The sequence below is a fragment of the Amycolatopsis sp. CB00013 genome (assembly GCF_001905755.1).
GTDB lineage: Bacteria > Actinomycetota > Actinomycetes > Mycobacteriales > Pseudonocardiaceae > Amycolatopsis > Amycolatopsis japonica.
This window is the reverse complement of sequence record NZ_LIWC01000003.1, coordinates 621,381-1,488,769: the sequence shown is the minus strand read 5'-3', so window position 1 is coordinate 1,488,769 and position 867,389 is coordinate 621,381. Positions and strand designations below refer to the sequence as shown.

Here is an 867,389-nt window from a genome sequence, read left to right as displayed (position 1 = left end):
CCAGACCCCGCCAGAACTCCATCCACACACATCATCATCACTGTGGCTTTCGCGACACCGCCACCTGCGAGAACGCGCCGGGAGTCCGCCCCTCACCGTAAGCCGATCGCCACCGGCCTGCCGCACTGGACGCCTGCGGCGGCAGCCTCGGTTCGAAGGCCCATCCCGCCGCAGCAACCCGGTTCAGGTGTCCCCAATGTCGCATCAGGGACGCTCAGCGTCTCAAATGCGACATTGGGAACCCCGCCCCGACCGCTCCTCGATAGCTACCGATTGACTTTCGATAGATAACGCGCGAAACTCGATGCATGCTCACAGGTCAACGGGCGGTCGCGCCCCTCCGGGTGTTCCTCGTGCTGCTCTTCGGGATCCTGGTCCTCTTCCAGACCATGTCCCTGCCCGGCCAGTTCGCGCACATGGCACGGCAAGATCCGGAAATGGCGTACCTGCGCTGGCCCGCGACGGCGGTCTCCGTCTTCTGGGTGCTGTGCGTCCAGGTCGTGGTCGTCGCCACCTGGCAACTGCTCTCCCTGGTCAAGAAGGACCGCATCTTCACCGAAGCGTCCTTGAGATGGGTGGACGCCATCGTCTGGGCGATCCTCGCGGGCTGGGTCGTGCTGGCGGGCGTGTTCCTCTACGTCGGCTTCAACGCCGACGACCCCGGCCTGCCGCTGCTGTTGTTCCTGGCGTTGATCGGCGTCGCCGTGCTGGGCCTGCTCATGATCGTGATGCGTACGCTGCTGCGGCAGGCCACCACCCTGCGCTCCGACCTCGAACAGGTGATCTGATGCCGATCGTCGTCCGCATCGACGTCGAACTGGCCAAGCGCAAGCTGAGCGTCGGCGAGTTCGCCGAACTCGTCGGGCTCACCCCGGCGAACGTCGCGGTGCTGAAGAACGGCCGCGCCAAGGCCGTCCGGTTCAGCACGCTCGAAGCGATGTGCCGGGTGCTCGAATGCCAGCCGGGAGACCTGCTCGAGTGGGTCCCGGACGAGCCTTAAGCCGTCGAGAACTTCAGGTGGAAGTTGTCCAGCGTCGCCGGCAACGGCCGCTCCGGCCCGAGGACGGCACCGGAGGTCAGTTCGAAACGGCGACCCTTGATCAACCACGCCAGCATCGTGCTCGCGCAGAACAGCACGAGATCCCGGCCGGGGCAGATGGCGGGACCGGCACTGAACGGGACCAGCGCGGGATTCGCCGCCGCGCTGCCGTCCAGCCAGATCCCGGGTTCGAACCGGTCGGCGTAGGGCAGCGATTCGGGATCGCGGTGGAAGAACGGGGTGAAGATCAGCACTGTGGTCCCGGCAGGTCCCCACGCCGTCTCGGCCGTGCTTTCGCGCAGCAGCGCGGGAGTGGTCGGCCACAGCCGGACCGATTCGAGGGCGCAGGCGCGCAGGTACGGGAACTGGCCGGGCACGGTCAGGTCGGCGTCCGCGACCTCCTCGTCGGCGCGTTCCCGGGCGGCCGGGTGGGTGGCCAGCAGCGCGAGCGCGCGGAAGGTGACGATCCCGGCGGCGTCGAAGGCGAAGAGCCAGTGGGCGACCTGGTCCGCGACGACCTCCATCGTCCGCTCGCCCGCCGGGCCCGCCGCCGCGATGGCCTCGGCGAGGCTCCCCGGCTCCGCCCGTTCCAGATGGCCGATGAGCCGCGTGCGGAACTGATCGTGGAGCCGGTCGCGCCGCGGGTGCGCGTACGCCCAGTTCCCGTCCTTCCGCAGCCGCGCGAGCATGTCGGTGAGACCGTCGTCGCCCGCCGCGGACTCGCCGAGCGTGACCCGGCGGACGATCCGCCACCAGGCCACGGTGAAGGTGTCCCAGTCCAGCGTGCCGCCGTCCCAGAGCGACGCCGCCTCCTCGCCGATCGCCGCGGCGAAAGGGCCCGCCAAGTCGTGCAACGGCTTGCCCGGTTCGAGGACTTCCTCGTTGAACTCGCGGCGCGGAGCCCGCTCCACCGCGTCCGAGACGAGGACGCCGTGGGGCTGGAAATGTCCGAGCGCCGCCCGCTTCTCCTTGGTCGACGGGCTGAACGGGACCGGCGCGGCGGCGAGCACGTCACCGACGTCGTCCCCCGACAGCGCCAGATCGATCGTCCGGCCGGGCACCCGTAGCCGCAGCGGCCCCGGGCCGTATTGGGACCGGAGCCGGCACAAGAGCCGCACGGCGGGACGGTCCAGCTGGAGTTTCTGCGCCGCGGCCAGCCCGAGCGGGCGCCGTTTGATCACCCCGCCGGCGAGCGTGGGCAGCACGACCCGCAGCGCGACACGCACGGTGTCCTGGACGGAAGCGATGGCCGGTTCGGTCGTAGTCGCCATGGCGAAGGGCTACCCGGCCCGGCACGCGCGTAATCGGTTTGTCCCACGGCCGGGCGGGGCATCCGGCCTCCATGGCGACCAAGGCACCCGGGGCGGATCCGCCCGAGACCGCCGACCTGGGCGAGCTGCGTTCGGCGGCGTCCGGCTGCCGCGGCTGCGACCTCTACCGCGACGCCACCCAGACCGTCTTCGGCGAGGGCCCCCGCGCGGCGGAGATCATGGTGGTCGGCGAACAACCGGGTGACCAGGAGGATCGGCAGGGCGCCCCGTTCGTGGGGCCCGCGGGGCGGCTGCTCGACCGGGCGCTCGACGAAGCGGGCTTCGACCGCCGGAAGATCTACGTCACCAACGCGGTCAAGCATTTCAAGTTCAACCGCGACGAACGCGGCAAGCGGCGGATCCACAAGACTCCGTCGAAGACCGAGATCGTCGCCTGCCGTCCGTGGCTGCACGCCGAACTGGCGGCGGTCCGACCGGAGCTGCTGATCTTCCTCGGCGCGACGGCGGCGAAGGCGCTGCTGGGCGACGACTTCCGCATCACGCGCAGCCGCGGCGAGCGGATCGATCTCGCCGAGTTCGCCACCACCGCGGTCGCCACGGTGCATCCGTCCGCGGTCCTGCGCGCGCCGGATCGCGACGAGGCCTACCAGGCCTTCGTCGCGGATCTCGTGGCGGCGCGCGGCGACCGCTGAATCAAGCCACTTCGGAACTGCTGCCACTGTCGTGCAGGCCCAGCATGTCCAGCAGGGTCGCACAGTCTTCGGGGCTCTTGGCCCGCGAAGCCACGGCGAGAGCCGCCCTCCGACGGATGGCCTCCTGCTCCGGTGTGTCCTGGCCTTCCGGCAGCAGGTCCGGCACCGGATGAAGTCCTAGTTCGTTGTGCATCGGTTCCCCCTTGGCTGAAGGATGACGTGACTGCTTGGTACCCGCGTTCGCGGGTTTGAACACAGGTGTCCCCGTTCGGGTGCGCAGAGACACAGAGCGACTGCTCCGTCCGTGTGAATCAGCTCCGCAGCGCCGGGAGCAGGGTGTCTTCGGCGAAGCGCAGGAAGCCTTCTTGCTGGTCGCCACCGATCTGGATCAACGCCAGATCGGTGAACCCGGCCACCTCGAATTCACCCGCCCGCTTCACGATCCCGTCCACGTCGGGCCCGCACGGGATCGCCGCGGCGACGTCGTCCGGCGTGACGAACTGGGTGGCACCGGCGAAACCGGCGGGCCCCGGCAGTTCGGCGTTGACCTTCCACCCGCCGCCGAACCAGCGGAACTGCTCGTGCGCCCGCCGGATCGCGGCGTCGCGATCCTCGCCCCAGGACACCGGCAGCTGCGCGATCTTCCTGGTGGGCGGGCCGAGTTTGGTGGCGTCCCACTCCCGGCTCAGGGATTCGTCCGGCTCCACCGCGATCATCGCGTCGGCGATCGGCGCGAACCGGGTCACCGACTGCGACCCGGACACCGCGACCGCGAGCGGCACGCGCTGCTCCGGCAGGTCCCAGAGTTTCGCCGAGTCCACCCGGAAGTGGTCACCCTTGTAGTTGAAGTAGCCGCCGTCGAAGAGCCCGCCGATGATCTGGACCGCTTCGGCCAGCATCTCGTGGCGGACGTTCGCCGGCGGCCAGCCGCGGCCGACGACGTGCTCGTTGAGGTTCTCCCCCGCGCCGAGCCCAAGGGTGAACCGGCCGTCCGACAACGCCTGGACGGTCGCCGCCTTCTGCGCCACCACCGCCGGGTGATAGCGCATGGTCGGGCACGTCACGAAGGTCATCAGTTCGACCCGTTCGGTGCTCTGAGTGACCGCACCCAGCACGCTCCACGCGTACGGCGAATGCCCCTGCTCGTCGAGCCACGGCGAATAGTGGTCGCTCATCACCTCGAAGTCGAACCCCGCCTTCTCACCTCCGGCGGCGTAGCCCACCAGGTCCTTCGGTCCGGCCTGTTCGGTCATGAGTGTGTAGCCGATGCGCATCGAAGCCTCCTTCGCGTCGACCTCCGCGTACCCGTCCGTTCCCGGGATCAACCGGACGTTTATCCGGCGAATCGAACGGGGTACCTGATCCGAAGAAGGAGAGGAGCCGCGATGCCGCAGCAGGCTTGGAGCGACAAACGAGAACGTCAGTACGAGCACATCAAGGATTCGGCGAAGGACCGGGGCGCGAGCACCGACCGGGCCGAGGAGATCGCCGCGCGGACGGTCAACAAGAACCGCGCGCAGGCGGGCGAGGCACGCGAGGCCAGCCGTACGTCCCTGGGGGACATGTCACCGCAGCGGCGTGGTGGCAAGCGGTCCGGGAACCGGCTGGGCCCGAACGGGCCGACGAAGGACCAGCTCTACAACGAGGCGAAGCAGCGCAACGTCGAGGGCAGGTCGAAGATGTCCAAAAAGGAGCTTCAACGAGCTCTGGGCCGTTGAGCACGCGTCACGCGGCGGATCCCCGTCGCGGTCATCCCACGGCCAAGGACGGATGGATTTCGTAATGGACGCATACGGGCGGGGCGGCCTGACCCCGCAGACCAGGTCCCAGTCGGACGGCCTGTCCGACCGGGTCGAACTTCGTCTGCCCGCCGAGGCGGAGCAGATCCCTCTCGTCCGCACGCTCACCCACGGTGTGGTGGCCCGCGCGGACTTCGGCTTGGACGCCATTTCAGACGCGAAGATGGCCGTCGACGAAGCCTGTTCCCAACTTGTCCAGCCCGCGGAACTGGGAGCCGTTCTTTGCTGTGTCTTCCACGAGATACCGGAAGGAATCGCCGTCTCGATCTCGACGCGGACGAGCAGGCCCTATCTGCCGAGCGAGACGACCTTCGGCTGGCACGTCTTGACGACCTTGACCGGGTCGGTGACCGCACGCTGCGAACCGATCCCCGGCGAACTGGGGGGCACGACGACGATCGAGCTCGTCCTGGCCCCGGGAACGAGCGACGGGTGAGTGGCGAGCGCAAGACACTCACCCGGCAGGCTGACGACTACGCCCACTGCGAGCCCCTCTTCGAGGAGTTGTCGTCGCTGCCAGAGGACTCTCCGCGCCGCCAAGAGCTGCGTGCCCGGCTCGTCACCGAGCTCCTGCCGCTCGCCGAGCACATCGCCACCAGGTTCTCCGGCCGGGGCGAACCCCGCGAGGACCTGGTGCAGGTGGCGCGGATCGGCCTGATCAACGCGGTCGACCGGTTCGATCCCGGCCGTGGGCACGACTTCCTCTCGTTCGCCGTGCCCACGGTGATGGGTGAGGTCCGGCGTCACTTCCGGGACACCGGCTGGTCGGTCCGGGTACCGCGGCGGCTCAAGGAACTCCACGTCTCGCTCAGCCAGGGCACGGCGGCGCTGTCGCAGCGGCTCGGCCGCGCGCCGACGCCGACCGAACTCGCCGAATACCTGGGGCTCGAGGTCAACGACGTCCGCGAAGGGCTGCTGGCCGGCCAGGCGTACCAGACGTTGTCGGTCGACAAACCGGTCCACGACAACGCCACGGAGGCCCTCTCTCTCGCCGACACGATCGGCGAGGAGGACCACGAGATGGCGTTGGTGGAGACCCACGAGGCGCTGCAACCGCTGCTGCGGGAACTCCCGAAGCGCGAACGCGCGATCCTCGTCATGCGGTTCTTCGGCGGCTACACCCAGACGCAGATCGCGGAACGCATCGGCATCTCGCAGATGCACGTTTCCCGGCTCCTGTCGCAGACGCTGGAACAGCTGCGCGGGAAGCTCTCGGAGTAGCACCGAACGGCGATCACGCGTGATTGGAGACCGAACACGCGTGATCGGGGGCGTAACTCTCTGATCCGCCCCCAATCACGCGTGTTCCGGCTCTGATCACGCGTGTTCCGGCTCCAAGCACAACGTGAAGGCCCCCTTCACTGCGTTCAGCGCCAGGGCCCCGGTAAAGTCGCATAAGCGCTGGTCAAGCGGCGACCAAGGGAAGCTCGTCACCCTGTTCCCCCACACATCGCTCGACCGTCCACAGAGGACACCCGCCAAGGTGACCATGCCCGATTTGGGCGTTTTCCGGGGTGGTCGTGAGTGTTTTTGGTCGTTCTAACGACAATCGCCACTCACGACCCACTCAAAAACCGTGCAAATAAGAATCAAAAGGACATTTATCCGCCTGGTGGCGTCCTTTGTGGACGGAAACCGGGTGAACCTCCTGTCATCCGCCGTACGCCGAGAGCGCTTATGCGACTTTGAAGGCCCCCTTCACTGCGTCCAGCGCAAAGAAGGGGGCCTTCACGAGACAAAGACCTACGCGGGTTTCAGCGGATCGTGCCCCACCGACATCAGCTTGTGCCGCCAGTGCGCCTGGCCCGCGACCGGTTCCAGGTCGTCGCGCCGCTCGTCCGTCACCCGGCGGACGACCGAGCGCATCACCCGCTCGTCCTCGGCGGTGAGGTCGGTCCGGCGCTTGCCGAGGATGCCCAGCACATGCCGCCCGGTCGGCGTCCCCGCCTGGTCCGGCAGTACTTCGTCTTCGTCGTCGGCCGACCGCGTACGCAGCCAGTCGGCCAGTTCCCGCGAGGTCATGTTGACCACGCGATGGAATTCTTCCCACAGTTCGTCATCGATCTCGTGCACGGCGAAACCTCCTGCCAGCACTCGACTTCTACGGCGTCGTGTACGGCGCCTGGTGTTCGATCGACGGGCTCGCCGCCGGGTAACGGCCATCCTGCCCGGGCACCGGCGTCACGGTCGTGCCCTGCTGTTCGGGCTCGACGCGCTGCCGGGGACGGTTGATGACCGCTTCGGCCTCCTGCTCACCACGGATCCGCGAGAGCACGCTGAGCGTGATCGCGTGGGCGATGGCCAGTACCAGCAGCAGAACACCGAGCCTGCCCACCACACCGGGCAGGTCGCTGCCCCCGATGTCGATGGTCGACAGCAGCGCCAAGACACCCAACGTCGCGAGGTGGAACAACACCGTCACGAGCCAGGTCATGGACGCGCCCGCGGCCGGATCCCCGTGGGAACCCCGCAGGTAGCGCTTACCGCTCTGGTAGATGATCAGACCGTCGAGCATGACCAGCGCCACCCCGATGACGAGGAAGGCCACGTATGCGTTGGTAGTCATGCCGGAACGCTCCCTTCGTAATGGACCTCACCCCATGAGATACCCGGGACCTCCCCCTGGAAAACGCCGTCTTCCAGGGGGAGGTCCCGGGTGATGGTCAGCTGCCGGGGCGGTCCACGTCACCGCGCCACGCGCCCGACTCGCGGCCGCGGCTTTCGATGAAGTCCTTGAACCGCTTCATGTCGCCCTTGATGCGGCGGTCGAGTACGCCGAGTTTGTCGGCGACGTTCTCGGCGAAGCCTTCCGGGTCGATCTCCATCTGCGCCGTGACACGGGTCTTGTTGTCGTCCAGGCGATGGAAGGTGATGACGCCCGCATGGTCGGGACCGGAGTCCGAGGTCCACGCGACACGTTCGTCGGGATGTTGTTCGGTGATCGTCGCGTCGAATTCCCGGCTCACCCCACCGAATTTGGTCACCCAGTGGGTGTGGGTCGCGTCGATCTGACGGATCTCTTCGACACCTTCCATGAACTGCGGGAAGCTCTCGAACTGAGTCCACTGGTTGTACGCGGTCTTCACCGGGACTTCGACGTCCACCATTTCGGTGATCGTGCTCATGCATCCTCCTGTCGGTTGGGTGCTTTTCGAGCCGGCACTCCCCGGCTACCCGGCGCTCAGTGGAGCGAAACACGCTGTGATTGACCCGCCGGACGGCCGGGTACCCGGCGGGCAGAACGCTCCGAGGAGGTGCCCCATGATCGAAGAGACCCACCGGAAGCCGCCCGAGGAAAGGTCGGTCGGCGAACTGGTTTCCGATCTCGGTGACGAGGTCAAACACCTGGTCCGCGACGAGATGCGGCTCGCCGTGTTCGAGTTGCAGGGCAAGGGCAAGAAAATGGGGGTCGGCGCCGGATTGTTCGGCGCGGCGGGTATTTTCGCGCTCTTCGGCCTGGCGACGCTGATCACCGCGGTGGTGCTGGCCCTCGCCTTGGTCATGCCCGCGTGGCTGGCGGCCGTGGTGACGGGCGCGGCGCTCCTGCTGATCGGCGGTCTTTCCGCGCTCGTCGGCAAGAAGGAGGTCACGAGCGCGACCCCGCCGGTGCCGGAAGAAGCCATCGAGGGTGTCCGCGACGATGTCGACACCGTCAAGCAAGGAGTGCGCTCATGAGCGATTTCCCCAAGAACGCCGAAGAAGCCCGCGCCGATCGTGACGTGACGCGCGAAGAACTCACCGAGACCCTCGACGCGCTGGGCAAGAAGATGGACGTCAAGGCGAGGGTGAACGACAACCTCGACGCGAAGGTCGATCAAGCCAGCGCGAAGATTTCCGACAAGGTTTCCGAGCCCGCGGCCGACAAGTTCCGCCAGGGCACCGAAATCGTCCGTGCCAATCCCCTGCCGATCTTCGCCGGCGTGCTCGCGCTGCTCGTCACGATCCGGCTGATCCTGCGAAAGAGGTCTTCGTCGTGAACAAGGTTCTCTACAAACCGCTGAACATGGTCGTGAGCGCCGCGGGCGGTGTCCTCGCCGGGATCGCGTTCAAACAGATCTGGAAACGCGTGAGCGGTGAAGAAGACGCGCCGAACGCCACCGACCGCGATTTCACCTGGACCCAGGTGATCGTCGCGGCCGCCGCGCAGGGCGCGATCTTCGGTGCGGTGAAGGCCGCCACCGAACGGGCGGGCGCGGTCGGCTACCGCAAGGCGACCGGCGACTGGCCCACGGAGGACTGACGATGCGCGTTGTGATCATCGGAGGCGGCTTCGCCGGGTACAACGCGGCGAAGACCCTGCTCAAATCGGTCGGCGACGACACCGAGATCGTGGTGCTGAACCCGACCGACTATTTCCTCTATCTTCCCTTGCTCCCCGAAGTCGCCGCCGGGATCTTGGAACCGCGGCGGATCTCGGTGTCCATTCCGGGCACGCTGCGCGGGGTGCGCCTCGTGCTCGGCACGGCGACCTCCGTCGACTTCGACGGCCGCAGCGTGGCCTACACCGACCCGGAAGACCGCGAGCACCACCTCGGCTACGACCGCCTGGTGCTCGCCGCGGGCAGTGTCAACAAACTGCTGCCGATCCCCGGCGTGCCGGAATACGCCCACGGTTTCCGTGGCCTGCCCGAAGCCCTGTACCTGCGGGACCACGTCACGCGACAGATCGAGCTCGCCGCCTCCGCGAAGGATCCGGCCGAGCGCGACGCGCGCTGCACGTTCGTCGTGGTCGGCGCCGGGTACACCGGCACGGAGGTCGCCGCGCAGGGGCCGGCGTTCACCGCCGCGCTCGCCGCCCGGCACCCCGAACTGAAGGATCAGAAGATCCGGTGGCTGCTGCTGGATCTGGCCGACCGGGTCCTGCCGGAACTCGACCGGCGGCTCGGCACCACCGCGGACGAGGTGTTGCGCGCACGCGGTGTCGAGGTGCTGATGAAGACGTCGATCGAGGACGCCGGGCAAGACGGGGTCACCCTGACCTCCGGTGAATCCGTGCCGACCCACACCCTGGTGTGGTGCGTCGGCGTCCGGCCGGATCCGCTCATCGAGGACCTGGGGCTGAAGACCGCCAAGGGCAGGCTGGTCGTGACGGCGCAGCTGAACGTCCCCGGGCGGCGCGACGTCTACGCGTGCGGAGACGCGGCGGCCGTGCCGGATCTGACCAGGCCCGGCGAGTACACGCCGATGACGGCCCAGCACGCCGAACGGCAGGGCAAGCTCGCCGGCAAGAACGTGGCGGCGTCACTCGGACACGGGTCGCACGGCACGTACCGGCACCACGACCTCGGCTTCGTCGTCGACCTCGGCGCCCACCAGGCGGCCGCGAATCCCTTGCACGTCCCGCTTTCCGGGCTCGCCGCGAAGGCGGTCACCCGCGGCTATCACCTGCTCGCCATGCCGGGCAACCGGCTGCGGACCGCCACCGACTGGGCCTTGGACGCGGTGACGAAACGGCAGACCGTCCAATTAGGACTCGTCCGATCGGGTTCGGTGCCGCTGGACACGGATTCCCCCGAACTCCCCCGCACGAACTGCTAGAGGAGACGCCCATGGCCGCCGAATCCGATCCCGTCCGCGCCGAAGGGCCCTCAGTGGTCACCGAGGGCGGTGACGAAGCGGCCAAACTGCTGGTCCTCGACCCCGCGGGCGAGGGGAAGCACGGTGAACTCCCGGCCACATGGCGGCCGCTCGCGGCCCGGCGTCAGGTCATCTGGTGCAGGCTGCCCGTCGACGGCGCCCTCAGCCAGGCCGAAGACGTCCTCGGCGACGCGGAACCCGGCGGCCCGCCGATCGACGTGGTGGCCGCCGGCGACTCGGCCGCGGACGCGCTGCGGCTGGCCGAACGCCATCCCGGCGCCGCGTCCCACGTCCTGCTGGTCGACCCGGTACCGGACGAATCCTCCGAACTGGCCGAACGGGTGCGCTCCGGCGGGACCGCGGTGGACGTGCTGCCCCACAGCACCGGCGAGCCGTACAACCGGATCCCGCCGCCGCTGCCGCTCGGGCATCCCGACGTCGTCGCAGGGGTCACCAAGATCCTCGAGGACGTTTAGCCGCCGGGACGGGGCGGTATCCGGCGCCCATGAGCGAAACCGTTGCGGACCATGTTCTGACCAGGCTGCGCGAATGGGACGTGGAGCAGGTCTTCGCCTATCCCGGCGACGGCATCAACGGGCTGGTGACCGCGTTCGGCGCGGCGGAGAACAAGCCCCGTTTCGTGCAGACGCGCCACGAGGAGATGGCGGCGTTCGCGGCCGTCGGATACGCGAAGCTGAGCGGGCGGCCCGGTGTCTGCATGGCGACGTCCGGCCCGGGGGCGATCCACCTGCTCAACGGCCTCTACGACGCCAAACTCGACCACGTGCCGGTGGTGGCGATCGTCGGGCAGACCGCGCGCAGCGCGATGGGCGGCAGCTACCAGCAGGAGGTGGACCTGCAGGCGCTGTTCAAGGACGTCGCGAGCGAATACCTCGTCGAGGTGAACGTCCCCGAACAACTGCCGAACGCCCTCGACCGCGCCCTCCGCACGGCCATCGCCCAGCGCGCGCCCACGGCGCTGATCATCCCGGCGGATCTGCAGGAGGAGACCTATCAGCCGCCGCAGCACGAGTTCAAACACGTGCCGTCCTCCCCGCCCGATCACCCGCGGGCCAGCGTCATCCCGCCGTCGGACGAGGTCGCCCGCGCGGCCGAGGTACTGAACGCGGGCGAGAAGGTCGCGATCCTCGTCGGGCAGGGTGCGCGCAACGCCGTCACCGAGGTGCGCGAGGTGGCCGGGCTCACCGGTGCCGGAGTGGCGAAAGCGTTGCTGGGCAAGGATGTCCTGCCCGACGACCTGCCGTACGTCACCGGCTCCATCGGGCTGCTCGGCACGCGGCCGACGTACGAGATGATGCGGGACTGCGACACGCTCCTGATCGTCGGCTCGAACATGCCGTACGCGCAGTTCCTGCCGGAATTCGGCCAGGCGCGAGCGGTCCAGATCGACATCGATCCCCGCTTCCTCGGGCTGCGCTATCCGACCGAGGTCAATCTCCTCGGCGACGCGAAGGGCACCTTGCAGCAACTGATCCCGTTGCTGGAAGGGAAATCCGAGCGCGGCTGGCGCGAGCGGATCGAGAAGAACGTCGGCGAATGGCAGGAGACGCTGACCCGGCAGGCGATGCTGGAAGCGGAACCGGTCAATCCGATGCGGATCGTGCACGAACTTTCCGAGCGGATCCCCGAGGACGCCATCGTCACCGCCGACTCCGGTTCGGCCACCAACTGGTACGCCAGGAACCTCCGGATGCGCGGCCGCATGCGGGGCACGCTTTCCGGCACCCTCGCGACGATGGGTTCCGGTGTCCCCTACGCGATCGGCGCGAAATTCGCCCATCCCGACCGGCCGGTGATCGCGCTGGTCGGCGACGGCGCGATGCAGATGAACGGGATGGCGGAACTGCTGACCATCGCCCGGTACCGCGAACTGTGGACGGATCCGCGGTGCGTCATCTGCGTGTTCCACAACGGTGATCTGAACCAGGTCACCTGGGAACTGCGCGCCATGGGCGGCGCGCCGAAGTTCGAGCCGTCGCAGACCTTGCCGGAAGTGTCCTATTCGGACTTCGCGCTGGAGATCGGCCTGGGCGGGATCGCCGTCGACGATCCCACCCGGCTCGGCGAGGCGTGGGACGTCGCGCTGTCGACCGACGTGCCGACCGTGCTCGACGTCCGCTGCGATCCCGAGGTGCCGCCGATTCCGCCGCACGCGACCTTCGAGCAGGTGAAGTCGATGACCGAAGCCGTGCTCAAGGGCGAACCCGATGCCTGGCACCTGCTGACGCAGGGCATCAAGACGAAGATGCAGGAGCTGTTGCCCTCGCGCCGCTGAGGTTCACGCGCTGGCGCCGCCGTCGAGGACGATGTCGTGCCCCACGACGTACGCGGACTCGTCGGAAGCCAGCCAGAGGACCGCCGCGGCGATCTCCTCGACCGCGCCGATCCGGCCGAGCGGGATGACCGCGCCGAGCCGGGCGGCGCGGTCGGCCTCGGACTCGCCGGGCCGGAACGACATACCGGTGTCGGTGGCGCCGGGGCTGACCGCGTTGATCCGGATGCCCTCGGCGATGTGGTCACGGGCGGCGGTCCGGGTCAGCACGTCCACAGCGGCCTTCGAGGCGGCGTACGCGGCCATTCCCGGCAGGCGGTGGTGCGAGCCGACGTTGGACGACATGTTGACGATGGCTCCCCCACCGCCCTTCCGCATCTGGGCGATCTCGTGCTTCATGGACAGCCAGGTGCCCGTGAGGTTCGTCCGCACGACGGCGTCGAAGCCGTCTTCGTCGAGATCCGCCGTCGGCGCGGGGCTGCCGAGGACGCCGGCGTTGTTGAACGCGATGTCGAGTTTGCCGTGCCTCCGCACGGTCTCGGCGACGAGACGCTCGACTTCGGAGCCGACACTCACGTCCGCGGTCACCGCGTCGGCCGTTCCGCCGTCCGCCTCGATCTCCTTCACGGTCTGACGCAGCTTCTCGCCGTCTCGCCCGGAAACGACCACCTGAGCACCTTCGCGCGCGAAGGCCGCCGCCGTGGCGCGCCCGATCCCGGATCCTCCGCCGGTGACCAGGACGACCTTGCCGTTGAATCGTTTCCCCACAGTAGTTACCACTTTCTGGTCCGATCGTTCCATTATCAGTGTTTGCGAGCGGCTTCGAGAACCGCGATGGCCTGCCTCGCCGTCGCCTTGGCCCGCGCCGCGGGATCCGGCCCCTTGCTCAGCACCCGCATGCCCTGCAGGACGGTGAGCAGGAAGCCGGCCAGCTCTTCCGGGTCGGCGGAGGCGTCGAGTTCGCCCTGCGCCTTCGCGCGGCTCAACGCCATCCGCACCGCCAGTTCGAGCGCGTCCCAGCTGCGCTCGATCACCCGCACGACCTCGGGGTCCTTCGGCATCATCTCCATGGCGGCGTTGACCACGAAACAGCCTTTGCGACCCGATTCGCCCAGGATTTCGGCGAGATAGCGGTCGATGAGCCGTCGGACTCCCGCCAGCGCCGGCCCTGGCCCGGCGAAGTCCTCGACGAACCGCTCGTTGCCCCGGGCGATGTAGCGATTCAAGGCCGTCAGGTACAGCTCGTGCTTGGTGCCGAAGGTCGCGTACAGACTCGCCTTGCCGATGCCGAGCTCGGCGACCAGGTCACTGACGGAGGTGGCTTCGTAGCCTTGCCGCCAGAACAGCTCCAGTGCGGCTTCGCAGGCCGCGTCGACGTCGAATTCCTTCACCCGGGACATGACAGGAGCTTAACCGTATCTGGACCGATCGGTCAATAAGCGAGTTCGCCACGAGTCGTCCGCCTGGACACGCGTGTCGTCCGTCTGATCACGCGTGCCGTCCCTGCGGTCACGCGAAACCGCCCGGAGACGCAGCGAAAGCCCCTTCAGCACAGCTGACAAGCGCGACGCCTTTGCCTGAACCGTCCTCACCACTCACGAGGCCTGGGCTGTCCTCTGCGCGTCTTCCAAGGCTCCCAAACGGGACGCGTTGCGAAAGCCACTTTCGCAACGTTGAAGGTTGCGAAAGTGGCTTTCGCGACCTTCGCGCCGCCTCGAAGCCGAGCCTGCGGGAAGCCGGTGTTCCCAATGCCTCATTTGAGTCGCTGAGCGTCTCAAATGAGGCATTGGGAACACCACCAGCCGCTCAACTACCGGCGTCGTAAGCCGACCGCGCCTCTTCCACCTTCGGCAGGTTCTCCGTCGACCAGTCCGCGAGAGTCGCGAACAGCGGCGCCAGGCTCCGCCCGAGGTCGCTGATCTCGTACTCGACCCGGGGCGGCACCTCGGCGTGATAGGTCCGGGTGATCAGACCGTCGCGTTCCAGTTGTCGCAGCCGTTGCGTCAGCACCTTCGGCGTGATCGTGCCGATGCGCCGCTCGAGTTCGACGAACCGCTGCCTGCCGAATTCGTTGAGCGCCCACAGGATCGGCGTGGTCCAGCGGCTGAAGACGAGGTCGACCACCGGGGCGATCGGGCAGGCCTGGTCGGGTGTGGTCGAGGCGTCGGCGCGCATGAGGCCAAGGTACGCGGGTTGCCGAGTTGTCATGATCCGGACACCCCATGACCCCACCTGTGCGCGTAACGTTCTGTTATGGACTTGACCACCGAAAGGCTCGTCGTCCGTGATTGGTCCGAGGACGACGCCGAAGCCGCGCTGGCGATCTACGGCACCACCGACGTGACCCGTTGGCTCACCCCGGCGATGGACCGGGTGACCGACGCGGCGGCCATGCGTTCGGTTCTGCAGGCCTGGCAGCAGGCGCAGCCGAATCTCGTGCCGCCGCGCGGGAGATGGGCGGTGCAGCGCAAGGAAGACGGCATGGTCGTCGGCGGGCTCGGCATCCATCTGCTGCCACCGTACGAAGAGGACCTGGAGATCAGCTGGCAGCTGCATCCGGACGCGTGGGGCGAGGGTTACGCCTCCGAGGCCGCCCGTGCGCTGATCGGCTGGGCGTTCACCCAGGACACGGACGAACTCTTCGCCGTCGCCCGCCCGAACAACACGCGTGCCATCGCGACCGCGAAACGGCTCGGCATGGTGTGGGTCGGGGAAACCGACAAGTACTACGGGCTGCGCCTGCAGGTGTACCGGATCCGCCACACGGACACGATCTAGGCACTGTCCACACGGGACACTTCGCCCGAGACGGCGTGCCCCGCGCCGCGGCCGTCCGCGGTGGCGACGATCCTGCCCCGTTCGACCCGGATCGCGGCCTCGGTCTCGTCGCTGACCGCGAGCACCCCCGCCGCGGCCGCCAGTGTCCCGGTCACGTCGCACACCACGCGCACGCCCGGCCACGACGATTCCGGGAAGGCCTGCCGCAGGCCGCCGCACAGTTCCGCGACGATCAGCCGGGTCAGCGGCACCAGCTCGTCGGGATCACTCGTCACGGCGACGACGGTGACGTCGCGACCCGAGGCGCGGACGGCTTCTTCCGCGGCGGCCAGCCGATGGGTGCCCAGTACGACGACGACGCCGTCGCCGGGCACGAAGGATTCGGCGCGTACGAGGTCGACGGCCCCGGGCGGTGACCACGGCCGGTCGGCGGCCTGCGCCGTGGGCACGATCACCGGCGGCGCCCACCAGTCGTTGAAAGCCAGCCCGGCCAGCCGTTCGCACGCGCTCACGACATCGAAGGGCTCGACGAGCCCCGGCGCGGTGGCCGCCAGCTGGCCGGCGCCGTACAGCGTGGTCAGCACGGTCTCCGCGAGCCGGACCCGGCGCGGGATCGGCGATCCCGCTGTCCGCTCCGGCGGGTCGAGGCGCTCCAGCGCGAGCCCGAGCAGGAGCCCGTTGAGCTTCACCAGCTGGGCGAACGGGCGCCGGGCGTGCTCGTCCGCGAGGACCTCGGGCATCAGGTCGCGGGCCAGACCCGCCTGATCGTCGTCCAGGGGAAGCGCCGCCACCCGAGCCCTGGCCAGCGCGCCCAGCGCACCTTCGAGCGTCTCGCCGGGCACGGAGTGCGGCGCGCCGGCGGATCGTTCGGCCAGCTCGGCGAGGACGGCGAAGTACAGCGCGCGTTTCCCCGGGAAGTTCGAGTAGACCGCCCCCCGGGTGAGTTCCGCCCGTTCGGCGATGACGTCGATCTTGGCGTCGCGGAAGCCTTGCTCCGCGAACTCGTCGCGCGCGGCGGCCAGCACCTTCGCGCGATTGCGCTCCTGCGTCTCCGCCCTGCTCAGCCGGACCATCGGCCTCCCGTCAGCCAGCACGATTGCTCTCGAACCCGGATCAAGATACCTTGACCATTCAGATGATGAGAACATCTGATTTGAACATCCGAACTGGGAGAGCCGCCTTGTCCGAAGTTCCCGAGATCCTGCTGACCGACCCCGAGGTCCTGCGCGACCCGTTCACCGCCTACGGCCCCGTCCGCGAGCGCTCCCCGATCGCCAAACTCTCCGCGCCGGGGTTCTCGATGTGGGCGGTCCTGCGCCACGAAGAAGCACGGAAGATGCTGAGCGACCCGCGTTTCGCCCTGAGCCCGAACAGCTATCAGCGCATGGACATCCCCGACCACTGCCGCCCGTACATGCGGACGATGCAGGAGGTCGAGGGCCCGGAACACCTCCGGCTCCGACGGCTGGTCGCCCCCGCGTTCACCCCACGCAAGGCCGCGGCGCTCCGCGAGGGGATGGGGCGGCTCGTGGACACCCTCCTCGACCAACTCGCCGGAGAAGACCGGATCGACCTGGTCACCGCGTTCGCGCGCCCGCTGCCGGTGGACGTGATCTGCGCTCTGGTCGGCATCCCCGAAGCCGACCGTCCGCGGTGGCGTGAGTACGGCGCCCTGGTCTCGGCCGGCGACGGGGCGGGGCTCGCGAAAGCGGTCCCCGGGATCGTCGAGGGCGCACTCGCGGCCATCGCGAAACGGAAGCTCGAACCGGCCGAGGACGTCCTCTCGCAACTGCTCAGGATCCAGGCCGAAGACGGCGACAGGCTGAGCGAAACCGAGCTGGTCGCGCTGGTCTGGCAACTCGTACTGGGCGGCCAGGTGCCCGGCAATCTCATCGCCAACGCGGTCGAAACCCTGCTTTCCCATCCCGAGCAGCTGGCCGAACTCCGTGAAGACCCGACGCTCATGCCCGGCGCGGTCGAGGAGGTGATGCGCTGGCAGAGCCCGCAGCTGCTGACCCTCCCCCGGTTCGCCACCACGGACGCCCGGATCGGCGACGTCCTCATCCCCGAAGGAGAACCTGTTACCGTCGCGATCGCCGCGGCGAACCGGGACCCCAGGGCGTTCCCCGACCCGGACGTCTTCGACATCCGGCGCGCGGCGGGACCGGCATGGCATCTCGCCTTCGCCCACGGGCCGCACTTCTGCCTCGGCGCTTCACTGGCCAGGGTTCAGGTCGAAGTCGCGCTCACCGGCCTGCTGCGCAGATTCCCCGATCTCGCCCTCGCCGACGGCCTCCTGCGGATCCCGGACCCGGGCACCTGGCGGCTGAACGCCCTGCCGGTCACGCTGCATGCCACGGTTGCAAACTGAAACACGTTCTAATAGCGTGACCGCCTGTGAGATACGGGATCGTGCTGTTCACCAGTGACCGGGGCATCAGTCCGGCGGCGGCCGCGCGGGCGGCCGAAGCGGCGGGCTTCGACGCCTTCCACGTGCCCGAACACACGCATATCCCGGTCAAACGGGAGGCTCCGCATCCGCGCACCGGCGACTCGTCGCTCCCCGACGACCGCTACCTGCGCACGCTGGACCCGTGGGTCGCCCTGGCCACGGCGGCCTCGGTGACCACGCGGATCCGGCTCGCGACGGCGGTGGCCCTCCCGGTCGAGAGCGATCCGATCACGCTGGCGAAGACCATCGCCAGCCTCGATCACCTCTCGGCCGGGCGGGTCACGCTCGGCGTCGGCTTCGGCTGGAACGTCGACGAACTGGCCGATCACGGCGTCCCCGGCGGCAAACGCCGGACGGTGCTGCGCGAGTACCTGGAAGCGATGCGCGCGCTCTGGACGCAGGACGAAGCCTCGTACGCGGGCGAGTTCGTCTCGTTCGGCGCCAGCTGGGCGTGGCCGAAACCGGCCCAAGCGCATATCCCGGTGATCGTCGGCGCGGGCGCGACGGAGAAGACGTTCCGCTGGATCGCGAAATCCGCCGACGGGTGGCTCACCACGCCCGGCGACACGGACATCGAGGACAAAGCGCGGCGGCTGCGCGAAATCTGGCACGAAGAGGGTCGTGCCGGGGAGCCGGAGATCTCCGCGCTCGGCGTCCGCCCGGATCCGGAAAAGCTGGCCGAACTGGAAGCGGCCGGGGTCACCGAGACGATCTTCGGTCTGCCGGACCGCTCACCCGAGGAGGTCGAGGCCTGGCTTCAGCGCCTCGCCGGGAAACTCGGCCTCAGTGCTGGGAGTCGATGAGGTAGCGGCCGTCCTTCTGGACCAGGACGAAGGTCTCCCGCCCCGTCGTGGTCCCGCCCGACGCCTTCACGTAAGTGAGCGTCGCCGTCACCGTGGTGCCGGATTCGGTCACGTTCGACACGGTCACCGAGCTGTACTGCCGCCAGTAGTTCGAGTACCGCTCGAAGCTCTGGTTCCTGGTCTGCTTGAAGTTGTCGCTGAGCGTCGCGAAGCCCGCCTGGAGATTCCCCGGGATGAGGGAGTAGTAGGCCGCGAGTGCCTGCCCCGGTGTCTGCGCGGGCGGCGGCGCGACCGAGGAGGACGAGGACGGAGGCGGCGTCGACGGCGGCACTGAGGACGGCGAAGGCGGCGGCGCGACCGGCTCCGAGGTCGTCGGCGCCGCGGACTGCGACTGGGAAGCCGGCGGCGGGGCCTGATTCGTCGAGGCGTCGTCGTCGCGGTTGAGCACCACGACCACGGCCGCGGCGGCGGCCGCCGCGAGCACGAGGAACACCGCGAGCACGCCGATCAGCATTCCCTTGCGCGCCTTCGGCGGCGGCTCCTCCGCGACGAGCGTCGTCGGCTCCCCCGCCGCGAGCGCGCGCAGCTCCCGCTCGGTCTCGGACATCGTCGGCCTGCTGTCCGGCCGGACGTCGAGCAGCCGGTTCAGCAGCGGTGTGAGGATCCCGGACCTGGTCGGCGGGGTGATCTCACCGCTCGACGCGCGGTACAGCAACGCGATCGGGTTCTCGGCCGTGCCGTACGGCGTGCCGCCTTCGAGCGCGGTGTACAGCGTCGCGCCGAGCGAGAAGACGTCGGAAGCGGACGTGGCGTCCTCGCCGCGGGCCACCTCGGGCGCCAGGAAGGCCGGTGTCCCGGAGATCTCGCCGGTCGCGGTGAGCTGGACGTCGCCCATCGCCCGCGAGATCCCGAAGTCGGTGATCTTGACGGTGTCGTCGTCGCCCAGCAGGACGTTGCCGGGCTTGATGTCGCGGTGGACGATGCCCGCCCGGTGCGCGGCCGCCAGCGCCGAGCAGAGCTGGATGCCGAGACGGATGACGTCGTCGACCTCCATCGGCCCCTCGCGCAGCTTCTCCGCGAGGCTGGTGGAGGGCAGGTACTCCATGATGATCCATGGACGGTCCTGCTCGTCGATCACACCGAAGACGGTGATGGCGTGCGGATGCACCAGCCGGGCGGCGATCCTGGCCTCGCGCAGCGCGCGGTTCTTGGCCTCGTCGGCCTTCTCCTCCCCTGCGCCGTGCGGCAGAAGGAGTTCCTTGACCGCGACCGTGCGCTCCAGGTTCTCGTCGCGCGCCCGCCACACGGTGCCCATGGAGCCACCGCCGACGGGCTCGATGAGATCGAACCGATCGGCGAGGCGGCGGATCTCCTCCATTATCGACGTCCCCCTGGAGCTGTGGTGTTCGCGCGAACCTTGCCAGCATGCCAGGAACGCGCCGGGACGCCGGACCCGGCAGGGTGGTTCGCGGCGCGGTGTCGGTCACGTCGGCGAATGGGCCGTTCAGCGGAACCCCGCCCCATCGGCTGCCCGGAAGTTCGTATCCCGGCAGGCCGGAGGCGCACTTTACTTCTCCGGTGTGGCCTGTTTCCGGGAAAGGGCGGCGATGCGGGAGACCATTGGCGGACGCGGCGTGCTCGAAGGAGCGTTCACGTTGCTGGAAGCACTCGACGAGCACGGCGGGCAGGCCGGGCTGACCCAGCTCGTGCGGACCACCGGGCTCCCGAAGACCACCGTGCACCGGCTTCTGGACCAGCTGGCCGACTTGGGCGCGGTGGAACGGGCGGGCCGCGGCTACCGGATCGGTTCGCGGGTGTTCCGGCTCGGGCGGCGCTGGCAGCCCGAACTCCGGGACCTGGCCAAGGAATGGCTGCCGGTGCTTTCGGCGCGGATGCGCGCGAGCCTGGTGCTCGTGGTGCCGAGGGAAGGGCGCGCACTCGTCGCGGCCGGGGCGGTCCTCCCCGCCGACGACGTCCCCGTGTGGCCGGGCAGCCCGCTGCCGCCCGGGACCGCCGCCGGGCGGCTCCTCGCCGCCCATCACCCAGCGCTCGCCGAACCGGACACCGACGCGCTGGAGATCCGCGCGAACGGGTTCGCGGCGGAGTCGGAGACGATCGCCGAGGGACTCGGTTGCGCCGCCGTCGCCGTCCGGACCCCGGACGGCCGGGTCGGCGCGGCACTCGCCGCGGTCCTCCCCGTCCGCCGTGATCCGGTTTCCGCGGTCACCGCGCTGGCGAGCAGCGCCCGCTCCTTCGGTACCGCGCTCGCCGAAAGCACCGGGCGAAACCGCGCCGGATGATCGGCGAACCCCGAACAATCCCCGACCAACACGGCAAGCGGGCGGCCACCTGAATGCGGGCGGAATATTTCCGACGAAATCCCGGAAATCGCCTCACCGTGTGTCCGCGACCGGTGCCGCCCCGTGCAGAAATCGAGTAAACCCGCCTGCCACAGGCCGTTTGCGTGACCGGTCGCCTACCGGACGAGGCGTTCACGCGGCGATTAAATCACCATCCGCGGCTTTTTCCGGGCACTTCCGAAACGGAGCGGCGCACGTACTGTTCAGGAATTCTTTCGACCAAGGAGGGAATTCCTTGACAAGACATTCCTTGAAAAGACGTGGCGCGGCCGTGGCGGCGTTCCTCGTCATGGTGTCCGTTGCGTCCGTCACCACGGCCGTCCCGGCGTGGGCCGCGGAACGGTCCGGCCGTCCCGTCGTGGCCGGGATCGACCTGGAGCGGGCGACGATCCCCGACCTGCAGCGGGCGATGCGCTCCGGACGGCTGTCCTCGGTCGAGCTGACCGCCTTCTACCTGCAGCGGATCCGCAAGCTGAACCCGACGCTGCACGCCGTGCTCTCCACGAACCCGGACGCGCTGCGGCTCGCCGCGGAGAGTGACGTGCGACGGCACCGGCACCGGTCGAAGGGCCCCATGGACGGCATCCCGGTGCTGCTCAAGGACAACATCGACACCGCGGACCGGCAGCCGACCACCGCGGGCTCGACCGCGCTGCTGGAGTCGCGCCCCTACCGTGACGCCGGCGTGGTCGAGAACCTGCGCGAGGCCGGGGCGGTCATCCTCGGCAAGGCCAATCTTTCGGAGTGGTCGAGTTACCGCTCCACCAGTTCGTCGAACGGCTGGAGCCCGCTCGCCGGCCAGACCGCGAACCCCTACGTCCTCGACCGCAACCCGTGCGGTTCGTCGTCCGGCCCGGGGGTCGCCGTCGCGGCGCACCTCGCGACCGTCGCCGTCGGGACCGAAACGGACGGTTCGATCAGCTGCCCGTCCGGCGCGAACGGCATCGTGGGCGTCAAGCCGAGCCTCGGGCTCGTCAGCCGCAGCGGGATCGTGCCGGTGTCGAAGCAGCAGGACACCGCGGGCCCGATGGCGCGCAACGTGGTGGACGCCGCGATCCTGCTCGCGGCCCTCAACGGCGCCGACCGTCGCGACCCGATCACCGTCGACGCCGCGAAGCAGTCTATCGACGACTACACGAAGTTCCTGCGCCCCAACGCTTTGCGAGGGAAGCGGATCGGTATCTGGCGTGAGGTGTACACCCCGGACGACACCACGAAGGCGGCGTTCGAGCAGGCGTTGACCAGGCTGCGGAAGCTCGGCGCGACCACGGTCGAGATCACCATCCCGTACCTGGACGTCATCGCGGCCAACGAGTTCCCCGCGATCAGGACCGAGTTCAAACACGACATCAACGCCTACCTCGCCTCCACCGGCGGCAAGCATCCCGCCGATCTGGCGGGGCTGATCCAGTACAACCTGGACCACGCGGCGGTCGAAATGCCGTACTGGACCCACAATCTCTGGGACCGTTCGCAGGCGACCACCGGTGATCTGAACGATCCGGCGTACCGCGCGATGCGGGAAGCCGCGACGAGCGCCGCCCGGCGGGGCCTCGACGAGACGCTGCGCGGCGCAAAACTCGACGCGATCGTCGCGCCGACGAACAACGCGGCGTGGAAGACGCAACTCGGCGTCGGCGACGGCGCGCTGCTGATCGACTCGTCCGGCCCGGCGGCCGTTTCGGGCTACGCCAACATGACCGTTCCGATGGCGTACGCCGGGCCGTTGCCGCTGGGACTGTCGATCATGGGCGGGCGGTTCAGCGAACCGTCGCTGCTGGCGATCGCGTACGCGTTCGAACAGGACACGAAGGTCCGGCGGTTGCCGACCTACATCCCGTCGATCGGCTGAGTGCGGGTTCGTGAGTGATCCGGGTCGTCTGAACGGCCCGGATCACTCACGACGTCCCCGGCTAATGGACCAGGAGCCCCAGACTGCGCTCGGCCTCCGCCACGGCGGAATCGCGCTCGACGTGACCGTCGATCACGAGCGTGGCGAGCCCGTGGAGCAGGCACCAGAGCGTGACGGCGAAGCCGCCCGGATCGTTCCGCTCCCCCACCCGCTCGGCGAGCAGCGCACAGGTCTGCCGGTGCGCCTCGGCCAGTTCCGGATACGCGGCACGGTCACCGATCCCGGCGCCCGCCATCAAGCGATACAACGCGGGATTCTCGAGAGCGAAGCCGAGGTACGAGTGCCCGAGCGCGGTCACCGTCCCGGCGCCGCAACCCTGCAAGCACCCCTGCAACTCGGCGTGCCCTTCCAGCGCGACCGCCACCAGCAGCGCGTCCTTGTCGCGGAAATGCCGATACGGCGCCGCGGTGGACGCACCCACTTTCGCGACCGCGGCGCGCAGACTCACCCCCTCCGGACCTCGTTCGACGAGGAGCTCCCGCGCGGCGAGGACAAGCGCACGACGGAGATCCCCGTGGTGATAGGCACGTTTGTTGATCATGGCGGACCCCCCAGCCCTTGATGCCACGTGAACGCCTCACCTTAACGGGTGCTCACGCGACAACTGGCGGGAACGCGAAGGTGGCCGCTCACGGACCGGGCACCCAGGCGCGGCGTGAGCGAAGGCGTGACTCACGTGATCAGGCACGTGACTCGCGTGATTGGAGGCCGCACTCGGGGTGTTCCGCCTCTGATCACGCGAGTTCCGGCTTCGATCACGTGAGTGCGGGTCTCGCGTGGGTCGTGAGTGGCGTTTCGGGTTAGAACCCGAAACGCCACTCACGACCACCTGTACCGACGCCCACCCCACGCTAACTCCGACATGTTGTCAGATTTACCCACGCCCGCTAAGTTTGACGCCATGTCAAAGTTCAGGTCGGATCTCGTCACCGGCGTCGCCCTCCTGTCGACGGGACTGCTCGCCGGGGCGTTCGGCTACGGCGCGGTCAACGTCGCCGCCACGTTCGACGTCGTCCCGCTCGACGTGCGGCTGACCTTCCACACGGCGCTGATGCAGCGCAACGGCGTCGTCATGCAGACCGCTATGGCGCTCGCGGCGATCAGCTCCCTCGCGCTCGCCCTGCTGAGCCGAGGGCGGCCGCGATGGCTGGCCGGCGTGGCCGCGGGCCTGGTCGTGACATCGTTCCTGGTCACCCGCTTCGGCAACGTCCCGATCAACGGCCGGATCAAGGTCTGGGCCGTCACCACCGCACCCGCCGACCACGCGGCGATCCTCGATCGCTGGGAGACCTACAACGTCATCCGCACCGTCGCGGCCCTCACCGCTTTCGGGCTCGTCATCGTCGTCTCACGGCTCAAGCTCCCGGACCGCACGCGTCAGCTCGAAGCCTGATCGGCGAGGTCGTTCGCCGCGACGTACCCGAAGGTCATCGCCGGCCCGATCGTCGACCCCGCGCCCGCATAACTGTTGCCCATCACCGCCGCGCTCGCGTTCCCGGCGGCGTACAGCCCGGGAATGACCGAACCGTCCGCCCGCAGCACCCGCGCCCGCGCGTCGGTGCGCATCCCACCCTTGGTGCCGAGGTCGCCCGGCACGATCTTGAACGCGTAGAACGGCGGTTCCCAGAGCGGGGCGAGGCACGAGTTCGGCAAGACGTACGGATCGGTGTAGTAATGGTCGTAAGCGCTGTCGCCCCGATGGAAGTCACTGTCCACACCGGACAGTGCCTGCCCGTTGAACCGGTTGACGGTGGCGCGCAACGCCTGCGACGGGACACCGATCGCGGTGCCGAGTGATTCGACGGTCCACGCCTTCTTGACCGCACCCGCCGAGTACCACTCATCGGGAAGTGGCAGCAGTGGCGCGACGTCGCGGAAGAGATACCGGTTGCGGTAGTGCTGATCGACGATCAGCCACGCGGGAATGGTGGGTGACGTCGGGTTCCGGTCGTACATCGTGTGCACGACGTCGCTGTACGGCGCCGCTTCGTTGACGAACCGCTTGCCCGCAGCGTCCACCATCAGCCCGCCGGGCAGGGTCCGTTCGGCGAGACAGAAGTACGGCTCGCCGGGTAGCGGGATCGCCGGCCCCCACCAGGCGTCGTCCATCAGGTCCAGTGCCGCCCCGGCGCGCTTTCCGGCCAGGATCCCGTCGCCGGTGTTCGACCGCGCGCCGACAGTCCATTGTGTACCGATCGGCTGGCGCTGATACTCGGCCCGCATGGCGGCGTTGTGCTCGAACCCGCCGGAGCCGACGATGACACCTCGCCGCGCCTTCACCACACCCGCCGCGACGGCCACCCCGGTGACCTTCCCGTTCTCGATGACGAGATCGGTCAGCGGCGTGTTCAGCCAGACCGGGACACCGGCGCGCTGCAGCCCGGCCCGCAGTCCCGCGGCCAGCGATTGCCCCATGGTGAGCGGTTTCTGCCCGGCGAGCGCGGCGGCCGTGCCGCGGGCGAGGCAGGCGGCCGCCACCGCGGCGCCCTTCGGGTTGACCGCGGCCAGCGCGAGCCATTTGTAGTCCGCGCTGAAGACGACCATGCCCGCGGGCGTGGCGAGATAGGGCGGGTTCAGGTTGGCCAGTTCGGCGCCGAGGATGTTCCCGTCCAGCTGGTCGGGTTCGATCGAGCGGCCGTCCGGCATCCCGCCGGGCAGTTCCGGGTAGTAGTCGCTGTAGCCCTCCATCCACCGGAACCGGAGCGGACTGTTGGCCATCACGAAGGACAGCATCGCCGGGCCGTTGGCGAGGAACGCTTCCTGCCGCGAGGCGGGGATCGACGGACCGACCACGGCGGACAGATACCGTGCGGCCTGTTCCGGGGTGTCGCGGACGCCGGCCTGCGCCAGTACCGGGTTGCACGGGATCCAGATCCCCGCCCCCGACCGGGCGGCCGAACCGCCGAATTTCGCCGCCTTCTCCAGCACCACGCAGCTGAGCCCCCGCTTGGCCGCCGTCAGCGCGGCGGTCATCCCCGCCGCACCCGCGCCGACCACGACGACGTCGTACTCGCCGACCACCGCCGAGCCCGCCGAAGCCATCCCCGCCAACGGCAGTCCCGAAGCGAGCGCGAGCCCGGTGCCGCGCAGGACCTGACGGCGGGACAGGCGGAGATCGGGACCCATGAATCCTCCTCGCGTGGGGGATCGAGCGAGGTCATGTTCTCCAGCCGGCGGCAAAAGTGAAACAAGTTCTACCCGCTTGGAGCAGGCGGCGACCGCCGCGCTCGGCCGGTCACCTCAACCGGCGCGGGCATTCAGCCCAGCGCCCGGACCAGGTCCAGCGCACGCCCCAGGGTGGTGAGCCGGTCGGCGACCGTCTCGCCCGCCGGATACAGCCGGACCGTGTCGACGCCGGCGTCCTGCCAGACGCGCAGGCGTCGCGCCACCATCGGCTCGGTGCCGATCAGCGTCGTGCCGAGCACCATCTCGTCGGTCACCAGCGCGGCCGCGCCCTCCCGGTCGCCCGCCTGCCAGCGCTCCCGCACCGCCGCGGCGGCCTCGGCCCAGCCTTGCCTGCTGTAGGCGTTGTTGTAGAAGTTCGTCTTCGCCGAGCCCATGCCGCCGAGACTGAACGCGAGTTCGGCCTTGCGGCTCGCGACCATCCCGCCCAGTTCGTCCTCGTCCTTCGCGAACGCGACTTCGGCGCCTTGGCAGACTTCGAGGTCCGCCCGCGTCCGGCCCGCCTTCGCGAGACCGGCGTCGAGATGCGAGAAGTAGGCCTGTGCCCCTTCCGGCACGAAACTGGTCCCCAGCCAGCCGTCCGCGATCTCCCCGGTCAGCTCCAGCAGCTTCGGCGAAAGCGTGGCCAGATGGATCGGGATGTCCGGATTCGGCGCCGTCGACAGCCGCATCGGCCTGCTCTCGCCCGGCAGCGGGATCTCGAACTCCTTGCCGGAGAACGCGATCTTCTCCCCGGCGAACGCCTGGCGGATGATCGCGACCGTTTCCCGCATCCGCGTCAGCGGCCGGGCGAACGGAACGCCGTGGAGCCCCTCGATCACCTGCGGCCCCGAAGCGCCGAGCCCGAGCACGAACCGCCCCTCGGAAAGCTCCGAAAGCGTCAGCGCGGCCTGCGCGATCGCCACCGGGGTCCGGGTGCCGAGCTGGATGATGCCCGAGCCGAGCCGGATCCGCTCCGTCCGCGCCGCGAGGTAGCCGAGCACGGACGGCGCGTCCGATCCCCACGCCTCGGCGACCCAGCAGTCGTCGAGGCCGAGCTTTTCCGCCTCCAGCACGAACTCCAGCGTCTCCCGCGGACCACGGGAAGCCTCGACCGTGGTCGCCGTCCGCATCACGCGCCGCCCGCCTCGGCCCGCTCCTTGATCGCGGCGAGGGTCCCGGTCATCGCCTTCTCGAACTCGCGCAGCCGGACGAAGACGATCTTCTCCTCTTTGTCCGGCATCTGGTCGATGGCCAGTGAGAGCCCCGACCGCCCCGGCCCCAGCTGCATCCATTGCCGGAGCTTCGTCCCGCCGTTCTCGGGCTCCAGCGTGAAGCGCCACAGCGCCGTGGGCGTCTCGGCGTCGTGCACGGCCCAGGTGAACACGCGTGGCTCGTCGCATTCGACGACGTGCGACGTGGTCTCCCATTCCCCGAGCGCGTCGTGCCTGCTGCGGCCGACGAACCGCCTGCCGACCGCGGCCGCGCCTTCCACGCCGTCACACCATTCGGCGGCCTGGAGCTCCTGGCTCATCTCCGGCATCAGCCGCACGTCGGAGACGATCGACCAGACCCGTTCCGGGACGGCGTCGACCCACGCCTCGACCTCGACCGTCGGCTTGTCGGCGTACTTGGCGCCCGTCCACTCCATCGTGGCCCGCCTCCCATGCTCGTGACCTCGATAGTTGCGTAGATGGACTTACGTTGTCAAACCTCCTGCGCGGCGAAACGGCGCACCACATCGGGACGATCCGCGAGCTTCGGCGGGTAGCCCGGTCCGAGCCGCGCGCGGGTGTTCTCCCCGGTCAACCGCCCGGCGCAATGCGCGCAGACGACCTCCGCGTGCGTGTCCTGCCCGCAGGTCTCGTGATGGAGGGTGACGGGCGGCCCGGCCTCCCCGGCGAGCCAGCGGTCGCCCCAGCGCGACATCGCGGCGAGCACGCCGTAGAAATCCGTGCCCTTCTCGGTCAGGACGTAGTCGTAACGGACCGGGTCGGCCTGGTAGGCGCGCTTTTCCAGCAATCCCTCCCCGACCAGGCGGCGCAGCCGGTCGGCCAGGGTGTTCCGCGCGATGCCGAGCTCCTGCTGGAACTCGTCGAACCTGCGGATCCCGTAGAACGCCTCGCGCAGGACCAGCGGCGTCCACCAGTCACCGAGCAGGTCCATGGTGCGCGCGATCGAACACGGCCATTGCGCGAACGAAGTCCGTTTCATACCCGCGAGCCTACGCCCGGTGAAATTGATCCGGTCATTCCTCCACCTATTCCCCGGCGCTCAGGCACTGGCTCGAAATGTTGCGATCCGGTCAAGAATATCTCGCGCATTAATATCGCCGACTCGCTTCCGCACGCTTTCCGACAGTGGCTTCAAACGATCTCGTGTCCGCGCGGAACGGATCCCGTCCGCGATCTCCATCGCGGCGAGACCGACCTCCGCGGCCCGGTCCATGTCACCCTCCAGCGCGTGGTCGACGGCGAGCCAGATCATCGTCAGCGACCGGCTGCGCATCATGTCCGGGCCGTACCCGTCGATGGCCTCGGTGAGCGCGGGAATCGCCTCACGGCAATGACGGACGTCGACGAGCCTGGCGAGTTCGGTGCGCACCGTGCCGATCATCGCGGCCAGGTCGTTGGCCGTGAAGAAGGCCGACCACGAGGGCACGGCGTCGCCGACGGAGTCCGCGAATTGTTCCGGGGCAAGGGAAAGCTTGTCCAGCGCTTGACGGACGTCACCGAGCAGCGCGTAGGCCCACGCCTCGTTCGCCGACAGGATCGCCTGCGACAGCGGCCGTCCCCCGCGGCGCGCCGCGAGCTGTCCCTGCCGGAATTGCTCGAGCGCCTCCGCCGGCGTGCGGTGATGCAGATACATCCGGCCGAGCCGGTAACGGATGTTGGCGAGGAGATCGTCGGCGCCGGCCTCCGTCGCGAGTTCGAGCGCACGACGGAAGTGCCGCTCGGCCCGCACGGGGCAACCGGAATCGAACTCCGTCCAGCCCCTGAGGTTGTGCAGATCGGCGACCACTCCCGCCAGCCGCCTGGCCAGCGGCTCGGACATCATCCCCCGCCGCAGCGCGGCGCCGTATGGCTCCAGCACGCGCAGCAGTTCCCGGCAGGATCCGCCGCCTTCCCGGTAGTCGCGTGCCCGAAGTGCTCCGATGACACCCTCGAGCCGGTCGATGTCGGCCTGCCCGACCCGCATCGGGAGCCGCTCAATCACGGCGACGCTCCCGCACACGGGGCACCGCCGGCGCGGTCGCCACGCCCGGCGAAGGCGGCGCGGATCTCGGGATCACCCGACCGCGCGGCCCGTGAACCGTGTTCCGCTGCCCGGCGTCCTGCCTGGGAATGGCGACGGTGATGCGTACGCCCATTACCGCTCCTTTCCCTATCCTCAACGACCATGCTCGCCGGGGTCCAGGACGGAGCCACGCCGATCTCCTGGAATACGTGAACGACGCACAATGATGTTAACCACGGGGAATAGCGATTCACTCCGCCGAACGGCTGGCTATTCTCATTCACCGGAATATGCACGTGCGGAGTCTCTTTCTTTTGCACGGCTGATCGCTTTTTCCGGCCGCTCACCGCACGTGCCCGCCGGGAACCGTCCGTGAGCACGTGAGACGCAGCTCTCAGCCGAACGTGTGAACCTTGTCAACTCGGGTCACGAAAAGGCTTCACATTGCGTTATCAATAGCTGAAGATCAACAGCAACCGAACGTAAGGGGCTGAAGCGTTGGACAAGGAAAGCGACCTCATCCGGGGGACGATCGTCTTCGGCCTGCGCACTTTCGGTGCGGACCCGCTCCCCGTCCAGGCCGATCTCGAATACGACCCCGAAGACCCCTACGCCGTCGTGGTGGCCTACCACTCGGGCGGCGGGACGGTCCGCTGGATGTTCGGCCGTGATCTCCTCGCGGACGGACTGCTCACTCCATCGGGTGAGGGCGACGTGATCATCAGCCCGGCCGACGACACCTCGATCGTGATCTTCGCGCTCAGCGCGCCCGACGGCTGCGCGGTGCTCGAAGCCCCGGCGCAGGAGCTGGCCGAATTCCTCGACCGCACCTACGACGTCGTCCCCGCCGGGTCCGAGCCGGAATGGTTCGACTTCGACCAGGAGATCGGCAAGCTCGTCACCGAGTCCTGACGGCCCGGTGGCGGCACCGCTCGCGCGGTGCCGCCCGCCGACATCGGTTCAGGCGAGTTCGCGCAGCCCCGGGACGACCTGCTCGGAGAACGACCGCAGGAACCGCTCCTGGTCGTGGCCGGGACCGTGGAAGACGAGGTGGTTGAAGCCCGCCTCGACATACGGCTTGATCTGCTCGACGGCGTCGGCCGGGTCGGAGGTCACGATCCAGCGCCGGGCGACCTGCTCGATCGGCAGCGCGTCCGCGGCCTTCTCCATCTCGGCCGGGTCTTCGATACCCGCCTTCTGCTCCGGCGTCAGCGAGAGCGGCGCCCAGAACCGGGTGTTCTCCAGCGCCTGCGCCGGATCCGGGTCGTAGGACAGCTTGATCTCGATCATCTTGTCGATGTCGCCGGTGCTGCGGCCCACCTGCTCCGCGCCTTCCGCGACCGCGGGCAGCAGCTTCTCGGTGTAGAGCTCCATCCCCTTGCCGCTGGTGCAGATGAAACCGTCACCCTGCTTGCCGACGTACTTCGCCATCACCGGGCCGCCGGCCGCGATGTAGATCGGCACCCCGCCCTCGGGCCGGTCGTACACGGTGGCGTCGGTGGTCTGGAAGTACTCGCCCTCGAACGTGACGCGCTCCTCGGACCACAGTTTGCGCATCAGGTCGATCGCCTCGCGCAGCCGCGCGAACCGCTCCTTGAACGCGGGCCACTCGATACGGGCGACCGCGACCTCGTTGAGGGCCTCACCGCTGCCGACGCCGAGCAGCACGCGGCCCGGGTACAGGCTGCCGAGCGTGCCGAACGCCTGCGCGACGACGGCCGGGTTGTAGCGGAAGGTCGCGGTCAGCACGCTGGTGCCGAGGACCACCCGTTCGGTGCGCTCGCCGACCGCCGCCATCCACGCGAAGGAGAACGGCGCGTGCCCGCCCTGATGCCGCCAGGGCTGGAAATGGTCGCTGACCATCACGCTGTCCAGCCCGACCTGCTCGGCGAGCACGGAGTACTCGACGAGGTCGCGCGGGCCGAACTGCTCGGCCGACGCCTTGTAACCGATCTTCAGTGCCATCCGGGGTCACCACCTGGACTCATGGGTTGTTCCGCTCTTCACCTTGGCACAGAGTCGATCAGCCGCGCCCATGCCTCGGCGGGGTGAAGATGTCGGGAACACCACTGTGACACCGGGAATGCGTGGAAAGACCCCGTACCCGCCCTCACCCTCCGGGACCGGCACGTGGTGATGAACTGTGCCGTTTGCGCCGTCACCTGTGCGCCGTGCTGGGCGGAGTTGTGATCGGGGAGTCGAACCCCCACGCTGCCCGCCACGTGCCAGGAGGCGGACCGGAATACCGCCGGCCCTCGGCTTGTGCCCGCTTCCCGGTGGGCTACCTGCTTTCCACGTTCAGTCCAGGAGGTCGGTCTCCCAGTTGGTGCGCTGGATCTCGACGTCGACCAGCCGGATCTCCCCCGCGACCCGGTCCGCGCGGGACCGCAGTTCCGCGACCGGCAACGCGGAGAGATACCGGAGTTCCGAACGGAGCTGACGGCCGTAGCCGCCCTGGTTGCGCCCGGCCGCGGCGTCGGCGGCCGCGGTCAGGACTCCGTGCCTGAGCCGGAGGACGTCGCGGCGCGCGATCGCGTCGGTGATCGTGCCCTCCCCGAGCCGGGTCGCGGCGTTGGTCCGGTTGATCCGCTGGATCAGCGATTCCAGTTCGTCCAGCGCGGTTTCGGCTTCGACGAGCAGGGCGGAGGCGTCTTCCGACGGTTCCTCGCCCTCCTGGTGCCGCGCGTTGTCGACGATCCGGGAGCGCAACGCCTCCACCTTCTTGGTCGCGTCGGCGCGCAGAGCGAGCGCTTCGGCCAGCTTGATCCGGGACATGCCGGGAAGTATCGCCAAGATCGACGACCGCCGCACCCCGTTTTCAGCCTGCCAAGGAATGTCGCCGATAGGACGAGTCGGGCTCGGTGTATTCGAGGCCGTTCTCGTCGGGTGCGTTGAACTCGACGTCTTGGAGCACCTGACCCTCCAAAGCGGACAGTTTCGGGAAGACGTCCTGCCGCCACCGGAGCGAGCTGGGCTCGGCCGGATCACCCCAGTCCCATGAGGACTTCCCGACCGGGTCGATCCTGTTCCAGGTCAGGGAAAGTTCGTCGAACTTCCAGTGCGTGATCTCCAGCCGTTCGTCGCCGAAGTCGACCACGACGGGCGCGTCGGAGAGCCACTCGGTGTACTCGACGATCCCCGTGTGCCCTCCGGATCGACTGGAGTCGGGAGAGCCACACGGGTTCGTAACCCTCGATGTCGAAGAACGCCACCGAGCGAGTATGCCGTCAGTCGTAGGACAGGGCTTCCACCAGTTCACCGCTGTCCGGGTTGGGCAGGGCCTTGGCCACGTCCGCCTGCGCCACGATGCCGACGAGCTTGTGCCCGTCGATCACCGGCAGGCGCCGGACCTTGTGGTTCGCCATGGTGCGCATGATCTCCTCGGCGTCGTCGTCGGCGCCGATCGTCACCGCCTCGCCCTGCGCCAGTTCCGAAGCGTGCAGCGCCCTCGGGTCCTTGCCTTCGGCCAGGACTTTCACCACGATGTCGCGGTCGGTCAGCATGCCCTTGAGCTTGCCGTCCTCGCCGCAGATCGGTACCGCGCCCACCGATTCGGCGGCCATCTTCTTGGCCGCGTCGAGGACGGTTTCGGAGGCGGACACACAGGTCGCGTTCGCGGTCATGATGTCTCGTGCCGTGGTCATCCCATCGCTCCTTCCTTCAGGGTCGTCCACCGGATACCCGGCATCCCCGGGCCGACACCTCAAGCCGCCGACGGCTCCAGAAGGATCTTGACGGCGCCGTCCTGCTTCTTCTGGAAGATCTCGTAGGCGTGGGGCGCGTCCTTGAGCGGCATCTTGTGCGTCGCGAAGCCCTCGACGCCGAGCGGATCGGCGGAGTCGGCGATCAGCGGCATGATGTCGTCGATCCAGCGCCGGACGTTGGCCTGCCCCATCCGCAGGGTGATCTGCTTGTCGAACAGGTCCATCATCGGCAGCGGGTCGACCATGCCGCCGTAGACGCCGCTCAGCGAGATCGTGCCGCCGCGCCGGACGCAGTCGATGGCCGCGTACAGCACGCTGAGCCGGTCGATGGCGGCCTTCTCGGTGATCTTCGCGCCGATCGGGTCGGGCAGCAGGGCGACCAGGTTCTGCGCCATTCGCCCGATCGGGGCCCCGTGCGCCTCCATCCCGACGGCGTCGATCACCGAGTCCGCTCCCCTGCCGCCGGTCGTCTCGCGGATGAGGTCGCCGAGGTACTTGTGTTCACGCGTGTCGTAGGTGACGACGCCGGCCGCGGCGGCCTTCGCGAGCCGTTCCGGCACCAGGTCGATGCCGATCACCTTCCCCGCGCCCCGGTGTTTCGCGATCCGGCAGCAGAACTGCCCGATCGGGCCCAGCCCGAAGACCACGACCGTGCCGCCTTCGGGGATGTTCGCGTAGTCGACGGCCTGCCAAGCCGTGGGCACGACGTCGGAGAGGTACACGAAACGCTCGTCCGGCGGGCCGTCCGGCACCTTGATCGGGCCGTACTGGGCCTGCGGGACGCGCAGGTATTCGGCCTGGCCGCCCGGGACCTGCCCGTAGAGCTTGGTGTAGCCGAGCAGCGCCGCGCCCTTGCCCCGATCGGTGACCTGTGTGGTCTCGCATTGCGACTGCAGGCCGCGGTCGCACATGAAGCAGTGGCCGCAGGAGATGTTGAAGGGGACGACGACGCGATCACCGGGTTTCAGGTTCGTCACCCCGGAACCGACCTCTTCGACGACGCCCATGGGTTCGTGCCCGAGGATGTCGCCCTCGTCGATGAAAGCGCCGAGGACCTCGTAAAGGTGCAAATCGGACCCGCAGATACCGGTCGAGGTGATCCGCACGACGGCGTCGGTCGGTTCGGCCAGTTTCGGATCCGGGACGGTGTCGACCCGGACATCGCGTTTGCCGTGCCAAGTGACGGCCTTCATGGTGCTCCCTTCGGCGAGTGGCTCTGCTCCCCGCCGGGTGCCCGCCCGCGCATCCGGCAAACCTCGCCGTTCCGTGCCACCGTTGATCCATGCGAACCCGGATGCTCGCCGTCGCCGTCGACTGCCGTGAGGCCGAAGCACTGGCCGCGTTCTGGAAGGAAGCACTCGGCTACCCCGAGACCGAGCGGTGGACCGACGGTCATGGCGTGACCTATGTCGAGTTGAAGAGCCCCGACGTGCCGAGCCTGCTCTTCCAGCCGGTCCCCGAGGGGAAGTCGGGCAAGAACCGGCTGCACCTCGACCTCGCGCCCGCCGAACTCGAGCAGCGCGAAGAGGTCGCCCGGCTCGTGTCGCTCGGCGCCAGGATCATCGAAGACCCCGAGTCGGACGACTGGGTCGTCATGGCCGATCCGGAAGACAACGAATTCTGCGTGCTGCCGCGGCGCTGAACCTCTTCAGCCGCTTAGGGATTCCGGCTGCGGTTTGGTTCTCCGGCCCGGTCCGTGAAGGACCGGAATTTGTTGATCTACGTCTGACCTGCGCGTGGGCGGGGTCGAGCGTTGTCGATGAAGGATTTGGGACGTTCACTGTCCCAGATCCTTCATCAACGACTCCAAGCGCGGAGGAGCCAGGACGTTCAACGCCCCGAACCCCTCAGGCTCGACCCACACCAGGTGGGTAAGCAAAACGAGTCCCTCAAGGAGGCCTTCACGGACTTGCGAGGCGCTACGCGAGCCCCATGAACACCAGCAGTCACAGCGACCGCGCGTGAAGGCCCCCTTTCCTCGGCTCAGCCGAGGGAAGGAGTCCTTCACACCTTCCCAAGTACATGAAGGCCCCCTTCCTTGCGTCTAGCGCAAGGAAGGGGGCCTTCATGTACTTGCGGTGCCTCAGGCGGCTTCATCCTCGGTCCGGACCGAGGGTTCCGAATGCAGCCCCAGCATCTCCAGCAGCATCCGGCAGTCCGTCGCGTCGCGGGCGTTCGCGACCACGGCTTCGGTCGCCTTGCGCAGCACCGCCGCCCGCACGGCCGTCGCCCCACCGTCGACCAATTCCTCCACCGGACGCAATTCCTCGAACGGGTTCCCCATGACCCACCTCCGTCGTCCCTTTCGTTGATACCGGATTCCGGCCGGGAAAGCCCCCGCGTTCGTGCGGTCCGGCGGCGCCACGGCCGGTTTCTCCCTAGACTGGCGCCATTCGGACGAGCGGACGGAGCGGGAACTGACCACCGAGTTGCGCGGGGAGATCGTGACCCTGACCCCGGTCACCGAGGCCCACGTCCCGGACCTGCGACGCATCCGCGGCACGGCCGAGGTCGGGGCGCGCTGGGGTTCGGTCGACGACTCCCCCACCTGGCCGTTCGACGACCCCACGACAGCCTGTTTCACGGTCCTCGAAGGGAGCGTCGTCCGAGGCTTCGTCCAGTACGGCGAGGAGGAGGACCCGATGTACCGGCACGCGTCGGTCGACCTCTTCCTTGACCCGGCGGCGCACGGCCGGGGACTCGGCACGGACACCGTCCGCACGATGGCGCGGCATCTCCTGCACGATCGCGGGCACCATCGGCTGGTGATCGATCCCGCCGTGGACAACGACGCCGCCATCCGCTGCTACAAGGCCGTCGGCTTCCGCGAGGTCGGCGTGATGCGCGGCTACGAACGCGACACCGACGGCGACGGCTGGCACGACGGATTGCTGATGGACTTGCTCGCCGAAGACCTCACGTAGCGCGTCAGCGCGACTCCGAGGAGCACCACGGCCATCCCGGCGAGCACCCGCGGGCCGAGGTCCTCGCCGAGCACGATCGCGCCCAGCGCGACCGAGACGACCGGCAGCAGGTAGCCGACGGTCGCCGCGGAGGTCGCGCCTTCGTCGGCGATGAGCCGGTAGTTGAGGTAGAAGGTGACGCCGGTGCCGAAGATCCCGAGTACGACGACGGCGAGCACCGCGGTCACGTTCAGCGGTCCGGCCGGTGCGGCGTCGAAGGGCAGCGCGAGCGCGCTGAGCCCGGTCGCGGTCAGCAGCTGCGCGGCGGAGATCGCGATCGGACCGCCTTCGCCGACGAGTTTCCTTCCCATGTAAGCGAAAGCGATCGCGTAGCTGATGCCGGCGCCGAGCAGGGCCAGCGTCCCCCAGCCCAGCAGGCCGCTCTTCTGCCAGGGCGCGAAGATCAGCAGGATGCCGGCGAAACCGAGGATCAGCCCGCCCACGCGGACCACCGTCAGCCGTCGTTCGGTGCCGATCCCGATACCGATCAGCAACGACCACAGCGGGGTCGTCGCGTTCATCACCCCCGCGACGCCGGAATCGACGGTCAGTTCACCGATGCCGAACAACGCGAACGGCAAGGCGTTGCAGAAGAAGGCGGCGACGAGGAGCCTGCCCCAGATCCGGCGGCCGCGCGGGAGTCGTTGCCCGGCCCAGCGGCTCAGCACGAGAAGGACGGCCGCGCCGAGGGCACAGCGGATGACGGTCACCTGAACGGGCGGCAACCCGGTCAGCGCGAGCTTGATCCACAGGAACCCCGATCCCCACAACAGGGCGAGAACGCCCATCCGGACCAGGGTTCCCGGTGCGCCGATGCTCACTTCGTTCCTTTCGCCGGGCCGCTCGATACCTCTCCCAAGCTGCCTCGGGCGACTCGTCAGGACAAGTGAAAAGATCTACACCGACATTAAGCGGTCCTACATGTTCCGAAAGGGTCCCGGGCGTGGCCGCCGGAAGCGACGGCCACGACCGGTTTCCGAGGAGATCAGCACTCGCCCGGTGTTCGCAAGGCGGAACAGGGCCTGCTCACATTTCGCGGTCGCGCATGATCCACCTCCCTTTCGCCCGGCGCACCGGTGGGGAACGGGCGCGTTCTCGCACAGTTTGGGGGCAGACTTCGCACCCGCGCACACCCGGTGGCCGTGTTGTGACCCAGGCAATGGGAAGGTTGTGGCACGATCTGCCGCGAAGCGGGGAGAAAGGTGCTTCTGGTGACCGAGAATTCCGGTTCGGCCAGATCCGGGGGGACCGGGAAAGCACGCGCGGAACCGAGGCCGGTTTCGACGGCCGCGTCGACGTTCGGCCGCGCCTTGCGGCAACGCCGTCAGGCCCGCGGGCTGGCGTTGCGCGAGCTTCAGAAACTCGCCTATGTCGACAAAAGTCTGATCAGCCGGGTCGAACGCGGCCTCACCCCGCCGAGCGCGGAATTCGCCGAAGCCTGCGATCGCGCGCTCGGCGCGGACGGGACCCTGATCGTGCTCGCCGAGGCCGCCCGCGCGGAACCGTATGTGCATCTTCCCCCGCCGCCTGATCATTTCGTCGGCCGCGAAGACCAGTTGGCACTGCTGGACGAAAAAGTGTTCACCGAAACGGCGAAAGTGGTCTTCGTCGCCGGTCCGCCCGGGGTCGGGAAGACCGCGCTCGTGCTGAATTGGGCGAACCGGCGCCAAGAAGAGTTCGATTGCGTGCTCTGGTCGGATCTGCGCGGCTATGCGGCGGGGTCGCCCGCGCAACCCGCCGACATCCTCGACGACCTCTTGCGCTGCGTCGGCGTCCGTCCCGACCGCGTCCCCGCCGAGGAGCACATGCGGCTCGCGCTCCTACGCGGCCTGTTGCGCGGCCAGCGCACCCTTGTCGTACTGGACAACGCCCTCGACTCGCCCCAGGTGCGGCCCGTCCTGCCCGGCACCCCGGACACCACCGTGCTGATCACCAGCAGGCGACGGCTGTCCGGGCTGGTCGTCGGCAGCGGCGCGGTCCAGGTTTCCTTGGAGCCACTGCGAGAACTCGAAGCGACCCGGCTCATGGCCGACCTCATCGGCGACGAACGCGCGGCGGGTGATCCCGAAGGCGTCGGCAGGCTCGTCCGGCTGTGCGCGGCATTGCCGCTCGCGGTGAACATCGCCGCCGAACGGGTCGCCACCCATCCCCATCAGAGTGTCGGCGACCTCGCCCGCGAACTCGTCGCCGAGGGGCGGCGGCTGGAACTGCTCGCGGTCGACGACGACACCGTCGGCGTCAGGGCCGCCTTCAGCTGGTCGTACCGGGCGCTGGAGGCGGACACCGCCCGGATGTTCCGGCTGCTCGGTCTCCATCCCGGCCCGCGCTTCACCGCGGGTGCGGCGGCCGCGCTCGCCGGGCTGCCCGGGCGCGACGCGCGACAGCTGCTCGACCGGCTCGTGCAGGCGCATCTCGTCCAGCAGGTCGGCGCCGAGTACTACCGGTTCCACGATCTGCTCCGCGTGTACGCCGCCGAAGAGGCCAACGCCGAGCGATGGCGGGACGAGCGGCAGGCGGCGGTCTCCCGGCTGACCCACTGGTATCTGTACGCGGCCAACGCCGCGAGCTGGACGCTGACCCCGGCGCGCGACCACCACATCGATCTGGGTCCCGCGCCCGACGGTGTCGAACCGCTCCGGTTCGCCACGTTCGACGAGGCCTACATCTGGTGCGCGTCGGAGATGCCGAGCATCACCGGTGTCGCCCGGCTGGCACTGGACCACGGGCTGTACGAGGTCGGCTGGCGGCTGCCGGTGGAGTTGTTCGACTACCACCTGCTCGGCAGGCCGTGGCAGACCTGGATCTCCAGTCACGAGGTGGCGATCGAGTCCGCGAAGGCGGGCGGTGACCTCGGCGGGCTGGCGTGGTCGGCGATCAACCTCGCCGAGGCGCACCGGCGGCGCGGCGACCTCGGCCGCGCGCGCGATCTGTTCGGCCAGGCCGTCGAGATCTCCGAGGAGATCGGCGAGAACCCGAGTCTCGGCTGGGCGCTGGTCGGCCTCGGCAACATCGCGCACGAACGCGAGGACTACGCCGAAGCCGTCCGGCTCGCCGAGCAGAGCGTGGAGGTGAACGCGCGGATCGGATACCAGCTCGGCGAAGCGACCGCACGGGTTCATCTCGGCCGCGCCTACCGTGACCTCGGTGAACGGGACCTGGCCCTCGACCACGGTCTGCGCGCCTTCGACGCCTACGCGAAGGACGCCGACCAGCACGGAATGGGTTTCGCGCTGGTGCCGCTCGCCAGGACCTGCCGCCGGTTCGGCGATCTGGACCAGGCGCTCGGGTACTGCGAGCAGGCGCTGACCGCCTACCGCAACTGCGGCGACGTCTGGGGGCAGGCCGACGCGCTCGACGAACGCGGCTGCGCGCTGGCCGCCCAGGGGCACACCGACGAGGCCATGGCCGTCTGGCGCGACGCGCTCCAGCTCGTCATGGACCTCGACGACCGGAAGGCGAACGTGCTGCGGGGCCGCCTCGAAGGCGCCGTCTAGAGCTTCACCGGCAGGTTGTGCAGACCGCGCGTGATCGCGCTCGGCCACCACACGAGCCGGTCCTCCGGCACGGTCAGCGTCATCGACGGCGCGCGGTCGAACAACGTCTCCAGTGCCGCGGACGCCTGCATCCGCGCGAGCGCGGCGCCGATGCAGATATGCGGTCCGACACCGAAGGCGACGTGCCGCACCGGCCGCTCGCCGGGGCGGAAGGCGAGCGGTTCGGGGTGCACTTCCGGATCGCGATTGGCCGCCAGCAACGACAACAGGATCGGATCGCCCGCCTCCATCCGCTGCCCGGCGAGCTCCATCGGTTCGGTGACGAACCGCCAGCTCGTGTTCTGCAGCGGGGTGTCGCGGCGCAGCACCTCTTCGATGACGAGCGTGAGATGCGCACCGTCGGCGCGGGCGCGGGCCGCCTCCTCCGGATGCGTGATGAGGGTCAGCGCGGTGGACGCGATGAGACTGATCGTCGTCTCGTGCCCGGCGATCAGGGAGAGGAACGCCGTCGCGGCGACCTCGTCGTCGGTCAGCTTCCCGGCCGCCTCCTGGGTGAGCAGATCGCTGATCAGGTCCGCCCCCGGTTCCGCGCGTTTGCGGGCGACGACGTCGGCGAGCAGCGCGTCCAGGTCGTCGGTCGCCTTGAGCATCGACGCCATGTCCGTCACGTCGCCCGCGGCGACCACCAGCGCGGGCGGGCGGACCTCGTCGAGCAGGCTTTCCGGGATGCCGATCAGCTCGCAGATCGACCGGATTCCCAAGGGGTACGCGAAATCCTCGACGAGGTCGCCTTCGCCGCGGTCCAGGATCGGGTCGAGCAGTTCGTTCGCGAGCCGATGCGTGCGGTCGCGCATATGCTGCAGCCGCCGCGGGCCGAACGCACCGGCACAGGCCTTGCGCAACCGCGCGTGTTCCTCGCCTTCGACGTTGTTCATATGCCCGATGAGCGTCGGCCGGTGGTCGGCAGGCAGCCCGAGGTTGGCCTTGCGCCAGTGCTCCGCGGCGACGGACGGACATTTGGACAGCCGGGGGTCGGCCATCGCGGAAACGACGTCAGCGTGCCGGGTCAGCAACCAGGTCCAGGTGTCGCCGGGGAGCGGGAGCCGGAACGCCGGCGCGTTGCTCCGAAGCCATTCGTAGGCGGGCGAGGGGTTCCTGTCGAAGTCCGGGCCGAACATCACGGGGACCGCGGCGGCATCGTATGCGGCGTCAGGCATACGAGCCACCATGCCAGCCGCCGGCGGAATCGCGTCCGGCGAACGCGGGTATCGGGCTGTCTCACGCGATCGTCAACGCGGTCCCCCTGTCACCCTCTTGTGGTGACCCAGCAAGATCGAAGCGGGTGCGGTGCGTAACGGGTTGGAGGTGACCCTCGTCAGCGAGTTCGGCAAGCACGACCGTGACGCGGTCTCGGCGCGGCCGCGCGGTTCGCTCCGGGGTTTCGCCGACACCGTCGGCCTCGCCTCCGCCCGCGTCTGGCGGCTGCGTGGCCGCGCCTGGAACACCCTGCGCCATCCGGCGGGGTGGGAGCTGTGGCGCCTGCCGCCCGCGGCGGTCTTCTGGATGCTCGGTACCGAGATCGCGGTCGCGTTTTGGGCGCTCTACAGCGGTTTCAAGGCCTCCGCCACGACGACGGATCTCGTCCGCTTCGGCGTGATCGCGGGCTGCACGATCTGGTACCTCGTCCAGACGCAGCATCCGGAGGAGCAGCGCCGAGCCGACGACCGGCGCGGTGAGCACATCGACCAGACCGCCGTCTGGCTGGGCGGCGCGGCCGTCCTGCTGCCGCCCACCTTGTCGCTCGCGCTGCTGCTGATGGTGCGCGTGCAGCGCTACTCCATCGCGCACAAGGCGATGACGACCTTCCTCTTCACCACCGCCGCGCACGCCGCCTCCATTCTGGGCGTGCACACGATCACCCGGCTGACGTCACTGCACGGCTGGCTCGAATCGGGCACGCTCCCCCAGCGGCCCGGCGACATCGCGGTCGCCGCCGTCGCGCTGCTGGGCGCCGCGCTCTGGTATTTCGCATCGCAGACGCTGTTGATCAGCATCGCGCGCGGCCTGGCGTGGGGCGGCTGGCGGCGGCAGAAGCTGATCGGCAGCTGGGCCGACAACGCGGACTTCGTCTACGCGCTGCAACTCGCCGCGTGCACGACGATCCTCGGCGCGGTCAACATCGCGCTGGTGCCACTGGTGATGATCGGGATCGCGCTGCGCTCGACCCGGCTGTCGCAGGCGCTGGCGGACACGATCGCGCGCAGCCAGCGCGACCGGAAGACCGGACTGCTGACCGAAGACTCCTTCCACGCACCCGCCGCGCTCCGGCTGCTCGAAGACCAGACCGGGCGGCGCCCGACGGCGTTCCTGATGCTGGATCTCGACCACTTCAAGCAGTGGAACGACAAGTACGGGCATTCCGGCGGTGACATCGTGCTCGGCTGTGTCAGTGCCGTGCTGCGGCAGAACACCCGCTCCACGGACGTCGTCGGGCGGTGGGGCGGCGAGGAGTTCTCGGTGCTGCTGCCGGACACCACCCGCGAGGAGGCGATGCGGATCGCCGAGCGGATCCGGGTGGCCGTCGCGAAGACCGCGATCACCGGCCTGACCGAACTCGCCAGCGGGCACGCCACCAACGAACCCCGCGCGGTGGGGCCGATCCACGGCTGCACCGTGTCGATCGGCGTCGGGCTGTCGCCGGAGCACTCGACGGACTACGGCGAGCTCTTCCGCGCCGCGGACGCGGCCATGTACCAGGCGAAACGGAGCGGGCGGAACCGCGTGGTCGTGGCACCCTCCGCGGTTCCGCCTTCGCCCCGGACGCCGACGTCACCCCTGAGCCGGGCCGGCGACTCGCGCCGCGATTGACGCATTTAGTCCTCTGAATGCGTTCACCGAGCGAGGCCGGTCCTTTGCTCAAGGCGCGCGTGCATGTCGCGAAAGCCACTTTCGGGACACCAGACGTCGCGAAAGTGGCTTTCGCGACATGCACGCCACTCCCCCCGGGCCAGCCGACCAGTCCTGGCCGCGACCTGACGTTGCGAAAGCCACTTTCGCAACGTTGAAGGTTGCGAAAGTGGCTTTCGCAACACACCACGCGTAGCGAAGCACCGATGTCACGTACGGGACCCGAACGGTCCCATACGTGACATTCCGGAGCGCCTCCGAAAACCCGAGCGTCAGCGCCGGGTCACGAGGCGGGTCTCGAGCAGGTCGTCGACCACCCGGGTCTCCACGCCGGTCCGCCGTTCGAACGCGGACCCGCTCAGCGGCCACAGCGCGACCAGCACGACACCCCCCGCGGACAGCGCGGCCAGCACCAGCGCGGCGACGAACTGGGCGGCGCCGTCGGTCGCCGTGCTCAGCACCGCGAAGCCGATCAGGACGATGCCGGTCGGCAACACGGCGGCCAGCGCCACCAGGAAGGCGGGCGTGCGGCGCAGGTCGCGACGGCGGGTGGTCAGCCAGGCGGCGAGCAGGCAGGCGAACGCAGCCCCGAGCAGGCAGGCGCCCGCCGTGTCGCTGAGCCGGTGCCAGCCCAGCGCGATGGTCGACGACGCGACCCAGGCGACGGCGACGCCGCCGATCCCGATGATCGCCGGACGGAACCGTTGGGGCAGCACGAAAGCGAGCGCCATCAGGATGGCCATGGCGGCACTGACGTGCCCGCTGGGGAAGCTGTTGTGCCCCGGCCCGCGGCCGCCGTCGGGCAGTTCGGGCCGGACGAGGACGTAGAGCTTGAGCAGTTGCGCGGCGACGAGCGGGAGCACGAGGACGCTCAGCGCGGGGATCAGGAGACCGGGTTTGCGCCGGAGCAGCGCCAGGACGACGAGCCCGATCCCGGCGGCGCCGATCACCAGCACCATGTCCTGGTCGCGCAGCGGTCCCGCCCAGTCCATTGTGGACCACTGACCGGACTGCGCGCTCCGGACGACGCCGTTCTCCGCGAGCTGCCCGGCCGACGTGTGCACGAACAGCACGTAGGTCACGACGAACGCGGCGGCCAGTCCCAGTCCGGTGGCGAGCTGGAACACGGCCCTGGACAGGGTCCGCCTGGTCTCGGCGTGCCGTCCCGGCAGCGGACGGCGGGCGGGGGTCGGCTTCGCTTCGTGGATGAGTAGGGCCATGGGTCCCACTGTCCCCACGCCGTTTCGCCGTGAGGTCCGGACAATGTCATGGTTCTGCTACAAGATCGAGCCGAGTCGCACACGCGCGGAGACATCCGAATAATGGCGGCGTGGCAAGTGTCCTTGTGATCGAAGACGACGCGTCCGTGCGGGAGGGGCTGGAACTCGCGCTGCGACGGCAGGCGCACACCGTGTACACCGCCGAGAGCGGCGAGCTCGGGCTGGAGAAACTGCGGGTGTTCCAGCCCGACATCGTCGTACTGGACCTGATGCTCCCCGGCATCGACGGCTTCGAGACCTGCCGCCGCATCCGCTCGGCGGGCGAGGTGCCGATCATCATGCTCACCGCCCGCAGCGACGACTTCGACATCGTGGCCGGGCTGGAGGCGGGTGCCGACGACTACGTCACCAAGCCGATCGAGCCCCGCGTGCTCGACGCCCGGATCCGGGCGGTGCTGCGGCGGGCGGTGAGCGAGAAGCCCGCGAGCGACGCAGCCGCCGCCGGGGAACGGCACGGCGGCCTGGTCATCGACCGGGCCGGGCTGGTGGTCACGAAGAACGGAGAGCCGGTCTCGCTGACTCCGACCGAGCTGAAACTGCTGCTGGAGCTGTCGCGTACGCCCGGCCAGGTCTACAGCCGCCAGCAGATCCTCTCCGCCGTCTGGGATCACGACTACCTCGGCGACTCCCGGCTGGTCGACGCCTGTGTCCAGCGGCTGCGCGCGAAGATCGAAGACGTCCCCGCGAAACCCGAACACGTCCAGACCGTCCGCGGCTTCGGGTACCGGTTCGGCCGTTCATGAGGTGGCTTTCCGGGCTGCGGCCGCGGCTCATCCTGGCGTTCGCGGCGATGACGATCATCGGAGCGGCGGCCGCGGCGGGGGCCAGTTACGTCTCGGCCCGGAACGCGATCCTCGAGGCGGTGCAGGACGCGGCGATGAACCAGCTGAAGGACCGGGTCGCCGCCTACGGCCGCCCGCTGTCCACGCCGCCGACCCAGGAGCAGCTCAACGATTTCGCCGGCAGCCTGCGGTTGAACGCCGTCGCGGTCTACAGCGACCTGCGATCGGCCAACGGCCCGGATCTCGCCACGTTCTCCCCCGAGTTGCGCCAGACCGTCGCGAACGACTTCCGCATCCAGTTCCAGCGCGTCGACCGCGGAAGCATTCCGGAGCTGCTGGTCGGGCTGCCGGTGCTGGCCAGGCAGCCCGACGGGGCGATGAGGAACAGCGGCGTCGAGGTGTACTCGCTCACCTCGCTCGTGCAACAGCAACAGGCCATCGACGAACTCGCGAAATCCGCCTGGCAGACGGCCGCGCTGGTCCTCCCGCTGGCCGCGGCGCTCGCCCTGCTCGCGGCGAGGCAGGTGCTCCGGCCGGTCCGGGCGCTCAACACCGCCGCCGCCCAGCTCGGCGAAGGCAGGCTCGACGTCCGGCTGCCCGCCAAGGGTTCCGACGAACTGGCCGAACTGGTCACGACCTTCAACAATACCGCCGCCGAACTGGAGCGCACGGTCGGTGAGCTGAGAGCGATGGAGGCCGACGCCCGCCGGTTCGTGGCCGACGTCTCGCACGAACTCCGCACGCCGCTGGCGGCGATGAACGCGGTCACCGACGTGCTCGACGAGGACGCGGAGGCGCTGCCGCCGGACACCGCCGTCGCGGCGCGGCTGGTCTCGGGTGAGACCCGGAGGCTGACGCGGCTGGTGCAGGACCTGGTCGAGATCTCCCGGTTCGACGCCGGCCGCGCCGAACTCGTGCTCGACGAATGGGATCTCGCGACGGCGATCCGGGACAGTCTCGACGCCCGAGGCTGGCGCGACGGCGAAGACCTGGTCACCGACCTGCCGGAGGGCGTTCTCGCCCGCGTGGACCGGCGGCGGCTCGACCTGATCGTGGCCAACCTCGTCGGCAACGCCTTCCGGCACGGCGCGGCCCCGGTCGAGGTCCGGCTGCGCGCCGACGGCGACGGCGTCACCCTGGCGGTCGAGGACCGCGGGCCCGGGATCGATCCGCAGGTCCTGCCGCATGTGTTCGACCGGTTCACCAAGGCCGACACCGCCCGCGCCCGGTCCGAGGGCAGCGGGCTGGGCCTGGCGATCGCGCTGGAGAACGCCCGCCTGCACGGCGGCGACATCACCGCGGCCGACACCGGGCACGGTGCCCGGTTCGTGCTGCGCCTGCCGCACCTGCCCGAAGGAGGGACGCGATGAGGAAGCCTCGCGTACTGCTCGCCTTCGCGGCCGCGACGCTCGTGGCCGCCTGCGGTGTCCAGCCGACCGGTGTCGTCCCGGCCGGGCCGGGGCCGTCGATCCGCGCCACCACGGGGCCGAACGTCCTCGGCGGTCTGACGCTGTACTTCGTCTCCGACGGCCGGGTCATCCCGGTGACCCGGCCCACCGAAGGGTTCATCTCCCCCGAGGGCGCGGTCACGCTGCTGCTGCAGGGACCGACGGACCGGGAAGCCGCGCAGGGACTCACCACGTTCGTCCCGCCGGAGCTGGGCAAGCTCCGGGTCTACCCGGGCGACCCGTCGAGTCTCGCGCTGCCGTACTCGATGCGCAAATTGTCCGATCAGGCCATCAATCAGCTGGTCTGCACCGTGATCGCGGCCTCCGCGGCCACCGGCCGGGCGCCACAGTCCAAGGGCGTGAACGTGATCTCGCCGAACGAGGACGTGTACTTCCAATCCTGCCAGCCGAACTGAATTCGTCACTCACCGTGCTCACATAAAAGCACTTCTCGTATCTGTACGGGCGTGAGCCTCTTTTGGTTCAACGATCAAGGTAACTGTGGGCGAACACACTCGGGCGTGACATTGCCGTGTCCTTTTCGTAATGTTGCCCGGAGCTCGCGGCCCCCGACGCGAGTTCCCGTCCCCGAAGTGGTGAGTGATCAGAGAAATGGCCGGCAGACATCGCAAGATCAAGGCTCCGCAGTGGAAGCTCCCCGCGGGTATCGCGGCAGCGGTCGCCACGGCGCTCCCGGCGTCGATGTGGCTGACCTCCGCAGGTTCCCCTGACGTCGAAGCGGCCAGCGCCGCGCTCGCGTTGAAGGCTCCCCCGGTCTCCAGCGTGACTCCCCCGCCGTCTACCAGCAGCACCCCGCCCTCCAGCACAAGTACCCCGCCCCCGTCGACCTCCTCGGCTCCCCCGAAGCCGACGACGTCGACCAAGGCCCCCGCCCCGGTGAAGAAGACCGTTCCCGCCGCGACGGCGTGTTCGACCAGCCTCGCCGGCACCAAACCGCACGTGGCCCAGGTCGGCAACCACGTGAAGGCCAAGTTCGGCGTGAAGAACGTCGGCGGCGTCGCCGGCCGGGCGAACGCCAGCGACCACCCCTCCGGCCTGGCGCTGGACTTCATGGTGGACACCGCCACCGGCAACGCCATCGCCGAGTACCTTCTGGCCAACCAGAAGGACTTCGGTATCACGTACGTCATCTGGCGCCAGCGCTACAACGACGGCAGCGGCTGGGACACCATGGAGGACCGCGGCGGCGCGACCGCCAACCACATGGACCACGTCCACGTCTCCTTCGCCAAGAGCGCGAAGGTGAACGTCAGCTGCTGACGACTTCGTTCAACGACGCCGAGCGGACCGCTCGCCGGGCTGGATCACGGGTCGGCCCACGACCTCTTCCACGCCTTTGACGGCGAGCCGGTCCGCTCGCTCGTTCTCCGGATGCCCCGCGTGGCCCTTGACCCAATGCCACTCGACTTCGTGCCGTGAAGCGGCTTCGTCGAGACGGCGCCACAGATCGGCGTTCTTGACCGGCGTCTTCGCCGACGTCATCCAGCCGTTGTTCTTCCAGTTCCGGACCCAGCTGGTGATGCCGTTCCGGACGTAGGTGCTGTCGGTGTAGATGTCCACCGTGACCCGGCGCTTCAGGCTTTCCAGCGCCTCGATCGGCGCGGTCAGCTCCATCCGGTTGTTCGTGGTCGGACCGGGATCCCCGCCGTAGATCTCCTTCTCGACGGTGCCGTACCGCAGCACCGCGCCCCAGCCTCCCGGGCCGGGATTCCCGCTGCACGCGCCATCGGTGTAGATCTCGACTTCCGCCACCGGAACACCCTAGCGACGGGGCTCAGTCCGGCAGGAGCGGCACCCACGGCTCCTCGACCTGGCCCAGATGCACCGCGCGCGTGATGGACTTCGCACCGAACCGGTCCCGGACGGTGTCGAGCGTCGAGTCGAGCGCGTCCCTCGGTTTCGCCCCGAACGGCAGCGCCAGCTGGATCGAGTCGTCCTTCGACAGATTCGTGAGCGCGAGCCCGATCAGCGTGAGACCGCGTTCGTCGATCAGCGGTCTCGCCGTCGCGAGCAGGCCCCGCGCCGCCGCGACGATCGCGCCGGTCTGCTCGGTCGCCTCCAAGAGGGTGTGCGAACGCGTCGCCTTGGTGAAATCGGCGAACCGCATCCGCAGCACGACGGTGCGGCACACCCGCTGCGCCGCACGCAGGCGACGGGCGAGCCGATCGGCGAGCGTCAGCAGCGTCGCGTCGAGTTCGGCGGGCGAACGCGGCCTGCTACCGAGCGCGCGCTGCGCCCCGATCGACCGGCGGCGCCGGCCCGTCTGCACGCGGCGCGGGTCGTCGTTGTGGGACAACGCGTGCAGATGGGCGCCGACGCCGCGGCCGAGCATCCGGACGAGTTCCTTCTCCCCGAACCCCTCCATCTGCCCGACGGTCGTCACCCCGCGCTCGCGGAGCTTCCGCGCCGTCACCTTGCCCACTCCCCACAGCCGCTCGACCGGGAGCGGATGCAGGAACTCCAGCTCCTTGTCGTGCGGCACGACGAGCAGGCCGTCGGGTTTCGCGACCCCGCTGGCCACCTTCGCGAGGAACTTCGTCCTGGCGACGCCGACCGTGATCGGCAGCCCGACCTGCTCCAAGACGTCCTTCCGCAGTTTCGCGGCGATCCGGCTCGGCGTGCCCGCGATCTTCAGCAGCCCGCCGACGTCGAGGAAGGCTTCGTCGATCGAAATGCCTTCCACGAGCGGCGTCGTGTTGCCGAAGACCTCGAAGACCGCCTTGCTGGCCTCCGAATACGCGCGCATCCGGGACGGGACCACGATCGCGTCCGGGCACAGCCGCCGCGCCTGGCCGCCGCCCATCGCCGTGCGCACGCCGTACGCCTTCGCCTCGTAGCTGGCCGCCAGCACCACCCCGCCGCCGACGATGACCGGACGCCCGCGGAGCTTCGGGTCGTCACGCTGCTCGACCGACGCGTAGAACGAGTCCAGGTCGGCGTGCAGGATGGGACCCTCGGTCGTCATAGAACATATGTTCGCATCAAACGGCCCAGTGGCCAAGCCACCTCACCCAGGGGAGCCGAGCGCTCCCGCCAGGGCCGAAGCGAGGAGAGCGACGGTGCGATCGTCGTCTTCGGCCAGGTCACGCAGCACGTCCAGCGCGAGGGCGAGCGGCATCTCGACGAGGGCCTGGGTGAGGCGGATCCGCGCGGCGGGCTCCGCGGTGGCCAGTTCGCCGGTCAACGCGCTCATGATCCGGGCCGCGACGTCGTCGTCACGAGCCAAGGCGCCGAGGACCTCGGCCGCCTCGACGTCGGTCGTGCCCTCGACCACCATGCGGACGAGCTCCGGCACGGCCGCGCTCTCCCCGCGCGACCCCAGCGCCAGCGCGGCGCGGGCGCGGACCGCCGGATCCGGGTCGCCGAGTACGTCCGTCAGCGCCGCGGTCGCCTCGTCACCGGGCATCCCGGCGATCGCGAGGACCGCGCGCCGCCGGACGTCGACGTCCGCCGAACGCGCGCCGGACGCCAGGCTCGCCACGCCGTCACCGCCCGCCCTCGCGAGAGCCCACCGCAGAGCCCCGGCGACGTTCGGATCGGCTTCGGTGAGGACCGCCCCGGCCAGCAGTTCGGCGGGTACCTCGGCCGGGGCCAGGGCGGTCTGCTGCCGCCGAGCCGCGTGAGGCGAATTGAGCCCGTGCAACAGCTCGACGATGCGCAGGACCCCCTCCCAGCCCGTGGGTGCCGAACCGTCGACCGCGCGGAGCCGGTCGAGCAGCTCCTGTTCCCGGTTCAGGCGCTCCTCGGTCCGCCGGATGAGATCGCCGACGAGATCGGACGGCTCGAAGGCCGGATCCTCCAAGGCACGTCCGATCTCGCGCAGCGAGAGACCGAGGGACCGCAGGCTCTCCACGTGGAAGATCCGGCGGATGTCCTCGTCGGAGTACTCGCGGTAGCCGCCGAAGGTGCGGCCGGTCGGCCGCACCAGCCCGAGGGAGTCGTAATGCCGGAGCATCCGGCTGCTCACCCCCGAGCGGCGCGCCACCTCACCGATCAGCATCAGGCTCCCTCCGGTCCCAGCGCGACGATCCGTTTCGACTCGTCGAAACCGGCGTCCGGGTCGCGCAGGAGCCGCTCCGTGGCGTGGGCGTGCGCCCGCACCGCCAGGTCGGTACTCGCCGAGCCCGCCCGCAGGACGGGCTCGATCACGGGTCCGAGCGCGACGAGCGCCCTGCTGAGACTCAGCCGCACCGTCCGGTCGCCCCGGCCGAACTGGTCGGCCAGGTCACGGGCCAGCCGGGCCCGCTCCCCGTCGGGGACGAGGACGACCGCGGCCCGCCACGCGCTCCGGGCGACCTCGTCGTCGGCGTCGTGCAGCAGCGACCGCGTGATCGCGGGCCACGCGGCGCGGTCCCCGATCTTGGACAGCGTGTGCAGGGCCTGACTCCGGGCCTGGGCGACCTCCGAACCGAGCTCGGCCAGGAGCACCGGCACCGTGTTCTCCGCGGGCAGCCGCGTCAGCGCCCAGGTCAGCATGTCCCGGACGTAGAAATCCGGCTCGATCGCGCACCGCGCCACGAGCGGGCCGACGAACCCGACGTCCGGATGCGTCCCGGCCGCCAGCGCCGCCTGGAGCCGCGTCGACGAGCTCTCGGCACCGAGCGCGTCGAGCACGCGCAGGTCCGGTGAAGTCCTCTGTGTCGTGTTGATGGGGATCACCTCCTGCGCTCCAGTGAAGACCTTGTCACGATGTCAAGGTCAAGCCCGGCGCTCCACCGTGTTCAGTCGAACGGGGGTCCGGAGTACGAGACCCGGTGCTTGAACACCTCGCCGTCCCGGATCTCGGCGGAGTACGTCGGCCTGGGCGAGATCGCGCGCCAGGCGTTCAGCACCTCTTCCGACTCCCAGTACTCGAAGATGTTCACCCGGCCCGGTTCGAGCGTGTCCGCCGAGATCACCACGTCGAGGCAGCCGGGATGGGCCCGCGCCTTCTCGACGATCACCTGGTGCCCCTCGACATAGCGGTCCCGCTTCTCCGGGTCGACGTACACCTTTCCCGCCACGATCACCGTCATTTCGAACTCCCTTCGTCCGGTCGGTTCACCCCACCGACGAACGCGGACGACGCGAACCGACACGGGCGCGGAAGAAATCCGTCACCGATCGTCCGCCGGCGAAACACCAGATCGCGATCACCGGGTCGCAGATCGCGCAGCCGAACGACGAATCGTCCAGGAACGGGATGATAGGAGCGCCCTTCAGGTGGTGCACGACGTCCCAAGCCGTGTGCAGCAGCCAGCCGATCCCGATGAACGTCCACGATTCGAGCCCGCGGTACGCCACATAGGCCATCAGTGCGGTGAAGACGAGTTCCCAGATGCCGAGCCCGCCGCCGCTGGCGTAGGCCGCGCCCGCGCCCGCGATCATGACCGCGTTGAAACGGCGGCGGTGCGGCTCGTGGATCAACGACATCAGGACGACATAGCCGAGGCCGACGAGAATCGGCGCGATGATCATCATGGTTCGACGCTAGAACCGGACGACGCCCGCTCCCAGTGGCGCGAACGACGCCTTCCAACGGGATCTCGCCATCGGGCGGGTACGTTGCGGTTCATGCACACCGTCGCCGTCCTCGCGCTGGACAAGGTGATCCCGTTCGATCTCTCGACGCCGATCGAGGTCTTCACCAGGACCCGGCTCGCGGACGGAAGCACGGGCTATCGCGTGGTCGTCTGCGCCGAACACCCGGAAGTCGACGCCGGGCACTTCACCCTGCGCGCGCCGCGGGGGCTGGACACGCTGCGCGAGGCGGACACGATCATCGTCCCCGGCACCGCCGAGCCGGCCCGGCCGTTGCCGGAATCCGTCCACGCCGCGCTGAACTCGGCCGCCGCGAGGGGCGCACGAATCGCCTCGATCTGTTCCGGCACCTTCATCCTCGCCGCCGCGGGCCTGCTCGACGGCCTTCGCGCCACGACGCATTGGGTCGCCGCCGACGCACTGGCCGCGGCGTACCCGGGAGTCGACGTCGACCCGGACGTCCTCTATGTCGACAACGGGCAGATCCTGACGTCCGCGGGCGCCGCCGCGGGCCTGGATCTGTGCCTGCACCTGATCCGGCGGGACCACGGCTCCGCGATCGCGGCCGACGCCGCCCGTCTCTCGGTCATGGCGCTCGAACGCGAGGGCGGCCAGGCGCAGTTCATCGCGTTGCGGCATCCACCCGCTCCCCGTGGCGCGACACTGGAGCCGACTCTGTTGTGGATGCAGGAAAATCTCGCGCGCGAGCTCACACTGGCCGATATCGCCACGCGCGCCGGGATGAGCACGCGCACGCTGATCCGGCACTTTCGCGAGCAGACCGGGACGACGCCATTGCAGTGGCTGCACCGGACCCGCGTCCGGCAGGCGCAGCATCTGCTGGAGACCACCGAATACGCCGTCGAGCGGATCGGCGCCGAAGTCGGTTTCGGTTCGCCCACCTCGTTCCGCGACCGGTTCAAGCGCACGACCGGCGTCAGCCCGGGCACTTATCGACGCGCTTTCCGTTAAGCGGCGAGGGTCAGAACGGTGTCGGAAGCCCGCGCCCGGGCCTGGTCGGCGAACCGCCTCCGCGCGACGACGACTCTGAGCCATCGTTCGGAACGTTCGGCGTCCAGCTCGGAGGTGGCTCGGGCGAGCACCTCGGCGGCGTGCGCGGCGGACTCGATCTCCGCGGCGGCGCCGAGGTAGTCGCCCGCCTCGATGAGCTTGTAGGCGTGGCGCATCTCGGTCTGCGCGGTCGAGTAGATGGCGTAGGCGGCGAGGTTGTTCGCCAGCGGGCCCAGTGAATGCGACATCGGATTCTCCGTTCCTTCTCTACAGACACGTCGAACGGGCCCACCGCGGTTCGACATGGCGGACTGATTTTTTCCGAGGGTTGCGCAAAGTGGCCGCTTCACGACAGCCTGAAGCGCATGCCAGCCCGAGCGGCGTCGTTCCGCAGTGTCTTCGCGGTCGCCGGATTCCGCCGGATCTGGCTCGCGCATCTGCTCTCGGTCGCCGGCGACCAGCTGGCCAGGGTCGCGCTCACGGTGCTGGTGTTCGACCGGACCTCGTCGGCGGGCTGGGCTTCGGCGGCGTACGCGCTGACCTTCGTGCCCGACCTCCTCGGCGGCGCGCTGGGCGGGGTCGCGGACCGGTTCTCGCGACGCACCGTGATGGTGGTGACCGACGTCGGCCGCGCGGTCCTGATCGCATTGATGGCGGTGCCCGGCCTCCCGCTGCCCGCCGCGGCCGCGCTGTTGTTCCTCGTCCAGCTCATGGCCGGGCCGTTCCACGCGGCCCGCCAGGCGATGCTGCCGGATCTGCTCGATCCGGACCGGCTGGTCGTCGGGCAGGCGGTCATCTCGTCCACGTATCAGGCCGGGCTCGTGGTGGGCTTCGGCGCGGGCGCCGCCGTCGTCACCGGCCTCGGTGTTCCCGGGGCACTGCTGATCGACGCGGGAACGTTCGCGCTTTCGGCGCTCATGCTGCGCTTCGGGCTCGAACGCTTCCCGCCCTCGGCACCCGCGCATCACGAACGCCCGTCGCTGCTCGAGGGCTGCCGTCTGGTGGCGCGCGACCGCAAGCTGCGCTGGCTGCTGCTCATCGCCTGCTGCTGCGGTTTCTACGTCGTGCCCGAGGGCCTCGCCGTCCCGGTCGCCGCCGAACTGGGCGGTGCGGGCGCGTTGCCGTGGCTGCTGGCCGCGAACCCGGTCGGGTCGGTGCTCGGCGGGATCCTGCTGAGCCGGATCCCGCGTGAGCGGCAGATCCGGGTGCTGGGCGCACTGACGGTGGCGAGCAGCCTGGTGCTGATCCCGACCGGCTGGGCTCCGGGACTGGTCACGATCGTCGTGCTGTGGACGATCTCGGGGGTGTTCTCCGCGCACGACATGATCACGCAGACGCAGTACAGCCTCGCCGCGCCGCCCGCCCATCGTGGCCAGGTGATCGGGGTCGCGATCGCGGCGTTGCGGGCGGCTCAGGCGGCGGGGATCGCGGCGGCCGGGCTGCTGGCCCAGATCGTCGCGCCGACCACCGTGGTCACCGTCGCGGCGATCGCCGGTGTGGTGGTCGCCTTCGTCGCCGGGGTGGGCTGGTCACGGGCGGTGTCGTCCCGCCGCGGCCCTGAGGAATCCGAAGATCCCATGGGGCCGGTCGGCGGGACGACACCCGTTGGCGAACACGGTTCCTGACACATCACGTCCAGTTGTTGTCCCGACGGGTCGTCCAGTTGTTGTCACGCACTACATTCACCTCCCTTCGCGAAAGCCGCGCGTTCGTGGGCGAGATCACTCACGTCCAGTTGTTGTCACGCCGAGTGGTCCAGTTGTTGTCCCGCATGTCGTTCACCTCCCTCGAAATAGCGATCTATCCGGCAAAACACTCACCAGTTGTTGTCCTGCATCGGTGCACCTCCCTCGTTTCGGTTGGGCTGTCCGGGGGAATTCGGAGCCACGACTCTCATCGTCCGGACAACGACGGTCGTCGCAGTCCCGGTTCGATTACGGTGTAGATCACCGACGGAAGAGGGTGCGTGGACGGACGACTCGGCGGCGCGCGGCGGCGGCTCAAGGCCTGGCACCTGTGGAGCCTGCCGCGACCTGTGCGTTCCTACGTCCTGGTCGTGAATCTCATCGCAGTCCTCTCGACCGCCGCCACGGCCCGGCTGGTCCCGGTGACCGGTACCGATCTCGTCCGGTTCGGCGTCTTGACGCTGTGCGCGGCCATCGCGATCGAGGGCACCCGGCAGATCGAACGTCAACGGGAGTACGACAGAGCCCCGTCAGTCGCCTACGTCGACACCAAGGCGGTCTGGAGCGTCGCCGCCGTCATCGCGCTGCCTCCGGTGCTCGCCGCCGCGATGGTCGTGGTGACCTACACCATCGCATGGCTGCGGATCTGGCCACACCAACGGCCGGTCCTCCCCCATCGGTGGATCTTCTCCGCCGCGACGGTGCTCTGCGGCACGCAGGCCGCCGTCGTCGTCCTCAGCCTCGGCATGCGGCATTACCCAGGCGCGCCCGGCTCCGGTCTGCTCGCCGGGCTGGGCGACCTCGCCGTCATCATCGTGGCCGCGGCCCTGCGCTGGGCGATCAACACCGTGCTCGTGATGGTCGCGATCGCGCTCTCGTCGCCGCCGAAGTCGATCGGCGAACTGTTCTCCGGGTTCGGCGACCAGATCCTCGAGGCGGGCGCGCTCGGCCTCGGCCTCGTGACGGCCGTCGTCCTCGTCCAGGCCAACCCGCTGGTGCTGGTCGGCGTCGTCATCGCGCTGGTCGCGCTGCACCGCGGGCTGCTGCTGACGCAGTACCGGCGTGACGCGCACACCGACGCCACCACCGGTCTCGTCACGAAACGCCGCTGGCGCCAGCTGGCGGAGGAGCAGCTGGGCCGCACCCGCGCCGGCCGCAAACTCGGCGTGCTGTTCCTCGACCTCGACAACTTCAAGACGATCAACGACACCTACGGCCATCCCAACGGCGACCTCGTCCTGCGCGCGGTCGGCGACGCCCTGCTCGCCGAGGTCCGCGAACAGGACATCTGCGGGCGGTGGGGCGGCGAGGAGTTCGCGATCGTCATCCCGGACATCCACGGCGAGGAGACGCTGCGCCAGGTGGCCGAACGGATCCGGCACCAGGTGGCGGTGGTCTCGGTCGCCCTGCCCGATCGCGACACCGTGCTGACCGATCTGACGGTGTCGATCGGTGGCGCGTTGTACCCGGCGGCCAACATCACCAGCGTCGACGACCTCCTCGTCGCCACCGACACCGCGCTCTACCGGGCGAAGCAGGGTGGCCGCAACAGGGTCGAACTGGCACCGCCCGCGCAGTAGGATTCGCCGCGTCTGGGGAGGCGCGATGGAGCGATTCGCTCGGGGTCCGGTCGGTCTGGTGGTCGCGATCCAGGTCTTGGTGCTGACACTGGTTTCGGGGCGATACGGCTTCCACCGGGACGAGCTCTACTTCCTCGCCGCGGGGAAACGGCTCGCGTGGGGATATGTCGACCAGCCGTCCCTGACGCCCTTGCTCTCGAGGATCTCCACCGACCTCTTCGGCGCCACGCCCGCCGGCCTGCGCGTGGCCGCGACACTGTGCGCCGCCGTGACGGTGGTCCTGCTGGCCTTGGTCGCCCGCGAGTTCGGTGGCGGCCGTGGCGCGCAGGTCCTCACCGCCGCGACGACCGCGCTGGCGGCGTTCGTCGTGGTGGACGGGCACATGCTGTCGACGGCCACCGTCGATCTGCTGATCTGGAGCGCGCTGGGCCTGGTGGTCCTGCGCCTGTTCCGCACCGGCGACGGACGGTGGTGGCTCGCGATCGGCGCCGTCGTCGGCATCGGGCTGGAGGCCAAGTGGCTTGTCCTGCTGATGGTCGCGTCGATCGGCCTTTCGGTACTCGCCGTCGGCCCGCGGACGGTGTTCCGCAGCGGCTGGCTCGCCGCCGGGATCCTGCTCGCGCTCGCGCTGGCCGCCCCGGGCCTGATCTGGCAGGCCGCGCACGATTTCCCTTTGCTGACCGTGGCTTCCGGGATCAGCGAGGACGACGGCGCGGAGAACCGGATCCTGTTCGTGCCGATGCAGTTCCTCTATCTGTCGCCCGTGGTCGTGCCGATCTGGATCGCGGGCGGTCTTCGGCTCTGGCGTGATCCGGAGCTGCGCTGGGCCCGTTCCCTGGCGCCGGCTTATCCGGTGCTGTGCGTTCTTTTGCTGATATCGGGTGGAAAGCCGTACTACTCGGCGCCGTTTCTGTTGCTGCTCACGGCGGCCGGCGCCGAGCCTTGCCTGCGATCACTGGACCGGGTATCGCGTCGCGTATGGGCGACGGTGTCGGCCGTGCTCGGTGCCGCGGTCTCTCTCATCGTCGGACTGCCTCTGCTGCCGGTGTCCGCACTGGCGCCGGTTTTGGTGGTGAACAAGGAACAAGGTGAGCAGGCGGGCTGGCCCGAGCTGGCTTCTTCGGTCACCCGGGTCTGGGAGCAGATCCCGGCTGAGCGGCGGTCGACCGCGGTGATCTTCACGCGGAACTACGGACAGGCGGGAGCTCTGGAGTACTACGGGCTTCCCGGGGTGTACTCGGGGCATATGTCCTATGCGGACTGGGGGCCGCCTCCTGGTACGGCTTCGGGACCCGTGGTCGTGGTGGGGCCGTATCTTCCGACGTGGTTCGTAGGGTGTCGCGAGGCCGCGGTGCACGACAACGGGCTCGGGGTGGAGAACGACGAGCAAGGAGTGCGGATTTCCTTGTGTGATGGGACTTCTCAGCCTTGGGATGTACTTTGGGGCGAGTTGCGGCACTACTACTGAGCCGGAACTGTCGGTGGTCGGTTGTACGTTCTGGGCGTGGACACTCTCAACGCCACTGTGGCGCGTTTGAAGGAAATCACGTCGTCGGAAGTTTTGCGGGAGGTTAATGCTTCGCTGGATTCGTTGGGGGACAACGATGCCGTGAATGTCGCCGTGGCGGCGTCGGAGGGAATCGCGCGGTTGGAAGCTGTTCGGTTCCGTGCTTTGGGTCGGTTGAGTCGACATCGTGATGGTGCTTCGAGTGTGGTGCAGGAGGTCGCATTCGCTCTGTCCGTTGTGGACGGTCATGCTGCTGGTCTGGTCTCTACGGCTGAGGCGTTGACGACTCGTCTGCCGCGTACGTTGGGTTTGTTGGATGCCGGGAAGGTCGGCGGGTACGGGGCGATGAAAGTCGCGACGGCCACTGCCTGGCTCTCGGACGACGATGCTCGCGCGGTGGACGCGGTGCTGGAGGATCGGATCCCGGACCGGAACTCGGATCAGATCCGGAAGGCGGCGAATCACGCGGCGATGATGGCCGACCGTGAGGGGGCGGCTCGTCGTGTGGAGCGGAATCGTGGCGGACGTCGCCTATCGATCCGGCAGGGCGACACCGGCGTGGCATCCATCGAAGTCGAAGACGGGCCCGCCGAGAAGGTGGCCGCCGCCTATACGCGGATCGACCGTGAAGCCCGCGCCCTGCGGGCCGGTGGGGAGACCCGCACCCTGGATCAGTTGCGTGCTGACGTCGCTCTTGATCTTTTGTTGGGTGGTCAGGGCGGGAAGAGCGAACGGTCCGAAGTGTTCCTCTACATGGACCTGAACACCTACCTCGGGTTGAACGATGATCCCGCCGAGATGGCCGGACATGGGCATATCCCGGCGTCGCTGGCCCGAGAGATCGCCGGCGGGTCGAATACGGTGTTGCGGCGGATCATCACAGACCCGCTCTCGGGGCAGGTTCTCGACCTCGGCCGCGACCGCTACCGGCCCACCGCCGGTCTCGACGAATTCGTTCGGGTCCGGGACCGAGAATGCCGAAGACCCGGGTGTCATCGTGTGGCCCAGGCCTGCGACCTCGATCATTCGCTGCCGTGGCAACACGGTGGTCATACCGCGGATACCGAGCTGATCGATCTGTGCCGTCGTGATCATCGGTTGAAGGATGAGCCGGGGTGGGTCTATCGGTTGGGTTCTGATGGGACTCTGACGATCACGACGCCTACGGGCCGGAGTTACGACAGCTCGCCTCCGCCGCTGCACGAACCCCGCGAGGAGGAAGCGCCACCGTTCTGAGGCGTCGCCGGAAAACGGCAACGGCACGGCGTCGCGAACCCGGCCGCCTCCCCACCGAGCCCCATCGGCCCCGTCGCCGAATAGCGACGACAGCACCGAGCGCGCGATCAGCACTGGCCGAGTTGCCGAAAAACGACCACGGCACGGGACCGCGCCTCGAACCCGCCTTACGCTCACCCGGCCGACAACCGTCAAGTCTCGTTGCCGAAAAACGACCAGGCCCGCAGAGCCCACCAGAGCCACCACACCCTGCCGGCCGTCGCCGAAAAACGGTCACTCCCCCGCCAGACCACCCCAACACCCGGCATCAACGCCACACCAACCCCAAGCACCCCCGCCCGCCCCGGTGAAACCGGCGTGAACACCCGGTGACACCTCCCGACCCCTACCGGCGACCCCAGCCGCCAGTTGTCCACTTCATGACGTCATCCGGCCCCACCCCTAGGTGTTCCACGACACTTTTTGGCGGGTTCCTACAATCCCCGGCCCCCGGCATGCGCCACCGGCGACATTCTCGTACCGGCCGGTAAGAGGCAGGCTGTTAGACAGGTATCAGGAGACTGTCCCGCGCGTGATCCAGCGGGACGGCGCCGCTCACTTGGGAGGCTCAGTCGGTGTTCAGTCGTGTCGCCATCGTCAACCGCGGAGAAGCCGCGATGCGGCTCATCCACGCCGTCCGCGAGCTTTCGGCGGAGACCGGACGGCGGATCGAGACCGTCGCGCTCTTCACGGACGCGGACCGGTCGGCGACGTTCGTGCGGGAAGCCGACATCAGCTACAACCTCGGGCCCGCGTCGGCGCGCCCGTATCTCGATTTCGCCGTGCTGGAGCGGGCCCTGACCGAGACCGGGGCCGACGCGGCCTGGGTCGGCTGGGGTTTCGTGGCCGAGGATCCGGCCTTCGCGGAGCTGTGTGAGCGGCTGGGCGTCACCTTCATCGGTCCGAGCGCGGACGCGATGCGCAAGCTCGGCGACAAGATCGGCGCGAAGCTGATCGCCGAAGAGGTCGGCGTGCCCGTCGCACCCTGGAGCCGCGGCGCCGTCGCGGATCTTGATGCCGCCATCAAGGCCGCCGCAGAGATCGGTTATCCGCTGATGCTCAAGGCGACCGCCGGCGGCGGCGGTCGCGGTATCCGCGTCATCACCTCCGCCGACGAGCTCAAGGACGCCTACGAGCGCACCAGCCTGGAGGCCGAGCGCGCCTTCGGCAGCGGCGTCGTCTTCCTGGAGCGCCTGGTCACCGGCGCCCGGCACGTCGAGGTCCAGGTCATCGCCGACGGCCAGGGCACCGCATGGGCCCTCGGCGTCCGTGACTGTTCGGTGCAGCGCCGCAACCAGAAGATCATCGAGGAGTCCGCCTCCCCGGTCCTGAGCCCCGAGCAGGCCGACGAGCTGAAGCGGTCCGCCGAGCGGCTCGCGCTCGCGGTCGAGTACCGCGGCGCCGGAACGGTCGAGTTCCTCTACCACCCCGGCGACAAGCTGTTCGCGTTCCTCGAGGTGAACACCCGCCTGCAGGTCGAGCACCCGATCACCGAGCTGACCACCGGCATGGACCTGGTCAAGGCCCAGCTGCACGTCGCTTCCGGCGGCAAACTCGACGGCGTCCAGCCCGCCGAGTTCGGCCACGCCGTCGAGGCGCGGCTCAACGCCGAGGACCCGGACCGCGACTTCGCGCCGTCCCCGGGCCGCATCGCCCGTCTGGACCTGCCCGCCGGCCCCGGTATCCGCGTCGACACCGGCGTCAGCGAAGGCGACACCATCCCGGCCGACTTCGACTCGATGATCGCGAAGATCATCGCCTACGGCCGCGACCGTGACGAGGCGCTCGGCCGTCTGCGCCGCGCGATGGCGCAGACCACGGTCATCATCGAGGGCGGCGCGACCAACAAGAGCTTCGTCCTCGACCTGCTCGACCAGCCCGAGGTGATCGACGGCAGCGCCGACACCGGCTGGATCGACCGCGTCCGCGGCGAAGGCAAGCTGGTCACCCACCGCCACTCGGCGATCGCGCTCGCGGCCGCCGCGATCGAGGCCTACGAGGACGAGGAAGCCGTCGAGCGTCAGCGGCTCCTCTCCACCGCGCACGGCGGCCGTCCGCAGGTCCAGCACGAAAGCGGCCGACCGCTCGACCTGAAGCTGCGCGGCGCCGCGTACCGCGTGAGCGTCGCCAGGATCGGCCACCGCCGGTTCCGCGTCGGCGTCTCGGCTGGCGGCGGCGACATCCACCCCGCCGACGTCGAGGTCGACCGGTTCGACGAGCACACCGGCCAGATCACCGTCAACGGCACCCGGTTCCGCCTGGTCACCGGCACCCACGGCCCGATCCACCTGGTCGAGGTCGACGGCATCACCCACCGCATCAGCCGGGACGAGGGCGGCGTCGTCCGCTCCCCCGCGCCCGCGCTCGTCGTCGCGACCCCGCTGGAGGTCGGCGCCGAGGTCGAGGCAGGCGCACCCGTGCTGGTGCTGGAAAGCATGAAGATGGAGACGGTGCTCCGCGCGCCGTTCCGCGCGAAGCTGCGTGAGTGCGTCGTCTCGGTCGGCAGCCAGGTCGAGACCGGCGCTCCCCTGCTGCGGCTCGAACCCGTGGCGGAGGAAGGCGAAGAGGTCGCCGAGGACACCGGCAGCGTCGAGATCGAGCTCCCCGCGGAGCCGGACGGCACGTCTGCGGTCCAGCGGATCACGCGGGGACAACAGGATCTGCGCAGTCTCCTGCTCGGTTTCGACGTCGACCCGCACGACGAGCGCCGCACGCTCAGCGCGTACCTGGCCGCCCGCGCCGAACTGGAGGGCAACGGCGACCGCCCGCTGGAGGGCGAGGTCGAACTGCTGACCGTGTTCGCCGACCTGTCCGAGCTGATGCGCAACAAGCCGATGCGCGAGGACGCCAAGGCGGACACCCGGGTGCACAGCGCCCGCGAGTTCTTCCACACCTACCTGCAGAGCCTCGACGTCGAACGCGCCGGGCTGTCGGAGTCGTTCCAGAACAAGCTCAAGAAGGTGCTGGCGCATTACGGCATCAAGGATCTGGAGCGCACGCCGGAGCTGGAGGAAGCGGTCTTCCGCATCTTCCTCGCCCAGCAGCGCACCTCGTCCGACGTCGCGATCGTCACCGCGCTGCTGCGGCAGTGGCTCACCGAGCCGCAGCCGTTCGAGTCGATGCGCGAGCCGGCGGGCAAGGCGCTGGAGCAGCTCATCGCCGCCACCCAGCTCCGCTTCCCGGTCGTCGGCGACCTGGCCCGCAGCGTCGTGTTCCGCTGGTTCGCCCAGCCGCTGCTGCGCCGCACCCGCGCCGAGGCGTACAGCGAGGTCCGCAAACACCTGCGGCACCTCGACCTGAACCCGGATTCGCCGGACCGCGCCGAGCGGATCGCGAGCATGCTGGCCAGCGCCCAGCCGCTGGTCCGCCTGCTCGGGCAGCGGATCGGCCGCCCCGGCACCGATCACAGCCCGCTGCTGGAGGTGCTGAGCCGCCGCTACTACGGCAATCGCGCGCTCTCCGGCGTCCAGCAGGTGACCGTCGGCGGATGCACCTTCGTCACCGGTGACTACGCCGACGCCAACGAGCGGTTCCACATGGTCACCACCGCCGTCGACCGCGCCGGGCTGCCCGGGGCGATCAAGGCGGTCGCCGATCTCGCCGCCCAGCTGCCCGCCGACACCGACGTCGAGGCGGACCTCTACCTGACGTGGGACGACGAGTCGGCCGACGACGACGCGATGGCCGCGGGGCTGCGCGAGGTCCTCACCTCCGGGGCCCTGCCGAGCCGGATCCGGCGCATCACCACCACGGTCGCCGGGCACGGCGGCGCGGTGATGCACCACCACTTCACCTTCCGCCCGTCCTCGACCGGGTTCAGCGAGGAGCGGCTGATCCGCGGTCTGCACCCGCTGATCGCCCAGCGGATGCAGTTGCAGCGGCTGGCGAACTTCGACCTCACGCGACTGCCGTCGGGTGACGAGGACGTCTACCTGTTCAAATGCGTCTCGCCGATGAACCCGTCGGATCAGCGGCTGGTCGCGCTCGCCCAGGTCCGCGACCTGACCCCGTTGCGGGACAACGACGGCAAGCTGCTGGCCCTGCCCGCGGTCGAAGGCACGCTGGCGGGCTGCCTCGACGCGATCCGCGAGGTGCAGGCGAAGCTTCCGCCGAAGAAGCGCTTCGACACCAACCGGATCATGCTGTACGTCTGGCCGACCAGTGAGCTCACCGGCGAAGAGCTCGACACGGTCGCCCAGCGCGTGCAGCCGTCGACGGCGGGCGCGGGTCTCGAAGAGGTCCAGTTCCTCGGCAGGCAGCGCGATCGCGCGACCGGCGAGGTCAAAGAGGTCGCCGTGCGCATCGGCTACGACGTGAGCGGCGGCGTGCAGATGTCGCTTTCCGAGCCCACCACCGAGCCGATCCTCCCGCTCGACGACTACCGCCAGAACGTGCTGCGCGCCCGTCGCCGCGACACCGTGTACCCGTACGAGCTGACCGAGATGCTCGGTTCCTTCACCGAGTACGACATGGACGACACGAACACCCTCGTCCCGGTCGACCGGAAGAAGGGCCGCAACAAGGCGGCGATCGTCGCCGGCGTGGTCACCACGCCGACCGAACGCCACCCCGAGGGCGTCAAACGCGTGGTGCTGCTAGGCGACCCGACGAAGGCGCTCGGCGCGCTGTCGGAGCCGGAGTGCTCGCGGGTGATCGCGGCGCTGGACCTCGCCGAGCGGCTGCGGGTCCCGCTGGAGTGGTACGCGCTCTCGGCGGGCGCCCGGATCTCGATGGAGTCCGGTACCGAGAACATGGACTGGGTCGCGGCCGCGCTCAAGCGGATCGTGCACTTCACCCAGGACGGCGGCGAGATCAACATCGTGGTCGCCGGGATCAACGTCGGCGCCCAGCCGTACTGGAACGCCGAAGCGACGATGCTCATGCACACCAAGGGAATCCTGGTGATGACGCCGGATTCCGCGATGGTGCTGACCGGTAAGCAGTCCCTCGACTTCTCCGGCGGCGTCTCGGCCGAGGACAACTTCGGCATCGGCGGCTACGACCGTGTGATGGGCCCGAACGGCCAGGCGCAGTACTGGGCGCCGAACCTCGCCGCGGCGCGCGACGTGCTGATGTCGCATTACGACCACACCTACGTGGCACCGGACGAGTCCGGTCCGCGCAAGGCGGTCACGAACGACCCGATCGACCGGGACATCTCGTCGTTCCCGCACGCGGCCGTCGACAGCGACTTCACCACGGTCGGCCAGATCTTCTCGCGGGAGGCCAACCCGGACCGCAAGAAGCCGTTCGACATCCGCACCGTGATGCGCGCGCTGTCGGATCAGGACCACCCGGTGCTGGAACGCTGGCCGGGTATGGCCGACGCGGAGACCGCGGCCGTGCAGGACGTGCACCTCGGCGGACGACCGGTGTGCCTGCTCGGTATCGAGTCGCGTTCGGTGCCGCGCCGCGGCTTCCCGCCCACCGACGGCCCGGACACCTACACCGCGGGCACGCTGTTCCCGCGGTCGTCGAAGAAGGCGGCGCGAGCGATCAACGCGGCCAGCGGCAACCGGCCGCTGGTGGTGCTCGCGAACCTGTCCGGCTTCGACGGTTCGCCGGAGTCGATGCGGAAGCTTCAGCTGGAGTACGGCGCGGAGATCGGCCGGGCGATCGTCAACTTCGAGGGCCCGATCGTGTTCACCGTGATCTCGCGGTACCACGGCGGCGCGTTCGTCGTCTTCTCGAAGGCGCTGAACCCGAACATGACGGTGCTGGCGCTGGAAGGCTCGTTCGCCTCCGTGCTCGGCGGGGCGCCCGCCGCGGCGGTCGTGTTCGCCGGTGAGGTCAACGCGCGGACCGCGGCGGATCAGCGGGTGCGGTCGCTCACCGAGAAGCTCAGCGGCGCGGTGGGTGCCGAACGTGCCGCGCTGGCCGCGGAGCTGGCCGAGGTCCAGTCGTCGGTGCGGGCCGAGAAGCTGGGCGCGGTCGCGTCCGAGTTCGACGGCGTGCACAGTATCGAGCGCGCGGTGAAGGTCGGTTCGGTGGACGCGATCATCAGCGCCGCCGAGATGCGGCCGCGTATCATCGAAGCGATCGAAGCGGGCCTGGCGAAGCAGTAGCCGTCCCCTTCACGAGTGCCATGAAAGGTCCTTTCCTTGCAAAATTTGCAAGGAAAGGACCTTTCATGGCATCGGAGGGCTAGTCGGCGGGCGGCTGATCCCCGAAGTCCTCCGGCGCGATCTTGTCCAGCGCCGCCCGGAACTCCTCGACCTCCCGTTCCTGAGCGGCCGGGTCGGAGGGCACCGACGGCAGTTCCGCGTCCGGCCCGGCTCCCACGATCTCGACCCGCACCGAAGCGACCTCCAGCACCGCGTCCGCCACCTCGATCCCGACCCCGGCCCGCAAGCCGATCGCGACCGCGTCGCTCGGCCGGGCCGAAACGCGGATGCCGGAATCGAGTACCAGGTCGGCGAAGAAGATGCCGTCCCGCAGCGCGGTGACCTGGACTCCGGTGACCCGGTGCCCGAACGACTCGACCACCTGGCCGATCAGCTCGATCGTGCCGGGCCGGGGCAGCCGGATCCGTTCCTGCGCGAGCGCCACCGCGCTGGCCTCCGGGCCGCCGATCGTGATCGCCAGCCAGCGGCGTTCGCCCTCCCGTTCCCGCAGCAGCATCACCGGTGCCGCTTCCGGGGCCAGGACTGCCATCCCCTCGACGTCCATCGAAATCATGCGCGGTACCTCATTCCCTGGGTCGGCTCACCTTTCCCTCGGCGCGCAGCCGGGGAACCATGTGCGGGTAGTGGAGTTCGAACGCCGGCCGTTCCGACCGGATCCTCGGCAGATCGAAGAAGTTGTGCCGGGGCGGCGGACAGGTCGTCGCCCACTCCAGGGAGTTCCCGTGTCCCCACGGGTCGTCGACTTCGACGACCTCCCCGAACCGGTAACTGCGGACGACGTTCCAGAGGAACGGCAGCACCGACGCGCCCAGCAGGAACGCGCCGATCGTGGAAATGGTGTGCAACAGGGTGAAACCGTCCGTGCTCAGGTAGTCGGCGTAGCGGCGCGGCATTCCTTCGTTGCCGAGCCAGTGCTGGACGAGGAACGTCATGTGGAAGCCGATGAACGTGGTCCAGAAATGGAGCTTCGCGAGCCGCTCGTCGAGCATCCGCCCGGTCATCTTGGGGAACCAGAAGTAGATCCCGGCGAAGGTGGCGAACACGATGGTGCCGAACAGCACGTAATGGAAATGCGCCACCACGAAGTAGGTGTCGTGGATGTGGAAGTCCAGCGGCGGCGCGGCGAGGATGATCCCGGTCAGCCCGCCGAGCAGGAACGTCACCATGAACCCGATCGACCACAGCATCGGCGACTCGAAGGTGAGCTGCCCCTTCCACATGGTGCCGATCCAGTTGAAGAACTTGATCCCGGTCGGCACCGCGATCAGGAAGGTCATGATGGAGAAGAACGGCAGCAGCACCGCGCCGGTGGCGAACATGTGGTGCGCCCACACGGCGAACGACAGCGCGGTGATCGCGATCGTCGCGAACACCATGAGTTTGTAGCCGAACAACGGTTTCCGGCTGAACACCGGCACGATCTCGGTGATGATGCCGAAATACGGCAACGCGACGATGTACACCTCGGGATGCCCGAAGAACCAGAACAGGTGCTGGAACAGGATCGCCCCGCCGTTGGCCGGATCGAAGACGTGCGCGCCGAGCCGCCGGTCCGCCTCCAGCCCGAACAGCGCCGCGGTGAGGATCGGGAAGACGGCAAGGATCAGGATGGTGGTGAACAGGATGTTCCAAGTGAACAACGGCAGCCGCCACATGGTCATCCCCGGCGCGCGCAGGCAGAGGATCGTGGTGACCATGTTGACCGCGCCGAGGATCGTCCCGAGCCCGGACACGATCAGGCCCATGATCACCAGATCGGCGCCGACGCCCGGCGTGTGCGCGGCGTTGGACAGCGGCGTGTACATCGTCCACCCGAAGTCGGGCGCGCCGCTCGGCGTCAGGAACGAGCTGAGCACCATCAGCCCGCCGAAGAGGTAAAGCCAGTACGAGAACGCGTTCAGCCGCGGGAAGGCGACGTCCGGTGACCCGATCTGCAGCGGGAGAATGTAGTTGGCGAAGGCGAAGAGGTTCGGGGTCGCGTACAGCAGCAGCATGATCAGGCCGTGCATGGTGAACAGCTGGTTGTACTGCTCCTGCGACAGGAACTGCATGCCCGGCCTGCCCAGTTCGCCGCGCATCAGGAGCGCCATGAAGCCGCCGATGAGGAAGAACGCGAACGAGGTGCTCAGGTAGAGCACGCCGATCGTCTTGTGGTCGGTGGTGCGGACGACGCTGAGGAAGACACTCCCCTTGGGGGCACGGATCCGCCCGCCGAAGCGGACTGCCTCCGGACGCGGAGAGGGCTTCACGGCGGTCATGGCTACTCCCAGCACGAGGACACACCTTCTGAAGGCTGGTACCCCTCCAGGAGAGTCCCTACACGCGGGCTTTTCAAGGGCTAGCCGAGTAGAGGACCCTGGCCACCGTGAGTGAAGGGGGCTTCCGATGAATCTCGCCGCAGTCCGTGCCGCCGCGGCGGCACAGCAGACGCGGGTCACGCCGGGTATCGAGGACATGGACCGCTATCTGGAATCTCAGGTGGCCGATGTTTCCCACCGCGAGGTGATCGGGCCGGTGCTGCCCGGTTCCGGGGCGAGCGGGGTGGTCGTCCATCGTGGGAAACGCGTCGCGTCCTGGGGTGCTCCCGATGTGCCGGAAATGGCGTTCAGCGCCACCAAAAGTGTCGTGTCGACCGTCGCGGGCCTCGCTTTCGACGCCGGCCTGATCCCGGAAGTCCACCAGCCGGTGACCGACACCCTCGACATGCCCGAGCTGGACGGCCCGAGCGCGATCACCTGGCACCACCTGCTGCAGCAGACCAGTCAATGGGACGGTGAACTCTGGGGCAAACCGGCGTGGGCGGACGCCGGGAGCCTCGGTCCGGGCAGCGCGCCGCCGGACGCCCCGCCGGGCGCCGGGTGGGCGTACAACGACGTCCGGGTGAACCTGCTCTGCCTCGCCCTCACCCGCCTGTTCGGCCGGCCGCTGCCCTCGGTGTTGCGGGACCGCGTCCTCGGGCCGATGGGCGCGTCCGGCACCTGGTCGTGGCACGGCTACCGCGGCGCGACGACCCACATCGACGGCGAAGCCGTTCCCGTCGTCAGCGGCGGAGCGCACTGGGGAGGCGGCCTGTGGATCTCCGCCCACGACCTCGCCCTGCTCGGCCTGCTCTACCTTCGCGACGGCGAGCACCACGGCCGCCGTCTGCTCAGCCGCGAGTGGATCGATCGCACCTGGAGCCCGTGCGACCACAACCCGGATTACGGCTACCTCTGGTGGCTCAACGACCGTCGGCGGGTCTTCCCTGCCGCTCCGCCGAGTGGCCGGTGTGCCCGCGGGAACGGCGGCAGGCACCTGCTGTGGGTCGATCCCGAACGCGACCTCGTCATCGTCTCCCGCTGGGGTGAGGAGGCCGGACGGTTGCTGCACGAGGTCTCGGCCGCGATCTCCTAGCCGAGCAGAGCCTCCAGGTGGTCCGCCGCCGTCGCGGCCCCGCCCGCCTCCCGGAACGAGGCGCCCACCTTCTCGGCGGCCGACCGGTACCCCGGATCGCCCAGCACCTTCGTCACGGCGGCCGCGATCCGGTCGGGTTTCGCCTTGCCGAACCGCAGCCGGACACCGGCGCCCGCGTCGACGACCTGGCCGGCGATGATCGGCTGGTCGTCCCGGATCGGCGCGACCACGAGCGGCACCCCGTGCCACAGGCTTTCGCAGACGGTGTTGTGCCCGCCGTGGCAGACGACGGCGTCCACGCGGGCCAGAAGTGCCATCTGGGGCACCTGTGGCACCACGAGCACCGTGTCCCCCACCGGTCCCACGGCATCGCCTGGATCGGCGATGACGGTCTGGATCCCGTCGACGTCGGAGAGTCCCCGGGCGGCCGCGCGGAGGAAGTTCCCGGCGGCGTCGGCGTTCGCGGTGCCGAGCGTGACGAACACGGCGGGCACCGCCGGGTCGAGCCGGTCCCACGGGAAGCCGCCGGTGGACGCGCGCCCGCCGATGGACGGCCCGACCAGCCGGACCCGGCTCGGCAGCGCGGCCGGGCCGAGCAGTTCCCGGGTGGTGAACGCGAGCACGCCGTGCGGCGACATCCGGGGATCGGCGGGGCCGCCGTCGATCCGCGCGCGCAGGCCGTCGAGGAGGTCGTCGAGCCAGGCCGCCACCTTGGGGAGCCCGGCCAGGGGATCGACGAGTTCCGCGGACGTCGTCGCGGAGGTGACCCACGGCAGGCCGAGCCCGTCGGCGACGAGACCGCCCGCGATGGCCTGCTGGTCGGCCACCACCACCTGCGGGCGGAACCGGCCGATCGCGGCGCGGACCCCGGGCGCCATCGCCTCGGCCAGCGGGATCAGGAACTCCTCCCACAGGAACCGGAACGCCGCCGGTCCCTTGAGGCTCGCGTCGCGTTCGGGCAGGCGACGCGGGACGGCGCACGGGAACACCTTGGCGCCGTCGCCGGCGAGCCGCCGGATGACCTCCGGCCGCCCCGCCCAGGCGACCTCGTGCCCGCGCGCGGTGAGGGCCGCCGCGACCCCGACAGCGGGGTTCACATGCCCGGTCAGCGGCGGGGTGACGAAGAGGAATCTGCCCACTCAGGCCGCCGTTTCACACGAGTGTTCGCGGACCCAGCCCAGGATCAGTTCCGACGTCTCCGCGGTGCGCTCGACGAGCACCGAATGTCCCTGGTCCGGCAGGACGACGGTGCGGCAGCGGCCGAGGTTCGCCTCCAGGTCCGGGACCTGCGCCGAGAGCCCCGACCGGTCGCCGAACAGCGCGAACACCGGGCAGCGGACGGCCCCGAGGTCGTCGTCGATGGTCCGGCTCAGCGGGATGTCCTCCGCCAGCGTGGTGGCCGCGAGGATCTTGTACGCGGATTTCGACAGCCTCGCGGTGTGCGCCCCGTGGTTCTCGGCGATCCAGCCGATCACCTCGTCGTGCGCGAGCCGGTTCTTCGCGTCGGCGAGCCCTTCGGCCATGTGCCCGACCCACGCCCGTACCGGTGGCTCCGCTTCGATGGCGACGACGCTCGCGACGCGTTCGGGACGCGAAGCCGCGAGCCCGAAGGCGATCGAGCCGCCGAACGAGTTCCCGGCCACGTGCACCGGCCGGTCGATCCCGAGCGCGGTCAGCAGGCCATCGAGGTCGGCGACGAACTCCTCCAGCCGGTAGCCGGTGGCGGGCCGCGTCGTGCGGCCGTGCCCGCGAAGGTCGTACATGACGACGTCGATGCCTTGCGCGGCGAAGGCGGGTCCGAGCGTGAAGTAGTAGCTCGCCAGGCTGTCGGTGAGGAGGCCGTGGACGAACACCACGACCGGCGCCGTGCCGTCCGAGGGACCCAGCCGCTGCACGTGGACGTCGAGGTCGCCGACCTTGACCTTCGCCATGCTCAGGCCTTCCCTGCCAGGGACGCGACCACGTGGTCGACCAGTTCGCCGACGGTCAGCGCGATGATCTCGTCCAGTTCGCGTTCCGCGATGAACTCGGCGAAGTTGACCCTGTCGCCGTAGTGGTCGCGCAGCCGGCCGGACAGCGTCACGAGGTCGATGCTCTCCAGTTCGAGGTCGTCGTGGAACTTCGTGTCCCGGCCGATCTCGGCGTCGTCCAGTCCGTACTCCTCGAGCAGTTCGCGCAGCATCACGGTGAGGTCGGCCAGTACGGTCCCGGCCGCCGCGGTTTCGGTGGTCATTCTTCGTTCTCCGTCCAAGCCACGACGTAATCCGTCAGCGGTGTGGTGATCGTGGTGTGCCACACCGGATACCGGGCACCGCCCACCTCCACGGTGAGCCGCCCGTCGTCCGCGCCGACGACGGTGAAAGCGCGCGGATCACCGCGCAGGCCGGTGCGGAGCCGTTTCGCGACGGCCTCCTTGGCGGCCCAGAATCTGGTGAACCACACCGCTTCCGGCTCGCCGAGCAGGGCACGTTCCGCCGGGCCGAGAGCAGCGGCGACCGTGCTCTCCGGCCGGTCTTCGACGGCTTCGATGTCGATCCCGCAAGGCCCTCGGCGGGCGATGGCGACGCCGAGCGCGTCCCGGTGGGCGATCGAGACGGTGAGCTCCGGCAGGCTTCTCCCGTAGGCGCCCGACACGGTCGGCGCCCCCGACGAGTCGTTCCCGATCCGCAGTTCGGCGGGGAAGATGTCGCCCGCGCCGTCTGTCCACAAGAGACGCCGGACGGCGTCCTTCGCCGCGATCCGGCCGAGCAGCCAGGCCCGTCTCCGGCGCGGCGACTGGCCTGCGTACGCCTGTCTTTCCTCCCCGGCGAGCACGTTCCGCATGATCAGCTCGCGCGTGGCGAGATCCGGCCACTGCTCGCGGACCAGCGCCCAGCCGCCGGGGCGTGCCTCGGACAGCGTGGCCCGCTCGGGCCGCCGGTCCATCGCCCGGATCACCGGGTTGCTGTCGAACCGGCGATCACGCCAGCCCTCGACCTCGGCCCAGACCCGGCCACCGTGGATCAGCTGGACGTCTGCTTCGAGTTCCGCATCGGTCACCGACGCGATGCGGACGACGCAGTCGACCCGGTCCCCCGGCAACGGATGTTCGCCGTAGAACCGGATCCGCCGCATCCCCACCGGGAAAACCGTGGTCCTGGCGGGCAGCCGCGACATGATCCAGTACCCGAGCAGCTGACCTGCGTTGTCCAGCAGCGCCCCCGGCGCGTCCGGGGTCCGCAGCACGCCGCGCACATGGCGATCCCCGACCGCGACCAGCTCCTCGACGCCCTGGAACCTCGGCCCGTGGAACATCCAGCGCTCGGTGTAGAGCTGCTCGGCGCGCAAGTCCGGCTTCCGTTCCCGCGCGGCCGGGAACGTCCACGGCCCGGGCGGGCCGGCGGGGAACGCGGCGTCCAGATCGATGACGGCCCTGGAGTAGTCGCCGAGGGAGACCCCGACCCGGGAAGGGCCTTGCGGCACCACGGTCACCGGGACGTCCAGCGCGGGGATCGCGGCGATCCACTGGTTCAGCCGGACGTCCTCCAGCGCGACCGCGCGACGGCCCGGCGCGGCCTGCTCGGCGAAGTCCATCAGGTGCCCGATCACCGTCGTCGCGGGGACGACCGGCCACGAGTCGGCGGGATCCGCACCGGGTGGCTGCTTGAAGAAGCAGTGGTCGAGCAGATACGGCATCGTCTCGACGGAGACGCGGAGTTCGGTGCGCGACGGCCGGATCCGGGGCGCCGGCCTGGCGGCGAACAGTTCGGCCGCCAGACCGGCGGTGTCGGCCAGCAACCCGGAGAATTCGGCTGCCAGCGGGTTCCGTTGCCCGATCTTGTCCAAAGTGGACGTACCGGCCCCCGACGGGCGGAACCCGTGCCGGACACGTTCGTCGAGCGACACGAGCGCGCCGCCGAGGTCGAGCCGGATCGTCCGGCCGCGTTTCGCGCCGCGTTGTCCCGGCAGGAGTTCGAACGCCGGATCGGCGCCGTCGGCCCACAAGGCCGTCGCGGTCCTCAGCAGCTGCGGAAGACCGGGCCGGTGCGTGGAATGCGCGGCGACGACGAGATGTTCGCGGTCGTGCAAGGTGTTCCCGATCAGCGACCCGAGCTGTCCGGCGCCCGTCTGCACGAACGCGCGGAATCCGGCCGCGTACAGGTTCTCCACGAGACCGCGGAACCGCACCGGTTCCAGCAGGTGCCGGACGAACAGGTCCCGTACTTCCGCGGCGGCCGCCGGGTAGGGCTTCCCGGTCGTGGCGGACCAGACCGGGAGCTTCGCCGGATGCAGTGTGTAGCGTTCGGCGGCCTCACGGATCGGGCCGAGATACGGGGCGAGCATCGGCGTGTGGAAGCCGGACCGGAACGGCAGCACCTGAGAGATCACGCCGTCCGCGCGGAACCCGCGCACGAACCCGTCGACGAGCTCCGACGGCCCGCAGATCATCGCCTGATTGGGCGCGTTGTCGTGGGAAAGGACCACTTCGGACTGTCCTTTGAGGACTTCGGTGACCACGGGCGCGGCCGCGCCGATCACCGCGAAGGCCAGCCCCGGTACCTTGAGCGCGTCCGGATCGAAGCCGGCCAGGAAGGCGTCCACCTCGGTGTCGGCATGGATCCCGGCGACGGCCATGGCGGTCCACTCCCCCAGGCTGTGCCCGGCGAGCGCGTCCGGGGTGACGCGCAGTGAGCGCAACGACGTGTCGAGGAGCCTGCCCAGCTGGAACACGCCCTTGCCGTGCCTGCCGACGTCGCCGATGGTGACGTCCGGCGTTTCCCAGCGGATACCGAAATGCCGGGCGATGTCGTCGGCGTCGGCCTCGAATTCGTTCTCCAGCCCGGGGAAGACGAACGCGAGCTTGCCCCCGCCCCCGCCGAGCAGCGGTTCCGGGACGAACCAGAGGTCGTTGCGGCCGCGCCAGGGTCTGCCCTTCGCGACCACTTTCCTGGCCAGGTTCAGCCGCTTGGGCGTCGGGTCGACGAGCCCGAGCCGGACCCGGCCGCGACCGGTGTCACTCTCGCTCAGGACGTCGTCGTGATCGAGCAGGCAGCCCATCTCGGCGACGGTCGGCGCCGAGAGCCGCAGGACCCGTTCGGGCTCGGAGACCTCGATGACGGGCCGGGTCGCGGCCTGCTCCAGGACCACGTGGGCGTTGATCCCGCCGAAACCGAACGCGTTGACCCCGGCCCGCCGCACCGGCCGCCGGTCGTCGGTCTCCCACGTCTTCGCGGCACCGAGCGTCTCGAACCGGGTCGCCGCCAGCGCCGGATGCGGGTTCTCGCAGTGCAGGGTCGGCGGCAGGACTCCGTGGTACACGGCCAAAGCGGCCTTGACGAGTCCGGCGACGCCCGCCGCGGGCATGGTGTGCCCGATCATCGACTTGACCGAGCCGAGCACCGCCGTCGGCTCGTCCTCCTGCCCGAAGACCTCCGCGATCGTCGCCAGTTCGGCCGCGTCGCCCGCCGGCGTCGCGGTGCCGTGCGCTTCGAGCAGGCCGATCGTGGCGGGATCGATCCCCGCGGCGTTCCAGGCCTGCCGCACCGCGCGGACCTGACCGGCGGTGTCCGGAGTGGACAGTCCGGCGGTCCGGCCGTCGCTGGCCACGCCGGTCCCGGTGACGACGGCGTAGACCCGGTCGCCGTCCCGTTCGGCGTCCGCGAGCCGTTTGAGCACGACGATCCCGGTACCCTCGCCGATCAGCACCCCGTCCGCGTCCTCGTGGAACGGCCGGATCCGCTGGCTCCGCGACAGCGCGCCGAGCTGGGAGAACACACTCCAGAACGTGACGTCGTGGCAATGGTGCACGCCACCGGCCAGCACGACGTCACACCGCCCGCTCGCCAGTTCGCGGACGGCGTGGTCGACGGCGACGAGCGAGGAGGCGCAGGCGGCGTCCACCGTGTACGCGGGTCCGCGCAGGTCGAGCCGGTTCGCCAGCCGCGACGCGGCGAGGTTGGGCACGAGCCCGATCGCGGCGTCGGGAGCCTCGGGACCGAGCCGATCGGTGAAGGCCCGGCGGAGTTCCTCCAGCCGCTCGCCGCCGAGTTCGGGCATCAGTTCGCCGAGGGTGCGGACGACCTGAGTGGCCGTGCGCACCCGCTGATCGAGCCGCACCAGACCGGGCGTCAGATAACCGCCGCGGCCGAGGATGACGCCGGTCCGCTGCCGGTCGGCGGGCAGCCGGTGCTCCCCGCCCGCGTCGGCGATGGCCTGCGCGGCCACCCGCAGTGCGATCAGCTGGTCGGGTTCGGTGCCGGGGACCGACGACGGCATCACGCCGAAGCCGGTGACGTCCACTTCGGCCAGTTCACCGACGAAACCACCGCGGTGGCAGTAGATCCGGTCCGCCCGTGGTTCGGCGTCGGGCTGGTAGAACCCCGGATCCCAGCGGTCGGCCGGGACTTCGGTGATCGCGTCGACGCCGTCGACGATGTTGCGCCAGTAGGTGTCGAGATCGGGGGCGCCCGGGAACAGCACCGACATCCCGACGATCGCGATCGGGGGCGTTTCGGCCACCGGTCACCACCCCGACGCGGTGTAGGTGACGGACGTGAGACCCGCGTCGCCCCACGCCAGCTCGCGCAGCAGGCTCAAGGTGCCTTCCTCGGGGTCGATCAGCTCGATCCCGCGCCGGGCGTAGTCCCGCATCAGGTCCGGGGTGACCATCCCGTTGTTCACCCCGGTGGGCGCCCACGGTCCCCAATGGACGGTGAGCCCACGACGTCCGTACACAGTGGACCAGCGATGACCGAGCGTCTCCAGCGCGTCGTTCGCGGCCGCGTAGTCGGACTGGCCACGGTTTCCCAGTGTCGCGGCGATACTGCCGAAGAGGACGGCGAACTTCGGCGCCTCCGGCAATTCACCGGCCGCCGCGAGCAGGGTGCTCGCCCCTTCGACCTTGGTGGCGAAGACCCGGTCGAAGGACGCCGGGTCCTTCTCGGCGATCAGCTTGTCCTCGATGACGCCCGCCGCGTAGACGATGCCGTCGAGCCTGCCGTGTTCGGCGTGGATCTCCTTGACCGCGCGGTGCACGGCCTCCGCGTCGAGCATGTCCACCGAGTGGTACCGCACCGGGCTGCCGAGGTCGCCGATCCGCCGCAGCGTTCCGCGGACCTCGCGTTCGGACTCGATGAGCCGGATGGTCCGCTCGATCTCCGCCGGTTTGGTCAGTCCGCTCCCGATCAGGGCGGCACGCAGCCCTTCCGTCGTCGTCGCGGTCGCGATTTCCGGTTCCTCGCCGTCGATGGGCACGGCGGTGCGGCCGAACAGTTCGATACGGCACCGCGACGCCGAGGCCAGCGTGGTGGCCAGCCGGGCCGTGATGCCCTTCGCCCCGCCGACCAGGAGAACGACCGAATCCCGGTCCAGGCCGAGCGCTTCGGCCTCGGCCGTTCCGTCCCCGGCCGGACCTGCGCCCGTGCTGCCGAGCAGACCGAGGCCTTCCTCCGTCATCCGCAGACCACGCCGCGCGCCACCGCGGCGGACGACGACCGGCTCCCAGTCCCCGGCGGACAGCTCGGCGAGCAGGGTCTCCACCTGTTCGTCCACAGTGGATTCCGGATGCTGCTCCACCACGCGGGCGACCGTGTCCGGATACTCCCTGGCCACCGTACGGAAGAAACCGCGGGCACCGTCGGCGGGGCCGTTCGCGATGAGCCAGCGCGGACCTCGCGCCAAGACCGCTTGGTACAAAGGAAAGTCGTCGGGGAACGACGGTGACAGGTGGAACACACCGTCCGCGCCGTGCTCCGGTACGCCTTGGACCAGTTCGGTTTCGGCGCCGTACCCCGCGAGCCGGGCGGTGAGCATCTCGGCGACCTGCCCTTCGCCGACGACGGCGAAACGGAGCCCGGCGAGTTCCTCGTCGGCGGGAGCGGCGCCGGTGAGATCGAACTCCCGCATCAGGTAGCGCTTCGGCGCCACCACGACGGCACCGCTCTCTTCGGCGGGCTGGTCACCGGCGGGAACGCCGCCGAGCAGATCGGCGAGTTCGGCCGCCGTCCTGGCCTTGGCGAGGACCTCGGGATCGCCTTCGGTCAGGCCCAGCCGGGCCGCGAGTTCCCCGGCGATCTCGGCCCGTTTGATCGAATCGACGCTCAGATCGGCTTCGAGGTCCAGATCCGGCTCGATCATGTCCACCGGATAGCCGGTCCGCTCGCCGATCACCTCGACGACGGTGTCGAAGATCGAGCGTTCGGGCGCGCCCTCGACGCGCACGGGCTCGGGTAACGAAGGAACGACGACGGGCGCGGGCGGCGGCACACCGGTATCGGTGCCGAGGTAGCCGAGCAGGACGTCCCGTTGCGCGGCGATCATCTCGCGGCTGGTGCGGAGGAACTCCGAGATGAGCGCCTCACCGCCGTCGGTGCCGGGCCGGGAAGTCACGATCGCCTCCGTGGGGATTCGCTGGGCTGGGTGCAGGGCGGTGGCGGGGATCTCGCCGTCGGCGGTGCGGACGAGGTGTCCGTCGACGGTCCATCCCGCCTTCTTCGGCGGCCGTGCGGACAGCGCGTCCGTGCCCGCGCGGCCGGTGAACAACCGGCCGGTGCGGACGTCCGCGCCGGCGACCGCCAGCCTCGCCAAGGCGGCGAGGAAGCCGGGGATCCCGGTGCGGCGGCCGCCTTCGAGAGTGACCGTCCGATGTGGACGGCCGTCGAGCACGGCATCGACGAGCCGGGCGAGGACCGAGCCGGGGCCCGCTTCGACGAACGTCCGGGCGCCCGCCGCGTACATGGCCTCGATCTGGTCGGCGAACCGCACCGGCGCGCCGATCTGCGTGGCCAGCCCGGCGCGGATCCCGTCCGGAGTGGACGGGTAGGGCGCGGCGGTCGCGTTGGCCCACACCGGGATCTCCGGTGCCCTGACCGCGACGGTGCCGAGCACGCGGGCGAACTCCGCCTCCGCCGAGGCGACCAACGGGCTGTGGAACGCGCACGCGACCGGAAGGGATTTCGCGCCGATCCCGCGGTCGCGTAGCCGGTCCACCGCCACACCGACGGCGTCCGTCGGCCCGGAGATCACCGTCTGTTTCGGCGAATTCCGGTTGGCGGTGACGACGGTCCCGGTCAGGCCCCCGGCGGCGAGCACCTCTTCGACGTCGGCCGGATTCGCGGCGACGGCCGCCATCGTTCCCGGGTCGCCGGTGCCGGTCGCGCCGAGGATCGCCTCCGCCCGCGCGCGGCTGAGGTCCAGCAGCGAAGCCGAACTCAACGCACCGGCGACGGTCAGCGCGACGAGTTCGCCGTAGCTGTGACCTGCCACCATCGAGGGCCGGACCCCGGCCGTACCCAGCAGGTGGTGCGCGGCGAGCCCCACGATGCCGAGCGCGGGTTGCGCGGCCCGGGTATCGGTCAGCCGGGCACGTTGGGCCTCGCGTCCGGCCTCGTCGAACGCGGTGGGCGGGAACAGGACGTCGATCGTGGTCCCGGCACGCGCGAGGTAGCGCCGCAGTTCGGGGAACGCGACGAACAGCTCCGCGAACATCCCCGGCCGCTGGCTGCCCTGCCCAGGGAAGAGGAACGCGATCTCGCCCACCGGCGCGTCGTCGTCGGCGGCGAAGATACCCGCGTCCTCGTCCCGCTCCCCCGCGATGGCGCGGCGGAGCAACCCGGCCAGTTCGTCCACAGTGGACGCCAGAATGGCGAACCTCGGCCGTCCGTCCCGGGTTTCCGCCCGGCGGGACGCGGCGAACGCCAGATCACGCAGCCGCCGACCCTGTCCCGTGGCGGCCAGGAGATCCTGCGCGTCCTTGTCTCCCGCGAACAGGAAGAGCTCGGCAGGCCAATCATCGAGGGTTTTCGCGGGTGGGACGGCGCCTTCGTGCGCGGCGAGGACGACGTGGAAGTTCGTGCCGCCGAACCCGAACGCGCTCACTCCGGCGACGCGTTCGGTCTCGGCCCACGGCCGGGCCTCGGTGTGGAACGCGAACGGGCTGGTCGCCGGGTCCCACGCCGGATTCGGCTTCGCCAGGTGCAGCGTCGGCGGTTTGACGCCGGTGTGCAGCGCGAGGCTCGCCTTGATCAACCCGGCCAGCCCGGCGGCGCATTTCGTGTGCCCGATCTGGGATTTCACCGAGCCGAGCGCGCACCGGCCGGGTTCGGCGCCCGCTTCGGTGAACACCTCGGTCAGGGTGGTGAGTTCGGTGCGGTCGCCGACGACGGTGCCGGTGCCGTGGGCTTCGACGAGCCCGACCCGCGACGGTGAGATCCCGGCGTTGCGGTACGCCCTGGTCAGCGCGTTGTGCTGCCCTTCCGGCCGGGGCGCGGTGAGCCCGAGTGCCCGCCCGTCGCTGGCACTGCCGACGCCCTTGATGACGGCGTAGACGCGGTCGCCGTCGCGTTCGGCGTCCGCCAGCCGTTTCAGGACGACGCACGCGACACCCTCGCCCAGCGCGATCCCGTCCGCGTCGCTGTCGAAGGTGGCCGAGCGGCCGGACGGCGAAAGCGCGTGGACCGAGGAGAACAGCAGGTAGTCGTTGATGCCGTTGTGCAGGTCGGCGCCGCCGCACAGGACGAGGTCGCTGGTGCCGCTGACAAGTTCCTTGCAGGCGACGTCGACGGCGGTCAGCGACGAGGCGCACGCCGCGTCGACCGTGTAGTTCGCGCCGCCGAGGTCGAGCCGGTTCGCGACCCGGCCCGCGATGACGTTCGCGAGCACGCCGGGGAACGAGTCCTCGGTCAGGCGCGGCAACTGGCGGTCGAGGTCGGCCGGGAGTTCGCCGAGGTAGGACGGCAGCACGGTCCGCAGAGTCATCGCGTTGGACAGGTCGCTCCCGGCTTCCGCGCCGAAGACCACCGACGTGCGGGACCGGTCGAAATCGCGTTCGGCGTATCCGGCGTCGGCGAGCGCCCGCCGCGACACTTCCAGCGCCAGCAGCTGGACCGGTTCGATACTCGCGAGCGACGCGGGCGGGATGCCGTGGTCGAGCGGGTCGAACGGGATCTCCGGCAGGAAACCGCCCCAGCGTGACGGCGTCTTCTCGCCATCGCCGCCGGGCGCGTAGTAGAGCGCCGGATCCCAGCGCCGGGCCGGGACCTCGGTGACGGAGTCCGCTCCGGACAGGATGTTCGCCCAGAACGCGGCGAGATCCCCGGCCTGCGGGAAGACCCCGGCCATCCCCACGATGGCGACGTCGAGCGGTGCCGGCTCGGGCTCGTCGGCCGGGACGCTCAGCAGTTCGGCGGCGCGGGCGGCGAGGAACGCCTGGGCCCCGGGGCCGACGGCCTCGTGCAACCGGGCGATCGTCGTGACCTCGGACCGCAGCACGGCGACATCGCCCGCCATGAACATGCCTTCGGCGAGCTGCCGATCCTCACCGACCGGGTTGAGCGCGTCCCCGACCCGCTCGATTCCCTTGCTCGCCAGGCGAAGCCGTCCGACGTTGAGCTTCTCCAGCCGTTCCCAGGCCTCGCGATCGGGCACGTCCTTCAGCGCGCGTTTGAGTTCCGCGTATTCGGTGGTGAACGCCGAACGCACGCACCGTGTCGCGTGTCCCGGCGCGGTCTCCAGCAGGTCGGTGCGCGCGGCTTCGACGACCTGGCGCTGGTACAACGGCAGGACGGCGCCCGCCCGGACGGCCTCCTCGGTGAACAGATACGCGGTGCCCATCAGCAGGCCGACCGTCGCGCCGAGCCGGGTCAGCGGGGCCGCGGCGGCGGTGACCATCGCGGCCGAGCGTTCGTCGTGGATGCCACCGGCGAAGTACACCTCGACCTCTGCCGCGTACTCAAGGAGCACGTCGATCTGGGCTTCCCACAAGGGAAAACTCGCCCTCGGCCCGACATGCCCACCACATTCGGCACCTTCGAAGACGAATTTGCGCGCGCCCGCTTCGAGGAACTGGCGCAGCAAACCCGGCGACGGGACGTGCAGGAACGTCGATATGCCTGCCTCTTCCAGCGCCTTCGCCTGCGCCGGACGGCCGCCGGCGATGATGGCGTGGCTCGGCCGAATCTCGCGGATCACCTCGAGCTGCGCGGCACGGACGTCCTCGGCCGCGAAGCCGAGCACGCCGACGCCCCAGGGTGCGTCCCCCAACGCCGACTTGGTCGCTTCGAGCATCTCGCGGGTCCGCGCGGCCCCGGACAACGCCAGCGCCAGGAACGGCAGCGCTCCCCCGGCGGCGACGGCCCGCGCGAATTCGGGCTGGTCGCTGACCCGGGTCATCGGTCCCTGCGCGAGCGGCAACGGGTCGCCGGAAGCGGCGAGCCCCTCGGCGATCGACGCGCGAACACCGTGGATCGCGGCCGGGAGGGTTCCCCAGCGGTCGCGGAACCGCTCGGGCAGGAAGGCGTCCTGCCCCGCTTCCACCGGCCGTCGACGGAGGCGCCGCACTCCACCGTCCACAATGGCCTCGGAACCGTCGAGGCCTTCCAGTGCCCTCGTGACGTCCGACGGGAGTTCCGCTTCGGGGAGCAGCGCGAACGCCGTGTCGAGGACGACACCGGCGGCGCCTCCGGCCACGGCGGCGGCCGCGGTGTGCGCGCCGATCCCGCCGTACGCCCAGACAGGGACGCCGATCGCCGGATCGGCCAGCAATTGCTGCAGGAACACGAAGGTGCCGAGTTCGCCGACCTTGCCGCCCGCCTCGTGGCCACGCGCGACGAGCCCGTCCGCACCGGCGGCGACCGCTCGCACGGCTTCGTCCCGGCTCGTGACTTCGACGAGCGTCCGACGGCTCGCGAAGTCCACAGTGGACAGCGGCGTGCCCGCGGCGAGCAGAACCGTGTGCACCGCGGAAGGAAGGTCGACCGGTCCCGCGACACGGACGCCGAAGCCGGTCGCGAGCAAGTCCTCCGCCAGGTCGAGTTCTTCGCGGGCCGTCCGGTTTCCGCTGGTCAGGTCCAGGACGCCGAGCGCACCGGCCCTCGTCGCCGCCGCGGTGAACCGCGCGGACGGCACACGATGAGGGTGCATCGCGATGAGCAGATCCGCCGTACCGGTCAACGTTGAGGCATCGGCGCCACGAATCGACTTACCCACGGGAAGCCTCCGGCACACGGAAGAGTGACTTGGTTACCGGGCGTACTTAAACGCAGGCGAGGCTTCACGTCAATACTCGACAGTAGGGTTTCCGCTCACAGGAACCGGATGGCGGTACGCCGACCTTGTGAAACGCGAAGTCCGTCGCGGGAATTTAGCGTCCCGGATACACGCGGGACATCCAAGAGGCCGGGTTTTCCCTGCCCCTACAGGAAAGAACAGTCAACGACCAGGTGTCCCAACGTCCGATACGCCATCCGGCGTGTTACCCGGAGTTCACCATTCCGCTTTCGTCGGACCACCGGATTCAGTGGTCCGTACCCATTTCCGGAAATCGACTCCCTTTCGCCCTATCGTCGGTAGCCCGGCGCCGGGAGTTTCGGTATCACGCGCGAAAAACATGAAGGGAATCAGCGGGATTTCGCATTCCGGACGGCGATGCCCAGCAGTTCCGCGGCCGGACCGGCGAGCCGCCGCCCGGCGGGCCACACCGCGCGCAGCTCCCGGCCGAAGTCGACGCCGTCCACCGCGACCGCGACGAGCCGTCGATCGGCGACGTCCCGGGCGATGGCGAGCTCGCTGATCACCGCCGGTCCGGCGCCCGCGATCACCGCGTTGCGGACGGAGGAGGCGGAACCCAGTTCCAGCAACGGTTTCGCCGGACCGACCCCGGCCTTGCGCAGTGCGGCGTCCACCGTCTCCCTGGTCCCGGAACCGAGTTCACGCACCACGAGCGGCGTGATCGCCAGCTCGGCCGCGGTCACCGGGCGGCGTTTGCGCGCCCACGGATGACTCGCGGGCACGACGAGGACGAGACGGTCGGTCGCCACCCGACGGGACGAGAGGCCGGGCAGCGAACCGGGCGATTCGACGAAGCCGAGATCGACCTTGCCCTCGCGCGCCATTTCGGCGGCCTGGTCGGAGTTGGTGACCTCCAGCCCGAGATACAGCCCGGGGTCGCCGCGTTTGAGCTCGCCGATCCAGCCCGGCACCAGGTACTCGGCCAGCGTCATGCTCGCGGCGACCCGCAGATGCGCCTCGTGCTGGGTGCGCAGCGCCTCGGCGCCGTCGAGCAGACCGTCGAGTTCGGACAGCACGCGATGCGCCCAGCCCGCGATGACCCGGCCGTCGGGGGTGAGCGCGGAGCCGCGCCGCGTACGGTCGACCAGCACCAGCCCCAGCCGTCGCTCGACTGTGGACAGTCGTTTGCTCGCGGACGGCTGCGCGATCCCGAGGCTGGCCGCGGCCTGCCCGATACTGCCGAGCTCGTCCACGAGCACGAGCAGGCGCAGGGAGTCCAGATCGGGTGTGGTCATAGCCCAAGTGTATGACCTACCCCCGGTATTCCCGGCTACCGAGGCCAGGCCGGCCGGGCGAAGCTCGAACCATGAGCACCACGCACGCGAGACCGACGAAGCCCTACCTCACGGCCTTGGCCGTCACCGGCGCCGGAGTGGGCGCCGCGTACCTGGTCGGCACCGCTTTCCCGGTCGTCAGCGCGCTCACCATCGCCGTCGTGCTCGGCATCCTCACCGGTTCGCTGTCGTCGGTGTCGGAGGAGACCCGGAAGGCCATCGCCGGGATCACCAAGAAGCTGCTTCGCGCCGGCGTCGTACTGCTCGGTCTCCAGCTCTCGCTCCCGGCCGTCCTCGCGCTCGGCCCCGGCACCCTGCTCGCCGTCGTGCTCACGGTCGGCATCACGTTCCTCGGCACCATCGGCCTCGGCAGGCTCCTCGGCGTGCCACGCGGCCTGGCGATGCTGGTCGCGACCGGATTCTCGATCTGCGGCGCGTCCGCCATCGCCGCCATGGAAGGCGTGGTGAAACGCGAGGACTCGGACGTCGCGACCGCGGTCGCGCTGGTCACCTTCTACGGCGGGCTCGCCATCGCCGCGGTCCCGTTGATCGGCGGCTGGCTGCGGCTCGACGCGGCCCGCATCGGTGAATGGGCCGGGCTCAGCGTGCACGAGGTCGCGCAGGTCGTCGCCGCGGCCACCCCCGCGGGCAGTGCCGCCATCGCGGTCGCCATCGTGATCAAGCTCAGCCGGGTGGTCCTGCTCGCCCCCATGGTCGCCGCGGTCGGCGTGCACGAACGGAATCGTCCCGTCGACGGCAAGCGGCCGCCGCTCGTCCCTCTGTTCGTTATCGGCTTCCTGGCGATGGCCGCGCTGCGCAGCACCGGGATCGTGCCGGGTCTCGCGCTCGACGTCGCCAAGATCGCCTGCACGCTGCTGCTGGCCGGAGCGCTGTTCGGGCTGGGCTGCGCGGTCCGGATCGGCACGCTCGTCCGCACCGGCGGCCGTGCCCTGGTGCTCGGGCTGCTCTCCACCCTGCTGGTCGGGACCACCGCGCTGGTCACGCTGACCGTGCTCGGCTGAGGACCGCCACCGCGAGCAGCGCGACCACGCCGCCGGTGACCATCACGGCCGGGACGGACACCGCGTCGACGACCAGTCCGCCGAGCAACGCGCCCGCCGAGAGGGTCGCCTGGAACGACGAGGTGAACAGGACCGACGCCGCCTCGGGCGCCTGCGGAGCCGCCCTCGCGAACCACGTTCCCGAACAGACCGGGACGGCACCGTAGGCGAAACCCCAGACCACCAGCAGCGCGAGCGCGCCAGGTTCCGTGTCGCCGAGGAACGGCAACGCGCACGTCACCACGCCGATCAGGCCCGCCGCGGTGAGGAAGGTCAGCCGGAGGTCGCGCGCGATCGCCGCCCCGGCGGCGAAGTTGCCGACGATCCCGGCGGTGCCGTAGACGAACAGGAAGACGGTGATCAGCTCCGGGCTCACCTGCGTCACCTGGCGCAGGAGCGGCGTGACGTAGGTGTAGGTCCCGAAATGGGCGAGCACGACCAGCACCGTGACGAGCAGCCCGAGCCGGGTCGCCCGCTGACGGGTCATCTCGCGCAGGACGCCGAGCCGGGTCGCGCCCGCCGATGGCAAGGGCGGCAAGGCCAACGCCAGCGCCGCGAGGACACCGGCCGTGAACACCGCCATCACGGCGAAAGCCGCCCGCCAGCCGAAAAGTTCGCCGAGGAAGGTGCCCGCGGGCACGCCCAGCACGGAGCCGAGCGGGACGGCGGAGAAGATCACCGCGGTCGCCGTGCCCGCGCGTTCCGGGCCGACGAGCCGGGCGGCGAGCCCGGACCCGATCGCCCAGAAGGCGCCGATCACCAGCCCGACGAGAACTCGCGAGACCAGCACGGCCCAGTACGCGTGCGCCGTCGCCGCGAGGACGTCGGACAGCGCCAGCACCACCATCAGCGCGCACAGCAGGATCCGGCGGTCGAGCCGTCCGGCGGCGACGGTGACGGCCGGGGCCGCGAGCGCGGCGAGGAACCCCGGCAGGGTCATGGTCAGGCCCGCCGTCCCCGGCGTGATCCGGAAGTCCTCGCCGATCGGGGTCAGGAGGCCGATCGGCAGGATCTCCGTGGTGACGAGGGAGAAGATCCCGAGTGTCACCGCGAGGACGGCGAGCCATCCCTTCAGCGGGGTCCGCGCGGAGGTGTCGAGGGTCGAAGCGGTCATGTGCTCCAGCCCATCACCGCGCGGGCACCGCGGTCTGGCGGATTCGCGACGTTGATCTAGGTGCGGGACCGCTGGGTCACGACGATGCAGGCGACGACGATCAGCGCGGTGACCGGAGCGGCGGCCGGGAGATGCTCACCGAGCAGCAGGACCGCCCAGACCAGTGTCAGCAGCGGCTGCGCGAGCTGCAACTGGCTCGCCCGCGCGACGCCGATCTCGGCCATTCCCCGGTACCAGGCCAGGAATCCGCCGAACTGCGAGACGAGCGCGATGTAGAGCAGACCGGCGATCCCCTCGCCGGTGACGTGCAACGGCTCGGTCGCGAGCCCGAAGACGGCGAACGAAGCGGTGACCGGGAGCGCGAGGACCAGCCCCCACGCGATCACCTGCCAGCCGGGCATTTCCCTGGCCAGCCTGCCGCCCTCGGCGTACCCGAACGCGCACAGCACGAGCGCGCCGAACAGGAACAGGTCCGCTGTGGACAGTCCGCCGCCGCTCTGCGCGACGGTGAACACCACGACCGCGCTCGCGCCGACGGCGGCGGCGAGCCAGAACCGGCGGGACGGCCGGTTCCCGGTCAGCTTCGAGGAGATGACGGCGGTGGCCAGCGGCAGCAGGCCGATCACCACCGCGGAATGCGCCGTCGACGACGTCTTGAGCGCGAGCGTGGTCAGGATCGGGAAGGCGAGGACACAGCCGAGGGAGACCACGGCCAGGCCCCGCCACTGGTCGCGCCTCGGCAGCGGCACCCGGAAGACCCGGAGACAGGTACCGGCGACCAGCGCGGCCAGGACACTGCGTAGCCCGGTGGCGGTCCACGGGTCGAAGCCCTTGAGCGCCCACACGGTGGCGGGGAACGTGAACGAGAAGGCGAGGACACCCAGCGCCGCCAGCGCGGTCCCGGAGCGGACCGCTACTGCCCGGTCCGCGATAGCGCTATCATCCAGTCTCATGTCCGATGGTAGCAGCGTCACCAGCCTGGTCATACAGCTGCGGTCCACTTTGGATCGCTATCCGATCGATGGAAAGCTGCCGTCCAGCCGGGAGCTGGTCCGGGAGCTGAAGGTGAGCCCGGTGACGGTGTCGCGCGCCATCGCCGCGCTGGCCGCCGAAGGACTGGTGATCACCCGCCCCGGCGCCGGCGTGTTCCGCGCGCCGCCGCCTCGTGAAGCGGCGGTGTCCGGCGACGTGTCGTGGCAGGAGGTGGCGCTGAGCTCGCAGTCCGGCACCCGCGCGATCGACGCGAGCGGCGTGCTCACCGCGCTGAGCGACCCGCCTTCGGGCGTCATCGACCTCAACGGCGGGTACACGCATCCGAGTCTCCAGCCGGAACGCGAACTCGCGGCGGCGTCGGCCCGCGCCGGCCGCCGTCCCGGCGCGTGGACGCGGCCGCCGATCTGCGGCCTGCCCGAACTGCGGGCCTGGTTCGCCCGCGACATCGGCAGCCCGGTGAACGTCGAGAACGTGCTGGTCACCTCGGGCGGGCAGAGCGCGCTGACCACGGCGTTGCGCGCGCTCGGCGCTCCCGGCGCGCCGGTGCTGGTGGAATCCCCGACGTACCCGGGGATGCTGGCGATCGCGCGGGCGTCCGGGCTGCGGCCGGTCCCGGTGCCGATCGACCGCGACGGCGTCCGGCCCGGACTGCTCGCGGACGCCTTCCGCGAGACCGGCGCCCGGTTGTTCGTCTGCCAGCCCGCGTTCCAGAACCCGACCGGCGCGGTGCTGTGCGCCGAACGCCGCGCCGAGGTGCTGCGGATCGCCCGTGCCGCGGGTGCTTTCGTGATCGAGGACGATTTCGCCCGGCTGATGGCGCATCCCGGCAGCCCGGCTCCCCCGCCGCCGCTGGTGGCCGACGATCCCGACGGGGTCGTGGTGCACATCCGCTCGCTCACGAAACCTGCGTCGCCGAGCCTGCGGATCAGCGCGCTCGCCGCCCGCGGCCCCGCATTGGAACGGCTGCGCGGGCTCCACGCCGTCGAGAGCTTCTTCGTGCCGCGGCCGCTGCAGGAAACCGCGCTCGAACTGGTGAGCTCCCCGGCTTGGTCCCGGCACCTGCGGACTCTCGCGGCGTCGTTGCGGGAACGCCGCGACGTGGCCGTCTCGGCGTTGCGGGAGTTCCTGCCGTCCTGGCAGGCCGTCCCGGTCCCGACCGGGGGCTACCACCTGTGGCAGCCGCTCCCCGGCTTCGTCGACGAAGTAGCGCTGACGAGTGCCGCTTTCCGCGCGGGAGTAGCGGTCACCCCGGGCAGGATGTACTTCGCGGCCGAGGCGCCGGGGCCCTATCTGCGCCTGAGCTACGTCAGCGCCGCGACGGGCGCGCAGCTGCGCGACGGGATCCAACGCCTTTCCCAGGCGTACCAGGAGCTCCCCGGTTGACGTCTCGTACGATCGCCCACGGAGGCGACGAGAAGGCATGACTCAGCCGGCGGCGGAGCCGCACGATGCACCCGGCAGGCTCTGGGAGCTGCTCGACGACGGCCAGCGCAAGGCGCTGCGGGCCGAGGCCGAACTGCGCCGGTACCCGGCGGGAACGGTGATCATCCGCGAGGGCGACCGCTCGGACTGGGTGCTGATCCTGATGACCGGACGGGTCAAGATCACGTCGGTGTCCACCGGCGGTTACGACGCCGTGCTCGCCGTGCGGGATCCGGGCGACATCATCGGCGAGATGGCGTCGATGGACGGCAGCCTGCGCTCGGCCACGGCGATCGCCGTCGAGCCGGTCACCGGACTGTGGCTGTCCGCGCGGGCGTTCAACTCCGTGCTCCGCGAACATCCCGGCATCTCCGTGGTCCTGCTCCGGATCATCACCTCACGTCTGCGCTACGCCAACTCGCGCCGTACCGAATTCGGGGACAGCACCGCCGCCGAGCGCATCGCCGCCATCCTCGTCGACCTCGCCGAGCGCTACGGCGTGCCCGTCGCCGAAGGCACCCTGATCGCGCTGAAGATCAACCAACGCGACCTGGCGGGACTCGCGTCCGCGTCACGGGAAGCCGTCGCGCGGACCCTGCGGACCTTGCGCACCGACGGCCTGCTCAGCACCGGCCGCCAGCGGCTGGTCGTCCGGAGCCTGAACGACCTCAGGCAACTGGCCCCCGACGACCACTGAGCCGGGGACCGCCGGCGGGTCCCGAACACCGGACCCACCGGCGCCACGACGCGAACCGGCGATCGACCGTCCCTCACCCTCTCCGGATCGATCACCTTCATCGGCCTCCCCCGCCGATCTCGCGCCGTGTCCGACGAGAACGAGTTTGGCAGGAACGATGCCGCCGTTCTGCGTCACCTGACACAAACGGCGAAACCGGTTGTACGTCTCTTGTACGACGGCTGTACGAGCCGGAAGGACTCTGACGACCCGTCACCCGGAACCGAACCCAGGACGGAGTCACTCCCGTGAAGATCTCCCGCGTCGCACAGGGTCTGTTCGCGGCCCTCGTCGCCACCGCGGCGGTCGGCGCAACCCCGGCCACCTCCCTCGCCACACCGGCCACCGGCGACCGGATTTCGGCCGCCGCCGTCGGGAACACGTTGGTGTACAAACAGAAAACAGAAGGTTACGACTGCTTCAGAATCCCCGCGATCGTCAAGGCGAACAACGGCGAGCTGCTCGCGTTCGCCGAAGGACGCAACGGCGGCGCCAGCTTCTGCAACGACCGCGGCGACATCGATCTCGTCGTGAAACGCTCCGCCGACAACGGCAAGACCTGGAGCGCCCCGAAGATCGTCATCGAAGGTTTCGGTGACACCAAAGGAAACCCGACCCCGATCGTGATCCCGTCCACCGGGCGGATCGTGCTGCTGTCGGTGATGGAATGCGTCAAGAACCCGGACTGCAACCGGATTCCGCGCGTCTCGATCAGCGACGACCACGGCAAGACGTGGACCGCGCCGAAGGTGCTCACCACGCAACTCGGGTTCGACACCGCGCCGGGCTGGCTCGCGACCGGCCCGTCGCACGGCATCGTGCTGACGCGCGGCGCGCACGCCGGCCGGATCGTCGCCGGGATGAGTTACACCATCGACGGCAAGAACAGCGGCGCGCTCGTCTACAGCGACGACCAGGGTGTCACGTGGAAGCGCGGCGCCACGGACACCCCGGCGACGACGGCCGGGCTCAACCCGCAGGAGATCAGCGTCACCGAACTGCTCGACGGGCGCGTATACGCCGCGGCGCGCAACCAGGCCAACAACGACAACAAATGCCTGAGTGGCGGCGCGAAGAACCGTGCCTACGCCATCAGTTCCGACGGCGGGGCGAGCTTCTCCACCAAGTTCACCTTCGAGGAGGACTTGATCACGCCGGTCGTGCAGGCCTCGACCGCGCGGATGACCGCGACCGACAAGGCGGGCAAGTACAACCGGATCCTGTTCGCCGCGCCGTCGGTCTGCGACCGCCGCAAGGAACTCGTCGTGCGGTCGTCGTTCGACGAGGGCGCGAACTGGCAGGGCAACTCCGCCGGAACCCTGGTGTGGAGCGGTGACGCCGCGTACTCCGACATGGTCCAGCTTTCGTCGGGCTCGGTCGGCGTGCTGTACGAGGCGGGCCCGGCGGGCAACGCCAACGAGACCATCCGCTTCTCGACCGTCACCGAGACGACCCTCGGCGCCCCGGTCTGCGGCGGCGGATACGGCGTGATCGACTCGGCGCCACTCGGGACGGCCGGCACGGTTTACCTGTCCTACAACGCTTCCAACGGACAGAACTGCGTCAGCACGATGAAGGGCGAAGCGGCGGGCACCGCGACCGCGACGTCGGCCTACCTCGAGGTGTCGGGGTCGGCCCGGATCACCGACTCGGGCTCGTTCTCGTGGTTCGCCGGTCCGGTACGGGCGGCCGCGGCGGGCAAATGCGTGAAATGGGGCGGTTCCGCGGGCGGGAGCAAGTACGACAGCCCGTCCGAACACTGCGGCTGAGCAGGGCGTCCGTGAAGGCCTCCTTGAGGGACTCTGGGTCCCTCAAGGAGGCCTTCACGGACCGAGGTCACGCGCGGCGCGTCACCCACCAGAGCCTCGCGCCCAGCAACGCGGCGACCGCGGCCGCGGCGGTGAGCCACCAGAACGTCGCGCGGAAGGCCGCGTCCGCGCCCGCGGGCAACAGATTCGCCAGTACGACGGCGAACAAGGCCGTCCCGGCGGCACCGCCGACCCGGCTGACGATGTTGATCTGTGCGGCGGCGTCGGGCAGCTGGTCCTTGGTGACGGCCGCGTATCCGGCCGTCGTCGCGGGCATCAGCAGGAAGGCCACGGCGATTCCCCTGGCCAGCAACAGGATCTGCACGACGACACCGTCCGGCGGGAAACCGCCGATGGCGAAGGGGACGGTGGTGGCGAGCGTCGCGACACTCCCCCAGGCGGCGACCAGGCCCGCGCCGTAGCGGTCGGTGAGCTTGCCGGAGATCGGCAACGCGATCGCCGAACCGAGCCCGAGCCCCATCAGCAGCAGCCCCGTCTCGACGACCCCGTTCCCGCCCAGCACCTGGAAGTACAGCGGCAGCAGGAAAAGCGCGCCGAACAACGCGGGCGCGGCGAAGAAGGACAACGCGACCGCCGCGGTGTAGACGCGGCCCCGGAACAACGTCAGGTCCATCACCGGGTTCTCCCGGCCCCACGACCGCCGGACGAACAACGCCAGCAGCACGACCCCGGCGACGAGCGGCACCAGCACTCCCGCGCCGAACTCCTCACCACCTTCACCCCAGGTGGTGAGCCCGTACAGCAGCGCCGGGATTCCCGCGCTCACCAGGGAGAAGCCGAGCCAGTCGGGCCGGGTCGCCGCGCCCTTCGTACCGCGAGGCACCAAACGCAGCCCGAGTACCAGCGCGATCACGCCGACCGGGATGTTGATCAGGAACAGCCATTGCCAGGAGAGACCGCGCAGCAGGACCCCGCCGAGAACCGGGCCGAACGTCGGGCCGACGCTCATCACGATGCCCAGCGTCCCCATGACACGCCCGAGCCGGGCGGGACCGACCGCCTGGCCGAGCACCGTCTGCCCGGCGGGCAGGAGCAGACCGGCGGCGAGGCCCTGCAGGACCCGCAGCCCGATCAACCAGCCGACGTTCCCGGCGAGCGCGCACAGCACCGAAGCCACGGTGAACGCCGCCAGCGACACCAGCCAGACCCGGCCCGCGCCGAAGCGGCGGCTGAGCCAGCCGCACAACGGCAACGCGACCGCCAGCGCGACCAGGTACGCGGTGAAAACCCATTGCACGGAAGCGATTCCGGCGCCCAGCTCACGGGTGAGTGTCTCGGCCCCGACCGCGAGGACCGTGGTGTCCAGCATGGTCATGAACGCGCCGAGCACGATCACCCAGGCCATCCGCCAGGCCTCGGCCGGAACCTTGTCCGGCGGCGGGGCGGTGTCCGCCCGCCGTTCCAGCGAAACAGCCATCGGGATGTTCTCCTCACGTGCCCGGGGATCTTGACCCGGCTCACGCTAAGACCTCGACTTAAGTCAAGGTCAAGCGAAGAACGCCTCGATCACTTCGGCGGACGCAGCCGCGGGGAAAGCTTGGTGAGCGCCAATTCCTCCAGCCGGCTCGAGATCTCCGCGAGCCCGGCGTCGAACCGGTCCAGATCCACCCCCTTCTCGGACAGGTCTTCGCGAACGTGTTTCTCCACCTTCGCCCAGTCGTTGCGGTACCGGGTGGCGAGTTCCTTCCACGGCACACCGGCCAGCCCGGCGGTGAGGCCGCCGTCGTAGGCGAGCACGCCGCGCTCCATCAGGTACGCGATGCCCGGGTAGCCGAGATATCCCTGCCAGTAGGACCCGTTGTCGTTGGCCGTGATCGATCCCGCGGCCGGATCGTGGCGGACGTCGTATGTCTTGGCCTTGTCCGACGACGCGACGCGTGCCGTGTCACCGTCGATCTCGACCCGCCCGTCGGCCACCGCGCCGAGCGCCTCGTAGATCTTGATGACCGGGGACGGCTTCCATGCGGTGGCCAACTCAGTCCTCGAGCCTTTCGAGCAGGACGACGTCGACGGTGTCGCCCTCCTCCTTGCCGATCGCCTTGCGCAGGTCGGCCTTCACCGGCAGCTTGTGGGTGCCGTCCCCCAGCGCCATGAACGAACTCCGGAACGGATGCCCGTCGATCGTCCCGCGTACCTTGACCAGTCCCCTGGTGCCGAAGAACTCGGCGGAGCCGGGCATGGTCACGTACGTCCAGCCGCCCTTCTCCGGGCTCTTGAGCAGCTTCGCGGTGAACTGTGTTTCCTCCATGGATCAACCCTACGACAGGGCACCGACGAAAACAGACATTCAGAGGGTGACTGCGGAGCAGAGGTGTACTCGGGAAAGTGACATACGCGTGAACCCGCCCCGGCCGAAGGCCCCGCTATCGCGGTGGCAGGGCGCCCGATCCGCCGTCGTGACGTGCTTTCCCAGCGAGCGCCCTGCCGACGTCGATCGCGGTCGCGGGTTCACCTACAGACATTCAGAGGGCGACCCGGATGCGCACGCGGCGGCCGACGTCGCGGGCCCAGGCCCGGATCGACGGCCAGTCGCGGAAATCGCCCGCCCACGGGCCCGCCGCCATGATCTTCCAGAACAGCCCGCTCGCGGTGTCCGGGGTGAGCCTTCCGCCGAAGGTGGCCGTGCGTTCGGCGTCGATCCTCGCGGCCAGCAGGGCGACCCCGGCGGGCAGGCTCACCCGTTTGCCCGCGGCGAGCGGCCCGCACGGCCCGCTGTGGAACAACCAGACGGGGCGGTTCCGCAGCGCCTCCTCGTGCTCGGTGAGCAGACGGACCGCCTCCGGGCGCCAGCGCCGGTGATACAGCGCGCTTCCCACGATCACCGCGCCGTACGGCTCGACGTCCTCGACTTCGGCCGCGTCCAGCAGATCGGCCGTCAGCCCGCCTTCCCGCAGCTCGGCGGCGATCACCTCGGCGATCTCCCTGGTCCCGCCGGATCGGCCGGCGTGGACGACGAGCACTGCGGTCATGTCCCCATTGTCCGCGCGGCCGCAACCCGTGCCACCGTTCAGCCCATCGACACGCCGCATTCGGCTCACCTCTTCACCCGTCGGAGCCCTACCCGGGAGGCAGGAACGCCGGCCTCGCGGCCGGATCGGGTTCGTCGTAGTAGCGGTGGAACACGGCGGTCTGGCCGCCGGACAGCGGAGGGACGATCCAGCTCCACTCGGCCTGGCAACGGCGTCCCGCGCGTTCCTCCTTGGCGATATGCGTGAGGAACCGCCGCGATTCGGTGTGGTGGTCGGCGACGGTCACGCCCGCCGCGTCGAAGGAGTGCTGCACGGCCAGCGTCAGTTCCACCAGCGCGCGGTCGCGCCACAGGGTGCGTTCCGACTTCGTCGACAGGCCCATCAGATCGGCGATCACCGGCAGCAGGTCGTAGCGGTCGGCGTCGGCGAGGTTGCGCGCGCCGACCTCGGTGGCGAGGTACCAGCCGTTGAACGGCGCCGCGGGGTAGGTGAGCCCGCCGATGACCAGCCGCATGTTGCTGATCGCCGGTACCGCGTGCCAGCGCAGGCCGAGCCCGGCGAACCACCGGTGGTCGGGATGCGACAACGGGACCTCCAGTACCGCGTCCGGCGGCAGCCGGAACAGGCTCCGCTCCCCCTGCTCGGTCTCGATCAGGAGCGGGAGGACGTCGAAGGAACCCTTCCGTTCGGGCGGCCGCCAGCCGTGCTCCCGGACGGTCTCGGTGAAGTCGGCGTGGCGCGGGTCGCCCAGCACCGAGCCGTCGCCGAGGCGGTAGCCCGCGTACCGGACGAGCTGATCGTTGTGGATCTTCGGACCGGGCCCCGCCGGGCCGTCCGGCGCGAACACGGTGATGGTCGAGCGGATCCGGCCGCCCCGGGTCGCCTCTCGCAAATGGGTGACACACTCGTCGGCGATGGCGGCGGCGCCCTCGACGTCGCGGCGGTCTCGCACCTTCAGCCCCTGCCAGTACAGCCTGCCGATGCACCGGGCGGAGTTCCGCCAGGCCACCCGGGCGCCGAATTCGAGCTCGGCCGTCGTGTGCCGGTAGGTGCCGGTCGCGTCGATCTCGGCACGGACCCGGTCGAGCCGGGCGTGAAGCCGCGCCTGCCCGCCGTCCGTTTCGGCATGGAAGAGCCGGAGGAACTCTTCGGCCTCCGCCACGTCCACGCTCCGTTCCCGCGGCCGTACCTCCGGAGGCAAGCGAGGGATATCCGTCACCCGCATGGACGCCGTCGCCACCTCGGCCTCCCACTCTCCGAATTCGACGCCGGCACCGGCGGCGGGAACGATCACCATTCCTCCTGCACTCGGAAATGCCCGGAGGCTCATGCCTGATCGGCGAGCTGGCCGGGTCCGGACCAGACGAAAGACGATACCCCACAGAAAGACGGCCACGATCCACCAAATGGCAGAAGCTTCGACCACGATGACATTTCGGCAGGCAGAAAGCTTGCCGACGACAATATTTGGAATTGAGTAAGACTTCGCGGGATATTCACCGAATTTCCTCGAACAAAACGATCACATGCATCCAAGATCACTTTATGATCGTCATTTATCACTCTTTCGAGCGTATTCGCTCCCTGACTCTTCTACTCTTTCCCCCTGCCGGTGTATTGACCCGCCTCCACCGTCGCTAGAGTGCGGGGAGCTCCGAGGAGAAAGGAAAATCGTGGTCGACAGGCGGATTCCGGTCATCCTGGTCGCGGGCTTCCTCGGCTCCGGCAAGACCACCCTGCTCAACCACCTGCTGGCCAACCGGCAGGGTGCGCGGATCGGGGTCGTGGTCAACGACTTCGGCAGCATCGCGGTCGACGCGATGGCCGTCTCCGGCCAGGTCGACACCATGATGTCGTTCGGCAACGGCTGCCTGTGCTGCGCCGTCGACGCGAGCGGCCTCGACGCCATGCTCGCGAAGCTTTCCGAGGCCGAGGCGGGGATCGACGTCATCGTGATCGAGGCCAGCGGGCTCGCCGAACCGCGTGACCTCATCCGCCTGATGATCGCCAGCGAGAACCCCGTCATCGCCTACGGCGGACTGGTCGAGCTCGTCGACGCCGCCGAGTTCGAGTCGACCAGGAAGCGGCACCCGGAACTGGACGAGCACCTCGGGTTCGCCGACCTGGTCGTCCTCAACAAGACCGACCGGGCCGACGAGGAGACCCTGGCCAAACTGCGCGGCACGATCGACGAGATCGCGCCCGGCACGCCGGTGATCGCGACCTCCCACGGCCGGATCGACCCCACCCTGTTCTTCGACGCCCGGCCGCGCGAACGGGCGGGCCAGATGTCGTTCGACGACCTCCGCGAGGAGGAGCACGACCACGAGCACCACTTCCACACCGCGTACGACAGCGTCGCCTTCACCACCGAACGCCCGCTGGACCCGCGACGGCTGATGGATTTCCTCGAACAGCGCCCTGGCGGGCTCTACCGGATCAAGGGTTTCCTCGACTTCGGCCCGAACGGCGCGCGGTCCCGCTTCGGCCTGCACACGGTCGGCTCGTTCATCCAGCTGGACCGGTCGGCGTGGCCATCCGGCCTCCCGCGTCGGAGCGAACTGGTGCTGATCGGTTCGGGGATCGACACCGAGGCCGTCACCGCGCGCCTCGAAGCCTGTGTCGCGGACGATCCCGAGGTCGTCGACGAACGCGGCATGCTGCGCGTGCTGCGGTTCATTCAGGACTGAATCGGGTCGAGACACGCCGAAGGCCGAAATACCGGGAATCGCGGCGCGTCTCCTTGACACTGTTTTGCGGAAGGAATCTCGAGCTGGACCACCTGTATCGGGAGGACAGTTCCATGACGAACACCGCCGGACGCTGGTACCTGGTCGGCGCGCTGCCGGAGGACTCCCCCGCCGCGCATCTGATGACCCGCTCCGAAGACCTCCGGTACCGGCGTTCCGCCTGCGGGGACAAGGAATCCCGCCTGTGGACGCCGGTGGATCTCACCACCACCGACGTCGCCCCGTGCCCGCGCTGCGCCGCGACCCTGCCCGGTCACCGGTCCGGCCGGAAGGCCGAACCCGCCGTGAACACGCAACTCGCTTTCGACCTGCCGCTCTGACCCGCGTTTAGTCCTCTGAATGCGATCCTTGCGCGCGCAAGGATCGCATTCAGAGGACTAAACGCCTTCTTTCTTCGCCCTGCTCGGCGCGACCCGGGGCGGCTCGTTCGGCATCTTCGGGTAGACGGGCGGCCAAGGCGCGTCCATGAGCCCGTTCGCCATGTCCTTCCTGGACATTTCCAGCAGCGGCTCGATCGACTGCGGTTCCGTTGCCGCCCAAGGGTCTCCGCGTTCGGCGAGACGGGCGGGCACAGTGGACAGAGTGAGCTTGTCCGGCTCGATGGTCTCCAGTTCGTCCCAGCCGATCGGCGTCGAGACCTGCCCGCCGACCCGCGGCCGCACACACCAGGCGCCGAACACCGTCTTGTGCGGCGCGTTCTGGTTGAAGTCGACGAACACGCGGGAACCGCGTTCTTCCTTCCACCACTGCGCCGTCATCTCGTCCGGGTGGCGGCGTTCGAGTTCGCGGGCGAGCGCGACGGCGGCCGCGCGGACCTCGTAGCCGTCCCATTTCGGTTCCAGCGGCACGTAGAGATGGAGTCCGCGCGAACCCGAGGTCTTCAGCTGCGCCGTGATGCCCAGCTCTTCGAGCAACGCCTTCGTGAGGACGGCACCGTGCCGTAACTCGGGGAACCCGATCCCCGGCGACGGGTCGAGGTCGATACGCAACTGGTCGCTGATGTCCGGTGTGTCGGCCCGGTTCGGCCAGACGTGGAAACCGAGGCAACCTTGGTTGACCGCCCAGATGAGGTGTGCGAGGTCCTTCGCCACGAGCGCGTCCGCGGTGGTCCCGTTCGGAGTGGACACCACCGTTGTGGTCAGCCAGCCGGGAGCGTTCTTCGGGACGCGCTTCTGGTACCACGATTTCCCGCCGGCCCCGTCGGGATAGCGCTCCAGCAACAGGGGCCTGCCGCCGAGCTGCGCCAGCAGCGGGACCGAGACCGCGCGGTAGTACTCGACGAGGTCCAATTTGGTCTCGCCGCGCTCCGGGAAGTAGACCTTGCCCGGATTGGACACCGCGAACTCGACGCCGTCGAGATCCAGCGTGACCGGCTCCGCTTTCATGTTTCCCCCAACTCCGTGAACAAGGTGGCCAGCTCGGCGGGCGGGACCTCTTCGAGCTGCGCGTACGTGCACGAGGCGGGCTCGCGGTCGGGACGGAAGCGCACGAGCCTCCCGCCATGACGGAACCGGGTGCCCTCGACGTGTTCGTAGCGGACCTCGGCGACCCATTCTATGCGGACCGGCTCCCAGCTCAGGTCCTTGTTCGGCGCCCACCGGCTGCCCGCCCCCGGCATCCGGCCGCCCGCTTCCTCATGAGCCGCGGCCCACTCGCGCCACGGATGGTCCTCCAGCGCGTTTTCCCGCAGCGGCGCGAGCTCGTCCACCAGCTCGCGGCGCCTCGCGGCGGTGAAACTGCTGGCCACGCCCACGTGGTTCAGGATGCCGTCGTCGTCGTAGAGCCCGAGCAGCAGCGACCCGATCCCCACCCCGTCCTTGTGCCATCGGAATCCGGCGACGACGCAGTCCGCGGTGCGCTGGTGCTTGACCTTCCACATCACCCGCTTGTCCTGCTCGTACGGCGCGTCGGCGGGCTTGGCCATCACGCCGTCGAAGCCCGCGCCCTCGAAGCGGGTGAACCAGTCCTGCGCGACGTCGGGATCCTCGGACAGCGGGGTGAGGTGCACCCGGGCGAACTGCGTGTCGACCACGCTTTCGAGCAGCTTCCGCCGCTGCCCGAACGGTTCCGGCGTGAGATCCCGCTCGTCCAGGGCGAGCAGGTCGAACACGACGAAACTGGACGGCGTCTCCTCGGCCAGCATCTTCACCCGGGACGCCGCCGGATGCAGGCGCAGCTGGAGCGCCTCGAAATCGAGCCCGCCCTCGGTGACCAGCACGATCTCGCCGTCGACGACGCAGCGCTCGGGCAGCGCTTCCTTGAGCAGCTCGACCAGCTCGGGGAAGTACCTCGTCAGCGGCCTGTCGTTACGGGAGCCCAGCACGACCTCGTCACCGTCGCGGAAGACCACGCAGCGGAAGCCGTCCCACTTCGGCTCGTACAGCAGCCCAGGCGTGCGCGGCAGTTGGTGCACGGCCTTGGCCAGCATCGGCTTGACGGGCGGCATCACGGGCAGTTCCACGAGGCGATCCTAAGCCGCGCCACCGACAAAAGCGCGACGTCAGAGCTCGGCCAGGAGGAGCCCGCTGCGTGGTTTCGGCGTGAAATAGGTGGCCTTCCTCGGCATCCGCGCCCCGGCCGCGTGCACGGCGAGCACCTCCGCGTACGGGACCGGGGCCAGCAGCAGCACCGCGTCCGCGCCCTCGGGCACCGGCGCGCCGGGCAGCAACGGGCGCACGTTCGGACCTTCCGGATCGACGCCGAGCGCCCCGCGGAGCAGCTCCTGTTCGACCACCGCGTGGTCGCCGCCCGCCTTGCCGAGCGACACCCGGAAGGCCGTCGTCCCCGCCACGACGGTCACCTCGCCCGCCTCGGACGGCGGATCCGCCGGGCCGGGACGGACGTCGTACCCCGCCTCCGTCCAGCGCCGGACCAGGGTGTCCACGTCGAGACCGGTGCCGGCGAGCACCCGGTGGATGGGCCCGATCCGCAGCCCCGGCCCGCCGGTGACCAGCGCCAGCAACGCGCCGCGCCCGGAGGCCGCCGCTGCCGCGACGCGGTGGTTTCCGTCCGCGACCAGGAGATCCAGACCGTCCAGGGTCGCCAGCAGTTCGTCCTGGTCTTCGCCGGGGCCGGTGAGCCACAGTTCGTGCTTGCGGCCCGCGCCGTCCACTGTGGACAGGCTGGGGACCCGGCCGCGGCAGATCCGTTCGATCAGCGCGGTCAGCTCGCGGCCACCGGTCGCGGGGACCAGCATCGCGGCGCTCGTCGCGACACCGAGCCCGGCGAGCATCGCGGCCCGTTCCGCGACGACGTCCGGATAGACGTCCTCGGTGTGCCGGACCCGGGTCACGCCGTCGTCGCGGACCGCGGCGGGATCGACGAGGCAGAGCACGCCGAGCGCGACGCCGTCCGGCCCGTCGATGCGATACGGCGCCACCACGGCGGAGACCGGGCGATAGTGCCGCTCCCGGATCCGCTCGAACGTCGCCCTGGCCTGCGGCAACGCCGCCTCGATCGCGAGCCCGCCCGCCAGCGCGGCCGGTGTTCTCGCCGGATGCTGGACCGCCAGCAGGCTGTCGCCGCGGGCCCCGGCGAGCGCGGCGGCCACCCGGTCCGGGTCGGCGAACTCGTCGACGTCGGGCCCCGGGACGGTGTCGCGGACTACCCAGCCACGGTCGATCGGGCGGATCCAGGTGCTCATCTGATCCATTTTGCGGGATAGCTCACGGAAAAAATCGGTCCCATGACCGGGTGTCTCCGTGGAATGCTTACCCATGCGAAGTAGTTGACGTCGTTCATGAGCCTGAGGAGACCGTCACAGATGACCACCCCGGCCCCGGTCACCGCGAAGGAAGGGGTCGGTTTCCGGTCCGAACGCGGTCCCGTCCTGATCGCCGTGATGCTGTGTTCCGGCCTGATCGCGCTGGACTCGACCATCATCGCCACGGCGGTCCCCTCGGTGGTCGCCGATCTGGGCGGGTTCTCGCAGTTCCCGTGGCTGTTCTCGATCTATCTGCTGACCCAGGCGGTCACCGTTCCGCTGTACGGCAAGTTCGCCGACGTGCTCGGCAGGCGTCCGGTGATGTTCTTCGGGATCGCGGCGTTCCTGCTGGGCTCGGTGCTCTGCGGCGCGGCCTGGAGCATGCCCGTGCTGATCGCCGCCCGCGCGGTGCAGGGCATCGGCGCGGGCGCCATCCAGCCGATCGCGCTGACCATGGTCGGCGACATGTACACCGTCGAGGAACGCGCCAGGGTGCAGGGCTATCTCGCCAGCGTGTGGGCCATCTCGTCGGTGGTCGGGCCGACGCTGGGCGGCGTGTTCGCCGAATACCTCGACTGGCGCTGGATCTTCTTCATCAACCTGCCGCTCGGCGCGCTGGCGGCGTGGATGCTGTTCCGGAACTTCCGCGAGCGCGTCGAACGCCGCTCGCACCGCATCGACTACCTCGGCGCCACGCTGCTCACCCTCGGCTGCTCGCTTCTGATCCTCGGCCTGTTGGAGGGCGGGGTCGCCTGGGGCTGGGCGTCCGCGCCGAGCCTGGGGATCTTCGCCGCCGCGGCGGTCCTGCTGGTGGCGTTCGTGTTCGTGGAGCGCAAGGCCGAAGAGCCCGTGCTGCCACTGTGGATCTTCACCAAACGGACCCTGATCGGCGGCAACCTGGTCGCCGTCGTCGTCGGCATGCTGCTGATGGGGCTGACGTCGTATCTGCCGACCTTCTCGCAGGGCGTCCTCGGCACCGGCGCGCTCGTCGCCGGATTCGCGCTGGCCGCGCTGACCGTCGGGTGGCCGATCTCGGCGTCGCTGGCGGGCCGGATCTACATGCGGATCGGGTTCCGGGACACCGCGCTGATCGGCAGCGGGGCAGTCATCGCGGGTGCGGCGCTCACGGTGTTCCTCGCGGCGGGTTCGTCGATCTGGCTGGCGGCCGCGGCCGCGTTCGTCCTCGGGCTGGGACTGGGGCTGGCGTCGAGCCCGACGCTGATCGCCGTGCAGTCCACCATCGGCTGGGAACGCCGCGGCGTCGTCACCGCGACCAACATGTTCAGCCGTTCGCTGGGCAGCGCGGTCGGGGTGGCGATCTTCGGCGCGATCGCGAACGCGACCCTGGCGAACCGCTTCGCCAACCCGCCGGCCGGGGTCACCGGCCTGCCGTCCGGCGTCGACGCGACCAGTGTCGTCCTGGAAGGCAACGGTCCGGAAACCGCGACGACGACGTTCGTGCGGGGCGCCCTCGCGGACGCCACGCACCACGTCTTCCTGGCGATGCTGGTGGTCGCCGTGCTCAGCGTCGGCGCGCTGCTGCTGATGCCGCGGCGGACCGAAGAACTGAAGTTCGACTAGGGCGTCGGTCCGGCGGGTCGTGAGTGGCGTTTCGGGTTCTAACCCGAAACGCCACTCACGACCACGGTGACCCACTCAGTTCTGCAGCGGGACCGCGTGCTCGACGAAGTTCTCCACGAACCGCTCGATCGGCTCCGGCCCGGCCGGGTACAGCACGAACTTGCTCAGCCCGGCATCGATGTGCTCGGCGATCAGGTCGCGGGCGGCGCTCCAGCCGTCCGCGATCAGCCGGGCCGGATCCGCGCCGGACCGTGCCGCGACCGAAGCGGCGAGCGCGTCCGGGATCCCGTCCTCGGCGACGAGGAGACTGATCCCGAAGTGGTCGGCCTCGACTTCCCGGTCCGCCTCGGCGGCGGCCTCCTGGATCGCCTCGCGGCCTGCCCGGGCCTCTTCCGGAGTGAGGAAACTGGCCAGCCAGCCGTCCGCGAGCCTGCCGACCCGCCGCAGCGCGCCGGGTGCCTTCCCGCCGAGCCAGAGGTCGAGCCGTTTGAGCGGGGTGAGGCCGAGCCCCTTCCCCTCGACGCGGAAGAACTCGCCATCGAAGGTCACTTCCTCCTGTTCCAGCAAGGCCCTGATCAGCCGCAACGACTCGTCGAACACCGCGGCGCGGCGGCCTTGCGGCACCGGGAACAAGGGCAGTTCCGCGTCGCGCGCGGGCTTGAGGCCGAAGACCGGAAGCACCCTTTTCGGCGCGAGCGCGGCGAGGGAGGCGAGTTGTTTGGCGACCAGCACCGGATCGCGGCCGGGCAGCACCATCACCCCGGTGCCGACCTTCAGTTTCGTGGTGCGGGCGAGCGCGTGCGTCAGCCCGACGACCGGATCGATCCTGGGCGAGTACACCGCCTCGGGCAGCCAGAGCGAGTCGACACCCGCCCGCTCCAGCAGATCGACCGCGGCGCCGAACTCCTCGGGCGCCGTCCCGGTCCCCAGCCCCGCACCGACCCTGATCTTCAGGTCCTCCGCCACATCCGCTCCCATCCGCCGAGCCCCGGTGTCCAGTGTTCCCAGCGTGAACAACCCCGCACAAGCATGGACTCATTCCGCGATTCCCCCGTACATTCCAGTGTCGTGCGGGTCGTTCCCGCGCGGATTGGGGGATTTTCGAATGGCAGGACAGGTTCTGAGCAGTTGGACGCGCTGCTTCCATCCGGCGCCGACGGCCGGGATGCGGCTCATCGCCTTCCCGCACGCCGGTGGGTCCGCCAGCGCGTACCGCTCGTTTTCGGCCGCTCTGTCACCCACCGTCGAGGTGCACACCGCCCAGTACCCGGGGCGGCAGGACCGGATGGGCGAGCCGGTCGTCGACGACCTGCATGTCCTCGCCGAGCAACTGGTGGACGTCGTCGCCGCGTTCCCGAAACCCTTCGCCCTCTTCGGCCACAGCATGGGCGCCATCGCCGCGTTCGAGGTCGCGCGGCGGCTCGAAGCGCGCGGCATCGTGCCGGCGGCGTTGTTCGTCTCGGCCCGCCGCGGCCCGGACATCCAGAAGGAGAACGCGCACCACCTCGCCGACGACGACACCTTCCTCAACGAGGTCAGCCGTCTCGGTGGCACGGACCCCACGATCTTCGACGACCCGGACATCCGCGCGCTCGCGTTGCCCGCGCTGCGCGGCGATTACAAGGCCGTCGAGACCTACCGGTACCGGCCCGGCCCTGACGTGAGCTGCCCGATCGTGGCGCTCGCGGGCGACGCCGACCCGGTCCTGGAAGTGCCGGACACCGAGAACTGGGCCGTACACACCAGCGGCTCGTTCGAGCTGGAAGTGTTCCCGGGCGGGCATTTCTTCCTCGACGACAACCTGGACGCCGTCGCCGCGCGCATTCTCGGCAAGCTGACCGTCAGTCCCTGAGGCCTTCCCTGCTCGCCCACGCGACGACCTCGGTCCGGTTCGCCAGGCCCAGTTTCGCCAGGATGCTCCGGACGTGGCTTTCCACCGTACGTTCGGAAAGCACCAGTTTCTCGGCGATCCGGCGGTTACTGAGCGCGTCGGCGAGCAGGGTGACGATCTCGCGTTCCCGCCCGGTGAGCGGGTCCGTGGCGCGGCGTTCGGCGCGGACCCGGTCGAGCAATGCCGCGGCCCGCGCGAGTGGTCCCGGCATGGCCAGCCGCCGGAACTCGTCGAGGGCCTCGCGCGCGATCCCTTGCGCACGAACGAAATCGCCCCTGGCGACGAGGACTTCGGCGAGCAGCAACCGTGCCTGAGCAACACCGGGCCGCGCGCCGATGCCTTCGTTGATCGCGATGACCTGCTCAAACAGCCTCGCCGCCTCGTCGTGGCGGCCCAGCAAGGCGTTGAGCCGGGCGGGGTGCTCCAGGCTCGATCCGGTACAGAACACACCCGCGCCACCGGACACGATCGGCCGCACCTCTTCGAGGCGCCCCAACAGGTATTCCGCCATCTCGACGTCTCGAAAGGCCTCGACCAGCGGCACGAGATTGGGTAGCGCGCCGGTGGCGTGCAGCGCGAACTCCGGACTCCGCGCCAGCGGGACCAGCTGTTCGTACCGGACCCTCGCCTCGTCGAGGTCGCCCGCGAGCAGGCTCAGCAACGGGCGCGAGACCAAGGTGACCGGCAGATGCGGCGCCCGGTCCAGCAAACCCGCGTAGTCCTTTCGCAGGTCCCCGGGGTCACCTGTGAGCAGCACGAGCTGGGTGCGGAACGCGTAGGACATCCCTTTCGCGGAGAAGTCGTCCGCGAGTTCGGTGTCCGCCAGTTCCTCCGCCGCGAGATCGAGCTCGCGCGCCTCGGCCAGGTCTCCGCGCAACGCCAGCACCGAACTGCGCAGCCGCAAGTCGTGCCAGCGCACCAGCGGCAGCCTCGTCAGCCGCGCCAGCGTGGTCACCGCGACGAGTTCGTCGTCGACGAGCGCCATCCGCCCGTCCGCCAAGGCCGCGTCGATCCGCCATTTGTGGCCCCACAAGGAAACCAGCGGCTGCCGGGTGCGCGAGCCCAGTTCGGCCGCCAGCGCGCCGAGCCGCAGCCGTTCGGACAGCGGCAGCTTGTCCGGAGCGACCTTCATCCGGGCGCGGACGGCGTCGACCAGCGCCTCCGGATCGCCCGCTTCCTCGGCGAGCGCGAAGGCTTCGTCGGCGAGCTTTTCCGCATCGGCGAACCGGCCGTAATCGGCTTCCACCGAGGCGCTGTGCGCCAGCAGGCGGGCCCGCGTCGTCCGGTCGACCCCTTCGGCCGCGAGCGCGCGGACGGCGAGGTCGCGAATACCGGGCAGAAGATCCGGCGCCGCGACGTCGCGGACCACCAGCGCCGCGCGGGCGATCAGCCCGGCGTCGGCGGCGAGCCGGGCATGGTCGAGACTTCGCGCGAACCTGCCCGTCCGGTATTCGGCGACGGCGAGGTCGAGCAGCAGCCCGGCACGGTCCACTTCGGACAGTCCGGCTTTCGCGCGGGCGTCGAGCGCCATCGCGAGGAAACGCGCCGCTTCGTCGAAGGCCAATGCCCGGTTCGCTTCCGCGGCCGCGAGTGCCGCCCACTCCGCCGTCTTCTCCGGCGCGGTCGCCGAACGCAGCCAATGCCCGGCGACCGTCCCGGCGAGCGAGGGTTCACGCCGGGCGTGTCCTTCGAGCGCGGCCGCGGCACGGCCGTGTGACGTTTCCCGTTCGCCTTGCCCGAGATCCGCGTAGATCCCGTCGCGGACGACGGCGTGCGCGAACCGGCCGGAACCCAGCACCCCGGCCTTTTCGGCCTGATCGAGCCCGTCGGCGACCTCGCCGGCAGACCGGCCGGACACCTCCGCGAGCAAGGCGGCGTCGACGTCCTCGCCGAGCACCGCCGCGATGGCGAGCAGCCGCCGCACTTCCGGCTCGAGGGAGGCCACCGCGGTCCGCACGAGGTGGCCGAGTTCCGCTCCACCGGCCGAACGCGCGATCGCGCCGAGATAGAGGGGATTCCCGCCGGAGCGGCGATAGGCCTCGCGTACGTCTTCTTCGGTCAGTCCGGTGAGCAGCGCCCGCGCGTCGGACTCGGCCAAGGGCGGCAGCGAGATGCTCCGCGCGCCAGGACGGCGGAGGAGATCCGGCAGGGCCGCGTCCAGCGCGGGAGTGTGCCCGGTGTCCCGGTGCGTCGCGACCACGGCCAGCTTCGAGCGCCGTAACTCCCCCGCCAGATGGCGCAACAGCCGCAACGACGCCTCATCGGCCCAGTGCAGATCTTCGAGGACGACGACCAGGCCCGCCGGTTCCGCCGCGGCCACCAGCGCGTCCGCCGCGGCGGACACCAGCCGGAACCGCGCCGCCTGGACGTCGCCGGCGCCCTCGGTGTCGGCGAAAGCGGTCTTCACGGCCGAATCGACCGACGGCAGCGCCTCGACGACGCGGCGCCACGGCCACAGCGGCGGCGCACCCGGATCGTCGGCGCACCGGCCCCACACGACGCCGGACGCGGCGGCCGTCGCCTCCTCGACCAGCCGGGTCTTGCCGATCCCGGGTGGACCGGAGACGAGCACGAGCCCGCCCGAGCCCGCGGCGGCGTCGGCGAGTCTGCCGCGCAGGCTCGCCAGTTCTCCCTCCCGGCCCACGAACGGTTCCCGGTTCACGCAAGGAGTATCGCTCTCCGGGCCCGATTCCGTATCGCCCTGCGTACTGGCACTGATGTCCGGCGGCCGCCGGGAGCGCAGAGTCGGCACGTCCGACGGGAAAGGAAAAGCCCATGTACGCCACCGTCCACCAGTTCCGGCGTTCGCACGCCGACGAGTCCGCGGGCTGGGGCCACGCCCTCGCCGCCGAACTCCATCCCGGCACCGGGTCGCCGGGCACCTGCACCCTCGCCCAGGTCGGCGGCCTGACCGGACTCGTCGTCGCGTTGTGGCGCGACCGCGGGTCAGCGCTCGCCGCCGCCGACCGCCATGCCGCCCATGTCTTCGACGCCCGTGTGTACGCGGTCGCCGACGTCGAAGGCGGCGCGGCCGAGCCCAGGATCGCGCAGGCGACCTGGTTCGACCGGCCGCTCACCCAGGAACAGGCCGACGCCGCCGAGTTCGGCGGACGCGAGCGGATCCGGCCCGCCGTGCGGGGGCTCGACGGGGTCGGCGGCTTCTACGTCCTGACCGCCGAAGACCGGTCCAGCCTCATTCTCGGCTTCACCGAGTCGATCGAGGCGATGGAAGCGGTCCAGAAGACGATCATGGCGACGGAGTTGCTGCCCGGCGAGGATCCCGCGCTGCTGCCGGGCCCGGACCGGGTCGACGTCCACCGCGTGCTCCACACGTCCCTGCCCTCGCTCGGCCTGGTGGGTGAGCCGCGATGACCGCCGGGACGTCCGCGCGGGTCGGCACCTGGACCGTGCTCGCCGACCGGACCTCGGCCACGTTCACCGTCCGAAACTTCGGGTGCCGCGTGGTCCACGGCTCGATCCCGGTCAGGCTGGGCTCGGTGCGGGTCTCCGCCGACGGCGTCGTCGGCGTCGAAGCGGCACTGGACCTCGACAAGATCGACACCGGCAACGCCAAACGCGATGCCGACCTGCGTAAACCCGGTCTGCTCGCGATCGACGCGCAGCCTGTGCTGACCTTCGCGGCGGACCGGGTCGACGAGGGCCCGGACGGATGGTCGGTCGAGGGCACTCTCGGCGCGCGCGGCGAGTCCTGCCCCCTCACGGTGACCGCGACCGGGCCGGAGGACAACGGCGACGGCACCTGGCGGGTGCTCGCCGGTGCCGTCTTCGACCGGCGGGCGATCGGTCTCCGCGCGCCGAGATTCCTGATCGGCAGGGAGATCACGATCGCGCTCGACGTGGTCCTCGCCCCGCCTAGGTGATCAGGCCCAGGCGGCGAGCTCCTTGGCGAGCGACGAAGGTCCGGCGGCGGTGCGCAACGCCGGCGGACCGGGCCAGCAATCCTGGTGGTCGCCGGTCCGCAGGGTCTCGGCGAACCTGGCGACCAGACGCGGATGCGACGCCACCGTGCGGCCGCCGAGGTAGGCGACGACGACGTGGTGATCGTCGTCCGAATGCGTCGCCACGGCTGCCGACCAGCCGTGCTCCTCGTGCCACATCAGGTCGACGTCGCGCTCGGGGAAGCCGGGGAGGCGCCAGTTGAGCCTCAGCTGGGCGGTGACCGGACCGGTGAGGTCGACCGTGCCCGAATCCCGCCGTATCCCCAGTGCCGCGGCCACGTCCTCCAGGTAGGCGTTCAGCCTGGTCATGAGCTCCAGACCTGCTTCCGTGGGCGCGGGGGTCGAGGTGGTCACGGTCCCTCATCTTCCTGTCACTTTGAGTTGGCGTGACGGGAATTACCCACCCCGGAGCGGCTTCACACCCTCATTTCGTCACACCCCGGTTTCGGTTCGCTCAAGCCGTGGCTTCGATGACGCGGGTGAGGGCCTTGTGCAGCGCCTCCAGCTCGGAGACCTCCATGCCGAGCTTCTCCACGACGCGATACGGGATCTTCTCCGCCTCCGCGCGCAACGCGCGACCGGATTCCGTCAGCTCGACGGTGAGCAGCCGCTCGTCCTCGGAACTGCGCCGGCGAGTGACGTAACCGATCGTCTCCAGCCGTTTGAGCAGCGGTGACAACGTCGCGGGTTCGGCGCGCAGGGCGACGCTCAGGTCCTTGACCGCCTGCGGGCCCCGCTCCCAGAGCGCCAGCATGACGAGGTACTGCGGATGGGTGAGGCCGTGGGGTTCCAGCAGCGGACGGTAGATGGCGATGACGCTGCGCGACGCGACCGACAGCGCGAAACACACCTGACGCTCCAAGGCGAGCGGATCCTCGCCCAGATCGATCGACTTCATCTGGCGCCCTCCGGGTTCATGCCGCCGATCCTAGCGGTGACGCTAATATTTAGCGTACTAATGATTAGTGTACTGTGATGGTATCGAAGGAAGGAGTCGCCCGATGCCCCGCAAGCGCCCGGACGTGTTCCGCTGGCTTTGGTACTCACTCGGCGGCAGGCTGCCCGAGCGCTACCACGAGTGGATCCTCCACGACGCGACCACCGGAAGCTGGCGCTGGCGGCACGTCGCCCGCAGCACGGTGATGATCGCCCCGCTCTGCGCGGTGTGGCTGCTCCTGCCCGGCCCGCTCACCCTGCGGCTGGCGATCGTGCTGATGGCCGCGCTCGTGGCGTACTTCTACTCGATGGCCTACATGGAGGAGAGCATCGAGCACCGGCTCGCCAAGAACGGCTTCCCGCCGGGGATCGGGCGCCAGACCCGCGCGGAGGCCGCCGCGGTCGCGGAGGCCGAGGTGACCGAGCGGTACCTCGCGCGGTACCGGGACCAGCCGAACTCCTGACGCTCTTCGGCTCCGCCACCAAAGATGTCGCGAAAGCCACTTTCGGGACATCAGACGTCGCGAAAGTGGCTTTCGCGACACTGAAGAGACGTGGCTCCTGTCCGATCAGGCGGCGCGACGCATACGGGCCTCGGCGGCACGATACGCGGCCACGAGTTCCGCGGCGACACGCTTGGGCTCCGTTCGCAAGCGACTGGGCAAGGTCTGAAGAACCACGATGCCGGCGGCCGCGTATCTGGCGTTTCTCGCCACCGTCGCGGCGTACTGCTGCTTGCCGAAATGGAAGTCGTACGAATCGATCTCCCAGGCCAGACCCGCCGCCACGAAGTAGCCATCGGCGGTCGCGATGTATTCGCCGTTCTCGTCGCGCAATTCGTGATTCCACAAGGGTTCCGGCAAGCCGGTCAGCCGCCATACCTTCATCGCGTCGACCTCCGCCGCCGACCGTGCTCCGTCGGCGATCCGATGCAGCGCCTCGCGCGGGATCGCCGTGCCGCGGCTGCTCCCGGCGTCGAGTTCGACGAACAGCTCCACAAGGCTCACACCCCGCTGCACCGCCTCGGCCAGCAGAGCGGAAACCTCTCGCCTCGAGCCGAGCCGACGGCATTCGTCGAGCACCGATCTGACCAGAGGTGCCAGCGGAACACCGCTGGACACGACAGCCTGCGGCAGCCGAGTCGTTCGTTCGATGATCACATGCCCCGAACTGCCAACCTTGTGTTCGAGTGGCACCAGGAGATGAACGCGGAAAGCGCCGTCCGGCAGCATTTTCAGCCCGTGCCGACGACACGAGGCAGCTCCGGTCACCACGGCATCCGGTCCGGCATACAGCAGGGCCGCCTCGACCAGCTGGCGTCGGGTCGGCTCGCCGGAATTCAGCATCAAGACTCCCGGCAGCAGCCGACGCCACTGCTTTCCCGGACGGCACCGGCGATAACACGTCCTCGACGGAACGCCGAGTTCCGTCAACCGGGCGACGGTGATCACGCCCCCACGGCTGTGCTGGTAGAGCCCCTCGGGATCACGAGCCCAATCTCCGGATTTCACCTCATGATCGTCGGCTCCCCACTCGTCGGTCGCCAGTACCTTTCGCCTGCCCTGTGGACAACTCGCCACACCAGCCCCACTGTGGACAAGTCCTGCGGCGTCGACGACCCCGCGGTGTCGCGAAAGCCACTTTCGCGACGTCTGATGTCCCGAAAGTGGCTTTCGCGACACCGGCGAGCACCGCGGGAGACCACGGGCAGCCGCCCGCGACCAGGAGCGCGGCTAGAGTGCGCGGTGATGAGACGCAAGCTCCGCCCGCCGCTCCCGCCCCGCCACGGGCTCGATCCCGCGAGGCTCAAGATGCCCGCCGAGGGGCCGTGGACGACGTTGCGGGAGCACCTCGTCGAGCGGCTTCCCCGCGTCGCGCCCGAACGGATCGAGGAGATGCTCCGCGAGGAACGCATCGTCGGGCTCGACGGGCCGCTGGGCGTCGATTCGCCGTTCGTGCCGGACTCGTTCATCTGGTTCCATCGCGACCTGCCCGAAGAGGTCGAGGTGCCGTTCGAGGTTTCCGTGCTGCACCGCGACGAGCATTTCCTCATCGCCGACAAACCGCATTTCCTCGCGACGATCCCGCGTGGACGGCACATCCTGCAGACCGCGCTGGTCCGGCTGCGCCGCGACCTCGACCTCCCGCGGCTCACCCCCGCGCACCGGCTCGACCGGGTCACCGCGGGGCTCATCCTGTTCGTGATCACCCCCGAGGTCCGCGGCAAATACCAGACGATGTTCCGAGACCGCTTGGTGCACAAGGAATACGAGGCGATCGCGCGCCACGATCCTGCCGTCGCGATGCCACGCGAGATCAGCAGCCGCATCGTCAAGGAACGCGGGGTCATCGCCGCGCAGGAGATCGACGGGCCGCCCAATGCCGAGACCCGCGTCGAGCTGATCGAGCACCGCGACGGTCTCGGCCGCTACCGGCTGATCCCCGCGACCGGCCGCACCCACCAGCTCAGACTGCACATGAGCGGTCTCGGGTTGCCGATTCTCGGCGACGACTTCTACCCGGAGCTGACCGAAACCCCGCTCGACGACTTCACGGAACCCTTGCAGCTCCTGGCGAAGGTCCTCGAGTTCACCGATCCGGTCACCGGGGAACGCCGCCGGTTCGAGAGCAGGCGGACGCTCCAGGCATGGACGGATCTCGACGCATGGCGCCGCGGCCCGAGCCTCGTGAGTGGCGAGGACGGTTAGAACCGTTCTCGCCACCACGAGGCGACCACGGCTCACTTCCGCCAGAACTTGATCCCGCTCCAGGTCACCTTGACCGGCCCGGCGCCGCTGGCCGTCCGGTAGGCGCCGAACTTGTCGTAATAGCTCCCGCCGCTGCTGCTGACGGTCTGCTTCAGCGAACCGTTGATGTACACCTTGTGCGTGCTCCCGACCTGGTGCACGGTGTTGACCCGCACCGACGTCCCGACGGTCGCGCCGCTTCCCAGGGTGTCCCCGCCGTGCACGGCGTAGAGCCGCCCGCCGCGTTCGACCGCGAGCATGAAGTACGGTCCGGCGGTCGGCGCGTCGCGGAAGGTCTGCTTCAGGCTGATCCGGCTGCCCGCCATGCTGGTGATCCGGAACGACCCCTCGAACTGCCGGGTCCCGCCGGTGTAGGTCACGTAGCGGCGTTCCGCCCGTTGGTCCCCGCTTCCGGTGGAGCAGGTCAGCTCGAAGTTCAGCCCGTCGACCTGGCCGCATCCGCGTTCCTGCACGGTGAACGAGGGGTTCTCCGCCGTCCACGGCCCCGTTCCGACCTGGGCGTTCGCCGGCGTCGCCGACGCGATCAGGCCGAGGACGGCCGTCGCGGCCACCCCGGCGGTCCGAAGTCGTCTCCGCATCCTGCCTCCTGCACACTCAGGGCGGCGGTGGTGGTCCAGACCAGGACCAGGCTGCGACTGTACGAGCGCGAACCGTCATCGGACAAGACGTTGACGCTCCGGCGTCCCGCTGATTGGGTAACGACGGTGATCCTCTCCTTGACGGTCCTCGAAGGACTGGCGGCCGGGACGATCGACCTGACCTTCCGGCGCTGGTCGAAACAGAACGTCCGCGCCGGCGACGTCATGCGGCTGGAAGCCGGGGTGATCGAGGTCGTCTCGGTCGAGATCGTCGACCCCGGCCACATCACCGAGGCCGAAGCCCGCCGTTCCGGCGCGGAGTCCGCGAACGCGGTCCGCGGGACACTGCGCGGCCCCGCGCACGCCCCGGTGTACCGGATCCGGCTGCGCTACGTCGGCCCCGATCCCCGGCACGCGCTCAGCGCGGACGCCGAACTGTCCGAAAAGGACGTCGAGGCGATCGGCAAGCGCTTGTCCAAGATGGACAAACGCCGCCCGTGGACGCACGAGACCTTGCGGCTCATCGCCGAAAATCCCGGCCGCCGCGCACAGGACCTCGCCGACCTCCTCGGCCGCGAGAAGGAACCGTTGAAGATCGACATCCGCAAGCTGAAGAACCTGGGCCTGACACTCAGCCTCGAAGTCGGCTACCGGATCTCCCCTCGCGGCGCGGCCTACCTGCGCCTCATCGAGGATCCCGGTAGAACGCGCTGAGCTCAGGCGCGAGCCGCTCCGGCGCGACACTGTGGAACTCCCCGTCCAGCTCGACCTGCCGCGCCCCCGGGACCGTCTTCGCCGCGGCGAGAGCGGCGGCCTTCAACCAGTCGGTGCTGCCGTTGCTGTTCACCACGAGCACGGGCGTCGCGATCGACGCCAGTTCGCCCGGGACCTTGGAATCCCTCATCACGAAGGCGTCGTAGACGAGCGTTGGCGCGAACGAGCGCAGCTCCGCCCACATCGGCGTCGCCTTGGCCGCGGTGACGGCCTCCGCCGGAGTGCCGACCGCGGACATCGTGAACAGCGCGACTGCGTCGTCCCACCGGTCCGCCGCGACCAGCTCGCGCATCTCGTCGGCATACCCCTCGGGGACTTCTTCCGTCTCGCCGCGATAAGGCGGCTCGAAGACCGACAGGCGCGCCATCGGCACTCCCGCCGCGGCCGCGAGCAGCGCCAGCGCGCCGCCCGAGGAGATGCCGTGCACGATCACCGGCTCACCGAGCGCCGCGACCACCGCGGCCAGGTCCTCGATCTCCCGCTCGACCGCGTACGGCGCGGTGTCGCCGCTGTCACCCCGGCCCCGGCGGTCGTAGGTCACCACGGAGAACTCGGCCGTCAGCTCAGCGACCAGCGGTTCGTCACCGTGCCGGTCGTTGCCCGCGCCCGCGACGACGACCAGCGCCTGCCCCTCGCCGCGTCGTTCGAACGCGATCGGCGTTCCGTCCGCGGACGTCGCTGTGTGGATCATGTGGACCATCGTGCCCGACCCCACCGACAGAATCAGGTCATTTACACTCACTCGAACACCCGTTCGACAAATGATCGGAACCGGGGTAGGTTCGGTTGCCATGACCCCCGCCCTTCAAGCCTCGCTGTTCGACGAGTGCGCCGCGCTCGGGCTCGGCTCGCTCGACGGGCTTCGGCGCACCGAGCTGACCCGCGGCGCCTGGATCGACGTGCTGCCCGGCTGGCTCTCCGGCGCCGACGAGCTGTTCACCCGGCTCGCCGAAGACGTGCCGTGGCAGGCCGAACGACGGCAGATGTACGACCGCGTCGTCGCCGTTCCCCGGCTACTGAGCTACTACCGCGAAGGCATGCCGCTCCCCCACTCGATCCTCACGGAGGCGCGGGAGACGCTTTCGGCGCACTACGCGGACGAGCTCGGCGAGCCGTTCGTGACCTCCGGTCTGTGTTTCTACCGGGACGGACGAGACAGCGTCGCCTGGCATGGCGACGACACCGGCCGCTCCCGCACCGAAGACACCATGGTCGCGATCGTCTCGGTCGGCGCCGCCCGCCAGCTGGCGCTGCGCCCGCGTGGCGGCGGCGAGACGGTCCGGCACGCCCTCGGCCACGGCGACCTGATCGTCATGGGCGGCAGCTGCCAGCGCACCTGGGAACACGCCGTCCCCAAGACCGCCAAACCGGTCGGCCCGAGGATCAGCATCCAGTTCCGCCCGAGAGGAGTCGCCTGAAAGATCAGTCCAGCAGCACGGGCAACGCGTCGACGCCGTAGACGATGGAGACCTTCCGGAAGCCGACCTCTTCCGGTTCGACCGCCAGCCGCATCTCCGGGAACCGGCGGATCAGCGCGGGATACGCGGTGCGCAGTTCCATCCTGGCCAGTTCGGCGCCGATGCAGCGGTGGATGCCCCAGCCGAAGGCGAGATGCGACGTCGGCTCGCGGGTCGCGTCGAACTTCTCCATGTCCTCGCCGAGGACGCCGTCGCGGTTCGCGACGCTGAGCGACACCAGCACGATGTCGCCCTTCGCGATCCGGACCCCGGCGATCTCCATGTCCTCCTTGGCGAACCGCGGGAAGGCCATCTGCACCACGGTCAGATACCGCAGCAGTTCCTCGACGAACTTGTGGACGGCATCGTCGTCGCCGCGGACGGTTTCGAACAGCTCGCGATCCTTGAGCAGCACGAGCGCGCCGAGCGCGAGCATGCTCGCCGTGGTCTCCAGCCCGCCGGTGAGCACGCCGTCGGCGAGGCCCGCCAGCTCGCGATCGTCGATCTCGTCGCCGTGCTCCTTGATGAGCATGCCGAGCAGACCGTCGCCCGGCTTCGCGCGCTGCTTCTTGACGATCTCGTCCAGATAGGACAGTGACTCGGTCATCGCACCGAGTGACGCCCCCGCGCCACCGAAGAGATCGAACCGCGCGGTGCTCAGCCGCTGGAAGTCGTCGCGATCCTCGTACGGGACGCCCAGCAGCTCACAGATCGTCAGCGACGGGATCGGCAGCGCGAAGGCCTCCCACAGATCGACGGGGCCGTCCGCCTTCTCCATCGCGTCGAGCTGCTCGGCGACGATCTCGTCGATCCGCGGCGTCAGGCGCGACAGCCGCCGCATGGTGAACTCCGGTGTGAGCAGCCGCCGCAGCCGGGTGTGCACCGGCGGATCGGCGAATCCGAGCCCGCCGGGGTTCTGGTCCTCGGTCACGCCGGCGTTCCCGACCAGGTTCGTGAAGTCGCTGCTGAACTCGCCGACCTTGCCCAGCACGGCCTTGGCCTCGTCGTAGCCGGTGACCAGCCAGCCGTTCATCCCGAACGGCAGGTCGAGCTTGCTGATCGGCTCCGCCGCGCGGATCCGGCCCAGCTCGGCCACCGGATCGAGACCGTCGCGCTTGAGCGGCAGCAGCGCGTTGTCCGGGATGACCGACATCTTGGACAGGTCGAAACCGTTCTTCTGCTGACGCGCGAGGTAACGGCGGCCGATCCAAGCCAGCACGCGCGAGCGAATGCTCCCCATACTTTGCACCCTACTCCAGCCCGCGACCACCTGACCTGGCACAACAGGCCGCCTTCGCCCGCCGGGACAGGAATTTCGACGGCTGTTCACCCGCCGTCCCACTCGATTGCTCACGTCCAGAAAGTCGGATTTCCCCCGTCGGGGGTTCCCGGCCACCGGGAGACGTCGGTCACCGTCGGTCACGATGGACCGGAGGTAACGCCTGACAGCGGACGCGCGTCGTGAGATTGTCGGACCCTACTGGGAGGATTCGGACATGTCAGCCGCCCTCATCGGACGTGACCATCCCGCGGGGGTGCTCCGCGCGGAGATCGCCCGCGCCACCGAAAGCCACGGCGGGCTGGTGCTGGTCACCGGGGAAGCCGGAATCGGCAAGACCACGCTCGTCACCGGCGCCGCCGAAGAGGCGAAGCGTCTCGGCGCCCTCGTGCTCAACGGGTCCTGCTGGGACTCCGCGAGCGCTCCGGGCTACTGGCCGTGGACACAGGTGGTCCGCGGGCTGCGGCGCGCGGTCGGCGAGCGCTGCTGGGCCGCGATGGCCGACAGCGCGTTGGACGTCCTGCTCGGCGAGGCGCGCGGCGACGGCGCGGCCGACGGGTTCCGCTTGTACGACGCGGTGACGAGTGTGCTGGTGGCCGCTTCCCAGGACCAGCCGGTCGTCGTGGTGCTCGACGATCTGCACTGGGCCGACGCCGCGTCGCTGCGGCTGCTGGAGTTCGCCGCCCAGCACACCTGGTTCGAACGGCTGCTGCTGATCGGCACGTACCGGGATGTCGAGGTCGAAGCGACCGACCATCCGCTTCGCTCACTCATGCTGCCGTTGCTCGCGAAGGCCACTTCGGTCACTCTCACCGGCCTCGAACCAGACGAAGTCGGCACGCTCATGGCCAGGACGGCGGGCGCGGAGCCCGACGACGCGCTGGTCGCCGAGGTCCACCGCCGCACCGGCGGGAATCCGTTCTTCGTCGAGCAGACGGCGCGGCTGTGGCACAGCGGCGGTTCCGCGGAGACCATCGCTCCAGGCGTGGCCGACGCCCTGCAGAGACGACTTTCCCTGCTCCCCCAGCCGGTCCTCGCCCTCCTGACCACCGCGTCCGTGCTCGGCAGGGAATTCCACCGGCGGCTGCTCGCGGGGGTGGCGTCGGCGCCCGTGCCCCAGGTGGATCGGCTGCTCGACCAGGCCGTCGCGGCGCGACTGGTCGTGGTGCACGGGCAGGGCCGGTTCGCCTTCGCCCACGACCTCGTCCGCGAGACGCTGTACGCGAGCCTGTCCGAAGCGGACCGTCGCAGGCATCACGCCGCGGTCGTCGCGGCGGCCCGCGAGGCGCCGTCGTCGTCGGACCGGCTCTTCCCCGCGGACATGGCCCGCCACGCGCTGCTCGCGGGCCGGGAACTCGATCCGGACAAGGCCGTCGATCTGCTGCTCGCCGCCGCGATCGACGCCACCGGCCGGATGGCGATCGAGGAGACGACCACGCATTACCGGCGGGCGATGGAGATCGTCGACGACCGGAGGCGGCAAGCGGTCATCGCGCTCGAGTTGGGTGCGCATCTGACCCGCCACCAGGAAACCGAGGAGGGCAGGCAAGTCCTCGACGACGTCTCCGTGCTCATCCGCGAACTCGACGACGACGATCTCCTCGCCCGCCTGGCCTTGACCCTGATCCGCGCCGACCACAAAGGCCTGCGGGTCGACGAGACGGTCAAGGTGCTCACCGAAGCGCACGGACGGTTGTGCGGCCGTGAGCCCGGCCGGGACGTCACCGTCGAGGAGATGACGCAGGAACTGACCGCGCACATCATGATCACCGCCCGCGACGACCAGGACGATTCCGCCCTGTTGTTCGGTCTGTGGGCCCGGCACGACGCGATCTGGGGCCCCGGCAGCGCCGCGGAACGCGAGCGGCTCACCGACGAACTGGTCCTCGTCGGCCGCCGCACGTCGAACCCGGAATTGGAGCATTACGCGGCGTCGTTCAAGTGGGTGGCGCTGCTCGAACAGGGCGATCCCCGGTATTTCGAGCAATATCAGGAGTTCCTCGCCCTGGCGGCCACCGGCAGGGCGCCGAGTTCGCAGCTGGCGTCCCGGATCGACCAGAGCATCATCGCCACGCTCCAGGGCCGGTTCTCCGAGGCCGAGGCGTTCATCCAGCAGGTGATCTCGCGCCACGAGGGGGACGAGCATCCGCATTTCGGCGACCTGAACCAGTTGCAGCGGTGGGCCCGGTGGTGCCTGGAGGGGCGGTTCGGCGAGCTCGCCGGGTTGCACCGCGAGATCTCCCGCGGCGGGTACGCCTACAGCCGGTTGCTGGAGGCGATCACCGCGGCTCAGCGCGAGGATGTCGGGGAGGCCGTCCGGCTCACCGATCTCGCGGCCGACGTGAAGCCGTATCCGCGTGACCTGGAAGCGTTGTGGTTGCGCTGTCAGGCGCATACGGCGGCGATCTCACGCGATCCCGAACGGTGTGAAGCGGCCCGCGCGCTCCTTCTGCCGTACAGCGGGGAGTGGCTGGTCTCCCTCTACGGCTGCGAGATCTCCGGCCCGGTCGACCTCTGGCTCGGCAGGCTCGATCTCGCGCAGGAACGGTGGCACGAAGCGGTGGACCGGCTGCGCGGTGCCGTGCTCTCCGCGGATCGCCTCAGGGCGACGGTCTGGGCGACCGAAGCCAAGTCCTGGCTGGCGATCGCCCTCCTCGGCCGTAACCTCGACGGCGACACGACGGCCGCGACGACCCTGCTGTCCGAAGTGGACGAAGAAGCCACCGCGCTCGGTATGCGGCAGGTCGTGGCCAGGGTGACGCGGGCGCGCGAGGACGCGCGGACCCCGGCGGCGCCGACGGCCGAGTTCCGCCGCGACGAAAGCGTGTGGACCTTGCGCTTCGACGGCGTCACCACCCACCTTCCGGACTCGAAAGGCTTGCGGGATCTGCATTTCCTGCTCGGCAGGCCGGGCTCGGAGGTGACGGCGGTGCGGTTGCTCGATCCCGAAGGAGGCGAGGTGGTCGTCGCCACGAAGAGTCTCGGCGGGGACGCCGTCCTCGACGACGAGGCGAAGGCCCGGTACCGCGCGCGGCTGGACGAACTCGACGAACTGATCGACACCGCGACCGGGCTCGGCCAGGACGCGCGCGCCGCCGCGCTGGACCGGGAACGGGACGCGCTGCTCGCCGAGCTGCGGTCCGCGGCCGGGCTCGGCGGCCGCACCCGGCGGCTCGGCGACGAGGCCGAACGCGCCCGCAAGACGGTGACCGCCCGGATCCGGGACACCCTGCGCAAACTCGACGAGCAGCATCCGGCGCTGGCCGCGCACCTGCGCGCGTCGGTCACCACCGGTTCTTCGTGCCGTTACGCGCCCGAGGACAAGGTCCCCTGGCGGTTGTGAGCCGCCAGGGGACCTATCCCCGGTTCACTTGCGGTTGTAGAGCCGCATCGTCAAGGTGCCGAAGACCGCGAGGATGATCGCGCCGGCGACCAGCACCCAGGTGATCTCGCCGCCGTCCCAGTTCCCGTCCATCATCGAGCGCACCGCCGCGACCACGTGGGTCACCGGGTTCACTTCGACGAAGGCCTGCAGCCAGCCCGGCATCGTCTCCGGATTGACGTAGATGTTGCTGAGGAAGGTCAGCGGGAACAGCACCATCATGCTGACGCCCATCACCGACTTCTCGCTGCGCAGCAACAGACCGAACATCGTCCAGATCCACGAGAACGCGAACGAGAACGCCAGCAGCAGGAGGATCGCGGCGGCCACGCCCCCGACTCCCCCGGCGGGACGGAAGCCCATGATCAGCCCGACACCGAGGATCACCAACGAGGCGATGAGATAGCGCAGCATGTCGCCGAGCAGATAGCCGACCATCGCCGACGGCCGCCAGATCGGCAGCGTGCGGAACCGGTCGAAGACACCCTTTTCGATGTCGGTGTTGACCGAAATCCCGGTGTACATGGTGATCATCAGGATGCTGCTCGCCATGATGCCCGGCAGCACGAACTGCAGGTACTGCGTCGGCGAGCCGGACAGCGCGCCGCCGAACAGGTAGGTGAACATCAGCGTCATCATGATCGGGAACGCCGTGACGTCGAACAACTGCTCGGGCACGTGCTTGATCTTCAGCATCGCGCGCCACCCGAAGGTGATCGATGCCGACAGCGCGCTGGGGCGCTGGGGACGGTTCTTCGCGATCAGGACGGCGGCGAGATCCTCCGCCTTCGGTGCCGCGAGAACGGGTTCGTTGTCTTTGACTGCCGTGGTGCTCAAGCTGCACTCTCCTCAGGCGTTGCGGTGCGGTCGGTGAGGGCCAGGAAGACCTCGTCGAGGCTCGGCTGGCCGAGGGAGAAGGTGTCGACGACGATGCCGGCGCGGGCGAGTTCGGCCAGTGCGCGCGCGGCGTGCTCGGCGGCACCCTGTTCGGTGCTCTCGCCCGAAAGCCGGGCGGTCAGCGCGACGGGGTCCGCCTCCAGGAGCACCTGTGCCTCCAGGGTGCTGACGAGCAACGACTCGGCCGCGGGCCGCTGGTCGGCCTCGCGCAGGCGGACGTGGACGGCGCCCGCGCCGACCGACGCCTTCAGCTGCCCCTTGGTGCCTTCGGCGATCACCTTGCCGTGATCGATGACCGCGATCCGCGAGGCCAGCTGGTCGGCTTCGTCGAGGTACTGCGTGGTCAGCAGGACGGTGGTGCCGTGCTTCACGATCGCGCGCACGATGTCCCAGACCTGGTTGCGGCTGCGGGGATCCAGCCCGGTCGTCGGCTCGTCGAGGAAGAGCACGTCCGGGGTGTTGAGGATGCTCGCGGCGATGTCGATCCGCCGCCGCATCCCGCCGGAGTAGTTCTTCACCTGCCGTCCCGCGGCCTCGGTGAGGCCGAACGCCTCCAGCAGCTCCGCCGCCCGTGCGCGGGCGGCCGGTTTGCGGTGCCCGGTCAGCCTGCCGATCAGGACCAGGTTCTCGGTGCCGGTCAGGTCTTCGTCGACCGAGGCGTACTGCCCGGTCAGGCTCACCATGGACCGGACCGCGTCGGCGTCGCGGACGACGTCTTTGCCGAAGATGCGCGCTTCACCGCCGTCGGGGCGGAGCAGGGTCGCGAGCATCTTCACCGCGGTGGTCTTGCCGGCGCCGTTCGGCCCGAGGACGCCGTACACGGTGCCGGCCGGGACCTTCAGGTCGATCCCGTCGACCGCCCGGTTCTCGCCGAACACCTTGACCAGCCCCGAGGCTTCGATGGCCAGTTCACTCATTTTCCGTTTCCTTTCAGAAGCTTTCAGCAGACGTAGGGGCGGGCGGCACGCGCGTCGCGCAGAGCGAGGCCCCACCAGGCGAGTGCGTCGAGCAGGGTGGTCACGGCCTGCACTTGCCCGTCGGAGTCGAAGAGGGTGCCGTCGAGGAGGTTGAAGGCCACCGTGTCGCGCATGGTCACCGTGTGCAGCTCGGTGAAGATCGTGCGCAGCTGCTCCACGGCGTAGAGCCCCTGCGAGCGGTAGCCGTAGGAGACGAAGCCGACCGGCTTCGCGCGCCACTCGTCGTAGGCGCAGTCGATCGCCTGCTTGAGCGACGCGGGGAAACTGCGGTTGTACTCGGGGGTGACGACGACGAACGCCTCCGCCTCGTCGACCAGCCGCGCGAACCGCTTCATGTCGTGCGTCGGATGCTCCGGCAGCCCGGAGGGCAGGTCGAAGTCGACCAGGTCGAGCACGTCGGTGACGAGGTCTTCCCGGTGTTCCGCCTGGCCGGTGAACCACTTGCCGACGGTGTCCCCCACCCGTCCTTCACGGGTGCTGCCGACGATCACCGCGACCCGCAGCGGACTGACGTCCATGACCGACCTCCTCTCGCCTCACCCCTCAGGCGCGAGAAAGCCGCCGGGCTTCCGCTAGATCGGATCTAGCGGAAGCCCGGCGGCTTCGGTCGGTGATCTCGCTACGCGTCCAGCGCGATCGCGATCGCGCCCAGCAGGGACGCGTCCTGGTCGAATTTCGCCGACACCAGTTCCGGCGGGAACGGCACGGCCCGCGCCAGCCGCTCGCGCAACGCGGGCAGCAGGATGTCGGCCGAGCGCACCAGTCCCCCGCCGACGGCGATGCGCTGCGGGTCGAGCGCGATGGCGAGATTCGCGACGTGCATCGACAGTTCGTCGAGCGCCGCGCCGACGAGTTCCTTCGCCTGCGCGTTCTCCCTGGCGAGGCCGAACAGTTCGCCCGCGGTTACCGGGCGGCCGAGCAGCACACTCGCCCGGCCGCCCAGCCCACGCCCACCGACGGCCTCCTCCAGCGGCGCCGCTCCGCTGGCGAAACCGTCGGTGTCCTGCGGCGAGAGGAGGTTGTACCCGATCTCTCCCGCAGCGCCGTTGGCGCCGGCCAGCAGCCGGCCGCCGACCAGGACCGCCGCGGCGATCCCGGTCCCCAGCGAGAGGAACACCGCCGGATCGGTGTCCGCCAGTGCCCCCCAACGCCATTCCGCGAGCGCCGCCGCCTTGGCGTCGGTGCCCACCTCGATCGGGACGCCTTCGAACTCGGCCGCGACGAGTTCGCGCAGCCGCAGTTCCTCCCAGCCCGGCACGTTCGGCGCGAGCAGGATGCGGTCCTCCAGCACGATGCCCGGGCTGACGACGCCGATCGCGGCGAGCCGGTCCGCGGCGCCTTCGTCGGCGAGCAGTTTCCGCGCCGCGGCGAGCGCGCGGCTCACCACCTGTTCGGCGCCCGCCTGCGCGTCGGTGTCGAGCCTCCGGGTGACCAGCAGGCTCCCGGCTCTGTCCGCCAGCCCGATCGCGACCTTCGTCCCGCCGAAGTCGATCCCCAGGATCAGTTCTTCCCCCGTCACTGCCCGTTCCCCTCTGTCGCCCCCGCGAACGATTCCTGAATCCCCTTGGGCCCGAACGGCCACACGCGCTCCGCCTTCGCGTAGGCGAGGAACGCCGCCACGCCCAGCACGATCCAGCCCACCGAAAGCCCGATCGAGAGCCAGGTGGCGGAGAAGTAGATGTAGACCCAGCCGAGCAGCGCGATGATCGTCGGGATCGGGTAGAGCCATTGGCGGTACGGCCGCTCCAGCTCCGGCCGTCGCCGCCGCAGCACCACGATCGCCGCGACCTGCGCGAGCGACTGGATGAGCACCAGAACCGTCACCGCCGCGTTGATCACCGCGGTCAGCGTGAACAGCGAGCCGATCGCGGCGATGGCGCCCATCGTCAGCACACCGGCGGTCGGCAGGTTCAGTTTCGGGTGCAGTTTGGCGAACACCGGCAGGAACACCTTGTCGCGCGCGGCTTCGAACGGGACCCGCGAACCGCCGAGCAGGCCGGCGAACACCGAACCGATCGCGGCGATCACGATGAACACGGTGATGACCTTGGCCGCGCCCGTGCCCCACGCCTGTTCGAGCACGGTGGAGGCGACCGACGTGGCGTTCTTCAGCTCTTCCAGCGGGACCGAGCCGAGAACGCCGAGCTGCAGCAGGAAGTACAGGCTCATGATGCCGAGGATCGACAGGATGATCGAGCGCGGCAGCGTCCGGCCCGGGTCGCGCACCTCGCCGCCGAGGTAGGCGCTGGTGTTGTAGCCGAGGTAGTCGTAGATGGCGATGATCAGGCCCGCGCCGAGCCCGGCCCAGAACGCGCCGCCGTCGAACGAGAACGCGCCCGGCGTGAAGGCGAACGCTTGCGCGCCGTCGAAATGCGTGAAGGCCGCGACGATCACCGAAAGCGCGGCGAACAGCATGATCCCGAACAGGACGGTGGTCAGCTTCCCGATCTCGCCGATCTTGCGGAACAGCGCCAGCCCGATCAGGGCGATGATCCCGAGACCGATCACCTTGCCGAGCGTCGTCGTCCCGCCGTCGTCGGCGACACCGGGGATCAGGTACCCGAGGTACTGGACGAGGCCGATGATGCCGGTGGACATGATCAGCGGGATGAACAGCACCGCGCTCCAGGCGAAGAGGAACGGCATGAGCCTGCCGGTGCGGACGCCGAACGCCTCGCGCAGGTAGACGTAGGTGCCGCCGGCACCGGGGAGGGCGGCACCGAGTTCCGCCCAGATGAGGCCGTCGGCCAGCGCGATGACCGCGCCGATGAGCCAGCCGAACATGGCCTGCGGGCCGCCGAGGGTCACCACCATCGCGGGGATGGTGACGAACGGGCCGATGCCGCACATCTGGGTCATGTTGATGGCGGTCGCCTGGAGCGGCCCGATCTTCCGCTCGAGCCCCGGCCGCGGGGATGAACTCAAAACGCGCCTCCCTGTTAGTTAGTAAAGTTTCTTAACATAATTTCGGGCGTGTCGGAAGGCCACGCGGCGAAGTTGTCGCGCCCCGGTCCACCCGGGATTGCCCGAAAGGGCGGAATCGCGGGTAATACGCCCGAATGGACCAGCGCGGGACGTATCAGGGGCTCCTCGTTCCGCGTCCTTACCCAGAAGGACGTCTTTTCCGAGGACGGTGAGGTCCATGAAACGGCTGTTCAGCGTGGCGATGGCGATCGCCGCACTCGGGTTCGCGACCGCCTGCGGCGGGACGTCCGCGCCCCGCGACACGGCGCCGGGCGATCTGACGACCGACAGCGGGATCACCACGGAGACGGCTCCGACGGCGTCTTCCGACGCCCCGCCGACGGGACCGGGCCCGACGAAGGACTCCCCTCCGCCCGGCGTCGTGCCCGGAAGCCCGATCAGGTACAACAGCGACCTGCTCGGCACCGACCCCGCCACCGCCAAGGACGCCATCGAGCAGAACCTCGAACGTCTTTGCAAGAGCTCCCGGCGATGCGGGGTCTCGGTCGTGGTCGTGGGCGAGGGGAACTGCATCCGCAGCATCGGCCCGAATCCGGTCTACCCCGGCAAGACGATCACGATCCGGGCGAGGGCCTGCGAAACCGAGACCACGGAGGAAAGCTCGGCGCCGCCGAAGTCGGAAAGCTCGCAGCCGAGCGAAACCACCGGCGGATGAGCACCCGGCGGCCACTACGCCGGGGGCTGCGCGCCCCCACGCCGCCGGAGTCCGAATCCGCGGCGGGCCCGTCGCACGCGCTCAGGCTGGTCGGCACCGTGCTGGCCAACACGACCCTGCTCACCGCGTTGCTCTACTACTTCGGGCTCGTCTACACGCAGACGTACTTCATCTACTTCCGTGTGCACTACACCCTGCTCGGCCAGACACCGGACGAGATCTTCGGGCGCGGCGTCGACGGAGTGCTCCTGCCCCTGACCGCCGCCGCGGGCGCCGCGTTGGTGTTCCTCGTCCTGACCCGGTTCCTGAAGATCCGCCTCGGCGAGGGTTCGTGGGCCCGGCTACTGCGGATCTGCTCCCCCGTCGCGGGCGTCCTCGGCCTCGCGCTGCTCGCCGTCACGACCGCGATCGCCCTCGACCCGGAGCCGTTCCGCGACCGGCCCGGCGCGCCGGGGATCGGCTTCGCGATCGGGGTCCTGATGGTGCTGTTCTCCTGGCGTCACTGGACCGCGCACAGAACGGGAAGCACCCGGTCGAGCGTCGCGGAACTGGTGACCGGCTACGTCCTGGTGAGCATCGGCCTCTTCTGGGCGGTCGGCGACTACTCGGGAGCCGTCGGCACGAGCCGCGCCTTCGAGGCCTCCGGGGTGATCGCGACCAGACCGGCCGCGACCCTGTACAGCGCGGAAAGCCTCAACCTGACCGCGAACGGTGTCCTGCAGGTGAAATGCGCCGACCCCGAATCGGCCTACAAGTACCGGTACACCGGGCTGAAGCTGCTGCTCCAGTCCAGTGGCCAGTACGTCTTCCTCCCGGCGAACTGGCGGGCCTCGACCGGTGTCGCGTTCGTGATCCCGAAAACCGACAAGCTGCGCCTGGAATTCGGCCCGCCCCGCTCGGCGCCGCCACCCGGCTGCTGACGTGCGTCAGCCCAGGTGGCGCGTCAGCCACTCGGCGACCGAGTCGTCCACCAGTTTCGCGATCGGCAGCTGCGGCGCGGGCTCGATGCCCGGTTCTTCGGCCAGCGGATGGGCGAGACCGGCCACCCTGGCCAACTGGACGTCGTCCGGCCGGGCGTACCGCTCGCGCAGCGCGGCGACCAGATCGTCGGCGTCGGTGCGTAACGACGGATGGTCGTCCTCGCCGGAGACGAGCAGCAGCGGAACTTGGGTTTCCCGCGCCGATATTTCACCCGATCGTGCGACGAAGTCGAGCTGATCCGCGGCCTGTTCCGCCTCGTCGTTCCACGGATACGGCCGGCCCAGCAGGCCTTCCACCAAGCCGACCACCGAGCGCGCCCGCACGGCCGGGTTGATCAGGGCCGCCGCGCGGACCGGGATCTCCCGCGTGGCCAGGATCGTCAGCGCCACCGCACCACCGAGCGACCCGCCGACGACCGCCGTGCGGGAGGTGTCGAAGCCGAAGCGTTCGCGCAGTTCGGCCAGCGCGGCTGGGAATTCCAGCGCCGCTTGGCGGACGAACGGGTCGACGTACGCGAGCATCGCGTCGCGCCGGGCCCGTTCGACCACGGCGTCCATGCCGCCGTCGACCATTCTCGCGCCGCACAACGGCATTCCGAGATACACCCGCCATGCCGGCACCCCGGCCAGCGGCAACGCGGCCGCGAACGCCGCGTCGGAGCGGGGCGCGTCGATCATGTGCCAGGCGACCACCACCGGCGCGGGTCCGCTGACCTCGGCAGATGGCGGCAAGACGGTGAACGGCACCCCAGCGGCCGTGCCCGTGACCGGTTCTCCCACCGCGATCCTTCCTCGTGTGCTGTCGATCTCCACGATATCCAGGACGCGGCGGAGGCGGACCTCGTTCCGCCACAAGCGAAACAGTATGCCCGCGACGTCACCCCGACGCGCCGCGGAGGTGGTTGCGACCCGGCGGCGGCGGCCGAATAGTGTTGCGGCCCGGCCCTTTGGAGGTGAACCGCCCGTGCCCGACGTCGACTATTACGAGGTGCTCGGCGTGGGCAAGGCCGCCTCGGTCAACGAGATCAAGACCGCGTACCGGCGGCTGGCGAAGTCGCATCACCCGGACACCGGCGGATCCGCCCTCACGTTCCAGCTGGTCCGCGAGGCCTACGACACGCTGAGCGATCCGATGCGGCGCGCGGGCTACGACGCGGGCGGGCGCTCGGTGCGCGCCCCGATCCGGCCGCGGCCGCGGCGCCGCTTCGGCGAAGAACCGGGCTACGAGCCCGAGCCGGTCGTGATCGATCCGGACGACCTCGAATGGTGGGAATTCGCGGCACAGGACGAGCGCGTGCGCCACGGCCGCCGTCGCGGCCCCGGGCACACCCCCGTGGTGGCGGCGGTCGGCGGGATGGTGCTGGTCCTGCTGCCGGTACTGACCGGCGTCGGCTTCTCGGCCCCCACGCTGATCGTCTGGCTGATCCTGACCGCCGGCACCGCCCTGCTGGTGCAACGGCTCGCGCGCGGTTATCTGGCCGCCTCTCGCGCCAAGAACCGGTTCGCCGCCGAGTTCGGCGGGAAACGCGTGTTCGGCACTCCAGGCGTCGAGACCGACGAACTCGCCGAGCGCCTCACCGCCGACATGCTCGAGCGCTACCTGACCCGGCTGCCCGGCGCGCGGATCTTCCACGGCCTCTCGTGGCCGGACTCGGTGTTCGCCGACGTCGACCACGCGGTGCTGTGCGGGAAGCGGCTCGTGCTCGTGGAATCGAAGCTGTGGCTGCCGGGGCACTACGAAACCGGGGACGACGACCGCCTGCTGCGCAACGGGCGCGCCTTCCGCGGCGGCGGGAGCAGACTGACCGAAAGCCTCGCCGAATTCCGGCGGGTCCTGCCCGGCGTCACGCTGCGCGGGGCGATGGTCGTGTACCCGAGCCGGACCGGTGAGATCACCACGGATCCCGACGATCCCTCCCCCGCGCCGCCGATGACGCCGGAGCAGTTCCTGCACGAGATCGGCGGCTGGCTGGCGGCGGAGCCGTCCACTGTGGACACGGCGACTATGCGGGTCGTGCGGGACCGAGTGGTCGGCACCGTCTAGCCCCCTCCGCATTTCGTCCTCTGAATGCGTACGCGCGTGAAGGCCCCCTTCCCTCGGCTGAGCCGAGGGAAGGGGGCCCTCACGCGCAATACGAGGAACTACCGGCCCGAGCGCTCCTTCTTGGCGCGCGCCGACCGGGTGCAGACCTCACCGACGTCGACCGTCTGGCCGCGGTCGATGTAGACGTCCGCCAGCCCGACGAGCTTGCCCTTCGGCGACGTACAGGTCAGCTGGTACGCCTCCTTGGGACCGTAGGTCGGCGGGATCGGCGACTGGAACGACACACCGCCGGTCCAATCGTCCACAGTGGACGGGTTCGCCTGCGAGTAGTTGACCAGCACGGCCCGGTAGTCCCCGGCGGGCGGGTCGTACAGGATCGCGTGCTCTTCGGTGGTCCCGCCGTTCGCCGACGACGACACCATGTTGCCCGCGGCGTCGAAGACGTACAGGTCCCAGTCGGTGTCCTGACTGGCCCACTTGACGTCGACGCTGAACTTCCCGTTGTCGACCTTGGGGAGCCCGTCCACGTGGAAGGTGAAGCTCTCCGAAGCCGGGTCGGTCGGGTAGTTCGTGTTGATCGCCGGGACCCCGGGCGGGTTGGCGACCTGGATCGCCGCCTGCGCCGGTCCCTGCGGTTCGCGGCCGTAGCGGCCCGCGACGTAGGGACGGGTCGACGGGTTGATCGACCACGCGAACCGGCCACCGGTCGACGACAGCGACGAGTTCAGGTCGTCGGTCACGTAGATCGGCGGCTTCGTCGAGCCGTCCGGCTGCACCACCGGGGAGGTCGGCGTCTGGAAGGTCTTGTGCAGCTTCAGCTGGTAGCCCTTCGGCGCCGTACCGATCAGCGTCGAGTGCGCCGCCGGGTCGGCGGCGTTGGCCATCATGTCGATGAAGGCCGCACGGTTACCGCCCTTGCCGGCACCGGCCGCGGGAGCGACGCCGGTGTATTCGGCGACGACACCGGTCTCGAACGGCGGGTGGAACTCCGTGTTGCCGATCTCGAAGGTGAAGCCCCAGCCACCGGTTGCCCAGTACGACCAGTCCTCGGTCGAGCCGGTCGTGTCGTAGAGCGCCCACGACGGCTGGCTGGTGTATCCGTTGCGCGAGGCCAGCTTGTCGCCGAGCGCCTTGTACGCCGGCTCGTCGAGCGGCGGGCGGACGGCGGCGACACCCGGGACACGCAGCACCAGGTTCGAGAAGGTGTGCAACGTGATCAGGTTGGTCACCTGGCGGTTCGACACGATCGAGCGGATGTTCTGCGTCTCGGGCTCGGAGAACGGGCCGGAGCCGCGGAACGTGTCGCTGCGCCAGAGGGTCGACGCGCCGGCGCCGCCCCAGAAGCCCGCGTAGTTGCGGTTCGGGTCGGTGCCGCGTTCACGGCCGCCGGGGTTGGCCTTGCAGACGCCGGTCGCGAACTCCTTGGGCGAGTCGTTGACGTTGCAGTTCTTGCGCTTCATCTCGTAGTCGAAACGCGAGAAGTCGCCCTTGGGCTCGGCCTCACGGGAGATTTCGAAGCCGTCGGGGTTGACGATCGGCACGATGATGTTGCGCGTCCGGCCGACCAGACCGCGGATCTCGGGGTTGTTGCCGGTGTAGCCCTTGACCAGTTCGTGGGCCCATTCCATGGCGTGCTCGCCCGCCGGCCACTCACGGGCGTGGTGCACGCCCATGGTGAAGTTGACGGGTTTGCCGTCGGCGATGTTCTTGACGTCGGTCGCGACCTCGAGGCCGACGACGTCACGGCCTTCCCAGGTCGGCTGCGGCAATGTGAACGCCGTGGCGATCTTGGGATTCTTGCGGGCCAGTTCCTTGACCTCGAACTGGTAGTCGTAGAGGTGCCGGTAGCTCGTGCGCCCGGACGGCAAGGTGGAGCCCGGCGTCTTCGCGGCGTACTCGCGGTCGGTCTTGGCGTTCTGGATCGACCGCGCCGAAAGGTCGCCGTCGACCACCTTCGCTTTGAAGCCGTTGTCCGCCAGCGTCTTGCGGTCGGCGTCGTTGGCGAGGACGACCTCGACGCCGGTGGCGTCGGCCTTCTCCGTGACGTCCAGCCCGAGCCGGAGGAGTTTGTCCTTGTCCTGCTTGGCGGGCGTCTCGACCCGGACCAGTTCGGCGCGCTGCGGCGCGGGCGCGGCGCCGGTCGGGGTCCCCTGCGGCGTGAGCGCGAGGAAGTCGACCCCCAGTACCGCGTCGCGTGTCCGGCCGTCGTACCGGCAGGTCTGCACGACCAGTTTCTGGTCCTTCTTCACGAAGCCTTCGGCGAGCTCGTGGCTGCGCAACGCGGCGGACGCGGCGACCACGGCGCCGGTGGCCTTGTCGAAGACCGCGAGGTCCCAGTCTCCCTCGGTGCCGCCGCGCGGCGCCAGGCGCGCCTGCAGCAGACCGTCTACTGTGGACGTGAACTCGCGCCGATCGGTGCCGGACGTACCCGGCTTCTGCAGCGCGGCGAAACAGGAACGCGGCACGGCCTGGTCGGCCCGCACCACGTTGTCCGCGGCCCCCGCCGTCGTGGCCGACGGAAGTGCCACGAAGGCCCCGGCGAGTACCAGGGTCGCCGCGGTCCATCCCGCTCTTCGCCGGTTTGGTGAATACCCCACAGACTGACCTCCTTGGACAGTCCGGTGACCGGGTGAGGTCACCGGTAGCGAGACCCTAGACCCGCGACCCCGCCGGAGGGACCCGCCACAAGTCGCCTACACCTCTTTCGGCCCAACGATCTCACCGTCCGTGCCGGAACGATCACCGGCACGCGCGCCGTGGAATGGGACTTTCCTGTCGATTCCGACAGGTCGGCCTAAGAAAACCTTCAGGTTGGGTGGTTACCTTTCAACCATGACGACGCCCCAGGTCACCGCCAGGTCACCCTTGGCCCTGCTGGCCGCCGTGGTCTCCGTCGCCGGCGGAGCGCTGCTGATCCTGTTGCTGCAGGTCCTTCCCGCCACCAGCGACATCAGCCCGGTCCGCCGCACCATCAGCGAGTACGCGCTCAGCGAGAACAAGTGGATCTTCGACGTCGCGGTCCTGCTGGTCGCGTTCGGCTCGGCGATCGGCTTCGGCGCGCTGATCCGCCGCAAGCACCTTCCCGCGCTGTCCGCGGCATCGGTCTTCTGCGCGCTCTGGACGGTGAGCCTGGTGGTGATCGTGGCGTTCCCCAAGAACAACTGGGCGATCGGGCCGAGCACCGGCGGGACGGTGCACCGGATCGCGAGCGTCGTCGCCTTCGTCTGCCTGCCGCTGGCCGTGTGGTTCGCGGCGAAGGCCGTCTTCCCCTCCTCCCCCGCGCGGCGCGCCGTGACCCGGGTGCTCGCGGTGGCGGCCCTGGCCTGGTTCGGCGTGATCCTCGGGGCGATCGTGGTCTCGATGAACGGCGGCGAGCCCTGGTGGCGGGCGATCCCGCTCGGCCTGGTCGAACGCGCGATGGCGCTGACCGGGCTGGTCGCGCTGGCGTCACTGCTCATCCCCGCGCGCTCGGTCACCGCGCCGGTGACCGAGCAGGCCGAAGCCCTGGAGATCGCGTCCTGAGCGCTTCTTCACCGCCGTGCCGCGCGAGGAATTCCCACGAAGGGCGCCGGAAGGGGAATGGCGGCGCCGTCCGTCTGCCCGGCATAGCGCGGCGCGGGCGTGACCTCGACGGCGTCGTCGTCGGCGTCCTTGCGCAACCGCGCCGTGCACACCGAAAGGTGCACCACGTTGGCACGCTTGTGGTGGCGGTACACGTGGACGTCGGTGGCGAAGCACGCCGCGGCCAGCAGTGCCCGCCGCTGCTCGATGCGCTCGTAGCCGACCCCCGCCGGGCAGAACACGGTGACCTCGACCTCGTCGCCGCTCGGTTTGGTCCACAGGATCACCGGCAGCTTGCCGTCGAGGGTGCACACCCTGGCACGGGCGAACCCGGTCCGCAGCCGGTGCTGCACGACGACCGAGCGAAGCCGGTCGCGGACGAACCTCCGCGCCGATTTCCAGTAGAACAGCCAATTCGCGACGCCGAACAGCACGACCGCGCCCCAGATCGGGCCGGCCGCCTGGAACAGCGAGAACAGCGCGTACGGGACGACGAGGAGCGCGCCGATCTCGTACCGCCAGTGGTAAAGGGCGGTGATCGGGTTGGGCCTCCTGACCACCGTGATCTCCCTGGCCAGCTCGGCGATCGCCTGGGGTTCCTGCCAACGGCTCATGACCTTCCTCCTGTCCGTCCGGCGGTTTGCTCGGCGGCCACGGCCGCCGCGGGAATGGAGCGGACGACACCGACACCGGCGCAGTCCGGGCAAACGGCGTCCTCGTAGGGCCACCACCCCGTGCCTCCGCACGGTTCGCACGCGTGCACGGTGTCCCAGCGGGGATCGCGGTAGACGCGGCGCCTGCTGTTCGGCACCCGGGTCACCTGCCAGCCACGAGCGGCCGCTCTCGAGTCCTCGCCGGACGCGAAAAGCCATTCGTGGAAGCGTTCGAGAAGTCGATCGAACCAAGATCGGGGCGCTGCCGTGTGGTTCTCGTGGTGGGACATGAGGTTCACCCCCGATGCGGCGAAGCACTGACTCGGGTCGGCACACACGACGCCTACTCCGGCATTCGTGTGACCCGCAGGCGACGCGAACCGAATCGGATGCACAGCGTTACGATCAGATGGCTGACAGCATCCGCTCTTCGGTCGTGCCCTGTTCGGCCCATGTCTCGCGGCCGGGTGGATCGCGAACCCCAGGACCAGGTAGAACAGGCCCGGATTCGGCTACTCGCACGTTGTGACACGACATTGACCGACGCGCCAGCGCGGTCCGATTCGCTTGCTGTACTCTCCCCGTTGTGTGCACGTTCAGTCACCGCCCTACTTTGCCTACTAAAGGTAGGTAAGCCTGTGTCTAGTGCCTACATGAAGCCTACATCGGCCGGACGGCGGCCGGTAAGCCCCGATGCGGAAACCGTTACCGCGTCGGGAGTCGGACGTGAGCTGCGGCGGCTGCGCAAGGCCGCCGGGGAAACCCAGGCGGAAACCGCCCGGATCATCGGGGTGACCAGGGCGAACCTGACCCAGTGGGAGACCGGGAAATACCTGCCGTCGACGCATAACGCCCGCCAGCTCGACGACCACTTCCGCGCCGCGAACGCGCTGTTCACCCTGGTCGAAACGGCCCGTTCGCCGCAGGAACACACCGCCCCGCCCCTCGTCGGCGACGCCGGCGTCGTCGACACTTCGCGGTCGCTGCTGCAGGTGTTCCACACCGTCGGCGCCAAACTCGCCGAGCGCCTGATCCGCGACGAGCACGGGAAACCGCTGGGCTGGCGGCACAATCTGCAGAAGAGCACCGGGCCGAAGGCGCTCAGCACCGCCTACGGGATCAACACCATGCTGGTGGTAGGCGATCCCTACATCGACCTACATACGCTCGCCGAAGATCTCTACCGGCTCCAGTCGGCGCACGGCTGGAGGGGCCGCGCGGGCGGCAGGCGGCCGGAGACCACCGCGTCGGTGGTGGACGCGCTTTTCCGCACCAGCACCATGTCCGCGGACGACGGATTGGAACAACTCGAAGGGTCGCTCCTGATCGGAGACGAGCTCGACCCGTACAGCCGGACCCGTCCGTACCTGTTGTCCGCCGTGTTGCACACGGCGGTCCGGCTGCGGCCGGACGCCCCGCTGACCGACCGGCTGATCGACGCCCTCCTGGCGGCCCGGCTCGACTTCGACGGCTCACTCCTGTGGCCGGAGAAGAACGAGGCCGGGCTCGTCGCCCCGGAGGCTTCGGTCGTGCACACCGCGCGGTCGGTCGTCGCCCTGCGGGACGTCCTGCGCAGCCGTGAAGATCGCACCGACGTCCGTGAGGCGGCCGACGAAGCCACACAATGGCTCATCGACCGATCCCATTCGGACGATGGCGTGGCAGAGGATCTAGAGAGGCCTCGCCCCGACGGTGAAGGAACGACCCGGATCATCATCCGGCACTTCACCTCCGCCTGGGTCGTCCAAGCGCTCGCCACCGCCCCCTTCCTGCCACTCCCCCGGCTCAACCGGGCGCTCGGAACCCTTTGGGAGCGCTACGACGCCGATCAAGGGCTCTGGGCGTGGGAGAGCGGAGATCTACCGATTTGGCAGACCTTGGACGCAGTCACCGCGCTCCGCGCGGCCGCCTTCGCCGCCGCGGCGCCCCCGCTCAGCCCTCCAGGAACTCCAGGTACAACTCCATGATCGACACCCCGCCATCGACCCTCGCCGCCGTTCCGGCGGACGGTGACGCCGACCTTCCCTGGCTGCGCACGGTCGCACACCGGGTCCAGGAATCCCCCGACGTTTTCCTTTCGTGGCTTGAAGAAATCCTCGGTGACGAAGAAGCCGTCCGCGCCGCGGCGAAGCGTTCCTACTGGCATCCCAACGGATTCGCCAAGATGGTGCTCCACGCCTCGCCCGATTTCCGGATCCGGCTCCACGTCTGGCCGGAATCCGCGGAACCGTCACGCGGCGAATCCAATCCGCACAGTCATCGGTGGGAATTCGCCTCGACCATCGTCGCGGGCGAGGGCCTGCACATGGTCGAGTTCCACGAAACGGCCGAGGGCGGGAAGCCGTATGCCCGGTACCGCTACGGCGCCGACCCGGCGAACCCGGCCGCGTTGCTCGCGGACGGCGAAGCCCGCCTCGAAGTGGACAAGACCCCGCACGTCCGGCTCGGCGAGGTCTACTCGTGCGACACCGGAATCGTGCACACCGTACGGCCGATCGCGGCCGGATTGACCGCGACGGTGGTGATCCAGGGGCCGCATCGCACCAGCACCACCGTCGTCTACTGCGAGCCGGGCGAGTCCGACGACCAGCCCAACGGCGAACTGACCGAGGCCGATTTCCGCGGCCTGGTCGGCGCCGTCGCGGAAGCGGTGGCGTCATGCCGCTGAGCTGGCCCGCGCCACGCCGCGGCATCCTGACCGACAGGGCCATCAGACGTGCGCACCGCAGCGGGGAACTCACGATCACCCCGTTCGAACCCACCCTCGTCCGCCCCGCCGCGATCAGCCTGCGGCTCGGGCACGAGGCGTTCGCGCTGGAATCGACGGGGACCGTCGACATCGCCGACCGGAGCACGTATCCGGAACTCCGGCCGAAGGAACCCGACGCCGAAGGACGGCTGTGCGTCGACCCCGGCGAGGTCGTCCTCGCACCGACGCTGGAGAAGATCGGGCTTTCGGAGCGGCTCGCCGGGCTCGTCGACGGCACGAGCGACTACGCGCGGCTCGGCATCAGTGTCGTCCTTTGTGGACAGGTCAGCCCCGGTTTCGGCAACGAGAAGGGCGCCGTGCTGACCTTGGAGATCGTGAACCATCTGCGGCATCCGGTACTGCTGCACCCCGGAGCGCGGATCTGCAACCTGATGCTGTTCGCCTCCACCGGAAGCGAACAGCCCTACGGCACGCTGCCGCACAACTATTCCAGCGACCACAACGTGGCCCCGTCCCGATTGGCGGATCATGTCGGCCGTAACTGAACTCTCGCCGGTCGGCGACGACGTCCGCCTCGGCGACCTCGGCGAGCACGCGATCCTGGAGCACATCCTGCGACCGCGTTACGGCGGTGTCCGAGGGTTCGGTGACGACTGCGCCGTCCTCGACGCCGAAGAGGGGCTTCGCGGCGACCTGGTCGCCACCACCGACAGCTGCCCCACGCCGCTGGTCACCATCCTGGGCGAAACGGATCCGTACCACGCCGGATGGCTGCTGGCGACGATCAACCTGTCCGATCTGGCGGCGGCCGGGGCCACGCCACTCGGCCTGGTCGTCAACTACACCCTGCCGAAGACGACCACCGCGGGTGAATTCCGGCGGCTCCTCGACGGCGTGGACGACTGCACGAAGAGGCACGGGACCAAGGTCGTCGGTGGCGATCTCCGGGACGGTCCGGTCCGGCAGCTCACCGCCACCGCGATCGGCCGCTGTGTCCCCGGCGGCAGGCTCGGGCGGTTCGGTGCCGAGGTCGACGACCGTCTGCTGCTGGTCGGTTCGCCCGGTTACCTGTGGTCGTACGCGTTGCTCGTGGAACAACAGGCGCGGCTCTCCGATCCGGTCGTCGCCGGGATCCGCGAGCGTGCCTGTAAGCCGATGGCGCAAGTGGCCGCCGGGAACGCGCTCGCCACGGCGGGGCTGGCACGTGCCGCGATGGACGTCTCGGACGGGCTTTTCCCGACCGTGCGGACGCTGTGCGGGGCCAACGGCCTCGGCGCACGGATCACGACGGCCATCCGGCTGGACGAGCCGCTCGCCGACGTCTGCGCGCAGTCGGGACTCGGCCGGTTCGAGCTCGCGCAGGCTTGGGGCGACTGGACGCTCGTGGTCGCCGTGCGGCCGGAGGACGTCGAGCTCACCAAGAAGACCCTCGCCGGTGAAGGTGTCGCGGCGCAGGAGATCGGCGTGCTCGTTCCCCGCCAGGAAGGCATTTCGCTGGACGACGGCGAGCCTTGGGAAGGGATCGCGCAGGAGCGGTTCTCGCCCAGTTCGTGGCACGGTGGCGAACTGCCGCGGCTGATCACCGAGGTGCTGGGCAAGCGGGCGAGCTGATCCGCGCCACCGCCCGCCGCCGCTCGCTGAAGTACATGAAGGCCCCCTTCCTTGCGTCTAGCGCAAGGAAGGGGGCCTTCATGTACTTGGGAAGGCGTGAAGGTCGAGTTTCCTCGGCTCAGCCGAGGGAAGGGCCTTCACGCGCAGTCGCTGTGACTGCTGGTGCATATGGGACGCATGTGGCGATCATCGAGTCCGCGAAGGCCTTCTTAAGGGACTCTGAGCCCCTTAAGGCGAACCAGCATTTGTGTACTTACGTCCGACCTGCGTGGGAGCGACGACCGAGTGGGGAAGATCCTGGACGTTGGACGGCCGGAATCTTCCCCACTCGCCCAAGACGACAGCCAGCCTGAGCTTTACTGCCCCGTCTCCCTACCAACGGGGTCGACCGTGGAGGATTCAGGACGCACAACGTCCCGAATCCTCCACTCGGCCCCGGCCACACCAGCGGGTCAGCAAATACGGAGTCCCTCAAGGAGGCCTTCACGGACCGACTCACGGCACCTACCGCAGCCGATAAGCGTTCATCACCGTCTGAGTCACCGAGTTCCCACCGGAGTCCGTCGCGGACAGCCGCAGGGAGACGAACCGCGCGGAACCGAACGGCGGCGCCGCCACAAAGGCTTGCCGATGTGAACCACTCCCGAAAACGAACTGCCGGTGCCAGGTCTTGCCACCGTCGAAAGACGCTTCGGCGGTGACCTGCCGGACGCTTCCCGTCGGCCGCTCGACCTCGATCGGGACGGCGAGCGGGAGCAGGCGCCAGGCATCGTTGGCCAGGCCGAGCGACGGTGTGGCCCGCAGCGTCATCAGCGGTAGTGGTGTCTCGACGGCCGTCCGCTGCGAACGGAAGTTCCACGACACCACCACATTGCCCGACAACTCGGCGTTGCCGCCGTCCGGCCGTTTCGCGTCGACGGTCAGCGTGTAGTCGCCCGCTTCCGGCGGCACGGTGAACGTCACCGGGCCCGAGACCGGCCAGAGATGGCCCGGAACCTTAGGCACGGAGCCGATTTCCTTCCCGTTCCGCATCAGCCGGGTGGTGCCCTCCACCGCCGACACGCTGACGTGATCGCCGCGCGTCGCGAGCAGCGGCAGCAGGACACTGAGGGTGTCGCCGTCGCGCACCATCTTGGTCAGTTTCGCCGACGTCGGCCCGACGACGGCACGATTCCACTCCTCCTGGACCCGTTGCCCCGCACGGTATTCGACGCCCGCCGCGGTTTCCTGCGTGCCGCTCCAGACTCCGTTGGTGGGAAGCCGCTCCACGAGGAGCCGCTTCAGCCAGCGGATCTTCCCGGTGCTGTGGAACTCCTCCCGTGTCGCGGGCAATGTGGCCTGAGCGGTCAGGAACCAGGCGTTGCCGAGGTCGTTTTCGTTGTCGTACGGCGAAGGCAGCACGTGCAGGTTGCCCCATTGCTCACCGGTCGCGGCGTAGGTGGCGGACACCTTGGCCAGTTCGTGGTCGCGCACCCGGTACGCCGAAACGTCGGGAACGCGGCCGTTGCTCGGGAACTGCAGGTTGTAGACGTAGGGACTGTTCTCCGACCTGCCTTCGCTCGTCTGCTTGCTCAGCATGGTCGTGACGAGGAAGTCGAAGTCGGGCACGGCGGTGCGGGTCGGCGCGACGTAGGCGTACTGCTCGTCGTGGAAGAGCCTCGGCTGGTACCACTGATAACTCGTGCTCCCCCGGTCGGCGACGCGTTCGGAGAAGGCGACGATCTGACCGTTCGAACTGGCGTCCCGGCGATCGGTCCGCACCGTCACCGGTTTCGCCAGCCGCCCGTCCAGCACGACTTCCCGGTCGCGATCGAGCACGAAACCCGGTTCGCTGACCAGGCTCGCCCCTGACGTCTCGGAGATCTCCGAGACGAACAGGTACCGGCCTTGCGGCAACAGGATCGGGCCGCCGCCGTCCGTCGCGGACAGGACCTTCCCCTCGCCACTGTCCAAATTGGTCACGAACACGAAGCCGTTCGCCTTGCCGCCCTTGCGGTCGATGAGCTTGATGTCGGCCGAGAACATCTCGCGCTGGAGGTCGGCCCCGACAAGGCCGCGTACTTCCACTCCGGCGGCCGTGGCCAGCAGGGTGCCGCCATAGGTACCGCGCGGCTTTTGCCCGGGGTTCAGCGTGACCACCGCGGTCGCGGTTCCGCCGGCGGGCACCGTGATCCTCGGCCGGTCCACCGAGAACAGCCCGTCGGCCGCCGGTTTCCCGCCCTCGTCGCGAACGTCGAGCCGCAGATCCAGATCGACCGGGGCGGCGCCGCTGTTGCGGTAAGTGATCTCCCGGGTCAGCGGTTTCGGATCGGCCACCGGAATGGTGCCGAAGGCCAGCGTGGTGATGTCGGCGTTCACGCGCTGCCCGACCGCCTTGGCGACGTCGACCCGGCCCGTTCCCTGCTGGAAGACGGTCAGCCCGTCGGTCGGCTTCGCGGTGCCCGTGAGCCCGGCCTTGATCCGCTCGGGCCCCCAATCCGGATGCTGCTGGACGAGCAGCGCGGCCGCGCCGGCCACGTGCGGTGTCGCCATCGAGGTGCCTGACATCGGCTGGTGGTCGCCACCCGCTTTGGCCGCGACGATCGCCACTCCCGGCGCGGTGATCTCCGGTTTGACCGCGTTGTCGCCGCGCCGCGGCCCCCTGCTGGAGAACGACGCCAGCGCGTCGGCCCGGTCCACCGCGCCGACGGTGAGCGCCGCGTCGGCGCTGCCCGGCGACCCCACCGTGCCCGCCCCGCGTTCCCCTTCGTTGCCCGCGGCGATCACGAACAGCACGCCGTGCTCCTTGGTGAGCCGGTTCACCGCGGCTTCCAGCGGGTCGATGTCCGCGCCGTCCTCGCCGCCGAGGCTCAGGTTGATCACCTTGGCGCCCTCGGCGACCGCCCACTCCATCCCGCTGATGATCTCCGACCAGCCGCCGCTGCCGTCGTCGCCGAGCACCTTGCCCGCGAGCAGCCCGGCGTCGGGCGCGACCCCCTGGAACCGTCCACCGGACCCGAGGATCGTCGAGGCGACGTGGGTGCCGTGGCCGTGCCGGTCCGTGGGGTCCCCACCGCCGGAGAAGTCCTTGGCCGCGACCACTTTGCCCGCGAGATCCGGGTGGCGGGCGTCGACTCCGGTGTCCAGCACGGCGACCTTGACGCCCTTGCCGGTGAACCCGCTCCGCCAGGCCTCCGGCGCGCCGATCTGCGGCACGCTGCGGTCGAGGTTCGCCTTGACCCTGCGGTCCAGCCACACCTTCCGCACCGAAGCGGCACCGGGACCGGTCAACGATGACCAGAACTCACCCGCGCGTTCCTTGGGCTGGGCGAATGCGGTGGCGCCGATACTGTCGAGCCGCCGCCCCGCGGTGGCCACCGGGCCTTCCTGCCGCACGATCAGCGGAAGCGTCGATCGCGCGCCGTCGTCGTATCCGTCGGCGAGCAGCCGGTCGATCCGGAACAGCCGCTCGTCGAGCACCCCGCTCGCCACGAGCGGCAAGGCGTCGGCCGGGTAGACCGACCAGCCGTTCTTGTCCTGGCTGCGCCGGAACCCCATCCGTTCGCGCCCCGGCCCCGGGTGGACGGCGAGGGCGGGCACGCCGCCCGGCCGCTCCTGCACGGTGAGCCGGTCTCCGGTGATCAGCGTGAGGGTGCGCGGCGCGGGCAGGACGGCTTGATCCGGCGGCTGTCCGGGAGCGGCCGACGCGACTTGCACGCCGGTCACTCCGAGCACGGTCACCAGGAGCAGACCGGTCAGGACAGGGGCTCTTCGGCGCATGTGGCACCTCCGTGTGCGCTCTTCTCGGTGAGCCGAGGCTTGCGGAAGTGCAGGTCGGGGCGCCAGACGACGGGACGATCAGCTCGCCGGGACTGGCCGTTCGGGCACCCGTGATTACGATCACAGCGAGACTTCTGGCCTGACATCTCTGCAAACCGACCGCTCAGTACGGCAGACTCGACGGCACTTCCACTCGACGACGAGGAGAACACCCGTGACCGAACACCCCTCCCGTGTAGCGATCGTCACCGGCGCCGGCCGCGGCATCGGGGCGGCCGTGGCCAAGCGGCTCGCTTCCGACGGATTCGCCGTCGGCCTGCTGGACCTCGACGAGGCCGGTGTCAAGCAGGGGGCGGAAGCGATCGTCGCCGAGGGCGGCAAGGCCGTCGGTGTCGCGCTGGACGTCAACGACGCCGCGCAGGTCGAAGCCGCGGTGACCCGGGTGGCCGAGGAACTCGGCGCGCCGACCGTGCTGATCAACAACGCCGGCATCACCCGCGACAACCTGCTGTTCAAGATGACCGAACAGGACTGGGACTCGGTGCTGGGCGTGCACCTGAAGGGCTCGTTCCTGATGACCCGCGAGGTGCAGAAGTACCAGACGCAGGAGAAGTGGGGCCGCATCGTCAACCTGTCCAGCACCTCGGCGCTGGGCAACCGCGGCCAGGTCAACTACTCCGCCGCCAAGGCCGGCATGCAGGGCTTCACCAAGACCCTCGCGATCGAACTGGGCAAGTTCAACGTCACCGCGAACGCCATCGCCCCCGGGTTCATCGCCACCGACATGACCGCGGCGACCGCCGAGCGGATCGGCATGTCGTTCGAGGACTTCAAGGCGGCGGCCGCGTCGCAGATCCCGGTGCAACGCGTCGGCACCCCCGACGACATCGCCAACCTCGCGTCGTTCCTGGTGAGCGACGGCGCCGGATTCATCTCCGGCCAGGTCATCTACGTCGCCGGCGGACCGAAGGACTGAGCCATGCGCGAATTCGCCTCCCTGCAGGAGTTCGAGAACGCCGTCGGCGAGCACTTCGGCTACAGCGACTGGCTGACGCTCACCCAGGAACGGGTGAACCTGTTCGCCGACGCCACCGACGACCACCAGTGGATCCACGTCGACGTCGAGAAGGCCGCCGAAGGCCCGTTCGGGGCGCCGATCGCCCACGGTTTCCTGACGCTGTCGCTCATTTCGGGCTTCGTCGGCAAGCTCTACCGGGTCGACGGGCTCAAGATGGGCATCAACTACGGCCTGAACAAGGTCCGGTTCCCCCAGCCGGTCAAGGTCGGCGCGAAGATCCGGGCGGGTGCCGAACTGGTCGAGGTCACCGACGTCGCCGGCGGCAAGCAGGCCGTCGTCCGGTGGACGATCGAGATCGACGGCGAGCCCAAACCGGCGTGCGTCGCGGAAATGGTCGTCCGCCTGATCGCCTGAGAGAGTGACCTCCGGCACCTCGCCGGACCAGCCCTACCTGACATACCGACTGGTCGGTACTGTAACCGGAAAGCGAGACGCTGGAGGCACCATGAACCAGTCCGACCTGCCGGGCCTCGACCTGGCCAGGCTCAAGGCCCATCTGGACGAGCACCGGCCGGGTCTCGTCCAGGGCGACCTGAGCGGCCAGGTCGTGGAAGGGGGCCGGTCGAACCTCACCTACATCGTGGGTGACGGCCGGTCCCGCTGGGTGGTCCGCCGCCCGCCGCTGGGCCACGTCCTGCCGACGGCGCACGACATGGGCCGCGAGTACCGGGTGATCTCCGGCCTGCACGGCACGGCCGTCCCGGTGCCGGAAACCGTGCTGCTGTGTGAGGACACCGACGTCATCGGCTCGCGGTTCTACGTGATGGAGTTCGTGGAGGGCACGCCGTTCCGCTCGGACACCGAACTGGCCGCGCTGGGTCCCGCCCGCACCAAGGCGATCGCGGACGAGCTGGTCGACACCCTGGTCGCCCTGCACGCCGTCGAGCCGGAATCGGTGGGACTGGGCGATTTCGGCCGTCCCGAGGGCTTCCTGGAACGCCAGCTGCGGCGCTGGAAGAAGCAGCTCGACGGCAACCGCAGCCGCGACCTGCCGGGCGTCGACGAACTGCACGACCGGCTCGCCTCGTCGGTGCCGGAATCGGGCGAACCGTCGATCGTCCACGGCGACTACCGGCTGGACAACGTGCTGGTGAACGCCGACGACCGGATCACCGCGGTGCTGGACTGGGAGATGTCCACCCTCGGCGACCCGCTGACCGACCTCGCGCTGCTGGTGGCCTACGCCGAACGCGACAAGGTGTCCCTGCAGTTCGTGTCCAACGCCAGTTCGGCGCCGGGCTATCCGCGCAACGACGAGGTCATCGCGCGGTACGCCGAGCGCTCCGGCCGCGACGTCTCCCGCCTCAACTGGTACGTGAGCTTCGCGTTCTTCAAGCTCGCGGTGATCCTGGAAGGCATCCACCTCCGCTACAGCAAGGGGCAGACCGTCGGCGCCGGATTCGACGGCATCGGCTCGGGCGTCGTCCCCCTGATCGCGCACGGCATCGAAACGCTCAAGGAAGAGGGATAGAGATGGACTTCGCCTTCGACGCGAAAACCGAGGAACTGCGGGGAAAACTCCTCGAGTTCATGGATTCGCACATCTATCCGGCCGAGGCCGTCTTCGAGCGGCAGCTGGCCGAGCGCGACAGCGAGTGGTCGCAGCCGCCGATCGTCGAGGAGCTCAAGGCCGAAGCCCGCAAACGCGGGCTGTGGAACTTCTTCCTCCCCGGTGACCACGGCGCGGGCCTGACGAACCTGCAGTACGCGCCGCTGGCCGAGATCACCGGCCGCAGTCTCCGGCTCGCGCCGACCGCGGTGAACTGCGCGGCACCGGACACCGGGAACATGGAAGTGCTCACCATGTTCGGCACCGACCAGCAGAAGAAGCAGTGGCTGCAACCGTTGCTGGACGGCGAGATCCGGTCCGCGTTCGCGATGACCGAGCCCGACGTCGCCTCTTCCGACGCGCGCAACATCGCCACCAGCATCCGGCGTGACGGCGACGAATACGTCATCAACGGCCGCAAGTGGTACATCTCCGGCGCGATGAACCCGAACTGCAAGATCTTCATCGTGATGGGCAAAACCGATCCGGACGCGCCCGCGCACAAGCAGCAGAGCATGATCCTGGTCCCCCGCGACACCCCCGGCATGACCGTGAAACGCGGTATGCACGTGTTCGGCTACACCGACGGGGACCACGGCGGCCACGCCGAAGTGCTCTTCGAGGACGTCCGTGTGCCGGCGGAGAACCTCATCGCCGGCGAGGGCGACGGGTTCGCCATCGCGCAGGCGCGCCTCGGGCCGGGCAGGATCCACCACTGCATGCGCGCCATCGGGATGGCCGAACGCGCGCTGGAACTGATGTGCCGCCGGGCGCTCTCGCGCGAGACCTTCGGCAAGCCGATCGCCGAACAGGGCGTGGTGCAGGACTGGATCGCCGAGGCGCGGGTCAAGATCGAGCAGCAGCGGCTGCTGGTGCTGAAGACCGCGTGGCTGATGGACACCGTCGGCAACCAGGGCGCGCACACCGAGATCCAGGCGATCAAGATCTCCACGCCGATCACCGTCGAATGGATCCTCGACAAGGCCGTGCAGCTGTTCGGCGCGGGCGGGGTCAGCCAGGACTTCCCGGTCGCCGAGATGTGGGCGCAGGTGCGGACGCTGCGCCTGGCCGACGGTCCGGACGAGGTGCACAAGCGTTCGCTGGCGCACCGTGAGCTGAAGAAGTACCGCGGGGAGGCCTCGAAGTGACCACTGTGGACGATCTCAACCGGCGCGTGGCCGAGCTGCTGGCCGCGTATCCGCCGGAAAGCACGCCGCGCCAGGACTTCCTCGACGCGCGGTTCGACGCCGGGCTGGCGTGGATCCATTTCCCCGAAGGCCTTGGCGGGCTGAACGCGCCCCGCTCCCTTCAGTCCGTTGTCGACAAAGAGCTCGCCGCCGCGGGCGCGCCGGACAACGACAAACGGCGGATCGGGATCGGTCTCGGCATGGCCGCGCCGACGATCCTCGCCTTCGGAACGCCGGAACAGCACCAGCGCTTCCTACGTCCACTGTGGACCGAACGCGAGGTGTGGTGCCAGCTGTTCAGCGAGCCCGGCGCCGGTTCCGACCTGGCCGCGCTGGGCACCCGCGCGGTACGCGACGGCGACGACTGGGTGGTCACCGGCCAGAAGGTCTGGACGTCGGGCGCGCACAAGTCGCAGTGGGCCATCCTGGTCACCCGCACCGATCCCGATGTGCCGAAACACCGTGGCATGACGTACTTCCTGTGCGACATGACCGCGCCGGGCGTCGAGGTCCGGCCGCTGCGGCAGATCACCGGGGAGGCCGAATTCAACGAGGTCTTCCTCAGCGAGGTCCGCATTCCCGACGCGCACCGCCTCGGCGCGGTCGGTGAGGGCTGGAAGGTCGCGCAGACCACGCTGATGAACGAACGGGTCGCGATCGGCGGGACCGAGTTCCCGCGTGACGGCGGCATGGTCGGCGTCGTCACGGAAGTCTGGCGGGAGCGCCCGGAGCTGCGGACGTCCGAACTGCACGACAGGCTGTTGAAGCTGTGGGTGGAAGGCGAAAGCCTGCGCCTGGTGAGCTCGCGGTTGCGGCAGCAGCTCGCCGCGGGCGCGCCGGGGCCGGAGGGTTCGGCGGTCAAGGTCGCTTTCTCCGAGCTGAACCAGGCCGCGTCCGGGCTGGAGATCGAACTGCTCGGCGACGAGGGTCTGCGCTACGACGACTGGACGATGCGCCGTCCCGACGGCGTGAACTTCCTCGGCCGCGAAGCCGGCTATCGCTATCTGCGCGCGAAGGGGAACTCCATCGAGGGCGGCACCTCGGAGGTCCTGCGCAACATCATCGCCGAGCGCGTGCTGGGGCTGCCGTCCGAGCCGCGGATCGACAAGGACGTCGCCTGGAAGGACCTGCCCCGATGAGCGACCTGCTGTACTCCGAGGTCGAAGAGGACCTTCGCGCGAGCGTCCGCGACCTGTTCAAGGACCGCGCGGAACCGGCGGCCCTGATCACCAGGACCGAGACGGCGGAACCGTACGACCTGAACCTGTGGCGCACGCTCGCCGCCGACCTCGGCGCGGCGGGTCTCGCCGTCCCGGAAGCGCTGGGCGGACACGGCGCGTCGGCGCGGGAAGTCGCCGTCGTGATGGAGGAACTCGGGCGCAGCGTCGCCCCGGTCCCCTATCTCGGCAGCGCCGTCCTGGCGACGTCGGCCCTGCTGGCGACCGACACGGCGCAGGCGGAAGTGGCCGAACGGCTCGGGAAACTGGCCGCGGGCACGCTCATCGGCGCGCTGGCCGTGCCGCTGTCGACCGCGCCCGGCGCCGAGTTCCCCTCGGCGGTCACCGCGGCGGCCGACGGCACGCTCAGCGGCCGGGCCCGCAGCGTCGTCGACGCTTCGGTGGCCGAACTGCTCGTCGTCCCGGCGGTGGGACCCGACGGCCCCGGCCTGTACACGGTCGACGCGGCGTCGGCGGGGGTCACGGTCACCGAGGCGATCTCCCTCGACCTCACCCGGCGCATCGCCGACGTGACCTTGGAGAACGCGGCCGCGAAACGCGTGGCCGACGCCTCGACGGCGGCGTCCGCGCTCGACACGGCACTCGTCACCGCGGCGGGACTGCTCGCCTCGGAACAGCTCGGGATCGCCGAGTGGGCGCTGACCGAAACGGTGCGCTATCTCAAGGAGCGCTACCAGTTCGGCCGTCAGGTCGGGTCCTTCCAGTCGCTGAAGCACCGGCTGGCGAACCTGTACACGGATCTCGTCAACGCCAGGGCGACCGCGCGGTACGCCGCCGACTGCCTGGCTTCCGGTGACGACATCGCGATCGCCGTCGCGGTGGCGCAGGCCCGCAACTCCCCCATCGCCGTCCACGCGGCCGAAGAGGCGATCCAGCTGCACGGCGGGATCGGCATGACCTGGGAGCACCCCGCGCACCTGTACCTGAAGCGCGCGAAGAGCGACGAGATCGCCTTGGGCACTCCTGGGCGGCATCGCGCGGCTCTCGCGCCGCTGATCGATCTGCCCGCCTGATCCGCTCGGCGGGGTCCGCCCGGAAACTGTCGGACCCCGCCGGTACAACCCTGTTCGAACATCCGATCGAACAGGGAGACGACATGAAACTGCTCGTGGCCACCGCGAAGACCCAGGGCGCGCGGGAGAACGACTTCGCTCACTGCGTGGAAGGCGAACTGCTCTGGGTCGCCCCGCCCTGCGGCGACGGCGAGCGCTCGCCCGATTCCCGCTGCGGCTGTGGGAGGGCGTTCGGCGGACTGAGCTCGCACCGAGGGACGACGACGGCGCTCGTCGCGGATCTGCCCGATTTCACCTTCTCCGACTACGCCGACGCGTTGCGAGCGAGTCTGGCCGCCCAAGGCTGGCCGCCCGAAGCCGCCGAAGACGTGGCCACGGATCTGCTCGCCCTCGCCGCCGAATGGGAGGTGGGGACGGTGCTCGAACGCCGCGACGACTGGTTCGCCGAACGGCTGATGTCCGGGGGCTGAGCGCTACTCCGGCCGCAGCGCGGCCAGCAGCAAGTCGGCGAAGTGGTCGCCGATCTGGCGGGCCGAAAGCGCACCGCCACGCCGGTACCACGAACCGAGGTGGTGCACCGAGCCGAAGAAGAAATCGACGATCACGTCGGCCGGTTTGTCCCCGCGGAATTCGCCGGACTCCTGGCCTTCTTCGATCAGCGTGCGGAACCGCTCGTGGTACTTGCGGCGTTCCGCGCGGACGGCCTTCTGCTTCTCGACGCTGAGCTGGTGCATGGACTGCATGAAGATCGTGTTGTCGTCGAGGTTGTCGATCGTGCTGACGATGACGTCCGAGGCGGCGGAACGCAGCCGCTCCCGCAGCGGCGCCTCGCTCGAGGCCACCTTTTCCAGTTGCTCGGTCTGCGAGCGCAGCACCCGGGCGTAGATCTCGTAAAGGAGGTCGTCCTTGGAGCCGAAGTAGTGGTACATCGCGCCCTTGGTGACCCCGGCCGCCTCGACGATCTCCTGCACGGAGGTGCGGTCGAAACCCTTCTTGGCGAAGAGCTTCGTGGCGTGCGACAGCAGACGGCGCGGGACGGCGGCCTGGTCTTCGCCGCCTGCCTCGGCCTTCCGGGTGGTCGCTCGTGTCATGACCGGCTCCTTCTCGTGCGGACACTCAGCATACCGGCCGGTTTGTCGATGCACGGGAAAAGGGGACTCAAGATCGCGTGATCAGGCACGTGACTCGCGTGACTGGATGCCGTACTCGGTGTTCCGCCGCCGATCACGCGAGTCCCGGCCTCGATCACGCGAGTCCCGGCCTCGATCACGCAAGTCCCGGCTCCGCCAAGGCCCCCTTCACTGCGCTAGACGCAGTGAAGGGGGCCTTCACGTACTTCAGCTGCGAGCGGAGGGCGGCGGTGGCGTGGTGGGGCGCGTCTCGTGAGTGGCGATTCGGGTTAGAGCCGCCCGTGTCCTCGGCACCTCCCGATCCGAAGTCCGTGAAGGCCTCCTTGAGGGACCCAGAGTCCCTCAAGGAGGCCTTCACGGACTTGGAAACACCGACAGGGCGTGCGCGAAGGCGTGATTCGCGTGACTGGGAGGCGCACTCAGGGTGTTCCGCCGCTGATCACGCGAGTCCCGGCTTCGATCACGTCAGGGCGATCTCGCGTTGGTCGTGAGTGGCGATTCGGGTTAGAACCCGAATCGCCACTCACGACCACCCCAAACCCAGGCCCCCAGAACGACAGGGGGTCAATACGCGCCCCCGTGCTCGAAGAACCGCCGCGGATTGTCGACCAGCATCGTCGTTATGTCCTTTTCGGAAACCCCCGACTCCCGCAATGCGGGCAGCACGTCACGGGTGATGTGGAGGAAATGCCAGTTGGGCGCCACGGCGGCCATCTTGTCCTGCTCGAACCAGTCGATGAAACAGGAGGCGTCATGGGAGAGGACCATGCTTTCGGCGTAACCGCGCTCGCACAGCGCCGCGACCGTGGCGACCCGTTCGTCGAACGACAGCAACGGGTCGAGCCCGAACCGGTCCATCCCCAGCAGCGATCCCTTGTCGGCGATCTCGGTGAGGTAGTCGAGGTCGGTGGTGTCGCCGCTGTGGCCGATGAGGACCCTGCTCAAGTCGACGCCTTCGGAGGCGAAGACGGCCTGCTGTTCGAGGCCGCGCCGGGTGGGCGCGTGCGTGTGGGTCATGATCGGCGCGCCGGTCTGCCGGTGCGCCTTCGCGACCGCGCGCAGGACGCGTTCGACGCCGGGGGTGACGCCGGGTTCGTCGGTCGCGCATTTCAGCAGGGCCGCCTTCACCCCGGTGCCGGCGATCCCGTCCACGATGTCGCCGGTGAAGAGACCGACCAGCGGATCCTCGCCGTCGTCGAAGATGAGCCCCGGTCCGCGATGGTGCAGGTAGTGCGGGACGTCGTTGTAGGTGTAAAGCCCGGTCGCGACGATGATCCGGAGATCGGTTTCGGCCGCGACCCGCTGAACGCGCGGGATGTAGCGGCCGAGCCCGATCACGGTGGGGTCGACGATGGTGTCGATCCCGGCGGCCTTGAGTTCGTCGAGCCGCCGGATCGCGTCGGCGACGTGTTCGTCTTCGCGGAATCCGTCGTGTTCGGGGTGGTTCGCCATGAACTCGGGACTGAGCACGAACAGGTGCTCGTGCATGAGCACCCGGCCCAGCCCGCCGGTGTCGACGGGCCCGCGGACGGTTTCGACCTGCGCCATCCCGCTCAGCCCCTCTCCCGCAGTTCGCGGCGGAGGATCTTGCCGCTCACCGTCTTCGGCAGTTCGTCGAGCACCTCGATCACCCGCGGGTACTTGTACGCGGCGAGGCGTTCCTTGCAGTACGCGACGAGGTCCTGGGGGTCGGGCGTGGTGCCCGGCGCCGGGCTGATGTAGGCCTTCACGGTCTCGCCGCGGTATGCGTCCGGAACGCCGACGACGGCCGCTTCACGCACCGCCGGATGCGTGTACAGGACGTCCTCGACCTCACGCGGCCAGACCTTGAACCCGGAGGCGTTGATCATGTCCTTCTTGCGGTCGACGACGTAGACCCAGCCGCTCGGCTCCATGAAGCCGATGTCGCCGGTCAGAAGCCTGCCGCCCGGCAGCGCGGCTTCGGTCGCCTCCGGCCGGTTCCAGTAGCCGGGGATCACCATCGGGCCTTCGACGACGATCTCACCCGCCGTCCCGAACGGCTGTTCTTCACCGTTCTCACCGAGGATGCGCACGATGGTCCCCGGCACGGGCAGGCCGATCGAGATCGTGCCGGACGCTTCGTCGATGGGCGCTTCGAGGCTGCTCGGCACGACGATGCAGCCCGCGGTCGTCTCGGTGAGCCCGTAGCCGTTGTGGATGTAGTGGCCGAACCGTTCCCGGAACATGCCGACCACGGCGGGCGGCAGCGCGGCGCCACCGGAGTACAGCAACTCGAAGGAGTCGAAGTGTTCGCGGCGCACGTCAGGGTGCGCCATCAACGCCATGTACGCCGTGGACGGGCCGACCGTGTACACGGGCTTGTGCTCCAGGAAGGCGTCGAGCACCACGCCGGGCTCGAACCGGTACGCGAGCGCGAGAGTGCCGCCGATGTCGATCGCGGAGGCGATCTCGCAGACCATGCCGGTGATGTGGAACAGCGGGGCGAGACCGAACAGTGTGGCGCCCTCGCCGAGACCGCTGAACGTGCTGAGCACGGCCGCGTTCGCGCCGAGGTTGCCGTGGGTGTTCATCGCCCCCTTCGGTGTCCCGCTGGTGCCCGAGGTGTAGCTGATCAGCGCGACGTCGTCGAGGCCGAGTCCGGGGTCGGCTGGCGGATCCCCCGCCGCGGCCCGCGCCACCGTCAGCAGATCGGCGGCGCCGGGAGTCGGTTCCCGCACGGTCTTGCCGAACACGCGCGGATCGTCGCGGCCCTGCAGGTCGAGTTCACTGGTGGTCAGCGCGATGGTCACGCCGCTGCCGGGCACGAGCGGGCGGATGCGGCGGTTCCATCCGCTCTGCGAGCAGACGACCGCGCGCACCCCCGCGTCGTCGAAGACGTGCTGGAGTTCCCGCTCGCGGTACATCGGGTTGACCGGGACGACGATCCCGCCCGCCTTCCACGCGCCGAGCAACGCCAGCACGAACTGCGGGATGTTCTGCAGGACGAGGGCGAGCCGGTCGCCCGGCGCGAAACCGGAGGCCAGCAGGTGACGCGCGACGCCGTCGGAGAGCTCGTCGACCTCGCGGTAGCTCATCGTGGCGTCGAAGTAGGCGATCGCCGTGGCCTGCGGAGAGCGGTGGACCGCCCGCCGGAAAGACGCCGGGACCGTGGTCGCTTTCGGTGTCTCCGCCGCCTTCATCCGATCTTCGTAGGCGGCCAGCCATGGCTTCGCTTCGTACCGGCTCATGCAGGTTTCCTCCCTGACAAGTCTCGACGATCCCGTAAGCATCCGCTTAGTATGTCGATGACGCAAGGAGGTCGACGTGACCGATCAGCTCTCACCGTCCGAAGTGGACACTGCGGACACGGTCCGGTACGCCGTGGACGGCGCCGTCGCCACGATCACCTTCGACAAACCCGGCCGCGGCAACGCGATGGACCAGCCGATGCAGATCCGCTACGGCCGGCTGCTGGGCGAGGCGTCGGCCGATCCCGGGGTCCGTGCCGTCGTCGTCACCGGCAGCGGCCGCTCCTTCTGCCCCGGCGCGGACCTGGGGCTGCTGGAGAACATCTCCATCAGCGGCACGGGCACGCCGGAACGAGAAGGGTTCCGCGACGTCCTCGCCGCCGCGTATGCCGACGTGCCGGTGGTCGCGGCGATCAACGGCGGCTGCGCCGGGCTCGGCTTCGTGATCGCCTGCGCCGCCGACGTCCGGTTCGCCGCGGCGGGCGCGAAGTTCACCACCGCGTTCGCGCGGCGGGGCCTCATCGCCGAATACGGGGTGGCGAAACTGCTGCCCGAACTCGTCGGCCGCGGCCGGGCACTCGATCTGCTGCTCTCCGGGCGGACCTTCACCGCCGAAGAGGCGTACGAGTACGGCCTGGTGCAGGAAATCGTGCCGCCGGAAGAGCTTTCGGCGTGGGCGACGGCCTATGCCACCGAACTCGCGACCTACAGCGCGCCACGCTCCATGGCGCTCATCAAACGGCAGGTCTTTCGCGAAGCCGGGCTCTCCCTGGAGGATTCCGCCCGCGAAGCCACCGCCCTGATGCTCGAATCCTTCGGTCACCCGGAACTTCCCGAAGGCCTGGCGAGCTGGAACGAACGCCGTCCGCCGGATTTCCCGCCGTACCAAGGAGATTAGGTCGCCCCGGACACGCGTCCGGGGCGACAGAGGCGAATCAGACGGTTTCGCGCGTGGTCACCGCGTCCTTCTCCGCCGCCAAAGCGGTGCAGGTGCGCACCCACAGCTCCCAGCCGCGCAGCGCCTGGTTGCAGTTCCAGCCGGTCCAGCGTCCCGCCTGCGCGCCCTCGTTGCCGGCGCGGTTGCAGGCGGTTTTGCTGCTCCAGCCCTCACTCACCTTGCGATACGGCGTACAGGAAGCCGCCGCGACGTCTCCCGACGCCCCGGCCGCGCACGGTTCCGCGGTGCTCGCCATCGCCGATCCCGCGGTCAGCATCGACCCGGCCACGGCTGCGGCAAGCACGAACCCACGGACCACGAAACGCTTGTTCATCGTGTTTCCTCACCGCGAGCAGGACCCCCACCCCACAGTGGCCGATTCCGCGGCGAAGATCAACCGCCGCGTGGATACACGCCGTGGTGGATCAGCCGGTCCGATCCCAGTTCATGGGCGCGGTTGCGCATGCGTGCATCCGAGCGGTCCACTCGGTCGTACTCCAGCCGGAAGGGGACAACCATGTCGGTCACCGATGAACTCCTGGCCAACAACGCCGGTTACGCCGCGCGCTTTTCCGGACCACTGCCCTTGCCGCCCGCCAAACACGTGGCCGTGCTCGCCTGTATGGACGCCCGCATCAACGTCTACGGCGTTCTCGGCCTTCAGGAAGGTGAAGCGCACGTCATCCGCAACGCGGGCGGCGTCGTCACCGAGGACGAGATCCGTTCCCTCGCGATCAGCCAGCGCCTGCTCGGCACCGAGGAGATCATCCTCATTCACCATACCGACTGCGGAATGCTCACCTTCACCGACGACGATTTCAAGAAATCCATTCAGGAGGAGGTCGGCGTCAAACCGGCCTGGGCCGCCGAGTCGTTCGGCGACGTCGACGCGGACGTCCGTCAGTCGATCGCGCGAATCAAGAACAGCCCGTTCATTCCCAAGAAGGATTCCCTCCGCGGTTTCGTGTTCGACGTCGCGACGGGGAAACTGAACGAAGTCGTCTGAAACAGAAGGGACCGCGCAGGGCGAAACCGTGCGCGGCCCCGGGAGATCATTCGCCGGTGACCTGCTCCACCTTGCGCTGCAGCTTGTTCATCCCGCCGAGCCAGCGGTCGGTCTGCGTGGCCCGCGCGGCGTAGTAGTCCGCGACCTCGGGATGCGGCAGCACCAGGAAACGGTCGGCGGCGATGGCCTCGAACAACGCGTCCGCGACCTGTTCCGGCTGGATCGCCGAGGCGCCCATCAACAGTTCGCCCGCGGGGCCGGTGTTCTCCAGCATCGCCGTCCGCACGCCCTGCGGACAGATGGCCTGCACGGTGAGCCCGCGGTGCCGGTACGTCGCCGACAGCCATTCGGCGAAGGCGAGCGCGCCGTGTTTGGTCACCGAGTACGACGCCGAACCGAGGCTGGTCAGCAGTCCCGCGGCCGACACCGTCGAGATGAAGTGCCCGCGGCCGCGTTCGAGCCACGGCGGCAGGAGCAGCCGCGCGGCGCGCACGTGCGCCATGACGTTGACGTCCCAGATCCGCGCCCAGTCCTCCTCGGGCGCGTCGACGCCACCCATCGGCGCGATCCCGGCGTTGGCACAGAAGACGTCGATCTCGCCGAGGGTTTCGCGGGCCGCCTCGATCAGCGACGTGACACCCGCTTCGCTCGCGGCGTCACCGGCGACGGCGGTCCCGCCGATCTCCTTCGCGACCTCGGCCGCGGCGTCCCCGTTCAGGTCGCCGACGACCACGCGCGCGCCCTCGGCGGCGAACCGGCGGGCGAGTACGGCACCGATCCCGCCGCCCCCGCCGGTAACGACGACACCGCATCCGGTGAAGGACGTGCTCACAGGCCACCGGCCAGCGTCACGCCGCCGTCGAGGACCATCGTCTGCCCGGTGATCCAGCCGGCCTCTTCCGAAAGCAGGAACGACACGGCGCTCGCGATGTCCGCCGGGACGCCGAGGCGCTTCATCGGGTACGGCTCCGAGACCTCTTCCTCGCGGCCTTCGTACAGCGCGGTCGCGAACTTGGTCTTGACCACGGCCGGTGCGACGGCGTTGACGCGGATCTTCGGGCCCAGTTCGAAACCGAGTTCCTTGGTGAGCCGGATCAGCGCGGCCTTGCTGACGCCGTACATCCCGATCCCGGGCGACGCGCCGAGCCCGGCGATGGACGCGACGTTCACCACCGCGCCGCCGTGCTCCCCCATCCACGCGTCGCGCGCCCGGCGGGTCCACGAAAGCGGGGCGAGCACGTTGACGGCGAAGATCTTCGCGGCGGCGCCGGGGTCGACGTCCAGCGTCGGCCCGAACACCGGGTTGATACCGGTGTTGTTGACCAGCATGTCGAGCCGTCCGAACGTCTCGATGGTCTTGGCGACGGCCTCGGCCTGGTGTTCGTCGTCGTCGGCCTTGCCGGGGACGGCGATGGCGACCGCCTCGCCGCCCAGTTCGGCGACCGCCTCGGCCAGCGGCTCCGGCTTGCGCGCGGTGATGCACACCTTCGCGCCGCGCTCGACGAGGTCCTTGGCGATCCCGAGGCCGATACCCCGGCTGGCCCCGGTGACGATCGCGACGCGATCCTTGAAGGAGTGGTTCACTCTGTCGATCTCCTCTGTGTTCACTAGCGAGCGCATTCGCTAAGCGAGCGCTCACTTACAATGGGAAGGTCCGGAGGCGCTGTCAAGCCCACACTCCGGTTCGAGCGTCTGGGAGGATCTGCGGATGACCATGTCGCTGTCGGCCGAACTGTGGCCCGACGTCCAGCCGGAGACGGCACGGCGCCTGATGCTGGCCGGGGTCGAATCCTTCGCGCGGCGCGGCTATCACGCGACCACCACCAGGGACATCGCCTCGGCGGCGGGTATGAGCCCCGCGGCGCTGTACGTGCACTTCCCGTCCAAGGCCGCGCTGCTGTTCGCGATCTCGAAGTACGGCCACGAGCAGACACTCTCCCTCGTCGAGAGCGTCGTGGCACGGGAGACCGACCCGGTCGAGCGGATCCGGCTGCTGGTGGAGGACTTCGTGGCCTGGCACGCGCGGAGGCACACCGTGGCCCGCGTGGTGCAGTACGAACTGCAGGCGCTGCCCGACGAGGAGTTCGAGATCGTCGCGAAACTGCGCCGCCGCATCGAGCAGGTCGTGCGCGAGGTCATCACCGAAGGCGCCCAGGCGGGCGTGTTCACCGTCGGCGACCCGCACACCGCGGCCCGCGCCGTGCTCTCGCTCGGCGTCGACGTCTCCCGCTGGTACAGCGAACGGGCCCGCCAGACCCCCAAGAAGCTGGGCCAGGAGTACAGCGAGCTGGTGCTGCGCTTGCTCGGCACGAAACTCTCCTGACCAGTACTGATCGACCTTTCCCGGCGATACCGCCACCAGAGTGACATACCAACTGGTCGGTATCTAGAATTACCCATTGAGACGTTGACCACATACTAAGCGGTTGTTAACTTGCCCGGACTGCATCGCCGCAGCAGCGCCGAGCGAAGGGCATCCAGATGGCCGACACCGCACCGAACGCCCCCGGAACCGCCGCCGAACCGACGATCACCGTCTCCCAGCGCAGGAGGGCCGCGACCGCGGCGGCACTCGCCTCATCCGTCGAGTGGTACGACTACTTCGTCTTCGGGATCGCCGCCGCCCTGGTGTTCGGGAAGACCTTCTTCCCCACCACCAACGCGGCGGCCGGCGTCCTCGCCTCGTTCGCCACCTTCGCGGTCGGCTTCCTCGCCAGGCCGCTCGGCGGGATCATCGCGGGCAGCCTCGGCGACAAACGCGGCCGGAAACCCGTGCTGGTACTGGCGATCGCGCTGATGGGCGCGGCGACCACGCTGATCGGCCTGCTGCCGACCTACGACTCGATCGGGATCGCCGCGCCGATCCTCCTGGTGCTGCTCCGGCTCGTGCAGGGGGTCGCCGTCGGCGCCCAGTGGGGTGGCGCGATGCTGCTCGCCACCGAGTACGCGCCGCCCGGCAAACGCGGCCTCTACGGCAGTCTCGTCCAGCTCGGTGTCCCGATCGGGGTCGTGCTGGCGAACACGGTGTTCCTGGTCGCCGCACAGGTGGCGCCGCCGTCGGATTTCCTCGTGTGGGCCTGGCGGATCCCGTTCCTGGTCGGCGTCCTCGTGCTCGGGCTCGCCTGGTACATGCACGTCAAGATCGACGAGACGCCCGAATACCGCCGCGCGGAAGCGAAACTCGCCGCCGAGGAACGCGGCCGGGCCAAGTCGCCGCTGCGTGACGTCCTGCGTCACCACAAGGGAACGGTGCTGCTGGCCGGCGGTTCGTTCATGGTCAACACCGCCACCTTCTACATCCTGCTGAACGGCGTCCTCGACTACGCCACCCGCCATCTGGGCATGTCGCGGACCACCGTGCTCGTGGCGACCCTGCTGATCAGCACGCTGCAGCTGGCGATCATCCCGCTGTCGGCGAAACTGTCCGACCGGATCGGCAGGCTCAAGATCTACACCTTCGGCGCGGCGGGGGTCGCGCTCTGGGCGATCCCGATGTTCCTGCTGATCGACACGGCGTCGCTACCGCTGTTCGTGATCGCCTCGTTCGTCGGGTCGCTGTTCCTCGGCATCATGTACGGCCCGCAGGCCGCGCTGTTCGCCGAACTGTTCACCGCCGAGATGCGCTACACCGGCGCCTCGCTCGGCTACCAGATCAGCGCGGTCGTCGGCGGCGGGCTCGCGCCGTTCATCATGGTGCTGCTGCTGGAATCCACCGGCACCTCGATGTCGGTTTCGCTCTACATCATCGTGCTGGCCCTGATCTCGCTCGGCTCGATCGGCCTGCTCGCCAAACGCGCACGGTCCACTTCGGACTCAAACGACCGCGCGCGCGAAGCGGTCGGCGACCAGGCGTAGCCGCTCCTTGACCTCGTCCGGCGCCTCCTCCACGACGAAATCCACGTCCCAGTGGGCGAGGTAGTAGGGCATCACGGAGAGGTCGTTGGAACCGACCCTGACCCGGCAGGTGTGCTCGTCGATGGCCTCGATCGTCCCGGCGGTCGGGGACACGTACTCGGCGAGCGCCTCCGCCGAGGCGCTGACCCGCAGCACCATCTGGTGCGGATACGGCGACGACGTGATCCCGCGGGAGACGTAGGCAGCGAGGTCCTCGGCGGGCGGTTCCCTCGGCGTGAACCGGAAGCTGGTCGCCGGGACGCCGTCGATCCGGTCGACGCGGAAGGTCCGCCAATCGTCCCGATCGAGATCGAACGCGACCAGGTACCACCGGCGTCCGGTGTGCACCAGGCGCAACGGCTCGATGTAGCGCTCGGTGACGTCGCCACTGTGGCTGCGGTAACCGAACCGGAGCCGTTGATGGTCGCGGCACGCGGACGCGATGACCGTCAGCGCCGCCGCGTCGATGACCGGGACGACGCCGCCGAGCGGGATCATCGCGGTGTTCAGCGCGGTCACCCGGTGCCGGAGCCGGGCGGGCAGCACCTGCTCCAGTTTCGTGAGCGCGCGCACCGAGGTCTCCTCGATCCCCGACACCGTCCCGTTCGCGGCCGTGCGGAGCCCGACCGCGACCGCGACCGCCTCGTCGTCGTCCAGCAGCAAGGGCGGCAGCGCGGCCCCCGCGCCGAGCCGGTAGCCGCCCGCGACCCCGGGCGTGGCGTGCACCGGGTAGCCCAGCTCCCGCAGCCGCTCGACGTCGCGCCGGACCGTGCGGACGTCCACCTGCAGCCGGTCGGCCAGATCGGCGCCCGGCCAGTCGCGCCGCGCCTGCAGCAGGGAGAGGAGCCTCAGCAGCCGTGCCGACGTGCCCGTGGTCATCGGTTCGCTCGCTTCATGGGAGGGAGTCTGGCAGACATTCAGGACAGGTCCGGTCCGCATTGGCTTCCGAGTCGAGTCGGCACCTTCACGTGACCCAGTGGACGACACGTGTGCTCAGACGGACGACACGCGTGATCAGGTGGACGACACGCGTGATCAGGTGGACGACACGCGAGCGGCCGGGACGCCATCGCGTGTCGTCCGTCCGATCACGCGTGTCGTCCGTCCAGTCACGCGAAACCGCCCGGCCTGACGCCACTTACAAGCCGTAAGGTGGGCCAGGTGATCGATCCCGCGCAGCTGCTGTCCGTCGCCCGCGAAGAGGCCGAACTCGGCAAGGCCGAGGGCGGGGTCCCGATCGGCGCCGCCCTCTTCGACACCACCGGCGCCCTGCTCGGCCGCGGCCACAACCGCCGGGTCCAGGACGGCGACCCGTCGATGCACGCCGAGACCTCCGCGTTCCGGAACGCGGGCAGGCGGCCGCACTACCGGGACACGATCATGGTCACCACCCTCTCCCCCTGCTGGTACTGCAGCGGGCTGGTGCGCCAGTTCGGCATCGGCCGGGTGATCATCGGCGAGGCCACCACGTTCGAGGGCGGGCACGGCTGGCTCGAGGAGAACGGCGTCGAGATCACTCTGCTCGACGATCCGGCCTGCACCGCGTTGATGACCGAGTTCATCCGGGATCACCCGGAGTTGTGGTTCGAGGACATCGGCATCCCCACCGCGGACTAGTTTTCGGCCTCGAAGACGACGGTCCGGTTGCGCCCGGCCCCCTTCGCCGCGCGCATCGCCTGATCCGCCGCGCCGACGAGCCGGTCGAGCGTCTCGCCGCCGGCGGGATGCGACGACACTCCGATCGAGACCGTCGCCCCGGCGAACGTCCCACCCAATGAGACGAACGTCGAGGAGATCCGCAGCCGGATGCGTTCGGCGATCGCGTGCGCGTCGAACCGGCTCGTGCCGGGCAGCAGGACGACGAATTCCTCGCCGCCGAACCGGCCGACCAGGTCCGCCGCGCGGACCTCGGCACGCAAAGTGTCCGCCACGGCACGGAGGACGTCGTCCCCGACTTGCCTGCCGTGCCGGTCGTTGAGCCGGGCGAAGTGGTCGAGATCGAGCATCAGCAGCGAAAGATCCGCGCCACGGCCCCGAAGCAGATCGAACTGGGTGCGCGCACCGTCCAACCAGGACGACGCGGTGAGCAGCCCGGTGCCGGAATCCGTACCCGCGTGGCCGCGCAGGGCGCGCATCGTCCCGGCCCGGTGAAGTACCACGAGCGCCCCCGCGAGTACCACGGTGGCATACGGCCATTCCGCCGCCGACCACGCGAGCAGCAAGCCGAACGCGACCATCGCCGCGTCGAAGGCGAACCCCGACGGTTCCGCCCCGAATTCGGCCGCAGGCGCGGCCAAAGCGGCGTCGACGGACAGGAAAATCAGCCCCGTGGCGAAAACCAGGGCGAAACTCTCGAAATCCCTTGCCGCGTCGGCGAACGGCGGCGCGCCGAGCAGGACCGGGATGATCGAGGCACCGAGCGCCGAAAGCATGGTGGCGGAGGCCGCGAACGCCTGGCGGTGCGGAATCCCGCGCCGGATCCGGAACCAGCGGTAGCCCGCCGAAGCGGCGACGAGTACCGCGGCCAACGCGGGCGGCAGCAGCAAAGCGCCCGCGAAGATCCAGGCCGCGTCCAGTCCGGCGCCGAGCCGGGTGTCGGCACGGGATCGCTCGACGGGCCGCGAAAGCTCCGCACTGAGGATCATTCCCGCCAGCAGAGCCGAAAACGGGAGCAAGGACGACGGCGCGGGCGGCCGCAACACGAAGAGGTAGGTGGTGGCGGCGAAAGCAGCGAAGTCGACGAGGAGCAGGTACCCGATCAGGCCCCGCCTGGGTAGTTCCCACAGGCTCCAGGACCCCAGTATCCGCCGCGGCGCGGCGAGCCGGTCTCTCCGGCCGCGGCTTCCGGTCGCCATCAGGGAGTCCCCCACCATTTCGGCAAACTAGCCGGTAATCGCGATGGTGTCGATCCGCTTTCCGGGTCATCACCCCCCTACTAAGGTCGGTCGTTTCCGCCAGGATTCCCGGTGAATTCTTGACAGTCCTCAATGGTCTAGTCCACTGTGAGTGAGCACACGGTGACCTCCCGGTTGATACGCCGCGTCAAGACGGAGGTGCTCCACACCTGCGCGCCTCGCCGCGCGCGTACCAGTTGGAGGACCTATGAAATCGCTACGACGCTGGGCGACACTGGCCACCGCCGCGGGCGCCGCTCTCGCCACGACCGTCGGCCTCGCCCCCGTCGCCTCGGCTGCCCCGGATCCGGTGCTCGCCTCGCCCTATCTGTACCAGTGGTCGGGACAGACGGACCCGATCGCCGCGATGAACGCCACCGGGGTCAAGGCCTTCACCCTCGCGTTCGTCCTCTCCGACGGCGGTTGCAACCCGAAATGGGACGGCAGCCGTTCCCTCACCGGCTCCGACGCCACGCTGATCAACAACATCCGGGCCAAGGGCGGCGACGTCATCCCGTCGTTCGGTGGCTGGTCCGGGACGAAGCTCGGCCCGAAATGCGGCACCGCCGCGGCACTCGCCGGCGCGTATCAGAAGGTCATCGACGCCTACAAGCTCAAGGCGATCGACCTCGACATCGAGAACACCGACGAGTTCGAGAACTACACCGTCCAGGACCGGATCCTGAACGCCGTCAAGATCACGAAGCAGAAGAACCCAGGCCTGCGCGTGGTCATCACCATCCCGACCGAGGTGGGCGGCCCCAACTCGCACGGCAAGCGGCTGATCAACCAGTCGAAGGCGCTCGGCGCGGGGGTCGACGCGTGGTCGGTCATGCCGTTCGACTTCTCCAGCGGCGGCGACATGGCCGGCAAGACCCGCAGTGCCGTGGACGGGCTGAAGAACGTCGTGAAGTCCACCTTCGGCCTGAGCGACGACGCGGCCTACCGGCGCAGCGGGCTTTCGTCGATGAACGGGAAGACCGACGTGGCGGGCGAAACCGTCAGCGTCGCCGACTTCCGCGCGATCCGCGACTACGCGGCGAGCAAACATCTCGCCCGGCTGTCGTTCTGGGCGGTCAACCGCGACTGCAACAACTGCGCGGGGATCTCGCAGGGCAAGTACGACTACACCAAGATCGTCGCGGGTTACACCGGCTGACTTCCGTTCCCCACCGGTGTCAGTCCGTGAAGGCCTCCTTCCCTACTCTCAGGGTAGGGAAGGAGGCCTTCACGCTTTCGGGCCGAGAACCTCAGCGACCGCAGTCCGCGTTCGTGTTCAGCGGCCGTCCCCGTGACCACACCAGATCGACCGGATGCACCGAACCGTCCGGGTCGATCGACAGGATCGGCAGCGCCTTGTCGAGCTGGTTCCCCGTCGCCTGATCGAACGCGACGAACCCGGTCGCGCCGGGTACCGGGGAGTTGCAGTCGATACTGCGCAACACGTCCGGCACCGAAACGGGATCCGACGACACGTTCTGTACCGCGGCTTCGACGGCCGCCGCGACCGCGTCGTGCTCGATCATCGCGGCACCGTCCCACAGTTCCGCCTGGGGAAAACCGTGGGTACCGGTGAATTCGGCGACGAAGTTGTCGTAATTCTTCTTGTACGTCGGATGCGCCGGATCGGCGGTGAACATATCCCACTGGTCGGGATACGCGAGCGCCGTGTAGCGGAGCCGGACACTGATGTCCTTGTTCAGCTGCAAGGGTTTCCCGGCGAGCGTGCTCGCGTCGTCGCCCGTCATCACGGTCACCGTGTCGAGCCCTTCACAGGCGCCATCGCCCGCCAGCGCCGCCACGAGGGCACCGAGGTCCAGTCCACGGCCGGCGAAGTAGATCAGGTCGGGTCTCGCACCGCAGATGTCGTTGTGCCACCTGCTGAACAGCCCTCGCAGGTACGCCTCGCGCGAAGTGTCGGTGAGCGGTTTGACGTCATAAGTCTTCGTGAAGATCACCGGGACCTTCGAGGAGCTCTGGAAGGCTTCGGCGAGCGTGGTCGCGTAGGTGTCCTCCTTGCTGACGCCCTGGATCATCATCACGCGCTTGAAACCGTGCGCGGCGATGTATCCGGCCGCGGCGCGGGCCTCGTCGGTGTTGGTCGGGCCGACGCGGAAGAAGTTGTCGATCCGTACGCCCTTCGGGTCGGTGTTCATGTTGTCCGCGGTGACGGTCGCGCCGATCGTGGCGATCCCGTGCCGGGACAGTTCGGCCACCAGCGCCCGGCTGCTCTCCGTGCTGATGCCGATGTCGGTGACCGCCACGATGCGCTGGGCGGCGGCCGCGGCGACGATCTCGTCTGCGACGACCTGCCAGTGCTCGGCGTTGCTCCCGTAGTTGGCCAGCAGGAGCTTGATCCCCGGCGGACCGTTCTTCGGCCACGCGGCGGTGATCGCGCCCTGGATCTCCCGCCGGACGAACGGGAACGGCTGGCTGTCGACCTTCGGATCGGGCGCGAGGTTCTCCAGCACCACGATGGTCTTGAAGTTCTCACCCGCCATCTCGTTGCGGCCCTTGATGAGTTTCTCCAACGGGTCGAGCGGATCGTCCTCCCGCATCGGACCCGAGTCGAGGTTCAGCCCGACGCAGACGTACGACGTGCCGATCGACTCCTCGTCCGCGTCCACCGCGCGCAGGCCGGGACCGCAGGACTCCCACGGGCTGATCGACACCAGCGCGGCACCCAGCAGCACGACGACGATCGCGATCAGCAGCACCCGATGGCGGTGCGCCCAGCCGCGCGGCCGCACCGGTGGTCCCGTCGCCGCGCGTTCACGGGCCGCGGACATACGTGTTCTCAACGAATCGAGCCAGGACATGACGGAGTTCCGTTCCGGGTCAGGGGAATTCGCCGCGACGGGCGGCTTCCTTGGCCGACACGAGCGCGCCGACGTCGGGCTGGTGCGAAGTGGTGGCCAGCGCGGCGAAGGCATTCGCGATCACCTGGTGCTGAGCCTGCCCGCGGACCGCGAAGGGGTTGGCGGTCAGCCAGCCCGCCGCGATGAGCCGGGCGACGTTGTTCCGGATCTCGGACCGGCCGGCCGGGCATTGCGCGTTGTCGAGGTTGACGAGTTCTTCGTACAGTTCCGCGTGATCCCGCTCGGGCGGCAGATCGTCCGGCGCGTTCAGCACGAGTTCGAGCTTCGCGATCCACTCCGCGTGCGGGATCCGGTTGAACTCGCGCTCGAAGAACGTGACCACTTCGCCGATGTCGCCCAGCGCGAGATTGCAGTAGGCCAGGCGCACCGGATCCTGCGCGGTGTCCGGATCGTCGCGCAGCGCCTTGAACTGGTCGGTGTAGGTCGGCCCGTCCCCGTCACCGCGGCGGGCCAGCGCGGACACCAGGTTCGCCGCGATCCACGGATGCAGGGCGGCCTGGTCGTCGGTCGAACCGGGCGAGTTCCTGGCCGTCACCCACAACGAGGTGCGCAGTTCGGTCAGGATCCGGCCGACGTGTGGCTGGTCGATCCGGCTCTGCGCGGCGTCCGGGATCAGCCAGGGCGCGGTCGCGAACGGGGCCGCGGTCACGAAGTCGTCGACGTGGACGTCGTCGAGATGTTCGGTCAAGGCGAGCTCGGTCAGCCTGCGGTAGCAGGGATCCTGCTCGCCACGCGGGTCGGTGGTGAGCAGGTCTCGATCGCCCTCGCGCGCGTCGCTCCCCCGCAACCGCCCGGTGAGCTGCTCGACCGCCGACGGCAGCCCGCCGGTCGCCCGGTGCGCGAGCGTGACCTTCGGCGTCCGCGCGCCGGAATCGAGGATCCGCGCGATCCGCCCGATCGACTGCGGCGAGATCCGGACCGGGTAATAGGCCGAGTCGAGCGCGCCGTTGGCCGGGTTCGCCCAGTCCTCGTAGGAAGCCTCCTCGCAGTCCACCATCGGCCGGACGGCGGGCGGGGCGCCGGACGCGGGCTTCCACGGCGCCAGCCAGGCGGTGCCCCAGTCGTCGTGCCACCGCCCGCTGGTGGCGATCACCAGCAGCGCGTCGTGTGCCTCGCGGTCGTTCGGATGCTGGACGGCATGCCGTTCCCTGGCCGCGATCAGATCGGCGAGGAACTCGGTCCCGCCGGGGTGGTCGACGTCGTCGAGTACCACGACCCAGTTGTGCCAGTGCCTGCGCTGCAGCGAGATGTCGCAGGTACAGGGGCTCTTCTCCTCCGGCTTGGCCATCCGGGGATGATTCTCCCGGACGTCGCCGAGGAACGCCGCCATCAGCCATTCGGTGACCGCCTTGGCGTCACGGGCGCTGCCGTGCGCGAGCCGGTTGAGTTCGAGCAGCGCGTCGAACGGGGATCTCCCCTCGGCGTGGGGGAAGTCCGCCAGCGACCGCAGCGCCTTCCCGAGCCGGGGCCGGATGTTCCGGACCAGATGCGGGAACGTCTGGCGGAACAGATCCGCGTACGGGGGCTCGACGAGACCGGTCGCCTTCGCCGTCTCGGTCAGCGTGTCGAGCGTGCTGTCCATCGCCGGTGTCCAGATGATCCGGTCGAGACTGCCGAGCAGCGACTTCAGTTGCGCCAGGTCGTCGTCGCGATTTCGACCGGAAAGCTCCGCCTGCACTGCGATCAGCGCAATCGTGAAACGAATGAACTGCGGTTTCGGTCGATTTCGCCATTTCCTCGAAAACGAATAGGCCAGTTTCGTGAGCACGTCGATCGTGCCCGCCCTGCCGCCTTGCCCGAAATCGAATCCGGCGTGGACGACACCCCAGCCCAGGTCGCGGCGGATCGCCTCCAGTGCCGTGGTCTTCCCCGAACCGACCGGTCCGAGCAGCAGCGTCACCGGCTGCGGGCGCGACGGATTCCCCGTCTCGCGGTTGATCAGCATTCTCCGGGCGAACTGCACCGCGGGAGAATGTCGGTCCACACTCATTTTCCTGTTCAGCCCCTAGCCGTGCTCCGGGAGGAATGGAGAGTGCGAACCATCGTAGGTATCCGGCCGAAGGCGGGGCACAGGAAAAATGACACCAGACACGAATGGACGAAATCGGGGATGAATCGTGATTCTCGGTCGACGGTGAGCGACGACGCCGATCACCCGATCGGCGCTACCGGCCCCATTGCGGCCAGCGGCCGCCTTGATGACCGCCGCCGTAATACCAGTCGTAGTACTGGTCGAAGTCGTGGTGACCGGCGCGCGGATCCGGCCGCTCTTCGGGTTCCGGCGTGGGGGTCGGGGACGGCGTCTCCGAGCCGTGCATCGACGCGGTCATCGGCGGCGGGGGCGCGACGCTGCCGCCCGAGGGTCCAGACGGGACGGGCGAGGAGGCCGGGACGTCGATCGCCTGCGGCGCGATGGTCAGCGACGGCGGCAGGAGCGGAGTACCGGGGACGACGCCGCCCGGGTCGGAAGGAATGAGCACGACGGCCAACAGCCCGCCGACGAGCACGCCGCCCGCCGAAAGCGCCGAGATCCACCGGATCCTGCCGGTGCCCGGAGCGGCTTCCGGAGCCCGGTGCCTCGGCCCGCGCGGTCCCCGGCGACGGGGTGCCGCGCCGGCTTCCCGCATCAACTCGCTCAGCGTCCGTTGATGAACCCGCTGGCGAGTTCGACACAGCGGGTTCAGAGCGTCCTCACCGGTATCGCGGCGAGCCGTGCGTGCCATCGGCACCTCCCAACCCGGTCCGTCGCCCGGCGACGGCCTCATCCCGGGGTGGATCCTAGGAACGCGGGAGGTGCTTGTAAACGGTCGTCGTCCACTGCGGACAGACGATGCGGTGAAAGGTCAGGCGGCGGCGGTGACCGCGATCGCGGCTTCGCCCGCCTCGGTCAGCTCGGCGGGCACCCGGCCGGTGACGGCGGAGGGTCCGGAGGACTCGGCGGGGCGGATGTACCCGCCGTGGGCCAGCGCGTGCGCGGTCATCTGATCGCAGCAGGCGAACCCGTCGATGAAGAGATCCGGCTCGCAGCTGCACGACATCTGGGCACGGCGCGCCGCGACCGCTCGCAGCATCGCCATCGCGCGATGGGACAGTTCGACCTCTGAACCGGACACCGGACTGGACCTCTCTCGATCAGCCACCTGAATCAGCAGCACTTACACCGTGTTATCGGCCGCTGCTCCATCAGTGTTAACAAGATCTCAGACGTCGGTGGTGACTTTTCGGTTCCGTCAGATCTTCGCCGACGCCAAGGTCGGTTCCAGGACCCGCGCCCACTGCGCGACGATCTGCTTGCGCCGCTTCGTGTCGTCGGTCAGCAGGTTCGCCAGGCCCAGGCCGCGGGCAAGATCGAGAGTGGCCTGGACCAGCTCGCGAACGCCCTGGTGGGACTCGTCGACGCCGAGCAGCTCGACGGTCACCCGGTGTGCTTCCCGGCCGACCCTGGCCTCCAGCGGCACCAGGGTCGCCCGGAGCGAGTCGTCGGTCGATGCCGCGACCCACAGGTGGAGCGCGGCACGGAACAGCGGCCCGCTGTAGAGGTTGAGCACCATGTCGACGGCCCGCTCGATCCGCGACCGGCCCGACGGCAGTTCCGCCGCGCGGGCCCGCAGTTCCACGATCTGGATCTCGCCGACGTGCTCGACCGCGGCGGCGACCAGGTCCTCCCTGGTCGGGAAGTGATGCTGGGCGGCGCCGCGCGAGACCCCGGCGCGTTCGGCGATGACCGCGACGGTGGTCCCGTGCCAGCCCAGCTCCCCGATCGTCTCGACGGCGGCCTCGACCAGCCGCCGCCGGGTCGTGCGGCTGCGCTCCTGCTGTGGTTCGCGGATCACGGGGTGCGGCTTTCGACCCAGAAGTCGAGCTGCAGGTCTTCCTCCCGCCCGCCGACGCGGTACTTCGCGAAGTCGGTGACGCCCTCGGCGGCCAGCACCTCGTCGTCGAGATAGAAATTCCCCGTCGCCTCGGTGCTCGGTTTGGTGAGGATCGCGTGCGCGGCGTCCGCCATGATCTCCGGCGTCCGCGATTTGGCCGCCAGCTCCGCGCCGACGACGTTGCGGATCGCCGCGGTGTCGATCGTCGTGCGCGGCCACAGCGAGTTCGCCGCGATGCCGTACGGCCGCAGTTCCGCGGCGAGTCCGACGGTCACCAGGCTCATCGAGTACTTCGCGATGCTGTACGCGAGGTGCCCGGCCTGGAACCACTTCTCGTCGAGGCTGATCGGCGGCGACAGCGTCAGGATGTGCGCGTTCTCCGCGAGCTTCAGATACGGGATGGCAAGCTTCGACAGCAGGAACGACCCGCGCGCGTTGATGTCCTGCATCAGGTCGTAGCGTTTCATGCTGACGGATTCGGTCGGGGTCAGGTCGATCGCGCTCGCGTTGTTGAGCACGATGTCGATCCCGCCGAACTGCTCCGCGGTCCGCGCGATCGCGGCCTCGACCGACGTGTCGTCGCGGACGTCGCCGACGATCGGCAGCGCCTGCCCGCCGGCGTCCTCGATCGCCTTGGCCGCGGTGTAGAGCGTGCCCGGCAGCTTCGGATGCGGCTCGGCGGTCTTGGCCAGCAGGGCGATGTTCGCCCCGTCGCGGGCGGCGCGGACCGCGATGGCCTCGCCGATCCCGCGGCTGCCGCCGGAGATGATGATCGTCTTGCCGTGGAGCGTGCTCATACGTCCACCTCTCAGTAGGAGCGGGGCAGGCCGAGGCTGTGCTGGCCGACGAAGTTGAGCACCATCTCGCGGCTCACCGGCGCGATCCGGCCGAGGCGGACGGCCGTGACCAGCGTGCCCAGCCCGTATTCGCTGGCCAGCCCGTTGCCGCCGTGGGTCTGCACGGCCTGGTCGACCGCGCGGATGGCGACCTCGGCGGCCGCGTACTTCGCCATGTTCGCCGACTCGCCCGCGCCGAAGTCGTCGCCGGAGTCGTAGAGCGACGCCGCCTTCTGCGTCATGAGCTTGGCCAGTTCCAGCTCGATCTTGATCTCGGCCAGCGGATGCGCGAGCCCCTGGTGGGTGCCGATCGGCGCGCCCCACACCTTGCGCTCGTTGGCGTAGCCGACGGCCTTCCCCAGCGCGTAGCGCGCGATGCCGAGCGAGAACGACGCGCCCATGATGCGTTCGGGGTTGAGCCCGGCGAACAGCTGCGCGATCGCCGCGTCCTCCTCGCCGACCAGCGCGTCGGCCGGCAGGTGGACGTCGTCGAGGAACAGGCCGAACTGCTTCTCCGGCGAGACGATGTCCATGTCGATCTGCTTGTACTCGAAGCCGGGCGTGTCGGTCGGGACGGTGAACAGCGCGGGCTTGAGCTTGCCGGTCTTCGCGTCCTCGGTGCGGCCGACGACCAGGACGGCGTCCGCCTCGTCGACGCCGGAGATGTAGACCTTCCGTCCACTGAGGACCCAACCGTCGGCGTCCCGCTTCGCGGTGGTGGTGATCTTGTGCGAGTTCGACCCGGCGTCCGGTTCGGTGATCGCGAAGACCATCCGCCTGCTGCCGTCGGCGATGCCCGGAAGCCAGCGCTTCTTCTGCTCGTCGGTGCCGAAACGCGAGATGACCGTGCCGCAGATCGCCGGCGAGACGACCATGAGCAGCAGCGGGGAGCCCGCCGCGGCGAGTTCTTCGAGCACCGCGGCGAGATCCGCGATCCCCGCTCCCCCGCCGCCGTACTCCTCGGGCAGGTTCACGCCGAGGTAGCCCAGCCGTCCGGCCTCGGCCCACAGTTCCTCGGTCTTGAGCCCGGCACGCGCCTGCTTGGCGTAGTACTCGTACCCGTACTTCTTGCCGAGTTCGGCGACCGCGGCCCGCAGCGCGACGCGCTCCTCGGGCTCGGTGAAGTTCATCGCGTTCATTCTTCGTCTCCTACCACCGCGAGGATCGTGCCCACTTCGACCTGTTGTCCGACCACCACCGGGAGTTCGGTCACGACGCCGTCGGCGGGCGCCGCGATCCGGTGTTCCATCTTCATCGCTTCGAGCCACAGCAACGGATCGCCGGTCTTCACGGTGTCGCCCGCCTCGACCGCGAGCCGGACGACCGTGCCCGGCATCGGCGCCACGAGCGAACCGGCGGCGAGCGCCGCGTCGGGATCGGTGTACCTCGGCACCACGCCCAGTTCGACGGAGCCGTCCGGCGAATCGACGTACACCGTGTCGCCGTACCGCGCGACGGCGAACTTCCGCCGTACCCCGGAAATCTCCAGGACCACGGCGCCGCGCTCGGCGGAAACCAGTTCGACACCTTCGAATCCGTCGGCACGCAGACCGTCCCGGCCGAGGCCGTAGCCGACCTCGATCTCATCGTCGCCGTGACGAAAACGTTTGCGCTGCCCTTGGGACCGGACGTTGCGCCAGCCGCTCGGCAGCCGGCGCTGAACCCGGGCCTCCGAGCGATTCGCGGCCGCACCGGCCAAAGCCGCGGCCAGCGCGGAAATCCGTACGGTGTCCACAGTGGCCAGTGGGGCCGCCAGGGTTTCGAGACCGTGCCGGTCGAAGAACGCCGTGTCGGTCTCTCCGGCGAGGAAAGCCTCGTGGCGCAACACGTTCACCAGCAGGTCGCGGTTGGTCACCACGCCGTGGATCTCCGCGCCCGCCAAGGCTCCGGCCAGCGCCCGCGCCGCGCTCCGGCGATCCGGGGCGTACGCGATGACCTTGGCGAGCATCGGGTCGTAGTGCACACCCACGGTCTGGCCGCTGACGAAACCCGAGTCGAGCCGGACACCCGGACCGACCTCGAATTCCCGCTGTGCCGCGGGAAGCTCGAAACGGTGCAAGGTGCCGCTCTGCGGCTGCCAGCCCGCGGCGGGGTCTTCGGCGTAGAGCCGGACCTCGATGGCGTGACCCCGCGTTTCGGGCTCGTCGATCGGGAGGTGCTCGCCCTCCGCGATCCGCAGCTGCAACGAGACGAGGTCGAGCCCCGTCGTGGCCTCGGTGACCGGATGCTCGACCTGGAGCCGGGTGTTCATCTCCAGGAAGTAGAAGCGCCCGTCCGGTCCGGCGAGGAACTCCACCGTTCCGGCACCGACGTAGTCGATCGCCTGCGCGGCCTTGCGGGCGGCGTCGAACAGCGCCTCCCGCATGGCCTCGTCGACGAACGGCGACGGCGCCTCTTCGACGACCTTCTGGTGACGGCGCTGGATCGAGCACTCGCGCTCCCCCACCGCCCACACCGTGCCGTGGGTGTCGGCGAGCACCTGGACCTCGATATGCCTGCCGGTCTCCAGGTACCGCTCGCAGAACACGGTCGGGTCGCCGAACGCCGACGCGGCCTCCGCGCTCGCGCCTTCGACGGCCTCGGCGAGTTCGCCGAGCGTCCGCACGACACGCATACCGCGTCCGCCACCTCCGGCGGAAGCCTTGACCAGCAACGGAAGGTCGGCTTCGGTGACCTCGGCCGGGTCCAATTCGGACAGGATCGGGACACCGGCCTCGGCCATCATCCGCTTGGACTCGACCTTGGAGCCCATGCTCTCGATGGCCTCCGGCGGCGGGCCGACCCAAGTGAGTCCCGCGTCGAGCACGGCGCGCGCGAACCCGGCGTTCTCGGACAGGAACCCGTAGCCGGGGTGGATCGCGTCGGCGCCGGTCTCCACGGCCGCCTTGATCAGCAGCTCGGCCCGCAAGTATGTGTCGGCGGGCGCGTTGCCCGGCAGGCGGACGGCGACGTCCGCCTCGGCGGTGTGCGGCGCGTCGGCGTCCGCGTCGGAGAACACCGCGACCGTGCCGATCCCGGCGTCGCGGCAGGTGCGGAACACGCGGCGGGCGATCTCCCCGCGGTTGGCGACCAGAAGTTTCTCGATCATGCCGCTCACTGTCCTTTACGCGAGATTGCGCGCGTCCGCGATCGGGTCGCCAGGGCGCGACTTCGCGTAGAATCCGCGCGGTTCGTCGACAAGCGCCCTGCCACCCCGATAGCGGGGCCTTCGGCAGAGCGCGCGCCTTTACGTGAATTTGGTTGCCGCGACATCAGTCTGCTCCGCCTCCCGTCACATACGGAAGACGCCGAAGCCTTCGGCGCCCTTCACTGGTCCATTGTGGATCACGGACAGGCTGAGCCCGAGCACCGTGCGGGTGTCGCGGGGATCGATGATCCCGTCGTCGTAGAGCATCCCGGAGAGGAACATCGGCATCGACTCGGCCTCGATCTGCCCTTCCACCATGGCGCGCATGGCGGCGTCGTGCTCCTCGTTGTACTCCTGCCCGCGCGACGCGGCCGCGGCCCTGGCCACGATGGACAGCACGCCCGCCAGCTGCTGCGGGCCCATGACCGCGGATTTCGCGCTGGGCCAGGCGAACAGGAAGCGGGGATCGTAGGCCCGGCCGCACATCCCGTAGTGCCCGGCACCGTAGGAGGCGCCCATGAGCACCGAAAGATGCGGCACCTTCGAGTTCGACACGGCGTTGATCATCATCGCGCCGTGTTTGATGATGCCGCTCTGCTCGTACTCCTTGCCGACCATGTAGCCGGTGGTGTTGTGCAGGAAGACCAGCGGTGTGTCGATCTGGTTGGCCAGCTGGATGAACTGCGCGGCCTTCTGCGACTCCTCGCCGAACAGCACACCTTGGGCGTTGGCGAGGATGCCGACCGGGTAACCGTGGATACTCGCCCAGCCGGTGGCGAGACTGCTGCCGTACAAGGGTTTGAACTCGTCGAAGTCCGAACCGTCGGCGACCCTGGCGATCACCTCGCGCGGATCGAACGGCACCTTGAGATCGGTGGGCACGATGCCGAGCAGGTCTTCGGCGGAGTACAGCGGCTCCGCGTAATCCGGCTTGGGCGTCGGGCCCTGTTTGGTCCAGTTGAGCCGTTTGACGATACTGCGGCCGAGCCGGATCGCGTCCTCTTCGTCCGCCGCGAGGTAGTCGGCGAGGCCCGAGGTGCGGGCGTGCATTTCGGCGCCGCCGAGCGATTCGTCGTCGGATTCCTCGCCGGTCGCCATCTTGACCAGCGGCGGGCCGCCGAGGAACACCTTCGCGCGTTCCTTGACCATCACGACGTAGTCCGACATGCCGGGCAGGTACGCGCCACCCGCGGTCGAGTTTCCGAACACCAGCGCGATCGTGGGCACCTTCGCCGCCGAGGACCGCGTGAGGTCACGGAAGATCCGGCCGCCGGGGATGAAGATCTCCTTCTGCGTCGGCAGATCCGCCCCGCCGGACTCGACGAGGTTGATCACCGGCAGCCGGTTCTGCGCGGCGATGTCCGCGGCGCGGTAGCTCTTCTTGGCCGTCCACGGGTTGCTCGCCCCGCCTTTGACCGTCGGGTCGCTGGCGGAGATCATGCACTCGACGCCTTCGACGACGCCGATGCCGGTGATCACGCTGGCGCCGACCTGGTAGTCCGAACCCCAGGCCGCCAGCGGCGAAAGCTCCAGGAACGGCGAGTCCTCATCGAGGAGGAGCTCGATCCGCTCGCGGGCCAGCAGCTTGCCGCGTTTGCGATGCCGGGAGACGTACTTCTCACCGCCACCCGCGATCGCCTTGGCGTGCTCGCCGTCGATCTCGGCGAGTTTGCCGAGCATGGATTCGCGATTCTCCGCGAACTCCTCGCTCCGCGTGTCCACAGTGGACCGTATCGTGCTCATGCGGTGTATCCCAATCGCTTCGCGGCCAAGCCGGTGAGGATCTCGTTGGTCCCGCCGCCGATACCGAGGATGCGCACGTCACGGTAGTGACGCTCCACTTCGGACTCCCGCATGTAGCCGAGTCCGCCGTGCAGCTGCACGGCCTCGTTGACCACCCATTCGGCGGTCTCGACGGCGGTGTTCTTCGCGAAACAGGCTTCGGCGATGACCTCTTCGCCCGCGACGTGCCGCTGCGCGACCTGGCGGGTATAGGTGCGGGCGACGTCGATCTTGCGGGCCATCTCGGTGAGCTTGTGCTGCACCAGCTGACGGGAGATCAGCGGGCGGCCGAAGGTCTCGCGCAGGCGGCACCAGTCCAAGGTCAGGTCGAGTGCCCGCTGCGCGTGCGCGTAACCCTGCACGGCCAGCGAGACCCGTTCGGTGACGAACTGCGTGGCGACCTGCGCGAAGCCGCTGTTCTCGGCGCCGATCAGGTTCTCCGCGGGAACCCGGACGTCCACATAGGACAGCTCGGCGGTGTCCGAGCAGAGCCAGCCCATCTTCTCCAGCTTGCGGGAGACGGTGAAACCCGGCGTGCCGCGTTCGACCACGATGAGCGAGATCCCGTGGGCGCCGGCTTCCCCGGTGCGGACCACGGTGGTCACGAAATCGGCGCGGCAGCCCGAGGTGATGAAGGTCTTGGCACCGTTGATGACGTACTCGTCGCCCTCGCGTACCGCCGTCGTGCGGATCCCGGCGACGTCGGAACCGCCGTCGGGTTCGGTGACCGCGAGCGAGCCGATCTTGACGCCTTCCAGTGTCGGCCGGACCCAGCGCTCGATCTGCACCGGATCCCCGGCCGCCGCGATATGCGGGACGGCGATGCCGCAGGTGAACAGCGAGGCGAAGAGGCCACCGGATCCGCCCGCGTAGTGCAGTTCCTCGGCGATGACGACGGCGTCGAGGTAGTCGCCGCCCCCACCGCCGACCTCCTCGGGGAAGCCGACGCCGAGCAAGCCGAGCTCCCCGGCCTTGCGGTGCAGATCGAGGGGCAGTTCGCCCTCGCGCTCCCACTCGTCGAGGTACGGCAGGATCTCGGTTTCGGCGAACCGCCGGACGGTCTTGCGCAGTTCGGCGCGTTCCGGCGTGGCGAAGGGGTCGGTCACAGGAGGGCCTCCGGGATGTCGATCTCGCGGGAGCGCAGCCATTCCCCGAGCGCCTTCGCCTGCGGGTCGAACCGCGCCTGCGACGCGACGCCCTCGCCGAGGATGCCTTCGACGACGAAGTTGACCGCCCGCAGGTTCGGCAGCAGGTGCCGCCGGACCTCGAGGTCCGCGGTCTCCGGGAGCAGCAGTTTGAACTCGGTGACGGTCAGCCGGTGCGCGAGCCAGCGCCACGCCTCGTCGGAACGCGCCCAGACGCCGACGTTCGCGTTGCCGCCCTTGTCGCCGCTGCGGGCGCCGACCACTTTGCCGAGCGGCACTCTGCGGACTTCGGCCTGGGTGAACGGCGCGGGCAGAGCGGATTCGTCCACTTCGGACAGAGGCAAGGTCTCGGCGGCGGGCGCGATGTCGCGGCGCGTTCCGTCCGGCAGGACGGCGACGTGCGGCACCTCTTTCGCGTCGACGAAAGCAGCACGATAGACGCCGTAGGGCGAGGCGGCCGCGGGCGGCGCGGTGACGTGGAACCCGGGATAGCTCGCCAGCGCGAGCTCGATCGCCGCGCCGCTGAACGCGCGCCCCGCGACCTCCGGATCGGCGTCCTTCACCGCGACGTGCAGCAACGCGCTCGCCTGCTGCTCGGTTTCGGCGTCGGGCCGGTCGGTGCGGGCCAGGGTCCACCGGACGTCGGCGGGCGGCCGGGCCTTGAGCGCGCCTTCGAGTTGTTCCTTGACCAGAGCGGCTTTCGCCTCGACGTCGAGTCCGGTGAGGACGAACGTCGTCTCGTTGCGGAAACCGCCGAGCCCGTTCAGACAGACCTTGAGTGTCGGAGGCGGCGGCTCGCCCGTGACGCCGCTGATCCGGACCCGGTCCTGGCCGTCCTCGGTGAGGGTCAGCGTGTCGAACCGCGTCGTGACGTCCGGCCCGGCATAACGGGCGCCGGTGATCTCGTAGAGCAGTTGCGCCGTAACGGTTCCGGCGTTCACGACACCGCCGGTACCGGGGTGTTTGGTGATCACGCTGGAGCCGTCGGCGGAGATCTCGGCGATCGGGAACCCCGGGACGCCGATCTCGTGCTCGGTGAAGAAGGCGTAGTTTCCGCCGGTGGCCTGCGTCCCGCATTCGATCACGTGCCCGGCCGCGACCGCGCCCGCCAGCGCGTCGTAGTCGTCGCGCGCCCAGCCGAAGTGCGCGGCGGCGGGCCCGACGATCACCGATGCGTCGGTGACGCGCCCGGTCACCACGATGTCGGCGCCCGCGTTCAGGCATTCCGCGATCCCCCACGCGCCGAGATAGGCGTTGGCGGTCAAGGTCTTGCCGAAGCCGAGCTCCTCAGCGCGCTGGATGAGGTCGTCGCCCTCGACGTGCGCGATCGCGACGTCGACGCCGAGCTTCGCGGCCAGTTCGCGGAGCGCGTCCGCCAGCCCGGCGGGGTTGAGCCCGCCCGCGTTCGCGACGATCTTGACGCCTTTTTCCTTGGCCAGCGCGAGATTCTGCTCCATCTGGCGCAGGAACGTCTTGGCGTAACCGCGGTTCGGGTCCTTCATCCGGTCGCGGCCGAGGATGAGCATGGTCAGTTCGGCCAGGTAGTCGCCGGTCAGCACGTCGAGCGGGCCGCCGGTGAGCATCTCGTGGACCGCGGAGAACCGGTCGCCGTAGAACCCGGACGCGTTGCCGATGCGGATCGGGGCCGGGGTCACGCGAACTGCCCCGGCTTCCGGCCGGCTCCGGGAGGTCCGGCGAAGGCCTGTGCGATCCCGAGCCATTCCTCGACGTCCTTGCCGGTGGCGACCAGGTCGGTGTCGGCGGGGTGACGGCGCTGGGTGATCACGAGGCAGAAGTCGACCGCGCTCCCGGTGAGCCGCTGTCCGGCGTCCTCGGGGCCGAAAGCCCAGGTGGTGCCGTCGGGCGCGGTCAGCTCGACGCGGAATTCCTCGTGGGGCGGGGCGAGCGCGTTGAGCTTGTAGGCGAAGTCGCGCGTGCGGGTGCCGAACCGGGCGATGTGCCAGATCCGGGCGGTGTTCTCGCGCGCGACGCCGAGCGCGTCGAAGATGTCCTGACCGTGCGCCCAGGTCTCCATGAGGCGCGCCGTCACCATGGAGGCGGCACTCATCGGCGGGCCGTACCAGGGAATCTTCTGCCCGTCGGGCACCGCGGCGAGCGCTTCGGCGAGCTCCGCGCGACCGGCGCGCCACTCCTCCAGCAGTTCGCGGGGCGGCGTCTTCGCGCCCTCGGCGGCGCCGTCGTCGACGTAGGACTCGCCCGTCGCGAGCAGCCCTTCGATCTCGGCCTGCCACTCGGCCTCGGACCCGCGCGCCGCGATCAGCGCCTTCTTGTCCGTCCAGGCCAGATGGGCTATCTGATGGGCGATCGTCCAGCCTTCGGCCGGGGTCTGCCGCGCCCAGTCCGACGCGGGCAGATCCGCCACCACGTCGTCGATGGCCTGCGATTCCGCCGCGAGATCCCCAAGGATCACGCCCAGGTCAGCCATGCCCGCCTCCTCGCGTCTCCCCCAGGCTGACACTCGGTGGCGGAAAAATCAAGCGCGCCTGATTGTTTTCCTCGGTCGACGTTCCGTGAAGGCCTCCTTGAGGGACTCTGGGTCTCTCAAGGAGGCCTTCACGGACAGCGGGGACCAGGCCGGCGACCGTTCCGAGGCCGGTCGGGCATCGAGGGAACCCGATCCTCATCGCAGCCCAGTGTCCCCAATGCCACATTGGGGACACCGAATCCCATCTCCCACAACCTCCGCGCGACATCGCCTCGGCAACCCACACACCGATGGTTAGCAGAGGTCCCTCAAGGAGGCCTTCACGGACAGCGGGGCAGCTCAGCTCCCCGGCCGCTCGAATTCCCGGATCAGCACCGGATACTGCTCACCCCCGTGCCCGGAGGCGATCGCGCGGTCGGCCATCGCCTTGATCAGCTTCGGCAGCTCGGCGTTCACACCCAGCGCCTCGCTCTCCTCGACCATGTGCGCCATCGCGCGCGCGTCGGTCTCCAACGCCGACACCTCGGCGGGGAACGAACCCTTGTCGATCTGCTCCGCGTAGCCGGGCAGCCAGTCCGCCACCCCGGCGGCGATCTGCCGCGCGAACGGCGCGTACGTCGCGGCGTCGACACCGGCCGTCTTGAGCATCGCGGTGCCCTGGAGCCACGCGTTCAGGACGCTCCACATCATCGTCAGGCCGGCGACGTCGTAGAGGGAGGCGAGGCCGGGATCCTCGCCGAGGTGGCTGACCGTGCCGAGCGCGCCGAGGTCGAAGTCCGGCCGCGGTCCGCTCAGCAGGATCACCGACTCGTCGGTCCCGATCGACGACGGGATGGCCATGATCGCGCCGTCCAGGTAGCGGGCGCCGTGTTTTTCGGCCCAGGCGGCGGTTTCCCGCGCCTGCGCGGAGTCGCCCGAGGTGAGATTGACCAGGGTCGCGCCGTCGAGACCGGCGTCGCCGAGCAGTTCGCGCACGGCGGAATAGTCGGTGAGGCACACGATCGTCACGCCGCCGAGCGCGTCACCGATCGTGGGCGCGAGCCGCGCGCCTTCGGCCACGAGCGCGTCCGCCTTGGCGGCCGTCCGGTTCCAGACGGTGGTGGGATGCCCGGCCTTCAGGAACGCGCGGGCGAGCGCGGTGCCCATCAGGCCGAGGCCGACGACCGAAATCGGAGTGTTCGTTTTGTCTGTCATGGCACGATCGTCAACGTTGATACCGGTATGAAGGTCAAGTGGGGAAAGCGATGAAGATCGGTGAACTGAGTCACCGGACGGGCGTCAACGCCCATCAGCTGCGCTACTACGAGGCGCAGGGCCTCTTGGAGGCGAGCCGCGGCACGAACGGCTACCGCGAGTACGACGAGACGGCGTTGCTGCGGGTGAGGCAGATCCGCCACCTGCTCGCCGCCGGCCTCTCGTCCGAGGACATCGCGTACCTGCTCCCCTGCGCGATCGGCGAGGAACCGGAGCTGATCGGCTGTCCCGAGCTGCTGGCCGCGATGCGCGAGCGGCTCGGTCGCCTGGACGAGCAGCTGGCCAAGCTGAACCGGTCGCGTGACGCGCTGGCCGAGTACATCGTCGTGGCCGAGCGGGTCGGCGCCGAGACCTATCCGCCGTTCGACGGAACCGCCGCGTGAACGAGGCGATCCGGCTACGGGAGCAGGGCACCGACGAGGCGCGCCTGCGGCTGATCGAGCTGGCCGAGAGGAATCCACGGGACGCCGTGATCGCCTACCAGACCGCGTGGGCCCACGATTCGGCCGGCTTGGAAGCCGAAGCGGCCCCGTTCTACGAGCAGGCGCTCGCGGGCGAGGGTCTGTCCACAGAGGACAGGCACGGGGTGTTCGTCGGGCTCGGCAGCACGTACCGCGTCCTCGGCAGGTACGAGGAGTCGCTCGCGACCCTGCGGCGCGGTCTCGGCGAGTTCCCGGACGACGCGGCACTGAGGACGTTCCTCGCGATGGCGCTCTACAACGCCGGCGAGGCGCGCGAGGCGGCGGGAACCCTGTTGAAGGTGCTCGCCGCGACCAGCGCGGACGACGGCGTCCGGCGATACCGGCGAGCGGTCGAGTACTACGCGGACCATCTGGACGACGTCGAATGAGTCTTGTTGACACCTTGTCAACACTGGCTTACTTTCACGTCATGAGCGCGTACGCCGAAATCACCTACGAGGTCGAAGACCGCATCGCGACGGTCACGCTCAACCGGCCCGAGGCCCGCAACGGCTACACCATCCGCATGGCCGACGAACTCGGCGACGCGATGGATCGCGCCGACCGCGACGAGGACGTCCGGGTGGTGATCCTGACCGGCAACGGCAAGGATTTCTCGGTGGGCGCCGACCTCACGCAGGGCGGTTTCGACTTCGATCCGGAGACCGGGCCGGACGCGGCGTGGCAGGAGCCGGCGGGACGCTGCTCGAAGCGGATCTTCACGATGAACAAGCCGGTGATCGCCGCCCTGCGGGGCGCGGCTGTCGGCGGCGGCGTCACGATCACCCTGTCGTGCGACTACCGCCTCGCCTCCACGGACTCCCGGTTCGGCTTCGTGTTCGTCCGCCGCGGGATCTACCCCGAAGGCGCGTCCGCGTGGTTCCTTCCCCGGCTCGTCGGGATGGGCACGGCACTCGACTGGATGATCAGCGGCCGCGTCTTCGGCGCCGAGGAGGCGAAGACCGCCGGACTGGTCCACAGTGTCCACGAGCCAGAAGAAGTGCTCGGCAAGGCACGCGAACTCGCTCGCGAGATCGCCGCGACCACGTCGCCGGTCTCGGTCGCCGTGACCCGCCAGCTGCTGTACCGGATGGCGAGCGCGGAATCGCCGTTCCCCGTGCACGAGCTCGACTCCCGGCTGATCGGCGGCCTGGGCTCCAGCCCGGACGCGGTCGAAGGCGTCGTGTCCTTCCTGCAGAAACGACCACCGGAGTTCTCCATGCGCGTCGACACCGACCAGCCCGCCTACCTGCCATGGCTGAACAAGTGACCGCGTATCCCCCGGAGCCCTGGAACCTGGCCGGTCAGGCATATCTGTCGATCTGGCGTGTCCCGGTGAGCGAACTGCCCGCACTGCCCGGCGGCGTCGAGCCGATCGTGGTCGGCGGCCGCGCCCAGGTGTTCACCGCCTGGATCGACTACCAGGAACCCGGGCAGCTCCAGTACCACGAGCTGCTGGCGACGGTCGCGGTCCGCGGCGAGCGCCTCTCCAGCTCCATCACCGACATCTGGGTCGACAGCGAGGTCTCGCTCGCCGGCGGGCGGGCACTGTGGGGCATCCCCAAGGATCTCGCCGCGCTCGACTTCGCCCACGGACGGACCTTCACCGCCTCGGCGGCCACACAGGAAGACTGGATCGCGACGGCGGCCTTCACGCCCCGCCCGAGCCTCCCGGTACGGATGCCCGCGGCCTTCGACGTCGTCCAAATGCTGGACGGCCGTCTCAAAAGGAGCCCCGTCCGGGCGAAGGTGAGGCCTTGTCCGGCGGCCGCGGACTGGCGGATCAACGAGTCCGGGCCGTTCGGCTTCCTGGCCGGTCAGCGGCCCGTCCTGAACGCCTGCCTGCGCGATTTCAAGATCGTCTTCGGCGGTTGACCAGCCGCTCAGCGTGATCGTCTAACCCGCCAGGGTGAGCCGACGACACGCCACCCATTGGGGCACGTGCAGCCTCCGACCCCTACATGTAGTCTCTGGGAACCGGCACCGCCCAGCGACGGGGAGACCGCTCGGGAGCGGTGGTCGGACAGCTTTGTGAACGTGCAGCGCACGGCCTTGTGAGGCCTTGTGGTGCTTCAACGCGCCCTTTTGGAGACATGCATGTCAGTGGAAACCGGTCAGCGGCCGCCCTCGTCCTCGGACACCACGCCCGCGACCGTGCGAGTCATCCGGCGGGACGGCAGCGTGTCCCCCTTCGACGCGAACAAGATCTCGGTCGCCGTGACCAAGGCCTTCCTCGCCGTCGAGGGCGGTGACGCGGCCGCTTCGTCGCGGATCCACCACCTGGTCAAGGAACTGACCGAGCAGATCGAGACCACCCTGCTCCGCCACGCCGGTCCCGAGACCGCGCTGCACATCGAGCAGATCCAGGACATCGTCGAGCTCGCGCTCATGCGCGGCGAGCACCACAAGGTCGCCCGCGCGTACGTCCTGTACCGCGAGGAGCGCGCGAAGGCCCGCGAGGCCGAGAAGCCCGCGTCGTCCGACGTCGCCATCAGCGTCAAGGCGGCCGACGGTTCGCTCCGCCCGCTCGACTGGGCCCGCGTCTCGCACGTCGTCGGCGAGGCCGTCTCCGGCCTCGAGGACGTCTCGGCGGAGCCGGTGCTGGCCGAGGCCAAGCGCAACCTCTACGACGGCATCAGCGCCGACGAGCTCGCCCTCGCGCAGATCATGGCCGCGCGCGTGCTCGTCGAGCAGGAGCCGAACTACTCCTACGTCAGCGCCCGGCTGCTCGCGGACAAGCTCCGCGGCGAGGCCCTCAGCTACCTCGCGGGCGTGCCGCAGCAGGCCAGCCAGGACGAGATGACCACCCGGTACCCGCAGTACTTCCGGGACTACCTCAAGCGCGCCATCGAGCTTGAGCTGGTCAACGCCGAGCTGCAGACCTTCGATCTGGACAAAATCACCGCGGCCATCCACGCCGAACGCGACCTCGACTTCGGCTTCCTCGGCCTGCAGACCCTGTACGACCGGTACTTCCAGCACCACGACGGGGTCCGCTTCGAGCTGCCGCAGGCGTTCTTCATGCGCGTCGCGATGGGCCTGGCGATCCGCGAGGACGACCGTGAGGCTCGTGCCATCGAGTTCTACGAGCTGCTCTCGACGTTCCACTTCATGGCGTCCACCCCGACGCTGTTCAACTCGGGCACCACGCGTCCGCAGCTGTCGTCCTGCTTCCTGACCACGGTCGACGACGACCTGGACTCGATCTTCCAGGCGTACAAGAACAACGCGCTGCTGGCGAAGTACTCGGGCGGTCTCGGCAACGACTGGACCCCGGTCCGCGGCCTCGGCGCGCACATCAAGGGCACCAACGGCCAGTCGCAGGGTGTCGTGCCGTTCCTCAAGATCGCCAACGACACCGCGGTCGCGGTGAACCAGGGCGGCAAGCGCAAGGGCGCGGCCTGCGCGTACCTCGAGACCTGGCACGTGGACATCGAGGAATTCCTCGACCTGCGCAAGAACACCGGTGACGACCGTCGTCGTACGCACGACATGAACACCGCGAACTGGGTGCCGGACGAGTTCCTGCGCCGGGTCGAGGCCGACGCGCAGTGGACGCTGTTCTCGCCGAACGAGACCCCGGACCTGCACGACCTCTACGGCAACGCGTTCGCCGAGCGCTACCGCGAGTACGAGGCCGCCGCCGAACGCGGTGAGCTCAAGGTGTTCCGCAAGGTCCGCGCGGTCGACCTGTGGCGCCGCATGCTGACCATGCTGTTCGAGACCGGCCACCCGTGGATCACCTTCAAGGACCCGTGCAACCTGCGTTCGCCGCAGCAGCACGTGGGTGTCGTGCACTCGTCCAACCTGTGCACCGAGATCACCCTGAACACCACCACCGACGAGGTCGCGGTCTGCAACCTCGGCTCGGTGAACCTGCTCAAGCACGTCACCCCCGACGGCTTGGACACCAAGCGGCTCGAGAAGACCGTGCGCACCGCGGTCCGCATGCTCGACAACGTGATCGACATCAACTTCTACACGATCCCGGAGGCGCGCCGCTCCAACCTGCGCCACCGCCCGATCGGCCTCGGCCTGATGGGCTTCCAGGACGCGCTGTTCGAGATCGGTGTCCCGCTGTCCTCGAACGAGGCCGTGCAGTTCGCGGACACGAGCATGGAGCACATCAGCTACTACGCGATCTCGGCGTCGACCGACCTCGCGGAGGAGCGCGGCCAGTACCAGACGTTCGAGGGTTCCTTGTGGAGCAAGGGAATCCTGCCGATCGACTCGATGCAGCTGCTCATCGACGCGCGACAGGGCGACGCGCTCGACGTCGACACCTCGTCCACTTTGGACTGGGCGCCGCTGCGTGAGCGGGTCAAGACCGTCGGCATGCGCAACTCCAACGTGATGGCGATCGCGCCGACCGCGACGATCTCCAACATCTGCGGCGTCGGGCAGTCGATCGAGCCGCTGTTCCAGAACCTGTTCGTCAAGTCGAACATGTCCGGCGACTTCACCGTGGTGAACCCGCACCTGGTCCGCTCGCTCAAGGAGCGCGGGCTGTGGGACGAGGTCATGGTCTCGGACCTGAAGTACTTCGACGGCAGCCTCGGCCAGATCGACCGCGTGCCGGACGACCTGAAGGCGCTGTACGCGACCGCGTTCGAGATCGAGTCCAAGTGGCTGGTGGACGCCGGTTCGCGGCGCCAGAAGTGGATCGACCAGGCCCAGTCGCTGAACCTGTACATCGCGGCGCCCAGCGGCCGCAAGCTCGACGAGCTGTACCGCTACGCCTGGCACAAGGGCCTCAAGACCACGTACTACCTGCGGGCCCGGTCCGCGACGCACGTGGAGAAGAGCACCCTGCGCGGCACCGACGGCAAGCTGAACGCGGTCTCGGCCACCCCGGCCCCCGCCGCACCCGCTTCGCCGAAGCCCGCCGCCGCCCCGGCTCCCGCCGCTTCGCCCGCGCCGTCGGCTTCCGCCGCGGTTCCGGCCGTGCCGGTGACCGCTCCTGCCCCGGCCGCCAAGCCGGAGCCGAAGGAGATGCCGAAGGTCTCGGACGTCGACTTCGTCGCCACCGAAGGCGCCGCCTGCCGGATCGACGACCCCGACTGCGAAGCCTGCCAGTAAGACATCGTCGTGAGTGGCGATTCGGGTTAGAACCCGAATCGCCACTCACGACCCCCGACTCGTGAAGTGAGCTTTCATGACCACCTTTGACGCCTCCGCCGACGCCACGGGCCTCGGTGAGATCGAAGTCGGCGCCGCCCGCATCAACGTCGACGACAAGCGGATGATCAACGCCCGCGCCGACGTCAACCAGCTGCTGCCGATGAAGTACACCTGGGCGTGGGAGAAGTACCTCGCCGGCTGCAACAACCACTGGATGCCGACCGAGGTCGCCATGCAGGCCGACATCGCGCTGTGGAAGTCGCCCGACGGCCTCACCGAGGACGAGCGCACCATGCTGAAGCGCAACCTCGGCTTCTTCGCCACCGCGGAATCGCTGGTGGCCAACAACATCGTGCTCGCGGTGTACCGGCAGATCACCAACCCCGAATGCCGCCAGTACCTGCTGCGCCAGGCGTTCGAGGAGGCCGTGCACACGCACACCTTCCAGTACATCTGCGAAAGCCTCGGCCTGGTCGAGGGCGAGCTGTTCAACATGTACCGCGAGGTCCCGTCCATTTCGGACAAGGACGCGTGGGCGCTGAAGTACACGCAGAACCTGGAGAACCCGGACTTCGAGACCGGCACCCCGGAAGCCGACCAGAACTTCCTGCGTGACCTCGTCGCGTTCTACGTGATCTTCGAGGGCATGTGGTTCTACACCGGTTTCGCGCAGATCCTCTCGCTCGGCCGCCGGAACAAGATGATCGGTATCGCCGAGCAGTACCAGTACATCCTGCGCGACGAGTCGATCCACCTGAACTTCGGCATCGACTGCATCAACCAGATCAAGATCGAGAACCCGCACCTGTGGTCCGAGGAGTTCCAGGCGGAGATCCGGACGATGCTGACCGAGGCGTGCGAACTCGAGGTCGCCTACGCCCGCGACACCATGCCGCGCGGCATGCTCGGGCTCTCGGCCGAGCTGATCGAGCAGTACATGCACTTCATCACCGACCGGCGGGCGCAGCAGATCGGCCTCGCGCCGATCTTCGGCGAGACCGAGAACCCGTTCCCGTGGATGTCGGAGGCGATGGACCTCAAGAAGGAGAAGAACTTCTTCGAGACCCGCGTCATCGAGTACCAGTCCGGTGGCGCCCTCGACTGGGACTGATCACCGACACGTAGTACATGAAGGCCCCCTTCCTTGCGCCTAGGTACAGGAAGGGGGCCTTCATGTACTTCTCCTTCGCGGTACGCTCCGGAGTGCTACTGGTTCGCCCGGCCTCCCAGGCCGGTCGAGGTAACAGGGAACCCGGTGCGAATCCGGGACTGCCCCGCAGCGGTATGTGGGAACGAAAGCCGTCACCGTGCGAGACACGGTAAAGCACTGGGACATGGCGCCCCGGGAAGCGACGGCCGGTAGGAGCGAGCGAGTCGCCCACGAGTCCGAAGACCTGCCCGTGGTACGCGCGCCGACGGCGTGCGTGAGTCCGGGCCTCGTGGGATGGGCACGACCGAACGGCGGTCACTCCTGCGCGCTCCGGGCTCCGACGACAAGCTCGCGAGGAGAGAGCTGTGACCGAAATCGGCACGACAGTGCTGGGCTACCCCCGGATCGGACCGGACCGGGAACTCAAGCGTTCACTCGAACGCTACTGGGCGGGCAGGATCGACGAGGCCGAACTGCTCGGCACCGGCCGCGCGCTGCGCACCCGCGCCTGGCGGGAACTCAAGGACGCGGGACTGGATTCCGTCCCCTCCAACACGTTCTCCCACTACGACCAGGTACTCGACACCACCGAGCTGTTCGGAGCGCTGCCGGAGCGCTTCACCACGCTCGGCCTCTCGCCGCTCGACACCTACTTCGCCGCCGCGCGCGGGGTGCAGGACGCGCCGGCGATGGAGATGACGAAATGGTTCGACACGAACTACCACTACATCGTCCCCGAACTCGGCCCGGAAACGACGTTCTCGCTCACCGGCACCAAACCGCTGGACGAGTACCGCGAAGCCCGCGCGATCGGCGTCGAGACCCGGCCGGTGCTGGTGGGCCCGGTGACGTTCCTGCTGCTCGCGAAGCCGGCCGGGACGGCTCCGGAGGGCTTCCGTCCGCTGGAGCTGCTCGACAACCTTCTCGACGGCTACGTCGACCTACTGCGCCGTCTGCACGACGAAGGCGTCGAGTGGGTCCAGTTCGACGAGCCCGCCTTCGCCGCCGATCGCAGCGAACGGGAACTCAACGCGCTCATCCGCGCCTACCACCGGCTCGCGAAGGAGACCGCGCGGCCGAAGATCCTGGTCGCCGGGTACTTCGGCGGGCTCGGACGCGGACTCGGCGTGCTCGCCCGCTCCCCGATCGACGCGATCGCCGTCGATCTCGTGTCCGATGAGTCCTTTGTGGACGCCGTCGCCTCCGAACCCGCCTTGCGGGACAAAGAGGTTCTGGCCGGTGTCGTGGACGGGCGCAACGTCTGGCGCACGGATCCGACCCGCGCGCTCAGCCGGGCGGCGACGTTGCTGGGCACCGCGAAGTCGGTCAGCGTGTCGACGTCCTGCTCGCTGCTGCACGTGCCCTACGACGTCGAACGGGAGGACGGGCTTCACCCGCGACTGAAGGGCTGGCTCGCTTTCGCCAGGCAGAAGGTCGACGAGGTCGTTCTGCTCGGGCGCGCGTTGAAAGAAGAGGGAGTCGACCTCTCCGCCGCCCGCGCCGCGGCCACGGATCGCGCGACGGCGGCCGATCTGGCCGACAGCGGGGTCCGCGCCCGGCTGGAGGCGCTGCGGCCGGAGGACACCGTCCGCTCCCCCTATGCTCGGCGGGCGGCGGCTCAGCAGGCCGCGTTGAACCTGCCGCCGTTGCCGAGCACGACGATCGGCTCGTTCCCGCAGACCACCGACGTCCGCAAGGCGCGGGCCGCGCACAAGGCGGGTTCGCTGGACGACGCGGGCTACGAAGCCGCGATGAAGGCGGAGATCGAGCGCGTCGTCCGGCTGCAGGAGGACCTCGGCCTCGACGTGCTGGTGCACGGTGAGCCCGAGCGCAACGACATGGTGCAGTACTTCGCCGAGCGGCTGGCCGGGTTCGCGGCCACCGACTTCGGCTGGGTGCAGTCCTACGGTTCGCGGTGCGTCCGTCCGCCGATCCTGTACGGCGACGTCTCGCGTCCGGAGCCGATGACCGTCGAGTGGGCGCGCTACGCCCAAGGCCTGACCGGCAAACCCGTCAAGGGCATGCTGACCGGACCGGTGACGATCCTGGCGTGGTCGTTCGTCCGCGACGATCAGCCGCTGGGCGAGACCGCCCGTCAGGTGGCGCTGGCCATCCGCGACGAGGTGCACGACCTGCAGGAGGCGGGCATCCGCGTCATCCAGGTGGACGAGCCGGCGTTGCGGGAGCTGCTCCCGCTGCGCGCGGCGGCGCACGAGGCGTACTTCGCGTGGGCGGTTTCGTCGTTCCGGCTGGCGACTTCCGGGATCGACGACGCCACCCAGATCCACACGCATATGTGCTATTCGGAATTCGGTGAGGTGGTCAAGGCGATCGACGCGCTCGACGCCGACGTCACCAGCATCGAGGCCGCGCGGTCGAAGATGGAGGTCGTCACCGATCTCGGCGCGGCGGGCTTCGGCCGCGGCGTCGGGCCGGGTGTCTACGACATCCACTCGCCGCGCGTCCCGGGCGTCGAGGAGGTCAGCGGCCTGCTGCGGACCGCCGTCGGCGCCGTGCCCGCCGAGCGGATCTGGGTCAACCCGGACTGCGGCCTGAAGACCCGCGGCTACGCCGAGGTCGAACCGGCCCTGCGGAACCTCGTCGCGGCCGCCCACACGGTCCGCTCCGAACTGGCCTGACCGGTCCGTGAAGGCCTCCTTGAGGGACCCTGGGTCCCTCAAGGAGGCCTTCACGGAACTTCCATCGAGGTATTGTCAAGGCGTCAATAAGGGTGCGATGGTGGAGCGGTAACCGGTCTCAGCGGGGAGATGGTCACCATGGCGAACGCCGTCGAAAAGGTCACCGGGGCGCTGCGCGAGCGGGTTCCGCCGCTCACCTCGATCCCCCTGCCGCGTTCGGTCGACCAGCGCTGGCTCGGCGCGACCTGGCCGGTCCGCGAACTCGCTCCCGCCCCTCCTGGCCTCAAACCCGTCCTCGGCGACGAAGGCCCACCGGTCATCGGGCACGCGCTGGACTTCATGCGTTTCGGCATCGAGTTCGGCCTCAAACGCTACGAGACCTACGGACCGGTGTCGTGGATGGGCGCGTTCGGGCGCCGCATCGTCGCGCTCACCGGACCGGAGGCCACCCAGATCGCGTTGGTGAACAAGGACAAGGCCTTCTCCCAGGAAGGCTGGAAGTTCTTCATCGAGCAGTTCTTCGACCGCGGCCTGATGCTGCTCGACTTCGGCGAGCACCATCTGCACCGCCGGATCATGCAGGCGGCCTTCACCCGGCAGCGGCTCACCGGTTACGTCGACCAGATGGGCCCGGCCCTGCGCGACGGCATCGCCGCGTGGGCCGACCGGCCGAACCCGCGGATCTACTGGTCCCTCAAGCAACTCACGCTCGACGTCGCGACCCGTGTGTTCATGGGCATGAGTTCCGGCGACGACGCGGCCGCGATCAACCGCGCGTTCGTGAATTCCGTGCGCGCGGGCACGGCCATCGTGCGGTTCCCCGTCCCCGGTGGCCGCTGGGCGGCGGGACTGCACGGCCGCAAGGTCCTCGAACGCTACTTTTCGGCGAACCTGCCCGCGAAACGGGCGAGCGACGGCGACGACCTCTTCACCGCGTTGTGCCACGCCACCACCGAGGACGGCGACCGCTTCACCGACGCCGACGTCGTCAACCACATGATCTTCCTGATGATGGCCGCGCACGACACGTCGACGATCACCAGCGCCGCCGCCGTCTACCACCTCGCCAAGCACCCGGAGTGGCAGGAACGCGCGCGCCGGGAGTCGCTCGCGCTCGGCGACGACGTACCCGACATCGAAGCGCTGGAGACCCTGACGACGCTGGACCTGGTGATCAAGGAAGCCCTGCGTCTGGTGGCCCCGGTTCCTTCCCTGACCAGGAAAACCGTTAAGGACACCGAGGTTCTCGGGCATTTCATTCCCGAAGGGACACTCGTCGGGGTTTCCCCCACCGTCAACCATTTCTCGCCGGAGCACTGGACGGATCCGATGCGGTTCGACCCGGACCGCTTCGGTGAGGATCGCCGCGAGGACAAGTCGCATCGCTACGCGTGGATGCCGTTCGGCGGCGGGGCGCACAAGTGCATCGGCCTGCATTTCGGGACGTTCGAAGTGAAGGCGCTGCTGCACGAGATGCTGCGGGCGTATCGCTGGTCGGTCCCGGAGGGCTACACCGCGCGCTGGGATTACGTGTCGCTGCCCGTGCCGGCGGACGGCCTGCCGATCCACCTGACGCCTCGGTGAATCCATGCCCACGATCGAGCACTCTTGGTAACTTCCGGTCACCACTCGTGTAGCAGCGATCACCCTTTCAGCCGGTAGACACCCCGGATCGCGCATGGTGCCGTGGCACTACACCCGGTCGGCTCATACCTAGTGTGGGTCCGTGGGCTCGGACACCCGGTCTGAGCTGGCCATCAACCGCGCATGAAGAGGTGAAGTGTGCCCGAACCTGGTTCCGCGCCAGGGTTGGTGGACGTGGCCCGGAGATGGGCCGAGACGCTCGCTGACACTAAAGGAGTATCGCTTCCCAAGGAGCAACTCGAACGGTTCCTGCTCGGCGTCGCCGAGGACGCCGTCCGTGCCGAGCCCGAGCATCAGCCGGCTCTGCAGCGCTTCTCCAAGCTCTACTCCGCCTCTCCCATCGGGATCGCCCTCGCCGACGCCAACGGCACCATCGTGGAGGCGAACGCCGCGCTCGGCCGTCTGCTCGGTTGTCGTCCCTCCTCACTGCGCGGCCGGGAGATCCCCGACCTCGGCTCCGCCGAACACGACGTCGCCCGCCTGCGGAACGCGCTCGCGCAGCTCATGACGCACGGCCGGCCGACCCAACAGGAACGCCTGCTGCTGACCCACAGCGAGGAAGGCCCGCTCTGGGGCGACGTGACCCTGACCGATCTCCCCGGTGACCGGCCCGGTACGACCTATCCGGTGCTGATGGTCGCCGACGCCAACGAGATCCACCTGCTGCAGGAACAACTGCGGCACCAGAACGTGCACGACGTGCTGACCGGCCTGCCCAACGCCACCGCGTTCGGCAACGCCCTCGAAACCGCGCTCGCCGGTTCCGGCGGCGAGCAGGTCGCCCTCGTCTATCTCGACATCGACGGCTTCAAGGTGATCAACGACGGGCTCGGCGCCGGCATCGGTGACCAGGTGCTGCGCGGCGTCGCGACGAAGCTCAGGTCCGTGTTCGCCGGCAGGCACGAGGGTTCCGTCGCCCGGCTGTCCGGCGACGGGTTCGCCGTCCTGCTGCGCGGCGATTTCACGCCGCCCCAGGTGATCGCCCTGGTCGAGCAGGCGCTGGAAGAACTCGCCGAACCGATCTACCTCGGCGGGCACGGGATCGGGGTCAGCGCGAGCGCGGGTATCGTCGTCCGCCCGGTCGCCGACGGCGGCTCCGAAGACCTGTTGCGGGCCGCGGAAATCGCCCTGCACCGCGCCAAGGAGGCGGGCAAGGCGCAGTGGATGCTGTTCGACCCGGAGCTCGACGCGCGTGACCGTGGCCGCTACCAGCTCGGCGCGGTCATCGCGGGCGCGCTGGAGAACGGCGAATTCTCGCTGATCTATCAGCCGACGGTGAAGCTCGCGAATCCCGACCAGCTGGCGGCCGTCAACGCCGGGCTGCGCTGGAGCCATCCGGAGAAGGGCGAACTGGACTCCGACGAGTTCTATCCGCTGGCACAGATCACCGGGATGACCATCCCGCTCGGCCGGTGGCTGCTGGCCGAATCGCTCGCCGCCACCGCGCGATGGCGGAGCAGGTTCGGCGACGCCGCCCCCGACGTCTGTGTACGGCTGCCGACCCGGCTGGCCATCGAGCCCGATCTGGTCCTGCTGGTCAAGGAACAGCTCGACCGGCACAACCTGCCCGCACAGGCGCTGCGGCTGTGCACGGACCGCGATTCCGTGCTCGACGCGAGCGGCGAGGTGCTCGATTCCTTCGCCGTACTGGCCGATCTGGGCGCACAGCTCGTGCTGACCATCTCCGGTTCGGACGATCTGGAGCTCATCCCGCGGCACGGGCTGCCCGTCCGCCATGTGATCCTGTCCGGCCCGGTCGTCGACGCGCTGGCCGACGGCGAGAACGACGCCGACGTCCGCCATCTGTGCCAGCTGGTCGCCAGGGCCAAGGAGCTGAAACTGCGCATCGGCGCGGAAGGCGTCCACAGCCACGAACAGGCCGAACGGCTGCGGCGGTACGGCGTCCTCGCGGCGCGGGGTTCGTTCATCGCGGATTCCGCGACCGGGGACGAGGTCGACGAGCTGATCGAACGGCACGCCCACTGACGTGACAGGATCGCTCCATGGACCAAGGTGACCTCGCCCCGGACTTCACGCTGCCCGACGACAAGGGCGAAGAGCGCACCCTGTCGGACTTCCTCTCGTCCGGCCCGGTGGTGCTGTTCTTCTACCCCGCCGCGATGACCAGCGGCTGCACCGCGGAAAGCTGCCATTTCCGCGACCTGGCCGCGGAGTTCGCCGAAGTGGGCGCACACCGCGTCGGAATCAGCCCGGACGACGTCGCCAAACAGCAGGAGTTCTCCGCCAAACACGGCTTCGACTATCCCCTGCTGTCCGATGTGGACGGTGTGGTGGCGAAACAGTTCGGCGTCTGGCGCAAATTCAGCCCGCTGCACGCCAAACGGCACACCTTCGTCATCGACACCGACCGCAAGGTGCTCGAAGTGATCAAGAGCGAGCTGAAGTTCACCGTGCACGCCGACAAGGCCCTCGCGGCCTTGCGCGAGCGCAAGACTAAGGACGCTTGAGCCGCCAGAACCGGTCGACGCCCGCGCAGGCGGGGGCGTGCGGCGGTTCGGCGGGCTCCTCGCCGATCATCGTGAACCCCAGCCGCGCGGGTACGGCACCGCTCGCGAGGTTCTTCTCGTCGTGCCGGATCTCGACCTCCGGCGCGCCGAGCCGGAAGGCCTCGTCGGCCAACAGCTTCGCGGCCCTGGTCACGAAGCCGCGGCCGGTGTGGTGCCTGCCGAGCCAGTAGCCGATCTCGATCCGGTCCGGATGCGTGATCATGCCCGCGCCGCCGACGAGATCCTCCCCCGCGAGGATCGCGAAGTCGTAGGTCTTGCCGTCGGCCCAGTTCTTCGCGGACCGCTCCAGGAAGTCGGCGGCTTCACGGCGGCCGTAACCGTAGGTGGCCCAGATCATCCAGGCGCCGAGGTGTTCGGCGGAGTCGCCCGCGACGGCGGCGAGGGTTTCGAGCTGCTCGGGCTTCCAGCGGCGCAGGGTGACGACTTCGTCGGCGAGGGTTTCGGCGGGCGCTTCCATCCGCCCATGGTGACGTGCCTCGGCTGCGGGCGCCTCCGGTTTTCGGCGCCGAACGGGTTTCGCGGGTGTCATGAAAGGGTCGTTCAGGACATCTTTCGTCCTGAACGACCCTTTCATGACACCCGGCGGAAGATCAGGTCAGGATCGCGCTGTCCGGGATCTCCGTGTCGTTCTTCAACGCGTCGAACAGCAGCTTCGACTTCGTCTTGTCCCAGTTCTCCGCCGAGCCATTGGTCACCGGCACCGTCGTGGTGACGACGCCGCCCGACGAGATCCCGCGCATCGCCAGCGCCAGCCCGACCAGGTTGTGCACGTGGTCGCCCGAATCCATGGTCAGCGCGTCCGGCGCGGTCGACAGCAGCGGGAACAGCGTGAACGGGTTCAGCAACGTGCCGGGGCTGCCGATCTCGCTGACCAGCGCGCCGATGAACTTCCGCTGGTTGGCGACGCGGTCGAGGTCCGAACGCGGGGTCGCGTCGCTGTGCCGCATGCGGACGAACCCGAGCGCCTGCGGGCCCTGGAGGTCCTGGCAGCCCGCGGGGATCTTGATCTTGGTGAGGGTGTCTTCCATCGGCTTCTCGACGCACATGTGCACCCCGCCGATCGCGTCGACGATCTTCGCGAAGCCGCCGAAGCCGATCTCGGCGTAGTGGTCGATGCGCAGGCCGGTGGCGCCTTCGACGGTCTGCGCGAGCAGCGTCGGGCCCCCGATCGAGAACGCCGCGTTGATCTTGTTCTTGCCGTGCCCCGGAATGCTCACCTGCGAGTCGCGCGGGAGGCTCAGCAGCGTCGGTTTGACGCTGTTGGACGGGACGTGCGCGATCATGATGGTGTCGGTCCGCTTGCCGCCGCCCGCGGCCTTGGAGTCACCGGTGACCAGCTTCTCCTGCTCTTCGGGCGTGAGCCCGTCCCGGCTGTCGGAGCCCACGATCAGCCAGTTGGTGCCCTCGGCCGCGACGGGGCGGCCGGAGTAGTCGGCCAGCGCGTCGACGCGGTTGATCGAGAACTCCAGGTACACCCACACGCCGGCGAGGAACACCACGAACACGGTCAGCAACGTGAGCAGCACCTTGCCGAAGCCCCAGCGCTTACGCCGCCGCGGCGCCCGCGCGTCGTCCATCGGGCGCCCAGGAGGGGGCTGCGGCGGGCCTGGACGGCGCGGAGGCGGGCCGGCGGGGCGCTCCTGGCCCCCGTGCCCCATCGGCGTCGTCCGCTCGTCGTACGGGCTGCTCCCCCGGCCCGGCAGCGGCATCATCTGCGCGGGCTGATGCCGCCGGGGGCGGCCGGACGGCGGCCGTTGTGGCGGCAGCCGTCGCCCTCGGTCGTCGCCTCCATACGTCATGCCGAATCACCCGTCCCGATCTCGCGTGTGGGGCCAGTCAACCGCAGACCCTAGGTGAAGGACGTCCGGCACCCCGCATCGGTTGGGTGGTGCTCACCGTCCGGTTTCGGCGAATCCGAACTGGTGGACCTTGAGATACCCCGACCGGAACCCCGCTTCGGAGTACGCCAGATAGAACTCCCACATCCGTTTGAAGACGTCGTCGAAGCCCAGTTCGGTGATCTCGTCCCACCGCTGGGTGAACCTCTCCCGCCACAGCCGCAACGTGCGGGCGTAGTCGTGACCGAACTCGCGCACCCCCTCCAGCCTCAACCGCGCGTGCTCCAGCAGGCCCTGTTCGACGGAGGTGGTCGACGGGATGAGCCCGCCGGGGAAGATGTACTTGTGCACCCAGGTGTACGAACGGGCCGCGGCGAGCATGCGCTCGTGGTCCATGGTGATGGCCTGGAGCCCCAGTCTGCCGCCCGGCTTCAGCCGCTTCCCGATGGTCTCGAAGAACGTCGGCCAGTACGCCTCCCCGACCGCTTCGATCATCTCGACACTCACCACCGCGTCGTACTCACCGGAGGAGTCGCGGTAGTCGCACAGCCGGACGTCGACGCGGTCGGCGAAACCCGCCGCCGCGATGCGTTCGGTCGCCAGCTTCGCCTGCTCCTCGGAGATGGTCAGTGACGTGACCGTGGCCCCGCGCGCGGCGGCCCGGATCGAGAGTTCGCCCCAGCCGGTGCCGATTTCGAGCACCGTGCTGCCTTCGCGGACGCCGGCGTAGTCGAGGACGCTGTCGATCTTGCGGTGCTGGGCGGCGGTGAGGTCGTCGTCCGGGCCGAACAACGCCGACGAGTACATCATCGACGGGTCCAGGAACGCGCCGAACAGATCGTTCGACAGATCGTAGTGACGATGGATGTTCGCCCGCGCGCCCTCGACGGTGTTCTCCTCGCCGTCCGGGTGACCGCGGTCGACGAAGCGGCGGAACCGCTGCAGCAACGGCGGGATGAGCGTCGCCATCCGCTCCGCGAACGGGGTCAGCACCTCGGCGAGCGCGTCGCTCGTCCAGTCGCCGACCATGTACGCCTCGCCGAAGCCGATCTTCGCGTCCACGCCGAGGCGGTGGAAGAAGGCGGCGGGACGGTTGAGCCGCATCTCGGGCGCGTCCGGGCCGCCCGCGCCCAGCTGCGAGCCGTCGGGCATGCGCACGCGGACGTTCAGCGGGCGCACCGCGTGCCGGAACAACTGTTCGGCGATCCGCGCCCGGAACGGGGAATGCGGTGGGGTGGCCAATCCCGGCCACCGGGTTTCGTCGGGACCGGGAAGGCCGGCCGAACCTGCCGTCCGATCGACGCTCGACGTGGACATGGGTACTCCCTCCCGCCCGGTCTAGACCGGGATCCGCAGCCGCTCCGAGCTCGGCCGATCCCAGGCTCCGCTCAGCGTTTCGTCAGTGCCCCCGGCTTCGATCAGCTCGAGCGCGAATGCCCGTACCAGACGGTTCCAGACCCGAGACCTTCGCAGCATCGCGTGCCCCTCGCCACCGATTTCAAACCGCGCCGACCGCGATGTCACCTTTTCGGCGCGTTCGGCGAAAGCGTGTGATGCCACCGGATCCGTCATCCGGTCCTTGGTCCCGTGCGCGATCAGCACCGCGCGGCCGCCGACGGCGTCGATGGGTTCACCCGGCGGTGTCCACGGTGCCAGCGCGCAGACCCCGATGACGGCCGGATCGTCGGCCACGCGCAGGCCGACCCGTCCCCCCATCGAGTGGCCGACGAGGATCACCGGCACGCCGGGGTGATCGTCGTGGATCCGCGCCAAGGCCCAGCGCGCGTCGGCGAGCGCGTCGGTGCCGTGGTCGTTCCAGCCGTAGATCCGGTTGCGCAGCAGCCGCACCTCGACCCCGTGCCCCCGGCCCGCCCGGTGCACGCCCTTCGCCAGCGGCACCATCCGCTGGTACGCCAGCCGCCACGGCGCCACGCGGGCATGACTGTGCTCCGCGCCGCCGTGCAGTACCAGCACCACGGCTTTCACCTGGCCGCGTGCTCGCCAAGTCCGCACCGCGGGATCAGCCTCGCTCACCCTGGACCCTCCAGTCTCCGAAACCCCGGCCGCAGTGATCGGGTCAACCTCGATCATGACCCCATGTATTCCACTTCGGCGATTGGTCCACGCGATACATTCGTCGCTGATCTCCAGACGGAAGGGCGGATGTGGTGAGCACCACCGAACGTTGTGCAGACGTCGCCGAACGGCTCGCGGAGGCCGAACGGGGTAACGCGGAGCAGATCCGGAAGTCGGCCGAGCTGATCCTGGGGGTCATCCGGGCCGACGCCCTGGTGTTCACCGCCGGGGCGGGGCATTCGCTGGCCGCGGTCGCCGAGACCTTCTACCGGGCCGGCGGGCTCGCCTGCGTCTACCCGGTCTACCACCCCGAACTGCTGCCGCTGCACGGCGCTCAGCACAGCACCAAGACCGAGCGCCGCTCCGGGCTCGCCGAAGAGGTGCTCGCCGAGCGCGCCCCCGGTCCGGACGATCTGCTGGTGGTGTTCTCGACGTCGGGTGTCAACCCGTACCCGGTCGAACTGGCCGCCGGGGCGCGCAAGCGTGGGGCGTCGGTCATCGCGGTGAGTTCGGCCGCCTCCGTGGCCGCGGCGCCCAAGCGCGCGGCCACGACGCTGATCGAAGAGGCGAACATCGTGCTCGACTCGCACGTCCGTCCCGGCGACTCGAGCTACCCGCCGGAGGCGCCGCGGACCGCGCCACTGTCCACAGTGATCAACGCGTTCCTCTGGAACCTCGTACTCGCCGAGGTCGTGGACCTCGGTGCGGCGCAGGGCGTCGACATCCCGCTGTGGCGCAGCTCCAACGTGGACGGTGGCGACGAGGCCAACGCCGCGCTGCTGGCCAAGTACGGCGCGCGGGTCCCGGCCCTGCGGTAGCGATTCGCGGGGACGGGCCTCTTGACTCGTCCCCGCGACACTTCTACGGTCACATACCGACCGGTCGGTGTCCCCACGGGAGGTCCGCGCCATGACCGAGATCCACGGCGACTGCGCGGCGGGCTTCGAACCCGTCCGGGCCGCCTTCGAGGAGAACTTCGCCGGACGCGGTGAGATCGGCGCCGCGTTCTCGGTGACCCGGCACGGCGAGACCGTGGTCGATCTCTGGGCGGGCTGGGCCGATCCGGACCGGACGACGCCGTGGCGCGCGGACACGCTCACCAACGTCTGGTCGACCACCAAGGGCATGACCGCGCTCTGCGCGCACCACCTCGCCGACACCGGCGCGCTCGACGTCGACGCGCCCGTCGCGAAGTACTGGCCGGAGTTCGCGGCCGCGGGCAAGCAGGACATTCCCGTGCGATGGCTGCTCTCGCACCGCTCCGGGGTGACCGGGATCGGCGTCGAGCGGCCGGTCAAGGTCGAGGAACTCTACGACTGGGACCACATCACCGGACTGCTCGCCGCGCAGCCACCGCTCTTCGAACCGGGCACGGCCAGCGGCTACCACGCGTTGTCGTTCGGTTTCCTCGTCGGCGAGGTGATCCGCCGGGTGAGCGGCCAGGACGTCCGCGCGTACTTCGCCGAGCACATCGCCGGTCCGCTGGACGCGGACTTCCGGATCGGCCTGGATTCCGACGACGATCTGGCACGCTGCTCCACCCTCGTCGAGCCCGTGCTGAGCGACGAGATGAAAACCGCGCTGACCCAGGCGTTCGCCAACGCCGGCCCGGTCGCCCTCGCGGCGCTGGCGAACCCGCGCGTCCAAGGCCGTGACGCCAACGATCCCGCCTGGCGGCGCGCGATCCTGCCCGCCTTGAACGGACACGGCACCGCCCGGGCCATCGCGACCATCTACGGCGCGGTCGCCTCCGGGCGGCTGCTCTCGGCCGAGGCGCTCGCGACGGCCCGCGAAGGGCAGGGCCGGGAGGCCGACGTCGTCGGTGGGCTGGGCAACGAATGGGCGCTGGGGTTCTACCTCGGCAGCGAGGAACGCGGCTTCGGCCCGAACCCGCGCGCGTTCGGGCACGACGGGCTCGGCGGCTCGTCCGGCGGCGCCGACCCCGAGAGCGGGATCGCCTTCGGCTACACGATGAACCGGATGGGGCCGCTCATGCGGGACGATCCGCGGAAGATGGCGCTGGTGAACGCGACCTTCGCCTCCCCCGCCCTCGCGTGACCGGGCCTCTCATCCACCCGGGCGTGCTAGGAACGGTCCTTTCCTTGCGAAATTTGCAAGGAAAGGACCGTTCCTGGCATCCGGTCACGCGGCCGCAGGCTCCTCCGAGAACTGCGTCAAGTACAGCGACGCGTAGCGACCTTCGCGCGCGAGAAGCTCTTCGTGCGTCCCCCGCTCGACGATCTCCCCGTGCTCGATCACCAGGATCTGGTCCGCCGCCCGCACCGTCGACAACCGGTGCGCGATGACCAGCGCGGTCCGCCCGTCCAGTGCGTCGGTCAGCGCCTCGCCGACGGCCGCTTCGGACTGCGAGTCCAGGTGCGCGGTCGCCTCGTCGAGGACGACGACCTTCGGCTGAGCCAGCAGGAGCCGGGCGATGGTCAGCCGCTGCCGTTCGCCACCGGAAAGCCGGTACCCCCGCTCCCCCACCACGGTCTCCAGCCCGTCCGGCAGCTCGCGGATCAACTCGGCAAGGCGCGCCTTCTCCAGCGCCGACCAGATCTCGTCGTCGGTGACCCCGGGCCGCGCGTACTCGAGGTTCGCGCGGATGGTGTCGTGGAAGAGGTGCCCGTCCTGGGTCACCACGCCGACGGTTTCCCGCAGCGAGGCGAAACTCAGCTCTCGAACGTCCACATCGGACAACCGGACCGAACCGGCGTCGACGTCGTACAGCCTCGGCAGCAGTGAGGCGATCGTCGACTTGCCGGCGCCCGACGATCCCACCAGTGCCACCATCTGCCCGGGTTCGGCGCGGAAGCTGATGCCGTGCAACACCTCCTCGCCACCCCGGTGATCCAAAGTGGACACGTCCTCCAGTGAAGCCAGCGAGTACCGGTCCGCCGCCGGGTAGCCGAACCGGACATCGGAGAACTCCACCGAAACCGGACCTTCGGGAACGCGTCGTGCGTCCGGCTTCTCCTCGATCATCGGCTTGAGGTCGAGCACCTCGAAGACCCGCTCGAACGACACCAGCGCGGTCATCACGTCCACCCGGACGTTCGCCAGCGCGGTCAGCGGCGAGTACAGCCTGGTCAGCAGCAACGCCAAGGCCACGACGGTGCCCGGCGCGAGCGCCCCGGTCAGCGCCAGGTAGCCGCCCAGGCCGTAGACCAGCGCCTGCGCCAGCGCGGAGACCGTGGTCAGGCTGGTCAGGAACCAGCGCGTCAGCATCGCCGTGCGGACGCCGATGTCGCGCACCCGCCCGGCCCGCGCGCCGAACTCGCCCGCCTCGCGCTCCGGGTCTCCGAACAGCTTCACCAGCGTCGCGCCCGGTGCGGAGAACCGTTCGGTCATCTGCGTGGTCATCGACGCGTTGAGCCCGCCTGCCTCCCGCTGCAGCGCGGCCATCCGCCGCCCGAGCCGCCGCGTCGGCAGGATGAACACCGGCAGCAGCACCAGCGCCAGCAGGGTGACCTGCCACGACAGCGTCACCATGACCACCAGCGACAGCGCCAGCTGGATCACGTTGGTGACGAGCCCCGACAGCGTGGCGGTGAACGTGCGCTGCGCGCCGATGACGTCGTTGTTGAGCCTGCTCACCAGCGCGCCGGTGCGGGTGCGCGTGAAGAACGCGACCGGCATCCGCTGCACGTGGCGGTACACCGCGAGCCGCAGGTCGAGGATGATCCCCTCGCCGATCCTCGACGACTGCGCCCGTTCGGCCAGGCCGAGCCCGGCGTCGATCAGCGCCAACGCCGCGATCACCACGGCCAGCCACACCACCAGCGCGACGTCGTGCCCGCCGACGATCGCGTCGACCACCTTCCCGGCCAGCACCGGCGTGCTCACCGCCAGCACCGCCGAGACGACGGTGAGCACCAGGAATATCAGCAACCTCCGCCAGTGCGGCCTGGCGAACCGTGCGACGCGGCGGAGCGTGCCCTTGTGCAGCCCCTTCGGAACGTCGGCCGACTTCATCGCCGAGTTCATCAGCGTCCACGTGTTGTCCATGAGAACCCTCTCTTCGCCCCCAAAACCTCGATATTAGTCGAGAGTTTTCCCGGATATAAGCATGACCAACACCGGAGCACACCGGATGCTTCCCGGTTTCCGCGTCCTCTTTCCGGCGCAGGTGGCCACGTCGGTAGCCTGGGCCGGTGACCAAGGACCCAGACCGGCGACGACTGACCATCGACCTGGTCTTCTACACGGGCTGCCTGATCTTCGCCGTCGCGAACACGGCGGTCGCGGAATTCTACGGCTATCGCGTGTGGGCGAACTTCGCCGTCGCGGGTTACGGCCTCGCCGTGGTCCACACCGGCTGGCTGACGATCGCCGCGCGGCGCGGCAAGGCGCTGCCCGGCGCGCTCGGCTCGCGGTGGGTGGGTATCGGCGCCATCGGGTTGTTCGCCATGATCCTTCCGCTGGGAATGCTCGTCATTCGCCGTCTGACCGGAGTGGACTGGCTCGTCACGCCGAACTCGTGGGCCGCGCAGCCCGAGGTCTGGGTCATCGAACGCTCGGCGAAACTCCTTCTGGAGAACGGAACCCCGTACGTCGACGTCACCGCACTCGGTCGCGCGGTGGAAGTAAACGATTACACGCCATACGGTCCCGTGATGACCGTCTTCGGCCTGCCGCGCGCCTTGCTGGGCGGCGGGCCGGTCGCGAACGCCCTCACGGACGCGCGCTGGATGTTCGCGCTGGCGGCCGTCGCATGTGTACTGCTGACGCTGCGGCTGCTGAAGTGGCCGAAAATCCCGGTCAGCGCGGCACAACTCGCCCTCGCCTGCCCGCTGACCGCGCTGACCTGGGCGGTCGCCGGCCCGGATCTGGCCATCGTCGGACTGCTGGCGTTGTCCTTCGCACTGGCCTCGACGGGCCGCGCGGTCCTGTCGGGTCTGGTGCTGGCACTGGTGGTCAGCGCGAAACTCATCGTCGCGCCGGCGATCGTGGTGCTGGGTGTCCTGTTGATCACGCGGCGTGGTCCTCGCGCACTGGGCGGATTCGCCGCGGCACTCGTGGTGACGACCCTCGTCCTGCACGTACCCGTCTATCTGGTGGACCCCAAGGCGTTCGTCGAGCACGTCTTCCGGTTCCCGATGGGAATCGGCGTGATCAAGTCACCGGCGGCGAGCCCGCTGCCCGGCCACCTCATCGCCTCGCTCGGCCCGGTGGGCACGGCGGTTTCCTTCGCCCTGCTCGGGATCGCGGCCGTCGCGATCCTGGTCTGGCTGCTGCGACGCCCGCCCGCGACCGGTTCGGACGCGTTGCTGCGCATGGCCGTCGGGCTGGTCGCGCTGATCATGCTCACTCCGGCGACACGGTACGGCTACCTGGTGTATCCGCTGGTCCTGCTCGGCGCCAGGCTGGCCTTCCTCGCCGCGGAACCCCGTGAAACAGCGGTCCCTGGAAAGGGAACTGCGCCCCCCGCGCAGCAGTCCGCTACTTCCTCGTGACTACTTCTTCTTGACCCTGGTGGCACCGCCACGGCCGCGCAGCTGGACGCCGGACTCCGAGAGGACCCGGTGCACGAAGCCGTACGAGCGACCCGTGGACTCCGCGAGAGCGCGGATGCTCGAGCCCTTCTCGTATTTCTTCTTCAGGTCAGCGGCCAGCTTGTCACGCGTGTTGCCGGTGATCCGCGCGCCTTTCTTGAGATCAGCCACGTCGATCGCCTTCCCGCCGAGAGTGTTCTGGGCCACATAACGGCCCCTGTCGCCGCAATGATCGAACACTGAGCGCCGGAATGCCAGACGACGAGCGCAAAACTGCTGAAACCGCGATCACATTGGGCCATTTCAGTGGCCGGATGGCATCGATCAAGCACCCGAACGGACGCAGGCCTCACGCAAGCTGGACAAGTTCCAGATAATCCGCCGACCAATGGTCCTCGGTTCCGTCCGGCAGGAGGATCACGCGTTCCGGCTCCAGCGCCTCGACCGCGCCCGGGTCGTGCGTCACCAGGACGACCGCTCCGGCGAAGCTGCGCAAAGCGTCCAGGACCTGGGCGCGGCTGGCCGGGTCCAGGTTGTTCGTCGGCTCGTCGAGCAACAAAACGTTGGCAGCGCTGGACACCAGACCGGCGAGCGCGAGCCGCGTCTTCTCACCGCCGGAGAGCGTGCCGGCGGGCTGATCGAGCTGCTCGCCGGTGAACAGGAACGAGCCGAGAAGGTTCCGCAACTCCTGCGCGCCGGTGTCCGGCGCGAGGTGACGGATATTTTCCCACACGGACGCATCGTGGTCGAGCGTTTCGTGTTCCTGTGCGTAATAGCCCAAACGCAATCCGTGACCTGGAATGGTCTCGCCGGTATCCGGAGTTTCCATTCCGCCGAGCAGGCGGAGCAGAGTCGTCTTTCCGGCACCGTTCAATCCGAGCACGACGACCTTCGAACCACGGTCGATGGCGAGGTCGACCCCGGTGAAGATCTCGAGCGAACCGTAGGACTTCGAGAGCCCCTCCGCGGTGAGCGGGGTCCGGCCGCACGGGGCGGGCTCGGGGAACTTGATCCGGGCGACCTTGTCGGCCTGCCGGGTCTCGTCGAGCGCGGACAGCATCTGCTCGGCGCGGCGGGCCATGTTCTTGGCGGCCACGGCCTTCGTCGCCTTGGCACCCAGTTTGGCGGCCTGCTGCTGCAGCGCGGACGCCTTCTTCTCGGCGTTCGCGCGCTCGCGGCGGCGGCGCTTCTCGTCGGTGGCGCGCGCGTCGAGATAGCGCTGCCAGCCCATGTTGTAGAGGTCGAGCTCGCCGCGGGTCGCGTCGAGGAACCACACCTTGTTGACCACGTCCGCGAGCAGTTCGACGTCGTGGCTGATGACCACGAGACCGCCGTCGTGCTGCTTCAGGAAGCCGCGAAGCCAGTTGATGGAGTCGGCGTCGAGGTGGTTGGTGGGCTCGTCGAGCAGCAGGATGGTCTCGGATTTGCCGCCGGCGCCCGCTTCGGCGGCGGCGAACAGGATCCGGGCCAGCTCCACGCGGCGGCGCTGGCCACCCGAGAGCGTCTGCAGCGTCTGCGCGAGCACCCGGTCGGCGAGACCGAGGTTGGAACAGATCCGCGCGGCCTCACTCTCGGCGGCGTACCCACCGAGAGAGGCGAAGCGCTCTTCGAGACGGCTGTAACGGTTGACCGCCTTGTCGCGTTCCTTCTCGTCCACCAGCTCCGACATCGCGTTCTGCGCTTTTTCCATGTTGCGCAGCAAGGAGTCGAGACCGCGCGCGGAGAGCACACGGTCTTTCGCGGTGACGGACAGGTCGCCCTCACGCGGGTCCTGCGGGAGGTAGCCGAGCTCGCCGCTGCGGCGGACCTCGCCCGCGTACGGCTCGCCCTCCCCCGCCAGCACCTTGAGCGAGGTGGTCTTGCCGGCGCCGTTGCGGCCGACCAGGCCGATGCGGTCGCCCTGCTGGATGCGGACGTTGGTGTCGTCGAGCAGGATGCGCGAACCAGCGCGCAGCTGCAGGCCAGAGGCCGTGATCACGGGAACTCCCGGTACAAGGGGTGGATGAGCGGACAGCTTCGACTCGCCGGCCGACGGGCCGGCGAGGAGCTACTCCAAGAGGATGTCCACGCGATCAGTGTACGGGCCGCTGTCGAACGATTTTATCCGACCGTGCCCGACGTCACGGCCCGGCGAGGGTGATTTCGACCGCGACGGCCCGCTCCGCCGCGTCTTCGAGCACCGTGCGGCGCGGTTCGGGGATGTCGAGAACGCGGGGCTCGGCCCGCTCGAACAACGGCGCCAGCCGCCTGTCCTCACGCAAGGTTTCCAAGGCGCGGCGGTCACCGCCGAGAACGACGGCGTCCACTTCGGACAGTTGAGGGACGAGTACCTCGAAGGCGTCTTCCGCGGCGGCCCGTAGCGCTGTGCGGACTTGCCCTTCCCGACGCCGCGCGAACCGCTGCTGCGACCACCCGCCCGCCGCGGACCGGCCCTGGACGAGATGACGGTCCGTCCTGGACTGGACGACCACTCCCCCGCGCGCGATCCCGACGCTGTGCCCGCCGCGGCGGACAAGCAGGAGCGCGATCCTCCGCGAGATCAGCGCGTGCTCGACGAGCGGGCCGACGGCCAATCCCGTCACCGTTCCTACCGCCTTCAACGGTCCGAAAGGGACGGTCGCGACGGCGACGACGCCGTTGTCCGCGACGACCGTGACGGTGTCCGGCTTCAGTTCGGTCGAACGGACGCCTTCGTTACGGACGGCGAAGCGCGCGTACCAGCCTTCGAGGCGATCCGGGGCGACCTCGACCGCCCGGCCCCCGCCCGCCACCTGCCGCTCCCTCGCCATGGGTCCAACGTACGGGGCCCAACCGGATCGGCAACCCCGCACTCGCGTGCTCAGGCACGGAACTCGCGTGCGGGGAGGCGGAACTCGCGTGATTGAAGGCGAAACTCACGAGTCACGCCTTCAATCACGCGAGTCACGGCTCCAAACACGCGAGTTACGGCTCCAAACACGCGAGTGTCGCGCTCAAGCACGCGAGTCACGCCTTCAAGCACGCGGGCGCGAAGGCGTGACTCGCGTGACCGGAGGACTAGACCGGCTTCACCGGCCCCTTCCCCACCGACTTCCCGACACCCGCGGGCCGCTCGGCCACACCGGGCTGCACGAAACCGTTGATGTGCAAGGAGATCGATCGGATCGAACCGGTGTCGCCACCGGCGACGTCGACCGCGGTGAACTTCCACGTGCCGTCGGCCGCCGCACCGGCCAGGCCGCCGAGCGCCTGCGCCGGCTTGTAGGTGCCGGTGAACGGCGCGTTCGCCGCGGTCACCGAACTGAACGCGGCGGCCGCGTTGTCGGCGAAGACGACCTGGCACAGGTTGTTGCCCGAACCGCCGCTGCGCTGGAACACGGTCGCCTTCGCGCCCGCGGGCGACGTCAGCGTGCCGACCAGGTCACCGACGTACGAGTGGTTGATGCCCACGGTCGCCGAGGTCTGGTCGGTGTTGCAGGTCGCGCCGTCCACCGAGAACGTCAGTTTCGACGCCCGCCCGACACCGCTCACCGTGATCGGCACGGTCACGCCGGTCGGATCACTGTCCGGGATCGCCACCGCGTCACCGGCGTAGGCGAAGTTCTGCGTCACCGGCGACGGGGTGCCGACCGGCAGCGAGAACGTGGACGTCGTCGGCGAGTACGAACCCGCGAAGGTCACGCGCGCGTTCAGCACCACCGGCACCCCGAGCTCCTGCGTGGCGGGAACGGTGATGGTGAAGTCGTTCACGCCGGTCTGCCCGGGGCTGATCGTGCCGTAGGACTTCGACCGCGGCGCCACCGTGACACCGGGGGTCGGGCTGGAGAGCACGACACTGGTGGACGTCGCGGTGCCGTCGCCGCGGTTGGTCACCGGCAGGGTGATCTTGGCGGTGTCGCCCGGGTCGAGCGCGGATCCGCCGTCGGCCGGGGTGACCGTCGGCTGGCCCGCGGACGCGAGCGGCTGCGGGCTGGCACCGGTGTAGGCGAGCACCTTGTCGGCGAGGATGACGCCCGCGCCGCTGGAGTTGTCGCGGCCGGGGGCCAGGATGTCGACGGCGGTGTTGATCAGCGCCTCGCGCACCTCGGCCGGGGGCAGCCCCGGGTTGCCCGAGAGCACCAGGCCCGCGATCGCGGCGGCGTGCGGCGCGGCGGCCGACGTGCCGTAGAACGTGGTGAAGCCGGTGACACTGGTGGAGACGCCGTCGGCCGCGGTGATGTCCGGCTTGTTCCGGACCTCGCCACCGGTCCCGGACACGTTGCCGGGAGTGATCGGGGTGCCGTCGGCCTGGTAGAACATCCGCCGCGGACCGTCCGAAGTGAACCGTTCGACCTTCGAGCCCGAGCCGAACGCCGCCGGGAACGGGCCCGCCGGGTTGGCCGGGTCGCCCGGTTCGAGGGCACGGGGGAACGCCTTGGCCGCGGGGGCCGCCGCGACACTGAACGCGTCCCGCGCGGCCGAGTGGCCCACGGTCACGCCGGGTTTGGTGTAGGCCTTGAGGCCGTCGGCCGAATCGGTGAACCGGCCACGCAGCGCGGACAGCGAAAGGTAGCGGCCCTCACCGGAGAACTTGACGATGGCCAGCCGCAGCCCGGCGACACCCGTGGTGTCCACCCGTTCGTAGGCGTCCTGGGTGCCGGTCTGGACGTCCTGGCTGAAGTCGACGACGTTGCCCGCCGCGTTCAGCAGGTACAGGTCGTAGTCGTTGTTCGAGCGGCCCAGCGGATCCGACCAGAACAACGTGACCGGCACCCGCCCCGACGCGCTCGAGATCGGCTGGAAGATCTGGTTGCCCGCGGCACCGGCGAAGTTGTGCGCGGTACCGGCGTATTTGCCGATGCTCTTGCCGGAGTCGACGAAGTCGCCTTCCCAGTGGCCCGAAGTGCCGTCGGCGACGTTGCCCTCGTTACCGGCCGAGGAGAAGTACAGCGCGCCGTTCGCGGTCACGTCGTTCACGGCCTGGGCGATGATCCAGTCCTGGAACGGGGATTCCTTGAAGTACAGGACGTCGTCGACGATGACGTCGCAATGCGCGTCGAAGCGCAGCTTGCGGATGTTGTCGGCGAAACTGGCGTCGGAGTTGAACGCGCTGGCGAAACCAAGTGCCGCGTTCGGCGCGAGATCGTGGATGATCTCGAGCATCGCGGTGCCCTCGTCGCCGTCGCCTTCCTGGCCGGGGATCACGTCGACGCCCGCCGGGAGTTCGCCGCGTGCCTGCGAGGTCGCGAGCGAGTCGATGCCGTCGGACAACGCGCAGATCTTGGTGCCCACGCCGGTGACGCCGAACTGCTGGCGGGCGGTGTCGGCGTTGTGCGCGCGGTCGCCTTCGCTGTTGGTCGGCCCTGCCGCGATACCGACCTGTCCCTTGGCCTCGAAGGCCTTCTTCAGCTCGTCCGCGATCCGGGCGGCCTTCTCCTCCTTGCTCTCCCGCTTGCCCGCGGTGGCGGGCTCGGCGAGCTGGCGGGCCGTGAACGCCTCGTTGGCGGTCTCGACCTTCTTGACGTCGGCGCGGGCCGCGATCGCCGGCACCGCGTTCAGCGGCACCTCGGCGCGGACACTGCCGTACCGCTCGGAGACCGCGCGGATCCCCGCACCGGATTCACGCAGTCCCTTGAGGAGTTCTTCCGAGACCTGGCCCCGGATGTCCACGAGCACGGTGCCGGCCGCGGAGACATTCGCCCCAGACCCCAGTGCGGGAACCGCGGAGGCCGACATCCGCTGCGCGCGGAGTTTCTGTTCGACGAGCAGTCGGCTGTCCACTTTGGACTCACCGGCGTTCTGGCTCTTCTTGATCGACTGCAGTGCCTCGATCTGCCGGACGGTGTTCTCCGAGAACGCGTCCGGGGACTGCGTGGTCTCCGCCATCGCGACGGGCGGGCTCACCAGGCCGAGCGCGGTGACGAGGGCCGCGGTGCCCGCGGTCAGGATCGTTCTTCTTCTCCTACTAGAACGGGTTGGACGCACGTGCGCCTCCGATTCCTAGGCGCGTGCCCCGACTCACGCTGACCGACGCCGGCGATCACCGGCTGGATCAAGCTAAGTACCGGGCGTGCACCGGCGGCAGGAGCCGTTCGGGTGACGTCGGATGGAGAATTTCCGGATTCGGCCGCAGGTCGTGGGCCGTTCAGGGTAATCGTGTCGTTACAGGACGAACGAGTCCGACCAAGGCTGCGAAGCACGGCCCGACAAGCCGTCCAAAAGGGTCACCGCCTGCTTGTCCGTCAGCGACGCCACGAAGTCGACGACGGCCCGTCCCCGCGCCAGGCCCCGTACGGCGTCCGCGCCGGTGACCGGTTCCCCGGTCGCTCCGATGAGCAGCTCCGGCGACGTCCGCGCCAACGCGGAGAACTCGGACCGCGCCAGTTCCACCAGATCGTGCAGCCGTCGCGGGAGACGGTAGAACTCGTCGCGGTCGAGCAGCCACGCGTCCAGCGCGTCGACCAAGGTGGTCACCAGGCTCGCCTGTCCGCGTTGGTGCAGCGCGAGTTCCGGGCGCAGCAGGACGAACCGCCGGTGCACGAATTTCAGCACCTGCACCTCGTGCCACTGCGCGGGACGCAGCGTGAGATGGCCTGTCCGGGTGGAGGGCGACGCCACCACCTGGACGCCGTCGACGAGCCGCGCGGTCCATTTCGCGGAGAAGGCGGCGGTGGCCTGTTCGGCCTCGATGGAACCGTCGAACCCGGTGGCGAGCAAACCGTCGACGAGTTCGTCGCGCACACGGGCGACGGCGCTGGTGAAAGCGTCGTCGTCGACGATCCACCCGTCCTTGGCGTGCATCCGGCGGCGCAGCCGTTCCAGCGAACGGCCGGGCAGCCGCCGTTCGGCGGTCAAGGTGGCGTCGTCCAGCGCGGCCAGTTCCGCCGCGTGGTCGGCCCAGCCGGTGAACTCGGCGGCGACCGGGGCGTGCTGCAGGACACCGATCCGGTGGAAGTCCTGGAGATCGTGGATGGCGTACGCGATGTCGTCGGCGGTGTCCATCACGGACGCTTCGACGGTCTGCTGCCAAGGCTCGATCCGGCCGGCGAACGGGGCCCGCGCCTGGGTGAAGTCGTCGAGTTCGGTGCTGTAGGCGGAGAACTTGCTCGCACCCGTGCCGGGCGCGTCGGCCGGTTCGGCGGCGCCGCGTGGCTGGACGTCCATCGACGTCGGATGCGGATCGGGCACGTGCAACCGCGCCCACGGGTATTTCAGCACCGCGGCGCGCACCGCCGTGGTGAGGTCCAGACCGGAGGCGGACGGGCCGCGCACGTCGGTCGTGGTGATGATCCGGAAGGACTGCGCGTTGCCTTCGAAACCGTCGGCGAGGCCGAACCGGTGCCGGGCGATCCGGTCCAGGGTCTGCTCGCCGAGATGCCCGAACGGCGGGTGCCCCAGGTCGTGCGCGAGCGAGGCTGCCTCGGCGACGTCCGGATCGCAGCCGCCCAGTTTCGCGGCGAGCTCGGCCGAATCACTGGCTGAATTGATCCGCTCGGCGATCGCGCGGGCGACCTGCGCGACCTTGAGGCTGTGGGTGAGGCGGTTGTGCAGGAGCCCGGAACCGCCTGCGCTGACCACCTGCGTCACGCCGCCGAGCCGCGCGAAGAAGGGCGACGCGGCGATCCGGTCCCGGTCGATCCGGAACGGGCTCGTGGCGAGGTCGGTGAACCCGGCGCTCTCGCTCGCCGGATCGCGCCGCCACGTCCTCGGGTCCGTCTGTTCCATGCGCAACACCGTATCCGTCGGGGCGGCGTGATGAGATACGAAGGTGGCGGACGTGGTGATCGCGGGTGGCGGCCCGGCGGGCCGGGCGCTCGCGCGTGCCTGCGCCCGGCGCGGCCTGGCGACGGTCCTGATCGACCCGGCGCCGGGCAGACGCTGGCGCGCGACCTACGGGCTGTGGGCCGACGAGCTGCCCGCGCTGCCGACGAGCGCCGTCGCGTGCGCGCCGTCGGCCACGCTCGCCTTCGGAACCGGACCGCACGTCCTCGACCGCCGCTACCTGGTGGTGGACAACGACGGCCTGCGCCGGTGGCTGGACGAGGGCTACGACGTCGTCGCCGGGACGGTGTCCGGCGTGGACCACGGACGGCTGGGTTCCTCGGTACGCCTGGAGGACGGCCGGGTCCTCGCGACAGGTCTGTACGTGGACGCCACCGGCGCCCGGCCCCCGGGGAACCGGTACGAACAGACGGCGTTCGGCGTCGTCCTCCCCGCCGAGGACGCGCTGCGCCTGGTCGACCGCCCGGACACCGCCGTGTTCATGGACTGGCGGGACACGGAGTCCGGATTCCTCTATGTACTGCCGTTCGGCGACGGCACCGTCCTGGTCGAGGAGACCTCGCTCGCCCGCAAACCCGGACTTCCGCTGGACGTCCTGGCGGCACGGCTGCGCGCCCGGCTCCGGGCCGTCGGGCTGAGGTCGCACGGGCGCGAGGAACGCGTGCGGATCGTGCTCGACCTGCCCGCGCCCCGGCGTGGGCGGACGGTGCCGTTCGGGGCCGCCGGGGCGCTGGTGCATCCGGCGACCGGGTACAGCGTCGCGACGTCGGTGCGGCTCGCGGAGCCGGTCGCGGACGCCGTCGTCCAGGCTTGGGATCGAGGCCCCGCCGCGGTGGCGTCGGCCGCGCATCGGGCGCTGTGGCCGTCCTCGGCACGCACCGTGCACGGCTTGCGACGGCATGGCTTGCGCGCGTTGTGCGGGATGCCGCCCGAACTGGTCCCGGTGTTCTTCGATCTGTTCTTCACGTTGCCCACGGAGCTCCAGCGCGCTTTCACGAGCGGTCGCGAAGATGTTTCGGGTACGACCGAAGCAATGTCGGCACTTTTCCGATTGTCACCGTGGCAAGTAAGAAAACACCTGATCGGGTGGCGTGCGTTACGCCGTTCTAGGTAACCCAGGTGCCTTCGCGATGAACATCAGTTGACACGTGTTTTGTTTCGCGCCGTCACCCGCGAATATGCGCTTGTGACGTTGCAGATCGCTGTCCGCTTCGCTTACCAGCCGTTGTACAGCCTGCACACCGGTGGCGTCGTCGCGTTCGAAGCCTTGGCGCGGCCGGGCCGTGGGACCGCCCACGAGTTGCTCGCCGACGCCCGGCGCAACGGCAGGCTGGCCGAGGTCGACGTCGGGCTGGCCGCCGAGGCCGTCCGGCAGCTGCGCGAACCGCAGGCCGCCCTCCCCCTGCACCTGAACCTGTCCGCGCGGACGGTGGCCGCGCCGCCGTCGCAGTTCGACCCGCTGACCGACGCGCTCAGCCTGGCAGGCCGCCGGACGAGGGACGTGGTGCTGGAGATCGGGCCGCCGTTCACGCAGATCCCCGCCGACCTGCTGCTGACCGGTATGCGGCGGCTCACCGAACTCGGCTTCCGGCTGGCGCTCGACGGCCTCGGCCGCGGCGACCTCCCGCTGACGCTGCTCGCTTCGGCGCCCGTCGACCTGGTGAAACTGGACCGCAGCGTGCTGCGGGGCCTGCCGCACGACCCGGCCGCCGTCGCGGTGGTCGAAGCGGTGCTGCACTTCGCGTCACGCACCGACAACCGCCTGGTCGCGACCGGGCTGGAGACCACGGAGCAGCTGGAATCCGCCCGGCGGCTCGGGGTGCGGATCGCGCAGGGCAACCTGCTCGCCCCGCCGGACGGCGACCACGGGCCGCTGCCCGCGCCGGACGCGCCGGGGCCGTTCATCCCCGGCACCGCCCGCGCCCGCCGCGTCGGCGACTTCCTCCGGCCCGCGACCACGCTGCCGGAAGACGCGACCTGCGACGACGTACGCGAGGTGCTGGCCGCCGCCGACGGCCCGAGCGGCATCGTCGGCATCGACGACCGCCACCGTCCACAGTGGTCGATCGACCGGACCCGGTTCCTGGTCGCGGTCACCGGGTTGTACGGCCACGCCCTGCACGCCAAGCGGCCGGCGTCGAGGCTCGCCGACCGGCCGCACACGATCCACGCCGACGCGAGCGCGCTCGAATTCCTCGAACTGGTCACCGACGCGGACTGGGGCCGGACCGGCGACGACGTCGTCGTGGTCGACGACCGCGGCCGATGTGTCGGTGTGGTGCTGGTGAACGAGGTCGTCCGCGGGGTCGCGGAAGCGAAGGTCGAGGAGGCGGTCTCGCTGAGCCCGCTGACCCGCCTGCCCGGCAGCGACGCGGTCGCGAGGGACGTCGACCGCCGGATCAACGCGCGGGAGCCGTTCGTCGCGGCCTGGTTGGACGTCGATTCGTTCAAGACGGTCAACGACACCGCCGGGTTCGCGGCGGGCGACGACCTGATCCGCACGCTCGGCCGGACGCTCACCGATCTGGAGGCCCGGCTGCGCCGGATGCGCGTCAGCCATGTGGGCGGGGACGATTTCCTGATCGCCTGCGACGTCGACGAGATCGGCACGGTCGCCACCGCGCTGCTGGACACGCCATGGTCGGCCGACGGGCTCCCGGTGACGGTCTCGCTGGCGACCCTGGTGTGCGGGAACGGCGCCATCCGGTCCTACAAGGACGCTTCCCGGCTGCTGGCACCGTTGAAGAAGCAGGCCAAGGAGGTGCCCGGGTCGAGCTGGGTGCTCGGGCGACCGGGCTCGGACCGCGTCGAGGTCCTGCGCGGGATCACGACGCGCGGCCTGCCCTCGCAACGCGTCGCCGGCTTCTGACCCTTCCGCATTTCGTCCTCTGAATGCGTTCCTTGCGCGGGCAACTACCGCATTCAGAGGACGAAATGCGGGAGGTCAGAGGTCGTAGGCGGCGCGGTAGGCCGAGAAGCGTTCGTCGACCTCGCCGGCGGTGAGCCCGAAGTCCGCGAGGTCGTACCGGTGCACGGGTTTCCTTTCCCCGGAACGGCTTTCGGCGTGCACGACGGTCATCGCGTCCCGCGCGGCGTCGCTCAGCGGGAGGCCGAAATGCCGGTACACGCCCTCGACCGTGCCGATCGGGTCGGCGACGAAATCCTCGTACCGGACATCGCAGAACCGCGCGGGATCATGCCGTTTCCTCGCCGCCAAGGACTTTTCCGCACCCCGCGCCCAGAGATCCAGCTGGCTCCGGCCGATCACGTCGCCGCGGAAGACGTCGGACCAGCCCTCCGAAGCCTGCTCGTTCAGGCTGCACACCGACGCGACGATCGTGCTCGGCGCGCGATGGGTCTGGACGATCAGCGCGTCGGGGTACACCTCCAGTAGCGCGTCGAGCGCGAAAAGATGGCTCGGATTCTTGAGCACCCAACGGCGCCCGGCGTCGGGCAGGCCGATGAGCTGCAGGTTCCGCCGGTGCCTGCGATAGGCGTCGGTCCAGCTCTGCCCGTCCAGCCAGCGCGAGTACGACGGCACGTGCGCGAGGCATTCGTAGGACACCGATTTCAGGGACTGCCGCAACAGCTGCCAGCATTCCTCGACCTGGTCGGCGGACATGTGGTGCAGTCCCATGAACTCGGGATGCTCGACGTGGTGCTTCTCGTAGCCCGCCTGGATCCCTTGGAAGACCGGGTTTTCCGCCCACGTCTCGCGTGGCGGACGCGGTTGCGGTACCTCGGTCAGCCAGACCTCCAGCCCTTGGTGCGCCGGATCCTCGGTGAGCAGCCGGTGCAGCGCCGTGGTCCCGGTGCGCGGCAGCCCAGTGACGAAGATAGGCCGCTCGACCGGAACATCCGCGTACTTCGGGTTCTGCTTCCACGAGGCCTCGCTCAGCGACCTCGCCACCAGGGCTCCGCGCAGAAAGGCGCGATGGATCTTGTTGCCGTACGGGGTCAAACCCGCCTCGCCGGCGTACGAATCCAACAGCACGCGGAGACCTTCGAGATGGTCTTCGCCACCGAAGTCGTCCAACCCGGTGAGCTTCGCCGCCGACGCGTGCAGATCTTCCACCGTGCCGACGTTTTCCCGCCCTGGCAGCATGTTCTCCCTCTCAGTATCTTTTGGTGAACCCGCATCCGCGATCGACGTCGGCAGGGCGCTGCCTGGTCATCTACCTCACGATGGCGGACAAGGCGCCCTGCCACCGCGATAGCGGGGCCTTCGGCCGGGGCGGGTTCACGCGTCTAATCGCCTTTCGAATCCTTCTGCAGCTCCGCCTACAGGCTCAGTGGTGGTATTCGCCGGCGTTGACGTCGAGACACTGGCCGGTGACGCACCGAGCGAGCGACGAGGCGAGGAACACGACGGTGTCGGCGATCTCGTCCGGCTCCGGCAGGCGGCGCAGGTCGATCGCCTCCGCCGTCTCGGCGTACACCTGCTCCGGCGGCACGCCGCGTTCCTTGGCCAGATAAGCGAAATACCATTTCAGCGAGTCCGCCCAGATGTAGCCGGGCGCGACCGAATTGACCCGGATCCCCTGCGGCCCGAGTTCCGAGGCGAGACTCTGCGCGAGCGCGAGCAGGCTCGCCTTCGCCATCTTGTACGCGCCGAACGTCCGCCGGGAATGCCGCAGCACGGCCGAATTGATCATCACGACCGAACCGCCGCTCTCCGCGAGCGAAGACGTGAACAGCCGCGTGAGCCGCAGGGCGGCGAGCACGTTGGTCTCGAACCCCGCCCGCACGTCGGCCAGGTCGACGTCGGCGAGATCCATGATCGGCGGGATGGCGAAAGCGTTGTTCACCAAGGCATCCACCCGGCCGAACGCCTTCAAGGCGGTTTCGGTGAGATTCGTGGCCGAAGCGTCGTCGGTGATGTCGGTGGGCACGGTGACCGCGCGGCGGCCAAGTGCGTCGACCTCCTTCGCGACCTCGGCGAGCCGCGATTCGGTACGAGCCGCGAGGACGACGTCGGCGCCCGCCGCGGCGCAGCGGGTGGCGATGGACCGGCCGAGGCCCGGACCGACGCCGGAGACCACGACCACCTTGTCCCGCAAGAGATCCGTCATCCCAGCATCCTCGCCGCGACGGCGGTCTGACGGGCCGAGATCCGATCCGCCCATTCCTGCGGGGTCACCCGCGCTTCGTCGTAAAACGGCAACCGGTCGGCGAGTTCACCGAACTTCACCACCTCGACCTCGGGACCGTCGGCTTCGCCGAGCGCACGGGAGAGGCGCTGCCAGCGGATCTGGACGTACCCGCGGTCGTGCCCGGTGCGTTCGAGCCAGTTGGCCAGGCCCGGGTCGCGTTCGCTGATCACGAAACGGATCTTGCCGTCCGGGTCGACCCGCGCCTGGTCGGCGGTGAGGCTCGTCTGATGGTTGATGTAGTCGAGCGAGAGGTACCAGACGCTGCCGAGCTGGATGCCCTGATAGGGCGCGTCCGAACGCGGCACCGTCACGATCATGACCTCTTCGTCGCCGAGTTCGTAGTGCCCGGCCGACGAGTACTGCGTGGTCAGCCCGCCCGGCGTGGGACGCGGCTCGGTCATCGTGTTCACCGGCAGGTTCAGGTAGAACCACTTCGGGAAGGCGAGGAACGTACGCAGCCTGCTCAGCAGGATCTTGCCGGTGACGCCGTACCGCTTGGCCAGCCCGTCGCGAGTGAGCGGCGCGGGCGCGCGGCCCGCGGTGTCGGCGCACTGGATCTGAATCGTGCCGCGGCGTTCGGTGGCCCAGTCGCTGTAAACCTCGCGCACCACGAGCATCGACGAACCCGGGCCGAGGACGAAATAGTTGGGGCCTGGGTCGGGTTTCGCCGGGCCGAAGCGGAGCTCGAACGAGCCGTCGTCGGCGATCTCGATCTCGCGGTCGTCGAAGGCGGCGAGGCTGTCCGGCACCTCGACGGGCGAGTAGTCGCCGTTGAGGACCTGGAAACTGACGTCGGCCGTGCTCCCCCGCGTCCCGGTGACGACGTACTCGCGGTCCTCGCGGATGTTCGCGTTGAAGTACAACGTGTCCGGGTTGTCCAGGCCCATCTTCGTGTACGGCCCGGTGGACTGGGTGAAGAACGGGTAGTCGCGTTCGTAGGCCCACGCCATCTGCAGGGAGGCGCGGATGCTGCCGGCGAGGTAGTCGTACCCCTCGACCAGATCCTGTTCGGTGCGGATGTGCGGCGCCTCCGCGATGACCTTCTCGGCTTCGGCGATCGCGTCCGCCAACGGTTGAGTGAGCACCGGCGACTCCTCATACTGGTACAAATATGTACCGACTTGGTACGTTCTTCGCATCGTCAGACTAGAACGCGTTCTAAGGATGGGTCAATGGCCCGGCATTCGCCGCCCACCGAGCGAGTCGTGAGGCTGCTCGACTTCTTCGCCGCACACCCCGGCCGGCGCTTCGGGCTTTCAGAACTCGCGCGCGAGCTCGACCTGGCGAAACCGACCTGCCTCGGCATCGTCACCGAGCTGACGGCGGGCGGCTACCTGGTCCGAGACCCCCAGCCGGTCAGCTACCGGCTCGGGCCGGCGATGGTCGCCGCCGGCCGCGTCGCGAGCGAAGGCTTCGGCGCGAGCGAGGTGGCGCGACGGCATCTGGAGGACTTGAGCAGGCGCTATGGCGCGACGTGCACGGCGTCGGCCGTGGTCGGCGACCGGATCCTGATGCTGCAGAGCGCCGGGCCGGGCCGCGTCAAACTGGGCGAGACGTATCCGTTCGCGCCGCCGGTCGGCCTGATGTACGTGCTGTGGGACTCCGACGCGGCGTTCGACGCGTGGCTCGCCAAACCCCCGGCGGTGCCCGTTCGGCTGGATGAAGCGCACCTTCGCCGCGTCGTAGCCGAATGCCGGGAGCACGGGTATCTGGTGGAGAGCCTGACTTCCGCGGGGCGACGGCTCTACGCGCTGATGGCGGGCGTCGGCGCGGAGGAACTGCCGCCGGAAGTGCGAGGCCTGGTGGGCGAACTCGTCTCGAGCCTCGGCGAGCGTGTCTACCTCGGCGCCGATCTGGAGCCGCGGCGCAAGCACGCGGTGAGCCTGCTGGCCGCCCCGACGTTCGACGCTTCGGGACGGCAGGAACTGGTGCTCACGCTCTCGGTCGGCGAGCCGGTCACCGGCGCCGAAATCGCGCGACGGGGCGCCGCGCTGGTCGCGGCCGCCGATGCCGTCACGACCGAATCCGGTGGCCGCCACCCCACACGCATTTAGTCCTCTAAATGCGCTGGCTGCCCGCGCCGGGACCGCATTTAGAGGACTGAACGCGGGTCAGGAGGACCATCGGTTCGCGGTGAGCTTCAGGCTCGGCACGTCGTCCATCGACATCATCGTTTCGTACAGCCGGTCGTACTGCGTGGACGCGGTCAGCCACACGCCGTCCACCCGCCGGTAGGTGTCCTCGTAGTACGCCGCGCCCTCGATGATCACCCGGTGCTCGGGCACGATCACCTTGTCCCGCATCAGCCAGGTGCCCGTCGCGGTGTCGCCGTCGACGTCGATCTCCGGCTGCCCGGCGAAATGCACCGTGGTGACACCGGGACCGACAGCGTTCCGGAAGAACTCGACGATCGCTTCGCGGCCTTCGAAAGTCAGCGGTTTGCCGTACGACGGCGTTCCGTACCGCGCGTGCACGTCGGCGGTCAGGGTCCCGGCCATCTCGTCCCACAGCTTGAGGTCGAGGCAGCGGAGGTAGCGGGCTTTCAGGCGGCGGATCTCTTCAAGCGCGACCAGGTCCATGCCGACAGCGTCCTCCTCCCCTTGACCAAGCACAAGAACTTGTTCTACTTTTCTGATCTCGAACGACGGAGGTCACGATGGCGTCCCCGGCCTACGAGCTCACCCATCTCGAAGCACTCGAAGCCGAAGCCGTGCACATCTTCCGCGAGGTCGCGGCGACCTTCGAACGGCCCGTGCTGCTGTTCTCCGGCGGCAAGGACTCGATGGTGATGCTCCACCTCGCGGCCAAGGCCTTCTGGCCGTCGCCGCCCCCGTTCCCGGTGATGCACGTCGACACCGGGCACAACTTCGACGAGGTCATCGAGTTCCGGGATCGGACGGTCGGCAGGTACGGGCTCCGGCTCGTCGTCTCCAGCGTCCAGGACGACATCGACGCGGGACGGGTCGTCGAAGACCCGAAGGCCGGCCGCAACCGGCTCCAGACCGCCGCCCTGCTGCGCGGGATCCGCGAGCATTCCTTCGACGCGGTCTTCGGCGGCGCCCGGCGCGACGAGGAGAAGGCCCGCGCGAAGGAACGGGTGTTCAGCTTCCGCGACGAGTTCGGCCAATGGGATCCGCGCAACCAGCGGCCCGAACTGTGGAATCTGTACAACGGCAGGCATCGCAAGGGCGAGCACATCCGCGTCTTCCCGCTGTCGAACTGGACCGAGCTCGACATCTGGCAGTACATCGAGGCGGAGAACGTCGACCTGCCATCGATCTACTACTCGCACCGGCGTCCGGTTGTCCAGCGGGACGGCATGCTGCTCGCGCACACCCGATTCCTCACCTTGAACGAAGGCGAAAGTCCTTACGAGGCAACGGTTCGCTTCCGTACCGTCGGCGACGCGACCTGCACCGGCTGCGTCGAGTCGACGGCGACGTCACCGGGCGAAGTGGTCGCCGAAGTGGCGGTCAGCAGGCTCACCGAACGCGGCGCCACCCGTGCCGACGACCGGATCTCCGAGGCGGGCATGGAAGACCGGAAGAAGGAAGGTTACTTCTGATGAGCGCTTCCTTGGTCCGCCTCGCGACCGCGGGCAGCGTCGACGACGGGAAGTCGACGCTGATCGGCCGCCTGCTGTTCGATTCGAAGACGGTGTTCACCGACCAGCTCGAAGCCATCGAACGCACCAGCCGCGACCGCGGCGAGGCGTACCCGAACCTCGCGCTGCTGACCGACGGTCTCCGCGCCGAACGCGAACAGGGCATCACGATCGACGTCGCCCATCGCTATTTCGCCACCCCACGGCGGAAGTTCATCATCGCCGACACGCCGGGACACGTGCAGTACACCCGCAACATGGTCACCGGCGCGTCCACGGCGGATCTCGCGCTGATCCTGATCGACGCCCGCAAGGGCGTGCTCGAACAGTCGCGGCGGCACGCGTTCCTGGCCAGCCTGCTGGGGATCCCGCATCTCGTGCTGTGCGTCAACAAGATGGATCTGGTCGACTGGTCGCAGGAACGCTTCGAAGAGATCCGTGAGGAGTTCCGCCGTTTCGCTATGAAACTTCAGGTGCACGACCTCACCTTCGTGCCGATGTCGGCGTTGCACGGCGACAACGTCGTGCACCGGGGCGCCAGTATGCCTTGGTACGAAGGGACTTCCCTGCTGCATCATCTCGAACAGGTGCACGTGGCCTCGGATCGCAACCTCATCGACGCGCGATTCCCCGTGCAGTACGTGATCCGCGAGCACAGCCGCGACTTCCGCGGCTACGCGGGCACCGTCGCGGGCGGGGTGTTCAAACCCGGTGACGAGGTCGCCGTCCTGCCCTCCGGTTTCACCACCACGGTACGCGCGATCTGGGGCCCGGGCGGCACCGCGGTCACCGAGGCCTTCGCTTCGCAGGCCGTCACGATCGAACTCGAAGACGACCTCGACCTAGGCCGCGGCGACCTGATCTGCCGCCCCGGCAACCGTCCCCACACGAGCCGGGACGTCGACGCGATGGTGTGCTGGTTCTCCGAACAAGGAGCTTTGAAAGCAGGGAACACCTTCCTCGTGCGGCACACCACCCGGGAGACCAAGGCCGAGATCCGCGACCTGGACTATCGACTCGACGTCACCACCCTGCACCGCGACGAGACGGCGAAGTCGTTGTCCCTCAACGAAATCGGCCGGATCCGGCTGCGTTCCCGGCAGCCGTTGCTGTTCGATTCCTACCGCCGCAACCGCTCCACCGGAGGTTTCCTGCTCGTCGACGAGCATTCCGGCGCGACGGTCGCGGCGGGCATGATCACCGGACCGAGCGTGACCGCGTCGAACGTCGTCTGGCACACCGCCGCGGTCACCAGGGCGGAACGCGCGACACGCGGGCTCACCGTCTGGCTCACCGGGCTTTCCGCGTCCGGGAAATCGAGCGTGGCCGTGGAACTGGAGCGGCGGCTGGTGGCGTCGGGCAGGCCCGCGTACCTGCTGGACGGCGACAACCTGCGGCACGGGCTGAACGGGAACCTCGGTTTCAGCCCGGCCGATCGCGCCGAGAACGTCCGCCGCGTCGCCGAGGTCGCGAAGCTGTTCGCCGACGCCGGTGTGGTGTCGGTGGTCTCCTTGATCAGCCCGTACCGGGCCGACCGCGAACTCGCCCGCGCCACACACGAGGCGGCCGGGCTGCCGTTCCTCGAGATCTTCGTCGACACCCCGCTGGAGGTCTGTGAAGACCGCGACCCCAAGGGGATGTACGCGAAGGCTAGGGCGGGCGAGATCAGCGGGTTCACCGGGGTGGACGCTCCGTACGAGCAACCCGAGAGTCCGGATCTGGTGCTGCGTCCGGAGAACGGGGATCCCGCCGCGATGGCCGCGCTGATCCTCGCCGCCCTCGACTGACCTGGGCCTCAGCCCGCCGGTGTGACGAATCCGGTGTCGTAGGCCTTGATCACCGCTTGCGTCCGGTCCCGCGCGCCGAGTTTCGCGAGCACGTTCCCGACATGCGTCTTGACCGTCTGCACGCCGAGGTACAGCTCGCCCGCGATCTCCACATTGGACAGTCCGCCCGCCATCAGCCGCAGCACCTCGCTTTCGCGTTCGGTGAGCCCGGCACCGGACAGGCCGTCCAGCGGCCCCCGGTTCGCCTGCTGCGCGGCCAGCCGCCGGATCGCGGCCGGGAACAGCAGCGACTCCCCCGCCGCCACGGTGCGGATCGCCGCGACGATCTCCTCGGGCCGGGCCCGCTTCAGCAGGAAGCCGCTCGCCCCGGCGAGCAAGGCGTCGTACACGTAGTCGTCGTTCTCGAAGGTGGTCACGACGATCACCTTCGGCGGGTTGTCCATAGTGGACATCAGATGGGTCGTCGCGCGGATCCCGTCGACCGAAGGCATCCGGACGTCCATCAGCACGACGTCGGGCCGGAACCGCGACACCAGGCCGGGCACCTCGGCACCGTCGGACGCTTCGCCGACGACCTCCAGATCGGGCTCCGAGGCGACGATCGCCCGAAGCCCCGCCCGGATGAGCTGTTCGTCGTCGACCAGCAGCACCCCGATGCTCATCGCCGTTCCCCCCATGGCACCGCCACCTCGACCTTCCAGAATCCGTCCGCGCGGCCCGCGGTGATCGTGCCCCCGAGCACTTCCACCCGTTCCGTCATTCCCCTCAGCCCCCGGCCGCCCCCGTCCCGTGACGGCGGCGCGTCGCCGAGCGGATTGGACACCCGCACCCGCAACAGCTCCGCCCCTGCGTCGACGAGGACCGCCACCGGCACCTTACCGGCGTGCCGCAACGCGTTCGTCAGGCATTCCTGCAAGATCCGGTACGCCTCACGGGAGACGACCGGCGGCACCGCGGACGGATCACCGCGCATCTCCGCCGACACCTCGGCGCCCGCCAGCCGCGTGGCCTCGACCAGCGCGGGCAGCTCCGCCAGCCCTGATTGCGGCGCCCGCGACGACGCCTCGTCACGCAGCAGGCCGAGCACGTGGTCGAGATCGTCCAGGGCTGCGCGGGCCGAATCCTCGATCGCGGTGAGCGCCTGCTCGGTGAACTCCGGATCGGACCTCAGGGTGCGCCGCGCCGCGCCGGCCTGGATGGTCACGACGCTCAGCGCGTGCCCGACCGAGTCGTGCAGTTCGCGCGCGAGCCGGTTGCGTTCGGCGAGCTGTTCGGTGCGCTTCTCCAGCTGGGCGATCCGCTCCGCGGCCGAGATCCCCAGCAGGCTCTTGGCGCAGCGGGTCAGCGCCGCGCCCGCACCCCAGACGACGTAGGCAAGCACGACGACGCCGAGCAGGCACGCCAGCGGGATCCACGCGCTCGCCCAGCCTTTCGGCACCTCGATCGCGCTCGCGTCGGTCAGGGCGATCTTGCCACTGAACGGGGCCGCGATCGTGAAGCCGAACGCGACCGGGACGAACAGGCTCACCAGGCTGATGACGCAACCGGTGCTCACGTGCAGCAGGAACATCGCGGTCGAACGCAGGCGGACGGGCCAGCTCCCCGCGGGCCCGAACACGACTCCCGGCACGGGATCGTCCAGCAGTTCCCGCACGGCCGCGCCTTCCAGCACGCGGACGGCGGGGATGAACGACGACGCGATCATCACCACGACGACGGTGACCAGCCCGATCACGGTCCCGCGTTCCAACGTCACGACGAGGGGCAGCAGCGACGGCACCATGATGGCGGCGAAGAGCACATACGGCACGCTCAGCGCGCCACCGAGGATGAAGTAGACCCACCTGCGGTAGGTCGCCCGATCCAGGAGCGGGCCGAAAAGTCGCATGGGGTCTTTCTAGCGTGTGCCGGCTTCGCGTGGATCCCTCATCAGTATCTCCGCGATCTCCCTCGCGAGGGTGACCCGGTGCGCGTCCCCGTCGATGCCGGTATGCGCGACGGCGCCTTCGAGCAGGAGGAAGAGCTGCTCCGCCAGCCGCTCCGGATCGGCCGCGCCCGGCGCGTCCTCGCGGAGGAGTTCGGCGAACTTCGCCCGCACCGCCGCCTTGTGCCGGCGGATCACGTCGAGGCCGGGATGCCCGGCGGGCAGTTCGGCGGCCGCGTTGAGGAAAGCGCAACCCCGGTCGCTTCCCAGCTTGGGGTGATCGACGTAGGCGTCGAAGACCGTCAGCGCCCGGGGCACTTCGGCCTCCGCTAGCCGCTCTTCGAGGTACGCCCACCAGATGTCGTGACGGCTTCGCAGGTACGCGATCGTCAGCTCCGTCTTCGACCCGAAGGACGCGTACAGCGTCTTCTTCGTGACGCCCGCGGCCTCGGCGATGGCCGCGACGCCCACGGCGTTCAGGCCCTCCTGGTAGAAGAGCTCGCTCGCGGCGCTCAGAACACGCTCGCCCGCCGGTGTCAGCATGCCTCAACTATACCGATCGGTTGACCCGAGCGCGAAATGCGGGAACACTCCAGAGGTATACCGCTCGGTATACCTCTGGAGGAGAGCTGATGGTTTCTTCGTACAAACGCGAGCTGACGTTCACCGCGGCCGGGTTGTCGCTGATCGCGGTCTCGTACGGACTCGCGAGGTACGCGTACGGACTCTTCGCCCCGACGCTCCGCACGGAGTTCGGCCTCGACGGCAGCATGCTCGGCGCCATCGCGGCGGGAAGCTACGTCGCGTACTGCCTCGCGGTCATCGCTTCCACCGCCGTGACGACCCGCTGGGGCGCGCGGGCGGGTGCGCTCGCCGCCGGGGCGACGGCCACCGCGGGAACGTCCCTGATCGCGGCCGCACCGAACGCGGGCGTCCTCGCGCTCGGCGTCGTCCTCGCCGGAGCCAGCACCGGCCTCGCTTCCCCCTCACTCGCCGACGCGGTCTCCCGCGTCGTCCGCGTGACGCGCCGGGACCGTGCCCAGTCCGTGGTGAACGCCGGGACCGGACTCGGCGTGCTCGTCTCGGGCCCGGTCTCCCTGCTCGCGGTCGGCGACTGGCGAATGGCTTGGTGGGCCTTCGCCGCGGCCTCGGCTCTGGTGACCTTGTGGATCGCCCGTGTCGTGCCGCCGGTGAAGGACGACCGCGCGCGGGGGCTGCCGTCGCCGCTGTTCCCACCCGCCACCGGACGGCTGCTGCCCGCCGCCGCGACCCTCGGCTTGGCCAGCGCGGCGATCTGGACGTTCGGCCGGGACATCGCCGTGAGCATCGGCGGACTCGACGAGACCGCCTCGACGGTGGTGTGGATCGTGCTCGGCGCGGTCGGCCTGGCAGGCGCGTTCACCGCCGAACTGACCTCCCGCGCGGGACTGCGCCGCGCCTGGTCGGTGGGAATGGTCCTGTTCGCCGCCGCCACGGCCCTCTTCGCCCTCGCCACCCGCTCGCTCCCGGCACTCGTCATCGCGGCGGCGCTCTTCGGGGCCGTCTACATCGGACTGACCGGGGTGCTGATCCTCTGGGGCACCAGGGCCTACCCGACGGCGCCCGCGTTCGGTGTCGGCGTGGCGTTCCTGATGCTGGCGCTTGGACAGGCCGCCGGAGCACCGCTCATCGGTCTCCTGGGTGATCTCCTCGATCTTCGTGCCGGCTTCCTCGCGGCGGCGGCGATCGCCGTTCTCGGTGTTCTGTTCGCGCCTAGGGAGGCGACCACTACGTACAACTTCGGGCTCCGCTCCCTCTCAAGGGTGAGTACCGTCCCGCCGCAGCGGGAACCCCGCGCGGACTGCGCGTGATGTCCTCTTCGGCATGAACCTGCTGCTCGGCCTGCTCACCCTGCCCGTCTACGCGCTCATGCTGTGGCCGCTCGTGGTCGGCGCCCGCCGCGTGCTGGGGGTGCGGATCGGCCTGATCCGCGCGGGCTGCGCCGCCGGATTCGGCTGGCTCGTCGCGGGCGGCATCCTCACCGCGTTCCCGCAGGCGATGTACGCGGGGAACGCCTTCGCCGGGCTGGTCATCCCGGTGGCGGGCAGCGCTTTCCTGGCCACGCTGATCTTCCTGTTCGTCGCGGAACTCGCGCTCCCCGCCGGTTCGGGGCTCGGGCTGATCGGCAGGATCCGGTCGATGCGCCGCCGCGCGGCAAGGACCCGGCGCTACTCGCAGATCACCCGGATCGCGATCAAACACGGCCTCGGCCGCTACCTCACCGGCCGCCGCGAACCCGGCCTCGCCCAGGTCCGGCACGCCAAACTGGCGCGCTCACTGCGGCGCGCGCTGGAGGAGGGCGGCGTGACGTTCGTGAAACTCGGCCAACTGCTCTCGACCCGGTCCGATCTGCTCCCGCCGGTTTTCGTCGACGAACTCAGCAAACTCCAGGACCAGGTCGCCTTCGCCGACGCCGACGAGGTCGCGACGGTGCTCCGAGAGGAACTGGGTGGCGACCCGGCCGAGATCTTCGCCGAATTCGACCCGGAACCGATCGCGGCCGCGTCGATCGCGCAGGTATACCGGGCGAAGCTGCGCGGCGGTCAGGACGTGGTCGTCAAGGTGCAGCGGCCCGGTGTGCAGGCCTTGGTCGAGCGGGACCTCGACATCGTCCGCCGGGTGGCGGCCGCACTGGACGTGCGCGCGGGCTGGGCACGTTCGCTCGGCGTCGTCGACCTCGCCGAAGGATTCGCCGACGCGCTGGTCGAGGAACTCGATTTCCGCACCGAGGCCAGGAACATCGAAGCGGTCACCGCCGCCTCCCCCGGTACCGAGGTCGCCCTTCCGACCGTCCACAAAGAACTGTCCACCGAACGTGTCCTGGTGATGCGTCGTCTCGACGGCAAACCGCTCGCCGCCGCCAAGGAGCAGGTGCCGGTCGCGGAACGGGCGAAACTCGCGCGGTCGATGCTGCGGTGCGTGCTCGGCCAGGTGATGGGCAGCGGCGTCTTCCACGCCGACCCGCATCCCGGCAACGTCCTGCTGCTCGCCGACGGCAGGCTCGGACTGCTCGACTTCGGCTCCGTAGGGAGGCTCGACTCGGGTCTGCGCGGCGGTCTGCAGAACCTGATCCTCGCGCTGGACCGCGGCGACCCGGCCGCGTTGCGCGACGGCCTGCTGGAGATCGTCGACCGGCCGGACGAGATCGAGGAGCGGCGGCTGGAGCGGGCGCTGGGTGCCTTGGTGGCCAAGCATTTCAACCACGGCCAGGCCCCGGATCTCGACATGTTCACCGACCTGTTCCGGGTGATCGCCGACTTCAAACTCAGCGTGCCTCCGCCGATCGCCGCGGTGTTCCGCGCCCTGGCCACCTTGGAAGGAACGCTGGCCGCGCTGGCGCCGGGATTCAACATCGTCGTCGAATCCCGCGCCTACGCCACCGAGCAGGTCGGCGCCGGCCTGCGCCCGGAATCGCTGCGCGCCACGGCCACCAACGAACTGATGGCGCTCCTGCCGGTGCTGCGACGGCTGCCCCGCCGCGTCGACCGGATCGGCGACGCGCTGGAGCAGGGCAGGCTTTCGGTCAACGTCCGGCTGTTCTCCGACGAACGCGACCGCGACGTGGTCACCGGTCTGGTGCACGAGATCCTGCTGGCGTTCGTCGGCGTGGCCACCGGGCTGATGGCCGTACTGCTGCTGGGCAGCGCGACCGGCCCGGAGGTGCTGGCCGGGGTCACGCTGCACCAGATGTTCGGCTACAACCTGCTGGTGGTCAGCGCGTTGATGGGATTGCGGCTACTCTTCGTCGTTTTCCGGCGGAGCGGACAACGATCACGATCGCCCCGATGACCCCGACGGCTACCAGCCCGGCCCCGCCGAGCGCGAGGTTGCGCGAGGTGCGGAATCCGGTGTCGGACACCGGATCGCCGGGCAGCCCGGCCTCGACGAACGCGGTGGTCTGCGGGAAGGGGTCGGCGGCGAGGACACTCCCCAGCCCGACGACGACTCCGACCACTTTCGAGAGCGGGACGGCGCCGTCACCCGGCATACCGACGTAGATCCGTGAGTCCCGCGAATTGTTCCGCTGGTCGCCGACGACGAACACGGCGCCCGGCGGAACCTGGACGCTGAACGGCCGGTACTCCTTGCGGCCGTAGCCGTTGTCGTCCTCGGTGTAGGGCTCCTTGACCGGCTTCCCGTTGACGGCGATCAGGTTGTCGTTCGTACAACAGACGACCTGGTCACCGCCGACACCGATCACCCGCTTGACGATCCGGCCGTCTGCGGGGCTCGAATCCGGGAACGCGGAAACCTCCATGAGGACGACCGCGCCGCGAGGGATCTCGGGCAGGGAGGTCCAGCGGTACAGCACGACCGCCCCCGGCTGGATCGTGGGCGCCATCCCGCCGCCGGGAACGCTCACCATCCGGTAGCTCATCAGGGTCCAGAACCCGTATCCGCCGGCGCCCACGCCGACGACCGCCAGCAGGATCATCACGAACAGGAGCGGGGAGAATCTTCGCTTCGGCCCGGGTCTGTCGGCGGGCGGCGCGGGAAAGTCCGTTTCGGTCACAGCGCAGAGTAGCGCCACTCAACCTCGGGGCGCGTACATGATGACCCCGACCCCGGCCAGGCAGATCAACGCGCCGATCACGTCGTAGCGGTCCGGCCGGTAGCCGTCTGCGACCATGCCCCACGCCAGCGAACCCGCGACGAACACTCCGCCGTACGCGGCGAGGATGCGGCCGAAGTTCGCGTCGGGTTGCAAGGTCGCGACGAAGCCGTAGAGACCCAGTGCGACGACGCCGGCGCCGATCCAGAGGTAGCCCCGGTGCTCCCGGACGCCTTGCCAGATCAGCCAGGCACCGCCGATCTCCAGGAGGGCTGCGAGCGCGAAGAGCGCGATGGACCGGAAGATCATCCCGGCAGCCTACGGGACGCGGTATAGGTCGTTATACGCTCGACACCCTCGCCCCTCCCCCCAATGCAATGAACGGTCCTTTCCTTGCGAATTTCGCAAGGAAAGGACCGTTCCTAGCACTCGAAAGGAGCGAAGCGAGCCTCAGACGGTGAAGCCGAGCGCCCGCAGCTGTTCGCGGCCGTCGTCGGTGATCTTCTCCGGACCCCACGGCGGCATCCAGACCCAGTTGATCCGGAAGTCCTTGACCAGTCCCGTTCCCCCGCCGACGAGCGCGGCACCGGTCTGGTCCTCGATGACGTCGGTCAGCGGGCAGGCCGCCGACGTCAGGGTCATGTCGATGGTGGCGGTGTTGTCCGCCTCGACGCGGATGTCGTAAACGAGCCCGAGGTCGACGACGTTGATGCCGAGCTCAGGGTCGACGACGTCGCGCATCGCCTCTTCGACGTCCTCGACCTTCGCCACGTCGGCGCTGTCCGGGGCGGCGGCGGTCTCGGCGTCGAGGTCGGCGGCCGTGCGGCCCTCGCGGGTTTCGGTCTGCTGTTCGGTCATGCCGTCTCAACTCCGTTGGTCGTGCGGGCGACGGCGTCCTTGAACGCCATCCATCCGAGCAGGGCGCATTTCACGCGGGCCGGGTACTTGGCCACGCCGGCGAAGGCGATGCCGTCCTCCAGCACGTCCTCGTCCGGCTCGATCTGTCCCTTGCCCTGCATCAGCTCGACGAAGGCGTCCATGGTGGTGAACGCCTCCTCCACGGTGTGCCCGACGACGAGATCCGTCAAGACCGACGTGGACGCCTGGCTGATCGAGCAGCCCTGTCCCTCGTAGGAGACGTCGGCGACCTTCCCGTCGTCGACCTTCACCCGCAGCGTCACCTCGTCGCCGCAGGTCGGGTTGACCTGGAACGACTCGGCGTCGAACGGCTCGCGCAGGCCGCGGCCGTGCGGGTTCTTGTAGTGGTCCAGGATGATCTCCTGGTACATGCTCTCCAGGTTCATCACGCGACTCCGAAGAACTTCTGCGCCTCACGCACACCGTTCACCAAAGCGTCCACTTCGGACAGGGTGTTGTAGACGTAGAACGACGCGCGCACGGTCGCGGGCACCGAGCAGGCCCGGTGCAGCGGCCACGCGCAGTGGTGCCCGACGCGGACGGCGACGCCGAGGCTGTCCAGCACCTGCCCCGAGTCGTGCGGGTGGACGCCGTCGATGACGAACGACACGAGCCCGCCGCGGTCGACCATGTCGGTGGGGCCGACGATCCGCACGCCCGGGATCTCGCCGAGCCCGGCCAGCGCCGCCTCGGTGAGCACGTGCTCGTGCGCGGCGACCCGGTCCATGCCGATCGCCGACAGGTAGTCGGCGGCCGCGCCGAGGCCGACGGCCTGCGACGTCATCGGGGTGCCCGCCTCGAACCGCTGCGGCGGCGCGGCGAACGTGGTCTGCTCCATGCGGACCAGCTCGATCATCGAGCCGCCGGTCAGGAACGGCGGCATCGCTTCGAGCAGCTCGCGGCGGCCGTAAAGGACACCGATGCCGTACGGGCCGACCATCTTGTGCCCGGCGAAAGCGGCGAAGTCGACGTCCAGCGCGTGCAGGTCCACCGGGAAGTGGGGCACCGACTGGCAGGCGTCCAGCACGACCAGCGCGCCGACCTTGCGGGCCTTCTTCACCAGGAACTCGACCGGGTTGATCGTGCCGAGCACGTTGGACTGGTGCGTGAACGCCAGCACCTTGGTCCGCTCGGTGATCAGCTCGTCCACATTGGACAGATCGAGCCGGCCGTCGGCGGTGACGGAGAACCACTTCAGCGTCGCGCCGGTGCGCTGGCAGAGCTGCTGCCACGGCACCAGGTTCGCGTGGTGCTCCATCTCGGTGATGACGATCTCGTCGCCGGGACCGATCTTGAACCGCTCGGCCCCGGGACCGGCCGTGGCGGCGTTGCTCATCGCGTAGGCGACGAGGTTGATGCCCTCGGTGGCGTTCTTGGTGAACACCAGCTCGTGTGGGGAGGCGCCGACGAACTCCGCGATCCGCACGCGGGCGGACTCGTAGGCGTCGGTCGCCTCCTCGGCGAGCTGGTGCGCGCCGCGGTGCACCGCGGCGTTCGAGGTCTCCAGGAACCGGCGCTCGGCTTCGAGCACCTGCGCCGGCTTCTGGGACGTCGCACCGGAATCCAGATACACCAAGGGTTTCCCGTCCCGGACCGTGCGGGTCAGGATCGGGAAGTCGGCCCTGATGGCCGCTACGTCCAGCGGAACAGAGTTAGCCGTGGTGGTGGTCATCGGGCCAACTCCTCTCGGTGTAGTCGTGAAGTTCAGTGATCAGACGGCGGCGGTCTCGGCGGAGCCGGTGTACTTGACGTACCCGTTCTCCTCGAGCTCGTCCGCGAGTTCACGGCCACCGGACTCGACGATCTTGCCGCCGGCGAAGACGTGCACGAAGTCGGGCGTGATGTGCCGCAGGATCCGCGTGTAGTGCGTGATCAGCATGACGCCGGCGTCGTTGTTGGCCTTGAACTCGTTGACGCCCTCGGACACGACGCGCAGCGCGTCGACGTCGAGGCCGGAGTCGGTCTCGTCGAGGATGGCGATCTTCGGCTTGAGCAGCGCCAGCTGCAGGATCTCGTGGCGCTTCTTCTCGCCGCCGGAGAAGCCCTCGTTCACCGAACGCTCGGCGAACTCGGACGAGATCTCCAGCTTGCCCATCTCCTCCTTGACCTCCTTGACCCAGTGACGCAGCTTGGGGGCCTCGCCACGGACCGCGGTGGCCGCGGTGCGGAGGAAGTTGGACATGGACACGCCCGGCACCTCGACCGGGTACTGCATGGCGAGGAACAGGCCCGCGCGGGCGCGCTCGTCGACGCTCATCTCCAGCACGTCCTCACCGTCGAGCAGGACCTGCCCGGAGGTGACTTCGTACTTGGGGTGGCCGGCGATGGCGTAGGACAGCGTGGACTTGCCCGAACCGTTGGGGCCCATGATCGCGTGGGTCTCGCCCGACTTGATGGTCAGGTTGACGCCCTTGAGGATCTCCTTGGGGCCCTCCTCGGTCGTGACCGAGGCGTGCAGATCCTTGATTTCCAGCGTAGGCATTTCTTTCCTAAAAGTCTGATGTGGACGGACGAGGGCTCAGGCGCCCACGGCTTCGAGTTCGGCTTCGATCGCGGCCTCGAGACGCTCGCGCACCTCGGGAACGCCGATCTTGACCAGGATCTCGTGGAAGAACCCGCGTACGACCAGGCGGCGCGCGGCGTCTTCGCCGATTCCGCGCGACTGGAGGTAGAACAACTGCTCGTCGTCGAACCTTCCCGTCGCGCTCGCGTGGCCCGCGCCTTCGATCTCGCCGGTCTCGATCTCCAGGTTCGGGATCGAGTCGGCCCGCGCGCCCGGCGTGAGCACCAGGTTGCGGTTGAGCTCGTAGGTGTCGGTGGCCTCGGCGGCCGCCCGGATCAGCACGTCGCCGACCCACACGGTGTGCGCGTCGTCGCCCTGCAGCGCACCCTTGTACATCACGCGCGACTTGCAGTTCGGCACCGCGTGGTCGACGAAGAGACGGTGCTCCTGGTGCTGGCCCGAGTCCGCGAAGTACAGGCCGAGCATCTCGACGTCGCCGCCCTTGTCGGCGAAGGTCGCCGTCGGCGAGACGCGGACCAGGTCACCGCCCAGGGTGATGACGATGTGCTTGAGGCTGGCGTCGCGCCCGAGCTTCAGGTGCTGCTCGGAGACGTGCACCGCGTCGTCGGCCCAGTCCTGGACGCTGACCACGGTGACGTTCGCCGAATCGCCGATGACGAACTCGACGTTGTCGGCGTACGTGCCGGAGCCGACGTGGTCGAGGACGATGACGGCCTCGGAGAACTGCTCGGCGCGCACCTGCACGTGCCCGTAGGCGACCTTGCCCTCGCCGGGGCCGGTGATCTTCACCGTCGACGGCTTCGACGTCTTCGTCTCCTTGGGCACCGTGATCACGGTGGCCTCGGTGAACGAGGAGTACGCCTGCGCGGCGATCCGGTCGCTCGGGACACCCGCGGCGCCGAGGCGCTCGTCGTCCCGGCCGACCGTCTCGATCTTCAGTTCGGGGGCGGCTTCGGCGTCCACGGTGGCCGAACCCGAGGCGGCGGCGGACCCGTCGTGCAGGCCGCGCAGCCGCTTCATCGGCGTGAAGCGCCAGTTCTCCTCACGACCGCCGGGGACCTCGAAGGCCTCGACGTCGTAGGAGGTGAATCGCTCCGCGCGGGACGTGGCCGGGATGACCACGCCCTCGCGCATCGCTTCGGAAACGTTGTTCTCGGTAACCGACATGACTAGCCGACGGACCCTTCCATCTGAAGCTCGATCAGGCGGTTCAGCTCGAGCGCGTACTCCATCGGCAGCTCACGCGCGATGGGCTCGACGAACCCGCGCACGATCATCGCCATGGCCTCGGCCTCGTCGAGACCGCGCGACATGAGGTAGAACATCTGGTCTTCGCTGACCTTCGAGACGGTCGCCTCGTGGCCCATGGAGACCTCGTCGTTGCGGATGTCGACGTACGGGTACGTGTCCGACCGCGAGATCGTGTCGACCAGCAGCGCGTCACAGACGACGCTGGACCGCGAGTGGTGCGCCCGCTTGGCGACCTTGACCAGGCCGCGGTACGAGGTGCGGCCACCGCCGCGCGCCACCGACTTCGACACGATGGTCGAGGAGGTGTGCGGCGCCAGGTGCTCCATCTTCGCGCCGGCGTCCTGGTGCTGGCCCTCGCCCGCGAACGCGACCGAGAGGACCTCGCCCTTGGCGTGCTCGCCCATGAGGAACACGGACGGGTACTTCATCGTGACCTTGGACCCGATGTTGCCGTCGATCCACTCCATGGTCGCGCCCTCTTCGCACTTGGCGCGCTTGGTGACCAGGTTGTAGACGTTGTTCGACCAGTTCTGGATGGTCGTGTAGCGGCAGCGGGCGCCCTTCTTCACGATGATCTCCACGACCGCCGAGTGCAGCGAGTCGGACTGGTAGATCGGCGCGGTGCAACCCTCGACGTAGTGCACGTAGGCGTCTTCGTCGACGATGATCAGGGTCCGCTCGAACTGACCCATGTTCTCGGTGTTGATCCGGAAGTAGGCCTGGAGCGGGATGTCCACCTTGACGCCCTTGGGCACGTAGATGAACGAACCGCCGGACCACACCGCGGTGTTCAGCGCGGAGAACTTGTTGTCCCCGGCCGGGATCACGGAGCCGAAGTACTCCTTGAAGATCTCCGGGTGCTCCTTGAGCGCGGTGTCGGTGTCCAGGAACAGGACGCCCTGCGCCTCCAGGTCCTCACGGATCTGGTGGTAGACGACCTCGGACTCGTACTGCGCGGCGACACCGGCGACGAGGCGCTGCTTCTCCGCCTCGGGGATGCCCAGCTTGTCGTACGTGTTCTTGATGTCCTCGGGCAGGTCTTCCCAGGAGGTGGCCTGCTTCTCCGTGGACCGCACGAAGTACTTGATGTTGTCGAAGTCGATCCCGGAGAGGTCCGCACCCCAGTTGGGCATCGGCTTCAAGTCGAAGAGCTTGAGCGCCTTCAGTCGCGCTTCGCGCATCCACTCCGGCTCGGACTTCTTCGAGGAGATGTCGGTGACGACGTCCTCGTTCAGTCCACGACGGGCAGTAGAGCCCGCCTCGTCGGAGTCCGCCCAGCCGAACGCGTACTTGCCAAGGGACTCGATGGTCTCTTCCTGGCTCATGGGCGCGGTGGTGGGAGTGCGCTGCTCGGCAGCGGCAGTCATGCGGGTTTCCCTCCATTCGGGATCCGTGCTGTGCGCCCTGGAGAGGGCGCCGTGCTTCCCGGCCCGGGTGTGGCCGGGTGACCCGCCGAAACGACGGGTACGTGTGTGGTGCACGCGTTGTCACCGCGTGCGATGGTCGCCAGCCGCTGGACGTGGGTACCCAGAAGTTCCGCGAAAGCCTCGGTTTCGGCTTCACACAACTGAGGGAACTCCGCGGCGACGTGGGCGACCGGGCAATGGTGCTGGCAGAGCTGTTCGCCGACACCGACCTGACGGGTCGACGCAGCGTAGCCCTCCCTGGTCAGCGCCGCAGCGAGAGCCTCGGCACGGGTGGCCGGGTCCGTGTGCTTGGTGATCGCGTCCTGGTGCGGACCGACCAGCGAAGCGACCCGAGCCTCCGCGAAGGCCTTCACGGCGTCTTCGCCGGCGTGTTCGGCGAGGAAGCGGATGGCCGAGGACGCGAGGTCGTCGTAGGCGTGCCCGAAGCGGGCGCGGCCGGCCTCGGTGAGGAGGAAATTCTTGGCGGGACGGCCTCGTCCGCGGGGGCCCCGGCGGGGCGCGTCCCGGGTTTCGGCCTCGCCGTCGGCGAGCAGCGCGTCGAGATGACGGCGGACGGCGGCGGCGCTGATACCCAGCTGCTCGGCCACCACGACGGCGGTCATCGGACCCTGTTCCAGCAGCAAACGGGCCACTTCGTGCCTGGTCCGGCCCTCGGGGCCGACCTGCACGGGGACAGGCTGGACCTCGGCGCGGGGCATGTCGCCACCGGCCTCGTCCTGCGTCCCCGTCTTTTTCACAACACAAGTGTGACGTATTTCCGGGGAGACGGCAAAGAGGGGTGCCTCACGGAGTGGCGTGGGTCACGTCGGAGCGGCTGAGCACAGGGGTAACCACGTACCCGCCCGGTCTGTTCCCGGGATCGCTACCCTTCGTGCGTGGTAGTGGGCGATCACCCGGCACAGCGGGACAAGGACGAAGACCGGGCGGCGGGGTCGGTGGCGACGCTCGTGCCCGGGCGCCCGCACGATCCGGAACCGCTGGACGACAAGGAACTGCGCGGGCTGAACGTGGTCCGCCGGTTCGGCGCGGTCGGGTCCCTGTTCCTCGCCCTCGGCTCGCTCGGCGCGGGCGCCGCCCCGGTGATCAACCCGGTGCAGGAGATCCCGGTCCTGCGGCTGTTCACCCGGATCCCGATGGTCTCGCTCGCGATGGGCCTGGCCGGGATGGCGATCATCGTGCTCAGCTGGCTGCTGCTCGGCCGGTTCGCGCAGCCCGCGCGCCGCCGCCTCGCCACCCAGGGCCAGCTCGCGCGCACCATCGCACTCTGGTGCGCGCCGCTGCTGTTCATCCCGCCGCTGTTCTCGCGCGACGTCTACAGCTACCTCGCGCAGAGCGAGATCGTCGCGCGCGGGATGGATCCGTACTCCCTCGGCCCGGCCGAAGCGCTCGGCGTCTCCGACCCGCTGACCTCGGGCGTCTCCAACATGTGGCGCGAGACCCCGGCGCCCTACGGCCCGCTGCTGCTGCGTCTCGGCGGCTGGCTCGCCCCGCTGAGCAGCGGCAACATCGTCACCGGTGTGCTGCTGCAGCGCGGGCTCGCGCTGATCGGGGTCATCCTGATCATCTGGGCGCTGCCCCGGCTGGCCAGGCGGTTCGGCGTGCAGCCCGCCACCGCGTTGTGGCTCGGCGCGGCGAACCCGCTGCTGATCTTCCACTTCGTCGCCGGCGCCCACAACGACGCGCTCGCCATCGGGCTCATGGTGGCCGGGCTGGAGGTCGGTCTCCAGCGGATGCCGGTGCGGTTCAAGAACGACGAACCACCGCCACTGGCCAAGGGCGAACTGCTGTACATCGGGCTCGGGGTGGTGCTCATCACCCTCGGCGTCGCGGTGAAGATCAACGCGATCCTGGCTTTGCCGTTCTTCACGGTGATGGTGGCCAGACGCTGGCACGGCCGGATCAAGGACCTCCTCACCGCCGCGGTACCGATGGCGTTGCTGTTCGGCGTGACCCTGGTGGCGGTCTGTTACGGCACCGGCCTCGGCTTCGGCTGGGTCGGCGCGCTCGGGACGCCGGGGCTGGTCCGCTCGTGGATCTCGCCGACGTCGGAGCTCGCCGCGCTCGGCGGTGTCCTCGGCATCGCGCTCGGCCTCGGCAACCACACCAACGCGATGGTGCCGATCCTGGGCTCGCTCGGCTATCTCGTCGCGGGCGCGGTGACGGTCAAGTTCCTCTGGGACAGCTTCAAATGGCGCTACCGGCCGATCATCGGGCTCGGTGTCTCCCTCGGCGCGGTGATGGTGCTGCACGTCGCGCTGCAACCCTGGTACCTGCTGTGGGCGATCATCCCGCTCGCCGCGGCGGCGGGGACCTCGCGGTTCCGCATCGCCGCGACGATCGTCACCGCCGTCCTGCCGTTCCTCCTGCCGACGACGGGGAGCACCTTCGAGGGCCGCGGTTTCGTCCTGCCGTTCGCGTGGGCCGCCGCCGGGGTCGTCACGCTTCTGGGGCTGTTCATCGTCCACCGCCTCTCACCACTGCTGCTGTCCAGACCGTCCCCGGAGCATTCGGTCCCGGCGTGAGGCCGTATCGTGACCTGTCGTGAACGCCCCCGCCGTCGAGATCACCGGGCTGGTGAAGCGCTACGGATCCACCACCGCCGTCGATGGACTCGACCTGCGGATGGAACGTGGCACCCTGCTCGCGCTGCTCGGCCCGAACGGGGCCGGCAAGACCACCACCGTCGAGATCTGCGAAGGCTTCCTGCGGCCTGACGACGGCGAAGTCCGGGTTCTTGGCCTGGATCCGTCGCGGGACGGTTCGGCGCTGCGGCCCCGGATCGGTGTGATGCCCCAGGGCGGCGGCGCGTATCCCGGCGTCCGCGCCGACGAGATGCTCGGCCTGGTCGCCGCGTGCGCGGCGAATCCGCTCGACCCGGCCTGGCTGCTGGACGTCCTCGGTCTTTCGGGCGCGAGGAAGACGCCGTTCAAACGGCTTTCCGGCGGGCAGCAGCAACGACTCTCGCTCGCCTGCGCGCTCGTCGGACGACCGGAACTGCTCTTCCTCGACGAGCCGACGGCGGGCATGGATCCGCAGGCCCGCCGCCTGGTCTGGGATCTGCTCGAAGCACTGCGCGCCGACGGGGTCAGCGTGCTGCTCACCACGCATCTGATGGAGGAGGCCGAAACGCTGGCCGACACCGTCGTGATCGTGGACCACGGCAAGGTCGTCATCGAAGGTTCGCCGCAGTCGCTGACCGTCGAAGCGGGCGAGACGGCGCAGTTGCGGTTCAAGGCCCGCACGCGGCTCGACACCGCGCTGCTGACCGCGGCGCTGCCCGAGGGGCATCTCGTCCACGAATCGGCGCCGGGCACGTATCTCGTCGAGGGCGCGATCGATCCGCAGGTGGTGTCGACGGTGACGGCGTGGTGCGCGCAGCAGGGGGTCATGCCGGAGGAACTGCAGGTCGGCAGGCGCACGCTGGAAGAGGTCTTCCTGGAGCTGACGGGACGGGAACTGCGCGCATGACGACGACGCCCACGCCACGGTTCGCCGCGGGCACCTTCACTCCCGCTCCCGGTCGCGGTTCGCTCGGCAAGATGCTCCGCACGCACGCGAAGGTCGAGGCGAGCCTGACGCTGCGCCACGGCGAGCAGATCCTGCTGACCCTGCTCATCCCGCTCGCGCTGCTGATCGGCCTGTCGCTGCTGGACATCCTGCCGTCGTCGCAACTCGGCGATTCGTCCAAAGTGGACTGGATCACGCCGAGGATCCTCGCGCTGGCGGTGATGTCGTCCGCGTTCACCGGGCAGGCCATCGCGCTGGGCTTCGACCGTCGTTACGGCGTCCTCAAACGGCTTTCCGCGACCGCGCTGCCCCGCTGGCTGCTCGTCGCGGGCCGGGTGGCCGCCGCGCTCGTGGTGGTCGCGCTGCAGGCGGTGATCCTCGGTGTCGTCGCCGCGCTGCTGGGCTGGTCGCCGTCGCTCGGCGGGATCTTCGGCGCGATCCCGTTCCTGATCGTCGGCACGCTCGCCTTCGGCGCGCTGGGCCTGCTGCTCGGCGGGGCGCTGCGCGCGGAAGCCGTGCTGGCGCTGGCGAACATCGTCTGGTTCGTGCTGCTGCTCGCGGGCGGGATCCTGCTGGCGCCGTCGACGATGCCGTCCGGCGTCGCGTGGATCGTCGAACTGCTGCCCTCGGGCGCGCTCGCCGAAGGGCTGCGGTCGGTACTGCTGGACGGTTCGTTCGGCTGGGGCCCGTTCGCGGTGCTCGTCGGCTGGGGCGTCGTCGCGGGCGCGCTGGCGGGCAAGACGACCAAGCTCACCTGAGAGCCAGTTGGCGGAGCTGAAGACGGGCTTGTGAACCAGGCACAACGCGTGAACCCGCCCTGCCGAAGGCCCCGCTATCGCGGTGGCAGGGCGCCCTGAACACCCGTCTGAACGGGTTTTACCAGGTCGCGCCCTGCCGACGTCGATCGCGGCGCGGGTTCACCACCAAGCATGAGGCGGCCGACACAGCCGGTGCGGCCGGTGGAAGGCTCTCAGGAAGGGCGTTCTAGCATCGGACGGTGCCGTTCCAGAGCCTTGTAGCGCGTCTGCCGTATCCCTCGTTCGCGGTCCAGCGAGCGGTCGCGATAGCGGCGGTGATCGCCCAGGCCGGAATCGGCGTCACCGGATCGGTCGTCCGGGTCACGGGATCGGGTCTCGGCTGCCCGACCTGGCCGCAGTGCGTCGAAGGCAGCATCGTGCCGGTCGCGCACCCCGAATTCGACGCGCTCACCCAGTGGATCGAATTCAGCAACCGGATGCTGACCGGGGTGGTCATCCTGGTCGCCGCGCTGTGCGTGATCACCGCGTGGCGCGTGCAGATCGAGCACCCGAGCCGCCGTCGTCTGGTGAAGCTGGCCTGGACGATGCCCGCCGGCGTGATGCTGCAGGCCGTCGTCGGCGGGATCACGGTGCTCGCCAAACTCGAATGGTGGACCGTCGCGCTCCATTTCCTCGCCTCCACTCCCCTGGTCTGGCTCGCGGTGCTGCTGCTGCGGGCGTTCAAGGAGGGTGACGAGCCCGCCCGCTGGCTGATCCCGGACGCGGGCCGCAAGACACTGATCGTGCTCGCCGCGGCCATGTGGGCCGTCCTCGTCGCGGGCACCGTGGTGACCGGCGCGGGCCCGCACGGCGGCGACCCCGGCACCCACCGCCTCCAGGCCCCGATCGAGACGCTCACCCAGATCCACGGTGGACTGCTGGTGGTCTACCTGATCGTGCTGGCCGTCTTCGGGCTCCAGCTGATGCGGGGCGAGACGCCGAAGCAGTTGTGGCAGCGGTACGCCATCGTGTGGATCGTCGCGGTCCTCCAGGGCGTCGTGGGCTCGGTGCAGTACGGCCTCGGTGTCCCGGAGGCGCTGGTCTCGTTCCACGTCCTCGGCTCCGCGCTGGTGATCATCTCGACGGCGGCGCTGTGGTGCAGCTCGCGCGACCGCGGCCCCGTGCCCTCGGCGAACGCGCCGGAACGCGAACTCGCCACCTCGAACTGAACCGGACGTAACCCCCAGGCGGCGTGCTCGCCAGACACTGCCCTTACGCTTCGCTAGGTGCCCCACTCGGGGGTCACCACCGAGTCGAGGCACGAGGTGTCGCATGACCGCCAGCACCGAGCCGGACGCACCGGCCAGTCCGTCCAAACCCCTGATCTCCCACCGCCGGGGTTCCGGCGAGATGCTGATACTCAAGACCTTCCTGCTGGTCCCGTTCGTCGCGCTGCTCGCCGCCGTGCCGATCGTGTGGGGCTGGGGCATGACCTGGGTCGACCTCGGGCTGGCGGCGGTGTTCTACACCCTCGGGACGCTCGGGGTGACCGTCGGCTATCACCGCTACTTCACCCACGGCGCCTTCAAGGCCGGGCGCCCGCTGCGGGTCGCGCTCGCCATCGCCGGGAGTTTCGCGGTGCAGGGTTCGGTGATCTTCTGGGTGGCCAGCCACCGTCGCCACCACGCCTTCGCCGACCGTGAAGGCGACCCGCACTCCCCCTGGCTGTTCGGGACCTCACCCGGGGCGCTGCTGCGCGGCTTCTGGCACGCGCACATGGGCTGGATGTTCAGCCGCGAGGTGACCAACTACGACCGGTTCGCGCCGGACCTGGTGGCGGACAAGGATCTCCGGGTGGTGAACCGCTACTTCTGGCTGTGGATCACGCTGAGTCTCGCGCTGCCCGCGGTGCTCGGCGGGCTGATCAGCTGGTCGTGGTGGGGTGTGGTGACCGGGTTCTTCTGGGCCGGGCTGGTCCGGATCGCGTTCCTGCACCACGTCACCTGGTCGGTGAACTCGATCTGCCACCTGGTCGGCGAGCGCCCGTTCGCCAGCCGGGACAAGGCGGCGAACTTCTGGCCGCTGGCGATCCTGTCCATGGGCGAGTCGTGGCACAACTCCCACCACGCCGACCCGACCTGCGCGCGGCACGGTGTCCTGCGTGGACAGGTCGACGTGTCCGCGCGGGTGATCTGGCTGTTCGAGAAGTTCGGCTGGGCACGGGACGTGCGGTGGCCGAAGCCCGAACGCCTGGCCGCGAAACTCGTCAAACCCGCCTGACCCCCGATCGCGTTTCGTCCTCTGAATGCGGTAGTTGCACACGCAAGGATCGCATTCAGAGGACGAAACGCGGGGAGTGTCAGGCGAGTTGCTGCCGGACGGCGGAGGCGAAACGCCAGGCCGCGGCGGGCTCGGTCTGCCGGAATCCGAGTGAGGGTTCGACGAGCTCCAGTTCCAGCAGGAGCGGCCTGCCGTCCGGCCCGGCGACGAGGTCCACGCGGGCGTAGAGCAGCTCCGCGCGCAGGATGCCCAGCAGCGCCGCCGTCGCGTCCAGAGCGTCTTCGGCCAGCGCGCGGAATCCCGCGGCCGGCTGCACCGGCGCGAGTTTCTCGGTCACGTACAGCCCGGATTCGTCGAGTTCCCGGCCCAGCATCGCGGCCTTCGAGAACGCGTGCGAGTACACGCCGCCGAAGTACACCAGCGCGATCTCGCCGTCACTGTCCACACTGGACTGATACGGCTGGAGCAGCACGGTGTTCCCGTCCGCCTGCAACCCGGACAGGTGCGCGGCGGCCGCGTCGCCCGCGGTGAACCGGCCGGCACCGCGTGAACCGGCGCCGATGGCGGGCTTCAGCACGAACTCGCCCTTGGGCCAGCTCGGGGCCTTGTCGTCCGGCGCGATCAGGGTCGTCGGCACGACCGCGACCCCGGCGTCGCCGAGTTCGGCCAGATAGGACTTGTCGGTGTTCCACCGCACGACTTCGGCCGAATTGGACAGCGACGGCACGGATTCGGTCCAGGACAGGAACTCGTCGTGGCGCTCGGCGTAGTCCCAGGTGGCCCGCAGCACGACGATGTCCGCGGCGCCGAAGTCGACGGTCGTGTCGTCCCAGGCGGCCCAGCGGGTCTTGAAGCCGAGGTCGGCCAGCGCTTCGGGGACGGCGTGCTCGTCGCCATCGCCTTCCGGCAGCGTGGAGCAGGCGACGAAGATCGCGGACCCGCTCACTTCCCCGCCATCCGGCGGCGGTGCTCGGCGCCGATCTTGGTGGCCTTCACGGTCTCGCTGTCCCATTCGGCGGGTTCGAGGTCTTCGACGGCCTCGACCAGCGCCTCGCCTGCCTCCACGGAGGCGACGACGACGTCGCCGAGCGCGCCGTCGGCACCCACGAGCACGACCCGCGCGCCGATCCGGCCGATGTTCTCCACCACCGCGCGCGACGGCTTCCCGTGCCGCTTCACGAAGTCGCGGGCGGCCGCGACCTGGCGCGACGTGGGGGCGGCGGTCTCGGTCTTCTCTTCGGTCTCAGCCACGCGCCGAGCTTAACCGCGAAAGGCCCGGGACGCGGAATAACCGTGGCGTCGGCCATAGTTGTGCCGGTCGGAACGACCTTGAACGAGGAGGATGTATGCCCGCGGCAGTGCAGATCCGGCGAACCGGTGGCCCCGAAGTCCTTGAACTGGCGCAAGTCGAGGTCGGCGAACCCGGTTCCGGTGAACTGCTCGTGGACGTCGCGGCGGCGGGCGTCAACTACATCGACACCTATCACCGCGAGGGCATCTACCCGGTCGACACCCCGTTCGTCCTGGGCATGGAGGGTGCGGGCACGGTGGCCGCGGTCGGCGCTGACGTGACCGGTTTCGCCGTCGGCGACCGGGTCGCCTGGCAGGGTTCGCTGGGCAGCTACGCCCAGCGCCGTCTGCTCCCCGCCACCATCGCGGTGAAGATCCCGGAAGGCGTTTCCGAGGAGACCGCCGCCGCCACGATGCTCCAGGGCATCACCGCGCACGCGCTGATCGCCTCGACCTACGAGGTCAAGGCCGGTGACGACGTGCTGATCCACGCCGCGGCGGGCGGCATGGGCCTGCTGCTGGTCCAGCTGGCCAAGGCCCGCGGCGCCCGGGTCATCGGCACCGTCTCCACCGACGAGAAGGCCGAACTCGCCAAGCAGGCGGGCGCGGACGACGTCATCCGCTACGACCAGGTCGATTTCGCCGAGGCCACCCGCGACCTCACCGGCGGCAAGGGTGTCGACGTGGTCTACGACGGCGTCGGCAAGTCCACTGTGGACGGCAGCCTGGCGAGCCTGAAGATCCGCGGCCTGCTCGCCCTCTACGGTGCGGCCAGCGGCCCGGTGCCGCCGATCGACCCGCAGCTGCTCAACCGCAGCGGCTCGGTGTACCTCACCCGCCCGACCTCCGCGCACTACGTGCTCACGCGCGAGGAACTGGAGTGGCGGGTGAACGAACTGTTCGCCGCCGTGCAGGACGGCTCGCTGAACATCCGGATCGGCGGCCGCTACCCGCTGGCCGACGCCCGCCGGGCGCACGAAGACCTCCAGGGCCGCCGCACCACCGGCAAGCTCCTGCTGATCCCGTGACGACGCTCTGGCCGGAGGAAGTCCGGCTCACCGGCGAGGGGCTCGTCCTGCGGGAGTGGGTCGAAGACGACGTCGCGTTCATGCCGGGGCTGTTCGACAATCCCGCCGTCGCCAGGTTCACGCCGCTGCCTTCCCCGTTCGACGAGGTGGCGGCGAAGGCGCACTACGCGAAGTCCGTCGCTCGCCGCGCCGAGGGCAACGGGGTGCGGCTGGCCATCACGGCCGACGGCGGTGAGCCGCTCGGCGAGGTGGTGCTGTTCCTGAAGGAGGATGCGGCCGAACTCGGGTACGCCGTCGGTCCCGCCCACCGAGGGCAGGACCTGGCGGCGCGGTCGCTGCGGGTGCTCACCACGCACGCTCTGGACCTCGGGCTCGGACCGCTCCAGTTGAAGATCGACGCCGAGAACGCCGCCAGCGCGGCCGTCGCCCGCCGCGTCGGCTACGCCCTGACCGACGCGCCTCCCGAGCCCAAGGTCGAAAAGGGTCTGGAGATCAGCCTGCTCACCTGGGAGTACGCCGGCTGACGTCCGAGTACATGATGGCCCCCTTCCTGTACCTAGGCGCAAGGAAGGGGGCCTTCATGTACTTCAGCGGGCCGACCGCACCCAGAGCCCTCGCAGCCGGAACTCGTCCTGTTCCGCGTGCTCGACGGTCAGCTCGACCTCGTCGTCCACGTGGAGCTGCCGGAACTCGCCGGGGCCGAAGCCCTCCAGCATCGAATAGTGGACCCAGATCGGGTCGGCGAAATCGGCCGACTCGACCACTCCCCAGCCGTCGTCCACCAGCCAGGAACGAACCCGGCCCCGGTGGACTCGGCCGTCGGGAGTCCCCATCAGCCCTTGTCGGTCGGGACGCTCACCGCGTCGGTCACGAAGACCAGCGTCTCGTTCGGCTCGATGCCGTTCCCGCCCTGGCCGTAGCCGAGGTCCGGCGGGATGATCAGCAGCCGCCGCGCGCCCTGCTTGATCCCTTCGAGGCCCTGGTCCCAGCCCTTGATGACGTCACCGGCGCCGAGGGCCAGGTCGAACGGCTCGCCGCGGTCGAACGAGCTGTCCAGCTTCTGCTTGTTGGACCAGGTGACCAGTGAGTAGTTCATCTTCAGCTTCGCGCCCGCCTTGGCGCCCTCGCCGGTGCCGGGCTCGAGGTCCTTGGTGATGAGCTTCTTCGGCGGATCGCAGTCGTCCGGGATGGTGATGGTCGGCGCCTCGCCGAACTTCCCGGTGGTCTTCACGTCCTCGGCCGTGCATTCCTTGCCCTTCGGGGCGGCCGGAGCCGACGACGACGCCGAGGCGGGTGCCGCGCCGGAGGACGACTGGGCCGAACCTGCGGTGTTCTGTTTCTCGCCACAGGCCGCCAGGGCGAGGACGCCCGCGCCGATGACCACGATCTTGCCGAATGTGCGCATGCGGCCGACCTTAGCCAAGACCCTCCAGCGCGGGAACAAGGTCACCGGTCTGCACTACGCCCATCCGACGGGTCGCCCTGGTCAGGGCCACATAAAGATCGTTGAGCCCGCGCGGCGACTCGGCGACGACCTCGTCCGGGGCGACCAGCAGGACCGAATCGAACTCCAGCCCCTTCGCCCGCTCGACCGGCATCACCGACACCCGGTCCCCCGACTCGCCGAGCGTCTCCGACAGGGCCGGGACCAAGGACGACGGGCACAGCACCGCGACCGTCCCACCGTCCACAGCGGACAGTTCGGCGTCGACGAGACCGGGCAGTTCCGCGGTGAGCTCCGCCGGGGCCACCGCACGCAGCCAAGGCTCGAAACCCGTCTCCCGCACCGAAACCGGCGCCTCCAGCTCCGGGTTGACGTCGGCGAGCACCCGCGACGCGACGGCCATGATCTCCGCCGGGGTCCGGTAGTTCACGGTCAGTTCTTCGAGCCGCCAGCGGTCGGCGACGTACGGCGAAAGCGCCTCTCCCCACGACTTCGCCCCACCGGCCGCGCCGGTCTGGGCGACATCCCCGACCAGTGTCATCGACCGGTTCGGCGACCGGCGCATCAGCAGCCGCCAGTCCATCGCGGTCAGTTCCTGCGCCTCGTCGACGATCACGTGCCCGAAGGTCCAGGTCCGGTCCTGGGCGGCCCGCTGTGCCGCGGTCATCTCGCTGCGGCGCTGCTGACGTTCGGCGAACAGTTCGGCGTCGAGGACGTCGCCCACCCGCAGCAGTTCCTCGTCGACGATCTCCTCGTCCTGTTCGAGGATGTCGAGCACGCCTTCCGCGTAGGCGCGGTCCTCCCGCTCGCGGCGGGCGGCCTCGGCGCGGGCGTCGGTGTCGTCCTCGCCGAGCAGTTCGGCGAGTTCGTCGAGCAACGGGACGTCCGACGGGCTCCACTTCGCGTCCGTCGGGCTGTAGAGATGCTCACGATCGGTGTCCGACAAGGCTTTCCCTGCCGCGCTGCGTAGCCGTTCGCGGTCGGCGAACAGCTCGTCGAGCACGATCTCCGGGGTGAGTTTGGGCCACAGCCCGTTGATCGCGGCGGCCACGTTCTTGTCCGCGGCGACCTCGGCCCGGATGTCCTGGACGTCGCGCGCGTCGAGCAGGTCCTCCCCCAGTTTCCGGGCGGCCTGCCGGGTCAGCGCGTCGAGGAGGTCCGAGACGAAGATCCTCCGCGCGAGGTTGTGCGGACGGCGCGACCGCCGCGCCCGTGTCCGCGCCTCGGTGCAGGTCTTGCGGTCGAGCATGAGGATCTCGCGTTCGAACTCGATCTCCAGCACCGGCTCCGGCACCCGCTGACGATCCCGGACCGCGTTGGCGAGCACGTCGGCCATCACCGGGCGCCCCTTGATCTCGGCCGCTTCGCGCGTGACCGGCCCGGCGGCGTCCAGCCCCGGGTACAGCTGGCCGATCGTGGCCAGCAGCACCCCGGTCTCGCCCAGCGACGGCAGGACCTGCCCGATGTAGCGGAGGAACGTGCTGTTCGGCCCGACCACGAGCACGCCGCGCGTGGTGAGCTGCTGGCGATGCGTGTAGAGCAGGTACGCGGCGCGATGCAGCGCGACGGCGGTCTTGCCGGTGCCCGGCCCGCCCTGGACCACGAGGACACCGTTCGGCGACGCGCGGATGATGCGGTCCTGCTCGGCCTGGATGGTGGCGACGATGTCGCTCATCTCGCCGGTGCGGCGGCGCTCCAGCGCGGCCAGCAGAGCCGCCTCGCCCGCGAGCCCGAGGTCCTGGCCCTGGTCGGCGGCGGAGAGGTCGAGGATCTCGTCGTCGACGCCGACGACCTTCCGGCTCAGCGACCGGATGTGACGACGCCGCCGGACGCCTTCGGGCGAGGCCGCGGTGGCGAGGTAGAACGGCCGCGCGACCGGCGCGCGCCAGTCGACGAGCAACGGGCGGTAGTCGTCGTCCTCGTCGAACAGCCCGAGCCGCCCGATGTAGGTGGTCTCCTCCGCGTGGTCCGGCAGGAAGTCGAGGCGGCCGAAGCACAGGCCCTGCTCGACGGAGCTCAGCTGGGACAGCCTGTCGGTGTAGAGCGTCGTGGCGACGTCGCGTTCGGTGCGCGCCTGCGGGGTGCCGCCGGTCTGGCGCAGCGTCTCGTCGAGCCTGCGCTGCGCGTCGACGCGTTCGGTGTCGAGCTTGCGGTAGAGGGTGGTGACGTACTGCTGCTCGAGCGCGACGTCCTGCTCGAGCGCGTCGAGTTCCCGGTCCGGGGACACGGACAAAAGCAGCCTGCTTTCGAGAGGTGGGACAGGGGCCGAACGAAGTACAACGGCGCCCTCCATCATCTCATTCCCGCACGCTCACCCGGACCAGGAGGAAGGCCGACAGGGACAGGACGGTCGCCACACTCGCCCACGACGTTCTCGTGGAGCAGGACAAGCGGGCCGCACGTCCTCGGTGGTCGCGAGGAGCTCGGTGTTCCCAATGTCGCATTGGGGACGCTCAGCGACTCAAATGGGACATTGGGAACCCTCGGCACCCACCGGCGCCCGAAACCCACCCCAGACACGCGTGAAGGCCCCCTTCCCCGGCTCAGCCGAGAGAAGGGGGCCTTCACGCGCTACAAGATCAGAAAGGCAGCCCGATGGCGGGCAACCCGATCGCCGAGTCCACCGCCAACGCGACGAACACGATCATCAGGTACGTGTTCGACCGGTGGAACAGCGACATCGGCTTGGTCTCCTCGCCGCGCCGCACCGCCGCGTTCAGGCTGTGCGCGTAGAAGAGGAACCAGCCGCCCGCCAGGATGGCGAACGTCGTGTAGATCCAGCTCGTCACCGGGACCAGCAGCAGCGTCCAAGCGACCATCACCCACGAGTAGATGACGATCTGCCGCGCCACGTGCTGCGGGGTGGCGACCACCGGCAGCATCGGCACGCCGGCGCGCTCGTAGTCGTCGCGGTACTTCATGCCCAGCGCCCAGGTGTGCGGCGGGGTCCAGAAGAAGATGACACCGAACATCACGAACGCGGGCCACTCGACGGTGCCGGTGACGGCGGCCCAGCCGATGACGACCGGCATGCAGCCCGCCGCGCCGCCCCAGACCACGTTCTGTGACGTACGCCGCTTCAACACCAGCGTGTAGACGAAGATGTAGAAGAGGATCGTCACGATCGCGAGGATCGCCGAGAGCAGGTTCACCGTGAAATAGAGCACGACGAACGACAGGACGCCGAGCACGAGACCGAAGATCAGCGCGCCGCGCCGGGGAACGGATTCCTTCACCAGCGGCCGGCGCTTCGTGCGGTTCATCACCTTGTCGATGTCCGCGTCGATGACGCAGTTCAAGGCGTTGGCACTGCCGGCGGCCATGGTGCCGCCCACGAGCGTCGCGAGAACCAGCCATGGGGACGGGATTTCCCGGCCCGCCAGGAACATCGCGGGAATCGTGGTGACGAGGAGGAGCTCGATCACCCTGGGCTTCGCGAGGGCGGCGTACGCGCCGACGACCTGGCGGATTGTTCGCCGGCCACCGTGCGGTCGTTCACCGGTCGGATGTACGGCGCTGGTGCTGTCACTGCGTCCGTGCGCAGCGTTCACCAACGACATTTCACTCCCTGCGTCAGTTTTCGGGGCGGGGTCCACCAGGCTTCCGGGTGATGTGGCGGCCCCGGATCCCGTGTTCTGAACCCTTCCCCGATGTTAGACGTGCTGTTTCCAGAGGGTGATCGCGGGTCCTCGACCGGCCGAACCATTAGGCTGGCCGCGGTAGCTCGCGGCGTGCCCCTGCGAACGGCCCGGAGCAGGAATATCGTCCCTTCCGGATCGATTGAGATTAGTAGCGGTACACGTGGGTTATCCACGAGGGAAGAGAAGCCACAACCTGATGACGGGGAGTTCGAGTTCAGTGTCCGAAACCGCCTCTACCAGCGAGAAGAACCCACTCCTCCGGCGCAACGTGCCCGCCGACTGGACCGAGAACGACACGCGGGCCGTCGACACCGTGCGGGTGCTCGCCGCGGACGCGGTCGAGAACTGCGGCAGCGGTCACCCCGGCACCGCGATGAGCCTGGCGCCGCTCGCGTACACGCTCTTCCAGCGGACGCTGCGTCATGACCCGGCGGACCCCGAGTGGCCCGCCCGTGACCGCTTCATCCTCTCCGCCGGTCACTCGAGCCTCACCCTCTACATCCAGCTGTACCTCGCCGGGTTCGGCCTGGAGCTGGAAGACCTGAAGCAGCTGCGCAAGTGGGACTCGAAGACCCCGGGCCACCCGGAGTACCGCCACACCAAGGGCGTCGAGACCACCACCGGCCCGCTCGGCCAGGGCCTGGCCAACGCGGTCGGCATGGCGATGGCGGCCCGCCGTGAGCGCGGCCTGCTGGACCCGGACGCCCCGCAGGGCGAGAGCATCTTCGACCACTACGTCTACGTGATCGCCTCCGACGGTGACATCGAAGAGGGCGTCACCGCCGAGGCCTCGTCGATCGCCGGCCGCCAGGAGCTGGGCAACCTGATCGTCTTCTGGGACGACAACGAGATCTCGATCGAGGACGACACCAAGATCGCCCTCTCCGAGGACGTCGTGAAGCGCTACGAGGCCTACGGGTGGCACACCCAGGTCGTCGAGGGTGGCGAGGACGTCGTCGCGATCGAAGAGGCCATCAAGGCCGCGAAGGCCGAGACCGAGCGCCCGTCGTTCATCGCGCTGAAGACCGTCATCGGGTACCCGGCGCCGAAGAAGATGGGCACCGGCAAGGCCCACGGCGCCGCGCTCGGCGCCGAAGAGGTCGCGGCGGTCAAGGAGATCCTCGGCTTCGACCCGGAGCGGACCTTCCAGGTCGACGACGAGGTCATCGCGCACACCCGCCAGGCCGTCGACCGCGGCAAGACCGCCCGCGCCGAATGGCAGGAGAAGTTCGAGGCGTGGGGCGCCGCCAACCCGGAGCGCAAGAAGATCGCGGACCGGATGGCCACCCGCTCGCTGCCCGAGGGCTTCGCGGACAACCTGCCGACGTGGGAGCCGGACGCCAAGGGCATCGCGACCCGCAAGGCATCCGGTGAGGTGCTCAACGCGCTCGCCGAGCCGCTTCCCGAGCTGTGGGGCGGTTCCGCGGACCTCGCGGAGAGCAACAACACCACCATGAAGGGGGCCGACTCGTTCGGCCCGGAGAAGGCTTCCACCGACATGTGGAAGACCAGCCCGTACGGCCGGACGCTGCACTTCGGCATCCGCGAGCACGCGATGGGCTCGATCCTCAACGGCATCGCGCTGCACGGCGGCACCCGCCCCTACGGCGCGACGTTCCTGATCTTCTCCGACTACATGCGCCCGCCCGTCCGGCTGGCCGCGCTGATGAAGGCGCCGGTCACCTACGTGTGGACGCACGACTCGATCGGCCTGGGCGAGGACGGCCCCACCCACCAGCCGATCGAGCAGCTCTCCTCGCTGCGCGCGATCCCCGGCCTCAACGTCGTCCGCCCGGCGGACGCCAACGAGACCGCGTACGCGTGGAAGGCCGTCCTGGAGGACGTCCACCACCCGTCGGGTCTCGCGCTCACCCGGCAGAACGTGCCGGTGCTGGAGGGCACCAGCGCCGAAGGCGTCAAGCGGGGCGGTTACGTCCTCGCCGAGGCGTCCAACGGCAGCCCCGAGGTCGTGCTGATCGCGACCGGCTCCGAGGTCCAGCTGGCCGTCGAGGCCCGCAAGACCCTCGAAGCCGACGGCATCCCGGCGAGCGTCGTCTCGATGCCGTGTGTCGAGTGGTTCGACGCGCAGGACCAGTCCTACAAGGACTCGGTCATCCCGCCGTCGGTCAAGGCACGCGTCTCCGTCGAAGCCGGTATCGCCCAGTCGTGGCACCGCTTCACCGGTGACGCCGGGGTGAACGTTTCGATCGAGCACTTCGGTGCGTCGGCCGACGCCGCCACACTGTTCCGTGAGTTCGGTTTCACCGCGGAGGCAGTCGTCGAGGCCGCCCGTCGCTCGATCGCCAACACCAAGAACTGAAGGGGAAAGCATGAGCAACGACAAGCTCGCGCAGCTGTCCGAGGCCGGGGTGTCGATCTGGCTCGACGACCTGTCCCGTGAGCGCCTGAACACCGGCAACCTCGCCGACCTGATCCGCGACAAGCACGTCGTGGGCGTGACGACCAACCCGACGATCTTCGCCAACGCGATGTCGAAGGGCGAGGCGTACGACGAGCAGACCAAGGAGCTCGCCGCCCGCGGCGCCGACGTCGAGGCCACCATCCGTGAGCTGACCACCACCGACGTGCGCAACGCCGCGGACCTGTTCCGCGACGTCTACACCGCCACGAACGGGGTCGACGGCCGGGTGTCCATCGAGGTGGACCCACGGCTGGCCAAGGACTCCGACAAGACGGTGGCCGAGGCGCAGGACCTGTGGAAGACCGTGGACCGGCCGAACGTGCTGATCAAGATCCCGGCCACCGAAGAGGGTCTCCCGGCGATCACCAAGACCCTTGCCGAGGGCATCAGTGTCAACGTCACGCTGATCTTCTCGGTCGAGCGGTACCGGGCGGTCATCGAGGCCTACTTCGCCGGACTGGAGCAGGCGAAGGCCAACGGCCACGACCTCAAGGGCATCCACTCGGTCGCGTCGTTCTTCGTGTCCCGTGTGGACACCGAGATCGACAAGCGCCTCGACGCGATCGGCACCGACGCGGCCACCGCCCTGCGCGGTGAGGCCGCCATCGCCAACGCGCGGCTCGCGTACGCGGCGTTCGAGGAGCTGTTCGCTTCGGACCGCTGGAAGGCGCTCGCCGAGGCCGGCGCGAACCCGCAGCGTCCGCTGTGGGCCTCCACCGGCGTGAAGGACCCGCAGTACTCCGACACCCGCTACGTGGACCAGCTCGTCGTCAAGGACACGGTCAACACGATGCCGGAGAAGACCCTCGACGCCGCGGGCGACCACGCCGAGATCACCGGCGACACGGTGACCGGCAAGGGCCCCGACGCGCAGGTCGTCTTCGACAAGCTGCGTGTGGTCGGCATCGACATCGACGACGTGTTCAAGGTCCTCGAGGACGAGGGCGTGGAGAAGTTCGAGAAGTCGTGGACCGAGCTTCTCGAGACCGTCACCGGGCAGCTGGCAAAGGCGAAGGACTGATCTGGACCATGGCAGGGGAAACGACCGGCGTCGAAATCGTCGACGCCGCCCTGGCCGGCGAAGCCGCTCCGTTCGCGGAGCGGCTCGTCGCCGACCAGGTCGCATCGAAACTGGCGTCCCAGGACGCCACACTGTGGGGTCCCGAAGCCGAGTCCGAAGCGTCGATCCGTCTCTCGTGGACGACGCTGCACAAGTCCTCGCGGCCGTTGATCGGCGAGATCGAGGCACTGCGGACCGACCTGCGTTCCGAGGGCGTCGACCGCGTCGTCCTCGCGGGCATGGGCGGTTCGTCGCTGGCCCCCGAGGTCATCACCGCGACCGACGGCGTCCCGCTGACGGTCCTCGACACCACCGACCCCGGTCAGGTCGCCGACGCGCTCGCCGGTGACCTGGAGCGGACGGTCATCGTCGTGTCGTCGAAATCCGGCGGCACCGTCGAGACCGACAGCCACCGGCGGATCTTCGCGAAGGCCTTCGCCGACGCGGGCATCGACGCGGCCCGGCGGATCGTGGTCGTCACCGACCCCGGCTCCCCGTTCGCGGAACTGTCCGAAAAGGAGGGTTACCGCAAGGTCTTCCTCGCCGACCCGAACGTCGGCGGCCGCTACTCGGCGCTGACCGCGTTCGGGCTCGTCCCGGCCGGGCTCGCCGGCGCGGACGTCGCCCGCCTGCTCGACCAGGCCGCTTCGGTGGCCGACGAGCTGGCCGCCGACTCCGTCGACAACCCCGCGGTCAAGCTCGCGGCGGCGTGGGGCGCGGCGCACGAAAAGAAGGGTGCCGAGAAGCTCGTCATCGCCACAGTGCCATCTAAAGAGGGGGGCTCCGTACTCAAGGGCTTCGCCGACTGGGCGGAGCAGCTGATCGCCGAGTCCACCGGCAAGCAGGGCACCGGTCTCCTGCCGGTCGCCGTCGAGGGCCCGGACTCCCCCGGTTTCGCCGACGCCAAGGGCGACGCCACCCCGGTGGCCGTCGGCCAGGCGGAAGGCGCGGCGAAGATCTCCGTGACCGGCTCGCTCGGCGCGCAGTTCCTGCTGTGGGAGTTCGCCACCGCGCTCGCCGGACGGCTGCTCGGGATCAACCCGTTCGACCAGCCCGACGTCGAGGCCGCCAAGAAGGCCGCGCGTTCGCTGCTCGACAACCCGGACAAGCTCAAGGGCGGCGAAGCGCCGTCCACTGTGGACGGCGCGGTCGAGGTGTTCGGCTCGGATGGAGTCGTCACGGACGGGAAGCTCGCGGACATCCTGCGGGCTTTCTTCGATTCCGCGCCGGAAACCGGCTACATCGCGGTGCAGGCGTACCTCGACCGGCTCGACGACGCGTCGACGGCCGTCCTGCGCGGCGAGATCGCCAAGCGGACCGGCCGCCAGACCACCTTCGGGTGGGGGCCGCGGTTCCTGCACTCGACCGGGCAGTACCACAAGGGCGGGCACCAGAACGGTGTCTTCCTGCAGATCACCGGCGCCGTCGAGGACGATCTCGACGTCCCGGACCGGCCGTACACCCTCGGCGTCCTGCAGCACGCGCAGGCGCTGGGTGACGGCCAGGTGCTCGCCGAGCACGGTCGTCCGGTGCTGCGCCTGCACCTCACCGACCGGGCCGCCGGCCTGGCCGAACTGGTCCGCGCGGTACAGGAGGCCGGCGAGTGACACGAGCCTGGAACAACCCGCTGCGCGACCCGCGCGACAAGCGGCTGCCGCGGATCGCCGGACCGTCCAGCCTGGTCATCTTCGGCGTGACCGGTGACCTCGCCCGCAAGAAGCTGATGCCGGCGATCTACGACCTCGCCCACCGCGGGCTGCTGCCCGCCGGCTTCTCGCTGGTCGGATTCGCCCGCCGGGACTGGGAGCACCAGGACTTCGGCGAGCTCGTGCACGACTCGGTCAAGGAGCACGCGCGGACGCCGTTCAAGGAGTCGGTGTGGAACCGGCTCGCCGAAGGCATCCGGTTCGTCCAGGGCACCTTCGACGACGACGACGCCTTCGACCGGCTCGCGCAGACGGTCAAGGACCTCGACGCCGAGCGTGGCACCGGTGGCAACACCGCGTTCTACCTGTCGATCCCGCCGAGCGCGTTCCCGGTGGTGACCAAGCAGCTCGCCCGCTCCGGCCTCGCCGACGCGAGCGAGGACACCTGGCGCCGCGTCGTCATCGAGAAGCCGTTCGGCCGCGATCTCAAGAGCGCCAAGGAGCTCAACGAGATCGTGAACGACGTCTTCCCCGAGGAGTCGGTGTTCCGTATCGACCACTACCTCGGCAAGGAGACGGTGCAGAACCTGCTGGCGCTGCGTTTCGCGAACCAGCTGTTCGAGCCGATCTGGAACGCCAACTACGTCGACCACGTGCAGATCACCATGGCCGAGGACATCGGCCTCGGCGGCCGCGCGGGCTACTACGACGGCATCGGCGCCGCACGCGACGTCATCCAGAACCACCTGTTGCAGCTCCTCGCGCTGACCGCGATGGAGGAGCCGGTCTCGTTCGCTCCCCGCGCCCTCCGCGCGGAGAAGGTCAAGGTGCTTTCGGCGACGAAGCCCCTGGGTCCGCTCGACGAGACCACCGCGCGCGGGCAGTACGCGGGCGGCTGGCAGGGCGGCATGAAGGTGCCGGGCCTGCTGCAGGAAGGCGGTTTCGCGAAGGACTCGACCACCGAGACCTACGCCGCGGTGACGCTGGAGGTGCAGAACCGCCGCTGGGCGGGCGTGCCGTTCTACCTGCGCACCGGCAAGCGGCTGGGCCGCCGGGTCACCGAGATCGCCGTGGTGTTCAAGCGGGCGCCGCATCTGCCGTTCGACTCGACCTCGACCGAGGAGCTGGGCCAGAACGCCCTGGTGATCCGGGTGCAGCCCGACGAGGGCATCACGCTGCGGTTCGGGTCGAAGGTGCCGGGGACCACGATGGAGGTCCGCGACGTCACGATGGACTTCGGTTACGGGCACGCCTTCACCGAGTCGTCCCCGGAGGCCTACGAGCGGCTCATCCTGGACGTGCTGCTCGGCGAACCGTCGCTGTTCCCGGTGAACGAAGAGGTCGAGCTGTCCTGGGAGATCCTGGACCCGATCCTCGACCACTGGGCCAAGAAGGGCGCACCCGAGGCGTACCCGCCCGGTTCGTGGGGACCGCCGTCCGCCGATGAGATGCTGGAACGTACCGGCCGGAACTGGAGGCGTCCGTGATCATCGACCTGCCGTCGACCACGACGTCGCAGCTGAACAAGAAACTCGTCGAGATCCGTGAACAGGGCGGGCAGGTCGCGCTCGGCCGCGTGCTGACGCTGGTCATAGTGGCCGACGACGACGACCGGCTCGAAGAGGCGATCGAAGCCGCCAACGAGGCCAGCCGCGAACACCCCTCGCGGGTGATCGTGGTGGCCAAGGGCGCGCGGACCGCCGCGCCGCGGATCGACGGCCAGATCCGGGTCGGCGGCGACGCCGGCGCGAGCGAGGTCATCGTCCTGCGGCTCTACGGTCCGCTGGCCTCGCAGGGGCAGAGCGCGGTCGTGCCGCTGCTGCTGCCGGACGCGCCGATCGTCACCTGGTGGCCCGGCACCGGTCCGAAGGCCCCGGCCAAGGATCCGCTCGGTGAGCTGGCGCAGCGCCGGATCACCGACTCGGCGGCGGAAAAGGCGCCCATAAGGGCACTCACCACGCGGGCGAAGTCCTATGTGGAGGGTGACACCGACCTGGCGTGGACCCGGCTGACCCGGTGGCGCGCGCAGCTGGTGTCCGCTTTGGACCTTCCGCCGTACGAGAAGGTCACCGGCGCGACGGTGACCGGCGAGGCCGACTCGCCGTCGACCGAACTGCTCGCCGGCTGGCTGGCCGAGTACCTCAAGGTGCCGGTGAAGCGGGTCAAGAGCAGCGGCGCGGCGGGCATCATCTCGGTGACGCTGGACCGGCGTTCCGGCCCGGTGGAACTGCACCGGCCGGACGGACGGGTCGGCACGCTGACCCAGCCGGGCCAGCCGACGCGCCGGATCGCCCTGCAGCGGCGGGACAACAAGGACTGCCTGATCGAGGAGCTGCGGCGGCTCGACCCGGACGAGGTCTACGAGGCTTCGCTGAACGGGCTCGGCAAGATCTCGACGGGCACCGCGGCCAAGGCCGCTCCGGCGAAGAAGGCGGCTTCGGCGGCGAAGAAGGCTCCGGCCGCCAAGACCGCGAAGAGCGCCTCATGAGCAAGACCGAGGTCGTCGTCTACGAGAACCCGGACCTCCTGGCCGCCGCAGCGGCGGCCAGGCTGGTCACCCGGATCGTGGACGTCCAGGCCGCCAAGGGTTCCGCTTCAGTGGTGCTCACCGGCGGCGGCACCGGGATCGCGATCCTGCGGGAACTGCGTGACTCCAGTGCCCGCGACGCCATCGACTGGTCGCGGCTGGACGTCTACTGGGGAGACGAGCGCTTCGTCCCGGCGGATTCGGACAAGCGCAACGAGAAGCAGGCCCGCGAGGCACTGCTCGACCACGTGCCGCTCGACCCGAAGCGGGTGCACGCCATGGCACCTTCGGACGGTGAGTTCGGCGATGACGTGGATGCCGCCGCCGCGGCCTACGCGGAGATCCTGACGGCCGACGTCCCGGCGTTCGACATCATGCTGCTGGGGCTCGGCGGGGAGGGGCACACCGCCTCGATCTTCCCGGACAGCCCGGCGGTGCACGAGAAGGAACGCTCGGTCGTCGCGGTGCGCGACTGCCCGAAGCCGCCGCCGACCCGGATCTCGCTGACCCTGCCCGCGATCCGTCGCGCGCAGGACATCTGGCTGGTCACCGGCGGCGACGCCAAGGCGGACGCCGTCGCGCAGGCGCTGGCCGGTGCGGGCGAGGTCGAGATCCCGGTGGCCGGGGCACGCGGCTCGCGCCGCACGCTCTGGCTGCTGGACCGAGGCTCCGCCTCGAAACTCACGAAGGTCTATCAGCCGCCTACGGGCTGACGTTTCGCGCGTGAAGGCCCCCTTCCCTCGGCTGAGCCGAGGGAAGGGGGCCTTCACGCACATCCGGCCAACGTGACCCAAGGCGTGACTCGCGTGATCAGAGACGTAACTCGCGTGTCTGGAGGCGCGCCACGCGAGTTACGTCTCCAGACACGCGAGTTACGTCTTCGATCACGCGAGTCACGGGCCTGATCACGACCCATCAGGCGGCCGCGGCGGTGACACTCTCATGGCGGAAGTCCGTGAAGGCCTCCTTCCCTACCCTGAAGGTAGTGAAGGAGGCCTTCACGGAACTCGCGCGGCGGGGTCACCGCGCGAGCACGAAACGTGACATAGATCAACTTCCCCGGACTTCGGCATCAGAGAGGACTTGTTCGCGCGTCGAAATGATCAGCGGACCACCGAGCCCGGGTGGTCCGGTGTGGATTCGACCGACCGAACGTTCATGCACTTGTCCGCAGAACGGACAGTGACCGCCCAGTCGCTAGCCCGACTGGGGGAAACTTACCGCCCTTGTACATCCACCCGTTAGCATCCGCACATTTGTTCGTTCCTGCGCGTCCCGATCGGGCGAAGAACACGTCTCACCATCCAAGTCCACAAGACGAGTGAGGTCGCCAGCGATGAGCACAGAGGGTCTCTCGATGCCAGGTATCTCGGTGGGCGGCTCCGGAGCGGACGCCGCCGACCGGATGCGCCGTGCCGCCGGGGTCATGTCGTTCGCCAAGATCAAACGTCCGGCGCTGGTCGCGCTGGGCATCGACACGCTCGCGATCTTCCTGGCCGCGCTCGACGTCTGGCTGGTGATCCCCGAGAAGGCCCAGCCGTACTCGATCTACCTGTCCGGCGCCGCGTGCCTCGGTCTCGCCTTCCGGCGCAAGCTGCCGTTCCTCGCGGTGATCGTCACCGTCCCCGGTTTCCTGGCGGGGTGGTCGCAACTGGCCGCGATGATCGCGCTCGGCTTCCTCGCCACCCGCAAACAGATGCACTGGCAGACCTGGACCGGGTTCGCGCTCGTCTTCACCTGCCGGTTCGTGCAGTGGCCGCTGGCCGACTTCGTCGAGCTCAGCTGGCGCGAACACGTCCTGGACGGCATCTACGGCGTCATCGTCGCCGGGATGCCGGTGGCCATCGGCCTGCTCATCGGAGCGCGGACCGAGATCTCGCAGAAGCTCTCCGAACTCGCCGCCAGCCGCGACCGCGAACGCCGCTTCCACGCCGACGCCGTCCGCGCGGAGGAGCGCGCCCGCCTCGCGCGGGAGATGCACGACGTCGTCTCGCACCAGATCACGCTGATCGCGATGCAGGCCGGCGCGCTGCAGGCGCAGACCACCGACGCCCGGTCGCTCGAAACCGCGCAGGTCATCCGGAAGCTGAGCACCAAGACCCTCGAAGAGCTGCGCTCACTCGTGAGCGTGCTCCGCTCGGGCTCCGAGGACGACGGGCCCCGGCCGGGCATCAACGAACTCGACCGGCTGATCCGCGGTTCGGACGTCCCGGTGCACCTCACCGTGGAGCGGATCCCCGACCTGCTGCCCAGCCAGGTTTCGGCGGCGGCCTATCGGACCGTGCAGGAATGCCTGACCAACGTGCACAAGCACGCACCGGGCGCCACCGCGACCATCCGGATCCAGGGCGAGCACGGTTCGCTCAAGGTCGAAATACGCAACGAGCGCGCTCGGACCCCCGGTGCGGCCCTGCCCTCGGGAGGGCACGGGCTGACCGGGCTGGCCGAACGCGCTCGACTGCTGGGTGGGAGCTTCGAAACCGCCGACACCGAGGACGGCGGGTTCCGGGTGCGTGCCCGGTACCCGCTCGACCGGTGAGCGGCTGCTAGATCTCCCGGCGCTGGCGCAACCGCTCCAGCGCCTCGGCGAGGATGGCCTCGCCGTCGGCGTCGGAACGCCGTTCCTTCACGTACGCGAGGTGAGTCTTGTAAGGCTCGGTCCGCGGCGCGGCAGGAGGGTTCTTCTCGTCCTGCCCACCGGGGAGCCCGCAACGCGGGCAGTCCCACTCGTCGGGAATCTCGGCGTCCATCGAGAACGAGGGCTGTGCCTCGTGCCCGTTGGCGCACCAGTAGGAAATACGGCGCCGCGGCGCCGACTCACCCCGCTCCGATTCGCCCGAAGGCCCGGCACCCACACGGGTGCCCCGAATCGCGTTACCGCCAACCATGAATCCTCACACCTATAGGGATCGGCGGCGCGCCCCCCATAGGCACGCCGAAACACCTGGATCGATCAGACCTTGAGCAGGAGCCCGAGGCCGATGATGCTGATCAGCCACACCGCGCCCAGCAGCAGCGTGATCCGGTCGAGGTTCTTCTCGGCCACGCTCGAGCCGGAGAGGCTCGACTGCATACCGCCACCGAACAGCGAAGACAGACCGCCACCACGGCCGCGGTGCAGCAACACGGCGACCACCAGCAGCACGCTGGAGGCGATCAACAGGATTTGCAGGAACAGCTTCATGTCATCCTCTGCGCTCTTGGAGAATGCAGGAAAACGGTGTGCCACCAGCGGCTCTTGACCGCCAGAACACACCGTACTCCTGGACTCGTCCACTGCTGTGTGACGGACCGGATACCCAGGTTACCCGGTAGGTGCCCCGATCAGGGCAGGGGCCCGCCCGCGGCGAGTGCGCAGAGTTTGGTGAACTCGTCACCATCCAGGCTGGCACCACCGACGAGCGCACCATCGATGTTCTCGCAGGCGACGAGGTCACTGATGTTGTTGGCCTTGGCCGAGCCGCCGTAGAGCACGCGGACCGAGGACGCGACCTCGGCGCCGTACTTCTCGGCCAGGGTGGCGCGGATGGCTCCGCACACCTCCTCGGCGTCCTGCGGGGTCGCGACCTTGCCGGTCCCGATCGCCCAGACCGGCTCGTAGGCGACGACGACGTCCTTGACCTGCTCGGCCTTGAGCCCCTTGAGGCCCTCGACCAGCTGGGTCGTGGTGTGGGCGATGTGCTCCCCGGCCTCGCGGACCTCGAGCTTCTCTCCCACGCACAGGATCGGCGTGATGCCGTGCTTGAGCGCGGCCTTGACCTTCTTGTTCACCAGTTCGTCGGACTCGCCGTGGTACTCACGCCGCTCCGAGTGCCCGACGGTGACGAAGCTGCAGCCCAGCTTCGCCAGCATCGGGCCCGACACGTCACCGGTGTAGGCACCGGAGTCGTGCGGCGACAGGTCCTGGGCGCCGTAGGTGAGCGACAGCTTGTCGCCGTCGGTCAGCGTCTGGACGCTGCGGATGTCGGTGAACGGCGGCAGGACCGCGACGTCGACCTTCGCGTAGTACTTCTCCGGCAGGGCGAAGGCGATCTTCTGAACCAGCGCGATGGCTTCGAGGTGGTTCTGGTTCATCTTCCAGTTGCCGGCGATGAGCGGTTTGCGCGCCACTAGTCGTTCTCTCCCAGCACAGCGACTCCGGGCAGTTCCTTGCCCTCCAGGTACTCCAGCGACGCGCCGCCGCCGGTCGAGATGTGCGAGAAGCCGTCCTCCGGCAGGCCGAGCTGCCGCACGGCCGCGGCGGAGTCGCCACCGCCGACCACGGTGAAGGCATCGCTCTTCACCAGCGCTTCGGCCACGGCACGGGTGCCGCCGGCGAAGGACTCGAACTCGAACACGCCCATCGGGCCGTTCCAGAACACGGTCGCCGCGTCGGCCAGCTTGCCCGCGAACAGCTCGCGCGACTTCGGGCCGATGTCGAGACCCATGCGGCCGGCCGGGATGGCCGTCGCGTCGACGACGTCGAACTCCGCGTCGGCCGCGAAACCCGTCGCGGCGAGGACGTCCACCGGCAGGATCAGCTCGACGCCGCGCTTCTCCGCCTCGGCGAGGAAGCCGCGGACCTGGTCCAGCTGGTCCTCCTGCAGCAGCGAGTTGCCGACCTCGTGGCCCTGGGCCTTGAGGAAGGTGTACGCCATGCCGCCGCCGATGAGCAGCCTGTCGACCTTGGTCAGCAGGTTGGCGATGACGCCCAGCTTGTCCGACACCTTCGCGCCGCCGAGGACGACGACGTACGGCCGCGCGAGGTCCTCGGTCAGCTTCTTGAGGACGTCCACCTCAGCCAGCACGAGGCCGCCCGCGTACGCCGGAAGCGCCCGCGCGATCTCGTAGACCGAGGCCTGCTTGCGGTGCACGACACCGAAACCGTCGGAGACGAACGCGCCGCCGGGGACGAGCGCGGCCAGCTCGGCGGCCAGCTCCTGCCGCTCGGCCTCGACCTTGCTGGTCTCGCGCGCGTCGAAACGCACGTTCTCCAGCAGGGCCACCTGGCCGTCGTGCAGGCCGGCGACGGTGGCCTTGGCGGACTCGCCGACCAGGTCACGCGCCAGCGGGACGTCGACGCCGAGCAGCTCGGTGAGCTTCGCGGCGACGGGCGCGAGCGAGAACTTCGGGTCCGGCTCGCCCTTCGGACGGCCGAGGTGCGCCGTGACGACCACCTTCGCGCCCGCCTCGGCGAGGCGCTTGAGGGTCGGCAGGGCCGCGCGGACACGGCCGTCGTCGGTGATGGTCTCCCCGTCGAGCGGGACGTTCAGGTCGGAACGCACGAGTACGTACCGGCCCGAAACGTCCCCGCTCAGCAGGTCTTCGAGGTTCTTCAGCGCCATGGTTCAGGAGAGCTTGGTGCCGACGAGCTTGACGAGGTCGGCGAGGCGGTTGGAGTAGCCCCACTCGTTGTCGTACCAGCCGACGACCTTGACCTGGTTGCCGATGACCTTGGTCAACGGCGCGTCGTAGATGCAGGACGCCGGGTCGGTGACGATGTCGGCCGAGACGATCGGGTCGTCGCTGTAGCGCAGGATGCCGGCCAGGGGGCCCTCGGCGGCGGCCTTGTACGCGGCGTTGATCTCCTCGAGGGTCGCGCTCTTGGTCAGCGTGACGGTGAGGTCGGTGGCCGAACCGGTCGGGACCGGGACGCGGACCGCGTAGCCGTCGAGCTTGCCGTTGAGCTCCGGCAGGACCAGGCCGATGGCCTTGGCGGCACCGGTCGAGGTCGGGACCATGGACAGCGCGGCGGCGCGGGCGCGGCGCAGGTCCTTGTGCGGCGCGTCCTGCAGGTTCTGGTCCTGCGTGTACGCGTGGATCGTGGTCATCAGGCCCTGCTCGATGCCGAAGGCGTCGTTGAGGACCTTGGCCAGCGGGCCGAGGCAGTTGGTGGTGCAGGACGCGTTCGAGATGATGGTCTGCGAACCGTCGTACTTGTCGTCGTTGACGCCCAGCACCACGGTCAGGTCCTCGCCCTTGGCGGGCGCGGAGATGATGACCTTCTTGGCGCCACCGGCGATGTGCGCCTTGGCGGCGTCGCCGTTGGTGAAGAAACCGGTCGACTCGACGACGACGTCCACGCCCAGGTCGCCCCAGGGCAGGTTGGCCGGGTCGCGCTCGGCGAGGGCCTTGATCGTCTTGCCGTCGACGACGATGCCCTCGTCGCTGACGCTGACCTCGCCCGGGAAGCGGCCGAGGATGGAGTCGTACTTCAGCAGGTGGGCCATGGTGGCGACGTCGCCGAGGTCGTTGAACGCGACCACCTCGATGTCGTGACCGGCGGCCTGCACGGCCCGGAAGAAGTTGCGGCCGATGCGGCCGAAGCCGTTGACACCTACGCGAACCGTCACTGCTGCCACTCCCTTGAGACTCGTCCGGGATCGCCCCGGTAAGACGTCCTTTACTCGGGCGCAACCCTAGCGTGCGCGCTCGGGCGGCCCTCTTTGCCCTGACGAGACTTCCACCACTCGGTGGGTCAGGTCAAGAATCGATTAAGTGCGTCGCTACCAGGACGTCTTGGGAAAACTCTCAGCTTCACTGTGCTAGCCGTCGCTCCAGCGGTGTGCGCATCCGTGGCGTGACTCGCACCTCTCCGAACCACTCGGCCAGGTGGTTCGCCTCCGCCTCGACGGCCCGTTCGACGTCCGCGCCCACGTCCTCCAGGAGGTGATGGACGACCTCGCCGTCCGGCCGCTGCGCCCAGCCGCCGACGATGCGGCCGTCGGCCCAGACGGTGGGCCCGATGTTGCCGGTGCCGTCGAACAGCGGCGCCTTGTGCGGGCCGAGGTACCAGTCGCGCTCGATCCACCCCATCGCCGTCGGGTCGAGGGACGGGAGCAGGGCGACCCAGGGCTCGGGCCGCGCGACCGGCTCCAGATCGTCGGCGAGCACCACGCCGGGGACGCCGTCGAGATCGACCTCGACCGGCTGAATCTCCGCGAGCGCCTTCTTCGTCTGGCCGACCGTCCAGCCCGTCCACCAGCGGAGGTCCGCGATCGGGGCGGGCCCGTAGGCATAGAGCCACCTCCGGGCCAGCTCGACCCTGGCGGCGTCAGCGTCCCAGCCGTCGAGGCCCTGCGGCAGCCAGCCCTCCATCGGGGCCCAGTAGTACTGGCTGCTGATCCAGCTGCCGCGCGGGCGGCCGCGCACGATGCGGCCGTCGACCGCGAGCTGGAACAGGACCCGGCTGGTGACGTTGGCGATCGCCTCGTACGGCTTTCCCTTCGCCATCAGGAGTTGCTGCTTCAGGCGCGGCTCGTCCTGGGAAAGCTCCTGCGCCGTGGCGGAACCGCGGGCCTTCAGCGCGCGCTCCGTCGCGTCCTCGACCTCGGCCAGCCAGCGCGCCGGCTCCGGCACGTTCTCCGGATGGCCCTGCGTGCCGAGATGCTGTTCGAGCAGGCGGCGCTGTTTCTTGGCGATGTCGGCGGAACACGCGGCCTGCACGAGAGCCGCGTTCTCGTGCCCGAGGACGAAGACCGTGCGGCGCATGCCGAGCATCCGGATCAGCGTGCGTTCTTCGTAGAGCGCGCTCTCCAGTTCGGCGACGCCGTCGCCCTTCACGCGCGCCCACGCCGAAAGGTGCACCGACGCCGGATCCGTGGCGTGCAGCGCGACGACCGCGTCCGCGGCGGCGAGCACCGACTCGGCGGGCGTGGTGAGGCGATGACGCGTCACGAGCCGGGCGCGGCGCTGCGCGGTGTCGATCTTGGGGGTCACGGATCGGTTCTATCACCGGGGCCCGACAAAACCGCCGGATCGGCCGTCAGCCGCCCGAGCCGACGCCCGGGCGGGTCGGGAACGCGGGCGGGACGGCCGGAATCACCTGGGTGATCTCGTTGTCCGGATTCGGCGCGCGTTCTCCGTCGCCGGACCGGCGTTCGTCCGGCACCCGGAGGTAGACGCGCAGCTTCTGGGTCGGCCGTTCGATCAGCCGCCAGGACACCAGCCCGCAGAGGTACGCGGTGGGCACCGCGAGCACGATCAGCAGATACGAGTCGCGCACCCCGGCGAGGGTGTACAGCTGCTGCACCGGCATTCCCCACACGTACATCCCGTAACTGGGATAGACCCACTGGTCGTAGCCCTCCAGCCGGCGCGGCCAGTGGTAGGCCCAGGTGATCGCGCCGTAGCCCGCGGCGATGGGCAGGATGAAGCGCGTCGCGGGTTCGATGGGCGGGGTGAAGTTCGCGACGAGGTAGAGCGCCACCAACGCGTACGCGACGGCCGGGCGCAACGGGATCAGGTCCCGGTAGGCGTGCAGCAGCATCCCGAGGACGAACGCCACGAGGAACGCCACCATCGACCCCAGCGGCACGCTGAACAAGGTGCCAGCGTCGCCCTGGAAGCCCACCGAAGCCCCCATGATCCCGTCCGCCACCATGAACCCCAGCAGCAGCGGGAACAGGACGATCCGTCCGCGGGCGAGGCCGCCCACCAGGCCGACCACGAGCACGATCAGATACCCGGTGGTCTCCATCGGGAGCGTCCAGATCGAACCGTTCGCCGAATACGGGTACGGATTCTCCGTGAACACCCCCGGCAGCAGGTGCTGCAACGGGTACAGCATCGCGTTGTGCACGACGTAACCCCAGGTGTCGGGGTTGCCCCAGTACTCGCGCGGGCTGAGCACCGTCACCAGTGGCCCGATCACGAACGCCGTCACCATGACCACGAACAGCAGCGGCGGCCAGATCCGCAGCACCCGTTTGAGCAGGTAGCGCCACCACGAGGAGTCACGTCGCCAGCTGTCCGCGATCTGGTAGCCGCTCATGGCGAAGAAGCCCATGAGCGCGAAGTACCCCAGCGAGATGTTCCAGCTCGACGGCAGGCTGGTGATCCGGGTCGGTTCGATGATCGGGAAACAGTGCTCGAAGACGACCAGGATCGCCCCGAACATCCGCAGCCAGGCGAATCCGGTGTCCGGTTTCGCGTAGGTCTTCGCGCCCCGGCTACTCATGGACCACCGGGGCGAGCAGTCCGCTCAGGGTCGCGCGAGCCACCCCTGGCCCGAACTGGTCCGCGACGGCGACCCTGCCCGAGTCCGAAAGCCGTTGCCACAAGGCGTCATCGGTGAGCAGGGTGACGATCTTCTCGGCGATCTCCTCGGCCGTCTCACCGGTCAGCACCTCTTCGCCGTCGCGCAGCCGCATACCCTCGAAGGCCAGCGGGGTACCGACCACCGGCACCCCGAAGGCGAGGCTCTCGCCCACTTTTCCCTTGACCCCGGAGCCGAATCGCAGCGGCGCCACGGCCAGCCGCGCCGCGGCGTAACCCGGTCCGAGGTCGGCGACCCAGCCTCGGACGACGACACCGTCACCGGCGAGCGCTTGGAGCTCGCCGGTGGGATCGGCGCCGACGAGCTCCAGCTCGGCCGACGGGCATTTCCGCCGTACGGCGGGCCAGATCTCCCCGGCCAGCCAGTACGCGGCGTCCCGGTTCGGGCCGTGTTCGAAACTGCCGACGAAGATCGCGCCCGACCGGCCTTCGGGGGCGGCGCGTTCGCTGCTGAACGGGTGCACATTGGACAGCACGTCGACCTTGGCCGACGGCACGAGTTCGGCGAGCAGGTCCCGTTCGGCCTCGGACACCACCAGCGTGCGATCGGCGGACCGGACCAGCGCCAGCTCCAGTTCGCGGTACAGCTCGGCCCGCCGCCGCAGCATCACCGCGATCGCCGGATCACCGATCCGCTCGACGAGATCGGCTTCCCTGCCGAGCCGGACGAAGTGCAGATCGACCGTGTCGTAGACCAGAGGCGCCTGCGGCGCGCAGATCTGGATCCGCTCGGCCATATGCCAGGCGACCGTCGGCCGGGACAGCAGCACCAGGCTCAAGGCGCTGCCCGCCTCGTCGAGGAACTTCTCGCGGTCGGCCGGGTCGAGGAGAACGGTGACGCCGGCGCGCCTGAGGTCCTCGGCGTATTCCGGCGGCTGCCCGTCGTCCATCGGACAGAACACCACCCGCTGCCCGAGCGCGAGCAGCTCGTCCACGACCCTGCGCATCCGGACCGAGCCGGAATCCTTGTCCGGGGTGGGCACCCGGAGATCGGCGATCAGCACGATTCCGGTGTCACGTGGTGCTTTCCCCGGCATCCGCTGCCGCCCGAGCCACAGCCCCGCCGGGCTCGGCCCGGCGATCTGCCCGGCGAGCGCGTCCGCCCACTTCTCGGCGAACACCGGCCGGTTGATCGTCTGGAACCGTTTGTGGCCCGAGTCCGGATCCGTGCCGTGCGAGACGCCCTCGTGGTGCACCACGACCGCGGCAGGCTCGACCACGGTCCGGAAACCGGCGGCCCGCACCGCGAACGCCAGGTCGGTGTCCTCGTAGTACGCGGGCGCGTAGCGCTCGTCGAACCGGCCGAGCCGCTCGAAGAGTTCGCGGCGGATCATGATCGCCGCGCCGGAGCAGTAGTCGACGTCGCGGACCGAGGCGTAGCGGGAGTCGTCCGGGTCGTCACCGTGGCCGTAGTTCGCCGCACCGGCGTCCGCCCACACGATCCCGCCGCATTCCTGCAGGGTGCCGTCCGGGTAGAGCAGTTTCGCGCCTGCCATGCCGATCCGGTCGTCGCGGTAGACCGCCTCGGCCAGCGAGTCGAGCCATCCCGGCTTCGGTTCGGTGTCGTTGTTCAGCAGGACCAGCAGTTCGCCACGGGCCTCGGCGGCGCCGAGGTTGGCGGCCTTGAGGAAACCGACGTTGGTGCCGGTGCGGACCAGCCGCACGCCGGGACATTCGGCGAGCACCCGCGCGGACGCGTCGGGCGAATCGTCGTCGACGACGATCACCTCGAACGGGATCCGTGGCCGTCCCGCCTCGATCGATTCCAGGCACTGCCGCGTGTAGTCCCACTGGCCGTGGACGGGGATGACGATGCTGGCCAGCGGTTCGGCGCTGGTGCTCACGGCCACCGGGGTGAGGCCGTGTCCTTCCGGCGGGACCTCGTCGGTGCGCCCGAGCACGCGCTCGTAGGCGCCCCGGACCGCGCTGCCCCTCGGCGCGTACTTCTCGACGGCGCCCCGGTACTTCTTGACGAGCCGGTTCACCGTGGCCGAGTGCCCGTCGCTCAGTACCGCGTTCTCCTCCGCGAGGCGGGCCACCTCGGCGCTGTACCGCTCGGCGGTCTCGGTCCGCCACGCGAGCCGCGCCGCGTCCAGTTCCGCCTCCCGGCGGAGTTCGGCGACCTCGGCCGTGAGCCGGTCGCGTTCCTCCTTCAGCCGGGCCAGCTCCTCCGCCGCCTCGGCCTGCCCCGCCGCGCCCTGGTCCCGCATCTCGCCCAGCAACGAGAGCCGGGGATCGAGCAGGGTGCTGACGGCCGGGACGGCGTCCAGCGGGCCGTCGGAGGCGATCCCGATCAGGTACGTGTGCGGGCTGCCGTCGGTGACCGTCCAGCCGTCCTCGCCGTTCCCGGTCAGGCTCTGGTTCAGCGCCGGTCCGCTCGCGTGCGGCTCGCCGGGGACGGCGGCCAGCAGCGAACCCACCGCGACGTTCTGCCTCAGCACGGCCACGTTCCCGAAATGGCCGCCGAGGAGCGCACGGAACTCCTCCTCGGTCAATTCCTTGACGTGGAAGGGATTGTCGTTGCCGTGTTCGTGGCTGTAGACCCGGATGTCGGGGGTGCTGCCGAGGAAGATCCCGCCGGGGGCGAGCCGGACCCGGACCAGGCTCAGCAGATCGTCGTGCTCGACGACGTGTTCGATGGCTTCGAAACAGGTGATCACGTCGAACCGGCCGGCGTCCGAGAGCAGCCCCTGGTCGATGATCGAGCCCTGCACGAAGCTGAGATTCTTCCGCCCGGCGTAAGTGGCTCGCGCGTGTGCGACGGCCGGCTCGTCGATGTCGACGCCGACGACCTCGGCGGCGGTCGTGGCCAGCAGCGCCGCGCCGTACCCTTCACCACTGGCGAGATCGAGGACACGCTTGCCCGCGACGAACCGGGCGGCGAGCGCGTATCGGTGGTAGTGCTCGTAGATCATCTGGATATCCCCGGCCCACGGCACACACCGCTCGCCGGTCCATCCGATCAACCGCTGGGAGTCTTCGGAGCCCGCCATGCGCGGGAGGTTACCGGGGCCTTGCCGGGGTCCGTGCGGGATACCGATACTTCTGGTGAGAAAGTACCGATGCCGGAACACCAAGAGCGCGGAAGGAGCGACCCACAGTGACCGAGTCGGATCGTTCACGCCGGGAACGCAACCTGGGCCTCGTGGTGATCGTGATGCTGGTGATCGTCCTGGAGGCCGCGGTGATCGGTTACCTCATCACCTCGAACTGAGCCGCGCTCGTGAGTGGCGAGGACGGTTGGAGCCACCCGCGCCACCCACGCGGGGTTAGACGCGCTCCAGCTCGAAAACCGGGATGACCCGGCTGGTCTTGCTCTGGTACTCGGCGAACTGCGGCATGAGGGCCGACTGCCTGGCGTAGACCTCGTCGCGCTCGGAGCCGGCGAGCACCCGCGCGCGGACCGGGAAGGTCTCGGTGCCGAGCTCGACCTTGGTGTCCGGATTGGCCACCAGGTTGTGGAACCACGCCGGGTTGTCGTCGGCGCCGCCCTTGCTCGCGAAGATGTAGATCCGGTCGTCGTCGAGGAGCGGGACGAGCGGCGCGATCCGCTCGGTACCGGACTTCGCGCCGGTGTGGTGGACGAGGACGAGCGGGTAGCCCTCGAACATGCCGCCCGCCTTGCCGCCCGTTTCGCGGAACTCGGCTATCACGCTTCGGTTGATCTTGTCGAAGTCGAAGGTGTCTGTCATGCCTCGATCATATGGCGCACCGAGTGACCGTATCGATGCTCGAAAAGGCCATGAACATATCCGTCTGTCGCATTACCATCGCCACTATGGACCTCTTGGCCGAAGTGCTCGCCGTGGGCGGCGTCCGGGGCACCGCCGGAGCACGTATCGAGGCGTCCGGGCCGTGGGGCATCCTCTGGCACGGCATCTCCCGCGCCGCCTTCTACGCGATCACCTGCGGGACGGCCTGGCTGGAACTGGCCGGGCACCCGCCGCGGCAGCTCATGCCCGGCGACGTCGTCCTGCTGCCGAACGGGCCGGAGCACACCCTGCGCAGCGCCCCGGACGTCGCGATCATTCCCAATCTGTGCACCGCGGCGGAAAAGGCACGGGACTGCGGTGGCGTGCTGCGCCTGGGCTCCGGGGAGGTCGAGACCCATGTCCTCGGCGCGTCCTACGACTACGACCCGGCGGTGTCCACCCAGGTGCTCGCCACCCTGCCGGAACTGGTGCACATCCGCGCGAACCGCGGCCGCGACGGGCTGGACGACACCGTGCGGCTGCTGTCGCGGGAACTGGCGAGCCCGCAGATCGCCACCGACTTCGTCCTCAACCGGCTCGTCGACATCCTCCTGGTCCAGCTGCTCCGCGCTTGGCGGACCGAGAAACCGGCCGAGACGCGGGGAACCTGGCTCGGCATCCTCGGCGATCCGCTGATCGGCGTGGCGCTGGCCAAGATCCACGAGGACCCGGCGAGACCCTGGACCACCGATCTGCTCGCGGCGGAACTGGCGACCTCACGCAGCACGCTGACCCGCCGGTTCCGCGAAACCACCGGCCGGACGCCCGGCGACTACCTGACCCTGTGGCGGATGGACCTGGCCGCGGTCCGGCTGCGCGACACCGACGACACGGTGGACACCATCGCGCGCTCGGTCGGCTACACGTCGGTGTACGCGTTCAGCCGGGCTTTCCGGCGCGCCCGCGACCAAGCGCCCGGGCAGTACCGGACGTCGACGCGGAAACGCCTCACGCCGGCCGGGTGACCGGAACGACCTCGAGAAGTTCCTTCAGGCCTTCGAAATCCTGCGGATTCGTCGTGTAGAGCGGCATCCGGTGCGCGATGGCCACGCTGGCGATCATCAGATCCGCCACCCGGCGCCGGGGTGTCCTGCCCATCGCGAGCACGGACGCCGACACCCGGCCGAAGATCCTGGCCGCCTCGGTACCGAAGGGCAGCGGGTCGAATTCGGACTCCACCCGTTGCAGCAGATCCGTACGCCGGGCCCGCTCGGCCGGATCGGTGGCGTAATGCGGCCCCGCCGACAGTTCGGCGAGCGTGATCGAGCTGATCGACATCAGGTCCGGCAGCTGGGCGTGGTCGATCGTCCGCCGGAGGATGAGGATGTTCGTGTCGAGCAGGCCGTGGACCTCAGCGGCCATAGGGATCTTCCGCCTCCCCTTCGAAAGCGTCGTCGAGGTCCGCGCGGAACCTGTCCGGGTCGATGAGCGGAGCGTTGGCCGAGCCGGTGGCGAACTGGTCCCGCGAAACAGCGTGACGGCGGCAAAGCGGGACCAGCTGGGCGATGGGCGAACCGCTACGGGTCACGGTGAAGGTCTCCCCGTGCTCGACCGCGTCCATGATCTCGCCGGACCGGTTCCGGAGATCACGCTGGGAGATCTCGTGCTGAACGCTCATGGATCGATGATAGCGCGAGGTAGCACCGCGTGCCACATCGCGCGTCAGGCCGTCTCTTCCTCCTGCTCCGGTTCCTCCGACGGCCGCGTGAACAGGCGCGTCGCCGACAGCCGCGCCACACCGTCCGGCTCGCCGAGTTCGTCGGTCGCGTTCCGGATCGTCGCGTCGACGGACAGGTACTTGCGCCCCGCCCGCAGGTCCGCGTCGTTGCGCAGCCGCACGATCAGCGGGAACTCGCTCAGCGCGCCGGCGTCGAACAGGCCCGTGGTGTAGATCAGCTGGACACCCAGCGCCTCCGCGACCGCGCGCTGCAGTTCCAGCAGGTAGCCCGCCGACGCGCGGCCGATCGGGTTGTCGAGGAACAGCACGCCGGAATGCCGGTTGCGGGCCTTGCCGCGGTTGTTCGCCCGCAGCGCTGCCAGGGTGCAGTACAGGATGATCGCCGCGGTCAGCTGCTGCCCGCCGGAGAACACGTCCCGGATCTCGGAGACGCGCTGCCGTTCGGTCCGCAGCACCGAGTCCGGCTTCAGCATGTCGACCCGGAAACCCTTGGGAGCGGCGGCTTGCACGCCGCGCAGCACGAGCGAAAGCCCGTCCCGTTTGACGTCCCGGCCGTCGGAGGTCTTCCCCACCGCGGCCTCGTCGACGACCTCGCCGAGCTTCTCGGCGAGCACGTTCTCTTCGAGTTCGGTGAAGCGGATCCGCAGGAACTCCTGACCAGACCAGTCGCCGAGACCGTCGGGCAGCCGTGAGACCCGTTGCGCCGCACGGAGGGTGCGCAGCGCGCCGTCGACCATGCCCTGCAGGCGGGTGATGATGCCGCCGCGGTGCCGGTCGATCTGCGCGAGATCGTCGGTGAGCGTGCGCAACCGGGGCCGCAAAGCCTCCGCCCATTCCGCGGCGTGGGCGGGCAGCTGGTCGCGGCGGACCGAGATCACCTGCTGCCGCACCGGCGTGCTGAGCTTCTCGAACCGCTTGTCCGTGGCGTACTGCGCCAGCTGGTCGGCCGCGGCGCGCACCCGGCGGTCACCCGCGTCGGCCGCGTCCTGCGCCTCGGTGAGCGCCGTGTTGAGCCGGGAGTGCTTGGTGCGCGCGGATTCGACGTCGCCGTCGAAGGCCACCTCGTCGTCCTCTTTGGACAACAGGTGTGCCATGGATTCGGCCAGCAGGCCGAAGCCGGACGCGGACGTCTTCGCGGACTCCAACGTCGCTTCGGCCGCGGCGCGGCGCTCCTGCAGTTCCTCCCATTTCCTCGCGGCGGCGGACACTTCGAGACCGGCTTCGTCGATCAGCTCCAGGCCGTGCTCGATGTCCTTCGGCCGCGCGTCGAGGGCGAGCGCTGACGGCTGTTCCGGCAGCTGGCCCAGTTCCGCCTTGCGGGTCGCGACGAGCCCGACGATCTCGGTGCGCTCCTCCTCCAGCACCGCGACGGCCCGGTTCGCCCGCGCCTGCGCCGCGGCCCGCGCCGAAGCGTCGGAGCCGTCCGGCGTCTCCAGCAGCGCCGAAGCCCGCTCGCGGACGGCGTCGTCCAACGCCTCCAGTGCCGCCCGCGCGGACGCCTCGACGCTCTCGGCCTGGTCGAGTTCGGCACGGAGATCACTGCCGACCTCCACCTTCGCGTACGCCTCCGAAGCCGACGCGAAGGTGCGCCGCAACGCGTCCACCGGTTCGGCGGGCACGGAGTCGTCCTCGGTGACGTCGCTCGATCCCGGCACTTCGGCCAGTTCCGCCTTCGCGGTCGTCGCCGTGCGCCGGTGTCCGTCGGCGGTGCGTTGTTCCTCGCCCGCCTGCTCGCGCAGCCGGGAGGCCTTCACCGCGGCTTCGGACGCCGTGGCCTCGGCTCGCTCGGCGATCTCGGTGGCGCGTTCGACGTCGTCGGTCCACTCCGGGATCTTCGCGGCACGCGTGGCGAGTGCTTCCAGCCCGCGAACGCGCTCCCCCGCCTCGGCCGAGGTCGAGCGCAGCTCGGGGATCCGCTCCCGCAGCCCGGCCGCCTTCTCACCGAGCCGCTGGAACTCCTTTTCGGCCTGCTCCAAGGCGGTCCGAGCGGTCTCGTGCGCGGTGCGCGCGTTCTGGAGCTGCTCGGCGAGCGTCGCGATGCTGCCGGGCGGGTAGTCCTCGCGCCAGGTCTTGAGCTTCCACGACAGCGCGCTGTCGTCGGCCAGCGACGTCGCCAATGCCTCCAGCCGGCGCTGGCGTTCCGCGTGCCGGAGCGCGATGGCCTCACGCTCGGCGTCGGCGGCCTCCTCGTCGTACATCGCCGGATTGGGCGGCACGAGGAACTCGATCCCGGCCTCGCCCGGCAGCCGGTCTGTCGTGGTGGCCTCGGTCGTGGCGACCGGGATGATCGTGCTGGGCAGCAGCCGCCGCTCCGCCAGGACCTTCTCGGCGAGCCGCACCTGTTCCGGTTCGTTCAGCAGGATCCCCGAGACCAGCTGGGGCGCGCGGGCCAGCACGGCCGCCCGCCGCTTCTTGTCCAAAGTGGACAGGTAGCGCCAGCCGGACCACGCGTTCATCCCGGCGGCTTCCAGCGCGTCGAGCGCGGCCTGAACCTCTTCCGGAGCGGGCAGGAGGCCGCCGGAACCGAGCGCGTTCAGCGCGCGCTCGTCGACGGATTCCTCCATCCGCAACGCCGTCTGTTCCTTCTCCGCGGCCGAACCCGCCTCGCGCAGGCGTTCCAGCAGCACCGGGAGATCCGTCTCCAGCGCGACGTCGTCCGCGCCGAGGAGTTCGCTCAGCCGGGGTTCGACGGCGAGCGCGTCGGTGCGCCGGTTGGCGCGGTCGAGTTCGTCGGCCGCGCGTTCCAACCGGTCCTTTGTGGACCCCGCGAGCCGGTGCGCGTCGTTGACCGTGGCCTGCGCGGCACGAAGGTCTTCGGCGACGCGTTCGAGTTCCTGTTCCCGGCGGACGAGTTCCGCGGCGGTCGTCTCGGCCTCGGCCCTGGCCGCGCGCGCCGCTTCGGCGACATCCGCCCCCGCCTTGAGCGCGCCGGAGCGGACGGTTTCCGCGATCTCCTCCCGGATTTCGGCGATCCGCGCACCCAGCCCGCGAGCTTCCGCCCGGCGCGAGGCCGCCAGGTTCGCCGACTCGTCGCGTTCCGCCTGCGCCTTCTCCGCTTCGGCCCGCAGGGCGCCCACATGGGCTTCGGCCTTCGCCGCCTGCTCGGTGGCGTTCCTGGCCAGCCCCAGCAATCCCCTGGCAAGCGCGCCCGCGGCGGCGTTACGCGCCTGCAGCGCGGGCTGCGCCTTCTGCTCGCGATTCCCCACCAGTTCCCGGAAATCGCGGGCCTTGCGGGCGGCGTTGAGGTGGTTGAGCACGGTGGCGCATTCACGCCAGGCCTCGGCCGCGGTCTTGGCCTCGGCCAGTTCGCCGTCGATCCGCTTCTTGCTCTCCTGCGCCTCGTCGAGCCGCAGTTTGCCGACCAGGCGGCGGAGTTCGGTGACCCCGGCGGTGAGACGGCGGTGGTCGCCCTCGGCCAGTTTCTCCGCGGACTTCACCTCGTCGACGTGCTGTTCGAGCCCGCTCAGCCGCTCGTTCTCCAGCTTGTCGCGGGCGGCGACCTGACCGGCCAGCGTCCGCATCTCGGCGCGGGCCGCGTCGGCGAGCTTCCGCGACGCGGCGGCGACGCCTTCCTCCTCCGCCAGCGGCGTGAGCAGGTCGAGCGCGCCCGCGACGAAGTCCCGCTCCGACAACAAGTCCCCGCGCTGGGCGAGATTGTGCGCGTAGGTCGCGACGACCTCGGCGAGGTCCTTCGGCTCTTCCTCCGAAAGCACCGCGCGCAACAGGAACTCGACGAACGCCTCGTCGGTGCTGAAGGCGAAGGCGTCGGCCGCCTCGCCCTCACCGGCGTTCATCGCGCGCTGGTACCGGAAGAGTTCGGTGTCGAGGCCGAGACCGTCGAGCCGCGACGTCCATTCGTGGTGCCGCCGGGTCCAGAACAGCTCCAGTTCCGGCTCGCCGCCGTGCACCTTGTCGAGCTGGTCGTGGAAACCGGACATCGTCAGCAGCCTGCCGTCCGACGTCAGCGGCAGCGAGTCCAGATCGAGCGAGGGCGTCGGCCGGAAGCAGTACCAGGAATCGACGAGGTTCTCCGAGTCCGCCGACACCACGTGCCCGCGCCATTCCGACACCTTGCCGGTGATCACCCGATGGCCGGTCTCGACCTGCAGCCACTCCAGCACGACGTGCGAAACGTCCTTGGCGGCGACGAACTTCTCCAGCACCTTGGTGTTCGTCGTGCCGACGACCTGGCGGCGGCCGGGCAGCATGACCGAGAAGATCAGCTTGATCAGGACGGATTTACCGCCGCCGTTCTCCAGGAACAGCACGCTCGCCGGCGACGGGCGCCGCGGCGGCCCCTCCCCCGCCAGGTGGATGCCCGCGCTGAACAACGCGTCCTGTTTGGGCGCGGTGATGGCGGCGCCGACGCCGCTGAAGTCCAGCACGACGTCCTGGTACCGCGCGCCCGCCGGGCCCACCGAGTGCAGGCGAACCCGCGAAAGCTCGTACATCGACTCCCCTTGTTAAAGCGTGTCCGAAGCGGCCGCACGCAGGGTCCCGCCGCCGTTGGCGACCGAGACCACGTTCAGCTCCAGCAGATCGTCGAAGGCCGCGTCGGCGGCGAGTTCCCGCACCTGCACCTGATAGCGCGGTGTGGTGCGGTAGGTCCCGCCCTGCTCTCCGCTGACCTGGACGAGAAAGCCCTGATCGGCGAGGAACCGCAGGGCCCGCGCGACCATGCCGCGTGTGGTGTCCGACGACAGCCTGCCGTCCTTGGTCGCGGCGGCCGCCGGACGCCGGGCGTAGGCGCGCCACGCCTGTTCGAGTTCGGGCGCGTCGGCCAGCGGGTCGTTGTTCGCTTCGGCCTCCGCCGCGCGCTCGTCGAGGATCCGGCAGGCCTCGCGCACCATCGCGTCCACCTGCTCGACGCTGACGCGGCCGATGTAGGTGTCGTTGGCGAGATCGTCCGGGCGCGGGTAGCCGAGCGCGGCGGTGGCCAGGTGGACGAGCCCGTGCAGGACCTTCTCGGTCTCCCGGCGTTCGCGGATCTTGCTCTGCCGGGCGTAGCTGTCCATCTTGATCTCGAAGACGGACTCGTCGGTCGCCGCCAGCACGGCACCGGCCTGGAGGTTGACCTCCAGCACCATCAGCCCCAGCCCGGCCGCGACCGCGTGCGTGAGCTGTTTGAACGCCCTGTCCTCGCCGTAGCGCCGGACCAGGTCGCCGTACACGACGTCCCGCGACGGCAGCTGCTTCGGGCGCATGCCGAACGAGACGAGCCGGGCCGCGGATTCGACGTCCCCGTTGGTCGTCACGCGACCTCCTCCTCTTCTTCGTGGCGATCGACCGTGGCCGACGAGAGCAGCAGATCCGCTCCGCCGAACTCGGGATCTTCGAGCAGCGTGCCGTCGTCCACGGCCAGCAGCACCTGACGCTCCCCCAGCCGGAGCGCCGCGCCGACCTCGGGACTGTAGGCGTGCACCGCCCGCAGGGCGACCAGGGCGGGTAACGCGGGATCGATCCGGCGGGCCTCTTCGAGCAGCCCGGACAGCCGTCGCGGCACCTCCGGCAGGTCGAGCAGGTCGTCGGCGAGACGCCACTGCTCGTCGCCGAACTTGTCGGTGACGTCGGCGGGCATCAGCTCGGGCTCGGGGATCTCGCCGACGAGCTGATCGCGTTCGGGGGCGGGCCGCAACAGCAGCGACACCAGCGAGGACAGCGACGGCACGGTCGGCGGCGAGATCCCGGCACCGGCGTGGAAGAACGACTCGGCCGGCGCGACGGCCTGGGCGATCGGCAGGCCCAGCGTCGGCATCAGGAGCTGGCCGAACAGATCGATCGTGGCGCGCTGCGGCGGTCCGGAGAACTGCTGGCGGTCCTGCTCGGCGCGGAACACCGCACCGGCGTCGGCGAGCCGGGACTGGAGCCGGGTGTGGCGGCGGATGCAGTCGCCGACGATGTCGACGAGCTCCGCGGCGCGGCGTTTGCGGTCGAGGTCCTCGGTCTCGTCCCGTGACGCGGTGATGTTCTTGAGGATCGCGTTCTCGGCGCGGAACCGGGACTCGATATGGGACAACGCCTGATCCAGCAGATCCGGGACCTCGCGCTCCCAGTCGACCGCGCGCACGTCGCGGCGGGTGGCGTCGAGTTTGGCGCGCAGCGTCTCGCCGTACTGGACCGTCCGGTAGCGGGCCTGTTCGGCGGCGAGCTTCGCGTCGGCGAGGCGGCCGCGGTTGATCAGGTTCTCCAGTTTGACCTCGGCCGCGATCTGCGCGGACTCGACGTCGGTGTCCAGCGCGCCGACGAGCACGTTGATCGCCTCGTCGGTGGCGCGCAGGTAGACCTCGCCGTCGGGCGCGGCCAGCTCGACGAGCAGCTTGAAGTCGAACTGGCGGCGCTGGTAGCCGCCGCCGGGGCCGATGGAGCCGTAGACGCGGCGGAACCCGCGATCGGTGGTGCCGACGTTGATCAGGTTGTCGAGCACCCACCGGGCGACCTTGGCGTGTTCGTCCGGCGTCCGGCCCGGCGCCTGGAGCGCGACGAACGGCAGCAGGCGCGCGATCACCTGATCGTGGTCGGCGCCGGTGTCGAAGTCCATCGACACGGTGACCTGGTCGATCGTGTGCAGGGCGATCTCGGCCATCTGGTAGATCGTGGCGTCCGCCCAGTCCAGCTTCGACTTGCGCGCGTCGAGGTCGTGCAAGGGCGCTGTGCAGGCCAGCGCCTTGAGGCGGCGCGTCAGCCCCTCGTCGGCCAGCCCCATCCCGGTCAGCTCGTCGTCTCGCACAGCAGGCCAGGCTAGTCGCCGTCCCCTTCACCCCGCACGGGTGACCGGGTGGAGCTCAGGTGTGGACGTAGGACTGGATCAGGATCGAGGTTTCGGCGCCGCCTCGGTGCTGCAGAATCGTCCGGTCCCCGCCCGCGCAGTCCCGTCCGGCGTAGCCCCAGTGCCGCTCCGCGCTGCGGTTCACCATCGACCTCGCCGGGAACGGCAACGCGGCGCACTGCCGTCCGTCACTCGCCCAATCCGGCGGCAGTTGCACCTTGGCGCCGCCGTAGCCGGGTTCGGGCCAGAAACAGAGGAAACCTTCCGCGCAGTCCGGGACGACCGTGGCCGCAGGAGCGGAGCCGGAGCGATCCGAAGACAGGACGAGCACCACGGCGGTGGCGGCGAGCCCGGCGGCCACCGCCGAGCCCACCCGGAGCACGCGTCTTCGCCACGGTCTGGCGGCCGGGCTCGTTTTCACCTCGCCCCGGATCCGGTCGAAGCGCTCGAACAGTTCGGGCTTCCCACAGCCGTGCAGATAGCAGCGCAGTTGCCCCGCCGTCGGCAGCAGACCGTTCTCGATGTTGGACACCCGTTGCCGGGTCAGCGCGTCCTGGCCGAGTAAGGAGCGCTTGGCGACGCATTCCTGAGTGAGCCTTCCGCGCACCTCGCGCAATTGCGCGCCGAAGTCCTTCGCAGTGGACATGGTCCATCCCCTCCCCATCGCCATTGTGTCGCAGCCGGTCACGGTGTCGCGGGACGAACCGCGACACACCGCGACATCGTTTTCCCTGGTCAGCGCCACGTGATGCTGCTGTCGTGGACGTGTCGGACAACCGATCAGGGAGGAATTCACCATGAAACGTTCACTCGTTCCGGTGGCCGCGGCCGCCGCCTTGCTCATCTCGGGGGTGGCCTGCACACCGGCTTCCGCGGCGGAAGAGGGCAACTGCACCCCGGTCGTGCACTGGTGCGGCGGGGTCTTCAACGACACTCCGCGCGTCGTCACGGTGGCCGGGAACTTCGACGGCCGGAACTACACCGATCTCCTGCCGCTCAGTGCCGGCGGGCGGACGGGACCCAACCGGGACATCGACGGCGTGCGGATCCCGGTCGGCTGCACCGCGCACCTGCGCACGATCGTCAACCGGTGGGGTGGCGAGGACTACGACGGCGGCGCCGCGTACGCGTCGGGCACCTGGCACCGCATCCACGACGACGAGGTCGTCAAGATCACCCGGCTCGCCTGCCGGTAGCCGGGGCGGGGTGCTGCCTGGCGACCGGGGGTCCGGGCAGCACCACCCCCGGGTGACCGGGGCTGCTCACCGCCGGGGTGTCCCGGTAGCGTCGGGATCATGCGTGAAATGAGCCGGGACGAATGGTGGGCCTTCGCGAGCGAGGGCACGCGGACGGGCATGCTCGGCCTGGTCCGCGCCAACGGGGCGGCGATCGTGACGCCGGTGTGGTTCCTGCTGAACGAGGGGCCGGACGGGGACGAACTGATCTTCACCACCGGCACGGACACGCTCAAGGGCAAGGCGCTGCGGCGCGACCCTCGGCTTTCCCTGGCCGTCGACGACCAGAAGCCGCCGTACTCGTATGTGCAGTTCACCGCCGAAGCCGTGTTGCACGACGACCTCGGCGAGATGCTCGAATGGGCGACCAGGCTCGGTGGCCGGTACATGGGTGAGGACAAGGCCGAGGCCTACGGCAAACGCAACGCCGTACCGGAGGAGTCCTTGGTACGCGCGCGGATCACGAAGGTGATCGCCCGCGCCGACATCGCCGGCTGACCCCCTTCCCCCTCTCGCATTTAGTCCTCTGGATGCGGTCCTTGCACACGCAAGTACCGCATCCAGAGGACTAAATGCGTTCAAGGGTGTGACTCTCCGTGTTGATGTTGGTCAAGTATTGACACGAAGCACCCACTGGTGTGTGATCTGAACCATAGATAGGAAAGTTTCCTAACTAAAACTCCACCTTCCCCGCCGGGCCCCGCCCGGTCCGCCGTTGTACCTCCCGACCCCCGAACTTCACGTATGGAGGCTCCAGTGGCACCCCGACCACCGTGGCGCGCGCTGCTCACGTGTGCCGCCGCGACGGCGATGACCGTCGCCGTCCTGCCGGCTACGCCCGCCGGCGCGGCACCGACCGATCACGAGTCCGAAGCCGCCACGATCTCCCAAGGCGCCGTCGAAAAGAACCACGCGGGCTTCTCCGGCACCGGGTTCGTGAACTTCGACAACGTCGTCGGCAGCTATGTCGAGTACACGGTGAACGCCGCGCAGGCCGGAACCCAGACGCTGACCTTCCGCTATGCCAACGGAACCACGATCGACCGGCCGGTTTCCCTCAGTGTCAACGGCACCGCGGCCGGGACGCTGTCGTTCCCCGGCACCGGCGCGTGGACCACCTGGAAGACCGTCACGAAGGACGTCGCGCTGGCGGCCGGGGCCAACAAGATCCGCACCACCGCCACCACCGCGAACGGCGGCCCCAACGCGGACAAGCTCACCGCGAGCGGAGTGACCGACGCCGAAGCGCCGACGCCGCCGAAGAACCTGGCCGCCAAGGACATCAAGGCCCGCAGTGCCACGTTCACCTGGGAAGCCGCGACCGACAACGTCGGCGTGGTCCGCTACGACGTCATGCGCGGCGGCAACGTCCTCAAGTCCGTCGACGGGAACACGCTCACCACGACCGTCGACAACCTGCAGCCGAACACGGCCTACGACATCTCGGTCGGCGCCTTCGACGCGGCCGGGAACCCTTCGCAGCAAAGCAATGTCGTCCAGTTCACCACGCCGTCCAGCGGGGACACCACACCCCCGACGGTGCCGGGGAACCTGCGCTCGACGTCGGTGACCGCGAACAGCGTTTCCTTGGCGTGGAACGCTTCCACGGACGACAGCGGCACCATCGCCGGTTACGACGTGTACCAGGGCACCACGAAGGTCGCGACGACGCCGTCTCTCGAAGCCACGGTCACCGGCCTGACGGCGAACACGTCGTACACGTTCACGGTGAAGGCCCGTGACCTCGACGGCAACGCTTCGGCCGCGAGCAACGCGCTGACCGCGAAGACGAGCGGCGCCGCGGGCGGCGGGATTCCCGAGTACGACAAGGACATCACGAAGGCGGACCTCGCCTGGTCCGTCGATTTCCTGCCGGACGGCACGGCGCTGGCGACCGAACGGGACCGGTTCGAGATCCTGCGGATCACGCCGTCGGGCGAGAAGACGACGGTCGGCAAGGTCCCCGGCGCGGTCGGCACCAACGGCGAGGGCGGACTGCTCGGTATCGCGATCTCGCCGAACTACGCCACCGATCACGCGATCTACCTGTACCACACCGCGTCCGGCGACAACCGGATCGTGAAGATGACCTACGACAACGGAAAGCTGTCCTCGTCGTCGACGCCGGTGCTCACCGGGATCGCCAAGAACCGTTACCACAACGGCGGAAGGCTGCGGTTCGGTCCGGACGGCAAGCTCTACGCCACCGTCGGCGACGGGCAGAACAAGGACACCGCGCAGAACAAGGGCTCGCTCAACGGGAAGATCCTGCGGGTCGACCCCGACGGTTCGGCGCCGAGCGACAATCCGTTCTTCTCCACCGGTGGCAACGCCCGCTACGTCTGGAGCTTCGGGCACCGCAACCCGCAGGGCCTGGCCTGGGATTCGCGCGGTCAGCTGTGGGCGTCGGAGTTCGGCGACGGCAAGCTCGACGAGCTCAACCTGATCCAGAAGGGCGGCAACTTCGGCTGGCCCCAGTGCGAAGGCACCGAAGGATCCTGCGGCGGCACGGTCGCGCCGAAGAAGACGTGGCCGACCAGTTCCGGCGGGCCGAGCGGGATCGAGATCGTCAACGACTGGATCTACGTCGCGGCGGTCACCAGCCAGCAGCTCTTCGCCACGCAGATCAACGCGGCGGGCAACGGCGTCGGTCCGGTGCAGTCGCTGTTCTCCGGCCGCTGGGGCAGGCTCCGCTCGGTCACCAAGACACCGGACGGCGGGCTGTGGGTCACCTCGACCAACGCGGACAAGAACGGCGGCACACCGAGCGTGATCGACAACGTGGTGGTGCGGCTGAAGTTCCCCGGCGGCTCGCAGCCGGGGGCGTTCAAGCTGACCAGTTCCGCGTTCGCCGACAACGCGTCCATCCCGGACAAGTTCACCTGCGCCGGTGACGGCACCGCGGGGCAGGACACCTCGCCGCCGCTGGCGTGGAGCGCCGGGACCACGGGCGCCAAGGGGTACGCGATCGTCTTCGCCGACGTGGCCAACAACGGCAACAAATTGCACTGGGCGATCTGGGACATCCCGGCGTCGGCGGCTTCACTGCCGGAAGGCCTGGGTTCGGGCTACACCGTCCCGAACCAGAACGGCGCCAAGCAGAAGGCCATGGGCAGCGGGGCGAACTCGCAGAAGTACTTCGGCCCCTGCCCCGGCGGCTCCAGCCATCCCTACACGTTCACGCTCTACGCGCTGAAGTCGGCGACGGTGCCGGGCGTGTCCTCGTCCTCGACGATGGCGCAGATCGAAACGGCCATCAAGAACGCTTCGACGGCCAACGTCAAGCTACGCGGCAAATCCAGCGCCGCGTCCTGAGCACGGCCGGGGTGTCCGGAGCGGCGCCGGGCACCCCGACCGTATCCAGTGTGACTGGAGGAACGCCACCCCGTCCGGGATTTCCTGGCGGGGTGGCGTTTTCGTGCGGCCGGCAGGCTTCGGCGCCCGCATGCGGCTTCACCAGGCACTCGGGACACCGTCGGCGGTCCGGCGCGTGTCGCGAAAGCCACTTTCGCGACGTGTGATGTCCCGAAAGTGGCTTTCGCGACACGACCGCACCGGGATCAACGTCCCTTGTGGACAGTCGAGACCGCGATCGCTCACCAGCCGAACAGGTTCCGCATGATCCGCGCGCAGCGCTCGGTCATCGCCGCGGCGTCCTGATCCGGCTGGTCGATCCACCAGCTGATCAGCGAGTCGACCACGCCGGTCCACACCTGGGCGATCGCCTCGATGTCGCGATCGTCGTCCAGTCCGCGCGAGTGCATCAGCTGGGCGGCGCCGACCAGCGCGAAGCCGTCGAGCCGGTAGCGGTAGTCGACCGCGACACCGGCGATCTCACCGGTCGAGGGCACCGTCGGGTCGCGGAGCAGCTTCCAGGCGTACCGGTCGTTGTCGAACGTCTCGAAGATGGCCGAGAGCACCGCGAGCGGCATCCGTTCCGGCGGCTCGCCCTCCTCCGCCATCGTCTCGGCGACGCCTTCGGTCAGCCTGTCCCCCGCCCGGTGCAGGCAGGCGAGGTACAGCCCGTCCTTCGAGCCGAAGTACTGGTACAGCAAGGGTTTCGTGACGCCGACCCGGCGGGCGATCTCCACCATCGACGCCCCGGCGTACCCGTTCTTGCCGAACTCCTCCGTCCCGGCGCGCACGATCTGGGACTCCCGCTCCTCGCGGGGCACCCCCTTCGTGCCGACGGCCCTTGCTTCTGTCACGGCGGTTATCTTACCCTGAGGTAAATGACCCTAGGGTAAGTTACCTGATGGTCAGATAACCGGGGGCGAGACAGGGAGAGGTGCGGTGGCGGATTTTCTTGCCCATCTGAGTGACCCGGTGCTGATGGCGACGCCGGTGTTCCTGCTGTTCGTCGCGATCGAGATCCTCGCGCTGCACGTGCTGGGACACGACGACAACGTCATCGGCTACAGCGTCAAGGACACCCGCACCAGCATGTCCATGGGTGCGGTGGCGGTGGTGATCAACGGCGTCTTCCGCATCGCCATGCTGTTCGTGTTCGCCGCGCTCTACGAACTCGCGCCGGTGAAGTTCAGCCCGCACGACTGGTGGACCTGGGTCCTGATGCTGCTGGGCCAGGAGATCGTCTTCTACGCCTACCACCGCGCGAGCCACCGCGTCCGGCTCATGTGGGCGGGTCACCAGGTGCACCATTCGAGCGAGCACTACAACTTCTCGACGGCGTTGCGGCAGAAGTGGACCCCGTACTTCCAGCTGCCGTTCTGGTCGATCCTCGCCCTGGCGGGCATCCCACCGTGGATGATCCTGACCGGACTGTCGATCGACCTCGTCTACCAGTTCTTCGTGCACACCGAGAAGATCCGGAAGCTGCCGCGCTGGTTCGAGTACGTGTTCAACACGCCTTCACACCATCGGGTGCACCACGGCAGCGACCAGGAGTACCTGGACGCGAACTACGGCGGCATCCTGATCATCTGGGACCGGATGTTCGGCAGTTTCGTGCCGGAGGGCAAACGCCCGACCTACGGGCTGACCAAGAACGTCGAGTCCTACAACCTGCTCAAGGTCGGCTTTTACGAATACGGCTCGATCCTGCGCGACGTCCGCGCGGCCGGCTCGTGGCGGGACAAACTCGGTTACGTGTTCGGCCCGCCGGGCTGGCGGCCCAAGGAGGCGCTAAGCGCTCCTGCGCAACGCGGGTGAGTTCTCCGGGCGGATCTCCGGCGGGAGGCTCTCCAGCGGCGGCCGCTGGGTGAGGGTCACGTCGGTGAGCACGAGTTCCCGCTCGACGGCCTCCCCCGCGCCGCGCCGGAACTGGGCGAGCGACGTCGACGGCGGCGCCGCGGAGATCACCCGGCCGCCGCGCTCCAGCCGGTCCATCAGGGTCAGCATGATCTGCGCGGCCATCCGGCCGAGTGCCTGGGTGCTCTGATGCCGGTGGGTCCGGTGGCCGAGGTCGACCTGCGCGAGCGCGTCGAGCCCGTGCAGTTCGAGCAGGTCGATCAGATGGCCGACCTCAACGCCGTAATGCGTGACGAACGGGATGCCTTCGAGCACGTCGCGCCGTCCCGCGTACTCGCCGGCCAGCGGCTGGACGAAGCCGGCCAGTTCCGGCCAGTACATGTTGAGCAGCGGACGGGCGACGAGTTCGGTGACCCGGCCGCCGCCGTCGGGTTCGACGCCCGCCGCCCCGGCGAGCGGACGGTGGTAGAACCCTTTGACGTAGGCGATCGCCGGGTCGGTCAGCAGCGGCCCGAGCAGTCCGGTCACGTAGTCCGCGGTGAAATCGCGGAGGTCGCCGTCGACGAAGACGATGAGGTCCCCGCTGGTTTCGGCGACCCCCTTCCAGAGCGCTTCCCCCTTGCCCGTCAGGCTTTCCAGTTCCGGGAACACCGCGTCCTGCGCGACGACGTCCGCCCCGGCCGCCGCGGCGACCTCGGCGGTCGCGTCCGTGGAATGGCTGTCCACCACCAGGATCTCGTCCACCAGGGGGAAGCGTTCGACGAGTTCGCACCGGATGGTGCCGACGATCGCGCCCACCGTCTCCGCCTCGTCGCGAGCCGGGATCACCACCGAAACCCGCGTCCCGCGTTTGGCGGCGACCAGCTCCGCCGCCCACCAGTCACCCGCCCGGCTGCTGCGCCGCGCGAGCCACGTGCCGACCTCCGCCGATACCCGCATGGCTACCCCTTCCCTCGAAGATCACCTCACCGGTGAGCTTCGAGGGAAGCTGTTTCCATCCGTCGTCGCCGCGGAAACCGCCGCGTTACGCCTGCCCGCCGGAGGTTAACGCCCGGGAGAGGGCCTCACCCGTCCGTCGCTTGGCGAGATAGAACGCCGCCTCGTGCGGCTTCGCCCCGTTGTCGACCGTATAGCCGCTGTCCAGGACCCCGTCGGCGCCGGGGAACAGCCCGCTGAGGTCGGGCCGGGCGGCGACGAGGTCGTCCCGGTCGGCCAGGTTGACCCAGCTCGCGACGCCGGGCGGGACGGACGGCGGCTGCGGGCGGGTCCGTTCGTAGACCACCGTGCGCAGGCCCAGCGGGGAGCCGAGGGTGAGCAGCAGCGGCAACGGACGGCCGTGCAGATGGGCGGCCTCATAGGCGACGACGGAACCGAGGGAATGCCCGATGATCGCCTCGGTCTCCGGCCCGATGTGCTCGGCGACGCGGGCCTGCACGCGTTCCCGGATCGTCTCGTCGGTGAGGTACAGCGTCACCTGCTTGAGTGCCTTGACCACCACTCGTTCGGCGAACGCCACCCCGAGCCGCGCGAACGGTTTCAGCCGTACCAGCGCGTTCAGCACCGGGCGGGCGGCCGCGCGCACGCCCTGGGTCTCCCCCGCCGGACCGCCGAGCAGCTCCAGTTCGGTCTTCGCCCGGTTCCGGTCCGCCTCGCGGGACGCCGAAGAAGCCGCGTTCCGGAGCCATTCCGCCGCCAGCGCTTCGGCGAGCGCCCACTCGTCCGGGGTGAGTTCGTCCGCGCCGCCCTGCTGGCCGTCCTTGAGGAAAAGGTCACCGTAGAAGGCCATCCGCGCGTCACCGGGCCGGGCGTCGCGCCACAGGGTGTCGGCCAGCGCGGCGTCACCGGCGAGCCGGATACCGCCAGCCAGGCTCGGCAGCCATTCCGCCTCGAGCGTGTCCGCGGACTTCTGTTCCTGGGCGATGCCGTGCACCAGAACGATCCGAGCCATGGCGCACAGTATCGCGGGCCGCCCTTGCCGGTGGCCGCCCGATGAGACAAAGTGATCTCCGTGGGAGAGCGGAGGTCGTTGGTGGTCGCGTCGCAATGCGACTCACTGAACCTTCTCTCGTTCCTCCCCGACGCGGGCCATCAGGTCTCGACGGCCCTGCTCGACCCCGAGATCGGCGGCTGCGTCCCCGCCCTCGAAGACGGTCGCGGCCTGCTCGTCGACCCGACGATGGTCGAGCTGGACGACGCGCTGGTGGAAGCCTTCGAGCGCGCGTCGGAAGACGAGGCGACGCTCTTCCTCTCACTCGTCGGGCACGGCGAATACGCCGACGACGACTTCTACTTCCTCACCAAGGACACCGGGTTGCCGGTGGACAGCCGCCGCTCCTTCCTGTTCGCGCAGCGGATCAAGGAACTCCTCGGCCGCTACTCGATGCTCGACGGGCTGGTGATCCTGCTCGACACCTGCCACGCCGGTATCGGGGCGAGGCAGGCGGGTCAGCGCTGGCTGCGGATCGTCGGCGAGGCGGGCAAACGGTTCGACCTGCTCACCGCCTCGGACGACCGGGTCGCCGCGAACGGGTGTTTCAGCCGGTCGCTGGTCTCGGTCCTGAGGACGGGGCACGCGGAGTTCGGCGAACGCGTCCGGTGCGCGGATCTCAAACGCGTGATCACCGGCCTGTGCCCGGCGCAGACCGCCGTCCACCTGGGTTTCGACGGCACCCGAGAGGTCGCCGAGGCCGACCAGGGGCTGTGGCTCGCGCTGAACTCCTCCCCCTCCTGGCGGCGTTCGCCGCTGGCGGGCAACCCGGCCGCGCCCACGATCGAACGGCTGACCGCGCATTACCAGCCGGATCCGAAACTCGGCGAGATCGTCGGGCAGCTGCTCACCGGCGCCCGGCTGGTCGTGATCACCGGCGAGGAGGGGGCGGGGAAGTCGACCATGCTCGCCGCGCTCGCCCGGCCGTCGGTGGCCGGATCCTATGTGCCGCCCGACTTCCTGCACGCCGTGCTGTTCGCGAGCCGTGGCGACACGGCCGAGCGGCTCGCGAGCGAACTCGCCCGTCAGTTGCGGCGCACCGTGCCCGGTTTCGCCGACGCCGAGCAGGCGCACCGCGCCGGTCTCGACGACGCCGGCCGAAGCGGCGCGAGCGCTTTCGATCTGGCGCTGCTCGGTCCGCTGCGAACCCTCGCTCCACAGTGGACCGGAGCCCCCGTGCGGATCGCGATCGACGGGCTCGACGACCTCGATCCCGATGTCCGGGACCGGCTGTGCGGTCTTCTCCGGAGCCTGTCGACGGCACCGGAGCTGGCGCTGATCAAGACGGTCGCGACCACGCGGGATCCGGCGCGGCTTCCGCCCGCGGTCGAGGTCTGTCTGGTGATGGCGGGCGGTTTCGAGCCGCCCGACGGCTGGGGACGGCCTGCCGTCGACCCGGCTCCCGTGGTGCAGGAACCGGAGGACAGCGGAGACTGGGGCGGCGAGCCCGGCTACGACACGGGTTCGCCCACCTCGCCGAGGATCACCCCCGCCACCCTGATCATCGACGTCCCCGGACAGCCGCCCGCGCACCACGAACTGTCCTTCGGGCTCACGACACTCGGCCGCAGCAGGAACGCCGCGGTCCGGCTCGGGGACTCGCGGGTGTCGCGGCTCCACTGCAAGATCCGCTGGGACGGCACGGACGCGTGGCTGACGGACCTCGACTCCGCCAACGGGACCTTCGTCAACGGACAGCGGGTGCCGAGCGCCCGGCTGGCGCACGGTGACATGCTCCGGCTCGGCGATTCGACGGTCACCTTCATCAGCGTCGCGCAGGAGGACGCCGACGTCGAGCAGGGCACCGGTGCGGTGGCCTCGCCGCGGCCCGGCCACGCCGTCCTGCTGGAACTGCTGGGTCTCGCCGCCTCCCGCGGGCCCATCCCGATCTCGATCCTCACCGCGGCGAGCGCGGCGGCGGGCGGCCCGGACCGGCGGGTGCGCATCCGCGATTTCCTGGCCGGACTCGGCGACTCGGTCAGCCGGACGCGGGCGGGTCTCGACGACGAAACCGTCCTGTGGACCGGGGAGCCGCCCGTTCTCTCCCCCGACGCGGCGGCCCGGCTGCGCGCCCGGCTGGCGGCGACGACCTCGGAGGTGCCACTCGTGGCCGGAGACGACGAGCCGACGCCGGAACAGAGCTACGCGGCGGCCAACGAGGCCGAGCACTTCTGGCTCGCCGGGCTCCACGAAGACGCCTTCGCCGCATTGGAGCGACGGGCGTCCCACATCCCCGTCGAGAACCGGGAACGCTGGGCGGCCTGGGCGAACCGCGCGGCCCGGGAGCTCGGCGACACCGACCGGATGACCTTGCGCTGCAAGGCGCGGCACGCGACGTGGACCGGCAAGGCGGGCGACGCCGCCGGAGCACTCGCCCGGTTCGAAGGGCTGCTGCCGATCGCCACGGCCGCCCTGTCGAGTGGCGACGAAGAGGTCTTGAGCATTCGCCACAACATCGGCTACCTCCTCATGGATCTCGGCCGCTTCGAAGAGTCCCGGGCGGCGTTCGAAGCCCTGGTCCGGGACGCCACCCACGCTCTCGGAGCCGATCATCGCGAGACGCTGCACGCCCGGCACCTACTCGCGGTGGCGACGGGCAAGACCGGGAACGGGGAGGAGTCCCTGCGCCTCTCCCGGGAGCTGCTGCCGCAGGCGAAACAGGCACTGGGCGACGACGAGATCGTCAGCCACGTGCGGCACAACATCGCGTTCTGGAGCGCCGAAATCGAGCACCCCCCCGTCGTTTCGGACTACCGGCGGCTCCTCGCCGAAGCGACGGGACGGCTGAATGAGCGGCATCCCGACGTTCTCGATCTCCGGTTCGGCCTCGCGCTGGCCCTCGCCAAGGCGGGCCGGGTCACCGAGGCGCTCTCGACCTGGACCCTGCTGCTCGGCGATTCCGTCGAGGTCCGCGGCGAACGGCACGGCGAAACCCGGAAGATCCGCGAGCAGCTCGATCACTGGAGCGCGCGGGAGTGAGCGGTGAGCGCCCTGCGCATCGCGCTCCTGACCTACCGCGGAAACCCGCGCAGCGGCGGTCAGGGCGTGTACGTCCGGCATCTGAGCCGCGAACTCGCCGCGCTGGGACATCGCGTCGAGGTGCTGTCCGGACCTCCGTACCCGGAGGTCGATGAGGGCGTGCGGCTGACGAAGATCCCGGGCCTCGACCTGTTCGCGGAGCCGAACCCCTTCCGGACCCCGCGGCCGCGCGAGCTGCGCGACCTGCCGTCGTGGGTGGAGTTCCTCGGCATGCGCCGCGGCGGATTCCCCGAACCCCTCGCGTTCTCCCTGCGTGCCGCGCGCCATCTCGCGAAGCGCCGGGGCGAGTTCGACATCGTCCACGACAACCAGGGACTCGGCTACGGGATGCTCCACTGTGGACTGCCGACGCTCGCCACGATCCACCATCCCATCGCCGTGGACCGGGCGCTGAAACTCGCGACCGTCAGCGGACGGGAGGCGGCGCGGGTCGCGCGGTGGTACGGCTTCGTGGAGATGCAGCACCGCGTCGCACGGAGGCTGCCCGCGCTGACCGTGTCGCGGGCATCGCGTGCGGCCATCAGCCGGGAGATGGGTGTTCCGGACGACCGGATCCACGTCGTCCCGCTCGCCGCGGACACCCGGATCTTCCGGCCGCGGCCCGAGATCCCGCGCGTCCCCGGCCGGGTCGTGGCCACCGCGAGCGCGGACGAACCGTTGAAGGGGCTCGAACATCTGCTGGCGGCGTGGGACCGGATCGAAGGCGAACTGGTGATCGTCGGCAAACCGAAGCCCGACGGGCCGGCGGCGCGGGCACTCGCCCGGCTCGGTCCCGGCGCCGACGTCCGCTTCGTCAGCGGGCTGACCGACGACGAACTCGCGCGGCTGTTGTGTTCGGCCGAAATCGCTTGCATACCTTCGTTGTTCGAAGGGTTCTCGCTGCCGGCGGCCGAGGCCATGGCCTGCGGGACACCGGTCGTCGCGACGACCGGCGGGGCGCTGCCCGAAGTCGTGGGTGACGCGGGGATCATGGTGCCGCCGGGCGACGTCCCCGCCCTCGCGGAAGCGCTCACCAAGGTCCTCGGCGACGAACACCTGCGCGCCGACCTCGCGGCCCGTGGCCTGGCGACGTCGGGCGGGCTGAGCTGGCGACGCACCGCTGAGGAGACGGCCTCGCACTACCGGCGCGTCCTCGGCCGGGAGCGTGCGGAATGCTGACCGTCGATTTCGACCGGTTCCCCGTCGGCCCCGGCGACCGGGTGCTCGACCTCGGCTGCGGGGACGGCCGCCACGCCTACGAGGCCTACAAACGCGGCGCGGACGTGGTCGCCGCCGACCTCGACGACACCGCGCTCAAACACGTGCGGGACATGTTCGCCAACCTGGCCGAGGCGGGCGAAGCACCTGACACGGCTTCGGCGCTGGCCGTCCGCGCGGACGCTCTGCGGTTGCCGTTCCCGAGCGGCTCCTTCACCCGGGTGATCGTCGCCGAGACCCTGGAACACATCCATGCCGACCGCGCGGTGCTCGCGGAGGCGAGCCGCGTGCTGGCGCCGGGCGGACGGTTGGTGGCGACCGTGCCGCGCTGGTGGCCGGAGCGGATCTGCTGGCTGCTCTCGGACGCGTATCACGAGGTCGAAGGCGGGCACATCCGGATCTACCGGCGCCGCGAGCTGCTCGGCAAGCTCACCGAGGCCGGGCTGCGGACAACCGGCGGCCATCACGCGCACGCCCTGCATTCGCCGTACTGGTGGCTGAAATGCGCGGTCGGCCCCGACGAGGAGCACCCACTTTGCGCGCTGTACCACCGGTTCCTGGTCTGGGACATCATGCGGAGCCCCCGGCCGGTGCGGTTCGCCGAATGGGCGCTGAATCCGGTGCTCGGCAAGAGCCTCGTCGTCTACGCGCGTAAACCGTGAAGGCCACCGCCGCCACCATCGCGGCCGTGCAGTGGCGGGACGGCGGGATCCCCTGGGAGCCCGGCGGGCACCTCGATCCGTGGAATCACCTCGAAGCCGCGATGGGACTGGACGTCGCCGGGCTGGGGTCCGAGGCCGAAGCCGCGTACGAATGGCTGCTCCGCAACCAGCGCCCTGACGGATCCTGGGCGGCCCGGTACCGCGACGGCCGCGTCGACTTGTCCACTATGGACACGAACTTCACCGCGTACGTCGCGGTCGGGACCAGGCACCACTTCCTGCGGACCGGGGATCACGCCTGGCTGGACCGGATGTGGCCGGTCGTGGACAAGGCCGTCGACGCCGTCCTGCGGCGACAGCAGCCGTCGGGTGCCATCTCCTGGCGGGACGATCCCGAGGTCCGGCTGGTCGCGGGCTGCGCCAGCATCCACCACGCGCTGACGCAGGCGCTGGCGATCGCCTCCGTGCGGGGGCTGGACCGTCCACAATGGCGAGTCGCGGCGCACCGGCTGCGTTCCGCCCTGCTCGGCGAGCCGGGGCTGTTCGCCGCGAAACCGCACGCGATGGATTGGTACTACCCGGTTCTGGGCTCCGTCGTCACCGGCGCCGACGCGACGGAGCGGCTGGCGGCGGGCTGGGACCGGTTCGTCGAGCCCGGGCTGGGGGTGCGCTGCGTGCACCACGAGCCGTGGGCCACCGGCGGCGAGACGGCCGAACTGGCGCTCACCCTCGCCACTCGCGGCGATCGTGCCCGCGCGGGTGAACTCCTCGCGTGCCTCGCCCGGCTACGCCACGACGACGGCTCGTACTGGACCGGCTATCAGTTCGCGGACGAGGAATTCTGGCCGGACGAACGCACCACGTGGACCTCGGGCGCGGTGCTCCTCGCGACCGCCGCCCTCGACGGCGACCCGGCCACCTGCGACGTCTTCGGCGAACACCGCGTTTAGTCCTCTGGATGCGGTCCTTGCACACGCAAGTACCGCATTCAGAGGACTAAATGCGGGTGGGTCAGGCCTCGTCTTCTTCCAGCATGTCCGGGGTGACGGCCGATTCGGTGTCCGGAATGCCTTGTTCCTTCGCCTTTTTGTCGGCCATCGCCAGCAGGCGGCGGATCCGGCCGGCGACGGCGTCCTTGGTCATCTGCGGATCGGACAGCTGGCCCAGTTCCTCCAGCGAGGCCTGCCGGTTCGACAGCCGCAGCTTGCCCGCGGCGAGCAGGTGCTCCGGGGCGGATTCGCCGAGGATGTCCAGCGCGCGCTCCACCCTGGCCGCCGCCGCGACGGCCGCGCGGGCCGAACGCCGCAGGTTGGCGTCGTCGAAGTTCGCGAGCCGGTTCGCGGTGGCTCGCACCTCGCGGCGCATCCGCCGCTCTTCCCAGGCGAGCACGCTCGTGTGCGCGCCGAGCCGGGTCAGCAGGGCGCCGATCGCGTCACCGTCGCGCACCACGACCCGGTCCGCGCCGCGGACCTCCCGCGACTTGGCCTGGATGCCCATCCGCCGGGCGGCGCCGACGAGCGCCAGCGCGGCCTCGGGACCGGGACAGGTGACCTCGAGCGACGACGAACGACCGGGTTCGGTGAGCGAACCGTGCGCCAGGAACGCGCCGCGCCAGGCGGCTTCCGCGTCGGCGACGCCACCGGACACGACGGCGGCGGGCAGCCCGCGCACCGGGCGGCCGCGCTGGTCGATCAGGCCGGTCTGCCGGGCGAGCCCCTCGCCGTCCTTGACCACGCGGACGACGTACCGCGTGCCCTTGCGCAAGCCGCTGGAGGAAATGACGTGCACGTCGGACTGGTGTCCGTACAGTTCGTGGATCTCCTTGCGCAGCCGCCTCGCCACCGAACCGGTGTCGAGTTCGGCCTCCACCACGACGCGGCCGGCCACGATGTGCAGCCCACCCGCGAATCGCAGCATCGACGCGACCTCCGCGCGGCGCGGGCCGATCTTGGTGATCTCCAGCCGGCTCAGCTCGTCCTTCACGGCGGCGGTCATCGCCATCACTGCCCCTCCATACCTTCAGCTCCTCCCCCGGTGAGACCGAGAGCGTCTCGCATACAGCCCGCGAGCGCATCAGGATCATGCCGCCCCGTCACGACCGGGTCAGCCACCGCCCCCAGCAACGCCCGCGCGCCCAGTCTCCCGGCCGCGTCCCGCAACCGGGCTGGTGAGGGCACCGAGTCCCGGTCCGCGATGACCGCGTCCACCCGTAATTCCGGGGCGTGTTCGAAGAGTACGTCCAAATGCTTCTCCGGCGAGAACCCCGCCGTCTCCCCCGGTTGGGGGATCAGGTTGAGGATCACGACCTTCGTGGCGTCCGTTCGGAGCAACGCGTCGTGCAGATCCGGCACCAGCAGATGGGGCAGCACACTCGTGAACCACGAACCCGGACCGAGGAACACCACGTCCGCGTCGAGCACGGCCTCGATCGCCTCGGCACAGCCACGCGGCGGGCGGTCGGCCTGCCCGGTCGGGTGAAGACTGATCCGGTGCACCTGCCCCGGGGTCGTCGCCACCGCCACCTGGCCGCGGATCCGCCGCAACGCCTCGGGATTCTCGGCGTCCAGCCCCGAAACCTCGCCCTGGATCTCCAGCGGTTCGGGTGACATCGGCAGGACCCGGCCGGAGATGCCCATGAGCCTGCTCGCCTCGTCGAGCGCGGCAACCGGGTCGCCGAGTACCTCGAACAACCCGGCCAGCAACAGATTCCCGACCGCGTGCCCGGCGAGCGCGCCGTCACCGCCGAAGCGGTGCTGGAACACCTCCGCCCACAACGTCCCGCCGTCTTCGGCGGCGAACGCGGCGAAGGCCTGCCGCAGGTCGCCCGGCGGCAGCAGCCCCAGTTCCCGGCGCAGCCTGCCGGACGAGCCCCCGTCGTCCGCGACGGTGACCACGGCGGTGACCTGCGAGGTCACCCGGCGCAAGGCGGTGAGGGTGGCGTGCAGGCCGTGCCCGCCGCCCAGTGCCACCGCGCGCGGTGCGCTACTCGCGGCCAAGGTCGCGGTGCACCACCTTCACGGCCATACCGTCCTCATTGGACAGACGCTGGGCGAGCTCCTCGGAGATGGCGACGCTGCGGTGCTTTCCACCGGTGCAGCCGACGGCCAGCGTCAGATACCGCTTGCCCTCACGTTTGTAGCCCGCGCCGATCAGGCGCAGCAACTGGTGGTAGCGGTCGAGGAACTCGTCCGCGCCTTCCTGGCTGAGCACGTAGTTGCGGACCTCGCCCTCGAGACCGGTGTGGTCGCGCAGTTCCGGGATCCAGAACGGGTTCGGCAGGAAGCGGACGTCCATCACCAGGTCGGCGTCCATCGGCAGGCCGTACTTGTAGCCGAACGACAGCACGGTGACCCTGGTCTGCGTGCTCGCCTCGGAACCGAAGGCGTCCTCGATCTTGGCGCGCAGATCGTGCACCGAAAGCGACGACGTGTCGAGCACGAGGTCGGCCTCTTCCCGTAGCGGCTCCAGCAGCGTGCGCTCGGCGGTGATGCCGTCGGCGAGCCTGCCGTCGCCCTGCATCGGGTGGCCGCGGCGGACGGCCTCGAACCGGCGCACCAGCACCGCGTCGGTGGCCTCCAGGAACAGGACACGCGGCTTGTACCCGCGGGCGTCGAGGTCCTTGATGACCGAAGCCAGGTCGTCGGTGAACGCGCGCGAACGCACGTCCATCACCACGGCGACCTTGGTGATCGCGCCCCGCGCCTGCGCGCCGAGCTCGACCATGGTCGCGATCAGCTCGGGCGGCAGGTTGTCCACCACGAACCAGCCCAGGTCCTCCAGGCATTTCGCGGCGGTGCTGCGGCCGGCGCCGGACAGACCGGACACGACCGCGACCTCCATCCCGGAACCGCGGCCTTCTTCTTGCGCACTCACAATGGTCCCTTCACCGATCACGTACTGGACTCCCCCGCCGCCGCGGCTGTCTCCCCTGCGAGTGCCGCGACGACCGCTTCGGCGGTGCGCCTGCCGAAGCCGGGCACCGCCTCGATCTCCTCTATCCGCGCTTCGCGGAGTTTCTTCACCGAGCCGAAATGCTTGATCAGCGCGGTACGACGAGCCTGCCCCAGCCCCGGCACACCGTCCAATGCGGACACCTGCATCCGCTTGGACCGCTTCTCGCGGTGGTACCGGATGGCGAAGCGGTGCGCCTCGTCGCGCAGCCGCTGCAACAGATACAACGCGTCGGAGGTGCGCGGCAGGATCACCGGATCGGGATCGCCCGGGAGCCACACCTCCTCCAGCCGCTTCGCCAAGCCGACCACGGCGATGTCGGTGACGCCGAGTTCGGAGAGCACGTCCGCGGCGGCGGTGGCCTGCGGGCCCGCGCCGTCGACGACGAGCAGATTCGGCGCGTAGGCGAACTTGCGCGGTTTGCCGGTCTCCGGGTCGATGCCCGGCCGGTCCGGATCGACTCCTTCGGCGTTTTCCTTGAGATACCGGGAAAACCGGCGGCGGACGACTTCGGCGATCGACGCGACGTCGCCTTCCTCCGCGGCCTCACGCAAGGCGAAGCGCCGGTACTCGGACTTGCGCGGGATCCCGTCCTCGAACACCACGAGCGAGGCGACCACGTCGCTGCCCTGGATATGGCTGATGTCGACGCATTCGATACGCAGTGGCGCGGTTTCCAGCGCCAGGTAGTCCTGCAGTTCCGCCAGCGCGGCCGAGCGCGCGGTGAGGTCGCCCGCGCGGCGCAGTTTGTGCTGGGTGAACGCCTCTCCTGCGTTGCGTGTCACGGTTTCGGCGAGCGCGCGTTTGTCGCCGCGCTGCGGCACCCGCAGGCTCACCCGAGACCCTCGCAGCCCGGAAAGCCATTCGCCCAGGGCTTCCGCGTCGGCGGGCAGCTCGGGGACGAGCACCTCGCGCGGCACCGGCGAGCCGCCGTCGGGATCGTCCGCGCGTTCGGCCTGTTCGCCGTAGAACTGCGTGATGAAGTGGTCGACGAGATCCTTCACGTCCATCTCTTCGGCCTTGTCGATCACCCAGCCGCGCTGCCCGCGGACCCGGCCGCCTCGTACGTGGAAGACCTGGACGGCGGCTTCGAGCTCGTCGTGGGCGAAGGCGACGACGTCCGCGTCGGTGCCGTCGCCGAGCACGACCGCCTGCTTCTCCATCGCGCGCCGCAGCGCGCCGAGATCGTCACGCAGCCGCGCGGCTCGCTCGAACTCCAGCTCTTCGGACGCTGCCGCCATTTCCTGTTCCAGACGGCGGATCAGCGCGTCGGTGCGGCCGGCGAGGAAGTCGCAGAAGTCCTCGACGATCTCGCGGTGCTCGTCGGCGGAGACCTTGCCGACGCACGGCGCGGAGCATTTCCCGATGTAGCCGAGCAGGCACGGCCTGCCGATCTGGCCGTGCCGTTTGAAGACGCCCGCCGAGCAGGTGCGCGCCGGGAAGACGCGGAGCAGCAGATCGAGCGTTTCGCGGATGGCCCAAGCGTGCGCGTACGGCCCGAAGTACCGCACGCCCTTCTTGCGCGCGCCGCGATAGACGTGCAGGCGCGGGTACTCCTCGTTCATCGTGACGGCGAGGACCGGGTAGCTCTTGTCGTCGCGGTACCGGACGTTGAACCGCGGGTCGAACTCCTTGATCCAGTTGTATTCGAGCTGGAGCGCCTCGACCTCGGTGCCCACGACGGTCCACTCGACGCTCGCCGCCGTCGTCACCATCTGGCGGGTGCGCGGGTGCAAGCCCGTGATGTCGGCGAAGTACGAGTTCAGCCTGCTTCGGAGGCTTTTCGCCTTGCCGACATAGATGACCCTCTTCGTGGCGTCACGAAATTTGTACACGCCAGGGGCGTCCGGGATGCTCCCCGGCGAGGGACGGTAGGTGGTCGGGTCAGCCACGTCGACAAGCCTATGGGGCACCACCGACAGTCTTACGAGGCCCCGTCCTTACGCGCGGTCCGGTCAACCCTTCGAGTGGCCATTCCCACCATCCGGTCCATCTTTCACCACGCATACCGACCTAAGTCGGGTCTTCCGCCGTAACCGACGTTCGTTGGTTCCTAGCGGGTGAATCGGTTGATTACTTTCCGTCCCAGTTCCACTTCATTCGGTTCTTCGTCAGATGACGCTCGAAAGGACTCCTGCACCGTGAGCCGTCTTCGTACGCTGGGCGCCGCCACTCTCGCCGCCGCAGCCCTCACCATGACCGCGGGCGCCGTCGCCTCCGCGGGCACCCCCACCGGTGTCCAGCCCAACATCGTGGGCGGCGGCACCGCCCCCACCGTGAGCTGGGGCGCCCAGGTCTACGTCAACACCCCGGGCCGTCAGTGGGACGGGTTCAACTGCTCCGGCAGCGTCATCGCCCAGCGCTGGGTCCTGACCGCCAAGCACTGCCTCGACTCCGACGGCACCGGCATGCGGGTCCGTGTCGGCAGCAACCAGCTCCAGGGCGGCCGTGAGATCGCCGTCGACCGCAAGGTGTCCTCGCCCGCCGGCTCCGACATCTCGCTGCTGCACCTGGCCTCCGACGCCGGCGTCACGCCGATCACCCTGGCGAGCTCGAACCCGTCGGTCGGCAGCACCAACCAGCTTTACGGCTGGGGCCGCGAGACCCCGACCGGCCCGCCCGCCTCGGCGCTGAAGGTCGCCAACGTGCGCGTCAGCGGCAGCTCGACCGACGCCTACGGTGGCCCGGCCATCCAGAGCGTCGGCATCGACGGCTCCGCGTGGAAGGGCGACTCGGGCGGCCCCCAGGTCTCCAACGGCGTCCAGGTCGGTGTCGCTTCGACCGTGCAGAACCAGAGCGGCTCGAACATCCGCGGCACCAACAACTACGGCAGCGTCGCTTCGGCCCGTTCCTGGATCCGCTCGACCACCGGGGTCTGACCTCCACCCCGGCCGGGGCCCCTGTCGCGACGTGACCCGTCGCGGCAGGGGCCCCTTTCACGTCGGAGTGTCGGTGGGGTGTGGGACGCTCGCGGGCATGCGGATCGCGACCTGGAACGTGAACTCGATCGGGCCCCGGCTGCCGAGGGTGCTGGAGTGGCTCGGTTCGGCCCAGCCGGACGTGCTGTGCCTGCAGGAACTCAAATGCGGCACCGACGCCTTCCCTTTCGACGCGGTGAAGGAGCTGGGCTACGAGACGGCGGCGTACGGCATCGGACGCTGGAACGGCGTCGCGATCCTGTCGCGCGTCGGGCTGGAAGACGTGACACGCGGGCTGACCGGCGAGCCCACCTTCGAGGACAAGACCGACGCGCGGGCCATCGGCGCCACCTGCGGCGGGCTGCGGCTGTGGTCGGTGTACGTGCCCAACGGGCGCGACCTGGAGAACCCGCACTACGGCTACAAACTCGCCTGGCTCTCGGCGCTGGAGGCGACGGTGCGGGAGGAGCAGGCGCGCGGACTGCCGTTCGCGGTGCTCGGTGACTTCAACATCGCGCCGACCGACGCGGACGTCTGGGACATCGGCGTGTTCGCCGAATCGACGCACGTGACCGAACCGGAGCGGAAGGCGCTCGCCGCGCTGCGGGACCTCGGGCTGTCCGACGTGTTCCCTCGGCCGCTGAAGTACGACCACCCGTTCACGTACTGGGACTACCGGGCCGGGAACTTCCCGAACAACAAGGGAATGCGGATCGACCTGGTGTACGCCGACGCCGTCGTGGCCGGCGCGGTGACGGATTCCTATGTGGACCGTGAGGCGCGGAAGGGGAAGGGGCCTTCGGATCACGCGCCGATCGTGGTGGATCTTTCGCTCTGAACGCGCGTTTTCGGGTGCCGGATGTCATGAAAGGGTCGTTCAGGACGTTTTTCGTCCTGAACGACCCTTTCATGACACTTGAGTGAGCCCGGCGAACGCCACCTGCCCCGGATGCTAGGAACGGTCCTTTCCTGGCAAATTTTGCCAGGAAAGGACCGTTCCTAGCACTTGAAGGAGCCCGAGAGCGGCGTCAGCCTCCCTCGGCCCAAGTCCGTGAAGGACTCCTTCCCCAAGTACGTGAAGGCCCCCTTCCTTGCGCTAGACGCAAGGAAGGGGGCCTTCACGTACTTGCCACCCCTAAGGATCGCATTCAGAGGACGAAACGCGGTCGGTCGGGAAAAGGCGAGCGTCAGCCCTCCCAGGCCGCCTTGTGCAGCCGCCGCAACGCCCGCACCGCCGCCACCGCGCGTTCCCGGTCCACGGCCTGCACGGCCATGACCGAGTAGTACTCGTCCTCCGGCAGCTCCAGCCGGGCCCACGAGGCGCCGTCCGGGAAGCTCACCGAGAGCACCTCGCTCCACGCGAACTTCTTGGTCATCAGCACGTTCCGGACCTCGATGCCGTCCGCGTCGGCCTTCACGCGCGCGGTCGCGAACAGCATCGTGCCCGCGGCGAGCAGGACTCCGATGCCGATCATCGCCGCCTGGTCGGACGGCTGGAAGATCACGCCGGTGTCCGAGCCGCGCAGCAGCACCGCGACGACCACGAACGTCGCCAGCAGGATCACCGCCAGCACGGAGCACATCACCAGGGCGCGGCGGGGCCGCACCACCACGACCTCGGACTCCGTCATCACATCCGCCTCGACGCTCACACGAATCCCCGCTCGGTCCACGGCTGGCGCAGGTTCCGCAGCGCGTGCGCCGCGTCCAGCGCGGCGACCGTCGCTTCGTAGCCCTTGTCCTCGACGGAGCCGGGCAGACCCGACCGGTCGAGGGCCTGCTGCTCGGTGTCGCAGGTGAGGACGCCGTTGCCGACCGGGGTGCTCTCGTCGAGCGCGACCCTGGTCAGGCCCGCAGTGACCGCGTCGCAGACGTACTCGAAATGCGGCGTCCCGCCCCGGATGACCACGCCCAGCGCGACCACCGCGTCGTGGGTGCGGGCCAGCGCCTGCGCGGCGACGGGCAATTCGACGGCGCCCGCGACGCGCACGACCGTCGGCTCCTCTTCCAGGTCGGCGGCCTTGGCCGCCTCGAGGGCGCGGTCCAGCAGGGCGCTCGTGATCTTCGTGTGCCAGCGTGTGGCCACGATCCCGAGCCGGATGTTCTTACAGTCGGACAGGTCGAGTTCGACGTCCGGACGGCCTTCGCCGCTCACCGCGTGCCACCTCCGTTGCCCTGGTCGACCTCGGCGCCGACCTGGTCGAAATGCTCCAGCTGGGACAGGTCGTGCCCCATCCGGTCCCGTTTGGTCTTGAGGTAGCGCAGGTTCTCCGGGTTCGGCGAGATCGGCAGCGCGACCCGCCCGGTGACCCGCAGGCCGTAGCCCTCCAGCCCGACGCGTTTGGCCGGGTTGTTCGTCAGCAGCCGCATCGAGCGGACGCCGAGGTCGCACAGGATCTGCGCGCCGGTGCCGTAGTCCCGCGCGTCGGCGGGGACGCCGAGCTGCAGGTTCGCGTCGACGGTGTCCGCGCCGGCGTCCTGCAGCTGGTAGGCCTGCAGTTTGTGCAACAGCCCGATGCCGCGGCCCTCGTGGCCGCGGATGTAGAGCACGACGCCGCGGCCTTCCTTGGCCACCGCTTCCAGCGCGGCCTCCAGCTGCGGGCCGCAGTCGCAGCGCAGCGAGCCGAAGACGTCACCGGTCAGGCACTCGGAGTGCACGCGGACCAGGATGTCCTCGCCGTCGCCGATCTCGCCGTAGACGAACGCGATGTGCTCGATGCCGTCCAGCAGGCTGTCGTACCCGACCGCGCGGAACGTCCCCGCCGAAAGCGGGATCCGCGCCTCGGCGACCCGCTCGACCTGCTTCTCGGTGCGCCGCCGGTACGCGATCAGGTCGGCGATGGTGATCATCTTGAGGTCGTGGTCCGCGGCGAAGACCTCGAGTTCGTCGCGGCGGGCCATGTCGCCCTCGTCCTTCTGCGACACGATCTCGCAGAGCACCCCGGACGGCGAAAGGCCGGCCAGCCGGGCCAGGTCGACGGAGGCTTCGGTGTGCCCCGGGCGCCGCAGGACGCCGCCCTGCTTGGCGCGCAGCGGGACCACGTGGCCGGGCCGCCGGAAGTCCGACGCCTTGGACGCCGGGTCGGCGAGCAGCCGGACGGTATGCGACCGGTCGGCCGCGGAGATGCCGGTGGTGATGCCCTCGGCGGCGTCGACCGTGACGCTGTACGCGGTGCCGCGCTGGTCCTGGTTCGTGTGGTACATCGGCGGCAGGTCGAGCCGGTCCGCCTCGGCCTCGGTCAGCGCCACGCAGACGTAACCCGAGGTGTAACGCACCATGAAGGCCATCAGTTCCGGCGTGGCCTTCTCCGCCGCGAAGATCAGGTCGCCCTCGTTCTCGCGGTCCTCGTCGTCCACCACGACGACCGGACGGCCCGCCTTGATGTCGGCGATCGCCGCCTCGATGGCATCGGCGTTCACTGCCACCACCCCGCCCGCACAGGGGGTCAGATCGGCCGACCCCGGAATCGCACTCGTCTCGCTCACGCCCGCTCCTCCGTACCGCCATTGTCCCCCTGCGCGCGCAGGTGCGGCATGGCCAGCTTCTCGACGTACTTGGCGACCACGTCCACCTCGAGATTCACCAGGTCACCCGGGGTGTTCCGGCCGAGCGTGGTGAGTTCGAGCGTGGTCGGGATCAGGGCGACGGAGAACTCCTCGTCGGTCACCGAAGCGACCGTGAGGGAGACGCCGTCGACCGCGATCGACCCCTTCTCGACGACGTACCGGGACAGCTTCTTCGGCAGCGCGAACGTGGTGAGTCCCTGCTCGTCGCGTTTGAGGAAGACGCCGGTGCCGTCGACATGGCCCTGCATGATGTGCCCGCCGAGCCTGCCGCCCGCCGGCGTCGCGCGTTCGAGGTTGACGACGTCGCCGACCTGCACCTTCGCGAGGCTGGAGCGCTGCAGGGTCTCGTGCACGACATCGACGGTAAACTCACCGCCCGCCACCGCGACCACGGTGAGGCACACGCCACTCACCGCGATGGAGTCGCCGTGCCCGGCGTCGCTGGTCACCAGCGGCCCCCGAACGGTCAGTCTCGCGGCGTTCGGGACCTGCTCGACCGCGGTGACCTCGCCGAGTTCCTCGACAATGCCGGTGAACACTCCTGCTGCCCTCCTCCTGGCTCGCACCGCCGCTGGGAACGGTGCTCCCCTCATCCAACACCCCTCGCGGCCGATTCCTTCTCCTGACCCGACGGCGGATCACGAGGCGGGATCAGCCGCGGACGCGGGCCGCCTGCTCGCGAAGCGCCGCGACGGCCTTACCAGGGTCTTCGGCGCCGTAGACGGCGGAACCGGCGACGAAGCAGTCCACTCCGGCTTCGGCGGCCTGCTCGATGGTGTCGGCGTTGATCCCGCCGTCGATCTCGACGACGAGTTTGAGGTGGCCGGTGTCGACCAGGCGCCGCGCGGTGCGGACCTTGTCGAGGACGCCCTCGATGAACGACTGACCGCCGAAACCGGGCTCGACCGACATCACCAGGAGCGTGTCGTAGTGCTTGAGGGTCTCGAGGTGGTCCTCGATCGGCGTGTTCGGCTTGATCGACAGGCCGGCCTTCGCCCCGGCGGCGCGCAGGTTCTTCGCCAGCGCGATCGGGTCGTGCGCGGCCTCGACGTGCACGGTGACGTTGTAAGCGCCCGCTTCGGCGTACCCGATGGCCCACTTGTCGGGGTTCTCGATCATCAGGTGGCAGTCGATGGGGACGTCGGTGGCCTTGAGCAGCGATTGCACCACGGGCAGGCCCAGGGTCAGGTTCGGCACGAAGTGCGCGTCCATGACGTCGACGTGGACCCAGTCCGCGCGGGTGTCGCCCTCCCCCGCGACGGCACGGATCTCGTCGCCGAGCCGGGCGAAGTCCGCGGAGAGGATGCTGGGTGCGATCAAAGGTCGGTGAGCCACGCGCCCGAGTGTAGGAGGACGCCGCTAACGCCCGCTAACCGGCTGTGACCGTCGACCCGGTCTGGAGTATGACGCGAAATGGCACCGCAGTGGGAGGTGCGCGCACGCGCCGCCGAATAGCGTTCCCCTCATGGTCAACCCACTCAAGCCCCTCGTGCGGATCGGCAGCTACCGCAGCGTCCCGTTCGGACTCCTCGGCATGGCGATGACGGCGATCCCGTTCCCCATCGCGCTCATTCCCGCCGTCCTCCTCCCGGGCGACGTGTGGGCGAAGATGGCCTACGGCGTGCTCGCCATGGGCGTGCTGGTCGTGCTGGCCGGTTTGCCCGGACCGATGCGCCGGGTCGGTATCTGGTTCTCCAACCAGATGCTGGACGCCCGGATCGCGCAGCCTCCGCAGCACACGAAGGTCGCCTGGTCGGAGCGCTGGCGCTCGGCGGCCTGGCTGCTCGTGCACACCGCGCTCGGCTGGGTGCTGTTCGGCCTCGGCTGTTTCCTGATGCTCGGCTTCGTGTTCGCCATCGTGTGGGCGGGAGGCGGCGGCAGCCCCATCGAGTTCTTCGGGGAACGGGTGACGATCGAATCGGGCACCGGCGGGCTGTGGACGCTGCCGATCGCGCTGGTCACGCTCGTCGTCATCGCCTACGTCCTCGCCGGTTTCAGCAAGCTTTTCCAGTACGCAGCGGTCGCTCTCCTGGGCCCGTCGGCCGCCGAGCGCGTCGCCGCGGCGGAAGTCCGGGCGAACCACTTCGAGCAGCGCAACCGGCTGGCCCGCGAACTGCACGACTCGATCGGCCACACGCTGACGACGTCGACCATCCAGGCCGCCGCGGCCGCCGAACTGGTCGATTCCGAACCGCAGCTGGTGCGTCGGGCACTGGGCACCATCGAGGAGTCTTCGAGGGCGGCGCTCGAAGACCTCGACCACGTACTCGGCCTGCTGCGGGACGACCGGTCGTCCCGCGAGCCCGAACGGCGGCTCATCGAGGCCGGGACACTGGCCGAACGGGCCCGCGCGGGCGGCGCGGAGATCGACTACGAGCTCACCGGCCCCGCCGCCGAACTGCCGGCGACCCTTTCGCGGGAGGCGTACCGGATCGTCCAAGAAGGACTGACGAACGCGTTGCGGCACGCCCATCCCGGCCCGGTGAGCGTGCGGGTCGCGGTACTCGCCGACGCGCTGCGGATCGAGATCGTGAACCCGCTCATGGAGCACGCGGCCGCCTCCGGCCGCGGCGGCAACGGGCTGCCGGGGCTCACCGAACGCGTCGAGGCCCTGCGCGGGGAGCTCGTCGCGGGCCCCGCCGTCGACGGGGAACCGTTGTGGCGGCTGGTGACCACGATCCCGCTACGGTCGCACTCATGACACTGCGCGTCCTGATCGTCGACGACGAACCCTTGCTGCGAGCCGGTTTGCGTTCTCTGCTGGACAACCAGCCGGACCTGACCGTGGTCGGCGAGGCGGGTGACGGCGGCGAGGTGGTCGATCTGGTGCGGCGGACACATCCCGACGTGGTCCTGATGGACGTGCGCATGCCCGGGGTGGACGGGATCGAGGCGACCCGGCGGGTGCTCGCCGAAATCCCCGACCCGCCGAAGGTCCTCGTGATCACGACGTTCGACAACGACGACTACGTCTACGACGCTCTGCTCGCCGGGGCGAGCGGATTCCTGCTGAAGCGGGCGCGCAAGGAGGAGTTCGCGCACGCCATCCGGACGATCGCCGCCGGGGAGACGCTGCTGTTCCCCGACGCGATCCGCCGGATGGTCACCGCGCGCCCGGCGCCGTCCGGCCTCGCTCCCCGCCCGTCGTCGCTGACGAAACGGGAGACCGAGGTGCTGCGGCTCATCGCCACCGGGAAGTCCAATGTGGACATCGCGGCCGAGCTGGTCATCAGCCTCGAAACCGTCAAGACCCATGTGGGCAACATCTTCGGGAAACTGGGCGCGGCCAACCGGAGCCAGGCCGTGGTGTTCGCCTACGAGACCGGCATCGTCGCGCCAGGGCACAGCCTGCGCTGAGCGGCATGGTGGGGCAAACCTCAGTAAGGCGTGGGGGTTCACCCCATGGCCACCGCGTCCGAGCCTCCCTAGCGTGGAACCCATGCGAAAATCCTTGCCAGGCAAGAAGATCGTCGCCGTCGGTTCACTGGTCGCGCTGCTCGCCGCGACGACCGCCACCCCGGCTTTGGCCGTGACCCACCCGCGGGACGAAGTCGACAAAGCGCTGAAAACACTGGTGCAGGACGGCGTCCCCGGCGCGCAGGCGACCGTGACGAGCCCGTCCGGGCGGTCGTGGTCGGAGCGTGAGGGCGTCGGGAACGCCGAGACCGGGACACCGTTCCCGCACGACTCGAAGTTCCGGGCGGCCAGCATCACCAAGACCTTCGTCGCGGTCGTGGTCCTGCAGCTGGTCGCCGAGGGGAAGGTGCGGCTGGACGCGCCGATCGACCGCTACCTGCCCGGTCTCGTCCACGGGAACGGCAACGACGGCACCAAGATCACCGTCCGGCAGCTGCTGCAGCACACGAGCGGGCTGTACAACTACGTCCGCGATCTCGACATCGACGAGTGGCGGCATCGCGGCGCCGAACCCGGGGAGCTGCTGGCGGTCGGTCTGGCGCATCCGCCGGACTTCGCGCCGGGCACGAACTGGAAGTACTCCAACACGAACTACGTCATCGCGGGCATGCTCATCGAGAAGCTCACCGGCCGCTCGGTCTCCACCGAGATCCGGAAGAGGATCGCCGAGCCGCTCGGCCTGCGCCACACCTACCTGCCGTCGCGGGGCGACGAGCGCCTGCCGCTTCCGCACGCCAGGGGCTACGCGCCGGGTCTCGTCGACTACACCGAACTGGATCCCTCGCTCGCCGGAGCCTCCGGCGGGATCGTTTCGACCGGCGCGGAGCTGAACCGCTTCTACGGGGAGCTCGTCGACGGCCGTCTCCTGCACCGGGCACAGCTGGCGGAGATGCAGCGGACCGTGCCGGCGGGTCTGGGCATCCCCGGCGCGGAATACGGGCTCGGGATCGCGTCGGTGCCGCTGTCCTGCGGCGGGAGGTTCTGGGGCCACGGCGGGAACCTCCGCGGCTTCGCGAACATCTCGGGGGCGGTCCCGCACGGGAAGAAGGTGAACGTCGTGGTCAACCAGGACCCGCTGCCGGACGGGGCGTCGGCGCATCTCGTGGCCGCGGTCGACACGGCGTTCTGCGCCCGCTAGATCGCCGGGAGCAGGTCCAGCACCGACGTCCAAGCGGTTTCCGGGGTGAGCCTCGTGGTCGTGACCCCGGCGGACGCGAGCGTGTCGAGATGGCGCCGCCACGCCGGATGGTGCACCCGCGTGTCCTGGATCTGGTAGCCCAGCACGATCGTGATGCCCGGCGTGCCGAGGACGTCGCCGAGCAGGGTCAGCGCCTGGTTATCGGCGATGCCCAGCGCCAGTTTCGCCACGGAGTTGGCGGAGGCGGGCGCGAACAGGAACACCTCCGGATCCGGATGCGGGCGGGGTTCGCCCGGTAGCCGGGAGGTGCTGCGGACCGGCAGCTCGGTGCACTTTTCCAGGTCACCGAGCCCGCCGGTCGTCTCCAGCCAGCGGGCCGCGGTGGGGGTCAGCGTGATCGCGAGCTCCCAGCCGCGGTCCGCGGCCGGTTTCGCGAGCTGCGCGGCGAACCGGGTGTCCAGTCCGCCGCACGAGCTCGCGACCAGGCCGAGGACCCTGCTCACCCGGCGGTGTCCGGCTTCCGCAGGACGGCGCAGAACATCGCGTCCGTGCCGTGGCGGTGCGGCCACAGCTGGACGTACGGGCCGTTGCCGAGCTGCGGGACGCCGGGGAAGAACTCCCGCGCGTCGACGATCTGGGCACCGGCGCGGCGCGCGGTCTCCCCCACGACACCTTCGGTCTCGGCCAGATGCGGCGAGCAGACGACGTAGGTGACGATGCCGCCGGGCCGGACCAGGTCCAGTGCCGCGGTGATCAGCTGGCCCTGCAGTTTCGTCAGGTCCGCGATGTCGCTGGGCTGGCGGCGCCAGCGTGCCTCGGGGCGACGCCGCAGCGAGCCGAGACCGCTGCACGGCGCGTCGACGAGGACGCGGTCGTAGCCCGGTTCGAGACCGGTCTCGCGGCCGTCGGCGACGTGCACGGTCACCGGCAGGTCCTGGACGGCCTTCTCGATCAGCTTCGCGCGGTGCGGGGCCTTTTCGACGGCGTCGACGGTCGCGCCCGCGGCCACCGCGAGTGCGCCGAGCAGCGCCGCCTTGCCGCCCGGACCGGCGCACAGGTCCAGCCACCGCACGTCGGTGCCGGAGACGGGGACCCTCGTGACGGCGTAGGCACACAGCTGGCTGCCCTCGTCCTGGACCGCGGCCAGCTTTTCCTTGATCGGCTCGAGGTCGCCGGGGTCACCGGAGCCCGCGGGCAGCCGGACGCCGTAGGGCGAGTACGGCGCGACGTCGCCACCGGTGATGGCGGCCAGCTCCTCGGCGCTGATCTCGCCGGGCCGGGCGACCAGGTGGACGTCGGGACGGTCGTCGTCGGCCTCCAGGGCCGCCTTCAGCTCCGCGCCCTTGTCCCCCAAGGCTTCCGCGAACGACCGCGCGACCCAGCGCGGATGCGCCGTCCGCAGGGCATAGGCGCCGATCGGGTCGGCGGCCTCGTCGGGGGCCAGCTCGTTCAGCCAGGTCTCTTCGTCCTTTTCGGACACCGAGCGCAGCACGGCGTTCACGAAACCCGCGATCCAGGAACCGACTTCGGCGCGGACGAGGTCCACAGTGGACCCGACGGCGGCATGCTGGGGGATGCGGGTGCGCAGCAGCTGGTACGCGCCGAGACGGAGGCCGTCCAGCACGATGGCGTCGACCTTCTCCAGCGGGCGGTCCAGGCAGGCCGCGATGACGGCGTCCAGCATGCCGACCGCGCGGCAGGTGCCGTAGGTCAGTTCGGTGGCCAGCGCCGCGTCGCGGCCGGAGATCCGGCGGTTGCGCAGCAGTTGCGGCAGCACCAGGTTCGCGTACGCGTCGTCTTCGCGGACCGCGCGCAGGACGTCGAAGGCGACCTGCCGGGCCGGGTCGATCTGCGGCGGGCGGCTGGGCCCCTCCTTGCGCGGGGCCGGACGGCCTCGCTGCGGCCTCGACGGCCGGCGTTCCCTACGCTCGTTCACTGCAGGCGCTCTCCTTGTTCGATCCTCGTACCGCGCGCCCAGTCGGTGGCCGCCATCCGCTTCTTCCCCTGCGCCTGCACCTCGCCCAGCCGCACCGGCTTCGACGCCGTGCCGACCAGCACCCGCTTGCGCTCCACGACGAGTTCGCCGGGCGGGGGCCCCGGCTCGTCCACGATCGTCACCGGGCCGAGTTTCAGCCGCTCGCCCCGGAACTCCGCCCACGCGCCCGGCTCCGGCGTGACCGCGCGGATCTGCCGGTCGACCGCGGCGGCCGGGTCGGCGAACGACACGCGCGCGTCCTCGACGGTCACCTTGGGCGCGTAGCTCACGCCGTCGCCGGTCTGCTCGACCGCGCGCAGCGAACCGTCGGCGATTCCGTCCATCGTGGACACGAGCAGTTTCGCCCCGGACTCCGCCAGCCTGCCGAGCAGTTCGCCCGCCGTGTCGGTGGCGGCGATCTGCTCGGTGACCACGCCGTAGACCGGGCCCGCGTCGAGTTCCTTGACGATGCGGAACGTCGAGGCGCCGGTGATCTCGTCCCCGGCGCGGATCGCGGCCTGGACCGGCGCGGCGCCGCGCCACGCGGGCAGCAGCGAGAAGTGCAGGTTGACCCAGCCGTGCGCCGGGATGTCCAGCGCGGCCTGGGGCAGCAACGCCCCGTACGCGACCACGGGGCACGCGTCGGGCGCGATCTCCGCGAGCCGGGCGAGGAACGCGGGGTCGCTCGCCTTCGGCGGGGTCAGCACCTCGATCCCGTGCTCGTCGGCCAGCGCGCCGATCGGCGATCGGACGACGCGGCGGCCGCGGCCTGCCTGGGCGTCCGGACGGGTCACGACGGCGACGACCTCGTGCTGCTCGGACGCGAGGAACGCGCGCAGCGACGGGACCGCGGGTTCGGGGGTGCCGGCGAAGACGAGGCGCATCAACGCACCTCCGCCGGGGGGACGGGTACCTCTGACTGGGCGAACATCGCCGCTCAGTCTAGAAGGAGCTCACCACCCCGGCGCGCTCGCTCTCCCTCTGCGGTGCGGCGGCTGCTAGGAACGGTCCTTTCCTTGCGAAATTTGCAAGGAAAGGACCGTTCCTAGCGCGCGAAAGGGGCCGAAGAGGCCTTCGCGAGCGAGGTCGTCCTAACGCGGCGGCCAGGGCAGCACGACGGCCGCCGAGCCGCCTCCCCGGCGCGTGGGTTCGGCCGCGGCGAGCCACCGGCCGTCCCGCAGCCGTTCGACGCCGGTCGCCGCCCCGATCTCCGCGGGTGTCGTCGAGAAGCCCTGCCCCTTGGCCTTCAGCACCTTGAGCACCTCGGTCTGGTCCAGGAACGCCTGCTCCACCTGCGCGGCCGCGGAGTTCCGCTGCGAGGCGCGCGGTTCGGCGATCGCGTCGACCAGTTTCAGCCCGCGATCGATCCGGCCGGTGAGGATCTGCAGCACCGTGGTGATGATCGACGCGCCACCGGGCGAGCCGACGGCGAGGAACGGCTTGCCATGGTCGAGCACGATGGTCGGCGCCATCGACGAACGCGGCCGCTTCGCCGGGCCCGGCAGGTTCGGGTCGGGCACGCCCGGCGTCACCGGGGTGAAGGAGAAGTCGGTCAGTTCGTTGTTGAGCAGGAAGCCGCGGCCCGGGACGACGATGCCGCTCCCGCCCTCCTGCTCGATGGTCAGCGTGTAGGCGACGACGTTGCCCCACCGGTCGGCGACCGTGAGATGCGTGGTGTTCTCGCCCTCGTACGGGGTCGGCGCGGGGTTCGTCCCGGCCACGCACGGGGTGGGCTTGCGCGGGTCCGCCGGCGCGACCGGACTGGTCCCGGCCTTCGCGGCGTCGATCAGGCACGCGCGGCTGTCGGCGAACTTCTGGCTGATCAGCTCCTTCGCCGGGACGTCGACGAAGGCCGGGTCGCCGATCCACCGGTTGCGGTCGGCGAAGGCGTACCGGGTCGACTCCAGGAAGTAGTGCAGGTAGTCGGCCTTCTCCAGCTTCGAGAGCTTCGTGTTCTCGAGGATGTTCAGTGCCTCGCCGACGGTCAGCCCGCCGGACGACGGCGCGGGCATGCCGTAGACGTCGAGACCGCGGTACTGGGTCTTCGTCGGCTTCCGCTCGACGACGCGGTACTTCGCGAGGTCGGCCGCGGTCATGTCACCGGGGCGCACCTTCAGCGTCGACGCGGGGTCGACCGGCGGCTTCCGCACGGTGTCGACGACGTCCGCGCCGATCGGGCCGCGGTAGAGCACGTCGGTGCCCTTCGCGGCGAGCTGCGCGTACGTGCCCGCCAGGTCCGGGTTCTTGAACGTCGTGCCGACCGCGGGCGGCGCGCCGCCGGGCAGGTACAGCGACCGGGTGGACGGGAACGCCGAGAACCGGGCGGCGTTGTTCGCGATCTGGGTGTTGAAGGTCTGGTCGACGGTGAAACCCTTGCGGGCGAGGTCTTCGGCGGGTTTGACCGCCTTCGCCAGCGACCTGGTCCCCCACTTGCGCAGGGCTTCCTGCCAGGTGGCGGGCGTGCCGGGGACGCCGACGCCCAGTCCGCTGGTGACGGCCTCGGCGAACGGGATCGCCTTGCCGTTCTCGACGAAGAGGTTCTCGTTCGCGGTCGACGGGGCGGTCTCGCGGCCGTCGAGGGTGTGCACCTTGCCGGAGCGCGCGTCGTAGTAGACGAAGAAGCCGCCACCGCCGAATCCGGCGGAGAACGGGTCCGTGACGCCGAGCGCGGCGGCGGTCGCGACGGCGGCATCGACGGCGTTGCCGCCTTCGCGCAGGATCTTCGTGCCGATCGCGGTCGCGTCCGCGTCGATACTCGACACCGCGCCCAGATAGCCGACGGCGGTGGGCGATTTGGGTGTCGGTGGCGCTGCCGCCGCCATCCCCGGCGCGGCGGTGCCGACCAGGACGGCGATCGCGGTGACTGCGGTGATGCGTACCGGAGTGCTTCTGTGCGCGGCCATGGCGCGAGTCTGCCCCGCCTGTCCACCCCGGACAAGACCCGCCGAGACCTGCGTTCGTCGGTGGTGCGGCCGTGGCGGGATGAGCAGAATGCGGGCCATGAAGACTCCCGGCAGGCGGTGGGGCGCCTTCCTCCCGCTGCTCATCGCACTTCCCGTCCTCGCTGTCCCCGGTGTCGCGCAGGCAGAAGGCGCGAGCGCCTGCTTCGACGACTCCGCCGCGATCACCGTCGAGGAGAAGCGGCTCACCGCGACCATGCCTTCGGGTGGACCGGCGGTCGGCCCGGAACTCGTCCGGCTCGCCGGATTCGACAAGCTCGTCTCCGACTTCACGGCGCGCCTCTGCGCCACGAAGACCGCTTTGCGGGCCGAGAAGCTCGCCGAGACCGCCGGTGAGGGGCTCTGGCGCACCGCGGTCGACCGCGCGCAGGGCCGCCGTCCGGATCTCGGCACCATCGACAAGGCCGACGACCGGCCGCTCTACTGGGCCCGCCTCCAGATGAGCAAGGCGTTGCGGCAGTGGACGCCGCGTTTCCCGCTGTCCGCGCCCGCCCGGGCGGAGCTGCTGAAGACGTTCGACTTCGGCGCGCGGGGACTCGACGATTCCCGCTTCCCCGCCGGTCCGAAGCTGCGGCGGGTGCTGGTGAGCGGGTTCGATCCGTTCACCCTCAACGGCGCGGGCGTCCGCATCGCGAACCCGTCGGGCGCGGCGGCGCTGCATCTCGACGGCAAGACCATCCAGACGCCGACCGGGCCCGCGCTGGTGCAGGCCGTGTCGTTCCCGGTGGTGTGGCGCTACTTCGACGCCGGAATCGTCGAGGCCGCCTACGGCCAGGCGTTCAAGGACCGGTTCCGCCGTCCGGAGCTGATCATGACGATCAGTCAGGGTCGTCCCGGCCGCTTCGACATCGAGCGGTGGGCGGGTGCGTGGCGCGGCGGTTCGCCGGACAACCTCGACGAGCCCGTCCGCGGCCAGGTCCCGCCCGCCGACGGCTGGCCGCAGCCGGACGTCCAGTTCATCGAAACCACGCTGCCGTACGAAAAGATGCTCGCCGCGCCCGCCGGGGCGTATCAGGTGCTGTACAACGAGGCGTTCTGCGTCTGGCCGGACAGCACGAAGCCGGGGACGGGGACCGCGGTGTGCCGGACGGACGCGCCGAAGCCCGGTGAGGTCGCCGCTTCCGGTGGCGGCGGCAACTACCTGAGCAACGAGTCCATGTATCGCAGTAACCGGCTCCGGACGGGCCTCGATCTGACCGGGATCGCGGGCGGGCACCTGCACACGCCCGTCCTCGGCACGCCCACCGATCCTTCGGCCCTGACCGACGCCGATTTCGAGGCGCGGCGGGCGGCGATCTCGTCGCAGATCGTCACGCTGCTCACCGCCGCTCTAGGCGGCTCCGCCACGAAGGCCGCTTCGCCCGCTCCGGGCGCCTCGGCCCGCGCCGACGTCCTCGCGACCCCCGGCACGACCCTCTAACCTCACGCATTTCGTCCTCTGGATGCGATGGTTCGCTGTCGAACTACCGCATTCAGAGGACGAAACGCGGGGGCGCTAGATGAGTTCCAGCGGGTCCAGCTGGATCCGGATGGGCTCGGACGCCTTGCGCGCGTCCCGGCGCGCGGCCGCGGCGTGGACGGCGGCGGCGAGCGCCTTCCCGTCCGGACGCGCGACGCGCACCAGGGCCCGCTCCCGTTCGGCGTTGCCGTCCTCGTCGACCTCGCCGAGCGGCACCGGGCCCAGCACTTCGCCGGTCTCCGGGAGAGCGAGGTCGTCGAGCAGTCCGGCGACCGCGTCCGGCGTGCCTTCGATACTCGCCATCCGCATCGCGGGCGGGAAACCGAGTTCGCGCCGCTCGGCCAGTTCGAGGCTCGCGTGCCAGCCCGGGTCCCAGCGCACCAGCGCCTGCACCACGGAAAGGCCCGCTTCCGCGCCGACGAACACGCGACCGCCTTCGGTCCCCGGCCGCACCAGGGCCGCCGCCGCCATCCAGCGCCGCAGGGTCTCCTCCCCCGCGCGCAGGTCCTGCCGCCCCAGCAGCGCCCAGCCGTCCAGCAGCAGCGCCGCGCCGTAGCCGCCTTCCGCGACCGGCTCGGCGCCCGGCGTGCACACCACCAGCGCCGGTTTTCCGGGCACCGAAGCCAAAACCTCCGTCGCGCCCGAGGTCCGCACGGGGAATCCGGAGAACGCGCGGCCCAGTTCCTCCGCGGTGCGCTTCGACCCGACGACGACCGCCCGCAACCGCACCGAACCGCATGCGGCGCAATGGAAGTTCGTCTCGGGGACGCCGCACCACCGGCAGGCCGGCGGCCTCGGCGCGCCGTCGATCAGCCCGCCCGGCAAGGAAAGCGGGCCGGCGCAACGACGGCAATGGGCCGACGTCCGGCAGTTGCCACACGCGAGCCCCGGGACGTACCCGCGACGCGGAACCTGCACCAGCACGGGGAATCCGCCCGCCAGCGACTGCCGCGCCGCCTCGAAGGCGACCGACGGGAGCCGCGCGGCCTTGGCCGCTTCGTCCCGGGCGACGTCGAAGTCCTCGCCGACCGGCGTGACCCTCGGCGCCGCCGCCCGAAGTTCCGGCCGGGCGGCCACGAGAGGCTGCGCCCAGCCAGATTCCACCAGGAACTGCGCTTCGGCGGTGCGCGCGAAACCGGCGACGAGCATGGAACCCTTCGCGGCGTGCGCGCGGTCCATCAGCACGTCACGGACGTGTGGATACGGCGCGTGCTGGTCGAGATGGACGTCGTCGCCGTCGTCCCACACCACGAACAGGCCGGGATCGGCGACCGGCGCGAACATCGCCGCACGGGTGCCGACGACGACGCGCACCGCGCCCCGCAGCACCGCGAGCCAGCGGCGGTACCGCTCGGCGGGGCCGAGCCCCGCGATCAACGCGACCACGGAATCGGCGCCCAGCAAGGAAACGCACGCGTCGTGCAGCCGGGTCAGGTCACGATGGTCGGGCACGACCATGACCACACCCCGGCCCGCGGAAGCCGCGACGGCGGCCGCTTCGGCGAGGCGACGCGGCCAGTCCTCCCCCGGCAGCGCCTGCCAGACCGCGTTGGCCGGGCGCCGTTCCGCGACGGCCTCCAGGAACGCCGGACCGCTCTGGTACTTCTCCCAGGCGGTGGTTTCGGGCGGCTCCGGCGTCGGCGCGGGTTCGGCGGGCGGTTCGCCCTCGGCCTTCGCGTGCCGGGACGGGATCGCGAGCCGCAGGACGTCGCTGAGGGTGCCGCCGTAGCGGTCCGCGACGGACCGGCAGAGCGTGAGCAGCGCCGGGGGCAGCACGGGCTCGCTGGAGGTCACCCTGTCGATGTAGGCGAGCTTCCCGGTGAACTCCGTGGTGTCGGCGCGCTCGACCAGGTACCCGTCGACGAGCTGACCCGCGAACCGGACCCGCACCCGGCAGCCGGGGACGGCGGTTTCGTGCAGTTTCTCGGGGATCCGGTAGTCGAAGGTGCGGTCGAGATGGGTGAGCGGGATGTCCACGACGATCCGCGCGACCGGGTTCTCGGGCGCGGGGTTCTGCGCCCCGCGACGGCTGGCCGTTTTCGCGCGCGACGGCTTGGCCTTCCGCGACGGCTCGGCCTTCGGCTCCGGAAGGTCCCACAGAGGGGTCGGTTCGGGACTGCTGCTCACCCGGTGATCTCTACCAGACGCTGTCGCCAGTGCCCGTCACCGCGTGCAATGAACGGTCCGTTGCTTGCGAAATTTGCAAGGAAAGGACCTTTCATTGCACGCGCTGCTGGAGCCATCTCGCGGTGGAGTGCCGTGAAGGCCCCTCCCGAGTACATGAAGGCCCCCTTCCTTGCGCCTAGGTACAGGAAGGACCCCTTCATGTACCTCCGGCAAGCGGCGACGGCCAGCACCACGCAGGCCAGGGTCTCAACCTGGCGGCCTCGCGTGATCGAACGGACGACACGCGTGATCCGGCAGACGACACGCGTGACTGGATGGACGACACACGCGCAACCAGGCTCCGACCCCAAACGCCGTGAAGGCCTCCTTCCCTACCCTCAAGGTAGGCAAGGAGGCCTTCACGGAACGGAACAGAACGGGATCAGGCGCCCGCGGCCGACTTCAGGTCCGCGGCCCGCGCCGTGTTCTCCCACGGGAGCGACAGCTCGGGACGGCCGAAGTGGCCGTACGCGGCCGTCGGCGCGTAGATCGGGCGAAGCAGGTCGAGGTCGCGGATGATCGCGGCCGGACGCAGGTCGAAGACCTCCGTGATGGCGGCCTGGATCTTCGACGGGTCGACCGTCTCGGTGCCGAAGGTCTCGACGAAGAGGCCCACCGGGGCCGCCTTGCCGATCGCGTACGCGACCTGGACCTCGGCGCGGGAAGCGAGCCCGGCCGCGACGACGTTCTTCGCCACCCAGCGCATCGCGTACGCGGCCGAGCGGTCCACCTTGGAGGGGTCCTTGCCCGAGAACGCGCCGCCACCGTGACGGGCCATGCCGCCGTACGTGTCGACGATGATCTTGCGGCCGGTCAGGCCCGCGTCGCCCATCGGTCCGCCGATGACGAAGCGGCCGGTCGGGTTGACCAGCAGCCGCACGTCGGAGGTGTCGAGCCCGAGCTCGGCGATCTCCGGGGCGACCACGTGCTGACGGACGTCGACGCCGAGCATCTGCTCCAGGTCGATGCCGTCCGCGTGCTGGGTGGACACGACCACCGTGTCGAGCCGCACCGGCTGGTCGCCGGCGTACTCGATGGTGACCTGGGTCTTGCCGTCCGGGCGCAGGTACGGCAGCACGCCTTCCTTGCGGACCCGGGTCAGCCGCTGCGAGAGCCGGTGCGCCAGCGCGATCGGCAGCGGCATCAGCTCGGGGGTGTCCGAGCAGGCGTAGCCGAACATCAGGCCCTGGTCGCCGGCGCCCTGGCGGTTGATCTCGTCCTCGTCGGATTCCACGCGGGACTCGTACGCGGTGTCGACACCCTGCGCGATGTCCGGCGACTGGGAGCCGATCGCGACGTTGACGCCGCAGGAGTTGCCGTCGAAGCCCTTGGCCGAAGAGTCGTAGCCGATCTTCAGGATCACGTCGCGGACGATGGTCGGGATGTCCGCGTAGGCCTCGGTGGTCACCTCGCCGGCGACGTGCACCTGCCCGGTGGTGATGAGGGTTTCGACCGCCACCCGGCTGCGCGGGTCCTTGGCCAGCAGGCCGTCCAGGATCGAGTCGCTGATGGCATCGCAAATTTTGTCGGGATGACCTTCAGTCACCGATTCCGATGTGAACAGTCTGCTCGTGGACGCGGTCACGGTGCCCGTCACTCCCTCACCTAGACGTCTGATGCCTAGAAAGTTAGGCACCCCTCAGCTTGAACTCAAGCCTACTGACTATCGCTTTGGGGGCTCTCAACGCTTCATCAAGGTCACAACAGCATCCCACAATGTGGACGCGAGTTCGGCCTTGGCGCCGAGCGGGATCGGGATTTCGGTGCCGTCGGCTCCGAGCAGCCAGCCCGAGTTGTCCTCGGTGCCGAAGGCCTTCCCTTCACCGACGGCGTTCACCACCAGCAGATCCGCGCCCTTGCGCTTGAGTTTGACCCTGGCGTGGTCGAGGACGCCACCCTTATCGTCCCCTGTTTCGGCGGCGAACCCGACGACTACTTGGCCAGGGGTCCGATTCCGCACCAGTTCGGCCAGGATGTCCGCGTTGCGCGCGAGTTCGACGACGGGATCCGGCGCGTCGTCGGACTTCTTGATCTTGTGATCGGCCCGGTTCGAAGGCCGGAAGTCGGCGACGGCGGCGGCCATCACGAGGACGTCGGCGGAGGCGGCCTCGGCGTGCATGGCCTGGCGCATCTCCTCGGCGGTCGACACGTGGACGACCTTCGCGCCCGCGGGCTCCGGCAGCGCGACGGTGTGCGCGGTGACCAGGGTGACCTCGGCGCCACGCTGGGCGGCGACGCGGGCCAGCGCGTAACCCTGCTTGCCCGACGAACGGTTGCCCAGATACCGGACCGGGTCCAGCGGCTCGCGGGTGCCGCCCGCCGAAATGGCCACGCGCACGCCTTCGAGGTCACGCGTGAGGGCCTTCGGTACGGCGAGCAGGAGCCGGGCGAGGTCGACGATCTCGGCCGGGTCGGCGAGCCGTCCCTTGCCGGTGTCCTTGCCGGTCAGCCTGCCGGCGGCGGGTTCGGCGACGACCAGGCCGCGCGACCGCAGCAGCGCCACGTTGTCGCGGGTGGCCGGGTGCTCCCACATCTCGGTGTGCATCGCCGGGAAGAAGGCGACCGGGCACCGGGCGGTGAGCAGGGTGTTCGTCAGCAGATCGTCCGCGATGCCGTGCGCGGCCTTGGCGAGCAGGTTCGCCGTGGCGGGCACGACGATCACCAGGTCGGCTTCCTTGCCGACGCGGACGTGCTGGACCTCGGGCACTTCGGTGAACACGCCGGTGTGCACCGGGTTCCCGGAAAGTGCCTCGAAGGTGGCCGCGCCGACGAAGTTCAGCGCGGCTTCGGTGGGGACCACGCGGACGTCGTGACCGGATTCGGTCAATCCGCGCAGGACCTCACAGGCCTTGTAGGCGGCGATCCCGCCACCCACGCCCAGAACGACCCGGGGCTTACTCAACGGTGTTCTCGGCGGTTCCGCGCGGCACCGCGATCGGGCTGCCAGGGCATGTCACTTCGACGACCTCGCTCACGCTGATCAACGCCCTGCCATCCCGATAGCGGGGCCTTCGGCCAGGCCGCGCCCTACTGTCACCTTGACAGCCGCCGTGGCCATCGAGGTCCTACTCACCCTCGGTGTGCTCGAGCAGGCCGCCGTGGATCTCGCGCAGGGCGATGGACAGCGGCTTCTCGCGCGGGCCCGGCTCGACCAGCGGGCCGACGTACTCCAGGAGACCCTCGCCCAGCTGGGCGTAGTAGTCGTTGATCTGGCGAGCGCGCTTGGCCGAGTAGATCACCAGCGCGTACTTCGAGCTGACCTTCTCGAGGAGGTCGTCGATGGGCGGGTTGGTGATGCCTTCGAGCTCTTCGTGCAGCGTGGCCTGAGTCGTCACTCGTGGTGCTCCGAATCTTCGGTTTGTTCTCCGGGGGTCCGGGGGGCGAAGCCCTCCGGGCGGGGTGTGGGGGTTGCATCCCCACGAGGTTGAGCCTTGTCGCCGGTTATCAAGTTTAGCAACTGCTCGGCGGCCTCTCGCACGTCGGCGTTGACGACGCGCTCGTCGAACTCCCCGGCGGCGGCGAGTTCGCGTTCCGCCTCGGCCAGCCTGGCCTTCACGGCGGCCTCGTTCTCGGTGCCGCGACCGGTCAGCCTGCCGACCAGTTCGTCCCACGACGGCGGCATCAGCATCACCAGCCGGGCCTCCGGCATCGCCTTGCGGACCTGCCGCGCGCCCTGGAGTTCGATCTCCAGGATCGCGTTGCCGCCCTCGGCCAACACCCGCTCCACGGGCCCGCGCGGGGTGCCGTAGCAGTTGCCCGCGAACTCGGCGTGTTCGAGCAGTTCGCCCTCGGCGACCATGCGGTCGAACTCGGCCCGGTCGATGAAGTGGTAGTGCTCGCCGTCCACCTCACCCGGCCTCGGCTTCCTGGTGGTCACCGAGACGCTGAAATAGATCTTCGGATCCAGCTTGCGCAGCTCCCCCGCCACGCTCGACTTCCCGACCCCCGAAGGCCCTGAGACGACCGTGAGCCGGTGCCGGGATTCGACTCCCGCCACCGGCTCACCGCCGCGGTCAGCGCCCGGGTTCACCGGGTGGTCCTGACCGGTGCCGCTCACTCGCCGCTGAATTCGGCCAGCAGCGCCTTGCGCTGCCGGTCGCCGAGGCCGCGAAGACGACGGCTGGGTGCGATCTCCAGTCGTTCCATGGTCTGCTGGGCACGGACCTTGCCGACGCCCGGAAGAGCCTCGAGCAGAGCCGAGACCTTCATCTTGCCGAGGACTTCGTTCTCCTCGGCCTGCTTCAACACGTCGACCAGAGTGGTACCGCCCCGCTTCAGCCGCTCCTTCAGCTCAGCACGGATGCGGCGGGCGGCGGCGGCCTTCTCCAGCGCCGCAGCGCGCTGTTCCTCTGTCAGCTGGGGAAGTGCCACGTTTTCCTCCGGTAGTTCTCAAATCTGGGTGGGTGTGGCGACGGTACCCACCCGTTACCTCGGCCCACAATGCGGGGGTGGCCGGTCATGACGGATTCCCGGGCCTGCTATTGGCCTTTTTCCAGGGGACCGAGGGAATCCCGGGTCCGCCGAACGGCCGCACGCAACGCTTCGGGGTCCGGCCCGTGCCTGAGGACGTCGCGGGACGACGCCGGGAGCACACCCGGCAGTCCCGGCCCGAAAACGGCCCGCAGATCGGCCGGAGTGGCCCCCTGGGCCCCGAAACCGGGTGCCAGGACGGGACCGTTCAACCCGCTCAGATCGAGCTGTCCCGGCGCGATGGTGGCGCCGACGACGACACCGATGTCACCCAGGGGGCCGACGCCCGCGTTGTACCCGGCCGCCGTGTCGACGATGTCCTGCGCGACGGTCTTTCCGTTGGGCAGCAAGGCGTTCTGCAATCCCTGCGCCTCCGGGTTGGAGGTGCGCGCGAGGACGAACAGGCCCTTGCCCTGCGCCTGCGCGACCTCCAGCGCGGGGGCCAGCGAACCGAAACCGAGGTAGGGCGACACCGTGATCGCGTCCGCCTCGAGTTCCGCGCCGCCGGGCAGGAACGCCGCCGTGTACGCCGCCATCGTCGAGCCGATGTCGCCGCGTTTGACGTCCAGCAGGACGAGCGCGCCCGCTTCCCGGCACACCTTCATCGTCTTGGCCAGAACGGCGACCCCAGGAGGCCCGTAGGCCTCGAAAAAGGCCGACTGGGGCTTGATCACCGCGACCTCGGGCGCGAGCGTCTCAGCGGCCGTGAGGGCGAACTTCTCCAGTCCGCCCGCGTCCGCCGGGAGACCCCACGCTTCGAGCAACCCGGGATGGGGGTCGATGCCGGCGCACAGCGGTCCCTTCTCCGCGACCGCCCGCGCCAGCCTCGCCCCGAACCGCTCGCTCATGCCTTGGCCTTCAGCGCCGCCTGCAGGCTCTGCAGCGACCGCACGCCGATGTCGCCCTTGATGACGGCCTCTATCCCGTGCACGGCCGCCGCCGCGCCCTGCACCGTGGTGATGCAGGGGATGTCGCGCGACACCGCGGCGGTGCGGATCTCGTAGCCGTCGATACGCGGACCGCTGTTGCCGTACGGGGTGTTGATCACCATCTGCACCTCGCCGCTGAGGATGACGTCGACGACGTTCTGCTCCCCCTCGGCCGAACCCTCGTAGTGCTTGCGCACGACGGTGCAGCCGATCCCGTTGCGCCGCAACACTTCCGCGGTACCCGAGGTGGCGAGGATCTCGAACCCGAGATCCGCCAGCCGCTTCACCGGGAAGACCAGCGAACGCTTGTCGCGGTTGGCGACGGAGACGAACACCTTGCCCGACGTCGGCAGCGAGCCGTAGGCACCGGCCTGCGACTTGGCGAACGCCTTGCCGAAGGAGACGTCCACGCCCATGACCTCGCCGGTGGACTTCATCTCCGGGCCGAGCAGCGAGTCGACGCCATGGCCCTCGGGAGTGCGGAAGCGGTGGAACGGCAGGACCGCCTCCTTGACCGCGACCGGCGAATCGGCGGGCATGTGGCCGCCGTCACCCTCGGCCGGGAGGACGCCGGACTCGCGCAGATCCTTGATCGACGAGCCGGTCATGATCAGCGCCGCGGCCTTCGCCAGCGGCACCGCGGTCGCCTTCGACACGAACGGCACCGTCCGCGACGCGCGCGGGTTGGCCTCCAGGACGTACAGGACGTCGTCCTTGAGCGCGTACTGGACGTTCAGGAGCCCGCGGACGCCGACGCCGCGCGCGATGGCCTCGGTCGAGCGGCGCACCGTCTCGATGTCGGTCCGGCCCAGCGTGATCGGCGGCAGCGCGCACGAGGAGTCGCCGGAGTGGATCCCGGCCTCCTCGATGTGCTCCATGACGCCGCCGAGGAAGAGCTCGTCGCCGTCGAACAGCGCGTCGACGTCGATCTCGATGGCGTCGTCGAGGAACCGGTCCACCAGCACCGGGTGTTCCGGGGTGACCTCGGTGGCGCGGTGGATGTAGCCGGCGAGGGACTCCTCGTCGTAGACGATCTCCATGCCGCGTCCGCCGAGCACGTAGGACGGCCGCACGAGGACCGGGTAGCCGATCTGGTCGGCGATCCGCTTCGCGCCCTCGAACGAGGTCGCCGTGCCGTACTTCGGCGCGGGCAGCCCGGCGTCGGTGAGGACCTCGCCGAACGCGCCGCGGTCCTCGGCGAGGTGGATCGCGTCCGGGGAGGTGCCGATCACCGGCACACCGGCGTCGGCGAGGCGCTTCGCGAGCGAGAGCGGCGTCTGGCCGCCCAGCTGCACGATGACGCCGGCGACGGTGCCCGACTCCTGCTCGGCGTTGACGACCTCGAGGACGTCCTCGAACGACAGCGGCTCGAAGTAGAGCCGGTCCGAGGTGTCGTAGTCGGTGGAGACGGTCTCGGGGTTGCAGTTGACCATGACGGCCTCGAAACCGGCCTCGCGCAAGGCGATCGCGGCGTGCACGCACGAGTAGTCGAACTCGATGCCCTGCCCGATGCGGTTCGGCCCGGAGCCGAGGATCAGCACCTTCGGCTTCTCGGTCTGCGCGGTGATCTCCGACTGCGCCGCGGGGTCGGTCTCGTAGGCCGAGTAGTGGTACGGCGTCTTGGCCGCGAACTCGGCCGCGCAGGTGTCGACGGTCTTGTACACCGGCCGCACCCCGAGACGGCGGCGCAGCGCGCGGACGCCGTCCTCCCCGGCCAGTTCCGGCCGCAGCGAGGCGATCTGGCGGTCGGAGAGGCCGATCCGCTTGGCGCGGCGCAGCAGCGGCTCGTCGAGCACCTGGGCGTCGCGGACCTCGGCGCCGACCTCGCCGATGAGGGCGATCTGGTCGATGAACCAGGGGTCGATACCCGAGGCCTCGTGCACCTGCTGGACGGTGGCGCCGAACCGCAGCGCGCGCTCCACCTCGTAGAGCCGCCCGTCGTGCGGGGTGCGCAGTGCCTCCAGCACGGATTCCAGCGTCGCGCCCTCGGGGTCGGGGCGGGTCCAGAAGCCGGTGGCCTTGGTGTCGATGGACCGCAGCGCCTTGCCGAGCGCCTCGGGGAAGCTGCGGCCGAACGACATCGCCTCGCCGACGCTCTTCATCGTCGTGGTCAGCGTCGGGTCGGCGCCCGGGAACTTCTCGAAGGCGAACCGCGGCACCTTCACCACGACGTAGTCCAGCGTCGGCTCGAAGGCCGCCGGGGTCTCGCCGGTGATGTCGTTGCGGATCTCGTCGAGCGTGTAGCCGATGGCGAGTTTCGCGGCGATCTTGGCGATCGGGAACCCGGTCGCCTTCGACGCCAGCGCGCTGGAGCGGGACACGCGCGGGTTCATCTCGATGACGACCATGCGGCCGTCCTCGGGGTTGATCGCGAACTGGATGTTGCAGCCGCCGGTGTCGACGCCGACCTCGCGCAGCACCGCGATGCCGACGTCGCGCATGTGCTGGTACTCGCGGTCGGTCAGGGTCATCGCGGGCGCCACGGTGACCGAGTCGCCGGTGTGCACGCCCATCGCGTCGATGTTCTCGATCGAGCAGACGACCACCACGTTGTCGTGCCGGTCGCGCATGAGCTCGAGTTCGAACTCCTTCCAGCCGAGGACGCTCTCCTCGATGAGCACCTCGGTGACCGGCGACTCGTCGAGACCGGTGGAGGCGAGCCGCTCCAGCTCCTCGTCGGTGTGCGCCATGCCCGAGCCGAGCCCGCCCATGGTGAACGACGGCCGGATGACCACCGGGAGGCCGACCTCGGCGACGGTCGCGCGGACCTCGTCCATGTCGTGGCAGACCCGCGAACGCGGCACCTCGGCGCCGATCGTGCGGACGATGTCCTTGAACTTCTGCCGGTCCTCGCCGCGCTGGATGGCGTCGACGTCGGCGCCGATCAGCTCGACGCCGTACTTCTCCAGGACACCCCGGTCGTGCAGGGCGACGGCGCAGTTCAGCGCCGTCTGCCCGCCGAGGGTCGCGAGGATCGCGTCGGGGCGCTCCTCGGCGATGACCTTCTCGACGAATTCCGGGGTGACCGGCTCGATGTAGGTCGAGTCGGCGAACTCGGGGTCGGTCATGATGGTCGCCGGGTTCGAGTTCACCAGCGAGACGCGCAGTCCCTCTTCGCGGAGTACGCGGCAGGCCTGGGTGCCGGAGTAGTCGAACTCCGCCGCCTGGCCGATCACGATCGGCCCGGAGCCGATCACCAGCACGTGCTGGATGTCTGTCCTCTTCGGCATTACTTGGCCTTCTCCATCAAGCTCACGAACTCATCGAACAGGGGGGCCGCGTCGTGCGGGCCGGCGGCGGCCTCGGGGTGGTACTGCACCGAGAACGCGGGGACGTCGAACGCGCGGACACCTTCGACGGTGTCGTCGTTCGGGCAGTAGTGCGAGATCTGCGCGGCGCCGAACGGCGTCTCGAACCGCTGGCCCGGCTCGCCTTCGAGGGCGAAACCGTGGTTCTGCGCGGTGATCGCGACCCGTTTGGTGGCCACGTCGATCACCGGGATGTTGATCCCGCGGTGGCCGTAGCGCATCTTGTACGTGCCCAGCCCCAGCGCCCGGCCGAGGATCTGGTTGCCGAAGCAGATGCCGAACAGCGGGATCTCCCGCTGCAGCACCGATTTCGTCAGCTCGGTGGCGTGCGCGGTGGTCGCCGGGTCGCCGGGACCGTTGGACAGGAACACGCCGTCCGCCTCGACCGCGAGCAGATCGTCCACAGTGGACGACGAGGGCAGCACGTGCACCTCGATGCCGCGCACGGCCATCAGGCGCGGGGTGTTGGACTTGATGCCCAGGTCCAGCGCGGCGACGCGGAACTTCCGCTCGCCCTGCGCTTCGACGACGTACGCCTGCTTGGTGGTGACCTCGCCGGCGAGGTCGGCACCCTTCATCTGCGGGCTCGCCTGCACCTGCGCGAGCATCTCCTCGTCGGAGCCCAGCGCGTCGCCCGAAAAGACGCCGGACCGCATGGCGCCCTGCTCGCGCAGATGCCGGGTCAGCGTGCGGGTGTCCACTTCGGAGATCCCGACGACGCCCTGGCGTTCCAGTTCCTCGTCCAGAGTGCGCTTCGAGCGCCAGTTGGACGGGGTGCGCGCGGGGTCGCGGACGACGTAGCCGGAGACCCAGATGCGCGAGGACTCGTCGTCCTCGTCGTTCCAGCCGGTGTTGCCGATCTGCGGCGCGGTCTGGACCACGATCTGCCGGTGGTAGGAGGGGTCGGTCAGCGTCTCCTGGTAGCCGGTCATCCCGGTGCAGAACACCGCCTCACCCAAGCTGCGGCCGCGGGCGCCGTACGCGGAACCGCGGAACACCCTGCCGTCTTCGAGGACCAGTGCCGCGGGGGTCCTAATGCCGTTCGCGGTGCTCATCAGGCACCTCCCTTGATGTCGTTGGGAATGTCTTGCAAAGCTTCGATCCACTGTGGATAGTCGTCGACGTCGTCGCCGCGGAAGCCGGTGTCCAGCTCGACGTCGCCGGCCAGCCAGGTGATGACGAGCAGCGCGTCGATGCCCATCACCTTCCCGGCCATCCCCTTGTCCTTGCGGACGCCGGTGACCGAGGCGCGCGGGATCCAGAAGTCCGGGGCACCGCCGCGTTCGATGGCGATGCCGTCTTCGTGCAGGCGCCAGACCGCGCCGGTGCGCAGACCGGCGCCGCGCGTGACGACGCGGTCCTGCCAGTGCCCGGCGGTGGTCGTGCTGACGTAGAGGCCGGTCGATTCGAGCGACGCCTCGCCGGGTTCGGCGGGGATCTCGGCGAACGGCGGGACCTGGACGCTCTGCGCCCGGGACTTCCGCCGCCAGCCGCGCCACATCAGGAACACGCAGAAGAGGAAGAAGGCGAAGACCGCCAGGGTCAGCAGGATCCGGTCACTCATTGCGCGATCTTCCCTTCCCGCGCGGTGATCCGCCCGCGCAGCAACGTCGCCGTCACCACGCCGGGGAGCCGCATTCCTTCGTACGGGGTGTTGGCCGCGATACTCGCGAACTCGGCGCCTCGCACGGTCCACTCGGTGTCCGGGTCCACCAGCGTCAGGTTGGCGGGTTCGCCGACCTCGATCGGGCGGCCGTGGTCGGTCAGGTTGCCGATCTCGGCGGGCCGCTCGCTCATCACCCTGGCGACGCCCCGCCAGTCCAGCAGGCCGGTGCGGACCATGGTCTCGACCACGATCGACAGCGCGGTCTGCAGCCCGAGCATGCCGGGGCGGGCCGAACTCCACTCGCAGTCCTTGTCCTGGACCGCGTGCGGCGCGTGGTCGGTCGCGACGCAGTCGATGACGCCCTCGGCCAATGCGGCGCGCAGCTTCTCGGCGTCGGATTCCGTGCGCAGCGGCGGGTTGACCTTGTTGACCGGGTCGTAGGTGGCGAGCCGCTCGTCGGTCAGCAGCAGATGGTGCGGGGTGACCTCGGCCGAGACCTTGGTACCGCGGTCCTTGGCCCACTTCAGGATGTCCGCGGTGCCCGAGGTCGAGACGTGGCAGACGTGCAGCCGCGCGTTCGCGTGCTCGGCGAGCAGGCAGTCGCGGGCGACGATCGACTCCTCCGCCGAGGCCGGCCAGCCGGTGTAGCCCAGGCGCGCGGCCTGCTCGCCTTCGTGCGCCTGCGCGCCGACGGTCAGCCGCGGTTCCTCGGCGTGCTGGGCGATGACCACGCCGAGCGCCGTCGAGTACTCCAGCGCGCGGCGCATGAGCAGCGGGTCCGCGACGCAGAGGCCGTCGTCGGAGAAGACCTTCACCCGGGCCTCGGACTTCGCCATGGTGCCCAGTTCGGCGAGTTTCTCGCCCTTGAGACCCACGGTGACCGCGCCGACCGGATGCACGTCGACCAGCCCGGCCTCCTGGCCGCGCCGCCACACGTGGTCGACGATCACCGCGTTGTCGGCCACCGGATCGGTGTTGGCCATGGCGAACACCGCGGTGTAGCCGCCGAGCGCGGCCGCGGCCGAACCGGTGGCGATGGTCTCGGTGTCCTCACGGCCGGGTTCGCGCAGGTGGGTGTGCAGGTCGACGAAACCGGGGAGCAGCACCTGGCCGCCCGCTTCGATCACTTCGGCTTCTTCTGGCGCGTAGAGCGAACCGATGTCGGTGATGACCCCGTCCTCGACGAGCACGTCGACCGGATCGCCCTCGCCGTAGGGGCGGGCGCCCTTGATCAGGACGGTGGTCACGCGGCGGCTCCTTCGCTGGCGAGCAGGTGGTAGAGGACCGCCATGCGCACGTGGACGCCGTTGCGGACCTGTTCGGTGATGGCCGAAGCCGGGGAGTCGGCGACCGCCGAGGCGATCTCCATCCCGCGCAGCATCGGGCCGGGGTGCAGGACGACGGCGTGCTCGGGCAGGAGCTTCATCCGCCGTTCGTTGAGGCCATAGGCGATCGAGTACTCGCGCGCGCTCGGGAAGAAGCCCCCGTGCATGCGTTCGGCCTGGACCCGCAGCATCATGACCGCGTCGAGCGCGGGCAGTTCGGCGTCGAGTTCGTGCGACACCGTGACCGGCAGGCTCTCCACGCCGGCGGGCAGCAGCGTCGGCGGCGCGACGAGCACCACCTCCGCGCCCAGCGCCGACAGCAGGTGGATGTTCGACCGCGCGACCCGGCTGTGCAGGACGTCGCCGACGATCCCGATGCGGCGGCCCTCGAACGAACCGAGGCGCTCCCGCAACGTGGCCGCGTCGAGCAGCGCCTGCGTCGGGTGTTCGTGGGTGCCGTCCCCGGCGTTGACGACCGCCGTCCCCGCTTCGGCGAGCCAGCCCGAAAGCCGCTGCGCCGCACCGGAGGCGGGGTGCCGGATGATCACGCAGTCGGCGCCGGCCGCGGCCAGCGTCAGCGCGGTGTCCCGCAGCGATTCGCCCTTGTTGACCGAGGAACTGGACGCGGAGACGTTGATCACGTCGGCGCTCATCCACTTCCCCGCGATCTCGAACGAGACGCGGGTGCGGGTGGAGTTCTCGTAGAACAGCGTGATGACGGTGCGGCCGCGCAACGTCGGCAGTTTGCGGACCTCGCGGCCCAGCAAGGTGTGCTTGAGCTCTTCGGCGGTGTCCAGCACGGCTGTCGCGAGCGCCGGGTCGAGCCCGTCGGTGGCGAGCAGGTGCTTCACGATCGATCTCCTTCTGGTTGCGCGCGAAGCAGAACCGTGTCCCGTCCGTCCACTTCGGACAGCAGGACCTCGATCCCCTCGGCGCGCGAGGTGGGCACGTTCTTGCCCACGTAGTCGGCGCGGATCGGCAGTTCGCGGTGACCGCGATCGACCAGCACGGCCAGCTGGACCGCGCGCGGGCGGCCGTGGTCGCGCAGGGCGTCGAGGGCGGCGCGGATGGTGCGGCCGGAGAACAGCACGTCGTCGACCAGGATCACCACCGCGTCGTCGATACCGGTCGGCGGCAGCTGCGAATGTTCGAGCGCGCGGGGCGGGCGGCGGCGGAGATCATCACGGTAGAGCGTGATGTCCAGCGCGCCGGTCGGCGGACGGATGCCGGAGAACTCGGCGATCTTGTCCGCGAGCCGCAGGGCGAGCGGCGTTCCCCTGGTGGGGATGCCCAGCAACACGGGCGGAGTCGAGCCACCGGCACCGAGAGCGGTCTTCTCGATGACCTGGTGGGCCATTCGGGCGATCGTGCGCGCGACATCGCCGGACGAGAGCAGCTCGCGCTCTCCCGCCGGTTCCGCCGCGCCACGCGGGCGTGACGACAAGGCGGACCTCCTTCCCCGCCTCTCTGGACGGGTCCTTAAAGGACGTCGACTTCCTGCGTAGCGAGGAAATCTCCCCGACACTAGCAGGAGCGATGGCTCATTCTTACGAGTGGCGCGCCCCAGGTGACGAAGGCCTCTCGAAAGCACCCGCTTGACCTGGTGACAACTATGCGTAACCATTACTCTGAGTATTCGACTCTAGGAGTCCCCTGGACCGGTCACCCCGACCGGTTGGGGGTGAGGAAACGGAGAACCACCAGATGGGCGATTACGCCAAGGCGCTCGGGGCCAAGCTCCGCGGGATCCGCCAGCAGCAGGGCCTGTCCCTGCACGGGGTCGAGCAGAAGTCCGGAGGCCGCTGGAAGGCCGTCGTCGTCGGTTCGTACGAGCGCGGCGACCGCGCCGTCACCGTGCAGAAGCTCGCCGAGCTCGCCGATTTCTACGGCGTCCCGGTGGTCGAGCTGCTGCCGGAGGGCCGGGTGCCGTCGGGCGCCGAGCCCGCCACGAAGATCGTCATCAACCTGGAGCGGCTCCAACAGCTCCCGGCGGAGAAGGTCGGGCCGCTCGCCCGCTACGCCGCCACCATCCAGAGCCAGCGCGGCGACTACAACGGCAAGGTGCTCTCCATCCGCACCGAGGACCTGCGTTCGCTGGCGATCATCTACGACATGACCCCCGGTGAGCTCACCGAGCAGCTGATCGACTGGGGTGTGCTGCCGCCCGAGGCTCGACCGTCCAAAGAGGACTAGAGATGGCGACGTTTTCGGTCCGGGGGGACCGGAAACGCCAACCGGCACCACCGAGCACGAGAACGGGCCGTGCCCTCGGCAGAGGACACGGCCCGTTGTCGTACGTCTTCTAGAGGACCGCGCGGAGCCTGTCGGCGATCGTGCCGATCCGGCCGAGCACGCCGTTGACGAAACGCGGCGAATCGTCGGTCGACAGTTCCTTCGCCAGCCCGACGGCCTCGTCGATGGCGACCGGGTCCGGCACGTCCTCGGCCCACAGCAGCTCGTAGACGCCGACCCGCAGCACCGCCAGGTCCACCGGCGGCATCCGGTCCAGCGTCCAGCCCTGAGCGTGCTCCGCGAGCAGCTCGTCGATCTGGGTCTTGCGGCCGGTGACGCCCTCGACCAGCGAGATCGTGTAGTCCGCGATCGGGTCGACCTCGACCGAACCGACCCGGTCCGCCAGCAGCGTCACCGCGTCGGCACCGCGCTGGGCGGCCTCGTACATCATCTCGACCGCGCGCTTGCGGGCTTGACGACGGCTGATCGGCCCGCCGCGGTTCGGCGACTTGCCCGATTTGGCTGAGTCGGCCATCAGCTGGAAACGCGGCCCAGGTAGCGGCCGTCGCGGGTGTCGACCTTGATCTTCTCGCCGGTGGTGAGGAACAGCGGCACCTGGATCTCGGCGCCGGTCTCCAGGGTGGCGGGCTTGGTGCCACCGGTGGAGCGGTCGCCCTGCAGGCCGGGGTCGGTGTGCTGGACGATGAGCTCGACCGAGGTCGGCAGCTCGATGTACAGCGGCGTGCCCTCGTGCACCGCGACCTGGACCTCGAAGTTCTCGAGCAGGTAGTTCGCGTTGTCGCCGACGGTCTCGGCCAGGACGGTGATCTGGTCGTAGGTCTCCGCGTCCATGAACACGAAGTCCGCGCCGTCCTTGTACAGGTACGTCATGTTGCGGCGGTCGACGGTGGCCGTGTCGACCTTCGTCCCCGCGTTGAAGGTCTTGTCGACGACCTTGCCGGTGAGCACGTGCTTGAGCGTGGTGCGGACGAACGCGCCGCCCTTGCCCGGCTTGACGTGCTGGAACGCGGTGACGGTCCAGAGCTGGCCGTCGAGGTTGAGGACGAGCCCGTTCTTCAGGTCGTTGGTGGTGGCCACGAGTGTGCAGTCTCCTGTGTCGATCTTCCGGGCCGTCGTCAGACGACCACGAGTTCCTTGGTGCTCAGCGTGAGGAGTTCGGGCGTACCTTCCCGCACGACCAGCGTGTCCTCGATGCGCACGCCTCCGCGTCCGGGCAGATACACACCAGGCTCGACGGTGACGGCCATACCGGCGGACAGTGTACCGACGCCGGTGGTGGCGAGGCTGGGCGCCTCGTGCACCTGCAGTCCGACGCCGTGCCCGAGGCCGTGGCCGAACTCCTCGCCGCGCCCCGCCTCGACGATCACGCCACGGGCCGCTTTGTCCACTTCGGACACTTCGGCGCCGGGCAGGACGGCGTCGCAGCCCGCCGTCTGCGCGCGCTGGACCAGCTCGTAGATCTCCTCCTGCCACGCCGCGGGCTTGCCGATGACGAACGTGCGCGTCATGTCGGAGTGGTATCCGTCGACCGTGGCACCGAAGTCGATCTTGACGAATCCGCCGGTCGCGAGCACGGCCGAGGTGGGCCGGTGGTGCGGGATCGCGGAGTTGGCGCCCGCCGCGACGATGGTGTCGAACGAAGGCCCGGTCGACCCGTGGCCGAGCATGCGATTCTCGAGGTCGCGGGCGACGTCGAGCTCGGTGCGGCCCGGGCGGAGCCCGCCGGCGGACACCAGGTCCTCGAGCGCCCGGTCGGCCGCCGCGCACGCCTGGCGCAGCGCCTCGATCTCCTGCTCGTCCTTCACCAGCCGCAACTGCTCGACGAGCCCCGGCGTCCGTACCAGCTCGACACGGTCGAAGCGGACCTTGAGGTCCTCGTGCTGCTCGACGCTCACGTGCTGGCTCTCGAAGCCGGTCTTGCCGAGCTTCTTCTCGGCCGCCAGGTCGGCCAGCTTCGCCGCGCTCGCGCGGTCCAGCACCCGTTCGAGGTCGGGCACCTCCGTCGCCGACTGGACCTGGTAGCGGCCGTCGGTGCAGAAGATCGTCTTGTCGTCGCCGCTCCCGTGGACGAGGAGAGCGGCGTTGGACCCGGTGAAGCCGGTCAGGTACCTGATGTTGAGCAGGTCCGTGACCAGCAGCGCGTCCACTCCGGAGTCGGCCAGCAGGGAACGCAGCGCCGCGCGGCGGCGAGAGAAGTATTCACGCACGTCATGGAGTTTAGGGGGTGGGCCGCCGGTGGCACGCGTTTCGCCTGCTGCTTGCGTTCACTGTGGGGTGAGGTGGTCCGTGAAGGCCTCCTTTTGCTTGCCCACGGGTTCGGGCCGAGCCTGAGGGGTTCGGGACGTCGAACGTCCTGACTCCTCCACACAGGGATTCGTTGATGAAGGATTTGGGACGGTGAACGCCCCAAATCCTTCATCGACAACGCTCGCCCCTGTCTGGAACGAATCCCGCCCACGCCCAGTTCAGACGTAGATCAACGAATACCGGTCCGTGAAGGCCTCCTTGAGGGACTCTGGGTCCCTCAAGGAGGCCTTCACGGACCGGAGGACCGACCACCACCGGCACGTGGGCGCGTAGGTCACTACTGGCGAGTTAAGCTTCTCCAATGGCACCGTGGCTGACTCGTGGACTCGTGATGGCGCTGCTGCACGGCGCGGCCGTCACCGTGCTGGCCAAGTACGAGGTCTTCAACCCCACCGACAAGACCCTCGTCACCTCCCTCGCCCTCGCCGTCCTGGTCGGCGCGGCGGCGGGCTGGGGCGCCGTGGACGCCTGGCAGGGCAAACCCGAACGCGGCAAGAACTGGTTCATCGCGGCGCTCATCGCCGGCCCGGTCTCGGGCGTGCTGTACGTGATCGGCCGCGCGGTGTTCGTCGACCAGACCGGCGCTTCGGAACTCGGCGGCGCGCTCACCGGCGGCGCCGCCTTCTCCGCCCTGCTGGTGCTCATCCCGGCCGGGATCGGCCTGTTCGTCGGCGGCCGCATCACCAGGACCGGCGACGACGAGGATCAGCCGGCGAGCGAGAAACCGGCCGGGAAGCCGTCCCAAGCCTGATCGCCGATCTCTTCGACGGCCGAGTCGTTCAGCGCCGCCGTCCCCGCGTCAGGCACCGCGTACAACTTGCCGTCGAGCACCACGCCGTACCCGCGACCGGGCGCGTGCACCGTCTTCGCCCCGGCGCTCAGCCGCGCGGCCTGCGGGAACCTGTCGACGACCTTGAGGCGTTGGTCCAGCACTTCACCCGCGAGCGCGGCCGCCACCGAGCGCCGGTCGACCCGCACCAGCTTGCCGTCGGCGACCAGGTCGATGGTCCGCTGCGGTGACGGCATCGCGACGCCTTCGAACGAGGTCCGGAGCCGGGCGTCGCCGTCGCACGCCCGCGAGCCGCGGACGTCCAGGCCGAAATGCTTGAGGTCGGTCGGCGCCCCCGCGCCGCCGATGATCGTGGCGCGGACGACGTCGAAGGGCACCCGGTCGCAGACGTCGCCCGACGTGAGCGGCGCGTGCCCGTCGGGCCGCCGGACCAGGCCGGGGCCTTCCTTCCACGCGCCGGGGATGAGCGCCGGCCGGTACGGCTGCGCGGTGAAATCCCTGGTCCAGAAGGTGAGCGTGGTGCCGGCGTCGGTCTCGTGCGCGATCACGAAGGCGTCGAGCGAACCGACCCACATGAGGTCGGTGCTGAATCCGTCGACCAGCGAGCGGGTGCGCGGCGAGATCGTCGTGGGCTTGGCGACGAAGCCCTGCTCCCCCAGCGTCTCCACGCCCCGCGTGAACGCCGCGTCCTTGGCGCGGAGCAGGAACTGCCCGGCGCCGTTCCACCCGGCGGCCTTGGCCGTGGTGTCGGTGAAGAGCACGTAGAACCAGCCGTCGAGGTACACCGCCGAGGGCTGGCCCGCGCCGTAGACGTTGGCGCGGTGGACGTCGTGCGCCGGTCCGATGATCGGCCGCCCGCCCGCGGCACGGGTCCAGGTGAGCCCGTCGGGGCTGGTCGCGAGGCCGATCGAGTTTCCGAGCGCGTGATCGCCCGCCGCGCCGGTGTAATACATGTAGTAGGTCGAGCCGACCTTGATCACCGACGGGTCGCAGGTGTGCATCCCGTCGAAGCCGCCGGGCGCGCCGGAGAACACCGCCGCGGGGCCGCCGCCGGACGGGCCGGTGAAGGGGCCGTCGAGCGAGGGCGACTGCGCGTAGAGGACGTCGTCACCGGGCGGCTGGGCGCTGCCGTACTGGCTGCACCACCACATCTTGAGTTTCCCGCCGTCCCGCATCACGGTCGGGCTGTAGTTGTAGACCGCGTCCTGATCGCCCGCGGCGACCACGCCTCCGCTGGCCCGGGGATCGCTCGTCGCGAGTACGACGTCCATCGGCCGCGGCTTTTCCTGGGGCGTCTGCTGGGCTCCGCCGATCCCGCCGCCCTTGCCGTCGGCCTGGGACTGCACGTTCCCGTCGCTGCACGCCGCGAGGACCGCGCCCGCCGCGACGACGGCCACCACGGCACGGGCGGGTCGCCGACCCCCACGAAAAAGGCGCATGATGGCCGAGTGTAGCGAGGCTTAACCCAGCCGGGTGACGTCAGTACCCGGGAGGGCGACCAATTCCACTTCGAAGCCGTCGGCGTTTTCGAGGTAGGCGGCGTAGTGATGGTCACCGCCCGCATTCGGATAGCGGTCCGCGAACATCGGCGACCAGCCGTGTTCGACGGCTTTCGAAGCCAGTTCATCCACCCGATCGCGTGACTCGACATGCAGGGCCAGATGGTTCAGGCCCGGCGCGGTGCGGTCGTGCTTTTCCCCGCTGAGGGCCGGAGAACGCTCGACGACGAGGTAGGTCGCGCCGTGCTTCCAGCTGACCCCGGCGGGCCAGCGCTGGAACTCCCGCCAGCCGAGTTCGCCCAGCAGCCAGCCCCAGCTCTCCTCCGCGCGGCCGAGATCGGGTACCCACAGCTCGATGTGGTGCGCGCGGCCGTGGTCCGAAGGCAGCGCGACGAAGACGCGATGCGGCCCGCTGCCGTAGTGGTCACCGCCGCCGACATCGAGGAAACCCAAACGCCGCACCAGGTTCTGACTGGCCACATTGGACTCGCCGACCAGCGCCCACACCGACGACAGGCCGAGCCCGACGAGTCCGTGCTCCAGCAGCGCCTTGGCGGCCTCGGTCGCCAGACCTTGCCCGCCGTGCGCCCGCGACAGGTAGTACCCGAGCTCCGGAACGTCGCCGGGAAGCTCTTGCGACGGCCGCAGATGCGCGAGCCCGATCACTTCGCCGTCGCGTTCGATCGCCCAGTGCCCCATGCCCGCCGGGCCGTCGTAGGACAGCCTGCGGCCGACCATTTCGCGAACGCGGTCCGGCTCGGTGAGCGGCACCGCGAAATGCGCGCTCATCGCCGGGTCGGCGAAAAGCCCGATGATCGCATCGGTGTCGGCCTCGGTCAGCGCGCGCAGCCGCAGCCTCGTGGTCTTGAGCTCGGGAGGGTTGTTCACGCCGCGTTCGCGGCCATCCAGCGCAGGGCCAGGGGGTAGCCGTCGACCCCGAGCCCGGCGATCACCGCGGTGGCGATGTCCGACAGCACGCTGTGGTGCCGGAACGCCTCGCGTTTGTGCACGTTGGAGATGTGCAGTTCGATCAGCGGCGCCTTCAGCTGGGCGGCGGCGTCGCGGACGGCGATCGAGTAGTGCGTCCACGCGGCGGCGTTGAGCACCACCGGCCAGCCAGCGTCGGCGGCTTCGTGCAGCCAGCCGACCATCTCGCCCTCGTGGTCGGTCTGCCGGACCTCGACGTCGATCCCCAGTTCCTTGCCGGTTTCGACGCAGGTGGCGGCCAGATCCGCGTGCGTGGCCGAACCGTAGATGCCGGGTTCGCGCAGGCCGAGCCTGCCGAGGTTGGGGCCGTTGAGGACGAGCACCTTCACAGCAGCACACTCCCGCCGGGCTTGGGGGCGTCGCCCGCCACCACCGAGTACGCCGCGGCGAGCAGCGACGGGTCCGGGCCTTCCAGCCTGCCGGGCTTCGCGAGCCCGTCGAGGACGACGAACCGCAGCACGCCCGAACGGGTCTTCTTGTCGCCCTTCATCGTCTCCAGCAGCTGCGGGAGCGCGTCCGGGTCGTAGGTGGTCGGCAGGCCCAGCAACTTGAGCACCCTGGAGTGCCGCTCGGCGGTGGCGTCGTCGAGACGGCCGGCCAGCCGCGCAAGCTCGGCGGCGAACACCAGGCCGACACTGACCGCCGCGCCGTGACGCCACCGGTACCGCTCACGGCGTTCGATGGCGTGGGCGAGCGTGTGCCCGTAGTTCAGGATCTCGCGCAGATCCGATTCGCGCAGATCCGCGGCGACGACGTCGGCCTTGACCTGGATCGAGCGGCGGACCAGCTCGCCGAGGACCTCGCCGGTGGTGTCCAGCGCCGCGGCGGGATCCTGCTCGACGAGTTCGACGATCCGCGGGTCGGCGATGAACCCTGCCTTGACCACCTCGGCCATTCCCGCGACGAGTTCGTTGGGGGGCAACGTTTCCAGCGTCGCGAGGTCGACGAGGACCGCGCTCGGCTCGTGGAAGACGCCGACCAGGTTCTTGCCTGCCTCGGTGTTGATGCCGGTCTTCCCGCCGAGGGACGCGTCGACCATGCCCAGCAGCGTGGTGGGCACGTTGACCAGCCGGACGCCGCGCATCCAGGTGGCGGCGACGAATCCGGCCAGGTCGGTCACGGCGCCGCCGCCGAGCCCGACGACCACGCCCTGGCGGTCGAGGCCGATGCGGCCGAGGACCTCCCAGCAGAAGCTGGCGACGGTGAGCGCCTTGCCGTCCTCGGCGTCGGGGATCTCGACCCGGTGCGCGTCGATCCCGGCCTCGGCCAGCTCGTCGCGGATGGCCTCGGCGGTGGTCGTCAGCGTCGGCGGGTGGATCAGCGCGACCTTGGAGGCGTCGGCGAGCTGCTCGGTGAGCTCGCCGAGCAGGCCGCGGCCGATGACGACGTCGTAGGGCTTGGCGGTGTTGACGGTGATGCGGACCGGCTCGGTCATCGTTCCCCTCACTTCGGCGGAAGCCGCTTGGCCCTCGCGACCTCGCAGGTGATCTTGCCCTTGACCGGGGTGTCCCCCGGGATCTCTTCGGTCACCTTCTGGCCGGGCGTCATCCGGTTCTTCGCGAACAGCGCCTCACCGGCGGCCTTGCCCTCGGCGTCCTTGATCGCGATGGTGACGGCGTACCGCGCGTCCTCACCCGTGCTGTTGGTGACCTCGATGGTGACCTTCGGGGTGTAGCTGTCACTGTCGCATTTGGTGACCTTGACGTCGGCGGCGACATCGGCCTCCGGCGCGGGGCTGGTGGCCGCACCGGTCTGGACGACGTCCGCGCCGGGAGGCTGCTTCTCCTCGCCGCACGCGGTCAGGCTCAGGGCCATGACGGCGAGAAGGACGCCGGCGGTGGTGCGTTTCATGCTCGTTCCTTGCTGATCTCGGTCAACCCGATGAGGGCGGCCTCGACGACCTCGTCGGCGGTCAGCCGGTCGGTCTCGATCTCGAACGTGGCCACCTCGCGGTACACCGGCAGGCGCGCGTCGAGGAGCGCCTTGTAGGTGGCGCGGGGGTTCACCCCGGCCAGCAGCGGACGTGCGGTCGAGAGCCCGGCGCGCTGGACACCCGCGGCCATCCCGACGTTCAGGAAGATCACAGTGTGCCCGGCCAGCCGTTCGCGGGTGCCCGGCGTGATCGGCGCTCCCCCGCCCAGGGAGAGGACGCCTTCGTGTTCGGCCAGCGCCTTCGCGACCATCTCCTCCTCCAGCGCGCGGAAGGCGAGCTCGCCCTCCTCGGCGAAGATGTCGGTGATGGGCTTGCCCGCGCTCGCGACGATGTCGTCGTCGCTGTCGCGGAAGGCGAGACCGAGCCGGGCGGCGAGCGCCGGGCCGACCGTGCTCTTGCCCGAGCCCGGCGGCCCGATGATCACCGCACGAGGGGTCACCAGCGCTCCTCGAGCGCCTTCAGGTAGGCCTCGACGTTGCGTTTGCCCTCGATCAGCGAGTCGCCGCCGAACTTCTCCAGCGCGGCGTCCGCGAGCACGAGCGCGACCACCGACTCCAGCACGACCCCGGCGCGGGGTACCGCGCAGACATCGGAACGCTGGTGGATGGCCACCGCAGGTTCGCCGGTGGTGACATCCACAGTGGACAGTGCTTTGGGGACGGTCGAGATCGGCTTCATGGCGACCCGCACGCGCAGCGGCTCGCCGTTGGTGATGCCGCCTTCGAGCCCGCCCGCGCGGTTGGACCGGCGGGTCACCCCGACCGGGCCGGTGCCGCGGTCGATCTCGTCGTGGGCCTGGCTACCCCAGCGCTTGGCCGTGGTGAAGCCGTCGCCGACCTCCACACCCTTCATCGCCTGGACGCCCATGAGCGCGCCGGCGAGGCGGGCGTCGAGCCTGCGGTCCCAGTGGACGTGCGAGCCGAGGCCCGGCGGCAGACCGTAGGCGATCACCTCGATCACGCCGCCGACGGTGTCACCCGCCTTCCGCACGGCGTCGACCTCGGCGACCATCGCGTCGGTCCCCTCCTGGCCGAAGGCGCGGACCGGGCTCTCGTCGATGGCCGGGAGGTCCGACGGCACCGGGAGCGGCCCCTCGGGCGCCGAGGCGCCGCCGATGGACACGACGTGGCTGAGGATCTCGACCCCGAGCAGCTGCTTGAGGTACGCGCGGGCCACCGTGCCGAGCGCCGTGCGGGACGCCGTCTCGCGGGCGCTCGCGCGCTCCAGCACCGGACGGGCCTCGGGGAAGCCGTACTTCTGCATGCCGGGCAGATCGGCGTGGCCGGGCCGGGGACGCGTCAGCGGCTCGTTGCGCGCGAGGCCTTCCAGCTCCTCGGCGGGCACGGGATCGGCCGACATGACCTTCTCCCATTTGGGCCACTCGGCGTTCTCGATCTGGACCGCGACGGGGCCGCCCTGGGTGAGCCCGTGCCGGACGCCGCCGGTGAACTCGATGTGGTCGGTCTCGAAGCCCATCCGGGGGCTGCGGCCGAAGCCGAGCCTCCGGCGCGCGAGCTGCTCGCCCACTTCGGCGGTGGTGACCTCGACCCCGGCGGGCATCCCTTCCAGGATGGCGGCGAGGGCGGGTCCGTGCGATTCCCCTGCGGTTATCCAGCGCAACACCTGACAGATCCTGTCACAACCTCCTCTGAAGTCCCGGTACAGGCCGGGCTATCCAGGACCGGGTCCGGCGAAGACGGCGAGCGCCCACGCCGCGACCAGGAGACCGGGCCCGTGCGGCACCGTGGGATGCCGGGGCCCGCCCACCGCGAGCGCCACGCTCAGTAACGCGGCGGCGACGGCACCGAGCACGATCGACGGCCAGCCCGTCGCGGCGAGGACCGCGCCGAGACTCCCGGCGAGCTTCACGTCCCCCGCACCGAGCGAGCGCGGCGACACCGCGTGCACGAGCGCGTGCGCCCCGCCGAAGACCAGCGCGCCCAGCACCGCCCGCCACGCGATGGCGGCCCCTCCCCCGTACGCGGCGATCGCCAGCGCGACGGCCAGCGCCGGGTACGCGGGCAGGGTGAGGATGTCGGGCAGGCGGCGGTACTTGAGGTCGGCGAGCGCGAGCGGGACCGCGAAGACGGTCAGCACGGCGGGGACCGCGAGCCACCACGACGGCCAGGCTCCCGACTGGTACCTGAGGCAGACCGCGACGAGCGCCGCCGCGGTGAGGGCGGCGGCCCACGCCGTGATCGGCGCTCCGGCCCGGCGCAGGCAGGAGCGTGTGGCGAGCGCCGATCCGGCGCCCGCCACCGCGAAGGCGATCGGCGTGAACACGAGATCAATCGTGCGTCCGGTGGCGGGCGGGCGGCAAGATTTTCTTTTCGTGACAGGGACTTTCACGCACTTTCGGCAGGTGGGGCGAGGGTGCGGAAGTCGTGAACGGACCGTTCACGCACGGATGCGGGGGGTGGGCCGAAGGGAGCTTTCACGGCGTCTCACGCGGTGAAGGGAGCTTTCGTCGCATGGGATGCGGGGAAGCGTCCTTCAGCCCGGCCGACGGCAGCGCGCGGAGCGGCCGCTCGCCCTGGGTACGTGAAGGCCCCCTTCATGTACCCAGGCGCAAGGATGGGGGCCTTCATGTACTTGGGAGACCGAAGCGGTACCGGGCGCCCGAAGTTTCCGCGCGAGCGGCAATCCGCCTCGCCCCCGGCACCGAAGACCTGTCATGACACCGGGATCAGGGGTTCATCCGCAGCAGCGGGAGACCCGAGGGCGTGCGGATCTCGAGCGCCTTGATGTCCCCGGTCCGCATCGCGGTGCCGACGACGATATGCGCGGTGTCCTTGGGCATCGCGCGCCAGGACGCGAGCTCGCTGGTGCCGCCGTCGGCGCCGACGGCGACCAGGATGTAGTCCCCGGTGCGGTTGCCGCCGTAGCTGCACGTCATGTCGACCTTCGTGCCGGTGTCCGTGGCGGACATGGCGACTTCGGCGGTCACCGGGTAGTCGCCGAGCGGGGTCATCGGGTCGCCCGCCGCCGCCATCGGCCCGGTCAGGACGACCACGAGCGCGACGCCGGCGGCCACGGCCATCCCGGCCGCGGTGGTGGTGATCGCCCGTTGGATCCGCCTTCCCCGGCGGACCCGTTTGAGCACGGTCGGCAGCAGCTCCGGCGAGGGCGCCGGTTCGTCCTCCAGCAGGGCGGGAGCACCCGCCTGGGCGAGCAGCCCGGGGATCCCGGCCAGGTCGCGCACGGACGCCGCGCACCGGTCACAGACGCGAAGGTGTTTCTCGTAGGCGGACCGGTCTTCCGGGGACAACGCACCGAGCACGTAGGCCGCGTCGTAGGTGGCGAAGGGGTCGGTCATTGAGTCACCCCTCTTTCCTCCAATATCAGCCGCAGCGCCCGCAACGCGTAATGCGTCCGCGACTTGATCGTCCCTTCGGCCACACCCAGCCGCTTCGCAGCGTCGGCGACGGAGTAACCCTGGAAATAGCACAGGACCAGGACGTCCCGGTGCCTCGGCGAGAGCTCACCGAGCGCTTCGGCGACCAGCCAGCCCTGGACCGCCCGTTCCGTGCCGTCCGTGACCGCCGTTTCGGGCGGTTGACCGGTCACCACCTCCGGATGCGCCTCGGCGGCCCGCCAGTCGTCGATGGCGATCCGTCTCGCCACGGTGAACAGCCAGCCCCGCGCCGAGCCCTCGGTCTGGTCGAGCACCTTGGCGTTGCGCCAGGCCCGCAGCAGGGTCTCCTGGACGACGTCCTCCGCGCGGACCCGGTCGCCGCTGGTGAGGTGCAGTGCGTAGGACCAGAGCGCCGCCGCGTGCTCATCGTGCAGAGCCCGCATCAGCCGGTCCTCCGCGAATTCCTTCACCGATCCGTGCTTTCGCGGTTGAGGAGCAGCGGGAGGGCGAAGACCACACAAGCCACTTCGGTGATCAGGCCCCAGAGCTCGGCCTGGGTGGTGAAGCGTTCCGAGACGCCGAAGAACCCTGTGGTCAGCGAGAGCACGTACGCGCCCAGCGTGGCCAGACCGAAGCCGACCGCCGCGAGCGCGGGAAGCCAGTGGTGCCAGACCAGGACGGCGATCGCGATGACCACACCCGCCACGACGTTCACCAGGAAGAGCGGGCCGACCACAGCCGTTTCCGAGGCCCAGTCCTGCCATACGACGTAATGCACCCACGCCGAGCCGAGGAGGCCGGCCGCCACCACCGCCCGTAACAACCACCGGATCATGTCCGTATCTCTTTCCCGCGTGTTCGGTTCCCCTATGCCTTTGAACACGGAAAAGAGGGCCTCGCGGTTCAATCCGGCACCCGATGGCCGACGAAATTGAACCGGATGGGTGCCCGGACCGTGTGTATGGGCATGACTGCCGAACTCCACTCCCGCCGCAAGGTCCTGACCACCGGCGCCGCCGTCGCCGGTGCCGCCGCCGGGGCCGTGGCCCTCACGGCCTGCGGAAGCGACAGCACGCCGTCCGGTTCGACCGCCGCACCGCCCGCCGCGGCGCCGGGCGAGACCTTGACCGCGCTCTCCGACATCCAGGTCGGCCAGGCGAAGGCCGCCAAGACCGCCGACGGCAAGGACGTCATCGTCACCAGGACCGCCGAAGGCACGGCGGCCGCGTTCAGCGCGATCTGCACGCACCAGGGGTGCGCGGTCGTCCCCGAGGGCGCGGAGCTGAAATGTCCCTGCCACAACTCGATCTTCGACGCCGCGACCGGCGCGGTCAAAAAGGGACCTGCGGACCAGCCGCTGCCCTCGATCGCGGTCAAGGTCACCAACGGCCAGGTCGTCACGGCCTAAACAAGAAAAGGGTCCCTTTAGGACGTTGTCACCGTCCTAAAGGGACCCTTTCGCGATCTTTCAGCTGTCCCAGGTGAAAATCGGGTCGCCCGCCTCGACGTCGCCGCCGGTGAGCAGTCCGGAAAGGACTTCCGCCTTCGCGTCGAGCGCCACCACGGGCACGATCGGCGAGTAGCCCGCGGCCTTGACCGCGTCGGGGTCCCAGCCGACGACCGGCTGCCCGGCACGGACGGCCTCGCCCTTGACGACGTGGAGGGTGAACCCCTCGCCCTTCTGCTTCACCGTGTCGATCCCCAGGTGGACCAGCACGCCGCGGCCGTCCTCGGTGGCCACCACGAACGCGTGCGGGTGCAGCGTGACGACCGTCCCGTCCACCGGGGCGACCGCGTCCTGGCGCCCGCCCGAGGGCAGGACCGCGATGCCGGGGCCGACCATCGCCTGCGCGAAGACCGGATCGGGCACTTCGGTCATAGCGGTCGTCTTGCCGCTCACCGGGCTGAGGATCTCGAGACTCACAGCAGATCCTCGATCTCACTGGCGATGTTGTCGGCCTCGGGGCCCACGATGACCTGGACACCGGCCCCCATGCGCACGACGCCCATCGCGCCGGCGGCCTTCAGTGCCGCCTCGTCGAGCAGGTTCATGTCTTCGAGCTCACAACGGAGCCGGGTGATGCACCCCTCGACCTCGATGACGTTCTCGGCACCGCCGAGCCCCGCGAGGATCTTTTCCGCCCTGTCATCCGCCATCGCGGTCTCCCTGTTCCCTGTCGGTTTCCCACATGCGAACCAGCTGTACTACGCCGTTCGCCGACTCGCACCCGATCCCTGGCCACGAACGCGTAACGGTGGTTGACACCCGCTCGTGCGACGGAGCATCCTGCCCCATCGGATCATTGGTCTAGACCGGAACGTACCAATCTTCCGGACCAGATGCGAGTACGGGTTACCCGAACAGACCGGCCCGAAAGGACGGTGACCGTCATGAGCGCTTCGGCGCAGCTGCCGCCGTCCGACCGTGTGATCAACGGACCGACGCCCAAGCACGCCCAGCTGCGGGAGATTCTGCGCCGCACGGTGGAGCGTGAGCTACCCCCCGGCTCGCCGATCCCCTCGGAACGTGACCTCGCCGAGACCTATCAGGTGTCGAGGCTCACGGTCCGTTCGGCGATCGGCAAGCTGGTCGAAGAAGGGCTCTTGTCGCGGGTGCGCGGCAAGGGGACGTTCACCGCCGCGAGGCGGATGGAACTGCAGCTCTACCTGATGTCCTTCACCGAGGACATGCGCCGTCGCGGGATGACGCCGACCACGGAGGTCGTCAAGACCGCCACCGAGGTCCCGCCCGCCCCCTCGGCGCACGCCCTCGGCCTGGCCGCCGGGACCCCGGCGCACCACCTGGTCCGGCTCCGCCGTGCCGACGGGGTGCCGCTGGCGGTCGAACGCGGCTGGTATCACGCGGGCCGGATGCCCGGTCTGCTCGACCTCGATCTCACCCGATCGTTGTACGTCCAACTCGCCCAGTCGTACGACCTGCGCCCGGATCACGCGTGGCAGACGGTCTGGGCCGAATCCGCGGACCGCGAAACGGCACGCCTGCTCGGCATGCGCGCCGGCAGTCCGCTTCTTGTCTTCCGCCGGGTCTCCAGCGTCAACGGGGAACCGATCGAAGACATGACTTCCTGGTACCGGGGCGATCACTACCAGGTCACCATGCAGCTGGACCGGAACACCCCGGATTCCGGTCAACATCCTCACTACGGAGGTACCCGATGAGCTCCACCACCGCGGAGGGGGCGAAGGGCAAAGGCAAGGGACTGGCCGGGCTTCAGCGCTTCGGCCGTAGCCTCATGCTCCCCATCGCCGCCCTGCCCGCCGCCGCGCTCCTCAACAGGTTCGGCCAACCCGACCTCCTCGGCAAGGACGGCCTCGGCTGGGACAAGGTCGCCGAAGTGCTCGGCGCGGCGGGCAACTCGCTGTTCAGCTGGCTCCCGCTCCTGTTCGCGGTGGGTATCGCCGTCGGCTTCGCCCGGAAGAGCGACGGCGCGACCGGGCTGGCCGCCGTGGTCGGCTTCTTCGTGTTCACCAGCGTCCTCCAGGTCTTCGCGCCGTTCTCCGAGCTGCCCGGCTGGAACCCCGAGAAGCCCGCGGGCCTGATGCTCAACCCGATGAAGTGGCCCTACAGCGTGCTGGCCGGTGTGATCGTCGGCCTGGTCACCGCCCTGCTGTGGCAGAAGTTCTACCGCATCAAGCTGCCGCCGTACCTGGCCTTCTTCGGCGGCCGCCGGTTCGTGCCGATCATCACGGCGGTGACCCTGATGGTCCTCGCGGTGCCGCTGGGCTTGGTCTTCCACTGGGTCAACGACGGCATCCAGGCCGCGGGCGAAGCGGTCACCGGCGCCCCGGTGGTCGGTGGCGGTATCTACGGTGTGCTCAACCGCCTGCTGATCCCGGTCGGTCTGCACCAGCTGCTGAACGTGCCGGTGTGGTTCATCTTCGACGGCGGTGACCTCACGAAGTTCTTCGAGGGCGACCCGACCCGCGGCACCTTCATGACCGGGTTCTTCCCGATCTTCATGTTCGCCATCCCCGCCGCGGCGCTGGCGATCTGGCAGAGCGCCAAGCCCAGCCAGAAGAAGATCGTCGGCGGTGTGATGATCGCCGGTGCGCTGACCTCGTTCCTGACCGGTATCACCGAGCCGATCGAGTTCTCGTTCATGTTCGTCGCGTGGCCGCTGTACCTGATCCACGCGGTCCTGACCGGTACGTCGCTGGCACTGGTGAACGCGCTCGACATCCACCTCGGCTTCGGATTCTCGGCCGGTGCGATCGACTTCGCGCTCAACAGCGGTCTCCCGGCGGCGAGCGGCAACGTCTGGCTGCTCATCCCGATCGGTCTCGCCTACGCGGTCGTCTACTACGTGATCTTCCGGTTCGTGATCAAGAAGTGGAACCTGCGGACCCCCGGCCGCGAGGACGACGCCATCGAGGCGGATCTCGAAGCCACCGCGGCGAAGCCCGTCAAGTAGTTTCAGCTCAGCAGAACCAAAGGCACGAAAGGGAAAGAACATGCCGGAGAAACGCGTCACCGTGGCCAGCAAGGTGGGCCTGCACGCCAGGCCCGCGGCGACGGTCGCCAAGGCGGCCGCGGCGCAGCCCGTCGCGGTGCACATCGCCAAGGCGGGCGGTGACCCGGTCGCGGCCGGCAGCGTGCTGAACCTGATGACGCTCGCCGCCGGTTACGGCGACGAGGTCATCATCAGTGCCGAGGGTGAGGGGGCCGAGGCGGCCGTCGACGCCATCGCCGAGCTGGTGGCGACCGACCTCGACGCCTGATCCCCATCCCTGCGAAGCCCGGGCCGCCCCGACCGGCCCGGGCTTCGTAGGGTGTTGGCATGGAAAGCGTGCGCAGGATCGAACAGTGGCCGGTGGACAACGCCGCCACGGCCGTGGTGACCGCCGCCGGTGACGTGCTGGGCACGCACGGCGACCCGACGAAGGTGTACCGGCTGGCGTCGGTGACCAAACCGCTCACGGCCTACGCCGCGCTGATCGCCATCGAAGAGGGCGTCGTCGAACTCGACACCCCCGCGGGGCCGGAGGGCTCCACGATCCGGCATCTGCTCGCGCACACCTCGGGCCTGGCCTTCAACGAGCACAAGGCGATGGCCGCGCCCGGCAACCGGCGCCTGTACTCCAACGCCGGCTTCGAACAGCTCGCCGACGCGCTCACCGAGCATTCCGGCATTCCCTTCGCCGACTATCAGGCGGAGGCGCTCTTCCAGCCGCTGGGCATGAAGGCGACCAAGCTGACCGGCTCCCCCGCTTCGGGCGCGGAGTCCACTGTGGACGACCTGGTCGCGTTCGCCGCCGAACTGCAGGCCCCGAAGCTCATCGCCGCCGAAACGGTGCGCGAGGCGACTTCCGTGGTCTTCCCCGACCTTTCCGGTGTCCTGCCCGGCTTCGGCCACCAGAAGCCGAACGACTGGGGCCTCGGCTTCGAGATCCGCGACCACAAGAGTCCACATTGGACCGGTTCGTCGAGCTCGCCGCGGACCTTCGGCCACTTCGGGCAGTCCGGCACCTTCCTCTGGGTCGACCCCGACGCCGGCGCCGCCTGCGTCGCGCTCACCGACCGCGCCTTCGGCCCGTGGGCGGCCGAGGTCTGGCCGCCCTACACCGACGCCGTGCTGGCGGAGCTGCGCGGCTCTACTCCATGACACGGATCGGCGAACCCGCCTGGAAGGCCGCGATGTCCTCGACCGCGTCGCGGTAGAAGATCTCGTAGGCCTCCCGGGTGACGTAGCCGATGTGCGGGGTGAGCACGACGTTGTCCAGCGTCCGCAACGGATGCTCCGACGGCAACGGCTCCACGTCGTAGACGTCCAGTGCGGCGACCGCGATCTCCTTGCGGCGCAAGGCGTCCACCAGTGCGGCCTCGTCCACGATCGGTCCGCGCGAGGTGTTGACCAGCATCGCCGTCGGCTTCATGGCGGCGAGTTCGGGCGCGCCGACCAGCCCGCGGCTGCGGGCGCTGAGCACCAGATGGACCGACAGGACGTCCGCGCGGGCGAACAGTTCGTCCTTCGACACCGCGGTCACCCCGTGCGGGTCGGCCTTCTCCTGGGTGAGGTTCTGGCTCCACGCGATGGTCTCCATGCCGAACGCCTGGCCGATCTTGGCCGCGCCGGCGCCGAGCCTGCCGAGCCCGAGCAGCCCGAGCGTCTTGCCGGCCAGGATCGTGCCGACGGTGGTCTGCCAGCCGCCGTCGCGCATGTTCCGCGACTCCACCGGTACGTTCCGCGCGGCGGCGAGGATCAGCGCCCAGGTGTGCTCGGCCGCGGGGGCCGCGATGTACCCGGTGGACGAGACGACCACGCCGTTGCGCCGGGCGGCGGCCACGTCGATCGCGGCGTTGCGGTGGCCGGTGCTCACCAGCAGCCTGAGCGCGGGGAGCCGGTCGAGGACTTCGGCGGGGAAGCGGGTGCGTTCGCGCATCGCCACCACGACCTCGAAGTCGCGCAGGCGGCCCACCACGTCGGCGGGATCCGCGAACGGCTTCGTGAACACCTCGATCTCGGCGCCGAGGGAGTCCCAGTCCCCGAAACCGAGCGCCACTTCCTGGTAGTCGTCGAGAATCGCGATCTTCATGCTCCCCAGGCTAGAGTCGGCGCCGGAACCATGCCCGGGGAGGCCACCATGATCCTGGAAGTCCGCACCTACCGGTTGAAACCCGGGACGAGCGGGGAATTCCTCCGCGTGATGCGCGAAGAGTCCGTTCCCCTGCTGGAGCGCGCGGGGTTGCGGGTCGTCGATTTCGGACGGTCGCTGGTCGCCGAGGACGGACACGAAGAGGCCTACCTGATCCGCGCATTCGGCTCTCTCGAAGAACACGAACGGCAGGAACGCGAGTTCTATGGCAGTGAGGCCTGGCTGACGGGCCCGCGCGAGGCGATCGTCTCGCGGATCGAGAGCTACCACACGATCGTCATGGAGGCCTCCGAAGAGGCGGTCAAGGCGCTCGGACAACGGTGACCGGAGGAACGGGATGCACGAGGGCGGGATCCTGGCCTGGACCGAAGCGGAGCGGCTGAGCTTCGCCGAACTGCTGGAGGGGCTCGAGGACGAGGACTGGTCCGCGAAGACACTCTGTCCGGAGTGGACTGTCCACGCGATGGCAGGACATCTCGCGCAGACCACCAGGAACCGGCTCAAGGACACTCTCACCGGCATCGTGAAGGCCAAGGGGAACTGGGACCGGATGAACACCGACCAGGCCATCGCCTACGCCGCCCGGTTCTCCCCCGCCGAACTCGTCGCCCAGATCCGCGAGGACGCCGGATCGGCCCGCCGTTCGCCCGGCGCCAAACCGATCGACCCGCTCGCCGACGTGCTCATCCACGGCCAGGACGTCGCCCGCCCGCTCGGTATCGCGCGCCCGATGCCGGAGAAGCCCGCCATCGCGGCGCTGGAGCACCTGCTCGTCAGTCCGTTCTGGGGCGCGAGGAAACGTTGCAAGGATCTCCGGCTGATCGCCACAGACGCAGACTGGACCGGCGGAACGGGCCCCGAGGAGGTCCGGGGCCCGCTCGTCGACCTGCTCCTGTCCGTGAGCGGCCGGAGCACCGGGCTGGCCACCTTGACCGGCCCGGGCGCGGCGCTGCTCGGCGCCCGCTGAGTCCTACCGGCGCGGGACGAACACGTCGACGCGCACCAGGTGGTGGTCCGAGGTGTCGTTGAGCCGGGCCAGCGGTGAATCGGGCAGCGGCCAGAAGACCTCGGCACGCCAGGGGAACAGGCCCTTCGACGGCAGGACGTAGTCGATCCGCAGGTTGCCCGGCGCCTTGTCGTTGAAGTCGCCGGTGTCGAAGTACGGGTCGCCCTTCTGCCCGATGTTGGCGCCTGCCTGGTCCTGAGCGGCCCGTACGCCGCCTTCGCTCCCCGGCCGGGTCTCGATGACGCGCGGCGCGTTCAGCAGGCGTGAGATGGCGCCTGGGACGCTGTCGCCGTCGAGCGGGTCGGAGTTGTGGTCGCCGGCGATGACGAACTTCTCGTGCGCGCCGAGCCCGCCGCGGCGGCCGCGGTCGTCGTGGATGTAGCGGCCCTTCCCCGGGGTCACGTAGTCCGCCCAGAAGCGGATCTCGTCGTTGTTGCGGGTGCCGTTGCGGTCTTCGGGACCGTCGAAGGTGGGCGGCGTCGGATGCGCGGCAAGGAAGTGCACGGTCGAGCGGCCGACCCGGATCGGAACGTCCCAATGGGACTTCGACGACAGGCGCAGCACGTCGAGCGCCTGCGGCGAGTACCAGTCGTTCGGCGCGGGGGTGGCCGGGTCGTCCGGCAGCAGCGCGCCCGGCATGTCCTTCCAGAGGAACTTCTGGAACGTCCGCACACTCTTGGTGTCGATCGGGTACTTCGACAGCACGAGCATGCCGTACTGGCCCTCGAAGAGGCCGAAGCCGTGCGCGTCGTTGCCGCCGCCGACCTTGCCGTCGCGGTCGAGGTCGAAACCGGTCGCGACGCCGGTGTTCGAGGGCGCGGTGAAGGCGTACGGGTAATCGATCGGGGCGGCGCCGTTCTGGCCGCGCTTCAGGTAGTTCTCGCGGAACAGGTCCGCGGCGCGGTTGCCGGGCACGTAGTCGAATTCGTTGATCAGCAGCACGTCGGGCCGGTTGCGCTGAATCACCTCGGCGACCTCGTTCGCCTGCGCGTTGCCCGGCTGCGACAGGTCGGTCACGAGCTGACCGGCGGCCCCGCGGTTGAGCGAAGCGTTGTACGTCGCGAAGCGGACGTTCTGCCCGGCGGCGGCTTCCGCCGGTGTGGCGGCCAGCAGCGTCCCGGCGAGCAAGGCGCCCGAAGTGAGCACGGCGGCGATGCGTTTCACGTTCCTTACCTCCCAGAGTTCGAGGCGACCTTACGCATCCGTCGTGACCGGTGGGGTGAGGTTCAGGTGAACAGCGTCTCTTGAACGCGTTCAAAATCTGGGCTACGGTTCTTCTTGAACACGTTCAAAAGGAGGTCCCCATGCAACCCGTAGTCATGGCCTACGCGCTCTACCTGGTCATCACCGTGCCGTTGACCGTGCTGGTCGCCCGCACGCTGAGCAGGCACGGCAAGACGTTCCTGGAAGACGTCTTCCAGGACAAACAAGCGCTGGCGCATTCGGTGAACCAGCTGCTCGTCGTCGGGTTCTACCTGGTCAGCCTGGGTTTCGTGACCCTGTTCCTGACCAGCGACGACACCGTCCTCGACGCACGCGACGTCTTCGAGATGCTGTCGGTCAAGGTCGGCACGGTGGCGCTCGTGCTCGGCGTGATGCACGTCGGGAACGTGCTGGTGTTCAACGGGATCCGGCGCAAGCACCTCAGCCACGCCACCGAACGGCCCGCGCCGGTGCCGCCGCCCTACCCCGGCTACCCGGCGCCCGCTCCGCACCCCGCGCCCTGACCGGATAACGTGCAGTGGTGGCGAAGAGTGAGGAAACCAGGTCACTGATCGTGGCGACCGCGTTGCGGCTGTTCGCGGAGAACGGCTACGACCGCACGACCATGCGGGCCATCGCCGCCGAAGCGGGCGTGTCGGTCGGGAACGCCTACTACTACTTCGCCTCGAAAGACCAGCTGATCCAGGGTTTCTACGACGAGATCGCGAAGGCGCACCTGACGGACGCGCGCCAGGCGATCGAAGGTGAGCGGGACTTCAGCGCCCGCCTCAAGACCGTCCTGCTCACCTGGCTCGACGTCGCCGAGCCGTACCACCGCTTCGGCACCCAGTTCTTCGTCAACGCCGCCGACCCGGACTCGCCGCTGAGCCCGTTCAGCGAGGAGTCTTCGCCGGCGCGGGACGCCTCCGTCGGCTTGATGCGCGACGTCATCGCCGACTCCGACGTCAAACTCGACCCGGATCTGCGCGACGACCTGCCCGATCTGCTGTGGCTGTACCAGATGGGGGTCGTGCTGTTCTGGGTCCACGACCGGTCCGCCGGGCAGAAACGCAGCCGGATCCTGGTGGAACGGACGGTGCCGCTGATCGCGCGGCTGGTGGGGCTTTCGCGGTTGCGGGTGCTGCGGCCGGTCAGCCGGGAGATCGTTTCGCTGATCCGGGACCTGTCGAAGCGGGACGACGTCGCCTGACACGCATTTAGTCCTCTGAATGCGATAGGGGAAAACCGCATCCAGAGGACTAAACGCGGTGTGGGTCAGGACTCCCGGACGGTCCGGAAGTACAGGAACCGCGGTTCGGTCCGCAGTTTCGCGTACCACCGCGGGTCCGATTCGGCGATCGCCTCGTCCGGCATCGGCTCGACGAGCCTGTCGACGGCGAACCCGGCGTCCCGCACCGCGCCGAACGTCCAGCTCAACGGCCGCCGGTAGAAGCGGACCTGTTGCCCCGCCGGGAACTCGTCTTCCAGGAGTTCGAGCTGGAAGTAGTTCCGCTTTTCGAACCACCGCCAGTCCTCGCCCGGATGATGCACCGAGAACACCAGGAGCCCGCCCGGTTTGAGCACCCGCCGGAACTCCGCCAGCGCCGGCGCCCACTCCTTCAGGTAATGCAGCACCAGCGACGCCGTGATGACGTCGATCGAGGCGTCCTCCACGAAGGGCATCGGCCGCGAAACGTCCGCCGTCTCGAATTTCGCGACGTGCCCGAACTTCTCCCTGGCGACGGCGACCATGCCCGAGCTGGCGTCGACGCCGAGGACGTCCGCGCCCTTCTCGGCGAGCAGGGCGCTCAAGTGTCCCGCCGCGCTGCCGACGTCCAGCACCCGCTTGCCCGCCACGTCCCCGGCCAGCTCCACGATGGCGGGACGGTCGTAGTGGGCGTTGGTGCTACTGGTCTCCGCGTGCGCCGCGTAGAGCCGTGCGAACCCGTCGTACTGGGCCGCGCGAGCCCGCTCGATGATCTCGTCGATCACGTCGTTCTTGGCGTCGGCGTAATGCTGGATGTACTTCCAGGTGCGCGACGCCAGTTCGCGTTTCTTGGCCTCGTAGAGCTTCCGCTCGTCCTCGTGCGCGATGAGCCGGTCGCGGAAGAGGCGGTAGCGCTCGGTCTGGCCGTTGTCCGGCGAGTAGACATGCAGGTTGATGTTCGTGTCCGGCCCTTTGAAGCAGCGGTGCTTCTCCCACTCCGGCTCGCGGATGACGAGTTTGTAGCCCTCGGCCTCCAGCTGCGGCACATAGGTTTCCTCGTCGTCCGAATCCGCGACGATCAGCATGATGTCGATGATCGGTTTCGCGCACAGTCCCGGCACCGACGTAGAGCCGACATGCTCCAGGACCAGCGCGCGTTCCCCCAGGATCCCCCTGATGCGTTCGACTTCCCGGTCGAACAGTCCGGGCCACTCCGGGTCGTATTCGGCCAGGGTGACGGTGGAATTCATGACCGGAGCCTCATCGACCCATGAGTTGTTGATGTCTTCTTCGGTGTAGTGGTCTCGATCTGGTTTAGGCATCGACCCCTTGTTCCTTCCTCAAGGCAGTCGGCCAGATTATCGAACCCAGGCGATCTTGTCAGGCGCTTTCACCGAAGAAGGTTCCGCTCACCGGTCCTGTTCTGGGGTACATGAAGGCCCCCTTCCTTGCGCTAGACGCAAGGAAGGGGGCCTTCATGTACCTCAGCCGATCGGCAGGGAAAGGATCCCGCCGGTCGCCTCACGCAGCGCGTCCCGCATCTCCGCCCGCGGCGCCGGCTGCCCGGTGAAGTACTCGGACTGCCCGAAAGCCTGATGCAGCAACATGTCCAGCCCGGTCGCGAGCCGCCCGCCCCGCTCGGCGACGGCTTCGGCGAGCGCGGTCGGCCAGGGGTGGTAGATGACGTCGAGGACGCACCCGATCCCGGACAGCTCCGCCAGATGCGACCGCACGGCGTCCGGGGGCACGGTGTTCACCAGCACCGCCGAATCCGCCGCGAGCTTCCCGAAGTCGGCTTCGGCCCAGCGCAGCACCTCGACGTCGAGCCCGGCCCGCTGAGCCGCCTCGACCGTTTCCGTCGCCCGCGCCGGATCCCGCACGACGAGCCGGACCGTCCGCACGCCGAGCGAGGCCAGCCCGACGACGGCCGCGGCTGCCGTCCCGCCCGCACCGAGAACGACGGCGGCGTCGTCCGGGCCGGGCGAGTACTCCCCCGCGATCCGCAGCGCCTCGGTGACGCCGTCGACGTCGGTGCAGTCCGCCAGCCAGCCGGATTCCCGGCGCACCAGCGTGTTCGCCGCGCCGACCGCCGCCGCGCGTGGCGTGACCTCGTCGGCGTGGTCCAGCGCGGCCCGTTTCCCGGGCATCGTCACCGAGAGCCCGGTCCACTCCGGACCGAGGCCGTCGACGAACGCGGGCAGCCCGGGACCGTCCATCTCGACCCGCTCGTACGTCCAGCCGTCCAGGCCCAGCGCGCGGAACGCGGCACCGTGCAGCACGGGCGAGAGCGAGTGTTCGACCGGTTTCCCGAGGATCGCGGCCTTGCGGTCAGATGACACCGCGCCTCACCGCGTCATCCCGGTTCTTCCGGTGGTCGTCGAAGGTCACCGCGAAGCAGGAAAGCCCGTTCTTCTCGCATTTGACGAAGAACAGCCACTCCCCCGCCGTCGGCTTCAGCGCGGCTTGGATGGCCTCCGCACTCGGGACCGCGATCGGTGTCGGGGTCAGGCCGACCGACTTGTAGGTGTTGTAGACGCCCGCTTTTTCCCGTTCTTCGGGTTTGGTGAGCAGGGTCGGCCGGTCGAGGACGTAGTTGATCGTGGAGTCCATCTCGAGCCGCATCTTCTTGTCGATCCGGTTGTAGATGACCCGCGAGATCTTCCCGAAGTCGGCCTTCACCGCCTCGCGTTCGATGATCGACGCGATGACGAGCGTCTCGTACGGCGTTTTCCCCTCGCCCTTCGACTGCTCGCTCAGCCCGGCGTTGAGGATGCGGTCAGCCGACGTCTTCACGACGTAGCTGAGCAGTTCTTCGGCCGTCCAGCCGGGCTTGATGTCGTAGATACCCGGGGCGATCAGTCCTTCGAGGCGGCGGTCCTTGTGCTCGGCCTTCGTCGCGGGCTCGATGGCCCACGCCGGGACGCCCAGTTTCACCAGGTCCGCGTTCTCGATCGTCTTGCGCAGTTCCTCGACCGGCACACAGGTGCTCGTGCCGTTCAGGTCGGCGCAGGAAGCCTTGGACAGCAACGTGTACACCCCGGGCGTCACCTTGCCGTCGGGCTGGGTGATGTCGTGGAACTGGGTGTACGGCCGGATTTCGACCTGGCCGACCTTCGACGCGGGGGCGATCATCTTCTCGACCGCGCTGGCCCCGGACATCTTCGTCTTCATGACGTAGTAGCCCTGCTGGAGCCGCGAGACGGCGGTGTTGTCCTCGCCCGCCTTCACGAACGCCTTGCCGCTGGCGACCACCCCGGCCGCTTGCAGCCGGTTGCCGATCGCCGACGTCGAGTCGCCCTTCTCCACCTGGACGAGGACGTCGCTCTCGCCGGCGCCCTCGTAGTCGTCGTAGCCGAAGATCTCGGTGAAGCCGTAGTAGGCGCCGCCGGCGAGCAGGACGAGCACCGTCAGCGCGGCGATCCACCCCAGCGCGCGCTTCTTCTTGCGCTTCTTGGGCGGCGGCCCCTGGCGTTCCGGGCGCTCGTCCTCGATGCGTTCCGGTTCGGCACGGTCCTCGTCGTCGTATTCCTCGTAATCCTCGTAGTCGTCGTACTCGTCATAGTCGTCGTACGCGTCGTCGCCGAAGATCTCGTTGTATTCCTCTTCGCTGCCTTGAGGCGGCGAAGAAGGAGCCGCGCCGGGGCGCCGGGCCAGCGGCGCCTCCTGGATCGCGGGGAGGATGTCGGTCGGCCGCTCGTCCGGGAGCGGACCGTCGTCCTCGCGGCGCCTGCGGCGGCCGGGGCGGGGGGTCTCGTCCTCGGGGTAGGCGGGCATGCCGATACCCCGGTCACCCGGCTGGGGGGACCGCCGCTGCGGCGCGGGAGGCGGCGGAGGGACCGCCTGTTCCGGAGCCCGCCTGGCAGGCGCCGGACGCGGTGCCCGGGGCGGCGGCTCGTCGGCGGCGCGCCGGGCCCGCGGCGGTGGCTCTTCCGGCGACCGGCGGGCCCGCGGCGGTTCTTCCGCCGGACGCCGTACGGGCGGCTCCTCGCGGATGTGCCGTCGTCCCGTCGGCTGGGGCTCGGGCCGTCGACGTGGCGGGGCCGGTGGCTGGATGGCCTCTTCAGGCTCCCGCAACCGTCGTCTTCCGCCCTGACGGCGTTCGGGCCGGCCGTGGGGCTCGGTCATGTGTCGCCCTTCCGTGCGCGATGTGCCGCTACCGCGTCGATCCACGCCTGCAGGATCTCGACCGCGGCCGCCTGATCGACGACGGCACGTTGCTTACGTCCCTTCACCCCACGCTGCGACAGCATCCTGGATGCCGTCACCGTGGTCAACCGCTCGTCGGCCAGTCGCACCGGGACCGGGGCGATCCTGGCGGCGAGCTTTCCGGCGTAGTCGAGTGCCGCTTCGGCCGCCGGGCCGTGACGGTCCTTGAGCGTCCTCGGCAGGCCGACGACGACTTCGACCACGTCGTGTTCCGTGACGAGTTCGACGAGCTGGTCGACGTCCTTGTCGGCCGCAGCGTCGCGAGTGAGGGTAACGAGCGGGCTCGCGAGGATGGGGTCGGGATCGCTGAGCGCGATCCCGACCCGGACGGATCCGACATCCACCCCGAGCCGCCTGCCGCGCCCCGGATCGGACTCCCCAGGCCGATCCGGGCGCCGCTGAGGGGCGTCGTCAGCCAACTTGGGCGACCGCCGCGCGCAGGGAGGCGATGGCCTGGTCGGCCCCGGCCGGGTTGGTACCCCCGCCTTGGGCCATGTCCGGCTTGCCGCCGCCACGGCCGCCGATCGCCTCGGCGAACGACGGGACGAGCTTGCCCGCCGCGACGCCCTTCGCCTGCGCCGCCTTCGTGGTGGCGACGACGAAGGCGACCTTCTCGCCCTGCGGGGCGAACAGCGCGACGATGCCGGGCCGGTCGCCGAGCCTGCCGCGGATGTCCGAAGCCAGCGCGCGCAGACCGTTCGAGTCGACGCCTTCGCCGAGCTTCTCCGCGACGACCGCGATCCCGCCGATGTCCTCTGCCTTGTCCGCGAGCGAGCCCGCCGAGCCGAGCACCTGCTGGGTGCGCAGCTGCTCGATCTCCTTCTCGGCGTTCTTGAGCCGGGTGAGCACGTCGTCGATCCGCGACGGCAGCTGCTCCGAGGGCACCTTGAAGGTGCTCGCGAGCTGCGAGACGAGCAGCTGCTCCTTGCGGACGTACTTGAGCGCGTCCGTGCCGACGAGCGCTTCGACGCGGTGCACGCCGGAACCGATGGACGAGTCGCCCACGAGCTTCACCAGGCCGAGCTGCCCGATGCGGTCGACGTGGGTGCCACCGCAGAGTTCGCGGGAGTATTCGCCCATGTCGACGACGCGGACGTCGTTGCCGTACTTCTCACCGAACAGCGCGACCGCGCCCAGTTCGAGGGCCTTGTCCTTCGTGGTGACGAAGGTGTTCACCTCGACGTTGGTCTGGAGATAGTCGTTGACCTCCTCCTCGACCTCGGTCAGCACGTCGGCCGACACCCCGCCGGAGGTGGTGAAGTCGAAGCGCATCCGGCCCGGCGAGTTCAGCGAACCGGCCTGCGCCGCGCGCTTGCCGTACGCGCCGCGCACGGCGGCGTGCACCAGGTGCGTCGCGGAGTGCGACCGCTCGATCGACAGGCGTCGGTGCTGGTCGACCGAACCGGTCAGCGCGCCGCCGATGCCGATCTCGCCGTCGAGCACCTCGACCCGGTGCACGAACAGGCCCGGCACGATCTTCTGCACGTCGTGGACCTTGAGCTCGACGCCGTCGCCGAGCAGCACGCCGGTGTCGGCGACCTGGCCACCGCTCTCGGCGTAGAACGGCGTGCGGTCCAGGACCAGCTCCGCCTTCTTGCCCGCGCCGACACGGGAGACCGGCACGCCGTCTTCCAGCAGCGCGACGACCTTCGCCTCGGCCTGCAGGTCGGTGTAGCCGAGGAATTCGGTCTCGCCGTGCTGCTCCAGCACCTTGCGGTACTCGGACAGGTCGCCGTGACCGGTCTTGCGCGACGCCGCGTCGGCCTTCGCGCGCTGCCGCTGCTCGTTCATGAGCGTGCGGAAGCCCTCTTCGTCGACGGTCAGGCCCTGCTCGGACGCCATCTCCAGCGTCAGGTCGATCGGGAAACCGTAGGTGTCGTGCAGCTGGAAAGCCTTGTCGCCGGCCAGCAGCGAGCCACCGGACCGCTTGGTCTCCTCGGCCGCGAGGTCGAAGATGCGCGAACCGCTGGTGAGCGTGGAAAGGAAGGCCTCCTCCTCGACGCGCACGACGTCCTCGATGCGGTCGAAACCGGACACCAGCTCGGGGTACGTCGGGCCCATCGTGTCGCGGACGACCGCGGCGAAGGCGGGCAGCACCGGCTCGTGCACGCCGAGCAGGCGCGCGGAGCGGATGATGCGGCGCAGCAGACGGCGCAGCACGTAGCCGCGGCCGTCGTTGCCCGGGGTGACGCCGTCGCCGATGAGCAGCACACCGGTGCGGGCGTGGTCGGCGATGACGCGGAAGCGGACGTCGTCGGCGTGGTCGGAGCCGTAACGGCGGCCGGAGAACTCCTCGGCGCGGCCGATCACCGGGCGGACGAGGTCGGTCTCGTAGACGTTCTCGACGCCCTGCAGGATCGTCGCGACCCGCTCGACACCCATCCCGGTGTCGATGTTCTTCTTCGGCAGCTCGCCGATCGGCTTGTGGCCGTGCTTCGGGCTCTTGTCGCCCCGCACGTCCTGCATGAAAACGAGGTTCCAGATCTCGATGTAGCGGTCCTCGTCGGCGACCGGGCCGCCCTCGCGGCCGTAGTCGGGGCCGCGGTCGTAGTAGATCTCCGAGCACGGGCCGCCGGGACCGGGCACGCCCATGTCCCAGTAGTTGTCCTTGCCGTCACGGGACTGGATGCGCTCGCCGGGCAGGCCGGTGAGCTTCTTCCACAGACCCGCCGCCTCGGCGTCGTCCTCGTAGACGGTCGCCCAGATGCGCGCCGGGTCGAGGCCGTAGCCGCCTTCGCTCTGGGGCTTGGTGATCAGCTCCCAGGCCGCCTCGATGGCGCCTTCCTTGAAGTAGTCGCCGAAGGAGAAGTTCCCGGCCATCTGGAAGAAGGTGTTGTGCCGGGTCGTCTTGCCGACCTCGTCGATGTCCGGCGTGCGGACGCATTTCTGGACGCTGGTCGCGCGCGGGTACGGCGGCGGGGCCTCGCCGAGGAAGTACGGCTTGAACTGGACCATGCCGGCGTTGACGAAGAGCAGGTTCGGGTCGTCGAGGATCAGCGGCGCGCTCGGGACGCGCGTATGTCCCTTGTTCTCGAAATGGCTCAGAAAACGCTTGGTGATTTCGTGTGTTTCCACGGGATCGTCCTTGTATACGGGCTCGCGCGAAGGCGCTGGGAATGCGGACAGGCGGGAACGGCGAAGGGCTGGGGATCTTCCGGTTGCGGGCGCGACCCGATCAGCCCTCCGCCCGGCGAGCTCGCCGGACCGGGCGCCGCGACTGTGCCGCGTGCCTGCCCTCGGTCACGGGGGCCGTGCTCAAGCCGGTCCGTTCGGACACCATGTCGTGCAACTCCTGTTCCCGCTCGCTCATCCCGGCGCGGACCTCCGCGCCGAACGAACCGACGGCGCCCGCGAGTTCCCGCACGGCGTCGCCCAGGTTCGAGGCTAACCCCGCGGGCGTGGCCTGGCGAGCGGTTTCCGTCGCTTTGCGTGACAGGGCGACCCCGGCGACCACGCCGACGCCGAGCCAGAACAGGCGCTTCATTTGCGGCCCCGCTTCCTCGCCGGACGGGAGGCTTTCGCTTCCGCCTTCTTCCGGCGGGCCTTGATGGCCTTGCTGAGGCCGTAGGACAGCGCGGCCGTCTTCACCAGCGGACCACCGAGCGTCGCGGTGAACACCGACGACAGCGCGGACACGTTGCCGGAGACGGCCTGCGCGTTGGCCGTGATGCCGTCGACCCGCTCCAGCTGCGTGTTGACGTGCGTGATCGTCTCGTTCGCGCCGATCAGCAGCGGGTCGGTGTTCTCGTGCGCCTTGCGGATGGCGATCGTGGCCTCGTCCAGGGTCCGGCCGAGCTTGAACAGCACGATCGCCAGCAGCACGACGAGTACGACGAATGCTCCTGCGGCGATCAGCGCGGCGATCTGCCCTGCCGACACGGGCCCTCCTCAAGGGTCTGCGGTCTTGGTGCTCGTGAGGTTACCGCGCAGGCGGCCTTCCGGCGGTGCCACCCCGCCGGACGGTCACTCAGCGTCCACAAGTGACCTCGGTGGAGCGCTCTGGCCGAGGCGATCGAGTTTGTGCCACGGCAGCCGGGCGCCGGCCAGCGCCGTCATCACCGACTGGATGACCACGAGGTACATCAGCTGGCGGTAGACGAACTGTTGCAGCGGAAGGAAAAGCAGCGGGCGCAGCGATTCCCGGTCGAGCCGGAAGGCGATCACGCCCGGGACGAGTTGCAGCAGCAGGAACACCGACCAGTACAGCAAGGCCGTCTTCCAGTCCCCGGTCAGCACGCCGAAAAGGGCGGCCACGTCGACGAACGGCGCGAGCACGGGCAACGCCACCTGGAACAGCAGCAGATAAGGGATGCCACGACGGCCGAGCCTGCCCGCCGCGCCCTTGGCGACGACCGCGCCCCGGTGCTTCCAGATCGCCTGCAGCGTGCCGTAGCACCAGCGGTAGCGCTGTTTCCACAGCTGCCCCAGCGTCGCTGGTGCTTCGGTCCAGGCGCGGGCCTCCTGTTCGTAGACCACCCGCCAGCCGTCGCGCTCCAGCGCCATCGTGAGGTCGGTGTCCTCGGCGAGGGTGTCCTCGGGGACGCCGCCGAGCGCGAGCACCGCCGACCGGCGGAAGGCCCCGACCGCGCCGGGCACCGTCGGCATGCACTCGCCGACGTCGTACATCCGCCGGTCGAGGTTGAAACCGATGACGTATTCGATGTGCTGCCAGCGGCCGAGCAGGCCGCCGCGGTTGGCGACCTTGGCGTTGCCCGAGACCGCGCCGACGGAAGGGTCAGCGAACGGCTGGATCACCGCGCCCACGGTGCCGGGTTCGAGCACGGTGTCGCCGTCGACCATGACCACCAGTTCCGTGCGGGCGGCGGCGAGACCGGTGTTGAGCGCGGCCGGTTTGCCCGCGTTCTGTTGCCGGATCAGCGTGACGCGGCGCAGGGCGAGCCGCTCGACGACGTCGGCGGTGCCGTCGGTGGACCCGTCGTCGACCACGATCACCCAGGTCGGATGGTGGTCGGAGGCGAGGATCGAGCGGATGGTCGCCTCGATCCCGGCCTCTTCGTTGTAGGCGGGGACGATCACGGTCACCGGCTCCCGCACCGGCGGGCGCGAGGGCGCGGCCCTGCCCCGTCTGACGTGGATCGCCGTGGTGAGAAGGACCAGCACGGTGCGCAGGAGGGCGAGCACACTCGCCGCGACGAGCAGCCAGCCCAGCGCCGTCGAGAGGGCTTCGCCCGTCTGGACGGCGGCGATCAGGAGCCAGCCGCCGAAGCGGGTGAGTCCGTCCACTCCGGCCGTGGTCCCGGTGAGCCCGGCGGCCCCGCTGACGGTGTCGAATCGCCAGCCCTTGGCCTTGAGCTCGGGGATCACGCGGTCGAGTGCGGCGAGGGTCTCCGAACGGTCTCCGCCCGCGTCGTGTAGGAGGACGACGGCGCCGTCGTCCGTCCGAGGGGTGATCGCGGCGGAGATGGCGTCGACACCGGGCCGCCGCCAGTCCTGGGAGTCGAGTTCGGACAGCACGATCAGCCTGCCCTCGCCGCCGAGGCGGCTCGCCGCGCGCCAGCCCGCGTCGTCGACGGCGTCGGCGGTCGACGAATAAGGCGGCCGGACCAATGAGGTCCCCGTCCCGGCGGCACCGGCGATGGCGAGGTCGGTGGCCCGGAGTTCGATCTGCGCCCGGACGTCGCCTGCCGCGCCGAGGTCGGTGTGGGTGGCGGTGTGGTTCCCGAGTTCGTGACCACGCCCGATGATGTCCGCCGTCAGCCCGGGATGACGCGTCACCTGCCCGCCCGTCACGAAGAACGTGGCGTGGATCCCGTGCCGCGCGAGGACATCGAGGACCCGCGGCGTCCATTCCGGATCGGGACCGTCGTCGAAGGTGAGCGCCACGGTCTTGGGCTGAAGCCGGGAGGTGACGGGCTCGGCCCCGCGCGGGTCGATGATCGGGCCGCCGTCGCGTACCGCGGCCGGGACCTGCGTCGCGGCCACGGTCCTGGGTGTCCCGTCGGCGGCGAACCCGCCGCCGACCAGGGCGGTCAATCCCAGCAGGACGGTGACGGCGAACAGCAGGGTCGCCAGCAGCGCCCAATGCGCCTTGGGCGGCGGCAATCGCCGATGGTGGGACAAGGGGTTTCCTCCGGGGTCAGTGCCCGTTGCCGGGAGGCGCGGTCTTCGTCTGTCCAGGCGGGACGTCGGGCGCGCGGCTGTTGCGGCGGTCGATCCCCGGTGAGGAGGTGCTCGTGAGCCCCGGCGGCGTCGCCCCGGTCGAGACCGGGTTCACCGGCGGGGTCCGGCCGGCGCTCGTATCCGCCGGCGCACGCCCGGTGGCGGGCGAATCGGTCGATCCGGTTCGCGAAGACGTGGGCCTGGGGCCGGACGAAGTCGTCTCGGACGGCGCCTCGGTGGTCGCCGACGGCGCGGGCGGCGGAGCGGGGATCAACGCGGAAGGCAGGGTCGGCGCCCCGAAAAGCGCCGCCGTGAGAAGGATCCCATAACCGACGACGACCGCGCAGGCACCGATCGCGATCCGCCGGACGACGGTGCGGCGACGGCCGCTGGGGTCGACGAACACCGGTCTGGCGGGGTCTCCCCCACTCTCGTTTTCGTTGTGATGATCAGGAAACACGGCCATCCAGGGGTTCGTACGGGCGGCATACTCTAAACACAGTGGCGGCCAGGGACCAAGCCCGGAACGGCGGATCGACGCGGTGTCACCACCCGGCTACGACGCCGAGTCGACCTGTTCGGTTCTTGTGACGTTCATGTTCCTGGGACAAGGTTCCGGCATGCCTGAACTGTCACGTCGTACGTTGCTGGGCGCCACCGGCGCCGCGGCCGCCACCACGCTTCTCCCGCCGTCCGTGCACGCCGCCATGGCCGAACCCATGCGGCGGGGCGGGCTCGACGCCATCGAGCACGTGATCGTGCTCATGCAGGAGAACCGGTCGTTCGATCACTACTACGGCAGCCTGCGCGGTGTCCGCGGCTTCTCCGACCCGCGTCCGCTCGAACTGCCCTCGGGGAGATCGGTGTTCGAGCAGCCGAATCCCGCCGGCGGCACGGTGCTGCCGTTCTCGGTGCGCAAGGCGGCCGAACTCGCCGGCCGGAACGCGGACGACATCCAGTACCTCGGCGACCTCGACCACAGCTGGAACGGCAGCGGCAAGGCGTGGGCGCGCGGCTGGAACAACGGCTGGATCGCGGCGAAGACGCCCGCCACGATGACCTACTACGAGCGCCGCGACATCGCGCTTCAGTACGAACTCGCGGACACGTTCACCATCTGCGACGCCTACCACTGCTCGATCTTCGGCTCCACGAACCCGAACCGGAACTTCCTGTGGACGGGGACGACGGGATTCGAACCGGGCAGCACGACCAACCGCGCGGTCACGAACGCGGCGTACTCCTACGACCACAAGGGCTACGACTGGACGACGTACCCGGAGCGCCTCGAAGCCGCCGGGGTGCCGTGGCAGATCTACCAGGAGTGGGACAACTTCACCGACAACGCGGTCGAGTACTTCGTGCCGTTCAAGAAGGTCGGCACGAAGATCCTCGCCTCGGTCGAAGAGAAGTTCCGCACCACCGAGGAGTTCTACGACGCGCTGCCCAAGAAGACCGCCGAGGAGCGCGCGAAACTGCTGGCGCAGTTCGACGCCGGAGTCGCCAAGCTGACGCCCGCCGAGCGGAACCTGTTCAAGAAGGCCATGTACCGCAGCGAGCCGGAGACGCTGGTGACCCGGCTCAAGGCGGACATCCAGGCGCGGCGCCTGCCCGCGGTGAGCTGGCTGGTGCCGTCCGCGAAGGACTCCGAGCACCCCGGCGCGTCCACTCCGGTCGGCAGCGCGAACCTGATCTACCGCGTGCTCGACGCGCTGGCGTCTGACCTCGAGACGTGGTCGAAAACGGTGCTGCTGATCAACTTCGACGAGAACGACGGGTATTTCGACCACGTCCCGCCGCCGATGCCGCCCGGGAACGCGGCGAACGACGCGGACCACTTCAACGGCCAGCCGCTGGGCTTCGGCCCGCGGGTGCCGATGACGGTCGTCTCGCCGTGGTCGATCGGCGGCCACGTCGATTCCACCGTGTACGACCACACCTCGGTGCTGCGGTTCCTCGAGCGCTGGACCGGGATCGCCGAGCCGAACATCAGCAAGTGGCGGCGGACCGTCGCGGGCGACCTCACCGGCGCCTTCGACTTCTCGCGCGCCGGACGTCAGCCGCGGGTGAACCGGCCCGGCCCGGTGCCCGCGCCGATCAGCCGCTGGCGGCCGTCCGCCCCGGCGGAGCAGAGCCTGCCCGTGGCCGAACCCGGCAACCGGCCGTCCCGTCCGCTGCCGTACCAGGTTTCGGTGTCCGGCGCGGTGGACAAGTCGGGGAATCTGGCGCTGTCGCTGGCGAACAGCGGCTCGTCATCGGCGCATTTCGCGCTGTACCCGTACAAGGGCGAGTTCGCCGAGCCCGCGCATCGCGACGTGCGCGGCGAGGCGCCGGAGCTCGTGAAGCTCGCCGGTGACGAGTACCGCGTCGTCGTCCAGGGGCCGAACCGGGCGTGGTGGGAACTGCGCGGGAGCCGGTCCGGCGCCGCCGCCGGCGTCGATGTCCGGACACGGTTCCTGACGTGGCGTTCGGGCGTCGAGTTCAAGCTGTCCAACTCGGGCACTTCGGCGCTGACGCTGCGCCTGTCGTCTTCTCGCTTCACGCGGGTCGTGCGCGTCGGGGCGGGACGTTCGGTCACGGTGGACTGGCCGGTTTCCGGCGGCTGGTACGACGTTCGCGTGACGGCGGACGGGGATCCGTCGTTCCTGCGGACGCTGACCGCGCGGGTGGAGAACGGACGGCCCGGCGTCTCCTGCTGACCGTTCCGAAGGCGTAACTCGCGTGATTGGAGGCGTTCCGTCTCTGATCACGCGAGTTCCGTCTCTGATCACGCGTTAATCGGGTTGCGTGCCGGTCGTCGTCGCTCTTAGCGTCGCTTATGGCCGCCACCCTGCACGCGCTCCGTATCGCCGCGCACGATCCGCGCGCTCTCGAACGGTTCTGGACCGGACTGCTCGGCCGGGCGATCGAGGACACCGGTTTCCGGCTGAGTTTCGTACGCAGCGACGAACCGAAGACCCGCCAGAACCAGATGCATTTCGACCTGACGAGCGAGTCGCTGGAAGACCAACGCCGGACGGTCGCGAAGGCACTCGAACTCGGCGGACGGCACATCGACATCGGCCAGCTCCCCGAAGAAACGCACGTCGTGCTCGCCGACCCCGAGGGCAACGAGTTCTGCGTCATCGAGCCGGGCAACGACTTCCTCGCCGAATGCGGTTTCGTCGGCGCCATCGCGAGCGACGGTTCCCAGGAGGTCGGGTACTTCTGGAGCAAGGCGCTCGGCTGGCCGCTGGTGTGGGACCAGGACCAGGAGACCGCGATCCGCTCGCCGCACGGTGGCCCGAAGATCACCTGGGGCGGCCCGCCGTTCACGCCGAAGACCGGACCGAACCGGCTGCGTTTCGTTTTGACCGGGCCGCTTTCCGAAGTGGAGCGGCTGGTTTCGCTCGGCGCGACCCGGCTCGGCGCCGACCTCGACGGGCAGGTGAAGATGGCGGATCCCGACGGGAACGAGTTTTCCTTCTTGATACGGGAAAACGGCGGCATAACACGATCCTGATGTAGCCGGGACTATGGCCCGTCCCGGCAAAGCCGGACCTGACGAACCACAGGTACGCTCCGCCGTACGGCACAGGATGGAAATTGGTCTACACCTATTGACGCGCGCCAGGTCCGCGGCTCAAGCTGCTGTGACCGAGGGCCATCTTCCACTGTCGGAGGTTCGGCGTGCCAAGGAGAACCAGGAAACTACTCCCCCTGCTGGCGTCGCTCATCACGCTGGCCGGACTCATGATCGTCGTCATCACCCCGTCCACGTCGAGCGCGGCAGGCCACGAGGACTGTCGTCCCGACGGGCTGTACCGGACACCCGGCGTCGACACCCCCTACTGCACCGTCTACGACACGAACGGCCGGGAATCCCTGGGAGAAGGGCATTCCCGCCGCGTGATCGGCTACTTCACCAGCTGGCGCACCGGAAAGAACGGCGCGCCCGCGTATCTGGCGAACAACATCCCGTGGACCAAGGTCACCCACCTCAACTACGCGTTCGCGCATGTCGACGCGCAGAACAAGGTGTCGGTCGGCGCCGCGGGCCCGAACAACGAGTCCATCGGCATGGAATGGCCGGGCGTTCCCGGCGCGGAGATGGATCCCTCGTTGCCCTACAAGGGACATTTCAATCTGCTGAACAAGTACAAGAAGCAGTACCCGAACGTGAAGACGCTCGTTTCGATCGGCGGCTGGGCCGAGACCGGCGGCTTCCTGAACCCGGACGGCACGCGTAACGCGTCGGGCGGGTTCTACAAGATGACGCAAAGCCAGGCCAGCATCGACACCTTCGCGGATTCCGTCGTGAAGTTCTTGCGCGACTACGGATTCAACGGCGCGGACATCGACTACGAGTACGCGACGTCGGCGAACTACGCCGGCAACCCGGACGACTACTGGATCGCGCAGTCCAACCGGGGCACCCTCTGGGCGGGCTACGAGAACCTGATGCGCACGTTGCGCCAGAAGATCGACCAGGCCGGCGCCGCCGACGGCAAGCACTACCTGCTGACCGCGGCCGTCCCCGCGTCCGGCTGGCTGCTGCGCGGCCAGGAGGTCTACGGCGTCACGCAGTATCTCGACTACGCCAACATGATGAGCTACGACCTGCACGGCGCGTGGAACCAGTTCGCCGGGCCGAACGCCGCGCTCTACGACAACGGCAAGGACGCGGAACTCGCGCACTGGCAGGTGTACACGACCCCGCAGTACGACGGGCAGGGTTATCTCAACACCGACTGGGCGTATCACTACTTCCGCGGTGCCATGCAGGCAGGCCGGATCAACATCGGCGTCGGGTTCTACACCCGCGGCTGGCAAGGTGTTTCCGGCGGGACGAACGGTTTGTGGGGTACCGCTCCACTACCGGACCAGAAGCAGTGTCCACCGGGAACCGGATCCCAGGTCGGCTCGACCGTGCCGTGCGGCAACGGCGCGATCGGCATCGACAACCTCTGGCACGACATGAGCCTGACTGGCGCCGAGGTGCCGGCGGGCGCGAACCCCATGTGGCACGCGAAGAACCTCGAGAACGAGATCACCCCGGACTACCTGGAGAAGTACGGTCTGGACCCGAAGAACAACCCGAAGGACCGGCTCTCCGGCTCCTACAACAGGTTCTACGACAACACGATGGTGACGCCGTGGCTGTGGAACAACGACAAGAAGGTGTTCCTGTCCACTGAGGACGAAGAGTCGCTCGCCACGAAGGCCAAGTACGTGGCCGACAAGGGTATCGGCGGCATCATGATCTGGGAGCTGGCGGGCGACTACGCCTTCGACAGCGCCAAGGGTCAGTACTTCATGGGCGACACGCTGATCACGAAGATCAACGACGGCCTGCGCGGCGCCGCCCCGTACGGCAACGCCAAGTCGCCGCGTCCCGCGCCCTCGTCGGTGCTGAACGCGCACATCAACCTGACCGGATTCGCACTGGGCGACGCGAACTACCCGATCACCCCGCGGATGCGCATCACCAACAATTCGACCACCACCATCCCCGGTGGGACGAAGATCGAGTTCGACTACGGCACGAGCGCGCCCGGCAGCATGTCCGACCAGTCCGGCTTCGGCCTGACGGTCACGAGCAAGGGCCACAGCGGGCCCAACGTCGGCGGAATGAAGGGAGACTTCCAGCACGTCGCGGTGACCGTGCCCAGCTGGCAGACCATCGCCCCGGGCGCCACGATCGAGATCCGGCTGAACTACTACATGCCGATCGCGTCGCCGTCGAACTTCACCTTCACCTTCGGCGGGACGACGTACGCGATCGCGTCGGACAACCCGCGTGGCGGTGGCACCCCGCCGACGACCACGACCACACCGACGACGGGAACCACGACCACGACCACCAGTCCGACGACCACGACCCGGACGACCACCACCACGCCGACGACGACCACCTCGGTGCCGTCGGACGCCTGGAAGCCCGGTGTCGACTACGCCACCGGCGCGAGGGTGACCTACAACGGCACGGCGTACGTGTGCCGGCAGGGCCACCGGTCGCTGGCCGGCTGGGAGCCGCCGAACGTGCCCGCCCTCTGGGCACCGGCCTGATCGACCCCGGCAGCGCGCGCTAGGAACGGTCCTTTCCTTGCGAATTTTGCCAGGAAAGGACCGTTCCTGGCATCCGGATATGTCATGAAAGGGTCGTTCAGGACAGAAAACGTCCTGAACGACCCTTTCATGACACCCGAGATCCTCAGTAACGCCCGGCGGTCAGCTCGTCGAACCCCGGGAAGTCCCCCGCCAGCGTCGCGCCGGTGAAGTCACCGACCCACCCGCCGTCGTCGTGGAAGAACCGGATGGACACGTAGTCGGGCCGCGTCCCCATGTCGAACCAGTGCGTGGTGTTCGCCGGCACGCTCAGCAGGTCCCCCGCCTCGCACAGCACCGCGTACACCTTGCCCCCGACGTGCAGATAGAACACGCCGGACCCGCGCGCGAAGAAGCGGTCTTCGTCGTCGTCGTGGGTGTGCTCGGCGAGGAACTTCTGCCGGGCTTCGGCGGCCGTGGCCGCCCAGCCGGGTTCGTCGGACGGGGTCATGCGGACGGCGTCCACGAACGTGTAGCCCTCGGCCGCCGAGACCTTGGCGATCGGCTCCTCGTAGGCGGCCAGCACCTGCTCGGGCGTCACTTCGCGCGGCAGGTCCTCGACGAGGTCCCACCGTTCGAACCGGACGCCGAGCCGCCCCAGTTCCCCGGTGATCACGGCCGGATCCTCGGTCCTGAGCGCGATCTCGCCGGGCCGGTCGTCCGGCCATACGGTCAGCAGGGTCATCGCACTCCCCTTTCCTCTCCCACGAGTCTTGTCTCTACCCGGAACCGGAGCAACCACTCCAAACATTCCAGGCGATGACGCGCGTGGCGCAGGTCATCGCCCCAGACGTAGATCCCGTGCCGCGCGACGATCACCGCCGGCGTGTCCGCCCGGAACCCGGCCTCGAACGCGTCGCCGAGGACGCGCATGTCCTGGCCGTTGGCGATCACCGGGATGGTCACCAGATCGTCGTGCGCGGCGCGGCCGAAACCCTTGAGCATCTCCAGATCGCGCAGTTCCACGCCGTCCGGCCAGTGCTCGGCGGCCACCACCGGCGCGAGCGCGTGCACGTGGATCACCGCGCCCGCGCCCGACACGGCCGCGATCCGGGCGTGCAGTCCCGCCTCGGCCGAGGGCACCTTGTGCGGATGCGGCTGGTCCGCGACGGCTAGCCCGTCCTCCCCGACCACCACGACGTCGTCGCTGGTCAGCTCGCCTTTGTCCCGTCCGCTGACGGTGACCGCGACCCGCAGCGGGTCACGGCCGAGCACCACCGAGAGGTTGCCGGACGTGCCCCGCATCCAGCCCAGCCCGGCGAACCGGGCGGACTCCTCCGCGAGCGCGCGTCCGGCCAGCTCCAGCACACTCATCGAGGGACGACCTTGATCTCGTCGAACGTCCGGATCGTCCGGTGCGTCCCGAAATCGGCGTCCCCGAACGGCTCACCCTCGCGGGCGAGCCCGACGGTCTGCCAGCCGTCGGCGGCGGCCCCGTCGAGTTCGGCCGGGACGTCGGAGAAGAACACGATGTCACCCGGTTCGGCCTCCAGCGCGGAGGCGATCGCGCGGTACGACGGCGCCTCACGTTTCGGCCCGGCGTTCACGGTGTCGAAATGCCGCTCGAACAAGCCGGTGACGTCGCCGTCGGTGGTCCGCGAGAACGACGCGATCTGCCCCGCGACCGAACCGGACGAGAACACCGCGAGCCGCAGCCCGGACTCGTGCCACGACCGCAGCGCCGGGGCGACGTCGCCGAAGAACTCCGTCGTGAGGTCACCCTCGGCGTACCCGCGCTGCCAGATGAGGCCCTGCAACGTCTTCAGCGGCGCGATCTTTTGATCCGCGTCCATCCAGCCGTGCAGCACCCGCACGACGTCCACAGTGGACGCGTCCGCCGGGAGCCCGCCGAGTTCCTTGATCTCGGCGACGGCGGCGGCGACCTCCGGATCCTCCGGGTGCTCGTCGATCCACGGGCCCAGCCGCGGCCGCGCGTAGTCGTAGAGGGTCACGTGCACGTAGCTGGTGGCGGTCAGCGTGCCCTCGATGTCGAGGACCACCCATCGGGCGGTCAGCGTTGCGGTCACTGGTTCGCTTCCCCTTCTGCGTAGTACTCACGGAGCCGTCCGGGTTCGAAGGCCCCGCGGTCGGTCACCACCGTGGTCACGAAACGCGGTGGTGTCACGTCGAAAGCCGGATAGTGCCCACGGGCGTGTTCACCGGCGACGCGGTGGCCGAGCGCGCTCAGCACCTCGTCGCCGTCGCGGTATTCGATCGGCACGTCGGCGCCGGTCGGCGCGGCCTGGTCGGGTGCCTGGACCATCGCGTGGAACGGCACGCCGAACGCCTCCGCCGCCACCGCGAGCCCCAGGGTGCCGATCTTGTTGACGACGTGACCGTCCATGGTGACGCGGTCGGCCGCGGTCACCAGCGCTCCGACCTCGCCCGACGCCAGCACCGCGGCACCCATGCCGTCGGTGATCAGCCGGGTGTCGGCGCCCATCTCGGCGAGCGTCTCGGCGGTCAGCCGCGCGCCCTGCAGGTACGGCCGGGTTTCCGTGCAGAAGAAGGAGAACTCCTTGCTCCGCCGTCGCGCGGCGAGCACGAATTCGACGAGGTACAGGTCCGCCCAGCAATGGGTCAGCACGGTCGCCCCGTCCGGCACCAACGCGGCGGTGTGTTCGCCGAGCGCACGGCTGCGCGACCGGTACAACTCGTCACCCGCCCGCGCCCCGGCCGTCGCGGCCTCGACGAGGTCGCCCGTCGCTTTGTCCACTTCGGACAGAACGGCGGCGACGGCCTTGCGCAGATGGTTGTTGGTCTTGCGGGTCGCGACGATCCGCTCCCCCGCCCGCCGCAGGTAGGCCCGGGGATCCGGGAGCCCGGACGCCTCGCGCGCGGCGAGCACCATCGCGCCCAGCGCGGCGAAATACGGCCCGGACGACTGCGTGACCATGTCTTCGATGGCGACCGCGACCTCTTCCGAGGTCCGGCAGAGCACCCATTCCCGCTCGAACGGGAAGACCCGGCGGTCGAGGATGTGCACGCCTTCGTCGTCGAGGCGGACGCTGTCGGCGAGGATCGGCAGCGTCATCAGCTGTACCCCGAGAGGCACGGCGGGATGCCGTTGAGGAAGTGGTCGCCGACCTCGCGTGCCTTGTACGTCACGGGATCGTGCAGGGTCAGCGTGCGGGCGTTGCGCCAGAAGCGGTCGAAGCCGTACTTGGTCGCCGTGGCCCGCGCGCCGGTGAACTCGAAGACCTTGCTCGTGGTTTCGACGGCCACCCGGCTTGCCACGATCTTCGCCGACGAAATGGCGATCGCCGCTTCGGCACGCTCGGCCGGGGTCAGGTCGAAGCCGCGCTCGTCGGCCTCGCCGAGCGCGGAAACCGCCGCGTCGACGGCGAATCCGGCCGCTCGCGCCGTCGCGACCAGCTCGCCGTAGCCCGCCAGGGTGTACGGATCCTGCGTCGCTTTGTCCACATCGGACAGTGTCCACGGCCGGGCGGTCTCCCGCGTGTAGACGGCCGCGGCGTCGAGCGCGCCGAACGCGAGGCCGACGTACACCTGCGCCAGCATGAGCTGGAACCCGATCGCCGCCAGGGAGATCCGGGGCACCTTCGGATCGGACTGGTCCTCCGGCTGGGCACCGAGCACGTCGTCGTGCGCGACGCGGACGGCTTCGAACCGCACCGCGCCGCTCGCGGTGAGCCGCTGGCCGATGTTGTCCCAGTCACCGGGGAAGGTGATCCCGTCGGTCCGCGCGTCGACGACGAAGGTCAGCTTCTCGCCGTTGTCGGTCCTGGTCGCGCTGACCACGAGGCGGTCGGCGACGGCCGCGCCGGTCGCGAAGGTCTTGGTGCCCTCGACGGTGAACCCGCCGTCGGCCGGGGTCAGGAGCAGGGCGGCGTCGAGCGGATTGCTCACGCCCGCCCAGAACCAGCCCGGCTCGCTCGCCGCGCGCGGCCCGAACAGGCCGGTGCGCCACAGCTGCAGGTAGTGGTAGCCGAGCAGATGACCGACCGACGCGTCCGCGGCGGAGACGATACGGGTGGCCTCGTTCGCGGCCGTCCAGCCGCCGGTGTCGAGCAAGGACAGCAGCCCGGACTCGCGCAGCAGTCCAACTTCGTGGACAGGGAGACGTCCGGCGAGGTCGCGCTCGGCCGCGTCCGCCGCCAGCGTGCTCGCCAGTTCGTGAGCCGCCTTGCGCCACACTTCGGTCATTCCGCCCCTTCCACGTCGACGAGAGCGTCGAGGGCGACACGCGTAGCCCTCGCCACTCCCTCGGCCACGACGTCGCGGTGCGGGTCATAGGCCGACGGGTCGGGGTGGTCGGGCCGCGCGTCGCCGTCGATCACGAGCACACCACCGGCCCGCAGGCCGCGCAATGCCGCGAACACCAGCAACGTGGAGAGTTCCATCTCAATGGCGATCACCCGCGCGGCCAGGTATTCGGCCATCGGGAGGGTGAGTACCAGCGGGCTGAACGCGGCCCGCGTCCACACCACGCCCCGGCGTGCCTCCGGTGCCACGCGGCTCAGGGCCACGACGAGCTCCGGAGTGGCGAACGCCGGGTACTCCGGATGGATGAGCTGCTGGGTGACGCCGTCGTCGCGGACCGCCGCCTCGGCGATGACGAGGTCGCCGTCGGTGATCCCGTCGGCCAGCGAACCGGCGGTGCCGAGCCGCAGGAACGTGCGGACGCCCGCTTCGGCGAGCTCGCCGAACTGGCACAACGCGCCGGGCCCGCCGACGCCGTGCGAGGACACGACGACCGGGACGCCCTTCCAGGTGCCGGTGTAGCTGCGGTACTCGCGGTTCTGCCCGACGAGGACGGCGTCCGTCAGCGACCCGGCCACCGCGGTCGCGCGGTCGGGATCGCCCACGACGAGAGCCCGCGGTGGCAGTCCGTGCCGGGGAATCTTGGTGATGGGCAGGACGTCGCTCACGCGGGCTGTCCCTTCTTGCGTTTGAGGTTGGACAAGAACAACGCCACGAGCGTGACGACATAGGGGGCGGCGTCGGTGGCCTGCTGCGGCAACCCGATGCCCTGGAGCCGGAAGCCGAACGCCTCGGCCAGGCCGAACAACAGCGCCGCGAGCAGCACCCCGAGCGGATGCGCGCGGCCCAGCATCACGGCCACGACGGCGATCCAGCCGCGGCCGGCGGTCATGTTCTCGGCGAAGAGCGTCACCGAGCCCAGCGCCAGTTGCGCGCCACCGAGACCGCACAGCGCTCCGCCGGCGAGGATCACGCCATAGCGATATTTGGTCACGTTGACACCGAGGCTGGACGCGGCCTCCGGACGCTCCCCGACCCCGCGCAGCCGCAGTCCCCACGGATGCCGGTAGAGCAGCACCGCGAGCGCGGGCACGGCCAGCCAGGACAGGTAGACCAGCAGCGACTGCCCCGGAATCGGGCCGAACTGGCCCAGCCCTTGCAGCGACGGGTCGCTGAACGAGCCTTCGGTGCCGAAGACGGTGCGGATGAGGAAGCTCGTCAGGCCGACCGCCAGCAGGTTGCTCGCGACACCCAGCACGATCGGATCGCCGTCGAAGGTGATCGAGCCGATCGCGAGGATCAGCGAATACGCCGTCGCCGCGAGCACCGCCACGACGACGCCGATCCACGCGCTGCCGGTGTACCAGCTGCCCGCGACCGCGCCGAAGCAACCGACCAGCAGCGAGCCTTCGAGAGAGATGTTGAAAACGCCGGCCCGCTGGCACAGCGCGCCCGCGAGCGCGGCGAACAGGATCGGCGTCAACGCGGTGAGCGCCGAGGAGAACAGGCTCGCGTCGATCATGCGCGCTCCGCCTTCCGCTTGAAGACGCCCGACGTCGCCGCCAGGAAGATGATCAGCACCGCCTGCAGGACCGCGGTGAGTTCGCGCGGGACCTGGGTGGCGCGTTCCATCGCGAACCCGCCGCTGGTCAGCGCCGCGAAGAAGACCGCCGCGAGCAGCGTGCCGAGCGGGCTGGCCCCGGCGAGCAGCGCCGCGAGCAGACCGATCCAGGTGTACTGCGGCGTGATCAGCGCGCCGTCGATGAACCGGTACGGGAAGCCGAGGACGGCGATCGCGCCGACCAGTCCCGCCGTCCCGCCCGAAGCGGCCAGCAGCCGCAGCGTGAGTTTCGGCCGGTCGATCCCGGCGTAGGCGGCGAACCGCGGCGCCCAGCCGGTCACCTTCGTCTCGAAACCGGCGGGAGTGCGGGCGTCGATCACCGTGTAGACCGCGATCACCGCCACCACCAGGAAGATCCCGGTCGTCACGCCGTCGATTTCGGGCAACCGCGCGCCTTCGGTCAGTTGCGGGCTCTGCGGCAGGCTGGAACCGGCGTCCTTCAACGGGAACCGCACCAGGTACCCGGCGAGTGACATCGCCGGATAGCTCAGCAGCAGCGTGCTGATCAGCAACGGGACGCCGAGCCGGTTCTCGCAGACCGCGGCCAGCGCGGCGTACGCGGCTCCGGCGATCACTCCCGCGAGCAGCGCGAGGATCACCTTCACCGGTCCGGGTCCGGGTACGTACAGGCCGACGGCGAGCGCGCTGATCGCGCCGAGCACCAGCTGGCCCTCACCGCCGAGGTTCACCATGCCCGCGCGCAACGGGATCGCGAGCGCCGTGGCCATCCCCGCGACGGGGACGGCGTAGGCGAGGGTGTCGCCGATACCGTCGGGGCCGAAGGCGCCGGAGACGATCGCGCCATAGGCCGCCAGCGGGTCGGTTCCGGTGGCCAGCAACAGGATCGCGCCGAGGACGAGCGCCGCGGCGACCGGGACGGCGATGAGACGGACGCGGCTCATCCGGCGCCTCCCGCCATCGCGAGACCCACCGTGTGCTGATCGGCCTCGTCCTTGGTGAACTCCGCGACGATCCGGCCTTCGAACAGCACCAGCACCCGGTCCGACAACGCGAGGATCTCGCTGAGCTCGGCGGAGATCAACAGGACGGCGTGCCCGGCGTCGCGATGGGCGACGAGCCTCGCGTGGATGTTCTCGATCGCGCCGACGTCGACGCCGCGGGTGGGTTGCTCTACCAGCAGGAACGGCGCGTCGTGGGTGAGTTCGCGGCCGAAGATCGCTTTCTGCTGGTTGCCGCCGGACAAGGTGCCCATCGCGGCGGCGGGGCCGGACGCGCGGACGTCGTAGTCCTCGATGATCGCCGCCGCGTGGTCGTCGATCGCCTTGCGGCGCAGGAATCCCTTGCGCGCCAACGGTCGTTTGCGGTGGAAGCCGACGGCCAGGTTCTCCCGGAGTCCCGCCGTGGGCGCCGAGCCGACCTCGGCGCGGTCTTCCGGGACATGAGCGATCCCGACATCCCTTCGCGCACGTACCGATAGTCCATCGAGCTTCTGTCCATTGAGGACGATGGTGCCGCCGGTCTTCAAGAGGCCGGTGATGGCACCGGAAAGCTCGGCCTGCCCGTTGCCCGCGACCCCGGCGACGCCGACGATCTCCCCGGCACGCACGGTCAGGGAAACGTCGTCCAGCAACGGTTTTCCTTCCACGCCGGGAACGGTCAGGGAACGGGCTTCGAGGACGGTGTCGCCAGGCGCCCCAGGCGGATGGACGCGATCGAGGTCGACCTCGCGTCCGGTCATCGCCGCGGCGAGCCCGGCGGCGGTCTGGTCCGCCGTGCGCCCGCGGGCGCTGACGCGGCCGTCACGCAGCACCGTGACATGGTCGCTGACGGCGAGGACCTCCTGGAGTTTGTGCGACACCAGCAGAATCGTGCGATCCTCGGCGGCGAGGGCGCGCAGCACGCCGAAGAGCCGCTCGGTCTCGGGCGGGGTCAGCACGGCGGTGGGTTCGTCGAGGATCAGCACACCGGCGTCTCGGTACAGCAGCTTGAGGATCTCGACGCGCTGACGGAGCCCGACCGGCAGGTCGCGGACCCGGTCACCGGGCCGCAGCCGCAATTCGTGCCGTTCGATCAGTTCCGTGACGTGGGCCGTCGCCGCCTTGCGATCCAGCAGGCCGCGGCGGGTCGGTTCGCTGCCGAACACGACGTTCTCGGTGACGGTGAGTTCGCCGAACAACGCGAATCCCTGCTGCACCATGCCGACACCGGCGTCGATGGCCTGCGCGGGCGAACCGAAGGAGACTTCCTTGCCGTGCAAGGAGATCGTACCCTCGTCGGGCCGGTGGAGGCCGTAGAGCACGGACATGAGCGTCGACTTGCCCGCGCCGTTCTCGCCCATCAGGGCGTGGATTTCGCCTCTGCCGACGTCGAGGTCGACGTGGTCGTTCGCGAGCACTCCGGGGAACCGCTTGACGATCCCCCGGAGTGAGACGGCGTCAGGATTTGGCGGGGTCATCGACGACGATCGCGCCCGAGATGATCTGGTCCCGCAGTTCGCCGACCTTGGCCAGCACGTCGGGGTGGGTCGCGACGACGCACTGCGACGTCGCCGCGTCGGGCTCCAGCCCGGTCAGGGAGATGCCCTTCTCCTTGACACCGTAGGACTTCGTCTCGCCGGTCTTGCCGCCGAGGATCGCGTCGACCCCGTCGCCGATGACGACGTTGGTGCGCTTGATGACGTTGTCCACGACCTGGCCCGGGCTGGCCGGGCACTGGTTCGCGTCGACGCCGAACGCGAAGAAACCACCCTGTTTGGCTGCCTCGAACACGCCGAGGTTGCCCGCCGCGGAGGCCGCGCCCATGACGTGGTCGACGCCCTGACCGGCGAGCGTGGTGGCCAGCGCCTTCGCGCGGGCGGGATCGTTGAACGGGTTCGCGCCGCCGATGAACAGCGGGGCGAGCGTGGTGCCGGGCTTGGCCTTCTCGGCGCCCTGCCCGAACGGGATCGAGTACCGGCGGAACTGGGGCGCGTCGAGGACGACGACCGCGCCGACCTTGCCGCTCTTGCTCAGCAGCCCGGCTTCGGCGCCGGCGAGGTAGCTGCCCTCGTGCTCGCGGAACACCGCGCAGGTCACGTTCGGGAACGGTTTGGTGGTGCAGGAGTCCACGAACAGGAACTTCTGCCCGGGGTTGCGTTCGGCCTCGGCCGCGATCGCGTCGGCGAAGTTGAAGCCGACGGCGACGATCACGGCGGGCTTCTCCCGCACCGCGGCCGCGAGGTTCTGCTGGATCGAGGCCGGATCGGTGCTCTGGTAGACCTTCTGCGTCCCGTTGTGCTTCTTGGCCGAGTCCTCGATGCCCTGGACGGCGAGCTTGAGGAAGTCGTTGACGCCGACCGGGCTCGGCGTGATCAGGACCAGCGCGGGTCCGGCGGCGTTCTGCGCGGCCGGATCCTTGGCCGAGGCGTTGCACGCGGCGAGGAGCGTGACGGCGGAAACGGCCATGACGGCCCGCAGGAGGGTTCTCGGCGACATGTCCCGGACTGTATGTCTCCGGTCCACGATATGGCACCGAGTCCCACCATGCGGAACCGTGTAGGACGTTATACGTCGCCCGGGTCGGCGCCGAGGACAGCGTGCCGTGACCGAGGGAGACCGGCGGTGCGGCGCAGGGTGAACCGGTCGATCTCGGCGCCGTCGTTGCGCAGGGTCCGCACGGTCAGCGTCGTCCGGCGGCCGGGCCAGGCGGGCTCGACGTCGATCGCGAGGAACGAGTACCCGGTGTAGCGCACGCGGGACCACGAGACGGTTTCGGTCACCTTCTCACCGCCCTTGACCCAGTGATACGACTGGAACTCGCCCGCGAACGTGTCGGGCACCGGGAAGCTGTAGAGACTCTTCCCGCCGCCGCCACAGGTCGCGTACACGGTGCCGTCGCGATCCGGCTCGACGGTGTCGCCGATCTCGACCTCGCGGGTCACCTTGCCGCCGCGCAGGGCGTCGGTGCGTTCGTAGATGTGGTTGTGCCCGTTGATCACGAGGTCGACCTGGTACTCGTCGAACAACGGGACCCACTGCTCGCGGACGCCACCCTCCGACGCGTGCTGGTTGGTCGTCGAGTAGGCGCAATGGTGGAAGAAGACCACGATGAAGTCGACGTCCGGCTGCGACCGCAGATACCGCAGGCGGCGCTTGAGCCACGCCGTCTGGGAGCCGTGCGAATAGCCGAGGTTGGCGGGGATCTCGTAGGAGACGTCGTTGGCGTCGAGCGAGATCACGCCGACGTTGCCGTAGATGAAGGAGTAGACGCTGGGGCAGTCGTGCGGGCCGGTGCCGGGGAAGTCCCAGCGTTTGACCTGGCCGCCGTAACCGTCGGGCGAGTAGAGGGCCTCCATGTCGTGGTTGCCGGTGGTGACCATCCACGGCACCGACGCCGCGACGCCCTCGATCTGGCGGTAGTAGGCGTCCCAGACCTTGGGGTCGAAGAGATCGTGGTCCGCGTCGGGCTTGGACCCGGGCGGTTTGCCCGCGCCGCTCGGGTCGGCGTACGCGATGTCGCCCGCCAGCAGGTGGAAACGCGGGTTCTGACGCGCGACGGCACCGTCCTGCGCGAGCGCCGTCGTCGAGACGCCTTGGTCGCCGAACGCGGTGAAGGTGAACTTGCCCGCCGGGATCCCCCGCGCGGGCGCGGTGGTGAACGTCGAGATCGCCGCGGATCCGCCGTCCCCCGAAGCCGGGTCGAAACCCTCATGCCCGACCGCGTACCGATAAGAGTGGCCGGGCCAGAGATGGTCGGCCTCGGCGTGGAGGTAATACTGGTCGTACGGCGCGATGACCCCGGCGACCTCGGAATGCAGCGCGCGGACCTCGGCCGGGATGCGATGACTCCAGCCGCCGTCGCCGTCGGCGATACGCAGGAACGGCTTGCGCACCGGCGCCGGCACCTGCCACGCGACCCGCATCGACGTCCGCGGATTCCGGCCGAACGCGAGATGCCGCCCCGCCGGGACGACCTTGTCGCCGTCGGCGTACGCGGTGCCCTGCAGGAGAAGCGGACCGGCCGCGAGGACTGCGCCCTTCAGAATCGTGCGGCGGCTGAGGAATTCGTGCTGTTCGGCCATCGTGAGACGCGAGGCCAGCGCGTCGGGAACACCGACCCTGGGGATTTCCATGCGCGGATACTCGCCGACGGACATGTTCGGCTCGCGACGTCGAGACCAACGGGAGTGGTCTAACTGCCCAGGGTGGGATCAAGGGGGTTTCAAGCGCACTTTACCTTTGTTCCGCATTTAGTCGACTAACTGCGACTCGCTTTCTCCTTGCGTTCTTCGCGTGGGCGGCATCCTCTTCCGCATTTAGTCGACTAAATGCGGCACGTTCTCCTTGCGTGACCTTTACACGAGGCCGCATCACTCTTCAGTGTTGTTTGCGCGGTAATCTTCGTTGCTTAAAATTACGAACACGCGTTCGACAAAGTTGCGGTATTATGGAGGGGTGTCCGAGACCTTCCTCCCCGAGTTGCCGCAGGAACTGTGGCGCGCCGGCAAGCTGGAGCTTGCCCATGGCGTGCAGCACGCTTTGCAGGTGATCCGGATCGCGACCGCCTGTCTGGGGCAGTTCCTGGCGGAGATCGAATCTCGGGGCGCCAAAGACTTATACGGGCACGGCAGCACGGCCAGCTGGCTCGCCGAGATCGCGGGGCTGTCACGGGGTGAGGCGGGTCCGATCGTGAAGCGCGCGATCGCGCTGAACCCCACCCGGGCTTTGGACGGAACCGAGGTTCCGCCGGTCGCGCCCACGACTGCCGCGGTCGCCGCCCAGGGACTGGTCGGGGACGAACGGATCGACCAGATCCTGGAGATCCTGAAAAACCTTCCCGCCGACATTTCAGCCGAGGACCGGGCGGGAGCGGAGCAGATCCTCGCCAATCTCGCCCCGAACGCCGGACCCCGCCAACTCGCCAAGGCCGAAGCGAACCTGCAAGGCTTGCTCAACCCCGACGGCAACGAACCCAAAGACCCCGAACCCAAAGAACCACGCCGCGAGATCACCCTGGAACGCCGCAAAGACGGCTTCTGGAAACTCACCGGCCTCCTCGATGACGAGACCGGGGCCCGGACCGCCGCAGCGTTAGAGGCGCATGCCCAGCCACGCCCAGTCGACGAATTCGGGCAAGCGGATCTACGGATGAAGTGCGAACGCATGGGAGATGCCTGGGCCGAACTCCTCGACCTGGCGATCGCGTGCCCGGACCAACCGGGGACCAGCGGCTACCGCACCCTCGTCCACGTCACCATCGGACTGGAGGAACTGAAGTCCGGCCTCGGCACCGCGTGTCTCGACTTCGTCGGGACGATGACGGCACGGGAAGCCCGGCTCGCGGCCTGCGATTGCCTGATGCTGCCGGTCGTGATGGGTTCCTCGGGCGAGCCACTGGATATGGGACGCCTGAGACGGTTCGTCACCCCCGGCCAACGACGCGCACTCAACATCCGCGACGGTGGCTGCGCCTTCCCCGGGTGTCATCGGAAACCCAAGAACTGCCACGCTCATCACATTCATCATTGGGCAGACGGCGGGCCGACCGATCTCCGGAATTTAGTCCTGCTGTGCGGTTTCCATCATCGGCTGATTCATCACGGTGACTGGGAAGTCCGGATGGCGGCCGATGGGTTACCGGAGTTCATCCCACCCCAATACCGAGATCCGCTCCGACAACCCCGGCGTAACACCCTGCACCACGTCTGACCCCGAGGAGCCCGCCAGCCACCAAGGCGACGGGCCTCTCGTCATGCCCGAAACCCCCGATTCAGCGACCAGGCCGGCACCCGAACCCGAATGTCCATGCACAGCCCCATCCGTCTCCAACGGACGATCGTGACCGGACCGATCACGCACGACTGTGTGGATTTCAGGTCATCCAACGCCCCGAAATCCACACAGTCCGTCGCCATCGGCCCGATCACGACCCTGACTTACGACCGGTCGACCGCCTCCGCGACAAAGATCTCCGTCTCGAGGAAGACCCGCCACTGCGCCGGGGATTCGCTCTGCAGGGCACGATAGGCGGCGGCCTGGACCTGGCTGCCGGGCCTCGCCCTGGTCCAGATCTCGCGCACCAAAGGCTCTTCCTGGAGGTACCTGGCATATCCGGCGTCGATACCGACGACGGCGGCGGCGCGCACCTTGATGCCGTCCACTTTGTCCTTCGCCGCGGCCTCGAAGATGCCGGTGTCGATGAAGGTCCGCCACTGCTCCGGCGTCCGGCTGTGGAACGCCCGGTTCCACACCTCGGAGTCCCGGGGCGCCAGGTCACGGGACCAGATCTGCTGCACGAAATACTCGTCCGTCAGCTGAGCGGCCAGTGCCGGATCCATGCCGACGACGGCGGCCGCCTTCACCCGGGCGTCGCGAAGCTTCTTTTCCGCGGCTTCCTTTTCGGCCGCGTCCACGTCACGCTGGTGTTCGACGAAGATGCCGCGGACGATGAAGTCCTTCTGCTCCGCCGGGGTTCCGCCGAAGGCCCTGCCCGCCCCTGCCTTCACGAACGAACCGCTCGCGGCCCGTTCCCACAACGCGAAGACGAAGTTCTTGTCGTCATAAGCCAGCAAGATCGTGGTCAACTCGAAGCCGAGCAGCGTGGCGGCGGGCTGCCGCTCCGCGCGCCGGGCCTGGTAGAGCGTTTCCCGGTCCAGGTCCCGCTGGTGCGCCTCGTAGATCCCGGTCGTGAGGAACAACGAAGTCCAGCCGCCGTTGTAGGCGTCGAGCGCCGCGTACTGGACCTCCCGCGCGATCTCGCCACGCTGCCGGGCGGCCCGGTAGATCTCGAAGACGAAGTCACGTTCTTCGATCCGCAGCAGTTCCGGGGTCACGGTGAGCCCGACGACCGCGGCGGCCTTGGTGCGGACCTCGGACGAAGTCACGACCGAAGCCCCGGCCGGAGCGGCGGTCGCCACCGCGGGGGCGGCGACTCCGGCCGCCACGGCGAGAACCGCGAGGGAAGAGGCCAGGAAAACACGAACTCTGAAATCAACCATAAGGTGAGGTTGTCGATTTAGTTCTGCTCGCCGTCGTGGTCGAGCACGGGGGATCCCACTCAGCGTGACAACCCGGCATCCCCCAGCCACCGGGGATATAGCCCCAAGATCAACGATCGTTACCGATCACGGCGACATTGCTCCGAACGCGGGCTAACGCTCCCCCCGAATGGTCCGCCGCAGCTTCGGCACCCGCTCGTGCAACGTCCGCTCCGCCCCGCGCTGCGTCGGCTCGTAGTAGTCCCGCCCCACCAGCTCGTCCGGCGGATACTGTTGCGCCAGAACACCTTCCGGCACGTTGTGCGGATACCGGTAGCCCTTCGCGTTGCCGAGTTTCTCCGCGCCCGCGTAATGTCCGTCGCGCAGATGCGGCGGCACCGTCCCGATCCGCCCGGACCGGACATCGCTCAGCGCGGCGTCGATGCCGGTGATGACGGCGTTCGACTTCGGCGCCGTCGCCAGGTGCACGGTCGCCTGCGCCAGCGCGAGACGGCCTTCCGGCATACCGATGAACTGCACGGCGTGCGCAGCCGCGACGGCCGATTGCAGTGCCGTCGGGTCGGCCATGCCGATGTCCTCGCTCGCGTGCACGACCAGGCGCCGGGCCAGGAACCGCGGGTCCTCCCCCGCCTCGATCATCCGCGCCAGATAGTGCAACGCGGCGTCCACGTCCGACCCTCGGATCGATTTGATGAACGCGCTGATGACGTCGTAATGCTGGTCACCGTCGCGGTCGTAACGCACCGCCGCCTTGTCCACTGTGGACTCGACGATGGCGAGATCGATCGTCTTGGCCTCGGTCGCGCTCGCCGCGTCGGCGGCCGCTTCCAGCGCGGTGAGCGCGCGCCGCGCGTCGCCGGAGGCCAGCCGCACCAGATGGTCTCGCGCGTCCTCGGTCAGGGTGAGTTCGCCGCCGAGACCGCGTTCGTCGGCCAGCGCGCGCTCGATCAGCGCGACGATGTCGGCGTCGGTCAGCGGCCGCAACTGCAGCACCAAAGACCGCGACAGCAGCGGCGAGACCACCGAGAACGACGGGTTCTCCGTGGTGGCGGCCACCAGCAGCACCGTCCGGTCCTCCACCGCGCCGAGCAGGGCGTCCTGCTGGGTCTTGGAGAACCGGTGAACCTCGTCGATGAACAGTACCGTGTTCTCGGCGTTGTAGTTCCGGCGGCGGCGCGCTTCTTCGATGACCCCGCGCACTTCCTTCACCCCGGCCGACAGCGCAGACATCGCCACGAACCTGCGACCGGTCGCGGCGGAGACGAGGTTCGCCAGGGTGGTCTTGCCGGTACCCGGCGGGCCGTAGAGCAGCACGGAAGCGGGGGCCGCGCCTTCGACGAGCCGCCGCAGCGGCGCACCCTCACGCAGCAGGTGCTGCTGGCCGACGACCTCGTCGAGCGACCGCGGCCGCATCCGCACCGCCAGCGGCGAGCCCGCCGGTACGGCGACCTCCCTCGGCTCGGCCGGCTCCGGCGGCGGACCGAGGTCGGGGTTCACGGTGAAGAGTTCGTCCTGTGCCACGGTGTCGACGGTAGCCGTACCCACCGACGGTTCCGGCCACAGGTCAGCGCAGCCGCTCCCGGAACGCCTGCCACATGATCACGGCCGCGTACGGCACGAACTCACGCCCCCGCCGCCACACCCACGGGATGCCCTTGAGCACCAGCCAGCCGACGTGCCCGGCGGTACTCGGCTCCACGCCTCCCGAGCAGGTCAGGCTCACCGGCCGCGGCACCGCGAACCCGGCCTCGGCGAGCCGTTCGGTGAACCCGGTCGCCAGCATCCGGTGCCCGAGTTCCGACGGGTGCAGCCGGTCGACGCTCCACGCGGTGAGATCGTAGGCGCCGGGCAGCAGTTCGAGGTCGAGACACGGCACGCCCTCGCGCTCGACGACCCCGTCGATGGCGGCGTTCAGCTCGGCCACCCGCTCGCTCAACGCGCGCCGCAGCGACTGTGGGAGGCGGAACACCTTCCCGTGGTCGTGGTAGCGCACCGGGACCACGACGGTGCCGACGGCGGCCAGCGAACGGATCACCTCAGTGAGGTCCGCGGCGATCTTCTCGGCGCTGAAATCGGGGCGCAGCGTGTCGTTCATGCCCGCCACCACCAGCGCGACGTCCGGCCGATGCGCGACGGCTTCCGGCAGCTGCTCGGTCAGCACGCAGCCCATGCGCGCCCCGGTGAACGACGGGTTCAGGTAGCCGTCCGGCTCGACGCCGAGCGCGTCGGCGACGAGCGGGCCGACCCCGCGCCAGCCACCTCGGCCCGGCAGCGGGTCGCCCAGGCCCACGGCCGTGGAATCGCCGAGCACGACCAGTCTGCGAGCGGACCGCGGGACCGCCGGTGCGGGAGGAAGAAGGGGTTCGGGACTCGGAGTGACTTCGACACTGATCACGGTCACGGTAGCCACCATCGGCCACGCAGACTCACCCGTGGTGATGCCTGGGTAACGCGGCGAGGACGGTCGAGCGAAAAGTCCGTGCGGCGGTCACCGGAACGCGGGATAGAACGCGAGATCGGCGTGCGGCCCGAGCCGGGCGCCGAGGGCCGCGGCGACCCTGGTGGCGTGCTCGGAGATATGCGTCAGCCGCGCGCGCAGCGAGTGTTTGGCCAGCTCACGCCACCAGGTGACGAGCGCGGCCTCCCGGCTGATCGGCGTCGCGTGCCGGTCCAGGTCCAGCTCCGGGAGGATCTCCCAGGTGAGGACCCACAACAGGAGCAGCTGACCGTCCATCAGGTGTTCGGCCAGCGCCTCCTCGTCCGCGAGCCCGGGCCAGACCGAGACGACCTCGGACCGCCAGGCCGCGATCATCGCCTCGCTCATACCCGGCGGCAGGGCCAGCGCGTCCGCGCTCGACGCGAACGGGAGCCGCAGGTACGCCACGTCCATCAGGGTGCTGCGCACCCGGCCGCGTTCGAAGTCGAGGAACCGCACTCCGCCGCTGGTCACGAGGTTGTTGTCCGGGCTGAGATCGACGGGGCTGAACGCGCGGTACGACGGCGCGCCCGCCCGCTCGGCGACCTCCATGACCCGCTGTTGCACCGGCTCCGGCGTCTCGACGTCGAGCAGTTCCTCCAGCAGGCCCGGCAGTTGCGCGCAGACCGCGGGCAGCGGCGCGTCCTCGTTCTTGACCGGGCCGCCCAGACGGCGCAGCAGCGCGTTGAAATCGGGCTCACGGCTCGCCGTGGTCGCGTGCAACCTGCCCAGCGACCGGGCCCAGGACAGCAAGGCACGTTCGGCACCGCGGGCGTCACGGGCGTGGAGCTTGTCGTGCAACGTCGGGACGCCGCCGAGGTCTTCGATCACCAGGACACGGTCCCGGCCGTCGTGCGCCAGCAGCTCCGGGCACATCCGGTCCTCCGGCGCGAGCGCGGTGAACAGCTGGTAGCTGACCGCCTCCTGCGCGAACGGATCGGGCCGTCCCGGTTCGGGTGGATCGGGGTAGTGCTTGATGACCAGGGTGCGCGGCAGCGCGAACGGCGACGACGCCACCCGCGCCCGCACGACCGTGGCCGGGCCGCTGCCGGCGAGGTCTTCGGGGGCGACGAGGGTGATCGCGCTGCCGAATCGGCGCGTGAGGACCGACTCGCCGGCGGCGACCGCGGCCGCCACGGCGAGGGTTTCGGCTCCAGCTCCGACGGTCGAATCGTCGGCAGAGGAGGTATCGACTGTCATTGCCACCGACCCTACTCGTGACTGAGCAACCATGACCACTGAGATCCGGGCAATCGCGCGCACTGGCGCGATCGAGGACTCATCCGCGTGAAAGCGGACGTTCCGTCACCCTCGATCGTTGCCCACGACGGCGCAATGTCAGCACAATGGCCGCAGCTGCAACGATTCCGATGAGATTGACCAGCAGCTGACCGGCCGAATAAAGGCACCGTTCCCACTGACCGGCAACGGCCGCGACCACCGCGTAACCGGCGGCGGGCACCGTCGTCACCGAGATGAAGACGCCCACGAGCGCGGCGGATTTGGCCGACGTCATGGAAAGCATGCCCGCGGCGCCGGCGAGGAGCGCGACGATCAGCGACGCGATTCCCACCTGGTAAACGAAATCGACCTCGTGGTTGTCCGCGAGCTTGCTGACCTCGAGCACGCCGGTGGCGTTGCCGACCAGCACGACGCCGAGGGTGATCACCATGGCGATCGGGAACCCGCCGAGCAGCGCGACCCCGCCCTGCCGCACGAGATCGCCGCGGCGCAGCACCAGGCCGACCGCCATCGCGGCCAGCGGCCCGAATTCCGGCCCCACGACCATGGCGCCGACGATGGTGACGGCCGAGTTCGTGATGACACCGACCGCCGCCAGCAGGCACGCGATGGTCAGGAATGCCTGAAATGTCCAGGTGAGCCGGGACTCCTCGCCGGAACGGCCGACGAGTTCCTGCCACACCACCGCGTCGGCGCCTTCGCCCGGCGCGGCCTCCTCGGCCTTGTCGGCGGCGTCGGACACCGCGGTGTCCAGCGCTTCCAACGTGATGCCGCCGGTGTGGTCGAGGTCGAGCCCGCACAGCGACTCGATGATCTCGTCGGCCGCCTCACGGGCGATGTCCGCCTCGATCAGGTCGCCCTCGGGCGCGACCGCCACCCCGTGATGTACCACGAGGTGCGCGGTCCCGGTGTGTGCCCGCAGGATCCGGATCGCTTCGTCGGTCCGGTCCGGCGGGCACACGGCCCTGAGGTGGAGCATCAGTTCTTGACGGGCGGCGCGGGCTTGGCGTCGATGCCCGCCTCCTTGCGCTGCTCCGCGGTGATCGGCGCGGGAGCGGCGGTCAGCGGGTCGAACCCGCCACCGGTCTTCGGGAACGCGATCACGTCACGCAGCGACTCGGCCTTGGCCAGCAGCATGACGATCCGGTCCCAGCCGAACGCGATCCCGCCGTGCGGCGGCGGGCCGAAGGCGAAGGCGTCAAGCAGGAAGCCGAACTTCTCCTGCGCCTCCTCCTCGGACAGGCCCATCAGCTCGAAGACCTGCTTCTGCAGCTCCTGCTGGTGGATACGGATCGAGCCGCCGCCGATCTCGTTGCCGTTGCAGACGATGTCGTAGGCGTAGGCCAGCGCGTTGCCGGGGTCGTCGGCGAGTTTGCCGATCCACTCCGGGGTCGGCGAGGTGAAGGCGTGGTGCAGTGCCTTCCACTTGCCGCCGCCGACGGCGACGTCGTCGGACTCCTCGGCCGAGATGAACATCGGGAAGTCGACGACCCAGACGAACGACCAGGCGTTCTCGTCGATCAGGCCGAGACGGCTGCCGATCTCCAGCCGGGTGGCGCCCAGCAGCGCACGCGCGTCGGCGGGCTTGCCGGCGGCGAAGAAGACGCAGTCGCCGGGCTTGGCGCCGACGGCCTCGGCGACCGTCTCGCGTTCCTTCTCCGACAGGTTCTTCGCGACCGGCCCGCCGAGCGTGCCGTCCTCGTTGACCAGGATGTAGGCGAGCCCGCGGTGGCCGCGCTGCTTGGCGAAGTCCTGCCAGGCGTCGAGGGTGCGGCGCGGCTGGTCGGCCCCGCCCGCCATCACGACGGCGCCGACGTACGGCGCCTGGAACACGCGGAACGGGGTGTCGGCGAAGAACGCCGTCATGTCGGTGAGTTCGAGGTCGAAGCGCAGGTCCGGCTTGTCCGAGCCGTACTTCTCCATCGCCTCGGCGTAGCTGATGCGCCGGAACGGCCGGGGGATCTCGGCGCCGATCAGCTTCCACAGCGCCGTCACGATGTCCTCGCCGAGCGCGATGACGTCGTCCTGCTCGACGAAGCTCATCTCGATGTCGAGCTGGGTGAACTCCGGCTGCCGGTCGGCGCGGAAGTCCTCGTCCCGGTAGCAGCGCGCGATCTGGTAGTACCGCTCGAGGCCGCCGACCATGAGCAGCTGCTTGAACAGCTGCGGCGACTGCGGGAGCGCGTACCAGGAGCCGGGCTTGAGGCGGGCCGGGACGACGAAGTCGCGGGCGCCCTCGGGGGTGGAGCGGGTCATGGTCGGGGTCTCGACCTCGACGAACTCCTGGGCGTGCAGCACCTCGCGGGCGGCGCGGTTGACCTCGCTGCGCAGGCGCATCGCGGCCGCGGGACCGCTGCGGCGCAGGTCGAGGTAGCGGTGCTTGAGGCGCACCTCTTCGCCGACGTCGACGCGGTCGTCGATCGGGAACGGCAGCACGGCGGCCTCGGACAGCACCTCGAGCTCGGTGACCAGCACCTCGATCTCGCCGGTGGGGATCTCGGCGTTGGCGTTGCCCTCCGGGCGCTTCGAGACCTCGCCGACGATGCGGACGCAGTACTCGGAGCGCAACTGGTGGGCACGCTCGGCCATCTCGCCCTCGCGGAAGACGACCTGGCTCACGCCGCTGGCGTCGCGCAGATCGATGAAGATGACGCCGCCGTGATCGCGCCGCCGGGCCACCCATCCGGTGAGGGTGACCGTCTGACCGGCGTGCTCGGCACGCAAGGTGCCGGCTTTGTGGGTGCGAAGCACTGCGGGTGCTCTCCTTCGGCATCACGATTCTGCGATTCGACGGCCTATCGCCGACGACTCGACAGGCTATCGAAAGACCCCGAATGCCTCGCGACCAGGTACAAACCCGACGGTTCCTCAGATCGTCGGCCAGGCCTCCAGCGCGGCGACCATCCGCCGCGTATGCGCCAGATAGCCGGGCACGGACAGGACCCGGCCGTCGATGTTCTCCAGCAGCCAGCCCGAGGCCGCCTCCTGCGACGCGAAGAACTCCGTGCAGACCAGCGCCTCGACGTAGTCCTGGCCGAGGGAGAGGTCGATCCCGGACAGACGTGACGCGGCGACCACGGCGTGCGGCGGGTCGACGCTCAAGACCCTCTCGCGGGTGAAGTGGACACGGACGCGTGCTCCGGTCGCCGGGCAGACCGCGTCCGCGTGCACGGGTTCACCGGTGGCGACGGCCAGGAGGAACAGGTCGACCCGGTACCGGTCGGAGCCCGCCCGTCCGGCCGGGCGCGAACCCCGGTCCATCACGACCAGCCCGTCGCGGATGACGAAGCCCATCAGGTCCATCAAACGGTGGGCTTCGGCAGGGTCCATGCCGACGGTGGCGGCGAGTCTTCCGATGGCGATGGGGTGTCTGCCCGCTCTGGTCAGCTTGGTCGCGGCCCAGGCGATGCGGACAGCGGCGGTGCGATCAGTACGGGTGGTCAACAGGCACCTCCTCGCCTTCGTCCCCTTGAGATTAGGCACGAAAGGGATTTCCGCCAAGCCACTGCGCCGAACGGCCGAATCCGTTGTGCGGTAAGACTTTCGGCCACCCGAGGCGAAAGTGGCGCTACAGCAGTTTGAGCTGCTCAGCCGGAGGCACCACCGCCTCCCCCGCCCGCTGCACGGGCATCGTCACCTGCATCCGTTCCCCGTCGTCCGCACGGGAACCGAAGCCGTGACGGCGCAACAACGGACCGACCCTGGCGCCGAGCCGCTCCCGATAGGACTTCGGGAGATACGCGCCGCGCGAGTACAGCTCGCGGTATTTCGGCACCAGCTCCGGATGTTCCCGGCCGAGCCAGCGCGCGAACCATTCCCGCGCGCCCGGCCGCAGGTGCAACGGAAGGACGGTGACCCGCGTGGCGCCCGCCTCGGCCAGCCGCGAGAACAGGGCGTCGAGCGCGGCCACCGAGTCGGTCAGGTACGGCAGCACGGGGGCGACGAGCACCGAACACGGCAACCCGGCGTCGCGCGCCTTGCGGATCAGGTCGAGCCTCGCCCGCGGGCTCGGCGTCCCCGGCTCCAGACGATGCTGGAGCTCCTCGTCCAGCAGCGCGAGCGAGATCGCCAGCCCGGCGGGCACATCCTTCGACACCGATTCCAGCAACGGGAGATCCCTCGCCAGCACGGTGCCCTTGGTCAGGATCGACAGCGGCGTGCCCGAATCGGCCAGCGCGGTGATGATGCGCGGCATCAGCTTGTACCGGCCTTCGGCGCGTTGGTAGGGATCGGTGTTCGTGCCCATCGCGACGTGCTCGCGTGTCCAGCTCGGCCGCCGCAGCTGCGCGGCCAGCACCTCGGGTGCGTTGACCTTCACGATCACCTGCGTGTCGAAATCGCGTCCGGCGTCGAAGTCGAGGTACGTGTGGGTGTTCCTGGCGAAACAGTTGTGCGTGACCATGCCGTCGGCGATGAAGTCGCCGGTGCCGGTGGTGATGTCGAACAACGGCAACTCGATGCCCAGTGGCTCGATGGACGTCACCTTCCGTCTCGTCCGGCCGATGGGGAGGCCGTCGAGCGATCGTTTCCAGCCGACGGCGGGGTCGGCGAGATGGAAGAACCGCACCTCCTCCGAAGGCCCGCCGAGGATCTGCACCGTCCACAGCGGACGGAACTTGGCGTTTTCACTTCTGACGTAACGGAAGCCGAAGTTCCCCAGCGCGGAACAGAAGGTCGAGACGATGTCCTGTTCGTCATGGGTGACGCGCAACGCGCCATGCCGGTAGCTCCCGGCGAGATCGAACAACCCGGCCAGGAATCCGCGCAGCCAATGGGAATCCGGCGACGGGGGCACCTGCACGAAACCGACCGACGCACCGAAATCCGGCAGGTAGCGAAGCGCGCGGTCCGCGGCGTCCTTCTCGGCCGAGAACCCGCCGGAGCGCAACATCCCGCACAGGTATCCGGCGCGGTAGCCCAGGGTGTCGTCCGGGGTGCGCGCGAGCCGCCCGACGCCGACGAGTTCGGTGCCGCCGACCAGATGCGGCCGCTGCGCCGCGCCGAACCGGGTGCCGGTGACGTGTTTCCAGCCGCGACCGGTCAGGAACCGGTGATCGCCACTGGCCACGATGGACGTTCCGTCGTCGAGGGACAGGCGGTACGCCGGTTTCAGCGTCGACCAGTGCGCGAGGACCTTCGTCGGCACCAGACGGCGCCCCGCGCCACGCCCGCGCGTCCCGTAGATCGCGTCGCCGGGAGCCAGTTCCGCGAGCGGCTTCGTCCGGCCGTCGACCATCAGGACCGGCGTGCCGCCCTCGAGGCAGTACGTACACGCGTGAGAACAACCACGGTACGGGTTCACCGTCCATCCGAACGGGACACCCGAGCCCTCGGGCACCTTGTTCAGCACGGATTTGGCGTGCACCTCGTGAAAGGTGACGCCGTCGAACTCGGGCGTGCGCACCGAACGCAGCAGCCCGTCCAATCCGGGCAGTACCGGCTCGCCGCCGTCCGCCCGCTGTCGATCCCATCGCACCCCGCCAGTCGAACACATGTTCTAGACAGGTGTCAAACGTATGTTCGAACGAGGGTGAAGCGGGTCTCAGGCCGGAAAAACCGGGCTGAGGTCCATCGGTGATTGCAGGTGGAGGTTCGAGGGCCAGTAGCGGCCCACCATCCGGTGATAGACGCCCTCCGGATCACTTCCGTCGAGATAGGCCCACGGCCGCTGGTAGAACCGGTCCCTGGTGCCGAGCAGATGCAGGAAGGCCCGCTCGGCGTTGCCGCCGCAGGCGAACGCGGCCGCGAAGTAGTGGTGCGCCTGCAGACCACGCGGGTGCGGCTTCTCCTCGGCGAGCCAGCGGTCCGACGCGGCCATCAGCGTCGCCTGCATACGCTCACTGGAAAAGTAGAGCTTCTCGAATTCGTCGAGGCGGTCGTCGTCCAGCTGCCTCGACGCCATCAGGTAGACCTCGAAGCAGGCGGCGGGCTGGATCGCGGTCAGCGGGTCGCCTGGCGGCGCGGCGCGCGCGGTTTCGAGGGCGAACGTCAGCATTTCCTGCTCGGTGCCGCCCCACTTCGGTGCCAGCGTCTGAAGCCGGATCATATGCGCGGAGAAATGAGCAGGGCTCCGCCGGACGGCTTCCCGCCACACCTCGTCCCGTTGGTCGCGGGGCGCGCTGAGGACGAGCGCCGCGGACATCAGATTGACCCAGGGCGTCGAGTCGTCCGGCATCAGTTCGGCGGCGCGGTGCAGCGGACCGATCGCTTTGGCGCCGATCTGATGCACCATCTTGAAGCGTTCCTGGCCGACGCCTTCGGCCCAGCCGGTGCCGCGGATCGCCATCGCCTCGTCGAGATACGTCGCGCCAGCCATCAGCCACAGCTCCGGCTCGTCCTGCTGCCGGGCGAGTTCCGCGATCTCGTCGGCGTGCCCGACCAGGCCCTTCGACAGTTGATCCAGCCGCAGGCCGCGGGTCTCGGCGTCCTCGCGAGATTCAGCCAGTACGGTTCGCGCTGCGCGAAGGTCACCTTCGCGCAGCCCATCGAGCGCCGCGTCGAGCGCGAGGTCGTCGTAACAGTGATCGAGGATCAGCGTGCGACGTTCGGGCTCGGGCCGCGGCGCACGTCTGCCGAAGAGCTTCACCACAACACCCTATCGGGCGAAAATCTCGCCCTGTCAGAGCTTCGTGATCTCGTCGGCCACGTATCCGGCGGGCTGGATCAACCCCGCGCACCGGCTCTCCCCGCGCGGCGCCGCCGAACGCCGCCGCACCGTCACCGAGTAGAAGTCCTCGCCGCCGCGTACGGTCACGACCCGCGCGTCGGATTCGAGCAGCGGCTCCTCCTGGACGGCGAGCACGTCGTCCAGGCCGGGGAGATCCAGCCGCCGCCGGAGCGCGATCTCCGCGAACTGCGCCCACGCCGTCCGGGCGGACGTCCGGCCGCGAAGCTGCTCCGGTTCGACCTGACCGCGCAGCGCGGCCTTGGCGACCAGCCCCGCTTCGGCCGGGTTGAGCTGGCCGTGCAGGAAACCGTCGGGGACCACCAGCAGGTTGCCCGCCCAGCGATCGCCGCCGACGTGGCTGACCTCCCAGGACCGGCCGGGATGGTTGGTGTTGAGCGCCGAGGCCAGCGGGCGGCCGAGCACCGCGCAGCACATGTCCTTGGTGCCGTGAGTGCAGACGAGGAACAGCGGCCCGTCCACGCGGGTGCCGAGCCCACCGGCGCCTTCCGCGACGGCTTCGAGGTCCAGCGTGGCCAGTTCGCCCAGGTCGTGGATTTCGAGGCGTTCCAGCCAGCGGTTGCCCGGCTCGCCTCCGCCGACGTACACGGAACGGGGGCGATCCGGGTCACGCTGATGTTTGCCGGGACGGCGGATGAGCAGCGGACGGAGCCCGTGCGACCGTCTCAAGTTCTCGAGCAGCTCACGCCGCTCGGCGGGGAAGGCCTCGTCGAGGACGTTTTCCAGCGCGTCCGCGGGCCAGGGGCCCGGCTGTTCGATGAGCAGCCAGCACCGCATGTCCGCCGCGGTGCCGGCGGGGCTCGCCCCGAGCATGCGCGCGACGGTCGCGCAGCCCGGCAACGCGGCGGGCGGCGCTTCCGTGTCCGAGAGCTGAGCGGTCATCGGCTGACCCCTCCGGACCTCACCTTAGGCATGCCTTAGCTTACCCCGTCCGGGCTCCCTTCACACTTCTCGCCTCCTGTGACCTTCAGCCGATCGAGAGCAATCCCTGCGTGGTGAGCTCGCCGAGGAAGGCCCGCACCGTCCCCCGATCGAGTTCGGACAGCTCGGCGAGTCGCTTGACCGCCTGCGGCGAGCCGTCGAGCAGCGCCTTCAGCAGCGGGGTCGCGGCGCTCGCGAAGACGAACCGCTTCCCGTCCGCGAGCAGGGTCACCCGGCCGTCACCTTCTTCGAGCACCGCCCTCGGGACGAGGAACCGGACCTCGGTCTCGTCGCCGTCCGGCAACAGGCCGGGGGTCGCCGCCCAGGGCAGGCCGACGCGCGGATGCGCCGGGGCCGCCGAGTCGCGTTCGGCGAGGAATCTGTCGACGACGTCGGTGGTCAGCGCGGCTTCCAGTTCCGCGCGCAGGGCCGCGGCGCGGGCCGCGCGCTCCCCGGCCGTCCCGAACCGCGGGAGGTCCTGCCGGAACGCGGTGCTCGCCCGCAGCTTGTCGGCGAGCCACGAGACGAGGTCGATCCCCGTCGCCGGGCTGAAGCCGAGCGTGAGATGCAGCGACATCTCCCCCACCGCGGTGACGTCGTGCCAATGCCCGCGCGGGACGTAGAGGACGTCGCCGTCTTCGAGGACGAAGTCGTCGATCGGCTCCCCCGGCCGCTCGGGCTGCTCGACGTCGCGATGCAGCGGGGCGGGCCTGGTCGGGCCGTGCATCCGCCAGCGTTTGCGGCCGGCGACCTGGATGATGAACGCGTCGTGGTCGTCCCAGTGCACGTCGAAACCGTGGGTCACGCCCCAGCCGGCGTACAGGTTGACCTGGACGCTCTCGCGGAGGTCGTGTTCGAGGCTCCTGGCGAGATCGCCGATCGGGTCGCTGAGTTCCTGGATGGCGTCGAGCACCATCGTCGCGCCGCCGCGGAGATGCTCCGTGAAGGGAGCGGCCTGCAGGCGGGGGACGGTGCCACTGCGGCGGGTGGGGACGAGATCGGTGTAGCTCTCCATGGGCACCGGGGTGCCATCGAGCGCGAGGCGCAACCGCGGGAACTCCAGGCGGTGCTGCCGGAGGATCGCGTTCAGCGCCGGCCATGGCAGCAGGTCGGCGAACCGGCCCGCGCGGCCTTCGAAACGGCGGTAGGTCTCGCCCTGGACGTCTTGGAAGAACTGGCTGACCCCGAGCGGAGCCACGAGGTCAGCCAGCGTCGGCGTTTCGGGCACTCAGCCGTCGTTGCCGTCGTTGTCGGCGGCCGCGCCGTTGGCCTTCCCGCGGTCGACCGCGGTCGGGATCTTCTCGACCTCCAGCAGCAAACCGCTGTCGGGAGCCTGCGTACCTGACTGTTCCTGTGCCATCCTGCCACCTTTTTCTAGACGAGCGGACGGACCGAAAATCGGCCTGGAGCGCCGCCAAGCCTACGACACGTTTCGGGAAAATTCACTGTCCAGCAGGGAAAAACGGCCTTGTGAGCGATCTTCGACACCGTGGCGCCGGTTCACCCGGACAGCGGTTCTAAGCTGGCATTCATGGCTGAACCGGCATCCGTCCCCCGCCCGCGATGGGACGCGTTCGCGGCCATCGGAGCGGGTGGCGCGCTCGGCAGTCTCGCCCGCTACGGCCTCTCCGTCGCGATCCCCCACTCCCCCGGCCGGTTCCCGCTTTCCACCTTTGCCACCAACGTTTCCGGCTGTCTGCTGATCGGTGTCCTGATGGCGCTGCTGACCGCGGCTAAGAAACCGCACAGACTGCTACGGCCGTTCCTCGGGGTCGGGATCCTGGGCGGCTACACCACGTTTTCGACCTATGCGACGGACACACTCGATCTTGTGACGGCGGGACGTCCGTTCACCGGGTTGGCGTACGCGTTCGCCACGGTGGCCGCCGCACTGGTAGCCGTCTACGCCGGACACGAGATCACCCGCGCGGTGCGGAAATGACCGTTCTGTTGGTCGCGCTCGGCGGCGGCCTCGGCGCGATCCTGCGATTCCTGACCGACCGGCGCGTCCAGGCCTGGCGGAAATCCGCGTTCCCGTGGGGCACGCTCACGGTGAACGTCGTCGGCTCGGCGATCCTCGGCGTGCTGACCGGCTGGGCACTGCACGGCGGGCAGCCGGACGCGGTCCGCGCACTGCTGGCCGTCGGTTTCTGCGGCGGGCTCACGACGTTCTCGACGTTCGGGTACGAAACCCTGCTGCTGTTCACCGGAAAGCGGCGAGCACGCGCCGTGCTGTACGTCGGCGTCACGATGGCCGCCGGGATCGGCGCCGCGGCGATCGGGCTCCTGATCGCGTCCGCGATCTGGCGCTGACTCAGTCTTCGGGCGCCATCCGCCACGCGGCCGCGGCGATCGCCTCACGCTGTTCGGCCGGGAGGTCGGCGGCCATCTCCTCCAGCTTCGCGACGACGCCTTCGTGGGCGGCGTTCGCGAGCCGGAGCCCTTCTTCGGTCAGCGTGATCTTCAGCGCGCGGCGGTCGCCGGAATCCGCGACCCGCTCGACGAGCGCGCGCCGCTGCACGCGGTCCACCAGACCGGTGACGCTGGACTTCTCGAGATTCAGCATCTTGCCGAGGTCGGTCATCCCGACCCCCGACTCCCCCTGTGCCAGCACGCAGAGCAGCTGCGCCTGCTGCGGCGTGAGGTCGTGAGACCGGCCGACGTCGATGAAAGCCCGCTGCACGAGATGCGAAAGCCGCACCAGCGCGGTCGCGAATCCGAGGTCTTCGGCCGTGGTCATGACCGAAGTCTACTTGACGATCGTTCGGAGTACGAACTACTGTAGTTCGCAGTACCAACATTACGCACTACGAACTAGGGGATCTCATGACCACGACCGTGGCCGTCATCGGCGGGGGATACGGCGGCACGACCGTCGCCAAGGAGCTGGACTCGTTCGCCGACGTCGTGCTCGTCGAGCCGCGCGAGGACTTCGTCCACCACGTCGCCGCGTTGCGCGGGCTCGTCGATCCCGAGTGGACGGATCGGCTCTTCTACCCGTACGCCGGGCTTCTCGAGCGAGGACGGGTGCTGCGCGACCGCGCGGTGAGCGTGGACCAGGGCGGCGTCACGCTCGCGTCGGGTGAGCGGCTCGTGCCGGACTTCGTCGTGCTGGCGACCGGTTCGGCGTACCCGTTCCCGGCGAAGATCGATTTCCACGACAGCGCTTCGGCGAAGGCGAAGATCCGCGCCACCCGGGAGGAACTCGCGGGAGCGGGGAAGGTGCTGCTGCTCGGCGCGGGCCCGGTGGGCCTCGAACTGGCGGGCGAGATCAAGGCGGTGTGGCCGGAGAAGACGGTGACGATCGTCGACCCGGCGAAGGAGATCCTGGCCGGTTTCCCGGACGAGTTCCGCGCCGAGATCCGCCGTCAGCTCGACGATCTGGGCATCGAACTCCTGCTCGGCACTTCACTGACCGAGGCCCCCGTCTCGGAACCGGGGCAGGCCAAGACGTTCACCTCGGGACTCACCGGCGGTGGCGAGGTGACCGCCGACCTGTGGTTCCAGTGCTACGGCGGCGCGCCGCACACCGCGTACCTCGACGGCGAACTGGCCGCCGCGCGGCAGGCGAACGGGCAGGTCGAGGTGACGTCCGAACTGCGTCTGCCGGGGCAGCCCCGCGTGTTCGCGCTCGGCGACATCACCGCGCTGCCGGAGGGGAAGCTGGCGAAGGTGGCCGGTGACCACGCGGAGGTCGTCGTGGCCAACATCCGGGCGCTGATCGAAGGCGGCGAACTGCGCACGCACACACCGGGCGGGCCGATGATCTCGTTGCCGCTCGGGCCTTCCGGGGGCGCGACCTACGCCGAGGAGGTCGGCGTCCTGGACGCGGCGACGACGTCGGAGATCAAGGGGGCGCACATGATGGCGTCGCGGTACGACGAGCTGTTCAACGTCGCCTGAGCCGTCCCCGGATGTCATGAAAGGGTCGTTCAGGACAAAAGATGTCCTGAACGACCCTTTCATGACACGCGTCAGCGCGGAGCGAGACCCCGCACGTGCGCGAACGGGTCCTCACCCGTCGGCAGCAACGCGATGATCGGCGTCGTCAACCCGTTGTCCACATAGGACTGCACCTGCTCGCGGCAGGATTCGAGGCTGCCGTGGACGATCAGGTCGTCGACGACCTCGTCCGGGATGACCTGGTTCGCCTTCTGCCGGTCGCCCGCCGCCCACGCCTCGTGCATCGGCGCGAGCGCCTCACCGCGGCCGAGCCATTCGTGGAACGCGGCGTACACCGGCACGGTCAGGTAGCTCGAAATGAGCATCCGGCCGAGCCCGCGAGCGGCGTTCTTGTCTTCGGTGGGGCAGACGAAGATCCGCGCCGCCAGTTCGACGTCCGGCCCGATTTCCGCGCGCACCTTCGGCACGTCGGAGGCGGCGAGCCAGTTGGTGATGGCGCCGTCGGCCTCCTTCGCCGCCAGCCGCAGCATGCCCGGCCGCAGCGCGGCGAGCATGATCGACGGCGGCGGGTCGGCGGGCCGCTCCAGCCGGAACTTGCTGACGGAGAACGACTCGTACTGCTCGGTGACCTTCTCCCCCGCCAGCGCGGAACGCAGGAACCGCAGGGTGTCCCGCGAGCGCGCGAACGGCGCCTCGAACTCGGCGGCGTTCCAGTTCTTCACGATCACCGGCGACGACGCGCCGATGCCGAGCACGAACCGGCCGGGCGCCAGTTCCGCGACGGTCGCCGCGCTCATCGCCAGCAGCCCGGGCCCGCGCGTGTACACCGGCACGATCGCGGTGCCCAGCCGCAACTGCGGCGCCCACTGCGAAGCCAGCACCAGCGGCGTGAAGGCGTCGTGGCCCGCCGTCTCGGCCGACCACGCGTCGGTGTAGCCGAGATCCGGCAGTTCCCGCACCATCTCCTCGTGCGCCGCGAGCGGCACCCCGGTCAGCGGAATGGTGATGCCCCACCGTTTCATGCGTTCTCCTCGCTCTTGACCGCGGCACCGGACAGCTCACGCACGATCCAGTCCACCTGCGTGCGCATCAGGTTCTCCGCGACCTCTTCGGCCTGCGGCGTCATATGCGTCGCGCCGGCCAGCGGCAGGAACACGTGCGCGCGTCCCTTGGCCAGCAAGGCCGACGACAGGCGCAACGAGTGGGCGACGAAAACGTTGTCGTCGGCCAGCCCGTGCACGATCAGCAGCGCCCGCGAGAGGTCACCGGCGCCGGCGATCAGCGAGTTGTGCTCGTACGAAGCCGTTTCTTCCTGCGGCAGCCCGAGATAGCGCTCGGTGTAGTGCGTGTCGTACAGCGACCAGTCGGTCACCGGGGCGCCCGCGACACCGGCGTGGAAGACGTCGGGCCGCCGCAGCACGGCCAGCGCGGACAGGTAACCGCCGTAGGACCAGCCGCGGATCGCGACCCGTTCCAGGTCCAGTTCCGGATGGAGCGCGGCCGCCGCGTGCAGCGCGTCGACCTGGTCGGCGAGGGTGACGTCGGCGAGTTTGCCCGCGATCTCCTTCTCCCAGGCCGAACCCCGGCCGGGTGTCCCGCGCCCGTCGGCGACCAGCACCGCGAAACCCTGGTCCGCCAGCCACTGCGGGGTCAGGAACGCGTTGCGGGTCTGCAGGACACGCTGGGCGTGCGGGCCGCCGTACGGGTCGAGCAGCACCGGGAGCTTGCCCTCGCTCTCCTCGTACCCGGTCGGCAGCACCAGCGCGGCGCGCAGGCCCCGCTCCCCCAGCGTCAGCCAGGTCAGGTTCGGCACGACGTCGGGGTCGACGGTGTAGGAACCGATCCGTGCCACCGTCTTCTCGCCGGACACCACGGTCACCACCGGGCCGCTGCGCTCCAGGCTCCACGACGAGAGCACGGTCAGCGAAGCGTTGCCGGAACCGACGTGCACACCGTCCTCAGTGGACAGACGACGGAGCTCGCCGCCCTCGGTGCGGAAGACGTGGATCTGCGTCGGGTCGGCCTCCGAGGCACTGAACAGCACCTCGTCGCCGACGTGCAGGATCGAGCGCACCTGCAGTCCCGGCGGGGTGACGGCCACGCCGTCCACGACCAGCCGGTGGTCGCCGTCGGCGGCGCTCTCGCGCACCAGACGGCCGTCGGCGGTCCACGCCGGGACACCCGCGGCGAGCTCGACCCAGTGCTCGTCGGTTTCGGTGTGCAGCACCTCGACGGAACCGGTCGCCGGATCGACCGCCTGGATCTGGAGTTCCCGCTGGTCACGCGACTGGACCGACAGCAACGGCCTGCCCGCGGCGGACCAGTGCACCGCGGCCAGGTACTCCCAATCGGTCTTCTCGACGTCGACGCGGGAGCCGTCGAGGCCGAGGATCGCCAGCGTCACGTCCGCGTTCGTGGTGCCCGCGGCCGGATACGCGACGACGTTGGCCGCCGACTGCGGGTTGGCCGGGTCGGCGATCGTCCAGCGCGGCACGGCCGCCCGGTCGGACCGCTCGGCGAGCAGGCTCTTCCCGTCCGGCGACCACCAGTAGCCGCGGGTGCGGCCCATCTCCTCGGCCGCGATGAACTCCGCGAGCCCCCAGGCGATGTCGTCGCCCGCCTCCTCCACGAGCACGCGGTCCTCGCCGGTCGCCCGGTCGATCACCCGAAGGCGCCGGTCGCGGACGTAGGCGACGTGCGTGCCGTCCGGGCTGGGCCGCGGGTCGACGACCGAACCGTCGACCAGGACCGCGACCTCGCCGGTCGCCAGGTCGAGGGTGTGGAGCTTGCCCGAGAGCGAGAACGCGGCGACGGTGAAGGCGTCGTCGACCGCGTAGCCGACCACGCCGCCGCCGGTCTCCCGGCTGCGCTCGCGGCGGGCACGCTCCTCCGGCGGCAGGTCCTCTTCACCGGGCAGCAGCTCGGCCGCGTCGACCAGCTTCGTCTCCTCGCCCGACGCGACGTCGAACGACCACAGGCTGTGCCGCGGGTCGGTCCCGGACTCGGTCCGCAGGAACAGGATGCGGGAGCCGTCCGGGGCGACCTTGAACTCTTTGGGCGCGCCGAGGGTGAAGCGCTGGGTGCGGGCCTGGCGACGGAGGAACGGGAGATCTTCGAGGCTGTTGTCGGTCACGTCCGCACTCTTTCAGACGATCAAGTGCGGACGCCAACGCCTTCGAGCTTCTTCAGTTCGGTCTCGGGGTCGAAGTCGGCGGGCGGGAACTTCGGGTCCATCTCCTCGATCGTCTCGATCAGCAGCCGCGCGACCAGCCAGTTGCGGTACCACTTGCGGTCGGCCGGGACGGCGTACCAGGGCGCGACCGCCGTGGAGGTCTTGGCGAAGATGTCGGCGTAGGCCTTCTGGTAGTCGCTCCACTGGGCGCGCGCGTCGAGATCGGCGGGGTTGTACTTCCACCACTTCGCCGGGGTCTCCAGCCTCGCCTTGAGCCGCTTCAGCTGCTCCTCCGGCGAGATGTCGAGGAAGACCTTCACGATGGTCGTCCCGGCCTCGGTCAGCTCCTTCTCGAACGCGTTGATCTCGGCGTAGCGCTTGCGCCACTCCGCGGCGGGGACGAGCTTCTGGACGCGCGGCACCAGGATGTCCTCGTAGTGCGAACGGTCGAAGACGCCGACCTGCCCCGGCACGGGGAGCTGTTTGCGGATCCGCCACAGGTAGTGGTGGCGGGCCTCGGCCGCGGTCGGCTTCTTGAACCCGGCGTACCGCACGCCCATCGGGTTGACGAGGCCGAGGACGTGGCCGACGGTGCCACCCTTGCCGGAGGTGTCCATCCCCTGCAGGACCAGCAGGAGGCTGCGGTTCCCGCCGCCGACGCCCTCCGCGTACAACGCCTCCTGCAGTTCGGCGAGCCTGCTTCCGGCGTCCGCGAGGTCTTTGAGCCCCTTGGGCTTCTTGGTCGGCCCGATCGGGAACGAGCCCGGATCGTGCCGCTCGCCGCCCTTGCCGATCCTCAGCGTGTCCCGGACGGAGACGGTGTCCTTTTTCGCCATCCGGCGACGATAACCGCGGTCCGGGTCCCGCGCCTCCGGTGATCGAGTACGGCCATGCACGATTTCGCCACCCGATGGAGTCGATACGCAACGAACAACGGGTCAAAGCAACGTTTCCCGGATGAAAGCAGCCGGATGGGCATCTAACCTGAACGCATGACGACCGCCGACTTCATCGCGCTCGACGAGCAGTGGAGCACGCACAACTACCACCCCCTGCCCGTGGTGATCGCCACCGCCGAAGGCGCCTCGGTCACCGACGTCGAGGGCAAGACCTACCTCGACTTCCTCTCCGGCTACTCGGCGCTGAACTTCGGGCACCGCCACCCCGGGCTCATCGCCGCCGCGGTCGAGCAGTTCGGCCGGGTGACGCTGACCTCGCGCGCCTTCCACCACGACCAGCTCGGGCTGTTCTGCCGGGAGCTCGCCGAGCTGACCGGTACCGAGATGACCCTGCCGATGAACTCCGGCGCCGAAGCCGTCGAATCCGCGGTGAAGATCGCCCGGAAATGGGCGTATCGGGTCAAGGGCGTCCCCGACGGGACCGCGGAGATCGTCGTCGCGGGTTCCAACTTCCACGGCCGCACGACGACCATCGTGTCCTTCTCCACCGACGAGACCGCGCGCGCCGACTTCGGCCCGTTCACGCCGGGCTTCGTCACGGTCAAGTACGGCGACGCCGAAGCGCTCCGCGACGCCATCACCGAGCGCACCGCCGCGGTCCTGCTGGAGCCGGTGCAGGGCGAGGCGGGCGTGATCGTGCCGCCCGCCGGCTACTTCGCCGAGGCGCGGCGGCTGTGCGATGAGCACAACGTCCTGCTGATCGCCGACGAGATCCAGTCCGGTCTCGCCCGCACCGGCACCGTCCTCGCGCTCGACCACGAGGGCGTCCGCGCCGACGTCTACACGCTGGGCAAGGCGCTCGGCGGCGGCATCATGCCGGTCTCGGCCGTCGTCGGGAGCAAGGACGTGCTCGGCGTGCTGCGGCCGGGTGAGCACGGCTCCACCTTCGGTGGGAACCCGGTCGCGTGCGCGATCGGCCGCGCCGTGGTCGGCCTGCTGAAGACCGGCGAGTTCCAGGAGCGCTCGCGAGAACTGGGCGCCCACCTGCACTCGCGGCTCGGCGAACTGGTCGGGAACGGGCTCGCCGAGGTCCGCGGGCGCGGGCTCTGGGCGGGCATCGACATCGCGCCCGGCGGGCCGACCGGCCGCGAGGCGTCGACGGCGCTCGCCGAACGCGGCGTGCTGTGCAAGGAGACGCACGACCACACGCTGCGGATCGCGCCGCCGCTGGTGATTTCCCGCGAGGAACTCGACCGCGGTATCGACGCGATCACGGAGGTCGTCAAGACGCGGTGAACCTTTCGGACGGGTTGTACGTTGCCTGTCCATGGGAGAAGAGCGGGAGTGGGTGGAGCGGCCGCTGGTCGGCACCGAGACGGTGTCGCCGGAGGACTGGTCCGCGAGGGGTAAGGCGCTGCGGGCCGAGGCGCCGACGTCCGCGCACGATCACGCGGCGGCGGGCGAAGGACGGCCGAGTGTGGCGGAGTTCTTCGCGCGGAGCAACGAAGGCCGCCTGCCGGAGCTGGTGGAACTGCGGCGCGAGCGCATGCTCGCGTCGCCGTTCACCTTCTACCGCGGGGCCGCCGGGCTGATGGCCGCCGATCTGGCGGGTTCGCCGGCGTCCGGGCTGACGGCGCAGCTCTGCGGCGACGCGCACGCCGCGAACTTCGGGCTGTACGGCACGCCCGAAGGCCAGATCGTCATGGACATCAACGACTTCGACGAATCGGTGCCGGGCCCGTGGGAGTGGGATCTCAAACGGCTCGCCGCGAGTCTCGTCCTGGCCGGTCGCGAGGGCGGCATCGGCGAATCGGGCTGCCGTGAAGCCGCCGAAGACGCGGTGAAGTCGTACCGGCGCACCATCCGGGGGCTGGCGGAGCTGCCGTTCCTGCGGTCGTGGAACGCGTTGCCGGACGCGTCGGTGCTGAGCAAGGTGCGCGCGCACGACCTGATCGACGACTTCGAGGAAGCGGCCGAGAAGGCGCGGAAGAACACCAGCGCCAAGGTCACCGCGAAGTGGACCAGGCGGATCGACGACCACGAGACCGGGCTCGAACGGCACCGCTTCGTCGAAGACCCGCCGGTGCTCACGCACGTCGACGACGCGACCGCCGAGGCCGTCGTGACCGGCCTGGTGTCCTATGTGGACACCCTGCGCGAGTCGCGGCGGACGCTGATCTCGCGGTACCGGGTGTCCGATGTGGCGTTCCGGGTGGTCGGCACCGGCAGTGTCGGGCTGCGCAGCTACGTCGCGCTCCTGCACGGGAACTCCGGCGAAGACCTTGTCCTGCAGGTGAAACAGGCCAACCCGTCGGCCCTCGCGCCGTTCCTCGGCCTGCCCGCTCCCGAGCACGAGGGCCGCCGGATCGTCGAGGGCGCGCGGCTCGTGCAGGCCGAAACGGACATCCTGCTCGGCTGGACGACCATCGACGGCGTGCCGTACATCGTCCGGCAGTTCCGGAACCTCAAGGGCGACATCGATCCGGCGGAGCTGAAGAAGGACCACCTCGACGACTACGGCCGCCTGGCCGGCGCGTTGCTGGCGCGGGCGCACGCGCGGTCACTGCATCCGCGGATGCTGGCGGGCTACTTCGAGGACGACGAAGACCTCGACGAGGCCATCGGCGCCTACGCCATGCGGTACGCGGACCAGACCGAAGCGGACTTCGAAGCCTTCCGCGCCCTCTGACCCCCCTGCCGCGTTTAGTCCTCTAAATGCGGCAGGTCGGCGGCCGGGGACCAAACCGATCCGGCACCTTCGCGCGGCTCCTCACGGGGGTCGTGAGTGGCGATTAGGGTTCTAACCCGAATCGCCACTCACGACCACCTGGACCGATCGGCCGCCCTCGCGTGATCGAAGACGGAACTCGCGTGATCAGCGGCGGAACACACGAGTGCGGCCGCCAATCACGCGAGTCACGTCCCTGATCACGCGAGTCACGCCTTCGCTCACGCCGCGCCCCGTGTTTCCAGTCCGTGAAGGCCTCCTTGAGGGAACCAGAGTCCCTCAAGGAGGCCTTCACGGACTTCGAACCGGGTGGGTACTGGACCCGAGTCGGCCGCATTTAGTCCTCTGAATGCGGGCTCAGACCAGGGCCAGGACGTCGTCGGCGCAGCCCCAGGCGACGGTGATCCCCGCACCGCCGTGTCCGTAGCAGTGCACGACGCGGCCGTCCCGCTCCAGTCGCACTTCGGGCCGGAACGGCCGCAAGCCGACCTTCGCGCCCAGCACGGGCGCGTCGGCCAGCGCGGGCACGAGTTCCCGGCACCGGCGCACGATGTCGGCGGTCACGCCGGGGTCCGGTTCGACCGAATCGCGGCCGGGCTCCTGCGTGCCACCGCAGACGACGTGGCGGCCGTGCGGGATCACGTGCCGCAACACCGGCGTCGAGCCGTCGACGATCCATTCGGTCAGCCCCGGATCGGCGAGGTGGACGACCTGGCCGCCGACCGGCACCACCGTGCCGTCGCCCGCCAGCCGTCCCCCGCCGAGCCCGGCGGCGTTCACCACGAGATCCGCGTCGAAGTCGTCCAAACGCGACACGGTGCGGAACTCGGTCCGCACGCCCAGCGCGGCGACCTCGCCGGCGAGCCAGGCGAGATACACCGGGGTGTCGACCAGCGCGGTGGTGAAGGTGAGCCGTCCGGGTTCGTGGTCGAGGCCGGGCATGGACAGTGCCCACGACGGCAGCGCCGCCTCACGCGGGACGACGTACGTCCCCCGGAGCATGCGGACGCCGGGGGCACCGAGGGTGCGGTACTCCTCGACGCTCGTCGAGGTCCAGCGGTCGACCCGGTCGGAGTTCGCCGCCAGCGGCGGGAACAGCACGCCACCCGCGACCGCCGACGTCGTCTCCCCCGGACCGGCGTCGGTGAGCACCGTGACGTCGTGCCCGGCCCCCGCCAGCCGGTGCGCGCAGCTCAGCCCGATCACCCCGCCGCCGACCACACTGATCCGCATCGAAAGCCCCCTTCGTCCTCGCGAGCCGTCCTTGCATGGTGACTGATCGCCCGTCACGTAATCTCGCCGGATGAGCGGAAGAGCGCCATACGGGCTGGTCGCGGTGACGTGTGCCGTGATCATGGTCGTGCTCGGGGTGCTGGTCTCCGGCGGAGGTGTCGCCGGTCCGGACGAACTCGCCGTGCGCTGGGTGGAGCGCGCCTTCGGCCCCGACACCGACCTGCTGCGGCTACTGGTGCTGCCGACCGAGGCCTACGTGCTGATCCCGGTCGCGGTACTCGCCGCCGTCCTGTGCCTGATCGGCGGGCGGAGGCTCGAAGCGGTGCTGACCATCGTGGGCCCGCTCGTCGCGATCCTCGCGAACACCTGGGCGCTCAAACCGCTTTTCGACCGCTGGAAGTACACCTACCTCGCCTACCCCAGCGGGCATACCGTCGCGCTGGTCGCGGTGCTGACCGTGCTCGTCCTGCTCGCCCGCCCCGGCGTCGCCAAGGCGGTCATCGCGACGGTGGGCGCGGTGGTGCTCTGCGGCGTGACGATCGGCATGATCGGCCTCGGCTACCACTACCTGACCGATGTCGTGGGCGGCACGCTGTTCGCCGTCGCGACCGTGTGCGCCACGTGGGTCCTGCTCACCTGGGCTGCACGGCGTCGCGCGCCAGTGCCGTCAGACGGCTGACGGCGCGCAGGTACTTCTTGCGGTAGCCGCCGTTCACCATCTCCTCGGTGAACAGCTCAGGCACCGGCTCGCCCGAGACCACCAGCGGGATCGCGCGGTCGTAGAGCCGGTCGGCGAAGGCGACCAGCCGCAGTCCGACGTTCTGGTCGGGTACCGGGTGGATGTCGCGCAGGTGCACCCGGGTCACGCCGTCGAGAAGCCTTCCGTAGCGCGAAGGGTGCAGCTTGCCGAGGTGGTCGCACAGCGCGTCGAAATCGTCCACTGTGGACTCGGGATGCGCGGCGGCGGAGGCTTCCAGCTCCTCGGCGCTCGCGGGCGGCGGCGCGTCCGGCAGGCCGCGGTGGCGATAGTCGGGACCGTCCACGCGGCAGACGCCGAACCGGGCGGACAGCGACTGGATCTCGCGCAGGAAGTCCGCGGCGGCGAACCGGCCCTCGCCGAGTTTGTCCGGCAGCGTGTTGGAGGTCGCCGCGACGAACACCCCCGCCGAGATCAGTTCCTGCAGCAGCCGCGTGACGAGCATGGTGTCGCCGGGGTCGTCGAGTTCGAACTCGTCGATCGCCAGGAACCGGTGCTCCGAGAGCCGCCGCACGGCCTCGGCGAACCCCAGCGCGCCGACGAGGTGCGTCAGTTCCACGAACGTCCCGTACGCCTTGGGCGACGGCGTCTCGTGCCACGTCGAGGCGAGCAGGTGCGTCTTGCCGACGCCGAATCCGCCGTCGAGATAGAGCCCCATCGGCCCGGACGGCGCCTCGTCCCCGCCGCCGAACAACGCGCGCAGCTTCGACTTCGGCTTCCGGTTCGAGGCCTCCGCCACGCGCTTCGCGAACGCGCCGCAGTCGACGACGGCCTGTGCCTGGCTCGGCTCGTCCGGATTGGGCACGTAGGTGGAGAACCGGACCGCGTCGAACCTCGGCGGCGGGACGAGCGCGGTGATCAGCTCGTCGGCGGACAGCTCCGGACGGCGATCGATCAGGCGGGCGGGCATTCGCCGAGGGTAACGGCACCGTCGTCGCGGGTTCACTCTCCCTGACCGGGCGTATCCCCCGCTCAGCGGTGCCGTCGGGCGCGTGCTGGGATGGCGGTGTGCAGCTTTTGTGGCCAACGACACCGGCGGAACCCGTCTCCGACGGCGACCTCGAACGGCTCTACGGGTATCCGGAAGACCTGGCCCGTCCCTGGGTCCAGGTCAACTTCGTCAGCTCCGCGGACGGCGCGGTGGCGGTCGACGAGCTGTCTGAAGGGCTCTCCTCCCCCGCCGACAAGCGGATCTTCCTGATGGGACGGCTGCTTTCCGACGTGATCCTGGTCGGCGCCGGCACGGCGCGCGCCGAGGGCTACCGCGGCGCGCGGATCACTCCCGAACGCGCCGCCCGCCGCGTCTCCCTCGGCCTGTCCGAAGTACCGCCGATCGCGGTCGTGACCCGTTCGGGTGAGCTCGACCCCGAAGGCCCGTTGTTCACCGACACGAAGGTCCCACCGATCGTCATCACCACCGAGAAGGCGCCCTGGGCGGCGCTGGAACGCGCGGGCGCCGAGGTGCTCGTCGCGGGGACCGAAGACGTCGACCTGCATCGCGCGCTCGCACTGCTGGACGAGCGCGGGCTGCGCCGGATCGACTGCGAGGGCGGGCCGGCGCTGTTCGCCGACCTGATCGCGGCCGACCTCGTCGACCAGCTGTGCCTGACCGTCGCCCCGCTGCTGGCGGGCGCGGGCGAACGCCGGATCGCCGACGGCCGCCCGTCCCCGGAACCACGGCGGATGGACCTCGCTTCCGTGCTCTTCGAAGACGGCTTCACCATGTTGCGTTATCGCCGCCGGGAGGGCGGGTGAGCGAGGCCGCGCCGGTTCCGGACGAGGAACTGGCGGCCCGGGCCGCCGCCGGGGACCACGGTGCCTTCGACATCCTGGTCCGGCGGCACACGGCCAGAATGTACCGGGTGGCGCTGCGGATCACCGGCAGTTCGTCGGAGGCCGAGGACGTCGTCCAGGAGGCCTGGCTCTCCGCCTGGCGCGCCTTGCCCGGCTTCCGGTTCGAATCCGCGGTGTCGACCTGGCTCTACCGGGTGACGACGAACGGCGCGCTCGGCGTGGTCCGGCGACGGAAACCGACGGTGCCGCTCGACGAGGGCGACGCGGGCGTCGTGCCTGGTCCGGAGGGGTACGTGGTGAGCGCCGAACAGGTCGGGAGGGTGCTGCGCGCGATCGCCGAACTCGACGTCGGCCAGCGGATCCCGCTGATTCTGCGAGAATTCGAAGGGTTGACCTACGACGAGGTGGCCGAGGTGCTGGAAGTCAGCGTGCCCGCTCTGCGCGCCCGCCTGCACCGCGCACGGGTGGCGCTGCTGGCGAAACTCGGCGACAACCTCCGACCCGGGGAACGGTGATGAGCGAGGATCCGCGCGACGACCCCCGGTGGCAGCAGGTGCGCGCCGCCGCGAGCCGTCCGGTGCCGACGCCGCCGGGACTCGTCGAACGGGTGCTCCGTTCGGTCGGCGGCGTCCGCGGCGGGCACACCACCGCGCCGCTCGACTTACCGTCGTCGGGCGGCAAGACCCAGGTGTCGGAACGGGCGCTGGTGCTGATGACCAGAAGCCTCGCCGCCGAGATCGGCCGCGAGCTCGGCGGGGTCCACGTCTCGGCCGTCGCGCTCGAAGAGGACGTGCTCCAGGTGCTGGTGACGATCCGGTTCGGCGTCGAGGCCGGCGTCGCGGAACTGTTGCGGCACCGGGTCGGCGCGGCGCTGTCCGGCCAGCTCGGTTCGGCCCCGCCCACGATCAACGTCCACGTCGTCGACGTCCACCCGGACTGAACCCCCGCAACTGATTACCCCATCCGGGGGACATCGCGTGACGACTCGGCATGCGCGCGTGTCCTGGTCGGTGAGAGCGTAGGGACCGCCGCGCGCGCAGGTCGCGCGGCACAGGCCGAGAAGGAGCGAACTTCATGGCGCAGCCGAGCGCGAGCAAGCCCGACACCCCCGTCGCGGGGTCGTCGCTCAACGAGGAAGGAGCCGCCGGCAAGACCACGATCTCGTCGGTGGTGGTGCAGAAGGTGGCCGGTCTCGCCACCCGCGAGGTGACCGGGATCCACGCGCTGGGCGGCGGCGTCTCGCGGGCCTTCGGCGCGATCCGCGAACGCATCCCCGGCTCCGGCACGGTCACCACGTCCGGTGTCTCGGTCGAGGTCGGCGAGAAGCAGGCCGCGATAGACCTCGACGTGGTCGTCGAATACGGCGCCCGCATCGTCGACGTCGCGCGCGCGGTGCGCCGCAACGTGATCGGCCAGGTCGAGCAGATCACCGGCCTCGAGGTGATCGAGGTCAACATCGCGGTCAACGACATCCACCTGCCCGACGAGAACGGCGGCGAGACCGAGACCTCGCGGGTGGAGTGATGAACGGGACCCAGACCGGCCTGCTCGCCGGCCTCATCCTCGGCCTCGCCGCGACCCAGGGCTTCACCGCGTTCCTGGTGGCGCTGGCCGTCGGCGTCATCGGCCTCGTCCTCGGCCGCGTGCTCGACGGCGAACTCGACCTCGGCGACCTGTTCGGCCGGGGCCGCGACAAATGACCCTCCCGGCCGAACCGGAGGACCGCGGCACCCTCACCATCGCGCCGTCCGTGGTCCGCAAGATCGCGCAGCACACCGCGGACCAGGTCGACGGGACCACGCGCGCCGAGCGGCGGATCGCCGGGCTCGGGCTGGGGACACACGGCGCGAGCGCGAAGGTCGGCGGCGAGGGCAACGACGTCGATCTCGTGCTCGACGTCGCGCTGAACTACCCGGCGCCGGTGCGGCGGATCGTCGGCGACCTGCGCGCCAGGGTCACCGAGGAGGTCGAACGGATCACCTCGTACCAGGTCCGGGACATCTCGGTGACGGTCTCCGCGCTCCTGCCCGACATCGCGCCCCGCGTCCGCTAGAAGGAGCACCCGCATGCGTTTGTTCGTCCGCCTGCTGTCGGCCCTGCTCGGGCTGGCGCTGGCCGCCGCCGGGGTCCTGCTGGCGCTGGAGGTCGGCTGGGGCTGGTGGCGGCCGGGGCGCGGGCCGCTGTTCGTCCCGTGGGACGACTGGCGCGACAGGCTCGCGGAGCTGTCCTGGAGCGATCCGACCGTCCGCTACGTCTCGATCGCCGTCGCGGTCGTCGGGCTGCTGCTGATCGTGGCGGCAGCCTCGGCCGGGCGGCGCGCCATCCGGCTGACCGATCCGGCGAACGAGGTCAGCGTGACCACGTCGCCGCGTTCGCTGGCCAGGCTGGTCGGGGTGACGGTGCGCGCGCAGGACAACGTCGCGGGCGCGAAGGTCACGGCCACCGCCAAGAAGATCCGCGTCCGCGCGACGAGCAGGCTGGAAACCGAAGGCGAGCTGCGGCCGCGGCTGCTGGAGACGGTCTCCGGTCTGCTCGACGACGTCCCGTTGGTGCGGCGGCCGAAGGTGTCGGTCGTCGTCGACTCCCCGAAGGACCGCCGATGACCCGTTCGGTCTCCGCCAAGGCACTCGGCCGGTCCACCGGCACGGAACGGACGCTGACCGTCCTCATCGGACTCCTCGCGCTGCTCGGCGGCGCCGCGGCGCTGGTGGTCGGCGCGGGCTGGCTCGGCACGTACCGCGCCGACCGGCCGCTCGTGGACCCGATCGCCCTCGATTGGCTGTCACGGCACGCGCTCGCCGGCCGCGTCGGCGCGATCGTGCTCGGCGTCCTCCTGCTGTGGCTGGGCCTGTGGTGGTTCTTCCGGTCGCTGCGCCCGGAAGGCCGCCCGGACCTCGAACTCGACGACGACCTCGTGGTCACCTCCTCGGCCATCTCCGAGGCCGTCCGCCTCGACGCCGAGACGGTCGACGGAGTCGGGCGCGCTCGCGTCCGCGCGGTCGGAGACAAGGAGAACCCGGCGCTGCGGATCACGCTCTGGCTCGTCGAGGGCACCGACCTGAAACGGGTCTGGGAGCAGCTCGACCACACCGTGCTGGCCCGCGCGCGGGAATCGCTCGGGGTGGCCGTCCTGCCGACCGCCGTCCGGATCGAACTCGACACGACGGCACCCCAACGGGTGCGCTGAGCGCGCCGGTGCGGCAAGAATGGCCGTCATGTCGCTTCCCTTGACGTCGCCGATCAAACCGATGCTCGCCAAGCCGGCGAAGGCGATCCCCGATTCCGGCGGGCTGCTGTTCGAGCCCAAATGGGACGGCTACCGCTGCCTCGTGTTCCGCGACGGCGACGAGCTGACCCTGCAGTCACGGTCGGAGAAGCCGCTGAACCGGTACTTCCCCGAGGTCGTCGAGCGGTTGAAGGCGACGCTGCCCGAGCGGATCGTGCTGGACGGCGAACTGGTGGTCGCCCGGGACGGCAAGCTGGACTTCGACGCGCTCACCGACCGGGTCCACCCCGCCGAAAGCCGTATCAAGCTGCTGGCGGAACAGACCCCGGCCGAGTTCGTCGCGTTCGACCTGCTGGCGCTCGGCGACGAGTCCTTTCTGGACGAACCGACGTCGAAACGGCGGGAACGGCTGGAGAAACTGGCCTCCGACGGCATCCACCTCACCCCGGCCACCGCGGATCCGGCGGTCGCGCGGCACTGGTTCGAGCTGTTCGAGGGCGCCGGGCTCGACGGCGTCATCGGCAAACCGCTCGACGAGCCGTACACGCCGGGTAAACGCGTGTTCCTGAAGTACAAGCACTCGCGCACCGCCGACTGCGTGCTCGCGGGGCTGCGCTGGCACGTCGACGGCGAACCGGGCGAGCTGGTCGGTTCGTTCCTGCTCGGGCTCTACGACGAGAACGGCGTGCTGCACCATCCCGGTGTCGTCGGCTCGTTCCCGGTCACCCGGCGGCGTGAACTGGCCGAGGAGCTGGCGCCGCTGATCACCGACGGGGCCGATCACCCCTGGCTGGGCGACAACGTGCGGGAGCACCAGCGGATCCCCGGCGGGATCACCCGATGGAAGTCCAAAGAAGCCCCGTGGGTGCCGCTGAAGCTGGAAAGGGTGGTCGAGGTCGGCTACGAACACACGGAAGGCGGATATCCGTCGCGGTTCCGCCACACCGCCCAGTTCAAACGCTGGCGTCCCGACCGCGAACCGGACTCCTGCACCTACGCCCAGCTCGAAGAGGTCGCCCGCTACGACCTGGACGCCGTGCTGCGCGGCGAGGTGAAACGCACCCGCTAACCGTGTCCTGACATCCGACCTGCGAAGCTCTGTTCCGAGCTTTTGTCATGCCTTGGAAGTGAGGACCAGCCCGTGAGCACCGCCCGCCGCACGCCACGGCTGATCCTGACGACCACCGTGGTGGCGGCCGTGCTCGCGGGCTGCACCGCCGGGCCGTCGGTCCGGCCCGCGGTGATCGACAACGACGGCAAGCCGGATCCCGGCGGTCAGACGACGGCGCAGCAGGTGCCGCTGCCGCCGCTCGCCGAACCCCGGTCGCCGTCGATCAAATGGGAGGACTGCGACGAGGCGACCCGGCAGCGGCTGGGCCAGCCGTCCGTGCCGGACACGCTGAAGTTCTCCTGCGCCAGGGTGCCCACCACGCTCGACGCGCCGGACCTGCCCGGCCGCGGGCTCTCGCGGCTGTCGGTGGTCAAGACCGGCGGCGGACCCATCCCGCTCGTCGTGGTCAACGACGTCGACGGTGAGCCGGGGTCTCTGTACGCCGCGCGGCTGGCCGCGACGCTGCCACCCGAGTTCCTGCAGAAGTTCTCCCTGATCGGGGTGGACCGGCGCGGGACCGGGGCGTCCGCGCCGGTGCAGTGCATCCCGGCGGAGATCCGCACCGATCTGCTGGGCGGCGATCCGACGGCCGCCGACCTCGAAGGCGTCGTCGACGCGGCGCGCAAGGCCGGTCAGCAGTGCGCCATCGAGCTGGACGACTCGCAGGTCGCGATGGACAGCTGGCGGGCCGCAGGCGACCTCGAAGAGCTCCGTGAGCAGCTGGGCATGGACAAGCTGCACGCCCTCGGGCGCGGCGACGGTTCGAAGGTCCTCGCCGAATACGCCGTGCGGTTCCCGGCGCAGGTCGGCCGGGTGATGCTCGACGGACTGCCCGACCCCGCTCCGGACGCGGCCGCGGTACAGGAACAGGTCGCCGCGAGCGCGCAGGCGACCCTCGACGCTTTCGGCGCCGATTGCATCGCGCGGGGCTGCCCGATCGGCGATGCCCGCTCGGCCGTGTCCGCCGTCGCGGACCGGCTCCGCTCGGCTTCCGCGACGACCACCGACGGTGCGGAGATCACGCCGGGGATCGCGCTGTACGCCATCTACTCCGGGCTCGCGCAGCGCTCGCGCTGGGTGGAACTCGCCGAGGCGCTCAAGACCGCGCAGACCGGCGACGTCACCCCGCTGGCCGCGTTCGCCGAACCGGTGCTGAAGGACTCCCGGGCGCGGCCGTCACGGCTGGACGGCACGCTCGCGACCAAGTGCAACGACAGCGCGACCCGGCTCTCGGCCGAGGAACTCACACGCGTGACCACGACACTGCGCGACAAGTACCCGCAGTTCGGCGTCTTCGCCGCGCAGCAACTGGCCTGGTGCAGCCCGTGGCCCGTGCGCCGCGAACCGCTCCCGCCCGCGGGCGCGCCGGGTGCGCCGCCGATGCTCGTCGCGGGCACCGCGACCGACCCGGTCACCCCGGAACAGGGCACCGGCCGGGCCGCCGACCAGATGCCGAGCGCGGTCACGATCACCTGGCAGGGCGCCGGGCACGGCGCGCTGAGCCTCTCGCCGTGCGTGGCGGACGCGACGCGGGCGTTCCTGATCGACGGGAAGGTGCCCGTCGACGGGACCCTCTGCCCGGCCTGACTCCCCACCCGCGTCGCCGCTTGAAGTGTCATGAAAGGGTCGTTCAGGACGTTTTTCGTCCTGAACGACCCTTTCATGACACTTCCGGTGCGACTCCAGGGCGCGTTGTGAAAGCCACTTTCGCAACGTTGAAGGTTGCGAAAGTGGCTTTCACAACCTCACCCGCCCCACACTCCCCACCCGCGTGCCATGAAAGGTCCTTTCCTTGCAAAATTTGCAAGGAAAGGACCTTTCATGGCGTCAGCCGGGACCGAAACGGCTACTGCCGGTAGGACTCCACCTCCGACACCGGCCGCGCCGAAGCCTGATCCGGGTCCTCGTCGAACTCGACCCGCGCCCGCCGCTGCCGCAGCAGGTCCCAGCACTGGTCCAGCTGCTGCTCCACGCTCGCGAGCCGGGACCGGTCGTCCGAGCTGAGCCCGGTGCCGATCGCCCGCGAACGGAGTTCGTGCTCCTCGCTGACCAGTTCGTCGATCCGGCTGAGGATGTCCCCGTCGGCCATACGCACCTCCCGCGAAACGTGGGTTGCTCCATCCGAGACGCTACGCGCAATCCCGGGAATGCGCGTCCCGCCCGATTCGTTACGCCGGGCATGAGCACTGTGGAGCTGACCGCCGCCAACTTCGACCAGGTCGTGTCCGACAACGACTTCGTCATCATCGACTTCTGGGCCGGCTGGTGCATGCCGTGCCGTCAGTTCGCGCCGACCTACGAGAAGGTGTCGGAGAACCACGACGACATCGTGTTCGCGAGTGTCGACACCGAGGCCGAGCAGCAGCTGGCCGCCGCCTTCGACGTGCGCTCGATCCCCACCCTCGCGGTCATCCGCGACAAGACGGTGATCTACGCCCAGCCGGGCGCGCTGCCGGAGAAGACGCTCGAAGACCTCATCCAGCAGGCGCGCGACATCGACATGGACAAGCTCAAGGAAGAGGCCCAGGAGGCCTGACGAGCACGAAGAAGGGGCCCTGCCCGGCGGATTTCGCCGGGCAGGGCCCCTTTGTACTTCAGCGGAACAATGCCACTCGGGACCGGGTCAGCCCTTGGTGGCGAGTCCGCGCAGGAAGAACGCCAGGTTCGCCGGGCGTTCCGCCAGCCTGCGCATGAAATAGCCGTACCATTCGTCGCCGTAGGGGACGTAGACGCGCATCGTCTCGCCGTCGCCCGCGATCCGGCGCTGCTCTTCGGGACGGATCCCGTACAGCATCTGGAATTCGTGGTCGTCCGCCTTGCGGCCCGCGTCCGCCGCGAGCTTCTCGGCGATCGCGATCATCCGGGGGTCGTGCGAGGCGACCATCGGATAACCCTTGCCCTGCATGAGGATCTTCAGGCAGCGCACGTAGGACTTGTCCACTTCGGACTTGTCCTGGAACGCGACCTCCTCGGGTTCGGCGTACGCGCCCTTGCACAGCCGGACGCGGGATCCTTCGACCGCCAGGTCGCGGCAGTCCTGCTCGGTGCGCCGCAGGTAGGCCTGCAGCACCGCGCCGACCCACGGGTACTCGGTGCGCAGTTCCCTGAGGATGCCCAGCGTCGAGTCGGTGGTGGTGTGGTCCTCCATGTCGAGGGTCACCGTGGCACCGACCGCTTCGGCCGCCGCGCAGATCTTGCGGGCGTTCTCCAGCGCGACCTTCTCGCCGTCGGCGGGCAGGAACTGGCCCACCGCGGACAGCTTCACCGACACGTCCGCGCCGAACGCGAGGCCGTCGGCCGCCAGCGCGGTCAGCAGTTCCTCGTAGGCGCGGACGGTCGTCGCGGCCTGCTCGGCGTCGGTGGTGTCCTCGCCGAGGTGGTCGAGGGTGACCCGGAGGCCGTCGTCGGCCAGTTCGCGGACCACCCGGGCGGCGTCGGGCGTCTTCGCGCCGGCGACGAACCGGCTGACCACCGATCGGGTGGCGGGGACGACCTCGACCAGCTTGCGCATCCGCTGGGATCGAGCGGCGGCGAGCAACGGGGCACGCAACATCACGAACTCCTGGTTCTCAGCCCTGGTGGGGGTAACGGACGCTGGTGGGCGGGACGAAGGTCTCCTTGACCGAGCGCGGGCTCGTCCAGCGGAGCAGGTTGAACACCGAACCGGCCTTGTCGTTGGTGCCGGACGCGCGGCCGCCGCCGAAGGGCTGCTGGCCGACGACCGCGCCGGTCGGCTTGTCGTTCACGTAGAAGTTGCCGGCGGCGAAGCGCAGCGCCTCGGACGCCTTCGCGACGGCGGTGCGGTCGTTCGCGATGACCGCGCCGGTCAGCGCGTAGTCGGCGGTCTCGTCGACCAGCTTCAGCACGTTGTCGAAGTCCTCATCCTCGTACACGTGGAGCGCGAGGATCGGACCGAAGTACTCGGTACGGAAGATCTCGTGGTCCGGGTTGCCCGACACCAGGATCGTCGGGCGCACGAAGTAGCCGACGCTGTCATCGGCGGTGCCACCGGCGATGACCTCGATCTCGGGGTCCTCGGCCGCGTTCTTCAGTACGGCGGCGTGCTTGTCGAAGGCGCGGCGGTCGATCACGGCGCCACCGAAGTTGGTCAGGTCGTTGACGTCGCCGTAGGTGATGGCCTCGGTCTCGGAGACCAGTTCGTCCTTCAGGCTCGCCCAGAGCGACCGCGGGACGTAGGCGCGGGACGCGGCCGAGCACTTCTGGCCCTGGTACTCGAAGGCGCCGCGGATCAGCGCGGTGCGCAGGATGTCGACGTCGGCGGAAGCGTGCGCGAGCACGAAGTCCTTGCCGCCGGTCTCGCCGACCAGGCGCGGGTACGTGCGGTAGCCGGAGATGTTGGCGCCGACGGTGGCCCACAGGTGCTGGAAGGTCGCGGTCGAACCGGTGAAGTGGATCCCGGCCAGGTCGCGGTGGGTCAGGGCGACCTCGGAGACGGCCTTGCCGTCACCCGGCAGCAGGTTGATCACGCCCGGCGGCATACCGGCTTCTTCGAGCAGCCGCATCAGCATGTGCGCGGCGTAGCTCTGCGTCGGCGACGGCTTCCACAGCACCACGTTGCCCATCAGCGCGGGCGCGGTCGGCAGGTTGCCGGAGATCGCGGTGAAGTTGAACGGGGTGATGGCGTACACGAAGCCCTCGAGCGGACGGTGCTCCATCCGGTTCCAGATACCGGGCGAGCTGACCGGCTGCTCGGCGAGGATCTGACGGCCGAAGGCGACGTTGAAGCGCCAGAAGTCGATGAGCTCGCAGGCGGAGTCGATCTCGGCCTGGAAGGCGGTCTTCGACTGGCCGAGCATGGTGGCGGCGTTCAGCTTGGCGCGCCACGGGCCGGCGAGCAGGTCGGCGGCGCGCAGGATGATGGCGGCGCGGTCGTCGAAGGACAGCGCGCGCCAGCCGGGAGCGGCGGCCTTGGCGGCGGCGATCGCGTCGTGGGTGTCCTGCGCGGTCGCGCTGTGGATGACGCCCAGCACCGCCTTGTGGTTGTGCGGCTGGACGACCTCGATCTTCTCGCCGCCGCCCTTGCGCTGCTCACCACCGATCGTCGCGGTGATGTCGATGGGGTCGGCGTTGCCCAGCAACTTGAGCGCGCCCTCGAGTTCAGCGCGCTCAGCGCTGCCCGGCGCGTAGTTCAGCACCGGCTCGTTCTTCGGGGCGGGGGTCTGGGTCACGGCGTCCACTGACTGCTCCTGACTTCACTTCGCCGGATAGAGGTCTCACCCCGAACGGTAGACCGGACGGCTTCGCCACGGCTTGTTCGACTGGCTAGAATCGGGGTGACCATCTTGTCCGATCGGCTTAATTCGGTGATGACCTGACCACGGATACGACCACAGGCGCCTCGCTCCGGCATGTCCTCGCCACGCTCGGGGAACCGCTGGTCAGGGTGCTCGCGGCCCCCGGCGGGCTCGGCGTCCAGGTGGAGGACGTCGTCATCCACGATCCGGAGGATCCACCCGACGCCCATCCGGGTGACCTCGTCCTGGTGATCGGCGCTCGCGGACGCTCGGCCTCCGGCGCGATCCGGGCGGCGGGGCGGTCCGGGGCGGCCGCCGTCGCGGTCAAGGCCGGCTCGGCCGTCGTCAACGTCGCGGCCGACGCGGGGATCGCGCTGATCGAGGTCGGCCACGAGGCACGCTGGGAGCAGGTCGAAGCACTGGCCAGGGGCGTGGTCGACGCGGCGCGCGCGGGTGGCGAGGCGGACAGCGGCGAGGTGCTGGGCGATCTGTTCTCGCTCGCGCAGACCATCGCGACACTGACCGGCGGTCTGGTCAGCATCGAGGACACCGCGAGCCGTGTGCTGGCCTATTCGCGGGCGGGCGACGAAGTGGACGAACTGCGCCGGCTTTCGATCCTCGGCCGCGAAGGCCCGGAACGGTATCTCGCGATGTTGCGTGAATGGGGTGTCTACCAGCGGCTTCGCGCCGGTGAAGGCATCGTCCGCATCGACGAGCGGCCCGATCTCGGCATCCGGCGGCGGATCGCGGCCGGGATCCACGCCGGATCGCAGCCGCTGGGCACGATCTGGGTCCAGGAGGGCGCGCATCCGCTCACCGAAAGCGCGGAGGTCGCGTTGCTCGGGGCGAGCCGGGCGCTGGCGCCGCAGCTGATCCGCCACCGGACGCTGCCCAGCCCCGAACTCCGGCTGCGCGAGGATCTGCTGGCGGGCCTGCTCGACGGCCGCGTCGACGCCGAGTCCGTCGCCGACGACATCGGCGCGGATCCCGGGAAACCCGCCATGGTGCTGGCGTTCTCGCTCCCCCGCGACCGGGCCGCGACCGACCGGCAGCTGCGGCGCGCCGAGCTGGTGCACCTGATCACCGTGCACACCGCCGCGTACCGGCGGAGCGCGCTGGTGAGCGTGATCGGCGGCCGGGTCTACGCGCTCCTTCCCGACCTCCCCGAGCACGCGGAAGCGCGGATCCTGGCGCTGGCCAAGGAAATCGTCGGTACCGCGCAACGGCATCTCGACGTCCGGGTGCGCGCGGCGCTCGGCGGTGCCGTGCCCCGGCTCTCGGACGCGGCGGCCTCGCGCGGCGACGCGGACCGCGTGCTGGCGACGATGGCGCGCGGGCACGAGACCGCGGACGTCGCCTCGCTGGCCGACGTCCGCGCCGAAGTCCTGCTCTCGGAGGTACTCGCGTTCCTCGGCGAGCAGCCGAGGATCCGCGATCCTCGGCTGACCGAACTGATCGCGCACGACGCGGAGCACGGCGGGATCCTGGTGCCCGCCGTGCTCGCGTACCTCGACGCGTTCGGGGACGTCCGGCGCGCGGCGCGCGAGCTGAACATCCATCCGAACACGGTCCGGTACCGGGTGCGCCGCGCCGGCGAGGTGTCCGGGATCGACCTGGACGACCCCGCTCAGCGCATGCTCACCCAGCTCCTCTTGCGCCTCTAGGGTTTCCCGTCCCGCATTCAGTCCTCTGGATGCGGTCCTTGCGTGTGCAAGTACCGCATTCAGAGGACGAAACGCGTGGGGTCAGGCCAGGGTCAGGCTGAACCGGCGGTTCTGGACGTCCAGTTTGTCCAGCCGCACCGCGACGGCCGCCCCGGCGGCGAACGGGCCGGTTCCGCCGACGGTCGGCAGCAGCCCCTCCATCCCGGGGGCCACTTCGACGAACGCGCCGAACGGCAGCACCCGCGTGACGACTCCGTCCAGAACGCCGCCATCGGCGTGCGCGACGACGAACTCGCGCCAATTCTCGGTGGGAGACATGCGATTCACCTCCTTTCCGCGCATGGTCCACAGGGGGGACACCTACGCGGAGGCGGGCTGCGGGCCCGCGCGGAGATCAAGCGGCGGCCGGGGAACCCGTCCGCTCACGGCACGAGGCCGACCCGGCAGTCATGGCCGTGACCCTAGCAAAGGTCACGACACGGCCGCCAAGCTGCGAAGGTCGGCGACCTCGGCCAGCGCGCGATAGGACTCCAGCCGCTCCGCCTGGTCGAAAGTGCTGGTGGTCACCAGGATCTCGTCGGCGCCGGTCTTGGTGACGAGGTCCGCCAGCCGGTCGCCCACCTCGTCCGGGGTGCCGGCGAGCTGACCGTCGAGCGCCCGGTCCAGCCGGTCCCGGTCGCGGTCCGACAGCGGCCCGGTGAGGATCTCCTCCACCGGCGACAGCGGCGGGAAGACACCGTGCGTGCGCGAATAGACGGTCGACCACGCTTCGGGGATCAGCAACCGCCGGGCCCGTTCGGCCGTCTCGGCGACCGCGATGGCCGTGGACACCACGACGTACGGCCGCGAAGCCTGCGCCGAAGGCCGGAACCCGGACCGATACCCCTCGATCGCATCGAGCAGCGGACCCTCGCCCCGGACCGGCGCGATCACCAGCGGCAGCCCCAGTTCCGCGGCGAGCCGCGCCCCCGCTCCGGTGGCCAGCAGGAACGCGGGCACGCGCAGACCTTCCGCCGGGATGGCGTGCACGCCCGGATACGTCGTCTGATCGCCCGCGAGGAAGCCCAGCAGTTCGCGGACCTGCTCGCCGAAGCGGTCGGCGTCGTCCTTCTCGTGCCCGAGCGCCTGCCGCACCCCGCCGGTGAACCCGACGGAACGCCCCAGCCCCATGTCGATCCGGCCGGGGAAGAGCGATTCGAGCACGCCGAACTGTTCCGCGACCACGAGCGGCCGGTGGTTGGGCAGCATCACGCCGCCGGTGCCGACCCGGATCCGCCCGGTCGCCGAGGCGACCGCCGCGGCCAGGACGGTGGGCGCCGAACCGGCGACACCGGGCACGCTGTGGTGTTCCGACACCCAGAACCGGTGATAGCCCAAGGCTTCGATGTCCCGCGCGAAGGCGACCGTGTCCCGCAAGGCGCGGGGCGCGTCGCCGCCGCGGCGGGTCGGGGACCGGTCCAGTACCGAAAGCGTGATCACCCTCGGGTCAACGCGTCCGGGCCCGGCGGGCATTCCCCGCTCAGGGGCGCCAGCGCTCGCTGTAGTCCGGGTGGTCGGCGTGCGGCAGCGCCAGCAGCCGCAGGGTCAGGCACCAGTTCGTGCCTGCCTCGTCGGCGGGCACATGGCACGTCTCGCACCAGTACTCGTTGCCGTACAAGGGGAATCCCGGGACCTTCTCCGAAACCGTGGTGCGATGCGCCTGCAGGAGCCGCCGGGTCGCCTCGATCTCGTTGATCATCTGATTGACCGCGTCGAGTTCGATGTCGTTGAGCGAGCGGATCTTCTTTTCGATGACGACCTTGGTCTCACCACGATTGAGCGATTCGTTGATCTCGGTTTTCTTGACCGCCTGCATGATCAACGCCTGGCGTTGCCCCACACGCGCGGCGAGGAAGGCGATCAGGTCGTCCACGGGTACTCCTTCGTCTCCCCCAGCCTAGTGTTCGGAGGGAAATGTCGCTGGCAGGAAGCCCTGCGTTACGGCTGAGTCCCACGCGTCACACAGTCTCGTATCGGTCACGGGTGGAGCGGTAACAGGTTTCTAGATCGACACGAAAGCGCAATCACTCCGCGAGCAAAACGAAGAAGACACGGATGGCGGGCGCGAATTTGTCACCGATACCGCACACCTCGTCACGAAATGCGTTCCCCGTCGTGGCGGGCCTCGCCGTCGCGCTCACTTTGGGCGCCGGCACCGGTGTGGTGGCGGCCACCCGGCCGGGTGAGCCCGTCGCCGCGCCGGCCACTCCGGCGACGGTGACCGTCACGGCGGAGGCCCCGCCCGCGCCGACCGTGACCGTCCCGGCACCGCCGGTCACCTCCGGACGCACGGCCGTCGCTTCCCTCGCGGACCGCTTCGCCGACGGGACCTATCTGGTCGGCACGGACATCCGAGCGGGCTCGTACCGCTCCCCCGGACCGGCACCGGGCGGAAACGGGCACTGCTACTGGGCGCGGCTCCGGCCCGAAGGCGCGTCGAAGATCGTGGCCGACCAGCTGACCACGGGCGCCGCGCGATTCACCGCGCGCAAAGGCGAGTACGTCCAGGTCGCGGGGTGCGAGTTCACCCTGTCCTAAGTGTCGTCGCGCGCCTTGCTCGGCTGGACACGCTTCGGCTCACCGGGCATCTTCGGATAGTCCGGCGGATACGGCATCTCGCCGAGGCCGTGGTCGCGTTCGTCCCGCGCGTACCAGTCCAGCAGCGTCTCGATGCCGAACGCCTGCTCGTCCATCGGCGCGTGGAGGTCGCCGCGCTCGGCGTAGAAGGCGCCCGCGGTGAGGACGTCGAAGTCGTCGGGATCGACCTCGGTCAGCAGATCCCAGGTCAGCGGCGTCGACACCGTCGCCCGTGGGGTGCCGCGGACCGACCAGGACGACGCGACCGTGCGATCGCGCGCCGCCTGGTTGTAGTCGATGAAGACCCGGCCGCCGCGTTCTTCCTTCCACCACGCGATGGTGGCCTTCTCCGGGATCCGGCGCTCGACCTCGCGGCCCAGCGCGATCACCGCGTGCCGGACGTCGATGAAGTCCCATTCCGGCCGGATCCGCACCAGGACGTGCACCCCGCGGCCGCCCGAGGTCTTCGGGTAGCCGGTCAGGCCCGCCGAGCCGAGGACCTCGCGGACCACGCCCGCGACCTCGACCGCGTCGGAGAAACCGGCCTCGTCCGGCGGATCCACGTCGATGCGGAGTTCGTCGGGATGGTCGACGTCGGGCCGCCGCACCGGCCATGGGTGGAAGTCGAAGGTGCCCAGGTTCGCCGCCCACGCGAACACGGCGGGTTCGGTCGGGCAGACCTCCTCGGCCGTCCGGCCCGACGGGAAGGTGATCTTCGCGGTCTCCACCCAGTCCGGGGCGCCCTTCGGCACGCGCTTGGCGTAGAACCACTCGCCCTCGACGCCGTCGACGTAGCGCTTCAGCGTCGTCGGCCGCTCCCCGATCGCGCGCAGCAACGGCACGCCGACCGCGACGTAGTGCTCCACGACCTGGCGCTTCGTGATCCCCCGGGCCGGGAAGTACACCTTGTCCGGGCTGGACACCCGGACCTTGCGTCCGCCTGCCTCGACCTCGATCGGCTCACCGTTCTTGGGCATGCGCCCACCGTATCGCCGATCAGGGCCGGGGATCGGTCTCCAGGATTGCCATGCTGATCGCGTCGTGCCATTCGCCGTCCCACCACAACGCGTCGCGTTGGAGACCTTCGCGGACGAACCCGGACTTCTCGTAGACCCGCTGCGCACGGGGGTTGAAGTCGAAGACCTCGAGCGAGACACGATGGAGGCCGACGACGTCGAACGCGAAGTCCAGGATGAGCTTCGTCGCCTCGGTGCCGTATCCCTTGCCGAAGACGTCGGGCCCGGTCAGGGCGATCCGGAACGAGGCCGAGCGGTTGTCCGCGTCGACGTCGTTGAGCACGACGTCTCCTAGATAGACGCGGTCGTCCTTGCGCAGGATCGCGTAGTCGGCCCGGTCGTCGAGGCCCGGCCGGGACGAGAGCCAGGTGCGGATCTGCTCCTCGGTGAACGTCGCGTGCGTTCCGGTGAACCGGGTGCCCTCCGGTTCGTGCACCGCCTGCCACGCGGGTTCGGAATAGGTCTCGTCGAGCTGCGTGAGCACGACGTTCTCGCCGGTGAGTTCGGGCTGCTCCCGCAGCGCCTCGGTGTCGATCACGGCGGACACGGTACGGTGGACGCGGTGTCCGGGCGTACCAAATTAATCCTCGCGCTCGCCGTACTCGCCCTGTTCGTGGCGGCGGCGGTGCTGCTGCCGATCCCGAGTCCGGCCGGGTTGCGGGCCTGGGCCGCCGAGACCGGACCGGCCACACCGCTGGTGTTCTTCCTGGTCTATTCGGTGCTGACGGTGGCGCCGATCCCGCGCACCGTGTTCAACCTGGCCGGCGGGCTGCTGCTCGGCGCCACGACGGGGATCGTCGTCGGCATCCTGGCGACCACGGTCGCCTCGGGGCTCTCGTTCGCTCTTTCGCGGGCACTCGGCCGCGATCTGGTCACCCGGCACCTGCACCGGGCGAAGGTCCGCGCGGTCAACGACCGGCTTTCGGACGGCGGAGTCCTGGCGATCACCTCCTTACGGCTGATCCCGATGGTGCCGTTCGCTCCGTTCAGTTACCTGTGCGGAGTGTCATCGGTCCGTTTCGCCCCGTATCTGATCGGGACCGCGCTCGGCAGCCTGCCGGGTACGGTCGCCGTCGTCGTCCTCGGCGACGCACTGACCGGGGAAACACCTCCCGCCCTGCTGATCTGTTACGCCGTCTTCGCCGCCGCGGGGGCCATCGGGCTGGTCAAGGTCTTCCGGCGCAAGGCCCCTCCGCTACCCGAACCGAGCGGCGAGGAAGAATTGCCCGCCTCCGCACCGGCGAGCTGACGGGGAGCCGAAACCGCCGCCCGCTACACTCGATCGGGTGCGCGGGACCTGTCAGGCCGCGTAACGCCACCATCACCCGGAGAATGTGTCAGGAGCAGTCGCCATCGACACCGGTCAGCTGATCGCTGGGCACTATCGCCTGGTCGAGCAAATTGGTAGCGGTGCCATGGGGGTGGTCTGGCGTGCCATCGATGTCCGCCTCGAGCGCTCGGTGGCGGTCAAGCAGATCCTCCCGCAGCCAGGTGTCTCCGAGGCCGAACGCGACAACATGCGCCAGCGCGCCATGCGCGAGGCGAAGAACGCGGCCCGGTTCCAGCATCCGAACGCGATCGTGGTGTTCGACATCGCCGAGCACGGCGGCGACCCCTGCCTGGTGATGGAGTACCTGAACGGCCCGAGCCTCTCGGCGATCATCTCCGACGAAGGCACGCTGCCGCTGGGGCGCGTCGCGAAGATCGGCGAGCAGGTCGCGTCGGCACTGGTCGCCGCGCACCGCGCCGGGATCGTGCACCGCGACGTCAAACCGGGCAACATCCTGATCGACGAGTCCGGCACCGCGAAGATCACCGACTTCGGCATCTCCCGCGCGGCGGGTGACATGACGCTCACCCAGACCGGCCTGATCGGCGGCACCCCGGCGTACCTCGCACCCGAGCTTGCGCGCGGTTCGGACCCGGTGCCCAGCTCCGACGTCTTCGCGCTCGGCGCGACGCTCTACCAGGCGATCGAGGGCCAGACGCCGTACGGGAACAGCTCCAACCAGCTCGCGCTGCTGTACGCGGCCGCGAACGGCCAGATCAACCCGCCGCAGCAGGCGGGTGCCGCGACCGCGCTGCTGATGAGCCTGCTGCGCACCGAGCCGACCGAGCGCCCGAGCATGGCCGAGGCCAGGGAGCGCCTCGCCGCGCTGGCGGCGAACGAATCCGGTGCGGGCACGGCCGCCTCGCCGCGGCTTTTCGGAGCGGGCGGCGGTAGACAGCCCGCCGTGCCCGAGACCCCCGGACACGGCATCCCCGGCGGAGACCGCCCGCCGTGGCAGCGGACCGACAAGCCGGCCGCCTCCGCCGCGGCTCCTCCGCAACCCACCAAGACCCACACGCCGACCGCCGCGTTCATCCCGATGCGCTCGCCGTCCGCCCCGCCGAACACCCCGCCGCGTCCGGTCGCCGCGATGAGCCCGCCGCCGTCCGCGGCCGCCCCGATGCGGCCGTCACCCGCCAAGCCGACCGACGCGAAGCGCAAGGCCGTCCTGTTCGCGGGCGCCGGTGCCGCGGTCGTGGTGATCGCCGTGATCGTGTTCCTGATCCTGAACTCGAGCAACGGGGGCAACACCCCGGGTGGGAACAACGCCGGGGCGAACCCGCAGCCGGGCACCTCGGCGCCCAAGTCGAGCGCCCCGTCCTCGTCGCGTCCCGCGCCTGCGGGCCTGGGGAAGACCCCCAGCGAAAAGGTCACCAGCTACTCCAGCGTGGGCAGCTTCCTCCTGGACTTCTTCGACACCGGCAAGATCGGCACGTCCGCGAGCTGGAACAAGCTCACTGACGCGGCGAAGGCCGTGTACGGCTCCGAGCAGGCTTTCGCCGAATACTGGGCCGCGCACAAGGTCACCGGCTCCGAAAAGGCACGAGCCGACAGCGGCGGCGGAAACCCCGACGGGTCGATCGACATGAACATCACGATCAACGGCGGCCCGCGGCCGGCGCTGCGCGTGGTCCAGGTCGGCGGGCAGTACTACATCGACGCCGACACGCGAGTACTCGGCAATTGACGCAGCGTGGCGGGGGTGAGACCCGCCTCGCTGGTGGTAGGCCAATCGCCGATCGTGGCTTACTGTTGCCGGTATGGCCGATAGCGGACCTTTCGGACCTCGCCAGAATCCTCGCTTCCAGGAAGACCTGGTAGGCCTCGACCCGCACGACCCCGAGGCCCGGGCCTTCGCCGAGCACCTGGACCGCATCGAGCGCTGCGGGCCGAACTTCACCGTGGAGGCCTGCCTCGACGGTGTCTCCGATTTCGCCGACTCCAGCAACCGGCTCGGCGGCCTGCGCTGGTGGGTTTCGGCACTGGTCGTGGTCCTCATCGTGCTCGGCGTGATGGTCACCGCATGGGACATCATCGGCCGGGCCATCGCGTGGCTCGCGGGGTAACGTGGAACCGGTGAAAGGCATGAAACCCGTTGTCGGAGCCACGCCGCGCGTGGTCAAGTCCGAGCAGGAATGGCGGGAGCAGCTCAGCCCCGACGAGTACGCCGTCCTTCGCCAGGCGGGCACCGAGCGCCCCTTCACCGGTGAGTACACCGATGAGAAGACCACCGGTGTCTACCAGTGCCGAGCCTGTGGCGCCGAGCTGTTCCGCAGCGACACGAAATTCGAGAGCCACTGCGGCTGGCCGTCGTTCTACGACCCGGCCGACACCGACGCCGTCCTCCTCCGCGAGGACACCACCATGGGGATGCGCCGGATCGAGGTGCTGTGCAAGTCGTGCCACAGCCACCTCGGGCACGTCTTCGAAGGCGAGGGTTACGCCACGCCGACGGATCAGCGGTACTGCATCAACTCGATCTCGCTGAAGCTCGTTCCCGAGTCGTAACCGAACGAAGCGAACCACCGCCCTTCTCGACGCGTTCACGAGGAACAAGAACAGCGTCGGGGAGGGCGGTGTCCTATGAACGACCCTTGGGGGATCTCCGGACCGGCTTTCGCGTGGCTGTACGGAGTCTGTGCCGTACTGCCGGTCGCGCTCGCCGTGGCGAACGAGTGGTGGCTGCGCCGTGACACCGGTGCCAGGACGGTGCCCGGTCTCTATCACCTGGCCGCGTTGGCGGACGGCGCGGAGCGGGTCACCGACACCGCCGTCGCGGGCCTGATCGCGAGGCACTCCCTGCGGCCGGACGGACGCGGCCTCCTGCACCCGGTCGAGCCGGCCCCCGCCGACCCCTTCGAGCGCGCGGTCGTCTCGCTCGTCCACGGCAACGGGACCGGCCTGCGTGAGCTGCGCTCGAAGATGGCTCGGCACGAGGCCGTCAGGGCATTGCGCGCCGATCTCGAACAGCGTGGCCTGCTGGTCTCCGAGAAACACCGCCGGCTGGGCTGGCAGTACGCGATCGCCTTGTCCGTGGCCGTCTTGGCCTTGGGGATCGCGCGGCTGGCGAACGCCGTACCGCTGCACCGGCCGGTCGGTGCCCTCGTGATCCTGATCGTCGGCGTGATCGGCGCGATCGGCCTGGCCGCGTGGCGGCAATGGCCGGACGGCTCCGGCCGGGCGACCGCCGCGGGCACGCTGGCGCTCCGGTACGGCGACTGGGATCGCGGCCTGGCCCGCACCGCGGCCAGGCAGGTGGCGCTCAACGGCTGGCAGGCCTTCCCGGACAAGGTCGTCGCGATCACGCTGATCAGGACCGGCGGCACGAAGGCCAGGCTCTTCGCCGGTACGGCGAGCACGTGCGGCGGAGGCGGCATGTACGTCGCCGGTTCCTCGTGCGGCGGCGGAGGCTCCTCGTGCGGCAGTGGAGGTTCTTCCTGCGGCGGCGGCGGTGGAGGCGGCTGCGGCGGCTGACGGCCCAACTGCCGTCGCCGGACTCCGCGCCGGATGCTCGAATCACGGAACCACGATCGGACCGCGCGGCGTCCGACTACGGTAAGTGCACCTGCTCGTGAAAGGCCCGTGCGATGGAATACACCTGGGGCATCCCCGGACCCACGTTCCTGACGATCTACGCCATCCTGCTGGTGTTCCCGGTGGTCGCCGGTCTCGTGTGGACGATCGCGGCCAAGCTGGGCACCAGAACCCCGAGCGCCGAGGTGAGCGGGCCGCAGCCGACGGTATACGAGTTCGCCTATCTCGCCGGCGGCTCGGACCGGGTGGTCGACACGGCCATCGCGGCGCTAGTCGACCGCGGGACCTTGCGGGTCAGCAGCGCGAAGCAGCTCCAGCTCACCGGTCCCGAGCCTGCCGACCCGATCGAGAAGGCCGTCGCCAAGAGCGCGCGGCCGGGGCACAACGCCACGACCCGCGGCATCCGTGACCGGCTGCGGCTGTCGGGTCCGATGCAGGCGCTCGCCAAGGATCTGGAGGGACGCGGGCTGGTCGTCGTCGATCAGGGGCCACGGATCCGCCGGGTCGTGTACTTCCTGTACCTCGCCGTACTGATCTTCGGTGTGGTGCGCCTGATCGCCGGGCTCGCCGGCGACCGCCCGGTCGGATTCCTGATCCCGATGCTGATCGCGGCCGGGGGCGCGACCCTGATCGCCCGTGCGCTCAAGAACAAGCGGCCGGGCCCGCGGCCGACCGCCGAAGGCAACCGTGTCCTCCACAAGGCCAGGTCCGCCCACGGGCGGGAGCGCAAACGCGGCATCCCGAACGGACCGGGCTACGTCGGCGGCGCCGTGCTGGGTGGTGCCGCGGCGGCGGTCGCGTTCGGCGGCCTCGCCTCTTACCCCGACGAGGAGCTGAGCGCGGCCCTGATCCCGCCGCAGGTCTCCAGCGGTTTCGGCGGCGGTTCGTCCGGCGGCGGTTCTTCGTGCAGCAGCGGCGGGAGCTCCTGCAGCAGCGGCGGGAGCTCGTGCAGCAGCGGCGGCAGCTCCTGCGGTGGAGGCGGCGGCTGTGGCGGCTGACGGGCCCGGCAGGCTCGGGATCGGCATCGGCTGGCGGCACGAGCTCGACCTTTCGATCGCGCGGCTGCCAGGCGTCGACTGGGTCGAGGTCGTCGCCGAGAACCTGCACGCCCGGCATCTGCCGGAGACCCTGGTCGCCTTGCGCGACAAGGGAATGCCGGTCCTTCCGCACGCGGTCTCGCTGTCGCTGGGCGGAGCCGAACCGCTGGACACCGCGCGCGTCGAGCATCTCGCGGAGGTCACCCGCGAGCTCGGCGCACCGCTGGCCAGCGACCACGTGTGCTTCGTGCGCGCGGGCGGCCTCGACTCGGGCCATCTGATGCCGCTCCCCCGCACCCGGGAGGCGCTCGACGTCCTGGTGGACAACGTCAAACTGACGCAGTCCATCGTGGAGGTCCCGTTCGCGCTGGAGAACATCGCGGCGGTACTGGAATGGCCGGACGCGGAGTTCACCGAGTCGGAGTTCCTGCGGGAGCTCACCGACCGGACCGGCTGCCTGCTGATCGTCGACGTGGCCAATCTGTACGCCAACGCCCGCAACCTCGGCACCGATCCCGAGCGGTTCCTCGACGAGATCCCGTGGGAGCGCCTGGCGTACACCCATATGGCGGGCGGTGTCGAACGGGACGGCGTCTATCACGACACGCACGCCCATCCGGTGGTGCCGGAGGTCCTGGACCTGCTGCGCGAACTGCGGCGGCGCACCGAACCGCCCGGCGTCCTGCTGGAACGCGACGACGACTACCCGCCCGACACCGAACTGGCGGCGGAGCTGGCCGCGCTGCGGGAAGCGGTCTCGCCGTGACGTCGCCCCGGGAGCGGCTCGCCGGGCAGCAGGCGGAGCTGCTCAAGGCGCTTCTCGCCGGAGGCGACGCCCCGGCGGGCTTCGACGCGGACCGGCTCCGCATCGAGGCGAACGTCTTGCGGAACAAGCAAAGCAGGCTGGCCGCCTACCTCCGCCCGGACCTCGCCGAAGCCCTCGGTGACCGGTTCGCCGCGCTCTTCCGCGAGTACGCGACGAGCCGTCCGAAGACCGACGCGATCCGCGCGCGGGCCTATGCGGACGCTTTCGGCACGTGGCTCGTCGAGCGCGGCGAGGTCCCGAAGCCCCGAGGCCGGTTCACACGCTGGCTCCGCCGCATTTAGTCCTCTGAATGCGGTTTCACCAAACCGCGCGGTCGCTCCCCGGTACGTGCGTCGCTTCCGTCCATTGTGGATTCGAGCCCGGCAGGGTGCCCGCCATCTTCACCCGGGTGACCCGGCCGAGCTGGCCGTCGACGTCTTCGAGCCACTCGCCGCCGTCGAACCCGGCGGGTCCGGCTTCCTTACGCCCCAACGAGTTCAGCCACTCCCCCGTCCCGGCGAGCGAGGTGCGGACGTGCTGGCTGCCCCCCTCGGTGGCCGCCCGTCGGACGGCGGTCATGATCGCCGCCGCGGTGAGCCAGCCGGTCGCGTGGTCGAGAGCCTGCACCGGAAGCGGTCCCGGGCCGTCGAGCCCGGCCGCCTTGCCGCCCTCGTCCGCGATCCCGGACGCCATCTGAACCAGGCTGTCGAACCCGCGCCTGCGTGCCCACGGCCCTTCCCAGCCGTAGGCGGACAGGTCCGCGATCACGATGCCCGGCCGCAGCTCGGCGATCGCTTCCGGGGAGAAACCCTTGGCGGTCAACGAACCCGGCCGGAAACCCTGCAGCACGACGTCGGCGCGGGCGATCAGTTTGCGCAGCCGCGAGCGCCCGGCTTCGGTCTCCAGGTCGACGTACGCCGAGAGCTTCCCCATCCCGGTGTCGACGGCCAGCGGCGGCACGGTCGGCAGCTGCGCCGAACCGATGTGCATGACGGTCGCCCCGTGCGCGGCGAGCACGCGGCCCGCGACCGGCCCGGCGATGACGTGGGTCAGGTCCAGGATCCGCACCCCGCCCAGCGGCCGGTCGGATTCGAAGAGCCGCACGGGTTCCGACTTCCCGAGCGGCCGGATGTCGGCGACCGGCAACGCGCTCGACGCCTGTCCCTGCTTGTGCGCCAGCCACTCGTCACGCGTGCGCAGCACGGCCGCGGCACCACCCGCGCCGACCACGGCCGACTCGACCTCGTACTTCGACTTGGCCGCCACGACCTTCTCGAACGCCGCGCGGGTCGCGGGAACGCCGAGCCCCCAGCACACGGCGGACACGTGGCGCGGGTAGTTGCAGTGCAGCCGCACCCAGCCGTCGTTCGCGCGGTAGTCGCCGGACAGCGGCGCGCTGAACGGCACCGGCTCCCCGTCGACGCGGACGTACTGCTCGCTGTGGAACGACGCGGCGGCGTGCCGGGTGTCGACCGAGACCTTGCCCGGCTCGATTCCCCGCAGCCGCAACAGTTCCCCGGCCGCGAGCGTCGCCGCGGCGATACTCGTCGTGGCCGCCTCCTCGACCCGGAAGGTCCCGGGCAGCACCGACTCGGGGCCGGTGATCTCGACGGCGTCTTCGGCGAGGGCGTCGCCGGTGAGCGTGGTCCAGACGCGGGTGTCCACGGAGGCCTTCACTAGGGCAGGAGCGCGATCAGCTCGGCGGGCGCCACCTTCGTCCCGGTGTAGAACGGGATCTCCTCGCGCACGTGCAGGCGGGCCTCGGTGCCGCGCAGATGACGCATCAGATCGACGATGCGGTGCAGTTCGTCGGCCTCGAAGGCCAGGATCCACTCGTAGTCGCCCAGCGCGAACGACGCGACCGTGTTGGCGCGGACGTCCGGGTAGTCGCGGGCCTCCTTGCCGTGGTCGGCGAGCATCTTGCGGCGCTCGTCGTCCGGCAGCAGGTACCACTCGTAGGAGCGCACGAACGGGTAGACGCAGATGAACTTGCGGGCCTCTTCACCGGCGAGGAACGCCGGGATGTGGCTCTTGTTGAACTCCGCCGGGCGGTGCAGCGCGACCTGGCTCCACACCGGCGCCGACGCGCGGCCGAGCGGGGTGTGCCGGAAACCGCTGTACGCCGCCTGGACCTGCTCGATCTCCTCGGCGTGCCACCAGATCATGTAGTCGGCGTCGGCGCGCAGCCCGGAGAGGTCGTAGACACCGCGGACGACGACGCCCTTGGCCTCCAGCGCGTCGAGGTACTCGGTGGTCTCCGCGGTCGCCTTCGTGCGGTCTTCGCCGAGCTTGCCCTGCTCGGCCCGGAAGACCGACCAGGCGGTGTAGCGGATGGTGTCATTGAGCTCGTTGTAGTTCAGCCGCGCCATACCGCCATCTTGGCACTGCCCGCGCTCAGGAGCCCTCGTGGGGCGGTGTGATCCCGGCGATGCGGCGGGCGGCGGCGTCGGCGGTGGCGATGCAGGCCGGGAGCCCGACGCCGTGCAGTGTCGCCCCCGCCACGGCGAGCCCCGGGACACCGGCGACGGCGCGTTCGATCCGCTCGACGAGTTCGAGGTGCCCGGTGCCGTACTGCGGCAGCCCGCCACCCCATCGGGTCACCAGGGTGTCGATCGGCTCGGCGGTGACTCCGCTCAGCCGGGCGAGGTCTTCGCGGACCACGCGCACGAGTTCGTCGTCGTCGGCGTGCAGCGCGCCCGGTTCGCCGAAGCGGCCGACCGAGCCACGCACCAGCACCGGGCCTTCGCCGTACTGCGCCCATTTGCGGGACGAGAAGGTGAACGCCTTGGCGGCGAACGGTTTCCCGGCGGCGTCCCGCTCCCCGGCACCGATCAGCACGCCGGACGACTCCGGCAGCGCGGTACCCGGCGGGAGCGCGAGCGCGACGACGGCCATCGACGCGAGTTCGACCTCGGCGAACGCCGAAGACGCCACACCCGCGACGCCGTCGAGCAGCCGCCGTGCCGAAGGCGCCGGAACCGCCAGGAGAACGGAGTCGGCGTCGAGGTCGTCGACCTTCCAGCCGTCGGCGGTGCGTTCGAGCGCCGTCACCGTGGTCCCGGTGCGGATCTCGGCGCGGGACAGCTCCGCGAGCCGCGCGATCAGCGTCCCGAGGCCACCCAGCAGGGTGCCGAAGACCGGCGCCGTGCTCGGCGAGGCGGGCATGAGCGACGCCGCGCCTTCGGTGAGCGAACGCGCGCCGCGGTCCACCGCGGAGGCGAGCCCAGGCATCGTCGCGCGCAGGCCGAGCCCGTCCGCTCCCCCGGCGTACACCCCGCCGAGCAGCGGATCGACGAGCCGGTCGACCAGTTCGTCACCGAACCGCTCGCGCAGCAGCGGGCCGAGCGGCACGTCGCCGGCGGGCAGTTCCAGCGGGGACAGCGACGCCTCGGCCTCGACGAGGGCGCGGCCCTTCTCCGACAGCACCCCGGCGACCGCGTCGGCGGAAGCGGGAACACCCATGACCGTGCCCGGCGGCAGGCCGAGCACGGAGCCGCCCGCGTGGATCTTGGCGCGGGCCTTGGTGGGATGGACGAGGCTTTCGCCCAGCCCGATCTCGCGGACCAGGGCGAGCGCTTCGGGACGGCGGGCGAGGAAGGCCTCGGCGCCGACGTCGTAGCGTTCACCGGCGAGTTCGATCGTGCGGAGTTTCCCGCCGAGCGACCCGGTCGACTCGAAGACGACGATCCTGGCGTCCTCGCCGAGCAGGGTCCGCAGCCGGTACGCCGCGGTCAGTCCCGAGATACCGCCGCCGACGACGGCGACCGTCTTCACGGCCGGAGCTCGTGCACCAGCCCGACCACGCGTGTCAGTACGTCCGGGTCGACGCCGGGCAGCACGCCGTGGCCGAGGTTGAAGATGTGGCCGTCGGCCGCGCGGCCCTCGGCGAGGATGCGCCGCACTTCGGCCTCGATGACCGGCCAGGACGCGTGCAGCAGCGCCGGGTCGAGGTTGCCCTGGACCACGCCGCCGCCGAGCCGCCGCACGGCTTCGTCGAGCGGGATGCGCCAGTCGACGCCGACCACGTCGGCGCCCGCGTCACGCATGGCCACCAGCAGCTCGCCGGTTCCGACACCGAAGTGGATCCGGGGCACGCCGTAGCCCGCGACCGCGGACAGCACCTTCGCCGAATGCGGCAGGACGAACTCGCGGTAGTCCCGCTCCGAGAGCGCGCCCGCCCACGAGTCGAACAGCTGGATCGCGTCGGCCCCGGCGTTGAGCTGCGCGGAGAGGAAGGTGATCGCCATGTCCGCCAGGCGCCCCGCCAGCTCGTGCCACAGCTCGGGCTCGGAGTGCATGAGCGCCTTGGTGTGCTCGTGGTTGCGGCTCGGCCCGCCCTCGATGAGGTAGGAGGCCAGCGTGAACGGCGCGCCGGCGAACCCGATCAGCGGCGTCTCGCCCAGCGAGCCGACCAGCAGCCGGACCCCCTCGGCGACCCGCTCCACCTGCTCCGGCTCCAGCACCGGCAGCGCGCGCACGCCCGCGGCGTCGCGGATCGGCTCGGCGACGACCGGCCCGGTGCCCGCGACGATGTCGATGTCGAGGCCCGCCGCCTTGAGCGGGACGACGATGTCACTGAAGAGGATGGCCGCGTCGACGCCGTGACGGCGGATCGGCTGGAGCGTGATCTCGGCGAGCATCTCGGGGTCGAAGCACGCCTCGAACATCGAGGTGCCCTCGCGCAGGGCCCGGTATTCGGGCAGCGACCGGCCCGCCTGGCGCATGAACCACACGGGGGTGTGAGCCGGGCGTTCGCCGCGCGCGGCGGCCAGGAACGGCGCACCGGGCAGGGCGCGTCGGGCCGCCGGGACGGTCTGCGCGGGAGAAGCAACTGAAGGAGACATCACGGTTCATGGTGCCATGTGCGCTCGGAGGCCTTACTCTCGGCGCGTCTGCGCCCCGAACCGGACGATCGCGTCTTACAGTCGGTTGGTGACCGCGATGACGTCAGTACCCGATCTCTTCCGTGAAGCCGTCGCGGCGTTGCAATCGGTCCGGCCCCGTCCCGAAGTCCAGCTGGAGACGATGCGCCCGCCGCAGCGTCTGGCGCCGTGGTCCTACGCGGTGAGCTGCGAGGTGGAAGGGCCGGCGGACGTCCTGGCGTCGGGGCGGCTGGTGCTGCTGCACGATCCGGACGGCCAGGAGGGCTGGGACGGGGTCCTGCGGCTGGTCATGTACGTCCGCGCGGAACTCGACCGGGAACTGGCGACCGATCCCTTCCTGCCCGCCGTGGGCTGGTCGTGGCTGACCGACGCGTTGGAGACCTCCGGCGCGGAGTGGACGGCGCTGGGCGGCACGGTCACCGAGACCTCGTCGGCCCGCTTCGGCGACATCTCCGGGCCCGCGCGCACCGACGATCTGGAACTTCGGGCGTCGTGGACGCCGACGGACGCCGCGTTGCGGTCGCACGGGCAGGCCTTCTGTCAGGTGATGGCGAGCGTCGTGGGGCTGCCGCCGGTCGGCGTGACGCTGTTCGAGCAGCGTCAGTCCTCCTGAGAGGCTTCCCCCTCGGCTCAGCCGAGGAAACTCGACCATCACACCTTCCTCAAGTACATGAAGGCCCCCTTCCTTGCGTCTAGCGCAGTGAAGGGGGCCTTCATGTACTTGGCTCGAGCGACTCACGTCCAGGGCGCGCCGGTCCCTAAGCCGCCCTCCCCTGGTCCGTGAAGGCCTCCTTGAGGGACTCTGGGTCCCTCAAGGAGGCCTTCACGGACCAGGGCACGGACTCGGCCACGGTCCCGACACGCCGGATTCCCATCAATCGAGACATGGCATTCGGGTTATATTGCGAACACCGGCCATCTAGCGCCGCTAGGAAAACTAGCGCGGTAGCAAAGGTCCCTTGCTCCCCTCCGCGGATCCGTGAAGGCCTCCTTCACTACCCTCAAGGTAGGCAAGGAGGCCTTCACGGACAGCCGCGAGCCACGAAGGGGCCGAAGCGGCTTCGCTTACCCCATTCGCGAGCCCCTCAGGCCGTCTGCACGACGCCGAAAGTCGCTTCAGGGCCATCTGGACTAGACCAGCCCCCACCAGCGCGAAGCCGGTCGCTCAGAGGTCTGGACCACCCCGTTCGTGCTAACCCGGCTGTCACCGTCCGCAACAAGATCGAATCCGCTCACGAATACGCCGAAACGCTTCCGGAGCGTTACCATCACGGTCACCGAGCGGAGCGATCATGACTCTCCGCGAAGTTGATCAAGCCCCACGCCGGAGGCACATTCCGGTCGCCCCGTGAAGGTCCCGGGCAGAGGCACCGGCAGGTGCACGGCTCATCTGCACAGTCGGTTGGACCCTGGTAACCCCAGTGCATCGTGTTCTTTCGGCGATGTGTTAGCCACCGGCTGTGTACTAGCCCGATCGTGTTACTACGAACTCCCTGAGTGACCACTGGTTTGAGATAGATACCCATTCGATCCCCCCGCGAAGGCCTCAGGGCGGCTACAGTGCCATCGACGACACCACTTTCGGTCTAAAGCTGGCGCGGCTAAACGGCCGAAAGTCCCGGTGCCGGTCGGGGGGCACGACCGACTCCAGGGAGGTAGTGACGTGGCTACCGTCGGCATTTCTCAGGCCGTCCGATCCACGCCAGCCGGTTCATTGCCGGCGAGCATGGTTCCGCACCCGCGGGAAGAGCTTTTTTCCGTGTTGGTGGTCGATGACCACCCGCTGTTGAGGGAGGCAATCTCAGCAAGACTCGCACAGATGGGTGCGGGCACCGTCCACGAGGCCGCCACGGTAGCCGAGGCGAGGGCGCGAGCACAGGCCACCGGGCCTTGTGACCTGGCGATCCTCGATCTCGGACTGCCGGATGGCAGCGGCATCGAGCTGGTTACGGAACTCCGTAGCCACGGCTGGCCTCGGGTAGTGGTGCTCGCTTCATCAGACGACCCGTACGCGGTCAGGTCGGCGTTCCAGGCCGGCGCCCAGGCATACCTGCTCAAGTCGGCTTCGCCGGTCGTGGTGACCGACGGCGTCCGCAGGGTGCTCGAGGGCGGCGTCTACGCGGACCCGAGCGTCGCACCGGTCTTGGCCACCGGCACCCGGGTCGCCGGCACCGACAACACCCCGCGCGAGCTTTCCGCGCGCGAGGTCGAGGTGCTGCAGCTCGTGGCCGACGGCCAGAGCAACAAGGAGATCGGCGAGGAACTCAGCCTCTCCGCTCTCACGGTGAAGTCTCACCTCTCCCGCATCGGGCGCAAGCTCGGCACGGGTGACCGGGCTCAGATGGTGGCGCTGGCCATGCGTGCCGGCGTGATCCGCTGACAAAGGCGAACAGCCCTGCGGGGCGGGCGGACCAGGCGCGGTCCGCTCGTCCCGTAGGGTCTTCACCTATGGAAGGCGACCGACCCGGAGCACCGCAGACGGACCCGAAGACCGGCACCGACGACACCGGTGGACCGGTCCTGCTGCGTGAGCCCGCCGAGGGCACTCCACCGGTGATCGCCGACGCGACCGCCCTCGCCGAAGCCTGCGTGAAGATCGCGGGCGGCAGCGGGGCCATCGCCGTGGACACCGAACGCGCGTCCGGCTACCGATACTGGCCCAAGGCCTATCTCGTGCAGCTGCGCCGCGAAGGTGCCGGCTCCTTCCTCATCGACCCCATTCCGCTCGAAGGGCAGCTCGAACCCCTCGCGGAAGTGCTCAACAACGCCGAATGGGTGTTGCACGCGGCCTCTCAGGACCTGCCGTGCCTCGCCGAACTCGACCTGCACCCGAAGAGCCTGTTCGACACCGAACTCGCCGGACGGCTCGCCGGGTACGAGCGCGTCGCCCTCGGCACCCTCGTCGAACTCCTCCTCGGCTACCAGCTGGAGAAGGGGCACAGCGCCGCCGACTGGTCGAAGCGCCCGCTTCCCGTCGACTGGCTGAACTACGCCGCCCTCGACGTCGAGCTGCTCATCGAGCTGCGCGAGAAGCTCGAAGCCGATCTGGAAGCCCAGGGCAAGCTCGAATGGGCCCAGCAGGAATTCGAGGCCGTCCGCACCGCGCCGCCGCCCGCCCCTCGGGCCGAGCCGTGGCGCCGGACGTCCGGGGTGCACAAGATCCGCAGCGCCCGCGGTCTCGCCGCCGTCCGCGAACTGTGGCAGGCGCGCGACGAGCTCGCCCGCAAACGCGACCGCGCGCCGAGCCGGATCCTGCCAGACAGCGCGATCATCAACGCCGTCACCGCCGACCCGAAGACCGTCGAGCAGCTTCAGGCGTTGCCGGTGTTCAGCGGCCGGGTGCAGCGCAAGTACACCGCGAGCTGGCTGCGGCATCTGCAGGCCGCCCGCGCGCTCCCCGCCGACGAACTGCCCACCCCCGCGCAGCAGACCGACGGACCGCCGCCGGTGAACCGGTGGTCGGACAAGGATCCCGACGCCGCCGCCCGGCTTTCCGCCGCCCGTGCGGCGCTGTCCGCCATCGCGGAGGACCGGCGGCTGCCGGTGGAGAACCTGCTGCTGCCGGAACTGGTGCGCCGCACCTGCTGGCGTCCGCCGTCGGACCTGAGCGAGGATTCCGTCGCCCAGGTCCTGCGCGACGGCGGTGCCCGGCCGTGGCAGGTCGAACTGACGGTCGCGGCGCTGAGCAAGGCCCTCCACTCCGCCGCCGCCTGACCCGCGTTCAGCCCTCCAGCAGCGCTCGCGCGGAGCCGCGCAGAACGGCGTCCGGCTCCCCGAGCCCGACGAGCCTCAGCACGCTGTCGGCCCCTTCGACGGCGTGTGCCTCGACGTCCAGATCCGGCTGGTCGCGCCGGACGATCGCGATGCTCTCGACGAGCCCGAACACGAGGTCGGTCCGGATCCCCTGGAGGGCGGGCGTGACCCCCGCCGCCGCGACGAGCGAGCCGTAGACGCGTTTGAGCTCCGCCCGTTCGGCCCGGAACCGCGCCAGCCGCGGCGACGAGATCTCCGGCAGCAGGTACAGGGCGCCGAGGTTCTGCCGCGCGCTGCCGAGCAGGTGGATGTCCGCGTAGGCCAGCGCCCACAGCCGCGTGCCGACCGGCGCGAGCTTGGCCGACAGCCCGCCCGCGACGTCCAGTGACGGCCGGACGGTGTCCTCCAGCAGCGCCGCGAGAATGTCCTCTTTGGACGGAAAGTGGTAGTAGAGCGACGCCTGGCGCAGTCCGGCGCGCTCGGCGATGGCCCTCGTGGTCGTCGCCGCGTAGCCGGCGCCGGTGAACAGCTCCCCCGCGGCGTCCAAGACGGCGAGCCGCGCCTCGCGCTTGCTCGCCGCGGCGCCGCTGGCTCTCGGTCTGCCCACCCCGGTCGTTTTCGTCATCTATCCGATCCTGCCATTTCTCCGCGAAGATCTTTGTTACGTCCGGCGGTCGGCCCAGGTTACCGAATCCGGTATCTGTTAACACCGCGCTTACCCGGCGGAGATCGGAAGGATCCCGCACGCGCTTAATTTCGGTCAGCCGATCGAAATTCGGCCCTTGAGACAGGAGCCTCCGCAATGCCTTCCGAAGACCTTTCCGCCTTCGGGTACCGCCAAGAACTTCGCCGGACACTGGGCGGTTTCTCCGCCTTCGCCGCCGGTTTCTCCTTCGTTTCCATCCTTACGACGGTGTTCCAGCTGTTCGCCTTCGGCTATTCCTTCGGCGACACGCTCTTCTTCTGGACATGGCCGCTGGTGATCACCGGGCAATTGCTCGTCGCGCTCAACTTCGCCGAACTCGCGGCCCGATTCCCGCTGGCAGGATCGGTTTACCAGTGGGCGAAACACCTCTCCCCCGGATTCGCGGGCTGGCTCGCCGGCTGGATGATGCTGGTGGGCTGCGTCGTGGCGCTCGCCGGTGCCGCGATCGCGCTGCAGGTCGTCCTCCCGTCGGTCTGGAGCGGGTTCCAGCTCGTCGGCGGGGATCCGGCGATCACCTCCCCGACCGGCGCCAGCAACGCGGTGCTGCTCGGCACCCTGCTGATCGTCCTCACCACCGTCATCAACGCGGGCGGGGTGCGGCTGATGGCGCGGATCAACGACGTCGGGGTCGCGGCCGAACTCGTCGGCGTCCTCGTGCTGATCGTCGGGCTGGCGCTGTTCGCCGTCCGCGGTCCGCAGGTCGTGCTCCAGCCCGCGGGTGAGAGCCCGGGGGCCGGCGGTGTCCTCGCTTCGGCCTTGATGGCCGCGTATGTGCTGTACGGCTTCGATACCGCCGCCTCCGTCGCGGAGGAGACGAAGGACGCGCGCCGCACCGCACCACGTGCCGTGCTCCGCGCCCTTCTGATCTCCGGGATCGGCGGGCTGGCCGTCGTCCTCACCGCGCTGATGGCGGCACCGAGCCTGACCGACGGGCAACTCGCCGGGAAGGGACTGCCGTATGTGATCACGGCCGTCTTCGGCGACACCCTCGGCCGGGTCTTCCTCGCCGACGTCGCGATCGCGGTCGTCGTCTGCACCCTGACCATCCAGACCGGCACGGTCCGGTTGATCTACTCGATGGCCCGAGACGGCGCGCTCCCCGGCGCCAAACGGCTTTCCGCGGTGAACGCCCGCACCGGCACGCCGATCGCGCCCGCGGTGCTCTCCGGGACGCTCGCCATCGGGCTGCTCCTGCTGAATCTGGGGAATCCGACGATCTTCAGCACCATCACCGGCACTTCGGTGGTCGTGGTCTATCTGGCCTATCTGCTGGTGACCGGACCGCTGCTGATCCGGCGCCGTCAAGGCCGTTTCACCGCCGAACCAGGCCATTTCTCCCTGGGGCGATGGGCTATTCCGGTCAACGTCGCGGCAGTAGGGTACGGCGCGATGATGATCGTCGACATCGCCTGGCCACGAGCCGAAATCTACGACCTGGCGGGCACCGGTTCCGTCTGGGTCCTGTTGTTCCCGATCGAGTTCGTCGGCGCCGCGCTGCTCACCGGCTATCTCTGCTGGCGCCGCCGCTCCGCGCTCACCACGGTTCCCGTCCCCGCGACCTGAAGGAAGGTTCCATGAGCACGACATCGACCACGTACGGCGCTCGCGACCACGCGCGCGCCCAAGCGGGCACGGTCACCGAAGCGATGCCGGCCATCCCGGCGTCCACCTGGCCGGACCCGCCGCCCGGGATCGACCCGGCGAAGCTGACCTGGGCCGAGACCGTCGCCGGCGGCGGCTACACCCACAAGGTCCTCGCCCGCGGTACCGAACTGCGGCTCACCGACGTCGAAGGCGACGCCTGCGCGCATGTGCTGCTGTACAACGCCGACCAGCCTTGGGAGCGGCTGAACGTCGCGGACACGGTGAAGGTCCAGTGGAACGCCTATCTCGGCGAGGCGATCGCGCTGCTTTCGGACCAGGCGCGGGTGCTCGCGACCGTCGTCACCGACGAGAGCGGGAAACACGACGCCCTCTGCGGGACGTCCACTGTGGACGGAATCGGGCTGTTCACCCTCGCCGCCGCCAAACACGGCCTCACGCCACGCGATCTCCCGCCGAGCCTGTCCTTCTTCCAGGGCGTCCACGTGGAGACCGACGGCGGGCTGACGTTCACCGGTTCGGCAGGCCCCGGCAAATCCGTGGTCCTGCGCACCGAACTCCCGGTGATCGTCCTGATCGCCAACGTCGCGCACCCGCTCGACCCGCGTCCGGACCACACGGTCACCCCGCTGCGCGTCCTCGCCCAGCGGAGCACACCGTCCACACCGGACAGTCCTGAATGGACAGCGTCGCCCGAAGCGCAGCGCGCCTTCGAGAACACCGCCGACTACCTCACCGCTAGGGGCCTGGCATGACGACGATCATCTCCGACACCGAGGTCGCCGCGCGGGCGCCGTACTCCACCGTGCTGCGCGAGGGCGAGACGCTCGCGATCATCGACCTCGGCGGCAACCAGGCCGTCGACTTCCTCTGCTACGACGCCGCCGACACGGCGAAGAGGTACAGCGCGGCCGCCACGATCGCCGCGCAGCGCAACATCTTCCTCACCACCGGCAGCGTGCTGCGCACCGGCGAGGGCGCGCCGCTGCTGACCGTCGTCGAGGACACCTGCGGGCGGCACGACACGATCGGCGGCGCCTGCAGCAAGGAATCGAACAGCCTCCGCTACGGCCAGCACACGCGGTACCAGCACGCCTGCGTCGAGAATTTCCTGACCGAGGGCGCGAAATGGGGCCTCGGCAAACGGGATCTGGTCAGCAACGTCAACTGGTACATGAACGTGCCGGTGGAACAGGACGGCACGCTCGGCATCGTCGACGGCATCTCCGCGCCCGGTCTCGAAGTCAAGCTGCGCGCCGAGACCGACGTGCTCGTGCTGGTGTCGAACTGCCCGCAGATCAACAATCCGTGCAACGGCTTCGACCCGACGCCGGTCCGGATGATCGTCACCGGCGGTGGCGCGTGAAACTGCTCGTCGCCAACCGGGGGGAAATCGCGGTCCGGATCATCCGGACGGCAAGGGAGATGGGCATTCCGACGGTCGCCGTCTACTCCGACGCCGACCGTACGGCCGCGCACGTACGGCTTTCCGACGAAGCCGTCCGGCTCGGCCCGGCGCCGGCGAGGGAGAGCTATCTCCTCGGCGACGCCATCATCGAAGCCGCGCTGAAGACCGGCGCCGACACGATCCACCCCGGCTACGGTTTCCTGTCCGAGGACGCCACCTTCGCCAGGGCGGTGGAGGCGGCCGGGCTCCGGTTCGCCGGTCCCACGGCGGACCACCTCGAAGTCTTCGGCAGCAAGCACACCGCGCGGGAGAAGGCCGTCGAAGCCGGTGTCCCGCTGCTGCCGGGCACCGGACTGCTGGACACCCTGGCCGACGCCGAAGCGGCGGCGGACGGGATCGGCTACCCCGTGATGCTCAAGGCCACCGGCGGCGGCGGCGGGATCGGCATGCGGGCCTGCGCGTCCGCCGCGGAACTCCGCGACGCCTGGGAGGCGGTGCAGAGCATCGCGGCCAAGAGCTTCTCGACTTCGGGCGTGTTCCTCGAACGGCTCGTGACCCACGCGCGGCACGTCGAGGTCCAGGTGTTCGGCGACGGTACGGGTGAGGTGCTGGCGCTGGGCACGCGGGACTGCACCCTGCAGCGACGCAATCAGAAGGTGCTCGAAGAGTGCCCCGCGCCGGGACTTTCCGAAGCGGCGCGGGAGAAACTGGTCTCGGCGGCCGTCGACCTCTGCGCTTCGGTGCGCTACCGGTCGGCCGGGACGGTCGAGTTCATCTACGACCCGGCCCGCGAGGAGGCCGCGTTCCTCGAAGTCAACACGAGGCTGCAGGTCGAACATCCGGTCACCGAGGCGGTGTACGGCATCGACCTGGTCTCGTGGATGCTCCGGCTTGCCGACGGCGACACCGGGATGTTCGCCACCACGCCGTCGCCACGCGGGCACGCGATCGAAGCCCGCGTCTACGCGGAGGACCCGGCCGCCGGGCACCGGCCGAGCGCCGGCCTGCTGACCCGCGCCCACTTCCCCGCCGATGTCCGGGTCGACACCTGGGTCGAGGCCGGGGCGAACGTGACGACGCATTACGACCCGCTGCTCGCCAAGGTGATCACCGTCGGCGCGGACCGGGACGAAGCACTGACGGCGTTGGGCGAGGCGCTCGGCGAGAGCCGGGTGGACGGGGTCCGGACGAATCTCGGTCAGCTGCGCGCGGTCGCCGCGGATCGGCGGCTGCGCGCGGTCACGCACGACACCGCGACGCTCGACACGATCACCGACCCCGAACCGCGGATCGAGGTGCTGCGGGGCGGCACGATGACCACCGTCCAGGACTGGCCGGGGCGGCTGGGGTTCTGGCACGTGGGTGTCCCGCCGAACGGGCCGATGGACGATCTGTCCCTGCGGCTGGGCAACCGCGCCCTCGGCAATCCCGAAGGCGCGGCGGGCCTGGAGTGCACTGTGGACGGTGTCTCACTGAGGTTCACCGAGGACGCAATCGTTTGCGTCACGGGATCGCCGTCACCGGTGACCGTCGACGGCTCCCCGGTTCCACAATGGACACCGGTCGAGATCCCCGCTGGCGGGGTGCTCGACGTCGGCACCGGGACCGCCGGGCTCCGCGCGTACGTCCTCGTGCGCGGCGGGATCGACGTGCCGGACTTCCTCGGCAGCGCGGCCACGTTCACGCTCGGCGGTTTCGGCGGGCACGGCGGGCGCGCGCTGGCGACCGGCGACGTCCTCTCCCCCGGGCCGCTGCCGGAGAACGCCGTCACCGGGCCCGTTCCCGAGGCCGAACGCCCGGTTTTCGCCACGCACTGGGAGATCGGCGCAGCCGAGGGACCGCACGCGGCACCGGAGTTCTTCACCCCGGACGACGTCGAGACGTTCTACGCCACCGACTGGGAAGTGCACTTCAACTCCGCGCGGACAGGTGTCCGGCTCGTCGGGCCGCGGCCGCGCTGGGCACGGGAGGACGGCGGCGAGGCGGGCCTGCACCCGTCGAACATCCACGACACCCCGTACGCGATCGGTGCCGTCGACTACACCGGCGATCTGCCGATCCTGCTGGGCCCGGACGGGCCGAGCCTCGGCGGGTTCGTCTGCCCGGCGACCGTGGTGACCGGGCAGCGGTGGAAGCTCGGCCAGCTGCGGCCGGGCGACACCGTGCGGTTCGTGCCGGTCACCACCGAGCACGCGGGCTCTTTGCGTGTCTCGCCGAGCAAGACGGTCAAGGCGAGCCGAAAGCCGATCGACGACGGCGGCATCCTCGGGCGTCTGTCCACAGCGGACGAGAACCCCGAGGTCACCTACCGGCGCAGCGGCGACGACAACCTGCTGATCGAGTACGGACCGATGAAACTCGACCTGGCCTTGCGGATGCGGGTCCACGCGCTGGCCGACCGGCTGAGCAAGGAAGGTCTGGACGGCGTCGTGGACCTGACCCCGGGCATCCGCTCGCTGCAGGTGCACGTCGATCCGGACGTGCTGCCGGTGCCGAAACTGCTCGGGCTCGTGCAGGAGGTGGAGCACGATCTGCCGCGGACCGGCGACCTCGTGGTGCCGAGCCGGACCGTGCGGATGCCGTTGTCCTGGGACGATCCGGCGACGCGCGAGGCGATCGAGCGGTACATGGCGGGCGTGCGCGACGACGCGCCGTGGTGCCCGTGGAACATCGAGTTCATCCGCCGGGTGAACGGTCTGTCCAGTGTGGACGAGGTCTACCGCACGGTGTTCGACGCGGAGTACCTGGTGCTCGGCCTCGGCGACGTCTATCTCGGCGCGCCGGTGGCCACTCCCCTCGACCCGCGGCACCGGCTGGTGACCACGAAGTACAACCCCGCCCGCACGTGGACCGCGGAGAACTCGGTCGGCATCGGCGGCTCGTACCTGTGCATCTACGGGATGGAGGGCCCCGGCGGCTACCAGTTCGTCGGGCGGACCGTGCAGGTGTGGAGCGGCTGGCGGCAGCGCGGATCGTTCGAGCCGGGTTCGCCGTGGCTGCTGCGGTTCTTCGACCGGATCTCCTGGTACCCGGTGAGCGCCGAGGAATTGCTCGACCTGCGGGCACAGAGCTCGGCCGGGGAACTGGAACTCGACATCACCGACGGCGAGTTCGCGCTGGCCGACCACGAACGCTTCCTGGCCGACAACGCGGCCGACATCGCCGCGTTCCGGGCGAAGCAGAGCGCGGCGTTCGAGGCGGAGCGGCAGGCGTGGGCGGCGGCGGGCGAGTTCGACCCGCGGCCGGAGCCGGTCGGCGCGAAGGTCCCGACCACGAAGGTCGAGGCCCCGCCCGGCGGGCACGTCGTCGAGGCGCCGTTCGCGGCGACCGTGTGGCGGGTGGACGTCGAGCCCGGCAAGACGGTCGACGCGGCGGAGACGCTGGTGATCCTCGAAGCGATGAAGACCGAGGCGCGGATCCCCGCCCCCGCCGGCGGCGAGGTCGTCGAGGTCCTCGTCTCGCCCGGTGATCAAGTCGCCCCCGGCACGCCGCTGGTGGTTCTGGGAAGGAGCGCTGGATGAGCGTGCGGGAGCGGGTGCGCGCCGCGTACCACCGGATCGCGCGGGTCGACCGGCCCGAGATCTGGATCGACCTGCGTCCCGACGAGGACGTGCTCGCCGACGCGGAGAAACTGGAAGCCCGTCGCGCGGCGGGGGAATCCTTGCCGCTGTACGGGAAACTCGCCGCGGTCAAGGGCAACATCGACGTCGCCGGGCTGCCGACGACGGCGGCGTGCCCCGAGTACGCCTACTCGCCCGCCGAGGACGCGCCGGTGGTGGCGCGGCTGCGCACGGCCGGGGCGCTGATCCTGGGTACGACCAATCTGGACCAGTTCGCGACCGGACTGGTCGGGACGCGCAGCCCGCACGGCGCGGTCCGGAACGCGCTCGATCCGGCGTACGTTTCGGGCGGGTCGAGTTCCGGATCGGCGGTCGCGGTGGCGCTCGGGATCGTGGATCTCGCGCTCGGCACGGACACCGCCGGATCCGGCCGGGTTCCGGCGGCGTTCAACGGGATCGTCGGGCTGAAGCCGACGCGGGGGCTGCTGCCGACGACGGGTGTCGTGCCCGCGTGCGCGAGCATCGACTGCGTCACGGTGTTCGCGCGGACGGTCGACGAGGCGACGTCCGCGTTCGCCTGTCTCAGCGAGCCCCGGGACCTTCCGGTGCTGAACCGTCCTTTCCGGATCGGCGTGCCTTCCGAACCCGGGCCTCTCCAGGACGGTTGGGCCGAAGCGTTCACCGCGGCGGCTCGCTCGTATCGGGACGCGGGCGCGGAACTGGTCCCTGTCGACATATCGCCGTTCCTGGCCGCGGCGCGCCTGCTGTACGAAGGCGCCTTCGTGGCCGAGCGGTACTCGGCGGTCGGCGAGTTCATCGACGCGCATCCGGACGCCGTCGATCCGGCCGTGCGGCGGATCATCGGCGCGGCGAAGGACATCCCGGCGCATCGGTTGTTCTCCGACCTCGCCACGCTCGACGGGCTTTCTCGTGAAGCCTCGGCCATTTTGTCCACTGTGGACTGCCTTCTGCTGCCCACGACGACGGAACACCCGACGATCGCCGAGGTCGAGGCCGATCCGCTGGGCGTGAACGCGCGGCTGGGCCGGTTCACGAACTCGACGAACCTGCTGGGCCTGTCGTCGCTCGCCGTGCCCGCCGGGACCGTCGGCGGGCTGCCGTTCGGGGTGATGCTGGTCGGGCCCGCGTACGCCGACCGGATCCTCGCCGACGTCGCCCGCTCGGTGCCGCGGCGGACGCGGATCGCGGTCGTCGGCGCGCATCTGCGCGGGCAGCCGCTGAACCACGAACTGACCTCGCGGGGCGGACGGTTCGTCTCCGCGGGGCCGACGGCGGCCGAGTACCGGTTCTACGCGCTGGACACCGTGCCGCCGAAACCCGGTCTCGTCCGGGTCGCTTCGGGCGGCGAGCCGATCGAGGCGGAGGTGTGGGACCTGCCGCTGAGCGGCTTCGGCGAGTTCGTGGCGGGCATTCCCACGCCGCTGGCCATCGGGAAGGTGCGGCTGGCCGACGGGAGTGAGGTGTCGGGGTTCGTCTGCGAGCCCGGTGCGGTGGAGGGTGCCCAGGACATCACGGAGTACGGCGGGTGGCTCGGGTACCTGGGTCGTTGAGTCGAGTCTCGTGAGTGGCGATTCGGGTTCTAACCCGAATCGCCACTCACGACCACCCGGACCAGGCGTTTTCCGATTTGGTTGGCTTCACCGGACGTTCTGGGAAGAAGCTCACAAATCGTGGCGGCCGGCCGGAGGCTGGGTAGCTTCGGAGTGGTGCCGACCACATCCACCTCCAGCCGCAGGACCGTGATCAGCGTGTTCGCGGCGCTGGGCCTCGTCGTGGCCGCGATGGTGACGCTCGGCGCCACCGGTCTGGCCGTCAAACCGGTGAACGGACAGGCGCTCGCGGTCCTGGAAGAGGTCCCCGGTCCCGAGAGCGGGCCGACCTGCGCCGTCGACAAGCGTTACGTCGACGAAGACACCTTCGGCATGCGCCCGGACGTGATCGAAGCCTGGAACGCCATGCGCGCCAAGGCCAAAGCCCAGAACATCACCCTCTGCGTGAACGACGGAAAACGCAGCCGGGGCCAGCAACAGCGCGAATTCGACAAGGCCGTCGAGCGGTTCGGCTCCGTGGAACAGGCCAAGAAGTGGGCGCTGCAGCCCGAGACGTCCATGCACGTCAAGGGAATCGCCGTCGACATCCAGCCGCTGAACTCGGCCTCCTGGGTGGACAAGCACGGCGGCCCGCTCGGCTGGTGCCGCCGCTACGACAACGAAAAGTGGCACTTCGAGTACGACCCGGCCTACAAGACCGCCGGCTGCCCCGCCCTGCTCCCCAGCGCCACCGGCAACTGACCCGGAACTCGGCCTACGCCAGCTTTTCGACGACGTACTTCGCGGCCTCCGCGAGTAGCGCTTCGTCGTAGGGAGCGTCCTTCGCCGACTTGCTCGACATGATCGCCAGGACGATCGGTGCCTTACCCGGCGGCCACAGGACGGCGATGTCGTTCAGCGTGCCGTACTCGCCCGTTCCGGTCTTACCCGCGATGGTCCAGCCGGACGGGAGGCCCGCGCGGATCCGTCCGGCGCCGGTGACGGTGCGCTGGAGCAGGTCGCGCAGGAAGTCGCGTTTCTCGGCCGTCAGCGTGTCCCCCAGCACGATCTCCCGGTAGTCGGCCGCGAACGCCCGCGGCGTGGTGGTGTCGCGAAGGTCGCCCGGGGTGGCCTCGGTGATGGCCGGCTCGACCCGGTCCATCCGCGTGACCGTGTCGCCGAGACCGCGTGTGAACGCCGTCAGTGCGGCGGGGCCGCCGAGATCCCGCAGCAGCAGATTGCCCGCGGTGCCGTCGCTGAACCGGACGGCGGCGTCGCACAGCTGGCGGATCGTCATTCCCGTGGCCACGTGCCGCTCGGTGACCGGGGCGTGCTTCATCAGGTCGTCCCGCGAGTAACTGACCCGGGTTTCCAGATGCGACAACGGGTTGCGCTGCAGGACCGCGGCCGCCGCGACACCCTTGAACGTCGAGCAGAACGCGAACCGTTCGTCGGCGCGGTGCTCGACGGTGCCGCCGCCTCCTGTGTCGAGCGCGTACACGCCGAGCCTGGCGTCGAACTTGTTCTCCAGCTCCATCAACCGGTCGTGGAACTGGCGGGTGGTGGACGGCGGGGGTGGCGGAGGCGACGGCGCGGGCGGGTTCGCCCGCGTGCAGGCGGCCAGTGACGCGAGGACCGCCATCCCCAGTAGCGCACGACGGGTGACGGCCGGCCCCGGCGAGTTCATCGTGATCCCTCCCCCTGATCACTTCGAACATAGCAATTTCCCCACCGCCCCCGGATCGGCCAAGCGGCCGAGGCGGGTGACCCCGGGAGTGTGCCTTCCCCCACTCGACCGGGCCACCATCCTGGTTACCGACCGGTAACCGGGGCTAGGGTGCGGTCAGGACAACCTCTACTTCAGGAGCATTCGTGGCCGCAGGAGCAACACCGCTCGCGCCGAACGCGCGGTCGGTACGCAATGTCGCCTTCGTCGAAGGGGTGCGGACGCCCTTCGGCAAGGCAGGCGAAAAGGGTATGTACGCCGGCACCCGCGCCGACGATCTCGTCGTCAACGCCATCCGTGAACTGCTGCGGCGGCACCCCGAGCTGCCGCCCGAGCGCGTCGACGAGGTGGCGATCGCCGCCACCACCCAGATCGGCGACCAGGGCCTGACCATCGGCCGCACCGCCGCGCTGCTGGCGGGCCTGCCGAAGTCCGTGCCCGGTTTCGCGCTGGACCGGATGTGCGCGGGCGCGATGACCGCCGTCACCACCACCGCGAGCGGGATCGGCTTCGGTGCCTACGACATCGCCATCGCCGGCGGCGTCGAGCACATGGGCCGCCACCCGATGGGCGAGGGCGTGGACCCGAACCCGCGCATCATCGCCGACAAACTCGTCGACCCGACGGCGCTCGTGATGGGCCAGACCGCGGAGAACCTGCACGACCGGTTCCCGGCGATCACCAAACAGCGCACCGACGCCTTCGCCGCCCGTAGCCAGGAGAAGTACGCCGAGGCCGTGAAGACCGGCAAGATCGGGCCCGAGCTGGTCCCGGTCGCCACCCGGTCCAAGGAACTCGGCTGGGGTCTCGCGACCGAGGACGAGCCGCCGCGCCCCGGCACCACCGTCGAGCAGCTCGCCGGGCTGAAGACACCGTTCCGCCCGCACGGCCGGATCACCGCGGGCAACGCGGCCGGGCTCAACGACGGCGCCACCGCGGCACTGCTCGCCGACGAGGACACCGCCCGCGAACTCGGCCTGCCGATCGGCATGCGCCTGGTGGGCTACTCCTTCGCCGGCGTCGAGCCGGAGGTCATGGGCATCGGCCCGGTGCCCGCCACCGAGAAGCTGTTCGCGCGCACCGGCCTGTCGATCGACGACATCGGCCTGTTCGAGATCAACGAGGCGTTCGCGGTCCAGGTGCTCGCGTTCCTCGACCACTTCGGCATCGCCGACGACGACCCCCGCGTCAACCAGTGGGGTGGCGCGATCGCCTGCGGTCACCCGCTCGCGTCCTCCGGGGTGCGGCTGATGACGCAGCTTTCGCGTCAGTTCGCCGAGCGTCCCGACGTGCGCTACGGCCTGACCACCATGTGCATCGGCATCGGCATGGGCGGCACTGTGATCTGGGAGAACCCGGCCTACAGCGACTCCAAGGGGGCGAAGTAACCATGACTTTCACCGCTGAGCAGGCGAAAGCCGCCTTCCCCGACGAGGTCGTCACCAACGCGGTCACCCGCCTGGTGAAGGTGCCCGGGCTCGACAAGCCCGTCGCGCTGATCACCCTCGACAACGGCCACGACCACACCCGGCCGAACACCTTCGGCCCGCAGGGCCTGGTGAGTCTCAACGCCGCGATCGACGCCGCCTTCGCCGCGGAACCAGCAGCGATCGCGGTCACCGGCAAGCCGTTCATCTTCGCCGTCGGCGCCGACCTTTCCGGCGTCGAAGCGGTCGCGGATCCGGCACTGGCGCGGGAGATCGCGCAGACCGGGCACGACGTGTTCCGTCGCCTCACCGAGACCGAGATCCCGACCTTCGGGTTCATCAACGGCGCGGTGATGGGCGGCGGGCTCGAACTCGCGCTCTCCTGCCACTACCGCACGCTTTCGGAGAACACCGCCGCGATCGCGTTCCCCGAGGTCTTCCTCGGCCTGTTCCCGGGCTGGGGCGGCACGCAGCTGCTGCCGAACCTCATCGGGCCGGACGCCGCGGTCACCGTGATCATCGAGAACGCGCTGGCCCAGAACAAGATGCTGAAGGTCGCGCAGGCGGCGGAGCTCGGCATCGTCGACGAGGTCTTCGGTTCGGCCGACTACCTCGAGCAGTCCCTGCTGTGGCTGGCGAAGGTCGTCAACGGCGAGATCACCCCCGCCCGCCGCGAGATCGACCGCGGCGCGGGCTGGGACGCCGCGATCGCCCGCGCCAAGGCCATTGTGGACGGTCGCACGAAGGGCGCCTCCCCCGGCGCGACCAAGGCCGTCGAGCTGCTGGAGCTGGCCCGCGAGAACGATCTGGACCGCGGCTACGCGGCCGAGACCGACGGGCTCGCCGAACTGCTCATGGACGACACCCTGCGCGCCGGGCTGTACTCGTTCAACCTGGTCAACAAGCGGGCCAAGCGGCCGGCGGGCGCGCCGGACAAGTCGCTGGCACGCAAGGTGAACAAGGTCGGCATCGTCGGCGCGGGCCTGATGGCCAGCCAGATGGCGCTCCTGTTCGTCCGCCGCCTCAAGGTGCCGGTGGTGCTCACCGACGTCGACCAGGAACGCGTCGACAAGGGTGTGTCCTATGTGCACGGTGAGATCGACAAGCTGCTGGCCAAGAAGCGGGTCTCGCCGGACGGCGCGAACCGGCTGAAGGCGCTCGTCACCGGCTCGCTCGACAAGTCGGCGTTCGCCGACGCCGACTTCGTGATCGAGGCGGTGTTCGAGGAGCTGGGCGTCAAGCAGAAGGTCTTCGCCGACCTGGAGCAGTACGTCTCGCCCGAGGCGATCCTGGCGACGAACACCTCGTCGCTGTCGATCACCGCGATGGCGTCGCAGCTGAAGCATCCCGAGCGCGTGGTCGGGTTCCACTTCTTCAACCCGGTCGCGGTGATGCCGCTGCTGGAGATCGTCCGCGCGGAGAAGACCGACGACGCCGCGCTGGCGACGGCGTTCGCGCTCGGCAAGCAGCTCAAGAAGTCGAGCGTGCTGGTCAAGGACGCGTCCGCGTTCGTGGTCAACCGGCTGCTGCTGCGGTTCCTCGGCGAGGTGCTGGTGACCGTCGACGAGGGCACGCCGTTCGACGTCGCCGACAAGGCGCTGGAGCCGCTGGGCCTGCCGATGACGCCGCTGACGCTGATGCAGCTGGTCGGCCCGGCGATCGCCCTGCACGTCGGGGAGACCCTGCACGGGGCGTTCCCGGACCGGTTCACCGTCAGCGAGAACCTCGACCGCTTCGTCAAGGCGGGCAAGAAGGGCGTCTGGCAGTGGGACGCTCACGGCAACGCCACCGTCGATCCCGAGGTGGCCGAGCTCTGGCAGCAGGGCGACTCGCCGTCGACGTCCGAGCAGGTGCGTGACCGCGCGCTGGCCGCGATCGCCGAGGAGATCCGGATCATGCTCGACGAGGGCGTGGTCGCGGAGGCGCAGGACATCGACCTGTGCCTGATCCTCGGCGCGGGCTGGCCGTTCTGGCTGGGCGGCATCACGCCGTACCTCGACCGGGCCGGCGTGTCCGAGAAGGTCAACGGCAAGCCGTTCCTGGCGCCGGGTGTGGCGAGCGTGCCGCTCTCCTGAGCCGCGACGAAAGGCCACCGTCGGCGATCCCTCGATCGCAGGCGGTGGCCTTTCACGTTTTTCGTGGATTCGATGGCGAACGGCTACGTTTTCGTGAAAGCCTGGGGTTCGTACGGGAACGTTCGTCTCCCCGGCCATCCCCCGGGGAGACGGGCATCACAGAACGCCGTGCGTTGGCCGTCCGGACATCGTCCGTTCAACGAGGCTCTTTAGCGTCCGGCCGGTGAACAGCGAAAAACCCGGCGTCGACCGCCGCGGATTCCTCAAACGCGCGGGCCTCGTGTCCGCGGCGGCCGCCGGCGCGCCACTCGCCGCCGCGGCACCGGCGGACGCCCTCGATCTGGATCTCGACCTGCTCTTCGGCCGGGACCGCTATCGGTGGCTGGCGGGCGATCACCACATCCACACGCAGTACTCCTACGACGCGATGTACACAGTGGACGGAATCGCCACCGACGCGCGCCGTCACGGGGCGGACTGGGCGGTGATCACCGATCACGGCCACGCCGCGCACGAGAAGTCGTCGGTCGAGCGGACGAACGCCGCGATCCGGGCGGCGCAGCGCGAACATCCCGATCTCCTGCTGTGGCAGGGCATGGAGTGGAACGTGCCGGGCGCCGAGCACGCGACGCTGTTCTTCCAGGCGGGCGCGGCCCAGGCCGCGAAACTGCGCGAGTTCGAGCGCGCCTTCGACTGGCGGCTGACCGGGACCGAACCGGGCACGCCGGACAACGAGGCGCTGGCCGTCAAGGCGATCCGCTGGCTCGCGGCCGAAGAGCGGGCACGTCGGATCCACGCGCCGGTGGTGGTGATCAACCATCCGCTGCGCAACGGCCGGATCGCCCCGCGCGAGATCCGTGCGCTGCGCGACGCCGCGCCCGGCATCGTCATCGGCATGGAAGGCGCGCCGGGAGCGCAGGCCGACGGTTTCCCCGAACCGCTCGGAAGCGGCGGGGGCGCGCGTGGCGGGTACGGCAACTCGCCCGGCTCGAACTCGTGGCCGGGCTTCCCTGCGTCGGCCTACCGCACCTACGGCGGCTTCGACTGGAGCACCGCGACCGTCGGCGGGCTCTGGGATTCGCTGCTGGCCGAAGGAAAGCCGTGGTGGATCACCAGCAACTCCGACTCGCACTACAACCGCGGCGACACCCACGTCCGGCCCAGCGTCCCCGACGGCTACTACGACGAGCACGGCGGCTACCCGGACCCGATCGACACCGGCGTCCCGCAGACCCTGCCGCCGTACGCGGACTTCGCTCCCGCCGAGTTCAGCCGGACGATGGTCGGCGTGACCCGCCGAAGCCACGAAGGGGTGCTGGAAGGTCTGCGCGCGGGCCGCGTCTGGGTGGCGCACGGCGGGCTCGCGCAGGAACTCGAATTCGGTGCGTACAGCGGCTGGAGCTCGGCGACGATGGGCGGCAGGCTGCGGGTCCGGCGCGGATCCGACGTCACGGTGGTCGTCTCGGCGAAGCTGGCGGCCAGGCCGAACGGCGGCGGCGCGATCCCGCGGCTCGCACGGCTCGACCTCGTTTCGGGACCGGTGACCGGCCCGGCCGCCGACCGCGACACGCAGACCGCCCCGGGTACCCGGGTTGTGCGGTCGTTCGAGCCGCGGTGGGCGCCAGGGCGGCGGGTCACCTTCCGGCACACGTTCCGCGACGTGCGTGAGCCGTTCTTCGTGCGGACACGCGGAACGGACGGCAAGAAGCACGTGCCCGGCGGGATCGAGCCGAGCGCCGACGTGATCGGGCAGTCGAACCCGTTCGAAGACCTGTGGCTGTACGGGAACCCGATCTTCGTGGACGTGCGGTAGGCGACCGGGGCCGGGTCTAGGCGCCCAGTTTGTCCGGGTCCGGCCCCAGCCGCTTCCCCTGCTCCAGCGTCGCGATCGCGGCGGTGTCGTGCGCGTCGAGCGCGAAGTCGAAGACGTCGATGTTCGCCTTGATCCGGTCCGGTGTGACGGATTTCGGGATCACCAGATGGTCCATCTCGACATGCCAGCGCAGCACGACCTGGGCCGGTGTCTTGCCGTGTTTCTCCGCGATCGTGGTGATCTTCTCGTCGGCGAGCAGGTCTCCGCCGCGCGCCAGCGGGCCCCACGCCTCGGTGACGATCTCGTGCTTCTCGTGGAAGTCCCGCAGCAACGGCTGCTGCAGCCACGGGTGGCATTCGATCTGGTTCACCGCGGGAACGGTCCCGGTCTCCTCGATCAGCCGTTCCAGATGCGGGATCTGGAAGTTCGAGACGCCGATCGCCTTCGCCCGGCCGTCGGAGGCGATCTTTTCCAGCGCCCGCCACGTTTCCACGTACTTGTCCTGCGCGGGCAGCGGCCAGTGGATCAGGTACAGGTCGACGTAGTCGAGCCCCAGTTCGCTCAGGCTCGTGTCGAAGGCGCGCAACGCCGAGTCGTAGCCGTGTTCGGTGTTCCACAGTTTCGTGGTGACGAACAGTTCCTCGCGTGGCAGCCCGCTGGTGCGGACGGCCTCGCCGACGCCGCGTTCGTTGGCGTACAGGGTCGCCGTGTCGATGGCGCGGTACCCCGCCTCGATGGCGGTGCGGATCGCGCCGGTGACCTCGTCGTCGCCGATCTTGTACACCCCGAACCCGAGTTGCGGGAGGGATGTTCCGTTGTTCAGCCGAATACTGGGAACCATGCTCGAACCGTAACCCCCGCCGGGGGTCAGGGCAGAGCGGGCAGGTGGACGGTCACCGAAAGACCGCCACCCACAACGGGTTCCGCGGACACCGTGCCGCCGTGCGCCTGCACCGCGGCCCGCACGATCGAGAGCCCCAGGCCGGCACCGGTGCGGGCCGTCCTGGCGACGCCGGCGCGGCGGAACGGCTCGAACAGTTCGGGGACCGCGGCCGGATCGAGCAGCCCGCCCGAAGACCGCACCCGCAGCACCGACCACTGTGGACCGGCCTGCGTGACGACGTCCAGCCAGCCGCCGTCGACGTTGTGCCGCACGGCGTTCTCCAGCAGGTTGCCCGCGATCCGTTCCAGCAGCGCGGGATCGCCGAACGTCGCCGCGCCCTGGGTCGCGAATTCGGTGCGGATGCCGCGCTTCTCGGCTTCGGCGCGCACCGCGCGCCAGGCGCTCGCGACGATCACCGCGAGGTCGACCGGTTCCCTGGCCACCAGTCCCGCGCCGTCCGTACGGGCGAGCAGCAGCAGCGAACCGACGAGCCGCTCGGCCCGCTCCGTCGCGTCACGGACGACACCCGCCATCCGGCGTAATTCGGCTTCGTCCGCTTGCTCATCGGCCAGGGTGACGTCGAGTTCGGTGCGGATGACGGCGAGCGGCGTCCGCAGTTCGTGGCTGGCGTTCGCGACGAAATGCCGCTGCGCGTCGAACGCGGCCTGCAACCGGTCGAGCATGTCGTCGAAGGTCTCGGCCAGTTCCGCGAGTTCGTCCTTCGTGTGGACCTCGCCGATCCGCTCCCCCATCGACTCGATCGAGAGACGGCGCGCGGTACCGCTGATCTCGCGCAGCGGCCGCAGGACCCGCGCGGTGAACGTCCACGCGAGGATCCCCGCCGCCAGCACGACGAAACAGAACGCGACCGCGCCGAACAGCAGCACCCGGTTCCTGGCGTAGACCCGCAGATGCTCGGTGACGGCGGACGCGTCGACCTCGACGCCGTCGACGCGCACCGTGGTGCCGGGCGGAAGCTGCGGCACGGCGGAAACCGCGTCGCCGACCAGATTCCAGGTCAGCCAGAGCAGCAGGACGCTGACCAGTGCCACCAGCCCGGTCGCGAGCAACGTGACCCGCGCGCGCAGGCTGCGGGCACCGGACAGGTTCACCCGCGTGCGGTCCCCTGCTCCGGCACCCGGTAGCCGGAGCCGACGACGGTTTCGATGATGCCCGGCTCGCCGAGTTTCTTCCGCAGGGTCATCACGGTGACCCGGACGGTGGTGGTGAACGGGTCGGCGTTCTCGTCCCACACGCGTTCGAGCAGTTCTTCGCTGCTGACCACCGAACCGGCAGCCGACAGCAGCACCTCCAGCACGCCGAACTCCTTGCGGGTCAGCTCGACCGGACCGCTCGCGCGGCGGACGGTCCGCCTCGCCGGGTCCAGTTCGACGTCGCCCGAAGTCAGCAGCGGCGGCGCGGCCGGGGTCGCGCGGCGGCCCAGCGCCCGCACGCGTGCGACGAGTTCGGGGAAGGCGAACGGTTTGGCGAGATAATCGTCGGCGCCGAGGGAAAGGCCGTCGACGCGGTCCGAAACGGAACTGCTCGCGGTGAGCATCAGGACGCGGGTCAGCTCGCCGGACGCGACGATCTCGCGGCACAGGTCGTCACCGGACATACCGGGCAGGTCGCGGTCGAGCAGCACGACGTCGTACCGGGTGACGGCGGCCTTCTCGTGCCCGTCGTCACCGGTGAGCGCGATGTCCACCGCCATGCCCTCGCGCCGCAGGCCGCGTGCGATCGCGTCGGCGAGGGGTTCTTCGTCTTCGACTACCAGAATTCGCACGACCCTACGTTGCCACATTTACCTGAGAGTGACCTGATTGGACTCGTGAGTCCTTTTCGGCACCTACTGGCTCCTGGCCACTGGTCCCGGGCCCGGTCCGTGATGGCCCCCTTCACGGACTGTGGCTGGCGGTCGACGGGGGAGGATTCCGGCCGTTGAACGTCCGGAATCTTCCCCCGTCACCTCGTCTGCCACCGGTCGCGCCTGGCGCGACCTTGATCAACGGAGGATAGGGGACGTTGAGTGTCCCAAATCCTCCATCGTCGCGCCGGCAGCCGCGGAACCAATCGGTGGCTTCGCGTGATCGGCCGGACGGCACGTGTGATCAGATGGACGACACGCTCGTGGCGATGCTTTCGCCGTGAGTCGTCCGCCCAGACACGCGTGTCGTCCGTCTGATCACACGTGCCGTCCATCCAGTCACGCAAGACCGCCAGTAGGTACTCAGGACGCCCTTCGCCCTAGCCGCCGCTACCACTCACGAGGACCAGCGCAGGGCGAACCACAGCCGCATCCGGGTCTCCGGATCCGCCAGATCCACCTCCAGCGCCCGTTCGATCTGCCCGATCCGGTGCCGGACGCTGTTGCGGTGCACGCCGAGTTCGGCGGCCGTGCGGTCCCAGCCGCCGTGATGCGCGAGCCACGTCCGCAGCGTGGCGACCAGTTCACGGTCACCCTTCCGGTCGAGTTCGTGCAACGGCGCCAGCACCTGGGCGGCGAACCCGGCCGCGGCGCCCGGGTCGATCAGCGCGTCCAGTCCCGAGGGACCTTCCGCCACCACCGGCCGTCCCAGCGCGGCGGCCCGCGTCAGCAGCAGCTCGATCTCACCCGCCGCTTCGGGAAGCCGTCCGGGCGGGACGGGCGAACCCACCACCGCGAGCCAGCCGTCGGCGCGGAGCCGGTCGAGGTCACCGGCCTCCGGCGCCTCGCGGACGATCGCGTCGAAGCGCGGCCCCGGCCGCAGCCGGACGAGCGGGGTGTCGAGCCGGGCGCGCAGCCAGTCGTAGCGGACGGCCACCTCGTTCGGCCCTTTGCGGTACGCGATCCCGGCGACCAGACGGCGTTCGTCCCCGCCGATCACCTCGGTCTCCCCCAGCAGCAGCCCTGTCGCGGTGGCGCCCAGCCCGGCCGCGTCCGAACCCGCGCGGCCCGCCAGCCCGAGCAGCGCCGCCCCGACCGACAGGATCGAGCGGTCCGCGCCGTCGAACCGCTCGACCCGGCCGACCACGACCAGATGCGACGCCGTCGCCTGCGGGTACACCGGCTGCGCGACGACGTGCGTGCCGTCGGCCAGTTCCGTGGTCGCGCTGCGGATCCCCCGGCCGGCCCGCAGCGTGGCGACCAGTTCCCGGACCTCGCCGGGCAGTGGTGACGGAGCCCCGTGGTCTGCGGCCAGGACGTCGCCGACGCCGACCAGCGCCACCCACGCCCCCAGCCGTCCGGCCAGCGCGCTCGCCAGTTCCCCGAGCCCGTCGCCCGCCGCCCTGGTCAGCGCCTCGCGCGCGACCGCGATCCGCCGCTGTTCCCGCTGCCCCGCCTCGGCGAGCGCGACCGACACCGCCCGGCTGATCGCGAGGAACGGCGTCCGCGGCTGGACGACCAGCAGCGGGAGACCGTGCCGGGCGCACGCCGTCAGCAGGGGCGGGGGCAGCGTCTCGTAGGCGCCGGGGGTGAGCCCGAACCCGAGCGCGGAGACGCCGCTGCCGGCCAGCCGCCGGACGTAGCGATCGATCTCGGCCGGTTCCACCGGCAGGTTCACCCCGGCGGTGAGCAGCAGCTCCGCCCCGAGCAGGTACGGCACGGGATCCAGCAGCTCGCTGACGTGGGCCCAGCGCACCGGGGCGTCGAGCGCGCCCGGGCGCAGGGTCTCCACGACCGGGTCGAGTGCGAGTTCCGGGTTGCCGACCACGGCGCGTAACGGGACATTCACATCCGAGTCGAACGGATCGTGGCTTTGGGTCATTTCATCCTCGATCTCCGATGACTTCGGATGGATCATCCCATGTCGTTCAAGCCGCGAACGAACCTACGGTGACCCGAACGAAGCGAACAGCCCCAAGTCAAGGAGGACACCGTGGCCGGTGACTACGCGGTGATCGCGCTCTACATAGCGGGCATGATCGGGGTCGGCTGGTTCGGGCTGCGGCTCGCCAAGACCAAATCCGACTACCTCGTCGCGGGCCGCCGCCTCGGCTGGTTCATGTACTCGGGCACGATGTCCGCGGTCGTCCTCGGCGGCGCTTCGACCGTCGGCGGGGTGAAACTCGGCTACACCTACGGCATCTCCGGCGCCTGGCTCGTGATCGCGATCGGCGTCGGCATCCTGGTCCTGCACACGCTGTTCGCGCGGCGGCTGGTGAAACTCCGCGTCTACACCGTCGGCGAGATGCTCGACCTGCGCTACGGCGGCTCCACCAGCACCATCTCCGGCGTGGTCATGTGGGGCTACACGCTGATGCTGACCGTCACCTCGACGCTGGCGTTCGCCACCATCTTCAAGGTCCTCTTCAACGTGCCGAGCTGGGCGGGTATCGCCATCGGCGGCTCGATCGTGGTGCTCTACTCGGTGCTCGGCGGCATGTGGTCGATCACGCTGACCGACATCGTCCAGTTCGTCATCAAGACCATCGGCATCCTGCTGATCCTGCTGCCGGTCTCGATCGTCTCCGCGGGCGGTTTCGACGGTATGGCCGCGCGGCTGGACGAGAGCTACTTCGAGCTGACCGCCATCGGCGGCGACACGATCTTCACCTACTTCCTCATCTACAGCTTCGGCCTGCTGATCGGCCAGGACATCTGGCAGCGCGTGTTCACCGCGCGGACGCCGGGTATCGCGACCGGCGGCGGCGTCATCTCCGGCGTCTACTGCCTCGTCTACGGTCTCGCCGGCGCGCTGATCGGCACCGCGGCCAAGACGCTGTACCCGAACCTCGCCAGCGCACAGGACGCGTTCGCGACCATCGTCGAGCAGCAGCTGCCCGCCGGGATCCGCGGGCTGGTGCTCGCGGCGGCGCTCTCGGCGATGATGTCGACCGCGAGCGGCGCGCTCATCGCCTGCTCCACGGTCAGCACCTCGGACCTGCTTTCCAAGCTGGGCCTCAAAAAGGCCGTCAACGAAGTGACACGGAACCGGGTCACGACGCTGGTTCTCGGCATCGTCGCGATCGGCATCGCGATGATCGTGGACGACGTCGTCAACGCGCTGACCATCGCCTACGACATCCTCGTCGGCGGTCTGCTGGTCGCGATCATCGGCGGCCTGGCCTGGAAACGCGGCACCCGCCAGGGCGCGCTCGCGTCGATGGTGGTCGGCACCGTCGTGGTCATCACGTTCATGTTCGTCGACGGCGTCGAGGCCAACAGCCCGATCTACTGGGGCCTCGGCTCCAGCCTCGCGGTGTACCTGCTGGTCAGCTTCCTGACCCCGCGTACCTCCGACGAAATCCTCACCGTGTGGACCCGCCGCCTGAACGGCAGCGCGGTCGCCGAAGAAGAAGAGGCGAAACTCGCCGCTTCGCAGTCCTGAAACATCAGAAGGAGACACAGTGCCTGAGCAGAACCCGATCGGACCCGTCGACTCTTCGAGGGTGCCCCGGTTCGCCGGTTTCGCGACCTTCGCGAGGCTTCCGCGGATCGATCAGGTCGAGCGCGCCGACGTCGCCGTCGTCGGGGTGCCGTTCGACGCCGGGGTGTCCTACCGCCCCGGCGCGCGCTTCGGCCCCTCCGCGCTCCGTGAGGCCAGCCGGCTCCTTCGCCCGTACCACCCGGAACTCGACGTTTCCCCGTTCGCCGAAACGCAGGTGGTCGACGCCGGCGACATCGCGCTCAACCCGTTCAACATCGGCGAGGCGATCGAAACGCTGCAGAGCGAGGCCGAGGCGCTCACCGCGAACGGGACACGGCTGGTGACCGTCGGCGGCGACCACACGATCGCGCTGCCGCTGCTGCGGGCGGCGGCGAAGAAGCACGGACCGGTGGCGCTGCTGCACTTCGACGCGCACCTCGACACCTGGGACACCTACTTCGGCGAGCCATACACCCACGGCACCCCGTTCCGGCGGGCGTCCGAGGAAGGCATCCTCGACACCGAAGCGCTGTCCCACGTCGGCACGCGCGGCCCGCTGTACGGCAAGCGGGATCTGGAGGAGGACCGCCGCCTCGGATTCGGCATCGTCACCTCCGGCGACGTCATGCGCCGCGGGGTCGCCGAGACCATCGACGCGCTGCGCCAGCGCATCGGCGGCCGCCCGCTCTACATCTCGGTCGACATCGACGTGCTCGACCCGGCGCACGCGCCCGGCACCGGCACCCCCGAAGCGGGCGGTATGACCAGCCGCGAACTGCTGGAGATCCTACGCGGGCTGCGGGACTGCAACCTCGTCGGAGCCGATGTGGTGGAGCTGGCCCCGGCCTACGATCATGCCGAGATCACCGCCATCGCGGCTTCCCACGTCGCCTACGACCTGGTGAGCCTGCTCAGTTTGGGGAAGAGCGCATGACACAACGCATCGGCGGCGACATCGTCGTCGAAACTCTCCACGCGCTCGGCGCGGACACCGTGTTCGGCCTGCCGGGCCAGCACGCGCTCGGTCTGTTCGAAGCGTTGCGGCGCACGGACGACCTGCGCGTCATCAGTTCGCGGGTGGAGAACAACCTGGCGTTCGCGGCCGACGGGCACGCCCGCGCCCGGCTCGCGGCGGATCCCGAAGGCCCGGTCCCGGTGACGCCGATGATCGTATCGACCGGCCCCGGCGCGCTGCTGACTTTGGCCTCACTGCAGGAATCGCGGGCGGCGTCGGTCCCGGTGCTCGGGATCTCCAGCCAGATCCCGGTCGCCGGGCTCGGCGGCGGACGGCACGGCTATCTGCACGAACTGCCCGATCAGCAGGCCAGTTTCCGCGATGTCGTGAAGTCGGTGCACGTGGTGCGCACCGTCGGCCAGATCCCGACGGCGTTGCGCGAGGCGTGGGAATCGGCGGCGACCGCGCCCTACGGTCCGGTGTGGGTCGAGATCCCGCAGGACATCCTGCTGGCGCCGACGGATCTGCCGCGGATCACGTCCGTGGCCGCACGGCCCGCTCCGCTCGCGCCGTTGCCGGAGCTCGTCACCGAAGCGGCGAAACTCCTTGGCGCGGCGGAGAATCCGGTGATCCTCGCCGGTGGTGGCGCACTGCGCTCGGGCGCGCACGCGGAGCTGAAGGCGCTCGCGGAGGCTTTGCGCGCGCCGGTGCTGTCGACGTTCGGCGGCAAGGGCGTCTTCGGCTGGGACCACGAGCTGTCCGGGCAGTCGTGGCTGGAGGACTGGCACAGCACCGAATTCCTGTCCGCCGCGGATGTGCTGCTGGTGCTGGGTTCCGGCCTCGGCGAGCTGTCCAGCAACTACCGTGAGTTCGCCCCGCGCGGCCGGGTGATCCAGGTCGAGGCCGATCTCGGGAAGCTGGAGTCGAACTACCCGGCGCTGGGTATCCACGCCGACGTCCGCCTAGCCCTGCAAGGACTTCTGGAGCAGGTTCCGTTCCGGCAATCAGACGGCGCCGCCGAAAAGGCGGTGACGGAACTGCTGACGAAGGTGCGTGAACGCCTCGACGGCCAGTCCCTCGAAGCCGAGCGCAAGCTCATCGACGACATCCGCGCGGCGATCCCCGAAGGCACCCAGACGTTCTGGGACATGACGATCGCGGCCTACTGGGCCTGGTCGGCGTGGAATCCCGAGGGCGCGCCGATCCACACCGCGCAGGGCGCGGGCGGGCTCGGCTACGGCCTGCCCGGCGCGCTCGGCGGTGCCGCCGCGACCGGCGGCCCGGCGCTCGCGGTCTCCGGCGACGGCGGCGCGATGTACGGCATCGCGGAACTGGCCACGGCGGTCCAGCACGGGCTGGACGTCACCTGGCTCATCGTCGACGACGGCGGTTACGGCATCCTGCGCGAGTACCTGACCGGCGCGTTCGGGCAGTCCACCGCCACCGAACTCGCCCGCCCCGATTTCGCCGCGCTGGCGAAGTCCTTCGGCGTCGGCGCGATCGTGTCCTCTTTGGACACCGTCGGGAAGGACCTCGCCGACGCGCTGGCCACACCGGGCCCGTCCGTGGTCGTCCTGCCCGCCCTGCTCAAGATGTTCGAGCCGACCCACCTGGAGAAGAAATGACTCAGGTCCTCAATTTCGTCGACGGCGCCGAGGTACCGGCGTCGGGCTCGCGGACGCTCGACCTGGTGAATCCCGCCACCGGTGAGGTCTTCGGCACCAGCGTCCTTTCGGAACAGTCCGATGTGGACGCCGCGCTGGCCGCCGCCGAACGGGCGTTCAAGGTGTGGCGCAAGAGCACGCCCGCCCAGCGTCAGCTCGCGCTGCTGAAGATCGCCGACGCGCTGGAATCCCGCGCGGAGGAGTTCGCCGAGCTCGAAATCCGGGAGACCGGCAAGATCCGCGCCGTCGTGCTGGACGAGGAGATCCCGGAGTGCGTCAGCGCGCTGCGGTTCTTCGCCGGTGCGGCGCGGCAGCTCGAAGGCACCGCGTCCGGGGAGTATCTGCCCGGGCACACGTCGGCGATCCGCCGGGAGCCGGTCGGCGTCTGCGCGCAGATCGCGCCGTGGAACTACCCGCTGATGATGGGTGTCTGGAAGATCGCCCCGGCCTTGGCGGCGGGCAACACCGTCGTGCTGAAACCCGCGGAGACCACGCCGTCGACGGCCGTGCTGCTGGCGAAGGTCGCGGCGGAGTTCCTGCCGCAGGGCGCTTTCAACGTGCTGTGCGGCGACCGCGACACCGGCCGCGCGCTGGTGAAGCACCCGATCACCGAGCTGGTGTCGATCACCGGGTCGACCCGCGCCGGGATCGACGTCGCCACCGTCGCGGCGGCCGACCTCAAGCGCACGCACCTCGAACTCGGCGGCAACGCGCCGCTGCTGGTCTTCGGCGACGTGAACCTCGCCGAAGCGGCCGAGGGCATCGTCGGCGCGGCGTTCTACAACGCCGGGCAGGACTGCACGGCGGGCAGCCGGGTGCTGGTGGACGCGGCGATCCACGACGAGTTCGTCGCGGAGCTGACCAAGGCCGCCGCCGCGCAGACCCCGGGCGAGGACTTCGGCCCGCTCAACAGCGAGGCGCAGTTCGGGCGGGTCCGCGGGCTCGTCGAGCGGCTGCCCTCGCACGCTCGCGTGGAGACCGGCGGCACTCCCGCCGGCGACCGCGGTTTCTTCTTCTCCCCCACCGTGGTCTCGGGCCTGAAGCAGGACGACGAGATCGTTCAGGAGGAGATCTTCGGCCCGGTGATCACCGTTCAGTCCTTTGTGGACGAGGACGAGGCGGTACGCCTGGCCAACGGCGTCCCCTACGGGCTGGCGTCGTCGATCTGGACCAACGACCTGTCACGCGCGACCCGCGTTTCGGGCGAACTCGACTTCGGCTGCGTCTGGGTCAACACCCACGGGCCGCTGGTCTCGGAAATGCCCCATGGCGGCTTCGGGCACTCGGGCCACGGGAAGGACCTCTCGTCCTACTCCTTCGCCGAGTACACCCGCGTGAAGCACGTCATGACCCGCTTCGCCTGATCGCGTTTCGTCCTCTGAACGCGGTACTTGCGTGTGCAAGGACCGCATTCAGAGGACTAAACGCATAGCTGGAGGTCCCCATGGGTGACAAGGTCACCGAAGTCGAGCAGCACGGCATCGCGCCGATCCCGCCGGAGGAACAGACCTCGCGTCCGCGCGACCTGTTCCGGATGGCGTTCGGCGGCGCCAACACCTTCGCCACCATCATCCTCGGGACCCTCCCGATCGCCTTCGGGCTGAGCTTCCGGGCGGCGGTGGCGGCCACCATCGCGGGCGTGGTCGTCGGCGCGCTGGTGCTCTCGCCGATGTCGTTGTTCGGCCCGCTCACCCGGACCAACAACGCGGTCTCCTCCGGCGCGCATTTCGGCGTCGTCGGCCGCTGTGTCGGCTCCTTCCTCTCCCTGCTGACGGCGATCACCTTCTTCGCCATCTCGGTCTGGGTGAGCGGCGACGCCGTCGCCGGTGCGGCACAACGGCTTTTCGGCTTCGACGGCGGCGAAGTGCTCCGCGGCGTCGCGTACGGCGTCATCGCGATCGCCACGCTGGTGGTGTGCATCTACGGCTACCGGTTCATGCTGCTGGTGAACCGGGTCGCCGTGGTGCTGGGCACGGCGATCATGCTGCTCGGCATCGTGGCCTACGGCGGCACGTTCGACCCCGGGTTCGCCGGCACGGGCACCTACGCGCTCGGCGACTTCTGGCCGACGTGGATCCTGGCCGCGCTCACCACGATGGCGAACCCGATCTCGTTCGGCGCCTTCCTCGGCGACTGGACGCGCTACATCCCGGCGCGGCACAGCCGCCGTTCCCTGCTGGCCGCGCCGTTCCTGGCGCAGGTGGCGACGTTGCTGCCGTTCGGGTTCGGCATCGCCACCGCCACCCTGGTCGCGGATCCGGCCGACTACATCACCGGCCTGACCGCGATCTCCCCGCTCTGGTACGCGATCCCGCTGATCGTCGTCGCGCTGATCGGCGGGCTGTCCACCGGTACGACGTCGCTCTACGGGACCGGGCTGGACTTCAGCTCGATCTTCGTGAAGCTGAGCCGCGTGCAAGCGACGCTGCTGATCGGCTCGCTCAGTGTCGTGTTCATCTTCGTCGGCAATTTCGTGCTGGACATGGTGTCCAGCATCAACGCCTTCGCCACGCTGATCGTGCTGTGCACGTCGCCGTGGATGGTGATCATGATGATCGGTTTCGTGCTGCGGCGCGGGTTCTACGACCCGGACGACCTCCAGGTGTTCAACCAGGGCCGCAAGGGCGGGCGCTACTGGTTCACCCGCGGGGTGAACTGGCGCGCGATGGCCGCGTGGATCCCGGCGACGACGCTGGGCCTGCTGACGGCCAACACCCCGATGATCGCCGGGCCGTTCAAGGACATCGCGGGCGGCGTCGACATCAGCATGGTGGTGACGCTGTGCACGGCGGCGATCGCGTATCCCGTGCTGGTGAAGCTCTTCCCCGAGCCGCGGGAGGTCTACTCGTACGCGGAGCCCGTCGCGGAACCGGCCGTCGCGGTCTAGGCGAAGCGGCGCAGCGCCCCGAGGAACAACGCGTCGAAGGCGCGGTCCGGGAGCACCCGGCGCACGAACAGGATCGGCTTCGCCCCGAAACCGGCGGCGTAGCGGGTCTTCGGGCGCCGGGCCCGGACCGCCTTCACGATGACGTCGGCGATCACCTTGGGGTGGGAACCGCGCGCGGCCTGGTCGAAGAACTTCGCGAGTGCCTTCGCCTGCGGCGCGTACGCGGTGTCGCCCGAGGTCTTGAGCAGGTTCTCGACGGCGATGCCGCCCCATTCGGTCTTGATGGCGCCGGGTTCGACCACCACGACGTCGATGCCGAACGGCTTGAGCTCCAGCCGCAGTGAGTCGCTGAGTCCTTCGACCGCGAACTTCGTCGAGTGGTACCAGCCGCCGAGCGGTTCGTAGATCTTGCCGCCGATCGACGAGATGTTCACGATCTTGCCGGAGCCCTGGGCGCGCATATGTGGTGTGGTCAGCTGGACGAGCCGCGCGAGCCCGAACAGGTTGACCTCGAACTGGTACTTCCCCTCCGAGAGCGGCACGTCCTCGAAGGCGCCGTACGAGCCGTAGCCCGCGTTGTTGACCAGGACGTCGATACGGCCGGACTCCTCGATGATCCGCTCGATACCCGCGACCATCGACGCGTCGTCGGTGACGTCCATCGCGAGGACCTTGACCCCGCGCTCGGCGAGACCCGCCATCCGCTCGACGCGCCTCGCGGCGCCGTAGACCGTGTAGCCAGCGTCCTTCAACGCCAGCGCCGTGGCTTCGCCGATCCCCGCTGAGGCTCCCGTGACCAGTGCGACCTTCATGTCCATCTCCTAACTAACCAGTTGGTTGCCAATTCAGGCTGCCACGCGGCCGGGCTAGCTGTCAACCAACCAGTTAGTTAGACTGGGTCACATGGTCAGGGACAAGGAAGCGACCAAGCGGAAACTGCTGGACGCGGCGACGACGGAGTTCGCGACGTACGGCATCGCCGGCGCCAGGGTGGATCGCATCGCGAAGAACGCGGGCGCGAACAAGGCGCTGATCTACGCCTATTTCTGCAGCAAGGAAGAGCTTTTCGAGAAGGTCGTGGAGGAGCAGGTGGACCTCGCCATCCGAACCCTCACGATCACGCCCGCAGACCTGCCCGGCTACGCGGGCAGGCTGTTCGACCGCTACCTCGAGCACCCCCAGCTCCTGCGGCTCATGGGCTGGCTGCGCCTGGAGAACGGCTTCGACGCGGCGCCCGAGGCCGAGGTCCGGGCGCACGCGGACAAGGTCGCCGCGATCCAGGCTGCGCAACGGGCGGGCACCGTGCCGGACCACTTCGACGCCGAGGAACTGCTGAGCCTCGTCGTACACCTGTCGATCCTCGGGTTCTCCTCCCCCACCGCGACGCGCGACCTCGTGGTGCGGGCGGTCGGGCGGATCGTGGGCACCTGAGCCGGGCTTTCGCGCGACCGCCGGGTACGCGGCGGTGAACTCCCGGGGGGGTAGCGCGTGCCATGAAAGGTCCTTTCCTTGCAAAATTTGCAAGGAAAGGACCTTTCATGGCGCGCTTCTCAGCGGCGCGTGTCGTCCGGCGCCGGAGTCCGGCTCGCCAGCCTGGGCTCGATCAGTGGGGTCGTGAGTGGCGACTTGTGTTCTAGCCCGAATCGCCACCCACGAGCCGCGCCCCACCACGCCACTGCCGCGCTCGCTCGCTCGCAGCTGCAGTACGTGAAGGCCCCCTTCATTGCGTCTAGCGCAGTGAAGGGGGCCTTCATGTACTTGGGAAGGCGTGAAGGCCTCCTTCCCTACCTTCAGGGTAGGCAAGGAGGCCTTCACGGACTTGCGATCAACTGCCACCCACATTCAGTAGGTACCTAAGACACCGTTGGCTCTGACCCGATCGCCACTCACGACCGTCGACGCCAGGCTCAGCGGCGCGTGTCCTCCGGAGCCGGAGTCCGGCTCGCCAGCTTCGCCGACCACTCGGTCACCCGCCGCGCCACGTCCTGCGCGGTGAGCCCGACGCGGGCCAGCACCTCCTCGCGCGAACCGTGGTCGTGGAACACCTGCGGCACCGCGAGATCCCGCAGCGGCACGTCGCATTCGGCGTCGCGGAACAACGCGGCCAGCGCGGAGCCGAAGCCACCGTGCCGCCCGCTGTCCTCGACGGTCACGACGAGCTTGTGCTGTTCGGCCAGGGCGACCAGTTCGGCCGGGGCCGGGACGACCCAGCGCGGGTCCACCACGGTCACGCCGATGCCCTGGTCGGCCAGGCGGTCCGCGGCGGCGAGCCCGAGCATCGCGAACGCGCCCACCGCGACGAGCAGGACGTCGGCGTCGCCGTCGGGTTTGCGCAGTACGTCCACCGTGCCGACGCGTTCCACGGCGGGCACCGAGTCGATCACGCCGCCCTTGGAGAACCGCAGCGCCGTCGGCCCGTCCTCGACCGCGACGGCCTCCCGCAGCTCCTCGCGGAGCGTGCCGGCGTCACGCGGCGCGGCGACCCGCATCCCGGGCACCATGCCCAGCAGCGAAAGGTCCCACATGCCGTGGTGGCTGGGGCCGTCCGGACCGGTGATACCCGCGCGGTCCAGCACCAGCGTCACCGGCTGGCGGTGCAGGGCGACGTCCATCAGGACCTGGTCGAACGCCCGGTTCAAGAAGGTCGAATAGACGGCCACGACGGGGTGCTTGCCGCCCATCGCGAGACCGGCGGCCGAGGTCACCGCGTGCTGCTCGGCGATCCCGACGTCGTACCAGCGGTCCGGGTACGCCTCGGCGAACTTGTGCAGCCCGGTCGAGCGCAGCATGGCCGCGGTGATCGCGACGACGTCCTCGCGGTCGGCGCCGATCTTGACCATTTCGTCGGCGAAGACGCCGGTCCAGCTCGGGCCCTTGACCGGCGGCAGGCCGGTTTCCGGGTCGATCGGGTCGGTCTGGTGCATCTGGTCGGCCTGGTTGGTGACCGCCGGCTCGTAGCCGTGGCCCTTCTCGGTGACCACGTGCACGATGACCGCGCCACCGAAGGCACGGGCGCTCTGGAACGCCTTCTCCAGCGCGACGAGGTCGTGCCCGTCGACCGGGCCGAGGTACTTGAGGCCGAGGTCGGAGAACATCATCTGCGGGCTCAGCGCGTCCTTGAGACCCGCCTTCGCCGCGTGCAGCGCCGCGTAGATCGGCTTGCCGACGACGGGCGTGTGCCGCAGCAGTTCCTTGCCGCGGTCCAGCACGCGCTCGTAGCCCGGCTTGAGCCGCAGCGACGCGAGGTGGTCCGCGACGCCGCCGATGGTCGGCGAGTACGAGCGGCCGTTGTCGTTGATGACGATGACGACCGGGCGGCGCGGGTTCGCGGCGATGTTGTTGAGCGCCTCCCAGCACATGCCGCCGGTCAGCGCGCCGTCGCCGACGACGGCGATCGCGTGCCTGCCGCCGCCTTCGAGTTCGAACGCCTTGGCCAGACCGTCCACATAGGACAACGCGGTCGAGGCGTGACTGTTCTCGACGAGGTCGTGCTCGCTCTCGCAGCGCGCCGGGTAGCCGGTGAGGCCGCCGAGCTGGCGCAGCTTGCCGAAGCCGTCATGACGGCCGGTGACGATCTTGTGCACGTACGCCTGGTGACCGACGTCCCACACGATCGCGTCGTCCGGTGAGTCGAAGACGCGGTGCAGCGCCATGGTCAGCTCGACCACACCCAGGTTCGGGCCGAGGTGACCACCGGCGAGCCGCACCTTCTCGACGAGGAAGTCCCGGATCTCCGCGGCCAGCTCGCCGAGCTGGTCCTGGTTCATCCGCTTCAAGTCGGCCGGTCCGTGCACGGACTCGAGCAACGTCACTCTCCCACCTCGCCTGGTTCCTCTTCCGCCGTTCCGGCCAGTCTACGGAGGTCGCCTGAGAGTCTTCCGTCCGCCGCGTCACGGGTCACATGTCAGAAAATCACCACTCGGCACCCAAGGGTGTGAACATGGTCTCTTTTGCCAAGTAGCGGTCACGTCGGGTGGCCGCGATAATCGCTGATCGGCGGTCAGTTCGAAGTACGTTTTCCCGCTGAGAACTCATCAGCGCAGCAGGAGCCGGGTTCGGAGGGCTTGATGGCGGACTTTTTCATCGGTGGCGAGTGGGTCGACGCGGTCGGCGGTGGTCGCCGGGAAATCCGCTGCCCCGCTGACGGGTCGCTGGTCGCGGAGGTCGCCGAGGGCACCCGTGCAGACACCGAAGCGGCCATCGCCGCCGCGCGGAAGGCGTTCGACACCGGCCCGTGGCCGCAGACGCCCGCCCCGCAGCGCGGTGACCTGCTGCTGAAGGCCGCCGACCTGCTCGACCGCGACGCCGCCGCTTTCGCCCGCGCCGAATCGCTTGACACCGGGAAACGGCTGGTCGAGAGCGAATACGACATGGCCGACATCGCCGCGTGCCTGCGCTACTTCGGCAAGCTCGCCGCGAACGACGCGGGCCGCGTGGTCGACACCGGCAACCCGGACGCGTTCAGCCGGATCGTGCACGAGCCGGTCGGTGTCTGCGGCTTGATCACGCCGTGGAACTACCCGCTCCTGCAGACCATCTGGAAGGTCGCCCCGGCGCTCGCGGCGGGCAACACCTTCGTCCTCAAGCCCAGCGAACTGACCCCGCATACCTCGATCATGCTGATGAAGCTGCTGACCGAGGCCGGCCTCCCCGGCGGCGTCGCGAACCTCGTGCTCGGCGCCGGCGCGCAGGCCGGAGCACCGCTCTCGGAGCATCCGGACGTCGACCTCGTGTCGTTCACCGGCGGCCTCGCGACCGGCAAGATCATCGCCGCCTCGGCCGCGGCCACCATCAAGAAGGTCGCGCTGGAGCTGGGCGGCAAGAACCCGAACGTCGTGTTCGCGGACTCGGATTTCGACACCGCCGTCGACTACGCGCTGACCGCGGTGTTCCTGCACTCCGGGCAGGTCTGCTCGGCGGGCGCGCGCCTGATCGTCCAGGAGGAGTGGCACGAGAAGTTCGTCGACGAACTCGTCCGCCGCGCCGAACTGATCCGACTGGGTGGACCTTTCGACCCGAAGGCTGAAACCGGTCCGCTGATCTCGGCCGCCCATTTGGAAAAGATCGAACGCTACGTCGCCGCGGCGCTCGAAGAGGGCGCCGTCCTGCGCACCGGCGGCAAACGCCCCGACGATCGCGAACTCGCGAAGGGGCATTACTACCTGCCGACCATCCTCGACAACGTGAAGCAGGGCAGCAGCGCCGTCGTCGACGAATCGTTCGGCCCGGTGCTCACCGTCGAGACCTTCACCGACGAGGACGACGCCGTCCGCATCGCCAACGACACCCACTACGGCCTCGCCGGCGCGGTGTTCACCTCGGACGCCTCCCGCGCGCAACGGGTCGCGAACCGGCTGCGGCACGGCACGATCTGGATCAACGACTTCCACCCGTACCTGCCGCAGGCGGAATGGGGCGGCTACAAGCAGTCCGGCTTCGGGCGCGAGCTCGGCCCGACCGGACTCGCCGAGTACACGGAGGCCAAGCACATCTACCAGAACCTCCGGCCCGCACCACAGCGCTGGTTCTCCGGGGAGCCCGCGTCCAACTAAAGAGGGGAAACTGCCGATGAGCAATCCTTCCGACGACGGCTTGGCCGGTTTCGGCTACAAACAGGAACTCGAAAGAACGCTCGGCAATTTCCACACCTTCGCCGCCGGGATCAGCTACATCTCGATCCTGACGGGCACCTTCCAGCTGTTCTACTTCGGCTTCAGCTTCGGCGGGCCGGCGTACTGGTGGTCGTGGCCGATGGTGTTCGTCGGCCAGCTGATGGTGGCGCTGTCGTTCGCCGAACTGGCCGCGCACTATCCGGTCGCCGGGTCGATCTACAACTGGTCGAAACGGCTCGGCAGCCCGCACGTCGCCTGGATGGCCGGGTGGATGATGCTCACCGCGTCGATCGTCAGCATCGCCGCCGTCGCGCTCGCGTACCAGATCACGCTCCCCCAGATCTCGTCGTTCTTCTCGTTCTCCGGCGACAGCGCGGTGAACGCGGTCATCCTCGGCACCGTCCTGATCCTGTTCACGACGCTGGTGAACGCCTGGGGCGTCAAGCTCATGGCCCGGATCAACAGCGCCGGGGTGTTCATCGAACTGATCGCCGCGGTCCTGCTGATCGTCGCGCTCGCCGTGAACATCACGCGGGGCCCGGAAGTCGTCATGCAGACCAACAACACCGGCGCCGACCAGCCGTGGGGCTACTTCGGGGCGTTCCTGGTCGCCTCGCTCGCGTCGACCTACGTCATGTACGGCTTCGACACCGCCAGCTCGCTCGGCGAGGAGTCGCACGACCCGCGCAAGAACGCGCCCAAGGCGATCCTGCGCGCGCTGATCGCGTCGTTCGTCATCGGCGGGCTGATCCTCATCCTCGCGCTGATGGCCGTGGGCGACATCAACAACCCGGAGATCGCGACCGGCGGCCTGCAGTTCATCGTGCTCGACGTCCTCGGGAGCACGATCGGCACGATCTTCCTGCTGGCGGTCGTCATCGCCATCACCGTGTGCAACCTGGCCGTGCAGTCGGCCGCGATCCGCATGATGTTCGCGATGGGCCGCGACAACAACCTGCCCGCCGGGAAACACCTGGCCCGGGTGTCGCCGAAGACGAAGACGCCGGTGATCCCCGCGATCGTGTCCGGCGTGATCGCCGTGCTGATCCTGGTGGTCAACGTCGGCCAGCCGCAGATCTTCACGGTGATCACCAGTATCGGCATCATCATGATCTACCTGGCGTACCTGCTGGTCACCGTCCCGATGCTGGTCAAACGTTTCCGCGGGCAGTGGCCGCCGCCGAAGGTGGCGGGCACCAAGTACTTCTCGCTCGGCAAACTGGGGCTGCCGGTCAACATCCTCGGCGTGCTGTGGGGCGGCGCGATCGTGGTGAACCTGGCCTGGCCGCGGCGCGAGGTCTACAACGCGACCGAGCCGTACCACTGGTACCTCGAATGGGGGGCCGTGCTGTTCGTCGGCGCGGTGGCGGTCGTCGGTTTCGCGTATTACTGGTTCGTCCTGCGGCACAAGAGCGGCGTCCTGGCCGATCACGCCGCGGAAGCACATCCCGAGGAGGCAGCACAGTGACCGGAGAGTTCGACTACATCGTCGTCGGCGGCGGGACGGCGGGTTCGGTGGTCGCGGCGAGACTCTCGGAAGATCCGGACGTCACCGTGGCACTCCTGGAAGCCGGACCGTCCGATGTGGACGATCCGGCGGTGCTGGAGCTGACCAAGTGGATGGCTCTGCTGGAATCCGGCTACGACTGGGACTACCTGGTGGAGCCGCAGGAGTCCGGCAACTCGTTCCTGCGCCACGCCCGCGCGCGGGTGCTCGGCGGCTGCTCGTCGCACAACTCGTGCATCGCGTTCTGGGCACCGGCGGAAGACCTCGACGAATGGTCGTCACTCGGCCTGCCCGGCTGGGCTTCGAAGGATATTTTCCCGCTGTACCAACGTCTTGAGACCAACGACGGCCCCGGCGACCACCACGGCCGCTCGGGTCCGGTGACCATCCGCTCGGTGCCGCCGAACGACCCGACCGGTGTCGCGCTGCTGCAGGCGTGCGAGCAGGCGGGGATCCCGAGGACCGAGTTCAACTCGGGCAAGACCGTGACGCACGGGGCGAACTGGTTCCAGATCAACGCGCGTGAGGACGGCACGCGGTCGTCGGCCTCGGTGTCGTACCTGCACCCGATCATCGGCAAGCGGCCGAATCTGGAGATCATCACCGGCGCCCGTGTCCGGCGGCTGTTGTTCGAAGGCAAACGCTGCACCGGCGCGGAATACCTGGCCGACGACCTGATCCACGGCGTCCAGCTGCGCGCGCGGCGTGAGGTGATCCTGTCTTCGGGCGCGATCGACACCCCGAAACTCCTGATGCTGTCCGGGATCGGCCCCGCTTCCCATTTGCGCGAGGTCGGCGTGGACGTGCTGGTGGACTCCCCCGGCGTCGGCGAGAACCTGCAGGATCACCCCGAAGGCGTCATCCAGTGGGACGCGCTGCAGCCGATGACTACCGAATCCACTCAATGGTGGGAGATCGGCATCTTCACCACCACGGAGGAAGGCCTCGACCGGCCGGATCTGATGTTCCACTACGGCTCGGTGCCGTTCGACATGAACACCCTCCGGCAGGGCTATCCCACCACGGAGAACGGCTTCTGCCTGACCCCGAACGTCACGCGTTCGCGGTCGACCGGGACCGTGCGGCTGCGCAGCCGCGACTACCGGGACAAGCCGAAGGTGGACCCGCGGTACTTCACCGATGAACACGACATGCGCGTGATGACCTACGGCATCAAACTGGCGCGCAAGATCGCCGAGCAGCCCGCGCTGGACGAATGGGCGGGCACGGAACTGGCGCCCGGCAAGGACGTCAAGACCGACGACGAGATCGCGGACTACCTGCGCAAGACGCACAACACGGTCTATCACCCGTCGTGCACCGCGAAAATGGGCGGCGACGGGGACCCGATGGCCGTACTGGACGCCCGGCTGCGCGTGCGCGGCGTCGAGGGCCTGCGGGTCGCCGACGGTTCGGCAATGCCGTTCCTGGTCGCGGTGAACCCGTGCATCACGACGATGGCGATCGGTGAGAAGTGCGCGGACCTGCTGAAGGAGGACGCGCGCTCCTAGGACTCGCTCGTCCGGCCCCCTGGCTTCGGTCAGGGGGCCTTCTTCTTGCCGGAAAACCGGTGGAGCGGCCACCGGCGGGCCATTACCGTGCTGCCGGACCACGTCGCCGAGCCGAGGGCCTGCCGTTGTACACCCTGTGAGACCTCCCGAGCGCTGATTTCGTCGCGCGTCGCGTCTTTCGCGCCGCGCCTCCTTTTGCTGCGGATTTCTCACTGAACGGGTGTACTTCCCATGCTCGAAAACTGGGTGGTCGTTCCCACCTGCCTTCCTGCCGTCCTCCGCCGTTGCCACGCCTGCGGATCCGGGCGTTTCCGGGCGAACGGCAAATTCCGGGTCAACGCCAACCACAAACTCATCGATGTCTGGCTCCTCGTGCTCTGCACTCGGTGCGGGGACACCGCGAAACTCACGATCCTGGAGCGGGTGAACGTGCGCTCCGTCCGGCCTGAACTGCTGGAGCGACTGCATGAGAACGACCTCGGCCTCGCCGCTGAACTACTCCAGGATCCGGCCGTGCTCCGCCGTAACCACGTCGCCCTCGATTGGGAGGGCGCCTGGCGGCTCGATACCGATTCCTTGTGTCACGGGGACTTTCGCGATGTCTCGGTTCATTTCGAGGCCCGGATTCCGCTTCGGCCCGTGCGGCTGATCGCGGAAGGGTGCGGTCTTTCGCGGGGCGAGGTCGAGAGACTGATCGAGGAGGGGAAGGTGGTTTCGGCCGTGCGGTTGCAAGGGAAGGTTTCCGGGGATTTCACTTTTACCCTGAAGCGCTGACCCTTGGGTCTCGCACTCACGTGATCAGCGGCGCGCCCTGTGTTCTTAAGTCCGTGAAGGCCTCCTTGGAGTCACGACGCACAGCACTCAAATCACTCATCAGTGGCAAATGCGCAATTGCCGTCGTCGCTTAAAATTACGAATGATTCGCTGTGCATTTTTCGGTAATATGGAGATGTGCCCGAGACGACCATTCCCGAACTGCCGCAGGAGCTGTGGCGCGCCGGCAAGCTGGAGCTTGCCCACGGCGTGACGCACCTGCTGCAGGTCATGAGAGTGGCCTCCGCCGGACTGGGGAACTTCCTGGCGGAGATCGAGTCGCGGGGCGCGGAAGACTTGTTCGGCTACGGGAGCGCGGCATCCTGGCTCGCCGATGTCGCCCGGATCTCCCTTGGCGACGCGCAAGACATGGTGAACCGGGCTCTGGCCTTGAACCCCGCGCCGAGCGTCGGTGGCGAGGTCGCCGTGTTCGCGCCCGCGACCGCCGCCGCGGCCGAGGACGGCGCGCTCGGGGAGCAGCACATCGACCTGATCCTGGAGATCCTGCGCAAGATCCCGTCCGACGTGCCCGTCGAGGACCGAGCCGGGGCGGAGAAGATCCTCGCCGACCTCGCCCGCGACGCCGGACCGAAACAGATCGCCGAGGCCGGAGCCGATCTGCTCGCACACCTCGACCCCGACGGGAACGAGCCGAAAGACCCCGAGCCCGCCCCGCCGCGCCGCGAGGTGTTCGTCGAGCGCCGCAAGGACGGCTTCTGGAAGCTCTCCGGCTTGCTCGACCCCGAAACCGGCGCCCGCACCGCGGCCGCCCTGGACGCCTACGCGGCGAAGCGGCCCGTCGACGAGTTCGGCCAGGCCGACCACCGCACCCTGCCCCAGCGCCGAGGCGACGCGTGGGCCGAACTCCTCGATCTCGCCATCGCCTGCCCCGACCAGCCGGGCACTTCCGGTTACCGCACGCTGGTGCACGTGACCGTCGGGCTCGATGCGCTGAAGACCGGACTCGGGACCGCGTGCCTCGACTTCGTCGGCCGGATCACCGCCCGCGAAGCCCGGCTGGCCGCCTGCGACTGCCTGATGATCCCGGTGGTGCTCGGCGCCGCCGGCGAACCCCTCGACGTCGGACGGATGAAACGCTTCGTCACCCCCGGCCAACGCCGGGCCCTGAACATCCGCGACGGTGGCTGCGCGTTCCCTGGCTGCCATCGAGCGCCGAAACACTGTCACGCCCACCATATTCGGCACTGGGCCGACGGCGGCCCGACCGATCTTCGGAACCTGGTCCTGCTTTGCTCCTTCCACCACCGGCTCATCCACCACGGTGACTGGCAGGTCCGGATGGCTCCCGAGGGGATACCGGAATTCGTGCCGCCCCAATACCTCGACCCGCTACAGGTGCCACGGCGCAACACTCTCCATCGCGTCGTGACCTGACCTTCGCCCCATCCCGAGGAGCCCGCCGACCGCACCGGCGACGGGCTCCTCGGCATGCCCCTATTCAGCCCCAGACGCTTGTGCCTCACGAAAGCCACATTCGGGACATCACATGTCCCGAAGGCGAACCAGCATTTGGGTACCTACGTCCGACCTGCGTGGGCGCGACGACCGAGTGGGGAAGATCTCGGACGTTGGACGGCCGGAATCTTCCCCACTCGCCCAAGACGACAGCCAGCACCAGCTTCACTGCCCCACCTCCTTCGCCAACGGGTCAGCAAAGTGGCTTTCGCGACACGTACCCAGACCACAGGCCTCCCAAAACCACCTCGGCGGCGTAGTGAAGGCCTTCGTCACCCCTGGCCGAGCGGGAAGAAATGCCAACCCATTCCAACCCGAAACGCCACGCAGCCTCCTCAAAGGTAAATGGCCGCCGGAGTTCCCCGATTCCCCGTCATCTGGTCCAGCGCCCATGCCCGCCCGAACTCGGCCAGCGCGGGGCCCGACCAATACGCGGGAATACTGATCCCCTTCCACAGCGGCATCTTCGGCCCGCTCAGGGTTCCGTGACTGACCTGCACCTGGACCGCGCCTTCCACCCAGGTGAAGACGAAATGCGCGTACATGAACATCCACGCCTGCCTGCCCAGCAGATCACGCGCGAGCACCGGCCCTTCGGAGGGGTACGGCGCCGTGTAGATCACTTGCTTCCGACCGCTGCGGTAACTGATCTCCTGTGCCGTGACACCAGGAGGAAGCATTGAGGGTTCCACTCGATCAGTCCTCCACAATGGTGATCGTGCCGTGCCCGTCACAGCCGGAACAACCTTTTCCATCACAGTCGCCACAGACCGAAGTAAGATAGTTCATGATTTGAGAAAGTTAGCGAGCACGACGACACCCGGACAAGCCGAACGAAGCCACTCCATTCCGACGGATTACAAATTCGGAATTATTGCAGCAGCGCAACGCATTCGACGTGGTGCGTCATCGGGAAAGCGTCGAAGGCGCGCAGATCCACCAGCCCGTATCCGTGCTCCTTGAACAGCGCGATGTCGCGCGCCAGGGCGGCCGGGTCGCACGCCACGTAGACGATCCGGTCCGGGGATCCCTCCACAATGGACTCCACGACCGCCTTGCCCGCGCCCTTGCGCGGCGGGTCGAGGACGACGACGTCCACCGGTTTGGGGGCATCGGCCAGCAGGTGTTCGACGCGGCCGGAGCGCCAGCGGACCTGCGGGAGGTCGGCCAGGTTCTCCTCGCCGTCGGCGACGGCACGCCGTCCGGATTCGATGGCCAGGACCCGTCCGCGCGGGCCGACCTGTGAAGCGAGCACGGACGCGAAGAGGCCGACGCCGGCGTACAGGTCCCAGGCCACGCCGTCGCGCGGTGCCTCGGCCCACTCCGCGACGACGGCGGCGAGCGCGTCCGCGGCGGCCGGGTGGACCTGCCAGAAGCCGTGTGCGTCCAGGCGCCAGTCGCGACCGGCGGCGTGCTGGACGGCGATGCCGCCCGCCAGCTGCCGCGACCGGGTCTTCCCGTGGACCGTGGACAGGTCGCGAAGGTGCACTTGCCCCTCGCCGTCCTTGGTGACCTCGATTTCGCTGCCGGGCCGCCAGTTGCGCGACACGACGTCGTCGAGCGCGCCGGGGACGGTGATCGGGCAGTCGTCGACCGCGATCACGCGGTGGCTGTGGTGCGCGCGGAAGCCCGCCTTGCCGTCCTTGCCCGCGACGAGCCGCACGCGGCTGCGCCAGTCCAGCGGGCCACCGTCGAGCGCCTCGACGACGACGTCGCGCTCGATCCCGGCGAGGCGCTTCAGCTGCTCCATGACCACGGCGGCCTTGAGTTCGCGCTGATGCTTGGGCGTGGCGTGCTGCCAGTCGCAGCCGCCGCACTCCCCCGGCGCCGCGAGCGGGCACGGCGGCTCCACGCGTTCGGGGGATGCTTCGAGGACCTCGATCGCGTCGGCACGGCAGAACGAGCCGCCCTTGTCCTCGGTGACCGTGGCCAGGACCCGCTCGCCGGGCAGCGCGTGCCGGACGAACACGACCCGGCCCTCCGTCCGGGCGACGCAATGCCCGCCGTGCGCGACCGCGCCGACCTCCAGCTCGATCGTTCGTCCGAGCCAGGTGCCGGTCGACGCGTCCACACTCATTCTGCTTTTTCCTTGTTCTTCTCGGGTTGCTTGACGACCGGGGAGAAACCGCGCCGGACGTCGCCTGCCGCCGGACGCGCCTTCCGGTCTCGTTTGATCGCCTTTTCCGACGATTCGAGCTGCCACGGCACGCTGGTCACCATGACGCCGGGCTGGAACAGGAGACGTCCCTTGAGCCGCAGCGCGCTCTGGTTGTGCAGGACCTGCTCCCACCAGTGCCCGACCACGTACTCGGGGATGAACACGGTCACCACGTTGCGCGGATTGTCGCCGCGGACGCGTTTCACGTAGTCCAGCACCGGTTTCGTGATCTCACGATACGGCGATTCGATCACCTTCAGCGGCACCTTGAAATTGTGGTCGTCCCATTCCTGGACGAGTTTGCGCGTCTCGACGTCGTCGACGTTCACCGTCACGGCTTCGAGGACGTCCGGCCGCACGGCCTTGGCGTAGGAGACCGCGCGCAGGGTCGGCAAGTGCAGTTTCGAAATCAGCACGATCGCGTGGTTGCGCGAAGGCAATACGGCCGGTTTCCGGTCCATTTCGCGCAATTCCTCGGCGACCCGGTCGTAGTGCTTCCGGATCGCGGTCATCAGCACGTAGATCGCCACCATCGCCGCGATCGCGATCCAGGCGCCGAGGAGGAACTTCGTCACCAGCACGATGATCAGCACGGTGCCGGTCATGGTGAGGCCGATCGCGTTGACCGTCTGCGAACGCCGCATCCGCCGCCGCACCGTCGCGTCGGTCTCCTTGGCCAGCAGGCGGTTCCAGTGCCGGATCATGCCCGCCTGGCTGATCGTGAAGGAGACGAACACTCCGACGATGTAGAGCTGGATGAGCTTGGTGACCTCGGCGTCGAACGCGATGATCAGCACCAGCGCGAAGGCGGCGAGGAACAGGATGCCGTTGGAGAAGGCCAGCCGGTCGCCGCGGGTGTGCAGCTGGCGCGGCAGGTAACGGTCCTGGGCGAGGATCGAGCCGAGCACCGGGAAACCGTTGAACGCGGTGTTCGCGGCCAGCAGCAGGATGATGCCGGTGGCGAAGGAGATGTAGTAGAACGCGGGGGTGAAGTCGGCGAACACCGCCTGCGCGATCTGCGCGACGATCGTCTTCTGCTCGTAGCCCGCCGGTGTGCCGGTGAGCTGGGTTTCCGGGTGCTCGGCGAATTTGACGTCGGTGATGATCGCCAGCGTGATGATGCCGACCAGCATCGTCACCGCGAGCACACCCATCATCAGCAGGGTGGTCGCGGCGTTCTTCGATTTCGGCTTCTGGAACGCCGGGACACCGTTGCTGATCGCCTCGACCCCGGTCAGCGCCGCCGCGCCGGAGGAGAACGTGCGCAGCAACAGGAAAAAGAACGCGAAACCGGTCAAAGAGGTTTCTTCGTGCAACTGGAAGTCCGCGCTCTCGGCGCGCATGTCGGCGCCGGAGGCCGCCTCGATCAGGCCCCAGATCACCATGCCGAGGATGCCGATGATGAACCCGTAGGTCGGGATCGCGAACGCTTTGCCCGATTCGCGCACTCCGCGCAGATTCAACGCGGTCAGCACGACCACGATGATGACCGCGGCGATCACCTTGTGCTGCGCCACCCACGGAATGGCCGACCCGATGTTCGCCACACCGGACGAGGTCGACACCGCGACGGTGAGCACGTAGTCGACCAGCAGCGCGCTGGCGACGGTGAGGCCGAATTTGCCGCCCAGGTTGGTGTTCGCGACTTCGTAGTCGCCGCCGCCACTGGGATAGGCGTGCACGTTCTGCCGATAGGACGCCACCACGACCAGCATGACGAGCGCGACGGCGACGCCGATCCACGGCGCGAACGCGTACGCCGACAAACCGGCGACGCTGAGGGTCAGAAAGATTTCCTCAGGCGCGTAGGCGACGCTCGACAACGCGTCGGACGCGAAAATCGGCAGCGCGATGCGCTTCGGCAGCAGCGTATGCGAGAGGCGGTCACTCCGGAATGGACGTCCGAGGACGAGCCGCTTCAATACGGTCGGGAACTTCGACACCGCAGAAGACTAACGGTCCGCCCCCAAGGTAGGTTCGGCGCTGGTATGTCTGGGTACCTGCGGACGGGTGAACGTCCGACGACGAAGGAGGCAGGGCGTGCACGTGGTGATCATGGGATGCGGCCGGGTAGGCGCATCCCTGGCCGCGGCGCTGGAGCGGCTGGGGCACGAAGTCGCCATCATCGACAAGACCCAGCAGGCGTTCCGGCGGCTCGGCAGTGATTTCCACGGCCAGCAGGTGGTCGGCGTCGGTTTCGACCGGCAGGTGCTGATCGAGGCCGGGATCGAACGCGCGGGGGCTTTCGCGGCGGTGTCCAGCGGCGACAACTCCAACATCATCTCGGCGCGGGTGGCCAGGGAGAACTTCGGCATCGACAAGGTCGTCGCCAGGATCTACGACCACAAACGCGCGGCGGTCTACGAACGGCTCGGTATCCCGACCGTGGCGACCGTGCCCTGGACGACCGACCGGTTCCTGCGCACCCTGCTCCCCGACGGCGTCGCCTCGGAATGGCGGGACCCGTCGGGCAGCGTGGCGTTGCTGCAGCTGCCGCTGAACGAGGGCTGGGTCGGGCACAGCGTGCGCGACCTGCAGGACACCACCGGCGCGCGGGTCGCGTTCATCATGCGGTTCGGCACCGCCGTCCTGCCCGACACCAAGGCCGTGATCCAGGCGGACGACGTCGTGTACGTCGCCGCGAAATCAGGCACTGTCAGCGACGTGACCAGCGTCGCCGCTCGCGAACCGGAAGAGGAGAACTGATGCGGGTCGCGATTGCCGGGGCCGGCGCGGTCGGCCGGTCGATCGCCGCGGAGCTGATCGACGGGCGCCACCAGGTGATGCTCATCGAACGCGAGGCCGACCAGTTCGAGCCGCACACCGTCGAGCAGGCGGACTGGGTGCTGGGCGACGCGTGCGAGGTCTCGATCCTCGAGGAGTCCGGGATCGAGGAGTGCGACGTCGTGATCGCCGCGACGGGCGACGACAAGGCGAACCTCGTGGTGTCGCTGCTGGCGAAGACCGAGTTCGCGGTGCGCCGGGTGGTGGCGCGGGTCAACAACCCGGCCAACGAATGGCTGTTCAACGACGCCTGGGGCGTCGACGTCGCCGTCTCGACCCCGCGGATGCTCGCGGCGATGGTCGAGGAGGCGGTGAGCGTCGGCGATCTGGTGCGGCTGATGACGTTCCGGCAGAGCCAGGCGAACCTCGTCGAACTCACCCTCCCGGAGGAGACGCCGCTCGCGGGCAAGGCGGTCAGCGAGATCAACCTGCCGCGGGACGCGGCGCTGGTGACGATCCTGCGCGGCGACCGGGTGATCGTGCCGCAGCCGGAAGACCCGCTGGAGCCGGGTGACGAGCTGCTGTTCGTGGCGACGTCGGACGTCGAACCGGAGATCCGGACCGCGCTGGGCTATTAGTTGTCGACGGCGGGCGCCTGCGCGTACTTCGCGCGCAGGCGGGCCTCGACCTCTTCGTCGGTCTCCTCGCGCGGGGCCTCTTCGGCCTGCGCCTTGAGGTGCTTGTCCGACCGCCGCACCGCCCAGACGACGGTGAGCAGGCCGAGCGCGTACAGCGGATAGCCCATCGCGATCTTCGCGAAGGCCAGCCAGCCGGTGTAGTCCTCGTCGTAGAGCCAGCGCTGGACGACGAACCGGGCACCGAAGATCAGTGCCATCGCGGCGGTCGCGATCGAGTAGGAGATCAGCGACTTCTTGTCCTTGCGCCACGCGTGGCCGCTGCCGTTGAGCGCGTTCCACACCACGCCGGCGAGCGGCCAGCGGACGAGGATCGACAGCACGAAGACGCCGCAGTAGACCAGGCTCGTCCAGATGCCGAACAGGAAGAAGCCCTTGGCCGAACCGGTCCGGTAGGCGATGAACGCCGCGATCGCGACGCCGAAGAACCCGGAGATCGCGGGCTGCAACGGCTCCTTGCGGACGATGCGCAGCACGGTGATCGCCACCGCGCTGCCCACCGCGGCCCAGATCCCCACCGTGAGCCCGAAGATCGCGTTCGCGATCACGAACACGATGACCGGCAGCGAGGAATAGAACAGTCCGGACAGCCCGCCCATCTGTTCCAGCAGGGTGGGCTGGGGCTTCTTGTCTTCGGTCTTCTCTTCGCCGCCGACGGGTTCAGTCACGATGCGGGATCAACTCACAGGGCTCTGAAGTTCGTAATAGGGGTTGTAAAGCACCTTCTGACCATCACGTTCGGCCATCCGGCCGCGCACCTTGATGGTTCGCCCGGGTTCGATTCCGGGGATCCGGCGGCGTCCGAGCCAGATTAGCGTCACACCCTGTGTGCCGTCGAACAGCTCGGCCTGCAGGGTCGCCGCCTCGTTGGTCGGGCAGAGCTCCACGCTGCGGAGTCTGCCGAGCACCGTCACCTCTTGACCCGACCGGCAGTCGCAGGCGCGCTGCGCTCCGCCGGCCTCGGATTTTTCGGACAGATCGTCGGCGTCGAGATCCTCGACGTCGCTGGTCAGCTTGCGGACCAGCCGGCTGAAGTAGCCGCCGTCTTTGGCGGACATAACGGTGCTCCTGTGCTCCGGGGCCCCCGACTTGAACGGCCCGTGCGTAATCCAGCGTAACTGTGCTCGGACCAGGACAACGGGTTTGGGAGAAGATCGCAACGTGACCTCCGCTATTCCGCCTACGACGGCAGTAGTACTCCCCGGCACCGGGTCCGACGAAGTGTTCGTGCGCGCCGTGTTCGGCGGTCCGCTGCGGGCACTCGGCATCCGGTTGCTCGCCCCTCCCCCGCCCCCTGGCGAGCGGCTCGCGGAGGGCTATCTCGAGGAGCTGGACCGGCTCGCCGACGAGCACGGTCCCCTGCTCGTCGGCGGCATCTCGTTCGGCGCGCACCTCTCGGCGGAGTGGGCGGCACGGAATCCGGGCCGCTGCACCGGCCTGCTGGCCGCGCTCCCGGCCTGGAACGGCCCGGCCGGGCGAGCACCCGCGTCGCTCGCCGCTCGGCTGTCAGCGGATCTGGTGGCCGAAAACGGGGTCGACGGCGCGCTGGCGAAATCCTCCGACGGCGTCCCGGAGTGGCTCGCGGCGGAACTCGGCCGCGCGTGGCGGCGGCACGGCGACGGATTGGCGGCGAGCCTGCGCACGGCGGCGGCCCATCCCGCGCCGTCGCTCGAAGACCTCAAGAGTCTCGACGTGCCCGTGGGGATCGGCGCGTGCGTGGACGATCCGATCCATCCGGCGGAGGTCGCCCGCGCCTGGGCGGACGCCCTGCCGCGCGCCGAGGTCGGCGAGTCGACGCTCACCGCCCTCGGCGCGGACCGGGAGTCACTGGGCCGGGCGACCGTGCTGGCCTGGCTGAAAGCCCGCTAGCCCTGCTGCTCGGCGATGTGCTGCGCGACGGCGTCGGGCAGCGTGATGGTCAGCGGGGTGCGGACCGGCATCGGCGCGTCACCGCGGTCGACGATGGTGTGCCGCACGATCTCCCGCAGCACGGCGGGCGCCTGCGACGCCTGCGACTGCGGCCCGGCGATGACGCCGCGGAGCATCCAGCGCGGGCCGTCGACCCCGACGAACCGCAGCGCGACGTCGCCGACGATCGCCGACAGCTCCAGCCCCCACTCCCCCATGCCGACCGAGACCTTGGCGCCGTCGGCCCGCAGCTGCTCGGTGAGCTCGGTGCTGACGTCCTTCCACAGGCCGCCGGACCGCGGTGCCGCGTAGCCGCTGACGGTGATCTGGCCCTGTTCGGTGACGACGTGCACCGCGCGGACGCCGCCGCTCTCCGGGTCCATCTCGACCTGGACCTGGGAACCGTCGGGCACCGGCACCTTCACCGAGCCGAGGTCGATCCTCGGGATGCCGTCCTCGGGCGCGTCGGCGAGGTCGAAGGGGCCGTCGGAGGTCTCCGACAGCTGCGACTCGATCTCTTCGTCGGCGTCGTCGGCAACTGGACGCTCGTCGACCTCGGGCGCGGCGTGCCGTCCGGTCGGCTTCGCGCGCTTGCGTCCGAAAATCCCCACTAGTTCTCCGTTCCTTCCCTGGCTCCGGCTCCCAGTGTGGCGTGTCCGCCCGTGGAGCCATACCCTCCCTCGCCGCGCTCGGACGGCTCGAGCTCGGCGACCTCGACGAACTCGGCCTGTTCGACCCGTTGCACGACCAGCTGGGCGATCCGGTCGCCGCGGGTGAGCACGACCTTCTCGGAGAGATCATGGTTGATCAGGCAGACGCGGATCTCACCGCGGTACCCGGAGTCGATCGTGCCGGGGGTGTTGACGACCGAGAGGCCGACGCGGGCGGCGAGACCCGAGCGGGGGTGGACGAAGCCCGCGTACCCGGGCGGCAGCGCGATCGCGACACCCGTGCCGACCACGCCGCGTTCACCGGGCGCGAGCACGAGATCCGAGGTGGTGACGAGGTCGGCGCCCGCGTCGCCGGGGCGCGCGTAGGCGGGGAGGGGGACCGAAGGATCGATCCGGGAAAGCAGTACCTGAACGGTGGACACGGGCGGCGAGACTACCCTGAAGAGGTGGTTGAAAGTGTGAGCGCGGCCGAAGGCGGCGACGTCAAGCATTCAGAGCGGCTCTATGTCCCGTGGTGGGGCTGGCCGTTGCCGCTGCTGGGCGGCGGGCTGCTGGCGGCGGAGATCGACATGGGCTACCCCGGGCTCCGCGGCTGGCTGCCGTACGTGGTGCTGATCCCCGCGGTGATCGCGCTGATGGTCTCGCTCGGCCGGTCTCGCGTCCGGGTGACCGGCGGCGCCGAGCCGGAGCTGTGGCTGCGCGACGCGCATCTGCCGCTCAAGTTCGTCGGCGACGTCGACGTCATCGACAAGGAAGCGAAGCGCAAGGCGCTCGGCCGCGACGCCGATCCGGCGGCGTTCGTGCTGCACCGGGGCTGGGTCGGCCCGGTCGTGCGGGTCTGGCTCACCGACCCCGACGACCCGACGCCGTACTGGCTGTTCAGCACCCGGCATCCGGAGAAGGTGGCCGCGCTGCTCCGCCACCCCGCCTCGAAGTCCTAGACACAGAAAGGGGGCCGACCATCCGGTCGGCCCCCTTTGTTCCTGTTTCAGTCCCCGAAGCCCCTGTCGCGCCGTCCCCTGTGCCCGTAGGCTCAGGCGCAGTCACGGCAGATGAGCCGGCCGCCACTCTCCTCCGCGAGCCTGCTGCGGTGGTGCACCAGGAAGCAGACGGAGCAGGTGAACTCGTCGGCCTGCTTGGGCACGACCTTGACGGTCAGGTCCTCCCCGGAAAGTCCGGAGAGGTCCGCGCCCGGCAGCTCGAAGTTCTCGGCGGTCGCGTCCTCGTCGACGTCCACGACGCCGGACTGGTTTTCGTTACGCCTTGCCTTCAGCTCTTCCAACGAGTCTTCGGCCAGCTCGTCGGCTTCGCTGCGGCGCGGAGCGTCGTAGTCGGTCGCCATTAGTCCCTCACCCCTGCGATGCTTTCGATGTCAGATGGCCCGGACCCGCGAGCGCGCGGCTCGTGAGTCCTTCGTGCCGCTGGTTAACGTCCCAGCGCCCCTGTTTGTGCCCGGCTGGGCAGTGAGCGAGGTCTCTCTTTTGCGCCTCTTACTGCCGCCTGAGCCCGCGAAGGGTAGCTCACGTCGATACCGGCTCTGCAACGAGTCAGACATTGCTGCGATTACGTCACCCAACAGGGGGAACCCTGCTGTCAAGACGCCTGTCGTCCGAATGGGTTGCCCCCGCGTCGGGTACCTCACCCCTTGGGCCCGGCTGCTTGCCCGGAGTGGCCATCGCGTGGTGCTATCCGGAGGCCCGCGCCGATCATCCGCGCCGCAACGCATAGGCTGATCGGACACGATGGTGAGATGAAGCACCGTCCGGGGATCCGGGCTTTGGGGAAGGGACTGGCAGGTGGCGTCGGGGAACGGCATCGGGGACCGCGGGGCGAGGCCGTATCGCAAGCACAAGCCGCTGCCCGCGCTCATCGTCATCGGGGTGATGGCGCTCGGCGCGGTGATCGTCTGGGTGAACGTCGTCGCGAGCAAATCCGACGTCGACGCCAGGGTCCGCTGCGATCCGCCGCCCGTGCCGCAGCAGGGTGTCACCTACACGCCGCTGGCGCACAACGGCCTCGACGACCGCGCGCCGGTCCCGCCGGACAAGGTCGCCGTCCAGGTGCTGAACGGATCCCAGGTGCGCGGGCAGGGCGGCATCGTCACCAGCACGCTCCGGGAACTCGGTTTCTCCCAGATCGTCGAGCCGGACGTCGACCCGGCCTACAAGAACGCGGAAGCCAAATGCCGCGGCCAGATCCGCTTCGGCGAGAACGGCGCCGCGGCGGCCCGTACGCTGAGCCTGGTGGTCCCGTGCGCCGAACTGGTCAAGGACAACCGCAAGGACGCTTCGGTCACGCTCACCACCGGCACCCTGCTCGGCGACATCCGCCCGAAGGCGGAGGCGCGCCAGGTCCTCGACCAGCTCACGAAGTGGTCGAAGGCGCAGCAGGGCAGCGGCGGCGGTGAGCAGTCCGCGGGCGGCGGTGCCCCGGTGATCGACCAGGCACTGCTGAAGGCCGCCCGCGAAGCCCCCTGCTGAGGCTCTCTCAAGCGCTATGAAAGGTCCTTTCCTTGCAAATTTTGCAAGGAAAGGACCTTTCATGGCATTCAGATCGTGCCCACACCCGAGTCGATGAGCGCCTCACGCAACGGAGCAGCGATCGACGGCGCCACCGCGAACGTCGCGTCCGGCCCCAGTTCCGCGTCCTCGCCCGGCAGCGACACCCGAGCGCCCGCCTCGGCCGCGATGAGCGCGCCGGCGGCCCAGTCCCAGTGCCCGAGGCCGTGTTCGACGTAGGCGTCCAGCCAGCCTGCCGCGACGGCGCACAGGTCGAGCGAGGCCGCCCCGTTGCGCCGGACGTCCCGCACCCGCGTCGCCAGTTCCGCGACGAACCGGGCCTGCTTCGTCCGCCGTTCCACCTTGTAGGCGAATCCGGTGCCGACGAGCGTCAGATCCAGCCGGGAAGGGGCGTTGACCGACAGCGGCCGCCCGTCGAGGAACGCGCCCTGCCCCCGCGCGGCGGTCCAGCGGCGCCCGCTGACCGGTTCGACGACGGCGCCCGCCACCGACACTCCGCCGACCTGCGCGGCCACCGACACGGCGAACCAGGGCAGCCCGTAGAGGAAGTTCACCGTCCCGTCGATCGGGTCGACCACCCACGTCACGCCGTCACCGGCGACGCCCCCGCCCTCCTCGCCGAGCACGGCGTCGTCCGGGCGCAGTTCGGCGAGCCGGGCGCGCACCAGCCGTTCCGACTCGTGGTCCACCGCGGTCACCACGTCGGTGTCGGCGGATTTGGTGTCCACGCGCACCTCGCGGCCCGCGTTCATCCCGGTCCAGGCCTCGTGGACCAGTTCGGCGGCCTCGCCCGCGACACGCTCGGCGACACCCTTCAGCAACGTCTCGTCAACTCCCACGTCCGCCATGTCACCACATCCGGTTAAAGTCTCCGAGGCAGGCTTCTGAATCGTGCGAGAAGGGACCACGTCCGTGGTGGAGGCGACCCGAGGGTTCGGTATCGACATCGGCGGCAGCGGGATCAAGGGCGCGCTGGTGGACTTGGCGCAGGGACAGCTGATCGGCGACCGGATCCGCATCGACACGCCGAAGCCGTCGACCCCGGAGGCGGTGGCGGACGTCGTCGCCGAGATCACCGGCCAGGCGGGCTGGGACGGCCCGGTGGGTGTCACGCTGCCCGCGGTGGTCAAGAAGGGCGTCGCGCACACCGCGGCCAACATCGACCGCAAGTGGATCGGCACCGACGCCGACGCCCTGTTCGCCAAGCGTCTCGGCCGCGGCGTCGACGACATCGCGATGCTCAACGACGCGGACGCCGCCGGTATGGCCGAGATCCGCTGGGGCGACCCCGTGGCGCGGCGCGGCGTGACGGCGCTGCTGACCTTCGGCACCGGTATCGGCAGCGCGGTCTTCCAGGACGGCAAGCTCGTGCCCAACACCGAGTTCGGCCACATCGAGGTCGACGGCTTCGACGCGGAGAAGAAGGCCGCGGCGTCGGTGAAGGACAACGAGGACCTGTCGTATCCCGAATGGGCGGAACGGGTGAACAGGTATCTCTCCGTGCTGGAAAACCTGATCTGGCCGGATCTGTTCATCGTCGGCGGCGGGGTCAGCAAGAAGTCGCACAAATGGGTCCCGCTGCTGGACATCCGCACCCCGGTGATCGTCGCGTCGCTGCAGAACAACGCGGGCATCGTCGGCGCGGCGGCCGCCGCGGCGGAGGGCATCGAGCACTGACGCGACCGCGCTGACATCCACCCCGCGGATGTCACTTCGGCGCGTCGCACGGCGTGTCGCGCCCGCCGGTCGGTGGTCCGCGCCGCGACGCTGTCACGTATCGTCGTTACAATGGAACACGGCCCCCGGCGGCGGCACTCACGAGAACGAGGGAAACCGCAGGCCGAGGGGTGTTCCCCGAAGTTTGAGGCAGCCGAGACCATCACGCCTCGGCTCGTCATGATCGACCGCTGCGAAAGGGCGTAAGTGGCAGCCGCAAGAACCGCAACCCGAAGCGGGACGAAGACAGCGACCGCAGCCGGCGAGCCGGCCGACGAGGCAGCCACCGACGCGGCGAAGCCCGCGGCGCGCAAGACCGCCGCCAAGGCGGCCGGCGCGAAGAAGGCCCCGGCGAAGAAGGCTCCGGCCAAGAAACCCAGCACCAAGGGTGCGAAGACCGAAGACGGCGACCCGGAAGACGGTCCCGGCGACCTCGACGAGGCCGACCTCGAGACCCCGGATCTGTCCGACCTCGAAGAGGTCGAGGTGGATGTCGTCGACGCTTCCGTCACCGAGGAGACGGACGAGGACGCGGAGTCCGAGGAGGACGTCGAAGAGACGCCCGCCCGCGGGCGCCGCACGTCGACCGACAAGAACGCCGGAAAGACTTCCGACAACCCGGACTTCGTCTGGGACGAGGAAGAGTCCGAGGCGCTGCGCCAGGCCCGCAAGGACGCCGAGCTCACCGCTTCGGCCGACTCGGTCCGCGCGTACCTCAAGCAGATCGGCAAGGTCGCCCTGCTGAACGCCGAGGAGGAGGTGGAGCTCGCCAAGCGCATCGAGGCCGGGCTCTACGCCGCCGAGCGCGTCCGCAACGCCGAGGAGGAGGGCGAGAAGCTCGTCACCCAGATGCGGCGCGACCTCAAGTGGATCGTGCGCGACGGTGAGCGGGCGAAGAACCACCTCCTGGAGGCGAACCTCCGGCTCGTGGTCTCGCTGGCGAAGCGCTACACCGGCCGTGGCATGGCGTTCCTGGACCTGATCCAGGAGGGCAACCTCGGTCTGATCCGCGCGGTCGAGAAGTTCGACTACACCAAGGGCTACAAGTTCTCCACGTACGCCACCTGGTGGATCCGTCAGGCGATCACCCGCGCGATGGCCGACCAGGCCCGCACCATCCGTATCCCGGTGCACATGGTCGAGGTCATCAACAAGCTCGGCCGCATACAGCGTGAACTGCTGCAGGACCTCGGTCGCGAGCCCACCCCCGAAGAGCTCGCGAAGGAAATGGACATCTCCCCGGAGAAGGTCCTCGAGATCCAGCAGTACGCCCGTGAGCCGATCTCGCTCGACCAGACCATCGGCGACGAGGGCGACTCGCAGCTCGGTGACTTCATCGAAGACTCCGAGGCCGTCGTCGCGGTCGACGCGGTGTCGTTCACGCTGCTGCAGGACCAGCTCCAGTCGGTGCTGCAGACGCTGTCCGAACGTGAGGCGGGAGTGGTGCGGCTGCGGTTCGGCCTCACCGACGGCCAGCCGCGCACGCTCGACGAGATCGGCCAGGTGTACGGGGTGACCCGTGAGCGCATCCGGCAGATCGAGTCGAAGACGATGTCGAAGCTGCGTCACCCGTCGCGTTCGCAGGTGCTGCGCGACTATCTGGACTGAGCCCAGGGTTCACGGAAGACCCCGTCACCGTTTCGGTGGCGGGGTTTTTCGCGTCCGGTGTCGAATCGCGGCCCGCCCGTTCGACGCGTGGGTATGACGAAACCTCACGCCACCAAGAACCTCGACCGCTACGGAGCCGCGGAACTCCCCTGGAGCCGCGCGCGGGACGTCCTCGCCGAGGACACCCCGACCGCCGACCTGACCTTCTTCGTGACCACCGTGCGTCCCGACGGGCGTCCGCATTCGGCGGGCGTCGGCGCCGTCTGGGTGGACGACGTCCTGTACTTCAAAGGCGGGCCGGGCACCCGGCGGTCCCGCAACCTGGCCGCGAACCCGGCGTGCGCCGTTTCGGTGCGGCTGCGGGGAATCGACCTCACGATGGAGGGCGAGGCGCACCGGGTCACCGATCCGGCGACGCTGGAACGGGTCGCGGCGGTCTACCGGACGGGCGGCTGGCCCGCGACGGTGGAGGGCGACGCGCTCACCGCTCCCTTCAGCGCGCCCAGCGCGGGCGCCCCGCCCTGGTATCTGTACCGCCTCGCCCTGCGCCGGGCCATCGGCGTGGCGGGCGCCGAACCCCATGGCGCCACGCGCTGGGACTTCACCCCGTGATCTCGTGAGTGGTAAGGACGGTCGTCGAGGGGCGCTCGGGTCTCGGAGCTTGATCAACGGAGGATCAGGGACACTCAATGTCCCCGATCTTCCGTTGATCAAGCTCGCACGACCCGGTTCGCTGCCGAGTGGGGAAGATTCCGGACACTGAACGTCCCAAATCCTCCCCACTCGCCGACATCGGCTCCACCACGACAGCGGGACGAGGCCAAGTCGCTACCACTCACGACCTCCCCGTCAAGGTGGTCCACGGGACGTGGACGGTGACCCGCTCCCGTAGCTGCTCGTTCATCAGCCACAGCTCCCCCGTCGCCGGCCAGTACGACAGGTTCTGCGAGTTCACCGGCGCCCGGCCGCTCAGCCGCGACGTCGAAGTGCCGCCGACCCCGCCGTGCAGGCACGAAGGATGGTCGCCCGCCACGCCGGCGTACTCGGGGCACACACCGGTCAGCACGAAATATCCGTTGCGCGCCACCGCTCCCTGCATGCCCCACACCGGCGACACGAAGCCTTCCTTCGCGTGCACGGTGCCGTCGGCCGACACCTTGGGCAGCCCGGTCGCGCGGTCGAACGGCCACCGCAGCACCCGGCCGCCCGCCGCGTTCGGGATGTGCTCCGCGGTCACGATCGAGCCGTCACCGTGGTCGAACGACATCGTCGCGAGACACGGCCGGATCCCGGGCGCGTTGGTGCAGGCACCGCCGCCGGGGTACCAGTAGGCGCCGATCTGCGGCATCGCGTAGTCGTAGAACGCCGCGTGGTACTTGCCGTCCGAACCCTTGCCGACGACGCCGGAGCTGTCGTCGACCTTCCAGAAGTGCGTGGTGTCGAAGACCCGCACCACACCCCCGGTGGTCGCGACGAACAGCCGGTTCCCGATCCAGGTCATCCCGTGACCGTGTCCTTGCACGACGGCGAAGTTGTCGTTCGACGTCGGTTCGACGAGCAGCACATGCCGGTAGCCCAGCCCGGTCGCGTCCACAAAGGACAGACGAACCATGGTGTCGCCGGGAGTGTGCCAGGACGTCGCCACCACCCGTTTGCCGCCGACCTTCCCGGTCGCCGCGTCGGCGTCGCCGGAACCGGTCAGTCCCTGCGGTATCCAGTCGTTGGTCTTGTCGTCGTTCGCGTCTTCCCAGCAGAATCCCGCCGGGTTCAGCGCCGCCGCGAGATACGTGGCGTGGCACAGCGGCCGCGCCTTCCGGTTCGCCGACGACAGGATCTCCGGCAGCCCACGTGCCGGGAGGTGGTTCTCCAGCGCGGCGATCCGGGCGCCGTAGGTGCCGAAACTCGAACCGGACGTCCAGCGGAAACCGTCGACCGTGGCCGCGTCCAGCTTCGGGAAGGCCGCCGCGGCGGAGGCCACGCCAGGGATGAACGCGAACACCAGCAGGAGTGAAGCGAGAAGTCCCAGCCTCTTCATGCCCGCGAGCCTCCCGGCCGCGCGCATACTTTCGATACAAACCGCGTCAGGACACGGAAAGCCCGCGCTCGGCCAGGGATTCCTCGACGCGCAGCCGTTCGATCTCCCGGTCGAAACCCTCCGGCAGTTCGGCCAGCCGGTGCACCACCTCGACCTCCCGGCAGGCCTGGACGAGCAGCGCGTCGTACGCCTGCCTGGTGCCGTACCGGCGGACGGCGGAGGCGCCGGACGGAAGCTCCGCCAGCTGCCGGTGCACCCGGCGGAGATCGGCGGCGAGTTTCTCGATGGGCGGCCCGGCCGGGAGTTCGGGTCGGCGGCGGCCACGCCACCACCGCAGCCCGGCCGGCACTTTCAGCGCGCACCAGAAAAGAACCGAAGGCGCCACGGCGACCACGGCGTACAGCGCGACAGGCCCGATGGCCATGACTCATGGTAATCCCGCACGGAGCACCGGAGAAGCCGCGAATCCGGGCTATATTCGCGACTGTGCTGACCGAGGGCTACCGCTACCCGGACGCCGGCGACCACGTCACCGGTGTGTTCATCCGACGGCACGAACCCTACGACGGCTACTGGACGGCCAGCGAGGACCGCGCGCTCGGGAAGGTCGCCGAACGGCTCACCGAGATCCTCGCCCCACGCGAGCGGGTCAAGGCGCTCGACGCCGGCTGCGGCGAAGGCCGCCTTCTCCCCTGGCTCGCCCGAATCTCCGTCGACGTCACCGCTGCGGATCCCGACCCGGACCGGCTGGCCAAGGCACGCGAGACCGTCGTCGAAGACACCGAGTTCTCCTTCGCCGTCTCGCCGATCACGGATTTGGACGGCGGCCCGTACGACCTCGTGATGTGCAGTCACGTCATCCAGCACGTGCCGACGCCGGACGTCGGACCGATCCTGCGGCGGCTGGCCGGGATCACCGCGCCCGGCGGCGTACTGGTGCTCGCCTACAGCCGGTCACCGATCGGGCAGGGCGCGTTCAGCCTCGACAGCGTCGAAGCGGGCGACGAAGTCCGCTCACGCCGGGTATCGCGCGAAGAGTTCGACCAAGCGCTGCACGACGGCGGCCCGGCGCTCCCGGTGCGCTACCTGGACCCGGCGGAGATCGCCGCCGACGCGGCCGAAGCGGGCTGGCGCACCGAGTGGGAGTGGACGTACCACGTCCTCGACGATCTCGGCCCGGCCGACGAGCACATCGACCGCGACGAACTCGTCAACGCCTCCGGTCCGCTGCGCCGCCATCTCGGCCGGGACCTGATCACGGTGCTGCGCCGCCCATGACCGCGGTGCTCCTCACCTTCGCGTGGGCGGTCCCGCTGTCGGAGCGGGAGGCCGGGAAGGTGCTGGACGGCGGACGGGACCGCGGCCTGCTGGCCCACCTCGACGGGAAACTCGGCGACGAGTGGACGGCGGCGGAGAATTTCCTGGCCAGTTACACGACACCGCCCCGAAGACGGGTGCTGCGCAAACGCAGGCTCGCGATCCGCGTCGGCGAGACCGGCCTGCCGTGCGAACTCGTCGTCACCTGGCATCCCGCCTATCACGCGATGACGCTGGTCCTCGCCACCACGATCACCGGCGCGGCGGCGGACGGGCCCGCCGCCGAGTTCGACCTCGCCATCGCGATCCTGCAGAGCCTTCAGGGCCGGGAGACGTCGAACGGGGAGAAAGGGCTGCACGGCCGCTACGGCGAGAAGACGTTCCCTTCGCTCCTCAAGGCCGTCACCCACGTCTTCGAGGACCTGACCAGGGGTTGCGACCTCTCCGAAGGGCTCGGCCGCAAGGGCTGGTGCGTCGAAATGCGGTCCCACGACGGGCATCCGCCCGCCCAGCGGGTCGCCGCCGATCCCCGGCCGTTCTACGGGATGGCGACCAGCGACGAGGGCTGGCGGTTCGTGCCCCGCGAGGTCGCCAGGGACGCGCTCGGCCCGTCGTGGGGCACGCGGTCCTTCGTCGCCGCGTACACGATGGCGGGCGGGATCGTCTGCCTCAACAGCAAGGATTCCGAATACGTCGAGCACCAGGCCGAGCTGATGCGCGGCCCGTTCGGCGACGCCGAACCGTATTTCGGCATCGACAGCGAGATCGGCGGGCTCGACCACGGGATGCTCTTCATCCTCGAACGGGTCCTCATCCGGATGGCGCTGGCCGACCAGTGGCTGGCGTCGATGAAGCAGACCGGGAGCCGGACCCGGCTGCTGCGCGGCTCGCTCGACGACATCCTCGAAATGCTGCATTCGGTGCTGCCGCCCGAGATCGATTCGCTGGAGCGCCGGCTGGTCACCAGCATGGGCGTGGAGCGGATCATCGCCCAGCTCGACCGCCAGGCCGAGGCGATGGACGAGGAGACCAGGTACGCCTACGAGAACACGGTGAGCGCGCGGGTCACGCGGCTCACCGTGGTGACCGTCGTGCTGACGGTCGTCACCATCGTCCTCGGGGTCCTGCAGGTGCTCGTCTCACTCTGACCGGCGCCCCTTGCGGGCGCGTTCGGCGAACAGCACCCCCACGCCCGCGGCCACCATCAGCGCGCTCGCCACCACGTGCATCCCCGGCGGGAGCAGATGGAGCTGGACGAACCAGCTCGGGTTCGTGCTCCCCAGCAACCGGTTGATCAGCCCGCCACCGCCCTGCACCAGCAGGAGGATCCCCAGCAGTTCGATCATCGTCGTGCCCCTTCCTCGACCCGGTCCTTCGGGGAGAACTCCTGCCACAGCGGCCCGGTGGCGAACCAGATGGCGGTCACGACCCCCAGCCGCGGCAGCCAGCCCCACAACGGGTCGACCTGTGCGGTGCCGCCCGCCATCACGATCAGCAGGAGCAGCACCCCGGCGGCCAGCCCGCAGGCCAGCACGCATTTGAACCAGTCACGCCATTCGGCGCGCAGCTTGTCCCGGCCCCTCGGCTTGGGCGGCGGTGGCGGCCCGCCCGCGAACCGGTGCGCGAACCGCACGTCGGCCCATTTGATCATCGAATGCCCGAACACCACGCTGAAGCCCAGGTACACCGCGGCGAGGCCGTGCACGAAGTTCGCCGTGGCCCCGTTGCGCAGATCGATGACGGTCGCGACCAGCACGACGATGTCGATCACCGGGGTCAGGAGCAGCAGCGCGACACCGGTGCGCTTGAGCTTGAGCGGATAGCGGGCCACGAGGCCGGCGAGGATGGCGACCCAGAAACCGATCTCCCCGCCAGCGATCACGGCCGCCATCGGGTTTTCCTCGATGAAGTCCCAGATCCTGTTCACGAGCCGAGTCTGTCTCGCGAGCGGGCGAGGCCGCGTCGGCGAACGGCACGAGATCATCGTCATCAGTTCGTAGGACCCCGCGGCGGGTGCCGGTGTGCTGGGATGGGACGGTGCCCACGTTCGTCCCGCGCCTGAACCACCTCGCCGAATGGAAACAGGACCTCGTCATCGCCTTCGGCACCTGGGTCCTGGGCGTGCTGGTCTATCTCAGCGGGATGCACGTGCTGCTCAACGGCAAGGACGACACGCCGCTGTGGATCCGGCTGACCGAACTGACCGTGTTGTGCCTCCTGCAGGTGCTGCGCCGCAAGGTCCCTTTAGGACTGTTGTGCGGGCTCGTCGTCCTCGGCGTGGACATCGCGTTCGGTCCCTCGCTGCCGATCTTCGTCATCTTCACCGACTTCCTCTACGCGACGACGCTGTACGGTTCACGCCGGGTCAGCCGGGTGATGATCGGTGTCGCCGCGGTCGGCACGCTCGCCGCGGTCTGCCTGGCGCTCCTCTTCTCCGCGCAGTGGCGCACGGCGATCCTTGTCGCATTCGCGTTCCTGCCGTTCCTGGTCACCCCTGTGTGGTGGGCGGCCAACGTCCGTCAGCAGCGGGACATCGCCCACAACGAGCGGGCGAACGCGGTCCAGCTGGCCACGATCGGCGAACTGGACCGGAAGGCCGCCGTGGCGGGCGAACGGTCGAAGATGGCGCGGGATCTGCACGACGTCATCGCCGGGCATCTCTCGGCGATCGCGATCCAGTCCGAAGCCGCGCTGTCGATGGCCACCGCCGATCCGAAGCTGTCCAGGAAGGTGCTGGAATCGGTGCGGGAGAACAGTGTCAGCGCGCTGGAGGAGATGCGCGCGATGATCGGGCTGCTGCGCGCGGACACCGAGATCGAGCCGACCGCGCCCGCGCGGCTGGCCGAACTGTCCAAACTGGTCGAATCGGCGCGGGCGAGCGGGCTGGCGGTCGAACTCGGCGCCGTACCGGACCGGTCCGCCGACCTGCCCGCCGCGGTCGACCTGACCGCGTACCGGATCGCGCAGGAAGCGCTGACCAACGCGATGAAACACGCTCCCGGCGGGCGGGCCGTCCTCGACATCCGGTCGAGCGGCGGCATACTCACCGTCGAGGTGCGCAATGATCTTCAGCCGGGCTGCCCCGGCGACGGCGGGACCGGTCTCGGCCTGCTGAACATGCGGGAACGCGCCGCCGCGGTGGGCGGCACCTTCACCGCCGGGCCGTCCGGCGGCCGCTGGCTGGTCCGCGCCGAACTGCCTCTGGAGGGGTCTTGAGCGACGGGAACATCAGGGTGCTGGTCGCCGACGACCACGGCGCGATCCGTGCCGGGCTGATGATGATCCTCGGCAACGCCGAGGGTATCGAGGTGGTCGGCGAGGCCGCGGACGGCGCCATCGCCGTCCGCCAGGCGAAGGCGCTCAAGCCGGACGTCGTGCTGATGGACGTGCGGATGCCCGGGGTCGACGGCATTGCCGCCACGCGGGAACTGACCGCGGAGGGGCTGTGCGAGGTCCTCGTGCTCACCACCTTCGATCTCGACGAGTACGTCCACGCCGCGCTGCGGGCGGGCGCGGCCGGGTTCCTGCTGAAGTCGGTGGAGGCGTCACGGCTGATCGAGGCGGTGAAGCTGGTCGCGGCGGGCGAAGGGGTGCTCGCGCCGCAGGTCACGCGGAAGCTGATCGCCGCCTTCGCCGCCGGGACCCGTGAACCCTCCGTCGCCCCCGCCGGGCTCGAAGACCTGACCGAACGCGAGCGCGAAGTGCTGGCGTGCCTGGGCGGCGGCCTGTCCAACGCGCAGATCGGGACGCGGCTGCACATCGGCGAGACGACGGTGAAGACGCACGTCTCCCGGGTGCTGACGAAACTGGGGCTGCGGTCGCGGGTGCAGGCGGCGATCCTGGCGCAGGAGAACGGTGTCGTGCTGGAGGGGTGAACTCCCACCACGACTGTCGCGCGTGGGCTGAAGGCTCCCTTCACCGCGTCTGATGCGGCGAAAGCTCCCTTCGCCTCCGCCGGGTACTCCTCCCACCGATCTGCGAGGTGGACGGCGATCTTCTAGCGTGACCCTTCATGCGGCGAACTCTGGACGTGGACGAGGTCCTGAAACGGCAGGACTCCGGTGAGCTGAAACGCCGCCTGCACGGGCGCGACCTGATCGGGTTCGGGGTCGGCATCATCATCGGCACCGGCATCTTCACCCTCGCCGGGGTCGAGGCGAAAACGCACGCGGGCCCGTCGGTCACGCTGTCGTTCGTGCTCGGCGCCGTCGTGGCCGGGCTGGCCGCCCTCTGCTACGCCGAACTCGCCTCCAGCGTGCCGACGGCCGGAAGCGCCTACACCTACGCGTTCGCCACCCTCGGCGAGACCTTCGCCTGGATCATCGGCTGGGACCTGCTGCTCGAGTTCGCCCTCGGCGCGGCCGTCGTGTCCCGCGGCTGGTCCGGCTATCTCGCGAATCTGATGGGACTCTCCCCCGACTGGTTCGGCGAAGACGCGAAGGTCAACATAGGCGCGGTCGTGATCATCGCCGTGCTGACCTTGATCGCCGTCCTCGGGATCAAGGAGTCGGCGCGGGTGACGAACCTTCTCGTGCTGGTCAAGGTCGCGGTCTGCGTGCTGATCCTCGCGGTCGGCGTGTTCTACATCCGCGGCGAGAACCTCACCCCGTTCATCCCCGCCGCGCAGCCGCCGACGGAGACCGCCGGAACCCTGCATCAGCCGATCGTGCAAGCCGCGCTCGGGCTCGAACAGTCCGTCTACGGTATCGCCGGGATGGTGACCGCCGCGGCCGTCGTCTTCTTCGCCTACACCGGTTTCGAGGCACTCGCCAACCTCGGCGAGGAGACCGTGAACCCGAAACGCGATCTGCGGGTCGGCATCCTCGGCGCGCTCGGCGTCTGCGCGCTGCTCTACATCGGGGTCTCGCTGGTGCTGACCGGGATGGTGCCGTTCGCCGAGATCGACGCGGGCGCCCCGCTCGCCGACGCCTTCGACCGCGTCGGGCAGCACTGGGTGGGCGCGCTGATCTCGCTCGGCGCGGTCACCGGGCTGACGTCGGTGATGATGGTGGAACTGGTGACGATCGGCCGGATCGGTTTCGCCATGGGCCGCGACGGCCTGCTGCCGAAGAAGTTCGGCACGGCGCATCCGCGCTGGGGCACCCCGCACCGGATGACGATCGCCGGCGCGGTGCTGATCGCGGTGCTGGCCGCGTTCGTCCCGATCTCCGAACTCGCCGACATGGTCAGCATCGGCGCGCTATCGGCGATGATCATCGTCGCGCTGGCCGTCCCGGTGCTGCGCAAACGCCGCCCGGACCTGGAACGTCCGTTCACCGTGCCGTTCTCGCCGTATCTGCCCATCGTGGCGGCGCTGGCGTGCTTCTACCTGATGCTGAACCTGGACGTGATGACGTGGCTGCGGTTCGCCGCGTGGCTGGGCCTCGGCATGCTGATCTACGTCTTCTACGGGCGCAAGCATTCCCGTTTCGCGAAGGACGAGCTCAGCTCCACAGACCGGCCGTCGTGATCGCGTCGACGGCGGCCTCGGCGTCGCCGTCGTCCACCACGACCAGCATCCGCTTCAGCGCCGCGGCCACCCATTCCACCGGCTGGTCGTGCAAACCGTTGTCCCCCAAGGACGGGTAGCCGTCCATAATGGACACGAGAGTACCTTCGGCGCCGATCCGCATCCCGGCGGCCAGCACGTGATGCCCGCCGGGCGGGCGCCAGCGCGACGACCACAGCGGCGGGATACCGGTGTCGAGATAGTCGAGCAGCGCTCGCGCCGGGGTGTCGTGCGCGCCGAACTCGGCCGGGTCGACCTCCGCGATCAACGCGACCCTCGGCAGCCGCCACAGCGCCGCGAGGAGCATGAACAACGAGTGCGGCGCCCAGTTCCCGGTGGCGGGCACGGCGACGAGCCGTCCGCCGGACAGCGTCCCGATCGCCCGTGCCAGGCCTTCGTGCATGGTGCCGGACAGGGCCGCGACCTCGTCCTGGCCCGCGACGTCGAAACCCGCCGCGCGCAGGGCGGCCAGCGCCGTGAAGGGTCCGGCGAGCCCGTCCCGCTGCGGGAGTTCGGCCCGCGCGACGGCGACGAGGTGCTCGCCCCCTGGCAGCCAGCGGCGACCGGACAGCCCCGTCCGGTCGCCGTCGATTCCGGACGACATCAGTCTTCGAACGTCCACGACTGCATGATGAACGGCCCGTCGTTCGACGCCCCGGCCGAGGTGTAGGTCGCCAGCGCGGCCTTGTTGTCCGTTTCGACGCCGACCCACATCCCCCGGCAGCCGCGTTCCCGCGCGATCCCGGCCAGCGCGTCGACGAGGTCGCGGCCGATCCCGCGCCGCTGGTAGTCCGGGCTGACGTCGAGTTCGTTGAGGAACATCTCGGTGCCCTTGTCCGGATGCGTCACCTCGGTACCGGTGATCATCCCCGCGGGCTCGCCATCCTCGTAGGCGATGAGGAGGTGGTTCTCCTCCCCCGCGAGGAACTTCTCGGACGCCTCACGGTGCGCGGGGCCGTCGAACAGGTGCTGAGCGGCGACGACCTCCTCGACGGTGCCGGCCCGCCGGATCTCGGCCACGTGTCCTCCCGGTGCTGAAAGCGCCACAGACCGCTCAGTATCCCGCTCAGAGGGGCGCCGAGTCATCACGTTTCCCCGGAGAGCGCAGCGCGACCCCGGCGACGACGGCCAGCGTGCCGAGGGCCTCGGGCAGCGCCGGGACCTGACGGAGCCAGAGGAAGCCGATGACGCCCGCCGTGACCGGCAGCAACGCGAGCAGCAGCGCGAACCGCGCCTGCCCGGCCTTGCGCAGGACGACTTGGTCGAGCCCGTACGGCACGACGGTGGCGAGCACGCCCACCCCGACGCCGAGCAGCACCAAACGTGGCGAACCCCACACCGCGCCGGTGCCGAGCGCCAGCGGCGACAGCACCACGGTGCCGACCGCGAACCCGACGGCCAGCCCGTCGATCCCGTTCCCGCCGACCGCGACCCGCTTCCCGAGCAGGATGTAGCCCGCCCAGGCGGCCGCCGCGCCGAGGGCGAACAGCACGCCGAGCAGGCTGCCTTCGAGCCGGACGTCCGCGATGGCGACCACGCCGGCCACCACCAGCAGCAGCGCGAAGACGTCGCGGCGGGTCCGCGAGCCGAACGCGGCCACCACCACGGGCCCGGTGAACTCGAGGGCGACCGCGGTGCCCAGCGGCAGCCGCGCGATCGCCTCGTAGAAGAGCACGTTCATCCCGGCGGTGACGACGCCGAAGGCGCCCGCGAGCAGGAACGTGCGGCCGGTCCACGCCGAGCGAGGTGGCCTGCGCCACGCGAGAAGGACCACTGCCGCCCCGAGACAGCGAAGCCAGGCCACCCCCGCGGGGGAGGCGACCGAAAAGAGACCTACGGCGACGGCCGCACCGGCGTACATCGAAATTCCGCTGAGAACGAACAAGATCGGCGACGGCACGCTCGGAAGACGGTTCCGGACGACTGCGATTCCCACCCCCGCATGGTGCCTGACGTGGGAAAAGGCCCTTCGGCGGGGAGTCTTCTCCCACGTTGCGTGATTACGCTACGGCATCCGAGGTAATTACCAGTGACAAATGAGACACCCGCACGGGAACACTTGCGGGCCGCCAAACGTCTGGAAGAGTGGAAGCACGAACACGGCGGGGCCGGGAACGAACGTTGCCGGCATCAGTGCCGAAGTGGTCGTAGCTGGATCGATGGCACCGGGCCACCGGTGCCGGGACGGAGGGAGACTCCAATGACTTCACCGACGCTCACCCGCCCCGAACTGACCGCTGCCGACCGATGCGACCGGTGTGGAGCTGCAGCCCAGGTTCGAGCCATTCTCAGCACCGGTGGCGAGTTGCTCTTCTGTGGTCACCACGCCCGCGCACACGAGACGAAGCTCAAGGAAATGTCCGCGGACATTCAGCGGTAGCCCACCAGTCCACGACCACCGGCGGCCGGCTACTCCCCCAGGGGAGAGAGCCGGCCGCCCTGTTTTTTGCCTGCGGCCGCCCTGGTTTTCGCCTTCAAAAACATACATACAGCATGTATGTTAGTTGCCATGACGACCAGCGACCTCCTCGGTGAAGCACATGTGGTGGACCTCGGCGACGCCCGCATCCGCTATCGCGACCGCGGCGAAGGGCCTCCCGTGGTCTTCGTGCACGGCCTGCTGACCAACGGCCTGCTCTGGCGCAAGGTGGCGCCCGCGGTCGCCGACGCCGGCTTCCGCTGCCTGACCCCGGACTGGCCGCTCGGTTCGCACGAGATCCCGGTCCCCCATGCCGAGCTGAGCCCGCCCGGGGTCGCGGCGCTCATCGCGCGGTTCCTCGAAGCGCTCGACCTGACCGACGTCACCGTGGTCGCGAACGACACCGGCGGCGCGCTGACGCAACTGCTCATGACCACGAACCCGGAACGGGTGGGCCGGGTCGTGCTGACCCCGTCGGACTCCTTCGAGCGCTTCCTGCCGCCGTTGTTCTCGGGGCTGAGCCCGCTGGCGCGGATCCCCGGCGGCGTCGGGCTGGTGACCGCGGCGCTGCGCTGGCGGTGGCCGCTGAAGGCGACGGACTTCCTCTGGCTGGCCAAGCACCCGGTCCCGGACCACATCCTCGACGCATACCTGCTGCCGAGCCGCCGGAGCGCGGAGATCCGCGACGATCTGCGCCGGTTCATGGCGAGCGTCGACAACCGCTACACCCTCACCGCCGCGGAGCGGCTGCCCGCGTTCACCAAGCCCGTGCTGCTGGCCTGGGCGCCGGAGGACCGGCATTTCCCGTTGTGGGTCGGCCGCAAGCTCGCCGGGGTCCTGCCGAACGCCGAACTGGAGACGATCGAGGATTCCTACACCTTCGTGCCGGAGGACCAGCCGGAGCGGCTGAGCGGCATGATGGTGGAATTCCTGCGTGCCCACGCCACGACGTAGCCAGACCGAACGCTCGCAATCGACGCAGGCCGCGTTGATCACGGCGGCGCGGACGCTGTTCGCCGAACAGGGTTACGCCGCCGTGCCCGCCGACGAGATCGTCCGGGCGGCGGGTGTCACCCGCGGCGCGCTGTATCACCACTTCGGGGACAAGCAGGGGCTGTTCCGGGCCGTGATCGAGCAGATCGAAACGGAGATCACCGAGGATCTGAAGACCGTCCTGGGCGCCGCGGGCGACCCGTGGACGGGGGCGCTCGGGGTGCTGAGCCGGTTCCTGGACCTGTGCCTGCGGCCCGAGGTGGTGCGGATCGCGCTCACCGACGCCGTCTCCGTCCTCGGCTGGCAGGAATGGCGTGAGCTGGAGAACCGGTACGGGCTGGGCCTGATCACGGAGATCCTGGAGTCCGCCGCGACGGACGGGCTGCTGATCGACGCGCCCATCCCGGAACTGGCGCAACTGGTGCTGAGCGCCTGCGCGGAGGCCGCGCTGATGATCGCGCACGCCGAAGACCGCGAAGCCGCGAAGGAGAAAGCCCTGGCCGCCCTGGTGGCCCTGCTGTCCGGCCTCGTGACAGAACGCATTTAGTCCTCTGGATGCGGTCCTTGCGTGTGCAACTACCGCATCCAGAGGACTAAATGCGAGCTAGACGGTGTCCAGAATCATTTCAAACGCCGCCTCAGCCGCACCCAGCAGTTTCACGTCCGCCCCGAGCGCCGAACTCACGATCTGCGTCCCGCCGACGGCCCGGCTGACCAGGCTCCGCCGCCGGACCTCGGCCGCCACCGACTTCACGACCGAATCGGGCAGCACGGTGAGCAGGTCGCCCAGCACCACCAGCTGCGGGCCGAGCAGGTTGACCACGTTCACCAGGCCCAGCGTCAGCCATTCCGCGAACTCCGAGAGCCGCTCCTCGGCCGCGTGCGGATCCCGGCCCAGTTCGCGCAGCTCGAACAGGATCGCCCCGCGCGGGGTGTCCTCGGGCAGGTCGAGGGCGCGGCACAGTGCCGCCTCGCCGACCTCGGTCTCCCAGCAGCCGCTGGACCCGCAGTAGCAGGGACGGCCGCCCGGCCGGATCGCCATGTGCCCGATCTCGCCGACGTAGCCCGCGCCGCCGCGCAGCGACGAGCCGTCCGCGATGATCCCGCCCCCGACACCGACGTCGGCGGAGACGTACACGGCGTCCGACGAGCCCCGCGCGGCGCCGCGCAGGTGTTCGGCGATGGCGCCTAGTTCGGCGTCGTTGCCGACCAGGACGGGGATGCGCAGCACACCGCCGAGCCGTTCCCCGAGCGCCACGTCGGTCCAGCGCAGGTTGGGGGCCTCGTGGACGTGCCCGTCGGCCCGGCGGACGACGCCGGGCACGGACACGCCCGCGGCGATCGGCTGTACGCCGAGGTCACCGGCCAGCACGGTGGTCGACTCGATCACGTGCGTGATCACTTCGTCGGCCTCGCGCGTCCGGCCGTGGAGGTTCCAGCTGTTGCGCCCGAGGATCTGGCCACCGAACCCGACCAGCGCGATCGCCACGTGTTCGACCTGGAGATCGACCGCGAGCACCACCGCCGCATGCGGCTGCGGCAGGACCAGGAGCGAAGGGCGGCCCGCCCCTCGTCCCGGCCTCGGGACCCGCTCCTCGACGACCCCCGCTTCCGCGAGGCCGTCGACGAGGGTCTTGATGGTGCTGCGGTTGAGCCCCAGCTCGGTGGCGAGGGTCGCCCTGGTGCTCGGGCCGCTGACGTGCAGCAACCGGAGCAAGGTCGTGCGGTTGTGCCTGCGCACCTCGTCTGGTCGTGCAACGGGTGTGCTGGTCACGGGCTTCATCATTCCATGCGGACTCAGCGCGGCGACGCAGCCGCGCGGCGCCGGGACAGCGCGTCCACCGTGGCCGCGAGAAGCAGCACCAGACCGGTGACGATGTTGACCACCGCCGCCGACTGCTTCAGCAGGCCCAGCGCGTTCTCGACGACCGCCAGCACGAGACCACCGATCACCGCGTCGACGACCCGGCCCTTGCCGCCGAACAGCGACGTACCACCGATGACGGCGGCACCGACCGCGAACAGCAGCGTGTTGAGGCCACCGGCCTGCGGGTCGACCGAACCGACCTTCGACGAGTAGACGATCGCGCCGACCGCCGCCACCGCCGAGCAGATGACGAACACCGAGGCGCGGATCTTCTCGACGTTGATACCGGCGCGGCGAGCCGCCTCGCGGTTGCCGCCGACGGCGTAGATGTGGCGGCCGTACTGCGTGCGGTTGAGCACGTAGGTGCCGAGCACCAGCAGGCCGAGCACGATCGGCACGACGTACGGGACGCCGGAGATGACGATGTTCGGGTTCGGCGCACGGTTCAGCGTGAGCAGATAGGTCGCGATCGCGGCGACCACGCCGATCGCGCCGACCTTGAACAGCACCATCGGCGTCGGCTGGGTGACCAGGCCGCGCTTGAGCCGCGAGAAGTGCTGGCCCAAGGTCACCGCGGCGAAACCACCGGCGGCGATCAGGAACAGGACCCAGCTGCCCACAGTGGACAGATTGCCGTTGGCGACCTTGAACAGCACGTCGGAGGTGCTGATGCCGAGCGTGCCGCCCTCACCGATGAACTGGAGGATGACACCCTGCCAGGCGAGGAAGAGCGCCAATGTCACGACGAACGAGGGCATGCCGATCTTCGAGACGAGGAAGCCGGTGAGGACACCGATCGCGCCGCCGACGGAGATCGCGAGCAGCATCTCGATCCACGCGTTGGCCGCGGTTCCCGAAAGCACGAGCGCGATGGCGAGCACGGCGAATCCGACACCCGCCCAGATCCGCAGGATCACGCCGAGCAGGGCGGCGATGGCGAGGACGACGAGGAACGCGATGAACACGCCGTTCCCCATGCCGCCCAACAGGTTTCCGTTGCGGACGTAGTGCATCGCCAGCACCGCGGCGGTGACGCCGGACGCGGTACCCGCGGACAGGTCGATCTCGCCGAGCAGCAGCACGAACACGATGCCCATCGCGATGATCGCCTTGCCGGCGCCCTGTGCCATCAGGTTCGCGATGTTGTTCATCGTCAGGAAGGTGTCCGACAGCGAGGCGAACACGATCACCAGCACGAGCAGGCCGAGCAGCGCCGGGAGCGAACCCAGCTGTCCGGCCTTGAGCCGGGAGAAGTAGTCGCCGACGGCTTCGCGCGTCGACATCGATGTCGTGTCGATGCCGAAGTCCGTGATGGCCGCCGACGGGTTGAGCGCGGCGGCCGCCGACTTGCCCCCCTCCGGCGAGGCGGGCTTTGCAGGTGTCTCAGTCATTTCCGGTTCTTTCTCGCCTCTGCTCAGAGGACGGCGGCTTCGGGGCGGGCAAGGCCGAGGTCGCCGGAGCGACCGGCGGTGATCAGTTCCACTACCTGGCCGTGGGTGACGTCCTTGGTGTGCACCTCGGCGACGAGACGGCCGAGGTAGAGCACCGCGATCCGGTCGGCGACCTCGAAGACGTCGGCCATGTTGTGGCTGATCAGCACCACACCGAGGCCCTGCTCGGCGAGACGGCGGACGAGGTCGAGCACCTGACGGGTCTGCGCGACACCGAGCGCGGCGGTGGGCTCGTCGAGCAGGACGACCTTCGAGTCCCACAGCACGGATTTCGCGATCGCGACGGTCTGCCGCTGCCCGCCCGAGAGGGCCGAAACGGGCGTGCGGACGGACTTCACGGTGCGGACCGAGAGCGAGGCGAGCGTCTCGCGGGCGGCCTTCTCCATGCTGGCCTCGTCGAGCAGCCATTTGCTGCCGCGTTCCCGGCCGAGGAACATGTTCTGCACGATGTCGAGGTTCTCGGCGAGCGCGAGGTCCTGGTAGACGACCTCGATGCCCAGATCGGCGGCGTCGCGCGGGCCGTGGATGTTCACCTGCTTGCCCTGGAACGTCACCGTTCCCGAGTCGTAGCCGTGGATTCCGGCGATCGACTTGACCAAAGTGGACTTACCGGCACCGTTGTCGCCGACCAGCGCGGTGACCTCGCCGGCGCGCACGTTGAAGTCCACGTCGTGGAGCACGTGGACCGGCCCGAAGCTCTTGTTCAGCTGCTTCAGTTCGAGGATGGGTTCACTCATGGGGGGTTCTCCCGGCTGGGTACCGGGCCGGTGCGCTCCGTCGGGGGAACGCACCGGCCCGGTCGTCTGGATTTAACGGGTCAGGAGATACCGAGCTGCGTGCACGCCGCGGCCAGGTCGCCGCCGCAGATCTCGGCCGCCTTGACGTAGCCCTGCGTCACGACCTCCTTGACGCCTTCCTTGGTGGTCAGCTTCGGCTCGAGGAGCACGGACTTGACCTCGCGGTTGCCCTTCGGGTCCTTCGCCTTGCCGGTGGCCAGCGCGTCGGCGCCCGCCTTGTCGCCCTTGGCCAGCAGGACGGCGAGCTTCGCCGCGGCCTCGGCCTCTTCCTTGATGGGCTTGAAGACGGTCATGTACTGGTCGCCGCGCAGGATGGCCATGAGGCCGTCCGCGGTGGCGTCCTGACCGGTGACCGGGACCTTGCCGTTGAGGCCGTTCTTCTTCAGCACGGTGATGACCGCGCCGGCGAGACCGTCGTTCGCGGCGACGACGCCGTCGACCTTGCCCTTGTTGTCGGTCAGGATCTGCTCGAAGGTCTGGCCGCCCTTCTGGTTGTCCCAGTTGTCGATGGCCTGCTCGCGCACGAGCTTCAGGTCGCCGCTGGCGAACTTCGGCTGCAGGACGGACTTCTGGCCGTTGGCGAACAGCGTCGCGTTGTTGTCGGTCGGGGCACCCTCGATCATGACGACCTCGGCGCCCTTCTTGTCCTTCAGCGCGTCGGCGAGACCCTGGCCCTGAAGCTGGCCGACCTTCTCGTTGTCGAACGAGACGTAGTAGTCGGAGCTGCCGCCGAGGTTGAGGCGGTCGTAGTCGATCGTCGGGATGCCCGCGGCCTGCGCCTTGCGGGCGACCGCCGCGCCGACCTCGCCGTTGATGGCGGCGATGATCAGGACCTTGACGTTCTGCGCGATCATGCCGTCGGCCAGGGTGGTGAACTTCTGGACGTCGCCCTGGGCGTTCTGGACATCGGCGTCGAAGCCCGCGTCCTTGAGCGCCTTGGTCAGGAAGGGCTTGTCGAAGGCCTCCCAGCGCGCGGAGGTGGCGGTCTCCGGCAGGATGACGCCGACCTTGCCACCGGCGGCGGCACCGCCGGGGGCGGGCGCGGACTGCGAGGAGTTGCCACTGCCCGAGTCGGCGGTGTTGGCGCCACAGGCGGAAAGCACCAGGCCGGCGCCCACCGTCGCGGCGAGGAGGGTAAGGGTTCTGCTGCGCATCCTCGTTCCTTCCGGATTTTGCTCGCGGGCGGCGATCCTCGAGGACCGGTCGCACCATCGCGCATATGTTGTGGGCGACAACATATGCCGCCGAACGGGTTTCGCGGAAGACGGCTGAATCGATTAAGCCTCATCAAATGGACACGGTTTGGCAACGTGGCCGTAGCAAGACGTACGAAGTCTAGGTGCGCTGACGGTGTGACCGCCACCACTCACTGAGCGTGATCAGTGCAGTCCGGTTCTCCGCCCCCGAACGCTATGAAAGGTCCTTTCCTTGCAAATTTTGCAAGGAAAGGACCTTTCATAGCGCTTGCCAGGGAGCGGTCACCAAGAACGCAGCGTGACGATCCGCTCTTCCAGCTGCTCCACCGAAGCCATCGCGGTCGGCGGCCCGCCGCAGACCCGGCGCAGTTCGTTGTGGATCGCGCCGTGCGGTTTCCGCGTCCGGTGGTGGTGCACGCCCACCAGCGCGTTCAGCTCCTTGCGCAGCGCACCCAGCCGCTCGCTGACCGACTGCGGCCGCGCGACCGGCGCCGCCTCCTCGGCCTTGGGCTTGCGCCGCTTCTCGTCGGAGAGCTGCTCCTCCTGCCGCTTCCGCAGCAGGGCGCGGACCTGGTCCGGCTCCAGCAGCCCCGGCAGGCCGAGGTACTCCTGCTCCTCGTCGGAACCGGAGAACACCGCGGTGCCGAACGAGTTGCCGTCGTAGATCACCTGGTCGAGCTCCGCGGAGGCGCCCAGCGAGGTGAACGCCTTCTCCTCCTCGCCCGGTTCGTCCTCGGTGCGGTTGGCCTGGGCCAGGAGTTCGTCGTCCCAGCCCTCCTTCTCGCGGTGGGGCTTGCCGAGGACGTGGTCTCGCTGCGCCTCCAGCTCGCTGGCCAGTTCCAGCAGCACCGGCACGCTCGGCAGGAAGACCGAAGCCGTCTCGCCGGGTTTGCGCGAACGCACGTACCGGCCGATGGCCTGCGCGAAGAACAGCGGGGTCGACGCGCTCGTGGCGTAGACACCGACGGCGAGACGCGGGACGTCGACGCCTTCGGACACCATCCGGACCGCGACGAGCCAGCGGTCGGTCGAGTCGGAGAACTCCTTGATCCGCCCGGACGCCTTGGGGTCGTCGGAGAGGACGACCGTCGGGTTCTGGCCGGAGATGCGCTGCAGGATCTTGGCGTAGGCGCGCGCCGAGTCCTGGTCGGTGGCGATCACCAGACCGCCCGCGTCCGGGATGCCGTTGGCCCGCAGCTGCGCGAGACGCGTGTCCGCGGCCTGCAGCACCGACGGGATCCACTCGCCGGCCGGGTCGAGGGCCGTACGCCAGGCGCGCGCGTTCTGCTCGGCGGTCAGCGGCTCGCCGAGCCGCGCGGTGAACTCCTCCCCAGCGCTGGTGCGCCAGGAGGCCTCACCCGAGTAGGCGAGGAAGACGACCGGCCGGACCACGCCGTCGGCGAGTGCGTCGGCGTAGCCGTAGGAATGGTCGGCCTTGCTGCGCTGGAAGCCCGAGCCGTCGGCCTCGTAGCTGACGAACGGGATCGGCGAGTCGTCGCTGCGGAACGGCGTCCCGGTGAGCGCGAGACGGCGGACGGCGGGCGTGAACGCCTCGCGGATCGCGTCGCCCCACGATTTCGCGTCACCGCCGTGGTGGATCTCGTCCAGGATGACCAGGGTCTTGCGGTTCTCGGTGCGCACGCGGTGCAGCGTCGGATGCGCGGCGACCTGCGCGTAGGTGACCGCGACACCTTGGTAGTCACGCGAGGTGACACCGGTGCCGTTGCGGAAGTTCGAGTCGATCGCGATACCGGCGGCCGCGGCCGAGGCGGCCCACTGGTGCTTCAGGTGCTCGGTCGGCGCGACGATGGTGATCCGCTCGACGGTCCGGTCGCTCAGCAGCTCGGCAGCGATCCGGAGACCGAACACCGTCTTGCCCGCGCCCGGCGTCGCCACGGCCAGGAAGTCCTGCGGTTTCTTCGTGAGGTACTTCGTCAGCGCTCGCCGCTGCCAGGCACGCAGCGGGCGGGCCGTGCTGTCCTTCGCGGCGGGAGGCGCGCCCAGCTCGCCTCGATCGCGTTCAACGGTTTCCGACATGCAGGTCCCCCTCCTCCCTCACTCGAAACGCCTGGTCATCCACCCTGACACAAGCGAAAACCCCCACTTGGGTATCCGGCCGCGACGCCGGCGCCTGAGGTGAGGGCACTCCGAAGAGCCTACCTCGGAGCCCCGTGGAACGCGGGAAGCGCCACCCCCGTTGTCGGTTTACTCACCCGAAAACCCAGGGGTGGCGAGCCGAATGGCGCGGCATGGACCATGCTGGACACCGTCAAGGGCGCTCGGCGCCGGCGGAGGAGCTGCATGAGCGAGGAGAACGGCCGTCCCGACACGGCCGCCGAGGTCGCGAAGGGCCGCAGGGGGCCGTTGCGCCTGCTCAGCCGCACGCTCAGCAAGGCGTGGGACGGCAACATCTTCTCCGAGGCCGCCGAAGCCGCGTTCTGGCAGACGTTGTCGCTGCCGCCGCTGCTGCTCGGTCTCCTCGGTTGCCTCGGTTTCGTCGGCGATTGGTTCGGCCAGGAGGTCGTGACCGCGGTCCACGACCGGATCATCACCTTCAGCAAGACGATCTTCAGCGACAACGCCGTCCACGACATCATCGAGCCCACGGTCAACAGCATCCTGTTCGTCGGCAAGGGCGAGATCGTCTCCGTCGGCTTCCTGATCTCCCTGTGGGCCGGTTCTTCGGCGATGTCGTCGTTCGTCGACGCGATCACCGTCGCGCACGACCAGTACGGCGTCCGCAACGACGTCTGGCAGCGGATCTTCGCGCTGCTGCTGTACCTGGCCGGGCTGGTCATCCTGGTGGTCGGGCTGCCGCTGCTGGCGATCGGGCCGGACCTGCTCCCCCAGTTCTTCCCCACCGACTGGCGCGGCACGGTGTCGTACTGGGTCGGCACGCTGTACTACCCGGTGCTGGCCGTGATGATCGTGCTGGCGCTGACGACGCTGTACAAGCTGGCCCTGCCGCGCAGGCTGCCGTGGCACCGCGGGCTGCCGGGCGCGATGCTCGCCATGGTCGTGTTCCTGCTCTCCAGTATCGGGCTGCGGATCTACCTGAACTGGATCACCAAGACCGGCTACACCTACGGCGCGCTCGCCGCGCCGATCGCGTTCCTGTTGCTGATGTTCTTCATCGGGCTCGCGGTGGTCGGCGGCGCGTACTTCAACAGCGCGATCCAGGAACTGTGGCCCGCCAAGGCGACGAAACGCCAGCGCCGGAAATGGCGGCGGCTGGAAATGGAACGCGCCAGCGAACGGATCCGTGCCGAAGAGGGGCGCAAACTGTGGGAACGCACGACCGTCCCGCTCCGCCGTCCCCGCCAGAACGGTGAAGCCGAACCGGAACAATCGGTGAACGAGGAAACGCAGAGCGAAGCCGATCAGGTGTCCGAACGGCAAAGCTGAGGGGCACCTCATCCCGAAGTCGTACTCCGATTCCACCCGTGGTGTGAATCCAGTCCACCCGCCGCCATGAAAAGCTCGCGGTAACCGCCCGTCCCGAGCTATTCCTGGGGGATACCGCCATGTCCACGCTGGCCAGGCTGAGCCTGCGCAACCGAAGTCTCATCGGGCTGCTCGCCCTGGTGGTGATCGGCTTCGGCGCCTTCGCCCTGCCGCAGCTGAAGCAGCAACTGTTCCCGTCACTGCAGTTCCCGCAGGCGCAGGTCATCACGCCGTACGCGGGCGCGTCGCCGGACGCGGTCGACCGTCAGGTCACCGAGCCGCTCGAAGGCGGGCTACAGGGTTTGAAGGGGCTCGAAGAATTGAGCTCGACGTCGTCGGAGGGGCTGTCGCGGATCACCGCGCAGTTCGAGTTCGGCACGGACATCGACGCGGCCGTCGGGCAGATCCAGCGCGTCATCGACGGGCTCAAGGCCCGGCTGCCGCAGAACAGCGAGCCGACGGTGTCCGCGGGGTCCACCGACGATCTCCCGGTCGTACTGCTCGCCGCCGGGACCACCGGCGACCCCCAGGCGCTCGCGCCCGCGCTGACCGGGGAGGTCGCGCCGGAACTGCGCAAGATCGACGGCGTCCGCGAGGTCGACGTGACCGGGGTGCGGCAGCCGCGGGTCACCATCGCGCTGGACTACGCGAAGCTGGCGGCCGCGGGGGTCGACCCGTCGTCGATCGCCACCACGCTGCAGACCGCCGGTGCCGCCGTCCCGGCCGGGACGCTCACCGAAGGCGACAGGACGCTCACCGTCCAGGTCGGCGGCGGACCGACCACAGTGGACACGATCAAGAACCTGTACCTCACACCTTCGCAGCCTTCCCGTCCCGGGGCGCCGGCGGGCAAGCCGGTGAAGCTCGGTGAGGTCGCGGACGTCCAGGCGGGCTTCGCGCCGCCGACGTCGATCACGCGCACCAACGGCAAACCGAGCCTCGGGCTCTCGATCACCATGGTGGAGAACGGGAACGCGGTCGCGATCTCGGAAGCGGTGCGGGACAAGCTGCCCGAGCTGTCGAAGAAGATCGGCGCCGAGATGAGCGTCGTGTTCGACCAGGGCACCCCGGTCAAGGACGCGATCAGCGGCCTGACCACCGAAGGCCTGCTGGGGCTGGCGTTCGCGGTCGTGGTGATCCTGCTGTTCCTGATGTCGGTGCGCTCGACGCTGGTGACGGCGGTGTCGATCCCGCTTTCGGTGGTAGTGGCACTGCTGGCGTTGTGGACCGGCGATCTTTCGCTCAACCTGCTCACCCTCGGCGCGCTCACCATCGCCATCGGGCGGGTGGTCGACGACTCGATCGTGGTGCTGGAGAACATCAAACGACATCTGGCCTACGGCGAGGAGAAGCAGCGCGCGGTGCTCGACGGCGTGCGCGAGGTCGCGGGTGCCGTGACGTCGTCCACCCTCACCACGGTCGCGGTGTTCCTGCCGATCGCCTTCGTGGGCGGATTCGTCGGCGAGCTGTTCTCGCCGTTCGCGATCACGGTCACCGTGGCGCTGCTGGCGTCGCTGCTGGTCTCGCTGACGATCGTCCCGGTGCTGGCGTACTGGTTCCTCAAGCCGCCCAAGGCCCCGGCCGACGAACGCGAGGCCGAGCTCACGCGCCAGGCCGCCGAGGACAAGGAACGCCGCGGGCTGCTGCAGCGCGCGTACGTGCCGGTGATCCGGTTCGCGACCCGGCGCCGCGTCACCGTCGTGCTGCTGGCGCTGATCATCTTCGGCGGCACGGTCGGGCTGGCCTCGCAGCTGAACACGAACTTCCTCGACCAGTCCGGCTCGACGACGCTGAGCCTTTCGCAGAAGCTTCCGCCCGGCACCAGTCCCGAGGCCAAGGAGAAGGCCGCGGGCGCGGTGGAGCAGGCGCTCGCCGCCGAACCGGCCGTCGAGACGTATCAGGTCAGCATCGGCGGAGGGAACTTCTTCGGCGGTGGCGGGACGGCGACCAGCATCCAGGTCACCGTCGCCAAGGACACCGATCTCGACGCGCTGTCGGATCGCTTGCGGGGCAAGCTGGACAAGCCGGAGCTCGGCGAGGTCAAGATCGGCGCGGAAGCCGGCGGGTTCAACTCCGACCAGATCTCGATCACCGTCACCGCACCGGACGAAGCGGCGCTGAAGCCCGCCGCCGAGCAGGTCCGCCAGGCGCTGTCCGGCGTCCCGGACCTCACCGAGGTGACCAGTGACCTCGCGCAGGGCTCGCCGCGCGTGCAGGTCGAGGTCGACGCCGCCAAGGCGGCCGCGAGCGGGCTTTCGGCGACCACGATCGGCCAGATCGCGAACCAGGCCATCGCCGGCCGCACGGTGACGCAGCTGCCGGTCGACGGTCAGCGCACGGACATCGTGCTGCGCGCGGGCACGGCACCGGTGTCGGTCGACGCGGTCAAGGCGCTGCCCATCCCGAGCGCGACCGGCGTGGTCCGGCTGGACTCCGTCGCCACCGTGTCCACAGTGGACGGCCCGGCCGCGGTGCACCGCACCTCGGGTGAGCTGAGCACCACGGTCACCGCCAAGAACACCGGCGCGGACCTGGCCGCCACCACGAAGGCCATCCAGTCCAAACTGGACGGACTGACCTTCACCGGCGGCGCGGCGTACAAGCTCGGCGGGGTCAGCGAGGATCAGCAGGAGGCGTTCGGGAACCTGTTCCTCGCGCTGCTGGCCGCGGTCGCGATCGTGTACCTGATCATGGTGGCGACGTTCCGCAGCCTGATCCAGCCGCTGATCCTGCTGGTGTCGATCCCGTTCGCGGCGACCGGCGCGATCGGGCTGCTGCTGGCCACCGGGACCGCGCTGGGCCTGCCCGCGCTGATCGGGATGCTGATGCTCGTCGGCATCGTGGTGACCAACGCGATCGTGCTGATCGACCTGATCAACCAGTACCGGGCTTCGGGGATGAGCGTCGCCGACGCCGTCGTCGAAGGCGGCAGGCGACGGCTGCGGCCGATCCTGATGACCGCGGCGGCGACCATCTTCGCACTGGTCCCGATGGCGCTCGGGCTGACCGGGCAGGGCGGGTTCATCGGGCAGCCGCTGGCGATCGTGGTCATCGGCGGGCTGGTCAGCTCGACCCTGCTGACGCTGATCCTGGTGCCGACGCTGTACACGATGGTCGAGACGCGGAAGGAGAAGCGCCGCGCGAAGAAGGCGGCGCGCCGGTCCCCTGCGGCTCCGCATTCGGAGGACCTCACCCCGGAACCCGCCCGGTAACCCGGAACTCGCGTGATCGAAGCCGTGACTCGCGTGATTGGAGCAGGTACGCCTCCAATCACGCGAGTCACGCGTCTGATCACGCGAGTCACGCCTTACGGAACCGCCACGTCTTGCTGTCGAAGGCCACGCACCACGAAGGCGAGAGCACGACGACCCGCAGGGTCCCGTCGGCGGCGACGTCGATGCCCTCGGTCTCGAAGTTCCCGCCGCAGGTGCTCTTCAGGGGCAGTTGCCCCAGCGACGTCACCCGCCCGGTCACGTCCGAACCCGAGAGCGCGCCGGAAAGATCCACCTGCAGCAGCGGCTTCGTGGTCCCGAACAGCGAGCCTTCGGGGTCGTCGGACGAGCACAGCAGCCGGGTCGCGGTGACGAAGTCGCAGCCCTGGATGTCCCGCACGGGCTTGTCGAGCCGGATCGCGGACGAGTACGGCAGGTTCGCCGAGGGGTTCGTGTGCGCGACGCCGGGCATCGGGTGCACGAGGAGGCGGTCCATCGTGCCCCACTCGCCCGCCACCATCCAGCGCGCGTCCGGGGTCACGGCGGCGAACGAGTTGTTGTTCGCCTCCCACGATTCCAGCGTGTGCGTGTAGTTCGCCCACTTCCCGTCGGGCGACTCGACGCGGAAGAGCTTCGCTCCCCGGTCGTCGCGCTGGTACGGCTCGACGTACCAGCCTTGCGCGGAGCCCGGGTCGCCGACGTGGTTCCAGCCCTGGGTCGAGAGGCTCATCGGGACGGTCGCGATCCCGGTGTAGCGGTAGATCGTCCCGGACGGCCGTTCGATGGTGGCCAGGCCCTGGCCCTCGTCGAGCGGGCGGGCGTTGTCCGAACCGACCGTGGTCCAGCCGGTGACGGCTTGGGCGGCGGCGGGTGAGAACACCGCGACCAACGCGGCGATGGCGAGCACGATCCCGGTTCTACGCATGAAGGCTCCGTCCCGGCTGGGTTTCGCTGGCGGGTACTGATTACCAGCGAAGACCGGGACGGGCAGCCGCCATGTGAAGGATTTTCAGATTTTGTCCGGTATCGGACACCGGACGGACACTCAGTCGCCCGGCTTGAGACCGTCGTAGATCTTCTTGCAGTCCGGGCAGACCGGCGAACCGGGCTTCGCCGACTTCGTCACCGGGAAGACCTCACCGCACAGCGCCACCACGTGCGTGCCCATGACCGCGCTTTCGGCGATCTTGTTCTTGCGCACGTAGTGGAACATCTTCGGCGAATCGTCGTCGGTGCCGTCGGTGCCCTCGGGACGGGTATCCGGCTTCGGAAGGGTCTGTGTACTCACCCCTCCATAATGCCCCAAATCCTCCTGCGCACACCGACGACCTGGCAGGATCTCGCCCATGTTCCAGAAGGTGCTCGCGACGTTCGGCTCGGGCGGGGCGAAGATCGACGCCCGGCTGCTCGACCGCACGGTCTCCCCCGGCCGCCCGTTGCGCGGCGAGGTCCTGCTGCTCGGCGGCGAAGTCGATCAAGAGATCAACGGTCTCTCGGTCAAACTGCTCGCCAGGGTCACGCTCCCGGACGAGCGACGCCCCGGCGTCGAGGACCTCGAGTTCGGCACCCAGCAGCTCGCGGGCAACGAGCGCATCGGGCCCGGCCAGCAGGTCCGGATCCCGTTCGAGGTCGCCCTGCCCTGGGAGACGCCGATCTCCAGCGTCTTCGGCAAACCGCTGAACGGGATGGCCGTCGGCCTGCAGACCAGCCTCGACATCGCGAACTCCGTCACCGACCCGGTCGACGTCGACGCCGCCGCGATCGAGCCGCTGCCCGCGCAGAAACGGATACTGGACGCCTTCAGCCGGATCGGCTTCGTCTTCCGCGAGGCCGTGCTGGAACGCGGCCGGGTCGACGGCGCGGTCCAGCAGCTTCCCTTCTTCCAGGAGATCCGCTTCACCCCCTCGCCGCGGTTCGCACCCGTCTTCACCTCGGTGGCGGTGACCTTCCTGTCCTCGCCGTCGGAGACCCAGGTGGTACTGGAGGTGACCAAACGGGTCCGGGTGTCCAAGAGCGGCGGCTTCGGCGGACGCGGCCAGGAGTTCCTCGGCCTGTTCAAGGTCGACCACGCCGCGCTGGAGCGGGTCAAGTGGGAGCCACAGCTCGAAGGCTGGCTGCACGAGGTGGCCAAGGCACGCGGGATCTTCGACTGATGGACTGGCCGACCGCGATCACCCGGCTCGGGGGCGATCACCAGATCGCCGCCGTCGCGTGGAACGACCTCCAGGCCCGCTACGCCGAACCGCACCGGCGCTACCACGATCTCGGGCACGTCACGGCCGTCGCCCGCGACAGCGGGGCCCTCGCCGTCGCCTTCGGTCTCGGCGCCCGCGAACGGGCCCTCGTCGCCATCGCGGCGTGGACGCACGACGTCGTCTACGACGCCCGCCCCGGCGAGGACGAGCAGGCCAGCGCCGCCTGGACCCGCGACGAACTCACCAACGCCGGCGTCCCCGCGGCCGACGTCGAACGTGCCGGGGAACTGGTCCTCAGCACGATCCACCACGCCGCCCCCGACGAAGACCTCCTCGCCACGGCGCTGCTGGACGCCGACCTGGCGATCCTCGGCGCCCCTCCGGAGGACTACGAGCAGTACGCGAACGGTGTCCGGGAGGAGTACTCGATCTACTCCGACGAGGACTGGCGGGCGGGCCGCACGGCCGTGCTCGAAAACCTGCTGGCCAGGCCACGGCTCTACCGCAGCGACATCGCGCGGGCACGCTGGGAGGGCAAGGCACGCGAGAACCTCTCGAACGAACTGACCCGATGGCGTGACGCGGACCCACATCACCGATGATGTTCGTTCGTGACTCCGCAACTGTCCCTTCACGAAGAGGTCGCCTCCGCCCTCGCCGCCGGTGACCCCGTCGTCGCGCTGGAGAGCACCATCCTCTCCCACGGTCTCCCGCCCGGCCGCAACCTCGACGTCGCCCGGCGGCTGGAGAAGGTCGTGCGCGACGGCGGCGCCGTCCCCGCGACCATCGCCGTCCTCGACGGCGTCCCCCTGATCGGCCTCACCGGCGAGCAGCTGGAACGTGTGTGCGCGCCCGGCGCGGACCTGGACAAGCTGTCCCTGCGCGACATCGGCCCGGCCGTCGGCCTCGGCCGCTCCGGCGCGACCACGGTCGCCAGCACCGCGGCCCTGGCCGCCGCGGCCGGGATCGGCATGTTCGCCACCGGCGGGCTCGGCGGCGTGCACCAGGGCGCGGCGCAGAGCTGGGACGTGTCGGCGGATCTGGGCGTGCTCGCGAAGGTGCCCACCACGGTCGTCTGCTCGGGCGTCAAGTCGGTACTCGACATCGCCGCGACCCTCGAAGTGCTGGAGACCAACTCGGTACCCGTGCTGGGCTACCGCACCGGCGAGTTCCCGGCGTTCTACCTCCGCTCGTCCGGTTTCGAGGTGCCGTGGCGGGTCGACGACGCCGCGCAGGCCGCCGCGGTCATCGCCGCGCACCGGGCGCACGCGTCTTCCGGTGTGCTGCTGGCGAATCCGATCCCGGAAGCGTCCGAAATGGACCGTGAACTGCACGACCGGCTGCTCGCCGAAGGGCTGGAACTCCTCAAGACCCGTGGCGTGCACGGGAAGGACGTCACGCCGGTGCTGCTGGAGCATTTCCACACCGCCAGCGAAGGCGTGAGCCTCGACGCGAACGAGGCCCTGGTGCTGTCCAACGCGGAACTGGCCACCGAGGTCGCCGTCGCGCTCGCCGGGACCGCGGCATGAGCGGCATCGTCGTCGTCGGCGACGTCGGTCTCGACGTCGTCGCGCGGCACGAAGGCCCCATCCCGCACGGTGGCGACATCCGCGCGAAGGTCCACTTCACCAGCGGCGGCGCGGGGGCGAACACCGCGCTGTGGCTGCGGGCCGAGGAGACGGAGACCACGCTGGTCGCCCGGATCGGGGACGACTCCGGCGGCCGCATGGTGAAGAGCGAGCTGGAGGCGGCGGGCGTCCGCTGCGAGTTCGCGGTGGACCCCGAGGAACCGACGTTCTGCGTCGTGGTGCTCGTCGACGGCGCGGGTGAGCGGAGCATGCTCGCCGACCGCGCGGCCAACGCGAAGTTCAGCCCGGAGGACGTCACCGAGGCGGCCCTGGCCGGGGCGAGTCACCTGCACCTCTCGGGCTACGTCCTGCTGTACCCGTCGTCACGGCCCGCGGCGCTCGCCTCGCTGGCGGCGGCGAAGAAGGCCGGGCTGACGACGTCGGTCGACCCGCAGGCGGCGACGCTGATCACCGATCCCGCGGCCTTCCTCGACGACGTGCGCGGCGTGGACCTGCTGATGCCGAACACCAGCGAGCTGGTCGCGCTGACCGGGTCGAGTGACCCCGAGGCGGCGAAGGAACTGCTGGACTATGTCGGCGAGGTCGTGGTCACCGCCGGTCTCGACGGCGCCAGCTGGGTGGACGCGAGCGGCACCATCACCTCGGTGCCCGCGCAGCCGGCGGAGTGCGTCGACTCGACCGGCGCCGGGGACGCCTTCGACGCCGGTGTGCTGGCGGCGTGGCTGCGCGGCGAGTCCACCGTGGAGGTGCTTCGGGCCGGGACGCGGCTGGGGGCCCAGGCGGTCGCGAAGGTCGGGCCGCAGCCGTAGCCCCTCATCGAGCGCTATGAAAGGTCCTTTCCTTGCAAAATTTGCCAGGAAAGGACCTTTCATAGCACGCGCGAAACGAGTCAGCCGCCGTCGATGACGCGGTGACCGGAGCTTTCGATCCGCGTCGGCTCCGACTGGTACCGGTTGACCTTCTCGCTCTTGCGCGGCGGACGGTCGTTGGCCACCAGGACGGCGATCCACGGCAGCGGGATCGAGATCGCGATCAGTGCCAGCGCGAGCCACCAGGTCTGGTAGAAGATCCCGGCGAGGATCAGGCACGGGATGCGGAACGACATCATGATGATGTACTTCCGCTTCCGCTTGGCCAGCTGGTCTTCGTAGGACGGGGCGGCTTCGGTGATCAGCACCGGAGCGGGTTCCCTCGGTTCGGGACCGTGGGCGGGCGCGTTCACAGCACCACCTCCGGCTTCCATGCTCCCACTCGCCGGGCTCATCCGACACCCGGGTGGGTGAGCCGGTGCAAAGCCGCGACCACGAGCGTCTCGACGCCGGCCGAAAGCGTCGGATGCGGGATCGGCGCGAAGAGCGGCGAATGGTTCGACGGGATGTCCTGTTCGAAACGCCCGGCGGTCATCGCGGCGATCACCTTGCCCTCGTCCAGGCCGCCGACCAGCCAGAACACCGACGGCACCCCGGCGGCGCGGCCGAATTCGCTGAAGTCCTCGCTGCCGGTGACCAGCGGCGCGGGCATCACCCGGCCTTCGCCGAAGTGGTCGCGGAAGGCGGCGGTGAGGCCCTCGGTGGCCGCGTCGTCGTTCTCGGTGACCGGGAACGCGCCGATCCGCTCGATCTCCGGCGGTTTCGGCGCGCCCGCGGTGGCCGCCTCGCCCTGGACGATCCGTTCGACCGCCGCGACGACCTTCTCCCGCACCGCCTGGTCGAAAGACCGGATGTTGACCTCGAGGACGGCGTGGTCGGCGATGATGTTGTGCGCGGTGCCGACGTGCAGCGACCCCACGGTCACCACCGCCGATTCGGTCGCCGAGATCTCCCGCGACACGATGGTCTGCAGTTTGAGCACCACGGACGCGGCGAGCACGGCGGGATCCACCGTGGTCTCGGGGCGCGAGCCGTGCCCGCCCCGGCCGTGCAGGGTGATGCGGAGCGCGTCGGTGGCCGCCATGATCACGCCCGGCCTGGTCAGCACCCAGCCCGCGGGACCGGGCACGACATGCTGGCCGAGCACCACGTCGGGCTTGCCGGCGGGGGCGAAGACGCCGTCGCGGACCATGCCGGCGGCGCCGTCCCCGGCCTCCTCCCCCGGCTGGAAGACGACCATCAGCGTGCCGGACCAGTGCTCGCGTCCGGCCGCGAGCAGCGAGGCGGCGCCGGAAAGCCAGGTGGCGTGCATATCGTGGCCGCAGGCGTGCATCACCGGCACGTCGCGGCCGTCGGCGTCGACCCCGCGCGCGGTGCTCACGTACGGCAGGCCGGTCTTCTCCTCGACCGGCAACGCGTCGATGTCGGCGCGCAGCATGACTTTGGGGCCGGGGCCGTTGCGCAGCACGCCCAGGACGCCGGTGCGCCCGATACCGGTGTGCACCTCGTAACCGTCGGCCTCCAGGCGCCGCGCCAGTTCGGCGGCGGTGCGGGTTTCGGCGAACGACAGCTCCGGATGCCGGTGGAGGTCGATGTACAGGTCTTCCAGTCCGGGCAGCGCCGCCTGCAGCGGTGCCAGGACACTTTCGAGGCTCACGACCTCATCCTGGCAGTATTACCCACCGTGAGCACACGAGCGGCCCTCCCCGACCTGTCCGACGACGTTTGCGCGAGGCTCCGCGACGCCTTCCGCCGGACGGGTTACGACACCGACGGCGTGGTCGAAGCCCTCGGCTCCGCGCACGGTGCCCTCGGACGCGGCGAACCCGAACTCGCCTACCGCGCGACGCGCGACGCGGGTGAACTCGGCACGCTGATCCGGCTGTTCCTCCTCGGCTCGACCGAACCGGAGAAGGACGTCGAGGCCGCGTTCGCGCCGCTTTCCCTCGATGACGCGGTCGCCGTCACCCTGCTCGTGCCCGTGGCCGACGGCTACCGCGCCGGTCTCGACGTCCGCCCGCACGGCGACGACGAAGGCTCGTGGTGGGTCGTCGCCGACCTCGACGCCGACATCCTGGGCCGCACCGTGCCCGAAGACCACGTGCTCGGCGTCGGGCACGCCTCCCTCAGCCTGATCCGGGCCACGAGCCGCCGCGAGGTCGGCAGCCTGCTCGACGTCGGCACGGGCAACGGCGTCCAGGCGCTGCACGCCACCCGGCACGCGAAGAAGGTCACCGCGACCGACGTCTCGGCCCGTGCGCTGGCGCTCGCCGCGGCCACGTTCCGGCTCAACGAACTGGACGTCGAACTCGTCCGGGGCGAATGGTTCGCGCCGGTCGCGCGGCGCCGGTTCGACCAGATCGTCTGCAATCCCCCGTTCGTGGTGGGCCCGCCGCGCGTCGACTACACCTACCGCGACTCCGGTCTCGCCGGTGACGACGCCAGCGCGCTCGTGGTGCGGCAGCTGCCCGGGTTCCTCAACGACGGCGGCACCGGCCAGCTCCTGGCGTCCTGGCTGCACGTGAAGGGCGAGGACTGGGGCGATCGGGTGACCCGCTGGCTGCCCGCCGAGACCGACGCGTGGTTCGTCCAGCGGGACATCGCCGATCCGGGCCTCTACGTCGGCACGTGGCTGCGTGACGCGGGCATCGACCCCCGCTCCCCCGAAGGCCGCGCGAAATCGGGCGCGTGGCTCGACTGGTTCGCCGAGAACGACGTCCAGGGCATCGGTTTCGGCTTCGTCACCCTCCGCCGGGCGGACGGCGCGACCCCGACGATCGTGTGCGAGGACCTGCGCCAGGCCTACGACGACCCGCTGGGCGCCGAGGCCGCGAACTGGCTGGACCGGGTGGAATGGCTTCGCACCAACGGGGATTCGCTCCTCGATGTCCGGTTCCGGGTCCCGGAGACCGTTCTTCTGGAGAGCGTCGCCGAGCCGCGTGAAGAGGGCTGGGCCACGACCGTCCAGCGGCTGCATCGCACCGACGGTCCCGGTTGGTCGCACGAAGTGGACGAGCTCGCGACACGGCTGCTCGCCGGTTGCCAGGGCGCTTTGCCGCTGGAGGATCTGATCGTGCTCCTGGCGGCCGCTCAGGGCCTGGAACCGGAGGAACTGGCCGAGGCCGCGCTCCCCGTCGTCCGGGAACTGGTCCGGCACGGCATGCTGCTGCCCGCCGTCTGATGCGGGCGGTGGTGGCGAGGGTCACGGAGGCGAGCGTGACCGTCGGAGACGAGGTGACCGGCGCCATCGACGAGCCGGGTTTGCTGGTGCTGCTGGGGATCCACGTCGACGACGACGTGTCCAAGGTGCCGACGATGGCCCGCAAACTGCACGAAGCTCGCATACTTCGCGACGAGGAGTCGTGCGCCACCACCGGCGCACCCCTTCTCGTCGTAAGCCAGTTCACCCTTTACGGCGACACCCGCAAAGGCCGCCGTCCCTCCTGGACCGCGGCCGCCCGGCCCGAGGTCGCCGAACCGCTCGTGACGGCCGTCGTCGACGCGTTGCGCGAACGCGGGGCCCGGGTCGAAACCGGCCGGTTCGGGGCCATGATGGCGGTCCGGAGCGTGAACGACGGTCCGTTCACCCTCCTCATAGAGGTCTAGACCATGTTTCTCTCTCCCTGGGCACGGGCATTCTCAGGAAAAGCTCAGGGTTGGTCGAGCAACGCCCCAGGTCAGCCGCCCGTCTCCTCTGTAGCGGCCGGGAACGTTTTCGGACCTCCCGGCGTTGAGCCAAGTGTCCAGCCAAGCTGGGCCGACGAGGAGTAGCGGGTTTTCCACAGGGCCTGTTACGCCGAGGCGGATCCGGCGGACACATCGCAGCACGTTCAGCCCGTGACCGGGGAGGCAGAATGTCAGTCCAGACTCTCGAACGCGAAGCGCGCGGGATTCGCGAGCGCCGTATCCCGGCGCAATCCACCCAGGAGCCGGTGAGCACGGGGGCGCTCACCGACGCCGACCTCGACGCCCAGAGCCCGGCCGCGGACCTCGTTCGCGTGTACCTCAACGGAATCGGCAAGACGGCGCTGCTGTCCGCCGCCGACGAGGTCGAGCTGGCCAAGCGCATCGAAGCCGGCGTGTTCGCCCAGCACATGCTGGACACCGCCGAGGGGCTCACGCCGAAGCGGCGTTCGGAGATGTCCGCCCTCGTGCGTGACGGCCACAGCGCGAAGAACCACCTACTGGAGGCCAACCTCCGCCTCGTGGTCTCGCTCGCGAAGCGCTACACCGGCCGGGGGATGCCGCTGCTCGACCTGATCCAGGAGGGGAACCTGGGTCTGATCCGCGCGGTGGAGAAGTTCGACTACTCCAAGGGGTTCAAGTTCTCGACGTACGCCACCTGGTGGATCCGCCAGGCCATCACCAGGGGGATGGCCGACCAGGGACGCACCATCCGGCTGCCGGTCCACCTGGTGGAACAGGTGAACAAGCTGGCCCGCATCAAGCGCGACCTGCACCAGCAGCTCGGCCGGGACGCCACCCACGAGGAGCTGGCCGCCGAATCGGGTATCCCGGCGCACAAGATCTCCGACCTGCTCGACCACTCGCGTGACCCGGTGAGCCTCGACATGCCGGTCGGCACCGAGGAGGACGCCCCGCTCGGTGACTTCATCGAGGACTCCGAGGCGACCGACGCCGAAAGCGCCGTGATCTCCGGTCTGCTCCAGGACGACCTGCGCCGCGTGCTCGCGACGCTGGACGACCGCGAGTCCCAGGTGATCCGTCTGCGCTACGGCCTCGACGACGGCCAGCCGCGCACGCTCGACCAGATCGGCAAGCACTTCGGGCTTTCCCGTGAGCGCGTTCGGCAGATCGAGCGAGAGGTCATGTCGAAGCTGCGTCAGGGTGAGCGGGCGGACCGCCTGCGCGCCTACGCTTCGTAGTGGCACAGAGCCTTTCGGCGCGGAAAAAGCAACACCCGTTCGGCAGCGTTGACTTATGACCTGCGTCACGAGACCGTCGAGCAGGTAAAAAGTCTTCGCGGTCGGGTGTTCGCGCCCGGATCGCTTTCCCCGGGAGGTCGGGTCCGTCGGGGTGGGCCCGGCCTCCCGAACTATTTGTGGGGAGCGGCGACAAAATGCAGGGCGGGAATTGCATGCGGTCCCGTGGGTCGTGAGTGGTAAGTGTCGTTCTAACGACACTTACCACTCACGACCCACGGGACCCAGCACCCGCCCGCAGTGGCCTCGGTTACGTCAGCCGTGGCCTCTCGGGCGTCTTGACCGGGCTTGGGTACCGTGAGCGGGTTCCCGATGCCGGCAAAGGAGCCCGCGCAGTGGCGCCCACCACGTTCCAGCACACCGAAGTCCTTCCGCTCGCCAAGGACACCCGCACCGAGTACCGGCTGATCGGCACCGAAGGTGTCGAGGTCGTCGAAGCCGCGGGCCGGAAGTTCCTCAAGGTCGAGCCCGAGGCGCTGACCAAGCTCGCCAAGACCGCGATCACCGATATCCAGCACCTGTTGCGCTCGTCACACCTGGCGCAGCTGCGGGCGATCGTCGACGATCCCGAGGCCAGCGGCAACGACCGGTTCGTCGCGATGGACCTGCTGCGCAACGCGGCGATCTCCGCCGGCGGCGTCCTGCCGATGTGCCAGGACACCGGCACCGCGATCGTGATCGGCAAACGCGGCGAAGGCGTGCTCACCGGCGCCGACGACGAGCGCGCGCTCTCGCGCGGTATTTTCGACGCCTATCAGGAGTTGAATCTGCGCTATTCGCAGATGGCGCCGGTGAATTTCTGGGATGAGCGCAATACGGGCACCAACTTGCCCGCGCAGATCGAGCTCTATCACAAAGACGGTCAAGGCGACCCGAGCTATGAATTCCTGTTCATGGCCAAGGGCGGCGGCAGCGCGAACAAGACGTTCCTCTATCAGGAAACGAAAGCCGTCCTGAACCCGAAGCGCCTCGCGAAGTTCCTCGACGAGAGGCTGCGCAGCCTCGGCACCGCGGCCTGCCCGCCGTACCACCTCGCGATCGTCGTCGGCGGCACGTCGGCGGAGTTCAACCTGAAGGTCGCGAAGCTGGCCTCCGCCCGCTATCTCGACGACCTGCCCACCGAGGGTTCCGAGCTGGGTCACGGTTTCCGCGACGTCGACCTCGAACAGCAGGTGCTGGAGATGACGCGCCAGTTCGGCATCGGCGCGCAGTTCGGCGGCAAGTACTTCTGCCACGACGTCCGCGTGATCCGCCTGCCGCGCCACGGCGCGTCCTGCCCGGTCGGCGTCGCCGTGTCGTGCTCGGCCGACCGCCAGGCGAAGGCGAAGATCACCGCCGACGGCGTGTTCCTGGAGCAGCTGGAGCGCGACCCGGCGCAGTTCCTGCCGGACGTCACCGAGGACGACCTGTCCGACGAGGTGGTGACCGTCGACCTGAACCGGCCGATGGCCGAGATCCGCGCCCAGCTCTCGCAGCTGCCGGTGAAGACCCGCCTGTCGCTGACCGGTCCGCTCGTCGTCGCCCGAGACATCGCGCACGCGAAGATCGCCGAGCGGCTCGACGCGGGTGAAGAGATGCCTCAGTACCTTCGCGACCACCCCGTGTACTACGCGGGCCCGGCGAAGACGCCCGAGGGCTACGCGTCGGGTTCCTTCGGACCGACCACCGCGGGCCGCATGGACTCCTACGTCGAGCAGTTCCAGGCTGCGGGCGGTTCGCTGGTGATGCTGGCGAAGGGCAACCGGTCCAAGAAGGTGACCGCCGCGTGCAACGAGCACGGCGGGTTCTACCTCGGCTCGATCGGCGGCCCGGCCGCGCGGCTCGCGCAGGACTGCATCAAGAAGGTCGACGTGCTCGAGTACGCCGAGCTGGGGATGGAAGCGGTCTGGAAGATCGAGGTCGAGGACTTCCCCGCGTTCATCGTCATCGACGACAAGGGCAACGACTTCTTCGAGGCCACGTCGGAACCGGTGCTGCAGATCAGCTTCCGGTAGTCCACGATCCTGTCCGTGAAGGCCTCCTTCACTACCTTCAGGGTAGGGAAGGAGGCCTTCACGGACTCGATGGATCGTCACGTTCGCCCCGAACGCACCAACAGTCGCAACGGCTGCGCGTGAAGGCCCCCTTCCCTCGGCTGAGCCGAGGAAACTCGACCTTCGCACCATGTCGCAGTACATGAAGGCCCCCTTCCTTGCGCTAGACGCAGTGAAGGGGGCCTTCATGTACGTTCGTCAGGTGCAGGACGCTATGAAAGGTCCTTTCCTTGCAAAATTTGCAAGGAAAGGACCTTTCATAGCGCGCGTTGGGGGTCAGCGCATCTGCTTCAGGACCACGGTCCGTTCCCCCAGCGGCGCCGAAAGCGCCACCGAGATCACCGGATGCCGGATGTCCATCGTGCACATCTGGCCGGTCTGGCCCTTCAGTTCGGTCAGGTTGACGGTGACCCTGGTCCCGTCCTGCTGCGCGGCCTCCGCCGTCGCGTGCCCGCAGCCGCCTTCCTGGCCGCGGATGTTCAGGATCGTCCCGCCATTGCTGGTGTACACCTCACGCGGATAGTCCGCGGGCAGTGCCGACGCGTCGAGCTGCTTGTCCGGCAGCTTGGTGCTGCCTTCGGGCACCTCCTGGCGCGGCGCGCCGGGCACACCCGGCTGGCTTCCCGGCTTGCTGGTCGGCGCGGGAACCGACGACGAAGGCGGCGCGGTCGGGGACGGCGGCACGGTACTCAGGGTGCCGCTCCCGGGTCCGGCCGCGGGTTCCGCCGCCTGGTTCTGCGCCCCGCAGGCGGATACCGCAACGACGATCAGGCCAAGGCCGATGGCATTCGTTAAGTACCTCATGTGACTGGGACGGAACGAAGCCGCCATCGGGTTGCATCCCGAACCCGGTCAAACGACGACCTTCCGGGTGCCGAGCGGCTGGGCGAGTTTCACCGGCAGGACGGCGTAGCGGATCACCTGCGGGCACATCTGCCCCGGCTTCGCGTGGTCGATGGTCACGGTGACCACGACCCTTTGCGCGTTCTCCTCGGCGAGGTTCGCCCTCGCCTCGTCGCAGCCGCTCAGTTCGATGTGCACGGCCAGGCCGTCGTTCTCGGCGCTGACCTGTACGGGCAGTTGGGTCTCGACCTGGGACGGCGGCAGCATCTTGTCCGAGGGCGGCGGGCCGACGGTCGGCCGGGACATCGGCGGTTTCGCGACCGGCGGGCTCGCCGGGAGCGAGGTGGGCAGATCCGAAGGTGTGGTGACGACCGGAGGGGTGCTCGTGTTCGCCGGAGCTCCGGGGCCGCCCGCGCCGCAGGCCGCCGTCGTCGCGGCGAGCACGATCACCGCACCCAGCGTCTTCGCTGCGTTCATCATGGTGTCGAGACGGAACGAAGCGGACGAATGGTTGCATCACCGCTGTGCCGCGCGGCCGCGCGCCAGCCCGAGGACCACCACCCCGGCCAGCGTGACGGCCAGCAGCAGCACGGTGCTCGCCGACGCGAGGAACACCTGCCCCCGGTCGGTGAGCGCGAAGATGCTCGCGGGCAGCGTCCGCCAGTCCGGCGGGTACAGCATCATCGTCGCGCCCAGTTCGCCCATCGACATCGCCAGCGCGAGGCTCGCCGACGCCGAGATCGACGGCAGCAGCACCGGCAGCCGCACCCGCAGCAACACCCGGGCCGGGGACGCGCCGAGGCTCGCCGCCGCCTGTGCCAGCAGCGGATCCATCCGCGCGATCGCGGCCGAGACCGTGCTGTAGGAGAACGGGAGCAGGATCATCACGTGCCCCAGCAGCACGATCCAGCGCGTGCCGTTGAAGGCGAGCGGCGGACGGCTGAACGCGACGAGCAGCGCCAGCCCCAGTACCACCGACGGCACCGCGATCGGCAGGTGGAACAGGGTGTCGACGGCCTTGCGCAGCTTCGGCGGCGCCGACCGCGACGCGAGCGCGGCCCACGTGCCGAGCAGTACCGACACCAGCGACGCGATGACACCCGTCTGGATGCTCACCGCGAGACTCGCGAACGTCTCCCCCGACAGCGCCTGCGCAAAATGCGAGCCGGTGAGCGCGCCCGGCAGAAGTCCCGTCCAGTTGCCGGCGACCGACGCCAGCACGATCATCAGCAGCGGTGCCAGCACGATCGCGGTGAACAGCACAGCGAACACCACCCACAGTAGGACTCGGCTACGCCTGGTCCACAGCAGCACGGCCGCCTCCCTTCGTCAGTCGCCGGTAGGTTCCGTACAGGGCCAGGGAGAACACGACGTTGACCACCGCGATGACACAGGCCTGCGGGAAGTCGAACGTGACGATCCCCTTGCCGTAGACCAGCATCGGCAGCGTCGTGACGTCCTTGGCGCCGAGGAACAGCACGATGCCGAACTCGTTCATCGCCAGCAGCATGGTCAGGCAGGCTCCGGAAGCCAGTGACGGCAAGGCCTCCGGCAGGATCACCTGGCGCAGCACGCGGCCGGGTTTCGCGCCGAGGCTGGCCGCGACCTCCATCTGCGCCGACGACACCTGGCCGAACGCGGCGAGCGCGGGCCGCATCACGAACGGCGTGTAGAAGGTGATCTCCGCCAGCAGGATCCCGAACGGCGAGTACAGGAACCCGCCCGCGCCCAGGATGCCGGCGCTGCCGTAGATGAAGGTGAACGCGAGCGCGATGAGGAAGGACGGGAACGCGAGCACGGTGTCCACCAGCCGCGAGAGCGTCCGCGCGCCGGGGAACGGCACGAACGCGATCACCAGCGCGAGGAACGTTCCCAGCACCACACAGCCCGCGGTGGCGCCGAGCGCGAGCGCGACGGTCTTCCAGGCCGCGTCCCGGAATTCCGCCGAGCCCAGGACGTCCAGCCACACCGAAAGCCCGAACTCGCCCGTCTTCGATTCCAGCGACTGCAGGACGACCAGCACCAGCGGGTAGCCGAAGAAGCCGAGCAGGACGAGCACCGGCGGCAGCAGGAGCCAACCGCGACCGGGTCGTTTCTCCTGTCGCCGCGCCGGTGCCGCCGCCGTGGTGGCGAGCGCGAGGCCGGTCATCCGACGCCCACCAGCGGGCAACCGTCCGGAATGGACACTCCGACGCGCTGCCCCACGTTCGGAAGGCCGTCGATGTCCGGCACCTCGGCGCGGACCTCGTTCCCGTCGTGTGCGAATTCGAGGTCCAGCCGGAAACCCGTGCCACGCCACTGGACACCGCGCAGGACCGCGGGCAGCGCGCCGGGGGTGTCCGCCGCGGTGATCCCGACCCGGTGCGGCCGGACGCCGAGCGCGACCGGCTGGCCCGCCCGGAAGGTCCCGGACGGATCGGCCGCCAGTTCGCGGTCGCCGAGGCGGACCCTGGTGCCGTCCGCCTGGATCAGCTCGACCGGGAGGAGATTGGACGCGCCGAGGAAGCTCGCGGTGAACTCCGTCGACGGCCGCTGATACAGCTCACGGCTCGGGCCGAGTTCGACGAGCTTCGAGTCGCGCATGACGGCGATCCGGTCGGCCAGCGCCAGCGCCTCGCCCTGGTCGTGGGTGACGTAGATCAGCGTGGTGTCGGGCAGTTCGGCCCGCAGCCGCAGCAGTTCCGCGACCATGTCCTCGCGCAGGGCGGCGTCCAAAGCGGACAGTGGTTCGTCGAGCAGCAGCACCCGCGGCCGGATCGCCAACGCCCGCGCGAGCGCGACGCGCTGCTGCTGCCCGCCCGAAAGCTCACGGGGGTAACGGCGGGCGTACTTGCCCATCCCGACCAGTTCCAATGCCTCGGCGACCCGGCCCGCCGTCTCGGCACGGGGCGTTTTCCGTGCCTTGAGGCCGAAAGCGACGTTGGCCTCGACCCGCATATGCGGGAACAGCGCGTAACTCTGCACGACCACGCCGAGGCCGCGCCGGTGTGGCGGCAGCGCGGTGACGTCCTCGCCGTCGAGCAGGACCCGGCCGGTGCTCGGCACGACGAAGCCCGCGAGTGCCTTCAGGGCCGTCGACTTGCCGGAACCGGACGGCCCGAGCATCGCCAGCGTCTCCCCTCTCGCCACGGTGAGGTCCAGTGGCGAGAGGGCGGTCGTCCGGCCGAAGCGGACCGACACGCCGCGGAATTCGACCGCCGGGGTCATCGGCCCACGGCCTTCTTGTACGCGGCGAGGTCGGCGTCGAGCTTCGCGAGGACGGCGTCCCAATCCGGCTGCCAGATCTCGACTCCGGCGAGGGCCGCCTTCACTTTGTCCGCGCGCGGGCCGGACGGCGTGACGTCGGTCCGCGACGGGGCACCGAAGGCGTCGACGGCCTTGCCCTGCACCTCGGGCGAGAGCAGGAAGTCCAGGAACTTCTTGGCGTTCTCGGCGTGCGGCGCGTTGTTCACCAGACCGGCGTAGTACGGGAGGGCGAAGGTGGAACGCTTGCCCTGCGCGTCGGCCGGGAAGAAGACCTCGAAACCGCCGCTCTTCTCGATCTCGGCGAGGTTCATCTGGACGTCGCCGTTGGCCACCAGGATCTCGGCCTTGGCCACCTTCGGCTGGAGCTTGCCGGTGGAGGACGACGGGCCGACGTTGTTGGCTTCGAGCTTGGCGAGGTAGTCGAGCGCGCCCTGATCTCCGAGGACGTGCTGCAGCTGCAGCAGGACCGCGGTGCCATCGCCCGCTTCGCCGGGGGTCGAGTACTGGAGCTTGCCCTTGAGCGACGGGGACAGGAGGTCGTCCCAGGTCTTGGGCGAGGCCTGCGGGTTGCGGATGAAGCTGAGGTAGTTGTTCATGAGGGCGAAGTAGCGGCCCTGGCCGTCCTTCTGCCCGGCGGGAACCTGGTCGATCCCGGCGGGTGCCGTGGCGGCGAGCAAGCCCTGCGACGCGGCCCGCTGGATGAACGGCGGCAGCGTGACCAGGATGTCGGCCTGGGTGTTGGCCTTCTCCTTCTCCACCCGCGAGGCGACCTCGCCGGATCCGGCGGTGACCGCCTGGACGGTGATCCCGGTCTTGGCCTTGAACTCCTCGATGCGCTGGGCGTACCAGTCCTCCAGACCGTCCACTGTGTACAGCGTGACGGTCTGGTCGCCGGACGCGCCACCGGCGGTCCCGCCGCAGGCGCCCAGGGTGAGGGCGAGCAGACCGGCGAGGGCGGTGGCCGCGAGTTTCTTCATGTCGTCAAAGCTCCTTTTAGGACAGCAGGGCAGGGAGGTCGCGGACGGATTCGAGGACGTGGGTGGCGCCGGCGGCTTCGAGTTCCGGCTTCTTCGCCGATCCGGTGAGCACGCCGGCGACGAGCGAGGCACCGGACCGCAGCCCGGTCTGGACGTCCGAAGGGGTGTCACCGGCGACGGCGACGCGGCGGACATCGGTGACTTCGAGCCGCAGCGCGGCGGCGAGGACGAGGTCGGGGAACGGGCGGCCGCGTACCCCGTCGCCCGGCGCCAGCACGGCGTCGGCGAGGCCGTGCCAGCCCAGCGCGTCGAGGATCGCGTTCTGCGTGTCCGGCGCGAAGCCGGTGGTGAGCGCGACCTTCACGCCGTGGGCGCGCAGTTCCTGGATCGTCTGCTCGGCGCCGGGGATCGGCTCGCAGTGGCCGTCGGCAACGAGTTTCCCGTAGGCGTCCTGGAAGGCGGTGTTCGCGCGCTGGGCGAGCTCCTCGTCGCCGTCGAGCAGGGCGCGGAAGACGACGATCTTGGACTGCCCCATCGTTTCGACGACGTAGTCGAGCATGCCGGGGAAGCGGCTGTCCTTTTCGGACACTCCGGCGGCGGCGATCGCGGCGGTGAAGGCGCGGATCACCAGGCCGTCGTCGGCGACGGTGGTGCCTGCCATGTCCAGGACGACGAGTTCGGTGTTCACCAGGACAGCTCCTCGGCGGTGTCTTCGGCGATGGCGGGGGAACAGGTCATGCCGCGGCCGCCCGGCCCGGTGACGAGCCAGGCGTTGTCCGCGACGCGGGCGCGGTGCACGATCCGGGAGGTGTCGGTGGTCTGGGCGTAGACCCCCGCCCAGCGGCGGGTGATCCGCGGCAGCGGCCGGCCGAGCAGCGCCCCGGCGACCTCGGCGAGGTGGTCGTACGGCGCTTCGGTGGTGTCGAAGGAGAACGGCTCGTCGTACTCGTGGGTGTCGCCGATGGTCAGCGAGCCGTCGAGGCGCTGGACCATGAGCAGCTGCATCTTGGCGGCCGCGGCGACCTCGCCCTGCGGCTGGCCCGCGTTGAGGCCGTCGAGCGCCTCGCCGCGGTACGCCGGGTAGTACCGGAAGCTGTCCGCGTCGGCGACCGTGGTGGTGAGGGTTTCCCCGAGCGGCTCGGTCTGGGCCATCTGCAGCCGCACGCGGCGGACCGGCGTCGTCCCGGCGAGCTCCTTGACCAGGCCGCCGGTCCAGGCTCCGGTGCACAGCACCACGACGTCGCCCTCGTGGGTCTCGCCCGTGTCGTCGACGACGCCGCGGTCGGTCAGGTCGCGGATCTCGCGGCCGGGCACCCAGGTGTAGCGGCCGCTCTTCGCGAGTTCGGCGCGGAGGGCGGGCTGGGCGACGCGCGGTTCGACGGCGGCGTCGCGGTCGCACCAGAGCGCGCCGAGGAATTCGCCGCGCAGGGCCGGGTTCAGTTCGCGGGTCTCGGCGGCGTCGAGCAACTTGAAGCCGCGGTCTTCGACTGTGTCGGCGGCCGCCCGCGCGACGGCGAGTTCGGCCTCGGTGCGGACGACGGTGAGCGAGCCGTTCGGCCGGAAGCCGATCCCTTCGACGCGTTCGCCGATGCGCTCCCACAGCACTCGCGCCCTGGCGGCCGTCTCCAGTTCGGGACCACTGGCGCGGCCGCCGACCCAGACCAGGCCGAAGTTGCGCACGGACGCGCCCCTGGCCTCGGGTTCCCGTTCGATCTGGACGACGTCGTGGCCGCGTTCGACGGCCTGCCAGGCGTGCTGGGTGCCGAGCACTCCGCCGCCGATGATGAGGATTCGCACACCGCAGACGCTCGCCTGCGCGCACCAACGCTCCGTGACCCCCGCCCTAACCCCAGGTGAAGTGCCTCCGAAATGTGGACCAGACCTGTTATCTTCGCGTTACTTTACTCCGCGTTTCGTCCTCTGAATGCGGTCGTTGAATCCGCAAATATCGCGTTCAGAGGACTGAATGCGTGGGTGGCTACTCCACGCGGCCCAGTCGGGTCTCGAAGGAGAGCCGGTCGCCGCGGAACAGCGAACGGACACGTTCGAACGGGACCCCGTCGGTCCCCCACGAGGTCCGGTGCATCAACAGCATCGGCAGTGCCGGGTTCGTCCCGATCAGCAGCGCCTCCCGCGGGGTGGCGAGCACGGTCTCGACCCGCTCCTCGGCGCCGTCGAAGACCACCCCCAGCCTTTCCCGCAAACAGGCGTAGAGCGACTGTGTGGGATCGAACACATCCATCAGCGTCGGGAATCGCGCGGCGGTGAGATAGGTCGATTCCAGCCCGACCCGCTCGTCGTCGGCGAGCAGTACCCGTTCGATGTGGATGACGTCGTCTTCGGGATCGATTTCCAGTTCCGAAGCCAGCGACGGACCCGCCTCACGGCGTTCCAAAGAGATCAAATTCCGGCCCGGCTGAATGCCCTGCCTCCTGAGTCCTTCCGTGTAACTCACCAAGGCGAGCGGCTGGACGAGCTTGGGGCCCGCGACGTACGTGCCGCTCCCCTGCCGCCTGCTCAGCCGCCCTTCCAGCACGAGTTCGCCGACGGCCTGACGGACCGTCGCACGGGAAACCTCGAACCTTTCGGACAGTTCCCTTTCGGTGGGAAGTACCGCCCCTTGGCCTAATTCGGAGATCACGTCGAGCAGATCGACTTTGACCGCGTAATAGCGGGGAATGCGGCCGTGCTCGGGAATTCCGTCCCGAACCGGGCCGTCGGCGGGGGGATGCAGTCTAGGCGAACGCGCTTTCACGATCCAGATCCTAGGCCCGATTCCCCATGCCTGTACTGACCCGAACGAAGTGTTCATGCCACGCTCACACTCGTGGCCGAAAGGGCACCCCTCGGCGGTCGTTCAGCCTTCCGGCGGTTCCGGCGATCACGGCCTGGGAGTAGAGGCGTTGGGCGCTCCGGCCTACGCCATTCGTCGGCGACCAGGACCGGACGTCCGTTAATCACCACCATCGGCCGAAAGATCCGAAGAAAGTTGGTTGTCCCCGTGTGTGCCCACCTGCTGTAGTCAGTTGGCCGCAGTCAGTCTCCCTGCCTCCACTGTGGACAGCCGGAAGGAATGAACCCTTGAACATCAAGCGTCGGTTCAGCCTGCTCAAAAAGACCCTGATCGCCGTCGCGGCGGCCGGAACCCTGGCGGGCCTCGCCACGGCTCCGCAAGCCGCCGCCGCGCAGCCGCCGTCCACCGACGTGGTCGGTGGCACCCGGGCCGCTCAGGGCGAATTCCCTTGGATGGTCAGGCTTTCCATGGGTTGCGGCGGTGCGCTCTACACCCCGCAGATCGTGCTGACGGCCGCGCACTGTGTGTCGCGGACCGGGGCCAACACGGGTATCACCGCCACCCTCGGCGTGGTGGACCTGCAGAGCACGGCGGCCAAGAAGGTCAAGTCGACCTACGTGTACCGGTCGCCGACCTACCCCACCTCCACCGGTGGTGACTGGGCGCTGATCAAGCTCGCCAGCCCGGTCAGCGGTATCCCGACGCTGCCGATCGCCACTTCGACCGCCTACAACAGCGGCACCTTCACCGTCGCCGGCTGGGGTGCCGCGACCGAGGGTGGCGCGCAGCAGCGGTACCTGCTCAAGGCCACCGTCCCGTTCGTCTCCGACTCGACCTGCAAGGCGCAGGGCGGCAGCTACGCCGACCTGATCGACAGCGCCGAGATCTGCGCGGGCAACATCAACTCGGGCGGCGTCGACACCTGCCAGGGTGACTCGGGCGGCCCGATGTTCCGCCGCGACAGCGCCGGGGCCTGGATCCAGGTCGGCATCGTCAGCTGGGGCGAAGGCTGCGCGCGGGCGCACGCTCCCGGCGTCTACACCGAGGTGAGCACCTTCGCGACCGCGATCAAGAACGCGGCCGCCGGGTTGTAGTTCCACCGCACGGCATGCCATGAAAGCCCCCTTCACCACAACGGCGTGGTGGAGGGGGCTTTCTTCTTTCAGGGAACCGTCAACCGGCGGAGTCGAAGCGAAGGGGACTTTCCCCGCATCGCACGCGGGCAAAGTCCCCTTCAGCTCACCTGACACGCGTCAGCGGGTCTTGTCCAAACGCGACAGTGTCTCTTCGTACCCCGAAACGAGTTCCGCGATCACGTCGGCGACCGGGCGCACCCGGTCCATCCGCCCGACGATCTGCCCCACCGGCATCGAGACCACGCTCGGATCCGCCGCGTGGTGGATCCGGTTGTGCGCGTGGGAGACCAAGAGGTTCTGCAACGGCATCGGCAACGGCTCGGGCGCGTCGGGCGCGGCCCACGCCTCGGTCCACCGCGTCTTGAGCAGCCGCGCCGGTTTGCCGGTGTAGATCCGCGTGCGGACGGTGTCGGACGACCCCGCCGCGACCAGTGCCCGCTGCATCGCTTCGGACTCCCCCATGGTCTGGAGGTATTCCTCGGTGGCGAGCCAGAAGGAGCCCATCCAGACCCCGGACGCGCCCAGCGCGAGCGCGGCCGCGACCTGCCTGCCCGAGCCGATCCCGCCCGCGGCGAGCACCGGGACCCGGTCGCCGACGGCGTCCACCACCTCGGGCAGCAGGACCATCGACGCGATCTCGCCGGTGTGTCCGCCCGCCTCATAGCCTTGTGCCACAACGATGTCGACGCCGTTGTCGACGTGCCGGACGGCGTGCTCGGCCTTGCCGGCCAACGCCGCGACCGGCACGCCCTTCGCGTGACATTGCTCGATGACGTCCACCGGCGGTGACCCCAACGCGTTGGCGATCAACCGGATCGGGTGTTTCAGCGCGACCTCGACATGGGACCGGGCGACCGAATGCAGCCAGCCCAGCACACCGGCGCGTTCGTCGGTGTCGTCCGGCAGCGGCGGCACCGCGAGGTCGCGCAGCGTCCGCTCCACGAAGTCGCGGTGCTCCTGCGGGATGTGCTTCGCGAGATCGATCGACGTCCCTTCGGCCGGGATCTTCGCCGGCATCACGATGTCGACGCCGTACGGCTTCCCGCCGGTGTTCTCGTCCATCCAGGACAGGACGGCGTCGAGTTCGGCCGCGTCGTTGAACCGCACGCAGCCCAGCACGCCGAGCCCGCCCGCCCGGCTGATCGCCGCGGCCACGTGCTCGGACGGAGTGAACCCGACGATCGGCAGGTCGATCCCGAGCCGGTCGCACAGAGACGTCCGCATGTAACTCCTTACGCCGGTTGGATGGTGATGGGTTCGTGCTCGGCGGCGTAGCGCTGGGCCCAGGGGTAGTCCGGCTTCCCGCTGGGCGAACGCCCGATCTCCTCCGCGAGCCAGAGACTGCGCGGCACCTTGTACCCGGCGATCTCGGTCCGCACGTGGGCTTCGAGCGCGGCGACGTCGAGTTCCTTGCCGGAGCGCGGCTGGATCACCGCGGCCACCCGCTGGCCGAGCCGGTCGTCGGGGATGCCGATGACGAGCGCGTCGAAGACGTCCGGATGCGATTTGAGCGCGCCCTCGACCTCTTCCGGGTACACCTTCTCGCCGCCGGTGTTCACGCATTGCGACCCCCGGCCGAGCAGGGTCACCGTGAGGTCTTCCTCATAGCGCGCGTAGTCACCCGGGACGACGTACCGTTTGCCGTCGATCTCGACGAAGATCTTCTCGGTCTTCGCGGGATCCTTGTAGTACCCCAGCGGGACGTGCCCGCGCCGGGCGATCAGGCCGATCGCGCCCGGTTTCGGCTCGACGAGCGCGCCGTCGTCGTCCACGAGGATCGCGTCCTTGCCGAAGTTGACCCGCGGACCGGCGGAATGATCGCTGTCCTTGCTGACCATGCCGATACCGGTGAACCCGCTTTCGGACGAGCCGATCGCGTCGGTGATCACCACATGCGGGAGCAGCGACAGGAATTCCTGCTTCACCGACTGGGAGAACAGGGCCGCGTGACTCGACACCGCCACGATCGACGACGCGTCGTAGTCACCCTCGCGATAGGCGTCGATCAGCGGCCGTGCCATCGCGTCGCCGACGATGGTGAGGACCTGGACCTTGTTGTCCTGCACGGCTTTCCAGACTTCGTGCGCGTCGAACCGCGGGACGAACACGACCGGGCTGCCGGTGAACAGCGCGCCGAACGCGGCCCACTGCGCGGCGCCGTGGATCAGCGGCGCGGCCGGGAGCCGGACCAGGCTGCCCGACTTGCCCTGTTCGGCGAGCGTCCACTCGTCCGGGACGTACTCGCCGGTGACGAAGTTGATGCCGCCGCCGAGCGCCCGCCAGATGTCCTCGTGGCGCCACAGGACGCCCTTGGGATAGCCGGTGGTGCCGCCGGTGTAGAGGATGTAGATGTCGTCGGCGCTGCGCTCGGCGAAGTCCCGCTCGGGCGAGCCTTCGGCGAGCGCGGCTTCGTAGTCCACGCCGCCGTAGGACGAGTAGTCGCCGTCGCTTCCGTCGTCGACGACGACAACGTGTTTCAGTTTCGGGGTTTCCGGCAGGACGGCGGCCACCTTGTCCGAATACCCGCGTTCGTGGACCAGCGCCACGAGGTCGGCGTTGTCGAACAGGTACCGCAGTTCGCCGTGGACGTAGCGGTAGTTGACGTTGACCGCGATCGCGCGCAACTTGTACGCGGCGATCATCGATTCCAGGGCCTCGATCGAGTTCCGGGAATAGACACCGATGTGGGATCCGGGTCCCACGCCGTGTGCGGCGAGGTGGTGCGCCAGCCGGTTGGCGCGCTCTTCCAATTCGGCGAAGGTGACCCGCCGATCGCCGCAGACGACCGCGATGCGCTCCGGCACGGCGTCGACGGCGTGCTCGAGTAGATCCGCGATGTTGAGTGCCACGTCCTCAAAGTAGAACATGTTATCGTTCTGGGCAATGGCCGCTCTACGGGAGGTTCAAGTGGGCGAACCGCACGCGCTGGTGGAAAAGATCGAACACACTCTCGTGGTCACGATGAACCGGCCCGAGGCCCGCAACGCGCTCAGCGGCGAGATGCTCGGGATCATGGTCGAGGCGTGGAACCGGGTCGACGAGGACGACGACGTCCGGTGCTGCGTGCTCACCGGAGCGGGTGGCGCGTTCTGCGCGGGCGCGGACCTGAAGTCGATGTCGAAGAACTCGCCGTCCGATTCGTTCGAGAAGGGCACTTTCGACCCCAGCAAGATCGAGGGGCTGCTGAAGGGGCGGCGGCTGACGAAGCCGTTGATCGCGGCCGTCGAGGGCCCGGCGATCGCGGGCGGGACGGAGATCCTTCAAGGCACCGACATCCGTGTCGCGGGCGAGAGCGCGAAGTTCGGCGTGTCCGAGGCGCGGTGGAGCCTGTTCCCGATGGGCGGTTCGGCCGTGCGGCTCCCCCGGCAGATCCCGTACACCGTCGCCGCCGACCTGCTGCTGACCGGACGCCACATCACCGCGGCCGAGGCGCTGGAGATCGGCCTGATCGGCCACGTCGTTCCGGACGGCAAGGCATTGGACAAGGCGCTCGAACTCGCCAGCCTCATCTCCGCGAACGGCCCCCTGGCGATCCGCGCGATCCTCAAGACGATGCGCGACACCGAGGGCATGCACGAGGAGGAAGCCTTCAAACTCGACGCCCAGTACGGCATCGAGGTCTTCGCGAGCGAAGACGCGAAGGAAGGCCCCCGCGCCTTCGCCGAGAAGCGCAAGCCCGTCTTCCGGGGCCGCTGACCCCCTGCGTTTCGTCCTCTGGATGCGGTAGTTCGCCGGCGAACTACCGCATCCAGAGGACGAAATGCGTCAGGGGGCGCGGTGACCTTCCCAGTACGGGTCGCGGAGCTTGCGCTTGTAGAGCTTCCCGTTCGGGTCGCGCGGGAGTTCGGGCAAGTAGTCGACGGAACGCGGAAGCTTGAACTTCGCCAGCCGCGACGCCGCGTACTCGAGGATCTCCGCGGTCAGCTCCTCGGAGGGCTCGACCCCGTCCGCGGGCTCGACGACGGCCTTGATCGCCTCGCCCCAGTCCTCGTGCGGGACACCGAACACCGCGACGTCGGCGATCTTCGGATGCATCACCAGTTCGCCCTCGATCTCCGCCGGGTAGATGTTGACCCCGCCCGAGATGATCAGATCCGCCTTGCGGTCGTGCAGGAAGAGGTAGCCGTCCTCGTCGAGGTGCCCGACGTCGCCGAGGGTGAACAGGTCCCCGACCCGCGCCTTGTCCGTCTTGGCCCGGTCCTTGTGGTACTCGAACTTCGAGTCGCCCATCTTCATGTACACCGTGCCGGTCTCGCCGGCGGGCAGTTCCGTGCCCTCGTCGTCGAGGATCTTGATCGTCGAACCCGGCCACGGCAGCCCGACCGAACCCGGTTTCTTCAGCCATTCCTCACCCGAGATCGCCGTCCCACCGCCTTCGGTGGCCGCGTAGTACTCGGTGACGACCGGACCCCACCAGTCGAGCATCCGGCGTTTGACCTCCAGCGGGCACGGCGCCGCGCCGTGGATCATCACGCGCAGCGAACTCAGGTCGTAGGCCGCGCGGACGTCGTCCGGCAGGGCGAGCAGGCGGCGGAACTGCGTCGGGACCATGTGGCTGTGCGTGACGCGGTGCCGGTCGATCAGCCGCAGCATGTCCTCCGCGTCCCAGCGGTCCATCAGCACCGCGGTATGGCCCAGCTGCAGGGAGATCGCGACGAAGTTGAGCACGGCCGTGTGGTAGAGCGGCGATCCGCACAGATGCACATGGGCGTCGTGCGGCGCCAGCCCGAAGATCCCGAAGAACCACGTCGACGCGGCCGGTACGGAGTCGGGGTCGGCACCGGTCAGCGGCCGCCGGACGCCCTTGGGCCGCCCCGTCGTCCCCGACGTGTAGAGCATCGGCGAGCCCGCCGTGCGCCGCTCCGGACGACCGTCGCCCTCACCGGAGCCGAGTTCCTCGATCCGGCGGAAGCCCTCGACGTCGCCGACGGCGAACCGGCCGCGTTCCGGGATCCCGGCCTCGTCGGCGGCGGCGATCGCGACGTCGGCGAACCGTTCGTGCGCGAGGAAGGCCTTGGCGCCGCTGTCGGACAGGATGTAGGCGACCTCCGGCGCGACGAGATGCCAGTTGACCACCACGATGTACAGACCGGATTGGATGGCGGCGAAGTAGGCCGCCACGAGTTCGTCGCCGTTGGGCTGCAGGACGACGACCACGTCCCCGGCCTCCAGCCCGAGCGCCTGCAGGCCCCGGGCGTACGCGTTCGCTTTCGCGGCGAGGTCCCCGTAGCCGATCGAGCGGCCGTCCGGATCGACGAGCGCGACCCGCTCGGGCTCCTGCGCGGCGATATTCCAGACCCCAAGGGTCCCGGTAGCAGTCGACATACCGCGAATCTAGAACGCGTTCCACTCAAGGGCAACCGCCAGCCAAGCCCACATGGCCGATCTTGCCGGAAAATCGAGAACATGTTTCACTCAGGATGTGAGCGCACCTGAACTCCCGCTGTCGGCCCCGCTCAACGTGGGCTTCGACTACACGCGTTCGGTCGGCCCGGTACTCGGCCGGTTCGTCGACGCCCTGCGCGAGCGCCGCGTCGAAGGCGTCCGGGGCAGCGACGGCCGCGTCCACGTGCCCCCCTTGGAGTACGACCCCGTGACCGCCGAAGCCCTGTCCGAGTTCGTCCCGGTGGCCTCCGAGGGCGAGATCGTCTCCTGGTCCTGGATCGCCGAACCCGTCGACGGCCAGCCGTTGTCGCGGCCGTTCGCGTGGGCGCTGATCCGGCTCGACGGCGCCGACACCTCGATCCTGCACGCCGTCGACGCGGGCACGCCGTCGAATGTCCACACCGGACAACGCGTGCGGATCCGCTGGGCGGACGAAACCGTCGGCCACATCCGGGACATCGCCTACTTCGTCCCCGCCGACGGGCCCGACACCGAACCCACCGAGGCGCCTCCCCCGGTCGCGAAACGCGAGGAGGGCGCGCCGGTCAGCGTGGTGATCACGCCGATCCACCTGCGCTACGAGCATTCCGCGTCACCCGAGGAAAGCCGGTACCTGCGCGGGCTCGCGGAGGGGAAGCTGATCGGCCAGCGCTGCCCGTCGTGCGAGAAGGTCTACATCCCGCCGCGCGGCGCGTGCCCGACCGACGGTGTGCCGACCACCGACGAGGTCGAACTGCCCGACACCGGCATCGTCACCACGTTCTGCATCGTGAACGTGCCGTTCCTCGGCCAGAAGATCAAACCGCCGTACGTGGCCGCGTACATCCTGCTCGACGGCGCGGACATCGCGTTCCTGCACCTCGTCCTCGGCTGCGACGCCGCCGACGTCCGGATGGGCATGCGGGTGCGCGCCTCCTGGAAACCGCGGGACGAATGGTGGACGTCGCTGGAGAACATCGGCCATTTCGAACCGACCGGCGAACCCGACGCGCCGTACGAATCCTTCGCCCACCATCTGTGAGGACCACCGTGCCAGATGTAGCAGTCGTGGGCTTCGCGCAGGCCCCCAAAGTCCGCAGCACCCCGGGCACCACCAACGGCGTGGAAATGCTGGTGCCGATCTTCGCCGAGGTCTTCGAGCGCACCGGTCTGTCCAAAGAGGACATCGGGTTCTGGTGCTCGGGTTCCTCGGACTACCTCGCCGGCCGCGCGTTCTCGTTCATCGCCGCGGTCGACGCCATCGGCGCCTTCCCGCCGATCCACGAGTCGCATGTCGAGATGGACGCCGCGTGGGCGTTGTACGAGGCATGGCTGAAGATCCGGATGGGCGAGGTCGACACCGCGCTGGTCTACGGCTTCGGCAAGTCGTCCGCCGGGCAGTTGCGGCGGGTGCTCGCCCTGCAGATGGATCCCTACGTCGTCGCGCCGTTGTGGCCGGATTCGGTAAGCGTCGCCGGGATCCAGGCGCGGCTGGGCCTCGAATCCGGACTGTGGTCGGAAAAGGACCTCGCCGAAGTCGCCGCGCGCAGCCGCGCCGACGCCGCCGGCAATCCCGCCGCGCAGCTCTCCGGAACGGTCGAAGTCGCGGAGCTGCTCGACGCCCCGTACTTCGCGGATCCGTTGCGAGCCCACGACATCGCCCCTATCACCGACGGCGCCGCCGTCCTCGTGCTCGCCTCGGCCGAACGGGCGGCGGACCTCGTCGACAGCCCCGCGGTCATCACCGGGATCGAGCACCGCGTCGACTCCCCCGCGCTCGGCGTCCGGGACCTCACCAAGTCGCCATCGACGGCGGCCGCCGGGCGGGCGCTCGACCTCGACGGCGTCGAAGTGGCCGAACTGCACGCGCCCTTCACGCATCAGGAATTGATCCTGCGTGAGGCACTCGGCCTCGGCGACCAGGTGCGGATCAACCCCTCCGGCGGCGTCCTGACCGGTAATCCGATGTTCTCGGCGGGACTGGCGCGGATCGGCGAGGCGGCGAACCGCGTCCTCGACGGCACCGCGCGCAAGACCCTCGCCCACGCGACCAGCGGCCCCGTCCTCCAGCAGAACCTGGTCGCGACCTTGGAGGTCCTCTCGTGAAGCACCTCGCGGCCGTACTGGGAACCGGCCAGACGCATCACAAGGCCAAACGCACCGACGTGTCCATGCCCGGCCTGCTCCGGGAGGCCATCGACCGGGCGATGCTCGACGCGGGGACCGGCTGGGACGACATCGACGCGGTCGTCCTCGGCAAGGCGCCGGATCTGTTCGAGGGCGTGATGATGCCCGAACTGTTCCTCGCCGACTCGCTCGGCGCGACCGGGAAACCGTTGCTGCGCGTGCACACCGCGGGTTCGGTCGGCGGGTCGACCGCGCTCGTGGCGGCGTCGCTGGTGCAGGCGGGCGTGCACAAACGGGTGCTGACCGTGGCCTTCGAGAAGCAGTCCGAATCGAACGCCATGTGGGGTCTGTCGATCCTGCCGCCGTTCCAGATGCCGGTGGGCGCCGGGGCGGGCGGGTACTTCGCGCCGCACGTGCGGTCCTACATCCGGCGGTCCGGCGCGCCCGACCATGTCGGCGCGATCGTCGCGGCCAAGGACCGCCGCAACGGCGCGCTGAATCCGTACGCGCATCTGCGGCAGGCCGACATCACGGTGGAGTCGGTGCAGGCGTCGCAGATGCTGTGGGATCCGATCCGCTACGACGAGACGTGCCCGTCTTCCGACGGCGCGTGCGCGATGGTGATCGGGGACGAGGCGTCGGGCGACGCCGTACCCGGTGGCGCCGCGTGGATCCACGCGACCGCGATGCGCACCGAGCCGACCACGTTCGCCGGACGCGACCAGGTCAACCCCCAGGCGGGCCGGGACGCCGCGGCCGCGCTGTGGCGCGACGCCGGGATCACCGACCCACTGTCCGAAGTGGACGCCGCCGAGATCTACGTGCCGTTCTCGTGGTTCGAGCCGATGTGGCTGGAGAACCTGGGGTTCACCGACGAGGGTCAGGGCTGGAAGCTCACCGAGGCGGGCGAGACCGCGCTCGGCGGACGGCTGCCGATCAACCCGTCGGGCGGGGTGCTCTCGTCGAACCCGATCGGCGCGTCCGGGATGCTCCGGTTCTCCGAAGCGGCCAAGCAGGTGATGGGCCGGGCCGGGGACTACCAGGTCGACGGCGCGCGGATCGCGCTCGGGCACGCGTACGGCGGCGGTTCGCAGTTCTTCTCGATGTGGGTGGTGGGGTCGGCGAAGCCGAGCTAAGAGCGACGCCGGGGCCGGAGGCGTTGCGCGGCCAAGGTCGCGACCACCCCGGTCACCGCGCCGACCAGCGCCGGCTTGAGCCCGTGCCGGTCGGGTGCCGCGACCACCGGCCGGACCACCACGGGAGGCGGAGGCTTCACCGGGTCCGGCGGGGCGTCGCGCGCGGTCGCCGTCCAGGCCGTCACGAACACCAGCATCCGCGCCACCAGCGAGATGAAGAAGATCAGACCGATGATGGAACCGAACGCGACCCCGGTCGGCGAGTTCCCGATCAGGCGCAGGTAGATCCCACCGGCCTGCTTCAGCAGTTCGAAGCCCAGCGCCAGCGCGACCGCGCCGCGCATCGCGCTGCGGACCCCGACCGGTTTCCGCGGCAACCGGGTGAGCACCCAGAGGAACACGAGCCAGTTCGCCAGCAGCGCCAACGGGATCGAGATCGCCGACAGCACGTTGTGGCCCCAGGCGGTGTCGTCGACCCCGGCCAGCCCCAGCAGATACCGGCCGAGCGCGGACCCCGAGATGGTGATGGCGAACGAGAGCAGCAGCGCGCTCGCGAGGCCGAGCAGCGCGAGCAGGTCCGCGGCGATCGTGCGCAGCAGCGGGAGATCCGACCGGTTCTGGCCCCACAGCGCGGTGAGCGCGTCCCGCAGCGAGTTCATCCAGTTCCAGCCGGAGTACAAGCCGATGATCAGACCGATGATCCCGACGCTGGTGCGCTGCTCGACGAATCCGGTGAGCAGCTCCCCCGCCTTGTCACCGAGGCCGCCGGGCAAGGTGCCGGTGATCGCGTTCAGCATCGACTCGATCAGCTGTGGCTGGCTCGCCAGCACGAAACCCGCCACCGAAACCGCGACCATGAGGATGGGCACCAGCGAGAACAGGCTGAAATAGGTGATCGACGCGACGTAGTGGTAACCGCCGTACTCGATGTAGCGGTTCACCGCCCGCGCCACGTGGTCCAGCCAGCGGTAGCGGGCGCGCAGCCGCTTCCATTTCGTCGATGCCTTCTTCTCCCTCACACGCCAATGTCTACCTCAGGCAGGTCACGGCTCGTGGGCAACACGCGATCAAGCGAGCCCGATCAGCCGCGAGCCGTCGTCCTCCGGCAGCGACGGGCCCGCGGTCGCCAGCACGGTGTTGCCGAGAAAGTCCAGCTCACAGCCGAGGGTGGAGAGGAACGCGGTGTCGGCGGCGTCCCGTCCGGTGGCGATCCGGCAGAGGCTCTGCCTCGGCGCGAGGCCGGTGGCGTCGAACACGTACCATCGGCCGTCGATCGCGGCCTCGAACACGGCGTGGAAGTCCATTGGGGACAGTCCGGGCGCGTAGACGGCGGCGAACCGGGCGGGGATGTCGAGCACGCGGCACAGCGAGATGCAGACGTGCGCGTAATCGCGGCAGACCCCTTCCCCGGCGAGGTAGGTGTCGACGGCGTCGTCGGTCGGCGAACCGGAACCGACCACATAGGACAGGTGCTCGCCCACGTGCCGGACGATCGCCTCCACCTGGGCGCGCGCGTCGGGCAGGCCGCCGAAGCGGGACAGCGCGAGCCCGCCCATCCGGTCCGAGGGGCAGTACCGGCTGGGCCTGGTGTAGCGGATGACGTCGTCCAGGCCGACGGGCTCGGCCTCGGCCGGGTCGAGCGTGCGTTCGGCCCGGTACCGCACGACGTGATCACCGGGCGGCAGATCGACGACCTGAGCCCGGGTCCCGTGTTCGAACGCCACCTGGCGCGGCGGCGCGGGATAGGCGAACTCCTCTTGCCCGGCCCCACCGGCGAGCGCGATCACGAACGCGGCGAGGCCGGGTTTCGTGACCCGGAAGGACATTTCGACGTCGACCTGTACGTGGGGACCCATGGCCCCATGGTGCCCCACGAGCGCGGTCGCGGCCGGTCAGGCGTAGCGGACCTGGTAGTGCTTGATCCCGTTGAGCCAGCTCGACCGGAGGCGGTCGGGCGGGGCGAGCTCGGCGATGTCCGGCATGACGTCGGCGATGGCGTTGAAGATCAGGTCGATCTCCAGCCGCGCGAGGTTGGCGCCGATGCAGTAGTGCGAACCCGTGCCGCCGAAACCGACGTGCGGGTTGTCCTCGCGGAGGATGTCGAACTTGTCCGGCTGCTCGAAGTGGTCCGGGTCGAAGTTCGCGGAGCTGTAGAACATCCCGACCCGGTCACCCTTGCGGATGTGCTGCCCGCCGAGTTCGGTGTCCCGGGTCGCGGTGCGCTGGAAGGCGACCACCGGGGTGGCCCAGCGGACGATCTCGTCCGGCGCGGTCTTCGGGCGCTCCTTCTTGTACAGCTCCCACTGGTCGGGGTGATCGAGGAACGCCTTCATCCCGTGCGTGATCGCGTTGCGCGTGGTCTCGTTGCCGGCGACGGCGAGGAGGATGACGAAGAAGCCGAACTCGTCCGACGCCAGCGATTCGCCGTCGACGTCGGCCTGCACCAGCTTCGTGACGATGTCGTCCATCGGGCATTTTCGGCGTTCTTCGGCCATGTTCCAGGCGTAGCCGACGATCTCCGCCGACGCGGCGAGCGGTTCTACCTCGTACTCGGGGTCGTCGTAGGAGACCATCTGGTTCGACCAGTCGAAGATCTTCAGGCGGTCTTCCTGCGGGATGCCGATCAGTTCGGCGATGGCCTGCAAGGGAAGTTCGCACGCGACGTCGACGACGAAATCGCCGGAGCCCTTCTTCTTGGCCTCGCTGACGATCCGCTCCGCGCGATCGCGCAGGGTGTCCTCGAGCTTCGCGATCGACCTCGGCGTGAAGCCCTTCGACACGATCCGGCGCAGCTTCGTGTGCTGCGGGGCGTCCATGTTGAGCAGGACCAGACGGTTGGCTTCGAGGCTGTCGTCGGTCATGTTCTCGTCGAACCGGATGATCGCGGTCTTCTCCCGCGAGGAGAACAGCTCGCTGTCCCTCGACACCGCCTTGACGTCATCGAGCCGGCTGACCACCCAGTAGCCGTCATCGCGGAAGCCCGCGGTGTTGTGCGGCTGAGGGTTCCACCAGACCGGTGCCGTGCGGCGGAGTTCGGCGAACTCCTCCAGAGGCAGTCTGGTGGCGTACAGATCCGGATCGGTGAAATCGAAACCGGCGGGGATCAGGGGAGCGGCCACGGGCTACCTCCTACGCGGTTCGCCAATGAAACACGTTCTAGACCCGATTGAAGCATACGGCGTTTACCAAGTGAAGAGTTTCAGTGAAACCCGTTTACTCGGCCCGCGCGGATCTTGCGATCCCTGCAAGAAGCGGGAACGGCGACCAGTGATCAAAATCCGGCCGACCCTGGGATCGCTTGCCCAAATCAAGAACGTGTTCTACTTTTCTCGGTAGTGAACAGTGTTTCCCAGGAGGCGAACGTGGGTAGTCCGGTGATCGTCGAGGCGGTCCGCACCCCTATCGGCAAGCGCAGGGGGCACCTGGCGGGGCTGCACGCCGCCGAGATCCTCGGCGCGGCGCAGCGCGCCCTGCTCGAACGCGCGGGCGTGGATCCAGCGCTGGTCGAGCAGGCGATCGGCGGCGCCGTGACCCAGGCGGGCGAGCAGGCGGGCAACGTCACGCGCACGGCGTGGCTGCACGCCGGGCTCCCGGAGACCACGGGCGCGACGACCATCGACGCCCAGTGCGGCTCGGCGCAGCAGGCGACGCATCTGATCGCCGGGCTCATCGCGGTGGGCGCGATCGACGCCGGCGTCTCGTGCGGTGTCGAGGCGATGAGCCGGGTCCCGCTGGGCGCGAACCGCGGCGAGGGCATCGGCACGCCGCGGCCCCAGTCGTGGTCGATCGACATGCCGAACCAGTACGGCGCGGCCGAGCGGATCGCGGAACGCCGCGGGATCACCCGTCTCGACGTCGACCGGTTCGGGACCGAGTCGCAGGCCAAAGCCGCCGCCGCGTGGGCCGCGGGGCGTTTCGACCGCGAGGTCGTCGCGGTGAAGGCACCCGTGCTCGGCGAGGACGGCACGCCGACCGGCGAGACCCGGCTGGTGTCGCGCGACCAAGGGCTTCGCGACACGACCGTCGAAGGCCTCTCCAAGCTCAAGCCCGTCCTCGAAGGCGGCGTGCACACGGCCGGGACGTCGTCGCAGATCTCCGACGGCGCGGCCGCGCTCCTCCTGATGGACTCGGACCGGGCCAAGGCACTGGGCCTCAAGCCGCGAGCGCGGATCGTCTCGCAGGCTTTGGTCGGCGCGGAGCCGTACTACCACCTCGACGGCCCCGTGCAGGCGACCGAACGCGTCCTCGCCAAGGCGGGGATGACGATCGGCGACCTCGACCTCTTCGAAGTCAACGAGGCGTTCGCTTCGGTCGTGTTGTCGTGGCAGCGGGTACACCGGCCCGACGAGGCCAAGGTCAACGTGAACGGTGGCGCGATCGCGCTCGGGCATCCCGTCGGCAGCACCGGCGCCCGCCTGCTGACCACGGCGTTGCACGAACTGGAACGCCGCGACGCGAGCACCGCGCTGGTGACGATGTGCGCCGGCGGCGCGCTTTCCACCGGCACGATCATCGAACGGATCTAGTTCGAGCCGACCTCGACCACCGGACCGTTGTCCGGCCTCGCGAGCCTTTTGAGCCCCTGACCCTCCTTCCAGAAGTCGAAATAGATGGTGTTGCCCTCGACCCAGGTCAGCACCGCCTCGGTGAGGTCGAGCCGGAAGACGTGCGCCTCCCCGTCGTCACCCTGCAGGCGGGCGACCTCCGCCGGATCGGTGATCTCGACGGCCTTTCCCGACACCTTCGCGTCCGCGCCGCCCTCGTCGATCGCCGAGGCGGCGTGGATCGCGAATCTGCCGTCGTGCTGCAGATCCTTCGCCTTCATCGCGCCGATCATCGAACCGATCAGCAGGTCCTGCTCACGGAAATCGACCTCACTGCCACTGACCCGGGGCGAGCCGTCCCGCCGGACCGTCGCCAGCACATGCGACTTCGCCGCGGTGAACCGTTCCTTGATCTTCTCCGCCAGCGCGGGTGCCTCTTCACTGAACTGCTGCCACGTCGCCATGCGCACCAGCGTCCCACCGGGGTCCGACAGTTTCGAGCGGTCAGGGCCGCGGCGCCCCCATCGGGTTCGGCAGCGGGATCGCGCCGGTGTCGAAGATCCGGCGGCTCAGCGGGACGGCGATCCGCACCAGCTCGGCCACCCCGTCCTCCCCCAAGGCGTCGAGCGGGCCGGCGGCGAGTCGATCGGTCTCGTCCTCGATCCGTTGGCGCAGCTCGATTCCCGGGCCGGTGAGCTGGAGATCGCCGTCGAGGATTCCCCGTTCGGACAGCCGCGCGACACTCGCGTCCCACTCCTCGTCGGACCAGCCACGGTTGATCTGGATGACCTCGCGGGTCACCGCCCCGCTGCCGATGTGGGTCAGTGTCGTGTCGAGCCCGCGCAGCCCGGCGGTGACGGCGGAGAGCACGTGACCGTCCCCGCGATGCTCGCGCAGCACCGTCGCCGCGAGCCAGACCCGGCCCGTCGTCGTCGCGGGCCTGGCGACCGAGGACCAGGCGGCGGCGAGCGGCCTGGCCGCGTAATCGCAGCCGGTGACGGCCTGTTCGAGCAGATCGGCGAGTTCCCCGAGAGGCGCGTCGGCGGGAAGGATCCGGTTCAAGGCTTCCTCGACGGCCTCCAACCGGCTCTGGAGGACGACCTCCGGTTCGGCGTATTTCCACGCGTCGGGCAGGGATCGCGCCACCATCCTCGGCGCGAACCCGAAGAGCATCGCGGTCGCGGGTGGTTCCGGCAGCGGCCCGAGCGGGGCGACCCGGCCGGCGAAGTAGCCCATCCACCAGCCCGGCAGTCCCGCCGCCTTGGCCGCGGCCGCGGTCTCCGGGGCGAAGTAGACGACGGCGTGCAGCGGCTCGACCGCTTCCCAGAGACGGCGCTGAGGTGACTTCACTCCCCCATCTTGCCTGGCCGAAAACCGGATGCGGCGCTTCGCGACATGGTGTGTGATCACGAGATGGTGATCAGCTTGGAGAAGCCGGGACCCGACGGACTGAACGAGGCCGTCGAGGCGCTGCGCGAGTGGCAATCCGAAGGCGTGGCTTGGCAATTGCATCCCGGCGACCTCGGCTGGTACTGGCGTAAAGGCACGGCCGCGACGGCCGAGGCGGTCCGGATCTGGCGCCGGGACGGCCGGATCCTCGCTGTCGGGTTTCTCGACGGGGCCGACCTCCTGCGGCTCACGACCGCGCCGGACGTCCGCCGGGACGAGGAACTGGCGCAGCGTGTGGCCGAAGACGTGGCGGCGCCCGAGCGTGGTGTCCTGCCGTCCGGGCAGGTCTCCGTCGAGGCGCCGATGGACGCGTTGCTCCAGGACGTGCTGCCCGGACACGGCTGGCACGTCGACGAGGAAGAGCCATGGACGCCACTGAGCCTCGACCTCACCGAACCGGTGAAGGCCCCCGACCTGCGGATCGAGACGGTCGGACCCGATCTGGCGGCCGCGTGGGCCGACGTGATCGGGGCGGCGTTCGGCGGATCGACGTTCACCGCCGAAACGTGGCGGACGATGGCGGCCGCGGCGCCGTACGCCGATGCCCGGTGCCTGCTCGGCTTCGACGACCGAGGTGACGCCGTCGCGGCGGTGGCCGTGTGGTCGGCCGGTCCCGGCAGGCCAGGCTTGCTCGAACCGATGGGCGTGCACCAGGACCAGCGCGGTCACGGATACGGCCGGGCGATCACCGTCGCCGCGGCCGCCGCGCTCCAGGAACTCGGATCGTCGAGCGCGGCCGTGAACACCCCCAGTTCCAACGTCGGCGCCGTGACGACCTACAAATCGGGCGGGTTCCGGCCGTGGCCCGAGACCCGGGACCTGACGCGAAACGCCTCGTGAGCGAAGGCGTGATTCGCGTGATCAGAGACGTGACTCGCGTGATGGGAAGCCGCACTCGAGTGTTCCGCCGCTGATCACGTGAGTTCCGGCTTCGATCACGTGAGTGCGGTGCCGTAAACGGGTTCAGGCACGGGAGCGTCCGCCAGAAGTTCCGCCACGACGGGACCGAGTTCACCCGGCGACCACCGGGAACCCTTGTCCCGCACCGCGCCGTGCCGCCAGCCCTGCGCGATCGAGACCCGTCCGCCGTCGACCTCGAACACGCGGCCGGTGACCGCGGACGACTCCTCGCTGCCGAGCCACACCACCAGCGGCGACACGTTTTCCGGGGCCATGGCGTCGAAACCGTCGTCCGGGGCGGCCATGTCGTCGGCGAAGGCGACTTCGGTCATCCGGGTGCGGGCGGCCGGCGCGATCGCGTTCACGGTGACGCCGTAGCGCGCGAATTCGGTCGCCGCGACCAGCGTGAGACCCAGGATGCCGGACTTCGCGGCCGCGTAGTTCCCCTGTCCGACGCTGCCGAGCAGGCCGGCCCCGGAGCTGGTGTTGATCACCCGCGCCACCCGGGTCCGGCCCGCTTTCGCCTCGGCCCGCCAATATTCGGCGGCGTGCCGCGTCGGCGCGAAATGCCCCTTCAGGTGGACGCGGATGACGGCGTCCCATTCGTCCTCGCCGAGGTTGACCAGCATCCGGTCGCGCAGGAAACCCGCGTTGTTGACCAGGACGTCCAGCCCGCCGAAGGTCTCGACGGCCGTCCGCACCAACGCCGCGGCGCCGTCCCAGGAAGCGATGTCGTCGGTGTTCGCCACCGCTTTGCCGCCGAGCGCCTCGATCTCGTCGACGACGTCCTGCGCGGGCCCGGCCGATCCGCCGCTTCCGTCGATCCCGGCGCCGAGGTCGTTCACCACCACCCGCGCGCCCTCGGCGGCGAACGCGAGCGCGTGCGCCCGTCCGATACCGCGACCGGCTCCGGTCACCACCACGATCCGGCCGTCGGCGATCCCGCTCACACCGGCTCCTTTCGTTCTTTCACCAGGGAATTGGAAGCGGCGAGGAAGGCAGGCACCTCTCCCCCGCCATGGACGGTGAGGCAGGCTCCGCTGACATAGGAGGCCAGCGGGGACGCCAGGAAGACCGCACAGGAACCGATCTCGTCCGGATCCGCCAACCGTCCTAACGGGACGGTCGCGCCCACGGCCTCGATGCCCGCCTCGTCGCCGTAGTGCAGATGCGAGTGCTCCGTCCGCACCATGCCGACGTCGAGCCCGTTGACCCGCACCTTCGGCGCCCACTCGACGGCGAGCGACGCGGTCAGGTTGTCCAGGCCGGCTTTGGCCGCGCCGTAGGACGCCGTCCCCGGCGACGGTCTCGTCGCGCTGACGCTGCTGATGTTCACGATGACGCCGCCGCTTTCCTGCTCCTGCATGACGGCGTTCGCCGCACGCGCGACGGCCAGCGGCGCCAGCAGGTTCAGCGCGACGATCTTCTCGTGGAACCGAGGCGACGCGTGCGCCGCCTCGGCGTACGGCGCGCCGCCCGCGTTGTTGACCACCACGTCGATCCTGCCGTGGCGCCGGACGATCTCCTCGATGAGCGCGTCGACCTCGCCCGCGTCCCGGACGTCGCAGGAGATGAAGGTCGACGCCTTCTCCCCGGCGCACACCGGCCGCTCGGGTTCGGTGCGGGCGCAGGTGACGACTTCGGCGCCGGCGCGCAGGAAAGTCCTGGTGACACCGGCGCCGACGCCGCGGACCCCACCGGTCACCAGCACCACGGCGCCATCGAGCCGGAGTTCGAGTGCCATGCCGGGCCTCCTTCACGGTCGCTGTACCCGGGCCGGACGTCCTGCTAACGTACCAAGCAAGTGCTAGGTTTGGTAGCGGAGAAGGGTGCCCGATGACCGTTTCCACCCACTCACCAGAGCCCGGCATCGCCGTGGTCACGGTCGACGCGCCCCCGGTGAACGCGCTGAGCGTGAAGGGATGGTTCGCCCTCGCCTCCGCCGTCACCGACGCCGGGCGCGACCCCGCGACCCACGTGGTGGTGCTGCGCGCGGAAGGCCGCGGGTTCAACGCGGGGGTCGACATCAAGGAGATCCAGCGCGATCCGGGCTACGGCGCGCTGATCGGCGCCAACGAGGGCTGCGCGGCGGCGTTCTCCGCGGTGTACGACTGCGCGGTCCCGGTGATCGCCGCGGTACAGGGTTTCTGCCTCGGCGGCGGGGTCGGCCTGGTCGGCAACGCGGATGTCGTGGTCGCCAGTGACGACGCCACTTTCGGGTTGCCCGAGGTCGATCGCGGCGCGCTGGGCGCGGCGACCCATCTCGCGCGCCTGGTCCCCCAGCATCTGATGCGGGCCTTGTACTACACGGCTTCCACGATCACCGCGGCCCAGTTGCACCACCACGGTTCGGTGTACGCCGTCGTCCCGCGGGAGGAACTCGACGAAACCGCGCTCGGCGTCGCGCGGCAGATCGCGGCGAAGGACACTCGCGTGATCCGCGCCGCGAAACAGGCCATCAACGGCATCGACGTCCAGCCCGTGCACCGCAGCTACCGCTTCGAGCAGGGATTCACCTTCGAGCTCAACCTGGCGGGCGTTTCGGACGGCGCGCGCCAGGAATTCTTGGACGGTAAGGGGAAGTGATGGCCGACAAGCGGATGACGCCGGACGAGATCGTCGCCGAACTCGAGGACGGCATGACGATCGGGATCGGCGGCTGGGGCTCGCGGCGCAAGCCGATGGCGCTGGTGCGCGCGATCCTGCGCTCGCCGGTCAAGGATCTCACCGTGGTCTCCTACGGCGGTCCGGACGTCGGGTTGCTGGCGTCGGCGGGCAAGCTCAAGCATCTCGTCTTCGGCTTCGTCACGCTCGACACGATCCCCTATGACCCGTGGTTCTCGCGGGCGCGGGAATCCGGGTCGATCACCGTCACGGAACACGACGAAGGCGTGTTCGGAACCGGTCTTTCCGCTGCCGCGCAACGACTTCCGTTCCTGCCGACGCGGGCGGGCCTCGGCTCCGGCGTCATGGATCTGAACCCGTCGCTGCGCACCGTCCGTTCGCCGTACGACGACGCCGAAGAACTGCTGGCCGTGCCCGCGCTCAAGCTCGACGCGGCGTTCGTCCACCTCAACCGCGCCGACGCCCGGGGCAACGCGCAGTACCTCGGACCGGATCCGTACTTCGACGAACTGTTCGCCCTCGCCGCCGACAAGTGTTACGTGTCCACGGAAAAGATCGTCGAGACGGCCGAGCTCACCGAAGCGGGCCCGGTGCAGAGCCTGCTGCTGAGCCGGATGCTCGTCACCGGGGTGGCCGAAACGCCGAACGGCGCGCATTTCACCACCGCCGTCCCGGACTACGGCCGCGACGAACGTTTTCAGCGCCACTACGCCGCATCGGCCAAGGACCTCGACGCGTGGCCGGAATTCGTCGACAGGTTCCTGTCCGGGGACGAAGCGCACTATCAGAAGGCCGTCGCCGAGTTCGGGGAGTCCGCGTGAGTGACATCAGCCGTGCCGAGGTGGCCGTCGTGGCCTGTGCCGAATTATTCCGCGGAGACGGCGAAATCGTGGTGAGCCCCATGGGGTTCATCCCGTCGCTGGGCGCGCGGCTGGCCAGGCTGACGTTCGAGCCGGACCTCCTGCTGTCCGACGGCGAGGCGTACCTGATGACGCCGGACGCCGTCGTCGAAGGCTGGCAGCCGTTCCGCAAGGTCCTCGACACCGTGGTGCCGCGCGGAAAGCGGCACGTGGTGATGGGCGCCAACCAGATCGACGGCGAGGGCAACCAGAACATCTCGGCGATCGGCGACCATTCCCAACCCAAGAAACAACTTCTCGGCGTACGCGGCGGGCCGGGCAACACGGCCAACCACCGCACGAGCTACTGGGTTCCCAGGCACGGCAAGCGGGTTTTCGTCGATCAGGTCGACGTCGTGTCCGGCGTCGGTTACGCCAGGGCGCGCGAAGCCGGCTTGCGGCACCACGACGTCCATCGGGTCGTCACCAACCTCGGAGTCCTGGACTTCGGCGGCGAAGACCACGCGCCACGGCTGCTTTCCGTACACCCAGGGGTTTCCGTGGACGAGGTCGTCGAGGCGACGTCGTTCCCGCTGAGCACCGACGGCGTCACCGAGACCCGGCCGCCGACCGAGTCGGAACTGCTCCTGATCAGGACCAGCCTGGACCCGAAGTCCCTGCGGGACAAGGAAGTTCCGTCATGAAGACGGCGCTGACCGAACTGGCAGGCATCAAGCACCCGATCGTGCAGACCGGGATGGGCTGGGTCGCCGGGCCGCGGCTGGTGTCCGCGACGGCGGAAGCGGGCGGCCTCGGCATCCTCGCGTCCGCCACGATGACCTACGACGAGCTGGCGGCGGCGATCAAGGAGGTCAAGAGCCGCACGTCGAAGCCGTTCGGGGTCAACCTCCGCGCCGACGCCGAGGACGCCGCGCGCCGGGTCGAGCTGCTCATCACCGAGGAAGTCCGCGTCGCGTCCTTCGCGCTCGCCCCGAAGAAGGACATGATCGCGCGGCTCAAGGACAACGGCGTCCTCGTCGTCCCTTCGGTCGGCGCGGCCAGGCACGCGGAGAAGGTCGCGGGCTGGGGTGCCGACGCCGTCATCGTGCAGGGCGGCGAGGGCGGCGGGCACACCGGCGGGGTCGCGACGACACTGCTGCTGCCCTCGGTACTGGACGCGGTCGACATCCCGGTGGTCGCGGCGGGTGGCTTCTTCGACGGGCGGGGGCTGGCCGCCGCGCTCGCCTACGGGGCGGCCGGGGTCGCCATGGGCACCCGGTTCCTCCTGACGAGGGAAAGCACCGTCCCCGACGAGATCAAACAGGCGTACCTCGCCCGTGATCTCAACGGCACCGTCGTCACCCGCAAGGTGGACGGCATGCCGCATCGCGTGCTCCGGACGGAACTGGTCGACGCGCTCGAATCCGCCGGTCCGGTGAGCGGGCTCGCCCGTGCCGCCCGCAACGCCGCGAAGTTCCGGAAACTGACCGGGCTGTCGTGGCGTTCGCTGGCCACCGAAGGACTGCGGATGAAACGCGGCGGCGACCGGACGTGGTCCCAGGTCCTGATGGCCGCCAACACGCCGATGTTGCTGCGCGCCGGCCTGGTCGAGGGCGACCGGAGCGCCGGTGTGCTGGCGTCCGGGCAGGTCGTCGGGCTGCTCGACGACCTGCCCGCGGTCGGCGACCTGATCGAGAAGATCGTCGCCGACGCGACCGGCATCCTGCGGCGGCTGGCCTCGGAGTGAGCGGCCGGGCGCGCTGTGCTTGACTTCGGCCATGATCTCGGAGAGTCGTTGTCCGGTCGAGGACGGTGAGCTGTACGTCCGCAGCACCGGCGAAGGGCCGCTTCTGCTCCTGATCGCGGGCGGGCTGGGCTCGGCGGACACCTTCCGGGCGATGACGAAGCTGCTCGCGGACGACTACACCGTCGTCACCTACGACCGGCGCGGCCACTTCCGCAGCACGGACACCAGCACCGGCCCGGTCAGCGTGCCGAAGCAGGCCGACGACGCCCACGCGGTGCTCCAGCACGTCGGCGGCGGCCCCGCGAGTGTGTTCGGGACCAGCGCGGGCGCCATGATCGGCCTCGACCTCGTCGCCCGCTACCCGGACGCCGCGACGATGCTGATCGCGCACGAACCGCCCGCCATCCAGCTGCTGCCCGACGCGCTCGGCTGGCTGGACGAGGCCAACGCGCAGGTCCGGCTCGCCCAGGCGGGCGACCTGATGGGGGCGTTCAAGCGGTTCACCGACGGGATCGCCGGTGCCGCGCTGCCCGAACTGCGCGCGATCCGGCTGCCGAACGAGGAGGACTGGAAGCGGCTGTTCGGCCGCGAGCTGGCCGAGATCCTCGACTATCTTCCCGATCTGCGGGCCCTGCGCCGGAGCAGGACCGAGATCGTCCCCGTCGCTGGGGTCGGCAGCCGCGGGCACTACCACTACCAGCCCGCGAAGGTTCTCGCGCTGGAGCTGGGGTTGCCGTTCACGGAGGTCCCCGGCGCGCATCTGGCGCCGCAGCGGAACCCGGCTCAGTTCACCGAAGCGTTGCGGGGTTTGCTCGAAGGCTGAGTCACGGCATCAGCGGCAGCTTCCCGACCAGCTTGTCGATCCGGTTGCGCGGGCCGACGATGCCGATCGCGCAGTAGTCCATCTCCTCGGTCGGGATCTCCTTCATCGTCGCGAGGAAGTCGGTGTAGACCCGGATTTGCTGGGCGACGGCGGGCATGTCGGCGACGTGGCAGCCCGGCGAGGCCGCGGCCTTGGCGCGGATGGCCCGCAGCTTCCCGGCGTCGGCCGACAGGATCGAGCAGCCGATCCAGGGCAACCCCGTGTAGTGCTCGCCGCCGGCGTCGACCGCTTCGTCGCCGAGGAGCCCGGTGACGCCCCGCGCGGTGGCGACGGCGGTGCAGACCGCCGCGTTGACCGCGCGGCCGGGCGGCAGCTCGCTGTTGACCACGATCACCCACTTCAGCCGGGCCGACCGGGTGGACGCGGTGAAGTCGATCTCCTCGGGGGCGAATCCGATGGCCGTACCGTACTCGGACATTCAGCTGGTCTCCTGCTCACTTCAACGGATGAACAAGGCCAAGCTAGGAGGACATACGAGTACAGTCCACCGTGTTCGTACTTAATACGGCGAGAGGGCCGCGATGGCGCAGTTGGACGAACTTGATAAGGCGATCCTGGCGCAACTGCAGTCGGACGCACGGAAGACCAACCGTGAGGTCGCCGCCGCGGTGGGCGTTTCACCGACGACGGCGCTGGACCGCACGCGCGGGCTGCGGGAACGCGGCGTGATCCGCGGCGCGCTGCTGGACGTGGACCTGCCTTCGATCGGCCGCGGGGTGCAGGCGCTCATCGCGGTGCGGGTGCGCCCGCCCTCGCGGCGGAACATCGAGGGCTTCCGGAACTGGGTCAACGTGCTGCCCGACCTCGTCGGGCTCTACGTCACCACCGGGACCGAGGACTTCATCCTGCATGTCGCGGTGCCCGACAACGACGCCCTCTACGCCTTCGTGATCGACAAACTGACCGAACGCCCCGAAGTGGCCGACGTGCGCACCTCGATGGTGTTCGAGCACAGCAGGCGCACCAAGATCACGCCGGTCGACCGCTAGAGCTCCCGGATGACGCGGGCCGGGTTGCCCGCGGCGAACACCTTCGACGGCAGGTCACGCGTGACGACACTGCCCGCGCCCACCACCACGTCGTCCCCGATGGTGACCCCGGCGCACACGATGACCCCGCCGCCGAACCAGGCGTTGTTCCCGATGGTGATCGGCGCGGCCGATTCCCAGCGCTGCCGCCGCAGTTCGTGGTCCTCCATGGGGTGCAGCGCGGTCAGCAGCTGGCAGCGCGGGCCGATCGAGCAGTCCGAGCCGATCTTGATCGGCGCGCAGTCGAGCAGGATGGCGTCGTAGTTGAGGAAACTGTTGGCGCCGATCTCGATCAGGTAGCCGTAGTCGCACTGGAACCGCGGCATGATCCAGGAACCCTCGCCGAGCTTTCCCAGCAGCTCACGCAGAATCGTGTCCCGCTCACCGGTCTCCTCGGCGCCGGTGTCGTTGAACCGGTCGACGAGTGCCTGCGCGCGCCTGCGATCCGCGACCAGTTCGGGGTCGTTGTCCCGGTACAGCTCGCCGCGCAGCATGCGGTCCTTCTGTTCACCCATGCGGCCAACCTACCGAAAAGACCCTGCCGGCGACTTCCCTCGGGGAGCCGCCGGCAGGGCTGGGTGAATGCTTGCGGAGCGTTCTTCAGTTGTGTCGATCGGTTTCCGGGTAGGGCCGGCCCGGCGGGTGGGTGAGGTGTAGGGGGGACCCGCCGGGCCGGAGTTTCTTCCTTTCTCTTCGCAGGATCCTGCTTCCGCTTCAGGGCGTCATTCGCGGCACTTGCGGCCTTCGTTGACGCAGTCGACGAGTCGGTCCATGACCCGGCCCGGCATCACGTTCGCGAAATCGTCGTGGTCGGAGAAGGGGTTGTGGTCCTCCTCGGGGAACGAGTCCACTTTGTACTGTCCGTTGACCTGGATCTGGCGCGGGATCTCGTAGGTCAGCGAGATGGTGAGCTCCGGGACGGCGGTGAGGCCGTTGGCGCATTCGCCGTTCTCGTCCGGGTACTTGATGTGGTCCCGGTGGTTTTCGCTGTCGATGTTGTTCCCGTCCAGACAGCTCGGGAACGTGTGCACCCGTTTGACGTCGCTGCCCTCGGGACAGATCGGGTACTGCTTGATGAGCCTGTTCTCGAAGCCGGTGCACGTCCAGCTCTCCCGCGCGTTGGCGGGGCCATTCGTGGTGACTTTCGCGTCACCGTAGAGGATCCGGAGGAACTTCGGCATCTCCTTCACCTTCTCGCGGGCGTTGCCCTTGAAGGTGATGTCGACGACCGCGGGACGCTGGATCTCACCGTCGTTGCCGGCGAGTTCGTTGTCCGCGTTCGGTTCTTCGAGCTGAGCCTGCTCCTGCTCGTTGTCCTGGTTCTGGTTGTTCTGATTCTGGTTGTTCTGGTCCTGATTGTCCTGGTCCCGCCGTCGATTCCGGTCGCCGTCACGGTTCTGCCGCTGTCCGGCCTCTTCCTCGGTGTCGATCCGCACCACCGGCCAGAAGTACGCCGATTCGTCGCCGTTCGCGCAGGTGGTACCGGCGCCCAGCAGACTGTCGTTGTCCGAATCCGCGTTCGTGGACAGGTTTCCGACGTAATCGTGCAGATGCTGGGCGCCGTTGCGGATACCCGGCTGCGCGATGAAGTTGTCGGGATTGAAATGCCCGTTCTCGTTCCTGCCGCAGTCGACGGTGAACGAACCCGTGGACGCGTTCCGGCCCGGCCGCGGCTCGTCGACGTTCGGCCGCACCTTCGTGATGTCCACGAACTGCGACTTGTCCACCTCGTCCGCGGAGGCGCGCTCGGGGTCGCCGGTCGTGGTGGACACCACCAGCCCGCCGACCGCGATCGACAGGCCCAGCAACGCGGTCGCGATCTTGGTCCTGCGGGCGATACGATGGCGCCCTTGATTTCGTGCCATTGGCTGCTCACCTCATTCGTTTCCGGGCACGCCGATCACTCGTGCCCGGGCATGAGCCACGCATTCGTCGAATACGGGAAATAGCCGCATTCGCGGCGAACCCTTCTGTTCGCCCGCCGATTCAGATCCGGCTATCTGGAGATACGGCTCCCCTGTGGATCCGGTTCAAAACGCGATCCGGCCGTTATCTTTCCGTTATATAGAGAACCGGGCAAAGGTCTCGTGGTCGCCAGCTGCACCGAAGGGGGCTCTCGCTGCGTCTGATGCGGCGATGGGCCCCTTCGCGTCGTGTCGGTGATGCCGGGGGCCGGGCGGTTTCGCGTGACCGCAGGGACGACACACGTGATCAGACGGACGACACGCGTGTCCAGGCGGACGGCTCGTGGACTACCGGCGCACGACGGCCAGCACGGTGCCGTCCCGCTTGTGCACCTCGAACCGTTCGATGTCGGCCTTCTGCAACGCCGTCGAACCGGTGATGACGAGGGGATCCGGGGAACCCGGCACGCCGTACCCCTTGGACGGCACGCTCCAGTTGTTGACGACGTACGCCTCTCCGCCGTGGGAGTAGGCGAAAAGCTGGCAGGTCATCGGCCCGATGAGGCCGCGCAGTTCGAGCTCGACCGCGGAGCCCCACTCCTTCTCCTGCACCGTGACCTCGGCCGCGACGGCGTTGCCCGCCTCGGACCAGCCGAACGGGGCGGCGCCGCCGTCCGGGCCCGCCTCGCGTTCCCGTGACGACAACGGGGACGGCACCACCGAGGTCACGACGGAAGGCGCGGCCTGCGTGACGACCGGCTCACGATCGGTGAGCGAAAGAACCGTGAGCGGTCCGCCGACGACGAGTACGAGCACGGCGGCCGCCGTCGCCAGCCGGACGACCTTGCGCCGTCGGCCCGCCTTGGCGGCGTCCGCGAGCAGCATCCGCAGCACCCGGGGGCCAGGGCCCTTCACGGGCGGATCCGGCCAGCTCTTCTTGACCATGTCCAGGATGTCGGGCAGGTGGTACATCTCCACCAGCTCGACCTGACATTCGGGGCACTCCAGCAGATGCGCCTCGAACCTGGCGTGATCCTCCTCGCCGAGGACGCCCAGCACGTAGGCGGCGATATCCGTGTGGACGGCTCCGGACACCTCGCTCACCCCCGCTCCTGCAGCGCCCTGCGCAGCGCGCGCACAGCGTGGTGGATCCGCGATTTCACCGTACCCGGCGGAACCCCCAGCGTCGCCGCGACCTCGTTCACGGTGCGGTCACGCAGGTAGGTCTGCTGGACGGCTTCACGTTGTTCCGGGGAAAGATTGCGCAGGGCCTCGTAGACGATCATGGCCGCGAGCGTCTTCTCCGATTCGTCCGGCACTCCGATCGAATCCGACTCCAGTTCCTCCACCTCTTGAGGGCGGGCGCTCCGGCTCCGCCAGCCGTCGATGACGATGCGCCTGGCCACGGTGAACAGCCACGCGCGCAGCATTTCCGGCTGCCGGTCGAGTTTGCCAGCGTTGCGCCACGCCTTGATGAGCGTCTCCTGGACCACGTCCTCGGCCCACTGGCGATCGTGACCGGTCAGCTTCAGCACGAACGCCATCAGGCTCGATCCGAACTCCTGGTACAACGCCCTGATGAGGTCGTCATGCCCGTTCGACGCGGGTTCATGATCGACAATTGGCTGCAGTATCCGAGAGTGGCGTCCCACGCGGCACATCTTTGTGGGATCAGGGGCGATAAGTCCAGTACCAAAACCGTTCCGGCCCGGTTCATCGCACGAGGGAAAGTTTTTTGAACCGTTCCCTCCCCGTGACCGTATCCCCTACCGAAGACCCCCGACCCGGCGTTGTCCCCCGCACCGCCGAATCCACTGTGGATCATGGATGTCCCTCTTGAATGTCCACAGTGGAATTAAACCTGCCTGCACACCATCTCCCCGCGGTGATGGCGTTCTCCTCTGCCCCGACTGGAGGATTTCCGTGAACCCCGTGTCACGCTCGGTCATACCTCTGCCCCTCGTCCTGGCCGCGGTCGCGCTGACCGCCGCCTGCACCACCGGTACCGCGGGACCGAACGGCTCTCCCGGCGCGGCCTCGACCGCGGGCACAGCGCAGATCCCGGGAATGCCCGACCCCGCGGCCGAACCCGCCCCCGGTGTCACGGCGGCGATCCTGTTCGACCTCGGGCCGATCGTCACCGACACCAGCGGCTTCACGCTGTACCGCTACGACAAGGACACGGTGAATCCGCCCAAATCGAATTGCGCCGAAACCTGTGCGCGGACCTGGATTCCCGCCAAGGCCGGCCCCGACCTCGTGGTGACCGGGATCGATCGCGCCCTGGTCGGCACCGTGACCAGGGACGACGGCACCGAGCAGGTCACGCTCGCGGGCTGGCCGCTCTACCGCAACGCCAAGGACGCGATGCCCGGCAACACCGGCGGGCAGGGCGTCGACGACGCGTGGTTCCCCGCCAAGCCGGACGGGACGAAGGTGCTGCTCACCGCCGAGACCTGGCAGGCCGATGACCTCGGCATCTGATCTCCCCAGACCCGTCCGCCCGCTGCTCGTCCTGCTGATCGCGGCCGCGGTGAGCCTTTTCGGACCCGTCGGCGACGCGCACGCCCAAGAACTCTCCGCGGCGGACAAGAACCTGATCGTCAACGTCAAACTGGCCGGGCTGTGGGAAATGCCCGCCGGGATGTGGGCGCAGGAACGCGGGAAGAGCAAGCGCACCCGCGAAGTCGGCCGGACGTTGATGATCGACCACGGCAGGCTCGACACCGCGACGCACGCCATCGCCGACCGGTTCGGCATCGCCCTGCCGGCCGAGCCGTCGGATCAGCAGTCCGCGTGGCTCGGCGAGATGAAGGCCGCTCGCGACGACACCGAGTTCGACCGGATCTTCGCCAACCGGCTCCGGTACGCGCACGGGGTGCTGTTCCCCATCATCGCGCAGGTCAGGGCCGGTACCCGCAACGACGTCGTCCGTGATTACGCCACCACGGCCAATCAGGCGGTGCTGCGGCATATGACGCTGCTGGAGAGCACCGGTGTCGTCGACCAGTCGCTGATGCCGGAGGCCCCGGTGCCGCAGTCGAATTCGGCCAACGCCGCGATGGACGTCGGTTTCGGCGACTTCGCGCTCGGCCTCCTGCTCGCGGTGGCCATCGGCGGTGGACTGTTCCTCGCCGTGCGGGCCCTGCGCAGCAAGAACACCCGGACCCGCAACCGCGCGGCCGTCCCCGAACCGGATCCGGTTCCCAGTGCCCCAGGAGAGATCAATGTATGACCAGTGGTCCGAGGTGGTGATCGTGCTGACCCAGAAATCGGACACCGACCCCGGCATCAAGGGCATGGCGCAGACCTCCGCCCGGATCTCGTACGGCTTCATGTGCCTCACCCTGTGCTGGGGCGTGTTCACCGCGACCGGCTGGATCAAGTCGCTGACCGGGCGGAAGGCGCTGCGCAACTCGCATATGGTGCTCGGCATCCTGACGCTGTCGTTCGGCGTCGTGCACGCGATGTCGTTCCTGTTCCTGCCCGACGGTTTCACCCTGGCGCAGATCTCGATCCCGCTCCTGCCCGGCACCTTGGCGCGGCACGAACTCGGCGTCGTCGGGCTCGAGGTCATGATCGCCGTCGCGCTGACCGGCGGGATCAGCCGGTTCAGTTCCTATCGGCGCTTCCTGTGGATCCACCGCCTCGCCTATCCGGCGGTCGGGATCACCGCGCTGCATTCGTTCTTCGGCGCCATGGCCAACGGACATCTCGGCCTGCTGTGGTTCGGCGGGATCACCCTGCTGGTCCCCGTGGTGCTGCTGACCGCGCTGCGGTTCACGCCGACCCGGTACCTGGAACGCCTTGGCCTGGTCGAAGAGCTGGTCTGAAGACTTGGAGAGACGAAAGATGATCTTCGGAAGCATACGGCGTGGCACCCGCGTCAGCGTCGACAACGAGCGGTGCGAGATCTTCGGCTTCTGCGAGATGGAGGCGCCGTCCACCTTCAAGATCGGGCCGGACGGCAAGCTCCGCATCCGCCGGATGGTCGACCGGGACGGGCTGGACCAGGCCATCTCCGCCGCGCGGCTCTGCCCGAAACAGGCCATCAGAGTCAAGGGAGAAGGAGCGTACGACGATGAGTGACGGAGATCGGATCGTCATCGTCGGCGCGGGCGTCGCCGGGCTCCGCTCCGCGGAACGGTTGCGGGAGCTCGGTTTCGACGGCGAGATCGTGCTGGTCGGCGACGAGCCGCGGAAGCCGTACCACCGGCCGATGGTGTCGAAGGAGCTCGTCACCGGCGGGGTGAAACCGGTGGCCGCGAGCCTGGAGCCGTACCTGGACCTGGACGTCCACTGGCGGCTCGGCACCCGCGCGACGTGGCTGGACAGCAAGGAGCGCACGGTGCACCTGCCGGGCGGGGAATCCCTGTGGTACGACGGGTTGATCATCGCGACCGGAGTCTATCCCCGGCATCTCCCCGGATCGCCGCGCCACGACCCCCGGGTCCGGGTGCTGCGCACCGTGGAGGATTCACTGGCCGTCCGGCGGGCTTTGGGCAACAGCAACAAATCCGTCGTGGTGATCGGCAGCGGCTTGATCGGGAACGAGTTCGCCGCGTCGATGCGGTACATGGGCCGGGACGTCACGCTCATCGGCCACGCGAAGGCGCCTTTGCACCGCTTCGGGGAGCGGATCGCGTCGGCGCTCACCAAGGAGCATCAGCACCATCGCGCGAAGCTGGCGATGAACACCGAGGTGCGGAACTGGATCAGCACCAAGGAGACGGTCGGCCTGCACCTGACCAACAACCAGTTCCTGGTGGCCAGCTGCGTGGTGCTTTCGATCGGCAGCGTGCCGGCCGTCGACTGGCTGCGCGGCTCGGAGCTGACCATCGACGACGGCGTGCTCTGCGAAGCGACCCTGTTCGCCACCGGGGCGGAGGACGTCGTGGTCGCCGGTGACGTCGCGAAATGGCCGAACCTGCGGATCGACGAGACCCCGCGCCGGGTCGAGCATTGGATGAACGGCGTCGAATCCGGGCGCGCGGCGGCGGAAAGCCTGATGCTCGGCCGCGGCAACGCGCGGCCGTACACGCCGCTCCCCCGCGCCTGGTCGTCCCTCTACGACGCGCGGTTGCAGACCGTCGGGATGCCGTCGCTGGGCAAGGACACGATCGAACTTTCCGACGGCGTCACCGGTTTCGTCCGCGACGGCAGGCTGATCGGCGCGGCGGGCTGGGACCGGCCGAAGGCGATGATCCACTGGACCGCCGAACTCGACCGGCGGCTGCCGGTGCCCGAGCCGGTGTTCCCCGCGCCCGCTCCTTCGCCGGCGGACACGCCGATCGGGGAGGACATCCTCGCCCCGTTCGAGCGGGACTTCCTGTCCGAGACTCCGACCGAGGCCGTTCCGGCGCCGGAAAGGATGCCCTGGGCTCGCGTTCCCGCCGGGTGACCCGGGAGCGCGAACGGACCGGGGCCGCGCGCGGCGGCCGCGGTCCCCTCAGGTGGCGGTGGGCAGCTGGGCCTCCGCACCCACCGCCACCCCCTGGGGACGCCGGGAGGTACCGGACCGACGGTGATTCGGGCTCCGTCGGGTACCGCCCTCCGGGCTCCCCGTATCCGGTCGGGGCCCTTCCAGGCTTGACTCACCTGGGAGGGCCCCGATCTACGAGGACGGCGGCTTCACCACCACCGTGTCGTCCGGCCCGACCACACGCCCGTCCGCAGCCCGGATCTCCAGGCCCCGCAACGGAAGCCCGCCCTCGCGATCCACCAGTTCCGACCGCGCCTCCCCATCGGCGAAGAAATGCGCCTCGCCCCATTGCCGCAGCGCGACGATCACCGGGAACAGGTCCCGTCCCTTCGGCGTCAGGACGTACTCGCTGTACGTGCTCCCGTCTGAAGCCGGGACCACTTCGAGCACCCCGTGCCCGACGAGCGCCCGTAGCCGCGCGGACAGGATGTTCTTCGCGACGCCCAGGCTGCGCTGGAACTCCCCGAAGCGGCGCACACCGTCGAAGGCGTCACGCACGATCAGGAGCGACCACCAGTCGCCGATCGTGTCGACCGAGCGCGCCACCGGGCAGGAGGCTTCGTCGAACGTCGTCCGCTTGACCATGGTTGCATCTTACAACCGCAGTGCCCTACCGTCAGGTGGTAGCAAGTTGAAACCATCTGGAGGGTCTGTGCATCGCGGTGTCGTCCTGTTGTTCGCCGTGGCCGCCGGGACGGCCGTCGCCACGATCTACTTCGCCCAGCCGTTGCTCGTCACCATGGGCACCGAGCTCGGTATCGCCTCCTCGACCGTCGGCGGCATCGTCACGCTCACCCAGCTCGGCTACGGCCTCGGCCTGTTTCTCCTGGTCCCGCTCGGCGACCTGCTCGACCGGCGGCGGCTCGTCGCCGGTCTGCTGACGCTGCTGGCGATCGCCGAACTGATCACCGCGACCGCCGTGAACGGCTTGACACTGTTCGCCGGGATGGCGGCGATCGGCGTGCTCGCGGTGGTCACGCAGCTCCTGGTCGCGTTCGCGGCGTCGCTGGCCGCGCCCGCCGAACGCGGACGCGTGGTCGGTCTCGTGACGACCGGCGTCGTCCTCGGGATCCTGCTCGCGCGCACGGTGTCCGGCACACTGGCCGACCTCGCCGGCTGGCGCGCGGTGTACGTCGTGTCCGCCGGAGTGACGGTGGTGATCGCGATCGTGCTGTATCGCATCCTTCCCGCCACGGCGCCGGGCAAGACCATGGGCTACGGGCGGTTGCTGCGGTCCACGTTGTCCCTCTTCGCCGAGGAGCCGGTCTTCCGGACACGCGGAACGCTGGCGTTGCTGATCTTCGCCGCGTTCGGCACGTTGTGGAGCTCGGTCGCCTTGCCGCTCAGCGAGGACGGCCTGTCGCACACCGCCATCGGCGCGTTCGGGCTGGCGGGGGCAGCGGGCGCGCTGGCGGCGGCCCCCGCGGGACGGCTCGCCGATCGCGGGCGGGCACGATGGACGACCGGGCTCGCGCTCGGCCTGCTCCTGCTTTCCTGGATACCGCTGGGTTTCACCCGCACGTCACTGTGGGCGCTGGTGGTCGGCGCGATCCTGCTCGACCTCGCCGTCCAGGCCGTGCACGTCACGAGCCAGACCCTGATCTACCCGCTCCGGCCGGACGCCGGAAGCAGGTTGATCGGCGGCTACATGATCTTCTACTCCGTCGGCAGCGGCCTGGGCGCCATCGGCTCGACCGCCGTCTACGCCGTCGCGGGCTGGACCGGCGTCTGCCTCCTCGGCGCGGCCTTCAGCGCTCTCGCGCTCGTAGTGTGGAGTGTCAGAGACGTTCGATGATGGTGACGTTCGCCGTGCCGCCGCCCTCGCACATCGTCTGCAACCCGTAGCGGCCGCCCCGTCGTTCGAGTTCGTGCAGCAGGGTCGCGAACAGTTTCGTCCCGGTCGCCCCGATGGGATGGCCGAGCGCGATCCCGCCGCCGTTGACGTTGACGCGGTCCGGATCGGCGCCGGTTTCCTCGATCCACGCCAGGACGACACTCGCGAACGCCTCGTTGACCTCGAACAGGTCGATGTCGTCGATGCTCAGCCCGGTCTTCCGCAGCGCGTGCGCGGTCGCCGGGATGGGCCCGGTCAGCATCCACACCGGATCGGCCGCCCGCACGGAAAGGTGGTGGATCCTGGCGCGCGGGGTGAGCCCGTGTTCCTCGACGAACTTCTCCGACGCGATGAGGGCCGCGCTGGCGCCGTCCGAGATCTGGCTGGCCACGGCCGCGGTGATGCGCGAACCCTCGCTCAGCGGTTTGAGCCCGGCCATCCGCTCCAAGCTGGTGTCGCGCCTGGGCCCCTCGTCCAGGGCGGCACCGGCGAACGGAGCGATCTCGGCGGCGAAGCGGCCTTCGTCGATGGCGGCGATCGCGCGCCGATGGCTGCGGAAGGCGAACTCCTCCATCGCCTCACGGGTCAGATCCCAGTGCTCGGCGATCATGTCGGCACTGCGGAACTGCGAGACCTCGACGCTGCCGTACCGCTCCTGCCAGCCCTTCGAGCCGGAGAACGGGTCTTCGAAGCCGTACTCGCGCCCGGCCAGCATCGCCGCGCTGATCGGGATGGCGCTCATGTTCTGTACGCCGCCGGCGAGGACGAGGTCCATCGTCCCGGACAGCACGGCCTGCGCGGCGAAGTGCACGGCCTGCTGGCTCGAACCGCACTGCCGGTCGATCGTCACACCCGGCACGTGGTGCCCGAAACCCGCGGCGAGCCAGGCCGTGCGCGCGATGTTCCCGGACTGCGGTCCGAGCGTGTCGCAGCAGCCGAGGATGACGTCGTCGACCAGGTCGGCCTCGACCCCCGTTCGCTCGACGACGGCCTGGATGACGTGGGCGCCGAGGTCGGCGGAATGGACACCGCTCAGCGCTCCCCCGCGTTTGCCGACCGGGGTCCGGACCGCGTCCAGGACATAGGCTTCAGCCACGCCGCCTCCTCTTCGTCGCGATGCCGTCCAGCAGGATCCCGAGGTATTGCTGCGCGACGTCGTCCGCGCTCAGCGTGCCGCCGGGGTTGTACCAGCGCACCGCCACCCAGACGGTGTCGCGGATGAACCGGTAGGTCAGTTCGACGTCGAGGTCCTCGCGGAACACGCCGGCCGCGATGCCGTCGGTGAGGATCCCGTTCCACAGTTTGCGGAATTCGGTGTTGCGGTCGTTGAGGTAGTCGAACCGCGGCAACTGCATGAGATGCTTCGCCTCGGATTGGTAGATCGCCACCTCGGCGGGCCGCCGGTGAATGGATTCGAACGACGCCACGACGACGGCTTCGAGCGTTTCCCGCGGGCCTTTCCCTTCCGCGACGATCTCGGCGTAGGCGCCGAAGAGTTCGTCGAGGAATCCGGTGAGGATCTCGTCGGCCATCGACTCCTTCGAGTCGAAATGGTGGTAGAGGCTGCCCGAAAGGATGCCCGCCGCGTCCGCGATGTCCCGCACGGTGGTGGAGACGTACCCGCGCTCGGCGAACAGCTTCGCCGCCAGGGCGAGCAGTTCGGCGCGGCGGGACCCTGGGCTGGCTTTCATCGCTACCTCACGCATGCTGGGAACTCACGGACACGACCTCGCCGGTGAGGTACGAGGAGTACTCACTGGCGAGGAACACCATCACATTCGCCACTTCCCACGGTTCCGCCGCCCTCCCCGAGACCTCGCGCGCGGTGAGTTCGGTGAGCAGTTCGTCGCTGGTCACCTTGGCCAGGAACGGATGCATCGCCAGGCTCGGCGCGACCGCGTTGACCCGGATGCCGTGTTCGGCGACGTCGACGGCGGAACATCGGGTGAGCGCCATGACACCCGCCTTCGCGGCCGCGTAATGGGCCTGCCCGGCCTGCGCGCGCCAGCCGATCACCGACGCGTTGTTGACGATCACCCCTCCGTCGCCTTGGGCGATGAACCGGTTCACCGCGGCCCTCGTCGCGCGGAACGTGCCGTTGAGGGTCACGTCGATGACCCGCGCCCATTCGTCGTCAGTCATGTCCACAATGGACTTCGTACCGCCGAGACCGGCGTTGTTGATGAGTACATCGATCCGGCCGTAGCGCGCGGCGGCGCCGTCGATGAGCGCCTGTACCTGATCTTCTCGCGTGACGTCGCAGGGAATCGCGTGCACGTCACCGAGTTCGGCGGCCTTCTCGCCCAGCCGCCGCTCGTGCCAGTCGCTGATCACGACACGGGCGCCCTCTTCCATCGCGCGTTTCGCCACCGCGGAACCGATCCCGGTGCCGGCCGCCGCCGTCACCACGACCACCTTGTCCCGCAGTAGATTCGCCCCCTCGGGGTACTTCGGCACCGGGATCACGGACGTACCTCCCTTGGCAGGCCGAGCACCCGCTCGGCGATGACGTTGCGCTGGATCTCGTTGGAGCCGCCGTAGATCGTGTCGGCGCGGGTGAAGAGGAAGAGCCGTTGCCAGGCGTCGAGCCCTTCTTCCGCGACCATTCCCCGCGCGCCGCGGACGAGCATCGCGAGTTCCCCGAGGTCGCGATGCCAGTTCGCCCAGACCAGTTTGGACACTTCGGCCACTCCCGGCGACGAGTCGCCCAGGGTGCGGATCGCCTGCGCCCGCATGACCTCCAGACCCACCCAGGCGCGGTCGATCCGTTCGGCGATCACCGGGTCGTCCGATGCGATCCTGGTGAGTTCTTCGAGTTCCCGGCGGAAGCCGACCTGCTGCCCGAGCGTCGCGACCCCACGTTCGAAGGCGAGGGTGCCCATCGCCACGCGCCAGCCGTCGCCGGGTTCGCCGACCACGAGGTCTTTCGCCGTGCGGGCGCCGTCGAAGAAGACCTCGTTGAACTCGGAAGTCCCAGTGAGCTGTTGGATCGGCCGGACTTCGACGCCGGGCTGGTTCATCGGGACGAGCAAATAGGACAGTCCTTTGTGGCGTTTCGAGCCGGGCTCGGTGCGGGCGAGGACGAAACACCAGTCGGCGACGTGCGCGAGGGACGTCCACACCTTCTGGCCGTTCAGCACCCACTCGTCGCCTTCGAGGGTCGCCGTGGTCGCCACGGCGGCGAGATCGGAACCGGCGCCGGGTTCGGAATACCCTTGGCACCACAGTTCTTCGACGGCCACGATCGGCGGAAGGAACCGCTTCCGTTGTTCCGGCGTGCCGAACGCGATGAGCGTGGGGCCGAGGAGTTCTTGCGCGAGATGGCTCACTCGCGCCGGGGCATTCGCTCGCGCGTACTCCTCGTGGAAGACGACCTGCTGGTCGAGCGTCGCGCCCTGTCCGCCGTGCTCGACCGGCCAGCCGACGCAGGTCCAGCCCGCCGCCGCGAGCCGCCGCTCCCACGCCACGCGTTCGTCGAAGGCCTCGTGCTCCCGCCCCGGACCACCCGAACCGCGCAGTTCCGGCGGCAGGTTCTCCGCCAGCCAGGTGCGCACACGGTCACGGAAACCGTCCTGAGCCACGCCTGCCTCCTCTAGCCAAACCAGAGCCTGCTGCGTAGGCTACCCTACCAAGCACTTGCTAGGGAGGCTCGATGTCCGAAGGGACCATCCCGGCGGCGCTCGACAGGGCCGCGGAGCGCTTCGCCGGCCGGGAAGCGCTGGTCGACGGCGAAGTCCGGCTCACCTATGCCGAACTCGCCCGCCGGGTGCGGCAGACCGCGCGGTTCTTCGAGGGCCACGAACGGGTCGCGATCTGTTCCCCCAACACGTGGCATTGGGTCGTCGCCGGGCTCGGCGCGCTGTACGCCGGTGCGACGCTGATCCCGGTCAACACCCGCTTCACCGCGCGCGAAACCGTCGATATCCTCGAACGCGCGAAGGTTTCCGCGCTGGCGATCACCGGCACGTTCCTCGGCACGGACCGGCTGGCGGACCTCGGTTCCGCTCGCCCGGGCACCGTGGTGCGCATCCCCGTCGAAGGCCCCGAGGAGCCCGTCGACGGCGTCACGGAATGGGACGCACTCTCCGGTCTCGACAGCGATTTCGTGAGTCCCGCACAACCCGGCGACGTCAGCGACATCCTGTTCACCTCCGGGACCACCGGCCGCAGCAAAGGCGCGATGAGCAGCCATCGGCAGGCACTGAGCGTCGCCGAAGCCTGGGCCGAGTGCGGCGGGTTGACCGAAGAAGACCGGTACCTCGTGATCAACCCGTTCTTCCACAGCTTCGGCTACAAGGCGGGCATCCTCGCCGCCGTGCTGCGGGGCGCGACCCTGGTGCCCCAACGCACCTTCGACGTCCGCGAGACCCTGCGGCTCATCGAAGCCGAGCGGGTCACGGTGCTTCCCGGCGCGCCGACGATCTACCAGGTACTCCTGGAGGCGCACGAACGCGGGAACCACGACCTCTCCAGCCTCCGGCTCGCCGTGACCGGCGCAGCCACCGTGCCGGTGACGCTCGTCGAGCGAATGCGGACGGACCTGGACATCGACACGGTGCTCACCGCGTACGGCCTCACCGAAGCGGTGGTGGCCACGATGTCCCGCCCCGAGGACGACGTCGAACTGGTGGCGAACTTCTCCGGCCGCGCGACGGCCGGCTTCGAGGTGAAACTCGGCGAGCACGACGAAGTCCTGCTGCGCGGGCCGAACGTGATGCTGGGCTATCTCGACGATCCTGACGCCACCGCGAAGGCCGTCGACGCCGACGGCTGGCTGCACACCGGCGACGTCGGCGTGCTGAACGAACGCGGGTACCTGAAGATCGTCGACCGGATCAAGGACATGTACGTCTGCGGCGGGTTCAACGTCTACCCGGCCGAGGTCGAGCAGGTGCTGAGCCGCCTGGCCGGGGTCGCCGAAGCCGCCGTCGTCGGCGTGCCGGACGAACGGCTCGGCGAGGTCGGCAAGGCGTTCATCAGGCTCACCCCTGAGGCCTCACTGTCCACAGAGGACGTACTTGCCCATTGCGAAGGCCAGTTGGCCAACTACAAGACTCCTCGATTTGTCGACTTCGTGGCGGAGCTTCCGCGAAACCTGTCGGGGAAGGTACTGAAACGCGTGTTGCGGGAGGAGAACGGATGACCGTCGAGTACGAGCGGCGCGGGCCGGTGGCCGTCGTCACGATGAACCGGCCGGAGTACCGGAACGCGCAGAACTCGGCGATGACCTACGCGCTCGACGCCGCGTTCACCCGCGCCGTCGACGATCCCGAGGTCAAGGTGATCGTGCTGGCCGGCGCGGGCAAGCATTTCTCCGCCGGGCACGACATCGGGACACCGGAACGCGACGTGGACGTCTCGTTCGAACGCAAGGCGGTGCTGTGGTGGGACCACGTCGGCGCCGAGGGCGGTGATCAGCGGTTCGCCCGCGAGTCCGAGGTCTACCTCGGCATGTGCCGCCGGTGGCGTGAGATCCCGAAGCCGACCATCGCGAGCGTGCAGGGCGCGTGCATCGCGGGAGCGCTGATGCTGGCGTGGGTATGCGACATGATCGTCGCCTCCGACGACGCGTTCTTCGCCGATCCCGTGGTGCGGATGGGAATTCCCGGCGTCGAGTACTTCGCGCATCCCTGGGTCCTCGGCCCGCGCGCGGCCAAGGAGGTGCTGTTCACCGGAGAGCGCTTCACGGCGCAACAGGCCAAGGAATGGGGCATGCTGAACCGCGTCGTCCCCCGCGCCGACCTCGAAACCGAGACGATGGCGCTCGCGGAGAAGATCGCGGTGATGCCGCGGATGGGGCTCGCGCTCGCCAAGAAGGCCGTCAACCAGGCCGAGGATCTGATGGGTCTCCGGTCCGGAATGGACTCCGTGTTCGGGCTGCATCACTTCGCGCACGCGCACAACGCCGAGGTCTCCGGCGGCGACTCGCTGGGCGGGCAGGACGCGCGCTCGATGCGGAACGCGAGTTCGTGATGAACCTCGACCTGGACGAGCGGACACTCGCCTTCCGTGACGAAGCCCGCGCCTGGCTCGCCGCGAACGTCCCCGCCGAGCCGCTGAAGTCGTTCGACACCGCCGAAGGATTCGCTCAGCACCGCGAGTGGGAAGCCCGGCTGGCCGACGCCCGATGGTCGGTCGTCTCATGGCCGCGTGAGTTCGGCGGCCGGGACGCGAGCCTCCTGGAGTGGGTGCTGTTCGAGGAGGAGTACTACGCGGCGGGAGCGCCGTTGCGGGTCAACCAGAACGGCATCTTCATGCTCGCGCCCACGCTGTTCTCCCATGGCACGGAAGAACAGCAGGCCAGGGTCCTGCCGAAGATGGCGCGCTCGGAGGAGGTCTGGGCGCAGGCGTGGTCGGAACCCGAGGCGGGCAGCGACATCGCCGCCCTCCGGAGCACCGCGACCCGCTGTGACGGCGGCTGGCGGGTCAGCGGGCAGAAGACGTGGAGCTCGCGGGCGACGTTCGCCGATCGCGCGTTCGGCCTGTTCCGCAGCGACCCGGAGTCGGTGCGGCACAAGGGACTCACCTATCTGATGGTGGATCTGCGGGCCGCAGGGGTCACCGTACGGCCGATCCCCCAGCTGGACGGCGAACCGGGGTTCGCCGAGATCTTCTTCGACGACGTCTTCGTCCCCGACGAGGACGTGATCGGCACGCCGGGCGAGGGCTGGCGGGTCGCGATGACCACGGCGAACAACGAACGCGGCCTGTCCTTGCGCAGCCCCGGCCGGTTCCTCGCCGCGGCCGACCGGCTGGTCTCGCTCTGGCAGGAGGCGGGGCGCCCCGCGCATACCGCGGACCGGGTCGCCGACGCGTGGATCGGCGCGCGGGCCTACCAGCTGTACACCCTGGGCACGGTCACCCGCCTCTCCGGCGGCGCCGAGCTCGGGCCGGAATCGAGTGTCAACAAGCTGTTCTGGTCGCATCTCGACGTCGCGCTCCACGAGACCGCGCTCGACATCCTCGGCCCGGACGCCGAACTGCGGGGCGCCTGGAGCGACGGCTGGCTGTTCTCCCTGGCGGGACCGATCTACGGCGGGACCGACCAGATCCAGCGGTCCATCGTCGCCGAACGGTTGCTCGGCCTGCCGAAGGGGGCTCGATGAGGTTCGCACTCTCCGGTGAGCAGGAGCAGTTCTCCCGCAGCCTGAACGATCTTCTGTCCGGTGTGGACACCGACACGGCCAACCGCGCCTGGGCGGAGGGCGATCCGGGCCCCGGGCTCAAGATCTGGCGGCGTCTGGCGGAACTCGGCGTGACCGCGCTGGCGGTCCCCGAGAAGTACGACGGGCTCGGCGCCACACCGGTCGATCTGGCCGTCGGCTTCGAACGGCTCGGTTACCACTGCGCTCCCGGCCCATGGACCGACACCGTGGCCGTCCTGCCGTCCTTGTTGGACGACGAGCTGCTGACGTCGGTCGCATCCGGTGAAACGCTGGCTTCGGTCGCGTACGCACCACACGTGCCGTACGCCTTGGATGCCGACGTCGCGGACGCTCGCCTGGCGGTCGAGAACGGCAGGTTGCGCGCGTTCACGCCCGGCGCGCTTCTGTCCTCTGTGGACAGTTCGCGGCGGCTGTTCCCGCCAGTGGCCGGCGACGATCTCGGCACGGCGCTCGACGCGGACCGCGCGTTCGAACTGGGCTGTCTCGCCACGGCGGCGCAACTCCTCGGCGCGGGACGGTGGCTGCTCGACACGTCGGTCGCCTATGCGGCGCAACGCAAGCAATATGGGCGCGAGATCGGCGGGTACCAGGCGGTCAAGCATCTGCTCGCCGATGTGGCGACCGCGCTCACGCTGGCGGAGCCGCTGCTGTTCGGCGCCGCCGTCACCCTGGACCGTCGCGACGTCTCCGCGGCCAAAGTGGCGTGTGGCGACGCCGCGCATCTCGCCGCCCGGACGGGGCTGCAGGTGCACGGCGCGATCGGCTACACCGCGGAGCACGCGCTCGGCCTGCGCCTGACCGGGGTCCGCGCGCTGGTCGGCGCCTGGGGTACGCCGCGATTCCACCGGGAGCGAGTGCTGTCATGACGTTCACCGCCGAACAGGACGCGCTGCGGGACAGCGTCCGCAAACTGCTGGACCGGGAAGCGGATCCCTGGCCGGAGCTGTGCGAACAGATCGGCGTGGCGGCGCTGGCCGTGCCCGAGCGGTTCGGCGGACTCGGCGCCGGGATGACGGAACTACAGTTGGTCGCCGAAGAACTGGGCCGAGTGCTCGCGGACGTCCCGTTCCTCGGCTCGGCCGTGCTCGCCGTGCACGCCCTCCTGGCCACCGGCAACGACGAGGCTTGCGAGCGCCTGCTCCCCCGCCTCGCCGAAGGCACCGTCGGCACGGTGGCCTGGACCGACGCCGATGGCCGTTGGGACACGCCTGCCTGCCGTGTCGTCGACTCCGCCGTGGAGGGTGAGGCGCACTATGTCCTCCACGGTGACGAGGCCGAGATCCTCCTGGTCGTGGCAGATGGCTCGCTGTACGAGGTCTCCGACGCCCGGCGTGTGCGGACTCCGGCGATGGACGAAACGCGTCGGCTGGCCCGCGTGCGTTTCGAGAGTGCTCCTGCCCGGCTGCTCGGTCCCGTCGACCTCGGCGCGCTGCGGGACGTCGCGTGTGCCGTCCTGGCCGCCGAACAGGCCGGGGCCGCGGCGCGGGCTTTCGAGCTGACGGTGGAGTACAGCAAGCAGCGGCACCAGTTCGGCAGGCCGATCGGCGGCTTCCAGGCGTTGAAGCACCGGATGGCGGACCTCCACGTGCTGGTGGAGACCGCACGTTCGGCGGCTTACGCGGCTCCGGAGTCGAGCAGGCTGGCTGCGGTGGCGAAGGTGCATTGTTCGGAGGCGCTGGCGACGGTGGCGGGCGAGATGATCCAGCTGCACGGCGGGATCGCGATCACCTGGGAGCATCCGGCACATCGGTACTTCAAGCGGGCGCATGGCGCGGCGCGGTTGTTCGGCTCGCCTGGGGAGCATCTCGGGAGGGTGCGGCCTACTTCTGATCCAGGAACCGGGTGATCGCGCGGATGCGATCCCCGTCGAGGGTGAGGACCATCAGCCCGGCGGGTGACTCGCCATGGCGGCAGCGGAAGGCGGGCTGGTTGTTCGCCCGCGCCGGCGTCATGGCGAAACCCTCCACGGGAACGGCCATGGTGACGCGGAGGAAACCCGCGATCGCGTCGAGGCCGTGGTACTCGTGCGGTGCCGGCGGCATGGCCAGCCAGGCGTCGTCGGTGAGCAGGCCGAGGACGCCGTCGAGGTCGCCCGCGGTGAAGGCGTCGGCGAATCGCCTGGTCAGCTCGCGTTCCTGAGGTGACGGCCGGTGCCCGGCGCTCTCGCGATGCTTGTCGAGCGAGGCGCGGGCGCGCTGAAGGATGCCTTTGACCGCCGTCTCGGTGGTGCCGAGCATGCTCGCGACCTCACCGGCGGGGAAACACAGGACGTCGCGCAGGACGAGCGTGGCGGCTTGTCTCGGCGGGAGGAGCTGGAGGCCAGTGATGAAGGCGAGCTCGATCGCCTCCCTGGTCCCGTAGCGCGCTTCGGGACCAGGGTCGCTGTCGGCGACGCGCTCGAGGAGCTCGTCCGGGTACGGCTGCAACCAGGTCATCTCGCCGCGACGACTCGGTTCCGGCGGGTCGAAGGGCGGCACCGGCTCCGGTGGGCGACGGCGGCCCGCGTCCCGCAGCGCGTTGAGGCAGCGGTTGGTGGCGATGCGGTACAGCCAGGTGCGGAGCGACGAGCGCCCCTCAAAGCCGTCGAGGCCCCGCCATGCGGCCAGGAGCGTTTCCTGGACGGCGTCCTCGGCGTCGGTGAGGGAGCCGAGGATCCGGTAACAGTGCAGGTGGAGCTCGTGCCGATACGTCTCGGCGAGCTCGCGAAACGACTGCTCGTCCGTTGCCCTGGTGCTCACAGACCGTTCCTTTCGCGGCGGGGGTGGTGTCTGACTGGATGAAGACCGACGAAAGGAACCATCATGACCAGTCCCGCCTTGGATGTCGCACTCTCCTACCACCGCGCGTGGACCGGCAAGGACTTCGAGAAGGCGATGACCTACGTCGCCGACGACATCGTCTGCCACACACCCGGAGGGCCGCTCTCCGGCGCGGAGGCGTTTCGCGGGTTCATGGGCCCGTTCACCGAGATCCTGACCGGGTCGACCCTGCTTTCGTCGTTCGGGGACGAGACGACGGCGTTGCTGATGTACGACACCGCGACCCTGCCAGTGGCGAGCGCGCCGGGGGCCGAGTTGCTGACGGTGCGGGAAGGACGGATCGTGGAGTTGCGGATCGTGTTCGACCGGGCTCCCTTCGATGCGGCCAGGGCGGCTGCCGCAGGGGGTAACGGCTAAGGCCACCTCGGGGTCCAAGCGGACGAGACCAGGGCACGCCAGTTCGAGAGCGCGGTGGTGCCCTACCCGTCGCACGTCCGGGTAGCCGCGGGGCGGTTCCGCGCCGATCAGAAGGGCGGGGTTTCGTCCTCCGGTTCGGTCCGCGGGTCGTGGAGTGGTTCGGGGGCTGCGGTGTAGGTGCGGCCGGTGGGGGTGGTGATGGTCATGCCGCCGTTGCCGGTGGGTTCTGCGGTCCAGCCGGGTTCTTCTTTGAGCATGTTGTGGATCTTGCAGGCGGCGTGGCAGTTGTGGTGGTCGGTGTCGCCGTTCCGCGCCCAGGTGGTGATGTGGTCGATCTCGGAGAATTCGGCGGGGCGGTGGCAGCCGGGGTGGGTGCATTCGCGGTCCCGCGCCTTGATCAGACGAGCCAGCGAGGCCGGGGGCCGGTAGGTGCCGGGGCTGGCTTCGAGGAGCTGTCCGGTGGTGGGGTCGGTGATCAGCCGGGACCAGGTCGAGCCGGGATCGGCGGCGATCTCCCGGGTGAGCCAACCGGGGATGGGCCCGTAACCGGCAAGCGTCGCGGGGTCCTCCCGCGCACCGGTCAAGGTCAACAGGTCGACATAGACGTGGATGTGCGCGCGAGGTGTGCCGTGACCATCCTCGGCCAGCAGCCGCTCGGCGAAGATATCCGCCCGGTGCTGGTCGAGGGTGCGGGTTTGGTCGATCTTGCGGCGGGCTTTGGCGGCATGGCTCAGCGACGCGTAGATCGAACTGGCGACTTCGGAGGGGAGCCAGCCCGACAGCTTCGACATGGTCTCGTCTTCGTGTTCCAGCGACACATGCCGCAACGCGCGTTTGGCCTCGGCGCGTTCCCGGTAGCCATCGGGATCGAATTTCTGCACCGCGTGATCCACCGACTTCCGGATCGCGGTGGGATCGCGACCGGCGAGACGATCCGCCATCCAGGCATCCACCTCGGCGGCGACCTCGTCGGACACCTCACGGGTCAGCTGACTGACCTTCGACGCCTTGTACAGATCGATGTCACCGTTTTCCAGCGCTGCCAACGTGTTCGGCAACCGTGCCACCAGCGCACACGAGGTTTCCACCAGTAGGTACGCCTGATTACGAGAGACCGAGAACGCCAACGCGACCTCCTCGGTCACCGATCTTCGCGAGCCACCCACCACGGCGAACCCGGCTATCGAACGCACCTGCCGTCCCTGTGCACGGCGAAGCACCACCTCCTCGTCATAGGCGGCGTCGAGAAAACGAGCGGCTTTCGGATTGAAAGCAAGAGACTGGGTCATGACCAAGATCATACTCGAACATTCGTTCGACTGCCACGAATGGAGTAGCGACCGGGCGAAAACCTCAGAAAATCTTCCCCGCTGAGCGAAGGCCCTCCGGAGCCGGACGCTCACTGCCCGCCGAGCACTTGCCGCCAGACCTGTTCGAACTCGTCGCCGGTGATCCTGGACGCCGCGAACCCCCGCTGCGCGTTGATCTCGGCAAGAGGCGGAACGGGGACCTCTCCCAAACCTGTGCCGCCGACCTCGCGCTCCTCGTCGGCCCAACCGAGCCTGCCGTCGCGGAATCGCTCCACTTTCCGGCGCTCATAGCCATCGAGGCCGACCTCGCTGAGGCTCTCCACAGGCTCCTCGGCGAATTCGTGCGCCCACACGACACGCAGGTACCACATCCGCGCCCTGATCATCACGCCCTCAGGGTAGGGCCAACCCCCGCACCAACCCACCGGCGCACCACATTCACCCCACCCCCGCCCCGAACCAGACTCACAACGGTGACCGCAAACCTCCGCACAGGCAGCGATTTCGCCCGTTTGTCCCGCCGCGTCAGCGAAGCGGGCCTCCTCGACCGCCGTCCCGGCTACTACGTCTTCCGCATCGGCCTGGTCGCCACCCTCTTCGTCGGCGGCTGGATCGCCTTCTTCGCGATCGGGGATTCCTGGTGGCAGCTGGGGATCGCCGTGTTCCAGGCGGTGATGTTCGGCCAGATCGCCTTGCTGTCGCACGATCTCGCGCACCGCCAGGTGTTCCGGACCCGTCGCCCGAGCGAGATCGCCGGCCGGATCGCGGGCAATCTCGGTGTCGGCATGAGTTACGGCTGGTGGATGGACAAGCACACCCGCCACCACGCGAACCCGAACCACGAGGACCTCGACCCCGACGTCGATCCGGACATCCTCGTGTGGTCGAAGGAGCAGGCGCGGGCCAGCAAGGGACTTCCCCGGTTCATCGGCCGCTACCAGGCGTTCCTGTTCTTCCCGTTGCTCACCCTCGAAGGTCTGAACCTGCACTTCTCCGGTATCCGCGCGGTCTGGAAGCCGGGTCTGCGAAGGCGCGGGCTCGAAGCGGCCTTGCTGCTGATGCATTTCGCGCTCTACTTCAGCGCGCTGCTCGTGGTCCTCTCGCCCGGCAAGGCACTCGTCTTCTTCATCGTCCACAAAGCACTGTGGGGTGTCTACATGGGATCGATCTTCGCGCCGAACCACAAGGGGATGCCGATCCTGTCCGGCGACACCGAACTCGACTTCCTGCGCAAGCAGGTGCTCACCTCACGCAACGTCCGCGGTGGCCGCGTCGTCGACGTCGCGCTCGGCGGGCTCAACTACCAGATCGAGCACCACTTGTTCCCGAGTATGCCGTCGCCGCATCTTCGCCGCGCCCGGCCCATCGTCCAAGAATACTGCGCGGAAATCGGCGTCCCGTATCACGAGACGGGGCTCCTCGAGTCGTACTCGCTCGCGTTGCGGAGCCTGCACGAAGCGGGTGAGCCGATCCGACTTTCGTCGGGTTCACCGGCTGAGACGCCCGCCGGACGCCGTTGACACTCCAGATACGGCTTCTTACTTTCAGTGCATGTCGCCCCCGAAGATCTTCCCCGGCGCCACCCTGCATCCAGAACCGTTCCCGCGGGCCCTGCGCGCGGCGATCACGGCCAGCGGGCTCCCGCTCGACCGGATCCGCCATCGCCTCGAACTCCGCGGCGTCTCCATCAGTGTGCCGACGCTGAGCCATTGGCAGTCCGGCAGACGGAGACCGGAACGCCCGGAATCGCTCCGGGCGCTCGCCGAACTCGAACAACTGTTGTCGTTGCCGCCGTTGGCCTTGCGTTCCTTGCTCGGCCCGCCCCGGCCCCGCGGACGAAAGAGCTCGGTCCCGGCACAGCGCCGGGACCGAGCCACCCCCGAGGGAACCTATCCGACGTAGAGCGTGCGGTTCGGGCTGCCGCTACCGGGGTTGGTGACCTTCCCCGGAGTCGAAGCGCTGATCAGCGCCTGAGCGACCTGCGCCGCGGTGGCGCCGGTGTGCGAAGACAGGTACAGCGCCGCGGCACCCGCCACGTGCGGCGCGGCGAACGAGGTGCCGTTACCGGTGTAGGTCGCGGTGTCGTTGTCCTTCCAGGCCGACGTGATCGAGACACCCGGCGCGAACAGGTCGACCACGGAACCGTAGTTGGAGAAGGAAGCGCGGCGGTCGGTGCGGTCCGCCGCGGCGACCGTGAGCGCCTCGGTGACCCGCGCGGGCGAGGTGTTCGCGGCGTTCACGTTGGAATTGCCGGCGGCGATCGTCCAGGTGACCCCCGACTTGATGGAGTTCCGCACCGCGGTGTCCAGCGCGGTCGAGGCGCCACCACCGAGGCTGGCGTTGGCCACGGCGGGCTTCTTGGCTTTCTTGGTGATCCAGTCGACGCCCGAGATCACCCCCGCCGTCGTGCCGCTTCCGTCGGAGCCGAGAACGCGCACCGGGTACAGCGAAGCACCCTTGGCGACACCGTATTTCGCACCGGCGATCGTCGCCGCGACATGGGTGCCGTGACCGTAACCGTCGTCCGCGTTGGTGTCATTGTCGACGAAGTCGTAACCCTGCTTCACCCGGCCGCCGAAATCGGTGTGCGTGGCACGGATCCCGGTGTCGAGAACGTAGACGTTCACATTCGAAGCGGTCGTCGAATAAGTGTACTTTCCGTCCAGCGGAAGATCGCGCTGATCGATGCGGTCGAGCCCCCACGACGGCGGATTCGTCTGCGTCGCCTCGGCGCGCAGCACCTTGTTCTGTTCCACGAAGGCGACCGCCGGGTCGGCCGCGAGCCGTTTGGCCTGCCGCTCCTTCAGCGCCACCGAAAAACCGCTGATCCCCTGCGTGTACTGCCGCCCGATGGCACCGCCGAACTTGCTTGCCAGCGAAGGCTTGTCGGCGGTCGAGCCGTCCTTGAGCACGACGATGTAGCTGTCGGCGACGGCGCCTTCCGCACCGGCGCCGACGATCGCGCCCTCGGCCGCCTGCGCCGGCGTCACGCCTGCCAAGACCGTGACGACGGCGGCGGCCAACCCGATTCCGGCCAGTCTGCGAGAATTCACGTTGCTGTCCCCATTCCTTGGTGAGCTTCCGCCGAAAACGCTAAGCGGAAGCCACCGGAAAGGACAGCTTTACATTTTTTCGTTTATACGGATTAAAGCCAGTCGTCGGGACGCGGCCACGGCATGAGCGCGGCGAGCGCGTCCGTCACCGGTTCGGTCACCGTGTACCGCCCGCGGTGGAACAGCAGCGGCCGATCGTCGGACGGTTCCCCGAGCGCGGTGACCCGGCCGACGACGACGTAATGGTCCCCCGCCTCGTGCACCGCTTCGAGCGTGCAGTCGATCCACGTCAAAGCCCCGGTCAGCAAAGGAGATCCGGACGGGGCGGGGGTCCAGTCGACCGACGCGAACTTGTCCGCGCCCCGCGCGCCGAACACCGCGCTGACGTCTTGCTGGTCTTCGGCGAGCACGTTGACGGCGAACCGGCCGGACTCGGCGAGTACCGCCCACGTCCGGGAAGTCTTGGCAGGGCAGAAAAGCACCAGCGGCGGATCCAGTGAAAGCGCCGCGAAAGACTGGCACGCGAAGCCCACCGGAGCCTCGCCGTCGTGTCCGGTCACGACCGCCACGCCCGTGCAGAAATGTCCGAGCACCGTGCGGAACCGTGCCGGATCGATGTCCGCGCCGAGGTCCGTCACCGGGGTCACGACTGCCCCGGCGGACGGGCGCCGACTGAAAAGTCGTGTCCCCACAAGGAAACCGCCGTACTCTCTCGGGCGATCCAGCTTTCGTCGTCCACTTGACGTCCCTCGCAGCCGTATTCGACATCGAAGCCACCAGGGGTCTTCATGTAGAACGAGAGCATCAGATCGTTGACGTGCCGCCCGAGGGTCGCCGACATCGGCACCTTCCGGCGGATGGCCCGGTCGAGACAGAGACCGACATCGTCGGTGTTCTCCACTTCGACCATGAGGTGCACGATGCCGCTGGGAGTCGGCATCGGGAGGAACGCGAGACTGTGGTGACGCGGGTTGCAGCCGAAGAACCGCAGCCACGCCGGTGCGCCGTCGGCGGGCCTGCCGACCATCTGCGGCGGCAGTTTCATCGAGTCCCGCAGCCGGAACCCGAGCACGTCGCGGTAGAAGCGCAGGGACGCCTCATCGTCGTGTGTGGACAGGACGACGTGCCCGAGCCCCTGCTCACCGGTCACGAACTTGTGCCCGTACGGGCTCACCACGCGCCGATGTTGCAGCGCGACCCCGTGGAACACTTCGAGTGTGTTGCCCGAGGGGTCCTCAAAGGACACGAGGCCGTCGACCCGGCGATCAGCCAGCTGATCCGGCGTGCCTTCCTTGTACGGCACCGAGTGCGCGTCGAGCGACGCCCGGATCTCGTCGAGTTCGCCGGCGTTGGCGACCTCCCAGCCCGCGACGGCGAGCCTGTCGCGCTCGCCGGGGAACACCACGAGCCGCGCCGGGAAATCGTCCATGCGCAGGTAAAGCGCCTCGGGATTCGTGCCGGAACCCTCGACCATGCCGAGGACCTTCAGCCCGTATTCGCGCCACGCGGCCATGTCGGTGGCTTCGATACGCAGGTAGGCGAGCGAACGGATACCCATCAGGAGGCTCCCAGGAAGTCGAGTGCCAGCCGGTTGAACTCGTCGAACTTCTCCAGCTGCGCCCAGTGCCCGCAGCCGCCGAACACGTGCAGCTGCGCACGCGGGATCGTCTTGAGCGCGAGCAGCGCGCCGTCGAGCGGGTTCACCCGGTCTTCGCGCCCCCAGATGAGGAGCACGCGCTGGCGCAGGCGATGCGCCTCACGCCACAGCATGCCCTCTTCGTAGGAGTCCGGCTGGGCGAAAGACTTCCCCATCGCCTTCATCGCGGCCAGCGACTCCGGCGCGCTCGCGGCGGCGAACCGCTCGTCGATCAGTTCGTCGGTGATCAGTGACTGGTCGTGCACCATGATCCGCAGGAAGGCTTCGAGCTTCTCGCGGCTCGGCCCCGGCGGGGCACTGAACCGGCCGAGGTTCTTGATGCCTTCCGTGGGATCGGGCGCGAACAGGTTGACGCTCAGGCCGCCCGGCCCCATCAGGACGAGCCGCCCGGCCCGCTTCGGATGGTTGAGCGCGAGCCGCACGGAAGCCCCGCCGCCGAGCGAGTTCCCGACGAAATGCGCCCGCTCGATCCCGAGTTCGTCCATCAGCCCGACCACGGCGTCCGCGCTGTGCCGGAAGTACTGCGGATGCTCGGTCGGTTTGTCCGACCGGCCGAACCCGGGCTGGTCGATGGCCAGCGTCCGGTAGCTCTTGCCGAACACCGGCAGGTTGCGGCCGAAGTTGCTCCACGCCGACGCGCCGGGCCCACCGCCGTGCAGCAGGATCACCGTCTCCGCGTGTTCCGCACCCGCCTCGTGGTAGTGCAGCTTCAGTCCACCTTGGACGGTGACGTACTTGCCTTCGGTCATCAGACCATCGCATTCTCGACGGGCAGCCCGAAGGCGCCGGTTCCGAACATGACGTAGGCGCGCTCGGCGTCGTTCGCCGCGTGCACCCGGCCGGCGTGCGCGTCGCGCCAGAACCGCTGGATCGGGGTTCCGGCCTGCAGCGCGCGGCCGCCGGAGTTCTCGAAAAGCCGGTCGATGGCGAAGATCGCGCGTTCCGTGCCGCGGACCTGGTCGCGGCGGACCCGCAGCCGCGTGGGGAACGGGAGCTTCTCCCCCTGGCACGCCAGCTGGTACAGCTCGTCGATGTTGTGCGTCAGCTGGAGCCAGGCCGCGTCGATCTCGCTGGCCGCCTCGGCGATGCGCACCTTCGCGAACGGGTCCTCTTTGGACTGTTCGCCCGCGTACGCCGCGCGGACCCGCTTGCCCTGGTGCTCGACGTGCGCGTCGTAGGCGCCCTGCGCCATCCCGATGATCGGCGCGGTGATCGTGCTCGGATGCACCGAACCGTACGGCAGTTTGTACAGCGGCCCGGTGTTGATCTCCTGCCCCGGGGTCTTGCACTTCGACGTCGCGATGAAGCTCAGCGCGCGGTGTTTCGGGACGAACACGTCGTTCACGATGATGTCGTTGGACCCGGTGCCGCGCAGGCCCACGGTGTCCCAGACGTCTTCGATCGTGTAGTCGGAGATCGGCACCAGGTAGGTGCAGAAGTCGACCGGTTTGCCGTCCTTGAACGTCGGCCCGCCCAACAGCACCCAGGTCGCGTGGTCGCAGCCGGAGGAGAAACTCCAGCGCCCGCTGAGCCGGTAGCCGCCCTCGACGACGTCCGCCTTGCCCATCGGCGCGTACGACGACGAGATCCGGACGTCGGTGTCGTCACCCCAGACGTCCTGTTGCGCCTGCGCCTCGAACAGCCCGAGGTGCCACGGGTGGACGCCGAGGATGGAGGCGACCCAGCCGGTGGACCCGCACGCGCTCGCGACGAGTTTGACCGCGGTGTAGAAGCTCACCGGGTCGGCTTCGATGCCACCGAAGGTCTTCGGCTGCAGCATCTTGAAGAACCCGGTCTCCTGCAGGGATTTGACGGACTCCTCGGGAACGCGCCTGGCGTCCTCCGCCTCCTGCGCCCGCTCCCGCAGGACCGGCAGCAGCTCCCGGATCCCCGCGATCACGTCCTGCGCGGCGTGCTCGCTCATATGCGTTCCCTCTCTCGCCATACTCCGTGAACCGGATCCAAGACTAGAACACGTTCTCGTTTTTGTCGACCGATCCCCGGTCGAGCGCACTGTGCAGTCCGGCACGCCGACCGGAAAACACGCAGTCGGCCAGCGACAGACCGCTCACATAGGACCTAGAACAGATTCCCACCGCGGTCCGGCCCGCCGCGTACAGACCGCGGATGGGGACCCCGGCCCCGGACCGCACGGCACCGGTCTCCTCGTCGACGACCAGGCCACCCAGGGTCAGCATCGGGCACGGATAGCCGAGGTTCGGCTTGATCGAGACGTCGATCAGCGAATACGGCGCCCGGTCCAGCGGCCGCGCGAATTCCGCGGGCTTACCCACCGGATCCGCGCCGGAACGCGCGGCCTCGACCGTGGCGGCGAGCCCGCCCGGATCGACGCCCGCCTTGCGCGCGACCTCGTCCAGCGACCCGGCGACGACCCGTTGCCGCAGGAGATAGCGCACCTGAAGTCCTTGGAACCATTGGCTTTGCCCGCGCGCGTCCCGTTTGACCTCCCCGACGATGGCGTCGTCGACCAGCAGCCAGCCGCGGCCGCCGTGCTCGGTGATCATGCGTTCGCCGACGGCGGCGCCGTAGCGGGATTCGTCGATGATCCGGCCGCCCGACTCGTCCACGAGCAGACCGCCGAGGAACGCCGACGGCGGGGTGATGAACCGCCAGGCGGAGATCCGCCCGAGTTCGGCGGTGGCGCCGCCCGCCTCGACGCCCATCCGGATACCGGATCCGTCGTCGGCCGAGGTCCCGAGCGCCAGCCCGCCCCGGTACGCGGGCGCGTGCTCGCGCACCATCTCACGGTTCGCGATGAACCCGCCCGCCGCGAGAACGACCCCGCGTGTGGCGGAAATCCGCAGTTCACGGCCGTATCGGCGTTCGATCCGCTCCGCCCGCCGGTGCAACGACTTCCGCAGCGACGGCACGTAGATCCCCGGTTTCGCGGCATACGCGGACAGCTTCCGATGTGCGGCCCGCACGTGAGCGGGAGCGTCCCGCAGGGTGGACACCACGACGCCGGTGACGGTGCCGTCGTCGTCCACGATCAGGTTCCGCGCCGCCGTCTGCGGCAGCACCTGGATCCCGCGGCTCCGGACCGCCTCGGCCAGGCGTTTCATCAGCAGTTTCCCGGAAGTGCCGGGACCCTTGACGCGATGTCCGCGCGGCGCCGGCTTGGCCGCCTCGCGGAAACCGCCTGCCGCCTCGCTGCCCGAGTAGTACAGATAGTGCTTGTCGCTCGGATAAGACGTCTTGTACGGGCACAGACTGCCCTCGAAGGGGACGCCGTTGCCTTCCAGCCAGGAGATCATCTCCGTACTACCCGCGCAGAATCGCCGCAGGGTCTCCTCGGAGACGACGTCGCCGACCTCGAGCCGCAGGTAGTCGTACATCGCGTCGACGCTGTCGTCGACGCCCGCGTCCCGCTGCTGCGCCGTCCCGCCACCGGCGTAGACGACACCGCCGCTGACCGCGCTCGCGCCACCGCCGGAGAACCGGTCCAGCACGAGCACCCGGGCACCGGCGTCGGCCGCTTCGATCGCCGCGCAGGCGCCCGCCGCACCGAAACCCACGATCACCACATCCGCGACGAGGGAGTCCATGGCCCTACCCTAGAACTAGAACACGTTCTCGTCTATGGTGACTGGAGCAGCGCGGATGCTGCTCGATACTTCCTACAACGTGTTTCAGGTGAGGGGCGTATGGAGTTCGACGTGATCGTGGCGGGCACCGGTGCCGCCGGGATGACCGCCGCACTGTCCGCAGCCCACCGGGGACTCGAGGTCCTGGTCGTGGAGAAGGCCGCCCACTTCGGCGGCTCCACCGCGCGCTCCGGCGGCGGCGTCTGGATCCCCGGCAACCACGCGCTGCGGGCGGCCGGGATCTCCGAACCCACGGAGCGGGCGCACGAATACCTCGAAGCGATCGTCGGTGACGTGGTCCCCGCCGAACTGCGGTCGGCCTTCCTCGACCGCGGCCCCGAGGTGCTGTCCTTCGTCTGCGACCACACGCCGTTGCGCTTCCGCTGGGTCCGCGGTTACTCGGACTACCACCCGGAGGCCCCCGGCGGGCGCGCCGGCGGACGCTCGGTCGAACCGGTCGCGCTCGACGGCAACCTGCTCGGCCCGGAACTGGCGAATCTGGAGCCGCCGTACAGCGCTCCCCCGCTGGGCGCGCCGATCACCCAGGCGGACTACCGGTGGCTGAGCCTGCTCGCCCGGCACCCGCGCGGCGTCCTCCGCGTGCTGAGCCTCGGCGGCCGCTGGCTCGCGGGCCGGATCCGCCGTCAGCGGCTGCTGTCCATGGGGCAAGCGCTTGCGGCCGGGCTGCGTGAGGGACTGCGACGGGCTGAGGTGCCCGTCTGGCTGAACACGCCGCTCGTGGATCTGGAGATCGAAGGCGACCGGGTGACCGGCGTCGTCGTGCGCCACGAGGGTGAGGACAAGACGATCCGCGCGCGGCTCGGCGTCGTCCTCGGCGCGGGCGGGTTCGAGCGCAACGAGGAGATGCGGGTCAAATACCAGCGGGCGCCCATCGGTACGGAGTGGACCGTCGGCGCGGAGGCCAACACCGGCGACGCCATCGACGCCGGGCTCAAACTCGGCGCGGCCGTCGACCTGATGGACGACGCCTGGTGGGGTCCGTCCATCCCGCTCACCGGCGGCCCGTGGTTCGCGCTCGCCGAGCGGTCGCGGCCGGGCTGCCTGATGGTCAACGGGCGGGGCGAGCGTTTCGTCAACGAGTCGGCCCCCTATGTCGAGGCCGTGCACGCGATGTACGGCGACGGGGACGGACCCGGCGAGAACTTCCCGACCTGGCTGGTGTTCGACCAGCGCAACCGCAACCGGTACATGTTCACCGGCCTCGGGCCCCGCCAGCCGCTGCCCGGCCGCTGGTTCAAAGCGGGCATCGCGGTCAAAGCGAGCACCATCGCGAAACTCGCCGAGCGGATCGAGGTCCCGGCCGACGCGCTGGAGGACACCGTGCGCCGGTTCAACGGCTTCGCGAAAAGCGGCGTGGACGAGGACTTCCATCGCGGGCGCAGCGCGTACGACCACTACTACGGCGACCCGCGGAACAAACCCAACCCGAGCCTGGGCCCGCTGGACGTCGCGCCGTACTACGCGGTCAAGATCGTGCCCGGCGACCTGGGCACCAAGGGCGGATTGAGGATCGACCCGCACGCGCGCGTCCTGCGCGAGGACGGGTCGGTCATCGACGGGCTTTACGCGGCGGGCAATACGAGCGCGGCGGTGATGGGCCGCACCTACGCCGGCCCCGGCGCGACGATCGGCCCGGCGATGGTGTTCGGCTACCTTGCGGCCGAGCACCTCGCGCAGCAAGATCACGGTCAACCGGGAGGCAGCCGATGACGACGGAATCCGTACGACAGATCGACGCGGGCGCACCCCCCGCACGGTTCGCGCGCGGGTGGCACTGCCTCGGCCTCGCCGAGACGTTCCGCGACGGGAAACCGCACGCCATCACCGCGTTCGGGACGAAACTGGTGGTCTTCGCCGATTCGTCCGGCAAGCTGAACGTGCTCGACGGGTACTGCCGCCACATGGGCGGCGACCTCACCCAGGGCGAGGTCAAGGGCGACGAGATCGCCTGCCCGTTCCACGACTGGCGCTGGAACGGCAACGGCAAATGCGTGTCGATCCCCTACGCCAAACGGGTTCCGCTGCGGGCGCGCACGAAATCGTGGCAGGTGCTGGAGGAGAACAAGCAGCTGTTCGTCTGGCACGACCCGGAGGGCAAACCACCGCCGGATGACGTCGTCATCCCCCGGATCGAAGGCATCTTCACCGGCGAGTGGAGCAACTGGACCTGGGACTCGGTGCTCATCGAGGGCGCCAACTGCCGCGAGATCATCGACAACATGGTCGACATGGCGCATTTCTTCTACATCCACTACGCCTTCCCGACCTACTTCAAGAACGTTTTCGAGGGCCACATCGCCACGCAGTACCTGAACACGAAGGGCCGCCCGGACAAGGGCATGGCGTCGAACTACGGCGGCGAGGAGAACCTGCTGCGGTCCGAGGCGTCGTACTTCGGCCCGTCGTACATGATCAACAAGCTGCTCAACACGTACCAGGGTTTCGAGATCGAGAACGTGCTGATCAACTGCCACTACCCGGTCACCGAGAACTCGTTCGTGCTGCAGTGGGGCGTGAGCGTGAAGAAGTTCGAGGGTGTCTCGGACGAGCACGCGGACAAGATCGCCGGGAAGTTCGCCAAGGGTATCGGCGTCGGCTTCCTGCAGGACGTCGAGATCTGGCGCAACAAGACCCGTATCGACAATCCGTTGCTGTGCGAGGAAGACGGGCCGGTGTATCAGCTGCGCCGCTGGTACGACCAGTTCTATGTGGACGCGGCCGACGTCACCGAGGACATGACACAGCGGTTCGAGTTCGAAGTGGACACCAGCCGCGCCAACGAGGTCTGGGCGGCGGAGGTGGCCGAGAACCTGGCACGGCAGCAGGCGGAAGAGGCCGGGGTGTGAAGCCCGAGACCGTCGAATTCCTCACCGCCGGGCTGCGGCCGCTGACCTGCCGCTCGTGCGGGACGTGCGTGCTGGTCAAGAAGAACAGCATGCAGCACACCAGCATCCAGTGGACGAGCGACGCGTCCCGGAGCTGCCCGGTGTTCGCCGAACAGAAGGCGTCCGGGGCGCAGACGGCGTTGCTCGACACCTGCGGCAATCTCACCGAGAGCATCGAGATCGCCTTGAAAGACGGCCTGCTGGAGGTGCCCGAATGAGCGGTCCCGTCACCGTGACCGTGGCCGAGGTGATCACCGAGACGGCCGACGCGCGCTCGATCGTGTTCGACATCCCGGCCGAGCACGTCTCCGCTTTCGCTTACGTCCCAGGGCAGTTCCTCACCGTCCGGGTGCCGAGCGACCGGACCGGTTCGGTGGCCCGCTGCTACTCGCTCTCCAGCGCGCCGCACGAGGGCCGGGTGCAGGTCACCGTCAAGCGCACCGCCGACGGCTACGGGTCGAACTGGCTGTGCGACAACCTCCGGGCGGGGCAAGAGGTCCAGGTCCTCCCACCGGCCGGGGTGTTCAGCCCCGCGTCGCTCGACGAGGACTTCCTGCTGCTCGCGGGCGGCAGCGGGATCACGCCGGTGATGTCGATCCTCAAATCCGCGCTGGAGCACGGCACCGGCAAGGTGGTGCTCCTGTACGCGAACCGCGACGAGAGCTCGGTGATCTTCGCGCGTGAACTGGCGGACCTCGCCGCCCGGCACTCGGACCGGCTGGCCGTCGTGCACTGGCTGGAGAGCCTGCAGGGGCTGCCGACGGAAGCTCACCTGCGCACGCTGGTGGCGCCGTACACCGCGCACGAGGCGTTCATCTGCGGCCCGGGGCCGTTCATGGACGCGGCACGCACGGTGCTCAAAGACCTCGGGCTGCCGCGCAAGCGGATCCACCTGGAGCGGTTCCTGTCGCTGGGCGGGAACCCGTTCGAGGTGGCCGAGCCCGTCGCCGTCGAAGAGGCCGAGACCCCGGCGTCGGTCGAGGTCACCCTCGACGGCGAGACCAAGAACCTCGCGTGGCCGCGCCGGACGAAATTGCTGGACCTGTTGCTGGAAAAGGGTTTCGACGCGCCGTACTCGTGCCGCGAGGGCCAGTGCAGTGCGTGCGCCTGCCGGATCGTCTCCGGCGAGGTGAAGATGCTGAACAACGAGGTCCTCGACGGCGACGACATCGCCGAAGGCATCGTGCTGGCGTGCCAGTCCCTGCCGCTGACCGACGAGGTCACCGTCACCTACGAGTAGGAGTCCCCCCGTGCCCATCGATCCTTCGGTCGCGATCGGCGCCGACCTCGGCGAGGTGAGTTTCGCCTGGACCGCGTCGGACGTGCAGCTCTACCACCTGGCGCTGGGCGCCGGCGCGGACCCGATGAGCCCGCGCGAACTGCGCTACACCTACGAAGAGGGCCTCCAGGTGCTGCCGACGTTCGCCACCGTGGCGGCGAACCTGCGCGTGTTCGAGCCGCCCGCGGTCTCGTTCCCCGGCGTCGAGGTCGATCTCGGGAAAGTGCTGCACGGCAAGCAGGAGGTCATCGCGCACCGGCCCATCCCGGTCTCGGGGAAGGCCGTGGCGCGGACGCGGATCGTCGACGTCTTCGACAAGGGCAAGGCGGCCGTGATCGTGAACGAGACGGTCGCCACCGACTCGGACGGCACTCCACTGTGGACACTGCGATCGAGCATCTTCGCCCGCGGTGAAGGAGGTTTCGGCGGCGAACGCGGTCCGTCCGACCGGGCCGAACCCCCGTCGCGGGAGCCGGACGCCGTCATCGACACCCCGACGCTGCCGCAACAGGCGCTGCTCTACCGGCTCTGCGGGGACCGCAACCCCCTGCACGCCGATCCCGCGTTCGCCGCGGCGGCCGGGTTCGACAGGCCGATCCTGCACGGCCTGTGCACCTACGGCGTCGTCGCGAAGGCGGTCACCGACGCGTGCCTCGACGGCGACACCACCCGCGTCGCGTCGTTCTCGGCCAAGTTCGCCGGCGTCGTCTTCCCCGGCGAACCGCTGCGGACCCGCGTCTGGCGCGAGCCCGCCGGGCTGCTGATCGCGACCACGGCGCCGGACCGGGACGACGCGCCCGTCCTTTCCGACACTTTCTTGACCACGACAGACTGAATCATCGTTCCCGCAGGTAGCGCACCTGGCTAGACTCGGCCGGGTGCGCCCCTTGATCTCGGACCCGTATGCCGAACTCGGCCGGGACTACGCGCGATCGAGACGGCCGGATCCCCGCGTCGCCGCCGCCATCACCGCGGCCCTCGGCGACGCGCGCTCGGTGGTCAACGTCGGGGCCGGAGCCGGTTCCTACGAGCCAGAAGACCGCGACGTGGTGGCCGTCGAGCCGTCACGGCGGATGATCGCGCAGCGTCCCGCCACGGCGGCACCCGCCGTCCAGGCGTGCGCGGAAGGCCTGCCCTTCGCCGACGGCGCCTTCGACGTCGCCCTGGCGGTGCTCACCGTGCACCACTGGACGGACGTGACCGCCGGGCTGGCCGAGTTGCGGCGCGTCTCCCGCCGCCAGGTGATCGTGACCTGGGACCAGGCGGTGTTCGCGCGGTTCTGGCTCGTGCGCGACTACCTGCCGGAGATCGCCGAACACGAGAGCAGGCTGGCCTGTCTCGACCGGGTCGTCGAAGAACTGACCGAGGCGGGCCAGGTACCCGCGGTGGCTCCGCTGCCGGTGCCGTCGGACTGCGTCGACGGGTTCCTCGGCGCGTATTGGCGCAGGCCGGAGGCGTACCTGTCCGAGCGCGTGCGCGCGGGGATGTCGGGGGTGGCCTTGCTGGACCAGAACGTCGTCGCGACGGCGGTCGAGCGGCTGCGCGCCGATCTCGCGGACGGGCACTGGCACCGGCACCACGTCGGGCTGCTCGGCCGGACGGAACTCGACCTGGGCTACCGGCTCGTCGTCACGTGACCGTGCCAGGTGGCGAAGCTGACATGTCCCCGGAAATGGCCATAGGCATGAACCCGCCCCGGCCGAAGGCCCCGCTATCGCGGTGGCGGGGCGCCCTGCCCGCCCATCGCTACGTAGATGACCAGGTAGCGCCCTGCCGACGTCGATCGCGGACGCGGGTTCCCGAAGATACCGAGTACACAGTGGACACTCCCGCGACGTGAACGGCGGTCGACCCCGGCCGCGAGGCATGGTATTCATGGCTCTCGTGACGGCAGGGACGGGAGCGGCATGACGACGGAGTACTTCGTGGTCCGTGGCCAGGTGGAGAAGGGCGATCAGCGGGGCAGGGAACTGGGTTTCCCGACCGCCAACATCGCGCTGCGCGACCAGGACGGCCAGGTCGGCGACGGAGTGTGGGCAGGCTGGGCCGAACGCGCCGACGGTACCCGGATCGCGGCCGCGGTCTCGGTCGGCAGGCGGCCGACCTACTACGGCGCGGACGGTTACCGGCTCGTCGAGGCGCATCTGCTGGACTTCAGCGGCGACCTCTACGGCGAGGTGCTGACCGTCTGGCTGGGCCACCACCTGCGCGAGCAGGAGGCGTACCCGTCGTCGGAGGCACTGATCGTCGCGCTCAACAAGGACATCGCCGACGCCCGCAAGTGGGCCGCGGAGAACCCGGCCGACGGTTTGCCGGACGCGGGTGCCGCGGAGGCCGGTGTCGTGCGGCGCGTGCCGCTCGGTTCCTAGACCGCCGCAGGACCTCTGCTTCAAGCAGTCCGATCGCCCACGACCGCCGTCTGACGAGGTCGCGAAAGCCACTTTCGCGACCTTGGATGTCTCGAAAGTGGCTTTCGCGACACGCCTTCCAGCCCGGCTTCCCAAGAAGTTGCGAAAGCCACTTTCGCAACGTTGAGTGTTGCGAAAGTGGCTTTCGCAACACGCGCGACGGCTCCCGCCCCTAGACCGCCGCACCCAGCAGCATGTACCCCATGCCGAGCCCCATGATCACCCGGCACACCCGCCGCGACGTCTGACCGGAGGCCGTGGCGCCCCGCGACGCCAGCACCCCTGCGCGTACGGCGTCCGCCGCGAAATACGCGGCCACGGCGCCGAACAGCAGCGAAAGCCACAGCGCGGAAGGGCCCCCAGGGCCGGACATCACCAGCCACGGCCCGTGGGTCACCTCGCTGTGCGGCATGAACGTCACCATGAACAGCATCGCGACGGCGGACACGGCGTGATGCCCGCACGACGTATGCCCGGAGCGGCGGCCCTTCCACCACGAGACCGCGAACCATCCCGCGGTCAGCGCCAGCACCGCCTGCCAGCCCGCCGCCGGGATCGGGCCGCCCACCGGCGACAGCATCGCGACCATGGCGACGACGAGCAGTAGTTCCGCCAGGTCGCCGTTGCGAACCGCCGCGCCCTGCCTGCCGTAGTCCAGCCGGACGAGTCTCAGCACGCAGGGCAGGACGAGCGCGGCGAACACCGCGGTCAGGGCCCACGCGACGACGATTGGTCCAGACATGGCACCTCCCGGCCGGTAACCCCTTCACCGTGGCAGGTGGCGCTCTAGTACACCATCGGGCATTGAGGTGATCTCAGAGCCTGTTGGCGGAGCTGAGATTTGATCCGGAAGGCGACCGCACGCGTGAACCCGCTGTGCCGAATCACCGGCGGGTTCACCAACAGGCACTCAGCCCGCGGTCAGGACCAGTCCGCTCGTAGGTACGCCGGTGCCGGCGGTCACCAGCACACGCGCGGCCCCGTCGACCTGGTTGACGGCGTCGCCCCGCAGCTGCCGGACCCCTTCGGCGATCCCGTTCATCCCGTGGATGTAAGCCTCCCCCAGCTGCCCGCCGTGCGGGTTGAGCGGGAGCTTCCCGTCGAGTTCCAGGGTGCCACCGCTGATGAAGTCCTTGGCCTCGCCCTTCCCGCAGAAGCCGAGTTCTTCCAGCTGCATCAGGACATAAGGGGTGAAGTGGTCGTACAGCACCGCGAGGTCCATGTCGCCCGGACCCAGCCCGGACTGCTCCCACAACTGCCGTCCCACGACACCCATTTCGGGCAGCGCCGGGAGATCGTCCCGGTAGTAGCTGGTCATCACGTACTGGTCCGGCCCGCTCCCCTGCGCCGCCGCCGCGATCACGGCGGGCCGGTGCGGCAGGTCGCGCGCCCGCTCGGCGCTGACGATCACCAGGGCGACCCCTCCGTCGCTCTCCTGGCAGCAGTCCAGCAGATGCAACGGTTCGGCGACCCAGCGGGAGGCCTGATGCTCTTCCAGTGTGATCGGCTTGCCGTAGAACCACGCCCGGGGGTTGGTCGCCGCGCGGGCTCGGTCGACGACGGCCACCCGGCCGAAATCCTCGCTGGTCGCGCCGTACTCGTGCATGTAGCGCCGGGCGAGCATGGCGACGGTCGCGGCCGGCGTCGCGATGCCCATCGGGTAGTGGAAGGCGTTGTCGACGCCGGACGAGTTCACCTGCCCCGCCGCGGCCGAGGACACCTGCCCGAACCGCATCCCGGACCGCTCGTTGAACGCCCGGTACGCGACGACGACGTCCGCGACCCCGGTCGCGACGGCCATTGCGGCCTGTTGCACGGTCGCGGCCGCGGCCCCGCCGCCGTAGTGGATCCGGCTGAAGAACTTGAGCTCCGGGATGCCGAGCTCCCGCGCGACAGCGATCTCGCTGTTGCCGTCCATGGTGAACGACACCAATCCGTCCACATCGGACGGAGTGAGCCCGGCGTCCTTCAGCGCGCTCGAAACCGCTTCCGCCGCCAGCCGCAGCTCACTGCGCCCGGAATCCTTCGAGAACTCCGTCGCACCGATCCCGGCGATGGCCGCCCGTCCGGAGAGGGTCATCACTCGCCTCCCAACGTGATCGCCACGGTGCCCACCACATGCTCGCCAAGACTGTCCACACCGGACACCGAGACCACGACGTCGTCGCCGTCCCGTTCCGTGACCCGGCCGGTGAAGGTCAGCGTGTCGTAGGCGTAGCAAGGTACCCCGAGCCGGATCTTGATCGAGCGCACGAACGCCTCCGGGCCCGCCCAGTCGGTCACGAACCGTTGCACCAGGCCTGTGTCGGTGAGGATGTTGAGGAAGATGTCCTTCGAGCCGCGCTGGACGGCGGCGTCGCGATCGTGGTGGACGTCCTGGAAGTCCCGCGTCGCCAGCGCGGTGCTCACCACGAAGGTCGGGGTGGCCTCGATCGTCAGCGGCGGCAGCTCGGTGCCGACCGAACAGTCCTTCATCGCGCGACCCTCCAAGCGGGCAACGTCAGTTCCTCGTCGATCTTCACGAAGGCCGCTTCCACCGGGAGTCCGATGTGGACGGTTTCGGGATCGGTGTCGAGCAGCTCGCCCATCACCCGGACACCCTCCTCCAGTTCGACGAGCGCGACCACGAACGGCAGATCCTTGCCGGGGACCTTCGGATGGTGGTGCACCACGTAGCTGTAGACCGTTCCGCGTCCGCACGCGACGACGTAGTCCGGCTTGGCGTCGAAGTCTCCGTCCGGCGGCATGGGGCCGGGCGGATGCCGCAAGGTCTCGCCCCAGCGCTGGATCCGCAGCTCCCCTTCCCGCAGCCCCGCCCAGAAGAACTCGGTGTCCTTGCTGATCACCGGCCGCAGCACGGGCGCGGCCGTCTTGGCGGGCCCGGCGCCCGGCGGACGGAACTTCAGCACCCGGAACACCATGTCCGCGACGGCCTCGTCGCCGACGTACCAGGTGGTCTTCGTCGTCACGAACCAGCCTTCGCCCAGCGCGGTGCGTTTGGGCCCGACGACGCTTTCGAGTTTCGCGGTCGCGGCGACCCGTTCGCCGTGCCGCAGATACCGGAAGTAGTTCTGCTCGGAGTTCGTCGCGACGACCGAGGTGAACCCGGCCTCGTCGAGCACCTCCATCATCGCGCCGAGCGGATCGTCCGACGCCCTGGTCCAGTGCAGCCCGCCCATCGTCCACACCTGCGCCATCGCGGGCGGCGCGACGAGTCCCTTGTGGACACTCGTGGCGGCGAACTCCTCGTCGACGTACACGGGATTACGATCGCCGATGGCTTCGACCCAGTTGTTCACCATCGCCTGGTTGACCGCGTCACGCGCGGCCCTCGGCGCGGACTCCCCGCGCGCGGCGATCCGTTCGGCCGCTTCCTGGATGCTCATCGCGGCACCCTCGGCAGGCCGAGCCCGGCGGTGGCGATCAGCTCGCGCTGGATCTCGCTGACGCCGCCGCCGAAGGTCAGCACCAGATTGCGTTTGGCCACCCCGTCCAGCCACTGCGCCAGGTCCGCGGTTTCGGCGTCGGCCTGATCGCCGTGTCGCGCCACGATCTCCTCCAGTTTCCTGGTCAGCCCCTGGATGCGCTCGGAGCCGACGATCTTCGTGGCCGACGCGTCGGCCACCGCCACCGGTCCGGTCGCCGACGACGCCGCGACCTGCCAGTTCAGCAGTTCGTTGATCCGCGCGGTCGCCAGGGTTTCCGCGAGTACGGCCCGGACGTCGGGAAGCTGGAGCAGAGGTGTCCCGTCCGGGGTCTTCCTCGACGCCGCCCACTCGCGGACACGGTCGTGGAGACCGCCGATCCGGCCGGCGGGGCCGAGCATGACGCGTTCGTGGTTCAGCTGCGTGGTGATCAGCCGCCAGCCCTCGTTCTCCTTGCCCACCAGCATGTTCGCGGGCACCCGGACGTCCGAGTAGTAGGTGGCGTTCACGTGGTGGGCGCCGTCGCAGGTGATGATCGGCGTCCACGAGTAGCCCGGATCGCGGGTGTCCATGATGAGGATCGAGATCCCCTTGTGCCTGGGCGCGCCGGGATCGGTGCGCACGGCCAGCCAGATGTAGTCGGCGTCGTGGCCGCCGGTGGTGAAGATCTTCTGGCCGTTGACGACGTACTCGTCCCCCTCGCGCACCGCCGTCGTGCGCAGTGCCGCCAGGTCCGTCCCCGCCTCGGGTTCGGTGTAACCGATGGCGAAATGCACCTCGCCCGCGAGGATCTTGGGCAGGAACAGGGCTTTCTGCTCTTCAGTGCCGAACGCCTGCAACGTGGGGCCGACGGTCTGCAGGGTCACCGACGGCAGCTGGACATCGGCACGGGCGGCCTCGTCGACGAAGATGTGCTGCTCGATCTCGCCGAAACCCCGGCCGCCGTACTGTTCCGGCCAGCCGACGCCGAGCCATCCGTCGCGGCCCATCCGGCGCACGATCTCGCGGTACACCGGCCCGTGCCGCTCTCGCAGCATCGCGCGCCGCTCGTCCGGGCTCACCAGCCCGGCGAAGTACTCGCGCAGTTCGGAGCGCAATTCGTGTTGCGCCGCGGTCAATTCGATCAGCATCGGTTCACCCCGCCACCAGTTCGCCCAGACCGGCCAGCCGATACGAGGCACCGCCGAGCGTTCGTCCCAGATCCTTGACCGCCGACGAGAACCGGTGCAGTGGATAGGTTTCGTCCACGCCGATCCCGCCGTGCAGGTGATGGCAGACGGCCAGCGCCGCGGGCGCCTCCTCCGCCAGCCAGTAGGCCGCGATGTCGAGTTCCGCGTCGGCGTCGAGCCCCGCCGCGAGCCGCCAGACCGCCGACCGCGCGGCCAGCTGGACCGTCCTCGAAGCGACGTAGACGTCCGCGATCTGTTGCGCCACCGCCTGGAACGCCGCCAGCGGGCGCCCGAACTGCTCCCGTTCGCCGACGTGTTTCGTGGTCAGCGCGAGCGCGCCGGCGAGGAGTCCGTCGCCGAACGCCACGGCGCCCGCGAGCGCGAACCGGTGCAGCGTCGCGATCGACTCGCCGGGGCCGTGCCCGTTGAGGAGATCGGCGTCGGTGACGGTCACCGAGTCCAGCGTCATCGTGTAATCCGGTGTGCCGGAAGAGGTTCTCGTCGGCGTCAGGGTCACGCCGTCCGCGCGCGGGTCGACGAGGAAGACGCCGGTACCGCCGGGCAGCGAGGCGGGCGTCAGGATCCGGGTCGCCTCCGCCGCGAACGGCACGCCGACCTTGACCCCGCTCAGCCGCCAGTCCCCCGCCGATTCCGCGACGGTCGCGGGCCGGGTGCTGAACGGCGCGGAAGGTTCGTTCAGCGCGGCGGTGAGCACGGAGTCACCCGCGGCGACCGGCGGGAGCAGCGCCGAGCGCTGATCCGGCCCGCCGAGCGCGGTGACCGGCAGAACACCGAAGGCCAGCGACGCCAGCGCGGGCGACGGCGAGGCGACGCGGCCGAGTTCGGTCAGCACCAAGGCGACTTCGGCGACACCGAGACCGTCGCCGCCGAGTTCGGCGGGCAGCGCCAGGGCGAGCAAACCGGCGTCGGCCAGCGCGCGCCACGTGTCCGCGGGCTCACGCTCCTTGCCGAGCACACGCGCGGCCAGCGCGGTGACCTCGGTCTGCGTCTCGTCGAACTGGAAGTCCACACTGGCTCCTCACCGGGGCGAACGGGCACAATATTGAAACCTGTTCTAGTCTTATCCGGAAGGAGCCGCGACGGCAAGGGGGAGGATCTAGGAGGTGGCCTCGATCAGTTCCGCGAGCGCGTCGGCGAAATGGTCGGCGAGCGGCCACAGGTCGCCGGTGAGTTCACGAGCACCGAGCAGGCCGACGTCGACCCTGCCCGCGTTGGACAGCACGGTGATGTTGAGCCCGGCGCCGTGGAACACCGGGCCGAGGGGGTGAAGCCCGGTGATCCGGCAGCCCAGCAGGTACAACGGCATCGGCGGGCCGGGCACGTTGGAGACCACCAGGTTGTGCACCACCGGATGCCGTTCGGCCAGGCGCAGCGCGGAATACGCGCGGACCGCGAGCCCGAACATGGTCGCCGCCGAGAACTGCGCCCAGTCCTGGAGCATGTCCGCGTCGATGTCGTGGTGATGGTCCTTGGACAGCCGGTTCGATTCCGCCAGCATGAACACGCGCGCGGCGGGATCCTCCAGATGGGTGGGCAGCGACGCGAAGAACGCCGAGACCTTGTTGATCCCGTGCTCGCGCTCGGTGCGTCCGTGCACCGACACCGGAACGGTCGCCACCAGCGGATCCTCCGGCAGTTCGCCCCGATCCCGCAGGAACTGCCGCAGGGCGCCGGCGACCACGGCGAGGACGACGTCGTTGACGGTCACCCCGAAGGCGTTCTTGACCCGTTTGACGTCGTCGAGATCGAGAGAGGCGTAGGCGACACTGCGGTGCGCGGTGATCGTCCCGTTGAACGACGTCCGCGGCGCCGTGAACGGAACCGGCATTCCCTTGCCCTGCAACGCTTTGCCCAGCCATCTCGGCACGAGTTCGAGCAGGCCGGGGAGCAGTTTCGCCACCTCGACCGGACGTTTCGCGAACGACGTCAGCCCCGCACCGAACAGCGCTCGCCTGCCGGGAACGTCCGCGTTGCGGCGTTCGTCCTGGGTGATCTCCGGCGGCGGGGCGTCCGGTTCGAGCCCGGCGAGGGAGGCGATCAGGCTGGCGCCGCCGACCCCGTCGACGCTGGCGTGGTGCATCTTCAGCAGGACCGCGATCCCGCCGTCGGCGAGGCCTTCGATGACGTGCATCTGCCACAGCGGCTGCGCGCGGTCCAGGCGTTGTCCCGCGATGTGGGCGCAGAGTTCGGCCAGTTCCCGCCGGTCGCCGGGCGCCGGTACGCCGATGCGGTGAACGTGGGCTTCGAGGTCGAAGTCCTCGTCCTCCACCCAGACCGGATGCGCGAGATTCCAGAGTGGATTGTGTAGCTTGCGCCGGAACGCCGGGATCAGCTCGACCCGTTCGGCCAGTTTCTCCTTGAAGCGCTCGAAATCGTACCCGCCGGGCATGGTCGAACCGTCCAAGGTGAGCAGCCCGCACACGTGCAGTACCTGGGCCGGTGTCTCCAGGTACAGAAAACTCGCGTCCAGACCACTCAATCTCTGCATGAGAATCACCTTAAGTGAACTTTGCAACCCGTTCTAGGCGGTCACCCGGCGGTAGGATCGGTGGCCATGCAGCCGAGTTTCGTCGTCCGACAGGCACTCCAGCTCGTGCTCACCGCGAACGCGCTGAAGCCGCCGAGAGGCGCCCGGACGGCGGTCCCGGCGTTCTTCGCGGGCTGGCTCACCGGGGAGCTCGCCCCGCATCTGCTCGCGCTCACCGCGGCCGACGCGGCGGCGCACGTCGCCCGGCACCGCGGCGCGTCGAGCAAGGCGGGGCTCGCCCTCGCGGCGGCGTCGGCGGCCGGTCTCGGCACGCTGATCGCGCAGTCCCAGCGCGCCCGCGACGAGATCGAGACCGCGCTGACCGAAGGCATCGGTGACGCGTACGCCGACGAACTCGAGCACCCGCCGAGCCCGACCGACCTCGCGACGCCGTGGGGCCAGCTGGCCATGCCGTTCCGCATGCGCGACCCGGAGGTCCGGCGGACGCGCAACGTCGCCTACGCGCCCGGCGGGAAACGGTTCCTGCTCGACGTCTACGCCCCGCGTGAACCGGTCACCGGCGCGCCGATCCTGCTGCAGGTGCACGGCGGTGCCTGGGTGATCGGCAACAAGGATCAGCAGGGTCTGCCGCTGATGCTGCACATGGCCAAACGCGGCTGGATCTGCGTCGCGATCAACTACCCGCTCTCCCCCGCCGCCCGCTGGCCCGCGCACATCATCGCCGCGAAACGCGCGCTGGCCTGGATCCGGGACAACGCGGAGACCTACGGCGGCGACCCGTCCTTCGTCGCCGTCACCGGCGGATCCGCGGGCGGGCATCTCGCCGCGCTGCTGGCACTGACCGCCAACGACCCGGCGCTGCAGCCCGGCTTCACCGAAGCCGACACGAGCATCCAGGCGTGCGCCCCGCACTACGGCGTGTACGACTTCGCCGCGACCAGCGGACGGCGCTCCAGCCAGACGCGGCTGAAGACGCTCATCGCCCGGCACGTCTTCGAGGCGGACCGGGATCCGGTGAACTTCCTCGACGACTACATCGCGGCGTCCCCGCTCGACCGCATCACCGAGGACGCGCCGCCGTTCTTCGTCATCCACGGCGTCCACGATTCGCTGGTGCCGGTGGGCGAGGCGCGCGAATTCGTGCGGCGCCTGCGGGACAAGTCCCAGCGTGAGGTCGCGTACGCGGAGATCTCCGGCGCGCAGCACGCCTTCGACGTCTTCCCCTCGATCCGCAGCGCCCACGTGGTGCGCGGGGTGGAACGGTTCCTGGAGTGGAGCTATCGCACCTGGCGGCGCCGCTCCGGCTGATCTCGGTCCCGGTCCGTGAAGGCCTCCTTGAGGGACTCTGGGTCCCTCAAGGAGGCCTTCACGGACTACGCGATCGCCACTGCAGCCTCAGTGGCACCAGCAGTAACAGCGGGCGCGCGTGAAGCCCCTCCGCACCTTCCTCAAGTACATGAAGGCCCCCTTCATGTACTTCGGGGGCGAGCGAGCGGGCCAGCGGCGTGGTGGGGCGCGTCTCGTGAGCCGCAAGGACCGTGAGAGCCAACCGTGTCCTGGACACCTACTGGCGGACTTGCGTGACCGGCTGGACGACTCGCGTGATCAGACGGACGACACGCGAAGCCACCGGCACTCACGAGATGAGGTCAGGGCGGGTAGATCACATCGGCCGGCCGGGCGGAGGACGGGCCGTCGACCCGCCAGCCTTCGCCGTCGCGCACGAAGCGGTACCACCGTTCGTCTCGGCCGTAGCGCAGTTGCAGGTCGCCCTGGGTGATCCGGTTCCGCCAGGTCTTGGGCTCTCCCGGCAACCCCGACTCGGCGAGGTCCGCCTTGGCCTGGGCGAGCGGCGCCTGCGCGGGACGCCACGCCTCCCGGACCACCGCCATCCCGCCCCGGCCCGCCTCACGCCAGGCCTGCGCCCACAGGGCCAGATCCCGCGACGCCACTCCGGCCGCTTCGGCGAGTTCGGCGATCAGGTGCGGCTCGCTCGCCGCCGCGCGGCGCGCGAGGTCCTCCTCGAACGACAGCTCCGCTTCACGCTCGGGCCCCATGACCAGCAGTTCCCAGGCCCTCGCGGCGGCATCGGCCGCCAGTTCCGCGAACGTGTCGCTGCTCCAGCCCGTCCGGTGTGGTGGGTCGACGTCGAGGACCGCGGGCGGCCCGACCGTGCCCGGGACGGCCAGTCGCGGCGGCAGCGCGGCGATCCGCCGGGTGTAGGCCCGCTTCGGGTCCACCCCGGGCGCGGCGGGAGCGCGCACCCGCTTGCCCGGCGCGCCCGCGGGCGCGCGGCGGGACCGCAGTTCCGCGAGCACGGCCTCCCTCGGCCTGCCGCGCAACAGGAACAGCACGAACGGATCGGCGTCGACCTCGTCCGCGACCAGGTAGTACACCGCGGCGACGTGTTTGCACGGATTCGCGCTGTCCGGGCAAGAGCACTTCGGGCGCAGATCGCCGGGGCCGGGCAGCAGATCCGCGCCGGCTGTGCGCGCGTCCTCGGCCAGCTCGCCGGGCAGTTCGCCGTCGAGGAGGGCGGCGACGTGCCCGAGCCGCGAGCCGACCATGCCGAGCAGGCTCTCCCACTGTGGCTCGGTGAACGCCCGCATGTGGATGGTCACCCGGTACGGCACCGCCCGGCTGCCCTGCACCCAGGCCGTCACCTCGCCCGCGCCGACCGCGAGCTTGCTGACGGTGCCTTTGCGCGCGTACGTCCGGCCTCGCGGCAGTCGGTTCGGGTCGAGTTTGGCGCGTTCCTCCAGCGCCTCGACCCACGCCTTGCCCCACCACGTGTTGCCGAAGGTGCGCCGTTTCCGGCCGGTCACGCCGGGCATCACGGTTCCCCGAGCCGGACCAGGTCGGCCAGTTCGTCGTCGGACAGCTCGGTGATCCAGTCCTCGCCCGCGCCGATGACCGCGTCGGCCAGGCCGCGTTTGGTCTCCAAGACCTTGGCGATGCGCTCCTCGAGCGTGCCTTCGGCGATCAGCCGGTGCACCTGGACCGGCCGGTCCTGCCCGATCCGGTACGCGCGGTCGGTGGCCTGATCCTCGACCGCCGGGTTCCACCAGCGGTCGTAGTGGATCACGTGCGTGGCCTTGGTCAGGTTGAGCCCGACCCCGCCCGCCTTGAGCGAGAGCAGGAACACCGGGACCTCGCCGGCCTGGAACCGGGCGACCATGTCCTCCCGGACCTTGGGCGTGCTCGACCCGGACAGCAGCATCGTCGGCAGGCCGCGTTCGGCCAGGCGTTTCTCCAGCAGACGGCACAGCTGGACGTACTGGCTGAACACGAGCACGCTGTCGCCCTCGTCGAGGATGACGTCGAGCAGCTCTTCGAACGCGGCGAGCTTGCCGGACCGGCCGTGCAGCACGCCGGGTTCCTTGAGGTACTGCGCCGGGTGGTTGCAGATCTGTTTGAGCTCGGTGAGCAGTTTGAGCACCTGCCCACGCCGGGCCACCCCGTCCAGCTCGCGGATCATCGCGAGATTCTCCCGGACCACGGCCTCGTACAGCGTCGTCTGCTCGGCGGTGAGCGGGACGAACCGGTCGGTCTCGGTCTTGCGCGGGAGCTCGGGCGCGATGTCCGGGTCGGTCTTCTTGCGGCGCAACAGGAAAGGCCGCACGGTCGCGGCGAGCCGTTCGGTCGCCGCGGTGTCCCGGTCCCGCTCGATCGGACGCGCGACCTTGCGGCGGAACCCGTCGAGCGAACCGAGCAGACCCGGCGTCGTCCAGTCGACGATGGACCAGAGTTCGGTGAGCCGGTTCTCCATCGGCGTCCCGGTCAGCGCGACCTTCGCGGCGGCCGGGATCTTCCGCAATTCCTTGGCGGTGACCGAAAGCGGGTTCTTCACGTGCTGCGCCTCGTCGGCGGCGATCATCCCCCAGTCCACTTCGGACAGTGTTTCGCGATCGCGGCGGAGCACACCGTACGTGGCGAGCACGACCTCGTCCGGCGCGACCTCGTCGAGATGCCGCCCGCCTCCGTGGAACCGGCGCACCGGGATGTCCGGCGCGAACCGGGCGAACTCCCGTTCCCAGTTGCCCAGCAGCGACGTCGGGCACAGGACGAGCGTCGGACCCTCGCCGCGCGGGCGGCGGTGCAGGTGCAGGGAGATGAGCTGGATCGTCTTGCCGAGCCCCATGTCGTCGGCGAGGCAGGCGCCGAGACCGAGCCCGGTCATCGTCGCCAGCCAGGCGAGCCCGGCCTTCTGGTACGGCCGCAGGGTGGCCTTCAGTTCGGCGGGCTGCTCGATCGGTTCCGCCGCGCTGTCACGGATCCGCTGGAGCAGCCCGGTCAGCGCCGACGGGGCGGTGAACTCGACCTTTTCGCCGTCCAGCTCCAGTTCGCCGGTGAGCGCCGCGGCCAGCGCCTCGGCCCCGGACAGCTTCTTCGCCCGGTGGGCGCGCACCTTGGCGATCAGACGCGCGTCGACCTTGACCCATTTGCCCCGCAGCCGCACCAGCGGCCGCTTCGCCTCCGCGAGCGCGGTGACCTCGGCATCGGTGAGGTCCTCGTCGCCGAGGCTCATCCGCCAGTGGAACCGCAGCAGGCTCTTGAGCGTGAACTCGGGCCCGGTGACGCTGCCCGGGGCCTGCGTCGCGCTCGCCTTCGCCTTGAGTTCGCCCGCGAAAAGGTCTTTCGGCCACTGCACTTCGATGCCGGCACCGCCCAGCGCCGCGTCCCCGTGGGTGAGCAGGTCGACGACCTCGTCATAGTCCAGCGCCAGCCCGGTCGGCGCGGCGGACTGGAGCATGCGGCCGAGCGGCGCCCACGCCCTGGCGCCCCGGCGCAGACCGAGCAGCAGCTGCGTCTCGACCTGCTCACCCATACGTTCCAGCACCGCCTCCGGCGCGTCCCATAGTGTCGCCGCCTCGACGATCAGGCTCGGGTCGGCGGCGCTCCGCACGGCGAGGACGGCCTCGAACGTGGGCTCGTCTTCGGGATCTTCGGGCTCGTGCACCTCCATGCGCAGGACGAGATGCGCGCCCTGGGCCTGCCGGGCGCTCAGTTCCGCCAGCCACGCGGCGCCGTCCGGCCCGACCAGCGTCGGCTCGGCGGCCGCGAACGCCGGACCGCCCGCCGCCACGCTCGCGGCGGGCGTGCGGACCAGCACGTCCGCCGTCGCGTCCCAGAGCGCGCGGATCAACGACTCCGGCGAATGCAGCCGGATCCGTTTCAGCCCGGACAACGGCAACGCGTGCGCCTCGGGAGGCAACGCGGCGGCGAGCCCGCGCAGCATCTCCTCGTCGGCGACGTCGAGCGGGCCGACCCGCCACGAATCCACCCCGCCGGGTGAGGCCGCGGGCAGCAACCTGCCGCGGGCGATGAGGTTCACCCCGGCCTCGGCTACGGCCGACCACGCGGCGATGGCCGGGCTCAGCTCACCCTCCGCGGTGAGCAGCCGCGGAATCGCGCGTGACAACGGGACGAGTGCCGCGTCGACCTTCGTGCGCCGGAAGACCTTCCCCACCGGCAGCACGAGTTCGATCGCGGTGTCACCCGCTACGCCGTCTCCCCAGAGCGCCAGCACTCCGTCCCGCGGGGGATCCGAGGGGACGAAGGTGGCCTGGGTTCCTGTGCCGAACTCCACGCCCCGCACGCTAGAGCACCGGACCGACATCCCTCGGGCGGCGGTGCTATGAAAGGTCCTTTCCTGGCAAATTTTGCGAGGAAAGGACCTTTCATAGCACGCGAAAGGGGCGTGACAGGGACTTTCAGGACCGGGGCAGCCCCAGCAACCGCTCGGCCGTCAGCGACAGCAGCACCTGGGTCGTCCCGCCCGCGATGCTGAGGCACCGGGTCAGCAAGAACTCGTGCTGCGCCGGGTCGCCGTCCACGAGGGCGCGCTCTCCGAGCGACTCCAGCGCGAACTCCGCCACCGCCTGCCGATGCCGCACGCCCAGCAGTTTGCGCACACTCGACTCGGCGCCGGGGTCTTGCCCGTCGAGCCGCCGCAGCGTCGCCCGCAGGTCCAGCACCGAACACGCGCTCCCGTCGGCGATCAGCGCGCCGAGTTCCTCCAGGTCGGCGCCATCGGCCAGGGTGGCGAGCAGGTTTTCGACGCCCTCCCCCACCGCCGAACCGCTCCCGAGGGCGACCCGTTCGTTCGCCAGCGTCGTCCGCGCGAGCCGCCAGCCGCCGTCGATCTCCCCGACCACCATCTCGTCCGGGACGAACACGTCGTCGAGGAACACCTCGTTGAAGACGGCGTCGCCGGTGATCTCGCGCAGGGGGCGCGTACTGATCCCGTCGGCGGTCATGTCGACCAGGAAGTAGGTGATCCCCTTGTGTTTCGGCGCGTCCGGGTCGGTGCGCGCCAGGCAGATCGCCCAGTCGGCTTCGCGCGCGAGCGAGGTCCACACCTTCTGGCCGTTGAGCAGCCATCCGCCGTCGGCACGCCGGGCCGTCGTGCGCAGCGACGCGAGGTCCGAACCCGCCCCCGGCTCGCTGAACAGCTGGCACCAAGTGATCTCACCGCGCAAAGTCGGTGCGGCGAAACGTTCTCGCTGCGCCGGAGAGCCGTGTTCCAGCAACGTCGGCACGGCCCAGCCGCCGATGACCAGATCCGGACGGCGGACCCCCGCGGCGTCGAGCGCGGCGTCGATCCGCAGTTGTTCGGCGGCCGTGGCGCCCCTGCCGTATGGCGCGGGCCAATGCGGGGCCAGCAGACCCGAATCGGCCAGCGCGATCCGCCGTTCCGGCTCGGGCAGAGCGGCGATTTCGCTTACCACGTCACGGAGTTCGGCGTCTTCACCGACGTCGACGCTCAAGGTCCGGCGGTCACCGCGCAGCGCGAGTTCGGCCGCGCGGCGGCGCCAGCGGGCGGAACCGCCGAGCCACTGCCGCAGGGCGACGGCGCGGCGCAGGTAGAAGTGCGCGTCATGCTCCCAGGTGAATCCGATACCGCCGAGGACCTGGATGCAGTCCTTCGCGTTGGCCACGGCCGCGTCGAGCGCGTAAGCAGCAGCCGTCGCGGCCGCGAGGGAATGCTGCGCGGGATCTTCGGCCGCCCGCGCCGCGTCCCACGCGAGCGCGTCGGTGGCTTCCGCCCGGCACAGCATTTCCGCGCACAGATGTTTGATCGCCTGGAACGACCCGATGGGGCGGCCGAACTGCTCCCGCACCTTCGCGTACTCGACAGCCGTGCGGAGGCACCATCGGGCGATTCCCGCGGCTTCGGCGGCACCGAGTGTGGCGGCGTAGGCATCCACCGGCAGCGCCTCGAAAACCACGTCGGGCTGCACCTTTTCGCACCGGACCCGGCCGACCGGCCGCGAGAGGTCGAACGGCTCGCCCTGCCGAATGTCCATTCCGGACGCTCCGGGCGGGATGAGCGCGGACACGGTGCCGTCGGAGACCAGCGTCCACGCCGACGGGTGAACATCGAGAGCCGGTCCCGATTCGCCGTCGACCACCCCATCCGCGATACGGAAACCGCCGCCCAGCACCACCGCCAGCCGTTCGGTCCCGTCGGCGAGACCGGGCAGGATCTCCTTGGCGGTCTGGGGAACCGTCGCGAGCAACGCCCCACCCAGCGCCGTCCCGAGGACCGGCCCGGGTACGAGTGCTTCGGCTGCTTCGGCGAGCCCGGCGGCCAGATCGGCGATCGTGCCACCGGCGCCACCGACGTCTTCGGGAATCGCCACGCCGAACAGCCCGAGTTTCGCCAGCCCTGGCGGCGGCTCGGCGATCCGGCCACTTCGGACGGCGTCGACGGGACGGGCGGACGCCGCCCAGGCGCGGATCGACGCGGCCAGGGCCGCCTGTTCTTCGGTGAGCGCGATCGACACGGGTGAGACCTCCTCGCCGGACCTACCCGCGAGTGTAGAACGTGTTACAGTTTCTTGCCCAGTGGGTCACGTCTTGAACAGTTCGTCCGCTTAGGTACGCTACGTGAGGAAAGTGGAACAAGTTCCGACGAAGGGGGACGTGGCGATGCCAGGGAAGGCCAAGGCACCCACGAGCGCGAAGGCGCGAAGCGGCAACGGTCTCTCCGCGCTGGGCGGCGAGGAACTCGGCTCCGCGGCCCAACGCGACCGGCGGCGCCGCATCATCGACGCGACCCTGACGCTCGCCGCGAAGGGCGGGTACGACGCCGTTCAGATGCGGGCGGTCGCCGAGAAGGCGGACGTCGCGCTCGGCACGCTGTACCGCTACTTTCCCTCCAAGATCCACCTGCTGGTTTCCGGGCTGGCCAGGGAATTCGAGCGCGCGCAGGAGAAACTCGATCGCGCCGCCATCCCCGGCGACACCCCGAGCGAACGGCTGATGTTCGTCCTCGGCCGCAACACCCGGCTGATGCAGCGGGATCCGCACCTGACCGAGGCGATGGTCCGCGCGTTCATGTTCGCCGACACGACCGCGGCCGCCGAGGTCGAACAGGTCGGGCGGCTGATGGAGAACATGTTCGCCAAGGCCATGGGCATCGAGGACCCGACCGAGGCCGATCGCGACATCTTCCACGTCATCGCCGACGTCTGGATGGCGAACCTGGTCGCCTGGGTGACCCGGCGCGCGTCGGCGGCCGACGTCGCGAACCGGCTGGAGCTGTCGGTGCACCTGCTGCTGGACAAGAACGTCTGAACGCTATGAAAGGTCCTTTCCTCGCAAAATTTGCCAGGAAAGGACCTTTCATGGCGCGCGTCAGGCGGTCAGCTTGGGCAGTACGTCCCGCCCGAAGGTCTCGATGAACGCGTCCTGGTTCCGCCCCACGTTGTGGATGTAGATCCGGTTGAAGCCGGCGTCGACGTACTTCTGCAGCGCCGCGCGGTGCACGTCCGGATCGGACGACACGACCATGCGCCCCTCGAAGTCCTCACGCCGCACCAGTTTCGCCATCTGCGCGAAGTCGAACGGCGAGCGGATGTCGGCCTTCGGGAACTTCATGCCGCCGTTGGGCCACTGGTCGAGCGCGTTGGCCCACGCCGTCTCGTCGTCCTCGGCCCACGACAGGTGCACCTGCAGCAGCTTCGGCATCGAGTCCGGGTCCTTGCCCGCCTTGCGCGCGCCGGTGCCGAAGTTGTCGAGGATCCCCGCCAGCTTCTCGATCGACGCGCCCGGCGTGATCAGCCCGTCCGCGAGCTCACCGGTCTTGCGCGAGGTGTACGGCCCGGCCGACGCGATGTAGATCGGCGGCGGCTCGTCCGGCAGCGTCCACAGCCGGGTGGTGTGCAGCTTGAAGAACTCGCCGCTGTGCTTGACGTCCTTGCCGCTGAACAGCTTCCGGATGACTTCGAGCGCCTCGAACATCCGCCGGACCCGCTCGGGCGCTTCGGGCCAGTAGCCGCCGATGATGTGCTCGTTGAGCGCTTCGCCGGACCCGATACCGAGCCAGGTCCGGCCCGGATAGGTCGCCTCCAGCGTCGCCGCGGCCTGCGCGACCATCGACGGGTGCAGCCGGAACGACGGGCACGTCACGCCCGGCCCGAGGTCGCCCGTGGTGTTCTCCGCCAACGACGCGAGCACGCTCCACACGAACGACGCTTCACCCTGTTGAGGGACCCACGGCTGGAAGTGGTCGGCTGCCATCTGGCCGGAGAACCCGTGCTGTTCGGCCAGCGCGGCCAGCCGGATCGACTCGCGCGGAGAGAACTGCTCCAACGCCGCGGCCAAGCCGATTTGAACCTCAGTCACGCCTGCTGCCCCTTTCGAAAGCTCTCGGCGACCTTCGCGAACTGGTCGAGTCGGTCCAGTGTCGCCGCTTCGGGCTCGGTCGGCAGGAAGAGCGTCGCCTCGTCGACGCCGCCCTCGGCGAGCCTGGCCAGCGCGTCCTCTTCCGGCATGGCACCGAAGGCCGAGAACTTGATGTCCTCACGCCCCTGGTCGGCCAGCCACTGACGTGCCCGGCGGAGCTCCTCCGGCGGGGTGTACGCGTGCGGCAGCCAGCCGTCGCCGTACTTGGCGATCCGCCGCATCGCCTTCTCCCCCGCGCCGCCGATGTAGATGGGCGGATGCGGTTTCTGCACCGGCTTCGGCCACGCGAAGATCGGGTCGAAGTCGACGTGCTCGCCGTGGAATTCGGCCTCGTCCTTCGTCCAGATCTCCTTCAGCGCGGCGAGCTGCTCGTCGACGAGCGCGCCGCGGGTGCGCGGATCCGTGCCGTGATTGCGCATTTCCTCCCGGTTCCATCCGACGCCGACGCCGAAGACGAACCGGCCTCGCGAAACCAGGTCCAGCGAAGCGACCTCCTTCGCCGTATGGATGACGTCGCGCTGCTGCAGCAACGCGACGCCCGTCCCCAGCTTCAGGGTCGACGTGGCCCCTGCCGCCGCCGTCAGCGCGACGAACGGGTCCAGGGTCCGGTAGTACACGCGCGGCAGTTCGCCACCGCCCGGATAGGGCGTTTCCCGGCTGACCGGGATATGCGAATGCTCCGCGAGGTGGAGCGAGCTGAACCCGCGCTCTTCGGCTGCAGCGGCGAGGACGTCCGGCCTGATGCCTTCATCGGTGATGAAGGTGGCGATTCCGATCTCCATGTCCAGCAACTACCCGGACACGCGCCGCGATATTCCCGTGCCGCTAGACGTTGCGCCGGTACTGCCCGCCCACTTCGAAGAACGCCTCGGTGATCTGGCCCAGCGAGCACACCCGCGCCGCGTCCATCAGGACACCGAACAGGTTGCCGCCGCGGGTCGCGGCCTCGCGCAGCGTCTTGAGCGCGACCTGCGCCTCGGCGTGGTGACGGGTCTGGAAGTCCTCGAGCCGCTCCAGCTGCGAACGCTTCTCGTCCTCGGTCGCCCGCGCGAGTTCCACCTCGACGTCGTTCTCGCCGCCGTTCGGGTTGCGGAAGGTGTTGACGCCGACGATCGGCAGCGTGCCGTCGTGCTTCTGGCGTTCGTAGAGGATCGACTCGTCCTGGATCTTGCCGCGCTGGTAGCCGGTCTCCATCGCGCCCAGCACCCCGCCGCGCTCGGAGATCCGGTCGAACTCCAGCAGCACGGCCTCTTCGACCAGGTCGGTCAGTTCGTCGATGATGAACGAGCCCTGCAGCGGGTTCTCGTTCTTCGACAGGCCCCATTCCTTGTTGATGATCATCTGGATGGCCATCGCGCGCCGCACCGAGCTCTCCGACGGCGTGGTGATCGCCTCGTCGAAAGCGTTGGTGTGCAAGGAGTTCGCGTTGTCGTAGAGCGCGCACAGCGCCTGCAGCGTGGTGCGGATGTCGTTGAAGCTCATCTCCTGCGCGTGCAGCGACCGGCCGGAGGTCTGCACGTGGTACTTGAGCTTCTGCGAGCGCTCGTTGGCGCCGTAGCGCTCCCGCATCGCGACCGCCCAGATCCGGCGCGCGACCCGGCCCAGCACCGAGTACTCGGCGTCCATGCCGTTGGAGAAGAAGAACGACAGGTTCGGCGCGAAGTCGTCGATGTCCATCCCGCGCGCGAGATAGCTTTCGACGTAGGTGAAACCGTTCGACAGGGTGAACGCCAGCTGCGAGATCGGGTTCGCCCCGGCCTCCGCGATGTGATAGCCGGAGATCGACACCGAGTAGAAGTTCCGGACGCCGTGCTCGATGAACCATTCCTGGATGTCGGCCATCATGCGCAGGCTGAACTCGGTGGAGAAGATGCAGGTGTTCTGCCCCTGGTCCTCCTTGAGGATGTCCGCCTGCACAGTGCCGCGGACGTTGCGCAGCGCCCATTCGCGCAGTTCGGCGGCCTCGGTTTCGGACGGCTCGCGGCCGTGCTCGGCCTTGAACGCCTCGACGCGCTGGTCGATCGCGGTGTTGAGGAAGAACGCGAGGATCGTCGGCGCCGGCCCGTTGATCGTCATCGACACCGACGTGCTCGGCGACGTCAGGTCGAAGCCGTCGTAGAGCACCTCCATGTCCTCCAGCGTCGCGATGGACACGCCCGAGGTGCCGACCTTGCCGTAGATGTCGGGGCGGGTGTGCGGGTCGTGCCCGTACAGCGTCACCGAGTCGAAGGCGGTCGAAAGACGCTTCGCGTCGGAATCGGCCGACAGGAGCTTGAACCGCTTGTTGGTCCGGAACGGGTCGCCCTCGCCGGCGAACATGCGCGCCGGGTCCTCACCCTCGCGCTTGAACGGGAAGACACCCGCGGTGTAAGGGAAGTATCCGGGCAGGTGCTCGCGGCGCAGGAACGACAGCAGCTCGCCGGATTCGGTGTAGCGCGGCAGCGCCACGCGCGGGATCCGGTTGCCGGACAGCGTGTCGCGCCAGAGCTGGGTGCGCAGCTCCTTGTCGCGGATCTTCACGACCAGCTCGTCGGCGCGGTAGGACTCGGCCAGCTCCTGGAAGCGCGCCAGGAGATTCGTCGATTCTCCGTCCACATCGGACTCGGCGGCGGCGAGCAGGCCGTCGAGCGCGTCGGTGCTCGCGTCGACGGCGGCCAGCGCCTCCTTGGCGGCGGCGAGGTGCTCGCGTTTGCGCAGCGCGGCGACCTGCTGCTCGGTCTTGGTGTGGTAACCGCGGACGGTCTCGGAGATCTCCGCGAGATAGCGCGTCCGGTTCGCCGGGATGATCGTGCTGGCGTCGGTGGAGACCTTGCCCTCGACCTTCGGGAGCACGCCGGGCGATACGGTCAGGCCGCGTTCAGCGAGGGTGTCGCGCAGGTGCTGGTAAAGCGCGGTGACGCCGTCGTCGTTGAACTTCGCGGCGCTGGTGCCGTAGACCGGCATGTCCTCGGGCGAGGAGCTGAACGCCTCGCGGTTGCGCACGAGCTGGCGCGCGACGTCGCGACGGGCGTCTTCGGCGCCGCGGCGCTCGAACTTGTTGATCGCCACCGCGTCGGCGAAGTCGAGCATGTCGATCTTCTCCAGCTGCGACGCCGCGCCGAACTCCGGCGTCATGACGTACAGCGACTGGTCCACGTAGTCGACGATGCCGGCGTCGCCCTGGCCGATACCGGGCGTCTCGACGATCACGAGATCGAAGCCCGCCGCCTTGCAGGCGAGGATGGACTCGGAAAGCCCGGTGGGGATCTCGCCGCTGGTGGTCCGCGTGGCGAGGGACCGGAAGTAGACCGGGCTGCCGTCGAGGCAGTTCATCCGGATACGGTCGCCGAGCAGCGCTCCCCCACCCTTGCGGCGCGACGGGTCGACGGCCAGCACGGCGATGCGGAGCTTGTCCTCCTGATCCAGCCGGAACCGGCGGATCAGCTCGTCGGTGAGCGACGACTTGCCCGAACCACCCGTCCCGGTGATGCCGAGGACCGGCACGGTCCGCGACTTGGCGGTCTCCGTGATCTTGCCGAGCAGCTCCTGCGGCAGCGATTCGCGCTGGAGCTGCGTGATGACCCGGGACAACGCCGGGATGTCACCCGAAAGCAGTTTGTCGAGCGAGCCGGGCGATTGTGCCGCGAGATCGGTGTCGCAGGCCTTGATCATCAGGTTGATCATGCCCGGGAGGCCCATCTCGTAGCCGTCTTCCGGCGAGAAGATCCGCGCGACACCCCGCGAGTGCAGCAGGTCGATCTCCTCGCGGACGATGACGCCGCCACCGCCGCCGAACACCTTGATATGCCCCGCGCCGCGCTCGTTGAGCAGCTCGACCAGGTACGAGAAGTACTCGACGTGCCCGCCCTGGTAGGCGCTGATGGCCACACCTTGGACGTCCTCGGCGATGGCCGCGGTGGCGACCTCGTCGACCGACCGGTTGTGCCCGAGGTGCACGACCTCCGCGCCCTGCGACTGCAGGATCCGCCGCATGATGTTGATGGACGCGTCGTGTCCGTCGAAGAGGCTCGACGCCGTCACGAAGCGAACGGGGTTCACGGGCCGGTGCAGATCGCTGCTCATCCCTCCAAAATACTAGGACTTCCTACTGTTTTAAACCCATCCACTCCCGTGATGGCGCTCTCACTCGTCCTTGACAGATCGACGCGCACCAGTATATTCAACCCGAAGGTTAAACAACCGATTGATTGAGCAGCGATGACCACTGATCAGCTCAGCGCCACGTTCGCCGCACTGGCGGACCCCACCCGGCGGGCGATCCTCGCCCGGCTCGCCACCGGCGAGGCCAGTGTCAACGAGCTGGCCGAACCCTTTCCGGTCAGCCTCCAAGCCGTCTCGAAACACCTCAAGGTCCTCGAGCGCGCGGGCTTGATCAGCCGGAGCCGGACGGCGCAATGGCGGCCCTGCCGGCTGGAGGCCGCCCCGCTCGGCGACGTCTCCGCGTGGGTCGAGCGCTACCGGCGCTTCTGGGAAGGCGGTTTCGACCGCATGGAAGAACACCTGGCCGAACTTCAGAAAGGCGAACACGATGCCTGAGACCGCCACCCTGCCGTCGATCGTCTCGGCCGACGAATGGCGGATCGCCCGAGACGCGTTGCTGGCGAAGGAAAAAGAACTCACCCGTGCCGCGGACGCGGTCGCCGCCGAACGGCGACGCCTGCCGATGGTCCGCTTCGACGGCGGATACGAATTCGAAGGCCCCCAGGGCAGGATGACCCTGCTGGACCTCTTCGAGGGTCGACGTCAGCTGATCGTCTACCACTTCATGCTCGGCCCGGGGCAGAAGGCGGGCTGCCCCGGCTGCTCGATGCTCGTGGACAACATCGGACACCCCGCCCATCTGCACGCCCGCGACACCACGCTGTACGTGGTCGCGCCGGCGTCGCTGCCCGAGATCGAGCGATACAAGGAGCGCATGGGCTGGACCATGCCCTGGGTCTCGACCGTCGACTCCTTCAACCCGGACTCCGGTATCGACGGCGGCTTCGGCGTCAGCGTCTTCCTGCGCGACGGCGACGACGTGTTCCGCACGTATTTCACCACCGGTCGCGGCGCGGATCAGCTGGTGGGGACGCTGCGCTACCTGGACCTGACGCCGCTCGGGCGGCAGGAGGCCTGGGAGGAGGCCGGCCGCGGGACCGACGGCCCCGGGCACTGGTGGAAGCGCCACGACGAGTACTGAGCCTCCCGCATTTAGTCCTCTGAATGCGCCTGGGCGCATTCAGAGGACTAAATGCGGGAAGGTGTGTCGAGAACCCGGCAGCCGCTCCGACCCCTTGGTGTCCGGCGCCTGGAGGCGGGCGCCACACCGAAGGGATCAAGCCATGCGCAAGCTCGTCTACGCCGTCCACACCTCGCTCGACGGCCACATCGAAGGGCCGAAGGGCGAGTTCGACTGGGCCGAGATGGGCTCCGACCTGTCCGGCCACTCCAAGGAACTCACCGGCCGCGCCGACACCCTCGTCTACGGGCGGCGCGTCTGGGAGATGATGTCGTCGTACTGGCCGGAGGCCGAGACGATCTCGGACCACCCGCACGACCTGGAGTACGCCCCGATCTGGCGCGAGACGCCGAAGATCGTGTTCTCCCGGACCCTCGACAAGGCCGGCTGGAACACCGAGGTGATCGGCGGTGACCTCACCGAACGGGTCACCGAACTCAAAAGCAGGCCCGGTAAGGATCTGCTGCTGATGGGCGGGACCGAACTCGCCACCGCGCTGTCGGACCGCGGCCTGATCGACGAGGCCCACGTCGTCGTGCACCCGGTGGTGCTCGGCGGCGGCAAGCAGCTGTTCGGCGGCGGCGTGCGCACGAACCTGCGGCTGACCGGCACCCGGACGATGGACGGGCGCGCGGTCCTGCTGACCTACGAAAAGGCGTGAAACCTGGGCGGCAGCCCCTACGCTGCCGCCGTCAGGATCACCTCGCGTTGCTCGCCCGCAACGCGATCCACTGCCGCATCGCGTACTCGACGAGCGTGATCAGCGTCTGCTTCGTCGACTCCCGCTCCCGCGCGTCACACCGGACGATCGGGATGTTGGGGTCGATCGACAGCGCTTCACGCACGTCGTTGATGTCGTGCTCGAGGATGCCGTCGAAGGTGTTCACCCCGACGATATAGGGCAGGCCCCGGTCCTCGAAGAAGTCGATCGGCGCGAACGAGTCGGCCAGCCGTCGCGTGTCGGCCAGCACCACGGCGCCGATCGCGCCGCGGACGAGGTCGTCCCACATGAACCAGAACCGCTGCTGCCCGGGCGTGCCGAACAGGTAGAGGATCAGGTCCGCGTCCAGGGAGACCCGGCCGAAGTCCATCGCGACCGTGGTGGTCGATTTGTTGGGCGTCTGGTCGAGGTTGTCGATCCCCCGACTGGCGTCCGTCATCATCGCCTCGGTGGTGAGCGGGACGATCTCCGACACCGAACCGACGAAGGTCGTCTTGCCCGCACCGAAGCCACCCGCCACGACGATCTTCGCGGATGTCATGGTCGGGGGCGCGGTTTCCCGCGGTGCCTTAAAGCCGACGGAGTCCACTCAAAACCCTTTCCATCAACACCAGATGTGCCTCGGCGCCGTCATTGCCCGAAATCGTCTTGTGCACGCTGACCAGCCCCGCGTCCGCCGCGTCGCTGATCAGCACGCGTGCCACACCCAGTGGTACGCGCAGGGTAGCCGCGATCTCGGCGACCGAACGCGGGGTGCGGCACTCCTCGATGATCGAAACGCACTCGATCTGGTCCGCGGCCACCGCGGGGAGGCTACCCGCCGCGACATGGTCCTTGGTGGAGATGAGGGTCTCCAGCTCGAGAGCGTAGTTCGCCTTGGTCCGGCCCCCGGTGAGGGCATAGGGACGGACGATCGCCGTCTCTTCGAGCGGCGACGGCGCCTGCTCGAAGACGGCGGGCATGATGAACTCGCCGCTGGGTGGGCCCGGGTCGAAAAGACCACCTGGTCTCGGCCCGACGGCACCTGCGCCGCTGTCGGGTGGAGAGGCAAGTGAGGTCACGCGGTCTCCTTGATCGGTCGGCTGCGGGACTGCCGGTTCCCCGGTGGCGTGTGCCCCGCCCACCTGGGAATCCTCTGACTGCTTGCTCTTCTTGCGCTTCCGACGACCACGACCCGAATCCAAGGTGAAGCCGTTCAGGACGTCGGCGAACGTGCCGTCGTCCCGTGAACCGGCGGCATTGACAGCCCCCGCGTGCGGAGGCTGGTGTTCACCCGTCCCCGGCGGCTCGCCGAAGGATCCGGATCCGGTGCTCATCGGGACATCATCCCACCGGTTCGCCGATCAGCGACCCACCGGCGCCCTGCAATTGTGCGCGGAGTTCCGGCGTGAGGATCTGGCCGACGCGATCGACGAGCATCGTCATCTCGTAGGCGACCTGTCCGATGTCGCAGTTGGGGGCGGCGAGGATGGCCAGGCAGGAGCCGTCACTGATGGACATCAGCACCATGATGCCGAGTTCCATCTCGACGACGGTCTCGTTGACCGCGCCCGCCTCGAAGCAGCGCGCGGCGCCCTGGGTCAGGCTCACCAGGCCGGACGCGACGGCGGCCAGCTGATCGGCGCGGTCCAGCGGAAGCCTGCTGGACGCGGTGAGCAGGAGGCCGTCCGCCGACACGACCACGGCGTGCGCCACTCCGGGTACCCGCTCGGCGAAGTCGTTCACCAGCCACCCGAACTGGTTCTGCTGGGGCTGGGCCGGGTTCGGCGAGGTCATTCACCCTCCAGGGTTTCGTGGTTGCCTTCGGTCGCCTGGGCTGTGTGGTGCCGTCCGCGCTGGATGCCCTGCTGGAAACTGCTCAGGCGACCGCGCACGTCGTGCGCGTCTCGCTGTGGTCGGGGGGTGACCGCCCCGGCGGGCGGTCCCGCGCTGCCCGGGAGCAACTGCTCCCCGCGACGGCGCCTGGGTAATCCTGCCGAAGTCATCCGCGAGGGCACGGACTGGGACACCGCTTGGGCGGCTTTCCAGCCCTCGTCGGAGCCGAAGTTCCAGGCGTCCGTCCGCTCGGTGGCGGCGACCGGTTCCGGTTCCGGGGTCGCTGCCTGCGGTTTCCTGCTCGGCAACGCGGCGGGCGGGGCCGCCGGACGCTCGGCCGTCTCCGGCGCCTTCACGGACTCGGGAGCCTTCGACGCTTCAGGTGCCTTCGACGGCTCGGGTGCCTTCGCGGGCTCGGGCTTCGTGTCCGGCTGGGCGGTCGCCGTCTCGGCGGCGGCCGGCGTGGCCTTGTCCGCCGCTTCCTTGCGGCCTCGTTTGACGCCCTGCTGGAAGCTGCTCAGGCGACCGCGCACGTTCGCCGGGTCGCGGACCGGCAGTTCCGCTTTGGCGGCGGGTTCGGCGGCCGGGACCGACGACGCCGCGCTGCCCGGCAGCAGCTGTTCGCCCTTGCGGCGACGCGGCAACCCGGCCTGGGTGAACGTCGACGGGGCGTTCTGGGAGACCTCCTGCACCGTGCGGAAGGCCTTGTCGCTGGCGAAGTCCCAGTTGCGGGCTTCCTGCTCGGCGGTGGGAGCGGCCTCGGCCGCCTTCTCCGCTTCGGGCTCCTTCGTCCCCGGCTTCTCCTTCTTGGCCGCGGGTTCCGCCGCGGGCTTTTCCGGAGCGGGCGCGGGCGAACGGAACCACGCCGAGAGCATCTCGTCGAAGATCGGTGTCGTCTCCGATTTGGGTGCCGCGGTCGGCGCCGCCGGTGCCGGGGCCGGGGTGGCCGCCTGGTTCCACCACTCGCTCAGCGTCGTGTTGTTCTTGGCCTCGAACAGTTCCTTGCCGCTGGGCAGATCGCCGTCCGCCGGGGCGGGCTTGTCCGCCTCCTTGGCCACCGGTTCGGGCTCGGGCTCGGCGGCGGGTTCCGGTTCGGGACGGCGGGGCTCCGGCGCGGGCGGGGTCGTCTCGTCCCTGGGGATCGGGCTGAACAGCGCCGTTCCCGAGATCTCCAGATCGGACGGCGGCCGTGCCTCCTGGGGGTGGCTGTGCCCGTTCACCCCGGATTTGGTGTGCCCGGCCAGATCGCCTGCCGACGGCCACCGCTCGCCACCCTGCGAAGGGACGTTCGGCATCGCCGGGCGCGAACCGTTCGTGGGCCGCTGGCGGCGGGGAAGGCCGCCCGGCTGCTGCGGCGGCAACGGCGCGAGACGCTGGGTGATCGGGCCGGTCGCGGGGCCGGGGTCTCCCCCGGGCGGGGCCATCACCAGATCCGCCGGGACCGAGACGGTGGCGCGCACGCCGACGATGTCCTTGCCGCCGTGCAGCGAGACCCCGATGCGGTGCCTGCTGGCCAGCCGTCCGACGACGAACAGGCCCATCCGGCGCGAAGTGGTGAGGTCGACGTTGGGGGCTTCGGTGAGCCGGGCGTTGGCCTCGGCGACCTCGGCCTCGTTCATGCCGATGCCCTTGTCGAGGATGTCGATGCCGAACGAGCCGTCTTCGACGAGCCTGGTCGCGACGGTCACCTGGGTCTCCGGCGCGGAGAACGCCGTGGCGTTGTCCAGCAGTTCGGCGATCAGGCGCATCAGGTCGTTGGCCGCGTACCCGACCAGCCGCACCGGCGGCGGGTTCTGCACGGTGACCCGTTGGTACTGCTCGATCTCGGACACCGCCGCGCGCACGACGTCGGTCGCGGAGACGGGCTGGCCGGACCGCCTGCCCGGCTCGGCGCCGGAGAGGACCATCAGGTTCTCGTTGTTGCGGCGCATCCGGGTGGCGAGGTGGTCCAGCTGGAACAGCGTGGCCAGCTGGTCGGCGTCCTCTTCGTCGCGCTCCAGCCGCTCGATCAGCTGCAACTGCCGTTGCACGAGGCTCTGGCTGCGGCGGGAGAGGTTGACGAACACGTTGCTGTAGCCGGTGCGCATCGAGGCCTGCTCGGTGGCCAGGCGCAGCGCCTGGTGGTGCACCTTGTCGAAGGCCCTGGCGACCTCGCCGATCTCATCGTCGCTGCCGACCGGGACCGGCCGCACGTCGGTGCCCTGCGAACGGCCCTCCTGGATGTTGCGGACCGCGTCGGGCAGCTGCTTCTCCGCGACGTCGAGTGCGCTGGCGCGCAACACCTTCAGCGAACGCAGCAACTGGCGGGTGATGAGGAAGACGACGGCGACGGCGAGCACCATCGCGCCGAACAGCAGGACCGCGAGCAGACCCGCGCCGCTGCTGGCGTCGTCGACCAGTTCGGCCGACACCGCGCTCGTCTCGGCGCCGAATTTGTTCGCGACCTCGCCGACCTTGCCGATCACCGCGGTCGACGCGTCGGTCCAGCCCTGCGCGGACAACGTGCGGAACGCTTGCGCCGACGGGGTTCCCTGCTCGCCGAGCGCGGTTTTCGCCAGCCTGTCACGGTTTTCCATCGCCTGGTCGGTGACGGCGGCGCCGAACTCCTGGCGCTGCTGTTCCGACGCGGCGGCGCGGAAGTCGGTGAGCCGGTCGGTCAGCCGGAGTTCGGCGGTGCGCAGCTGGTCGAGCTCGCTCGGCGCGAGGCTCGACCGCGCGATGCCGAAGGAGACCAGCGCCTGGCTCAGCGACAGTTGTTCCTTCATCACGGCGAGGTCGTGCAGCGCCGTCGGGGTGCCGCCGAGGTCGTCCTGGCTGGCACCGGCCGCCAGCGCGGTGTCGAGGGCGAGCAGCGCGGTGGTCACCTCGGTGTACTCGCCGATCGCCTGGACGGGGTCGAGCTGGCCGGAGGACGCCCGCTGCCGGATGTCGGGCAGCCGGTCGAGCTGGGCGGCCGCGGCTTCACGCGCTTGACGGAGCGACGGCTCGTTCTCCACCGCCCGGGACGCGGCGGCACCGTAGAGCGGGATGGCGGTGTCGACGTCGGCGCGGGCCGAGCCGAGCTCCAGGGTTCCGCCGACGGTGCCGGCGGTCAGCCCGGCGGCGGACTGGGTGCGTTCGCGGCCGAGGCCGTCGGCGAGGGTGCGGATGTGCCCGCTCAGTGCGACGAGGCGGTCGAGCCGCTGGTAGCCGTCGGAACGGCCGACCTGGCCGGCGATGGTGGCGATGCCCAGTGCCAGCGCGATGAGGATCGGCACCAGCGTCACGGCCGACAGCTTCACCGGCAGGCTCCAGTCCCGCCAGCGCACGAGCGTGCGCCAGCCGGTGGCCCACCGAGATGGCCGGGGAGTGCGTCCCAGCAGCTCCCCGACCGGCACTTGGCCTTCTCCTGCAACGGTCACGTAGGTGACTCCCTGTCCGGCGTCCTGGCACGGTCTGAGGCGTCCGTTCCCGCGAGGTACCTGCCTGCGGGGAACTCGACCCCGGCCTGACCACGTGATCGATCGCGACGTGAAGGACCTCGTGCGGTGATCCTGGCGCTCCCGGTGTCCCCAGGAACACCGGTCCGTGCCGGGAGGTCTTGCACCTGCACGTGCAGGTCGCAACCTGCGAAGTGCATGGTCGTCGAGATCAACTTTTCTTTGCCAATCGATCACTGCGGGTCGGCCGGGCCAAAGAATCGTACACCAATCCGGGTGCCGTCAATTCCGTTCAGTACACGGGTGCTGACCAGCGAAAAGTGTGCTTCCGAACGATCTGCGGGCTCCGAAAACCGCCCGTGCGTCACAAACGAGGGAATTCCGGTTACGGGTTGCGCGGATGCACAGGGTGCCCTAATCACCCGATCAGCCTACGTACGGTAGCCACGTCGCCCGGTCGAACTACTTTCCGTGCCCCCAACGGGTGGGTCAAGCCCAAATATGTGCCCGATGTTGTGGCCTTGCCGCCCAAGCCGGTTCGATGTCGCCCGACATGGTGATTTCTTTCGAGACACCCGGTGAAGCGGGGGATCTTCCCCGGTCCGGGATGGCGGGCACGGTATCGAAACCCGGCGGCCCCGGGTAGCGAAACTACGATCTGTCACCAAATTGAGGGACAGAGCGTGGTCGTCGTCCGTCGTTTGCCGCAGTGGGCCGTTCGGGCGACGACCGCGCGTGACAACTCCGCTCACTATGACGAGTGATAAAGCCAGTTCATTCCGGCCGAAACGATTTTCCGAAACACTAATACGAGGTAAAACCGAATACCGGCTCACGCCTTCGCGGAACCGGGGTCGCCTATTCAGAGCGGGTGAAGCCGTAGTTAGTATGTGCGCTCCCCCGTACCGCGCCACGGATGCAAGCCCCGGAGGAACCCATGCCCGACGTCGCGCGTCCCTACGCGGCGAGCAACGCCCTGGAGGACACCGGGCAGATGCCCGCGCTGTTCGTCCGCGAGCGCCAGCGCCAGTCCACTCCCCCGCCGCCGCGCCCGGCGGGCCCGGACTTCGACCGGATCCAGCACGGCAAGGAGTTCGTCGCGCTGCGCAAGACCTTCCGGCGGTTCGTGTTCCCGATGAGCGTGCTGTTCTTCACCTGGTACATGACGTTCGTGCTGCTGGCGGCCTACGCCCACGACTTCATGAGCCGGAAGGTGTGGGGCGAGGTCAACGTCGGCATCCTGCTCGGGCTCGGCCAGTTCGCCAGCACGATCCTGATCACGATCGCCTACCTGAAGTTCGCGAACAAGCGGCTCGACCCCAAGGTCGAGGCGCTGCGGGCCTCCGTCGGAGCGGGTGAGCGATGAGCATCCCCGACAACAACCCGGTGCTGAACATCGCGGTCTTCGCGCTGTTCGTCGCGATCACCCTGTACGTGGTGTACCGCGTCAGCACCCGCAACTCCTCCACTTCGGACTACTACGCGGCGGGCAGCGCCTTCACCGGACGCCAGAACGGCATCGCCCTGTCGGGTGACTTCCTCTCGGCGGCGTCGTTCCTCGGGATCGCCGGCGCGATCGCGATCCACGGCTACGACGGCTTCCTGTACTCGATCGGGTTCCTCGTCGCGTGGATGGTCGACCTGCTGCTGATCGCGGAACTGCTGCGCAACACCGGCCGCTTCACCATGGGCGACGTGCTGAGCTTCCGGATGAAGCAGCGCCCGGTCCGCGCCGCGGCCGCGACGTCGACCCTGGTGATCTCCTTCTTCTACATGCTCGCGCAGATGGCAGGCGCCGGTGGCCTGGTGGCGCTGCTGCTGGACATCCACGGCGGTATCGGCCAGGCGCTCGTGATCGGCGTCGTCGGCGTGATCATGGTGCTGTACGTGCTGGTCGGCGGGATGAAGGGCACCACGTGGGTGCAGATCATCAAGGCGACCATCCTGCTGCTGACCGGTGCGCTGATCACCGTGTTCCTGTTCGGCAAGTTCGGTTTCAGCTTCTCGAACCTGCTCTCGGCCGCCGCCGACAACAGCCCGCTCGGCGACGAACTGCTGGAGCCCGGCGGTTCCTACGGCAAGAGCGAGGTCACGAAGCTCGACTTCGTCTCGCTGGCGCTGGCACTGGTCCTGGGCGCCGCCGCGCTCCCGCACGTGCTGATGCGCTTCTACACGGTGCCGAACTCGCGCGAGGCGCGCCGCTCGGTGGTGTGGGCGACCGCGTGCATGACGATCTTCTACCTCTGCACGCTGGTCATCGGCTTCGGCGCGGCCGCGCTGGTCGGCCCGGAGACGATCAAGAACGCGCCCGGCGGGGAGAACTCGGCGGCGCCGCTGCTCGCGCTGAACATCGGCGGCACCCTCCTGCTCGGCATCGTCTCGGCGGTGGCCTTCGCGACCATCCTCGCCGTCGTCGCCGGGCTGACGATCACCGCTTCGGCGTCCTTCGCGCACGACGTGTACGCCAACATCTTCAAACGCGGCAAGGCGGAACCGGCCGCGGAGGTCCGCGTCGCGCGGCTGACCGCGGTCGCCGTCGGGGCGTTCGCGATCATCGGCGGCATCCTGGCGAACGGGCAGAACATCGCGTTCCTGGTGGCGCTGGCGTTCGCCGTCGCGGCGTCGGCGAACCTCTCGACGCTGCTGTACTCGCTGTTCTGGAAACGCTTCAACACCACCGGAACCCTGTGGGGCATCTACGGCGGGCTGATCGCCAGCCTGGTGCTCGTGTTCTTCTCGCCGGTGATGTCCGGTGCCGCGGACTCGATCATCTCCAGTGTCGACTTCCACTGGTTCCCGTTGAAGAACCCGGGTCTGGTGTCGATCCCGTTCTCGTTCCTGTGCGGGTTCGTGGGCACCTTCGTCGGCCGGTCGAAGGCCGATCCGGTCAAGCACGCGGAGATGGAGGTGCGGTCCCTCACCGGGATCGGCTCCTGACACACGCGCCATGAAAGGTCCTTTCCTTGCAAATTTCGCAAGGAAAGGACCTTTCATGGCGTCCGCAGGCCGTCCAGCACGATCGTGAGAAGCCGCTTCGTGTCCTCCTCCGAAGCCTTGCTCGCCGCCGAGCCCAGCCCGTGCCCGAGCCGCAGGATGTCGACACCGGCGACGTCGGCCCGGAGCACTCCCTCGTCCTGCGCCGCCTTCACGATCGTGTCGGCCGCGGCCCGCAACCGTGCCTGACACCAGCCGAAGACCTCGGAGCCGGCGTCGACCGACGCCTTGAGCGTCATCGCGAGGCCGTGCTTTTCGACCACGTAGATGACGTGCGTGGCCAGCCACGTCTCGAGCGCCTTCCCCGGCGGCAACTCGTCGAGCAGGTCGTACGCCTGCTGCGCCAGCCCGTCGATCTCGTCGCGGTAGACGGCCTCGATCAGCTTGTCGCGCGTCGGGAAGTGCCGGTACAACGTGCCCGCGCCGACCCCGGCGCGTTTGGCGATGTCGTCGGCGGGCACGTCCACGCCGTCGGCGGTGAACGCCTCCTTCGCCACGGCCACGATGCGCTCGTAGTTGCGCCGCGCGTCCGCACGCATGGGGCGGGCCGGATCGGCCGTGACCATCTGCACCTCCTCGGGCGACGAAAACGGAGACGCTCTCCGAATTCACTTGCGTAAGCGGAGAGACTCTCCATATCATCGCTCAAGACCTCAAGTGGAGAGTCTCTCCGCTTCATCTCGTTACGTCTTTGGAGTATTCCTTGACCGAACGAACCCTGCGTGCCGAGCCTAGGCCGGAGACGGCCGGGTCCCCACCGACTCCACACCGGCTGGTCCTCCCGATCATCCTGACCTGCCAGCTCATGCTCATCCTCGACGCGACGGTGATGAACGTCGCGCTCCCCCGCATCCAGTCCGAACTGGGCTTCACCGACACCGGCCTGTCCTGGGTGATGACGGCGTACAGCCTGGTCTTCGGCGGCCTGCTGCTGCTCGGCGGCCGGGCGGGCGACCTGTTCGGCCGTCGCCGGACCTTCGTCGCCGGCGCGGCCGTGTTCACCGCCGCCTCCCTGCTCGGCGGCCTCGCCGGTTCGGCGGAACTGCTGATCGCCGCCCGGGTCGCGCAGGGCGTCGGCGCCGCGCTCGCCGGGCCGAGCACGCTGGCGCTGATCACCAGCACGTTCACCGAAGCCAAGGCACGGGTGCGCGCGCTGGCGTTGTTCTCGGCGATGTCCAGCAGCGGTTTCGCGATCGGCCTGCTGCTCGGCGGGCTGCTGACCGAATGGATCTCGTGGCGGGCGGCGCTGTACATCAACGTCCCGTTCGGGCTCGCGATCGTCCTGCTCACCTCGCGGTACGTGGCCGATCCGCCGCGACGGCGCGCCCGGCTGGACCTTCCCGGCGCGTTCACCGGCACCCTCGGTGTCGGCTCGCTCGTCTTCGCCTTCACCCACGCCGCTTCGCACGGCTGGGGCGACACGATCACCCTCGGCAGCCTCGCCGCCGGGCTGGCCTTGCTGGCCGCCTTCGTCACCATCGAGACCAGGGTGAGCGAGCCGTTGATCCCGTTGCGCCTGTTCGCCGAACGCGACCGTGCCGCGGCCTACGTCAACTTCTTCCTCGGGCCGATGGCGATGATGTCGATGTTCTTCTTCCTGACCCAGTTCCTGCAGGACATCGCGGGTTTCGCCGCGTTGGAGACCGGCTTCGCGTTCCTGCCGATGGCGGTCTGCATGTTCCTGCTGAGCAGGCTGATCCCGAAGCTGCTCCCCCGGTTCGGGCCGAAACCGCTCGCGCTCACCGGCACCGCGCTGATGACCGGCGGGGTCGTCTGGCTGACCACGCTCACCACGGACAGCGGCTACTTCTCGCATCTGCTGGGACCGATGCTGCTGATGGGCGTCGGCGCGGGACTGGCGTTCTCCCCGCTCAGCGTGATCATCATGGCGACCGTGCCCACCGACGACGCGGGTGCCGCGGGCGGCGCGTTGCAGACGTTGCAGCAGGTCGGGGCGACCTTGGGACTGGCGATCCTGATCACCGTGTTCGGCGCGGTGACCCGGACCCCGTCCGGAAGCCCGGCCGAGACCACCGTCGACGGGATGACCGCGGCCTTCACCGTCGCCGCCGTGGTGACGGCGTTGTCCTTCCTGGTGGCGCTGACCTTCCGGCGCCGGGCTTAGAGCTTCGCGCCCGCCTGGACCTTGTGCGTGACCTTGCGTTCCATCACGAACGAGAAGAACGGGATGCAGCCGGCGATCAGCACGAGCAGGGTGCCCTTCATCGACCAGCGGGCCTTGATCGCGAGGTCGACCGCGAGCAGCAGGTAGATCAGGTAGAGCCCGCCGTGGACCATGGGGATCATCTTCACGAACTGGGGAAGTTCCACGCGGAAGACGTACTGCAGCAGCATCTCGACGACCAGCCCGAGGAGGGCCACACCGGTGGCGTACGCCGCGACGCGGAACCGGATCAGCGGTCCGCCCAGCGAGACCGGGCGGGCCGGGGCGGCGTCGTCAGTTCGGGTGGTCATAGGGTCTCGAACCTCTCTGGGGACTACTTGTCGCGGGCGTTGAGTTCGCGCAGGTACCTGTTGTACGCGGCGAGCTCGTCGTCCTCGGGGGGCGGCGGCACCGGGGCACGCCGCTGCCGGGGCGCCGGCACCTCGGGCACGGCGGTCTCGGCCACCGTCTCCTGGGCGTCGGCCTCGGCGGCGCGGCGGCGGAGCTTGCGGATCCGCCAGAACATGAACGCGGGGAACAGCCCGAACAGCGGCCACTGCAGAACGTAGCCGAGGTTCTGGAACGTCCCGCTGGCCGAGGAGAACCGCTCCCACTGCCACCAGGCGAGCCCGCAGCACAGCGCCAGGCTCACCAGGCAGACGACGGCGATGCCGAGGCGGCGCAGGAGGACGGGCGAAGCGGACACACATCGACGCTAGCACTGGGTGCGCGGCGAATCGTCGCCGACCTGGGCGCTCGGGACCTTGGTCCCGGCTGCTCCTCCCGGTCCCGCGGCAGGGTCAGTTCGCGGCGGCCACGGACTTCGCGTAGCCGTCCGCCAGCCCGAAGACCTTCTGCGCGTACTCGGTCGAGTTGTTGTACGACAGGATCCCCTGCCACCACCCCGAAGCGGCCGACATGTCGCGGTTGTTCACGCACAGGTAGCGCGCCGCCGCCAGCGTCGCGTCGTCGATCTGCTGCGGGTCGCCGACGCCGTCGCGGTTGCCGTCGGCGGCGTACCGGCGCCAGGTGCTGGGGATGAACTGCATGGGGCCGACCGCGCGGTCGACGGCCGCGTCGCCGTCGAACTGACCGCCGTCGGTGTCGCCGATCGCCTTCACCCCGGGCGACCCGTCGAGCGGGACGCCGATGATGGGCTTCGACGGCCGTCCGTCCTGGCCGAGGACGGCGCCGCCGTACTGGCCGTGGTTCGACTCGATCCGGCCGATGCCCGCCAGGGTCGCCCACGAGATCTTGCAGTTGGGCTGCATCTGACGCATCGCCAGTTCGGCGTTGCCGTAGGCGAGCAGCGCCCTGGCCGGGATGCCGGTGGCCTGGGCCGCCCGCTCGGTCCAGACGGTCAGCGGGTCCTTGCCCGGTTTCGGCTGCGCCTGCTGGGGCGAGGTCTGCTGGGCGGCACCACCCGCGAGGGTGGCGTTGACCGGGGCGACCGAACCGGGTTTGACGTCCGCCGCCTTGACCTGCAGCGCGGGGATCTCCATCGTCGTGGGGCTCGCGACCGGGGCGGACGCCTTGGTCACCAGCCAGATCCCGCCCCCGGCGAGGCCGAGCACGGCCAGCACGATCACCAGCCTGCCGAACACGGCGGCGCCCACCCCGCGGCGTGGCGGAGCGGGCGTGGCCGGGTCGTCGACGAGCTCGTCGTTTTCCGGGGTGGTGCGCACGAAGCGAGTCCTCCAGCGTGGGCGGCGATCACGACCGATGCTCGAACAACGAGCCCGCGCAGGTTAGCGTTACGCGGTAGCCGAGATCGCCCTTGCCACGCCGGTTCACCCGCGCGTGCGAGAAGTTCTCATCAAGCGGACTTCTGCTGCCTCGCCAGCCGCGCGACGCACCAGGCCGGGGCGCTGCCGCGGCGAAGGTGCTGCAAAACGGTCATCGGGCCGAGACGGCGGCTCAGGTCGGACGGGGCGAGCCCGGCCGCGCGGTAGTCGAGCGCGCGCTGGTCGAGCGGGCTGATCCCGGCGTCCCACCAGGCTTCGGCCTCGGCGACGCCGCCCACCATCTGCCACCAGCCGGCGGCCGCGACGAGCAGGTCCTGCGGGACCTCCGGGAGACGACGGCTCATGGCGTCGAGGTAGCCGGGGTCGGCGGCCTCGACCGGCGCCCAGCGCGCCTGACCGGACTGCTGACGCTGGCCGGGGATTCCGGGAGCCTGCCTGGGCACGTCGGCCAGCCACGCCGACGCGATGCGGTCGGCCTCCTGCTCCTCGGGGGTCTGCTCACGCTCGGCCGCCCACTGCCGGATCAACGCATCGACTCCGGGATCTCCGGTCATCCCTGCCTCCTCATGATTCCCCGACTGACAAGTCCTGACTTACTTGCCCGGCTGGAAGTTCCCGCTGCCCTGGGGCTTGCACCTGCGGAAACTCCTCGCCCAGGAGGCCGGCTCCGGCGCCTGGAGGACCAACCGATCACGCAATGTGAGCACCGTAGGGGCGCGGAGGTCTTTTCCGCCAGAGCTTCCAGGGCACGAATTCGTCGACCAGCGGGTTTTCGGGGGCAATCCACCCGGATGGTCGAGTCGTCCGACCGAAATCCGAGACGGGTGACACTGAGTGATAACCGCAGGTGGCTGCGCACGGTGATCACCGGCGTCGCCGAGGACACCGGTGATCACGGGACGAGGGTCAGGAGAAGAGGCTCCGGACGAAGGTCACGATGGCTTCGGCACCGGACCGGAGCCAGCCGAGCGCGGTGTGGACGGCATCGGCGGATTGCGTCGGCCTGCTGATCAGAAAGAAGAGCACGAGCGCGACGACGGCGATCACAACGAATTTCTTCAAGCCGGGCGACATGGCTCCATCCCATCACACCGTAGTGTCCAGACGATGACTCCGCGCGCACTGCGGACTTTGTCACCACTTTAAGGAGAATCGGGCCCCGTTGCCCACCCGTATTCGCCTGAGGGAGCGATCGATGAGCGAAAACGTTCTCGTCCACCGGGAAGGGCCGGTGACGACGATCACGCTGAACCGCCCCGCGTCGCGCAACGCGGTGGACGGGCCGACCGCGGCCGCGCTGGCGGACGCGTTCCGCGCGTTCGACACGGACGAGCAAGCCGCGGTCGCCGTCCTCACCGGTTCGGGTGACGCCTTCTGCGCCGGAGCCGATCTGAAGGCCGTCGGCACCGGCCGCACCAACTCCCTCAGCCCGGCGGGTGACGGGCCGATGGGCCCGACGCGCATGACCCTGTCGAAGCCGGTGATCGCCGCGGTCCGGGGGCACGCCGTCGCGGGCGGGCTGGAGCTGGCGCTGTGGTGCGACCTGCGAGTCGCCGACACCACGGCCGTCTTCGGCGTCTTCTGCCGCCGCTGGGGCGTGCCGCTCATCGACGGCGGCACGGTCCGCCTCCCCCGCCTGATCGGCCACTCGCGGGCGATGGACCTGATCCTCACCGGCAGGCCGGTCGACTCCGACGAGGCGCTCGCCATCGGACTTGCGAACCGGGTCGTGCCGGACGGCGAGGCCTTGGCGGCCGCGCAAGCGCTCGCACGCGAACTGGCCGCGTTCCCCCAGGCGTGTCTGCGCGCGGATCGCAAGTCCGCGTACGGCCAGTACGGGCTCACCGAAGACGAGGCGATGCGGGCCGAGTTCTCGAACGCGCTGATCGGCGGAGGACTCGCCGAAGAGGCTGTCGCGGGTGCCAGCCGGTTCAGTGACGGCGCGGGGCGTCACGGCAGTTTCGACGCCCCTCGGCCCTAATGTCTGTCGGATGACAGAAACCGGAGTCGCGCTCAGACCGGTGTCCGAAGAAGACCTGCCGATGCTCGAAGCGCTCACGAACGACCCACGGGCCGCGGGCCCGTTCGAGTGGCACGGCTGGCACGACCCGCATTTCCTGCGCCGCCGCTGGTCGGAGACCGGCATGCTCGCGGCGGACAACGGGATGCTGATGATCGACCTCGACGGGCAGCGGCTCGGTTTCGTGTCGTGGCACAAGACCAGGACCGGCTCGACGTCGTACTGCTGGAACGCCGGGCTCGTGCTCATCCCCGAGGCACGCGGCCACGGCTACGGCACCGAGGCGCAGCGCCTGCTGGTCCGCTACCTCTTCGCGCACACGCAGATGAACCGGGTCGAAGCGTCGACGGAGGTCGACAACGTCGCCGAGCAGCGCTCCCTGGTGAAGGCGGGCTTCACCAGGGAGGGTGTGCTGCGCGGCTACGGGTTCCGGGACGGGGCCTGGCGCGACCACGTCCTCTATTCGGTGCTGCGCTCGGACCTCGACGTGGGCTGAAAGCGTCCTTCACCGCATGAGACGCGGTGAAGGACGCTTTCGTCGCGTCTCATGCGGGGAAAGTCCCCTTCAGCTCAAGCGATGGTGCCCGCGGCCCTGAGCCGTTCGATCCCGTCGGCGTCCACGCCGAGTTCGGCGAGGACCTCGGCGGTGTCGCCGCCCTTGGGCCGCGGCGGTTCCGGCGTCTCGGCCGGGGTGCGGTCGAACCTCGGCGCGGGCGCCGGTTGCAGCATGCCGCCGACGTCGACGAACGTCTTGCGCGCGACGTTGTGCGGATGCGACGGCGCCTCCTTCGGGGAGAGCACCGCCGTCAGGCACGCGTCGGTGCCCTCGGCCTTCGCCACGAGCTCGTCGCGAGTGTGCTTCGCGACGGCCTCGGCGACGATCTTGCGCAGCTTCGGCCACTCGTTCTTGTCGACGTGGACCGGGGTCTCCTCGGGGTCGAGCCCGAGCACCTTCACCAGATCGCCCCAGAACCGCATCTCGATCGCGCCGATGGCGACGTACTTGCCGTCGGCGGTCTCGTAGGTGTCGTAGAACGGCGCGCCGCCGTCGAGCATGTTCTCGCCGCGCCCGCCGGACCACAGCCCGGAGTCCAGCAGCCCGTGCAGGCTGGTGGTCAGCAGCGCCGCACCGTCCACCATGGACGCGTCGACCACCTGTCCCTTGCCCGACGTCTGGCGTTCGAACAGCGCCGCCAGCACACCCATCGCGAGCAGGAGGCCACCGCCGCCGAAGTCACCGACGAGGTTGAGCGGCACCACCGGCCGCTGCCCGGCGTGCCCGATGGGTTCGAGCGCGCCGGAGATGCCGATGTAGTTGATGTCGTGCCCGGCGACGGTCGCCAGCGGGCCGTCCTGGCCGTAGCCGGTCATCCGGCCGTAGACCAGCCGCGGGTTGCGGGCGTGGACCTGTTCCGGTCCGATGCCCATCCGCTCGGCGACGCCGGGACGGAAACCCTCGATGAGCACGTCGGCGTCGTCGGCGAGTTTCAGCACCAGTTCGACGCCCTCGGGGGTCTTGGTGTTGATCCCGATCGACCGCCTGCCACGCGCGAGCGGATCGTTCGGGAACCCGATGACGTCGTTGCCCGGTGTCGCCCGGTCGATCCGGACGACCTCCGCGCCGAGATCGGCGAGGATCGTGCAGGCGAACGGCGCCGGGGCGAGCCCGGCCAGTTCGACGACCTTGAGCCCGCTCAGCGGGCCGGCCTTCTTCGCCACGTCTTTCCTTCCTACGCCAACGGTTCCACTCAGAGCGTGCGGGAGATGATTTCCTTCATGATCTCGCTGGTGCCGCCGAAGATCCGGGAGATCCGGATGTCGGCCCACGCGCGCGCGATCGGGTACTCGGTCATGTAGCCGTAGCCGCCGAAGAGCTGCAGGCAGTCGTCGACTACCTTGTTGACCCGTTCGGTGGTCCACAGCTTCGCCATCGCCGCGCCCTGCACGTCGAGTTCCTTGCGCAGATGCCGTTCGATGCACTGGTCGAGGAAGGCGCGGGACACCGCGGCCTCGGTCGCGGCCTCGGCGAGTTTGAACTTGGTGTTCTGGAAGTTGTAGACCGGGCGGCCGAAGGCCTGGCGGTCCTTGGTGTAGGCGATGGTCTGGTCGATCGCGGCCTCCATCCCGGCGACCGCGGTGACGGCGATGATCAGTCGTTCCTGCGGCAGCTGCTGCATGAGCTGGATGAAGCCGAGACCTTCCTGCGCGCCGAGGAGGTTGGCGACGGGGACGCGGACGTCGTCGAAGTTCAGCTCCGCGGTGTCCTGGCCCTTGAGGCCGATCTTGTCGAGGACGCGGCCGCGGCTGAAGCCCGGCGTGTCGGTCTCGACGGCGATCAGCGAGACACCCTGCGCGCCCGCGTCGGGGTCGGTCTTCACCGCGACGACGACGAGGTCAGCGTGGAAACCGTTGGTGATGAACGTCTTCGCGCCGTTGATCACGTAGTGGTCGCCGTCGCGCACCGCGCGGGTCTTGATGCCCTGCAGGTCCGAACCCGTGCCGGGTTCGGTCATCGCGACCGCGCCGACCATCTCGCCGGAGGCGAACTTCGGCAGCCACGCCTTCTTCTGCTCTTCGTTCGCGTACTCCAGGATGTAGTGCGCAACGATTCCATTGTGGACGGTCACGCCCCAAGCGCTGTCACCGGACCGCGCCTGCTCCTCGTAGAGCACGGCCTCGTGGGCGAACGTGCCGCCGCCACCGCCGTACTCCTCCGGGATGGACAGTGCCAGCAGGCCGACCTCGCCCGCCTTCGTCCACAGCTCGCGGTCGACCTTCTTCTCGGCCGCCCAGCGCTCCTGGTTCGGCGCGAGTTCCTTCTGGCAGAAGGTCCGGGCGAGGTCCCGGAGGTCTTCGAGCTCCGTCGTGCTCCACGAACTCTTCTGGATCTGCAAGGGCACGGCCAACGCCTCCTGATCGGACCTGGAAAACATGACGCTTAGGATGTAAGTTCCATTCGGAATGTACATCCGTACCGAGCTGCACGTAAAGGGGGTCGGATCCGGTGAGCGTGCTCGGCAGGACCCACCGCACCCAGGCCGAGCGTCGGGAGCAGACCCGCACCGCGCTGCTCGACGCGACCATCGACTGCCTCGTCGACCTCGGCTACGCGCGTACCTCGGTGCAGGAGATCTGTGCTCGCGCAGGTGTCTCGAAGGGCGCCGTGCAGCATCACTTCTCCGCGAAGGCCGAGCTCATGGCCGCGGCCGTCGAGCATCTGACGGAGAAACTGCGCGGACGCCTCGCGACCTCGATTTCGGCGCTCCCCGGCGGCGCCTCGGGCGTCGCGGCGGCGATCGACCTGCTCTGGGAGGGCTACTCGGGCACGCTGTCCACGGCCGCCACGGAACTGTGGGTCGCGGCGCGCACCGACCCCGAACTCCGCGAGGCGATCCGCCCGGTCGACCGGGCACTGGGCCGCTCGACGCTGGAGCACGTCACCGCCGTCGCCGGCGATCTCCCGAAGGAGCGCGCGGAGATCCTCTTCTGGCTGACCGTGAACCTCACCCGAGGGCTGGCGCTGGACGCCGAACTCGGCGGCGATCCCCAGCGGCGGCGGCAATTGCTCGACGAGTGGAAGCGCGTCGCGGTCATGTTGTACGAGGACACTTCACCGTAGGCTTCGCCCATGGGGAGACCGAGGGTGTTCGCCGCGCTGTCCGCCGCCGTCCTGATGCTCGCCGGATGCGCGGCCGCACCGGAACCTTTGCCTTCAAGCCCCTTGACACTCCATGAAGCGCTCGGCGATCCCACGACCGTGGACTTCTGCGGCCTGCTGGACTTCGCTGAGATCGAGAAGACCCAACGGCTGGTGTCGGTCCCGATGCCCAGCATGGGCGCCTGCTCGTTCCAGACCGGGAGGACCCTGGTCAGCTTCGGTTTCCCGGACGACAGGGCGAACGAACGTCTCACCGGCGCCGCCCCGGTCGGCGAGCCCTCGCTCCCCCGTGGCCTGCGTGTGGTCCGCACGGACCTCCAAGGGCAGCCCGTCCTCCACTTGCTCTTCGCCGACGACACCTCCTTGCGCATCGGCACGTTCTTCGAGTCCCGCGAAGGCGCCGGACCCGACGCGCTCGCCGTGGCGACGAAAACCGCCGAAACCGCCGCCAGGGCCCTCGCCGCCGGCAAGCGGGCGAAACATCTCGACTACCGCGGCGATTCCCTGGCACGGCTGACCGCCTGCACCGCCATGTGGTCCGATGCCGAGATCTCCGCCCGGCTGGGCGCCGCCGTCACCGGGAAAGGCGACCTGTCCCGGCATTCCTGCCGTTGGGGCGAGGAGGACGCGGAACGGCTCGTGCGGCTGGAGTTCGGCCTCGGCCCGCGCCCGAAGGCCGCGGCGGGCGTCCGCGAGGAAACGGTGGGCGGGCACAGGTCTTTGGTGCAGGAGGCCGGCGACGGCTGCACGATTCTGACCGGCCACATCGGCGGCCCGGACGCGAGCCGGGATCAGGTCGAGCACGCCGTTCTCGCCGTGCGGGCGCCGGACGCGTGCGGCGTCGCCAGGGCACTGGCGGCCACGGCTTGGCCGAAACTCCCGTCGTAGCACGCGCGAAAGCCGTTGACCAGAGCACAGGTGACACTTATCTCCCCGGCCGATTCGTGGTGGAATTCCTTGCTGGCCACCAAAAATTGGCGGAGGAGCCGACCATGAGCGCGCCGCAGCAGCAGCCGTACCAACCGACTGGCCCGTTCAGCGCAATCCCGCCCGTCGCCGCGCCGCGCCCGCCGTCCGACGCCCGGCTCCCCCGCCTTTTCGCCGCGATGATGGGGGTTTTCGCCGGTCTGCTGGTCCTTCTCGCGACTTTTCTCCCGCAGTCGACGTACGAACAGCTTTCCGAGGGCAAGCCGGTGACGAAGCTCGCCGAAACCGGCTGGACGCGGACCTTCGACATCGAACCTTCGACCGAGGAGAAGGAGTTCTACGACAAGACGCATGTCGCCCGCTACGGCATCCCGCTGTCGGCCGCCGCGCTGACGCTGCTCGCGGGAGCCGCGGTGGGTTTCGCCGCGTACCGGCGGAGTTCGACCTCCATCGCCGCGACGACGTCGAGGACGCTGCTGGTCGCCGGCGGGGCGGGGACCGCGATCGGCGTCTGGATGCTCGGCATGGACATCTCGGCGAGCCTGAGCTTCGGACAGGACACCGGCCGCTTCGTCTCGCGTTATGGGACCGGCAGCGGTTTCTGGATCCTGCTCGCGGGCGGGCTCGTGGCGTTGCTCACCATCGGGCTGGCGATCGTGGCCAACCGGCGTGAACCGGCACCGCCCCGCCAGGCCCCTTACCCGGTTGCGTACCCGCCTTACGCGCCCGGCGTTCCCCAGCAGCAGTATCCGCAGCAACAGCAGCCTCAGCCCTATGAGCCGCCGTCTCCTCCGACCCCACCCGCGGGGTCCGCGTTGCAGCAGCAGGACATCCTTCGCCCGTCCCCGGACAACCCGCCACGCCCCGATAATACGTGAAACTTATTCATATCAGCGGTGGACAGTCTCCATACCGGCAGTATGCTGTACTCGTCGGTAACACCTGGGCTCTGCGTGGCGCCTCCCCCGGCTCCGCGCGGCATGGAACGGAGACGGCATGACGAGCACGACACCGGCGAGCGCGGGCCACCACACCGAAGGGCCGGCCACCATCGGCGACGTCCCCGGCGCCCCCGCGATGGCGAGGGCGGAACGGCTCGTGCGCCGGGTCGTGGGCGGCGCGGATTCCGCGCCGGTCCAGATGCGCGCACCCTTCACCGGGCAGCCGATCGCGACGCTGCCCCAGGCCACCGACGCCGACGTCCGCGCCGTGTTCGACCAGGCGCGGGAGGCTCAGCGCGCGTGGGCCGAGCGGCCGGTCGAAGACCGCCAGCGCATCCTGATCCGCCTGCACGACCTGGTCCTGAAGCGCCAGGACGAGGCGCTCGACCTCGTGCAGATCGAGGCGGGCAAAGCCCGGATGGACGCCTTCGACGAGGTCAGCGCCACCGCCCTCGTGGCCGCCTACTACGGCAAGCACAGCGCGAAGTTCCTTTCGCCGCGCCGCGCCGCCGGGCTGATCCCGGTGCTGACGAAGGTCGGCGAGATCCGGCACCCCAAGGGTGTCGTCGGGATCATCTCGCCGTGGAACTACCCGCTCGCGCTGACCGCGATGGACGTCCTGCCCGCGCTCGCGGCGGGCAACGCCGTCGTGCAGAAGCCGGACAACCAGACCGCGCTTTCGGCGCTGTGGCTGCAGGAGGTCGCCGAGGAGGCCGGGCTGCCCGCCGGTGTCTGGCAGATCGTGCTCGGCCGGGGCTCGCAGATCGGCGACGCCCTCGTCGAGGAATCGGACTACCTGTGCTTCACCGGGTCCACGCCCACGGGCAAGGGGCTCGCCGCGAAGGTGGCGGAGCGGCTGACGAGTTACTCGCTGGAACTCGGCGGCAAGAACCCGATGATCGTGCTGCCCGACGCGGACATCGCCAAGACCGCCACGGGCGCGGTGACCGCGTGCTTCTCCTCCGCGGGGCAGCTCTGCGTCTCGGTCGAGCGCATCTACGTCCACGAGTCGATCCGCGAGGAGTTCACCCGCGCCTTCGTCGCCAAGACCGCGGCGCTGCGGCTCGGCGGCAAGCTGGATTACCAGGCGCAGATGGGATCCCTGACCTCCGAGGCCCAGCTCGCGACGGTGTCGGCGCACGTCGAGGACGCCCGGTCCAAGGGCGCCAAGGTGCTCACCGGCGGCAAGGCCCGGCCCGACCTGGGCCCGCTGTTCTACGAGCCGACCGTGCTCACCGACGTCACCGAGGACGTCAAGCTGTTCGCCGAGGAGACCTTCGGGCCGGTCGTGTCGATCTACGGCTACACCGACGTCACCGAAGCGATCGAACGCGCCAACGACACGAAGTTCGGGCTGAACGCGAGCGTCTGGTCGCGCAACGGCCGGGCGGGCTGGGAGGTCGCGGCGCGGCTGAAGGCCGGGACCGTCAACGTCAACGAAGGCTTCGCGGCGACCTTCGGGACCGTGGGCCTGCCGATGGGCGGGATGAAGGAGTCCGGTGTCGGACGGCGCAACGGCGCCGAAGGGCTGCTCAAGTACACCGAGGCCCAGGCCATCGCGGTGCAGCGCGGGATGCCGCTGCGCCCCGGCAAGGGAATCCCGCCGAAGCTCTGGGTGCGGACCCTCAGCACGAGCCTGAAGGCCCTCCGCCGCCTCCCTCGCCGCTGATCCCCTCCCTGCATTTCGTCCTCTGAATGCGGTACTTGCCACGCGCAAGGATCGCGTTCAGAGGACGAAACGCGGCTAGGAGGAAGAGGTGGGGGCGGCCAGGAGGCCTCGGTCGTAGGCGATCGCGACGGCCTCGGCCCGCCGGCTCGCGCCGAGTTTCGCCATCACGCGCGAGAGGTGGACGCTCACCGTCTTCTCACTGATGTACAGCTCTTCGCCGACCTGCCGGTTGGTCCGGCCGAGCGCGACGCGCTCCAGCACGTCCCGTTCCCGATCGGTCAGCGGGTCGACGACGTCACGACGCGGCGCCACGGCCTCGCCGGGAAGCTCGACGCGTGCCCGGTGGCTGAGCTCCCGGACGGCTTCACGCAACGGGCAGGCGCCCAGCCGGTCGGCCACCGCGTGCGCTGCCAGCAGCTCCGACGCGGCGAGCGCGGTGTCGCCGTCCGAGGCCAGCAGGGATTTCGCGTGCTGCAGGCGGCACATGGCCTGCTCGTACACCGCGCCGTACCCGAACGCCTCGACCGCCTTCGCCCACAACGCCGGATCCCCCGCGCCGCGCAGGCAGGCGCCGAGCGCCTCCAGCCGGGCGAGCCACGCCAGCGCCTCCGGGCCCAGCGACACCGAACGCGGGATGCCGTGTTCGGCGCAGTGGCGGCCGTGGGCGAGCAACTTCTCGCCCGCTTCCACCGCGGCCTCGACCGTCGTCAGATCGCCGCGCACCCGGGCTTCGGCGGCCTGGGCGACGGCAGCCGTGAGGCCGTGCACACTGATCCGGATCCCGCCGAGCACCGCGGGTTCGACCTCTTCGAGCCAGTCGATCAGTTCCCGCGCCTGCCGCACCGCACCCGCATGGTCTCCCCGCCAGGACGCGAGCTGGATGGCGGCGTCGGCCGACGCGAGCGCGATCGAGTAATCCGCGCTCCAATGCTGACGGAGGCTCGGCAGGATCTTGTCCGCGTCCGCGAACCGGCCCCGGCCGACGACGAACTGCGCCCAGATCCCCAGGAACCGTCCGGCGACGACGCTCGACACGCCGCGACCCGCGCGGCCGGCGTCGTCGTCTTCCGGCCAATCCCCGCTGACGTACCGCAGCGTGAGGTGTTTGGTCCGCAGCTCGATGCCGAACGAGCTCCAGGTCAGCCCGGTCTCCTTGGCCCGCTGGATGCCCTTGGCGTAGTACTTCAGCGCGGATCGGATCTCGGCCCGGTCGTCGTAGCTCAGCCCGAGGAAATGCAGCGCCCGCAGCTCACCGTTCAGCGCGCCGGAATCCCTGGCCTTCCGCTCGGCCTCGCGCAGCCGCTCCCGCGCCTGCTCGACCTCGCCCGCCGAATCGGCCAGCGTCCCGAGCGAGACCAGCGCCGCCGCCTCCGCGCCGCCCGCGCCGACGGCCCTGGCGTCGGCGACCGCGGCCAGCGCGCACTGCAGCGCCTCGTCGTGCCTGTCGATCAGCCGCAGGATCCCGGCGCGGGTGGCGAGCACCCACGCCCGCGCGGCACTCGCCTCGGTGTGTTCGACCAGCTCCCAGGCCTTGTCGATCGCCTCGAGGACCTCGTCGAGCGTGCCGTCGACCGAAAGCAGCGCCTCCGCGTGCCGTCGCCAGACCTTGGCGGCCCGCTCGTTGCCGGTGTCCGGGCCGAGTGCCTCGGTCGCGGACCGCGAATAGGCGACCGCGCGCTCCGGCTCGCCCGACGTGCTCGCGAAATACGACGCCTCGTGCAGGAGGCGGAGCTCGTCGACGTCCGACGGCCGGTCCGCCGCGGGTACGGCGTCCCAAATGGACAGTGCCTGCTCGACGTGCCGCAGCGCGGAACCGGGCGCGCCCAGCTTCTCCGCCTCGTCCATCGCGCGCAGCAACGCGGCCAGCGCGGTGACGAAGTCCTTGCTCTCCAGGCTGTGGTGCGCGAGCCGCGCGTCCTGGCCCCGGCCCTGGGTCCGGTTCCGGATGCGGGCCGCGTACGCCGCGTGCATCCGCACCCGCTCGCCCGGCAGCAGGTCGCCGTAGACCGCTTCCTGCAGAAGCGCGTGGCGGAAGGTGTAGAAACCGTTCTCGATCACCAAAACGTGATGCTGCACGGCCTCACGCAACGCCTCGTCGAGTTCGAGCTCGTCCAGCCCGGAGATCTCGGTGAGCGCGGCGTGCGCCACCGCGTCCTTCGCGACCGAGACCACGCGCAGCACCCGGCGCGTGATCTGGGAAAGCTGTTCCACCCTGGCGAGGAGCACTTCGGCCAGCCCGGCGGGGAGTTCGCGGCAGTCCTTCGCGGACGCCAGCAGCTCCTCGACGAAGAACGGATTGCCCTCGGACCGGGAGACGATGTCGGCGATCATGTCCTGGCCGATCGGCTCGTCGGCCAAGGCCTCGACGAAGGCGCGCGCGTCCTCGGCGCCGAACGGCTTGACCTCGACGCGTTCGACCGCGCCCAGCCGCACCACTTCGGACAGCAGCGCCCGGAGCGGATGCCGCCGGTGGACGTCCTCCTCGCGATAGCTCGCGACCACCAGCAGCCGCTGGGTGCGCAGCCTCGTCAAGAGGAAGGACAGCAGGTTCCGGGTGGAGCCGTCGGCCCAGTGCAGGTCCTCCAGGAGGATCACCACGGGCCGGCGCTGAGCGATGACGGTCAGCACCCCCAGTACCGCGTCGAACAGCTGGAGCTGGCCGAGGTCCTGCTCGGGACCGAGCCGTTGCGTCGACACCCGTTCGCTCGCGGTGAGCTGACCGTCTTCGATGGCGGGGTAGTCCTCCGCCTGCTGCATCTGCGGGAGCAGCCTGCCCAGCGCCGGCCGGGCCCGGACCGCGGCGGTGACCGCGGGATCGGAGGTCGTCGCCAGCGGCGCCAGCGCCTCGGCGAACGGAAGATAAGGAAGACCGCCCTCATGGACGTCGATACAGCGCCCGGTGAGCACCAGGGCGCCCGCGCCCGCGGCGTACTCGCCGAGCGCGGTCAGCAGGCGGGTCTTGCCGACGCCGGCGTCACCGGAGAGCAGCACCGCGCCGGCCTCGGCCCGTTCTGCACGGGCGAAGGCGGCGCGGAGCTGCCGCATCTCCTGTGTGCGGGCGACGATCGGGATTCCGGAGCCAAGACGGGGCACGAGGTGCATTCTTGCCTACCGGACCGACAACTTCGCCTGTGTTTTCGCCGAGAGCTTCATCGCACTCGACCTCTACCGGGTGATGTCGCCGCTGCGGGCGGGCATCTGCCGGGCCTCGCGGCGCTCCTGGGCGGGCACCTGGACTTCGGCGCGATGCGCGCGGATCCGCTTGCTCGCGCGGCGGGCCCGCTCGACCCACATGCTGCGGCCCGCTCGCTGCAGCTCCTCCCTCCGGTACTCGACCTCGGCCAGTACGCCGGTGAGGAGGGCGTCGTTCGTGTTCATCTTTTCCCCTTAGGAACTCACTGCCTTGTTGGTAGTGACGAGATTCGTCCTGAGGGGTGCCCTGAGGCATCGGGTGATCACCTACACCCGGACGTGATTCGACCCCTTACGCCGGCCCATCCCCTGCTCGGGGGGCGTAAGGGGTCGAGTTCGAGGGTGTCTAGCCGTGATCCGGGCCACTCGTGCGCACCGCGCCGAGCAGCCCGCGCCAAGCCTGCGGCGAGAGGCGGAAGGCACCTCCCTCAGGGTCCTTGGAGTCCCTCAGCGCGGCACCGTCACCGGTGAAGGCGACCTCGACGCAGTCGTTGCCGCCACCGCTGTGGCTGCTCTTGAACCACCGGGCCTGGGAAAGGTCATCGTTGGGCGTCATGCTCCCCACTCCTTACTTGTTTCCAGGGACTTCTCCGGAAGGGCCGCCTGTTCGGCGAACCTCCCGGCGGCCTCGGCGATCACCTCGACCGAGTCGTCCGGCTTCAACGCGGCGGCGCGGAGATGGTCGAACATCAACGCGTATCGCCGGACGTCCGGGGGTTCCTCCAGGTAGAGCCCGCTGGAGGTGCTGTCGACGTAGACCACGTCGGTGTCGGCCAGTTCGGGGAAGCCCATGATGAGGAACGGACCCTCCATCCCGGGATGGGCACCCGCGCCGAACGGCACGATCTGGACGGTGACGTTCGGCTGCGCGGCCATCGTCACCATCCGGTACAGCTGTTCCGCCATCACCTCGGGCCCGTCGACCACGCGGTGCAGGACCGCTTCGTCCATGACGGCCCAGTACTCCGGGGGCGAGGGATCGGTCAGCAGCTCCTGCCGCGCCATTCTCGCCGCGACCCGGCGCCTGATCTCGGCGTCCTCGGCGTCGGGCCGCATCGCCCTGATCACGGCCTTGGCGTAGCGCTCGGTCTGCAACAGGCCCGGCACCAGCAGCGCCTGGAACGCGCGCAGCGAACTCGCGTCCGCCTCCAGGCCGACGAAGGTGCCGGTGAACACCTCGTTATACGCATGCCACCAGCCGCGTTTGCGGGCTTCCCTGGCCAGCTGGACGAGCGCCTCCTGCTCGTCACCGGCGATGCCGTACAGCTCGAGCATGTCGCGCGCGTCGCGCGGGGTGACGCCGACGTGCCCCGTCTCGATACGGCTGACCTTCGACGCCGAGCATTCGAGCTTCTCGCTCACCTCGTCGATGGTGAGGTCGGCCGCCTCGCGCAACCGCCTCAGTTCGCTCGCCAGTCTCCGGCGGCGCACGGTGGGTCCCTGACCCCTCGTCATCACGGCACCTCCACAAGCTGTCCGAGCAACACCGATCGCGACACGGCGAGGAGAACAGTGTTCTCCCAACCCCGCACGAAGGACATCTAACCAGCCCGAGACACATTCGGTGAGATGGTCACACGACCATTTTCACCCACGCGTGGATTTTCATCCTGCAAATTGCAGATTGCCGTTGTAGGTTGAGCATTGTGCAACGCGGTACGCCCGCCCTCACCGGCGGCAGCGGATCCGCTCGCGGCACGGGCGCGGGGCCGCGAGCTGCACCGATGGGCTTTCGGAAGGATACCCGTCGAAGCCGGATTCACCCCCGGTGCAGGGCCGGAGCCGTCCCCCGATCGGTTCCGGCCCTCCCTTTAATTCGTAATACTCTGGCTCCAGATGTTAATGCGTTTCGCCATTCCCTCTAAAGGGTGGACAAGGCGGCTCTTCGATGCGGAACGTCACCGTTCACACGACTCGGAGAAGACCTTCCTGCACGACGGTCGCGATATGCGTTCCGTCCTCGGCGAAGAACCGGCCGGTCGCCAAGCCCCGGGCACCCGACGCCGTCGGCGACGCGCTGTCGTAGAGGAACCACTCGTCGGCCCGGAACGGGCGGTGGAACCAGAGCGCGTGGTCGAGGCTCGCGCCGAGCACCTTGTCGAGATCCCAGTAGACGCCGTGGCGCGCGAGGACCGAGTCCAAGAGCGTCATGTCGGAGGCGTAGGTCAGGACGCAGACGTGCAGCAGCTGCTCGTCCGGGAGTTTGCCGTCGGCCCGCATCCAGACCTGATTCCTGGCGGGCCGGTCGCCCGACTTCCTGGTCACCCACGGCGGATCGTTGACGTACCGCAGGTCGATCGGACGCGGCCGGTCGAGATGGCCCATGAAGTACCCCTCGGCCCGTTCCTGCAGCGTCGGGAGCGAATCGGGCGCCGGGACGTCGGGCATGGCCTCGGAGTGCTCGATGCCGCCCTCGTCCTTCTGGAACGAGGCCGACAGGGAGAAGATCGCCTTGCCGTGCTGGATGCCCACGACGCGGCGGGTGGTGAACGAGCGGCCGTCGCGGATGCGGTCGACCTCGTAGACGATCGGGACGCTCGGGTCGCCGCCGCGGATGAAGTACGCGTGCAGCGAGTGGACCTTCCGCTCTTCGGGGACCGTGCGGCCGGCGGCGACCAGCGCCTGCCCCGCGACCTGCCCGCCGAACACCCGCACCGGCGAGTGGGCGGGCGAGACGCCGCGGAAGATGTTCTCTTCGATCTTCTCCAAGTCCAGCAACGCGACCAGCCGGTCGAGCACGGGCTGTCCGCCCACCCCGCCGGCGTTGTCGAAACCGGCCGCGGCTTCCCTGGCCATCTCAGTCATGCCCTGAACTTTAGGCCGTAAGGGTGCTTGGAGCCTCTGTGAGGCGGGACGTTTGTCGCGAAGGCCACCTTCGGGACACCTGGGACGCTAGGAACGGTCCTTTCCTTGCGAAATTTGCCAGGAAAGGACCGTTCCTAGCGTGCGCCGACGGGCTGAAGGGGCCCTTCACCGCATGGCATGTGGCGAAGGGCCCCTTCACCACACGGACGGGACACCTCGAACGCTATGAAGGACCCTTTCCTTGCAAAATTTGCAAGGAAAGGGTCCTTCATAGCGTTGGTAGGAGCGGCGCGGTCAGGCGTGGTCGTCCTCGCCCAGGCGGTGCACCCGGATGAGGTTGGTCGACCCGACGGTCCCGGGCGGCGAACCGGCCACGATGACCACCAGGTCCCCCTTGGCGTACTTGCCCATTTCGAGCATCGCGTGGTCGACCTGCTGGATCATCTGGTCGGTCGAGCCCACCTTCGGCACGATCCGCGTCGTGGTGCCCCACGTCATCGCGAGCTGGCTGCGGACGCTCTCCTCCGGCGTGAACGCCAGCAGCGGCAGCCGCGTGTGCAGCCGCGCGAGTCGCCGGACGGTGTCACCGGACTGGGTGAAGGCGACCAGGGCCTTGGCGTTCAGCCGCTCCCCGATGTCACGGGCCGCGTAGGAGATGACGCCGCGCTTGGTGCGCGGGACGTGCGACAGCGGCGGCACGACCGGCGAGTCGGTCTCGACGGCTTCGATGATCCGGCCCATGGTCTTGACCACGTCGATGGCGTAGCGGCCGACGCTGGTCTCGCCCGAGAGCATGAGCGCGTCCGCGCCGTCGAGCACCGCGTTCGCGACGTCCGAGGCCTCGGCGCGGGTCGGGCGGGAGCTGTTGATCATCGATTCGAGCATCTGCGTCGCGACGATGACCGGCTTCGCGTTCTCGCGGGCGATCTGGATGGTGCGCTTCTGCACCAGCGGGACCTGCTCCAGCGGGAGTTCGACGCCGAGGTCGCCGCGGGCGATCATCACCGCGTCGAAGGCGAGCACGATGGCTTCGAGGTTGTAGACCGCTTCGGGCTTCTCGATCTTCGCGACCACCGGGAGGCGGCCCTTGCCGACGCGGTCCATCACCTGGTGGACCAGGTCGATGTCGGCGGGCGAGCGGACGAACGACAGCGCGATGAAGTCCACGCCGAGTTCCAGCGCGAACTCGAGGTCTTCGATGTCCTTTTCGGACAGCGCCGGCACGGAGACGTCCATGCCCGGCAGCGAAACGCCCTTGTTGTTGCTGACGGGGCCGCCTTCGGTGACCTCGCAGACGACGTCCGGGCCCTCGACGTGGGTGACCACGAGGCCGACCTTGCCGTCGTCCACGAGGAGACGGTCGCCGGGCTTCGCGTCGTCGGCGAGTCCCTTGTAGGTGGTCGAGACGCGGTCGTGCGTACCCGCGACGTCCTCGACGGTGATGCGCACGATGTCGCCGTTGTGCCACTCGACCGGCCCGCCCGCGAAGGTGCCGAGACGGATCTTCGGCCCCTGGAGGTCGGCGAGGATGCCCACCGCGCGGCCCGATTCGGCGGCGGCGGTGCGGATGAGGTCGTAGACCTGCTTGTGGTCGCTGTGCGTCCCGTGGCTGAAGTTCATCCTCGCGACGTCCATCCCGGCGTCGACGAGTTGCCGCATCTTCTCCGGCGTAGCGGTCGCGGGGCCCAGGGTACAAACGATCTTCGCGCGTCGGCTCACGTTCGCACAGCGTAGTCCCTCATCGTGGCTACGTCTGTACCGATACCGAAAGTTCAAGAAAAGTGTCAGTTGACCTGGGCGACAAGGAAACCATCGAACCCGGTTCGCCGGTTATCGGCGCGGCTTCTCGCTCGGCCCGACGCGGTCCCGCGCCCATTCGTTGAACGCGCGGACCTGCCGCCACGCTTTCCGCACCCGGTCGAGCGCGCCGCGTTCGTGCAGGACGTCGTCCGGCTCCCAGCCACGGACCGCGTACACGGAGCGATACTTCAGCAGGTCGATGCGGGGATGGTCCTCGGCGAAGCCACGCGGCTTCGACTTGAGCCTGTCCCCCTTGACCTCCCAGCCCGCCTTCTCCAGCTTCGCGAGGATCTTGGCGAGCTCGGCGCCCCGCAGTTCCGTGTCGACGGCCTTGCGGAAACGGGCGAGCTGATCGGACTCGAAGTGGAAGCAACCGCCGCCGACACGCAGCCCGGCCGGGCCGACCTCGACGTAGTACGCGCCGCCGCCGCGGCCCTGCTCGATCACCGCGCCGCAGTGGGTCTTGTACGGCGTCTTGTCCTTGGCGAACCGGACATCGCGATACGGGCGGAAGACCTTGCCCTCGCCGAAGCCGTCGCCGAACTCCGGGACGAGTTCGGCGAGCAGCGCCTCCATCGGCGCGCGGACGTCGGCCTTGTAGGTGGCGAGGTTCGCGTCCCAATAGGACTTGGAGTTGTCCGCCTCGAGACCGTCGTAGAAGTCGATGGCGTACTCGCCGAAACCCTCGAAACCCATGGGGTGACCGTAATCCTCGGCACCGACAGAAGCGCGTGAAGGGGGCCTTCACGCGCTTCTGTCGGAGAGGGCCTTACTTGGCCAGAGCGGTGATCAGTTCGCCGTCGGCGGTGTCACCGGACAGCTCCCAGAAGAAGGCGCCGCCGAGACCCTGGTTCTTGGCGTAGGTGACCTTGCCGCCGATGGTCGCCGGGGTGTCGTAGCTCCACCAGTCGCTGCCGCATTTGGCGTACGCGGTGCCCGCGACGGTGCCGGTGGGCGGGCAGGTGGTCTTCAGGACCTTGTAGTCCTGGATGCCCGGCTCGGTGCCCGCCGCCGGACCGGTCGCCGTACCGCCTGGGGCCTCCTGGGTGACGCCGGTCCAGCCGCGGCCGTAGAAGCCGATGCCCAGCAGCAGCTTGTTCGCCGGGACACCCTTGGCCTTGAGCTTCTGGATCGCGGCGTCGGAGTGGAACCCGGCGGTCGGGATACCCGCGTAGTCGGTCAGCGGCGAGTGCGGGGCCGTCGGGCCCTGCGCGGCCCAGGCGCCGAAGTAGTCGTAGGTCATAACGTTGTACCAGTCGAAGTACTGCGCCGCGCCGCCGTAGTCCGCGGCGTCGATCTTGCCGCCGTCGGTGCCGTCCGCGGTGATCGCGGCGGTGACCAGCTTCGAGCCGAACTTCTCCCGCAGGGCCTGCGCGAGGTTCTTGATCGCGGCCGCGCCACTGGTGTCACAGGAGAGACCGCAGGCGTTCGGGTACTCCCAGTCGATGTCGATGCCGTCGAAGACACCGGCCCAGCGCGGGTCGTTGACGAGGTTGTAGCAGGACTCCGCGAACTTGGCGGGGTTCTTGGCGGCCTCGCCGAACCCGCCGGACCAGGTCCAGCCGCCGAACGACCACAGCACCTTGAGGTTCGGGTACTTGGCCTTGAGCTTCTTCAGCTGGTTGAAGTTCCCGCGCAGCGCGCCGGTGTCCCAGCTGTCCGCGACCCCGTCCACACTGCCGGCCGCGTCGTAGAACTTGCTGGTCGCCGCCTCGGCGTCACCGAGCGCGCAGCCACCGTTCGTCACGTTGCCGAACGAGTAGTTGATATGCGTCAGCTTGCTCGCCGAACCCGACGTGTCGATGTTCTTCACATGGTAGTTCCGCTGGTAGACGCCCCATTCGGCGAAATACCCGAGTACCTTGCCGACCGACGCCTCCGAGGTTTCCGGTGCGGCTGACGCCTGCTGCGCCGGAGCGGCGACGGCCAGCGCGCCGAGCGCGACGGCCGCGGCACCCACGATCGCGGTGAGCCTGAACGAACGGGACATGCGTTCTCCCTTCACGGTCACCGGCGGTGACGAGAGGACTGCGGCGGGACACGCACAAGCTAAGTGGACTAGACCACTCCGTCAATGGTTCAGACCAAGACTTTCGGATGGACATTTTCGAACATTCCTTGACGGAAATATGCCGCACGGGGCACATTTCCCGGATGATGCAGACTTTCGAGATCCTCGCCGAACCGCGGCGCAGGACCATCCTCGACCTCTTGCGTGGCGGCGAGAAATCGGTCAACGAGCTGGTCGAGGTCCTCGAACTGAGCCAACCGGCCGTATCGAAGCACCTGCGTGTCCTACGCGAGGCCGGCCTGGTCTCCGTCCGCGTCGCCGCCCAGCGCCGGTGCTACCGGCTCCGCCCGGAACCGCTCGCGGAGGTCGACGCCTGGCTCGCGCCGTACCGCCGGTTCTGGGAAGGACGTATCGACGCGCTCGAACGGCACCTCGACGACGACAGTCAGTGAATAGGTAACGGCTCGAACGTGATGCCGCGATCGGCCGCGCGCCGCGTCCCCCAGTCGTAGAGCGCCTGGAGTGCGGGGCGTAACCGCTCCCCTTCCTCGCTCAGCCGGTACTCGACGTGCGGCACCCGGCCCTCGCGGCTCTCCCGGAGCACGAGGCCGTCCGCCTCCAGCTCGCGCAAATGCTGGGTCAGCATCTTCTCGCTGACGCCCGGCATCCGGCGCCGGAGTTCGCCGTACCGGTGCACGCCCTCCTTCAGATGCGCCAGGATCACCGGCTTCCACTTGCCGCCGATGACGTCGACCGCGAGCTCGACCGCGCAGTGGTACCGCTTCATCGCCGCTCCCCTTGGCACGCACCGGAAAGTAAGCGGTTGTCCCCGGCGATCCGGGGTGGTTGCCTTGCCGGACCGGAAGATCATCGCCGCTGGGAGGACCTTACGTGACCGAGACGCCGACGTTGTACGAATGGGCCGGCGGGCTGGACGCCCTGCGCAGGCTGACCACCGTCTTCTACGGCCACGTGCTGAAGGACCCGTTGCTGGAGCCGGTCTTCCGCCATATGGATCCCGGCCACCCCGAGCACGTGGCGGTCTGGCTGGCCGAGGTGTTCGGCGGGCCGGAGACCTACAGCGGCGAACACGGCGGGCACCGGCACATGGTCGGACGGCATCTGGGCCGGGCCATCACCGAGGAGCAGCGCCGTCGCTGGGTGAACCTGCTCTTCGACGCCGCCGACGAGGCCGGGCTCCCGGCCGATCCCGAATTCCGCTCCGCCTTCGCCGCGTATGTCGAATGGGGCAGCAGGCTCGCGGTGATGTTCTCGCAACCGGGTCGCGAAGTCACTGTTCCCGAGCCGATGCCGAAGTGGGACTGGGGCAACCGGCCGCCCTGGCAGCCGCCGTCGGACTGAAGGCGTTCATAGTGGGGCGGTCGTGAAAGGAGGCCGCCGTGATCCGGGTGGACGGCCGGACCCTGCGCTGCGCGGACGTCGTGACCGCCGCGAGCACCGAGGGCCCACTGGGCATCGACGTTTCGATCGCCGCGCTGCGCGGCGCGGAAAGCGCGTGGAAGCTCGCCGAAGAACTGAGCACCCGCAGGATCGTCTACGGCCGCACCACCGGCGTCGGCGCGAACAAGGAGGATCCGGTCGGCGAGGGCGAGTCGCCGGATCACGGGCTGCGGCTGCTGCGCAGTCACGCGGGTGGCAGCGGCGACGTCATGTCCCCCGGCCAGACCAGGGCGATGATGCTCATCCGGCTCAACCAGCTGCTGGCCGGGCGCGCGGGGCTCAGCCCCGTGCTGATCGGGGCGCTCGCCGACGCGGTGCGGACCGGGGCGCTGCCGCTCGTGCACCGGCTCGGCGCGATCGGCACCGGCGACCTCGCGCCGCTCGCGGAGACCGCGCTCGCCCTCACCGGCGAACGGCCGTGGCTGACCGGCGGGGTGCCCCCGGTGCCGGTCCAGGCGGGTGACGCGCTCGCGTTCATGAGCAGCAACGCCGCGACGCTGGCCGAGGCGACCCTCGCGGCGATGCGGCTCGACACGCTGACGCGGGCGAGTCACGTCGTCGCGGCGCTGACCTACATCGCGCTCGACGGGAACCCGGAGGCGTATGCGACCCCCGTGCACGAGGCGCGTCCGCACGCCGGGCAGGTCGCGTGCGCGGCGGAGATGCGGCGGCTGCTCGGGATGGAGGGCACGCCCAAACCGGGCAGGCGGATCCAGGACCCGTTCGGGCTCCGCGCGTTCCCGCAGGTGCAGGGGCCCGCGCTGGACGCGATCCACTACCTGCGGGACGTCCTCGCGGTGGAGATCAACGCCAGCACCGAGAACCCGATGATCTCGACGGTGCACCAGGACGCCTATCACCACGCGCATTTCCACACGGCGTACGTCTCAACCGCGCTCGACCAGGTGCGCGCGACCGTCCACCAGGTCGCCGAGCTGTCGGTGGCCCGGCTCGGCGACCTGGTGGAACCGGAGTTCACCGGGTTGCGGCCGTTCCTGGCGGCCGGGCCGTCGGGCAGTTCGGGCGTGATGATCCTGGAGTACGTCGCGCACGACGCGCTCACCGAACTGCGGCAGGCCGCGCTGCCGGCGACGCTGGGCACGGCCGTCGTCTCACGCGGGATCGAGGACCACGCGAGCTTCTCGACGCAGGCCGCGCGGGCGGCGACCGCGGCCGGGTCGGCGTATCAGCAGGTGCTGGCGTGCGAACTGGTCGCGGCCGTCCGGGCGCTGCGGATGCGCAAGGCCGACCTCGTCTCCCTGCCCGCGCGGGACGCCTACGAGACCGCCGCGGCCGTGCTCGACCCGAGCGTCGAGGACCGGCCGCTCACCGACGACATCGCCCGCGCCGTGTCCCTTTTGGACACCTTCGCCCGCATCTGACCCCCGCGTTTCGTCCTCTGAATGCGGTAGTTGGCATCACCAACGAACGCATTCAGAGGACGAAACGCGGGAGGTCAACAGCAGCAACCCCGGCGCGCGAGGGAGTGGAGCCGGGCGTTCGTCGTCGTGGGCCGGTTCGCTGCGGCCTCGACGGCGTCGAGCATCCGCCGCCGCTCCGCCTTGCCGAGCACCCGGCCGCGCGTGATCACCGTGTCGATCTTCGCGACGTTGCGGATGTCCGCGGCCGGATCCGCGTCCAGCAGCACGAGGTCCGCCTCCTTCCCCGCCGCGACCGTGCCCGACGTCCCTTCCCTGCCGAGGAACCTCGCCGCGTCCCCGGTGACGGTCTTCAAGGCCCGCACCGGCGAGAGCCCGGCCTCCACCAGGAACGCGAGTTCCTCGTGCAGCCCGCTGCCGGGGAAGGTGTACGGATTGAGGCAGTCGGTGCCGCCGATGAGGCCGACACCCGCTTCGTGCGCGACGCCGACCAGCCGCAGCGTCTCCTGGTAGTACCGCTCCTGCAGGGCGACTTCCTCCGGGGTCTTCGGCGCGAAGCGTTCGATGCCCTTGGCCCAGCTCTCGCGCACGTCCGCCGGTACGTACTTCAGCCGCGGGTCCCGCTGGTGGGTCTCGGCGGGCTGCGTGACGACCCGGTTGATCGTCAGCGTCGGCGAGTGCCAGGTGCCGTTGCAGCGCAGCCGCTCGAAATAGGCCCGCGCCACACGGCGGTCGTACGTGGTGACCGACTCGAACTCCAGCCGCCGAGCCAGGTTGAAGAAGTCCCGCGGCGCCGCGGGGTCGTAGGGCGTCGACTTCAGCCTGGCCAGGATCTCGTCGCGCCGGGACGAGCAGTGGATCGACACCCCGAAGAAATGCTCGAGGCTGTGCTGGCCCAGATCGCTCACCTCGAGGTGGGACAGCTTGTACGGCCAGTGCCCGGAGAACCGCAGACCCTGGGCGCGGGCTTCGTCCGCGACCGCGCGCACGACGTCGGGTGCGAGGTAGGAGTAGGTCTTGACGAGCTCGGCGCCCGCGGCCTTCTCGGCGCGGACGACGGCCCGCGCTTCGGCCTCCGTCGACACCTGGAGCACCGGCGGAGCCAGGAGCGTGACCGGCCCGTCGACGATCCCGCTCGCCAGCACGACACGCGGGCCGAGCAGCTCGCCGCGTTCGATCTTGCCTTTCGTGGCACGGTTTTCCGCGTACCCCCACATCTCGCGGACGCCCGTGACACCGTGCGCCAGATGCAACGGCGGGACGATGTCCTCGAGGTCCGCACCGTGGGCGTGCATGTCCCACAGGCCCGGGATGAGGTACTTGCCGCGGCCGTCGATGACCCGCGCGCCGTCGATCTCCGGGACCGGACCGGAGCCGACCCAGGCGATCCGGTCGCCGGCGAGCACGACCGAGACGTCACGCCGCGGCGCCGAACCCGTGCCGTCGATCAGCGTGACCTGGGCGAGGACGACGATCGTGCCCGTTTCGGCGGCGGCCGTACCGGGCAGCAGCCCGGCGAGCGCCACCCCGGTCCCGCCGGCGGCCAGCCACCTGAGGAACTCGCGCCTGTTGGATCCCATGAGAACCGCCGCCCTTCCGCCCGGACCCCCCAGGTGGCCGATTCAACTAGCCGCGACGGCGGGCCCGCAAGAAAAGCGAAGGCCCCTTACCCGAGGTCAGCACGATGTAAGGGGCCTTCTCCTGAAACAGGGCTCAGCCGAAGAAGACCTCGGCCTCTTCGTACCGTTCGACCGGGACGGTCTTCAGTTCGGCGGTCGCCTCGGCGAGCTTGACGCGGACGATGTCCGTGCCGCGCAACGCCACCATCACGCCGAAGTCGCCATCGGCCACGGCGTCGACGGCGTTGAGCCCGAACCGGGTGGCGAGCACGCGGTCGTACGCCGTCGGGGTGCCGCCGCGCTGGACGTGCCCGAGCACGACCGCGCGGGACTCCTTGCCGGTGCGGGCGGCGATCTCGTCGGCCAGCCAGGTGCCGATGCCACCGAGCCGGACGTGCCCGAAGGCGTCCTTCTCTCCGGTCAGCAGCTTCTCCTCGCCGCCCTCGGGCAGCGCGCCCTCGGCGACGACGATGATCGGCGCGAACTCCTTCTCGAAGCGGCGCTCGACCCACGAGACGACCTGGTCGACGTTGAAGTGCCGTTCCGGCACCAGGATCACGCTCGCGCCGCCGGCGAGGCCCGAGTGCAGCGCGATCCAGCCCGCGTGCCGCCCCATGACCTCGACGACCAGCGCGCGGTGGTGCGACTCGGCCGTGGTGTGCAACCGGTCGATGGCCTCGGTGGCGATCGAGACGGCCGTGTCGAAGCCGAAGGTGTAGTCGGTGGCGCCGAGGTCGTTGTCGATCGTCTTGGGCACCCCGACGACGCCGACGCCGTCGTCCGTGAGCCGCTTCGCGACGCCGAGGGTGTCCTCGCCACCGATCGCGATCAGCGCGTCGACCTGCTGCTCGGCGAGCACGGCCTTGATCTTGTCGACCCCGCCGTCGACCTTGTACGGGTTGGTCCGCGACGAGCGCAGGATCGTGCCGCCGCGGGTCAGGATGTCCTCGACGTCGTTCAGGCCGAGCGGACGGCTGTCCCCGGTGAGGGGACCGTTCCAGCCGTTGCGGAACCCGACGATGTCCCAGCCGTGCACCTCGATGCCCTTGCGCACCACACCGCGGATCACCGCGTTGAGCCCCGGGCAGTCCCCACCGCCGGTTAGCACACCGACACGCATCAGAAGCCTCCGTCTTGTGTTCCGTAGAGATGACAGTCACATGTCCCGACGCCAGCGTAGCGGCAGTTCTCTGGATCGGTGCAGGGCGGACCACCTCGGGAATCGGTACGCGCCGCGGATGTGCTAGCTTGGCCCCGTGCAGCGCTATTTCTGGTTTACGAAGCCGGCCCCGGGTGGGCACGGCGGCGTGAACCTGCGCTGACCTCCACCCCGAGCCGGATTTCCCACCGGCTCGGCGAGTTCCCGCGGGTCGGTATCCCTTTCGAAAGGAACCAGACCCGCGATGTCTCCCTCCGCTGACACCCTGATCGCCCTCGACGGGCACCGCACGGCGGCCGTCAACCCGCTGCTGTCGCCCGCGATGCTGCGGCACGAACATCCGATGACGGCGGAAATCGCCGACACCGTCCTAGCCGGGCGGGCCTCGGCCGTCGACATCCTCGACGGCCGGGACGACCGGCTCCTCGTCGTCGTCGGGCCCTGCTCGGTGCACGACGCGGACGCCGCGCTCGACTACGCCCGCCGTCTCGCCGCCAAGGCCGAAGAACACCGCCGCGACCTGCACATCGTCATGCGCGTCTACTTCGAGAAGCCGCGGACCACGCTCGGCTGGAAGGGCCTGATCAACGACCCCGGTCTGGACGGCACCTACGAGGTCAACCACGGTCTCCGGATGGCGCGCAAACTGCTGCTCGACATCTCCGCGCTGGGCCTGCCCGTGGGCTGCGAATTCCTCGACCCGATCACCCCGCAGTTCATCTCCGACACCGTGACCTGGGGTTCCATCGGCGCGCGGACCGCGGCGAGCCAGGTGCACCGGCAGCTGTGCAGCGCGCTGTCGATGCCGGTCGGGATCAAGAACTCGACCGAGGGCGACGTCCAGGTCGCCGTCGACGCCACTCGCGCGGCCGGCGCGAGCCACGTCTTCGCCGGGATCAACCCCGACGGGCTCGCCGCGCTCATCACCACCGCGGGCAACGAGGACTGCCACGTCATCCTGCGCGGCAGCTCCGCCGGTCCGAACTACGACCCCGCGACGGTGGCCGACACGCTGGCGCGGCTGGCGAAGTCGGGACTGCCGGAACGCGTGATCATCGACGCGAGCCACGGCAACAGCGCGAAGGACCACGTGCGGCAGGCCGCGGTCGTCCGCGAACTCGCCGGGCGGATCGGGGCCGGTGAGCGGGGTATCGCGGGGCTGATGCTGGAGAGCTTCCTGGTGGAGGGGCGCCAGGACCTGACGCTGGGGTCGGCCGCTTCGCTGACGTACGGGCAGTCGATCACGGACGCCTGCCTCGGGTGGGAGACGACGGCGGAGCTGCTCGACACCCTCGCCGAGGCCGTCGACTCACGTCGTTGAGCCCCCTCGCGAACGCTAGGAACGGTCCTTTCCTCGCAAATTTCGCAAGGAAAGGACCGTTCATTGCACGGCACTCGGGGCGGCGAGGGGGTGGACCGGCTGGCGCCTCGTGTGGCGAAGGGAGCTTTCGCCGCATGGCACGCGGGGATGGCGCCCTTCACCTCAGGACGTCAGGCCGACGTCCTGGCGAAGGACTCATTCCCACCTCGCACGGGGACGGGGCTCGGTCCTTGTGTCCCCAATGTGGCATTGGAGACGCTGAGTGTCTCCAATGCCACATTGGGGACACCGAACTCTGAGCAGCGCGAACCCGGCTCGGCTGGCGCCCGCGTGTGAAGGCCTCCTTCCCTCGGCTGAGCCGAGGGAAGGCCGCCTTCACACGCTCAAGGGCCTACCGGTGCCAGTAGGACTCGATGATCTGCCACCGCTGGTAGTTGTGCCTCGCGTCCGCCAGCGCGTCGTGCTGGTCGTCCGGGGCCGACGGCAGCTTCGGCTTGCCCGCGTCCTCCCAGCGTTGCCGCAGGTCGCGCGTGAACCGCGGCAGCTGACGCGGCAGCGCGGGCATCGGCCCCCACAGCTGCGCCAGCGCGACGTGGTCGTAGGCGGCGAACCAGGCCCACAGTTCGATCCCGCCGGGCGGTTTGCCGAAGAACTCGAGCAGATCCGTCCGGATCTTCTCGCGGCTGCGCCACGCCGGGTCGGCGGGCGACGGGAGTTTCGGGAGCACGTTGTCGCGGACCCAGGGGCCGGCCTTGCCGGGGTCGAAATCGGTCGAGACCGCGTAGAACTCGCGGCCTCTTTCGTCCACGACACCGATCGACACCAGATCGATGGTCACGCCGTCCTCAATGAATTCGGTGTCGTAGAAAAAGCGCACCGGAGAACCCTAGTGGGGCCTCAGCCGACCTTGGTGTCCGGGATACGGGCGACGTCCTGGGCGGAGGGCTGCGCGGGCACCTTGGGGCGGACTCCCGCCTCCTCGGCGGCGAGCAGTTCCTTCGCCTTGGCGGCGTAGATGTCCACGTACTCCTGGCCGGAGAGCTCCATGAGCGCGTACATGATCTCGTCGGTGATGGACCGCTCGATGAAGCGGTCGCCGGCGAGGCCCTCGTAGCGCGAGAAGTCGAGCGGCTTGCCGAAGCGGATCTCGAGGCGGCGCGGCCACCACATCTTCGAGCCGATCGGGTTGACCTTGTCGGTGCCGATCATGGCGACCGGGACCACGACGCCGCCGGATTCGAGCGCGATCCGCGCGACGCCGGTCTTGCCCTTGTACAGGCGGCCGTCCGGGGAACGGGTGCCTTCGGGGTAGATGCCGAGGAGGTGCCCTTCGCGGACCAGCCGGGTCGCGGTGTCGAGCGCGGCCTGCGCGGCGTTGCCGCCGGAGCGGTCGATCGGGAACTGGCCGACGCCGGTGAAGAACCACTTCTTCAGCAGCCCCTTGAAGCCCTTTTCGGTGAAATACTCCGATTTGGCCGGGAAGGTCACCTTGCGCTTGACGCGCAGCGGCATGAAGAAGGAGTCGGCCACCGCGAGGTGGTTGCCCGCCAGGATCGCGCCACCGTCGTCGGGGATGTTCTCCGCGCCGACGACTTTGGTGGGCCACAGCGCCTTGAGCAGTGGCCCGATAAACACGTGTTTCATGAGCCAGTACAGCACTGCGAAAACTCCTCCTAGCAGCTCAACCCCTGTGCCCGATGGTCAAGACTACGAATCGCGCACCCCCGGCACAACGAAGTCCACCCGGTTACCCGCACCCAGCGACGGATCTCACACCGGATCCGGCCCGATTCCGGCGGTGGCCGGGGCCCCACAAGCCGCTCCGGTCGTGCGAACATGGTAGACCTACCCAGCTCTCACGGAAGGCGATCGCATGGCCGTCCTCGCCGGCGCGGAACCGTTCGCTCACACCGGTTCGACCGAAGCAGGGTTCCTGCTGTGCCACGGATTCACCGGCACTCCCGCGAGTATGCGGCCGTGGGGCGACCATCTGGCCGAGGCCGGTTACACGGTGCGCTGCCCGCTGCTCCCCGGGCACGGGACCCGGTGGCAGGACATGAACCGGACAGGCTGGGAGGACTGGTACGGCGCGGTCCGCGAAGAGCTGCTGGCGCTCTTCTCGACCTGCGAGACGGTGTTCGTCGCCGGGATGTCGATGGGCGGGACGCTCACGCTACGGCTGGCCGAGGAGTTCGGCGACCGGATCGCCGGCATCGTGCTGGTGAACCCGTCGGTCATGACGCTGCGCTGGGACGCCAAGCTGCTGCCCGTCCTGTCGCGGATCCTGCCCTCGGTTCCGGGCGTGGCCAACGACATCGCGAAGCCGGGCGTGACCGAGCTGGCCTACTCGCGGACACCCGTGCGCGCCGCGGCGAGCCTGGCGAAGCTGTGGAAACTCACCCGCGCGGATCTGCGCAAGGTGACCCAGCCGGTGCTCCTGCTCCACTCGGCCGTCGACCACATCGTCGAGCCGGTCAACTCGCGGGTGATCCTCGACGGGATCGGCAGCGACGACGTGACCGAGGTGGTGCTGGAGAACAGCTTCCACGTCGCCACCCAAGACCACGACGCGGGCCTGATCTTCACGCGTACGGTGGACTTCGCCCGGTCCGTGCGCCGGGCGGGACAGGTGGACGCCGGATGAGCAGAGGCAAGGACGGGCCGGAGGACGTCGACGCGACGTTCGCCGAGATCGTGGCCGACCTCCGTGCGGAGGGCGTCGGCCTCTTCCCGGAAGACGACCTGGAGAAACCGGCCGGGAAGACGGCGGAGAAGCCCGCCGAGAAGACTCCCCGGCCGGACCCTTCGGACGCCGAACCCGAACCGGGCTGGCGCGGCGGCGGCACCAGCTGGGACAAGACCCTGTTCGAGGACGACCCGGCCGGGTCGAGCGACGACGAGGGCCACTTCGTGCCGCCCGAGCCGCCTCCCCTGCCGCGTCCGCGCAAGGGCGCGTTCATCGTCCTGCTGTTCTTCCTGCTCGGCCTGCTGCTGCTGATCGCGCCCACCCTGATCGGCATGGGCACCCGGCTCGGCACCCCGCTCGGGATCCTCGCCCTCGCGACCGCGATCGCCCTGCTCCTGCTGCGGGTGCGTCAGGGGCCGCCGCCCGGCGCGGATCCGAACAACGGCGCCCAGGTCTGATCTGCCGGACAATTCGGAAGATGAAGATCGACTTCACTCCCTCGCGCCGGTCGACGGTCGGCGCGGAATGGGAACTCGCCCTCGTCGACCGGCGGACCGGTGAGCTCTCGTCGGTCGCGGAACAGGTGCTCGACGCCGTCCGGCCCGACGGCGAGGAAGAGCATCCGAAGATCAAGCAGGAACTGCTGCTCAACACCATCGAGGTGATCAGCGGGATCTGCGACACGATCGCCGAGGTCAAGGCCGATCTGAACGACTCACTGGACGTCGTGCACTCGGTGCTGGACCCGCTGGGCGTCGAGCTGTTCTCCGCCGGGTCGCATCCGTTCTCGACCTGGTACCAGCAGAAGGTCACGGACAAGGAGCGCTACGCCAAGCTCATCGACCGGACCCAGTGGTGGGGGCGGCAGATGCTGATCTACGGCGTCCACGTGCACGTCGGTGTCGACCACCGGGACAAGGCCCTGCCGATCCTCGACGCCCTGCTCAAGTACGCGCCGCATCTGCAAGCGCTTTCGGCGTCTTCGCCGTACTGGGGCGCGGAGGACACCGGGTACGCGTCGAACCGCGCGCTGATGTTCCAGCAGCTGCCGACGGCCGGGCTGCCGTTCCAGTTCCGGAAGTGGACCGAGCTGGAAAGCTACGTGGACGACATGTTCACCACGGGCGTGATCGACCATTTCTCCGAGATCCGCTGGGACATCCGGCCCGCCCCGCATTTCGGGACGATCGAGATGCGGGTGTGCGACGGGCTGCCGACGCTGGAGGAGGTCGGCGCGATCTCCGCGCTGACCCAATGCCTGGTCGACGACTTCAGCGCGCGTCTCGACGACGGCGAGATCCTGCCGACGCTGCCGCCGTGGCACGTCCAGGAGAACAAGTGGCGCGCGGCGCGGTACGGCGTCGACGCGATCGTCATCCTCGACGCGGCGGGCAACGAGCGGCTCGTCACCGACGACACCTACGACCTGCTGGACCGGCTCGAACCGGTGGCCCGGCGCCTGGACTGCGCCGACGAACTCCGGTCGGTGGAGACCATCCTGACCCACGGGCCCAGCTACCTGCGTCAGCGCGCGGTCGCGAAGCAGTACAACGGCAGCCTTCGCGCCGTCGTCGCTTCGCTCATCGCGGAGATGCGGGACGGGAAGATCGCGCGCCCCTGACCAGGACCGCGTTCAGAGGACTAAACGCGGGAGTCGAGGTGCCCCAGGAGGGTGCCGGGGCCGAAGGTCGAAGCGCCCAGTGCCTCGACGCGGGAACGCAGCTCCCGGTCGGCGGTGACCACGACGACGTGGTCGTCCGGGCCCGCGGCACGGGCTTCACGCGCGACGGCGACGATCGTGTCGTCGCCTTCGCCGTCGGCCTCGACGACCTCGACCCCAGGCACCGTCGCGACTCCCCGCGCCTTGCCCTCGACGACCAGCACGACCTTCGGCCACCACGACCATCCGCCGCCCCCGGGCAGGGCCGGATCGGCGAGCCCGGTCTCGGACAGGCTCGCGAGCTTGTCCCGTAACCGTTCCGCGGCGCCGCGCCGGTCCCGCCACCAGCCGTCCGGCCGCGATCCGACGACGTTCGCGCCGTCGACCACCAGTACCAGCCCGCGATCCAAGTGTTCCCTCAATCTCGGCCACGCCGCCGCGAAGTCGCGATGCAGCCGGAAATCGGCGACCTCGCCCGCGTGGACCCATCGCAGTTCCGCGCTCTCCGCGCTCTTCACCCTGGCTGAAAGCGGACCGATCGGCGCGGCGAGGACCGTGGTGTAGCGCCAGTTCCCGTGGTCGACGTGCGACGCGGCCAGCGGACGGACCCGCGCGGGCGGGATGCCGGCCTCCTCGTGCGCCTCACGCGTGGCGGCCTCACGCGGGCTCTCCCCCGCCTCGACGGCGCCACCGGGCAGTGCCCAGGTCCGTCCATGGTGGACCCACCAGGCCCGCCGCTGCAGCAGGACACCGCGCGCGGGATCGGACAGCAGCAACCCGGCCGCGCCGTTCAAACCCCAGTGAAGATGCCCGAAGTCGCACTTCACGAAGCCGTTGCCGTCCTGCCGGGTCACCGCTTCAGCGTGTCACACCGATCTCGGCGCCGGGAGCCTTCGCCGCGTCGACGGCGAGTGCGGCGGCACCGACGATCGCCGAATCGTCGCCGTGGTGCGCGGCCCGGATCCGCGCCAGCGGCCGGTGCCCGGCGCCGGTGATCTTGTCCGCGTAGTGCTCGCGGGCCTCGTCGAGGAACAGCGGAGCCGATTCGGACACGCCGCCACCGATCACGATGAGCTCGGGATCGAAGACGTCGGCGACCAGCGCCAGCCCCTCGGCCAGCCATTTCGCCAGCTCGGTCATCGCGCGCTGGGCGATCGGGTCGCCGTCGCGGGCGGCCCCGGCGACGCGGCGGCCGGTGACCGAACCGGGGTCTCCCCTGGTCTCGCGCGCCAGCACGGTCGAACGGCCGGGATGCCGCGCGAGCAGCTCCACCGCCGTCGCCGCCAGCGCCGTCCCGCTGCAGTAGCGCTCCCAGCAGCCGTATTTCCCGCACGGGCAGGGCCTGCCGCCGGGGACGACGGTCAGGTGCCCGAGTTCCGGCGCGACACCGTACGCGCCCCGGTAGATCTTGCCGTCGAGCAGCAGTCCCGCGCCGATCCCGGTACCGAGGGCGATCAGCGCGGCGACATGAGCGCCGCGGGCGGCCCCGAAGCGGTATTCGCCGACCGCGGCGGCGTTCACGTCGTGCTCCAGGGTCACCGGCAGGCCGACCCGCTTCTCGATGCGCTCGGCGACCGGCGCGGCACGCCAGGACAGATGCGGCGCGAACATCACCGTCCGCCGGTCCTTCGCGACGAACCCGGCGACCGCGAGCCCGACCCCGGACACGTCGTGCCGGTTACGGAGGTCTTCGACGACGCCGGCGATGGCGTCTTCGAGCGCGTCCTCCCCGCTGGGCGTCCCGACCCTGGCGGTGTCCATCAGCGAGCCGTGCTCGTCCACCACGCCGGCGCGCACACTCGTGCCCCCGACGTCCACCCCTACCGTCAGCAACTCAGTTCTCCCGGTCCGGCTGCCAAGCGTCGCGCCTGGTCACCGTGATGTGCTGGACCCGCGAAGCTCCCATCGGCACATCTTCGGCCGCGGGCTCCTTCCGCGCAGGCTGGAACCCCGGCATGTGCACGCCTGCCTCGGGTTCCCACCGGTCGGCGAGCACCGCCCGCAGCAACGCGACGAGCTGCGCGGCCTGCTCCATCAGGCGGGCCACGAACTCGGGCCGTTCCCCTCGGAAGACCCCGACGACGGCGCAGAGCGGGCACCATCCGTCGGCGTCGTGGTCGGTGCAGCCGTGCCCGGCGGAGATCAGGCCCTCCAGCCACGGCGCGGCGTGCTCGACGACCAGTTCGACCAGGAGCCGGATCTCTTCGGCCAGTTCGAGCGGCTTCGATCCGGTGTACTCGTTGTTCTCGCTCACCCGGGTCCCCGGTTCCCGGCCAGGCTCACGACCAGGCCGTGCGCGTCGGATTCCGCACCGGTGATCCGGCACGGGCGCAACATCTCCGGCAGCGCGATCAGCCGCCGGAAACCGTCCACGGTGACGGCGAGATCATCGTCCACTCTGGCCAGGTCCACTTCGGAATCGAGGTGCAAGGGCACCGCGATCCGCAGCTCGTAGCCGTCGTCCGATTCGGACACCTGCAGCAGTGGGGTCACACCTTTTTCGTTCCCTGCCAAGGGGTCCAGCCCCTGATAGAGCTCGTACGCGATTTCCTGCAACGCCTCGAGCCCCACCGGCTCGACGGCGCGATGCTCGACGGGCTTCACCTGCCCCGATCCGAAACCCGCTTCGGCGAGTTCGGCGAGGACGGCGTTCTGCTGGGTGCGGCGGGTCCGCATCCAGGTGGCCGCGGCGCCGCGCCAGAACCCGGGCGCGGGCATGAGCCGGTTGACGATCAGGCCGTCGACCAGGATCCCGCGCAGGGCAAGGGAACTGAGGGTGCGGCGGGCTTCGGCGACGACGACGCGCTCCGGCGTCAGCACGAGCCGCACGGTGGTGGTGGCCGGATCGGTCAGCAGCGTGCGCAGCGACTCCAGATGCGCGCCGAGCCGCCGCACCGCGGCCGCCGTGCGCCGCGCGCCCGGTTTGAACATCCGCGACAGATAGCCGGAGACCGCTTCGGGCAAAGCCAGCAGCCGCAGGGTTTCCGCGGTCGGCCCGCAGTCGACGACGACCGTCTCCCAGGGACCGTGCTCGGCGAGGCGCTGGACCTCGGTGAGGGCGAGGAGCTCGTCGACGCCGGGCACCACGGTGAGCTCTTCGGCGTCGAGCGAGTCGAGACCCACTCCCGCGAGCGCGGTCTGCAGTTCCCGCCGGAGTTCGCGCCAGGTGCTGTCGACGAGGCCGCGGGTGTCGATCTGGGCGGCGTGGAGCAGCGTGTCCACTTCGGACGGTTCGCCGCCGAGCGGGCGGCCGAAGGCGTCACCGAGGGAATGCGCCGGGTCGGTCGAGACCACGAGCGTCTTCCTGCCCCGCCCGGCCAGTGCCGCCGCCGTCGCCGCGGCCAGCGTGGTCTTGCCGACACCCCCCTTGCCGGTGAACAGCAGGATCCGCATGCCTACCCTTCGACTCAGGATGCTTCAGCGCGCTTCTTGAGCTCCTTGAGCGCGGTGTCCATGACCATCTTCTCGGCCTTGCGGCGCAGCAGCCCGATCATCGGCAGCGCCAGCTCGACGGACAGCGTATACGTCACCTTGGTGCGTCCGGCGCCCAGCGCTTCGAGGGCGTAGCGGCCGTTCTGGGCCTTCTGCATCTGCCCCTTGACCAGGTGCCAGCTGACTCCGTTGCCGTCGGCGTCCCAGTCGTACTCGAGGGTGTACACGTCCTTGATGGGGCCGGCGTCGAGGGTGAGTTTCACCTGCTTGGCGCGGCCGTCGGCGTCCTCGCCGAGCACCTCGGTCTCCCGGACGGCCTTGGCCCATTCCGGGTACGCGGGAAAGTCGGCGATGACGGCCATGACCCGCTCGGGCTCGGCGTCGACCTCGATGGATTGCGTGGACTGCTCGGCCATGAACGCAGCCTAGCCGCAGCCCAGGGTCACCAGCGAAGCACGTACGGCTGTGCCGTCTCTTTGAAGTGACCGACGTTACGGCATTCGGTCCTGCCGAGCCGCGTCCGCGGGGTCAGCGGCTGGTGGACGTGCCCGAACACCGACCAGCGCGGCCGCTGCTCGCGGATGAGGTCCACCAGCGCCGCCGAGCCGATCTCGGACCGCCGCGCGATCACGTCGTAGGTCAGTTCCGGGACGGCCGGCGGGATGTGGGTGCACAGGACGTCGACGTTCTCCAGCCCGGCGACCGCGACGTCGTACTCCTCGCGGGTGCGCAGGTACGGCCGCCAGAAGCCGTTGCGGCGCGGGACCACGTTCGGCGGGAGCAGCGCGCCGCCGATGAACCCGAAGCGCAGGCCGCCGAACTCGGCGACCTCGCCGTCGAGGACGGTGATGCCGTCGCCGGCGAATTCGGGCCACAGCGAGGGGTCGTCGACGTTGCCGGGGGTCGCGAACGTCGGCGCGGTCAGCGCACCGAACAGAACGCCGTACTGGTCGTGGATCGCCTCGCCGACGGCGGCCGCGGGATCGGCCAAAGTGGCCCACAACGATCGCGAGAAGGCAACGGTCTCATCACGAGTGCCCTCGCGCCGCAGGCGCGCGAACTCGCCGACCTTCTCGGCGCCGAACAGCGCGCCCATGATGCCCTTGTCGTGCTCGCGGTAGTCGACGAAGTCCAGCAGGTCGCCGAGAACGATCAGCGCGTCGGCGCCGTCGCCCGCGCGTTTGAGCGCGTCGGCGTTGCCGTGCACGTCCGACACCACGTGAACCCGCATGCTCTCCCCTGTGCTCCCCGTGCCTACTGAGCCCGGGGACCGACCCCGGGCTCGCGCCCGTCCTCCAGGACCTCCTTGAGCCCGAGCGCGATCGCCTTGGCGGCGCGGGCACGGCGGTCGAACTCGCGGCGCAGTTCCCGCGGTGCCAGGCCGATCGGCTCCCCGTCGGGACCGGCGGGGGTGGCGCGCAGGAAGTAGTGCAGCAAGGTTCCGTCGAGCACCGGCTCGAGCCAGACCTCCATGGTACCGATCAAGGCACCGCGCACGGTCCAGCGCAATCCCTGGTCCCCGCGGTCGGTGTAGACCTCCAGGACGAGGTCCGGCCAGTAACGTGACCAAGATCGCGGATCGGCGAAAGCGGCGGCCACGGTGGAGGGCGGGACCACGAGGAAGGTCTCGTCGACGATGTCGAGAGCTGGCGGCGCCTGGTTCACAGCGGCAGAATGTCATGCCCTGGGTATGGCCGATTCGTCAGCATGGTCTTAAGGTGCACGGCACGCTAAGTTGACTGGCGGGTAACACCGGTCACACCACTTGCACGCGAACACGGAGGTTCCTCGTGCGCGAATACAGCGCCCCCGCCGCCAATCCGGTGACAGACGACGAGAATCTCGCCGACGTCGTCTGGGCGAACGCGGAGCGGTTCTCCGATGTCGTGAGTTTCCGCCGCCAGGTCGACGGTACCTGGTTGGACGTCACCGCCAAAGACTTCGCCGCCCAGGTTCTGGCCGTGGCCAAGGGAATGGCCCAGGCGGGCATCGCACCGGGCGACCGGATCGGGCTCATGTCCAAGACCCGCTACGAATGGACCCTGATCGACTTCGCGATCTGGGCCGCCGGCGCGGTCACCGTCCCGATCTACGACACCTCGTCGGCCGAGCAGGTCCACTGGATCCTCTCGGACTCGGCCGCGAAGGGCGTGTTCGTCGAGACCGACGAGCACCTCGCGACGCTGGAGTCCGTGAAGGGCCGCCTCGACGGGCTCGAGCACACCTGGCAGATCGACGCCGCCGCCGTCGACCACCTCACCGAGCAGGGCGCCGAGCTGAGCGACGACGACCTGCACGAGCGCCGCCGCACGGTGAAGGCCGGCGATCTGGCCACGATCGTGTACACCTCGGGCACGACCGGCCGCCCCAAGGGCGTCGAGCTGACCCACCGGAACCTCCTCGCCGAGATCCGCGCCGACATCGCCGCGTTCCCGCAGCTGATGGAGCAGGGCAACTCGCTGCTGGTGTTCCTGCCGCTCGCGCACGTCCTCGCCCGCGCCATCGCGGTGACCGCGCTGAGCGCGCGAGTGACCCTCGGGCACACCTCGGACGTCAAAAACCTCGTCGCCGACCTCGGCACCTTCCGGCCGACGTTCGTCGTCGCCGTGCCGCGCGTGTTCGAGAAGGTCTACAACAGCGCGAAGCAGAAGGCGCACGGCGACGGCAAGGGCAAGATCTTCGACGCCGCCGAAGCCACCGCGGTCGCGTACAGCCAGGCTCAGGACACCGGCGGCGCCGGACTGGGTCTCAAGGTCAAGCACGCGCTGTTCGACAAGCTGGTGTTCAGCAAGCTCCGCGCGGCCCTCGGCGGCCGGTGCGTCGCCGCGGTGTCCGGCGGTGCCCCGCTCGGCGTGCGGCTGGCGCATTTCTTCCGCGGCATCGGCGTCCCGGTGTTCGAGGGCTACGGCCTGACCGAGACCTCCGCGGCGGCCTGCGTCGGCACGCAGGACGGGTTCCGCGTCGGCACCGTGGGCCGCCCGGTCGCCGGCACCTCGGTCCGGATCGCCGACGACGGCGAGATCCTGCTGAAGGGCGACGTCGTGTTCGGCGGCTACTTCAACAACCCCGAGGCGACCGCCGAAGCGCTGGAAGACGGCTGGTTCCACACTGGCGACCTCGGCGAACTGGACAACGACGGCTTCCTGAAGATCACCGGGCGCAAGAAGGAGATCATCGTCACGGCGGGCGGCAAGAACGTCGCCCCGTCCGGGCTCGAGGACACCATCAAGGCCAGCCCGCTGGTCAGCCAGGCGATGGTCGTCGGCGACCAGCGGCCGTTCATCGGCGCGCTGATCACCATCGACGAGGAGTACTTCCCGTCGTGGAAGTCGCAGCACGGCAAGCCTTCCGACGCGTCGGTGTCCGATCTGGCCGACGACGCCGAACTGCGCGCCGAGATCCAGACGGCCGTCGATCAGGCCAACAGCGCGGTGTCGCAGGCCGAGGCGATCAAGAAGTTCACGATCCTCTCGAAGGACTTCACCGAGGCGGGCGGGGAGATCACGCCGAGCCTGAAGCTGAAGCGCAACATCGTGAACAAGAACTACGCGACCGACATCGAGGCCCTGTACAAGAAGTAGCCTTTCGCGCGTGAAGGCCTCCTTCCCTACGCTGAGCCGCGGGAAGGAGGCCTTCACGCGCTTGGCAGGAGGGCCGGGTGTTGCGAAAGTGGCTTTCGCGACGTTGAAGGTTGCGAAAGTGGCTTTCGCAACGCCCTGCCGGGCGGTGAGCGTCCATCTTGGACAGCGGGTGTCGTGAAGGCCTCCTTCCCTACCCTCAAGGTAGTGAAGGAGGCCTTCACGGACTTCGGACCCGCCCTGGGCATGACAAGGGGCTGAAGGACGCTTTCACCGCGTGACATGCGGCGAAAGCGTCCTTCAGCCGATCTTCTCGTCCCAGTCGATGTGGTGCCGGTAAAGCCAATTCCGGTCCCGGTCGGACGTCGTCCCCGAGGACACCGCCGCGCTGCCCGCCACCAGCTCCTCCACCCGCGCCCGCCGCAGCCGCTCATAGGCCGCGAAAGCCGTTGGCGCGTCGGGAAGATCCCGCAAACACTGGGCCAGTACGACACTGTCCTCCAGCGCCATCGACGCGCCCTGCCCCGCGGCGGGCGAGGCCGCGTGCGCCGCGTCGCCGACGAGCACCATCGTCGAGTTGAACCACACCGGTGTCGACGGCACGTCGTAGGAGTGACCGCCGAACACGTCGTCGCCCGTCGACCGGATGATTTCCGCGGCGGGCAACGGTTCCCCGTCGAAGGCGGCGAAAGCGGCCGCGCGCCATTCGGCCGGTGTCAGGCCGGAGCGCACTCCCTCGGCCGTGGGAAGCCGCGCGAACCAGTACGTCGAGCCGTCGGGAGTGCTCGTGTAGCCGAAGTAGGCGTGCAGGCTCTGAATCATCCGATAGAGGGAAGGCGCCTGCGGGATGTTCGTGTCGGTCGTGTAGCCGTAGACGACGTCGAGGCCCGTCGAACGCGGCGGCGGGCAGTCCGGGTCGATGATCGTCCGGACGACCGAACGCAGGCCGTCGGCGCCGATCAGGATGTCGCCTTCGGCCACGGAACCGTCCTCGAACCGCGCGATCCCCGGCGAGGCGGAAACCAGCCGTTTCCCGCGCTCGAAGGTGATCCCGCGCGAGATCGCCTCGTCCTGCAGCGCACGGTAAAGCGACGCCCGCGTCATCGTGCGCGGACCGGCGAGGCCTTCGATGTCGAAGGAACGTCGTTCGACGGTCCGCCCGTCGGGCGTCACGAGCTCCAGACCCACGGCGCCGAACGAAATGTCGATCACCGGTGCCTCGGCGCCGATCGCGCGCAGGGCGTCCATGCCGTTGTGCATGATCGTCAGGAACGCGCCCGCGTCCTCGCCTCCGAACGGATGCGCCTCGTGGACGCTCGCCTCGATCCCGGCCCGGCGCAACGCCATCGCGGTCACCGTGCCGGAGACACCGCCGCCGATGATCACTGCCTTCACCGTGAACCCCCTGTCGTGTCGCCGACCCCCGACGGTACCGGGAAACGGCGACACGACAGAGGGGATCACGCGCCGCCGCTGGCGACGATGTCGCCGTTGACGCCCTTGGGGAAGAACCCGCCCTCCTTCACCGCGCCCGGGTTCAGGTAGACGACGTTCAGCACCCGGTCGGCGCCGCGGCCGAAGCAGATGCCGTTGTGGTCGGTCGGCACGATGTTGGCCTGGTTGCCGAGCAGGACACCCTGGTCGTCGTCGCCGGGACCGTCGAGGGCGTCGCGCGCGTTGGAGATCTTGGCGGCCGCGTCGCCGAGTTCCCGGTCGAACAGCGCGGTCCGGATGGTGGCGGCGTGGTAGGCCTCGGCGGCCAGGATGCCGGCGGCCGCGTCGAGGAACGTCTTGTTGGTGATCAGCGGCGCGGCACCCTTGTAGGCCGTCACGCCGACGTCCTCGAACAGGAACGCCGCGAGCAGGAAGTTCTTCTCGTTGGCGAACGGGTCGAACTGCTGGTACCCGCTGATCAGCCCGGCCGCCTTGGCCGCGGCGGTGAAGCTGTCCTTGAGATCGATCTCGGGCCGCGACACCGCGGCCTCGCCCAGCGCGCCGCGCAGGAATTTGACGTGCGCGACCTCGTCGCCCGCGATCTCCTTCGCGAACTGGTGCAGCGCCTTGTCGTGGAACATCACCTTCTTGCCGCCGGAGACGCCGCCCTGAGTGCCGACGCCACCGGTGAGGTCGTCCGGCAGCCCGCGGCCGTGGACGGCGAAGGAGTAGAACTCGGCTTCGAGGTACTCCAGGTTGAGCGCGAAATTGAGGACGGCGGCGTCACTGGGAGCACCCTCGGCGGCAGCGGCGTCACCCGTGGCCGAAGCCGACGAAGTGGCCTGGACCCCGAGGTAGGTCGCGCCGACGACACCGAGCCCCGCCGCGCCAGCGGCCTTCAGGAACCGGCGGCGATCCGTGCGGTTCTCCGCGCTGCGGGAGATCAGGGTACGAACGAAGGGCTTTCCGAACACGAGTGGTTCCTCTCGTCTTTGCGGTGCACACCCACCCACTCGGACGTTCGGAACCACCCGTGACCCGGATTGGAGAAGATCTCGAAATTAGTTCTTCGTCGCCGCGGCAAGGCGGACGCAGACCGCGAGACCGCGGATGGCCTCTTCCACCTCGGCCAGCTCGGGGTACGTCGGCGCGATGCGGATGACGGCGTCCTCGGGGTCGTCGCCGTACGGGTGGGTCGCGCCGGCCGGGGTCAGGGCGATACCCGCCTCCTTGGCCAGCCGCACGACCTCCTTGGCGGTCCCGGACGGCACGGTCAGCGAGATGAAGTACCCGCCGGTCGGCTTGGTCCAGGACGCGAGGCCCGATTCGCCGAGTTCCTTGGTGAGGATCTCGTCGACGGCCGCGAACTTCGGCCCGATGAGCTCGGCGTGCTTGCGCATGTGCTCGCGGACGCCGTCCTCGTCGCGCAGGAACTGCGCGTGGCGGAGCTGGTTGACCTTGTCCGGGCCGATGGTCCGCTTGCCGATGAGGCCGGTCCACCAGGCCAGGTTCGCCTCGGACGCACCGAAGAAGCCGACGCCGCCACCCGCGTAGGTGACCTTCGAGGTGGAGCCGAAGACGAACACGCGGTCGGCGTTGCCCGCCTCGGTGGCCAGCGCGAGCAGGTCGGCCAGCTGCGCCTCGTCCTCGGTGAGGTGGTGCACGGCGTAGGCGTTGTCCCAGAAGATCCGGAAGTCCGGGGCGGCCGTGGTCATCGTCGCCAGGCGGCGCACGGTGTCGTCGCTGTAGGTGACGCCGGTCGGGTTGCTGTACTTCGGCACGCACCAGATGCCCTTGACCGCGGCGTCCTCGGCGACGAGCCGCTCGACGACCGCCATGTCCGGGCCGGTCTCGGTGAGCGGCACCTGGATCAGCTCGATCCCGAAGCGCTCGGCCAGCGCGAAGTGGCGGTCGTAGCCCGGCACGGGGCACAGGAACTTGACGCTCGGCTCGTCGGCCCAGCGGCGCTCGGCGCCCGGCAGCTTGCTGAGGAAGGCCTGCACGATCGAGTCGTGCATGAGCTCCAGGCTGGAGTTGCCCGCGGCCAGCAGCTGCTCGGCCGGGACCTGCAGCGGCCCGGCGAAGATGCGGCGGAGCTCGGGCAGGCCCTTGAGGCCGCCGTAGTTGCGGACGTCCGTGCCGTCCTCGGCCTTGCGCACGTCTCCGGGGAGGGCGAGCAGCCCGTCGGCGAGGTCCAGCTGGCGAGGGGACGGCTTGCCGCGGGTGATGTCCAGGGAGAGGCCACGGTCGACGAGGGCCGCGTAGTCGCGGCGGGCGCTCTCGACATCGACAGGTGCAGTGGTCATGCCTAACGCTAAACCCGGCGGCGGTCCGGCGTGAGACGAGGGTGGCCCTAGGCCCGTGCGTACAAGATCCGATAACGGTTCCGGCGCGTTTTTCAGCAATCGTAACGAGGCCAAATCCCCTATTGATGCCGCCGCCGTTCCCGCATTCTCGGTAGCACGAGGAAAAGGGGAGAAAATGGGTGCGAAGAAGTGGGCGATGGTGACGTTGGCGGCGGCGGGAACGCTGGCCGCGTGCGCGGTGCCGAATCAGGGAACGGCGATGCCCGCGGTCGCGGTGGCCGCTCCGCCGAACACGATCGTGATCCAGCCACCCGCCGTCGCGGCCCCACCGCAAACGGTTTACGTCGCACCACCCGCGACGCAGACCGTCTATCCCGCACCGTCGGTTCCCGTGGCGCAAACGGTGATCGCCTTCTACGACGCGATCAACCGGCGTGATTTCCTCACCGCGTGGAATCTCGGTGGGCAACGCCTGGCGAAAGGCGGCACTTTCGCTTCCTGGTCCAGTGGGTACACGACGACTTCGTGGGCCGCGGTCACCGTGCGGAGCGTGAGCGCGAACACCGTGTACGTCGACCTTTCAGCCCGGCAGACCGATGGTTCGCTCCGCACTTTTTCCGGTTCCTACACCGTTTCCGGCGGCGTGATCACCGCCGCGAACATGAAACGCCTCTCCTGATCACAGCGGGACGAGCTGAGAGATCTTCCATCGGCCGTCGACGCGCTGCGCGGTGACCGAAAGCTGGGACACCGTCGACTGCGGGGCCCCGCCACCGGCGGTCATCGTCTGCTGGTCGAGGAACAGCAGCACCTCGGCCTGATCGCCGCGCAGGGACCGGACGCCGAGCGACCGCACCGTCGTCGTGCGCACCAGCTTCCCTTCCTCGGCACGCTTCCGCGCCGAGGCGAACTGGTCACGGTACTGGCCGGTCGCCGCCCCGGTCAGCACCTCGGCGGCGGCCCGCTCGGTGCGCGCGAGGTTGCTGTAGTCGTAGGAGAACACGGCCTTCACCCCGGCACCGACCTGGTCCGCGACCTCGGCCGTGGCCGCCTGGTCCACCAGCGCCGCGTTGCCGTCCGAGCCCAGCGAGGACGCCTGGAGGCCGAACCACACCGCGCAGCCGGCGGCCAGGACGATGACCGCGACGAGGAGCCGCGGGACACGCCCGGTCATGAGCCCGCCGCCTGGACCGCGCTGACCTTCCAGCCGTCCTCGACGCGCTGGTAGTCCACGGTCAGCCTGCTCACCTTCGGCGCGGCCGACCCGCCGCCGGTGCTGACCCGCACGTCCAGCACGGCCATCAGGCGCGCCGTCCCGGCGGCGGCGTCGAGTTCGGTGACCGCGGCCTGCTTGAGCTTGGCGGTGGCGACGGTCTTGCTCGCGGTCGCCCGGTCGATCTGGATCTGGCGGTCGCCGGTGAGGTCCTTGCCGAGCCGTCCGGTGGTGACGCCGAGCCAGCGGTCGACGTCCTTCGCGCCACTGCGGTAGTCGATCGTGTTGAGCACCTCCAGCTGGCCGGACGCGGCGGCGAGGACGGCCTCGCGCTCGCGGCCCCTGGCCAGGCCGTCGTCGCCCGCGGCGCTCCACCACGACCAGCCGAACCAGGCAGCCGCGAGGACCGCCAGCGCGGCCACGACGGTGAGGGCGCGGGTGAGCATCACTTCCCGCCCAGCAACGCGCCGAGCCCGCCGGGCGCGGATCCGGTGAGCAGGCTCAGCACCCCCGGCAGCTGGGCGGATTCCGCCGCCTGCGGGGTCTGCTTCGGCCGCTCCGGGACCGCCGGCGGCTTCCCGGCGTACGGGGCGTTCTGCGAGCCTCGCACGCCTGTGGGGCTTCCTGGCGGCTCGGCGCAGTACGCCTGGGTGTTCACCGGCGCTTCGGTGGTGTCGTTCGCGGGACGCTGCTTCGTGCCCTCGTAACCCTTCGTGCACGAGACCGGGTCGAAGAAGTTGAACACGACGCCGAGGTGGCCGGTGCCGTCCGGCGACGTCGAGCGCGAGAACGCCGAGATGATCGGGTACGCGACCAGGAGTTCCTCGATGGCGTCGGTACGGGCGGAGGTGATCTGGGCGGTCGTGAGCGTGTTCGCGAACAGGACCCCGAGGTCGGTCCCGGACACCGCGAGCACGTCGCTGATCTGGCGGCTCAGCTTCGGCGCCTCGTCGATCACGCGCCGCAGATCCGGGTCGGACGTCTTCAGCTGCGCGGCGATCGTCTTGAGCCCGCTGGAGAATTGCGTGATGTTGTCCGCCTGCCGCCGTTGCGTGTCCAGCACGGTCCGCGAGTTGGCGAGCAGGCCTTGGGTGTCGGGCAGGTACTGCGTCGCGGTCGCGGTGAGCGAACCGGTGCTGTTCAGCAGCTGCCGCAGATCCGGGCCGGCGTTCGCGAACGCCTCGTAGGTCTCGTCGACGACCGTCCGCAACGATTCCGGCTTCACACTCGACACAAGTTTGTCCAAATTGGACAGCACGGTGTCCGGCGCGAGCGGGATCGAGGTCTTGTCGCGTTTGATGACCGAACCCTCGGTGAGGTACGGCCCGTTTTCGTGCATGGGCAGCAGATCCACGTACTGCTCCCCCACCGCCGACCGGTTCGCGACCGCGGCCTTGGTGTCCGCGGGGATCTTCGGTGCGCCCGAATCGATGTCGAGACCGAGGTCGATGCCGTGTTCGGTGAGCGTCATCGACGCGACCTTGCCGACCGCGACGCCACGGTAGGAGACCTCGGCGTTGACGAAGATCCCGCCGGAGTCCACGAGCTGCGCGGTGACGAGGTAGCCGCGGGTGCCGAAGAGCCGGTCCAGCCCGGCGTAGTTGCCGCCCGCGTAGACGACCGAAACCACCGCGATGACGACGAACACCGCCAGCTGGATCCTGATCTTGCGCGTGATCACCGGCCACCTCCCAGCAGCGGCCCGAGGATCCCGCCGAGCACGCCGCCCAGCGCGTCCCCTTGCGCGGCCGGTGGCGCTTGCGGGAGATCACCGGGCAACGGCAGCACCGGCGGGGCGGCACCGTTGTTGAACGGGATCGCGCCGGGTGTGCCGGTGCCCTGGGTGCCCGGCAGCTGGATGATCGGCTGCGACGAGTTGTTCATGTTCTCCAGGAAGGTGTCCAGGTTCAGGTCGATCTTGGCCTCGACGTTCGCGTAGTCGCCCTTGATCACGTTGCCCGCGTAGTCCGGGAACGGATACGTGAGCAGGATCCGCAACGCCGTCGGCAGATCCTGGCCCGCCTCGGTCAGCTTCTTCAGCGTGGGCTGCAGCGCGCGCAGGTTCGCGACCAGCGTGTCCTTGCTCGCCTTGATCGTCTCGGTGGCGACCCCCGAAAGGGTGTTGAGCGACTGCAGCATGCCGACGAGCTGATCCCGTTGCTCGGTCACGACCTTGAGCCCCGGCGAGAGGTTGTCGAGTGCGTTGGTGAGGTTCTGCGTCTGGCCGACGAGGGTCTTGGACAGCTTGTCGAGACCGTCGATGGCGCGCAGGATCTCGCCCTTGTGCCCGTCGAGTTCGGTGGCCAGCTTGTCCACCCGGGACAGCAGGGAGCGGACCTCGGCCTCGTTGCCGGTGAGCGCCTCGTTGAGTTCGTGGCTGATCTTCTGGATCTGCTCGACCCCGCCGCCGTTGAGCAGCAGGGAAAGCGCGCCGAGGACCTCTTCGACCTCGGGGTTGCGGTTCGTGCGGTCCAGCGGGATCTTCGCGCCCTCGGCGAGCGTTCCTTCGGGCTTTTCGGGGGCGTGTAGATCGACGAACTTCTCCCCCAGCAGGCTCGACTGCCGCAGCTCGGCGCGCGCGTTCGCGGGCAGCGCGATGTCGCCGTTGACCACCATGCTCACCCACGCCGAACGCGTGTCCGGCGCGAGGTCGATCTTCTCGACGCGGCCGACCGGGACGTCGTTGACCTTCACACTCGCCTGCGGCACGAGGTCCAGGACGTCGGAGAACTGCGCGGTGAGCCGGTACGGATGGTCGCCGAGATCGGCGCCGCCCGGCAAGGGGGTGTTGTACAGCCCCGAAAACCCGCCGTCACTGCATCCGGCGAGCACGAGGACGCCCGCCATCACCCCGGCGATCTTCTGCCGCTGCCGCCTCATTTCGGGAGTCCTTTGGTCATGACGTCCACCAGCGGGAGAGGCAACGGCGGCAGTTCGCCGCTCTGCAGCGAGGCCAGCACCTGCGGGACCGACGGGAGTTTCAACGTGCCGTCGAGGACGGGCGCGAGCTGTTTGCAGATGTTGCCCAGCGCGTCAGGGATCGGTTTCGGCGTGCTCGCGCTGATCAGCCGGCACACGGTCAGGATCGGCGGGTGGGTCAGTTCGTTGAGGTTGTCGCGCACCGCGATCGTGCCGGACGCGGCGTCGTAGGAGTTGATGAAGTTGGTCGCCCCGGTCGGCGCGATGTCGATCACCTCGGCGAGCGAGGCACGCTGGTCCACGAGCACCTTCGTCAGCCCGGCCAGCTTGTCCACATTGGACGAGAGCAGATCCTTGTTCTCCGCGACGAACTTCTCGACGTCGCCCATCGCCGTCGCCAGGGAGCTCAACGCGGAGCCGACGTCGGCGGAGTCCGCGGCCAGGAACCCGCTCACGTCCGCCGCCCGGCGATAGAACTCGTTGAGCTGCTTGTCGCTTTCGGCCAGCGCGCCGGTGAAGGAGTTCAGGTTCTGCACGGTGGTGAACAGGTCGCCCTTGGAGCTGTCCAAGGTCTTGGCCAGTTCGGACAGCCGCGTCACCGTGGTGTTGAGGTTCTTCCCGTTGCCGGCGAGGTTCGCCGCCGCGGTGTCGAGCACGTCGGACAGCGCGCCGTTCTTGTTGGCGCCATTGGGTCCAAGGCTGGTCGAGAGCTTGTCGAGACTCGTGTAGAGGTCGTCGAGCTCGGCGGGCGTCGCCGTCTTCTCCTTGGCGATCACCGTGTCCGTCGCCATTTCGGGGCCGCTCTCGTAGGCCGGGGTCAGCTGCACGTAGCGGTCGCTGACCAGGCTCGGCGCGACGACGACGGCGCCCGCGTCGGCCGGGATCGGCGTGTCGCCGTCGATCCGCATGTCGACCCGGACCGCCTCGCCCTGCGGGGTCACGCCGGTGATCTCCCCGACCTTCACGCCGAGCACCCGGACCGACGAACCCGCGTAGAGCCCGACGGTCTTGCCGAAGTAGGCGCTGATCCTGGTCCCGCCCGGTTCCTTGAACACCAGCCACAGCCCGGCGGTCAGGAGCAGCACGAGGACGCAGGCGAACGCGACCCAGTTGTAAAGCGTGCGAGTCCGGGTGCTCATCGTCCACCCACTCCCTGGTTCGGTGCCGCGATCGGCGGGGTGCAGCCCTCCGGGTTCACCTGGAACGCGCCCGCGATGATCGTCGGCGGCAGCAGACCGCACAGATAACCCTCGAACCAGCGTCCGTTGCCGGTCGCGTTGGCGCCGACGCGGGCGAACGGCGCCATCAGCGCGAGACTGCGGCTGAGATTGTCCTGGTTGCGCTGCAGGATGTCGGTGACCTTGCCGAGTTTCTCCAGCGTCGGCTTCAGCTGTTGCCGGTTGTCGGCGACGAGACCGGACAGCTGCGCGGAAACCTGTTGCGTGCCCTTGAGCAAGGTGCTGATCGCGTCCTTCCGGTTCTGCAGTTCGGCGAGCAGGAGATTGCCGTCGTCGAGGATCCGCTTCAGCTGCGCGTTGCGATCGGACAGCGTCTTGGACACCTTGCTCGTGTTGGCCAGCAACGCCTTCAGGTCACTGTCGCGTGAGGACACCGTCTTGGACAACGAGGAAAGCCCGCCGAGGGCGTCCTTGAGGTACTGCGGGCTGTCCTTGAGCGCGTCGGACAGGACGGTGAAACTCGTCGCCAGCTGCGCGGTGTCGATCTCGCCGACCGTGCCCGACAGCTCCTGGAACGCGTCCTGCAGTTCGAACGGCGTCCGCGTGCGGTCGAGCCCGATGGTGGTGTTCGGGTCCTGGTTCGCCTTGCCCTTCGGCGTGAGCGCGAGGAACTTCTCGCCCAGCAGCGTCTTGATCTCGATCGACGCCGCGGTCGCGTCGCCGACCCGCACGTCCTTGACGCGGAACTTCACCAGCACCTTCTTGCCCGCCAGCTCCACCGAGCTGACCTGCCCGACCTTGACCCCGGCGACCTGGACCTCGTTGTCCGGCGCCAGCCCGGCCGACTCGCCGAAGTACGCGGAGTACGTCGTCCCGCTGCCGAACAACGGGATCCGATCGGAGAAGTACGTCGTCGCCGTGATCAGCACGATCAGGATCAGCGTCACGCCGCCGACCACGGCCTGGTTGCGTTCCTTGAGCGGCTTCACGGCCCGCACCTCTCCGGTCGCTGCGTGCCGGGCAGCGGCGTGATCGGCAGTTCGATGTTGAGCGATTTGATGCCGATGCTGCCGGAGATCCCGCACAGGTAGTAGTTGAACCAGCTGCCGTAGCTCAGCGTCCTGGTGAACTTCTGCAGGTTGCCCGGCAGCACCTGCAGGAGATGGTCGAGCAGCTGTTCGGAATCGCCGAGGTTCTGCGACAGCGCGCCGAGCTGGGCGACGTCGTCCTTGAGCGCCGGCCGCGCGTCGGCGAGCAGGCCGGTCGTGGCGACGGTGAGGTCGCCCAGCGCCTTGACCGCTTCCCCGATCGGCCGGCGCTGCTCGGAAAGCCCCGTGACCAGCCGCTGGGTCTGATCGATCAGCTCGCCCAGCTGCGGCGAGCGCTTCTCGACCGTGCCGAGCACGGTGTTGAGGTTCGCGATGACCTCACCGATGATCTTGTCCTTGCCCGCGATCGCGGACGTGACCGACGCGGTGTGCGCGAGAAGGCTGGTGATCGTGCCGCCCTCGCCTTGGAAGACCTGGATGATCTCGTAGGACAGTTTGTTGACGTCCTCGGGGTTGAGCGCGCGGAAGAGCGGTTTGAACCCGTTGAAGAGGACGGTCAGGTTCAGAGCCGGTTTCGTGCGCTCGGGCGGGATGACCCCGCCGCGCGGCAACGACTTCTCGTCCCCGATGTCCGTGCCGAGCGAGAGATACCGCTGCCCGACGAGGTTGCGGTACTTGATGGTCGCGGTCACCGAGGCGGGCAGCCGGTGCGAGGTCTGGACGTCGAAGTGGACCTGGGCGAAGTTCCGTTCGCCCTCCTCGACCTCGATCTTGCCGACCTGGCCGACCTTCACGCCGACGATGCGGACGTCGTCGCCTTCCTTGAGACCGGACGCGTCGGTGAACTTGGCCGTGTAGCCCGAAGTCTCGCCGAAGTTGGTGTTCGCGATGGTGGCGCCGAGGATCGCGGTGAGCAGCACGGTCACCACCGCGAAGACGAGGATCTTGATCAAGTCGGGAACGAAGGACCTCATCGGGTGCCCCTCCCGTCTCGTGTGCTGAAGGACGCTTTCGCCGCGTCACATGCGGTGAAGGGCCCCTTCAGCCCGGCCTTGCTCCAGGGGGTCGTGAGTGGCGATTCGGGTTCTAACCCGAATCGCCACTCACGACCCGCCGCAGCCACCGCAAGCGTGTCGCGAAAGCCACTTTCGGGACACAGGACGTCCCGAAAGTGGCTTTCGCGACACGCCCGAAGCGCGGAGGAGGCGCTCTGCGAGGCCGAACGGCTCCAGCACCCGACGCGGCTTTCTGTGAAGGCCTCCTTCCCTACGCTCAAGGTAGGGAAGGAGGCCTTCACGGACCCGGACCCCACGTTCGGCACGGTCCTCATCGCAGTTCCACCTCCGCCCCGCGGTACAGCGGCCCCACCAGCAGGCTGCCCCAGTTCGGCACCTGGTCCGGCGTCGTGCCCATCGCCGGCGACACGAGCAGATCGATCAGCCGCTGCTCGTCCGGCGAGTTCACCACCGAACCGCCCGCGTTCCCGCCCGCGGGAATGGTCCCGTTCGAGGGCAGGGTGCCGTCGGGGTCGCGCGGCGGCGCGGGTTTCGACGATCCGTCGTCGATGGCGCCGTCCGGCGGGTACTGCGGCCAGCGGCCCGGCGGCGGGAGCTCCGGATAGCACCGGGGGCCGCGTTTGTCGTTGTACTTCGGCTCGTCGACGCCGGGCAGGTACTTTCCCCGGCTCGGCGTGAACTCGATCGTCACCCGGCTGACCTCGGGATGCGCGGTGCCCTTGCCGAACGCGAGTTCCGCGCGCGGCACCGATCCGGCGAGCTGTTTGAGCAGGCACGGATACTCCGGCGAGTATTTCGCGAGGACGTCCAAAGTGGGCTGCAGGTTGGTGGTGAGGCGGATCAGGTTGTCCTGATTGACTTTCAGGAAGCTCGTCAGGTCGATCGAGGCCGCGGTCACCGTCGAGTAGACGTCGGCGAGCCCGCGCTGGCTCTCGACCAGGGTCTTGCTCGTGGTGGTCAGATCCGAAAGCGCGGCCAGCAGATCCGGCGCGGCCTTGTCGTAGATCGCGGCGGCGTCGGCGACTCCGGTGATGTCGGCCTTGAGATCCGGCAAAGACGGATTCACTTTGCCCAGATATTCCGAAAGTCCCGCCATCGTCGCGCCGAGCTGCTTGCCCTGACCGTCCAAAGCGGACGCGACGGCGTTGAGCGTGCTGGCCATCTTCTCCGGCTGGACGGCCTGCAGCAACGGCATCACGTTGCCGAGCACGGTTTCCAGCTCGATCGCGCTGCTGCTGCGGTCCTGCGGGATGACGTCGCCCTCGGCGATGTGCCGATCCGGCTTCTCGGGTACCTGCAAGGCGACATACCGCTCGCCGAACAACGTCTTCGGCAGCAGCCGCGCGGACACGTTGGACGGGATGACCGGCGTCTTGTCCGGCTGCAGCGCCAGGTCCATCGTCGCGCGATCGCCGTGGGCCTGGATCGCGCGGACCTCGCCGACGACCATTCCCCGCACCTTGACGTCCGCGCCCTCGCGCATCTGGTTGCCGATGCGGTCGGTCTCCAGTTTCACCAGGGTCACCGAAGTGAAGGCCTTCTGGTAGAAGGCGATGGTGGTGACGAAGAACAGCACGACCACCACGAGGAAGATCAGCCCCAGCACCTGGTGCCGGAGCCGCTGCAGCAGCATCCTCCTGTTCACCCGGAAATCCTCACTGTCGTGGTGGCGCCCCAGATCGCCAGGCTCAGGAAGAAGTCGAGCACCGAGATCAGCACGATCGACGTCCGCACCGCGCGGCCGACCGCGACGCCGACCCCGGCGGGCCCACCGCTGGCGGTATAGCCGTAGTAGCAATGGGACAGGATGACGAGCACGCTGAAGATGATCACCTTGAGGAACGACCAGAGCACGTCCTCGGGCGGCAGGAACAGCGTGAAGTAATGGTCGTAGGTGCCCGCGGACTGGCCGTAGAGCCAGATGGTGATCTGCCGCGAGGCGAGATAGGACGAAAGCAGCCCGACGGCGTACAGCGGGATCACCGCGGCGACGCCGGCGATCACCCGCGTCGTCACCAGGTACGGCATGCTCGGCACGCCCATCACTTCGAGCGCGTCGATCTCCTCGGAGATCTTCATCGCGCCCAGTTGCGCGGTGAACCCGCAGCCGACGGTGGCCGAAAGCGCGAGCCCGGCCGAAAGCGGCGCGACCTCGCGGGTGTTGAAGTAGGCCGAGATGAAGCCGGTCAGCGCGGCGGTGCCGAGCTGGTTCAGCGCCGAATAGCCCTGCAGGCCGACGATGAGACCGGTGAACAGGGTCATCCCGATCATCACGCCGAGCGTCCCGCCGATCACCGCGAGCGCGCCGGTGCCGAAGCTGACTTCGGTCAGCAGGCGGAAGATCTCGCGGCCGTAGCGCCGGATCGTGCGCGGGGTCCAGGCCAGCGCGCGGAAGTAGAACGACAGCTGGCCGCCGAAGCCTTCCAGCATCGCACCGGGACGCGCGATGATCTCGAGCGTCCGGTCGGAAACAGCGGGTTCGCCTGCCATGTCACATCGCCTTCGGCGGCACGATCCGCAGGTAGATCGCGGTCAGCACGACGTTGATCAGGAACAGCAGCAGGAACGTGATGACCACGGCCTGGTTCACCGCGTCGCCGACGCCCTTCGGCCCGCCCGCCGGGTTCAGCCCGCGGAACGCGGCGACCACCCCGGCGACGAAACCGTAGAGGAGCGCCTTGATCTCGCTGATCCACAGGTCCGGCACCTGTGCGAGGGCGTTGAAGCTGGCGAGATACGCGCCCGGCGTGCCGCCCTGCATGACGACGTTGAAGAAGTAGCCGCCGAGCACACCGACGACGCTGACCAAACCGTTCAGCAGTACCGAAACCACGATCGCGGCGAGGACGCGGGGCACGATCAGGCGCTGGATCGGGTTGACCCCGAGCACCTCCATCGCGTCGATCTCTTCGCGGATCTTGCGGGCGCCGATGTCGGCGCAGACCGCGCTGCCGCCCGCGCCCGCCACCAGCAGCGCGGTGATCAGCGGACTCGCCTGCTGCACGATCGCGAGCGCGCTCGCCGCGCCGGTGAACGACTGCGCGCCGATCTGCTGCGTCAGCGATCCCAGCTGCAGCGCGATGACCGCGCCGAACGGGATCGCCACGAGCGCCGTGGGCAGGATGGTGACACTGGCGAAGAACCAGCACTGCTGGATCCATTCACGGAACTGGAACGGTCGTTTGAAGATCGCGCGCAGGACTTCCCACGACAGCGTCGCGAGCCTGCCGACCTGTGTGAGCGCACCCGTACCGGGGACGGACACCGTCGCTCCCACAGAACCTCCCAGTCGCCTGCCCCGAGTCTTACTCCACCTGTCAACGCCCCATTGCGTTAGCGGTGTTCACTTTGCTCTCGGCACCTCCGCGTCAGAACTTGAGAGCATGTGTGGCCGTGGCGCCGCCGTCGGCGACGAACTCCGCGCCCGTGCTGTACGAACTTTCGTCACTGGCCAGGAACAACACGAGTTTCGCGATGTCCTCCGGCTGCCCGACGCGGCCGAGGGCGACCTTCTTGCCCACCCACGACATGTCGACTTTCTGCCCGCCCGCGGCGGCGGCGACCATCGGGGTGTCGATCGCACCAGGGTGGACCGAATTGACCCGGATGTTCTTCGCGCCGAGTTCGAGCGCGGCGACCTTGGTCATCCCGCGGATCGCGAACTTGCTCGCGGTGTAGGCGACGAGGAACGGCATCCCGGCGAGCCCCTCCACTGAGGACACGTTGACGATGGAGCCGCCTCCGGCCCCGGTCATCGGTTCAACGACCGAGCGCATCCCGAGAAACGCCCCGATCTGGTTGACCCGGACGACGCGTTCGTAGTCGGCGAGCGTGGTCTTGCCCAGTTCCGAGAAGTGCAGGATGCCCGCATTGTTGACCAGCACGGTCGGCGGGCCGAACTCCGCCTGGGTGCGCTCGATCGCCGCGTCCCATTCGGCTTCGTCGCCGACGTCGAGGTGCTGGTAGACGGCCGCTTCGCCGAGATCGGCGGCGAGTTTCTTTCCGTCGAGGTCGTTGATGTCGGCGATCACCACGCGCGCGCCCTCGGCGACGAACAGCCGCGCGGCCGCCTCGCCCTGCCCGCGGGCACCACCGGTGATCAGCGCTACCTTGCCGTCGAGCCTGCCCATCGTCATCTCCTCCGATTCACGGCAGCGACATGATCTCGGACGCGGAGAACATCCGCTCCGGGTCGCGGTCGGCGAAGTAGCCGCCCACGCTGGTGGCGAGTTCTTCGGGGGTCCAGGTGCCGTTGGCGGTGTCGAACCGCTGTTCCACCGACGGCGGCCGCATCAGCGCGACCATCCCGCCGTAGACGAGGAACACCTGGCCGTTGACGCGATCCGCGTCCGGCGAGCAGAGGAACGACACGAACGGCGCGACGTGGTCGACCGAAAGCGGGTCGATCCCCTCCGGCGCGTCGGCGCCGAAGACGGCTTCGGTCATCGCTGTGCGGGCGCGCGGGCAGATCGCGTTGGCGCGGACGCCGTAGCGGGAAAGACCGCGCGCGGTCGAGACGGTCAGCGCGGCGATGCCCGCCTTGGCCGCTCCGTAGTTCGGCTGGCCGGGGGCGCCGAGCAGGAACGACTCCGACGCGGTGTTGACCACCCGGCCGTACACCGGCGTGCCGTCCACTTTGGACTTGTCGCGCCAGTACGCCCCGGCGTTGCGCGAAAGCAGGAAGTGCCCGCGCAGGTGGACGCGGAGCACCGTGTCCCATTCGTCGTCGGTCATCGAGAAGAGCATCCGGTCGCGCAGCACGCCCGCGTTGTTGACCAGGACGTGCAACCCGCCGAAGTGGTCGACGGCGGCGGTGAGCAGCGCGTCCGCGGTCGCGGATTCCGACACGTCGCCGGTGACCGCGATGGCCTTGCCGCCTTCGGCCTCGATCTCGTCGGCCACCGCCTGCGCGGCGGTGGACACGTCGTTGACCACCACCGACGCTCCCGCGGCGGCCAGCGCCAGCGCCTCGGCCCGGCCGAGTCCCGCGCCGGCGCCGGTCACGATGGCCGTCTTGCCGTCCAAACTCACTCCGGGCCTCCTTGCCTCTCCGCACACACTAGAATCTGTTCTTGCTCGATGCAAGCATCAAATAAACGGTGCTAACCACGTATGAGCAGGGCGTTTTTCGGGCAGCTCGCCACAGCTTGAGTAACACGTTCTACTTGATTCTGCGGAACTTCGTCCGACGCGAGGACAAGCTCCTCGTCGTCATCGAGATCGAAGACCTCCGGCGCGAAGCCGACACAGATCGCGTTCGCCTCGCAGAGCGAGCGATCGACGTTGATCTCCATATTCCCTCCTCGCCGTCACACCTGGTACAACTAGAACAGGTTCTACCCTACCGCCGCGAGCGGCCATGGCACCAGTAAAGAGCACCGACGGCAGAGGTGACGGATGCGGATCGACTACACGCCGGAGCAGCGGGCACTGGCGGGCGAACTCCGGGAGTACTTCGCCGGGCTGATGACCCCGGAGCGCCGCGACGCCCTGGCCGGCGACGGCGGCGAGTACGGCAACGGCCTGGTGTACAAGGAAATCGTTCGCGACCTCGGCAGTGCGGGCTGGCTCGCGATCGGCTGGCCCCGCGAGTACGGCGGGCAGGACCGGCCGATGCTCGACCAGCTCATCTTCACCGACGAGGCGGCCGCGGCCGGGGTGCCCGTCCCGTTCCTCACGGTGAACACCGTCGGGCCGACCATCATGCGCTACGGCACCGAAGAACAGAAGGCGTTCTACCTGCCGAAGATCGCCGCGGGCGAGCTCCACTTCGCGATCGGCTACTCCGAGCCGGGCGCGGGCACCGACCTGGCGGCGCTGCGCACGCGCGCGATCCGCGACGGCGACGACTACGTCATCAACGGCCAGAAGATGTGGACGAGCCTGATCGAGTACGCCGACTACATCTGGCTGGCCGCCCGCACCGATCCCGAGGCGCATCGGCACAAGGGCCTGAGCATGCTGATCGTGCCGACGTCGGCCCCCGGTTTCTCCTGGACGAAGGTGCACACGGTCGCCGGGCCGGGCACGAGCGCGACCTACTACGACGACGTCCGCGTCCCGGTGACCTCCCGGGTCGCCGGGGAGAACGAGGGCTGGCCGCTCATCACGAACCAGCTCAACCACGAGCGGGTGGCGCTGACCTCGGCCGCGCCGATCCAGACGTCGCTGCGCGAAGTGCGCGCCTGGGCGCAGACCACGAAGCTGCCCGACGGCACCCGCGTCGCCGACCAGCCGTGGGTGCGGCTGCACCTGGCGCGGATCCACACCCATGCCGAGTACCTGAAACTGCGGAACTGGCGGATCGCCTGGGCCGCCGCGAGCAGCGAGCTCGGCCGCGAGGAGGCCTCGGCGACCAAGGTGTTCGGCACGGAGTTCGCGACCGAGGCCTACCGGCTGATGATGGAGATCCTCGGCGCGGGCGCGGTGGTCCGCGAGGGCTCCCCCGGCGCCCACCTGCGCGGCCGGATCGAACGGCTGCACCGCTCGTCGCTCATCCTCACCTTCGGCGGCGGCACCAACGAGATCCAGCGGGACATGATCGCCGCGACCGCCCTCGGCCTGCCCGTCACGCGCTAGGAGATATCGATGGACTTCACGCTCACCGAAGCGCAGCGAGACCTCGCGTCTCTCACTCGCCGGATCCTGACGGACAAGGTCACCCCCGAGGTGCTGGGGCCGCACGGTTCCGGCGGCTTCGACGCTCCACTGTGGACTTCACTCGCCCAGGCCGGCGTGCTCGACGCGGCGCTGCCGCAGTCGGTCGGCGGTGGCGGCTTCGGGCTGCTGGAGCAGTGCTCGGTACTCGCCGAGATCGGCCGCGCGGTCGCGCCCGTGCCGTATCTGACCTCGGTGGTCATGGGCGCGGCGGCGGTGGCCTCCTTCGGGGACGGGATGCTCGCCGAACGCTGGATCGTCCCGGTCCTGCGCGGTGACCACGTCCTCGCGGTGGCGTTGCCGGATTACGGCGTGCCGTGCGGGTTCACGGCCGAGGCCGACGGTGACGGCTGGCGGCTGACCGGCGCGCAGACCGCGGTGCCGTCGGGCGCGTTCGCACACGGTTTCCTCGTCGAGGCCGCCATCGACGGCGGTCGTCAGGTGTTCCTGCTCGACCGGGACGCGGTGACGGTCTCGCCGCAGCGGACCGTCGACCACGCGGACGCGGCGCTGGTCGAGCTGTCCGGGGCGAAGGCCACGGTCTCGCTGGGCGACGTCGGCGAATGGCTGCGGCTGCGAGGCACGATCGGTGTCTGCGCGCAGCAGCTCGGCGTTGTGGAACGCGCGCTGGAGCTGACCGCGGCGTACGCGCGGGAGCGCAAGCAGTTCGGGCATCTGATCGGGAGTTTCCAGGCGGTGCGGCAGCGGCTCGCCGACGCCTACGTCGACGTCGAAGCCGTCCGGCTGACGTTGTGGCAGGCCGCCTGGCGGCTGAGCGAAGGACTTCCGGCGGCCGAAGAGGTCGCGACGGCGAAGTTCTGGGCGGCCGAGGCCGGGCACCGTGTCGCGCATACCGCCGTGCACATCCACGGCGGGGTCGGCATCGACGTCGACCACACCCTGCATCGCTACTTCGTCGCGGCGAAGCGGCTCGAGTTCACCTTCGGCGGGGCGACCGCGCAGCTGGGCGGGCTCGGCGACCTCCTGGCCGCGGCTCCGGCATGACCCCCACGGTCACGGAACTCCTGCTCGCGCGGGCGGAGGACCGCTCGACCGGGTTGCTGTTCGAGGACCGGCGCTGGACCTGGGCCGAACATGTCCGGGCCTGCGCCGGGCACGCCGCCGCACTCACCGGGACCCTGCGTCCCGGCGGGCATTTCGGCTTGCTGGCGGACAACGTCCCCGAGTTCTCGTTCCTGCTCGGCGGGGCGGCGCTCTCGGGGCACGTGCTGGTCGGCCTGAACCCGACGCGGCGGGGCACGGCGCTCGCCCGGGACATCGCGCTGGCCGACTGCGAGCTGGTGTTCGCCGAAGAGAAGTACCTTCCGCTGCTGTCCGAGGCGGGCGTGCCGGTGCTGCCGCTGAGCGAGCTCGAACCGGCCCGGGAGGCCGTCGTTCCCGTGGCCGCGAAGCCCGAAGATCTGCTGATGCTGATCTTCACCTCCGGCACCAGCGGAGACCCGAAGGCCGTCCGGTGCACACACGGCAAGATCGCCTACCCCGGCGAGATGCTGGCGACGCGGTTCGGTCTGTCCACAGAGGACACCGTCTACGTGTCGATGCCGATGTTCCACTCCAACGCCATCATGGCCGGCTGGTCGGTCGGGCTCGCGGCGGGCGCGGGGATCGCGCTGCGGCGGCGGTTCTCGGCCTCCGGTTTCCTGCCGGACGTCCGGAGGTTCGGGGCGACTTACGCCAACTACGTCGGCAAGCCATTGTCCTATGTGCTCACCACGCCCGCCCGGAACAACGATGCCGACAATCCGCTGAAGCTGGTCTATGGCAACGAAGGAGCGGAGGCCGACCTCGCCGCGTTCGGCACGAGGTTCGGCTGCCACGTGGTCGACGCGTTCGGTTCGACCGAAGGCGGCGTGAACTTCGGCAGGGACGCCACCACCCCGCCCGGTTCGCTCGGCCGACTGCTCGACGGCGTCGCTGTCCTCCATCCGGAGACCGGAAACCCCTGTCCCCCGGCGGAATTCGGCGAAGGCGGGAAGCTGCTCAACCCCGCCGAAGCGGTCGGCGAACTGGTCAACACCGGTGGTCCCGGCTTCTTCGCCGGGTACTACGGCGATCCCGAGGCCGAGGCCGAGCGGATGCGCGACGGGATGTACCACACCGGCGACCTGGCCTACCTCGACGCGGAAGGTTACTGCTATTTCGCGGGACGGCTCGGCGATTGGCTGCGCGTCGACGGTGAGAACCTCGGCACCGCCCCGATCGAACGCGCGCTCCTGCGGCATCCCGCCGTCAGCGAGGCGGCCGTGTACGGCGTCCCGGATCCGCGTGTCGGCGACCAGGTGCTGGCCGCCCTGGTCTGCCGGACGCCGATCGACCCGCACGAGTTCGCCGCTTTCGTTGCCACACAAGGTGATCTCGGGCCGAAACAGTGGCCGAGGTTCGTCCGGATACTCGACGCGCTGCCCCGGACGGCCACGCACAAGGTGCTCAAACGAGAACTGGCCGCGGACGGCACGCACGACGCCCTGGAGCTCCGCTACCCCCGCGTTTAGTCCTCTGAATGCGGGGGTAGATCCCAGGGTCGGGACCGGTGATCTTCCCGATGTCCGCGGCCGGACGCGCTCCCTACGTTCGGTGCCATGAAACGAACAACGCGCCGGATCGGCGTACTCGCCACCGCACTCACGCTTCCCGCCGTCCTCCTCGCACCGTCAGCGTCGGCGGCACCTGTCCGCTTGAGCCTGCCCGCGCCGACCGGACCGTTCGCGGTCGGCAGCACCGACCTCCACCTGATCGACCGCTCCCGCCAGGACCCGTGGGTTCCCGGCACCACAAGGGAACTGATGGTCACCGTCCGGTACCCGGCGCTGCCGAGCGGGAAGCCGAAAGCGCCGTACATGGCGCCGGGTGTCGCGAAGGTGGTGGCCGAAGGCGACGCCGCCAAGCTCGGCATGCCGTCGGACCGGCTCGACTATCGCTTCCCCACCCACTCCCGGATCGGCGCGCCCGCGATCGGCGGCGGACGGCCGGTCGTGCTGTATTCGCCCGGGGGCACGTTGTCGCGTTCGCACGGCACCACACAGCAGGAACAGCTCGCGAGCGAGGGCTACGTCGTGGTGGCCATCGACCACACCCACGAAGCGGAAGCGGTGGAGTTCCCCGGCGGCCGCGTCGAGAAGAAGGCCTTGCCGCCGTCGAGCATCGAGGTGTCGAAACGCGTGATCGAGACCCGCGTGCGGGACACGCGTTTCGTCCTCGACTCGCTCGGCCTGACCCGGGTCGGCATGTTCGGCCACTCCGCCGGCGGGTTCACCGCGGGCGAGACGATGGTGAGCGACCGGCGCGTCGTCGCCGGGGCGAATCTGGACGGCAGCATGGCCCACTCGCAGTCTCAGCGGATCTTCGGCCGCGTCGCCGACGAAGGACTGGACCGGCCCTTCCTGCTGATGAGCGCGGGCGACCACAGTGCGGCGTCGGACGCGTCCTGGCAGGAGTTCCAGCGCAATCAGCGCGGCTGGACCGGGGAAACACGTCTGCCGGACGGTGAGCACTTCAGCTTCACCGACTATCAGACCCTGCTGCCGCAGCTGGGGAACTCCCCGGCCGCGTTCGTCGGCACCATCGATCCGGAGCGAAGCGTTGCCGTCCAGCGTGCCCGGCTCTCGGCGTTCTTCGCCGAGCACCTGCGTCACCGAAGCAGCGACGTGACCAAGGTGTCCTTGAGCCAGGCTTCGTAGTCGTCGTGACTCCACCCGGCCTCGGTGACGAGGCTGGTGTGGACGTCGGCGCTCATCAGCGCCACGGCGATGTCCGTGGCCCTGGGCACCACGGTGCGGCCGCACTTCCGGACGCGGTCCATGACCATCTCGACGCCGAGCCGGTTGCGCCGCGCGCCCTCCGCCTGGGTCGCGGCGATGTCCGGATCGACGGCGGCACCGGAGCCCAGCATCGTGACGATGTCCCCGCAGCGTTCCCGGACCTGGCGGGCGACCGTGGCCAGCAGGCCGAGCAGCGCGACCGGATCCTCGGTGCGCTGCGCTTCGGCGACGAGGTCGGGGATCCCGGCCTCGTCGTCGAGGAGGTCGACGAGACCGCCGAGGACACCGGCCTTCGAACCGAAGTGCGCGTAGATGGTCTGCGGGGAGACCCCCGCTTCCTGGGCGATGAGGCGGATCGGCGTCCGCGCGTACCCACGCTCGGCGAACAGGCCGCGGGCCGCCGTCAGGATCGTGCGCAGCGTCAGCGCCTCACGGCGATCGCGCAACCGGACGATGCCGGGAAGGTCCGCCGACATGTATGCTCCTCGAAAGTTGGAACGTTGTTCTAACTAATGGATCGTTGTTACAGGAGGATAGCGATGACCACCGAGGAGATCATCACCGCGCTGGAGCGTGCCTGGAACGCGGGCGACGGCGAGGCGTGGGCGGCGAACTTCGCCGAGGACGCGGACTTCGTCGACGTCGTCGGCCGGATCCAGCGCGGCCGCGCGACGATCGCGCGCGAAAGCCAGAACATCTTCGACACCATCTACCGGGGAAGCACGCTGCGGATCCGCCAGGTGTCGAGCCGTCCGCTCGGCGGCGGGTTCGACCTCGTGCACACCGCGACCGTCCTGTCCATCCCCGCCGGGCCCATGGCCGGGGAGGCACAGGCGGTGCAGACGAAACTCGTCCACGACGGGCTGATCGTCTCGTTCCACAACACCATCCGGGGCGATATCGCGACGTTCGCCCGGCACGACGGGGACCTCGCGGCCCGCTCGCCCCAGGAGTGGGATTCCTGACCGGGCTCAAGCAGGGGCGTTGATCGGCCGCAGCCGTCGCGGCCCGGTGTCGGGGCGGGACGGTGGCGGGCCCAGCACGATCCGGGCGTTGGCCACGAAAGCGCCGTCCGGCGAGGCGAGGATCGGGTCGAGCGTCATCGACCGGACCTCGGGGTTGTCCTCGGCGAGCGCCGCGACGCGCAGCACGATGTCCTGGAGCGCGGCCAGATCCGCCGGTTCGTCGCCACGGTAGCCGGTGAGCAGCGGCGACGTCCGCGGCTCGCGCAGCAGGGTGGCGGCGTCGACGTCGGTCAGCGGCACGGCGCGGTAGGCCCGGTCCCCCAGGAGCGTGCTGACCAGACCGGAGAGCCCGAACGACACGAGCGTGCCGAACGACGGGTCGTCCTGCAGCCCGATCACGCAGGACAGCCCCTTGGGCGCCATCCGCTGGACGTAGACCTCGTCGTCACCGGAGATCTCCCGCAGATCGAGGTACGCCCGGCGCACTCCGTCCACAGAGGACAGATCGAGCCGCACTCCGGCGAGATCCGGCCTGCCGCGCAGCCGTTCGTCGACGGCCTTGAGGGTGACCGGGAAACCCAGCTCCTCGGCCGCTTTCACCGCTTCGTCCGCGGAGGTCACGACCCGGAACGGGACGACGTCGATGCCGTAGCAGCCCAGGAGCCGGACCACGTCGTCGTCGGAGAGCAGCGTCGTCTTGCCACCCTCGGCCGCCAGCAGTTCGGCGACGATCACCTGCGCCTGCTCGGCGTGCAGACCCGCGGGACGCACGAGGTTGCCCTGCGGCCGCTGCCGCCAGGCGGCGTACCGCACGACCCGCGCGAGCGCGTTCACCGCGCGTTCCGGGCTCGGGTACGACGGGACCGAACCCCGCGTCGGCACGCCGTCCTCGGACAGCACGGCCAGCTCGTCCGGCACACCTTCGACGGCGAGGAAGGTCGACACGATCGGCTTGTTCTTGTCCATCTCCACGACGGCTTCCCGCAACGCGCGGGCGTACGCGGTCCCCGGGATCGCGAGCGGCGGCACGAAGACCACGACGAGCGCGTCGGTGTCCGGGGAGTTGAGCGCCTCGCGCACGGCGGCGGCGAATTCCTCCGGGCTCGCCTGCGGCCCGACGTCGACCGGGTCGGCGGTCAGCCGGAGGCCGTGCGCCCGCGCCGTGTCGGCGGCGAGCAACCCGATGGCGCTGGAGTTGCCCACGATGGCGATCCGGGGCCCGGCGGGCAGCGGCTGGTGGGCGAAGACCAGCGCGGTGTCGAAGAGCTGCGCGAGGGTGTCGACGCGGACGACGCCTGCCTGCTCGAAAAGGGCCTGGACACTGGATTCGTCGACTTCCGCCGAGGTCGCGGCGAGTTGCGGACGGACGGCGTGCCTGCCGGATTTCACCGCCACCACCGGCTTCGTCCGCGCCAGCCGCCGCGCGAGCCGCGCGAACTTGCGCGGGTTGCCGAACGATTCCAGGTACAGCAGGACGAGGTCGGTCGCCGGATCGGTCTCCCAGTACTGGAGCAGGTCGTTGCCGGAAACGTCGGCCCGGTTCCCCGCCGAGACGAAGGTGGAAAGCCCGAGGCCGCGTGCTTCGGCGTCGGCCAGGATCGCGGTGCCCAGCGCGCCGGACTGGCAGAAGAACCCGGTGCGGCCGCGCGCGGGCAGGCGGGGCGCGAGGGTGGCGTTGAGCCGGACCGAGGCGTCGGTGTTGAGCACGCCCAGCGCGTTCGGGCCGACGACGCGCATACCGTGCGCCCTGGCCTCCCCGACCAGCCTCAGTTCGGCGTGCAGCCCGTGCGGCCCGGCCTCGGCGAACCCGCCGGAGACGATCAGGAGGGTCTTGACCCCCTTGGCCAGCGCACCGTCCAAAACGGACTCGACGGCCTCGGCGGGCACCGCGACCAGCGCGAGGTCGACGTCCTCGGGGATGTCCACGACGGACGGATAGGCGCGGACGCCGCGGACGGACTTGTGCTCCGGGTTGACCGGGTAGACCGTGCCGGCGAAATCGGCGCTGAGCAGGTTGGTGAGGGCGACGTAGCCGATCTTCGTCGGATCGGTGGACGCGCCGATCACCGCGACCGACTTCGGATGCAGCAGGTTGTGCACGCTGCGGGCCTCCGCGGCCTGCTCCCGGGAGCGGGCGACCGCGAGCGACTCCTCGGTCGGGTCGATGTCGAACTCCAGGTGCAGCACGCCTTCTTCGATCTCGCGGCTGACCTGGTAGCCCGCGTCACGGAACACCCGGACCATGCCCGCGTTCTCGGCGAGCACCTCGGCGACGAAGCGGCGCAGCCCGGATTCCGAGGCGGCCGCGGCGAGATGCTCCAGCAGGATCGAACCGAGCCCGCGGCCCTGATGCGCGTCGTCGACGACGAACGCGACCTCGGCCGACGGCCCGTGTTCCAGCCGTTCGTACCGGCCGACCGCGACGATGTCGTCGCCCAGCAGCGCGACGAACGCGACCCGGTCGTGGTGGTCGACGACGGAGAACCGTTCGAGGTCGCGCTGCGGGATGCGCGGGTAGGCGCCGAAGTACCGGAAGTACCGGGTGCGTTCGGACAGCCGGCCGTGGAAGGCGACGAGGCCGTCGGCGTCACTCGGGATCACCGGGCGCAGGTGCACCGTGCCGCCGTCGGAGAGCAGGACGTCGGCCTCCCACTCGCGCGGGTAGTCGTAGGGGTCGCGTTTGGTGTCCTCACTGACCATGAGCGTGTCTCCCGGACTGAAGGTGATGGGTTGGGTTCGGACACGCGCGCGCGTTTCTCTTCGGCCGAAGGCCTCGGTTTTCCGCAGGCGGGCCGCCGACCAGGCCGGGTGAGTGGACAGCCGCTGCCGCGGCCCGGCTGTGGAAATCCGAAAGCGCGCTCTGAGAGAACCGGCCCATGTTCAGTCCCTCGGATCGTCCGGATCGAGGCCGTGCAGGGGGAAGATCGCGCGGCGGGTGTCGCGGATGGCGATGTCGACCGGTTCGTCTTCGCCGTCTCCCCAGGGGACGAAGGCGGTGTCGCGGTCGTCGGACATGCCGGGCGGGATCTCGGCCTTCGGCGCCGCCCTGGAGATCGACGCGACCCAGTTCGGCGGCAGCGACGTCGCCGGGTCGACGTCGCGGTCGAGCACGGTGGCGAGCAGATGGGTCCAGGACCGCGGCACCACCCGGATCAGCTGATAACCACCGCCGCCGACGGCCAGCCAGCGGCCGGCGGTGTGCGTCTCGGCCAGTTCGCGCAGCCTGCGGTAGATGGCGCGATGGCCGTCCACGGAGAGCGAAAGGTCCGCCAGCGGGTCTTCCTCGTGCGAGTCGACGCCGCATTGGGTGACGAGGATCTGCGGCCGGAACTGCTCCAGCAGCGACGGCACCACCGCCTCGAACGCCCGCAGCCAGCCGCCGTCACGGGTGCCGGGCGGCAGCGGCAGGTTGACCGAGGTGCCCTCGGCCCCGCCCTTGCCGATCTCCGCCGAGTAACCCGTGCCCGGCCACAACGTGAACGGGTGCTGGTGCAGGGAAACGGTCAGCACCCGCGGGTCGTCGTAGAACGCCGTCTGCACGCCGTCGCCGTGGTGGACGTCGGTGTCGACGTACGCGACGCGCTCGAAGCCGTGGTCCAGCAACCACGAGATCGCGACCGAGCAGTCGTTGTAGACGCAGAAGCCCGACGCCTTGCCCGGCATCGCGTGGTGCAGCCCGCCGGCGATGTTGACCGCCCTGGTCGCCTCGCCCTCGGCGATCTTCCGCGCGGCCAGCAGGGTCGAGCCGACGACCAGCGCGGAAGCCTCGTGCATCCCGGTGAACACCGGGTTGTCCTCGGTGCCGAGCCCGTGCGCGAAATCGGCCCCGGTCATCGGCGCCTGCCGGACGGCCTCGATGTACTCGCCGAGGTGCACGCGGCGCAGCTCGTCCTCGCCCGCCGGACCGGGGATCAGCAGTTCGACCCCGTCGAGCACGCCGAGTTCGGTGGCGAGCCGGATGGTCAGTTCGAGCCGCACCGGATTGAACGGATGCTCGCCGCCGAGGTCGTAACCCAGCAGCGAGGAGTCCCATACGACGGCCGGTGCTCGCATGGTCGGAACTCTAGTGCCCGGACGCGGCTCGTGCGCCGTTCCGCGGGTCAGCCGGGCAGATCGCCCGTGGCCAGCGGGCGCTCCGGGTCGCGGGACCAGTGCGACCACGAACCCGCGTACAACGCCGCGGGCTCCGGGTGACCGGCGACCTCGAGCGCGAGCACGACGGACGAGGCGGTGACGCCCGATCCACAGTAGACACCGACCGGTGTCTCCGGGGCCACGCCGAGCCCTTCGAACCGCTCGGCCAGCTCCGAGGCGTCACGCCAGCGGCCGTCCTCCCCGACGTGCCCGGAGAAGGGCGCGTTGACCGCGCCGGGGATATGCCCGGCGCGCGGATCGATCGGCTCGGTCTCGCCCGCGTACCTCGGCCGCGCCCGTGCGTCGAAGAGCAGCCCGTCCCTCGCGAGAGCGGCGGCGTCGGCCGCGTCGAGCACCGGCATGCCGCCCGGCTCGACGACGATGTCGCCCTCCGCCGGTGACGGGATCTCGTCGGTGAGCGGGCGCTCTTCCTCCGCCCACGCGGCGAACCCGCCGTCCAGCACGGCGACCTCGGCGTGCCCGGCCCAGCGCAGCAGCCACCACGCCCGGGCCGCGACCGAACCGTCGGAGTCGTCGTAGACCACCACCGGGTGACCGGCGCGGACCCCGGCCGCCCGCAGGTGCCGCTGCAACGTCTCCGGCTCGGGCAGCGGGTGACGGCCGCCCTCCCCCGGCTCCCCGGCGAGCGCCGTGTCGAGGTCGACGTACACCGCGCCCGGGAGATGCGCCTCACGGTAGGAATCGGCGCCGGGCGGCCCGGCGAGCCGCCAGCGGACGTCGAGGACTACGGAGCGTGCGGATTCCGGCCCGGAGAGCTGCTCGGCGAGTTCGCTGGTGGTGATCATGGGGCGCATGGGCCCATCTTCCCGTGCCTCGCGTCTCCATGCCCAGCTTGGGGGACTTTTCCCGCCTCGGTGCTTGTTCTCCCCACGCCTGCGTCGCTGTCGGTGCCAGCGACTACGATGAGCAACGCGGACGAAGGGGACAGCGTGAACGATCTCATCGACACCACAGAGATGTACTTGCGTACCATCTACGAGCTCGAAGAAGAAGGTGTCGTCCCGCTGCGGGCCCGGATCGCGGAGCGGCTGCAGCAGAGCGGCCCGACCGTGAGCCAGACCGTCGCCAGGATGGAACGCGACGGACTGGTCGTGGTCGCGGACGACAGGCACCTGCAGCTGACCGAGCACGGTCGCGAGCTCGCCATCGCGGTCATGCGCAAGCACCGGCTGGCCGAGCGCCTCCTGGTCGATGTCATCGGCCTGGAATGGGAGCACGTCCACAACGAGGCCTGCCGCTGGGAACACGTGATGAGCGAGGCCGTCGAGCGCAAGCTGGTCAAGCTGCTCGACCACCCGACCACCTCGCCCTACGGCAACCCGATCCCGGGGCTGGACAAGCTCGGCGACGGTGATCCCGCCCCGCCCGCCGAAGCCGACCTCGTGCGGCTCGACGAGTTCGCCCGCATGGGCGGCGGCGAGGTCGAGATCCGCCGCATCGCCGAGCACGTGCAGCTGGACGAGACGCTGATGACGGAGCTCAAGTCGGTCGGCATCGTGCCCGGCAGCCGGGTCAAGGTCGGCAAGACGGCGCCCGGCGGCACCATCGAGGTCACCGGCGGGAGCAGCACGGCGCAGGTGCCCGTCTCGGCGTTGCACGCCGTGCTGGCGCAAGCCAGGTGAGCGCCGCGTCCGACGCCGCGGAGACCTTCCAGGCCCTCCACGGCCGGGCTCCGGCCGGCGTCTGGTCCGCACCGGGCCGGGTGAACCTGATCGGTGAGCACACCGACTACAACGACGGTTTCGTGCTGCCGTTCGCCCTCCCGCACCGGCTCGCCGCCGCGGCGTCGCCGCGCGAGGACGGTGTGCTGACCGTGGCCACCCTCGGCTCGGACGGCCGGGTGCAGGAATCCGGCCCGCTCACCATCGCCGATCTGCGGCCCGGCTCGGTCGAGGGGTGGGCCGCGTACCCGGCCGGGGTCGCGTGGGTCCTGCGGGACCAGGGCCTTGGCGGCGGCGCGGACGTGGCGATCGCGGGGAACGTGCCTTCGGGGGCGGGGCTTTCCTCCTCCCACGCGCTCGAATGCGCCGTCGCGCTCGCCCTCCTGGGGCTGGCGGGGATCACCCCGGGGACCGGCGCGGGTTCGCCGACCCTGCACGAGGTGGCCCGCTGGGTGCAGCGTTCGGAGAACGACTTCGTCGGGGCGCCGACCGGCCTGCTCGACCAGACCGCCTCCCTGTGCTGCACGGAATCGAACGTGCTGTTCCTCGACGTCCGTTCGGGCGAGATGGAGCAGGTGCCGTTCCCGCTCGAGGAATCCGGCGTCCGGATCCTGATCATGGACAGCCGCACGAAGCATTCGCACGCCGAGGGCGGCTACGGGGAACGCCGCCGGGGCTGCGAGCGCGCCGCGGAGCTGCTCGAAGTGAAGGCGCTGCGGGATATCGGCGTCGACGGGCTGGACACCGCCCTCGCCAAGCTGCCGGACGAGCTCGTGCCGCTGGTGCGCCATGTCGTCACGGAGAACCAGCGCGTCCTCGACACCGTGGACCTGTTGCGGGCGGGCCGGATCACCGAGATCGGCCCTCAGCTCGACGCCTCGCACGTGAGCATGCGCGACGACTACCGGATCTCCACCCGCGAACTCGACCTCGCCGTCGATTCGGCCCGTGAAGCCGGGGCGCTCGGCGCGCGGATGACCGGCGGCGGCTTCGGCGGGTCGGCGATCGCGCTGGTCCGCGAGTCCGATGTGGACACCGTGGGCCGGGCGGTGAAGGCCGCGTACGAAGCGGCGGAGCTGCGCCACCCCAGGCTGTTCACCGCCGTGCCGTCGCGTGGCGCGGGCCGCGACGAGCTCTAGCCGCCGCACCACCCCCGGGCGCGCACCGTGCCCGGGGGCGAGGACACTGGGCCGCGACCGCATCCGCAGCAGAAAGGCGCGAACGTGACCGACGAACCGACCAAGACCCTGAAGCTGATGGTGACGGGCGGAGCCGGTTATGTGGGCAGCGTCTGCGCGGCCCGCCTCATCGAGGCCGGGCACGACGTCACCGTGGTCGACGACCTCTCCACCGGGCACGCCGACGCGGTGCACCCGGACGCGACCTTCGTCGAGGGTGACGCCGCCGAGGTCGCCCGGCGCCTGCTCGGCGACGGCTTCGACGGTGTCCTCCACTTCGCCGCCAAGTCGCTGGTCGGCGAATCGATGACGGATCCGGCGAAGTACTGGGAAGGCAACGTCCTCACCTCGCTCCGCCTGCTCGAGGCGATGCGCGACCACGGCACGAAGCGGCTGGTGTTCTCCTCCACCGCGGCCACCTACGGCGAACCCGAGTCCTCCCCCATCCCGGAGACGGCGCCGACGCAGCCGACCAACACCTACGGCGCGACGAAGCTGGCCATCGACCACGCGATCACGTCGTTCTCGCGCGCCCACGGCATCGCCGCGGTCAGCCTGCGCTACTTCAACGTCGCCGGCGCCTACGGCTCCTTCGGCGAGCGGCACACCACCGAAACCCACCTGATCCCCCTCGTGCTCCAGGTCGCCACCGGGGACCGCGAGCGGATCCAGATCTTCGGTGACGACTACCCGACTTCGGACGGCACCGCCATCCGCGACTACATCCACGTGGTCGACCTCGCCGACGCGCACCTGCTGGCCCTGCGGCACGCGGCCGACGGCGAACACCGCATCTACAACCTCGGCAGCGGCACCGGTTTCTCGGTGCTCGAGGTGATCGAGGCGTGCCGCCGCACCACCGGTCACGAGATCCCCGCCGCGGTCGCGCCGCGCCGCGCGGGCGACCCGTCGGTGCTCGTGGCGTCCAGCGAGCGGGCCGGTGACGAACTCGGGTGGAAGCCCGAGCGCACCGACCTCGACGGCATCGTGGCCGACGCCTGGGCGTTCACCCAGTCCCGCCAGAACGTCTGAGTGCGATCTCCGGTGGTCCTTCGGCCTGCTGCCGCAGGACCACCCCGATCAGGTCGGCCGGCGGCACCATCGCGTTGAGGGCCGTGCTCAGCAGCTTCGCCAGCCCGTGCCCGGGGTCGGCCTCGGCGGCCCTGGCCAAGGCCATCCCGGCGGCCGCCAGGTCACCTCGGACATAGGCGGCGTGCGCCTTCAGAGCGAGCGCCTCGGCCGCTTCGGGTGCCGGAAGCTCCCGGGCCAGGATGAGCCAGAGGTCCTCCGCCACCCGGGCGAGCGACGAGTCCGCGGGGACGGCCGTGAGCAGACAGGCGCCGCGAACCTCGACCAGGGAAAGCGCCCAGGCCAGCCGGACGGCCTGGTCGTCGCTGATCGCCCGGTCTCCGCCGTCGACTCGGTTGAGGGCGGCGTTCACCTCGGCGACTCCGGCCGGGACGGGATCCTCCCCTCGCCACGGCGGATCGGCCATTCTGGTGAGCAGATCGGCACGTCTGGCGAGCGTTTCCGGCGCGACGGGGTCGAAGAGCCGCTCGACCTCGTCCCGGCTGGCGTGGGTGACGTGCCCGGCACCGGTGACGATCGCGGCGGCCACCGAGTCCCGCGGATCCGGCAGGATCCCGCCACAGGTCCGTTCCCGGTAGCAGCCCCACCGCACATCGGCGGCGATCCTGGGCGCCCACACCGAATGCGTCACCGAGATCTCGTACTCGGCCAGCGAGGCTTCCAGGCGCCGGACGAACCGGCGGCGCGGTGGCCGTCCCGCCTTGTTCGCGGCGCCACCGCCGACCACCGCGAGGGTGGCACCGGTGTGACCGCTCACGGCGAGCCTGATCGCCAGGTCACGCGCCTGGTCTTGCTCCAGGCCGGGCGGCGGCAGGTCCACGCGCATGACGAGGCCTTGTTTCATCCGTCCCGGGCCGCGCAGGCCGAAGACGACGACGGAGTCCTCGGGGTGGAATCCGAGGAGGTACGGGATCGCGGCGAGCAGGTCCGCCGGATCCGTCAGATCGACCTTGATCCTGCCGGTCGGGGTGGAAGTGGTCATGCCCCCACCCTGCGGCGGGAATGGGGCCGCGGGTGGGGGCATGACATATCTGTGGACAGCCGGGACCGTTGTGGACAACCGCCGCGGGACCGCTCGTGGGACGCCGATCCTGTCGGTGAGGTGATCTACAGTGCCCGGCCCCGCGGGATCAGTCGCAGTGTTCGAACGGGCTCTCGTAAGCGTTCGATCCGACCGACCCGCCCCACTTGACGCAGGTCGAGGCGGCCGTCTTCTTCACCGGTCCGGCGTAGTAGGTGAAGCTGCCGGAGTCGGTCACGCGAGCCGAACCCTGCACCTCGAGGAACGCCGAAACCGGCGAAGCGGTGCCGAGCGAAACGGCCTTCAGCGTGGTGACGCAGTTGGCCTTGGTCGAAGCGTTGTACAGCAGGTACGCGGTTCCCGAACCGTTCGCGAGCCCCTGCGAATCGACGACCGAGAAGCCGCTGCCGCACACCTCGGTGGCCTCGTACGGGTTGCCGCCGCACGAGTTCTTGCTGGTGAAGTTCGTGTGGCCGTAGTACGGCACCGCGACCCCGTTCAGCACCGCCTTCTGCGCCACCCCGTTGAGCCGCTCTTCGAAGTGCAGGTGCGGACCGGTCACCCCGCCGGTCGCGCCGGCCGTGCCGATCTGCTTGCCGAGGCTGACGGCCTGGCCGACCGAGACGGACTGGGTCGAAAGGTGGGCGTAGCGGGTACGCCAGCCGCCACCGTGGTCGATCTCGACCCAGCGCCCGTAGCTGGTGCTGCCTTCGTTGGCGACCCGGGTGACGGTGCCGCCCGCCGAGGCCAGCACCGGCATCCCGGTGATCCCCGACTTCTGGAAGTCGACCGAGTTCGCCGGGCTGTGCCCGCTGAACGTCGCCGCCGTAACCGTGACGCCGCATTTGAAGGGAACCTGGAAGTTCGGGGCGGCCGACGCCTGCGTCGTGCCGGCGAGGGTCAGGCCGAGCGCGGGGAGAACGGCGGCCGCGGCGAGCACTGCGAAACGGCGCAACCTGGACATGGAGACCTCCATCAGGTGGGGAAGCCGGACAGGACGGAGCAAAGCCGGGGGAAATACATTTTCCGTACAAGCCCGAGGTCGGGTCGGCGTTTTCCATCCGAAACGCCGGATGCCACGTCCCGAGCGGGACGTGGCATCCGGAAAACGCGGCCCTGATCAGCCGAAGGCGGCACGCAGCGCGGGTTTGCCGCCCGCCACCGGCAGCACCAGCGAGGTGCGGTTCAGCTCGACCGAGACACCGGCGCCCGGCTTCGGCCGGAGCGTGTAGTCGTGGTCGCTGGAGGCCACCAGGAACTCGATCTTGTGCCCGGCCGCGAGCAGGTAGTCCTTCGCGACCAGTTCCACCTCGACCTTGTAGCTCTCACCAGGGGTGATCGGGTCGGTGCGGGCGGGGTCGCGCCGGTTCTGCGGGTCGGTCCAACCCCGGGTGATCACCTTCGCCGTCCCGTCCGGGGCGCGGTCGAGGAGCACCGCGGTCACGTTCGCGGCCGGCTTGTCGAAGGACAGCGACAGATCGGTCTTCACGGTTCCGGAAAGCCGCACGGGCTGCTTCGCCGCGGTGGTCGAGTACAGCAGGCGGTTGCCCGACGACGCGGCGGCCGCCAGCTGTTCGATCGTCTTGCCCGCGTCGTCCGCCAGCGTCTCGACGGCGGCCTTGCCCGGGACGGGGTTGCGCGTGTCGAGCTTGCCCTTCGAAGAACCGCCGGGCCACGGGTAGAGCTTGACGTCCTGGGTGCCGGGCAGCGGCCACTCCGGCTCGTCCACCCACGACTTGTCCTCACGCTGGATGGTGGCCTTCGGCTCGCGCTCGATGCCGTTGTCGATGCCGTAGAGGTAGTGCGACATCCACTTGTTCAGCGTGGCGAGCCAGACGTCGCGGCGGAGGCTGTACGGGTCGGCGTGCCCGGCCTGGTGCAGCCAGATCTTGTGCTCGACCCCGCGCGCCTTGAGCATTTCGTACCAGCGGGTGCCCTGGTCGGTCTTGACGTTCCAGTCGCCGAGGCCGTGCACCACGAGCACCGAGGCGCGCACCTTGTTCACGTCGTTGCGGTAGTTCCGCACGTCCCAGAAGCGGCTGTAGTCGCCGGTCACCCGGTCCTGGTCCACCCCGATCTGGTCGATCAGCGGACGGCACACGGCACGATCCTGGCGCGTGTAGACGTAATCCGCGAGCACGTCCGCGTCCTCGCCCTGGAAACCGCCGGCCGCGACGACGGCGCCGTCGTTGCGGTAGTAGTCGTACCAGCTGGAGATCGCCGCGATCGGGACGATCGTCTCCAGCCCTTCGACGCCGGTGCTGGCCACCGCGTTGGGCAGCGTCCCGTTGTAGGAGACGCCCGTCATGCCGGTCTTGCCGGTGCTCCAGTCCGCGACCGCGGCCTTGCCCGCCGCGTCGCGCGCCGTCGCACGGCCGTTCAGCCAGTCCACAATGGACTTCGCACCGATGGTCTCGTTGACGTCGCCGGTGCTCGGGCAGCCGGTGGACTGACCGCTGCCGAGCGATTCCCCGTACACCACGGCGAACCCGCGGGCGGTGAAGTAGTCCTGGTAGCGCCAGCTGATCGGTGCCGCGTTGGGACCGACGGTCTTCGTCGCGATCCGCGGGCCCGCCGGGGCGCGCTTCGCGCCGGGCACGTACAGCTCCACGTCGACGTTGTGGTTCGCGACGTCGTTGCCGCCCGCGTAGTACGGGCTGGCCTGGTAGACGACCGGAACCTTCATGCCCTGCTGTGTCGCGCGAGGACGCACGACCTCCGCGTGCACGAGGTCGTCCTTGCCGTCGTGGTCGCTGTCGACCGGCGCGGTGACCCAGACGTTCTCCCGGATGACGTCCGCCGGGTCGAACACCGGCTGGGCTTGGCCGTCCTTGAAGACCGGCGTTGGCGGCGCGTCGGCTTGGGCGGGCAACGCCGTCGCCGGAAGGACCAGGACGGCGGTGAACAGGGCGGCGAGCCTGGCGACTCTCACAAGACCCCCAAAAGGCTGGTGGGCAAGACGAAGCTGAGGCTTCCGGCCACCCGAACGGGTGTCAAGAGACTAACGTCGGAGGCATGCCGAGCACCCTGGACGCACCGATCGTCGCCGTCACCGTCTATCCGCACCACGCCCGGATCACGAGGCGGGCTTCGGCGGCCCTCGACGGGGAAACGCGTTTCGCCTTCGCGGGCCTGCCATGGAACCTGGACACGGATTCGGTCCGCGTCACCGGTTCCGGTCCGGCGGTCATCGCCGGGGTCGACGTCGCCGTCGAGCGCCATCCCGCGCCCGCGGACGCGTCACTGCGCGCGCTGACCGAACAGCGCAAGGCCGATCAAGCGGTGGTCGACGAGGTCGCGGACGCGGTCTCCGCCGAGACGGCGAAGGTAGACCTGCTGACCGGCCTGGCGACGCGCAGCGGCAAAAGTTTCGCGAAGGCGCTCGCGGCGGGCACGGCGGAGCCGCCCCGGGTCGCCGAAGTCACCGACGCGCTGGGCACCCAGCTGGCCGAGGCGCTGGGCAAGCGCCGCGAACTCGGCATCCGCCTCGCCCGGCTCCGGGACGACCTCAAGGCGCTGGACCGCGAGATCGAGGCGAAACAGGGGATGTCCGAAGTGGACAGCGCGACGGTCACGGTCGAGTTGGAGCCCGGGGAGGACGGCGCGGAGATCGGCCTCGAACTGTCCTATGTGGTCGCGAACGCCGGCTGGGAACCCGGCTACGACGTGCGCGTCCGCGGTGAGGACGTCTCGCTGACCTGGTACGGGCGGATCACCCAGCACACCGGCGAGGACTGGCCGGAATGCGAACTGGCCCTGTCGACCGCGCGGCCGGCGAACACCGTCGAAGTACCGGAACTCGAACCCTGGTTCCTCGACCGCGTGCGTCCGGTCCAGCCGTTGATGGCCCGCGCGGCGTACGGCAGCGCGTCGCCCGCGGGCGGCGGGATACCGGAGTCGGTGGGCATGCCGGCGCCCGCCGGCCCGCCGATGGCGGCGCGGACGGCGTCCGTCGAACAGGGCACCACCGCGGTCACCTACCGGCCGGGCCGCCCGGTGGCGGTGCCGTCGGGGGCGCAGGGCCACCGCACGACGCTCGCGCAACTGGAGCTGACGGCGAAACTGGGCTACATCTCCGCTCCGGCGGTGTCCCCGGAGGCGTTCCTGCGGGCGACCGTGGTCAACACTTCGGAGCACACGCTGCGGCCGGGGAAGGCGTCGGTGTTCCACGAGACGGAGTTCGTCGGCACCACGCGGCTGGACGTCTGGGCGCCGGGCGAGGAACTCGAACTCGCCCTCGGCGTGGACGACCGGATCCGGATCGAGCGCGAACTCACGCACCGCACGGCGAGCAAGGCGACGCTGTCCGGCGTCCGCAAACGGGAAGCCGCGTACACCACGACGATCGTCAACCACAGCCCGCGCGAGGCCGTCGTGACCGTGCTGGACCAGGCACCGGTCTCCCGGGACGACGCGATCACCGTCCGGGACGTGCGCACCACGCCGGAGCCGGTGGAGCGGACCGAGCTGGGCGAGTTCACGTGGCGGCTGACGCTCGCTTCGGGCGCGAAGGGCGTCGTGACGCTCGGGTACCGGGTGGACGTCGCGAAGGGTGTCGAGCTGTCTGGGTGGCGCGAGTAGCCGCCTCCGGATGCAATGAAAGGTCCTTTCCTTGCAAATTTTGCAAGGAAAGGACCTTTCATTGCACGGGCCGGACCGGGATCAGCCCTGCGAGATGTACGCCTCCAGCTGCTCCTGGCTCTGCTCCAGCTGTTCCATCCGGGTCTTCACGACGTCGCCGATGCTCACGATCCCCGCGAGCCTGCCGTCCACCACGACCGGGACGTGCCGGATCCGGCGTTCGGTCATCAGGACCGACAGCTGGTCCACCGAATCCTCGGGGGTGCAGCTCGCGACCATCTTCGTCATGATCGCGGACACCGATCCGTCGAGCAGCTGGGGTCCGCGCTCGTTGAGCCGCCGCACCACGTCCCGTTCGGAGACGATCCCGACGATCCCGCCCTCGGGGTCGACGACCACCAAGGCGCCGACGTTGTGCTCCGCCAGTCTCTCGAGCAGTTCGGTTACGTTCGTCTCCGGCGAGACGGTCGCGACGGCCGCCCCCTTGTTCCGCAACAGATCGGAAATCCGCATACGCGCTCCTCCCGGATGGGTGACCTGAGTCACTCCAGGTTATGGCCTCACCGCCGTGCGCGAAAGTCCGGAGAGTCCGGTTCGAGACCGAGCCGGGTGGCGAGCGCGTCGTACGCTTCGATGATCCCCAGGCCGTAAGGGTCGTCGCCGAGCGCGCCGAGAGTCCCCCGCCCGAGCTCCCAGTGCTTCTTCGCGGACCCGTGATCACCGAGTTTGCGGTAATCCTCGGCGAGGTTCAGGTGCAGCGAGGGGTAGAACCCGCGTACGGCGAGCGTCGCGTGGTACTCCTTGGCGCGTTCGTCGGTGAGGGAATCGGCCGCCGCGAGCGCGCGGAGATCCCAGGCGAGTTCGTCGGCCGGGTCGTCGCACACGTCGGCCATGTAATGCGCGAGCGCGCACCGGTGCAGCGGGTCACCGTCCTCGCCGATCCGTTCCCACAACGCCGCGAACCTCTCGCGCGCGCCGTCGCGGTCGCCGGAGATGTGCGCCTGGAGGCCGGTGTTGATCTCGGCCATCACCTCGTCGGTCATTTGACGTCCGAAGCGGGCGCCGCCCAGGTGTTGCACGCCGACGTCGTCTTCCCGGAGAACCCGGCCTTCGCCCATTTCAGCTGGTTACGACGGCTGCCGTGGGTGTCGCTGTCGTCGGCGCGGCCGTAGTCGTCGAGTGCCGCGTTCGCCAGCGACTTGCTGATCGAGCCGCGCCCGGCGGCGGCCGCGAGGGCGAGCGCGCCGAAACAGTTCGCCTGCAGTTCGATGCGGCGGACCAGTTCCTTGTCGGCCGGGCTGTCCTCGCCCGGCGACGACATCTTCTCCGCGGCCGCCGACAGGATCCCGCTGGACCGCTGGATGTGGTGCCCGTACTCGTGGGCCATCGTCGCGAGGTGACGAGACCGTTCGAGACCCGCGTCGCCCAGCATCCACTGGGTCGGCGCGTAGATCGTGGTGTCACCGCCGCAGTAGTAGGCGACGGCCTCGTTCTCGCTCGGCGCCTTCCCGCACGCGCTGGTCTCGGGCAGCGTCACCTGAACGGTCGCCGTCAGCGCGGGTTCGTTCGCCTGGTCCAAGGCGGGTTTCCAGGATTCGGCGAGACAGGACACGAAGGTCTTGTAGTACGTCTCCAGTTTCGCGGGCTCGCGGCTGATCGCGGGCAGGCGGCAGGTGACGGCGCCGAGCGCGATCCCCTCCGCCAGCAGCGGGTTCGTCTCCAGTTCCCGCACCTCCTTCGGCGCGGGTTTCGCGTTCCCGGCGGGCGCCTTGGCCCCTTCGGAGGTGTACACACCGGACGCCGGGAGGGCTTGACCGTCGATCTTCCGCGGTCCGCCCGCCATCGCCATCCCGGTGGTGGTCAGCGCGGCGACGATGAGCAGGCCGACCACGGCGGTCCCGGTGTTGCGGGGGCTTTCGGGACGAGGCGGCGCGGGCGCGAACGGTCTGGGTACCTCGTCGGTGCCGGTCATGATGTCCCCCAAACGTGCGAGCCCACAGCATACGGAATGCCACACCTGGTGGCGCCGGGACGGAGCACCCGGCGAGACTGTGGGCATGAGTGACGAGGACCCGTACCTGTGGCTGGAAGACGTGACCGGCGAAGAAGCGCTGGACTGGGTGCGAGCCCGCAACGCCGAGGCGCTGGCGGAACTGTCCACCGGCGAGCGGTTCGCCGGGATCCGTGACGAGGTCCGCGAGGTCCTCGACGCCGACGACCGGATCCCGTACATCCGGCGCCGCGGCGAATATCTGTACAACTTCTGGCAGGACTCGGCCAACCCCCGCGGCCTGTGGCGCCGCACCACCCTGGAGCAGTACCGGCTCGACGACCCGGAGTGGGAGCTCCTGCTCGACGTCGACGCCCTGGCCGAGGCCGACGGCGAGAACTGGGTGTGGCAGGGCGCGGCCGTCCTCCGTCCGGGGTATCACCGCGCGTTGGTCGAACTGTCGCGCGGAGGCGCCGACGCGACCGTGGTCCGCGAGTACGACCTCGACGAGCGCCGTTTCGTCGACGACGGGTTCTTCGTCCCCGAAGCCAAGACCAGGATCGGCTGGATCGACCAGGACCGCGTCTACGTCGGCACCGACTTCGGTCCGGGGACGCTGACCAGTTCGGGCTATCCGAGGTTGGCGAAGGAATGGCGCCGCGGCACGCCGCTCGAAGAGGCGACGGTGGTCTTCGAGGGCAAACCGGACGACGTCTCGGTGTCCGCGCACCACGACCCGACCGAGGGCTGGGAGCGCGACTTCGTCTACCGGTCGGTCGACTTCTACCGCACGGAAAGGTATGTCCGGACGGCTGCCGGTCTCGACCGCATCGAGGTCCCCGAGGACGCCCAGACGTCTTCGCACCGTGAGTGGCTGCTGATCCGGCTTCGCTCGGACTGGACCGTCGAAGGCACGACATACCCCTCCGGCACCCTGCTCGCCTCCGGCTTCGACGCGTTCATGGCAGGCGAGCGCTCCTTCACGACGTTGTTCACGCCGGACGCGCACACGTCACTGGAGTACTGGGCGTGGACGCACAACCACCTGCTGCTCTCGACGCTGTCCGACGTCCGGACGGAACTGCACGTGCTCACGCCGTCCGAAGGCTGGACCTCCCGGCCGCTCGCCGGCGCCCCGGAACTGGGCACCGCGCAGATCACCGGCACCGACCCCGACGTCAGCGACGAATACCTGCTCGACTCCAGCGGTTATACCCAGCCGTCGACGCTGAGCTACGGGCACGTCGGCGGTGACGTCGAGGTCCTCAAGCGCGCTCCGTCGTTCTTCGACAGCGAAGGCATGACGGTCTCGCAGTACTTCGCGACGTCCGAAGACGGCACGAAGATCCCGTACTTCGTCGTACGCCCCTCCGGTGCCGAAGGCGGCCCGACGCTCCTGACCGGCTACGGCGGCTTCGAGGTCTCACTGACCCCCGGCTACAGCGGCATCATCGGCCGCGGCTGGCTCGCGCGAGGCGGCACGTACGTCGTCGCGAACATCCGCGGTGGCGGCGAATACGGGCCGGACTGGCACACCTCGGTGACCAAAGCCAAGCGGTACAAGGTCTACGAGGACTTCTCGGCCGTCGCCGCCGATCTCGTCGAGCGCGGGATCAGCGAGCCGTCCCGGCTCGGGATCCAGGGCGGCAGCAACGGCGGGCTGCTGATGGGTGTCATGCTGACGCGCTACCCGCACCTGTTCGGCGCGATCGTGAGCCAGGTCCCGCTGCTGGACATGAAGCGGTATCACAAGCTCCTCGCGGGCGCGTCGTGGATGGCCGAGTACGGCGACCCCGACGCCCCGGCGGAATGGGACTTCATCGGGAAGTACTCGCCGTACCAGAACGTCCACGCGGACCGCGCGTACCCGCCGGTCCTGTTCGTCACCTCCACCCGCGACGACCGGGTGCATCCCGCGCACGCGCGCAAGATGGTCGCGCGGATGGCGGAGCAGGGGCACGACGTGCGGTACCACGAGAACATCGAGGGCGGGCACGGCGCGGCGGCCGACAACGAGCAACTGGCGTTCAAATGGGCGCTGATGTTCGAGTTCCTGTGGGAGAAGCTCGCCTGACGTGTCATGAAAGGGTCGTTCAGGACATCTTGCGTCCTGAACGACCCTTTCATGACACTCGGAGCTCACTCGGTCACCTTCGCGAGCACCACCCCTCCGACGATCAGCGCCATCGCCGCGAACCGGCCGAAGCTGACCGGGTCCTTGTGGATCACGATGCCGAACACGATCGCGCCCACCGCCCCGATCCCGGTGAAAACGGCGTACGCGGTCCCCACCGGGATCGAGTCCATCGCCTTCGACAGCAGGTACACCGCGGCGACGCCGAGCACGAAGCACAGCACGGTCGGCCAGAACCGGGTGAAGTTCTCCGTCGGCTTGATGCTCTGCGACCAGGCGACCTCGACGGCTCCCGCCAGGAGCAGGATTCCCCAGCCCATCAGACTTCCCTCCCAGCCTTTTCGGCGCCGAGGAGCGCCTGCTCCCGCGACGCGATCCGGTCGGCGTCACGCGGGCTCAGCCGCGGGTCGACCAGGGCGTTCGTCAGTTCGGAGTGCAGGAAGGTGACGTCCCGGACGTCGTAGTGCCCGGCGAAGAAATCGCGCAGGTAGCGCTCGTGGTGGTCGACCGGCTCGCGCGGCGTGCCCGGCAGGTAGGTGCCGCCACGCGCTCCCGCGACCACGAAAGCCTTGCCCGCCAAGGACATCTTCGGGAACGTCACCTGGTCGATCCACAGCTTGAGCGTCGCGGGGATCGAGAAGTTGTACATCGGCGCCCCCATCAGCACGACGTCGGCGGCGAGCAGTTCGGCCAGCAGCGGCTCGATGACCGCCCAGGCTTCGCGCTGTTCCGGCGTCTTCACCACGGAGGCGTACCCCTCCGGATCCGTGATCCCCGCCCAGAGGAGGGCGTCGCAGATCTCGGTCCAGGCCTGGCCGATCGGCGGCACCGGGTCGGCGGCCAGGTCGCGGTAGGTGTAAGCCGCGCCCGGGTTCGCGGCACGCCAGGCGCCGGCGAACCGGGCACTCAGCTCGCGGGAGAACGACGCGCTGCGGGCACTGGAGTCGAGGTGGAGAAGGTGGCTCATCGGGGCCTCCGGGACCAGGAAGTGGACACGGCGTCCACTTGCTTCGCCGGGTACAAGTGGACGCTGCGTCCGGATATTCCCTAGGCTGCGAAACATGCCGGAAGATCTGCTCGCGAACGGTCCGGGACGGGAACGTTCGGACGCCGCCCGTAACCGCGCGAAGATCCTGGAGGCCGCCGAAGGACTCTTCGCCGCACGTCCGGCGGCCGACATCACCATGGAAGACATCGCCAAAGCGGCCGGAGTCGGCCGCGCGACGCTGTACCGCCGCTACCCGGACCGCTCGGCGATCGCCGTGGCCCTTCTGGACGAACACGAGCGGGAACTCCAGGAGCGGCTGCTCACCGGCCCTCCCCCACTGGGGCCCGGCGCGCCGCCCGCCGAGCGGCTGGCCGCGTTCTACGCGGCGATGATCGGATTGCTCGCCCGGCACGCGCATCTCGTCCTCGGCACCGAGGTCGGGCACTCGCGGTTCACCACCGGGCCGTACCGGCTGTGGCGTACCCATGTCCGCCATCTCGCGGAGCAGGCGAGCGCCCCGGATCCGGACGTGCTCGCCGACGTCCTGCTGGCACCGCTCGCCGTCGAAGTGTTCCTGCATCAAACAGGCGAGCTCGGCCTGAGCGTCGAACGGATCACCGACACCCTGGCCGAGCTCGCCCGGCGAACGCTCTCCTGATCAGCCGGCGAGACCGTCGACGACCAGCTTCATCACGGCCTGCCAGTGCTCGCGCTGCGCGGCGCGCTCTTCCGGCCCGGTCAGCCGCTCCTGATGGAAGACCACGGTCGTCTTGCCCGGCCCGGCCGGACGGAGCCCGACCTGGACCGTGCTCTCGTGATCCCAGTCCTTCGGCCGCCAGGTGAGGCGGATCTTCTCGCGCTCGCGGTAACCGCGGACCTCGCCGACGGTGCCCTCGGCCGTCTCGTACGGCGCGCCCTTCTCCGGCTCCAGCGACACTTCGCCCAGCCAGGCCGCCAAGCCCGGACCCGAGAGATACTCCCAAACCTCGTCCAGCGGATACGCCACCGTCTTGGACACGCCGATCTCCCAGCCCGCGTCCTTCGTCTTGCCGATCATCACGCCTCCGCTGTAACCGTCTTACCTGGTTTCTGAAACCGACTATAGTGGTTACATGACTCCGGGAACAAGAGTGCTCGTCAACGCCCAGGGTGAGCGGTACCGGTTCGACCCGGGCAGCCTCAGCCTCGAACTCATGCTGACCGGCGGTCCCGGCCCGTACGAGCGCTACGAGATCGCGCATACGCCGTCCGCCCTCGCCGACTGGTTCACCGGCTCCCGGCTGGCGCTGACCGCTCCCCTGACCGACGTCCGGATCCGGCCCGCCGAACTCACCGCGCTGAAGGAACTGCGGGACACGCTCTACCGCGTCGCGCCCGCCCTCGCCCGGGGCGAAGCGCCGTCGGCCGACGACCTTGCCGTGCTGAACAGCGCGACCGAAGCCACCCCGAGGCCGCTCGTGGACCCGGAGACCCGGCGGCTCGCCTGGGCGCCGCCCGTCACCGGGAAGCAACTCCTCGGCGCCGTCGCCCGCGACGCCATCGGCCTGGTCGCGGGCGAACGCTCCGGCCGCGTCCGCGAATGTTCCGCGAGCGACTGCTATCTGCTGTTCTTCGACACCTCGCGTTCGGGCAACCGTCGCTGGTGCTCGATGGAGCGCTGCGGCAACCGCGCCAAGATCCGGGCGTACCGGGCCCGCACCGAAACCGCGTGATCGCTAGGATTCCCGGCGATGCAGGGTGAAGCGAAACTGGAACAACGCGTCGTCGAGACGGCGGAAAAGCTGCTGGCCAAAAAGAAGTCGGTGACCGCGCTCGGCATCCTCACCGGCATCGGCTGGCTCTCGGAGAACGTCATCGACGCCTGGCAGCGGGGCCGGATCCCCGTGCTGACGGGGGCGCTGTCGGTAGCACCGGAGAAGCTGACCTTCGCTCTCGGTGCCCTGCAACGCTGGGCCGCGGCGAACGGCCTCGAAGGCTCGGAGATCGAGCACGTCGGCGCGACCCGGGACCGGGCCGCCCTCCGGGTGACCTCCGGCGAGCTCTCCGGTCTCGAACCGCTGTTCCGGACGCACTGGATCATGCCGGGACTGTCCGAAGCGAAACGCGCGCAAGTCGAAGCCAGGCAACGGAAAGCACCCGACCTCATGGTGTCGGTGGCACTCCGGGATTGGGCGTGCGCCGACTGCGGCGGCACCGGCGACCTGTGGTTCGCGGAGAACGAAAAGCCGCATTGCCTCGACTGCGCCGACCTCGGCCACCTGGTCTTCCTGCCCTCCGGCGACGCCACCCTGACCCGCCGGGCGAAGAAGGCGAGCCGGCTTTCCGCCGTCGTCACCAAGTTCAACCGGTCGCGGAAACGCCATGAGCGGCAAGGGATCCTGGTCGAAGAAGCGGCACTGCGCGCCGCCGAGGAGCAATGCCTCGCCGACGAGGACATCCGGGAACGGCGCCGCGGCCGCGATCGGGAACGCCGCGCCCACGAAGACGTCGAGTTCACCGCCCGGTTCCACACCGCGATCACCGAGATGTTCCCCGCCTGCCCGCCGGACCGAGCACGCGCCATCGCCGAACACGCGGGCCTGCGGGGCAGCGGCCGGGTAGGCCGGTCCGCCGCCGGACGGGAACTGGCCGAACGAGCGGTCTTCCTCGCCGTCGTCGCCTCGATCCGGCATCTCGACACCGAATACGACGACCTCCTCATGGCAGGTGTGGAACGCCAGGCCGCCCGCGACCGCATCCGGCCCGCCATCGACGCGGTGCTCGACCGCTGGCGTTCCTGACCGCTGTCACGTTCCGGGCGCGGGCCTCGTCCACAGGGCATGTTCACCGCATACCTCATCGTGGCCATCGTGACGATCGTCCTCAACGCCGGGGCGGCGATCGCCGATTTCGTCTATGCCCCCTTCGTTCTCGAGAATTCCGCCGCCGTCGACGTACCTCGGTCCTGGATCGTGCCCCTGGGCCTGGTGAAAGCCGCGGGCGCGGCGGGGCTGATCCTCGGCCTGTTCGGCGTGCCGTACCTCGGGGCCGCCGCGGCCGCTGGGCTCGTGCTGTTCTACATCGGCGCTGTCTTCGTCCACCTGCGCCACCGCGTCTTCGGCAACATCGCCGCCCCCGGCAGCCTGCTCGCGCTGGCCGCGGTCGTCCTGGTCCTGGATCTCGCTCAGGCCAGGTAGGGACCGAAGTGCTCGGCGACGACGTCCGCGATCGCTTCGGCGTCTTTCGAGCCGTCGACCCGCAGCACCCGGATACCGAGACCGGTCGCACTCCGCACGGCGTCCTCGGCGACAAGCCGGTCTCGCGCGATCCGGTTGCGCTGCGCGCGTTCGGGGTCACTGACCCGCTGTGTCACCGCCCCGGCACGGGGCAGGACACGAAGCTGGTGCTCGCGGAACTCGTCCGTGGGCACCAGCACGATCATCCGCCGGGGTGATTCCAGGAGTGGCGCGACCAGTTCCGGGCGCAGCCCCCAGCCCTCGGCGAGGATCGGGCGCCCGGACACCAGCGCGCGCAGATCGTCCAGCGCCCAGGCGAATCGGGTCGGGAAACCGGCGATCGTGTCGGCGGCCATCCGTTCGGGTGTCGTCTCGACCCAGACGGTCTCGGGGTCGGGATCCTCGACAGGCGAACCGTTCCGGACGCGGTAGGCGATGCGGCGATCTTGATGGGCACGGGCGTCGTGGAAGTCGTAGTGGTAGACGGTGATTCCATGGCGGTGGGCGAGCAGGCGGGAGACGGTCGACTTCCCCGCCCATTGACCGCCGCAGATCCAAAGCGCCTGCTTGAGTGTGCCGAAAGGATCAACGATGGTCACGCACGCGCCTCCGGTGTCATGAAAGGGTCGTTCAGGACATATATCGTCCTGAACGACCCTTTCATGACATTCGCTCTGCCCTAGCTGCAGCCGGAGGTCGCTCCGCACCCTTCACAGGCGTAGCACGAACCGGCGGGCCGCATCTTCGTGCCGCAGGTCATGCAGAGCGGCGCGTCGGAAGCGGTGCCCAGGTTCAACTCCACCAGTTCCGCCGTCGAGTGCGCGACCTTGGCGGGCTCCGCGGACGAAGAGTCCACAGTGGACCGAAGGGCGTCGATGTCGACGTTCTCCGGCTCCGCGGCGGGAGCGGTGCCGTAGCTCGCTTCGACCTGCGCCGAACGTTCGTCGGCGGTGAAGATGCCGAGCTGCGAACGCTTCTCGTACGGCAGGTAATCCAGCGCCAGCCTGCGGAACAGGTAGTCCATGACGCTGGTGGCGATCCGGATGTCCGGGTCGTCGGTCATGCCGGCGGGCTCGAAACGCAGGTTGGAGAACTTCGAAACGTAGAACTCCAGCGGGATCCCGTGCTGCAGGCCGACGGAGATCGACATCGAGAACGCGTCCATCACGCCCGAAAGGGTCGACCCCTGCTTGCCGAGCTTCACGAAGATCTCGCCGAGGCCGTCGTCCGGGTACGAACCGGCGTGCAGGTAGCCCTCGGCGCCGCCGACGGTGAACGACACCGTCTGGCTCGGGCGCTTCTTCGGCAGGCGCTTGCGGACCGGCCGGTACTCGACGACCTTTTCGGCCTCGGGCTCGGCCTTCTCCTTCTTGCCGCTGGAGAGCGGCTGGCCGACCTTGCAGTTGTCGCGGTAGATCGCGAGCGCCTTGAGGCCGTACTTCCAGCCCTGGAAGTAGATCTCCTCGACCTCTTCGACGGTCGCCGACTCCGGCATGTTGACCGTCTTGGAGATCGCGCCCGACAGGAACGGCTGCACCGCGGCCATCATCCGGACGTGTCCCATCGGCGCGATGGACCGCTCCCCCACCGCGCAGTCGAACACTTCGTAGTGCTCCTGGCGCAGGCCCGGGGCGTCGACGACGTGACCATGCTGAGCGATGTACTCGACGATCGCTTCGATCTGCTCGCCCTGGTAACCGAGCGCGGCCAGCGCGCGCGGGATGGTCTGGTTGACGATCTGCATCGAGCCGCCGCCGACCAGCTTCTTGAACTTGACCAGCGAGAAGTCCGGCTCGATGCCGGTCGTGTCGCAGTCCATCATGAAGCCGATGGTGCCGGTGGGTGCGAGCACGGAGGCCTGCGCGTTGCGCCAGCCGCTCTTCTCGCCCAGTTCGATGCCGCGCTTCCATTCCTGGGTCGCGAGCGCGCGGACCGCGGCGTCGTTCGAGTGGTAGGTCCGCACGAGTTCGTTGGCGGCGGCGTGCTTGCGCATGACCCGCTGGTGCGCCTCGGCGTTGCGCGCGTAGCCCTCGTACGGCCCGACGACCGCGGCGAGTTCCGCGGAACGCCGGTACGAGACACCGGTCATCAACGACGTGATCGCGGCGGCGAGCGCGCGGCCGCCGTCGGAGTCGTACGCGTGGCCGAGCGCCATCAGCAGCGCGCCGAGGTTCGCGTAGCCGATGCCCAGCTGGCGGAACTTGCGAGTGGTGTCGCCGATCGCCTCGGTCGGGAAGTCGGCGAAGCAGATCGAGATGTCCATCGCGGTGATGACCAGCTCGACGGCCTTCGCGAACAGCGGCGCGTCGAAACCGCCGTCCTCGGTGGCGAACTTGAGCAGGTTCAGCGAGGCGAGGTTGCAGCTGGAGTTGTCCAGGTGCATGTACTCCGAACACGGGTTGGACGCGGTGATCCGGCCCGATTCGGGGCAGGTGTGCCAATCGTTGATCGTGCCGTCGTACTGCAGCCCCGGGTCGGCGCATTCCCAGGCGGCCTGCGCGATGGTGCGGAACAGCTTCTTCGCGTCGACCCGGTCGATGACCTCGCCGGTCGTCCGGGACCGCAGGCCGAAGTCGCCCTCGGTCTCGACGGCCTGCATGAACTCGTCGGACACGCGGACCGAGTTGTTCGCGTTCTGGTACTGGACGGAGGCGATGTCCGAACCGGACAGGTCCATGTCGAACCCGGCGTCGCGGAGGACCTTGATCTTCTCCTCTTCGCGGGCCTTGGTCTGCACGAACTCCTCGACGTCCGGGTGGTCGACGTCGAGCACGACCATCTTCGCCGCGCGCCGGGTGGCGCCGCCGGATTTGATGGTGCCCGCGGACGCGTCGGCGCCGCGCATGAAGGAGACCGGACCGGACGCGGTGCCACCGGAGGACAGCAGCTCGCGCGAGGACCGGATGCGGGAGAGATTCAGGCCGGCGCCGGAGCCGCCCTTGAAGATCAGGCCCTCTTCGCGGTACCAGTTGAGGATCGACTCCATGGTGTCGTCGACCGCGAGGATGAAGCACGCGCTGACCTGCTGCTTCGACGTCGTGCCGACGTTGAACCACACCGGCGAGTTGAAGCTGAACACCTGGTGCAGCAGCATCCAGGTCAGCTCGTGCTCGAAGACCTCGGCGTCGGCGGGGCTCGCGAAGTAACCGTGTTCGCGGCCGGCGTTGACGTAGGAGTGGACGACGCGGTCGATCAGCTGCTTCAGGCTCTGCTCGCGCTGAGGCGTCCCCACCGCACCGCGGAAGTACTTGCTCGTGACGATATTCGTCGCGTTGACCGACCAGAAGCCGGGGAACTCGACACCGCGCTGCTCGAAGTTGACCGTGCCGTCGCGCCAGTTCGTCATCACGACGTCCCGGTTCTCCCAGGTGACCTGGTCGTAGGGGTGGACGCCCTCGGTGGTGAAGACGCGGCGCACGGTGAGCCCGCCCGCCTGCTTCTTCTTCCCGTTCGTCCGCGCTGTGGCCGGGTTGCCTGTTCCCACGGTCTCGGTCATGGGTCTTTCCCTCACTCCCACGCGGGAGGCGGCATCAGCCGTCTTTCGCGTCTTGATCGCTCTCGTCCGGTGTGGCAGCCATGGCCTCGCGGAGGTCCGAGATCTCCTTCTCGAAGTCCTCGACCGAGGAGAAGGAGCGGTAGACACTGGCGAACCGGAGATAGGCGACGCCGTCGAGTTCGCGCAGGGGGCCCAGGATCGCCAGGCCGACCTCGTGACTCGGGATCTCCGCCAGCCCCGCCGACCGGATCGACTCCTCGACCCGCTGCGCGAGCTGCTGCAACGCGTCGTCGTCGACGGGCCTGCCCTGGCAGGCGCGGCGCACCCCCCGGACCACCTTGTCCCGGCTGAACTGCTCGGTGACCCCGGATCGTTTGACGACGGCGAGCACCATCGTCTCCGAAGTGGTGAAGCGCCGGCCGCAAGCGGCGCAGGAGCGCCTCCGCCGGATCGCCTGACCCTCATCCACCTCTCGGGAGTCGACGACCCGAGAGTCCGCATGCCGGCAGAACGGGCACCTCATCCGCCGATCACCTTCCCCTCCGCGCCGGCCGGTCCCGAGTGGACGCCCGCCCCCGTCGCCACGCAACGACGGAGAAGATCGACATGTGGATCGATCTGTGGACATCCGGTGGGTGAACACCGGCCAGCTGTGGACAACTGGTACCGAGTCTACCCCAAGCTATGGACCAACTACAGCCATGTAACTACTACATATAGCGGTGGAGACTAGATCGCTGGTCGGACGCACGCAAGCGCAACAGCCGGGTCGATCAGACACGAATGAGGAGCTCACCCACGACGGGTGAGAGCGTCCTTCGGGATCACCTCCCGCCTTCCGCGACCTCGGCCGCGACGGGGACCGTGAGCGGCAGCCCGGGCACGAGGACGGCGTTTTCCAGGGAGTTGAGCTCCTTGATCTTGGCGACGACCGCGCCAGTGTCACTGCCTGGCGCGAATCGCGCCGCGATCTCCGTCAGCGTCTCGCCCGCGGAAACGGACACCGTGGTGGTCCGTTCGGGCACCGCGGCGCCGGGAACACCGGCCAAGAACAGACCCAATCCGGTGATGATCCCCGCGACGAGCAAGGCCATCCCGACGAGCGACGGCCACCTGAGCGGGAGCCGCCGCGGCGCCGGGCACGCCGGGGCGACGGTGGCGACGCCGGGGCGACGGCCCGCCACGACCCGCGCCCTGGTCGGCGGACGCAAGGGCTCGGCACGCCTGCCCCGCCCCACCCGCACGGGCCGGGTCACCCCTGCCGGAACGGGCCCGGGGGAACTGGGCCGCACCAGTCCTCGATCGGCCAGAATCGACATCGGAACCTCCTCGCAGTCCTGCTGCACTCGCCGCCGGTCCGGGACCCGGCATCAAGATCGAACACGCGTTCTATCGAACGCCCGTGCGAATGTGTACCACCTCCCACCGACAAAAATCGAGCGACACGGCGTGTCCATCGAACAGATGTTTGAAATCGTCGTCCCGGCGGGCTAACGTCGTTGACCAGGGCGTCTGCTGCGCGGACGCCGCCGGTGCCGTGGGCGGGGAAGATCGTCCGCCACCGGCGAAGACACGCGAAGTCGGTCCGGGCGACCGGACGTACTGGGAGGCGACGCAGGAGATGAAGGAGCGAGACGGTGGCTAAGGAGAGCAAGGCGGGGAACGCGCCTAGGGGCTCGGGCAAGGTGCGCGCCTTGCCCGAGGTCTACGAGGTGGACGAGACCCTGACCGTGCGGCAGCAGCAGGTGCTCGACGTGATCAAACTGTGGGTGAGCCGGTTCGGCTACCCGCCGAGTGTGCGTGAGATCGGCGAGGCGGTCGGGCTGACCTCCACTTCGTCGGTGTCGCACCAGTTGCAGGCCCTGCAGCGCAAGGGTTATCTGCGACGCGACCCGAACCGCCCGCGTGCGGTGGGTGTGCTCGCCACGACGGACGACAACCCGATGGGCATCGACGTCGAGCAGCCGCAGTCGGCCGCGAAGGCCGCGTACGTGCCGCTCGTCGGCCGGATCGCGGCCGGTGGTCCGGTGCTGGCGGAGCAGGCGATCGAAGACGTCTTCCCGTTGCCGAGGGAGATCGTCGGCGAGGGTGAGCTGTTCCTGCTCAGCGTCACCGGCGACTCGATGGTCGACGCCGCCATCACCGATGGCGACTGGGTCGTCGTGCGCCAGCAGCCCACGGCGGACCCGGGCGAGATCGTGGCGGCGATGATCGACGGCGAAGCGACGGTCAAGACGTTCAAGCGCAAGGACGGCCACATCTGGCTGATGCCGCACAACGAGGCGTACGAGCCCATCCCGGGTGACGACGCCACGATCCTCGGCAAGGTCGTCGCCGTTCTTCGCAGGCTGTAGCCCCAAGCCGGAGCACGCCGGGATCCCGGGTCAGCCGACCCGGGTCAGGCTCGGCAGCTTCGGCAGCCCTTCCGCTTCTCGGTCAAGCACGCCGCTTGCGCAGCCTGCCGACCAGGAGAAGGCCGCCGATCACGACGACCGCGGCGATACCGACCTGCACGTACGGGAAGTCGGACCCCTGGCCCGTGCCACCGGCCGCGGAGGTCCCGCCCGACGTGCTGCCCTCGGATTTCGCCGCGTCCACGGCGAGTGCCGCCGCGCCCTTCACCGCCCGGATCTGCTCGCCGACGCCCTCCCCGCCGGACAGCAGCGTCCCGTCCGGATCGAAGGCGATCGCCTCCCCCTGCTTCTCGTTCGGCAGGGGTACCCGCACGGGCTCGCGCTGCAGCGCGCTCTTGAGGTCTCCGTCGGTGACGGCGTAGAGATAGGCGTCGGTGTAGGTGCGCAACGCGACCACCGAGCCGTCGGCCATTGACGCCGCGCCGGTGACGGTCATCGAACCGATCGACCCGACGGGTCCGCCGGGTGTCGACGTCTCCTTGATCTGCAGTGACCCCACGCTCTCCAGCGGGGTCGGCCCGGGACTGGCGAGCGGCCCCGTCGGCCGGTACACCTTCGCGTTGCCGAAGACGTCTTTGGTGATCAGGTACGGCGTGCCGGAGCGGTCCATGATCAGCGCCTCGACGTCGTGCTGCCCGTCGGGGTACGTGAGCCGGTGCAGCGTCGCTTTGCCTTGCGGCGTCAGCGAGATCAGCGCGACCGTGTCCCGCCGCTTGCGGTTGTCACCGGTATCGGAAAGCCAGAAGGTGCCGTCCGCGGTACGGGCGAGGTCTTCGGGGTCGTACGGGTCCGTGGGCGCCGAAATGACCTTCTGGACCTTGCAGTCGCGGCCGAGGACGAAGACCTGCGTCTTGGTCCCGCCGTCGTTGAGGGCGTACAGGTGCTCACCGTCGGAAACCAGCCCGGAAAGCTCGCTGAGCCGGGAGTCGCTGTTCTTGCACACCGGCTGCGGTGCCGGGACCTCCTGCGCCAGGGCGGGAGCCGTCCCGCCGATGAACGCCGCCAGCACGACCGTCGCCGCGACAATCCCCCGCACATCCACCTCCGTACCGTGGAACCCCTGAAGCCCCACACTACGGAGACGTCCGGGACGGCGCGCAGTTCGGTGCGGACGCCGAGATGGGGCGGAATGTCGCGAAGGCCACTTTCAGCGACCGGCCGCGGTGCCCCAACGCCCTGGGTACGTGAAGGCCCCCTTCACTGCGTCTAGCGCAAGGAAGGGGGCCTTCACGTACTTGTGTCTCTACAGAGCCGAACCGTCCGTCTGGAAGTCGCTCAGCGCCGCGGCCAGTTCGGGCCTGCCGCGGACGACCAGCCGGGTACCGGTCTCGACGTGCTCTTCCTCCAGCACCTCGCCGTCGGCGTGGGCACGGGAGACGAGCTCGCCCCGCGAGTACGGGATCAGCACCTCGACCACGACCTCCGGCCTCGGCAGCCGCTCCGCGATCACCTCGGCCAGCTCCGTGATCCCGGTGCCGGTCCGCGCCGACACCTGCACCGAACCGGCCAGCTGGTGCCGCAACCGGGCCAGCGACACCTCGTCGGCGGCGTCGGCCTTGTTGATCACCAGCAGCTCCGGCGGGAGCGGCTCGGAACGGCGCTTCGTGATCTCGGCGAGCACTTCGCGCACCGCGTTGACCTGCTCCTCCGGCGTCGGGTCGGCGCCGTCGACGACGTGCACGAGCAGGTCGGCGCTCGCCGCCTCCTCCAGCGTCGACCGGAACGCGTCCACCAGCTGGTGCGGCAGGTGCCGGACGAAACCGACGGTGTCGGTCAGCGTGTAGGTGCGGCCGTCGGGGGTCTGCGCCCGCCGGGTCGTCGGATCCAGCGTGGCGAACAGCGCGTCCTCGACGAGCACCCCGGCGCCGGTCAGCGCGTTGAGCAGGCTCGACTTGCCGGCGTTGGTGTAGCCGACGATCGCGACGCTCGGCACCTCGTTGGCCACCCGGCGACCGCGTTTGGTCTCGCGGATGGTGTCCATCGCGGCGATCTCGCGACGCAGCTTGGCCACGCGCTTGTTGATCCGCCGCCGGTCGGTTTCGAGCTTCGTCTCACCGGGACCACGCAGACCCACACCACCGTTGGCGCCACCCGCGCGGCCACCGGCCTGCCGGGACAGCGCCGCACCCCACCCGCGAAGCCGCGGGATCAGGTACTGCAGCTGGGCCAGCTCGACCTGTGCCTTGCCCTCCTTGGAGCGGGCGTGCTGCGCGAAGATGTCGAGGATCAGGGCGGTGCGGTCGATGACCTTCACCTTGACCTTCTCCTCCAGCTGACGCAGCTGGCCGGGCGAGAGCTCACCGTCGCAGATCACCGTGTCAGCACCGGTGGCCATCACGATGTCCCGCAGTTCCTTGACCTTGCCCGAGCCGATGTAGGTGGCGGGATCCGGGCGGATCCGCCGCTGCACCAGGCCTTCCAGCACCTCGGAGCCCGCCGTTTCGGCGAGCCGCGCGAGTTCGGCGAGCGAGGCCTCGGACTGGAGGGCGCTGCCCTCGGTCCACACACCGACCAGAACGACGCGCTCCAGGCGCAACTGCCGGTATTCGACCTCGGTGACATCCGCGAGTTCGGTGGACAGGCCCGCTACCCGGCGGAGCGAGGCGCGGTCCTCGAGCTCCAGTTCGCCGGTCGAAGGGTCCATGTCGTTCAGATCGTTGTGTGTCAGTTCCGTCATCGTGCCTCCATGGTCCCACGTTTCGGCGGCGGGACCGAATTCATTACCTGCTGGGATACTTCGACAGGTAGATGGCCGTGCGTTTCGCTTCCGGGTCGACCGGCCGGGACATGAAGTCGTCGACGAGTTCCATCAGCCGTGTTTCGAACTCGGTGATCTGCTCGTCCGGCACCTGGACGACCAGGCGCGTCTGCTGCACCTCGTCGAATCCCACGTCGGCGATCTCGGCCAGATAAGCCTCGAAGATCGCCTGATCGATCCCCCTGTCGCGGGAATCAAGATGCCATGACAACCCGGTCGAGCGATACGGAATTTCTTTCGCACCGCGCGTGCCGCGTCGTGGCGGAAGCGCTTCGAGGAATCCGGTGTCGACGAGCTTGCGCACGTGGTGCAGCGTCGTCGCCGGATCGCGATCGAGCCGTTCGGCGAGCTCCTTGTTGGTCAGCGCCTCGGAGTAGGTCAACCGGATGATGCGCAGCCTTATTCCGGAGGCCATCGCGGCGATCTCGGCCTCGGTGGCGGCGCGTCGTGGAGTGGGCACCGGGACAGCCTAGAGCGATTAGTGATTGACAGTTTCCAATCACTCGCGCCAAGGTGGCGTCGTGCGCAGAGACTCCCTCTTCTTCCACGCGGACTTCCGGCGGCTCTGGGCGGGTGACACGGCCAGCCAGGTGGGTGCTTTCGCCGGTCACACCGTGATTCCCCTGCTCGCGGCCACCGTGCTGGCCGCGACACCGTTCCAGATGGGGCTGCTGACCGCGGCCGAGACCATCGCGTTCCTGATCATCGGGCTGCCGGCCGGGGTGTGGGTCGACCGGATGCGCCGCCGGGTCTTGATGCTGCGAGCCGACTTCGTCCGCGCGGCGTTGCTGTTCACCGTTCCACTCGCGTGGTGGGCGGGAGTCCTGTCGCTGACGCAGCTGATCATCGTCGCCACGCTCGTCGGCGTCGCGACGGTGTTCTTCGACGTCGCCTACCAGTCGTATCTGCCGTCACTGGTCGGCCGCGAGCATCTCCTCGAGGGCAACGCGAAACTCCAGGCGAGCCAGTCGGTCGCGTTCCTGACCGGCCCGGGCATCGGCGGCGGGCTCGTGCAGCTGGCGGGCGCGGCCAACGCCGTGCTGATGACCGGGGTGGGTTTCCTGACCTCGGCGCTGTGCCTGCTGCGGATCCGCACCGTCGAAGAGGTGCCCGAGCAACACGAAGAGGCGAAGCTCCTCCCCCAGATCGCCGAGGGACTGCGATTCGTCTTCACCGACGCCGCCCTGCGCTCGATCGTCGCCTGCACCGCGACCGCGAACCTGTTCAACGGCGCCTTCACCGCGGTGGAGATCCTGTTCCTGAACCGGGAACTGGGCCTGTCACCGGCGGTCGTCGGTGTCGTCCTCGCGACCGGCGGCGTGGGCGGGATCATCGGGGCGATCCTGGCCGGGCGCATCACCCGGCGGATCGGGCAGGCGCGGTCGATCTGGTTCGTCCCGCTGCTGACGTGGCCGTTCCAGCTGCTGCTGCCGCTCGCCGCGCCGGGCTGGCGGATCGTGCTGTTCCCCGCGGCGCTGGCGATCGCGGGGTTCGGGATCATCGTCTACAACGTCGCGCAGGTGTCCTACCGGCAGGCCGTCTGCCCGGACCGGCTGCTCGGCCGCATGAACGCCAGTGTGCGTTTCGTGGTGTGGGGGATGCTGCCGCTGGGCGGGCTGATCGGCGGCGTGCTGGGTGAGGCGATCGGGATCCGGGGGACGCTCTGGTTCGTCGCGATCGGAGAGTCGGCCGCGGTGCTGTGGGTGGTCTTCTCCCCGATCCGGAAGCTTCGCGACCTTCCCAAGGAGCCGATCGCGGTCGGCTAACCGAGCCCCGCCCACCAGGCTTCGTCGAGTTCCCCGCGGGCGACGATCTCCGCCGGGCCGGTCAGCGTGGATCCGCCGCGGCGGATCTCGACCACCACGCGGCCGCCGGGGATGTCGACGGTCGCCTCACCGGCGTCGGTGCCCGCGAGGTGCAGGGCGGCGGCGACCGCGGCGACCGTGCCGGTGCCGCAGGACCGCGTCTCGCCGACGCCTCGTTCGTGGACGCGCATCTTCAGCGCGTCGTCGCCCAGCAGGTTGATGAACTCGAGGTTCACGCCGTCGGGGAACACGTCGGAGTCGAAATCGGGCTGGTCGCGCAGATCGAGCACGTCGACGTCGTCGTCGACGACCGACACCAGGTGCGGGTTGCCGACGTTCACCGCGACCCCGGAGAACGGCTTGCCCGCGACCACGGTGACCGAGGTGCCGGTGATCGCCGCCGGTCCCATCTGCACGGTCACCGAGCCGTCGGCGTGCATCCGCACCGGCCGGTCGCCGGCGCGGGTGCCGATGACGAACTCGCGTTCGGAAACGAGCCCGGAATCGACGAGGTGACGGACGAAGACCCGGACGCCGTTGCCGCACATCTCCGCGATGGATCCGTCGGCGTTGCGGTAGTCCATGAACCATTCGCCCGCCGAACCTTCAGCCTCCACGCCCAGCGCCGCCGAGCGCACGATGCGCAGCACACCGTCGGCACCGAGACCGCGCCGGCGGTCGCACAACGCGGCCACCCGCGCTTCGGTCAGCTCGAGGCGGCCGTCAGGGTCGGGAAGCAGCACGAAATCGTTCTGTGTGCCGTGTCCCTTGAGGAATTCGATGCCGCCCATGGCCCCAAGATTACTGGGCCACCGCTTCGAGGACGCGCTCGGCCAGCCGCTCCGAACCGCCGTCGAACCACCGGATGCGCTTGTCCCGCCGGAACCAGGAACGTTGTCTCCGCACGAACCTCCGGGTGGCCTGTGCGGTGGCCGCCGACGCGGCCGGGAAGTCGCCGTCGCCGTCGAGCGCGGCGATCACCTGTTGGTAGCCCAGCGCCCTCGACGCGGTGAGCCCGTCACGGAGTCCTTGGCCCAGCAACGTCCGGACCTCGTCGACGAGTCCGCCTTCGAACATGAGCTCCACGCGGCGGTCGACGCGGGTGTCGAGTTCCGCCGGATCGCGGTCGATGCCGATCAGGACGGTGTCGTAGCGCGCGGGCCCCGGTTTCGGCAGGTTCGCCGAGAACGGTTCGCCGGTGATCTCGATGACCTCCAGCGCGCGCACGATCCGGCGGCCGTTGGTCGGCAGGATGGCCGTGGCGGCGACGGGGTCCAGTTCCGTGAGCCGGGCGTGCATCGCGGCGACGCCGATTTCGTCGGTCTCGGCGGTCAGCCGGGCGCGCACGTCCGGATCGGTACCCGGGAACTTGAGATCGTCGAGCACGGCTTGGACGTACAGACCGGACCCGCCGGTGAGGATCGGCACGCGACCGGCGTCGAGGAGTTCCTCGACGCGCTGACGCGCATCGCGCTGGTACGCGGCGACGGAGGCGGTCTCGGTGACGTCGAGGACGTCGAGCAGGTGATGCGGCACGCCTCGCCGCTCCTCGACGGTCGCCTTGGCCGTCCCGATGTCCATCCCCCGGTAGAGCTGCAACGCGTCCGCGTTGACCACCTCACCCCCGAGGGTGAGGGCGAGTTCGACCGCCAGCGCGGTCTTCCCGGTCGCCGTGGGCCCGACAACCGCGACCGGCCGGATCACGCGCGTTCCCAGACCGCGACGTGGTAGCCGACGCCGAACGGCGCGGCCGAGTAGAGGACCTCGGCGGTCCAGTCCCCGTCCGCCAGACCGGCGAGGACCTGCCAGGGCGCGCGGCCACCGGCCCCGAGTTCGGCGGCCAAGGCTGGGTCGAGCGCGGCCAGTGCTCCCGTGTCGGCCTTGGCCAGGGCGTCGCGGACCCCGGCGTCGAAACCCTCGGCGCGCGCGTCCTCACCTCCGGGGGAACGGGGGCCGTGCCTGCTCGAACCGTCGCCGAGCACGAGCACGGCGGGGTGGTCGCCCACCACTTGGGCGAACTGTTCGCACTGGCCGGAGGGGGTGGCGGGATCCACGAGATGGACGCGGACCGATGACGCGCCGCCTTGCTCGCGAAGCCAGCCGGCGATGAGCGCGGGCAACGGCAGCTCGGTTTCGGGGGCCGTCACCCGGCTGAGTGAGACGCCGAGGTCGACGCCGAAACCGCGGAACGACCCGCTCGCGTGTTCCGGCACCTCGGGGGCGCCGGTGGCCGCGCCGATGACGACCCAGTCCGGCGAAGCACTGGTCAGGCGCCTCGCCGCGGCGAGGCAGGCTTCGCGCAGCTCGGCGCACTCGTCCGCCGCTCCGGCGGCCAGTTCGGGGATGAGCAGCGGGGGTTGCGGGAGCACGGCGACACGGCGGATCACGGCCGCCGACGTTACCTTCCCCGCCACCTACCACCCGCAACCGACCGACACGGAGGGTCCTCCGGAAGTAGGATCACTGCCCTCTGGTGGTTCATCCGGTTCCACGGTGGACGCTGAGCTGCTTGAATGCCGCAAGGGGTTGATGCCCCCGAAGCAAGACGGCAACGCATTACCCGGCCCCGCCGCTAGGCGGGGCGCCCGCGCCAGCGGGCGTACAGGCGATAAGGAGCCTGCGATGGCCCAGGAGAACACGTCCACCGGTACCCCGGCACCGCACCCGGTACCGCACGCGCTCGGTGGCGGGCATCCCGCACCCCCCGTGCCGCCCGCCGAGCCCAGCCCGTCCGCTTGGGGCAGGGTCGACGAAGAAGGAACGGTCTACGTCACCACGGCCGACGGCGAGCGCGCGGTCGGTGTCTGGCAGGCCGGGAGCCCGGACGAGGGTCTGCTCCACTACGCGCGCCGCTTCGACGACCTGCGCACCGAGGTCGAACTGCTGGAGACCCGGCTGGAGTCCGGCGCCGGCGACCCCAAGCACGCGCTGGCGACGGCGACACAGCTGCGTGACGGCCTCGCCGAAGCCGCCGTCGTCGGCGACATCGCCGCCCTGAACGGCCGCATCGAGCAGGTCATCGCCCACGCCGAGAAGGCGCTGGCCTCGGCCAAGCAGGAGCGCGAGGAGGCCCGCGCGGCCGCCGTCGTCCGCAAGCAGGCCCTCGCCGACGAGGCCGAGAAGCTCGCCGCCGAGTCGACCCAGTGGAAGGCCGCGGGCGACCGTCTGCGCGCGATCCTGGACGAGTGGAAGACCGTCAAGGGCGTCGACCGCAAGACCGACGACGAGCTGTGGAAGCGGTTCTCCAAGGCCCGTGAGGCGTTCAACCGCCGCCGCGGCTCGCATTTCGCCGAGCTCGACAAGCAGCGCGCGGGAGCCAAGCACCGCAAGGAAGAGCTGATCGCCGAGGCCGAATCGCTCTCGGAGTCGTCGGACTGGGGCGAGACGGCGGGTCGCTACAAGGACCTGATGACCGAGTGGAAGGCCGCCGGCCGCGCCCCCAAGGACAGCGACGAGGCGCTCTGGCAGCGGTTCCGCGCCGCGCAGGACAAGTTCTTCGCCCGGCGGTCCGCGGTGTTCTCCGAGCGGGACGCCGAGTTCGCGACCAACGCGCAGCAGAAGGAAGAACTCCTCGTCGAGGCCGAGAAGATCGACCCCGCCGCGAACCTGGAGGCGGCGAAGCAGCACATGCGCCGCATCCAGGACCAGTGGGACGAGATCGGCAAGGTCCCGCGCGAGCGCATCCGTGAGCTGGACGGGCGCCTGAAGGCCGTGCAGGACGCGATCAAGTCGGCCGAGGACAGCAAGTGGCGGCGGACCGACCCGGAGGCGCAGGCCAGGGCGGCGCAGTTCCGCGAGCGGGTCGAGCAGTTCGAGTCGCAGGCGGCCAAGGCCCGTGCGGCGGGCGACGAGCGGCGCGCGAAAAAGGCGGACGAGCAGGCCGCGCAGTGGCGTGAGTGGCTCGAGGCGGCGGAAGCGGCCATCGCGGACCGGTAGGTCTTCGGCGTCCTGTAGTGCCATGAAAGGTCCTTTCCTTGCAAATTTCGCAAGGAAAGGACCTTTCATGGCGTTCGGGGGCGGGCGCGCGCGTCACTCCACTGTGGAGGGACGCCTAGCACCTTCGTGCGTATTCGGGCGCTCTCCGCGCTCAACCGTGGTCGACTTCGATCATGAACCAGACACTGATTCCCCCAGTACGCCGGGCGTTCGCCGCCCTGGCGATCAGTTGTGCTCTGGTGGCCGGGCTCGCCCCGGCCGCGTCGGCGACGGCCGCCCCGGCACCGGCCCCGGTCTCTGCCGAAGCGGGCAAGAAGAAGGTCAAACTCGACGCCTCGCTCAGCAAGAAGCAGGCGAAGGTCAACGAAAAGGTCACCCTCAAGGGGACTCTGCAGGCTCAAGAAGGCGGCGACGCGGCCGACAGCCTCGAAGCGATCATCGTGCAGCAGCTTCAGGGCAGCGTGTGGGTGAACATCGCCGACACGACCTGCCGGCCCAACTCGACGTTCTCGCTGAAGCTGAGCTTCTCCTTCAGCGCGGTGATCACGCTGCGGGCCTACCACCCCGAAACCACGCTCTACGCGAGCGCGTACACGTCCAGCAACCTCACCCTGCGGGTCGGCTAGCTGCGGGAGAAGGCCGCACGCATCCAGTAGATGGCCAGCGCGACGGTGGCGATCCAGGCGACGATCAGCCCGAAGCCCGGACCGCCACCGGCCGCGCCGGTCGCGTGCGAGGACTGCTGGGACCAGATCGCGAGCATCCCGTCGACGGAGGCGAACCAGCCGCCCGCGGCGCAGACCCAGGCCAGCCACCAGCGCCGGGTCACCAGCGCGACGGCGCCGACGAAGACCCCGATCCCGGTGGAGGTCGCGGCGAACAGCTGCGGGATCCCGCCGCCCCGGCCGAGCAGCACCTCCCAGCCGGCGTGCTCGCCGACCCAGGGCAGCAGCTGAGCGATCAGCAGCACGAACACCAGCACGGCGATGGAGAACCCGCGCCTGCCCAGCTCGATCGTCTTGGCCGCGCGCTCACCGACCTCGTCGATCTCGGCGGCGAGTTCGTCGATCTTCGGTTCGGTCACAGTGCACACCCGCTCACCGGTTCCGGCGTGACGGCCGGGGCGCCGAAGCCCGGCAGGCCCAGCGTCACGCCGTTGGTCTTCGGCCGCAGCCCGGCCTCGGAGTTGTCCCCCGCCTTGGTGCGGCGGTGCGACAGCAGGTCACCGTCGGCGACGAGGTGGTGCGGCGCGCCGTAGGTCACCACGGTCTCGACGACGTCGCCCGGCCGCACCAGGCGGTCCACGAGCGGCCCCGTCGGCGTGAAGTGGACGAGCCTGCCGTCACGGGCGCGGCCGCTCATGCGCTGCGTCTCGGTGTCCTTGCGGCCCTCGCCGGAGGCCACCAGCAGCTCGACCCGCCGTCCGACGATCTTCTTGTTCTCGTCCCAGGAGATGTCGTTCTGCAGTTTCACGAGCCGCTCGTAGCGCTCCTGCACGACCTCCTTCGGCAGCTGCCCGTCCATCTCGGCGGCGGGCGTGCCCGGCCGGATCGAGTACTGGAAGGTGAACGCGCTGGAGAACCGCGCCTGCGCGACGACGTCGAGCGTCGCCTGGAAGTCTTCCTCGGTCTCGCCGGGGAAACCGACGATGATGTCGGTGGTGATCGCGGCGTCGGGCATGGACTCGCGCACGCGGTCGAGGAGCTTGAGGTACCGCGCCGAACGGTAGGACCGCTTCATCTCGCGCAGCACCCGGTCCGAACCGGACTGCAGCGGCATGTGCAGCTGGTGGCACACGTTCGGCGTCTCGGCCATCGCGTCGATGACGTCCTCGGTGAACGCCGCCGGATGCGGCGAGGTGAACCGGACCCGCTCCAGCCCGTCCACCGAACCGCAGGCGCGCAGCAGCTTCCCGAACGCGAGCCGGTCGCCGAATTCGACGCCGTAGGAGTTCACGTTCTGGCCGAGCAGGGTCACTTCCAGCACGCCTTCGGCGACGAGCGCCTCGACCTCGGCCAGGATCTCGCCGGGACGGCGGTCGCGTTCCTTGCCGCGCAGCGCCGGGACGATGCAGAACGTGCAGGTGTTGTTGCAGCCCACCGAAATCGACACCCAGCCCGCGTACGCCGAGTCGCGCTTCGCCGGGAGCGTCGAAGGGAAGGTCTCGAGCGATTCGAGGATCTCGACCTCGGCCTCGGCGTTGTGCCGCGCGCGCTCCAGCAGCGTCGGCAGCGAGCCGATGTTGTGCGTGCCGAAGACGACGTCCACCCAGGGCGCGCGCTTGACGATCTCGCCGCGGTCCTTCTGCGCGAGGCAGCCCCCGACGGCGATCTGCATGTCCGGCTTCGCGGTCTTCTGCGGGCGCAGATGACCGAGGGTGCCGTACAGCTTGTTGTCCGCGTTCTCCCGCACCGCGCAGGTGTTGAACACGATCAGGTCGGGTGTGGCCTCGCCGTCACCCGGAACGTAGCCGGCGTCCTCGAGCTGCCCGGCAAGACGTTCGGAGTCATGCACGTTCATCTGGCAGCCGAAGGTGCGGATCTGGTAAGTGCGCGCGCTCATCTCGCCTTCGAGGGTACGCGGGCGGGGTTCCATGGCACGATCGACCCTCATGAGGAGACCAGGGGTGCTGGCGGCGGTGATCGCCGTGGTCTGTGCCCTGGTCACCGGGTGCGGACCCGATCTGTCCGGGACGAAGGTGCGGATCGCGGCGGGGCTCAACGGCGGCGTCTACGACAAACTGGCCGAGGCGCTGGCCGACGCGTGGGCCGCTCAGCTGGACACCGAGCGGCCCGAGATCCAGGAGACGCACGGCTCCCCGGACAACGTCGACCGGGTGCGCGCGGGGAAGGCCGACGTCGCGTTCGTGGCCGCCGACGTCGCCGCCGCCGACAAGAGCGCCGGCCTGGCCGCGCTGGCCCGCGTGCACGACGACTACCTGCACGTCATCGTGCGGGCCGACTCGTCGATCAAGTCGTTCGCGCAGTTGCGCGGCCGCAAGGTCGCGATCGGCTCGCCGGACTCGGGGGTCGAGTTCCTGTCGAAGCAGCTGCTGAAGGCGTCCGGGCTGACCGGCGCGATCGACCGGCGCAACCTGGGCCTTCCCGAGGCGCTGCCCGCGCTGGAGAACCGGCAGATCGACGCCGTCATCTGGTCGGGTGGCCTGCCGACGCCGTCGATCACCGAGAAGGTGCACACGGTCGGCCTGCGGCTGCTCGACATCACCGACCTCGCGGACGCGCTACGCGCCACCAGCCCGGTGTACCGGACCGCGACCATCCCGGTGACCGCCTACAACCTGCCCTCGCCGGTGACCACGCTCGTGCTGCCGAACTTCCTGGTGGTGCCCACGTCGATGCGGGACGACGTCGCCGAGGCGCTGGTACGCGGGCTGTTCGACGCGCGGGACCAGCTGGTCAAGGCGGCGGGCGCGGCGTTGTCGATCGACGTCCACCCCGCCATCGAGACCGCTCCCCTGCCGCTGCATCCGGGGGCGCTGCGCTACTTCCGGTCACTCAAGGACTAGCACCGTTCAAGGGCAGGGTCACCGTCACCTGCAGACCGCCGCCTTCGGGTGAACCGAGCCGCAGCGAACCGTCCGATCTGGCCAGGATCTCGGTGACGATCGCCAGGCCGAGGCCGGAGCCGGGCACGTTCTGATGCGCGGTACTGCGCCAGAACCGGTCCGCCGCGCGGTCCAGTTCGTCGTCGCGCAGGCCGGGGCCGTGGTCGCGGACGGCGATGTCCACCTTCCCGTCCGCGGTGGTGACGTCGACCCGCACCTCGGTCCCCGGCTCGGTGAACTTGAGCGCGTTGTCCAGCAGCGCGTCGAGGACCACTTCGAGGCCGCGCGCAGGCGTGAGCACCCTCAGCCCGCCGCCCAGCCCGGACGCGACCAGGGTGATGTCGCGTGCCGCGCCGACGACGGTCCAGTCGGCGACCCGTGCGCCCACCATCTCGTCGAGGCCGACCGGCACCAGTTCGCCGCCCGAGGATTCGGCCCTGGCCAGCGAAAGGAGCTCGTCGAGGATCTGGTTGAGCCGTCGCGCATCGACGAGGGCGGCTTCGAGATCGGCCGCGGCCAGGTCGTCGTCGACGTGCCCGTCGAGGTTGCCGAGCCGGATCTTCAACGCGGTCAACGGGTTCCGCAGCTGGTGGGAGGCGTCGGCGACGAACGCGCGCTGCGCGGAGAGAGCCTCGTCGACGCTGGCGGCCATCCGGTCGAAGGAGCGTTCGAGCTGCCGCAGTTCCGGCGGACCGCCCGTCTCCCCCACCCGTTTGACCTCGCGGCCGCTGACCACGGAGGCGACCAGTTCGCCGGTGGCATCGTCCAGCCGGCGGACCGGGCGCAGGATCCAGCGCACCACCGGCACCGCGACCAGCAACGCGAGCCCGAACGCCAGCACCGCGCCCGCCGCGATGAGCAGCCACCACCACAGCAGCGCGGTGCGGGCCTTGTCCGTCGAGGAGACGGTGATCACCGCGCCCCGCACCTCGCCGTCGATCAGGATCGGCTCGGCCAGCACCAGCGGCTCGGTGGACCACGGCAGCAGCAGCGGACCGGGTTCCGAACGCCGCCCGGCCAGCGCCTGCTGCAGATGCGAGGCGATGACGGGGTCCTTGAGGTCGATCCCGGCCGTCTCGCCCGGCCCTCCGGCGACGGATTCGCCGTCCTGGTCGACGATCGCCACCGGCACCCCGTAGACCTCGGTGTAGCGGCGGAGTTCGTCCTCGATCAGGTCCGGCCGGTTCTCCACCAGCGGGCGCTGGGCCAGCGACGCGAACCGGGAGGTGTCGGTGAGCCGGTCGAGGAAGAGGTCGAGCTGCGCACTGGCCGCCACGCTGAGCGAGAGCGGGATGCCGAGGCCGAACACGAGCGCCGCGACCAGCGTCAGCACGATCGCCTGGAGCCGGACGCGCACCGGCTCAGCCCTCCTCGGCCGGGCCGTAGGCGCCGCCGAGGCGGTACCCGACGCCGCGGACGGTCTCGATCAGCGCGGGCCTGCCGAGTTTGGTCCGCAGGGTGGCGACGTGGACGTCGAGCGACCGGCTCTCCGCGGGACCACGATGGCCCCAGACCTCGTTCAGCACGTGGTCACGGGCGCAGACCGCGCCACGGGCGGTGACCACCAGCGCGAGCACCTGGAATTCCTTGCGGGACAACGAAACCGGCTGTCCGTCGACCTGCACCTCATGGCGCCCGATATCGACGGAGACATCACCCGCCCGGATGACGCCCGCCGGTTCGGGCGCGGCGGGCCGCTCCCCGCGGCGACGGCGCACGGCCTCGACGCGGGCGACCAGCTCGTCGACGTCGTAGGGCTTCACCAGATAGTCGTCGGCGCCGGACCGCAGGCCCTGGATCCGGTCGTCGACCTCGCCCCGCGCCGAAACGACGATCACCGCGACGTCGCTGACCGCGCGGATCCGGCGGCACAGCACGATCCCGTCGATATCGGGGAGCCCCAGGTCGAGCAGCACGACGTCGACCTCGTGCACCAGATCGAGCACCCCGGCGCCGGAGGCCAGGCGTTTGATCGTCAGGCCGCGCCGGGTCAGCGCGGGCGTCAAGGCACCCGCGACCCGGTCGTCGTCCTCCACCAGCAGTACCCGCACCCGTGTTTCCCTTTCACGCCGTCCCCGCACCGCGACGACTTGAGGAACGACTCTATGGGGTGAGTCACCACTCGCGCTGCCCGTACCGCTGGGCCGGATGGCCCTGTGAGGGACCCGCTGCACGCGGTAATGGTCACGATGCGTCACAGATCTTGTGTGACCCCGGTTACGGGATACCCCCGGCTTGTCTAGGCTGATCAGCGCCGGACGGCGGCGGATCGGGCCGTCCGGTGGCTTGAGAACGATACGGACTTGAAACCCTAAGTATTGGTCAAGCCGTCTTTACAAGCGGTCCGACGGGAGTAGGTTTCCGCCATCGCGTGGTGCCTGACCCCGCAGTCCCCTGCAAACGAACGCTCCTGGAGGCCAGATGACCGCGGAGGTGGCGGCGCCGATGATCAAGGCGGCCGCCGTGAACAAGTACTTCGGCGACCTGCACGTGCTCAAGGAGATCAACCTCGAGGTGCCGCGTGGGCAGGTCGTGGTCGTGCTCGGGCCGTCCGGGTCTGGCAAGTCGACGCTGTGCCGGGCGATCAACCGGCTGGAACCCATCAACTCCGGCGAGATCGCGGTGGACGGTGTTCCGCTGCCCGCCGAAGGGAAGGCGCTGGCCGCGCTGCGCGCCGACGTCGGCATGGTGTTCCAGTCGTTCAACCTGTTCGCGCACAAGACGATCGTCGAGAACGTCATGCTCGCGCCGATGAAGGTCCGCAAGGTCAACTCGGCCGAAGCCCGCAAGACCGCGATGGACCTGCTCGAACGTGTCGGCATCGCCAACCAGGCCGACAAGTACCCCGCCCAGCTTTCCGGCGGGCAGCAGCAGCGTGTGGCGATCGCCCGCGCGCTGGCCATGCGCCCCAAGGTGATGCTGTTCGACGAGCCGACCTCGGCGCTGGACCCGGAGATGGTCCAAGAGGTCCTCGACGTGATGACCACGCTCGCCAAGGACGGGATGACGATGCTCGTCGTCACCCACGAGATGGGCTTCGCGCGGCGCGCGGCGAACCGGGTGGTGTTCATGTCCGACGGCGAGATCGTCGAGGACTCCACCCCGGACGACTTCTTCACCAAGCCGAAGACGGATCGCGCCAAGGACTTCCTCGGCAAGATCCTGACCCACTAAGCGTTTCCGCGGCGCGGGCTCGTGCCGCATCACGGAAGAAACAGGAGAGGTTCACATGAGGATCCGCACCCTTGCGGTGGGTCTGCTCGTCGGCAGTCTCGCACTGACCGCTTGTGGCAAGGAAGGCACGCCCAGCTCGCCGGGCGGCAGCTCCGAAGGCGCGAACGCCGGTGCCCAGCTGCCCCAGTACACGGTGGCGTCGAACGTCGACCTCGCGGGCTCCCCGGTCTTCGCGAAGATCAAGGCCGCGGGCAAGCTGACCCTTGGCGCCAAGGACGACCAGCCTGGTCTGGGCAAGAAGGACCCGACGAGCGGCAAGTTCACCGGTTTCGACATCGAAATCGCGAAGCTCGTCGCCGCGAGCCTCGGCTTCGGCGAAGACAAGATCACCTTCAAGACGGTCGACTCGGGTGCCCGTGAGCAGGCCATCGTGAACGGCGACGTCGACTACTACGTCGGCACCTACACGATCAACGACAAGCGCAAGGCGCAGATCTCCTTCGCCGGCCCGTACTTCGAGGCCGGCCAGGACCTGCTGGTGCGTAAGGACGAGACGACGATCACCGGCCCGGAGACCTTGAAGGGCAAGAAGGTCTGCTCGGTCACCGGCTCGACCCCGATCCAGCGCGTCCGCGAGCAGAACCTGACCGAGCCCGGCAACATCGTCGAGTTCCAGAAGTACTCGCAGTGCGTCGAGAAGCTCAGCACCAAGGAGGTCGACGCGGTCACCACCGACGACGCGATCCTGAAGGGCTTCGCTTCGGAGGACTCCGACAGCTTCAAGGTCGTCGGCAAGACCTTCTCGAAGGAGCCGTACGGCATCGGTCTGAAGAAGGACGACAAGGTCCTTCGCGACAAGATCAACGACACCCTGCAGAAGGCGCTGGACGACGGCACCTGGCAGAAGATCTACGACGCCACCCTCGGCAAGTCGGGTTCGGCGGCGCAGAAGCCCACCCTGCAGAAGTACTGATGTAACCAGCGGCCGGTGGACCCGTGACGGGTTCACCGGCCGCTCCACACCCACCTCCAGTCGACGGCAGCGGGGAAAGGCTCCATGAACGTCCTGCTCGACAACCTGGATCTCTACGGTCCGTTCTTCCTCACCACGATCGAACTGTTCCTCTGGTCGGCGGTCGGCAGCCTGATCCTCGGCACGATCCTGGCGATGCTGCGGGTGAGTCCGGTCCTGGCGTTCCGCGCGGCGGGAACGACCTATGTGACCCTCATCCGCAACACCCCGCTGACGCTGGTGTTCGCGTTCTTCGTGTTCGCGTACCCCCTGCTCGAAATCGTCAAGCTCAGCTTCTTCACCGCCGCGGTCGTCGCGCTGATCGTGTACACCTCGGCGTTCATCTGCGAGGTCGTCCGGTCCGGTATCAACACGGTCCCGGTCGGCCAGGCCGAGGCCGGGCGCGCGCTGGGACTGACGTTCGGTCAGATCCTCGGCCAGATCGTCCTGCCGCAGGCGCTGCGCTCCGTGGCGCCGCCGCTGATCAGCACCCTGATCGCGTTGCTGAAGAACACCACGATCGCCGCGGGCTTCTCGGTCGCCGAGGCCGGGGCGATCCGGTCGTACCTCTCGGAGCGAGGTGACAACCAGTTGATCGGCCTGCTGTGGGTCGCCCTGGGCTTCATCATCCTCGTCGCCGTCCTTTCTCTCATCCAGCGGAGCCTGGAGAAGCGCTGGAGCGTGGCCCGATGAGCAGTGTCCTGTTCGACGTCCCCGGCCCCAAGGCGCGGATGCGCCACCGCATCTACGCGGTCATCGGCGTCCTCGCCATCGCCGCGTTCATCGCCTTCGTCGTCTACCGGTTCTACGACACCGGCCAGTTCACCGCGCGCAAATGGGAATGGCTCCAGTACCAGCAGGTCCAGATCGACCTGCTGAACGCGGTGCTGGAAACGCTCCGCGCGTTCGCGGCGGCAGCGGTCCTCGCGCTGATCTTCGGTGCGGTCTTCGCGGCCGGACGGCTCTCCGACCACGCCTGGATCCGGCGCATCTCCGGCGCGATCGTGGAGTTCTTCCGCGCCATCCCCGCGCTGATCCTGATGTTCCTGTTCTACTTCGGCCTCCCGGCCGTTGGCGTCCCGATGACGCCGTTCCTCGGTGTGGTCTTCGGCCTCACGCTGTACAACGGCTCGGTGCTCGCGGAAGTCTTCCGCGCCGGCATCCAGGCCCTGCCGAAGGGCCAGGCCGAAGCCGCGTACGCACTCGGCATGCGCAAGACCCAGGTGATGTTCACCGTCCTGCTGCCGCAGGCGATCCGGGCGATGCTGCCGACGATCATCAGCCAGATGGTGGTGCTCCTGAAGGACACCGCGCTCGGCTTCATCATCACCTTCCAGGAACTGCTGTACTACGCCCGCTACATCGGCACGCAGGGCGAGTTCGGCCGGCCGATCGTGCCGTCGACGCTGGTCGCGACCGGTATCTACATCTGCCTGTGCCTGCTGTTGACGGCGCTGGCGACGTATCTGGAGAAGCGCAACCGGCGCAGCAAGAAGCACATCGACCTGGACGAGAAGAAGGCCGAGGAGACCGGACTGGGAGCCGCCGCCTCCGCCTGATCCGTCCAGAAATCCGGAAGAGGCCCCGCCGCGCAGCGCGCGACGGGGCCTCTTGCTGTGCTCGCGCTTTGCCGAAGATGCGGCAGTACCGCATCACCGAATTCGGATCAGTAGTAGAAATCCACCGCGGAATTCGTCGCACGCTCTCCGCCGGAACAATAAGTCGTCGAAAGGCGATCCTTTGTGGTCCATCCGCCCCACCAGGGACCGCTACCGTTGCACCAGATACCTACGCGATGCCTCAGCGACGCGGGCGCATCCGACGAACACGACGACCAGGCCGCGCCACTACCTTGCTCCGGGTCATACGGATTCCACGATGAACCACAGGACCAGAGCAACGTTTCCGCAGAAGCATCTGCCGTCGGCGCCGAAATAACACTCGCCGCGATCATCGCCATTGTCGCCAATGCAGTGCCGAACGATTTAGACATCACAAGACTCTCCCCTCAGTGCCCGAATTACGAAAGCAGTTCAACTAATACCGCACCCTACGGATCCACCCATACCTCCATCCGGATGATCACTCGGTCAACGCCTCCACCTGCAAGGAAAGCCACCAGATCCACCCGCTTACTCCACACGCGTGAACCACGACGATCATCTTGGCAGCACAACAAGTTAGAGCTAGCGTTGATCCATCGAGCGAAATACGAAACCGCACAAAGGGGTCGCTCGACCATTCATGCGATTGTCACGCATCACATATACATGCGCACTCGCGTCGTGCCATCCAGGTGCCATAAGGGGAGACCATGACCTCGACACGCAGGATTCTCGTAGCCGCGACAATGCTTGCCCTCGTAACAAGCGCAACGGTCGCCACCGGGTCCGCCTTGGCCTCGGAAAATCCTAGCCCCGCAACCGTGGAATTCGTATACAAGGGCCAGGTTTGCCACGACCACAGTTATCCGCGGGTCGCCAGCTTCAAATGCGACTCCGGGCCGAGCGACAGCGCTGGTTACATAACCCAAGCGAAGTGCAGCAACGGGGCGGTAGTTTTCGGGAACTACGAGACATACTCCTCCAGCTACTACTCCAATGCGGTTTGTCCGGTTGGCACCTCGGTGGTCCAAGCCACTCCCGAGCCCCAGTACAAGTTCAAGTAGACCGCAGCACCGGCCCGCCCGATCCTGCCCGGCAGGACCTCGACGCGAGATAGGCCTCTTGGTCCTGTCGGGACAGCAGCCGCTCGGCTAGCGTCGGCCGTATGGCGGACCAGGCCGCGACGCTGCTCGAAGCGCTGCCGGACCTGGCGGGCAGGGCGGTCCTGGTCGTCGGGTGCGGCGATGGCCGCTATCCGCGCCTGTTCCGGCGAGAGGGCGCGCGCCGCGTGGTCGGTGTCGACGCGGATCAGGCCTCCATCGCGGCCGCGCAACGCGAAGAGGAACGCGACCCGGTCGGGATCTCGTACGAGGTCCACCAGATCGCCCGGCTGCCGGTGATGGGCGCCTTCGACGTCGTCGTCGCCTTCCTGGAGTCGCCGGCTCATCTCGGCCGCGTCGCCGCGAGCCTGGTGACGGGCGGGCTGCTGGTGGTCGTCGCCACGAACGGGCTCAACCTGGAAGAAGGCCTGCGGGACAACGGTTTCCAGGATCTCGTCCTGCGCCGCCACGAGAGCGGCGACGTGCACAGCGCTCGCAAGACGGGCTGAGTCGCGCACCCTGGTGTCGAGCCAGGCTGGCCGGGGCTATGAATCCCGGCCGGTCGCCGGACCGTGCGCGTCTGGCGGTATGGGACACACGGACCCCACACCGCCGCACCGGTACGACGGAACAGGTTTCCCCGCCGTGCCGGGGCGTAGCGCGTGTGGGAGTCGAACCCACGTCACCGGGGTGAAAACCCGGTATCCATTCCGCTGGACCAACGCGCCTTGGCCTGGAACACAGTCCGGCACGCGTCGCGCACCGGACTGCTTCGTTCCAGAAATCAGGGTCACCGCAAAGAAAAAGCCGCCCGGTTCGGTTTCCCGAAGGGCGGCTCCGCGTACGCGACGTCCGGCTAGGACGGCGGCGTGGAGCCGTGTTTCTCTTCCATACCAAGGACCATGGCGTAACAACGTCGTGTCATGCGTCCTCCTCGGTCGGTGTGTGCGGTAAGTGTGCGACAGGCAAGGGAGCGGCGGCAACCGATTAAAGAGAATGGCGAGGACGGTCAGACCGCCCTCGCCACTCACCAGGAATGGCTACTCGTCCCGCCGGAACAGTTTGTTCCCCAGCCACACGATGGGGTCGTACTTCCGGTCCGCGACGCGTTCCTTCATCGGGATCAGCGCGTTGTCGGTGATGTGGATGCCCTCCGGGCACACGTCCGAGCAGCACTTGGTGATGTTGCAGTACCCGAGCCCGTGCTCCTCCTGCGCCTCGTCACGCCGGTCGGCGACGTCGAGGGGGTGCATTTCGAGTTCGGCGATCCGCATCAGGTACCGGGGCCCGGCGAAGGCCTCCTTGTTCTCCTCGTGGTCACGCACCACGTGGCAGGTGTTCTGGCACAGGAAGCATTCGATGCACTTGCGGAACTCCTGCGAGCGCTCGACGTCCACCTGCTGCATCCGGTACTCCCCCGGCTTCAGCTCCGGGGGCGGCGTGAACGACGGGATCTCGCGGGCCTTGGTGTAGTTGAACGACACGTCGGTCACCAGGTCGCGGATCACCGGGAACGTCCGCATCGGCGTCACGGTGATGACCTCGTCCTCGGTGAAGGTCGACATCCGCGTCATGCACAGCAACCGCGGCTTGCCGTTGATCTCCGCCGAGCACGAACCGCATTTGCCCGCCTTGCAGTTCCACCGCACCGCCAGATCCGAGGCCTGGGTGGCCTGCAACCGGTGGATGATGTCGAGGACGACCTCGCCCTCGTTGACCTCGACGCTGTAGTCCTGCAGCTCACCCGAATCGGCGTCGCCGCGCCAGACCCGGAAACTCGCCTTGTAGCTCATGCCGGACTCCCGGGGTGCGAAGTCAGTTCCTCGTCGGTGTAGTACTTCCCGAGCTCAGACAATTCGAACAGCTCCAGCAGGTCCTGCCGCAACGGGACCTGGGCCTTGACCTCGACGCCGATGTCCGGCACCACCGGATTGTCGCCCGGAGTCGCCGAGCAGACCAGGAGTTTGTTGCGCCACTGGGCGTCCATGCCCGGATGGTCGTCCCGCGTGTGCCCGCCCCGGCTCTCGGTCCTGGTGAGCGCGGCCCTGGCGACGCATTCGCTGACCATCAGCATGTTCCGCAGGTCGACGGCGAGATGCCAGCCGGGGTTGAACTGCCGGTGCCCTTCGACGGTGACCCGCTTGATCCGCTCGCGCAGTTCTCCGAGCTTCTCCAGCGCCCGCTCGATCTCCTCCGCCTTGCGGATGATGCCGACCAGGTCGTTCATCGACTGCTGCAGTTCGGTGTGCAGGCTGTACGGGTTCTCCTCGACGCCGTCACCCGGCGGGTCGAACGGCGCGAGCGCCATCGCCGCGGCGGCGTCCACATCGGACTGACTGACCTTCGGACGGTCCTTCAGGTCCGCGACGTAGGACGCGGCGCCGAGGCCCGCGCGGCGGCCGAAGACCAGGAGATCCGACAGCGAGTTGCCGCCGAGCCGGTTAGAGCCGTGCATCCCGCCCGAGCACTCGCCGGCGGCGAACAACCCCGGCACGCTCGACGACGCGGTGTCCGGGTCGACCTCGATCCCGCCCATCACGTAGTGACAGGTGGGGCCGACCTCCATCGGTTCCTTCGTGATGTCGACGTCGGCGAGTTCCTTGAACTGGTGGTACATCGACGGCAGCCGTTTGCGGATCTCCTCCGCGGGCAGCCTGCTGGCGATGTCGAGGAAGACCCCGCCGTGCGGCGATCCCCGGCCCGCCTTGACCTCCGAGTTGATCGCGCGCGCCACCTCGTCGCGCGGCAGCAGATCCGGCGTGCGGCGGTTCTTCTCCTGGTCGGTGTACCAGCGGTCGGCTTCCTCTTCGCTGTCCGCGTACTGCCCCTTGAACACGTCGGGGACGTACTCGAACATGAACCGCTTGTCCTCGGTGTTCTTGAGGACCCCGCCGTCACCTCGGACGCCTTCGGTGACCAGGATCCCCTTCACACTCGGCGGCCAGACCATGCCCGTCGGGTGGAACTGGACGAACTCCATGTTGATGAGCGTCGCCCCGGCCCGCAACGCCAGCGCGTGCCCGTCGCCGGTGTACTCCCACGAGTTCGAGGTGACCTTGAAGGATTTCCCGATGCCGCCGGTCGCCAGCACCACCGCCGGCGCCTCGAACAGGATGAACCGGCCGCTCTCGCGCCAATACCCGAAGGCGCCGGAGATCCGGCCGTCTTCGGTCAGGAGCTCGGTGATCGTGCATTCGGCGAAGACCTTGATCCTCGCCTCGTAGTCGCCGGTCTCCTTGAAGTCCTCTTGTTGCAGCGAAACGATTTTCTGCTGCATCGTGCGGATCAGTTCGAGCCCGGTGCGGTCGCCGACGTGCGCCAGCCGCGGGTACGTGTGCCCGCCGAAGTTGCGCTGGCTGATCCGGCCGTCGGCGGTGCGGTCGAACAGCGCTCCGTAGGTCTCCAGTTCCCAGACCCGGTCCGGCGCCTCCCTGGCGTGGAGTTCGGCCATCCGCCAGTTGTTGAGGAACTTCCCGCCACGCATGGTGTCGCGGAAGTGCACCTGCCAGTTGTCGTTCGAATTCGCGTTGCCCATCGACGCCGCGCAGCCGCCTTCGGCCATCACGGTATGCGCCTTGCCGAAGAGCGATTTGCACACCACCGCGACGCTGAAGCCGCGTTCACGGGCTTCGATGACCGCGCGGAGGCCGGCACCGCCGGCACCGATCACCACCACGTCGTAGCTGAGCCGTTCGACCTCGGTCATGAAAAGAGCCACCTCGAAGCTTGTCGCCGGGGACGGGAGATTCCCGCGCCGCTAGTTGATGAACCGCAGATCCGAAATCGCACCGCTCGCCACGAGCATCACGTAGAGGTCGGTCAGCACGAGCGTGCCGAGCGTCGTCCACGCCAGCGCCATGTGGCGGGTGTTGAGTTTCGTCACCTGGGTCCAGATCCAGTAGCGGACCGGATGTTTGGAGAAGTGCTTGAGCCTGCCGCCGGTCACGTGACGGCACGAGTGGCACGACAACGTGTACGCCCACAACAGGATCACGTTGCCGAGCAGCACGATGTTGCCGAGCCCGAAACCGAATCCGCCGGTCTTGCCGTGGAAGGCGGTGATCGCGTCGTAGGTGTTGACCAGCGAGACGACCACGGCCACGTAGAAGAAGTAGCGGTGGGCGTTCTGGATGATCAGCGGCAGCCGGGTCTCCCCGGTGTACTTCGCGTGCGGTTCGGCGACCGCGCAGGCGGGCGGCGAGAACCAGACGGCCCGGTAGTAGGCCTTGCGGTAGTAGTAGCAGGTCAGCCGGAAGCCCAGCAGGAACGGCAGGACCAGGAAGCCGAGCGGGATGAAGCCCGGCAGTTCGCCGATCCAGGCCCCGAAATGCCGGGAGCCTTCGACGCAGGATTCCGAGACACAGGGCGAATAGAACGGCGTCAGGTAGTGGTACTCGGGCACCCAGTACGCGGTGCGCACGAAGGACCTGATCGTCGCGTAGATGATGAAGGCGGAGAGGCCGAGGACGGTCAGCAGCGGGGACAGCCACCATCGGTCGGTGCGCAGCGTTTTTTCGGCGATCCGGGCCCGCGACGGCGCGCGGACCCCCGTACCCCGTCCGGCCTCATTGCCGGCGGGGGCGCTCACCGCTGGTCGCGCTTGTAGCCGCCGACGCCTTCGTCATCGGCGCCTTGCCACAGCGCCGGGTCGTAGGGCGTATCGGGAACTTGGACCCGATCGGCGGCCTTCGCCTGCGCGGGCACCGCGTTCGGGGTCGTGTCGAGGTCCGTCGCGTCGATGTCGAGCCGCTCGACGTCGTTCGCCAGGCGCCGTACCGCCGAGGCGTCGCCGTATCGGGACCGCAGCGCGCCGACGCACTGCCTCAGCTGACCGATGGCTCGCCGAAGCTCGGCGATCTCTGTGGTGGACATCGGTACCTCCCGATGGTCGGTTCGGTTGGCCGCTTGAGCCTTCGAAGGCAAGCGATTCCTCGCCGTCTCGACTCTGCCGCGCGTTGTGCAATGTGACAAGTAGCACAGTGGAACCTAGTGACGTGACGGAGGTCACGCGAGTCGATCTTCTGTATCGATTTTGATTCGGGCTTTCCCCTGGGTTACTGTGGCCACTGTCACGACCCAGCGACGTCAGCGTTGCCGTCCCGCGGACCACCACGACCAGTGATCCGGAGCCGGACAATGAGCACCGCCCCGAACGTCCACCCCATCATCGCCGAAGTCACCGAACGCGTCGCCGCCCGCAGCGCCGAAACCCGCGCCGCGTATCTCGAGCGCGTCGCCGCCGCCCACGAGGAAGGGCCGGTGCGGCGGGGCCTCGACTGCAGCAACCTCGCCCACGGCTTCGCCGCGATGGAAGGTGTCGACAAAGCGGCACTGCGCGCCGCGCGGGCGCCGGGCGTCGCGATCGTCTCGTCCTACAACGACATGCTTTCGGCGCACCAGCCGATGCAGGAGTACCCCGCGCTGCTGAAGGGCTCGGTCCGCCAGGCGGGCGGCGTCGCCCAGTTCGCCGGCGGCGTGCCCGCGATGTGCGACGGCGTCACCCAGGGCCGCCCGGGGATGGAGCTGTCGCTGTTCAGCCGCGAAGTGATCGCGATGTCGACCGCGATCGCGCTGTCCCACGACATGTTCGACGCGGCGCTGCTGCTCGGCGTCTGCGACAAGATCGTGCCCGGCCTGCTGATCGGGGCGCTGTCCTTCGGGCACCTCCCGGCGATCCTCGTGCCCGCCGGGCCGATGAACTCCGGCCTGCCGAACAAGGAGAAGGCGCGCGTGCGCCAGCTCTACGCCGAGGGCAAGGCGACCCGCGAAGACCTGCTGGACGCCGAAGCGGCTTCGTACCACTCGGCGGGGACGTGCACCTTCTACGGCACGGCCAACTCGAACCAGATGGTCGTCGAGGTGATGGGCCTGCACCTGCCGGGCGCCAGCTTCGTGCAGCCGAACTCGCCGCTGCGGCGGGTGCTCACCGAAGAGGCCGGGCGTCGCGTCGTGAAACTCTCGCGCGGCGAGGAGTACACACCGGTCTCGCGCGTGATCGACGAGAAGGCCGTCGTCAACGGCGTCATCGCGCTGCTCGCCACGGGCGGTTCGACCAACCACACGATGCACCTCGTCGCGATCGCCGCCGCCGCGGGCATCCAGCTGACCTGGGACGACTTCTCCGACCTGTCGTCGGTGATCCCACTGCTGGCCCGCGTGTACCCGAACGGCAGCGCGGACATCAACCACTTCCACGCCGCCGGGGGCATCCAGTTCCTGGTCGGCACGCTGCTCGACGCGGGTCTGCTGCACGAGGACGTCCAGACCGTCGCCGGACCGGGCCTGCACCGCTACCGGCAGGAGCCGATCCTTTCCGAGGGCGAACTGGTCTGGCGCGACGTCCCGACGCGCAGCCTCGACGAGGACGTCCTGCGCCCCGCGTGGCGGCCGTTCGCCGCCGACGGCGGGCTGCGGATGGTCGCGGGCAACCTCGGCCGCGCGGTGATCAAGGTGTCCGCGGTGGCGCCGGAACACCGGATCGTGCAGGCCCCGGCGCGGGTCTTCACCGACCAGAAGTCCTTCAAGGACGCTTTCGAGGCCGGCGAGCTGGACCGCGACGTCGTCGTGGTCATCCGGCAGCAGGGTCCCCAGGCCAACGGCATGCCGGAACTGCACGGGCTCACCCCGGCGCTGGGGGTGCTGATGGACCGCGGGCACCAGGTGGCGTTGCTCACCGACGGCCGGATGTCGGGCGCGTCCGGCAAGATCCCCGCGGCGATCCAGGTGACCCCGGAAGCCGCCGCGGGCGGCCCGATCGCGCGGATCGCCGACGGCGACGTCGTCCGCCTCGACGCCAAGGCCGGGACGCTCGACGTCCTCGTGGGTGACGAAGAACTCGCCCGCCGTGAACTGGTGGACTCCCCGCCTTCGGAGGCATCCTGGACCGGCACCGGCCGGGAGCTGTTCGCGGCGCTGCGCCGCGCGGTCGGCCCCGCCGATCAGGGCGCGAGCGTGTTCGGACCGCTCACGCCGGAACACTTCGGCGCTCCGGCGCACACGTTGACCCCTGTGGAGGTAACCCAGTGACCACCGGCGCCGACCTGCTCGGCCTGTCCCCCGTGATGCCCGTCGTCGTGCTCGACGACGCCGCCGACGCCGTGCCCACCGCGCGGGCCCTGCTCGCGGGCGGGATCGGCGTGATCGAGCTGACCCTGCGCACCCCGGCGGCACTCGCCTCGATCGAGCGGATCGCCGCGGAGGTCCCGGAGATCGTCATCGGCGCCGGGACCGTCACGGCGCCCGAACACGCCAAGCAGGCGGCCGACGCCGGTGCGAAGTTCCTGGTGACCCCCGGCTGCACGGACGCCGTGCTGGACGCCGCGTTCGACACCGGCCTGCCGTTCCTGCCGGGCGCGAGCACGGTTTCGGAGGCGATGCGGCTCGCCGAACGCGGGCTGACCGCGCTGAAGTTCTTCCCCGCCGAGGCCAGTGGCGGCGTGGCGTACCTGAAGTCGATCGGCGGGCCGCTGCCCGGGCTGAAGTTCTGCCCGACCGGCGGGATCACCGTGAAGACCGCACCGGACTATCTCGCGCTGTCCAATGTGGGCTGCATCGGCGGTTCGTGGCTGACGCCGAAGGATGCCTTGGCCGCCAAGGACTTCGGGAAGATCGAGGCGTTCGCGGCGGAGGCCTCGAAGCTCTGATCCGACTCGGTTAGGGCCACTCGGGTGACGGGTGGCCCTCACTGTTTTCACAGTGGCAACTGGTACTGGATGAAGCCCCGGTTGACCGCGACCCGGTCGTACAGGCGGCGCGCCGTCGCGTTGGATTCCTTGGTGTGCCAGTAGACCCTGCCGCACTCGCGGGTGCGCGCCCAGTCCGCGACGGCCTCGATCAGCGCCCGCGCGACCCCCTTGCCGCGGGCTTCCGGCGCGGTGAACAGATCCTGCAGGTAACAGACGTCGGTGAGCGCGGAAGTGCTGGGGTGCACCAGGAAATGCACGATCCCGGCGAGCTCGCCGCCCACGTGGGCACCGAGCGCGTGCATCCGCTCCCCCGTTTGGAACTCGCGCCAAGCCCGGTCGTAGACCTCTTGCGGCGCAACACGTTCGTAGAAGGCGATGTACGCGCGGAACAGGCCTTCCCAGGCTTCGCGGTCTTCAGGCTTCAAGGGCTCGATGGTGATCATGTGCGTCCTCCCAGTGATCACCCGAGCCTAGGGTTTCCCCGCCGTCCCGCGTGTGGCCACTCACGCGGTAAAGCGGGCTGCCACTCCCGTCAGCTGACGGCTTGCTTCACCAGGGCGGCGATGCGCTGCTCCACGTCGGGCGTGACGCCTGTCAGCGCGAAGGCGGTCGCCCACATCGCGCCGTCGTCCAGCTGAGCCGCGTCGTTGAAGCCGAGCGTCGCGTACCGCGTCTTGAACTTGGCCGCGGGCTGGAAGAAGCAGACGAGCTTGCCGTCCAGCGCGTAGGCGGGCTGGCCGTACCAGAGTTTCGGCGCGAGCATCGGGGCGTTGGCCTTCACGACGGTGTGGACCAGCTCCGCCAGCGCCCGGTCCTCATCGGACATCTCGGCGATCTTCGCGATCACGTCCTGTTCCGCGGCCGCCGCTTTGTCGGCGGCCGAGCTGCGACGCGCCGCCTTCTTCATGTCCTGGGCGTGTTCCTTCATCGCGGCCTTCTCTTCGGCCGAGAATCCTTCGTAGGTCGTGGTCATGGCGTTTTCTCCTTGATAAGCGGCGAGCGGGGGCATCCGGAAGTGGCACATCAGGACTGGGCGGCGAGCGCCGAGGTCTCCCAGGCGAATCCGTCCGGGTCGGTGAACGGGGCGGCGCCGCAGATCGCGATGCGGTGCGAACCGGTGCCCTCGGGGGACACGCCGGCGTCCTTGGCCAGCGCCTTGCGCTTGTACAGCGCCAGCTTCACCGGGCTCGAGCCGGCTTCGAACTCGACGTACACGCGGCCGAAGCTCTTCCCGACGGTGAGGCCGTGCTCGACGTAGAACTTCTTGCTCGCGGCCACATCGGCGACGCCCAGCAGGAGCACGATGGCGTCGATCTCGCGGGTGGCCGGCGCGGTGTTCTTCTTCGCCGAGGTGGCGATCTTCCAGATCGCGCCGTCCGGTGCCTGGACGGTTCCGCCGTACCCCCACATCGACTTCGCGGCGGGCCTGATCACGGTCGCCCCGGCGGCGACGGCGGCGTCGATGAGCGCGTCCGCGTTGGCGGGCTGGGAAACCGTGAGGGAAAGGGTGTAGCCGCGGAAGCCGGTGGAGGGCTCCTGCGACGCCCGGAAGCGAAGCTCGGGGCCGAGCCCGAAGGCGGTGGTGTAGAAGCGTTCGGCGGCCTCGGTGTCGGCCACTTCGAGGGTGATGGCGTCGATGAAGTTCATGCCGGTAACGCTATTTCGCGGCGGGCTTCCGGCGCTTCTCGATTCCTGATCGGTCGTATCGGCGCTGTTCAGAGGCTTGGCGGAGGGCGATCTGGGCCGTGCGGGTTCCCGTGACGGCAGGCTCGTGGTCACCGGGGTGCGCCCAGGCGGCACTTTCGCGTGACTGAGCGGACGGCGCGTGTGATCAGACGGACGACACACGTGATGGGACGGACGACACGCGCGTAGCCGGGATCTGTCCCGAGCCGTCCGTCTGGACACGCGTGTCGTCCGTCTGGACACGCGTGTCGTCCGTCTGGACACGTGTGTCGTCCGGCTGGTCACGCGAAACCGCCGGGAACGCAAAACACCGGCCGCGCGGGCAAGTGCCCGTACGGCCGGTGAGTGGCTGTGGTGCGGAAGCTCAGTCGAGGGTGGCGTCGTCCAGCAGTGCCGACTCGGCGCCGAACTCGCGGAGTTCGTCGCGGATCACGGTGTAGGCCAGCCCTTGGGGATAGCCCTTGCGGGCGAGGAAGCCCAGCAGGCGGCGGATCGCCGTCTGCTCGTCGACGTTGCCCAAGGAGCGCATGCGCTTCCGTACCAGCTCTCGGGCGCGCTGCTCCTCTGCCTCTCGGTCCACCTCTTCGGCGGCCTGGACGGCGATATCCCCATCGATTCCTTTGCGTTTGAGTTCGGCTACGAGGGCGGTCCGTGCCAGGCCCATGTTGGCATGGCGGGAACGCACCCACATCTCGGCGAACTCGGCGTCGTTGATGAGCCCTGCCTGGTCCAGCTTACCGAGCAGGGTCTCCGTCGTCTCCTCGTCGAAGCCCTTGCGTTTGAGGGCCTGACGCAGTTCCTCCGTGGAACGCGGGCGCGCGGCCAGGAGATCGAAGCAGATCTCCTTGGCCTTCTTCCTCCGCTCGTCCGGCGGCAGCTCCGCCGGATCCACTTTGGGCGCACGCATTCAGCTCTCACTCCAGTCGAAACGGTCGATCGGCGACTTCACCCCGTCGACGGGGCTCCGGAACTCAGAAGTCGACCGGCGCGGGGGCGGCTTCGGCGTCGACGGCGGCACCGATGCCGAGCTTCTCCTTGATGCGCTTCTCGATCTCGTTGGCGATGTCCGGGTTGTCCAGCAGGAACTTGCGGGCGTTCTCCTTGCCCTGGCCCAGCTGGTCGCCCTCGTAGGTGTACCAGGCGCCGGACTTGCGCAGGATGCCCTGGTCGACACCCATGTCGATCAACGAACCCTCGCGGGAGACACCCTTGCCGTAGAGGATGTCGAACTCGGCCTGCTTGAAGGGCGGCGCGACCTTGTTCTTCACGACCTTGACGCGGGTGCGGTTGCCGACGGGCTCGCCGCCGTCCTTCAGCGTCTCGATCCGGCGGACGTCCAGGCGGACCGACGCGTAGAACTTCAGCGCCTTACCACCGGTCGTGGTCTCCGGGGAGCCGAACATGACGCCGATCTTCTCGCGCAGCTGGTTGATGAAGATCGCGGTCGTGCCGGAGTTGTTCATCGCACCGGTCATCTTCCGCAGCGCCTGGCTCATCAGCCGGGCCTGCAGGCCGACGTGGTTGTCACCCATCTCGCCCTCGATCTCGGCGCGCGGCACGAGCGCGGCGACCGAGTCGATGACCAGGATGTCGAGCGCGCCGGAACGGATCAGCATGTCCGCGATCTCGAGCGCCTGCTCACCGGTGTCCGGCTGGGAGACCAGCAGCGCGTCGGTGTCGACGCCGAGCTTCTTGGCGTACTCCGGGTCCAGCGCGTGCTCCGCGTCGATGAACGCGGCGATGCCGCCGTTCTTCTGCGCGTTGGCGACCGCGTGCAGGGCGACGGTGGTCTTACCGGAGGACTCCGGACCGTAGATCTCGATGACCCGGCCGCGGGGCAGGCCGCCGATCCCGAGCGCGACGTCGAGTGCGATGGCACCGGTGGGGATGACCTCGATCGGCGCGCGGCCCTCTTCGCCGAGGCGCATGACCGAGCCCTTGCCGTACTGCTTGTCGATCTGGGCGAGGGCCAGTTCGAGCGCCTTGTCCTTGTCGGGTGCTGCTGGTGCCATGGAGTCCACCTCGTTGGTTGAGCCGGGTAGGGCTTGATTCAGTTCTGAGCTGTCGGGTCCGACGCTACGGGCGACCACCGACAATTCCAGGCCTCGCGCCCAAGCTGTGGATCGCTGACCCCGTTGTGGACAACACCATAGACGAACGTGTGTTCGAGGCCGTCTCCGACACGCCGTTGCGCTAAGGTTCTTGCCCGTTCTTCGAGGTCAGCGCCGCTCGGGCGGGATCTCGAAGGCGTCGCAGACCGCCCGCCAGACGTCCTTGGCCGAGGTTCCCGCGTCGAGGGCCTGTTCGACGGTCCGGCCCCCGAGTTCGCCGAAGACGTGATCCCTGGAGAGGGTTTCCGCACGTCCTGGACCGAATTCGTCGGCCATCAGCCGCCGGAAGACCGTGATACGCATCGGGCGGAGTCTAGCCCGGTCCGTGAAGGCCTCCTTGAGGGACTCTGGGTCCCTCAAGGAGGCCTTCACGGACCTGAGGATCACGAAAAGGGGGCTATTCGCCCGGCTGGACGCTCTTCTCGAAGTAATCGGCCAGCTCACCCGGCGTCGGGGTCTGTCCTTCGGCGGGCACCTGGTAGATGAAGCCGACCAGCGGCCGGTCGGTCACGGTGAACACCAGCACGGCGGCGTTCCGCCCGGCGGCCGAGGAGTACTGGCCTTCCAGCGCGTTGCCGACCCATTTGGCCTCGGTGCGGTCCCCGCCGGCCGCTTTGAGCAGTCCGTCGGTGTAGGCCTTGAGCTTGTCCGCCGAGTCGCTCTGCAGATAGGTCACCTGGGTCCCGGCGCGGCCCGGGGCCGAGCAGGTCGACGTCACGCCGAGGTCTTCCGCCGGTTTCGCCGGCCCGTTGCCCATGCCGGGTTTGCAGTCCCCGGTGTCGGCGATCTTCCCCGCGAGCTGGCGAAGGCATCCGGTGAGGCCCTTGTCGTCGGCCGCGCCGGGCACCTTGCACTCGTCGGCCGTGTAGGTCGTCGACGAGGAGGACGTCAGGAAGAACGTGAGCCCGGCGGCGAGCAGCACGACCACGGCCACGATGGCGCCGATGACGAGCGGCTTCTTCTTGCTCGCGGGCGCCTTCTCGGCGGTGGTCTGCCCGGCGAGGGAGTACGTCGGGAAATTCGTCGGCGCGGGCTGCTGCGCCTGCTGCGGACCGCTGTTCGGATAACCCGACTGGGGGAAGCCGCCGGACTGGCCGGGGCCCCCGCCCGAGTAGCCGGGGATCGACGCGACCTGCTGCGGCGGCGCGTACGGTCCCGAGGCGCCGGGGCCGACCTGATGCGCCCCGGTTCCCGCCGCGACCTGCCCTTCGACGCCCTGCGTACGCGAGCTGATGCCGTCGGAAGCGACGTGCTGGGCGCCGAGCGCCACCGCGGTCTCGGGCTGGTCGAGGCTGCCGGGGACGACGCCGAGCTTCTCCGCGATCAGGCTGCCGACCAGCGGGAGACGGCTCGAACCGCCGACGAGGTAGATACCGGCGAGCCGGTCGGGGGTCATACCCGCCGAGCGGACCACCCGCGACATCAGCTCGACACTGCGCAGCATCGACGGCCGCACCAGCGCTTCGAGTTCGCCTCGCGTGACGAGGACGTCCTCGAACGGCTCCGGCATCGGGACCTCGGTCTGCGGGTGCCGCGAGAGGGCTTCCTTCGCCGCCTTTACGTCCTCCTGCAGCGCGCGCCGTGTACGACGGTCCGGAGTGGACTCGGGCCGCAAAACCCGTTGCCAGCGCTGGGGATCCCTGTGCGAGACCTCGCGGCCGACGTGCACCAGCAGCGCCTGGTCGACGTCGAGACCACCGAGGTCGGGAAGGCCGTCTTCGGCGACGACGGTGAAGCCGCCGTTCGGGGTCGCGCCGACGATCGCGACGTCGAAGGTGCCGGCACCGAGGTCGTACACGGCGAGCGCCTGCCCCGGCGCGAGCGTCTTGCCGGGGAACGACGCGAAATGCGCGGCCGCGGCGACCGGCTCGGGGACGAGCACGAGGTTGCCGCCCATCCCGGCGAGCCGCGCGGCGGACAGCAGCACGTTGCGGCGGGTCTGCCCCCACTGCGCGGGGTGGGTGAGCCGGACCTCGTCGGGCAGTTCGCCGCCGAGCTGGCGGGTGGTCTCGTCGAGGACGCGGCGCAGGATCGCGGCCAGCACCTCGGTGACCGGGATGACGTCCGTGCCCAGCAGGAGCGTCTGCTCGTCGATCCGGCGTTTGGGGTTGGGCTCGAAGCGGGTCGGGTCGAGCCGGGCCCGGCGTTCGGCGTCGCGGCCGACCATGATCGTGCCGTCCTCGGTGGCGAACACCGCGGACGGCATGTTGGCCGAACCGTCGACCTCGACCACCCGCGGCGGCCTCCCGTGCGCCGATAGGACGGCCACGGTGTTGGACGTCCCGAGGTCCACCGACAGGATCCGCACAGCTCATACCCCTTCAACAGACGAACGGCGGCCGCCCCAAGTACCGATCCGGCCGCGCTGGCCGTGATGCTCCCATGAGCGAGGTCACCGCACGTGCGGAACCCGCCGATCTCGTCCCGACCGGGTGCCTCGTCACAGCCCTCGGAGCGAAACTGTCGGTGGTCCGGCGCACTATGGAGGGCGTGGCAGACGTACTCGACCTCTTCTCCCCCGCGACCAGGGACTGGTTCACCGGGGCCTTCGCCGCGCCCACCCGCGCGCAGGAGGGGGCGTGGCACGCCGCGCACGCGAAGGAACACGCACTGGTCGTGGCCCCGACAGGCTCCGGTAAAACGCTGTCGGCCTTCCTCTGGGCACTGGACAGGCTGTCGGTCGAGCCGCCGCCGTCCGAGCCGCGGAAACGCTGCCGCGTCCTCTACGTCTCGCCGCTGAAGGCGCTGGCGGTCGACGTCCAGCGCAACCTGCGGGCACCGCTGGCGGGCATCTCGCAGGCCTCGCGGCGGCTGGGGCTGCCGGTGCCGGACATCGGCGTCGGCATGCGCACGGGTGACACCACGGCCGCCGAGCGGCGCTCGTTCGGCAAGACCCCGCCGGACGTGCTGGTCACCACACCGGAGTCGCTGTTCCTCATCCTCACCTCCTCCGCCCGCGATTCGCTGCGCGGCGTGGAGACGGTGATCATCGACGAGGTCCACGCGGTCGCGGGCGGCAAACGCGGCGCGCATCTGGCCTTGTCCCTGGAGCGGCTCGACGCCTTGTTGGAGAAGCCCGCCCAGCGGATCGGGCTGTCGGCGACGGTCCGGCCGATCGACGAGGTCGCCTCGTTCCTGGCCGGCGGCAGGCCGGTCACCATCGTCCAGCCGAAGCTCGCGAAGACGATCGAGGTCCGTGTCGAGGTCCCCGTCGAGGACATGTCCAATCTCGACGGTCCTCAGGGGCCCAAACAGAACGAAGACCTCGACGCGGGCCTCGCACGGTTGCCCGGCTCGCTGGAGGACATCGACGGCGCGCCGCGACGGCCGTCGATCTGGCCCGCGGTGGAGGAGCGGGTCCTCGAACTCATCCAGGCGCACCGGTCGACCATCGTGTTCGCCAACTCGCGGCGGCTCACCGAGCGGATGACGGCCCGGCTCAACGAACTCGTGGCGGAACAGAGCGAGCTGGAGCCGGATCAGCGGTATCCGGCCGAGGCGATCGGCCAGTCCGGGCTCACCACCGGCGCGGCCCCGGTGATCGCGCGGGCGCACCACGGCTCGATGTCGCGTGAGCAGCGCACGCATGTGGAAGAGGAGCTCAAGTCCGGGCGGCTGGCGTGTGTCGTGGCGACGTCCTCTTTGGAACTGGGCATCGACATGGGCGCGGTCGATCTCGTCGTGCAGATCGAGGCGCCGCCGACGGTCGCTTCGGGCCTGCAGCGGGTCGGCCGGGCCGGGCACCAGGTCGGCGCGGTGTCGAGCGGGGTGATGTTCCCGAAGTTCCGTGGCGACCTCGTCTCCTGCGCGGTGGTGGCGGAGCGGATGGCGTCCGGGGCGATCGAGGCGGTGCGATATCCGCGGAATCCGCTGGACGTGCTGGCGCAGCAGGTCGTGGCGATGGTGGCGCTCGAATCCTGGACGGTCGACGAACTCGCCGCGCTGGCCCGCCGCGCGGCGCCGTTCGCGTCCCTGCCGGACGACGCGTTGCTGGCCGTGCTCGACATGCTCGCCGGCCGGTACCCCAGCGAGGAGTTCGGTGAGCTGCGGGCCCGGATCACCTGGGACAGGGTCAGCGGCGAGCTGCACGGCCGCCCCGGTTCGCAGCGGCTGGCGGTGACGTCGGGCGGCACGATCCCCGACCGCGGCCTGTTCACCGTGATGACGCCGGGCGGCGACGACAAACCCGGATCGCGGGTGGGCGAGCTCGACGAGGAGATGGTCTACGAGTCCCGCGTCGGCGACACGATCCTGCTCGGCACCTCCTCCTGGCGGGTCACCGACATCACCCACGACCGGGTGATCGTGGTCCCCGCGCCGGGTGAGCCCGCCCGGATGCCGTTCTGGAAGGGCGACGCCCCGGGCCGCCCGCTGGAGCTGGGGCGGGCGCTGGGTGCGTTCGTCCGCGAACTGTCCACTTCGGAGCCCTCGGCGGCCAGGGAACGGGCCGCCGTCGCCGGGCTGGACGAGTACGCCTGCGACAACCTGCTGGCGTACCTGGAAGAGCAGAAGTCGGCCACCCGGCATGTGCCGAACGACAAAACCGTGCTCCTGGAACGGTTCCGCGACGAGCTGGGCGACTGGCGCGTCATCCTGCACTCGCCGTTCGGCGCGCAGGTCAACGCGCCGTGGGCGCTCGCGATCGCGGCCCGGCTGCGGGAGAACCGCGGGGTCGACGCCCAGGTGGCGCATTCCGACGACGGCATCGTGCTGCGGCTGCCCGAGGCGCTGGACATGGACGGCGCCGAGGTCACCATCGGAGTCGAAGACGTCTTGCTCGATCCGGAGGAGGTCGAGCAGCTGATCGTCGCCGAGGTCGGCGGCTCCGCGCTGTTCGCCGCACGGTTCCGGGAATGCGCGGCGCGGTCGCTGCTGCTCCCCCGCCGGGATCCGCGCCGCCGCACCCCGCTGTGGCAGCAACGGCAGCGCGCGTCCCAGCTGCTTTCGGTCGCGGCCAAGTACGAGCGGTTCCCCGTCGTACTCGAAGCGATGCGGGAGGTCCTGCAGGACGTGTACGACGTCGGCGGGCTGCGCGAACTGATGACCGACGTCCGGTCCCGGAAGGTCAAGCTGGTCGAGGTCGAGACGCCGTCCGCGTCCCCGTTCGCGCGCAGCCTGCTCTTCGGCTACGTCGGGATGTTCCTGTACGAGACGGACGCTCCGCTCGCGGAACGGCGCGCGGCGGCGCTGGCGCTGGATTCGACGCTGCTGGCCGAGCTGCTCGGCACCGAGGCGATCCGGGAATTGCTGGACGCCGAGGTCGTCGCCGAGGTCGAGCGCTCCCTGCAGCGGCTCGACCCGGACAGGCACGCCCGCAACGCCGAGGAAGCCGCGGATCTGTTGCGGTTCCTCGGCGATCTCTCGATCGAGGAGGCCGCCGCGCGCGGGATCCAGCGGGAATGGCTGGAGGAGCTGGAAGCCGCGCGACGGGTGATCCGGGTGCGTATCGGTGGCGGCGAGCGGTTCATCGCCATCGAGGACGCGGGCCGGGTGCGGGACGCGCTGGGCACCGCGCTGCCGGTCGGTGTGCCGGAGGCGTTCACCGAACCGGTCGAGGATCCGGTCGGAGACCTGCTTTCCCGCTATTCGCGAAGCCGTGGCCCGTTCAGCGCCCGCCAGGCCGCCGAGCGGTTCGGGCTCGGGACGGCCGTGGTCACCGGCCTGCTGGACAGACTGACCACACAGGGCAGGCTGGTCCGGGGTGAGCTGAGCCCCGTCGGGCATCCGGAGACCCACGGCGTCGGCGTCGAGTTCTGCGACGCGTCGGTGCTGCGCAGGCTCCGGCGGGCGTCGCTGGCCCGGCTGCGGGCCGAGGTCGAGCCGGTCGAACCGGCGGCACTGGGCCGGTTCCTGCCGTCGTGGCACGGTATCGGCGCGCGAGTGCGGTCGGCGCCGACGGCGGATGACGTGCTGTCCGTGGTCGAGCAACTGGCCGGAGCCCCGCTGCCGGCGAGCGCGGTCGAGTCCCTGATCCTGCCGAGCAGGCTGCCCGGCTACACCCCTTCGCTACTGGACGAGCTCACCACGGCGGGCGAGGTCACCTGGTGTGGTTGCGGTTCCCTGTCCGGCGGGGACGGCTGGCTGGCGCTCGCGCCCACGGACGTCGCCGATCTGCTGTTGCCGGATCTCGACGACGATCTGCCCTCCGGTCCGCTCCACGAAGCCATTCTGTCCACTTTGGAGGGCGGGGCGCAGTTCTTCCGGCAGCTGGTGGATCGCGCGTCGCCGTTGGTCGAGACCCCGCCCAACGACGGCGAAGTCGTTGCCGCACTATGGGATCTCGTGTGGGCCGGGCTGGTCACCGGCGACACACTGGGCCCGTTGCGGGCACAGGTCTCCGGCTCCGGCGCGGCGCACAAACCACGGCGGCAGGCTCCTCGCGGCCGGTACGCGCGGCTTCGGGCCGGTCGTCCGGCGATGCCTTCGCGCACCGGACCGCCGACGGTCGCGGGACGCTGGGCCCTGACCCCTGATCGCGAACCGGATCCGACCAGGCGCGCGCACGCGCGGACCGAGGCATTCCTGGAGCGGCACGGCGTCCTCACCCGCGGAGCTCTCGACACCGAACGCGTCACGGGCGGTTTTTCCGGGATCTACAAGGTTTTGCGCGGGATGGAGGATTCGGGCCAGGTCGTCCGGGGATACGTGGTCGAAGGGCTCGGCGCGGCACAGTTCGCGGCGAAGGGCGCCGTCGACAGGCTGCGCGCGCAATCCGGGAACCAGCGCACGACCACCGAAGGCGCCGTCGTGCTCGCCGCCGCCGATCCGGCCCAGCCCTACGGTGCCGCGTTGCCGTGGCCCGCCGCGACGGGCGACACGAAGCACCGCCCGGCAAGGAAAGCGGGCGCGCTGGCGGTACTAGTGGACGGTGTCCCGGCGATGTACGTGGAGCGAGGCGGCCGGTCGCTGCTGAGCTTCACCGAGGATCAGGAGACGTTGCGGTCGGCCGCGCGGGCGCTGTCCACGGCTGTGCGGGAGGGCTGGCTCGGCCAGCTCGCGGTGCAGAAGGCCGACGGCGAGGTGGCGCTCACGTCGGAGCTTTCGGCCGTCCTCCAGGAGGCGGGTTTCCGGGCGACTCCCAAGGGACTGCGCCTGCGGGCCTAGAATCACCGCTCAGAGCCTGTTGGCGGAGCTGAGATTTTTGTCCGGAAGGTGACCGTACGCCATCAGCACCCGCCGCGACCTGGAAGACCAGATTGCGCCCTGCCGACGCGATCGCGGACGCGGGTTCACCAACAGGCACTCAGACCTGCGGAGAAGGACGTTCGAACATGGTGATGCGCGACCTGCGCTATTTCGGGGATCCCGTGCTCAAGACCGTATGCGACCCGGTCACGACATTCGACAAGAAGATCGAGTCGCTGGTGACCGATCTGATGGACGGGGTGAAACCGGCCGGGCGCGCGGGGCTGGCGGCGCCGCAGATCGGGGTCGGGCTGCGGGTGTTCAGCTACGACGTCGGCGGGCTGAGCGGATACGTGATCAACCCCGAGATCGTCGAGCTGTCCGAGGAGACACACGAGATCGGCGAGGGCTGCCTGTCGGTGCCGGAGCTGTGGTTCCCGGTGGTGCGCGCGAAGCACGCCGTTGTGCGCGGTGTCGACCTGCGCAACGAGCCCGTCGAGGTCGAAGGGGTCGACGTGCTCGCCCAGTGCCTGCAGCACGAGACCGATCACCTCGACGGCAAGCTGTACCTGGAGCGGCTCACTCCCGAGCGCAAGAAGCGCGCACTCGGCGAGGCCCGGGGCAAAGACTGGTTCTGGAACCGCTGACCTCCTCCCGCATTTCGTCCTCTGGATGCGGTGGTCGGTAACGCGAACGACCGCGTCCAGAGGACTAAACGCGGGGGTCGGGGAGCGTGAAGCGCAGGGTGCCGGAGTCTCCGGTGGCGCGTTCGGGGCGGAGCCCCACGCGGACGGCGGTGCGGTACAGGGAATCGTCGCCGGGCAGGCAGACAGCGGTGAGCTCGCGCTCCCCCTTGGCCAGGGCGAGCGTGGCGAGCCGGGCCAGCAAAGCCGTGCCGATGCCTTGGCGCTGCCAGGAATCCTCGACCAGGAGCGAGATTTCGGCGGCGCCGCCGTCGGCCGACGGGATCAGCTGACCGAGGCCGATCACGTCGCGGCCGCAGACCGCGAGCAGGCTGATCCCGCGCGGCGGCATCAGGAGCCGGTGCAGCCAGCGACGCGGTACGGCACGCATTCCGGTGTGATAGCGGTGGAAGAGCGTCGTCATCGAGCATCTCTGATGCAGCGCGGACACTGCTTCCGCGTCACCCGGGACGCCCTTGCGCAGGACGACCGCGGCGCCGTCGGGCCGGTCGAGCACGATCGGCCCGGTCACGTTGTCACGGACGGCGGCGACCAGGCCGGTCAGCGCGACGGCGCGGCTCAATTCCAGTTCGACGAACGGCGACCACCGGCGGCGGGCGACGAACGCGGCGCCGTCCCCCGCGGGGAACACCGCCCGGTGCCCGCCTTCCGTGCGGGCCGGGTTCGACTCGATCGACGGGACCTTCGTGACGACGTCGGCCGCCAGGACCCCGCGGAGCACCTCCGCGAGGCCATTCGGTTCCTCGACGGCACGTTTGGCCGCGGTGAGGGTCGCGGTGGCCGGATCGACCAGTTCCGCCAGATCGGCGTCGACGACGGCGGAGCATTCACAGCCTTCGTCGCGGATCGCGTCGATGAGCAGCTGCCGTGGCAGCCCGGTGGCCGGCCGCAGGACGATTTCGTCGAGCACGCCGCCGGGCACCGGCAGCACCGACAGCCCGAGGATGTTGCACTCGAGGTCGGCCAGCCGGATCGCGATCCTGGCCAGCGTGCCGGGCCGGTCGTCGACGCGGATCCGGACACGCCAGGCCGAAGCGGCCGCCGTCTCTTCGCCGGGATGGACCAGGGTGGGCCGGGCTCGATAGGTCTCCATGACCTCAACGGTCCCGGCCGGTTGTTGCCTGCCCACGGCGCGGGTGTTTCGCTCAGGTCAGCGTTCGACGCCGCCGCGCAACCGGGGCGAAACACTCAGCGGGGCGTGAGCACGCTGAACTCGTTGCCCTCCGGATCCACCAGGGACACGGCGCCTTGTCTCGCCGTACCGCGCCCTAGCGCGCCCAGCCCCAGCAGGCGCCGGACTTCGGCCGCCCGGCTCCCGCCCGGCCCCGGCGCGACCTCGAAGCGCAGCCGGTTCCGCTCCAGCTTGTCCTCTTTCGTGGCGAGGAACTCGACCCAGGGGCCGCGACCGTCCGGCGGCCGCAGGCCCACGATCGTCTCTTCCCGGACGCCGATCTCCCAGCCCAGCGCGGCCGCCCAGAACCGCGCGAGCCGCTCCGGGTCGAGGGCGTCGACGACGACCGCCGCGATCGCGCCGGTGCCCTCGTACTGCTCTCGAGGCTCGAGAACGCAGAACTCGTTGCCCTCCGGATCCGCGAGCACCACCCACGGCACCCGTTTCTCCTCCGGCGGGCCCTGGCCGATGTCGATGTGTCGTGCGCCGAGGGACAGCGCACGGTCCACCAGCTCGGCCTGGTGCCCGGGCGAACGGCTCGCCAGATCCAGATGCAGCCGGTTCTTGCGCCCTTTGGGGCGCGTTTCGGACCGGAACGCCGGCTCGAACGGCGCGTCCCAGCTGAACAGCCCTTCCCAGAAACCCGCCAGATCCCTGGGAAGGGCCGAATCGAAGACCAGGTTCACCAGATGTGCCACCACACCGTGAACCTAGACGGCACCACCGACACTTTCCTTGTCGTAGGTGAACCCGCGACCAACGGCGGCCGAGTAGGTTCACGTGTTCGGTCGCTCTACAGGCACATCTTCAGCTCCGTCGACCCGCTCTTGACCGGTTTGGCTTCCCCACCGACCGGTCATCGGGTCGCGAGCCGCAGAAGGGCCCAGAGTTGTCCCGCCATGTCCTGGTCTCCGCTGACCGTCACCGCCGTCGGACCCGCCCGGCCCCAGAGCCAGCGGTAGATCTTGTCCGGCTTCCCGGTGATCAGATCGTCCGCGCGCTGGGCTTCGTCGGCCGAGCACCGCCAGGCGACCGTCTCCGTGGGGCCGGCCCTGGCGATCCAGGTGTGGCCCGCGGTGCGGACACCGACGGATCCGGTCTTGGTGCCGGACAGCCCGAGCAACGGCAGCCGCTGCCCGAACCAGAGCACCAGCGCCTCGTCGATCCCGTCGACCGCCACGTCTTCGGGGATCTCCGACACGTCCCGGCCGGCCGCGCTCTCCGCGTCGATCCGGTGGATCGTCGTCTCGTGCGCCATCCGGCGCCGCCAGAACCCGTAACTGCGGTCCGCCGGCCACCAGGTCGGTGCCAGTTCGTCCGGATCGTGCGCGGACAGCTCGGCGACGAGCTCGTCCCGGCCCTCGCGGAAGTACTCATCCAGGGTCTGCCCCGGCCCCGGTTTGCGCTGCCAGTGCTCGGGACGCCGCCCGTCGGTGATCCAGCGGCGGGTGACCCGGTACACGCTGCCCACGTGCCGGAGGACCTCGCCGAGTGTCCAGCCGGGGCAGGTCGGGACCGGCGCGTCGGCGGACGCGGTGTGCGCCACTTGAGCCATCAGCTCGGTTTCGGCGCCGATCACCTCCAGGAACCTGCCCTGGTCGATCATGGCCTGCCCGGCCATCGGGCACCCCCTCTCCCCGGTGATTCAGGCGACATGTGCCGAATCACCCATCGGCAGCCCGTGCACCACCCGTCGCACCAGTTCCAGGAACACCGTGGCGGCCCGCGTCAGCTCGTCCGCCAGTTCGACGGTGACCTTGCCGGTGATACCCGCCTGCGCGGCGGCCCGCGTCGCCGAGTTGGCCGCGAAGAACGCCGCCCATTCCTTCAGTTCGGGCGCGACGGAGTCGAGCAGCACCCAGCCGCTCGCCGGGCGGGCACGGCCCCGGTGCGGACGGCCGCGGGCCTCCAGTACCGCCGCGGCGCCCCGCAGCGCGGCGAGATAGGCGCCGATGAACCGCTCCGCGGGATCGTTTTCCCGCTCTGCTTCGGCGAGCCCCCGCCTCGCCTGTGCGTACAAGGAGACCGCCGCGGGTGGTGCCGGCGGGCGCAACGACATGGGCAGGGCGGGCTGCGCGGTGCCCCCCGGCCTCTCGGCTTCGTCGGGGGACACGACCGAAACGGACATGACGACCCTCCTCCTGTACGTGAGCGCCGGCCGGTGCCCGGCGCCGAGGCGCTTCCCCCGCCCCCGCGCCGGGCACCTACCGGTGCGCGCTCACCGAATGTCGAACGTCTGTTCGAACAACTCCAATGTAACCCTGAAGTGCTCATTTCTTCAACCCCGTAGCGGGGTGATCGCCGCATGTGGTGCGGGACACGGCATCGGCCACGTGATCTCATAGGCGTATGAGCACCATCGACCATCCCTCGGTGGCCAAGGTCGCGGCCGCGCTCGCCGAGGCGGGCCAGCAGGCCGCCGCGGACGGGATCCGGATCCTCCCCGCCGAAGTCCGCACGGCCGCCCAGGCCGCCGAAGCACTCGGTGTCGAGGTCGGCGCGATCGCGAACAGCCTCGTCTTCCGCAGCCGCACCGGCGACACCGAATCGGCCCTGCTCGCCCTGACCTCCGGCGCGCACCGCGCCGACACCGGCCTCCTCGCTTCACTGACCGGCGCCGACGAGATCGGCAAGGCGGACGCGGATTTCGTCCGCGCGCACACCGGGCAGCCGATCGGCGGCGTCGCCCCGGTCGGTCACCCGAAGGCGTTGACCACCCTCGTCGACACCGCGTTACGCGCCCACGAAGTCGTCTGGGCGGCCGCGGGGCATCCGAAGTCGGTGTACCCCACGACGTTCGACGGCCTCGTCGCGCTGACCGGGGGCACTCCCGCGGACGTCGCGGGCGACAGGCAGGATGGGCGCCCGTGACCGCGATGTCCTCGGAATGCACCCGCTACGTCCAGCTGTCCGCGGACGAGTTCCGCGCCCGGCTCCCCGAGGCGCTGACCATCTACGTCAACGCCATGCGCTACCCCGAAGGCACGGCGGAGCAACGCGCGCCGATGTGGCTCACGCACGCGCTGCGCGAAGGCTGGCGCTGCATGGCCGCGCTCGACGCGGACGGCGTCCTGCTCGGGCTCGCCTACGGCTACAAGGGCCGCGGCGGCCAGTGGTGGCACGAACAGGTCCGCCACGGCCTGACCCGTCGCGAGGGCCAGGCCGCCGCCGAGCACTGGATGTCCGACTACTTCGAGCTCACCGAGATCCACGTCAGCCCCGAAAGCCAGGGGAAGCGGATCGGCGAAGACCTCCTGCGACGGCTGCTCGACGGCGTGCCCAGCGCCCACGTCCTCCTTTCCACGCCGGAAGGCACCAGCCGGGCCTGGAACCTGTACCGGCGCGTCGGATTCGTCGATGTGCTGCGGGACTACCACTTCGCCGGGGATCCGCGGCCCTTCGCGATCCTCGGCCGGACGCTGCCGCTCTAGGGTTTCGTGTAGGCGACCGCGAGCGCGGCGATGAGCACCACCGCGCCGCACCAGCCCACGGCGCCGAGCCGTTCCCCGAGCACGGCCATGGACAGCAGCGCGGCGGTCAGCGGTTCGAGCAGCGCGGACAACGCGGCCAGGACCGGATGCGCGCTTTCGAGGCCGCGGAAGTACGCGGCGTACGCCAGCGCCGTGGGCACGACGCCGAAGTAGACGACGAGCGCGAGCACGTCGGCCTGAAACGGCACGGCCATCCCGAACCACAACGCGGCGGGAGTGAGTGCGGCGCCGCCGATCAGGCAGCCGAAAGCCGTGGTGGGCAAGGGATCCAGCCCCTCGACCCGGGTCGCGGTCACGAGTGTCAGCGCGGCGAACCCGGCCGCGGCGAGCAGGGCGAACAAGACACCGGCGACGTCGGCTTCCTGCCCTGGCGTCCATTGCAGCAGCGCGAGCCCGGCGAGCGACCCGGCCAGGGACACCGCCGTCCACGCTCCGGGCAGGCGGCGGGTTTTGACGACCGTCGCGACGGCGAGCAGCACCGGCGCGCTGCCGATGGTGGTCATCGTCGCGACGCTCACGGAACTCAGCGAGACCGAGGCGAAGTAGCTGGTCTGGAAGAGCGCGAACAACCCGCCGACCGCCAGGAGGCGGCGACGGGCCTGTGGCGTGCGGGGAAGGCCGCGAAGGCCTCCGGTGAGCCAGAGGTAGCCGGTGGCGATCACGCCGCCGATGAGCAGCCGGTACGCGGCGACGCTCAGCGGATGGAGCCCCGCCCGGGAGGCGAGCAGGGATCCGGCGAGGCCGCCGGATCCCCAGAGGACCCCGGCGAGGACGAGCGCGGCCGACGATCGGGCACGCGTGGGTACGGCAACGGACATGGGGAAACGCTCCTGCGTCTGTGTCTGTCGGAAAGGACGTCGACGACGCGGGGTGCTTCAGTGCAGCACGGATCGGCCGGGCGGCGGGAACGCCGCGCGGCCGGAGACACCCCGCTCAGGCAGCGGGGGGTGGGGTGACGAGAAAGATCCGGTGCACGAGAGGGAACGTATCAAGGCCGCGGTACCGGGGGCACGTGAATTGCGGCACGCGGAGGCCCCCTCCGGATGCAAGGAACGGTCCTTTCCTGGCGAAATTTGCAAGGAAAGGACCGTTCCTGGCACGGGGCGGGCGGGAGTGGCGGGTCAGTCGAGAGCGGCCAGCATCTCCCGCAGCGTGTCCAGCCCCATCCCGCCGAGCGCCAGCGCCCGCGTGTGGAACTGCTTGATGTCGAACGCGTCGCCCTGCCGCGCGCGGGCCTCCTCGCGGGCGGTGAGCCAGAGCCGTTCGCCGAGCTTGTACGACGGCGCCTGCCCCGGCCAGCCCAGGTAGCGGTCGATCTCGTCGTGCACGTGGGCCGGGTCGGTGACGGTCCGGGTGAGCATGAACTCCAGGCCCAGCTCGGGTGTCCACCGTTCGCCCTCGTGGAAACCGGGGCCCGCCGGGATCTCCAGTTCCAGGTGCATGCCGATGTCGACGATCACCCGCGCGGCGCGGAACAGCTGCTCGGACAGCATGCCGAACAGTTCGCCGTCGTCGGCGAGGAACCCGAGGTCCTCCATGAGCCGCTCGGAGTACAGCGCCCAGCCCTCGGCGTGCCCGGAGGTGAACGCGAGCAGCCGCTGGTACTTGTTCAGCGACTCCGACTGGTCGACCGCGGTCGCGATCTGCAGGTGGTGACCCGGCGCGCCCTCGTGGTAGACGGTGCTGACCTCGCGCCAGGTGGTGAACTCGTCCCGGCCCTGCGGCAGCGACCACCACATGCGGCCGGGGCGGGAGAAGTCCTCGCTCGGGCCGGTGTAGTACGCGCCGACGGTGCCGCCGGGCGGGGCGATCTTGCACTCCAGCGCCATCACCCGGTCGGAGATGTCGAAGTGCTTGCCGCGCAACGACTTCAACGCGTTGTCGGACAGGTTCTGCATCCAGGCCTGGAATTCCGCCCGGCCACGCACGGTGTACTTGGGGTCGGCGTCGAGGGCGGCGGCCGCCTCGGCGAGGGTGGCACCGGGTTTGATCCGGCCGGCGACCTCGCGCATCTCGGTTTCGAGGCGGGTGAACTCGGCCCAGCCCCAGGCGTAGGCCTCGTCCAGGTCGAGGGTGGCGCCGGTGAACACCCGGGACCACAGCTGGTAGACCTCGGCGCCGACGGCGTCCTTGACCGGCGCCAGCGGGGCGAGCTCGGCGCGGAGGAAACCGGCGAACTCCGCGTACGCCTCCTGGGCGGCGTGAGCGGCCTGGCCGAGTTCGGCACGGAGCTTCTCGTCGACGTCTTTCGCGCCGGAGGCGAGGGTCTCGAAGAAACCGGTCTCGTCCTTCAGCCCGGCCCAGGTTTCGGCCTGTTCGGCGACCTTGCCGACCTGCCGCAACGCCGCCACCCGGCCCGCGTCGGCGGACGCGAGCAGCGACGTACGGAGACCGTCGAGCGCTTCGGGCACCCTCGCCATCCGGGCGGCGATCGTCGCCCAGTCCTGCGCGGTCTCGGTGGGCATGAAGTCGAAGACCATGCGCAGTTCCTGCACCGGGCTTTCGATCACGTTCAGCGCCGCGATGTCGAGGCCCGCTTCGTGGATTTCGAGGTTCAGCGCGATCCGCTCGCTGAACACGGCCTTGGCCGCGCGTTCACCGTCGTCGACCGGTTCGGCCGCGGCGATGTCGGCCAGTGCGCGCGCGGCGATCGCGGCCCTGGCCGCGTGCCCGGCGGGCGAATAGTCGGTCAGCTGGTCGTCGTATCCGGAGATTCCGAACGTCGTCGCGGCGACCGGGTCGGCCGCGGCGTACTCGTCGACGTACCGGTCACAGATCTCGTGCACACTTCGCGCGGTTGAAGCCATGACCGGCACGCTACCGGGATCGCGGGCGACTTCGGTACGGAGTTACGCCCGCGCGGGGACGAGCCCGAGCCTGCTGACCACCTCACGCGTGGCCTTGGACCGGTTGAACGTGTAGAAGTGCAGGTCGGGGACGCCTTCGGCGATGAGCCGCTCGCCCAGCTCGGTCACCGCGTCGATACCCGCGGCGCGGAAGGCCTTCGGGTCGTCGGCCAGCGGCTCCAGCCGGTCCAGCAGCCGCCGCGGCGCGGGCGCGCCGGACAGCTTGATGGACGTGTGCAGCGTCCGCGGCGTGGTCAGCGGCATGATGCCGGGGATGACCAGCGCTTCGCAGCCGGTGGCCGCCACCCGGTCACGCAGGCGGAGGAAGTCCTCCGGTTCGAAGAACAGCTGCGCGATCGCGAAATCCGCGCCCGCGCGCAGCTTGCGCACGAGGTATTCGGTGTCGGCTTCGAGGTTGGCCGAGCGAGGGTGGCCGTACGGGAAGGCCGAGACTCCGACGCAGAAGTCGCCGAGAGAACGCACCAGTTCGACGAGTTCCTCGGCGTAGTTCAGCCCGTCCGGATGCGGGACCCAGTCGCCGTAGACGTCGCCCGGCGGGTCGCCCCGCAACGCGAGGATGTTCCGCACGCCGACGGCGGCGTACCAGCCGATGACGTTGCGCAGTTCCGCGACCGAGTGGTTCACGGCGGTGAGGTGCGCCATCGGCACCAGCGTGGTTTCGGTCGCGACGCGGGCGATGCTGCGGATCGTGCCGTCCCGGCTGGAGCCGCCCGCGCCGTAGGTGATCGACATGTAAGCCGGGTCCAGCGGCTCGAGTTCCCGGATCGACTTCCATAGAACGGCCTCGTCGGCCGCGTCCCGGGGCGGGAAGAACTCGATGGAGAACACGGGTCCATCACCCTGCAACCGCTCGACCACCGACGTCATACGGCCCATGTTAAGGGGGAATGTCCGCTGGCTGGGAGCCCCCTCTCAGGCTATGGACGGGCGACTTCGGCCACGTACGAGCGGTTGCCGACGGGGGCCGACCTGGGGAGACTCGGAGACGAGCACAGGGAGCCGCCATGAGCGCCGAAACCGACACCAGCTGGGACGAGGACGTCCGCGTGGCGGTCTACCGCGCGTTCGCCGAGCACGGGAGGCCGCCGACGGCCCCGGAACTGGCCGACGCCGCCCACGGATCGCTCGCGGTGGCGAAACAGGCACTGCACCGGCTCGCGGAGCGGCGGCATCTCGTCCTCGACGAATGCGAGCACGTCGTGCTGGCGCATCCGTTCGCGGCGATCCCGCTCGGGTTCTCCGTGATGGGCGAGCGCACGTTGTGGTGGGGTGGCTGCGCGTGGGACGCGTTCGCGATCCCGCATCTGGTCAAGGGCGAGCCCGAGGTGCTGGTGTCCACCCGTTGCCGCGGCTGCGGCGAACCCCAGGCGCTGATGGTGAACGACCGGACCCCGCCGAAGGGTGGTCTGGTCGCGCATTTCCTGGTCCCGGTGGCGCGGATGTGGGACGACGTCGTGCACACCTGTGCCAACCAGCGCCTGTTCTGCGGTGAGTCCTGTGTGGACGAATGGCTGGCGGAAACGGGGCAGGACAAGGGTTACGTCATGGATCTGGCGACGCTGTGGCGGCTCGCGGCCGGCTGGTACGACGGCAGGCTCGACCACGGCTACACCCGCCGGGACCCGGCCGCGGCGGCCGCCTACTTCGAGCAGGCCGGGCTGAGCGGACCGTTCTGGCACTAGACGAGGAACCGCAGCACCGCTGTGACGACCACGCCGCAGAGGATCGCGGCGAGCACCGGCACGCGCAGCACGTACGTCACCGCGATCGCGGCCAGACCGGCGCAAAGCGTCCAGTCGAGCCCGGACCAGGCCGGGCCGGCCACGTCCGTAAGCACGAGCCCGGCCAGCAGCGCGGGCGCGAGCAACGCGATCACCCCCGCGAGCCGCGGCGGCAGCGTCCGGTCGCCGAGCAGGACCGGTCCCGCCGCCTTGAACCCGATGCTGACCAGCGCCACCAGGACGATCGTGAGCCAGAGCGTCATCGCCGCACCCCCAGCCCGACCAGCGCGGCGGCCGAAGCGCCGATCAGCGCGAGCCCGACCGGGACGAACAGCACCAGGATCCCGGCAAGGCAGGCGGCGAGCGCCGCGGTCAGCACCGCCTGCCGTGACCGGCGCAGTTCGTCGATGAGCAGGACCAGGAAGAAGCCGGGGAACACGACGTCGAGCCCGAACCGGGAGACGACGTCCGGCGGCGGCGCGGCCAGCACCCCGAGCACCGTCCCCAGCACCCACGCGGGCAGTTGGACGAGCGTGCAGCCGATGAGTTTCTCGCGGTCGAAGCGTCCTTCGCCGAGGTGGGCGGCGACCCATGAACCGTCGACGACGGCTTGGCCTTCCCACGCGCGGCGCAGGCGTCCGCCACGCAGATCGGCGGCGACGGCGGCGCCCATCGGCAGGAACCGCGCGTTGATCAGGGCGGCCGCGCCGACCGCGACCGCGAGGTTGCCGCCGCCCGCGAGCGCGGTGGCCATCGCGAACTGGGCCGAGCCGGAGAACACCACGATCGAGGCGACGATGGGGGCGGCGATCCCCCAGCCGAGGGTCTGGCTGTACGCGCCGAAGGTGACACCGAGGACGAAGGTCGCGACACCCAGTCCGAGCCCGACACGGGCGCCGGCCAGGTAGTTCCGCCGGAGTGTCGTCATACCTCGACCCTAACAAGCTAAACTAGTTTTGACCATTAGGAGGATTCGTGGACGGCCACTGGGACGGGTACGACAGCATCGGCGGGAGCGTGCCGTTGGACCTGGTCAACACCGTTTCCTGGCGGCACGATCCGGCCCGGCGGGAAGACCGGCTTTCGGCGCCGGAACGGCTGTCCGAGTGGGTCGTCCTGGTCGGCGCGGGCACCGGACGGCTGGAGATCTCCCAAGCCGTCCTGGAGGCGGTGAAGGGCTTCCGCGAAACGCTGTATCGCGTGCTGGTGTCGGATTCACCGGACGCCACTCCGCTGCGGAAGCCACTGCTCGCGGCGTACCGGCACGCCGAACTCACGCCGTCCCTGCCGCTGCGGTGGCAAGTGCCGTTGGTGGACGACACCGCGTTGCCGCACTTCCTCGCGCTGGCGGCCGAGGACCTGCTCCGGTCCGGGGAACTGGAACGGATCCGGGAGTGCGAGGGCCCCGGCTGTGGCTGGATCTTCACCGACCACACGCGCAACCGGTCGCGGCGCTGGTGCAGTTCGTCGGACTGCGGGAACCGGGCGCGGGCGAAGCGGCACTACGACAAGACCCGCGTTTAGTCCTCTGAATGCGGTCCTTGCGCGGGCAACTACCGCATTCAGAGGACGGAATGCGGCGAGTTCCGCCACATTCGAAGGCACCCGACTGGGTCACGACGACGTCCTTCCCGGAGGATGTGCTCATGGACACGTCCGCCTACGACGCCGATCTGCCCGCCCACGTCGAGCGGGCGCTGGCCGGATTCCTCGAGCGCGCCGGTGCCGAAATCCGCCGCACCGAGCCGACGGTCGGGGCCGGGATCGACGCGCTGGCCGGATTCGTGCTGGGCGGCGGCAAACGCCTGCGCCCGACGTTCGCCTGGTGGGGCTGGCGCGGCGCGGGCGGCGACCCGAGCGGGCCGGACGTCGAAGGTGTCCTGCAGGCGGTGGCGAGCCTGGAGCTGATCCAGGCGTGCGCGCTGATCCACGACGACCTCATCGACTCCTCCGATTCGCGCCGCGGTTCGCCGACGGTGCACATCGCGGGCGCCAAACTGCACGCCGACAGCGGCTGGCTGGGTTCGCCGAGCACGTTCGGGCTCGCGACCGCCGTCCTGGTCGGCGACCTCGCGCTGGCCTGGGCCGACGACATGTTCGGCGAGGCCCCGCTCCCGCCCGCGGCCCTCGCGGCGGCGCGGCCGGCGTGGCGCGCGATGCGCACCGAGGTGCTCGCCGGGCAGTACCTCGACGTCCGCACCCAGGCCACCGGCGACGCCTCCCCCGAGGCGGCGCTGCACATCTGCAAGCTCAAGACGGCCGCGTACACCGTCCAGCGCCCGCTGCACCTCGGTGCCGCGCTCGGCGGCGCCGACGACGCCCTGATCGCGACGCTGCGCGAGTTCGGCGACGAGGTCGGCGTGGCGTTCCAGCTGCGGGACGACCTGCTCGGCGTGTTCGGCGACCCGTCGGTCACCGGCAAACCCGCGGGCGACGACCTGCGTGAGGGCAAGCGGACGCTGCTGGTCGCGCTGGGTCTCCAGCGGGCGGCCGAACAGGGCAAGGACGCGGCTGCGAAGGTCATCTCCGACGCCATCGGCGACGCACACCTGTCCGAAGACGCCGTCGAGACCGTGCGCGAAGCACTGCAGGACGTCGGCGCCGTCGACGCGGTGGAACGCCGTATCGACGAGCTCACCGACTCCGCGATGGCCGCGCTGGACCGCGCCCACCTGGCCGAACCCGCTCCCGCCGCGCTGACCGGGCTGGTCGTCAAGGCGACCCAGCGGACCTACTGATGCGCACGGTCACCGGTCCGAGTGACCACGTGGTGGTGATCGGTGGCGGGCTCGCCGGGCTGTCGGCGACGCTGCACCTGCTCGGCGCCGGACGCCGGGTGACCCTGCTGGAGCAGGACAAGACTCCCGGCGGCCGGGCCGGACAGGCGGATTTCGGCGGCAACACCGTCGACACCGGCGCCAGCGTGCTGACCATGCCGGAACTGCTCGACGAAGCCTTCTCCGCCGTCGGCGAATCCCTGGCGGACAACCTCACGCTGACTCGGCTCGACCCCGCGTATCGCGCGCGGTTCGCCGACGGGAGCACGATCGCCGTGCACACCGAGGCGGCGGCGATGGAGGCCGAGATCCGCGAGGCCGCCGGTCCGGCCGAGGCCGAGGGCTACCGGCGGCTGCGCCGCTGGCTGACCGAGCTGTACGCGGTGCAGAAGGACCACTTCATCGGCGCGAACTTCGATTCGCCGTTCGATCTCGTGCGTCCGGAGCTGGCGAAGCTGGCCGCGCTGGGCGGTTTCGGACGGCTCGGCCCGAAGATCGGCGGGTTCCTGCGCGACGACCGGGTGCGCCGGCTGTTCTCCTTCCAGGCGCTCTACGCGGGGCTCGATCCGGCGCGCGCGATCGGCGCGTACGGCGTCATCTCCTACATGGACACCGTCGGCGGGGTCTACTACCCGTCGGGCGGGATGGGCGAGATCGCGCGGGCGATGGCGAACGCGGCCGAACGCGCCGGCGCGGAGCTGCGTTTCGGCACCGAAGCCGCTTGGCTGGAAAGGGTTTCCTCGCGGGTGCGCGCGGTACGGACCCGCACGGGTGAGCGGATCCCTTGCGACACGGTGGTTCTCGCGACCGAACTCGGCACCGCGTACCGGCTGCTCGGTGCCCGCCCCCGGCGTCCGCTGCCGCTGCGGTACTCGCCGTCGGCCGTCGTGCTGCACGGGCACGCGCCGAAAACGTGGCCGGATCTGGGCCACCACACCATTTTCTTCGGCCACGCCTGGGAGAAGACGTTCTCGGAGATCATCCGCGAAGGCAAGCTGATGAGCGATCCTTCGCTGCTGGTGACCCGGCCGACGGCGACCGAACCGGCCCTCGCGCCCGGCGGCGACCAGGTGATCTCGGTACTGGCCCCGGCGCCGAACCTCGTCCGCGGCAAGATCGACTGGGGCCGGGTCGGGCCCGCGTATCGCGCGGAACTCCTGCGCACGCTGGAAAAACGCGGCCTCACCGGCTTCTCGGACGACTTCTCCGTCGACGAGATGATCACCCCGGCGGGCTGGGCGGAACGCGGGCTCACCGCGGGCACGCCGTTCTCGCTCGCGCACACGTTCGCGCAGACCGGCCCGTTCCGGCCGGGGAACCTGATGCGGGCGGTGGACAACGTCGTGCTGGCCGGCTGCGGGACCACGCCGGGCGTCGGCATCCCGCCGGTGGTGATCTCCGGCAGGCTCGCGGCGGGAAGGGTCACCGGCCGATGAGCGAACTCGACGCCGCGGGCATCACCGAACCGGCGTTGCGGGCCGCGTACACCGAATGCCGCCGCATCAACGCGCACTACGGCCGCACCTTCTTCCTCGCGACCCGGCTGCTGCCGCCGCGGACGCGGCCGTTCGCGCACGCGCTGTACGGCTTCGCACGCATGGCGGACGAGGTGGTCGACAATCCCGCGCCCGGCACCGATCCGGCGGTCGCGCTGGACGAGGTCGCCACCCTGGTCGCGCGGGTCTTCGACGGTGACACGCCCGCCGATCCGGTGCTGACGGCGCTCGCCGACACCGTGCGGCGCCACGACCTCGACCGCGACCTGTTCGACGCGTTCCTGCGGTCCATGGCGATGGACCTCAAGATCACCGAATACGCGACCTACGCCGACCTCCGGGAGTACATCCACGGTTCGGCCGAGGTGATCGGCCTGCAGATGCTGCCGATCTTCGGCACCGTCGTCCCGGTCGAGGAAGCCGTACCCGGCGCCGCCGCGCTGGGCGAGGCGTTCCAGCTGACCAATTTCCTGCGCGACGTCGGCGAGGACCTGGACCGGGGGCGGCTGTACCTGCCGACCGAGGAACTGGCCGCGTTCGGCGTCGACCGCGAGCTGCTCGAATTCTCCCGCGCCCGCGGCCTGCCCGACCGGCGGGTGCGGCGCGCGCTCGCCGTCGCGGTGGCACGCAACCGGGCCGTGTACCGCCGCGCCGAAGCGGGCATCCCGTTGCTGCGCGAGGAATCCCGTGACTGCGTGCGGACCGCGCTCGTGCTCTACGAAGGCATCCTCGACGAGATCGTGGCCCTCGGGTACGACGTGTTGAACACGCGCGCGGTCGTCCCCCACCGCCGCCGTCTGGGTGTCGCGCTGCCGAGACTGCTGGCGAGCACGTGGAGCAACTCCAGGCTTAGGCTGCGATCATGACCTCTGCTTCGAACAGGAAGATCCGGATCGGCGTCCAGCTTCAGCCCCAGCACGCCGAGTACAAGGCGATCCGACGGGCGGCTTCGGAGGCCGAAGACCTCGGTGTGGACATCGTCTTCAACTGGGACCACTTCTACCCGCTCTACGGCGAGCCCGAAGGGCTGCACTACGAGTGCTGGACGATGCTGGGCGCTTGGGCGGAGTCGACGTCGCGGGTCGAGATCGGCGCGCTGGTGACGTGCAACAGCTACCGCAACCCCGAACTGCTCGCCGACATGGCCCGCACCGTCGACCACATCTCCGACGGACGGCTGATCCTCGGCATCGGCTCCGGCTGGTTCGAGAAGGACTACGACGAGTACGGCTACGAGTTCGGCACCGCGGGCGGGCGGCTCGACGACCTGGCCGAGGCGCTCCCGCGCATCGAGAGCCGGTTCGGCAAGCTGAACCCGGCGCCGACCCGCAAGATCCCGGTGCTGATCGGCGGTGGCGGCGAGAAGAAGACGCTGCGCCTGGTCGCGAAGCACGCCGACATCTGGCACGGCTTCGGCGACCCGGAGGTGGTGGAGCGCAAGGTCAAGATCCTCGACCAGCACTGCGCCGACGTCGGGCGCGACCCGAAGGAGATCGAGCGTTCGGTCGCCGTCGACGGTGAGCCCGAGGAACTCGGCCCGAAGCTGCTGGACCTGGGTGTCTCGCTGTTCACCGTGGCGACCGGCGGACCCGACTACAACCTCGACAAGCTGCGGTCCTGGATCGAGTGGCGGGACAAGCAGCAGTCCTGACCCGCTCCTTCACGCGCCATGAAAGGTCCTTTCCTTGCAAATTTTGCAAGGAAAGGACCTTTCATGGCGTCCGGGACCGATCGCGCCGGTGAGCCGCCACCCGCTCCCGGGTAGCGCACCGCGTCGAGCAGTACCGCCGCGGGCTCCCACCGCCCAAGTGCGCGAACGGCTTCCCGCAGCCCGAAGCGGCACACAGCCCACCCGGCGGCGCCTGACGGTCCGACAGCAGCACGGCCAGCGCCAGCGCGGACGACGTCACCAGCCACGCGCCCCACGGCCCGTCGTCGTCGGCGTCCACGTGGAGATGCCAGCCGAACCCGTCCGCGTGATCGGTCAGCCGCGGCGGATGCGCGTAGCGGGCCAGCAGCCGGTTGAGCACGCCGGCCGCCCCCGCGGCATCCCGCGCCGCGAACACCTCCCGCAGTTCCACGGCCGCCTCGCGCAACGACGCGACGTCCGGCGGAGTCAACTCGACCGACGTTTCGCCGTGCGCTTCCAAGACGGAACGAACCGCGGAAGCCGACGGATCCGGCGCCAGCAGCACGACCATCAGATCCACCGCGCGCTGTGCCGCCGCCCGCGCCGACCGGCCGGGCAGGAAATCCCGCTGCGCTGAAGTCATATCCCACTGTAACGTCTCAGTCATGAGAAGCCGTTACAGGCTCGCCGTCTACCTGACCGGCGCGACGGTCGCCAGGACCGGCGACGAGCTGTCCGGGCCTGCGTTGCTCCTGCTGGGTCTCAGCGTCGACGGCTCGGCCGCGACCGGGTCCGCGCTGCTCGCGGGCCTGACGATCTCCGCGGCGGCGGGCGGGCCGCTGCTCGGCGCCCTGCTCGACCGCAGCCCGCGACCGGGACGGCTGCTGGCGTGGGCGCTGCTCGCGTACGCGGGCGGGCTCGGCGCGGTGCTCGCGCTGGTCGAGCTCCCCGCGGCGATCGTGGTGGCCATCGCGGCGGGGCTGCTCAATCCCGCGTTGGCGGGCGGCTGGACGGCGCAGCTGCCGCAGGTCCGCGGCGGGACACCGCTGGAGCGGGCGAGCACGCTGGACGCGATGACGTTCACCGCCGCGAGCCTCGCCGGACCGGGACTCGCCGGGCTCGTCGCCGCGTACGCCGGCGCCCCGGCCGCGGTGGCGCTCGCGATCACGCTGGTCGCGGCCGCCTTCCCCGCCGCATGGTCGCTGCCCGCCACCGAGGCGAAGCCCACGAGACCGATCCGCCGTCAGCTCGCCGACGGGTTCGCGGTCCTCTTCCGCAACCGCGCGCTGCTGCGGGCCACCGCGACGTCCACCGTGTCCTTCGTCGGCATCGGGATCGCCGTGGTCTGCTATCCGCTGCTCGGCGCCCAGCGACTGGGGAATCCGGGGTTCGGCGCGCTCCTGCTCACCGTGCTGGCCGCCGCGTCACTGGTCGCGAACGCCGTACTGGCCCGCAAGCCACCGCCGCCGGATCGCACCGTGTTCGCCAGCACCGTCCTGCTGGGCTCGAGCTTCCTGCTCGCGGCGGCAGGTCACGACGTGGTGCTCCTGCTGGTCGCCGCCGTACTCGCCGGTTTCGCGGAAGGACCCCAGCTTTCGGCGCTGTTCGCCATCCGGCATCGCGAGGCGCCCGCGGCGGTGCGAGCTCAGGTTTTCACGACGGCGGCGAGCGTGAAGATCACCGGACTCGCGGTCGGAGCCGCGGTCGCTGGACCGTTGAGCGCACTCTCCGTAACCGCCGCGCTGGGTGCCGCGGCGGGATTCCAGCTTCTCGCGGCTGCGACGTATGTACTGGTCGGAACGTCCGGGCGGACTAGAACGCCATCGCCTGCGCGCGCCGCTTGACCTCGGTGCCGTGGCTGGTGCGGAGCGCGTTGACCGGCGTGGTCCCGGGCAGGGTCTCGTCCTCGGCGAAGAGCCAGCGCAGCATCTCCGTCCGGCTGAACCCGGAGTCCGCGAGCACGGTGATGGTGCCCGCCAGCCCCTTGACCACGCCGTCCTTCACCAGGAACGCGACCGGAACGTACAACTCACCCTTGCGCCGGACGGCGATCAGGTGGCCATCGCGCAGCATCTGGCGGACCTTGTTGGCCGAAACGCCCAAGGCGGTCGCGACCTCCGGAAGCGGGAGAACGGCCACATCGGCATCGAGAACGTCGTCGGCGACGGGAATACCACTCACAGGTGACACTGTGCCACATTCCGTCTCCCCCTCCGTTAGTGCGCATGGGTGACGGCCGCGAGCTGTGACGGACAGTGCCCGCATGGTCACGGATACCGCCGATTCGACGAAATGTCGAGAATCGTGATCCCCGGCGACCCAGGTCCCGTACACCAGAACATGGGTACTTCCGTACGATCCATAGCCGTGACACGCACGGACCCCACGCTGGTGGGCACTCTGCTCGAGGGCCGCTACCGGGTGGACAAGCTGCTCGCACGCGGTGGGATGTCGTCGGTGTACCGCGGCGTCGACACCCGCCTGGACCGCCAGGTCGCCATCAAGATCATGGACCCGCGGTTCGCCGACGACAGGTCCTTCGTCGAACGCTTCGAGCGGGAAGCCCGTTCGGCGGCCCGGCTGCACCACCCGCACGTGGTGGCGGTGCACGACCAGGGCTTCGACACCCCCGGCGGCGAGGAGTCCGGCCGCGCGTTCCTGGTCATGGAGCTCGTCGACGGCGGCACCCTGCGCGAACTGCTCGCCGAACGCGGTCCGCTGGACGTCGCGCTCGCGCTGAGCATCACCGAACCGGTCCTCTCCGCGCTGGCCGCCGCGCACGCCGCCGGCCTGGTGCATCGCGACGTCAAACCGGAGAACGTCCTCATCGGCCGCGGGGGGACCGCGCTGTCGGGCGGCGTGGTCAAGGTGGGCGACTTCGGGCTGGTCCGCGCGGTCGCGAGCGCGGGCACCACGAGTTCGAGCGTCATCCTCGGCACCGTCGCCTACGTCTCGCCCGAGCAGGTCGCGACCGGCGCGACCACCTCGCGCGGCGACGTCTACTCGGCCGGGATCCTGCTCTACGAAATGCTCACCGGACGCCCGCCGTACACCGGCGACACCGCGCTCTCGGTGGCGTACCGGCACGTCAACGACGACGTCCCGCGCCCGAGCGAGCTGCGGCCGGGTATCCCGCCGCAGCTGGACGAGCTGATCCTGCGCGCCACTCGCCGCGACCCCGAGCAGCGGCCCGCCGACGCCGCGGCGTTCCTCGCCGAGCTGAACCATCTGCGCACCGTCCTCGGCGTCCCGGCGGTCCCGGTGCCCGTCCCGCTGCCCGCCGACGCCGACCGCGAGACCGACGCCGAGCGCACCACCCCCGGTATCCCCGCCATCCCGGCGGTGGCTCCGGCCGCGGCCGCGACGACCGTGCTGCCCCCGGTCGCCGAGGCGACCCTTCCTGTCACCGGGCCGCGCGGAACGCAGGCGCTGCATCGCGAGCCGCAGATCCCGGCCGCGCAGCCGCCCCGCACGCCTCCCCCGCGGCCCAAACCGGCCGCGGACGACGAACAGCCGGGGTCGCGCAAGCGGCTCTACCTGATGATCGCGGCCGCGGTACTGGTGCTCGGCGGCCTGATCGGCGCGTTCGCCTTCATCCTCAACGACTCCGGCCCGACGTCGTCGTCGGTGCCGAAGCTGACCGGGATGAACCAGGCCGCCGCCGGTGACGCGCTCCGGTCGGCGAAGCTGACCCCGGCCTACACCGAGGAGTACAGCGACACCGCCGCCCAGCACACGGTGATCCGCTCCGACCCCGCGGAGGGCACGTCGCTCGCGCCGGGCGCCACGGTCAACGTCGTGCTGTCGAAGGGCCGTCCGATCGTGCCGGACATCCAGGCCGGGACGAGCCAGCAGGACGCGGAGACGGCGATCAAGGCCGCGCAGCTGACGCCGGTCCAGGGCGAGCAGGAGTACAGCGACGTCGCCAAGAACAAGGTGGTCCGCGTCGACCCGGGCCCCGGTTCGCAGCTGAACATCGGCGGGCAGGTCACGATCATCCTGTCCAAGGGCCCCGAGCCGCTGCCGCCGGTCCCGGACGTCACGGGCCAGAGCAAGGACGCCGCGTTCCAGATCCTGCAGCAGGCGGGCTTCCAGCCGTTCCAGGCCGGCGAGGAGTTCTCCGACCAGTTCGCCGCCGGTCAGGTGATCCGCACCGACCCGAAGGGCGGCGGCAAGGCGAGCAACCGCCGGATCGGCGTGTTCGTTTCGAATGCCGTCGAAGTACCGAACGTGACCTTCAAGCGGATGGAGGAGGCGATCCAGATCCTGAAACAGGCGGGTCTGGAGCCGGACCGTCAGGGTCGCGGAAACGGGAACGGTCACGGCGGCGGAAACGGTGGTTTCGACTTCGTCCTGGAGCAGGATCCGCAGCCGGGCACCAAGGTGCCGAAGGGCACGAAGGTGAAGATCAAGGGCTTCGGGTGACGCGAAAGGTGCTTTGAAACCGTTCAGTACCGGCATGGTCATCGGCTACCGTGAGCGCATGGTGGTAGTCGGCGGCGTGAACGGCAGGTCGGACAGCTTCACCCCGCGTTCCGCCGCGCCACGATGAGCTTCTTCACGGACGGTCCGCGCAGCCGCCCCCTGTTCCCGGTGCCGGAACAGGAACTGTTCGGCTACAACGGCCGCCCCTGGGTGGAGACGCCGCACGAGTACATCGTCCCGGCGATCCTGCCCTGGTCGATGCCGCTGGGCCGCGCCGAACGGACCATCGTGGCGCTGCGTGGCATCGAGGTGTGGCCGGAGTCGGTGTCCTTCCAGCTGTCGGTGTACTCGCGGGATCTCCTGCTCGACGAACCCGGCGAAGGCCTGATCGACCACCGCCGGGTCCCGGACTACAACGCGCTGCTGGTCGGGGTGCTGTTCCCCGACGGCAGGCGGGCCAGTTCGGAGACCATCTCCGTGCCGTCGGCCACCAAACCGGATCAGCCGGTGCTGCGCGCGCAGGGGCTGGGCGGTTCGGCGTTCCACGTCGACCACGAGATCTTCCTGTGGCCGCTGCCGCCCGACGGGCCGCTGGAGTTCATCGTCCAGTGGCTCGACCGCGACATCGAGGAGTCGCGCACCTCGCTCGACGGCACCGCCATCCGCGACGCGGCCAAGGAGGCGGGCGAGATCTGGCCCGGCCTGCCCGCCCGGAAGTCGCACGGGCTGCCCGTCCGCCGGGTCGGGGCCCAGGCGATGATCACCCCGGCCTGGCCGCGCGAATCGCAGGCCCCGCCCCCGCTGCCCCAGCCATCGTCCCCGCCCCCCGCTTCGGACCAGCCGCGGGGCGCCCCACTGCCGACCCGCCTCCCCCGCCGGGCCCGCTGAGGGGCCGGCAACCCGTATCTCGCGTGTTCCTGGCCGGATCTCGCGTGATCGAAGCCGGAACGTCTCCAATCACGCGAGATACGGCTTCAATCACGCGAGTGACGGCTCAGCGGAACGCTTCGACGTTCGCCACCGCCCACTCCGCGTAGGTGACGCCGGGCCGCCCGGTGAGTTCCTGGACGACGCCGGTCGGCTTGTCGGGGTTCTCGGTGAAGTACGCGAAGCCGTCGAGCAGCCACTCGGCGATCTCGGCCGGGACCCCGGCGGCGGCCCACTGCTTGTTCGCTTCTTCCCTGGTGAGTTCCTGGAAGACCACCTCTTCGCCGAGCGCGGCCGAGATGGCGGCGACCTGTTCGCGCTGGCTGATCGCCGTCGGCCCGCTCAGCGTGTGCTTCTTGCCGACGTGCCCCTCGGTGAGGATGACGTGCGCCGCGACGGCGGCGATGTCCGCGAGGTCGATCGGCGTCATCCGCGACTCGGGGTAGGCCTCGCGGACCATCCGCTCGGCCTTGATCGTCTCCGCCCAGCCGAGGGTGTTGTTCATGAACGCGCCCGGCCGCAGGAACGTCCAGTCGAACTCCGCCTCCCGGACGGCCTTCTCGATGATCGCGTAGTCCACCCCGCTCGAGTTGTCCGCCGGGTCGTCGGCGTTGCTGCCCGACAACGCCACCACGCGGCGCACCCCGGCCTCCTTCGCCAGCTTCACGAAGTCGTCCACCTTCGCCGCGAGCGGCGCCAGGTACACGGTCTCGATACCTTCGAGGGCTTCCGGCAGCGTCTCCGGTTTGCCCAGGTAGCCCTTGGCGACCTCCACCTGCTCGGGCAGCGCCGCCTTCGCCGGGTTGACGGTCAGCGCCCGCACCGGCGCCCCGGCCTCCACCAGTTCGTCGACGAGCAGCCTGCCGACGCTTCCGGTCGCACCGGTCACCAGGATCGTCACGATTCCCCACTCCTTTTCGTACGCCCTACGGGATCAGATTAACCGTACCCCATACGAGAATGTAGAATCCAGCTTCACGGCCGAGTGGAGTGTGGATGGACTTCGAGCGCAGCCTCGATCTGTTGTGGCGTGACCGCGGCGAAGCCCGGCAGCCGACCAGGGGACGAAAACCCAAACTGACCCTCGACCAGGTGATCGCCACCGCCGTCGCGCTCGCCGACCGGGCGGGCGAGGCGACCGTGTCGATGAGCCAGATCGCCAAGGAACTCGGCGCCGGCACGATGACGCTCTACACCTACGTCCCCGGCAAGACGGAACTGCTCGATCTCATGGTCGATTCCGTGCTCGCCGAACGGAACCTCCCCGGCCCCGGCGATCCGCGGCCGGACGGCTGGCGCGAGCAGGTGCGGCTCTACGCCGAGCGCACGCTGGCGGTGTTCCGGGCACACCCGTGGCTGCGTTCGACGTCCATGGTGCGGCCGGTGCTCGGGCCCGGGCTGATGGCGGGCCAGGAGTACGTGATCGCGGCGGTGTCGGACATCGGGCTGGAGCCGCGCAAGGCGGCCGCGGCCGCGAACAGCATCGAGATCTATGTGCAGGCGAACGCGACGCTTTTCGCCGAGACGGCGCAGGTCGAGCAGGAGACCGGGGAGTCGACGGACGCCTGGTGGGGGCAGCGGTCGGTGTTCTGGGAGAAGTACTTCGACGTGACGCGGCATCCGGCGATGACACGGATCTGGGAGAGCGGCGGCTACGACGCGGACACCTGCGAAGCCGCCGACGAGACCTTCGCGTTCGGCCTGGAACGCATGCTGGACGGCATCGAAGCCCTCGTCACCCGCTGAGCACTACCGCATTTCGTCCTCTGGATGCGGTAGTCGGCGATACGAACTACCGCATCCAGAGGACGAATTGCAGGCTCGAGTGTTCGTGCCCGATTCAGGTGTTTCCCGCTGGGGTCGTGAGTGGTAAGTAGCGTTCTAACGCTATTTACCACTCACGACCCCCATCGAGAACGCCCGCCACCCGGCCTTGAATAGACCAACACACCCAGTGCCACGTCGGGGGCACCGCATCCAGAGGACGAAACGCGTCAGGAGACGGTGGGCAGGTCGGGGGCCGAGACGTCGAAGACCTTGCCCTCGCGGGTGAGCAGCGCGGCCAGGACCTTCGCCTTGCGTTCGGTGTCGGCCGAGGTCCCCCACCGCACGGTCTTCCCGTCGGCCAGCGCGAACTCGACGCTGCCGGGGGTCTTCGCCGTCGCGGTGGTGACCTGCTTGAGCAACTGCTGCGGGATCACGCCGAGGACACCGGTCACCGCGCGGGTCACCGGGTCGTCGGCCGAGACCAGCGGAAGTTTGAGCTCGGGCAGCCCGGCGGGCCGTTCCTTGACGGTCTTGAACACCACTCCCCCGCCGTCGACGAGGTGCACGCCGTCGCCGCCGGGCCCGCTGTCGAAGAACGCGATGGCGGTCCGTTCGGTCACGGTGATCTCGAGGGTGCTCGGCCACGACCGGGAGACGTCGACGGTCGCGATACCGGGCATCTGCGCCACCTTGTCGCGGATCTCGTCGGTGTCCAGGCGCAGCATCGGCTTCTGGTCCGGCACCGCCGCCGCGGCGCGGATCTGGTCCGCGGGCACGGAGCTCGCCCCGACGACGTCGACCTGCTGCACCCCCAGCATCGAGCTGAACCACAGCAGGTAGACGAGGGCGACGGCGGTCAGCACCGAAAGCAGCGCGACCCAGCGCCGCCGCAGCTCCTTGTGCCGGGTCGGCCGGGCGGAACGGCGGCGGTCGTCCGCCGACCGCCTGCCGCGCCGCTGCTTCAGCCGCTGAGTCCGTTCGGCCCGTGGGGTCCGCTTGACCCGTTCGGAGCGCGGACGCCGACCGGGTTCGGCCGGGCGGCGGCGTTCCCCGGTCTGTGTCATGACTAGCCCGCCCGCCGGTCCAGTTCGGCCAGGATCTCCGGGCCGAGCTGCGTGACGTCGCCGGCGCCCATGGTCACCAGCAGGTCGCCGGGTTCGACCAGATCCGCCGCGAGCTTCGCCGCGACGTCGAACGCGGGCTGGTAGTGCACGGGAACACCGGAGATCTGGTCGGCGATGAGCGCGCCGCTCACCCCGGGCTCCGGCTTCTCGCGCGCCCCGAAGACGTCCAGCACGACGACCTCGTCGGCCAGCGACAACGCGGCCGCGAACTCCTTCGAGAACGCCTTCGTGCGCGAGTACAGATGCGGCTGGAAGACCACGACGACCCGGCCCTGGCCCGCGGCCGTCCGCACCGCGCGCAGCTGCGCGTCGACCTCGGTCGGGTGGTGCGCGTAGTCGTCGTACACGCGGACGTCGCCCGCGCGGCCCTTGAACTCGAACCGCCGCCGCACGCCGCCGAACGCGGCGAGCCCTTCGGCCAGTCCTTCGACCGGCGCGCCGAGCTCGATCCCGGCCAGCAGCGCGGCGATCGCGTTCAGCGCCATGTGCTCACCCGGCACCGCGACCCGGAGTACGATCTCCTCGCCCCGCAACGAGATCCGGACGACGCCGCCGTCCGGCGCGGGGGCGTAGTCGAGCACCTTCGCGTCGTCGGCGCCGGTGACCGAACGCCCGTAGCGGCGGACGCGGATGCCCCGCTCCGCGGCCAGCGCGCCCAGCTTCTCGGCACCCTCGTCGTCACCGCAGACGATGAGCAGCCCGCCCGGCACGATCCGGCCGAGGAAGTCGGCGAACACCGAGACGTACGCCTCGGCCGTGCCGTGGTGGTCCAGGTGGTCCGGCTCGACGTTGGTCACCACGGCGACCGACGGCGAGTAGGCCAGGAACGATCCGTCGCTCTCGTCGGCCTCGGCGACGAAGACCCCGCCCTCGCCGTGATGCGCGTTCGCGCCCGACTCGTTGAGGTCGCCGCCGATGGCGAACGACGGGTCGAGACGGCACTGCTGCAGCGCGACGGTCAGCATCGACGTCGTCGACGTCTTGCCGTGCGTCCCGGCGATGCAGGCGACGCGGTGTCCCTCCATCAGCCCGGCCAGCGCCTGCGCGCGGTGCAGCACGGTGATCCCGCGTTCGCGCGCGGCCATCAGTTCCGGGTTGTCGTCCTTGATCGCGGTCGACACGATCACCGAAGACGGGCCTTCGGGGAACGCGTCGAGGTTCTCGGCGCGCTGGCCGACGGCGATCTCGGCGCCCTGGGCACGCAGCGAAAGGAACGCGCGCGACTCCTTGGCGTCGGAACCGGACACCTGGGCACCGCGGGCGAGCAGGATACGGGCGATGCCGCTCATCCCGGCGCCGCCGATCCCGATCAGGTGGGCACGCGTGAGCGTGTCGGGGAGTTGATCAGGCACCTGCGGCCTCCAGCACGATCTTGGCAAGGGTCTCGTCGGCCTCACGGTGACCGAGGCCGACCGCGGCCGCGCTCATCTTCGCGACCCGGTCGGCGTCGGACACCAGCGGGATCACCAGCTCCGCGACCTTGGCGGGGGTGAGGTCGGCGTCGTCGACCATCAGCCCGGCGCCGGCGTCGACCGCGGGCCGGGCGTTGACCGCCTGTTCGCCGTTGCCGTAGGGCAGCGGGACGAACACCGCGGGCAGGCCGACCGCGGACACCTCGGCGACGGTCATCGCGCCGGAGCGGCACAGCACCGCGTCGGCGGCGGCGTACGCGAGGTCCATACGCTCCAGATACGGCACCGGGACGTACGCGGGCCGTCCGGGGAACTCCTGGACGACCAGCGTGTTCTTCGGCCCGTGGGCGTGCAGGACGCCGACACCGGCGTCCGCGAACTCCTTGGCCGCGCCGGAGACGGCGCCGTTGATCGACACCGCGCCCTGCGAACCGCCGAAGACCAGCAGGGTCGGGGCGTCGGGGTCGAGCCCGAAGAATTCGCGGGCTTCGGCGCGCAGCGCGGCCCTGTCGAGCGACGTGATGGAGCGGCGCAGCGGGATGCCGATGACCTCGGCCTTCGCCAGCGGCGTCCCGGGGACGGCGACGGCGACGCGGACGGCGAACCGCGCGCCGACCTTGTTCGCCAGTCCCGGCTTCTCGTTGGCCTCGTGCACCACGATCGGCGTGCGGCCGCGCGCGGCGAGGTACGCCGGAAGCGCGACATAGCCGCCGAAGCCGACGACGACGTCCGCGCCGACCCGGTCCAGGATCTCGCGGGTGCGCTTGACCGAATCGCGGACCTTCAGCGGCATCTTCAGCAGCTCGGGCGTCGGCTTGCGCGGCATCGGCACCGGCGGGATCAGCTCCAGCGGGTACCCGCGCGCCGGGACGAGCTTGTTCTCCAGTCCGCGCTGGGTCCCCAGCGCGATCACCTTCGCGTCGGGACGCAGGCGCATCACCGCGTCGGCGAGGGCGAGTGCCGGTTCGATATGCCCGGCGGTACCACCGCCGGCGACCACGACCACCGGCGCTTTGCCGGCGACCTCGCCTGAAACGCCACCTCTGACGGGGTTGTTCACCTATGACCTCTCCGGTTTGCGGTACCCCGTTTCGCGGTACCGCGGTTCACCGCCGTTCGCGCGGCCGTCCTCCTGCCGGGCTCCCGTACCGAACGGCGCCGCTCCTGTGCGGGCGAAGGCCTCGCCGTCCTCGGCGCGGGTCTCGCCGCCTTGGCGGCGCCTCCCCTGGCCGCGCCGCCCTTGCGCTTGGCTGGCGGGCGGTACGGCTCGGGCGCGGGAAGCCTCAGCAGGCGTCCGAATTTACCTGGCCCCTGCGAGCGCAGTGCGGCCACCGCCTCCGGTTCGTGCCGGGCGGCGTTGGCCAGGATCCCCATGATGAGCATGGTGATCACCAGCGACGTCCCGCCGTAGGAGATCAACGGCAGCGTGACCCCGGTGACCGGCAGCAGACCGACGACGTAGCCGATGTTGATGCCGGCCTGCGCGACCAGGAAGACGGTCAGCGTGCCGGACACGATGCGGATCCACGGGTCGAGGTTGCGGGTGGCGATCCGCAGGCCGACGACGGCGACCCCGGCGAACAGCCCGAGCACCACCGCGCAGCCGATGAAGCCGAGTTCCTCGCCGATCAGGGCGAAGATGAAGTCGTTCTGCACGTTGGGCAGGTAGCCCCAGTTGGACTGGCCCTGGCCGAGGCCCTTGCCGAGGAACCCGCCGTCGGCGAGCGCGAGTTTCGCCTGGTTGGCCTGGAAGCCGTCCGCGCTGGTGTCCGGGTCGCCGGAGACGAACGACATGACCCGCGCCAGCCGGTACGGGGCGATGATCGCCAGCACCAGGATCCCGGCCAGGCCACCCGCGAGGATGACCCCGAACAGCCGTTTCGGCGCGCCCGCGAACCACAGCAGGGCCATCAGCACCACCGCGAGGGTGATCGTGCCGCCGAGGTCGGGCTGCATCATGACCAGCGCGAACATCAGCAGCGCGATCGGGACGACCGGGACGAGCAGATGCCGCCACTGGTTGATGATGTTGTACTTGATCACCAGGATGTGCGCGCCCCAGAAGGCCAGCGCGACCTTCGCCGCCTCGACCGGCTGGAAGGCGAACCCCCCGAGCCGGAACCAGCCCTGTGAGCCGTTGACCGTGGACCCGAGCGGGGTCAGCACCAGCACGAGCAGCCCGAGGCACACCACCGTCGCCGTCGCCGACAGCCGCCGGACGCGTTCCAGCGGTACCCGCAGCCCGATCCAGAACACCACGGCGCCGATCGCGACGAACATGAGGTGCTTGCTGAACTGGGCGTACACGCCGGTGCCGGTCTTGGGGTTGTACGAGGCGACCGAAGACGCGGACAGCACCATCACGATGCCGATCACGGTCAGCACGCCGGTGAGCGCCAGGACCAGGTGGAACGAAGCGAGCGGCCGCGAAAGCCAGGCCGTCAGCGCGGTGCGGAAGGCGACGAACGGGCTTTCCTTGCGTTCACGGCGCTTGCGCGGCGCGGGCTCGCGCTTTCTTTCCTCAACCGCCGTCACTGGTCTCCCCCGCACCGTCGCGCAGGACACGGACCGCGCTCGCGAACGCGTCGCCGCGTGCGCCGTAGCTCGAGTACATGTCCAACGACGCCGCGGCGGGGGCCAGCAGCACCACATCTCCAGGGCGCGCCAGGGCGCGGGCCGCCTTCACCGCCGCAGTCATGGTGTCATCGTCACCCGAAGGGAGGCTGTTCACCGGGACATCCGGCGCGTGTCGCGCGACAGCGGCGGCGATCACGGGTGAATCCACGCCGAACAGCACGACTCCGCGCAGCCTTCCGGCGATCGAGCCGACGAGTTCGTCCACGGAAGCGCCCTTGAGCTGGCCACCGGCGATCCAGACGACGTTCAGATGCGCGCGCAGCGAACCGCTCGCCGCGTGCGGGTTGGTCGCCTTGGAATCGTTGATGTAGCGGACGCCGTCGATCTCGCCGATCTCCTCGGCCCGGTGCGGGGCGGGCCGGTACTCGCGCAGCCCCTTGGCGACGTCCTCGCCGGTGACGCCGTACGCGCGGGCCAGCGCCGCCGCGGCGAGCGCGTTGGAGACGTTGTGCGGACCGGCGGGACGCACGTCGGCCAGCGTGCCGAGTTCGTCGGCGCTGGTCGCCGGGTCGGCCACGAAGGCGCGGTCGACCAGCAGGTCTTCCACGATCCCGAGTTCGCCGGGGCGCGGGGTGTCCATGCCGAACGCGACGCGGCGGGCGTCGGCGGGCGCGTGTTCGTCGGCGAGCCGGGCGGACCACTCCTCGTGGAGGTTGTGCACGACGTTCCGGGAGTGGGTGTGGACCCGGCCCTTCGCGGCCGCGTACTCCTCCATCGAGCCGTGCCAGTCGAGGTGGTCCTCGGCCAGGTTCAGCACCACCGACGCGAGCGGGGCCAGCGTCGACGACCAGTGCAGCTGGAAGCTCGACAGTTCCACGGCGAGCACCTCGTGCCCGGCGCGCACCGCGTCGAGCACCGCGAAACCGACGTTCCCGCAGGCCACGGCGTCGACCCCGGCGGTACGCAGGATCGACTCCAGCATCCCGACCGTGGTGGTCTTGCCGTTGGTCCCGGTGATCGCGAGCCACACCGGCGGCTTGTCGCGCAATTGCCCGACGCGCCACGCCAGTTCGACGTCGCCGATCACCTCGACACCGGCTTCGGCCGCCGCCACCAGCAGCGGCGACGTCGGCTTCCAGCCGGGGCTGGTGACGACCAGCTCGACGTCTCCGGGCGGCTCGGTCAGGCCCGGCACCAGTTCGGCGCCGAGCCCTTCGAGCTCCGCCAGCCGTTCGGCGTTGCCGTCGGTGACGGTGATCCGCGCGCCCAGCTCCGCCAGGACGGGGACGATCGACTTGCCGGTGACCCCGGCTCCGGCGACGAGGACGTGACGCCCGGCCAGCTCCACCGCTTAACCCCCGAGACCGAGCTGTTCGCTGTAGAACAGGCCGAGACCGAACATGCAGCAGATGGCCGAAAGCAGCCAGAACCGGATGATGACGGTGGTTTCGGCCCAGCCCGCGAGCTCGAAGTGGTGATGGAACGGGGCCATCCGGAACAGCCGTCGCCTGGTCGTGCGGAACACGGCGATCTGCGCGACCACCGAGATCATCTCGACCATGAACAGACCGCCGATGACGATGGCGAGCAGTTCGGTGCGGGTGGTCATCGACAGACCGGCGACGAGGCCACCGAGGGCCAGCGAACCGGTGTCACCCATGAAGATCTTCGCCGGTGCGGCGTTCCACCACAGGAAGCCGACACAGGCGCCGGTCGCCGCGGCGGCGACCACCGCCAGGTCCAGCGGGTCACGGACGTCGTAGCAGGCGGCCTGCGGGGTGACCGCGCACGAGAGGCGGGTCTGCCAGAACGCGATGACGACGTAGGTCGCCAGCACCATCGCCGCGGTGCCGCCGGCGAGACCGTCGAGGCCGTCGGTGAAGTTCACCGCGTTCGACCAGCCCGAGATGACGATGTAGCAGAAGATCACGAAGAACACCGACGGGAAGGTGATCAGCGCGAGGTCCCGCACGTAGGACAGGCTTTCCGACGCCGGGGTGAGCCCGCGTTCGTCGGCGAACTGCAGCGCCAGGATCGCGAAGGCGATCGTGACCACGAGCTGGCCGACCAGTTTCGCGGTCTTGTTCAGCCCGAGGTTGCGCTGTTTGCGGATCTTGATGAAGTCGTCGAGGAACCCGACGAGCCCGAGGCCGACGGCCAGCAGGAGGACCAGCAGCCCCGAGGCGGACGGGCCGCCGGTGCCGTTGCCGCCGCTGAGCGCGCTGATCAGATGCGCCACGAAATACCCGACGACCATCGCGACGATGATCGCGACACCACCCATCGTCGGGGTACCGCGTTTGGATTTGTGTCCCTGCGGTCCTTCCTCCCGGATCTCCTGGCCGAAGCCCTGCCGGGAGAACACCCGGATCAGATAGGGAGTGAGGAGGATGGAGACCAGCAGGCCCGCCGCGGCCGCGATCAGGATGCTGATCACGCGTCACCACCGTTCGAGCGTTCGTGAGAGGGGGAAGGGGCTACTACAGGGGATTCGGTTGCGGGAGCGGCGAGCACGGCGTCGGCCACCCGCCACAGAGCGGCGGCCTTGGACGCCTTCACCAGCACCACGTCTCCCGCGCGGAGCTGATCATGCAGCAGGGCGATGGCGGCGTCGACGTCGGGTACCAGTACCGACTCCTCGCCCCAGGAACCCTCGTGCTGGGCGCCCTGATGCGTGGCCGCGGCGGCCTGGCCGATGACCACGAGCTTGTCGATGTTGAGCCGGACGACGAGCCTGCCGATGCCGTCGTGCGCGGCGACCGAGTTCTCGCCGAGGTCGCCCATCACGCCGAGCACGGCCCAGGAGCGGCGGTTCGCGCTCATCGACGCGAGCGCCTTGAGCGCGGCCCGCATCGACTCGGGGCTGGCGTTGAAGGAGTCGTTGAGGACCGTGACACCGTCGGCTCGGGTGGTGACCTCCATACGGCGCTCGGAGCGCCGCTCCAGGCTCGACAGGCGGGCCGCGACCTCCTCGACCGTCGAGCCCATCTCCAGGGCCACAGCGGCCGCGCTGAGCGCGTTGCCGACCTGGTGCTCGCCGTAGAGCGGCAGCTTCACCGGCGCCTCGCCGTCCGGGGTGACCAGGCGGAACGACGCGCGCGCCTCGTCGTCGAGGGTGATGTCGACGGCGCGGACCTGCGCGGACTCGCTCTCGCCGACGAACACGACCCGGGCCTTCGTCCGGCTCGCCATGGCCGCGACGTACGGGTCGTCGAGGTTCAGGACCGCGACACCGCCGTCCTCGGCGCTCGGCAGTGCCTCCACGAGCTCGCCCTTGCCCTTGGCGATGCCCTCGCGCGAGCCGAACTCGCCGACGTGCGCGGTGCCGACGTTGAGCACGACCCCGATCCGCGGCGGCGCGATGGCCGCCAGCTCGGCGATGTGGCCGGGCCCGCGGGCGGAGAGCTCCAGCACGAGCTGCCGCGTCGAGTCGTCGGCCCGCAGCGCCGTCCAGGGGTGGCCCAGCTCGTTGTTGAACGAGCCCGGCGGCGCCACCGTCGGGCCGAGCGGCTCCAGCAGCTGGGCGATGATGTCCTTGGTGGAGGTCTTGCCCGCCGAACCGGTGACCCCGACGACGGTCAGGTGGTCACCCGCGAGTTTCCGGATGACGTGCCGGGCGAGTTTGGCGAGCGCGGCCAGCACCGCGGCACCCGCCCCGTCCTTGTCCGAGACCAGCGCGAACGCCCGCTCGTGCCCCTCGCCGGCCGCCAGCGGCGGCACGATCACGGCCGGTGCGTCGACCTCGCGGGCCGCGAGCACCGCGACGGCGCCCGACTCGACCGCCCGCGCGGCGAAGTCGTGGCCGTCGACCTTCGCGCCGGGCAGCGCGATGAACAGACCTCCGGGGGTGACCTCACGGGTGTCGAATTCGACGCTTCCGGTGACCTCGGCGGTCCCGTCGGTCCGATGCAGCCGCCCGCCGACGATGGCGGCGATCTCGGCCAGGCTGAGCACGATCACACTGTCTCCAGACGTCTGCGGATGGCGGCGGCCAGCTCTTCCCGGTCGGAGAACGGGTGCACGACACCCTGGACCTCCTGGCCGGTCTCGTGGCCCTTGCCCGCGATGAGCACGATGTCGCCGGGCCGGGCCAGCTCGACCGCGTGGACGATGGCCTCCCGGCGGTCGGCGATCTCGAGGATCTCGCCGCCCAAGGCCGGCCCGGCGTTGCGGGCACCGGCCAGCATCGCCGCCCGGATCGCGGCCGGATCCTCCGACCGCGGGTTGTCGTCGGTCACGATCAGCACCTCGCTGCGGCGGACCGCGGCCTCGCCCATGACCGGGCGCTTGGCGGTGTCGCGGTCCCCGCCGCAGCCGAGGACGGTGATGATCCGGCCCTCGGTGCGGGCACGCAGCGCGTCGAGCCCCTGCGCCACGGCGGCGGGCTTGTGCGCGTAGTCGACCACCGCGGTGAACGGCTGGCCGAGATAGACCCGCTCCATCCGGCCCGGCACCTCGACCGAGGCGAGCCCGGCGACGATGGCGTCGAGCGGGACACCGGCGGTGTTGAGGATCGCGGCCGCGAGCACGGCGTTGGCCACGTTGAACTCACCCGGCAGCGGGATCTTGGCCGCGGCGGTGAGGCCCTCGGGGCCGTGGAGGGTGAAGGTCTGCTCCCCCGCCGGGGTGGGGTTGAGGTCGGTGGCGCGCCAGAGCGCCTCCGTTCCCGGCTCGGTGGACACGGTCACCGTGTGCGGGGTGAGGAGCGCCTGGCCCCAGGCGCTGTCGACGACGACCACTTCGGCGGTGGACCGGCCGTCGAACAGCAGCGACTTGGCGGCGAAGTACTCCTCCATGTCCTTGTGGAAGTCCAGGTGGTCCTGGGAGAGGTTGGTGAAGGCACCGACCGCGAAGCGCGTGCCGTTGACCCGGCCCAGCGACAGCGCGTGGCTGGAGACCTCCATCGGGACGTGCGTTACGCCGCGTTCCACCATCACCGCCAGGAGCGCCTGCAGATCCGGCGCCTCGGGGGTGGTGAAGCCGCTGGCGAGGCGCTCCCCCGCGATCCGGGTCTCGACCGTGCCGATCAGCCCGGTGGTGAGCCCGGCCGCCTTGAGCCCGGCGTCGACCAGGTACGACGTCGTGGTCTTGCCGGACGTCCCGGTGATGCCGAGGACGGACAGCTCCAGCGACGGCTCCCCGTAGATCCAGGCGGCGATCTCGCCGAGCGCGGCCCGCGGGTCCGGGTGCACCAGGATCGGCACGCCGGCGTCGCGGAGCACCGGACGCTCGGCACCGGCCTCGTCGGTGAGCACCGCGGCCGCGCCGGCCGCGATGGCCTGGTCGCTGAAGTCCGCGCCGTGGGCGCGAGCACCGGGAAGCGCGGCGAAGAGGTCACCGGGGAGGACGTGCTGGGCGCGGAGCGTGCTGCCCGTGACCGTCAGCTCGGCCGCGGCCGGGTAGTCGTCGCCACCCACCACGAGCCGGGCGCCCGCCCTGGCGAGCAGCGTGCCCAGGGGCATCGGCTCGATCCTGGCCGGACGAGGGGGTGCGGCGACGGCCTTGACCGGGCTGTCCGGGACCTGGGCAGCCGTCGCGCCGGACCCGCTTTCGACGGCGGGACCGCTGCGGGGATCTGAAGTAGGCACCGACACAGCCAAGGAGGTTACCGGCGCGGCATTCGGGTGACTGAAGCGGTGCGGGGTGTGAGCGCGGCGATCATGCTCGTGGTAATGGGTTTCGCGGGCTCTCCTTGGCACGCAAGGGCTTCCGACTGTCGCTTGAGGACTTCGGACGCGCCGGGACCGGTGATTCCGGACTGCGCCCGGCGCGGAGGCCCGTTCACGCACAGCGACGATCACGTTCCGACGAGGTGCCCGATGACGCGAAAGCCACTTTCGCAACGTTCAAGGTTGCGAAAGTGGCTTTCGCAACGCGGGTCCTGAGGCCGCTCAGCCGGCGTTCCGAGAGCCGGAACTCACGTGCCCGGAGCCGGATCTCCTGTGTCTGAAGCCGGATCTCGCGTGTCTCGGGACGGATGATCGAGTTCCGCCTTCAAGCACGCGAGTTCCGGCCCCAAACACGCGTGTCACGTCAGGAAAGCACCAGCGGCACTTGAGGCGACGGGCCGTCCGAGAGCGGGATCTGGAACCGCTGCGCCAGGTACGCGGCCACCGAGTGGAACAGCGGCGCGGCCGAGAGTCCTTGCTGCAGGGTGGCGTCCGGCGCGTCGAGCCGGATGCCGACCACGAAACGCGGGTTGTCGGCGGGCAGGATCCCGGCGAAGGTGATGTTGTACAGATGGTTGCTGTACGTCTTCGTCTGCGGGTCGACCTGCTGGCCGGTGCCCGTCTTGCCCGAGATCTGGTAGCCCTCCAGCGCCGCCTTCGGCCCGGTGCCGCTCTGCTGCCCGCGGCCCTTCTGCGTCACCGCGCGCATCATCTCGCGTACGGTCTTCGCCGCCTGCGGGCTGATGACCTGGACGGTCTTCGGCGCCGGCTCCGGGACGAGGGTCCCGTCCGGGTTGACCTTCGCCTTGACCACCCGGGGTTCCACCCGCAGGCCGTCGTTCGCGATGGCCTGGTACATCCCGGCCATCTGCACGACGGTCATCGAAAGTCCCTGCCCGATCGGCAGGTTTCCGAAGGTCGTGGCCGACCACTGGTTGCGCGGCGGCACGACACCGGGGCTCTCACCGGGGAGGCCGAGCCCGGTCCGCTGGCCGAGGCCGAACTTCTTGAGCAGATCCGCGTACCGGTCCTCGCCGAGTTTCTGCGCCAGCAACAGGGTGCCGACGTTCGACGACTTCGCGAAGATGCCGGTGGTGGTGAACTGCTGGGTGCCGTGGTGCCAGGCGTCCTTGACGATCTTGTCCGCGACCTGCAACGAACCCGGCACCGGTAGGGACGCCTCCGGCGTGGTGATCCCCGCGTCGATCGCGCCCGCGGCGGTGACGATCTTGTTCACCGAACCGGGTTCGAACGGCGTGGTCACCGCGCGGTTGTTCAGGTTCTCCGTCTCGCTGCGCGAAGCGGGGTCGTTGAGGTTGACGGTCTTGTCGTTGGCCAGCGCGTAGACCTCGCCGGTCTTCGAGTCCAGGATGACCGCCTGGCCGCCCTTGGCCTTCGACTTGGCGACGTAATCGCTCAGCTGCCGCTGCAGTTCGTACTGCAGGTCGGTGTCGATCGTGAGCTGCAGGTCCGAACCGGGGACGGCGTTCTGGATGTCCCGTTCGGTGCCCGGGATGACGAGATTGTCGTTGCCGTTCCGGGTGTTGACGATCTTGCGGCCCGGTGTTCCGGCGAGATCGTTGTCCCGCGAGGCTTCGAGACCGTAACCGCCGTGCAGGTTGTGCTTGGAGACATCCTTGTCGTCGGTGCGCCAGTTCGCGTAGCCGACGATGTTCGCGCCGACCGAGTCACCGGGATACTCCCGCTTCGAACGCTTCTCGACGCTGATCCACGGGTATTCCTTGACGATCGCTTCGGCGACCGAAGGTTCGATGTCGTGGACCAGGTAGGTGAAGCCGTCCGGCTTGTGGAACTTGTCCAGCAGTTCCTGCTCGGTGATCACCCCGGGCAGCTTGGCCGCGATCAGCTTCGCCGCGCCCGCCACCTCGGACTCGAAGTTCTTGCCCTTGGTCGGGTTCTTCGCGGCGAAGTCGTCCATCGTCTTGTGGAGCCAGTTCAGGCTCACCGCGAGCGTCCGCACTTCGACGCTGAACGCGATCTTCGTCCCGTTGCGGTCCAGAATGGAGCCGCGCTGCGCGGGACTTTCGATCACGGACGTCCGCTGCCGTTCCGCCGCCTCGGACAGTGCTCCGGCCTCGAACCACTGCACCTGCACCAGTTTGAGGCCGGCGAGCACCATCACGACGATCAGCAGGATCCGGACACCGGTGAACCGGCTCCGGTTCCCGCCGTTGCCCCGGCGGGCGGTGGCACGACGGGTCCCGGCGGCGTAGGTCCGCCGCGCGCTCCCCGCCGACCGGGCCCTGGCCTGAGCCGGGCGGCCGGGCGACATCACTGACCTCCCTGCGCCGGGGTCGCCGCGTTCTCCTGCGGCACCGCGGGCTGGTCGCCCTCGTACGGGGTGCCCTGCTGCGTTCCCTCGGCGGGCGGGGGCGCCGTCGATTCGGCCGAGGCGGCGGGCGCCTCCCCTTCGGCCTTCTTCGGCTCACCGACCACAGTGGACTGTCCATCCGGGCCGACCACGATATGCGCGGGGTCGCCGCCGGGCACCATGCCCAGTTCCCTGGCCTTGGGCGCCAGCGACGCGGGCGACTCGGCCTTCGCGACCTCGCGCTGCAGCCGTTCCTTCGCCTCGGCGAGCCCGGCGTTGGTCGTGCGGAGCTGTTCGAGCCGGTACGAATCGGCGATGGCCTGCGTGGTCAGCCACAGCGTGCACGCCACACCGACGGCCAGCATGCCCATCATCATCAGCACGAACGACGCGCGCGAACGCGGCCAGCGCAGCTTGAGCTTCTTCTTCGGCTCTTCCTTGCCCGCGCCGCCTTCCGCGTCGGGACGGTTGCGCTGCTGGTCTCGCTGCAGCAGGTCGGCGCGCTGGGCACGGCGGGCGTACGCACGCTCGGCCGCCGACGTCCGGCCACGGGAGGCGCGGGACGTCGTGGTCTCGGTGGTGTCGGTCGCCTGGTCGGTGGTGGCGGTCGCGCGGGCACGCCGTCCGGGCGGCGGTGTCCGGCGGCCGCGGGACTTCGCGGGAGCGGTCATCGTGCTCGGTCTCCGATCCGTTCGGCGGCCCGTAGCCGCACGGAGGCGGCCCGCGTGTTCTGTTCGGTCTCCGCCTCGCCGGCCTTCTCGGCCCCTCTGGTGAGCAGTTTCAGTTCCGGGCCGTGGCCCGGCAGTTCCACCGGAAGCCCTTCCGGCGTCCGGGATTTCGCCAGTTCCGCGAAGGCCTGCTTGACCAGCCTGTCTTCGAGGGACTGATAGGACTCCACGACGATGCGGCCGCCGACGGCCAGGCAGGACAGCGCCCTCGGCATCGCCCGCCGCAGCACTTCCAGTTCGCCGTTGACCTCGATCCGCAGCGCCTGAAAGGTGCGCTTCGCCGGATGCCCGCCGGTGCGCCTGCTCGCCGCGGGGACCGCGTCGTACAGCAGTTCCACCAGCCGTCCGCTGCGCGTGAAGGGTTCCTTCTCCCGTTCCGCCACAACGGCTTTGACGATCCGCTGGGCGAACCGTTCCTCGCCGTAGTCGCGCAGGATCCGGATCAGCTCGCCGGGGGCGTAGGTGTTGAGCACGTCGGCCGCGGTGAACCCGGTGGTCGGGTCCATGCGCATGTCGAGCGGGGAATCCTTGGAATAGGCGAAACCACGCTCGGCCCGGTCGAGCTGCATCGAGGAGACCCCGAGGTCGAACAGGATCCCGTCCACTCTGGACAGTCCGAGACCCTGCAGCGCGGACGGCATCTCGTCGTAGACCGCGTGCACGAAGTCGACACGATCACCGTGCCGCGCAAGCCGTTTCGCGGAAAGCTCCAGCGCGTTGGGGTCACGGTCGAGGGCGACCAGGCGCAACCGGGGGAACGCGGTGAGCAGCGCGTCGGAATGACCGCCGAGCCCGACGGTCGCGTCGACCAGCACGGCCTCGCGGTCGGAGAAGACCGGCGCGAACAGTTCGACGATGCGGTCGAGCAGCACCGGGACGTGCTCGTGTTCGTCTGCCATGTCTTCCCCCCTTTCCTGTAGTGCCGGGGAAGATGCCGGATGCCGTCAGGTCCCTGTCCGCCCGCCTGCTGACCTGGTACCGGGGAAGGTGTACCAGGGCCACTGAGCGGACAGAGGCCTCACGGCATCCGTGTGGACGGTTCCCGGCGTGTCCGAAGCGTGAACCCGCGCCCCCCGACGGCGTGGGTGCTTCCTCGGTCACGTCTAGAAGACGCCCGGCAGAACTTCCTCTCGAGCCTTCGCGTAGCTGTCCTCGTGTTCGTCCAGGTAGCCCTGCCACGCTTGGGCGTCCCAGATCTCCAGCCTGGTGATCGCCCCGATCACCACGCACTCCTTGTTCAGCCCGGCATAGCGTCGGAGCTCGGACGCGATCGCGATACGTCCTTGCCCGTCCGGGCGTTGTTCGTCCGTCCCGGCGAAGAGATAACGCTGATAGGCCCGGACCGCCTCGTTCGTGAACGGGGCGTCGGCGACCTTCCTCGCCATCTGCTCGAACTCGGCCCGGGGAAAGACGAAGAGACAGTGATCCTGTCCCTTGGTGACCATCAGCCCACCGGCGAGCGCGTCGCGGAACTTCGCGGGCAGCGTGAGCCGCCCCTTGTCATCCAGTTTCGGGGTGTGGGTGCCGAGGAACACCGGCTCCACCTCCCTACCGATCTCGGCTGCGAACAACCAAGCCCGGCCACGGGGCTCCCTTCTGCCCCACTGCGCACCACCGTACCCCACTTTTCACCACAGTCAACGCGGCAAAAGCCGCGACCACTCCGTCGTGTCAGACGTTTTCGCTGGTCAGCCAGGTGGGGCCTGGTGGGGGCTCGGTGGGGGACGGTGGCCAAGATCCCCCTGGGCGGGTATCGAAGCAACCTCATCCATGCCTGACACGTCCGGATATCGGCCGCCGGAACCCTGCTGTGGCGCGAAGTGGGGTGAAAGTGGGGAATCCGGTGGGGCGGGCGGGGACACAGTGGAGGGTGGCCGTCGGGTCATCCCATGACCCGGGGTCGACAAAGGACTCCGTCCCGTCCTCGTGAGGGTTCGGGAGGCGTGTCGCGAAAGCCACTTTCGAGACATCAGACGTCGCGAAAGTGGCTTTCGCGACGTGATCGCCAGGGTGGTACGGGCACGGCAACGGCTGACGTTGCGAAAGCCACTTTCGCAACCTTCAATGTTGCGAAAGTGGCTTTCACAACCCCAGTCAAGGCGGGCATCCCGAGGTCAGCCGCGGTTGCGCTTGCGACGGCGTCCGTTCATCCCCGGTGTCACGCGACGGCTGACGCCGCGCCAGTCCTTGGGCTTCTCCTTCGGCTCCGGCAGAAGCCGGTCGATGCCCTTGCCCGCGAACCAGCCGGTTACATACCCGGGGATCAGGCTCACGAAGGTGAAGAACATCCACCACCCATAGGAAAACGGCGCCCGCGGCCGATCCACGGGGACCGTGCCGTAATGAGGTGCCCCGTGCCGGCCCGCCCACCTATAGGACACGACCTCCACGACACCCGAGAGATCAGTGGACGATCCGATCGTCGTGGAAGAGACCCGCGGTTTGCCCAGCAGCTCTCGATCCCATTTGACCTCCGCCTCGCAGACATAGGTCATCCAGAGCGCCATCGGGGTGCGATGACACCCCTTGACCTGCGCCGTGCCGAACCTGTCGACGTCGTGCACCTGGCTGATTTCCAACGCGGAACCCAGCGAAGCCATGAACCACACACCCAGCACCGCGAAGACGACACCCGTGACCATCTTCAAGCCGGACCGGCTTCGACGCTTCCTGGTCGGCGGCTCGCCGACTTCGGCCCGCTCAGCCATCGTCGTCGAGCGATCCGCTGATCCGGCCGGATTTGGCCGACCCACCGTCGTATTGCTCCCGGTTCTCGGCAGCCGCCTTGCCCGCTTCCTTGCCGATCTTCAAACCCGTGTTGTCGGCGATCTTTCCCCTGACGGTGGTCTCCATACGTTCCTTCGCGGTACGGAGGTACTTGAGGTTGTCACCCTTGAGTGCGTCCAGCGTCTCGTCGCTCGCCTTGATCGCCCTGTTCGCTTCACGCCCCAGTTCTGACGACTTCCGCCCGAGCGCCCGCGCCGCTTCTCTGGCCCGGTCGCTCGATCCTTCGAACCTCTTCACGAACTTCTGGATGGCGCTCAGCAGCTTGCCCAGCTTCTTCTGGATCTTCGCCATGACCGTGACCGCATCGGCGAAGACACTCGCGGTGAAAGCGGCGACCGAGCCGCCCAAGGTGAACCACGACGACGCGAGGGCGAGCAGCGCCCGGGTGATCACATCACTGATGAAGGTGGCGATGATGTCGAAGATCAGCGCCCGCGCGGTCGCCACCACCATCCCCCCGGTGGTGATCCACCGCGCCGATTCCTTCGCTTCCGCGGCGACATCGCGGAGCGACTGGGTGTACTGCAGCGCGACGCGGCGGTAGGCGATGGCCGCGTCACCGTCCCATCCGGATGTCGTGCTCAGTGAACCTTCGTAGTCACCCGCGACGGCTTCGAGTTCGATGGCGATGTTGTTCCAGGTCTGCGCCGCTCGCTGGACCAGGTCGGGGTCGCCGGTGAGGATCTCCAGTGGTTCGCGGATGAAGTCGAGGTTCTCCATCAGCCAGCCGACACCGGCCTTGACCAGTTCTCCGAGCGGATTCAAGACCATCGACAGGGCGTCCAGCCCGACGGAGACCCCGTCCATCGCGAGCGCGAACGCGTCGATGTCTTCGTCGGGCTTCGGGTTGAGGGTGCCCACCAAGCCTTCGATGCTGTCGCCGAGACCGGAGCCCTTGAAGTACTTCTCGTCGTCTTCCTTCTTCGCGATCAGCTCTTCGCTCACAGCTTCTTCCCCAGGTCCCGGCCGAGCTGCGCCGCGTCGTCGTCGATCTTCGTGTAGTCCGTGGCCGCCTTCCTCAGCGCATCGGACAACGCGTCGCCGAGATTCGCCGCGCTGGTCATCAGCTCGTCCGCGTCACCCTGGGCCAGCTGAAGGACACCGCCGACGGGCACCGCGCACAGCAGGCCATAGCCCTGGAAGCCGCCCATCCCGACCTGGTTCGCCGCCGAGGCCGCGCCGCGGATGCGGTCGGCGAGGTCGGTGACCTGGTCCGCGTGTGCTTTGAGGCGTTCCGGCGAGACGCCGTATCCCGGCCCGCTCACGAGCGGCCGGTCCAGTCGACGTGCTGGAAGTCCTCGCCGTCGTCCTCATCGGACACGGGACGGGGCGGCCGGGGTTTAGCGGGCGGCGGTTCGGCCGGGACGCCGAAGCGTGCGGAGTCGTCCGGTTCCGGAGCGGGCTGCGCTACTTCCCTCGGCGGCAGGGTGCTTTTGATGAAGTCCACTGCGTCGGAGTCTTCGCCGGTCAGCCCGGCCATGATCTCCAGCGTCCGGTCCGCCGCCCGCGTCGTCGCCTTGCGGTAGGTACTCATGATCAGCGACGCGAGCTGGGCGGGCGGCCGCTCCTGTGCCTGCGGGGACAGCGAGAGCGACGTCAGTCCCCCACCGGGGTTGACCGTCACGGTGACCAGCCGGTCCGGGCTGCTCAGCGTGACGACGTTGTTCTCCAGATCGGCCTTCGCCTGTTCCGCCTTGGCGAGCAGAGCGGCGCTGCGCCGCTCCTGTTCCCGCATCCACTCCTGCGGATCCCGCACGTGGCCACCGAACGGCACGGTCATTCCGAAACCCCCACTTCCCGAAGGCCCCCTCAGGCTTTCGACTCGTCACAACCTAGCGGTCCGGGTCCAGCAGCGAGGCCAGTCGCGCGGCCAGCCGGGGACCGTCCACAGGGGACACGTTCACCCACGCCTGCCCGCCGCGGCCCTCGGTGCGCGCCGCGCAGTACGCGCCGACGTCGGTGTCGAACCAGGTCAGCCCGCCCGCCCGGTGCGCCCGGCCGTCGCGGTCGCGGGTCCGGACGGTGAACTGGCCCGCGCTGTAGACGGGCCGCGCCTGGATCGCGAGCACCTCGCGCAGCTGACCGTCCGAAGCCGACGATCGCCCGCCCTCGCCGAACACCGGATCTTCCAGGGCGTCGCCGAAGCGCGCCGCGGGCAGGCTGATGCCGTAACCGGGGCCGGGCCGCAGTTCGGGCAGGACGTCGACGATCGCCCCGAACACCTCGCCGTCGCCGATCCCGGAGAGCGCGATGGTCTGCTCGGGTTGCGTGGCCAGCACGCCGTGCCGCCCTCGCGCGGCCGCGACCGCGCGGAAAGGTGCCGGAGCCGTCATATCGGCCAGCGCCTCGCATTCGACGTAGACCTCGGCGCGCGCGAGCAGGTCCAGCCGCGCTTCCAGGGCGGCGTCGAGCCGGTCCCCGTCATAGAGGCCTCGTTCGGCGAGGTTGTCGTAGACCGCGCCGCGGATCTCGGCGCGTTCCGCTTCCGTGGCGCCGACGCTGCGCACGGACAGTGGCCATGGCGGGGCCGCGTGTCCCAGATCGGTCCACAGGACGTCGAACGCCGACGCGGAAACGCGGATCAAGACCGCCCCAGCTCGGGCGGTTTCCCGAAGGAGACCTGCGGGGTCAGCGAACGCAGCGAGGCATCGCGGGTGTTCATGACGTCGACGGCCTTGCGGCGGGCCTCTTCGGCTTCCGCGTGCTTGGCCTCCATCTCGTCGGCGAGCGCGGCCAGGAGCGCGAGGTTCCCGCCCGCCGCGGCCCCGCGGATCATCGCGCCGGGGTCGTAGTCCACCGGCGGCGGCATGTCGGCGCGGGCCCGCGCCGCGACCTCGGCCTGTCCGGACACCGCCTTCCCGAGCGAGGACGAGAGGTCCGCGGACCAGGCCAGCCAGCCGGACGCCGTGGCCAGCACCCCGCGGAGCGCGTCGCCCGCTTCGCCGCGCCAGTTCTCCTCACTGCTGCCGACCAGCCCGGCCAGTTCCGACGTCGCGTCCTGCATGCGCCGCGCGAGCGCGTCCCAGCCGGCTCCGATACCGCCCGCGGCCTCGGGGTCGTTGCCCGCTTCGACTTCGGCGGCCAGCGCTTCGTGGCTGTACGCCTCGTATCGCGTGGCCGCGACCGGGACCTCTCGTCCCGGCGTCTCTCCTTCAGGCACGGCACCTTCTCCTAAGGCAGTTTGGGTTCGGCCAATCCCGCCACCGTCACCGCGCGCTCGCAGGCGAGCGGGGTGTCGGTGAAGTTCGTGTTGCTCACGTCGATCTGGACGCTCGCCTTCTCCCCCATGCCGAGCAGGACCGCGCAGGTCCCGTCGGCGGCCTTCTTGTCGGCCACCTTCAGCGCGTTCCGGCCACCGACCTTGGTCTTGGTGGCGGTCTTGCGCGCGACCTCGAGATCCGCCAGGCCGTTCTTCTCGTCCACGGTGATGGTGACGCCGAAGGTCGCGGGCACCGTCCAGTCGCAGGCGCGGGCGCCGTTGATCTCCTTCGCGACGCCGAGCACGTTGATCCCGGCGGTCGACCTGTCCTTCGGGTCGAGCAGCGTGCACGGATCCACGCCGCGATCCGGCGCGGGCGCCGAGGACGAAGGCGCGGGAGCCGGGGCACCGTCGGCGGCCGGAACCGGCGCCTGGCCTGCGGCCCCCTGTCCGCAGGCGGACACTGCGAGGACGACCAGGACGCCGAGCGCGGAAAGGCCGGACTTCATGGGGTCAGCCGCCGACACAATCCACATCCGCCGCCGCTTGTTCATCCTGTCGGGTGTACTTCGCCAGCGCCTTCTCGATCCGGTTCTTGAGCGCCTCGAGTTCCTTGCCGAACGCGGTGAGCGCCTCGACCGCGGAGCCTTCGGTGCCGATCCCGTACTGCGCCATGAACTTGCCGACCTCGTCCGCGTATCCCCCGCCGAGGGGAACCGTGCGGCCGAGCACCTTCGCCTCGCGGACCATCTGGCCGACCACGTCTTGCAGGGCGGAGATCTTCACGTGGGCGTCGGCGGCCAGCTCCGGCGCGACCGCGAACCCGCTCAGATCGAACCGTGGCTTGGCGGTACTCACCTCGCTCATAAGCGATTACGCCTCTCCGTAGTCGAGCGACCTCGCACCGGAGCATACGACAAAACAAGGCGTCAGCGGGAGCACCCGAAAACGCGCTCACCTCACCCGATCGAGGTAAGGTCTCTGGTTGCACAGAGTCATCGACTGGGGTTGGCGGGGTTCCCCCCACGAGTTCGCCCGAGTTTGACACACTTCGTGGGAGGCTGACCGCTACCCGGGGGACTGCTCGGGCCTTGAAAGCTGACCTTCAGCAGGATCCAGCGGACATCCAGCCACGCGGCATCAGGAGGTCGAGTGACGTCGAGAATCCAGTCTGCGACGCCCGGCGAACACCAGGGCGAGCAGGCAACCGGGCAAGCGCCGTACCCCACGGGCGCCGGCTCGGTCAGCGGTCGGCAGAACGGCCGGGAGGCCAGAGCGTCGCTGGACGAACTGCACGAGACCGCGCGGCGGATCGCCGCCAACGTGGAGCGGGTACTGGTCGGCAAACCCGACGTCATCCGCATCGCGCTCGTGACCCTGCTCGCCGAAGGCCACCTCCTCGTCGAAGACGTCCCCGGGGTCGGCAAGACCTCGCTGGCGAAGGCGCTGGCCCGTTCGATCGACTGCACCGTCAGCCGGATCCAGTTCACCCCCGACCTGTTGCCCAGCGACGTCACCGGGGTGTCCATCTACAACCGGCAGAGCGGCGAGTTCGAGTTCCGTCCCGGTCCGGTGTTCGCGAACATCGTGGTCGGCGACGAGATCAACCGCGCCTCGCCGAAGACGCAGTCGGCCCTGCTCGAATGCATGGAAGAGCACCAGGTCACCGTCGACACCTCGACCTACCACCTCGAAGAGCCGTTCATGGTGATCGCCACCCAGAACCCCATCGAGATGGAGGGCACCTACGCGCTGCCCGAGGCCCAGCGGGACCGGTTCACCGCGCGGGTGTCCATCGGCTACCCCGACCAGCAGGCCGAGCTGGCCATGGTCGACGAGCACGCCGGGCACAACCCGCTGGCCGACCTCGAGCCCGTCTCCGACCGCGAGTCGGTACAGCGGCTGATCGAGACGGTGCGCTCGGTGCACATGTCGCCGGAGATCCGCCGGTACGCCGTCGACCTGGTGGCCGCGACCCGTCAGGTGCCGGAGATCCGCCTCGGCGCCTCGCCGCGGGCGACCCTGCAGCTGGTCCGCGCCGCCCGCGCGCAGGCCGCGCTCTCCGGCCGCGAGTTCGTCGTCCCGGACGACCTGCACACGGTCGCGGTCCCGGTGCTGGCCCACCGCATGGTGCTCACCACCGAGGCGCACGCCGCCCGCCGGTCGGCCACCGACGTGGTCCGCGCGATCCTGCACCGCGTTCCCGTTCCGCAGGGCTCGAACCGCTGACACACGAGGAATCCATCCATGCCCCCGCCACCGCCCTCAACGGGCGAGCTTCGCTCGACGGAGTGAACCCACATGCTGCGTGCTCTGTCCGGCCTGACCACACGCGGCCGCTGCCTCCTCGCCGCCGGCGTCGCCGCGGCGGCGTGCTCGTTCGTGCTCAACGAACGGGATCTGCTGCGGGTCGCGGTGTTCGTGATCGCCCTGCCGCTGCTGGTCGCCTTCTTCATCTCGGCGACCCGGCTGCGGCTGGGCGCGGCCCGCTCGCTGCGCCCGGAGCGGGTCTCGGTCGGCTCGCCGGGCGAGGTCCAGCTCGAACTCTGGCGGAACGGCAGGCTCCCGGCCGGTGAGGTGCTGCTCGAAGACGGCGTGCCCTACGCGCTCGGTTCGCGGCCGCGGTTCGTCGTCGAACGCCTCCCCCACGACCGCCGGGTCGCGCTGCGGTATCCGCTGCAGCCGGTGCTGCGCGGGATCCAGCAGGTCGGCCCGCTGCGGGCGACGATCACCGACCCGTTCGGGCTGTGCGAGTTCGAACGTGAGCTGATCGCGCATTCCCGGCTGGTCGTCGTGCCGAAGGTGGTCGGCCTGTGGGGCCTGCCCAGCGGCGCCGGGATCGGCGCGGGCGACGACGGCAGCATCCGGCTGCACGCCGGGCAGGGCGAGTCGGACGTGATCGTCCGGCAGTACCGCCAAGGCGACGACCTGCGGAAGGTCCACTGGCGCTCGACCGCCCGCCGCGACGAGATCATGGTCCGCGTCGAGGAACGGCCGTGGCGCGGCGGCACCACGGTGCTGCTGGACCACCGCGCGGCCGCGCACCACGGCACCGGCCCCGCGGCGAGCCTCGAATGGGCCGTCTCGTTCGCCGCTTCCGTGGCGCTGCACCTGCGGCGTTCCGGGCACCGGGTCCGCCTGATCACCGAACACGGCCTGACCCTGGCCGACACCCCCGGCGAGGGTGGCGAGCACTACGACAACGTCGTGCTCGACGTCCTCGCCGCGCTCCAGCCCGCGCACCAGCGCGACATCACCCTCGGCCACGACCCGGCTGAGGGACAGGAACTCATCGCGGTGCTCGGCACCGTCAGCAACGAATCCGTGCACGAGCTGTCCCGGTACCGCCCGCGCGGGATCCGGAGCCTCGCCGTGCTGCTCGACACCCCCGGCTGGTCGTCCGGCGTCAACCGGCCCGAAAACCGTGCCGCCGCCACCGAGGAATCGGTGGCGCTGCTGCGAGCCGCGGGCTGGGGCGTCGTCGTCGCCGGTCCCGGATCGCCCATGCCGCAGGTCTGGGCCGAGCTCTGCCAGACGGCCACCCGCCGGGGCACGCTGATCGGAGGCGGCCTGTGACCGCGACCGCGCCGCCCCTGCAGCACACCCCCAAACCGCGTCCCTCCGCCCCGCCGCCCGTCTGGACGAGCAGCGTGCTCGCGCCGGTCGCCGCCGGGCTCGCCACGTTGTTCGCCTCGACCTCGCTCACCGGCGTGGTCTCCGGCTGGGCGTGGTTCGGCTACCTGCTGGTCGCCGTCGTGCTGATCGCCTCGACCGGCCTCGCCCTGCGCTCGCTGCGCGCGCCGACCATCGTCGTCGGCCTGGCGCAACTGCTGGTCCTGCTGCTCCTGATCACCGGGGCGTTCACCACCAGCGGGATCTTGAAGATCTTCCCCGGCCCGGACGCCCTCGAAGAACTGCGCGGTGTCCTCGCCGCCGCGGCCGAGCAGATCCGCGTCGGCCTGCCCCCGGTCGAGGGCACCCCGCCGATCCTCTGCCTGATCACCATCGCGATCGGCCTGGTCGCGGTCCTGGTCGACACGCTGGCCGTGGCCGCCGCCGCGCCCGCCGCGACCGGACTGGTCCTGCTGTGCGTGTACGCCGTCCCGGCCGCGCTGGCCGAGGACATGCTGCCGTGGTGGACGTTCCTGCTCGGCGCGGCCGCGTTCGCCGGCCTGCTCGCCGTCGACGGCAACCACCGGCATCGCCGCTGGCGCAACCGGGACGCGCCCGGGCTGGGCAACTCGGCGAGCACGTTGTCGGCGCCCGTCGGCGTGGTGGCCGCCGCGATCGCGATGGGCCTGGTGATCGGCACCGCCGTCACCGGGGTCGGCACCGTCGGCAGCCTTCCCGGCGGCCAGGGTTCGGGCCGCGGTGGCGCGGGCGGCTTCGGCGTCGAGCCGTTCACCCAGCTGCGTGGCCTGCTCGACCAGGGCGAGAACGTGGAGCTGTTCAAGGTCTACGGGCTGGGCGCGGACAAGCGGCTGCTGCGCGCGTTCACTTTGGACACCTACACCCCGAACAAGGGCTGGGGGCTGGCGCAGAACGGCCGCGCCCAGCAGGGCGTGCAGGCCAACAAGGGGCTTCCGCCCGCTCCGGGTGACGACGGCGCCGGGCCCGGACGCGAGATCCGGATCGAGCCGACGAACTGGGTCGACAACTGGCTGCCGATCTACGGCGCGCCGAGGGCGCTCAACGGGCTGGCCGACAACTGGCTGTACGACCCGGTCGGCGGCGCCGTGTTCACCACGACCAAGCAGAACGCGCCCGCCTACACCGAGACCGCGTCCATCAAGGAACCGTCGAAGGACGAACTCCGGCTCGACGACGCCCGCCTGGCCGAGGTGCCGCCGCAGTTCACCCAGGTCGACCGCGTCGATCCCCGCGTGGTCGCGAAGGCCAAGCAGCTGACGGAGAACGAGTCGAACAACTTCGACAAGGCGCAGGCGCTCTGGTCGTTCTTCACCGCGCAGAACGGTTTCGTGTACGACACTAAGACCGCCGACGCCACCGACTCCGACGCGCTCGCCGACTTCATCCTCAACGGCAAACGCGGGTTCTGCGAGCAGTACGCGTCCGCGATGGCCGTGATGCTGCGGGCGGTCGGCATCCCGTCGCGGGTCGCCATCGGCTTCACCTCCGGGACGCCGAAGGGCGATCACGTCTCGATCAGCTCCGAAGACGCGCACGCGTGGGTCGAGGTCTACTTCCAGACCAAGGGCTGGGTCAGCTTCGACCCGACCCCGCTGCTCGACGGCCGCGCGGTCGTCCCGCCGTACCTGCAGAACGACGCCGGCAGCTCCACGACCAACGACACCCAGGAAGTGCCGAGCGCGCCCGCGTCGAGCGCCCCCGCCACCGGCACCCCCCGCGACCAGGGCGACGACCTCGGCGCCGACGGCGGCGCGGGCCAGCAGGAGGAAGAGCCGCTGTGGCCCGCGATCCTCGCCGGGATCCTCGGCGGGCTGGCGGCCGCGCTGACGGTGGTCGCGATCGTGCGGTCGCGGTTGAGATACCGGGCGCTGATGCGGTCGTCGTCCTCCCCGGACTCGCCGGAACCGGAACACGGGTTCCTCGACAACCAGAACGTGACGAACTGGCTGCCGCTGATCGCGATCGCTTTGTGGGTGGCGGCGTTCGCGTTCCTGGCGGCGTGGGTGTCGTGGTGGTTCGCGCTGGCGCTGGTGGTCGTCCTCGGCGGGCTCGGGACGCCGACGGCGATCCGGGAGATCAAGCGGCGGCTGCGGCTGCAGAAGATCGCGTCCCGCTCCCCCGCCGCGGCCGACGCGGCGTGGCGCGAGCTGATGGACGAGTGCGCCGACCGCGGCCTGCCGCTGTCCGGCGGCGACACGGTGCGCGTGGCGGGCCGGAAGGTCGTCGAGAAGCACCGGCTGGACGAGGAGGGCCGCTCCGGGCTGCGGACGGTCATCGGCGTCGTGGAGCGATCGTGGTACTCGGACAAGCCGGCCGACGACCAGACGCTGGGCCCGGCCTTCGACGAGGTGCGCAAGAGCCTGAAGCGGAACGCGCCGATGTCGTGGAAGGGCCGCCTGTTCCCGCGCTCACTGCGGCGGCGGGACAAGTAGCCGACTGGGGCTGAAGGGCGCTTTCCCCGCATCTCATGCAGGGAAAGCGCCCTTCGCCGCGTCTCATGCGGGGAAGGCGTCCTTCAGCCCCCGCCTGCCGGGGCATGACAACGCGAACATGCCGACAAGGCGTCGCCCTGCCGGCATGTTCGCGTGTGTGAGAGCTATTGCTCCTCGAAGCGCTGGCGGAAGCGCTCTTCCATGCGCTGGGTGAACGAGCTCCGGCGCGTGGACGACTTGCCGCCGCCACCTCCGCCGCCACCCGGGCCACCGCTGTCCTTACCGCCCTCCGTTTCGGCTCCTTGCCGAATCGATGTGACGGCCATCATGACTCCGAAGAACATCACGAGGAACCCGAGCACGCTGATCACTGGGATCTCGGCCACCCGGATGTTGACCACCACGCCGAGCACCAACAGTGCGACGCCCACTACGAACAGGGCGATGCCCTGCAAACGCCGTCGGCGGGCGGGGCGGCGCAACCGGGTGCCTCGCACCGTGGATGCGAACTTGGGGTCCTCGGCATAGAGCTCGCGCTCGATCTGATCGAGCAGCCGCTGCTCATGCTCGGAGAGTGGCATCTTTCCTCCTCCGGCACAGCTGTCGCGGGCGCCGGGCCGCGCAACGTCATGGACCCAACAGACAACCCCAGGCGGGGTGTCTCTGTCCAGGATACGAGCCCCGCGCTCGTCCGACTACCCGATCCCGTATCCAGAAGGGATCGAATTGGGCGAAACCACCCGACTCGGCTCTCCCGAAGGCGACCGAGCAGGCGATGTCACTGGTCACGGGGGGTCAGCAGTGACGCGGGCCGCACCGCGGCGGCACCGAACTTCGACCTCGCGACGTCGGCTGCGACTTCCGCATCCCGCCAACGGGGTTCGGAAGATGCGAAAAGCAGCTGTTCTCCACTACTCTCCGTGTCCAAGCCCTCGACCCTTACGCCGATCAGGCGGACTGCACCCGTCGGCGCGTGCTCGGCGAGGAGCTCGACGGCCGTGCGGTGGATGTCGCGGGCCACATCCACCGGGACGGCGGTTGTCCTGGCGCGGGTGATGGTCTTGAAATCGGCGAACCGGACCTTGATCGACACCGTCCGCCCGCGAAGGCCTCGGCGGCGCAAGGTGGCGGCGACGCGTTCCGACAGCCGGAGCAGTTCCAGCCCGAGCGCCGAGCGGTCGTGGAGGTCGACGTCGAAGGTCACTTCGGCGCCGATCGACTTGTCCGGCGACTCCGGGACGACCTTGCGGTCGTCGTGCCCGTTCGCGAGGGCGTACAGATGCTCCCCCAGCGCCCGCCCGAGCGACCGCCTCAGCCTCGACAGCGGGGCGGCGGCGACGTCGGCGACGGTGTCGAGCCCCTGCTGCCGCAAGTGCTCCTCGGTGCGCTTGCCGACGCCCCACAGCGCCGACACGGGCAGCGGGTGCAGGAACGCGAGCGTCTCGGCCGCCGGGACGACGACCATGCCGTCCGGTTTCGCCATCCCGGACGCCAGCTTCGCGACGAACTTGACCTTCGCGACGCCGACCGAGCAGCTGATCCCGAAATCGGCGGCCACCCGCTCGCGGATCCAGGCCCCGAGCCGCGCGGGCGAGGAGTCCAGCCGTTTGAGCGCTCCGCTGACGTCCAGGAAGGCTTCGTCCAGGCTCAGCGGCTCCACCAGTGGCGTCAGCTCGCGGAAGATCCCCATGACGCCCTGGGACACCTCGCCGTAGAGCCCGGGTGTCGGGGTGATGCAGATCAGCTGCGGGCAGAGCCGTTTGGCCGTCGAGAACGGCATGGCCGACCGGACGCCGAACTCGCGCGCCGCGTAGCTCGCGGCCGCGACGACCGACCTCGGGCCGCCACCGGAGACGACCACCGGCTTACCCGTCAGCTCCGGGCGGGTGCGCAGCTCACAGGACACGAAGAAGGCGTCCATGTCGACGTGCAGCAGGCCGCAGCCGGTGTCGTCGGGCCAGGTGGTGGCCCCGGTCGTCACGCGGTAGCGGGCCATCCCTCCGGGCAGTTCGGCGTTTCGTCCCACGGGCAGACGTTAGCCCGGACCACCGACAGTTCCCCGCTTCGAGTGTCATGAAAGGGGCGTTCAGGACATTTTTCGTCCTGAACGACCCTTTCATGACATCCGGAAGGGCTCCGCGACGATCAGGCCGGGCGGCGGGCCAGCAGGTGCAGCCGGCTGGCGATGTCCCGCAACGGCGCAACCGACGCCGCCGCCAGCTCGAATTCGGCCAGGTCCTCTTCCCGCACCCCGCCGGGCACGAAGTCCGCCACGACGCCGTCGCCCTGCAGCGAGGTCACCTCGAGGCCCACCTCGATCAGCTGGGCGCGCAGGGCTTCGGCGTCGAATCGCCGCAGCACGGTCTCCCGGCCGCCGCCGAGCACGCCGCTTTCGGCCGCGAGCAGTTCCCGCGCCTCGCCGAGACGTCCGGCCAGCGCGCGCTGCAGGATCGCGGCGTGCCGGTTCGCCACCAGCACCGAGACCGCGCCGCCGGGTTTGACCGCGGCGGCCAGCGCGGCGAGCACGAGCGCCGGGTCGTCGACGACCTCCAGCAGGCCGTGCGCGAGGACGAGGTCGGCCGATCCGGCGGCGACGTGGGCTCCGAGCGCGTCGGAGTCGTCGGCGATCACCGTGATGCTTCCGGAGACGCCCTCTTCTTCCGCGCGGCGGCGCAGGGTCGCCAGCGCGTTGGGGTTCGGTTCGACCACGGTCACCAGGCAGCCCGCCGACGCCAGCGGCACCGCCCAGCCGCCGCTGCCGCCGCCGACGTCGACGACGTGCGGCTGTTGTGCGCCTCGCGCCCGTGCGGCCCGGAGTTCTGCTTCGAGAACCCGGCGAACCGCCCCCGATCCCCGCGTGGCCACGGTGTCCGTCTTCATAAACGCACAGGGTAATGCCCGCCTTCGCCGGCCCGTCGGGTGTAGTCCGATGCGGTGTTCGACACCTTGCCAAGGGGCCACCCCGCGGACTGCCCGTAGGCTGTATCGAGTGCACACGGTCGCTGTTCTCAGCCTGAAGGGTGGCGTCGGTAAAACGACGGTCGCCCTCGGTGTCGCGTCCGCCGCGCTGCGTAGGGGCGCCCGGACACTCGTGGCCGACCTCGACCCGCAAGGCAACGCCACCACCTCGCTGGACCCGCCCTTCACCGATCGCACGCTGGCCGACGTCCTCGAGACGCCGGTGCGCTCGGTGCTCGAACGCGCGATCGCGCCCAGCGTGTGGAGCGACCAGATCGACGTCCTCGTCGGCGCAGAAGAGCTGGAGATGCTCAACGAGCCCGACGCCGACAGCCGCCGTCTGGAGAACCTCTCGCGCGCGCTCGACGAGCTGCACACGAACCCGTTGCGCGAGGAACCCTACGAACTGGTGATCCTCGACTGCCCGCCGTCGCTGGGCAGGCTGACCCGCTCCGCGCTGGTGGCCGCGGACAGCGCCCTGATCGTCACCGAGCCGACGATGTACGCCGTCTCCGGCGCGCGCCGCGCCCTCGACGCGATCGAGAAGATCCGCGAGGAGCAGAACCCGGGGCTGCGGCCGATCGGCGTCGTGGTCAACAAGCTCCGCGTGCGCTCCTACGAGCACCAGTTCCGCGTGGCCGAGCTGCGGGAGAACTTCGGCCCGCTGGTGATGCCGACGGCCATCCCGGACCGGCTCGCCGTGCAGCAGGCGCAGGGCGCGTGCAGCCCGATCCACGAGTGGCACTCCCCCGGCGCGCAGGAGATCGCGCTCACCTTCAACATGGTGCTGGCGAAGGTCCTGCGGTCGAGCCGGGCCGGGCGGCATCGCGTCCGCGGCGAGGAAGAGCCCGAGACCACCGAGGCACCCGCCAAGCTGAGCGACACCGGCACGGGATAGCCGCCGATGCCCGAAGGAGACACCGTCTTCCTCGCCGGCAAGGTCCTCGACAAGGCGTTGGCGGGCAAGACCTTGCTGCGCGGCGAGTTCAGGGTCCCCCAGCTGGCCACGACGGATCTCGCCGGACGGGACGTGATCGGCGTCGGCACCGTCGGCAAGCATCTGCTGACCCGTCTCTCCGGCGACCTCACCCTGCACAGCCATCTGCGGATGGACGGCAAGTGGGACGTCTACCGGGCGGGCGCGCGCTGGCGGCATCCGGCGCATCAGGCGCGGGTCATCCTGGCCACCGAAGAGCTGCAGGCGATCGGCTTCCGCGTGCACGACCTCGAACTCGTGCCCACGGACGAGGAAGACCGTCTGGTCGGCCACCTCGGCCCGGATCTGCTCGATCCACAATGGACGGACGAGCTGGCGGAGCGGGCGGCGGCCGCGCTCGCCGCGGACCCGGACCGCGAACTGGGCGACGCCCTGCTGGATCAGCGGATCATGGCCGGGATCGGGAACATGTACAAGGTCGAGATGTGTTTCCTGCTCGGTGTCACCCCGTGGACACCGGTGTCCGAAGTGGACACGGCGAAAGCGGTGGCGCTCGGCCGCAAACTGCTGAAGAGCAACGCCTGGCGCACGTCGCAGACCACCACCGGCGATCTGCGGCGCGGCCGCGAGCACTGGGTCTACGAACGGACCAAACAAGGCTGCTTCCGTTGCGGAGGACGGCCGAAGGTCGCGCCCCAGGGCGACGGGTACCAGGCGAGGCCGACCTGGTTCTGCCCGAAATGCCAGTCCGGGCCCGCTCCCGGCGGCTAAGCTGGACCCGTGACGCCGTTCAAGCTCCCGCTCTACGGGGCCGACACCGAACGCGGCGACCTCGCTCCCTGAGCCGCCCGCTCCTCCGCACGTCACCTTCCACTTCTCCCAGGGAGCTTTGTCATGCCCGGAATCCTCACGGGCGGGCCGCTGCCAGGGGCACCCCGACCGGTCAGGGCGAACTTGACTACGCGGTCTCCCCAAGGGCGCCCCGCGCCCGACGGAGACTTCACCGTCGCGCGCCCTCTTTCGGGCCGAAGGCCCACGGAAACGTTTTGCGGGGCGCCCCTCCGTGCAATCGCGACACGCGTCGTGCGCTGGCGCCCTGCGAAAGGTTTCCGTCAGCGCGCGACAGACGAACACTGACGGGATGTCGACGGACGATCTCCTCACCGGGCTCGCCGCCGGACGGGCCGCGGCGCGGGCGGACCACGGGGTGGAACTGGCCTGGTGCTTCGACATTCCCGGCGAGAAAGGGGTCGTCGCCGGCCGCGAGACGGTCGTGTTCGCGCTCCGCGAACGCCCCGAAGGGCTGGTGTCCTTCGGGCTCGGCGGTTGCTCGAACGGGACCGGACGACCGCGACCACGCGGTCTCCCCAAGGGCGCCCCGCGCCCGACGGAGACTTCACCGTCGCGCGCCCTCTTTCGGGCCGAAGGCCCACGGAAACGTTTTGCGGGGCGCCTTCCTCGCAGACCCGACGTGTCAGGGGCCGGCGCGCCCCGCGGAATGTTTCCGTCAGCGCGCGACAAACCAGCGGTCACGCTCAACACCGACGACCCGCCGATGTTCGGCGCCACCCTCGACGGCGAGTACGTGGCGGTGGCCGAGACCCTCGGGCTGACGGCGGCCGAAATCGCCCTGTTCGCGAAGAACGCCGTGGAAGCCTCTTTTCCGCCCTCGGCGGACAAGACCGCCCTGCTGCGGGAGATCGACGAAATCTTGTTGCAGGACCCCGAACTCCTCGCATAGCGTGGCGGTACACGAGAGAGGAGGTGGTCCAAAGTTGTATTCCAACAGGACTCGTGAGGTGGCTGTCCGCTAGCGGACCCCACGCGTAGGACTTCAGAGCAGCGATACAACGCAAGTTGGAGCCACCTTCGGCTCGTCGTCTCTGCTTCGCGTGATGCCTGATAGCGAATACCAGGCAGTCACCGGGCCCCCGAGGTTCCCGAGCACCGGTCCGGCTCGGGCCCGGACGCCGATTCCCGGCGTCCGGGAGCCGCCTCGGGGGTACCCCTATTTCCGGGGTGGGAGGACCATCCGCCGCCCCGAAGGACCGTCCGCCGCAGTTCCGCCCCCAGGAACCCCGCCGACTGGATAGCCTGACGCCATGCTGAGGCCCGATTTCCCGATCATCACCCAGCGACTGACCCTCCGCGCCTTCACCTCCGCGGATCTCGACGAACTCAACTCCTTCCAGTCCCGCGCCGACGTCGCCCGCTACCTCTACTGGGGCCCGCGCAGCCGGGCCGAATCCGCCGCCGCGCTCGCGAAACGGGTGCACAGCAGCAGCCTGTCGAAGGAAGGCCAGCTCCTCGCGGTGGCCGTCGAGCTGACCGAGACCGGGCAGCTGATCGGCGACCTGAACCTCGAGTACCTCAGCAGCGAGCACCGTCAGGGCGAGATCGGGTTCGTCTTCCATCCCGATCACCATGGCAAGGGGTTCGCCGCGGAGGCCGCCACCGAACTGCTGCGCCTCGGCTTCGAAGAGCTGGGCCTGCACCGGATCATCGGCCGCTGTGACGGACGCAACACCGCGTCGGCCGCGCTGATGGAACGCCTCGGCATGCGCAAGGAGGCCCATCTGCGCGAGAACGAGGTCGTCAAGGGTGAATGGACCGACGAACTCGTCTTCGCGATGCTCGAAGACGAGTGGAAGGCGAAGCACTAAAGCTCACCAGGCATGATGGGGCCGTGCTCTTCGACAAGATCGTCCGCCCCGCTCTCTACCGGGTCTCCGGCAGCGACCCCGAAACCGTGCACGAACGCACCATCGGCTCGCTCGCCAGGCTGAGCCGGGTCTCCCCCGCGCTCGCCGCGCTCGGCCGCGTCTACCGGACGGACGATCCGGTCACCTTCCTCGGCTTGCGCTTCCCGAACCGGGTCGGGCTCGCCGCCGGGATGGACAAGAACGGCCGCGCGCTGCACGCGTGGCCCGCGCTCGGTTTCGGCTTCGTCGAGGTCGGCACGGTCACCCGGCATCCGCAGCCGGGCAACGACAAACCGCGGCTGTTCACCCTCGCCCAGACCGACGCGGTGATCAACCGGATGGGCTTCAACAACGAAGGCGCCGAAGCGCTCGCCGCCCGGCTCGCCGCGACCGGGAAGCCGCCGGTGCCGCTGGGCGTCAGCATCGGCAAGTCCAAGGTGACCCCGCTCGACGAAGCCGTCGAGGACTACCGCTTCTCGCTGCGGGCCTTGTACCCGTACGCCGACTACTTCGCGATCAACGTCAGTTCCCCGAACACCCCGGGGCTGCGCGCGCTGCAGGACAAGTCCGCGCTCGCCGAACTGCTCGCCGAACTGCGCGAGACCTCGGCCGAGCTCGCCGGCGACGCGAAGGCGACGCCGGTGCTGGTGAAGGTCGCCCCCGACCTCACCGACGAAGCGCTCGCGGAACTACTGGAGGTCTGCCTCGACCACGGGGTCGCCGGGCTGATCGCGACCAACACGACGCTGTCACGCGAAGGGATCGCCCCGCCCGAAGCCGCCGTCGGCGAGCAGGCGGGCGGATTGTCCGGCCGTCCGCTCACCGCGCGCTCGGTCGAGGTGGTGCGGTTCGTGCACGACGAGACCGGCGGCAAGCTGCCGATCATCGGCGTCGGCGGGATCTTCGACGCCGGCGCCGCGGCACGGATGCTCGACGCCGGCGCCGGTCTCGTCCAGCTCTACACCGGTTTCGCCCTGCACGGTCCCGGTCTGGTCAAGCGGGTCGCCCGAGGTCTCGCGGCCCGGCCGTACTGACGAACCTGAGGTAGGCACGCCAGCACTGGTACCGCGTCAGCTCCGTCGCCGTCGCGGTGGCCGCCTGGTCGCACAGGACGGCCAGCGGCGTTTCCCCGTTCTCCAGCCGGATCCGGCCCAGCACGAACGGCGCGGGCAGCGTGGCGGCGAAGGCACCGAGGGCGGCGGGCGAGAGCCGCCAGCGTTCACCCGAAAGCATCGTGTGCTCGCCCGTGGCGCTCACCGGAACCACCCCTGGCTGGGGCGGATCGGTGGGCAGCAACACCATCCGGTAGCCCTCGCCGGTCTGGACCAGCCCGGTGAACCGCGCCCCGGCGCGGACCAGGCTTCCGTTCAAGGGCTGCCCGCGCAGATGCGCGCCGAACACCACGAGATCCGCACCCGTTGCGGGATAAGGGAAATCGGCCTGTTCGTCGGTGAGCACGGCGGCCAGGTCGATGGCGACCTGGTCGTCGAACGGCCGCACCACCACCGAAACCCCGTACGGCCCGAGATCCGACGGCGACGCCGGAACCGTGACGGCGGCGAGGTCGAGCAGGTTGACGAACGCCGTGAAACGCTCCAGCCGCTTCGAGACACCGTCCGGATCGGACAACGCCTCGGAGACCTCGGGATGGTCCGCGACGGTCGGGAGCACGAGGGCGTCGTACTCGGACAGCATCCGGAGCGCGAGCATCCCGGCCTCGGCGACACGGTGCCTGTCGGCGGTGAAGCCGTCGTCGTGGATCAGCTCGCCGACTTTCAGCAGCGCCGAGACCTCCACGGTCTCCACGAGGGCGCCGGACGCCCTCAGCGCCGAAACCGCGCCGAGGAAGGCGGATCGGGACTGCAGCGAAAGACCGGTGAGCGTGTCGGAGCCCGGGATCGCCACCCGCGGCCGGTCGCCCGCCGACAGCCGGACGTCCGGCGGCCAGTCGCGGGCGAGCGGGTCGATCCCGTCGGGACCGGTCATCAGTCCCAGCGCGCGCTGTCCCAAGGTGAGGCTGCGGGCGAACAGGGCGATCCCGCCGCACGGCGCGGCGCCGGTCTTCGGCACGAGACCCAGCGTCGGCTTCAGCCCGACGATCCCGTTGAGCGAAGCGGGAACGCGGCCCGCGCCCGCCGTGTCCGTGCCGACCGCGAGATCGACGAGGCCGAGCGCGACGGCGACGGCCGCGCCGCTGCTCGCGCTCCCGGAGACCCGGGCGGTGTTCAGCGCCGCGCTCACGGCGCCGTAGGGGCTGCGCGTGTGCTCGAGGTCGCTGCCGAACCGGTCGCAGTTGGTCTTGCCGATCACGACCGCCCCGGCCGCGGTGAGCCGGGACACCGAGGTGGCGCCGGTACAGCAGACGTCCTCGCCCGCCGTGGGAAGACCGGCGACGTCGACCACGTCCGCGACCGCCACCAAGGTGCCCGCGAGCGGCAGGTCCGCACCCGCGCGAAGCCGTTCATCGACGGCTTTCGCGTCCACGAGGGCGTCTTCCACAGGGCGGAGGGTGATCCAGACGTCGGGGCGGTCGACTTCGGCTATCCGGTCGTAGGCGGCTATGACGCGCTGGTACGAGCTGGGAGGCGGGACGGGGGTCGGCTCTGGTTCCGGGGGGAGCGTCGTCACTGGGCGTCCTTTCCTCGGTGGGGACGAGAAAGACCACTGCGCGAGATCCACTGTGTCCGGTCCGCCACCCTGGGACGCCCGCTCACGCGGGCTGGGTTCAGGCCCGGGCTGGGATGAGCACTGCGTGCATGTAGGAAACGTTAGGCATCGCGGGTTGCCGTCACCAGCGGATTCGGGTCACGCGAGCGTTTCGGTACCGCACAGTGAGCAGGTCGTTACGCAATGGAGTATTAGCGACGACGAATGAGACGATGGTCCAGGAAAGCGCCTGCTCAGACCCTACCCGTTTCCGGATCTCGCGTGATCGAAGGCGGAACTCGCGTGATTGAACAGCGATCTCGCGTGATCAGACGGACATCACCGAGATCAGGAGAGTTCGCGCAGGGCCATCGCGAGGCCGGCGAGCTTGTCGGTCGCGTCGGAGAGGGATTCCTTGGACGACGTCATGCCGTCCGAGCTCGCGGCGACGGTGTGCCCGGCGGCCGCGACGAGACCGCCGTAGCCGTCGAGACCGTCTTCGAGCTGCTCGCGCAGTTGCTTGATGGCGGCGTCGAGGGCGCCGCGTTCCCGCTCGGGTGCGGCGTCGCGGCCGCGTTCGATGGCCTGGATCCGGCCGGCGAGCCCGCGCAGGGCCTGTGCCGCCTCGGCGGCGGTGGTGCGAGCGTCCGCGACGGCGATCTCCGAGACCGGCATGGTGCCGAGCGACGTCGGCTGCGAAAGCTGGCGAAGCAGCTCCGCCAGCGAAGCCTCGCTCTCGGCGAGGCGCTCCATCGGCTCACGCGCGACCGACCGCGCCGGGGGCAGCGGCGGCGGAGTGGCGGGGGCGGCGGGCAGCACGGTGCGGTTGAGCGTCCGCAGCCGCAGCCCCGACTTCACCCCGAAAGTCCCGAAGATGACGGCGAAGGCGCCGCCCGCGATGGCCTGGAGGACGTCGGCCTGACCGTCCTTCAACAAGCCGGTGCCCGCGACGACGGCGAACAGTCCACAAAGGAAGGTGAGGAGGATCCAGAACGTCAGCGCCCGCGAGGCACGGCGTTTGCGTCGCTCCAGTTTGGCGGCGGGTTCGTTCCAGCGCGCCCATTTGGCCTTCGCGTCGGCCACGACCGGGATCTGCCCGGCGGCCATCGACGTCAGCTGCTGCGAGATCTTCGGCATGGCGGGCATCTGCGGCATCTGGGGACGCGGCCGTGAAGGCGGAGCGGGGCGCGGGGAAGAACCCTGTTCGGAGGGCGGGATGTAGCGCTGCAGCTTCTCCTGCGCGCGCTGGGCGTAGTCGGGCAGCTTTTCGATGTGCTTCTCAAGCTTGGCGGTGAACTCCCCGAAGTCCTTGCGCCTGCCCTGCCCCATGCCCTCTCCCCTGTCTTCTGGTGAGACCGATCCCGCACCCGCGCGGGGTGCGGGACCGGCTCCAGTTGGTGTGTCAGGCGGGGTTCTTGCCCTGTTCGGCCTGAACCCGTGCCTGGATCTCACGCTGGATGTCCGCGGAGCTCGACGCCTTCGGCGCGGCGGCGGTCTTGCCGTCGGTCACCTGAGCGACGGAGTCACCCTTCATGGACGCGCGGATCTGCTCCAGCCGCGAGTGCCCCGCGAGCTGCGTCGTGGAGGCCTGGACCTCCATCATCCGGCCCTGGACCGAGTTCTGTGCGAGTTCGGCCGAGCCGAGCGCGGTGGTGTAGCGCTTCTCGATCTTGTCGCGAACGTCTTCCAGCGACGGGGTGTTGCCCGGCGCGGCCAGCTGGCTCATCTGGTTCAGCGAAGCGGAGACCTGCTCCTGCATCTTCGCCTGCTCCAGCTGCGAGAGCAGCTTGGTGCGCTCGGCCAGCTTCTGCTGCAGCATGGTCGCGTTGCGCTCGACGGCCTTCTTCGCCTGCTCCGCAGCCTGAAGCGACTGGTCGTGCAGGGTCTTGAGGTCTTCGATGCTCTGCTCGGCGGTGACGAGCTGCGCGGCGAAGCTCTCCGCCGCGTTCTCGAACTCGGTCGCCTTCTGCTCGTCGCCCTTGGCACGCGCCTCGTCGGCGAGCACCAGCGCCTGGCGGGTCGAAGCCTGCAGCTTCTCCACGTCGCCGAGCTGGCGGTTCAGCTTCATCTCCAGCTGACGCTGGTTACCGATCACCGAGGCGGCCTGCTGGGTCAGCGCCTGGTGGTTGCGCTGCGCCTCCTCGATGGCCTGCTGGATCTGTACCTTCGGGTCGGCGTGCTCGTCGATCTTCGACGAGAACGCCGCCATCATGTACTTCCAGAACTTCACGAACGGGTTGGCCATCTCCTCCGCCTGCCTTCTCGCATCCCACGGGCTGTTACCTCGAGGTGGGGCGTCCCCTCTGTGATGTTGCAACGTCCCGACCCCGGCGTTGAGTTCCATCGTGTCAGGTCGGCGTCCCGCGTTCCAGGCGACCCCGACGGAATTCAGGGATCCCCCTGACTGTGACGTCCGCGACCTTTCGGGTTCACCTGCCGGTGACGGTGGGTGAAAACGGCCGGAGTCAGCGCCCCAGGACGGTCTCCTGGTCCATACGTGACAACTTCTCGGGGTTGCGCACCGCGTAGAGGCCGGTGACGAGACCGTCCTCGACCCGCAGCGCGACGACCGTGTCGACCTCCCCGCCGAGCCGGAGGATCAGCGCGGGATGCCCGTTGACCTGCGCCGCGGCCATCGTCGCCGCCTCGTCGCGGACCGGACGGCTCGCCGCCAGCAGCGGCGCGACCAGCGCGGCGCCGACCACGGGCTCCAGCACGGCCTGCACCACTCCGCCGCCGTCACCGAGGAAGACGACGTCCGGGGACAGCACGTCGAGCAGTCCCTGCAGGTCACCGGTCCGGACCGCGCGGTGGAACGCGTCGAGCACGTCCTTGGTCTCGCCGGGGGACGCGGCACCGCGCGGCCGCCGGGCGGCGACGTGCGCCCGCGCCCGGTGGGCGATCTGGTGGACCGCGGCCTGGGTCTTGCCGACGGCTTCGGCGATCTCGCCGTAGGGCACGTCGAACACCTCGCGCAGCACGAACACCGCGCGCTCGGTCGGCGTGAGCGTCTCCAGCACCAGCAGCATCGCCATCGAGACGCTGTCGGCCAGCTCGACGTCGTCGGCCACGTCGGGGCTGGTGAGCAGCGGTTCGGGCAGCCAAGGACCGACGTAGGACTCCTTGCGGCGGCCGAGCGTCCGCAGCCTGCCGAGCGCCTGCCGGGTGGTGATGCGGACCAGGTAGGCGCGCGGGTTCTCCACGGCGCCGAGGTCGACGCCCGACCAGCGCAGCCAGGTCTCCTGCAGGACGTCCTCCGCGTCGGCGGCCGAACCGAGCATCTCGTAGGCGACGGTGAACAGCAGGTTCCGGTGGGCGACGAACGCCTCCGTGGCGGTGTCGGACATGGACTCGCTCCTGTTCTCGGTGACGCGTGACCCCCACCAGACGCCGCGTCCCCCCGATTTCTGACACGCCGGAGCCGTGGCGCTCGTCACGCCCCGAGCCTGTCAGCGCGGCCGGGCCGCCGGCGTCTGGTGGTCGTCAAGTTCGGCATACGACCACGAAAGAGGACGAGATCATGGATTCCCGTTTCGACCTGAACGGCACCGAGCTCGGCGCCAAGCTCGGCAAGCGCTTCGCGAACGTCAGTGTCGGCATCAAGGGTTCGACTCTGCCGAAGGTCACCCAGGAACTGGTGTCGCTGCGGGCCAGCCAGCTCAACGGCTGCGGGTTCTGCGTCGACGCCCACGCCAAGGATCTGGCGGCCGCCGGGGAACCCGCGGTCCGCGTCAACCTGGTCGCCGCCTGGCGCGAATCGACGGTGTTCACCGAAGCCGAGCAGGCCGCCCTGGCGCTCGCGGAGGAGGGCAGCCGGATCGTCGACGCGCACCAGGGCGTCTCCGACGAGACCTGGGCCCTGGTGCGGAAGCACTACGACGACGATCAGGTCGCCGCGCTGGTCTACCTGGTCGCGATGATCAACGCCGCCAACCGGCTGCTCGTGATCACGCACACCAAAGGTGGCTCCTACCAGGCAGGCACGTTCGACGCGAACTGACGCCGAAGAGGCCCCAGGCGGACTGCCTGGGGCCTCTCCCGTTCACGACCTTCGCTAAGCGGCGACCATCTTCGGTGCGGAGATCGTCGTCCGCAGCGCGGGGCTCATCCGCGGCGGCGGCGAGATCCGCAGGTCGGCCAGGTCGTTGCCGATCAGCTCGGACACCAGCCTGCCGCCTTCGAGCTCGCCCGCTTCGGCGCTTTCCCGCTCCGGAGCGCGCCTCTTGCCCGCTTCGACCTTCTCGGCCACCGGGGCGACCTCGACGTTGTCCATCGCCGAGACGTCCGCCGCGACCTTGTGCAGGAGTTCGCCCAGCGGAAGGTCCAGGGCCTCGCAAATGGACGCCAGCAGCTCGCTGGACGCCTCCTTCTGCCCGCGCTCGACCTCGGACAGGTAACCGAGGCTCACCCTGGCGGCGCGGGAGATGTCCCGCAGCGTTCGACGCTGGTTCGTGCGGGCGTGTCGGAGCCGGTCGCCGATCGCCTCGCGCAACAGCACGGTCATCACGCGCCTCCCTTCCAGGACTGACTACCCCCTACGTTACCCAGAGCGGTGCCCTGGGCGCAGGTGTTGACACGGCAATACGCCAAGGGCGAACGCGGCGATCATGCGAGATGTTCCCCCAGCAGGGCGAACGCGCCGGAGACGGCACCGGCCCTGACCGAGGCTCGATCACCGCTCAAGTCCAGCGTACGGACGGTGAGGACGTCCGGCCCGGCGAGACCGACATGGACGGTGCCAGGAGCGACGCCGTCCTGGCCGTCCGGACCCGCGACGCCGGTCAGGCCGAGACCCCACGTGGCGCCGCACCGGTCCCTCGCGCCGGCGGCCAACTGCGCCGCGACCTCGGGATGCACGGCGCCCTGCGCGGCGAGGAGGTCTTCGTCGACCCCGGCCAGCTTCGCCTTGAGGTCGGTGGCGTAGACCACCAGCCCGCCTCGCACGACGGCACTCGATCCGGGGACCTCGGTCAGCGTCGCGCAGACCAGACCGGCAGTCAGCGACTCGGCCGTCGCCACCGTCTCCCCACGCCCGATCAGGTGAGTGATCAACGTCTCAGCATTCATGCGCCCGCGGCACGCCGTCCCGCCGCGCGCAGCCGGACCGCGCGTACGACGTAGTCGAGACCGGTCACGACGGTCAGCACCAGCGCGAGCCCCATCAGCACCCAGCGCACCGGCTCGGCCGACGCGGGCAGGGGCAGCAGGTACGCGGTGATGGCCGCGATCTGCGCGAGTGTCTTGGCCTTGCCGCCCCGGCTGGCGGGGATGACGCCGTGCCGGATCACCCAGAACCGCAGCAGGGTCACGCCGATCTCGCGGACCGCGATGACGATGGTGACCCACCAGCCCAGTTCACCGAGCACGCTCAGGCCGATCAGCGCGGCGCCGATCAGCGCCTTGTCGGCGATCGGGTCGGCGATCTTGCCGAAGTCGGTGATCAGCCCGTATTTGCGCGCGACCCAGCCGTCGACCTGGTCGGTGAACGACGCGATCGCGAACAGCGCGGTGGCGATCGCGCGCCAGAACGTGTCCTCCCCGTCGCCGGCGAACAGCGCCATCACGAACAGCGGCACCAGCACCAGCCGCGACATCGTGAGCAGGTTCGCCAGGTTCAGGGTCGGGACCGGGGTGGCTTCGGGTACCCGGGCGTGCTCACCGCCCGTCCCCTCACCGGCCCCGGCGTCGCTCGGGGCGGCATTCACCGGTCGGCCTCGGGCGGCGCGGGCCGCACGATCAGGTCGACACCCTCGGAGTCGACGACCTCACAGCGGACGAAGTCGCCCACCGCGAGCTGGGGCAGGTCTTCGGTCTCGATGAGGACGCATTCGCCGTCGACCTCGGGGGCCTGGTGCGCGGCGCGGCCGATCGGGTCCTCGCCGTCCTCCGCCTGCTCGATCAGGACGTCGACGAAATCCCCGATGCGGTCCTCGGCGCGCTGCGAGGTCAGCTCCTCGACCAGCGCGGAGATCCGCGCGACCCGCTCGGCCACCACGGACTCGTGAAGTTTGCCGTCGAAGGTCTCGGCCTCGGTGCCGTCCTCGTCGGAGTAACCGAACACGCCCACCGCGTCGAGCCGCGCGCCGTTGAGGAAGCGCTCCAGCTCGGCGACGTCCTCTTCGGTCTCGCCGGGGAACCCGACGATGACATTGGTGCGGATGCCGGCGTTCGGCGAGTGCTCCCGGATCTGCTCGCACAGCGCGAGGAACGAGTCCGTGGAGCCGAAGCGGCGCATGCGGCGCAGCACGGTCTCGCTGGAGTGCTGGAAGGACAGATCGAAGTAGTCGGCCACACCCGGGGTGGTCGCGATGGCCTTGACCAGGCCGGGGCGTGTCTCGGCGGGCTGCAGGTACGAGACGCGGACGCGTTCGATACCGGGCACCGCGGCCAGGCGCGGCACCAGCAGCTCCAGCGCGCGGGCGCCGTCGCGGCCGAAGTCCTTGCCGTAGGAGGTGGAGTTCTCCGAGACGAGGAAGACCTCCTTGACGCCGTTCTCCGCGAGCCACATCGCCTCGGCGACGATCTCGTCCGGCTGCCGCGACACGAAGGAGCCGCGGAAGGACGGGATCGCGCAGAACGAGCAGCGGCGGTCGCAGCCGGAAGCGATCTTCAGCGCGGCCACCGGGGAGGTGTCGAGCCTGGTCCGCAGCACGCGCGGGCCCCAGCCGTGCTGCGCGTGCCCGGGCACCTCGACCGACTCGGCGGCGGTCGGGCGCTGGACCGGGCTGATCGGCAGCAGCTTGCGGCGGTCGGACGGCGTGTGCGACTCGACCTTGCGGCCGGCCACGACGTCGTCGAGACGCTCGGCGAGGTCGGCGTAGTGATCGAAGCCCAGGACCGCGTCGGCCTCGGGCAGGCTCTCGGCCAGCTCGTTGCCGTAGCGCTCGGCCATGCAGCCGACGGCGACGACCTTCTTGCCGGTGTCGGACGCCGCGAGCAGCGTGTCGACGGAGTCCTTCTTCGCGGATTCGACGAAGCCGCAGGTGTTGACGACCACGACGTCGGAGTCCTCGGGCTCGGCGGCGAGCTCCCAGCCGCCCGCCGCCAGCCGTCCGGCGAGCTCCTCGGAATCGACCTCGTTGCGGGCGCAACCGAGGGTCAACAAGGAAACGCGACGGGTGGCGACAGGATCAGTGGTGGGAGAAGGCACGTGCCTTAGGGTAGCTGGCCTGTTCGCGGGGTCGGCGATCGCTCGCTCGGGCGAGCCCTCGACCGGGCCGGGCGCCGGGGATGGCTTAATGGTGGACGTGCCCTCAGACCCTCCCCCGCACCGCCGCCCCACCGTCCGCCGGGCGCGGATCGCGGACGTCCGCAAGATCAAGGCGCTGGTCGACTCCGACGCCGGGACGGTGCTGCTGGAGAAGGAACTCGTCACCCTCTACGAGAGCGTCCAGGAGTTCTGGGTGGTCGAGGACGGCGACGACGTGCTCGGCTGCGGCGCGCTCCACGTGCTGTGGGAGGACATCGCGGAGCTGCGCACCATCGCGGTCGACAAGGACTCCCGCGGGCGCGGCATCGGGCACGCGCTGGTGGGGCAGCTGATCGACTTCGCGCGCGAGATCGGGCTGAAACGGCTGTTCGTGCTGACCTTCGAGACCCATTTCTTCGCCGGGCACGGCTTCGTCGAGATCGACGGGACGCCGGTGACCCAGGAGGTCTACGAGGAGATGCGGCGCTCGGCGGATCCGGGTGTGGCGGAGTTCCTCGACCTGCCGTACGTGAAGCCGAACACCTTGGGCAACAGCCGGATGCTGCTGGAGCTTTAGCCGAAGGGGACTTTCCCCGCGTCAGACGCGGTGAAGGGCGCTTTCCCCGCATCGCATGCGGCGAAGGACGCTTTCAGCCCTTCGCGGCGTGGCGCGCGACCCGCACCCGGTTGCCGCACAGCGACGGCGTGCACCACACCCGCCGGCTGTTGGCCGCCACGAACAGCATCGAGCAGTCGTGCGCGCCGCATCGACGCAGCCGGGCCGCGCGCGGCCCGGACACGAGGTCGATCGCCGCGACCGCGACGGCGGCGAGGGCGATCTCCGCGCCGTCCTCGCCGTGCCAGCACGTCTCCGCTCCCCCGTCGATCAGCCGCGGACTGGTCGGGACGGCGGCCGCGGCCGCGTTCACCCGCTCCACCGCCCACACCTCGGGCTCCCGCGCCGCCACGACCGCCTCCAGCAGTTCACGCACCGCCGAACGCAGCCGTCTCGTCTGCTCGGGTGAAGGCGCGCTGGCGCCTTCCGGCAGAGCCTGTGCCGCCCAGAACTTCTCATGGCCGTCGTCGAGCAGGTCGATCGACGGCGAGACGGCCAGCATGACCGTGTCGGCCAGGTTCACCGCGAGATCGTCACCGGGAAGCGAGTCGAGATCGAGCATGCCTTGACACTATCAGGTACTAATGGTTCAAGACAGTTTTAACCATTAGGGAGTGTTCATGGCGGCCATCCGGCACCGTTCCGTCAAGCTCGGCGACGTCGAGGTCTTCTATCGCGAAGCCGGCGACCCCGAAGCGCCCGTGTTGCTCCTGCTGCACGGCTACCCGACGTCTTCGCACCAGTTCGTGCGGCTGATGCGGCGTCTCGCCGGCCGGTGGCGGCTCGTCGCCCCGGACCTGCCGGGCTTCGGGCAGACCGTCACGCCCGAGGGCTTCACGTTCACCTTCGACCGGCTCGCGGAGGTCGTCGGCGAGTTCGTGGACGCGCTGGAGCTGCGGCGATACGCGCTCTACGTCTTCGATTTCGGCGCTCCGACGGGCCTGCGGCTGGCGGTGTCGCGGCCCTCCCAGATCACGGCGCTGATCACGCAGAACGGCAACGCCTACGTCGAGGGGCTCGGCCCGGCGATGCCGGACTTCCCTTCCCTGACCGACGAAACCGAGGCGCGGCGCGGCTTCGAAGCGATCCTCGAACCGGAACAGATCCGCTACCAGTACACCGGCGCCCGCGACCCGGAGACCATCGATCCCGCGAACTACCTGCTGGACCAGTACTTCCTCGAGCGCCCTGGCCGCGCGGAAGCGATGCTGGACCTGTTCTGGGACTACCGGAACAACCCGCCCGCGTACCCGAAGTTCCAGGCGTGGCTGCGCGAAGCCCAGCCGCCCGTGCTCGCGGTGTGGGGTCGCAACGACCCGTTCTTCGTCCCGGCGGGAGCCGAGGCTTTCCGGAAAGATGTTCCCTCGGCGGAGGTCCACCTCTTCGACACCGGGCATTTCGCGCTGGAGGAGGACCTCGAACCGATCAGCGACCTGATCGACCGCTTCCTGGCGAAGCATCTGTAGAAGGGCGGCATATGGACACCTCGGTCACCGACCACCTGCTGAGCACGACGCGGGCGGTCCGCCGCAAGCTCGACCTGGACCGGCCGGTGGAACCCGAGGTGCTCGACGAGTGCCTGCGGCTCGCGCTGCAGGCACCCACACCGGGCAACCAGCAGGCGTGGCGGTGGCTCGTCGTGCGGGATCAGGGCGTGAAGGACCGGCTGTCCGAGCTGTTCCGGCGAGTCGGGAAGGCGTACCTGGAGACGAACGCGGCGGCACTGGGCGAGGCGATCACCGAGCCTTCCGTGGCGCGGGCGTTCGCGTCGGGACAGCACCTGATCGACGTGATCGACCGGGTGCCCGTATTCGTCATCCCGTGCCTGACCGGCAGGCCGAGCGGCGACAACGCGACCGACGCCGCGTTCTACGGCGGGATCTTCCCCGCGGTATGGAACTTCCAGCTGGCGCTGCGGTCACGCGGCCTCGGCTCGACGCTCACGACGTACCACCTGACCCACGAGGCGGAGGCGGCCGAAATCCTCGGCATCCCCGCCGACGTCACGCAGGTCGGGTTGCTGCCGGTCGCCTACACGACGACGCCGGATTTCAAACCGGCGGCGCGTGTGCCGCTGTCCGAAGTCGCGTATCTCGACGGCTGGGGCAATCCCCTTTAGGCGCTGTCCTGTGAGTCTGTTCGATGGGCTTCGTGATCCAGGTGGTTCCTGACGGTGCGGGCGGATCGGCCTCGTACCGGGTCGTACTCGGCCGCATCCGCCCGTGCCGTCAGGGGCCGCCTGGGCGCGAAGACCGCGAACAGACTCACAGGACAGCGCCTTAGGCCTTGGACACCCGCAGGGTGACCTGGTCGCCCCCCGAACTCACGGCGACCAGGTCCACCCGGCAGGCGGCGAACTCGACGGCCTGCCTGCCACCCCGTCCGGTGGAAGCGAGGGCCGCCGTCGTCCGCTCGCCGCGTCCCGGTTCGGCCAAGGTCAGCTCGACCACGGCCTCCCCTTCCCAGACGCAGACCATTCCCGCGGCGCAGCGCGAATCGGACACCAGACGAGCGAAGCGGATGCTGACGTCCTTCGACGCGACCTCGGTCGTGTCACCGGTCTTGAGGACGACGGTCTCCCCCAGCTCGACGCTGTTCTGGGCGTCGCGGGCTGGCTGAGGCCGCTGGACCGGCGCGGGCAGGGCCTGCGCCGGTTGCTCGCGCGCGGCGGAGCTGCCGGCCCCGCAGGCGAGGCCGGCCAGTGCGCAGAGGACGACGAGCAGCTTCTTGAGGTCCACGGGTCATGGACGTAGCGGAGGCTCCGGTCCGTTGCACCGGTCTTCCAAAAAGGCCGGTTCAGTCGTCGGAGACGTCGCCGCCGTTCGCGTCCCCGCCGCCGCGGATCATGAACAGCACCGACTCCAGTTCCTCCGGCTTGATCAGCACGTCTCGCGCCTTCGAGCCCTCCGAAGGACCGACGACCCCCCGGCTTTCCAGCAGGTCCATCAGGCGCCCGGCCTTGGCGAAGCCGACCCGCAGCTTCCGCTGCAGCATCGACGTCGAACCGAACTGCGAGGTGACGATCAGCTCGGCGGCCTGCAGCAGCACGTCGAGGTCGTCGCCGATGTCGGAGTCGATTTCCTTCTTCTCGCCCGCCTTCGCCGCGGTGACGCCGTCGGTGTAGTCCGGCTGCGCCTGCTCCTTGGCGAAGTTCACCACCGCGGCGATCTCTTCGTCGCCGACGAACGCGCCCTGGATGCGCACCGGTTTCCCGGCGCCCATCGGCAGGTACAGCGCGTCACCCATACCGATGAGCTTCTCCGCGCCCGGCTGGTCGAGGATGACCCGCGAGTCGGTGAGCGACGACGTCGCGAACGCCAGCCGCGACGGCACGTTGGTCTTGATCAGGCCGGTCACGACGTCGACCGACGGGCGCTGGGTCGCCAGCACCAGGTGGATACCGGCGGCACGCGCCTTCTGGGTGATCCGGACGATCGCGTCCTCGACGTCGCGCGGGGCGGTCATCATCAGGTCGGCGAGCTCGTCGACGATCGCCATGATGTACGGGTACGGCGCGTACACGCGCTCGCTGCCAGGCGGCGCGGTGATCTCGCCCGAGCGCACCTTCTTGTTGTAGTCGTCGATGTGCCGGACCTTGTTGACCTGCATGTCCTGATACCGCTGCTCCATCTCCTCCACCAGCCAGGCCAGCGCGGCGGCGGCCTTCTTCGGCTGGGTGATGATGGGCGTGATCAGGTGCGGGATGCCTTCGTACGGGGTCAGCTCGACCATCTTCGGGTCGATCAGGATCATCCGGCACTCGTCCGGCGTCGACCGCGCGAGCAGCGACACCAGCATCGAGTTGACGAAGCTCGACTTACCGGAACCGGTGGACCCCGCGACCAACAGGTGCGGCATCTTCGTCAGGTTCGCGGTGACGAAATGGCCTTCGATGTCCTTGCCGAGCCCGATGACCATCGGGTGGTTGTCCTTGACCGTCGACGGCGCGCGCAGCACGTCGCCGAGGCGCACCATCTCGCGGTCGGAGTTCGGCACCTCGATGCCGACCGCGGATTTGCCGGGGATCGGCGCCAGCAGCCGGACGTTGTCGGTCGCCACGGCGTAGGCGATGTTCTTGGTCAGCGCGGTGATCTTCTCGACCTTCACGCCGGGGCCGAGTTCGACCTCGTACCGGGTGACCGTCGGTCCCCGCGTGAAACCGGTGACCTGCGCGTCGACGTTGAACTGCTCCAGCACGCCGGTGATCGCCTCGATCATGGCGTCGTTGGCCTTGCTGCGGGACTTCGGCGCGTCGCCGAGCTTCAGCAGGTCCGGCGGCGGGAGTTTGTAGTCGCCCTCGACGGTCCTGGTGACCGAGAGCGGTGCCTCGGCCTTCTTCGGCTTCTTCTCCTCGACCGGCTTGGGTGCCGCCTTCGGCGCACGCAGCGGCGTCGGCGCCTCGGCCAGCGCGGCTTCGATGTCGAGTTGCTCGCCCTCCTGGTCGCCCGAGGCCTGGCGACGCCGCGACGGCTTCCGCAGGCGGACCGACTTCGGGTCGGCTTCGGTGACGGCGTCGCGTTCGTCGTGGATGGCCTGGCGTTCGGCCTCGGCCTCCTCGATCTCCTCGGGGTCGAGGCCCCAGTTGCGCAGGCGGTGCGGGATCTCCCTCACCGGGGTCCCGGTGAACACGAGCGTGCCGAACAGCAGCGCCAGCACCAGCAGCGGCACGGCGACCCAGGTGGTGACACCCATGGTCAGCAGGCCGCCGGAGAACGCGCCGATCACGCCACCGGCGTACATCCGGCCGTCGTTGGTCTCGGGCAGCGCGGTGAAGATGTGCAGCAGGCCGAGTACCGCCAGGACCACCAGCAGGGTGCCGATGACCATCCGCGGCCGGGCTTCGGGCACCGGTTCCGACCGCATCAGCGCGACGGCCACCACGGTGAGCACCAGCGGGAGCGTCACCGCTCCGGCGCCGAGCAGCGAACGCGTGCCGACCTCCACCCAGCCGCCGATCGGGCCGGCGGCCCGCCACCAGACGCCGAACGCGATCACCAGCGCCAGCGCGATGAGACCGAGGGCGAGACCGTCGCGTCGGTGCTCGGGTTCCAGTTCGCGGCCGCGGCCGACCGTCCGCGCGAGGGTGCCGAGGCCCTTCGCGAGCAGATTCCAGGTACCGCGCACGCCTTTGGCGAACGTGCCGGACGAGCGTTTCCGCGGCGCCGGACGCCGTGGAGCGGGCTTCCTCGCAGCCGTTGACCTGGGCTTCGCCGGGGTACGCGGCTTTCGCGCCGGCCCCTTGCTGCCGCCGCTTCGCGCCGTACTCCGCTTCCTGGTCGTCGACCCGCTAGCCATGTCTCCACGGTAACCGCCTCGACCCTCCAGCCCCGGCCGCCACTCGGAGCACATCCGGAACATTCGTCTCAGGTCACAGCTTGAGCGGCCATCCGGGTGAAAAGCGGTTCATGACATGCTCTGCCCCATGTTCGCGCTGCATCAGGAGGAGAATTCGGCTCGCCGCGCCCCGGCCATCTGGCGCACGATGCTGAACATCGACCGGGGGCTGGTCAACTTCGTCGGCAAACTCACCGTGACCGGCGGTGTTTCGGCGGAACTGCGACGGCGACCGCTGCTCATGACGGCCAACCACATCGGCGTGTTCGACGCGTTCGTGCTGATGGCGGCCTGCAAACGGATCGGCATCAACCCGCGGTTCATGCTGGCGGGCGGCATCCTCGACGCGCCGGTCATCGGCCCGGCGCTGCGGGTCAGCGGCCACCTGCGGGTCGACCGCAAAGAAGCGTCGACGGCCATCGGCCAGTTCGCCGAGGCCGCCGAAGCGCTGCGGACCACTCGCGACCCGCTGATCGTCTATCCGGAGGGCCGGATCAGCCACGATCCGGGCCTGTGGCCGGAGCGCGGCAAGACCGGCGCGGCGCGGCTCGCGCTGGCCGCCGGGGTGCCGGTGATCCCGATCAGCCAATGGGGCGCACACGAAGCCGTCTATTGGGGGACGGAGACCGTCAACGGCCCCGCCGATCTGGTGCCGCTCGCCAAGTCCGGGCTGAGCGCGCCCATGCGGCGGCCGCGGTTCAAGGTGCACTTCGGCGAGCCGGTGGACCTGTCGGAGGTCGAGCCGGAGCGGCCGGGCGCCGGGGTCCGCGCGCACGCCAAGATCATGCAGGCGATCACCGACGGCCTGGTCCCGCTGCGCCTCGACGAACTGGACAAGCCCCGGTTCCACGACCCGACGCGGCCGACGGACACCGTCAGCCCCTGGAAGAAGCACTGAGTTCCGGATTCTGAGACGGGGGCTCACGCTCGCCTAGGGTCGGCGGACGTGAGCACCCGCATCCTGGTCGTCTACTACAGCGCGACCGGCAACACCGCGAAACTGGCGTCGGCGCTGGCCGACGGCGCCCGCGAGGCCGAAGCCGACGTCCGCGTCCGCACGGTTCCCGAGACCGCCCCACCCGGCGCGGTGGCGAGCAATCCGCGCTGGCAGGCGTGGGTGGACGCGGGGCCGCACCACGAGACGGCGACGCTGGAAGACCTGGAATGGGCCGACGGTTTCGCGGCGGGCAGCCCGACCCGGTTCGGCGGCCCGGCCGCGCAACTGAAGTCCTTTTTGGACAGTACGGGTGGCCTGTGGGCCAAGGGAAAGCTCGTGAACAAGGTCGCGACCTCGTTCACCACCGCGTCCACCGCGCACGGCGGGCTCGAATCGACCGTGCTGGCGACGAACAACATCTTCTACCACTGGGGCGCCATCGTCCTGCCGCTCGGCTACACCGACCCTCATCTGCTCGAATCGGGCAATCCGTACGGCGGCTCGTTCGTCTCGCGCAAGTCCGCCGAACCCGACGACCTCGCCCTCGACGCCCTTCGTCTGCAGGGGCGGCGGCTCGCCACCGTCTCGCGCTACATCGCCGACGGGCTTTTCAAGGACGGGTGAAGGGAACCGCGCGTCCGTCTCCCGCGTCGTAGGGTGGTCACACAGCGTCACGCTACGGGGAGGAAGCGGGATGACCGGCGGGTACGAGGTGGCCTTGGCGTCGATCGGCGCGGCGTCAGGCGCGGCGAAACGGGCTTCGGCCGACGTCCGGAAGGTGGACCTCGCGGCCACCCTCGCCGGCGTCGCGACCGGCTTGCCGGGTGGCGTTTCCGGTGAAGCGGCCCGGCTCCTCGCGGACGCCTGGAGCCGCGCGGTGCCTGACTGGGCGCAGAACACCGCCGACTACGCCGAGCGGCTCGACGAGGCGGCCGCCCGCTACCGCGCCAACGAGCTGGCGGCGTCACGGGAACTCCCCGTCTGATGCTCACCTGGGGAGACGTACGCCGGTGGGATCCGGCCGCGATCAGCGAGGTCGCCGACGCGCTCAACGGCGGTTGCACCCGGATCGTCGCCGCGAACGACGACGTCGAAGCCATGGCGCGCTTCACGGGCTGGACCGGCGACGCGGCCATCGCCGCGACGACGCGGGGTGAATCGCTGACCTCCACCTTGGAGCGGCTCGTCGCGCAGGCGTCCGCGGTGCGGCGGGGCGCGCACGAGGTACAGATCGCGCTGGACCGGATCGTCGCGTTCGTGCGGGAGACCGACGAACTGGCGCGACGGAACGGGCTGGCCATCGGTCCCGGCGGTGAGATCACGCCCGCGGGTGTTCCGTCGCCCGACCAGCCGCGCGTGCTGGCGGAACTGACGGACAGGGTCGAACAGGGCCTGCGCCGCGCGACCGACGTCGACGCCGATTTCGCCGAGATCCTGCGCCGCGCGCTGCGGGGCGAGATCACCGAACAGGGTGGCGGCACGCTCGCCCAAGCGGCCGACGCCGGAGCCGCGCAAAGCGGCCTGTCTATCATCGGCCCGCCGGAGAACGGCACGCCCGGTGACAACAAGGCGTGGTGGGCGAGCCTGTCGGACACGGCGAAAGTCGCTCTGCTGCAAGGAAATCCGGGACTCGTCGGGAATCTCGACGGCATCCCGGCGACCGACCGCGACGCCGCCAACCGCGCCGTCCTCGCCCGCGAGATCGCGCGGCTGCAAGGCGATCCCAAACTCAGAGGCCTCGAAGCCATCCAACAGCGGCTGGATCGGTCGGATCCGCAGGCGTTCCTGCTGGGGCTGGACACCGGCGGCGACGGGAAGGCGATCGTTTCCGCGGGGAATCCCGACACCGCGGTGAACGTGGCGACGTACGTGCCGGGGACCGGCTCGGAGCTGTCGAAAATCGGCGGCGACCTCAACCGGTCCGACAAGATGTGGGCCGCGGCGACCACGTCGGGCTCCCCGTCGACCGCCGTGGTCACCTGGCTCGGCTACGACGCGCCGAACGAGATCACCGACGCCGCGAGCGCCGAGTACGCCGATGGCGGCAAGGCGGCGCTCGCGCAATTCCAAGACGGGCTAAGGGAAACGCATCAAGGCACACCCTCGCACAACACGGTGATGGGGCACAGCTACGGCACCACCGTCGTCGGGCACGCGGCCGTCGACGGCGGCCTCGCCGCGGACGAACTCGTGTTCGTGGCGAGCCCCGGCGTCGGCGCGCACGACGTGAGCGAACTGCATCTCGACGGGGTGAATCAGGACGAGATCGGCAAGCACGTGCACGCGACCGTGGCCGAGCACGACATGATCAATCTGGCGAACCTCGAGATCGCCGGGTACGACCCGATCCTCGGCCAGGACCCGGCCGACGCGGACTTCGGCGGGCAGGTCTTCACGTCGGCGCCGGGTACGGACGGATGGGGCGGGTACAGCAAGGAAGCACACAGCGAATACTGGGAAGACAACAACCCGTCGCTCCGGAACCTCGGTTTGATCATCGCCGGGAAACCCTCCTCGTGAAACTCCCGCTTCTGACCGCCCTGCTCGTGCTCTTGTCCGCTTGTTCCTCCGGAGGTGGAGACGCCATGAAACCGACCATCACCGAACACGAGGCGAAAGACAGGGTCGAGCGGTACATCGAGGGTGCACTCACCGCGCTGCCCGCCACCGCGGAACGGAAACCGTTCACCCAGCACAGGTCGGAATGCACCGATCCCACCGACGACGGCCCGCAAGGGCGCTTCGAGATCTCCGCGACCTATGAGGTGACCGGTCTCGAAGCCGCACGGTTCGGCGAGTACTTCGACGCGGTCGTCCAGTGGTGGACGGCTCACGACTTCGCGGTCCTGACGGATTCGCGGCCCAAAGATCTCTACGTGTTCGTCCGGAACAAGGCGGACGCGTTCGACATGACCGTGCAGGCGAACGACCTCGGCAAGTTCTATGTCGGCGCCACTTCCCCCTGCGTCTGGCCGAACGGCACCCCCGAACCGCAGGCCCTCGAAGCCACCGAGCCCGAGCAGCCGGTCGCCGCTCCCCCGGAGCCGGAGCCGTCGCGCAAACCGCGTCGCGCCCCTGTCGACGACGAGGACTTCGCCCAGACGAACTGGACCGACGGCGGCGCCTCCTTCTGACCGCTCGCCGTAAGTACATGAAGGCCCCCTTCCTTGCGCTAGACGCAAGGAAGGGGGCCTTCATGTACTTGGGAAGGGGCCCTTCACGCGCGCCCGCTGTGACCGCTGGTGCACATGGGACGTACGTGGCGATCATCAAGTCTGTGAAGGCCTCCTTGAGGGACCCAGAGTCCCTCAAGGAGGCCTTCACGGACCGGCCCGTAGACCAGCCGTTGGGAAAACGGGTCGCCCCACAGTCACCCGGCCTCTACCCTCCGGCCGTGACCGCCGAACTCGCCGCCGCCCCCAGCCAGCACGTCGCGCATCGCGGCCGGGGCATCACGCTGATCCTGCTCGCCGCGCTCTTCTTCGGCACGTCGGGTGTGCTGGGCAAACCGGCGATGCAGGCCGGGTTGTCGCCGGAGCAGGTCGCGGCGATCCGCATCGGGCTGTCGGCGATCGTGTTGCTCGCGCTGGTCGCAGTCTTCCGGCCGAAACTCCTCAAAGTCACGAAGAACGAGTGGCCGCTGCTGCTCGCGTACGGCTCGCTCGGTGTCGCGGGCGTCCAGCTCATGTACTTCCTCTCGGCGGGCCGGATCCCGGTCGGGATCGCGATCCTGCTCGAGTTCACCTCGCCGGTGCTGATCGCGCTGTGGGTGCGGTTCGTGCGCCGGGTGCGGCTGCCGCGGGCGATGTGGGCGGGGATAGCGCTGGCGATGACGGGGCTCGTGCTGGTCGCGCAGGTCTGGGAGGGGCTCAGCCTGGACGTCCTCGGGTTGCTCGCCGGGCTCGGCGCCGCCGTCTGTTCGGCGGGCTACTTCCTCCTCGGCGAGCGGGGCGTCGCGGACCGGGATCCGCTCGGCATGGTCACCTGGGGGATGACGATCGGCGCGGTCCTGGTGTGCGCGGTCGCCCCGCCGTGGGCGATCCCGTGGGGTGTCCTCGACGCGCCGACGACGTTCGGGCCGTGGGAGCCGCCGGTGTGGTCGCTACTGATCGCGCTGGTGCTGATCGCGACCGTCCTCGCCTACGCGACGGGAATGGCGGCGCTCCGTCATCTCCCGGCGTCGGTGGCGAGCGTCGTCGGGCTGGTCGAGCCGCTGATCGCCGCCGCCGCGGCCTGGCTTCTGCTAGGCGAGGCGCTCAGCTGGATCCAGGCCGCCGGCGCGGTGGTGCTGCTGACCGGCGCGTACGTCGTCCAGCTGAATTCGAACGTGGTCCAGACGGACTCAACCCTGCTGGAAGCCCCGTAGGTCGCCGATCTCCTGCTGCTGCGAACGCGAAGTCGTCGCGGCGAGGTCGCGAGCGTCGGGGTTGCGGCCGTGCTGGGTCTCGGCGTCGGCGATGCGGACGCCGGCCTCGCGCTGACGCAGCAACCGCGTGACGAACTGGCGGTCGAAGTCCTTTCCGGACAGTCCGGCCAGTTCCGCCATGTCGCCGGGACTGACGTACCCGTCGCGCTGGACGTGTTCGAGGTTCGGGTCGTCGGGCGCGGGCTGCCCCCACGCCTCGATGAGCCCGGAGAGCCGCGCGATCTCCGGTTCGTGCGTGTCGATGATCCGCTTCGCGAGCACCTTCAGCTGATCGTTCGCCGCGCGGGTTTCCGCCAGGGAAGCCAGATCCATGCCCTGCTGGTGATGCGCGAGGGCCTGCCGCGCGAAGGCGACGTCGGCGTCGTTGAACGGGACGGCGGCCTGCTGCGCCACCGGCGACGACCCGGGCGGCGCCGTCTGCGACTGGGGCGCCTCGTCCGAGCAGCCCGCGAGCGCGACGGCGGCCAGGGCGACGGCGGGCAGGAACCGGAGGACGGCGTGCGGCATCGAAGAGCTCCTCGGAACGCGCGGTGGAGTGCCTAGGTTGGCAGAGTCCACATCGGCCTGTTCACCTGGGGTTGCGCAAACACTTTTCCTCCCGACCTCGCGGTGCGACAATCCCGCGATCCGCCGCCGCTCCGACAGGAGGTAACCGCGACATGGACTCCGGAACCACGCGCGAACGGCCGGGACTGCGCCCGGACCTGCGGCAACGGCACGTGCGGATGATCGCCCTCGGCGGCATCATCGGCGCGAGCCTGTTCATCGGCAGCGGCGCGGTCATCCACACCGTCGGCCCGGCGGCCGTCCTCTCCTACGCCATCGGCGGCCTGATCGTCGTGCTGGTGATGCGGATGCTCGGCGAGATGGCGACCGCCTCGCCGTCGCAAGGGTCCTTCATGGAGTACGCGCGGACGTCGCTCGGCGGCTGGGCGGGCTTCACCGTCGGCTGGCTGTACTGGTACTTCTGGGTCGGCGTGGTCGCGTTCGAGGCGGTCGCCGGGGCGAAAATCCTCCAGACCTGGATTCCCGTTGTGCCGCAATGGATCTTCTCGCTTGTGCTGATGCTGCTGCTGACCGCGACGAACCTCGCCTCCGCCCGTTCGTTCGGCGAGACGGAGTTCTGGCTCGCGTCGGTCAAGATCGCCACGATCGTGGTGTTCCTCGTGGTGGGCATCCTGTTCGTGCTCGGGGCCTGGCCCGGCGGTTCGTTCTCGGTCGGCAACATCGCGCAGGACGGTTTCCTCGCCAACGGCCCGTTCTCGGTGGTGCACGGGGTGGTGATCGTGATCTTCTCCTACTTCGGCGCGGAGATCGTCACCATCGCCGCCGCCGAATCGCGGGAACCCGAGACCGCCGTGCGCAAGGCGACCTCGTCGATCGTGTGGCGCGTCATCGTGTTCTACGTCGGCTCCGTGACCCTGCTGGTGATGATCACCGGCTGGCGTGACATCCCGACCACGACCAGCCCGTTCGCCGCCGCGTTCGGCCGGTTCGGCATCCCCGCCGCCGAGACCGTGGTCAGCGCGGTGGTGCTGACGGCCGTGCTGTCGGTGCTGAATTCGGGGCTGTACACCGCTTCCCGCATGTTGTTCGCGTTGCGCGGCAACGGCTGGGCGCCGAAGTGGATCGCGGACACGAACCGGCGTGGCGTCCCGTGGAAGGCGATCCTGGTGTCCACTTCGGTCGGTTACGTGGCCGTGGTGATGAATTTCGTGTCCCCGGACAAGATCTTCTACTTCATCATCAACTCCGCCGGCGCGGTCGCGTTGTTCGTCTACGCGATCATCGCGGGTTCGCAGCTGCGGATGCGGCGACGTCTGGAGGCCGAGGCGCCGGAACGGCTGAAACTGCGCATGTGGGGTTACCCATGGCTGAGCTGGCTCACCCTCGCCGGGACGCTGGCCGTGGTCGCGTCGATGTTGTTCGTGGACGACGACACGCGGGCCCAGCTCTACCTGAGCCTGATCAGCCTGGCGGTGATCCTCGGCGTGTACTTCATCCAGCGCCGGCGATCCGGCCGAGAGCCCCGTAAAACACCTCTTCGATCTTCGCGGGATCACGGCTGAGGAAGGCCTGTCCGCCGGCGGGCGCGACGAGCTGCCCGAGTTCGGTCTCGTCGGCGTCCGGGCCGATCCCGATGGCGATCACCGGCACCGGCCGCTCCCGGTCGCGCAGCTTTCCCAGCTCGGCCACCAGGTTCTCGCGGCTGATGCCGCCGGGATCGGTGTTGCGGCCGTCGGTCATCACGATGACGAGGTTCAGCTTTCCCCGCTCGAATTCCTTGTGCGCCAGCCGGTAGATGTCGAGGACGCTGTCGTAGAGCCCGGTCTGCCCGTCCGGTACGGCGCGGACGGCGCGCAACCGATCGACCGCCGCCAGCTGTTGCCCGACCGGGGCCATCGGCAGGATCTCCCGGTAGTCCCGCTCACCGTCCACTTTGGTCGCGAAGGCGAGAAAACGGACCTGTGACTTGGATTTGAACAAGTGAAGGGCGTTCTCCGCCGCCTCCAGCGTGATCGCCAGGCGGGATTTCCCGGTTCCCGGGACCGGCGCGCTCATCGAGCCGGAGACGTCGATCAGCACCTGGACCCGGGCGCTCGCGTTCACCCCGGCCCAGTGGCTGAGCGCCTTGTCGACTTCGGCGGCCGCCGGGATCTCGCTACTGCGCTGTCCGTGCGCCTCGACGCGTCGATCGGTTTCGGTCAGCCGCAACGCTTGCCCGCCCGGGGCACGCAGCTCGGACCGCGTGCCGGTCGCGGCGCCGTAGAGCAGGGCGCGTTTGAGCTCCGCGACGGCCTCGGCCTGCCGCGGGGTCGCCCCCGCGAGCTCGACGAACGGATAGTCGAGCGCCATGGCCGCGGGCGAGTACGCGGCCACCAGCGCGGTCTCGCCTTCGGAAAGTCCGGAATTGTGCCGTAGCACCGCGTTCTCCGCCGCGGGGAACACCGTCGCACCCGAAGTGGTGGCGGAGAACTTCCGGAGCAAGGCGACGTACGCGGCGGCCGGGTCCGAGTCATCCTCCGTGACCTCGCGGAGTGCCAGCAGCGCCGAGACTCCGACGGGATCGCGTGCCGGATCCGGCATTCCGGCGACGATCCCGGCGTGGCCCAGCACTTCCGGCCACGTCAGCGGCTCGCGGGGCCAGCCGAGCGCCCGCGCGACCGGTTCCGCGACCGCGAGCACCACCGGGGAACTGGCGATCGACGGCCCCGACGGCGGAACACCGGTGGCCCGCCTCAGGAACAGCGTCGACGACGGGATCCAGGCCTGAGGCTTGGGCGCGGTTCCGGAGAGCTCCTTCGCCATCTGAAGGGATTCCCGGGGCTGGACGTCGAACGCGACACACGCGAGATCGAGGGCGTCCGCCGCTTCCGCGACGGCGGGGGCGATGTCGGGTGACGCGGCGACGACCACCCGCGTGGTCTCGCAGTCGGGTTCGGACCGCGCCATGGCCACGGCGACCCAGGTGGCCGCGCCGAGCACGGCCGCCAGCGCGAGCGCCAGCAGCGGGAGCAGTATCCGTCTTCGGGTCCGGCTGGTGGCGTGGCGTCCCATCGGCTCTCCCGGCATGGGGCTCGAGGAGCGTCCGAGGGTACGCCGACAGCACCCCTAGGGGAAGGCTACGACTTTCGGCGTAGAGAAACCCTACCGAGGCGGGAGGTGCGCCGACGCGGCTCGCGAAACACTTGCCCGGTAAGGAAAACACTCGAAACCGGGGGAATTCGTGATGAACCGGCCCACCCGTGCGGAACAGCGCAAAGCGCGCAACGCCCTCTTCGGCCAGGCGATCACGGTCGCCTTCGCACTGCTGCTCGCGGCCGCCACTCGCGCGTGAAGGCCCCCTTTCCTCGGCTGAGCCGAGGGAAGGGGGCCTTCACGCGCGTTCGGGACTAGACGGGGATGACCGTCGGCACGATCATCGGGCGGCGCCGGTAGGTGTCGGCGACCCAGCGGCCGACGACACGGCGCACGGCCTGCGCGATGCGGTGCGTGTCGGTGATGCCCTCGGCCTCGGTCCTGGCGAGTTCCATCTCCACCATCGGGACCACGGCGTCGAGCGCCTTCGGGTCGTCGGAGAACCCGCGTCCGGACACCGTCGGACGCGTCACCGCGCGGCCGGTGCTGGTGTCCACGGCGACGGTGATGGCGATGAAACCGCCCTCGCCGAGCACGAGCCGGTCGGACAGGGTCGACTCGCCGACGTCGCCGACCGAGAGGCCGTCGACGTACACGTGCCCGACCTCGACCCGGCCGGTCCGGATGGCCTTGCCGTCGACGAGGTCGACCACGACACCGTCCTCGGCGATCACCACGTTCTCCGGCGCGACACCGGTGCGCACGGCCAGTTCCCCGTTGGCGCGCAGGTGTTTCCACTCGCCGTGCACCGGCATGACGTTGCTGGGGCGCACCGCGTTGTACAGGTACAGCAGCTCGCCCGCCGACGCGTGCCCGGACACGTGCACCTTGGCGTTGCCCTGGTGCACGACGTTCGCGCCGAGCCGGGTGAGGCCGTTGACGACCCCGAAGACCGCGGTCTCGTTGCCCGGGATCATCGAGCTGGCCAGGACGACGGTGTCGCCGGCACGGATCGAGATCTGCCGGTGTTCGCCGCGCGCCATGCGCGACAGCGCCGACAGCGGTTCGCCCTGCGAACCGGTCGACACGAACAGCACCTTGCCCTCGGGCAGGTCACTGGCCTGGTCGAGGTTGACCAGCAGACCGTCGGGCACGTTCAGCAGGCCGAGATCGGCCGCGATACCCATGTTCCGGACCATCGACCGGCCGACGAACGCGACCCGGCGCCCGTGCCGCACGGCCGCGTCGAGCACCTGCTGGACCCGGTGCACGTGGCTCGCGAAACAGGCCACGATGACCCGCTGGCCGACCTTGCGGACGACGTCGTCGAGCACCGGGCCGATGTCGCGTTCCGGCATGACGAAACCGGGCACCTCGGCGTTGGTCGAGTCGACGCAGAACAGGTCCACGCCCTCGTCGCCGAGCCGGGAGAACCCGGCGAGGTCGGTCAGCCTGCCGTCGAGCGGGAGCTGGTCGAGCTTGATGTCGCCGGTGTGCAGCACGACCCCCGCGGGCGTGCGGATGGCCACCGCGAGCGCGTCCGGGATCGAGTGGTTGACCGCGAAGAACTCGAGGTCGAACCGGCCGACCTTGCGTCGCTCGCCCTCGCGGACCTCGATCAGGTTCGGCCGCTGGCGGTGTTCCTTGGCCTTGGCCGCGAGCAGCGCGTTCGTGAACCGGGAGCCGTAGATCTTCAGGTCCGGCACGAGCCGCAGCAGGAACGGGACGGCGCCGATGTGGTCCTCGTGCCCGTGGGTGAGGACGAGACCGTCGATGTCCTCGAGGCGGTCTTCGATCGCGCGGAAGTCGGGCAGGATCAGGTCGACGCCGGGCTGGTCGTCCTCGGGGAAGAGCACCCCGCAGTCGACGATCAGCAGACGGCCGTCGAATTCGAAGACGGTCATGTTGCGGCCGACTTCGCCGATCCCGCCGAGCGCGACCACGCGCAAGGCGCCTTCGGGCAGCGCGGGCGGCGGGGTGGTCGGTCCGGGTCCGGTTGGCAATGAACTCACCGAGGCATGGTCCCTACGCTGGTATGTGAGGTCGGCGCCGTGTAGGCCGCCGCTGAATCTGCTTGTGCCACTCGTGCACCATGCCAGTCACTGGCGGCGCTTTCCCCGAGCGGCACGCCCCCCTGGGCGAGATCGGCGGAAATCGCCTGGAGCTGCTCGTCGCTCGCGGCCACGATGGGCAGCCGCGGGTCGCCGATGTCGAATCCGCGCAGCTTCAGGGCCGCCTTCGAAAAGGCGACCCCGCCGACGCGGGACATCGCCCGCAGGACCGGCAGCATGCCGCGGTGGTTGGTGCGCGCGGTGGAGGTGTCGCCGGACTCGTAGGCGTCCATCATGCCGCGGATGCGGCCCGCCACGACGTGCCCGATCACGCTGACCACGCCCGCGCCGCCGACCGAGACCCACGGCAGGTTGAGGCCGTCGTCACCGGAGTAGTAGGCGAGCTGCGAGTTCGCGATGACCTCGGAGCCGGCGATCAGGTCGCCCTTGGCGTCCTTGACCGCGAGGATGCGCGGATGCTCGGCGAGCCGCAGCAGCGTGTCGACCTCGATGGGCACGATCGAGCGCGGCGGGATGTCGTAGAGCATCACCGGCAGGCCGGAGGCGTCGGCGACCGTGGTGAAATGCGCGTAGAGCCCGGCCTGACTGGGCCGCGAGTAGTACGGCGTGACGACGAGGATGCCGTGGGCGCCCGCCGCTTCGGCCTGCTTCGCCTGCTCGATGCTGTGCGCGGTGTTGTTCGTGCCCGCCCCGGCGACGATCGTCGCGCGGTCACCGACGGCTTCGACGACGGCGCGGACCAGCTCGGCCTTCTCGGCGTCGGTGGTGGTGGGGCTCTCCCCCGTCGTGCCGTTCACGACGAGACCGTCGTTGCCCAGTTCCACGAGGTGTTCGGCCAGCTCCTGCGCCCGCTTCAGGTCCAGCGCCCCGTCGGCGTCGAAGGGGGTGGCCATCGCGGTGAGCACGCGCCCGAACGGTCTTCCCGGCGCTGCGGTAGGTGGAGTGGACATGCTGTGAAGGTACCTCCTGCGAGCGCCGAACCCTTGCCGACGTGGTCGTTCCCGTCGAATGCGGGAGATTTTCCGCGACGAAGGCGAACTCGGCGCAAACTCTCTGTGAGCTATTTGACCTTGGTCGTGATCTGCGAGGGGATCTGGCTCCCGTCGGTCTTGGCGAGCAGGCAGTAGTAGCCCCGCGAGTAGGTGCGGTCTTCCTCGCCGGGCGGCCGCTTCCACTCGGCCTCGGTCGGGACGAGCGCCCGCCAGGTCAGCGTCGCCCGCTGCGCCGCGGGCACGACGTTCGAGTTGAAGGTCGCCGAGCAGGTCGCCTCGGCGATCCGGTTGACCGTTTCCGCGCCCGGGTATTCGGCGATCTTCGCGTCGTCGTCGCTGGGGGACTCGACTTCGAGCAGGGCCCGCTTGGAGAAGATCTCCAGCAGGTGGTCCTTGTCGCAGCTGACCCCGTCGTTCAGGTTGATGCCCTCTTTGAGCGGCACGTTGTAGCAGTCCCCGGACGAACCGAGCTTGACCTGGCCGTTGATGCCGTAGGTCAGCGTCGGCTGCGCCTGCGAACTCCCCTCGGGCGCGGCCATCCAGCGGCCGAGGAAGATCCCGCCGACCAGCGCGCCGATCACGGCCACCGCGGCGAGGCTGAGCCACAGTGGGCGCAGGTTGCGCTTCGCCTCGGGCGCCGGGGCGAGCCGGGTCATCGGCTGGCCGGACTGCGGCATCATCGCCGTGCCGCCCGAGGGCGGCGTGGGCTGGGCCTGCACGCCCTGCGCGGCCGCGAGCAGGCTGCGCACCTGGTCATACGACATCCGCGCCTCGGGTTTGGTGACCAGCAGGCCGAGGATCGCGGCGGCCAGCGGGCCCTGGACCCGGGTCAGGTACGGCGCCTCGGTCATGATCGCGTGCAGCGTCGCCGCGGTGGTCGACCGTTCGAACGCGACGATGCCTTCCGCGGCGAAGAACAGCGTCGTGCCCAGCGACCAGAGGTCGGATTCCGGCATCGCGTCACGGCCCTCGACCCGTTCCGGCGCCATGAACGCGGGCGAGCCGACGATCATGCCGCTGGTGGTCAGGCGCGGGTCGTCGGCGGCGTGCGCGATGCCGAAGTCGGTGAGCTTCACCCGGCCGTCCGGCGCGACCATGATGTTCGCGGGTTTGACGTCGCGGTGCACGATCCCGGCGGCGTGCGCGGCCCGCAGCGCGGACAGCACCCGCTCCCCCACCAGCGCGATCTGCTGGGCGGGCAGCGGACCGCGGTCGCGCACCAGGTCGGCCAGCGTCGGCGCCTCGACCAGCTCCATCACGATGTAGGTGGCGCCGTTCTCGGTGACGACGTCGTACACGGTGACGACGGCCGGATCGTTGAGACGGCCGCCGGAGCGGACCTCGCGCAGCATCCGCTCCGACAGCACCGAGGCGTCCTCGGGGGCGTTCGGGAACTTCAGTTCCTTGATCGCCACCTGGCGGCCGATCACCTGGTCCTGCGCACGCCAGACGATGCCCATCCCGCCGCGGCCGAGCTCGCCCAGCAGGGCGTATCGGCCGGCGACGATCCGCGCGCCGGTGGCCTGCTGCGTCTGCTGGGGCGGCCCGTACGGACGGGTCTGTTCGTCGGTCAAGGTTCGGTGCTCCTTCGGTTCGCGCAGGATGCTAACTCGGACCCGTTCGCGTCCCGAAAGGTTCCTTCGCCCGGCTGATGGATCAGACCGTGACCTCGTGCCCGGCCTCCCGGAGCGCCTTCACCGCGCGCTCCAGTTCGGCGGCCCGGACCAGCACGTGGTCGGTGTCGAATGTGGACATCGAGAACAGCGCCACGCCGGCGGCGGCGAGCTCGCTCGACAACGCCGCGATGATGCCGGTCAGCGTGAACGCGAGCGGTCCGCGGACCGACAGCAGCCGCCAGCCGTCCTCGACGGTGGCCCCGGCCGGCGCGAGACCGGCCGGGCAGATCACCGACAGCTCTTCCGGCGTCCGTGTGAGGGAGATCAGCACGGGCTCGCCGGGGTCGAGCAGGTTCGCCGGAACCGGCGCGTCCGGGGCGAGGCGGGCGACCGCGTACTCGCCGGGCCGGACGTCGATCGCGAGGCGTCGCATCAGCCCTCGAGAACCTTCGGGCTGGACGCGACCTCGGTGCCGTCGGGCAGCGCGGAGATGGTGAAGTCCGCGAAGACGTTGCCGGAGGCCTTCTGCAGCTCGCGCAGGCAGTCGATGGCCAGGGCGCGGATTTCGACGTCGGCGTGCTCGGTGGCGCGCATCGCGATGAAGTGCCGCCAGGCGCGGTAGTTGCCGGTGACCACGATGCGGGTCTCGGTCGCGTTCGGCAGCACGGCTCGGGCGGCCTGGCGGGCCTGCTTGCGGCGCAGGGTGGCGCTCGGCACGTCGGCGAACTTCTCCTCCAGCCCGGCGAGCAGTTCGGTGTAGGCGTCGACCGCGGCCTGCGAGGCGGCGAGGAACTTCGCGTGCAGCTCCGGGTCCTGCGCGATGACGTCGGGCTCGACGAACGCGGCGTCGCGCTCCGGCACGTAGCGCTGCGAGAGCTGCGAGTAGGAGAAGTGACGGTGGCGGATCAGCTCGTGCGTCAGCGACCGGGAGATGCCGGTGATGTAGAAGCTGACGGAGCCGTGCTCCAGCACCGACAGGTGGCCGACGTCGATGATGTGCTCGAGGTAGCCGGCGTTGGTGGCCGTCTTCGGGTTCGGCTTCTTCCAGGACTGGTAGCAGGCCCGGCCCGCGAATTCGGCCAGCGCCTCACCACCGTCGGCATCGGTCGACCACGGTACGTCGGACGGCGGGAAGAACTCCGTCTTCGCGATCAGTTGAACCTTGGGTGACACGGTCTCGGCCACGTTCGCACTCCTTTTCGACCCCTGCTCCACGACTCCGGGCAGCGTAACCGCAAGCAGGTTTGACGCCGGGGCGACATCACGGTGACGTCAGGTCTCCTTGACGTGACATCACAAGTGACGTCATAGTGGTGTCATGGATCTGACGCCGTACATCACAAGCCTTCGCGAGGACCTCGCGAACACGGCTTCGGCCGGCGACGAGCAGACGCGGCGCGCTGCCGCGCTGCTGTCGTCAGCGCTGGAGCCCGCCGCCCGGCTGACCATCATGAACGCCCTCGCCGACCTCGCCGCCGAAGTGACCTCGGCGCTGCCGGGGCACGTCGTCGACGTCCGGCTCGACGGCCGCGACGTGCGCGTCGTCGTCACGGGGGCGGGTGAGGGCGCCGAGCAGTCCGCGCCCCGCACCGAGGCGCCGCGGGAGACCCCGCGCGCGCCCAAGGTGGACACGGGCGACATCACCCGGATCACCTTGCGCCTGTTCGAGCAGGTCAAGGGCCAGGCCGAAGCCGCGGCCGCCTCGCAGGGCGTTTCGCTGAACACGTTCGTCTCGCAGGCCGTCCAGGGCGCGCTGGGCAAGAGCGGGAGCGAGCACTGGCAGCACAAGCAGAAGCCTGGCGGCGGTGCCGGTTCGCACCTGCACGGCTGGGTCCAGGGCTGAGGGGGACGGACATGACCGAGGAAAGCATTCCCGCCGGTGAAGAGACCGTGCGCGTCGAGGACTTCGAGGCCGAGGGCCCCATCGAGGTCGACGTGAGCGTGGCCATCGGCCGGGTGACCATCGAACTGACCGACGGGAACGGGGTCCACATCGAGGTCCGCCGGGACGGCGGCGAACAGCAGCCGTGGGTGGACGGCATGACGAGCCTGCTCAGCTGGGTCGGGGAACGTTTCGGCGACCAGCTCGGCGGTTCACCGGTGGGGTCGGCGGGCGCCGTGGGTGACGCCGTGGCGCAGACGCGGATCGAGAAGGTCGGCAACCGGCTGGTCGTCCAGGCGCCGAAGGCCTGGCAGCTGAAGAACGTCCCGCTCGCCGTGACCGTGCAGGCGCCCGCCGGTTCGCATCTGGAGGTGCGGGCCGGGGCGGCCGACGTGACGGTCACCGGCTCCGCCGGACGGGCCGACCTCATGACCGGCGCGGGCAAGATCGCGCTCGAACGAGCCAACGGTTCGGCGATCGTCCGCACCGGCACCGGCGACATCAAGCTCGGGCCGACCCTGTCCGGTCTCCAGCTGCGCACCGGCAGCGGCTCCGTCGAGGCGGCGTCGGTGAGCGGTTCGGCCACGGTCGCGACCGGCACAGGTGACGTCTGGCTCGGCGAGGTCGCGGGCGAGGTCCTGGCGCGCACCGGCAGCGGCTCCCTCTCGGTGGCGGACGCCGCTTCCGGGACGCTGGAACTGACCACCGGATCGGGTGAGGTCCGCGTCGGGATCCGCGGCGGTGTCCAGGCGGAGATCGACCTCTCGTCGACGACCGGATCGGTGTCGAGCGAACTGGAGGTCGCGGAGAGCGCGCCTTCGGAGGTCTCGCTGAAGGTGCGGGCGCGCACCGGCACGGGTGACGCGGTGGTGACCAGCGCGGCCGGCTGAGCCGCGGTCTGCAGGGGGATCGAGGGACCTTTGCTCGCACTTTTCCACGGGGGTGGGAGCAAAGGTCCCTTGCTCATTTCAGGTGCTCGCGAACGGCCGCCAGATGGACATCGGTGATACCCGTGCGCGGATCGACCCGCACCAGGTGCGTGACCATCCCGTCCCGCCGGGCCAGGAACGCGTCCCTGGCGGCGGGATACAGGTCGAAATCGTCATCCAGCCAGACGAGAGGGCGCGGCTCGGCGTAACGGGCGACGGCGTCGAACTTCCAGCCGCTGTCGACGTTCGCGCAGTCCACGGCGGGAAGCGTGGGCAGGCCGATGGCCGGGCCCACCATGGTGTTCGCCTGGTGCCCCCAGGTGGTCGCCCAGACCAGCTCCGCGTTCCCGGCCGCGTCGAGCAGCGCCGTCCCGTGGCCCGGGTTGAGCCACATCCGCAGTGGATGCCGCCGGCTCCAGCCCCGGATCCGGAACTTGTGCTCGACGAATCCCGGCGGTTTGGGCTTGGCGGCGAACGGGTTCAGTGGGCCGTCGACGTCGAGGAACAGGACCGGCCGCATCGGGCCATGATGCCTGAGGGCGCTGCCCTCCACTCACGAATCGGCCGTTGATGAAGGATTCGGGACGTTGAGTGTCCCGAATCCTTCATCAACGACCTCCCCGCGAGAGGCGCCGACGCTATGAAAGGTCCTTTCCTTGCAAATTTTGCAAGGAAAGGACCTTTCATAGCGTTCGCGAAGCTCAGCGCACGAGGCGTGAGAGCACCGGAGCGAGATCGCCCCGCTCCCCCACCGCGACCCCGTCCAGCCCCTGCCATTCCGCCATCAGCCGCAGCTCGCCCGCCAGCTCACTGGCGACCCGCGCGACATCCACCCCAGGCTCGGCGAAGGCTCCCTGGACGCGAAGCACCCCGGCGGCGCGATCGCATTTGAGGTCGACCCGGCCGACGAGTTCGCCGTCGAGCAGGAACGGGAACACGTAGTACCCGTAGATCCGCTTCGGCTCGGGCACGTAGATCTCGATGCGGTAGAAGAAGTCGAAGATGCGCTCGGTGCGGGCGCGTTCCCAGATCAGCGGGTCGAAGGGCGACAGCAGCGCTCGGCCGGTGACCGACCTCGGCGCCTTCGCCGCGACGTGCCGGTACGCCGGGGCGGGCCAGCCGTCCACGGTCACCGGTTCCAGCACACCCTCCTCGACCAGTTCCGCCACCGCCCGCTTGCTGACGTCGGGGCCCAGCCGGTAGTAGTCCCGCAGATCCGGTTCGGTGCCGATGCCCAGCGCCACGGCCGCGCGGGTGATCAGTTCGCGGGCGCCTTCCTCCGGGCTCACGGTCCGCGAAAGGATCTCCGGCGGGACGACGCGTTCGGTCAGGTCGTACAGCCGCTCGAACGACCGGCGCGTGCCGGTGGTCAGCTGCCCCATGCCGAAGAGCCACTCGCAGGCCTTCTTGACCTCGGACCGCTCCCACCATGAACCGGGCCTCGAACCGCCCGACTTGCCCTCCAGCGCGCGCTCGATGCCGCCCGCGCCGATCGGTCCCTGTTCCTTGATCACGGTCAGGATGTCGTCCACCAGCTGCGGCGTCTGGTCCAGCACGCGCGCGTAGTTCGTCCACCAGCCCATGCGCTTCGCCCCGGACCGCAACAGCGGCCAGTCCGCCATCGGCAGCAGGCTCGCCTCGTGCGCCCAGGATTCGACCAGCATCCGGGGTTTGCGCGCCGAATGGGACCAGGCCGCGTCGTCCACCAGCGTGGGCTCGTACGCGCCGAGCCGGGAGAACAACGGCATGTAGTGCGCGCGGACCGCGACGTTCACCGAATCCAGTTGCAGCAACTGGATCCGCGACAGGACGCGCTGCAGATGCCTCCTCGTCACCGCTCCACCGGGACGCGCGTCGGCGAACCCTTGTGCGGCCAGGGCGATCCGGCGCGCGACCGGACCGCTGATGGTCGTAGTGCTCATCGTGCGCATGCTGCCATCCACCACCGACAGTTTTCGGCGACACCGATAATCTGCGCAGTATGGCCGCCGCCGAAGTCCGCCCAGCAGTCGTGTCCGACGCCCCCGAGATCGCCCGCATCCAGCGCGATACCTGGCGAAGCGCCTACACGGAGCTGCTCGGCGAAGCGGCTGTCGCCGGGCTCGACATCGAGGAGCTCGAAAAGACCTGGACCGAGACGATCGAGTACCCGGGCACACGTGTCTTCCTCGCCACCGAAGGCGAGTTCACCGTCGGCTTCTGCGTCGTCGGCCGCGCGCCGGTGAGCGAGGTCGCCACGGCCGACGGATCGCTGCCCGACGACGCTTCGACGACGGCGCTCATCGCCTCGCTGCTGGTCGAGCCGCGCTGGGGACGCCGAGGGCATGCGGGACGGTTGCTGGCGAACGCGTCCGCCTGGCTGCGCGAAGACGGCGCCACCCGCGGGATCAGCTGGGTCGCCCAGACCGATCACGCGTCACTGGGTTTCTTCCGCCGCGCGGGCTGGTCGCCCGACGGGACCGTCCGCATCCTCGACACCGGAAGCACGAACGTGCGCGAAGTCCGGCTCACCGGCGGGCTCGACCTCGAGCTCACTCCCTGACTTCGCGAACACGACCCAGCGCATCACCGAGTACATGAACACGCCTTCGCACGCCCCGGCGATGAGCCGGGACAGGCGGTAGTCGACGCCGAGCGCGGCCAATCCCGCGCCGACACCGAGCAGGAACGCCACGTAGTTGATGACGATCGCGATGACGTACAGCACCGCCTGCCTGCCGACGGGCGCGTGCGAACGGAAGTTCATGCTGCGGTTCAGCACGAAGCTCAGCCCGAACGCCGTCGCGTAGGCGAGCGTGATCGCCAGCCACACCGGCAGGCCGAGCCAGCCGCGGAGCAGGGTCAGCAGGATCAGGTCGACCCCGAAGGTGAACCCGTTGATGAGCGCGAAACCGAGGAAACTCGGCGCCACCAGCCGGGAAAGCCCGAAGGGGAGGCGCCGCACCACGGCCGCGCAGAAGTCGGCGAAGCGATCCGCGAAACCCTTGCCGCGGACCGCGTCGTGCACGTCGGCCACGGCTCCAGCATGGCAGCGGCAAGTGGCCGCGAGCCGACGAACAGGTGATCTTCTGGTGCGGCCCCGAGGCCGGGAACGGGGGCTGGCCCCAGTGCGTCCAGGTTTTCAGCTGATAACTTGGAGAGAACGAAGATAACGGGGAGGCAACGATGGTGGGCTGGTTGCTCCTGTCGTTCGGCGTCGCCTTCGGCTCCGCGATCCTCCCCGTGGTCAGCATCGAGATGTTCCTCATCGGCCTGTGCGCGAGCCAGCCGACGCTGCCGTGGCTGCTGCTCGGCGCCATCGTCGCGGCCGGTCAGGTGGGCGGGAAGACGCTCTACTACCTCGCCGCGAAGGGCACGATCAAGCTGCCGAAACCGCTGCACGACCGCCTGCACCGCGAGCGGCCGCCCACCCCGCGCCGGGAACGGTGGCGGGCGCGCACCAAGAAGATGCGCGCCCGGCTCGACGCCTTGCGCGAGCGGTGCCATCGGCATCCGCATTGGATGGCGGGCACGTACGGGGTGAGTTCGGTCGTCGGCCTGCCGCCGTACATGGCCACGAGTGTGCTCGCGGGCCTGGTGCGGATGCCGCTGGCGACCTTCCTGGCCACCGGTTTCGTGGGCCGCTGGCTGCGGTTCAGCCTGCTGGCCGCCTCCCCCGCCTTGTTCGCGGGCTGGTTCCACTACTGACCTCACGCATTTAGTCCTCTGGATGCGTGACGCGAACTCCCGCATTTAGTCCTCTAAGTGCGGGAGGCGGCTTCGAGTTCCACGGCGCGCCGCATGGTCGCACGGGCCCGTTTCCGGTCCCCGGCGATCTCGTACGCGTACGCCAGCCGGTACCAGACGCGCCAGTTCTCCTGATCCGCCTCGACCTCGGCGCGGCGTTCGTCGAACCAGGCGTCCGCGGCGTCGCGGTCCACCCGGCCCGAGGGCCGCCGCGGCAGATCGGAGACGTCGGGAAGGCCGCCTTCCTCGTCCAGCCGCCGCGAGAGCCGCTGGATCTGGACGCCGGAACGCCACGTGGTGACGATGATCCAGATCCCGAGCACCGGCAGCAGCAGGACGCCGATGCCGAAGATCACCGGCACCGTCTCGCCGGTGCGCAGCAACGCGATGGCCCGGCCCGCCAGCAGGACGACGTAGACGGCGAGCGCCGCCGTCATCACCAGCGCGAAGTTGCGGGCCCTCACAGGTCGAGGATGTTCTCGAGACCGACCGTCAGGCCGGGCCGGGTGAGCACCGAACGGACACCGAGCAGCACACCCGGCATGAACGACGTGCGGTGCAGCGAGTCGTGCCGGATGGTCAGGGTCTCCCCCTCGCCGCCGAACAGGATCTCCTCGTGCGCCACCAGCCCGGGGAGCCGGACCGAGTGCACGCGGACGTCGTCGACGAGCGCGCCGCGGGCACCGTCCACTTCGGACGTCGTCGCGTCTTCACCGGGAGCGAGACCGGCTTCCGCGCGGGCCTCGCCGATCAGCCGCGCGGTGTGCGCGGCGGTGCCGGAAGGCGCGTCGGCCTTGCGGTTGTGGTGCAGTTCGATGACCTCGGCCGAGTTGTAGAACCGCGCCGCCTGCTGGGCGAACCGCATCGCCAGCACCGCGCCGAGCGCGAAGTTCGGCGCGATGAGCACGCCGAGCGACGGGTCGGCCGCGAGCCACGAGCGCAGCTTCTCCAGCCGCTCCTCGCTGAACCCGGTGGTGCCGACCACGGCGTGGATCCCGTTGCCGGTCAGGAACTCGAGGTTGCCCATCACCGCTTCGGGGTGGGTGAAGTCGACGACGACCTGCGCCTGCTTGAGCGCCGCGAAGTCGTCACCGGCGTCGAGCGCGGCGACGAGTTCCATGTCGTCGGCGCCGTTGACGGCGTTCACCACTTCCTGGCCCATCCGGCCGCGTGCGCCCAGCACGCCGACGCGAATCCCAGCGGTCATGATGCGATCACCTCGTGCAGATCGTCCGGAAGGTCGTCGGCGTGAGCGTACGGCCCGACCACCGCCGCCGCCGACACGCCACCAGGGCGGGCGAGCAGAGTGCGAGCGAGCGCACAGACCTCTTCGGTGGTGACGGCGTCGATCCGCGCCACCGTGTCGTCGACGCCGAGATAACGGCCGTAGTTCAGTTCGTTCTTGCCGATCCGCGACATACGCGACGAGGTGTCTTCGAGGCCGAGCACGAGCCCGCCCCGCAACTGCCCCTTCGCCCGCGCGACCTCGGCTTCGCTCAGCCCGTCCTTGCCGACGAGTTCGAGCACCTCGCGGATCACGCCGGCGACCTCGCCGAGCTTCTCCGGCTGGCAACCCGCGTACACGGCCATGTGCCCGGCGTCGGCGTAGCTCGCGACGGACGAATACACCTGATACGCCAGGCCGCGCTTCTCGCGGACCTCCTGGAACAGGCGCGAGCTCATCCCGCCGCCGAGCGCGGCGTTGAGCACCGACTGCGCGAACCGCCGGTCGTCGTGCCGCGACAGCGAACGCAGGCCGAGCATCACGTGCGCCTGCTCGGTGTCGTCGGTGTGCAGCGCGAGTTTCGGCGCCATCGCGATCCGCGCCCGCCCGCCCCGCGGCGGGACGGGTGTCGCCGTTCCGGTCAACCGGTTCCGCAAAGCCTTGCGCACCAAGCGAAGCACCTGGCCGTGCTCGATGTTCCCGGCGACCGCGAGCACCATCCGCGGCAGCGTGTAGCGGCGCCGGTAGAACCCGCGCAACGCCGAAGCGGACATCTCGACGATGGACTTCTCGCTGCCGAGCACCGGACGGCCGAGCGCGTGGTTGCCCAGGATCGCGCCGACGAACGTCTCGTGCAGCAGGTCTTCGGGGTCGTCGTCGCGCATCGAGATCTCTTCGAGCACGACACTGCGCTCAGTCTCGACGTCCTTGTCCGTGCACAGCGCCTCGAACACGACGTCGGTGACGAGGTCCATCGCCAGCGGCAGATCCTCGTCGAGCACCTGCGCGTAGTAGCAGGTGTGCTCCTTCGCGGTGAACGCGTTGAACTCCCCGCCGACCGCGTCGATCTCTTCGGCGATCTGGGTGGCGTCCCGGTTCGTGGTGCCCTTGAACAGCAGGTGTTCGAGGTAGTGCGCCGCGCCCTCGACCGACGACGGCTCGTCGCGCGATCCGACGCCGACCCACAGCCCGACCGTCACCGAACGGGACGCGGGGACGTGTTCGGTGATGACCCGGAGGCCACCGGCCAGCACACTGCGCTTGACCACCGCGCCGTCCGAAGTGGACTCCAGCGTGCGGGTGCTGCCGACGGGCTGTTCGTGCCCGGGAACCTGACGAGCCAACGGATTCCTTACTCACATGTCAGGAAAGGGTCGTTCAGGACGATAAATGTCCTGAACGACCCTTTCCTGACGTTTCACATCGGTCTAGCCAGGACTACTACGCGTCGGCCTTCGGGGCCTCGGCCTTGTCACCCTCGGCGGGCTTCTCGGCGGCTTCGTCTTCCTTGACCACGATCAGGCTGATCTTGCCGCGGTTGTCGATGTCGGCGATCTCGACGCGGAGCTTGTCGCCCACGTTGACCACGTCCTCGACCTTGGCGATCCGCTTACCGTTGCCCAGCTTCGAGATGTGCACCAGGCCGTCCTTGCCCGGCAGCAGCGAGACGAACGCGCCGAACGCGGCCGTCTTCACCACGGTGCCGAGGAAGCGCTCGCCGACCTTGGGCAGCTGCGGGTTGGCGATGGCGTTGATCTTGTCGATCGCCGCCTCCGCCGACGGGCCGTCGGCCGCGCCCACGTAGATCGTGCCGTCGTCCTCGATGGAGATGTCGGCGCCGGTCTCCTCGGTGATCGAGTTGATCATCTTGCCCTTCGGGCCGATGACCTCGCCGATCTTGTCCACCGGGATCTTCACGCTGGTGACGCGCGGCGCGTACGGGCTCATCTCGTCCGGGCCGTCGATCGCCTCGGCGATGACCTCCAGGATGGTGAGGCGAGCGTCCTTCGCCTGCTTCAGCGCGGCCGCGAGGACCTCCGACGGGATGCCGTCGAGCTTCGTGTCGAGCTGCAGCGCGGTGATGATGTCCTTGGTGCCGGCGACCTTGAAGTCCATGTCGCCCATGGCGTCTTCGGCGCCGAGGATGTCGGTCAGCGCGACGTAGCGGGTCTCGCCGTCGACCTCGTCGGAGATGAGGCCCATGGCGATACCGGCGACCGGCGCCTTCAGCGGGACACCCGCGTTCAGCAGACCCATGGTCGAGGCGCAGACCGAGCCCATCGAGGTGGAGCCGTTGGAGCCCAGCGCCTCGGAGACCTGGCGGATCGCGTACGGGAACTCGTCCCGCTTCGGCAGGACCGGCACGAGGGCGCGCTCGGCGAGCATGCCGTGGCCGATCTCGCGCCGCTTCGGCGAACCGACGCGGCCGGTCTCGCCGGTGGAGAACGGCGGGAAGTTGTAGTGGTGCAGGTACCGCTTCGTGGTCTCCGGGGAGAGCGAGTCGATCTGCTGCTCCATGCGGAGCATGTTCAGCGTGGTGACGCCCAGGATCTGCGTTTCTCCACGCTCAAAGAGTGCGGAACCGTGCGCCCGCGGGATCACGGCGACCTCGGCGGCGAGCGACCGGATGTCGGTCAGGCCGCGGCCGTCCATACGGATCTTGTCCGTGAGGACGCGCTTGCGCATGATCTTCTTCGACAGGGCCTTGAACGCCGCGCCGATCTCCTTCTCGCGGCCCTGGAAGGCTTCGCCCTCGCCCAGGCCGATCTTCTCCAGCACCGCGGCCTTGACCTGGTCGGTCGCGTTGTCGCGGTCCTGCTTGCCCGCGATGGTCAGGGCGTTCGCGAGGTCGTCGGTCGCGATGGCGGCGACGGCGTCGAAGGCGTCCTGCTCGTAGGCGAGGAAGACCGGGAACTCGCCGGTCGGCTTGGCGGCCAGCTCGGCCAGCTGCTGCTGGGCCTCGCACAGCACCTTGATGAACGGCTTCGAGGCCTCGAGGCCCTCGGCGACGGCGATCTCGTCCGGCGCCTTGCCACCGGCGGCGATCAGGTCGAGCGTCTGCTCGGTGCCCTCGGCCTCGACCATCATGATGGCGACGTCGTCACCGACGATACGGCCGGCGACCACCATGTTGAAGGTGGCCTCTTCGAGCTGCTTCCAGGTCGGGAACGCGACCCACTGGCCGTCGATCAGCGCGACGCGGACGCCGCCGACCGGGCCCGAGAACGGCAGGCCGGCGATCTGCGTCGAGGCCGAGGCCGCGTTGATCGCGAGCACGTCGTACGGGTCGTCCGGGTTGAGGCTCTGGACGGTGATGACGACCTGGATCTCGTTGCGGAGACCGTCGGCGAACGACGGGCGCAGCGGCCGGTCGATCAGGCGGCAGGTCAGGATCGCGTCGGTCGACGGGCGACCTTCGCGACGGAAGAACGCGCCGGGGATGCGTCCGGCGGCGTACATCCGCTCCTCGACGTCCACGGTCAGCGGGAAGAAGTCGAAGTGGTCCTTCGGGTGCTTCGACGCGGTGGTCGCCGAGAGCAGCATGGTCTCTTCGTCGAGGTACGCGACGACGGCGCCGGCGGCCTGACGGGCCAGGCGGCCGGTCTCGAAGCGAACGGTGCGGGTGCCGAAACGGCCGTTGTCGATCACGGCTTCGGTTTCGTGCACGGTGACTCCGGTGGAGTCGGTCATAGGGTGTATCTCCTCTTTTGATCCTCTGTAACGGCGCGAGTCTCCCACCCTGGGACCTGTTTCGCCTGCGGACGCTCGAGGAGTGAGGCCGGTCTTCGATCGAAGCCCCCGGGCCGTTGCCCGGGAACCACTACCGAGGACCGGCGGACGGTTCCTCGTGCGCGCTCGCGCCGCGTGTTTCCTTGTACTTGGACCGAGGGGGAGCGACCGATGTGGTCACTCCCCCTCGGGTTCAAGCTATCGGCGCAGGCCGAGGCGCTGGATCAGCGCACGGTAACGCTCGATGTCCACCTTCATCACGTAGTTCAGCAGCCGGCGGCGGCGGCCGACCAGCAGCAGAAGCCCGCGACGGGAGTGGTGGTCGTGCTTGTGAGCCTTGAGGTGCTCGGTGAGGCCGACGATGCGCTTGGTCAGCAGCGCGACCTGGGCCTCCGGGGATCCGGTGTCCGAGTCGTGCACGCCGTACTCGGCAAGGATCGACTTCTTCTCTTCGGTGGACAAAGCCACAGTGGTGCTCCTAGATACTCTGTGCCGTGCGGCCCGGACGATGCTTCACGCCGGGTGAGACGGTCACGGCCGCCACGGACTGCAGCCGGACCCAATCATCGAGGTTACCAGCCTCGTGATCAGCGGCTTCAGTCGCGGGCGTGGTTCAACACGTACGACCGGATCACCCGGTAGCGCGAGACGCCCTGCTCACGGTCACTGCTCATCAGAACGGCCTCGGTCGCCGTCCAAGTCTCACTGGTGAACCCGGCCAGCCGCTCCTCCCACGCGCTCGCGGCGTCCGGCCGGTCGCGGGGGAAGCGGGCCAGTGTCAGGTGGGCCACGTACGGCCTGCCCTCACTCTCCGCGCCGGCCTTGATGGCCAGCTCGTGGAGCCCGGTTCCGGACACACTCAACCACAGGACCCCGGGGAATGTCGCGGCCTTTTCCAGCCGGAGGTCGAGCGGGCCCGCGTCCGCCAGCCGTCCGGCGAGCCAGTCGCCTCGTTCCGCCGGGTCGTCCGCGCCGTAGAAACCGAGGGTGACGTGCCAGTCCTCCCGCGGCGACCAGCGGAAACCGTCGCCTCCGGGAGTGCCCACCGCGGCGGCGACCTGGTCGAGGACGCCGTCCGGCGGGATCAGCGCGCTGAAGAGGGTCACGAGCCGTTCTTGGCCGCCCGGCGCAGCAGGTCCGCCAGCGACGGGAAATCCTCGTCGAGCAGCTTCGCGGCCTCGGTGAGGTCTTCGTCCTCGCCGATGTCCCGCAGCGCGACGAGCACGCCCTGGTCGTCGGCGACGGCGCCGACCGGGATGCTGTCCCGGCCCACCGTCGGCCGCGAGTCGCGGACGTCTTCCAGCGCTTCCTGCATGGCTTTGCGGTCGCCCGCGGCGACCGCGGGGACGAGCACCTTGCGCTCCAGCATGATCATCTTGGCGAGGACGACCGGGTTCCCGATCTTCGCGCGACGGCCGCTCATCACCTGGCTGAGCATGGGGGCGCTGATGCCGAGGACCTCGGCGAGGAAGGCCTGGGAGATGTCGAAGGCGACGACCAGTCTCCGCACGCGATCGCCGAGCGGTTCCCCGTACCACTCCTTCTGCAGCGCTATGTTCCGCTGGACGATCTTGTGGTCCTCCACCTGGTCCGCTCCCCTAACCCCATCGAACGCCATGCGCGCGGTCCGTGACATCTTGCCACCGGAACGCACCCAGGCGGGCGTGTTTGTCGATTCTCGTCCGGCCGTGGCCGGGTCCGGTCAGTCCTGCTCGCCGAGCAGTTCCCTGGTCCGCGCGACGTCCTCGTCGATCTGCTTCACCAGACCTTCCGACGTCGTGAACCGGACCTGATCCCGCAGCTTGGCGACGAAATCGAGCGAAACGTGCTGTCCGTAGAAATCCTCGTCGATGTCGAGGACGAAGGCCTCGACGGTGCGCTCCCGCCCGGAGAAGGTCGGATTGGTCCCGACGGACACGGCGGCGCGCAGCCGGCGGCCGGAATCCGACGAACGGGTGAACCAAGCGCTGTAGACACCGTCGGCGGGCACCGCCGCGAAACGCGGCGTCGACAGGTTCGCCGTCGGGTAACCGAGGTCGTGCCCCCGGCCGTCGCCCCGGACGACGATACCCTCCAGCCGGTGCGGCCTCCCGAGCGCCTCGGACGCCGCCACGACGTCCCCGGCGTCGATGCACGAGCGGACGTAGGTCGAGGAGAACGTGATGTCGTTGTCCGCCTGCTCCTGCGCGAGCAGACCCTGCAGTTCCGCGCCCTGCGCCACGAAACCGAACCGCTTCCCCAGCGTGCGGAGCAGGGCGACGTCACCGGCCGCCTTGGCGCCGAAGGTGAAGTTCTCCCCCACGATCACCGCGGCCGCGTGCAGTTTGTCCACCAGCACCTCGTGGACGAATTCGTGCGCCGTCAGCCTCGACAGCTCCAGGGTGAACGGCAGCACGCAGAAGACGTCCGCCCCCAAGCCCTCGACCAGTTCCGCCTTGCGGCGCAACGTGGTCAGCTGCGCGGGATGGCTGCCCGGCCGGATCACCTCCGACGGATGCGGGTCGAAGGTCAGCACCACGCTCGGCACGCCGCGTTCGGCGGCGGCGCGGACCGTCCTCGAAATCAGCTCCTGATGACCGCGGTGCACGCCGTCGAAGACGCCGATCGTCACCACGCACCGTCCCCAGCTCCCGGGGAGGTCACCCAAACCACGCCAACGCTGCACTTCTAGCCCCGTCTCCTCAGGCCCGGCTCCGTGCACCACCCTAGGCGGGCAGCAACACGACCACCGACCGGGCCAGTTCGCCTTCGTCCGCGGCGAGCGCGAGCACCCGGCCGTCCGGTCCGAACATCCCGTACGTGCCCGTGATCCCGGCCGCGGGCACCCTCTGTCCATATCGGACCGCCTGCGCCGTGCGGGCGTCCAGATCGCGGCGCGGGAACGCCGCGGCGACGGCGGCGTCGAGGTCCAGCGACAGCTCCGGCTTGTCTTCGAGCTGATCGAGGGTGCGGGCCTTGGCGAGGGTGAACGGCCCGACCGTGGTGCGCCGCAACGCGAGCAGATGTCCGCCGGCACCCAGTCCGGCGCCGAGATCGCGGGCCAGTGCCCGGACGTAGGTCCCCGACGAACACTCGACGATCGCGTCGAGTTCGATCCGGCCGGCCTCGCGGCGCGTGGCGAGCAGATCGAACCGGTGCACGGTGACCGGCCGCGGCGGGATCACGACCTCTTCACCCGCCCGGACGCGGGCGTACGCGCGCTTGCCGTCGATCTTCACCGCGCTGACCGCGCTCGGCACCTGCTGGATGTCGCCGGTCAGCGCGGCGATCCCGGCGGCGATCGCCTCATCGGTGATCTTCTCGACGACGTCCGGGGCGGCTTCGGCGATCGGCTCGCCCTCGGCGTCGTCGGTCGTGGTGGACAGTCCCAAGGAGAGGGTCGCGAGATAGGTCTTGCGGTCCAGCGCCAAGTGGCCGAGGAGTTTCGTCGCGCGTTCGATGCCGAGCACGAGGACACCGGTGGCCATCGGGTCGAGGGTGCCGGCGTGCCCGACCTTGCGGGTGCCCATGAAGCGCCGCGCCCTGGCGACGACGTCGTGGGAGGTCATCCCGGACGGTTTGTCGACGATGACGAGACCGGGCGGCGGGGCGGGACGTTTGCTGGCTTGAGCCTGATTGGGGCGCGACACGGGCCGAACCCTATCTTTCGGCTCTCTGCCTAGGACGAGACGGGCAGCGGCGCTTCGGCGTCCCAGCGACGGCGCCGGATCTGCACCGGGATCGCCTCGCCGCGGGCCTCTGCCTCGAACAGCACGGCGCGGGTGCGCCGCCACCACACGAGCATCCGGAAGGTGCCGAACGCGAGCACCGCGATGACCGACAGCAGCGCCAGGCGGAACGTGCCGCCCGTCCACTCCAGCAGGACACCGACCGCGAGCGCCGAGATCGTCGTGGCCACGAAGCCGCCGACGTTCACCACCCCGGTCGCGGTGCCGACGCGCGCGAGCGGGTTGTAGTCCCGTGCCAGCGCGAAACCGATCATCGACACCGGTCCGCCGAGGGAAAGGAACGCGAACACCGGCACCAGGACGGCGACCGGCATCGTGCCGCTCCAGCCGAGCAGGACCGCCCACATCACCGCGGCGCCGCCGATGTACCAGCCGACGAGCGGCATCCGCAGCGACGGGCGCCGTCCGATCAGGCCGCCGATCACCGGGCCGCCGATCATCGAACCGAAGACGAAGACGATCAGCAGCGAACTCGCGGTGGCCTTCGGATATCCCTGCCCCTGCACCAGGAACGGGACACCCCACAGCATGGTCAGCACGTTGGGCGCGAACATCGTGCTGAAGTGGACCCAGAACCCCAGCCGGGTCCCCGGCGTGCGCCACGCGTCGGCGACCTGGCGGCCCAGCACCTTCGGATGGACCTTTTCGCGCACGGGCTCCGGCAGGCCGCGCGGGATGTCTTCGACGCGGAGGGCGACGACGGCGGTGTAGAGCGCCGTCACCAGGCCGACGGCGAGGAACGTCGGGGTCCAGCCGGGACCGTCGAGCAGCAGGCCGAGCGGGAGGGTCGCGGCGAGGTTGCCGACGTACCCGATGGCCCCGGTCAGCGCGGCGAGCAGGGCGTACTGGCGGCCGGGGAAATGCGCGGCGATCAGCCGCAGGATGCTCACGAAGGTCAGGGCGTCGCCGAAGCCGACGACGGCGCGGGCGAGCAGGCCGAGCGGGTAGGAATCGGCGACCGCGAGCAGGATCTGGCCGAGACCGAGGAAGAACACGGCGCCGGTGAGCACCCGTCGCGGGCCGTAGCGGTCGACGAGGACGCCGGTGGGGATCTGCATCGCGGCGTAGACGCCGACCTGCAGGACGGTGAACGTGCCGAGCGCGGCGGCGCCGACCCCGAACCGGTCCGCGGCCTGGAGCCCGGCGACGCCGAACGAGGTGCGGTGGAAGACGGCGAGGAGGTAGACGGTGACGGCGGCCAACCAGATGAACCAGGACCGGCGGGTGGCTCGGCCTGTCACAGTGGTCCTCCTTGGGCGCGGTTTCGGGCGGTGAGAGACGCCCGCACTGCCGCCTCATATAGTTGTAGCTCCTAAGCAACGGCGAAACATACCCGTTACCCGGGTGGTTTTCGCCACAGCACGAGACCACCCCCACCGCGTTTCGTCCTCTGAATGCGGTGGTTGTGCTGCGCAAGGACCGCATCCAGAGGACTAAACGCGGACGGCGCCTTCCACGGCCCACCGGCCCGAGCGCCAACGCACCAGCAGAGTCGCCAGCCGCAGCAGCATGAACAGCGAGAGCCCGGTCCAGATCCCGGCCAGCCCCCAGCCGAAGGCGAGCGACAGCCAGATCAGCGGCAGGAACCCGACCGCGGCGCTCAGCAGGGTCGCGTTGCGCAGGAAGGCGGCGTCGCCCGCGCCGAGCAGGACGCCGTCGAGCGCGAACACCACCCCGGCGATCGGTTGCAGCGCGACGAAGAACCACCAGGCGTGCGGGATCTGGCCGAGTACGGCCGCGTCCGAGGTGAAGACTCGCGGCAGCACCCCGGCCACGGACGCGAACACGACACCGAGGAAGCAGCCGAACACCAGGCCGTAGACGGTGATCTGGTTCGACACCCCGCGCGCCCGTTTGCTCGCCCCGGCGCCGAGCGCGGCGCCCACGAGCGACTGCGCGGCGATCGCGAGCGAGTCCAGCACCAGCGCGAGGAACGTCCAGAGCTGCAGTACGACCTGATGCGCGCCGACGGCCTCGGTGGACGTCCGCGCGGCGACCGCGGCGGCCGAGACGAAGCACGCCTGGAACGCGAGGCTGCGCAGCACCAGATCCCGGCCGAGGCCGAGCTGGGCGCGCATCACCTTCGGCTCCGGGCGCAGCGGGACCCGCTCCCGCACCAGGGCCGCGATGAACAGCGACGCCGAGATCACCTGCGCGACGACGTTGGCGATCGCCGAACCTTCCAGCCCCCAGTCCGCGCCGTACACCAGCACCGGGCACAGCACGGCCGAGATCCCGTTGCCCGCCAGCACATAGCGCAACGGTTTCGCGGAGTCCTGCACGCCGCGCATCCAGCCGTTGCCCGCCATCGTGATCAGGATGAACGGCGTGCCGAACAGCGCGATCCGCAGCCAGGAGACGGCGGCGTCGGTGATCGCGGCGTCCCCGGACAGGACGCGGGCGATCGGTGCGGCCAGCAGCTGCCCGGCGACGATCACCACCAGCCCGACGATCACCGCCAGCCAGGTCGCCTGGACGCCTTCCCGGACGGCGTCACCACGACGACCGGCGCCGTGCAGCCGCGCCGTCCGTGAGGTGGTGCCGTACGACAGGAACGTCAGCTGGCTCGAAACCTGCGACAGCACGACACCGCCGACGGCGAGGCCCGCCAGCGGCAGCGCGCCGAGATGCCCGACGACGGCCGTGTCCACCAGGACGTACAGCGGTTCGGCGGCGAGGACGCCGAGCGCGGGCACGGCGAGGCCGAGGACGCGTTTCGGCGGGACGCGTTCGTCGGGTTCGGAAGCTTCAGGCACCCCTGGAGACTAAAGGTCTGGTACGACAGTCCCATCCGCTGGACCGAAGCGGGCGTGCTTCACCCCGGTGGTGAACGCCCAGTACCGGTCCCCGTAGGACCAGTGCCACCATTCGCTCGGATAGTTCACGAATCCGGTCGTGGTCATCGCTTCGATGAGCGTTTCCCGGTTCTCGCGTGCTTCGGCGCCGATCAGCGCGGACTCGGTGAAGCATTCCGTCCCGTACTCCGGCGGTGTCGCGTTCACGTCGGTCCCCATCGGCAGTTCGACGCCGTCGACGGTGCACAGCGTGAGATCCACCGCTCCCCCGGCGACATGCGGCGCGACTTCGGGCGGTGAGACGTAGGTGGCGGCTTCGGCGGCCACCCGCCCGGACGACCACTCCGGGTTGGCGCGCGCGATCCTGGCCATGCTGTCCGCGAAGTACCGCTCCTGCACCTCCCTCGGCCGGAATCCCTCGACGACGAGCAGCCGCAGCCCGCGCGGGAGCTGGCATTGCGCCGCGACGAGCCGGTCCGCGACGCTGAGCCGCACGTGCGCGAAGGCGCCCCGTTCGTCGGCGAGCCGGGGGTCGATCCGGATGGCGCCGGTTTCCCGCAGGTCCACCAGGGGTTCCCCGCATTCCCGGACGGGCACGGCGGCGATGTGAGGATCCGACAACGACACGAACGAAGACATGGACCCCACTGTCCACGAGCGTCCTTCAGGAACGCTGTAACCCGGTTACAGCGGAGGTAGGGCAAAGGTTGGAGCGCCGCCACTCGGCGTGCCGGCTCCGGATGTTGTGAAAGTGGCTTTCGCAACCATCAACGTTGCGAAAGTGGCTTTCGCAACACCTCCCGGGACTCCGCCACCCACAAGGACCGCAAGACCGGGGTGAAGGGGACTTTCCGCTCATGCAATGAGGGGAAAGTCCCCTTCACCCTGCTGATCGCCACCGAGAGCCGGTCCGTGAAGGCCTCCTTGGTGAACCAGTATTTGCTGACCCGATGGTGTGGCCGGGCCGAGTGTGGAGGATTCGGGACGTTGTGCGTCCTGAACCCTCCACGGTCGACCCCGTTGGTGAGGGAGGCGTAATGCTGGCTGTGGTCTTGGGTGAGCGGGGAAGATTCCGGCCGTCCAACGTCCGGGATCTTCCCCGCTCGGTCGTCCGCCCCGGGGCGTGACCGGCACGATCAACGTTCACGACCAGGACGGCCACCGCGACGACAACCGGACTCTCGCTCCCACGCCGGTCACACGTAGGTACACAAATGCTGGTTCGCCACCCGACAAGACACCTTTGCCTCACCACTCACTTCAACGCTCCGAATCACTCACGACCCCGCCCCGAAACGCCGCCTCTGCCTGACCCGGTTACAGCGGAGAGTTCCTGATACTCGCGAGCACCGTAGGTCCGGAAGATCTCGCACGCCTCCGCGGTCATCCGCTCCCCGGCCGGCACGTCGCCGAGCGCGTCGTGGACCTCCGCGAGCGTGCGCAGGGTCCGTGCCCGGAACAGTTCGGCGCGCAGGTCGGTCCACCGCCGGAGCGAGTCCTCCAGGCAGTCTTTCGCTTGGTACAACCGGCCTTCCGCGAGATGCACCTCGCCGACGACGCGGAGCGTGCACGCGTGGCCGAAGGCATCGCCGAGTTCACGGCAGACCTCCAGCGCGTTGTCGGCCAGCCGCCGCGCAGCGACGGAATCCCCACGCCGCAGCAACGCCTTGGCCAGCGCGCGTTCGGAATACGCGGCCAGCATCCGGTCCTCGGTGCCCTCGAACACCGCGAGCGCGGCACGCGCGAACTCCTCGGCTTCGGCCCACTCGCCACGGGCCCGGTGATACAGCGACAGGCTGCGCAAGGTCAGTCCCTCGCCGCGCCGCGAGCCCGCCGCCGCGAACGACGCCCGTGCCTCGGTCAGCGCGGTCAGCGCTCCCGGGTATTCGCCCAGCTCCAGCCGCACCGTGCCGGCCAGCCGGTGGACATGGCCCATCGCCCCCGGATCGTCCAGTTCGGACCACATCCGCCCGGCCCGGTCCAGGAAGTGCACCGCCTCGGGCAGATAGCCCTGCTCACGGCAGGCGGCGCCGAGCGCGGCGAGGGTGGCGGCCTCGCCGCGGACGTCGCCCGCGGCGCGGAACATCGACAGTGCCTGGCTCAGATGCGCGCGGGATCGGGGGAAGTCGTCGTGCTCGTAGTACAGCTGCCCGAGCCCCGCCAGCAAAGTCGCCTCGCCCAAGGTGTTTTCGGTGCGGCGGGCGGCGGTGAGCGCCGCGTCGTGGGTGCGGCGCCACGAGCCGAGCGAATCGTCGAGGACCCGGTTGTGCCCGCCGAACGCGGTGCCGCACAAGGCCGACGAGAGCCCGACCGCGATGTCGACCAGGTCCAGCGCCGCCGCCAGTTCGACGGCGGTGGTCATCGCCTCCTCCTCGGCGCGGAACCATTCGTACGGCCTGGCCACGACCCGCCGCGCGATCTCCTCGGCGACGGGACGGCCCAGCCGGGAGGTGCCCTGGATCGACGGCACGACCGGCGGCAGGGTCTCGTTGATCCGCTCGACCAGCCAGATCCAGGCACCCAGCACCCGCTCGACGGTGGCCGCCCGGTCCGCGGCAGGCTCCTCTTCGACGGCGCGTTCCAGCGCGAACAGGCGGACGAGGTCGTGCAGCCGGTACCGCATGAGCCCCAAGGGATCTACGCCGTCGACTTCGAGCAGCGACACGTCGACGAGGTCTTCGAGCACTTGCTCCGCGTCGTCCGGATCGGCCTCCATGGCCGCCGCGGCGACCCACGCGGGGAAATGCGCGAGACCGAGCAAACCCAGCCGTCGCAACGCGGTCCTCGCCGCCTTGGGCAGGAGTGTGTAGCTCAGGTTGATACTGGCCCGCACCTCCTGGTCGCCGACCACCAGTTCGTCGAGGCGGCGCTGTTCCTGGGCCAGCCGGTTCGCCAGCCGGGACAACGACCATTGCCGCCGGGACACCAGCCGCGCGCCGGCGACGCGGATCGCGAGCGGCAACTGCCCGCACAGCTCGGTGATCTCGGCGGCCGAGGCGGGCTCGGTGCTCGCGCGCTCGGCCCCGACGATGCGGGTGAGCAGGTCGAGCGCGGCGTCCGCGGGCAGCACCCCCAGTTCGCAGAACGTCGCGCCCGCCAGCGCGGGAAGCCGGTTGCGCGACGTGACGACCACCGCGCATCCCGGGCCGCCGGGCAGCAGTGGACGGACCTGGGCCTCGTTCGCGGCGTCGTCGAGCACGACGAGCGTGCGGGTACCGGCGAGCACCGTCCGATAACGGGCAACGCGCTCGTCGAGGGAGCGGGGCGGCGTGGTCGCGGGATCGAAGTCGCGCAGGACACGGCCGAGTACCTCTTCGGCGGTCGCGGGGCTGTCGGTGGAGCCGTGGAGTTCGAGGTGTAGTTGGCCGTCGGGGAAATGCTCGGCGATCTCGTGCGCGACCCGGTGCGCCAAAGTGGACTTGCCCACACCGCCCGCGCCGGAGACGACGGCGACCGGCATCCCGCCCGGCCGCACCAAGGTCGCGCGCAGCGCCGCGAGTTCGGGCGCCCGCCCGGTGAAGTCGGGTGGCGGCGACGGCAGCTGCCGCGGCGTACGGGAAGTGACGGCCGGGAGCAGGGCGGTGTCGGACCGCAGGATCGACTCGTGCACCCGGCGCAGCTCCGGGCCGGGATCGATGCCCAGCTCGTCGGCCAACACCTTCCGGCCGCGTTCGTAGGTTTCCAGCGCTTCGGCCTGCCGTCCGGACCGGTACAACGCGACCATGAGCCCGCCGCGCAGCCGCTCCCGCGTGGGATGCAGGGCGACCAGTTCGGTGAGTTCCGCGAGCAGCCGCGGCCCCTGTCCCGCCGACAGGTCCGCGTCGACCCGTTCCTCGGTGACGGTCAGCCGCAGCTCGTCCAGCCTGGTCGCTTCGGCGCGCAGGAACGACTCCCCGATCCCGCCGAGCGCGGGGCCCCGCCACAGGGCGAGGCCGGTGCGGAAGAGGTCCGCCGCCTCGGTGTGGTCGCCGCTCTGCGCGGCCTGCCGTCCCCGTTCCACCAGCCGCTCGAACATCCGCACGTCGAGGGCGTCCTCGGCGACGTCGGCGCGGTAGCCGTTGCGATCGGACACGATGACCTGCGGCAAGCCCGCCGTGTCGAACGCCCGGCGCAGCGTCGCGACATACGTCTGCACCACCGCGCGGGCGGTCGTGGGCGACTCCTCGCCCCAGATCACGCCGATCAGCCGTTCGGCGGGCACCGTCCGGCCGGAGCCCAGCAACAGCGCGGCGAGCAGCGTGCGCGGTTTGACCCCCGGGAGCGCGATCGGCCCCGACGGGCCCGCCACCTCCATCGGTCCGAGCAGAGAAAACCTCATCCGTCCCTCCCCCAGAGCGGATCCAGCTACAGCGCGCCCCTCTCGCTGTAGCCCGCGTTGAAGCGTGGCTACAGCGGCCTCCCGGAGCCTCTGTGTCGTCCACTCCACATCATGCTCAGGAAAGGTCGTCATGAACAGCTCCGGTTCTCCCAGAGCGGTACGGTTCGCCTCCGCGGTCATGGTCCTCGTGACCCTCGTCGCAGGCTTGCTCACGTTCGGCACGCGGAACGAGGCGAGTGCGGCGTCCACAGTGGGCGGCGTGATCACCCGCGCCGAGATCATCGCCCGTGCCAAGTACTGGTACGACCGGGGCGACACCTGGTACAGCCAGAACCAGGCGGACGCGATCTCCGACGGCACCGGCGGCAAGTACCGGCCCGACTGCTCCGGCCTCGTCGCGATGGCCTGGCATCTGCCCAAGAAGTCCGACGGCTGGGACCTCAACACCGGCGACTTCGAGTCCTACTCGCACAAGTCCTGGCTGCCGAGCCTGCACGACCTGCTGCCCGGTGACGCACTGCTCAAGAACGGTCACATCGAACTGTTCGAGAAGTGGGTCGACCCCAAGAACCACTCGGCGGGTGCCTGGGTCTACTCCGAGAACGACTACGGCCAGAAGACCAACCACAACACCAACTCCTGGTCGGAGATGACCACCTACCGCGGCATCCGCTACGACAAGGTCATCGAGAAGTCCCTCGACGGCGGGGACTTCGACGGCAACGGCGTCGGCGACATCTACGCGACCGGAACCGGCACTTTGACCATTTGGAACGGCAAAGGCAGCAACAATTTCGCCCCCGCCGACCCGACCGGTGGCGGATGGGACGGCTTCACCCGGCCCGCCGCGGGCGACTTCAACAAGGACGGCAAGACCGACCTCGCCGCGGTGAAGAACGGCACGCTCTACGTCTGGAACGGCAAGGGCGGCAACAAGTTCGGCGCCGCGGACGCCGTGGGCAGCGGCTGGGAACCCTTCAGCGCACCCGTCGCCGGAGACTTCGACAACGACGGCATCAGCGACCTCTCCGCGGTCAAGGAGGGGACCCTGTACATCTGGAACGGCAAGGGCAACAACCACTTCACCCCCGCCGACACCATCGGCGGCGGCTGGGAACCCTTCACCGCACCCATCGCGGGCGACTTCGACAACGACGGCAAAACCGACCTCGTCGCCGTCAAGGACGGCACCCTCCACATCTGGAACGGCAAGGGCGGCAACAAGTTCGGTGCCGTCGACGCTCTCGGCGGTGGCTGGGGCGACTACCAAGCGACCCTGATGTCCCTCGGCGACGTCGACAAGGACGGCCACTCCGACCTCGGCGCCATCAACAAGACCAGCGGCACCCTCTACCTGTGGAACGGCAAGGGCGGCAACAAATTCGGCCCCGCCGACGCCCTGGGTGGCGGCTGGCTCCCCCACTTCTGACCGGTTCCGTCCCCACCCCACGACCTAGGAGGGTCGACCAGTGTCGAAGAACTTCACCCGCCGTGTGACCACGGCAGCCCTGACCGTCTTCGCGATCACCGCCCTGTCCCCCGTCGCGCAGGCCGAAGAGGAACCGGCCGGCTTGGTGACCGCCGCCTACGCGACGGCCCCGTGCGACCGCTCGGGCACGACCAGCGGCGACGCCGCCCTGGCCACGCAGCTGAACGGCACCCTGACCGCGAAGATGCGGGGATACCTGACCGCGTACCGGATGTCGTGCGCCCGCATGGTCGTCGACGCCGTCCGCGATCGCGGGCTGAGCCAGAGAGCCGCGGCCATCGCCATCGCCACGGTGATCGTCGAGACGAGTCTCCAGAACATCAGCGAGGAGGTCGATCACGACAGCCTCGGCCTGTTCCAGCAACGCGCGTCCTGGGGCAGCGCGACGAACCGGCTCAACCCCGTCTGGGCCACCAACGCCTTCCTCGACAAGATGGTGCGGGTGTACCCGAACGGGTCCTGGAGCTCGGCGCCGATCGGCGAGGTGTGCCAGGCGGTGCAGGTCTCGGCCTACCCGGACCGCTACCAGGCGGAAGCCGGTGACGCGCAGAAGATCGTCAGCGCGCTGTGGCAGCGCTCGACCACGGACGGCGGTGACTTCGACGGCAACGGCGTCGGCGACATCTACGCCACCGGAACCGGCACCCTGACCATCTGGAACGGCAAAGGCAGCAACAACTTCGGCACCGCAGACCCCGTGGGTGGCGGCTGGGAAGGCTTCACCCGGCCCGCCGCCGGTGATTTCAACAAGGACGGCAAAACCGATCTCGCCGCGGTGAAGAACGGTACGCTCTACGTCTGGAACGGCAAGGGCGGCAACAAGTTCGGCGCCGCGGACGCCGTCGGAAGCGGCTGGGAACCCTTCACCGCACCCGTCGCCGGAGACTTCGACAACGACGGCATCAGCGACCTCTCCGCGGTCAAGGACGGCACGCTCTACATCTGGAACGGCAAGGGCAACAACCACTTCACCCCCGCCGACACCATCGGCGGCGGCTGGGAACCCTTCACCGCACCCATCGCGGGCGACTTCAACGACGACGGCAAAACCGATCTGGCGGCGGTGCGGGACGGCAACACGCTCTACATCTGGAACGGGAAGGGAAGCAACAAATTCGGCGCCGCCGACGCCGTCGGAAGCGGCTGGGGCGACTACCACGCCACGCTGATGTCCCTCGGCGACGTCGACAAGGACGGCCACAGCGACATCGGCGCCATCAACAAGACCAGCGGCACGCTGTATCTGTGGAACGGCAAGGGCGGCAACAAGTTCGGTCCTGCCGACGCTCTCGGTGGCGGGTGGCTCCCGCACTTCTGAAACGGTCAGCGGAGGAACGGTTGGTACCGCCGCCGCTGGCGCAGCGATTCGATCTGCCGCGTGGTGTCGAGCGAGACACCGACCAGGAAGACGAGCACCACCTGCAGGGTCACCCCGGCGACGAACAGCGTCGCCGGGGTGACGCCCAGCAGGGCCAGACCGGCGACCGGGAGCAGCGCGACCACTCCCAGGCTGAACGCCCCGAAGGCGATGATCCGGCGGTTCACGTGATCGAGGTACTCGGCGGTCCAGTTCCCCGGCCGGATCCCGGGGACGAAACCGCCTACCCGCACCAGCTCGCCCGCCACCTTGTCCATGTCCTGTGCCACGGCCGCCCTGACGAAGGCGAAGAGGCAGACGAGGACGAAGTAGACCGCGATCCACCAAGGACCTCCCAGACCGAAGGGGAGGACCCACAGCAGGACCGCGGCGAGCACGGCCGGGCTGTTCGCTTGGGGGAAGCGAAGGGGAATGTAGGACGGCGTCCCGCCGAACGCGCGCCTGCCGATCATCCGCTTCGCGTACTGCACCGGAACGCGGCGCTGCCCCTGCGCGACGGCGATCGTGATCACGGTGATCGACAGTGTCACCACGGCCATGACCACGACGGCGGCCCAGCCCGTCTTTTCATACAGGCGCAGGAACTCCGGCGGCAGCACCGCCAGGACCTGGGCGAGCAGCAGGATCCGGACGCCGTCACCGAAACCCCGGTCGGTGATCAGCTCGGTCAGCCGAAGGACCACCGCGGTACCCGCCGTCAGGCACGCCACCGTCACGGCTCCGCCCAGAACGTCCTGGGCGCCGGACACGACCAAGCCGACGGCACCCAGCAGGCCGAGCACGACGACGAGCCGTCGCCGGTACCGCGTCAGCACCCGGGCGCCTGCTTCACCTTCCGCCCGGAGCGCCGCCAGCCGCGGGATCAGGACGATCAGTGCTCGTAGGACGAACGGGGCGACCAGGCAGGGAAGGACACCGAACCCGAACACCGTGGCAAGGCGACCGCCTGTGACAAGGTCGAGGATCCAACGCCACGACTGATCGCTCAGCGGCAGACGGGCCGGCTGGGGCGTTGGCAGGCTCTGGCCCAGCCGGAACACCACGATCACGCCCAGCGTGACCAGGATCCGGTGGCGGAGGGAGGTTCTGTCGTTCATCGTGGCTCACGTTAGGAACCACCGATGAAATTACGATGACACCGTTCGTCAGAGCAGCGGTGCCCTCGACAGGGCCTCCCGGAGCTTGCCGAGCACCTCGTCGGGCGTGCCCTCAGCGGTGCAGCCGGCCGCCTGGCGATGTCCTCCGCCGCCCAGTTCCCCGGCCGCGGCCGACACGTCGACGCCACCCGCCGAACGGAGCGAGACCGTCCATCGCCGCTGTGGCCCGATCGGCTCGGCCTCCTTGAGCACCACCGCGACGCCGGCCTCGCGAGTGGACCGGACGACGTCGACGACGGCTTCGACCTCTTCGGCACGGACGGACCGCGCGACGTCGAGCGTCACGACCGCGTGCGCGAGGCCGAAGCCGCGAGCCTCGTCCGGTTCGAGCCGGGCGCCCGCGAGGACCTCCGAAAGCATCGGCAGCCACGCGAACGGGTGGTCGTCGACGATCTCGCGGACCACCTTGTCCGGGTCTACACCGGCTTCGAGCAGCTTCGCGGCCATCAGATGGGTGGAGGGCCGGGCCCGGCGGAACCCGCTCGTATCCGTGACCAACCCCGCGTACAGGCAGCGCGCGATCGGCTCGTCGATCGCGGTGCCGAGCTCCTCCAGCAACGCGAAGACGAGGACCGCGGTGGCTTCGGCGGTATCGTCGACGACGTGGTGCGTGCCGTAGAAGACGTTGGACGCGTGGTGGTCGATCACCAGGACGTCGCCACCCGCCGCGCGGACGGCGTCCACCCGCGACGCGAGTTTCCCGAGCCTGCCCGGCGTGGGCGTGTCGAGCGCGACCAGCAGCCGTTCGCTCTCCGGTAGCTCGCTCGCCGGGACGTAGAGCCCGCCGACGTCCAGGCTGCGCAGGGTTTCGGGCATCTCCTCGGGCTCGCCGACGGAGACGCGGACCTTGACGCCGCGCAGCTGAAGCGCCCGGCCCAGCGCCAGCGCGCTGCCGAGCGCGTCGGCGTCCGGGCGGACGTGGCCGAGCAGGGTCACGTCGGTGGCGCGCGCCAGGAGGGCGGCGGCTTCCTTCAGGTTCGGCACTGGAGTGGCTGTCACAATCAGTCAAGCTACGCTCTACCGGATGTCCGAGTACGCGATCCTGGTCTACCCGTCCGCCAACCGGGTCTACACCGACTCCACCCCGGCCCTCCTGCGCGCGGAGCTGGCGGTGTTCGGCCTGTCCGCTTTGGAGACCGAGGTCTCCGAGATCGGCGAGACGGAACTCGGCGGCGTCGGCTACCTCACCTTCACCACGCCCGCCCCGCTGAGCGAACGCGATCTCGCGCTCCTGTCGAATCTTTCGGCGCTGTACGCGCTGTTCGAACTCGGCGACGGCGTCCTGAAGCCGGTGACGATCAGCCCGCTCGCGAACTTCGACTCGGATCTGCTGACCATTCAGAAGTACCCGGGCAAGACGAACGAGCTGTTCACCAAACTCCTCGTCAACGTCACCCTGCTGGCGAGGGCGGAGCCTGCCGCGATGCTGGACGAGCCGCTGCACCTGCTCGACCCGCTCTGCGGCCGCGGCACCACGCTGAACCAGGCGATGATGTACGGCTTCGACGCCACCGGGCTCGACGTCGACGGCAAGGATTTCGACGCCTACGAGATGTTCGTCAAGACCTGGCTGAAGCAGAAGCGGATCAAGCACAGCGCCGAATCCGGTCAGGTGCGCCGCAACAAGGTCCGGCTCGGCAGGCGGCTCGACATCGGCTTCGGGATCACCAAGGAGCGGTACAAGGCGGGCGAAGTGCGCCGGCTGACCTACCTCAACTGCGACACGCTCACCACCGACGAACTGCTGCGGCCGAACTCGGTGGACCTCATCGTCACCGACGCCCCGTACGGCGTGCAGCACGGCAGCCACCGCACCCAGGACGCGTCGCTCGCGCGCAGCCCACGCGATCTGCTCGCGGCCGCGGTCCCGGTGTGGACGCGGGTGCTGCGCCCGGGCGGCGCGCTCGGCATCTCGTGGAACACCAACGTCGCGCCGCGCGAGGAACTCGCCGCGATCCTGGACAAGGCGGGGATGGAGGTCCGGGAGGACGGCCCGTACGCCGGCTTCGCCCACCGGGTGGACCAGGCGATCGTGCGAGACCTGATCGTCGCCGCCAAACCTCTCTAGCGACTTCCCGCATTTCGTCCTCTGAATGCGGTGGTTGGCATCGCGCACTACCTCCGTGGCCTGTCGCGAAAGCCACTTTCGCGACGTCTGATGTCCCGAAAGTGGCTTTCGCGACACGGTCGCCGGAAGGTCGCGCTCACCAATGCCATGAAAGGACCTTTCCTTGCAAATTTTGCAAGGAAAGGACCTTTCATGGCACGAGGTGTCGCCTGCCCCTCCCGCGTTTCGTCCTCTGAATGCGGTGGTCGGCATCGCGCACTACCGCATTCAGAGGACGAAACGCGGGGTCAGGCGATGCGGTCCCCCACGAACTTCAGCACGTCGGGCATGATCTCGCGCCAATAGTCGTCGTTGTGCGCGCCTGGGGTCATCTTCGCGACGGCGGGGTCCAGTGCCTTGATGAGTTTGCGGTCGGCGCGGGCGAAGGGATCCGAATTCCCGCACCACACGCCGGTCACTTCGGCGGAAAGGTCGCCGGTGTGCAGCAGCGGCTCATGCGATTCCCACTGCGCGCGATCCTCGAAGACCTTGCGGGACTTGGCATCGGGCCAGCTCACGAACAGCGCCGCGCTGGCGACGGCGACGGCCTTGAGGTTCTTGTGGTCGCGGGCGTAGCGCAGTGCGCCGAACCCGCCCATCGAGATCCCGAACATCGCCGACGGCGGCCGCAGCTGGCGCTGGGCGAGCCAGCCGGGCAGCTCGTCGGACAGCATCCGCTGCGGGTCGTCGTCCTTGCCGACGTCCACCCAGTAGTTGTCCCCGTCGACGGCGGCCACCGCGAAACCGGGCAGCCCGGACGCGACGGCCCGGTTCAGCGCGTCCTGCACGCCCAGGTTCAGGAACGTCCGGGCGTCCGCGCCGCGCCCGTGCAGGGCGACGCAGACCGGCATCCCGACCCGGGACACGCCGTCCGGCGCGATGATGACGAGGTTGACGTCGCGGTTCCGCGCCGCCGACCGCATCTTCTGCACCGTGACCGCTTCGGTGAGCGGCGTCGGCGTGGTCGGTGGGGCCACCGGCGGCGGCCCCACCAGGGGTGGTTTCTCGGCGCCGCAAGCGGAAATCAGCGCCGAGCCGCCGAGAGCCGCGGCTCCCAGCAGGAGACCACGCCGGCTCACGGCGTGGTCCGGTCCCTCAGCGACGGGTCTCCTCGTCGGCGAACTCATCGTCTTCGGCCTCTTCCCGCGGCGGCTTGTACGGGTCGGCTTCGCCGGCGTGCTGCGCACCAGTGGCCCGCCGGGCGACCTCGGCATCCGCTTCCCGCGCCTTCGCGAGAAGGTCTTCGATGCGCTTGGCGTCCTCAGGAATACTGTCGGCCACGAAGGCCAGCGTCGGAGTGTAGCGGACTCCGGTGCCCTGACCGACCTTCGTGCGCAGGACGCCACGGGCGGATTCGAGCGCCGCGGCGGCACCGGCGTGGTCGGGCGTGGACTCCAGGTTTTCGCCGAGCACCGTGTAGTAGACCGTGGCGTCGTGCAGATCCGCCGTGATCTTCGTGTCGGTGATCGTCACGTGGTTGAGCCGCGGATCCTTGATGTCGTGCTCGATCGCGTGCGCGACGATCTGTGAGATCCGCTTGGCGAGCTTACGAGCCCGAGCGGGGTCGGCCATGGGATTTCGTCTCCTCGAAAGATCTTCTTTAGTCATCCGGGCCGAGCAGCCGGCGATGGCTGGAGAGCAGTTCGAACTCCGGCCTCCCGGCCACGAGGCGCTCACACGAGTCGAGCACGTCACGAACGTGCTCGCCACTCGCCGCGACCACGGCCACACCGATCAGCGCGCGCCGGTGCAGGTCTTGATGGCCCGCTTCGGCGACGGAGACGTCGAAACGCCTGCGCACCTCGGCCAGCACCGGTTTGATCACGGATCGCTTCTGCTTGAGCGAATGGACGTCGCCCAGCAGGATGTCGAGCTCAAGAGCTCCTACGAACATGTGGGGTTCTGGGTTGTTTCGAAGTGAAGCGGCGCTCCCCCGCCCAGATGCGGAGGAGCGCCGCCCGTGTCACTTACGCACGCGGCTTTTCGCGCTGCTCGTAGGTCTCGATGATGTCGCCGACCTTGAGGTCGCTGTACGACCCCAGCGTCAGACCACACTCGTACCCGTCGCGAACCTCGACCACGTCGTCCTTGAACCGCCGCAGCGAGCTGATCGGCAGGTTCTCGGCGATGACGGTCGCGTCGCGGAGCAGACGGGCCCGCGCGTTGCGGCGGATCTCGCCCGAGACGACGAGACAACCGGCGATGGTGCCGATCTTCGACGACTTGAAGACGTCGCGGATCTCCGCCTTGCCGAGCTCGACCTCTTCGTACTCCGGCTTGAGCATGCCCTTCAGAGCCTGCTCGATCTCCTCGATCGCCTGGTAGATGACCGTGTAGTACCGGACGTCGACGCCTTCGCGGGTGGCCCGCTCGGTCGCCTTGCCCTGCGCACGGACGTTGAAGCCCAGGACGATCGCGTCGGACGCGGTCGCCAGGTCGATGTCGGACTCGGTGACGCCACCGACACCGCGGTGCACGACGTTGAGTTCGACGTCGTCGCCGACCTCGAGCTGCACCAGCGAGGCTTCGAGCGCCTCGACGGTACCGGAGTTGTCACCCTTGATGATCAGGTTGAGGCTGTTCGTCTCCTTCAAGGCGGAGTCGAGGTCCTCGAGGCTGACCCGCTTGCGACGCGACGCGTTGAGGGCGTTGCGCGTCCGGGCGGAGCGGCGCTCGGCGATCTGCCGGGCGACGCGGTCCTCGTCGACCACCAGGAAGGTGTCGCCCGCACCCGGCACCGAGGTGAACCCGATGACCTGGACGGGACGCGACGGGTACGCCTCGGTGACGTCGACGTTGTGCTCGTCGACCATCCGGCGGACGCGGCCGTAGGCGTCACCCGCCACGACCGAGTCACCGACGCGCAGCGTGCCTCGCTGGACCAGCACCGTGGCCACCGGGCCGCGGCCGCGGTCGAGGTGGGCCTCGATCGCGACACCCTGGGCCTCCATGTCCGGGTTGGCCCGGAGGTCCAGCGCGGCGTCGGCGGTCAGCAGGATCGCCTCGAGCAGGCCGTCGATGTTGATGTTCTGCCGCGCGGAGATCTCGACGAACATCGTGTCGCCGCCGTACTCCTCGGCGACCAGGCCGTACTCGGTCAGCTGCTGCCGGATCTTGTCCGGGTTCGCGCCTTCCTTGTCGATCTTGTTGATCGCGACCACGATCGGCGCCTTGGCGGCCTGCGCGTGGTTGATCGCCTCGACCGTCTGCGGCATCACACCGTCGTCGGCCGCCACCACGATCACCGCGATGTCGGTCGAGTTGGCACCACGGGCACGCATGGCGGTGAACGCCTCGTGACCCGGGGTGTCGATGAAGGTGATCAGGCGCGGGTTGCCTTCGAGCTCGGTCTCGATCTGGTAGGCGCCGATGTGCTGGGTGATGCCACCGGCTTCACCTTCGCGCACCTTCGTCTTGCGGATCGTGTCGAGCAGGCGGGTCTTACCGTGGTCGACGTGACCCATGATGGTCACGACCGGCGGACGGACCTGCAGATCCTCTTCCTCACCCGCGTCTTCGCCGTAGGTGATGTCGAAGGTCTCGAGCAGCTCCCGGTCCTCTTCCTCGGGACTGACGACCTGAACGTTGTAGTTCATTTCGCCGCCGAGCAGTTCCAGGATGTCGTCGGACACCGACTGCGTCGCGGTGACCATCTCGCCGAGGTGGAAGAGCACCTGCACCAGCGAAGCCGGGTTGGCGTCGATCTTCTCGGCGAAGTCGGTCAGCGAGGCACCACGCGGCAGGCGGATCGTCTCGCCCTGCCCCTTGGGCAGACGGACACCACCGACGCTGGGCGCCTGCATGTTGTCCATGTACTCCTGGCGCTTCTGCCGCTTCGACTTGCGGCCCTTGCGCGAGGGACCACCGGGACGCCCGAAGGCACCCGCGGTACCACCACGGCCACCGGGGCCGCCACGACCGCCGCCGCCACGGAAACCGCCGCCACCGGCCGGGGCACCGCCGCCGCCACCGGGGCCACCGCCACCGGGACGGAAACCGCCGCCACCGCCACCGGGACGGAAACCGCCACCGCCGCCGCCACCACCGGGACCGCCGCGGAAGCCTCCGCCGCCGCCACCGGGACCGCCACGAGCGCCGCCGCCGGGGCCACCACGGGCTCCGCCACCGGGGCCACCACGGCCGCCACCGGGACCACCGGCCGGACGGGCCGGGCGGCCCGGCATCATGCCGGGGTTCGGGCGCGGGGGCATGTTGCCCGGGCTCGGCCGGTTACCGCCGGGCGCGCCGCCACCGGGACGGGGAGCCGGACGGTCGCCGCCCTGGCCACCACCGGGACGCGGCGGACGGTTGTCGCCGCCCTGCTGGCCGCCACCGGGACGGGGGCCGGACGGACGCGGGGCCGGGGAACCGGAACCCACACCGAACGGGTTGTTGCCGACGCGCGGGGTGCGCGGGCCGGGCTTCGGGCCGCCGGGCTTGGGGCCCTGCGGCTTGGGCGGCACGACCGAACCCTGCGACGGCGTCTGGGACGCGGGCGGGGTGGCTGGTGCCGCCGGGGTCTCCTTCTTCGGCTCGGCCGGAGCGGCCTTCGCCGCCGGAGCGACCTCTTCCTTCGGCGCCGGCGGCCGGGGGCCGGGGCGCGGACCCGGGCGGGCGCCCGGGGTGGAAGGCCGGGACGGCTGCTGGGCCGGAGCCGGAGCCGACGGGGCCTGGGCGGACGCCGCGGGGGCGGCCGGAGCCTCGGTCTTCGCCGCGGGCGCGGGCTGAGCGGGCTTCGCGGCCGGAGCCGGGGCAGCGGGCTTCGCCGGCGGGCGCGGGCCGGGAGTCGGGACGGGCTTCTTGCTCTGGCCGTCCTTGGACGAATAAGCGTCACGAAGACGCCGGGCCACGGGGGCCTCGACGGTCGACGACGCGGACTTCACGAACTCGCCCTGGTCCTTCAACTTGGCGAGAACTTCCTTGCTGGTGATGCCGAGCTCTTTCGCGAGCTCATGTACTCGGGCCTTGCCTGGCACAGCTCTCCTCATCTGGGGAGGCCGGCGGCAGACCCGCAGACCTCGTCCTATTGTCGCGCGTTCATTGATTCAGCTTCACGGCTGACTCATGACGGGTCGACCTGCTTCCTGATTCCATCCGGCACCGGGGATGTCCCGGCGCCCTTTAGCCTTCGGCGTGCCGCTCCAGGCGTTCGTGGACACCCTGGGCGTCGAGCGACCCCGGAACACGAAGTGCTCGGGGGAACGCCCTGCGCCGCTCGGCCTTGGCCAGACAGTCCGGCACGGGGTGCAACCAGGCACCCCGGCCCGGCAGCCGCCGACGTTCGTCGACGACCAACCGACCGTCCGCCGCGACCACTCGCAGCAACTCGCCGATCAAGGCCCGCTTACGGCAACCCACACAGGTGCGAACCGGGGCTTCCCGGTCATGCTGGAGGTCGGTTCCCGGCCGCGGGCTCTGAACCACTCGTAAGTCTAGCGCTTCGACCTTCACTCAGCCGAACCGGTTGCCGCGGCGGGCCGCGGCTGCCCGGCGTGTGCTTCGTCACCCTGCTCAGGGGCGGCGTCGCTGCGGATGTCGATCCGCCAGCCGGTGAGCCGGGCGGCGAGGCGGGCGTTCTGCCCCTCCTTGCCGATCGCAAGCGAAAGCTGGAAGTCCGGCACGACGACGCGTGCGGTCTTGGCCCGCTCGTCGACGACCTTCACCGACACAACCTTCGCGGGCGACAGCGCATTCCCGACGAACTTCGCCGGGTCTTCGGAGAAGTCGATGATGTCGATCTTCTCGCCGGCCAGTTCGCTCATCACGTTGCGCACACGCGCGCCGACCGGGCCGATGCAGGCACCCTTGGCGTTGACGCCGGGCACCGTCGAGCGGACCGCGATCTTGGTCCGGTGTCCCGGTTCCCGCGCGACGGCGGCGATCTCGACCGTGCCGTCGGCGATCTCGGGGACTTCGAGGGCGAACAGCTTGTGCACCAGCTTCGGGTGCGAACGCGACAGCGTGATCTGCGGGCCGCGGTTGCCGCGCGAGACGGTGACGACGTAGGCCTTGATCCGGTCGCCGTGCTCGTAGGTCTCGCCGGGCACCTGCTCGATCGCAGGCAGCACGCCTTCGATGTCGCCGACCTGGATGACGACCATGCCGCGGGCGTTGGCGCGGGCGTCGCGCTGCACCACGCCGGCGACGAGCTCGTTCTCCTTGGCGGAGAACTCGCCGAAGGTCTTCTCGTGCTCGGCGTCGCGAAGACGCTGCAGGATGACCTGCCGCGCGGTGGTCGCGGCGATCCGCCCGAAGCCTTCGGGGGTGTCGTCCCATTCCTCGTCGGTCTGGCCGTCCGGGGTGAGGGTGTGCGCGAGGACGCGCACCAGGCCGCTCTTGCGATCGATGTCGATCCTGGCGTGCGGCTGGTGGCCCTCGGTGTGCTTGTACGCGGTGAGCAGCGCGGTTTCGATCGCTTCGATCACCGTCTCGAAGGGGATGTCCTTGTCCCGTTCGATCGCGCGCAGCGCGGCGATGTCGACGTTCACTTCGGCTCCTCCTTCGGCTCCGTGGTGGCGGCGTTCAGGGCCGACGCATCGGTTTCCAACAGTTTCAGGTCCTCGGCAGGTGGTTGCTTGAACTCGATCTCGATGACCGCCTTGGTCACCGAGGCGTAAGAGACGTCCCGGATCTCGCCGTCCACGAGCACGCGCGCGGATTTCTCCCCCGCGTGCCCGACCCGGCCGATGAACGCCGCGCCTTCGGCCGGGGTGACCTTGACGAGACGGAACTTCGCGCGCCGCCAGTGCCGCTGCACGGTCAGCGGCCGGTCCAGGCCCGGCGAGGTGACTTCGAGCGTGTACGCGCTCGCGATCACGTGCTCGTTCTCGTCGAGCGCGGCGGAGACCGCGCGGCTGACGCCCGCCACCTCGTCCAGCCCGACGCCGTCGTCCCCGTCGACGACGACCTTGACCAGCTGACGGCGGCCTGCCTGCTGGACCTCGAAGGAATCGAGGTCGAAACCCGCGGCCTTGACGGCTTCGGCCACGATGGGCTCCAGCCTGCTGGCGAGGTCGTTGGGCACGGTGGAGCGCTCCTGTTCGGCTGTGGGCGACCCGGCGGCGTGGATCCGGGTTCGGTAGTGGACCAGCTTATCCGGTCACCCCCGCGTGACGCGCGAGCGGCGGCCCCGCGCGGGGTACTGGCAGGATGGGGCGGCGTGACCGGAAGATCGACAGAGCCGAGCCGTCGCACTTTCCTGCGGATGGGGGCGCTGGCCGCGCTGGCCGTGCCGCTGGCGTCCGCCTGCTCCCCCGGCTTCGACGAAACCCCCGACCCGCTGGGCCCGCTGCTGCGCGCGGCGGAGACCGACGCGGCCGGTGCGAAGGCGCTGGGCGCCGAGGGCGAAGCGGTCGCCACCGCGCGGGCCGCGCACGCGGCGGCGCTCAAGACCGAGGTGGACCGGCTCAACCGGCCGAAGCCGGACCAGCCGGGTCCGGCGGCGACACCGCCGCCGTCGTCGCTCGACGGGCTCAAGGAACGGCTTGCCGTGGCCCGCAAACAGGCCGAAGGTCTCGTGCCCACCCTGCCGCGCTACCGCGCCGGGATGGTCGCCTCGATCGCGGCGGGCTGCGCGGCGCTGCAACAGAGTTCGGAGAAGCTCGGCCGCGGCGACGACGCCGGAGCCGTCGAGGTGCCCGCCGGGGTCCAGCTCGGCGGGGAGGCGGCGGAGGCCGTCCAGCAGGCGCTGGCCGCCGAACACGCGGCGATCTGGGTGTACGGGCTGGTCAGCGCGTACCTGCCCGCGGCGTTCAGCGGCGCGGTGTCGCGGGGTACGGCCGAGCACGTCAAACGTCGCGACGTCTGCGAACGCATGCTTTCCGCGGCGGGACAGACGCCCACCGGACCGGAGGCCGCGTACGTGCCGCCGCGGCCGGTGACCGAGGCGAACTCGGCGATGGAACTGGTGGCGACCGCCGAATCGGACGCGTCCGCGGCCTGGCTCGGCGTGCTCGACCGCACCGATGACGCCGCCTTGCGGACGACCGCGCTGAACGCGCTGATCGGGTCGGCGCGGCGGGGTACCGCCTGGCGGGCGGAGTTCGGTGCGAAACCGGTGGCGATCGCGATGCCGGGCCAGTCGGCCTGAGGCTCTTCGCGTCCCTTCAAACGCTAGGAAAGGACCGTTCCTTGCAAAATTTGCAAGGAACGGTCCTTTCCTAGCATCCGGAGGCGGGGATCCCGGTCAGCGGCGCAGGTCGCCCGAGAGCCGCAGGGCGTCGGTCGCGATCCGCTCCAGCACCGGCTTGTCCTTCTGCTTGTCGTAGAAGCCGGCCAGCACGATGGCCACCTCGGGCCCGGTGACGTGGGAGTCGTAGGCCGCGTCCTGGCCCGAGATCTTCGGGGCGCCCTGCGCCTTGAAGGTCCCGTCGCGCACCAGGTCGGACACGTTGCCCGTGCCGTCCTTGTCGGTCAGCGCCTTGAGCTGGGTCGCGGTGACCTCGCCGGGCATGGTGACCAGGACGACCGACACCAGCGCCTTCTTCCCGCCGGTCTCGGTCGTGTACAGCGCCCGCGACAGGCGCGTGCACGGCGTGTCGGCGAAGAACTTCTTGGTGTCGC

Annotated in this window: 815 protein-coding genes, 1 tRNA gene, 3 pseudogenes and 1 riboswitch (1 of these 820 only partly in view); of the genes and pseudogenes, 335 read left to right on the top strand and 484 right to left on the bottom strand. The window is 69.6% G+C overall.

The features are described 5' to 3' along the window. Positions 1-308: 308 nt before the first annotated feature. Both AMK34_RS26525 and AMK34_RS26520 read left to right on the top strand, forming a co-directional pair. Positions 309-788, top strand: a complete 480-nt coding sequence (locus tag AMK34_RS26525; protein ID WP_073847120.1) for a DUF2975 domain-containing protein — start codon at positions 309-311, stop codon at positions 786-788. After that, positions 788-1,000: a helix-turn-helix domain-containing protein gene (locus tag AMK34_RS26520; protein ID WP_016333493.1), complete on the top strand. Its 213-nt coding sequence runs from the start codon at positions 788-790 to the stop codon at positions 998-1,000. Before AMK34_RS26525 ends, AMK34_RS26520 begins: the two co-directional genes overlap by 1 nt. Here the strand turns inward: AMK34_RS26520 and AMK34_RS26515 are convergent. Then, on the bottom strand, positions 997-2,310 hold the full coding sequence (locus AMK34_RS26515; protein WP_073847119.1) for a cytochrome P450: 1,314 nt from the start codon (positions 2,308-2,310) through the stop codon (positions 997-999). The genes AMK34_RS26520 and AMK34_RS26515 overlap by 4 nt on opposite strands. A gap of 71 nt (positions 2,311-2,381) precedes the next feature. Here AMK34_RS26515 and AMK34_RS26510 point away from each other — a divergent pair, with 71 nt between their 5' ends. Next, positions 2,382-3,002, top strand: a complete 621-nt coding sequence (locus AMK34_RS26510; RefSeq protein WP_073847207.1) for a UdgX family uracil-DNA binding protein — start codon at positions 2,382-2,384, stop codon at positions 3,000-3,002. Between the two features lies 1 nt (position 3,003). Here the strand turns inward: AMK34_RS26510 and AMK34_RS26505 are convergent, their stop codons facing one another. Beyond that, positions 3,004-3,195: a hypothetical protein gene (locus AMK34_RS26505; protein WP_073847206.1), complete on the bottom strand. Its 192-nt coding sequence runs from the start codon at positions 3,193-3,195 to the stop codon at positions 3,004-3,006. Between the two features lie 118 nt (positions 3,196-3,313). Beyond that, positions 3,314-4,276 carry a TIGR03557 family F420-dependent LLM class oxidoreductase gene (locus tag AMK34_RS26500; RefSeq protein WP_073847205.1) on the bottom strand — a complete coding sequence of 321 codons (963 nt, stop codon included), beginning with the start codon at positions 4,274-4,276 and terminating at the stop codon, positions 3,314-3,316. Positions 4,277-4,387: 111 nt separating this feature from the next. Between AMK34_RS26500 and AMK34_RS26495 the strand changes: the two genes are divergently transcribed. The 3 genes from AMK34_RS26495 to AMK34_RS26485 all read left to right on the top strand — a co-directional run bounded on the left by AMK34_RS26495 (position 4,388) and on the right by AMK34_RS26485 (position 6,022). Continuing rightward, on the top strand, positions 4,388-4,720 hold the full coding sequence (locus AMK34_RS26495) for a plasmid stabilization protein (RefSeq protein ID WP_073847118.1): 333 nt from the start codon (positions 4,388-4,390) through the stop codon (positions 4,718-4,720). 64 nt (positions 4,721-4,784) lie between these two features. After that, complete coding sequence (locus AMK34_RS26490) at positions 4,785-5,237, top strand: anti-sigma factor (protein WP_073847117.1); 453 nt, start codon at positions 4,785-4,787, stop codon at positions 5,235-5,237. After that, positions 5,234-6,022, top strand: a complete 789-nt coding sequence (locus AMK34_RS26485; RefSeq protein WP_038515256.1) for a SigB/SigF/SigG family RNA polymerase sigma factor — start codon at positions 5,234-5,236, stop codon at positions 6,020-6,022. The genes AMK34_RS26490 and AMK34_RS26485 overlap by 4 nt, the downstream gene beginning before the upstream one ends. Positions 6,023-6,544: 522 nt before the next feature. Here the strand turns inward: AMK34_RS26485 and AMK34_RS26480 are convergent. The 3 genes from AMK34_RS26480 to AMK34_RS26470 form a co-directional block, all read right to left on the bottom strand. Then, positions 6,545-6,874, bottom strand: coding sequence for a DUF3140 domain-containing protein (locus tag AMK34_RS26480; RefSeq protein WP_038523725.1), 330 nt, complete (start codon positions 6,872-6,874; stop codon positions 6,545-6,547). Between the two features lie 28 nt (positions 6,875-6,902). Continuing rightward, positions 6,903-7,367, bottom strand: a complete 465-nt coding sequence (locus tag AMK34_RS26475) for a hypothetical protein (RefSeq protein WP_037344284.1) — start codon at positions 7,365-7,367, stop codon at positions 6,903-6,905. 97 nt (positions 7,368-7,464) lie between these two features. Continuing rightward, positions 7,465-7,926, bottom strand: a complete 462-nt coding sequence (locus tag AMK34_RS26470; RefSeq protein ID WP_038515258.1) for an SRPBCC family protein — start codon at positions 7,924-7,926, stop codon at positions 7,465-7,467. 136 nt (positions 7,927-8,062) lie between these two features. Between AMK34_RS26470 and AMK34_RS26465 the strand changes: the two genes are divergently transcribed. The 6 genes from AMK34_RS26465 to AMK34_RS26440 are packed head-to-tail and all read left to right on the top strand — an operon-like array spanning position 8,063 to position 12,674. After that, a complete protein-coding gene (locus AMK34_RS26465) occupies positions 8,063-8,476 on the top strand; it encodes a phage holin family protein (protein ID WP_038515259.1) in 414 nt (137 codons plus the stop codon). Next, a complete protein-coding gene (locus AMK34_RS26460; RefSeq protein WP_038515260.1) occupies positions 8,473-8,778 on the top strand; it encodes a DUF3618 domain-containing protein in 306 nt (101 codons plus the stop codon). Before AMK34_RS26465 ends, AMK34_RS26460 begins: the two co-directional genes overlap by 4 nt. After that, positions 8,775-9,041: a DUF4235 domain-containing protein gene (locus AMK34_RS26455; RefSeq protein ID WP_007030245.1), complete on the top strand. Its 267-nt coding sequence runs from the start codon at positions 8,775-8,777 to the stop codon at positions 9,039-9,041. The genes AMK34_RS26460 and AMK34_RS26455 overlap by 4 nt, the downstream gene beginning before the upstream one ends. A gap of 2 nt (positions 9,042-9,043) precedes the next feature. Further along, positions 9,044-10,339 carry an NAD(P)/FAD-dependent oxidoreductase gene (locus AMK34_RS26450; RefSeq protein WP_073847116.1) on the top strand — a complete coding sequence of 432 codons (1,296 nt, stop codon included), beginning with the start codon at positions 9,044-9,046 and terminating at the stop codon, positions 10,337-10,339. 11 nt (positions 10,340-10,350) lie between these two features. Next, positions 10,351-10,854 carry a hypothetical protein gene (locus AMK34_RS26445; protein WP_073847115.1) on the top strand — a complete coding sequence of 168 codons (504 nt, stop codon included), beginning with the start codon at positions 10,351-10,353 and terminating at the stop codon, positions 10,852-10,854. Between the two features lie 29 nt (positions 10,855-10,883). Then, a complete protein-coding gene (locus AMK34_RS26440; protein ID WP_073847114.1) occupies positions 10,884-12,674 on the top strand; it encodes a thiamine pyrophosphate-requiring protein in 1,791 nt (596 codons plus the stop codon). A gap of 3 nt (positions 12,675-12,677) precedes the next feature. Here the strand turns inward: AMK34_RS26440 and AMK34_RS26435 are convergent, their stop codons facing one another. From AMK34_RS26435 to AMK34_RS26425, 3 genes are all read right to left on the bottom strand, one after another. Continuing rightward, positions 12,678-13,439, bottom strand: coding sequence for a glucose 1-dehydrogenase (locus tag AMK34_RS26435; protein WP_073847113.1), 762 nt, complete (start codon positions 13,437-13,439; stop codon positions 12,678-12,680). Between the two features lie 35 nt (positions 13,440-13,474). Further along, complete coding sequence (locus AMK34_RS26430) at positions 13,475-14,071, bottom strand: TetR/AcrR family transcriptional regulator (protein WP_038515265.1); 597 nt, start codon at positions 14,069-14,071, stop codon at positions 13,475-13,477. A gap of 406 nt (positions 14,072-14,477) precedes the next feature. After that, a complete protein-coding gene (locus AMK34_RS26425; protein WP_037344271.1) occupies positions 14,478-14,846 on the bottom strand; it encodes a winged helix-turn-helix transcriptional regulator in 369 nt (122 codons plus the stop codon). A gap of 78 nt (positions 14,847-14,924) precedes the next feature. Between AMK34_RS26425 and AMK34_RS26420 the strand changes: the two genes are divergently transcribed. After that, positions 14,925-15,449, top strand: coding sequence for a GNAT family N-acetyltransferase (locus AMK34_RS26420; protein WP_038515266.1), 525 nt, complete (start codon positions 14,925-14,927; stop codon positions 15,447-15,449). On the opposite strand, the gene AMK34_RS26415 is transcribed toward AMK34_RS26420, so the two are convergent. Next, positions 15,446-16,522, bottom strand: a complete 1,077-nt coding sequence (locus AMK34_RS26415; RefSeq protein ID WP_073847112.1) for a TetR/AcrR family transcriptional regulator — start codon at positions 16,520-16,522, stop codon at positions 15,446-15,448. The genes AMK34_RS26420 and AMK34_RS26415 overlap by 4 nt on opposite strands. Positions 16,523-16,629: 107 nt before the next feature. Between AMK34_RS26415 and AMK34_RS26410 the strand changes: the two genes are divergently transcribed. Together AMK34_RS26410 and AMK34_RS26405 are read left to right on the top strand one after the other, a co-directional pair. Continuing rightward, a complete protein-coding gene (locus AMK34_RS26410; RefSeq protein ID WP_083649990.1) occupies positions 16,630-17,820 on the top strand; it encodes a cytochrome P450 family protein in 1,191 nt (396 codons plus the stop codon). A gap of 26 nt (positions 17,821-17,846) precedes the next feature. Further along, complete coding sequence (locus AMK34_RS26405) at positions 17,847-18,704, top strand: LLM class F420-dependent oxidoreductase (RefSeq protein WP_073847111.1); 858 nt, start codon at positions 17,847-17,849, stop codon at positions 18,702-18,704. Here the strand turns inward: AMK34_RS26405 and AMK34_RS26400 are convergent. Next, entirely contained in the window at positions 18,685-20,082 is a 1,398-nt protein-coding gene (locus AMK34_RS26400; RefSeq protein WP_083649989.1) for a serine/threonine-protein kinase, read from the bottom strand. The two genes, AMK34_RS26405 and AMK34_RS26400, sit on opposite strands and share 20 nt — an antisense overlap. A gap of 229 nt (positions 20,083-20,311) precedes the next feature. Here AMK34_RS26400 and AMK34_RS26395 point away from each other — a divergent pair, with 229 nt between their 5' ends. Both AMK34_RS26395 and AMK34_RS26390 read left to right on the top strand, forming a co-directional pair. Further along, positions 20,312-21,004 carry an IclR family transcriptional regulator gene (locus AMK34_RS26395; RefSeq protein WP_038515271.1) on the top strand — a complete coding sequence of 231 codons (693 nt, stop codon included), beginning with the start codon at positions 20,312-20,314 and terminating at the stop codon, positions 21,002-21,004. Positions 21,005-21,353: 349 nt separating this feature from the next. After that, positions 21,354-22,916: an amidase gene (locus tag AMK34_RS26390; RefSeq protein ID WP_073847203.1), complete on the top strand. Its 1,563-nt coding sequence runs from the start codon at positions 21,354-21,356 to the stop codon at positions 22,914-22,916. A gap of 61 nt (positions 22,917-22,977) precedes the next feature. Here the strand turns inward: AMK34_RS26390 and AMK34_RS26385 are convergent, their stop codons facing one another. Next, on the bottom strand, positions 22,978-23,517 hold the full coding sequence (locus AMK34_RS26385; RefSeq protein ID WP_073847109.1) for a TetR/AcrR family transcriptional regulator: 540 nt from the start codon (positions 23,515-23,517) through the stop codon (positions 22,978-22,980). 360 nt (positions 23,518-23,877) lie between these two features. Between AMK34_RS26385 and AMK34_RS26380 the strand changes: the two genes are divergently transcribed. Further along, positions 23,878-24,369 carry a DUF1772 domain-containing protein gene (locus AMK34_RS26380; protein ID WP_073847108.1) on the top strand — a complete coding sequence of 164 codons (492 nt, stop codon included), beginning with the start codon at positions 23,878-23,880 and terminating at the stop codon, positions 24,367-24,369. Here the strand turns inward: AMK34_RS26380 and kstD (AMK34_RS26375) are convergent. From kstD (AMK34_RS26375) to AMK34_RS26355, 5 genes are all read right to left on the bottom strand, one after another. Then, positions 24,354-26,102: a 3-oxosteroid 1-dehydrogenase gene (gene kstD, locus AMK34_RS26375; protein WP_073847107.1), complete on the bottom strand. Its 1,749-nt coding sequence runs from the start codon at positions 26,100-26,102 to the stop codon at positions 24,354-24,356. The two genes, AMK34_RS26380 and kstD (AMK34_RS26375), sit on opposite strands and share 16 nt — an antisense overlap. A 131-nt stretch (positions 26,103-26,233) precedes the next feature. Next, positions 26,234-27,271 carry an LLM class flavin-dependent oxidoreductase gene (locus AMK34_RS26370; protein WP_073847106.1) on the bottom strand — a complete coding sequence of 346 codons (1,038 nt, stop codon included), beginning with the start codon at positions 27,269-27,271 and terminating at the stop codon, positions 26,234-26,236. Continuing rightward, positions 27,271-27,789 carry an SRPBCC family protein gene (locus tag AMK34_RS26365; RefSeq protein ID WP_038515277.1) on the bottom strand — a complete coding sequence of 173 codons (519 nt, stop codon included), beginning with the start codon at positions 27,787-27,789 and terminating at the stop codon, positions 27,271-27,273. Before AMK34_RS26365 ends, AMK34_RS26370 begins: the two co-directional genes overlap by 1 nt. 56 nt (positions 27,790-27,845) lie before the next feature. Further along, positions 27,846-28,352 carry a winged helix-turn-helix transcriptional regulator gene (locus AMK34_RS26360; protein WP_038515278.1) on the bottom strand — a complete coding sequence of 169 codons (507 nt, stop codon included), beginning with the start codon at positions 28,350-28,352 and terminating at the stop codon, positions 27,846-27,848. Positions 28,353-28,412: 60 nt separating this feature from the next. Next, a complete protein-coding gene (locus AMK34_RS26355; RefSeq protein ID WP_073847105.1) occupies positions 28,413-29,336 on the bottom strand; it encodes a hypothetical protein in 924 nt (307 codons plus the stop codon). A gap of 537 nt (positions 29,337-29,873) precedes the next feature. Between AMK34_RS26355 and AMK34_RS26350 the strand changes: the two genes are divergently transcribed. Further along, the gene (locus AMK34_RS26350; RefSeq protein ID WP_038515280.1) at positions 29,874-30,287 is read left to right on the top strand and encodes an SsgA family sporulation/cell division regulator; all 414 of its coding nucleotides are present in this window, start codon (positions 29,874-29,876) and stop codon (positions 30,285-30,287) included. Between the two features lie 48 nt (positions 30,288-30,335). Here the strand turns inward: AMK34_RS26350 and fgd are convergent, their stop codons facing one another. From fgd to AMK34_RS26325, 5 genes are all read right to left on the bottom strand, one after another. Continuing rightward, complete coding sequence (gene fgd / locus AMK34_RS26345) at positions 30,336-31,340, bottom strand: glucose-6-phosphate dehydrogenase (coenzyme-F420) (protein ID WP_037344247.1); 1,005 nt, start codon at positions 31,338-31,340, stop codon at positions 30,336-30,338. A gap of 333 nt (positions 31,341-31,673) precedes the next feature. Beyond that, complete coding sequence (locus tag AMK34_RS26340) at positions 31,674-32,150, bottom strand: DIP1984 family protein (protein ID WP_228694568.1); 477 nt, start codon at positions 32,148-32,150, stop codon at positions 31,674-31,676. Between the two features lie 43 nt (positions 32,151-32,193). Further along, positions 32,194-32,472, bottom strand: coding sequence for a hypothetical protein (locus AMK34_RS26335; protein WP_241832857.1), 279 nt, complete (start codon positions 32,470-32,472; stop codon positions 32,194-32,196). A gap of 130 nt (positions 32,473-32,602) precedes the next feature. Continuing rightward, a complete protein-coding gene (locus tag AMK34_RS26330) occupies positions 32,603-33,019 on the bottom strand; it encodes a CBS domain-containing protein (protein ID WP_016333456.1) in 417 nt (138 codons plus the stop codon). A 59-nt stretch (positions 33,020-33,078) separates the two neighbouring features. Then, positions 33,079-34,272, bottom strand: a complete 1,194-nt coding sequence (locus AMK34_RS26325; protein ID WP_038515281.1) for a zinc-dependent alcohol dehydrogenase — start codon at positions 34,270-34,272, stop codon at positions 33,079-33,081. A gap of 89 nt (positions 34,273-34,361) precedes the next feature. Between AMK34_RS26325 and AMK34_RS26320 the strand changes: the two genes are divergently transcribed. Beyond that, complete coding sequence (locus AMK34_RS26320) at positions 34,362-34,721, top strand: VOC family protein (protein WP_073847104.1); 360 nt, start codon at positions 34,362-34,364, stop codon at positions 34,719-34,721. Between the two features lie 441 nt (positions 34,722-35,162). Here AMK34_RS26320 and AMK34_RS26315 read toward each other — a convergent pair whose 3' ends face one another. Beyond that, positions 35,163-35,363: a hypothetical protein gene (locus AMK34_RS26315; protein ID WP_038515283.1), complete on the bottom strand. Its 201-nt coding sequence runs from the start codon at positions 35,361-35,363 to the stop codon at positions 35,163-35,165. 133 nt (positions 35,364-35,496) lie between these two features. On the opposite strand from AMK34_RS26315, the gene AMK34_RS26310 reads away from it, so the two are divergent. Then, positions 35,497-36,003 (top strand): GNAT family N-acetyltransferase, encoded by a 507-nt coding sequence (locus tag AMK34_RS26310; RefSeq protein ID WP_073847202.1) that lies wholly within the window; start codon positions 35,497-35,499, stop codon positions 36,001-36,003. Here AMK34_RS26310 and AMK34_RS26305 read toward each other — a convergent pair. Next, positions 35,928-36,863 (bottom strand): DMT family transporter, encoded by a 936-nt coding sequence (locus AMK34_RS26305; RefSeq protein ID WP_073847103.1) that lies wholly within the window; start codon positions 36,861-36,863, stop codon positions 35,928-35,930. The genes AMK34_RS26310 and AMK34_RS26305 overlap by 76 nt on opposite strands. A gap of 390 nt (positions 36,864-37,253) precedes the next feature. Here AMK34_RS26305 and AMK34_RS26295 point away from each other — a divergent pair, with 390 nt between their 5' ends. Then, complete coding sequence (locus AMK34_RS26295; RefSeq protein ID WP_241832856.1) at positions 37,254-39,536, top strand: tetratricopeptide repeat protein; 2,283 nt, start codon at positions 37,254-37,256, stop codon at positions 39,534-39,536. Here AMK34_RS26295 and AMK34_RS26290 read toward each other — a convergent pair. After that, on the bottom strand, positions 39,533-40,753 hold the full coding sequence (locus AMK34_RS26290) for a cytochrome P450 family protein (RefSeq protein WP_073847101.1): 1,221 nt from the start codon (positions 40,751-40,753) through the stop codon (positions 39,533-39,535). The genes AMK34_RS26295 and AMK34_RS26290 overlap by 4 nt on opposite strands. Positions 40,754-40,883: 130 nt before the next feature. On the opposite strand from AMK34_RS26290, the gene AMK34_RS26285 reads away from it, so the two are divergent. Further along, positions 40,884-42,404: a GGDEF domain-containing protein gene (locus AMK34_RS26285; RefSeq protein ID WP_241832855.1), complete on the top strand. Its 1,521-nt coding sequence runs from the start codon at positions 40,884-40,886 to the stop codon at positions 42,402-42,404. Between the two features lie 311 nt (positions 42,405-42,715). On the opposite strand, the gene AMK34_RS26280 is transcribed toward AMK34_RS26285, so the two are convergent. Next, positions 42,716-43,663: a phosphatase PAP2 family protein gene (locus tag AMK34_RS26280; RefSeq protein ID WP_073847099.1), complete on the bottom strand. Its 948-nt coding sequence runs from the start codon at positions 43,661-43,663 to the stop codon at positions 42,716-42,718. 110 nt (positions 43,664-43,773) lie between these two features. On the opposite strand from AMK34_RS26280, the gene AMK34_RS26275 reads away from it, so the two are divergent. From AMK34_RS26275 to AMK34_RS26260, 4 genes are all read left to right on the top strand, one after another. Continuing rightward, positions 43,774-44,466 (top strand): response regulator transcription factor, encoded by a 693-nt coding sequence (locus tag AMK34_RS26275; protein WP_038515289.1) that lies wholly within the window; start codon positions 43,774-43,776, stop codon positions 44,464-44,466. Next, complete coding sequence (locus AMK34_RS26270) at positions 44,463-45,875, top strand: sensor histidine kinase (protein WP_073847098.1); 1,413 nt, start codon at positions 44,463-44,465, stop codon at positions 45,873-45,875. The genes AMK34_RS26275 and AMK34_RS26270 overlap by 4 nt, the downstream gene beginning before the upstream one ends. Then, complete coding sequence (locus AMK34_RS26265) at positions 45,872-46,369, top strand: hypothetical protein (protein WP_038515291.1); 498 nt, start codon at positions 45,872-45,874, stop codon at positions 46,367-46,369. Before AMK34_RS26270 ends, AMK34_RS26265 begins: the two co-directional genes overlap by 4 nt. A 196-nt stretch (positions 46,370-46,565) precedes the next feature. After that, entirely contained in the window at positions 46,566-47,234 is a 669-nt protein-coding gene (locus tag AMK34_RS26260) for a hypothetical protein (protein ID WP_038515292.1), read from the top strand. Positions 47,235-47,243: 9 nt separating this feature from the next. On the opposite strand, the gene rnhA is transcribed toward AMK34_RS26260, so the two are convergent. From rnhA to AMK34_RS26230, 6 genes are all read right to left on the bottom strand, one after another. Further along, positions 47,244-47,726 (bottom strand): ribonuclease HI, encoded by a 483-nt coding sequence (gene rnhA, locus AMK34_RS26255; protein ID WP_038515293.1) that lies wholly within the window; start codon positions 47,724-47,726, stop codon positions 47,244-47,246. Positions 47,727-47,748: 22 nt separating this feature from the next. Beyond that, the gene (dinB, locus tag AMK34_RS26250; protein WP_073847097.1) at positions 47,749-48,939 is read right to left on the bottom strand and encodes a DNA polymerase IV; all 1,191 of its coding nucleotides are present in this window, start codon (positions 48,937-48,939) and stop codon (positions 47,749-47,751) included. Positions 48,940-48,981: 42 nt separating this feature from the next. Next, a complete protein-coding gene (locus AMK34_RS26245; protein ID WP_073847096.1) occupies positions 48,982-49,974 on the bottom strand; it encodes a MerR family transcriptional regulator in 993 nt (330 codons plus the stop codon). Further along, positions 49,974-50,633: a HEAT repeat domain-containing protein gene (locus AMK34_RS26240; RefSeq protein WP_038515296.1), complete on the bottom strand. Its 660-nt coding sequence runs from the start codon at positions 50,631-50,633 to the stop codon at positions 49,974-49,976. Before AMK34_RS26240 ends, AMK34_RS26245 begins: the two co-directional genes overlap by 1 nt. Before the next feature lie 62 nt (positions 50,634-50,695). Continuing rightward, complete coding sequence (locus AMK34_RS26235; RefSeq protein WP_038515297.1) at positions 50,696-50,989, bottom strand: putative quinol monooxygenase; 294 nt, start codon at positions 50,987-50,989, stop codon at positions 50,696-50,698. Between the two features lie 25 nt (positions 50,990-51,014). Continuing rightward, the gene (locus AMK34_RS26230) at positions 51,015-51,434 is read right to left on the bottom strand and encodes a DUF6010 family protein (RefSeq protein ID WP_037344213.1); all 420 of its coding nucleotides are present in this window, start codon (positions 51,432-51,434) and stop codon (positions 51,015-51,017) included. A gap of 93 nt (positions 51,435-51,527) precedes the next feature. On the opposite strand from AMK34_RS26230, the gene AMK34_RS26225 reads away from it, so the two are divergent. Next, positions 51,528-52,466 carry a GlxA family transcriptional regulator gene (locus tag AMK34_RS26225; RefSeq protein WP_073847095.1) on the top strand — a complete coding sequence of 313 codons (939 nt, stop codon included), beginning with the start codon at positions 51,528-51,530 and terminating at the stop codon, positions 52,464-52,466. Here AMK34_RS26225 and AMK34_RS26220 read toward each other — a convergent pair. Further along, complete coding sequence (locus AMK34_RS26220) at positions 52,463-52,753, bottom strand: hypothetical protein (RefSeq protein ID WP_037344210.1); 291 nt, start codon at positions 52,751-52,753, stop codon at positions 52,463-52,465. The two genes, AMK34_RS26225 and AMK34_RS26220, sit on opposite strands and share 4 nt — an antisense overlap. A gap of 117 nt (positions 52,754-52,870) precedes the next feature. Here AMK34_RS26220 and AMK34_RS26215 point away from each other — a divergent pair, with 117 nt between their 5' ends. From AMK34_RS26215 to AMK34_RS26195, 5 genes are all read left to right on the top strand, one after another. Continuing rightward, complete coding sequence (locus AMK34_RS26215) at positions 52,871-54,130, top strand: MFS transporter (protein WP_038515300.1); 1,260 nt, start codon at positions 52,871-52,873, stop codon at positions 54,128-54,130. Positions 54,131-54,471: 341 nt separating this feature from the next. Beyond that, positions 54,472-55,770: a diguanylate cyclase gene (locus tag AMK34_RS26210; protein WP_443111211.1), complete on the top strand. Its 1,299-nt coding sequence runs from the start codon at positions 54,472-54,474 to the stop codon at positions 55,768-55,770. A 25-nt stretch (positions 55,771-55,795) separates the two neighbouring features. Beyond that, positions 55,796-57,238: an ArnT family glycosyltransferase gene (locus AMK34_RS26205; RefSeq protein WP_073847094.1), complete on the top strand. Its 1,443-nt coding sequence runs from the start codon at positions 55,796-55,798 to the stop codon at positions 57,236-57,238. 36 nt (positions 57,239-57,274) lie between these two features. Continuing rightward, positions 57,275-58,513, top strand: coding sequence for an HNH endonuclease signature motif containing protein (locus AMK34_RS26200; protein ID WP_241832854.1), 1,239 nt, complete (start codon positions 57,275-57,277; stop codon positions 58,511-58,513). Between the two features lie 614 nt (positions 58,514-59,127). Beyond that, complete coding sequence (locus tag AMK34_RS26195; RefSeq protein ID WP_073847093.1) at positions 59,128-64,617, top strand: ATP-binding protein; 5,490 nt, start codon at positions 59,128-59,130, stop codon at positions 64,615-64,617. A 79-nt stretch (positions 64,618-64,696) separates the two neighbouring features. Here the strand turns inward: AMK34_RS26195 and AMK34_RS26190 are convergent, their stop codons facing one another. Both AMK34_RS26190 and ctaD read right to left on the bottom strand, forming a co-directional pair. Then, positions 64,697-65,230, bottom strand: coding sequence for a bifunctional nuclease family protein (locus AMK34_RS26190; protein WP_073847092.1), 534 nt, complete (start codon positions 65,228-65,230; stop codon positions 64,697-64,699). A gap of 10 nt (positions 65,231-65,240) precedes the next feature. Then, the gene (ctaD, locus tag AMK34_RS26185; RefSeq protein WP_083649988.1) at positions 65,241-66,935 is read right to left on the bottom strand and encodes an aa3-type cytochrome oxidase subunit I; all 1,695 of its coding nucleotides are present in this window, start codon (positions 66,933-66,935) and stop codon (positions 65,241-65,243) included. Positions 66,936-67,062: 127 nt separating this feature from the next. On the opposite strand from ctaD, the gene AMK34_RS26180 reads away from it, so the two are divergent. After that, a complete protein-coding gene (locus AMK34_RS26180) occupies positions 67,063-68,070 on the top strand; it encodes a serine hydrolase domain-containing protein (RefSeq protein WP_241832853.1) in 1,008 nt (335 codons plus the stop codon). Here AMK34_RS26180 and AMK34_RS26175 read toward each other — a convergent pair. The 6 genes from AMK34_RS26175 to AMK34_RS26150 form a co-directional block, all read right to left on the bottom strand. Beyond that, the gene (locus AMK34_RS26175; RefSeq protein ID WP_073847090.1) at positions 68,067-69,209 is read right to left on the bottom strand and encodes a glycosyltransferase; all 1,143 of its coding nucleotides are present in this window, start codon (positions 69,207-69,209) and stop codon (positions 68,067-68,069) included. The two genes, AMK34_RS26180 and AMK34_RS26175, sit on opposite strands and share 4 nt — an antisense overlap. Further along, complete coding sequence (locus AMK34_RS26170; protein WP_073847089.1) at positions 69,210-70,001, bottom strand: alpha/beta fold hydrolase; 792 nt, start codon at positions 69,999-70,001, stop codon at positions 69,210-69,212. Positions 70,002-70,003: 2 nt separating this feature from the next. Beyond that, positions 70,004-70,303, bottom strand: coding sequence for an acyl carrier protein (locus AMK34_RS26165; protein WP_038515308.1), 300 nt, complete (start codon positions 70,301-70,303; stop codon positions 70,004-70,006). Continuing rightward, positions 70,300-74,535: a beta-ketoacyl synthase N-terminal-like domain-containing protein gene (locus tag AMK34_RS26160; RefSeq protein WP_241832868.1), complete on the bottom strand. Its 4,236-nt coding sequence runs from the start codon at positions 74,533-74,535 to the stop codon at positions 70,300-70,302. The genes AMK34_RS26165 and AMK34_RS26160 overlap by 4 nt, the downstream gene beginning before the upstream one ends. Before the next feature lie 36 nt (positions 74,536-74,571). Further along, the gene (locus tag AMK34_RS26155; RefSeq protein WP_073847198.1) at positions 74,572-80,967 is read right to left on the bottom strand and encodes a type I polyketide synthase; all 6,396 of its coding nucleotides are present in this window, start codon (positions 80,965-80,967) and stop codon (positions 74,572-74,574) included. Between the two features lie 476 nt (positions 80,968-81,443). Then, a complete protein-coding gene (locus AMK34_RS26150; RefSeq protein ID WP_073847087.1) occupies positions 81,444-82,349 on the bottom strand; it encodes a LysR family transcriptional regulator in 906 nt (301 codons plus the stop codon). A 71-nt stretch (positions 82,350-82,420) separates the two neighbouring features. Here AMK34_RS26150 and AMK34_RS26145 point away from each other — a divergent pair, with 71 nt between their 5' ends. Continuing rightward, the gene (locus tag AMK34_RS26145) at positions 82,421-83,410 is read left to right on the top strand and encodes a YeiH family protein (RefSeq protein WP_073847086.1); all 990 of its coding nucleotides are present in this window, start codon (positions 82,421-82,423) and stop codon (positions 83,408-83,410) included. Here the strand turns inward: AMK34_RS26145 and AMK34_RS26140 are convergent. Further along, positions 83,388-84,563, bottom strand: a complete 1,176-nt coding sequence (locus tag AMK34_RS26140; RefSeq protein WP_083649986.1) for an MFS transporter — start codon at positions 84,561-84,563, stop codon at positions 83,388-83,390. The two genes, AMK34_RS26145 and AMK34_RS26140, sit on opposite strands and share 23 nt — an antisense overlap. 56 nt (positions 84,564-84,619) lie before the next feature. Beyond that, entirely contained in the window at positions 84,620-85,516 is an 897-nt protein-coding gene (locus tag AMK34_RS26135) for a DMT family transporter (RefSeq protein WP_073847085.1), read from the bottom strand. Here AMK34_RS26135 and AMK34_RS26130 point away from each other — a divergent pair. From AMK34_RS26130 to AMK34_RS26120, 3 genes are all read left to right on the top strand, one after another. After that, positions 85,515-86,939, top strand: a complete 1,425-nt coding sequence (locus AMK34_RS26130; RefSeq protein ID WP_038515312.1) for an aminotransferase-like domain-containing protein — start codon at positions 85,515-85,517, stop codon at positions 86,937-86,939. The genes AMK34_RS26135 and AMK34_RS26130 overlap by 2 nt on opposite strands. 37 nt (positions 86,940-86,976) lie before the next feature. Beyond that, a complete protein-coding gene (locus tag AMK34_RS26125; protein ID WP_051972572.1) occupies positions 86,977-87,675 on the top strand; it encodes a Crp/Fnr family transcriptional regulator in 699 nt (232 codons plus the stop codon). Positions 87,676-87,962: 287 nt separating this feature from the next. Further along, the gene (locus tag AMK34_RS26120; RefSeq protein ID WP_073847084.1) at positions 87,963-89,483 is read left to right on the top strand and encodes a sialidase family protein; all 1,521 of its coding nucleotides are present in this window, start codon (positions 87,963-87,965) and stop codon (positions 89,481-89,483) included. 67 nt (positions 89,484-89,550) lie between these two features. Here the strand turns inward: AMK34_RS26120 and AMK34_RS26115 are convergent, their stop codons facing one another. The 5 genes from AMK34_RS26115 to AMK34_RS26095 form a co-directional block, all read right to left on the bottom strand. Continuing rightward, positions 89,551-90,960, bottom strand: a complete 1,410-nt coding sequence (locus AMK34_RS26115; protein WP_073847083.1) for a DHA2 family efflux MFS transporter permease subunit — start codon at positions 90,958-90,960, stop codon at positions 89,551-89,553. Between the two features lie 89 nt (positions 90,961-91,049). Further along, positions 91,050-91,517: a hypothetical protein gene (locus tag AMK34_RS26110; protein ID WP_038515314.1), complete on the bottom strand. Its 468-nt coding sequence runs from the start codon at positions 91,515-91,517 to the stop codon at positions 91,050-91,052. Position 91,518: 1 nt separating this feature from the next. Next, entirely contained in the window at positions 91,519-91,791 is a 273-nt protein-coding gene (locus tag AMK34_RS26105; protein WP_038515315.1) for a DUF1905 domain-containing protein, read from the bottom strand. Positions 91,792-92,005: 214 nt separating this feature from the next. Beyond that, positions 92,006-92,512, bottom strand: a complete 507-nt coding sequence (locus AMK34_RS26100; protein ID WP_073847082.1) for a flavodoxin domain-containing protein — start codon at positions 92,510-92,512, stop codon at positions 92,006-92,008. An 88-nt stretch (positions 92,513-92,600) separates the two neighbouring features. Then, positions 92,601-93,809, bottom strand: a complete 1,209-nt coding sequence (locus AMK34_RS26095; RefSeq protein ID WP_073847081.1) for a nitric oxide synthase oxygenase — start codon at positions 93,807-93,809, stop codon at positions 92,601-92,603. A 376-nt stretch (positions 93,810-94,185) separates the two neighbouring features. Here AMK34_RS26095 and AMK34_RS26090 point away from each other — a divergent pair, with 376 nt between their 5' ends. Continuing rightward, the gene (locus AMK34_RS26090) at positions 94,186-95,202 is read left to right on the top strand and encodes a CobW family GTP-binding protein (RefSeq protein WP_038515318.1); all 1,017 of its coding nucleotides are present in this window, start codon (positions 94,186-94,188) and stop codon (positions 95,200-95,202) included. Positions 95,203-95,315: 113 nt separating this feature from the next. Beyond that, positions 95,316-95,582 carry a hypothetical protein gene (locus AMK34_RS26085; protein ID WP_038515319.1) on the top strand — a complete coding sequence of 89 codons (267 nt, stop codon included), beginning with the start codon at positions 95,316-95,318 and terminating at the stop codon, positions 95,580-95,582. Positions 95,583-95,639: 57 nt separating this feature from the next. On the opposite strand, the gene ligD is transcribed toward AMK34_RS26085, so the two are convergent. Genes ligD through AMK34_RS26070 form a run of 3 tightly spaced genes read right to left on the bottom strand, consistent with a single transcriptional unit; the run spans position 95,640 to position 98,914 of the window. Continuing rightward, entirely contained in the window at positions 95,640-96,647 is a 1,008-nt protein-coding gene (gene ligD / locus AMK34_RS26080; protein ID WP_073847080.1) for a non-homologous end-joining DNA ligase, read from the bottom strand. Next, the gene (locus AMK34_RS26075) at positions 96,644-97,723 is read right to left on the bottom strand and encodes an ATP-dependent DNA ligase (protein WP_198941741.1); all 1,080 of its coding nucleotides are present in this window, start codon (positions 97,721-97,723) and stop codon (positions 96,644-96,646) included. Before AMK34_RS26075 ends, ligD begins: the two co-directional genes overlap by 4 nt. Before the next feature lie 39 nt (positions 97,724-97,762). Then, a complete protein-coding gene (locus AMK34_RS26070) occupies positions 97,763-98,914 on the bottom strand; it encodes a DUF1015 family protein (protein ID WP_083649985.1) in 1,152 nt (383 codons plus the stop codon). Positions 98,915-99,025: 111 nt separating this feature from the next. Here AMK34_RS26070 and AMK34_RS26065 point away from each other — a divergent pair, with 111 nt between their 5' ends. Continuing rightward, positions 99,026-100,546 (top strand): MDR family MFS transporter, encoded by a 1,521-nt coding sequence (locus tag AMK34_RS26065; protein ID WP_038515321.1) that lies wholly within the window; start codon positions 99,026-99,028, stop codon positions 100,544-100,546. Between the two features lie 75 nt (positions 100,547-100,621). Here the strand turns inward: AMK34_RS26065 and AMK34_RS26060 are convergent, their stop codons facing one another. Beyond that, on the bottom strand, positions 100,622-101,512 hold the full coding sequence (locus AMK34_RS26060) for a TIGR03854 family LLM class F420-dependent oxidoreductase (RefSeq protein ID WP_083649984.1): 891 nt from the start codon (positions 101,510-101,512) through the stop codon (positions 100,622-100,624). Between the two features lie 139 nt (positions 101,513-101,651). On the opposite strand from AMK34_RS26060, the gene AMK34_RS26055 reads away from it, so the two are divergent. Beyond that, on the top strand, positions 101,652-102,398 hold the full coding sequence (locus AMK34_RS26055; RefSeq protein ID WP_198941740.1) for a thioesterase II family protein: 747 nt from the start codon (positions 101,652-101,654) through the stop codon (positions 102,396-102,398). On the opposite strand, the gene AMK34_RS26050 is transcribed toward AMK34_RS26055, so the two are convergent. Continuing rightward, positions 102,388-105,099, bottom strand: a complete 2,712-nt coding sequence (locus AMK34_RS26050) for an ATP-binding protein (protein WP_073847076.1) — start codon at positions 105,097-105,099, stop codon at positions 102,388-102,390. The genes AMK34_RS26055 and AMK34_RS26050 overlap by 11 nt on opposite strands. Before the next feature lie 113 nt (positions 105,100-105,212). Here AMK34_RS26050 and AMK34_RS43355 point away from each other — a divergent pair, with 113 nt between their 5' ends. After that, on the top strand, positions 105,213-105,809 hold the full coding sequence (locus AMK34_RS43355) for a hypothetical protein (RefSeq protein ID WP_073847075.1): 597 nt from the start codon (positions 105,213-105,215) through the stop codon (positions 105,807-105,809). Continuing rightward, positions 105,806-106,318, top strand: coding sequence for a YceI family protein (locus AMK34_RS26040; protein WP_073847074.1), 513 nt, complete (start codon positions 105,806-105,808; stop codon positions 106,316-106,318). Before AMK34_RS43355 ends, AMK34_RS26040 begins: the two co-directional genes overlap by 4 nt. Here the strand turns inward: AMK34_RS26040 and AMK34_RS26035 are convergent, their stop codons facing one another. Beyond that, on the bottom strand, positions 106,319-106,750 hold the full coding sequence (locus AMK34_RS26035; protein WP_038515331.1) for a DUF6292 family protein: 432 nt from the start codon (positions 106,748-106,750) through the stop codon (positions 106,319-106,321). It lies immediately after the preceding gene. A gap of 100 nt (positions 106,751-106,850) precedes the next feature. Beyond that, the gene (locus tag AMK34_RS26030; protein WP_073847073.1) at positions 106,851-107,294 is read right to left on the bottom strand and encodes a MarR family winged helix-turn-helix transcriptional regulator; all 444 of its coding nucleotides are present in this window, start codon (positions 107,292-107,294) and stop codon (positions 106,851-106,853) included. Positions 107,295-107,397: 103 nt separating this feature from the next. On the opposite strand from AMK34_RS26030, the gene AMK34_RS26025 reads away from it, so the two are divergent. Beyond that, entirely contained in the window at positions 107,398-107,796 is a 399-nt protein-coding gene (locus AMK34_RS26025; protein WP_038515336.1) for a DUF5313 domain-containing protein, read from the top strand. A 105-nt stretch (positions 107,797-107,901) separates the two neighbouring features. Here AMK34_RS26025 and AMK34_RS43265 read toward each other — a convergent pair whose 3' ends face one another. Next, a complete protein-coding gene (locus AMK34_RS43265; protein WP_241832852.1) occupies positions 107,902-108,678 on the bottom strand; it encodes a hypothetical protein in 777 nt (258 codons plus the stop codon). Between the two features lie 402 nt (positions 108,679-109,080). Here AMK34_RS43265 and AMK34_RS26015 point away from each other — a divergent pair, with 402 nt between their 5' ends. Then, a complete protein-coding gene (locus tag AMK34_RS26015; RefSeq protein WP_073847071.1) occupies positions 109,081-110,040 on the top strand; it encodes a pseudouridine synthase in 960 nt (319 codons plus the stop codon). 32 nt (positions 110,041-110,072) lie between these two features. Here AMK34_RS26015 and AMK34_RS26010 read toward each other — a convergent pair whose 3' ends face one another. After that, the gene (locus AMK34_RS26010) at positions 110,073-110,678 is read right to left on the bottom strand and encodes a hypothetical protein (RefSeq protein ID WP_073847070.1); all 606 of its coding nucleotides are present in this window, start codon (positions 110,676-110,678) and stop codon (positions 110,073-110,075) included. A 126-nt stretch (positions 110,679-110,804) separates the two neighbouring features. Between AMK34_RS26010 and AMK34_RS26005 the strand changes: the two genes are divergently transcribed. Beyond that, positions 110,805-111,392: a hypothetical protein gene (locus tag AMK34_RS26005; RefSeq protein ID WP_073847069.1), complete on the top strand. Its 588-nt coding sequence runs from the start codon at positions 110,805-110,807 to the stop codon at positions 111,390-111,392. Here the strand turns inward: AMK34_RS26005 and AMK34_RS26000 are convergent. After that, on the bottom strand, positions 111,364-112,143 hold the full coding sequence (locus AMK34_RS26000; RefSeq protein WP_073847068.1) for an alpha/beta fold hydrolase: 780 nt from the start codon (positions 112,141-112,143) through the stop codon (positions 111,364-111,366). The genes AMK34_RS26005 and AMK34_RS26000 overlap by 29 nt on opposite strands. 100 nt (positions 112,144-112,243) lie before the next feature. On the opposite strand from AMK34_RS26000, the gene AMK34_RS25995 reads away from it, so the two are divergent. Beyond that, positions 112,244-112,870 (top strand): alpha-ketoglutarate-dependent dioxygenase AlkB, encoded by a 627-nt coding sequence (locus tag AMK34_RS25995; RefSeq protein ID WP_073847067.1) that lies wholly within the window; start codon positions 112,244-112,246, stop codon positions 112,868-112,870. Between the two features lie 4 nt (positions 112,871-112,874). On the opposite strand, the gene AMK34_RS25990 is transcribed toward AMK34_RS25995, so the two are convergent. Further along, positions 112,875-114,149 (bottom strand): cytochrome P450, encoded by a 1,275-nt coding sequence (locus AMK34_RS25990; protein WP_038515347.1) that lies wholly within the window; start codon positions 114,147-114,149, stop codon positions 112,875-112,877. Between the two features lie 256 nt (positions 114,150-114,405). On the opposite strand from AMK34_RS25990, the gene AMK34_RS25985 reads away from it, so the two are divergent. Next, positions 114,406-117,531, top strand: a complete 3,126-nt coding sequence (locus tag AMK34_RS25985) for an ATP-binding protein (RefSeq protein ID WP_073847066.1) — start codon at positions 114,406-114,408, stop codon at positions 117,529-117,531. Between the two features lie 24 nt (positions 117,532-117,555). Here the strand turns inward: AMK34_RS25985 and AMK34_RS25980 are convergent, their stop codons facing one another. The 5 genes from AMK34_RS25980 to AMK34_RS25960 form a co-directional block, all read right to left on the bottom strand. Continuing rightward, on the bottom strand, positions 117,556-118,407 hold the full coding sequence (locus AMK34_RS25980; protein WP_038515348.1) for an ABC transporter permease: 852 nt from the start codon (positions 118,405-118,407) through the stop codon (positions 117,556-117,558). Then, the gene (locus AMK34_RS25975) at positions 118,404-119,384 is read right to left on the bottom strand and encodes an ATP-binding cassette domain-containing protein (protein WP_073847065.1); all 981 of its coding nucleotides are present in this window, start codon (positions 119,382-119,384) and stop codon (positions 118,404-118,406) included. The genes AMK34_RS25980 and AMK34_RS25975 overlap by 4 nt, the downstream gene beginning before the upstream one ends. A gap of 23 nt (positions 119,385-119,407) precedes the next feature. Further along, the gene (locus AMK34_RS25970) at positions 119,408-119,962 is read right to left on the bottom strand and encodes an NADPH-dependent FMN reductase (protein WP_038515352.1); all 555 of its coding nucleotides are present in this window, start codon (positions 119,960-119,962) and stop codon (positions 119,408-119,410) included. Positions 119,963-120,063: 101 nt separating this feature from the next. Then, positions 120,064-120,963, bottom strand: a complete 900-nt coding sequence (locus tag AMK34_RS25965) for an ROK family protein (protein WP_038515353.1) — start codon at positions 120,961-120,963, stop codon at positions 120,064-120,066. Next, positions 120,960-122,369 carry an APC family permease gene (locus AMK34_RS25960; RefSeq protein ID WP_073847064.1) on the bottom strand — a complete coding sequence of 470 codons (1,410 nt, stop codon included), beginning with the start codon at positions 122,367-122,369 and terminating at the stop codon, positions 120,960-120,962. The genes AMK34_RS25965 and AMK34_RS25960 overlap by 4 nt, the downstream gene beginning before the upstream one ends. Before the next feature lie 217 nt (positions 122,370-122,586). On the opposite strand from AMK34_RS25960, the gene AMK34_RS25955 reads away from it, so the two are divergent. Then, on the top strand, positions 122,587-123,084 hold the full coding sequence (locus AMK34_RS25955; RefSeq protein WP_073847063.1) for a hypothetical protein: 498 nt from the start codon (positions 122,587-122,589) through the stop codon (positions 123,082-123,084). Then, the gene (locus AMK34_RS25950; protein ID WP_038515358.1) at positions 123,081-124,004 is read left to right on the top strand and encodes a hypothetical protein; all 924 of its coding nucleotides are present in this window, start codon (positions 123,081-123,083) and stop codon (positions 124,002-124,004) included. The genes AMK34_RS25955 and AMK34_RS25950 overlap by 4 nt, the downstream gene beginning before the upstream one ends. 6 nt (positions 124,005-124,010) lie before the next feature. On the opposite strand, the gene AMK34_RS25945 is transcribed toward AMK34_RS25950, so the two are convergent. Next, complete coding sequence (locus AMK34_RS25945) at positions 124,011-124,844, bottom strand: alpha/beta hydrolase family protein (protein WP_241832851.1); 834 nt, start codon at positions 124,842-124,844, stop codon at positions 124,011-124,013. 184 nt (positions 124,845-125,028) lie between these two features. Between AMK34_RS25945 and AMK34_RS25940 the strand changes: the two genes are divergently transcribed. Continuing rightward, on the top strand, positions 125,029-126,108 hold the full coding sequence (locus AMK34_RS25940) for a J domain-containing protein (RefSeq protein ID WP_073847061.1): 1,080 nt from the start codon (positions 125,029-125,031) through the stop codon (positions 126,106-126,108). 98 nt (positions 126,109-126,206) lie between these two features. On the opposite strand, the gene AMK34_RS25935 is transcribed toward AMK34_RS25940, so the two are convergent. Then, complete coding sequence (locus AMK34_RS25935) at positions 126,207-128,705, bottom strand: M14 family zinc carboxypeptidase (protein ID WP_073847060.1); 2,499 nt, start codon at positions 128,703-128,705, stop codon at positions 126,207-126,209. 235 nt (positions 128,706-128,940) lie between these two features. Here AMK34_RS25935 and AMK34_RS25930 point away from each other — a divergent pair, with 235 nt between their 5' ends. Further along, positions 128,941-129,630 carry a DUF998 domain-containing protein gene (locus AMK34_RS25930; protein ID WP_038515362.1) on the top strand — a complete coding sequence of 230 codons (690 nt, stop codon included), beginning with the start codon at positions 128,941-128,943 and terminating at the stop codon, positions 129,628-129,630. Between the two features lie 8 nt (positions 129,631-129,638). Here AMK34_RS25930 and AMK34_RS25925 read toward each other — a convergent pair whose 3' ends face one another. Continuing rightward, the gene (locus AMK34_RS25925; protein WP_073847059.1) at positions 129,639-130,283 is read right to left on the bottom strand and encodes a hypothetical protein; all 645 of its coding nucleotides are present in this window, start codon (positions 130,281-130,283) and stop codon (positions 129,639-129,641) included. Between the two features lie 692 nt (positions 130,284-130,975). Here AMK34_RS25925 and AMK34_RS25915 point away from each other — a divergent pair. Genes AMK34_RS25915 through AMK34_RS25900 form a run of 4 tightly spaced genes read left to right on the top strand, consistent with a single transcriptional unit; the run spans position 130,976 to position 134,643 of the window. Next, positions 130,976-132,289, top strand: a complete 1,314-nt coding sequence (locus AMK34_RS25915; RefSeq protein WP_073847057.1) for a helix-turn-helix transcriptional regulator — start codon at positions 130,976-130,978, stop codon at positions 132,287-132,289. Then, a complete protein-coding gene (locus tag AMK34_RS25910; RefSeq protein WP_038515366.1) occupies positions 132,286-132,990 on the top strand; it encodes a hypothetical protein in 705 nt (234 codons plus the stop codon). Before AMK34_RS25915 ends, AMK34_RS25910 begins: the two co-directional genes overlap by 4 nt. Further along, on the top strand, positions 132,981-133,577 hold the full coding sequence (dcd, locus tag AMK34_RS25905; protein WP_038523765.1) for a dCTP deaminase: 597 nt from the start codon (positions 132,981-132,983) through the stop codon (positions 133,575-133,577). The genes AMK34_RS25910 and dcd overlap by 10 nt, the downstream gene beginning before the upstream one ends. Beyond that, complete coding sequence (locus AMK34_RS25900; RefSeq protein WP_073847056.1) at positions 133,561-134,643, top strand: thiamine-phosphate kinase; 1,083 nt, start codon at positions 133,561-133,563, stop codon at positions 134,641-134,643. Before dcd ends, AMK34_RS25900 begins: the two co-directional genes overlap by 17 nt. A gap of 504 nt (positions 134,644-135,147) precedes the next feature. On the opposite strand, the gene AMK34_RS25895 is transcribed toward AMK34_RS25900, so the two are convergent. Next, entirely contained in the window at positions 135,148-138,402 is a 3,255-nt protein-coding gene (locus AMK34_RS25895; protein WP_073847055.1) for a S8 family peptidase, read from the bottom strand. A 214-nt stretch (positions 138,403-138,616) separates the two neighbouring features. Here AMK34_RS25895 and fabG point away from each other — a divergent pair, with 214 nt between their 5' ends. The 7 genes from fabG to AMK34_RS25860 all read left to right on the top strand — a co-directional run bounded on the left by fabG (position 138,617) and on the right by AMK34_RS25860 (position 144,937). Further along, entirely contained in the window at positions 138,617-139,378 is a 762-nt protein-coding gene (gene fabG / locus AMK34_RS25890) for a 3-oxoacyl-ACP reductase FabG (protein WP_020637045.1), read from the top strand. 3 nt (positions 139,379-139,381) lie between these two features. Continuing rightward, positions 139,382-139,834: a MaoC family dehydratase gene (locus AMK34_RS25885; RefSeq protein WP_038515372.1), complete on the top strand. Its 453-nt coding sequence runs from the start codon at positions 139,382-139,384 to the stop codon at positions 139,832-139,834. A 91-nt stretch (positions 139,835-139,925) separates the two neighbouring features. Then, complete coding sequence (locus AMK34_RS25880; RefSeq protein WP_038515373.1) at positions 139,926-140,951, top strand: phosphotransferase family protein; 1,026 nt, start codon at positions 139,926-139,928, stop codon at positions 140,949-140,951. Between the two features lie 2 nt (positions 140,952-140,953). After that, positions 140,954-142,177 (top strand): acyl-CoA dehydrogenase family protein, encoded by a 1,224-nt coding sequence (locus AMK34_RS25875; RefSeq protein WP_016333240.1) that lies wholly within the window; start codon positions 140,954-140,956, stop codon positions 142,175-142,177. After that, positions 142,174-143,355 (top strand): acyl-CoA dehydrogenase family protein, encoded by a 1,182-nt coding sequence (locus AMK34_RS25870; protein ID WP_073847054.1) that lies wholly within the window; start codon positions 142,174-142,176, stop codon positions 143,353-143,355. The genes AMK34_RS25875 and AMK34_RS25870 overlap by 4 nt, the downstream gene beginning before the upstream one ends. Then, entirely contained in the window at positions 143,352-144,467 is a 1,116-nt protein-coding gene (locus AMK34_RS25865) for an acyl-CoA dehydrogenase family protein (RefSeq protein WP_073847053.1), read from the top strand. Before AMK34_RS25870 ends, AMK34_RS25865 begins: the two co-directional genes overlap by 4 nt. A gap of 83 nt (positions 144,468-144,550) precedes the next feature. Then, positions 144,551-144,937 (top strand): DUF7715 family protein, encoded by a 387-nt coding sequence (locus AMK34_RS25860; protein ID WP_073847052.1) that lies wholly within the window; start codon positions 144,551-144,553, stop codon positions 144,935-144,937. A gap of 3 nt (positions 144,938-144,940) precedes the next feature. On the opposite strand, the gene AMK34_RS25855 is transcribed toward AMK34_RS25860, so the two are convergent. The 3 genes from AMK34_RS25855 to AMK34_RS25845 all read right to left on the bottom strand — a co-directional run bounded on the left by AMK34_RS25855 (position 144,941) and on the right by AMK34_RS25845 (position 148,806). After that, on the bottom strand, positions 144,941-145,558 hold the full coding sequence (locus AMK34_RS25855) for a TetR/AcrR family transcriptional regulator (RefSeq protein WP_016333237.1): 618 nt from the start codon (positions 145,556-145,558) through the stop codon (positions 144,941-144,943). Positions 145,559-146,161: 603 nt separating this feature from the next. Further along, a complete protein-coding gene (locus AMK34_RS25850) occupies positions 146,162-147,145 on the bottom strand; it encodes a phosphotriesterase family protein (protein ID WP_073847051.1) in 984 nt (327 codons plus the stop codon). Positions 147,146-147,150: 5 nt separating this feature from the next. Then, on the bottom strand, positions 147,151-148,806 hold the full coding sequence (locus tag AMK34_RS25845; protein ID WP_073847050.1) for an AMP-binding protein: 1,656 nt from the start codon (positions 148,804-148,806) through the stop codon (positions 147,151-147,153). 76 nt (positions 148,807-148,882) lie between these two features. On the opposite strand from AMK34_RS25845, the gene AMK34_RS25840 reads away from it, so the two are divergent. After that, a complete protein-coding gene (locus tag AMK34_RS25840) occupies positions 148,883-149,704 on the top strand; it encodes an enoyl-CoA hydratase-related protein (protein WP_241832850.1) in 822 nt (273 codons plus the stop codon). 37 nt (positions 149,705-149,741) lie between these two features. On the opposite strand, the gene AMK34_RS25835 is transcribed toward AMK34_RS25840, so the two are convergent. After that, the gene (locus AMK34_RS25835) at positions 149,742-150,077 is read right to left on the bottom strand and encodes a hypothetical protein (protein ID WP_073847049.1); all 336 of its coding nucleotides are present in this window, start codon (positions 150,075-150,077) and stop codon (positions 149,742-149,744) included. A gap of 59 nt (positions 150,078-150,136) precedes the next feature. After that, positions 150,137-150,271, bottom strand: coding sequence for a hypothetical protein (locus AMK34_RS43780; protein ID WP_267284089.1), 135 nt, complete (start codon positions 150,269-150,271; stop codon positions 150,137-150,139). On the opposite strand from AMK34_RS43780, the gene AMK34_RS25830 reads away from it, so the two are divergent. Then, positions 150,261-150,749 (top strand): beta-class carbonic anhydrase, encoded by a 489-nt coding sequence (locus AMK34_RS25830; RefSeq protein ID WP_037344123.1) that lies wholly within the window; start codon positions 150,261-150,263, stop codon positions 150,747-150,749. The genes AMK34_RS43780 and AMK34_RS25830 overlap by 11 nt on opposite strands. A 46-nt stretch (positions 150,750-150,795) precedes the next feature. On the opposite strand, the gene AMK34_RS25825 is transcribed toward AMK34_RS25830, so the two are convergent. Both AMK34_RS25825 and AMK34_RS25820 read right to left on the bottom strand, forming a co-directional pair. Then, a complete protein-coding gene (locus tag AMK34_RS25825) occupies positions 150,796-151,581 on the bottom strand; it encodes an SDR family oxidoreductase (protein WP_073847048.1) in 786 nt (261 codons plus the stop codon). Further along, positions 151,578-152,369 carry an SDR family oxidoreductase gene (locus tag AMK34_RS25820; RefSeq protein ID WP_046199779.1) on the bottom strand — a complete coding sequence of 264 codons (792 nt, stop codon included), beginning with the start codon at positions 152,367-152,369 and terminating at the stop codon, positions 151,578-151,580. The genes AMK34_RS25825 and AMK34_RS25820 overlap by 4 nt, the downstream gene beginning before the upstream one ends. A gap of 88 nt (positions 152,370-152,457) precedes the next feature. On the opposite strand from AMK34_RS25820, the gene AMK34_RS25815 reads away from it, so the two are divergent. Beyond that, positions 152,458-153,072 carry a TetR/AcrR family transcriptional regulator gene (locus AMK34_RS25815; protein ID WP_073847047.1) on the top strand — a complete coding sequence of 205 codons (615 nt, stop codon included), beginning with the start codon at positions 152,458-152,460 and terminating at the stop codon, positions 153,070-153,072. A gap of 158 nt (positions 153,073-153,230) precedes the next feature. Continuing rightward, positions 153,231-154,604 carry an MFS transporter gene (locus AMK34_RS25810; protein ID WP_073847046.1) on the top strand — a complete coding sequence of 458 codons (1,374 nt, stop codon included), beginning with the start codon at positions 153,231-153,233 and terminating at the stop codon, positions 154,602-154,604. On the opposite strand, the gene AMK34_RS25805 is transcribed toward AMK34_RS25810, so the two are convergent. After that, a complete protein-coding gene (locus AMK34_RS25805; RefSeq protein WP_073847045.1) occupies positions 154,563-155,522 on the bottom strand; it encodes a helix-turn-helix transcriptional regulator in 960 nt (319 codons plus the stop codon). The genes AMK34_RS25810 and AMK34_RS25805 overlap by 42 nt on opposite strands. A gap of 273 nt (positions 155,523-155,795) precedes the next feature. Between AMK34_RS25805 and AMK34_RS25800 the strand changes: the two genes are divergently transcribed. After that, complete coding sequence (locus AMK34_RS25800; protein WP_198941739.1) at positions 155,796-156,260, top strand: nucleoside deaminase; 465 nt, start codon at positions 155,796-155,798, stop codon at positions 156,258-156,260. Here AMK34_RS25800 and AMK34_RS25795 read toward each other — a convergent pair. Then, complete coding sequence (locus tag AMK34_RS25795) at positions 156,257-157,516, bottom strand: GGDEF domain-containing protein (protein WP_051972582.1); 1,260 nt, start codon at positions 157,514-157,516, stop codon at positions 156,257-156,259. The genes AMK34_RS25800 and AMK34_RS25795 overlap by 4 nt on opposite strands. Before the next feature lie 229 nt (positions 157,517-157,745). Here AMK34_RS25795 and AMK34_RS25790 point away from each other — a divergent pair, with 229 nt between their 5' ends. Beyond that, positions 157,746-158,696 carry a chitinase gene (locus AMK34_RS25790; RefSeq protein ID WP_038515412.1) on the top strand — a complete coding sequence of 317 codons (951 nt, stop codon included), beginning with the start codon at positions 157,746-157,748 and terminating at the stop codon, positions 158,694-158,696. A 91-nt stretch (positions 158,697-158,787) separates the two neighbouring features. On the opposite strand, the gene AMK34_RS25785 is transcribed toward AMK34_RS25790, so the two are convergent. From AMK34_RS25785 to AMK34_RS25725, 13 genes are all read right to left on the bottom strand, one after another. After that, entirely contained in the window at positions 158,788-160,356 is a 1,569-nt protein-coding gene (locus AMK34_RS25785) for an ABC transporter substrate-binding protein (RefSeq protein ID WP_241832849.1), read from the bottom strand. A 19-nt stretch (positions 160,357-160,375) separates the two neighbouring features. Next, positions 160,376-162,406 (bottom strand): hypothetical protein, encoded by a 2,031-nt coding sequence (locus AMK34_RS25780; protein ID WP_241832848.1) that lies wholly within the window; start codon positions 162,404-162,406, stop codon positions 160,376-160,378. Positions 162,407-162,581: 175 nt separating this feature from the next. Continuing rightward, entirely contained in the window at positions 162,582-163,043 is a 462-nt protein-coding gene (locus AMK34_RS25775; RefSeq protein WP_073847042.1) for a hypothetical protein, read from the bottom strand. A 216-nt stretch (positions 163,044-163,259) separates the two neighbouring features. Beyond that, a complete protein-coding gene (locus AMK34_RS25770; protein ID WP_038515421.1) occupies positions 163,260-163,529 on the bottom strand; it encodes a hypothetical protein in 270 nt (89 codons plus the stop codon). Positions 163,530-163,646: 117 nt separating this feature from the next. Further along, positions 163,647-164,249 carry a TetR/AcrR family transcriptional regulator gene (locus tag AMK34_RS25765; protein WP_037344111.1) on the bottom strand — a complete coding sequence of 201 codons (603 nt, stop codon included), beginning with the start codon at positions 164,247-164,249 and terminating at the stop codon, positions 163,647-163,649. Beyond that, positions 164,246-165,085: an SDR family oxidoreductase gene (locus AMK34_RS25760; protein ID WP_038515423.1), complete on the bottom strand. Its 840-nt coding sequence runs from the start codon at positions 165,083-165,085 to the stop codon at positions 164,246-164,248. The genes AMK34_RS25765 and AMK34_RS25760 overlap by 4 nt, the downstream gene beginning before the upstream one ends. A gap of 11 nt (positions 165,086-165,096) precedes the next feature. Further along, positions 165,097-166,263: an acyl-CoA dehydrogenase family protein gene (locus AMK34_RS25755; RefSeq protein WP_016333218.1), complete on the bottom strand. Its 1,167-nt coding sequence runs from the start codon at positions 166,261-166,263 to the stop codon at positions 165,097-165,099. Continuing rightward, positions 166,260-168,212, bottom strand: coding sequence for an acetyl/propionyl/methylcrotonyl-CoA carboxylase subunit alpha (locus AMK34_RS25750; protein ID WP_073847041.1), 1,953 nt, complete (start codon positions 168,210-168,212; stop codon positions 166,260-166,262). Before AMK34_RS25750 ends, AMK34_RS25755 begins: the two co-directional genes overlap by 4 nt. A 183-nt stretch (positions 168,213-168,395) precedes the next feature. Continuing rightward, on the bottom strand, positions 168,396-169,994 hold the full coding sequence (locus tag AMK34_RS25745) for an acyl-CoA carboxylase subunit beta (protein ID WP_051972583.1): 1,599 nt from the start codon (positions 169,992-169,994) through the stop codon (positions 168,396-168,398). Continuing rightward, complete coding sequence (locus tag AMK34_RS25740; protein ID WP_073847040.1) at positions 169,991-171,139, bottom strand: acyl-CoA dehydrogenase family protein; 1,149 nt, start codon at positions 171,137-171,139, stop codon at positions 169,991-169,993. Before AMK34_RS25740 ends, AMK34_RS25745 begins: the two co-directional genes overlap by 4 nt. Next, the gene (locus AMK34_RS25735; RefSeq protein WP_198941738.1) at positions 171,136-172,833 is read right to left on the bottom strand and encodes an acyclic terpene utilization AtuA family protein; all 1,698 of its coding nucleotides are present in this window, start codon (positions 172,831-172,833) and stop codon (positions 171,136-171,138) included. The genes AMK34_RS25740 and AMK34_RS25735 overlap by 4 nt, the downstream gene beginning before the upstream one ends. Further along, entirely contained in the window at positions 172,830-173,624 is a 795-nt protein-coding gene (locus AMK34_RS25730; RefSeq protein ID WP_073847039.1) for a TIGR03084 family metal-binding protein, read from the bottom strand. Before AMK34_RS25730 ends, AMK34_RS25735 begins: the two co-directional genes overlap by 4 nt. 339 nt (positions 173,625-173,963) lie before the next feature. Continuing rightward, a complete protein-coding gene (locus AMK34_RS25725) occupies positions 173,964-174,818 on the bottom strand; it encodes an NAD(P)-dependent oxidoreductase (protein WP_073847038.1) in 855 nt (284 codons plus the stop codon). Positions 174,819-174,868: 50 nt separating this feature from the next. Here AMK34_RS25725 and AMK34_RS25720 point away from each other — a divergent pair, with 50 nt between their 5' ends. The 10 genes from AMK34_RS25720 to AMK34_RS25675 all read left to right on the top strand — a co-directional run bounded on the left by AMK34_RS25720 (position 174,869) and on the right by AMK34_RS25675 (position 188,361). Next, positions 174,869-175,261, top strand: a complete 393-nt coding sequence (locus AMK34_RS25720) for a MerR family transcriptional regulator (protein ID WP_038523787.1) — start codon at positions 174,869-174,871, stop codon at positions 175,259-175,261. Continuing rightward, entirely contained in the window at positions 175,258-175,728 is a 471-nt protein-coding gene (locus tag AMK34_RS25715; RefSeq protein ID WP_073847037.1) for a tetratricopeptide repeat protein, read from the top strand. The genes AMK34_RS25720 and AMK34_RS25715 overlap by 4 nt, the downstream gene beginning before the upstream one ends. A gap of 41 nt (positions 175,729-175,769) precedes the next feature. Then, positions 175,770-176,609 carry an enoyl-CoA hydratase-related protein gene (locus tag AMK34_RS25710; protein WP_038515439.1) on the top strand — a complete coding sequence of 280 codons (840 nt, stop codon included), beginning with the start codon at positions 175,770-175,772 and terminating at the stop codon, positions 176,607-176,609. Then, the gene (locus tag AMK34_RS25705; RefSeq protein WP_073847036.1) at positions 176,594-177,214 is read left to right on the top strand and encodes an acetoacetate decarboxylase family protein; all 621 of its coding nucleotides are present in this window, start codon (positions 176,594-176,596) and stop codon (positions 177,212-177,214) included. Before AMK34_RS25710 ends, AMK34_RS25705 begins: the two co-directional genes overlap by 16 nt. A gap of 222 nt (positions 177,215-177,436) precedes the next feature. Further along, on the top strand, positions 177,437-180,418 hold the full coding sequence (locus AMK34_RS25700; RefSeq protein ID WP_073847035.1) for a ribonucleoside-diphosphate reductase subunit alpha: 2,982 nt from the start codon (positions 177,437-177,439) through the stop codon (positions 180,416-180,418). Positions 180,419-180,494: 76 nt separating this feature from the next. Beyond that, positions 180,495-181,571 carry a ribonucleotide-diphosphate reductase subunit beta gene (locus tag AMK34_RS25695; RefSeq protein WP_073847034.1) on the top strand — a complete coding sequence of 359 codons (1,077 nt, stop codon included), beginning with the start codon at positions 180,495-180,497 and terminating at the stop codon, positions 181,569-181,571. Positions 181,572-181,653: 82 nt separating this feature from the next. Next, positions 181,654-181,876, top strand: a riboswitch (cobalamin riboswitch). Between the two features lie 99 nt (positions 181,877-181,975). Then, positions 181,976-184,249: a 5-methyltetrahydropteroyltriglutamate--homocysteine S-methyltransferase gene (gene metE / locus AMK34_RS25690; protein WP_073847033.1), complete on the top strand. Its 2,274-nt coding sequence runs from the start codon at positions 181,976-181,978 to the stop codon at positions 184,247-184,249. A gap of 138 nt (positions 184,250-184,387) precedes the next feature. After that, entirely contained in the window at positions 184,388-185,833 is a 1,446-nt protein-coding gene (locus AMK34_RS25685) for a cytochrome P450 (protein ID WP_198941737.1), read from the top strand. Positions 185,834-186,067: 234 nt separating this feature from the next. After that, positions 186,068-187,879: a putative bifunctional diguanylate cyclase/phosphodiesterase gene (locus tag AMK34_RS25680; protein WP_073847192.1), complete on the top strand. Its 1,812-nt coding sequence runs from the start codon at positions 186,068-186,070 to the stop codon at positions 187,877-187,879. Positions 187,880-187,896: 17 nt separating this feature from the next. Then, complete coding sequence (locus AMK34_RS25675; RefSeq protein ID WP_073847031.1) at positions 187,897-188,361, top strand: peroxiredoxin; 465 nt, start codon at positions 187,897-187,899, stop codon at positions 188,359-188,361. Here the strand turns inward: AMK34_RS25675 and AMK34_RS25670 are convergent. The 4 genes from AMK34_RS25670 to AMK34_RS25655 form a co-directional block, all read right to left on the bottom strand. Then, on the bottom strand, positions 188,348-188,878 hold the full coding sequence (locus tag AMK34_RS25670) for a GNAT family N-acetyltransferase (RefSeq protein ID WP_073847030.1): 531 nt from the start codon (positions 188,876-188,878) through the stop codon (positions 188,348-188,350). The genes AMK34_RS25675 and AMK34_RS25670 overlap by 14 nt on opposite strands. Before the next feature lie 133 nt (positions 188,879-189,011). Continuing rightward, positions 189,012-190,220 carry an LCP family protein gene (locus AMK34_RS25665; protein WP_038515451.1) on the bottom strand — a complete coding sequence of 403 codons (1,209 nt, stop codon included), beginning with the start codon at positions 190,218-190,220 and terminating at the stop codon, positions 189,012-189,014. A gap of 93 nt (positions 190,221-190,313) precedes the next feature. Beyond that, on the bottom strand, positions 190,314-191,576 hold the full coding sequence (locus AMK34_RS25660; RefSeq protein WP_038515452.1) for an SAM-dependent methyltransferase: 1,263 nt from the start codon (positions 191,574-191,576) through the stop codon (positions 190,314-190,316). A 21-nt stretch (positions 191,577-191,597) separates the two neighbouring features. After that, positions 191,598-192,293 (bottom strand): alpha/beta hydrolase, encoded by a 696-nt coding sequence (locus AMK34_RS25655; RefSeq protein WP_073847029.1) that lies wholly within the window; start codon positions 192,291-192,293, stop codon positions 191,598-191,600. 131 nt (positions 192,294-192,424) lie between these two features. Between AMK34_RS25655 and AMK34_RS25650 the strand changes: the two genes are divergently transcribed. Then, positions 192,425-193,153 carry an SIS domain-containing protein gene (locus AMK34_RS25650; protein ID WP_037344077.1) on the top strand — a complete coding sequence of 243 codons (729 nt, stop codon included), beginning with the start codon at positions 192,425-192,427 and terminating at the stop codon, positions 193,151-193,153. A gap of 91 nt (positions 193,154-193,244) precedes the next feature. After that, entirely contained in the window at positions 193,245-194,393 is a 1,149-nt protein-coding gene (locus AMK34_RS25645; RefSeq protein ID WP_073847028.1) for a serine hydrolase domain-containing protein, read from the top strand. 84 nt (positions 194,394-194,477) lie between these two features. On the opposite strand, the gene AMK34_RS25640 is transcribed toward AMK34_RS25645, so the two are convergent. Then, entirely contained in the window at positions 194,478-196,343 is a 1,866-nt protein-coding gene (locus AMK34_RS25640) for an ABC transporter ATP-binding protein (RefSeq protein ID WP_038515457.1), read from the bottom strand. 146 nt (positions 196,344-196,489) lie between these two features. On the opposite strand from AMK34_RS25640, the gene AMK34_RS25635 reads away from it, so the two are divergent. Continuing rightward, complete coding sequence (locus AMK34_RS25635; RefSeq protein ID WP_073847027.1) at positions 196,490-197,791, top strand: glycosyltransferase family 87 protein; 1,302 nt, start codon at positions 196,490-196,492, stop codon at positions 197,789-197,791. On the opposite strand, the gene AMK34_RS25630 is transcribed toward AMK34_RS25635, so the two are convergent. The 5 genes from AMK34_RS25630 to AMK34_RS25610 all read right to left on the bottom strand — a co-directional run bounded on the left by AMK34_RS25630 (position 197,792) and on the right by AMK34_RS25610 (position 205,513). Then, the gene (locus AMK34_RS25630; protein WP_003071237.1) at positions 197,792-198,001 is read right to left on the bottom strand and encodes a helix-turn-helix domain-containing protein; all 210 of its coding nucleotides are present in this window, start codon (positions 197,999-198,001) and stop codon (positions 197,792-197,794) included. Between the two features lie 178 nt (positions 198,002-198,179). Further along, positions 198,180-199,808, bottom strand: coding sequence for an ABC-F family ATP-binding cassette domain-containing protein (locus AMK34_RS25625; RefSeq protein WP_038515461.1), 1,629 nt, complete (start codon positions 199,806-199,808; stop codon positions 198,180-198,182). 142 nt (positions 199,809-199,950) lie between these two features. After that, positions 199,951-200,619, bottom strand: coding sequence for an acVLRF1 family peptidyl-tRNA hydrolase (locus AMK34_RS25620; RefSeq protein WP_038515463.1), 669 nt, complete (start codon positions 200,617-200,619; stop codon positions 199,951-199,953). A gap of 247 nt (positions 200,620-200,866) precedes the next feature. Continuing rightward, the gene (locus tag AMK34_RS25615; RefSeq protein ID WP_073847191.1) at positions 200,867-203,737 is read right to left on the bottom strand and encodes a S8 family serine peptidase; all 2,871 of its coding nucleotides are present in this window, start codon (positions 203,735-203,737) and stop codon (positions 200,867-200,869) included. 213 nt (positions 203,738-203,950) lie between these two features. Then, complete coding sequence (locus tag AMK34_RS25610; protein ID WP_038515465.1) at positions 203,951-205,513, bottom strand: deoxyguanosinetriphosphate triphosphohydrolase family protein; 1,563 nt, start codon at positions 205,511-205,513, stop codon at positions 203,951-203,953. Positions 205,514-205,556: 43 nt separating this feature from the next. On the opposite strand from AMK34_RS25610, the gene AMK34_RS25605 reads away from it, so the two are divergent. Together AMK34_RS25605 and AMK34_RS25600 are read left to right on the top strand one after the other, a co-directional pair. Then, complete coding sequence (locus AMK34_RS25605) at positions 205,557-206,684, top strand: lycopene cyclase family protein (RefSeq protein ID WP_073847026.1); 1,128 nt, start codon at positions 205,557-205,559, stop codon at positions 206,682-206,684. Between the two features lie 72 nt (positions 206,685-206,756). Further along, on the top strand, positions 206,757-208,439 hold the full coding sequence (locus AMK34_RS25600) for a GGDEF domain-containing protein (protein ID WP_073847025.1): 1,683 nt from the start codon (positions 206,757-206,759) through the stop codon (positions 208,437-208,439). 75 nt (positions 208,440-208,514) lie between these two features. On the opposite strand, the gene AMK34_RS25595 is transcribed toward AMK34_RS25600, so the two are convergent. The 3 genes from AMK34_RS25595 to AMK34_RS25585 all read right to left on the bottom strand — a co-directional run bounded on the left by AMK34_RS25595 (position 208,515) and on the right by AMK34_RS25585 (position 211,808). Then, complete coding sequence (locus AMK34_RS25595) at positions 208,515-209,675, bottom strand: sulfotransferase family protein (protein ID WP_073847024.1); 1,161 nt, start codon at positions 209,673-209,675, stop codon at positions 208,515-208,517. A 184-nt stretch (positions 209,676-209,859) separates the two neighbouring features. Beyond that, complete coding sequence (locus AMK34_RS25590; RefSeq protein ID WP_073847023.1) at positions 209,860-210,642, bottom strand: SDR family oxidoreductase; 783 nt, start codon at positions 210,640-210,642, stop codon at positions 209,860-209,862. After that, positions 210,639-211,808 carry a DUF1214 domain-containing protein gene (locus AMK34_RS25585; RefSeq protein ID WP_073847022.1) on the bottom strand — a complete coding sequence of 390 codons (1,170 nt, stop codon included), beginning with the start codon at positions 211,806-211,808 and terminating at the stop codon, positions 210,639-210,641. Before AMK34_RS25585 ends, AMK34_RS25590 begins: the two co-directional genes overlap by 4 nt. Positions 211,809-211,895: 87 nt before the next feature. Between AMK34_RS25585 and AMK34_RS25580 the strand changes: the two genes are divergently transcribed. Further along, positions 211,896-212,777, top strand: coding sequence for a helix-turn-helix domain-containing protein (locus tag AMK34_RS25580; protein WP_073847021.1), 882 nt, complete (start codon positions 211,896-211,898; stop codon positions 212,775-212,777). A gap of 57 nt (positions 212,778-212,834) precedes the next feature. Here the strand turns inward: AMK34_RS25580 and AMK34_RS25575 are convergent, their stop codons facing one another. After that, on the bottom strand, positions 212,835-213,302 hold the full coding sequence (locus AMK34_RS25575; RefSeq protein ID WP_016333182.1) for a nuclear transport factor 2 family protein: 468 nt from the start codon (positions 213,300-213,302) through the stop codon (positions 212,835-212,837). 77 nt (positions 213,303-213,379) lie between these two features. On the opposite strand from AMK34_RS25575, the gene cysD reads away from it, so the two are divergent. Beyond that, entirely contained in the window at positions 213,380-214,288 is a 909-nt protein-coding gene (cysD, locus tag AMK34_RS25570) for a sulfate adenylyltransferase subunit CysD (protein WP_073847020.1), read from the top strand. Next, the gene (gene cysC, locus AMK34_RS25565; RefSeq protein WP_073847019.1) at positions 214,288-216,114 is read left to right on the top strand and encodes an adenylyl-sulfate kinase; all 1,827 of its coding nucleotides are present in this window, start codon (positions 214,288-214,290) and stop codon (positions 216,112-216,114) included. The genes cysD and cysC overlap by 1 nt, the downstream gene beginning before the upstream one ends. Before the next feature lie 8 nt (positions 216,115-216,122). Here the strand turns inward: cysC and AMK34_RS25560 are convergent, their stop codons facing one another. Genes AMK34_RS25560 through AMK34_RS25550 form a run of 3 tightly spaced genes read right to left on the bottom strand, consistent with a single transcriptional unit; the run spans position 216,123 to position 218,581 of the window. Next, positions 216,123-216,776 carry a response regulator gene (locus AMK34_RS25560; protein WP_037344054.1) on the bottom strand — a complete coding sequence of 218 codons (654 nt, stop codon included), beginning with the start codon at positions 216,774-216,776 and terminating at the stop codon, positions 216,123-216,125. After that, positions 216,773-218,002 (bottom strand): sensor histidine kinase, encoded by a 1,230-nt coding sequence (locus AMK34_RS25555; protein ID WP_073847018.1) that lies wholly within the window; start codon positions 218,000-218,002, stop codon positions 216,773-216,775. Before AMK34_RS25555 ends, AMK34_RS25560 begins: the two co-directional genes overlap by 4 nt. A 9-nt stretch (positions 218,003-218,011) precedes the next feature. Next, positions 218,012-218,581 (bottom strand): TetR/AcrR family transcriptional regulator, encoded by a 570-nt coding sequence (locus tag AMK34_RS25550; protein ID WP_038515486.1) that lies wholly within the window; start codon positions 218,579-218,581, stop codon positions 218,012-218,014. 89 nt (positions 218,582-218,670) lie between these two features. Here AMK34_RS25550 and AMK34_RS25545 point away from each other — a divergent pair, with 89 nt between their 5' ends. After that, the gene (locus tag AMK34_RS25545; RefSeq protein WP_073847017.1) at positions 218,671-219,888 is read left to right on the top strand and encodes an MFS transporter; all 1,218 of its coding nucleotides are present in this window, start codon (positions 218,671-218,673) and stop codon (positions 219,886-219,888) included. A gap of 13 nt (positions 219,889-219,901) precedes the next feature. Next, a complete protein-coding gene (locus AMK34_RS25540; RefSeq protein ID WP_073847016.1) occupies positions 219,902-221,866 on the top strand; it encodes an ABC1 kinase family protein in 1,965 nt (654 codons plus the stop codon). Here the strand turns inward: AMK34_RS25540 and lepB are convergent. The 9 genes from lepB to AMK34_RS25495 all read right to left on the bottom strand — a co-directional run bounded on the left by lepB (position 221,790) and on the right by AMK34_RS25495 (position 229,486). Beyond that, the gene (lepB, locus tag AMK34_RS25535) at positions 221,790-222,590 is read right to left on the bottom strand and encodes a signal peptidase I (RefSeq protein WP_143202576.1); all 801 of its coding nucleotides are present in this window, start codon (positions 222,588-222,590) and stop codon (positions 221,790-221,792) included. The genes AMK34_RS25540 and lepB overlap by 77 nt on opposite strands. Before the next feature lie 18 nt (positions 222,591-222,608). After that, a complete protein-coding gene (locus tag AMK34_RS25530) occupies positions 222,609-222,938 on the bottom strand; it encodes a YnfA family protein (protein WP_037344048.1) in 330 nt (109 codons plus the stop codon). Positions 222,939-223,079: 141 nt separating this feature from the next. After that, the gene (locus AMK34_RS25525; RefSeq protein ID WP_016333171.1) at positions 223,080-223,487 is read right to left on the bottom strand and encodes a metal-sulfur cluster assembly factor; all 408 of its coding nucleotides are present in this window, start codon (positions 223,485-223,487) and stop codon (positions 223,080-223,082) included. Next, a complete protein-coding gene (gene sufU / locus AMK34_RS25520) occupies positions 223,484-223,933 on the bottom strand; it encodes a Fe-S cluster assembly sulfur transfer protein SufU (protein WP_007029705.1) in 450 nt (149 codons plus the stop codon). Before sufU ends, AMK34_RS25525 begins: the two co-directional genes overlap by 4 nt. Continuing rightward, entirely contained in the window at positions 223,933-225,219 is a 1,287-nt protein-coding gene (locus AMK34_RS25515; protein WP_038515494.1) for a cysteine desulfurase, read from the bottom strand. The genes sufU and AMK34_RS25515 overlap by 1 nt, the downstream gene beginning before the upstream one ends. A gap of 39 nt (positions 225,220-225,258) precedes the next feature. Continuing rightward, positions 225,259-226,029: a Fe-S cluster assembly ATPase SufC gene (sufC, locus tag AMK34_RS25510; protein WP_007029703.1), complete on the bottom strand. Its 771-nt coding sequence runs from the start codon at positions 226,027-226,029 to the stop codon at positions 225,259-225,261. Between the two features lie 36 nt (positions 226,030-226,065). Further along, complete coding sequence (gene sufD, locus AMK34_RS25505) at positions 226,066-227,238, bottom strand: Fe-S cluster assembly protein SufD (RefSeq protein ID WP_038515496.1); 1,173 nt, start codon at positions 227,236-227,238, stop codon at positions 226,066-226,068. Between the two features lie 2 nt (positions 227,239-227,240). Then, entirely contained in the window at positions 227,241-228,647 is a 1,407-nt protein-coding gene (sufB, locus tag AMK34_RS25500; protein ID WP_435832241.1) for a Fe-S cluster assembly protein SufB, read from the bottom strand. 38 nt (positions 228,648-228,685) lie between these two features. Then, positions 228,686-229,486, bottom strand: coding sequence for a helix-turn-helix transcriptional regulator (locus AMK34_RS25495; RefSeq protein WP_378412666.1), 801 nt, complete (start codon positions 229,484-229,486; stop codon positions 228,686-228,688). A gap of 198 nt (positions 229,487-229,684) precedes the next feature. Here AMK34_RS25495 and mptB point away from each other — a divergent pair, with 198 nt between their 5' ends. The 5 genes from mptB (at position 229,685) to AMK34_RS25470 (ending at position 235,273) form a co-directional block, all read left to right on the top strand. Then, positions 229,685-231,271, top strand: a complete 1,587-nt coding sequence (mptB, locus tag AMK34_RS25490) for a polyprenol phosphomannose-dependent alpha 1,6 mannosyltransferase MptB (protein ID WP_037344551.1) — start codon at positions 229,685-229,687, stop codon at positions 231,269-231,271. 19 nt (positions 231,272-231,290) lie between these two features. Then, a complete protein-coding gene (locus tag AMK34_RS25485; RefSeq protein WP_073847014.1) occupies positions 231,291-232,217 on the top strand; it encodes an ABC transporter ATP-binding protein in 927 nt (308 codons plus the stop codon). Continuing rightward, positions 232,214-233,014, top strand: a complete 801-nt coding sequence (locus AMK34_RS25480; RefSeq protein ID WP_073847013.1) for an ABC transporter permease — start codon at positions 232,214-232,216, stop codon at positions 233,012-233,014. The genes AMK34_RS25485 and AMK34_RS25480 overlap by 4 nt, the downstream gene beginning before the upstream one ends. Positions 233,015-233,253: 239 nt before the next feature. Continuing rightward, the gene (locus AMK34_RS25475; RefSeq protein ID WP_073847012.1) at positions 233,254-234,222 is read left to right on the top strand and encodes a COX15/CtaA family protein; all 969 of its coding nucleotides are present in this window, start codon (positions 233,254-233,256) and stop codon (positions 234,220-234,222) included. Positions 234,223-234,325: 103 nt separating this feature from the next. Further along, positions 234,326-235,273: an acyl-CoA desaturase gene (locus AMK34_RS25470; protein WP_073847011.1), complete on the top strand. Its 948-nt coding sequence runs from the start codon at positions 234,326-234,328 to the stop codon at positions 235,271-235,273. A 79-nt stretch (positions 235,274-235,352) separates the two neighbouring features. Here AMK34_RS25470 and AMK34_RS25465 read toward each other — a convergent pair whose 3' ends face one another. Beyond that, complete coding sequence (locus tag AMK34_RS25465; RefSeq protein WP_038515506.1) at positions 235,353-236,219, bottom strand: ATP-grasp domain-containing protein; 867 nt, start codon at positions 236,217-236,219, stop codon at positions 235,353-235,355. Beyond that, positions 236,216-236,524 carry a hypothetical protein gene (locus tag AMK34_RS25460; protein WP_037344035.1) on the bottom strand — a complete coding sequence of 103 codons (309 nt, stop codon included), beginning with the start codon at positions 236,522-236,524 and terminating at the stop codon, positions 236,216-236,218. The genes AMK34_RS25465 and AMK34_RS25460 overlap by 4 nt, the downstream gene beginning before the upstream one ends. A gap of 95 nt (positions 236,525-236,619) precedes the next feature. Between AMK34_RS25460 and AMK34_RS25455 the strand changes: the two genes are divergently transcribed. Together AMK34_RS25455 and AMK34_RS25450 are read left to right on the top strand one after the other, a co-directional pair. Continuing rightward, a complete protein-coding gene (locus AMK34_RS25455) occupies positions 236,620-237,591 on the top strand; it encodes a quinone oxidoreductase family protein (RefSeq protein ID WP_073847010.1) in 972 nt (323 codons plus the stop codon). Then, complete coding sequence (locus tag AMK34_RS25450) at positions 237,588-238,115, top strand: GNAT family N-acetyltransferase (RefSeq protein ID WP_038515509.1); 528 nt, start codon at positions 237,588-237,590, stop codon at positions 238,113-238,115. The genes AMK34_RS25455 and AMK34_RS25450 overlap by 4 nt, the downstream gene beginning before the upstream one ends. A 63-nt stretch (positions 238,116-238,178) precedes the next feature. On the opposite strand, the gene AMK34_RS25445 is transcribed toward AMK34_RS25450, so the two are convergent. From AMK34_RS25445 to AMK34_RS25430, 4 genes are all read right to left on the bottom strand, one after another. After that, positions 238,179-238,424: a cold shock domain-containing protein gene (locus AMK34_RS25445; protein ID WP_073847009.1), complete on the bottom strand. Its 246-nt coding sequence runs from the start codon at positions 238,422-238,424 to the stop codon at positions 238,179-238,181. Next, positions 238,424-238,996 (bottom strand): FKBP-type peptidyl-prolyl cis-trans isomerase, encoded by a 573-nt coding sequence (locus AMK34_RS25440; protein ID WP_073847008.1) that lies wholly within the window; start codon positions 238,994-238,996, stop codon positions 238,424-238,426. The genes AMK34_RS25445 and AMK34_RS25440 overlap by 1 nt, the downstream gene beginning before the upstream one ends. 10 nt (positions 238,997-239,006) lie before the next feature. Then, complete coding sequence (locus tag AMK34_RS25435; protein WP_143202607.1) at positions 239,007-241,262, bottom strand: HelD family protein; 2,256 nt, start codon at positions 241,260-241,262, stop codon at positions 239,007-239,009. A 352-nt stretch (positions 241,263-241,614) separates the two neighbouring features. Then, positions 241,615-242,595, bottom strand: coding sequence for a heme o synthase (locus AMK34_RS25430; RefSeq protein WP_037344026.1), 981 nt, complete (start codon positions 242,593-242,595; stop codon positions 241,615-241,617). A 298-nt stretch (positions 242,596-242,893) separates the two neighbouring features. Here AMK34_RS25430 and tkt point away from each other — a divergent pair, with 298 nt between their 5' ends. The 7 genes from tkt (at position 242,894) to AMK34_RS25395 (ending at position 252,870) form a co-directional block, all read left to right on the top strand. After that, positions 242,894-244,996 carry a transketolase gene (gene tkt / locus AMK34_RS25425; RefSeq protein WP_073847007.1) on the top strand — a complete coding sequence of 701 codons (2,103 nt, stop codon included), beginning with the start codon at positions 242,894-242,896 and terminating at the stop codon, positions 244,994-244,996. Between the two features lie 10 nt (positions 244,997-245,006). Beyond that, positions 245,007-246,119, top strand: a complete 1,113-nt coding sequence (tal, locus tag AMK34_RS25420; RefSeq protein WP_038515520.1) for a transaldolase — start codon at positions 245,007-245,009, stop codon at positions 246,117-246,119. A gap of 8 nt (positions 246,120-246,127) precedes the next feature. After that, positions 246,128-247,765: a glucose-6-phosphate isomerase gene (locus AMK34_RS25415; RefSeq protein WP_073847006.1), complete on the top strand. Its 1,638-nt coding sequence runs from the start codon at positions 246,128-246,130 to the stop codon at positions 247,763-247,765. Further along, positions 247,762-249,291: a glucose-6-phosphate dehydrogenase gene (gene zwf / locus AMK34_RS25410; protein WP_038515523.1), complete on the top strand. Its 1,530-nt coding sequence runs from the start codon at positions 247,762-247,764 to the stop codon at positions 249,289-249,291. Before AMK34_RS25415 ends, zwf begins: the two co-directional genes overlap by 4 nt. Next, positions 249,288-250,292 carry a glucose-6-phosphate dehydrogenase assembly protein OpcA gene (opcA, locus tag AMK34_RS25405; RefSeq protein ID WP_073847005.1) on the top strand — a complete coding sequence of 335 codons (1,005 nt, stop codon included), beginning with the start codon at positions 249,288-249,290 and terminating at the stop codon, positions 250,290-250,292. Before zwf ends, opcA begins: the two co-directional genes overlap by 4 nt. Beyond that, positions 250,289-251,044 carry a 6-phosphogluconolactonase gene (gene pgl / locus AMK34_RS25400; protein WP_073847004.1) on the top strand — a complete coding sequence of 252 codons (756 nt, stop codon included), beginning with the start codon at positions 250,289-250,291 and terminating at the stop codon, positions 251,042-251,044. Before opcA ends, pgl begins: the two co-directional genes overlap by 4 nt. Positions 251,045-251,667: 623 nt before the next feature. Further along, positions 251,668-252,870, top strand: a complete 1,203-nt coding sequence (locus tag AMK34_RS25395; RefSeq protein ID WP_073847003.1) for a sensor histidine kinase — start codon at positions 251,668-251,670, stop codon at positions 252,868-252,870. Between the two features lie 7 nt (positions 252,871-252,877). On the opposite strand, the gene AMK34_RS25390 is transcribed toward AMK34_RS25395, so the two are convergent. The 9 genes from AMK34_RS25390 to AMK34_RS25350 all read right to left on the bottom strand — a co-directional run bounded on the left by AMK34_RS25390 (position 252,878) and on the right by AMK34_RS25350 (position 263,059). Beyond that, the gene (locus AMK34_RS25390) at positions 252,878-253,219 is read right to left on the bottom strand and encodes an RNA polymerase-binding protein RbpA (protein WP_034311760.1); all 342 of its coding nucleotides are present in this window, start codon (positions 253,217-253,219) and stop codon (positions 252,878-252,880) included. Between the two features lie 65 nt (positions 253,220-253,284). Further along, the gene (gene secG / locus AMK34_RS25385; protein WP_016333144.1) at positions 253,285-253,515 is read right to left on the bottom strand and encodes a preprotein translocase subunit SecG; all 231 of its coding nucleotides are present in this window, start codon (positions 253,513-253,515) and stop codon (positions 253,285-253,287) included. Positions 253,516-253,655: 140 nt separating this feature from the next. After that, a complete protein-coding gene (tpiA, locus tag AMK34_RS25380; RefSeq protein ID WP_034311753.1) occupies positions 253,656-254,441 on the bottom strand; it encodes a triose-phosphate isomerase in 786 nt (261 codons plus the stop codon). Further along, positions 254,441-255,649: a phosphoglycerate kinase gene (locus AMK34_RS25375; RefSeq protein WP_274534450.1), complete on the bottom strand. Its 1,209-nt coding sequence runs from the start codon at positions 255,647-255,649 to the stop codon at positions 254,441-254,443. The genes tpiA and AMK34_RS25375 overlap by 1 nt, the downstream gene beginning before the upstream one ends. 9 nt (positions 255,650-255,658) lie before the next feature. Then, on the bottom strand, positions 255,659-256,663 hold the full coding sequence (gene gap / locus AMK34_RS25370; protein ID WP_038515534.1) for a type I glyceraldehyde-3-phosphate dehydrogenase: 1,005 nt from the start codon (positions 256,661-256,663) through the stop codon (positions 255,659-255,661). Between the two features lie 184 nt (positions 256,664-256,847). After that, positions 256,848-258,029, bottom strand: a complete 1,182-nt coding sequence (locus AMK34_RS25365; protein WP_073847001.1) for a winged helix DNA-binding domain-containing protein — start codon at positions 258,027-258,029, stop codon at positions 256,848-256,850. Between the two features lie 46 nt (positions 258,030-258,075). Beyond that, positions 258,076-259,269, bottom strand: coding sequence for an acyltransferase family protein (locus AMK34_RS25360; RefSeq protein ID WP_073847000.1), 1,194 nt, complete (start codon positions 259,267-259,269; stop codon positions 258,076-258,078). Further along, positions 259,262-262,360 carry a glycosyltransferase gene (locus tag AMK34_RS25355; RefSeq protein ID WP_073846999.1) on the bottom strand — a complete coding sequence of 1,033 codons (3,099 nt, stop codon included), beginning with the start codon at positions 262,358-262,360 and terminating at the stop codon, positions 259,262-259,264. The genes AMK34_RS25360 and AMK34_RS25355 overlap by 8 nt, the downstream gene beginning before the upstream one ends. A 276-nt stretch (positions 262,361-262,636) precedes the next feature. Next, on the bottom strand, positions 262,637-263,059 hold the full coding sequence (locus AMK34_RS25350) for a nitroreductase family deazaflavin-dependent oxidoreductase (protein ID WP_038515539.1): 423 nt from the start codon (positions 263,057-263,059) through the stop codon (positions 262,637-262,639). An 86-nt stretch (positions 263,060-263,145) separates the two neighbouring features. On the opposite strand from AMK34_RS25350, the gene AMK34_RS25345 reads away from it, so the two are divergent. Beyond that, positions 263,146-264,084 (top strand): AraC family transcriptional regulator, encoded by a 939-nt coding sequence (locus tag AMK34_RS25345; RefSeq protein ID WP_073846998.1) that lies wholly within the window; start codon positions 263,146-263,148, stop codon positions 264,082-264,084. Here AMK34_RS25345 and AMK34_RS25340 read toward each other — a convergent pair. The 6 genes from AMK34_RS25340 to AMK34_RS25315 form a co-directional block, all read right to left on the bottom strand. Then, complete coding sequence (locus AMK34_RS25340; RefSeq protein ID WP_073846997.1) at positions 264,068-264,481, bottom strand: type II toxin-antitoxin system VapC family toxin; 414 nt, start codon at positions 264,479-264,481, stop codon at positions 264,068-264,070. The two genes, AMK34_RS25345 and AMK34_RS25340, sit on opposite strands and share 17 nt — an antisense overlap. Continuing rightward, positions 264,471-264,737, bottom strand: coding sequence for a type II toxin-antitoxin system Phd/YefM family antitoxin (locus AMK34_RS25335; protein WP_037320919.1), 267 nt, complete (start codon positions 264,735-264,737; stop codon positions 264,471-264,473). The genes AMK34_RS25340 and AMK34_RS25335 overlap by 11 nt, the downstream gene beginning before the upstream one ends. A 44-nt stretch (positions 264,738-264,781) precedes the next feature. After that, positions 264,782-269,248, bottom strand: a complete 4,467-nt coding sequence (locus AMK34_RS25330) for a hypothetical protein (RefSeq protein ID WP_073846996.1) — start codon at positions 269,246-269,248, stop codon at positions 264,782-264,784. A gap of 12 nt (positions 269,249-269,260) precedes the next feature. Next, complete coding sequence (locus AMK34_RS25325) at positions 269,261-270,001, bottom strand: hypothetical protein (protein ID WP_051071906.1); 741 nt, start codon at positions 269,999-270,001, stop codon at positions 269,261-269,263. A gap of 47 nt (positions 270,002-270,048) precedes the next feature. Next, positions 270,049-271,500, bottom strand: coding sequence for a hypothetical protein (locus AMK34_RS25320; RefSeq protein ID WP_073847189.1), 1,452 nt, complete (start codon positions 271,498-271,500; stop codon positions 270,049-270,051). A 79-nt stretch (positions 271,501-271,579) separates the two neighbouring features. Further along, positions 271,580-272,209: a peptidase inhibitor family I36 protein gene (locus AMK34_RS25315; protein ID WP_073846995.1), complete on the bottom strand. Its 630-nt coding sequence runs from the start codon at positions 272,207-272,209 to the stop codon at positions 271,580-271,582. A 151-nt stretch (positions 272,210-272,360) separates the two neighbouring features. Between AMK34_RS25315 and AMK34_RS25310 the strand changes: the two genes are divergently transcribed. From AMK34_RS25310 to AMK34_RS25300, 3 genes are all read left to right on the top strand, one after another. Next, complete coding sequence (locus AMK34_RS25310; protein WP_038515550.1) at positions 272,361-272,759, top strand: hypothetical protein; 399 nt, start codon at positions 272,361-272,363, stop codon at positions 272,757-272,759. A 99-nt stretch (positions 272,760-272,858) separates the two neighbouring features. Beyond that, positions 272,859-273,296, top strand: coding sequence for a PPOX class F420-dependent oxidoreductase (locus AMK34_RS25305; protein ID WP_038515552.1), 438 nt, complete (start codon positions 272,859-272,861; stop codon positions 273,294-273,296). Positions 273,297-273,608: 312 nt separating this feature from the next. Next, complete coding sequence (locus AMK34_RS25300; protein ID WP_143202605.1) at positions 273,609-276,113, top strand: YbhB/YbcL family Raf kinase inhibitor-like protein; 2,505 nt, start codon at positions 273,609-273,611, stop codon at positions 276,111-276,113. Between the two features lie 281 nt (positions 276,114-276,394). Here AMK34_RS25300 and AMK34_RS25295 read toward each other — a convergent pair whose 3' ends face one another. Then, positions 276,395-277,006, bottom strand: a complete 612-nt coding sequence (locus tag AMK34_RS25295; RefSeq protein ID WP_241832847.1) for a TetR/AcrR family transcriptional regulator — start codon at positions 277,004-277,006, stop codon at positions 276,395-276,397. Between the two features lie 85 nt (positions 277,007-277,091). Between AMK34_RS25295 and AMK34_RS25290 the strand changes: the two genes are divergently transcribed. Then, positions 277,092-277,970 (top strand): sterol desaturase family protein, encoded by an 879-nt coding sequence (locus AMK34_RS25290; RefSeq protein ID WP_073846992.1) that lies wholly within the window; start codon positions 277,092-277,094, stop codon positions 277,968-277,970. On the opposite strand, the gene AMK34_RS25285 is transcribed toward AMK34_RS25290, so the two are convergent. Together AMK34_RS25285 and AMK34_RS25280 are read right to left on the bottom strand one after the other, a co-directional pair. Then, the gene (locus AMK34_RS25285; protein ID WP_073846991.1) at positions 277,944-278,948 is read right to left on the bottom strand and encodes a glucosyl-3-phosphoglycerate synthase; all 1,005 of its coding nucleotides are present in this window, start codon (positions 278,946-278,948) and stop codon (positions 277,944-277,946) included. The two genes, AMK34_RS25290 and AMK34_RS25285, sit on opposite strands and share 27 nt — an antisense overlap. An 85-nt stretch (positions 278,949-279,033) precedes the next feature. Beyond that, a complete protein-coding gene (locus AMK34_RS25280) occupies positions 279,034-279,957 on the bottom strand; it encodes a hypothetical protein (protein WP_073846990.1) in 924 nt (307 codons plus the stop codon). 81 nt (positions 279,958-280,038) lie between these two features. On the opposite strand from AMK34_RS25280, the gene AMK34_RS25275 reads away from it, so the two are divergent. The 4 genes from AMK34_RS25275 to AMK34_RS25260 are packed head-to-tail and all read left to right on the top strand — an operon-like array spanning position 280,039 to position 285,844. Continuing rightward, positions 280,039-282,975, top strand: a complete 2,937-nt coding sequence (locus AMK34_RS25275) for an FHA domain-containing protein (protein WP_443111214.1) — start codon at positions 280,039-280,041, stop codon at positions 282,973-282,975. Positions 282,976-282,978: 3 nt separating this feature from the next. After that, complete coding sequence (locus tag AMK34_RS25270; RefSeq protein ID WP_073846989.1) at positions 282,979-284,193, top strand: glycosyltransferase family 4 protein; 1,215 nt, start codon at positions 282,979-282,981, stop codon at positions 284,191-284,193. Next, positions 284,187-284,894, top strand: coding sequence for a class I SAM-dependent methyltransferase (locus AMK34_RS25265; protein ID WP_073846988.1), 708 nt, complete (start codon positions 284,187-284,189; stop codon positions 284,892-284,894). Before AMK34_RS25270 ends, AMK34_RS25265 begins: the two co-directional genes overlap by 7 nt. Continuing rightward, positions 284,891-285,844, top strand: coding sequence for a prenyltransferase/squalene oxidase repeat-containing protein (locus tag AMK34_RS25260; RefSeq protein WP_073846987.1), 954 nt, complete (start codon positions 284,891-284,893; stop codon positions 285,842-285,844). The genes AMK34_RS25265 and AMK34_RS25260 overlap by 4 nt, the downstream gene beginning before the upstream one ends. A gap of 61 nt (positions 285,845-285,905) precedes the next feature. On the opposite strand, the gene whiA is transcribed toward AMK34_RS25260, so the two are convergent. Genes whiA through uvrC form a run of 4 tightly spaced genes read right to left on the bottom strand, consistent with a single transcriptional unit; the run spans position 285,906 to position 290,737 of the window. Continuing rightward, entirely contained in the window at positions 285,906-286,895 is a 990-nt protein-coding gene (whiA, locus tag AMK34_RS25255; RefSeq protein ID WP_005152315.1) for a DNA-binding protein WhiA, read from the bottom strand. Then, positions 286,895-287,890, bottom strand: a complete 996-nt coding sequence (locus AMK34_RS25250; protein ID WP_073846986.1) for a gluconeogenesis factor YvcK family protein — start codon at positions 287,888-287,890, stop codon at positions 286,895-286,897. The genes whiA and AMK34_RS25250 overlap by 1 nt, the downstream gene beginning before the upstream one ends. Beyond that, on the bottom strand, positions 287,877-288,734 hold the full coding sequence (gene rapZ, locus AMK34_RS25245; protein ID WP_034311885.1) for an RNase adapter RapZ: 858 nt from the start codon (positions 288,732-288,734) through the stop codon (positions 287,877-287,879). Before rapZ ends, AMK34_RS25250 begins: the two co-directional genes overlap by 14 nt. A 50-nt stretch (positions 288,735-288,784) precedes the next feature. Continuing rightward, complete coding sequence (uvrC, locus tag AMK34_RS25240; RefSeq protein WP_073846985.1) at positions 288,785-290,737, bottom strand: excinuclease ABC subunit UvrC; 1,953 nt, start codon at positions 290,735-290,737, stop codon at positions 288,785-288,787. Positions 290,738-290,986: 249 nt separating this feature from the next. On the opposite strand from uvrC, the gene AMK34_RS25235 reads away from it, so the two are divergent. Both AMK34_RS25235 and AMK34_RS25230 read left to right on the top strand, forming a co-directional pair. Beyond that, a complete protein-coding gene (locus tag AMK34_RS25235) occupies positions 290,987-291,724 on the top strand; it encodes a S1 family peptidase (RefSeq protein ID WP_037343975.1) in 738 nt (245 codons plus the stop codon). Between the two features lie 97 nt (positions 291,725-291,821). Then, positions 291,822-292,601, top strand: a complete 780-nt coding sequence (locus tag AMK34_RS25230) for an exodeoxyribonuclease III (RefSeq protein WP_038515568.1) — start codon at positions 291,822-291,824, stop codon at positions 292,599-292,601. A gap of 349 nt (positions 292,602-292,950) precedes the next feature. Here AMK34_RS25230 and AMK34_RS25225 read toward each other — a convergent pair whose 3' ends face one another. From AMK34_RS25225 to rpe, 5 genes are all read right to left on the bottom strand, one after another. Next, complete coding sequence (locus AMK34_RS25225; RefSeq protein ID WP_037344534.1) at positions 292,951-293,394, bottom strand: PH domain-containing protein; 444 nt, start codon at positions 293,392-293,394, stop codon at positions 292,951-292,953. 17 nt (positions 293,395-293,411) lie between these two features. Then, the gene (ribH, locus tag AMK34_RS25220; protein ID WP_037343973.1) at positions 293,412-293,918 is read right to left on the bottom strand and encodes a 6,7-dimethyl-8-ribityllumazine synthase; all 507 of its coding nucleotides are present in this window, start codon (positions 293,916-293,918) and stop codon (positions 293,412-293,414) included. Continuing rightward, positions 293,915-295,189: a bifunctional 3,4-dihydroxy-2-butanone-4-phosphate synthase/GTP cyclohydrolase II gene (locus AMK34_RS25215; protein ID WP_174492104.1), complete on the bottom strand. Its 1,275-nt coding sequence runs from the start codon at positions 295,187-295,189 to the stop codon at positions 293,915-293,917. The genes ribH and AMK34_RS25215 overlap by 4 nt, the downstream gene beginning before the upstream one ends. A 56-nt stretch (positions 295,190-295,245) precedes the next feature. Next, a complete protein-coding gene (locus AMK34_RS25210) occupies positions 295,246-295,869 on the bottom strand; it encodes a riboflavin synthase (protein ID WP_016333119.1) in 624 nt (207 codons plus the stop codon). 112 nt (positions 295,870-295,981) lie between these two features. Further along, a complete protein-coding gene (rpe, locus tag AMK34_RS25205) occupies positions 295,982-296,650 on the bottom strand; it encodes a ribulose-phosphate 3-epimerase (RefSeq protein WP_007029650.1) in 669 nt (222 codons plus the stop codon). Between the two features lie 145 nt (positions 296,651-296,795). Between rpe and AMK34_RS25200 the strand changes: the two genes are divergently transcribed. The 3 genes from AMK34_RS25200 (at position 296,796) to AMK34_RS25190 (ending at position 299,885) form a co-directional block, all read left to right on the top strand. Further along, entirely contained in the window at positions 296,796-298,031 is a 1,236-nt protein-coding gene (locus tag AMK34_RS25200) for a sensor histidine kinase (protein WP_073846984.1), read from the top strand. Continuing rightward, positions 298,028-298,687 carry a response regulator transcription factor gene (locus AMK34_RS25195; RefSeq protein ID WP_073846983.1) on the top strand — a complete coding sequence of 220 codons (660 nt, stop codon included), beginning with the start codon at positions 298,028-298,030 and terminating at the stop codon, positions 298,685-298,687. The genes AMK34_RS25200 and AMK34_RS25195 overlap by 4 nt, the downstream gene beginning before the upstream one ends. Before the next feature lie 82 nt (positions 298,688-298,769). After that, positions 298,770-299,885 (top strand): serine hydrolase domain-containing protein, encoded by a 1,116-nt coding sequence (locus AMK34_RS25190; protein WP_038515575.1) that lies wholly within the window; start codon positions 298,770-298,772, stop codon positions 299,883-299,885. Here AMK34_RS25190 and AMK34_RS25185 read toward each other — a convergent pair. The 4 genes from AMK34_RS25185 to ggt form a co-directional block, all read right to left on the bottom strand. Further along, complete coding sequence (locus tag AMK34_RS25185) at positions 299,882-300,388, bottom strand: flavoprotein (protein ID WP_038515577.1); 507 nt, start codon at positions 300,386-300,388, stop codon at positions 299,882-299,884. The two genes, AMK34_RS25190 and AMK34_RS25185, sit on opposite strands and share 4 nt — an antisense overlap. Then, positions 300,385-301,821 carry an RsmB/NOP family class I SAM-dependent RNA methyltransferase gene (locus AMK34_RS25180; RefSeq protein WP_143202574.1) on the bottom strand — a complete coding sequence of 479 codons (1,437 nt, stop codon included), beginning with the start codon at positions 301,819-301,821 and terminating at the stop codon, positions 300,385-300,387. The genes AMK34_RS25185 and AMK34_RS25180 overlap by 4 nt, the downstream gene beginning before the upstream one ends. After that, positions 301,818-302,744 carry a methionyl-tRNA formyltransferase gene (gene fmt, locus AMK34_RS25175; RefSeq protein WP_073846982.1) on the bottom strand — a complete coding sequence of 309 codons (927 nt, stop codon included), beginning with the start codon at positions 302,742-302,744 and terminating at the stop codon, positions 301,818-301,820. Before fmt ends, AMK34_RS25180 begins: the two co-directional genes overlap by 4 nt. Before the next feature lie 207 nt (positions 302,745-302,951). Further along, the gene (gene ggt / locus AMK34_RS25170) at positions 302,952-304,763 is read right to left on the bottom strand and encodes a gamma-glutamyltransferase (RefSeq protein WP_073846981.1); all 1,812 of its coding nucleotides are present in this window, start codon (positions 304,761-304,763) and stop codon (positions 302,952-302,954) included. A 97-nt stretch (positions 304,764-304,860) separates the two neighbouring features. Here ggt and AMK34_RS25165 point away from each other — a divergent pair, with 97 nt between their 5' ends. After that, positions 304,861-306,240, top strand: coding sequence for a hypothetical protein (locus AMK34_RS25165; RefSeq protein WP_073847187.1), 1,380 nt, complete (start codon positions 304,861-304,863; stop codon positions 306,238-306,240). Between the two features lie 75 nt (positions 306,241-306,315). On the opposite strand, the gene AMK34_RS25160 is transcribed toward AMK34_RS25165, so the two are convergent. The 13 genes from AMK34_RS25160 to pyrR form a co-directional block, all read right to left on the bottom strand. After that, the gene (locus AMK34_RS25160) at positions 306,316-308,406 is read right to left on the bottom strand and encodes a primosomal protein N' (protein ID WP_073846980.1); all 2,091 of its coding nucleotides are present in this window, start codon (positions 308,404-308,406) and stop codon (positions 306,316-306,318) included. Between the two features lie 421 nt (positions 308,407-308,827). Further along, a complete protein-coding gene (metK, locus tag AMK34_RS25155; RefSeq protein WP_073847186.1) occupies positions 308,828-310,030 on the bottom strand; it encodes a methionine adenosyltransferase in 1,203 nt (400 codons plus the stop codon). Between the two features lie 96 nt (positions 310,031-310,126). Then, positions 310,127-311,347 (bottom strand): bifunctional phosphopantothenoylcysteine decarboxylase/phosphopantothenate--cysteine ligase CoaBC, encoded by a 1,221-nt coding sequence (gene coaBC, locus AMK34_RS25150; protein ID WP_073846979.1) that lies wholly within the window; start codon positions 311,345-311,347, stop codon positions 310,127-310,129. Positions 311,348-311,510: 163 nt separating this feature from the next. After that, positions 311,511-311,780 carry a DNA-directed RNA polymerase subunit omega gene (rpoZ, locus tag AMK34_RS25145; RefSeq protein WP_005152353.1) on the bottom strand — a complete coding sequence of 90 codons (270 nt, stop codon included), beginning with the start codon at positions 311,778-311,780 and terminating at the stop codon, positions 311,511-311,513. Next, positions 311,777-312,502, bottom strand: a complete 726-nt coding sequence (gmk, locus tag AMK34_RS25140; RefSeq protein WP_241832845.1) for a guanylate kinase — start codon at positions 312,500-312,502, stop codon at positions 311,777-311,779. The genes rpoZ and gmk overlap by 4 nt, the downstream gene beginning before the upstream one ends. Then, positions 312,499-312,816: an integration host factor, actinobacterial type gene (gene mihF, locus AMK34_RS25135; RefSeq protein WP_003096398.1), complete on the bottom strand. Its 318-nt coding sequence runs from the start codon at positions 312,814-312,816 to the stop codon at positions 312,499-312,501. Before mihF ends, gmk begins: the two co-directional genes overlap by 4 nt. Positions 312,817-312,923: 107 nt before the next feature. After that, positions 312,924-313,763 carry an orotidine-5'-phosphate decarboxylase gene (pyrF, locus tag AMK34_RS25130; RefSeq protein ID WP_073846978.1) on the bottom strand — a complete coding sequence of 280 codons (840 nt, stop codon included), beginning with the start codon at positions 313,761-313,763 and terminating at the stop codon, positions 312,924-312,926. Then, positions 313,760-317,074, bottom strand: coding sequence for a carbamoyl-phosphate synthase large subunit (gene carB, locus AMK34_RS25125; RefSeq protein ID WP_038515589.1), 3,315 nt, complete (start codon positions 317,072-317,074; stop codon positions 313,760-313,762). Before carB ends, pyrF begins: the two co-directional genes overlap by 4 nt. After that, positions 317,074-318,207 carry a glutamine-hydrolyzing carbamoyl-phosphate synthase small subunit gene (carA, locus tag AMK34_RS25120; protein ID WP_073846977.1) on the bottom strand — a complete coding sequence of 378 codons (1,134 nt, stop codon included), beginning with the start codon at positions 318,205-318,207 and terminating at the stop codon, positions 317,074-317,076. Before carA ends, carB begins: the two co-directional genes overlap by 1 nt. Beyond that, the gene (locus tag AMK34_RS25115; RefSeq protein ID WP_073846976.1) at positions 318,207-318,716 is read right to left on the bottom strand and encodes a PH-like domain-containing protein; all 510 of its coding nucleotides are present in this window, start codon (positions 318,714-318,716) and stop codon (positions 318,207-318,209) included. Before AMK34_RS25115 ends, carA begins: the two co-directional genes overlap by 1 nt. After that, entirely contained in the window at positions 318,713-320,005 is a 1,293-nt protein-coding gene (locus AMK34_RS25110) for a dihydroorotase (protein ID WP_073846975.1), read from the bottom strand. Before AMK34_RS25110 ends, AMK34_RS25115 begins: the two co-directional genes overlap by 4 nt. After that, positions 320,002-320,934 (bottom strand): aspartate carbamoyltransferase catalytic subunit, encoded by a 933-nt coding sequence (locus AMK34_RS25105; RefSeq protein ID WP_016333100.1) that lies wholly within the window; start codon positions 320,932-320,934, stop codon positions 320,002-320,004. The genes AMK34_RS25110 and AMK34_RS25105 overlap by 4 nt, the downstream gene beginning before the upstream one ends. Continuing rightward, positions 320,931-321,527 (bottom strand): bifunctional pyr operon transcriptional regulator/uracil phosphoribosyltransferase PyrR, encoded by a 597-nt coding sequence (gene pyrR / locus AMK34_RS25100; RefSeq protein WP_016333099.1) that lies wholly within the window; start codon positions 321,525-321,527, stop codon positions 320,931-320,933. The genes AMK34_RS25105 and pyrR overlap by 4 nt, the downstream gene beginning before the upstream one ends. Positions 321,528-321,787: 260 nt before the next feature. Between pyrR and bldD the strand changes: the two genes are divergently transcribed. Then, positions 321,788-322,276, top strand: coding sequence for a transcriptional regulator BldD (bldD, locus tag AMK34_RS25095; protein WP_003096372.1), 489 nt, complete (start codon positions 321,788-321,790; stop codon positions 322,274-322,276). Between the two features lie 109 nt (positions 322,277-322,385). On the opposite strand, the gene nusB is transcribed toward bldD, so the two are convergent. The 3 genes from nusB to AMK34_RS25080 are packed head-to-tail and all read right to left on the bottom strand — an operon-like array spanning position 322,386 to position 324,543. Then, positions 322,386-322,850 (bottom strand): transcription antitermination factor NusB, encoded by a 465-nt coding sequence (gene nusB, locus AMK34_RS25090; protein ID WP_016333098.1) that lies wholly within the window; start codon positions 322,848-322,850, stop codon positions 322,386-322,388. Next, a complete protein-coding gene (gene efp, locus AMK34_RS25085) occupies positions 322,850-323,413 on the bottom strand; it encodes an elongation factor P (RefSeq protein ID WP_038515597.1) in 564 nt (187 codons plus the stop codon). Before efp ends, nusB begins: the two co-directional genes overlap by 1 nt. A gap of 38 nt (positions 323,414-323,451) precedes the next feature. After that, positions 323,452-324,543 (bottom strand): M24 family metallopeptidase, encoded by a 1,092-nt coding sequence (locus AMK34_RS25080; protein WP_073846974.1) that lies wholly within the window; start codon positions 324,541-324,543, stop codon positions 323,452-323,454. A gap of 431 nt (positions 324,544-324,974) precedes the next feature. Here AMK34_RS25080 and AMK34_RS25075 point away from each other — a divergent pair, with 431 nt between their 5' ends. After that, a complete protein-coding gene (locus tag AMK34_RS25075; protein WP_038515600.1) occupies positions 324,975-325,394 on the top strand; it encodes a B-4DMT family transporter in 420 nt (139 codons plus the stop codon). On the opposite strand, the gene AMK34_RS25070 is transcribed toward AMK34_RS25075, so the two are convergent. The 11 genes from AMK34_RS25070 to AMK34_RS25020 form a co-directional block, all read right to left on the bottom strand. After that, positions 325,349-326,833, bottom strand: a complete 1,485-nt coding sequence (locus AMK34_RS25070; protein ID WP_073846973.1) for a beta-xylosidase — start codon at positions 326,831-326,833, stop codon at positions 325,349-325,351. The genes AMK34_RS25075 and AMK34_RS25070 overlap by 46 nt on opposite strands. A 60-nt stretch (positions 326,834-326,893) precedes the next feature. Beyond that, a complete protein-coding gene (locus AMK34_RS25065) occupies positions 326,894-327,820 on the bottom strand; it encodes a GNAT family N-acetyltransferase (protein ID WP_073846972.1) in 927 nt (308 codons plus the stop codon). Continuing rightward, positions 327,817-328,248, bottom strand: coding sequence for a type II 3-dehydroquinate dehydratase (gene aroQ, locus AMK34_RS25060; protein ID WP_038515606.1), 432 nt, complete (start codon positions 328,246-328,248; stop codon positions 327,817-327,819). The genes AMK34_RS25065 and aroQ overlap by 4 nt, the downstream gene beginning before the upstream one ends. Further along, positions 328,245-329,354, bottom strand: coding sequence for a 3-dehydroquinate synthase (gene aroB, locus AMK34_RS25055; RefSeq protein WP_038515608.1), 1,110 nt, complete (start codon positions 329,352-329,354; stop codon positions 328,245-328,247). The genes aroQ and aroB overlap by 4 nt, the downstream gene beginning before the upstream one ends. Positions 329,355-329,362: 8 nt before the next feature. Beyond that, complete coding sequence (locus AMK34_RS25050; RefSeq protein ID WP_073846971.1) at positions 329,363-329,770, bottom strand: hypothetical protein; 408 nt, start codon at positions 329,768-329,770, stop codon at positions 329,363-329,365. After that, complete coding sequence (locus AMK34_RS25045) at positions 329,767-330,291, bottom strand: shikimate kinase (RefSeq protein WP_083649977.1); 525 nt, start codon at positions 330,289-330,291, stop codon at positions 329,767-329,769. Before AMK34_RS25045 ends, AMK34_RS25050 begins: the two co-directional genes overlap by 4 nt. Further along, positions 330,288-331,475, bottom strand: coding sequence for a chorismate synthase (gene aroC, locus AMK34_RS25040; protein ID WP_037343929.1), 1,188 nt, complete (start codon positions 331,473-331,475; stop codon positions 330,288-330,290). Before aroC ends, AMK34_RS25045 begins: the two co-directional genes overlap by 4 nt. A gap of 48 nt (positions 331,476-331,523) precedes the next feature. Beyond that, positions 331,524-332,135 carry a prepilin peptidase gene (locus tag AMK34_RS25035; protein WP_073846969.1) on the bottom strand — a complete coding sequence of 204 codons (612 nt, stop codon included), beginning with the start codon at positions 332,133-332,135 and terminating at the stop codon, positions 331,524-331,526. Between the two features lie 403 nt (positions 332,136-332,538). Continuing rightward, the gene (locus tag AMK34_RS25030; protein ID WP_073846968.1) at positions 332,539-333,168 is read right to left on the bottom strand and encodes an anti-sigma factor family protein; all 630 of its coding nucleotides are present in this window, start codon (positions 333,166-333,168) and stop codon (positions 332,539-332,541) included. After that, on the bottom strand, positions 333,165-333,677 hold the full coding sequence (locus AMK34_RS25025; RefSeq protein ID WP_073846967.1) for a sigma-70 family RNA polymerase sigma factor: 513 nt from the start codon (positions 333,675-333,677) through the stop codon (positions 333,165-333,167). Before AMK34_RS25025 ends, AMK34_RS25030 begins: the two co-directional genes overlap by 4 nt. Then, on the bottom strand, positions 333,674-334,042 hold the full coding sequence (locus AMK34_RS25020; RefSeq protein WP_038515616.1) for a hypothetical protein: 369 nt from the start codon (positions 334,040-334,042) through the stop codon (positions 333,674-333,676). The genes AMK34_RS25025 and AMK34_RS25020 overlap by 4 nt, the downstream gene beginning before the upstream one ends. Positions 334,043-334,174: 132 nt before the next feature. Here AMK34_RS25020 and AMK34_RS25015 point away from each other — a divergent pair, with 132 nt between their 5' ends. Continuing rightward, positions 334,175-334,615 (top strand): QcrA and Rieske domain-containing protein, encoded by a 441-nt coding sequence (locus tag AMK34_RS25015; protein WP_073847185.1) that lies wholly within the window; start codon positions 334,175-334,177, stop codon positions 334,613-334,615. A gap of 60 nt (positions 334,616-334,675) precedes the next feature. Here AMK34_RS25015 and AMK34_RS25010 read toward each other — a convergent pair whose 3' ends face one another. After that, a complete protein-coding gene (locus AMK34_RS25010; protein ID WP_016333082.1) occupies positions 334,676-335,131 on the bottom strand; it encodes a PTS sugar transporter subunit IIA in 456 nt (151 codons plus the stop codon). Beyond that, a pseudogene (locus tag AMK34_RS25005) lies at positions 335,128-335,373 on the bottom strand (glucose PTS transporter subunit EIIB); the annotation flags it as partial. The pseudogene AMK34_RS25005 and the gene AMK34_RS25010, both read right to left, overlap by 4 nt. Before the next feature lie 225 nt (positions 335,374-335,598). On the opposite strand from AMK34_RS25005, the gene AMK34_RS25000 reads away from it, so the two are divergent. Genes AMK34_RS25000 through AMK34_RS24985 form a run of 4 tightly spaced genes read left to right on the top strand, consistent with a single transcriptional unit; the run spans position 335,599 to position 338,831 of the window. Beyond that, on the top strand, positions 335,599-336,387 hold the full coding sequence (locus tag AMK34_RS25000; protein ID WP_038515621.1) for a GntR family transcriptional regulator: 789 nt from the start codon (positions 335,599-335,601) through the stop codon (positions 336,385-336,387). Then, on the top strand, positions 336,384-337,640 hold the full coding sequence (locus tag AMK34_RS24995) for a PTS transporter subunit EIIC (RefSeq protein ID WP_037343920.1): 1,257 nt from the start codon (positions 336,384-336,386) through the stop codon (positions 337,638-337,640). Before AMK34_RS25000 ends, AMK34_RS24995 begins: the two co-directional genes overlap by 4 nt. A gap of 40 nt (positions 337,641-337,680) precedes the next feature. Beyond that, positions 337,681-337,947, top strand: coding sequence for an HPr family phosphocarrier protein (locus tag AMK34_RS24990; protein ID WP_007031200.1), 267 nt, complete (start codon positions 337,681-337,683; stop codon positions 337,945-337,947). A 59-nt stretch (positions 337,948-338,006) separates the two neighbouring features. Next, a complete protein-coding gene (locus tag AMK34_RS24985) occupies positions 338,007-338,831 on the top strand; it encodes a serine hydrolase domain-containing protein (protein ID WP_073846965.1) in 825 nt (274 codons plus the stop codon). Here the strand turns inward: AMK34_RS24985 and AMK34_RS24980 are convergent. Further along, positions 338,821-339,762 carry a D-2-hydroxyacid dehydrogenase family protein gene (locus AMK34_RS24980; protein ID WP_073846964.1) on the bottom strand — a complete coding sequence of 314 codons (942 nt, stop codon included), beginning with the start codon at positions 339,760-339,762 and terminating at the stop codon, positions 338,821-338,823. The genes AMK34_RS24985 and AMK34_RS24980 overlap by 11 nt on opposite strands. 48 nt (positions 339,763-339,810) lie before the next feature. Between AMK34_RS24980 and AMK34_RS24975 the strand changes: the two genes are divergently transcribed. Together AMK34_RS24975 and AMK34_RS24970 are read left to right on the top strand one after the other, a co-directional pair. Next, complete coding sequence (locus AMK34_RS24975) at positions 339,811-340,146, top strand: NIPSNAP family protein (protein WP_038523830.1); 336 nt, start codon at positions 339,811-339,813, stop codon at positions 340,144-340,146. 13 nt (positions 340,147-340,159) lie between these two features. Then, positions 340,160-340,789, top strand: coding sequence for a maleylpyruvate isomerase family mycothiol-dependent enzyme (locus AMK34_RS24970; RefSeq protein WP_073846963.1), 630 nt, complete (start codon positions 340,160-340,162; stop codon positions 340,787-340,789). A gap of 3 nt (positions 340,790-340,792) precedes the next feature. Here AMK34_RS24970 and AMK34_RS24965 read toward each other — a convergent pair whose 3' ends face one another. Then, positions 340,793-341,992, bottom strand: coding sequence for an endonuclease/exonuclease/phosphatase family protein (locus AMK34_RS24965; protein WP_073846962.1), 1,200 nt, complete (start codon positions 341,990-341,992; stop codon positions 340,793-340,795). Between the two features lie 140 nt (positions 341,993-342,132). Here AMK34_RS24965 and AMK34_RS24960 point away from each other — a divergent pair, with 140 nt between their 5' ends. Beyond that, a complete protein-coding gene (locus AMK34_RS24960) occupies positions 342,133-342,555 on the top strand; it encodes a hypothetical protein (RefSeq protein ID WP_038515630.1) in 423 nt (140 codons plus the stop codon). Between the two features lie 17 nt (positions 342,556-342,572). Beyond that, positions 342,573-343,241 (top strand): TetR/AcrR family transcriptional regulator, encoded by a 669-nt coding sequence (locus AMK34_RS24955; RefSeq protein ID WP_038523833.1) that lies wholly within the window; start codon positions 342,573-342,575, stop codon positions 343,239-343,241. Between the two features lie 65 nt (positions 343,242-343,306). Here the strand turns inward: AMK34_RS24955 and AMK34_RS24950 are convergent, their stop codons facing one another. The 9 genes from AMK34_RS24950 to AMK34_RS42805 form a co-directional block, all read right to left on the bottom strand. Next, positions 343,307-344,560, bottom strand: coding sequence for a GrpB family protein (locus tag AMK34_RS24950; RefSeq protein ID WP_073846961.1), 1,254 nt, complete (start codon positions 344,558-344,560; stop codon positions 343,307-343,309). 162 nt (positions 344,561-344,722) lie between these two features. Further along, positions 344,723-345,553, bottom strand: coding sequence for a shikimate dehydrogenase (locus AMK34_RS24945; RefSeq protein WP_241832867.1), 831 nt, complete (start codon positions 345,551-345,553; stop codon positions 344,723-344,725). Positions 345,554-345,566: 13 nt separating this feature from the next. Beyond that, positions 345,567-347,012, bottom strand: coding sequence for an endolytic transglycosylase MltG (gene mltG, locus AMK34_RS24940; protein ID WP_073846959.1), 1,446 nt, complete (start codon positions 347,010-347,012; stop codon positions 345,567-345,569). Between the two features lie 347 nt (positions 347,013-347,359). Further along, on the bottom strand, positions 347,360-347,863 hold the full coding sequence (ruvX, locus tag AMK34_RS24935) for a Holliday junction resolvase RuvX (protein ID WP_038515635.1): 504 nt from the start codon (positions 347,861-347,863) through the stop codon (positions 347,360-347,362). Continuing rightward, positions 347,856-350,519 (bottom strand): alanine--tRNA ligase, encoded by a 2,664-nt coding sequence (gene alaS / locus AMK34_RS24930; RefSeq protein ID WP_073846958.1) that lies wholly within the window; start codon positions 350,517-350,519, stop codon positions 347,856-347,858. Before alaS ends, ruvX begins: the two co-directional genes overlap by 8 nt. A 100-nt stretch (positions 350,520-350,619) precedes the next feature. After that, on the bottom strand, positions 350,620-350,928 hold the full coding sequence (locus AMK34_RS24925; protein ID WP_037343894.1) for a hypothetical protein: 309 nt from the start codon (positions 350,926-350,928) through the stop codon (positions 350,620-350,622). Next, on the bottom strand, positions 350,925-351,323 hold the full coding sequence (locus AMK34_RS24920; protein WP_037343892.1) for a DUF948 domain-containing protein: 399 nt from the start codon (positions 351,321-351,323) through the stop codon (positions 350,925-350,927). Before AMK34_RS24920 ends, AMK34_RS24925 begins: the two co-directional genes overlap by 4 nt. Positions 351,324-351,407: 84 nt before the next feature. After that, positions 351,408-353,507, bottom strand: coding sequence for a bifunctional polysaccharide deacetylase/glycosyltransferase family 2 protein (locus AMK34_RS24915; RefSeq protein WP_241832844.1), 2,100 nt, complete (start codon positions 353,505-353,507; stop codon positions 351,408-351,410). 34 nt (positions 353,508-353,541) lie between these two features. After that, positions 353,542-354,030, bottom strand: a complete 489-nt coding sequence (locus AMK34_RS42805) for a hypothetical protein (protein WP_158073307.1) — start codon at positions 354,028-354,030, stop codon at positions 353,542-353,544. A 154-nt stretch (positions 354,031-354,184) separates the two neighbouring features. On the opposite strand from AMK34_RS42805, the gene AMK34_RS24905 reads away from it, so the two are divergent. From AMK34_RS24905 to AMK34_RS24895, 3 genes are all read left to right on the top strand, one after another. Further along, on the top strand, positions 354,185-356,263 hold the full coding sequence (locus AMK34_RS24905; RefSeq protein ID WP_073847184.1) for a phosphocholine-specific phospholipase C: 2,079 nt from the start codon (positions 354,185-354,187) through the stop codon (positions 356,261-356,263). A gap of 119 nt (positions 356,264-356,382) precedes the next feature. Continuing rightward, a complete protein-coding gene (locus AMK34_RS24900; RefSeq protein WP_073846955.1) occupies positions 356,383-357,066 on the top strand; it encodes a VOC family protein in 684 nt (227 codons plus the stop codon). Between the two features lie 167 nt (positions 357,067-357,233). After that, complete coding sequence (locus AMK34_RS24895) at positions 357,234-359,612, top strand: chitinase C-terminal domain-containing protein (protein WP_073846954.1); 2,379 nt, start codon at positions 357,234-357,236, stop codon at positions 359,610-359,612. 145 nt (positions 359,613-359,757) lie between these two features. Here the strand turns inward: AMK34_RS24895 and AMK34_RS24890 are convergent, their stop codons facing one another. The 11 genes from AMK34_RS24890 to AMK34_RS24840 form a co-directional block, all read right to left on the bottom strand. After that, positions 359,758-360,336, bottom strand: coding sequence for a 1,2-dihydroxy-3-keto-5-methylthiopentene dioxygenase (locus tag AMK34_RS24890; protein ID WP_073846953.1), 579 nt, complete (start codon positions 360,334-360,336; stop codon positions 359,758-359,760). Beyond that, on the bottom strand, positions 360,333-360,965 hold the full coding sequence (mtnB, locus tag AMK34_RS24885; RefSeq protein ID WP_073846952.1) for a methylthioribulose 1-phosphate dehydratase: 633 nt from the start codon (positions 360,963-360,965) through the stop codon (positions 360,333-360,335). Before mtnB ends, AMK34_RS24890 begins: the two co-directional genes overlap by 4 nt. Beyond that, a complete protein-coding gene (mtnC, locus tag AMK34_RS24880; RefSeq protein WP_073846951.1) occupies positions 360,962-361,678 on the bottom strand; it encodes an acireductone synthase in 717 nt (238 codons plus the stop codon). Before mtnC ends, mtnB begins: the two co-directional genes overlap by 4 nt. Continuing rightward, complete coding sequence (locus AMK34_RS24875; RefSeq protein WP_073846950.1) at positions 361,675-362,685, bottom strand: methylthioribose-1-phosphate isomerase; 1,011 nt, start codon at positions 362,683-362,685, stop codon at positions 361,675-361,677. The genes mtnC and AMK34_RS24875 overlap by 4 nt, the downstream gene beginning before the upstream one ends. Further along, on the bottom strand, positions 362,685-363,815 hold the full coding sequence (locus AMK34_RS24870) for an acyl-CoA dehydrogenase family protein (RefSeq protein ID WP_073846949.1): 1,131 nt from the start codon (positions 363,813-363,815) through the stop codon (positions 362,685-362,687). Before AMK34_RS24870 ends, AMK34_RS24875 begins: the two co-directional genes overlap by 1 nt. Further along, positions 363,812-364,540: a nucleoside phosphorylase gene (locus tag AMK34_RS24865; RefSeq protein ID WP_073846948.1), complete on the bottom strand. Its 729-nt coding sequence runs from the start codon at positions 364,538-364,540 to the stop codon at positions 363,812-363,814. Before AMK34_RS24865 ends, AMK34_RS24870 begins: the two co-directional genes overlap by 4 nt. After that, entirely contained in the window at positions 364,537-365,394 is an 858-nt protein-coding gene (locus AMK34_RS24860) for an ABC transporter permease (protein WP_073846947.1), read from the bottom strand. Before AMK34_RS24860 ends, AMK34_RS24865 begins: the two co-directional genes overlap by 4 nt. Then, positions 365,391-366,395, bottom strand: coding sequence for an ABC transporter permease (locus tag AMK34_RS24855; RefSeq protein WP_073846946.1), 1,005 nt, complete (start codon positions 366,393-366,395; stop codon positions 365,391-365,393). Before AMK34_RS24855 ends, AMK34_RS24860 begins: the two co-directional genes overlap by 4 nt. Further along, positions 366,392-367,909, bottom strand: a complete 1,518-nt coding sequence (locus AMK34_RS24850) for an ABC transporter ATP-binding protein (RefSeq protein WP_241832843.1) — start codon at positions 367,907-367,909, stop codon at positions 366,392-366,394. Before AMK34_RS24850 ends, AMK34_RS24855 begins: the two co-directional genes overlap by 4 nt. Then, a complete protein-coding gene (locus AMK34_RS24845; protein WP_051972589.1) occupies positions 367,890-368,927 on the bottom strand; it encodes a BMP family ABC transporter substrate-binding protein in 1,038 nt (345 codons plus the stop codon). Before AMK34_RS24845 ends, AMK34_RS24850 begins: the two co-directional genes overlap by 20 nt. A 68-nt stretch (positions 368,928-368,995) precedes the next feature. After that, positions 368,996-370,564 (bottom strand): purple acid phosphatase family protein, encoded by a 1,569-nt coding sequence (locus tag AMK34_RS24840; RefSeq protein ID WP_073847183.1) that lies wholly within the window; start codon positions 370,562-370,564, stop codon positions 368,996-368,998. Between the two features lie 322 nt (positions 370,565-370,886). Here AMK34_RS24840 and AMK34_RS24835 point away from each other — a divergent pair, with 322 nt between their 5' ends. Then, on the top strand, positions 370,887-372,140 hold the full coding sequence (locus AMK34_RS24835) for an HNH endonuclease signature motif containing protein (protein ID WP_073846944.1): 1,254 nt from the start codon (positions 370,887-370,889) through the stop codon (positions 372,138-372,140). A 227-nt stretch (positions 372,141-372,367) separates the two neighbouring features. Here AMK34_RS24835 and AMK34_RS24830 read toward each other — a convergent pair whose 3' ends face one another. From AMK34_RS24830 to AMK34_RS43775, 12 genes are all read right to left on the bottom strand, one after another. Beyond that, positions 372,368-373,429: a hypothetical protein gene (locus AMK34_RS24830; protein ID WP_241832842.1), complete on the bottom strand. Its 1,062-nt coding sequence runs from the start codon at positions 373,427-373,429 to the stop codon at positions 372,368-372,370. A 153-nt stretch (positions 373,430-373,582) separates the two neighbouring features. After that, complete coding sequence (locus AMK34_RS24825) at positions 373,583-374,950, bottom strand: replication-associated recombination protein A (protein WP_073847181.1); 1,368 nt, start codon at positions 374,948-374,950, stop codon at positions 373,583-373,585. A 43-nt stretch (positions 374,951-374,993) separates the two neighbouring features. Beyond that, positions 374,994-375,842: an SGNH/GDSL hydrolase family protein gene (locus AMK34_RS24820; protein ID WP_073846943.1), complete on the bottom strand. Its 849-nt coding sequence runs from the start codon at positions 375,840-375,842 to the stop codon at positions 374,994-374,996. A gap of 75 nt (positions 375,843-375,917) precedes the next feature. Continuing rightward, the gene (locus AMK34_RS24815) at positions 375,918-377,105 is read right to left on the bottom strand and encodes a phosphotransferase (RefSeq protein ID WP_073846942.1); all 1,188 of its coding nucleotides are present in this window, start codon (positions 377,103-377,105) and stop codon (positions 375,918-375,920) included. A 79-nt stretch (positions 377,106-377,184) separates the two neighbouring features. Further along, the gene (locus tag AMK34_RS24810) at positions 377,185-378,126 is read right to left on the bottom strand and encodes a DUF389 domain-containing protein (RefSeq protein WP_038515661.1); all 942 of its coding nucleotides are present in this window, start codon (positions 378,124-378,126) and stop codon (positions 377,185-377,187) included. Beyond that, positions 378,126-379,898 (bottom strand): aspartate--tRNA ligase, encoded by a 1,773-nt coding sequence (gene aspS / locus AMK34_RS24805; RefSeq protein ID WP_073846941.1) that lies wholly within the window; start codon positions 379,896-379,898, stop codon positions 378,126-378,128. The genes AMK34_RS24810 and aspS overlap by 1 nt, the downstream gene beginning before the upstream one ends. Before the next feature lie 117 nt (positions 379,899-380,015). After that, positions 380,016-380,591 (bottom strand): organomercurial lyase, encoded by a 576-nt coding sequence (gene merB, locus AMK34_RS24800; RefSeq protein ID WP_073846940.1) that lies wholly within the window; start codon positions 380,589-380,591, stop codon positions 380,016-380,018. Positions 380,592-380,715: 124 nt separating this feature from the next. Continuing rightward, the gene (locus AMK34_RS24795; protein WP_198941732.1) at positions 380,716-382,623 is read right to left on the bottom strand and encodes an intein-containing Rv2578c family radical SAM protein; all 1,908 of its coding nucleotides are present in this window, start codon (positions 382,621-382,623) and stop codon (positions 380,716-380,718) included. A gap of 66 nt (positions 382,624-382,689) precedes the next feature. Beyond that, entirely contained in the window at positions 382,690-383,733 is a 1,044-nt protein-coding gene (locus AMK34_RS24790) for a hypothetical protein (protein WP_143202572.1), read from the bottom strand. Positions 383,734-383,766: 33 nt separating this feature from the next. Next, positions 383,767-384,714: a sucrase ferredoxin gene (locus tag AMK34_RS24785; RefSeq protein ID WP_038515666.1), complete on the bottom strand. Its 948-nt coding sequence runs from the start codon at positions 384,712-384,714 to the stop codon at positions 383,767-383,769. Positions 384,715-384,799: 85 nt separating this feature from the next. Continuing rightward, a complete protein-coding gene (locus AMK34_RS24780) occupies positions 384,800-385,981 on the bottom strand; it encodes a cupin domain-containing protein (protein WP_073846939.1) in 1,182 nt (393 codons plus the stop codon). Next, positions 385,982-386,113, bottom strand: coding sequence for a hypothetical protein (locus tag AMK34_RS43775; protein ID WP_005157133.1), 132 nt, complete (start codon positions 386,111-386,113; stop codon positions 385,982-385,984). A 171-nt stretch (positions 386,114-386,284) separates the two neighbouring features. Between AMK34_RS43775 and crcB (AMK34_RS24775) the strand changes: the two genes are divergently transcribed. Both crcB (AMK34_RS24775) and crcB (AMK34_RS24770) read left to right on the top strand, forming a co-directional pair. Next, a complete protein-coding gene (crcB, locus tag AMK34_RS24775; RefSeq protein WP_073846938.1) occupies positions 386,285-386,695 on the top strand; it encodes a fluoride efflux transporter CrcB in 411 nt (136 codons plus the stop codon). Beyond that, complete coding sequence (gene crcB / locus AMK34_RS24770; protein ID WP_073846937.1) at positions 386,692-387,066, top strand: fluoride efflux transporter CrcB; 375 nt, start codon at positions 386,692-386,694, stop codon at positions 387,064-387,066. Before crcB (AMK34_RS24775) ends, crcB (AMK34_RS24770) begins: the two co-directional genes overlap by 4 nt. A 1-nt stretch (position 387,067) precedes the next feature. On the opposite strand, the gene AMK34_RS24765 is transcribed toward crcB (AMK34_RS24770), so the two are convergent. Then, a complete protein-coding gene (locus tag AMK34_RS24765; RefSeq protein WP_073846936.1) occupies positions 387,068-387,493 on the bottom strand; it encodes a MarR family winged helix-turn-helix transcriptional regulator in 426 nt (141 codons plus the stop codon). 86 nt (positions 387,494-387,579) lie between these two features. Here AMK34_RS24765 and AMK34_RS24760 point away from each other — a divergent pair, with 86 nt between their 5' ends. Beyond that, positions 387,580-388,656 (top strand): NAD(P)/FAD-dependent oxidoreductase, encoded by a 1,077-nt coding sequence (locus AMK34_RS24760; RefSeq protein ID WP_073846935.1) that lies wholly within the window; start codon positions 387,580-387,582, stop codon positions 388,654-388,656. Positions 388,657-388,727: 71 nt separating this feature from the next. Here the strand turns inward: AMK34_RS24760 and AMK34_RS24755 are convergent, their stop codons facing one another. From AMK34_RS24755 to AMK34_RS24745, 3 genes are read right to left on the bottom strand one after another with little or no spacing between them, the layout of a single operon-like run. After that, positions 388,728-389,678, bottom strand: a complete 951-nt coding sequence (locus AMK34_RS24755; RefSeq protein ID WP_073846934.1) for an LLM class F420-dependent oxidoreductase — start codon at positions 389,676-389,678, stop codon at positions 388,728-388,730. Then, on the bottom strand, positions 389,675-391,789 hold the full coding sequence (locus AMK34_RS24750; RefSeq protein WP_073846933.1) for a S9 family peptidase: 2,115 nt from the start codon (positions 391,787-391,789) through the stop codon (positions 389,675-389,677). Before AMK34_RS24750 ends, AMK34_RS24755 begins: the two co-directional genes overlap by 4 nt. Before the next feature lie 20 nt (positions 391,790-391,809). Continuing rightward, on the bottom strand, positions 391,810-392,664 hold the full coding sequence (locus tag AMK34_RS24745) for a PPK2 family polyphosphate kinase (protein WP_073846932.1): 855 nt from the start codon (positions 392,662-392,664) through the stop codon (positions 391,810-391,812). Between the two features lie 156 nt (positions 392,665-392,820). On the opposite strand from AMK34_RS24745, the gene rocD reads away from it, so the two are divergent. Together rocD and AMK34_RS24735 are read left to right on the top strand one after the other, a co-directional pair. Then, the gene (rocD, locus tag AMK34_RS24740) at positions 392,821-394,023 is read left to right on the top strand and encodes an ornithine--oxo-acid transaminase (RefSeq protein ID WP_037343845.1); all 1,203 of its coding nucleotides are present in this window, start codon (positions 392,821-392,823) and stop codon (positions 394,021-394,023) included. Between the two features lie 31 nt (positions 394,024-394,054). Then, the gene (locus AMK34_RS24735) at positions 394,055-395,416 is read left to right on the top strand and encodes a DUF2252 domain-containing protein (protein ID WP_073846931.1); all 1,362 of its coding nucleotides are present in this window, start codon (positions 394,055-394,057) and stop codon (positions 395,414-395,416) included. Positions 395,417-395,812: 396 nt separating this feature from the next. Here AMK34_RS24735 and AMK34_RS24730 read toward each other — a convergent pair whose 3' ends face one another. Next, positions 395,813-396,688, bottom strand: coding sequence for an FAD-dependent oxidoreductase (locus AMK34_RS24730; RefSeq protein WP_073846930.1), 876 nt, complete (start codon positions 396,686-396,688; stop codon positions 395,813-395,815). Between the two features lie 70 nt (positions 396,689-396,758). Between AMK34_RS24730 and AMK34_RS24725 the strand changes: the two genes are divergently transcribed. Continuing rightward, positions 396,759-397,367: a phosphatase PAP2 family protein gene (locus AMK34_RS24725; RefSeq protein WP_073846929.1), complete on the top strand. Its 609-nt coding sequence runs from the start codon at positions 396,759-396,761 to the stop codon at positions 397,365-397,367. Here AMK34_RS24725 and zapE read toward each other — a convergent pair. Then, complete coding sequence (zapE, locus tag AMK34_RS24720) at positions 397,321-398,355, bottom strand: cell division protein ZapE (RefSeq protein ID WP_037343841.1); 1,035 nt, start codon at positions 398,353-398,355, stop codon at positions 397,321-397,323. The two genes, AMK34_RS24725 and zapE, sit on opposite strands and share 47 nt — an antisense overlap. A gap of 98 nt (positions 398,356-398,453) precedes the next feature. On the opposite strand from zapE, the gene AMK34_RS24715 reads away from it, so the two are divergent. The 10 genes from AMK34_RS24715 to AMK34_RS24675 all read left to right on the top strand — a co-directional run bounded on the left by AMK34_RS24715 (position 398,454) and on the right by AMK34_RS24675 (position 405,163). Further along, positions 398,454-399,200: a pyrimidine reductase family protein gene (locus AMK34_RS24715; protein WP_073846928.1), complete on the top strand. Its 747-nt coding sequence runs from the start codon at positions 398,454-398,456 to the stop codon at positions 399,198-399,200. Then, on the top strand, positions 399,197-399,754 hold the full coding sequence (locus AMK34_RS24710) for an RNA polymerase sigma factor (protein WP_038515690.1): 558 nt from the start codon (positions 399,197-399,199) through the stop codon (positions 399,752-399,754). The genes AMK34_RS24715 and AMK34_RS24710 overlap by 4 nt, the downstream gene beginning before the upstream one ends. Then, on the top strand, positions 399,754-400,179 hold the full coding sequence (locus tag AMK34_RS24705) for a hypothetical protein (protein ID WP_038515692.1): 426 nt from the start codon (positions 399,754-399,756) through the stop codon (positions 400,177-400,179). The genes AMK34_RS24710 and AMK34_RS24705 overlap by 1 nt, the downstream gene beginning before the upstream one ends. Before the next feature lie 134 nt (positions 400,180-400,313). Beyond that, positions 400,314-400,763, top strand: coding sequence for an Asp23/Gls24 family envelope stress response protein (locus tag AMK34_RS24700; protein ID WP_037343835.1), 450 nt, complete (start codon positions 400,314-400,316; stop codon positions 400,761-400,763). Continuing rightward, positions 400,763-400,939 carry a hypothetical protein gene (locus AMK34_RS42800; protein WP_143202571.1) on the top strand — a complete coding sequence of 59 codons (177 nt, stop codon included), beginning with the start codon at positions 400,763-400,765 and terminating at the stop codon, positions 400,937-400,939. Before AMK34_RS24700 ends, AMK34_RS42800 begins: the two co-directional genes overlap by 1 nt. Further along, the gene (locus AMK34_RS24695) at positions 400,936-401,292 is read left to right on the top strand and encodes an Asp23/Gls24 family envelope stress response protein (RefSeq protein ID WP_073846927.1); all 357 of its coding nucleotides are present in this window, start codon (positions 400,936-400,938) and stop codon (positions 401,290-401,292) included. The genes AMK34_RS42800 and AMK34_RS24695 overlap by 4 nt, the downstream gene beginning before the upstream one ends. 13 nt (positions 401,293-401,305) lie before the next feature. Beyond that, a complete protein-coding gene (locus tag AMK34_RS24690; protein ID WP_073846926.1) occupies positions 401,306-401,842 on the top strand; it encodes a DUF6286 domain-containing protein in 537 nt (178 codons plus the stop codon). Next, positions 401,839-402,426 carry a hypothetical protein gene (locus tag AMK34_RS24685; RefSeq protein WP_073846925.1) on the top strand — a complete coding sequence of 196 codons (588 nt, stop codon included), beginning with the start codon at positions 401,839-401,841 and terminating at the stop codon, positions 402,424-402,426. Before AMK34_RS24690 ends, AMK34_RS24685 begins: the two co-directional genes overlap by 4 nt. Positions 402,427-402,454: 28 nt before the next feature. Then, positions 402,455-403,534 (top strand): ATP-dependent DNA ligase, encoded by a 1,080-nt coding sequence (locus AMK34_RS24680; protein WP_073847178.1) that lies wholly within the window; start codon positions 402,455-402,457, stop codon positions 403,532-403,534. A gap of 72 nt (positions 403,535-403,606) precedes the next feature. Next, entirely contained in the window at positions 403,607-405,163 is a 1,557-nt protein-coding gene (locus AMK34_RS24675; RefSeq protein ID WP_038515700.1) for an alpha/beta hydrolase, read from the top strand. Between the two features lie 259 nt (positions 405,164-405,422). Here AMK34_RS24675 and AMK34_RS24670 read toward each other — a convergent pair whose 3' ends face one another. Then, on the bottom strand, positions 405,423-405,665 hold the full coding sequence (locus AMK34_RS24670; protein ID WP_037343824.1) for a DUF2630 family protein: 243 nt from the start codon (positions 405,663-405,665) through the stop codon (positions 405,423-405,425). Between the two features lie 90 nt (positions 405,666-405,755). On the opposite strand from AMK34_RS24670, the gene AMK34_RS24665 reads away from it, so the two are divergent. After that, positions 405,756-406,112, top strand: coding sequence for a thioredoxin family protein (locus AMK34_RS24665; RefSeq protein WP_038515702.1), 357 nt, complete (start codon positions 405,756-405,758; stop codon positions 406,110-406,112). Between the two features lie 87 nt (positions 406,113-406,199). Here the strand turns inward: AMK34_RS24665 and AMK34_RS24660 are convergent, their stop codons facing one another. Both AMK34_RS24660 and pruA read right to left on the bottom strand, forming a co-directional pair. Continuing rightward, positions 406,200-407,129: a proline dehydrogenase family protein gene (locus tag AMK34_RS24660; protein WP_038515704.1), complete on the bottom strand. Its 930-nt coding sequence runs from the start codon at positions 407,127-407,129 to the stop codon at positions 406,200-406,202. A 16-nt stretch (positions 407,130-407,145) separates the two neighbouring features. Beyond that, positions 407,146-408,774, bottom strand: a complete 1,629-nt coding sequence (gene pruA, locus AMK34_RS24655; protein WP_073846924.1) for an L-glutamate gamma-semialdehyde dehydrogenase — start codon at positions 408,772-408,774, stop codon at positions 407,146-407,148. A 206-nt stretch (positions 408,775-408,980) separates the two neighbouring features. Here pruA and AMK34_RS24650 point away from each other — a divergent pair, with 206 nt between their 5' ends. Continuing rightward, entirely contained in the window at positions 408,981-410,495 is a 1,515-nt protein-coding gene (locus tag AMK34_RS24650; RefSeq protein ID WP_073846923.1) for a PucR family transcriptional regulator, read from the top strand. Positions 410,496-410,576: 81 nt separating this feature from the next. Here the strand turns inward: AMK34_RS24650 and AMK34_RS24645 are convergent, their stop codons facing one another. The 3 genes from AMK34_RS24645 to AMK34_RS24635 form a co-directional block, all read right to left on the bottom strand. Continuing rightward, positions 410,577-410,813, bottom strand: coding sequence for a S1 RNA-binding domain-containing protein (locus tag AMK34_RS24645; protein WP_038515710.1), 237 nt, complete (start codon positions 410,811-410,813; stop codon positions 410,577-410,579). A gap of 153 nt (positions 410,814-410,966) precedes the next feature. Beyond that, a complete protein-coding gene (locus AMK34_RS24640) occupies positions 410,967-412,007 on the bottom strand; it encodes an LLM class flavin-dependent oxidoreductase (protein WP_073846922.1) in 1,041 nt (346 codons plus the stop codon). A 7-nt stretch (positions 412,008-412,014) separates the two neighbouring features. Then, the gene (locus AMK34_RS24635; protein WP_016333007.1) at positions 412,015-412,407 is read right to left on the bottom strand and encodes a DUF6221 family protein; all 393 of its coding nucleotides are present in this window, start codon (positions 412,405-412,407) and stop codon (positions 412,015-412,017) included. A gap of 242 nt (positions 412,408-412,649) precedes the next feature. On the opposite strand from AMK34_RS24635, the gene AMK34_RS24630 reads away from it, so the two are divergent. Beyond that, complete coding sequence (locus AMK34_RS24630; protein WP_073846921.1) at positions 412,650-413,072, top strand: hypothetical protein; 423 nt, start codon at positions 412,650-412,652, stop codon at positions 413,070-413,072. On the opposite strand, the gene AMK34_RS24625 is transcribed toward AMK34_RS24630, so the two are convergent. Then, positions 413,069-414,088: a DNA polymerase domain-containing protein gene (locus AMK34_RS24625; RefSeq protein ID WP_038515716.1), complete on the bottom strand. Its 1,020-nt coding sequence runs from the start codon at positions 414,086-414,088 to the stop codon at positions 413,069-413,071. The genes AMK34_RS24630 and AMK34_RS24625 overlap by 4 nt on opposite strands. A 19-nt stretch (positions 414,089-414,107) precedes the next feature. Then, positions 414,108-414,665, bottom strand: coding sequence for a GNAT family N-acetyltransferase (locus AMK34_RS24620; RefSeq protein ID WP_083650002.1), 558 nt, complete (start codon positions 414,663-414,665; stop codon positions 414,108-414,110). A gap of 24 nt (positions 414,666-414,689) precedes the next feature. Here AMK34_RS24620 and AMK34_RS24615 point away from each other — a divergent pair, with 24 nt between their 5' ends. The 8 genes from AMK34_RS24615 (at position 414,690) to AMK34_RS24580 (ending at position 421,135) form a co-directional block, all read left to right on the top strand. After that, the gene (locus AMK34_RS24615; RefSeq protein WP_038523855.1) at positions 414,690-415,376 is read left to right on the top strand and encodes a TVP38/TMEM64 family protein; all 687 of its coding nucleotides are present in this window, start codon (positions 414,690-414,692) and stop codon (positions 415,374-415,376) included. A 166-nt stretch (positions 415,377-415,542) separates the two neighbouring features. Further along, on the top strand, positions 415,543-417,144 hold the full coding sequence (locus AMK34_RS24610; RefSeq protein WP_241832866.1) for a serine/threonine-protein kinase: 1,602 nt from the start codon (positions 415,543-415,545) through the stop codon (positions 417,142-417,144). Positions 417,145-417,217: 73 nt separating this feature from the next. Next, positions 417,218-417,523 (top strand): hypothetical protein, encoded by a 306-nt coding sequence (locus tag AMK34_RS24605; protein ID WP_038515722.1) that lies wholly within the window; start codon positions 417,218-417,220, stop codon positions 417,521-417,523. 19 nt (positions 417,524-417,542) lie between these two features. After that, positions 417,543-417,965: a peptide-methionine (R)-S-oxide reductase MsrB gene (gene msrB, locus AMK34_RS24600; RefSeq protein ID WP_034318341.1), complete on the top strand. Its 423-nt coding sequence runs from the start codon at positions 417,543-417,545 to the stop codon at positions 417,963-417,965. A gap of 75 nt (positions 417,966-418,040) precedes the next feature. Continuing rightward, on the top strand, positions 418,041-418,931 hold the full coding sequence (locus tag AMK34_RS24595; RefSeq protein ID WP_073846918.1) for a TIGR04222 domain-containing membrane protein: 891 nt from the start codon (positions 418,041-418,043) through the stop codon (positions 418,929-418,931). A 113-nt stretch (positions 418,932-419,044) separates the two neighbouring features. Then, on the top strand, positions 419,045-419,989 hold the full coding sequence (locus AMK34_RS24590) for a TIGR04222 domain-containing membrane protein (RefSeq protein ID WP_073846917.1): 945 nt from the start codon (positions 419,045-419,047) through the stop codon (positions 419,987-419,989). After that, positions 419,979-420,794 carry a DUF692 domain-containing protein gene (locus tag AMK34_RS24585; RefSeq protein WP_073846916.1) on the top strand — a complete coding sequence of 272 codons (816 nt, stop codon included), beginning with the start codon at positions 419,979-419,981 and terminating at the stop codon, positions 420,792-420,794. The genes AMK34_RS24590 and AMK34_RS24585 overlap by 11 nt, the downstream gene beginning before the upstream one ends. Beyond that, positions 420,791-421,135: a hypothetical protein gene (locus AMK34_RS24580; RefSeq protein WP_073846915.1), complete on the top strand. Its 345-nt coding sequence runs from the start codon at positions 420,791-420,793 to the stop codon at positions 421,133-421,135. The genes AMK34_RS24585 and AMK34_RS24580 overlap by 4 nt, the downstream gene beginning before the upstream one ends. A gap of 16 nt (positions 421,136-421,151) precedes the next feature. On the opposite strand, the gene AMK34_RS24575 is transcribed toward AMK34_RS24580, so the two are convergent. From AMK34_RS24575 to hemE, 4 genes are read right to left on the bottom strand one after another with little or no spacing between them, the layout of a single operon-like run. Further along, positions 421,152-422,498 (bottom strand): CoA transferase, encoded by a 1,347-nt coding sequence (locus tag AMK34_RS24575; protein WP_073847177.1) that lies wholly within the window; start codon positions 422,496-422,498, stop codon positions 421,152-421,154. 11 nt (positions 422,499-422,509) lie between these two features. Beyond that, complete coding sequence (gene hemQ, locus AMK34_RS24570) at positions 422,510-423,202, bottom strand: hydrogen peroxide-dependent heme synthase (RefSeq protein WP_038515732.1); 693 nt, start codon at positions 423,200-423,202, stop codon at positions 422,510-422,512. A gap of 25 nt (positions 423,203-423,227) precedes the next feature. Continuing rightward, positions 423,228-424,607 carry a protoporphyrinogen oxidase gene (gene hemG / locus AMK34_RS24565; RefSeq protein ID WP_073846914.1) on the bottom strand — a complete coding sequence of 460 codons (1,380 nt, stop codon included), beginning with the start codon at positions 424,605-424,607 and terminating at the stop codon, positions 423,228-423,230. Continuing rightward, positions 424,604-425,677 carry a uroporphyrinogen decarboxylase gene (gene hemE / locus AMK34_RS24560; protein ID WP_073846913.1) on the bottom strand — a complete coding sequence of 358 codons (1,074 nt, stop codon included), beginning with the start codon at positions 425,675-425,677 and terminating at the stop codon, positions 424,604-424,606. The genes hemG and hemE overlap by 4 nt, the downstream gene beginning before the upstream one ends. Before the next feature lie 88 nt (positions 425,678-425,765). Between hemE and AMK34_RS24555 the strand changes: the two genes are divergently transcribed. The 3 genes from AMK34_RS24555 to AMK34_RS24545 all read left to right on the top strand — a co-directional run bounded on the left by AMK34_RS24555 (position 425,766) and on the right by AMK34_RS24545 (position 429,430). Then, positions 425,766-426,329, top strand: a complete 564-nt coding sequence (locus AMK34_RS24555) for a DUF3000 domain-containing protein (protein WP_038523861.1) — start codon at positions 425,766-425,768, stop codon at positions 426,327-426,329. Positions 426,330-427,379: 1,050 nt separating this feature from the next. Further along, complete coding sequence (locus tag AMK34_RS24550) at positions 427,380-428,096, top strand: response regulator transcription factor (protein ID WP_034318331.1); 717 nt, start codon at positions 427,380-427,382, stop codon at positions 428,094-428,096. A gap of 68 nt (positions 428,097-428,164) precedes the next feature. Continuing rightward, the gene (locus AMK34_RS24545; protein ID WP_083649973.1) at positions 428,165-429,430 is read left to right on the top strand and encodes an HRDC domain-containing protein; all 1,266 of its coding nucleotides are present in this window, start codon (positions 428,165-428,167) and stop codon (positions 429,428-429,430) included. 7 nt (positions 429,431-429,437) lie between these two features. Here the strand turns inward: AMK34_RS24545 and AMK34_RS24540 are convergent, their stop codons facing one another. After that, positions 429,438-430,094 (bottom strand): TetR/AcrR family transcriptional regulator, encoded by a 657-nt coding sequence (locus AMK34_RS24540; protein ID WP_038515740.1) that lies wholly within the window; start codon positions 430,092-430,094, stop codon positions 429,438-429,440. Positions 430,095-430,271: 177 nt separating this feature from the next. On the opposite strand from AMK34_RS24540, the gene AMK34_RS24535 reads away from it, so the two are divergent. The 6 genes from AMK34_RS24535 to AMK34_RS24510 all read left to right on the top strand — a co-directional run bounded on the left by AMK34_RS24535 (position 430,272) and on the right by AMK34_RS24510 (position 439,057). After that, on the top strand, positions 430,272-431,738 hold the full coding sequence (locus tag AMK34_RS24535; protein WP_073846912.1) for an amino acid permease: 1,467 nt from the start codon (positions 430,272-430,274) through the stop codon (positions 431,736-431,738). Between the two features lie 11 nt (positions 431,739-431,749). Beyond that, on the top strand, positions 431,750-432,532 hold the full coding sequence (locus AMK34_RS24530) for a DUF1989 domain-containing protein (protein WP_073846911.1): 783 nt from the start codon (positions 431,750-431,752) through the stop codon (positions 432,530-432,532). Further along, positions 432,529-433,143 carry an urea amidolyase associated protein UAAP2 gene (locus AMK34_RS24525; RefSeq protein ID WP_038515746.1) on the top strand — a complete coding sequence of 205 codons (615 nt, stop codon included), beginning with the start codon at positions 432,529-432,531 and terminating at the stop codon, positions 433,141-433,143. Before AMK34_RS24530 ends, AMK34_RS24525 begins: the two co-directional genes overlap by 4 nt. Next, positions 433,140-436,706 (top strand): urea carboxylase, encoded by a 3,567-nt coding sequence (gene uca, locus AMK34_RS24520; RefSeq protein ID WP_073846910.1) that lies wholly within the window; start codon positions 433,140-433,142, stop codon positions 436,704-436,706. The genes AMK34_RS24525 and uca overlap by 4 nt, the downstream gene beginning before the upstream one ends. Continuing rightward, the gene (gene atzF, locus AMK34_RS24515) at positions 436,703-438,316 is read left to right on the top strand and encodes an allophanate hydrolase (protein ID WP_073846909.1); all 1,614 of its coding nucleotides are present in this window, start codon (positions 436,703-436,705) and stop codon (positions 438,314-438,316) included. Before uca ends, atzF begins: the two co-directional genes overlap by 4 nt. A 153-nt stretch (positions 438,317-438,469) precedes the next feature. Continuing rightward, positions 438,470-439,057 carry a D-alanyl-D-alanine carboxypeptidase family protein gene (locus AMK34_RS24510; protein ID WP_038515751.1) on the top strand — a complete coding sequence of 196 codons (588 nt, stop codon included), beginning with the start codon at positions 438,470-438,472 and terminating at the stop codon, positions 439,055-439,057. Positions 439,058-439,070: 13 nt separating this feature from the next. On the opposite strand, the gene bla is transcribed toward AMK34_RS24510, so the two are convergent. Then, positions 439,071-439,982: a class A beta-lactamase gene (bla, locus tag AMK34_RS24505; RefSeq protein WP_073846908.1), complete on the bottom strand. Its 912-nt coding sequence runs from the start codon at positions 439,980-439,982 to the stop codon at positions 439,071-439,073. A 185-nt stretch (positions 439,983-440,167) separates the two neighbouring features. Between bla and AMK34_RS24500 the strand changes: the two genes are divergently transcribed. From AMK34_RS24500 to AMK34_RS24490, 3 genes are all read left to right on the top strand, one after another. Then, the gene (locus tag AMK34_RS24500; protein WP_073846907.1) at positions 440,168-441,409 is read left to right on the top strand and encodes a thiolase family protein; all 1,242 of its coding nucleotides are present in this window, start codon (positions 440,168-440,170) and stop codon (positions 441,407-441,409) included. Positions 441,410-441,411: 2 nt separating this feature from the next. Further along, positions 441,412-443,523, top strand: coding sequence for a 3-hydroxyacyl-CoA dehydrogenase NAD-binding domain-containing protein (locus AMK34_RS24495; RefSeq protein WP_073846906.1), 2,112 nt, complete (start codon positions 441,412-441,414; stop codon positions 443,521-443,523). 223 nt (positions 443,524-443,746) lie between these two features. Then, the gene (locus AMK34_RS24490; RefSeq protein WP_073846905.1) at positions 443,747-445,336 is read left to right on the top strand and encodes a PHP domain-containing protein; all 1,590 of its coding nucleotides are present in this window, start codon (positions 443,747-443,749) and stop codon (positions 445,334-445,336) included. A gap of 16 nt (positions 445,337-445,352) precedes the next feature. Here AMK34_RS24490 and AMK34_RS24485 read toward each other — a convergent pair whose 3' ends face one another. The 4 genes from AMK34_RS24485 to AMK34_RS43260 form a co-directional block, all read right to left on the bottom strand. Beyond that, positions 445,353-446,177: an aldo/keto reductase gene (locus AMK34_RS24485; protein WP_073846904.1), complete on the bottom strand. Its 825-nt coding sequence runs from the start codon at positions 446,175-446,177 to the stop codon at positions 445,353-445,355. A gap of 26 nt (positions 446,178-446,203) precedes the next feature. Then, positions 446,204-447,331, bottom strand: coding sequence for a sensor histidine kinase (locus AMK34_RS24480; RefSeq protein WP_073846903.1), 1,128 nt, complete (start codon positions 447,329-447,331; stop codon positions 446,204-446,206). Further along, on the bottom strand, positions 447,328-448,005 hold the full coding sequence (locus AMK34_RS24475; RefSeq protein ID WP_007033550.1) for a response regulator transcription factor: 678 nt from the start codon (positions 448,003-448,005) through the stop codon (positions 447,328-447,330). The genes AMK34_RS24480 and AMK34_RS24475 overlap by 4 nt, the downstream gene beginning before the upstream one ends. Before the next feature lie 478 nt (positions 448,006-448,483). Further along, entirely contained in the window at positions 448,484-449,968 is a 1,485-nt protein-coding gene (locus AMK34_RS43260; protein WP_198941730.1) for a PucR family transcriptional regulator ligand-binding domain-containing protein, read from the bottom strand. 111 nt (positions 449,969-450,079) lie between these two features. Here AMK34_RS43260 and AMK34_RS24465 point away from each other — a divergent pair, with 111 nt between their 5' ends. The 5 genes from AMK34_RS24465 to AMK34_RS24445 all read left to right on the top strand — a co-directional run bounded on the left by AMK34_RS24465 (position 450,080) and on the right by AMK34_RS24445 (position 457,076). Then, positions 450,080-451,531, top strand: coding sequence for a sodium:solute symporter (locus AMK34_RS24465; protein ID WP_073846902.1), 1,452 nt, complete (start codon positions 450,080-450,082; stop codon positions 451,529-451,531). A 19-nt stretch (positions 451,532-451,550) separates the two neighbouring features. Beyond that, entirely contained in the window at positions 451,551-452,504 is a 954-nt protein-coding gene (gene speB / locus AMK34_RS24460; RefSeq protein ID WP_073846901.1) for an agmatinase, read from the top strand. Further along, on the top strand, positions 452,501-454,150 hold the full coding sequence (locus tag AMK34_RS24455; RefSeq protein ID WP_073846900.1) for a thiamine pyrophosphate-binding protein: 1,650 nt from the start codon (positions 452,501-452,503) through the stop codon (positions 454,148-454,150). The genes speB and AMK34_RS24455 overlap by 4 nt, the downstream gene beginning before the upstream one ends. Beyond that, complete coding sequence (locus AMK34_RS24450) at positions 454,147-455,553, top strand: aminobutyraldehyde dehydrogenase (protein ID WP_073846899.1); 1,407 nt, start codon at positions 454,147-454,149, stop codon at positions 455,551-455,553. Before AMK34_RS24455 ends, AMK34_RS24450 begins: the two co-directional genes overlap by 4 nt. 80 nt (positions 455,554-455,633) lie before the next feature. After that, positions 455,634-457,076: a purine-cytosine permease family protein gene (locus AMK34_RS24445; protein ID WP_038515771.1), complete on the top strand. Its 1,443-nt coding sequence runs from the start codon at positions 455,634-455,636 to the stop codon at positions 457,074-457,076. On the opposite strand, the gene AMK34_RS24440 is transcribed toward AMK34_RS24445, so the two are convergent. Further along, positions 457,073-457,888: an oxidoreductase gene (locus AMK34_RS24440; protein WP_073846898.1), complete on the bottom strand. Its 816-nt coding sequence runs from the start codon at positions 457,886-457,888 to the stop codon at positions 457,073-457,075. The genes AMK34_RS24445 and AMK34_RS24440 overlap by 4 nt on opposite strands. A 91-nt stretch (positions 457,889-457,979) precedes the next feature. Here AMK34_RS24440 and AMK34_RS24435 point away from each other — a divergent pair, with 91 nt between their 5' ends. Continuing rightward, positions 457,980-458,507 carry a TetR/AcrR family transcriptional regulator gene (locus AMK34_RS24435; RefSeq protein WP_073846897.1) on the top strand — a complete coding sequence of 176 codons (528 nt, stop codon included), beginning with the start codon at positions 457,980-457,982 and terminating at the stop codon, positions 458,505-458,507. Positions 458,508-458,983: 476 nt separating this feature from the next. Here the strand turns inward: AMK34_RS24435 and dxs are convergent, their stop codons facing one another. Beyond that, complete coding sequence (gene dxs, locus AMK34_RS24430) at positions 458,984-460,888, bottom strand: 1-deoxy-D-xylulose-5-phosphate synthase (RefSeq protein ID WP_073846896.1); 1,905 nt, start codon at positions 460,886-460,888, stop codon at positions 458,984-458,986. A gap of 255 nt (positions 460,889-461,143) precedes the next feature. Between dxs and AMK34_RS24425 the strand changes: the two genes are divergently transcribed. From AMK34_RS24425 to AMK34_RS24405, 5 genes are all read left to right on the top strand, one after another. Then, a complete protein-coding gene (locus tag AMK34_RS24425) occupies positions 461,144-462,628 on the top strand; it encodes an aldehyde dehydrogenase family protein (RefSeq protein WP_073846895.1) in 1,485 nt (494 codons plus the stop codon). A gap of 16 nt (positions 462,629-462,644) precedes the next feature. Then, positions 462,645-464,156, top strand: a complete 1,512-nt coding sequence (locus AMK34_RS24420) for an APC family permease (RefSeq protein WP_073846894.1) — start codon at positions 462,645-462,647, stop codon at positions 464,154-464,156. Beyond that, positions 464,153-465,706, top strand: a complete 1,554-nt coding sequence (locus AMK34_RS24415; protein ID WP_073846893.1) for a GMC family oxidoreductase — start codon at positions 464,153-464,155, stop codon at positions 465,704-465,706. Before AMK34_RS24420 ends, AMK34_RS24415 begins: the two co-directional genes overlap by 4 nt. 231 nt (positions 465,707-465,937) lie before the next feature. Further along, positions 465,938-466,480: a DUF1062 domain-containing protein gene (locus tag AMK34_RS24410; protein ID WP_073846892.1), complete on the top strand. Its 543-nt coding sequence runs from the start codon at positions 465,938-465,940 to the stop codon at positions 466,478-466,480. A gap of 177 nt (positions 466,481-466,657) precedes the next feature. Continuing rightward, positions 466,658-467,914, top strand: coding sequence for an HNH endonuclease signature motif containing protein (locus tag AMK34_RS24405; RefSeq protein WP_073846891.1), 1,257 nt, complete (start codon positions 466,658-466,660; stop codon positions 467,912-467,914). Between the two features lie 416 nt (positions 467,915-468,330). On the opposite strand, the gene AMK34_RS24400 is transcribed toward AMK34_RS24405, so the two are convergent. The 3 genes from AMK34_RS24400 to AMK34_RS24390 form a co-directional block, all read right to left on the bottom strand. Next, complete coding sequence (locus AMK34_RS24400) at positions 468,331-468,675, bottom strand: hypothetical protein (protein WP_235213379.1); 345 nt, start codon at positions 468,673-468,675, stop codon at positions 468,331-468,333. 191 nt (positions 468,676-468,866) lie between these two features. Continuing rightward, positions 468,867-470,072, bottom strand: coding sequence for a class I SAM-dependent RNA methyltransferase (locus AMK34_RS24395; protein ID WP_073846890.1), 1,206 nt, complete (start codon positions 470,070-470,072; stop codon positions 468,867-468,869). Next, positions 470,069-472,096 carry an APC family permease gene (locus AMK34_RS24390; RefSeq protein WP_073846889.1) on the bottom strand — a complete coding sequence of 676 codons (2,028 nt, stop codon included), beginning with the start codon at positions 472,094-472,096 and terminating at the stop codon, positions 470,069-470,071. The genes AMK34_RS24395 and AMK34_RS24390 overlap by 4 nt, the downstream gene beginning before the upstream one ends. Positions 472,097-472,193: 97 nt before the next feature. On the opposite strand from AMK34_RS24390, the gene AMK34_RS24385 reads away from it, so the two are divergent. Continuing rightward, positions 472,194-472,859 (top strand): potassium channel family protein, encoded by a 666-nt coding sequence (locus AMK34_RS24385; protein ID WP_016332962.1) that lies wholly within the window; start codon positions 472,194-472,196, stop codon positions 472,857-472,859. Beyond that, positions 472,859-473,515, top strand: a complete 657-nt coding sequence (locus AMK34_RS24380; RefSeq protein ID WP_016332961.1) for a potassium channel family protein — start codon at positions 472,859-472,861, stop codon at positions 473,513-473,515. Before AMK34_RS24385 ends, AMK34_RS24380 begins: the two co-directional genes overlap by 1 nt. Here AMK34_RS24380 and AMK34_RS24375 read toward each other — a convergent pair. Both AMK34_RS24375 and AMK34_RS24370 read right to left on the bottom strand, forming a co-directional pair. Then, positions 473,512-474,240, bottom strand: a complete 729-nt coding sequence (locus AMK34_RS24375; protein WP_037343737.1) for a DUF3159 domain-containing protein — start codon at positions 474,238-474,240, stop codon at positions 473,512-473,514. The two genes, AMK34_RS24380 and AMK34_RS24375, sit on opposite strands and share 4 nt — an antisense overlap. 9 nt (positions 474,241-474,249) lie before the next feature. Continuing rightward, positions 474,250-474,630, bottom strand: coding sequence for an OB-fold nucleic acid binding domain-containing protein (locus tag AMK34_RS24370; RefSeq protein WP_034316985.1), 381 nt, complete (start codon positions 474,628-474,630; stop codon positions 474,250-474,252). Positions 474,631-474,733: 103 nt separating this feature from the next. Between AMK34_RS24370 and AMK34_RS24365 the strand changes: the two genes are divergently transcribed. Then, entirely contained in the window at positions 474,734-475,441 is a 708-nt protein-coding gene (locus AMK34_RS24365) for an alpha/beta fold hydrolase (protein WP_198941729.1), read from the top strand. Here AMK34_RS24365 and AMK34_RS24360 read toward each other — a convergent pair. Together AMK34_RS24360 and dut are read right to left on the bottom strand one after the other, a co-directional pair. Further along, complete coding sequence (locus AMK34_RS24360; RefSeq protein WP_037343736.1) at positions 475,438-476,091, bottom strand: DUF3710 domain-containing protein; 654 nt, start codon at positions 476,089-476,091, stop codon at positions 475,438-475,440. The genes AMK34_RS24365 and AMK34_RS24360 overlap by 4 nt on opposite strands. Next, positions 476,091-476,573 carry a dUTP diphosphatase gene (gene dut, locus AMK34_RS24355; RefSeq protein ID WP_007033571.1) on the bottom strand — a complete coding sequence of 161 codons (483 nt, stop codon included), beginning with the start codon at positions 476,571-476,573 and terminating at the stop codon, positions 476,091-476,093. The genes AMK34_RS24360 and dut overlap by 1 nt, the downstream gene beginning before the upstream one ends. A gap of 24 nt (positions 476,574-476,597) precedes the next feature. Here dut and AMK34_RS24350 point away from each other — a divergent pair, with 24 nt between their 5' ends. Further along, positions 476,598-477,092, top strand: a complete 495-nt coding sequence (locus tag AMK34_RS24350) for a DUF3093 domain-containing protein (RefSeq protein WP_051972591.1) — start codon at positions 476,598-476,600, stop codon at positions 477,090-477,092. 92 nt (positions 477,093-477,184) lie between these two features. Here AMK34_RS24350 and AMK34_RS24345 read toward each other — a convergent pair whose 3' ends face one another. Then, positions 477,185-477,493 (bottom strand): DUF4193 domain-containing protein, encoded by a 309-nt coding sequence (locus AMK34_RS24345; protein ID WP_005164528.1) that lies wholly within the window; start codon positions 477,491-477,493, stop codon positions 477,185-477,187. A gap of 454 nt (positions 477,494-477,947) precedes the next feature. Between AMK34_RS24345 and cei the strand changes: the two genes are divergently transcribed. Then, a complete protein-coding gene (gene cei, locus AMK34_RS24340; protein ID WP_038515802.1) occupies positions 477,948-478,631 on the top strand; it encodes an envelope integrity protein Cei in 684 nt (227 codons plus the stop codon). Between the two features lie 68 nt (positions 478,632-478,699). Here cei and AMK34_RS24335 read toward each other — a convergent pair whose 3' ends face one another. After that, positions 478,700-479,518, bottom strand: coding sequence for an inositol monophosphatase family protein (locus tag AMK34_RS24335; RefSeq protein ID WP_073846888.1), 819 nt, complete (start codon positions 479,516-479,518; stop codon positions 478,700-478,702). A gap of 67 nt (positions 479,519-479,585) precedes the next feature. On the opposite strand from AMK34_RS24335, the gene ppgK reads away from it, so the two are divergent. From ppgK to AMK34_RS24320, 3 genes are all read left to right on the top strand, one after another. Next, positions 479,586-480,347 carry a polyphosphate--glucose phosphotransferase gene (gene ppgK / locus AMK34_RS24330; protein ID WP_038515806.1) on the top strand — a complete coding sequence of 254 codons (762 nt, stop codon included), beginning with the start codon at positions 479,586-479,588 and terminating at the stop codon, positions 480,345-480,347. Between the two features lie 246 nt (positions 480,348-480,593). Beyond that, positions 480,594-481,994 (top strand): RNA polymerase sigma factor, encoded by a 1,401-nt coding sequence (locus AMK34_RS24325; protein ID WP_038515808.1) that lies wholly within the window; start codon positions 480,594-480,596, stop codon positions 481,992-481,994. Between the two features lie 93 nt (positions 481,995-482,087). Then, on the top strand, positions 482,088-482,606 hold the full coding sequence (locus AMK34_RS24320; RefSeq protein ID WP_073846887.1) for a pyridoxamine 5'-phosphate oxidase family protein: 519 nt from the start codon (positions 482,088-482,090) through the stop codon (positions 482,604-482,606). A gap of 223 nt (positions 482,607-482,829) precedes the next feature. Here the strand turns inward: AMK34_RS24320 and AMK34_RS24315 are convergent, their stop codons facing one another. After that, positions 482,830-484,029, bottom strand: coding sequence for a hypothetical protein (locus AMK34_RS24315; protein WP_241832840.1), 1,200 nt, complete (start codon positions 484,027-484,029; stop codon positions 482,830-482,832). Positions 484,030-484,075: 46 nt separating this feature from the next. Beyond that, positions 484,076-484,453 carry a hypothetical protein gene (locus AMK34_RS24310; RefSeq protein ID WP_073846885.1) on the bottom strand — a complete coding sequence of 126 codons (378 nt, stop codon included), beginning with the start codon at positions 484,451-484,453 and terminating at the stop codon, positions 484,076-484,078. A 62-nt stretch (positions 484,454-484,515) separates the two neighbouring features. Between AMK34_RS24310 and AMK34_RS24305 the strand changes: the two genes are divergently transcribed. Together AMK34_RS24305 and AMK34_RS24300 are read left to right on the top strand one after the other, a co-directional pair. Beyond that, positions 484,516-485,307 carry a class I SAM-dependent methyltransferase gene (locus AMK34_RS24305; RefSeq protein ID WP_073846884.1) on the top strand — a complete coding sequence of 264 codons (792 nt, stop codon included), beginning with the start codon at positions 484,516-484,518 and terminating at the stop codon, positions 485,305-485,307. Further along, positions 485,304-486,494 carry a hypothetical protein gene (locus tag AMK34_RS24300; RefSeq protein ID WP_073846883.1) on the top strand — a complete coding sequence of 397 codons (1,191 nt, stop codon included), beginning with the start codon at positions 485,304-485,306 and terminating at the stop codon, positions 486,492-486,494. Before AMK34_RS24305 ends, AMK34_RS24300 begins: the two co-directional genes overlap by 4 nt. On the opposite strand, the gene AMK34_RS24295 is transcribed toward AMK34_RS24300, so the two are convergent. After that, positions 486,486-486,692: a hypothetical protein gene (locus AMK34_RS24295; RefSeq protein WP_073846882.1), complete on the bottom strand. Its 207-nt coding sequence runs from the start codon at positions 486,690-486,692 to the stop codon at positions 486,486-486,488. The genes AMK34_RS24300 and AMK34_RS24295 overlap by 9 nt on opposite strands. Next, positions 486,689-487,273: a hypothetical protein gene (locus AMK34_RS24290; RefSeq protein ID WP_073846881.1), complete on the bottom strand. Its 585-nt coding sequence runs from the start codon at positions 487,271-487,273 to the stop codon at positions 486,689-486,691. The genes AMK34_RS24295 and AMK34_RS24290 overlap by 4 nt, the downstream gene beginning before the upstream one ends. A gap of 110 nt (positions 487,274-487,383) precedes the next feature. On the opposite strand from AMK34_RS24290, the gene AMK34_RS24285 reads away from it, so the two are divergent. The 3 genes from AMK34_RS24285 to AMK34_RS24275 all read left to right on the top strand — a co-directional run bounded on the left by AMK34_RS24285 (position 487,384) and on the right by AMK34_RS24275 (position 490,816). Beyond that, the gene (locus tag AMK34_RS24285; RefSeq protein ID WP_073846880.1) at positions 487,384-488,562 is read left to right on the top strand and encodes a sensor histidine kinase; all 1,179 of its coding nucleotides are present in this window, start codon (positions 487,384-487,386) and stop codon (positions 488,560-488,562) included. Continuing rightward, the gene (locus AMK34_RS24280; RefSeq protein ID WP_038515832.1) at positions 488,559-489,221 is read left to right on the top strand and encodes a response regulator; all 663 of its coding nucleotides are present in this window, start codon (positions 488,559-488,561) and stop codon (positions 489,219-489,221) included. Before AMK34_RS24285 ends, AMK34_RS24280 begins: the two co-directional genes overlap by 4 nt. A gap of 155 nt (positions 489,222-489,376) precedes the next feature. Continuing rightward, the gene (locus tag AMK34_RS24275; protein WP_073846879.1) at positions 489,377-490,816 is read left to right on the top strand and encodes an APC family permease; all 1,440 of its coding nucleotides are present in this window, start codon (positions 489,377-489,379) and stop codon (positions 490,814-490,816) included. Here the strand turns inward: AMK34_RS24275 and AMK34_RS24270 are convergent. From AMK34_RS24270 to AMK34_RS24260, 3 genes are read right to left on the bottom strand one after another with little or no spacing between them, the layout of a single operon-like run. After that, complete coding sequence (locus AMK34_RS24270; RefSeq protein WP_073846878.1) at positions 490,791-491,459, bottom strand: DUF6885 family protein; 669 nt, start codon at positions 491,457-491,459, stop codon at positions 490,791-490,793. The two genes, AMK34_RS24275 and AMK34_RS24270, sit on opposite strands and share 26 nt — an antisense overlap. Beyond that, positions 491,459-491,875 carry a GNAT family N-acetyltransferase gene (locus AMK34_RS24265; protein WP_038515839.1) on the bottom strand — a complete coding sequence of 139 codons (417 nt, stop codon included), beginning with the start codon at positions 491,873-491,875 and terminating at the stop codon, positions 491,459-491,461. The genes AMK34_RS24270 and AMK34_RS24265 overlap by 1 nt, the downstream gene beginning before the upstream one ends. 46 nt (positions 491,876-491,921) lie before the next feature. Beyond that, on the bottom strand, positions 491,922-492,716 hold the full coding sequence (locus tag AMK34_RS24260) for an EamA family transporter (RefSeq protein WP_037344482.1): 795 nt from the start codon (positions 492,714-492,716) through the stop codon (positions 491,922-491,924). Positions 492,717-493,055: 339 nt separating this feature from the next. On the opposite strand from AMK34_RS24260, the gene AMK34_RS43570 reads away from it, so the two are divergent. The 3 genes from AMK34_RS43570 to AMK34_RS24245 all read left to right on the top strand — a co-directional run bounded on the left by AMK34_RS43570 (position 493,056) and on the right by AMK34_RS24245 (position 494,814). Then, the gene (locus AMK34_RS43570; protein WP_016332937.1) at positions 493,056-493,235 is read left to right on the top strand and encodes a DUF7455 domain-containing protein; all 180 of its coding nucleotides are present in this window, start codon (positions 493,056-493,058) and stop codon (positions 493,233-493,235) included. Positions 493,236-493,364: 129 nt separating this feature from the next. After that, positions 493,365-494,228: an alpha/beta fold hydrolase gene (locus AMK34_RS24250; RefSeq protein ID WP_073846877.1), complete on the top strand. Its 864-nt coding sequence runs from the start codon at positions 493,365-493,367 to the stop codon at positions 494,226-494,228. Next, the gene (locus AMK34_RS24245; protein ID WP_073846876.1) at positions 494,209-494,814 is read left to right on the top strand and encodes a TetR/AcrR family transcriptional regulator; all 606 of its coding nucleotides are present in this window, start codon (positions 494,209-494,211) and stop codon (positions 494,812-494,814) included. Before AMK34_RS24250 ends, AMK34_RS24245 begins: the two co-directional genes overlap by 20 nt. A gap of 57 nt (positions 494,815-494,871) precedes the next feature. Here AMK34_RS24245 and AMK34_RS24240 read toward each other — a convergent pair whose 3' ends face one another. The 5 genes from AMK34_RS24240 to AMK34_RS24220 all read right to left on the bottom strand — a co-directional run bounded on the left by AMK34_RS24240 (position 494,872) and on the right by AMK34_RS24220 (position 501,615). Continuing rightward, the gene (locus AMK34_RS24240) at positions 494,872-496,053 is read right to left on the bottom strand and encodes an ROK family transcriptional regulator (RefSeq protein WP_051972592.1); all 1,182 of its coding nucleotides are present in this window, start codon (positions 496,051-496,053) and stop codon (positions 494,872-494,874) included. A gap of 11 nt (positions 496,054-496,064) precedes the next feature. After that, positions 496,065-497,525 (bottom strand): sugar ABC transporter permease, encoded by a 1,461-nt coding sequence (locus tag AMK34_RS24235; RefSeq protein ID WP_038515845.1) that lies wholly within the window; start codon positions 497,523-497,525, stop codon positions 496,065-496,067. A gap of 23 nt (positions 497,526-497,548) precedes the next feature. Then, positions 497,549-498,322 (bottom strand): ATP-binding cassette domain-containing protein, encoded by a 774-nt coding sequence (locus AMK34_RS24230; protein WP_005164482.1) that lies wholly within the window; start codon positions 498,320-498,322, stop codon positions 497,549-497,551. Between the two features lie 80 nt (positions 498,323-498,402). Next, positions 498,403-499,536 (bottom strand): sugar ABC transporter substrate-binding protein, encoded by a 1,134-nt coding sequence (locus AMK34_RS24225; RefSeq protein WP_038515848.1) that lies wholly within the window; start codon positions 499,534-499,536, stop codon positions 498,403-498,405. 324 nt (positions 499,537-499,860) lie between these two features. Continuing rightward, positions 499,861-501,615 (bottom strand): DEAD/DEAH box helicase, encoded by a 1,755-nt coding sequence (locus tag AMK34_RS24220; protein ID WP_073846875.1) that lies wholly within the window; start codon positions 501,613-501,615, stop codon positions 499,861-499,863. A gap of 264 nt (positions 501,616-501,879) precedes the next feature. Here AMK34_RS24220 and AMK34_RS24215 point away from each other — a divergent pair, with 264 nt between their 5' ends. Together AMK34_RS24215 and AMK34_RS24210 are read left to right on the top strand one after the other, a co-directional pair. Then, entirely contained in the window at positions 501,880-502,983 is a 1,104-nt protein-coding gene (locus AMK34_RS24215; RefSeq protein ID WP_038515853.1) for a YihY/virulence factor BrkB family protein, read from the top strand. Positions 502,984-503,102: 119 nt separating this feature from the next. Then, positions 503,103-506,234: an efflux RND transporter permease subunit gene (locus AMK34_RS24210; protein ID WP_073846874.1), complete on the top strand. Its 3,132-nt coding sequence runs from the start codon at positions 503,103-503,105 to the stop codon at positions 506,232-506,234. An 88-nt stretch (positions 506,235-506,322) separates the two neighbouring features. Here AMK34_RS24210 and AMK34_RS24205 read toward each other — a convergent pair whose 3' ends face one another. Beyond that, positions 506,323-507,159, bottom strand: coding sequence for a hypothetical protein (locus AMK34_RS24205; protein ID WP_038515858.1), 837 nt, complete (start codon positions 507,157-507,159; stop codon positions 506,323-506,325). Positions 507,160-507,279: 120 nt separating this feature from the next. After that, positions 507,280-507,522, bottom strand: coding sequence for a DUF3039 domain-containing protein (locus tag AMK34_RS24200; protein ID WP_007033595.1), 243 nt, complete (start codon positions 507,520-507,522; stop codon positions 507,280-507,282). 58 nt (positions 507,523-507,580) lie between these two features. Between AMK34_RS24200 and AMK34_RS24195 the strand changes: the two genes are divergently transcribed. Genes AMK34_RS24195 through AMK34_RS24180 form a run of 4 tightly spaced genes read left to right on the top strand, consistent with a single transcriptional unit; the run spans position 507,581 to position 510,827 of the window. Further along, on the top strand, positions 507,581-508,387 hold the full coding sequence (locus AMK34_RS24195) for a sporulation protein (protein WP_038515861.1): 807 nt from the start codon (positions 507,581-507,583) through the stop codon (positions 508,385-508,387). After that, the gene (locus AMK34_RS24190) at positions 508,387-509,031 is read left to right on the top strand and encodes an HD domain-containing protein (RefSeq protein WP_073846873.1); all 645 of its coding nucleotides are present in this window, start codon (positions 508,387-508,389) and stop codon (positions 509,029-509,031) included. Before AMK34_RS24195 ends, AMK34_RS24190 begins: the two co-directional genes overlap by 1 nt. A 9-nt stretch (positions 509,032-509,040) precedes the next feature. Next, positions 509,041-509,958 (top strand): pseudouridine-5'-phosphate glycosidase, encoded by a 918-nt coding sequence (locus AMK34_RS24185; protein ID WP_038515867.1) that lies wholly within the window; start codon positions 509,041-509,043, stop codon positions 509,956-509,958. Further along, on the top strand, positions 509,955-510,827 hold the full coding sequence (locus AMK34_RS24180; RefSeq protein WP_073846872.1) for a carbohydrate kinase family protein: 873 nt from the start codon (positions 509,955-509,957) through the stop codon (positions 510,825-510,827). Before AMK34_RS24185 ends, AMK34_RS24180 begins: the two co-directional genes overlap by 4 nt. Before the next feature lie 80 nt (positions 510,828-510,907). Here AMK34_RS24180 and AMK34_RS24175 read toward each other — a convergent pair whose 3' ends face one another. Then, positions 510,908-511,261 (bottom strand): DUF3099 domain-containing protein, encoded by a 354-nt coding sequence (locus AMK34_RS24175; RefSeq protein WP_038515872.1) that lies wholly within the window; start codon positions 511,259-511,261, stop codon positions 510,908-510,910. A 17-nt stretch (positions 511,262-511,278) separates the two neighbouring features. Next, the gene (locus tag AMK34_RS24170; RefSeq protein ID WP_073846871.1) at positions 511,279-512,544 is read right to left on the bottom strand and encodes an amidohydrolase; all 1,266 of its coding nucleotides are present in this window, start codon (positions 512,542-512,544) and stop codon (positions 511,279-511,281) included. A gap of 27 nt (positions 512,545-512,571) precedes the next feature. Between AMK34_RS24170 and AMK34_RS24165 the strand changes: the two genes are divergently transcribed. From AMK34_RS24165 to AMK34_RS24150, 4 genes are all read left to right on the top strand, one after another. Then, a complete protein-coding gene (locus AMK34_RS24165) occupies positions 512,572-514,068 on the top strand; it encodes a DUF7782 domain-containing protein (protein WP_073846870.1) in 1,497 nt (498 codons plus the stop codon). After that, a complete protein-coding gene (gene dtd, locus AMK34_RS24160; protein WP_063273711.1) occupies positions 514,068-514,493 on the top strand; it encodes a D-aminoacyl-tRNA deacylase in 426 nt (141 codons plus the stop codon). Before AMK34_RS24165 ends, dtd begins: the two co-directional genes overlap by 1 nt. A 248-nt stretch (positions 514,494-514,741) precedes the next feature. After that, positions 514,742-515,773 (top strand): sigma-70 family RNA polymerase sigma factor, encoded by a 1,032-nt coding sequence (locus tag AMK34_RS24155; RefSeq protein ID WP_016332919.1) that lies wholly within the window; start codon positions 514,742-514,744, stop codon positions 515,771-515,773. A gap of 392 nt (positions 515,774-516,165) precedes the next feature. Next, positions 516,166-517,824 carry a fumarate hydratase gene (locus AMK34_RS24150; protein ID WP_073846869.1) on the top strand — a complete coding sequence of 553 codons (1,659 nt, stop codon included), beginning with the start codon at positions 516,166-516,168 and terminating at the stop codon, positions 517,822-517,824. A 315-nt stretch (positions 517,825-518,139) separates the two neighbouring features. Here the strand turns inward: AMK34_RS24150 and AMK34_RS24145 are convergent, their stop codons facing one another. From AMK34_RS24145 to AMK34_RS24105, 9 genes are all read right to left on the bottom strand, one after another. Beyond that, positions 518,140-518,547: a hypothetical protein gene (locus tag AMK34_RS24145; RefSeq protein WP_038515886.1), complete on the bottom strand. Its 408-nt coding sequence runs from the start codon at positions 518,545-518,547 to the stop codon at positions 518,140-518,142. A 168-nt stretch (positions 518,548-518,715) separates the two neighbouring features. Further along, positions 518,716-519,186: a hypothetical protein gene (locus AMK34_RS24140; protein WP_073846868.1), complete on the bottom strand. Its 471-nt coding sequence runs from the start codon at positions 519,184-519,186 to the stop codon at positions 518,716-518,718. A 36-nt stretch (positions 519,187-519,222) separates the two neighbouring features. Beyond that, positions 519,223-520,020 (bottom strand): ABC transporter permease, encoded by a 798-nt coding sequence (locus AMK34_RS24135; RefSeq protein ID WP_073846867.1) that lies wholly within the window; start codon positions 520,018-520,020, stop codon positions 519,223-519,225. Next, entirely contained in the window at positions 519,998-520,855 is an 858-nt protein-coding gene (locus tag AMK34_RS24130) for a 2-aminoethylphosphonate ABC transporter permease subunit (RefSeq protein ID WP_038515896.1), read from the bottom strand. Before AMK34_RS24130 ends, AMK34_RS24135 begins: the two co-directional genes overlap by 23 nt. After that, positions 520,852-521,913 carry an ABC transporter ATP-binding protein gene (locus AMK34_RS24125; protein WP_073846866.1) on the bottom strand — a complete coding sequence of 354 codons (1,062 nt, stop codon included), beginning with the start codon at positions 521,911-521,913 and terminating at the stop codon, positions 520,852-520,854. Before AMK34_RS24125 ends, AMK34_RS24130 begins: the two co-directional genes overlap by 4 nt. Further along, positions 521,910-522,929, bottom strand: a complete 1,020-nt coding sequence (locus tag AMK34_RS24120) for a 2-aminoethylphosphonate ABC transporter substrate-binding protein (RefSeq protein WP_037343652.1) — start codon at positions 522,927-522,929, stop codon at positions 521,910-521,912. Before AMK34_RS24120 ends, AMK34_RS24125 begins: the two co-directional genes overlap by 4 nt. Before the next feature lie 16 nt (positions 522,930-522,945). Continuing rightward, positions 522,946-523,620 (bottom strand): phosphonatase-like hydrolase, encoded by a 675-nt coding sequence (locus AMK34_RS24115; RefSeq protein ID WP_073847173.1) that lies wholly within the window; start codon positions 523,618-523,620, stop codon positions 522,946-522,948. Beyond that, complete coding sequence (locus AMK34_RS24110) at positions 523,614-524,726, bottom strand: TIGR03364 family FAD-dependent oxidoreductase (protein WP_073846865.1); 1,113 nt, start codon at positions 524,724-524,726, stop codon at positions 523,614-523,616. The genes AMK34_RS24115 and AMK34_RS24110 overlap by 7 nt, the downstream gene beginning before the upstream one ends. Before the next feature lie 181 nt (positions 524,727-524,907). After that, positions 524,908-525,684 (bottom strand): GntR family transcriptional regulator, encoded by a 777-nt coding sequence (locus AMK34_RS24105; RefSeq protein ID WP_016332909.1) that lies wholly within the window; start codon positions 525,682-525,684, stop codon positions 524,908-524,910. Between the two features lie 326 nt (positions 525,685-526,010). Between AMK34_RS24105 and AMK34_RS24100 the strand changes: the two genes are divergently transcribed. Next, positions 526,011-526,817, top strand: coding sequence for a S1 family peptidase (locus AMK34_RS24100; protein ID WP_038515905.1), 807 nt, complete (start codon positions 526,011-526,013; stop codon positions 526,815-526,817). Between the two features lie 159 nt (positions 526,818-526,976). On the opposite strand, the gene AMK34_RS24095 is transcribed toward AMK34_RS24100, so the two are convergent. Next, on the bottom strand, positions 526,977-528,083 hold the full coding sequence (locus AMK34_RS24095) for an NAD(P)H-dependent flavin oxidoreductase (RefSeq protein WP_037343648.1): 1,107 nt from the start codon (positions 528,081-528,083) through the stop codon (positions 526,977-526,979). An 8-nt stretch (positions 528,084-528,091) separates the two neighbouring features. Beyond that, on the bottom strand, positions 528,092-529,708 hold the full coding sequence (locus AMK34_RS24090; RefSeq protein WP_179948471.1) for an acyl-CoA synthetase: 1,617 nt from the start codon (positions 529,706-529,708) through the stop codon (positions 528,092-528,094). A 58-nt stretch (positions 529,709-529,766) separates the two neighbouring features. Between AMK34_RS24090 and AMK34_RS24085 the strand changes: the two genes are divergently transcribed. Then, positions 529,767-530,555 carry a crotonase/enoyl-CoA hydratase family protein gene (locus AMK34_RS24085; RefSeq protein WP_073846864.1) on the top strand — a complete coding sequence of 263 codons (789 nt, stop codon included), beginning with the start codon at positions 529,767-529,769 and terminating at the stop codon, positions 530,553-530,555. A gap of 69 nt (positions 530,556-530,624) precedes the next feature. Here the strand turns inward: AMK34_RS24085 and AMK34_RS24080 are convergent, their stop codons facing one another. Further along, complete coding sequence (locus AMK34_RS24080; protein WP_073846863.1) at positions 530,625-532,184, bottom strand: acyl-CoA synthetase; 1,560 nt, start codon at positions 532,182-532,184, stop codon at positions 530,625-530,627. A 52-nt stretch (positions 532,185-532,236) separates the two neighbouring features. Here AMK34_RS24080 and AMK34_RS24075 point away from each other — a divergent pair, with 52 nt between their 5' ends. The 3 genes from AMK34_RS24075 to AMK34_RS24065 are packed head-to-tail and all read left to right on the top strand — an operon-like array spanning position 532,237 to position 535,486. After that, positions 532,237-533,265, top strand: coding sequence for a Zn-ribbon domain-containing OB-fold protein (locus AMK34_RS24075; RefSeq protein WP_073846862.1), 1,029 nt, complete (start codon positions 532,237-532,239; stop codon positions 533,263-533,265). A gap of 8 nt (positions 533,266-533,273) precedes the next feature. After that, entirely contained in the window at positions 533,274-534,329 is a 1,056-nt protein-coding gene (locus tag AMK34_RS24070; RefSeq protein ID WP_073847172.1) for a thiolase domain-containing protein, read from the top strand. Continuing rightward, complete coding sequence (locus AMK34_RS24065) at positions 534,326-535,486, top strand: thiolase domain-containing protein (protein ID WP_073846861.1); 1,161 nt, start codon at positions 534,326-534,328, stop codon at positions 535,484-535,486. Before AMK34_RS24070 ends, AMK34_RS24065 begins: the two co-directional genes overlap by 4 nt. On the opposite strand, the gene AMK34_RS24060 is transcribed toward AMK34_RS24065, so the two are convergent. From AMK34_RS24060 to AMK34_RS24050, 3 genes are read right to left on the bottom strand one after another with little or no spacing between them, the layout of a single operon-like run. Continuing rightward, a complete protein-coding gene (locus AMK34_RS24060) occupies positions 535,483-536,505 on the bottom strand; it encodes a YhjD/YihY/BrkB family envelope integrity protein (protein ID WP_073846860.1) in 1,023 nt (340 codons plus the stop codon). The two genes, AMK34_RS24065 and AMK34_RS24060, sit on opposite strands and share 4 nt — an antisense overlap. A gap of 48 nt (positions 536,506-536,553) precedes the next feature. Continuing rightward, entirely contained in the window at positions 536,554-537,342 is a 789-nt protein-coding gene (locus AMK34_RS24055) for a transglutaminase-like domain-containing protein (protein WP_073846859.1), read from the bottom strand. A 36-nt stretch (positions 537,343-537,378) separates the two neighbouring features. Next, the gene (locus AMK34_RS24050) at positions 537,379-538,605 is read right to left on the bottom strand and encodes a cytochrome P450 (RefSeq protein ID WP_038515933.1); all 1,227 of its coding nucleotides are present in this window, start codon (positions 538,603-538,605) and stop codon (positions 537,379-537,381) included. A 243-nt stretch (positions 538,606-538,848) separates the two neighbouring features. Between AMK34_RS24050 and AMK34_RS24045 the strand changes: the two genes are divergently transcribed. Next, entirely contained in the window at positions 538,849-540,012 is a 1,164-nt protein-coding gene (locus AMK34_RS24045) for a steroid 3-ketoacyl-CoA thiolase (RefSeq protein WP_038515935.1), read from the top strand. Here AMK34_RS24045 and AMK34_RS24040 read toward each other — a convergent pair. Then, on the bottom strand, positions 540,009-540,494 hold the full coding sequence (locus AMK34_RS24040; RefSeq protein ID WP_073846858.1) for a pyridoxamine 5'-phosphate oxidase family protein: 486 nt from the start codon (positions 540,492-540,494) through the stop codon (positions 540,009-540,011). The genes AMK34_RS24045 and AMK34_RS24040 overlap by 4 nt on opposite strands. Before the next feature lie 40 nt (positions 540,495-540,534). Then, entirely contained in the window at positions 540,535-541,380 is an 846-nt protein-coding gene (locus AMK34_RS24035) for an SCO6745 family protein (RefSeq protein WP_073846857.1), read from the bottom strand. A 63-nt stretch (positions 541,381-541,443) separates the two neighbouring features. On the opposite strand from AMK34_RS24035, the gene AMK34_RS24030 reads away from it, so the two are divergent. Then, positions 541,444-542,319, top strand: a complete 876-nt coding sequence (locus AMK34_RS24030; protein ID WP_143202568.1) for a GNAT family N-acetyltransferase — start codon at positions 541,444-541,446, stop codon at positions 542,317-542,319. Positions 542,320-542,414: 95 nt separating this feature from the next. On the opposite strand, the gene AMK34_RS24025 is transcribed toward AMK34_RS24030, so the two are convergent. Continuing rightward, positions 542,415-543,329 carry an SDR family oxidoreductase gene (locus AMK34_RS24025; protein ID WP_038515946.1) on the bottom strand — a complete coding sequence of 305 codons (915 nt, stop codon included), beginning with the start codon at positions 543,327-543,329 and terminating at the stop codon, positions 542,415-542,417. Beyond that, a complete protein-coding gene (locus AMK34_RS24020) occupies positions 543,326-544,123 on the bottom strand; it encodes an SDR family oxidoreductase (protein WP_038515948.1) in 798 nt (265 codons plus the stop codon). The genes AMK34_RS24025 and AMK34_RS24020 overlap by 4 nt, the downstream gene beginning before the upstream one ends. A gap of 92 nt (positions 544,124-544,215) precedes the next feature. On the opposite strand from AMK34_RS24020, the gene AMK34_RS24015 reads away from it, so the two are divergent. Genes AMK34_RS24015 through AMK34_RS23995 form a run of 5 tightly spaced genes read left to right on the top strand, consistent with a single transcriptional unit; the run spans position 544,216 to position 548,413 of the window. Continuing rightward, entirely contained in the window at positions 544,216-544,965 is a 750-nt protein-coding gene (locus AMK34_RS24015) for an enoyl-CoA hydratase family protein (RefSeq protein ID WP_073846855.1), read from the top strand. Next, positions 544,965-545,825: a CoA transferase subunit A gene (locus AMK34_RS24010; RefSeq protein ID WP_073846854.1), complete on the top strand. Its 861-nt coding sequence runs from the start codon at positions 544,965-544,967 to the stop codon at positions 545,823-545,825. The genes AMK34_RS24015 and AMK34_RS24010 overlap by 1 nt, the downstream gene beginning before the upstream one ends. Continuing rightward, positions 545,822-546,547 carry a CoA-transferase subunit beta gene (locus tag AMK34_RS24005; RefSeq protein ID WP_073846853.1) on the top strand — a complete coding sequence of 242 codons (726 nt, stop codon included), beginning with the start codon at positions 545,822-545,824 and terminating at the stop codon, positions 546,545-546,547. Before AMK34_RS24010 ends, AMK34_RS24005 begins: the two co-directional genes overlap by 4 nt. Continuing rightward, complete coding sequence (locus tag AMK34_RS24000; RefSeq protein WP_073846852.1) at positions 546,544-547,590, top strand: NAD(P)H-dependent flavin oxidoreductase; 1,047 nt, start codon at positions 546,544-546,546, stop codon at positions 547,588-547,590. Before AMK34_RS24005 ends, AMK34_RS24000 begins: the two co-directional genes overlap by 4 nt. A gap of 31 nt (positions 547,591-547,621) precedes the next feature. Beyond that, positions 547,622-548,413 carry an alpha/beta fold hydrolase gene (locus AMK34_RS23995; RefSeq protein WP_037343618.1) on the top strand — a complete coding sequence of 264 codons (792 nt, stop codon included), beginning with the start codon at positions 547,622-547,624 and terminating at the stop codon, positions 548,411-548,413. 1 nt (position 548,414) lies between these two features. Here AMK34_RS23995 and AMK34_RS23990 read toward each other — a convergent pair whose 3' ends face one another. Beyond that, entirely contained in the window at positions 548,415-548,891 is a 477-nt protein-coding gene (locus tag AMK34_RS23990) for a DUF2000 domain-containing protein (protein WP_073846851.1), read from the bottom strand. 103 nt (positions 548,892-548,994) lie between these two features. On the opposite strand from AMK34_RS23990, the gene AMK34_RS23985 reads away from it, so the two are divergent. Continuing rightward, positions 548,995-549,462: an Lrp/AsnC family transcriptional regulator gene (locus AMK34_RS23985; protein WP_073846850.1), complete on the top strand. Its 468-nt coding sequence runs from the start codon at positions 548,995-548,997 to the stop codon at positions 549,460-549,462. Here the strand turns inward: AMK34_RS23985 and AMK34_RS23980 are convergent. The 4 genes from AMK34_RS23980 to AMK34_RS23965 all read right to left on the bottom strand — a co-directional run bounded on the left by AMK34_RS23980 (position 549,459) and on the right by AMK34_RS23965 (position 553,057). Further along, entirely contained in the window at positions 549,459-550,016 is a 558-nt protein-coding gene (locus tag AMK34_RS23980; protein ID WP_073846849.1) for a sugar O-acetyltransferase, read from the bottom strand. The genes AMK34_RS23985 and AMK34_RS23980 overlap by 4 nt on opposite strands. A 207-nt stretch (positions 550,017-550,223) precedes the next feature. Next, complete coding sequence (locus AMK34_RS23975; protein WP_073846848.1) at positions 550,224-551,366, bottom strand: DUF1996 domain-containing protein; 1,143 nt, start codon at positions 551,364-551,366, stop codon at positions 550,224-550,226. Positions 551,367-551,753: 387 nt separating this feature from the next. After that, entirely contained in the window at positions 551,754-552,509 is a 756-nt protein-coding gene (locus AMK34_RS23970) for an anti-sigma factor family protein (protein WP_038515970.1), read from the bottom strand. Beyond that, complete coding sequence (locus AMK34_RS23965) at positions 552,506-553,057, bottom strand: sigma-70 family RNA polymerase sigma factor (RefSeq protein ID WP_034317190.1); 552 nt, start codon at positions 553,055-553,057, stop codon at positions 552,506-552,508. Before AMK34_RS23965 ends, AMK34_RS23970 begins: the two co-directional genes overlap by 4 nt. Positions 553,058-553,337: 280 nt before the next feature. Here AMK34_RS23965 and AMK34_RS23960 point away from each other — a divergent pair, with 280 nt between their 5' ends. The 5 genes from AMK34_RS23960 to AMK34_RS23940 are packed head-to-tail and all read left to right on the top strand — an operon-like array spanning position 553,338 to position 556,806. Continuing rightward, the gene (locus AMK34_RS23960; RefSeq protein ID WP_241832838.1) at positions 553,338-553,889 is read left to right on the top strand and encodes a hypothetical protein; all 552 of its coding nucleotides are present in this window, start codon (positions 553,338-553,340) and stop codon (positions 553,887-553,889) included. Next, positions 553,873-554,640: a DUF4142 domain-containing protein gene (locus AMK34_RS23955; protein ID WP_038515977.1), complete on the top strand. Its 768-nt coding sequence runs from the start codon at positions 553,873-553,875 to the stop codon at positions 554,638-554,640. Before AMK34_RS23960 ends, AMK34_RS23955 begins: the two co-directional genes overlap by 17 nt. Then, positions 554,633-555,238 (top strand): ferric reductase-like transmembrane domain-containing protein, encoded by a 606-nt coding sequence (locus AMK34_RS23950; protein ID WP_037343607.1) that lies wholly within the window; start codon positions 554,633-554,635, stop codon positions 555,236-555,238. Before AMK34_RS23955 ends, AMK34_RS23950 begins: the two co-directional genes overlap by 8 nt. Positions 555,239-555,257: 19 nt before the next feature. Next, positions 555,258-555,494 (top strand): ferredoxin, encoded by a 237-nt coding sequence (locus AMK34_RS23945; protein ID WP_007033644.1) that lies wholly within the window; start codon positions 555,258-555,260, stop codon positions 555,492-555,494. Continuing rightward, positions 555,487-556,806, top strand: a complete 1,320-nt coding sequence (locus AMK34_RS23940; RefSeq protein ID WP_038515980.1) for an NAD(P)/FAD-dependent oxidoreductase — start codon at positions 555,487-555,489, stop codon at positions 556,804-556,806. The genes AMK34_RS23945 and AMK34_RS23940 overlap by 8 nt, the downstream gene beginning before the upstream one ends. A 213-nt stretch (positions 556,807-557,019) precedes the next feature. Here AMK34_RS23940 and AMK34_RS23935 read toward each other — a convergent pair whose 3' ends face one another. Beyond that, entirely contained in the window at positions 557,020-557,472 is a 453-nt protein-coding gene (locus AMK34_RS23935; RefSeq protein ID WP_073846847.1) for a winged helix-turn-helix transcriptional regulator, read from the bottom strand. Positions 557,473-557,539: 67 nt separating this feature from the next. Between AMK34_RS23935 and AMK34_RS23930 the strand changes: the two genes are divergently transcribed. Then, on the top strand, positions 557,540-558,682 hold the full coding sequence (locus AMK34_RS23930) for an MFS transporter (protein WP_073846846.1): 1,143 nt from the start codon (positions 557,540-557,542) through the stop codon (positions 558,680-558,682). On the opposite strand, the gene AMK34_RS23925 is transcribed toward AMK34_RS23930, so the two are convergent. The 4 genes from AMK34_RS23925 to AMK34_RS23910 are packed head-to-tail and all read right to left on the bottom strand — an operon-like array spanning position 558,666 to position 562,302. Then, positions 558,666-559,817, bottom strand: a complete 1,152-nt coding sequence (locus AMK34_RS23925) for an acetyl-CoA C-acetyltransferase (RefSeq protein ID WP_038515988.1) — start codon at positions 559,815-559,817, stop codon at positions 558,666-558,668. The two genes, AMK34_RS23930 and AMK34_RS23925, sit on opposite strands and share 17 nt — an antisense overlap. Next, positions 559,810-560,412 carry a TetR/AcrR family transcriptional regulator gene (locus tag AMK34_RS23920; protein ID WP_034317213.1) on the bottom strand — a complete coding sequence of 201 codons (603 nt, stop codon included), beginning with the start codon at positions 560,410-560,412 and terminating at the stop codon, positions 559,810-559,812. The genes AMK34_RS23925 and AMK34_RS23920 overlap by 8 nt, the downstream gene beginning before the upstream one ends. A gap of 7 nt (positions 560,413-560,419) precedes the next feature. Beyond that, positions 560,420-561,187: an SDR family oxidoreductase gene (locus tag AMK34_RS23915; RefSeq protein WP_073846845.1), complete on the bottom strand. Its 768-nt coding sequence runs from the start codon at positions 561,185-561,187 to the stop codon at positions 560,420-560,422. Beyond that, complete coding sequence (locus AMK34_RS23910; RefSeq protein ID WP_073846844.1) at positions 561,184-562,302, bottom strand: acyl-CoA dehydrogenase family protein; 1,119 nt, start codon at positions 562,300-562,302, stop codon at positions 561,184-561,186. The genes AMK34_RS23915 and AMK34_RS23910 overlap by 4 nt, the downstream gene beginning before the upstream one ends. Positions 562,303-562,373: 71 nt before the next feature. Between AMK34_RS23910 and AMK34_RS23905 the strand changes: the two genes are divergently transcribed. Genes AMK34_RS23905 through AMK34_RS23885 form a run of 5 tightly spaced genes read left to right on the top strand, consistent with a single transcriptional unit; the run spans position 562,374 to position 567,733 of the window. After that, on the top strand, positions 562,374-563,864 hold the full coding sequence (locus tag AMK34_RS23905) for a FadD3 family acyl-CoA ligase (RefSeq protein ID WP_073846843.1): 1,491 nt from the start codon (positions 562,374-562,376) through the stop codon (positions 563,862-563,864). After that, a complete protein-coding gene (locus AMK34_RS23900) occupies positions 563,861-564,694 on the top strand; it encodes an enoyl-CoA hydratase (RefSeq protein ID WP_073846842.1) in 834 nt (277 codons plus the stop codon). Before AMK34_RS23905 ends, AMK34_RS23900 begins: the two co-directional genes overlap by 4 nt. Then, positions 564,694-565,827, top strand: coding sequence for an acyl-CoA dehydrogenase family protein (locus tag AMK34_RS23895; protein WP_073846841.1), 1,134 nt, complete (start codon positions 564,694-564,696; stop codon positions 565,825-565,827). Before AMK34_RS23900 ends, AMK34_RS23895 begins: the two co-directional genes overlap by 1 nt. Continuing rightward, positions 565,824-566,753: an acyl-CoA dehydrogenase family protein gene (locus AMK34_RS23890; RefSeq protein ID WP_073846840.1), complete on the top strand. Its 930-nt coding sequence runs from the start codon at positions 565,824-565,826 to the stop codon at positions 566,751-566,753. Before AMK34_RS23895 ends, AMK34_RS23890 begins: the two co-directional genes overlap by 4 nt. Next, positions 566,750-567,733, top strand: coding sequence for an acyl-CoA dehydrogenase family protein (locus AMK34_RS23885; protein WP_073846839.1), 984 nt, complete (start codon positions 566,750-566,752; stop codon positions 567,731-567,733). The genes AMK34_RS23890 and AMK34_RS23885 overlap by 4 nt, the downstream gene beginning before the upstream one ends. On the opposite strand, the gene AMK34_RS23880 is transcribed toward AMK34_RS23885, so the two are convergent. Continuing rightward, positions 567,708-568,625, bottom strand: coding sequence for an RNA polymerase subunit sigma-70 (locus AMK34_RS23880; RefSeq protein WP_073846838.1), 918 nt, complete (start codon positions 568,623-568,625; stop codon positions 567,708-567,710). The two genes, AMK34_RS23885 and AMK34_RS23880, sit on opposite strands and share 26 nt — an antisense overlap. Positions 568,626-568,688: 63 nt before the next feature. Between AMK34_RS23880 and AMK34_RS23875 the strand changes: the two genes are divergently transcribed. Then, the gene (locus AMK34_RS23875; protein ID WP_073846837.1) at positions 568,689-569,063 is read left to right on the top strand and encodes a nuclear transport factor 2 family protein; all 375 of its coding nucleotides are present in this window, start codon (positions 568,689-568,691) and stop codon (positions 569,061-569,063) included. A gap of 107 nt (positions 569,064-569,170) precedes the next feature. Here the strand turns inward: AMK34_RS23875 and AMK34_RS23870 are convergent, their stop codons facing one another. Both AMK34_RS23870 and AMK34_RS23865 read right to left on the bottom strand, forming a co-directional pair. After that, positions 569,171-570,208: an HNH endonuclease signature motif containing protein gene (locus AMK34_RS23870; protein WP_241832864.1), complete on the bottom strand. Its 1,038-nt coding sequence runs from the start codon at positions 570,206-570,208 to the stop codon at positions 569,171-569,173. A gap of 254 nt (positions 570,209-570,462) precedes the next feature. Beyond that, positions 570,463-570,759, bottom strand: a complete 297-nt coding sequence (locus tag AMK34_RS23865) for a DUF6881 domain-containing protein (protein WP_241832863.1) — start codon at positions 570,757-570,759, stop codon at positions 570,463-570,465. 87 nt (positions 570,760-570,846) lie between these two features. Between AMK34_RS23865 and AMK34_RS23860 the strand changes: the two genes are divergently transcribed. Further along, a complete protein-coding gene (locus AMK34_RS23860) occupies positions 570,847-571,893 on the top strand; it encodes a fatty acid desaturase family protein (RefSeq protein WP_073846836.1) in 1,047 nt (348 codons plus the stop codon). A 31-nt stretch (positions 571,894-571,924) separates the two neighbouring features. Further along, a complete protein-coding gene (locus tag AMK34_RS23855) occupies positions 571,925-572,275 on the top strand; it encodes a hypothetical protein (protein ID WP_016332860.1) in 351 nt (116 codons plus the stop codon). On the opposite strand, the gene AMK34_RS23850 is transcribed toward AMK34_RS23855, so the two are convergent. The 6 genes from AMK34_RS23850 to AMK34_RS23825 form a co-directional block, all read right to left on the bottom strand. Next, positions 572,263-573,426 (bottom strand): S8 family peptidase, encoded by a 1,164-nt coding sequence (locus tag AMK34_RS23850; protein ID WP_443111210.1) that lies wholly within the window; start codon positions 573,424-573,426, stop codon positions 572,263-572,265. The two genes, AMK34_RS23855 and AMK34_RS23850, sit on opposite strands and share 13 nt — an antisense overlap. 92 nt (positions 573,427-573,518) lie before the next feature. Then, positions 573,519-574,073 carry a 3-hydroxy-9,10-secoandrosta-1,3,5(10)-triene-9,17-dione monooxygenase reductase subunit gene (hsaB, locus tag AMK34_RS23845; RefSeq protein ID WP_038516026.1) on the bottom strand — a complete coding sequence of 185 codons (555 nt, stop codon included), beginning with the start codon at positions 574,071-574,073 and terminating at the stop codon, positions 573,519-573,521. Further along, on the bottom strand, positions 574,070-574,984 hold the full coding sequence (hsaC, locus tag AMK34_RS23840; protein WP_038516029.1) for an iron-dependent extradiol dioxygenase HsaC: 915 nt from the start codon (positions 574,982-574,984) through the stop codon (positions 574,070-574,072). The genes hsaB and hsaC overlap by 4 nt, the downstream gene beginning before the upstream one ends. Beyond that, complete coding sequence (hsaD, locus tag AMK34_RS23835; protein WP_073846834.1) at positions 574,984-575,832, bottom strand: 4,5:9,10-diseco-3-hydroxy-5,9,17-trioxoandrosta-1(10),2-diene-4-oate hydrolase; 849 nt, start codon at positions 575,830-575,832, stop codon at positions 574,984-574,986. Before hsaD ends, hsaC begins: the two co-directional genes overlap by 1 nt. Then, entirely contained in the window at positions 575,832-577,007 is a 1,176-nt protein-coding gene (hsaA, locus tag AMK34_RS23830; RefSeq protein ID WP_073846833.1) for a 3-hydroxy-9,10-secoandrosta-1,3,5(10)-triene-9,17-dione monooxygenase oxygenase subunit, read from the bottom strand. Before hsaA ends, hsaD begins: the two co-directional genes overlap by 1 nt. A gap of 43 nt (positions 577,008-577,050) precedes the next feature. Continuing rightward, complete coding sequence (locus tag AMK34_RS23825) at positions 577,051-578,649, bottom strand: FAD-binding protein (RefSeq protein WP_073846832.1); 1,599 nt, start codon at positions 578,647-578,649, stop codon at positions 577,051-577,053. A gap of 99 nt (positions 578,650-578,748) precedes the next feature. Between AMK34_RS23825 and kstD (AMK34_RS23820) the strand changes: the two genes are divergently transcribed. The 7 genes from kstD (AMK34_RS23820) to AMK34_RS23790 all read left to right on the top strand — a co-directional run bounded on the left by kstD (AMK34_RS23820) (position 578,749) and on the right by AMK34_RS23790 (position 585,242). Then, positions 578,749-580,419: a 3-oxosteroid 1-dehydrogenase gene (gene kstD / locus AMK34_RS23820; RefSeq protein WP_073846831.1), complete on the top strand. Its 1,671-nt coding sequence runs from the start codon at positions 578,749-578,751 to the stop codon at positions 580,417-580,419. Continuing rightward, positions 580,416-581,555 (top strand): Rieske 2Fe-2S domain-containing protein, encoded by a 1,140-nt coding sequence (locus AMK34_RS23815; RefSeq protein WP_073846830.1) that lies wholly within the window; start codon positions 580,416-580,418, stop codon positions 581,553-581,555. Before kstD (AMK34_RS23820) ends, AMK34_RS23815 begins: the two co-directional genes overlap by 4 nt. Beyond that, a complete protein-coding gene (locus AMK34_RS23810) occupies positions 581,552-581,812 on the top strand; it encodes a hypothetical protein (RefSeq protein WP_037343565.1) in 261 nt (86 codons plus the stop codon). The genes AMK34_RS23815 and AMK34_RS23810 overlap by 4 nt, the downstream gene beginning before the upstream one ends. Continuing rightward, the gene (locus tag AMK34_RS23805; RefSeq protein WP_073846829.1) at positions 581,809-582,834 is read left to right on the top strand and encodes a ferredoxin--NADP reductase; all 1,026 of its coding nucleotides are present in this window, start codon (positions 581,809-581,811) and stop codon (positions 582,832-582,834) included. Before AMK34_RS23810 ends, AMK34_RS23805 begins: the two co-directional genes overlap by 4 nt. Positions 582,835-582,844: 10 nt before the next feature. Beyond that, the gene (locus tag AMK34_RS23800) at positions 582,845-583,708 is read left to right on the top strand and encodes a MaoC/PaaZ C-terminal domain-containing protein (RefSeq protein ID WP_038516046.1); all 864 of its coding nucleotides are present in this window, start codon (positions 582,845-582,847) and stop codon (positions 583,706-583,708) included. Positions 583,709-583,760: 52 nt separating this feature from the next. Continuing rightward, positions 583,761-584,510: a class I SAM-dependent methyltransferase gene (locus AMK34_RS23795; RefSeq protein ID WP_073846828.1), complete on the top strand. Its 750-nt coding sequence runs from the start codon at positions 583,761-583,763 to the stop codon at positions 584,508-584,510. Positions 584,511-584,780: 270 nt separating this feature from the next. Continuing rightward, on the top strand, positions 584,781-585,242 hold the full coding sequence (locus AMK34_RS23790) for a riboflavin kinase (protein ID WP_073846827.1): 462 nt from the start codon (positions 584,781-584,783) through the stop codon (positions 585,240-585,242). Between the two features lie 211 nt (positions 585,243-585,453). On the opposite strand, the gene AMK34_RS23785 is transcribed toward AMK34_RS23790, so the two are convergent. The 7 genes from AMK34_RS23785 to AMK34_RS23755 all read right to left on the bottom strand — a co-directional run bounded on the left by AMK34_RS23785 (position 585,454) and on the right by AMK34_RS23755 (position 592,384). Next, on the bottom strand, positions 585,454-586,023 hold the full coding sequence (locus AMK34_RS23785) for a DUF5134 domain-containing protein (RefSeq protein WP_073846826.1): 570 nt from the start codon (positions 586,021-586,023) through the stop codon (positions 585,454-585,456). Positions 586,024-586,191: 168 nt separating this feature from the next. Beyond that, positions 586,192-587,361: a lipid-transfer protein gene (locus AMK34_RS23780; RefSeq protein WP_073846825.1), complete on the bottom strand. Its 1,170-nt coding sequence runs from the start codon at positions 587,359-587,361 to the stop codon at positions 586,192-586,194. Next, positions 587,361-587,756, bottom strand: a complete 396-nt coding sequence (locus AMK34_RS23775; RefSeq protein ID WP_038516056.1) for a MaoC family dehydratase — start codon at positions 587,754-587,756, stop codon at positions 587,361-587,363. Before AMK34_RS23775 ends, AMK34_RS23780 begins: the two co-directional genes overlap by 1 nt. Then, on the bottom strand, positions 587,753-588,667 hold the full coding sequence (locus tag AMK34_RS23770; protein ID WP_073846824.1) for a bifunctional MaoC family dehydratase N-terminal/OB-fold nucleic acid binding domain-containing protein: 915 nt from the start codon (positions 588,665-588,667) through the stop codon (positions 587,753-587,755). Before AMK34_RS23770 ends, AMK34_RS23775 begins: the two co-directional genes overlap by 4 nt. Continuing rightward, positions 588,664-589,836 carry an acyl-CoA dehydrogenase family protein gene (locus AMK34_RS23765; protein WP_073847169.1) on the bottom strand — a complete coding sequence of 391 codons (1,173 nt, stop codon included), beginning with the start codon at positions 589,834-589,836 and terminating at the stop codon, positions 588,664-588,666. Before AMK34_RS23765 ends, AMK34_RS23770 begins: the two co-directional genes overlap by 4 nt. A 4-nt stretch (positions 589,837-589,840) precedes the next feature. Continuing rightward, positions 589,841-590,905, bottom strand: coding sequence for an acyl-CoA dehydrogenase family protein (locus AMK34_RS23760; RefSeq protein ID WP_073846823.1), 1,065 nt, complete (start codon positions 590,903-590,905; stop codon positions 589,841-589,843). Positions 590,906-590,992: 87 nt separating this feature from the next. Beyond that, a complete protein-coding gene (locus AMK34_RS23755; RefSeq protein WP_073846822.1) occupies positions 590,993-592,384 on the bottom strand; it encodes a WS/DGAT/MGAT family O-acyltransferase in 1,392 nt (463 codons plus the stop codon). Positions 592,385-592,450: 66 nt separating this feature from the next. Here AMK34_RS23755 and AMK34_RS23750 point away from each other — a divergent pair, with 66 nt between their 5' ends. Further along, positions 592,451-593,692, top strand: a complete 1,242-nt coding sequence (locus AMK34_RS23750) for an alpha/beta hydrolase (RefSeq protein ID WP_073846821.1) — start codon at positions 592,451-592,453, stop codon at positions 593,690-593,692. Positions 593,693-594,033: 341 nt separating this feature from the next. Here the strand turns inward: AMK34_RS23750 and AMK34_RS23745 are convergent, their stop codons facing one another. The 3 genes from AMK34_RS23745 to AMK34_RS23735 form a co-directional block, all read right to left on the bottom strand. Continuing rightward, a complete protein-coding gene (locus AMK34_RS23745) occupies positions 594,034-595,218 on the bottom strand; it encodes an SWIM zinc finger family protein (protein WP_073846820.1) in 1,185 nt (394 codons plus the stop codon). Further along, positions 595,218-597,983, bottom strand: coding sequence for a DEAD/DEAH box helicase (locus AMK34_RS23740; RefSeq protein ID WP_083649971.1), 2,766 nt, complete (start codon positions 597,981-597,983; stop codon positions 595,218-595,220). The genes AMK34_RS23745 and AMK34_RS23740 overlap by 1 nt, the downstream gene beginning before the upstream one ends. A 115-nt stretch (positions 597,984-598,098) precedes the next feature. Next, entirely contained in the window at positions 598,099-600,174 is a 2,076-nt protein-coding gene (locus AMK34_RS23735) for an acyl-CoA dehydrogenase (protein ID WP_073846818.1), read from the bottom strand. Between the two features lie 145 nt (positions 600,175-600,319). On the opposite strand from AMK34_RS23735, the gene kstR reads away from it, so the two are divergent. Beyond that, a complete protein-coding gene (gene kstR, locus AMK34_RS23730; protein ID WP_038523880.1) occupies positions 600,320-600,967 on the top strand; it encodes a cholesterol catabolism transcriptional regulator KstR in 648 nt (215 codons plus the stop codon). A gap of 60 nt (positions 600,968-601,027) precedes the next feature. On the opposite strand, the gene AMK34_RS23725 is transcribed toward kstR, so the two are convergent. Genes AMK34_RS23725 through icmF form a run of 3 tightly spaced genes read right to left on the bottom strand, consistent with a single transcriptional unit; the run spans position 601,028 to position 606,139 of the window. Then, the gene (locus AMK34_RS23725; protein WP_073846817.1) at positions 601,028-602,017 is read right to left on the bottom strand and encodes a TIGR03557 family F420-dependent LLM class oxidoreductase; all 990 of its coding nucleotides are present in this window, start codon (positions 602,015-602,017) and stop codon (positions 601,028-601,030) included. After that, a complete protein-coding gene (locus AMK34_RS23720; protein WP_038516081.1) occupies positions 602,014-602,859 on the bottom strand; it encodes an LLM class F420-dependent oxidoreductase in 846 nt (281 codons plus the stop codon). The genes AMK34_RS23725 and AMK34_RS23720 overlap by 4 nt, the downstream gene beginning before the upstream one ends. Before the next feature lie 43 nt (positions 602,860-602,902). Next, positions 602,903-606,139 carry a fused isobutyryl-CoA mutase/GTPase IcmF gene (icmF, locus tag AMK34_RS23715; protein ID WP_073846816.1) on the bottom strand — a complete coding sequence of 1,079 codons (3,237 nt, stop codon included), beginning with the start codon at positions 606,137-606,139 and terminating at the stop codon, positions 602,903-602,905. 135 nt (positions 606,140-606,274) lie between these two features. Between icmF and AMK34_RS23710 the strand changes: the two genes are divergently transcribed. The 3 genes from AMK34_RS23710 (at position 606,275) to AMK34_RS23700 (ending at position 607,959) form a co-directional block, all read left to right on the top strand. Further along, positions 606,275-606,613: an ArsR/SmtB family transcription factor gene (locus AMK34_RS23710; protein ID WP_038516088.1), complete on the top strand. Its 339-nt coding sequence runs from the start codon at positions 606,275-606,277 to the stop codon at positions 606,611-606,613. Beyond that, positions 606,606-607,259, top strand: coding sequence for a DUF899 domain-containing protein (locus tag AMK34_RS23705; RefSeq protein ID WP_073846815.1), 654 nt, complete (start codon positions 606,606-606,608; stop codon positions 607,257-607,259). The genes AMK34_RS23710 and AMK34_RS23705 overlap by 8 nt, the downstream gene beginning before the upstream one ends. 142 nt (positions 607,260-607,401) lie before the next feature. Continuing rightward, positions 607,402-607,959 (top strand): dihydrofolate reductase family protein, encoded by a 558-nt coding sequence (locus AMK34_RS23700; RefSeq protein WP_073846814.1) that lies wholly within the window; start codon positions 607,402-607,404, stop codon positions 607,957-607,959. Positions 607,960-607,996: 37 nt separating this feature from the next. On the opposite strand, the gene AMK34_RS23695 is transcribed toward AMK34_RS23700, so the two are convergent. From AMK34_RS23695 to AMK34_RS23680, 4 genes are read right to left on the bottom strand one after another with little or no spacing between them, the layout of a single operon-like run. After that, positions 607,997-608,560, bottom strand: coding sequence for a GTP-binding protein (locus AMK34_RS23695; RefSeq protein WP_007033694.1), 564 nt, complete (start codon positions 608,558-608,560; stop codon positions 607,997-607,999). A gap of 28 nt (positions 608,561-608,588) precedes the next feature. Further along, the gene (locus AMK34_RS43255; protein ID WP_174492048.1) at positions 608,589-609,335 is read right to left on the bottom strand and encodes a DUF742 domain-containing protein; all 747 of its coding nucleotides are present in this window, start codon (positions 609,333-609,335) and stop codon (positions 608,589-608,591) included. A gap of 7 nt (positions 609,336-609,342) precedes the next feature. Continuing rightward, positions 609,343-609,795 carry a roadblock/LC7 domain-containing protein gene (locus tag AMK34_RS23685; RefSeq protein ID WP_005166055.1) on the bottom strand — a complete coding sequence of 151 codons (453 nt, stop codon included), beginning with the start codon at positions 609,793-609,795 and terminating at the stop codon, positions 609,343-609,345. Further along, entirely contained in the window at positions 609,792-613,211 is a 3,420-nt protein-coding gene (locus AMK34_RS23680; RefSeq protein ID WP_073846813.1) for a nitrate- and nitrite sensing domain-containing protein, read from the bottom strand. The genes AMK34_RS23685 and AMK34_RS23680 overlap by 4 nt, the downstream gene beginning before the upstream one ends. Positions 613,212-614,190: 979 nt before the next feature. Between AMK34_RS23680 and AMK34_RS23675 the strand changes: the two genes are divergently transcribed. Both AMK34_RS23675 and AMK34_RS23670 read left to right on the top strand, forming a co-directional pair. Continuing rightward, on the top strand, positions 614,191-614,619 hold the full coding sequence (locus AMK34_RS23675; RefSeq protein ID WP_038516100.1) for a DUF485 domain-containing protein: 429 nt from the start codon (positions 614,191-614,193) through the stop codon (positions 614,617-614,619). Further along, positions 614,616-616,190: a solute symporter family protein gene (locus tag AMK34_RS23670; protein WP_038516102.1), complete on the top strand. Its 1,575-nt coding sequence runs from the start codon at positions 614,616-614,618 to the stop codon at positions 616,188-616,190. Before AMK34_RS23675 ends, AMK34_RS23670 begins: the two co-directional genes overlap by 4 nt. Positions 616,191-616,243: 53 nt before the next feature. On the opposite strand, the gene AMK34_RS23665 is transcribed toward AMK34_RS23670, so the two are convergent. After that, complete coding sequence (locus AMK34_RS23665) at positions 616,244-616,813, bottom strand: TetR/AcrR family transcriptional regulator (protein ID WP_073846812.1); 570 nt, start codon at positions 616,811-616,813, stop codon at positions 616,244-616,246. Between the two features lie 137 nt (positions 616,814-616,950). On the opposite strand from AMK34_RS23665, the gene AMK34_RS23660 reads away from it, so the two are divergent. Further along, a complete protein-coding gene (locus AMK34_RS23660) occupies positions 616,951-618,372 on the top strand; it encodes an MFS transporter (protein ID WP_073847168.1) in 1,422 nt (473 codons plus the stop codon). Here AMK34_RS23660 and AMK34_RS23655 read toward each other — a convergent pair. From AMK34_RS23655 to AMK34_RS43250, 5 genes are all read right to left on the bottom strand, one after another. Then, a complete protein-coding gene (locus tag AMK34_RS23655; RefSeq protein WP_005166062.1) occupies positions 618,369-618,722 on the bottom strand; it encodes a DUF3817 domain-containing protein in 354 nt (117 codons plus the stop codon). The genes AMK34_RS23660 and AMK34_RS23655 overlap by 4 nt on opposite strands. Before the next feature lie 23 nt (positions 618,723-618,745). Beyond that, positions 618,746-619,117 (bottom strand): hypothetical protein, encoded by a 372-nt coding sequence (locus tag AMK34_RS23650; protein WP_037343419.1) that lies wholly within the window; start codon positions 619,115-619,117, stop codon positions 618,746-618,748. A 94-nt stretch (positions 619,118-619,211) separates the two neighbouring features. Continuing rightward, positions 619,212-620,096 carry a lytic transglycosylase domain-containing protein gene (locus AMK34_RS23645; protein ID WP_073846811.1) on the bottom strand — a complete coding sequence of 295 codons (885 nt, stop codon included), beginning with the start codon at positions 620,094-620,096 and terminating at the stop codon, positions 619,212-619,214. 131 nt (positions 620,097-620,227) lie between these two features. After that, positions 620,228-620,710, bottom strand: coding sequence for a hypothetical protein (locus tag AMK34_RS23640; protein ID WP_037343415.1), 483 nt, complete (start codon positions 620,708-620,710; stop codon positions 620,228-620,230). A gap of 352 nt (positions 620,711-621,062) precedes the next feature. Further along, entirely contained in the window at positions 621,063-621,218 is a 156-nt protein-coding gene (locus tag AMK34_RS43250) for a hypothetical protein (RefSeq protein WP_162182762.1), read from the bottom strand. Between the two features lie 133 nt (positions 621,219-621,351). On the opposite strand from AMK34_RS43250, the gene AMK34_RS23635 reads away from it, so the two are divergent. Together AMK34_RS23635 and AMK34_RS23630 are read left to right on the top strand one after the other, a co-directional pair. Beyond that, complete coding sequence (locus AMK34_RS23635; RefSeq protein ID WP_073846810.1) at positions 621,352-622,137, top strand: crotonase/enoyl-CoA hydratase family protein; 786 nt, start codon at positions 621,352-621,354, stop codon at positions 622,135-622,137. Between the two features lie 10 nt (positions 622,138-622,147). Beyond that, the gene (locus AMK34_RS23630) at positions 622,148-622,672 is read left to right on the top strand and encodes a GNAT family N-acetyltransferase (RefSeq protein WP_038516115.1); all 525 of its coding nucleotides are present in this window, start codon (positions 622,148-622,150) and stop codon (positions 622,670-622,672) included. A 74-nt stretch (positions 622,673-622,746) separates the two neighbouring features. On the opposite strand, the gene AMK34_RS23625 is transcribed toward AMK34_RS23630, so the two are convergent. After that, positions 622,747-623,895: a CaiB/BaiF CoA transferase family protein gene (locus AMK34_RS23625; RefSeq protein WP_037343411.1), complete on the bottom strand. Its 1,149-nt coding sequence runs from the start codon at positions 623,893-623,895 to the stop codon at positions 622,747-622,749. Between the two features lie 29 nt (positions 623,896-623,924). Beyond that, complete coding sequence (locus AMK34_RS23620; protein ID WP_073847167.1) at positions 623,925-625,076, bottom strand: acyl-CoA dehydrogenase family protein; 1,152 nt, start codon at positions 625,074-625,076, stop codon at positions 623,925-623,927. A 104-nt stretch (positions 625,077-625,180) separates the two neighbouring features. Here AMK34_RS23620 and AMK34_RS23615 point away from each other — a divergent pair, with 104 nt between their 5' ends. The 4 genes from AMK34_RS23615 (at position 625,181) to AMK34_RS23600 (ending at position 629,371) form a co-directional block, all read left to right on the top strand. Next, a complete protein-coding gene (locus AMK34_RS23615) occupies positions 625,181-625,795 on the top strand; it encodes a TetR/AcrR family transcriptional regulator (protein ID WP_037343410.1) in 615 nt (204 codons plus the stop codon). Between the two features lie 9 nt (positions 625,796-625,804). Beyond that, entirely contained in the window at positions 625,805-626,722 is a 918-nt protein-coding gene (locus AMK34_RS23610) for a hypothetical protein (RefSeq protein ID WP_073846809.1), read from the top strand. 104 nt (positions 626,723-626,826) lie between these two features. After that, positions 626,827-627,639, top strand: coding sequence for a hypothetical protein (locus AMK34_RS23605; RefSeq protein WP_073846808.1), 813 nt, complete (start codon positions 626,827-626,829; stop codon positions 627,637-627,639). Between the two features lie 118 nt (positions 627,640-627,757). Continuing rightward, positions 627,758-629,371 carry a succinic semialdehyde dehydrogenase gene (locus AMK34_RS23600; protein ID WP_073846807.1) on the top strand — a complete coding sequence of 538 codons (1,614 nt, stop codon included), beginning with the start codon at positions 627,758-627,760 and terminating at the stop codon, positions 629,369-629,371. Between the two features lie 75 nt (positions 629,372-629,446). Here AMK34_RS23600 and AMK34_RS23595 read toward each other — a convergent pair whose 3' ends face one another. The 8 genes from AMK34_RS23595 to AMK34_RS23560 all read right to left on the bottom strand — a co-directional run bounded on the left by AMK34_RS23595 (position 629,447) and on the right by AMK34_RS23560 (position 639,158). Then, complete coding sequence (locus AMK34_RS23595) at positions 629,447-632,473, bottom strand: helix-turn-helix transcriptional regulator (RefSeq protein ID WP_073846806.1); 3,027 nt, start codon at positions 632,471-632,473, stop codon at positions 629,447-629,449. A 63-nt stretch (positions 632,474-632,536) separates the two neighbouring features. Further along, a complete protein-coding gene (locus AMK34_RS23590; protein WP_038516130.1) occupies positions 632,537-632,749 on the bottom strand; it encodes a hypothetical protein in 213 nt (70 codons plus the stop codon). 160 nt (positions 632,750-632,909) lie between these two features. Then, complete coding sequence (locus AMK34_RS23585; RefSeq protein ID WP_037343401.1) at positions 632,910-633,119, bottom strand: DUF397 domain-containing protein; 210 nt, start codon at positions 633,117-633,119, stop codon at positions 632,910-632,912. Beyond that, positions 633,116-634,018, bottom strand: a complete 903-nt coding sequence (locus AMK34_RS23580; protein ID WP_038516134.1) for a helix-turn-helix domain-containing protein — start codon at positions 634,016-634,018, stop codon at positions 633,116-633,118. Before AMK34_RS23580 ends, AMK34_RS23585 begins: the two co-directional genes overlap by 4 nt. A gap of 450 nt (positions 634,019-634,468) precedes the next feature. Continuing rightward, complete coding sequence (gene tesB / locus AMK34_RS23575) at positions 634,469-635,368, bottom strand: acyl-CoA thioesterase II (protein WP_038516136.1); 900 nt, start codon at positions 635,366-635,368, stop codon at positions 634,469-634,471. 294 nt (positions 635,369-635,662) lie between these two features. Further along, a complete protein-coding gene (pyk, locus tag AMK34_RS23570) occupies positions 635,663-637,087 on the bottom strand; it encodes a pyruvate kinase (RefSeq protein WP_073846805.1) in 1,425 nt (474 codons plus the stop codon). A 111-nt stretch (positions 637,088-637,198) separates the two neighbouring features. Further along, positions 637,199-637,864, bottom strand: a complete 666-nt coding sequence (locus AMK34_RS23565) for a DUF2461 domain-containing protein (protein WP_005166098.1) — start codon at positions 637,862-637,864, stop codon at positions 637,199-637,201. Positions 637,865-637,937: 73 nt separating this feature from the next. Further along, positions 637,938-639,158: a glycoside hydrolase family 18 protein gene (locus tag AMK34_RS23560; protein WP_037343396.1), complete on the bottom strand. Its 1,221-nt coding sequence runs from the start codon at positions 639,156-639,158 to the stop codon at positions 637,938-637,940. Between the two features lie 164 nt (positions 639,159-639,322). Between AMK34_RS23560 and AMK34_RS23555 the strand changes: the two genes are divergently transcribed. Then, positions 639,323-639,631: an ArsR/SmtB family transcription factor gene (locus tag AMK34_RS23555; RefSeq protein ID WP_073846804.1), complete on the top strand. Its 309-nt coding sequence runs from the start codon at positions 639,323-639,325 to the stop codon at positions 639,629-639,631. Here the strand turns inward: AMK34_RS23555 and AMK34_RS23550 are convergent. After that, complete coding sequence (locus AMK34_RS23550) at positions 639,625-639,966, bottom strand: winged helix-turn-helix transcriptional regulator (protein ID WP_073846803.1); 342 nt, start codon at positions 639,964-639,966, stop codon at positions 639,625-639,627. The two genes, AMK34_RS23555 and AMK34_RS23550, sit on opposite strands and share 7 nt — an antisense overlap. Positions 639,967-640,070: 104 nt before the next feature. Between AMK34_RS23550 and AMK34_RS23545 the strand changes: the two genes are divergently transcribed. Next, complete coding sequence (locus tag AMK34_RS23545) at positions 640,071-640,541, top strand: group II truncated hemoglobin (protein WP_051972594.1); 471 nt, start codon at positions 640,071-640,073, stop codon at positions 640,539-640,541. A 38-nt stretch (positions 640,542-640,579) separates the two neighbouring features. After that, positions 640,580-642,022, top strand: a complete 1,443-nt coding sequence (locus AMK34_RS23540) for an aromatic amino acid ammonia-lyase (protein WP_038516151.1) — start codon at positions 640,580-640,582, stop codon at positions 642,020-642,022. A 74-nt stretch (positions 642,023-642,096) separates the two neighbouring features. Here AMK34_RS23540 and AMK34_RS23535 read toward each other — a convergent pair whose 3' ends face one another. Both AMK34_RS23535 and AMK34_RS23530 read right to left on the bottom strand, forming a co-directional pair. Beyond that, the gene (locus AMK34_RS23535; RefSeq protein ID WP_073846802.1) at positions 642,097-643,599 is read right to left on the bottom strand and encodes an amidohydrolase family protein; all 1,503 of its coding nucleotides are present in this window, start codon (positions 643,597-643,599) and stop codon (positions 642,097-642,099) included. A 133-nt stretch (positions 643,600-643,732) separates the two neighbouring features. Then, positions 643,733-644,758, bottom strand: coding sequence for a 6-phosphofructokinase (locus AMK34_RS23530; RefSeq protein ID WP_037343389.1), 1,026 nt, complete (start codon positions 644,756-644,758; stop codon positions 643,733-643,735). Between the two features lie 283 nt (positions 644,759-645,041). Between AMK34_RS23530 and AMK34_RS23525 the strand changes: the two genes are divergently transcribed. Beyond that, positions 645,042-646,118 (top strand): 3-deoxy-7-phosphoheptulonate synthase, encoded by a 1,077-nt coding sequence (locus tag AMK34_RS23525; RefSeq protein WP_073846801.1) that lies wholly within the window; start codon positions 645,042-645,044, stop codon positions 646,116-646,118. A 391-nt stretch (positions 646,119-646,509) separates the two neighbouring features. Here the strand turns inward: AMK34_RS23525 and AMK34_RS23520 are convergent, their stop codons facing one another. Together AMK34_RS23520 and AMK34_RS23515 are read right to left on the bottom strand one after the other, a co-directional pair. Then, complete coding sequence (locus AMK34_RS23520) at positions 646,510-646,995, bottom strand: polyadenylate-specific 3'-exoribonuclease AS (protein WP_016332795.1); 486 nt, start codon at positions 646,993-646,995, stop codon at positions 646,510-646,512. 20 nt (positions 646,996-647,015) lie between these two features. Further along, on the bottom strand, positions 647,016-647,777 hold the full coding sequence (locus tag AMK34_RS23515) for a lysophospholipid acyltransferase family protein (protein ID WP_016332794.1): 762 nt from the start codon (positions 647,775-647,777) through the stop codon (positions 647,016-647,018). 214 nt (positions 647,778-647,991) lie between these two features. Here AMK34_RS23515 and AMK34_RS23510 point away from each other — a divergent pair, with 214 nt between their 5' ends. The 3 genes from AMK34_RS23510 to AMK34_RS23500 are packed head-to-tail and all read left to right on the top strand — an operon-like array spanning position 647,992 to position 650,425. After that, positions 647,992-648,762, top strand: coding sequence for an alpha/beta hydrolase (locus AMK34_RS23510; RefSeq protein WP_037343382.1), 771 nt, complete (start codon positions 647,992-647,994; stop codon positions 648,760-648,762). Continuing rightward, the gene (locus AMK34_RS23505) at positions 648,759-649,262 is read left to right on the top strand and encodes a hypothetical protein (protein WP_073846800.1); all 504 of its coding nucleotides are present in this window, start codon (positions 648,759-648,761) and stop codon (positions 649,260-649,262) included. Before AMK34_RS23510 ends, AMK34_RS23505 begins: the two co-directional genes overlap by 4 nt. A gap of 20 nt (positions 649,263-649,282) precedes the next feature. Next, entirely contained in the window at positions 649,283-650,425 is a 1,143-nt protein-coding gene (locus AMK34_RS23500; protein ID WP_038516172.1) for a glutamate--cysteine ligase, read from the top strand. A 20-nt stretch (positions 650,426-650,445) separates the two neighbouring features. Here the strand turns inward: AMK34_RS23500 and AMK34_RS23495 are convergent, their stop codons facing one another. Genes AMK34_RS23495 through AMK34_RS23465 form a run of 7 tightly spaced genes read right to left on the bottom strand, consistent with a single transcriptional unit; the run spans position 650,446 to position 655,561 of the window. Continuing rightward, positions 650,446-651,318 carry an NUDIX domain-containing protein gene (locus AMK34_RS23495; RefSeq protein WP_073846799.1) on the bottom strand — a complete coding sequence of 291 codons (873 nt, stop codon included), beginning with the start codon at positions 651,316-651,318 and terminating at the stop codon, positions 650,446-650,448. 4 nt (positions 651,319-651,322) lie between these two features. Beyond that, entirely contained in the window at positions 651,323-652,282 is a 960-nt protein-coding gene (locus tag AMK34_RS23490; RefSeq protein WP_038516178.1) for an ROK family protein, read from the bottom strand. Positions 652,283-652,298: 16 nt separating this feature from the next. Further along, positions 652,299-652,718, bottom strand: coding sequence for a hypothetical protein (locus AMK34_RS23485; protein ID WP_038516181.1), 420 nt, complete (start codon positions 652,716-652,718; stop codon positions 652,299-652,301). Next, on the bottom strand, positions 652,715-653,857 hold the full coding sequence (locus AMK34_RS23480; protein WP_073846798.1) for an ArsA family ATPase: 1,143 nt from the start codon (positions 653,855-653,857) through the stop codon (positions 652,715-652,717). The genes AMK34_RS23485 and AMK34_RS23480 overlap by 4 nt, the downstream gene beginning before the upstream one ends. A 14-nt stretch (positions 653,858-653,871) precedes the next feature. Then, a complete protein-coding gene (locus tag AMK34_RS23475) occupies positions 653,872-654,312 on the bottom strand; it encodes an SRPBCC family protein (protein WP_037343373.1) in 441 nt (146 codons plus the stop codon). A 26-nt stretch (positions 654,313-654,338) separates the two neighbouring features. Beyond that, positions 654,339-655,127, bottom strand: coding sequence for a metallophosphoesterase family protein (locus AMK34_RS23470; protein WP_038516186.1), 789 nt, complete (start codon positions 655,125-655,127; stop codon positions 654,339-654,341). A gap of 23 nt (positions 655,128-655,150) precedes the next feature. Then, a complete protein-coding gene (locus AMK34_RS23465; protein ID WP_038516189.1) occupies positions 655,151-655,561 on the bottom strand; it encodes a hypothetical protein in 411 nt (136 codons plus the stop codon). Between the two features lie 125 nt (positions 655,562-655,686). Here AMK34_RS23465 and AMK34_RS23460 point away from each other — a divergent pair, with 125 nt between their 5' ends. Further along, complete coding sequence (locus AMK34_RS23460) at positions 655,687-657,477, top strand: AMP-dependent synthetase/ligase (RefSeq protein ID WP_038516192.1); 1,791 nt, start codon at positions 655,687-655,689, stop codon at positions 657,475-657,477. A 297-nt stretch (positions 657,478-657,774) separates the two neighbouring features. On the opposite strand, the gene AMK34_RS23455 is transcribed toward AMK34_RS23460, so the two are convergent. The 3 genes from AMK34_RS23455 to AMK34_RS23445 form a co-directional block, all read right to left on the bottom strand. After that, positions 657,775-658,869: an FAD-dependent oxidoreductase gene (locus AMK34_RS23455; protein ID WP_073846797.1), complete on the bottom strand. Its 1,095-nt coding sequence runs from the start codon at positions 658,867-658,869 to the stop codon at positions 657,775-657,777. 65 nt (positions 658,870-658,934) lie between these two features. Next, positions 658,935-659,882 carry a ferritin-like domain-containing protein gene (locus AMK34_RS23450; RefSeq protein ID WP_038516198.1) on the bottom strand — a complete coding sequence of 316 codons (948 nt, stop codon included), beginning with the start codon at positions 659,880-659,882 and terminating at the stop codon, positions 658,935-658,937. A gap of 87 nt (positions 659,883-659,969) precedes the next feature. Further along, a complete protein-coding gene (locus AMK34_RS23445) occupies positions 659,970-661,214 on the bottom strand; it encodes an aminotransferase class I/II-fold pyridoxal phosphate-dependent enzyme (RefSeq protein WP_073846796.1) in 1,245 nt (414 codons plus the stop codon). A 175-nt stretch (positions 661,215-661,389) separates the two neighbouring features. Here AMK34_RS23445 and AMK34_RS23440 point away from each other — a divergent pair, with 175 nt between their 5' ends. Next, positions 661,390-661,893, top strand: a complete 504-nt coding sequence (locus tag AMK34_RS23440) for a hypothetical protein (RefSeq protein WP_073846795.1) — start codon at positions 661,390-661,392, stop codon at positions 661,891-661,893. Here AMK34_RS23440 and AMK34_RS23435 read toward each other — a convergent pair whose 3' ends face one another. The 13 genes from AMK34_RS23435 to AMK34_RS23375 all read right to left on the bottom strand — a co-directional run bounded on the left by AMK34_RS23435 (position 661,894) and on the right by AMK34_RS23375 (position 673,883). Further along, positions 661,894-662,388: a hypothetical protein gene (locus AMK34_RS23435; protein WP_073846794.1), complete on the bottom strand. Its 495-nt coding sequence runs from the start codon at positions 662,386-662,388 to the stop codon at positions 661,894-661,896. Further along, complete coding sequence (locus tag AMK34_RS23430) at positions 662,385-662,873, bottom strand: hypothetical protein (protein WP_038516211.1); 489 nt, start codon at positions 662,871-662,873, stop codon at positions 662,385-662,387. The genes AMK34_RS23435 and AMK34_RS23430 overlap by 4 nt, the downstream gene beginning before the upstream one ends. After that, the gene (locus tag AMK34_RS23425) at positions 662,873-664,108 is read right to left on the bottom strand and encodes an MCE family protein (RefSeq protein WP_073846793.1); all 1,236 of its coding nucleotides are present in this window, start codon (positions 664,106-664,108) and stop codon (positions 662,873-662,875) included. Before AMK34_RS23425 ends, AMK34_RS23430 begins: the two co-directional genes overlap by 1 nt. Continuing rightward, positions 664,105-665,307, bottom strand: coding sequence for an MCE family protein (locus AMK34_RS23420; RefSeq protein ID WP_073846792.1), 1,203 nt, complete (start codon positions 665,305-665,307; stop codon positions 664,105-664,107). The genes AMK34_RS23425 and AMK34_RS23420 overlap by 4 nt, the downstream gene beginning before the upstream one ends. Then, entirely contained in the window at positions 665,304-666,485 is a 1,182-nt protein-coding gene (locus AMK34_RS23415; RefSeq protein ID WP_073846791.1) for an MCE family protein, read from the bottom strand. The genes AMK34_RS23420 and AMK34_RS23415 overlap by 4 nt, the downstream gene beginning before the upstream one ends. After that, positions 666,482-667,513, bottom strand: a complete 1,032-nt coding sequence (locus tag AMK34_RS23410; protein WP_037343494.1) for an MCE family protein — start codon at positions 667,511-667,513, stop codon at positions 666,482-666,484. Before AMK34_RS23410 ends, AMK34_RS23415 begins: the two co-directional genes overlap by 4 nt. Beyond that, entirely contained in the window at positions 667,510-668,547 is a 1,038-nt protein-coding gene (locus tag AMK34_RS23405) for an MCE family protein (protein ID WP_073846790.1), read from the bottom strand. Before AMK34_RS23405 ends, AMK34_RS23410 begins: the two co-directional genes overlap by 4 nt. A gap of 352 nt (positions 668,548-668,899) precedes the next feature. Beyond that, on the bottom strand, positions 668,900-670,222 hold the full coding sequence (locus tag AMK34_RS23400; protein ID WP_038523890.1) for an MCE family protein: 1,323 nt from the start codon (positions 670,220-670,222) through the stop codon (positions 668,900-668,902). Positions 670,223-670,230: 8 nt separating this feature from the next. Then, positions 670,231-671,079: an MlaE family ABC transporter permease gene (locus tag AMK34_RS23395; protein WP_038516225.1), complete on the bottom strand. Its 849-nt coding sequence runs from the start codon at positions 671,077-671,079 to the stop codon at positions 670,231-670,233. A gap of 1 nt (position 671,080) precedes the next feature. Next, positions 671,081-671,866 carry an MlaE family ABC transporter permease gene (locus AMK34_RS23390; protein WP_125675589.1) on the bottom strand — a complete coding sequence of 262 codons (786 nt, stop codon included), beginning with the start codon at positions 671,864-671,866 and terminating at the stop codon, positions 671,081-671,083. A gap of 91 nt (positions 671,867-671,957) precedes the next feature. Then, the gene (locus AMK34_RS23385) at positions 671,958-672,719 is read right to left on the bottom strand and encodes a glucose 1-dehydrogenase (protein ID WP_038516230.1); all 762 of its coding nucleotides are present in this window, start codon (positions 672,717-672,719) and stop codon (positions 671,958-671,960) included. A 16-nt stretch (positions 672,720-672,735) separates the two neighbouring features. Next, positions 672,736-673,620, bottom strand: a complete 885-nt coding sequence (locus AMK34_RS23380; RefSeq protein ID WP_073846789.1) for a 3-oxoacyl-ACP reductase — start codon at positions 673,618-673,620, stop codon at positions 672,736-672,738. A gap of 71 nt (positions 673,621-673,691) precedes the next feature. After that, positions 673,692-673,883: a ferredoxin gene (locus AMK34_RS23375; RefSeq protein WP_073846788.1), complete on the bottom strand. Its 192-nt coding sequence runs from the start codon at positions 673,881-673,883 to the stop codon at positions 673,692-673,694. Between the two features lie 103 nt (positions 673,884-673,986). Here AMK34_RS23375 and AMK34_RS23370 point away from each other — a divergent pair, with 103 nt between their 5' ends. The 4 genes from AMK34_RS23370 to AMK34_RS23355 all read left to right on the top strand — a co-directional run bounded on the left by AMK34_RS23370 (position 673,987) and on the right by AMK34_RS23355 (position 678,944). Then, positions 673,987-675,168, top strand: a complete 1,182-nt coding sequence (locus AMK34_RS23370) for an acyl-CoA dehydrogenase family protein (RefSeq protein ID WP_073846787.1) — start codon at positions 673,987-673,989, stop codon at positions 675,166-675,168. Between the two features lie 9 nt (positions 675,169-675,177). After that, the gene (locus AMK34_RS23365; RefSeq protein WP_073846786.1) at positions 675,178-676,251 is read left to right on the top strand and encodes an acyl-CoA dehydrogenase family protein; all 1,074 of its coding nucleotides are present in this window, start codon (positions 675,178-675,180) and stop codon (positions 676,249-676,251) included. After that, entirely contained in the window at positions 676,248-677,759 is a 1,512-nt protein-coding gene (locus AMK34_RS23360; protein ID WP_073846785.1) for a long-chain-fatty-acid--CoA ligase, read from the top strand. Before AMK34_RS23365 ends, AMK34_RS23360 begins: the two co-directional genes overlap by 4 nt. 87 nt (positions 677,760-677,846) lie before the next feature. Beyond that, positions 677,847-678,944 carry an alpha/beta hydrolase family protein gene (locus AMK34_RS23355; RefSeq protein ID WP_038516249.1) on the top strand — a complete coding sequence of 366 codons (1,098 nt, stop codon included), beginning with the start codon at positions 677,847-677,849 and terminating at the stop codon, positions 678,942-678,944. Here AMK34_RS23355 and AMK34_RS23350 read toward each other — a convergent pair. Beyond that, positions 678,896-679,501 (bottom strand): TetR/AcrR family transcriptional regulator, encoded by a 606-nt coding sequence (locus AMK34_RS23350; RefSeq protein ID WP_038516252.1) that lies wholly within the window; start codon positions 679,499-679,501, stop codon positions 678,896-678,898. The two genes, AMK34_RS23355 and AMK34_RS23350, sit on opposite strands and share 49 nt — an antisense overlap. A 63-nt stretch (positions 679,502-679,564) precedes the next feature. Here AMK34_RS23350 and AMK34_RS23345 point away from each other — a divergent pair, with 63 nt between their 5' ends. Then, positions 679,565-679,990 (top strand): SgcJ/EcaC family oxidoreductase, encoded by a 426-nt coding sequence (locus AMK34_RS23345; protein ID WP_038516255.1) that lies wholly within the window; start codon positions 679,565-679,567, stop codon positions 679,988-679,990. A gap of 6 nt (positions 679,991-679,996) precedes the next feature. Here the strand turns inward: AMK34_RS23345 and AMK34_RS23340 are convergent, their stop codons facing one another. The 3 genes from AMK34_RS23340 to AMK34_RS23330 form a co-directional block, all read right to left on the bottom strand. Then, positions 679,997-682,690, bottom strand: a complete 2,694-nt coding sequence (locus tag AMK34_RS23340; protein ID WP_038516257.1) for a bifunctional acetate--CoA ligase family protein/GNAT family N-acetyltransferase — start codon at positions 682,688-682,690, stop codon at positions 679,997-679,999. Positions 682,691-682,870: 180 nt separating this feature from the next. After that, positions 682,871-684,043, bottom strand: coding sequence for an acetoin utilization protein AcuC (locus AMK34_RS23335; RefSeq protein WP_073846784.1), 1,173 nt, complete (start codon positions 684,041-684,043; stop codon positions 682,871-682,873). 47 nt (positions 684,044-684,090) lie between these two features. After that, a complete protein-coding gene (locus AMK34_RS23330; RefSeq protein ID WP_073846783.1) occupies positions 684,091-684,939 on the bottom strand; it encodes a sulfurtransferase in 849 nt (282 codons plus the stop codon). 108 nt (positions 684,940-685,047) lie between these two features. On the opposite strand from AMK34_RS23330, the gene AMK34_RS23325 reads away from it, so the two are divergent. From AMK34_RS23325 to galE, 3 genes are all read left to right on the top strand, one after another. Next, positions 685,048-685,767, top strand: coding sequence for a metal-dependent transcriptional regulator (locus AMK34_RS23325; RefSeq protein WP_016332755.1), 720 nt, complete (start codon positions 685,048-685,050; stop codon positions 685,765-685,767). Next, positions 685,764-686,945, top strand: coding sequence for a galactokinase (gene galK, locus AMK34_RS23320; protein WP_073846782.1), 1,182 nt, complete (start codon positions 685,764-685,766; stop codon positions 686,943-686,945). The genes AMK34_RS23325 and galK overlap by 4 nt, the downstream gene beginning before the upstream one ends. Before the next feature lie 117 nt (positions 686,946-687,062). Further along, positions 687,063-688,016, top strand: coding sequence for a UDP-glucose 4-epimerase GalE (gene galE / locus AMK34_RS23315; protein ID WP_143202595.1), 954 nt, complete (start codon positions 687,063-687,065; stop codon positions 688,014-688,016). Here galE and AMK34_RS23310 read toward each other — a convergent pair. The 3 genes from AMK34_RS23310 to AMK34_RS23300 form a co-directional block, all read right to left on the bottom strand. Then, the gene (locus AMK34_RS23310) at positions 687,991-689,055 is read right to left on the bottom strand and encodes a DUF4192 domain-containing protein (RefSeq protein ID WP_073846781.1); all 1,065 of its coding nucleotides are present in this window, start codon (positions 689,053-689,055) and stop codon (positions 687,991-687,993) included. The two genes, galE and AMK34_RS23310, sit on opposite strands and share 26 nt — an antisense overlap. Before the next feature lie 148 nt (positions 689,056-689,203). Next, positions 689,204-690,058, bottom strand: coding sequence for a M23 family metallopeptidase (locus tag AMK34_RS23305; RefSeq protein WP_038516271.1), 855 nt, complete (start codon positions 690,056-690,058; stop codon positions 689,204-689,206). Between the two features lie 156 nt (positions 690,059-690,214). Beyond that, on the bottom strand, positions 690,215-692,026 hold the full coding sequence (locus tag AMK34_RS23300) for a Xaa-Pro dipeptidyl-peptidase (RefSeq protein WP_073846780.1): 1,812 nt from the start codon (positions 692,024-692,026) through the stop codon (positions 690,215-690,217). Between the two features lie 83 nt (positions 692,027-692,109). Between AMK34_RS23300 and AMK34_RS23295 the strand changes: the two genes are divergently transcribed. Continuing rightward, complete coding sequence (locus tag AMK34_RS23295) at positions 692,110-693,675, top strand: DUF4139 domain-containing protein (RefSeq protein ID WP_038516277.1); 1,566 nt, start codon at positions 692,110-692,112, stop codon at positions 693,673-693,675. Positions 693,676-693,756: 81 nt separating this feature from the next. On the opposite strand, the gene AMK34_RS23290 is transcribed toward AMK34_RS23295, so the two are convergent. From AMK34_RS23290 to AMK34_RS23280, 3 genes are read right to left on the bottom strand one after another with little or no spacing between them, the layout of a single operon-like run. Further along, positions 693,757-694,188: a CBS domain-containing protein gene (locus AMK34_RS23290; protein WP_037343317.1), complete on the bottom strand. Its 432-nt coding sequence runs from the start codon at positions 694,186-694,188 to the stop codon at positions 693,757-693,759. 47 nt (positions 694,189-694,235) lie between these two features. Beyond that, positions 694,236-694,718 carry a hypothetical protein gene (locus AMK34_RS23285; RefSeq protein WP_073846779.1) on the bottom strand — a complete coding sequence of 161 codons (483 nt, stop codon included), beginning with the start codon at positions 694,716-694,718 and terminating at the stop codon, positions 694,236-694,238. Beyond that, positions 694,715-695,647: a neutral zinc metallopeptidase gene (locus AMK34_RS23280; RefSeq protein ID WP_038516282.1), complete on the bottom strand. Its 933-nt coding sequence runs from the start codon at positions 695,645-695,647 to the stop codon at positions 694,715-694,717. The genes AMK34_RS23285 and AMK34_RS23280 overlap by 4 nt, the downstream gene beginning before the upstream one ends. Positions 695,648-695,732: 85 nt before the next feature. On the opposite strand from AMK34_RS23280, the gene AMK34_RS23275 reads away from it, so the two are divergent. Further along, positions 695,733-697,739 (top strand): prolyl oligopeptidase family serine peptidase, encoded by a 2,007-nt coding sequence (locus AMK34_RS23275; RefSeq protein WP_073846778.1) that lies wholly within the window; start codon positions 695,733-695,735, stop codon positions 697,737-697,739. Between the two features lie 65 nt (positions 697,740-697,804). Here the strand turns inward: AMK34_RS23275 and AMK34_RS23270 are convergent, their stop codons facing one another. Both AMK34_RS23270 and AMK34_RS23265 read right to left on the bottom strand, forming a co-directional pair. Beyond that, positions 697,805-698,119: a DMT family transporter gene (locus AMK34_RS23270; protein ID WP_037343307.1), complete on the bottom strand. Its 315-nt coding sequence runs from the start codon at positions 698,117-698,119 to the stop codon at positions 697,805-697,807. Then, the gene (locus tag AMK34_RS23265) at positions 698,119-698,766 is read right to left on the bottom strand and encodes an FMN-dependent NADH-azoreductase (RefSeq protein ID WP_073846777.1); all 648 of its coding nucleotides are present in this window, start codon (positions 698,764-698,766) and stop codon (positions 698,119-698,121) included. Before AMK34_RS23265 ends, AMK34_RS23270 begins: the two co-directional genes overlap by 1 nt. Before the next feature lie 94 nt (positions 698,767-698,860). Here AMK34_RS23265 and AMK34_RS23260 point away from each other — a divergent pair, with 94 nt between their 5' ends. Beyond that, positions 698,861-699,445: a TetR/AcrR family transcriptional regulator gene (locus tag AMK34_RS23260; protein ID WP_038516291.1), complete on the top strand. Its 585-nt coding sequence runs from the start codon at positions 698,861-698,863 to the stop codon at positions 699,443-699,445. Here AMK34_RS23260 and AMK34_RS23255 read toward each other — a convergent pair whose 3' ends face one another. Then, on the bottom strand, positions 699,446-699,844 hold the full coding sequence (locus AMK34_RS23255) for an SRPBCC family protein (RefSeq protein WP_037343302.1): 399 nt from the start codon (positions 699,842-699,844) through the stop codon (positions 699,446-699,448). It abuts the gene before it with no gap. Positions 699,845-699,899: 55 nt separating this feature from the next. On the opposite strand from AMK34_RS23255, the gene AMK34_RS23250 reads away from it, so the two are divergent. The 3 genes from AMK34_RS23250 (at position 699,900) to AMK34_RS23240 (ending at position 701,963) form a co-directional block, all read left to right on the top strand. After that, a complete protein-coding gene (locus tag AMK34_RS23250; protein ID WP_073846776.1) occupies positions 699,900-700,499 on the top strand; it encodes a CGNR zinc finger domain-containing protein in 600 nt (199 codons plus the stop codon). An 18-nt stretch (positions 700,500-700,517) separates the two neighbouring features. Beyond that, entirely contained in the window at positions 700,518-701,567 is a 1,050-nt protein-coding gene (locus AMK34_RS23245) for a DUF2293 domain-containing protein (RefSeq protein ID WP_073846775.1), read from the top strand. A 69-nt stretch (positions 701,568-701,636) separates the two neighbouring features. Beyond that, complete coding sequence (locus AMK34_RS23240; protein WP_378410879.1) at positions 701,637-701,963, top strand: DoxX family protein; 327 nt, start codon at positions 701,637-701,639, stop codon at positions 701,961-701,963. Here AMK34_RS23240 and AMK34_RS23235 read toward each other — a convergent pair. The 4 genes from AMK34_RS23235 to AMK34_RS43565 form a co-directional block, all read right to left on the bottom strand. Then, entirely contained in the window at positions 701,951-702,601 is a 651-nt protein-coding gene (locus AMK34_RS23235; protein ID WP_073846773.1) for a hypothetical protein, read from the bottom strand. The genes AMK34_RS23240 and AMK34_RS23235 overlap by 13 nt on opposite strands. An 80-nt stretch (positions 702,602-702,681) precedes the next feature. Further along, positions 702,682-705,498, bottom strand: coding sequence for a vitamin B12-dependent ribonucleotide reductase (locus AMK34_RS23230; RefSeq protein WP_073846772.1), 2,817 nt, complete (start codon positions 705,496-705,498; stop codon positions 702,682-702,684). A gap of 34 nt (positions 705,499-705,532) precedes the next feature. Continuing rightward, positions 705,533-706,021: a transcriptional regulator NrdR gene (nrdR, locus tag AMK34_RS23225; protein WP_034311932.1), complete on the bottom strand. Its 489-nt coding sequence runs from the start codon at positions 706,019-706,021 to the stop codon at positions 705,533-705,535. A 301-nt stretch (positions 706,022-706,322) separates the two neighbouring features. Continuing rightward, positions 706,323-706,817 (bottom strand): LysM peptidoglycan-binding domain-containing protein, encoded by a 495-nt coding sequence (locus tag AMK34_RS43565; protein ID WP_073846771.1) that lies wholly within the window; start codon positions 706,815-706,817, stop codon positions 706,323-706,325. Between the two features lie 318 nt (positions 706,818-707,135). On the opposite strand from AMK34_RS43565, the gene lexA reads away from it, so the two are divergent. Further along, on the top strand, positions 707,136-707,852 hold the full coding sequence (gene lexA, locus AMK34_RS23215) for a transcriptional repressor LexA (protein ID WP_037343289.1): 717 nt from the start codon (positions 707,136-707,138) through the stop codon (positions 707,850-707,852). Between the two features lie 82 nt (positions 707,853-707,934). Here the strand turns inward: lexA and AMK34_RS23210 are convergent, their stop codons facing one another. From AMK34_RS23210 to AMK34_RS23200, 3 genes are all read right to left on the bottom strand, one after another. Further along, positions 707,935-708,948: a hypothetical protein gene (locus AMK34_RS23210; RefSeq protein WP_073846770.1), complete on the bottom strand. Its 1,014-nt coding sequence runs from the start codon at positions 708,946-708,948 to the stop codon at positions 707,935-707,937. A gap of 207 nt (positions 708,949-709,155) precedes the next feature. Beyond that, positions 709,156-710,589 carry a GTPase HflX gene (gene hflX / locus AMK34_RS23205; protein ID WP_073846769.1) on the bottom strand — a complete coding sequence of 478 codons (1,434 nt, stop codon included), beginning with the start codon at positions 710,587-710,589 and terminating at the stop codon, positions 709,156-709,158. Between the two features lie 43 nt (positions 710,590-710,632). Further along, a complete protein-coding gene (locus AMK34_RS23200; RefSeq protein WP_038516315.1) occupies positions 710,633-711,130 on the bottom strand; it encodes an ArsR/SmtB family transcription factor in 498 nt (165 codons plus the stop codon). A 61-nt stretch (positions 711,131-711,191) separates the two neighbouring features. Between AMK34_RS23200 and AMK34_RS23195 the strand changes: the two genes are divergently transcribed. Continuing rightward, a complete protein-coding gene (locus tag AMK34_RS23195) occupies positions 711,192-712,436 on the top strand; it encodes an MFS transporter (RefSeq protein ID WP_073846768.1) in 1,245 nt (414 codons plus the stop codon). Here AMK34_RS23195 and dapF read toward each other — a convergent pair. Genes dapF through AMK34_RS23180 form a run of 3 tightly spaced genes read right to left on the bottom strand, consistent with a single transcriptional unit; the run spans position 712,433 to position 714,862 of the window. After that, positions 712,433-713,266: a diaminopimelate epimerase gene (dapF, locus tag AMK34_RS23190; protein ID WP_073846767.1), complete on the bottom strand. Its 834-nt coding sequence runs from the start codon at positions 713,264-713,266 to the stop codon at positions 712,433-712,435. The two genes, AMK34_RS23195 and dapF, sit on opposite strands and share 4 nt — an antisense overlap. Positions 713,267-713,276: 10 nt before the next feature. Further along, complete coding sequence (miaA, locus tag AMK34_RS23185; RefSeq protein ID WP_198941724.1) at positions 713,277-714,179, bottom strand: tRNA (adenosine(37)-N6)-dimethylallyltransferase MiaA; 903 nt, start codon at positions 714,177-714,179, stop codon at positions 713,277-713,279. Further along, positions 714,176-714,862: a class III extradiol dioxygenase subunit B-like domain-containing protein gene (locus AMK34_RS23180; protein ID WP_073846766.1), complete on the bottom strand. Its 687-nt coding sequence runs from the start codon at positions 714,860-714,862 to the stop codon at positions 714,176-714,178. The genes miaA and AMK34_RS23180 overlap by 4 nt, the downstream gene beginning before the upstream one ends. 235 nt (positions 714,863-715,097) lie before the next feature. Here AMK34_RS23180 and AMK34_RS23175 point away from each other — a divergent pair, with 235 nt between their 5' ends. Continuing rightward, positions 715,098-716,411 (top strand): DUF349 domain-containing protein, encoded by a 1,314-nt coding sequence (locus tag AMK34_RS23175; RefSeq protein ID WP_037343278.1) that lies wholly within the window; start codon positions 715,098-715,100, stop codon positions 716,409-716,411. Between the two features lie 173 nt (positions 716,412-716,584). Beyond that, positions 716,585-717,037: a hypothetical protein gene (locus tag AMK34_RS23170; RefSeq protein ID WP_038516323.1), complete on the top strand. Its 453-nt coding sequence runs from the start codon at positions 716,585-716,587 to the stop codon at positions 717,035-717,037. On the opposite strand, the gene AMK34_RS23165 is transcribed toward AMK34_RS23170, so the two are convergent. After that, positions 717,034-717,495, bottom strand: a complete 462-nt coding sequence (locus AMK34_RS23165) for an Rv2732c family membrane protein (RefSeq protein WP_038516326.1) — start codon at positions 717,493-717,495, stop codon at positions 717,034-717,036. The two genes, AMK34_RS23170 and AMK34_RS23165, sit on opposite strands and share 4 nt — an antisense overlap. Then, complete coding sequence (gene miaB, locus AMK34_RS23160) at positions 717,492-719,006, bottom strand: tRNA (N6-isopentenyl adenosine(37)-C2)-methylthiotransferase MiaB (RefSeq protein WP_198941722.1); 1,515 nt, start codon at positions 719,004-719,006, stop codon at positions 717,492-717,494. The genes AMK34_RS23165 and miaB overlap by 4 nt, the downstream gene beginning before the upstream one ends. 16 nt (positions 719,007-719,022) lie before the next feature. Here miaB and AMK34_RS23155 point away from each other — a divergent pair, with 16 nt between their 5' ends. Further along, positions 719,023-719,937 (top strand): TAXI family TRAP transporter solute-binding subunit, encoded by a 915-nt coding sequence (locus tag AMK34_RS23155; RefSeq protein WP_038516329.1) that lies wholly within the window; start codon positions 719,023-719,025, stop codon positions 719,935-719,937. Here the strand turns inward: AMK34_RS23155 and AMK34_RS23150 are convergent. Beyond that, positions 719,927-721,333, bottom strand: coding sequence for a sensor histidine kinase (locus AMK34_RS23150; RefSeq protein ID WP_038516332.1), 1,407 nt, complete (start codon positions 721,331-721,333; stop codon positions 719,927-719,929). The genes AMK34_RS23155 and AMK34_RS23150 overlap by 11 nt on opposite strands. Before the next feature lie 4 nt (positions 721,334-721,337). After that, positions 721,338-722,027, bottom strand: coding sequence for a response regulator transcription factor (locus AMK34_RS23145; protein ID WP_038516335.1), 690 nt, complete (start codon positions 722,025-722,027; stop codon positions 721,338-721,340). A 394-nt stretch (positions 722,028-722,421) separates the two neighbouring features. Between AMK34_RS23145 and AMK34_RS23140 the strand changes: the two genes are divergently transcribed. From AMK34_RS23140 to AMK34_RS23115, 5 genes are all read left to right on the top strand, one after another. Then, positions 722,422-723,150 carry an amino acid ABC transporter ATP-binding protein gene (locus AMK34_RS23140; protein WP_007029281.1) on the top strand — a complete coding sequence of 243 codons (729 nt, stop codon included), beginning with the start codon at positions 722,422-722,424 and terminating at the stop codon, positions 723,148-723,150. 55 nt (positions 723,151-723,205) lie between these two features. After that, entirely contained in the window at positions 723,206-724,123 is a 918-nt protein-coding gene (locus tag AMK34_RS23135) for a glutamate ABC transporter substrate-binding protein (protein WP_073846765.1), read from the top strand. An 84-nt stretch (positions 724,124-724,207) separates the two neighbouring features. Further along, positions 724,208-724,855, top strand: coding sequence for an amino acid ABC transporter permease (locus AMK34_RS23130; RefSeq protein ID WP_038516338.1), 648 nt, complete (start codon positions 724,208-724,210; stop codon positions 724,853-724,855). Further along, complete coding sequence (locus AMK34_RS23125) at positions 724,852-725,721, top strand: amino acid ABC transporter permease (protein ID WP_038516341.1); 870 nt, start codon at positions 724,852-724,854, stop codon at positions 725,719-725,721. The genes AMK34_RS23130 and AMK34_RS23125 overlap by 4 nt, the downstream gene beginning before the upstream one ends. 1,210 nt (positions 725,722-726,931) lie before the next feature. After that, complete coding sequence (locus AMK34_RS23115; protein ID WP_073846763.1) at positions 726,932-727,375, top strand: class I SAM-dependent methyltransferase; 444 nt, start codon at positions 726,932-726,934, stop codon at positions 727,373-727,375. 147 nt (positions 727,376-727,522) lie between these two features. Here the strand turns inward: AMK34_RS23115 and AMK34_RS23110 are convergent. From AMK34_RS23110 to AMK34_RS23090, 5 genes are all read right to left on the bottom strand, one after another. After that, positions 727,523-727,594, bottom strand: a tRNA-Glu gene (locus tag AMK34_RS23110). A gap of 312 nt (positions 727,595-727,906) precedes the next feature. Next, positions 727,907-728,659: a succinate dehydrogenase/fumarate reductase iron-sulfur subunit gene (locus AMK34_RS23105; protein ID WP_073846762.1), complete on the bottom strand. Its 753-nt coding sequence runs from the start codon at positions 728,657-728,659 to the stop codon at positions 727,907-727,909. Next, positions 728,656-730,572, bottom strand: coding sequence for a fumarate reductase/succinate dehydrogenase flavoprotein subunit (locus AMK34_RS23100; protein ID WP_073846761.1), 1,917 nt, complete (start codon positions 730,570-730,572; stop codon positions 728,656-728,658). Before AMK34_RS23100 ends, AMK34_RS23105 begins: the two co-directional genes overlap by 4 nt. Positions 730,573-730,623: 51 nt before the next feature. Next, positions 730,624-731,454 carry a hypothetical protein gene (locus tag AMK34_RS23095; RefSeq protein WP_073846760.1) on the bottom strand — a complete coding sequence of 277 codons (831 nt, stop codon included), beginning with the start codon at positions 731,452-731,454 and terminating at the stop codon, positions 730,624-730,626. After that, the gene (locus tag AMK34_RS23090) at positions 731,451-731,738 is read right to left on the bottom strand and encodes a hypothetical protein (RefSeq protein ID WP_016332714.1); all 288 of its coding nucleotides are present in this window, start codon (positions 731,736-731,738) and stop codon (positions 731,451-731,453) included. Before AMK34_RS23090 ends, AMK34_RS23095 begins: the two co-directional genes overlap by 4 nt. A gap of 264 nt (positions 731,739-732,002) precedes the next feature. Between AMK34_RS23090 and edd the strand changes: the two genes are divergently transcribed. Together edd and eda are read left to right on the top strand one after the other, a co-directional pair. After that, positions 732,003-733,892: a phosphogluconate dehydratase gene (gene edd, locus AMK34_RS23085; protein ID WP_073846759.1), complete on the top strand. Its 1,890-nt coding sequence runs from the start codon at positions 732,003-732,005 to the stop codon at positions 733,890-733,892. Beyond that, the gene (gene eda / locus AMK34_RS23080; RefSeq protein ID WP_016332712.1) at positions 733,889-734,509 is read left to right on the top strand and encodes a bifunctional 4-hydroxy-2-oxoglutarate aldolase/2-dehydro-3-deoxy-phosphogluconate aldolase; all 621 of its coding nucleotides are present in this window, start codon (positions 733,889-733,891) and stop codon (positions 734,507-734,509) included. Before edd ends, eda begins: the two co-directional genes overlap by 4 nt. A gap of 47 nt (positions 734,510-734,556) precedes the next feature. On the opposite strand, the gene AMK34_RS23075 is transcribed toward eda, so the two are convergent. The 7 genes from AMK34_RS23075 to AMK34_RS23045 all read right to left on the bottom strand — a co-directional run bounded on the left by AMK34_RS23075 (position 734,557) and on the right by AMK34_RS23045 (position 740,656). Continuing rightward, the gene (locus AMK34_RS23075; protein WP_038516356.1) at positions 734,557-734,994 is read right to left on the bottom strand and encodes a GNAT family N-acetyltransferase; all 438 of its coding nucleotides are present in this window, start codon (positions 734,992-734,994) and stop codon (positions 734,557-734,559) included. An 89-nt stretch (positions 734,995-735,083) separates the two neighbouring features. Then, positions 735,084-735,524 carry an iron chaperone gene (locus AMK34_RS23070; RefSeq protein ID WP_037343247.1) on the bottom strand — a complete coding sequence of 147 codons (441 nt, stop codon included), beginning with the start codon at positions 735,522-735,524 and terminating at the stop codon, positions 735,084-735,086. 50 nt (positions 735,525-735,574) lie between these two features. Further along, the gene (locus tag AMK34_RS23065; protein WP_073846758.1) at positions 735,575-736,198 is read right to left on the bottom strand and encodes a glyoxalase; all 624 of its coding nucleotides are present in this window, start codon (positions 736,196-736,198) and stop codon (positions 735,575-735,577) included. Positions 736,199-736,601: 403 nt separating this feature from the next. Further along, complete coding sequence (locus tag AMK34_RS23060; RefSeq protein ID WP_125737904.1) at positions 736,602-737,129, bottom strand: regulatory protein RecX; 528 nt, start codon at positions 737,127-737,129, stop codon at positions 736,602-736,604. 79 nt (positions 737,130-737,208) lie between these two features. Next, positions 737,209-738,249: a recombinase RecA gene (recA, locus tag AMK34_RS23055; protein ID WP_005164741.1), complete on the bottom strand. Its 1,041-nt coding sequence runs from the start codon at positions 738,247-738,249 to the stop codon at positions 737,209-737,211. A 207-nt stretch (positions 738,250-738,456) separates the two neighbouring features. Beyond that, complete coding sequence (locus tag AMK34_RS23050; RefSeq protein WP_016332706.1) at positions 738,457-738,651, bottom strand: DUF3046 domain-containing protein; 195 nt, start codon at positions 738,649-738,651, stop codon at positions 738,457-738,459. 94 nt (positions 738,652-738,745) lie between these two features. Continuing rightward, on the bottom strand, positions 738,746-740,656 hold the full coding sequence (locus tag AMK34_RS23045; RefSeq protein WP_073846757.1) for an Hsp70 family protein: 1,911 nt from the start codon (positions 740,654-740,656) through the stop codon (positions 738,746-738,748). Between the two features lie 173 nt (positions 740,657-740,829). Between AMK34_RS23045 and AMK34_RS23040 the strand changes: the two genes are divergently transcribed. Beyond that, positions 740,830-745,452, top strand: coding sequence for an ATP-dependent helicase (locus AMK34_RS23040; protein WP_198941745.1), 4,623 nt, complete (start codon positions 740,830-740,832; stop codon positions 745,450-745,452). A gap of 167 nt (positions 745,453-745,619) precedes the next feature. Next, complete coding sequence (def, locus tag AMK34_RS23035; RefSeq protein WP_037343240.1) at positions 745,620-746,120, top strand: peptide deformylase; 501 nt, start codon at positions 745,620-745,622, stop codon at positions 746,118-746,120. A gap of 64 nt (positions 746,121-746,184) precedes the next feature. Here the strand turns inward: def and AMK34_RS23030 are convergent, their stop codons facing one another. From AMK34_RS23030 to AMK34_RS23015, 4 genes are all read right to left on the bottom strand, one after another. Continuing rightward, positions 746,185-747,270 carry a GNAT family N-acetyltransferase gene (locus AMK34_RS23030; protein WP_073846756.1) on the bottom strand — a complete coding sequence of 362 codons (1,086 nt, stop codon included), beginning with the start codon at positions 747,268-747,270 and terminating at the stop codon, positions 746,185-746,187. Positions 747,271-747,365: 95 nt separating this feature from the next. Continuing rightward, positions 747,366-748,049: a VOC family protein gene (locus tag AMK34_RS23025; RefSeq protein WP_073846755.1), complete on the bottom strand. Its 684-nt coding sequence runs from the start codon at positions 748,047-748,049 to the stop codon at positions 747,366-747,368. A 155-nt stretch (positions 748,050-748,204) separates the two neighbouring features. Then, positions 748,205-748,969, bottom strand: coding sequence for a maleylpyruvate isomerase family mycothiol-dependent enzyme (locus AMK34_RS23020; protein ID WP_038516374.1), 765 nt, complete (start codon positions 748,967-748,969; stop codon positions 748,205-748,207). 24 nt (positions 748,970-748,993) lie between these two features. Then, on the bottom strand, positions 748,994-749,476 hold the full coding sequence (locus AMK34_RS23015) for an SAV_6107 family HEPN domain-containing protein (protein ID WP_007029300.1): 483 nt from the start codon (positions 749,474-749,476) through the stop codon (positions 748,994-748,996). A gap of 221 nt (positions 749,477-749,697) precedes the next feature. On the opposite strand from AMK34_RS23015, the gene AMK34_RS23010 reads away from it, so the two are divergent. After that, positions 749,698-750,219, top strand: a complete 522-nt coding sequence (locus AMK34_RS23010; RefSeq protein ID WP_073846754.1) for a YbaK/EbsC family protein — start codon at positions 749,698-749,700, stop codon at positions 750,217-750,219. Next, positions 750,216-750,779 (top strand): GNAT family N-acetyltransferase, encoded by a 564-nt coding sequence (locus AMK34_RS23005; RefSeq protein WP_016332697.1) that lies wholly within the window; start codon positions 750,216-750,218, stop codon positions 750,777-750,779. The genes AMK34_RS23010 and AMK34_RS23005 overlap by 4 nt, the downstream gene beginning before the upstream one ends. On the opposite strand, the gene AMK34_RS23000 is transcribed toward AMK34_RS23005, so the two are convergent. The 3 genes from AMK34_RS23000 to AMK34_RS22990 form a co-directional block, all read right to left on the bottom strand. Further along, positions 750,776-751,657: a DMT family transporter gene (locus tag AMK34_RS23000; RefSeq protein WP_073846753.1), complete on the bottom strand. Its 882-nt coding sequence runs from the start codon at positions 751,655-751,657 to the stop codon at positions 750,776-750,778. The two genes, AMK34_RS23005 and AMK34_RS23000, sit on opposite strands and share 4 nt — an antisense overlap. 303 nt (positions 751,658-751,960) lie before the next feature. Then, positions 751,961-753,646 carry a DUF885 domain-containing protein gene (locus AMK34_RS22995; RefSeq protein WP_073846752.1) on the bottom strand — a complete coding sequence of 562 codons (1,686 nt, stop codon included), beginning with the start codon at positions 753,644-753,646 and terminating at the stop codon, positions 751,961-751,963. Positions 753,647-753,688: 42 nt separating this feature from the next. After that, positions 753,689-754,573, bottom strand: coding sequence for a methylenetetrahydrofolate reductase (locus AMK34_RS22990; RefSeq protein WP_037343226.1), 885 nt, complete (start codon positions 754,571-754,573; stop codon positions 753,689-753,691). Positions 754,574-754,710: 137 nt separating this feature from the next. Here AMK34_RS22990 and merB (AMK34_RS22985) point away from each other — a divergent pair, with 137 nt between their 5' ends. Then, positions 754,711-755,388 (top strand): organomercurial lyase, encoded by a 678-nt coding sequence (merB, locus tag AMK34_RS22985; protein WP_073846751.1) that lies wholly within the window; start codon positions 754,711-754,713, stop codon positions 755,386-755,388. On the opposite strand, the gene AMK34_RS22980 is transcribed toward merB (AMK34_RS22985), so the two are convergent. Together AMK34_RS22980 and AMK34_RS22975 are read right to left on the bottom strand one after the other, a co-directional pair. Beyond that, positions 755,385-755,690: an AzlD domain-containing protein gene (locus tag AMK34_RS22980; RefSeq protein ID WP_073846750.1), complete on the bottom strand. Its 306-nt coding sequence runs from the start codon at positions 755,688-755,690 to the stop codon at positions 755,385-755,387. The two genes, merB (AMK34_RS22985) and AMK34_RS22980, sit on opposite strands and share 4 nt — an antisense overlap. After that, positions 755,687-756,355 (bottom strand): AzlC family ABC transporter permease, encoded by a 669-nt coding sequence (locus AMK34_RS22975; protein WP_038516394.1) that lies wholly within the window; start codon positions 756,353-756,355, stop codon positions 755,687-755,689. The genes AMK34_RS22980 and AMK34_RS22975 overlap by 4 nt, the downstream gene beginning before the upstream one ends. 47 nt (positions 756,356-756,402) lie before the next feature. Between AMK34_RS22975 and AMK34_RS22970 the strand changes: the two genes are divergently transcribed. From AMK34_RS22970 to AMK34_RS22950, 5 genes are all read left to right on the top strand, one after another. After that, the gene (locus AMK34_RS22970) at positions 756,403-756,951 is read left to right on the top strand and encodes a CGNR zinc finger domain-containing protein (RefSeq protein WP_073846749.1); all 549 of its coding nucleotides are present in this window, start codon (positions 756,403-756,405) and stop codon (positions 756,949-756,951) included. Positions 756,952-757,073: 122 nt separating this feature from the next. Then, positions 757,074-758,165, top strand: coding sequence for a polyprenyl synthetase family protein (locus tag AMK34_RS22965; RefSeq protein ID WP_073846748.1), 1,092 nt, complete (start codon positions 757,074-757,076; stop codon positions 758,163-758,165). Then, positions 758,165-759,640 (top strand): phytoene desaturase family protein, encoded by a 1,476-nt coding sequence (gene crtI / locus AMK34_RS22960; RefSeq protein WP_073846747.1) that lies wholly within the window; start codon positions 758,165-758,167, stop codon positions 759,638-759,640. The genes AMK34_RS22965 and crtI overlap by 1 nt, the downstream gene beginning before the upstream one ends. Continuing rightward, positions 759,637-760,566 (top strand): phytoene/squalene synthase family protein, encoded by a 930-nt coding sequence (locus tag AMK34_RS22955; RefSeq protein ID WP_073846746.1) that lies wholly within the window; start codon positions 759,637-759,639, stop codon positions 760,564-760,566. The genes crtI and AMK34_RS22955 overlap by 4 nt, the downstream gene beginning before the upstream one ends. Continuing rightward, positions 760,563-761,351, top strand: a complete 789-nt coding sequence (locus tag AMK34_RS22950) for an LLM class F420-dependent oxidoreductase (RefSeq protein ID WP_038516409.1) — start codon at positions 760,563-760,565, stop codon at positions 761,349-761,351. The genes AMK34_RS22955 and AMK34_RS22950 overlap by 4 nt, the downstream gene beginning before the upstream one ends. Before the next feature lie 61 nt (positions 761,352-761,412). On the opposite strand, the gene AMK34_RS22945 is transcribed toward AMK34_RS22950, so the two are convergent. After that, positions 761,413-761,973, bottom strand: coding sequence for a CGNR zinc finger domain-containing protein (locus AMK34_RS22945; protein WP_073846745.1), 561 nt, complete (start codon positions 761,971-761,973; stop codon positions 761,413-761,415). 22 nt (positions 761,974-761,995) lie between these two features. Between AMK34_RS22945 and AMK34_RS22940 the strand changes: the two genes are divergently transcribed. Continuing rightward, positions 761,996-763,174, top strand: coding sequence for an MFS transporter (locus tag AMK34_RS22940; RefSeq protein WP_083649968.1), 1,179 nt, complete (start codon positions 761,996-761,998; stop codon positions 763,172-763,174). On the opposite strand, the gene AMK34_RS42325 is transcribed toward AMK34_RS22940, so the two are convergent. Further along, positions 763,143-763,511: an Rv2175c family DNA-binding protein gene (locus AMK34_RS42325; RefSeq protein ID WP_038516415.1), complete on the bottom strand. Its 369-nt coding sequence runs from the start codon at positions 763,509-763,511 to the stop codon at positions 763,143-763,145. The two genes, AMK34_RS22940 and AMK34_RS42325, sit on opposite strands and share 32 nt — an antisense overlap. 186 nt (positions 763,512-763,697) lie before the next feature. On the opposite strand from AMK34_RS42325, the gene AMK34_RS22935 reads away from it, so the two are divergent. Together AMK34_RS22935 and AMK34_RS22930 are read left to right on the top strand one after the other, a co-directional pair. Next, positions 763,698-765,755 (top strand): PASTA domain-containing protein, encoded by a 2,058-nt coding sequence (locus AMK34_RS22935; protein ID WP_073846744.1) that lies wholly within the window; start codon positions 763,698-763,700, stop codon positions 765,753-765,755. 123 nt (positions 765,756-765,878) lie between these two features. Beyond that, positions 765,879-766,643 (top strand): hypothetical protein, encoded by a 765-nt coding sequence (locus AMK34_RS22930; protein WP_016332681.1) that lies wholly within the window; start codon positions 765,879-765,881, stop codon positions 766,641-766,643. 106 nt (positions 766,644-766,749) lie between these two features. Here the strand turns inward: AMK34_RS22930 and AMK34_RS22925 are convergent, their stop codons facing one another. Then, positions 766,750-767,583 (bottom strand): NAD(P)H-binding protein, encoded by an 834-nt coding sequence (locus tag AMK34_RS22925; RefSeq protein WP_073846743.1) that lies wholly within the window; start codon positions 767,581-767,583, stop codon positions 766,750-766,752. A gap of 95 nt (positions 767,584-767,678) precedes the next feature. Between AMK34_RS22925 and AMK34_RS22920 the strand changes: the two genes are divergently transcribed. Next, complete coding sequence (locus AMK34_RS22920; RefSeq protein ID WP_038516423.1) at positions 767,679-768,428, top strand: TetR/AcrR family transcriptional regulator; 750 nt, start codon at positions 767,679-767,681, stop codon at positions 768,426-768,428. Positions 768,429-768,676: 248 nt separating this feature from the next. Here AMK34_RS22920 and AMK34_RS22915 read toward each other — a convergent pair whose 3' ends face one another. The 20 genes from AMK34_RS22915 to AMK34_RS22820 all read right to left on the bottom strand — a co-directional run bounded on the left by AMK34_RS22915 (position 768,677) and on the right by AMK34_RS22820 (position 789,144). Further along, entirely contained in the window at positions 768,677-769,513 is an 837-nt protein-coding gene (locus tag AMK34_RS22915) for a cell division protein FtsQ/DivIB (protein ID WP_073846742.1), read from the bottom strand. A 2-nt stretch (positions 769,514-769,515) separates the two neighbouring features. After that, a complete protein-coding gene (murC, locus tag AMK34_RS22910; RefSeq protein ID WP_073846741.1) occupies positions 769,516-770,925 on the bottom strand; it encodes a UDP-N-acetylmuramate--L-alanine ligase in 1,410 nt (469 codons plus the stop codon). Next, positions 770,918-772,045 (bottom strand): undecaprenyldiphospho-muramoylpentapeptide beta-N-acetylglucosaminyltransferase, encoded by a 1,128-nt coding sequence (murG, locus tag AMK34_RS22905; protein ID WP_073846740.1) that lies wholly within the window; start codon positions 772,043-772,045, stop codon positions 770,918-770,920. The genes murC and murG overlap by 8 nt, the downstream gene beginning before the upstream one ends. Beyond that, the gene (gene ftsW, locus AMK34_RS22900; protein ID WP_073846739.1) at positions 772,042-773,520 is read right to left on the bottom strand and encodes a putative lipid II flippase FtsW; all 1,479 of its coding nucleotides are present in this window, start codon (positions 773,518-773,520) and stop codon (positions 772,042-772,044) included. The genes murG and ftsW overlap by 4 nt, the downstream gene beginning before the upstream one ends. Then, complete coding sequence (gene murD, locus AMK34_RS22895; protein ID WP_038516436.1) at positions 773,507-774,910, bottom strand: UDP-N-acetylmuramoyl-L-alanine--D-glutamate ligase; 1,404 nt, start codon at positions 774,908-774,910, stop codon at positions 773,507-773,509. The genes ftsW and murD overlap by 14 nt, the downstream gene beginning before the upstream one ends. A gap of 3 nt (positions 774,911-774,913) precedes the next feature. Next, positions 774,914-775,999 (bottom strand): phospho-N-acetylmuramoyl-pentapeptide-transferase, encoded by a 1,086-nt coding sequence (gene mraY, locus AMK34_RS22890; RefSeq protein WP_016332673.1) that lies wholly within the window; start codon positions 775,997-775,999, stop codon positions 774,914-774,916. After that, complete coding sequence (locus AMK34_RS22885) at positions 775,996-777,522, bottom strand: UDP-N-acetylmuramoyl-tripeptide--D-alanyl-D-alanine ligase (RefSeq protein WP_038516438.1); 1,527 nt, start codon at positions 777,520-777,522, stop codon at positions 775,996-775,998. Before AMK34_RS22885 ends, mraY begins: the two co-directional genes overlap by 4 nt. Then, positions 777,519-779,024, bottom strand: a complete 1,506-nt coding sequence (locus tag AMK34_RS22880; protein WP_038516441.1) for a UDP-N-acetylmuramoyl-L-alanyl-D-glutamate--2,6-diaminopimelate ligase — start codon at positions 779,022-779,024, stop codon at positions 777,519-777,521. Before AMK34_RS22880 ends, AMK34_RS22885 begins: the two co-directional genes overlap by 4 nt. Positions 779,025-779,595: 571 nt before the next feature. Next, positions 779,596-781,524, bottom strand: a complete 1,929-nt coding sequence (locus AMK34_RS22875) for a peptidoglycan D,D-transpeptidase FtsI family protein (protein WP_037343188.1) — start codon at positions 781,522-781,524, stop codon at positions 779,596-779,598. Beyond that, a complete protein-coding gene (locus AMK34_RS22870; protein WP_038516444.1) occupies positions 781,524-782,234 on the bottom strand; it encodes a hypothetical protein in 711 nt (236 codons plus the stop codon). Before AMK34_RS22870 ends, AMK34_RS22875 begins: the two co-directional genes overlap by 1 nt. Next, complete coding sequence (gene rsmH / locus AMK34_RS22865; protein ID WP_038516446.1) at positions 782,231-783,190, bottom strand: 16S rRNA (cytosine(1402)-N(4))-methyltransferase RsmH; 960 nt, start codon at positions 783,188-783,190, stop codon at positions 782,231-782,233. Before rsmH ends, AMK34_RS22870 begins: the two co-directional genes overlap by 4 nt. A gap of 204 nt (positions 783,191-783,394) precedes the next feature. After that, positions 783,395-783,826 (bottom strand): division/cell wall cluster transcriptional repressor MraZ, encoded by a 432-nt coding sequence (mraZ, locus tag AMK34_RS22860; RefSeq protein ID WP_005156436.1) that lies wholly within the window; start codon positions 783,824-783,826, stop codon positions 783,395-783,397. A gap of 579 nt (positions 783,827-784,405) precedes the next feature. Further along, on the bottom strand, positions 784,406-784,999 hold the full coding sequence (locus tag AMK34_RS22855) for a hypothetical protein (protein WP_241832837.1): 594 nt from the start codon (positions 784,997-784,999) through the stop codon (positions 784,406-784,408). Next, on the bottom strand, positions 784,992-786,023 hold the full coding sequence (locus tag AMK34_RS22850) for a WXG100 family type VII secretion target (protein ID WP_073846738.1): 1,032 nt from the start codon (positions 786,021-786,023) through the stop codon (positions 784,992-784,994). The genes AMK34_RS22855 and AMK34_RS22850 overlap by 8 nt, the downstream gene beginning before the upstream one ends. Next, complete coding sequence (locus tag AMK34_RS22845) at positions 786,020-786,343, bottom strand: type VII secretion target (protein ID WP_038516452.1); 324 nt, start codon at positions 786,341-786,343, stop codon at positions 786,020-786,022. The genes AMK34_RS22850 and AMK34_RS22845 overlap by 4 nt, the downstream gene beginning before the upstream one ends. After that, positions 786,340-786,858 carry a YbaB/EbfC family nucleoid-associated protein gene (locus tag AMK34_RS22840; RefSeq protein ID WP_073846737.1) on the bottom strand — a complete coding sequence of 173 codons (519 nt, stop codon included), beginning with the start codon at positions 786,856-786,858 and terminating at the stop codon, positions 786,340-786,342. The genes AMK34_RS22845 and AMK34_RS22840 overlap by 4 nt, the downstream gene beginning before the upstream one ends. Before the next feature lie 52 nt (positions 786,859-786,910). Further along, positions 786,911-787,663 (bottom strand): ESX secretion-associated protein EspG, encoded by a 753-nt coding sequence (locus AMK34_RS22835; protein WP_038516457.1) that lies wholly within the window; start codon positions 787,661-787,663, stop codon positions 786,911-786,913. Beyond that, positions 787,660-788,238 (bottom strand): PPE domain-containing protein, encoded by a 579-nt coding sequence (locus AMK34_RS22830; protein WP_073846736.1) that lies wholly within the window; start codon positions 788,236-788,238, stop codon positions 787,660-787,662. Before AMK34_RS22830 ends, AMK34_RS22835 begins: the two co-directional genes overlap by 4 nt. 11 nt (positions 788,239-788,249) lie before the next feature. After that, complete coding sequence (locus AMK34_RS22825) at positions 788,250-788,786, bottom strand: DUF3558 family protein (RefSeq protein ID WP_073846735.1); 537 nt, start codon at positions 788,784-788,786, stop codon at positions 788,250-788,252. Between the two features lie 4 nt (positions 788,787-788,790). Continuing rightward, complete coding sequence (locus AMK34_RS22820) at positions 788,791-789,144, bottom strand: hypothetical protein (RefSeq protein WP_038516462.1); 354 nt, start codon at positions 789,142-789,144, stop codon at positions 788,791-788,793. Between the two features lie 285 nt (positions 789,145-789,429). On the opposite strand from AMK34_RS22820, the gene AMK34_RS22815 reads away from it, so the two are divergent. The 3 genes from AMK34_RS22815 (at position 789,430) to AMK34_RS22805 (ending at position 794,360) form a co-directional block, all read left to right on the top strand. Then, positions 789,430-790,506 (top strand): AAA family ATPase, encoded by a 1,077-nt coding sequence (locus AMK34_RS22815; RefSeq protein WP_073846734.1) that lies wholly within the window; start codon positions 789,430-789,432, stop codon positions 790,504-790,506. Positions 790,507-790,578: 72 nt separating this feature from the next. Beyond that, complete coding sequence (locus AMK34_RS22810; protein WP_037343164.1) at positions 790,579-791,853, top strand: DUF58 domain-containing protein; 1,275 nt, start codon at positions 790,579-790,581, stop codon at positions 791,851-791,853. Continuing rightward, entirely contained in the window at positions 791,850-794,360 is a 2,511-nt protein-coding gene (locus AMK34_RS22805; RefSeq protein WP_073846733.1) for a transglutaminase family protein, read from the top strand. The genes AMK34_RS22810 and AMK34_RS22805 overlap by 4 nt, the downstream gene beginning before the upstream one ends. A gap of 164 nt (positions 794,361-794,524) precedes the next feature. Here AMK34_RS22805 and AMK34_RS22800 read toward each other — a convergent pair whose 3' ends face one another. The 3 genes from AMK34_RS22800 to AMK34_RS22790 all read right to left on the bottom strand — a co-directional run bounded on the left by AMK34_RS22800 (position 794,525) and on the right by AMK34_RS22790 (position 797,240). Continuing rightward, positions 794,525-794,941, bottom strand: a complete 417-nt coding sequence (locus AMK34_RS22800) for a DUF3040 domain-containing protein (RefSeq protein WP_073846732.1) — start codon at positions 794,939-794,941, stop codon at positions 794,525-794,527. A 197-nt stretch (positions 794,942-795,138) separates the two neighbouring features. Then, on the bottom strand, positions 795,139-796,356 hold the full coding sequence (dinB, locus tag AMK34_RS22795; protein WP_073846731.1) for a DNA polymerase IV: 1,218 nt from the start codon (positions 796,354-796,356) through the stop codon (positions 795,139-795,141). 149 nt (positions 796,357-796,505) lie between these two features. Next, entirely contained in the window at positions 796,506-797,240 is a 735-nt protein-coding gene (locus AMK34_RS22790) for a methyltransferase domain-containing protein (RefSeq protein ID WP_037343156.1), read from the bottom strand. Between the two features lie 109 nt (positions 797,241-797,349). Here AMK34_RS22790 and AMK34_RS22785 point away from each other — a divergent pair, with 109 nt between their 5' ends. The 6 genes and pseudogenes from AMK34_RS22785 (at position 797,350) to AMK34_RS22760 (ending at position 801,991) form a co-directional block, all read left to right on the top strand. After that, positions 797,350-798,216, top strand: a complete 867-nt coding sequence (locus AMK34_RS22785; RefSeq protein WP_007029346.1) for a ParA family protein — start codon at positions 797,350-797,352, stop codon at positions 798,214-798,216. Between the two features lie 6 nt (positions 798,217-798,222). After that, on the top strand, positions 798,223-799,026 hold the full coding sequence (locus AMK34_RS22780) for a DNA-formamidopyrimidine glycosylase family protein (protein WP_073846730.1): 804 nt from the start codon (positions 798,223-798,225) through the stop codon (positions 799,024-799,026). Positions 799,027-799,387: 361 nt separating this feature from the next. Next, positions 799,388-799,603 (top strand): annotated as a pseudogene (locus AMK34_RS43875) (adenosine deaminase); the annotation flags it as partial. Positions 799,604-799,753: 150 nt separating this feature from the next. Then, complete coding sequence (locus tag AMK34_RS43870; RefSeq protein ID WP_443111213.1) at positions 799,754-799,996, top strand: hypothetical protein; 243 nt, start codon at positions 799,754-799,756, stop codon at positions 799,994-799,996. A gap of 361 nt (positions 799,997-800,357) precedes the next feature. After that, positions 800,358-800,918, top strand: coding sequence for a GNAT family N-acetyltransferase (locus AMK34_RS22765; RefSeq protein ID WP_038516475.1), 561 nt, complete (start codon positions 800,358-800,360; stop codon positions 800,916-800,918). Between the two features lie 23 nt (positions 800,919-800,941). Then, on the top strand, positions 800,942-801,991 hold the full coding sequence (locus tag AMK34_RS22760) for a quinone-dependent dihydroorotate dehydrogenase (protein WP_073846729.1): 1,050 nt from the start codon (positions 800,942-800,944) through the stop codon (positions 801,989-801,991). Here AMK34_RS22760 and AMK34_RS22755 read toward each other — a convergent pair. From AMK34_RS22755 to AMK34_RS22740, 4 genes are all read right to left on the bottom strand, one after another. Further along, positions 801,951-803,585, bottom strand: coding sequence for an amidase family protein (locus tag AMK34_RS22755; protein WP_073846728.1), 1,635 nt, complete (start codon positions 803,583-803,585; stop codon positions 801,951-801,953). The two genes, AMK34_RS22760 and AMK34_RS22755, sit on opposite strands and share 41 nt — an antisense overlap. A 366-nt stretch (positions 803,586-803,951) precedes the next feature. Continuing rightward, entirely contained in the window at positions 803,952-804,932 is a 981-nt protein-coding gene (gene pspM, locus AMK34_RS22750; RefSeq protein WP_073846727.1) for a phage shock envelope stress response protein PspM, read from the bottom strand. Between the two features lie 73 nt (positions 804,933-805,005). Further along, positions 805,006-805,848: a PspA/IM30 family protein gene (locus AMK34_RS22745; RefSeq protein ID WP_007029352.1), complete on the bottom strand. Its 843-nt coding sequence runs from the start codon at positions 805,846-805,848 to the stop codon at positions 805,006-805,008. Between the two features lie 220 nt (positions 805,849-806,068). Then, positions 806,069-806,950 carry an RNA polymerase sigma-70 factor gene (locus AMK34_RS22740; protein WP_073846726.1) on the bottom strand — a complete coding sequence of 294 codons (882 nt, stop codon included), beginning with the start codon at positions 806,948-806,950 and terminating at the stop codon, positions 806,069-806,071. A 173-nt stretch (positions 806,951-807,123) separates the two neighbouring features. On the opposite strand from AMK34_RS22740, the gene AMK34_RS22735 reads away from it, so the two are divergent. Further along, complete coding sequence (locus AMK34_RS22735; RefSeq protein ID WP_073846725.1) at positions 807,124-807,603, top strand: carboxymuconolactone decarboxylase family protein; 480 nt, start codon at positions 807,124-807,126, stop codon at positions 807,601-807,603. A gap of 54 nt (positions 807,604-807,657) precedes the next feature. Here the strand turns inward: AMK34_RS22735 and AMK34_RS22730 are convergent, their stop codons facing one another. The 4 genes from AMK34_RS22730 to rimO form a co-directional block, all read right to left on the bottom strand. Further along, entirely contained in the window at positions 807,658-808,107 is a 450-nt protein-coding gene (locus tag AMK34_RS22730) for a helix-turn-helix domain-containing protein (RefSeq protein ID WP_038516491.1), read from the bottom strand. A 101-nt stretch (positions 808,108-808,208) separates the two neighbouring features. Further along, on the bottom strand, positions 808,209-808,670 hold the full coding sequence (locus AMK34_RS22725) for a CinA family protein (RefSeq protein ID WP_038516494.1): 462 nt from the start codon (positions 808,668-808,670) through the stop codon (positions 808,209-808,211). Further along, entirely contained in the window at positions 808,667-809,308 is a 642-nt protein-coding gene (gene pgsA, locus AMK34_RS22720) for a CDP-diacylglycerol--glycerol-3-phosphate 3-phosphatidyltransferase (RefSeq protein ID WP_037343142.1), read from the bottom strand. Before pgsA ends, AMK34_RS22725 begins: the two co-directional genes overlap by 4 nt. Then, positions 809,305-810,753, bottom strand: a complete 1,449-nt coding sequence (gene rimO / locus AMK34_RS22715; RefSeq protein ID WP_073846724.1) for a 30S ribosomal protein S12 methylthiotransferase RimO — start codon at positions 810,751-810,753, stop codon at positions 809,305-809,307. The genes pgsA and rimO overlap by 4 nt, the downstream gene beginning before the upstream one ends. Positions 810,754-810,841: 88 nt before the next feature. Between rimO and AMK34_RS22710 the strand changes: the two genes are divergently transcribed. Further along, positions 810,842-811,369: an amino-acid N-acetyltransferase gene (locus AMK34_RS22710; RefSeq protein ID WP_073846723.1), complete on the top strand. Its 528-nt coding sequence runs from the start codon at positions 810,842-810,844 to the stop codon at positions 811,367-811,369. Positions 811,370-811,442: 73 nt separating this feature from the next. On the opposite strand, the gene AMK34_RS22705 is transcribed toward AMK34_RS22710, so the two are convergent. Continuing rightward, on the bottom strand, positions 811,443-811,970 hold the full coding sequence (locus AMK34_RS22705; RefSeq protein WP_073846722.1) for a CGNR zinc finger domain-containing protein: 528 nt from the start codon (positions 811,968-811,970) through the stop codon (positions 811,443-811,445). Between the two features lie 58 nt (positions 811,971-812,028). Between AMK34_RS22705 and AMK34_RS22700 the strand changes: the two genes are divergently transcribed. Both AMK34_RS22700 and AMK34_RS22695 read left to right on the top strand, forming a co-directional pair. Continuing rightward, positions 812,029-812,874: an alpha/beta fold hydrolase gene (locus AMK34_RS22700; protein ID WP_073846721.1), complete on the top strand. Its 846-nt coding sequence runs from the start codon at positions 812,029-812,031 to the stop codon at positions 812,872-812,874. Between the two features lie 11 nt (positions 812,875-812,885). Next, positions 812,886-813,527 carry a nitroreductase family protein gene (locus AMK34_RS22695; RefSeq protein ID WP_073846720.1) on the top strand — a complete coding sequence of 214 codons (642 nt, stop codon included), beginning with the start codon at positions 812,886-812,888 and terminating at the stop codon, positions 813,525-813,527. A gap of 160 nt (positions 813,528-813,687) precedes the next feature. Here AMK34_RS22695 and AMK34_RS22690 read toward each other — a convergent pair whose 3' ends face one another. Together AMK34_RS22690 and AMK34_RS22685 are read right to left on the bottom strand one after the other, a co-directional pair. Further along, the gene (locus AMK34_RS22690) at positions 813,688-814,146 is read right to left on the bottom strand and encodes a hypothetical protein (protein ID WP_073846719.1); all 459 of its coding nucleotides are present in this window, start codon (positions 814,144-814,146) and stop codon (positions 813,688-813,690) included. 58 nt (positions 814,147-814,204) lie between these two features. Then, a complete protein-coding gene (locus AMK34_RS22685) occupies positions 814,205-816,532 on the bottom strand; it encodes a DNA translocase FtsK (RefSeq protein ID WP_073846718.1) in 2,328 nt (775 codons plus the stop codon). Between the two features lie 298 nt (positions 816,533-816,830). Between AMK34_RS22685 and AMK34_RS22680 the strand changes: the two genes are divergently transcribed. The 6 genes from AMK34_RS22680 (at position 816,831) to AMK34_RS22655 (ending at position 822,045) form a co-directional block, all read left to right on the top strand. Next, a complete protein-coding gene (locus AMK34_RS22680; protein ID WP_073846717.1) occupies positions 816,831-817,640 on the top strand; it encodes a lysophospholipid acyltransferase family protein in 810 nt (269 codons plus the stop codon). A 48-nt stretch (positions 817,641-817,688) separates the two neighbouring features. Beyond that, positions 817,689-818,303: an NAD(P)H:quinone oxidoreductase gene (gene wrbA, locus AMK34_RS22675; protein WP_037343124.1), complete on the top strand. Its 615-nt coding sequence runs from the start codon at positions 817,689-817,691 to the stop codon at positions 818,301-818,303. 70 nt (positions 818,304-818,373) lie between these two features. Beyond that, a complete protein-coding gene (locus tag AMK34_RS22670) occupies positions 818,374-818,664 on the top strand; it encodes a hypothetical protein (protein WP_073846716.1) in 291 nt (96 codons plus the stop codon). Next, positions 818,664-820,199, top strand: a complete 1,536-nt coding sequence (locus AMK34_RS22665) for an alpha/beta hydrolase (RefSeq protein ID WP_073846715.1) — start codon at positions 818,664-818,666, stop codon at positions 820,197-820,199. The genes AMK34_RS22670 and AMK34_RS22665 overlap by 1 nt, the downstream gene beginning before the upstream one ends. Before the next feature lie 65 nt (positions 820,200-820,264). Continuing rightward, positions 820,265-820,813 (top strand): hypothetical protein, encoded by a 549-nt coding sequence (locus tag AMK34_RS22660; RefSeq protein ID WP_073847162.1) that lies wholly within the window; start codon positions 820,265-820,267, stop codon positions 820,811-820,813. Positions 820,814-821,073: 260 nt separating this feature from the next. Next, positions 821,074-822,045 carry an EamA family transporter gene (locus tag AMK34_RS22655; RefSeq protein ID WP_073847161.1) on the top strand — a complete coding sequence of 324 codons (972 nt, stop codon included), beginning with the start codon at positions 821,074-821,076 and terminating at the stop codon, positions 822,043-822,045. Here AMK34_RS22655 and AMK34_RS22650 read toward each other — a convergent pair. After that, a complete protein-coding gene (locus AMK34_RS22650) occupies positions 822,022-822,612 on the bottom strand; it encodes a DUF305 domain-containing protein (protein WP_038516533.1) in 591 nt (196 codons plus the stop codon). The two genes, AMK34_RS22655 and AMK34_RS22650, sit on opposite strands and share 24 nt — an antisense overlap. A gap of 152 nt (positions 822,613-822,764) precedes the next feature. Here AMK34_RS22650 and AMK34_RS22645 point away from each other — a divergent pair, with 152 nt between their 5' ends. Then, positions 822,765-824,174: an amino acid permease gene (locus AMK34_RS22645; RefSeq protein WP_073846714.1), complete on the top strand. Its 1,410-nt coding sequence runs from the start codon at positions 822,765-822,767 to the stop codon at positions 824,172-824,174. Here AMK34_RS22645 and AMK34_RS22640 read toward each other — a convergent pair. The 6 genes from AMK34_RS22640 to thyX all read right to left on the bottom strand — a co-directional run bounded on the left by AMK34_RS22640 (position 824,104) and on the right by thyX (position 831,549). After that, entirely contained in the window at positions 824,104-825,663 is a 1,560-nt protein-coding gene (locus AMK34_RS22640; RefSeq protein WP_073846713.1) for a VWA domain-containing protein, read from the bottom strand. The two genes, AMK34_RS22645 and AMK34_RS22640, sit on opposite strands and share 71 nt — an antisense overlap. Positions 825,664-825,998: 335 nt before the next feature. Then, positions 825,999-827,696 (bottom strand): ribonuclease J, encoded by a 1,698-nt coding sequence (locus AMK34_RS22635; RefSeq protein ID WP_073846712.1) that lies wholly within the window; start codon positions 827,694-827,696, stop codon positions 825,999-826,001. Further along, positions 827,693-828,706 (bottom strand): 4-hydroxy-tetrahydrodipicolinate synthase, encoded by a 1,014-nt coding sequence (gene dapA / locus AMK34_RS22630; protein WP_037343102.1) that lies wholly within the window; start codon positions 828,704-828,706, stop codon positions 827,693-827,695. The genes AMK34_RS22635 and dapA overlap by 4 nt, the downstream gene beginning before the upstream one ends. 110 nt (positions 828,707-828,816) lie before the next feature. Continuing rightward, positions 828,817-830,322 carry a serine/threonine-protein kinase gene (locus AMK34_RS22625; protein ID WP_073846711.1) on the bottom strand — a complete coding sequence of 502 codons (1,506 nt, stop codon included), beginning with the start codon at positions 830,320-830,322 and terminating at the stop codon, positions 828,817-828,819. Positions 830,323-830,404: 82 nt separating this feature from the next. Further along, complete coding sequence (locus AMK34_RS22620) at positions 830,405-830,797, bottom strand: ACT domain-containing protein (RefSeq protein ID WP_016332627.1); 393 nt, start codon at positions 830,795-830,797, stop codon at positions 830,405-830,407. Continuing rightward, on the bottom strand, positions 830,797-831,549 hold the full coding sequence (thyX, locus tag AMK34_RS22615; RefSeq protein WP_005156312.1) for an FAD-dependent thymidylate synthase: 753 nt from the start codon (positions 831,547-831,549) through the stop codon (positions 830,797-830,799). Before thyX ends, AMK34_RS22620 begins: the two co-directional genes overlap by 1 nt. A gap of 133 nt (positions 831,550-831,682) precedes the next feature. On the opposite strand from thyX, the gene AMK34_RS22610 reads away from it, so the two are divergent. Together AMK34_RS22610 and AMK34_RS22605 are read left to right on the top strand one after the other, a co-directional pair. Further along, positions 831,683-832,207, top strand: a complete 525-nt coding sequence (locus AMK34_RS22610; RefSeq protein WP_073846710.1) for a toxin-antitoxin system HicB family antitoxin — start codon at positions 831,683-831,685, stop codon at positions 832,205-832,207. 11 nt (positions 832,208-832,218) lie between these two features. Next, a complete protein-coding gene (locus AMK34_RS22605) occupies positions 832,219-833,136 on the top strand; it encodes a DUF4097 family beta strand repeat-containing protein (protein WP_073846709.1) in 918 nt (305 codons plus the stop codon). A 73-nt stretch (positions 833,137-833,209) separates the two neighbouring features. Here the strand turns inward: AMK34_RS22605 and AMK34_RS22600 are convergent, their stop codons facing one another. Beyond that, on the bottom strand, positions 833,210-833,695 hold the full coding sequence (locus AMK34_RS22600; RefSeq protein WP_073846708.1) for an HAD domain-containing protein: 486 nt from the start codon (positions 833,693-833,695) through the stop codon (positions 833,210-833,212). Positions 833,696-833,876: 181 nt separating this feature from the next. After that, positions 833,877-835,097 carry a winged helix-turn-helix domain-containing protein gene (locus tag AMK34_RS22595; protein ID WP_073847160.1) on the bottom strand — a complete coding sequence of 407 codons (1,221 nt, stop codon included), beginning with the start codon at positions 835,095-835,097 and terminating at the stop codon, positions 833,877-833,879. A 59-nt stretch (positions 835,098-835,156) separates the two neighbouring features. Here AMK34_RS22595 and AMK34_RS22590 point away from each other — a divergent pair, with 59 nt between their 5' ends. Then, positions 835,157-835,717, top strand: a complete 561-nt coding sequence (locus tag AMK34_RS22590) for a GNAT family N-acetyltransferase (protein ID WP_083649967.1) — start codon at positions 835,157-835,159, stop codon at positions 835,715-835,717. An 18-nt stretch (positions 835,718-835,735) separates the two neighbouring features. On the opposite strand, the pseudogene AMK34_RS43555 reads toward AMK34_RS22590, so the two are convergent. Beyond that, positions 835,736-836,086 (bottom strand): annotated as a pseudogene (locus AMK34_RS43555) (GtrA family protein); the annotation flags it as partial. Between the two features lie 254 nt (positions 836,087-836,340). Here AMK34_RS43555 and AMK34_RS22580 point away from each other — a divergent pair. Next, the gene (locus AMK34_RS22580; protein WP_037343090.1) at positions 836,341-836,862 is read left to right on the top strand and encodes a YqaA family protein; all 522 of its coding nucleotides are present in this window, start codon (positions 836,341-836,343) and stop codon (positions 836,860-836,862) included. Between the two features lie 53 nt (positions 836,863-836,915). Here AMK34_RS22580 and AMK34_RS22575 read toward each other — a convergent pair whose 3' ends face one another. The 13 genes from AMK34_RS22575 to AMK34_RS22515 form a co-directional block, all read right to left on the bottom strand. Continuing rightward, positions 836,916-837,365: a tetratricopeptide repeat protein gene (locus tag AMK34_RS22575; protein WP_037343089.1), complete on the bottom strand. Its 450-nt coding sequence runs from the start codon at positions 837,363-837,365 to the stop codon at positions 836,916-836,918. After that, positions 837,362-838,108: a 4-hydroxy-tetrahydrodipicolinate reductase gene (gene dapB / locus AMK34_RS22570; RefSeq protein WP_073846706.1), complete on the bottom strand. Its 747-nt coding sequence runs from the start codon at positions 838,106-838,108 to the stop codon at positions 837,362-837,364. Before dapB ends, AMK34_RS22575 begins: the two co-directional genes overlap by 4 nt. Next, on the bottom strand, positions 838,105-839,469 hold the full coding sequence (locus AMK34_RS22565) for a M16 family metallopeptidase (RefSeq protein ID WP_016332618.1): 1,365 nt from the start codon (positions 839,467-839,469) through the stop codon (positions 838,105-838,107). Before AMK34_RS22565 ends, dapB begins: the two co-directional genes overlap by 4 nt. 97 nt (positions 839,470-839,566) lie before the next feature. Next, the gene (locus AMK34_RS22560; RefSeq protein ID WP_073846705.1) at positions 839,567-841,816 is read right to left on the bottom strand and encodes a polyribonucleotide nucleotidyltransferase; all 2,250 of its coding nucleotides are present in this window, start codon (positions 841,814-841,816) and stop codon (positions 839,567-839,569) included. A gap of 237 nt (positions 841,817-842,053) precedes the next feature. Further along, a complete protein-coding gene (gene rpsO / locus AMK34_RS22555; protein ID WP_003084034.1) occupies positions 842,054-842,323 on the bottom strand; it encodes a 30S ribosomal protein S15 in 270 nt (89 codons plus the stop codon). 128 nt (positions 842,324-842,451) lie between these two features. Beyond that, complete coding sequence (thpR, locus tag AMK34_RS22550; protein ID WP_073846704.1) at positions 842,452-842,961, bottom strand: RNA 2',3'-cyclic phosphodiesterase; 510 nt, start codon at positions 842,959-842,961, stop codon at positions 842,452-842,454. Further along, a complete protein-coding gene (locus tag AMK34_RS22545) occupies positions 842,958-843,440 on the bottom strand; it encodes a helix-turn-helix domain-containing protein (RefSeq protein WP_038516575.1) in 483 nt (160 codons plus the stop codon). Before AMK34_RS22545 ends, thpR begins: the two co-directional genes overlap by 4 nt. Positions 843,441-843,557: 117 nt before the next feature. Continuing rightward, on the bottom strand, positions 843,558-844,520 hold the full coding sequence (locus AMK34_RS22540; RefSeq protein WP_073846703.1) for a bifunctional riboflavin kinase/FAD synthetase: 963 nt from the start codon (positions 844,518-844,520) through the stop codon (positions 843,558-843,560). Between the two features lie 40 nt (positions 844,521-844,560). After that, positions 844,561-845,484, bottom strand: coding sequence for a tRNA pseudouridine(55) synthase TruB (gene truB, locus AMK34_RS22535; RefSeq protein ID WP_073846702.1), 924 nt, complete (start codon positions 845,482-845,484; stop codon positions 844,561-844,563). Between the two features lie 29 nt (positions 845,485-845,513). Beyond that, a complete protein-coding gene (locus tag AMK34_RS22530; RefSeq protein ID WP_038516581.1) occupies positions 845,514-846,824 on the bottom strand; it encodes an MFS transporter in 1,311 nt (436 codons plus the stop codon). Between the two features lie 192 nt (positions 846,825-847,016). After that, entirely contained in the window at positions 847,017-848,339 is a 1,323-nt protein-coding gene (locus AMK34_RS22525; protein WP_038516584.1) for an MATE family efflux transporter, read from the bottom strand. 9 nt (positions 848,340-848,348) lie between these two features. Further along, the gene (locus AMK34_RS22520; RefSeq protein ID WP_073846701.1) at positions 848,349-849,017 is read right to left on the bottom strand and encodes a M15 family metallopeptidase; all 669 of its coding nucleotides are present in this window, start codon (positions 849,015-849,017) and stop codon (positions 848,349-848,351) included. A 634-nt stretch (positions 849,018-849,651) separates the two neighbouring features. Continuing rightward, positions 849,652-852,696 carry an AfsR/SARP family transcriptional regulator gene (locus AMK34_RS22515; RefSeq protein WP_073846700.1) on the bottom strand — a complete coding sequence of 1,015 codons (3,045 nt, stop codon included), beginning with the start codon at positions 852,694-852,696 and terminating at the stop codon, positions 849,652-849,654. 178 nt (positions 852,697-852,874) lie between these two features. Here AMK34_RS22515 and AMK34_RS22510 point away from each other — a divergent pair, with 178 nt between their 5' ends. Together AMK34_RS22510 and AMK34_RS22505 are read left to right on the top strand one after the other, a co-directional pair. Then, positions 852,875-854,125 carry an FG-GAP repeat domain-containing protein gene (locus tag AMK34_RS22510; protein WP_158073306.1) on the top strand — a complete coding sequence of 417 codons (1,251 nt, stop codon included), beginning with the start codon at positions 852,875-852,877 and terminating at the stop codon, positions 854,123-854,125. Positions 854,126-854,165: 40 nt separating this feature from the next. Next, the gene (locus AMK34_RS22505) at positions 854,166-855,503 is read left to right on the top strand and encodes an FG-GAP repeat domain-containing protein (protein ID WP_073846698.1); all 1,338 of its coding nucleotides are present in this window, start codon (positions 854,166-854,168) and stop codon (positions 855,501-855,503) included. A gap of 5 nt (positions 855,504-855,508) precedes the next feature. On the opposite strand, the gene AMK34_RS22500 is transcribed toward AMK34_RS22505, so the two are convergent. Both AMK34_RS22500 and AMK34_RS22495 read right to left on the bottom strand, forming a co-directional pair. Next, positions 855,509-856,660: a preprotein translocase subunit SecY gene (locus tag AMK34_RS22500; protein ID WP_083649966.1), complete on the bottom strand. Its 1,152-nt coding sequence runs from the start codon at positions 856,658-856,660 to the stop codon at positions 855,509-855,511. A gap of 48 nt (positions 856,661-856,708) precedes the next feature. Further along, a complete protein-coding gene (locus tag AMK34_RS22495; RefSeq protein WP_083649965.1) occupies positions 856,709-857,704 on the bottom strand; it encodes a DHH family phosphoesterase in 996 nt (331 codons plus the stop codon). 40 nt (positions 857,705-857,744) lie between these two features. On the opposite strand from AMK34_RS22495, the gene AMK34_RS22490 reads away from it, so the two are divergent. After that, on the top strand, positions 857,745-858,788 hold the full coding sequence (locus AMK34_RS22490) for a TRM11 family SAM-dependent methyltransferase (RefSeq protein ID WP_073846696.1): 1,044 nt from the start codon (positions 857,745-857,747) through the stop codon (positions 858,786-858,788). 287 nt (positions 858,789-859,075) lie between these two features. Here the strand turns inward: AMK34_RS22490 and AMK34_RS22485 are convergent, their stop codons facing one another. The 7 genes from AMK34_RS22485 to rimP form a co-directional block, all read right to left on the bottom strand. After that, positions 859,076-859,906 (bottom strand): alpha/beta hydrolase, encoded by an 831-nt coding sequence (locus AMK34_RS22485; protein WP_038516602.1) that lies wholly within the window; start codon positions 859,904-859,906, stop codon positions 859,076-859,078. A gap of 16 nt (positions 859,907-859,922) precedes the next feature. Continuing rightward, complete coding sequence (gene rbfA / locus AMK34_RS22480) at positions 859,923-860,399, bottom strand: 30S ribosome-binding factor RbfA (RefSeq protein ID WP_007029396.1); 477 nt, start codon at positions 860,397-860,399, stop codon at positions 859,923-859,925. 28 nt (positions 860,400-860,427) lie between these two features. After that, positions 860,428-860,721, bottom strand: coding sequence for a DUF503 domain-containing protein (locus AMK34_RS22475; RefSeq protein ID WP_016332602.1), 294 nt, complete (start codon positions 860,719-860,721; stop codon positions 860,428-860,430). A gap of 73 nt (positions 860,722-860,794) precedes the next feature. Next, the gene (infB, locus tag AMK34_RS22470) at positions 860,795-863,803 is read right to left on the bottom strand and encodes a translation initiation factor IF-2 (protein WP_038516604.1); all 3,009 of its coding nucleotides are present in this window, start codon (positions 863,801-863,803) and stop codon (positions 860,795-860,797) included. 145 nt (positions 863,804-863,948) lie between these two features. Further along, entirely contained in the window at positions 863,949-864,251 is a 303-nt protein-coding gene (locus AMK34_RS22465) for a YlxR family protein (RefSeq protein ID WP_051972600.1), read from the bottom strand. Between the two features lie 23 nt (positions 864,252-864,274). Further along, a complete protein-coding gene (gene nusA, locus AMK34_RS22460; protein WP_038516608.1) occupies positions 864,275-865,315 on the bottom strand; it encodes a transcription termination factor NusA in 1,041 nt (346 codons plus the stop codon). Next, a complete protein-coding gene (rimP, locus tag AMK34_RS22455) occupies positions 865,312-865,851 on the bottom strand; it encodes a ribosome maturation factor RimP (RefSeq protein ID WP_037343048.1) in 540 nt (179 codons plus the stop codon). The genes nusA and rimP overlap by 4 nt, the downstream gene beginning before the upstream one ends. Before the next feature lie 135 nt (positions 865,852-865,986). On the opposite strand from rimP, the gene AMK34_RS22450 reads away from it, so the two are divergent. Then, entirely contained in the window at positions 865,987-866,916 is a 930-nt protein-coding gene (locus AMK34_RS22450) for a ferritin-like domain-containing protein (protein WP_038516611.1), read from the top strand. A gap of 96 nt (positions 866,917-867,012) precedes the next feature. On the opposite strand, the gene AMK34_RS22445 is transcribed toward AMK34_RS22450, so the two are convergent. After that, a protein-coding gene (locus tag AMK34_RS22445; protein ID WP_073846695.1) for a hypothetical protein crosses the window boundary here: on the bottom strand, positions 867,013-867,389 show its 3' portion. It continues 244 nt past the right edge of the window; only the last 377 of its 621 coding nucleotides appear in the window; the start codon falls outside the window, past its right edge; it ends in the stop codon at positions 867,013-867,015.

Coding starts and splice junctions, on each gene's coding strand:
- AMK34_RS26525 (WP_073847120.1), top strand. CDS start 309: ATGCTCACAGGTCAACGGGCGGTCGCGCCCCTCCGGGTGTTCCTCGTG.
- AMK34_RS26520 (WP_016333493.1), top strand. CDS start 788: ATGCCGATCGTCGTCCGCATCGACGTCGAACTGGCCAAGCGCAAGCTG.
- AMK34_RS26515 (WP_073847119.1), bottom strand. CDS start 2,310: ATGGCGACTACGACCGAACCGGCCATCGCTTCCGTCCAGGACACCGTG.
- AMK34_RS26510 (WP_073847207.1), top strand. CDS start 2,382: ATGGCGACCAAGGCACCCGGGGCGGATCCGCCCGAGACCGCCGACCTG.
- AMK34_RS26505 (WP_073847206.1), bottom strand. CDS start 3,195: ATGCACAACGAACTAGGACTTCATCCGGTGCCGGACCTGCTGCCGGAA.
- AMK34_RS26500 (WP_073847205.1), bottom strand. CDS start 4,276: ATGCGCATCGGCTACACACTCATGACCGAACAGGCCGGACCGAAGGAC.
- AMK34_RS26495 (WP_073847118.1), top strand. CDS start 4,388: ATGCCGCAGCAGGCTTGGAGCGACAAACGAGAACGTCAGTACGAGCAC.
- AMK34_RS26490 (WP_073847117.1), top strand. CDS start 4,785: ATGGACGCATACGGGCGGGGCGGCCTGACCCCGCAGACCAGGTCCCAG.
- AMK34_RS26475 (WP_037344284.1), bottom strand. CDS start 7,367: ATGACTACCAACGCATACGTGGCCTTCCTCGTCATCGGGGTGGCGCTG.
- AMK34_RS26470 (WP_038515258.1), bottom strand. CDS start 7,926: ATGAGCACGATCACCGAAATGGTGGACGTCGAAGTCCCGGTGAAGACC.
- AMK34_RS26465 (WP_038515259.1), top strand. CDS start 8,063: ATGATCGAAGAGACCCACCGGAAGCCGCCCGAGGAAAGGTCGGTCGGC.
- AMK34_RS26460 (WP_038515260.1), top strand. CDS start 8,473: ATGAGCGATTTCCCCAAGAACGCCGAAGAAGCCCGCGCCGATCGTGAC.
- AMK34_RS26450 (WP_073847116.1), top strand. CDS start 9,044: ATGCGCGTTGTGATCATCGGAGGCGGCTTCGCCGGGTACAACGCGGCG.
- AMK34_RS26445 (WP_073847115.1), top strand. CDS start 10,351: ATGGCCGCCGAATCCGATCCCGTCCGCGCCGAAGGGCCCTCAGTGGTC.
- AMK34_RS26440 (WP_073847114.1), top strand. CDS start 10,884: ATGAGCGAAACCGTTGCGGACCATGTTCTGACCAGGCTGCGCGAATGG.
- AMK34_RS26430 (WP_038515265.1), bottom strand. CDS start 14,071: ATGTCCCGGGTGAAGGAATTCGACGTCGACGCGGCCTGCGAAGCCGCA.
- AMK34_RS26425 (WP_037344271.1), bottom strand. CDS start 14,846: ATGCGCGCCGACGCCTCGACCACACCCGACCAGGCCTGCCCGATCGCC.
- AMK34_RS26420 (WP_038515266.1), top strand. CDS start 14,925: ATGGACTTGACCACCGAAAGGCTCGTCGTCCGTGATTGGTCCGAGGAC.
- AMK34_RS26415 (WP_073847112.1), bottom strand. CDS start 16,522: ATGGTCCGGCTGAGCAGGGCGGAGACGCAGGAGCGCAATCGCGCGAAG.
- AMK34_RS26400 (WP_083649989.1), bottom strand. CDS start 20,082: ATGGAGGAGATCCGCCGCCTCGCCGATCGGTTCGATCTCATCGAGCCC.
- AMK34_RS26395 (WP_038515271.1), top strand. CDS start 20,312: ATGCGGGAGACCATTGGCGGACGCGGCGTGCTCGAAGGAGCGTTCACG.
- AMK34_RS26390 (WP_073847203.1), top strand. CDS start 21,354: ATGGTGTCCGTTGCGTCCGTCACCACGGCCGTCCCGGCGTGGGCCGCG.
- AMK34_RS26385 (WP_073847109.1), bottom strand. CDS start 23,517: ATGATCAACAAACGTGCCTATCACCACGGGGATCTCCGTCGTGCGCTT.
- AMK34_RS26380 (WP_073847108.1), top strand. CDS start 23,878: ATGTCAAAGTTCAGGTCGGATCTCGTCACCGGCGTCGCCCTCCTGTCG.
- kstD (WP_073847107.1), bottom strand. CDS start 26,102: ATGGGTCCCGATCTCCGCCTGTCCCGCCGTCAGGTCCTGCGCGGCACC.
- AMK34_RS26370 (WP_073847106.1), bottom strand. CDS start 27,271: ATGCGGACGGCGACCACGGTCGAGGCTTCCCGTGGTCCGCGGGAGACG.
- AMK34_RS26365 (WP_038515277.1), bottom strand. CDS start 27,789: ATGGAGTGGACGGGCGCCAAGTACGCCGACAAGCCGACGGTCGAGGTC.
- AMK34_RS26360 (WP_038515278.1), bottom strand. CDS start 28,352: ATGAAACGGACTTCGTTCGCGCAATGGCCGTGTTCGATCGCGCGCACC.
- AMK34_RS26355 (WP_073847105.1), bottom strand. CDS start 29,336: ATGCGGGTCGGGCAGGCCGACATCGACCGGCTCGAGGGTGTCATCGGA.
- fgd (WP_037344247.1), bottom strand. CDS start 31,340: ATGGCACTGAAGATCGGTTACAAGGCGTCGGCCGAGCAGTTCGGCCCG.
- AMK34_RS26340 (WP_228694568.1), bottom strand. CDS start 32,150: ATGTCCCGGATCAAGCTGGCCGAAGCGCTCGCTCTGCGCGCCGACGCG.
- AMK34_RS26330 (WP_016333456.1), bottom strand. CDS start 33,019: ATGACCACGGCACGAGACATCATGACCGCGAACGCGACCTGTGTGTCC.
- AMK34_RS26325 (WP_038515281.1), bottom strand. CDS start 34,272: ATGAAGGCCGTCACTTGGCACGGCAAACGCGATGTCCGGGTCGACACC.
- AMK34_RS26320 (WP_073847104.1), top strand. CDS start 34,362: ATGCGAACCCGGATGCTCGCCGTCGCCGTCGACTGCCGTGAGGCCGAA.
- AMK34_RS26315 (WP_038515283.1), bottom strand. CDS start 35,363: ATGGGGAACCCGTTCGAGGAATTGCGTCCGGTGGAGGAATTGGTCGAC.
- AMK34_RS26290 (WP_073847101.1), bottom strand. CDS start 40,753: ATGCCTGACGCCGCATACGATGCCGCCGCGGTCCCCGTGATGTTCGGC.
- AMK34_RS26280 (WP_073847099.1), bottom strand. CDS start 43,663: ATGGCCCTACTCATCCACGAAGCGAAGCCGACCCCCGCCCGCCGTCCG.
- AMK34_RS26270 (WP_073847098.1), top strand. CDS start 44,463: ATGAGGTGGCTTTCCGGGCTGCGGCCGCGGCTCATCCTGGCGTTCGCG.
- AMK34_RS26265 (WP_038515291.1), top strand. CDS start 45,872: ATGAGGAAGCCTCGCGTACTGCTCGCCTTCGCGGCCGCGACGCTCGTG.
- AMK34_RS26260 (WP_038515292.1), top strand. CDS start 46,566: ATGGCCGGCAGACATCGCAAGATCAAGGCTCCGCAGTGGAAGCTCCCC.
- dinB (WP_073847097.1), bottom strand. CDS start 48,939: ATGACGACCGAGGGTCCCATCCTGCACGCCGACCTGGACTCGTTCTAC.
- AMK34_RS26245 (WP_073847096.1), bottom strand. CDS start 49,974: ATGCTGATCGGTGAGGTGGCGCGCCGCTCGGGGGTGAGCAGCCGGATG.
- AMK34_RS26235 (WP_038515297.1), bottom strand. CDS start 50,989: ATGACGGTGATCGTGGCGGGAAAGGTGTACGTCGACCCGGAGAAGCGG.
- AMK34_RS26230 (WP_037344213.1), bottom strand. CDS start 51,434: ATGATGATCATCGCGCCGATTCTCGTCGGCCTCGGCTATGTCGTCCTG.
- AMK34_RS26225 (WP_073847095.1), top strand. CDS start 51,528: ATGCACACCGTCGCCGTCCTCGCGCTGGACAAGGTGATCCCGTTCGAT.
- AMK34_RS26220 (WP_037344210.1), bottom strand. CDS start 52,753: ATGTCGCATTCACTGGGCCCGCTGGCGAACAACCTCGCCGCCTACGCC.
- AMK34_RS26215 (WP_038515300.1), top strand. CDS start 52,871: ATGCCAGCCCGAGCGGCGTCGTTCCGCAGTGTCTTCGCGGTCGCCGGA.
- AMK34_RS26205 (WP_073847094.1), top strand. CDS start 55,796: ATGGAGCGATTCGCTCGGGGTCCGGTCGGTCTGGTGGTCGCGATCCAG.
- AMK34_RS26190 (WP_073847092.1), bottom strand. CDS start 65,230: ATGATTTCGATGGACGTCGAGGGGATGGCAGTCCTGGCCCCGGAAGCG.
- ctaD (WP_083649988.1), bottom strand. CDS start 66,935: ATGACCGCCGTGAAGCCCTCTCCGCGTCCGGAGGCAGTCCGCTTCGGC.
- AMK34_RS26180 (WP_241832853.1), top strand. CDS start 67,063: ATGAATCTCGCCGCAGTCCGTGCCGCCGCGGCGGCACAGCAGACGCGG.
- AMK34_RS26170 (WP_073847089.1), bottom strand. CDS start 70,001: ATGGCGAAGGTCAAGGTCGGCGACCTCGACGTCCACGTGCAGCGGCTG.
- AMK34_RS26165 (WP_038515308.1), bottom strand. CDS start 70,303: ATGACCACCGAAACCGCGGCGGCCGGGACCGTACTGGCCGACCTCACC.
- AMK34_RS26160 (WP_241832868.1), bottom strand. CDS start 74,535: ATGTCGGTGCTGTTCCCGGGCGCCCCCGATCTCGACACCTACTGGCGC.
- AMK34_RS26155 (WP_073847198.1), bottom strand. CDS start 80,967: ATGCACCCTCATCGTGTGCCGTCCGCGCGGTTCACCGCGGCGGCGACG.
- AMK34_RS26150 (WP_073847087.1), bottom strand. CDS start 82,349: ATGACCACACCCGATCTGGACTCCCTGCGCCTGCTCGTGCTCGTGGAC.
- AMK34_RS26145 (WP_073847086.1), top strand. CDS start 82,421: ATGAGCACCACGCACGCGAGACCGACGAAGCCCTACCTCACGGCCTTG.
- AMK34_RS26140 (WP_083649986.1), bottom strand. CDS start 84,563: ATGACCGCTTCGACCCTCGACACCTCCGCGCGGACCCCGCTGAAGGGA.
- AMK34_RS26130 (WP_038515312.1), top strand. CDS start 85,515: ATGTCCGATGGTAGCAGCGTCACCAGCCTGGTCATACAGCTGCGGTCC.
- AMK34_RS26135 (WP_073847085.1), bottom strand. CDS start 85,516: ATGAGACTGGATGATAGCGCTATCGCGGACCGGGCAGTAGCGGTCCGC.
- AMK34_RS26125 (WP_051972572.1), top strand. CDS start 86,977: ATGACTCAGCCGGCGGCGGAGCCGCACGATGCACCCGGCAGGCTCTGG.
- AMK34_RS26115 (WP_073847083.1), bottom strand. CDS start 90,960: ATGGCTGTTTCGCTGGAACGGCGGGCGGACACCGCCCCGCCGCCGGAC.
- AMK34_RS26105 (WP_038515315.1), bottom strand. CDS start 91,791: ATGGAGGAAACACAGTTCACCGCGAAGCTGCTCAAGAGCCCGGAGAAG.
- AMK34_RS26100 (WP_073847082.1), bottom strand. CDS start 92,512: ATGACCGCAGTGCTCGTCGTCCACGCCGGCCGATCCGGCGGGACCAGG.
- AMK34_RS26095 (WP_073847081.1), bottom strand. CDS start 93,809: ATGGTGATCGTTCCCGCCGCCGGTGCCGGCGTCGAATTCGGAGAGTGG.
- AMK34_RS26085 (WP_038515319.1), top strand. CDS start 95,316: ATGACGAACACCGCCGGACGCTGGTACCTGGTCGGCGCGCTGCCGGAG.
- ligD (WP_073847080.1), bottom strand. CDS start 96,647: ATGAAAGCGGAGCCGGTCACGCTGGATCTCGACGGCGTCGAGTTCGCG.
- AMK34_RS26070 (WP_083649985.1), bottom strand. CDS start 98,914: ATGGATCAGATGAGCACCTGGATCCGCCCGATCGACCGTGGCTGGGTA.
- AMK34_RS26065 (WP_038515321.1), top strand. CDS start 99,026: ATGACCACCCCGGCCCCGGTCACCGCGAAGGAAGGGGTCGGTTTCCGG.
- AMK34_RS26055 (WP_198941740.1), top strand. CDS start 101,652: ATGGCAGGACAGGTTCTGAGCAGTTGGACGCGCTGCTTCCATCCGGCG.
- AMK34_RS43355 (WP_073847075.1), top strand. CDS start 105,213: ATGTACGCCACCGTCCACCAGTTCCGGCGTTCGCACGCCGACGAGTCC.
- AMK34_RS26040 (WP_073847074.1), top strand. CDS start 105,806: ATGACCGCCGGGACGTCCGCGCGGGTCGGCACCTGGACCGTGCTCGCC.
- AMK34_RS26030 (WP_073847073.1), bottom strand. CDS start 107,294: ATGAAGTCGATCGATCTGGGCGAGGATCCGCTCGCCTTGGAGCGTCAG.
- AMK34_RS26025 (WP_038515336.1), top strand. CDS start 107,398: ATGCCCCGCAAGCGCCCGGACGTGTTCCGCTGGCTTTGGTACTCACTC.
- AMK34_RS43265 (WP_241832852.1), bottom strand. CDS start 108,678: ATGCTGAATTCCGGCGAGCCGACCCGACGCCAGCTGGTCGAGGCGGCC.
- AMK34_RS26015 (WP_073847071.1), top strand. CDS start 109,081: ATGAGACGCAAGCTCCGCCCGCCGCTCCCGCCCCGCCACGGGCTCGAT.
- AMK34_RS26010 (WP_073847070.1), bottom strand. CDS start 110,678: ATGCGGAGACGACTTCGGACCGCCGGGGTGGCCGCGACGGCCGTCCTC.
- AMK34_RS26000 (WP_073847068.1), bottom strand. CDS start 112,143: ATGATCCACACAGCGACGTCCGCGGACGGAACGCCGATCGCGTTCGAA.
- AMK34_RS25995 (WP_073847067.1), top strand. CDS start 112,244: ATGACCCCCGCCCTTCAAGCCTCGCTGTTCGACGAGTGCGCCGCGCTC.
- AMK34_RS25990 (WP_038515347.1), bottom strand. CDS start 114,149: ATGGGGAGCATTCGCTCGCGCGTGCTGGCTTGGATCGGCCGCCGTTAC.
- AMK34_RS25985 (WP_073847066.1), top strand. CDS start 114,406: ATGTCAGCCGCCCTCATCGGACGTGACCATCCCGCGGGGGTGCTCCGC.
- AMK34_RS25975 (WP_073847065.1), bottom strand. CDS start 119,384: ATGAGTGAACTGGCCATCGAAGCCTCGGGGCTGGTCAAGGTGTTCGGC.
- AMK34_RS25970 (WP_038515352.1), bottom strand. CDS start 119,962: ATGGACGTCAGTCCGCTGCGGGTCGCGGTGATCGTCGGCAGCACCCGT.
- AMK34_RS25955 (WP_073847063.1), top strand. CDS start 122,587: ATGAAACGGCTGTTCAGCGTGGCGATGGCGATCGCCGCACTCGGGTTC.
- AMK34_RS25950 (WP_038515358.1), top strand. CDS start 123,081: ATGAGCACCCGGCGGCCACTACGCCGGGGGCTGCGCGCCCCCACGCCG.
- AMK34_RS25930 (WP_038515362.1), top strand. CDS start 128,941: ATGACGACGCCCCAGGTCACCGCCAGGTCACCCTTGGCCCTGCTGGCC.
- AMK34_RS25925 (WP_073847059.1), bottom strand. CDS start 130,283: ATGAGCCGTTGGCAGGAACCCCAGGCGATCGCCGAGCTGGCCAGGGAG.
- AMK34_RS25915 (WP_073847057.1), top strand. CDS start 130,976: ATGAAGCCTACATCGGCCGGACGGCGGCCGGTAAGCCCCGATGCGGAA.
- AMK34_RS25910 (WP_038515366.1), top strand. CDS start 132,286: ATGATCGACACCCCGCCATCGACCCTCGCCGCCGTTCCGGCGGACGGT.
- dcd (WP_038523765.1), top strand. CDS start 132,981: ATGCCGCTGAGCTGGCCCGCGCCACGCCGCGGCATCCTGACCGACAGG.
- AMK34_RS25900 (WP_073847056.1), top strand. CDS start 133,561: ATGTCGGCCGTAACTGAACTCTCGCCGGTCGGCGACGACGTCCGCCTC.
- AMK34_RS25895 (WP_073847055.1), bottom strand. CDS start 138,402: ATGCGCCGAAGAGCCCCTGTCCTGACCGGTCTGCTCCTGGTGACCGTG.
- AMK34_RS25885 (WP_038515372.1), top strand. CDS start 139,382: ATGCGCGAATTCGCCTCCCTGCAGGAGTTCGAGAACGCCGTCGGCGAG.
- AMK34_RS25880 (WP_038515373.1), top strand. CDS start 139,926: ATGAACCAGTCCGACCTGCCGGGCCTCGACCTGGCCAGGCTCAAGGCC.
- AMK34_RS25875 (WP_016333240.1), top strand. CDS start 140,954: ATGGACTTCGCCTTCGACGCGAAAACCGAGGAACTGCGGGGAAAACTC.
- AMK34_RS25865 (WP_073847053.1), top strand. CDS start 143,352: ATGAGCGACCTGCTGTACTCCGAGGTCGAAGAGGACCTTCGCGCGAGC.
- AMK34_RS25860 (WP_073847052.1), top strand. CDS start 144,551: ATGAAACTGCTCGTGGCCACCGCGAAGACCCAGGGCGCGCGGGAGAAC.
- AMK34_RS25855 (WP_016333237.1), bottom strand. CDS start 145,558: ATGACACGAGCGACCACCCGGAAGGCCGAGGCAGGCGGCGAAGACCAG.
- AMK34_RS25850 (WP_073847051.1), bottom strand. CDS start 147,145: ATGGCGCAGGTCGAAACCGTCCGCGGGCCCGTCGACACCGGCGGGCTG.
- AMK34_RS25845 (WP_073847050.1), bottom strand. CDS start 148,806: ATGAGCCGGTACGAAGCGAAGCCATGGCTGGCCGCCTACGAAGATCGG.
- AMK34_RS25835 (WP_073847049.1), bottom strand. CDS start 150,077: ATGAACAAGCGTTTCGTGGTCCGTGGGTTCGTGCTTGCCGCAGCCGTG.
- AMK34_RS25830 (WP_037344123.1), top strand. CDS start 150,261: ATGTCGGTCACCGATGAACTCCTGGCCAACAACGCCGGTTACGCCGCG.
- AMK34_RS25820 (WP_046199779.1), bottom strand. CDS start 152,369: ATGCGCTCGCTAGTGAACACAGAGGAGATCGACAGAGTGAACCACTCC.
- AMK34_RS25815 (WP_073847047.1), top strand. CDS start 152,458: ATGACCATGTCGCTGTCGGCCGAACTGTGGCCCGACGTCCAGCCGGAG.
- AMK34_RS25810 (WP_073847046.1), top strand. CDS start 153,231: ATGGCCGACACCGCACCGAACGCCCCCGGAACCGCCGCCGAACCGACG.
- AMK34_RS25805 (WP_073847045.1), bottom strand. CDS start 155,522: ATGACCACGGGCACGTCGGCACGGCTGCTGAGGCTCCTCTCCCTGCTG.
- AMK34_RS25795 (WP_051972582.1), bottom strand. CDS start 157,516: ATGGTGGGGGACTCCCTGATGGCGACCGGAAGCCGCGGCCGGAGAGAC.
- AMK34_RS25790 (WP_038515412.1), top strand. CDS start 157,746: ATGAAATCGCTACGACGCTGGGCGACACTGGCCACCGCCGCGGGCGCC.
- AMK34_RS25785 (WP_241832849.1), bottom strand. CDS start 160,356: ATGTCCTGGCTCGATTCGTTGAGAACACGTATGTCCGCGGCCCGTGAA.
- AMK34_RS25780 (WP_241832848.1), bottom strand. CDS start 162,406: ATGAGTGTGGACCGACATTCTCCCGCGGTGCAGTTCGCCCGGAGAATG.
- AMK34_RS25775 (WP_073847042.1), bottom strand. CDS start 163,043: ATGCGGGAAGCCGGCGCGGCACCCCGTCGCCGGGGACCGCGCGGGCCG.
- AMK34_RS25760 (WP_038515423.1), bottom strand. CDS start 165,085: ATGAGCACGCTCCACGGCAAGACGATCATCATCTCCGGCGGCAGCCGC.
- AMK34_RS25755 (WP_016333218.1), bottom strand. CDS start 166,263: ATGAACGCGATGAACTTCACCGAGCCCGAGGAGCGCGTCGCGCTGCGG.
- AMK34_RS25750 (WP_073847041.1), bottom strand. CDS start 168,212: ATGATCGAGAAACTTCTGGTCGCCAACCGCGGGGAGATCGCCCGCCGC.
- AMK34_RS25745 (WP_051972583.1), bottom strand. CDS start 169,994: ATGAGCACGATACGGTCCACTGTGGACACGCGGAGCGAGGAGTTCGCG.
- AMK34_RS25730 (WP_073847039.1), bottom strand. CDS start 173,624: ATGGCTGACCTGGGCGTGATCCTTGGGGATCTCGCGGCGGAATCGCAG.
- AMK34_RS25725 (WP_073847038.1), bottom strand. CDS start 174,818: ATGACAGACAAAACGAACACTCCGATTTCGGTCGTCGGCCTCGGCCTG.
- AMK34_RS25720 (WP_038523787.1), top strand. CDS start 174,869: ATGAAGATCGGTGAACTGAGTCACCGGACGGGCGTCAACGCCCATCAG.
- AMK34_RS25710 (WP_038515439.1), top strand. CDS start 175,770: ATGAGCGCGTACGCCGAAATCACCTACGAGGTCGAAGACCGCATCGCG.
- AMK34_RS25705 (WP_073847036.1), top strand. CDS start 176,594: ATGGCTGAACAAGTGACCGCGTATCCCCCGGAGCCCTGGAACCTGGCC.
- AMK34_RS25700 (WP_073847035.1), top strand. CDS start 177,437: ATGTCAGTGGAAACCGGTCAGCGGCCGCCCTCGTCCTCGGACACCACG.
- AMK34_RS25695 (WP_073847034.1), top strand. CDS start 180,495: ATGACCACCTTTGACGCCTCCGCCGACGCCACGGGCCTCGGTGAGATC.
- AMK34_RS25685 (WP_198941737.1), top strand. CDS start 184,388: ATGGCGAACGCCGTCGAAAAGGTCACCGGGGCGCTGCGCGAGCGGGTT.
- AMK34_RS25675 (WP_073847031.1), top strand. CDS start 187,897: ATGGACCAAGGTGACCTCGCCCCGGACTTCACGCTGCCCGACGACAAG.
- AMK34_RS25670 (WP_073847030.1), bottom strand. CDS start 188,878: ATGGAAGCGCCCGCCGAAACCCTCGCCGACGAAGTCGTCACCCTGCGC.
- AMK34_RS25665 (WP_038515451.1), bottom strand. CDS start 190,220: ATGACGTATGGAGGCGACGACCGAGGGCGACGGCTGCCGCCACAACGG.
- AMK34_RS25660 (WP_038515452.1), bottom strand. CDS start 191,576: ATGTCCACGTCGAGCGTCGATCGGACGGCAGGTTCGGCCGGCCTTCCC.
- AMK34_RS25645 (WP_073847028.1), top strand. CDS start 193,245: ATGACCGAGATCCACGGCGACTGCGCGGCGGGCTTCGAACCCGTCCGG.
- AMK34_RS25640 (WP_038515457.1), bottom strand. CDS start 196,343: ATGGACAACACGTGGACGCTGATGAACTCGGCGATGAAGTCGGCCGAC.
- AMK34_RS25620 (WP_038515463.1), bottom strand. CDS start 200,619: ATGGCGAGGGAGCGGCAGGTGGCGGGCGGGGGCCGGGCGGTCGAGGTC.
- AMK34_RS25610 (WP_038515465.1), bottom strand. CDS start 205,513: ATGGAACAGACGGACCCGAGGACGTGGCGGCGCGATCCGGCGAGCGAG.
- AMK34_RS25595 (WP_073847024.1), bottom strand. CDS start 209,675: ATGCTGCCAGGGCGGGAAAACGTCGGCACGGTGGAAGATCTGCACGCG.
- AMK34_RS25590 (WP_073847023.1), bottom strand. CDS start 210,642: ATGACGGATCTCTTGCGGGACAAGGTGGTCGTGGTCTCCGGCGTCGGT.
- AMK34_RS25580 (WP_073847021.1), top strand. CDS start 211,896: ATGGCCCGGCATTCGCCGCCCACCGAGCGAGTCGTGAGGCTGCTCGAC.
- AMK34_RS25575 (WP_016333182.1), bottom strand. CDS start 213,302: ATGGACCTGGTCGCGCTTGAAGAGATCCGCCGCCTGAAAGCCCGCTAC.
- cysD (WP_073847020.1), top strand. CDS start 213,380: ATGGCGTCCCCGGCCTACGAGCTCACCCATCTCGAAGCACTCGAAGCC.
- cysC (WP_073847019.1), top strand. CDS start 214,288: ATGAGCGCTTCCTTGGTCCGCCTCGCGACCGCGGGCAGCGTCGACGAC.
- AMK34_RS25560 (WP_037344054.1), bottom strand. CDS start 216,776: ATGAGCATCGGGGTGCTGCTGGTCGACGACGAACAGCTCATCCGGGCG.
- AMK34_RS25555 (WP_073847018.1), bottom strand. CDS start 218,002: ATGCGACTTTTCGGCCCGCTCCTGGATCGGGCGACCTACCGCAGGTGG.
- AMK34_RS25550 (WP_038515486.1), bottom strand. CDS start 218,581: ATGCTGACACCGGCGGGCGAGCGTGTTCTGAGCGCCGCGAGCGAGCTC.
- AMK34_RS25545 (WP_073847017.1), top strand. CDS start 218,671: ATGGTTTCTTCGTACAAACGCGAGCTGACGTTCACCGCGGCCGGGTTG.
- AMK34_RS25540 (WP_073847016.1), top strand. CDS start 219,902: ATGAACCTGCTGCTCGGCCTGCTCACCCTGCCCGTCTACGCGCTCATG.
- AMK34_RS25530 (WP_037344048.1), bottom strand. CDS start 222,938: ATGATCTTCCGGTCCATCGCGCTCTTCGCGCTCGCAGCCCTCCTGGAG.
- AMK34_RS25525 (WP_016333171.1), bottom strand. CDS start 223,487: ATGACCGAACAGCAGACCGAAACCCGCGAGGGCCGCACGGCCGCCGAC.
- sufU (WP_007029705.1), bottom strand. CDS start 223,933: ATGAACCTGGAGAGCATGTACCAGGAGATCATCCTGGACCACTACAAG.
- AMK34_RS25515 (WP_038515494.1), bottom strand. CDS start 225,219: ATGACCACCACCACGGCTAACTCTGTTCCGCTGGACGTAGCGGCCATC.
- sufC (WP_007029703.1), bottom strand. CDS start 226,029: ATGCCTACGCTGGAAATCAAGGATCTGCACGCCTCGGTCACGACCGAG.
- sufD (WP_038515496.1), bottom strand. CDS start 227,238: ATGTCGGTTACCGAGAACAACGTTTCCGAAGCGATGCGCGAGGGCGTG.
- sufB (WP_435832241.1), bottom strand. CDS start 228,647: ATGAGCCAGGAAGAGACCATCGAGTCCCTTGGCAAGTACGCGTTCGGC.
- AMK34_RS25480 (WP_073847013.1), top strand. CDS start 232,214: ATGACGACGACGCCCACGCCACGGTTCGCCGCGGGCACCTTCACTCCC.
- AMK34_RS25470 (WP_073847011.1), top strand. CDS start 234,326: ATGACCGCCAGCACCGAGCCGGACGCACCGGCCAGTCCGTCCAAACCC.
- AMK34_RS25455 (WP_073847010.1), top strand. CDS start 236,620: ATGCCCGCGGCAGTGCAGATCCGGCGAACCGGTGGCCCCGAAGTCCTT.
- AMK34_RS25445 (WP_073847009.1), bottom strand. CDS start 238,424: ATGGGGACTCCCGACGGCCGAGTCCACCGGGGCCGGGTTCGTTCCTGG.
- AMK34_RS25440 (WP_073847008.1), bottom strand. CDS start 238,996: ATGCGCACATTCGGCAAGATCGTGGTCATCGGCGCGGGCGTCCTCGCC.
- AMK34_RS25430 (WP_037344026.1), bottom strand. CDS start 242,595: ATGTCGTTGGTGAACGCTGCGCACGGACGCAGTGACAGCACCAGCGCC.
- tal (WP_038515520.1), top strand. CDS start 245,007: ATGAGCAACGACAAGCTCGCGCAGCTGTCCGAGGCCGGGGTGTCGATC.
- AMK34_RS25415 (WP_073847006.1), top strand. CDS start 246,128: ATGGCAGGGGAAACGACCGGCGTCGAAATCGTCGACGCCGCCCTGGCC.
- pgl (WP_073847004.1), top strand. CDS start 250,289: ATGAGCAAGACCGAGGTCGTCGTCTACGAGAACCCGGACCTCCTGGCC.
- AMK34_RS25395 (WP_073847003.1), top strand. CDS start 251,668: ATGAGCACAGAGGGTCTCTCGATGCCAGGTATCTCGGTGGGCGGCTCC.
- AMK34_RS25390 (WP_034311760.1), bottom strand. CDS start 253,219: ATGGTTGGCGGTAACGCGATTCGGGGCACCCGTGTGGGTGCCGGGCCT.
- secG (WP_016333144.1), bottom strand. CDS start 253,515: ATGAAGCTGTTCCTGCAAATCCTGTTGATCGCCTCCAGCGTGCTGCTG.
- AMK34_RS25360 (WP_073847000.1), bottom strand. CDS start 259,269: ATGAGTAGCCGGGGCGCGAAGACCTACGCGAAACCGGACACCGGATTC.
- AMK34_RS25355 (WP_073846999.1), bottom strand. CDS start 262,360: ATGGCGGGCTCCGAAGACTCCCAGCGGTTGATCGGATGGACCGGCGAG.
- AMK34_RS25350 (WP_038515539.1), bottom strand. CDS start 263,059: ATGACAGACACCTTCGACTTCGACAAGATCAACCGAAGCGTGATAGCC.
- AMK34_RS25345 (WP_073846998.1), top strand. CDS start 263,146: ATGGACCTCTTGGCCGAAGTGCTCGCCGTGGGCGGCGTCCGGGGCACC.
- AMK34_RS25340 (WP_073846997.1), bottom strand. CDS start 264,481: ATGGCCGCTGAGGTCCACGGCCTGCTCGACACGAACATCCTCATCCTC.
- AMK34_RS25335 (WP_037320919.1), bottom strand. CDS start 264,737: ATGAGCGTTCAGCACGAGATCTCCCAGCGTGATCTCCGGAACCGGTCC.
- AMK34_RS25330 (WP_073846996.1), bottom strand. CDS start 269,248: ATGTACGAGCTTTCGCGGGTTCGCCTGCACTCGGTGGGCCCGGCGGGC.
- AMK34_RS25325 (WP_051071906.1), bottom strand. CDS start 270,001: ATGCGCCCGAAGCAGCTGCCGTCGCGGGACGTCGTGTACGGCGACCTG.
- AMK34_RS25320 (WP_073847189.1), bottom strand. CDS start 271,500: ATGGGGCTGGCCGACGAGGGGCTGACGCGCCGCCTCAAGGCGCTGGCC.
- AMK34_RS25315 (WP_073846995.1), bottom strand. CDS start 272,209: ATGTCCACTGCGAAGGACTTCGGCGCGCAATTGCGCGAGGTGCGCGGA.
- AMK34_RS25310 (WP_038515550.1), top strand. CDS start 272,361: ATGAAACGTTCACTCGTTCCGGTGGCCGCGGCCGCCGCCTTGCTCATC.
- AMK34_RS25305 (WP_038515552.1), top strand. CDS start 272,859: ATGCGTGAAATGAGCCGGGACGAATGGTGGGCCTTCGCGAGCGAGGGC.
- AMK34_RS25300 (WP_143202605.1), top strand. CDS start 273,609: ATGACCGTCGCCGTCCTGCCGGCTACGCCCGCCGGCGCGGCACCGACC.
- AMK34_RS25285 (WP_073846991.1), bottom strand. CDS start 278,948: ATGCGGGTATCGGCGGAGGTCGGCACGTGGCTCGCGCGGCGCAGCAGC.
- AMK34_RS25280 (WP_073846990.1), bottom strand. CDS start 279,957: ATGGCTCGGATCGTTCTGGTGCACGGCATCGCCCAGGAACAGAAGTCC.
- AMK34_RS25265 (WP_073846988.1), top strand. CDS start 284,187: ATGCTGACCGTCGATTTCGACCGGTTCCCCGTCGGCCCCGGCGACCGG.
- whiA (WP_005152315.1), bottom strand. CDS start 286,895: ATGGCGATGACCGCCGCCGTGAAGGACGAGCTGAGCCGGCTGGAGATC.
- rapZ (WP_034311885.1), bottom strand. CDS start 288,734: ATGGAGGTCGCGGTCGTGTCCGGTCTGTCCGGCGCCGGCCGCAGCACC.
- AMK34_RS25230 (WP_038515568.1), top strand. CDS start 291,822: ATGCGGATCGCGACCTGGAACGTGAACTCGATCGGGCCCCGGCTGCCG.
- AMK34_RS25225 (WP_037344534.1), bottom strand. CDS start 293,394: ATGACGGAGTCCGAGGTCGTGGTGGTGCGGCCCCGCCGCGCCCTGGTG.
- AMK34_RS25200 (WP_073846984.1), top strand. CDS start 296,796: ATGGTCAACCCACTCAAGCCCCTCGTGCGGATCGGCAGCTACCGCAGC.
- AMK34_RS25195 (WP_073846983.1), top strand. CDS start 298,028: ATGACACTGCGCGTCCTGATCGTCGACGACGAACCCTTGCTGCGAGCC.
- AMK34_RS25190 (WP_038515575.1), top strand. CDS start 298,770: ATGCGAAAATCCTTGCCAGGCAAGAAGATCGTCGCCGTCGGTTCACTG.
- fmt (WP_073846982.1), bottom strand. CDS start 302,744: ATGCGCCTCGTCTTCGCCGGCACCCCCGAACCCGCGGTCCCGTCGCTG.
- ggt (WP_073846981.1), bottom strand. CDS start 304,763: ATGGCCGCGCACAGAAGCACTCCGGTACGCATCACCGCAGTCACCGCG.
- AMK34_RS25165 (WP_073847187.1), top strand. CDS start 304,861: ATGAAGACTCCCGGCAGGCGGTGGGGCGCCTTCCTCCCGCTGCTCATC.
- pyrF (WP_073846978.1), bottom strand. CDS start 313,763: ATGAGCGAGCGGTTCGGGGCGAGGCTGGCGCGGGCGGTCGCGGAGAAG.
- carB (WP_038515589.1), bottom strand. CDS start 317,074: ATGCCGAAGAGGACAGACATCCAGCACGTGCTGGTGATCGGCTCCGGG.
- carA (WP_073846977.1), bottom strand. CDS start 318,207: ATGAGCACCGCGAACGGCATTAGGACCCCCGCGGCACTGGTCCTCGAA.
- AMK34_RS25115 (WP_073846976.1), bottom strand. CDS start 318,716: ATGAGTGACCGGATCCTGCTGACCCTGGCGGTCTTCGCCTTCTTCCTC.
- bldD (WP_003096372.1), top strand. CDS start 321,788: ATGGGCGATTACGCCAAGGCGCTCGGGGCCAAGCTCCGCGGGATCCGC.
- nusB (WP_016333098.1), bottom strand. CDS start 322,850: ATGGCCGACTCAGCCAAATCGGGCAAGTCGCCGAACCGCGGCGGGCCG.
- AMK34_RS25075 (WP_038515600.1), top strand. CDS start 324,975: ATGGCGCTGCTGCACGGCGCGGCCGTCACCGTGCTGGCCAAGTACGAG.
- aroB (WP_038515608.1), bottom strand. CDS start 329,354: ATGACCGAGCCGGTCCGCATCACCGTCAACACCGCCAAGCCCTACGAC.
- AMK34_RS25050 (WP_073846971.1), bottom strand. CDS start 329,770: ATGAAACGCACCACCGCCGGCGTCCTTCTCGCCGTCATGGCCCTGAGC.
- AMK34_RS25030 (WP_073846968.1), bottom strand. CDS start 333,168: ATGACCGACCCCTTCGCCACCTACGACGCGGCCTACGTGCTCGGTGCG.
- AMK34_RS25020 (WP_038515616.1), bottom strand. CDS start 334,042: ATGATCCGGTGGTTGTTACGGGCGGTGGTGGCGGCCGGCCTCCTCGGC.
- AMK34_RS25015 (WP_073847185.1), top strand. CDS start 334,175: ATGACTGCCGAACTCCACTCCCGCCGCAAGGTCCTGACCACCGGCGCC.
- AMK34_RS25000 (WP_038515621.1), top strand. CDS start 335,599: ATGAGCGCTTCGGCGCAGCTGCCGCCGTCCGACCGTGTGATCAACGGA.
- AMK34_RS24995 (WP_037343920.1), top strand. CDS start 336,384: ATGAGCTCCACCACCGCGGAGGGGGCGAAGGGCAAAGGCAAGGGACTG.
- AMK34_RS24990 (WP_007031200.1), top strand. CDS start 337,681: ATGCCGGAGAAACGCGTCACCGTGGCCAGCAAGGTGGGCCTGCACGCC.
- AMK34_RS24985 (WP_073846965.1), top strand. CDS start 338,007: ATGGAAAGCGTGCGCAGGATCGAACAGTGGCCGGTGGACAACGCCGCC.
- AMK34_RS24980 (WP_073846964.1), bottom strand. CDS start 339,762: ATGAAGATCGCGATTCTCGACGACTACCAGGAAGTGGCGCTCGGTTTC.
- AMK34_RS24975 (WP_038523830.1), top strand. CDS start 339,811: ATGATCCTGGAAGTCCGCACCTACCGGTTGAAACCCGGGACGAGCGGG.
- AMK34_RS24970 (WP_073846963.1), top strand. CDS start 340,160: ATGCACGAGGGCGGGATCCTGGCCTGGACCGAAGCGGAGCGGCTGAGC.
- AMK34_RS24960 (WP_038515630.1), top strand. CDS start 342,133: ATGCAACCCGTAGTCATGGCCTACGCGCTCTACCTGGTCATCACCGTG.
- AMK34_RS24950 (WP_073846961.1), bottom strand. CDS start 344,560: ATGCCTAAACCAGATCGAGACCACTACACCGAAGAAGACATCAACAAC.
- mltG (WP_073846959.1), bottom strand. CDS start 347,012: ATGCCCGCCTACCCCGAGGACGAGACCCCCCGCCCCGGCCGCCGCAGG.
- AMK34_RS24925 (WP_037343894.1), bottom strand. CDS start 350,928: ATGAAGCGCCTGTTCTGGCTCGGCGTCGGCGTGGTCGCCGGGGTCGCC.
- AMK34_RS42805 (WP_158073307.1), bottom strand. CDS start 354,030: ATGGCCGTGTTTCCTGATCATCACAACGAAAACGAGAGTGGGGGAGAC.
- AMK34_RS24905 (WP_073847184.1), top strand. CDS start 354,185: ATGCCTGAACTGTCACGTCGTACGTTGCTGGGCGCCACCGGCGCCGCG.
- AMK34_RS24900 (WP_073846955.1), top strand. CDS start 356,383: ATGGCCGCCACCCTGCACGCGCTCCGTATCGCCGCGCACGATCCGCGC.
- AMK34_RS24890 (WP_073846953.1), bottom strand. CDS start 360,336: ATGACCCTGCTGACCGTATGGCCGGACGACCGGCCCGGCGAGATCGCG.
- mtnB (WP_073846952.1), bottom strand. CDS start 360,965: ATGAGTGTGCTGGAGCTGGCCGGACGCGCGCTCGCGGAGGAGTCCGCC.
- AMK34_RS24875 (WP_073846950.1), bottom strand. CDS start 362,685: ATGACGCTGCCGATCCTCGCCGACAGCGTCCGCCTCGACGACGAAGGC.
- AMK34_RS24870 (WP_073846949.1), bottom strand. CDS start 363,815: ATGACCGAAGTGTGGCGCAAGGCGGCTCACGAACTGGCGAGCACGCTG.
- AMK34_RS24860 (WP_073846947.1), bottom strand. CDS start 365,394: ATGATCGACGCGAGCCTGTTCTCCTCGGCGCTCACCGCGTTGACGCCG.
- AMK34_RS24855 (WP_073846946.1), bottom strand. CDS start 366,395: ATGAGCCGCGTCCGTCTCATCGCCGTCCCGGTCGCCGCGGCGCTCGTC.
- AMK34_RS24850 (WP_241832843.1), bottom strand. CDS start 367,909: ATGACCCCGCCAAATCCTGACGCCGTCTCACTCCGGGGGATCGTCAAG.
- AMK34_RS24845 (WP_051972589.1), bottom strand. CDS start 368,927: ATGTCGCCGAGAACCCTCCTGCGGGCCGTCATGGCCGTTTCCGCCGTC.
- AMK34_RS24840 (WP_073847183.1), bottom strand. CDS start 370,564: ATGGAAATCCCCAGGGTCGGTGTTCCCGACGCGCTGGCCTCGCGTCTC.
- AMK34_RS24830 (WP_241832842.1), bottom strand. CDS start 373,429: ATGGTTGATTTCAGAGTTCGTGTTTTCCTGGCCTCTTCCCTCGCGGTT.
- AMK34_RS24820 (WP_073846943.1), bottom strand. CDS start 375,842: ATGGTGGCTACCGTGACCGTGATCAGTGTCGAAGTCACTCCGAGTCCC.
- AMK34_RS24815 (WP_073846942.1), bottom strand. CDS start 377,105: ATGACAGTCGATACCTCCTCTGCCGACGATTCGACCGTCGGAGCTGGA.
- AMK34_RS24810 (WP_038515661.1), bottom strand. CDS start 378,126: ATGCTCCACCTCAGGGCCGTGTGCCCGCCGGACCGGACCGACGAAGCG.
- AMK34_RS24785 (WP_038515666.1), bottom strand. CDS start 384,714: ATGACCGCTCAGCTCTCGGACACGGAAGCGCCGCCCGCCGCGTTGCCG.
- AMK34_RS43775 (WP_005157133.1), bottom strand. CDS start 386,113: ATGGCACAGGAACAGTCAGGTACGCAGGCTCCCGACAGCGGTTTGCTG.
- crcB (WP_073846938.1), top strand. CDS start 386,285: ATGGCTGAACCGGCATCCGTCCCCCGCCCGCGATGGGACGCGTTCGCG.
- crcB (WP_073846937.1), top strand. CDS start 386,692: ATGACCGTTCTGTTGGTCGCGCTCGGCGGCGGCCTCGGCGCGATCCTG.
- AMK34_RS24765 (WP_073846936.1), bottom strand. CDS start 387,493: ATGACCACGGCCGAAGACCTCGGATTCGCGACCGCGCTGGTGCGGCTT.
- AMK34_RS24760 (WP_073846935.1), top strand. CDS start 387,580: ATGACCACGACCGTGGCCGTCATCGGCGGGGGATACGGCGGCACGACC.
- AMK34_RS24755 (WP_073846934.1), bottom strand. CDS start 389,678: ATGAAACGGTGGGGCATCACCATTCCGCTGACCGGGGTGCCGCTCGCG.
- AMK34_RS24745 (WP_073846932.1), bottom strand. CDS start 392,664: ATGGCGAAAAAGGACACCGTCTCCGTCCGGGACACGCTGAGGATCGGC.
- rocD (WP_037343845.1), top strand. CDS start 392,821: ATGACGACCGCCGACTTCATCGCGCTCGACGAGCAGTGGAGCACGCAC.
- AMK34_RS24735 (WP_073846931.1), top strand. CDS start 394,055: ATGGGAGAAGAGCGGGAGTGGGTGGAGCGGCCGCTGGTCGGCACCGAG.
- AMK34_RS24730 (WP_073846930.1), bottom strand. CDS start 396,688: ATGCGGATCAGTGTGGTCGGCGGCGGGGTGATCGGGCTGAGCTGCGCG.
- AMK34_RS24725 (WP_073846929.1), top strand. CDS start 396,759: ATGAGCGGAAGAGCGCCATACGGGCTGGTCGCGGTGACGTGTGCCGTG.
- zapE (WP_037343841.1), bottom strand. CDS start 398,355: ATGCCCGCCCGCCTGATCGATCGCCGTCCGGAGCTGTCCGCCGACGAG.
- AMK34_RS24705 (WP_038515692.1), top strand. CDS start 399,754: ATGAGCGAGGATCCGCGCGACGACCCCCGGTGGCAGCAGGTGCGCGCC.
- AMK34_RS24700 (WP_037343835.1), top strand. CDS start 400,314: ATGGCGCAGCCGAGCGCGAGCAAGCCCGACACCCCCGTCGCGGGGTCG.
- AMK34_RS42800 (WP_143202571.1), top strand. CDS start 400,763: ATGAACGGGACCCAGACCGGCCTGCTCGCCGGCCTCATCCTCGGCCTC.
- AMK34_RS24695 (WP_073846927.1), top strand. CDS start 400,936: ATGACCCTCCCGGCCGAACCGGAGGACCGCGGCACCCTCACCATCGCG.
- AMK34_RS24690 (WP_073846926.1), top strand. CDS start 401,306: ATGCGTTTGTTCGTCCGCCTGCTGTCGGCCCTGCTCGGGCTGGCGCTG.
- AMK34_RS24685 (WP_073846925.1), top strand. CDS start 401,839: ATGACCCGTTCGGTCTCCGCCAAGGCACTCGGCCGGTCCACCGGCACG.
- AMK34_RS24680 (WP_073847178.1), top strand. CDS start 402,455: ATGTCGCTTCCCTTGACGTCGCCGATCAAACCGATGCTCGCCAAGCCG.
- AMK34_RS24670 (WP_037343824.1), bottom strand. CDS start 405,665: ATGGCCGACGGGGACATCCTCAGCCGGATCGACGAACTGGTCAGCGAG.
- AMK34_RS24665 (WP_038515702.1), top strand. CDS start 405,756: ATGAGCACTGTGGAGCTGACCGCCGCCAACTTCGACCAGGTCGTGTCC.
- AMK34_RS24660 (WP_038515704.1), bottom strand. CDS start 407,129: ATGTTGCGTGCCCCGTTGCTCGCCGCCGCTCGATCCCAGCGGATGCGC.
- AMK34_RS24645 (WP_038515710.1), bottom strand. CDS start 410,813: ATGTCTCCCACCGAGAATTGGCGCGAGTTCGTCGTCGCGCACGCCGAT.
- AMK34_RS24640 (WP_073846922.1), bottom strand. CDS start 412,007: ATGCCCGCCGGGCCCGGACGCGTTGACCCGAGGGTGATCACGCTTTCG.
- AMK34_RS24625 (WP_038515716.1), bottom strand. CDS start 414,088: ATGCCCAAGAACGGTGAGCCGATCGAGGTCGAGGCAGGCGGACGCAAG.
- AMK34_RS24610 (WP_241832866.1), top strand. CDS start 415,543: ATGGGGGTGGTCTGGCGTGCCATCGATGTCCGCCTCGAGCGCTCGGTG.
- AMK34_RS24605 (WP_038515722.1), top strand. CDS start 417,218: ATGGCCGATAGCGGACCTTTCGGACCTCGCCAGAATCCTCGCTTCCAG.
- msrB (WP_034318341.1), top strand. CDS start 417,543: ATGAAACCCGTTGTCGGAGCCACGCCGCGCGTGGTCAAGTCCGAGCAG.
- AMK34_RS24595 (WP_073846918.1), top strand. CDS start 418,041: ATGAACGACCCTTGGGGGATCTCCGGACCGGCTTTCGCGTGGCTGTAC.
- AMK34_RS24590 (WP_073846917.1), top strand. CDS start 419,045: ATGGAATACACCTGGGGCATCCCCGGACCCACGTTCCTGACGATCTAC.
- hemQ (WP_038515732.1), bottom strand. CDS start 423,202: ATGGCGCGGCTGAACTACAACGAGCTCAATGACACCATCCGCTACACC.
- hemE (WP_073846913.1), bottom strand. CDS start 425,677: ATGTCTCCTTCAGTTGCTTCTCCCGCGCAGACCGTCCCGGCGGCCCGA.
- AMK34_RS24545 (WP_083649973.1), top strand. CDS start 428,165: ATGGAAGGCGACCGACCCGGAGCACCGCAGACGGACCCGAAGACCGGC.
- AMK34_RS24540 (WP_038515740.1), bottom strand. CDS start 430,094: ATGACGAAAACGACCGGGGTGGGCAGACCGAGAGCCAGCGGCGCCGCG.
- AMK34_RS24535 (WP_073846912.1), top strand. CDS start 430,272: ATGCCTTCCGAAGACCTTTCCGCCTTCGGGTACCGCCAAGAACTTCGC.
- AMK34_RS24530 (WP_073846911.1), top strand. CDS start 431,750: ATGAGCACGACATCGACCACGTACGGCGCTCGCGACCACGCGCGCGCC.
- AMK34_RS24525 (WP_038515746.1), top strand. CDS start 432,529: ATGACGACGATCATCTCCGACACCGAGGTCGCCGCGCGGGCGCCGTAC.
- atzF (WP_073846909.1), top strand. CDS start 436,703: ATGAGCGTGCGGGAGCGGGTGCGCGCCGCGTACCACCGGATCGCGCGG.
- bla (WP_073846908.1), bottom strand. CDS start 439,982: ATGAACTCGCCGGGGCCGGCCGTCACCCGTCGTGCGCTACTGGGGATG.
- AMK34_RS24495 (WP_073846906.1), top strand. CDS start 441,412: ATGACTTTCACCGCTGAGCAGGCGAAAGCCGCCTTCCCCGACGAGGTC.
- AMK34_RS24485 (WP_073846904.1), bottom strand. CDS start 446,177: ATGGTTCCCAGTATTCGGCTGAACAACGGAACATCCCTCCCGCAACTC.
- AMK34_RS43260 (WP_198941730.1), bottom strand. CDS start 449,968: ATGACCCAAAGCCACGATCCGTTCGACTCGGATGTGAATGTCCCGTTA.
- AMK34_RS24455 (WP_073846900.1), top strand. CDS start 452,501: ATGACACAACGCATCGGCGGCGACATCGTCGTCGAAACTCTCCACGCG.
- AMK34_RS24450 (WP_073846899.1), top strand. CDS start 454,147: ATGACTCAGGTCCTCAATTTCGTCGACGGCGCCGAGGTACCGGCGTCG.
- AMK34_RS24445 (WP_038515771.1), top strand. CDS start 455,634: ATGGGTGACAAGGTCACCGAAGTCGAGCAGCACGGCATCGCGCCGATC.
- AMK34_RS24440 (WP_073846898.1), bottom strand. CDS start 457,888: ATGAAGGTCGCACTGGTCACGGGAGCCTCAGCGGGGATCGGCGAAGCC.
- AMK34_RS24435 (WP_073846897.1), top strand. CDS start 457,980: ATGGTCAGGGACAAGGAAGCGACCAAGCGGAAACTGCTGGACGCGGCG.
- AMK34_RS24425 (WP_073846895.1), top strand. CDS start 461,144: ATGGCGGACTTTTTCATCGGTGGCGAGTGGGTCGACGCGGTCGGCGGT.
- AMK34_RS24420 (WP_073846894.1), top strand. CDS start 462,645: ATGAGCAATCCTTCCGACGACGGCTTGGCCGGTTTCGGCTACAAACAG.
- AMK34_RS24410 (WP_073846892.1), top strand. CDS start 465,938: ATGCTCGAAAACTGGGTGGTCGTTCCCACCTGCCTTCCTGCCGTCCTC.
- AMK34_RS24400 (WP_235213379.1), bottom strand. CDS start 468,675: ATGCTTCCTCCTGGTGTCACGGCACAGGAGATCAGTTACCGCAGCGGT.
- AMK34_RS24395 (WP_073846890.1), bottom strand. CDS start 470,072: ATGAGTGTGGACGCGTCGACCGGCACCTGGCTCGGACGAACGATCGAG.
- AMK34_RS24380 (WP_016332961.1), top strand. CDS start 472,859: ATGCGGGTCGCGATTGCCGGGGCCGGCGCGGTCGGCCGGTCGATCGCC.
- AMK34_RS24370 (WP_034316985.1), bottom strand. CDS start 474,630: ATGTCCGCCAAAGACGGCGGCTACTTCAGCCGGCTGGTCCGCAAGCTG.
- AMK34_RS24345 (WP_005164528.1), bottom strand. CDS start 477,493: ATGGCGACCGACTACGACGCTCCGCGCCGCAGCGAAGCCGACGAGCTG.
- AMK34_RS24335 (WP_073846888.1), bottom strand. CDS start 479,518: ATGGCGGACGTGGGAGTTGACGAGACGTTGCTGAAGGGTGTCGCCGAG.
- AMK34_RS24320 (WP_073846887.1), top strand. CDS start 482,088: ATGACGAAACCTCACGCCACCAAGAACCTCGACCGCTACGGAGCCGCG.
- AMK34_RS24315 (WP_241832840.1), bottom strand. CDS start 484,029: ATGAAGAGGCTGGGACTTCTCGCTTCACTCCTGCTGGTGTTCGCGTTC.
- AMK34_RS24310 (WP_073846885.1), bottom strand. CDS start 484,453: ATGGCCATCGGGCCTGTCGCGCTGTACGCCGTGGTCGCCGTGGCGCCT.
- AMK34_RS24300 (WP_073846883.1), top strand. CDS start 485,304: ATGACCGCGGTGCTCCTCACCTTCGCGTGGGCGGTCCCGCTGTCGGAG.
- AMK34_RS24295 (WP_073846882.1), bottom strand. CDS start 486,692: ATGATCGAACTGCTGGGGATCCTCCTGCTGGTGCAGGGCGGTGGCGGG.
- AMK34_RS24270 (WP_073846878.1), bottom strand. CDS start 491,459: ATGTCGTCCGGAATCGACGGCGACCGGACGGGGCTGTCCGGTCGCCGC.
- AMK34_RS24260 (WP_037344482.1), bottom strand. CDS start 492,716: ATGTACGCCGGTGCGGCCGTCGCCGTAGGTCTCTTTTCGGTCGCCTCC.
- AMK34_RS43570 (WP_016332937.1), top strand. CDS start 493,056: ATGACTTCACCGACGCTCACCCGCCCCGAACTGACCGCTGCCGACCGA.
- AMK34_RS24250 (WP_073846877.1), top strand. CDS start 493,365: ATGACGACCAGCGACCTCCTCGGTGAAGCACATGTGGTGGACCTCGGC.
- AMK34_RS24240 (WP_051972592.1), bottom strand. CDS start 496,053: ATGATGAAGCCCGTGACCAGCACACCCGTTGCACGACCAGACGAGGTG.
- AMK34_RS24235 (WP_038515845.1), bottom strand. CDS start 497,525: ATGACTGAGACACCTGCAAAGCCCGCCTCGCCGGAGGGGGGCAAGTCG.
- AMK34_RS24230 (WP_005164482.1), bottom strand. CDS start 498,322: ATGAGTGAACCCATCCTCGAACTGAAGCAGCTGAACAAGAGCTTCGGG.
- AMK34_RS24225 (WP_038515848.1), bottom strand. CDS start 499,536: ATGCGCAGCAGAACCCTTACCCTCCTCGCCGCGACGGTGGGCGCCGGC.
- AMK34_RS24220 (WP_073846875.1), bottom strand. CDS start 501,615: ATGTCGGAAACCGTTGAACGCGATCGAGGCGAGCTGGGCGCGCCTCCC.
- AMK34_RS24215 (WP_038515853.1), top strand. CDS start 501,880: ATGAGCGAGGAGAACGGCCGTCCCGACACGGCCGCCGAGGTCGCGAAG.
- AMK34_RS24210 (WP_073846874.1), top strand. CDS start 503,103: ATGTCCACGCTGGCCAGGCTGAGCCTGCGCAACCGAAGTCTCATCGGG.
- AMK34_RS24205 (WP_038515858.1), bottom strand. CDS start 507,159: ATGCGTAGAACCGGGATCGTGCTCGCCATCGCCGCGTTGGTCGCGGTG.
- AMK34_RS24195 (WP_038515861.1), top strand. CDS start 507,581: ATGTTCCAGAAGGTGCTCGCGACGTTCGGCTCGGGCGGGGCGAAGATC.
- AMK34_RS24190 (WP_073846873.1), top strand. CDS start 508,387: ATGGACTGGCCGACCGCGATCACCCGGCTCGGGGGCGATCACCAGATC.
- AMK34_RS24180 (WP_073846872.1), top strand. CDS start 509,955: ATGAGCGGCATCGTCGTCGTCGGCGACGTCGGTCTCGACGTCGTCGCG.
- AMK34_RS24175 (WP_038515872.1), bottom strand. CDS start 511,261: ATGGAAGCCGGAGGTGGTGCTGTGAACGCGCCCGCCCACGGTCCCGAA.
- dtd (WP_063273711.1), top strand. CDS start 514,068: ATGCGGGCGGTGGTGGCGAGGGTCACGGAGGCGAGCGTGACCGTCGGA.
- AMK34_RS24155 (WP_016332919.1), top strand. CDS start 514,742: ATGTCAGTCCAGACTCTCGAACGCGAAGCGCGCGGGATTCGCGAGCGC.
- AMK34_RS24140 (WP_073846868.1), bottom strand. CDS start 519,186: ATGATGAACGCAGCGAAGACGCTGGGTGCGGTGATCGTGCTCGCCGCG.
- AMK34_RS24130 (WP_038515896.1), bottom strand. CDS start 520,855: ATGACCGGCCTCGCGCTCGCCACCACGGCGGCGGCACCGGCGCGGCGA.
- AMK34_RS24125 (WP_073846866.1), bottom strand. CDS start 521,913: ATGACCCCGGCGGTCGAATTCCGCGGCGTGTCGGTCCGCTTCGGCCGG.
- AMK34_RS24120 (WP_037343652.1), bottom strand. CDS start 522,929: ATGAAGAAACTCGCGGCCACCGCCCTCGCCGGTCTGCTCGCCCTCACC.
- AMK34_RS24095 (WP_037343648.1), bottom strand. CDS start 528,083: ATGCGGACGTCTCTGTGCGACCGGCTCGGGATCGACCTGCCGATCGTC.
- AMK34_RS24080 (WP_073846863.1), bottom strand. CDS start 532,184: ATGTCGACTGCTACCGGGACCCTTGGGGTCTGGAATATCGCCGCGCAG.
- AMK34_RS24075 (WP_073846862.1), top strand. CDS start 532,237: ATGGCCGATCTTGCCGGAAAATCGAGAACATGTTTCACTCAGGATGTG.
- AMK34_RS24055 (WP_073846859.1), bottom strand. CDS start 537,342: ATGGGTCCCCACGTACAGGTCGACGTCGAAATGTCCTTCCGGGTCACG.
- AMK34_RS24040 (WP_073846858.1), bottom strand. CDS start 540,494: ATGGCGACGTGGCAGCAGTTCAGTGAAGAGGCACCCGCGCTGGCGGAG.
- AMK34_RS24030 (WP_143202568.1), top strand. CDS start 541,444: ATGGTGATCAGCTTGGAGAAGCCGGGACCCGACGGACTGAACGAGGCC.
- AMK34_RS24020 (WP_038515948.1), bottom strand. CDS start 544,123: ATGGCACTCGAACTCCGGCTCGATGGCGCCGTGGTGCTGGTGACCGGT.
- AMK34_RS24015 (WP_073846855.1), top strand. CDS start 544,216: ATGACCGTTTCCACCCACTCACCAGAGCCCGGCATCGCCGTGGTCACG.
- AMK34_RS24010 (WP_073846854.1), top strand. CDS start 544,965: ATGGCCGACAAGCGGATGACGCCGGACGAGATCGTCGCCGAACTCGAG.
- AMK34_RS24000 (WP_073846852.1), top strand. CDS start 546,544: ATGAAGACGGCGCTGACCGAACTGGCAGGCATCAAGCACCCGATCGTG.
- AMK34_RS23995 (WP_037343618.1), top strand. CDS start 547,622: ATGATCTCGGAGAGTCGTTGTCCGGTCGAGGACGGTGAGCTGTACGTC.
- AMK34_RS23990 (WP_073846851.1), bottom strand. CDS start 548,891: ATGTCCGAGTACGGTACGGCCATCGGATTCGCCCCCGAGGAGATCGAC.
- AMK34_RS23985 (WP_073846850.1), top strand. CDS start 548,995: ATGGCGCAGTTGGACGAACTTGATAAGGCGATCCTGGCGCAACTGCAG.
- AMK34_RS23980 (WP_073846849.1), bottom strand. CDS start 550,016: ATGGGTGAACAGAAGGACCGCATGCTGCGCGGCGAGCTGTACCGGGAC.
- AMK34_RS23975 (WP_073846848.1), bottom strand. CDS start 551,366: ATGGCACGAAATCAAGGGCGCCATCGTATCGCCCGCAGGACCAAGATC.
- AMK34_RS23955 (WP_038515977.1), top strand. CDS start 553,873: ATGACCTCGGCATCTGATCTCCCCAGACCCGTCCGCCCGCTGCTCGTC.
- AMK34_RS23950 (WP_037343607.1), top strand. CDS start 554,633: ATGTATGACCAGTGGTCCGAGGTGGTGATCGTGCTGACCCAGAAATCG.
- AMK34_RS23945 (WP_007033644.1), top strand. CDS start 555,258: ATGATCTTCGGAAGCATACGGCGTGGCACCCGCGTCAGCGTCGACAAC.
- AMK34_RS23940 (WP_038515980.1), top strand. CDS start 555,487: ATGAGTGACGGAGATCGGATCGTCATCGTCGGCGCGGGCGTCGCCGGG.
- AMK34_RS23935 (WP_073846847.1), bottom strand. CDS start 557,472: ATGGTCAAGCGGACGACGTTCGACGAAGCCTCCTGCCCGGTGGCGCGC.
- AMK34_RS23920 (WP_034317213.1), bottom strand. CDS start 560,412: ATGAAAGCCAGCCCAGGGTCCCGCCGCGCCGAACTGCTCGCCCTGGCG.
- AMK34_RS23905 (WP_073846843.1), top strand. CDS start 562,374: ATGTCCGAAGGGACCATCCCGGCGGCGCTCGACAGGGCCGCGGAGCGC.
- AMK34_RS23900 (WP_073846842.1), top strand. CDS start 563,861: ATGACCGTCGAGTACGAGCGGCGCGGGCCGGTGGCCGTCGTCACGATG.
- AMK34_RS23895 (WP_073846841.1), top strand. CDS start 564,694: ATGAACCTCGACCTGGACGAGCGGACACTCGCCTTCCGTGACGAAGCC.
- AMK34_RS23890 (WP_073846840.1), top strand. CDS start 565,824: ATGAGGTTCGCACTCTCCGGTGAGCAGGAGCAGTTCTCCCGCAGCCTG.
- AMK34_RS23885 (WP_073846839.1), top strand. CDS start 566,750: ATGACGTTCACCGCCGAACAGGACGCGCTGCGGGACAGCGTCCGCAAA.
- AMK34_RS23875 (WP_073846837.1), top strand. CDS start 568,689: ATGACCAGTCCCGCCTTGGATGTCGCACTCTCCTACCACCGCGCGTGG.
- AMK34_RS23865 (WP_241832863.1), bottom strand. CDS start 570,759: ATGATCAGGGCGCGGATGTGGTACCTGCGTGTCGTGTGGGCGCACGAA.
- AMK34_RS23855 (WP_016332860.1), top strand. CDS start 571,925: ATGTCGCCCCCGAAGATCTTCCCCGGCGCCACCCTGCATCCAGAACCG.
- hsaC (WP_038516029.1), bottom strand. CDS start 574,984: ATGGGTATCCGTTCGCTCGCCTACCTGCGTATCGAAGCCACCGACATG.
- hsaD (WP_073846834.1), bottom strand. CDS start 575,832: ATGACCGAAGGCAAGTACGTCACCGTCCAAGGTGGACTGAAGCTGCAC.
- hsaA (WP_073846833.1), bottom strand. CDS start 577,007: ATGAGCGAGCACGCCGCGCAGGACGTGATCGCGGGGATCCGGGAGCTG.
- AMK34_RS23825 (WP_073846832.1), bottom strand. CDS start 578,649: ATGGACTCCCTCGTCGCGGATGTGGTGATCGTGGGTTTCGGTGCGGCG.
- kstD (WP_073846831.1), top strand. CDS start 578,749: ATGGAGTTCGACGTGATCGTGGCGGGCACCGGTGCCGCCGGGATGACC.
- AMK34_RS23815 (WP_073846830.1), top strand. CDS start 580,416: ATGACGACGGAATCCGTACGACAGATCGACGCGGGCGCACCCCCCGCA.
- AMK34_RS23805 (WP_073846829.1), top strand. CDS start 581,809: ATGAGCGGTCCCGTCACCGTGACCGTGGCCGAGGTGATCACCGAGACG.
- AMK34_RS23790 (WP_073846827.1), top strand. CDS start 584,781: ATGACGACGGAGTACTTCGTGGTCCGTGGCCAGGTGGAGAAGGGCGAT.
- AMK34_RS23785 (WP_073846826.1), bottom strand. CDS start 586,023: ATGTCTGGACCAATCGTCGTCGCGTGGGCCCTGACCGCGGTGTTCGCC.
- AMK34_RS23780 (WP_073846825.1), bottom strand. CDS start 587,361: ATGACCCTCTCCGGACGGGCGGCCATCGCCGGGATCGGTGCGACGGAG.
- AMK34_RS23775 (WP_038516056.1), bottom strand. CDS start 587,756: ATGAAGGACTGTTCGGTCGGCACCGAGCTGCCGCCGCTGACGATCGAG.
- AMK34_RS23770 (WP_073846824.1), bottom strand. CDS start 588,667: ATGAGCATCCAGGAAGCGGCCGAACGGATCGCCGCGCGCGGGGAGTCC.
- AMK34_RS23765 (WP_073847169.1), bottom strand. CDS start 589,836: ATGCTGATCGAATTGACCGCGGCGCAACACGAATTGCGCTCCGAACTG.
- AMK34_RS23755 (WP_073846822.1), bottom strand. CDS start 592,384: ATGCAGAGATTGAGTGGTCTGGACGCGAGTTTTCTGTACCTGGAGACA.
- AMK34_RS23750 (WP_073846821.1), top strand. CDS start 592,451: ATGCAGCCGAGTTTCGTCGTCCGACAGGCACTCCAGCTCGTGCTCACC.
- AMK34_RS23745 (WP_073846820.1), bottom strand. CDS start 595,218: ATGCCCGGCGTGACCGGCCGGAAACGGCGCACCTTCGGCAACACGTGG.
- kstR (WP_038523880.1), top strand. CDS start 600,320: ATGCCAGGGAAGGCCAAGGCACCCACGAGCGCGAAGGCGCGAAGCGGC.
- AMK34_RS23720 (WP_038516081.1), bottom strand. CDS start 602,859: ATGGAGATCGGAATCGCCACCTTCATCACCGATGAAGGCATCAGGCCG.
- icmF (WP_073846816.1), bottom strand. CDS start 606,139: ATGAGCAGCGATCTGCACCGGCCCGTGAACCCCGTTCGCTTCGTGACG.
- AMK34_RS23710 (WP_038516088.1), top strand. CDS start 606,275: ATGACCACTGATCAGCTCAGCGCCACGTTCGCCGCACTGGCGGACCCC.
- AMK34_RS23705 (WP_073846815.1), top strand. CDS start 606,606: ATGCCTGAGACCGCCACCCTGCCGTCGATCGTCTCGGCCGACGAATGG.
- AMK34_RS23700 (WP_073846814.1), top strand. CDS start 607,402: ATGCGCAAGCTCGTCTACGCCGTCCACACCTCGCTCGACGGCCACATC.
- AMK34_RS23695 (WP_007033694.1), bottom strand. CDS start 608,560: ATGACATCCGCGAAGATCGTCGTGGCGGGTGGCTTCGGTGCGGGCAAG.
- AMK34_RS43255 (WP_174492048.1), bottom strand. CDS start 609,335: ATGAGCACCGGATCCGGATCCTTCGGCGAGCCGCCGGGGACGGGTGAA.
- AMK34_RS23685 (WP_005166055.1), bottom strand. CDS start 609,795: ATGACCTCGCCGAACCCGGCCCAGCCCCAGCAGAACCAGTTCGGGTGG.
- AMK34_RS23675 (WP_038516100.1), top strand. CDS start 614,191: ATGCCCGACGTCGCGCGTCCCTACGCGGCGAGCAACGCCCTGGAGGAC.
- AMK34_RS23670 (WP_038516102.1), top strand. CDS start 614,616: ATGAGCATCCCCGACAACAACCCGGTGCTGAACATCGCGGTCTTCGCG.
- AMK34_RS23665 (WP_073846812.1), bottom strand. CDS start 616,813: ATGGTCACGGCCGATCCGGCCCGCCCCATGCGTGCGGACGCGCGGCGC.
- AMK34_RS23655 (WP_005166062.1), bottom strand. CDS start 618,722: ATGACCACCCGAACTGACGACGCCGCCCCGGCCCGCCCGGTCTCGCTG.
- AMK34_RS23640 (WP_037343415.1), bottom strand. CDS start 620,710: ATGACCGGAGATCCCGGAGTCGATGCGTTGATCCGGCAGTGGGCGGCC.
- AMK34_RS23635 (WP_073846810.1), top strand. CDS start 621,352: ATGAGCGAAAACGTTCTCGTCCACCGGGAAGGGCCGGTGACGACGATC.
- AMK34_RS23630 (WP_038516115.1), top strand. CDS start 622,148: ATGACAGAAACCGGAGTCGCGCTCAGACCGGTGTCCGAAGAAGACCTG.
- AMK34_RS23610 (WP_073846809.1), top strand. CDS start 625,805: ATGGGGAGACCGAGGGTGTTCGCCGCGCTGTCCGCCGCCGTCCTGATG.
- AMK34_RS23605 (WP_073846808.1), top strand. CDS start 626,827: ATGAGCGCGCCGCAGCAGCAGCCGTACCAACCGACTGGCCCGTTCAGC.
- AMK34_RS23600 (WP_073846807.1), top strand. CDS start 627,758: ATGACGAGCACGACACCGGCGAGCGCGGGCCACCACACCGAAGGGCCG.
- AMK34_RS23595 (WP_073846806.1), bottom strand. CDS start 632,473: ATGCACCTCGTGCCCCGTCTTGGCTCCGGAATCCCGATCGTCGCCCGC.
- AMK34_RS23590 (WP_038516130.1), bottom strand. CDS start 632,749: ATGAACACGAACGACGCCCTCCTCACCGGCGTACTGGCCGAGGTCGAG.
- AMK34_RS23585 (WP_037343401.1), bottom strand. CDS start 633,119: ATGACGCCCAACGATGACCTTTCCCAGGCCCGGTGGTTCAAGAGCAGC.
- AMK34_RS23580 (WP_038516134.1), bottom strand. CDS start 634,018: ATGACGAGGGGTCAGGGACCCACCGTGCGCCGCCGGAGACTGGCGAGC.
- tesB (WP_038516136.1), bottom strand. CDS start 635,368: ATGACTGAGATGGCCAGGGAAGCCGCGGCCGGTTTCGACAACGCCGGC.
- AMK34_RS23565 (WP_005166098.1), bottom strand. CDS start 637,864: ATGGGTTTCGAGGGTTTCGGCGAGTACGCCATCGACTTCTACGACGGT.
- AMK34_RS23560 (WP_037343396.1), bottom strand. CDS start 639,158: ATGTCCCGTTCGTTCAGGCTCACCGCGATCGTGGGTGCCGCGGCCGTC.
- AMK34_RS23555 (WP_073846804.1), top strand. CDS start 639,323: ATGATGCAGACTTTCGAGATCCTCGCCGAACCGCGGCGCAGGACCATC.
- AMK34_RS23550 (WP_073846803.1), bottom strand. CDS start 639,966: ATGAAGCGGTACCACTGCGCGGTCGAGCTCGCGGTCGACGTCATCGGC.
- AMK34_RS23535 (WP_073846802.1), bottom strand. CDS start 643,599: ATGGGATCCAACAGGCGCGAGTTCCTCAGGTGGCTGGCCGCCGGCGGG.
- AMK34_RS23530 (WP_037343389.1), bottom strand. CDS start 644,758: ATGCGTGTCGGTGTGCTAACCGGCGGTGGGGACTGCCCGGGGCTCAAC.
- AMK34_RS23525 (WP_073846801.1), top strand. CDS start 645,042: ATGTCTCCCTCCGCTGACACCCTGATCGCCCTCGACGGGCACCGCACG.
- AMK34_RS23510 (WP_037343382.1), top strand. CDS start 647,992: ATGGCCGTCCTCGCCGGCGCGGAACCGTTCGCTCACACCGGTTCGACC.
- AMK34_RS23505 (WP_073846800.1), top strand. CDS start 648,759: ATGAGCAGAGGCAAGGACGGGCCGGAGGACGTCGACGCGACGTTCGCC.
- AMK34_RS23500 (WP_038516172.1), top strand. CDS start 649,283: ATGAAGATCGACTTCACTCCCTCGCGCCGGTCGACGGTCGGCGCGGAA.
- AMK34_RS23480 (WP_073846798.1), bottom strand. CDS start 653,857: ATGCGGATCCTGCTGTTCACCGGCAAGGGGGGTGTCGGCAAGACCACG.
- AMK34_RS23475 (WP_037343373.1), bottom strand. CDS start 654,312: ATGGCCGAGCAGTCCACGCAATCCATCGAGGTCGACGCCGAGCCCGAG.
- AMK34_RS23470 (WP_038516186.1), bottom strand. CDS start 655,127: ATGCGGGTTCACGTGGTGTCGGACGTGCACGGCAACGCCGACGCGCTC.
- AMK34_RS23445 (WP_073846796.1), bottom strand. CDS start 661,214: ATGACCACTGCACCTGTCGATGTCGAGAGCGCCCGCCGCGACTACGCG.
- AMK34_RS23440 (WP_073846795.1), top strand. CDS start 661,390: ATGGGTGCGAAGAAGTGGGCGATGGTGACGTTGGCGGCGGCGGGAACG.
- AMK34_RS23435 (WP_073846794.1), bottom strand. CDS start 662,388: ATGACCGGGCGTGTCCCGCGGCTCCTCGTCGCGGTCATCGTCCTGGCC.
- AMK34_RS23430 (WP_038516211.1), bottom strand. CDS start 662,873: ATGCTCACCCGCGCCCTCACCGTCGTGGCCGCGCTGGCGGTCCTCGCG.
- AMK34_RS23420 (WP_073846792.1), bottom strand. CDS start 665,307: ATGAGGCGGCAGCGGCAGAAGATCGCCGGGGTGATGGCGGGCGTCCTC.
- AMK34_RS23415 (WP_073846791.1), bottom strand. CDS start 666,485: ATGAGCACCCGGACTCGCACGCTTTACAACTGGGTCGCGTTCGCCTGC.
- AMK34_RS23405 (WP_073846790.1), bottom strand. CDS start 668,547: ATGAGGTCCTTCGTTCCCGACTTGATCAAGATCCTCGTCTTCGCGGTG.
- AMK34_RS23400 (WP_038523890.1), bottom strand. CDS start 670,222: ATGCTGCTGCAGCGGCTCCGGCACCAGGTGCTGGGGCTGATCTTCCTC.
- AMK34_RS23395 (WP_038516225.1), bottom strand. CDS start 671,079: ATGGCAGGCGAACCCGCTGTTTCCGACCGGACGCTCGAGATCATCGCG.
- AMK34_RS23385 (WP_038516230.1), bottom strand. CDS start 672,719: ATGGGCAGGCTCGACGGCAAGGTAGCGCTGATCACCGGTGGTGCCCGC.
- AMK34_RS23375 (WP_073846788.1), bottom strand. CDS start 673,883: ATGGAGATCAACGTCGATCGCTCGCTCTGCGAGGCGAACGCGATCTGT.
- AMK34_RS23370 (WP_073846787.1), top strand. CDS start 673,987: ATGCGGATCGACTACACGCCGGAGCAGCGGGCACTGGCGGGCGAACTC.
- AMK34_RS23365 (WP_073846786.1), top strand. CDS start 675,178: ATGGACTTCACGCTCACCGAAGCGCAGCGAGACCTCGCGTCTCTCACT.
- AMK34_RS23360 (WP_073846785.1), top strand. CDS start 676,248: ATGACCCCCACGGTCACGGAACTCCTGCTCGCGCGGGCGGAGGACCGC.
- AMK34_RS23355 (WP_038516249.1), top strand. CDS start 677,847: ATGAAACGAACAACGCGCCGGATCGGCGTACTCGCCACCGCACTCACG.
- AMK34_RS23350 (WP_038516252.1), bottom strand. CDS start 679,501: ATGTCGGCGGACCTTCCCGGCATCGTCCGGTTGCGCGATCGCCGTGAG.
- AMK34_RS23345 (WP_038516255.1), top strand. CDS start 679,565: ATGACCACCGAGGAGATCATCACCGCGCTGGAGCGTGCCTGGAACGCG.
- AMK34_RS23340 (WP_038516257.1), bottom strand. CDS start 682,690: ATGGTCAGTGAGGACACCAAACGCGACCCCTACGACTACCCGCGCGAG.
- AMK34_RS23335 (WP_073846784.1), bottom strand. CDS start 684,043: ATGCGAGCACCGGCCGTCGTATGGGACTCCTCGCTGCTGGGTTACGAC.
- AMK34_RS23330 (WP_073846783.1), bottom strand. CDS start 684,939: ATGCGCCCCATGATCACCACCAGCGAACTCGCCGAGCAGCTCTCCGGG.
- AMK34_RS23325 (WP_016332755.1), top strand. CDS start 685,048: ATGAGCAACGCGGACGAAGGGGACAGCGTGAACGATCTCATCGACACC.
- galE (WP_143202595.1), top strand. CDS start 687,063: ATGGTGACGGGCGGAGCCGGTTATGTGGGCAGCGTCTGCGCGGCCCGC.
- AMK34_RS23310 (WP_073846781.1), bottom strand. CDS start 689,055: ATGACCACTTCCACCCCGACCGGCAGGATCAAGGTCGATCTGACGGAT.
- AMK34_RS23305 (WP_038516271.1), bottom strand. CDS start 690,058: ATGTCCAGGTTGCGCCGTTTCGCAGTGCTCGCCGCGGCCGCCGTTCTC.
- AMK34_RS23295 (WP_038516277.1), top strand. CDS start 692,110: ATGCCGAGCACCCTGGACGCACCGATCGTCGCCGTCACCGTCTATCCG.
- AMK34_RS23290 (WP_037343317.1), bottom strand. CDS start 694,188: ATGCGGATTTCCGATCTGTTGCGGAACAAGGGGGCGGCCGTCGCGACC.
- AMK34_RS23285 (WP_073846779.1), bottom strand. CDS start 694,718: ATGACCGACGAGGTGATGGCCGAGATCAACACCGGCCTCCAGGCGCAC.
- AMK34_RS23280 (WP_038516282.1), bottom strand. CDS start 695,647: ATGACCGGCACCGACGAGGTACCCAGACCGTTCGCGCCCGCGCCGCCT.
- AMK34_RS23275 (WP_073846778.1), top strand. CDS start 695,733: ATGAGTGACGAGGACCCGTACCTGTGGCTGGAAGACGTGACCGGCGAA.
- AMK34_RS23270 (WP_037343307.1), bottom strand. CDS start 698,119: ATGGGCTGGGGAATCCTGCTCCTGGCGGGAGCCGTCGAGGTCGCCTGG.
- AMK34_RS23265 (WP_073846777.1), bottom strand. CDS start 698,766: ATGAGCCACCTTCTCCACCTCGACTCCAGTGCCCGCAGCGCGTCGTTC.
- AMK34_RS23260 (WP_038516291.1), top strand. CDS start 698,861: ATGCCGGAAGATCTGCTCGCGAACGGTCCGGGACGGGAACGTTCGGAC.
- AMK34_RS23255 (WP_037343302.1), bottom strand. CDS start 699,844: ATGATCGGCAAGACGAAGGACGCGGGCTGGGAGATCGGCGTGTCCAAG.
- AMK34_RS23250 (WP_073846776.1), top strand. CDS start 699,900: ATGACTCCGGGAACAAGAGTGCTCGTCAACGCCCAGGGTGAGCGGTAC.
- AMK34_RS23245 (WP_073846775.1), top strand. CDS start 700,518: ATGCAGGGTGAAGCGAAACTGGAACAACGCGTCGTCGAGACGGCGGAA.
- AMK34_RS23230 (WP_073846772.1), bottom strand. CDS start 705,498: ATGACCGAGACCGTGGGAACAGGCAACCCGGCCACAGCGCGGACGAAC.
- nrdR (WP_034311932.1), bottom strand. CDS start 706,021: ATGAGGTGCCCGTTCTGCCGGCATGCGGACTCTCGGGTCGTCGACTCC.
- AMK34_RS43565 (WP_073846771.1), bottom strand. CDS start 706,817: ATGTCGATTCTGGCCGATCGAGGACTGGTGCGGCCCAGTTCCCCCGGG.
- hflX (WP_073846769.1), bottom strand. CDS start 710,589: ATGACGGAACTGACACACAACGATCTGAACGACATGGACCCTTCGACC.
- dapF (WP_073846767.1), bottom strand. CDS start 713,266: ATGGGCGGCATCGAATTCCTCAAGGGACACGGCACACAGAACGATTTC.
- AMK34_RS23175 (WP_037343278.1), top strand. CDS start 715,098: ATGGCCCAGGAGAACACGTCCACCGGTACCCCGGCACCGCACCCGGTA.
- AMK34_RS23170 (WP_038516323.1), top strand. CDS start 716,585: ATGAACCAGACACTGATTCCCCCAGTACGCCGGGCGTTCGCCGCCCTG.
- miaB (WP_198941722.1), bottom strand. CDS start 719,006: ATGGAACCCCGCCCGCGTACCCTCGAAGGCGAGATGAGCGCGCGCACT.
- AMK34_RS23155 (WP_038516329.1), top strand. CDS start 719,023: ATGAGGAGACCAGGGGTGCTGGCGGCGGTGATCGCCGTGGTCTGTGCC.
- AMK34_RS23140 (WP_007029281.1), top strand. CDS start 722,422: ATGATCAAGGCGGCCGCCGTGAACAAGTACTTCGGCGACCTGCACGTG.
- AMK34_RS23135 (WP_073846765.1), top strand. CDS start 723,206: ATGAGGATCCGCACCCTTGCGGTGGGTCTGCTCGTCGGCAGTCTCGCA.
- AMK34_RS23130 (WP_038516338.1), top strand. CDS start 724,208: ATGAACGTCCTGCTCGACAACCTGGATCTCTACGGTCCGTTCTTCCTC.
- AMK34_RS23125 (WP_038516341.1), top strand. CDS start 724,852: ATGAGCAGTGTCCTGTTCGACGTCCCCGGCCCCAAGGCGCGGATGCGC.
- AMK34_RS23115 (WP_073846763.1), top strand. CDS start 726,932: ATGGCGGACCAGGCCGCGACGCTGCTCGAAGCGCTGCCGGACCTGGCG.
- AMK34_RS23105 (WP_073846762.1), bottom strand. CDS start 728,659: ATGAGCTACAAGGCGAGTTTCCGGGTCTGGCGCGGCGACGCCGATTCG.
- AMK34_RS23100 (WP_073846761.1), bottom strand. CDS start 730,572: ATGACCGAGGTCGAACGGCTCAGCTACGACGTGGTGGTGATCGGTGCC.
- AMK34_RS23090 (WP_016332714.1), bottom strand. CDS start 731,738: ATGTCCACCACAGAGATCGCCGAGCTTCGGCGAGCCATCGGTCAGCTG.
- edd (WP_073846759.1), top strand. CDS start 732,003: ATGAGCACCGCCCCGAACGTCCACCCCATCATCGCCGAAGTCACCGAA.
- AMK34_RS23075 (WP_038516356.1), bottom strand. CDS start 734,994: ATGATCACCATCGAGCCCTTGAAGCCTGAAGACCGCGAAGCCTGGGAA.
- AMK34_RS23070 (WP_037343247.1), bottom strand. CDS start 735,524: ATGACCACGACCTACGAAGGATTCTCGGCCGAAGAGAAGGCCGCGATG.
- AMK34_RS23065 (WP_073846758.1), bottom strand. CDS start 736,198: ATGAACTTCATCGACGCCATCACCCTCGAAGTGGCCGACACCGAGGCC.
- recA (WP_005164741.1), bottom strand. CDS start 738,249: ATGGCACCAGCAGCACCCGACAAGGACAAGGCGCTCGAACTGGCCCTC.
- AMK34_RS23050 (WP_016332706.1), bottom strand. CDS start 738,651: ATGCGTATCACGGTCTTCCGGCGGCTGATGGCCGACGAATTCGGTCCA.
- AMK34_RS23040 (WP_198941745.1), top strand. CDS start 740,830: ATGGAGGGCGTGGCAGACGTACTCGACCTCTTCTCCCCCGCGACCAGG.
- def (WP_037343240.1), top strand. CDS start 745,620: ATGGTGATGCGCGACCTGCGCTATTTCGGGGATCCCGTGCTCAAGACC.
- AMK34_RS23030 (WP_073846756.1), bottom strand. CDS start 747,270: ATGGAGACCTATCGAGCCCGGCCCACCCTGGTCCATCCCGGCGAAGAG.
- AMK34_RS23020 (WP_038516374.1), bottom strand. CDS start 748,969: ATGGCCGGGCAGGCCATGATCGACCAGGGCAGGTTCCTGGAGGTGATC.
- AMK34_RS23015 (WP_007029300.1), bottom strand. CDS start 749,476: ATGTCCGTTTCGGTCGTGTCCCCCGACGAAGCCGAGAGGCCGGGGGGC.
- AMK34_RS23010 (WP_073846754.1), top strand. CDS start 749,698: ATGAGCACCATCGACCATCCCTCGGTGGCCAAGGTCGCGGCCGCGCTC.
- AMK34_RS23000 (WP_073846753.1), bottom strand. CDS start 751,657: ATGTCCGTTGCCGTACCCACGCGTGCCCGATCGTCGGCCGCGCTCGTC.
- AMK34_RS22995 (WP_073846752.1), bottom strand. CDS start 753,646: ATGGCTTCAACCGCGCGAAGTGTGCACGAGATCTGTGACCGGTACGTC.
- AMK34_RS22990 (WP_037343226.1), bottom strand. CDS start 754,573: ATGACGTCGGTGGTCGAGCGGTTGCAGGGTGATGGACCCGTGTTCTCC.
- merB (WP_073846751.1), top strand. CDS start 754,711: ATGAGCGCCGAAACCGACACCAGCTGGGACGAGGACGTCCGCGTGGCG.
- AMK34_RS22980 (WP_073846750.1), bottom strand. CDS start 755,690: ATGACGCTCTGGCTCACGATCGTCCTGGTGGCGCTGGTCAGCATCGGG.
- AMK34_RS22975 (WP_038516394.1), bottom strand. CDS start 756,355: ATGACGACACTCCGGCGGAACTACCTGGCCGGCGCCCGTGTCGGGCTC.
- AMK34_RS22965 (WP_073846748.1), top strand. CDS start 757,074: ATGGACACGTCCGCCTACGACGCCGATCTGCCCGCCCACGTCGAGCGG.
- crtI (WP_073846747.1), top strand. CDS start 758,165: ATGCGCACGGTCACCGGTCCGAGTGACCACGTGGTGGTGATCGGTGGC.
- AMK34_RS22955 (WP_073846746.1), top strand. CDS start 759,637: ATGAGCGAACTCGACGCCGCGGGCATCACCGAACCGGCGTTGCGGGCC.
- AMK34_RS22950 (WP_038516409.1), top strand. CDS start 760,563: ATGACCTCTGCTTCGAACAGGAAGATCCGGATCGGCGTCCAGCTTCAG.
- AMK34_RS22945 (WP_073846745.1), bottom strand. CDS start 761,973: ATGACTTCAGCGCAGCGGGATTTCCTGCCCGGCCGGTCGGCGCGGGCG.
- AMK34_RS22940 (WP_083649968.1), top strand. CDS start 761,996: ATGAGAAGCCGTTACAGGCTCGCCGTCTACCTGACCGGCGCGACGGTC.
- AMK34_RS22930 (WP_016332681.1), top strand. CDS start 765,879: ATGAGCTTCTTCACGGACGGTCCGCGCAGCCGCCCCCTGTTCCCGGTG.
- AMK34_RS22920 (WP_038516423.1), top strand. CDS start 767,679: ATGGACTTCGAGCGCAGCCTCGATCTGTTGTGGCGTGACCGCGGCGAA.
- AMK34_RS22915 (WP_073846742.1), bottom strand. CDS start 769,513: ATGACACAGACCGGGGAACGCCGCCGCCCGGCCGAACCCGGTCGGCGT.
- AMK34_RS22880 (WP_038516441.1), bottom strand. CDS start 779,024: ATGCCCCTGGGCACGCTGCTCGCCAGGGCGGGCGCCCGGCTCGTGGTG.
- AMK34_RS22875 (WP_037343188.1), bottom strand. CDS start 781,524: ATGTCGCCCGGCCGCCCGGCTCAGGCCAGGGCCCGGTCGGCGGGGAGC.
- AMK34_RS22870 (WP_038516444.1), bottom strand. CDS start 782,234: ATGACCGCTCCCGCGAAGTCCCGCGGCCGCCGGACACCGCCGCCCGGA.
- rsmH (WP_038516446.1), bottom strand. CDS start 783,190: ATGGCAGACGAACACGAGCACGTCCCGGTGCTGCTCGACCGCATCGTC.
- AMK34_RS22855 (WP_241832837.1), bottom strand. CDS start 784,999: ATGGCTGAGCGGGCCGAAGTCGGCGAGCCGCCGACCAGGAAGCGTCGA.
- AMK34_RS22840 (WP_073846737.1), bottom strand. CDS start 786,858: ATGACCGTGCCGTTCGGTGGCCACGTGCGGGATCCGCAGGAGTGGATG.
- AMK34_RS22825 (WP_073846735.1), bottom strand. CDS start 788,786: ATGAAGTCCGGCCTTTCCGCGCTCGGCGTCCTGGTCGTCCTCGCAGTG.
- AMK34_RS22820 (WP_038516462.1), bottom strand. CDS start 789,144: ATGAGCGAGGTGAGTACCGCCAAGCCACGGTTCGATCTGAGCGGGTTC.
- AMK34_RS22810 (WP_037343164.1), top strand. CDS start 790,579: ATGCTGCGTGCTCTGTCCGGCCTGACCACACGCGGCCGCTGCCTCCTC.
- AMK34_RS22800 (WP_073846732.1), bottom strand. CDS start 794,941: ATGCCACTCTCCGAGCATGAGCAGCGGCTGCTCGATCAGATCGAGCGC.
- dinB (WP_073846731.1), bottom strand. CDS start 796,356: ATGGCCCGCTACCGCGTGACGACCGGGGCCACCACCTGGCCCGACGAC.
- AMK34_RS22790 (WP_037343156.1), bottom strand. CDS start 797,240: ATGAAGACGGACACCGTGGCCACGCGGGGATCGGGGGCGGTTCGCCGG.
- AMK34_RS22780 (WP_073846730.1), top strand. CDS start 798,223: ATGCCCGAAGGAGACACCGTCTTCCTCGCCGGCAAGGTCCTCGACAAG.
- AMK34_RS43870 (WP_443111213.1), top strand. CDS start 799,754: ATGTTTCCGTCAGCGCGCGACAAACCAGCGGTCACGCTCAACACCGAC.
- AMK34_RS22765 (WP_038516475.1), top strand. CDS start 800,358: ATGCTGAGGCCCGATTTCCCGATCATCACCCAGCGACTGACCCTCCGC.
- pspM (WP_073846727.1), bottom strand. CDS start 804,932: ATGGGGCAGGGCAGGCGCAAGGACTTCGGGGAGTTCACCGCCAAGCTT.
- AMK34_RS22745 (WP_007029352.1), bottom strand. CDS start 805,848: ATGGCCAACCCGTTCGTGAAGTTCTGGAAGTACATGATGGCGGCGTTC.
- AMK34_RS22740 (WP_073846726.1), bottom strand. CDS start 806,950: ATGTCCGACACCGCCACGGAGGCGTTCGTCGCCCACCGGAACCTGCTG.
- AMK34_RS22735 (WP_073846725.1), top strand. CDS start 807,124: ATGGATTCCCGTTTCGACCTGAACGGCACCGAGCTCGGCGCCAAGCTC.
- AMK34_RS22730 (WP_038516491.1), bottom strand. CDS start 808,107: ATGACCGTGCTGTTGCGCGAGGCGATCGGCGACCGGCTCCGACACGCC.
- AMK34_RS22725 (WP_038516494.1), bottom strand. CDS start 808,670: ATGAATGCTGAGACGTTGATCACTCACCTGATCGGGCGTGGGGAGACG.
- AMK34_RS22710 (WP_073846723.1), top strand. CDS start 810,842: ATGGTGGACGTGCCCTCAGACCCTCCCCCGCACCGCCGCCCCACCGTC.
- AMK34_RS22705 (WP_073846722.1), bottom strand. CDS start 811,970: ATGCTCGATCTCGACTCGCTTCCCGGTGACGATCTCGCGGTGAACCTG.
- AMK34_RS22700 (WP_073846721.1), top strand. CDS start 812,029: ATGGCGGCCATCCGGCACCGTTCCGTCAAGCTCGGCGACGTCGAGGTC.
- AMK34_RS22695 (WP_073846720.1), top strand. CDS start 812,886: ATGGACACCTCGGTCACCGACCACCTGCTGAGCACGACGCGGGCGGTC.
- AMK34_RS22680 (WP_073846717.1), top strand. CDS start 816,831: ATGTTCGCGCTGCATCAGGAGGAGAATTCGGCTCGCCGCGCCCCGGCC.
- AMK34_RS22670 (WP_073846716.1), top strand. CDS start 818,374: ATGACCGGCGGGTACGAGGTGGCCTTGGCGTCGATCGGCGCGGCGTCA.
- AMK34_RS22665 (WP_073846715.1), top strand. CDS start 818,664: ATGCTCACCTGGGGAGACGTACGCCGGTGGGATCCGGCCGCGATCAGC.
- AMK34_RS22660 (WP_073847162.1), top strand. CDS start 820,265: ATGAAACCGACCATCACCGAACACGAGGCGAAAGACAGGGTCGAGCGG.
- AMK34_RS22650 (WP_038516533.1), bottom strand. CDS start 822,612: ATGCCGCACGCCGTCCTCCGGTTCCTGCCCGCCGTCGCCCTGGCCGCC.
- AMK34_RS22645 (WP_073846714.1), top strand. CDS start 822,765: ATGGACTCCGGAACCACGCGCGAACGGCCGGGACTGCGCCCGGACCTG.
- AMK34_RS22640 (WP_073846713.1), bottom strand. CDS start 825,663: ATGGGACGCCACGCCACCAGCCGGACCCGAAGACGGATACTGCTCCCG.
- dapA (WP_037343102.1), bottom strand. CDS start 828,706: ATGTCCACTCCACCTACCGCAGCGCCGGGAAGACCGTTCGGGCGCGTG.
- AMK34_RS22620 (WP_016332627.1), bottom strand. CDS start 830,797: ATGCGACGCCTCGCGATCGACGTCCGGCCCGGCGAGTACGCGGTCGCC.
- AMK34_RS22610 (WP_073846710.1), top strand. CDS start 831,683: ATGGATCTGACGCCGTACATCACAAGCCTTCGCGAGGACCTCGCGAAC.
- AMK34_RS22605 (WP_073846709.1), top strand. CDS start 832,219: ATGACCGAGGAAAGCATTCCCGCCGGTGAAGAGACCGTGCGCGTCGAG.
- AMK34_RS22600 (WP_073846708.1), bottom strand. CDS start 833,695: ATGCGGCCGGTCCTGTTCCTCGACGTCGACGGCCCACTGAACCCGTTC.
- AMK34_RS22595 (WP_073847160.1), bottom strand. CDS start 835,097: ATGAGCACTACGACCATCAGCGGTCCGGTCGCGCGCCGGATCGCCCTG.
- AMK34_RS22590 (WP_083649967.1), top strand. CDS start 835,157: ATGGCCGCCGCCGAAGTCCGCCCAGCAGTCGTGTCCGACGCCCCCGAG.
- AMK34_RS22580 (WP_037343090.1), top strand. CDS start 836,341: ATGGTGGGCTGGTTGCTCCTGTCGTTCGGCGTCGCCTTCGGCTCCGCG.
- dapB (WP_073846706.1), bottom strand. CDS start 838,108: ATGACCGCTGGGATTCGCGTCGGCGTGCTGGGCGCACGCGGCCGGATG.
- AMK34_RS22560 (WP_073846705.1), bottom strand. CDS start 841,816: ATGACCGACTCCACCGGAGTCACCGTGCACGAAACCGAAGCCGTGATC.
- AMK34_RS22520 (WP_073846701.1), bottom strand. CDS start 849,017: ATGTCTTCGTTCGTGTCGTTGTCGGATCCTCACATCGCCGCCGTGCCC.
- AMK34_RS22515 (WP_073846700.1), bottom strand. CDS start 852,696: ATGAGGTTTTCTCTGCTCGGACCGATGGAGGTGGCGGGCCCGTCGGGG.
- AMK34_RS22510 (WP_158073306.1), top strand. CDS start 852,875: ATGGTCCTCGTGACCCTCGTCGCAGGCTTGCTCACGTTCGGCACGCGG.
- AMK34_RS22500 (WP_083649966.1), bottom strand. CDS start 856,660: ATGAACGACAGAACCTCCCTCCGCCACCGGATCCTGGTCACGCTGGGC.
- AMK34_RS22490 (WP_073846696.1), top strand. CDS start 857,745: ATGTCCGAGTACGCGATCCTGGTCTACCCGTCCGCCAACCGGGTCTAC.
- rbfA (WP_007029396.1), bottom strand. CDS start 860,399: ATGGCCGACCCCGCTCGGGCTCGTAAGCTCGCCAAGCGGATCTCACAG.
- AMK34_RS22475 (WP_016332602.1), bottom strand. CDS start 860,721: ATGTTCGTAGGAGCTCTTGAGCTCGACATCCTGCTGGGCGACGTCCAT.